The organism is Arsenicicoccus cauae, from assembly GCF_043162025.1.
GTDB classification, from domain to species: domain Bacteria; phylum Actinomycetota; class Actinomycetes; order Actinomycetales; family Dermatophilaceae; genus Arsenicicoccus; species Arsenicicoccus cauae.
Map to the genome: position 1 here is coordinate 222668 of NZ_CP171001.1, position 900687 is coordinate 1123354.

The 900687-nt window shown below is 71.9% G+C and carries 809 protein-coding genes, 8 tRNA genes, 19 pseudogenes, 3 CRISPR repeat arrays and 3 riboswitches (2 of these 842 only partly in view); of the genes and pseudogenes, 367 read left to right on the plus strand and 469 right to left on the minus strand.

Annotated elements, in window-relative coordinates:
• The 21 genes from ACF3NS_RS01060 to ACF3NS_RS01160 form a co-directional block, all read right to left on the minus strand.
• Window positions 1–751: the 5' end (the start) of a GGDEF domain-containing protein gene (locus ACF3NS_RS01060; RefSeq protein ID WP_154594357.1), read on the minus strand. Its footprint begins 1334 nt before the window's first position; only the first 751 of its 2085 coding nucleotides appear in the window; the start codon lies at window positions 749–751; its stop codon lies beyond the left edge, outside the window.
• 93 nt (window positions 752–844) lie between these two features.
• Window positions 845–2674 (minus strand): hypothetical protein, encoded by a 1830-nt coding sequence (locus ACF3NS_RS01065; RefSeq protein WP_154594356.1) that lies wholly within the window; start codon window positions 2672–2674, stop codon window positions 845–847.
• Between the two features lie 47 nt (window positions 2675–2721).
• Entirely contained in the window at window positions 2722–4083 is a 1362-nt protein-coding gene (locus ACF3NS_RS01070; protein WP_392467330.1) for a D-arabinono-1,4-lactone oxidase, read from the minus strand.
• Entirely contained in the window at window positions 4080–5270 is a 1191-nt protein-coding gene (locus ACF3NS_RS01075) for an alanine racemase (protein ID WP_154594354.1), read from the minus strand. The genes ACF3NS_RS01070 and ACF3NS_RS01075 overlap by 4 nt, the downstream gene beginning before the upstream one ends.
• A gap of 70 nt (window positions 5271–5340) precedes the next feature.
• Window positions 5341–6375, minus strand: coding sequence for a polyprenyl synthetase family protein (locus tag ACF3NS_RS01080; RefSeq protein ID WP_154594353.1), 1035 nt, complete (start codon window positions 6373–6375; stop codon window positions 5341–5343).
• Window positions 6372–7958 (minus strand): NADH-quinone oxidoreductase subunit NuoN, encoded by a 1587-nt coding sequence (gene nuoN / locus ACF3NS_RS01085; protein WP_392467332.1) that lies wholly within the window; start codon window positions 7956–7958, stop codon window positions 6372–6374. The genes ACF3NS_RS01080 and nuoN overlap by 4 nt, the downstream gene beginning before the upstream one ends.
• Window positions 7959–7984: 26 nt before the next feature.
• On the minus strand, window positions 7985–9523 hold the full coding sequence (locus tag ACF3NS_RS01090) for an NADH-quinone oxidoreductase subunit M (protein WP_392467333.1): 1539 nt from the start codon (window positions 9521–9523) through the stop codon (window positions 7985–7987).
• Window positions 9523–11466 carry an NADH-quinone oxidoreductase subunit L gene (gene nuoL, locus ACF3NS_RS01095; RefSeq protein ID WP_392467334.1) on the minus strand — a complete coding sequence of 648 codons (1944 nt, stop codon included), beginning with the start codon at window positions 11464–11466 and terminating at the stop codon, window positions 9523–9525. Before nuoL ends, ACF3NS_RS01090 begins: the two co-directional genes overlap by 1 nt.
• 13 nt (window positions 11467–11479) lie before the next feature.
• The gene (gene nuoK / locus ACF3NS_RS01100) at window positions 11480–11779 is read right to left on the minus strand and encodes an NADH-quinone oxidoreductase subunit NuoK (RefSeq protein WP_019286409.1); all 300 of its coding nucleotides are present in this window, start codon (window positions 11777–11779) and stop codon (window positions 11480–11482) included.
• Window positions 11776–12543 carry an NADH-quinone oxidoreductase subunit J gene (locus ACF3NS_RS01105; RefSeq protein WP_288798116.1) on the minus strand — a complete coding sequence of 256 codons (768 nt, stop codon included), beginning with the start codon at window positions 12541–12543 and terminating at the stop codon, window positions 11776–11778. The genes nuoK and ACF3NS_RS01105 overlap by 4 nt, the downstream gene beginning before the upstream one ends.
• Window positions 12540–13307 (minus strand): NADH-quinone oxidoreductase subunit NuoI, encoded by a 768-nt coding sequence (gene nuoI / locus ACF3NS_RS01110; protein WP_392467337.1) that lies wholly within the window; start codon window positions 13305–13307, stop codon window positions 12540–12542. The genes ACF3NS_RS01105 and nuoI overlap by 4 nt, the downstream gene beginning before the upstream one ends.
• A complete protein-coding gene (gene nuoH, locus ACF3NS_RS01115) occupies window positions 13300–14697 on the minus strand; it encodes an NADH-quinone oxidoreductase subunit NuoH (protein ID WP_392469043.1) in 1398 nt (465 codons plus the stop codon). Before nuoH ends, nuoI begins: the two co-directional genes overlap by 8 nt.
• A gap of 29 nt (window positions 14698–14726) precedes the next feature.
• A complete protein-coding gene (locus tag ACF3NS_RS01120) occupies window positions 14727–17168 on the minus strand; it encodes an NADH-quinone oxidoreductase subunit G (protein ID WP_392467338.1) in 2442 nt (813 codons plus the stop codon).
• Window positions 17165–18484 (minus strand): NADH-quinone oxidoreductase subunit NuoF, encoded by a 1320-nt coding sequence (gene nuoF, locus ACF3NS_RS01125; RefSeq protein ID WP_288798119.1) that lies wholly within the window; start codon window positions 18482–18484, stop codon window positions 17165–17167. Before nuoF ends, ACF3NS_RS01120 begins: the two co-directional genes overlap by 4 nt.
• A complete protein-coding gene (gene nuoE, locus ACF3NS_RS01130; protein ID WP_154594349.1) occupies window positions 18481–19413 on the minus strand; it encodes an NADH-quinone oxidoreductase subunit NuoE in 933 nt (310 codons plus the stop codon). The genes nuoF and nuoE overlap by 4 nt, the downstream gene beginning before the upstream one ends.
• The gene (locus tag ACF3NS_RS01135) at window positions 19413–20759 is read right to left on the minus strand and encodes an NADH-quinone oxidoreductase subunit D (RefSeq protein ID WP_288798120.1); all 1347 of its coding nucleotides are present in this window, start codon (window positions 20757–20759) and stop codon (window positions 19413–19415) included. The genes nuoE and ACF3NS_RS01135 overlap by 1 nt, the downstream gene beginning before the upstream one ends.
• Entirely contained in the window at window positions 20759–21499 is a 741-nt protein-coding gene (locus ACF3NS_RS01140) for an NADH-quinone oxidoreductase subunit C (protein WP_154594347.1), read from the minus strand. Before ACF3NS_RS01140 ends, ACF3NS_RS01135 begins: the two co-directional genes overlap by 1 nt.
• Window positions 21496–22050 carry an NADH-quinone oxidoreductase subunit B gene (locus tag ACF3NS_RS01145; RefSeq protein ID WP_154594346.1) on the minus strand — a complete coding sequence of 185 codons (555 nt, stop codon included), beginning with the start codon at window positions 22048–22050 and terminating at the stop codon, window positions 21496–21498. The genes ACF3NS_RS01140 and ACF3NS_RS01145 overlap by 4 nt, the downstream gene beginning before the upstream one ends.
• Before the next feature lie 3 nt (window positions 22051–22053).
• Entirely contained in the window at window positions 22054–22413 is a 360-nt protein-coding gene (locus tag ACF3NS_RS01150) for an NADH-quinone oxidoreductase subunit A (RefSeq protein WP_288798135.1), read from the minus strand.
• Between the two features lie 79 nt (window positions 22414–22492).
• The gene (locus ACF3NS_RS01155; RefSeq protein WP_392467340.1) at window positions 22493–23791 is read right to left on the minus strand and encodes a geranylgeranyl reductase family protein; all 1299 of its coding nucleotides are present in this window, start codon (window positions 23789–23791) and stop codon (window positions 22493–22495) included.
• A gap of 280 nt (window positions 23792–24071) precedes the next feature.
• Window positions 24072–24767 (minus strand): demethylmenaquinone methyltransferase, encoded by a 696-nt coding sequence (locus ACF3NS_RS01160; RefSeq protein WP_154594344.1) that lies wholly within the window; start codon window positions 24765–24767, stop codon window positions 24072–24074.
• Between the two features lie 98 nt (window positions 24768–24865).
• Here ACF3NS_RS01160 and ACF3NS_RS01165 point away from each other — a divergent pair, with 98 nt between their 5' ends.
• The 3 genes from ACF3NS_RS01165 (at window position 24866) to ACF3NS_RS01175 (ending at window position 28400) form a co-directional block, all read left to right on the plus strand.
• A complete protein-coding gene (locus ACF3NS_RS01165; protein WP_392467342.1) occupies window positions 24866–26029 on the plus strand; it encodes a lipid II:glycine glycyltransferase FemX in 1164 nt (387 codons plus the stop codon).
• A complete protein-coding gene (locus tag ACF3NS_RS01170; RefSeq protein ID WP_288798124.1) occupies window positions 26026–27102 on the plus strand; it encodes an alanine racemase in 1077 nt (358 codons plus the stop codon). Before ACF3NS_RS01165 ends, ACF3NS_RS01170 begins: the two co-directional genes overlap by 4 nt.
• 65 nt (window positions 27103–27167) lie before the next feature.
• Window positions 27168–28400 carry an isochorismate synthase gene (locus tag ACF3NS_RS01175; protein WP_353889939.1) on the plus strand — a complete coding sequence of 411 codons (1233 nt, stop codon included), beginning with the start codon at window positions 27168–27170 and terminating at the stop codon, window positions 28398–28400.
• Window positions 28401–28573: 173 nt separating this feature from the next.
• On the opposite strand, the gene menD is transcribed toward ACF3NS_RS01175, so the two are convergent.
• Window positions 28574–30274: a 2-succinyl-5-enolpyruvyl-6-hydroxy-3-cyclohexene-1-carboxylic-acid synthase gene (gene menD / locus ACF3NS_RS01180; protein ID WP_392467344.1), complete on the minus strand. Its 1701-nt coding sequence runs from the start codon at window positions 30272–30274 to the stop codon at window positions 28574–28576.
• A complete protein-coding gene (locus ACF3NS_RS01185; RefSeq protein ID WP_392467345.1) occupies window positions 30271–31290 on the minus strand; it encodes an o-succinylbenzoate synthase in 1020 nt (339 codons plus the stop codon). Before ACF3NS_RS01185 ends, menD begins: the two co-directional genes overlap by 4 nt.
• 56 nt (window positions 31291–31346) lie before the next feature.
• Here ACF3NS_RS01185 and ACF3NS_RS01190 point away from each other — a divergent pair, with 56 nt between their 5' ends.
• Window positions 31347–31592, plus strand: coding sequence for a hypothetical protein (locus tag ACF3NS_RS01190; protein ID WP_392467347.1), 246 nt, complete (start codon window positions 31347–31349; stop codon window positions 31590–31592).
• Between the two features lie 43 nt (window positions 31593–31635).
• Here the strand turns inward: ACF3NS_RS01190 and ACF3NS_RS01195 are convergent, their stop codons facing one another.
• A complete protein-coding gene (locus ACF3NS_RS01195; RefSeq protein ID WP_392467349.1) occupies window positions 31636–32130 on the minus strand; it encodes an NUDIX domain-containing protein in 495 nt (164 codons plus the stop codon).
• A gap of 75 nt (window positions 32131–32205) precedes the next feature.
• Here ACF3NS_RS01195 and ACF3NS_RS01200 point away from each other — a divergent pair, with 75 nt between their 5' ends.
• Window positions 32206–33180, plus strand: coding sequence for a 1,4-dihydroxy-2-naphthoyl-CoA synthase (locus ACF3NS_RS01200; RefSeq protein WP_392467351.1), 975 nt, complete (start codon window positions 32206–32208; stop codon window positions 33178–33180).
• Between the two features lie 78 nt (window positions 33181–33258).
• Here the strand turns inward: ACF3NS_RS01200 and bfr are convergent, their stop codons facing one another.
• Window positions 33259–33744 (minus strand): bacterioferritin, encoded by a 486-nt coding sequence (gene bfr / locus ACF3NS_RS01205; RefSeq protein ID WP_154594338.1) that lies wholly within the window; start codon window positions 33742–33744, stop codon window positions 33259–33261.
• Window positions 33731–34006 carry a bacterioferritin-associated ferredoxin gene (locus ACF3NS_RS01210; RefSeq protein WP_392467353.1) on the minus strand — a complete coding sequence of 92 codons (276 nt, stop codon included), beginning with the start codon at window positions 34004–34006 and terminating at the stop codon, window positions 33731–33733. The genes bfr and ACF3NS_RS01210 overlap by 14 nt, the downstream gene beginning before the upstream one ends.
• A 277-nt stretch (window positions 34007–34283) precedes the next feature.
• Here ACF3NS_RS01210 and ACF3NS_RS01215 point away from each other — a divergent pair, with 277 nt between their 5' ends.
• From ACF3NS_RS01215 to ACF3NS_RS01225, 3 genes are all read left to right on the plus strand, one after another.
• On the plus strand, window positions 34284–35357 hold the full coding sequence (locus ACF3NS_RS01215) for a TerC/Alx family metal homeostasis membrane protein (RefSeq protein WP_392467355.1): 1074 nt from the start codon (window positions 34284–34286) through the stop codon (window positions 35355–35357).
• 284 nt (window positions 35358–35641) lie between these two features.
• Window positions 35642–36823, plus strand: coding sequence for a transglycosylase SLT domain-containing protein (locus ACF3NS_RS01220; RefSeq protein WP_392467357.1), 1182 nt, complete (start codon window positions 35642–35644; stop codon window positions 36821–36823).
• Between the two features lie 24 nt (window positions 36824–36847).
• On the plus strand, window positions 36848–37492 hold the full coding sequence (locus ACF3NS_RS01225) for a hypothetical protein (RefSeq protein ID WP_154594496.1): 645 nt from the start codon (window positions 36848–36850) through the stop codon (window positions 37490–37492).
• Between the two features lie 24 nt (window positions 37493–37516).
• On the opposite strand, the gene ACF3NS_RS01230 is transcribed toward ACF3NS_RS01225, so the two are convergent.
• The gene (locus ACF3NS_RS01230; protein WP_392467358.1) at window positions 37517–38773 is read right to left on the minus strand and encodes an Nramp family divalent metal transporter; all 1257 of its coding nucleotides are present in this window, start codon (window positions 38771–38773) and stop codon (window positions 37517–37519) included.
• Between the two features lie 141 nt (window positions 38774–38914).
• Entirely contained in the window at window positions 38915–39673 is a 759-nt protein-coding gene (locus ACF3NS_RS01235; RefSeq protein WP_392467360.1) for an SDR family NAD(P)-dependent oxidoreductase, read from the minus strand.
• A 228-nt stretch (window positions 39674–39901) separates the two neighbouring features.
• Here ACF3NS_RS01235 and menE point away from each other — a divergent pair, with 228 nt between their 5' ends.
• Window positions 39902–41056: an o-succinylbenzoate--CoA ligase gene (gene menE, locus ACF3NS_RS01240; protein ID WP_392467362.1), complete on the plus strand. Its 1155-nt coding sequence runs from the start codon at window positions 39902–39904 to the stop codon at window positions 41054–41056.
• Between the two features lie 10 nt (window positions 41057–41066).
• Here menE and ACF3NS_RS01245 read toward each other — a convergent pair whose 3' ends face one another.
• Window positions 41067–41192: a hypothetical protein gene (locus tag ACF3NS_RS01245; RefSeq protein WP_392467363.1), complete on the minus strand. Its 126-nt coding sequence runs from the start codon at window positions 41190–41192 to the stop codon at window positions 41067–41069.
• Between the two features lie 33 nt (window positions 41193–41225).
• Here ACF3NS_RS01245 and ACF3NS_RS01250 point away from each other — a divergent pair, with 33 nt between their 5' ends.
• Window positions 41226–42101 (plus strand): 1,4-dihydroxy-2-naphthoate polyprenyltransferase, encoded by an 876-nt coding sequence (locus ACF3NS_RS01250; RefSeq protein WP_392467365.1) that lies wholly within the window; start codon window positions 41226–41228, stop codon window positions 42099–42101.
• Between the two features lie 219 nt (window positions 42102–42320).
• Here the strand turns inward: ACF3NS_RS01250 and ACF3NS_RS01255 are convergent, their stop codons facing one another.
• The 15 genes from ACF3NS_RS01255 to ACF3NS_RS01325 all read right to left on the minus strand — a co-directional run bounded on the left by ACF3NS_RS01255 (window position 42321) and on the right by ACF3NS_RS01325 (window position 57021).
• On the minus strand, window positions 42321–43805 hold the full coding sequence (locus tag ACF3NS_RS01255; RefSeq protein WP_392467367.1) for a YdiU family protein: 1485 nt from the start codon (window positions 43803–43805) through the stop codon (window positions 42321–42323).
• A 1-nt stretch (window position 43806) separates the two neighbouring features.
• The gene (locus ACF3NS_RS01260; RefSeq protein ID WP_154594491.1) at window positions 43807–44169 is read right to left on the minus strand and encodes a DUF4229 domain-containing protein; all 363 of its coding nucleotides are present in this window, start codon (window positions 44167–44169) and stop codon (window positions 43807–43809) included.
• A gap of 7 nt (window positions 44170–44176) precedes the next feature.
• Complete coding sequence (gene ccsB / locus ACF3NS_RS01265) at window positions 44177–45202, minus strand: c-type cytochrome biogenesis protein CcsB (protein WP_154594490.1); 1026 nt, start codon at window positions 45200–45202, stop codon at window positions 44177–44179.
• Complete coding sequence (locus tag ACF3NS_RS01270; protein WP_154594489.1) at window positions 45199–46911, minus strand: cytochrome c biogenesis protein ResB; 1713 nt, start codon at window positions 46909–46911, stop codon at window positions 45199–45201. Before ACF3NS_RS01270 ends, ccsB begins: the two co-directional genes overlap by 4 nt.
• The gene (locus ACF3NS_RS01275) at window positions 46911–47675 is read right to left on the minus strand and encodes a cytochrome c biogenesis CcdA family protein (protein WP_392467369.1); all 765 of its coding nucleotides are present in this window, start codon (window positions 47673–47675) and stop codon (window positions 46911–46913) included. Before ACF3NS_RS01275 ends, ACF3NS_RS01270 begins: the two co-directional genes overlap by 1 nt.
• On the minus strand, window positions 47672–48277 hold the full coding sequence (locus ACF3NS_RS01280; RefSeq protein ID WP_154594488.1) for a TlpA disulfide reductase family protein: 606 nt from the start codon (window positions 48275–48277) through the stop codon (window positions 47672–47674). The genes ACF3NS_RS01275 and ACF3NS_RS01280 overlap by 4 nt, the downstream gene beginning before the upstream one ends.
• Entirely contained in the window at window positions 48274–48921 is a 648-nt protein-coding gene (locus ACF3NS_RS01285) for a histidine phosphatase family protein (protein WP_154594510.1), read from the minus strand. The genes ACF3NS_RS01280 and ACF3NS_RS01285 overlap by 4 nt, the downstream gene beginning before the upstream one ends.
• 8 nt (window positions 48922–48929) lie before the next feature.
• The gene (hemL, locus tag ACF3NS_RS01290) at window positions 48930–50276 is read right to left on the minus strand and encodes a glutamate-1-semialdehyde 2,1-aminomutase (protein WP_392467371.1); all 1347 of its coding nucleotides are present in this window, start codon (window positions 50274–50276) and stop codon (window positions 48930–48932) included.
• Window positions 50277–50355: 79 nt separating this feature from the next.
• The gene (locus ACF3NS_RS01295) at window positions 50356–50853 is read right to left on the minus strand and encodes a MarR family winged helix-turn-helix transcriptional regulator (protein ID WP_288799315.1); all 498 of its coding nucleotides are present in this window, start codon (window positions 50851–50853) and stop codon (window positions 50356–50358) included.
• A gap of 60 nt (window positions 50854–50913) precedes the next feature.
• Window positions 50914–51888 carry a porphobilinogen synthase gene (gene hemB, locus ACF3NS_RS01300; RefSeq protein ID WP_392467372.1) on the minus strand — a complete coding sequence of 325 codons (975 nt, stop codon included), beginning with the start codon at window positions 51886–51888 and terminating at the stop codon, window positions 50914–50916.
• A gap of 89 nt (window positions 51889–51977) precedes the next feature.
• Window positions 51978–53678 (minus strand): uroporphyrinogen-III synthase, encoded by a 1701-nt coding sequence (locus tag ACF3NS_RS01305; protein WP_392467374.1) that lies wholly within the window; start codon window positions 53676–53678, stop codon window positions 51978–51980.
• A 12-nt stretch (window positions 53679–53690) separates the two neighbouring features.
• Window positions 53691–54677: a hydroxymethylbilane synthase gene (hemC, locus tag ACF3NS_RS01310; protein WP_392467375.1), complete on the minus strand. Its 987-nt coding sequence runs from the start codon at window positions 54675–54677 to the stop codon at window positions 53691–53693.
• Window positions 54670–55998, minus strand: a complete 1329-nt coding sequence (locus ACF3NS_RS01315; protein ID WP_392467376.1) for a glutamyl-tRNA reductase — start codon at window positions 55996–55998, stop codon at window positions 54670–54672. The genes hemC and ACF3NS_RS01315 overlap by 8 nt, the downstream gene beginning before the upstream one ends.
• Entirely contained in the window at window positions 55995–56669 is a 675-nt protein-coding gene (locus tag ACF3NS_RS01320) for a redox-sensing transcriptional repressor Rex (protein ID WP_288797573.1), read from the minus strand. Before ACF3NS_RS01320 ends, ACF3NS_RS01315 begins: the two co-directional genes overlap by 4 nt.
• A 100-nt stretch (window positions 56670–56769) precedes the next feature.
• Complete coding sequence (locus ACF3NS_RS01325) at window positions 56770–57021, minus strand: glutaredoxin family protein (RefSeq protein WP_288797574.1); 252 nt, start codon at window positions 57019–57021, stop codon at window positions 56770–56772.
• A gap of 178 nt (window positions 57022–57199) precedes the next feature.
• On the opposite strand from ACF3NS_RS01325, the gene ACF3NS_RS01330 reads away from it, so the two are divergent.
• Together ACF3NS_RS01330 and ACF3NS_RS01335 are read left to right on the plus strand one after the other, a co-directional pair.
• Window positions 57200–57907: a sigma-70 family RNA polymerase sigma factor gene (locus tag ACF3NS_RS01330; protein WP_311966732.1), complete on the plus strand. Its 708-nt coding sequence runs from the start codon at window positions 57200–57202 to the stop codon at window positions 57905–57907.
• Between the two features lie 108 nt (window positions 57908–58015).
• Entirely contained in the window at window positions 58016–59497 is a 1482-nt protein-coding gene (locus tag ACF3NS_RS01335) for a hypothetical protein (RefSeq protein WP_392467379.1), read from the plus strand.
• 126 nt (window positions 59498–59623) lie between these two features.
• On the opposite strand, the gene ACF3NS_RS01340 is transcribed toward ACF3NS_RS01335, so the two are convergent.
• The 13 genes from ACF3NS_RS01340 to ACF3NS_RS01400 form a co-directional block, all read right to left on the minus strand.
• Complete coding sequence (locus ACF3NS_RS01340) at window positions 59624–60550, minus strand: lysophospholipid acyltransferase family protein (protein WP_311966731.1); 927 nt, start codon at window positions 60548–60550, stop codon at window positions 59624–59626.
• 47 nt (window positions 60551–60597) lie between these two features.
• Complete coding sequence (locus ACF3NS_RS01345) at window positions 60598–61662, minus strand: NAD-dependent epimerase/dehydratase family protein (RefSeq protein WP_392467380.1); 1065 nt, start codon at window positions 61660–61662, stop codon at window positions 60598–60600.
• A gap of 124 nt (window positions 61663–61786) precedes the next feature.
• Complete coding sequence (locus ACF3NS_RS01350; RefSeq protein WP_003792170.1) at window positions 61787–61885, minus strand: 30S ribosomal protein bS22; 99 nt, start codon at window positions 61883–61885, stop codon at window positions 61787–61789.
• A 171-nt stretch (window positions 61886–62056) separates the two neighbouring features.
• The gene (locus ACF3NS_RS01355; RefSeq protein WP_154594479.1) at window positions 62057–62257 is read right to left on the minus strand and encodes a helix-turn-helix domain-containing protein; all 201 of its coding nucleotides are present in this window, start codon (window positions 62255–62257) and stop codon (window positions 62057–62059) included.
• A gap of 180 nt (window positions 62258–62437) precedes the next feature.
• Window positions 62438–63634 carry an acetoin utilization protein AcuC gene (locus ACF3NS_RS01360; protein WP_288797579.1) on the minus strand — a complete coding sequence of 399 codons (1197 nt, stop codon included), beginning with the start codon at window positions 63632–63634 and terminating at the stop codon, window positions 62438–62440.
• Between the two features lie 55 nt (window positions 63635–63689).
• Window positions 63690–64241 carry a GNAT family N-acetyltransferase gene (locus ACF3NS_RS01365; RefSeq protein WP_392467383.1) on the minus strand — a complete coding sequence of 184 codons (552 nt, stop codon included), beginning with the start codon at window positions 64239–64241 and terminating at the stop codon, window positions 63690–63692.
• 109 nt (window positions 64242–64350) lie between these two features.
• Window positions 64351–65172, minus strand: a complete 822-nt coding sequence (gene proC / locus ACF3NS_RS01370) for a pyrroline-5-carboxylate reductase (protein WP_392467385.1) — start codon at window positions 65170–65172, stop codon at window positions 64351–64353.
• A 105-nt stretch (window positions 65173–65277) separates the two neighbouring features.
• Window positions 65278–66234 carry a proline dehydrogenase family protein gene (locus ACF3NS_RS01375; RefSeq protein WP_154594475.1) on the minus strand — a complete coding sequence of 319 codons (957 nt, stop codon included), beginning with the start codon at window positions 66232–66234 and terminating at the stop codon, window positions 65278–65280.
• 47 nt (window positions 66235–66281) lie between these two features.
• Window positions 66282–67016 carry an ABC transporter permease gene (locus tag ACF3NS_RS01380; protein WP_154594474.1) on the minus strand — a complete coding sequence of 245 codons (735 nt, stop codon included), beginning with the start codon at window positions 67014–67016 and terminating at the stop codon, window positions 66282–66284.
• Entirely contained in the window at window positions 67013–67897 is an 885-nt protein-coding gene (locus ACF3NS_RS01385; protein ID WP_392467386.1) for an ABC transporter ATP-binding protein, read from the minus strand. Before ACF3NS_RS01385 ends, ACF3NS_RS01380 begins: the two co-directional genes overlap by 4 nt.
• A gap of 97 nt (window positions 67898–67994) precedes the next feature.
• Complete coding sequence (locus ACF3NS_RS01390; RefSeq protein ID WP_154594472.1) at window positions 67995–68582, minus strand: TetR/AcrR family transcriptional regulator; 588 nt, start codon at window positions 68580–68582, stop codon at window positions 67995–67997.
• The gene (locus ACF3NS_RS01395; protein WP_392467387.1) at window positions 68579–69412 is read right to left on the minus strand and encodes a sugar phosphate isomerase/epimerase family protein; all 834 of its coding nucleotides are present in this window, start codon (window positions 69410–69412) and stop codon (window positions 68579–68581) included. The genes ACF3NS_RS01390 and ACF3NS_RS01395 overlap by 4 nt, the downstream gene beginning before the upstream one ends.
• A gap of 25 nt (window positions 69413–69437) precedes the next feature.
• Window positions 69438–70370 carry a Ppx/GppA family phosphatase gene (locus ACF3NS_RS01400; RefSeq protein WP_392467388.1) on the minus strand — a complete coding sequence of 311 codons (933 nt, stop codon included), beginning with the start codon at window positions 70368–70370 and terminating at the stop codon, window positions 69438–69440.
• 43 nt (window positions 70371–70413) lie between these two features.
• Here ACF3NS_RS01400 and ACF3NS_RS01405 point away from each other — a divergent pair, with 43 nt between their 5' ends.
• Window positions 70414–71262 (plus strand): hypothetical protein, encoded by an 849-nt coding sequence (locus tag ACF3NS_RS01405; protein ID WP_392467390.1) that lies wholly within the window; start codon window positions 70414–70416, stop codon window positions 71260–71262.
• Window positions 71263–71268: 6 nt separating this feature from the next.
• Entirely contained in the window at window positions 71269–72033 is a 765-nt protein-coding gene (locus ACF3NS_RS01410; RefSeq protein WP_392467392.1) for a class I SAM-dependent methyltransferase, read from the plus strand.
• A 74-nt stretch (window positions 72034–72107) separates the two neighbouring features.
• On the opposite strand, the gene ACF3NS_RS01415 is transcribed toward ACF3NS_RS01410, so the two are convergent.
• A complete protein-coding gene (locus ACF3NS_RS01415; protein WP_392467393.1) occupies window positions 72108–72545 on the minus strand; it encodes an NUDIX domain-containing protein in 438 nt (145 codons plus the stop codon).
• Between the two features lie 70 nt (window positions 72546–72615).
• Between ACF3NS_RS01415 and radA the strand changes: the two genes are divergently transcribed.
• From radA to ACF3NS_RS01435, 4 genes are all read left to right on the plus strand, one after another.
• Entirely contained in the window at window positions 72616–74004 is a 1389-nt protein-coding gene (gene radA, locus ACF3NS_RS01420; RefSeq protein ID WP_154594468.1) for a DNA repair protein RadA, read from the plus strand.
• 142 nt (window positions 74005–74146) lie between these two features.
• Window positions 74147–75205 carry a DNA integrity scanning diadenylate cyclase DisA gene (gene disA, locus ACF3NS_RS01425; RefSeq protein WP_392469046.1) on the plus strand — a complete coding sequence of 353 codons (1059 nt, stop codon included), beginning with the start codon at window positions 74147–74149 and terminating at the stop codon, window positions 75203–75205.
• Between the two features lie 58 nt (window positions 75206–75263).
• Window positions 75264–76133: an A/G-specific adenine glycosylase gene (locus tag ACF3NS_RS01430; protein WP_154594467.1), complete on the plus strand. Its 870-nt coding sequence runs from the start codon at window positions 75264–75266 to the stop codon at window positions 76131–76133.
• Window positions 76134–76209: 76 nt separating this feature from the next.
• A complete protein-coding gene (locus ACF3NS_RS01435) occupies window positions 76210–77007 on the plus strand; it encodes an SGNH/GDSL hydrolase family protein (protein WP_154594466.1) in 798 nt (265 codons plus the stop codon).
• On the opposite strand, the gene ACF3NS_RS01440 is transcribed toward ACF3NS_RS01435, so the two are convergent.
• The 8 genes from ACF3NS_RS01440 to lysS form a co-directional block, all read right to left on the minus strand.
• The gene (locus ACF3NS_RS01440) at window positions 77004–77441 is read right to left on the minus strand and encodes a hypothetical protein (protein WP_392467395.1); all 438 of its coding nucleotides are present in this window, start codon (window positions 77439–77441) and stop codon (window positions 77004–77006) included. The two genes, ACF3NS_RS01435 and ACF3NS_RS01440, sit on opposite strands and share 4 nt — an antisense overlap.
• A 166-nt stretch (window positions 77442–77607) precedes the next feature.
• Window positions 77608–78132: an amino-acid N-acetyltransferase gene (locus ACF3NS_RS01445; RefSeq protein ID WP_154594465.1), complete on the minus strand. Its 525-nt coding sequence runs from the start codon at window positions 78130–78132 to the stop codon at window positions 77608–77610.
• Window positions 78133–78278: 146 nt separating this feature from the next.
• Window positions 78279–80831: an ATP-dependent Clp protease ATP-binding subunit gene (locus ACF3NS_RS01450; RefSeq protein ID WP_154594464.1), complete on the minus strand. Its 2553-nt coding sequence runs from the start codon at window positions 80829–80831 to the stop codon at window positions 78279–78281.
• Between the two features lie 242 nt (window positions 80832–81073).
• Window positions 81074–81460 carry a DUF4440 domain-containing protein gene (locus ACF3NS_RS01455; RefSeq protein ID WP_154594463.1) on the minus strand — a complete coding sequence of 129 codons (387 nt, stop codon included), beginning with the start codon at window positions 81458–81460 and terminating at the stop codon, window positions 81074–81076.
• 8 nt (window positions 81461–81468) lie between these two features.
• The gene (locus ACF3NS_RS01460) at window positions 81469–82206 is read right to left on the minus strand and encodes a (2Fe-2S)-binding protein (protein WP_392467396.1); all 738 of its coding nucleotides are present in this window, start codon (window positions 82204–82206) and stop codon (window positions 81469–81471) included.
• Window positions 82207–82243: 37 nt separating this feature from the next.
• Window positions 82244–82567 carry an Lsr2 family protein gene (locus tag ACF3NS_RS01465; RefSeq protein WP_154594462.1) on the minus strand — a complete coding sequence of 108 codons (324 nt, stop codon included), beginning with the start codon at window positions 82565–82567 and terminating at the stop codon, window positions 82244–82246.
• A 91-nt stretch (window positions 82568–82658) separates the two neighbouring features.
• Entirely contained in the window at window positions 82659–82844 is a 186-nt protein-coding gene (locus ACF3NS_RS01470) for a hypothetical protein (protein ID WP_154594461.1), read from the minus strand.
• Between the two features lie 38 nt (window positions 82845–82882).
• Window positions 82883–84427, minus strand: coding sequence for a lysine--tRNA ligase (lysS, locus tag ACF3NS_RS01475; RefSeq protein WP_392467397.1), 1545 nt, complete (start codon window positions 84425–84427; stop codon window positions 82883–82885).
• A 108-nt stretch (window positions 84428–84535) separates the two neighbouring features.
• Between lysS and ACF3NS_RS01480 the strand changes: the two genes are divergently transcribed.
• Window positions 84536–85138 (plus strand): hypothetical protein, encoded by a 603-nt coding sequence (locus tag ACF3NS_RS01480; protein WP_288797587.1) that lies wholly within the window; start codon window positions 84536–84538, stop codon window positions 85136–85138.
• 69 nt (window positions 85139–85207) lie between these two features.
• On the opposite strand, the gene ACF3NS_RS01485 is transcribed toward ACF3NS_RS01480, so the two are convergent.
• The 9 genes and pseudogenes from ACF3NS_RS01485 to dacB all read right to left on the minus strand — a co-directional run bounded on the left by ACF3NS_RS01485 (window position 85208) and on the right by dacB (window position 94741).
• The gene (locus ACF3NS_RS01485; RefSeq protein WP_288797588.1) at window positions 85208–85684 is read right to left on the minus strand and encodes a DUF3180 domain-containing protein; all 477 of its coding nucleotides are present in this window, start codon (window positions 85682–85684) and stop codon (window positions 85208–85210) included.
• A complete protein-coding gene (folK, locus tag ACF3NS_RS01490; RefSeq protein ID WP_288797589.1) occupies window positions 85678–86583 on the minus strand; it encodes a 2-amino-4-hydroxy-6-hydroxymethyldihydropteridine diphosphokinase in 906 nt (301 codons plus the stop codon). The genes ACF3NS_RS01485 and folK overlap by 7 nt, the downstream gene beginning before the upstream one ends.
• Window positions 86580–87569, minus strand: a complete 990-nt coding sequence (folP, locus tag ACF3NS_RS01495; protein WP_288797590.1) for a dihydropteroate synthase — start codon at window positions 87567–87569, stop codon at window positions 86580–86582. Before folP ends, folK begins: the two co-directional genes overlap by 4 nt.
• Window positions 87566–88138 (minus strand): GTP cyclohydrolase I FolE, encoded by a 573-nt coding sequence (gene folE, locus ACF3NS_RS01500; protein ID WP_288797591.1) that lies wholly within the window; start codon window positions 88136–88138, stop codon window positions 87566–87568. Before folE ends, folP begins: the two co-directional genes overlap by 4 nt.
• Window position 88139: 1 nt before the next feature.
• Window positions 88140–90212, minus strand: a complete 2073-nt coding sequence (gene ftsH / locus ACF3NS_RS01505; RefSeq protein ID WP_288797592.1) for an ATP-dependent zinc metalloprotease FtsH — start codon at window positions 90210–90212, stop codon at window positions 88140–88142.
• A gap of 187 nt (window positions 90213–90399) precedes the next feature.
• The gene (gene hpt, locus ACF3NS_RS01510; protein ID WP_288797593.1) at window positions 90400–90951 is read right to left on the minus strand and encodes a hypoxanthine phosphoribosyltransferase; all 552 of its coding nucleotides are present in this window, start codon (window positions 90949–90951) and stop codon (window positions 90400–90402) included.
• Window positions 90952–91015: 64 nt separating this feature from the next.
• Entirely contained in the window at window positions 91016–92011 is a 996-nt protein-coding gene (gene tilS / locus ACF3NS_RS01515) for a tRNA lysidine(34) synthetase TilS (RefSeq protein ID WP_392467401.1), read from the minus strand.
• A 23-nt stretch (window positions 92012–92034) separates the two neighbouring features.
• Window positions 92035–93116, minus strand: a pseudogene (locus ACF3NS_RS01520) (zinc-dependent metalloprotease).
• Between the two features lie 197 nt (window positions 93117–93313).
• Window positions 93314–94741, minus strand: coding sequence for a D-alanyl-D-alanine carboxypeptidase/D-alanyl-D-alanine-endopeptidase (gene dacB, locus ACF3NS_RS01525; protein WP_392467402.1), 1428 nt, complete (start codon window positions 94739–94741; stop codon window positions 93314–93316).
• A gap of 116 nt (window positions 94742–94857) precedes the next feature.
• On the opposite strand from dacB, the gene ACF3NS_RS01530 reads away from it, so the two are divergent.
• Window positions 94858–95382 (plus strand): inorganic diphosphatase, encoded by a 525-nt coding sequence (locus ACF3NS_RS01530; protein WP_311966725.1) that lies wholly within the window; start codon window positions 94858–94860, stop codon window positions 95380–95382.
• Window positions 95383–95513: 131 nt separating this feature from the next.
• Here the strand turns inward: ACF3NS_RS01530 and ACF3NS_RS01535 are convergent, their stop codons facing one another.
• The 12 genes from ACF3NS_RS01535 to tmk all read right to left on the minus strand — a co-directional run bounded on the left by ACF3NS_RS01535 (window position 95514) and on the right by tmk (window position 108925).
• Window positions 95514–97154, minus strand: a complete 1641-nt coding sequence (locus ACF3NS_RS01535; protein WP_392467404.1) for a C40 family peptidase — start codon at window positions 97152–97154, stop codon at window positions 95514–95516.
• Between the two features lie 445 nt (window positions 97155–97599).
• Complete coding sequence (locus ACF3NS_RS01540; protein WP_392467406.1) at window positions 97600–98592, minus strand: phosphotransferase family protein; 993 nt, start codon at window positions 98590–98592, stop codon at window positions 97600–97602.
• Between the two features lie 103 nt (window positions 98593–98695).
• Window positions 98696–99391, minus strand: coding sequence for a 3-oxoacid CoA-transferase subunit B (locus tag ACF3NS_RS01545; protein WP_288798509.1), 696 nt, complete (start codon window positions 99389–99391; stop codon window positions 98696–98698).
• Entirely contained in the window at window positions 99388–100083 is a 696-nt protein-coding gene (locus tag ACF3NS_RS01550) for a 3-oxoacid CoA-transferase subunit A (protein WP_392467408.1), read from the minus strand. The genes ACF3NS_RS01545 and ACF3NS_RS01550 overlap by 4 nt, the downstream gene beginning before the upstream one ends.
• Entirely contained in the window at window positions 100080–101321 is a 1242-nt protein-coding gene (locus ACF3NS_RS01555; protein ID WP_392467410.1) for a thiolase family protein, read from the minus strand. The genes ACF3NS_RS01550 and ACF3NS_RS01555 overlap by 4 nt, the downstream gene beginning before the upstream one ends.
• A 25-nt stretch (window positions 101322–101346) precedes the next feature.
• Window positions 101347–102141 (minus strand): alpha/beta fold hydrolase, encoded by a 795-nt coding sequence (locus tag ACF3NS_RS01560; RefSeq protein ID WP_392467412.1) that lies wholly within the window; start codon window positions 102139–102141, stop codon window positions 101347–101349.
• An 80-nt stretch (window positions 102142–102221) separates the two neighbouring features.
• Complete coding sequence (locus tag ACF3NS_RS01565) at window positions 102222–103700, minus strand: diguanylate cyclase domain-containing protein (RefSeq protein WP_392467414.1); 1479 nt, start codon at window positions 103698–103700, stop codon at window positions 102222–102224.
• A complete protein-coding gene (locus ACF3NS_RS01570) occupies window positions 103697–105175 on the minus strand; it encodes a GGDEF domain-containing protein (protein WP_392467415.1) in 1479 nt (492 codons plus the stop codon). Before ACF3NS_RS01570 ends, ACF3NS_RS01565 begins: the two co-directional genes overlap by 4 nt.
• Before the next feature lie 129 nt (window positions 105176–105304).
• Window positions 105305–105378, minus strand: a tRNA-Thr gene (locus tag ACF3NS_RS01575).
• Between the two features lie 76 nt (window positions 105379–105454).
• Window positions 105455–107047 carry an alpha/beta hydrolase gene (locus ACF3NS_RS01580; protein ID WP_392467416.1) on the minus strand — a complete coding sequence of 531 codons (1593 nt, stop codon included), beginning with the start codon at window positions 107045–107047 and terminating at the stop codon, window positions 105455–105457.
• Window positions 107048–107153: 106 nt separating this feature from the next.
• Window positions 107154–108302, minus strand: coding sequence for a DNA polymerase III subunit delta' (locus ACF3NS_RS01585; protein ID WP_392467418.1), 1149 nt, complete (start codon window positions 108300–108302; stop codon window positions 107154–107156).
• Window positions 108299–108925 (minus strand): dTMP kinase, encoded by a 627-nt coding sequence (tmk, locus tag ACF3NS_RS01590; RefSeq protein ID WP_288798498.1) that lies wholly within the window; start codon window positions 108923–108925, stop codon window positions 108299–108301. The genes ACF3NS_RS01585 and tmk overlap by 4 nt, the downstream gene beginning before the upstream one ends.
• A gap of 162 nt (window positions 108926–109087) precedes the next feature.
• Between tmk and ACF3NS_RS01595 the strand changes: the two genes are divergently transcribed.
• Complete coding sequence (locus ACF3NS_RS01595; protein ID WP_392467420.1) at window positions 109088–110923, plus strand: EAL domain-containing protein; 1836 nt, start codon at window positions 109088–109090, stop codon at window positions 110921–110923.
• Between the two features lie 123 nt (window positions 110924–111046).
• A complete protein-coding gene (locus ACF3NS_RS01600) occupies window positions 111047–112138 on the plus strand; it encodes a YihY/virulence factor BrkB family protein (protein WP_154592688.1) in 1092 nt (363 codons plus the stop codon).
• A gap of 150 nt (window positions 112139–112288) precedes the next feature.
• Here ACF3NS_RS01600 and ACF3NS_RS01605 read toward each other — a convergent pair whose 3' ends face one another.
• Together ACF3NS_RS01605 and ACF3NS_RS01610 are read right to left on the minus strand one after the other, a co-directional pair.
• Complete coding sequence (locus ACF3NS_RS01605) at window positions 112289–112798, minus strand: hypothetical protein (protein ID WP_392467422.1); 510 nt, start codon at window positions 112796–112798, stop codon at window positions 112289–112291.
• A gap of 235 nt (window positions 112799–113033) precedes the next feature.
• Window positions 113034–113447, minus strand: coding sequence for a hypothetical protein (locus ACF3NS_RS01610; RefSeq protein ID WP_289032881.1), 414 nt, complete (start codon window positions 113445–113447; stop codon window positions 113034–113036).
• 4 nt (window positions 113448–113451) lie between these two features.
• Here ACF3NS_RS01610 and ACF3NS_RS01615 point away from each other — a divergent pair, with 4 nt between their 5' ends.
• Window positions 113452–114102 carry a hypothetical protein gene (locus ACF3NS_RS01615; protein ID WP_392467423.1) on the plus strand — a complete coding sequence of 217 codons (651 nt, stop codon included), beginning with the start codon at window positions 113452–113454 and terminating at the stop codon, window positions 114100–114102.
• Between the two features lie 376 nt (window positions 114103–114478).
• On the opposite strand, the gene ACF3NS_RS01620 is transcribed toward ACF3NS_RS01615, so the two are convergent.
• Window positions 114479–115282, minus strand: coding sequence for a MerR family transcriptional regulator (locus ACF3NS_RS01620; RefSeq protein ID WP_392467424.1), 804 nt, complete (start codon window positions 115280–115282; stop codon window positions 114479–114481).
• Window positions 115283–115335: 53 nt separating this feature from the next.
• Between ACF3NS_RS01620 and ACF3NS_RS01625 the strand changes: the two genes are divergently transcribed.
• From ACF3NS_RS01625 to ACF3NS_RS01635, 3 genes are all read left to right on the plus strand, one after another.
• Window positions 115336–116001 (plus strand): ATP-binding cassette domain-containing protein, encoded by a 666-nt coding sequence (locus ACF3NS_RS01625; protein WP_392467426.1) that lies wholly within the window; start codon window positions 115336–115338, stop codon window positions 115999–116001.
• Entirely contained in the window at window positions 115991–117496 is a 1506-nt protein-coding gene (locus ACF3NS_RS01630) for a DUF6297 family protein (protein ID WP_392467428.1), read from the plus strand. The genes ACF3NS_RS01625 and ACF3NS_RS01630 overlap by 11 nt, the downstream gene beginning before the upstream one ends.
• Window positions 117497–117641: 145 nt before the next feature.
• Entirely contained in the window at window positions 117642–118919 is a 1278-nt protein-coding gene (locus ACF3NS_RS01635) for a trans-sulfuration enzyme family protein (RefSeq protein WP_392467429.1), read from the plus strand.
• Window positions 118920–118936: 17 nt separating this feature from the next.
• Here the strand turns inward: ACF3NS_RS01635 and ACF3NS_RS01640 are convergent, their stop codons facing one another.
• The 5 genes from ACF3NS_RS01640 to ACF3NS_RS01660 all read right to left on the minus strand — a co-directional run bounded on the left by ACF3NS_RS01640 (window position 118937) and on the right by ACF3NS_RS01660 (window position 124441).
• Window positions 118937–119176, minus strand: a complete 240-nt coding sequence (locus ACF3NS_RS01640) for a hypothetical protein (protein ID WP_195849126.1) — start codon at window positions 119174–119176, stop codon at window positions 118937–118939.
• Between the two features lie 67 nt (window positions 119177–119243).
• A complete protein-coding gene (locus tag ACF3NS_RS01645; protein WP_154592693.1) occupies window positions 119244–119441 on the minus strand; it encodes a hypothetical protein in 198 nt (65 codons plus the stop codon).
• A gap of 124 nt (window positions 119442–119565) precedes the next feature.
• Window positions 119566–122358 (minus strand): type I DNA topoisomerase, encoded by a 2793-nt coding sequence (gene topA / locus ACF3NS_RS01650; protein ID WP_392467430.1) that lies wholly within the window; start codon window positions 122356–122358, stop codon window positions 119566–119568.
• A gap of 118 nt (window positions 122359–122476) precedes the next feature.
• On the minus strand, window positions 122477–123979 hold the full coding sequence (locus tag ACF3NS_RS01655; protein WP_154592694.1) for a class I SAM-dependent methyltransferase: 1503 nt from the start codon (window positions 123977–123979) through the stop codon (window positions 122477–122479).
• 51 nt (window positions 123980–124030) lie between these two features.
• Complete coding sequence (locus ACF3NS_RS01660; RefSeq protein ID WP_195849119.1) at window positions 124031–124441, minus strand: STAS domain-containing protein; 411 nt, start codon at window positions 124439–124441, stop codon at window positions 124031–124033.
• 205 nt (window positions 124442–124646) lie between these two features.
• On the opposite strand from ACF3NS_RS01660, the gene ACF3NS_RS01665 reads away from it, so the two are divergent.
• Together ACF3NS_RS01665 and ACF3NS_RS01670 are read left to right on the plus strand one after the other, a co-directional pair.
• Complete coding sequence (locus ACF3NS_RS01665) at window positions 124647–127088, plus strand: DEAD/DEAH box helicase (RefSeq protein WP_392467432.1); 2442 nt, start codon at window positions 124647–124649, stop codon at window positions 127086–127088.
• A gap of 155 nt (window positions 127089–127243) precedes the next feature.
• A complete protein-coding gene (locus ACF3NS_RS01670; RefSeq protein WP_154592697.1) occupies window positions 127244–127714 on the plus strand; it encodes a hypothetical protein in 471 nt (156 codons plus the stop codon).
• Window positions 127715–127808: 94 nt separating this feature from the next.
• Here the strand turns inward: ACF3NS_RS01670 and ACF3NS_RS01675 are convergent, their stop codons facing one another.
• The 4 genes from ACF3NS_RS01675 to ACF3NS_RS01690 form a co-directional block, all read right to left on the minus strand.
• Complete coding sequence (locus ACF3NS_RS01675) at window positions 127809–128216, minus strand: Rv3654c family TadE-like protein (protein WP_392467433.1); 408 nt, start codon at window positions 128214–128216, stop codon at window positions 127809–127811.
• Window positions 128217–128230: 14 nt separating this feature from the next.
• Window positions 128231–128593 carry a TadE family type IV pilus minor pilin gene (locus ACF3NS_RS01680; protein WP_392467435.1) on the minus strand — a complete coding sequence of 121 codons (363 nt, stop codon included), beginning with the start codon at window positions 128591–128593 and terminating at the stop codon, window positions 128231–128233.
• Between the two features lie 3 nt (window positions 128594–128596).
• Window positions 128597–128755, minus strand: coding sequence for a DUF4244 domain-containing protein (locus ACF3NS_RS01685; protein WP_353956127.1), 159 nt, complete (start codon window positions 128753–128755; stop codon window positions 128597–128599).
• A 240-nt stretch (window positions 128756–128995) separates the two neighbouring features.
• Entirely contained in the window at window positions 128996–129238 is a 243-nt protein-coding gene (locus tag ACF3NS_RS01690; RefSeq protein ID WP_154592712.1) for a hypothetical protein, read from the minus strand.
• 299 nt (window positions 129239–129537) lie between these two features.
• Here ACF3NS_RS01690 and ACF3NS_RS01695 point away from each other — a divergent pair, with 299 nt between their 5' ends.
• A complete protein-coding gene (locus tag ACF3NS_RS01695; RefSeq protein WP_392467436.1) occupies window positions 129538–130164 on the plus strand; it encodes a hypothetical protein in 627 nt (208 codons plus the stop codon).
• On the plus strand, window positions 130143–131552 hold the full coding sequence (locus ACF3NS_RS01700) for a GGDEF domain-containing protein (protein ID WP_392467438.1): 1410 nt from the start codon (window positions 130143–130145) through the stop codon (window positions 131550–131552). Before ACF3NS_RS01695 ends, ACF3NS_RS01700 begins: the two co-directional genes overlap by 22 nt.
• Window positions 131553–131716: 164 nt before the next feature.
• On the opposite strand, the gene ACF3NS_RS01705 is transcribed toward ACF3NS_RS01700, so the two are convergent.
• The 5 genes from ACF3NS_RS01705 to ACF3NS_RS01725 all read right to left on the minus strand — a co-directional run bounded on the left by ACF3NS_RS01705 (window position 131717) and on the right by ACF3NS_RS01725 (window position 136191).
• Complete coding sequence (locus ACF3NS_RS01705; RefSeq protein WP_392467439.1) at window positions 131717–132289, minus strand: type II secretion system F family protein; 573 nt, start codon at window positions 132287–132289, stop codon at window positions 131717–131719.
• Window positions 132286–133008, minus strand: a complete 723-nt coding sequence (locus ACF3NS_RS01710; RefSeq protein WP_392467441.1) for a hypothetical protein — start codon at window positions 133006–133008, stop codon at window positions 132286–132288. The genes ACF3NS_RS01705 and ACF3NS_RS01710 overlap by 4 nt, the downstream gene beginning before the upstream one ends.
• Window positions 133005–134147 carry a TadA family conjugal transfer-associated ATPase gene (locus tag ACF3NS_RS01715; RefSeq protein WP_154592717.1) on the minus strand — a complete coding sequence of 381 codons (1143 nt, stop codon included), beginning with the start codon at window positions 134145–134147 and terminating at the stop codon, window positions 133005–133007. Before ACF3NS_RS01715 ends, ACF3NS_RS01710 begins: the two co-directional genes overlap by 4 nt.
• The gene (locus tag ACF3NS_RS01720) at window positions 134144–134854 is read right to left on the minus strand and encodes a hypothetical protein (protein ID WP_392467443.1); all 711 of its coding nucleotides are present in this window, start codon (window positions 134852–134854) and stop codon (window positions 134144–134146) included. The genes ACF3NS_RS01715 and ACF3NS_RS01720 overlap by 4 nt, the downstream gene beginning before the upstream one ends.
• 488 nt (window positions 134855–135342) lie before the next feature.
• Entirely contained in the window at window positions 135343–136191 is an 849-nt protein-coding gene (locus ACF3NS_RS01725; protein ID WP_288797722.1) for a hypothetical protein, read from the minus strand.
• Window positions 136192–136228: 37 nt separating this feature from the next.
• Here ACF3NS_RS01725 and ACF3NS_RS01730 point away from each other — a divergent pair, with 37 nt between their 5' ends.
• From ACF3NS_RS01730 to ACF3NS_RS01780, 11 genes are all read left to right on the plus strand, one after another.
• The gene (locus ACF3NS_RS01730; RefSeq protein ID WP_288797724.1) at window positions 136229–137425 is read left to right on the plus strand and encodes a sensor histidine kinase; all 1197 of its coding nucleotides are present in this window, start codon (window positions 136229–136231) and stop codon (window positions 137423–137425) included.
• 8 nt (window positions 137426–137433) lie between these two features.
• The gene (locus tag ACF3NS_RS01735) at window positions 137434–138228 is read left to right on the plus strand and encodes a LytR/AlgR family response regulator transcription factor (RefSeq protein ID WP_392467444.1); all 795 of its coding nucleotides are present in this window, start codon (window positions 137434–137436) and stop codon (window positions 138226–138228) included.
• Window positions 138225–138680: a hypothetical protein gene (locus ACF3NS_RS01740; protein ID WP_392467445.1), complete on the plus strand. Its 456-nt coding sequence runs from the start codon at window positions 138225–138227 to the stop codon at window positions 138678–138680. The genes ACF3NS_RS01735 and ACF3NS_RS01740 overlap by 4 nt, the downstream gene beginning before the upstream one ends.
• Window positions 138677–140242, plus strand: a complete 1566-nt coding sequence (locus ACF3NS_RS01745; RefSeq protein WP_288797728.1) for a cation acetate symporter — start codon at window positions 138677–138679, stop codon at window positions 140240–140242. Before ACF3NS_RS01740 ends, ACF3NS_RS01745 begins: the two co-directional genes overlap by 4 nt.
• 180 nt (window positions 140243–140422) lie before the next feature.
• On the plus strand, window positions 140423–140767 hold the full coding sequence (locus ACF3NS_RS01750; RefSeq protein ID WP_288797729.1) for a DUF485 domain-containing protein: 345 nt from the start codon (window positions 140423–140425) through the stop codon (window positions 140765–140767).
• A complete protein-coding gene (locus ACF3NS_RS01755) occupies window positions 140767–142428 on the plus strand; it encodes a cation acetate symporter (protein WP_392467446.1) in 1662 nt (553 codons plus the stop codon). The genes ACF3NS_RS01750 and ACF3NS_RS01755 overlap by 1 nt, the downstream gene beginning before the upstream one ends.
• Window positions 142429–142559: 131 nt before the next feature.
• Window positions 142560–143831: an MFS transporter gene (locus ACF3NS_RS01760; protein ID WP_288797730.1), complete on the plus strand. Its 1272-nt coding sequence runs from the start codon at window positions 142560–142562 to the stop codon at window positions 143829–143831.
• 141 nt (window positions 143832–143972) lie between these two features.
• Window positions 143973–144956 carry a metal ABC transporter substrate-binding protein gene (locus tag ACF3NS_RS01765; RefSeq protein WP_392467448.1) on the plus strand — a complete coding sequence of 328 codons (984 nt, stop codon included), beginning with the start codon at window positions 143973–143975 and terminating at the stop codon, window positions 144954–144956.
• Window positions 144953–145867 (plus strand): metal ABC transporter ATP-binding protein, encoded by a 915-nt coding sequence (locus ACF3NS_RS01770; RefSeq protein WP_392467450.1) that lies wholly within the window; start codon window positions 144953–144955, stop codon window positions 145865–145867. The genes ACF3NS_RS01765 and ACF3NS_RS01770 overlap by 4 nt, the downstream gene beginning before the upstream one ends.
• The gene (locus ACF3NS_RS01775; protein ID WP_392467452.1) at window positions 145860–146915 is read left to right on the plus strand and encodes a metal ABC transporter permease; all 1056 of its coding nucleotides are present in this window, start codon (window positions 145860–145862) and stop codon (window positions 146913–146915) included. Before ACF3NS_RS01770 ends, ACF3NS_RS01775 begins: the two co-directional genes overlap by 8 nt.
• Before the next feature lie 6 nt (window positions 146916–146921).
• Window positions 146922–147311: a transcriptional repressor gene (locus ACF3NS_RS01780; RefSeq protein WP_288797735.1), complete on the plus strand. Its 390-nt coding sequence runs from the start codon at window positions 146922–146924 to the stop codon at window positions 147309–147311.
• Between the two features lie 16 nt (window positions 147312–147327).
• Here ACF3NS_RS01780 and ACF3NS_RS01785 read toward each other — a convergent pair whose 3' ends face one another.
• Window positions 147328–147642 (minus strand): multidrug efflux SMR transporter, encoded by a 315-nt coding sequence (locus ACF3NS_RS01785; RefSeq protein ID WP_154592726.1) that lies wholly within the window; start codon window positions 147640–147642, stop codon window positions 147328–147330.
• A gap of 11 nt (window positions 147643–147653) precedes the next feature.
• Window positions 147654–147716: riboswitch (guanidine-III (ykkC-III) riboswitch) on the minus strand.
• A 259-nt stretch (window positions 147717–147975) separates the two neighbouring features.
• On the opposite strand from ACF3NS_RS01785, the gene rpmG reads away from it, so the two are divergent.
• The 4 genes from rpmG to ACF3NS_RS01805 all read left to right on the plus strand — a co-directional run bounded on the left by rpmG (window position 147976) and on the right by ACF3NS_RS01805 (window position 151157).
• The gene (gene rpmG / locus ACF3NS_RS01790; protein ID WP_154592727.1) at window positions 147976–148143 is read left to right on the plus strand and encodes a 50S ribosomal protein L33; all 168 of its coding nucleotides are present in this window, start codon (window positions 147976–147978) and stop codon (window positions 148141–148143) included.
• Window positions 148143–148277, plus strand: a complete 135-nt coding sequence (locus ACF3NS_RS01795) for a hypothetical protein (RefSeq protein WP_283809755.1) — start codon at window positions 148143–148145, stop codon at window positions 148275–148277. Before rpmG ends, ACF3NS_RS01795 begins: the two co-directional genes overlap by 1 nt.
• Complete coding sequence (locus ACF3NS_RS01800) at window positions 148274–148519, plus strand: type B 50S ribosomal protein L31 (protein WP_392467453.1); 246 nt, start codon at window positions 148274–148276, stop codon at window positions 148517–148519. Before ACF3NS_RS01795 ends, ACF3NS_RS01800 begins: the two co-directional genes overlap by 4 nt.
• Window positions 148520–148946: 427 nt before the next feature.
• A complete protein-coding gene (locus ACF3NS_RS01805; protein ID WP_392467455.1) occupies window positions 148947–151157 on the plus strand; it encodes an alpha-galactosidase in 2211 nt (736 codons plus the stop codon).
• A gap of 59 nt (window positions 151158–151216) precedes the next feature.
• Here the strand turns inward: ACF3NS_RS01805 and ACF3NS_RS01810 are convergent, their stop codons facing one another.
• Entirely contained in the window at window positions 151217–152554 is a 1338-nt protein-coding gene (locus ACF3NS_RS01810) for a DUF4185 domain-containing protein (protein ID WP_392467456.1), read from the minus strand.
• Window positions 152555–152625: 71 nt separating this feature from the next.
• On the opposite strand from ACF3NS_RS01810, the gene ACF3NS_RS01815 reads away from it, so the two are divergent.
• Window positions 152626–153237, plus strand: a complete 612-nt coding sequence (locus ACF3NS_RS01815) for a hypothetical protein (protein ID WP_392467458.1) — start codon at window positions 152626–152628, stop codon at window positions 153235–153237.
• A 116-nt stretch (window positions 153238–153353) separates the two neighbouring features.
• Here the strand turns inward: ACF3NS_RS01815 and narI are convergent, their stop codons facing one another.
• From narI to ACF3NS_RS01840, 5 genes are all read right to left on the minus strand, one after another.
• Entirely contained in the window at window positions 153354–154106 is a 753-nt protein-coding gene (gene narI / locus ACF3NS_RS01820) for a respiratory nitrate reductase subunit gamma (RefSeq protein WP_154592731.1), read from the minus strand.
• Entirely contained in the window at window positions 154103–154846 is a 744-nt protein-coding gene (gene narJ / locus ACF3NS_RS01825) for a nitrate reductase molybdenum cofactor assembly chaperone (RefSeq protein WP_392467459.1), read from the minus strand. Before narJ ends, narI begins: the two co-directional genes overlap by 4 nt.
• Window positions 154843–156600, minus strand: coding sequence for a nitrate reductase subunit beta (narH, locus tag ACF3NS_RS01830; protein WP_392467460.1), 1758 nt, complete (start codon window positions 156598–156600; stop codon window positions 154843–154845). The genes narJ and narH overlap by 4 nt, the downstream gene beginning before the upstream one ends.
• A 94-nt stretch (window positions 156601–156694) precedes the next feature.
• Window positions 156695–160441, minus strand: coding sequence for a nitrate reductase subunit alpha (locus tag ACF3NS_RS01835; protein ID WP_392467462.1), 3747 nt, complete (start codon window positions 160439–160441; stop codon window positions 156695–156697).
• Complete coding sequence (locus ACF3NS_RS01840) at window positions 160438–161268, minus strand: helix-turn-helix transcriptional regulator (protein ID WP_392467463.1); 831 nt, start codon at window positions 161266–161268, stop codon at window positions 160438–160440. Before ACF3NS_RS01840 ends, ACF3NS_RS01835 begins: the two co-directional genes overlap by 4 nt.
• A 273-nt stretch (window positions 161269–161541) precedes the next feature.
• Between ACF3NS_RS01840 and ACF3NS_RS01845 the strand changes: the two genes are divergently transcribed.
• Both ACF3NS_RS01845 and ACF3NS_RS01850 read left to right on the plus strand, forming a co-directional pair.
• The gene (locus ACF3NS_RS01845) at window positions 161542–162906 is read left to right on the plus strand and encodes an MFS transporter (protein ID WP_311966443.1); all 1365 of its coding nucleotides are present in this window, start codon (window positions 161542–161544) and stop codon (window positions 162904–162906) included.
• Between the two features lie 97 nt (window positions 162907–163003).
• Window positions 163004–164401, plus strand: a complete 1398-nt coding sequence (locus ACF3NS_RS01850; RefSeq protein ID WP_392467465.1) for an MFS transporter — start codon at window positions 163004–163006, stop codon at window positions 164399–164401.
• A gap of 4 nt (window positions 164402–164405) precedes the next feature.
• Here ACF3NS_RS01850 and ACF3NS_RS01855 read toward each other — a convergent pair whose 3' ends face one another.
• Window positions 164406–165206 carry a helix-turn-helix transcriptional regulator gene (locus tag ACF3NS_RS01855; RefSeq protein ID WP_392467467.1) on the minus strand — a complete coding sequence of 267 codons (801 nt, stop codon included), beginning with the start codon at window positions 165204–165206 and terminating at the stop codon, window positions 164406–164408.
• Window positions 165207–165597: 391 nt separating this feature from the next.
• Between ACF3NS_RS01855 and ACF3NS_RS01860 the strand changes: the two genes are divergently transcribed.
• The 5 genes from ACF3NS_RS01860 to ACF3NS_RS01880 all read left to right on the plus strand — a co-directional run bounded on the left by ACF3NS_RS01860 (window position 165598) and on the right by ACF3NS_RS01880 (window position 169560).
• Entirely contained in the window at window positions 165598–166143 is a 546-nt protein-coding gene (locus ACF3NS_RS01860; protein WP_392467468.1) for an alternate-type signal peptide domain-containing protein, read from the plus strand.
• A gap of 80 nt (window positions 166144–166223) precedes the next feature.
• Complete coding sequence (locus ACF3NS_RS01865) at window positions 166224–166880, plus strand: SipW-dependent-type signal peptide-containing protein (protein ID WP_392467469.1); 657 nt, start codon at window positions 166224–166226, stop codon at window positions 166878–166880.
• 24 nt (window positions 166881–166904) lie between these two features.
• Window positions 166905–167945, plus strand: coding sequence for a hypothetical protein (locus ACF3NS_RS01870; protein WP_392467470.1), 1041 nt, complete (start codon window positions 166905–166907; stop codon window positions 167943–167945).
• Window positions 167945–168583, plus strand: coding sequence for a signal peptidase I (locus ACF3NS_RS01875; protein ID WP_392467472.1), 639 nt, complete (start codon window positions 167945–167947; stop codon window positions 168581–168583). Before ACF3NS_RS01870 ends, ACF3NS_RS01875 begins: the two co-directional genes overlap by 1 nt.
• Window positions 168580–169560, plus strand: a complete 981-nt coding sequence (locus tag ACF3NS_RS01880) for an LPXTG cell wall anchor domain-containing protein (RefSeq protein WP_392467473.1) — start codon at window positions 168580–168582, stop codon at window positions 169558–169560. Before ACF3NS_RS01875 ends, ACF3NS_RS01880 begins: the two co-directional genes overlap by 4 nt.
• A 108-nt stretch (window positions 169561–169668) precedes the next feature.
• On the opposite strand, the gene ACF3NS_RS01885 is transcribed toward ACF3NS_RS01880, so the two are convergent.
• The 4 genes from ACF3NS_RS01885 to ACF3NS_RS01900 all read right to left on the minus strand — a co-directional run bounded on the left by ACF3NS_RS01885 (window position 169669) and on the right by ACF3NS_RS01900 (window position 197964).
• Window positions 169669–170136, minus strand: coding sequence for a hypothetical protein (locus tag ACF3NS_RS01885; protein WP_392467475.1), 468 nt, complete (start codon window positions 170134–170136; stop codon window positions 169669–169671).
• A gap of 118 nt (window positions 170137–170254) precedes the next feature.
• Window positions 170255–194734, minus strand: a complete 24480-nt coding sequence (locus ACF3NS_RS01890) for a hypothetical protein (RefSeq protein ID WP_392467477.1) — start codon at window positions 194732–194734, stop codon at window positions 170255–170257.
• Window positions 194735–195077: 343 nt separating this feature from the next.
• On the minus strand, window positions 195078–197318 hold the full coding sequence (locus ACF3NS_RS01895; protein ID WP_154592744.1) for an ATP-binding cassette domain-containing protein: 2241 nt from the start codon (window positions 197316–197318) through the stop codon (window positions 195078–195080).
• Window positions 197299–197964, minus strand: coding sequence for an ECF transporter S component (locus ACF3NS_RS01900; protein ID WP_392467478.1), 666 nt, complete (start codon window positions 197962–197964; stop codon window positions 197299–197301). The genes ACF3NS_RS01895 and ACF3NS_RS01900 overlap by 20 nt, the downstream gene beginning before the upstream one ends.
• Before the next feature lie 47 nt (window positions 197965–198011).
• A riboswitch (TPP riboswitch) is annotated at window positions 198012–198117 on the minus strand.
• Window positions 198118–198155: 38 nt separating this feature from the next.
• Here ACF3NS_RS01900 and ACF3NS_RS01905 point away from each other — a divergent pair.
• Entirely contained in the window at window positions 198156–198470 is a 315-nt protein-coding gene (locus tag ACF3NS_RS01905; protein ID WP_154592745.1) for a DUF4235 domain-containing protein, read from the plus strand.
• 158 nt (window positions 198471–198628) lie between these two features.
• Here the strand turns inward: ACF3NS_RS01905 and ACF3NS_RS01910 are convergent, their stop codons facing one another.
• The 5 genes and pseudogenes from ACF3NS_RS01910 to ACF3NS_RS01930 all read right to left on the minus strand — a co-directional run bounded on the left by ACF3NS_RS01910 (window position 198629) and on the right by ACF3NS_RS01930 (window position 204640).
• Entirely contained in the window at window positions 198629–199141 is a 513-nt protein-coding gene (locus ACF3NS_RS01910) for a hypothetical protein (protein ID WP_154592746.1), read from the minus strand.
• 49 nt (window positions 199142–199190) lie between these two features.
• Window positions 199191–201758 (minus strand): FtsX-like permease family protein, encoded by a 2568-nt coding sequence (locus ACF3NS_RS01915; protein WP_392469048.1) that lies wholly within the window; start codon window positions 201756–201758, stop codon window positions 199191–199193.
• A gap of 45 nt (window positions 201759–201803) precedes the next feature.
• A pseudogene (locus tag ACF3NS_RS01920) lies at window positions 201804–202574 on the minus strand (ABC transporter ATP-binding protein); the annotation flags it as partial.
• Between the two features lie 105 nt (window positions 202575–202679).
• Window positions 202680–203354, minus strand: coding sequence for a response regulator transcription factor (locus tag ACF3NS_RS01925; protein WP_019286590.1), 675 nt, complete (start codon window positions 203352–203354; stop codon window positions 202680–202682).
• A complete protein-coding gene (locus tag ACF3NS_RS01930; RefSeq protein ID WP_392467479.1) occupies window positions 203351–204640 on the minus strand; it encodes a sensor histidine kinase in 1290 nt (429 codons plus the stop codon). The genes ACF3NS_RS01925 and ACF3NS_RS01930 overlap by 4 nt, the downstream gene beginning before the upstream one ends.
• Before the next feature lie 228 nt (window positions 204641–204868).
• Here ACF3NS_RS01930 and ACF3NS_RS01935 point away from each other — a divergent pair, with 228 nt between their 5' ends.
• On the plus strand, window positions 204869–205762 hold the full coding sequence (locus tag ACF3NS_RS01935; RefSeq protein ID WP_392467481.1) for a hypothetical protein: 894 nt from the start codon (window positions 204869–204871) through the stop codon (window positions 205760–205762).
• A 153-nt stretch (window positions 205763–205915) separates the two neighbouring features.
• Here ACF3NS_RS01935 and hutI read toward each other — a convergent pair whose 3' ends face one another.
• Genes hutI through ACF3NS_RS01950 form a run of 3 tightly spaced genes read right to left on the minus strand, consistent with a single transcriptional unit; the run spans window position 205916 to window position 209850 of the window.
• Window positions 205916–207169 carry an imidazolonepropionase gene (gene hutI / locus ACF3NS_RS01940; protein ID WP_392467483.1) on the minus strand — a complete coding sequence of 418 codons (1254 nt, stop codon included), beginning with the start codon at window positions 207167–207169 and terminating at the stop codon, window positions 205916–205918.
• Window positions 207166–208515, minus strand: coding sequence for a formimidoylglutamate deiminase (locus ACF3NS_RS01945; protein ID WP_288799532.1), 1350 nt, complete (start codon window positions 208513–208515; stop codon window positions 207166–207168). Before ACF3NS_RS01945 ends, hutI begins: the two co-directional genes overlap by 4 nt.
• Before the next feature lie 60 nt (window positions 208516–208575).
• On the minus strand, window positions 208576–209850 hold the full coding sequence (locus tag ACF3NS_RS01950) for an allantoate amidohydrolase (RefSeq protein WP_288799534.1): 1275 nt from the start codon (window positions 209848–209850) through the stop codon (window positions 208576–208578).
• An 83-nt stretch (window positions 209851–209933) separates the two neighbouring features.
• Between ACF3NS_RS01950 and ACF3NS_RS01955 the strand changes: the two genes are divergently transcribed.
• The 4 genes from ACF3NS_RS01955 to ACF3NS_RS01970 are packed head-to-tail and all read left to right on the plus strand — an operon-like array spanning window position 209934 to window position 213380.
• Window positions 209934–210935 carry an ABC transporter ATP-binding protein gene (locus tag ACF3NS_RS01955; RefSeq protein WP_288799536.1) on the plus strand — a complete coding sequence of 334 codons (1002 nt, stop codon included), beginning with the start codon at window positions 209934–209936 and terminating at the stop codon, window positions 210933–210935.
• Entirely contained in the window at window positions 210932–211687 is a 756-nt protein-coding gene (locus ACF3NS_RS01960) for an ABC transporter permease (protein ID WP_154592752.1), read from the plus strand. The genes ACF3NS_RS01955 and ACF3NS_RS01960 overlap by 4 nt, the downstream gene beginning before the upstream one ends.
• The gene (locus tag ACF3NS_RS01965; RefSeq protein WP_392467486.1) at window positions 211684–212775 is read left to right on the plus strand and encodes a sensor histidine kinase; all 1092 of its coding nucleotides are present in this window, start codon (window positions 211684–211686) and stop codon (window positions 212773–212775) included. The genes ACF3NS_RS01960 and ACF3NS_RS01965 overlap by 4 nt, the downstream gene beginning before the upstream one ends.
• Window positions 212772–213380, plus strand: coding sequence for a response regulator transcription factor (locus tag ACF3NS_RS01970; RefSeq protein ID WP_154592754.1), 609 nt, complete (start codon window positions 212772–212774; stop codon window positions 213378–213380). Before ACF3NS_RS01965 ends, ACF3NS_RS01970 begins: the two co-directional genes overlap by 4 nt.
• A 92-nt stretch (window positions 213381–213472) precedes the next feature.
• On the opposite strand, the gene ACF3NS_RS01975 is transcribed toward ACF3NS_RS01970, so the two are convergent.
• The 3 genes from ACF3NS_RS01975 to ACF3NS_RS01985 form a co-directional block, all read right to left on the minus strand.
• Entirely contained in the window at window positions 213473–214240 is a 768-nt protein-coding gene (locus tag ACF3NS_RS01975) for an endonuclease domain-containing protein (protein ID WP_195849122.1), read from the minus strand.
• A gap of 449 nt (window positions 214241–214689) precedes the next feature.
• Complete coding sequence (hutU, locus tag ACF3NS_RS01980; RefSeq protein WP_289033950.1) at window positions 214690–216345, minus strand: urocanate hydratase; 1656 nt, start codon at window positions 216343–216345, stop codon at window positions 214690–214692.
• 253 nt (window positions 216346–216598) lie between these two features.
• Window positions 216599–217012, minus strand: coding sequence for a cold-shock protein (locus tag ACF3NS_RS01985; protein ID WP_392467488.1), 414 nt, complete (start codon window positions 217010–217012; stop codon window positions 216599–216601).
• A gap of 148 nt (window positions 217013–217160) precedes the next feature.
• Here ACF3NS_RS01985 and ACF3NS_RS01990 point away from each other — a divergent pair, with 148 nt between their 5' ends.
• Window positions 217161–218300, plus strand: coding sequence for a glycosyltransferase (locus ACF3NS_RS01990; RefSeq protein ID WP_288798840.1), 1140 nt, complete (start codon window positions 217161–217163; stop codon window positions 218298–218300).
• Window positions 218301–218351: 51 nt separating this feature from the next.
• On the opposite strand, the gene mptB is transcribed toward ACF3NS_RS01990, so the two are convergent.
• The gene (mptB, locus tag ACF3NS_RS01995) at window positions 218352–219812 is read right to left on the minus strand and encodes a polyprenol phosphomannose-dependent alpha 1,6 mannosyltransferase MptB (protein WP_288798838.1); all 1461 of its coding nucleotides are present in this window, start codon (window positions 219810–219812) and stop codon (window positions 218352–218354) included.
• Window positions 219813–219903: 91 nt separating this feature from the next.
• A complete protein-coding gene (gene hutH, locus ACF3NS_RS02000) occupies window positions 219904–221466 on the minus strand; it encodes a histidine ammonia-lyase (protein ID WP_392467489.1) in 1563 nt (520 codons plus the stop codon).
• Between the two features lie 163 nt (window positions 221467–221629).
• On the opposite strand from hutH, the gene ACF3NS_RS02005 reads away from it, so the two are divergent.
• From ACF3NS_RS02005 to ACF3NS_RS02040, 8 genes are all read left to right on the plus strand, one after another.
• Window positions 221630–221986, plus strand: a complete 357-nt coding sequence (locus ACF3NS_RS02005) for a nuclear transport factor 2 family protein (protein WP_154592760.1) — start codon at window positions 221630–221632, stop codon at window positions 221984–221986.
• 4 nt (window positions 221987–221990) lie between these two features.
• Entirely contained in the window at window positions 221991–222902 is a 912-nt protein-coding gene (locus ACF3NS_RS02010) for a DUF2520 domain-containing protein (RefSeq protein WP_392467490.1), read from the plus strand.
• A 107-nt stretch (window positions 222903–223009) separates the two neighbouring features.
• A complete protein-coding gene (gene panD, locus ACF3NS_RS02015) occupies window positions 223010–223429 on the plus strand; it encodes an aspartate 1-decarboxylase (protein WP_288798843.1) in 420 nt (139 codons plus the stop codon).
• Window positions 223429–224292: a 3-methyl-2-oxobutanoate hydroxymethyltransferase gene (gene panB, locus ACF3NS_RS02020; RefSeq protein ID WP_392467491.1), complete on the plus strand. Its 864-nt coding sequence runs from the start codon at window positions 223429–223431 to the stop codon at window positions 224290–224292. The genes panD and panB overlap by 1 nt, the downstream gene beginning before the upstream one ends.
• A 56-nt stretch (window positions 224293–224348) precedes the next feature.
• Complete coding sequence (panC, locus tag ACF3NS_RS02025) at window positions 224349–225194, plus strand: pantoate--beta-alanine ligase (RefSeq protein WP_392467492.1); 846 nt, start codon at window positions 224349–224351, stop codon at window positions 225192–225194.
• A 53-nt stretch (window positions 225195–225247) separates the two neighbouring features.
• On the plus strand, window positions 225248–226021 hold the full coding sequence (locus ACF3NS_RS02030; protein ID WP_392467493.1) for an IclR family transcriptional regulator: 774 nt from the start codon (window positions 225248–225250) through the stop codon (window positions 226019–226021).
• A complete protein-coding gene (locus tag ACF3NS_RS02035) occupies window positions 226018–226608 on the plus strand; it encodes a molybdenum cofactor guanylyltransferase (protein WP_392467494.1) in 591 nt (196 codons plus the stop codon). Before ACF3NS_RS02030 ends, ACF3NS_RS02035 begins: the two co-directional genes overlap by 4 nt.
• A gap of 31 nt (window positions 226609–226639) precedes the next feature.
• Entirely contained in the window at window positions 226640–227617 is a 978-nt protein-coding gene (locus ACF3NS_RS02040; protein ID WP_392467495.1) for an NAD(P)H-quinone oxidoreductase, read from the plus strand.
• A 204-nt stretch (window positions 227618–227821) separates the two neighbouring features.
• Here ACF3NS_RS02040 and ACF3NS_RS02045 read toward each other — a convergent pair whose 3' ends face one another.
• The 3 genes from ACF3NS_RS02045 to lhgO all read right to left on the minus strand — a co-directional run bounded on the left by ACF3NS_RS02045 (window position 227822) and on the right by lhgO (window position 231690).
• Window positions 227822–229126, minus strand: coding sequence for a M18 family aminopeptidase (locus ACF3NS_RS02045; RefSeq protein WP_288799426.1), 1305 nt, complete (start codon window positions 229124–229126; stop codon window positions 227822–227824).
• A gap of 304 nt (window positions 229127–229430) precedes the next feature.
• Complete coding sequence (locus ACF3NS_RS02050; protein WP_288799425.1) at window positions 229431–230285, minus strand: HAD-IIA family hydrolase; 855 nt, start codon at window positions 230283–230285, stop codon at window positions 229431–229433.
• 190 nt (window positions 230286–230475) lie between these two features.
• Entirely contained in the window at window positions 230476–231690 is a 1215-nt protein-coding gene (gene lhgO / locus ACF3NS_RS02055) for an L-2-hydroxyglutarate oxidase (RefSeq protein ID WP_392467496.1), read from the minus strand.
• A gap of 153 nt (window positions 231691–231843) precedes the next feature.
• On the opposite strand from lhgO, the gene ACF3NS_RS02060 reads away from it, so the two are divergent.
• Window positions 231844–233562 (plus strand): metallophosphoesterase, encoded by a 1719-nt coding sequence (locus ACF3NS_RS02060; RefSeq protein WP_392467497.1) that lies wholly within the window; start codon window positions 231844–231846, stop codon window positions 233560–233562.
• A 269-nt stretch (window positions 233563–233831) separates the two neighbouring features.
• Here ACF3NS_RS02060 and ACF3NS_RS02065 read toward each other — a convergent pair whose 3' ends face one another.
• On the minus strand, window positions 233832–235775 hold the full coding sequence (locus tag ACF3NS_RS02065; RefSeq protein ID WP_392467498.1) for an amylosucrase: 1944 nt from the start codon (window positions 235773–235775) through the stop codon (window positions 233832–233834).
• Window positions 235776–235876: 101 nt separating this feature from the next.
• On the opposite strand from ACF3NS_RS02065, the gene ACF3NS_RS02070 reads away from it, so the two are divergent.
• From ACF3NS_RS02070 to ACF3NS_RS02080, 3 genes are all read left to right on the plus strand, one after another.
• Window positions 235877–237421 carry a CHAD domain-containing protein gene (locus tag ACF3NS_RS02070; protein ID WP_392467499.1) on the plus strand — a complete coding sequence of 515 codons (1545 nt, stop codon included), beginning with the start codon at window positions 235877–235879 and terminating at the stop codon, window positions 237419–237421.
• A gap of 5 nt (window positions 237422–237426) precedes the next feature.
• Window positions 237427–238299 (plus strand): sulfite exporter TauE/SafE family protein, encoded by an 873-nt coding sequence (locus ACF3NS_RS02075; RefSeq protein ID WP_392467501.1) that lies wholly within the window; start codon window positions 237427–237429, stop codon window positions 238297–238299.
• A gap of 71 nt (window positions 238300–238370) precedes the next feature.
• Entirely contained in the window at window positions 238371–238793 is a 423-nt protein-coding gene (locus ACF3NS_RS02080) for a hypothetical protein (protein WP_288799296.1), read from the plus strand.
• A 40-nt stretch (window positions 238794–238833) separates the two neighbouring features.
• Here the strand turns inward: ACF3NS_RS02080 and ACF3NS_RS02085 are convergent, their stop codons facing one another.
• The 5 genes from ACF3NS_RS02085 to ACF3NS_RS02105 form a co-directional block, all read right to left on the minus strand.
• Window positions 238834–239973 (minus strand): AI-2E family transporter, encoded by a 1140-nt coding sequence (locus tag ACF3NS_RS02085; RefSeq protein WP_392467502.1) that lies wholly within the window; start codon window positions 239971–239973, stop codon window positions 238834–238836.
• 471 nt (window positions 239974–240444) lie between these two features.
• Entirely contained in the window at window positions 240445–242058 is a 1614-nt protein-coding gene (locus tag ACF3NS_RS02090) for a phospholipase D family protein (protein WP_392467503.1), read from the minus strand.
• A 66-nt stretch (window positions 242059–242124) separates the two neighbouring features.
• The gene (locus tag ACF3NS_RS02095) at window positions 242125–243030 is read right to left on the minus strand and encodes an EamA family transporter (RefSeq protein ID WP_288799155.1); all 906 of its coding nucleotides are present in this window, start codon (window positions 243028–243030) and stop codon (window positions 242125–242127) included.
• A 20-nt stretch (window positions 243031–243050) separates the two neighbouring features.
• Window positions 243051–243953, minus strand: coding sequence for an oxidoreductase (locus tag ACF3NS_RS02100; protein WP_392467505.1), 903 nt, complete (start codon window positions 243951–243953; stop codon window positions 243051–243053).
• A gap of 14 nt (window positions 243954–243967) precedes the next feature.
• A complete protein-coding gene (locus ACF3NS_RS02105) occupies window positions 243968–244810 on the minus strand; it encodes a PhzF family phenazine biosynthesis protein (protein WP_288799157.1) in 843 nt (280 codons plus the stop codon).
• Between the two features lie 111 nt (window positions 244811–244921).
• On the opposite strand from ACF3NS_RS02105, the gene ACF3NS_RS02110 reads away from it, so the two are divergent.
• Both ACF3NS_RS02110 and ACF3NS_RS02115 read left to right on the plus strand, forming a co-directional pair.
• Window positions 244922–248503, plus strand: coding sequence for a proline dehydrogenase family protein (locus ACF3NS_RS02110; protein WP_392467507.1), 3582 nt, complete (start codon window positions 244922–244924; stop codon window positions 248501–248503).
• Window positions 248504–248603: 100 nt separating this feature from the next.
• Window positions 248604–248777, plus strand: coding sequence for a hypothetical protein (locus ACF3NS_RS02115; RefSeq protein WP_288799159.1), 174 nt, complete (start codon window positions 248604–248606; stop codon window positions 248775–248777).
• Window positions 248778–248802: 25 nt separating this feature from the next.
• Here ACF3NS_RS02115 and ACF3NS_RS02120 read toward each other — a convergent pair whose 3' ends face one another.
• The 3 genes from ACF3NS_RS02120 to ACF3NS_RS02130 form a co-directional block, all read right to left on the minus strand.
• Window positions 248803–249627, minus strand: a complete 825-nt coding sequence (locus tag ACF3NS_RS02120; RefSeq protein WP_392467509.1) for an alpha/beta fold hydrolase — start codon at window positions 249625–249627, stop codon at window positions 248803–248805.
• A gap of 67 nt (window positions 249628–249694) precedes the next feature.
• Window positions 249695–250690, minus strand: a complete 996-nt coding sequence (locus ACF3NS_RS02125; protein WP_392467510.1) for a hypothetical protein — start codon at window positions 250688–250690, stop codon at window positions 249695–249697.
• Window positions 250680–251198, minus strand: coding sequence for a SigE family RNA polymerase sigma factor (locus ACF3NS_RS02130; RefSeq protein WP_154592040.1), 519 nt, complete (start codon window positions 251196–251198; stop codon window positions 250680–250682). Before ACF3NS_RS02130 ends, ACF3NS_RS02125 begins: the two co-directional genes overlap by 11 nt.
• Before the next feature lie 202 nt (window positions 251199–251400).
• On the opposite strand from ACF3NS_RS02130, the gene ACF3NS_RS02135 reads away from it, so the two are divergent.
• The 4 genes from ACF3NS_RS02135 (at window position 251401) to ACF3NS_RS02150 (ending at window position 254695) form a co-directional block, all read left to right on the plus strand.
• Complete coding sequence (locus tag ACF3NS_RS02135) at window positions 251401–252120, plus strand: amino acid ABC transporter ATP-binding protein (RefSeq protein WP_392469051.1); 720 nt, start codon at window positions 251401–251403, stop codon at window positions 252118–252120.
• 33 nt (window positions 252121–252153) lie between these two features.
• Window positions 252154–253011 (plus strand): glutamate ABC transporter substrate-binding protein, encoded by an 858-nt coding sequence (locus ACF3NS_RS02140; RefSeq protein WP_154592038.1) that lies wholly within the window; start codon window positions 252154–252156, stop codon window positions 253009–253011.
• A 134-nt stretch (window positions 253012–253145) separates the two neighbouring features.
• Complete coding sequence (locus tag ACF3NS_RS02145; protein ID WP_392467513.1) at window positions 253146–253826, plus strand: amino acid ABC transporter permease; 681 nt, start codon at window positions 253146–253148, stop codon at window positions 253824–253826.
• Window positions 253823–254695: an amino acid ABC transporter permease gene (locus ACF3NS_RS02150; protein ID WP_392467514.1), complete on the plus strand. Its 873-nt coding sequence runs from the start codon at window positions 253823–253825 to the stop codon at window positions 254693–254695. The genes ACF3NS_RS02145 and ACF3NS_RS02150 overlap by 4 nt, the downstream gene beginning before the upstream one ends.
• Here ACF3NS_RS02150 and ACF3NS_RS02155 read toward each other — a convergent pair.
• The 3 genes from ACF3NS_RS02155 to ACF3NS_RS02165 all read right to left on the minus strand — a co-directional run bounded on the left by ACF3NS_RS02155 (window position 254692) and on the right by ACF3NS_RS02165 (window position 257542).
• Window positions 254692–255417 (minus strand): YitT family protein, encoded by a 726-nt coding sequence (locus ACF3NS_RS02155; protein WP_392467516.1) that lies wholly within the window; start codon window positions 255415–255417, stop codon window positions 254692–254694. The genes ACF3NS_RS02150 and ACF3NS_RS02155 overlap by 4 nt on opposite strands.
• Window positions 255418–255665: 248 nt before the next feature.
• On the minus strand, window positions 255666–256463 hold the full coding sequence (locus tag ACF3NS_RS02160; protein ID WP_392467518.1) for a D-hexose-6-phosphate mutarotase: 798 nt from the start codon (window positions 256461–256463) through the stop codon (window positions 255666–255668).
• A gap of 68 nt (window positions 256464–256531) precedes the next feature.
• Window positions 256532–257542: an ANTAR domain-containing protein gene (locus tag ACF3NS_RS02165; protein WP_392467519.1), complete on the minus strand. Its 1011-nt coding sequence runs from the start codon at window positions 257540–257542 to the stop codon at window positions 256532–256534.
• 247 nt (window positions 257543–257789) lie between these two features.
• Between ACF3NS_RS02165 and ACF3NS_RS02170 the strand changes: the two genes are divergently transcribed.
• The gene (locus tag ACF3NS_RS02170; protein WP_392467521.1) at window positions 257790–258899 is read left to right on the plus strand and encodes a DUF3592 domain-containing protein; all 1110 of its coding nucleotides are present in this window, start codon (window positions 257790–257792) and stop codon (window positions 258897–258899) included.
• Between the two features lie 14 nt (window positions 258900–258913).
• On the opposite strand, the gene ACF3NS_RS02175 is transcribed toward ACF3NS_RS02170, so the two are convergent.
• Window positions 258914–259519, minus strand: a complete 606-nt coding sequence (locus ACF3NS_RS02175; RefSeq protein WP_392467523.1) for a class I SAM-dependent methyltransferase — start codon at window positions 259517–259519, stop codon at window positions 258914–258916.
• Window positions 259520–259599: 80 nt separating this feature from the next.
• On the opposite strand from ACF3NS_RS02175, the gene ACF3NS_RS02180 reads away from it, so the two are divergent.
• On the plus strand, window positions 259600–260013 hold the full coding sequence (locus ACF3NS_RS02180; RefSeq protein WP_154592032.1) for a cupin domain-containing protein: 414 nt from the start codon (window positions 259600–259602) through the stop codon (window positions 260011–260013).
• 59 nt (window positions 260014–260072) lie between these two features.
• On the opposite strand, the gene ACF3NS_RS02185 is transcribed toward ACF3NS_RS02180, so the two are convergent.
• Complete coding sequence (locus ACF3NS_RS02185; RefSeq protein ID WP_392467525.1) at window positions 260073–261095, minus strand: Glu/Leu/Phe/Val dehydrogenase dimerization domain-containing protein; 1023 nt, start codon at window positions 261093–261095, stop codon at window positions 260073–260075.
• Window positions 261096–261204: 109 nt separating this feature from the next.
• Window positions 261205–262665, minus strand: coding sequence for a cation:dicarboxylate symporter family transporter (locus tag ACF3NS_RS02190; RefSeq protein WP_392467527.1), 1461 nt, complete (start codon window positions 262663–262665; stop codon window positions 261205–261207).
• Between the two features lie 118 nt (window positions 262666–262783).
• On the opposite strand from ACF3NS_RS02190, the gene ACF3NS_RS02195 reads away from it, so the two are divergent.
• Window positions 262784–263365: a TIGR00730 family Rossman fold protein gene (locus ACF3NS_RS02195; protein ID WP_392467529.1), complete on the plus strand. Its 582-nt coding sequence runs from the start codon at window positions 262784–262786 to the stop codon at window positions 263363–263365.
• 174 nt (window positions 263366–263539) lie between these two features.
• On the opposite strand, the gene ACF3NS_RS02200 is transcribed toward ACF3NS_RS02195, so the two are convergent.
• The 7 genes from ACF3NS_RS02200 to ACF3NS_RS02230 form a co-directional block, all read right to left on the minus strand.
• Complete coding sequence (locus ACF3NS_RS02200) at window positions 263540–264562, minus strand: NAD(P)H-dependent flavin oxidoreductase (protein WP_392467531.1); 1023 nt, start codon at window positions 264560–264562, stop codon at window positions 263540–263542.
• Window positions 264563–264666: 104 nt separating this feature from the next.
• Window positions 264667–264873, minus strand: a complete 207-nt coding sequence (locus ACF3NS_RS02205) for a PspC domain-containing protein (protein WP_392467533.1) — start codon at window positions 264871–264873, stop codon at window positions 264667–264669.
• A gap of 94 nt (window positions 264874–264967) precedes the next feature.
• On the minus strand, window positions 264968–266035 hold the full coding sequence (locus ACF3NS_RS02210; RefSeq protein ID WP_311966340.1) for an ABC transporter ATP-binding protein: 1068 nt from the start codon (window positions 266033–266035) through the stop codon (window positions 264968–264970).
• Window positions 266032–266847, minus strand: coding sequence for an ABC transporter permease (locus ACF3NS_RS02215; RefSeq protein WP_392467535.1), 816 nt, complete (start codon window positions 266845–266847; stop codon window positions 266032–266034). The genes ACF3NS_RS02210 and ACF3NS_RS02215 overlap by 4 nt, the downstream gene beginning before the upstream one ends.
• Window positions 266844–267656 carry a molybdate ABC transporter substrate-binding protein gene (gene modA / locus ACF3NS_RS02220; protein ID WP_154592027.1) on the minus strand — a complete coding sequence of 271 codons (813 nt, stop codon included), beginning with the start codon at window positions 267654–267656 and terminating at the stop codon, window positions 266844–266846. The genes ACF3NS_RS02215 and modA overlap by 4 nt, the downstream gene beginning before the upstream one ends.
• 8 nt (window positions 267657–267664) lie before the next feature.
• Entirely contained in the window at window positions 267665–268069 is a 405-nt protein-coding gene (locus ACF3NS_RS02225; protein ID WP_050347596.1) for a molybdopterin-binding protein, read from the minus strand.
• 75 nt (window positions 268070–268144) lie between these two features.
• A complete protein-coding gene (locus tag ACF3NS_RS02230) occupies window positions 268145–269404 on the minus strand; it encodes a trans-acting enoyl reductase family protein (RefSeq protein ID WP_154592025.1) in 1260 nt (419 codons plus the stop codon).
• 185 nt (window positions 269405–269589) lie between these two features.
• Here ACF3NS_RS02230 and ACF3NS_RS02235 point away from each other — a divergent pair, with 185 nt between their 5' ends.
• Together ACF3NS_RS02235 and ACF3NS_RS02240 are read left to right on the plus strand one after the other, a co-directional pair.
• A complete protein-coding gene (locus ACF3NS_RS02235; RefSeq protein WP_154592024.1) occupies window positions 269590–271095 on the plus strand; it encodes a long-chain fatty acid--CoA ligase in 1506 nt (501 codons plus the stop codon).
• A gap of 952 nt (window positions 271096–272047) precedes the next feature.
• On the plus strand, window positions 272048–273463 hold the full coding sequence (locus ACF3NS_RS02240; RefSeq protein WP_154592022.1) for a sodium:proton antiporter: 1416 nt from the start codon (window positions 272048–272050) through the stop codon (window positions 273461–273463).
• A 142-nt stretch (window positions 273464–273605) separates the two neighbouring features.
• Here ACF3NS_RS02240 and ACF3NS_RS02245 read toward each other — a convergent pair whose 3' ends face one another.
• Together ACF3NS_RS02245 and ACF3NS_RS02250 are read right to left on the minus strand one after the other, a co-directional pair.
• Window positions 273606–274283, minus strand: a complete 678-nt coding sequence (locus ACF3NS_RS02245; RefSeq protein ID WP_392467538.1) for a M15 family metallopeptidase — start codon at window positions 274281–274283, stop codon at window positions 273606–273608.
• A 59-nt stretch (window positions 274284–274342) separates the two neighbouring features.
• A complete protein-coding gene (locus ACF3NS_RS02250) occupies window positions 274343–275782 on the minus strand; it encodes an APC family permease (RefSeq protein ID WP_392467539.1) in 1440 nt (479 codons plus the stop codon).
• Window positions 275783–275961: 179 nt separating this feature from the next.
• On the opposite strand from ACF3NS_RS02250, the gene ACF3NS_RS02255 reads away from it, so the two are divergent.
• Window positions 275962–276630: a hypothetical protein gene (locus tag ACF3NS_RS02255; RefSeq protein WP_154592019.1), complete on the plus strand. Its 669-nt coding sequence runs from the start codon at window positions 275962–275964 to the stop codon at window positions 276628–276630.
• Window positions 276631–276695: 65 nt separating this feature from the next.
• Here the strand turns inward: ACF3NS_RS02255 and ACF3NS_RS02260 are convergent, their stop codons facing one another.
• The 3 genes from ACF3NS_RS02260 to ACF3NS_RS02270 form a co-directional block, all read right to left on the minus strand.
• On the minus strand, window positions 276696–277823 hold the full coding sequence (locus tag ACF3NS_RS02260; protein ID WP_286959826.1) for a hypothetical protein: 1128 nt from the start codon (window positions 277821–277823) through the stop codon (window positions 276696–276698).
• A gap of 108 nt (window positions 277824–277931) precedes the next feature.
• Window positions 277932–279464: a Mur ligase family protein gene (locus tag ACF3NS_RS02265; protein WP_392467541.1), complete on the minus strand. Its 1533-nt coding sequence runs from the start codon at window positions 279462–279464 to the stop codon at window positions 277932–277934.
• Window positions 279461–280234 carry an alpha/beta fold hydrolase gene (locus ACF3NS_RS02270; protein ID WP_392467542.1) on the minus strand — a complete coding sequence of 258 codons (774 nt, stop codon included), beginning with the start codon at window positions 280232–280234 and terminating at the stop codon, window positions 279461–279463. The genes ACF3NS_RS02265 and ACF3NS_RS02270 overlap by 4 nt, the downstream gene beginning before the upstream one ends.
• Window positions 280235–280340: 106 nt before the next feature.
• Here ACF3NS_RS02270 and ACF3NS_RS02275 point away from each other — a divergent pair, with 106 nt between their 5' ends.
• Complete coding sequence (locus tag ACF3NS_RS02275) at window positions 280341–280526, plus strand: hypothetical protein (protein ID WP_392467544.1); 186 nt, start codon at window positions 280341–280343, stop codon at window positions 280524–280526.
• A gap of 9 nt (window positions 280527–280535) precedes the next feature.
• On the opposite strand, the gene ACF3NS_RS02280 is transcribed toward ACF3NS_RS02275, so the two are convergent.
• The 8 genes from ACF3NS_RS02280 to ACF3NS_RS02315 form a co-directional block, all read right to left on the minus strand.
• A complete protein-coding gene (locus ACF3NS_RS02280; protein WP_392467546.1) occupies window positions 280536–281765 on the minus strand; it encodes an acyl-CoA dehydrogenase family protein in 1230 nt (409 codons plus the stop codon).
• A complete protein-coding gene (locus ACF3NS_RS02285) occupies window positions 281765–282847 on the minus strand; it encodes a phosphotransferase family protein (protein ID WP_392467548.1) in 1083 nt (360 codons plus the stop codon). Before ACF3NS_RS02285 ends, ACF3NS_RS02280 begins: the two co-directional genes overlap by 1 nt.
• Window positions 282847–283302, minus strand: coding sequence for a MaoC family dehydratase (locus ACF3NS_RS02290; RefSeq protein WP_392467550.1), 456 nt, complete (start codon window positions 283300–283302; stop codon window positions 282847–282849). The genes ACF3NS_RS02285 and ACF3NS_RS02290 overlap by 1 nt, the downstream gene beginning before the upstream one ends.
• A gap of 50 nt (window positions 283303–283352) precedes the next feature.
• Entirely contained in the window at window positions 283353–284114 is a 762-nt protein-coding gene (gene fabG / locus ACF3NS_RS02295) for a 3-oxoacyl-ACP reductase FabG (RefSeq protein ID WP_392467551.1), read from the minus strand.
• 95 nt (window positions 284115–284209) lie between these two features.
• Window positions 284210–285193 (minus strand): NADPH:quinone oxidoreductase family protein, encoded by a 984-nt coding sequence (locus ACF3NS_RS02300; protein ID WP_392467552.1) that lies wholly within the window; start codon window positions 285191–285193, stop codon window positions 284210–284212.
• The gene (locus tag ACF3NS_RS02305) at window positions 285190–285987 is read right to left on the minus strand and encodes an SDR family NAD(P)-dependent oxidoreductase (protein WP_392467553.1); all 798 of its coding nucleotides are present in this window, start codon (window positions 285985–285987) and stop codon (window positions 285190–285192) included. Before ACF3NS_RS02305 ends, ACF3NS_RS02300 begins: the two co-directional genes overlap by 4 nt.
• An 8-nt stretch (window positions 285988–285995) precedes the next feature.
• A complete protein-coding gene (locus ACF3NS_RS02310) occupies window positions 285996–286760 on the minus strand; it encodes an SDR family oxidoreductase (protein ID WP_392467555.1) in 765 nt (254 codons plus the stop codon).
• Window positions 286761–286963: 203 nt separating this feature from the next.
• Window positions 286964–288109, minus strand: a complete 1146-nt coding sequence (locus ACF3NS_RS02315) for an acyl-CoA dehydrogenase family protein (protein ID WP_154592008.1) — start codon at window positions 288107–288109, stop codon at window positions 286964–286966.
• A 122-nt stretch (window positions 288110–288231) separates the two neighbouring features.
• Here ACF3NS_RS02315 and ACF3NS_RS02320 point away from each other — a divergent pair, with 122 nt between their 5' ends.
• Window positions 288232–288831 carry a TetR/AcrR family transcriptional regulator gene (locus tag ACF3NS_RS02320; RefSeq protein WP_392467557.1) on the plus strand — a complete coding sequence of 200 codons (600 nt, stop codon included), beginning with the start codon at window positions 288232–288234 and terminating at the stop codon, window positions 288829–288831.
• Window positions 288832–288934: 103 nt separating this feature from the next.
• Here ACF3NS_RS02320 and ACF3NS_RS02325 read toward each other — a convergent pair whose 3' ends face one another.
• Together ACF3NS_RS02325 and ACF3NS_RS02330 are read right to left on the minus strand one after the other, a co-directional pair.
• Window positions 288935–290182 carry an AI-2E family transporter gene (locus ACF3NS_RS02325; RefSeq protein ID WP_392467558.1) on the minus strand — a complete coding sequence of 416 codons (1248 nt, stop codon included), beginning with the start codon at window positions 290180–290182 and terminating at the stop codon, window positions 288935–288937.
• Between the two features lie 163 nt (window positions 290183–290345).
• Complete coding sequence (locus ACF3NS_RS02330; protein ID WP_392467560.1) at window positions 290346–291284, minus strand: DUF389 domain-containing protein; 939 nt, start codon at window positions 291282–291284, stop codon at window positions 290346–290348.
• Between the two features lie 37 nt (window positions 291285–291321).
• On the opposite strand from ACF3NS_RS02330, the gene ACF3NS_RS02335 reads away from it, so the two are divergent.
• Window positions 291322–292053 (plus strand): ZIP family metal transporter, encoded by a 732-nt coding sequence (locus tag ACF3NS_RS02335; protein ID WP_392467561.1) that lies wholly within the window; start codon window positions 291322–291324, stop codon window positions 292051–292053.
• Between the two features lie 218 nt (window positions 292054–292271).
• On the opposite strand, the gene ACF3NS_RS02340 is transcribed toward ACF3NS_RS02335, so the two are convergent.
• Window positions 292272–292853: a sugar O-acetyltransferase gene (locus tag ACF3NS_RS02340; protein WP_392467563.1), complete on the minus strand. Its 582-nt coding sequence runs from the start codon at window positions 292851–292853 to the stop codon at window positions 292272–292274.
• 27 nt (window positions 292854–292880) lie between these two features.
• Here ACF3NS_RS02340 and ACF3NS_RS02345 point away from each other — a divergent pair, with 27 nt between their 5' ends.
• Window positions 292881–294209, plus strand: a complete 1329-nt coding sequence (locus tag ACF3NS_RS02345) for a nitrate/nitrite transporter (protein WP_392467565.1) — start codon at window positions 292881–292883, stop codon at window positions 294207–294209.
• 27 nt (window positions 294210–294236) lie between these two features.
• Here the strand turns inward: ACF3NS_RS02345 and ACF3NS_RS02350 are convergent, their stop codons facing one another.
• Both ACF3NS_RS02350 and ACF3NS_RS02355 read right to left on the minus strand, forming a co-directional pair.
• Entirely contained in the window at window positions 294237–294545 is a 309-nt protein-coding gene (locus tag ACF3NS_RS02350; protein WP_288797510.1) for a hypothetical protein, read from the minus strand.
• Between the two features lie 13 nt (window positions 294546–294558).
• Complete coding sequence (locus ACF3NS_RS02355) at window positions 294559–295422, minus strand: aminodeoxychorismate lyase (RefSeq protein ID WP_392467566.1); 864 nt, start codon at window positions 295420–295422, stop codon at window positions 294559–294561.
• A 136-nt stretch (window positions 295423–295558) separates the two neighbouring features.
• Here ACF3NS_RS02355 and ACF3NS_RS02360 point away from each other — a divergent pair, with 136 nt between their 5' ends.
• Together ACF3NS_RS02360 and ACF3NS_RS02365 are read left to right on the plus strand one after the other, a co-directional pair.
• Entirely contained in the window at window positions 295559–295681 is a 123-nt protein-coding gene (locus tag ACF3NS_RS02360; protein WP_392467567.1) for a hypothetical protein, read from the plus strand.
• A 91-nt stretch (window positions 295682–295772) separates the two neighbouring features.
• Window positions 295773–295916 (plus strand): hypothetical protein, encoded by a 144-nt coding sequence (locus ACF3NS_RS02365; protein WP_392467568.1) that lies wholly within the window; start codon window positions 295773–295775, stop codon window positions 295914–295916.
• A gap of 4 nt (window positions 295917–295920) precedes the next feature.
• On the opposite strand, the gene ACF3NS_RS02370 is transcribed toward ACF3NS_RS02365, so the two are convergent.
• On the minus strand, window positions 295921–296445 hold the full coding sequence (locus tag ACF3NS_RS02370) for a hypothetical protein (protein WP_392467569.1): 525 nt from the start codon (window positions 296443–296445) through the stop codon (window positions 295921–295923).
• 33 nt (window positions 296446–296478) lie between these two features.
• Complete coding sequence (locus tag ACF3NS_RS02375; RefSeq protein WP_392467570.1) at window positions 296479–297039, minus strand: TetR/AcrR family transcriptional regulator C-terminal domain-containing protein; 561 nt, start codon at window positions 297037–297039, stop codon at window positions 296479–296481.
• A gap of 125 nt (window positions 297040–297164) precedes the next feature.
• On the opposite strand from ACF3NS_RS02375, the gene bioB reads away from it, so the two are divergent.
• Window positions 297165–298493, plus strand: a complete 1329-nt coding sequence (gene bioB / locus ACF3NS_RS02380; RefSeq protein ID WP_392467571.1) for a biotin synthase BioB — start codon at window positions 297165–297167, stop codon at window positions 298491–298493.
• A gap of 49 nt (window positions 298494–298542) precedes the next feature.
• Here the strand turns inward: bioB and ACF3NS_RS02385 are convergent, their stop codons facing one another.
• The 9 genes from ACF3NS_RS02385 to ACF3NS_RS02425 form a co-directional block, all read right to left on the minus strand.
• Window positions 298543–298812 carry a DUF2277 domain-containing protein gene (locus tag ACF3NS_RS02385; protein ID WP_154591998.1) on the minus strand — a complete coding sequence of 90 codons (270 nt, stop codon included), beginning with the start codon at window positions 298810–298812 and terminating at the stop codon, window positions 298543–298545.
• A gap of 157 nt (window positions 298813–298969) precedes the next feature.
• Window positions 298970–299659 carry a DUF305 domain-containing protein gene (locus tag ACF3NS_RS02390; RefSeq protein ID WP_392467573.1) on the minus strand — a complete coding sequence of 230 codons (690 nt, stop codon included), beginning with the start codon at window positions 299657–299659 and terminating at the stop codon, window positions 298970–298972.
• Window positions 299660–299924: 265 nt separating this feature from the next.
• Window positions 299925–301094 carry a cystathionine gamma-synthase gene (metB, locus tag ACF3NS_RS02395; RefSeq protein ID WP_154591996.1) on the minus strand — a complete coding sequence of 390 codons (1170 nt, stop codon included), beginning with the start codon at window positions 301092–301094 and terminating at the stop codon, window positions 299925–299927.
• Between the two features lie 81 nt (window positions 301095–301175).
• Window positions 301176–301296, minus strand: a riboswitch (SAM riboswitch).
• Window positions 301297–301383: 87 nt separating this feature from the next.
• On the minus strand, window positions 301384–302121 hold the full coding sequence (locus ACF3NS_RS02400; protein WP_392467576.1) for a GAF and ANTAR domain-containing protein: 738 nt from the start codon (window positions 302119–302121) through the stop codon (window positions 301384–301386).
• A gap of 74 nt (window positions 302122–302195) precedes the next feature.
• Window positions 302196–302633, minus strand: a complete 438-nt coding sequence (locus ACF3NS_RS02405; protein ID WP_288799203.1) for a DUF6918 family protein — start codon at window positions 302631–302633, stop codon at window positions 302196–302198.
• Between the two features lie 102 nt (window positions 302634–302735).
• Window positions 302736–303344, minus strand: coding sequence for a hypothetical protein (locus tag ACF3NS_RS02410; protein WP_288799202.1), 609 nt, complete (start codon window positions 303342–303344; stop codon window positions 302736–302738).
• 54 nt (window positions 303345–303398) lie between these two features.
• Complete coding sequence (locus tag ACF3NS_RS02415; RefSeq protein WP_288799201.1) at window positions 303399–304139, minus strand: class I SAM-dependent methyltransferase; 741 nt, start codon at window positions 304137–304139, stop codon at window positions 303399–303401.
• 18 nt (window positions 304140–304157) lie between these two features.
• Window positions 304158–305429, minus strand: coding sequence for an aromatic acid exporter family protein (locus ACF3NS_RS02420; protein WP_392467577.1), 1272 nt, complete (start codon window positions 305427–305429; stop codon window positions 304158–304160).
• A 68-nt stretch (window positions 305430–305497) separates the two neighbouring features.
• Window positions 305498–305713 carry a hypothetical protein gene (locus ACF3NS_RS02425; protein ID WP_019286717.1) on the minus strand — a complete coding sequence of 72 codons (216 nt, stop codon included), beginning with the start codon at window positions 305711–305713 and terminating at the stop codon, window positions 305498–305500.
• Between the two features lie 185 nt (window positions 305714–305898).
• Between ACF3NS_RS02425 and ACF3NS_RS02430 the strand changes: the two genes are divergently transcribed.
• Window positions 305899–306438 carry an SRPBCC domain-containing protein gene (locus tag ACF3NS_RS02430; RefSeq protein ID WP_195849074.1) on the plus strand — a complete coding sequence of 180 codons (540 nt, stop codon included), beginning with the start codon at window positions 305899–305901 and terminating at the stop codon, window positions 306436–306438.
• Window positions 306439–306482: 44 nt separating this feature from the next.
• On the opposite strand, the gene ACF3NS_RS02435 is transcribed toward ACF3NS_RS02430, so the two are convergent.
• Entirely contained in the window at window positions 306483–306854 is a 372-nt protein-coding gene (locus ACF3NS_RS02435; RefSeq protein ID WP_154591989.1) for a hypothetical protein, read from the minus strand.
• Window positions 306855–307007: 153 nt separating this feature from the next.
• Between ACF3NS_RS02435 and ACF3NS_RS02440 the strand changes: the two genes are divergently transcribed.
• Window positions 307008–308957, plus strand: coding sequence for an amino acid transporter (locus ACF3NS_RS02440; RefSeq protein WP_392467580.1), 1950 nt, complete (start codon window positions 307008–307010; stop codon window positions 308955–308957).
• 13 nt (window positions 308958–308970) lie between these two features.
• Here ACF3NS_RS02440 and ACF3NS_RS02445 read toward each other — a convergent pair whose 3' ends face one another.
• Window positions 308971–309780: a PIG-L deacetylase family protein gene (locus ACF3NS_RS02445; RefSeq protein ID WP_288799198.1), complete on the minus strand. Its 810-nt coding sequence runs from the start codon at window positions 309778–309780 to the stop codon at window positions 308971–308973.
• Between the two features lie 59 nt (window positions 309781–309839).
• Here ACF3NS_RS02445 and ACF3NS_RS02450 point away from each other — a divergent pair, with 59 nt between their 5' ends.
• The 8 genes from ACF3NS_RS02450 to ACF3NS_RS02485 all read left to right on the plus strand — a co-directional run bounded on the left by ACF3NS_RS02450 (window position 309840) and on the right by ACF3NS_RS02485 (window position 317399).
• Complete coding sequence (locus ACF3NS_RS02450) at window positions 309840–310688, plus strand: aldo/keto reductase (RefSeq protein ID WP_392467582.1); 849 nt, start codon at window positions 309840–309842, stop codon at window positions 310686–310688.
• 349 nt (window positions 310689–311037) lie between these two features.
• A complete protein-coding gene (locus ACF3NS_RS02455; RefSeq protein WP_288800194.1) occupies window positions 311038–311340 on the plus strand; it encodes an urease subunit gamma in 303 nt (100 codons plus the stop codon).
• Between the two features lie 11 nt (window positions 311341–311351).
• Window positions 311352–311687 carry an urease subunit beta gene (ureB, locus tag ACF3NS_RS02460; RefSeq protein ID WP_288800196.1) on the plus strand — a complete coding sequence of 112 codons (336 nt, stop codon included), beginning with the start codon at window positions 311352–311354 and terminating at the stop codon, window positions 311685–311687.
• Window positions 311680–313383: an urease subunit alpha gene (locus ACF3NS_RS02465; RefSeq protein ID WP_392467584.1), complete on the plus strand. Its 1704-nt coding sequence runs from the start codon at window positions 311680–311682 to the stop codon at window positions 313381–313383. Before ureB ends, ACF3NS_RS02465 begins: the two co-directional genes overlap by 8 nt.
• Complete coding sequence (locus ACF3NS_RS02470; RefSeq protein WP_392467585.1) at window positions 313370–314131, plus strand: urease accessory protein UreF; 762 nt, start codon at window positions 313370–313372, stop codon at window positions 314129–314131. Before ACF3NS_RS02465 ends, ACF3NS_RS02470 begins: the two co-directional genes overlap by 14 nt.
• Window positions 314124–314909, plus strand: coding sequence for an urease accessory protein UreG (gene ureG / locus ACF3NS_RS02475; protein WP_392467586.1), 786 nt, complete (start codon window positions 314124–314126; stop codon window positions 314907–314909). Before ACF3NS_RS02470 ends, ureG begins: the two co-directional genes overlap by 8 nt.
• Complete coding sequence (locus tag ACF3NS_RS02480; protein ID WP_392467593.1) at window positions 314899–315630, plus strand: urease accessory protein UreD; 732 nt, start codon at window positions 314899–314901, stop codon at window positions 315628–315630. The genes ureG and ACF3NS_RS02480 overlap by 11 nt, the downstream gene beginning before the upstream one ends.
• Window positions 315631–315761: 131 nt before the next feature.
• Window positions 315762–317399, plus strand: a complete 1638-nt coding sequence (locus tag ACF3NS_RS02485; RefSeq protein WP_392467595.1) for a purine-cytosine permease family protein — start codon at window positions 315762–315764, stop codon at window positions 317397–317399.
• A gap of 91 nt (window positions 317400–317490) precedes the next feature.
• On the opposite strand, the gene ACF3NS_RS02490 is transcribed toward ACF3NS_RS02485, so the two are convergent.
• A complete protein-coding gene (locus ACF3NS_RS02490; protein WP_392467597.1) occupies window positions 317491–318036 on the minus strand; it encodes a YceI family protein in 546 nt (181 codons plus the stop codon).
• A 98-nt stretch (window positions 318037–318134) separates the two neighbouring features.
• Window positions 318135–318596 carry a DUF6328 family protein gene (locus ACF3NS_RS02495; protein ID WP_392467599.1) on the minus strand — a complete coding sequence of 154 codons (462 nt, stop codon included), beginning with the start codon at window positions 318594–318596 and terminating at the stop codon, window positions 318135–318137.
• A 61-nt stretch (window positions 318597–318657) separates the two neighbouring features.
• On the opposite strand from ACF3NS_RS02495, the gene ACF3NS_RS02500 reads away from it, so the two are divergent.
• Together ACF3NS_RS02500 and ACF3NS_RS02505 are read left to right on the plus strand one after the other, a co-directional pair.
• The gene (locus ACF3NS_RS02500) at window positions 318658–319503 is read left to right on the plus strand and encodes an alpha/beta fold hydrolase (RefSeq protein ID WP_392467601.1); all 846 of its coding nucleotides are present in this window, start codon (window positions 318658–318660) and stop codon (window positions 319501–319503) included.
• A gap of 157 nt (window positions 319504–319660) precedes the next feature.
• Complete coding sequence (locus ACF3NS_RS02505) at window positions 319661–320950, plus strand: citrate synthase (RefSeq protein WP_288799259.1); 1290 nt, start codon at window positions 319661–319663, stop codon at window positions 320948–320950.
• Between the two features lie 102 nt (window positions 320951–321052).
• Here the strand turns inward: ACF3NS_RS02505 and ACF3NS_RS02510 are convergent, their stop codons facing one another.
• The 4 genes from ACF3NS_RS02510 to ACF3NS_RS02525 all read right to left on the minus strand — a co-directional run bounded on the left by ACF3NS_RS02510 (window position 321053) and on the right by ACF3NS_RS02525 (window position 327071).
• Complete coding sequence (locus tag ACF3NS_RS02510; RefSeq protein ID WP_288799258.1) at window positions 321053–321877, minus strand: DUF4328 domain-containing protein; 825 nt, start codon at window positions 321875–321877, stop codon at window positions 321053–321055.
• A gap of 162 nt (window positions 321878–322039) precedes the next feature.
• A complete protein-coding gene (locus ACF3NS_RS02515) occupies window positions 322040–325519 on the minus strand; it encodes an SNF2-related protein (protein ID WP_392467604.1) in 3480 nt (1159 codons plus the stop codon).
• Window positions 325520–325626: 107 nt separating this feature from the next.
• A complete protein-coding gene (locus tag ACF3NS_RS02520) occupies window positions 325627–326376 on the minus strand; it encodes a B12-binding domain-containing protein (protein ID WP_392467606.1) in 750 nt (249 codons plus the stop codon).
• Window positions 326377–326444: 68 nt separating this feature from the next.
• On the minus strand, window positions 326445–327071 hold the full coding sequence (locus ACF3NS_RS02525; RefSeq protein ID WP_392467608.1) for a TetR/AcrR family transcriptional regulator: 627 nt from the start codon (window positions 327069–327071) through the stop codon (window positions 326445–326447).
• Between the two features lie 72 nt (window positions 327072–327143).
• Here ACF3NS_RS02525 and ACF3NS_RS02530 point away from each other — a divergent pair, with 72 nt between their 5' ends.
• Together ACF3NS_RS02530 and ACF3NS_RS02535 are read left to right on the plus strand one after the other, a co-directional pair.
• Complete coding sequence (locus ACF3NS_RS02530; RefSeq protein ID WP_392467610.1) at window positions 327144–327911, plus strand: VOC family protein; 768 nt, start codon at window positions 327144–327146, stop codon at window positions 327909–327911.
• Window position 327912: 1 nt separating this feature from the next.
• On the plus strand, window positions 327913–328404 hold the full coding sequence (locus ACF3NS_RS02535; RefSeq protein WP_392467611.1) for an SRPBCC family protein: 492 nt from the start codon (window positions 327913–327915) through the stop codon (window positions 328402–328404).
• Window positions 328405–328469: 65 nt separating this feature from the next.
• Here the strand turns inward: ACF3NS_RS02535 and ACF3NS_RS02540 are convergent, their stop codons facing one another.
• Window positions 328470–330584, minus strand: a complete 2115-nt coding sequence (locus ACF3NS_RS02540; RefSeq protein WP_392467613.1) for a glycosyltransferase family 39 protein — start codon at window positions 330582–330584, stop codon at window positions 328470–328472.
• Window positions 330585–330723: 139 nt separating this feature from the next.
• Window positions 330724–331434, minus strand: a complete 711-nt coding sequence (locus ACF3NS_RS02545; protein WP_392467615.1) for a GAP family protein — start codon at window positions 331432–331434, stop codon at window positions 330724–330726.
• Window positions 331435–331552: 118 nt separating this feature from the next.
• On the opposite strand from ACF3NS_RS02545, the gene ACF3NS_RS02550 reads away from it, so the two are divergent.
• Both ACF3NS_RS02550 and ACF3NS_RS02555 read left to right on the plus strand, forming a co-directional pair.
• Complete coding sequence (locus ACF3NS_RS02550) at window positions 331553–332734, plus strand: sensor histidine kinase (protein WP_392467617.1); 1182 nt, start codon at window positions 331553–331555, stop codon at window positions 332732–332734.
• Window positions 332731–333402: a response regulator gene (locus ACF3NS_RS02555; RefSeq protein WP_392467618.1), complete on the plus strand. Its 672-nt coding sequence runs from the start codon at window positions 332731–332733 to the stop codon at window positions 333400–333402. Before ACF3NS_RS02550 ends, ACF3NS_RS02555 begins: the two co-directional genes overlap by 4 nt.
• A 72-nt stretch (window positions 333403–333474) precedes the next feature.
• On the opposite strand, the gene ACF3NS_RS02560 is transcribed toward ACF3NS_RS02555, so the two are convergent.
• Window positions 333475–335214 (minus strand): NAD-binding protein, encoded by a 1740-nt coding sequence (locus ACF3NS_RS02560; protein ID WP_392467620.1) that lies wholly within the window; start codon window positions 335212–335214, stop codon window positions 333475–333477.
• Window positions 335215–335279: 65 nt separating this feature from the next.
• A complete protein-coding gene (locus tag ACF3NS_RS02565) occupies window positions 335280–335666 on the minus strand; it encodes a DUF6394 family protein (protein ID WP_288799371.1) in 387 nt (128 codons plus the stop codon).
• A 446-nt stretch (window positions 335667–336112) separates the two neighbouring features.
• On the opposite strand from ACF3NS_RS02565, the gene ACF3NS_RS02570 reads away from it, so the two are divergent.
• Both ACF3NS_RS02570 and ACF3NS_RS02575 read left to right on the plus strand, forming a co-directional pair.
• Window positions 336113–337612, plus strand: coding sequence for a hemolysin family protein (locus ACF3NS_RS02570; RefSeq protein ID WP_392467621.1), 1500 nt, complete (start codon window positions 336113–336115; stop codon window positions 337610–337612).
• The gene (locus ACF3NS_RS02575) at window positions 337609–338622 is read left to right on the plus strand and encodes a CNNM domain-containing protein (RefSeq protein ID WP_392467622.1); all 1014 of its coding nucleotides are present in this window, start codon (window positions 337609–337611) and stop codon (window positions 338620–338622) included. The genes ACF3NS_RS02570 and ACF3NS_RS02575 overlap by 4 nt, the downstream gene beginning before the upstream one ends.
• Before the next feature lie 294 nt (window positions 338623–338916).
• Here ACF3NS_RS02575 and ACF3NS_RS02580 read toward each other — a convergent pair whose 3' ends face one another.
• The 5 genes from ACF3NS_RS02580 to ACF3NS_RS02600 all read right to left on the minus strand — a co-directional run bounded on the left by ACF3NS_RS02580 (window position 338917) and on the right by ACF3NS_RS02600 (window position 344639).
• The gene (locus ACF3NS_RS02580; protein ID WP_392467624.1) at window positions 338917–339894 is read right to left on the minus strand and encodes a hypothetical protein; all 978 of its coding nucleotides are present in this window, start codon (window positions 339892–339894) and stop codon (window positions 338917–338919) included.
• Between the two features lie 426 nt (window positions 339895–340320).
• Window positions 340321–341289: a non-homologous end-joining DNA ligase gene (ligD, locus tag ACF3NS_RS02585; RefSeq protein ID WP_392467626.1), complete on the minus strand. Its 969-nt coding sequence runs from the start codon at window positions 341287–341289 to the stop codon at window positions 340321–340323.
• Window positions 341290–341291: 2 nt separating this feature from the next.
• On the minus strand, window positions 341292–341753 hold the full coding sequence (locus ACF3NS_RS02590) for a hypothetical protein (RefSeq protein ID WP_288800121.1): 462 nt from the start codon (window positions 341751–341753) through the stop codon (window positions 341292–341294).
• Window positions 341754–342221: 468 nt separating this feature from the next.
• Window positions 342222–343181: an exodeoxyribonuclease III gene (locus ACF3NS_RS02595; RefSeq protein ID WP_392467627.1), complete on the minus strand. Its 960-nt coding sequence runs from the start codon at window positions 343179–343181 to the stop codon at window positions 342222–342224.
• A 123-nt stretch (window positions 343182–343304) separates the two neighbouring features.
• Complete coding sequence (locus tag ACF3NS_RS02600) at window positions 343305–344639, minus strand: polysaccharide deacetylase (RefSeq protein ID WP_392467629.1); 1335 nt, start codon at window positions 344637–344639, stop codon at window positions 343305–343307.
• 306 nt (window positions 344640–344945) lie between these two features.
• On the opposite strand from ACF3NS_RS02600, the gene ACF3NS_RS02605 reads away from it, so the two are divergent.
• Both ACF3NS_RS02605 and ACF3NS_RS02610 read left to right on the plus strand, forming a co-directional pair.
• Window positions 344946–345347 (plus strand): hypothetical protein, encoded by a 402-nt coding sequence (locus ACF3NS_RS02605; RefSeq protein ID WP_288799073.1) that lies wholly within the window; start codon window positions 344946–344948, stop codon window positions 345345–345347.
• 152 nt (window positions 345348–345499) lie between these two features.
• A complete protein-coding gene (locus tag ACF3NS_RS02610; RefSeq protein WP_392467631.1) occupies window positions 345500–347287 on the plus strand; it encodes a choline/carnitine O-acyltransferase in 1788 nt (595 codons plus the stop codon).
• A 4-nt stretch (window positions 347288–347291) separates the two neighbouring features.
• On the opposite strand, the gene ACF3NS_RS02615 is transcribed toward ACF3NS_RS02610, so the two are convergent.
• The 6 genes from ACF3NS_RS02615 to ACF3NS_RS02640 form a co-directional block, all read right to left on the minus strand.
• Window positions 347292–349091 (minus strand): ABC transporter ATP-binding protein, encoded by a 1800-nt coding sequence (locus tag ACF3NS_RS02615; RefSeq protein WP_392467633.1) that lies wholly within the window; start codon window positions 349089–349091, stop codon window positions 347292–347294.
• A complete protein-coding gene (locus tag ACF3NS_RS02620) occupies window positions 349091–349972 on the minus strand; it encodes an ABC transporter permease (protein WP_392467634.1) in 882 nt (293 codons plus the stop codon). Before ACF3NS_RS02620 ends, ACF3NS_RS02615 begins: the two co-directional genes overlap by 1 nt.
• Window positions 349969–351000 (minus strand): ABC transporter permease, encoded by a 1032-nt coding sequence (locus ACF3NS_RS02625; RefSeq protein ID WP_392467636.1) that lies wholly within the window; start codon window positions 350998–351000, stop codon window positions 349969–349971. The genes ACF3NS_RS02620 and ACF3NS_RS02625 overlap by 4 nt, the downstream gene beginning before the upstream one ends.
• Window positions 351000–352535: an ABC transporter substrate-binding protein gene (locus ACF3NS_RS02630; RefSeq protein ID WP_392467638.1), complete on the minus strand. Its 1536-nt coding sequence runs from the start codon at window positions 352533–352535 to the stop codon at window positions 351000–351002. The genes ACF3NS_RS02625 and ACF3NS_RS02630 overlap by 1 nt, the downstream gene beginning before the upstream one ends.
• 120 nt (window positions 352536–352655) lie before the next feature.
• A complete protein-coding gene (locus tag ACF3NS_RS02635; protein WP_392467640.1) occupies window positions 352656–352949 on the minus strand; it encodes a peptidylprolyl isomerase in 294 nt (97 codons plus the stop codon).
• 346 nt (window positions 352950–353295) lie between these two features.
• Window positions 353296–353925 (minus strand): GNAT family N-acetyltransferase, encoded by a 630-nt coding sequence (locus ACF3NS_RS02640; RefSeq protein WP_288799077.1) that lies wholly within the window; start codon window positions 353923–353925, stop codon window positions 353296–353298.
• Window positions 353926–354064: 139 nt separating this feature from the next.
• Between ACF3NS_RS02640 and ACF3NS_RS02645 the strand changes: the two genes are divergently transcribed.
• Window positions 354065–354448, plus strand: coding sequence for a hypothetical protein (locus ACF3NS_RS02645; protein ID WP_154591959.1), 384 nt, complete (start codon window positions 354065–354067; stop codon window positions 354446–354448).
• A 7-nt stretch (window positions 354449–354455) separates the two neighbouring features.
• Here ACF3NS_RS02645 and ACF3NS_RS02650 read toward each other — a convergent pair whose 3' ends face one another.
• Window positions 354456–355373 (minus strand): SDR family oxidoreductase, encoded by a 918-nt coding sequence (locus tag ACF3NS_RS02650; protein WP_392467642.1) that lies wholly within the window; start codon window positions 355371–355373, stop codon window positions 354456–354458.
• A gap of 168 nt (window positions 355374–355541) precedes the next feature.
• Between ACF3NS_RS02650 and ACF3NS_RS02655 the strand changes: the two genes are divergently transcribed.
• The 8 genes from ACF3NS_RS02655 to ACF3NS_RS02690 all read left to right on the plus strand — a co-directional run bounded on the left by ACF3NS_RS02655 (window position 355542) and on the right by ACF3NS_RS02690 (window position 361290).
• Window positions 355542–355904: a YciI family protein gene (locus ACF3NS_RS02655; RefSeq protein WP_154594325.1), complete on the plus strand. Its 363-nt coding sequence runs from the start codon at window positions 355542–355544 to the stop codon at window positions 355902–355904.
• Window positions 355901–356248, plus strand: a complete 348-nt coding sequence (locus tag ACF3NS_RS02660) for a YciI family protein (RefSeq protein ID WP_392467644.1) — start codon at window positions 355901–355903, stop codon at window positions 356246–356248. The genes ACF3NS_RS02655 and ACF3NS_RS02660 overlap by 4 nt, the downstream gene beginning before the upstream one ends.
• Window positions 356249–356252: 4 nt before the next feature.
• Window positions 356253–357545: an RNA polymerase sigma factor gene (locus tag ACF3NS_RS02665; RefSeq protein ID WP_392467646.1), complete on the plus strand. Its 1293-nt coding sequence runs from the start codon at window positions 356253–356255 to the stop codon at window positions 357543–357545.
• A 51-nt stretch (window positions 357546–357596) separates the two neighbouring features.
• Window positions 357597–358457 carry an FkbM family methyltransferase gene (locus ACF3NS_RS02670; protein WP_392467647.1) on the plus strand — a complete coding sequence of 287 codons (861 nt, stop codon included), beginning with the start codon at window positions 357597–357599 and terminating at the stop codon, window positions 358455–358457.
• On the plus strand, window positions 358454–358945 hold the full coding sequence (locus ACF3NS_RS02675; RefSeq protein WP_311966710.1) for a GNAT family N-acetyltransferase: 492 nt from the start codon (window positions 358454–358456) through the stop codon (window positions 358943–358945). Before ACF3NS_RS02670 ends, ACF3NS_RS02675 begins: the two co-directional genes overlap by 4 nt.
• Entirely contained in the window at window positions 358942–359754 is an 813-nt protein-coding gene (locus tag ACF3NS_RS02680) for an NAD-dependent epimerase/dehydratase family protein (RefSeq protein WP_392467648.1), read from the plus strand. The genes ACF3NS_RS02675 and ACF3NS_RS02680 overlap by 4 nt, the downstream gene beginning before the upstream one ends.
• 287 nt (window positions 359755–360041) lie before the next feature.
• Window positions 360042–360434 carry a DUF2237 family protein gene (locus ACF3NS_RS02685; RefSeq protein ID WP_154594322.1) on the plus strand — a complete coding sequence of 131 codons (393 nt, stop codon included), beginning with the start codon at window positions 360042–360044 and terminating at the stop codon, window positions 360432–360434.
• On the plus strand, window positions 360427–361290 hold the full coding sequence (locus ACF3NS_RS02690; protein WP_392467650.1) for an NAD(P)H-binding protein: 864 nt from the start codon (window positions 360427–360429) through the stop codon (window positions 361288–361290). The genes ACF3NS_RS02685 and ACF3NS_RS02690 overlap by 8 nt, the downstream gene beginning before the upstream one ends.
• An 82-nt stretch (window positions 361291–361372) precedes the next feature.
• On the opposite strand, the gene ACF3NS_RS02695 is transcribed toward ACF3NS_RS02690, so the two are convergent.
• From ACF3NS_RS02695 to ACF3NS_RS02715, 5 genes are all read right to left on the minus strand, one after another.
• A complete protein-coding gene (locus tag ACF3NS_RS02695; RefSeq protein ID WP_392467652.1) occupies window positions 361373–361882 on the minus strand; it encodes a metallophosphoesterase family protein in 510 nt (169 codons plus the stop codon).
• A 24-nt stretch (window positions 361883–361906) separates the two neighbouring features.
• Window positions 361907–362188, minus strand: a complete 282-nt coding sequence (locus tag ACF3NS_RS02700; protein WP_154594320.1) for a mycoredoxin — start codon at window positions 362186–362188, stop codon at window positions 361907–361909.
• A gap of 70 nt (window positions 362189–362258) precedes the next feature.
• On the minus strand, window positions 362259–363173 hold the full coding sequence (locus ACF3NS_RS02705; RefSeq protein WP_392467655.1) for a hypothetical protein: 915 nt from the start codon (window positions 363171–363173) through the stop codon (window positions 362259–362261).
• A gap of 101 nt (window positions 363174–363274) precedes the next feature.
• Window positions 363275–363805 carry a DUF1697 domain-containing protein gene (locus ACF3NS_RS02710; RefSeq protein ID WP_392467657.1) on the minus strand — a complete coding sequence of 177 codons (531 nt, stop codon included), beginning with the start codon at window positions 363803–363805 and terminating at the stop codon, window positions 363275–363277.
• Window positions 363806–363972: 167 nt separating this feature from the next.
• Window positions 363973–365177 (minus strand): IS3 family transposase gene (locus ACF3NS_RS02715; RefSeq protein ID WP_392467658.1). Its coding sequence is split into 2 segments (ribosomal slippage): window positions 363973–364925 and window positions 364925–365177, totalling 1206 coding nucleotides; the frame shifts between segments, so codons are not numbered across the junction.
• A 75-nt stretch (window positions 365178–365252) separates the two neighbouring features.
• Between ACF3NS_RS02715 and ACF3NS_RS02720 the strand changes: the two genes are divergently transcribed.
• Window positions 365253–366290, plus strand: coding sequence for a zinc-binding dehydrogenase (locus ACF3NS_RS02720; protein ID WP_286959735.1), 1038 nt, complete (start codon window positions 365253–365255; stop codon window positions 366288–366290).
• Between the two features lie 41 nt (window positions 366291–366331).
• Here ACF3NS_RS02720 and ACF3NS_RS02725 read toward each other — a convergent pair whose 3' ends face one another.
• From ACF3NS_RS02725 to ACF3NS_RS02735, 3 genes are read right to left on the minus strand one after another with little or no spacing between them, the layout of a single operon-like run.
• The gene (locus tag ACF3NS_RS02725) at window positions 366332–366739 is read right to left on the minus strand and encodes a VOC family protein (RefSeq protein ID WP_392467661.1); all 408 of its coding nucleotides are present in this window, start codon (window positions 366737–366739) and stop codon (window positions 366332–366334) included.
• Window positions 366740–366758: 19 nt separating this feature from the next.
• Window positions 366759–367568 (minus strand): helix-turn-helix domain-containing protein, encoded by an 810-nt coding sequence (locus tag ACF3NS_RS02730; RefSeq protein WP_392467663.1) that lies wholly within the window; start codon window positions 367566–367568, stop codon window positions 366759–366761.
• A complete protein-coding gene (locus ACF3NS_RS02735; protein ID WP_392467665.1) occupies window positions 367504–367740 on the minus strand; it encodes a helix-turn-helix domain-containing protein in 237 nt (78 codons plus the stop codon). Before ACF3NS_RS02735 ends, ACF3NS_RS02730 begins: the two co-directional genes overlap by 65 nt.
• Before the next feature lie 68 nt (window positions 367741–367808).
• On the opposite strand from ACF3NS_RS02735, the gene ACF3NS_RS02740 reads away from it, so the two are divergent.
• Together ACF3NS_RS02740 and ACF3NS_RS02745 are read left to right on the plus strand one after the other, a co-directional pair.
• Complete coding sequence (locus ACF3NS_RS02740; protein WP_392467667.1) at window positions 367809–369425, plus strand: molybdopterin-dependent oxidoreductase; 1617 nt, start codon at window positions 367809–367811, stop codon at window positions 369423–369425.
• Window positions 369426–369666: 241 nt separating this feature from the next.
• Window positions 369667–371607, plus strand: a complete 1941-nt coding sequence (locus tag ACF3NS_RS02745) for a glycosyl hydrolase family 28-related protein (RefSeq protein ID WP_392467669.1) — start codon at window positions 369667–369669, stop codon at window positions 371605–371607.
• 282 nt (window positions 371608–371889) lie between these two features.
• Here ACF3NS_RS02745 and ACF3NS_RS02750 read toward each other — a convergent pair whose 3' ends face one another.
• On the minus strand, window positions 371890–372546 hold the full coding sequence (locus tag ACF3NS_RS02750; RefSeq protein WP_392467670.1) for a FadR/GntR family transcriptional regulator: 657 nt from the start codon (window positions 372544–372546) through the stop codon (window positions 371890–371892).
• A 158-nt stretch (window positions 372547–372704) separates the two neighbouring features.
• Between ACF3NS_RS02750 and ACF3NS_RS02755 the strand changes: the two genes are divergently transcribed.
• The 4 genes from ACF3NS_RS02755 (at window position 372705) to ACF3NS_RS02770 (ending at window position 376245) form a co-directional block, all read left to right on the plus strand.
• Window positions 372705–373586 (plus strand): fumarylacetoacetate hydrolase family protein, encoded by an 882-nt coding sequence (locus ACF3NS_RS02755; RefSeq protein ID WP_392467672.1) that lies wholly within the window; start codon window positions 372705–372707, stop codon window positions 373584–373586.
• 39 nt (window positions 373587–373625) lie between these two features.
• Window positions 373626–374387: an alpha/beta fold hydrolase gene (locus ACF3NS_RS02760; protein ID WP_392467674.1), complete on the plus strand. Its 762-nt coding sequence runs from the start codon at window positions 373626–373628 to the stop codon at window positions 374385–374387.
• A 72-nt stretch (window positions 374388–374459) separates the two neighbouring features.
• A complete protein-coding gene (locus ACF3NS_RS02765) occupies window positions 374460–375770 on the plus strand; it encodes an amidohydrolase family protein (RefSeq protein ID WP_392467677.1) in 1311 nt (436 codons plus the stop codon).
• Window positions 375771–375918: 148 nt separating this feature from the next.
• Window positions 375919–376245: a hypothetical protein gene (locus ACF3NS_RS02770; protein WP_392467679.1), complete on the plus strand. Its 327-nt coding sequence runs from the start codon at window positions 375919–375921 to the stop codon at window positions 376243–376245.
• A 51-nt stretch (window positions 376246–376296) separates the two neighbouring features.
• Here the strand turns inward: ACF3NS_RS02770 and ACF3NS_RS02775 are convergent, their stop codons facing one another.
• The 10 genes from ACF3NS_RS02775 to ACF3NS_RS02820 form a co-directional block, all read right to left on the minus strand.
• Window positions 376297–376722, minus strand: coding sequence for a PPOX class F420-dependent oxidoreductase (locus ACF3NS_RS02775; RefSeq protein ID WP_392467681.1), 426 nt, complete (start codon window positions 376720–376722; stop codon window positions 376297–376299).
• 372 nt (window positions 376723–377094) lie between these two features.
• Complete coding sequence (locus tag ACF3NS_RS02780; protein WP_392467683.1) at window positions 377095–378174, minus strand: alpha/beta fold hydrolase; 1080 nt, start codon at window positions 378172–378174, stop codon at window positions 377095–377097.
• A 107-nt stretch (window positions 378175–378281) separates the two neighbouring features.
• Window positions 378282–378632 (minus strand): M20/M25/M40 family metallo-hydrolase, encoded by a 351-nt coding sequence (locus ACF3NS_RS02785; protein WP_392467685.1) that lies wholly within the window; start codon window positions 378630–378632, stop codon window positions 378282–378284.
• A 189-nt stretch (window positions 378633–378821) separates the two neighbouring features.
• Window positions 378822–379178 (minus strand): hypothetical protein, encoded by a 357-nt coding sequence (locus ACF3NS_RS02790; protein ID WP_392467687.1) that lies wholly within the window; start codon window positions 379176–379178, stop codon window positions 378822–378824.
• Between the two features lie 1031 nt (window positions 379179–380209).
• Window positions 380210–382567: a heavy metal translocating P-type ATPase gene (locus ACF3NS_RS02795; protein WP_392467689.1), complete on the minus strand. Its 2358-nt coding sequence runs from the start codon at window positions 382565–382567 to the stop codon at window positions 380210–380212.
• A 171-nt stretch (window positions 382568–382738) separates the two neighbouring features.
• Window positions 382739–382840, minus strand: a complete 102-nt coding sequence (locus ACF3NS_RS02800; RefSeq protein ID WP_115921514.1) for a heavy-metal-associated domain-containing protein — start codon at window positions 382838–382840, stop codon at window positions 382739–382741.
• A 93-nt stretch (window positions 382841–382933) separates the two neighbouring features.
• Window positions 382934–383212 carry a hypothetical protein gene (locus ACF3NS_RS02805; RefSeq protein WP_392467692.1) on the minus strand — a complete coding sequence of 93 codons (279 nt, stop codon included), beginning with the start codon at window positions 383210–383212 and terminating at the stop codon, window positions 382934–382936.
• A gap of 121 nt (window positions 383213–383333) precedes the next feature.
• Window positions 383334–384245, minus strand: coding sequence for a F510_1955 family glycosylhydrolase (locus ACF3NS_RS02810; protein ID WP_392467694.1), 912 nt, complete (start codon window positions 384243–384245; stop codon window positions 383334–383336).
• Complete coding sequence (locus ACF3NS_RS02815; RefSeq protein ID WP_392467695.1) at window positions 384245–385783, minus strand: multicopper oxidase family protein; 1539 nt, start codon at window positions 385781–385783, stop codon at window positions 384245–384247. The genes ACF3NS_RS02810 and ACF3NS_RS02815 overlap by 1 nt, the downstream gene beginning before the upstream one ends.
• Window positions 385773–386012: an SHOCT domain-containing protein gene (locus tag ACF3NS_RS02820; protein ID WP_115921511.1), complete on the minus strand. Its 240-nt coding sequence runs from the start codon at window positions 386010–386012 to the stop codon at window positions 385773–385775. Before ACF3NS_RS02820 ends, ACF3NS_RS02815 begins: the two co-directional genes overlap by 11 nt.
• Window positions 386013–386175: 163 nt before the next feature.
• Here ACF3NS_RS02820 and ACF3NS_RS02825 point away from each other — a divergent pair, with 163 nt between their 5' ends.
• The 10 genes and pseudogenes from ACF3NS_RS02825 to ACF3NS_RS02870 form a co-directional block, all read left to right on the plus strand.
• Entirely contained in the window at window positions 386176–386898 is a 723-nt protein-coding gene (locus ACF3NS_RS02825; protein ID WP_239702825.1) for a response regulator transcription factor, read from the plus strand.
• A complete protein-coding gene (locus tag ACF3NS_RS02830; RefSeq protein WP_392467697.1) occupies window positions 386898–388016 on the plus strand; it encodes a sensor histidine kinase in 1119 nt (372 codons plus the stop codon). The genes ACF3NS_RS02825 and ACF3NS_RS02830 overlap by 1 nt, the downstream gene beginning before the upstream one ends.
• Window positions 388017–388148: 132 nt before the next feature.
• Window positions 388149–388430 (plus strand): transposase, encoded by a 282-nt coding sequence (locus ACF3NS_RS02835; protein WP_129627187.1) that lies wholly within the window; start codon window positions 388149–388151, stop codon window positions 388428–388430.
• A 132-nt stretch (window positions 388431–388562) separates the two neighbouring features.
• Window positions 388563–389813: an IS21 family transposase gene (gene istA / locus ACF3NS_RS02840; RefSeq protein WP_392467699.1), complete on the plus strand. Its 1251-nt coding sequence runs from the start codon at window positions 388563–388565 to the stop codon at window positions 389811–389813.
• A pseudogene (locus ACF3NS_RS02845) lies at window positions 389810–390409 on the plus strand (ATP-binding protein); the annotation flags it as partial. The gene istA (ACF3NS_RS02840) and the pseudogene ACF3NS_RS02845, both read left to right, overlap by 4 nt.
• A gap of 136 nt (window positions 390410–390545) precedes the next feature.
• The gene (locus tag ACF3NS_RS02850; protein ID WP_154592268.1) at window positions 390546–391835 is read left to right on the plus strand and encodes an IS256 family transposase; all 1290 of its coding nucleotides are present in this window, start codon (window positions 390546–390548) and stop codon (window positions 391833–391835) included.
• Between the two features lie 31 nt (window positions 391836–391866).
• A pseudogene (locus ACF3NS_RS02855) lies at window positions 391867–392115 on the plus strand (ATP-binding protein); the annotation flags it as partial.
• Between the two features lie 92 nt (window positions 392116–392207).
• On the plus strand, window positions 392208–392558 hold the full coding sequence (locus ACF3NS_RS02860) for an ArsR/SmtB family transcription factor (protein ID WP_392467701.1): 351 nt from the start codon (window positions 392208–392210) through the stop codon (window positions 392556–392558).
• Window positions 392559–392569: 11 nt separating this feature from the next.
• Window positions 392570–393145: a cadmium resistance transporter gene (locus ACF3NS_RS02865; protein ID WP_375804525.1), complete on the plus strand. Its 576-nt coding sequence runs from the start codon at window positions 392570–392572 to the stop codon at window positions 393143–393145.
• Between the two features lie 85 nt (window positions 393146–393230).
• Window positions 393231–394040, plus strand: a pseudogene (locus ACF3NS_RS02870) (IS256 family transposase); the annotation flags it as partial.
• An 11-nt stretch (window positions 394041–394051) separates the two neighbouring features.
• Here the strand turns inward: ACF3NS_RS02870 and ACF3NS_RS02875 are convergent.
• On the minus strand, window positions 394052–395341 hold the full coding sequence (locus ACF3NS_RS02875) for an IS256 family transposase (protein WP_154592268.1): 1290 nt from the start codon (window positions 395339–395341) through the stop codon (window positions 394052–394054).
• A gap of 129 nt (window positions 395342–395470) precedes the next feature.
• Between ACF3NS_RS02875 and ACF3NS_RS02880 the strand changes: the two are divergent.
• Window positions 395471–396385 (plus strand): annotated as a pseudogene (locus ACF3NS_RS02880) (IS256 family transposase); the annotation flags it as partial.
• 40 nt (window positions 396386–396425) lie between these two features.
• On the opposite strand, the gene ACF3NS_RS02885 reads toward ACF3NS_RS02880, so the two are convergent.
• Together ACF3NS_RS02885 and dnaB are read right to left on the minus strand one after the other, a co-directional pair.
• Window positions 396426–396896 carry a hypothetical protein gene (locus tag ACF3NS_RS02885; RefSeq protein ID WP_392467703.1) on the minus strand — a complete coding sequence of 157 codons (471 nt, stop codon included), beginning with the start codon at window positions 396894–396896 and terminating at the stop codon, window positions 396426–396428.
• A gap of 205 nt (window positions 396897–397101) precedes the next feature.
• Window positions 397102–399738, minus strand: a complete 2637-nt coding sequence (dnaB, locus tag ACF3NS_RS02890; RefSeq protein WP_392467705.1) for a replicative DNA helicase — start codon at window positions 399736–399738, stop codon at window positions 397102–397104.
• Window positions 399739–400398: 660 nt separating this feature from the next.
• On the opposite strand from dnaB, the gene ACF3NS_RS02895 reads away from it, so the two are divergent.
• Complete coding sequence (locus ACF3NS_RS02895; protein ID WP_289033388.1) at window positions 400399–401748, plus strand: MATE family efflux transporter; 1350 nt, start codon at window positions 400399–400401, stop codon at window positions 401746–401748.
• 120 nt (window positions 401749–401868) lie between these two features.
• Here the strand turns inward: ACF3NS_RS02895 and ACF3NS_RS02900 are convergent, their stop codons facing one another.
• From ACF3NS_RS02900 to ACF3NS_RS02910, 3 genes are read right to left on the minus strand one after another with little or no spacing between them, the layout of a single operon-like run.
• Window positions 401869–402033 (minus strand): hypothetical protein, encoded by a 165-nt coding sequence (locus ACF3NS_RS02900; protein WP_289032754.1) that lies wholly within the window; start codon window positions 402031–402033, stop codon window positions 401869–401871.
• Window positions 402030–403418 (minus strand): mycothione reductase, encoded by a 1389-nt coding sequence (locus ACF3NS_RS02905; RefSeq protein WP_392467706.1) that lies wholly within the window; start codon window positions 403416–403418, stop codon window positions 402030–402032. Before ACF3NS_RS02905 ends, ACF3NS_RS02900 begins: the two co-directional genes overlap by 4 nt.
• A 40-nt stretch (window positions 403419–403458) precedes the next feature.
• Complete coding sequence (locus ACF3NS_RS02910) at window positions 403459–404484, minus strand: Gfo/Idh/MocA family protein (RefSeq protein ID WP_392467707.1); 1026 nt, start codon at window positions 404482–404484, stop codon at window positions 403459–403461.
• Between the two features lie 84 nt (window positions 404485–404568).
• On the opposite strand from ACF3NS_RS02910, the gene iolG reads away from it, so the two are divergent.
• Window positions 404569–405582 (plus strand): inositol 2-dehydrogenase, encoded by a 1014-nt coding sequence (gene iolG / locus ACF3NS_RS02915; RefSeq protein WP_392467709.1) that lies wholly within the window; start codon window positions 404569–404571, stop codon window positions 405580–405582.
• A 9-nt stretch (window positions 405583–405591) separates the two neighbouring features.
• Here iolG and ACF3NS_RS02920 read toward each other — a convergent pair whose 3' ends face one another.
• Entirely contained in the window at window positions 405592–406653 is a 1062-nt protein-coding gene (locus tag ACF3NS_RS02920; protein ID WP_392467710.1) for a LacI family DNA-binding transcriptional regulator, read from the minus strand.
• Between the two features lie 114 nt (window positions 406654–406767).
• On the opposite strand from ACF3NS_RS02920, the gene ACF3NS_RS02925 reads away from it, so the two are divergent.
• Window positions 406768–408003 (plus strand): phytanoyl-CoA dioxygenase family protein, encoded by a 1236-nt coding sequence (locus tag ACF3NS_RS02925; RefSeq protein ID WP_392467711.1) that lies wholly within the window; start codon window positions 406768–406770, stop codon window positions 408001–408003.
• Window positions 408003–408788, plus strand: coding sequence for an SDR family oxidoreductase (locus tag ACF3NS_RS02930; RefSeq protein WP_392467713.1), 786 nt, complete (start codon window positions 408003–408005; stop codon window positions 408786–408788). Before ACF3NS_RS02925 ends, ACF3NS_RS02930 begins: the two co-directional genes overlap by 1 nt.
• Window positions 408789–408884: 96 nt before the next feature.
• Here the strand turns inward: ACF3NS_RS02930 and ACF3NS_RS02935 are convergent, their stop codons facing one another.
• Complete coding sequence (locus ACF3NS_RS02935) at window positions 408885–410315, minus strand: sugar porter family MFS transporter (RefSeq protein ID WP_392467715.1); 1431 nt, start codon at window positions 410313–410315, stop codon at window positions 408885–408887.
• 144 nt (window positions 410316–410459) lie between these two features.
• On the opposite strand from ACF3NS_RS02935, the gene ACF3NS_RS02940 reads away from it, so the two are divergent.
• Complete coding sequence (locus tag ACF3NS_RS02940; RefSeq protein WP_392467717.1) at window positions 410460–411278, plus strand: TIM barrel protein; 819 nt, start codon at window positions 410460–410462, stop codon at window positions 411276–411278.
• 228 nt (window positions 411279–411506) lie between these two features.
• Here ACF3NS_RS02940 and ACF3NS_RS02945 read toward each other — a convergent pair whose 3' ends face one another.
• The 4 genes from ACF3NS_RS02945 to ACF3NS_RS02960 all read right to left on the minus strand — a co-directional run bounded on the left by ACF3NS_RS02945 (window position 411507) and on the right by ACF3NS_RS02960 (window position 415587).
• The gene (locus tag ACF3NS_RS02945; RefSeq protein WP_392467719.1) at window positions 411507–412397 is read right to left on the minus strand and encodes an ATP-binding cassette domain-containing protein; all 891 of its coding nucleotides are present in this window, start codon (window positions 412395–412397) and stop codon (window positions 411507–411509) included.
• Window positions 412394–413467 carry an ABC transporter permease gene (locus tag ACF3NS_RS02950; protein ID WP_154592069.1) on the minus strand — a complete coding sequence of 358 codons (1074 nt, stop codon included), beginning with the start codon at window positions 413465–413467 and terminating at the stop codon, window positions 412394–412396. Before ACF3NS_RS02950 ends, ACF3NS_RS02945 begins: the two co-directional genes overlap by 4 nt.
• 2 nt (window positions 413468–413469) lie before the next feature.
• Entirely contained in the window at window positions 413470–414456 is a 987-nt protein-coding gene (locus ACF3NS_RS02955; protein ID WP_154592070.1) for a sugar ABC transporter substrate-binding protein, read from the minus strand.
• Between the two features lie 126 nt (window positions 414457–414582).
• On the minus strand, window positions 414583–415587 hold the full coding sequence (locus tag ACF3NS_RS02960) for a Gfo/Idh/MocA family oxidoreductase (protein ID WP_392467722.1): 1005 nt from the start codon (window positions 415585–415587) through the stop codon (window positions 414583–414585).
• A 274-nt stretch (window positions 415588–415861) separates the two neighbouring features.
• Here ACF3NS_RS02960 and ACF3NS_RS02965 point away from each other — a divergent pair, with 274 nt between their 5' ends.
• Both ACF3NS_RS02965 and ACF3NS_RS02970 read left to right on the plus strand, forming a co-directional pair.
• Window positions 415862–416095, plus strand: coding sequence for a hypothetical protein (locus ACF3NS_RS02965; protein WP_392467724.1), 234 nt, complete (start codon window positions 415862–415864; stop codon window positions 416093–416095).
• A gap of 28 nt (window positions 416096–416123) precedes the next feature.
• Window positions 416124–416342 carry a hypothetical protein gene (locus tag ACF3NS_RS02970; RefSeq protein WP_392467725.1) on the plus strand — a complete coding sequence of 73 codons (219 nt, stop codon included), beginning with the start codon at window positions 416124–416126 and terminating at the stop codon, window positions 416340–416342.
• A gap of 55 nt (window positions 416343–416397) precedes the next feature.
• Here ACF3NS_RS02970 and ACF3NS_RS02975 read toward each other — a convergent pair whose 3' ends face one another.
• Genes ACF3NS_RS02975 through ACF3NS_RS02990 form a run of 4 tightly spaced genes read right to left on the minus strand, consistent with a single transcriptional unit; the run spans window position 416398 to window position 420502 of the window.
• On the minus strand, window positions 416398–417582 hold the full coding sequence (locus ACF3NS_RS02975) for a Gfo/Idh/MocA family protein (protein ID WP_392469055.1): 1185 nt from the start codon (window positions 417580–417582) through the stop codon (window positions 416398–416400).
• A gap of 5 nt (window positions 417583–417587) precedes the next feature.
• Window positions 417588–418454 (minus strand): sugar phosphate isomerase/epimerase family protein, encoded by an 867-nt coding sequence (locus ACF3NS_RS02980; protein ID WP_392467726.1) that lies wholly within the window; start codon window positions 418452–418454, stop codon window positions 417588–417590.
• Between the two features lie 44 nt (window positions 418455–418498).
• Window positions 418499–419503: a Gfo/Idh/MocA family protein gene (locus ACF3NS_RS02985; protein ID WP_392467728.1), complete on the minus strand. Its 1005-nt coding sequence runs from the start codon at window positions 419501–419503 to the stop codon at window positions 418499–418501.
• 48 nt (window positions 419504–419551) lie between these two features.
• Complete coding sequence (locus ACF3NS_RS02990) at window positions 419552–420502, minus strand: TIM barrel protein (protein ID WP_154592076.1); 951 nt, start codon at window positions 420500–420502, stop codon at window positions 419552–419554.
• A gap of 396 nt (window positions 420503–420898) precedes the next feature.
• Between ACF3NS_RS02990 and ACF3NS_RS02995 the strand changes: the two genes are divergently transcribed.
• Window positions 420899–421768, plus strand: a complete 870-nt coding sequence (locus tag ACF3NS_RS02995) for a TIM barrel protein (protein ID WP_154592077.1) — start codon at window positions 420899–420901, stop codon at window positions 421766–421768.
• A gap of 271 nt (window positions 421769–422039) precedes the next feature.
• On the opposite strand, the gene ACF3NS_RS03000 is transcribed toward ACF3NS_RS02995, so the two are convergent.
• From ACF3NS_RS03000 to iolC, 4 genes are all read right to left on the minus strand, one after another.
• Window positions 422040–423539, minus strand: coding sequence for a CoA-acylating methylmalonate-semialdehyde dehydrogenase (locus ACF3NS_RS03000; protein WP_392467729.1), 1500 nt, complete (start codon window positions 423537–423539; stop codon window positions 422040–422042).
• Window positions 423540–423660: 121 nt separating this feature from the next.
• Window positions 423661–424557, minus strand: coding sequence for a 5-deoxy-glucuronate isomerase (gene iolB, locus ACF3NS_RS03005; RefSeq protein ID WP_392467730.1), 897 nt, complete (start codon window positions 424555–424557; stop codon window positions 423661–423663).
• Window positions 424554–425483: a class I fructose-bisphosphate aldolase gene (locus ACF3NS_RS03010; RefSeq protein WP_154592080.1), complete on the minus strand. Its 930-nt coding sequence runs from the start codon at window positions 425481–425483 to the stop codon at window positions 424554–424556. The genes iolB and ACF3NS_RS03010 overlap by 4 nt, the downstream gene beginning before the upstream one ends.
• Entirely contained in the window at window positions 425483–426493 is a 1011-nt protein-coding gene (gene iolC, locus ACF3NS_RS03015; RefSeq protein ID WP_288799209.1) for a 5-dehydro-2-deoxygluconokinase, read from the minus strand. The genes ACF3NS_RS03010 and iolC overlap by 1 nt, the downstream gene beginning before the upstream one ends.
• Window positions 426494–426637: 144 nt before the next feature.
• On the opposite strand from iolC, the gene ACF3NS_RS03020 reads away from it, so the two are divergent.
• Window positions 426638–427378, plus strand: a complete 741-nt coding sequence (locus ACF3NS_RS03020) for a GntR family transcriptional regulator (RefSeq protein ID WP_392467732.1) — start codon at window positions 426638–426640, stop codon at window positions 427376–427378.
• Window positions 427379–428104: 726 nt separating this feature from the next.
• Here the strand turns inward: ACF3NS_RS03020 and ACF3NS_RS03025 are convergent.
• A complete protein-coding gene (locus tag ACF3NS_RS03025; protein ID WP_392467734.1) occupies window positions 428105–429739 on the minus strand; it encodes an IS1634 family transposase in 1635 nt (544 codons plus the stop codon).
• Window positions 429740–430562: 823 nt separating this feature from the next.
• Between ACF3NS_RS03025 and ACF3NS_RS03030 the strand changes: the two are divergent.
• A pseudogene (locus ACF3NS_RS03030) lies at window positions 430563–430874 on the plus strand (transposase); the annotation flags it as partial.
• Window positions 430875–431070: 196 nt separating this feature from the next.
• A pseudogene (locus ACF3NS_RS03035) lies at window positions 431071–431295 on the plus strand (integrase core domain-containing protein); the annotation flags it as partial.
• Window positions 431296–431547: 252 nt separating this feature from the next.
• On the opposite strand, the gene ACF3NS_RS03040 reads toward ACF3NS_RS03035, so the two are convergent.
• The 9 genes from ACF3NS_RS03040 to ACF3NS_RS03080 all read right to left on the minus strand — a co-directional run bounded on the left by ACF3NS_RS03040 (window position 431548) and on the right by ACF3NS_RS03080 (window position 441160).
• A complete protein-coding gene (locus ACF3NS_RS03040) occupies window positions 431548–432066 on the minus strand; it encodes an RHS repeat-associated core domain-containing protein (protein WP_392469058.1) in 519 nt (172 codons plus the stop codon).
• A 712-nt stretch (window positions 432067–432778) separates the two neighbouring features.
• A complete protein-coding gene (locus ACF3NS_RS03045; RefSeq protein WP_288798544.1) occupies window positions 432779–432937 on the minus strand; it encodes a hypothetical protein in 159 nt (52 codons plus the stop codon).
• A 138-nt stretch (window positions 432938–433075) separates the two neighbouring features.
• Window positions 433076–433576: a MucR family transcriptional regulator gene (locus ACF3NS_RS03050; RefSeq protein ID WP_084412836.1), complete on the minus strand. Its 501-nt coding sequence runs from the start codon at window positions 433574–433576 to the stop codon at window positions 433076–433078.
• A gap of 50 nt (window positions 433577–433626) precedes the next feature.
• Complete coding sequence (locus ACF3NS_RS03055; RefSeq protein ID WP_288798542.1) at window positions 433627–433896, minus strand: hypothetical protein; 270 nt, start codon at window positions 433894–433896, stop codon at window positions 433627–433629.
• A gap of 182 nt (window positions 433897–434078) precedes the next feature.
• Window positions 434079–436907, minus strand: coding sequence for a sugar-binding protein (locus ACF3NS_RS03060; protein ID WP_392467736.1), 2829 nt, complete (start codon window positions 436905–436907; stop codon window positions 434079–434081).
• Between the two features lie 30 nt (window positions 436908–436937).
• Complete coding sequence (locus ACF3NS_RS03065) at window positions 436938–437738, minus strand: carbohydrate ABC transporter permease (protein ID WP_392467738.1); 801 nt, start codon at window positions 437736–437738, stop codon at window positions 436938–436940.
• A complete protein-coding gene (locus ACF3NS_RS03070) occupies window positions 437735–438652 on the minus strand; it encodes a carbohydrate ABC transporter permease (protein WP_288798538.1) in 918 nt (305 codons plus the stop codon). The genes ACF3NS_RS03065 and ACF3NS_RS03070 overlap by 4 nt, the downstream gene beginning before the upstream one ends.
• 1 nt (window position 438653) lies before the next feature.
• The gene (locus ACF3NS_RS03075; protein ID WP_288798537.1) at window positions 438654–440018 is read right to left on the minus strand and encodes an extracellular solute-binding protein; all 1365 of its coding nucleotides are present in this window, start codon (window positions 440016–440018) and stop codon (window positions 438654–438656) included.
• A complete protein-coding gene (locus tag ACF3NS_RS03080) occupies window positions 440015–441160 on the minus strand; it encodes a carbohydrate kinase family protein (protein WP_392467741.1) in 1146 nt (381 codons plus the stop codon). Before ACF3NS_RS03080 ends, ACF3NS_RS03075 begins: the two co-directional genes overlap by 4 nt.
• A gap of 178 nt (window positions 441161–441338) precedes the next feature.
• On the opposite strand from ACF3NS_RS03080, the gene ACF3NS_RS03085 reads away from it, so the two are divergent.
• Window positions 441339–442103 (plus strand): DeoR/GlpR family DNA-binding transcription regulator, encoded by a 765-nt coding sequence (locus ACF3NS_RS03085; RefSeq protein WP_392467742.1) that lies wholly within the window; start codon window positions 441339–441341, stop codon window positions 442101–442103.
• Complete coding sequence (locus ACF3NS_RS03090; protein ID WP_288798533.1) at window positions 442100–443437, plus strand: 6-phospho-beta-glucosidase; 1338 nt, start codon at window positions 442100–442102, stop codon at window positions 443435–443437. Before ACF3NS_RS03085 ends, ACF3NS_RS03090 begins: the two co-directional genes overlap by 4 nt.
• Before the next feature lie 93 nt (window positions 443438–443530).
• On the opposite strand, the gene ACF3NS_RS03095 is transcribed toward ACF3NS_RS03090, so the two are convergent.
• From ACF3NS_RS03095 to ACF3NS_RS03125, 7 genes are all read right to left on the minus strand, one after another.
• Window positions 443531–444343 carry a LacI family DNA-binding transcriptional regulator gene (locus tag ACF3NS_RS03095; RefSeq protein WP_392467744.1) on the minus strand — a complete coding sequence of 271 codons (813 nt, stop codon included), beginning with the start codon at window positions 444341–444343 and terminating at the stop codon, window positions 443531–443533.
• Between the two features lie 46 nt (window positions 444344–444389).
• The gene (locus ACF3NS_RS03100; RefSeq protein WP_392467746.1) at window positions 444390–444680 is read right to left on the minus strand and encodes an SDR family NAD(P)-dependent oxidoreductase; all 291 of its coding nucleotides are present in this window, start codon (window positions 444678–444680) and stop codon (window positions 444390–444392) included.
• A gap of 7 nt (window positions 444681–444687) precedes the next feature.
• A complete protein-coding gene (locus tag ACF3NS_RS03105) occupies window positions 444688–445848 on the minus strand; it encodes an RNA polymerase sigma factor (protein ID WP_392467748.1) in 1161 nt (386 codons plus the stop codon).
• Window positions 445849–445870: 22 nt separating this feature from the next.
• Entirely contained in the window at window positions 445871–446284 is a 414-nt protein-coding gene (locus tag ACF3NS_RS03110) for a YciI family protein (protein WP_288799184.1), read from the minus strand.
• Window positions 446285–446519: 235 nt separating this feature from the next.
• Complete coding sequence (locus ACF3NS_RS03115; RefSeq protein WP_392467750.1) at window positions 446520–447254, minus strand: TSUP family transporter; 735 nt, start codon at window positions 447252–447254, stop codon at window positions 446520–446522.
• Between the two features lie 9 nt (window positions 447255–447263).
• A complete protein-coding gene (gene iolD, locus ACF3NS_RS03120; protein WP_392467752.1) occupies window positions 447264–449198 on the minus strand; it encodes a 3D-(3,5/4)-trihydroxycyclohexane-1,2-dione acylhydrolase (decyclizing) in 1935 nt (644 codons plus the stop codon).
• A 25-nt stretch (window positions 449199–449223) separates the two neighbouring features.
• Window positions 449224–450291 (minus strand): transaldolase family protein, encoded by a 1068-nt coding sequence (locus ACF3NS_RS03125; protein ID WP_392467754.1) that lies wholly within the window; start codon window positions 450289–450291, stop codon window positions 449224–449226.
• A 182-nt stretch (window positions 450292–450473) separates the two neighbouring features.
• On the opposite strand from ACF3NS_RS03125, the gene ACF3NS_RS03130 reads away from it, so the two are divergent.
• Complete coding sequence (locus tag ACF3NS_RS03130) at window positions 450474–451214, plus strand: GntR family transcriptional regulator (RefSeq protein ID WP_288799180.1); 741 nt, start codon at window positions 450474–450476, stop codon at window positions 451212–451214.
• Window positions 451215–451493: 279 nt separating this feature from the next.
• Here the strand turns inward: ACF3NS_RS03130 and rplI are convergent, their stop codons facing one another.
• From rplI to ACF3NS_RS03160, 6 genes are all read right to left on the minus strand, one after another.
• Window positions 451494–451943, minus strand: a complete 450-nt coding sequence (gene rplI, locus ACF3NS_RS03135) for a 50S ribosomal protein L9 (RefSeq protein ID WP_392467756.1) — start codon at window positions 451941–451943, stop codon at window positions 451494–451496.
• Between the two features lie 22 nt (window positions 451944–451965).
• Entirely contained in the window at window positions 451966–452202 is a 237-nt protein-coding gene (gene rpsR / locus ACF3NS_RS03140; RefSeq protein WP_288799179.1) for a 30S ribosomal protein S18, read from the minus strand.
• Between the two features lie 133 nt (window positions 452203–452335).
• Complete coding sequence (locus ACF3NS_RS03145) at window positions 452336–452956, minus strand: single-stranded DNA-binding protein (protein WP_392467758.1); 621 nt, start codon at window positions 452954–452956, stop codon at window positions 452336–452338.
• Between the two features lie 48 nt (window positions 452957–453004).
• Window positions 453005–453292 carry a 30S ribosomal protein S6 gene (gene rpsF, locus ACF3NS_RS03150; RefSeq protein WP_154592101.1) on the minus strand — a complete coding sequence of 96 codons (288 nt, stop codon included), beginning with the start codon at window positions 453290–453292 and terminating at the stop codon, window positions 453005–453007.
• A 119-nt stretch (window positions 453293–453411) separates the two neighbouring features.
• Window positions 453412–454794, minus strand: coding sequence for a hypothetical protein (locus tag ACF3NS_RS03155; protein WP_288799177.1), 1383 nt, complete (start codon window positions 454792–454794; stop codon window positions 453412–453414).
• A 28-nt stretch (window positions 454795–454822) separates the two neighbouring features.
• On the minus strand, window positions 454823–457072 hold the full coding sequence (locus ACF3NS_RS03160; RefSeq protein WP_392467761.1) for a transglycosylase domain-containing protein: 2250 nt from the start codon (window positions 457070–457072) through the stop codon (window positions 454823–454825).
• A gap of 243 nt (window positions 457073–457315) precedes the next feature.
• Between ACF3NS_RS03160 and ACF3NS_RS03165 the strand changes: the two genes are divergently transcribed.
• Window positions 457316–458407 (plus strand): inositol-3-phosphate synthase, encoded by a 1092-nt coding sequence (locus ACF3NS_RS03165; protein ID WP_288799719.1) that lies wholly within the window; start codon window positions 457316–457318, stop codon window positions 458405–458407.
• A gap of 186 nt (window positions 458408–458593) precedes the next feature.
• Window positions 458594–459256 (plus strand): GPP34 family phosphoprotein, encoded by a 663-nt coding sequence (locus tag ACF3NS_RS03170; RefSeq protein ID WP_392467763.1) that lies wholly within the window; start codon window positions 458594–458596, stop codon window positions 459254–459256.
• Here ACF3NS_RS03170 and ACF3NS_RS03175 read toward each other — a convergent pair whose 3' ends face one another.
• Complete coding sequence (locus ACF3NS_RS03175) at window positions 459257–460795, minus strand: CCA tRNA nucleotidyltransferase (RefSeq protein WP_392467765.1); 1539 nt, start codon at window positions 460793–460795, stop codon at window positions 459257–459259.
• A 77-nt stretch (window positions 460796–460872) separates the two neighbouring features.
• Between ACF3NS_RS03175 and ACF3NS_RS03180 the strand changes: the two genes are divergently transcribed.
• The 8 genes from ACF3NS_RS03180 to trxA all read left to right on the plus strand — a co-directional run bounded on the left by ACF3NS_RS03180 (window position 460873) and on the right by trxA (window position 470621).
• Window positions 460873–461364 carry an NUDIX hydrolase gene (locus ACF3NS_RS03180; protein WP_288799714.1) on the plus strand — a complete coding sequence of 164 codons (492 nt, stop codon included), beginning with the start codon at window positions 460873–460875 and terminating at the stop codon, window positions 461362–461364.
• A complete protein-coding gene (locus ACF3NS_RS03185) occupies window positions 461361–463712 on the plus strand; it encodes a DUF6049 family protein (protein WP_392467767.1) in 2352 nt (783 codons plus the stop codon). The genes ACF3NS_RS03180 and ACF3NS_RS03185 overlap by 4 nt, the downstream gene beginning before the upstream one ends.
• Entirely contained in the window at window positions 463709–465460 is a 1752-nt protein-coding gene (gene murJ / locus ACF3NS_RS03190) for a murein biosynthesis integral membrane protein MurJ (protein ID WP_392467768.1), read from the plus strand. The genes ACF3NS_RS03185 and murJ overlap by 4 nt, the downstream gene beginning before the upstream one ends.
• A 74-nt stretch (window positions 465461–465534) precedes the next feature.
• The gene (locus ACF3NS_RS03195; RefSeq protein WP_392467770.1) at window positions 465535–467418 is read left to right on the plus strand and encodes a hypothetical protein; all 1884 of its coding nucleotides are present in this window, start codon (window positions 465535–465537) and stop codon (window positions 467416–467418) included.
• 1 nt (window position 467419) lies between these two features.
• Window positions 467420–467971 (plus strand): RNA polymerase sigma factor SigM, encoded by a 552-nt coding sequence (gene sigM / locus ACF3NS_RS03200; RefSeq protein ID WP_154592109.1) that lies wholly within the window; start codon window positions 467420–467422, stop codon window positions 467969–467971.
• A 190-nt stretch (window positions 467972–468161) separates the two neighbouring features.
• A complete protein-coding gene (locus tag ACF3NS_RS03205; RefSeq protein WP_288800032.1) occupies window positions 468162–469043 on the plus strand; it encodes a hypothetical protein in 882 nt (293 codons plus the stop codon).
• Between the two features lie 180 nt (window positions 469044–469223).
• On the plus strand, window positions 469224–470225 hold the full coding sequence (trxB, locus tag ACF3NS_RS03210) for a thioredoxin-disulfide reductase (RefSeq protein WP_288800030.1): 1002 nt from the start codon (window positions 469224–469226) through the stop codon (window positions 470223–470225).
• Window positions 470226–470291: 66 nt separating this feature from the next.
• On the plus strand, window positions 470292–470621 hold the full coding sequence (gene trxA, locus ACF3NS_RS03215) for a thioredoxin (RefSeq protein ID WP_288800029.1): 330 nt from the start codon (window positions 470292–470294) through the stop codon (window positions 470619–470621).
• Window positions 470622–470719: 98 nt separating this feature from the next.
• On the opposite strand, the gene ACF3NS_RS03220 is transcribed toward trxA, so the two are convergent.
• Window positions 470720–471373 (minus strand): hypothetical protein, encoded by a 654-nt coding sequence (locus ACF3NS_RS03220; protein WP_154592113.1) that lies wholly within the window; start codon window positions 471371–471373, stop codon window positions 470720–470722.
• Window positions 471374–471520: 147 nt separating this feature from the next.
• Here ACF3NS_RS03220 and ACF3NS_RS03225 point away from each other — a divergent pair, with 147 nt between their 5' ends.
• Both ACF3NS_RS03225 and ACF3NS_RS03230 read left to right on the plus strand, forming a co-directional pair.
• Complete coding sequence (locus tag ACF3NS_RS03225; protein WP_392467772.1) at window positions 471521–472831, plus strand: PLP-dependent aminotransferase family protein; 1311 nt, start codon at window positions 471521–471523, stop codon at window positions 472829–472831.
• Complete coding sequence (locus tag ACF3NS_RS03230) at window positions 472828–473793, plus strand: D-alanine--D-alanine ligase (protein WP_392467773.1); 966 nt, start codon at window positions 472828–472830, stop codon at window positions 473791–473793. Before ACF3NS_RS03225 ends, ACF3NS_RS03230 begins: the two co-directional genes overlap by 4 nt.
• Window positions 473794–473991: 198 nt before the next feature.
• Here the strand turns inward: ACF3NS_RS03230 and ACF3NS_RS03235 are convergent, their stop codons facing one another.
• The 8 genes from ACF3NS_RS03235 to rpmH form a co-directional block, all read right to left on the minus strand.
• Window positions 473992–475134: a ParB/RepB/Spo0J family partition protein gene (locus ACF3NS_RS03235; protein WP_392467775.1), complete on the minus strand. Its 1143-nt coding sequence runs from the start codon at window positions 475132–475134 to the stop codon at window positions 473992–473994.
• Window positions 475131–476135, minus strand: coding sequence for a ParA family protein (locus tag ACF3NS_RS03240; protein WP_392469062.1), 1005 nt, complete (start codon window positions 476133–476135; stop codon window positions 475131–475133). The genes ACF3NS_RS03235 and ACF3NS_RS03240 overlap by 4 nt, the downstream gene beginning before the upstream one ends.
• Window positions 476136–477379: 1244 nt before the next feature.
• Window positions 477380–478171, minus strand: coding sequence for a 16S rRNA (guanine(527)-N(7))-methyltransferase RsmG (rsmG, locus tag ACF3NS_RS03245; RefSeq protein WP_392467776.1), 792 nt, complete (start codon window positions 478169–478171; stop codon window positions 477380–477382).
• Window positions 478171–478761 (minus strand): R3H domain-containing nucleic acid-binding protein, encoded by a 591-nt coding sequence (locus ACF3NS_RS03250; RefSeq protein ID WP_154592118.1) that lies wholly within the window; start codon window positions 478759–478761, stop codon window positions 478171–478173. Before ACF3NS_RS03250 ends, rsmG begins: the two co-directional genes overlap by 1 nt.
• A 91-nt stretch (window positions 478762–478852) precedes the next feature.
• Window positions 478853–479920, minus strand: a complete 1068-nt coding sequence (gene yidC, locus ACF3NS_RS03255) for a membrane protein insertase YidC (protein WP_392467778.1) — start codon at window positions 479918–479920, stop codon at window positions 478853–478855.
• Window positions 479921–479986: 66 nt separating this feature from the next.
• Window positions 479987–480262, minus strand: a complete 276-nt coding sequence (yidD, locus tag ACF3NS_RS03260; RefSeq protein ID WP_154592119.1) for a membrane protein insertion efficiency factor YidD — start codon at window positions 480260–480262, stop codon at window positions 479987–479989.
• A complete protein-coding gene (gene rnpA, locus ACF3NS_RS03265; protein WP_392467780.1) occupies window positions 480262–480621 on the minus strand; it encodes a ribonuclease P protein component in 360 nt (119 codons plus the stop codon). The genes yidD and rnpA overlap by 1 nt, the downstream gene beginning before the upstream one ends.
• 13 nt (window positions 480622–480634) lie before the next feature.
• On the minus strand, window positions 480635–480772 hold the full coding sequence (rpmH, locus tag ACF3NS_RS03270; protein WP_013885212.1) for a 50S ribosomal protein L34: 138 nt from the start codon (window positions 480770–480772) through the stop codon (window positions 480635–480637).
• A gap of 541 nt (window positions 480773–481313) precedes the next feature.
• Between rpmH and dnaA the strand changes: the two genes are divergently transcribed.
• From dnaA to ACF3NS_RS03295, 5 genes and pseudogenes are all read left to right on the plus strand, one after another.
• Entirely contained in the window at window positions 481314–482978 is a 1665-nt protein-coding gene (gene dnaA / locus ACF3NS_RS03275) for a chromosomal replication initiator protein DnaA (protein WP_311966351.1), read from the plus strand.
• A gap of 620 nt (window positions 482979–483598) precedes the next feature.
• The gene (gene dnaN / locus ACF3NS_RS03280) at window positions 483599–484732 is read left to right on the plus strand and encodes a DNA polymerase III subunit beta (RefSeq protein WP_392467783.1); all 1134 of its coding nucleotides are present in this window, start codon (window positions 483599–483601) and stop codon (window positions 484730–484732) included.
• Between the two features lie 100 nt (window positions 484733–484832).
• Window positions 484833–485852: pseudogene (gene gnd, locus ACF3NS_RS03285) on the plus strand (phosphogluconate dehydrogenase (NAD(+)-dependent, decarboxylating)); the annotation flags it as partial.
• 1 nt (window position 485853) lies between these two features.
• Window positions 485854–487065, plus strand: coding sequence for a DNA replication/repair protein RecF (gene recF, locus ACF3NS_RS03290; RefSeq protein ID WP_392467785.1), 1212 nt, complete (start codon window positions 485854–485856; stop codon window positions 487063–487065).
• Window positions 487046–487684: a DUF721 domain-containing protein gene (locus tag ACF3NS_RS03295; RefSeq protein ID WP_392467787.1), complete on the plus strand. Its 639-nt coding sequence runs from the start codon at window positions 487046–487048 to the stop codon at window positions 487682–487684. The genes recF and ACF3NS_RS03295 overlap by 20 nt, the downstream gene beginning before the upstream one ends.
• A 68-nt stretch (window positions 487685–487752) precedes the next feature.
• On the opposite strand, the gene ACF3NS_RS03300 is transcribed toward ACF3NS_RS03295, so the two are convergent.
• Together ACF3NS_RS03300 and ACF3NS_RS03305 are read right to left on the minus strand one after the other, a co-directional pair.
• Window positions 487753–488481 carry a hypothetical protein gene (locus tag ACF3NS_RS03300; protein WP_392467788.1) on the minus strand — a complete coding sequence of 243 codons (729 nt, stop codon included), beginning with the start codon at window positions 488479–488481 and terminating at the stop codon, window positions 487753–487755.
• A gap of 38 nt (window positions 488482–488519) precedes the next feature.
• Window positions 488520–488900 carry a MauE/DoxX family redox-associated membrane protein gene (locus ACF3NS_RS03305; RefSeq protein ID WP_392467790.1) on the minus strand — a complete coding sequence of 127 codons (381 nt, stop codon included), beginning with the start codon at window positions 488898–488900 and terminating at the stop codon, window positions 488520–488522.
• A gap of 188 nt (window positions 488901–489088) precedes the next feature.
• Here ACF3NS_RS03305 and ACF3NS_RS03310 point away from each other — a divergent pair, with 188 nt between their 5' ends.
• The 9 genes and pseudogenes from ACF3NS_RS03310 to ACF3NS_RS03350 form a co-directional block, all read left to right on the plus strand.
• On the plus strand, window positions 489089–490885 hold the full coding sequence (locus tag ACF3NS_RS03310; RefSeq protein WP_392467792.1) for an FUSC family protein: 1797 nt from the start codon (window positions 489089–489091) through the stop codon (window positions 490883–490885).
• 278 nt (window positions 490886–491163) lie between these two features.
• Window positions 491164–493308: a DNA topoisomerase (ATP-hydrolyzing) subunit B gene (gene gyrB / locus ACF3NS_RS03315; protein ID WP_392467793.1), complete on the plus strand. Its 2145-nt coding sequence runs from the start codon at window positions 491164–491166 to the stop codon at window positions 493306–493308.
• A gap of 82 nt (window positions 493309–493390) precedes the next feature.
• Window positions 493391–496075 (plus strand): DNA gyrase subunit A, encoded by a 2685-nt coding sequence (gene gyrA, locus ACF3NS_RS03320; RefSeq protein WP_392467794.1) that lies wholly within the window; start codon window positions 493391–493393, stop codon window positions 496073–496075.
• Window positions 496072–496578 (plus strand): DUF3566 domain-containing protein, encoded by a 507-nt coding sequence (locus ACF3NS_RS03325; protein ID WP_392467795.1) that lies wholly within the window; start codon window positions 496072–496074, stop codon window positions 496576–496578. The genes gyrA and ACF3NS_RS03325 overlap by 4 nt, the downstream gene beginning before the upstream one ends.
• Before the next feature lie 144 nt (window positions 496579–496722).
• Window positions 496723–496799, plus strand: a tRNA-Ile gene (locus ACF3NS_RS03330).
• Between the two features lie 148 nt (window positions 496800–496947).
• A complete protein-coding gene (locus ACF3NS_RS03335; protein ID WP_230082589.1) occupies window positions 496948–497064 on the plus strand; it encodes a DLW-39 family protein in 117 nt (38 codons plus the stop codon).
• Between the two features lie 26 nt (window positions 497065–497090).
• A tRNA-Ala gene (locus ACF3NS_RS03340) sits at window positions 497091–497166 on the plus strand.
• Between the two features lie 320 nt (window positions 497167–497486).
• Window positions 497487–497828, plus strand: a complete 342-nt coding sequence (locus ACF3NS_RS03345) for a hypothetical protein (protein ID WP_392467796.1) — start codon at window positions 497487–497489, stop codon at window positions 497826–497828.
• A gap of 145 nt (window positions 497829–497973) precedes the next feature.
• Window positions 497974–498219: pseudogene (locus tag ACF3NS_RS03350) on the plus strand (IS256 family transposase); the annotation flags it as partial.
• Window positions 498220–498258: 39 nt separating this feature from the next.
• Here ACF3NS_RS03350 and ACF3NS_RS03355 read toward each other — a convergent pair.
• The 3 genes and pseudogenes from ACF3NS_RS03355 to ACF3NS_RS03365 form a co-directional block, all read right to left on the minus strand.
• On the minus strand, window positions 498259–499161 hold the full coding sequence (locus ACF3NS_RS03355; protein ID WP_392467797.1) for an IS3 family transposase: 903 nt from the start codon (window positions 499159–499161) through the stop codon (window positions 498259–498261).
• Between the two features lie 11 nt (window positions 499162–499172).
• Complete coding sequence (locus tag ACF3NS_RS03360; protein WP_392467798.1) at window positions 499173–499460, minus strand: transposase; 288 nt, start codon at window positions 499458–499460, stop codon at window positions 499173–499175.
• Window positions 499461–499544: 84 nt separating this feature from the next.
• A pseudogene (locus ACF3NS_RS03365) lies at window positions 499545–500755 on the minus strand (IS256 family transposase).
• A gap of 372 nt (window positions 500756–501127) precedes the next feature.
• On the opposite strand from ACF3NS_RS03365, the gene ACF3NS_RS03370 reads away from it, so the two are divergent.
• From ACF3NS_RS03370 to ACF3NS_RS03385, 4 genes are all read left to right on the plus strand, one after another.
• Window positions 501128–502354, plus strand: a complete 1227-nt coding sequence (locus tag ACF3NS_RS03370; RefSeq protein ID WP_392467799.1) for an IS256 family transposase — start codon at window positions 501128–501130, stop codon at window positions 502352–502354.
• A gap of 1036 nt (window positions 502355–503390) precedes the next feature.
• Window positions 503391–503789, plus strand: coding sequence for a helix-turn-helix domain-containing protein (locus ACF3NS_RS03375; RefSeq protein WP_392467800.1), 399 nt, complete (start codon window positions 503391–503393; stop codon window positions 503787–503789).
• A 50-nt stretch (window positions 503790–503839) separates the two neighbouring features.
• A complete protein-coding gene (locus ACF3NS_RS03380) occupies window positions 503840–504838 on the plus strand; it encodes a DUF3039 domain-containing protein (protein ID WP_392467801.1) in 999 nt (332 codons plus the stop codon).
• Between the two features lie 161 nt (window positions 504839–504999).
• Window positions 505000–505938 (plus strand): HNH endonuclease, encoded by a 939-nt coding sequence (locus tag ACF3NS_RS03385; RefSeq protein WP_392467802.1) that lies wholly within the window; start codon window positions 505000–505002, stop codon window positions 505936–505938.
• A gap of 98 nt (window positions 505939–506036) precedes the next feature.
• On the opposite strand, the gene ACF3NS_RS03390 is transcribed toward ACF3NS_RS03385, so the two are convergent.
• Entirely contained in the window at window positions 506037–506492 is a 456-nt protein-coding gene (locus ACF3NS_RS03390; protein WP_392467803.1) for a DUF2871 family protein, read from the minus strand.
• Window positions 506493–506637: 145 nt separating this feature from the next.
• Window positions 506638–507537, minus strand: a complete 900-nt coding sequence (locus tag ACF3NS_RS03395; RefSeq protein WP_392467804.1) for a hypothetical protein — start codon at window positions 507535–507537, stop codon at window positions 506638–506640.
• A 178-nt stretch (window positions 507538–507715) separates the two neighbouring features.
• Here ACF3NS_RS03395 and ACF3NS_RS03400 point away from each other — a divergent pair, with 178 nt between their 5' ends.
• Window positions 507716–508201, plus strand: coding sequence for a peptidylprolyl isomerase (locus tag ACF3NS_RS03400; RefSeq protein WP_154592131.1), 486 nt, complete (start codon window positions 507716–507718; stop codon window positions 508199–508201).
• Window positions 508202–508356: 155 nt separating this feature from the next.
• Complete coding sequence (locus ACF3NS_RS03405) at window positions 508357–509319, plus strand: rhomboid family intramembrane serine protease (RefSeq protein WP_392467805.1); 963 nt, start codon at window positions 508357–508359, stop codon at window positions 509317–509319.
• Window positions 509320–509616: 297 nt separating this feature from the next.
• Here ACF3NS_RS03405 and ACF3NS_RS03410 read toward each other — a convergent pair whose 3' ends face one another.
• Window positions 509617–509868, minus strand: a complete 252-nt coding sequence (locus ACF3NS_RS03410; protein WP_392467806.1) for a cell division protein CrgA — start codon at window positions 509866–509868, stop codon at window positions 509617–509619.
• A gap of 81 nt (window positions 509869–509949) precedes the next feature.
• Here ACF3NS_RS03410 and ACF3NS_RS03415 point away from each other — a divergent pair, with 81 nt between their 5' ends.
• From ACF3NS_RS03415 to ACF3NS_RS03430, 4 genes are read left to right on the plus strand one after another with little or no spacing between them, the layout of a single operon-like run.
• The gene (locus tag ACF3NS_RS03415; protein ID WP_392467808.1) at window positions 509950–510726 is read left to right on the plus strand and encodes a DUF881 domain-containing protein; all 777 of its coding nucleotides are present in this window, start codon (window positions 509950–509952) and stop codon (window positions 510724–510726) included.
• Window positions 510727–510752: 26 nt separating this feature from the next.
• Window positions 510753–511409 carry a class E sortase gene (locus ACF3NS_RS03420; RefSeq protein ID WP_392467810.1) on the plus strand — a complete coding sequence of 219 codons (657 nt, stop codon included), beginning with the start codon at window positions 510753–510755 and terminating at the stop codon, window positions 511407–511409.
• On the plus strand, window positions 511409–511573 hold the full coding sequence (locus ACF3NS_RS03425) for a hypothetical protein (RefSeq protein ID WP_392467811.1): 165 nt from the start codon (window positions 511409–511411) through the stop codon (window positions 511571–511573). The genes ACF3NS_RS03420 and ACF3NS_RS03425 overlap by 1 nt, the downstream gene beginning before the upstream one ends.
• A gap of 55 nt (window positions 511574–511628) precedes the next feature.
• The gene (locus tag ACF3NS_RS03430) at window positions 511629–512252 is read left to right on the plus strand and encodes an aminodeoxychorismate/anthranilate synthase component II (RefSeq protein ID WP_392467812.1); all 624 of its coding nucleotides are present in this window, start codon (window positions 511629–511631) and stop codon (window positions 512250–512252) included.
• 46 nt (window positions 512253–512298) lie between these two features.
• On the opposite strand, the gene ACF3NS_RS03435 is transcribed toward ACF3NS_RS03430, so the two are convergent.
• Genes ACF3NS_RS03435 through ACF3NS_RS03460 form a run of 6 tightly spaced genes read right to left on the minus strand, consistent with a single transcriptional unit; the run spans window position 512299 to window position 520096 of the window.
• On the minus strand, window positions 512299–514386 hold the full coding sequence (locus ACF3NS_RS03435; RefSeq protein ID WP_392467813.1) for a PASTA domain-containing protein: 2088 nt from the start codon (window positions 514384–514386) through the stop codon (window positions 512299–512301).
• Window positions 514383–515852 carry a peptidoglycan D,D-transpeptidase FtsI family protein gene (locus ACF3NS_RS03440; RefSeq protein ID WP_392467814.1) on the minus strand — a complete coding sequence of 490 codons (1470 nt, stop codon included), beginning with the start codon at window positions 515850–515852 and terminating at the stop codon, window positions 514383–514385. Before ACF3NS_RS03440 ends, ACF3NS_RS03435 begins: the two co-directional genes overlap by 4 nt.
• Window positions 515849–517219, minus strand: coding sequence for an FtsW/RodA/SpoVE family cell cycle protein (locus ACF3NS_RS03445; RefSeq protein WP_311966362.1), 1371 nt, complete (start codon window positions 517217–517219; stop codon window positions 515849–515851). The genes ACF3NS_RS03440 and ACF3NS_RS03445 overlap by 4 nt, the downstream gene beginning before the upstream one ends.
• A complete protein-coding gene (locus ACF3NS_RS03450) occupies window positions 517216–518607 on the minus strand; it encodes a Stp1/IreP family PP2C-type Ser/Thr phosphatase (RefSeq protein WP_392467815.1) in 1392 nt (463 codons plus the stop codon). The genes ACF3NS_RS03445 and ACF3NS_RS03450 overlap by 4 nt, the downstream gene beginning before the upstream one ends.
• A 3-nt stretch (window positions 518608–518610) precedes the next feature.
• Window positions 518611–519063: an FHA domain-containing protein gene (locus tag ACF3NS_RS03455; protein ID WP_392467816.1), complete on the minus strand. Its 453-nt coding sequence runs from the start codon at window positions 519061–519063 to the stop codon at window positions 518611–518613.
• A 1-nt stretch (window position 519064) separates the two neighbouring features.
• On the minus strand, window positions 519065–520096 hold the full coding sequence (locus ACF3NS_RS03460; protein ID WP_392467817.1) for an FhaA domain-containing protein: 1032 nt from the start codon (window positions 520094–520096) through the stop codon (window positions 519065–519067).
• Between the two features lie 173 nt (window positions 520097–520269).
• On the opposite strand from ACF3NS_RS03460, the gene ACF3NS_RS03465 reads away from it, so the two are divergent.
• A tRNA-Leu gene (locus ACF3NS_RS03465) sits at window positions 520270–520355 on the plus strand.
• 395 nt (window positions 520356–520750) lie between these two features.
• Here the strand turns inward: ACF3NS_RS03465 and ACF3NS_RS03470 are convergent.
• Window positions 520751–522145, minus strand: a complete 1395-nt coding sequence (locus tag ACF3NS_RS03470) for an MFS transporter (RefSeq protein ID WP_154592158.1) — start codon at window positions 522143–522145, stop codon at window positions 520751–520753.
• Between the two features lie 24 nt (window positions 522146–522169).
• Window positions 522170–525235 carry a glycoside hydrolase family 2 TIM barrel-domain containing protein gene (locus tag ACF3NS_RS03475; protein WP_392467819.1) on the minus strand — a complete coding sequence of 1022 codons (3066 nt, stop codon included), beginning with the start codon at window positions 525233–525235 and terminating at the stop codon, window positions 522170–522172.
• 438 nt (window positions 525236–525673) lie between these two features.
• Here ACF3NS_RS03475 and ACF3NS_RS03480 point away from each other — a divergent pair, with 438 nt between their 5' ends.
• Window positions 525674–526717, plus strand: coding sequence for a LacI family DNA-binding transcriptional regulator (locus ACF3NS_RS03480; protein ID WP_154592160.1), 1044 nt, complete (start codon window positions 525674–525676; stop codon window positions 526715–526717).
• A 304-nt stretch (window positions 526718–527021) separates the two neighbouring features.
• Here the strand turns inward: ACF3NS_RS03480 and ACF3NS_RS03485 are convergent, their stop codons facing one another.
• Window positions 527022–527624 (minus strand): NAD(P)-dependent oxidoreductase, encoded by a 603-nt coding sequence (locus ACF3NS_RS03485; protein ID WP_392467820.1) that lies wholly within the window; start codon window positions 527622–527624, stop codon window positions 527022–527024.
• Window positions 527625–527722: 98 nt separating this feature from the next.
• Here ACF3NS_RS03485 and ACF3NS_RS03490 point away from each other — a divergent pair, with 98 nt between their 5' ends.
• Window positions 527723–528112: a winged helix-turn-helix transcriptional regulator gene (locus ACF3NS_RS03490; RefSeq protein ID WP_392467822.1), complete on the plus strand. Its 390-nt coding sequence runs from the start codon at window positions 527723–527725 to the stop codon at window positions 528110–528112.
• A 67-nt stretch (window positions 528113–528179) separates the two neighbouring features.
• Here the strand turns inward: ACF3NS_RS03490 and ACF3NS_RS03495 are convergent, their stop codons facing one another.
• Genes ACF3NS_RS03495 through ACF3NS_RS03505 form a run of 3 tightly spaced genes read right to left on the minus strand, consistent with a single transcriptional unit; the run spans window position 528180 to window position 531146 of the window.
• Window positions 528180–528860, minus strand: coding sequence for a nucleoside/nucleotide kinase family protein (locus ACF3NS_RS03495; protein WP_392467823.1), 681 nt, complete (start codon window positions 528858–528860; stop codon window positions 528180–528182).
• Window positions 528861–528909: 49 nt separating this feature from the next.
• Window positions 528910–530193 (minus strand): hydroxyacid-oxoacid transhydrogenase, encoded by a 1284-nt coding sequence (locus ACF3NS_RS03500; RefSeq protein ID WP_392467825.1) that lies wholly within the window; start codon window positions 530191–530193, stop codon window positions 528910–528912.
• Window positions 530190–531146 carry a cyclase family protein gene (locus ACF3NS_RS03505; protein WP_239262103.1) on the minus strand — a complete coding sequence of 319 codons (957 nt, stop codon included), beginning with the start codon at window positions 531144–531146 and terminating at the stop codon, window positions 530190–530192. The genes ACF3NS_RS03500 and ACF3NS_RS03505 overlap by 4 nt, the downstream gene beginning before the upstream one ends.
• A gap of 295 nt (window positions 531147–531441) precedes the next feature.
• Here ACF3NS_RS03505 and ACF3NS_RS03510 point away from each other — a divergent pair, with 295 nt between their 5' ends.
• Window positions 531442–531939, plus strand: a complete 498-nt coding sequence (locus ACF3NS_RS03510; RefSeq protein WP_154592165.1) for a lamin tail domain-containing protein — start codon at window positions 531442–531444, stop codon at window positions 531937–531939.
• 61 nt (window positions 531940–532000) lie between these two features.
• The gene (locus ACF3NS_RS03515) at window positions 532001–532594 is read left to right on the plus strand and encodes a VOC family protein (RefSeq protein ID WP_392467826.1); all 594 of its coding nucleotides are present in this window, start codon (window positions 532001–532003) and stop codon (window positions 532592–532594) included.
• A gap of 264 nt (window positions 532595–532858) precedes the next feature.
• Here the strand turns inward: ACF3NS_RS03515 and ACF3NS_RS03520 are convergent, their stop codons facing one another.
• From ACF3NS_RS03520 to ACF3NS_RS03540, 5 genes are read right to left on the minus strand one after another with little or no spacing between them, the layout of a single operon-like run.
• Complete coding sequence (locus ACF3NS_RS03520) at window positions 532859–533098, minus strand: hypothetical protein (RefSeq protein ID WP_392467828.1); 240 nt, start codon at window positions 533096–533098, stop codon at window positions 532859–532861.
• Window positions 533099–533156: 58 nt separating this feature from the next.
• Complete coding sequence (gene drmB / locus ACF3NS_RS03525; RefSeq protein ID WP_392467829.1) at window positions 533157–534902, minus strand: DrmB family protein; 1746 nt, start codon at window positions 534900–534902, stop codon at window positions 533157–533159.
• A gap of 2 nt (window positions 534903–534904) precedes the next feature.
• The gene (locus ACF3NS_RS03530) at window positions 534905–538063 is read right to left on the minus strand and encodes a helicase-related protein (protein ID WP_392467831.1); all 3159 of its coding nucleotides are present in this window, start codon (window positions 538061–538063) and stop codon (window positions 534905–534907) included.
• On the minus strand, window positions 538060–539775 hold the full coding sequence (locus tag ACF3NS_RS03535) for a UvrD-helicase domain-containing protein (RefSeq protein ID WP_392467832.1): 1716 nt from the start codon (window positions 539773–539775) through the stop codon (window positions 538060–538062). The genes ACF3NS_RS03530 and ACF3NS_RS03535 overlap by 4 nt, the downstream gene beginning before the upstream one ends.
• Window positions 539768–544438 carry a sacsin N-terminal ATP-binding-like domain-containing protein gene (locus tag ACF3NS_RS03540; RefSeq protein WP_392467833.1) on the minus strand — a complete coding sequence of 1557 codons (4671 nt, stop codon included), beginning with the start codon at window positions 544436–544438 and terminating at the stop codon, window positions 539768–539770. The genes ACF3NS_RS03535 and ACF3NS_RS03540 overlap by 8 nt, the downstream gene beginning before the upstream one ends.
• A gap of 213 nt (window positions 544439–544651) precedes the next feature.
• On the opposite strand from ACF3NS_RS03540, the gene ACF3NS_RS03545 reads away from it, so the two are divergent.
• From ACF3NS_RS03545 to ACF3NS_RS03555, 3 genes are all read left to right on the plus strand, one after another.
• On the plus strand, window positions 544652–545797 hold the full coding sequence (locus ACF3NS_RS03545; protein ID WP_392467834.1) for a DNA cytosine methyltransferase: 1146 nt from the start codon (window positions 544652–544654) through the stop codon (window positions 545795–545797).
• 19 nt (window positions 545798–545816) lie between these two features.
• Window positions 545817–546260: a DNA mismatch endonuclease Vsr gene (vsr, locus tag ACF3NS_RS03550; protein ID WP_392467836.1), complete on the plus strand. Its 444-nt coding sequence runs from the start codon at window positions 545817–545819 to the stop codon at window positions 546258–546260.
• Between the two features lie 300 nt (window positions 546261–546560).
• Window positions 546561–547106 carry a hypothetical protein gene (locus ACF3NS_RS03555; RefSeq protein WP_392467837.1) on the plus strand — a complete coding sequence of 182 codons (546 nt, stop codon included), beginning with the start codon at window positions 546561–546563 and terminating at the stop codon, window positions 547104–547106.
• Window positions 547107–547191: 85 nt separating this feature from the next.
• Here ACF3NS_RS03555 and mtnK read toward each other — a convergent pair whose 3' ends face one another.
• From mtnK to mtnA, 5 genes are all read right to left on the minus strand, one after another.
• A complete protein-coding gene (gene mtnK / locus ACF3NS_RS03560; protein ID WP_392467839.1) occupies window positions 547192–548454 on the minus strand; it encodes an S-methyl-5-thioribose kinase in 1263 nt (420 codons plus the stop codon).
• Between the two features lie 18 nt (window positions 548455–548472).
• Window positions 548473–549501 carry an ABC transporter permease gene (locus ACF3NS_RS03565; RefSeq protein ID WP_392467841.1) on the minus strand — a complete coding sequence of 343 codons (1029 nt, stop codon included), beginning with the start codon at window positions 549499–549501 and terminating at the stop codon, window positions 548473–548475.
• Complete coding sequence (locus tag ACF3NS_RS03570; RefSeq protein WP_392467843.1) at window positions 549498–551006, minus strand: sugar ABC transporter ATP-binding protein; 1509 nt, start codon at window positions 551004–551006, stop codon at window positions 549498–549500. The genes ACF3NS_RS03565 and ACF3NS_RS03570 overlap by 4 nt, the downstream gene beginning before the upstream one ends.
• Before the next feature lie 117 nt (window positions 551007–551123).
• Window positions 551124–552230, minus strand: coding sequence for a substrate-binding domain-containing protein (locus tag ACF3NS_RS03575; protein ID WP_392467845.1), 1107 nt, complete (start codon window positions 552228–552230; stop codon window positions 551124–551126).
• Window positions 552231–552279: 49 nt separating this feature from the next.
• On the minus strand, window positions 552280–553317 hold the full coding sequence (mtnA, locus tag ACF3NS_RS03580) for an S-methyl-5-thioribose-1-phosphate isomerase (RefSeq protein WP_392467847.1): 1038 nt from the start codon (window positions 553315–553317) through the stop codon (window positions 552280–552282).
• Window positions 553318–553466: 149 nt separating this feature from the next.
• On the opposite strand from mtnA, the gene ACF3NS_RS03585 reads away from it, so the two are divergent.
• The 3 genes from ACF3NS_RS03585 to ACF3NS_RS03595 all read left to right on the plus strand — a co-directional run bounded on the left by ACF3NS_RS03585 (window position 553467) and on the right by ACF3NS_RS03595 (window position 556055).
• The gene (locus tag ACF3NS_RS03585; RefSeq protein ID WP_392467848.1) at window positions 553467–554186 is read left to right on the plus strand and encodes a GntR family transcriptional regulator; all 720 of its coding nucleotides are present in this window, start codon (window positions 553467–553469) and stop codon (window positions 554184–554186) included.
• A gap of 50 nt (window positions 554187–554236) precedes the next feature.
• Window positions 554237–554887, plus strand: coding sequence for a class II aldolase/adducin family protein (locus ACF3NS_RS03590; RefSeq protein ID WP_392467850.1), 651 nt, complete (start codon window positions 554237–554239; stop codon window positions 554885–554887).
• 175 nt (window positions 554888–555062) lie between these two features.
• Window positions 555063–556055 carry a LysR family transcriptional regulator gene (locus ACF3NS_RS03595; protein ID WP_392467852.1) on the plus strand — a complete coding sequence of 331 codons (993 nt, stop codon included), beginning with the start codon at window positions 555063–555065 and terminating at the stop codon, window positions 556053–556055.
• Here the strand turns inward: ACF3NS_RS03595 and ACF3NS_RS03600 are convergent.
• Genes ACF3NS_RS03600 through ACF3NS_RS03610 form a run of 3 tightly spaced genes read right to left on the minus strand, consistent with a single transcriptional unit; the run spans window position 555992 to window position 557687 of the window.
• Entirely contained in the window at window positions 555992–556558 is a 567-nt protein-coding gene (locus tag ACF3NS_RS03600; protein WP_392467854.1) for a hypothetical protein, read from the minus strand. The genes ACF3NS_RS03595 and ACF3NS_RS03600 overlap by 64 nt on opposite strands.
• Window positions 556559–556569: 11 nt before the next feature.
• Complete coding sequence (locus ACF3NS_RS03605; protein ID WP_392467856.1) at window positions 556570–557370, minus strand: C39 family peptidase; 801 nt, start codon at window positions 557368–557370, stop codon at window positions 556570–556572.
• Window positions 557367–557687, minus strand: coding sequence for a hypothetical protein (locus tag ACF3NS_RS03610; protein WP_392467858.1), 321 nt, complete (start codon window positions 557685–557687; stop codon window positions 557367–557369). Before ACF3NS_RS03610 ends, ACF3NS_RS03605 begins: the two co-directional genes overlap by 4 nt.
• 141 nt (window positions 557688–557828) lie before the next feature.
• Between ACF3NS_RS03610 and ACF3NS_RS03615 the strand changes: the two genes are divergently transcribed.
• The 4 genes from ACF3NS_RS03615 (at window position 557829) to ACF3NS_RS03630 (ending at window position 562770) form a co-directional block, all read left to right on the plus strand.
• Window positions 557829–559253, plus strand: a complete 1425-nt coding sequence (locus ACF3NS_RS03615) for an ATP-binding protein (RefSeq protein ID WP_392467860.1) — start codon at window positions 557829–557831, stop codon at window positions 559251–559253.
• Between the two features lie 55 nt (window positions 559254–559308).
• A complete protein-coding gene (locus ACF3NS_RS03620; protein WP_392467862.1) occupies window positions 559309–560526 on the plus strand; it encodes a hypothetical protein in 1218 nt (405 codons plus the stop codon).
• A gap of 179 nt (window positions 560527–560705) precedes the next feature.
• On the plus strand, window positions 560706–562205 hold the full coding sequence (locus tag ACF3NS_RS03625; RefSeq protein WP_392467863.1) for a purine-cytosine permease family protein: 1500 nt from the start codon (window positions 560706–560708) through the stop codon (window positions 562203–562205).
• Window positions 562195–562770 (plus strand): cysteine hydrolase family protein, encoded by a 576-nt coding sequence (locus ACF3NS_RS03630; protein ID WP_392467865.1) that lies wholly within the window; start codon window positions 562195–562197, stop codon window positions 562768–562770. Before ACF3NS_RS03625 ends, ACF3NS_RS03630 begins: the two co-directional genes overlap by 11 nt.
• A gap of 46 nt (window positions 562771–562816) precedes the next feature.
• On the opposite strand, the gene ACF3NS_RS03635 is transcribed toward ACF3NS_RS03630, so the two are convergent.
• Together ACF3NS_RS03635 and ACF3NS_RS03640 are read right to left on the minus strand one after the other, a co-directional pair.
• Window positions 562817–563695 (minus strand): glycerophosphodiester phosphodiesterase, encoded by an 879-nt coding sequence (locus ACF3NS_RS03635; protein ID WP_392467866.1) that lies wholly within the window; start codon window positions 563693–563695, stop codon window positions 562817–562819.
• A gap of 104 nt (window positions 563696–563799) precedes the next feature.
• Window positions 563800–564828 carry a DUF3068 domain-containing protein gene (locus ACF3NS_RS03640; protein WP_392467868.1) on the minus strand — a complete coding sequence of 343 codons (1029 nt, stop codon included), beginning with the start codon at window positions 564826–564828 and terminating at the stop codon, window positions 563800–563802.
• A gap of 232 nt (window positions 564829–565060) precedes the next feature.
• On the opposite strand from ACF3NS_RS03640, the gene ACF3NS_RS03645 reads away from it, so the two are divergent.
• The gene (locus ACF3NS_RS03645) at window positions 565061–566371 is read left to right on the plus strand and encodes an acyltransferase (protein ID WP_311966368.1); all 1311 of its coding nucleotides are present in this window, start codon (window positions 565061–565063) and stop codon (window positions 566369–566371) included.
• 2065 nt (window positions 566372–568436) lie between these two features.
• Here the strand turns inward: ACF3NS_RS03645 and ACF3NS_RS03650 are convergent.
• The 5 genes and pseudogenes from ACF3NS_RS03650 to ACF3NS_RS03670 form a co-directional block, all read right to left on the minus strand.
• Window positions 568437–570545 (minus strand): annotated as a pseudogene (locus tag ACF3NS_RS03650) (alpha-(1->3)-arabinofuranosyltransferase family protein); the annotation flags it as partial.
• Window positions 570542–571345 carry a class I SAM-dependent methyltransferase gene (locus tag ACF3NS_RS03655; RefSeq protein WP_154592186.1) on the minus strand — a complete coding sequence of 268 codons (804 nt, stop codon included), beginning with the start codon at window positions 571343–571345 and terminating at the stop codon, window positions 570542–570544. The gene ACF3NS_RS03655 and the pseudogene ACF3NS_RS03650, both read right to left, overlap by 4 nt.
• Complete coding sequence (locus ACF3NS_RS03660) at window positions 571342–572526, minus strand: glycosyltransferase family 4 protein (protein WP_392467870.1); 1185 nt, start codon at window positions 572524–572526, stop codon at window positions 571342–571344. Before ACF3NS_RS03660 ends, ACF3NS_RS03655 begins: the two co-directional genes overlap by 4 nt.
• A 51-nt stretch (window positions 572527–572577) precedes the next feature.
• On the minus strand, window positions 572578–572763 hold the full coding sequence (locus ACF3NS_RS03665; RefSeq protein WP_154592187.1) for a hypothetical protein: 186 nt from the start codon (window positions 572761–572763) through the stop codon (window positions 572578–572580).
• A gap of 167 nt (window positions 572764–572930) precedes the next feature.
• Window positions 572931–574574 carry a hypothetical protein gene (locus ACF3NS_RS03670; RefSeq protein WP_288798960.1) on the minus strand — a complete coding sequence of 548 codons (1644 nt, stop codon included), beginning with the start codon at window positions 574572–574574 and terminating at the stop codon, window positions 572931–572933.
• A gap of 77 nt (window positions 574575–574651) precedes the next feature.
• On the opposite strand from ACF3NS_RS03670, the gene ACF3NS_RS03675 reads away from it, so the two are divergent.
• The 7 genes from ACF3NS_RS03675 to ACF3NS_RS03705 all read left to right on the plus strand — a co-directional run bounded on the left by ACF3NS_RS03675 (window position 574652) and on the right by ACF3NS_RS03705 (window position 581875).
• Window positions 574652–575929 carry an oligosaccharide flippase family protein gene (locus tag ACF3NS_RS03675; RefSeq protein WP_288798958.1) on the plus strand — a complete coding sequence of 426 codons (1278 nt, stop codon included), beginning with the start codon at window positions 574652–574654 and terminating at the stop codon, window positions 575927–575929.
• Between the two features lie 134 nt (window positions 575930–576063).
• Window positions 576064–578349, plus strand: coding sequence for a glucose PTS transporter subunit IIA (locus ACF3NS_RS03680; protein WP_392467872.1), 2286 nt, complete (start codon window positions 576064–576066; stop codon window positions 578347–578349).
• Between the two features lie 248 nt (window positions 578350–578597).
• The gene (locus ACF3NS_RS03685) at window positions 578598–579053 is read left to right on the plus strand and encodes a MarR family winged helix-turn-helix transcriptional regulator (protein WP_154592256.1); all 456 of its coding nucleotides are present in this window, start codon (window positions 578598–578600) and stop codon (window positions 579051–579053) included.
• Window positions 579050–579472, plus strand: coding sequence for an organic hydroperoxide resistance protein (locus tag ACF3NS_RS03690; protein WP_154592191.1), 423 nt, complete (start codon window positions 579050–579052; stop codon window positions 579470–579472). The genes ACF3NS_RS03685 and ACF3NS_RS03690 overlap by 4 nt, the downstream gene beginning before the upstream one ends.
• A complete protein-coding gene (locus ACF3NS_RS03695; protein WP_154592192.1) occupies window positions 579472–580479 on the plus strand; it encodes an NADP-dependent oxidoreductase in 1008 nt (335 codons plus the stop codon). Before ACF3NS_RS03690 ends, ACF3NS_RS03695 begins: the two co-directional genes overlap by 1 nt.
• Before the next feature lie 144 nt (window positions 580480–580623).
• Window positions 580624–581280, plus strand: a complete 657-nt coding sequence (locus tag ACF3NS_RS03700; RefSeq protein WP_392467875.1) for a TenA family protein — start codon at window positions 580624–580626, stop codon at window positions 581278–581280.
• A 142-nt stretch (window positions 581281–581422) separates the two neighbouring features.
• Window positions 581423–581875: an SRPBCC family protein gene (locus tag ACF3NS_RS03705; RefSeq protein ID WP_154592194.1), complete on the plus strand. Its 453-nt coding sequence runs from the start codon at window positions 581423–581425 to the stop codon at window positions 581873–581875.
• Window positions 581876–581958: 83 nt separating this feature from the next.
• Here ACF3NS_RS03705 and ACF3NS_RS03710 read toward each other — a convergent pair whose 3' ends face one another.
• Together ACF3NS_RS03710 and ACF3NS_RS03715 are read right to left on the minus strand one after the other, a co-directional pair.
• The gene (locus tag ACF3NS_RS03710) at window positions 581959–583737 is read right to left on the minus strand and encodes a phytoene desaturase family protein (RefSeq protein ID WP_392467877.1); all 1779 of its coding nucleotides are present in this window, start codon (window positions 583735–583737) and stop codon (window positions 581959–581961) included.
• Between the two features lie 98 nt (window positions 583738–583835).
• A complete protein-coding gene (locus tag ACF3NS_RS03715; protein ID WP_392467879.1) occupies window positions 583836–585152 on the minus strand; it encodes a DUF2786 domain-containing protein in 1317 nt (438 codons plus the stop codon).
• Between the two features lie 189 nt (window positions 585153–585341).
• Here ACF3NS_RS03715 and ACF3NS_RS03720 point away from each other — a divergent pair, with 189 nt between their 5' ends.
• Window positions 585342–586715 carry a dicarboxylate/amino acid:cation symporter gene (locus tag ACF3NS_RS03720; RefSeq protein ID WP_392467880.1) on the plus strand — a complete coding sequence of 458 codons (1374 nt, stop codon included), beginning with the start codon at window positions 585342–585344 and terminating at the stop codon, window positions 586713–586715.
• A gap of 308 nt (window positions 586716–587023) precedes the next feature.
• Here ACF3NS_RS03720 and ACF3NS_RS03725 read toward each other — a convergent pair whose 3' ends face one another.
• A complete protein-coding gene (locus ACF3NS_RS03725; RefSeq protein ID WP_154592198.1) occupies window positions 587024–587191 on the minus strand; it encodes a hypothetical protein in 168 nt (55 codons plus the stop codon).
• 196 nt (window positions 587192–587387) lie between these two features.
• Between ACF3NS_RS03725 and ACF3NS_RS03730 the strand changes: the two genes are divergently transcribed.
• From ACF3NS_RS03730 to ACF3NS_RS03750, 5 genes are all read left to right on the plus strand, one after another.
• On the plus strand, window positions 587388–588884 hold the full coding sequence (locus ACF3NS_RS03730) for an NAD-dependent succinate-semialdehyde dehydrogenase (protein WP_154592199.1): 1497 nt from the start codon (window positions 587388–587390) through the stop codon (window positions 588882–588884).
• A gap of 315 nt (window positions 588885–589199) precedes the next feature.
• Window positions 589200–590366 carry a glutathione-independent formaldehyde dehydrogenase gene (locus ACF3NS_RS03735; protein WP_392467883.1) on the plus strand — a complete coding sequence of 389 codons (1167 nt, stop codon included), beginning with the start codon at window positions 589200–589202 and terminating at the stop codon, window positions 590364–590366.
• Window position 590367: 1 nt separating this feature from the next.
• On the plus strand, window positions 590368–590937 hold the full coding sequence (locus tag ACF3NS_RS03740; RefSeq protein WP_392467885.1) for a type 1 glutamine amidotransferase domain-containing protein: 570 nt from the start codon (window positions 590368–590370) through the stop codon (window positions 590935–590937).
• The gene (locus ACF3NS_RS03745) at window positions 590934–591236 is read left to right on the plus strand and encodes a putative quinol monooxygenase (RefSeq protein ID WP_392467886.1); all 303 of its coding nucleotides are present in this window, start codon (window positions 590934–590936) and stop codon (window positions 591234–591236) included. Before ACF3NS_RS03740 ends, ACF3NS_RS03745 begins: the two co-directional genes overlap by 4 nt.
• A 141-nt stretch (window positions 591237–591377) precedes the next feature.
• On the plus strand, window positions 591378–592508 hold the full coding sequence (locus ACF3NS_RS03750) for an NAD(P)/FAD-dependent oxidoreductase (RefSeq protein WP_392467887.1): 1131 nt from the start codon (window positions 591378–591380) through the stop codon (window positions 592506–592508).
• A 183-nt stretch (window positions 592509–592691) separates the two neighbouring features.
• On the opposite strand, the gene ACF3NS_RS03755 is transcribed toward ACF3NS_RS03750, so the two are convergent.
• From ACF3NS_RS03755 to ACF3NS_RS03765, 3 genes are read right to left on the minus strand one after another with little or no spacing between them, the layout of a single operon-like run.
• Entirely contained in the window at window positions 592692–593582 is an 891-nt protein-coding gene (locus ACF3NS_RS03755; protein WP_392467888.1) for a glycosyltransferase family 2 protein, read from the minus strand.
• A 36-nt stretch (window positions 593583–593618) separates the two neighbouring features.
• Window positions 593619–594557 (minus strand): hypothetical protein, encoded by a 939-nt coding sequence (locus ACF3NS_RS03760; RefSeq protein WP_392467890.1) that lies wholly within the window; start codon window positions 594555–594557, stop codon window positions 593619–593621.
• A 33-nt stretch (window positions 594558–594590) separates the two neighbouring features.
• A complete protein-coding gene (locus ACF3NS_RS03765) occupies window positions 594591–594908 on the minus strand; it encodes a hypothetical protein (RefSeq protein ID WP_392467891.1) in 318 nt (105 codons plus the stop codon).
• A 70-nt stretch (window positions 594909–594978) separates the two neighbouring features.
• Between ACF3NS_RS03765 and ACF3NS_RS03770 the strand changes: the two genes are divergently transcribed.
• Both ACF3NS_RS03770 and ACF3NS_RS03775 read left to right on the plus strand, forming a co-directional pair.
• Window positions 594979–595278 (plus strand): hypothetical protein, encoded by a 300-nt coding sequence (locus ACF3NS_RS03770; protein WP_392467893.1) that lies wholly within the window; start codon window positions 594979–594981, stop codon window positions 595276–595278.
• Window positions 595279–595483: 205 nt separating this feature from the next.
• A complete protein-coding gene (locus tag ACF3NS_RS03775) occupies window positions 595484–596701 on the plus strand; it encodes a serine hydrolase domain-containing protein (RefSeq protein WP_392467895.1) in 1218 nt (405 codons plus the stop codon).
• Here the strand turns inward: ACF3NS_RS03775 and ACF3NS_RS03780 are convergent.
• Both ACF3NS_RS03780 and ACF3NS_RS03785 read right to left on the minus strand, forming a co-directional pair.
• A complete protein-coding gene (locus ACF3NS_RS03780; RefSeq protein ID WP_392467896.1) occupies window positions 596685–597317 on the minus strand; it encodes a hypothetical protein in 633 nt (210 codons plus the stop codon). The two genes, ACF3NS_RS03775 and ACF3NS_RS03780, sit on opposite strands and share 17 nt — an antisense overlap.
• A gap of 732 nt (window positions 597318–598049) precedes the next feature.
• Entirely contained in the window at window positions 598050–599255 is a 1206-nt protein-coding gene (locus ACF3NS_RS03785) for a helix-turn-helix transcriptional regulator (RefSeq protein ID WP_239266239.1), read from the minus strand.
• A gap of 75 nt (window positions 599256–599330) precedes the next feature.
• Here ACF3NS_RS03785 and ACF3NS_RS03790 point away from each other — a divergent pair, with 75 nt between their 5' ends.
• Window positions 599331–599507 carry a hypothetical protein gene (locus ACF3NS_RS03790; protein ID WP_019287500.1) on the plus strand — a complete coding sequence of 59 codons (177 nt, stop codon included), beginning with the start codon at window positions 599331–599333 and terminating at the stop codon, window positions 599505–599507.
• Window positions 599508–599697: 190 nt separating this feature from the next.
• Here ACF3NS_RS03790 and ACF3NS_RS03795 read toward each other — a convergent pair.
• The 3 genes and pseudogenes from ACF3NS_RS03795 to ACF3NS_RS03805 all read right to left on the minus strand — a co-directional run.
• Window positions 599698–599934, minus strand: a pseudogene (locus ACF3NS_RS03795) (DUF72 domain-containing protein); the annotation flags it as partial.
• Entirely contained in the window at window positions 599931–600824 is an 894-nt protein-coding gene (locus tag ACF3NS_RS03800; RefSeq protein ID WP_288798629.1) for an NAD(P)H-hydrate dehydratase, read from the minus strand. The gene ACF3NS_RS03800 and the pseudogene ACF3NS_RS03795, both read right to left, overlap by 4 nt.
• The gene (locus tag ACF3NS_RS03805; RefSeq protein ID WP_392467897.1) at window positions 600821–601597 is read right to left on the minus strand and encodes a histidine phosphatase family protein; all 777 of its coding nucleotides are present in this window, start codon (window positions 601595–601597) and stop codon (window positions 600821–600823) included. The genes ACF3NS_RS03800 and ACF3NS_RS03805 overlap by 4 nt, the downstream gene beginning before the upstream one ends.
• Window positions 601598–601818: 221 nt before the next feature.
• On the opposite strand from ACF3NS_RS03805, the gene ACF3NS_RS03810 reads away from it, so the two are divergent.
• Entirely contained in the window at window positions 601819–603117 is a 1299-nt protein-coding gene (locus tag ACF3NS_RS03810) for an MFS transporter (RefSeq protein WP_392467898.1), read from the plus strand.
• A gap of 425 nt (window positions 603118–603542) precedes the next feature.
• Here ACF3NS_RS03810 and ACF3NS_RS03815 read toward each other — a convergent pair whose 3' ends face one another.
• Window positions 603543–604550: a hypothetical protein gene (locus ACF3NS_RS03815; RefSeq protein ID WP_392467900.1), complete on the minus strand. Its 1008-nt coding sequence runs from the start codon at window positions 604548–604550 to the stop codon at window positions 603543–603545.
• A 197-nt stretch (window positions 604551–604747) separates the two neighbouring features.
• Here ACF3NS_RS03815 and pstS point away from each other — a divergent pair, with 197 nt between their 5' ends.
• Both pstS and ACF3NS_RS03825 read left to right on the plus strand, forming a co-directional pair.
• Window positions 604748–605884: a phosphate ABC transporter substrate-binding protein PstS gene (pstS, locus tag ACF3NS_RS03820; protein WP_154592213.1), complete on the plus strand. Its 1137-nt coding sequence runs from the start codon at window positions 604748–604750 to the stop codon at window positions 605882–605884.
• Window positions 605885–605971: 87 nt separating this feature from the next.
• Window positions 605972–607651, plus strand: coding sequence for a Na/Pi cotransporter family protein (locus ACF3NS_RS03825; RefSeq protein WP_392467901.1), 1680 nt, complete (start codon window positions 605972–605974; stop codon window positions 607649–607651).
• A 41-nt stretch (window positions 607652–607692) separates the two neighbouring features.
• On the opposite strand, the gene ACF3NS_RS03830 is transcribed toward ACF3NS_RS03825, so the two are convergent.
• The 8 genes from ACF3NS_RS03830 to ACF3NS_RS03865 form a co-directional block, all read right to left on the minus strand.
• The gene (locus ACF3NS_RS03830) at window positions 607693–608427 is read right to left on the minus strand and encodes a sirohydrochlorin chelatase (protein WP_289032821.1); all 735 of its coding nucleotides are present in this window, start codon (window positions 608425–608427) and stop codon (window positions 607693–607695) included.
• Window positions 608424–609416 (minus strand): uroporphyrinogen-III C-methyltransferase, encoded by a 993-nt coding sequence (cobA, locus tag ACF3NS_RS03835; protein WP_392467903.1) that lies wholly within the window; start codon window positions 609414–609416, stop codon window positions 608424–608426. The genes ACF3NS_RS03830 and cobA overlap by 4 nt, the downstream gene beginning before the upstream one ends.
• The gene (gene nirD / locus ACF3NS_RS03840; protein ID WP_019287492.1) at window positions 609413–609850 is read right to left on the minus strand and encodes a nitrite reductase small subunit NirD; all 438 of its coding nucleotides are present in this window, start codon (window positions 609848–609850) and stop codon (window positions 609413–609415) included. Before nirD ends, cobA begins: the two co-directional genes overlap by 4 nt.
• The gene (gene nirB / locus ACF3NS_RS03845; protein ID WP_392467904.1) at window positions 609847–612507 is read right to left on the minus strand and encodes a nitrite reductase large subunit NirB; all 2661 of its coding nucleotides are present in this window, start codon (window positions 612505–612507) and stop codon (window positions 609847–609849) included. The genes nirD and nirB overlap by 4 nt, the downstream gene beginning before the upstream one ends.
• A 31-nt stretch (window positions 612508–612538) precedes the next feature.
• The gene (locus ACF3NS_RS03850) at window positions 612539–614137 is read right to left on the minus strand and encodes an NAD(P)/FAD-dependent oxidoreductase (protein WP_392467906.1); all 1599 of its coding nucleotides are present in this window, start codon (window positions 614135–614137) and stop codon (window positions 612539–612541) included.
• Entirely contained in the window at window positions 614130–616304 is a 2175-nt protein-coding gene (locus ACF3NS_RS03855) for a molybdopterin oxidoreductase family protein (RefSeq protein WP_392467908.1), read from the minus strand. The genes ACF3NS_RS03850 and ACF3NS_RS03855 overlap by 8 nt, the downstream gene beginning before the upstream one ends.
• 35 nt (window positions 616305–616339) lie before the next feature.
• Window positions 616340–617755, minus strand: a complete 1416-nt coding sequence (locus ACF3NS_RS03860) for an MFS transporter (RefSeq protein ID WP_392467909.1) — start codon at window positions 617753–617755, stop codon at window positions 616340–616342.
• Window positions 617756–617943: 188 nt separating this feature from the next.
• Complete coding sequence (locus ACF3NS_RS03865; RefSeq protein ID WP_392467910.1) at window positions 617944–619026, minus strand: NADH:flavin oxidoreductase/NADH oxidase; 1083 nt, start codon at window positions 619024–619026, stop codon at window positions 617944–617946.
• A 124-nt stretch (window positions 619027–619150) separates the two neighbouring features.
• Between ACF3NS_RS03865 and ACF3NS_RS03870 the strand changes: the two genes are divergently transcribed.
• On the plus strand, window positions 619151–619555 hold the full coding sequence (locus ACF3NS_RS03870) for a hypothetical protein (RefSeq protein ID WP_392467912.1): 405 nt from the start codon (window positions 619151–619153) through the stop codon (window positions 619553–619555).
• 207 nt (window positions 619556–619762) lie between these two features.
• Complete coding sequence (locus tag ACF3NS_RS03875) at window positions 619763–621064, plus strand: MFS transporter (RefSeq protein ID WP_392467914.1); 1302 nt, start codon at window positions 619763–619765, stop codon at window positions 621062–621064.
• Here ACF3NS_RS03875 and ACF3NS_RS03880 read toward each other — a convergent pair.
• Both ACF3NS_RS03880 and ACF3NS_RS03885 read right to left on the minus strand, forming a co-directional pair.
• The gene (locus tag ACF3NS_RS03880) at window positions 621061–621663 is read right to left on the minus strand and encodes a hypothetical protein (protein ID WP_154592224.1); all 603 of its coding nucleotides are present in this window, start codon (window positions 621661–621663) and stop codon (window positions 621061–621063) included. The genes ACF3NS_RS03875 and ACF3NS_RS03880 overlap by 4 nt on opposite strands.
• Before the next feature lie 83 nt (window positions 621664–621746).
• Entirely contained in the window at window positions 621747–622109 is a 363-nt protein-coding gene (locus tag ACF3NS_RS03885; RefSeq protein WP_154592225.1) for a hypothetical protein, read from the minus strand.
• 277 nt (window positions 622110–622386) lie between these two features.
• On the opposite strand from ACF3NS_RS03885, the gene ACF3NS_RS03890 reads away from it, so the two are divergent.
• Genes ACF3NS_RS03890 through ACF3NS_RS03905 form a run of 4 tightly spaced genes read left to right on the plus strand, consistent with a single transcriptional unit; the run spans window position 622387 to window position 626868 of the window.
• On the plus strand, window positions 622387–623619 hold the full coding sequence (locus ACF3NS_RS03890) for an NRAMP family divalent metal transporter (RefSeq protein WP_154592226.1): 1233 nt from the start codon (window positions 622387–622389) through the stop codon (window positions 623617–623619).
• A gap of 9 nt (window positions 623620–623628) precedes the next feature.
• A complete protein-coding gene (locus tag ACF3NS_RS03895; RefSeq protein WP_311966371.1) occupies window positions 623629–624387 on the plus strand; it encodes a 5-oxoprolinase subunit PxpA in 759 nt (252 codons plus the stop codon).
• 4 nt (window positions 624388–624391) lie between these two features.
• On the plus strand, window positions 624392–626080 hold the full coding sequence (locus tag ACF3NS_RS03900; RefSeq protein WP_392467915.1) for a 5-oxoprolinase/urea amidolyase family protein: 1689 nt from the start codon (window positions 624392–624394) through the stop codon (window positions 626078–626080).
• On the plus strand, window positions 626077–626868 hold the full coding sequence (locus ACF3NS_RS03905; protein WP_288799491.1) for a putative hydro-lyase: 792 nt from the start codon (window positions 626077–626079) through the stop codon (window positions 626866–626868). Before ACF3NS_RS03900 ends, ACF3NS_RS03905 begins: the two co-directional genes overlap by 4 nt.
• A 121-nt stretch (window positions 626869–626989) precedes the next feature.
• Here ACF3NS_RS03905 and ACF3NS_RS03910 read toward each other — a convergent pair whose 3' ends face one another.
• The 3 genes from ACF3NS_RS03910 to ACF3NS_RS03920 form a co-directional block, all read right to left on the minus strand.
• Window positions 626990–627715 carry a phosphatase PAP2 family protein gene (locus ACF3NS_RS03910; RefSeq protein ID WP_392467917.1) on the minus strand — a complete coding sequence of 242 codons (726 nt, stop codon included), beginning with the start codon at window positions 627713–627715 and terminating at the stop codon, window positions 626990–626992.
• Between the two features lie 129 nt (window positions 627716–627844).
• On the minus strand, window positions 627845–628579 hold the full coding sequence (locus ACF3NS_RS03915; protein ID WP_392467919.1) for a sortase domain-bontaining protein: 735 nt from the start codon (window positions 628577–628579) through the stop codon (window positions 627845–627847).
• A gap of 165 nt (window positions 628580–628744) precedes the next feature.
• Window positions 628745–629881, minus strand: coding sequence for a hypothetical protein (locus ACF3NS_RS03920; RefSeq protein ID WP_392467920.1), 1137 nt, complete (start codon window positions 629879–629881; stop codon window positions 628745–628747).
• Between the two features lie 743 nt (window positions 629882–630624).
• On the opposite strand from ACF3NS_RS03920, the gene ACF3NS_RS03925 reads away from it, so the two are divergent.
• Genes ACF3NS_RS03925 through ACF3NS_RS03935 form a run of 3 tightly spaced genes read left to right on the plus strand, consistent with a single transcriptional unit; the run spans window position 630625 to window position 632705 of the window.
• A complete protein-coding gene (locus tag ACF3NS_RS03925) occupies window positions 630625–630921 on the plus strand; it encodes a TfoX/Sxy family DNA transformation protein (protein ID WP_195849090.1) in 297 nt (98 codons plus the stop codon).
• Between the two features lie 38 nt (window positions 630922–630959).
• Entirely contained in the window at window positions 630960–631781 is an 822-nt protein-coding gene (locus tag ACF3NS_RS03930) for a hydroxymethylpyrimidine/phosphomethylpyrimidine kinase (protein WP_288799698.1), read from the plus strand.
• A gap of 39 nt (window positions 631782–631820) precedes the next feature.
• A complete protein-coding gene (locus ACF3NS_RS03935) occupies window positions 631821–632705 on the plus strand; it encodes a hypothetical protein (protein ID WP_288799700.1) in 885 nt (294 codons plus the stop codon).
• Window positions 632706–632733: 28 nt separating this feature from the next.
• Here ACF3NS_RS03935 and ACF3NS_RS03940 read toward each other — a convergent pair whose 3' ends face one another.
• Both ACF3NS_RS03940 and ACF3NS_RS03945 read right to left on the minus strand, forming a co-directional pair.
• Entirely contained in the window at window positions 632734–633342 is a 609-nt protein-coding gene (locus ACF3NS_RS03940) for a riboflavin synthase (protein WP_154592235.1), read from the minus strand.
• 33 nt (window positions 633343–633375) lie between these two features.
• Complete coding sequence (locus tag ACF3NS_RS03945; protein WP_288799701.1) at window positions 633376–634308, minus strand: PfkB family carbohydrate kinase; 933 nt, start codon at window positions 634306–634308, stop codon at window positions 633376–633378.
• Between the two features lie 51 nt (window positions 634309–634359).
• Between ACF3NS_RS03945 and ACF3NS_RS03950 the strand changes: the two genes are divergently transcribed.
• Both ACF3NS_RS03950 and ACF3NS_RS03955 read left to right on the plus strand, forming a co-directional pair.
• Complete coding sequence (locus ACF3NS_RS03950) at window positions 634360–635205, plus strand: SMP-30/gluconolactonase/LRE family protein (RefSeq protein WP_392467923.1); 846 nt, start codon at window positions 634360–634362, stop codon at window positions 635203–635205.
• A 2-nt stretch (window positions 635206–635207) separates the two neighbouring features.
• Window positions 635208–636473, plus strand: a complete 1266-nt coding sequence (locus ACF3NS_RS03955; protein WP_154592238.1) for a sodium:proton antiporter — start codon at window positions 635208–635210, stop codon at window positions 636471–636473.
• Window positions 636474–636565: 92 nt separating this feature from the next.
• Here ACF3NS_RS03955 and ACF3NS_RS03960 read toward each other — a convergent pair whose 3' ends face one another.
• The gene (locus ACF3NS_RS03960) at window positions 636566–637957 is read right to left on the minus strand and encodes an NAD(P)/FAD-dependent oxidoreductase (RefSeq protein ID WP_154592239.1); all 1392 of its coding nucleotides are present in this window, start codon (window positions 637955–637957) and stop codon (window positions 636566–636568) included.
• Between the two features lie 78 nt (window positions 637958–638035).
• The gene (gene argS / locus ACF3NS_RS03965; RefSeq protein WP_392467925.1) at window positions 638036–639769 is read right to left on the minus strand and encodes an arginine--tRNA ligase; all 1734 of its coding nucleotides are present in this window, start codon (window positions 639767–639769) and stop codon (window positions 638036–638038) included.
• Window positions 639770–639901: 132 nt separating this feature from the next.
• Here argS and ACF3NS_RS03970 point away from each other — a divergent pair, with 132 nt between their 5' ends.
• Together ACF3NS_RS03970 and ACF3NS_RS03975 are read left to right on the plus strand one after the other, a co-directional pair.
• Complete coding sequence (locus tag ACF3NS_RS03970) at window positions 639902–642181, plus strand: 6-phosphofructokinase (RefSeq protein WP_392467927.1); 2280 nt, start codon at window positions 639902–639904, stop codon at window positions 642179–642181.
• A gap of 157 nt (window positions 642182–642338) precedes the next feature.
• Window positions 642339–643319 carry a DUF2382 domain-containing protein gene (locus ACF3NS_RS03975; protein ID WP_392467928.1) on the plus strand — a complete coding sequence of 327 codons (981 nt, stop codon included), beginning with the start codon at window positions 642339–642341 and terminating at the stop codon, window positions 643317–643319.
• 173 nt (window positions 643320–643492) lie between these two features.
• Here ACF3NS_RS03975 and ACF3NS_RS03980 read toward each other — a convergent pair whose 3' ends face one another.
• The 3 genes from ACF3NS_RS03980 to ACF3NS_RS03990 all read right to left on the minus strand — a co-directional run bounded on the left by ACF3NS_RS03980 (window position 643493) and on the right by ACF3NS_RS03990 (window position 647835).
• Window positions 643493–645295: a substrate-binding domain-containing protein gene (locus ACF3NS_RS03980; protein ID WP_392467930.1), complete on the minus strand. Its 1803-nt coding sequence runs from the start codon at window positions 645293–645295 to the stop codon at window positions 643493–643495.
• A gap of 177 nt (window positions 645296–645472) precedes the next feature.
• Window positions 645473–646240: a CPBP family intramembrane glutamic endopeptidase gene (locus ACF3NS_RS03985; protein ID WP_154592245.1), complete on the minus strand. Its 768-nt coding sequence runs from the start codon at window positions 646238–646240 to the stop codon at window positions 645473–645475.
• 41 nt (window positions 646241–646281) lie between these two features.
• Complete coding sequence (locus ACF3NS_RS03990) at window positions 646282–647835, minus strand: peptide MFS transporter (RefSeq protein WP_392467932.1); 1554 nt, start codon at window positions 647833–647835, stop codon at window positions 646282–646284.
• A gap of 346 nt (window positions 647836–648181) precedes the next feature.
• Here ACF3NS_RS03990 and ACF3NS_RS03995 point away from each other — a divergent pair, with 346 nt between their 5' ends.
• The 4 genes from ACF3NS_RS03995 (at window position 648182) to ACF3NS_RS04010 (ending at window position 652308) form a co-directional block, all read left to right on the plus strand.
• Complete coding sequence (locus ACF3NS_RS03995; RefSeq protein ID WP_154592247.1) at window positions 648182–649426, plus strand: arginine deiminase; 1245 nt, start codon at window positions 648182–648184, stop codon at window positions 649424–649426.
• Window positions 649426–650427 (plus strand): ornithine carbamoyltransferase, encoded by a 1002-nt coding sequence (gene argF / locus ACF3NS_RS04000; protein WP_392467935.1) that lies wholly within the window; start codon window positions 649426–649428, stop codon window positions 650425–650427. Before ACF3NS_RS03995 ends, argF begins: the two co-directional genes overlap by 1 nt.
• A gap of 3 nt (window positions 650428–650430) precedes the next feature.
• Complete coding sequence (locus ACF3NS_RS04005; RefSeq protein ID WP_288798655.1) at window positions 650431–651396, plus strand: carbamate kinase; 966 nt, start codon at window positions 650431–650433, stop codon at window positions 651394–651396.
• Window positions 651397–651783: 387 nt separating this feature from the next.
• A complete protein-coding gene (locus ACF3NS_RS04010; protein ID WP_288800065.1) occupies window positions 651784–652308 on the plus strand; it encodes a hypothetical protein in 525 nt (174 codons plus the stop codon).
• Between the two features lie 87 nt (window positions 652309–652395).
• Here the strand turns inward: ACF3NS_RS04010 and ACF3NS_RS04015 are convergent, their stop codons facing one another.
• From ACF3NS_RS04015 to ACF3NS_RS04030, 4 genes are all read right to left on the minus strand, one after another.
• On the minus strand, window positions 652396–653880 hold the full coding sequence (locus ACF3NS_RS04015; RefSeq protein WP_392467936.1) for an alanine/glycine:cation symporter family protein: 1485 nt from the start codon (window positions 653878–653880) through the stop codon (window positions 652396–652398).
• A 145-nt stretch (window positions 653881–654025) separates the two neighbouring features.
• Window positions 654026–655240, minus strand: coding sequence for a fumarylacetoacetase (fahA, locus tag ACF3NS_RS04020; protein WP_392467938.1), 1215 nt, complete (start codon window positions 655238–655240; stop codon window positions 654026–654028).
• Between the two features lie 66 nt (window positions 655241–655306).
• Window positions 655307–656251 (minus strand): hypothetical protein, encoded by a 945-nt coding sequence (locus ACF3NS_RS04025; protein ID WP_392467939.1) that lies wholly within the window; start codon window positions 656249–656251, stop codon window positions 655307–655309.
• An 8-nt stretch (window positions 656252–656259) separates the two neighbouring features.
• Complete coding sequence (locus ACF3NS_RS04030; protein ID WP_392467941.1) at window positions 656260–657459, minus strand: homogentisate 1,2-dioxygenase; 1200 nt, start codon at window positions 657457–657459, stop codon at window positions 656260–656262.
• An 84-nt stretch (window positions 657460–657543) separates the two neighbouring features.
• On the opposite strand from ACF3NS_RS04030, the gene ACF3NS_RS04035 reads away from it, so the two are divergent.
• Window positions 657544–658059 (plus strand): MarR family winged helix-turn-helix transcriptional regulator, encoded by a 516-nt coding sequence (locus tag ACF3NS_RS04035; RefSeq protein ID WP_154593660.1) that lies wholly within the window; start codon window positions 657544–657546, stop codon window positions 658057–658059.
• A gap of 93 nt (window positions 658060–658152) precedes the next feature.
• Window positions 658153–659424 carry an alpha-amylase family protein gene (locus ACF3NS_RS04040; RefSeq protein WP_392467942.1) on the plus strand — a complete coding sequence of 424 codons (1272 nt, stop codon included), beginning with the start codon at window positions 658153–658155 and terminating at the stop codon, window positions 659422–659424.
• A 91-nt stretch (window positions 659425–659515) separates the two neighbouring features.
• Here ACF3NS_RS04040 and ACF3NS_RS04045 read toward each other — a convergent pair whose 3' ends face one another.
• Window positions 659516–659914: a VOC family protein gene (locus ACF3NS_RS04045; protein ID WP_392467943.1), complete on the minus strand. Its 399-nt coding sequence runs from the start codon at window positions 659912–659914 to the stop codon at window positions 659516–659518.
• Between the two features lie 201 nt (window positions 659915–660115).
• Between ACF3NS_RS04045 and ACF3NS_RS04050 the strand changes: the two genes are divergently transcribed.
• Complete coding sequence (locus ACF3NS_RS04050; RefSeq protein WP_392467945.1) at window positions 660116–660505, plus strand: cupin domain-containing protein; 390 nt, start codon at window positions 660116–660118, stop codon at window positions 660503–660505.
• Window positions 660506–660747: 242 nt separating this feature from the next.
• On the opposite strand, the gene ACF3NS_RS04055 is transcribed toward ACF3NS_RS04050, so the two are convergent.
• Window positions 660748–661470 carry a hemolysin III family protein gene (locus tag ACF3NS_RS04055; RefSeq protein WP_154593656.1) on the minus strand — a complete coding sequence of 241 codons (723 nt, stop codon included), beginning with the start codon at window positions 661468–661470 and terminating at the stop codon, window positions 660748–660750.
• 120 nt (window positions 661471–661590) lie between these two features.
• Here ACF3NS_RS04055 and ACF3NS_RS04060 point away from each other — a divergent pair, with 120 nt between their 5' ends.
• A complete protein-coding gene (locus ACF3NS_RS04060; protein WP_392467946.1) occupies window positions 661591–663081 on the plus strand; it encodes a short-chain fatty acid transporter in 1491 nt (496 codons plus the stop codon).
• A gap of 264 nt (window positions 663082–663345) precedes the next feature.
• Here the strand turns inward: ACF3NS_RS04060 and ACF3NS_RS04065 are convergent, their stop codons facing one another.
• Window positions 663346–663771 (minus strand): hemerythrin domain-containing protein, encoded by a 426-nt coding sequence (locus ACF3NS_RS04065; RefSeq protein ID WP_288800076.1) that lies wholly within the window; start codon window positions 663769–663771, stop codon window positions 663346–663348.
• Window positions 663772–663803: 32 nt separating this feature from the next.
• Window positions 663804–663959 (minus strand): hypothetical protein, encoded by a 156-nt coding sequence (locus ACF3NS_RS04070; protein WP_392467947.1) that lies wholly within the window; start codon window positions 663957–663959, stop codon window positions 663804–663806.
• Between the two features lie 114 nt (window positions 663960–664073).
• Here ACF3NS_RS04070 and ACF3NS_RS04075 point away from each other — a divergent pair, with 114 nt between their 5' ends.
• Window positions 664074–665105: a small ribosomal subunit Rsm22 family protein gene (locus ACF3NS_RS04075; RefSeq protein WP_392467948.1), complete on the plus strand. Its 1032-nt coding sequence runs from the start codon at window positions 664074–664076 to the stop codon at window positions 665103–665105.
• A gap of 29 nt (window positions 665106–665134) precedes the next feature.
• On the opposite strand, the gene ACF3NS_RS04080 is transcribed toward ACF3NS_RS04075, so the two are convergent.
• The 5 genes from ACF3NS_RS04080 to ACF3NS_RS04100 all read right to left on the minus strand — a co-directional run bounded on the left by ACF3NS_RS04080 (window position 665135) and on the right by ACF3NS_RS04100 (window position 668777).
• Window positions 665135–665857, minus strand: a complete 723-nt coding sequence (locus ACF3NS_RS04080; protein ID WP_154593653.1) for a class I SAM-dependent methyltransferase — start codon at window positions 665855–665857, stop codon at window positions 665135–665137.
• Window positions 665858–665988: 131 nt separating this feature from the next.
• The gene (locus tag ACF3NS_RS04085; protein WP_392467950.1) at window positions 665989–666159 is read right to left on the minus strand and encodes a hypothetical protein; all 171 of its coding nucleotides are present in this window, start codon (window positions 666157–666159) and stop codon (window positions 665989–665991) included.
• 37 nt (window positions 666160–666196) lie between these two features.
• Entirely contained in the window at window positions 666197–667483 is a 1287-nt protein-coding gene (locus ACF3NS_RS04090; protein WP_392467952.1) for a Dyp-type peroxidase, read from the minus strand.
• Window positions 667483–668100, minus strand: coding sequence for a copper chaperone PCu(A)C (locus ACF3NS_RS04095; protein ID WP_392467954.1), 618 nt, complete (start codon window positions 668098–668100; stop codon window positions 667483–667485). The genes ACF3NS_RS04090 and ACF3NS_RS04095 overlap by 1 nt, the downstream gene beginning before the upstream one ends.
• Before the next feature lie 62 nt (window positions 668101–668162).
• Window positions 668163–668777 carry a hypothetical protein gene (locus tag ACF3NS_RS04100; RefSeq protein WP_392467956.1) on the minus strand — a complete coding sequence of 205 codons (615 nt, stop codon included), beginning with the start codon at window positions 668775–668777 and terminating at the stop codon, window positions 668163–668165.
• A gap of 178 nt (window positions 668778–668955) precedes the next feature.
• On the opposite strand from ACF3NS_RS04100, the gene ACF3NS_RS04105 reads away from it, so the two are divergent.
• The 4 genes from ACF3NS_RS04105 (at window position 668956) to ACF3NS_RS04120 (ending at window position 673094) form a co-directional block, all read left to right on the plus strand.
• Window positions 668956–670434, plus strand: coding sequence for a hypothetical protein (locus tag ACF3NS_RS04105; protein ID WP_392469066.1), 1479 nt, complete (start codon window positions 668956–668958; stop codon window positions 670432–670434).
• A 74-nt stretch (window positions 670435–670508) separates the two neighbouring features.
• The gene (locus ACF3NS_RS04110; RefSeq protein ID WP_154593648.1) at window positions 670509–671675 is read left to right on the plus strand and encodes an App1 family protein; all 1167 of its coding nucleotides are present in this window, start codon (window positions 670509–670511) and stop codon (window positions 671673–671675) included.
• A gap of 85 nt (window positions 671676–671760) precedes the next feature.
• A complete protein-coding gene (locus ACF3NS_RS04115; protein ID WP_154593647.1) occupies window positions 671761–672621 on the plus strand; it encodes an Fpg/Nei family DNA glycosylase in 861 nt (286 codons plus the stop codon).
• 125 nt (window positions 672622–672746) lie between these two features.
• Complete coding sequence (locus ACF3NS_RS04120; RefSeq protein WP_154593646.1) at window positions 672747–673094, plus strand: rhodanese-like domain-containing protein; 348 nt, start codon at window positions 672747–672749, stop codon at window positions 673092–673094.
• A 98-nt stretch (window positions 673095–673192) separates the two neighbouring features.
• Here ACF3NS_RS04120 and ACF3NS_RS04125 read toward each other — a convergent pair whose 3' ends face one another.
• Together ACF3NS_RS04125 and ACF3NS_RS04130 are read right to left on the minus strand one after the other, a co-directional pair.
• Window positions 673193–674029 carry a hypothetical protein gene (locus ACF3NS_RS04125; RefSeq protein WP_392467959.1) on the minus strand — a complete coding sequence of 279 codons (837 nt, stop codon included), beginning with the start codon at window positions 674027–674029 and terminating at the stop codon, window positions 673193–673195.
• Entirely contained in the window at window positions 674026–674697 is a 672-nt protein-coding gene (locus tag ACF3NS_RS04130) for a VOC family protein (protein WP_154593645.1), read from the minus strand. The genes ACF3NS_RS04125 and ACF3NS_RS04130 overlap by 4 nt, the downstream gene beginning before the upstream one ends.
• 216 nt (window positions 674698–674913) lie before the next feature.
• Between ACF3NS_RS04130 and ACF3NS_RS04135 the strand changes: the two genes are divergently transcribed.
• Together ACF3NS_RS04135 and ACF3NS_RS04140 are read left to right on the plus strand one after the other, a co-directional pair.
• Entirely contained in the window at window positions 674914–676134 is a 1221-nt protein-coding gene (locus ACF3NS_RS04135) for an ATP-binding protein (RefSeq protein WP_311966595.1), read from the plus strand.
• 595 nt (window positions 676135–676729) lie between these two features.
• Entirely contained in the window at window positions 676730–678616 is a 1887-nt protein-coding gene (locus tag ACF3NS_RS04140) for a coiled-coil domain-containing protein (RefSeq protein WP_392467963.1), read from the plus strand.
• Here the strand turns inward: ACF3NS_RS04140 and ACF3NS_RS04145 are convergent.
• On the minus strand, window positions 678556–679845 hold the full coding sequence (locus ACF3NS_RS04145; RefSeq protein WP_289032526.1) for an ISL3 family transposase: 1290 nt from the start codon (window positions 679843–679845) through the stop codon (window positions 678556–678558). The genes ACF3NS_RS04140 and ACF3NS_RS04145 overlap by 61 nt on opposite strands.
• A gap of 119 nt (window positions 679846–679964) precedes the next feature.
• Here ACF3NS_RS04145 and ACF3NS_RS04150 point away from each other — a divergent pair, with 119 nt between their 5' ends.
• Window positions 679965–680855 carry a class I SAM-dependent DNA methyltransferase gene (locus ACF3NS_RS04150; protein WP_283809794.1) on the plus strand — a complete coding sequence of 297 codons (891 nt, stop codon included), beginning with the start codon at window positions 679965–679967 and terminating at the stop codon, window positions 680853–680855.
• Window positions 680856–680867: 12 nt separating this feature from the next.
• Here ACF3NS_RS04150 and ACF3NS_RS04155 read toward each other — a convergent pair whose 3' ends face one another.
• Window positions 680868–682115, minus strand: coding sequence for an ATP-binding protein (locus ACF3NS_RS04155; RefSeq protein WP_288799519.1), 1248 nt, complete (start codon window positions 682113–682115; stop codon window positions 680868–680870).
• 163 nt (window positions 682116–682278) lie between these two features.
• Between ACF3NS_RS04155 and ACF3NS_RS04160 the strand changes: the two genes are divergently transcribed.
• The 6 genes from ACF3NS_RS04160 (at window position 682279) to ACF3NS_RS04185 (ending at window position 689101) form a co-directional block, all read left to right on the plus strand.
• Entirely contained in the window at window positions 682279–683757 is a 1479-nt protein-coding gene (locus tag ACF3NS_RS04160) for a cryptochrome/photolyase family protein (RefSeq protein ID WP_154593643.1), read from the plus strand.
• An 85-nt stretch (window positions 683758–683842) separates the two neighbouring features.
• Window positions 683843–685021, plus strand: coding sequence for an NAD(P)/FAD-dependent oxidoreductase (locus tag ACF3NS_RS04165; protein WP_392467967.1), 1179 nt, complete (start codon window positions 683843–683845; stop codon window positions 685019–685021).
• A gap of 237 nt (window positions 685022–685258) precedes the next feature.
• Window positions 685259–685705 (plus strand): CoxG family protein, encoded by a 447-nt coding sequence (locus ACF3NS_RS04170; RefSeq protein ID WP_050347197.1) that lies wholly within the window; start codon window positions 685259–685261, stop codon window positions 685703–685705.
• 70 nt (window positions 685706–685775) lie between these two features.
• A complete protein-coding gene (locus ACF3NS_RS04175; RefSeq protein ID WP_288799514.1) occupies window positions 685776–687053 on the plus strand; it encodes a glycosyltransferase in 1278 nt (425 codons plus the stop codon).
• Window positions 687046–687759: a hypothetical protein gene (locus tag ACF3NS_RS04180; protein WP_154593640.1), complete on the plus strand. Its 714-nt coding sequence runs from the start codon at window positions 687046–687048 to the stop codon at window positions 687757–687759. Before ACF3NS_RS04175 ends, ACF3NS_RS04180 begins: the two co-directional genes overlap by 8 nt.
• Window positions 687760–687985: 226 nt before the next feature.
• Window positions 687986–689101, plus strand: a complete 1116-nt coding sequence (locus ACF3NS_RS04185) for an IS110 family transposase (protein WP_392467971.1) — start codon at window positions 687986–687988, stop codon at window positions 689099–689101.
• 57 nt (window positions 689102–689158) lie between these two features.
• On the opposite strand, the gene ACF3NS_RS04190 is transcribed toward ACF3NS_RS04185, so the two are convergent.
• The 6 genes from ACF3NS_RS04190 to ACF3NS_RS04215 are packed head-to-tail and all read right to left on the minus strand — an operon-like array spanning window position 689159 to window position 695192.
• Window positions 689159–690622 (minus strand): glycosyltransferase family 39 protein, encoded by a 1464-nt coding sequence (locus ACF3NS_RS04190; RefSeq protein WP_154592521.1) that lies wholly within the window; start codon window positions 690620–690622, stop codon window positions 689159–689161.
• Window positions 690623–691879, minus strand: a complete 1257-nt coding sequence (locus tag ACF3NS_RS04195; RefSeq protein WP_195849110.1) for an NAD(P)/FAD-dependent oxidoreductase — start codon at window positions 691877–691879, stop codon at window positions 690623–690625.
• Window positions 691866–693521: an NAD(P)/FAD-dependent oxidoreductase gene (locus ACF3NS_RS04200; RefSeq protein WP_353889945.1), complete on the minus strand. Its 1656-nt coding sequence runs from the start codon at window positions 693519–693521 to the stop codon at window positions 691866–691868. Before ACF3NS_RS04200 ends, ACF3NS_RS04195 begins: the two co-directional genes overlap by 14 nt.
• Window positions 693497–693799 (minus strand): lycopene cyclase domain-containing protein, encoded by a 303-nt coding sequence (locus tag ACF3NS_RS04205; protein ID WP_050347193.1) that lies wholly within the window; start codon window positions 693797–693799, stop codon window positions 693497–693499. The genes ACF3NS_RS04200 and ACF3NS_RS04205 overlap by 25 nt, the downstream gene beginning before the upstream one ends.
• Window positions 693792–694160 (minus strand): lycopene cyclase domain-containing protein, encoded by a 369-nt coding sequence (locus ACF3NS_RS04210; protein WP_050347192.1) that lies wholly within the window; start codon window positions 694158–694160, stop codon window positions 693792–693794. The genes ACF3NS_RS04205 and ACF3NS_RS04210 overlap by 8 nt, the downstream gene beginning before the upstream one ends.
• A gap of 48 nt (window positions 694161–694208) precedes the next feature.
• A complete protein-coding gene (locus ACF3NS_RS04215; RefSeq protein ID WP_154592519.1) occupies window positions 694209–695192 on the minus strand; it encodes a DUF5914 domain-containing protein in 984 nt (327 codons plus the stop codon).
• A 155-nt stretch (window positions 695193–695347) separates the two neighbouring features.
• On the opposite strand from ACF3NS_RS04215, the gene ACF3NS_RS04220 reads away from it, so the two are divergent.
• Window positions 695348–696409, plus strand: a complete 1062-nt coding sequence (locus ACF3NS_RS04220; protein WP_392467978.1) for an NAD(P)H-binding protein — start codon at window positions 695348–695350, stop codon at window positions 696407–696409.
• Window positions 696410–696467: 58 nt separating this feature from the next.
• Here ACF3NS_RS04220 and ACF3NS_RS04225 read toward each other — a convergent pair whose 3' ends face one another.
• The 4 genes from ACF3NS_RS04225 to ACF3NS_RS04240 form a co-directional block, all read right to left on the minus strand.
• Window positions 696468–696872, minus strand: a complete 405-nt coding sequence (locus ACF3NS_RS04225) for an SRPBCC family protein (protein ID WP_154592517.1) — start codon at window positions 696870–696872, stop codon at window positions 696468–696470.
• Window positions 696873–697390: 518 nt separating this feature from the next.
• Entirely contained in the window at window positions 697391–697768 is a 378-nt protein-coding gene (locus ACF3NS_RS04230) for a hypothetical protein (protein WP_154592516.1), read from the minus strand.
• A gap of 133 nt (window positions 697769–697901) precedes the next feature.
• Window positions 697902–698075, minus strand: coding sequence for a hypothetical protein (locus tag ACF3NS_RS04235; protein ID WP_154592515.1), 174 nt, complete (start codon window positions 698073–698075; stop codon window positions 697902–697904).
• Between the two features lie 142 nt (window positions 698076–698217).
• The gene (locus ACF3NS_RS04240; RefSeq protein ID WP_154592514.1) at window positions 698218–698625 is read right to left on the minus strand and encodes an SRPBCC family protein; all 408 of its coding nucleotides are present in this window, start codon (window positions 698623–698625) and stop codon (window positions 698218–698220) included.
• Window positions 698626–698679: 54 nt separating this feature from the next.
• Here ACF3NS_RS04240 and ACF3NS_RS04245 point away from each other — a divergent pair, with 54 nt between their 5' ends.
• Together ACF3NS_RS04245 and ACF3NS_RS04250 are read left to right on the plus strand one after the other, a co-directional pair.
• On the plus strand, window positions 698680–699084 hold the full coding sequence (locus ACF3NS_RS04245; protein WP_154592513.1) for an SRPBCC family protein: 405 nt from the start codon (window positions 698680–698682) through the stop codon (window positions 699082–699084).
• 39 nt (window positions 699085–699123) lie between these two features.
• Window positions 699124–699717: a GNAT family N-acetyltransferase gene (locus tag ACF3NS_RS04250; RefSeq protein ID WP_154592512.1), complete on the plus strand. Its 594-nt coding sequence runs from the start codon at window positions 699124–699126 to the stop codon at window positions 699715–699717.
• A gap of 33 nt (window positions 699718–699750) precedes the next feature.
• Here the strand turns inward: ACF3NS_RS04250 and ACF3NS_RS04255 are convergent, their stop codons facing one another.
• Window positions 699751–700539, minus strand: a complete 789-nt coding sequence (locus ACF3NS_RS04255; RefSeq protein WP_392467984.1) for an SDR family NAD(P)-dependent oxidoreductase — start codon at window positions 700537–700539, stop codon at window positions 699751–699753.
• 234 nt (window positions 700540–700773) lie between these two features.
• Between ACF3NS_RS04255 and ACF3NS_RS04260 the strand changes: the two genes are divergently transcribed.
• From ACF3NS_RS04260 to ACF3NS_RS04275, 4 genes and pseudogenes are all read left to right on the plus strand, one after another.
• Window positions 700774–701166, plus strand: coding sequence for a YciI family protein (locus ACF3NS_RS04260; RefSeq protein ID WP_392467986.1), 393 nt, complete (start codon window positions 700774–700776; stop codon window positions 701164–701166).
• Between the two features lies 1 nt (window position 701167).
• Window positions 701168–701554, plus strand: a complete 387-nt coding sequence (locus tag ACF3NS_RS04265) for a YciI family protein (RefSeq protein ID WP_392467989.1) — start codon at window positions 701168–701170, stop codon at window positions 701552–701554.
• Window positions 701551–702795 (plus strand): RNA polymerase sigma factor, encoded by a 1245-nt coding sequence (locus ACF3NS_RS04270; protein WP_392467991.1) that lies wholly within the window; start codon window positions 701551–701553, stop codon window positions 702793–702795. The genes ACF3NS_RS04265 and ACF3NS_RS04270 overlap by 4 nt, the downstream gene beginning before the upstream one ends.
• A 180-nt stretch (window positions 702796–702975) precedes the next feature.
• Window positions 702976–703068: pseudogene (locus ACF3NS_RS04275) on the plus strand (RNA polymerase subunit sigma-70); the annotation flags it as partial.
• 754 nt (window positions 703069–703822) lie between these two features.
• Here the strand turns inward: ACF3NS_RS04275 and ACF3NS_RS04280 are convergent.
• Together ACF3NS_RS04280 and ACF3NS_RS04285 are read right to left on the minus strand one after the other, a co-directional pair.
• A complete protein-coding gene (locus ACF3NS_RS04280; RefSeq protein ID WP_288798492.1) occupies window positions 703823–704218 on the minus strand; it encodes a type II toxin-antitoxin system VapC family toxin in 396 nt (131 codons plus the stop codon).
• The gene (locus tag ACF3NS_RS04285) at window positions 704209–704430 is read right to left on the minus strand and encodes a type II toxin-antitoxin system Phd/YefM family antitoxin (protein ID WP_154592507.1); all 222 of its coding nucleotides are present in this window, start codon (window positions 704428–704430) and stop codon (window positions 704209–704211) included. Before ACF3NS_RS04285 ends, ACF3NS_RS04280 begins: the two co-directional genes overlap by 10 nt.
• Window positions 704431–704549: 119 nt before the next feature.
• On the opposite strand from ACF3NS_RS04285, the pseudogene ACF3NS_RS04290 reads away from it, so the two are divergent.
• A pseudogene (locus tag ACF3NS_RS04290) lies at window positions 704550–705428 on the plus strand (NADP-dependent oxidoreductase); the annotation flags it as partial.
• 112 nt (window positions 705429–705540) lie between these two features.
• Here ACF3NS_RS04290 and ACF3NS_RS04295 read toward each other — a convergent pair.
• From ACF3NS_RS04295 to ACF3NS_RS04305, 3 genes are read right to left on the minus strand one after another with little or no spacing between them, the layout of a single operon-like run.
• Window positions 705541–706050 (minus strand): putative immunity protein, encoded by a 510-nt coding sequence (locus tag ACF3NS_RS04295; protein WP_289033484.1) that lies wholly within the window; start codon window positions 706048–706050, stop codon window positions 705541–705543.
• 31 nt (window positions 706051–706081) lie between these two features.
• The gene (locus ACF3NS_RS04300; RefSeq protein ID WP_392467994.1) at window positions 706082–706903 is read right to left on the minus strand and encodes a PhzF family phenazine biosynthesis protein; all 822 of its coding nucleotides are present in this window, start codon (window positions 706901–706903) and stop codon (window positions 706082–706084) included.
• A gap of 37 nt (window positions 706904–706940) precedes the next feature.
• Window positions 706941–707282, minus strand: coding sequence for a DUF2200 domain-containing protein (locus tag ACF3NS_RS04305; protein ID WP_392467996.1), 342 nt, complete (start codon window positions 707280–707282; stop codon window positions 706941–706943).
• Window positions 707283–707343: 61 nt separating this feature from the next.
• Between ACF3NS_RS04305 and ACF3NS_RS04310 the strand changes: the two genes are divergently transcribed.
• The 3 genes from ACF3NS_RS04310 (at window position 707344) to ACF3NS_RS04320 (ending at window position 710010) form a co-directional block, all read left to right on the plus strand.
• The gene (locus ACF3NS_RS04310; RefSeq protein WP_392467999.1) at window positions 707344–707574 is read left to right on the plus strand and encodes a hypothetical protein; all 231 of its coding nucleotides are present in this window, start codon (window positions 707344–707346) and stop codon (window positions 707572–707574) included.
• On the plus strand, window positions 707571–707999 hold the full coding sequence (locus ACF3NS_RS04315) for a TA system VapC family ribonuclease toxin (RefSeq protein ID WP_392468002.1): 429 nt from the start codon (window positions 707571–707573) through the stop codon (window positions 707997–707999). Before ACF3NS_RS04310 ends, ACF3NS_RS04315 begins: the two co-directional genes overlap by 4 nt.
• Window positions 708000–708588: 589 nt before the next feature.
• Entirely contained in the window at window positions 708589–710010 is a 1422-nt protein-coding gene (locus ACF3NS_RS04320) for a DUF222 domain-containing protein (RefSeq protein WP_392468005.1), read from the plus strand.
• A gap of 182 nt (window positions 710011–710192) precedes the next feature.
• On the opposite strand, the gene ACF3NS_RS04325 is transcribed toward ACF3NS_RS04320, so the two are convergent.
• Complete coding sequence (locus ACF3NS_RS04325) at window positions 710193–711761, minus strand: hypothetical protein (RefSeq protein ID WP_392468008.1); 1569 nt, start codon at window positions 711759–711761, stop codon at window positions 710193–710195.
• 68 nt (window positions 711762–711829) lie between these two features.
• On the opposite strand from ACF3NS_RS04325, the gene ACF3NS_RS04330 reads away from it, so the two are divergent.
• Window positions 711830–712150: a hypothetical protein gene (locus ACF3NS_RS04330; RefSeq protein WP_154592501.1), complete on the plus strand. Its 321-nt coding sequence runs from the start codon at window positions 711830–711832 to the stop codon at window positions 712148–712150.
• A 13-nt stretch (window positions 712151–712163) separates the two neighbouring features.
• Here ACF3NS_RS04330 and ACF3NS_RS04335 read toward each other — a convergent pair whose 3' ends face one another.
• A complete protein-coding gene (locus ACF3NS_RS04335) occupies window positions 712164–713036 on the minus strand; it encodes an alpha/beta hydrolase (protein ID WP_392468011.1) in 873 nt (290 codons plus the stop codon).
• A 27-nt stretch (window positions 713037–713063) separates the two neighbouring features.
• Complete coding sequence (locus ACF3NS_RS04340) at window positions 713064–713477, minus strand: MarR family winged helix-turn-helix transcriptional regulator (RefSeq protein ID WP_154592499.1); 414 nt, start codon at window positions 713475–713477, stop codon at window positions 713064–713066.
• Between the two features lie 41 nt (window positions 713478–713518).
• Between ACF3NS_RS04340 and ACF3NS_RS04345 the strand changes: the two genes are divergently transcribed.
• From ACF3NS_RS04345 to ACF3NS_RS04355, 3 genes are all read left to right on the plus strand, one after another.
• Window positions 713519–714559: an ABC transporter substrate-binding protein gene (locus ACF3NS_RS04345; protein ID WP_392468014.1), complete on the plus strand. Its 1041-nt coding sequence runs from the start codon at window positions 713519–713521 to the stop codon at window positions 714557–714559.
• 89 nt (window positions 714560–714648) lie between these two features.
• On the plus strand, window positions 714649–716058 hold the full coding sequence (locus ACF3NS_RS04350) for an APC family permease (RefSeq protein WP_392468016.1): 1410 nt from the start codon (window positions 714649–714651) through the stop codon (window positions 716056–716058).
• Entirely contained in the window at window positions 716058–717074 is a 1017-nt protein-coding gene (locus ACF3NS_RS04355) for an acetamidase/formamidase family protein (protein WP_154592497.1), read from the plus strand. Before ACF3NS_RS04350 ends, ACF3NS_RS04355 begins: the two co-directional genes overlap by 1 nt.
• A gap of 371 nt (window positions 717075–717445) precedes the next feature.
• Here the strand turns inward: ACF3NS_RS04355 and ACF3NS_RS04360 are convergent, their stop codons facing one another.
• The 7 genes from ACF3NS_RS04360 to ACF3NS_RS04390 all read right to left on the minus strand — a co-directional run bounded on the left by ACF3NS_RS04360 (window position 717446) and on the right by ACF3NS_RS04390 (window position 721990).
• Window positions 717446–718279, minus strand: coding sequence for an ABC transporter ATP-binding protein (locus ACF3NS_RS04360; RefSeq protein ID WP_392468020.1), 834 nt, complete (start codon window positions 718277–718279; stop codon window positions 717446–717448).
• Window positions 718276–719367, minus strand: coding sequence for an ABC transporter substrate-binding protein (locus ACF3NS_RS04365; RefSeq protein WP_288798170.1), 1092 nt, complete (start codon window positions 719365–719367; stop codon window positions 718276–718278). The genes ACF3NS_RS04360 and ACF3NS_RS04365 overlap by 4 nt, the downstream gene beginning before the upstream one ends.
• Window positions 719368–719426: 59 nt before the next feature.
• Window positions 719427–720365: an ABC transporter permease gene (locus tag ACF3NS_RS04370; RefSeq protein ID WP_154592492.1), complete on the minus strand. Its 939-nt coding sequence runs from the start codon at window positions 720363–720365 to the stop codon at window positions 719427–719429.
• Window positions 720362–720517 carry a hypothetical protein gene (locus ACF3NS_RS04375; RefSeq protein ID WP_154592491.1) on the minus strand — a complete coding sequence of 52 codons (156 nt, stop codon included), beginning with the start codon at window positions 720515–720517 and terminating at the stop codon, window positions 720362–720364. The genes ACF3NS_RS04370 and ACF3NS_RS04375 overlap by 4 nt, the downstream gene beginning before the upstream one ends.
• Before the next feature lie 137 nt (window positions 720518–720654).
• Window positions 720655–721551: a TauD/TfdA dioxygenase family protein gene (locus ACF3NS_RS04380; RefSeq protein WP_392468023.1), complete on the minus strand. Its 897-nt coding sequence runs from the start codon at window positions 721549–721551 to the stop codon at window positions 720655–720657.
• Between the two features lie 60 nt (window positions 721552–721611).
• Entirely contained in the window at window positions 721612–721746 is a 135-nt protein-coding gene (locus ACF3NS_RS04385; protein ID WP_283809745.1) for a hypothetical protein, read from the minus strand.
• A gap of 94 nt (window positions 721747–721840) precedes the next feature.
• Window positions 721841–721990, minus strand: coding sequence for a putative leader peptide (locus ACF3NS_RS04390; RefSeq protein ID WP_154592489.1), 150 nt, complete (start codon window positions 721988–721990; stop codon window positions 721841–721843).
• Window positions 721991–722169: 179 nt separating this feature from the next.
• On the opposite strand from ACF3NS_RS04390, the gene ACF3NS_RS04395 reads away from it, so the two are divergent.
• Both ACF3NS_RS04395 and ACF3NS_RS04400 read left to right on the plus strand, forming a co-directional pair.
• Window positions 722170–722622 carry an Rrf2 family transcriptional regulator gene (locus tag ACF3NS_RS04395; protein WP_288798168.1) on the plus strand — a complete coding sequence of 151 codons (453 nt, stop codon included), beginning with the start codon at window positions 722170–722172 and terminating at the stop codon, window positions 722620–722622.
• Between the two features lie 46 nt (window positions 722623–722668).
• Window positions 722669–722989 (plus strand): hypothetical protein, encoded by a 321-nt coding sequence (locus tag ACF3NS_RS04400; protein WP_154592488.1) that lies wholly within the window; start codon window positions 722669–722671, stop codon window positions 722987–722989.
• Here the strand turns inward: ACF3NS_RS04400 and ACF3NS_RS04405 are convergent.
• Window positions 722953–723879, minus strand: a complete 927-nt coding sequence (locus ACF3NS_RS04405) for an alpha/beta hydrolase fold domain-containing protein (RefSeq protein WP_392468028.1) — start codon at window positions 723877–723879, stop codon at window positions 722953–722955. The two genes, ACF3NS_RS04400 and ACF3NS_RS04405, sit on opposite strands and share 37 nt — an antisense overlap.
• 117 nt (window positions 723880–723996) lie before the next feature.
• Here ACF3NS_RS04405 and ACF3NS_RS04410 point away from each other — a divergent pair, with 117 nt between their 5' ends.
• A complete protein-coding gene (locus ACF3NS_RS04410; protein WP_288798165.1) occupies window positions 723997–724902 on the plus strand; it encodes a DMT family transporter in 906 nt (301 codons plus the stop codon).
• Here ACF3NS_RS04410 and ACF3NS_RS04415 read toward each other — a convergent pair.
• Complete coding sequence (locus ACF3NS_RS04415; RefSeq protein WP_392468030.1) at window positions 724880–725527, minus strand: NUDIX hydrolase; 648 nt, start codon at window positions 725525–725527, stop codon at window positions 724880–724882. The two genes, ACF3NS_RS04410 and ACF3NS_RS04415, sit on opposite strands and share 23 nt — an antisense overlap.
• Window positions 725524–725964, minus strand: a complete 441-nt coding sequence (locus ACF3NS_RS04420) for a nuclear transport factor 2 family protein (RefSeq protein ID WP_288798161.1) — start codon at window positions 725962–725964, stop codon at window positions 725524–725526. Before ACF3NS_RS04420 ends, ACF3NS_RS04415 begins: the two co-directional genes overlap by 4 nt.
• Window positions 725965–726210: 246 nt before the next feature.
• Between ACF3NS_RS04420 and ACF3NS_RS04425 the strand changes: the two genes are divergently transcribed.
• From ACF3NS_RS04425 to ACF3NS_RS04445, 5 genes are all read left to right on the plus strand, one after another.
• Window positions 726211–726633 carry a DUF1810 domain-containing protein gene (locus ACF3NS_RS04425; RefSeq protein ID WP_392468032.1) on the plus strand — a complete coding sequence of 141 codons (423 nt, stop codon included), beginning with the start codon at window positions 726211–726213 and terminating at the stop codon, window positions 726631–726633.
• A 93-nt stretch (window positions 726634–726726) separates the two neighbouring features.
• Window positions 726727–728247, plus strand: coding sequence for a dihydrolipoyl dehydrogenase family protein (locus ACF3NS_RS04430; protein ID WP_392468035.1), 1521 nt, complete (start codon window positions 726727–726729; stop codon window positions 728245–728247).
• 110 nt (window positions 728248–728357) lie between these two features.
• Complete coding sequence (locus ACF3NS_RS04435; protein ID WP_154592482.1) at window positions 728358–728993, plus strand: TetR/AcrR family transcriptional regulator; 636 nt, start codon at window positions 728358–728360, stop codon at window positions 728991–728993.
• A 68-nt stretch (window positions 728994–729061) separates the two neighbouring features.
• Window positions 729062–731548 carry an MMPL family transporter gene (locus tag ACF3NS_RS04440; RefSeq protein ID WP_288798159.1) on the plus strand — a complete coding sequence of 829 codons (2487 nt, stop codon included), beginning with the start codon at window positions 729062–729064 and terminating at the stop codon, window positions 731546–731548.
• Window positions 731549–731639: 91 nt separating this feature from the next.
• The gene (locus ACF3NS_RS04445; RefSeq protein WP_154592480.1) at window positions 731640–732266 is read left to right on the plus strand and encodes a CueP family metal-binding protein; all 627 of its coding nucleotides are present in this window, start codon (window positions 731640–731642) and stop codon (window positions 732264–732266) included.
• Between the two features lie 13 nt (window positions 732267–732279).
• Here the strand turns inward: ACF3NS_RS04445 and ACF3NS_RS04450 are convergent, their stop codons facing one another.
• Window positions 732280–732546 (minus strand): hypothetical protein, encoded by a 267-nt coding sequence (locus tag ACF3NS_RS04450; RefSeq protein ID WP_230082653.1) that lies wholly within the window; start codon window positions 732544–732546, stop codon window positions 732280–732282.
• Window positions 732547–732580: 34 nt separating this feature from the next.
• Window positions 732581–732835 carry a hypothetical protein gene (locus ACF3NS_RS04455; RefSeq protein WP_230082651.1) on the minus strand — a complete coding sequence of 85 codons (255 nt, stop codon included), beginning with the start codon at window positions 732833–732835 and terminating at the stop codon, window positions 732581–732583.
• A 96-nt stretch (window positions 732836–732931) separates the two neighbouring features.
• Here ACF3NS_RS04455 and ACF3NS_RS04460 point away from each other — a divergent pair, with 96 nt between their 5' ends.
• Window positions 732932–733315 carry a DoxX family protein gene (locus ACF3NS_RS04460; RefSeq protein ID WP_154592479.1) on the plus strand — a complete coding sequence of 128 codons (384 nt, stop codon included), beginning with the start codon at window positions 732932–732934 and terminating at the stop codon, window positions 733313–733315.
• 295 nt (window positions 733316–733610) lie between these two features.
• Here the strand turns inward: ACF3NS_RS04460 and ACF3NS_RS04465 are convergent, their stop codons facing one another.
• Window positions 733611–734147: a TetR/AcrR family transcriptional regulator gene (locus ACF3NS_RS04465; RefSeq protein WP_154592478.1), complete on the minus strand. Its 537-nt coding sequence runs from the start codon at window positions 734145–734147 to the stop codon at window positions 733611–733613.
• A gap of 414 nt (window positions 734148–734561) precedes the next feature.
• A complete protein-coding gene (locus ACF3NS_RS04470; RefSeq protein ID WP_392468041.1) occupies window positions 734562–736121 on the minus strand; it encodes a GGDEF domain-containing protein in 1560 nt (519 codons plus the stop codon).
• Between the two features lie 181 nt (window positions 736122–736302).
• Here ACF3NS_RS04470 and ACF3NS_RS04475 point away from each other — a divergent pair, with 181 nt between their 5' ends.
• The 3 genes from ACF3NS_RS04475 to ACF3NS_RS04485 are packed head-to-tail and all read left to right on the plus strand — an operon-like array spanning window position 736303 to window position 737488.
• Complete coding sequence (locus tag ACF3NS_RS04475; RefSeq protein ID WP_288800098.1) at window positions 736303–736431, plus strand: hypothetical protein; 129 nt, start codon at window positions 736303–736305, stop codon at window positions 736429–736431.
• Window positions 736424–737260, plus strand: coding sequence for a pentapeptide repeat-containing protein (locus ACF3NS_RS04480; protein WP_392468044.1), 837 nt, complete (start codon window positions 736424–736426; stop codon window positions 737258–737260). Before ACF3NS_RS04475 ends, ACF3NS_RS04480 begins: the two co-directional genes overlap by 8 nt.
• Window positions 737261–737314: 54 nt before the next feature.
• Complete coding sequence (locus ACF3NS_RS04485; RefSeq protein ID WP_154592475.1) at window positions 737315–737488, plus strand: CsbD family protein; 174 nt, start codon at window positions 737315–737317, stop codon at window positions 737486–737488.
• A gap of 84 nt (window positions 737489–737572) precedes the next feature.
• On the opposite strand, the gene ACF3NS_RS04490 is transcribed toward ACF3NS_RS04485, so the two are convergent.
• A complete protein-coding gene (locus ACF3NS_RS04490; protein ID WP_392468047.1) occupies window positions 737573–738622 on the minus strand; it encodes a quinone-dependent dihydroorotate dehydrogenase in 1050 nt (349 codons plus the stop codon).
• 40 nt (window positions 738623–738662) lie between these two features.
• On the opposite strand from ACF3NS_RS04490, the gene ACF3NS_RS04495 reads away from it, so the two are divergent.
• Window positions 738663–739229 (plus strand): DUF402 domain-containing protein, encoded by a 567-nt coding sequence (locus ACF3NS_RS04495; protein WP_288799653.1) that lies wholly within the window; start codon window positions 738663–738665, stop codon window positions 739227–739229.
• Between the two features lie 79 nt (window positions 739230–739308).
• Here the strand turns inward: ACF3NS_RS04495 and ACF3NS_RS04500 are convergent, their stop codons facing one another.
• Window positions 739309–739866, minus strand: coding sequence for a DUF2382 domain-containing protein (locus ACF3NS_RS04500; RefSeq protein WP_392468051.1), 558 nt, complete (start codon window positions 739864–739866; stop codon window positions 739309–739311).
• 209 nt (window positions 739867–740075) lie between these two features.
• On the opposite strand from ACF3NS_RS04500, the gene ACF3NS_RS04505 reads away from it, so the two are divergent.
• The 3 genes from ACF3NS_RS04505 to ACF3NS_RS04515 are packed head-to-tail and all read left to right on the plus strand — an operon-like array spanning window position 740076 to window position 742181.
• On the plus strand, window positions 740076–740513 hold the full coding sequence (locus ACF3NS_RS04505) for an ATP-binding protein (protein WP_154592472.1): 438 nt from the start codon (window positions 740076–740078) through the stop codon (window positions 740511–740513).
• Between the two features lie 39 nt (window positions 740514–740552).
• Entirely contained in the window at window positions 740553–741416 is an 864-nt protein-coding gene (locus tag ACF3NS_RS04510; protein ID WP_154592471.1) for a DUF5926 family protein, read from the plus strand.
• Window positions 741417–741428: 12 nt separating this feature from the next.
• Window positions 741429–742181 (plus strand): glycosyltransferase, encoded by a 753-nt coding sequence (locus tag ACF3NS_RS04515; RefSeq protein WP_392468055.1) that lies wholly within the window; start codon window positions 741429–741431, stop codon window positions 742179–742181.
• 133 nt (window positions 742182–742314) lie between these two features.
• On the opposite strand, the gene ACF3NS_RS04520 is transcribed toward ACF3NS_RS04515, so the two are convergent.
• Window positions 742315–744462 carry a hypothetical protein gene (locus ACF3NS_RS04520; protein WP_392468058.1) on the minus strand — a complete coding sequence of 716 codons (2148 nt, stop codon included), beginning with the start codon at window positions 744460–744462 and terminating at the stop codon, window positions 742315–742317.
• Window positions 744463–744526: 64 nt separating this feature from the next.
• On the opposite strand from ACF3NS_RS04520, the gene ACF3NS_RS04525 reads away from it, so the two are divergent.
• The 6 genes and pseudogenes from ACF3NS_RS04525 to ACF3NS_RS04550 all read left to right on the plus strand — a co-directional run bounded on the left by ACF3NS_RS04525 (window position 744527) and on the right by ACF3NS_RS04550 (window position 750795).
• Window positions 744527–745909 (plus strand): sensor histidine kinase, encoded by a 1383-nt coding sequence (locus ACF3NS_RS04525; protein WP_392468060.1) that lies wholly within the window; start codon window positions 744527–744529, stop codon window positions 745907–745909.
• Window positions 745910–746152: 243 nt separating this feature from the next.
• Window positions 746153–746763, plus strand: a pseudogene (locus ACF3NS_RS04530) (response regulator).
• Window positions 746764–746889: 126 nt separating this feature from the next.
• A complete protein-coding gene (locus ACF3NS_RS04535) occupies window positions 746890–747771 on the plus strand; it encodes an ABC transporter ATP-binding protein (RefSeq protein ID WP_392468063.1) in 882 nt (293 codons plus the stop codon).
• Entirely contained in the window at window positions 747768–749024 is a 1257-nt protein-coding gene (locus tag ACF3NS_RS04540; protein ID WP_392468065.1) for an ABC transporter permease, read from the plus strand. Before ACF3NS_RS04535 ends, ACF3NS_RS04540 begins: the two co-directional genes overlap by 4 nt.
• Before the next feature lie 67 nt (window positions 749025–749091).
• Window positions 749092–750024, plus strand: coding sequence for a prephenate dehydratase (pheA, locus tag ACF3NS_RS04545; protein WP_392468067.1), 933 nt, complete (start codon window positions 749092–749094; stop codon window positions 750022–750024).
• Window positions 750025–750105: 81 nt separating this feature from the next.
• The gene (locus tag ACF3NS_RS04550; protein WP_288799064.1) at window positions 750106–750795 is read left to right on the plus strand and encodes a peptidase E; all 690 of its coding nucleotides are present in this window, start codon (window positions 750106–750108) and stop codon (window positions 750793–750795) included.
• Here the strand turns inward: ACF3NS_RS04550 and ACF3NS_RS04555 are convergent.
• From ACF3NS_RS04555 to ACF3NS_RS04570, 4 genes are read right to left on the minus strand one after another with little or no spacing between them, the layout of a single operon-like run.
• Window positions 750764–751240 carry an SRPBCC family protein gene (locus ACF3NS_RS04555; protein WP_154592463.1) on the minus strand — a complete coding sequence of 159 codons (477 nt, stop codon included), beginning with the start codon at window positions 751238–751240 and terminating at the stop codon, window positions 750764–750766. The genes ACF3NS_RS04550 and ACF3NS_RS04555 overlap by 32 nt on opposite strands.
• Window positions 751237–751932: a phosphatase PAP2 family protein gene (locus ACF3NS_RS04560; RefSeq protein ID WP_392468069.1), complete on the minus strand. Its 696-nt coding sequence runs from the start codon at window positions 751930–751932 to the stop codon at window positions 751237–751239. The genes ACF3NS_RS04555 and ACF3NS_RS04560 overlap by 4 nt, the downstream gene beginning before the upstream one ends.
• A 1-nt stretch (window position 751933) precedes the next feature.
• Window positions 751934–752707, minus strand: coding sequence for a phosphatase PAP2 family protein (locus ACF3NS_RS04565; RefSeq protein WP_392468071.1), 774 nt, complete (start codon window positions 752705–752707; stop codon window positions 751934–751936).
• Window positions 752704–753909, minus strand: a complete 1206-nt coding sequence (locus ACF3NS_RS04570) for a diacylglycerol/lipid kinase family protein (RefSeq protein ID WP_392469069.1) — start codon at window positions 753907–753909, stop codon at window positions 752704–752706. Before ACF3NS_RS04570 ends, ACF3NS_RS04565 begins: the two co-directional genes overlap by 4 nt.
• 191 nt (window positions 753910–754100) lie before the next feature.
• Between ACF3NS_RS04570 and serS the strand changes: the two genes are divergently transcribed.
• The 6 genes from serS (at window position 754101) to ACF3NS_RS04600 (ending at window position 760379) form a co-directional block, all read left to right on the plus strand.
• Complete coding sequence (gene serS / locus ACF3NS_RS04575) at window positions 754101–755435, plus strand: serine--tRNA ligase (protein WP_392468074.1); 1335 nt, start codon at window positions 754101–754103, stop codon at window positions 755433–755435.
• Between the two features lie 21 nt (window positions 755436–755456).
• On the plus strand, window positions 755457–756239 hold the full coding sequence (locus ACF3NS_RS04580) for an HAD family hydrolase (protein ID WP_154592536.1): 783 nt from the start codon (window positions 755457–755459) through the stop codon (window positions 756237–756239).
• 185 nt (window positions 756240–756424) lie between these two features.
• Window positions 756425–757858, plus strand: coding sequence for a M15 family metallopeptidase (locus ACF3NS_RS04585; RefSeq protein ID WP_392468076.1), 1434 nt, complete (start codon window positions 756425–756427; stop codon window positions 757856–757858).
• An 8-nt stretch (window positions 757859–757866) separates the two neighbouring features.
• Window positions 757867–758685, plus strand: coding sequence for a hypothetical protein (locus ACF3NS_RS04590; RefSeq protein WP_392468079.1), 819 nt, complete (start codon window positions 757867–757869; stop codon window positions 758683–758685).
• Window positions 758686–758884: 199 nt separating this feature from the next.
• Complete coding sequence (locus ACF3NS_RS04595) at window positions 758885–759700, plus strand: RNA methyltransferase (RefSeq protein WP_392468080.1); 816 nt, start codon at window positions 758885–758887, stop codon at window positions 759698–759700.
• A 43-nt stretch (window positions 759701–759743) separates the two neighbouring features.
• Entirely contained in the window at window positions 759744–760379 is a 636-nt protein-coding gene (locus ACF3NS_RS04600) for a VOC family protein (RefSeq protein ID WP_392468083.1), read from the plus strand.
• Window positions 760380–760719: 340 nt separating this feature from the next.
• Here the strand turns inward: ACF3NS_RS04600 and ACF3NS_RS04605 are convergent, their stop codons facing one another.
• The 8 genes from ACF3NS_RS04605 to purB all read right to left on the minus strand — a co-directional run bounded on the left by ACF3NS_RS04605 (window position 760720) and on the right by purB (window position 768303).
• Window positions 760720–762996, minus strand: a complete 2277-nt coding sequence (locus ACF3NS_RS04605; protein ID WP_392469072.1) for a heavy metal translocating P-type ATPase — start codon at window positions 762994–762996, stop codon at window positions 760720–760722.
• 11 nt (window positions 762997–763007) lie between these two features.
• The gene (locus ACF3NS_RS04610) at window positions 763008–763226 is read right to left on the minus strand and encodes a heavy-metal-associated domain-containing protein (protein ID WP_154592456.1); all 219 of its coding nucleotides are present in this window, start codon (window positions 763224–763226) and stop codon (window positions 763008–763010) included.
• A 28-nt stretch (window positions 763227–763254) separates the two neighbouring features.
• Window positions 763255–763572: a metal-sensitive transcriptional regulator gene (locus ACF3NS_RS04615; protein ID WP_154592455.1), complete on the minus strand. Its 318-nt coding sequence runs from the start codon at window positions 763570–763572 to the stop codon at window positions 763255–763257.
• A 164-nt stretch (window positions 763573–763736) separates the two neighbouring features.
• On the minus strand, window positions 763737–764435 hold the full coding sequence (locus tag ACF3NS_RS04620; RefSeq protein WP_392468086.1) for a class I SAM-dependent methyltransferase: 699 nt from the start codon (window positions 764433–764435) through the stop codon (window positions 763737–763739).
• An 85-nt stretch (window positions 764436–764520) separates the two neighbouring features.
• Window positions 764521–765519: a GTP pyrophosphokinase family protein gene (locus tag ACF3NS_RS04625; protein ID WP_392468089.1), complete on the minus strand. Its 999-nt coding sequence runs from the start codon at window positions 765517–765519 to the stop codon at window positions 764521–764523.
• A 55-nt stretch (window positions 765520–765574) separates the two neighbouring features.
• Window positions 765575–766132, minus strand: coding sequence for a ribonuclease domain-containing protein (locus ACF3NS_RS04630; protein ID WP_392468092.1), 558 nt, complete (start codon window positions 766130–766132; stop codon window positions 765575–765577).
• A 5-nt stretch (window positions 766133–766137) separates the two neighbouring features.
• Window positions 766138–766662, minus strand: a complete 525-nt coding sequence (locus tag ACF3NS_RS04635) for a barstar family protein (protein ID WP_392468095.1) — start codon at window positions 766660–766662, stop codon at window positions 766138–766140.
• Window positions 766663–766887: 225 nt separating this feature from the next.
• A complete protein-coding gene (purB, locus tag ACF3NS_RS04640; RefSeq protein WP_392468098.1) occupies window positions 766888–768303 on the minus strand; it encodes an adenylosuccinate lyase in 1416 nt (471 codons plus the stop codon).
• A 544-nt stretch (window positions 768304–768847) separates the two neighbouring features.
• Between purB and ACF3NS_RS04645 the strand changes: the two genes are divergently transcribed.
• Both ACF3NS_RS04645 and ACF3NS_RS04650 read left to right on the plus strand, forming a co-directional pair.
• The gene (locus tag ACF3NS_RS04645; protein WP_019285356.1) at window positions 768848–769366 is read left to right on the plus strand and encodes an Lrp/AsnC family transcriptional regulator; all 519 of its coding nucleotides are present in this window, start codon (window positions 768848–768850) and stop codon (window positions 769364–769366) included.
• Between the two features lie 172 nt (window positions 769367–769538).
• Window positions 769539–771587 (plus strand): NAD(+) synthase, encoded by a 2049-nt coding sequence (locus ACF3NS_RS04650; protein ID WP_154592449.1) that lies wholly within the window; start codon window positions 769539–769541, stop codon window positions 771585–771587.
• A 35-nt stretch (window positions 771588–771622) separates the two neighbouring features.
• On the opposite strand, the gene ACF3NS_RS04655 is transcribed toward ACF3NS_RS04650, so the two are convergent.
• From ACF3NS_RS04655 to ACF3NS_RS04690, 8 genes are all read right to left on the minus strand, one after another.
• Window positions 771623–772861: an MFS transporter gene (locus ACF3NS_RS04655; RefSeq protein WP_392468102.1), complete on the minus strand. Its 1239-nt coding sequence runs from the start codon at window positions 772859–772861 to the stop codon at window positions 771623–771625.
• A gap of 52 nt (window positions 772862–772913) precedes the next feature.
• Window positions 772914–773645 (minus strand): ABC transporter permease subunit, encoded by a 732-nt coding sequence (locus tag ACF3NS_RS04660; RefSeq protein ID WP_392468104.1) that lies wholly within the window; start codon window positions 773643–773645, stop codon window positions 772914–772916.
• Window positions 773642–774556, minus strand: coding sequence for an ABC transporter ATP-binding protein (locus tag ACF3NS_RS04665; protein WP_392468107.1), 915 nt, complete (start codon window positions 774554–774556; stop codon window positions 773642–773644). Before ACF3NS_RS04665 ends, ACF3NS_RS04660 begins: the two co-directional genes overlap by 4 nt.
• On the minus strand, window positions 774553–775428 hold the full coding sequence (locus tag ACF3NS_RS04670) for an ABC transporter permease (protein WP_154592445.1): 876 nt from the start codon (window positions 775426–775428) through the stop codon (window positions 774553–774555). Before ACF3NS_RS04670 ends, ACF3NS_RS04665 begins: the two co-directional genes overlap by 4 nt.
• Complete coding sequence (locus ACF3NS_RS04675; RefSeq protein ID WP_392468111.1) at window positions 775425–776399, minus strand: ABC transporter ATP-binding protein; 975 nt, start codon at window positions 776397–776399, stop codon at window positions 775425–775427. The genes ACF3NS_RS04670 and ACF3NS_RS04675 overlap by 4 nt, the downstream gene beginning before the upstream one ends.
• A 227-nt stretch (window positions 776400–776626) precedes the next feature.
• A complete protein-coding gene (locus ACF3NS_RS04680; RefSeq protein ID WP_392468113.1) occupies window positions 776627–777352 on the minus strand; it encodes a maleylpyruvate isomerase family mycothiol-dependent enzyme in 726 nt (241 codons plus the stop codon).
• Between the two features lie 70 nt (window positions 777353–777422).
• Complete coding sequence (locus ACF3NS_RS04685) at window positions 777423–778208, minus strand: VOC family protein (RefSeq protein WP_288799878.1); 786 nt, start codon at window positions 778206–778208, stop codon at window positions 777423–777425.
• Between the two features lie 124 nt (window positions 778209–778332).
• Window positions 778333–778827: a low molecular weight protein-tyrosine-phosphatase gene (locus ACF3NS_RS04690; protein ID WP_154592441.1), complete on the minus strand. Its 495-nt coding sequence runs from the start codon at window positions 778825–778827 to the stop codon at window positions 778333–778335.
• Between the two features lie 103 nt (window positions 778828–778930).
• On the opposite strand from ACF3NS_RS04690, the gene ACF3NS_RS04695 reads away from it, so the two are divergent.
• Both ACF3NS_RS04695 and ACF3NS_RS04700 read left to right on the plus strand, forming a co-directional pair.
• On the plus strand, window positions 778931–779839 hold the full coding sequence (locus ACF3NS_RS04695; protein WP_392468117.1) for a hypothetical protein: 909 nt from the start codon (window positions 778931–778933) through the stop codon (window positions 779837–779839).
• Complete coding sequence (locus ACF3NS_RS04700) at window positions 779836–780258, plus strand: GntR family transcriptional regulator (protein ID WP_392468120.1); 423 nt, start codon at window positions 779836–779838, stop codon at window positions 780256–780258. Before ACF3NS_RS04695 ends, ACF3NS_RS04700 begins: the two co-directional genes overlap by 4 nt.
• 100 nt (window positions 780259–780358) lie before the next feature.
• Here the strand turns inward: ACF3NS_RS04700 and cydC are convergent, their stop codons facing one another.
• The 4 genes from cydC to ACF3NS_RS04720 all read right to left on the minus strand — a co-directional run bounded on the left by cydC (window position 780359) and on the right by ACF3NS_RS04720 (window position 786306).
• Complete coding sequence (gene cydC, locus ACF3NS_RS04705; RefSeq protein ID WP_392468123.1) at window positions 780359–781972, minus strand: thiol reductant ABC exporter subunit CydC; 1614 nt, start codon at window positions 781970–781972, stop codon at window positions 780359–780361.
• A complete protein-coding gene (gene cydD, locus ACF3NS_RS04710) occupies window positions 781969–783624 on the minus strand; it encodes a thiol reductant ABC exporter subunit CydD (protein ID WP_392468126.1) in 1656 nt (551 codons plus the stop codon). The genes cydC and cydD overlap by 4 nt, the downstream gene beginning before the upstream one ends.
• 129 nt (window positions 783625–783753) lie before the next feature.
• Window positions 783754–784848, minus strand: coding sequence for a cytochrome d ubiquinol oxidase subunit II (gene cydB, locus ACF3NS_RS04715; RefSeq protein ID WP_392468129.1), 1095 nt, complete (start codon window positions 784846–784848; stop codon window positions 783754–783756).
• 18 nt (window positions 784849–784866) lie between these two features.
• Window positions 784867–786306: a cytochrome ubiquinol oxidase subunit I gene (locus ACF3NS_RS04720; RefSeq protein ID WP_392468132.1), complete on the minus strand. Its 1440-nt coding sequence runs from the start codon at window positions 786304–786306 to the stop codon at window positions 784867–784869.
• A 421-nt stretch (window positions 786307–786727) separates the two neighbouring features.
• Here ACF3NS_RS04720 and cas3 point away from each other — a divergent pair, with 421 nt between their 5' ends.
• Genes cas3 through cas2e form a run of 8 tightly spaced genes read left to right on the plus strand, consistent with a single transcriptional unit; the run spans window position 786728 to window position 795662 of the window.
• Entirely contained in the window at window positions 786728–789577 is a 2850-nt protein-coding gene (gene cas3 / locus ACF3NS_RS04725; protein ID WP_392468134.1) for a CRISPR-associated helicase Cas3', read from the plus strand.
• Window positions 789564–791198 carry a type I-E CRISPR-associated protein Cse1/CasA gene (gene casA / locus ACF3NS_RS04730; RefSeq protein ID WP_392468136.1) on the plus strand — a complete coding sequence of 545 codons (1635 nt, stop codon included), beginning with the start codon at window positions 789564–789566 and terminating at the stop codon, window positions 791196–791198. The genes cas3 and casA overlap by 14 nt, the downstream gene beginning before the upstream one ends.
• The gene (gene casB / locus ACF3NS_RS04735; protein ID WP_392468139.1) at window positions 791195–791875 is read left to right on the plus strand and encodes a type I-E CRISPR-associated protein Cse2/CasB; all 681 of its coding nucleotides are present in this window, start codon (window positions 791195–791197) and stop codon (window positions 791873–791875) included. Before casA ends, casB begins: the two co-directional genes overlap by 4 nt.
• Before the next feature lie 2 nt (window positions 791876–791877).
• Window positions 791878–793014, plus strand: coding sequence for a type I-E CRISPR-associated protein Cas7/Cse4/CasC (gene cas7e / locus ACF3NS_RS04740; RefSeq protein ID WP_392468142.1), 1137 nt, complete (start codon window positions 791878–791880; stop codon window positions 793012–793014).
• Entirely contained in the window at window positions 793011–793730 is a 720-nt protein-coding gene (cas5e, locus tag ACF3NS_RS04745; protein ID WP_392468145.1) for a type I-E CRISPR-associated protein Cas5/CasD, read from the plus strand. Before cas7e ends, cas5e begins: the two co-directional genes overlap by 4 nt.
• On the plus strand, window positions 793727–794380 hold the full coding sequence (cas6e, locus tag ACF3NS_RS04750; protein WP_392468147.1) for a type I-E CRISPR-associated protein Cas6/Cse3/CasE: 654 nt from the start codon (window positions 793727–793729) through the stop codon (window positions 794378–794380). Before cas5e ends, cas6e begins: the two co-directional genes overlap by 4 nt.
• Window positions 794377–795327, plus strand: coding sequence for a type I-E CRISPR-associated endonuclease Cas1e (cas1e, locus tag ACF3NS_RS04755; protein WP_392468150.1), 951 nt, complete (start codon window positions 794377–794379; stop codon window positions 795325–795327). The genes cas6e and cas1e overlap by 4 nt, the downstream gene beginning before the upstream one ends.
• Before the next feature lie 56 nt (window positions 795328–795383).
• Window positions 795384–795662, plus strand: coding sequence for a type I-E CRISPR-associated endoribonuclease Cas2e (cas2e, locus tag ACF3NS_RS04760; RefSeq protein WP_392469075.1), 279 nt, complete (start codon window positions 795384–795386; stop codon window positions 795660–795662).
• 49 nt (window positions 795663–795711) lie between these two features.
• A CRISPR array of direct repeats spans window positions 795712–797266; the repeat unit is 29 nt; unit sequence GTGAGCCCCGCGCCAGCGGGGATGAGCCC.
• A gap of 65 nt (window positions 797267–797331) precedes the next feature.
• Here the strand turns inward: cas2e and ACF3NS_RS04765 are convergent.
• Window positions 797332–798536, minus strand: a protein-coding gene (locus ACF3NS_RS04765) for an IS3 family transposase (RefSeq protein ID WP_392467658.1) whose coding sequence is annotated in 2 segments (ribosomal slippage) — window positions 797332–798284 and window positions 798284–798536 — 1206 coding nt in all. Because the reading frame shifts where the segments join, the coding sequence is not laid out codon by codon here.
• A gap of 73 nt (window positions 798537–798609) precedes the next feature.
• Window positions 798610–801933: a CRISPR direct-repeat array (repeat unit 29 nt; unit sequence GTGAGCCCCGCGCCAGCGGGGATGAGCCC).
• Window positions 801934–802025: 92 nt separating this feature from the next.
• On the opposite strand from ACF3NS_RS04765, the gene istA (ACF3NS_RS04770) reads away from it, so the two are divergent.
• Together istA (ACF3NS_RS04770) and istB are read left to right on the plus strand one after the other, a co-directional pair.
• A complete protein-coding gene (istA, locus tag ACF3NS_RS04770; RefSeq protein ID WP_392468153.1) occupies window positions 802026–803426 on the plus strand; it encodes an IS21 family transposase in 1401 nt (466 codons plus the stop codon).
• Window positions 803426–804412, plus strand: coding sequence for an IS21-like element helper ATPase IstB (gene istB, locus ACF3NS_RS04775; protein WP_392468156.1), 987 nt, complete (start codon window positions 803426–803428; stop codon window positions 804410–804412). Before istA (ACF3NS_RS04770) ends, istB begins: the two co-directional genes overlap by 1 nt.
• Window positions 804413–804513: 101 nt before the next feature.
• Here the strand turns inward: istB and ACF3NS_RS04780 are convergent.
• The 4 genes and pseudogenes from ACF3NS_RS04780 to ACF3NS_RS04795 all read right to left on the minus strand — a co-directional run bounded on the left by ACF3NS_RS04780 (window position 804514) and on the right by ACF3NS_RS04795 (window position 812334).
• Window positions 804514–805784, minus strand: a pseudogene (locus tag ACF3NS_RS04780) (IS256 family transposase).
• 32 nt (window positions 805785–805816) lie between these two features.
• Window positions 805817–806869, minus strand: a complete 1053-nt coding sequence (locus ACF3NS_RS04785; RefSeq protein WP_392467223.1) for an IS110 family transposase — start codon at window positions 806867–806869, stop codon at window positions 805817–805819.
• Between the two features lie 603 nt (window positions 806870–807472).
• Window positions 807473–809119, minus strand: coding sequence for an AMP-binding protein (locus ACF3NS_RS04790; protein ID WP_392468159.1), 1647 nt, complete (start codon window positions 809117–809119; stop codon window positions 807473–807475).
• A gap of 11 nt (window positions 809120–809130) precedes the next feature.
• Entirely contained in the window at window positions 809131–812334 is a 3204-nt protein-coding gene (locus tag ACF3NS_RS04795) for a carboxyl transferase domain-containing protein (RefSeq protein ID WP_392468161.1), read from the minus strand.
• 59 nt (window positions 812335–812393) lie between these two features.
• Between ACF3NS_RS04795 and ACF3NS_RS04800 the strand changes: the two genes are divergently transcribed.
• Window positions 812394–813041 carry a TetR/AcrR family transcriptional regulator gene (locus tag ACF3NS_RS04800; RefSeq protein WP_392468164.1) on the plus strand — a complete coding sequence of 216 codons (648 nt, stop codon included), beginning with the start codon at window positions 812394–812396 and terminating at the stop codon, window positions 813039–813041.
• A 23-nt stretch (window positions 813042–813064) separates the two neighbouring features.
• Here the strand turns inward: ACF3NS_RS04800 and ACF3NS_RS04805 are convergent, their stop codons facing one another.
• Entirely contained in the window at window positions 813065–814276 is a 1212-nt protein-coding gene (locus ACF3NS_RS04805) for an IS256 family transposase (RefSeq protein ID WP_392469078.1), read from the minus strand.
• A 294-nt stretch (window positions 814277–814570) separates the two neighbouring features.
• Window positions 814571–815059 (minus strand): GntR family transcriptional regulator, encoded by a 489-nt coding sequence (locus ACF3NS_RS04810; RefSeq protein ID WP_392468167.1) that lies wholly within the window; start codon window positions 815057–815059, stop codon window positions 814571–814573.
• Here ACF3NS_RS04810 and ACF3NS_RS04815 point away from each other — a divergent pair.
• On the plus strand, window positions 815030–816427 hold the full coding sequence (locus ACF3NS_RS04815; RefSeq protein ID WP_392468169.1) for an IS1380 family transposase: 1398 nt from the start codon (window positions 815030–815032) through the stop codon (window positions 816425–816427). The two genes, ACF3NS_RS04810 and ACF3NS_RS04815, sit on opposite strands and share 30 nt — an antisense overlap.
• A 576-nt stretch (window positions 816428–817003) precedes the next feature.
• Window positions 817004–817275: a CRISPR direct-repeat array (repeat unit 29 nt; unit sequence GTGAGCCCCGCGCCAGCGGGGATGAGCCC).
• 152 nt (window positions 817276–817427) lie between these two features.
• Here the strand turns inward: ACF3NS_RS04815 and galE are convergent.
• Complete coding sequence (gene galE, locus ACF3NS_RS04820; RefSeq protein WP_154592434.1) at window positions 817428–818444, minus strand: UDP-glucose 4-epimerase GalE; 1017 nt, start codon at window positions 818442–818444, stop codon at window positions 817428–817430.
• A 117-nt stretch (window positions 818445–818561) separates the two neighbouring features.
• Here galE and ACF3NS_RS04825 point away from each other — a divergent pair, with 117 nt between their 5' ends.
• The 7 genes from ACF3NS_RS04825 (at window position 818562) to ACF3NS_RS04855 (ending at window position 825008) form a co-directional block, all read left to right on the plus strand.
• Window positions 818562–820646 (plus strand): iron chelate uptake ABC transporter family permease subunit, encoded by a 2085-nt coding sequence (locus ACF3NS_RS04825; RefSeq protein ID WP_392468172.1) that lies wholly within the window; start codon window positions 818562–818564, stop codon window positions 820644–820646.
• The gene (locus ACF3NS_RS04830; RefSeq protein WP_392468173.1) at window positions 820643–821677 is read left to right on the plus strand and encodes an iron chelate uptake ABC transporter family permease subunit; all 1035 of its coding nucleotides are present in this window, start codon (window positions 820643–820645) and stop codon (window positions 821675–821677) included. The genes ACF3NS_RS04825 and ACF3NS_RS04830 overlap by 4 nt, the downstream gene beginning before the upstream one ends.
• Window positions 821674–822612 (plus strand): ABC transporter ATP-binding protein, encoded by a 939-nt coding sequence (locus ACF3NS_RS04835; protein ID WP_286966880.1) that lies wholly within the window; start codon window positions 821674–821676, stop codon window positions 822610–822612. Before ACF3NS_RS04830 ends, ACF3NS_RS04835 begins: the two co-directional genes overlap by 4 nt.
• Complete coding sequence (locus ACF3NS_RS04840; protein WP_154592431.1) at window positions 822588–823673, plus strand: S-(hydroxymethyl)mycothiol dehydrogenase; 1086 nt, start codon at window positions 822588–822590, stop codon at window positions 823671–823673. The genes ACF3NS_RS04835 and ACF3NS_RS04840 overlap by 25 nt, the downstream gene beginning before the upstream one ends.
• Window positions 823673–824311: an MBL fold metallo-hydrolase gene (locus ACF3NS_RS04845; RefSeq protein ID WP_288799564.1), complete on the plus strand. Its 639-nt coding sequence runs from the start codon at window positions 823673–823675 to the stop codon at window positions 824309–824311. The genes ACF3NS_RS04840 and ACF3NS_RS04845 overlap by 1 nt, the downstream gene beginning before the upstream one ends.
• Before the next feature lie 9 nt (window positions 824312–824320).
• Window positions 824321–824611, plus strand: a complete 291-nt coding sequence (locus ACF3NS_RS04850; protein WP_288799563.1) for a YciI family protein — start codon at window positions 824321–824323, stop codon at window positions 824609–824611.
• A gap of 73 nt (window positions 824612–824684) precedes the next feature.
• Window positions 824685–825008: a hypothetical protein gene (locus ACF3NS_RS04855; protein WP_392468175.1), complete on the plus strand. Its 324-nt coding sequence runs from the start codon at window positions 824685–824687 to the stop codon at window positions 825006–825008.
• A 25-nt stretch (window positions 825009–825033) separates the two neighbouring features.
• Here ACF3NS_RS04855 and pabB read toward each other — a convergent pair whose 3' ends face one another.
• The 5 genes and pseudogenes from pabB to ACF3NS_RS04880 all read right to left on the minus strand — a co-directional run.
• Window positions 825034–826491 carry an aminodeoxychorismate synthase component I gene (pabB, locus tag ACF3NS_RS04860; protein WP_311966395.1) on the minus strand — a complete coding sequence of 486 codons (1458 nt, stop codon included), beginning with the start codon at window positions 826489–826491 and terminating at the stop codon, window positions 825034–825036.
• Window positions 826488–827297 carry an aminotransferase class IV gene (locus ACF3NS_RS04865; RefSeq protein WP_154592428.1) on the minus strand — a complete coding sequence of 270 codons (810 nt, stop codon included), beginning with the start codon at window positions 827295–827297 and terminating at the stop codon, window positions 826488–826490. Before ACF3NS_RS04865 ends, pabB begins: the two co-directional genes overlap by 4 nt.
• Window positions 827298–827524: 227 nt before the next feature.
• The gene (gene paaI, locus ACF3NS_RS04870) at window positions 827525–827956 is read right to left on the minus strand and encodes a hydroxyphenylacetyl-CoA thioesterase PaaI (protein WP_230082649.1); all 432 of its coding nucleotides are present in this window, start codon (window positions 827954–827956) and stop codon (window positions 827525–827527) included.
• Window positions 827957–828043: 87 nt separating this feature from the next.
• Entirely contained in the window at window positions 828044–828643 is a 600-nt protein-coding gene (locus ACF3NS_RS04875; RefSeq protein ID WP_392469081.1) for a 3-hydroxyacyl-CoA dehydrogenase family protein, read from the minus strand.
• Between the two features lie 120 nt (window positions 828644–828763).
• Window positions 828764–829284, minus strand: a pseudogene (locus tag ACF3NS_RS04880) (3-hydroxyacyl-CoA dehydrogenase NAD-binding domain-containing protein); the annotation flags it as partial.
• Window positions 829285–829345: 61 nt separating this feature from the next.
• Here ACF3NS_RS04880 and paaN point away from each other — a divergent pair.
• Complete coding sequence (paaN, locus tag ACF3NS_RS04885) at window positions 829346–831055, plus strand: phenylacetic acid degradation protein PaaN (protein WP_392468178.1); 1710 nt, start codon at window positions 829346–829348, stop codon at window positions 831053–831055.
• Between the two features lie 310 nt (window positions 831056–831365).
• On the plus strand, window positions 831366–832157 hold the full coding sequence (locus ACF3NS_RS04890; RefSeq protein ID WP_392468179.1) for an MBL fold metallo-hydrolase: 792 nt from the start codon (window positions 831366–831368) through the stop codon (window positions 832155–832157).
• 411 nt (window positions 832158–832568) lie between these two features.
• Here ACF3NS_RS04890 and ACF3NS_RS04895 read toward each other — a convergent pair whose 3' ends face one another.
• Together ACF3NS_RS04895 and ACF3NS_RS04900 are read right to left on the minus strand one after the other, a co-directional pair.
• Window positions 832569–833039 (minus strand): GNAT family N-acetyltransferase, encoded by a 471-nt coding sequence (locus ACF3NS_RS04895; protein ID WP_392468181.1) that lies wholly within the window; start codon window positions 833037–833039, stop codon window positions 832569–832571.
• Between the two features lie 66 nt (window positions 833040–833105).
• Window positions 833106–833648 (minus strand): CGNR zinc finger domain-containing protein, encoded by a 543-nt coding sequence (locus ACF3NS_RS04900; RefSeq protein ID WP_154592424.1) that lies wholly within the window; start codon window positions 833646–833648, stop codon window positions 833106–833108.
• Window positions 833649–833763: 115 nt separating this feature from the next.
• Here ACF3NS_RS04900 and ACF3NS_RS04905 point away from each other — a divergent pair, with 115 nt between their 5' ends.
• The 3 genes from ACF3NS_RS04905 to ACF3NS_RS04915 are packed head-to-tail and all read left to right on the plus strand — an operon-like array spanning window position 833764 to window position 836679.
• A complete protein-coding gene (locus ACF3NS_RS04905; protein WP_392468183.1) occupies window positions 833764–834849 on the plus strand; it encodes a DMT family transporter in 1086 nt (361 codons plus the stop codon).
• Window positions 834850–834856: 7 nt separating this feature from the next.
• Window positions 834857–835918, plus strand: a complete 1062-nt coding sequence (locus ACF3NS_RS04910; RefSeq protein WP_392468185.1) for an alpha/beta hydrolase — start codon at window positions 834857–834859, stop codon at window positions 835916–835918.
• Window positions 835915–836679 carry an NUDIX hydrolase gene (locus ACF3NS_RS04915; protein ID WP_288799911.1) on the plus strand — a complete coding sequence of 255 codons (765 nt, stop codon included), beginning with the start codon at window positions 835915–835917 and terminating at the stop codon, window positions 836677–836679. Before ACF3NS_RS04910 ends, ACF3NS_RS04915 begins: the two co-directional genes overlap by 4 nt.
• Window positions 836680–836807: 128 nt before the next feature.
• Here ACF3NS_RS04915 and ACF3NS_RS04920 read toward each other — a convergent pair whose 3' ends face one another.
• Window positions 836808–837200 (minus strand): phage holin family protein, encoded by a 393-nt coding sequence (locus ACF3NS_RS04920; RefSeq protein WP_288799912.1) that lies wholly within the window; start codon window positions 837198–837200, stop codon window positions 836808–836810.
• Between the two features lie 41 nt (window positions 837201–837241).
• On the opposite strand from ACF3NS_RS04920, the gene hisC reads away from it, so the two are divergent.
• The 5 genes from hisC (at window position 837242) to ACF3NS_RS04945 (ending at window position 843302) form a co-directional block, all read left to right on the plus strand.
• Complete coding sequence (hisC, locus tag ACF3NS_RS04925; RefSeq protein WP_154592421.1) at window positions 837242–838393, plus strand: histidinol-phosphate transaminase; 1152 nt, start codon at window positions 837242–837244, stop codon at window positions 838391–838393.
• A gap of 66 nt (window positions 838394–838459) precedes the next feature.
• Entirely contained in the window at window positions 838460–839440 is a 981-nt protein-coding gene (locus ACF3NS_RS04930; RefSeq protein ID WP_392468189.1) for a hypothetical protein, read from the plus strand.
• A 227-nt stretch (window positions 839441–839667) separates the two neighbouring features.
• Window positions 839668–840798 (plus strand): pyruvate dehydrogenase (acetyl-transferring) E1 component subunit alpha, encoded by a 1131-nt coding sequence (gene pdhA, locus ACF3NS_RS04935; protein WP_288800138.1) that lies wholly within the window; start codon window positions 839668–839670, stop codon window positions 840796–840798.
• A gap of 3 nt (window positions 840799–840801) precedes the next feature.
• A complete protein-coding gene (locus ACF3NS_RS04940; RefSeq protein ID WP_392468192.1) occupies window positions 840802–841782 on the plus strand; it encodes an alpha-ketoacid dehydrogenase subunit beta in 981 nt (326 codons plus the stop codon).
• A gap of 20 nt (window positions 841783–841802) precedes the next feature.
• A complete protein-coding gene (locus tag ACF3NS_RS04945) occupies window positions 841803–843302 on the plus strand; it encodes a dihydrolipoamide acetyltransferase family protein (protein WP_154592419.1) in 1500 nt (499 codons plus the stop codon).
• Between the two features lie 242 nt (window positions 843303–843544).
• On the opposite strand, the gene purU is transcribed toward ACF3NS_RS04945, so the two are convergent.
• From purU to ACF3NS_RS04970, 5 genes are all read right to left on the minus strand, one after another.
• Window positions 843545–844411, minus strand: a complete 867-nt coding sequence (gene purU / locus ACF3NS_RS04950) for a formyltetrahydrofolate deformylase (protein ID WP_288798936.1) — start codon at window positions 844409–844411, stop codon at window positions 843545–843547.
• A gap of 121 nt (window positions 844412–844532) precedes the next feature.
• Window positions 844533–845129: a class I SAM-dependent methyltransferase gene (locus ACF3NS_RS04955; RefSeq protein ID WP_392468195.1), complete on the minus strand. Its 597-nt coding sequence runs from the start codon at window positions 845127–845129 to the stop codon at window positions 844533–844535.
• A gap of 93 nt (window positions 845130–845222) precedes the next feature.
• On the minus strand, window positions 845223–847103 hold the full coding sequence (locus ACF3NS_RS04960; RefSeq protein WP_392468198.1) for an MDR family MFS transporter: 1881 nt from the start codon (window positions 847101–847103) through the stop codon (window positions 845223–845225).
• Window positions 847103–847579: a MarR family winged helix-turn-helix transcriptional regulator gene (locus ACF3NS_RS04965; RefSeq protein ID WP_392468201.1), complete on the minus strand. Its 477-nt coding sequence runs from the start codon at window positions 847577–847579 to the stop codon at window positions 847103–847105. The genes ACF3NS_RS04960 and ACF3NS_RS04965 overlap by 1 nt, the downstream gene beginning before the upstream one ends.
• Before the next feature lie 109 nt (window positions 847580–847688).
• Window positions 847689–848591, minus strand: a complete 903-nt coding sequence (locus ACF3NS_RS04970; protein WP_392468202.1) for a maleylpyruvate isomerase family mycothiol-dependent enzyme — start codon at window positions 848589–848591, stop codon at window positions 847689–847691.
• A 61-nt stretch (window positions 848592–848652) separates the two neighbouring features.
• Between ACF3NS_RS04970 and ACF3NS_RS04975 the strand changes: the two genes are divergently transcribed.
• The 4 genes from ACF3NS_RS04975 to ppk2 all read left to right on the plus strand — a co-directional run bounded on the left by ACF3NS_RS04975 (window position 848653) and on the right by ppk2 (window position 853845).
• Entirely contained in the window at window positions 848653–850680 is a 2028-nt protein-coding gene (locus ACF3NS_RS04975; protein WP_392468204.1) for a cytochrome c oxidase assembly protein, read from the plus strand.
• 11 nt (window positions 850681–850691) lie between these two features.
• A complete protein-coding gene (locus ACF3NS_RS04980) occupies window positions 850692–852533 on the plus strand; it encodes an NHL domain-containing thioredoxin family protein (protein WP_392468205.1) in 1842 nt (613 codons plus the stop codon).
• A gap of 111 nt (window positions 852534–852644) precedes the next feature.
• Entirely contained in the window at window positions 852645–852872 is a 228-nt protein-coding gene (locus tag ACF3NS_RS04985) for a DUF6458 family protein (protein WP_154592413.1), read from the plus strand.
• A 19-nt stretch (window positions 852873–852891) separates the two neighbouring features.
• The gene (ppk2, locus tag ACF3NS_RS04990) at window positions 852892–853845 is read left to right on the plus strand and encodes a polyphosphate kinase 2 (RefSeq protein WP_392468207.1); all 954 of its coding nucleotides are present in this window, start codon (window positions 852892–852894) and stop codon (window positions 853843–853845) included.
• Window positions 853846–853974: 129 nt separating this feature from the next.
• Here ppk2 and ACF3NS_RS04995 read toward each other — a convergent pair whose 3' ends face one another.
• The 4 genes from ACF3NS_RS04995 to ACF3NS_RS05010 all read right to left on the minus strand — a co-directional run bounded on the left by ACF3NS_RS04995 (window position 853975) and on the right by ACF3NS_RS05010 (window position 856662).
• Window positions 853975–854730: a DUF3618 domain-containing protein gene (locus tag ACF3NS_RS04995; RefSeq protein WP_392468208.1), complete on the minus strand. Its 756-nt coding sequence runs from the start codon at window positions 854728–854730 to the stop codon at window positions 853975–853977.
• Complete coding sequence (locus ACF3NS_RS05000) at window positions 854727–855242, minus strand: phage holin family protein (RefSeq protein ID WP_392468209.1); 516 nt, start codon at window positions 855240–855242, stop codon at window positions 854727–854729. The genes ACF3NS_RS04995 and ACF3NS_RS05000 overlap by 4 nt, the downstream gene beginning before the upstream one ends.
• On the minus strand, window positions 855239–855940 hold the full coding sequence (locus tag ACF3NS_RS05005; protein ID WP_392468212.1) for a hypothetical protein: 702 nt from the start codon (window positions 855938–855940) through the stop codon (window positions 855239–855241). The genes ACF3NS_RS05000 and ACF3NS_RS05005 overlap by 4 nt, the downstream gene beginning before the upstream one ends.
• Window positions 855941–856101: 161 nt before the next feature.
• Window positions 856102–856662, minus strand: coding sequence for an HAD family hydrolase (locus tag ACF3NS_RS05010; RefSeq protein ID WP_154592408.1), 561 nt, complete (start codon window positions 856660–856662; stop codon window positions 856102–856104).
• A 119-nt stretch (window positions 856663–856781) separates the two neighbouring features.
• Here ACF3NS_RS05010 and ACF3NS_RS05015 point away from each other — a divergent pair, with 119 nt between their 5' ends.
• The 10 genes from ACF3NS_RS05015 to ACF3NS_RS05060 all read left to right on the plus strand — a co-directional run bounded on the left by ACF3NS_RS05015 (window position 856782) and on the right by ACF3NS_RS05060 (window position 866170).
• Window positions 856782–857894, plus strand: coding sequence for an ABC transporter ATP-binding protein (locus ACF3NS_RS05015; RefSeq protein WP_392468213.1), 1113 nt, complete (start codon window positions 856782–856784; stop codon window positions 857892–857894).
• Window positions 857891–858538, plus strand: a complete 648-nt coding sequence (locus tag ACF3NS_RS05020) for an ABC transporter permease (RefSeq protein WP_154592406.1) — start codon at window positions 857891–857893, stop codon at window positions 858536–858538. Before ACF3NS_RS05015 ends, ACF3NS_RS05020 begins: the two co-directional genes overlap by 4 nt.
• Entirely contained in the window at window positions 858535–859329 is a 795-nt protein-coding gene (locus ACF3NS_RS05025) for an ABC transporter permease (RefSeq protein ID WP_392468215.1), read from the plus strand. The genes ACF3NS_RS05020 and ACF3NS_RS05025 overlap by 4 nt, the downstream gene beginning before the upstream one ends.
• A 20-nt stretch (window positions 859330–859349) precedes the next feature.
• A complete protein-coding gene (locus ACF3NS_RS05030; protein ID WP_392468217.1) occupies window positions 859350–860288 on the plus strand; it encodes an ABC transporter substrate-binding protein in 939 nt (312 codons plus the stop codon).
• Window positions 860289–860736: 448 nt separating this feature from the next.
• Window positions 860737–862422, plus strand: a complete 1686-nt coding sequence (locus tag ACF3NS_RS05035) for a nitrite/sulfite reductase (RefSeq protein ID WP_392468219.1) — start codon at window positions 860737–860739, stop codon at window positions 862420–862422.
• The gene (locus ACF3NS_RS05040; RefSeq protein WP_230082646.1) at window positions 862419–862652 is read left to right on the plus strand and encodes a hypothetical protein; all 234 of its coding nucleotides are present in this window, start codon (window positions 862419–862421) and stop codon (window positions 862650–862652) included. The genes ACF3NS_RS05035 and ACF3NS_RS05040 overlap by 4 nt, the downstream gene beginning before the upstream one ends.
• Window positions 862649–863356 (plus strand): phosphoadenylyl-sulfate reductase, encoded by a 708-nt coding sequence (locus tag ACF3NS_RS05045; protein WP_154592402.1) that lies wholly within the window; start codon window positions 862649–862651, stop codon window positions 863354–863356. Before ACF3NS_RS05040 ends, ACF3NS_RS05045 begins: the two co-directional genes overlap by 4 nt.
• The gene (gene cysC, locus ACF3NS_RS05050; RefSeq protein ID WP_288799464.1) at window positions 863353–863886 is read left to right on the plus strand and encodes an adenylyl-sulfate kinase; all 534 of its coding nucleotides are present in this window, start codon (window positions 863353–863355) and stop codon (window positions 863884–863886) included. The genes ACF3NS_RS05045 and cysC overlap by 4 nt, the downstream gene beginning before the upstream one ends.
• Entirely contained in the window at window positions 863883–864803 is a 921-nt protein-coding gene (gene cysD, locus ACF3NS_RS05055) for a sulfate adenylyltransferase subunit CysD (protein WP_154592401.1), read from the plus strand. The genes cysC and cysD overlap by 4 nt, the downstream gene beginning before the upstream one ends.
• Window positions 864803–866170: a sulfate adenylyltransferase subunit 1 gene (locus tag ACF3NS_RS05060; protein ID WP_392468223.1), complete on the plus strand. Its 1368-nt coding sequence runs from the start codon at window positions 864803–864805 to the stop codon at window positions 866168–866170. Before cysD ends, ACF3NS_RS05060 begins: the two co-directional genes overlap by 1 nt.
• Before the next feature lie 3 nt (window positions 866171–866173).
• On the opposite strand, the gene ACF3NS_RS05065 is transcribed toward ACF3NS_RS05060, so the two are convergent.
• Complete coding sequence (locus ACF3NS_RS05065; RefSeq protein WP_154592399.1) at window positions 866174–866644, minus strand: DUF2231 domain-containing protein; 471 nt, start codon at window positions 866642–866644, stop codon at window positions 866174–866176.
• Window positions 866645–866723: 79 nt separating this feature from the next.
• Here ACF3NS_RS05065 and ACF3NS_RS05070 point away from each other — a divergent pair, with 79 nt between their 5' ends.
• Both ACF3NS_RS05070 and ACF3NS_RS05075 read left to right on the plus strand, forming a co-directional pair.
• On the plus strand, window positions 866724–866900 hold the full coding sequence (locus ACF3NS_RS05070) for a hypothetical protein (RefSeq protein ID WP_154592398.1): 177 nt from the start codon (window positions 866724–866726) through the stop codon (window positions 866898–866900).
• A 27-nt stretch (window positions 866901–866927) separates the two neighbouring features.
• Window positions 866928–867269: an ArsR/SmtB family transcription factor gene (locus ACF3NS_RS05075; protein WP_392468227.1), complete on the plus strand. Its 342-nt coding sequence runs from the start codon at window positions 866928–866930 to the stop codon at window positions 867267–867269.
• A 104-nt stretch (window positions 867270–867373) separates the two neighbouring features.
• Here ACF3NS_RS05075 and ACF3NS_RS05080 read toward each other — a convergent pair whose 3' ends face one another.
• From ACF3NS_RS05080 to ACF3NS_RS05090, 3 genes are all read right to left on the minus strand, one after another.
• Complete coding sequence (locus ACF3NS_RS05080; protein ID WP_392468230.1) at window positions 867374–869239, minus strand: acyl-CoA dehydrogenase; 1866 nt, start codon at window positions 869237–869239, stop codon at window positions 867374–867376.
• Between the two features lie 180 nt (window positions 869240–869419).
• Entirely contained in the window at window positions 869420–871993 is a 2574-nt protein-coding gene (locus ACF3NS_RS05085) for a putative bifunctional diguanylate cyclase/phosphodiesterase (protein WP_392468233.1), read from the minus strand.
• A gap of 90 nt (window positions 871994–872083) precedes the next feature.
• Window positions 872084–872157 (minus strand) — tRNA-Gly (locus tag ACF3NS_RS05090).
• A 137-nt stretch (window positions 872158–872294) separates the two neighbouring features.
• Here ACF3NS_RS05090 and dcd point away from each other — a divergent pair.
• Entirely contained in the window at window positions 872295–872873 is a 579-nt protein-coding gene (gene dcd, locus ACF3NS_RS05095; protein WP_288799767.1) for a dCTP deaminase, read from the plus strand.
• 6 nt (window positions 872874–872879) lie between these two features.
• On the opposite strand, the gene ACF3NS_RS05100 is transcribed toward dcd, so the two are convergent.
• Both ACF3NS_RS05100 and ACF3NS_RS05105 read right to left on the minus strand, forming a co-directional pair.
• On the minus strand, window positions 872880–873293 hold the full coding sequence (locus ACF3NS_RS05100; protein WP_392468235.1) for a universal stress protein: 414 nt from the start codon (window positions 873291–873293) through the stop codon (window positions 872880–872882).
• A gap of 316 nt (window positions 873294–873609) precedes the next feature.
• Entirely contained in the window at window positions 873610–876981 is a 3372-nt protein-coding gene (locus ACF3NS_RS05105; RefSeq protein WP_392468237.1) for a heterodisulfide reductase-related iron-sulfur binding cluster, read from the minus strand.
• A 239-nt stretch (window positions 876982–877220) separates the two neighbouring features.
• Between ACF3NS_RS05105 and cysK the strand changes: the two genes are divergently transcribed.
• Both cysK and epsC read left to right on the plus strand, forming a co-directional pair.
• Window positions 877221–878156 carry a cysteine synthase A gene (gene cysK, locus ACF3NS_RS05110; RefSeq protein WP_154593934.1) on the plus strand — a complete coding sequence of 312 codons (936 nt, stop codon included), beginning with the start codon at window positions 877221–877223 and terminating at the stop codon, window positions 878154–878156.
• A gap of 48 nt (window positions 878157–878204) precedes the next feature.
• Entirely contained in the window at window positions 878205–878864 is a 660-nt protein-coding gene (gene epsC, locus ACF3NS_RS05115) for a serine O-acetyltransferase EpsC (protein ID WP_154593933.1), read from the plus strand.
• Window positions 878865–878975: 111 nt separating this feature from the next.
• Here the strand turns inward: epsC and ACF3NS_RS05120 are convergent, their stop codons facing one another.
• Entirely contained in the window at window positions 878976–879353 is a 378-nt protein-coding gene (locus ACF3NS_RS05120; protein WP_154593932.1) for a YtxH domain-containing protein, read from the minus strand.
• A 64-nt stretch (window positions 879354–879417) separates the two neighbouring features.
• Window positions 879418–879723 (minus strand): YtxH domain-containing protein, encoded by a 306-nt coding sequence (locus tag ACF3NS_RS05125; RefSeq protein WP_392468241.1) that lies wholly within the window; start codon window positions 879721–879723, stop codon window positions 879418–879420.
• A 128-nt stretch (window positions 879724–879851) separates the two neighbouring features.
• Here ACF3NS_RS05125 and ACF3NS_RS05130 point away from each other — a divergent pair.
• From ACF3NS_RS05130 to ACF3NS_RS05150, 5 genes are all read left to right on the plus strand, one after another.
• Window positions 879852–879941, plus strand: a tRNA-Ser gene (locus ACF3NS_RS05130).
• Window positions 879942–880209: 268 nt separating this feature from the next.
• Window positions 880210–880413, plus strand: a complete 204-nt coding sequence (locus ACF3NS_RS05135; RefSeq protein ID WP_019285274.1) for a cold-shock protein — start codon at window positions 880210–880212, stop codon at window positions 880411–880413.
• Between the two features lie 185 nt (window positions 880414–880598).
• Window positions 880599–882314: an LCP family protein gene (locus ACF3NS_RS05140; protein WP_288799825.1), complete on the plus strand. Its 1716-nt coding sequence runs from the start codon at window positions 880599–880601 to the stop codon at window positions 882312–882314.
• A gap of 65 nt (window positions 882315–882379) precedes the next feature.
• Window positions 882380–882470, plus strand: a tRNA-Ser gene (locus ACF3NS_RS05145).
• Window positions 882471–882645: 175 nt separating this feature from the next.
• Window positions 882646–883869, plus strand: a complete 1224-nt coding sequence (locus ACF3NS_RS05150) for an acyl-CoA dehydrogenase family protein (protein WP_154593929.1) — start codon at window positions 882646–882648, stop codon at window positions 883867–883869.
• A 1-nt stretch (window position 883870) separates the two neighbouring features.
• Here ACF3NS_RS05150 and ACF3NS_RS05155 read toward each other — a convergent pair whose 3' ends face one another.
• From ACF3NS_RS05155 to ACF3NS_RS05170, 4 genes are all read right to left on the minus strand, one after another.
• A complete protein-coding gene (locus ACF3NS_RS05155; protein ID WP_154593928.1) occupies window positions 883871–884317 on the minus strand; it encodes a GtrA family protein in 447 nt (148 codons plus the stop codon).
• Window positions 884318–884376: 59 nt separating this feature from the next.
• Window positions 884377–886389, minus strand: a complete 2013-nt coding sequence (locus ACF3NS_RS05160; protein ID WP_392468244.1) for an ArnT family glycosyltransferase — start codon at window positions 886387–886389, stop codon at window positions 884377–884379.
• A 128-nt stretch (window positions 886390–886517) separates the two neighbouring features.
• On the minus strand, window positions 886518–887945 hold the full coding sequence (locus ACF3NS_RS05165) for a sensor histidine kinase (protein ID WP_392468246.1): 1428 nt from the start codon (window positions 887943–887945) through the stop codon (window positions 886518–886520).
• A gap of 7 nt (window positions 887946–887952) precedes the next feature.
• A complete protein-coding gene (locus tag ACF3NS_RS05170; protein ID WP_154593925.1) occupies window positions 887953–888693 on the minus strand; it encodes a response regulator transcription factor in 741 nt (246 codons plus the stop codon).
• A 171-nt stretch (window positions 888694–888864) separates the two neighbouring features.
• On the opposite strand from ACF3NS_RS05170, the gene ACF3NS_RS05175 reads away from it, so the two are divergent.
• Complete coding sequence (locus ACF3NS_RS05175) at window positions 888865–889260, plus strand: hypothetical protein (protein WP_392468248.1); 396 nt, start codon at window positions 888865–888867, stop codon at window positions 889258–889260.
• Window positions 889260–889409 carry a hypothetical protein gene (locus ACF3NS_RS05180; RefSeq protein ID WP_156911464.1) on the plus strand — a complete coding sequence of 50 codons (150 nt, stop codon included), beginning with the start codon at window positions 889260–889262 and terminating at the stop codon, window positions 889407–889409. The genes ACF3NS_RS05175 and ACF3NS_RS05180 overlap by 1 nt, the downstream gene beginning before the upstream one ends.
• Here ACF3NS_RS05180 and ACF3NS_RS05185 read toward each other — a convergent pair.
• Window positions 889397–889573 carry a hypothetical protein gene (locus ACF3NS_RS05185; protein WP_169516867.1) on the minus strand — a complete coding sequence of 59 codons (177 nt, stop codon included), beginning with the start codon at window positions 889571–889573 and terminating at the stop codon, window positions 889397–889399. The two genes, ACF3NS_RS05180 and ACF3NS_RS05185, sit on opposite strands and share 13 nt — an antisense overlap.
• Before the next feature lie 51 nt (window positions 889574–889624).
• Here ACF3NS_RS05185 and ACF3NS_RS05190 point away from each other — a divergent pair, with 51 nt between their 5' ends.
• Entirely contained in the window at window positions 889625–890260 is a 636-nt protein-coding gene (locus ACF3NS_RS05190; protein WP_392468252.1) for a hypothetical protein, read from the plus strand.
• Window positions 890261–890484: 224 nt separating this feature from the next.
• On the opposite strand, the gene ACF3NS_RS05195 is transcribed toward ACF3NS_RS05190, so the two are convergent.
• The gene (locus ACF3NS_RS05195) at window positions 890485–892314 is read right to left on the minus strand and encodes a phosphoenolpyruvate carboxykinase (GTP) (protein WP_392468254.1); all 1830 of its coding nucleotides are present in this window, start codon (window positions 892312–892314) and stop codon (window positions 890485–890487) included.
• Between the two features lie 146 nt (window positions 892315–892460).
• Here ACF3NS_RS05195 and ACF3NS_RS05200 point away from each other — a divergent pair, with 146 nt between their 5' ends.
• The 3 genes and pseudogenes from ACF3NS_RS05200 to ACF3NS_RS05210 form a co-directional block, all read left to right on the plus strand.
• Window positions 892461–893240, plus strand: a complete 780-nt coding sequence (locus ACF3NS_RS05200; protein WP_392468257.1) for a WecB/TagA/CpsF family glycosyltransferase — start codon at window positions 892461–892463, stop codon at window positions 893238–893240.
• 103 nt (window positions 893241–893343) lie between these two features.
• Window positions 893344–893416 (plus strand) — tRNA-Arg (locus ACF3NS_RS05205).
• 124 nt (window positions 893417–893540) lie between these two features.
• Window positions 893541–894146, plus strand: a pseudogene (locus ACF3NS_RS05210) (3-keto-5-aminohexanoate cleavage protein); the annotation flags it as partial.
• A gap of 111 nt (window positions 894147–894257) precedes the next feature.
• Here ACF3NS_RS05210 and ACF3NS_RS05215 read toward each other — a convergent pair.
• Window positions 894258–896294, minus strand: a complete 2037-nt coding sequence (locus ACF3NS_RS05215) for a heavy metal translocating P-type ATPase (RefSeq protein WP_392468259.1) — start codon at window positions 896292–896294, stop codon at window positions 894258–894260.
• Window positions 896295–896424: 130 nt separating this feature from the next.
• Between ACF3NS_RS05215 and ACF3NS_RS05220 the strand changes: the two genes are divergently transcribed.
• The 3 genes from ACF3NS_RS05220 to ACF3NS_RS05230 all read left to right on the plus strand — a co-directional run bounded on the left by ACF3NS_RS05220 (window position 896425) and on the right by ACF3NS_RS05230 (window position 899009).
• Window positions 896425–897132, plus strand: a complete 708-nt coding sequence (locus ACF3NS_RS05220) for a response regulator transcription factor (protein WP_019285259.1) — start codon at window positions 896425–896427, stop codon at window positions 897130–897132.
• On the plus strand, window positions 897129–898247 hold the full coding sequence (locus ACF3NS_RS05225) for a cell wall metabolism sensor histidine kinase WalK (protein ID WP_239261572.1): 1119 nt from the start codon (window positions 897129–897131) through the stop codon (window positions 898245–898247). The genes ACF3NS_RS05220 and ACF3NS_RS05225 overlap by 4 nt, the downstream gene beginning before the upstream one ends.
• Window positions 898248–898340: 93 nt before the next feature.
• Window positions 898341–899009 carry a DUF6803 family protein gene (locus ACF3NS_RS05230; RefSeq protein WP_392468261.1) on the plus strand — a complete coding sequence of 223 codons (669 nt, stop codon included), beginning with the start codon at window positions 898341–898343 and terminating at the stop codon, window positions 899007–899009.
• A 2-nt stretch (window positions 899010–899011) separates the two neighbouring features.
• Here ACF3NS_RS05230 and ACF3NS_RS05235 read toward each other — a convergent pair whose 3' ends face one another.
• Window positions 899012–900687 carry the 3' portion of a condensation domain-containing protein gene (locus ACF3NS_RS05235; RefSeq protein WP_392468262.1) on the minus strand. The gene runs 154 nt beyond the window's last position, so the window shows 1676 of its 1830 coding nt (coding positions 155–1830); the start codon falls outside the window, past its right edge — the gene reads right to left on this strand; its stop codon occupies window positions 899012–899014.

A 900687-nucleotide genomic window follows, 5' to 3' on the forward strand; every position in this document is an offset into this window, starting at 1 on the left:
CGGCCACCCGGGCCATCACCTGGTCAGCCGCGGCACCGCCCCAGGCCGACGCGGCCTCGTCGAAGGAGTCCAGGTGGATCGAGACCAGGCACACCGGCTCGGCCCCCCGGCCCCGCTCGGACCACTCGCTCAGCTCGTGCTCGAGACCGCGGCGGTTGAGGACACCGGTGACCGGGTCCAGGCGGGTCTGCTCGAGCACCGACCGCTCGCGCCGTCGCACCCGGCCGAGGACCAGGGCCGCCACGACGCCGGGCAGGACGATCGCCGCAGCCCCCGCCGCGACGGCGTGCGCGTGCCCCGCCACGTCGATCCCGCTCAGCGCCAGAAAGATCCAGCCGCACCCCAGGCACCCCACCGTCACGAGCGCGGCGTGAGCGGGTCGGCACAGGTAGGCGGCCAGCACCACGACGGGCTCGAGCAACCAGAACCACACGATGGGCGGGCGAGGGTCGACCAGGAAGGTGGTGAACAGCGGGGACGACAACGCTGACGTCGTCAGGATCACCGGGGCCCACCACGTGTCGGTCCAGGCCGGTCGAGCCAGCGTCACCGCGAGCTGCGCCGCGTAGAACACCGCCACCAGGGCGAAGGCCAGCGCCATACCCGGGTCGGCGAAGCCGGAGGACGTGGCCAGGTCGACCGTCCCGACCAGCAGACCACCCGCGGGGGCGCAGGCCAGCAGCAGGGAGGCTTCTCGCAGGCCGAGCCAGGACGCCAGCCCCACCGAGGTGGGACGGGAGGCAGGTGTCATCGGCGAGGTGTCCTTCGTGGGTGGTGGGCCCCTCCAGGCTAGCCCTGGGCGGCCGGGCGGGTCCGGCCACGGGTGGCCGCTCCCCCTGATGGATCAGGTGCCGGTGCGGCGCAGCACCACCAGTCCCGCCTCGCTGCGGAACTGACCCGGGCTGAAGGATCGGATGCCCGCGACGATCCGGTGGGTGCCGGCGAAGGACGCGAGGATCGGGTCGCGCTGCGCCATCGCCTCGATGCCGTCACCGTGGATCGCGTCGGTGGAGACCAGCACCACGTCCGGCACCCGCCCGGTCTGCCGCACCCAGTCGGTGGTGTAGCGGCCCAGCTCGCCGAAGTCCTCGAGCCACACGATGTTGGTGTCGGCCCGCGCCCCCGAGGTGAGGAAGGCGCCGGTGACCGCGCCGTAGACGAGCAGGCTCTCCCCCGGTCGCACCCAGGTGTCGGTGGTGTCCTGCACGATCCGCAGGTGGGCGAGCTCCCGGCCGCCGCTGTAGAGCCCGCTGTAGGCCCCGGCGGGAGCCGGCGTGCGAGCGGCCCACGGTGAGTTCCCGTAGAAGTTCGTCGCGAACTGGGAGGCCAGGATCACCAGCACCGACACGAGGGCACAGCGCTTGAGGGCGACCCCGTCGGCGACGCCGGTGATGCGCTCCGCCACCCGGCAGGCACCCACCGTCGTGGCGATGGCCAGAGCCACCGAGGCTGGCGGGAACTCGCCGTACCACGGGCCCGCGAAGGTCGTGGCCGCGACCATCGGGTGGCCGACCAGGGCGGTGGGGGCGGCGAGCAGCAGCAGGGTCGCGACCTCTCGGTCGCCGCGGGAGCGCACCCACCACAGGCAGACCGGGAGCATCACCAGGGCGGTGTAGAGCTGGACCGAGCCGACGTAGCGCATCAGGTTGACGTCGTGGACCAGCAGCGCGAGCAGGCTGGTGGCCCCCAGCACCAGGGGGAACCAGATGACCGCTTCACGACGCCATCGGACGGGCAGCGCGGGCACAGCCGCGCTGAGCCCCAGCAGCACGGCGGGCAGGCGCACCGGGGTGACCAGCTCCTTGAGCCAGGAGATCGACGTGAAGCCGAGGCGCTCGAGCGGTCCGGAGCGCGGTTGTTGGTACTGCACGGTGTAGTCGAGGGTGTCGCTGATGGCCGACCACCCGACCGCGCCCAGGAAGTAGCCCGCCACCGGGACGGTGACCGCAGCAGCGGTGCCCACGAGCCACAGCACCGCGTCGCGGCGCCCGTCCCGCCACAGGAGCACCGCGAGGACGAGCAGGCTCAGCCCCACCGCCGGGAGCAGCGACTGCAGGCTCACCGCCCCGAGCGGAGCCGTCAGCCCCACGGGCACCACCCAGCGACGAGCGCTCGAGGCAGGGCCCAGAACCGCCGCGAGGCCGCAGCAGGCGAAAATGGTCATGGCCAGCGTGGGCACGGTGTTGTAGGACAGCCCGACCACGTGATAGCTCGTCACCATCGAGGCCGCGGCGACCGCCGTGAAGGCCACCAGCGGGCGTACCCGGGTGCGCAGGGCGCGATAGCACAGCACGCCGACCAGGACCGCCACCGTGACGTAGCAGTAGCGGTAGGCCAGGACGAGGTGGTTCTGACCGAACAGGTGCGTCCACGCCCACACGAACGGCGCCCCGGCCGCGGAGCCCACGGCCTGGGCGTTCATCTCGTCGACGAACAACCGGTCGCCCTGCGCGATCCGCTGCGCCAGCGCGACGACGTGCGACCCGTCGTACAGGTCGGCCCCGGACCGCACGCGGACGAGGAACCAGAGCACGAGCCCCAGCGAGGCGAGGCCGACGCCGCGCTCCTCGGGGGTGGCCCGGGACCAGGCGGCGCGCGGGCCTCGGCGCGAGGGCCGGTCACCGTGGCCGCGGCCGTGGGCTGCGGCGGGTTGCGCCACCTCGACGGTCGACATGCGTGCGGGGCCCTCCAGCGGTTTGTGACGGGACGGCCCCGCCGCGCTCAGACTACCTGCGCGGCCGCCGCGCCCCGTGGCACGACCCGGCGACCGCGGAGCATCACGCCCCCCAGGACCTGGGTGAGGTAGTCGTTGCCGAGGAGCCGATCGGGGTCCAGCTCGTCCCGCAGGCGCAGGACGTCGGGGAGCCGGGGGTAGAGCTCACGAAGGCGCTCGACCCCGAGCGTGTGCATCTTGCCCCAGTGCGGTCGACCGTCGTGAGCCGCCACGATCTGCTCGAAGCCGGTGAAGTAGCGCCGGGGGTCCACGGTGCGGTAGTGGTGCACGGCCACGTAGGCGTTGGCCCGCTCGTAGCCCGTGGACAGCCAGGCGTCGTCGGGCGCCGCGAAGCGGATCTCGACGGGGAAGGCGACGCGCTCGCCGGATCGCTCGAGGAAGCGGTCCAGCTCGCGCAGCACGTCCGGGAGGGCGGCCCGTGGCACGGCATACTCGCTCTCGGTGAAGCGGACCGTCCGCGGGCTGGCAAAGACGCGGTGGGAGCGGTCGGTGTAGGTGCGGGCCGACAGGGCTCGGCTCGCGACGGCGTTGATGGGCAGCGTCGTGACCGGCACCCGGGAGGCCAGCCGACAGCTCAGCTCGAAGAGCCCGTTGGCGAGCAGCTGGTCGTCGAGGAGGTAGCGCCAGCGGGGCAGGGCGCTCCCGGAGGTGTCGCCCGGGGCCAGGCGGCGGTTGTGCTTGGTGAGGACGCGGTCGGTGTGGGGGAACCAGAACATCTCGAAGTGGTCGTGGGCGTCCACGTGCTCGTCCAGGTCGGTGAGCACGGCGCCCAGGACGGCCGGCTCCTCCCGCGCCTCGATGCGGAAGGCCGGCACGCAGGCGAGGGTCACCTCGGTGACGATGCCGAGCGCCCCGAGGCCCACGCGGGCAGCGTGGAACAGATCCGGGTCCTGCTCCCGGTCGCAGCGACGCACCCGGCCGTCCGGCGTCACGATCTCCAGCGCCTCGACCAGGCCCGCGAGACCGGGCAGGGTGGCCCCCGTGCCGTGGGTGCCCGTCGACAGGGCGCCGGCGACGGACTGCCGGTCGATGTCCCCGAGGTTGGCCATCGCCAGGCCCTGCGCGTCCAGAAGCGCGTTGAGGTCGAAGAGTCGGGTGCCGGAGCGCACCCGCACCCGTCCGGAGGCCCGGTCGACCGCCACCAGCCCGCTGTGGGCGTCGAGGCTGACCTGGACGCCGTCGGTCAGGCCGATGGCGGTGAACGAGTGCCCCGCGCCGATCGGCTTGACCCGCATCCCGTCCCGCGCGGCATCGGTCATGACCTGCGCGACCTCGTCCACCCCCACCGGGGTGGCGACCCGGGCCGGCCGGCAGCTCTGGTTGCCGCTCCAGTTGGTCCACGTGCTCATCCGAAGGCCTTCCCCTCGCCGCGGTAGGTCGGCACCTCGTCGACCACGTCAGCGCCGCTGACCAGCAGCACCCGGTCCACGCGCTCGCACAGCTCGCCGGCCTTGGCGTGCCGGAACCACACGTGGTCACCGATGCGCAGGTGCTCGGCCGCTCGTCCACGCACCGGCGTCTGGACCTCGCCGGCGCCCTCGGTCCCGAGCAGGGACAGGCCGTATGGCGAGACGGGCGTCGGCAGGCGGTCGACCCCGGCAGCCCCGCTGGCGGCATACCCGCCGGAGAAGCACGTGGCCACGCGCCTCGCGGGTCGCCGCACCACGGGGAGCACGAACCACGCCGCGGGGCGGTGGCGGAAGTCCCGGTAGCCGTCGAACAGGCGCGGGGACATCAGTCCGGACCCGGCCGCGAGCTCGGTGGTGACCGCGTCGTCGGCGAACAGGTGCAGGCTGCCGGTGCCGCCGCCGTTGACCAGCTCGAGGGGATGACCCAGCACCTCCTCGACCGCGGCCACGACCGCTGCGCGGCGCCCCAGGAGCTCGCGGACGGAGGCCGCCTTGACGAGGCGGACGGCGGCCGAGCTGTCCTGCAGCCCGGCGACCTGGGCGTCGTAGGACATGACACCCACCAGGCGCAGCTCGGGACACGCGACGACGACGCGGGCCGCCCTGGCAGCGGCCTCCGGGGTGCGCAGGCACGAGCGGCGCACCCCCAGGTGCAGGGGGCCGAGGCGCAGGGAGGCGTCCAGGTCCAGGCAGACGCGGAGGGGGCCGTGCATCCCGGTCGCCCGCACCACCGAGCAGAGACGGTCGACATGGTCGGGATGGTCGATCATGACCGTCACGGCGTCGCGCCGCGGATGCGTGGCGAGGCGCGTCAGCGTGTCCGGCCCGACCGGCGGATAGGCCACGAGCAGGTCGTCCACGCCGAGGTCCGCGAGCCACAGGGCCTCGTCGAGGCTGTAGGCGAGGACACCGCGGAAACCCTGGGACAGGGCCCGCTCCACCAGGGCCCGGCACCGCACCGACTTGCTGGCGAGCCGCACCGGCAGCCGCCCCGCCCGGTCGAGCAGCGCACGGGCGTTGTCGTCCCACGCGTCCAGGTCGACCACCGCGAACGGCGCCTCCCGGCCCGCCAGGGCATCCCGCAACTCGTCGGCCCGCCGGTCCTGGGCGGGTGCGTGCGCGATCATGGGCGCACTGTAGGGCGCCGAGGCCCGACCCGGTGGGTGATTGCCCTCACAGCCCTACCATGAGGTACATCTAGACCTCGCGGTCCACCACGCTGGCCGCCAGCGCGCGCAGCGCCCGGACGGCCTCGCCGTCACCCAACGGGTCGAGCAGGCGCTGGGCCTCCTCGGCGACCTGGCGGGTGTAGGCCTGGGCGCGGTCGAGCGCCGGGTGTGCACGCAGCAGGGCGAGCGCCTCGGCGTGACCCCCGGCGTCCGAGCGCAGGTCGCGGGTCAAGAGCTCCTGCAGGCGGGCATCGGCCGGGTCCGTGGACGCCTTGACGTACAGCACGGGCAGGGTGTCGACACCCTCCCGCAGGTCGGTGCCGGGCTCCTTGCCGGAGTCCTCGGAGGTGATGTCGAGCAGGTCGTCGGCCAGCTGGAAGGCCACACCGAGCTTCTCGCCGTAGGCCTCGAGGATCCGCTCCGCCTCCTCCCCCGCCCCGGAGAACATGGCACCGTAGCGCGCGGCGGTGGCGATCAGCACCCCGGTCTTGTCCTCGAGAACACCGAGGTAGTAGTCGACCGGGTCCGTCCCCTCTGGGCAGGGGTGGTCGTCTCGGATCTGGCCGGAGCACAGGCGCACGAAGGTCTCGGCCTGGATGCGGACACCGACGGGTCCGAGCTCGGCGATCATCTTGGACGCGGTCCCGAACAGCAGGTCACCGACGAGGATCGCGGTGGAGTTGCCGTAGGCCGCGTTGGCCGAGACGACCGCGCGCCGCAGGTCCGCCTCGTCCATGACGTCGTCGTGGTAGAGGCTGGCCAGGTGCGTCAGCTCCACGGCCGCGGCCGCGGTCTCCACGTCACGGCTGAAGCCCCCACCCAGCTCGGCGGCGAGCAGGGTGAGGATGGGACGGAACCTCTTGCCCGCGGAGAGCAGGTGCGCCGAGGCCCCGGCGATGAAGGGGTCCTTGTGGTCGACCTCGGCCCGGATGCGCGCCTCGACCGCCAGCAGCCCCGACGTGAGCCGCCGCATCAGCTCGGGTCCTGCGCCAGGCAGGGTGGCCGGTGCCACGGCCGGAGTGCCCTCCGGGGGTGCCCCGACCGGGAGCGACGTGCCCGTCATGGCAGGAAGGTCGCCGCGCGTCCGGCCAGGTCCAGCAGCGGGGTCGGGAAGACGCCGAGGACCAGCGTGATGGTCACGCCAAGGGCGATGGCGACGGTGCTCGCCACGGACGGCATGACGACCTCGGCCGTGGACCCGTCGTGGTCTGCGTGCCAGAGGGCACCGACCACCCGCAGGTAGGCGAACGCGGTGACCACGGAGCACAGCACCCCGACGACCGCCAGCACGGTGCCCATCCCCCCGCCGTGCGCGACCGCGGGGTAGAAGGCGGCGAACTTGGCGGTGAAGCCGGACGTGAGCGGGATGCCGGCGAAGGCCAGCATCAGGAAGCTGAACACGGCGGCGGTCACCGGGTGGCGGCGGCCCAGCCCAGACCACTGGGAGATGGTGGTGGCCTCGGACCCGCCGCGACGGACCAGGGAGACGATGGCGAACGCGGCGATCGTCATGAAGCCGTAGGCGACGAGGTAGAAGATCGTGCCGACCACGCCGCTGCGGTCGAAGGACAGCACGCCGACCAGGATGAAGCCCGCATGCGCGATGGAGGAGTAGGCCAGCAGCCGCTTCATGTCGGTCTGGGTGACGGTCAGGACCGCGCCCACCACCATCGTGAGGATCGCGACGGCCCACAGTGCGGGCAGGTAGGACCAGCGGTCGGCCGCGAGGCCGACGTACAGCAGACGCAGCAGGGCGCCGAACGCCGCCAGCTTGGTGCAGGCGGCCATGAAGCCCGTGACCGGCGTCGGGGCGCCCTGGTAGACGTCCGGGGTCCACGAGTGGAACGGGACAGCCCCGATCTTGAACAGCAGGCCCACCATGAGGAAGAACGCGCCGGGCAGGAGCAGCCCGTCCAGGCCCACCGAGGTGCCGATGGCGCTGGAGATGCCCGCTAGCCGGACGGTGCCGGAGTAGCCGTACAGCAGGGCGGCGCCGAACAGGAAGAACCCGGACGAGAAGGCGCCCAGCAGGAAGTACTTGAGAGCGGCCTCCTGCGAGAGCAGTCGCCGGCGCCGCGCCAGGCCGGCGAGGACGTACAGCGGCAGGGACAGCACCTCGAGAGCCACGAACATCACGACGAGGTCCCCGGCCGCGGGGAACATCAGCATGCCGACCATCGACAGCATGGTGAGGGGGAAGACCTCGGTAGTGGTCGCCCCGACACGCAGCGCCAGCGACTCGCCGTGGGAGCCGGGGGCGGAGGAGGCGGACTGCGTGAAGGCGTCGGGCGCGGCCGAGTCGAAGCGCTCTGCCATCGTCAGGACGCTCATCACGCCGAGGACGAGCAGCGCTCCCTGGATCAGCAGCGTCGGTCCGTCGACCACGACGGCGCCCGCGGCGGTCGAGACCCAGCTGTTGCTGGCGCACGTCACGACCGCGGCGAAGGCGCCGAGCAGGCCGAGCACGGCCACGAGGGTCTGCACCCGGTAGCGCAGCTCGCGCTTGACGAAGGCCTCCACGAGCACACCCACCAGCGCGGCGATCGCCACGACGAGGACGGGCGACACGGCCGCGTAGTCGATGGACGTCACCTGGAAGTCCGCGGCAGGCCGCACAGCCTGCGGCATACCGGACAGTCCGGTCACAGCCACCAGGCTGCTGACCAACGCACTCACTTGGCACTCCCCTCGGAGGTGGCCTGCGCGCCGGCGGACGGCGCCGGGTCGGCGATGCCGACCGTCTGCAGGGTCTTGGTGATGGCCGGGTTCACGACGTCGAGCGCGGGCTTCGGCCACAGGCCGAGCACGAGGAAGCTCGCGATGAGCGGCACGACGACGGCCTTCTCGCGGCCCGTGAGGTCTCGGACCCGGTCGACGCCCTCCGGCCTCGGACCGGTGAACACACGCTGGTACATCAGCAGGATGTAGAGCGCGGCGAGGATCACCGCGGGCGCGGCGATGGCGCCGATGACGTGGTGGCGCTGGTAGGTGCCGACGAGGACGAGGTACTCGGACACGAAGGCACCGAGGGGCGGCAGGGCCAGGCCGGACAGGCCGGCGACCAGGAAGCACCCGGCCAGGGCCGGGGTGACCCGCTGCCAGCCGCCGTATGCCGGGATCTTGGCACTGCCACGACGGCGGATCAGCATGCCGACGATCAGGAACAGCGCGGCGGTGGTGAAGCCGTGGTTGACCATGTAAAGGGCCGACCCGTTGCCACCGGTGGTCGTGAAGGCGAAGATGCCGAGGACGATGAAGCCGAAGTGGCTGATCGAGGTGTAGGAGATCAGGCGCAGCATGTCCTTGCTCCCGATGGCCAGGAAGGCACCGTAGAAGATCGAGACCAGCGCCAGGACCAGGATCACCGGGGCCGCCCAACGGGACGCCTCCGGAAAGAACGGGAGGCAGAAGCGCAGCATCCCGAAGGTGCCGATCTTGTCCAGGACGCCGACGAGCAGCGTCGAGGTCGCCGGAGTCGCCTCCTCCGCCGTGTCCGGCAGCCACGTGTGCACGGGCCACATCGGCGCCTTGATCGCGAAGGCGATGAAGAAGCCGACGAACATCAGGCGCTCGGCCAGCGGGCTCATCTCGAGCCCCACGAGGCGGGTGATCATGAAGCCGTCGGCACCGCCGGGGCCGTGGACGTAGAGCGCGATGAGGGCGACCAGCATGACCAGGCCGCCGGCCAGCGAGAACAGCAGGAACTTCAGGGCGGCCTGCCCGCGGCGGGCGCCGCCGTAGCCGGCCACGAGGAAGTAGACCGGGATGAGCATGGCCTCGAAGAACACGTAGAACAAGAAGACGTCGGTCGCGGCGAAGACGCCGACCATGAACGGCACCAGCGACAGCAGCAGCGCGAAGTAGGTCTTTTCACGGCTGCCGCCCTCGGGGACGTCGTGCCAGGCGGCCAAGATGCACACGGGGGCCAGGACGAGCGACATCAGGATCAGGCTCAGCGAGATGCCGTCGACCCCGAGGGCGTAGGAGACGCCGAAGGACGGGATCCACCGGTACTGCTCCGTGAGCTGCAGCGCGCTCGAGTCGGTGTCGAAGCGCAGCGCCGCAACGATCCCGACCGCCAGGGTCCCGAGCGAGAAGCCCAGCGCGACCTGCCTGGCCCTGCTCGCGAGAGAGGACGGGAGGCAGGCCACGACCAGGGACCCCACGAGGGGGATCACCAGCATCGCGGTCAACCAGGGGACGTTGGACATCACTGCACCACCCACAGAGCAAGAAGGATCGTGACGACGCCGGCGAGCATCGTCAGGGCGTAGGAGCGGACGAAGCCGTTCTGGAGCTTGCGGACGCCGTTGGACGTGGCCTCGACGACCTCGCCGAGGCCCAGCACGCCGCCGTCGACGCCGTGCTCGTCCACCGACCGCAGGCCGTGCACGAGGCCGTTGCCCGGTCGGACGAACAGGCCGTCGTTGACGTCGTCCTGGTAGAAGTCCCGGCGCGCGGCGCGCGTGAGGACCGAGCCACGGGGGGCCACGGCGGGCACCTCGTCGCGCCAGTAGCGCATCCAGGCGACGGCGACGCCGATCACCATGAGCAGCTGGGTCAGCAGGGTGATCGCGAGCACCGGCAGGACCGGGTGCTCCTCGCCGTGACCGCCGACGACGGGCTCGAGCCAGTGGGTGAAGCCCAGGAAGTTCAGCACGAACCCGAGGGCGACCGAGCCGATGGCGAGGATGATCATGGGCACCGTCATGGTGGCCGGGGACTCGTGCGGGTGGTCCTCGGCGAGCCAGCGCCGGCGGCCGTGGAAGGTCATGAAGAACAGGCGCGACATGTAGAACGCCGTCAGGCCCGCGACGAGCATCGTGACCGAGCCGAAGACCCAGGGTCGCCAGCCGTCGCCGATGAAGGCGGCCTCGATGATCTTGTCCTTGGACCAGAAGCCCGACAGGAACGGGAAGCCGATGATCGCGAGCCACCCCGCGCCGAAGGTCAGCCAGGTCGTCGGCATCTTGCCGGAGAGGTGGCCGAAGGTGCGCATGTCCACCCGGTCCCCCATGCCGTGCATGACCGACCCTGCCCCCAGGAACATCCCGGCCTTGAAGAAGCCGTGCGTCAGCAGGTGGAAGATCGCGAAGGCGTAGCCCACGGGGCCGAGGCCCGCGGCGAGCATCATGTATCCGATCTGCGACATCGTGGACGCCGCCAGGGCCTTCTTGATGTCGTCCTTGGCGCAGCCGATGATCGCGCCCATCGTCAGCGTGACGGCTCCCACGATCGTGACCGCGAGCCGGGCGTCCGGCGCCGCGTCGAAGATCGCGTGCGACCGGACCACGAGGTAGACACCGGCGGTGACCATCGTCGCGGCGTGGATCAGCGCGGACACCGGCGTCGGGCCGGCCATGGCGTCGCCGAGCCAGGACTGCAGCGGGAACTGCGCCGACTTGCCGCACGCCGCGAGGAGCAGGGCCAGGCCGATGAACGTCAGCAGGGCGGGGCTCGCGTGCTGCACGCCCTCGTTGACCCCGGCGAACGAGACGGTGCCGAACGCGGCGAACATCGCCATCATCGCGACGATCATGCCGACGTCACCGACGCGGTTGGCGATGAAGGCCTTGTTGGCGGCGGAGGCGTAGGGGGGGTTCCAGTTCCAGAAACCGATGAGCAGGTAGGACGCGAGACCCACGCCCTCCCACCCGACGAACAGCATGAGGTAGGAGTTGCCGAGGACCAGGGTGAGCATCGCCGCGACGAACAGGTTGAGGTAGGCGAAGAACCGCCGCTTGTCCGGGTCGTGCTCCATGTAGCCCAGGGAGTACACGTGGATCAGCGACCCGACGAAGGTCACGAGCAGCACGAAGGCGATGGACAGCGGGTCGAGCAGCATGCCGGCCCTGAGGTCGAAGCCGCCCGCCGGCACCCAGTGCCACAGGTCCTTGGTCATGGACCGCTGCTCGGGGTCGGCCCCCAGCATCTGCAGGAAGATCATCAGGCCGACGGCGAAGGATCCCCATGACAGCAGGGTCGCCAGGCCGGGCCCGAACGAGTCGGTCCTGCGCCCGCCGACGAGCAGGAGCGCGGCGCCGAGGAGTGGCAGGGCGACGAGCAGCCACCCCCACGACGCGACGTCGGTCGCCTCCACCACGGGGGCGACGCCCTCCGCGGCGAGGAGGGCCGAGGTACTGAGCAGAGTCACGCCAGTCGCTCCTTTACAGCTTCAGCAGGTTGGCGTCGTCGACCGAGGCCGACCGGCGAGCGCGGAAGATGGACATGATGATGGCGAGGCCCACCACGACCTCGGCCGCCGCCACCACCATCACGAACAGAGCGATGGCCTGGCCCTCGAGCGTGCCGTGCATGCGCGCGAACGTCACGAACGCCAGGTTGGCTGCGTTGAGCATGAGCTCGACGCCCATGAAGACGATGATCGCGTTGCGCCGCACGAGCACCGTGACGGCTCCGAGGCTGAACAGGATCGTCGCGAGGTAGATGTAGTTCATGAGGCTCATCGCGTGCGCCCCTCCTCGATCTCACGCTCGATGGCGTGCTCGATGTCCTCGAACTGGCCGGGCCGCGCCACCTGGCCGCGGGCCTCCAGGACAGCCGAGACCGACAGCTCGGAGGGGGTGCCGTCCGGCAGGAGTGCGGGGGTGTCGACCGCGTTGTGCCGGGCGTACACGCCGGGGGCCGGCTTGCCGGCCGGGAACCGACCGGTCTTGAAGCGTCGCTCCGAGTAGGCCCGCTGCGTGGTCTTGGGGACGAGCCGCTCGCGGTGCGCGAGCACCATCGCCGCAAGGGCAGCGGTGATGAGCAGCGCGGACGTCAGCTCGAAGGTCCAGACGTAGGGGCCGAAGATCAGGTCGGCGAGACCGTTGACGTTGCCCGCGGCGTTGGCCTTGTCCAGACCGACGGGGGCCGGGAGCCGGGACTGGCCGATCACGGCGATCAGCAGGACACCCAGGCCCAGGCCCAGCAGCACGCCCCAGGTGCGGACGCCCTTGTGGGTCTCCACCGTGGAGTCCGCCGAGTCGACGCCGATCATCATCAGGACGAACAGGAACAGCATCATCACGGCGCCGGTGTAGACGACCACCTGGACGATGCCGAGGAAGTCGGCGCCCTGGGCGAGGTAGATCGCCCCCAGGTTGACCATGATCACGGCCATGCACATGGCGGCGTAGACCGCCTTGCGGGCGAAGATCAGGCCGAGCGCCGCGAGCACGCAGACGATCGACGTGATCCAGAAGAAGACGGCCTCGCCGCTGGAGGTCATCGCCGGACTCCCTTCACCGAGTCTCGGGTGGCCTGCTGGCCGGAGCTGATCGTGTCGGTGCCCTCCACGGGGTCGCCGGTCGGCGCGGTGCCGTCGGCCGGGTGCGCGCCGTGCTCGTCGACCCACGCCTGCTGGGCGGGCGTCGCCATGGTGACGCGCCCGAGGAAGTAGTCGCGCTCCTCCATGCCCTCGACCATGGGGTGCGGCGCGGCGATCATGCCCTCCTGCACCGGGGCGAGGAGCTGGTGCTTCTCGAAGATCATCTCGCCACGCGTGTGGTCGGCGAGCTCGTAGAAGTTGGTCATCGTCAGGGCGCGCGTCGGACAGGCCTCGATGCACAGGCCGCAGAAGATGCAGCGCAGGTAGTTGATCTGGTAGACGCGGCCGTAGCGCTCGCCGGGCGAGAACCGCGCCTCCTCGGTGTTGTCGGCGCCCTCGACGAGGATCGCGTCGGCCGGGCAGGCCCAGGCGCACAGCTCGCAGCCGACGCACTTCTCGAGCCCGTCGGGGTGCCGGTTGAGCTGGTGCCGCCCGTGGAAGCGCGCCGCGGTCGGACGCTTCACCTCGGGGTACTCCTCGGTGTGGCGCTTACGGAAGAGGGTCCGCAGGCTCACGCCGAAGCCGGCCTGAGGGCCCAGGGCCTCCGTGAGGAAGCCCGCCCTGGGTCGCTCGTCGTGCTCGGCACGGTGCTCGCGGCTGACCTCGCCTCCCCTGTGGGAGGCGGGGTCGAGCGAGCTGCCGGGCTCGGGCTTGGAGTCAGCCACGGTGGTCCTCCTCGTGGTCGTTCGCGGAGCTGCGGCCCGCGGCCGAGCCGGCGGTCACCGAGCGGTGGCTCGCATGCGTGGGCTCGCGCAGCGTCTGGCCGGGCAGGGGGGGCACGGGGTGTCCGCCGGCGAAGGGGTCGATCTCGGAGGGGCGCTCGGGCTGCGCCGCCTCACGACGGGCCTCGTTGCGGCTCTCGATGAGCCAGGTCGCCACGACTGCGCCTAGCAGGAAGACCCCGATGATGATCAGCAGGGAGACGTAGAAGGACCGGCCGAAGGCCGAGACCGAGGCCTCGCCGAGGTGGCCGAGCATGGCGGCCCGGACGAAGGCCACGGCCATGACCCACACCAGGGTGAGGGGGATCAGGAGCTTCCAGCCGAACGCCATGAAGTGGTCGTAGCGCGTGCGGGGCAGCGTGCCGCGGACCCACACGAAGAAGAACATGAAGCCCCACAGCTTGAGGGTGAACCACAGCAGGCCCCACCAGCCGTGGTTGAGCATGCCGTCGTTGATCAGCGTGAGCGGCGGCGGCGCCTGCCAGCCACCGAGGAACAGCGTGGTGGCGAGGGCCGAGACCGTGAACATGTTGACGTACTCACCGAGGAAGAACATGCCGAACTTCATGCCGGAGTACTCGGTGTGGTAGCCGCCGACGATCTCGCCCTCGCCCTCGGCGAGGTCGAACGGCAGGCGGTTGGTCTCGCCGAACATGCAGATGACGTAGACGATGAACGAGAAGATCGCGGGGATCACGAACCACAGGCTCGCCTGCTTGGCGACGATCTGCGAGGTGGACATCGACCCGGCGTACAGGAAGACCGCGACCAGGGACAGGCCCATCGCGATCTCGTAGGAGATCACCTGCGCCGTGGACCGCAGACCACCGAGCAGGGGGTAGGTCGACCCGCTCGACCAGCCGGCGAGGACGAAACCGTAGGCGGCGATGGAGCCGGCCGCCAGCACGAGCAGCACGGCGACGGGTAGGTCGGTCAGCTGCAGGGGGGTGCGGTGGCCGAAGAGGTTGACCTCGCCCGCCAGCGGGATGATCGCGAACCCGATGAAGGCCGTGGACCCAGCGATGATGGGCGCCAGGTTGTACATGAACGTGTCGGCCTTGGCCGGGGTGAAGGTTTCCTTCCACACGAGCTTGAACCCGTCGGCGAGGGTCTGGAAGATGCCGCCCGGGCCGAACCGGTTGGGTCCGGGCCGCTGCTGCAGGAACCCGACGACGCGACGCTCGAACCAGATCACCACGACGACGCTGAGCATCAGGTAGACGAAGACGAGCAGCGCCTTGACGAGGGTCAGCCACCACGGAGTGTCGCTGAAGTCCGCGCGGTAGGTCCCGCCGGGGGCGAGCTCCGTCGCGAGGCGGCCGGAGCCCGCCAGGGCGGTGGCCGCGAGGGTCGGGAAAGTGCTCACTGCGCAACACCCTTCGTCAGCGTGACGACATCGCCGTTGTCGACGACGAGGCGGGAGCGGACCGACTGGCCCGCCGAGCTGGTGGGGACCCACACGACGTGGTCGGCCATGTCCTCGGTGATCCGGACGGGGTAGGCCACCGTCCCGGCGTCGGACCCGACCGTGACGATCTCTGCGTCGGACAGGCCGGCGGCCTCCGCGGTGACGGCGGACATCCGAGCCACGGGCTCGATGGCGGTGCCGGCGAGGTAGGGCTCACCGTCCTGCAGCGAGCCACCGTCGAGCAGCTGGTGCCAGGTCGCGAGGACCGCCCGGTCGCCGCCGGTGCGGCTGGGCGCCGTGGGGGCAGCGGGGTTGACCCCCTGCCGGACCCCCGTCCAGGGTCCGAGCCGGCGCATCTCGCTCTCCACCTGGCTGGCGGTCCGCGCCCCGAGGTACGACCCGAGCTCGCCCGCGAGCAGGTCGAGGACCCGGTAGTCGCTCATCAGCTCGGTCTCGAGGGCCGCCTGGAAGGGACCCACGCGCCCCTCCCAGTCGAGGAAGGCGCCGGACTTCTCGGAGAAGGCGGCCACCGGCAGCACGACGTCGGCGAGGCGGGTGACGGACGACTCCCGCAGCTCGAGCGACACGACGAACGCTCGCTCGAGGCCCTCACGGGCCGTCCTCGGATCGGGCAGGTCGTCCGCATCGACGCCGCCGACCACGAGGGCGTCGAGCTCGCCGCGCGCCGCCGCGAGCAGCATCGCCGACGTGTCCAGGCCTGGCTCGGTGGGCAGCGTCGCGGCGTCCCAGGCCTGGACCAACGAGGCGATGCCCTCAGCCGTGACGGGGCGCCCACCAGGCAGGAGGCTCGGCAGGCAGCCGGTCTCGAGCGCGCCGCGCTCCCCCGCCCGGCGCGGGATCCACGCGACACGAGCGCCCGTGGCGCGCGCCAGGTCCAGCACGCCGTAGTAGCCGCCGGAGGTGGCGGCGAGCCGCTCGCCGACCAGGATGACGGCGTCGGAGCCGGCGTCGCGCAGCGCGGTGCCAGCCTCGGCGAAGGCGCCCTCGCCGTCACGCACCGCTGAGAGCACCTCACCCTCGAGGCCCGGCGCGGCCTGCAGGACGGTGGCCCCGAGCTTGGTCGTGCCGCGGGAGGCGTAGGGCGCCACGGTGAAGATCTTGAGGCGGTTCTTGCGGAACGCCTTGCGCAGCCGGAGGAAGACGATCGGGGACTCGTCCTCGGGCTCGAGGCCCACCAGGAGGACGACCTTGGCCTGCTCGAGGTCGGCGTAGGTCACCGCGCCGTGGTCGGGCGCGGTGAGCGCCACGTGGGACGCCAGGAACTCGGCCTCCTCCACGGAGTGGGGACGGGCGCGGAAGTCGATCGAGTTGGTGCCGAGGACCGTACGCGCGAACTTGCTGTAGGCGTAGGCGTCGTGGATGGAGGCGCGGCCACCCACCAGCACGCCCGAGCTGCGGGCGCGCTCGAGGCCGGCGGCGGCCACGGCGAGCGCCTCGGGCCAGGAGGCGACGTGGAGCTCCCCGTCCTCGCGCCGCACCAGCGGCATGTCGAGCCGGTCGGCCTGCGTGGCGTACTGGAAGGCCCAGCGGCCCTTGTCGCAGTTCCACTCCTCGTTGACCTCGGGGTTGTTGGAGGCCAGGCGCCGCAGGACCACGCCGCGGCGGTGGTCGGTGCGGATGGAGCACCCGGACGCGCAGTGCTCGCAGGTGCCGGGGGTCGAGACGAGGTCGAACGGGCGCGAGCGGAACCGGTAGGCGGCCCCTGTGAGCGCGCCCACCGGACAGATCTGCACCGTGTTGCCGGAGAAGTAGGACTGGAAGGGCTTCTCCTGGTAGATGCCGATCTGCGAGGCGGCGCCGCGCTCGGTCAGCGAGATGAACGGGTCGCCGGCGATCTGCTCGGAGAAGCGCGTGCACCGCTGGCACAGGACGCACCGCTCGCGGTCGAGCAGCACCTGCGAGGAGATGTTGACCGGCTTGGCGTAGGTCCGCTTGACGTCCTCGAAGCGGGACGTCGCCCGACCGTTGGTCATCGCCTGGTTCTGCAGGGGGCACTCCCCGCCCTTGTCGCAGACCGGGCAGTCCAGCGGGTGGTTGATGAGCAGCAGCTCCATCACGCCGTCCTGGGCCTTCTCGGCCACGGGCGAGGTCAGCTGGGTCTTGACCTCCATGCCCGGCGCGATCGTCATGGTGCAGGCGGCCTGGGGCTTGGGCATGGGGGCGATCTTGCCGTCGCGCCCCGGCGTCGCGACCTCCACGAGGCACTGGCGGCAGGCGCCGGCCGGGTCCAGCAGCGGGTGGTCGCAGAAGCGCGGGATCTGGATGCCGATCTGCTCGGCGGCCCGGATGATCAGGGTGCCCTTGGGCGCCCGGACCTCGACACCGTCGATGGTCAGCGTCACCAGGTCGGCGGCGCTGGTGGTGGGGGCGGTCATCGGGACACCGACTCCTTCGCGAAGAGAGTGGACGCCTCCGGCGGGAAGAGGTCGTACCAGGGCGTGTGCATGCCGGCCTCGAACTCCTCGCGGAAGTGCTTGATGGCCGACGAGATCGGCGTGGTGGCGGCGTCGCCGAGGGCGCAGAAGGACCGGCCCAGGACGTTGTCGCAGATGTCCAGGAGCTTCTCGATGTCGCCCTCGTGCCCCTGGCCCACCTCGAGCCGCTCCATGATCTGCTTGAGCCACCAGGTGCCCTCGCGGCAGGGGGTGCACTTGCCGCAGGACTCGTGGCGGTAGAAGTCGGTCCACCGGGACACGACCCGCACGACGGACACGGTCTCGTCGAACACCTGCAGGGCGCGGGTGCCGAGCATCGAGCCGGCCGCGGCGACCGAGTCGAAGTCGAGCGGCACGTCGAGGTGCTCCTCGGTGAAGATCGGCGTCGAGGAGCCGCCCGGCGTCCAGAACTTCAGGCGGCGTCCGTCGCGCATGCCGCCGCACAGCTCGATCAGCTCGCGCATGGTGATGCCGAAGGGCGCCTCGAACTGACCCGGGTTGGTCACGTGCCCGGAGACGGAGAAGATGCCGTGGCCGGTCGACTTCTCGGTCCCCATGCCCTTGAACCACTCGGGGCCGTGGAGCAGGATCCCCGGCACGGAGGCGATGGACTCGACGTTGTTGACCGAGGTGGGGCGGGCGTACAGGCCCTGGGCCCCGGGGAACGGCGGCTTGAGGCGCGGCTGCCCGCGGCGACCCTCGAGGGAGTCGAGCAGGGCGGTCTCCTCGCCGCAGATGTAGGCGCCGGCGCCGGCGTGCACGACGATGTCGAGCCGCTTGCCGGTGCCCATGGCGTCCTCGCCGAGGTATCCCGCGGCGCGAGCCTCCTCCACGGCGCGCAGCAGGCGGCGGTAGACGTGGACGACCTCTCCGCGCAGGTAGATGAACCCCAGCTCGCCCTGGACGGCGTGGGTGGCGATGGCGAGCCCCTCGATCAGGTGGTGCGGGGCCGCCATCATGAGCGGGATGTCCTTGCAGGTGCCCGGCTCGGACTCGTCGGCGTTGACCACGATGTAGCGGGGGCCGCCGTCCGGGGGTGCCATGAAGCTCCACTTGAGGCCGGTGGGGAACCCGGCGCCTCCGCGACCGCGGATGTTGGAGTCCTTGACCGCGCCCAGCACGGCGTCGGGCTCCATCGACAGGGCCTTGCGCAGGGCCTGGTAGCCCTCCGCCCTGGCCTCGTAGGTCGCCAGCGTCCAGGAGCGCTCCTGGTCCCAGGTGCGGCTGAGGACAGGGGTCAGCGCGGTGGTGGTCACTTGGTGTCCCCCTTGGGGTCGGAGGTGTTGCCGGCGGAGGCCGCGTCGTCGACGGGCGACGTTGCGGGCTGCTTGGCCTCGGAGCTCTTGCCCGCGGCGGCCTCGGCCTCGGCCGAGCTCTGCTTCTCGCCCGGGCCGGGCTGCGCGTCGACCTTGCCATTCTCGCTCGTCCCCGCCCCGTCGGCGCCGGGGACCGGTCCGGTGGCCTCCTCGCCGGCGCGGGCGGAGGAGGGCATGTCCCAGCCGTGCTCGCGGGCGATGCGCAGGCCGCGCATGGTCGCCGCGCCGCCGCTCGGGCCCTCGTCGGCGTGCCCGTCGAGGAAGCCGGCGAGCACCCGGGACACCTCCTTGAAGGTGTGCACGCGGTCCGGCCCGCGCGTGGGACGGACGGCCTGCCCGGCGCGCAGGGCGTCGACGAGCTCCCGGGTGGACCGCGGGGTCATGTTGTCGAAGAACTCCCAGTTGGCCATCACGACGGGCGCGAAGTCGCAGGCGGCGTTGCACTCGAGCCGCTCGAGGGTGATCGTGCCGTCGGGCGTGGTCTCGTCGTGGCCGACACCGAGGTAGTCGCTGATGTCGTCCCAGATCTGGTCGCCCCCCATGACGGCGCACAGGGAGTTCGTGCAGACACCGACGAGGTAGTCGCCGTTGCGGTGGCGCTTGTACTGCGTGTAGAAGGTCGCCACGCCGGAAGCCTCGGCCGCCGTCACCCCGGCGAACTCGGCGGCCAGCTCGATGCCGCGCGTGGAGACGTAGCCGTCCACGCTCTGGACGAGGTGCAGGAGGGGCAGCAGCGCCGAGCGCTTCTGCGGGTAGCGCGCGACCACGGCCGCCGCGTCGCCGCGCAACCGCTCCGCGACCTCGGGCTCCCAGGGCTGCTCGAGGTGGTTGGGCTGGGTGCCGTAGTTGGGGGCATCGAAAGCTGACATCAGCGGTCCACTCCTCCGAGAACCGGGTCGACCGAGGCGACGGCCACGATGACCTCCGCCACCTGGGCGCCCTCGCACATCGCCGCCACGGACTGCAGGTTGTTGAATCCCGGGTCCCGGAAGTGCGCACGGTGCGGGCGGGTGCCGCCCATCGAGACGAGGTGGCAGCCGAGCTCCCCCTTGGGCGACTCCACCGCCTGGTAGGCCTGGCCCGCCGGGACGCGGAAGCCCTCGGTCACCAGCTTGAAGTGGTGGATGAGGGACTCCATCGACTCGCCCATGATCTCGCGGATGTGCTCGAGGGAGTTGCCCATCCCGTCACCGCCGATGGCCAGCTGGGCAGGCCAGGCGACCTTCTTGTCGTCGACCATGACCGGCCCGGGGGTGGCCTCCAGGCGGTCGAGGCACTGCTCGACGATCTTGAGGGACTCCCACATCTCGGTGAAGCGCAGGCGCAGGCGTCCGTAGGCGTCGGACGTGTCCCAGGTCGCCACCTCGAAGTCGTAGGTCTCGTAGCCGCAGTAGGGCTCGGCCTTGCGCAGGTCGTAGGGGTAGCCGGTCGCGCGCAGCATGGGCCCGGTGACGCCCAGCGCCATGCATCCGGTCAGGTCGAGGTAGCCGACGTTCTCCATGCGGCCCTTGAGGATGGGCTGCTCGTTGATCAGCAGCTCCAGCTCATGGATGCCGCGGCGCAGGTCCGGCAGCTCCGCGCGCAGGTCACGGATGGCCTCGGCGGGGACGTCCTGGATGACGCCGCCGGGGCGGATGTAGGCGTGGTTCATCCGCAGGCCGGTGACCGCCTCGAAGAATCGCAGGATGCGCTCGCGCTCACGGAAGCCGAACTCCATGACCGTGGTGGCGCCGAGCTCCATGCCGCCGGTGCCGGTGCAGACCAGGTGGGAGCCGATGCGGTTGAGCTCCATCATCAGGACACGGATGACGTTGGCGCGCTCGGGCACCTGGTCGGTGATGCCGAGGAGCTTCTCGATCGCCAGGCAGTAGGCGGCCTCCTGGAAGAGGGGCGTGAGGTAGTCCATGCGCGTGCAGAAGGTCACGCCCTGGGTCCAGGAGCGGTACTCCATGTTCTTCTCGATACCGGTGTGCAGGTAGCCGATGCCCACGCGGGCGTCGGTGACCGTCTCGGCGTCCAGCTCGAGGACCAGGCGGAGCACCCCGTGGGTGGAGGGGTGCTGGGGGCCCATGTTGACCACGATCCGCTCGTCGGAGTGCTCGATCGCCTCCTGGGCCAGGTCGTCCCAGTCCCCGCCGACCGAGGTCAGCTCGTAGCCCTCCTCGTCCTGGCCGGCGCCGCCGGTGGCCGTGAACTCGCTGCGTGCGGTGCTCATCAGTTGTACGACCTCCGCTGGTCCGGGGGCGGGACGGTGGCACCCTTGTACTCCACCGGGACACCGCCGAGGGGGTAGTCCTTGCGCTGGGGATGACCGGGCCAGTCGTCCGGCATCATGATGCGGGTCAGCGCCGGGTGGTCGTCGAAGACGATCCCGAAGAAGTCCCAGGTCTCGCGCTCGTGCCAGTTGACCCCCGGCCACACCGAGGTCACCGACGGGATGTGCGGGTCGGCGTCGGGGCAGCTGACCTCGAGCCGGACCCGGCGGGACCCGTGGGTGAGGGAGAGCAGGTGGTACACCGCGTGCAGCTCGGCACCCTCGACCTGGGGGTAGTGCACGCCCGACACGCCCGTGCACATCTCGAAGCGCAGACCGGGGTGGTCGCGCAGCGCCTGCGCCACGGCCACCAGGTGCTGCCGGCGGACGTGCAGGGTCATCTCGCCGCGGTCGACCACCACCCGGTCGATGGCTTCGGCGAACGACGCGGAGCCGCCCAGCAGGGCCTTCTCCAGGGTGTCGGCGACGTGGTCGAAGTACGAGCCGTAGGGGCGCTCGGACTGCCCGGGGAAGAGCACCGGGGAGACGAGGCCGCCGTACCCGGAGGTGTCACCGCCACGGGAGCCACCGAACATGCCGTGGCGCCGCCCCATCTCGACGGGACGCAGCGATCCGCCCTCGACGGGCAACCGGCGCGCGGCCTCGCCCTGCGCCTCGGCAGGGAGCATGTCGTCGGTCATGCGAGCAGGCCCTTCTGCAGGTGGAGGGGGGTGGCCTCCATGGCCGCCCGCTCGGCGGCGCGGGCCGCCTCCTCGCGGTTGACGCCCTGGGGGGACGTCTTGACGTAGTCGTGCAGCGTCAAGATGGCGTTGAACAGCATCTGCGGCCGCGGTGGGCAGCCGGGGAGGTACACGTCGACCGGCACGATGTGGTCCACGCCCTGGACGATCGCATAGTTGTTGAACATGCCCCCCGAGCTGGCGCACACGCCCATGGCGATGCACCACTTGGGCTCGGGCATCTGGTCCCAGACCTGGCGGACCACCGGGGCGAACTTCTGCGAGCAGCGGCCGGCGACGATCATCAGGTCGGCCTGGCGCGGGGTCGCCGAGAAGCGCTCCATGCCGTAGCGGGCGATGTCGAAGTCGGGGCCGCCCGAGGCCATCATCTCGATCGCGCAGCAGGCCAGGCCGAAGGTCGCGGGCCACATCGACCGGTGCAGCATCTGCCCGGCGACAGCCTCCAGCGTCGTCAGGGCGATGCCCGACGGGATCTTGTCTTCTACACCCATGGGTCAGTCCCACTCCAATCCGCCGCGACGCCAGACGTAGGCGTACGCGATGAAGACGGTCAGCACGAAGAGCACCATCTCGACCAGGGCGAAGAGCCCGAGCCGGTCGAACGCCACCGCGAACGGCAGCAGGAACAGCGACTCCACGTCGAAGATGATGAAGAGCATCGCGGTCACGTAGTACTTGACCGGGACGCGACCTCCGCCCTTGGCCACCGGGCTGGGCTCGATGCCGCACTCGTAGGAGTCGAGCTTCGCGCGGTTGTAGCGCCTGGGGCCGATGAAGCCGAAGACGAGCACCGACACCACGGCGAAGGCCACGCCGAGGGCGAAGAGGAAGAGGATCGGCACATACGGGTTGATGCTCATCCCGCCACGCACCCCTTTCGGTTGGTCTGCGACTTCATCCTAGGGTCAGCCGGGTGGGCTCGCTCACGGGCGGTCATGACGAGGGCACCAGACGGGTGAGGGCCGTGATCGCCCGGTCGGTCAGCGCGGGGCTGTGCTCGTCGGCGAGGTTGGCCATGACCTTCAGCAGCAGCTTCATCAGGGTCCGGCGCGGCAGGCCGTACCTCACCGCCAGGCGCATGACCTCGGGGTGGCCGATCAGCGAGGCGAACCCCCGGCCCAGGGTGTAGTAGCCGCCGAGCTGGTCCTTCATGACCCGTGGGTAGGCCTGCAGCACACGCTCGCGCCCCGCGTCGTCCGACCCCGCGAAGGCCTGCACCACGATCTCGGCGCTGTGCCGCCCGGCCTCCATGGCGTAGTCGATCCCCTCGCCGTTGAACGGGTTGACCATCCCCCCGGCGTCGCCGACGAGCAGCAGCCCGTCGGCGTACAGCGGCTGACGGTTGAGGGCCATGGGCAGCGCTGCTCCGCGCATGGGGGCGGTCATGGTCTCGGGGGTGCACTCCCACTCGGGAGGCAGCGTGGCCACCCAGCGGCGCAGCAGGTCCTTGTAGTCGACCTGGCCGAAGGCGGGCGACGTGTCGAGCATGCCCAGGCCTACGTTCACCCGCCCGTCGCCGAGGGCGAAGATCCAGCCGTAGCCGGGCAGCAGGATGCGCTTGGCAGCAGGGTCGGCCGGGTCGGCATACGGGTCCTCCGGCACCCATAGCTCGAGCCAGGACTCCATGTAGTCGTCGTGCGTGCGCGGGCTCGTGTAGTAGGTGCGCGCCGCGACGCCCATGGGGCGGCGGTCGAGCTTCTGGCGGCCCACGGCGGTCCCGAGCCGGCTGGAGACGCCGTCGGAGGCGATGACCACGGGTGCCCGCAGCTCGCGGACCTCGCCCGTGGCGCGCCCGTCCTGCATCACCTTGGCCTGGACGCCGACGACCCGGCCACGCTCGACGACGGGGGCGGTGACGTTCATGCCTTCCATCAGGCGGGCGCCGGTCGCGACGGCGTGCCGGGCCAGGGTCTCGTCGAGGGTCGCACGGGCGCGGGCCAGGCCGTAGCCCGGGAAGGCCGAGCTCTCCGGCCAGTCCAGCTCGAAGGTCTGCCCCGCCCCGACGATCCGCAGGCCCTTGTTGCGGATCCAGCCGTCCTCCTCGCGCGTGGAGACGCCCAGCGTCGCCAGCTCGCGGACGGCACGGGGGGTGAGCCCGTCGCCGCAGATCTTGTCGCGGGGGAAGGTGGCCTTGTCGAGCAGGAGGACGTCGAGCCCGTGGCGCGCGAGGTGGGTGGCGGTGGCCGAGCCGCCGGGACCGGCTCCGACGACGATGACGTCTGCGCTCTCCACGCCGGCAGGGCGTGGGGTCGTCCGAGAGGTCACAGTCACTCCGCATCAGTCGTCCGTCGTCGGCCGCGTCCGTGCCTGCCGTGCTCGTCGGCCTCGACGGGTCCGTCCGCCCCGGCAGGAGGCGCACCACCCCGGGAGTCTAGGAGGGCTCTGCACCGATGTCGCCTTAGGCAAGCCTCACTTGTGCACGCCTTCACAAGATCGTCGCCTGATCGTGACCCGAGGGCCCGATCCCTCGCGCGACGCGGGGCCGGGGGCGGCTCGCGGGTCGCGGCCTAGGTCATACGGGCTTGACCGCCCGGTGGACCGCGGCGATCCCGCCCGTGAGGTTGCGCCACTGCACCTGAGACCATCCCGCCCGCTGGATCCGGGTCGCGAGCGTGCGCTGGTCGGGCCAGGCCCGCATCGACTCCGCCAGGTAGACATAGGAGTCGGGGTTGCTGGACAGCGTCCGGGCCACCGTGGGCAGGGCCCCCATGAGATAGGTGGTGTAGAGGGTGCGGAAGGCCCGGTTGGTGGGCTGGCTCGACTCCCCCACCACCAGGCGGCCCCCTGGGCGGGTGACCCGCAGGAACTCCGCGAGCGCCGCGTCGGTGTCGACCACGTTGCGCAGCCCGTAGGACATGGTGACGACGTCGAAGCTGTCGTCGGCGAAGGGCAGCCGGGTCGCGTCCGCGGCCGTGAAGGGCAGGGACGCGCGGCGGGCCTTGCCGACCCGCAGCATCCCCAGCGAGAAGTCCGCCGGGACGACGTGCGCCCCCGCCTCGACGAAGGGCAGGCTGCTCATGCCGGTGCCGGCGGCGATGTCCAGGATCGTGTCGCCCGGGCCGGCGCCCACCGCCGACGTCACGGCGCGCCGCCACAGCCGCATCTGCCCGAAGGTCATGACGTCGTTCATCAGGTCGTAACGACCCGCCGTCTCGTCGAACATCGAGGCGACCTCGTGCGGCTGCTTGGACAGCGTGGCTCGGCTCATGACGGACATCTTCACACGGCGGCCGCGTGCCCCCGGTGTAGCCTGAACCGGCGCCAGGCTCGCCTGCGCCCGACCGACCGCCTACCCGGACGAGGACCATGACCGAGCCGACGACCACCACCCGATCGCCCCTGCGCGTCGTGCCGCTCACGGTCGAGGGCCTGGACGCGGGCGTCGAGGCTCGCTCCGGCAGCTTCCTGCAGCTCTCCTCCTGGGCGAGGCTGAAGTCGGAGTGGGAGGGTGAGCGCATCGCCTGGGTCGACGAGCATGACGACGTGCAGGGCGTCGGTCTGGTGCTGCACCGCCGCCTGCCCAAGGTCCGCCGCTCGCTGGCCTACCTGCCCGAGGGTCCGGTGCTGCCCTGGGACGAGGTCGCCGAGGACCCGCAGCGGTGGTTCGGCCCGCTCGTCGAGCACGCCCGCCGGTCCGGCGCCTTCACCCTGCGGTTGGGCTGCCCGTCGACCGCGCGCACCTGGGAGCCCGGGACGGTCAAGGCGGCCCTCGCCGACGAGGAGCAGACCAGCCTGTATGCCGTGCCCGCCGACGCCGTCGACGCGTCCGGCTCCGCCATCGTGTCCTGGCTCCAGGCGCGCGGGTGGTCCCGGGCCGACGACGGGCCGGGGTTCGCGGCCGGGCAGCCTCGCCTCACCGCGGGGCTCCCGCTCGCCGGGCAGAGCGAGGAGTCCCTGCTCAAGGGCATGAACCAGCAGTGGCGTCGCAACATCAAGGCCGCCACCAAGGCCGGGGTGCAGGTACGCCTGGCCACGCCCGAGACGCTGCGCGAGGACGTCGCGGCGTTCCACCGCGTCTACGTCGAGACCGCCGAGCGCGACGGCTTCACCCCCCGGCCGGAGTCCTACTTCCACCGCATGGCCGAGCTCATGGGTGCCCCCGGCTCGCCCGCCCGCTTCGAGCTGGCGCTCGGCGAGCTGGACGGCGAGCTGCTCGCCGCCACCATCAACATCACCGTGGCCGACCGCTGCTGGTACCTCTACGGGGCCTCGACCACCGCCCGCCGCGAGGCGCGGGCCATGAACGGCACCCAGTGGTTCGGGATCCAGCGGGCGCTCGCCGAGGGCTGCACCGTCTACGACATGCGCGGGATCACCGACGAGATCGGCAACGACGACCCGCACGCGGGGCTGGTCCGCTTCAAGATCTCCGTGGGTTGCGACGTGCACGAGCGGGTCGGCGAGTGGGACCTGCCGATCAACCGTCTGCTGCACAAGGCCTTCCAGCTCTACCTCGGGCGGCGCGGATGACCTTCAAGCTCGTCATCGACCAGCCTCGGTGGGAGGCGCACGTCGACGCCTACCTCGCCGAGCACCCCTGGGTGGTGCCCGTGGTCAAGGGCGACGGCTACGGCGTCGGCGCCGAGCGGGTCCTGGCGCAGTGCCGCCGCGTGCAGGCTCCCGTCGTCGCCGTCGGCACGCCGGCCGAGGCGCAGCAGGCCCTCGCCTCCACGGACGGCGACGTGCTCGTGCTCTTTCCCACCCTGCCCGGCGAGGCGCTGCCGGGCGGGGCGCTGCCCGGCGACGCGCGGCTCGTGCACACCGTGGCATCCGAGACCATGCTGCGCGAGTTGCTCGGCACCGGGCGCAGGTTCGTGGTCGAGGTGGACTCGCCGATGGGACGCCACGGCATCGAGTGGACGCGCCTGCCCTCGCTCGTCGACGCCCTGCGCGACGAGCACTGCGAGGGCGTGGCCCTGCACAACCCGCCCTCCGGCGACCGGGTGGAGCTCGTCTCCTCGCTGCTGGACCGGCTCGGCGAGCTGGGCGTCACGGTGCCGCGGCTCTACGCCTCGCACCTGACCGCCGAGGAGGTCGGCCGCCTCTCGGGCTCGGCCGGCGACACCGCCGTGCTGGTCCGCACGGGCACCGACCTGTGGCTCGGCGACCCCGCCGCGCTCACGGCATACGGCCAGGTGATCGACGTGCACCCGGTCGCCAGGGGCCGCTCGATCGGCTACTCGCAGAGGACCGCTCGCAAGGACGGCTGGCTGGCGGTCGTCGGCGGCGGCACGGCCCACGGCGTCGGCATCGAGACCGCTCGTCCCCGTATGACGCCGCGCCTGGCGGCGCGCAAGGCCGCCCGGGTCGTCGCCACGCAGCTGGGTGGGGCTCCCTCACCGTTCCGGCTCGACGGCCGCCGGCTCACCTACGCCGACGTCCCGCACATGCAGGTGTCGATGGTGAGCGTCCCCTCGGGCAACGCGGTGCGCCCGGGCGACTGGCTGGCGTGCGACATGCGGATCACCGTCACACGTTTCGACGAGGTCGAGGTGCGGGGCGCAGACACCGGAGCCGCGTCGCCGGGGGTCCCCGGACGGTGACGATCTCGACCACGTCGTCCGTCACAGGCACGGGCGGGCCCGCTCCCGTGCCCTCCCTCCGGGTCGTGACGCGCCGCATCGCCGACCCGGGCGACCTGCTGGGCCTGGTCCCCGCGAACCTCCCCGCCACCGCGATCTTCTCGTGGCTACGACGCGGTGACGGCATCGTCGGGTGGGGCCAGGCGGCCCGCGTCGACACCATCGGGGCCGACCGCTTCGCCGAGGCGTCGCGGTGGTGGACCGCGCTCGTGGCCGAGGGGTCCGTCGACGACGACGTCCGCCGCCCCGGCTCCGGGCTCGTGGCCTTCGGCTCCATGGCCTACTCCTCGTCGTCGCCCGCGGGCGGCACGCTGGTCGTGCCGTCGGTGGTCGTGGGACGGCGAGGTGACGAGGCGTGGGTGACGACGTGCACGCCTGCCGGGCAGCCGACCCCGTCGGTCCACCTCGAGGCCCGCCCCGCGCCGGCGTCGCCGCAGGGCGTGTCCTTCGGCGACGGCTCGCTGACGCCGACCCAGTGGATGGGCGCGGTCGCGACGGCCGTGTCGCGCATCAACGCCGGCGAGCTCGACAAGTGCGTCCTCGCCCGCGACCTCACCGCCCGCGGCCTGGCCCCGCTCGACACCCGGCGGCTGCTGCAGCGCCTCAGCACGAGCTACCCCAACACCTGGGCCTTCTCGGTCGACGGGCTCGTCGGGGCCACGCCGGAGATGCTGGTCCGGCTCGAGCGAGGCCTCATCACCTCGCGCGTGCTCGCCGGGACCATCCGCAGGACGGGCGACGACGAGCGTGACCTGTCCCTCGCCGCGCATCTGGCCCGCTCCTCCAAGGACCTCGTGGAGCACGAGTTCGCCGTCCGCTCCGTGGCGGATCGCCTGGCCCCGCACTGCGACTCGATCAACGTGCCGGAGTCGCCGTTCGTCCTGCACCTGCCCAATGTCATGCACCTCGCCACGGACGTGGCCGGCGTGCTGTCGTCCCGCTCGACGTCGCTGGCGCTGGCTGAGGCCCTGCACCCGTCGGCGGCGGTCTGCGGGACACCCCGCGACGCCGCGGAGGCCCTGATCACGGAGCTCGAGCACATGGACCGGGGGCGGTATGCCGGACCCGTGGGCTGGCTCTCCGCGGGCGGGGACGGCGAGTGGGGCATCGCGCTGCGGTCGGGGGCCATCTCGCCCGAGGACCCGCGCGAGATCCGGTTGTTCGCCGGGTGCGGCATCGTCGCGGGGTCGGACCCCGCGGCCGAGCTGGCCGAGTCCGACGCCAAGCTCGTGCCGATGCGCGACGCCCTGTCCTCCTGAGTCCACCGCGCAGGCGCTGCCCTGGGGACCTTCCCCGGAGACTGCCTTGCGGCATGCGGCATGCGGCATGCGGGGTGCCGGAGGTGCGCCCATGCACGACGCGAGGTGCGACGAGGATGTCGGACGCAACCCTCACGCCGTCGGCGTGCGGAGGGGGTCGGGGAGTGCAGCGCTCAGGTCAGCACGGCCGCGACGGCCGAGCGCACCTGGGCCCGCAGCGCGCGGACCCCGGTGCGCGCCAGGGGCACCTCCACGACCCGTATGCCGGAGGCCTTGCGGCGCAGCGCCTCTCGCAGCGCCGACGTCGTCGTCACCCGCTCGTGGGCAACGTGGTGCGCGGCGCACAGGGCGCCGAGCTCGGTGCCGGTCGGCGTGCCGAAGACGCGCTCGAACTCCCGTGCGCGAGAGGGATCCCCGTGCTCGAGCGTCGCGAAGATCGCGCCGCCGTCGTCGTTGACCACCACGACCGTCAGGTCGGGTCGCGGCTCACCGGGGCCGACGAGCAGCCCGTTGGCGTCGTGCAGGAAGGTCAGGTCGCCCATCAGCGCCCACGTCGGTGCGCCCGACGCCAGCGCGAGTCCCGTTGCGGTGGAGACGCATCCGTCGATCCCCGCGAGCCCGCGCGAGGCGACGACGGTCACCGGCGCCGCGAAGTCCCCTGAGGCCCAGTCGAGGTCGCGGGCGGACTGCGACGAACCGACGAACAGCGTTGCGCCCTGGGGCTGCTCGGCAAGCTCACGCAGCACGGTCGAGGCGACCGTCAGCCCGGACAGCTCGTCCGCGGGCCAGAGCGGGGTGGCCGCGAGCCGCTCACCCGCCTCGCGCCACCGGGCCGTCCAGGCCTCGTCATCGGTGGAGCGCTCGTGGATCTCGGTGGCGGCCAGGGCTTCCCACGGGTGCACGCGGCTCACCCGGGCCGAGGGGTCGGGCCAGTCGGGCGCCGGCGTGACGCAGTCGACCCGCTCCACCTGGCGCAGCAGGTCGGCGACGTCACGCGTGAGCGTCAGTCGGCCCACCACGAGCACCCGCGCGGGCAGGCTCGACTCGAGCCAGGGGCGGCACGTGAGCAGCAGCGGGCCGTGGGGCAGGACCGACGTACGGTCCATCAGCCCGAACGGCTCCGCCACCACCGGCCACCCCGCCGCCCGCGCGAGCGCCACCGCCTCGTCGGCCATCGCCGGCTCGGGCAGGTCGCCGAGCACCACCACGGTGCGGGGGACGTCCTCGACCCCTGTCACCGACTGCAGCGCCGTGGTCGCCGCCGACGTCCACGGGGTGCCGCCCGGTCGCCCCTCGAGGGACTCGGGCCAGTCGTGAGCGTCGCCGGGGGTCAACGGGTCTCGCATCCCGACGTCCAGGTGCACCGGGCCCGCCCACCCCGTGAGCGTGCCCGTCGCGGCGGCGCAGGCCCGGGAGACGACGGAGCGCCATCCGGCGACCTGCCCGGCCCGACGCTCGGGGGCCGGGATCTCGTGCCGCCACCGCAGCGCCTCACCGAACATGCCCGGCTGCACCGTGGTCTGGTTGGCGCCGGTCCGCAGCAGCTCAGCGGGCCGGTCGCACGACAGCACCAGCAGCGGCACGCCGGCGTGGTGCGCCTCGAGCACGGCGGGGTGCAGGTTGGCGACGGCCGTGCCGGACGTCGTGATGACCGGGACGACCCGTCGCGACACCTTGGCCAGGCCCAGCGCGAGGAAGCCCGCGGACCGCTCGTCGACCCGCACGTGCAGCCGCACCCGCCCCACCTGGTCGGCCGCGTGCACGGCGTAGGCCAGTGGCGCAGAACGCGATCCGGGGCACAGCACCACGTCCGTCACGCCGTGCCGGGCCAGCTCGTCGACGAGGACCTCGGCCAGGGCCTGGGAGGGGTTCATGCCCCGATGCTCGCAGACCCGGACGCGAGGACCGCGTGGCACGCGGCGACCCGGTCCCGCCACCAGGCCGTCCGCCCCGACGGCGCCGCGAGGGCGTCGAGCCGGTCGGGTGGCACCTCGACCGGTCGTATGCCGAGCGCCCCGCCGCTCGGGAGCAGCGGCGCGGCGGCGACGTCGCCCTCCAGCAGCGCGACCGTGCCGAGGCCGCAGGCGTGCTCGAGCGACGGGAGGGCGGCCGCGAGGGCCACGCCGGCGCGGATGCCCACCGAGGTGTCGAGGGCGGAGGACACGACGGCGGGCAGGCCGCACGCCTCGACGACGCGCAGGGCCGCCCGCACCCCGCCGAGCGGGGCAACCTTGACCACCACGAGGTCGGCCGCCTCCAGCCTGGCCACGCGCAGCGGGTCCTCGGCCTTGCGGACGGACTCGTCCGCGGCGACAGCCACATCGATCCCGTTGCGGGCCAAGGCGATCCGCAGCGCGGCGAGCTCCTCCACGGTGGCGCACGGCTGCTCTGCGTACTCCAGCCCGTGGCGCGACAGGGCTCCGAGCGCCCGCAGCGCGTCGTCGACGGACCAGCCGCCGTTGGCATCCACCCGCACCCGCGCGCCCGGGCCCATGACCCGCCGCACCTCGGCGACCCGGGCGAGGTCGTCGTCGAGGGACTGGCCGCGCTCGGCGACCTTGACCTTGGCCGTCCGGCAGCCGTCGAAGCGGGCGACGACCCCCGCCACCTCGTGGGCGGCGACGGCCGGGACGGTGGCGTTGACCGGGACGGCCTCGCGGACGGGCTTCGGCCAGCCCAGCCACGCCGCCTCGACGGCGGCGGCCAGCCAGCGGGCCGCCTCGTCGGGCGCGTACTCCAGGAACGGCGCGAACTCGCCCCATCCCGCGGGGCCGTGGATCAGCACGGCCTCACGGTGTGTCACCCCGCGGAAGCGCGTGTGGAGGGGGATCGTGACGACAGCCATCTGTCCGAGCAGCTCGTCGAGGGCTGGCAGCGCGCGGGTCGGCATACGGCCCATCATCCCCCGCCGCCGGCCCGAGCCGTCCGAGAGGAGCCGACCGGCTCATGGCCTTCGTGATCGTGCTGGCGATCCTGACCCTGGTGGCCGCGTATGCCGCCGCCCGCCCGAACGACCTGTGGTTCCAGCACTACGCGGGGCGCTTCGCCCGGGCCCGCTCCGCGCGACCCGGAGAGCCCGAGCACGCGCGACGGCGGCGGACCTACCTGGTGATGGCGGCGATCTGCGCCGCGCTGCTCGCGATCAGCCTCTGGGCGCTGTGGCAGAGCAACCAGCCTGCACCCGTCTCGTGATCGCGGGCGAGACCGGCCGGTAGGCCCGTCCCGGTAGGCCCGATCAGGCTGGCCCGAGGAGGACCTCGCGAGGGTCGTCGAGCGCGACCCGCACCCGGTCGCCGAAGTGCGCCCGCATCGACGGCACGCCCTCCCGCACACCGCGCACCGGCCACCAGCGTGCCTCGAGGTTCTCGTCGTCCCCGACCGCCGGCTCACCCGAGCCCCACCGCAGGCGGAAGGTGTGGTCGACGTACTGCGCCTCGTCGCCGTTGGCGTGCCTCACCGGCTCGGTCGTCGACACCCACACCAGCCGCTCGACCTCGGCGACCACGGACGCCTCCTCCATCACCTCGCGGACCGCGGACTCGTGGACCTCCTGCCCCGGCTCGACGATGCCGGTCACGGGGCTCCACTCGTCGGTGTCGGCACGCCGCACGAGGAGCACCTGCTGCTCGTCCCCCTCCCCCCTCAGGACGACGGACGTGACGCCGGTGAGCCACAGGGGCGCGTGCCCCACGTGGCGGCGCAGCTCGACGATGAACTCGGGGATCGGCATACCTCCACCGTATGCCGACCGCGCGCCGCCACCGCCGCGCCACCGCAGCGGCGCGGCGCGGCTATCCTCGGTTCGGTGAGCAGCCTGGACGTCGTCAGCGAGACCTTCGACCCCGCCGAGTGGACGGAGGTGGAGGGCTTCGACCTCACCGACATCACCTACCACCGCCGCGTGGGCGGTCCGTCCCGCAGCGCCAACGGCGTGGTCCGGGTCGCCTTCGACCGGCCGGAGGTCCTCAACGCCTTCCGCCCGCACACCGTCGACGAGCTCTACAGCGCGCTCGACCACGCCCGCATGACCCCCGACGTGGGAGTCGTCCTGCTGACGGGCAACGGTCCCACGCCGCGCACCGGCCAGTCCGCGACCACCGGCGGCTGGGCCTTCTGCACGGGCGGCGACCAGCGGATCCGTGGGCGCAGCGGCTATCAGTACGCCGTGGAGGGCAGCACCGACGAAACCGCCGCCGCGATCGACGAGGCGCGGGTCAAGGCGGCGGGCGGGCGCCTGCACATCCTGGAGGTGCAGCGCCTCATCCGCACGATGCCCAAGGTCGTGGTGGCCGTGGTCAACGGGTGGGCGGCCGGCGGCGGGCACAGCCTGCACGTGGTGTGCGACCTGACGATCGCGTCTCGCGAGAACGCCCGCTTCAAGCAGACCGACGCCGACGTGGGCTCGTTCGACGCGGGCTACGGCTCGGCCTACCTCGCCAAGCAGGTGGGTCAGAAGTTCGCCCGCGAGATCTTCTTCCTCGGTCGGTCCTACACCGCCGAGGACATGCACCGGATGGGCGCGGTCAACATCGTGGCCGATCACGCGGACCTCGAGCGCGAGGCCCTGCAGGTCGCGACCGAGATCATGGGCAAGAGCCCCCAGGCGCAGCGGATGCTGAAGTTCGCGTTCAACCTGAGCGACGACGGTCTGGTCGGTCAGCAGGTGTTCGCCGGGGAGGCGACGCGCCTGGCCTACATGACGGACGAGGCCGTCGAGGGACGAGACTCGTTCCTGGAGAAGCGCGACCCCGACTGGTCGCCCTTCCCGTGGTACTTCTGACCCGTCACGATCGCTGAGGCGCGGCCCGCGGCCGGGCCCCGTCTCGACGGCCGCACGCCGCGAGGGACCCGAGAGCGGTCAGGGGGCCTCGCCGGGCGCGAGCTGCAGGGCGAGGTAGTTCTCGATCCCCGTGCGGGCGATCGCGTCCAGCTGGCCCTCGAACCAGTCCGCGTGGGTCTCCTCGTCGCGCGCCATCTCCTCGAAGATCGAGGCGCTCGCGTGGTCACCGAGCGCGTGGCACTCCTCGGCGGAGGCGTTGAACTGCGCGACGGCGGCGACCTCGCTGGCCAGGCCGAGCCGCAGCATCTCCTCGGCGGACTCGCCGATGCTGATCGGGTTGAGCCGCTGCACGTTGGGGTGGCCGTCGAACATCAGGATCCGCTCGATGAGCTCGTCCGCGTCCTTCATCTCGCCGATCGACAGGTCGTAGAACACCTTGCCGAGCTTGGGCAGACCCCAGTTGTCGAGCATGCGCGCGTGCAGGAAGTAGGTGTTGACCACGGTGAGCTCGAAGGTCAGCGCCTCGTTGAGGAGCTCGATGATCCGGGGGCTACGCGGCTGCATGTGAATCCTCCAGGGCCGATTGGACGGTCGCCAGGCGCGCGAGCTGAGGCGCCAGCGCGTGCTCGAGCGTCAGCCTAGCGCCGACCGCCTGGAAGGAGTCCTCACGGAACCTCTGGAGCAACGACCGCACCGCCGGGACGCACCCGCCGCACACCGTGCCGGCGCCGGTGGACCGGCAGACGGCCCCGAGGGTGGGCCCCTCCGCCGCGGCGACCTCGAGGATCTCGGTGTCGCGCACGATGCGGCAGTGGCAGACGATCATGACGGCAAGGCTAACCTCACTTAGGACATCCTCACCAGAGGGTGTGGACGAGATCACACCCCGTCCGCGCGCCACGAGCTCCCTGCGTCGGAGAGCGTGCGTCCAGGCGACGCCCAGGATGTCGGGCTAGCGTTGCCCGTCGAGGGGAGTACTTCCCAGTCCCGATCCGGTCATTCCGGCGGCCGCGGCAGACGGCCGCCTCGGACGGGGGCCCGACGCCTGGCGCGGGTGAAGGAGACCTCAGACCGCCATACGACGATCTGAGGACCCCACCTTGATGCTGACCCTGTCCATGCCGTATGCCGCTGCGCCCGCCGCAGCCCAGGCCGCCCCCTCCGGCGGGGCCATCGACTCCATCGGCACGCCCATGCTGTGGGCCGCCACCCTCGGCGCCGTGCTGGCGTTGTTCGCCCTCGACTTCCTGCTGACCCGCAAGCCGCACGCCGTCTCCATGCGCGAGGCCGTCAGCTGGTCGGTGTTCTACATCGCGCTCCCCCTGCTCTTCGGCGGGTGGGTGTGGGCGCAGCACGGCTCGCAGACCGGGATGGAGTACTACACGGGCTACCTCGTGGAGAAGTCGCTCTCGGTCGACAACCTGTTCATCTTCATGCTGCTGCTGGCGGGCTTCGCCGTCCCGAAGGAGCTGCAGCAGCGCGTCCTGCTCATCGGTGTCGCGGGCGCCCTGGTCCTGCGCGGCATCTTCATCGCCCTCGGCGCACAGCTCATCGCGAGCTTCGACTGGGCCTTCCTGCTCTTCGGCATCATCCTGCTGGTCACCGCCGTCAAGGTCGCCCGCGACGCCATGACCGACGTCGACCACCAGCCGGTGGCCGAGATGCCGGTAGTCCGCCTGATCAACCGCGTCTGGCCCGTCGCGCAGGAGTACCACGGCACCCGCATGACGGTCCGGTCGGCTGGACGGCGCGCCCTGACCCCGCTCGCCGTGGTCACCCTCGCCGTCCTCGGGACCGACATCATCTTCGCCATCGACTCGGTGCCCGCGGTCTACGGCATCACCGGAGACCCCTACCTCGTCTTCGCCACCAACGCGTTCGCCCTGCTGGGCCTGCGGGCGCTGTACTTCGTGCTCGAGGGGGCGCTGTCGCGGCTCGTGCACCTCGGGCACGGCCTGGCGATCATCCTCGGCTTCATCGCCGTCAAGCTGATCCTGCACTGGGCCCACGGCGTGTGGCCGGGCGTCCCGACCGTCCCGACCCTGTGGTCGCTGGTGTTCATCGTCGCGGTGCTGGCCGTCGTGACGGTCACGAGCCTGAGGGCCACGCGCGACCGCTCCACCGGCTCCATCGGCGCTCACGACCACGCCGTCGAGCAGGACGCGCAGCGCTACTGAGTCTCACGAGACGCAACCACGACCCCCGGACGGGTGTTGCTCGGATCACACGGGCGTGCTCCGCGGATTCGAGCCACTCCGTCCGGGGCGATATGCTAGAGGGACGTGCTTGGCTCACCCGCCGGTCGGGATGGAACATGTCGACCGGCCGATCCGCACGTCTCCCGCGTCGGCCCATCTCGTGCGTGCTGGCGCCCCGGCGGTCCCCTTGTCCCGGCCTCGTGGCCCAGGCGCCGCCGTGCCACCGAAGCACCTGACCGTCGCCCCCTCCCCGATCGGCTCTCATGCGTCACCACCCTCGTCATCGCGCGCCCTCGCGTCGCACGTCCGCCCCCAGCATCGCCGCCGCCACGGCCATCGTCGCCGCGGCGACCGCCGTGGTCACCACCAACCTCCCCGGCCAGGTCTCCGAGGCGTCGGCCGTGGAGGCTGCACCTCGCGCGACGGCCGTCGCCGCCCCGCCGCAGGTCGCGGGGTCCCAGGTGGCGGCATCGAGGGACAAGGACAAGGCGTCCCGCTCCTCCGCGCGCACAGCACCCTCCGCCGCCACGATGACGCGGCTGCTGCGCCCCGTCGCCGTCCCGGGCGCCCTGCTCACGGCCCGACCCATCGACAGCGTGGCCACCCGCACGGCCAAGGCGGGGGTCGCCTCCGCGCGGACCGCCGAGGCGGGCACCCGTGCGACCCTCCAGCGCACGCGCACCGACGCCGACGCGAAGCACCGCGCATGGGCGCAGACCGTCACCGAGCAGACCCGCGCCGTGCAGCAGGCAGCCGGCGGCCGTCCCGCGGGCGCGGGCGCGACGGCGCCCCTCACCGCGAGCGGCGCCGTCGCCGCGATCGCCGGCCCGGCGGTGCGGGCGCAGGACGCCACGGCCGCCGCCCACGCGCGCTGGACCGACGCCGAGAGCGCCCTCGCCGACGCGGTCGTCGCCCAGCAGCGTGCCGTCGACGCCCTGGCCGCCGCCCAGACGCGCGCGAGCGGGCTCGCCGACGCCGACACCAGGCGAGTCGTCGCCGACGGGTCCTTCGTGGCCCTGGCCGACGGCCAGGTGGTGCGCACCGTCCGTCCGGGCACCGCGGTCGTCGGCAACGGGCACACCGTCACGCCGCAGATCAGCCGTCAGATCGGCGAGGCCCTCGGCCTGCTCTACGCCGCCGGATTACCCCGGGGCGAGCAGGACGCGGAGAACCTCGCGATCATCATCTACAACGAGTCCGGCGGGGACGTGGGCGTGGTCAACACCTACGACCGCAACGCCGCCGCCGGCACGCCGTCCTTCGGGCTGATGCAGACGATCGGGCCGACCTTCGACGCGTTCGCGCTGCCCACGCGCACGGACCGCCGCGACCCCGTCGCCCAGATCATGGCCGGCGCCCGCTACGCGCAGGCGACATACGGCGGGCTGGCCGGGGTCCCCGGCGTCAAGAGCCTCCGTGGCGGCGGACCCTACCTCCCCTACTGACGCCTCCCGACCTACCCTGGTCGCATGGCACTGGGTGATCGACTCAAGGACAACCTCGTGGGCGCGGCGCGCATGGCCGCTCACCTCGCCACGGGTCCGCTGCACAGCCACGAGCGGCGCACCTGGGGCGCGACGCCCGACGAGGTCGAGGCGAGACTGCCCGGCGACGAGCTGATCGAGGACCACGACTGGCGGTCCACGCGGGCCGTCACCGTCTGGACGACGCCCGACCGGGTGTGGCCCTGGTTGGCGCAGATCGGTCGGGGGCGCGGCGGCTTCTACAGCCACCAGCTGCTCGAGCAGCTGGCCGGCTCGCTGGACGGCAACGTCGAGCAGATCCGTCCCGACCTGCAGGATCTGCACGTCGGCGACGAGGTGCGTCTGCACCCGCAGCTGCCCCCGCTGGTGGTCGCCGAGGTGGTGCCCGGGTCCACGCTGGTCCTCGTCGGCATCCCGCAGGCGGGCCCGCTCGCGCGGACGGTCTGGTCCTACCACCTGACGCCGCTCAGCCAGGGTCGCACGCGCCTGGTCGAGCGCAATGCCTATGCGCACGGCGAAGGGCTCACCGAGCGGCTGGCGGGCGGGCCCTACGTCATCGAGCCGGTGAGCTTCGTGATGAGCCGGGAGATGCTGCTCAACATCAAGCGGCTCGCCGAGCAGCCCTCCTAGCCGAACAGCCCTCCCAGCCCCGCCCTAGAGCTTCTGGATCGCCTTGACGATCTCGTTGGCCGCGAGCGCGACGAAGGCCACCGCGCACAGCACCATCAGCACGTTGGACCACGCCTTGTTGCGCCACTCGCGGGGCACGCGGTCGGTGTTGAGGATCCACAGCAGCGTGATCGCGAGGAAGGGCATGAAGAAGGACCCGAGCACGCCGTACGCCAGGATCAGGTAGACCGGCTTGCCGAGGAACATCATCAGCATCGGCGGGAAGGTCAACCACAGGATGTACCACCGGTAGTACTTGCCGCCGGTGCGCGTGTCGGGGTGGCCCGACGGCAGCCCCTTGAGGTTGCCGATGAAGTCCGCGAACATCAGCGACACGCCGTTCCACACGCCCACCAACGAGGACATGGCCGCGCCGAAGAAGCCGACGAGGAAGACCTTGCCCGCGAAGGGGCCGTAGCGCTGGTCGAGCACGTCGGCCACCGAGAGCAGCCCCTTGTCGTCGCTGGCGATCTTCATGGAGTGCATGAGCTCGGCGCCGACGATCAGCGTGGCGAGGACGAAGATGCCGGTCACGACATACGCCACCGTGTTGTCGATGCGCATGACCTTCATGAATCGCGGGGTGTCCCACCCCTTCTCGCGCAGCCAGTAGCCGTAGGCCGCGAGGGTGATGGTGCCGCCGACGCCGCCCGCCAGGGAGAGGACGTTGACCAGGCCGCCGTCCGGGATCCACGGCTTGAGGCCGGCGAGGATGTCGAGCAGGTTGGGCAGCGTGATGATCGCCGCGCCCACCATCGCGACGAACATGATCCCGACGAAGGCCGCCATGACCTTCTCGAAGATCTCGAAGTGGTGGAACCACACGAGCGCCAGGCCGACGAGCCCGGAGATGATCCCCCACCAGGTGACGCTGAGCGCCGGGAAGAGGGCGTTGAGCGGCAGGCCGGTGCCCGCCATCGCCGCGGAGCCGTAGACGAAGCCCCAGATGACGATGTAGGGCGCGTAGTACCAGCTGGTCCAGCGTCCCAGCGAGCGCCAGCCCTCGAACATCGTGCGCCCGGTCGCGAGGCTGTAGCGGCCCGCCCCCTCGACCAGGACGATCTTCATGATGCAGCCGACGACCACGCACCACAGCAGGCCGTAGCCGAACTTGCTGCCGGCGATCAAGGTGGCGACCAGGTCGGCCGCGCCCACGCCGGTGGCGGCCACGATCAGGCCCGGCCCGATGATCTTCCACCGCGGTGGGTTGGCGGCGTCTGGGGCTGCGGTGTCACGGGTCATGCGCGGGAGTATGCCGGACCGCCCGACGCCTGGCGAGGCCCGCCCATCGGCGCGGAGGGCGCCGCTGATGCGGGGGGTCAGCTGGTGCCGAGGCCGTGGGAGAGGCCGCTGAGGCCGTGGGAGAGGCCGCCGAGGCCGGGGTCAGCCGCGACGGACGAGCTTGTGCGGCGCGGCCTGGGCCTGGGGCTTGATGACGAGACGGTCGATGTTGACGTGAGAGGGCCGGGTCGCGACATACGCGATCGCATCCGCGACGTCGGCGGCCACGAGCGGCTCGGCGACCCCCTCGTAGACCTTGTCGGCCGCCGCCTGGTCGCCGCCGAGGCGGACCAGCGAGAACTCCTCGGTGTGCACCAGGCCCGGGTCGATCTCGCAGACCCGGATGCCGTCCTCGACGGCCTCGAGCCGCAGCGTCTCGGCGATGACGGTCTCGGCGTGCTTGGCGGCGCAGTAGCCGGCCCCGCCCTCGTAGACGCCGAGGCCGGCGATCGAGGAGACGATGACGACCATGCCGCCCTTGACCTGGGTGAGGGCGGGCAGCAGCGCCTTGGTGACCTGCAGGGCGCCGATGACGTTGGAGTCGTACATCGCGCGCCACTTGTCGACCACGGCGTCGGCGATCCGCTCGGTGCCGAGCGCGCCGCCGGCGTTGTTGACGAGGACGTCGAGCCGGTCGCCGACCTCTTGCGCGAGGCGCGCCACGTCCTCCTCGCTGCTGACGTCGCAGGTCACGGCGCGGCCGTCGATCTCGCGGGCGAGCTGCTCGATCCGCTCGGTGCGCCGCGCGGCGCAGATCACCTCGAAGCCCTCCTGGGCCAGGCGGCGGGCGGTGGCCTCGCCGATGCCGCTGGAGGCTCCGGTGACGACGGCCAGGGGACGGGTGGTGATCGCGTCGGTCATGCCTGCCATCCTGCCCGGTGCTCGCTGGGGCCCGCACACCCGGCTCGTATGCCGTCCGCGCCCGGATGCCGCCCTCCGCGACGTCCATTGGTCACCAATGACCGGATTGATCGTTCATCCGTCCCCTGAAAACGTGATTGGTGACCAATGGCGGGGGCGCTCGACCTCATAGGTGTGGCGAGAACCTGCACACGGGGTTCGTCGGTGGCCCCCGTTATGGTCAGCCGTATGACGATGATCCGCTGGCCCGCCTCGGCCTCCATGACGGAGGTGGTGCGCGACCTGGGGCCGCTCGAGGCCGCGCTCTCGGGGCGCGGGGCGGCGGTGTGCCCGGGGGGAGCCCCGCCGGGTCTTGGCGATACGACGCCGGAGGGCACCGCGATCGTCGTCGGCACCTCGGGCTCCACCGGGGCGCCCAAGCTGGCCGTCCTGACGGCCGCAGCCGTGCGTGCATCCGGCGAGGCCACGGCCGAGCACCTCGGCGGCCACGGGCAGTGGCTGCTCGCCCTGCCGCCGACGCACATCGCCGGCCTGCAGGTCCTCGCCCGCTCGCTGCTGGCCGGCCACTCCCCGGTCGCGCTCGACGACGGCCCTTTCACCCCGGAGGGGTTCGCCGCGGCGACCGAACGTCTCACCGGTGGCGTCCGGCACTACACCTCGCTCGTGCCGACCCAGCTGGGCCGGCTGCTCGCCTCACCTCTGGGCGTCGAGGCCGCGGCGAGGTACGACGGGATCCTTGTCGGCGGAGCCGCGCTGCCCACCACCGTGCACACGCAGGCGGTGGCCGCCGGGTTGCGCGTGGTCCGGACCTACGGCATGAGCGAGACCGCGGGCGGCTGCGTGTATGACGGACGGCCGCTGTCCTGCGCCCGCGTGCGGCTCGACCAGGGACGCATCGTGCTGGGCGGCGAGATGGTTGCCGATGGCTATCTCGGCGAGCCGGTGCTCACCGGCCAGCACTTCACGGTCGCGGACCGCACGCGGTGGTTCCGCACGGACGACCTCGGCGAGCTCGCCGACGATGGCACGCTCACCGTCCTCGGGCGTGCCGACGACGTGATCGTCACCGGTGGCCTCAAGGTCGCGCCGCGCGTCGTGGAGGACGCGATCCTGACGCACCTGCCGGCCCTTCGTGAGTGCGTCGTCGTCGGGGTCCCCGACACCGAGTGGGGGCAGGTCGTCGGGGCGCTGCTGGTCGGCGACGCCGTGCCCGACGTGGAGCGTCTGCGGGAGACGCTGCGCCCCCACCTCGCGCCTCATGCCCTGCCCCGCGTGGCGACCGGCGCGGACGGCATACCGCTGCGGGGCCCGGGCAAGCCGGATCGCGCAGCCGCACGCCACCTGCTCGAGGGTCACGGACGCGCGCGTTCACCGGCGGGGTGAGGTCAGCGGGTCACGGCTTGGACGTCGCCTGCGGGGTCGGGAGCTGGATGAGCGCGGACTGGTTGGGCGGCACGACATACACCGTGTTGCCCTCCTTGCCGGCGATCGTGATGTCGATCGCGCGCGTGCCGTGCACAGCGCGATCTCTCGATCACGAGACAATGTGCCCATGGCCACCATCTCCCAGTGGATCCAGGGCGCTCGCCCGCGGACCCTGCCCGCCGCCCTCGCTCCCGTCGCCGTCGGCACCGGATCGGCAGCCGGGCTCGGGCACTGGGACGCGGCGCTGGCCCTGCTCGCGCTGCTCGTCGCGCTCTTCCTGCAGGTCGGCGTCAACTACGCCAACGACTACAGCGACGGCATCCGCGGCACCGACGCCGACCGGGTCGGGCCCGTGCGGCTCGTCGGGGGCGGGCTGGCCACGCCGCTGCTGGTCAAGTACGCCGCCTTCACGTGCTTCGGCCTCGCGTGCCTCGCCGGGCTGGCCCTCATGGGGCTGTCCGGCGACACCTGGCTGCTCGTGATCGGGATCGCGGCGGTCCTCGCGGCCTGGTTCTACACCGGGGGCTCGCGCCCCTATGGCTACGCGGGACTGGGCGAGGTCTTCGTGTTCGTGTTCTTCGGCCTGGTGGCGGTGGTGTGCACGACCTACACCCAGGCCGAGCGGGTCGACGCCGGCACCTGGGCCGGGGCGGTCGGCATCGGCTCGATCATCACCGCCGTCCTGGTCGCCAACAACCTGCGCGACCTCGGCGGCGACGAGCTGGCGGGCAAGCGCACCCTGGCGGTGCGGCTGGGGGACCGCGGCACGCGCATCCTGTATGTCGTGCTCATGGTCGCGCCGGCGGTGTGCGCGGGCCTCGCCGCCTGGGCCGGTCACGGGTGGGCACTGCTCGGGCTCGTCGGGCTGCTGCCTGCGGCCATGCCCTGTCGCGACGTGCTGCGGGGGGCGACAGGCGCGGCGCTGGTCCGGGTGCTGTCGGCGACGGGCCTCGTGACCCTGACGTACGGCGTGCTGCTGGCCGCCGGCCTCTGGATCCGCTGACAGACCTACCGGGGGCGGGATCATCGACCTGGCGAACGAAGCCCGGCTGATGCCCCTACCGGGGGCGGGATCATCGACCTGGCGAACGAAGCCCGGCTGATGCCCTTACCGGGGGCGGGATCATCGACCTGGCGAACGAAGCCCGGCTGATGCCCCTACCGGGGGCGGGATCATCGACCTGGCGAACGAAGGCCGGTCGATGCCCCTACCGGGGGTAGGTCAGGTGCCGCAGTAGGTGATGTGGCGTGGCGCCCCCGCCGGCGCCGGACCGCGCAGGTCCTCGAGGCCGGGCCGGTCGGCATACGGGCTCGACACGGCGCCGAGCAGCCGCTCGAACGGCCCCAGGTCACCGGCGGTCGCGCGGGCCAGGGCCTCCTCGACCCGATGGTTGCGCGGCACGTAGACCGGGTTGACCGCGTCCATGCGCGCCGCGACGGCCGCCCGGTCCTGCGGCAGCAGCGCGTCGCGTCGCGCGACCCACGCGTGGAAGTCGGTGGCGTCGAGGAAGTGCCCGTCTGCCGTGCGCGCCGACAGGGCCCGGAAGAAGGAGGTCCAGTCGACGCCGTTCGTCTGCAGCAGCGCCAGGAGGTCGCGGACGAGCTCCCGCACGGTCTCGTCGACGCCGTCGCCCAGGGCCGACTCGTCAAGGCCGAGCTTGTCCGCCATGCCCTCGACGAACGCCTGGTCGTAGCGCTCGGCGAACTCGTGCAGCACCGCCGTCGCGGACTCCACCGCCCCGTCGGCGCCGTCACCGATCAGCGGGATCAGGGTCTCGCCGAGGCGCGCGAGGTTCCACTGCGCCGCCGCCGGCTGGTTGCCGAAGGCATAGCGCCCGCCCGTGTCGATCGAGCTGTAGACCGTCGCCGGGTCGTAGGCGTCGAGGAAGGCGCACGGACCGTAGTCGATGGTCTCGCCGGAGATGGTCATGTTGTCGGTGTTCATGACGCCGTGGACGAACCCGACGAGGGACCACTGCGCGACGAGCTCGGCCTGGGCGAGGGCCACCCGGCGGAACAGCTCGAGGTAGGGCTCGTCCGCCTCGGCCGCCGCCGGGTGGTGCCGGGCGATGGCGTAGTCCGCCAGGGACCGCAGCAGAGCCGGGTCGCCGCTGGCGGCGGCGTACTGGAAGGTGCCGACCCTCAGGTGGCTGGCGGCGACGCGGGCGAGGATCGCGCCCGGCAGCGGCGTCTCCCGCAGCACCGTCTCCCCCGTCGCCACCACCGCGAGAGCGCGCGTCGTGGGGATGCCGAGCGCGTGCATGGCGACGCTGACGAGGTGCTCGCGCAGCATGGGTCCGACCGCGGCCTTGCCGTCACCGCCCCGGGCGAAGGGCGTGCGGCCCGAGCCCTTGAGGTGCAGGTCGCGGCGCGTGCCGGAGGCGTCGACGAGCTCGCCCAGCAGCAGGGCCCGCCCGTCGCCGAGCCGTGGCGAGTAGCCGCCGAACTGATGGCCGGCGTAGGCCTGGGCGACGGTGGTCACGCCGTCCGGGACCTGCCCGGCGAGCAGCGCCACCCCGTCCGGCGAGCGCAGCCAGGCCGGGTCGAGGCCCAGCTCGCCGGCGAGCCCCTCGTCGAGGGCGAGCAGGCGTGGCGCGGGCACGGGGGCGGCCGACCAGGCGAGCGACAGGGCCGGCACCGCGCGGGCGTAGGTGTCCTCGAGCCGGAAGGGGAGGAAGGACGGGCGCCGCGGGGTGTCGGCGGACATGTCAGCGCCCGTCCCGCCGGTCGCCCCGGTCGTGCCGGTCGTCCCGGCGATCGGTCTGCGGCGGGCGGCCGTCCGACCCGGCCTCGGTGTGCCGGCCGATCTCGGCGTCCTCGACCTCCTCGTCGGTGATCCGGTGGGAGCCCGCCGCCTCGGCGCGGGCGGCTCGCTCGTCCACCCGGGAGGCGATGCGCGCGCTGAACTCCTCGCGGGGCCCGCGCAGGACGAACAGCGAGGCCACCATGGACAGCAGGCCCGCGAGGACGACCAGGGTCAGGCCCCGCAGCCCCACGAGCCACAGGACGATCAGGCAGCCGAGGAAGAGCATGATGCGCAGCAGGGAGTAGCGCAGGCCGGGCGAGCTCATCGCCAGATCACATCCCCGAGTAGGAGTGCATGCCGGACATGAACTTGTTGACCACGAAGGAGTTCATGACGATGCAGAGGAACCCGGCGATCGCGATCCAGGTGGCGGTGCGGACCCGCATCCCCGTCGTGGCGCGGGCGTGCAGGTAGGCCGCGTAGACCACCCAGATGATGAAGGACCAGACCTCCTTGGGGTCCCAGCCCCAGTAGCGACCCCAGGCCTTCTCGGCCCACACGGCGCCGGCGATCACCGTGAAGGTCCACAGCGGGAACGCCACGACGTGCAGGCCATAGGCCATACGGTCCAGCGCCCGCGAGGACGGCAGCGCCGCGAGCAGCGTCTGGCGCCACCCCGCGAGCCGCGACTCGGCCGCCTGGCGGCGCTCGCTCGACTCCTGCACGAGGTAGAGCGCGGAGAGCGCCGCGCCGATCGCGAAGATCGCCGTGGCGATGATCGCGATCGAGACGTGCACGACCAGCCAGTAGGACCGCAGCGAGGGCATCAGCTGCCCCGCCTCGGTGTAGACGCTGAGCGCCGGCCCGAGGATCAGCATCAGCAGGGCGGTGACGAAGACCCCGAGCCACCGCACGTCCCGGCGCAGGGACATCACGACGTAGACGACGCTGACGGCCGCCGCCGCCGTCAGGAGGTACTCGTAGAGGTTGCCCCAGGGGGCGCGCATGACGGACAGCGCCCGCATGACGACGGCCGCCACGAGGAGCAGGGACGCGAGCCGCGTCAGGGCCAGCCCGATCCCGGCGGCCGGACGGGGCACGGGCGCCTCGTCGACCCCCGCCGCGGTGGGGGCGTCGTGGCGGACCAGGGTGCCCGTGCCGCCGGAGGCGGCCGTCATACGGGCCTCGCCGGAGGCGGCCGTCGCAGGGGCCTCGCCGGAGGCGCTGGACCGGCCGGCGAGCGCGCGGCCGCGGGTGCCCGCCAGGTCGACGGCGAAGGCCAGGAACGCAAGGCCCAGCACGACGAGCGCGGAGTAGACCGCGAGGTTGGAGTAGCCCGCGAGGGCTTCGTTGGTCATCGTGCGTTCTCCTTCGTGGGCCGGGCGGGCGGGGTCAGCCCGAGCCGCTCGCACAGCTGCTCGGTGAGGTCGTCGACGGCCTCGCCCAGGCGGGGGTCGTCGTTCTTGGCGAGACCGGCCACCTCCAGCAGGGTACGTCCATCCCGCTCCCCGACCCGCACGAAGGCGCGACGACGTCGCACGACGAGCGAGAGCACCAGCCCCACGAGCACCAGCACCGCGCCGAGCAGCGCGACGGGCTTGCCCGGGTCGTAGCGCACCGACAGCCCCGCGAACCGCTGCACGCCCTCAAAGGTGACCGACCCACGCCCACCGGGCAGGGCACGGGTCTCGCCGGGGCGCAGCGCGATGCGGACGGGCAGGCCACTCTCGGTCGTCGGCTGCTTCATCGCCGAGGTGTCGAGGGTGTAGACCGACTGCGGGCGCCCGCCGGGGAACAGGTCGCCCTCCCACAGCTCCAGCAGCAGGCCGGGCGCCACGGGCGCGGGGAAGTCCGACTGCGGCATGGCGCGCAGGGCCTCGTCGGAGATGGTCGGCGCGAACAGCCCGAGGAAGCCGAGCTGCTTGCCGGCGGGCAGGGCCGCGACCTTGACCGCGCCGGTGGACGTGTAGTTGTTGTCCTGCGGACGAAAGACGGTGGCCTGCTTGTAGACCTGGCGCCCCTGCGCGTCCTTGACGGTGATCACCGGGGCGTAGCCGTTGCCGAGCAGGTAGACCGAGGACTGGCCGAAGCCGAGCGGCTCGTTGACCTCGAGCCGCTGCCGGCGCTCGGGGGCGCCGGGGGCGTCGCGGGTGGTCACGTCGGCCTCGAACGACCGCGGCTGCCCGAACTGCTTGCCCTTGAGCGTGGTCTCGAAGGCCACCCGCACCTGGTCGACGCGGACCGTGAACGGCGGCAGCGACTCCTCGTCCACCCACGGACCCTTGGTGAAGGTGTCGTGCTGGCTGGTCGTGTTGGCGAAGGTCTCCCCCTCGGGCACGATCGCGTCGACGCGCCAGCCGAGCAGGTGGCCGAGGGCCACGCCGACGATGACCACGAGCAGCGCGACGTGGAACACCAGGTTGCCCACCTCGCGCAGATAGCCGCGCTCTCCCGAGACCGAGCCGTATGCCGCCCGCCCCGCCGCACCCGGGGCCGCCGCCTCAGCGGCGCGGACCCGGTAGCGCCGGGACCGCAGCACCTCGCGGGCCGCCTCCAGGGCTCGCGCCGGCTCCACGTCGCCGAGCTCCACGACCCGGTGCTCCGGCATCCGGGCCAGTCGGCTCGGCGCCCTTGGTGGGGCGGCCCGCAGCTCGCGCCACAGGATCCGCAGGCGGGGCACGACGCAGCCGACGAGGGAGATGAACAGCAGCAGGTAGATCGCGGCGAACCACGGCGAGGCGTACACGTCGAACAGCCCGACGCGGTCCATCCAGGGCCCGAGGGTCTTGTGCCGCTCGAGGTAGCCGCGGGTCTTGACCGGGTCGATGTCGCGCTGGGGAAAGACCGAGCCCGGCACGGCGGCGAGAGCGAGCAGGAGCAGCAGCAGCAGGGCGGTGCGCATGCTGGTGAGCTGGCGCCAGGCCCAGCGCAGCCAGCCGAGCGGGCCGAGCCGGGGCTGGATGACGTGGGCTCCGTGGCCCGAGCCGTCACCGGTGCCGGCGCCTGCGCCGACGCCTGCGCCGCTTCGGGCGCCGGCGTCGCGGGAGCGGGAGGGGCTGCTCGGCATCACAGCACCGGGGTCCCGACGAGCTCGGTGAGCCGGGTCTGCACGCCGGACATGAGCGGCTGCCACAGCCCGAGGACCATGAGCAGACCGAGGACGAGGAGCAGCCCCGCGCCGCCGAGCTGCAGCGCCCGCTGGTGGCGGCGCAGCGCGGTCCAGGTGCCGGACAGACGGCCGTAGCCGCCCGCCAGCATCAGGAAGGGCAGGCCGAGGCCGAGACAGTAGGCGACCCCGAGCACGGCGCCGCGCGCGAGGGGCCCCGTGGCGGAGTCGTCGAGGGGGCTGCCCAGCGCCATGACGGCTCCGAGGGTGGGCCCGATGCACGGGGTCCAGCCGAGCGCGAAGGCCGCACCGAGGAGCGGGGCTCCCGCCATACCGGCCGCCGGTCGCCAGCCGACCTTGACCTGGCGCTGGGTCCCCATCCCGGCGAAGACGAGGGCGAGCAGGACCACCACGACGCCACCGACCCGCTCGAGCACGTCCCGGTGCTCGCGCAGCAGCGTGGACACGGAGGTGACGACCAGGACCACGAGGGGCACGAAGACCGCCGTGAAGCCGAGCACGAACAGCAGCGTCCCGGCGAGCATCCGCCCGGTGCGCCGGTCCTCGAGGCGGGTGTCGCCGAGCCCGGTGACATAGCCGAGGAAGCCCGGCACGAGCGGGAGCACGCAGGGCGACAGGAAGGACACGGCGCCGGCGAGCACGGCGACGCACGCCGCGAGCGGGAGGGTGCCCTCGGCGATCACGTCGGTCAGGCCGGCGATCACCCGGCTTCCTTGGCGACGTCGTCGACGAGGTCCTGGACGGTGCGCTCGGAGGTGATGGCCCCCAGCACCCGCGCCGCGATGCGCCCCTGCTTGTCGAGCACGAGCGTGGTCGGCGGCGACGGCGCCTTGCCCTGCAGCGCCAGGACGGTCTGCCCGTCGAAGGCCAGCGTGGGGTAGGGCACCTGGCGCCCGCGCGCGAAGTCGCGCGCGTTGTCGGAGGACTCCCGGCCCGCGTGCACCCCCATGAAGACCGCGTCCGGGTGCGCCTTGCGGACGGCGGCGTACAGGGCGTTCAGCCGCGGCTGCTCCTCGACGCACGGCGGGCACCAGGAGGCCCACAGGTTGAGCACGACCACGTGGCCGCGCTGCTGCTCCGCGGACCAGGGCTTCCCGTCGAGCGTCGTGCCCCGCAGCGTCACCGGCTCCTTGCGCTGGGCCGCCGTCAGTCGCTCGATGGTGCCGTCGCCGGACAGATAGCCCTTCTGGTCGCCGGAGCGGGCCTGGGCGTTGATGGAGCCTGCGTCGTCGGAGCAGCCGGCGAGCGGTATGCCGACCGCGGCCGCCGCGAGCGCGGCGCAGAGCATGCGTCGGACCTGCGTCATGCCCCCACCGTGGGCTCGGCGACCTGCAGCAGCGCGCCCGCCGGCTCGCTGTAGACGATCGAGGTGAGCCGGTCGCCGTCGTAGTGCAGGCTCGTCAGGCTGGCCAGGCTGCACTGGCGGCGGCGCGGGTCGTGCCACAGCGGACGGCCCTCGAGGTGGCGGCGCAGCGTCCACACGGGCAGCTGGTGGGAGACGAGCACGACCTCGCGACCGGGCGCGTGCTGCCGGGCGGCGTCGACGGCGGCCTCCATGCGGCGGGCGATGGCGCGGTAGGGCTCGCCCCAGGACGGGGTGAGGGGGTTGCGGACGAGCCACCAGTTGGCGGGTCGGCGCAGGGAGCCGGCACCGTGGCCGAAGCGCCGGCCCTCGAAGTGGTTGCCGGCCTCGATCAGCCGGCTGTCCGTGAGGATCGGCGTGCGGAAGTGCTCGGCGACGGGCCGGGCCGTCTCCTGCGCCCGCTCGAGCGGGGAGGCGACGACGAGGGCGACGTCGTGGCCCTCCAGCGACTCGGCCACCCGGTCGGCCATCTGCCGGCCGAGGTCGGACAGGTGGTAGTCGGGCAGGCGTCCGTAGAGGATCTTGGCGGGGTTGTGGACCTCGCCGTGGCGCATGAGGTGGACAATCGTGCGGGGGGTCGCGGTCATGCTGGTCGTCACGCTCCGATCCTGGCATCGTCGGCTGAGGCCGCCCTGGCAGCGGCCGGCAGCGCCGCGAGGACCCGGTCGACGGCGGCGTCGTCGTGGGCGGCGCTGACGAACCAGCACTCGTAGGCGCTCGGCGGCAGGTGGACCCCCTGGCTGAGCATGCTGTGGAAGAAGCGTCCGAAGGCGGCCGTGTCCTGGCCCTGCGCGTCGGCGTAGGACAGGACGGGACCCTCGCGGAAGAAGACGGAGAACATCGACCCGGCCCACTGGATCGTGTGCGCGACGCCGACCGCCGACAGCTCGGCCGTCACGCCGTCGGCGATGGCGTGGGCGGCCTGCTCGAGGCGCTCGTAGACCGCGGGCGTGCACCCCCGCAGCGTGGCCAGACCCGCAGCGGTCGCCACCGGGTTGCCCGAGAGCGTGCCGGCCTGGTAGACGGGGCCGCTGGGCGCGAGGTGCGCCATCACGTCCCGGCGACCGCCGAAGGCCGCCGCCGGGAATCCCCCGCCCATGACCTTGCCGAAGGTGAACAGGTCGGGCGAGCCGTGGACGGTCGGGCCCTCCAGGCCGTACCACCCGGCCGCGGAGGCGCGGAAGCCGGTCATGACCTCGTCGCTGATCAGCAGCGCGCCGTGCTCGCGGGTGGTCCGGCGCAGCGCGGCGGTGAAGCCGGGCGCGGGCGGGACCATGCCCATGTTGCCGGGGGCGGCCTCGGTGATGACGGCGGCGACCTCGTCTCCGCGACGGGCGAAGGTCTCCTCCAGGGCCCGGACGTCGTTGTAGGGCAGCACGATCGTCTCGCCCGCCGAGCTGGCCGGGACGCCGGCGGAGTCCGGCAGGGCGAAGGTCGCGACGCCGCTGCCCGCGTGGGCCAGGAGCGCGTCGACGTGCCCGTGGTAGCACCCCGCGAACTTCACGACGACCGAGCGGCCCGTGAAGCCGCGTGCCAGCCGCAGCGCGCTCATCGTCGCCTCGGTGCCGCTCGACACGAGCCGCACCTGCTCGACCGGCTCGACGCGGTTGACGATCGCCTCGGCGAGCAGCACCTCGTTCTCGCTGGGCGTGCCATAGCTGAAGCCCCGCCGCGAGGCCTCGTGCACGGCCTCCAGGACGGTGGGGTGCTGGTGGCCGAGGATCATCGGTCCCCACGAGCACACCAGGTCGACATACTCCCGGCCGTCGACGTCGGTCAGGTAGGGACCGGTCGCGCTGGCCATGAACCGCGGCGTCCCCCCGACGGAGCGGAAGGCCCGCACCGGGGAGTTGACCCCGCCGGGGATCACGGCGCTCGCCCGTTCGAACCACGCCTCGGAGGCGGGGGCGGCATACGGGTATGACGGGGGCTGGCTGGTCATGGGGCTCAGTCTCTCAGCCCGGCCCGCCGCAGGGCGAACCCGTGCTGGTCGGTCGGCGTCGGTCGGGCATCGGTCGGTGTCAGTCGGCGCAGACCCGGGCGACCTCGGCCCGCTGCTGCTGCGAGGTGCCGTTGTCGTCCCGGACCCGGGTCATGGCATCGCCCAGGGCCTGGACGAGCTCGGGCGACAGGGCGTCCAGCCAGTGCCGGCGCACGCTCTCCACGTGCACGGGGGCCATCTCGACGACGGCCTCGAGACCGGCCTCGGTGAGGACGAGCTCGACGCCGCGCCCGTCGCCGGGGACGGGGTGCCGCTGCACCCAGCCGCGGCGCTCCAGGCGGTTGGCGGTGTGGGTGAGCCGCGACCGGGACTGGACCACGAGGGCGGCCAGCTCGGACATCCGCTCCCGGCGGCCGGGCTGCTCGGAGAGCATGGAGAGGATCTCGTACTCCGGGAGGGAGACGCCGTGGGCCTGCAGGTCACGGTCGAGGGCGACCTCCAGCAGGCGCTGCCCACGCAGGTAGGCACGCCACGACACCTGCTCCGTCGGGCTCAACCACCGCACGTCGTCCGTCACGAGACCCTCGCTCCCCTGGGTGCCGGCATTCGGGACACCGCGAAGCACCCAGGGTAACGACTAGGACAACCAGCGTGCTGCCGAGGCCGCGTAGTAGGTCAGGATCTGCTCGGCCCCGGCCCGGTGGATGCTCGTGAGGGCCTCGAGCGCGACCCGGTCGCGGTCGATCCACCCGTGCGCCGCGGCGGCCTCGATCTGGGCGTACTCCCCCGACACCTGGTAGGCCGAGACCGGCACCGTGGCCTCGGCCGCGACCGCGGCCAGGACGTCGAGGTAGGGCAGGGCAGGCTTGACCATGACCATGTCGGCGCCCTCGTCCAGGTCGAGGCGCAGCTCGCGCAGCGACTCCGTGAAGTTGGCCGGGTCCTGCTGGTAGGTGGCGCGGTCCCCCTGCAGGGAGCTGGACACGGCCTCGCGGAAGGGGCCGTAGAACCCGGAGGCGTACTTGGCGGCGTAGGCGAGGACGATCGTGTCGAGGTGTCCGGCCTGGTCCAGCGCGCGGCGGACGTGACCCACCTGGCCGTCCATCATCCCCGAGAGCCCGAGGACGGTGGCGCCGGCCTCGGCCTGGGCCAGGGCCATCTCGGCGTAGCGCTCCAGGGTGGCGTCGTTGTCCACGCCGCCGCGGGCGTCCAGGACCCCGCAGTGACCGTGGTCGGTGAACTCGTCGAGGCACAGGTCACCCATGACCACCAGCTCGTCCCCCACCGTGTCGGCCAGGCGCCGCAGGGCGATGTTGAGGATGCCGTCCGGGTCGGTCGCGCCGCTGCCCACGGCGTCCTTGCTGGTGGGAACGCCGAAGACCATGATCCCGCCGACCCCGGCCGCGACGGCCTCTCGGGCGGCCTGCTCGAGGGAGTCGAGCGAGTGCTGCACCACGCCGGGCATGCTGCCGATCGGGATGGGCTCGCTCGCCTCCTCCTTGACGAAGACCGGCAGGATCAGCTGCGCCGGGTGCAGGCGGGTCTGGGCCACGAGCCGACGGAGGGCGGGGCTCTGGCGCAGGCGGCGGGGGCGGTGGAGCGGGTAGCTCAAGGGTCCTCCGGGACAGGCGGGTCGAGAGACGGGTCGAGAGACGGGTCGAGAGGCGGGTCCAGCGGTATGCCGAGCGCCCGGGTGGCGGGCTAGGTGCGGCGGCGACGGCGGCGCCGGCTGGGCAGCACGACGGGGTCGCCGGCGTCGTAGGACGCCCGGGCCAGGGCGTGGCCGTGCTCCGCCAGGGCGTCGACGAGGGCGTCGGCGCTGGCCTCGGGCGCGAGGACGTCGACCCGCAGGCCGTGCTCCTCGGCGGTGCGGGCGGTCGCGGGGCCGATGCAGGCCACGACGGTGGCCCGGTGGGGCTTGCCGGCGATGCCCACGAGGTTGCGGACGGTCGAGCTCGAGGTGAACAGCACGGCGTCGAACTGGCCGGTCTTGATGGCCTCGCGGACCTCGGCCGGCGGCGGGGAGGCCCGCACGGTGCGGTAGGCCGTGACGTCCTCGACCTCCCAACCCATCTCCTGCAGCCCGGCGACCAGGGTGTCGGTGGCGATGTCGGCCCGCGGCAGGAAGACGCGGCTGATCGGGTCGAGGAGCGCGTCGTAGGGGGGCCACTCCTCGAGCAGCCCCGCGGCCGACTGCTCGCCGCTGGGCACGAGGTCCGGCACGAGGCCCCAGTCGCGCAGCGCCGCCGCCGTGGAGCCGCCGACGGCCGCGATGCGCAGCCCCGCGAAGGATCGGGTGTCCAGGCCGTACTCCGTGAACTTCTCGCGCACGGCGCGCACCGCGTTGACCGAGGTGAAGCCGATCCACTCGTAGCGCCCGGTCACGATGCCGGTGATCGCCTTGTCCATCTGCTGCGGCGTGCGGGGCGGCTCGATGCCGATGGTAGGGACCACGGTGGCCGTCGCGCCGTAGCCGGCGAGCCGGTCGACGACGCCGGTCGCCTGCTCCTTGGTGCGGGGGACGAGGACGTTCCACCCGATCAGCGGGCGCGTCTCGAACCAGCTGATCGCGGCGCGCAGCTCCACGGTGCGCCCGACGACGGCCAGCAGCTCCTGGTCCTCGTCGGCGTGGTCCAGGATGTGGGCCGCGTCGCCCAGCGTGGTCGCGCTCGTGTGCTGGTGCGCCGTCGTGCCGTGGTCGGTGAGCGCGACGGGCGTCTCGGGGTCCCGCCCGGCGTCCAGGAGGTTGCTCAGCTGCTCGACCAGCCGCCCGGGGGTCGCAGCCATGACGACGGTGACGTCGTCCGCCGCGGACGCCTCGAGGTCGAGCTGCAGGGCGGCGTCGCACACGTGCAGCCGCGGCGAGTCCGGGGACGTGAGGGGTATCCCGGCATACAGCGGGACGGCCAGGAGGCTGGAGACGCCCGGCACGACCTCGTAGGGGACGTCGGCCTCGGCCAGGGCGCGGCACTCGGCCTCCAGCCCGGTGAAGACCCCCGGGTCGCCGCTCATGAGCCGCACCACGAGGCCCGTGCCGCCCAGACGGTGGACGGCGTCGAGCAGTCGCTGCAACGGCAACGAGCCCTTGGCGTCGGGGGACGGCAGCGCGTCCGGCGGCTGGGCCGCCTGACCCACCGGGGCGACGGGACCGGCCGGCACGAGGGGCACCACGTCCACGTCCTCGCGGCAGTGGCGGCGCACCACCTCGGCGCCGTCGGGCCGGTCCATCAGGACGATACGGGCCTGGGCCAGCAGCTCGGCCGCGCGCAGGGTCAGCAGGCCCGGATCTCCGGGTCCCGCCCCCACGAAGGCGACGCGTGCACCTCGTCCCGCCGCTGCCCGCGGCGCGGGCACGGTGCTGTGCCTTCCGCTGGTCCTGCCGGTGCTGGGGGCCTTGCGCATCGTCGGGTGCTCCTACGCCGGGTGGTCGGTGCTCTGGTGGGCAGTCTGGCCCACCCCGCCCGGGCTGCCAAGTCCGCTGCCCACCCCGGCGAGCTCGGCGGCGCCGTCCTCGAGCAGCAGGTCGGCCAGCCGGTGACCCAGGTCACGGGGATCGGTCCACGAGCCGGTCAGCGACCGTCGCAGACCGTCGGACCCGTCGGCGCTGCCGACGAACGCGCGCAGGGACAGCTCCAGCCCGTCCTCGGACTCGACCACCTCGGCGAGGGCACCGACCGGCGCCGTGCACCCCGCCTCCAGCCGGGCGAGCAGGCCCCGCTCGGCCTCGACGCAGGCCCGCGTCTCGGGGTCCTCGACCCGGGCGAAGACCTCCCGCAGCGGGTGGTCCTCGCGGCACTCGAGCGCCAGCGCCCCCTGCCCCGCCGCCGGGAGCACCTGGACGGGGTCGAGTGCCTCGGTCACCACGTCGCGCAGCCCGAGCCGGGACAGGCCCGCCATGGCGAGGACCACGGCGTCGCAGCGCCCGTCGCGCACGTGCTGCAACCGGGTGTCGACGTTGCCGCGGATCGGCACCAGCTCGACGCCGAGCCCGAGGGCGGCGATCTGCGCGGCGCGACGAGGCGACCCCGTGCCCACGACCGCACCGGCCGGCAGCTCGCCGAGCGTCAGACCGTCTCGGGCGCACAGGGCGTCGCGCGGGTCCTCCCGGCGCGGCACGGCCGCGATGACCAGGCCCGGCTCGGGGGCGGAGGGCAAATCCTTGAGCGAGTGGACCGCGCAGTCGACCCGGCCGTCCAGCAACGCCTCGCGGATCGCGGAGGCGAACACGCCCGTGCCGCCGATCGTGGTCAGCGGCGCGGCGCTCACGTCGCCCTGGGTCGTGATCTCGACGAGCTCGACCTGCAGCCCCAGCTCGCGCAGGCGCTCGGCCACCCAGCCGGACTGCGTGGTGGCGAGGGCGCTGCGGCGGGTGCCGAGGCGGACGACGTGCTGCTCAGGCATCCTGGTGACCGATCTCCACGGGGGGCTCGACGTTGGCGGCCGACACGGCGGCCACGGTGTGCGGGTCCAGGTCGAAGAGCCGGTGCAACGCCTCGGCGTAGCTGCCGGTGACGTCCTTGTCGGCCATCTCCTTCACCCTGACCGTCGGCGTGTGCAGGAGCTTTTCGACCACGCGGTGCACGGTCAGCGCGACCTGCTTGCGCGTCGCCTCGTCCATCTCGGGCGTGCGGGTGTCGAGGCGCTCCAGCTCGGCGTCGACGACCGCCCGGGCACGGGAGCGCAGGGCGGTCAGCGTCGGTGCCACCGCCTGGACGCGACGCGCCGCCAGGTACGCCGCGACCTCCTCCACCACCAGGTCACGCACCTGCTGGACCTGCGCGGGGACCATCCCGTCCCGGGCCATGAGCTCGCCGAGCCGCGACAGCCCCACCACCTGCACCCCCTCGACCTCGCCCACCGACGGGTCGACGTCGAGGGGCAGGGCCAGGTCGACGTACACCTGGGGGCGGTGGTGGCGCGCGGCGGCGACCTGCTCGGCGAGGTCCCGCCCGACGATGCGGCCGGACGCACCGGTGCAGGTGACGACGACGTCCGCGGAGGCGAGCGCCGCGACACGCTCCTCCCACGCGACGGTGCGCGCGGCATACGCGCGGGCCAGGTGCTCGGCCTTGGCCTGGGTGCGGTTGGCGATGATCACCTCGGCGGCCCCGGACCGGGTGAGCGTGGCGACGGACAGGGCGCTCATGGCCCCGGCGCCGATGACGAGGACGGAGCGCTCGGTGAGCGGCCCCACATGCCGCTCGGCCTCCTCCAGGCCGGCGCTCACGAGGGACAGCGACACGTCGTCGAGCTCGGTCTCGGTGTGGGCGCGCTTGCCGACCCGCAGGGCGCGCTGGAACAACGCGTTGAGCTCCGGGCCGACCTCGTCGCACGACTGGGCGGTGCGCAGGGACGAGCGCAGCTGCCCGAGGATCTGGCTCTCGCCGATCGCCATGGAGTCCAGCCCGCAGGCCACCGAGAACGCGTGCGACACGGCCCGGTCCTCGTGGTGGACGTAGAGGTGGTCGCGCAGCACCAGCGCGTCGACCTCGGTCACGTCGGCCAGCGCCTGGCTGATCTCCCCCACACCACCGTGGAAGGTGACCACGTCGGCGTAGACCTCGGTGCGGTTGCAGGTCGTCACGACGAGCACCTCGCGCACCTGCTGGCTGGTCGCGAGGACGGAGCGCAGGGTCCGGGCCCGGTCCTCGCCGAGCGTCGTGCGCTCGAGCAGGTCGATGGGGGCGCTGCGGTGGGACAGGCCGATGACGAGCAGGGTCACGCGGGGGCACCTCCGAGGGCCGACGCGGGGGAGATCCGCGAACGGTAGGCGAGCAGGCGGAGCTCGGACGACAGGTCGACGGCCCGCACGTCGGTGGTCGGCGGGACCTGCAGGGTCGTGGGGGCGAAGTTGAGGATGGCGCGCACGTCCGCGGCCACGAGCAGCTCCGCCACCTGCTGGGCCGCCGAGGCCGGGGTCGCCACCACGCCGATGACCCGCGAGCCGTGCTCGCAGACCGCCTCGGTCAGGGACGCCACGTCCTGGACGGGCAGGCCGAGCACCGAGCTGCCCACCACCTGCGGGTCGTGGTCGAACAGGCCCACCACCTCGAAGCCGTCCCCGTCGAACCCTCCGTGCGAGGCCAGGGCCTGGCCGAGCCGGCCCATGCCCACGATGACGACGGGTCGCACCTCGTCACGCCCGAGGACGGTCACCAGCTGGTCGGTCAGGACCGCCGTGTCGTAGCCCACGCCCCGCACGCCGAGCGAGCCGATCTGGGACAGGTCCTTGCGCAGCATGGCCGAGCTGACGTGGGCAGAGGCGGCGAGCTCCTCGGAGGACACGCTGGCCACCCCCCGGGCAGCGAGCGCGGCCACCGCCTCGAGATAGAGGGGCAGCCGCAGCACGGTGGCGTCGGACAGCTCACGACGCTCGGCGACCTCGACCTTCACAGCCCCTGGGGCTCCCTTCTGCCCGCCCCGTCCGGCGGGTAGGCACCACGCTCCAGGGTATGCCCCGGCCTGGCGGGCACCCAAAAGGACGGTGCGGCCGTCACCCGAGCGCCCGCCGCAGACGCGTCGGGTCGACCCTCCAGTAGTCGTGCTGGCGTCCGTCGACGAAGACGACGGGGATCTGCTCGGCGTAGCGCTCCCGCAGCTCGGGGTCGTCGTCGATGGAGTACTCCGCGACGCTCGCCCCCAGCTCGCCGGCGACCCCCTGGATCGTGGCGCGGGCGAGGTCGCACAGGTGGCACCCGGGACGCCCGAGCAGGACGACGCGGGCACTGGTCAGGTCGGTGTGCACCCTGCCGACTGTACGGCGAGCGGGCCCGCCGCACGACGTCGCCGGCGCGTGAACCTTGGCACGTTCCGGCCTGCCGGGCTCGTCCAGGGCAGTGGCCTTGTGCTGCAATGGGAGTCGCTCGCGCCCAGGAGGACCTATCAAGACCATCGCGACGACGCGGCCACGTGACACTCTCCGAGTGACCACGCGGCGCCTCTCGTTCCTCGGCGCCCACCCGCTCGCGGGGGGCGCCATGTGCACGTCCGTCACCGTCGACCTGAGCCTGTTGTGGATGGCGCTGTCCGGCCCTCCCGGTGCCGGGTCCTCCCCCGGCCGGTCGAGCACGCCGGACCCCGACGAGCTGGAGCGGGTGCGCGCCCTCGTCGCCCTGGCGCAGGGCGGGGACCAGGACGCCTTCGGGCAGCTTTACCAGCGCTACGTCGAGGTGGTCTACCGCTACATCTACGTGCGGGTCGGGTCCGTCCACACCGCGCAGGACCTGACGAGCGAGACCTTCATCAAGGCGCTGCGCAACCTCTCGGGCTTCACCTGGCAGGGCAAGGACATCGCGGCGTGGTTCGTCACGATCGCCCGCAACGTGGTCAACGACCACACCAAGTCCTCGCGCTTCCGCCTCGAGGTGACCACCGAGGACATGCGCGACGCCGACACCGAGGTCGAGGCGCCCGAGGGCGAGGTGCTGGAGCGCATGCGCGACGAGCGCCTGCTCAAGGCCGTCGCCCAGCTGCGCCCGGAGCAGGCGGAGTGCGTGACGCTGCGCTTCATCCAGGGGATGTCACTCGCGGAGACCGCCGAGGTCATGGGCAAGAAGGACAATGCCGTCAAGCAGCTGCAGCTGCGGGCCGTGCGGGCCCTGCAGCGAGCGCTGGAGGGCGAGGAGCTGTGACGGTTCCCATAACCTTCGGGTCCGTCGCTCGTTGAGCATGGAGGACCACCACACCCATCGGCTCGGCACCACGCCGCGACCGACGACGCCACGGGGAGGAGGGGTGCCATGGTGAGCTTCATCGACGACTTCGTGTCGCGCGCTGACGCCGACGCCTTCGAAGCCATGCTCCAGGGCACCACACCCCCCTCCCCCGCCATGTCCGACCTGCTGAGCCTGACCCAGCAGGTCGCTTCCGTGCCCGTCCCCGGCCCCGACCCGTCCTTCGTCGCCGGCCTGGGCGCCACCCTGCGCGCCGAGGCAGCGGCGGGTGTCTCCTCGGCCCCCGCGTCGGCCGCCCCCGTCTCCGCGCCCCCGCCGTCCGTCCTCAGGATCCACGGCACCTGGCCCAAGGTCCTCGCCGGTGCGGCGGCCGGGGTCGTCGTGGCCGGGACCGGTCTCGGTGTCGCCTCCCAGGGGGCCCTCCCCGGAGACGCCCTGTATGCCGTCCGCGGGGTCGTCGACGGCCTCGAGGTCCGCCTCGCGGGGTCCGACGGCGCCCAGGGCCGGGTCCTGCTGGCGCACGCCCGCGAGCACGTCGCCGACACCGTCACGCTGGCGGGCCGGACGCCGCAGGTCGCCGACGACATACGCACGTCCCTCCGCGATGCAGCGGCGTCGGTCGCGTCCGGGCAGACCGAGCTCTTCACCGCCTTCGACGCCACCCGGGACCCGGAGCGCCTGCAGGTGGTGCAGGAGTTCACCAGCTGGGTGCAGCCGCAGCTGCAGGCTCTGCGGACCAAGCTCCCGCCCGAAGCGCTCGGCGAGCTCGCCACCTTGCAGAGCACCGTCGACAAGGGCACCGTCGAGCTGCGGGCCAAGCTGGTCTCGTGCGGCGACGCGTGCTCGCAGATCGTCGTCCCCGCCCCGGCTCCGAGCGGCACCACGTCGCCGTCCTCGACCGCCACCGCGCCCTCGGCGACCCCCTCGGTGCCGAGCCCGTCCTCCCCCACGACGATCCCGCCCCTGCTCACCTCGCCCGGCGCGACCGTCACGGTCCCCCCACCGGCCGTCACCGACCCGCCCGTGCGCACCACCCGACCCGGACGCGTCACCACGACCGCCGAGCCTCAGCCGCGGCCCACCTCGGACCGCCCGACCCGTCCGCGCCCGACCCGCCCGACGACCACCGAGCCCCGCCCGACGACCACCGAGCCCCGCCCGAAGACCACGGACACGGAGCCCACACCCACCCGCTCGACCTCGACTTCCCCGGCGCCGAGCAGCACGACACCGGCCCCCATCCCCAGCAGCACGACTACGAAGGGGATCCTCGTCACGCCCAAGGCCCCGCGGTTCGCGGACCACTGCGTGCCGGGCAAGGGCGTCGTGCACCTGCCGCGCACGACCGGGGTGCGCTACGCCTGGGTGCGGCTCGTCGAGCTGGCCAGGACCACGGTCGTCGTGGAGGCGAACCCCGAGCCGGGCTACGCGATCGCTGCGGGCGCGACCCACCGGTGGACCAAGGTCTACCCCGGCGTGTGCGGCCGCCCCCGAGCAGACCTACCGGGGGTAAGGGCATCAGCCGGGGCTCGTTCGCCAGGCCGATGATCCCGCCGGGGGTAAGGACATCAGCCGGGGCTCGTTCGCCAGGCCGATGATCCCGCCGGGGGTAAGGGCATCAGCCTGGCGAACGAAGCCCGGCGAATGTGACTACCGGGGGTAGGGACATCCGGGTCAGCCGAAGAAGGCGGAGTCGCGGGTCGCCAGGATGCGGTAGAGGCTCTCCTGGATCGTCTGGCGGATCTCGTCGGTGAGCGCGAACACCGTCATGGGGTCCTCCCCCGCGCCAGCACCCAGCTCATCGGTCCGCACCGGCTCGCCGAACTCGATGATCCACTTGCTGGGCAGCGGCACCATCCCCAGCAGGCCCAGCCAGGGAAAGGTCGGCGTGAGGGGGAAGTAGGGCATCCCGAGGAGCTTGGCCAGGCTCGCGGCGTTGCCCAGCATGGGGTAGGTCTCCTCGGCGCCGACGATCGAGCAGGGCACGATCGGCACGCCGGCCCGCAGGGCAGCGGCGACGAAGCCCCCACGACCGAACCGCTGCAGCTTGTAGCGCTCGCTGAAGGGCTTGCCCACGCCCTTGAACCCCTCGGGCCACACCCCGACCAGCTCGCCGGCCCGGAGCAGACGCTCGGCGTCCTCGCTCGTCGCCAGGGTGCAGCCGGACTTGCGGGCCAGGTCACCGACGACGGGCGTCGCGAAGACGAGGTCGGCACCGAGCATCCGCAGGTGCCGGTGGGCCGGGTGGTCGTCATACAGGGCCACCTGGGTCATGAGCGCGTCGAGGGCGATGGTGCCCGAGTGGTTGGCCACGACGAGGGCGCCCCCCTCGGCGGGGACGTGCTCGGCGCCGCGCACCTCGACCCGGAACCACGAGCGGTAGAGGGGGCGCAGGATCGGCAGGTAGGCGTGCAGCGTGAAGTCCTCGTCGAAGCCGAACGGGTCGACGTCGTAGTCCGCCGTCAGCCGGCGGCGGACGAACGCGAGCAGCTCGGCGATCTGTCGCTCCGCCTCGTCCGGCGGGATCTTGGCGAGGGAGGCGCCGCTGCGCAGGACCTGCACCAGCGCATCGACGACCGCCTCCACGTCGAGAGGGGGCACGGCTCCCGTCGGGTCGGCCGGCTGTCCGTGGCGAGGATCGTCGGTCACTAGCGGGCTCCGGGGGTCGAGGACGGGTCGGGCAGCCAGCCCATGGCCGCGAGCACGACCTGCGCGTGGCCCAGGCCGGTGCGGGCGAGATCGACGCCCGGCACGGTGAGGCTCGCCGTCTCGGCGAAGGATGCGAAGGCCTCGCGGGTCGTGCGCGTCGGCTCGAAACCGAGTCGCTCCCGCATGCGGGTGGTGTCGACGACGCGGCCGTAGGCCAGCTGACGGAACTGTCCCTCGGGGAAGGTCGCCATCCGGGACCAGCGGTAGCCTCGCCGCAGCAGACCCTCGGTCTGGAGCGGCGCCTGAACGATCGGGCGGCGCATCATCCGGGCGCACTGGACCACGGTGAGCACCCCGTCGCCGGCCACGTTGGTGACGCCGGTGACCCGATCCGCGGAGGCGGTCGACGCGAGCACCGTCGCTCGCACGCAGTCGTCCTCGTGGACGAACTGGAGGCGCCCGTCGAACCCCGCGGGGATGGGCACGACCGGGAGGCTGAAGAAGTCCGAGAGCGCGGTGGCGATGCTGGGCCCGATGACGTTGGCGAACCTCAGGACGGACACCTCGACGTCGGGACGGCGCCGTGCGAACCCGGCGACGTAGGACTCCACCTCGGAGGAGTCGCGTCCGAACCCGTTTGCGGTGCGCACCCCCAGCGCCGCCGACTCGGTGAACACCGCGGGGTCGTGCGGGGAGGCGCCATACACCGCTGCCGTCGACTTCACCACGAGCCGCCGCAGCGAGGTGGCCTTCTGGCAGGCCGCGAGCAGCTGCATCGTCCCGATGACGTTGATCTCCTTCTGCGACGCCCGACCGCCGGCGGCGGTGGGGGTCGCGAGGACGCCCATGTGGACGACGGTGTCCACGGAGTACTGCTCGACGAGCCGGGTGATCACCGGGTTGCGCAGGTCGACCCGCACGAACTCGACGCCGACCAGCGGGCGTCGCGGCGGGACCACGTCGATGCCGACGACCCTACCGACGTCGTCGCGGGCCGCGAGCGCGGTCGCGGCGAGCCCACCCAGCAGGCGGGAGACGCCGGTGACGAGCACCACGTCGGGCACGGCGACCTCCTTGCTGACGCATGGCTACTGGCGGGGAGCCTGCCTCGAGCCTAGGCCAGCGGCGACGACCTCGGCGCCCGGGGACGACCAGAGCCCCCCGACCGTGGTCGAGGGGCTCTGCTGGTCACTTCTTGTTGCGACGCTGGTGGCGCGTCTTGCGAAGCAGCTTGCGGTGCTTCTTCTTGGCCATGCGCTTGCGGCGCTTCTTGATCACGGAACCCATAGCTTGTCCTTCGTCGAGCTGATCTGCGTGTCGGTCGTGAGCCTCGTGCCGGTGCACGACGTGGTCACGTGCGCGTGAGCGCTCACCGCCGACGAGGGAATCCGTGCAAGCCTAGCGCCCCGGGGCACTCCCCACCCAATCGACGGCAGCCGTATGCCGCTCGCGCCGGCCTCAGGCCGTCTCGGTGTAGGCGCGCGAGAGGTACTCCTCGACGACGTGCTCCGGGACGCGGAAGGACCGTCCCACCCGGACGGCTGGCAGCTCACCGTTGTGGACGAGGCGGTAGACGGTCATCTTGCTGACCCGCATGCGGGCCGCGACCTCGGCGACCGTGCAGAAGCGGACACCGTCGAAAGGACGTTGGGACGACATAGGGGATGGCTCACTCTCCGGGCACGAGGTGTCGTCGGCTTCCCCGTCGAGTCTTCACGCGCGTGCTGGTTGGCACTCTAGGCACACCGTCACCACGCGTAAGCGTTCTGGCATGAGATTCACCCGTGCTGTCCAGTCGACACGCCGTGAGACGTCCAATCGACGGTGAGGTCGTGACATCTAGTCGAACCAGACGTCCAGCCCGTGGAGGGGGAAGGCCGCCTCCCGCGTGGCCATCACCGCGCGGTCGACCGGGTCCTCGGGGTCGTAGCCGGACTCCCAGCCTCGCCACCAGACGATGCCGCCCTCCGCCACGCCGTCGCTCATCGACTCGGGCCCGGGGCGGCCGTGCCGGGCCTGCACGTGGTCACGCCAGGCCTGCGGGACCGCGGCATCGAGGCGGATGGGGTGGTGCGTGGCGATGGCCGTCAGGTGGGTCCAGGCGCGGGGGACGACGTCGACGACCTCGTAGCCCCCGCCGCCCAGAGCGATCCAGCGCCCGCCGCTCACCTCGTGGGCCAGCCGGTGGAGCCCCTCGAAGGCCTGGCGCTGCGCGTCGACCGAGATGGCGAGGTGCGCGAGCGGGTCCTGGTAGTGCGAATCGCACCCCTGCTGGGTGACGAGCACGTCGGGGGCGAAGGCGCCCACCAGCGGGTTGACCGTGGCGTTGACGGCCCGCAGCCAGGCGGCGTCCCCGGTGCCGGGCGGGAGCGCGACGTTGATCGCGGTGCCGTCCGCCGACGGGCCGCCCAGGTCGCGGGGGAAGCCGGTGCCGGGGAACAGGACCCGGCCCGTCTCGTGCACGGACAGCGTCATCACGCGCGGGTCGTCCCAGAAGCAGCGCTCGACGCCGTCGCCGTGGTGGACGTCGATGTCGACGTAGGCCACCCGCTGCGCCCCGTGCTCGAGGAGCCAGTGGATCGCCACGGCCGCGTCGTTGTAGATGCAGAACCCGGCCGCGCGGTCGGGCATCGCATGGTGCATGCCGCCGCAGAAGTTGACGCCGTGCAGCGCCCGCCCCTCCCACACGTCGCGAGCGACCGCGAGGGTGCCGCCGGCGATCCGAGCGCTGGCCTCGTGCATGCCGACGAAAGCGGGATCGTCCTCGGTGCCGATGCCGAAGGCCTGGTCGGCCCGGGCCGGGTCCTCCCCGGCCGCGCGCACGGCCTCGATGTAACGACGGTCGTGGATCCACGCGAGCTCGTCGTCGGTGGCGACCGGCGGGGACACCAGCTCGACGTCGTCGTGGTCGAACAGTCCCAGCTCGCGGCAGAGGCGCGCGGTCAGGTCGAGGCGGACGGGGCTCATCGGGTGGTCGGGCCCGAAGTCGTAGCGCGTGAAGACCTCGTCCCAGACCACCCTCGTCGGCATCGACATGGAGCCGACCGTACCCGTGCCGGGCTCGTCCGGCACCACGAGGCTCGCTAGCCGGTCAGACGCTGGTGCTGGCCACCGAGCCGGGATCGTCCGCCAGCGGCAGGATCATCATCATCTCGGCGTCGTCCTCCTCGGTCGGCTGGTGGCCGCGGGCCACCATGGGACGACGCGTGTCGGTCACCCGGAACCCGTAGGAGCTGGCGAACGCCACCGCCGGGCCGTTGTCGGTGCCCACCCAGTAGGACAGGTGACGGCAGTCCATCGAGCGCGCGATGCCCGAGGCGGCGCGCACCAGCTCCACGGCCACGTGCTGGCCGCGGTGCTCCGGCCGGACCCAGATGCCGAACAGCTCGGCCATGGCGTCGTCGGTGCCGTCGCGCGGGGCCTGGGCCCGTACGCTGGCCACGGCCAGGGGCCCGTCGGCGCCCTCGGCGACGAGGCGCGTGGCCCGCGCCATGCGCTCGTGCCACAGGTCGTCGGAGAAGTCGCGCTCCTCGTCGTAGGTGGCCGCGAAGGCATCCGGAGACTCCTTGAGGGCCGCGAGCCGGATGGTCCGGTAGAGCTCCCAGTCGTCATCGGTCAGCACGCGCACGGTCAGCTCGGTCATGTCCCGCATCCTTTCATGGTGTCGTCTGCCCCTGCCACACCGGTCAGTCACCCCGGTCAGGGCCCGTCAGTGACCGGTCAGGCACAGCGCCGCGGGCCGGTCGGAGGTCTCAGCGGGCTCGGCCCAGCTCGGCCGAGCGCTCGGTCGCGGCTCGCACCGCCGCCACGACGGCGGCCCGGGTGGCGCGCTCGTCGAGGACGGCCAGGCCGGCCGTGGTCGTGCCCCCCGGCGAGCTGACCCGCTCACGCAGGATCGTCGCCGAGTCCTCCCCCTCCGCCAGCATGGTGGCAGCCCCGAGCAGGGTCTGCACGGTCAGCGTCGTCGCGACGTCGCGGGGCAGGCCCATCAGGACGCCCCCCTCCGTCATCGCCTCGGCGAGGTAGAAGGCGTAGGCCGGCCCCGACCCGCTGACCCCGGTCACGGCGTCCAGGTGCTTCTCCGGCAGGGACAGCACGGCGCCCGACGGCTCGAGCACGGACCGTGCGAGGGCGAGGGCCTCGTCTCCGCAGCGGCTGCCGGGGCTGACCACGGCCATGCCCTGCCCCACGAGGGCGGGCGTGTTGGGCATGACCCGCGCGACGGCCACGGCGTCGGGCAGGTGCTCCTCGATGGCCGCGGACATGACGCCGGCGGCGACGCTGACCACGAGGTCGCCCGCGCCCAGCCCGCCGGCCATGGCGTCGAGCAGGGCCGGGACGTCCCCGGGCTTGACCGCCACCACGTGCACGTCGGCCGCGCCGGCGGCCTCGGCCACGTAGGAGGTCGTGCGCACGGCATACGCCTCGGCGAGCTCGCGGAGCCGCTCGCTGCTGGTGTCGACGGCGAGGACCTGGTCGGCCGGGTGCCCGCCCCGGACCAGGGCGGCGAGGATCGCCGATCCCATGGCGCCGACGCCGTAGAACGCGATCGTGCAGGACGCGAGGTCAGGCATGGGTCTCCCTCGGGGCGTGGGTCGGGTGGTGCGACGGTGCGTCCGCCAGTATGCCGAAGCCCACCGACAGACCCATCACCGCTCGGGCGCGGGCAGCGGCGCAGGTCAGCGGCGGGACAGCAGGGACCTCACGAAGAACGTGACGTTGGTGGGGCGCTCAGCCACCCGCCGCACGAGGTAGGAGTACCAGGCGGGGCCGTAGGCGACGTAGACGCGCATGCGGTCGCCGCGGTCGGCGATGGCGGTCTGCTCGAGGGGGCGGATGCCGAGGTACATCTGGTACTCGAAGTCCTCGGGGCCCTTGCCGCAGGACCGGGCGAGGGCGGCGGCGATGGAGGTCATGCGCGGGTCGTGGGTCGCGACCATCGGGTAGCCGACGCCCTCCATCAGGATGCGCAGGCAGCGGACGTAGGACCGGTCGACGTCCTCCACCGCGTCGAAGGAGCCCCGCTCGTCGAGCTTGTGGGCGCCCTTGACGAGCCGGACGCGGACCCCCTCGGCCGCCAGCTCGCGACAGTCCTGCTCCGTGCGCAGCAGCGCCGCCTGCAGGGCGACCCCCACCCGCGGGAAGTCCTGGCGCAGCTCCTCCAGGAGCCGCAGGGTCGGCTCCACGGTCTCGAAGCCCTCCATGTCGAGGGTGACGTCGAGGCCGGCGTTGTGGGCGGTGCGGCACACGCGCTGCAGCTGGGCGAGCGCGAGGGACCGTCCGGTGGCCTGGTCCAGACGACCGAACGCGGCCGGGCGGACGCTGAGCTCGAGGCAGTGGTCACCGACCAGTCCGCGGGAGACGGCCTCGGCGACGAGCCGTCGGTACTCCTCGACGGTGGCGTCGCTGCTGGCCCGCGAGTCGGCGTCCGGGCCGAGGTAGGAGACCGTCACCGCGCGGCCGGTCTCCATGAGGTCCCGGGCCGCACCGAGCGCCGACTGCGTGGTGTCCCCCGCGATGTAGCGGGCCAGGATGTCGCGCGTGCCGGGCGACTCCTCGATCACGGACTGCACGCGACCGATGCGGGCGAGCCGCAGGGAGGAGGCGCGCAGGGCGTCACCCAGGTCCAGGATCATGGTGGCGCCTTCCGCGCGGGAGCAGGTGGTCCGCCCAGGCTAGACCGTCACGGCGTCCGGCGGCGCAGCGTCGCGGCGCCCAGCGCGATCGCCGCGAGCACGAAGGCCGCCATCACGGCGACGTCGCGCCACACGTCGGCGGCGGCGTCGGACCGCGTGGACACGGCGGTCATCGCGTCGACGGCATAGCTGAGGGGCAGCACGTCGCTGAGGGCGCTCAGCACCCCCGGCATGGCGTCGCGCGGCGTGAGCAGGCCGCACAGCAGGAACTGCGGCAGCACCAGCGCCGGCATGAACTGCACGGCCTGGAACTCCGTGGTCGCGAACGCGCTCACGAACAGCCCCAGCGTGCACCCGAGGACCGCGTCGACCACGGCGACCAGCACGAGCAGCCCGAGGGACCCCTGCACGTCCAACCCGCACACCCAGACCGCCCACGCGGTCGCCACCAGCGCCTGCAGCAACGCGAACACCCCGAACGCCAGGGCATAGCCGCCCAGCAGGTCGCCCTTGCCGAGCGGCGTGGTGAAGAGTCGCTCGAGAGTGCCGGACGAGCGCTCCCGCAGGGTCGTGACGCTGGTGACGATGAACATCACCACGAAGGGGAAGACGCCGAGCAGAGCAGGACCCACCCGGTCGAAGACGGGGGTCCCGTCATACACCCAGGCGAGCAGGCCCAGCAGGACGCACGGCACCACGAGCAGCAGGGCGACGGTGCGGTGGTCGGAGCGGATCTGCGTGAGGATCCGGCGGGCGGTCACGAGGGTGAGCCGGGGGTTCATGAGGTCTCCTGCCGTATGCCGTCGCCGCCGCCACTCGGGGTAGGGGCGGGTCCCGGGTCACCCGGGTCCCCCGGGTGACCGATTGCGCCGTCGGGCGCGGGGGCCGCACCGTCGACCCGGTCGATGAGGGCGAGGAAGGCCTGCTCGGCGTCGGTGGCGCCGGTGTCTCGCAGCAGGTCGGCATAGGTCGAGTCCGCGAGGATCTCGCCGTCGCGCACCAGGACCAATCGGTCGCAGCGCGCCGCCTCGTCCATGACGTGGCTCGACACGAGCAGGGTGGTCCCGTCGGCGGCGAGGCGGTGGAAGAGGTCCCACAGGCTGCGGCGCAGCACCGGGTCCAGGCCGACGGTGGGCTCGTCGAGGACGAGCAGCCGGGGGCTGCCGACGAGGGAGCAGGCCAGCGAGGCGCGGCCGCGCTGCCCGCCTGACAGGTTGCGGGCGTGGTCTCGGGCGTGGCTGGTGAGGTCCACGAGGTCCAGGACCCGGGCCACCTCGGCGTCCACGTCCGCGCCGCGCGGGAGCACGAGCCGGGCGATGTAGGCGACGTTGTCCTGCACGGACAGGTCGTCGTAGACGCTCGGGGACTGGGTCGTGTAGCCGACCTCGCGACGCAGCTCCGGCGACCCGGCGGGCCGGCCGAGCACCAGGACCTCGCCGCCGTGGGTGACCTGCACCCCGACGATCGAGCGCATGAGGGTGGACTTGCCGCCACCGGACGGACCGAGCAGCCCGACGACCTGCCCGGTCGGGACGACCAGGTCGATGCCGTGCAGGACCTCGCGGGGTCCCCGCCGGACGACCAGGCCGCGCACGGCGATCGCGACGGCGTCGTCGGCGTGGGGGGCGCCTCGCTCGTGGCGCCCACGATGTTTTTTCATCATGTGATGAAATCTAGGCACACGCCCACCGCGGCACAACCCCCCTCTGCCCCCTTTCCAGGATCCTGAGGGTTCTGTCCACGACGGCCCGGTCGAACGCTCACGATCCTGGGAGGTCGAGATAGCGCTGTATGACGGGAGCGACCGCCGCCACGAGTTCCTCCGCCTCGGCGTCGGCGACACCCGGCAGCTCGGCGACGTAGCGCGCGAACCCGAGCCCGATCATCTGGGTGGCCACGAGGCCCGCCCGCCGCTCCAGGCCCCGAGGCCCCGCCCGCCCGGCGACGCGGCCGAAGATCTCGCGCACGAGGAACTGCTCGAGCAGGGTCATCGCGTCGGGGTGCGTCGCCGCGGAGCGCAGCAGCGCCGCGATCCGCACGCGACCCTCGGGGGTGTCCCACACCCCCAGGAAGGCGCGCACCAGGGACTCCCCGAGCCGGTCGACGGGGGCCTCGAGGACGCCGTCGATCACCTGGCGGGGGTCGAAGGGGACCTCCATGGCCGCCGCGAACAGCGCCGTCTTGCCGGCGAAGTAGTGGTGGACCAGGGCGGGGTCGACGCCGGCCGCACGCGCCACGCCGCGCAGCGAGGTCCCGTCGTAGCCCTTGGCGGCCAGCTCGGTGCGGGCTGCCTCGACGATCTGCGCGCGAGCGTCCTCCCCCGCGGGGCGCCGACCCCGTGGGCTCATGCGCCGCCGTCGAGGACCGCGGCGGGCGCCAGGTGGCGGCGGGCGAAGGCCAGCGACTCGGCGAGGTCCTCGCGCCGTTGGTGCGCGCTGACCTTGCGGGTGCTGACCTCGACCACCACCGACCCGGCGAACCCCGTGCCTGCGAGGTGCTGAAGCAGCGGAGCGACCGGCTGGGAGCCTCGGCCGGGGACGAGGTGCTCGTCGAGGGCCGAGCCCAGGCCGTCGGTGAGGTGCACGTGGTGCAGCCGGCTGCCGAGGGCCCGCGCCATCTCGAGCGAGTCCTCGCGGGCGGTGGCGGCGTGCGACAGGTCCAGCGTGACGTTGCCGTAGGGCTGCCCAACCGGGTCCCAGTGGGGAAGGTAGGCCTGCACGAGACGCTCGCCGGCGCGCCAGGGGTACATGTTCTCCACCGCGATGGTGATGCCGGAGTCGTGCTCGCGGGTGGCGACGCCGTCCACGAACTCGCGGGCGTAGACGCGCTGCCAGCGAAAGGGCGGGTGCACGACGACCGTGTCGCAGCCCACGGCTCGGGCCAGGTCGAGGGACATGTCGATCTTGGGCCAGGGTGCGGAGTGCATCACGCGCTGGGTCAGCAGCAGGGTGGGGGCATGGATCGAGACCACGGGCAGCTGGTGCTGCTGGACGAGGTCGTTGATCGCGGCGGCGTCCTGCGAGACGGGGTCGGTGTAGACCATGACCTCGACGGCGTCGTAGCCCAGGTCCGACGCGATCCGGAAGGCGTCGCGCACGCGCTCGGGATAGACCGAGGAGGTCGACAGGGCAACGCGGGGGGACGGCACGGGTGGGCCTGGCGGCTGGTGTGCGGTCACGCGGCCGAGCCTAGCCCCGGACGCCCTACTCCATGCGCATGAGGTCCAGCTCGTTGAGGATCACGCCCTCGCGCAGCGCCCAGGGGCAGATCTCGAGGCGGTCGACCCTGAGCAGGTCCATGGCGGCCTCGGCGACCATCGCCCCGGCCAGGAGCTGGTGGGAGCGGCTCGCGGAGACGCCCGGCAGCGTCGCGCGCCGGGCGGCCGGCATACCGGCCAGGCGCGGGACCAGGTCGCTCAAGGGCGCCCGCTCGAGGTGCCGCTTGGCGTGCAGGCCGTCGCTGGCGGGGGCCGCACCGAGCACCCGGGCCAGGGTCCGCATGGTCTTGGAGGTGCCGACGGCGAGGTCGGGCTCACCGGCCTTGGTGAGCTCACGCATCCCACGGGCGATCGTCGCGCGGACCTGCTTGCGGGCCTCTCGCACCTGCTCGGCCGACGGCGGGTCGCCCTGCAGCATCGTGCGGGTCACGCGACCCGCCCCCAGCTCGAAGGACATGGCGACGTCCGGGTCCTCGTCGATGCCGGAGGCGATCTCGAGGGAGCCGCCGCCGATGTCGACCATCAAGAGCTTGCCGCTGGACCAGCCGAACCACCGCCGCACCGCCAGGAAGGTCAGCCGGGCCTCGTCCTCGCCCGACAGGATCTGCAGGTCGGCGCCGGTGCTGCTCCGCACCATCGACAGGACCCCGTCGCCGTTGCCCGCCTCCCGGATCGCGCTGGTCACGAAGCCCATCACGCGCTCGACACCCTGGTCCTCGGCGATGCGCAGGCACTCCCCCGCGAAGCGCTCGAGGGACCGCACGCCCTGCTCGTCGATGTGACCCTGGTGGTCGGTGTGCTCCGACAGCCGCAGCTCCATCTTGTGGCTCACGGTGGGCAGCGGCCGGGCCCCCCAGTGAGCGTCGACGACGAGCATGTGGACCGTGTTGGAACCGATGTCGATGACTCCGAGGCGCATGGTGGCGAGCCTAGTGCGACGGCCCGGCCGCTAGGGTTGAGGGATGGCCGAAGTCCCCCTCGACATCCCTCGCGTCTGGATCGAGTTCACCGACCCGGCCGACGCGGAGCAGCGCTTCCGGTGCGACCTGACCTGGCTGACCTCGCGGTGGACCTGCATCTACGGCAACGGCTGCGCCGGGGTGTATGCCGAGCGCCCCGACGACGGCTGCTGCACCCTGGGCGCCCACTTCACCGACGCGGACGACGTGGCCCGGGTGCGGGGCGTGGCCCGGCGGATGCCGCCCGAGCGGTGGCAGCACCGCTCGACCGGGCTGTCCACCGAGGTGGGCCGCGCCCGCAAGGGCGAGGGGCCGCTCGAGGGCTGGCTCGACCGGGAGGACGGCGAGCTCAAGACCCGCGTCGTCGACGGCGCCTGCGTCTTCCTGAACCGCCCGGGTTTCCCCGGTGGCCATGGCTGCTCGCTGCACCAGTGGGCCGTCGAGCAGGGCGAGGCCCCGCACACGGTCAAGCCCGACGTGTGCTGGCAGCTGCCGACCCGTCGGTCCTACCGCACGGTCGAGCTGGCCGACGAGACCAGCTATCTCGAGATCTCCATCGGCGAGTTCGACCGCCGCGGCTGGGGACCCGGCGGCCACGACCTCGACTGGTACTGCTCCGGCAACCCCGAGGCGCACGTCGGGCGCGAGCCCGTCTATCGCTCCAACGAGGGCGAGCTGCGTGAGCTGATGGGCGATCTCGCCTACGACGAGCTGGTGATCCGGTGCGAGGCGCACCTGGCCTCGGTCAAGGCGGCCCGCGCCCAGGGCGCCCGCAAGCTGCTCCCGCTGATGGTCCACCCGGCCACCCTGGATGCGCAGGGCGAAGGCGCCGTCACCCGCAAGCGGCGGTGAGCACCCTTGAAGGACCAGCGATCTCGAGAGGGGTGGGTCGAGCCGAGCGCGGACCGGCTTGCGTCCCAGACGATCCCGTCCCCCAACATCTGGGACGACCCGGACGGCTACGAGCTGGAGAACGTCGGCGTGGACCCCGACGGCGCCCTCGAGACCGCCATGCTGAGGGTCCTCGGCCGTTGCCCTGCAGACGGATTCACCGGGATGCAGGTGGTCGACGTGGGTTGTGGGACGGGCTACCACCTGCCCTGGTTCGCGGCGACCGCGGCGCAGGTGGTGGGGGTGGAGCCGCACGAGCCGCTCGCCATACGGGCTCGAGATCGCCTGGCACGACACGGGATCGACAACGCGGCCGTCGTCGAGGCCGGCGCCCAGGCGCTGCCCCTGCCGGATCGCTCGATCGACCTGGCGCACGCCCGCTGGGCCTACTTCTTCGGCGCCGGCTGCGAGCCAGGGCTGGCCGAGCTGGAGCGCGTGCTGCGGCCTGGGGCAACGGCTTTCGTGATCGACAACGACGTGACGCGGTCCACCTTCGGGGGCTGGTTCGCGCGGGCCTGGCCGAGCTATGACGCCCTGGCGGTGGAGCGCTTCTGGCGGCGTCAGGGGTGGTCCCGCGAACGCGTCGACATCCGCTGGGCGCACCGCACCCGCGCCGACCTGGAGCGGGTGGTGCGGCTGGAGTTCACCCCGCAGATGTCGGACCGGATCCTGGCCGAGCACACCGGGACCGAGGTCGACTACGCCGTGAACCTGTGGTGGCGCCGCTACTGACCTCCGCGCGCGCCCGGCACCAGCAGCTCGTGCCACCCATCGCGCGTCCGGTGGCACGAGCTGCTGGTCGACGCTCAGAGCTCCACGCCGAGCGCGGCCAGCGCGTGGTCGATCACGTCGGCGCGCGGGCTGCGGCCGCCGACCTCCCGGATCGGCACCCACTCCGCGCGGTCGGTGGAGCCGTCGACCTCGGTCGTGCCCAGCTCGCCACCGGTGATCTCGGCCGCGTAGACCACCCGCACCGCCTTGAACGGGCGCTGCCGACCCGCCTCCCGACGCACCACGCTGGAGGTGGTGATCGGGGGGCCGAGCCGGATCGTGTAGCCGGTCTCCTCGGGCACCTCGCGGACCACGGCCTCCTCGCACTGCTCGTCCAGCTCCACGCCGCCACCGGGCAGGGTCCAGCAGGGGGTGCGCCCACCAAGGCCGTTGTACCAGGTCAGCAGCACGCGGTCGGCGTCGACGATGACCGCGTAGGCCGCGACCCGGGTGTCGAACTCGGTGAAGTGCATGCCGTCACGCTATCGCCCGCCCCGGCCGGGTCGACGGGGGTCTGTCACACCTCGCGCCTAGGTTGAGGCCATGGCGTCCTCGAAGACCAAGACCCCCGCTGCCCGAGCGACCTACCGCTGCTCGGAGTGCGGCTGGACGACGGCCAAGTGGGTCGGCCGGTGCGGTGAGTGCCAGACCTGGGGCTCGGTCAGCGAGGTCGGTGCCGTCGCCATCCGCACCCAGCCCGCGACGTACGTCGAGCGCCCCGCGGTCCCGATCGGTGACGTGGACGGGCGCCGCGCCGAGGCCCGGTCCACCGGGGTGGGCGAGTTCGACCGGGTGCTCGGTGGCGGGTTGGTCGCGGGGGCGGTCGTGCTGGTCGCCGGTGAGCCGGGCATCGGCAAGTCGACCCTGCTGCTGGACGTGGCCGCCCAGGTCGCCCAGGCGGGTGGGACGGTGCTCTACGTCAGCGGCGAGGAGTCCGCCGCCCAGGTCCGGGTGCGGGCCGAGCGGATCGGGGCCCTGGCCGACCGGCTCTACCTGGCCTCCGAGACGGACCTGGCGACCCTGCTGGCCCAGGTCGAGGCGATCGGACCTGACCTGCTGGTGGTCGACTCGGTGCAGACGATCAGCTCGTCCGAGGTGGACGGCTCGGCCGGCAACGTCTCCCAGGTGCGCGAGGTCGCGGCCACGGTCATCGCGGCCGCCAAGCGCCAGGACATGGCCACCCTGCTGGTCGGCCACGTCACCAAGGACGGCTCGATCGCCGGGCCGCGCGTCCTGGAGCACCTGGTCGACGTGGTGGTGCAGTTCGAGGGTGAGCGACACAGCCGGCTGCGGCTGGTGCGCGCCGTCAAGAACAGGTACGGCCCCACCGACGAGGTCGGCTGCTTCGACCTGTCCGACGTCGGGATCGTGGGGCTCGCCGACCCCAGCGGGCTCTTCCTCACGAGCCGCGACACAGAGGTGCCCGGGACCTGCGTCACGGTGACCCTGGAGGGCCGCCGCCCCCTGGTCACCGAGGTCCAGGCCCTGCTGGACAAGACCAGCGCCAGCAACCCGCGCCGCACCACCAACGGTGTCGACCACAACCGGGCAGCCATGGTGCTCGCGGTGCTGGGCAAGCACGCCAGGCTGCCGGTGCAGGAGGCCGACGCCTACCTGGCCACGGTGGGCGGGGTGCGGCTGTCCGAGCCTGCCGCCGACCTGGCCGTGGCCATCGCCATCGCCTCCTCGTTGGCGGGCACGCCGGTGCCGTCCGGGACGGTGGCCTTCGGCGAGGTCGGGCTGGCCGGCGAGGTCCGGGCGTGCACCGGGCTGCAGCGCCGGCTGATGGAGGCCGCCCGGCTGGGCTTCCGGCGCGCGATCGTCCCGGCCGGGGCCGCCGCCCAGGGCCGCCTGCCCGACGGGATCCAGGTCCTGGAGGTCACCGACGTGGCCCGGGCCATCGCGATCGCGGCCCGCCTCGGGCCCGGCTGATCCACGGCACGACGTCGGACGGCCGTTAGGATGACGCCGGAGTGGTGCACGCCGTCGGGGGTGGGCATCGGCTGCATGATCACCTCGGGGGCGATGCTCCGGACGACAAGGAGTGCCAGTGGACCGCGTGGACGACGACCGGATGCTGCAGGCGCTCGCGGCCGTAGCCCCCGGCACGGAGCTGCGCGACGGCCTCGAGCGCATCCTGCGCGGACGCACCGGCGCGCTGATCGTGCTCGGCAGCGACAAGCTGGTCGACCAGATCTCCACCGGCGGCTTCCCGATCGACATCGAGTTCTCGGCCACCCGGCTGCGCGAGCTCGCCAAGATGGACGGCGCCATAGTGGTCACCCGCGACATCTCCCGCATCGTGAAGGCCGCCACCCAGCTGCTGCCCGACGCCTCGATCGAGACCAGCGAGTCCGGCACCCGGCACCGCACCGCCGAGCGGGTGGCCAAGCAGACCGGCTACCCGGTGGTGTCGGTGAGCCAGTCGATGCAGATCATCGCGCTCTACGTCAACGGTCAGCGCCGGGTCATCGAGAACTCCTCGGCCATCCTGTCCCACGCCAACCAGGCGCTGGCCACCCTGGGCCGCTACAAGGCGCGCCTGGACGAGGTCACCGGCACGCTGTCCGCGCTGGAGATCGAGGACCTGGTCACCGTCCGCGACGTCATGGCCGTGCTGCAGCGCCTGGAGATGGTGCGCCGGATCAGCGAGGAGATCGAGGGCTACGTCGTCGAGCTCGGCACCGACGGTCGGCTCCTGACGCTGCAGCTCGAAGAGCTGCTGCAGGGCCACGGCAACGACCGCGAGCTGGTGATCCGCGACTACCTGCACGAGGTGACCACGCCGGAGGAGTCCACGGTCAAGGAGAGCCTGGTCGACCTGGCGGCGCTGAGCACCTCCGAGCTGATCGACCTGCAGCTGGTCGCCCGCGCCCTCGGCTTCCCGACCAGCCTGGACGTGCTCGACCAGGCGGTCAGCCCGATCGGCTTCCGGCTGCTGTCCAAGATCCCTCGGCTGCCGGCGACCATCGTCGACCGGCTGGTCGGGCACTTCGGCTCGCTGCAGCGCCTGCTCGCCGCCAGCCTGGAGGACCTCATGGACGCCGAGGGCGTCGGCGAGTCCCGGGCCCGCGCGGTCCGCGAGGGTCTGTCGCGGCTGGCCGAGTCGAGCATCCTCGAGCGCTACGTCTGAGCCCGGTCACCGCCCGCGGACCGCGACCACGGGCCACGCCAAGGGCGCGTCATACGACATGGACCTCCACCAGCCGATCCTGCAGTGGTATGCCGACCACCGGCGCGACCTGCCCTGGCGCCACGACGACTGCTCACCCTGGGGCGTGCTGGTCTCCGAGGTGATGCTGCAGCAGACCCCGGTCGCCCGGGTGCTGCCCGTGTGGCTGGAGTGGATGGAACGCTGGCCGACGCCGGGCGACCTCGCGCTCGCGCCGGCCGGGGACGCGGTCCGGGCCTGGGGGCGGCTCGGCTACCCGCGGCGGGCGCTGCGGCTGCACCAGTGCGCCACCGCGATCGTCGAGCACCACGACGGGCAGGTGCCGACCACCGAGGCGACGCTGCTGACCCTGCCCGGGGTGGGCGCCTACACGGCCGCGGCGGTGGCGTGCTTCGCGCACGGCGAGCGCACCGTGGTGGTGGACACCAACGTGCGCCGGGTCCAGGCCCGCACCGTCTCCGGGGTGGCGCTGCCCGCGCCGTCGCTGAGCCGCGCCGAGACCGACCTCGCCGCGGAGCTCGTCCCGGCCGACCCGGCGACCGCCCGCGTCTGGAACGTCGCCGTGATGGAGCTCGGCGCGCTCGTCTGCACCGCCCGCTCACCCCGGTGCACCGACTGCCCGGTCGCCGACCTGTGCGTATGGCGCCGCGCCGGCCGCCCGCCCTACGACGGCCCGCCGCGCCGGAGCCAGGGCTGGGAGGGGACCGACCGACAGGTGCGCGGCGCGATGATGGCGGTGCTGCGGGCCGCGGACGGGGCGGTCACCCTCGCCGACCTCGCGCCCGCCTGCCCGGACGACGAGCTGCGGCGGATGCGCTGCCTGGACGGGTTGGTCTCGGACGGGCTGGTCGAGCCGGTGGCCCTCGGCCGCTACCGCCTGCCGGCCTGAGCCCGTGACCCCGGTCGCGTCCGATCCGCGGGCCGGGGTCCTCCCGCCGGCCGAGTCCTCGCGCGAGGATGGGGGCATGGCTCCTCGCATCGCGCCCCGCAAGATCGATGTCGCCGGCGTGCGCCGCGCCCTGGACGTGCGGCAGACCCTCCACGAACGGCTGGCCGCGTCGACGCCCAGGCTGCACGCCCCCGCCGGCGCCGAGACCGGCGTGGCCCGCCCCACCACCGGGACGGTGGACGGCACCCGCCCGCTGACGCTGGTCGTGCTCGGGGAGTCCACCGCCCTCGGCATCGGCTGCGACCGGCCGGAGGAGATCCTCGCCGCCCGGCTGGCGCAGCGGCTGGCCGACCGCGAGGGCCGTCCGGTGAGCTGGCGCACCGCGGCGGCCGACGGGGCCACCGCCGACCACTGCACCACCCACCTGGTGGACCGGCTCGCCGGGGACCCGGTCGACGTGGTCGCCGTCGCGCTCGGCGTCAACGACCTGATCCGCGGACGCCGGCCGGCGGTCTTCGCCCGCGACGTGGAGGCCCTGGTCACGCGGGTGCGGGGGCTGCAGCCGGGCGCGGTGGTGGTGCTCAGCGGCCTGCCCGACCCCACCACGATGCCGCTGCTGCCCGCGCCGGTCGCGGCGCTGCTGGCCCGCCGAGCCGCCACCCTCGACGAGCGGGTGGCCGCCACGGCCGAGCGGCACCGGATGGCGTACGTGCCGGTCCGCGACGTGCCACTGAAGGCGGAGCACCTGGCCGCCGACGGCTTCCACCCCGGGCCCGCAGGCTGCGTGCTGTGGGCCGAGCAGCTGGCGGCCGCCATACCGCCGCTGGACCAGCGCCGACCGGCCCGGTGGGCTGGGGGCTGGCCTGTGGACTAGACGCTGGTGCCGCAGGACGCGGTGCGCGGCCGCCGGTCCGGGTAGGAGTCCGGCGCCCCGGCCCCCCCGAACCATCTGGGCCGCAAAGTGGTTGGCACGGGGTGCAGGAGCCCGAGGACATGTCGATCCTGCTGGAGTGGGAGAGCTTCGCCATCGACGGGCCTCGCGACGGTCATCTCGGGCTTGGCTTCCCAGACGCCCTTCGCGCCGCCGACCGGACGGCTTACACCCGCGGTGACGTGCAGCGTCTCGTCGCCGGCGGCCCGCAGGGAGCGCAGCTGCCGCCCGAGGCGGCGCCATTCTTCCGGCTGGACCGGGTCGGCCCGGGCGACAGCCTCGAGGCCGGCTTCGGCGTGCTGGTGGTGACCGAGGGGGAGCGAGCTGCGCGCAGGCAGCGGTCCCGTCCACGTCGGGCGGGGCAGCACGGTGGTCATCCCCCACGCCGCCGGGAACCTCGAGCTCGTGGGGCCGCTGCACACCCTGTGGAGCCGCTCGCCTGCCCCCACTTCCTGACCTCCTGCCGCCTGACCTCGCACCGTCTGCCCGCCAGACCAGCAGCGCCGGCCCACGTCCCGTCACGATCCGGACGACGCGGCGCGGTCAGAGGTCGACGAGCATCCGGGTGTTGCCCAGGGTGTTGGGCTTGACCCGGTCCAGGTCGAGGAACTCCGCCGTGCCCTCGTCGTACGACCGGACCAGCTCGGCGAAGACCTCGTGGGTGACCGGGGTGCCCTCGATCGGCCGGAAGCCGTGCCGCGCGAAGAAGTCCACCTCGAAGGTCAGGCAGAAGACGCGGGACACCCCGAGCCGGCGGGCGTCGTCGAGCAGGGCGTCCACGATCCGGCCGCCCACGCCGTGGCCCAGCGCGCGCGGCGAGACCGCGAGCGTGCGCACCTCGGCCACGTCCTCCCAGAAGACGTGCAGAGCACCGCAGCCCACGATCTCGCCGTCCAGCTCGGCGACCCGGAACTGCTGCACCGACTCGAAGTAGGCCACCGCGTCCTTGGCCAGCAGGATGCGCCGCTGCGCGTAGGGCTTGACCAGCGCACGGATCGCCAGCACGTCGCTCGTGCGGGCCGGGCGGACCCGCAGCCGCTCCACCGTCTCCTGCTGCTGCTCGCCCATGCCGTCTCCGTCCGCGCCTGCTGAGACCCCCTAACCTAGCGGCGCCCGACCGCACGGCTGCGGCCCCGTCCACCAGCTGGTGGGCGGGGCCGCTAGGCCGCGTGGCGGGAGCACGGCGCCCGTCGGGGCACCGGCGCCGGCCGGTCTCAGCCCTGGGTGCCGGTGCCCTCGCCGCGGTCGTGGCCGCCCTCGAGCGCCACGTCGAGCGGCGGCAGGTCCGGGACGTCGGAGCCCTTGGTGCCCGTGAAGGTGAACTCCGGGTCCTTGTCGGCCCCGTCGGTGTCGACCAGGATGATCTCGCCGGGCCCGATCTCGCCGTAGAGGATCTTCTCGGAGAGGACGTCCTCGATGTTGCGCTGGATGGTGCGGCGCAGCGGTCGGGCACCCATGACCGGGTCGTAGCCCTGCTTGGCGAGCAGGTCCTTGGCCGCGGGCGTGAGCTCGATGCCCATGTCCCGGTCCTTGAGCCGCGTGTCGAGGCGAGCGATGAACAGGTCGACGATCTGGACGATCTCGTCCTTGGTGAGCTGCGGGAAGACGATGACGTCGTCCACGCGGTTGAGGAACTCCGGGCGGAAGTGCTGCTTGAGCTCCTCGGAGACCTTGGACTTCATCCGGTCGTAGCTCGTCGAGGTGTCGGTGCCGGCGGTGAAGCCGAGCGAGACGCCCTTGGAGATGTCCCGGGTGCCGAGGTTGGTCGTCATGATGATGACGGTGTTCTTGAAGTCCACGACCCGGCCCTGGGAGTCGGTCAGGCGGCCGTCCTCCAGGATCTGCAGCAGCGAGTTGAAGATGTCCGGGTGGGCCTTCTCGACCTCGTCGAACAGCACGACCGAGAACGGCTTGCGGCGGACCTTCTCGGTGAGCTGACCACCCTCCTCGTAGCCGACGTAGCCGGGGGGCGAGCCGAACAGCCGCGAGGCCGTGTGCTTCTCGCCGAACTCGGACATGTCGAGCTGGATGAGGCTGTCCTCGTCGCCGAAGAGGAACTCCGCCAGCGCCTTGGCGAGCTCGGTCTTGCCGACGCCCGTGGGGCCGGCGAAGATGAACGACCCGCCAGGACGACGGGGGTCCTTGAGCCCGGCGCGGGTGCGACGGATCGCCTGGGACAGCGCCTTGATGGCGTCGTCCATGCCGACGATGCGCTTGTGCAGCTCGTCCTCCATGTGGAGCAGCCGCGAGGACTCCTCCTCGGTGAGCTTGAAGACCGGGATGCCGGTCGAGGCCGCGAGGACCTCGGCGATCAGGTCGTCGGTCACCTCGGCGACGACGTCCATGTCCCCGGACTTCCACTGCTGCTCGCGCTCGGCCTTGGCCTCGACGAGCTTGCGCTCGTCGTCGCGCAGGGCGGCGGCCTTCTCGAAGTCCTGACCGTCGATGGCGGCTTCCTTCTCGCGGCGCACGTCGGCGATCTTGTCGTCGAACTCGCGCAGCTCCGGCGGGGCGGTCATGCGCTTGATGCGCAGTCGCGCGCCCGCCTCGTCGATCAGGTCGATCGCCTTGTCGGGCAGGAACCGGTCGTTGATGTAGCGGTCGGCGAGGTTGGCCGAGGCGGCCAGCGCGGAGTCCGTGATGGACACGCGGTGGTGCGCCTCGTAGCGGTCGCGCAGACCCTTGAGGATCTCGATGGTGTGCGCGAGGGTGGGCTCGGCCACCTGGATCGGCTGGAAGCGCCGCTCGAGAGCCGCGTCCTTCTCGATGTGCTTGCGGTACTCGTCCAGGGTGGTCGCGCCGATGACCTGCAGCTCGCCTCGGGCCAGCATCGGCTTGAGGATGCTCGCGGCGTCGATGGCACCCTCGGCCGCGCCGGCACCGACGAGGGTGTGGATCTCGTCGATGAACAGCACGATGTCGCCGCGCGTGCGGATCTCCTTGAGGACCTTCTTGAGGCGCTCCTCGAAGTCTCCGCGGTAGCGCGAGCCGGCGACCAGCGCACCGAGGTCGAGGGTGTAGACCTGCTTGTCCTTGAGGGTCTCGGGCACGTCGCCGCGCACGATGTCCTGGGCCAGGCCCTCGACCACGGCGGTCTTGCCGACGCCGGGCTCGCCGATGAGGACGGGGTTGTTCTTGGTGCGGCGGGACAGCACCTGCATGACCCGCTCGATCTCCTTGGCGCGGCCGATGACGGGGTCGAGCTTGCCGTCGCGGGCGGCCTGGGTGAGGTTGCGGCCGAACTGGTCGAGGACCAGCGACCCGGCCGGGGTGCCCTCCTGGGGGCCCGTGCTCGAGCCGCCGACGCCGGCGCCCGCGCTCTCCTTGCCCTGGTAGCCCGAGAGCAGCTGGATGACGGTCTGGCGCACGCGGTTGAGGTCGGCGCCGAGCTTGACCAGCACCTGCGCCGCCACGCCCTCGCCCTCGCGGATCAGGCCGAGCAGGATGTGCTCGGTGCCGATGTAGGAGTGGCCGAGCTGCAGCGCCTCGCGCAGGGACAGCTCGAGGACCTTCTTGGCGCGCGGGGTGAAGGGGATGTGGCCGGTGGGGGCCTGCTGACCCTGGCCGATGATGTCCTGGACCTGCTCGCGCACGGCCTCCAGGGAGATGCCGAGGCTCTCGAGGGCCTTGGCGGCCACGCCCTCACCCTCGTGGATGAGGCCGAGCAGGATGTGCTCCGTCCCAATGTAGTTGTGGTTGAGCATGCGCGCTTCCTCCTGCGCAAGCACCACGACTCGTCGGGCCCGGTCGGTGAACCGTTCGAACATCTGGGTTGTCTCCTCGCTATCGAGATGCCTCGATGCTATCTACGCCTCCCGACGGACCGTGCGCGCTGGGACGCACCGCCGGGCACGCCCCGCCGTACGGCGCGGGACTTGACGATGTCAACGCCACCGGCGTGCGTGGTGTTCCGTGCTGCGCGTCCGCGGTGTTCGCCCTCAGCGGACGGGATCGGCGCCGTGCGGGAGGCGGTCGTATGCCGGACGCCCGCCGTCACGGCCGACCGGCCTCAGTCGCGGATCGGGGTGGCCTGCTGGTGGCGCAGCTGCCACCCGTGCTCGGTGAGCAACCAGACCGAGGACCGCCAGGAGGTGCGGGACGACCGGTGCGCCCGGTAGGTCACGAGGACCACGCCGGGCGCAAGCAGCTCCGCCTCGAGGCGGTCGACGGTCAACGAGCTCGTCGAGTCCTCGACGGGGGCCTGGAGGGCCGTGCGCCGGTCGTAGACCTGACCGCTGGCGGCATACTCCGCGTAGTAGTCGTGCAGGAGCGGCTGCACGCCCTCCACGTCGCCGCGCATGTTGGGGTCGAGGAGCTTCATCTCGAGCTCGACCACCTGCTCCAGGTCGACGGTCTGGCCGTCGGCTCGGCCGTCGGGCTGGGTCGGGACGGACATGGCGCTCCTCACGGCGCAGGCGAGCGCCGGGTCGAGGGGGTCGCGCGGGCGCGACGAGGGCAGGTGGAGCAGGTCGTGGCTCCCGGGAGAGCGTAGATGAAGCAGCAGGATGCCCGCAGCCGACCTCGGGAGTCGTCGTCCGGCCGGACGAGCAGGGGGCTGCCAGCCGCCGCTGCGGCCCGCTCCACCGCGATGCGCCACAGGTCGTCGACCATCCCCAGCCGCTGGCGGCTGGACATCTTGACGCCGGGCGCGGCATACGACCTGGCCACCTGCTCGGCGTGGTGCCGGTAGGACTCCTCGGCCCGGCGCAGGCGCACGGGCTCGGAGGCGAGGACCTGGTGAGCGGCGCTCGCGGACACGTGGACCCGCGCGGGGTAGCCCTGGGTGGGGTGCGGCTCGATCACCACCGAGCCGGGCGACAGGTCGAGGGCCCAGGGCCCGATCGCGGCGGCGAAGGCCGCGGGGTGGGCCAGGGCGTCGAGGTACCACCCGAGGACGAAGGTGGCCGCGACGTGGGGTGGCTGGCGACGGCCGTAGAGCCGCGCCCAGCCCGCCTCCACCCGCGAGCGCCAGTCGGCCAGGGCCTGCAGCCCGGCCGGCGAGCCAGAGCCGACCTCGGCGGTGTCGACCGTGGGGCCGGACGCGGCATCGCCCGGCCCGACGAGGAGGTTGAGCCAGGCGATGCGAGACGAGACGAGGTCGCAGGCGAGCTCCAGCTCACCGCCGGTCAGGGGATGACCCACGGACGTCAGCGCCGTCGCGGTGAGCCGGACGCCGCGATCAGTGGGCGGCGTCGTAGGCCCTCTGCAGCTCGGACGAGACGCGGCCGCGCTCGGAGACCTGGAAGCCGTTCTGCCGACCCCACTCGCGGACGTCGTTGAGGTTGCTGCGGCCGCCGCCGGAGGGCTTGCGTCCGGTGGTCCTGCGACCGCCCGAGCGACGAGCGTGGCCGACCCAGGCCGCGAAGTCGTCGCGCAGCTTGCGGGCGTTGTCCTCGGACAGGTCGATCTCGTAGGTCACGCCGTCGAGCGCGAACGTCACGGTCTCGGCCGCGGCGCCCCCGTCGATGTCGTCCTCGATGATGACCTGGATGCGCTGTGCCATTTCGAATCTCCTCGTCAGTGGCCGGGAAAAGAATAGGTCCGCCCATCAACATAGGGGATTTCACCCGCGCTGGTCAAAGCATCGGTGTCGACTAAACGTGCCCGTCCTGCCCGCCGGTGGAATTGCGGGCCGACATCTCCTGCTCCCTTTCCCACTGGGCGTGCGCAATTCGTTCGCGCCGATCGCCCTCGAGGATGTTCTTCATCACGTGCCAGAAGATGAAGAGAACGCCCACGGTGGGTGCCAGAGCGATGAAGACCTTCCAGAGCATGTCCATGGCAAAACCTCTCGTCGATCAGGATTTCGCGGTGTCTCTCAGGCCTGCGGCTTGAGATGGGGAAACAGGATGGTCTCGCGGATCCCCGTGCCGGTGAGCAGCATGATGAGCCGGTCGACGCCCATGCCGGTCCCGCCCATCGGGGGCGCGCCGTACTCCAGCGCCCGCAGGAAGTCCTCGTCGAGCTCCATCGCCTCGTCGTCCCCGCCGGCGGCCAGCGCCGCCTGCGCGGTGAGCCGCTCGCGCTGCACCACCGGGTCGACCAGCTCGGAGTAGGAGGGGGCGAGCTCGACCCCACCGACGATGAGGTCCCAGGCCTCGACCAGGCCGGGCGTGGTGCGGTGGGCGCGCGCCAGCGGCCGCACGGACTCGGGGTAGTCGCAGACGAAGGTCGGCTGCAGCAGGGTGTGCTCGACGAGCTGCTCGAACAGCTCGAGGACGATCTCGCCGGCACCCCAGGAGGGCTTGAGGGAGATCTCGTGAGCCGCAGCCAGACGGCGCAGCCGCTCGACGTTGTCCGGCGTCTCGTCAGGCAGGACCTCCTCGCCGAGCGCCTGGCCGACCCCCTCGCAGATCGGCAGCCAGCGCCACTCGCCGGACAGGTCGATCTCCCGGCCGCGATAGTCGACCAGAGACGTGCCGCGGCCGGTCGCCTCCGCGGCGTCGAGAATGATCTGCCGGGTGCGGTCGGCCGCCGTGAACTGGTCGCCGTAGGCTTCGTAGAACTCGAGCTCGGTGAACTCCGGGGAGTGCGTGGAGTCCACCCCCTCGTTGCGAAAGACCTTGCCGATCTCGTAGACGCGGTCGACCCCTCCGACGACGGCGCGCTTGAGCCACAGCTCGGTGTAGGCGCGCAGACTCATGTCGATGTCGAAGGCATTGAGGTGGGTGGTGAACGGGGTGGCCGCTCCCCCGTGGCTGAGGTTGAGGATCGGCGTCTCCACCTCGACGAATCCGAGCCCGTCCAGGGTGCTGCGGATGGAGCGCAGCACCGTCGCCCGCAGCCGCACCATGTCGCGCGCCTCCTGACGCACGATCAGGTCGGCATACCGCTGCCGCACCCGCGTCTCCTCGGACAGGTCCTTGTGCAGCGTCGGGAGGGGGCGCAAGGCCTTGGAGGCCATGACCCAGGTCGTCGCCATGACGGACACCTCGCCGCGGCGACTGCGCACCACGTGCCCGGTGACGCTGACGTGGTCTCCGAGGTCGACGTCGGCCTTCCACGCGTCGAGCTGGTCCTGACCGACCTCGGCGAGGCTGAGCATGACCTGCAGGCGCGTGCCCGGCCCCTCCTGGAGGGTGGCGAAGCAGAGCTTGCCGGTGTTGCGCTGGTAGACGATGCGTCCCGTCACCGAGACGACGAACTCCTCGCCCTCGGGCTCGTCACCGGCCTCGAGCGGCTCACCGAGCGCGGCGGCCTGGGCCAGGGAGTGGGTGCGCGGGACGGTGACGGCGTAGGGCGCCATACCCCGCTCCAGCAGCCGCTCGCGCTTGTCGCGGCGGACCCGCATCTGCTCGGGCACGCCGCCGTCGGAGGCGGCGACGTCGGGCTGGTGGGGCTGCTGCTCGGGCGCGGAACTCATGCCCCCAGCGTAGTCGCGCGCACCGCGACTCCCCGCCGGTCGTCCTGCGCGCCGCCTTGGGCCGGAAGGCCGTCACCGGGGACACTGTCCGGGACGAAAGGACCCCCCATGCCGTCTCGCCCCGCCACCCTGCGCGCCGCCGTCGTGCTCCTGCCCCTGACCGTGGGCGCCGGCGCCCTGCTGTCCGGCTGCACCGCGCTGTCCAGCGGCTACGCGCCGCCGGTCACCGTGACGGTGACCCCGACGGTGACGGTGACCGGCGCGGCGGCGGCCCCCAAGCCCTCGGCGACACCCACGCCGACCCCCACGGCGACGCGCGCCGTCGGCGTGACCAGCCAGGTCCGTGGCCGGGCCTACGACCTCGGCAAGATCACGGCGGTGGAGATGAAGGACCAGACGCCGGTGCTGACCTTCGACCGGTGGACGGTGCGGGGCCGCTCGGACGGCTCGGTCGGCCGCCAGGGTGTGGACCTCGCACCGCACGCGGGCTCGCTGTTCAGCAACCGCAACGCCATCTCGTTCCGGATCCCGGTCGACCCGGGTGCGACCGTCGTGCGTCAGACCTGCACCAGCGAGGGCGCTCCCCCGCAGACCTCGCCGAGCACCGTCCAGGCCCTGTCCGAGCTGCCCGGGGACCAGGCGATCGTCAAGCTCACCCTCGACGACCAGGGCTGGGCCACCAAGGTCGAGAGCGACCCCGTCTGCGGCTGACGCGGGTCGGGCCGTCCGCCACGTGACACCCACGAGCAGGCGCCATCACCCGACCTCGGGAGACAGGCGCTAGGGCGCGGGCGGCGCGGTGCGGTCCTCGTCGAGCCGGCACCAGGACTGGCCCACGAGACCGGCGACGACGAGCAGGACGCCGGCCGCGGTCACGGCGAGGGCCGCCGCGGCGTCGGACCCGAGGCCCTGCAGCGCGAGGCCGGCCCGTGCGACGAGGGCGTGGGCCAGGCTCCACCCGGCCACCACGGCGCCGGTCAGCGCGGCGGCCTGGCAGAGCACCAGCACCCGGAAGCCCCGCAGCCCGTCGTGCGGACCTGAGGCCCGGCGACCACGCACGGTGCGGCGGACCGACCAGGCGCCGGCCAGGACGAGCGCGGCCACGAGCACGAGCGGCAGCGTGGCGAGGTAGCCGACCGGCGGCAGGGACCGCCCGCCCTCGCTCCACCACGACAGCGCGGCGTAGCCGACGGCGAGCACCAGCACCGCGAGGAGGGCGCACAGACCGACGCTGAGCCCGCGGCCACCCCTCAGCACGACGCCACCTGGTCGCCGCGGAGACGGTGGCGGGGACCGAGGGGCCACGCGGGCCCCGGCCGTATGCCGTCCGCCCGCCGCTCGTCCGCGAGCTCCCGCACGAGGCGGCGGTCGCCGCCTGGGAGGGTCAGCTCGGCGTCGGGGTCGACCTCGGCCCACGGCACCAGCACGAACCCGCGCTCGTGGGCGCGGGGGTGAGGCAGCGTGAGCCGGGGGTCGTCGCTGCGGGCCTCGCCGTAGGCGATGAGGTCGAGGTCGAGGGTGCGGGCACCCCAGCGGACCTCACGGGTGCGGCCGTGGTCGGCCTCGATGCGGTGCAGCCGGTGGAGCAGGGCGCGGGCGGACAGGCGGGTGCGGCCGAGGACGACGGCGTTGAGATAGGCGGGCTGCTCGGGTCCGCCCACCGGGTCCGTCTCGACGACCGCCGACCGCCCGGTGACGCGCAGACCCCGGGTGCGGGTGAGCCGGTCGACGGCCGAGGCCAGCGTCGCCAGGGGCTCGTCGAGGTTGGCGCCGAGGGCGATGACGACCTCGACGTCCCGGCGGGAGGTCACCGTCACCGCGACGTCGCCGAACGCGACGGCGATGGGAGCGGACGGCTTGTGCACCGTCACGTCGACGGACTCCAGGAGCAGGTGGTCCTCGAGCAGCCGGGCGCCGATGCTCCCCGCCAGGGCCTCGACGAGGTCGTGCGGCTCCCCCGTCACGAGCTCGTGGACGGTCTCGGCGACCGCGGCATAGCTCACGGTGGCCGCGAGGTCGTCGGTGGCGGCCGCACGTCCGAGGTCGAGGTGCAGGACCAGGTCGACGACGAACTCCTGCCCGAGCACGCGCTCCTCGGGCAGGACGCCGTGCCTGCCGCGGGCGCGCACGCCGGTGAGCGTGATCCGGTCGGTCATCGGGCACCTCCGGCGCCCGGGACGCCGCGCCTCGGCCCTGCAGCGGACGAGGCAGCGGGCAGCGCGGCGGCGGGCGGCATACCGGCCTGCCAGGCGGCGGGCGGCATACCGGCCTGCCAGGCGGCGAGCACCCGCAGGGCGTCGGCGCTCCCCCGCACGTCGTGGACCCGCACTCCCCACACACCGGCCTGGGCGCAGAGCAGGGTGGTGGCCGCCGTCGCGGTGTCGCGCTCGAGCGGAGGCCGCGGGACGGGCTGCCCGGACGGGGCACCGTCGGCCGTGGCGGAGCCCTCGGTCGGCGGGTCCGCGAGCAGCGACCCGAGAAAGGCCTTGCGGGAGGTGCCGACGAGGAGCGGGCGTCCCAGGGCGGCGAGCTCGTCCAGCCGACGCAGGAGCTCCCAGTTGTGGGCCGCGGTCTTGGAGAAGCCGATGCCGGGGTCGAGGACGACCTGCTCGTCGCGGACGCCGGCCTCCCGCAGCTCGGCCAGCCGCTGGGCCAGCTCGTCGCGGACGTCGGTGACGACGTCGTCGTAGGTCAGGTGGTCCTGCTGCTGCATGTCGGCGCCGTGGGCCCGCCAGTGCTGCACCACCATGGTGGCTCCCGTGCGGGCGACCACCTCACGGATGGCGGGGTCGCCGAGGCCGCCGCTGACGTCGTTGACGACGGCGGCGCCCGCGTCGACCGCCGCCGCGGCGACCTCCGCGCGCATCGTGTCGACGGACACCGTGACCCCCGCGGCCACCAGCTCGCGCACGACCGGCACGACCCGGTCGAGCTCCTCGGACACGAGGGGCCGCGTCGCGCCGGGCCGCGTGGACTCCCCGCCCACGTCGACGACGTCGGCGCCGTGGCGGGCGAGCTCGAGCCCGTGCTCCACCGCCCGCCGGGCATCGGACCACCGGCCCCCGTCGCTGAACGAGTCGGGGGTGACGTTGAGGACGCCCACCAGCACGGGCCGCCCCCGGTCGCGGCGCAGGTCGATCACGCGCGGCCCCCGAGCGCGAGCTGCATCGCCTCGGCCCGAGTGGCGGGGTCGTGCAGCTGGCCGCGCACCGCCGAGGTGATGGTCCGGGAGCCGGGCTTGCGGACGCCCCTCATGGACATGCACAGGTGCTCGCACTCGAGCACGACGATCGCGCCACCGGGATGGAGGTGCTGCACCAGCGCGTCCGCGACCTGCGTGGTCAGACGCTCCTGCACCTGCGGCCGGCGTGCATAGACGTCGACGAGCCGCGCCAGCTTGGACAGTCCCGTGACGCGCCCGTCCTTGCCGGGGATGTAGCCGACGTGCGCGACGCCGTGGAAGGGCACGAGATGGTGCTCGCAGGTGGAGTAGACCTCGATGTCCCGGACCAGGATCAGCTCGCTGTGCCCGATCTCGAAGACGGCGTCGAGCACCGAGCCGGGGTCCTGCCCCAGCCCCGAGAACATCTCGTCGTAGGCGCGCGCCACCCGCGCCGGTGTGTCGCGCAGGCCGTCCCGGTCCGGGTCCTCGCCGATCGCGAGCAGCAGCTCGCGGACGGCCGCCTCGGCCCGCGCGCGGTCGACCGTCACGTCACTGACCCGGGTCGACCCGGTCGTCCCCGGGGAGCTCGATCACCTGGGTGGGAGGGTGCTCGCGCTCCGGGTCCGGGTTGTCGCCCACCTGCTGCTCGACCCGGGCCTCGACGGCCTCGACGGTCGCGCGCTCGCCGGACTGCAGCGCCATCTCCTCGGCCGGGGTCAGCACCGGGGGACGGTTGCTGACCTGCCGGTCCTCGCTGGACAGCCACACCGGGCGCTCGGGGCGCTTGACGACGTCCGCAAAGATCACGGCCAGCTCCTCGCGACCGAGCGTCTCCTTCTCGAGCAGCTCGAGCACGAGGCGGTCGAGCACGTCGCGGTTCTCGCGCAGCGCGTGCCAGGCCTCGTCGTGGGCGTACTCGATGAGGCGGCGGACCTCCTCGTCGACGATGCCCGCGACCTTCTCGGAGTAGTCGCGCTGGTGGCCGTAGTCGCGACCGAGGAAGACCTCGCCCTGCTCCTGACCCAGCTTGATCGCACCCACCCGCTCGGACATCCCGAACTGCGTGACCATCTTGCGGGCCATGCTCGTGGCCTTCTCGATGTCGTTGGAGGCACCCGTGGTGGGGTCGTGGAAGATCATCTCCTCCGCGACCCGACCGCCCAGGGCGTAGGCCAGCTGGTCGAGGATCTCGTTGCGGGTCGTGGAGTACTTGTCGTCGTTGGGCAGGACCATCGTGTAGCCGAGGGCACGGCCGCGGGGCAGGATCGTGATCTTGCTGACCGGGTCCGTGTGACGCATCGACGCCGCCACGAGCGCGTGCCCGCCCTCGTGGTAGGCCGTGATCTTCTTCTCCTTGGCCGACATGATGCGCGTGCGCTTCTGCGGTCCGGCGATCACGCGGTCGATCGCCTCGTCGACGATGGCGTTGGTGATCTGCAGTTGGTTGGACCGGGCGGTGAGCAGCGCGGCCTCGTTGAGCACGTTGGCGAGGTCGGCACCCGTCATACCGGGGGTGCGCCGCGCGACGGTCATCAGGTCGACGTCCTCGGCGAGCGGCTTGGACTTGGCGTGCACCTGCAGGATGTGGTGGCGGCCGAGCATGTCGGGGGCCTCGACCGCGATCTGCCGGTCGAACCGGCCCGGGCGCAGCAGCGCCGGGTCCAGGATGTCGGGGCGGTTGGTCGCCGCGATGAGGATGACATTGGTCTTGACGTCGAAGCCGTCCATCTCGACGAGCAGCTGGTTGAGCGTCTGCTCGCGCTCGTCGTGGCCGCCGCCGAGCCCCGCGCCGCGGTGGCGACCCACGGCGTCGATCTCGTCGACGAAGATGATGGCCGGGGCGCTGGCCTTCGCCTGCTCGAACAGGTCGCGCACGCGGGAGGCACCCACGCCGACGAACATCTCGACGAAGTCCGACCCGGAGATCGAGAAGAACGGGACCCCGGCCTCGCCGGCGACGGCGCGGGCGAGCAGGGTCTTGCCGGTTCCGGGCTGGCCGTAGAGCAGGACGCCCTTGGGGATCTTGGCGCCGACGGCCGCGAACTTCTCGGGCTCGACGAGGAACTCCTTGATCTCCTGCAGCTCCTCGACCGCCTCGTCCGCGCCGGCCACGTCGTCGAAGGTCACCTGCGGCATGTCCTTGGTGGCCAGCTTGGCCTTGGACTTGCCGAACTGCATGACCTTGGACCCGCCGCCCTGCATCGAGCTCATGATGAACCACGCGAAGGCACCGAAGAGCAGCAGCGGCAGCAGGTAGCCGAGCAGGGCGAGGAACGGCGAGTCCGTCGGCGGCTGCTCGTCGTAGCCCTGGGAGGGCTTGTGCGCGTCGAGGAGCTTGACCAGCTCGGGACCGCGCGGCTCGATGTAGTGCGCCCGGACGTGCTTGGCGTCCTTGACCTTGCCGCCGGTGTACTCGCTGCCGTCCTTGAGGGTCAGGTCGATGCGGTTGCCGTCGACCAGCTTGGCCGACTCCACCTTGTCCTGCTGGATCAGCTGGACCGCGGCCGACGTGTCGACCTCGCGGAAGTCCGACTGCTGCCCGACGGACAGCCAGGCGGCGATCAGCAGGCTGACGACGACCACCCACATCCAGGGGCTTCGTGCGATGCGCTTCGCGTTCATGTACGTGCGGGGTGCGACCCCGTCCCTTCCTGATCAAGCGGTTCGGCCGAGGCCGAGGAGTTGAGAGACCGTTGCCGGCACCGAGGGGGACAACGAGCGAGCGATCTGAGGTGTTCCGGGCGGTCCGAGCGCCTGCGAGGGCCTGCGGTGGGCCCGGCTCGCGGCATACGGCCCGCGCCGGCGCCCGTCAGCTGTAGACGTGCGGGGCGAGCAGCCCGATCTCGCGCAGGTTGCGGTACTGCTGGTCGTAGTCGAGGCCGTAGCCGACGACGAACTCGTCGGGGATGTCGAAGCCGACGTAGCGGACGTCGATCGGGACCTTGACGACGTCCGGCTTGCGCAGCAGCGTCATGATCTCCAGCGAGGCCGGCTTGCGGGACTCCAGGTTGGAGCGGGTCCACGACAGGGTGAGACCCGAGTCGATGATGTCCTCCACGATGAGGACGTGCCGGTCGGTGATGTCGGTGTCGAGGTCCTTGAGGATCCGCACGACGCCTGAGCTCTTGGTGCCCGAGCCGTAGGACGAGATCGCCATCCAGTCCATCTCCACGCTGCCCGGCAGGTGGCGCATGAGGTCCGCCATGACCATGACGGCGCCCTTGAGCACGCCCACGAGCAGGACGTCCTTGCCCTCGTAGTCCCGCCAGATCTCGCCGGCCAGCTCCGCCAGGCGCTCCTGGATCTGCTGCTCGGTGTAGAGCACCTCGGCGAGGTCGTCACCCATGTCGCTCGCTTGCACTGCGTCTCCTCGGTCCGGCTCGTTGCGCGTGGTGTCGGTGGGGCCTCGGCGGTCCCGCCGGCGTTCATTCAACCCGATCGGCGGGCCCGATCATGATCCGACCGGCCCGTCCAGGCGTCCGGGCCGCGACCAGGTGCCCCGGCAGGGACACGGGACCCTGCCCCCGCCAGTGTGTCAGGAGCCGGTCGGTCGCGAGGACGTGCGCGGCGGTCAACGCCCCCGACGGAGCACCGGCGGCCAGGGCGGCGAGGCGCAGCACGCGGGTGCGGACTGCCTCGGGCTGGCTCGCGAGCGCGTGCGCAGGCAGGCTGGTCGGCACCTCTGCCTGCTGCGCCAGCCAGGTGGCGGCCAGCTGGTCGAGGGCGTCCGCGTCGGCCCGCAGCCGGTCGGCCGAGCGCGCCAGGGCATCCCGTATGCCGGGGCCCAGCGCCTCCTCCAGCACCGTCATGGCGCCGCGCGCCCGCACGCGGGCGTAGGCGGGGTCGGCGTTGTGCGGGTCCTGCCAGGGGTCGAGGCCGTCGTGCGCGCACACGGCCGCCGTGTCGGCCCGGGTCACCGCGAGGAAGGGGCGGGCGAGCAGGCCGCGGCGTCGCGGCATGCCCGCCAGGGACCGGGCGCCGGAGCCGCGGGCCAGCCCGAGGAGCACCTGCTCGGCCTGGTCGTCACGGGTGTGGGCCAGCAGCACGGCGACCGCCTCCAGCCGCTCGGCCTCGGCGACGAGGGCGGCGTGGCGGGCGTCGCGAGCGGCGTCCTCGGGCCCGCCGGGGTGCTCCCGGGGGACCTCGACGCGGCGCACGACGACGGGGTCCAGGCCCAGCCCCCGGCACTGCGCGGCGGCCCGGTCGGCCACCCCGGCGGACCCGTCCTGGAGCCCGTGGTCCACCACGACGGCCCCCGCCGGGCGGCCGGTCTTGTCGACCTCGAAGGCCACCACGCTGGCGAGCGCCAGCGAGTCGGTCCCGCCGCTGCACCCCACGAGGACGCGGCCCTCGGGGAGCTCGCCGAGCAGCCGCCGCGCCGCGAGACGGCAGGCGGCGACGGCGGCGGGCGGGGACGGCATACGGCCTGGCTGGGGCGGGGCGCTCAGCCGTGGACCCGGGCGAGCCACAGCCGGTGATCGCCGATCTCGGCCGGGGTCGGGAGGGTCTCGGGCGACGCCCAGACGGCGTTGAAGCCGTCCATCCCGACCTCGTCGACGACGCCCCGGACGAAGGTCGCGCCGTCGGAGTACTGCCGCATCTTGGCCTCGAGCCCGAGCAGCCGCCGCACGACCCGGTCGAGCGAGGAGCGGCCACCACGACGCTCGTCGAACTTCGCGCGGATGGTGTCCACGGTGGGGATGACGGCCGGTCCCACGTCGTCCATGATCACGTCCGCGTGGCCCTCGAGCAGGCTCATGATGGCCGTCAGGCGGGCGATCTCCTCCCGCTGCTCGGGGGTCGTGACCAGGTCGGAGAGGCCGTTGCCGCCCTCACGCACCGCGTCGGGCAGGTTGCGCACCACCATCGCGAGGCGCGCGGCCAGCTGGTCGGCGTCGGGCACGAGGTCGACGCTCAGCGCCCGCGTGCGCTCGAGCATGTGCTCGCGCAGCCACGGCACGGCGGTGAACTGCACGCGGTGGGTCTCCTCGTGCAGGCACACCCACTGCCGGAAGTCCGCAGGGTCGAGCTCGAGCTCGCGCTCCACCTCGACGACGTTGGGGGCGACCAGGAGCAGCTGGGGCGTGCCGCCGGGCGCCAGGTCGTACTGCCCGAGCACCTTGCTCGCGAGGAAGGCCATCAGCGCGCCGGTCTCCCCCCCGTGACCTTGCTCCCGACGGCCGCGGCGGCGGGCCCGACCGGCGTCGTGCGCGAGGCGAGGAGCTTGTCCTGCACCGGCGCGATCATCCCCCGCATGGAGCGGACGTTGGCGTCGATCCAGCCGGCACGGTCCACCACGCGGGCGGGCTCGGCGCTCGCGGGGGCGTGCATCCGGGCGGTGTCGGCGACGTGCTGGGCGGAGCGCGCGGCGGCGTCGCGCAGGGCGTGGACCGCGTCGGCGGCCTCGGCCGGGGTGACCTGGGGGCCGCGCGGCACGAGGCGGCGGCCCGTGGCGGCGGCGAAGTCCCAGTCGACGAGCTCGATGGTCGGGTCGGGACGGTGGTCCTGCCTGGTGTCCTGGCTCATGAGGAGGTCAACCTCTCGGGGTGGTGATCCGTTCCCTCGGTGGCGGTGGCGGTATGCCGGACCGCCCGTCTCGTGCTGCGTCGCCGGTCTCGCGCCGCGTCCCCGGTCTGGTGCCCCGCCACCGGTCTCGTGCTGCAGCCCGAGACGGGCGCGGCGGGCCGAGACGCAGAAGGGCCGTCCAGACGGAGAGCGCCCGGTCACCGGCACCCGCACGTCGCCAGCCGCGTCACCAGGGCGTCCAGGGCCGCGCGGGCGCCCTCCGTCCCTCCCGCCGCCGGGACGTCGTCGGCCAGCACGGCGAAGGCGAGCAGCCGGCCGTCCGCGTCGACCACGGTGCCGCCCAGCGAGCTGATGCCGGTGAGGGTGCCGGTCTTGGCCCGCACGACCCCCGCCCCGGCCGCCGACGCCCCGGCCACGTAGCGCCCGGCCAGCGTGCCGGACAGGCCCGCCACCGGCAGGTCCTCGACGACGCGCGCCATGCCGGGGTCACGGCCGGAGGTGCCCGCCACGAGCACGTCCCCGACGAGGCGGGCCGGGACCGTCGTCCCCGCGGACAGACCGCTGGTGTCGGCGAGGCGGACACCCGTCAGGTCGTATCCCCGTCGGGCGAGCTCGCCCTGCACCCACCGGGCCGCCGCGGCGAAGCCGCCGCTCGCCCCGGCCCGCGTCGCCGCCTGGCGGGCCAGCGACTCGGTCACGGCGTTGTCGCTGCGGGCCAGCGCCACCGCCATCACGTCGGCGACCGGCGCCGACGACACCGACGCGAGCGCGCGGCTGCCCGCGGGCGCCGCCGAACGGGCCAGGTCGCCCCGCACCGAGATGCCCGCGCGCCCCAGCTCGGTCCGCAGCACCGCGGCCACCTCGCCGGCCGGGTCGGCGGGCGCCGGGGCCCCGGGGGCCACCAGGCCGTCCGCGAGCCCGAGCATGGCCACCTTGCCGACGATCGCCTCGCCCAGGTAGGCACGGTCCCACGTCGGGGCGTAGTCGGGGCCCGCCGCGTGGCTCAGGTCCAGGCCGAGCGTGACGGTGGTGCGCCCGGCCGAGCGCAGCGCCGCCGCCGTCTGGGCGGCCAGGGTCGCCACCCCGGCATGCCCCTGCACCTCGCCCGGGCGGGACGGTCCCCGCGCCAGCATCATGTCGCCCCCGGCCCGCAGCACGACCCGGCCGTCGGGGGCGAGGACGGTCGAGGTGACGAGCCGGGTCTCCGGGCCGAGCGCGGGCACGACAGCGGCGGCCGTCAGGAGCTTGGTCGTCGAGGCGGGGGTCCGCGGCTGGTCGGCGGCCACGTCCAGCAGGTGCGCGCCCGTCATACCGTCGCGGACCGTCAGCCCGACCGAGGGGCCCAGCCGGGGGTCCGCGAGGGCCGGGGCGAGGGCGCCGCGCAGGGCTCCCGCCGCCGGTGCGGGGGCAGCCGTCGAGGTCGCGGAGCCGGCGGGGGTCGGCACCGCCACGCGCGGCACGGGGGCGCCGTCCGAGGTGACCGGGGCGCCGGCCGCGGCGGTGGCGCCGGGCGTCGAGGGGTCACGGTCGATCGTGAGGATGCCGGGGACCCTGTCGTGCGCGTCCAGCACGCCGTATGTGGCAACGGCCACACCGAGCGTGGCGGCGCCCGCGATTAGCGTCATCCGGCGCACGGCCACCCCTTGTCTGTGGGTAGGTTGGTGGCCAACGATTGATCGACCGTCTTGCAGCCTAGGCCAGCGCGCCGGGCTGCGCCGATAGCCACGCAAAGGGGCCACCAGTGGAGCTGGACGTCACCATCGAGATCCCGTCGGGTCACCGCAACAAGTACGAGGTCGACCACGAGTCCGGCCGGATCCGCCTGGACCGCATGCTGTTCACGTCCACCCGCTACCCCGCCGACTACGGCTACGTCGAGGACAGCCTCGGCGAGGACGGCGACCCGCTCGACGCCCTGGTCCTGCTCGACGAGCCGACCTTCCCCGGGTGCCTCGTGCGGGCGCGCCCCATCGGCCTGTTCCACATGCGCGACGAGGCCGGCGGCGACGACAAGCTGCTGTGCATCCCGGCCGGCGACCCGCGCCAGGAGCACATCACCGAGCTCGACCACATCAGCGACTTCGACCGGCTCGAGATCCAGCACTTCTTCGAGACCTACAAGGACCTCGAGCCCGGCAAGTCCGTCGAGGGCGCCTTCTGGGCCGGTCGCGAGCGGGCCGAGGAGATCGTCCTCGAGGCCCTCCAGCGCGCCAAGGACAACAACGTCACGACCCTGCGCTGGCCCGCTCCGCACCAGTCGCACTGACGGGCCGCCCGACCTGCCCGGTCAGACCCCCGTACGCCGAGAGCGGCGGTCCTCCACCCGGAGGGTCGCCGCTCTCGCTGCACCCCGCCCCTGTAGCGGCGCAGGACCCTCGCAGCGCAGGCCCCTTCGCGTCAGCGCACGCGACCGCCGTAGGGCAGAAGGTCGGACCAGTACATCGACTCGACGCGCACCTGCGCCCCGGTGTGCGGGGCGTTGACCATCTTGCCGTCGCCGATGTAGAGGCCCACGTGGTGGATCGAGGCCGCGTCCTTGCCGAAGAACACGAGATCGCCCGGCTGGAGCTGCGACAGCGGGAGCCGCTGGGTCTGCGCCCACTGCGAGCCGGAGTAGTGGTCCAGGCGGGAGCCGGCCGCGCCCCAGGCGCCCTGGACGAGGCCCGAACAGTCCCAGCGGTCGGGGCCGGCCCCTCCCCAGAGGTACCAGTCGCCGACCTGCGCCATCGCGAAGTCGATGGCCTTCTTGGCGCGCGGGTTGGGGGCTGCGACGGAGAAGGCGCTGCCCCGGAGGTAGCCGGGCACGCGGCGCAGCGCGCGGGTCGCGGACCGGTCCGCGGCCTTGGCGGCGGCGCGCGCCCGGTCCGCGGCCCTGCCGGCCCGGCTCGCCTCTGCGGCCAGCTGCTGAGCGCGGGCGCGGGCCGCCCGCGCCTTGCGGCGGCTCGCAGCGACCGTGGCGGCATGGTCGGTGGCGTCGCTCCCGCTGCCGGCGGCGGCGCGATCTGCGGCGGCCTCCTGGGCGGCAGCCTCCCGGGCCGCACGGTCGGCGGCGGCCTGCGTCGTGTCGCGGGTCTGCTCGGCGGTGCTGCGGGCGGCGTCGGCCTGCAGGGCGTCGACCCGCTCCTTGGCCGCGGCCGCCGCAGCGGCCTCGGCGGCCCGCACGTCGGCAGACAGGCTCTCGGACTCGCGCTGCGCCGCCTCGGCCAGGGCGGCAGCCTCGCGGGCGGCGGCGGCGCGCTGCTCAGCCTCGACCCGCAGGCCCTCCTGGCGGCGGCGCTCCAGATCGATCGAGGTCTGGTTGAGCCGTGCCAGGGTCGCGAGCGCCTCGTCCTGGGCGGCCTGGGTGGCCTGCGCAGCGGCGACGGCGGCCTGCTCGGCGGCGCCCGCTCGGGTGCGGGCAGCGAGCGCCGCGGTCTCGTCGGCCTTGCGCTGCTCCTGGGCGCGCTGGGCGGCGCGGCGCAGCTCGGTCGCGCGGGTGAGGTCGCCGGTGGCCTGACGCACGACGCCGGTCTGCAGCTCCCCGAGCGTGGCGAGCCCCGAGGCGCGGTCCAGGACGGCCTGCGGACCGCCCGGGGTGACGAGAGCCTCCAGCCTGTGCAGGTCGCTGCGGGACTCGTAGGTCTCGGCCGCGACCCGCCCCAGGTTGACCTTGGCGGCGGCCAGGGCCCGCTCGGCGGCGCGCGCCCGGGAGTCGGCGTCGGCGTAGGCCTTGGTGGAGGTCTCCAGGCGCACCTTGGCACCGTTGTACTGCTCTGCGGCGAGCGCGGCCTCGCGCCGGGCCTGCTCGAGACGGTCGGCCGCGGCGGCATACTGCGCCTGCGCGGTCGCGACCTGGGCCTCCTGGTCGGCGACGGCCCGGTTGGCCGCGTCGACGTCCTGCGCGGAGGGCAGCGTCTGCGCGCTGCTCGTCGGTGACGGGTCCGGCTCGGCGGACGCCGGGGCGACGAGACCCAGGGTCAGCAGGGCGACCGTCACGCTGACGGACGCGGCGCGTACGCCGACCCTTGGGCCGCGACGGACGCGTGGCGTGGACTGCATTGAGGTCCCCTCTGGAGCTGTGATCGACCGGGCGACGCCCCTTGGGGACGCGATGGCAAGGGTCCGCACCGCCTGAGGCGTCGCCCCCTTCTGGGTCCAGGGTACGGAGCCAGCGGCCCGGTGGCACGGGGTCCCCGACATCCAGGTGGCCTCACGCTGTGTGACAAGGGACGTCGCGATGAACACCTCACGTCCGCGCCGCGTCACAGAGCCGTGTTTCCGCAGGTCACAGCCGTGTAACGGGACGACCTGCCGCAGCATAACGAAATGGTAACGGGCTGCTCCGAACGGGTAGCACGGCGCCCCACCTCGTCCGATTGTTCCGGGCGGTCGGACACGCACAGTGACCACGCCTCAGCGCGTCCGGCCATCGGTCCGGATCAGCTCTTGACGACCCGCGGCCGGCGCTGTCGGGCCCGCGCCCGATCAGACCGCCTCAGCCACCTCAGCCCGCCGACGGGGCCACGTCGCGGAGCCCCGCGGTCGCCGCCGCGATCCGTCGCTCGGTGAGACCCGGCTCGTGCCGTCCCTCAGCGAGCAGTCGCCGGTCGTGCAGCGAGCTGAGCAGGCTCTCGCACACCTCCCACGCGTCGCGGCGGGCGAGGAGCGACTCGACGGTCTCGGTGGCGGCGAGGTCGGGCGGCGCCGCCTTGAGGTAGGCCCGGACCAGGTGCTCCACGGCCGGGCGATCCAGCCGCACCTGCACACCCTCGCTCGCGAGCCGGCCCCCCAGGTAGCCGAGGTCACGCGCCGGGTCGTCGATCTCGGCCCACTCCCAGTCGACCAGCCGCGGCTCGCCGTCCTCGACCAGCACGTTGGCCGCCACGAGGTCGCCGTGGACCAGCGCGAACCTGCGGACGGGCTCGAACCACGGCTCGCGCTCGGCGAGGTAGGCGCGCACGCCAGGCAGCAGCGCCAGCACCTCGGGGTCGGACACCACCTCGGGCTGGTGCTCGATCCACCACCCCAGCCCGGCCTCGAAGGCGCCGACGATGCTGACGGCGCTGCGCTGCGGGTCCCCCACCGGCCCGCAGCGGGTGTAGGCCCGGTCGTGGAGGCGGGCGATGACCCGGGCGAACCGGGTGAGCAGCTCCTCGTCCCAGTCGCCGGGGTCGGTGAGGACCTCGCCGGGCACCAGGCCGACGACCATGGCCGGCATGCCGAGCCGGTCGCCGCTCTCGTCCAGCGCCACCGGCTGGGGGCCGACGCCCTCGGGGAGGAGCTGCAGCACCGTGAACTCCTCACGCATGGCGCGCGGCAGGTCGTCGGTGGGTCGGCGCACGACCCGCACCACGACGTCCGTGCCGCGGGTGGCGACGTGCCAGGCGGCATACGACTCGCCCCGCCCGAGCAGGCTCACCCACTCGGGCGGGTGCGGCAGGCCGCACCAGGCCCACTCGCGGTCGAGGGCGGCGCGCAGGGTGTCGTCGTCGATCATCGACCCAGGCTAGGGGGCGGCAGCGCGAACAGGCTGCACCGAGGGGGCGCAGGTGTCGCGCCCGACGGCGTGTCGTCGACGTCTGCGACCCCTCGGTGCAGGATCAGGCCGCGCGGCCGTCGATCAGCGGGACGTCGAGCCCGTCGCGCAGCTCGTCGAGGGTGATGCCGTGGGTCTCGCGCACGACGACACCGCGCTCCTCGAGCAGGAAGACGGCCTGGCTGGTGTAGACCCGGCGCACGCACCCGAGCCCCGTCACGGGATAGGTCAGCTCGGGGACGACCTTGGCCGAGCCGTCCTTGGCGAACAACGACATCATCACCCAGGTCTGCTTGGCCCCGATCGCCAGGTCCATCGCGCCGCCGACGGCGGGGATGGCGTCCGCGGCGCCGGTGTGCCAGTTGGCCAGGTCTCCCCCGGCGGAGACCTGGAAGGCACCCATGACGCACACGTCCAGGTGACCGCCACGCATCATCGCGAAGCTGTCCGCGTGGTGGAAGTAGGACGCTCCCGGCAGCTCGGTGACGGGGATCTTGCCCGCGTTGATCAGGTCGACGTCGATGTCCTCGCCGTGCGCCTGGGGTCCCATGCCGAGCATGCCGTTCTCGGTGTGCAGGGTGATCTGCTGCTCGTCGCGCAGGTAGTCGCTGATCAGCGTCGGTTGCCCGATCCCGAGGTTGACGAAGGAACCCGGCTCGATGTCGTGCGCCACCAGCGCCGCCAGCTCCTGCTTGCTCAGCTCGCCGCCCGTGCTGGGGCTCGTGCGGGTGCTCGTGCTGCTGCTCGTCGGCTCGGTCATCGCAGGCCCTCCTTGTCGCTGCTGGTGGTGCGCACCTCGACGACCGTGTCGACGAAGATGCCGGGGGTCACGACGACCTCCGGGTCGATCTGACCGGCGGGCACGACCTCCTCGACCTGCACCACGCTGCGGGCCACCGCGGTGCACATGGCCGGGCCGAAGTTGCGTGCCGTCTTGCGGTACAGGAGGTTGCCCATCGCGTCGCTGCGCAGCGCCTTGACCAGCGCGACGTCACCGGTGATCGGCGCCTCCAGCACGTAGCCGCGGCCGTCGATCACTCGCGTCTCCTTGCCCTCGGCCAGCAAGGTGCCGTATGCCGTGGGCGTGAAGAAGCCACCGATGCCGGCACCGCCCGCGCGGATCCGCTCCGCGAGCGTGCCCTGCGGCACGACCTCGAGCTCGACCCGGCCCGCCCGGTAGGCCTCGTCGAAGTGCCACGAGTCGCTCTGCCGGGGGAAGGAGCAGATCATCCTCGCGACCTGGCCGTTCTTGATGAGGGCGGCCAGCCCCTCGTCGCCGTTGCCGGCGTTGTTGTTGACGACCGTGAGCCCCGAGACGCCGCTGCGGATCAGCGCCTCGATCAGCTCCACCGGCTGCCCTGCGATGCCGAAGCCTCCGATCAGGACGGTGTCCCCGTCCTGGACGACGCTGACCGCCTCGTCGACGTCCGCGGCCACGTGCAGCCCGCTCATCGTGCTCCCTCCCTCGTGCCGGTGGTGCCGGTGGTGCCGGCGCTGGCGACGTTCTCGACGACGACGGCGAGCCCCTGGCCGACGCCGATGCAGATCCCGGCCAGGCCGTAGCGCCCACCGGTCGCGGCCAGGCGACGAGCCACCGTGCCGAGCACGCGCAACCCCGATGCGCCGAGGGGGTGGCCGATGGCGATCGCCCCGCCCCAGCGGTTGACGACGCCCACGTCGAGGCCGTCGCGCTCCCACGCGTCCAGGCAGGCCAGGGACTGGGCGGCGAAGGCCTCGTTGAGCTCGACCGCGTCGATGTCGCTCCAGGTCAGGCCCGCGCGGCGCAGCGCCTGCTCCGCCGCCGCGACGGGCGCGTAGCCGAAGTACTGCGGCTCGTTCGCGGCCTCGCCACGGGAGACGATCCGCGCCAGGGGATCGCGCCCCAGCAGCTCGGCCGCCCGTTCGGAGCCCACGAACGCAGCGGACGCCCCGTCGTTGAGGGGCGAGGCGTTGCCCGCGGTGACCGTGCCGCCCTCCGTACGAAAGACGGTCTTGAGCCCGGCCAGGGTCTCGGGGGTCGAGCCCGGGCGGATGCCCTCGTCCCGCTCGAGGTCCGTCCCGGGCACGGTGACCACGTGGTCGGCATACCGGCCCTCGTCCCAGGCCGCAGCGGCGAGCCGGTGCGACTCGGCGGCGAAGGCGTCCTGCCGCTCGCGCGAGACCCCGTGGAGCTCGGCGAGCTGCTCGGTCGCCTCCCCGAGGCTGACGGTCCACCGGCCAGGCATGCGGGGGTTGACCAGGCGCCACCCGAGAGCGGTGCTCTCGGCGGTGAGGTTGTGGGCGGGGTAGGGCTTGCTGGTCTTGGGCAGCACCCATGGGGCGCGGCTCATCGACTCCACGCCGCCGACGAGGACCAGGTCGGCGTCGCCCGCCATCACCTGCCGCGAGGCGACCATGGCGGCGTCGAGCGACGACCCGCAGAGCCGGTTGACCGTGCTGCCGGGGATCGAGACGGGCAGGCCGGCGAGCAGCGTGGCCATGCGGGCGACGTTGCGGTTCTCCTCGCCGGCGCCGTTGGCGTTGCCGAAGGTCACGGCGTCGATGCGCTCGGGGTCGAGCCCGGGCGAGCGGTCGACCAGGGCGCGCACGACGTGGGCCGCGAGGTCGTCGGGCCGGGTGCCGGCCAGGGCCCCGCCGAACCGCCCGAAGGGCGTCCGGACGGCGTCGTAGAGATAGGTGTCGGTGGTCATCGTTCTCCTTCGAACGTCGTCGGTGTCAGCGGCAGAAGGCGAGAAGGGCCTCGGCGGTGCCGGTCGGGTCCTCCACCGGGGCCTGGTGCCCGACCTCGGGCAGGATCACGGCGCGGCCGTCGGCCACCCCGGAGGCGACCTGCTCCGCGGCCGCGGGCAGAACGACCTGGTCGGCGGCGCCGTTGAGCACCAGCACCGGGTCGGTCACCTCGCCCAGCCGGTCGCTCAGGTCGTATGCCGCGAGCGCCTCGCAGCACGCCGCATAGCCCTCGTCGTCGACCTCGTGCGCGAGGTCGTGCAGCAGGCCCCCCGCGACCTGCGGCTCACGATCGGCGAAGCCGGGCGCGAACCACCGCGCCGCCGAGCCCTCGACGAGCGCCGGTGTCCCCTGGGCGCGGACCGTGACGGCTCGCTGCGTCCACGCCTCGGGGGTGCCGAGCACCGCGGCGGAGCACACCAGGGCGACGGCGGCGAACGCGCCCGGGTGGTCGGCGGCGGCCTGCAGGCCGGTCGCCCCGCCGAGGCTCACGCCCGCGTGGTACGCCGGCAGGCCGGGGGTGCCGCGACGGGCGGCCAGCTCGACCACGGCGCTCGCGAGGTCGGCGACCCTGAACGACCCGGCAGAGCCGTCGTGGTGCGTCCGGCCGTGACCGGGCAGGTCCCACCCGAGGACGTGATAGCGGTCACCCAGCAAGGGGAGGACGGGGGCCCACAGCCGCTCGACGGCCACGCCGAGGGAGGAGCCGAGGACGAGCAGGGGCTTGGGCTGCCCGGCGGCACCGGACGAGGACAGCGGGACGACGGCGACGGGCACGCTCACGGCGGGGCTCCTGGTGGTCAGGGTGGCACCAGCCTACGCCGTGTTCGCAGAATGCACGTGCGTTCGCTATGCGAACCGGGTCAGGCGCTGATGCAGCTCCTATCGCGACCGGCGGCCTTGGCGGCATACAGGGAGGCGTCGGCGCGCCCGATGACGTCCTCGGCGGTGTCCCCGGCCCGCAGGCTCGTGATCCCCGCCGAGAAGGTCTGGCTGCGCGGCGTCGCGCGGCGCATCCGCTGCAGGACCGCGCGGGTCTCGGCCACGGTGCCCTCGGGCATGATGACGACGAACTCCTCACCACCGTAGCGGAAGAGCATGTCCCCCGGGCCGATCACCGACGCCCAGGACAGGCCGGCGGCCCGGAGCAGGCGGTCGCCCTGGAGGTGCCCGTGGGTGTCGTTGAAGCTCTTGAAGTGGTCCAGGTCGAGCAGGGCCACGGTCAGGCCGGCCAGACGCCCCTGCTCCACCTGCCCGATGCTGTCGTGCAGCAGCCGCATCCCCGCCCGCCGGTTGGGGAGCTGGGTGAGCTCGTCGGTGCGCGCGGTCTGCTCGAGCTCGTTGGCCTGCTTCTCGAGGCGGCGCACGAGGATCAGGACGCGTACGCAGACGAGGACGACCATCACCGCGGTGCCCACGAGCGACAGCACGACCGACGAGGGCGTCGACGGGGCGCGGCCGACCATGATCTGCACCGCGATGGTCATCATCGGCGCCACCACGGCCCCCACCATCATCAGCACCCCGGAGCGCGACACCCGCGAGCTGGGCTCGCGCACCGGGCGGCCGGACAGGACGGCGGCGGCGGCGAGGAGCACGGACTGCACCATCCACAGCGCCGGGGGCCAGTACCACGTGTCCGTGAGGCCCACCACGAAGTAGCCGAACCAGATGTCGGCGACGACGTCGACCATGGCCGACAGCGCCAGCGCGCGCGTGCACCACTCGTGCGCGGACCGGGCGCTCAGCACCGCCACGGCGCCGGCGATCGCGAGCACGTCGCACAGCGGGTAGGAGCTCACCAGCAGGGATCGCAGGTCGCTGCCCCCCGGGGCGAGCAGGATCTGCTGGCCGATGAGCAGCCACCACACGACCGAGAGGCTCACGGCGCACAGCACCACGTCGAGGACGACCGCCGCTCCGGGGACGATTCCCTCCCGGCGCGCCATGCCCACGAGGGCGGCGAACAGGCACAGGTAGGACAGGATCCCGACGAGCGAGGTGGAGGACCAGCTGTCCAGGCTGACGGACCGGACGGCCTGGTGGGCGACCACGACGTCGCCCACCAGCCACAGCAGCATCGCCGCGAGCAGCAGTCGCCGCTCGCCCCGGAGTGCCGGTCGGGTGCGCGCGACCCCGTAGGCGAACACGGCCGTGGACAGCACCCGCGAACCGACGTAGGCGGCCCCCTGGGCCTCCGGGGTCCCGACGACCCAGTAGATCCCCTGCGCGACGACGAGCACGAGGGCCAGCAGGCCCAGGGCGAGCGCGTCCTGCCGTCGCCGGCGCAGGCTCCCGGCGCGCTCGTAGGAGCTGGGGCCGACCTCGACGCGGGCCCTCACGCGATCACCATCGTGCGGGCGCGGCCCGCCTCCTTGGCGGCGTAGAGCGAGACGTCGGCGCGCGCGAGAAGCGTCTCGGACGAGTCGCCGTCGGACCAGGCGGCCAGCCCCGCGGAGAAGGTCTGGTCGTCCGGGGTCGCCGCGCGCATCCGCGCGAGGATCTTTTCGGCGTCGGCGACGGACCGGTTGGGCAGGATCACCACGAACTCCTCGCCGCCGTAGCGATAGATCGACCCGTCGTCGTCCAGCACCTGGATCCAGGCGCGGGCGGACGCCCGCAGGATGCGGTCACCCTGCAGGTGGCCATGGGCGTCGTTGAAGCTCTTGAAGTTGTCCAGGTCGAGCATCCCCACGGTGAGGCGGGCGCCCACCCCGGTCATGGCGGCGGCGATCGACTCGTCCATCAGGCGCAGTCCGGCCCGCCGGTTGGCCAGGCCCGTCAGCTCGTCGGTGCGGGCGGCCCGGGCCAGCTGGTCGGACTGGTTCTCGATCCTGCGCACGAGCACCAGCACCCGGGTGGCGGCGATGAGCAGCAGCAGCAGGGTCCCCGCGAGGGTCGCGAGCACGGCCGAGGCATGCGTGTGCCGCCCGAGCGCGGACAGGACGGCCAGCACGGTGGCGGGGCCGACGAGGGCCGACACGACGAGCAGCACCCCAGCGACCGAGACCCGTGAGGCCAGCTCCCGGCCTGGACGCCGACCGAGGACCGACGCCGTCGCGAGCAGGGTGCTCTGCACCATCCACAGCGCGTACACCCAGCGGTTGTTGGGCATCTCGCCGCTCACGTAGAGGCCGAAGCCGACGTCCGCGACGGCCCCCACCAGCATCCCCAGCACGAGCAGCCGATAGGAGATGGCATGGGCCGAGCGGGAGCTGAGCAGCACCGCGGCCGCCGCCACGATCAGGCTGTCCCCGAGCGGATAGGTGGCGGCGAGCAGGGTCGTCGAGCGGGCATGGTCGGGGTGCGAGAAGAGCTCCTGGCCGACGAGCAGCCACCAGCAGATCGCCAGGCTCACCACGCACGCCATCGAGTCCAGCCACAGCGCCGACCCCCGCACGAAGCCGTCCTTGCGGGCGAGGCGCACCACGCCGGCGCACACGAGCACGAAACCAGCCATGTCGAAGACCCCGGCGGGCGTCCAGTCGCCATACTCACCGAGGACGGCGATGCGCACGGCCACGGCCACCTCGGCCAGGGCCCAGACGACCATGCCGGCCAGCATCAGCCCCCAGTCCCGCCGGAATCCCGGACGGGCACGGGCGACGCCCCAGGCGAAGGTCACCACCGCGGCGACCCGCATGACGATGAAGGCCACGCTCGCGACCCTTTCGTCGGAGGTCCAGTAGACGAGCTGCAGCAGCACGAACAGAGATCCGAGGACGACGAGGACCCGGTCGTCCTGTCGGAACGACCGGGACTCGGGGTCGCCGTCAGTGGTGGGCCCTGGCGGGTTGCCGGCCATGGGCTCGCGCATGCCGCTCATCCTAGGTAGCCCACCGTGATCGCGCAGGCACGCTGAGATGATTCACAGCAAAGAAGCGGTCACTGCGGTGAGGTGCGGCACAACAGAGAGGCCCCCGACCGGAGTCGGGGGCCTGTTCTGAGCCGCTTGTCGGAATCGAACCGACGACCTATTCATTACGAGTGAATCGCTCTGGCCGACTGAGCTAAAGCGGCAGGAACGTCAGCGGGCCGACGCTCGGCGCCCCACTATACAGGCCGGGCAGGCGCCGACCGAATCCGTCGAGCCAGCTCAGCACTTCGCGCCGTCGGCCGGCACCTTGCCCTTGACGAGGTAGTCGTCGACGAGACGGTCGACGCAGTTGTTGCCCTGCTGGTATGCCGTGTGGCCGTCGCCGTCCCGCGTCACCAGCACGCCCTTGTCGAGCTCCTTGGCGAGCGCCACGGAGTTCTCGTACGGCGTGGCGGGGTCGCGCGTCGTCCCGAGGACGAGGATGGGACCGGATCCCTTGGCGCTGATGGGGGCGGCCTTGCCGGTGGCCGGCACCGGCCAGACGCCGCACACCGCATCGCCCCACGCCATGAAGCGGCCCCAGGTCGGCGCGACGGCAACGAAATCCTTCTCGTCCGCGGCGTACCGTGCCGCGTCCCCCGGCACGGGACGGTCCAGGCAGTTGACGGCGTTGATGGCCTGCAGCATGTTGCCGTTGTAGCTGCCGTCCGCCTGACGGTCGGCGTACTGCGTCGCGAGGCGCATGAGCCCGGAGCCGTCACCGCCCTTGGCCGCGCGCAGCGCACCGTCGAGCTCCGGCCACAGCTGATCGGAGTACATCGGCAGCGCCAGACCCATCGAGGCCCACCCCTCGGTCAGGGTGCCGGTGCCGACGCCGGGCGCGGGCAGCGGCTTGGCGTCGATCTGCTTGAGCAGGTCGGCGAGACCCTTCATCACCTCGTCCACCGTGCCGCCGACCGGACAGCTGCCGGTGTCGACGCAGTGCTGTGCGTAGGCCCGGGTGGCGCGCTCGAACCCGGTGGCCTGCCCCAGGGCGGATTGCTTGCCGTCCTGGGCGGGGTCGATGACGCCGTCGAGCACCATCTGGCCCACGCGCTGGGGGAAGAGCCCGGCATACGTGGCGCCGAGGAAGGTCCCGTAGGACGCCCCGAAGTAGTTGAGCCGCTGGTCGCCGAGGGTGGCCCGCAGCACGTCCATGTCCTTGGCCGCCTCGACGGTGGACACGTGGGCGAGCAGATCGCCCGTGCGCTGCTTGCAGGCCTCGCCGAAGGCCTTGTTGGCGGCCATGAGCTGCTGTTGCTCGGCGGGGGTGTCCGGGGTCGGGTCGCCGCCGAGCAGGTCGTCCATCTGCCGGGGGTCCAGGCAGGTGACCGGCTGGGACTTCGCGACGCCGCGCGGGTCGAAGCCCACCACGTCGAAGTGACGCTGCACGTTGCCGGCCAGCGTGGGGGCGAACCAGTCGACCATCTCGACCCCGGAGGCGCCCGGCCCGCCAGGGTTGAGGACGAGGGAGCCGGCGCGCGACCTCGAGGACGACTTCTGCCGCTTGAGGGCGAGCCTGATCGTGGCGCCGTCGGGCTTGTCGTAGTCGACGGGCACGGTCAGCCAGCTGCACTCGAACCGACCGCAGCGCTCCCAGGAGAGCTGTTGGCCGTAGTACTTGGCGAGGTCGGGGGCGTGCGTCGCGGTGGCGGAGGGCGAGGTGCTCGCGCCGGTGCCGGACGCGCCCGAGCTCGAGCCGGCGGTGGCGCTCGTGCTGGTGCTGGTCGTCGTGCCACCGGTCCCCGGGAGGGAGCAGGCCCCGAGCAGCAGGGCGGCCGCCGCCAGGGACGTGGCGGAGCGGGCGGTGCGCGCCCGGCGCAGCGTGGTCATGCAGGGCCTTTCGGTGACGAGGACGTATGCCGGAAGAGGGCCGCCGTCATCGAGGCCCCCACTCTGTCCCCACGGTAACCGTCAGGCCTGCGAGCCACAGCACTCGTCACCGGGGCAGTCTCAAGGACAGACACATCGCCTCGAGCGCGAGTAGCGGCGCGACGTTGCGGTCGATCCGTTCCCGGGCCGTGCCGATCGCGTCGATCGCGTGCAGGAGCCCCTCCGGGGTGAAGGCCTGCGCCACCTGCGAGACCAGAGGGCCCAGCTCGGTGTTGACGAGGGGCACGGGCGTGCCCAGCCGCAGCACCAGCGCGTCGCGGTAGACGCTCATGAGGTCCACGAGCGACCGGTCGACCACGTCGCGGGCGAAGCGGGTGGCCCGCTGCTTCTGCTCCCGCTCGAGGGCGGCGACGGCCGAGCGCACGTGGGGGGGCTGGGTGCGGGAGGCAGGGTCGGCACCGAGCCGCTCCAGCAGCTGGCGGCGCTCCGCGGCGTCGCGGTCGGCGCTCGAGGCTCCCGACTCCTCGTCCGCGATCGACGCGAGGTCGGCGGCCGCGTCGATCGCGTCACCCACCCGGCGGATGCGTCCGGCGATGGACACCGTGGTGTGCCGCCGCTCGCGGGCGCCCTCGTCGGTGGCGAGCCGCTTGGCGATCCCGACGTGGCTCTGGGCGGCGCGCGCGGCATACGCGGCCATCGCCGGGTCGATCCCGTCGCGCCGCACGAGCAGGTCAGCCACGGCCTCGACCGGCGGGGTCCGCAGGCGCACGTGGCGCGAGCGGGAGCGGACCGTGATGATCACGTCGTCGAGCGAGGGCGCGCACAGCAGCCACACGGTGCGCGACACCGGCTCCTCGATGACCTTGAGCAGGGCGTTGGCGGCCTGCTCGGTGAGGCGGTCGGCGTCCTCGATCACGATGACGCGGTAGCGACCGACGGACGGTCGGGTCGAGCCCAGCCGCACCAGCTCACGGGCGTGGTCGACGCCGATGGACAGCCCCGAGGTCGCGACGAGCAAGACGTCCGCGTGGGTGCCGTCCATCGACGTGCGGCACTCCAGGCAGGTCCCGCAGCCGCCCTCGGGGCACTGCAGCGCGGCGGCGAAGCTGCGGGCCGCCACCGAGCGACCCGACCCCGGCGGTCCCGTCAGCAGCCAGGCGTGGGTCATGGCGTCGGGGTCGGCCACGGCCTGGCGGAGCACCCGCACGGCCTCGGGCTGGCCCACGGTCTGGCCCCAGACGCCGGCCGCCGTCACGCGATCACCCCGGCCAGACGGCCCCGGACCAGGGCGTGGACCTCGGCGGGCGGCAGCCCGGCGTCCACCACGAGGTAACGGTGCGGCTCGGCACCCGCGAGCGCCAAGAAGCCGGACCGCACCCGGTCGTGGAAGTCGTCGGGCTCGGCCTCGAGCCGGTCGTGCACCTCGCCCCGGCGCTCACGTCCCGTGCCCGGCGCCACGTCGAGCAGCACCGTGAGGTCGGGGAGCAGGCCCTCCACGGCCCACAGCGAGAGCTGCCGGACCTCCTCCCCCGCCAGGTCGCGCCCGGCGCCCTGGTAGGCCACCGACGAGTCGAGGTAGCGGTCGGTCACGACCACCTCGCCGCGCGCCAGGGCCGGCCGGACCACCGAGTGCACGTGATGGGCCCGGTCGGCGGCGAAGAGCAGCGCCTCGGCCCGCGGCGACACGTGGTCGCCGTGCAGCAGCAGCCGGCGGATCTCGGCACCCAGCTCGGAGCCGCCCGGCTCCCGGGTCAGCAGGACCGTCCGCCCCTGGGCCTGCAGCCACTCCCGCAGCAGCCGGGCCTGCGTCGACTTGCCGGCGCCGTCCCCGCCCTCGAGGGCCACGAACACCCCGCGCCCACCCTGTCCCGTCGTCACGTGCTCGAGCCTAGAGCAGGGCGCCGACAGAGGGTCTGCCCGGCGCCCGGCTCGGTGACGCTGCGTGCCCGAGCGGCACCTCGCGGACACGGTCCGCCCCCTCCGGCGTCGCTTCCCCGTCACGGGGCAACAACGGTCGTCTCCCGGCCATACCCTGGACCCGTGACGCAGGGGGACCAGGGGCAGACGAGGGGCGGGCGCGCAGAGGCCGACACGCTGGCTGCGGTCGCCCGCCTCGCCGAGGCCCTGCCCGTCGACGCCCGGCGCGAGCAGCTCGTGCAGGCGCTCCGACATCACCTGCCCCGCGTCATCGGCGCTGAGCGGATCGAGCTGGGGCTGGTCACCGGGTCCGACGGCCACGTCGAGTGCCACGTCTTCGCCGGCACCCTGCCGGGCGAGCCCACCGTCCACCAGCACCCCGTGACCACCGGCTGCTTCGTCCGCGTCCTGCGGTCGCGGACCCAGCTGATCCCCGACCTGCGGGAGGCGGACGACCCCGAGCTGCAGCCACTCGTCGAGGCGAGGCTGCGCCAGCGTCTGGTCCTCGCCGTGCACGCCGGCACGGCCACGATCGGCGTGCTGGCGGTGACCAGCGCTTCCGCCATACGACCCGAGACGATCCAGGCAGCCACACTGGTGGCGGCCGTCCTCTCCGCCCGGGGCACCCAGCTCTCGGGCCTGCCGGCCCCGGACTCCCTGCTCACGCTCGAGGCGCAGCTGGCCGACCTGCGATCGACCAACCAGACCCTCCAGCGCACCGACGCCCTGACCCGGCTGCCCAACCGCGCGGCCGCCTTCGAGGCGATCGGCCGGGCCCGCGCGGGCGAGCCGGCGGACGGCGCCTTCGCCTACATCGACGTCGACCATCTCAAGATGACCAACGACCGGCTCGGCCACGGGTCCGGCGACGAGGTGCTCCGCGGGGTGGCCGACCGTCTGCTCCGGCTGAGCGGGCCGACGCCGGTCGCCGTCTTCCGCGTCGGCGGGGACGAGTTCGGGGCGCTGAGCCGCGGCTCGGTCCAGGAGCTGCGCGTCGCCCTGGAGGAGCTGTCGGCGGACCTCGCCCGCGACCCGCTCCGCGTCGACGGGCGCGAGGTCCCCGTCGCCTTCTCCGCCGGGGTCTACGCCATCGCCGGTCACGACCAGGGCATCGAGGAGATCGTGTCCCGGGCCGAGTCGGCCGCCCACGAGGCCAAGCGCAGCGGCCGCGGCCGGGTCCTGGTGCACGTGCCCGGCGCCCCCGGTCGGGCCGACACGCACAGCGAGCGGCTGCAGATGGACGAGGTGCGTGCCGCGGTGCTCGCCGGTCGCCTGTCGATGGTGGCCCAGCCCATCCGCAGCGTCGTGCCGGGCGTCGAGGCCCCGATGGACGCGGAGGTCCTGGTCCGGCTGTCCGACGAGGCCGGGCGCACCCTGCTGCCCGACGACTTCGTGGCCCTCGCGGAGCAGTATGACGTCGTCAACGCCCTCGACCGCGCCGTCCTCTCCCGCGTCGTCGGCACCCTCGCCGACGGCGCCGCGGAGCGCCGCGTCTCGTGCAACGTCAGCCCCCACAGCATGCTCGACCCGAACTTCGTCGACTGGGCCGACAACCTGATCCGAGCCAACGGCCAGGGGCACCGACTGGTCCTCGAGCTGACCGAGCGACTCCCGATCGGGACGGTCGACGAGGTGCGCTCGGGCATGGCCCACCTCGGTGACGCGGGTGTCCGCTTCGCCCTCGACGACTTCGGTGCCGGCACGACGAGCTACGGCAACTTGCGCGTCCTGCCCATCGACGTCCTCAAGATCGACGGCGTCCTCGTGCGCGGCTGCGTCAGCAGCAGCGTCGACCACGCGATGCTGCGCTCCGCCGTGGAGGTGGCCGACGCCCTCGGCATACGGTCCGTCGCCGAGGGGGTCGAGACCGCGGAGCAGCTGGCCGCCGTCGTCGAGCTGGGAGCCCGCGCCGTCCAGGGCTACTACTTCGGCCAGCCCATCCCCTGGCCCGAGGGCTGACGGCGCGCCGCCCGACGGGCGAGCCGGCCAGGTAGCCCGGCGATTGGCCCCGCTCCCGGCCGCGGATGTGGTTTTCTAGTGGGCAAAACCCCCATCTCCGCACCGTTTCCCAGGAGCCTCCCCATGGCTACGCGTCATTCCCCCGGCTCGGACGAGTCCCGCACGACCGACGAGGACCGCCCGGTGGGTGCCCGCACCCACGACGACCCCGACGGGCAGGGCAAGCCCGACGACATGGACGACCTGCCCGGCGCCAACTGGAAGTACGCGTTCAAGCGCACGACCAAGGAGTTCACCCGGGACCAGTGCACCGACCTGGCGGCAGCCCTGACCTACTACGCCGTGCTGTCGTTGTTCCCCGCCATCCTCGCCCTCATCTCCCTGCTCGGCCTGTTCGGTCAGGACCCCGGCACGGTCGACAGGATGCTGGACAGCGTCCGTCAGCTCTCGCCGCAGGCCGTCGACACCGTCGGTCCGATCATCAAGGAGATCTCGGGCTCTCAGGCCTCGGGCGTCGCCCTGGTCGTCGGTCTGCTGACCGCGCTGTGGAGCGCGTCCGGCTACATCGGCGCGTTCGGGCGCGCCATGAACCGCATCTACGACGTGCAGGAGGGCCGCCCCTTCCTCAAGCTGCGACCCCTGCAGCTGCTCATCACGCTGATCACGCTCACCCTGGTCGCCCTCGCCGGGATCATGCTCGTCGTCAGCGGCGGCATCGCCGAGTGGGTCGGCGCACTCATCGGCCTCGGCGACACCGCGCTCACCGTGTGGAACATCGCCAAGTGGCCCGTCATCGGCCTGATCGTCATCCTCGTCATCGCACTGCTCTACTACGCGACCCCCAACGTCAAGCAGCCCAAGTTCACGTGGCTCAGTCCTGGGGCGGCGCTCGCCTTCGTCACCTGGATCCTGGCGTCCCTCGCGTTCGGGTTCTACGTCTCCAACTTCGGGTCCTACAACAAGACCTATGGCTCCATCGCCGGTGTCATCGTCTTCCTCCTGTGGCTGTGGATCACCAACCTCGCGCTGCTGTTCGGCGCCGAGTTCGACTCCGAGGTCGAGCGCTCGCGCCAGCTGGCCGCTGGCCTGCCCGCCGAGGACCAGGTGCTGCTGCCGCCCCGCGACGACAAGGGCATCAAGAAGCAGGAGAAGACCGTCGACGAGCTCAAGGTCGAGGCGTCCGACCTGCGCCGCGAGGCCCGGCGCGGCGACTGACCCGCGCTCCCGGCCGCGCTCCTGGTGCCGCCCGGCCCTCGCCCTCGCCAGATCGCGAGGCCTGCTCGGGCCGCCAGACGACACGAACTGAGCCCAGCTCAACTCGGGCCGTCCAGAGCCCCGCCAGACGACACGAACTGAGCCCCCAGCTCAGTTCGTGTCGGCGTGGTGCCGTCGCCGCAGCCACAGGACGAACACGCCCAGTCCCGCGGCCATCGCGAGGAAGATGATCGAGGTCCGCTCCATGCTCTCGCCCGGGTCGCGCCAGGCCTCGACCGGGTCCACGGGCGCGAGGGCCCTGACGCCGGGGGTGGTGACGGCGTCCCGGGACGGGCCGGAGGCGGTGGGCGCGGCGCCGGCGGTGGGCGCGGCGCCGCGCACGGCCGGAGCGGCGGGGGTCGTCCGTGCCGCTGCCCGCCCGGCCGACGGCGGGGCTACCCCAGCCGCCGCACCGGTGGGCACGGCCAGGGCGTCGGGTTCGAGGTCCAGCGCGAGGGTGGGGGTTGCGCGCGCAGCGGCCGCCGGGGGCTCTGGGGCATGCGCGGCCAGGTCGGCGCTGACGACGTCTGGCGTGCCCCCGGGCGCCGAGGGGGCTGGTGTGGTGCCGGCTCCGGCCAGCGCGCCCACGGCGAGGAGCCCGGCCGCCCCGAGGAGCAGCACCGGGACCGTGCCGACGGGCCGCCCAGCCGCAGGGGGTGCCCCGGACCTGGTCGTGGACCGTCGTCCGGCACCGGGGCTGTTCCGGGATGAGGAGCGAGCCGACGCGCGGCGCGCCAGGCCAGGGCGGATCAGAGACATGTAGGGGAGGTCCTTGGGGGTCGACCGGCGTCCAGACGCTGAGGAGATGGGCGGGGGTGGACAGGCGGGGGCCTGGTCAGATCATGTCAGGTCGGTGTCAGGCCACGTGCTGCAGCCGCTCGTTGCGACGGCGCAGGTAGATCACGCCGCCGGAGACCACGGCGACCATCGCGGCCCAGAAGGCCCCGACCCGGCCCGCGTTGTCGCCAGGGTCCTGGAGCGCGGCGGAGGCGAGGCCCTGGCCGCCGCCGGAGCCGCCGGAGTCACTGCCGGAGCCTGCCGGGGCGGCACCCGCCGTCGTCGACTCCGAGGTCGGGCTCTGCTGACTCGGGGTGCCCGAGCCCTGCGCGGCTGGCGGGGACCCGGCCGAGCTCGCGGCTCCCGCCTGCTCCGGGCTCGTCTCGCCGTCGACCGACACGGGTGCAGCAGGCGCGCCCGGCGCCCCGGGTGCGCCGTGGGTGGAGGCCGCCCCGGCCGCTGCCGCCGCTGCCGCCGGGCTCCCCGGGATCACGGCGATGCTCGTCGCAGGCGCGCCCGGCGCCCCGGGTGCGCCGTGGGTGGAGGCCGCCCCGGCCGCTGCCGCCGCTGCCGCCGGGCTCCCCGGGATCACGGCGATGCTCGTCGCAGGCGCACCCGGCGAACCGGGCACCGCCGGGGCAGCAGGCGTCACGGCACCGGGCGTGGTCGTCCCCGGTGCGGGGACGGGTGCGCCGGGACGCTGCGGGGCGGATGCGGTGCTGGTGGTCGTGGGCGGCTGCGCCGGGGTGGTCCCGGCAGGGGCGGGAGGGCGGGTGGTCGTGCTCGTGGGCCGCGGCGCAGGCGTGGTGGGGAGGGGCACCGGCGGCGAGGTGGTCGTCGGTCGCGGGGTGGGCCGAGACGTCGGGGGCTGGGTCGGTGCGGGCGGTGCCGGTGGCGTGGGCTGGGGTGCCGGCGAGGTGGGCTGGGGCGCCGGCGAGGTGGGCTGGGGTGCCGGCGAGGTGGGCTGGGGTGCCGGCGAGGTGGGCTCGGGCGCGGGAGGCGTCGGCTTCGGCGGCCTGGGCGCCTTCGTCTTGGGAGGCTTCGGCGGCTTCGGCTCTTTGGTCTTGGGAGGCTTCGGCGGCTTCGGCTCTTTGGTCTTGGGAGGCTTCGGCGTCCTCGTCGGCTCGGGCTTGGCGGGCACGACCTGAGCGGCAGCCGTCGAGGGGACGGGAGCCGCCCCCGCCGCGACGGGCGCGACCCCGCCGAGGGAGGTGAGCCCGACCGCGAGGCCCAGCGTGAGGGCGCGGCGGCGAGCGCGGAGGATCTGGTCGTGGTGCACGTGTTGCCCTTCCGTGTGAGCCCGGCACGATGGGGGGAGGTGTCGGGCGGACGGCATCAACGATACGGAGGATTCGGGCGATATCACACCAAACGCCGCAGATCCGTGGGGCTCACCGCGCGAGGCGGGACCCGCATGGCGGCCGGCGCGTCACGGCATACGGCCGCAGTCCGGGGCCGGGCGCACGAGCAGGCGGGCCGCTCCCCGAGGGGAGCGACCCGCCCACCTGCACGGTGCCCCGGACGTCAGGCGTCGTGCCGCGCGGCGTTGGTCACGATGGCGTCGTGCAGCCACTGCGCGAGACCGGGATGCAGGTCCTCGTAGTGCTGCGTGAAGCGCGGGTCGGCGAGGTACATCTCCGCGAGCCTCACCTGGAAGGCGTGCGGGCAGTCGTAGTGCACCTCGACGCCCGCGCGGTGCCGCTCGGCGAGCTCGGCCGCGAGATCACCGTCCGCAGGCTCCCCCGCCGCCACGGCGGCGACGAGGTCGCGCTCCAGGGCGTCGGTGTCGGTCTTGATCCGCGCCCAGTCCTCCCTGGTCAGGGAGGCGTTCCGCTCCTGGCCCTGCCGCCACTGCGGGGTGTCCCCCCAGCGCTGCTCGGCCTCGGCCTGGTAGCCCTCGTGCTCGTCCCACGCGGTGCCGAAGATCTCCTTGAGGTCCTCGGTGGTGGCTGGCTTCTTGGTCATGGTTCGCTCCAGTGCGTTGTCGATGGCACGCACGAGATCGCGCATCTCGTCGAGCCGGGTCATGACCGCTGCGCGTTGACGACGCAGGTGCTCCGCAGCCGCCTCGCTGCCGCGAGCCTCGACGTCCGCCAGCAGCTCGGCGACCTCCTCCAGGGGGAAGCCGAGCCGCCGGTAGACGACGACGTGCTGCAGCCGCTCGAGGTCCGCCGCCGTGTAGAGGCGGTACCCCGCGTGGCTGCGCTCGCTCGGGCGCAGCAGCCCGATCTGGTCGTAGTGGTGCAGGGTGCGCACCGTCACGCCACAGGTCTCGGCCACCTGGCCCACGGTGAGGGGCTCCATGAGCCCCATTGTCGTCGCGGTCATGGCACCACCGTGGTGCCTCACGCCGCGTGAGGGTCAAGGCCTATGGTCGAGGGGTGCGCGACGATGGAGACACCGGTGGTGAGCGGCCCCTCCCCCGGCTGCAGGTGCGAGGACTGAGCAAGTCGTATGCCGGACGCCCCGTCGTCACGGACGTGTCGCTCGAGGTGGGCGCCGGCGAGGTCGTGGCGCTGGTCGGTCCCAACGGCGTCGGCAAGACGACGCTGCTGACCTGCCTGCTCGGCACCGAACGCCCGGACGCCGGCACGGTCAGGCTCGACGGCACGCCGCTGCGCGACCAGGACCCCGAGATGCGGCGTGCGGTGTGCGCGGTCCTGGACGACGCGGGCTTCTATCCCGACGTGACGGCGCTGGAGCACCTGGACGTGCTGGCGCGCGTGCACGGGGTGGCCGACCCGGACGACCTGGTCGACGCGGCGCTCGCCGCGCTGCGGATCGAGCACGTCGCCGACCAGGTGCCGTGGACCCTGTCGAGCGGGCAGCGACGCCGACTCTCGCTGGCGGTCGCGCTGGTGCGCCCGTGGTCGCTCCTCGTCCTCGACGAGCCGGAGCAACGGCTGGACGCGGCCGGGCGGTCGTGGCTGGCGGACTACCTTGCCGCACAGGCGGGCTCGGGTCGCAGCGTGCTCATGGCCTCGCACGACGCCGCGCTCGTCGCCCGGTCCGGCGCCCGCGTCGTGGAGCTGCACGGTGACGTCTGAGGCCGCCGACTACCTGACGCGGGCCCGACGCGCGCACGGCGAGCCGGGTGGGGCGTTCACCGAGATCTACACGTGGGCGCTCGCGCTCCTGCTGCTCGCCGTCATGACGACCAGCGGGTGGGGCGACGTCCTGGCGCGTGGCACCTGCACGGGCGCCGGCTGCGTCCACGGGGGCGGGGCGACGGCCGCAATCGCCCTGGGTCTGCTCGTCCTCGCCGGGATCGCCCGCCTTGCCGTGGCGTTCGGGCCGGTCGGGGCCGGCGCGCCCCAGCTGACCTGGCTCCTGTCCGGCCCGGCACCGCGTCGACCCGTCCTGCGAGGACGCCTGTGGGTCATGGCGATCGGCCTGTCCGTCCTCGGATCCCTGTGCGGGCCCGCGGTGCTCGCGACAGGAGGCCTGCCGGTCCTGCCGCACGCCCTCGCCTGGGGGATCCCCGCAGGTGCTGTCGCCGCGCTGCTCGTCACGGCGGGCGTCGCTGCGGCCCAGTCCGATCCGCGCGCCCGCCGGCGCGCCGCCCGAGCACCGTTGGCACTCGGCCTGGTTGGCGTGGCCTGCGCCGGGTTCGCCCGACTGGCAACGGCGCTCGGGACCAGCGGCGGCGATGTGACAGCCGGTGCCGGAGGGGCCGGCAGCGCGGTCGGAGCCCTCGGATCGCTTGCGGCTCAGGCCGGTCCGCTCGCCGCTGGTCTCCTCGCGCTCGGCCTGGTCGCCGCCCTCGCCCTGCTCGTCAGGGCAGACCGCCGCATCGACGAGGTCGACGGCATCGAGCTGCGTCGCGCCGGCGAGAGCTCCGGGGCCGCCTACGAGTCCGCGCTGATGATGGACGCCGGCGCTGCCATGCACCGCGCCGCGCAGTCACGCCTGGGCGCCCGCGGATCGTTCCGCTCACGGCGTGGCCGGGGCACCGGCCTGGCCGCCCTCCTGCTGCGGGACCTGGAGCGCGTGCGGCGGCAGGGCGACCGGCTGCTCCTCGGCATACCGCTGCTGGTGGCGGGCGCGCTGCTGGCCGCGATGGCCCCACCCGTCGTCACCCTGCCCGCCCTCGGTCTGGGCGCGGCCGTGCTCGCCCGATCCGTCGGCGAGGGGCTGGGTGCGTGGGCCCTGTCCAGCGGCCTGCGCCGCGACCTGCCACTGCCCGATGACGCCGTCCGCCTCGCCCACCTGGTCGGTCCCGTCGTCGTGGCCGCCGCCTGGAGCGGCCTCGTCGTGCCGCTCGTCGGCCTCTCGTGGTGGGTCGCTCCGGCCCTGGTGCTGTCGGCCACCGCCTCCCTGCTCGCGTCGTCGCGCCCGATGGGCCTGGAGATGATGGCGGTCATGATCCCCACGCCGTTCGGCCTCGCGCCGGCCGGCGCGCTCGGCGTCGCCCGGGGGTACGAGACCGCGACGCTGGCGATGCTGGGCCCGGCGCTGATGCCCGGGCCGGCGGCACCCGCGATCCCTCTCCTGGCCCTCGCCTGGCAGTGGTGCCGGTGCTCGGCCGATCGTCGACGGTGATCGATCTCCTGCGCGACGCGCCAGACGCCGCAGGATCGCCGGTGCCGGCATCCCTGTGCCGTCGAGACTGCGGTCTCGCCTACCCTGGAGACAGGGCCTGACACGAACGGGCCCGCTGCAACGACGCAGTCCCAGGAGGACCACCATGCCCACCCCGCACACCCCACGCGACGAGACCCGCCCCGGGTCCGGCACCGACCGGCCCGACACGCTCGCGGTGCACGCCGGACGGGAGGACCTGACCGGGCTCGGGGTGCACGTGCCCCCGATCGACCTCTCGACGACCAATTCCGTCCCCGACGTCGACGCCGGCGGCCAGAGCTACGAGAACCTCGCCACCGGTGGACGCCCCGGGGCGCGCGACACCCTCGTCTACCAGCGCCTGTGGAACCCCACCGTCGCCCGAGCAGAGGCCGCCGTCGCCGCCCTCGAGGGCTGCGAGGAGGCGGTGGCGTTCGGGAGCGGCATGGCGGCGCTGTCCGCCTGCCTGCTCGCCGCCGTCAGCGCCGGGACGCCGCACGTCGTGGCGGTCCGCCCCCTGTATGGCGGCACCGACCACCTGCTCGACCACGGGCTGCTTGGCACCGCGGTGACCTGGGCCGACGCCGGTTCGGTCGGCGACGCCATCACCCCGCTGACGGGGCTGGTCGTCGTCGAGACACCGGCCAACCCCACGCTCGAGCTGCTCGACCTCGAGGACGTGGTCCGCCAGGCCGGCGACGTGCCGGTGCTCGTCGACAACACCTTTGCGACGCCCGTCCTGCAGCAACCCCGACGCCACGGGGCGACGCTGGTGCTGCACTCCGCGACCAAGTACCTCGGTGGCCACGGCGACGTCATCGCCGGCGTCGTCGCGACCACGCCGGAGTGGGCCCGCCGCCTGCGCTCGGTGCGGGCCCTCACCGGGGGCCTGGTGCACCCGCTGTCGGCATACCTCCTGCATCGCGGGCTGCAGACCCTGCCGGTGCGGGTGCGCGCCCAGCAGGCGTCCGCGCAGGTGGTCGCCGAGCACCTGGCGCAGCACCCGGCGGTGGCACGCGTCCACTACCCCGGCCTGCCGGGCCAGGACCCGCTCGGCCTGCTCGGTCGGCAGCTGGCCGGGCCAGGAGCGATGGTCGCCTTTGCGCTGCGGGAGGGGTATGCCGCCGCGGCGGCCACCGTCTCGAGGACCCGCCTGATCACCCACGCCGTCTCGCTCGGCGGGGTCGACAGCCTGATCCAGCACCCGGCGTCGCTCACCCACCGGCCCGTCGCCGCCGAGGCCCGTCCGCACGCGGACGTGGTGCGGCTGTCGGTGGGGCTGGAGGACGTGGCCGACCTGGTGAACGACCTGGACGCGGCGCTCGCTGCGTCATCGTCATCGAGCCCGGGAGCGGGAACGGGATCGGGATCGGGATCGGTGCAGGTTGCCCGTCAGAGCTGACACCGGACCTGCACCGGTCAGGGGCGGCGACAGGCGGCCGTGGCCTGGAGCACCCGGTCGCGGGCCGGGGCCACCTTCGCCAGCTCGGCCCTGACGATCCCCGGCACCGCGGAGTCCTTGCCGGCGTCGCTGACCCGTTGCGCGATCGCGTCGAAGGCCCCGAGGGTCGTCTGCCAGGCCTCGGTCAGCCCGGGTGGCGTGAGCACGGACGCCAGGCGCTCCTGGCGCTCCACCACCTCCCCGACGGTGTCCTGCACCGAGCCCGCCGGGAGCGTCGTGAGGTCGGTCGGCCGGAAGTCCGCGCTCCGCAGCGAGGAGCAGAGCTCATCGGTCCCGACCGTCGCGGTGGCGGCCGGTGAGATGCCGCCACCGCTCGTGCTTGACGGCAGGGTCGACGGCGCGGTGGCCGACGGCGAGGAGGTAGCCGAGGACGTGGCCGACGTGGAGGCCGGGGCCGCGCTGGAGGTGACCGACGAGGTCGACGCCGTCGTGCTCGTCGTGCTTGCCGACGGGCCACTGCACGCGCCGGTCACGGCGACCGCAGCGAGAGCGACGCCGAGGGCGCAGAGGTGGGCTCGGGGGTTCATCGGGCCCAAGCCTAGGCCACCCGGTCTGCCCACAGGCGGGCGTTCGTCAGACCGTCCCGTCACTCGGCGCGGGGAGCAGCCTTCTTCGTCGCGCTCCTCGTGCCTGACGCGGCCTTCTTGGCCGCGGCCTTCTTGGCCGGGGCCTTCTTGGCCGGGGCCTTCTTGGCCGGGGCCTTCTTGACGGCTCGCTTGCGGGTGGCCGGGCCCTTGGCGCGCTTCTCCGCCAGCAGCTCGAATCCCCGCTCAGGCGTGAGGGTCTCGACGTCGTCGTCCTTGCGCAGGGTGGCGTTGGTCTCGCCGTCGGTGACATAGGCACCGAAGCGTCCGTCCTTGACGACGACCGGCTTGCCCGACACCGGGTCCTCCCCCAGCTCCTTCAGCGGCGGCTTGGCCGCGCCGCGACCGCGCTGCTTGGGCTGGGCATAGATCGCCAGCGCCTCCTCCGCCGTGATCGAGAACAGCTGCTGCTCGGTCTCGAGGGAGCGCGAGTCGGTGCCCTTCTTGAGGTAGGGGCCGTAGCGGCCGTTCTGCGCCGTGATCTCGACGCCCTCGGCGTCCGTGCCGACGACGCGTGGCAGGGACAGCAGCCGCAGCGCCGACTCCAGGTCGACGGTCGCCAGGTCCATGTCCTTGAACAACGACGCCGTGCGCGGCTTGATCTTGGCCTTGCCCTTGAGCTCGGCCTCCTCGTCCGAGAGCACCTCGGTGACGTACGGGCCGTAGCGCCCCGACCGAGCCACGATCGCCCGCCCGGACTCCGGGTCGCGGCCCAGCTCGCGCCCGTCGTCGGAGGCCAGCTCGAGCAGCTCGCGCGCCTTGTCGGGGGTCATCTCGTCGGGGGCCAGGTCGTCGGTGATCGTGGCGCGTCGCGGCGTGGCCGCGACCTCCGCGCCCTCGGCCACCTCGCCGGTGACCGGGTCGACGCCGGAGGGGACGACCTCCTCGACATACGGCCCGTATCGACCCACGCGGACGACCATCCCGTCGCCGAGGGGGATGGTCGAGATCTCGCGCGCGTCGATCTCGCCGAGGTCCTCGACCAGCTCGGACAGGCCCTCGATGTCGCGCGTCTGGTCGCCGAAGTAGAACCGCTGCAGCCACTGCACCCGACCGAGGTCGCCGCGCGAGATCTGGTCGAGGCTCTCCTCCATGTCGGCCGTGAAGTCGTAGTCGACGAGCTCGGTGAAGTGCTCCTCGAGCAGCCGCGTCACGGCGAACGCCAGCCAGGTGGGGATGAGCGCGGAGCCGCGGGTGCGCACATAGCCGCGGTCCTGGATCGTGCCGACGGTCGCGGCGTAGGTGGAGGGGCGACCGATGCCCTTCTCCTCCAGCGCCTTGACCAGCGTGGCCTCGGTGTAGCGGGCCGGCGGCTTGGTCTCGTGCCCCTCGGCCTCGGCGCGCAGCGTGTCCAGCGGCACGCCGACCGACAGCTTGGGCAGGCGCCGCTCCTCGTCGGCGGCCGCCCGGGCGGCGGTCTCCTCCTCGTCCCGGCCTTCCTCGTATGCCGCCAGGAAGCCCCGGAACGTGATCACCGTGCCGCTGGCGGCGAAGGTCACGCGCCGTCCGTCGGCGAGCTCGCCGCCCAGCTGGACGGTGGCGGTCGAGCCCCGCGCGTCGGCCATCTGGGAGGCCACGGTGCGCTTCCAGATCAGCTCGTAGAGCGCGAACTCCTCGCCGCGCAGCTGCCCGGCGACCTGCGCCGGGGTGCGGAAGCGATCACCGGCGGGGCGGATCGCCTCGTGCGCCTCCTGGGCGTTCTTGGACTTCTTCTCGTAGCGGCGGGGGCTGTCGGGGACGTACTCCGCGCCGTAGAGGTCCCGCGCCTGCTGACGCGCCGCGGTGAGCGCCTGCTCGGACAGCGTCGTCGAGTCGGTGCGCATGTAGGTGATGTAGCCGCCCTCGTAGAGGCGCTGGGCGACGCGCATGGCGTTCTTGCTGCTCATGCGCAGCTTGCGGCTCGCCTCCTGCTGGAGGGTGGAGGTGATGAAGGGGGCGGACGGGCGCCGGGTGTAGGGCTTCTCGGCGACGTCGGTGACCATGACGTCGATCGCCAGGACCGAGGTCGCGATCTCGCGGGCGGCCTCCTCGTCGAGGTGCACGACGTTCTTGGCGGTGAGGCGGCCGTCGTCGGCGAAGTCGCGGCCCTGCGCCACCCGGCGGCCGGCCACCTCGGTCAGGCGCGCGGTGAAGGCCTGGCCACCGCCCTCGGGCGAGAAGTCACCCTCGACGTCCCAGAAGCTCGCCTTGCGGAAGGCCATCCGCAGCCGCTCCCGCTCGACGACCATCCGCGTCGCGACGGACTGCACGCGTCCGGCCGACAGGCCCTGGCGGACCTTGCGCCACAGCACCGGGGACACCTCGTAGCCGTAGAGCCGGTCGAGGATGCGCCGCGTCTCCTGCGCGTCGACGAGGTCCTGGTCGATGTCGCGCGTCGTGGAGACCGCCCGCTGGATGGCCTCCTTGGTGATCTCGTTGAAGACCATCCGCTTGACCGGCACCTTGGGCTTGAGCACCTCGTGCAGGTGCCACGCGATGGCCTCGCCCTCGCGGTCCTCGTCGGTGGCGAGGTAGAGCTCGGACGCGTCCTTGAGCAGCCGCCGCAGCTCGGTGACCTTCTTCTTCTTGTCCGCGTCGACGACGTAGTAGGCCTCGAAGCCGTTGTCCACGTCCACGGCGAACTTGCCGAAGGGCCCCTTCTTGAGGTCGGCCGGGAGCTCACGCGGGTTGGGCAGGTCGCGGATGTGGCCGATGGAGGCCTCCACGACGTAGTCGTCCCCGAGGTAGCCCTGGATGGACTTGACCTTTCCGGGGGACTCGACGATGACGAGCTTGCGCCCGGTGCTGGTTGCCACGTGTCTGTTCCCTACCTTGTCTGACCGGCCCCGTGCGGCGGATTCGTCGTCGCTGGCAGGTCGGGGCGCCGTCGGGGTCACCGTAGCGGAGGCGGCGGGCGGACGGCATACCGGCCCGTCACCGGCGGGTCTGCACGAGCAGACCGTCCGCGACGAGGTCTCGGACGACCGGCAGCGTCTCGGCCACGACCTCGTCGGTGTCGCGCTCGAGCAGCGCGGCGATCGCGACGAGGGCCTGGCGCGCCGTGAGAGTGCCGTCGGCGACGGAGAGGTAGGCCGCGAGCGCCGTCCCGGCCGTGCGCACGACCCCGAGCCCGCCGCCCTGCCGCACCCGGATGATCGCCGGGTCCGCGTCCCCGGGCCGCCCGAACCTCTCCTCCGTCACGTCGTCGGCCAGCCGCCACGCCGTGTCGAGCAGCGCGGCGTCACCGTGCTCGGCGAGCCAGGTGCGCGCCGACATACCGGCGTCGATCGTCGGCCCCATGGGAGAGGCGACCGGCCCGGGCACCTCGACCAGGTCGCGAAAGGTCGGCCGGTAGGACGCGGGCCGCTGCAGCACGACGACGCCGAAGCCGATCCGGGCGACGTCTCGCGACGCGAAGTCGTCCAGCCAGGCGGCGTAGAGGCGCTCGAACTCGGGGCCGCCGCTGGTGCCGCCGTCGCGCACCCACAGCTCGGCGTACTCGGCAGGGTCCTGGACCTCCCGCTGCAGCACCCAGGCGTCGAGCCCTGTGCCGTCGAGCCAGTCGTGCCAGCGGTCGCGCCAGGTCGCACCTGCGGGGATCTCCCAGTTGCCGAGGAAGACGGCGAGCCCGCCGGGGGCCAGGTGAGTGGGCAGCGCACGGACGAGGCGTTCGACGACCTGGTCGCCCTCGGCTCCCGCGTCGCGATACTCGTATGCCGGGACGCCGGCCACCCGCGGGGTGATGACGAACGGCGGGTTGGAGACGACGAGGTCGTAGGTCTCGCCGGCCACCGGCTCGAGCAGGTCCCCCCCACGCACGTCCCAGTCCTGGTTGTTGAGGGCGGCGTTGAAGCGGGCGACGAGCAGCGCGCGATCGGCGAGGTCGGTGGCCACGACCCGGTCGCAGTGGCCGGTGAGGTGCAGCGCCTGGATGCCGCACCCGGTGCCGAGGTCGAGGGCGCGCGCGACGCGGCGGCGCGGGGTCCAGGAGGCGAGCGTGGTCGAGGCGCCGCCGATGCCAAGGACGTGGTCGGTGGGCAGGGCTCGCCCGAGGGCCAGCTCGCCGAGGTCCGAGACCACCCACCACGTGTGGCTCTCGTCCGCGTAGGGCCGCAGGTCGACGGTGGCCCGGACCTGGTCCCCCTCGCGCCGGGCCAGGCCGAGCTCGACGAGACCGGCGGCCGTGGTGCGGGGCAGCGCCTCGTCGAGGCGTGAGGCGGGCACGGGCCGGGCGAGGGTGAAGGCGCGGACGAGCAGCGCGACGGGGTCCTCGGTGGCTGCGGTGGCGCGCAGGGCCGGCAGCGGCTGCTCGCGGTGCAGCGCCGCCGAGGCGACCGGGCCGAGCACCGCGCTGACGTTGTCGACGCAGTAGTCGAGGTCCTGAAGGTCGGCCCGCAGGGCAGCGACCAGGTGCGGAACGGGCCGGGGATCCGTCATGGCCGCCACCCTATGGCGGGCCGTCGGCATGGCGGGCCCTCGACGGCCGGCTCAGGAGGCCTTGCTGCGTGGGGCGACGGCGGCCATCGCCCCGCCGCGACGGCGGTCCCGCGCGGCGGCAAGGCCGCACACCTCGCCGAGCTCGCCCGCGTCGCGGACGAGCCGCACGACGCTGTCGGTGCCGGTGGACGTGAACGGCCGCACGATGGCTTCACGGCTCGCCACGACCCCGAGGTCGCAGCCGAGGGGGCGCATGAGGCGCAGGCAGGTGACGATGGTGTCGATGGCGTCCGAGTCGATGAAGTCGAGGTCCTGCAGGTCGAGCACGACCTGGCGCGCACCGGCGGTCACCACCGTGTCGATCGCGTCGCGCAGCCGGGGTGCCTGCACGAGGTCGAGCTCGCCCGTGACGCGGATCGTGACGCGGTCTCGGAGCACGGTGGGGGTGAGGTGAACGGTCATCGGTCCTCCTTGACCGGGCCCAGGGCCCGGGTACGTCGCCCCGCAGGGGGCCGGACGGCCGTTGCTTCGACCGCTGACGGTGCGGTCTCGGCCGCACGACCTCGTGCTCGGGGCATACCCGCCGCGCGACCGTTGATACGCGGCGCGTGACGATGTTCATCCCGCGGGCGCGGGTCCCCCGCCGACCCCGCGTACCGTGGTGTCGATGTCCTCCTCCACCGCCAGCGCTCCACCGCGCGGTTTCGACCCCCGCACCAGCCTCGACCACCTGACCCGTGGCGGCCGGAGCGATCGGCTGCGCCATGTCGAGGTGATCCCGGAGCGGCGGGCGCGGACCGCGGACTGGCCCGCTTGGGTCCACCCGGCCGTCGCCGGCGCCTACCAGGGCGCCGGGGTGGATCGTCTGTGGAGCCACCAGGTCGCGGCGGCCGAGCACGCGCGGGTCGGGGAGCACACGGTCCTCGCGACGGGGACGGCGTCCGGCAAGTCGCTGGGCTACCTGCTGCCGGCGCTCACCGCCGTCCTGGACGGGACGCAGGCGCCGTCGGGACGTGGCGCGACCACGTTGTACCTCTCCCCCACCAAGGCACTGGCGGCCGACCAGCTCGCGCGCCTGACGGCGCTCGGCCTCCCGGGCCTGCGCGCCGCGACCTACGACGGGGACACCCCGGCCGACGAGCGGCGGTGGATCCGCGAGCACGCGGCCTACGTCCTCACGAATCCCGACCTGCTGCACCACTCCCTGCTGCCCAGGCACGAGCGCTGGGCGCCGTTCCTGCGCGCCCTGCGCTACGTCGTCGTGGACGAGTGCCACATCTACCGCGGGGTGTTCGGGGCCCACCTGTCCGCGGTCCTGCGCCGGCTGCGCCGGGTCGCGAGCCGGTATGGCGCCAGCCCGACGTTCGTCCTGGCGTCCGCCACGGTCGCCGACCCCGCCGAGCATGCCGCACGTCTCACCGGCCTCCCCTGCGTCGCCGTCACCGAGGACGGCTCGCCCCGCGCCCCGATGTCCTTCGCGCTGTGGGAGCCCCCGCTGCTCGACGAGCACGGCGACGCGGTTCCCGGTGGCCAGGCGAGGGCGGTCCCCCTCGATGTCCAGGCGGGCGCAGGGGCGGGGACGGTCGACCCGGAGGGCGTCGGCCGCGGCGCCACCGTCGCGCGCCGGTCCGCCCTGTCCGAGAGCGCGGACCTGCTGGCCCGGCTGGTGGACGACGGCACCCAGACCGTCGCCTTCGCGCGTTCGCGCAAGGGTGTGGAGGTCCTCGCGGAGGCGACGCGGTCGATGCGTCGTGGGCGCGAGGGCCGGGTCGCGGCCTACCGCGGCGGCTACCTGCCCGAGGAGCGCCGCGAGCTCGAGCGTGCCCTGAGGGACCGCCGCATCATGGGTCTGGCCGCCACCAACGCCCTCGAGCTGGGCATCGACGTTACCGGCCTGGACGCCGTGCTGCTGTGCGGGTGGCCGGGGACCTTCGCGTCCCTGTGGCAGCAGGCAGGGCGTGCAGGGCGCTCCGGCCGGGAGGCCCTGGCGGTCTACGTCGCCGACGACGACCCGCTCGACACCTACCTGGTGACCCATCCCGAGGCGATCTTCGAGCGGCCCCTCGAGGCCACCGTCGTCGACCCGGACAACCCCTACGTCCTCGCCCCGCACCTGGCCGCGGCGGCCGCCGAGCTCCCCCTGACGCTGGACGACACCGAGACCTTCGGCCCCACGATGCCGACGCTGCTGGACACGCTCACCCGGCGGGGCGTCCTGCGCCGCCGACCCAACGGTGGGTGGTACTGGGCGCGACCGGACCGCGCCCACGACCACGTCTCCCTGCGCGGCTCGGGGGAGCCCGTGGTCTCGATCGTCGAGCGGCGCTCCGGCGCGGTCCTCGGCACCGTGGACCACACCGCCGCCCACCGTCAGGTGCACACGGGTGCGGTCTACCTGCACCAGGGTCGCCCGCACGTCGTGACCGACCTCGACCTGGACCAGTCCTGCGCCCTCGTCGTCCAGGGCGACCCCGGGTGGACCACCACGGCGCGGTCCGACTCGGCCTTCGACCTGCTGTCGGAGGATCGGCACGTGGACCTGGGGGCGGAGCTGCGGCTGTGCTTCGGGAGCGTGGCGGTCCGCTCGCGCGTCACGTCCTTCCTGCGGCGCCTCCCGTCCGGCGAGGTCCTCGGCGAGCACCCCCTAGACCTGCCCGAGGCGGTGCTCCGCACCCGGGGGGTGTGGTGGACGATGACGGAGGAGTGGCTCGCCGCCCGGGGCGTCGACCCCGAGACGATCCCCGGTGCCACGCACGCCGCCGAGCACGCGGCGATCGGGATGCTCCCCCTTGTGGCGACGGCGGACCGATGGGACGTGGGTGGCGTCTCGACCGCCCTGCACCCCGACACCGGTCTGCCCACGATCCTCGTCTATGACGGTCACCCGGGCGGCGCGGGCTTCGCCGAGCGAGGCTACGACCGGGCCGAGGCCTGGCTCGCGGCGACGCTCGACGCGATCTCGGCCTGCGCCTGCACGGCGGGCTGCCCGTCCTGCGTGCAGTCGCCCAAGTGCGGCAACGGCAACGAGCCGCTCGACAAGGATGGGGCCAGGCGGCTGCTGTCGGGGGTCGTCACGACGCTGCGCGAGCACCGCGCGTCGATCGACTGACCCGAACGGCCCCACGCTGCACCTCCCGTCGCGTACCCTGCTGCACGAATCGTCACCGCGCACCCCCACCTGCGCTCCACCACGCGCGACCCACGAACGGTCCAGACCTCCCAACCGGCTCCCCCGCCCCGGCCCCCATCGTCAGGAGCATCACCATGGTCGTCCTCGGTCTCCTCCTCGTCCTCGCGGCGCTCGTCGCGGGCGTCCTCGCGATCTACGGCCTGCCCACCTCGGGCGCCACGATCAGCTGGGACCTGCTCGGCAACTCGGTCAGCCTGTCGCCGACGCTGATCTTCTTCATCGGTGTCCTGTCCGCCATCGCGCTGGCGCTCGGCCTGTGGCTGATGTCCCTCGGTGCCAGGCGCAGCGCCCGCAAGCGTCGAGAGCTCAAGGATCTGCGCCGCGAGCAGCGCGAGAACGAGCGGATCGGCCAGGCCGAGCGGGGACGCCGCGACGAGCCCCGCCGCACCGGCGTCGACCCGCGCACCGACGCCGTCCGGCAGGACCACGTCCGCGACACCCGTGACGACGGCACCGCCCACGACACCCGCACCTTGCGCGCCGGCGGCACCGGCCGCGACGACCGGGCCGACGGCGCGACCAGCTGGGACGACACCCGCCGCTGAGCCGGTCCGCGCGAGCGCTCGACCGGTCCCGCGACGGAGACGCCCGGCGCCGGCGCTCCACCCGTCCCGAGGGACCCAGGGCGCCCTCACCGGATCACGAGGCCCCGCCCACCCAGGGCGGGGCCTCGTCGCGTGCCGGGCCGGCCCGGGCCTCGGCCCTCGCCGGACCGAGCCGACCCGCCACCTCCACCCTGGCCCTCAGCTCGACCACGTCTCCCGCCACCCGGCAGGCGTCGACCGTCGCGCCGTTGGCCGAGGCCACCCGTCCCGCCTGGGCGCACGCCTCGCCCGGCGCCCCGTCCCGCACCCTCGCCGCACCCGCGAGCGCGGCGAGGTCCGCGGCCGACCGGGCCCGGTGCCCGGCCAGCACCACGCCGGTGACCGCCAGGGCACCCACCGACACCAGCAGCACCACGAGGCAGACCGCCACGACGAGCACCGAGCCGGAGCCCCGCTCCCGGGACGGGCTGCCACCCGGCTGCCGCGTACCTCCCGCGGCCACGCCCGGCACGGTCGTCAGCCCCCGTCCCGACCCGGACCGACCTGCTCGCCGGCGCCCACCTCGACGGGCACCGACGCCTCGGCCGCCGCCGGCGGCACCCCGGGCAGCAGCCGCGACAGGCCACGGGCCGGTGCCTGCACCCGCACCCTCACCGTCCCGGCCCCGACGCCGGAGCCGACCGCACTACCCGGCGGCGCCAGTCGCCGGGCCAGCCCCAGGACGGCCGCCCCGTCCTCACCACGGGCGGCGGCCCGGGCCGCCACGTGCGCCGCGTCGACGCAGCGCACCTCGTCGATGCCGAGCGCCACCGCCTGCAGCCCGACCGCGAGGCACAGCGCCACCGACAGGGTGCCGACGGCGAGCTCCGTCGTGACCACGGCTCAGCCCGTCGTGGACAGGGCCGTCGTGATGATGGACGTCAGTGCCGAGCGCACCGCGTCAGAGCGGACGATCGCGATCAGGACCGCCGCGAACGCCGCCGCCGCGATCGTGCCCACGGCATACTCCGCCGTGGTCATCCCCGCCTCGCGCAGACCCACCACCCGAGCCTCCCGCCACCGCCCGCGAAGCCACCACCGGACGCGACCCGTGCACCTCACCAACGACTGGACCATGACTGCCTCTCCTCCTGCTCACCTGGCTGGACGAGTCCATCGTCAGGAAGGGGGGGGCCATGAGGACAGGGCGAGCCGCGCGCCTGTGGACGAGGCGTGCCGGGACGCGACGAGCTGTGGACAAGGACCCGTTCGGCACGGGTTCCGGCTCGATACCCGCCGGGCTCAGGACTCGACGTAGGTGCCCTGATGCTGCTCGGCGAGCGCCCGGAAGCGCGTCCTCAGGCCCTCGACCGCCCCGCCCCCGTCGGCGTCCGGGAGCCGCGAGTCGGTGATTCGCACGGTCCAGCCACCGGGGCCCCCACCCACCTCCACCGGGTCGAAGCCCTCCTCGCGGAGCTGGGTCGCCACGTGGTCGGCGACGCCCTCGGTGGGCAGGACCAGGACGTGCGGGGGCTGAGTGCTCACGGTGGACTCCTCCGGTTCGGCAAAAGGACGACCACCACATCCTCCCCTACGGGCCCGCGAGGACCGGCGGCTCGCGAGCCCATCGCGCACCGTGACGGCTCCGCTCACCTTTCGTCGCGGGCGGTCACTGTCCGCACACGTGCTGGCGGGCTACTTGGCCCTCCCGGGGTATTTCCGCTCTCCATTGGGGTTGCCTCCGCCGTCAACCAGGGCGTGGGACGGGTCTCTCCTGCTGAGATAGGGGCACGCCATCACGCAGCGTGCCGACGCCGCTGCGGACCGCCCCTCCAGGAGTGCACGTGCGCAGGTTCACAGCGATGCTCATCGCCTCGGTCGCCGCCGTCACGGCCGGGCTCGCGGGCGCCTCGACCGCCCAGGCCGCTGGGGCCGACAGCACCCATGCCGTGTCGGGGTGCCCCGTGCGCACCACCTCACCGATGCTCTCTCGCCTCGGCGACACCAACGAGTACTTCCCGGTTCCCAACGGCGGGTTCGCCCTCTGGGGAGCAGGCTGGAACGGCCTCTACAGCCTCGCCCTGGAGAACGAGCCGTGGTACGTCAACCGGGCCGCGCTCACCGGCTCGCTGCGACTGTGGCCGGGCGGCTCCGCACGCACGGCAGAGCTGTGCGTCGGGGAGGGAGAGGACTCCTTCCGCTTCTTCTACAAGGGCACGGGACAGGTCGGCAGCCGGCTGCTCGTCCGCACGACGGTTCGCTCGGAGACCGGGACCTATACCTACGGCACGACCCTCGACGCGTCCCGCGCCGGGTGGCAGCTGTCCCCCGTGGTGCCCGTCCCCAACCACGCCACCGACACGGTGCAGCAGCTCTCCATCGCCTTCGTCAACACGACCCCCTTCGACTCCGTCCGGACCATTCTCGTCGACGACGTCCTGATCGACCCATGGCGATCTCGGAACGGCTGACGAGCAGGCCGATCGATCCCTGGCACCAGGAGGTGGCGGGGGCGTCGCCATACCCCTCGCACGCGTCCGCGCTTCCCTCCCGCAACCCCGAGCCACGGGACTACGACGAGCAGTGGCGCGATGCGTCCCTCGGCGCGCGCATCCTGTCGCTCCTGCCCGGCGCGCTCGCCATCGTCGCGACGGTGCTGATGGCGACCCTGGCGTACACCCCGCCGAGCATGCGGGGCGTCCTGGTCGGAGTCGGCCTCGGCCTCCTCTACCTCGTGGCCTTCCGGTCACCGTTCGAGTCCTCGGTGGGGGGCTCGGTGCCCACCCAACCTGTGCTCATGGGGCTCTTGCTCGCCACCCCGCTGCCCGGCGTCGGCCTGACCGTCCTGGTGGCCGTGCTCCTCGGTGGCTGGCTGGACGGGCGGCGCGGACCACGAGCGTTGCTCCTCGAGGCCGGCAACGCCCTGCACGTAGTGGCGCCGGTCGCGGTGCTGTGGAGCACCCGCGACCCGGGCGGCATGGTCCAGGCCGGCCCTGCCGCGCTCGTCGCCGCCGTCGCGGCGCAGCTGCTCCTCGACGGACTGTCGGCCTCTCTCGCGGACCGTTGGCTCGGGACGCCCCTGCGCGAGATGGTGCGACCGCTGCTGTGGACGTGGAAGCTCGACGTCCTGCTCGCCGTCCTCGGCTGGGCCCTGGTCGTCGCCGTACGCCCGCACCACCCCCTCGCGCTGGCGGTCCTGGCCGTCCCGATCCTGCTGGTGCGCTTCTTCGCGAGCGACCGGGAGACCTATCTGGCGCAGTCGATCGCCATGCACGACGCGTATGCCGCAGCCAGCGCCGCAGCACGCCGAGACATCCTGACCGGGGTCGCCAACCGCCGCGGCTGGACGCAGGCCGTCGCCGAGGCCCAGGACCGCGTGGCCGACACGGCACGACCCGTCGTCGCCACGGTGCTGTGCGCCGACCTCGACCGGCTCAAGGTCGCCAACGACGTCTACGGCCACGAGGTGGGCGACGCTCTCATCCGCGACTTCGCGCAGGTGCTGCGCGACTGCGTCCCGTCCGACGCCACGGTGGCGAGGCTCGGCGGCGACGAGTTCGCGGTCCTGACCGTCACCCCCAGCCGCCGTGGCCCCGTCGACCTCATCGGGCTGGTCCAGGAGGCGGTGCAGGCGCACAGCTCCGACCTGCCCGTCCGGCTCTCCGCCTCCCTGGGCCAGGCCAGCTGCGGGCCGGGGGGCTGCATCGGGCAGACGCTGATCGAGGCCGACGAGGCGTCCCGGCTGGACAAGGAGGGCCGCCGCGCCCAGCGAGGGGCCGGCGGACTCGACTTCCCGCCGGGGGCGCCGGGGGCGCGCGGCCAGGGTTCTCCCAGCGGCATCCGGGTCTTCGTCCGCTGATTGCCGCTGAATGGCGCCAGGGCGTGCGCCATTCGCCGCAAAATGTCTCCATTGGGACGTCAGGGGCCGCCTCATGTCGAGGGCGCCGTGCGTCGCGCCGACCACTCGGCCGCCGTGGACAAGGCGGCCCGCAGGGTCCACCGGCTCCCCTCGGACCGGTGAGCTCAGCGGGCGAGGGACGAGGCCATCCCCAGCACGACGGGCACGATCGTGGTCAGCACGAAACCGGGCAGGAAGGTCAGGCCCAGGGGCAGCGCGAGCCGCGCCGAGAGCACGCCGGCCCGCTCGCCCGCCGCCTGGGCCTCAGCGTGGCGCATGGCCGTGGCCGCCTCCCGCAGCAGCCCGGAAGGGGGCACGCCCGCCCGCTCGGCCACCACGAACGCCGCCGCCACCTCGTGCCATCCGGCTGACACGAGGCGCCACGCCTCGGACGGCGACACCCCCCAGCGGACGGCCGCCGCCACCACCCGCAGCTCGTGGCCTGCCCGCCCACCCACCACCGCCGCCACCACGTCCAATGCATCGAGCAGGCCGCAACCGCCGGAGAGGGCCACCGCGAGCAGGTCCGCGCTCTCGGCGACCTGACCGACGAGCAGGGGGCGATCCCGCCCCAGCCGAGCAGGCCGTGCCTGGGCCACCGGGACCCGGTCGGACCCGTCGCCGGTGGGGGGAGGAGAGAGGAGCACGGCGACGACGACGAGCGCACCCACGGCCAGCGCGAGCTCCGAAGGGCTCATGAGACGACCGTCTCTCTCTGCGCCACCGCAACCTGCCGCGACACCCAGCGATGTCCCACCACGGTCAGGACCACCCCGACCGCGCTGCAGGACAAGGCCGTCGCCGAGCCGTAGACCGCGCCGACGTCCAGCCCGAGGCCGAGAACCGCGAGCGGCCCCGCGAGGGGCAGGGCGCTCAGCAGCCGCCCGGTCGCTCGAGCACCCGCCACGGCCCCGCCCACCGCGCCGTCCTGCGCCAGCTGCTGGCGGCTCGAGTCGAGGGCCGCTCCGACAGCCCCACGCACCGGGGCCCCGACCTCGCTCGAGACCTGCAGGGCGTGCGCGACCGAACGAGCCACCCGGCCGCCCTCCGCGCAGCGCAACCACGCCTCGTGGGCCTCCTCTCCGGCACCGAGACGGAGCTCCACCCGGGCCGGGTGGTCGGCGGCGCGCGTCACGACCTCGTGGGCTGACCGGACGTCGAGCCCCGCCCCGAGCGCCGACGCCAGCGCCTCCGCGACGGCCAGCCGCTCGGTCTCGTGCTCGAGGGACCCGCGGGGCGACGGCCCCCGAGCCAGCCCCCGGACCCTGGTGAGGCCGCGCCCACGTCCAGCGTCGGGCCCGCCCCGACCCGAGCCGTCGTCCCGCGCCCAGGACGAACGCCTCGGCCAGGTCCACAGCAGCAGGGCCAGGGCGCTCAGGATCCCCACGCCCACCGCGATCGGGCCGTCGGGGGTCATGGCCTCGCCTCCGGGACGACCTCGACGAGGAGCGGCAGGCCGGGGCCGGGGCGCACCCCGGCGTCGCCGTCGTGCGTGAGGGCGGGCAGGACGACGGGGCGTCCGTCACCCTCCGGGGACAGGACGGCCACCTGACCGACCCGCCTCACGCCGAGGGATCTGGTGAGGTGGATCACCAGGCGCAGACCGCTCCGCGCCTGCGCCCACACCGCGGACGGTGGCATCGCCGCCAGGGCACCGAGGGCCTCGAGCCGGGAGACCACGTCCGTCGCGGAGTTCGCGTGCACGGTGCCGCAGCCGCCCTCGTGGCCCGTGTTGAGGGCCGTGAGCAGCTCCCGCACCTCGCCACCGCGGACCTCACCCACGACCAGGCGGTCCGGCCGCATCCTGAGCGCCTGCCGCACGAGGGCGGTGAGGTCGACTCCCCCGGCCCCCTCGACGTTGGGGTGGCGGGCCTGCAGCCGGACCACGTGGGGGTGGCGCGGTGCGAGCTCGCAGGCGTCCTCGACGAGGACGATGCGCTCCTGCGCGGGGACCAGCGACAGCATCGCGGCGAGCAGGGTGGTCTTGCCGCTGCCCGTGCCACCGGTGACGAGGTGGGCGACCCGGCGTGCCACGACGCCCCGCAGGGCGCGGGCGATCCAGGGGTCGACCGCGCCACGGGCCTCCAGGTCGTCCAGGGTCCATGACTCGGAGCGGGGCACGCGCAGGGACACATGGGTGCCGCCGGGGCTGATGGCCCCCACCACCGCGTGCAGGCGCACCCCCGACGGGAGGACGGCATCCACCCAGGGGCTGGCGTCGTCGAGCCGTCGACCGACCAGGCCCGCCAGCCGGGCGGCCAGGGCCCGCACCGCTCGGTCCTCACCGAGGTCCAGCGGCACCCGCTCCAGACCCGCTCCTCGGTCGACCCACACCTCGCGCGGGCCGTTGACCAGGACGTCCGTGACACCGGGCTCCCGGAGCAGGACCTCCAGCGGACCGGCGCCCAACGTGTCGCGCAACACCCGGCCCAGCTCGTCACGCACCCCCTGCGAGCCGAGCACCACCCGATCACCAGCGACAGCCTCGCGCACGCGACCGACGTCAGGCCCCACGCCCTGCTCGATGTCGGTCCAGGCCCCCGGCGGCAGACTCATGCCGCACGCTCCTCGAGGACGGCGGCGAGGAGCACCTCGTCGGCGAGGTCCCGCAGGGGCCCTCGGACGCTGCCGGGCACCACACCGCGGTCCAGGCAGGCCTGCACCCCGCGGTCGCTGCGCAGCACTCCGAGCATCGGCAGGTGGAGCAGGTCGGCGATGCAGGCCGCCGCGTCCATCCCCTCCGTGCGGGCCACGACACCCGCTCCCACCGCCGTGACCTGGCGCAGCAGCACGGACACCGCGGCTGCAGCGGCCACCTGGCTCGCTGCCCCACCGGCCACCACCGCGAGCAGGTCGTGCCCGAGCACGGCGGCGGGCCAGCCTGAGGCCACGGTCGGCGGGAGGTCGTGCACCACCACGTCGACGCACCCGTCCAGTCCGCGGCGCAGTGCCTCCATCGCGTCCGGGGGCACCTCGTGGGGCTGCCGCCGGTCGCACGCCACGACGCCGACGCCGCGCACCACCGGCAGTGCGGGCAGGAGCTCGGTCCCGTCGAGGGCGCCCCGGGCCCGGTGCAGGTCGGGCCACCGCAGTCCCGCGACCTGCTCGGCCCCCAGCACCACGTCCAGCCCCCCGCCGGCGCTGCGATGGTCGACGCAGACCACGCTGCGCCCCGACTGGGCGGCCCGCAGGCCGAGCGCCGCCACCAGCGAGCTGGCGCCCAGGCCGCCACTCGCGCCTTGCACCCCGATCGAGATCGTCATGCGGTCAGGGTGGCGGCTGCCTTCGGCATCGAGCGAGCGGAGGGGCCGCCCCTGTGGACAACGGGCCACGGGAACGCGACGACCTGGGGACAACTGCGTCGGGAAGTGACCAGTCGCGGACGAAGGGGCGCACCAGCCCCCCCCCGGAAGTGACCAGTCGGCGGAGGGGGTGCGGACATGGGGCGACCCCCGTCGGGGGGTGACGGGGGTCGCCGTGCATAGGCTCTGGGGGGAAGAGCCCATGCACTGCGCTCGACCCGAAGGGAGCGCGTACATCCATGATGCGTCGGACCCGGACAAATGACTAGTTAGCACCTCCATGACGGCCTGAAAGTCACCCGTCTGGCCTACGTGGATGCACTCAGCGAGGCCCTAGATCGATGAAGGTGACTCCGTGGCTTGTCATGACTAGTCCGACGTCGGGGCCCCGACGGCCGTCAGGGACGACGCCGATCGGGTGACGGCGTCGGTCCACGGCGGCCCAGCCGTCACCCGAGCCGACCCGTGAGGACGGCGTCCGCCACCCGGGTGCCCTCCGCCGCCGCGGCGACCATCGCCTCGCAGCAGTGCAGCAGCCACAGCCGCACCCCGTCCTGCGTCCCCGTGGCATAGGCGGCGAGCGCCCCGACGTACGCCGTCTGACCGAGGGACCGGTGACCGGCCTCGGGCACGGCGACCCCGGTGGGGTCGAGGCCCCCCGCCTGCACGACCACCCGCTCCAGCGCCCGCGCCACCAGACCGTTGCCGCGCTCGAACGGCCGCACCACGGCCACCTCGGCGTGCACGAGCGCGCCGACCACGCCCGCGGGCACCGGCCCCACCGCACGCAGCAGCCCGACGATCCCGTCCAACCTCCCCGCGACGAGGCGGGCGTCGACCGGCTCGCCCAGCTCGACGAGCTCGGCACAACCCACCCCCGGGTCGCGAGGACGCCCGAGCCCCGACGCCGCGACCCCCAGCGGCGTCGCGGCCGCCGTGTGCAGCCTCGCCACCACCTGCCTCGGCGCGGCCGAGAGGACGCCGCGCAGGTGCTCGGCCTCGGCGGTCACCTGCACCGCCCCGCGCACCACCTGCTCGTCGGGCAGCGGGTCCGCGCGCCACGTCAGTGCGCCCCGGCTGAGGTCGCGGACGGTCTCGAGGGGGAGCTGGATCCCGTCCAGGAATGCGTTCTCCCGAGCCCCCCGCACCCGCGACTCGGCGGCGGCCTCGGGGATGCGGCGACGCAAGGCCTGGTGCCAGCGGAGCCGGGTGCAGGCCTCGCGGGCCTCGTCGACCGCGTCACTCACCCCCGGCAGGCGCAGCAGGGGCTCGACGGAGATGGCGACGGGGGAGCTCACGGGGTCAGCCTAGGGACTCACGCCCTACCATCGGTCCATGCTCGAAGGGCCCGCGCGCAGCTCCGCCGTGCTGGTCGCCGTCCTCGCGGCCCTCCTGGTCGTCGCCGCGTGGTTGGCGCTGCGGGTCGTGCGCGTGCGGCGCACCTTCTCCTCGCCCGCCGAGGAGGCCACGTATGACGCCCTCCACACCGCCGGGCTCGCCGCACCGCACCTCAAGGACGGTCTCACGCCCGAGGGCAGCGCGAGAGCCGCGCGACACCTGCGAGCCCTGCTCGGGGTCCCCGCCCTCGCGATCCTGGACACCCAGGCGCTGCTCGGGTGGGACGGCACGGGCGAGCGGCATGCTCCCGGTGCCGTCGACCTCGTCGCTCAGGTCCTCGCCACGGGGGACCTCGAGGTGCTGCGTGGGCTGGCCTGCGTCGACGAGGACTGCCTCATCCGGTCGGCCGTGGCGGCCCCGATCGTCAGCGACGACACCGTCATCGGGGCCCTCGTGGCCTATGCCCCGGACGTGAGCTACGGCCTGGCGCGCGCCACCCGCGAGGTCGCGAGCTGGGTCTCCACCAACGTCGAGCTCGCCGAGCTGAGCCGCCAGCGCACGCGCACCATGGAGGCCGAGCTGCTGGCGCTGCGGGCCCAGATCTCCCCGCACTTCGTCTACAACTCGCTCGCCGCGATCGCGAGCTTCGTCCGCACCGACCCGGTCCGGGCCCGCGAGCTGCTGCTGGAGTTCGCCGACTTCACGCGCTACTCCTTCCGCAGCGGCGGCGCCTTCACCACGCTCGAGGAGGAGCTGGTCAACATCCAGCGCTACCTCGCCCTCGAGCAGGCCCGCTTCGGGCCGCGGCTCAAGGTCGACCTCGACATCGCGCCGGAGGTGCTGGGCAGTGCCGTCCCCTACCTGTCGGTCCAGCCGCTCGTCGAGAACGCCGTCCGCCACGGCCTCGAGCGCAAGGTGGGCGATGGAACCATCCGGATCACCGCGCGCGACCTCGGCACCGTCACCCAGGTCATCGTGGAGGACGACGGCGCGGGGTCCGACCCGGAGCGCGTCAGATCGGTCCTCTCCGGGGAGCACGACGGCGACAACGTGGGCCTCGGCAACGTGGACGCCCGCCTGCGCCAGGTCTACGGCGACGCCCACGGCGTCGTGGTCGAAACCGCGCCAGGGGCGGGCACCCGGGTGACCTTCACCGTGCCCAAGTGGGCTCCCGGCGTGCACGCGGGACAATAGGGGGCACCATGGCCGAGCAGCACGCAGACGTGACCCGACCTCGCCTCGCCGCGCTCGTCGTCGACGACGAGCCACCGGCGCGGGACGAGTTCGCCTACCTGCTGGGGGAGGACCCCCGGCTCGGGCGGATCCACCTCGCGGGCAGCGGCGCCGAGGCCCTCACGATCCTCGCCCAGCACGCCGTGGACGTCGTGTTCTGCGACATCAGCATGCCGGGGCAGGACGGTCTCGAGGTGGCGCGGGCGGCCGCCGCCCAGCCCGAGCCGCCGTCCTTCGTCTTCGTGACCGCCCACGACCAGCACGCCGTCGACGCCTTCGAGGTCGACGCGATCGACTACGTCCTCAAGCCCGTCCGCGAGGAGCGCCTGGCCGAGGCCGTCCGCCGGGTCGTGGCTGCGCGGCCCGCGCCCGCGCCGCCACCCGCCCCGACGCAGCGTCAGGACGACGACGAGGTCATCCCGGTCGAGCTCGCCGGCGTCACGACCTTCGTCAAGCGGTCCTCCGTCCTCTACGCCCAGGCGCAGGGCGACTACACGCGCCTGCACACCCGCGACAGCAACCACCTCGTGCGCATCCCGCTGTCCACCCTCGAGGAGCGCTGGGCCTCGGCCGGGTTCGCCCGCATCCACCGCAGCACGCTGGTGTCCCTGGGCCACGTCACCCAGGTGCGCACCGACAAGGGCCACTGCTCGGTCCTGCTCGGCCCCGTGGAGCTGCAGGTCTCGCGGCGTCACACCCGCGCCCTGCGGGACCGGCTCGGCCGGCCGGGCGAGGCCCGGCGCCGGGAGAGCCCGACGGCGTGACCAGCCCGACACCGCCGCGCGTCCGGATCACCTCGCCCCGGCGCAACGCCGCCCGACGCACAGCTGATGCCCGACCCAGCACGCGGGAGATCGACGAGGACACCGGCCTCGGGCAGGTCTACATGCGCACCTATCTGCGCGGGCTGCGTCGACTGGTCGCGGCCGCCCTGGCCTCCGTCGTCACGCTGCTCGTGGGGCTTCCCCTGACCTTCGCGGCCGTGCCCGGGGCCGCCGACCTGCGGCTGCGGTCCGGCGTCACGGTGGCCTGGCTCCTGGTCGGTGTCGTCATCTACCCCGCCCTGTGGGTCCTCGGCCGGGCGTACTCCCGGGCGGTCGAGCGCGTGGAGCGCGACTTCGCCCGCGCCGTCGCCCGGGACGACGCCGCACCGCCCGTCAGCGAGTCCACCGGCGGCGGGTCCACCGGCGGCGGGTCCACCGGCGACGCGTCGTGACGGCGACCCTGCAGCCGGCATACGGCATCGTCGCCGTGGCGACGGTCTGCCTGCTGACGCTCGGCCTCGGGCTGCTCGGCGCCCGCTCGAGCCGCACCACGAGCGACTTCTACGTCGCCTCGCGGGCGATCTCGCCGCGGCGCAACGCCGCCGCCATCACCGGCGAGTACCTCTCGGCCGCCAGCTTCCTCGGCGTGGCCGGGCTCCTGTGGGCCGACGGCGCGGACCGCCTGTGGCTGCCGGTGGGCTACACGGTCGGCTACCTCATGCTGCTCGTCCTCATCGCGGCCCCGCTGCGCCGGTCGGGGGCCTACACGCTGCCGGACTTCGCCGAGGACCGCCTCGAGAGTCGACGCGTGCGCCGGGTCGTGTCCCTGCTCGTGGTCGTCATCGGCTGGGTCTATCTCCTCGTGCAGCTGCAGGCGGCGGACCTCACGCTGCGCTTCCTCACCGGCGCACCCCCCTGGCTCGGTGGGGTGCTCGTCGGCACCGTGGTGCTCACCGTCGTGAGCGCGGGCGGCATGCGCACCATCACGCTCGTCCAGTCCTGGCACTACTGGCTCAAGCTGGCGGCGCTGTGGCTGCCGGCCCTCGTGCTGCTCGTCGTGTGGGTCCGCTCGGGCGCCCCCGGGCCGGACCTGCCCCCGGAGCGGCTCGAGACCTGGTCCGAGCCGCTTCGCGGGTATGCCGGAGGAGCCCACCCCCTCTACACCGTCTGGTCGACCCTGCTGGGCCAGGCGCTCGGGACGATGGCCCTGCCCCACGTCGTCGTGCGCTACTACACGATCCGTGACGGGCGTGCGGCCAGGCGCACGACCGTCACGGTGATCGGCCTGATCGCCGCGTTCTACCTCGCGCTGCCGCTCTACGGCATCCTCGGCCGCGTCTACGTCCCCTCGCTGCCCGCGGGCGCCTCCACCGACACCGTCATGCTGCGACTGCCGTCGAGCGCCCTGCCCGGGGGGACGGGCGACACCCTGACGACCCTGATCGCGGCCGGAGCGTTCGTCGCGTTCCTGTCGACCGCGAGCGGTCTCGTCGTCGCCGTGGCCGGCGTGGTCGACCAGGACATCGTCGGACCGGCCCTGCTGCGGGTGACCGGCGGTGATGTCGACCGGCTGCACAGCTTCCGCGTGTCCGTCGCGGTCGCCGTGCTCGTCCCCCTCGCAGTGGCCCACCTCATCCCGCACGTGGGCGTCAACACGCTCGTCGGCATGGTCTTCGCCGTGACGGCGTCGACCTTCGCGCCGCTGCTGGTGCTCGGCGTGTGGTGGCCGCGTCTGTCACGCGCCGGCACCCTCGCTTCCATCGGCGTCGGCGCCGCCCTCACCGTCAGCGCCTCGCTGATCAGCCTCACCGGGCGAGGCGGCGACGGCTGGGCCGGCGCCCTGACCGCGGCCCCCGCCGCGTGGACCGCCCCCGCGGCCTTCCTGGTCGCCGTGGTCGTGTCCCTGCTGACGCCGGGCAGCGTCCCGCGCGGCACCTCCCGCACCATGGTGCGGCTGCACACCCCCGAGGACGTGCGCCTCGACCGGTCCGCGCGCCGGTCCGCCGCCCGGTGACGGGTCGCCGCCGTCGGGTCGGGCGTCTCGGCGGACGACCTGGTCCGGACCGCTTGCCGAGCCTCACCGACCGCTCGGCCCGTCGTGATCGCGTGCCTCTCGTCCACGGCCGGTGGCCAGACACACAATGACGGTCGGCACGACGACGTGCCGATCCCCCACTCCCGCAGGAGGCACCGCGTGAGCGCCACCAAGCCCACCCGCGACTACAGCGCCGCCTATGGCGACGTGCAGAGGTCGCCCGAGTTCCAGGAGCTGCGCTCGCGGCTGCGGTCCTTCGTCTTCCCCATGACCGGCGCGTTCCTCGCCTGGTACTTCCTCTACGTCATCTGCGCCGCGTTCTTCCCGGCATTCATGAGCACGAAGGTGATGGGCAACATCAACATCGGCCTGATCTTCGGCTTCCTGCAGTTCATCACCACCTTCGCGATCACCATCGTCTACGTCCGCTGGGCCGACCGGGTGTTCGACCCCCGGGCCGAGCGGGTCCACCAGATGGTCGAGGAGAAGGGCCTGGACGACTGATGACCACCACGATCCCCGCGGGCATGGTCCCCGCCGCCGCCAGCAGCCAGGTCGGCTCTCCGCTGCTCAACATCGCCATCTTCGCGATCTTCGTCATCGTCACCCTGGCCGTCGTCATCCGGGTCTCGGTGGGCAGGAAGAAGACCGCCGGCGAGTACTACACCGGCGGCGCAGCCTTCTCCGGGCGGCAGAACGGCATCGCCATCGCGGGCGACTACCTGTCCGCCGCGAGCTTCCTCGGCATCGCCGGCGCCATCGCCGTCGCCGGCTACGACGGCTTCCTGTACTCCATCGGCTTCCTCGTCGCCTGGCTGGTGGCGTTGCTCCTGGTCGCGGAGCTGCTGCGCAACACGGGCCGGTTCACGATGGCGGACGTGCTGTCCTTCCGGCTGCGCCAGCGTCCGGTGCGCATGGCCGCCGCCACGTCGACCCTCGCCGTGTCCTTCTTCTACCTCCTCGCCCAGATGGCCGGCGCCGGTGGCCTCGTGTCGCTGCTGCTCGGCGTCAAGTCGTGGGCCGGGCAGGCGATCGTCATCGCCATCGTCGGCATCCTGATGATCACCTACGTCCTCATCGGCGGGATGAAGGGCACCACCTGGGTGCAGATCATCAAGGCCTGCCTGCTCATCGCCGGCGCCGGGCTCATCACCGTCTGGGTGCTCGGCAAGTTCGGCTTCAACCTGTCGCAGGTGATGCAGAGCGCCGTCGACAGGTCGCCCAAGGTCGGCGAGAAGCTCCTCAACCCCGGCCTGAAGTACGGCAAGACCACCATGACCAAGATCGACTTCATCTCGCTGTCGATGGCCCTGGTGCTCGGCACCGCCGGCCTGCCGCACGTGCTCATGCGCTTCTACACGGTCCCCACGTCCAAGGAGGCCCGCAAGTCGGTCGAGTGGGCGATCTGGCTGATCGGCCTGTTCTACCTGTTCACCTTGGTCATCGGCTTCGGCGCGGCCGGCCTGGTCGGCCCCGGCGCCATCCTGGCCGCTCCCGGCAAGGAGAACTCCGCGGCGCCGCTGCTGGCCTTCCACCTCGGCGGCTCGGTCTTCCTCGGGATCATCTCCGCGATCGCCTTCGCCACCATCCTCGCCGTGGTGGCCGGCCTCACCATCACCACCTCGGCGACGTTCGCGCACGACATCTACAACATGGTGATCAAGGAGGGGAAGGCCACCCAGGAGCAGGAGGTCAAGGTCGCCCGCCGCGCCGCCATCGCCGGTGGTGTCGTCGCGATCGTCGGCGGCATCCTCGCGAACGGGCAGAACATCGCCTTCCTCGTCGCCCTGGCGTTCGCGGTCGCCGCGAGCGCCAACCTGCCGACGATCCTCTACTCGTTGTTCTGGTCGAGGTTCACGACCCGAGGAGCGCTCTGGTCGATCTACGGCGGGCTCGGGTCGGCGATGCTGCTCATCCTGTTCAGCCCCGTGGTGTCCGGCAAGGTCGACGCGACCGGCAAGAGCCTGTCGATGATCACCAACCCCGCGATCGACTTCCACTGGTTCCCCCTGGACAACCCCGGCATCGTCTCCATCCCGCTGGGCTTCCTGCTCGGGTGGCTGGGCTCGATCACCGACAAGGAGAAGCCCAACGCCGAGAAGTACGCCGAGATGGAGGTCCGGTCCCTGTCCGGCCACGGCACCGCGGGCGCGATCCAGCACTGACCCGCCCCCACCATCGCCGAGTGGTCACCTCCCGACGTCGGGAGGTGACCACTCGGCGTCTTGGGGGGTGCCTGCGCCGAGGTCGTCGGGGTGGACGCGTCCGAGGGGCCGGTCCGGCATACGGTGGTCGTGTGCCCCAGCCGTATGCCGCCCCGCCGCCGTCTCCACCGCCCGAGGGCCACCGGCCGGGGACCCCGGAGTACCGCCGCATCTCGTGGGCGCTGTTCCTCGCCGGGCTCGCGACCTTCGCGATGATCTACACCACCCAGCCGCTACTGCCCGAGCTGGCGCGCGCCTTCGCGCTCACGCCGGCCGAGTCCGCGCTGTCGGTCTCGACGACGACGCTGGCGCTGGGCATGGCGCTGCTCGTGGTCGGCCCGTCCTCGGAGGTGCTCGGACGCACGAGGGTCATGCACCTGTCGCTGTCCGCGTCCTCCGTGGTCACCCTCCTCACGGCGCTCTCCCCCTCGTGGACGCTCCTGCTGGTCCTGCGGAGCCTGCTCGGCCTCGCCGTGGCGGGGCTGCCGGCGGTGGCCGTGGCCTACCTGCGCGAGGAGGTGCATCCCTCGGCGACGGCGCGCGCCACCGGGCTCTACATCGGCGGGACGGCCCTCGGCGGCATGCTGGGCCGGCTGGTCACCGGAGGTGTCGCCGACCTGCTCGGCTGGCACTGGGCGATCGGCTCGATCGGGGCCCTCGGGCTGCTCTGCGCGCTGGCGGTGCGGGCCGTGCTGCCGGGGTCGCGGCGGTTCGCCCCCGCGCGCCTGTCGCCGCGTGAGCTCGTCGCCATGAACCGCCGCATGCTCACCGACCCCGCGCTGCTCGCGCTCTACGGCATCGCGTTCTGCGCGATGGGGGCCTTCGTGTCGGTGTTCAACGCCATGGGGTTCCGGCTCGCCGCCGCCCCCTACCACCTGAGCCTCGCCGTGGCCGGGCTGGTCTTCGTCGTCTATGCGCTGGGGTCGGTCAGCTCCGAGCGGGCCGGGCGCCTCGCGGACCGGCACGGGGTCCGGGCGGTCGTCCCCGCGGCGCTCGCGATCGTCCTCGCCGGGTTGCTGATCACGCTCGGCCGACCGCTGTGGGTCGTCGTCGGCGGGCTCGCGGTGCTGACAGCCGGCTTCTTCGCCGCCCACGGGGTGGCCTCGGGCTGGGTCGCCGCCCGCGCCACGTATGTCGGCCGCGGCACCGCGCAGGCCACCTCGCTCTACATGTTCGCGTACTACCTCGGGTCGTCCGTCTGCGGCACGGTCGTCGGCACGGCGTGGAGCCGCGGCGGCTGGCCGCTGGTGGTGGGATTCACCGGTGCCCTGCTGCTCATGGCGCTCGGCCTCGCCCTGTGGTTGCGCCGCATCCCCAGCCTGGCTGAGCCCCCCGTCGAGGACCAGGGGGTACGCGCCGCGTGACGCCGGTCCCCGGCATACGGCCGGTTCTGGCAGACGACCCGAGCTGAGTCCCCAGCTCGCCACGCGCCGCCGAGTCCTGCCCGTCGCCCCACGGCCGCCGGAATTTGACAATGATTTCCATTAGACCTCAGGCTGGTGACCATGGATCGACGCCTCCTCGCCGCCCCCGCGGCTCTCGGCCTGGTCGCCCTCTCCGCCTGCGGACCGGGCGACGGCAGCGCGAGCAGCCACGGCAGCGCCGCGGCCCAGGACGGCACGATCACCGTCGTCGCCAGCTTCTATCCCCTGCAGCACGCCGCCGAGCAGATCGGGGGCCGACACGTCCAGGTCAGCAACCTGACCAAGCCGGGCACCGAGCCGCACGACCTGGAGCTCACGCCCAAGGACGTGGCCACGCTCTCCCGGGCCGACCTCGCCATCTACGAGAAGGGTCTGCAGTCGGCCGTCGACACCGCCGTCGCCGACACCGCCCCCGACAAGGCCCTCGACGTGGCCACGGCCGCCGACCTCTCGCTGATGCACGGCGAGACGATCGGCGCGGACGGGCACGACCACGCCGGCGAGTCCGCCGAGGAGCACGCCGGGCACAGCCACGGGGAGGGCGCCAAGGACCCGCACTTCTGGCTGGACCCGCTGCGCTACGCCAAGGTCTCGCAGGCCATCGCCGACCGCCTGGGGCAGGTCGACCCGGCTCACGCGGCCGACTACGACGCCAACCTCAAGGCCTTCACCGGCCGGCTGACGGCGCTCGACCAGGAGCTCGCCGCGGGCCTCAAGGGCTGCACCAACAGGACGATCGTGACCAGCCATGCCGCGTTCGGCTACCTCGCCGACCGCTACCGGTTGCGGCAGGTCGCCATCTCGGGCCTGTCTCCCGAGGAGGAGCCCGAGCCCGCCAAGCTCGCCCAGATCGCGACCTACGCCAAGGCCCACCGGGTCACCACGATCTATGCCGAGACGCTGGTCAGCCCCGCCATCGCGCAGACCGTCGCCAAGGAGACCGGCGCGCAGACCGCCGTCCTGGACCCGATCGAGGGCATCACGGATGCGTCCGCGGCCAAGGACTACGTTGGCGTCATGCAGGCCAACCTCGCCGCTCTCAAGAAGGGGCAGAGCTGTCCGTGACCACCCCTCGCGCCGACGACACCGGCGCCCCCGTCATCCGGCTCCGGTCGGCGTCCTTCGGGTACGCCGACCGCGCCGTCGTCTCGGGCGCCGACCTCACCGTGCGGCCCGGCGAGGCGCTGGCCCTGCTCGGACCCAACGGCTGCGGCAAGTCCACGCTGGTCAAGGGCCTGCTCGGGCTCAACGACCACCTGGGCGGCGAGGTCGAGCTGTTCGGCACCCCGCTCGCCCGCTTCCACCGGCGATCCCGCATCGGCTATGTCCCCCAGCGCCACACCCTGTCCAGCTCGGTGTCCGCGACGGTGCGCGAGATCGTCGCCACCGGGCGCCTGCCGCACCAGGGGCTGCTGGCCCGGTTGGGTGCGCGCGACCGCCAGATCATGGACCAGGCCCTCGACGTCGTCGGTCTGACGGACCAGACCCGCCAGGACGTCTCGACGCTGTCAGGCGGCCAGCAACGGCGCGTGCTCATCGCCCGCGCCCTGGCCGGTGAGCCCGACGCCCTGGTGATGGACGAGCCCACCGCGGGTGTCGACGTCGCCAACCAGCGGCTGCTCACCACGGTGCTGCAGCGCCTGCGCGACCGCGGCGTCGGCCTGCTGATCGTCACCCACGAGGTCGAGGCGCTGACCCCGGTCCTGGACCGCATCGTGCACATGTCGGCCGGCCGCATCACCTTCGACGGGTCTGTCGCGGAGTTCGAGCAGGCCCGCAGGGCCGACGTCCTCGCCCTGGGTGATCCGCACCACCACCATCACGAGGACGAGGACCACGCTCCCGGTGATGGCCGGCCCCCCGCGCCCTGGGTCGACCGGGCCGGCGTCGGCGCGTCCGGCATACGGCGTGAGGCCGCCCCGGCCATCGGGGCGGGCGGACCGGCCCGAGCCACCAGGAGGGGTCAGGATGGCTGAGCTGTGGAGCTATGAGTTCATGCAGCGGGCCCTGCTCGCAGCGCTGCTCGTGGGCGCCGCCGCGCCGATGGTCGGGACCTTCCTCGTCCAGCGGCGGCTGTCGCTGATCGGCGACGGCATGGGGCACGTGGCCCTCGCCGGCGTCTCGATCGGCCTGCTCACCGGCAACCAGCCGGTGCTGACGGCCCTCGTCGCCGCCGTGGTCTGCGCGGTCGCGATCGAGCTGATCCAGAGGTTCGGCAAGGCCAGCGGGGACGTGGCGCTCGCCGTCATGTTCTACGGCGGGATCGCGCTGGGCGTCGTCCTGATGTCGCGCGCGACGGGGACGGGCGCCAACCTCACGTCCTACCTGTTCGGGGCGATCACGACGACCAGCCGTGAGGACCTGGTCGTCTTTGCCGTGCTCGCGGTGGTGGTCATGGTCACCACGTGGGTGCTGAGACCGCGGCTGTTCGCCGTCGCCAACGACGAGGAATGGTCTCGCGCGGCGGGGCTGCCGGTCCTCGGGCTCAACATCGTGCTCGCCGTCATGACCGCCGTCACCGTCGTGGTCTCCATGCGCGTCGTCGGGCTGCTGCTCATCAGCGCGCTCATGATCCTGCCCAACGCCGCCGCCCAGCAGGTGTCGCGGTCCTTCCGGTCGATGCGGCTCGTCGCCGTGGTCATCGGGATCCTGTGCGCCAGCGGCGGCGTCGCCCTGTCCTACGAGCTCGACACCCCCTCGGGGGGCACCATCGTGCTCCTCGTGCTCGCGGTGTTCGTCGCCCTGAGCCTCGTGGCGGCGGTCGCGCACGCGGTCGGGGCACGGCACCACCGCTACGCCGAGATGCACGTCCACGAGCACGAGCCCGCGTGCGGCCACCAGCAGGTCGAGCACGGAGATCACGTCGACTACCTTCATGATGGGCACCTGCACGCCCCCCACGGGGACCACTACGACGAACACCACGAGCACCACGAGCAACACGAGCACCACGAGCATGTCGATCCCGCGGACCCAACGGGTCAGGACGACGCCGCCGTCGGGCGACCGACCAGCAGGAGCTGATCCACGATGCCGGAGACCGAGCGCCGAGCGACCAAGCAGCGCCGCGCCGTCGAGCAGGTCCTGCGCGAGACCGACGACTTCATCTCGGCTCAGGCCCTGCACTCCAGGCTGCGGGCGCAGGGCAACACGGTCGGGCTGGCCACCGTCTACCGCACGCTCAACGCCATGGCCGAGGACGGGCGGGTCGACATGCTGCGGGTCGACGACGGCGAGGCGCGCTACCGGCTGTGCGCGAGCGACGAGCACCACCACCACCTGGTGTGCCGCGAGTGCGGCCGCACCGTGGAGATCGAGGGACCGGCCGTGGAGTCGTGGGCGGACAGCGTCGCGGCGGAGAACGGCTTCCGCGACGTGTCGCACACGCTAGAGGTCTTTGGGACCTGCGTCAGGCACTGACCGAGCTCGAGGCGGCTCAGTGCAGCAGCTTGAGGCCGGCGACGCAGCCGACGATGCCCATCAGCAGGAGCACCTTGACCAGCGAGATCGACTCGGCGCCGGTCCCCATCGCCCACGCGACGGTGGCCACCGCCCCGATCCCCACCCACACGGCGTAGGCGGTGCCGACCGGCAGCTCGCGCAGGGCGTAGGCCAGGCCCGCCATGCTCAGGGCGCACGCCACCACGAACACCGCGCTCGGCCCGAGCCGGCTGAACCCCTCGCTGCGGCTGAGGGCCGTCGCCCACACCGCCTCCAGCACCCCTGACAGCACCAGCACGACCCAGGACATGGTCACTCCTCGTGGCCGTCTTGTCGCGTGACCGGGTACGGCTCCCTCGTCCGGGGCCCGCTCGTGGGGCCTTCGTCCAGGCTCGCACGGGCCGTGTGCCGCGGCAAACCCTCCCGGCGGGCCGGCGTCATACGGCCGGCGCGGAGTCCACGTCGGAGGATCCCTCCTCGCCGAGCCACGGCTCGAAGCCGCCCCGTCGCCCCAGCCGCCGACCGGGCCGATGGACAGCTGGCCGCAGCAAGCGACATCTGCGCCCCCTCGGCGCGGGAACAGAGCGCGAGCACTATCCGTTATGGTAATCGTTCTTACTAGACGGAATCAGGAGGCCACCGCATGGCCAGGTCCACCGACGTGCGACCCAAGATCAAGCTCCGCTCCACGGCGGGCACGGGCTACACGTACATCACCCGCAAGAACCGCCGGAACGACCCCGACCGCCTCGTGATCCGCAAGTACGACCCGGTCGTGCGCCAGCACATCGAGTTCAAGGAGGAGCGCTGATGGCCACGGGGTCCAAGATCGCCCACGACCAGCAGCGTCGAGAGGTCGTCGCTCGCCACGCGGAGGAGCGGCGCGCCCTCGAGCGCGTCATCGCCGACCCCACCGCCGACGCCATGAGCAAGGGCGAGAAGTGAGGCCCGGCATCCACCCGGACTACCACCGCGTGGTCTTCCGGGACCCGACGGCCGACGTCGCCTTCCTCACGCGTTCGACGGCCACGAGCCAGGACACGATCGAGTGGGAGGACGGCAACACCTATCCGGTGATCAACGTCGACGTCTCCAGCGCCTCGCACCCGTTCTACACGGGCAAGCAGAAGATCATGGACACCGCCGGACGCGTCGAACGCTTCAACCGCCGGTACGGACGCAGCTGACGCTCCCCCACCAGCCCCGCGCACCGTCTCTCCGCGCGGTTCACAGGTCGCGACCCACCCTCCCCCTCAGCCGGGGACGGTGGGTCGCGGTCTGCCATTCGGGTGATCTTGTCACCGCCCATCAGGCGGCCCGCAGCAGCCACCCGGCACCCCGACCCCGCACTGGCGCGAGATCCACTGCGGAGCCAAGAGCACTCTCAACAGAGGGTTTTCGGGACGGTGCGTGCTCCCAGGAGCCCTGGTCTGGCCTGGTTGGTGACGGAGCATCTCCGCTCGCGTCCACCTCGACCGCAGGAGAGGACCTGACCCACCACACCGACGCCACCGACACGAGCACCTCGCTGACGTCGGGAGGTGACCGGTCGGCGGAGGGAGCGAGGGGTGGACTGGGGTGGCGGCGTCGCCGTGAGGTGACAGGCTGGGGCGCATGCCTTCCACCGCCCTGCCCGTCGGGCCCGACCAGACCTGCCAGGTCCATCTCACGAGCGGCGGCGTGTCCGTGCTCGTCGACCTGTCCGACGCCCGCCTCCCCTCGATCGCCCACTGGGGCGCCGCGCTGCCTGACCTGGACGAGTCCGAGGCCGCGACGCTGGTCCGGGCGACGACCTACGGCCGCGGCGGCAACGACGTCGACGTCCCGGTGAGGGTGGCGGTCCTGCCCGAGCACCACGCCGGCTGGACCGGGCGCCCCGGCATCTCCGGCTGCCGCGACGACGGGTCCGGCTGGTCACCCCGCTTCACGGTGACCGCGGCCGAGACCCGCACCGACGCGGCGGCCGACGCGGCGGCATACGGCACGCTCTGCACTCTGGGAGCCGGCACGCTCCACGTCACCGCCGCCGACGACGAGGCGCGCCTCGGCCTGACGCTCGAGATCGAGCTGCTCCCGACGGGACTCGTGCGGACCCGCGCCACCGTGACCAACGACGGCGACACCGACTACGCCCTCGACGAGCTCGCCCTCGTCCTGCCGGTCCCCAACCATGCCAACGAGATCCAGGACCTCGCCGGCCACTGGGGCACCGAACGCGCCCCCCAGCGCAAGGAGTTCACCGTGGGGCAGCACCTGCGCGAGGGTCGCAAGGGTCGCACCGGCGCCGACGCCGCCTACGTGCTCTCCACGGGCGCAAGGGGATTCGGCTTCCGGCAGGGCGAGGTGTGGGGCGTCCACACCGCCTGGTCCGGCAACCACCGCCACTGGGCCGAGCGACTCTTCAACGGCCGCACCGTGATCGGTGGTTCCGAGCTGCTCCTCCCCGGCGAGGGGAGGCTCTCCCCGGGCGAGTCCCTCTGCTCCCCCTGGGTCTTCGGGGCGTACGGCGACGGCCTCGACGCCCAGGCCGCGCGCTTCCACGGCTGGTTGCGGTCACGACCGACGCACCCGCAGACCCCCCGCAAGGTCACGCTCAACGTCTGGGAGGCGGTCTACTTCGACCACGACCTGGCGCGCCTCGTCGACCTCGCTGACCGCGCCGCCGCCCTCGGCGTCGAGCGATTCGTCCTGGACGACGGGTGGTTCGGCGCGCGTCGCGACGACCACGCCGGACTCGGCGACTGGGTCGTCTCCCCCGACATGTGGCCGGACGGCCTGGGTCCCCTCGTCGACCACGTCACGGCTCTGGGCATGGAGTTCGGGCTGTGGTTCGAGCCGGAGATGGTCAACCTCGACAGCGACGTCGCCCGCGCCCACCCCGAGTGGATCATGGCAACGGGCAACCGGATTCCCGTCGAGAGCCGCCACCAGCAGGTGCTCAACCTCGGCATCCCCGAGGCCTACGCCCACGTGCGGGACCAGATGGTGGCGGTCCTCGAGGCCTACGACATCGGCTACCTCAAGTGGGACCACAACCGCGACCTCGTCGACGCCGGCACCGCGCCCACCGGCCGCGCGGGCGTGCACGAGCAGACGCTCGCCACCTATCGCCTGATGGCCGAGCTCAAGGAACGATTCCCTGGGCTCGAGATCGAGTCGTGCAGCTCGGGCGGCGCGCGCGTCGACCTCGCCGTCCTCGAGCACACCGACCGCGTGTGGACCTCGGACTGCATCGACCCCCTCGAGCGGCAGAGCATGCACCGCTGGACCCAGCAGCTGATCCCGCCGGAGCTCATGGGCTCCCACATCGCATCGGGCGCCTCGCACACCACGGGGCGCAGCCACAGCCTGCACTTCCGCGCCGGCACCGCCGTCTGGGGACACCTCGGCATCGAGTGGGACCTCGCCCGCGCGACCGAGGCCGAGCTGGCAGAGCTCGGCGACTGGGTCGCGTTCTATCGTCGCCACCGCAACCTGCTGCACACCGGCGCCGTGGTGCGGCTGGACGACGTCCTGCCCGAGCTGCACGTCCACGGGGTGGTCTCCCCCGACCGGGACGAGGCGCTCTTCGCCGTCGTGTGCACCGGCCGTGCGATCGTCGACCCGGTCGGCCGCATGCGCCTCGGCGGGCTCGACCCGGCTCGTCGCTACCGGGTCCGCGACGTCACGCCCAGCCGACCGCCCCACGGTATGCCGCAGCCGCCCGCCTGGTGGCCCGACGCCGAGGGCGTGCTGCTGCGCGGACGCTCGCTGCAGGCGGTCGGGGTGGAGACACCCGCCCTGTCCCCCGACGAGCTCGTGATCCTGCACCTGACGTCGGACTAGCGGACGGAGGGCACCGCCTCAGCCCGGCGCCACCGCACCCTGACGCGAAGGTGATCGAATCAACGACGGACCGGCCTCGCGGCATACGACCCGCTCCGCGCCTCGCCCACCGGCAGCCGGACGCGCAGGAAGCGCGGCCGGTAGGAGAACGGGTCCGCGATGACCGTGGCGAGGTCCGTGCTGTTGCGGCTGTAGGACACGACCAACGTGCCGGGCTCGGGCAGGAGGTCCGGGTGTGCCAGCGGCATGTAGCGCAGCACCCCCGCGTCCAGGTCGGAGGGCAGGTGCCCGATGGGGCGACCGGAGTCGAACGGGCCCCAGGGGGTCGGCGCGGTCCACACCGTCAGCTCGTGCCCCAGCACGTCGTCGCGCTTGCTGAGGGCATACCACCGCCCGTCCTGCGCAAAGACGGACAGGGTCTGGGAGGTGCCCCTCACCGCCGGGACCAGCTCGGCCGCGGCGGCGGCCGATCGCGACCACCCCTTGCCGTCCCAGTAGGTCCACTCGGACTGGGTCAGCACCCTGTCGGGCCGCACGCGGGCGACCCGCAGCGACCGCCCGAAGGTCATCGGCGCCGTCGACCCCGCGGTGCCGTAGAGGTAGAGCCAGCCGTCGGCCAGGGCGGAGGCGGCACCCCACACCGGCCGCCGCACGTCGGGCGAGTCGGGGCCGAGGTCGACGAGACGCAAGAGCTGCGGCGTCCCGCCCGGGCGCACCGTGAAGAGGGCGGCCGAGGGACCGAGGTTCTCGAAGTCGAAGGTCCCGCCACCGGTCGTGCGGACCCGTTGCACCATCACCGTCACGAGGTCCTGCCCCGGGCGCGGCGTGACCGTGACCGACATGGGCCAGTAGCCGACGACGGCTCCCGTGCTCCCCGCCGGCCGGGGCCGGTCCGGCACGATGGCACCGCGCCCGGCGGGCAGGACGGCGCTCAGGCAGCCGGGGCTGACGACGAGCATGGAGTTGCGGACGAAGCCGTGACCGGCGGCGCCGGACGACCGCAGGGTGTCCCCGAACACCATGAGCCGACGCCCGTCCTGCAGGCGCGCGCTCGCCCCGACGTCGGCCCCGAGAAGCTCCGGCGACACGTGCAGCTGGTCGATGGCGCGGTTGATCGCGTCGACCGAGTCGAGCGTCCCCGTGGCGGCGCACCCGGTCTGACCGGTCCTGGTCACCGGACCCACCGGTCGGGGCGCGCCGGCTCGCGCGGCAGCGGCGTCTGTCTGGACGGGCTTGACCCGTCCACCGGGCCTGCCGGGACCGTCGACCGCCATGGCCGAGCCGCCGTCCCCGACGACCAGGGAGGCGACCACGAGGAGGGCGACCGCGAGCGGCGCGACCACGAGGGAGGGGACGCCGCCCCGGCGCGTCCGTCGCGTGCTGGGCGCGAACGTCATACCAGGCACGCTAGGCGCCCACCAGGACACTCGGCAGCGGTTTGATCACTTAGGGTCCACATATGCCCCGTATGCCGCAACGCGCCGCCGCCTCCACGGTCATCCTCATGGCCGCGGGGCTGCTGCTCGCGGGGTGCGCGGGCGACCCGGCGCCGAGCCCGGCGTTGACCGGCGCCGCCGCCCGCTCGGCGCAGGACCAGTCGGCCAAGGTGCGCGAGCTGCTGGCTCCGCAGCCGCCCAGCGTGGGCGAGTCGCCGCGGCGCCTCGGGCCGGTGACGGTCGTCGCACCCGCCGCGATGAGGGAGGCCGACTCCGGTCCGGCAGCCCCCCGCAAGGGCTGGACCTACAAGCGGCTCGCCGACCCCGAGGGTGACCCCCAGACCTCGCTCGGCCTGGTCCTGGCCCCCACCGCCGAGAGCTCGGCGGAGCAGTCGGCCGGCACCATCGCCCGGACCGGTGGCAGCCGCGACGCGGGCCGGGCCAGCGGGATCGTGACGACGACCACGTGGGACGGCCGCCCGGCCTACCTCGTCTACGTCAATACCTCGACGGGGCTGCACGTCGAGGCGCTCTCGGCCGAGACGCCGGCCGGGACGGTGACGGTGATCGCCCAGGCGCCGGTCTCGGCATACCCCCGCTCGGGTCTGCGTCGCGCGCTCACGAGCGTCGACCTCACCCCCTGACGCCTCCAGCACCACCGACACCGACACCGACATCGACACCGACACCGACACCGTGAGGGTGTGGTCCACGCATGGTGGACCACACCCTCACGATCCGTGGAGCAGGGACGAGGCGGTCAGACGCGCTCCCACCCACGGGCCGGGGCCCGGTTGCCGACCCCGCGACCGCTCCGCACGTCGCGCGAGCGATAGACGATGTAGGGGCGGGTCAGGTAGCCGAGCGGCGCGGAGAACACGTGCACCAGCCGCGTGAACGGCCACAGGGCGAACAGGATGCACGCGACGAGCGTGTGCAGCTGGAAGCCGAGCGGCGCCGCCGCCATCAGGTCCGCGTCCGGGTGGAAGGTCAGGAACTGGCGGTACCAGATCGAGACGCCGTCGCGGTAGTTGTAGTGCTCCGCGGGCCCGCCCAGGTTGTTGATGCCGGGGGCGTGCCAGCCGAGGGTGTTGGCCAGGCCCAGCAGGATCACGACAACGAGGAAGATGTACATGACCTTGTCCATCGGGGTCGTCGCGGAGAACACCGGCCCGGTGGTGCGGCGGCGGTAGATCAGGATCGCGATGCCCGCCAGCGTCAGGAAGCCCGCGAGCAGGCCGACCGACACCGCGAGGAAGTGGTAGATCGACTGCGTGATCCCGACGGCCTCGGTCCAGGACTTCGGCACGAGCAGGCCCATGATGTGACCCATCACGACGAAGAGGATGCCGAAGTGGAACATCGGCGAGCCCCAGCGCAGCAGCCGGTCCTCGTAGAGCTGGCTGGAGCGCGTCGTCCAGCCGAACTTGTCGTACTTGTAGCGCCAGTAGTGGCCGACGACGAAGATCGTCAGGCAGATGTAGGGGAACACCACCCAGAGCAGGGTGTTCATGAGCGCCCTCCTTGCGTGTGCTGCAGGAGCTCGGCCTCGAGCTCCTCGGGTGATGGGTCGGTGGCCGGGTGGGGGTTGAGGCGGGGGTCGATCTCGTATGGCGCCAGCCCGACGTCCTCCGACGGAGGCCCTTGCGCGACCAGCCGCGCGACGGCCGTCTGCTCGTCGCCGTCCAGGGGTGGCAGGGTGGCGCACACGGCGACGAGCACGTCGGCCCACGGCACGTCGCGGTCGAGCAGCGCGAGGCGCAGGACCTCGAGCCCGGCGCGGTGGTCGAGCACCAGCGTGAGCGCGGCCTCGAGGTCGACGGTCGCGCCGAACTCCAGCACCACCGCCAGGTGGTCGGGCAGCTCCTCGTCACCCATCTCGACCCCGGCCCGCCGGTAGGTCTGCTTGAACTGCACGAGCGCCATCCCGCGCTTGCGGGTGTCGCCGTGCGCGAAGTAGGTCAGGTAGGGCGCGCAGCGTCGCGTGTAGTCGAAGGTGTCGACGTAGCGCTTCTGCAGCACGTCCAGCTCACCCGCATCGGCCGCCGCCGAGATGGTCGCGACGAGCCGGCCGAGCGGCTCGCCGACCACCTCCGGCAGCTGCGCACTCGTGTCGCGCAGCACCGGCAGGTGGGCCAGCAGCTGCTCGTCGGGGTAGCCGAGCAGCAGCGACGCGCACTGCCACGCGGCCCGCATCTCGTCGGTGCCGACCGGCAGCGCCGCCTGCTTGCGGCGCCGCAGGGCGAGCCTCACCGGATGTCCTCGGGCGGGATCGCGCCGAGGTCCCGCGAGGCGCTCGGGTCGGCGCCCATCGGCATGCCCTCCCCCTCGCGCAGCGCCTCCTCGGTGGCCCCGGCGCGAAGCGACCGCCCCTCGCCGGGGAACAGCCCCTCGGGCATGCCCTTGCCGTCCCAGTTGAGCAGGTTGACCCGCCCGGCCTTGGAGCCGCCGCCGACGAGCGTGTCGGCGGTCTGGCGCGCCTGCAACATCTGGAAGTTCTCGACGGCGATGGGGGTCAGCGCCCCCGAGCCCTCGCCGAAGGCGCCCTGGTTGCCCGTCTGGTACTCGCTCACCGAGCACTCGGTGGCGAGCTCCTCGAGCGCGTGGGCCTCCTCGGCGTGCGCGGTCGGGATGACATAGCGCTCGTCGTACTTCGCCAGGGCGAGCAGGCGGAACATGTCGTACATGTCCTCCTCCTCCATGCCGACGGCCGCGGGGATGGACCCGTCGGGGTCGCGACCGAGGTTGATGTCGCGCATGTAGGACCGCATGGCCGCGAGCTTGCGCAGCACCCGGTCCACCGGCGCCACGTCACCGGCGGTGAAGAGGTTGGCGAGGTACTCCATCGGGATGCGCAGCGTCTCGATGGCGTTGAACAGGTTGTCCTTGTCCTCGCCGTCGTGACCCGACCCGGCGAGCGCGTCGACGACCGGCGACAGCGGCGGGATGTACCACACCATCGGCATGGTGCGGTACTCCGGGTGCAGCGGCAGCGCGACCTGGTAGTCGTTGATCAGCCGATAGACCGGGGACCGCTGCGCGGCCGTGATCCAGTCCCCCGGTATGCCGGCGCGCTCCGCCTCGGCGATCACCGCAGGGTCGCGGGGGTCGAGGAAGACCGAGCGCTGCGCCTCGTAGAGGTCCTGGTCGTCCTCGACCGACGCCGCCTCGAGGACGCGGTCCGCGTCATACAGCACGAGCCCGATGTAGCGCAGCCGCCCGACGCAGGTCTCCGAGCACACGGTCGGGATGCCCACCTCGATGCGCGGGAAGCAGAAGGTGCACTTCTCGGCCTTGCCGGTCTTGTGGTTGAAGTAGACCTTCTTGTAGGGGCATCCGGAGATGCACATGCGCCAGCCGCGGCACTGCTCCTGGTCGACGAGGACGATGCCGTCCTCCTCGCGCTTGTAGATCGCGCCGGAGGGGCAGGACGCGGCGCAGGAGGGGTTGAGGCAGTGCTCGCAGATGCGCGGGAGGTAGAACATGAAGGTCTGCTCGAAGTCGGTCGTGACCTTGTCCTCGATGCCCTTGAGCATCACGTCCTGCTTCATGGTCTCCATCGAGCCGCCGAGGTCGTCGTCCCAGTTGGCCGACCAGGAGATGTTCATCGGCTTGCCGCTGATCAACGAGTGCGGCCGCGCGACCGGGAAGTGCTTCTGCGCGGGCGCGTCGAGCAGCGTCTCGTAGTCGTAGGTCCAGGGCTCGTAGTAGTCCTGGATCGACGGCATCTTGGGGTTGACGAAGATGTTGAGCAGCTTGGTGAACCGCCCGCCGGCGCGCAGCTTGAGTCGCCCGTTGCGTCCGAGCACCCAGCCGCCCTGCCACTCGTCCTGGTCCTCGTAGCGCCGCGGGTAGCCGAGCCCCGGCCGGGTCTCGACGTTGTTGAACCAGACGTACTCCGTGCCCGCGCGGTTGGTCCACGCCTGCTTGCAGGTGACCGAGCAGGTGTGGCACCCGATGCACTTGTCGAGGTTCATGACCATGGCCATCTGTGCCATCACGCGCATCAGAGAACCTCTTCCTTCGAGATGGAGGTGAGGACCGCCGGGGCCCCCGCGAAGTATCGGAGCGACGAAGGAGCGGAGAACTTCGTGGGGATCATCAGTACTCCACCTTCTGCGAGCGCTTGCGGATGATCGTGACCTCGTCGCGGTTGTTGCCGGTGGGCCCGATGTAGTTGAAGAAGTAGGACAGCTGGGCATAGCCGCCGATGATGTGGCTGGGCTTGAGCATGATCCGGGTCATGGAGTTGTGGATGCCGCCCCGCCTGCCGTTGTGCTCGGTGAGCGGCACGTCGATCAGGCGGTCCTGGGCGTGCGGCATGTAGATCGTGCCCTCGGGCATGCGGTGCGTCACGATCACGCGGGACGCCACGACGCCGTTGCGGTTGACCGCCTCGACCCACTCGTTGTCCTTGACGCCGATCTTGGCGGCGTCCTTGTCGGACATCCAGATCGACTGGCCGCCGCGGCCGAGGGACAGCATGAACAGGTTGTCCTGGTACTCCGAGTGGATGGACCACTTGTTGTGCGGGGTCAGGTAGCGCACCGACACAGAGATGCCGGACACCCCGTCCGCTGCCTTCTCGACCTCGCCGAGCGGGCGCTCGCCGAACAGCTGGGTCATGTTGAGCGGCGGGCGGTAGGTCGGCAGGGCCTCCCCCATCCGCTGCAGCCAGTCGTGGTCGATGTAGAACTGCTGGCGCCCGGTCAGCGTGTGGAACGGCTTGAGCCGCTCGATGTTGATCGTGAACGGGCTGTAGCGGCGGCCGCCGGTCTCCGAGCCCGACCACTCCGGGGAGGTGATGACCGGGACCGGGGCGGCCACGGTGTCGGCATACGTGATCTGCTTGCCCTCGTGCTCGGCCGCGAGGTCGTGCATCTGGTGCCCGGTGCGCTTCTCCAGGGTCTTGAAGCCCTGGGTGGCGAGGTGTCCGTTGGTCGTGCCGGACAGCGCCATGATCGTCTCGGCGACGTCCACGGCCGTGGTGAGGCGCGGGTTGCCCTGTCCCGCACCGCGGCTCGCAACGCCGTTCTTGCGGCGCAGGTAGTCGACCTCCCGCTTGACGTCGTAGGTGATGCCCTTGGTGGTCGTGCCGAGCGTGTCCAGCAGCGGGCCGATCGAGGTCATCTTGTCGTGGATCTTGGTGTAGTCGCGCTCGACCACGGCCAGCACCGGCAGGGTCTTGCCCGGGACGGGCTCGCACTCGCCGGCCCTCCAGTCCAGGACCCGGCCGTGCACCGTCGCCATCGACTCCGGGGTGTCGTGCCACAACGGCTTGGCGACGAGGTCCTTGCGGGTGCCGAGGTGGGTCTCGGCGAGCTCGCTGAAGGTCTTGGCGATGGTGACGAAGGCGTCCCAGTCCGACCGGCTCTGCCACGGCGGGGCGATCGCCGGGTTGAACGAGTGGATGAAGGGGTGCATGTCCGTGGTGTTGATGTCGTTCTTCTCGTACCACGTGGCCGCGGGCAGGACGACGTCGGACAGCAGGGTCGAGCTCGTCATGCGGAAGTCGATGGTCATCAGCATGTCGAGCTTGCCCTCGGGGGCACGCTCCGGCCAGGCGACGTCCGCCGGGCGCTTGTCCACCGGCGCCTCCTCGGCGTTGACGCCGTGGTCGGTGCCGAGCAGGTGCTTGAGGAAGTACTCGTCACCCTTGGCGGAGCTGCCGAACAGGTTGGCGCGCCACATCATCAGCACGCGCGGCCAGTTCTCCTCGGCCTCGGGGTCCTCGGCCGCAAAGCTGAGCTCACCCTTGGTGAGCTGGTCGACGACGTAGGCCGGGACCTCCATCCCGGCCGCCGCCGCCTCGTCCGGCAGCGCGATCGAGGAGCGGTTGAAGGTCGGGTAGCTCGGCATCCACCCGAGCCGCGCGGACTGCGCGACCAGGTCGGCCACCGTCTTGCCGGGGAAGGCGCCGCGGCCGGCGCCGATGTCGTTGGCGGTGTAGGTGTCGTAGCGGTACTGGCTGGTGTGGAGGTACCAGTAGGCCGTCTGGATCATGTGCCGCGGCGGGCGCTGCCAGTCCAGGGCGAAGGCCGTGTGCTGGAAGCCGGTCAGCGGGCGGACCTTCTCCTGGCCGACGTAGTGCGCCCAGCCACCGCCGTTGCGGCCCTGGCAGCCGGTGATCGTGGTGAGCACCAGCATCGCGCGGTAGATCAGGTCCGAGTGGTACCAGTGGTTGGTGCCGGCGCCCATGAGGATCATCGACCGGCCGTGCGTGTCGACGGCGTTCTGCGCGAACTCGCGCGCGATGCGGGCGACCTTGTCGGCGGGGACGGCGGTGATGTCCTCCTGCCACGCCGGGGTGTAGGCGCCGGTGACGTCCTCGTAGCCGGTCGGCCACTCGCCGATCAGGCCCGGGCGGGCGACGCCGTACTGCGCGAGCATCAGGTCGAAGACGGTCGTGACGTAGCGGTCGCCGAGGCGGCGCACCGGGACGCCACGCCGCTGCAGCGTCGCCTGCCCGTCGAGCGCGTCGAACCGGGGCAGCGAGACCTCGAGGGTCTCGGCGCCGTCGGTCAGCAGGGTCAGGCGGGGGGTGACGTCGCCGAGGTCGAGGTTCCACTGCCCCAGGCCCTCGTCACCGAAGCGGTGGCCGAGCGAGCCGCGCGGCACGACGACCTCGTCGGTGCGCTCGTCGACGAGCATGGGCTTCCACATGGCGTTCTCGGACTCGGACTCCGGGCCGCCGGGCACGTCACCGGCCACCGCGAACTTGCCGGGCGTGACCACCTGCTCGCCGTCGGCCCCCTCCTGGACGTCGAGCCAGACGAGGAAGGGCAGGTCGGTGTAGGTCTTGGTGTACTCCTGGAAGAACTCGACCTGCTGGTCGACGAAGAACTCCTTGAGGATCACGTGGCCCATCGCCATCGCGAGCGCCGCGTCGCTGCCCGGCTGGGCCGCCAGCCACTCGTCGGCGAACTTGACGTTCTCGGCGTAGTCCGGGGACACGACCACGACCTTCTGGCCGCGGTAACGCGCCTCGGTCATCCAGTGCGCGTCGGGGGTGCGGGTCAGCGGGACGTTGGAGCCCCACATCATGAGGTAGCCGGCGTCCCACCAGTCGCCGGACTCCGGGACGTCGGTCTGGTCGCCGAACATCTGGGGAGAGGCGACCGGCAGGTCGGCATACCAGTCGTAGAAGGAGAGCATGGTGCCGCCGATGAGCTCGGTGAACCGGGCCCCGGAGGCATAGGACACCATCGACATCGCGGGGATCGGCGAGAAGCCGGCGATGCGGTCCGGACCCCACCGCTTGATGGTGAAGACGTTGGCGGCGGCGACCATCTCGGCCGCCTCGCCCCAGCTGGCGCGCACGAGGCCACCCTTGCCGCGGGCGGACTGGTAGCGGCGCCGCTTGTCCTCGTCCTGGACGATCGACGCCCAGGCGAGCACGGGGTCGCCGTACTCCTGCTTGGCCCGGCGGTACAGGTCGAGCAGCACGCCGCGGACGTAGGGGTAGCGCACCCGGGTGGGGCTGTAGGTGTACCAGGAGAAGGCGGCGCCGCGGGGGCAGCCGCGGGGCTCGTACTCCGGGCGGTCGCCGCCGGTCGACGGGTAGTCCGTCTGCTGCGCCTCCCAGGTGATGATCCCGTCCTTGACGTAGACCTTCCACGAGCACGATCCCGTGCAGTTGACGCCGTGGGTGGAGCGGACGACCTTGTCGTGGCTCCACCGGTCGCGATAGAACGCGTCGGCCCGTCGACCACCGATCTCGTGAAGGGTGCGCCGGTCGGGGCTGACCTCCCCCCTGGTGAAGAACCGCCGCGTGCCCACCAGGGCCTCGGCGAGGGGGGTGTCGATGCCGGAGGGGCCTCGACCTCCGCGGGTGGTCGATGTGCTCATGCGTCTCTCCTGCGGTTGGCGCGTCGTCGGGTCGTGGTGCTGGTGGGCAGGACCGGCCCCGGGAGGCCAGTCCCCACCGTGTGGCGGAAGGGGGTGCGCGACGTGAGGTGCGCCGTGGTGACCGCGATGTCCTCGTGCGGTGTCAGCACCACGTCGACCTCGGGCTCGCCGAGCCGGTCGAGGACCCCGGTGATCAGGCCGCGGCGAAAGGCGTGGAGGACGGGCGCGTGCCGCGCCGCGATCGCGAGGAAGGGCGCGGCGCGCAGCTCGAGGTCCACGGTGCGACCGCCCTCGACCAGCGAGATGCCGTGCCTAAAGCCCCACTCCGCCATGGTCTGCACGAGGCGCTCCACCGTGACCAGCCACTCCCCCGGCGTCGCGGCGGGCGCCCACGCGAGGGGCTCGAGATCCGCGTGCTCGCGGGCCCACGCGCGCGCGGCGGGGAACATGCTGGCGGACCCGGTCGGCTCCGGCAGCCCCCAGCAGGAGGTGACCAGCGCGGACAGCTCGCGGTGCGTCGGGTGCAGCCGCACCCCCGCGGGGACCAGGTGATAGATCTTGCGCGGCCGCCCCACGACCCCGAGCCGCTCGGACCGCGCCTCCACCACGTGCGAGGCGAGCAGCACGTCCAGGTGGAAGCGCGCCGTCGTCACGTGGATGTCCAGGCGGGTCGCGACGTCCTGCGCCGCAAGGCCGGGGCGACCGTGGACGGTCAGGGGCGCGGCCGCGAGCACGTCGATGACCCGCCGCCGCATGGACGGGGCCAACAGGCTGGGGCGGCCGTCGGCCTCCGGGCCCCACCGGAGCTCCTGCGCCACGCTCGTCATCGCCCCTCCTGCGGTCGGCTGCCCATGGACCGTGCATCCTCCAAAATCGGCCCGGACGACGCCGGGAGGAGGAGGACGACTGCAGCATAGCCCGAGCAGCCCGTCCCCGACAGAGGGGGGGTGCCCTCCTGTATATCCAACCCCTGTGCCAAACTTGCTGGTGAGGTCGTCCGCGCAATGCCTCGCCGGAGCCTGAGCCGGACGACTCGCGGCGGCCGCGGCACGCAGCCTCCCCGCCATACAAACTGATCCTTTCAATTCAAGGAGCATGTCGTGAGCACATCCGCCACCGACACGTCCGCGGCGACGGCATCCGAGGCCGTCTCACCCCGGGGTGCGGGCCGGGTCCTGACCTGGTCGACCACCGCCTTCACCGTGATGTTCGCGGTGTGGATGATGTTCGGCATCCTGCAGAAGCCCATCCGGGCGGAGCTGCACCTGTCGGAGGAGCAGTACTCCTGGATCCTCGCCGCCGCGATCCTCAACGGCTCGCTGTGGCGCCTGCCCGCCGGGATGATCACCGACCGCATCGGCGGTCGCAAGGTCATGACCGTCCTGCTGCTGGCCAGCGCGGTCCCGGCCTACCTCGTCTCGCAGGCGCACAGCTACGGCCTGCTCCTGCTGCTCGCCTTCCTCGTCGGCTTCGCGGGCAACTCCTTCTCCGTCGGCATCGCCTGGAACTCCGCGTGGTTCACCCGCGGGCGCCAGGGCTTCGCGCTCGGCGTCTTCGGCGCCGGCAACGTCGGCGCCTCCGTCACCAAGTTCATCGGCCCCCCGCTGGTCGCCACCACCGCCGGCGCGACCTACCTCGGTGTCGTCCAGGGCGGCTGGCGCCTCGTGCCGGTCATCTACGCCGTGCTCCTCGTGGTCCTCGCCGCCGTCACGTGGTTCGGAACGCCCTCCCGCGACCGCATGCCCGGCGCCAGCAAGCCCCTCGGCGAGATGCTGGCCCCCCTGCGCCAGGTGCGCGTATGGCGCTTCAGCCTCTACTACGTCTCGGTGTTCGGCGCCTACGTCGCCCTCTCGAGCACGCTGCCCAACTACTACATGGACACCTTCGGCGTCTCCCTCGGCACCGCGGGCCTGCTCACCGCCCTGTTCATCTTTCCCGCGTCCCTGCTGCGGCCCGTCGGCGGCTGGTTCTCCGACCGGTTCGGCGCCCGCAAGGCGATGTACGGCACCTTCTGGGTCATGCTCGCGACCACCGGCCTGCTGATGATGCCCAACGGCCACCTCGTCGTGTCCCACCCGGACGGGCAGCAGACCGAGCACCTGGCCTATGCCATCTCGATCGTGCCGTTCACGATCGTCGTGTTCCTCCTCGGCTGCGCCATGGGCGTCGGCAAGGCCGCCGTCTACAAGCACATCCCGGAGTACTTCCCCGACAACGTCGGCTCCGTGGGCGGCCTCGTCGGCATGCTCGGCGGCCTCGGCGGCTTCTTCCTGCCGCCGCTGTTCTCCTACAGCAAGGCCTGGTCGGGCTTCCCGTCCAGCACCTTCTTCGTGCTCTTCCTGCTCACCGCCGTCTGCCTGATCTGGATGCACCTCACGATCGTGCGGATGCTCCACCGCGAGTCCCCCCACCTCGCGGACCGGTTCGACCGGGCGCACCCCGAGCCCGCCGTCACCCGCGCCTGACCCGAACCCCGCGTCACGCGCCACACCACCCAGCACCCCGCGTCCCGCCATACGGTCGAGACGTCCCACCCCCTCAGCACCCTGGAGTAGACAACCCATGAGCACCGCGACCAGCTCCCGCCAAGGGGGCGAGTGGCTCCAGTCCTGGGATCCGGAGAACGACCAGACCTGGGACAAGGCCCTCGCCTGGCGCACCCTGTGGATCACCACGTTCACGCTCACCATGTGCTTCGTCGCGTGGTTCCTCCCGAGCGCCATCATCCCCAAGCTCAACGCGCTCGGCTACAGCTTCTCCAAGCAGGAGCTGTACTGGATGTCGGCGATGCCCGGCCTCGCCGCCGGCCTGCTGCGCATCGCGTGGATGGTCCTGCCGCCCATCATGGGCACCCGCAAGATGGTCGCCCTGACCACGCTGCTCCTCTTCTTCCCCATCCTCGGGTGGGGCGTGCGCGTGCAGAACCCGTCCGCCCCCTACTGGGAGCTCATGGTGCTCGCCTTCCTCGCCGGCATCGGCGGTGGCGCCTTCTCCGGGTTCATGCCGTCCACGTCCTACTTCTTCCCCCGGCGCATGCAGGGCACGGCGCTGGGCCTGCAGGCCGGCATCGGCAACTTCGGCGTCTCGCTCGTGCAGCTGCTCACCCCGTGGCTGATCGGCTTCTCGATGATCGGCTTCCTCGGCGGCTCGCAGGCCATGAAGGTCCCGGGCAAGCCGAGCAAGGAGGTGTGGTTCCAGAACGCCGCGTTCGTGTGGCTGCCGCTGATCCTCATCGGGGCGGCGTGGGCGTGGACCGCGCTCAAGTCCGTGCCGGTCAAGGCCAACGTCCGCCAGCAGTTCGACATCTTCGGCAACCAGGACACCTGGTGGATGACGCTCATCTACATCATGACCTTCGGCACCTTCTCGGGCCTGTCCGCGCAGTTCGGCCTCCTCATGGGCAACCTCTACGGCTCCGGCAACGCCGCCATCGTGTCCGGCTCGGGCGCAGCCGCCAAGATCCTCGTCCCCGGCTACGCCGTCCCCGACCCCGTGAGCTGGGTCTTCTGGGGGCCGCTGATCGGCGCGGGCGCGCGTGTGCTCTTCTCCCCCCTGACCGACCGCATGGGCGGCGCGATCTGGACCCTCGTCTCCGGGCTCGGCCTCGTCGCCTCCATCGTCTACACGATCCCTGCGCTGACGCCCGACACGTCGTCCGCGGCGGCGCTGCAGGGTGACTTCCGGCAGTTCCTGGTCGGGATGTTCCTCATCTTCCTCTTCGCCGGGATCGGCAACGCCTCGACCTTCAAGCAGATGCCGATGATCTTCGAGAAGCGGCAGGCCGGCGGCGTGATCGGCTGGACCGCCGCGATCGCGGCCTTCGGGCCGTTCTTCTTCGCCCTCGGCATCGGCGTCATGGGCGCGACCCTCTTCTACTGGGTCGGCGTCGCCTGGGCCGTCATGTGCGTGGCCATCACGTGGGTGCGCTACGCCCGCAAGGGGGCTCCCAAGCCCGGCTGATCGCTCAGCCCGCAGCCCCGGAGGGCCGGTCGCTCGTCGACCGGCCCTCCGGCGTGCCCGGAGCCGTCGCGTCCGGTCGGGGCCGGCGCACGTGGGTGAGGTCCAGGCCCTCGACGACCTGCTCGCCGGCGTGGAGCGCGCTGCTCATCTCGACCGTGCACACGTCAGGGGCGACCATGGGCGTCACCCGCACGGCCGGGGCCTGCACGCCGAGGCCCTCGAGGGAGCCCCGCACCAGACCGAGGTGTATGGCGCAGACGACGTCGGGGTGCCGGATCGCGGCCGCCTTCATCGGGCAGTGGGTCAAGGTCGCCTGGCACCGCCCGGCGGGGTCGCCCTCGACGGTCACCGTCTCGCGCGGGTAGCCCCACCCCGCCAGGACGTCCAGGAGCTCACGCACGGGCACCTCGCCCTGCGAGCCCTCCGGCGTCACGTGGTCGAGGTGGTGCCGGGACCAGGCCTCGCCGGCGAGGGTCGCGGCCTCGACCCGGGCGCCCTGGTCCCCGCCGAGGGTCTCGGCGAGCACGTCTGCGAGGACGACGTAGGCCGCCGTGTTGACGGGCACGGCCTCGGCGCGGCGGCGATAGACCTTGCTGGGGCGACCGGGGCGGTCGCGCCGCTCGATGCCGGACTCGAGGACGCCCGCCTGCTCGAGCTGGTCGAGGTGGAACCGCACGGTGGTGACGTGCAGGTCGAGCTCCTCCGCCAGCCGGCTCGCGGTCCAGTGGTCGGGCTCGGCAGCCACCTTGTCGGTGATGGACCGACGGACCGCCGACGAGAGGAGAGCGTCGCGATCCTTGGGCATGACCTGCCTCCAGCCTGCTGCGGCCGCCTGGCCGGCGGCCCGTGAGCGACCAGCGTAGTGCCAGCCGCTGGCACGGGACTCGACCGCGCCGTCGGGAGCCCGACGCAGGCCCGACCCACACGATCCGTCAAGCCTGCGGCACCTCGGTGACGCCGTGATGCCCGATTGTGCCCACTTGGTTGCCGCGACCTCCCATGGGCCGATCAATCGGACGCATACACAACATCGATGATCATTAATCCACAAGGATGAATGTGGAGACGATCCGTCGATCAGGGGTAACCAATCGCAGCCTCCGGCGGTTTCACCTCACGTAGGGGCAAGGACCACCGAGGCCCCAGGCAGGACCCCTCCAGCAGGACCCCATCACCACGAAGGACGAGCCAGGACCATGACCAGCACCGCCATCACCACCGCCCCCGCCCGCAGCAACCGCACCAAGAAGGCCCTCGTGGCCGGCGCCCTCGGCGTCGCCCTCCTGGCCGGCGGCGGCGGCACCTTCGCCAGCTGGTACGAGAACACCACCATCGGCTCCGGCGCCGTGAGCGCGGGTCACCTCAACTGGACCGTCGGCACCGCTGCCTGGACCGACCAGACCGGCAAGACGATCGATCCGGCCACCTTCAAGATGGTCCCGGGCGACACCGTCACCTACAAGACCACCGTCACCACGGACCTGGTCGGCACCAACCTCAAGGCCAACCTGGCGCTGGACAACTCCACGCTGACCGGCACGATGAAGGACTTCGTCACGACGACGACCGCCATCTCCAAGGGCGGCACCGCCATCGCCAACCCGCTCACCCCGGCCACCAACGGCACCTACGACGTCGTCGTGACGATCACGCTGCCGTACGCCGCCGCCAACGGCACCGACGCCGAGAACACCGCGCTCGACCTGAGCGCGATCAAGCTCTCGCTGACCCAGGTCCAGTGATCGCGTAGGCCCCAGCGCCTACGAGACCTGGCTCTGACCGCCGCCCCCAAGCCCAGCAGACTCTCGAGAGGAGGACCCACATGATCTCCCCCGTCACCCGCGCGCTCACCGGCGCCGGCGCGGCCCTGCTCGCCGTGGGTCTGCTGGCGGGTGGGGGCGGCACCTTCGCCGCGTGGAGCCGGACCGACGGCCTCACCAAGGCCTCCATCTCCGCCGGCAACCTGGGCCTCACGCCCGGCGCCCTGAACGTCAAGGTCGCCCACACCGACTTCGTCGCCGGGGCCACCGACATCTCGCAGGTCACCCGCACCACCAGCGACATCACGGGGCAGATGGACACCTACCCGTTCGCCCCCGGCGACCAGGTGACGATCACGCTGCCCATCACGGTCCAGGCCGTGGGCACCAACCTCAAGGCCACCCTCTCGACCACCCCGGCAGCCCTGACCGGCACGGCGACCCTGGTCTCCGAGGTCAATGCCAACAACGGCTCCGTCGTGACGCTGACACCCGTCGGGGGCGCGCCCGCTCTCACGAGCACCGGCACCAACCAGTGGGCGATCACGTCGGCCCACAACGGCGCGGTCTACCTCGCCACCATGAAGTACACGGTGCGCGAGACGAGCACCGGCGCGGCCCGCACCGAGCCGGCCGGCGGCAGCGGATGGTGGAACACGACGCTCAACGGCACGTCGGTGTCCACCCGCAACCTGCCCTTCACCCTCACCCAGAACTGATCCACCGATCCCTGGAGGCACCCCATGTCCCGTCGGCGCATCCTTGCCACGCTCGGCGTCACCGCCGTCGCGGCGACGGCCGTCATCGCGGCGCCCACCGGTGACACCCAGGCCCGGTGGACCGAGACCCGCACCAGCGTCGTCCCCAGGATGACGATGGGCACCCCCACGCTCACGCCGACGGATGTCCCCGTGGTCAAGCCGTTCTCGACCGCGCTGCAGGCGACCCTCAAGAACAACGCGGGCTACGGTCTCGAGTACCGCCCGACCCAGCTGACGATCACCAAGATGCCCGGCACCCTCACGACGGACTCCGACGTCACCGGGCTCCTCGCGTACGGCTATGGCATCGCCTACGACTACACGAACTGCGCGGGCGTCAATCGCTGGCAGATTCCTCAGACGGACGGCGGCACCGCCACCACGACCTACACCATTCCGGCCACCGGGGCGGTCCGGGACCCGCTGGTCAAGGGCGCCACCGCGCCGATGTGCATCATCGTCAGGCCGGACGCGAGCGATCGCCAGCGGTACGTCAACTTCGCGGGTCGTGAGTACCAGCTGACGACCACGCTTCTTGCCGTCTCCGTCGCCGGCACCGCCACCACCAGCCCCACCTGGACGACGCGCTACGTCATCCCCATCCCGTCCGCCTTCCCGGACCCCAGCGGCACGAGCTGCGGCGGCACCTGGATCGTCAACAACATCCACTTCTACTGGGCCTGGCCGGACAGCACCATGACGTCGGCCACGGGCTACTCCGCGATCAACCACTGGGACATCCTGGCGCGGCCCAAGGGCTCCACGGCCGCCTACAAGGTCGTGGACGGCGGCATCGTCGGCACGAAGCGTGAGGAGATCGTCGGGACCGGCGACCTCGTGAACGCCGGCTACACCGCAGCCGGGGAGTACGAGTTCATCGTCCGCGCCTACCCCTTCGCCGGCAGCACCACGAAGTACTCCGAGAGCACCGTCCGGTGGAACGCCTACTACCCGGGCTCCTCTGGCTACTTCGCCTGCCGCGCCTCGGACACCAACCCGACTGCCGGGATGTACGGCTACTGATGAGCGCCCTCCCCACCTCCACCCCCACTCGTGGCGGCGCGCGTCGCGTGACGCGTCCCGCGCTGCCGGCACCGGTGCGGCTCGCGCTCTCGGTCGTCGTGGGCGGCCTCGCCATACTCGCCATCGGCCTGCTGGCGCTCATGGTCGTCATACCGATGGTCATGCACTGGGTGCCGCTCACGGTCCTGTCCGGCTCGATGGAGCCGACCATCCCGATCGGCTCGCAGGTCATCGTCAAGCGGGTCGAGTCCGAGCAGGACGTCGCTCGGCTCGAGCAGGGGGATGTCATCACCTTCCTGCCCCGCCCAGGCGACAACAGCCTGGTCACCCACCGGATCACGTCGATCTCGGTCGACAGCGACGGTGTCCACAAGGTCAGGACCAAGGGTGACCACAACCCGAGCGAGGACCTCGAGGTCAAGACGGTCAAGCAGATCCGCGGGGTCATGGTCTACCACCTGCCCAAGGTCGGCTACGTCGCCAATGCGCTCAACCGCGACCAGAAGTCCCGCGGCGTCATCGTCGTCGCCGGCGCGCTCTTCGCCTACGCCCTGTGGCAGCTCGTCGGCCTGCTCCGCGCCCGCACCCGCACCACCGACCACCCCACCGATCCCGCACCCACCGAGGACGACCCATGAGCCGACTCCTCGCGCGCCCCGCCGCCGCGGCTGCGCTCGCGGTCGCTCTCGGGTCTCCCCTCGCCTCTCCCGGTGTCGCCCAGGCAGCGTCTCGTATGCCGCAGCCGGCCGCCCTCGTGGCCGCCGGGACGGGGCTCGGGTACCTGCAGGTGTCGACGAGCCCCACCGGGCCCTGGACCCGCACGCTCGACACCGGCATCTTCCCTGCTGGCATCCGGATCGTGCCCGGCGAGCCGCTGACCGGCAGCTTCTACGTCAAGAACGCCTCTCCCGACAAGGCCCTCCTGAGCATCTCCTCGGAGCCGGACCCCCTGGCCGCGGCCGACGAGTTCGCCGACGACCTGCACGTGACCGCAGCCGTGGACGGCACGGCCGATCCCACCCCGCAGGCGCCTACCGCGTCCACCCTGGCCACCACGCCGGGACAGCTCACGTCGGCCACCGTCCCCGCGGGAGGCGTCGTGCGCGTCGAGCTGGCCGCCCTGCTGCCGCAGAGCGCGACGGGTGACGTCGCCGAGGACTACCGGTGGGACACCCCCATCAGCGTCTCGCTGTCGATGGCCGCCACGGCGCGCAGCGACCAGGAGCCGGTCCCCGTCGAGCCCTCGACCTCGCCCGCGGCACGCAGCCCCGCCGCGACCCCGACGCCGTCCGCGTCACCGTCGGCCGCTCCGTCCGCGTCGCCGTCGGCCGCTCCGTCCACGTCGCCGAGCAACAGCGCCGGGGGCGCTGGTGACAGCCACGGTGGTGGCATCGGCCAGGCGGTCGGGTCCGCCAAGGGCAACGGCTCGGCGGCTGGTGGGGCGGTTCCTGCCGAGGACGCGTTCGGCGTGGCCTCCAGCCCCTTCTCCGAGGCCCTGGCGCACACGGGCGCCGACGGGGTCGTGCTCCTCGCTGCCGGTGGGGCTGCGGTGGGGATCGGCATACTTCTGCTCGCCCTGGCCCGGCGACGGCGCGAGGACCCTGACGAGAGCTGACCACTCGGCGTGAGGCGGGAGGCGGGAGGGGGTGCAGAAGCGGGTCGGGCTCCCCCCTCGGGAACCCGACCCGCCTCGTCGGTGACGCCGCTCAGCCGGCAGCAGCGGTCACTTGGTGCCGCGCGTGACGTTGACGGTGCAACCGTCCGCGGCCTTGGTCAGCTTGGTGGTCAGCTCGACCTTGGTCTCCTTGCCGGGCTCGACGGCCTCGACCAGCTTGGTGGCCCGGCCCATGACGTCGCTGCCGTGCACCCAGTTGATGGTCACTACGTAGTCCCTGGCCTCCTTGGCGGAGGACATGATCGTGCCGGTGACCTTCTGGTCGCCGAGCTTGGTGTCGCAGTTGCCGTCCATCGTGAAGTCCTTGCGGGCCCCCTCGAGGTTCTTGAGCACGACGGGCGTCGCCAGGTCCTTGGGCGAGATGCCGGCGTCATTGATCTTGGAGGCGGCACCGCCGTTCGGGAAGGTCGTGGTCGTCGCCGTCGTCCTCGTGGCGCCGGAGCACCCGGTGAGCACGAGCGCGGCGATGGCGCCGACGACCGCTGCCGTCGTGCCGATCTTGTTGGGAGCGACCATGGTCACTGTCACCTTTCCCCAGCCGGGAGTTCTCGGGTCTGGTCCGCCTTGCCTACAGACCGTGCCTATATGCGATCAGACGGACACTTTGTGTAATCATGCTAGGCCATCGAATGTCTCATTGGCCACTGATTGTGCCGGTTGATCCCTGGCCGTCCTCCTCGTCGCGTCGCCGCTTGGCCAGCAAGAGCAGCCAGGCACCGGCGAGAAGCATGGCGAGCCCCACGCCGGCCAGCAGCCCGACGTCGGCACCGGTCTTGGCCAGGCGGCCGGTCCGCGGGTCGATGTAGTAGCCCGGGGGCACGGACCCGTTGCCGCTCTGGTTCACCCAGCCACCGCCAGGCAGGCCGTAGTACACCCCGCCCGGGTAGCTCCCGCCCCCGTGGTTGACGCCGTTGCCGGTGCCCGTGCCGGTGCCGGTGCCCGTGCCGTTGCCGGGGACGACGGGCTGGGTGCCCCTCACGGAGTCGGAGACGGGGGTGGACGTGGCTGCCTTGCGGCTGCCGGCGGGCGAGCCGCTCGGCGAGGTCGCCGAGGCGCTCGCGTTGTTGTCGAGCGTCCCGTAGCCGAGGTCTGCCTGGGCCACCAGGTAGCCCTTGTCGAGGCAGGTCACGACGTTGCCGGGCGCGGTCGGCGCCAGCGGCCCGCCGAGGCACTCGACCCCGTCGTACCCGAGCATCGCATCGCTGATCTTGACGGACTTCAGCGGCGTCTCGCCGGTGTTGGTGACGGTGAAGCTGTAGGTCACCGTCTCGCCGGCGTCCGCCTTGCCGTTGCCGTTCGCGTCGTTCAGCTTCGCGTTCTTCTTGAGCTCGTAGGCGAGCTTCTCGTCCAGCGGCACCGGCGGGTCGTCGGCTGCGGTCACCACATCGCCGGTGTCCACCCGAATGCCGGCCAGGTTGGCTCGCGTCCGGACGACGCCCTCGGCCATGTCGGCGCTGGTGATCGTGTACTCGATCACGCCGCAGCCGGACCACTCGGCCGGGTCGAGCACCGCGTCACCCAGCGCCTGCGGACCTCGCGAGCCCGCCCGGGCCCCGGCGCCCGCGACGGCGGTCGAGGAGGCGGTGTACGGCGCTGTCCAGTCGTAGGTCACCGCGCCGGTCCGGGCCGTCGTGAGCGGGCAGACGAACGCGCCGTCGACGAAGGTGTCCTTGGACAGGACCGTGACGTTGGCCAGGCTCAGCATCGGGTCGGTGATCTTGACGTCCCGGAGCCCCACCGTGCCGGTGTTGGTGCCTACGTAGGCGTAGCGGACGACGTCCCCGGCGTTCTTGATCCCGTCACCGTTGAGGTCGACGAAGTCCAGCCCGGTCGCCGGGTCGGTCAGCACGGTCTTGTCGAGCTTGACCTCGGCGCTGGCCGGCGTGGTGGGGGTGGTCGGGGTGGACGCCTTGTCGCCCTTGGTCTGGGTGTCGCCGTTGAGGCCCCTGACGTTGACCGTGGCGGCATTCTCGATCGAGCCGGACTGCTGCTCCCACTCGCTGATGTCGTGGACCGCGGTGCAGACCAGGATTCCACCGCCCTTGGGCACGACCGTCGCGCCGTGGGTCGGGGTGCCCGCGGCGAGGGCATCGGCGTTCGCGTAGACCTTGCCGTTGGTCAGGCAGTCCTGGTTCGTGAGCCCTAGGTTCGAGTCGTTGAGCACGACGTTCGCCGCGTCGGTGGTGCCGGTGTTGGTCACGGTGAAGGTGTAGGTCACCGTGTCCCCCACGTTGGTGGCGCCGTCCTTGTTGACGTCGTTCCAGGCCGCGGCCTTGTCGAAGGTGTAGTCCAGCGAGCCCGAGATCCGGAACTCCGACGTGACCGAGGACCGGCTCTCCAGGAGGTTGCCCTGGGGGTCCCTGGCCTGGGCGAGGGCGGTGTTGTAGATGATGCCCGTCTGCAGGTCGTCCTTGGTCAGCAGATATCGGTAGACGGTGCACTCGCGAGCCTCGCCCGGCAGCAGGGCCGGGTTCGTCGGGCTGGTGCAGGGCACGGCGGTCAGCCCGAGCCGGGGGTCGGTGATGGTCGGCGCGCTGACCGTGGTGGTGCCCTCGTTGGTGATCCTGAAGTGGTACGGGATGTAGTCACCGAGGTCGATCCCACCGTTGGCGTCGTCGTCCACGGCCTTCTCCGCCGTCTTGGCCAGGGTGATCTTGCTGACGCTGGCCAGCGGCGTCTCCACCGTGTCGGTCGACGGCGCCGAGCGCGGGTTGCCCGGCAGGTCGGCGAAGCTCCCGTAGGCGCTGGCCGTGTTGGTCACCATGCCGGCGTCCACGTCGGCCTGCGTCAGCGTGTAGGTCCGGCTCAGGCAGGTCGCCACCTGCGGCTGCAGAGCCATCGACTGGAGCAGCGCCTCGGGCATGAACCACGTGTCCGGGGCCCCGGCCTCGGGCGGCAGGCCGGACGGCGGGAAGGTGCAGGTGCCGCCGGTCACGCCGAGCTTGGGGTCGGACAGGTCGAGCCTGGTGAGCGGCATGTTGCCGGTGTTGCGGATGGTGAACGCGTAGGTGATCGTGTCGCCCACGTCCGCGCCGTTGCCGTCGAGGTCGTTGAGGGACGACCCCGTCTTGTCCAGGGTCACGGCCGGGTTGATCTGCACCTCCTCGGTGTCGTCGTCCGACACGGTGATGCCCGTGGCGGTGACGCCGGTGGCGGTGGCGAGGTTGCTGATCACGCCTCGCTCGTAGTCCGTGGCCGTGCCGACGTAGGTCATCGACGGGCAGGCCCTCGACTCGCCGGGGCGCAGCGGGGTGGAGCCGCAGGTCACGGTCTTGCCGATCATCGGGTCGGTGACGGTGACGGGCGACAGCGACACCGTGCCCGGGTTGCTCACGGTGAAGGCGTAGGTGATGGAGTCACCGGCGTCCACCGTCTGGCTGCCGTTGACGTCCCGGTAGGAACCCACCACCTTGTCCAGGACGATGGCCGGCGCCTGGTTGAGGGCGACCGACGTGGAGTCGGACGAGGTGACGCGGGTGCCGAGCGGTGACGTCCCGGCAGCCGAGGCCGTGTTGTCCACCGCGCCCGCGTCGAGGTCGGCCTGGGTCAGCGTGTAGGTCCTGCGGCAGGTCGACACCTCGCCGGGCGCCAGCTTGGCCGGGTCGCAGGCGACGTTCGTCATACCGACCTTGGCGTCGTTGACCACGATGCCGCTCATGGTCACGTTGCCGAGGTTGGCGATGGTGAAGGTGTAGGTCACCGTGTCACCGGCGTCCACCCGGGAGCTGTTGTTGGCGTCCACGACGCCGTCCTGGGTCTTGTCCAGGGACAGCTTGGGCGTCTCGACCAGCTTGGTCTCGGTGGCGTCGCCGGCCGTCACGACGATGTCCCGGGGCGTGAGCGCCCGGACCGTCGCGGAGTTCTTGATCGCCGCGCCCTTGGTGCCGTCGGCCCGCGTCACGAGGGTGTCGAGGTCGGCCTGGGTCAGGACGTAGGCGAACGGCGGGCACTCCACCGTCTGGCCCGGGTCCAGCGGCACCGAGGAGCACACCTGGTCGGCGATGCCGACCCGCGCGTCCGTGTAGCGCACGTCGTGCAGGGTCAGGCTGCCCGTGTTGGTCACGAGGAACCGGTAGGTGACCGTGTCTCCCGCGCCCACCAGGCCGTCCTTGGTGGTGTCGTCGACCGTCGAGGCCTGCTTGTCGAGCGCGATGGTCCGCGTCGCCGCGACCGACACCGTCGCCGTGGAGCTCCCGCTGACCGTCGTGCCCGCCGGCGAGAGCGCCGCCGCCACGGCGGTGTTGGTGACGCCGCCGGCGTTGGCGTCGGCCAGGGTCAGGGTGTAGACGGCCGTGCAGGTGGTCGCGGCGCCGGGCGCCAGCGTCGCGGCGCCGCAGACGCGGCGGTCGTAGCCGATATTGGGATCGGTCAGCGTCACCGTCGCCAGCGTCACCGTGCCGGTGTTGGTCAGGACGAAGGTGTAGGTGATCGTGTCACCGGCGTCCTGCTTGGCGTTCTTGTTGGCGTCCGTGACGGAGCCCGCGGTCTTCTTCAGCGAGATCGAGGGGTTCTCCGCGATCGGGTTGCTCACCTGGTCGACGGGCGACGTCACGGTGCCGCCGCGCGGGTCCTGGGCGCTGATCGTGGCGCCGTTCTCCAGCACGCCGGAGTCGATCTCCGCCTGGGTCAGCTTGTGGGCGTTGGCGGTGCAGGCCCGCGTCTGCCCCGGCAGCAGGGTCGCCGTGCCGCACTGGACGTCGTTGAGCCCGAGCGTCGGGTCGTTCAGCCTCAGCAGGCTCAGCGTCTCGGTCCCGGTGTTGGTCACCTGGAATCTGTAGGTGATGGTGTCGCCCGCGTCCACCCGGGTGTTGGCGTTGGTGTCGCTGATGGTGCTCGACGTCTTGTCGAGCACGATCGTCGCCCGGCCCACCGCGGGGGTGGTGACGGTGTCGACGTTGGTGAGCACCGTGCCGTCCGGCGTCGTGGCCTTCGTCGTCGCGGTGTTGACGACCTTGCTCGCGTCGACGTCGGCCTGCGTCAGCAGGTAGGTCCGGGTCGCGCAGAGCCGCGTCTGCCCGGGGAGCAGCGGGTCGGCGCCGCACACCTGGGCGTTGTAGCCCAGCTTGGCATCGGTCAGCGTGATCGGGCTGAGGGTGACGTTGCCGTCGTTGACCACCGTGAAGGTGTAGATGATCGTGTCGCCGACGTCCGGGCCGTTGCCGTCGGTGTCGTTGACCTGGGTCCCGACCTTGTCGAAGGACATGGACTCGACGACGGTCGGCACGACGGTCGCGCTCGCGGTCCGGGTGAACGCGATGCCGCTCGGCGGGGTGAAGGCCACGGACGCGGTGTTGGTGACCGTGGCCGCGTCGACGTCCGCCTGGGTGAGGACGTACGGCGTGGTGAAGCACTCGCGCGTGCCGCCCGGGGGCAGGGTGCCGGTGCCGCACGCCGCGCCGGTGACCCCGAGCATCCTGTCGGACACGGTGACCCCGGTCAGGTCGACGTTGCCGACGTTGGTCACCGAGACGGTGAAGGTGACGGTGTCGCCCGCGTCCTGGCGGCCGCTGCCGTTGGTGTCCGCGACGGCCGAGGCGAGCTTGGCGACCTTCGCGTCCGGGGTGGACGGGATGCCCGTCGAGGTCGTGTCGGAGGACGCCGGGGTGGCGTCACCGTGGAGGTCGGTGCCGGTGGCATACGCGATGTTGTCCACGGAGCCGAGGTTGAGGTCGGCCTGGGTGATCGTGTGTGTCGACGCGGCGCACTGCACCGACTGGCCCGGCGCCAGCGTGCCGGTCCCGCAGGTCACGTCGGTCAGCCCGACCTTCGCGTCGTCGACGTTGACGCCCGTGAGGGTGACCGTCCCGGTGTTCTTGACCGTGAAGGTGTAGTCGATCGTCTCGCCGAGGTCGCGGATCCCGTTGCCGTCGGGGTCGTTGACCCGGGCCACGGCCTTGTCCAGCGTCAGCTGGACCACCTCGGGGACGGCCACGTCCACGCTGTCGGACGCGGGCACCTTGGCCCCACCGGGGGCGGTGCCGACCGCGGTCGCGGTGTTGCGGACCGTGTTGGCGTTCACGTCGTCCTGGGTGAGCGTGTAGGTCCGGGAGTCGCAGCTGCGCGTCGCGCCGGGGGCCAGGCCGCCGGTGCCGCACACGGCATCCGTGATGCCCAGCAGCGAGTCGGTGTAGGTCACCGGACTGAGCGTGACCGTGCCGGTGTTGGTGACGGTGAAGCCGTAGGTGATGCTGTCGCCGGCGTCCACGCGCCCGGTCCGGTTGACGTCGACGATCGGCCCGGCCGTCTTGTCCAGCGTCAGTCCCGCGTCGGGCACGACCGGGGTGTCGGTGGTGTCGGTGCCGCTCACCTTGACGCCCGTGGGCGGGGTGCCCCCGGCCGTGGCGGTGTTGGCGACGCTACCGGCGTCGACGTCGGCCTGGGTCAGGGTGTACGTCCTGGGCGGGCAGGTCACCTGGGCGCCGGGCGCCAGGCTCCCGGAGCCGCAGGCAGGACCCACACCCAGCTTGGGGTCGCTGTAGGTGATCGCGCTCAGGGTGACGTTGCCGGTGTTGGTGGCGACGAAGGTGAACACGATGGTGTCCCCGGCGTTGACCCGGCCGTCCTTGTTGGCGTCAACGATGCCGCCCGCCGTCTTGTCCATGACGATGGAGGCCGACGGCGCGACCGGGGTGGTCGCCGTGGCGGGCGCGGTCACGTCCAAGCCGCTGGGCGGGGTGGCCGCCGCGGTCGCGTTGTTGACGACCTTGCCTGCATCGACGTCGGCCTGGGTGAAGGTGTAGCTCTTGTTCACGCACCCGCTGCGGGTCTCCCCTGGCTGCAGCGCGGTGGCGCCGTTGCCGCAGGCCGCGGTGACGAGGCCCAGCTTGGCGTCGTTGATCACGACGGAGGTCAGGGAGACGTTGCCGGTGTTGGTGACCGAGAAGGTGTAGCTGACCGTGTCGCCGGCGTCGATGCGGCCGTTGCCGTTGAGGTCCACGGGGGTGCCGGCCACCTTGGCGAGAGAGATCGACGGCAGCGCGTTGACCGCGCGCGAGCTGCGGTCCGTAGCCGACACGTCCCCGTTGGCCGGGGTCGTGCCGTGGGCGGTCGCGGTGTTGTCCACGGTGCCCGCGTTGACGTCCGCCTGCGTGAGCACGTATGGCGTCGTGAGGCAGTCGACGAACTCGCCCGGCGCGAGGGCCGCCGTCCCGCAACGCGCGTTGGCCAGCCCGACCTTGCCGTCGGTGACGGTGACCGGGTCGAGGGTGACGTTGCCGGAGTTGGTCACCCGGAACCGGTAGGTGATGGTGTCACCGGCGTCCTGGCGCCCGTTGCTGTTGGTGTCCGCGATGGCGCTGTCGGTCTTGTCCAGCACCAGGCGCGGGGAGGCGGGCACGGTGACGTCCACGGCGGCCGACCCGGTCACCGTGCCGCCCCCGGGGTCCTTGGCCGTGGCGGTCGCGGCGTTGTGCACCAGCCCCGCGTCGACGTCGGCCTGGGTGAGCGTGTAGGTCCGCGACGCACAGGTCACCGAGGCGCCCGGGGCGAGGCTGCCGGTGCCGCACGCGACGTTCGTCATACCGAGCTTGGCGTCGTTGACCACGACCGAGGTCACGGTGGTCGTGCCGGTGTTGGTGACCTTGAAGCCGTAGGTGACCTGGTCACCCGCATCCCCCCCGTTGGCGTCCAGGTCGCTGATCGCGCTGGCGGTCTTGACCAGGGCCAGCAGCGAGGCGCCCGACGCCGGGGTGCTCGTGGAGTCCTGCTGGTTGACGACGGTCACGCCGGCCGGCGGCGCCGCCACCGCGCTCGCGGTGTTGGCGACCGAGCCGGCGTCCACGTCCGCCTGGGTGAGCACGTAGGTCCTGGCCGGGCAGGCGGCGGTCTGGCCGGGGGCCAGGGAGGCCACGCACTGCGCGCCAGTGATGCCGAGCCGGGCGTCGGTGTAGGTCACCGGGGACAGGGTCACGTTGCCGGTGTTCGTGACCGAGAAGGTGTAGGCGATCGTGTCACCCGCGTCCGGCCCGTTGCCGTCGGCGTCGATCAGCGACCCCGCCGTCTTGTCGAAGGTGTACGACGCCGAGCGGGTGCCCGACAGGGTCACCGAGTCCGTGGCGGTCAGCTTGCTGCCGTCCGGCTTGGTGGCGGTCAGCGTCGCGGTGTTGCTGTAGGTCCCGGCGTCGACGTCGGCCTGGGTCAGCACGTGGTTGCGCAGCGGTGTCGTCGGATAGCCCGCCGGGTGGCAGGTGCGGGTCTCGCCGGGTCGCAGCACGCCGTCACCGCACAAGGTGTTGTAGATCCCGATCGGGGGGTCGTTCTTGCGGACGTCGGTCAAGGTGGTGTTGCCGCCGTTGGTGGCGATGATCGTGTAGTCGATCCGGTCCCCGACGCTCCAGGCGCCGTTGCCGTCCACGTCGACGTAGACGCCCTGCTTGTCCAGCGTCAGGATCTGGTTCTGCGGGACCGCGCGGCTGTTGGTGTCGGTCGAGGTGACGGTGGCGCCCGCGGGGCTGGTCCCGGCAGCCGTCGCCGTGTTGTCGACCGAGCCCTTGTCGACGTCGGCCTGGGTCAGCGGGTAGGCCTTGACGATGCAGTCCACCGTCTGCCCCGGCTGGAGCTGGGCGATGGTGGGCTCGCAGGTGGCCTGGTTGAGTCCGAGCTTCTGGTCCGTGATGGTGATCGGGGCCAGGTCGACGTTGCCGGCGTTGGTGACGCGGAAGGTGTAGGTGATCGTGTCGCCGGGCCCGACGATGTCGTCCCGGACGGTGTCGGCGATGGCCGTGTCGACCTTGTCGAGACGGATCACCGGGTTGGCCGGGATCGTGGTGGTGACCGACGCCGGAGCGGTGACGGTGGTGCCCCTGGGGTCCATCGCCGTGGCGCTGGCCGCGTTGACGAGGCGGCCGGCATCCACGTCCGCCTGGGTCATCGTGTAGGTCTTGGGCGGGCAGGTCCGCTGCTCCTGCGGAGCGAGCGGGCCGTTGCCGCAGGCCTGGTTGGCGACGCCGATCCGGGTGTCCTGGTAGAGGACGTTGGTCAGCGTCGTCGTGCCGATGTTCTTGACGGTGAAGGTGTAGGACACCGTGTCGCCGGCGCTCGGGCCGGCCGGTGCCGCCACGTCGGTGATGGCGCCGGCGGTCTTGACCAGGGACAGCGTGGACGTGCCGTATGTCGAGGTGCTCGTCCGGCTGGTCTGGTCCGTGACCGTGACCCCCGTGGGCGGGGTGGCCACGACGGAGGCCGTGTTGTCCACCGAGCCGCGGTCGATGTCGGCCTGGGTGAGGGTGTACGTCTTGGCCGGGCAGGCGACGGTCTGACCAGGGCCGACGGTGGGCTGGCAGGCGGCGCCGTCGATGCCGAGGATGGTGTCGGAGTAGGTCACCGGCGCGAGGGTCACGTTGCCGGTGTTGGTCACCGAGAAGGAGTAGGTGATCGTGTCGCCGGCGTCGGGCCCGTTGGCGTCGGTGTCGATGATCGACCCGGCGGTCTTCTTGAAGGTGTAGGACGCGGTGCGGGTGAGGGGCTGGACCACGGTGTCCGCGGCGACCACCTTGGTGCCGTCGGGACGGGTGCCGGTCAGGGTGGCGGTGTTGTCGAAGTGGCCGGCGTCGACGTCGGCCTGCGTGAGCGTGTGGTAGCGCAGCCGCCCGGTGGTGGCGTAGTCCGCGGGGTTGCACACCTCGGTCTCGCCCGGGGCCATCACGCCGTCCCCGCAGACCGCGTTGTTGATCCCGATGGCCGGGTCGTTCTTGCGCACGTCGGTCAGCGTCACGTTGCCGGTGTTGGTGCCCGTGAGCGTGTAGTCGATGCGGTCCCCGACGTCCACCCTGCCGTTGCCGTTGACGTCGACGTAGGTGCCGACCTTGTCCAGCACCAGGCCGAAGGTCTGGCGGACCGGGGTCGACGTCGAGTCGCTGGACGACCGTTGGGCGCCCGAGGGGCCCGTCGCGGTGGCCGTGGCGGTGTTGTCGACCGAGCCGGCGTTCACGTCGGCCTGGATGAGGACGTAGGTGTTGTCGGCCGTCACCTGGCACGTCCGGACCTGCCCCGGCAGGAGCGGGTCGGTGCCGCAGGCGACCGGCGTGGCGCTCAGCCGGGTGTCGGTGATCCGCACCGAGCTCAGGGTCGTGGTCCCGGTGTTGGTCACGGCGAAGGTGTAGGTGACGGAGTCGCCGGGGTCGGACTCCTCCTTGACGCTCCCGGTGTCCTTGAGCGCGCTCGCCACCTTGTCCAGCGAGATCGCCTCGACCCGGGTCAGCGTGGACGTCTGCGAGGCCGAGCCGGTGACCTGGCTGCCGTCCGGTGCGGTCCCGGCCGCGGTCGCGGCGTTGACGACCTTGCCGGAGTCGATGTCAGCCTGGATGAGCACATATGTCACGGACGGGCAGGTCACCGTCGAGGCCGGCGCCAGCGTCGCCGCGCAGACGGAGCCCGCGGCCACGCCGGCCTTGGGGTCGGCATACGTGACGTTGGTGAGGGTGGTGTTGCCGTTGTTGATGATCGAGAAGGTGTACTCGATGTGGTCACCGGCATCGACCCGGCCGTTGCTGTTGGCGTCGACCACGGGCCCGGCCGTCTTGCTGAGCAGCAGGGTGCTCGCCCGGCCGAGCGGGGTCGAGGTGCTCTGCGCCTGGCTGAAGGTCGTGCCGTCGGGCCGGGTGAAGGTGCCCGTCGCCGTGTTGTCCACCGTGCCGGCGTCCACGTCGGCCTGGGTCAGGGTGTAGCTACGGGCCGGGCAGTCACGGGTCTCCCCCGGGGTGAGCGGGGTGCCGCCGCAGGCCGCGTTGCTGAGCCCCAGCTTGCTGTCCGTGTAGGTGACCGGGTTGAGGTCCACCGTGCCGGTGTTGCGGACCGAGAAGGAGTAGACGATCAGGTCGCCCACGTCGACGCCGTTGCCGTCGATGTCGGAGACCGAGCCGGCCCTCTTGGAGAAGGTCGCGGCGGCCGACTGGACGAGCGGGGTCGTGGCCGTCGAGGCCGAGGTCACCGCCGCGCCGATGGCCGGCGTGCCCGTCGCGGTGGCCGTGTTGACCACCTTGCCGGCGTTGAAGTCCGCCTGGGTCGTGGTGTAGGACACCGCGGTGCAGGCCATCGTCCGGCCAGGCTCCAGGCTGCCGGTGCCGCTGCCGCCGCCGCTGCCGCAGGAGACGTTGGACAGGCCGAGCTTGGCGTCCGTCAGTGTGACCTGGGTGAGCGTGACGGTGCCGGTGTTCTGGACCGCGAACGAATAGGTGATCCGGTCGCCGGCGTTCTGGGTGCCCGACCCGTCCGTGTCGGCCGGCGTGGACCCGGTCTTGGTCAGCATGATGCCGGTGGTGCCCGCGAGGGGCGTCGAGACGCTGTCCGTGGCGGGCACGGTGGTGCCGTCCGGCGTCCTGGCCGCGGCGGAAGCCTCGTTGAGCAGGGAGCCGGAGTTCACGTCGGCCTGCGTGATCGTGTAGGTCCTGGCCGGGCAGGACCGGGTGGCGCCGGGCAGCAGCGGCGCGGTCCCGCACGCCAGGTTGAGGATCTGGAGCTTGGCGTCCGAGTAGGTCACCGTGGACAGGGTGGTCGTGCCGGTGTTGCTGACCGCGAAGGTGAACTCGATCGTGTCCCCTGCATCCTTGAGGCCGTTGGCGTTGGCGTCGGTGTAGGTGCCGCCCACCTTGTCGAGGGCCAGGGAGCTGCTCTGCGGGGCCGTGGTGGTGGTGCCGCTGGTGCCCTGGACGACGGTGCCGGCCGGGTCCTTCGCCGCCGCGGAGGCGTTGTTGACGATCGTGCCCTGGTCGACGTCGGCCTGCTTCAGCGTGTAGGTCACGCCGTCGGGGAAGCAGTAGCCGGACTGGCCCGGGGCGAGCGTGGTGGTCAGGGTGCACGCCACCCCGGCGAGCCCGAGCCGGGTGTCGGTGACGGAGACCCCGGTCAAGGTGGTGGTGCCCGTGTTGGCGACGCGGAAGCGGTAGGTGATGGTGTCGCCGGCGTCGACGCGGGCGTCGCCGTTGGCGTCCACGATCGAGCCGGCCTGCTTGGTGAGCCGCAGCGTCGAGGCGGTGGCCAGCGTCGTGGACGTCGTGTCCACCGGCGAGGTGATCGGCTTGTTCTCCAGGTCCAGGCCGGTCACGGACGCCGAGTTGTCGAGCGTGCCGCGGTCCGCGTCGGCTTGCGTGAGCGTGTAGGTGATCGCCGAGCAGCTGCGGGTGACGCCCGGGGCGAGCCCGCCGGAACCGCAGGCGATCGGGGTGGGGGCCAGCAGGCTGTCCGTCAGGGTCACGCTGTTGGCCGTGACGTTGCCGGTGTTGGTGACCTTGAAGGTGAACGTGACGGTGTCGCCCGCGTCCGGGCCGTTGCCGTCGAGGTCCGTGACGGAGCTGGCCGTCTTGTCGAAGACCAGGGCCGGCGCGTGCGTGATCGTCGTGGTGGTGCCGGCCGTGCCGGTGACCTCGGCGCCCGACGGCGGCTTGCCGTAGGCCACCGCTTGGTTGACCACCTGCTTGCGGTCCACGTCGGCCTGCGTGATGGAGTAGGTCGCCTTCGCGGCGCTGAGCGTGCAGGTCCGCGTGTCGCCGGGGGCCAGCGGACCCGTGCCGCACGCCTCCTTGACCAGGCCCAGCTTGTCGTCGCTGATGGTCACGGGGTTGAGGGTGGTCGAGCCCGTGTTCTTGACGCTGAACGAGTACTGGATGGTGTCGCCGGCATCCTGCATCGTGTTGCCGTTGGTGTTGGCGATGGCCGACGCCGTCTTGGTGAGCGCGACGCTGGAGCTCGCGTCGACAGGCGTCGAGGTGCTGGCCGGACCGTTGACCGCGACGCCGGTGGGGCTCACGCCCGCCGCGGACGCCGAGTTGTTGACGCTGCCGGAGTCGATGTCCGTCTGGGTCAGGCGGTAGACGACGAGCGCGCACGGGCCCGTTGCGCCGGGGGCGAGCGACGAGGTCTGGCAGCTGGCGTTGTAGAGCCCGGCCTTGGCGTCGCTGAGGGTCACCGGGCTCAGGGTCACGTTGCCGGTGTTGGTGACCGAGAAGGTGTAGGTAATCGTGTCGCCCGCGTTGACGATGCCGTCGGCGCCCTTGTCGATCGCGGACGCCGCCTTGGTGAGGCCCACCGAGGGGTTGGGGGCGATGCCGGTCGTCGTGGTCGCCGTGGTGCTGACCTTGGCTCCCGTGGGCGGCGTGGCCACGGCCGACGCGTTGTTGCGGACGGCACCGGCGTCGGCGTCGCCCACCTCGACGGTGTACTGCTGGGAGATCTGGCAGTCGCGGGTGGCCTGCGGTGCGAGGTCCCCCGTGCCGCAGGCGACGTTGACAAGGCCGATCTTCAGGTCGGAGACGAGGACGTCCTTCAGCGTGGTCGTCCCGGTGTTCCTGACCGAGAAGGTGTAGGTGATGGTGTCCCCGGTGTCGGGACCGTTCCCATCGCTGTCGACCAGGGCGCCGGCCGTCTTGGTCAGCGCCAGGCTCGAGACCGCCCCGAGCGCGAGGGAGGTGGCGTCGTCGTCCGTGACCTTGGTGATGCCGTCCGGTGCCACGCCCTCGGCATACGCCTGGTTGTTCAGCGCACCGGAGTCGAAGTCGGTCTGTTTCGTCGTGTAGATGTAGTCCATGCAGAACCGGGTGGCCCCCGGAGCCAGGGGGCCACTGCCGCAGGGCGCGGTCATCTGGAGCACCGGCTCGGTCACCGTGACCGAGCTCAGGGTGACGTTGCCGATGTTGGTCACCAAGAAGGAGTACGTCACCGTGTCGCCGGCGCTCGGCCGGCCGTCGCCGTTGGCGTCGACCAGGGGGGCGTTGGTCTTGTCGAACCTGATGGCGGGCGCCTGGGTGAGGGTGTCGGTGACCTTGTTCGACGTCGCGGAGACCATCTGGATGGTCGGCGACAGGGCCGAGATGCTGGCGGTGTTGTCCACCTTGCCGGCGTCCAGGTCGGCGGCGGTGATCACATAGCTGACCGCGGTGCACTCACGGGAGGCCCCCGGTGCCAGGGACCCGCTCCCGCAGGCGACATTGGTCAGCCCCACCTTCGGGTCGGTCAGCGCGAGGTTGGTGAGGGTCACGCTGCCGGTGTTCTTGACGGTGAAGGTGTAGCGGATCGTGTCGCCGGCGTCCTGGCGTCCGTTCGCGTTCGCGTCGACCACCCCGCCACTGGTCTTGACGATCTGGATCGACGGAGTCGGCGTGATCGGGTCGCTGGTCCCGTCCGTCGACGAGGCGATGGTGCCCGTGGGGCTGGTGCCGCGGACGGTGGCGACGTTGTCAAGGGTGCCCGCGTCGACGTCGGACTGCTTGACCGTGTAGGTCGCCCGGGGGCAGGTCACGGTCTGGCCCGGGGCGAGCGAGGCGACGCAGGACGGCGCGTTGATCCCGAGCTTGGCGTCGGAGTAGATCACGGGCGAGAGGGTGACGTTACCGGTGTTGGTCACCGTGAAGGTGAAGGTCATGGTGTCGCCCGCGTCGGTGCGACCGTTGGTGTTGACGTCGGTGAAGCCCAGGGTCTCCTTGTCCAGCGCGATGCCGGGCGACTGGGTCAGGCTGGTCGTGACGGAAGCCGGGGCGGTGGCCGCCTTCCCGGTCTGCGACACCGCGGTCGCGGTCGCGGTGTTCTGCACCTGGCCGGCGTCGATGTCGGCCTGGGTGAGGGTGTATGCCGCCTGTGCGCAGGTCGCCGTGGCTCCCGGAGCCAGCGGCAGCGGGGTGCAGCCGGACAGGGCGGTCGCCCCGAGTTTGGGGTCCGCGATCGAGATGCTGCTCAGGGTCTCGGCCCCGATGTTCTTGACGGAGAAGGCGTAGACGAGCCCGTCGCCGACGTCGGCCCGGCCGTTGGCGTTGGCGTCGACCTTGGTCACCAGGGACTTGGTCAGCGCGATCAGCGGCGTGCCCGAGGTGGCCGACGTGGTGCCGTCCGTCGACGTGTACGTCTTGCCGGTCGGGTCGCTGACGGTCGCCGTGGCGTTGTTGACCACGGACCCGGAGTCGATGTCCGCCTGGGTGATCGTGTAGGTCTTGGCCGAGCAGACCAGGGTCTGGCCCGGCTCGACCGTGCCGGTCCCGCAGGCGGCCTTGACGATGCCGGCCTTGGGGTCGTCCAGGGTGACAGAGCTGAGGGTGACCGTGCCGGTGTTGCGGACCGAGAAGGAGTAGACGATCGTGTCGCCGGCGTCCACGCCGTTGCCGTCGACGTCGGTGACCGACGACGCGGTCTTGTCGAAGACATGGCTCACCCGCGGCGTGAGGGTCACGTCGTCGGAGTCCTGGGCCGTGATGGGCGAGCCGACCGGCGGGGTGCCCTGGACGGAGGCGTCGTTGTGGATCGTCCCGGCGTTCATGTCGGCCTGGGTGATCGTGTAGTTCGCGGTGTAGCAGGTGGTCGTCTCGAGCGGATCCACGACGGGGTCGTCGCACACCCGGCTCGAGAGCCCCAGCTTGGCGTCGGTCAGGTTGAGCAGGTTGAGCGTGACGTTGCCCGTGTTGGTGACCTTGAACGTGTAGGTCACCACGTCACCGTTGTTGGGCGTGACCCCGTCGCCGTTGTCGCTCACCGCCGAGTGGGTCTTGTCGAGGGTCAGGGCCGGCGCCTGGGCGAGGGGGACGGTGTCCGTGTCCTGACTGGTGACCGTGGCGCCCTTGGGGTCGGCGCCCGCCGCCGTCGCGGTGTTGTCCACCTTGCTGGCGTTGAGATCGGCCTGGGTGAGGGTGTAGCGCCGTGAGGGGCAGGTCGCCGTGGCGCCGGGCGCCATCGTGGCGGCGCACAGGACGTTCGCCATACCGAGCTTGACGTCCGAGACGGTGACGTTGCTGAGGGTCGTCGACCCGCTGTTGGTGACGGTGAAGGCGTAGGTCACGGTGTCCCCGGCGCTCGGTCCGACGGGGTCCTTGGCCTCGACGATCGCGCTGTGGGTCTTGTCCACGATCAGCGCCGAGACGGGGGCGAGGTTGCGGCTGGTCGAGTCGGCCACCGAGCGGGTCGACTGGTTCTTGGTGTCCAGGGCCGTCACGTAGGCCGTGTTGCTGATCGCGCCGGCGTCGATGTCCGCCTGCGTCAGGACATAGGTCTCGGCCGCGCCGTAGCACCACTCGGTCTGCCCGGGCAGGAGGCCGCCGGGATGGGTGTCGTCGAGGTACCTGCACCAGGTCGAGCCGCTCGTCGTGGTGGCCGGGTCCAGCTTCGTGTCGTAAAGGTCCACGTGGTGCAGCGCGGTGGTGCCGGTGTTGGTGATGCTGAACCGGTAGGTGACGGTGTCGCCCGCGTCCACGCCGTTGTTGTCCAGGTCGGTGACGCCCAGGTCGGTCTTGTCGAGAGCGACCTTGGCTGTGCCGGCGGTGGCCGTCGTCGTCGAGTCGGCGGGCGAGGTGACCCTCTGGCCCTTGGGGTCGGTGCCCGCAGCCGTGGCCGTGTTGGTGACGGAGCCGGAGTCGACGTCGGCCTGGGTCAGGGTGTACGGCCTCGCTGAGCAGACCCGGGTGGCGCCCGCCGCCAGGGTGGTCGTGCCGCAGGTCGCGTTGACGATGCGCACCGTGGCGTCGTCGTAGGTGACGGAGCTGATCGAGACGGTGCCCGTGTTGGTCACGGAGAAGTAGTAGGTGAGCGTGTCGCCCACGTCGGGGCCGTTGCCGTCCAGGTCCATCAGGTCGCCGACGGTCTTGTCCATGCTCAGGCCCGGGGTCTGCGTGAGGGCATCCGTCACGGAGCTGGTCGCGGAGACCGTGCCGCCGGCGGTCAGGGTGCCGTTGGCGGTGACTGCGTTGGCGACCTGGCCGGCGTCGAGGTCGGCCTGGGTGAGGGTGTAGGTGGCCCGGGCCACCGGGAGGCTGCAGCTCTGGCTGGCGCCCGGGGCGAGGGCTCCGACGCACGGCTCGTTGACCAGGCCGAGCCTGGGGTCCGTGATGGTGACGCCGCTGAAGGACGTGGTGCCGCCGTTGCGGACCGTGAAGGCGTAGACGATGGTGTCGCCGACGCTGTCGCGACCGTCGCGGCTGGTGTCGACGACGCCGCCGGAGGTCTTGACGATGCTGAGGGCCGAGGCCCGCGTGATGGTGGTCGACGTGGTGTCGGTGTGTGCGATCACCTGCCCGGAGGGCGTCCTGGCATTGGACGTGGCCGAGTTGTCCACGACGCCGGCGTCGATGTCCGCCTGGGTCAGCGTGTAGGACCGGGTCAGGCACGTGATGGTGGCGCCGGGCGCCACCGCGGTGGCGCCGCAGGACGCGCTGCTCAGCCCGAGCCCGGAGTCTGCGACGGTGACCGGGCTGAGCGTGACGTTCCCGGTGTTCTTGACCACGAAGGTGAAGGTGATCGTGTCGCCCGGGTCCGTCTTGGTCGTCCCGTTGGTGTCGGTGACCACGCCGGCCTGCTTGTCGAAGGTGTAGGCGGGGGTCGCCTGCACCGTCGTCGTCGTGCTGGCCGAGCCGGTCACGGTGGTCCCGGTGGGCGTCGTCCCGCTCGCGGCGGCGTTGTTGACGACGCTGCCGGCGTCCGCGTCCGCCACGGTCAGGGTGTAAGGGGCGGTGAAGCCACAGGCGCGGGAGGCGCCCGGGTCCAGCGGGCCCGTGCCGCAGGCGACCGCGGACAGCCCCAGCTTGCTGTCGGTGACGGTGACCGGGTCCAGCCGTACGGTGCCGTTGTTGGTGACCGAGAAGGTATAGCTGATGATGTCCCCGGCCCCGACCAGTCCGTCGCCGTTGGTGTCGGCCAGCGCACCGGCGGTCTTGGTGAGCCGGATGCCCGTCGCCTGGGTGATGGACGTGTTGGTCGAGTCCTTGGCGGTGACCGTCGTGCGACCCGGTGAGGTGCCGCTGATGGTGGCCTCGTTGGCATAGGTCCCGGCGTCGACGTCCGCCTGGGTGAGCACGTGGGTGGCCGGGCTGCAGGTCCGCGAGGTGCCGGCCGCCAGGGCGCCCGAGCCGCAGGCGAGGTTCAGGCCGAGCTTGCTGTCCGTGAGGGTCAGCTGGTCGAGCGAGACGGTGCCGGTGTTCTTGACCACGAACTGGTAGGTGATCGTGTCGCCCGCGTCGTCCTTGGTCGAGCCGTTGGTGTCGGCGATCGGGCTGGCGATCTTGTCGAGCTCGATCCTGGGCGACTCGGTCAGCGCCCGCGTCGCGGTGCCGGGCGCGGTGACCTGGGCACCCGTGGGCGTCATGCCGGAGATCGTCGCGGTGTTGTCCACCTTGCCGGCGTTCGCGTCGGCCGCGGTGATGGTGTAGATGATCGGCGTACAGACGCGGGAATCGCCACCGGCGAGCGGGCCGGAGCCGCAGTCGACGTTGGAGATGCCCAGCTTGGTGTCGGTCAGCTTGATCGTGCTCAGCGTGACCGAGCCGGTGTTGGTGACGCGGAAGGTGTACTGGATCGTGTCCCCGGCGTCCTGGACCGCGTTGTTGTTGGCGTCGACGACGGTGCCGGCCGTCTTGACCAGCTGCAGCGACTGGGACGGGCTGAGCGGCACCGACGCCGAGGCGGTGCCGGGGACCGTCGTCTTGTCGGGTGCCGTGGCGGTCGCCGAGGCCGTGTTGTTGACCACGCGCGCGTCGATGTCGGCCTGGGTCAGGGTGTAGGCCGGCGAGGCGCAGGTCAGCGTCCCGCCGGGCTCGACCGACCCGGTCCCGCACAGCACGCCGGCCATGCCGATCTTGTTGTCGGTGACCGCGGCCCCCCTCAGCGACACCGTGCCGGTGTTGACGATCGTGAAGGTGTAGCTGACCTGGTCCCCGGCGTCCTGCTTCACGTTGCCGTTGGCGTCGGTCACCGTGCCGGCGCTCTTGGTGAAGGCGAAGGACGCCTTGGTGGTCACCGGGATCGTGACCCCGTCGGAGGCGGTCAGGGCCGCACCCGTCGGGGCCGTGCCGCTCAGGGTGGCGGTGTTGACGATCTGGCCGGCGTTCATGTCCGCCTGGGAGACGGTGTAGGCGTGCCCGGCGGTGGAGGCGAAGCAGTACTGCGACGCGCCCGGGGCCAGCGTCCCCGTCCCGCACCGCACGGCGTCGAGGCCGAGCCTGGCGTCGGTGATGGTGACGTTGCTCAACGTCACGGTGCCGCTGTTGGTGGCGAGGAAGCGGTAGGTCACGGTGTCGCCGGCGCTGTTGCGACCGTCGCCGGTGGTGTCCACGACCGCGCCGGCCGTCTTGTCGAGGGCGAGACCACGCAGCTGTGTGATGGGGGTCGAGGTGGTGTCGGGCGTCGACGTCGCGACCGTGCTGGCGGGCGCCGGGCCGACGGCCGACACGGTCGCCGAGTTGTCATAGCTGCCGGCGTCGACGTCGGCCTGGGTCAAGGTGTGGACCCGCTGGTAGCACTCGCGCGTGACACCCGGGTCGAGCGGGGTGGCCGGGACGCACGCGACGTCGGCGAAGCCCAGCTTGGTGTCGGTCACCGTCGGGTTGGAGACCGTGACCGTCCCGCTGTTGGTGATCTCGTAGGTGAAGGTGATGGTGTCACCGGCGTCGATCTTGCCGTTGGCGTTGGCGTCGGTCGGCCTCGCCGGAGCGATCTTGTCGAGGGTGATGGCGGGCGGCCTGACCCCGCCGCCGACGGTGGCGAAGTCGACCTTCTCGGTGTCCTGCGCGGACACCGGGTTGCCGGACGGCGGGGTGCCGACCGCGGTGGCCGTGTTGGTCAGGACGCCGGCGTTGATGTCCGCCTGCGCGACCGTGTAGGTCTTGGAGATCGTGCAGTCCACCGTCGCCCCCGCAGGGACCGGACCGGCGCCGCAGTCGACGGCGTTGAGGCCGAGCCTGGCGTCGGTGACGGTGACCGGGGAGAGGGTGACGGTGCCGGTGTTGGTCACGGAGAAGGTGTAGGTGATGGCGTCGCCGGCGTCCGGCCCGTTGCCGTCAAGGTCCGCCAGGGCGCTCTGCTTCTTGTCGAGCGTGATTCCCGGCGTCGAGGTGATGGCGCGGGAGTCGGAGTCCGAGGCCGTGGTCGCCTTGCCGTCCGGGCCGGTGCCCGACGCGGTGGCCGTGTTGTTCACCGCGCCCGCGTCCGCGTCCGTCGCGGTGATGGTGTAGGTCCGCACCGAGCAGGTGCGGCTCTGGCCGGGGGCGAGGGGCGCGGTGCTCGCCGCGTCGCACACCGCGGTGCCCACGTTGAGCTTGCCGTCGGTGATGGTGAGGTTGGTCAGGGAGACGGTGCCCGTGTTGGTGATGGTGAAGGTGTAGTCGATCGTGTCGCCGGCGCCCTGACGGGCGTCGGCCTTCGTGTCCTTGATCGTGGACGACGTCTTGTCGAGGACCAGTCGGGGCGTGGGCGTGATGGCGGTCGAGGTCGACGACTCCGCGGTGGCCTTGACGCCCTTGGCGTCGGTGCCGGTGACCGTCGCCGTGTTGGACACGTTCATGGCGTTGAGGTCGTCGACGGTCAGCGTGTAGGTCCGCGGGGTGCAGTCCCGTGAAGCGCCGGGGGCGAGCGGCGTCGTCGCCGCGGCGTCGCACACCGCGTCGGTGAGCCTGACCTTGGGGTCGGTGAGCGTGACGGTGGTCAACGAGGTCGTCCCGGTGTTGACCACCCGGAAGGTGTAGGTGATCGTGTCGCCCGCGTCGGTCACGCCGTTGCCGTTGACATCCACGACCGCCTGGGCGCCCTTGGCCAGCGTGACCTTGGTCTGCGGGGTCAGCGTGACGGAGGTCTGGTCGGTGCCGGAGACCTCGGCCTTGGCGGGCGAGGTGCCGCGGGCCGTCGCCGTGTTGTTGACCGTGCCGGCGTCGATGTCCGCCTGGGTGATGCGGTATGCCTGCGTGCACGTCGTGGTCGCGCCCGGGGCCAGCGCGCCGCCGCCGCACTGCGAGTAGTTGAGGCCGAGGGTCGGGTCCGTGACCGTGACGGGGTTCAGCGTCACGTTGCCGGTGTTGGTGACGGTGAAGGTGTACGACACGGAGTCACCCGCGGACTGCCTGCCGTCCCCGTTGTCGTCGTTGACGATCCCCGCGCCCTTGTCGAAGGCCAGCGCCGGCCTCTCGGGGATGGGGGTCGACGTGCTCGAGCTCGCCGTGATGGCCGCCCCGGACGGGGGGTACGCCGCGACGCCCGCCGTGTTGTTGACCGATCCGGAGTCGATGTCGCTCTGCGTCAGCGCGTAGGTGGTGGTCGTGCACGTGGTGCTGGCCTTGGGCGCCAGGGTGCTGCTGGCGCAGGTGATCGGCAGGGTGGACAGCGTGGGGTCCGTCAGCTGGATCCCGTGCAGCGTGACCGTGCCGGTGTTGGTCACCACGAAGGAGTACTGGATCGTGTCGCCGGGCTGCACCTTGTTGGCGTCGGCCTGGGAGATCGCGCTAGCGGTCTTCTTGAGCGTCAGCGCGGGGGAGGGCACGAGCGTCGAGGCGACCGTGTCCTGGGCGGAGACCTCGTTGCCGACCGGCGGCTTGGCATAGGTCACCGCGGTGTTGACGTAGGACCCGGCGTCGACCTCGGCCTGGGTGACGACGTGGCTGGCGGTGGAGCAGTACATCGTGGCGCCCGGAGCGAGCGCGGCGGCCGGGTTGCCCAGGTCGCAGGCTCGCCGGTCGAGGCCGAGGGTCGCGTCCGAGATCACGATGGGGCGCAGGGTCACCGACCCGGTGTTGCGCACGAGGAACGAGAAGGTCAGCGTGTCGCCCGCGTCGAGCTTGCCGCTGCTGTTGCTGTCGGACGTGGAGGCCAGCTGCTTGTCGAGCGTGATCGACGGCGACCCGTAGACCGCGGTCGACGTGTTGTCGATGCCGTGGATGGTGGAGCCGCTCGGCGTCTTGCCCGAGGCGTCACCGGTGTTGTCGTAGGACCCGGAGTCCAGGTCGGCCTGGGTGATGCGGTGCGAGAACGTGCAGGTCGTCGAGGCGCCCGGAGCGAGCGAGGTCGTGGATCCACAGGTCGCGTTGACGACGCCCAGGCTGGAGTCATTGACGAGCACGGTGCCGAGCGTCACGGTCCCGCTGTTGGTCACGGTGAAGGTGAAGGGGATCGTGTCCCCCACGTCGGTGACCTTGTTGCCGTTGGTGTCGACGACCGAACCGGCCGACTTGTCGAGCGTCAGCTGCGGGTCCGTCGCGATGGTGAGGGTCGCGCTGCCGTCACCCGTCGCGGTGCTGGCGCCGTTGGCACCCTTGGCCGTGGCGGTGTTGACGACCTTGCCGGCGTCGACGTCGGCCTGGGTCAGGGTGTAGGTGCTGGACGGGCAGTCCGCGGTCGCCCCCACGGCGAGGGTCCCCACGCACGCGGCGTTCGTCAGGTTCAGCTTGCTGTCGGTGATGGTCACGGGCGACAGCGGCACGTTGCCGGTGTTCTGCACCCGGAAGGTGTAGCTCACGGTGTCCCCGGCGTCCGGCCCGTTGTTGTCGTTGTCGATCACCGTGCCGACGGACTTGCTCAGCGAGATGTAGGCGCCCGCCTGGACGTTGAAGGTGTTGGTGTCGCTCGCGGTGGCCGGGTTTCCGGTCGGCGGCGTCGCCGTCGCGGTGGCGGTGTTGACGACCTTGAGGTTCGCCATGTCGCTCGACGTGATGGTGTACGTCCTGGTCAACGAGCAGGTGATGGAGTCCCCGGGCGCGATCACGGTGTTGGCGTCGATGCAGTAGGCACCGTTGATGCCGAGCTTGGTGTCCGTCACCGTGGGGGCGGCGAGGTTGACCGGCCCGGTGTTCTTGATGACGAAGGTGTAGGGGATGGTGTCCCCGGCATCGGTCTGGTTGTTGGCGTTGACGTCGTTGAGCCGTCCGGACTGCTTGTCCAGCGTCAGGGAGGCCGTCGGCGGCGCGGGCGGCGGCACGCAGGCGGTGTTGTTGGTCGTGACGTTGTCGGTCGTCGTCGCCATGGCGACCGCGTTGTAGAGACCGCCTCCCGGCGAGCCGTTGCAGGCCGACGCGGTGTTGGCGTCCTTGAACTTGAAGGTCACGGTGAGCCGGAAGGTGTGCGTCGTCAGGGCGTTGATCGGCGTGCTGCCCGTGGTCACCGGGATCGTGGTGCCGCTCAGGGTGGTGTAGGGCTTGCCCGCCGGGGCGCCGGTGCCGCTGCTGTCGATCTTGTAGCCGAGGATCTGCAGGTTGCTGGAGAAGCTCGGGGTGTCGGTGATCGCGCCGTAGGTGCCGACCGCGGCACCGGAGTTGGCGACGGTGACGTCGTAGGTGACCGTGTAGGACCCGTCCGCGTTGGGCCCGGCGTAGGAGCCGGCCGACTTGGCCACGTCGATGACCGCCGACCGCGTGGGCGGGTTCATGCAGGCGGAGTTGTTGGTGGTGTTCGACTCGACGGCGTACCCCGGGGTGCCGGCGTTGCCCAGGGCCACGGAGTTGAACAGGCCGGACCCGGCGGCGATGGGCGAGGAGCAGCTGCTGGGGACGGAGGTGTCCTGAGGGTTGGTGAACTTGAACTTCACGTTGACCGTGTACGTGACCGTCTGACCCGCAGCGAGGTTGACGAAGCCGCCCTTCTCCAGGTCCACGGACGTCGCCGTGGTGGAGCCCGAGCTGCCGCCGTTGGTGCTGGCCCAGTCGATGCCGGTGACCGTCAGCTTGGGATCGAACCCCGGGGTCTCGGTCAGCGGACCGTACTTCGTGGCTCCGGCGCCCGAGTTGGTCACCGTGACGGTGTAGGCCGCGGTGTAGATGGAGTCGCCATAGACGTTGACCGGACCGCTCACCCCGGACGCGGTCTTGGACACGTCGATGTTGGGGATGTTGACGATCACCTGGGTCGTGTCGCTGCCCGGGACGTTCTGGTTGGCGGCGTCCTTGGCGGAGACGTTGACGGTGTTGGTGAGCGACTGCGTGGCCGGTGGGCCGTAGCAGTCGATGTCCTGGTAGCCACCCACCTGCAGGCTCGCGATGTTCACGTTGCAGCCGGGCGCGTTGGGGTCGTTGACCGCCAGGCCCGTGAGCAGGGAGGCACCGTCGTTCTTGACGCGGATCCGGTAGCGCGGGGTCTCCCCCTGGTTGATCGTCTGGGTGTCCGATCCGTCGGCGGCCGTCTTGGTCACCTTCAGCTTGGACACCGGCACCGAGATGGCGGCGCTCTGCCACATGTACGAGTCGCCCGTTGTCCCGGTGTAGAGCCCGACGCTGGAGGAGCCCGCCACCACGTTGGTCAGCTGGTAGTTGTGCACGTCGACGCTGTAGTTGGTGGGGGTGCCGTTGTACGTCACCGCCCCGTCTGCGGAGCCCACCCCAGTGTTGCTCGTGTTCGCCCCGAGCGAGGTATCCGCCAGGGCGATGGTATTCGTGCCGACCGTGGAGGACGTGGTGTCGCCCGCGATGCCCTTGTCCCCCTCGTAGATCCCGACGGAGGCCCGGGCCCCTGGGGCGACGGCGACGAAGCCCCCCAGCGTGGTCGTCAGACCGTCCTGCACGCCGGCGGACGAAAAGGTGCGGACGTGACCGTCGTAGAGCACGACCTGGCGGGCCTGGCTCGCCGCCTGCCCCTGCACGGCCTGCCCATAGTCGTAGACGAGCGACATGGTCCACCCGCCGTAGCAGCCGTAGCCCGTCGGCGCCCAGATGTTGCCCACCGTCAACGTCGTCGCCGCGCCCGTCCCGGTCCCCACCTGCGCGGCGAGCTGGCTGGTGATGTCCTGCTGGGCGGAGTAGTAGTAAGGGTTGCCCGTGCTGAGCGAGCCGGAGCCCTCCGTGATGTTGGCGAAGCCGGCGTTGACGGTCTGCACAGCGCCGCCGTTGACGCGGAAGACCGGTTGCTGCGTGGTGTAGCTCCCTGCTGGCAGGGTTGCCTGCCCTCCGTAGGAGGCGCAGGAGTTGCCCGTGGCACCGGCTGCCTTCCCGGTGTTGGCGGACCAGTAGAGCATCGCCTTGACGATGGTGGCGCCCTCGGGCACGACGAACTGGCCCGAGGAGGAGTTCACCCCGGTCATCGTGGCGTCGACGTCGTAGTTGATGAACTGCCAGAAGTCGTTGACGTAGTTGTTGGAGCCAGAGGTGGGCGCGCTCCCCCCGTAGAGGACGGCGCAGCTGCTCCCCGACATCGGCGAGTCGGCCGAGGCGGTGCCAGAGCATTGCAGGATCCCGTTCCCCACGGTGAGGAAGTCGCCGTTCACGACGCGGTTGAAGGTCTCGTCCATGCGGCCGCCGGCGGGCGTGACGATCGTGGCGTCGGCGCGGGGGGCGAAGGAGACCACCAGGGCGCTCAGCAGCGCGAAGACGGCGAGGACCGCCACCGCGGCGCGCGCATGCCAGGAACGTGACGGATAGTGACGCACCGTCAGGAACCCTGGCGAGCTGGTCCAGCTGGGCATGGCCCCTCCTGCGCGCGACACCGGGGGATGTCGTGCCTCGTACCTCCCGATGCGCTGGCCTGCACACGGAGTGACGACTTGTGACTGTGAGCACATGCCGGCAGCGAGAAATATACGCATAGCCGTGGTTGATGTCACTCACGGATCGCAAAGATCACCCATCGTGATTAGCCCTTTCGAGGTGTGCAAGGACCCCACATCGTCAGGAACCAGACATATCGCCCCGTTACGCATGGGTATATTCGCGCCTTTTGCCCCTGGACCCGGACGCGACGGAGAGTGACCAGTCCGGCCCAGGCCGTCAGCAGTCGTTCAGAGGTCGTCCAGAGGTCGCCCAGAGCGTTCAGCGGCCGACCAGATGACCGGTGACTCCCGCCACGGCAAGGGTCAGGGCGCACAGCACTACCCAGGGGTCGGCGTGACCCCAGCGAGCGGGCTGCGCCCAGGTGCGGCACCCGGCCCGCACCACCGGTGACGAGTAGCCCCGCGCCTCCATCGCCACCGCGAGCCGTCCGGCCTGCCGCAGCGCTTGCACCAGGAGGGCGAAGGTCAGCACCACCGCGTCCGTGATGCCCCGCCTCAGCAGCCCTCGCGCACGGCGGACGGCGCGCAGGTCGGCATACGTCGAGCGCAGCTGGTCGAACCTCTGCAGCGCCACGACCGCCGCCACCACGGGACGGGCGGGCAGCCGCAGCCGCTGGCCGAGCTGGTCCCCCAGCGAGAACGGCTCCAGGTAGCCGGCCAGCACCACTCCGGGCAGCGCCGCCGTGGTCATGCGCAGTGCGGGCAGCACCGCCGCGACCGGGTCCCGCGCCTCGGCCCACCACCAGTTGGACCACCAGAGCGAGGCTGCGCCGATCGCGAGCGGGGTGAGCCGCAGCACCGGCTGCGGCCAGCGCACCCCGCAGAGCACGAGCAGCAGCGCCAGCTCCACCCCGAGCAGACCGAGGCCCGCCGCCACCGTGGGCACGACCAGCCCGACCACCATGGCGACCAGGCTCACCAGCATCAGGGGCAGGGCCGAGGCGTATGCCGCCAGCCCCGACGCACGGCGGCGCACCGGCACGGCGGCGGCCGGGGGCCGGTCGAGCACGAGCTCGCGGGTGCAGCGGGACGCCAGGCGCCGGTCGTGCGTGGACACCACCACGGTCGTCCCCGCGGCGCGGGCCGCCTCGATGACCCCGGTGACGGCGGCCCACGTGCGGCGGTCCTGGCCGACGGTGGGTTCGTCGAGCAGCAGCACGGAGGGTCCGTGCGCGAGGGCGGAGGCCAGCGACAGGCGGCGCTGCTCGCCCCCCGAGAGCGTGTGGGGGTCGGCGTCGTGGCGATCGCCGAGGCCCAACGCCTCGAGCAGGGCGGCGGCCCGCTCACCAAGGGACTCCTCGTCCTGACCGAGGGCCCGCCCCGTCAGCAGCACCTCGTCGAGCACCGTGCGCGCCGTGATGGGCAGCTCGGGTCGTTGCGGCACCCAGCCGACCGCCTCTGCCAGCTCCACCGCGTGCCAGCGGTGCGGCGCCTCGCGGTCGTCGGCCCCCAGCCGCACCGTCCCGGACGTCGGCTCGAGCAGCCCGGCGGCGCACGCCACGAGCGTGGACTTGCCGGCCCCCGAGCGACCCGTCACGGCCACCGCCTCCCCCGGCGAGGCCTCCAGCGAGACGTCCTGCAGCACGAGCTGCGGCGGGTGCACCGCCTGCCAGGACGCGAGCCCGGGCTGCACCTGGCGCACGACCTCGTCCACCGCGGCCGTCACGCCACCGCGTCGGACCGGGGCGACCAGCCCGGACGGCATCTCGACCGGAGACGGGGTCGGCGCGCCGGGCACCCACAGGCCCAGCCCGGCGAGCCGCTCCCCCTCGGCCGCCAGCGTCGGGGCCAGGGGTCCGTCCGCCACCACGCGGCCCCCGTCGCCGAGCACCACCAGCCGGTCGCAGACGTCCACCCAGTGCGCGAGCTCGTGCTCGACGGCCACGAGGGTGGCCCCCACCTCGGCGACGGCCGCGGCCACCGCCGACCGGACTGCCTGCGCAGCCGCGGGGTCGAGCATCGAGCACGGCTCGTCGAGCAGGACGAGGCCGGGGTCGAGGGCGAGCACCCCGGCGAGCGCGAGGCGTTGGGTCTCGCCGCCGGACAGGGCCCGCGTCTCGCGGGTGGTGTCGTGGGGGAAGCGCACCGACGCGAGCGCCGCGCGCACCCGCTCCCAGAGCGGCCCGCGCGGCACGCCGGAGTTCTCGGGACCGAAGGCCACGTCGCGCCCGACGGTCCGGGCGACCACGGCGTCCTCGGGGTCCTGCAGCAGCAGGCCCACCTGCCCCGACACGTGCACCTGCCCGGTCTGGTCACCCCCGCCGGTCTCGGCGAGCACGCCGGCCAGCGCCCGCAGCAGGGTCGACTTGCCGGACCCGCTCGCCCCCGCGAGCAGCACCCGCTCCCCCGGCGCCACGCGCAGCGACACCCCGTCCAGGACCGGGCGGGCGGCGCCGTACGGCAGCCAGGTGAGGTCCTCGGCCTCGACGAGAGCCCCCCTCGGGCCCTCGTCGAAGCCGGGACCGGCGTCGAGGTCGACGTCAGCGGACGTGGGACTCACGCGCCTCGCGGCCCGCCGGGAAGGCGTCGACCACGCCGGCCCGGGCCAGCGCGCGCACCAGCGCGGCGCCCCCGAGCCCGGCGATCAGCGCGCACGAGACCATGCCGAAGGCGAGGTAGACGAGCTTGTGGACCCAGGCGAGCTGCGGGACGTACTGCCACCACTCGTAGACGCAGATCTCCAGCACGGCGCCGAGCACGCCGCCCAGCATCGCGGCGGCCAGGTCGAAGCGACGCCAGCGCCACACCCACATCGCCAGCTCCACCCCGAGCGCCTGCAGCAGCCCGGACAGCATCACGAGCCAGCCCCACTTGCTGCCGAGCAGCGTCTCCACGCTCGCGGCGATCAGCTCGACGTAGAGGGCCGCGCCGGGACGCCGGATCAGCAGCGCGCCGGCCACGGCGGGGAGCACCCACACGCCGAGCGCGAGCGAGCCGATCGGGGCATAGCCGACGGCGGCCGCCTCGACGACGTGGTAGAGGGTGCTGTCCCACCCCCAGAAGGCGACGCCCAGCGCGACGGCGAGGACGGCGCCGAGGACGAGGTCGACGCCTCGCCATGACATGAGGGTCCCCGTGGCGAGCGCGGACGGTCGTGCGTGCTGGCCCGGCCGCGCGGTGGCGGCGGAGCCGGTGTTGTTCGGCATACGAGATCTCCTGGTCGGTCACCAAGAGGGAAGGTGACCCCTCGGGTCGCCTCGAGAATCCGACTCCCTAGCGCCGGTGCTAACCGGATCAGGTGCGGAGGGTCTGCGGTCGCCCGCACTCTCAGCGCGATCTGCGCTCCCCTGTCGTGTGAAACGTGACGCTACCGCGAAGATCGTGTGAGACTCAACGCATGGGACCTAACGTGTGGAAGCTCATCGGCACCGGCGCCGCCATGCTGGCCGGCATGGTGGCCAACAAGATCGTCAACTCGGGCTGGCAGAAGGCCACGGGCAAGGAGGCCCCCTCCGACCCCACCAACCCCGACGTGGACTGGAAGGAAGCGCTGGCCTTCGCGGCGTTCTCCGGTCTCGTGATCGGCATCGCGCGCCTGGTGGCGCAGCGTCAGGCCGCCAAGGGCTTCGTCGCGGCCGTCAAGCGTCAGAGCGACGACATCGGTGACGTCGACCTGCAGGCGCAGATCGACGCCCGGACCAGCAAGGCCTGAATCACCCCGCCCGTTCCTGCGCGTCGCCCCGACCGGTCCATCGGTCGGGGCGACGTGCTGCTGCTCGGGGTCGGGAGTGCCGGGGGCGCGACCACCGGGGGCACGACCGCCGGGGCACGACTGCCGGGGAGGGGGACCAGTGCCGGGAAGCGGCGCGGTCAGGCCGCGGAGCGCAGGGCCGTCAGCTCTCGGTCCAGGTGGTCCAGGCGCAGGGCCAGCCGCAGGCGACGCCGCGACGGGTCCGGCTCGAACGCCGTGTCCTCGCCCTCGCGCAGCACCTCGGGCAGCGTGACCAGCAGGAGCCGGGACAGGCTCGCCAGCCGCTCCGGCTCGGCGACCAGCGCCGGGTCGGCCAGCACACCGCCGGCCCGGACGAGCACGCGGTCGAGCCAGGTCTCCACGTCCCACCCGAGGGCGCCGCGGCGGTCGTCGAGCCAGTCACCCAGCCGATCGACCTGACGACGCAGGTGCCGCAGGTGGTCCGGCTCGGCAGCGGCCTGCCGGTCGGCCGGGAGGGCGAGCCCGGCGAGGTAGCCGGCGAGGCCGAGACCGGCGCGCAGGGACGCGGGCAGCGGCAGGGCGGCGAGCAGCGTGCCCCCGCCGACGGTCAGCGCGCGCACGTGGCGCGGTGACGTGGCCGCGGCATAGACCTCACGCTCGACCCGACCCATCTCGTGCCTCCTCCCTGCCAGCGTAGGCCCGCGCCCTGGGAGCCGCGTGTCAGTCGGTGGCCAGGGCCGCGGCCGGGCTCACCCGGGCTGCCCGCCGAGCCGGTATGACGGACGCCAGCCAGCCCGCGGCGAGCGCCACGGCGGCGACGAGACCCAGTCGAGTCCAGGGGATCTCGGGGGTGATGGTCATCTCGCTGCCAAAGGTCGCGTAGGCCCCGCCGAGCCCGTAGGCCACCCCCAGCGCGAGCCCTACGAGCGTCCCGACGCCCGCCAGGGTCAGCGCCTCGAGGCCGAGCATGCTCCGCAGCTGGCGGCGGGTGAGGCCGAGGGCGCGCAGCAGGCCGGACTCCTGGGTGCGCTCGAGGACCGAGAGCCCGAGCGTGTTGCCGATGCCGACCAGGGCGATGAGCACGGCGATGCCGAGCAGACCGGTGACGACGAGCAGGACGACGTCCATGATCCGCTCCATCTCGGCGCGCTGGGTGGCGACTCGCTGGACCTGGGCCCCGCGGATCGTGGTGGCGTCCTGGGCCAGCTGCTCGGTCGCGGTGGCCGCGTCCTTGACCTCGGCGAACCTGATCCAGGCGGACCCCTTGGCCTGCGGGTCGAGGCGCCGCACGGTGGCCGCCGTGACGACCGGGGCGTCGGCGTGGTCCGCCCTGACATCGGCGCGCAGGTCCAGGCGCGCGGCGCCGTGGGCGAGGGTGACGGTGTCGCCGGTGCGCAGGCCCGAGCTCGCCGGGAGGAGCACGGTGTGGTCGTCCAGCCCGGCGAAGAGCTGCGGCCGACGGGAGACCTGCACCGCCGCGTCGTCGGCGCCGGTGACGGTGGCCTGACCGCCACCCGACCCTCCACCGGACCCACCGCCTGCGGCGACGTCCACCGGGCGCCCGCCGTGCGTCAGGGTGGCGGGGGCGTCGAGCACGAGGGTGGCCGCGTCGACGACGCTGCTGCGCCGCAAGGTGTCGAGGTCGCGCGCCTCGATACCTCGGGGCGCCTGGGGTGCCTGGACGAGGGCGTCGACGGGCGTCTGCTTGTCGAGGGCGTCGGTGGCCGAGCGGACCCCGGTCGCCGAGCCGACGCTCATCATCGTGATCAGCGTGACGCCGACGAGCAGGGCGCTCGCGGTGGCGGCGGCCCGGGCGGGGTTGCGGCCGGCGTTGTCGACGGCGAGCTCGCCGGGCACCCCACCGAGGCGGGCGGGGAGCGCACCGGCCACGCGGGCCAGGCCGGGCACGACCACGGGGGCCACCATCAGCACGCCGAGGAAGGACAGCAGCCCGCCCGGGATGCCCGTCGCCAGCTGGTGCTGCAGGGCGCCGTGCCCGAGTAGCGCACCGCCGCCGGCCGCGAGGACCGACCCCACCGCGACCCGCAGGGCGCGGACACGGCGCACCCGGGCTGCGGTCTCGGGGCGCAGCGCCGCGAGGGGCCTGACCCGGGTCGCGGCGCGGGCGGGGGCGAGGCTCGCCACGAGGGTCACCACGATGCCGGTCAGGAGCGGGGCCACGACGGCGAGCGGGGTGACGACGAGGCTGCCGAGGTCCAGGTCGGTGCCGTGCGAGAGCTGGACAAGCGTGGCCGCCAGCCCCGCGCCGAGCGCGAGCCCGGCCACCGACCCGAGCGCGCCGACGAGCAGCGCCTCCGCCACCACGGATCCCCGCACCTGCCGGCGTTCGGCGCCGATGCAGCGCAGGAGCGCGAGCTGGCGGGTGCGCTGGGCGACGAGGATCGCAAAGGTGTTGGCGATGACCAGCGCCGAGACGAAGACGGCGACGAGCGCGAAGACGAGCAGCATCGAGGTGAGTTGCGTGACCCCCTGCACCATCACGCTCACCCGGTGGTCCTTCTCCTGCTCGCCGGTGCGGACCGTCAGGCCCGTGGCCGCCGGGAGCCCGGCGACGGAGGCGCGCAGCTGCTCGTCGTCCACGGCCGACCCGCCCGGGGCCGGGGTGAGGTCGAGCTCCTCGTAGCCCCTGCTGCCCGTCCACGCCCAGATGTCCTCGTCCAGGGCGAAGGCCGCGGGCGTCCCCTGCAGCGGGACCACATCACGCCCGGCCTTGACGATGCCCACGACCGTGGCCTCGGTCGGACGGGCCTCCTGCGGCCGCTGCTCGGTGCCGGTGCCAGGGCTGGTGCCGGTGCCGCGCTGCAGCAGGCGGGTCGTGCTGCCGACGGCGAGCTTGCGCGCCGAGGCGACCCAGTCCACGACGGCGATCTCGCCGCGGCGGGCGGGCAGGCGACCGGCCGTGAGCGTCGTCGTCCCGGACAGCTGCGGCACGGACCGCAGCAGGAGGGAGGCCTCGCGACCCCCGAGGTCCTGCTGGACGGCCCCGCCGGCCACCGTGCGCACGGAGGCACCCGGGTGGGCGCGCGTCACCTGCGCGGCGAGCCCGGAGGGTATGACGGCCGGGCCGCCGCGAGGCGCGCCCCCCACGCCCGAGGACCCGTCCGGCGTGGTGACGACCACGCTCGCGCGGCCCACCGAGCCGGCGGCGTCGCGCGCCAGGGACTCGCGGAAGGTGTCGCCCACCATGAGCGTGGCCGCGACGAAGGCGATGCCCATCGTGATGGCGACCAGGACGCTGACGAAGCGCCGGGCCTGACCGTGGATCATGCTGGCCGTCAGGGAGATCGAGGTGCGCACGGCGATCACGCCCCCCAGCCCGCGCAGGGCGGCCAGCACGTCGTCGGCGGTGGGGTGCCGCAGCTCCCCCGCCATGCGACCGTCCGCGAGGAGCAGCACGCGGTCGGCATACGTCGCGGCCCCGGGGTCGTGGGTCACCATCACGACCGTCTGGCCCAGCTCACGCACGCAGCGCCGCAGGAAGTCCAGCAGCTCGTGCCCGGTCACGCTGTCGAGGGCGCCCGTCGGCTCGTCGGCAAAGATGACGCGCGGCCGCATGACGAGGGCGCGGGCCACCGCCACGCGCTGCTGCTGCCCGCCGGAGAGCTCGGTCGGCTTGTGCCCCAGACGATCTGTCAGGCCCAGCACCCGCACCACATGCTCGAACCATTCGCGGTCGGGGGTGCGGCCCGCGAGGCGCAGGGGCAGGGTGATGTTGGCCTCGGCGGTCAGCGTCGGGAGCAGGTTGAAGGCCTGGAAGACGAACCCCACCTGCTCGCGCCGCAGCAGCGTCAGCCGCGTGTCGTCCAGCGTGGTGAGGTCGGTGTCGCCGACCCAGACCTGCCCGCTCGTGACGTCGTCGAGGCCCGCCGCGCAGTGCATCAGCGTCGACTTGCCGGACCCCGACGGGCCCATGATCGCGGTGAGCTCCCCCTCGGCGAGCTCCACGTCCACGTGGTCCAGGGCGACGACGCGGGTGTCGCCGCTCCCATAGGTCTTGGTGAGGTCACTCGCGCGCACGGCCGCGCGGGTCACGGTGGTCGGGTTGCTGGTGGGCATCGGTCGCTCCGTCTGGTCGTCGGACATCGCTGGTGCGCGGTCGATGTCGACGCTAGGGAGCGGCCGGTGTCGCCCGGATCGACCTGCGGTCTCGACCCCGGGGGCGACCAGAGGACCACGGGCGCAGCGGGCCTACGACTGCGGTCGCACGAGCCCGGTGTCGTAGGCGAGGACGACCATCTGCACCCGGTCTCGCAGGTGGAGCTTGGCGAGGATCCGCCCGACGTGGGTCTTGACGGTGGCCTCGGCCACGTAGAGCTCGGCCGCGATCTCCTGGTTGGAGCGCCCCTGCCCCACCGCGAGCAGCACCTCGCGCTCCCGCTCGGTCAGCGGGGCGAGCCGCTCCTCGGCGCTCCGCAGGGGCTCGTGCTCGTCGGGCAGCCCGGGCAGGAACCTCTCGAGCAGGCGCCGGGTCGCGCTCGGGGCGACGACCGAGTCTCCTTGGTGCACAGCGCGTATGGCGGCCAGCAGCTCCGCCGGGCCCGCGTCCTTGAGGAGGAAGCCGCCGGCACCGGCCTTGAGCGCGGTGTGGACGTACTCGTCGAGGTCGAAGGTCGTGAGCACGAGGACCTTGGCCGCAGCGCCAGAGGCCACGATCCGTCGGGTCGCCTCGACGCCGTCCATGCGTGGCATCCGGATGTCCATGAGCACCACGTCGGCCTGCGCGGCCAGCTCGACCGCCGCCGCGCCGTCGCCCACCTCACCCACGACCTGCATGTCGGGCTGGGCGTCCAGCACCATCCGGAAGCCCATCCGCACCAGCTCCTGGTCGTCCGCCAGCAGCAGCCTGATCTGCTCGTCGCTCACTCGCGCTCCCGTGGTCGTCCCGTCGTGACCGGGACCGGCACGGTGGGCGCCGTCGGCGCCTCCGGGTCCCGCGTCGGCAGGCTAGCAAGCACCTCGAAGCCACCCCCGACCCGCTCCCGGGCCGTGAAGGTCCCGCCGATCGACGCCATCCGCTCGCGCATCCCGATCAGCCCATGGCCGCGCCCGTCCGACCCGCCACCTGGACCCCGACCCGTGTCGCGCACGGCCAGCTCGACCCGGTCCGGGTGGTGAGCGAGCTCGACCCGCACGGTCGCCGCCGGTCCCGCGTGCTTGAGGGCGTTGGTCAGCGCCTCCTGCACCACGCGGTAGGCCGCCATCTGCTGCGCCGGCCCGAGCGCCTCGTGCACCCGCTCGTCGCCGACCTGCGTCAGGGTCGCCGGCAAGCCCGCGTCGTTGACGTGCGCCACCAGCTCCTCCACCTGCTCGAGCGTGGCCTGCGGGGTGTAGGCCGCCGCCTCCCCCTCCTCGCGCAGCACCCCCACGAGGCGCCGGGTCTCGCCGAGCGCGCCCCGGGCGGTGTCGCCGATCGTGGCGAGCGTCCGGGCGGCGACCATGCGCGAGGCGTCGACGTCACCGTGCTCCACGGCATACGACGCTCCGTCCGCCTGGACCACGATCACGCTGAGCGAGTGCGCGACGACGTCATGCATCTCGCGCGCGATCCGGGCCCGCTCCTCCTGCGCGGCGAGGCGCGCCATCGAGTCGCGTTCGCGCTCCAGGGAGTCCGCCCGGTCGCGCAGGCTCTGCACCATCTCGCGCCGCTGCCTCGCCAGGGCCCCGGGCACGAAGCACGCGACGCTCATGGCGGCGACGAACACCCAGCTGATGACGGCGTACTCCACGCGCTGCGCGCCGGCAGGCCGGACCCAGTTGTAGGTCCAGTCCCAGGCTCCCACCACCCCGCCGACCAGCGCGGCCGCGAGCCACCAGTAGCGCCACCGCGGGTGCCCGTGGGCCGCGACCGCGTAGAGCATCATGAGCGCCGCGAGGTTCTGGGGCACGACGTTGTCAGCGATCACGAGCTGGACCACGCAGCCGAGCGCGACCGCCGCCATGGCCGGGTCGGGCCTGGTGCGGCGCCACACGAGGGGCAGGCTGGTGCCGAGGAGGGTCCACGCGAGCCAGCCCACCCACCCGACGGTGAGCTCGCTGAGGACGCCCGCGGACACCACGAGGCACAGCAAGGTCACGAACCCCGCCCAGCAGGCGTCGACCAGCATGACGTGCTCGCCGAGCCAGCGGTGGAGGGAGGTCAGCCGGCGCACGCACCCACGCTAGGCGAGAGGGCGGGCCGCGTCGTCATACCTCGGTCTGATCCTCCGCCCCACCCTCCCCCTCCCGACCCACCCCCCACCCCCACGAGAGGGCACACCTGGTCCCCCACCCCGACCACGGACAGCCCTGCTGGCCCACTCACGGGATGCTGACTCTGAGTCGCTGGTCCTGTGGATACAGCCAGATATGTGCTTTTGCAGATATTTAGAGTGGTTTGCATGCGACGCCGCGACCTGCCCGAGGGCCTCCCAGCCACCTTCCGTGTGATCGACGCGATGGCGCGCGGCGCGACGCGAGGCCAGCTGCGCAACCCCGAGCTCCACAACCCCCACCACGGCTCGCGAGCTCGTGACGAGCCCACCTGCGTGGAGGAGGCGGCGGCCCAGCTGTTGGCTACGCTGACGCAACATCCGGTGGCACTCTGCGGAACCACGGCAGCACAGATCCATCGCATGCCCGGCGTCGCGGACTGGGTGCCGGACGATGTGCTCCACGTCATGACGAGGACGGTGTCGGGGCGGGTTCGGCGAACGCGAGTCGAGGGCAGACGGGGCCTTGAGCGGCGCGCGACCACTCTGGTCAACGGCCTGCCCGTGACCGACGCGGTCGACACCTGGCGGGATCTCGCCACCGAGCTCCCTCTGGACGACCTCATCATCGCGGGGGATTGGCTGCTCGGGCCCCGAAGCACCCGCAGCATCGACGAGCTCTTGGCCGCGCTCCGGCCCGGGGACCGAGGAGCTGCTCGGGCAGTTGCGGCGCTCAAGGAGATTCGCGCCGGGAGCGCCTCCCCTGCGGAGACGCGGACGCGTGTGGTACTGGTGCGTGCGGGACTGCCGGAGCCAGAGCTCAACGTCAACCTGGTCAGCGAGTCCGGGTGGGTCGCGAACGTGGACATGTACTGGCGCCGGTGGAACTACGCCCTCGACTACGACGGCCGGCACCACCGCGAGCGCGGCGAGCAGCTCGACCGCGACCTCGACCGGGAACGCCTGATCCGTGCGTCAGGATTCGGATACGACCGGGTCTCCAACAAGCACCTCCGAGGCGATCGCCCTGAGGTGATCGGTATCGCGAGTCGTGGCCTCCGCGCCGCGGGCTGGCGCCCGTGACCTGGTCGCGGCCGCCCCGAGCGCCACGATGAGAGGGCGAACATGGCTCCCCTCGGGCCGCGCGGACGACCAGATCCGCCCACTCACGGCTGGGGGTGGGGTCGAGTGGGCTGGGGATGGGGTCGAGTGGGCTGGGGGCGGGGCGGAGCCAGGTCAGGCGGGCGGGGAGGGTGGGGTCAGGTCGAGGGCCGTGGCGATCGGGACGCCCGCGCGATAGCTCAGGTGCACGTATGACGGGGCGTCGAGCACCGTCAGGTCCGCGCGTGCCCCCACCCCGAGGTGGCCGACGTCGTTGCGCCGCAGCGCGCGAGCCCCGCCGAGGGTCACCGCGAGGAGGGCCTCGGCGGGCGTCATACCCATCTCGCGGACGGCCAGGGCCACCACGAAGGGGATCGACGAGGAGTAGCAGGTGCCGGGGTTGCAGTCGGTCGCGAGCGCCACCGAGACGCCGGCGTCGATCAGGGCGCGGGCATCGGGATAGGGCGACCGGGTGGAGAACTCGACGCCGGGCAGGAGGGTCGCGGTCGTCGTCCCGGCCGCCCCGACCAGCGCGTCCACGTCCGCCGCCGACAGGTAGGTGCAGTGGTCGACCGACGCCGCCTCGAGCTCGCACGCCAGCTGCACGCCCGGCCCGTGCCCGAGCTGGTTGCCGTGGACCCGCAGCTCGAGCCCGGCCTCGCGGCAGGCCAGCAGCACCGCGCGCGCCTCGTCCCCGTCGAAGGCGTGCGCCGACGCCGGCTCGCAGAACACGTCGCCCCACACCGCATAGGGCGCGCACGCCGACAGCATCGGTCCGGTCACCAGGGAGACGTACTCCGCTCGGCGGGAACGAAGCTCGGGGGGCACGACGTGCGCCCCGAGGAAGGTCGTCTCCTCGATGCCCGCCTCGCACGCGAGCCGCAGCGCCCGCGCCTCGTCCTCCACGGTCAGGCCGTAGCCCGACTTGACCTCGACGGTGGTCGTGCCCTGCGCGCGCATCTCGAGGACCCGATCGATCAGCAGGTCGAGCAGCTCCTCGTCGGACGCGGCGCGTGTGGCGGCCACGGACACGGCGATCCCACCACCGTCGTAGGGCTGCCCGGTCATCCGCGCCGCGAACTCCTCGCCGCGGTCGCCGGCAAAGATCAGGTGCGCGTGCGAGTCGACGAATCCCGGCACCACGCAACGCCCCTCGACGGAGATCGCCTCGTCGGCGGCGGGCGCGTCCGCCGCGCGTCCCACCCAGGCGACGTGGCCGCGGTCAGGCACCGGCTCGCCCTCGATCATCCGGTATGCCGACGCGCCCGCCGCAGGGACCTGCTCGAGCACGACGGCGGCGTCCTGCAGGACTCCGAGGGGTGATCCGTCCCCGAGCTCGGGCGAGCAGGTGACGAGCTGGCCGATGTCGGTGACGAGGACGGAGGTCACGGCTCCTCCAGGAGGGCGTCGAGGGCGGTGCGGAGCATGAGGGCGACCGAGCCGATGCGGTGGCGGCCACCCTCGACGACGGGCTTGCCGCCCACGACGACGGTGTCGACGTCGCCCGCGGTGGCGGCGAAGACCACCTGGGCGGGCTTGGCGCCGACGGTGCGGACACTGTCGAGGCGGACGTTGCACAGGTCGGCCAGCGACCCGACCTCGAGGCGACCGCCGTCGTCCCAGCCGAGCGAGACGTAGCCCTGCCGGGTGCCGACGTCGACGAGCTCGGCGGGGTCGAAGCGGCCCCGCTCGTTGGTCACGAGGCGTTCGTGCATCTCGAGGGAGCGCAGCTCGCCCCAGGGGTCGATGGACACGTGCTGGTCGGTGCCGATCGACAGCCGGGCGCCGGCGCGGTGCAGGTCGCGGGCCCGCCCGATGCCGTCGGCGAGGTCGCGCTCCGTGAGGGGGCAGAAGCACGCGCCGGTCCCGCTCTCGCCGAGCAGCCGCACGTCCTCGTCGGTCAGGTGGGTGGCGTGGACGGCCGTGGTGGTGGGCCCGAGCACGCCCTGCTCGTGGAGCAGCTGGGTCGGGGTGCGGCCGTAGCGGGCGAGGGTGGCGGCGTTCTCGGCGAGCTGCTCGGACAGGTGAACGTGCAGTGGCACCGGCGACGGGTGCACCCCGAGCCCGGAGCGCGCGGCCTCGGCCACGACGCCGAGCTGGTCGCGGGGCACGGCCCGCACGGAGTGGATGGCGGCGCCGACGCGCGACATCGGGCCCTCGCGCAGCTGGCTCACGCGGGCGGCCCAGCCCTCGGCGGTCCCGTCGCCGAACCGCCGCTGGTAGGGGTCGAGCGGCAGGTAGCCCGACCCGTCGAGCCCGCCCGTGAGGTAGCAGGTGTCGAGCAGGGTGAGGCGGATCCCGGCCTCCGTGGCGGCCTGTTGCAGGGCGTGCCCCATGGCGTTGGGGTCGGGATAGGGGGTGCCGTCCACCTGGTGGTGGACGTAGTGGAACTCGCCGACGCAGGTGAACCCGGCGAGCACCATCTCCGCGAAGGTCGCGCGCGCGAGGTCGAGGTAGGTGTCCGGCTGCAGGTGGCTCATCAGGGAGTACATGCGCTCGCGCCAGGACCAGAAGTCGCCGCCGTTGGCGTGCGTGCGCCCCCGCAGGCCGCGGTGGAAGGCGTGGCTGTGGACGTTGGCCATCCCGGGGAGGGTCACCCCGTGGAGCTTGGTGTCGTGCGGCCGCGGGTGGGTGCGGACGTCGATGGCGGTGATCCGGTCGTCGGTCACCGTGGTGCGCACGCCGTTGGTGATCCCGGACGGCAGCAGCGCGTGCTCCGACCAGAAGGTGGTCATGCCCGTGGCCCCCTCGCATCGACCCAGTCGTCGGCCTCGGCGTCGGCGACGTCCCCCACCCTATCCCCCGGCCGGCCCCGCGGTCCGTCCTCCCAGGTCGGCGACCACGGTGGCCAGCGCGTCGAGCCCGGCGTGGCAGTCAGCCACGTCGGCATGCTCGTCAGGGGCGTGCGACACGCCGGTCGGGTTGCGGACGTAGAGCATCGCGGTCGGGATGCCGGCGTTGGCCAGGATGCCCGCGTCGTGGCCCGCCCCGGTGCCGAGCAGGGGCGCGTCGTCGAGCAGCGCGGACAGCCGGGCGGCCAGGTCCGCGTCGAAGGTCGTCTCCGGGGTCCACGACTCGCAGAGCGGCTCCGCCGCAGGCCGTATGCCGCTGTTGCGGGCCACCGCCTCGACGACCTCCCGCACGTCCGCCTCCACCGGGCCCCGCGCGTCCAGCCACGCGGTCACGGCGGACGGGATGGCGTTGACGCCCCCCGGGACGACCCGGGTCTTGCCGATCGTGGCGACGCAGCCGTGCGCGGTGGCGGCGGTGCGGGCGGTGAGGATCGCCGACGCGAGGCGCAGCATCGGGTCGTCTCGGTCCTCGAGCCGGGTGGTGCCGGCGTGGTTGGCCTGCCCGACGAGGTCGAGCCGCCAGCGGCCGTGGGGCCAGATGGCGGTGCCGACGGCGACGGGGCGGTCCAGGTCGGCGAGGCCACGCCCCTGCTCGACGTGCAGCTCGACGAAGGTGCCGACGCGAGCCAGGGCCTCGTCGTCCCTCCCGATCGCGTCGGGGTCGCGGCCGGCCGCCCGCAGCGCCTCGGCCAGGGTCACGCCGTCGTGGTCGCGCAGGCCGAGCGCCCGCTCCGGCGCCATGGCCCCCGTCATGACGCGCGAGCCGATGCACGCCACCCCGAAGCGCGCGCCCTCCTCGTCCACGAAGTTCACGACCCCGATCGGCACGGTCGGCTCGTGCCCCGCCGCCCGCAGCGCGTCGACGGTCGCGAGCGCGGTGACCACGCCGAGGGGGCCGTCGTACGCGCCGCCGTCCGGCACCGAGTCGAGGTGGGAGCCGATCGCGACCCCCTGCACGCCGCGGGCCCGGGCCGCGTCGACGTCGCCCCACCACGCCCACTGGTTGCCGGCGCGGTCCTCGACGACCTCGAGCCCCCGCCGCGCGCACTCCCCCGCGAACCACTCCCGCAGCGTCGCGTCCTCCCGCGTCCACGCGAACCTGCGGTAGCCGCCCGTCACGCCGTCGCGCCCCACCGGCGCGAGCTCGGCCCAGAGGCGGTCCAGCTCCGCGTGGGCGGGGCCGTGGGCGGCGGTCTGGGAGGCGGTCGGCGTCGACATACGGCCAACCTATGACACCTGTCACCCGGGACTCGTGACAGGTCCCGCACGCCGGCGTCGGCGTAGGTCAGCAGGCTGGTGCCATGACGACGACGACGGCACCCGCGGTGGAGCTGCGGGACCTGCGCAAGACCTTCAGGGGCACGGGCAAGGGGACCAGGGGCCGGCAGGGCTCGCGCGAGGCCCGCACCGTGACCGCGGTCGACGGCCTCGACCTGACGATCGAGCCGGGCGAGGTGGTGGCCTTCCTCGGGCCCAACGGGGCCGGCAAGACCACGACCTTGGACATGGTCCTCGGGCTCACCTCGCCGACCAGCGGGACGGCCCGCACGTATGGCGAGGAGCCCCGTCGTGCGGTCGCCGCCGGGCGCGTGTCGGCGGTGCTGCAGAGCGGCGGGCTGCTGCCCGACCTCACCGTCCGCGAGACGGTGCGGCTGGTGGCCTCGTTATTCCCCCGGCACGAGGACGTCGACGACGTGCTGGCGCGGGCGGGCCTCACCGGGCTGGGCGGACGCCGGGTCTCCAAGTGCTCCGGCGGCGAGCAGCAACGGCTGCGCTTCGCGCTGGCGCTGCTGCCCTCGCCCGACCTGCTGGTCCTCGACGAGCCCACGTCCGGGATGGACGTCACCGCCCGGCGTGACTTCTGGGCCACCATGCACGCCGACGCGGACGCCGGCCGGACCGTCGTGTTCGCCACGCACTACCTGGAGGAGGCCGAGGACTTCGCCCGACGCATCGTCCTGGTCGCCGGCGGGCGGGTCGTCGCCGACGGGACCACCGCCGAGCTGCGGGCCCAGGCGACCGGGCGGCTCGTCAGCGCGCAGATCGGGGCGGGCGAGCTCGCCCGCGTGACGGACGTGCTGCAGCGGGTGGCAGGCGTCGACGACGTCGACCACACGGGGACGCCGGCGGGCGGCATACGGGTCCTGGTGCGCTGCACCGACTCCGACACGGTCGCCCGCACCCTGATGACCGACCTGGGGGCCTGCGAGCTGGAGATCTCGCGCGGCTCCCTCGACCAGACCTTCCTCGAGATCACCGAGCAGGCCGAGCAGGCCGCCGCGACGACGGAGACCGCGCGATGAACACCACCTACTACCGCCTCGAGATCGCCCGCATCTTTCGTGACTGGGTGGGCCTGATCTTCACCGTCGGGATCCCCCTGTTCATGTACCTCATCTTCGGCGCCGCCGCGGAGTACAAGGACGAGACGGCCGGCAACGGCAACGTCGCGGCCTATCTCATGGTGTCCATGGCGGCGTACGGCGCGGTGACCGCCACCACCGGCATCGGCGGCTACGCGGCCATCGAGCGAGCCTTCGGCTGGGGGCGGCAGCTCGGCCTCACCCCGATGCGCGACGGGACCTATGTCGGGGTCAAGACCGCCACCGCCATCACGATCTGCCTGCAGCCGCTCGTCCTGATCTATCTGATCGGCTGGCTCACCGGGGCCCGGGCCGACTGGCAGGTCTGGGTGCTCGCCCCGATCATCACCGTGGTGGGGGCCGCCGCCTTCGCGATCTACGGCATGGTCTTCGGCCTGTGGATGCGCAGCGAGTCCGCAGGTGGCGCCGCCGGTGGCTCCCTCGTGATCCTCGCCTTCCTCGGCAACATCTTCATGCCGCTGTCCGGGACGCTGCTGACCATCGCCAAGTTCACCCCCCTCTACGGCCTGATCCAGCTGGTGCGCTATCCCCTGACCGAAGGCCGCATCATGACCCCCGACGGCCTGATCGAGGAACCCCTGTGGGTGCCGCTTGCTAACGTCGCCGCATGGCTGCTGATCCTTGCGATGCTGGCGACCTGGCTGGTGCGCCGCAGCCGGGGACGGCAGTGAGCGGAGCCCACTCGACCCTGCAGGACCCGTGGAGCCGCTACGGGTGGGTGATGGCCGCCGTCTGGCTCGCCTTCCTCGGCTTCCCGGTGATCGAGGTCCTGCGGGAGTCGGCCCCGACCTGGCTCAAGGGCCTCGCCCTGGCCGCGATCGCGAGCTTCGCGTTCGTGTACGTCTGGGCGATGAACCGGCTCTGGGCCTTCGGCGAGGGCCGGCGCGTCAACCCCGCCGCCGTGCGCTGGTACGCCCTGCTGATCGCTCTCTGCCTCGTCACGGTGCCGGTGCTGGGCGTCGACGCCGTCGGGATGGCGCCCTTCCTGCTGAGCTTCGCGATGTTCACGTTCCCGATGCGTAACGCCTTCGGCATCTCCGCGGTGCTGCTCGCCCTCGCCGTCGGGCTCCCTTGGTGGGCCGGGGTGTCCGGCAGCTTCGGGTTCCTCACGATCATCCTGGTGATCGTCTTCATCTCCACGGCGGTGACCCGGGTCGCCAACAACAAGGAGTTTGATTACACCCGCACCAAGGACGCTTTGCGCATCGCCTCCGAGCGCGAGCGGGTCGCCCGCGACGTGCACGACGTCCTTGGGCACTCCCTGACCGTGGTCGCCGTCAAGACCGAGCTCGCCGAGCGGCTGCTGGACGTCGACGTCGAGCGGGCCCGCGCCGAGCTGATCGAGATCCGCTCGCTGACCCGCACCGCCCTCGCCGAGATCCGCGAGACCGTGGGTGGGCTGCGGGTCGCGTCGCTGGGCGACGAGGTCGAGGGCGCCCGGATGGCGCTCACCGGTGCCGGCATCGCCGCCGACCTGCCGGACGACCTCACCGTGGTCGACCCGCGTCACCGCACGGTCCTCGCCTGGGTGCTGCGCGAGGCCGTCACCAATGTCGTGCGGCACTCCGGGGCCGGGCAGTGCGTCATACGGCTCTCGCCCGCAGGCCTGGTCGTCGAGGACGACGGGCGCGGACTGCGAGGCGGCAAGGAGGGCAACGGCATCCGCGGCCTGCGCGAGCGCGTCGCCGGCGCCGGCGGATCGCTGACGATCGGCCCCGGGACCGACGGGCGGGGCGCCCGGTTGCAGGTGCGGCTATGACCATCCAACTGCTGCTCGCCGACGACCAGGCCATGGTGCGCGGCGCCCTCGCGGCCCTGCTGGACCTGGAGACCGACCTCCAGGTCGTGGCGCAGGTCGGTCGCGGGGACGAGGTGCTCGACGCGGTCCGCGCGAGCTCCCCCGACGTGTGCCTGCTCGACATCGAGATGCCCGGCCTCGACGGCCTGGAGGTGGCGAGGCTGCTGGCCCGCGAGGCCCCCGGCGTGCGCTCGCTCATCGTGACGACCTTCGGACGGCCTGGCTACGTGCGGCGCGCACTCGAGGCGGGGGCCAGCGGCTTCGTGGTCAAGGACGCGCCGGCGAGCGAGCTGGCCGAGGCCGTGCGGCGCGTGCACGCCGGGCTGCGGGTGGTCGACCCTGCCCTGGCGACCGAGTCGCTCTATGGCGGCGCCTCCCCCCTCACGGCCCGCGAGCGCGAGACCCTGCTGCTCGCGATGGAGGGCCACCGCGCTCCGGACATCGCGGCGCGGCTGTTCCTCTCGCCGGGGACGATCCGCAACCACCTGTCGTCCGCGATCGCCAAGACCGGCACGTCGACGGCCGTGGAGGCGGCGCGCGAGGCCCAGTCCCGCGGCTGGCTCTGACCCCCCTGCGTGACCAAACTGCTGTCTGCACGCGTCCTTGCCACACCCACACCCCCGGAACGTGGCAAACCTGCTGCCCCGACGCACATTGGTCACACGAGGAGGCGCTCTCCCTGCTCGGCGAGCGCCCTCCGGATGCCCGCCAGGGTGTCCGCATGGTGCTGGAAGTAGTCGATCCGGTTGACCACGATCACCCGGTAACCGAGCCGCTCCAGGCGATTGCGCCTCGCCTCGTCCTCGACCCGCTGCTGGGGCGTCGCGAAGTGGTGCGCGCCGTTGTACTCGACCACCAGACGGCGGCTCCGCCAGAGGAAGTCGACGTATCCGATCAGGCCACCACGCTCGTCATGGATGGCGGCGTTGAGCTCCGGCTCGGGGAACCCCTCACGCACGAAGTCCTGCCGGAGCCTGGACTCCATCGCCGAGTTGACCCCCGGGCGGACATCCCTCAAGGCTGCCCGCGCCGCAACCACGCCCGGGCTGGCCGATGTCAGGGTCGCGGCCACGTCCGTCACATCGACGCCGGAGCGCCACCCCACGATGGTGTCGCCGAGGACGACGAGGTCGCGACGGCTCAGCACCGGCGCCAGCTGACGAAAGACGAATGGGCGCGCAACGACGGGTATGGACACCCCTGGGAGGCGCACCGTGGTGACGTCCGCCCCCAGGTAGTGAGGGCGCACCGTGGCAAGGCGACAGGGTTGGCCACCCCACCTGCCGATGTCGAGCAGCTCGCCCGGCCTCCACGACCAGGGAAGCGCCAGTCCGTGCAACCACGCGGCGAGCGAGCCTGCGGCGGCCGAGCCTGGCGGCAGGACCAACGAGATCGCAGCGACGTCCTCTCTGACGTTCTCGGGCATGCGATGGCCGACGACTCCGCGGTGTGGGTGGGGCATCGCCTCGATGGTCCGGCGCGAGACCCCCAGCTCTCGCGCTCGACGACTGGTGAACCAGGGCGTACGCATGAGCTCTGGCGGAAGCGGCCTCTTGATAGCCATAGGGCGAGTTTGCCGCCGTCAGGCCGGATTATCTCTCGAGCATCCACAGGAGCGTGCGTCAGGCCCCGATCACCACACACTCCTGTGGACAACTGGCGGTTGAACCGCATGTCTGCCCCATCCCACTGCCTCAGCGGGGGACACGTGCCCCCTCCCAGCACTTTTGCTTCACCAGAGGCATCCCGTCGGCGCGAAAGTGCGTGGCACCAGCAGTTTGGTCACACTCGTCGGGGTCAGGCGTCGAGGGCCCCCTCGGGGTAGATGATGCGCGACGGGTCGCGCGCCGTACGCCGGACGTGCCAAGTCGTGACTCAGCCCTCACGCATGGGGATGCGAACTCCCTTGTCCTGCGCCACCTGCTCGGCGATGTCATAGCCGGCGTCGACGTGCCGGATGACTCCCATGCCGGGGTCGTTGGTGAGCACGCGGGCGAGCTTCTGTGCGGCGAGCGGGGATCCGTCGGCCACGGACACCTGCCCGGCGTGGATCGACCGCCCGATGCCCACGCCGCCGCCGTGGTGGATCGACACCCAGGAGGCGCCGGACGCGGTGTTGACCAGCGCATTGAGCAGTGGCCAGTCCGCGATCGCGTCGGACCCGTCGGCCATGGCCTCGGTCTCGCGATAGGGCGAGGCGACCGACCCGCAGTCCAGGTGGTCACGCCCGATGACGATGGGGGCGGACAGCTCGCCGCTCGCCACCATCTCGTTGAACCGCAGCCCTGCCCGGTCCCGCTCGCCGTACCCCAGCCAGCAGATGCGCGACGGCAGTCCCTGGAACGCGACCTTGTCGCGAGCCCCGTTGATCCACGTGTGAAGTCGCTCGTCGTCGGGGAACAGGTCGAGCACGGCCTGGTCCGTGCGGTGGATGTCCTCGGGGTCGCCCGACAGGGCCGCCCAGCGGAACGGGCCCTTGCCCTCGCAGAACAACGGCCGGATGTAGGCCGGCACGAATCCCGGGAACTCGAAGGCGCGTTCGTAGCCGCCCTGCCGCGCCTCGTCGCGGATCGAGTTGCCGTAGTCGAAGACCTCGGCGCCCTTGTCCTGGAAGTCCACCATGGCGCGCACGTGCATGGCCATGGACTCCCTGGCCCGGTCGGTGAACTCGTCGGGCTTCTTCTCGGCGTACTGCGCCCACTCGTCCACCTCGACGCCGATCGGCAGGTAGGACAAGGGGTCGTGCGCGGACGTCTGGTCGGTGACGATGTCGATGGGGACGTCACGCCGCAGCAGCTCGGGAAAGACCTCGGCGGCGTTGCCGACGAGCCCCACCGAGAGCGCCCGCCGCTCGTCCTTGGCCCGCAGCGCGGACTCGGCTGCGGCGTCGAGGGATTCGTGCACCTCGTCCAGGTAGCGGTGCTCGACGCGGCGGTCCAGCCGGGTCTTGTCCACGTCGACGACCAGGCACACCCCGCCGTTGAGGGTGACAGCCAGAGGCTGCGCCCCGCCCATGCCGCCGCACCCGCCGGTGAGGGTCAGGGTGCCGGACAGCGTTCCACCGAAACGCTTCTCGGCCACCGCGGCGAAGGTCTCGTAGGTGCCCTGCAGGATCCCCTGCGTCCCGATGTAGATCCACGAGCCGGCCGTCATCTGGCCGTACATCGTCAGCCCGAGGTGCTCCAGCCGCCGGAACTCCGGCCAGTTGGCCCAGTCACCAACGAGGTTCGAGTTGGCGATGAGCACGCGCGGTGCCCACTCATGGGTCTGCATGACGCCGACGGGGCGGCCCGACTGCACCAGCATCGTCTCGTCCTCGCGCAGGTCCTGCAGCGTGCGCACCATCGCGTCGAAGCTGCGCCAGTCGCGCGCCGCCCGCCCGGTCCCGCCGTAGACGACCAGGTCGTCGGGCCGCTCGGCGACCTCGGGGTCGAGGTTGTTCATCAGCATCCGCAGCGGCGCCTCGGTCTGCCAGCTGCGGGCCGAGAGGGTGGTGCCGCGTGCGGCGCGGACGGGACGGGAGCCTTGCATGGCTGCCTCCTCGGGCGATCGGGTCGTATGACGAAGCCGTGGTCACCACCCGGCGTCGTCGCCGGAGCGGGGTCCCCCCATCGAACCTCGCCGACATCACGGCGACCAGCCCCGGCATACGGGCATCTGTCTCGAATCCAAGACACCGAGCCCAACCCTCTGGCCGTCGTCGTCAGTCCGAACCCGACCGGACCGACTCCTCAGCGCTCCGGGCCTCGCGCCGTCTGAAGGTACCTCCCGATTGCGGGGGACGTCAGTCCTCGACCCAGCCGTAGCCGCGGGCCATCGTCCCCAGCCGACCCCGCAGGTGCAGGATCTGCGAGCCCGTCAGCGTCGGCTCGGCGCGCAGCAGCATCTCGGTGATCGCGTCCTCGAACTCGCGCGGGGACAGCACGTCCACCTCGCCGTCCGGGCGCTCCACCGCACGTCCGGCCGGTCGCCGCACGTCCAGGTCGTCACCGAGGGCTCGCACCTGGGACGCCTTGGGCCCCTTGGCGCCCTCCTCGGGCACGTACTCGACGATCACGCCGGGGCGCACCTGCGCGCGATCGCCCACGATGTCGTTGACGTGCAGGAACACGTCGGGTCCGTCGTCGTCGGGAGCGATGAAGCCATATCCCTTGACCGCGTCGAACGACAGCACCTCACCCTGAATCACATCCGCCATGTGACGCACCTTACCCACGTCCCCGCCGACGAACCGTCGCGACCGGCCGCATCGCACCGGTGAACCCGCGAGCCGGTGAACCCGCTCCGAGCGGTGGTCGCGCTCAGCGTCGCCGTCCCGGCGGTCGCGGCCCCGCTAGGTTGGACCCGTGGACCTCCGGATCGCGCAGCTGGCCAACTTCGTGGGGCCCACGTCCGGCGGGATGAAGGTCGCGATCGACCAGCTCGCGCGAGGGTATGTCGACGCCGGCGCACGACGGCTCCTGATCATCCCCGGGTCCACCGACGACCGCATCCCCACCGAGCTCGGCGACGTCGTGACGGTGGCGTCCCGCGAGGTCAGCGGCGGCTATCGGATGATCCTCGACCCTCGGCCGGTGCTGCGCGCCCTCGTGGACTTCGCACCGACCTCGATCGAGATCTCCGACAAGTCCACCCTGCTGCCGGTCACGCTGGTGGCGCGCCGCCGACAGGTCCCCACCGTCCTGCTCTCCCACGAGCGGCTGGACACGATGCTGAGCATGCGGATCGGCGTGCAACGCGGCCTGCGGCGCCCCATCCGGTTGTTCAACGGTGCGCTGTCCCGCGCGTTCGACCACGTCGTGACGACGTCGCACTTCGCCGCCGGCGAGTTCTCGGGGCTCGCGTCCCTGGCGCCTCACCGGCTGCACCAGGTGCCGCTCGGCGTGGACCTCGTGACCTTCCGCCCGCTCGACCCACCATCGCCGCCCGCCACGGACGGGACGATCCGCCTCGCCCACTCCGGTCGCCTGTCCCGCGAGAAGGACCCCCACCTCGCGGTGCGCACCGCGGTCAGCCTTCACCGGCGCGGCATACCCGTGCGTCTGGACGTGTATGGCGAAGGGCCCCACCGCCACGAGCTCGAACGCCTGGCGGCCGGGGCCCCCGTCACCTTCCACGGTCACGTGGCGGGCCGCCCGGCCCTGGCCCGCCGTCTCGGGGAGGCGGACGTGGCGCTCAGCGTGTGCGCGGGCGAGACCTTCGGGCTCGCGGTGCTGGAGGCGCTGGCCTGCGGGACGCCCGTCGTCACCGCGGACCGTGGCGGGGCCCGCGAGCTGGTGGACGAGACGTCCGGCGCCTGGGGGCGACCGGATCCTGAGTCCTTGGCGGACGCCGTGCTGCAGGTCGTGGCCCGTCCGCCGACCGAGCGCCGCCGCGACGCCCGGGCCCGCGCCGAGGGCTACCCCTGGAGCCGCACCGTCGAGCGGATGCTCGGGCTGCACCGCACCCTCGCCACCGCCTCGGGTCGCCGCCACCCCTCACGTTGAGAGGCGACAGACGGGGGTTCTGCGGCCCTCAAAGCCCCGATCTGTCGCCTCTCAACGACGGGTGCCGGCGAGGACGGCGGGGCCGGGCGCCGGGGCGGAGTCACGCTCCGAGGCATCCGGCACCCCACGCGTCCGCAGGAGCAGCGGCACCGCCACCGCCAGCACCATCGCCCCCGTCAGCACGATCGCCACGGGACGCCCCTCGAGCGAGGAGTCGAGCGGGGCGCTCACCCCGCCGACCACGCTGATCGCCAGCAGGACCCGCAGCTGCCGGACCCCGAGGGGCAGGGCGGCGACGAAGGGCACCACCCACAGGGCATACCACGCATGCACCACCGGCCCCAGCAGGAGCACCGCCAGCATCGTGACGGCGACCGACCGCAGCGCCGCGGGGCGATCACCGCTGCGGGCCCGCAACGCGCAGACCACGCCGACGAGCACGGCCGCCGCCATACCGAGGGTGCGGGCCGTGGTCAGGGCCGGGGCCCAGAGCTCGGGGTGGCCGGCGTGGTTGACCACCCAGCCGACCGCGCGCCCGGCCGTCGTCGACAGCGAGAACGGCGTGAGCACCTCGCCGGGCACGGCGAGCGCGCCGACCCAGCCGACGCCGAGGCGGTAGGGCAGTCCGCAGACCAGCAGCGTGACCACGCCCAACCCACCGACCGCCAGCGCCCGCTCGACCCGACGCCGCACCGTCGCCCCCACGCCCAGGCTGACCAGGACCACCCCGACGCAGACCAGGCCGCCCGGCACCTTGACGCCCGCGGCGAGACCTCCGAGGACGCCCGCCCAGCCCCAGCTGCCGCGCCCGGCCACGACGAGGGCCGCGGCCCCCAGCCCGGCCAGCAGCACGTCGTTGTGCAGCCCGCCGACGCCGTGCGCGACCATGAGCGGGCTCGCGGTGACCAGCGCCGTGACGGTCGCGGCGTCTCGGCGGCACCAGCGGGCGAGCTCCGGCAGGGCCCAGAGCAGCAGCGCCAGCCCGAGCAGGGCAGCGCAGCGCTCGAGGACGATGGCCAGCCAAGGGTCGCGCGTCAGGGTGGTGGCCGTCGCGCCCCACACCAGAGGCACGGGCCCATAGGGCGTGGGCGTGTCCATCCACCGGGGGTCCACACGCTCGCTCCAGGGCCCCGAGAGGGTCACCGGGGCATAGCTGTATGGCGACAGCAGCCGCCTCGTCAGCTCACCCTGAGCGACATAGCTGAAGCCATCCCGGCTGAACAACGGCGGCGCCATCAGCAGCGGCAGCGTCCACGACCAGGTGGCGCGGCGCACGAGGGCCAGGGCGCCCGGAGGCCGGGGGACGCAGGCGCGCAGCAGCGAGAGCCAGGCCCAGGACACCAGGGCCAGACCGAGGACGGCCAGCACGAGACCGACACCGTGGCCTGGCATCGTGGCGCCCCACTGGGTCAGCGGGGCGGCGAGGGCCGCGCCGACCGATGCCGGCAGCGGCGTGATGACGAAGCCCCCGACGAGGACCAGGAGTACGCCGACGACGCCTCGGGTGATCACCCTGCTGACGCTAGGCAGGCCGCTCGCTCACCCGTTGAACGCCGTATGACGCCCCGACGAACCCCTGGCGGCGACTGGTCATCTCCCGACGTCAGCGCAGCGGGCCGGTCACCTGCTCGACCGCGGCCAGCAGGCGACCGGAGGCGACCGCGTCGTGGGCGAGCGCGATGTCGGGCGCGAGGAACCGGTCCCTCCCCGGGCCCTCCCACCCGGCGTCGCGGAGCACCTGGATGGCGGCCCCCGTCGCCGGGGCTGGCTCGAGCGGCGAGCGCAGCTCGATCCCGCGGGCTGCCGTCAGCACCTCGATGGCCAGCACCCGCGTGAGGGCGTCGACGGAGCGGCGCAGCTTGCGGGCGGCCGACCACCCCATCGAGACGTGGTCCTCCTGCATCGCGCTGGACGGGATCGAGTCGACGGAGGCAGGGAAGGCGAGGCGCTTCATCTCGGAGACGATGGCGGCCTGGGTGTACTGCGCGATCATGTGGCCGCTGTCGACGCCGGGGTCGTCGGCGAGGAAGGGGTTGAGCCCGTGCGACCGCGCCTTGTCGAGGAAGCGGTCCGTCCGGCGCTCGCTCATCGAGGCCACGTCGGCGGCCACGATCGCGAGGAAGTCCAGGACATAGGCCACGGGCGCGCCGTGGAAGTTGCCGTTGGACTCCACCCGAGCGTCGAGCGTGACGACGGGGTTGTCGACGGCGGCGGCGAGCTCGCGCGTGGCGACGAGGGTGGCGTGCGCGACGGTGTCCCGCGCCCCGCCGGCGACCTGCGGAGCGCACCGCAGGGAGTAGGCGTCCTGCACGCGGGTGCACGCCTCGGTGCGGTGGCTCTCACGGATCGGGCTGCCCGCCAGGACGGTTCGCAGGTTGTAGGCCGAATCCCCCTGTCCCGGGTGGGGCCTCAGCTCGTGCAGGTCGGCGGCGAAGACGTTGTCCGTGCCCAGCAGGCCCTCGACGCTCATGGCGGCGCTGATGTCCGCGACCGTCAGCAGGGCCCGCAGGTCGGTGATGGCGAGGACGAGCATGCCGAGCATCCCGTCCGTGCCGTTGATCAGGGCCAGGCCTTCCTTCTCCTCCAACGTGATCGGCGTGAGGCCGGCCTCGCGGAGGGCGTCCCCCGCGTCAGCCAGGTCACCGGACGGCAGCCGCACCGGGCCCTCCCCCATCAGCGCCAGGGCGCAGTGGGCGAGCGGCGCGAGATCACCTGAGCACCCGAGGGATCCGTACTCGTGCACCACCGGAGTGATGCCCGCGTTGAGGAGGTCGACATATGCCTGGGCGGTCGAGACCTTCACGCCGGTGCGGCCGGTGGCGAGGGTTGACAGGCGCAGCAGCATCAGGGCCCGCACGACCTCGCGCTCCACCTCCGGGCCGGAACCGGCGGCGTGCGAGCGCACGAGCGAGCGCTGCAGCTGGGCGCGCAGCTCGGTGGGGATGTGGCGGGTGGCGAGCGCTCCGAAGCCCGTCGAGACGCCGTAGTGCGGGATGGTGTCGCCCGCCAACCCCTCGATCACCGTTCGGCTGCGGGCGATCTCGTCGACCGAGTCCTGCGTCAGGGCGACCGGCGCGTCGTGCCGCGCCACGGCGACGACGTCGTCGAAGGACAGCGGCCCGCGGCCGACCTGGACAGGGGTGCGCTCAGCAGTCATGCCGCTCATTGTGCGAGCCCCCGCGCGTGGGCCGGCACCCCTCGGCGCCCCAGTTATGTCCCGGATCTGAGACATGCCGACGGGGGCGCGACGGGGCGGCCTCGCCGGGGCGGGCGGTTCGGCATACGGTCGGAGCAGACAGACCCTGCCGTATGACGAAAGGCCCGACGCCATGACCACCACCGCCCCCGCGCCGGTCACGCGCTACTACCAGCTCGTCGACGCCGGCGACGTCGAGGGCCTGGTCGCCCTCTTCACCGAGGACGCGACCTATGAGCGGCCCGGCTACGAGCCGATGCGCGGGCACGCGGGGCTCACGGCGTTCTACTCCGGTGAGCGGATCATCGAGTCCGGGGCGCACACCCTCACGCACGCGGTCGTCGACGGCGACGACGTCGCGGTGCAGGGGCGGTTCGAGGGCACGGCGCGCGACGGACGTGCCCTGGAGCTGCGGTTCGCCGACTTCTTCCGCCTCGACGGGGACCGGATCGCGTTCCGCACCACATACTTCTATGCCCCGCTCGCCTGAGCCGATGCCACTGCGGGTCGTCGTCGTCGGCACCGGACGGGTCGCGACCGCCCTCGCGCACGGGATCGCTGGCCTGCGCGAACAGCCCTGCGCGGCAGAGGATCTCGACGTCGAGCTGATCGGCGTCACCGGTCGGGACGAGGCCGCCGCCCATGACCTGGCGGCGGCCTGCCGGACGTCGGCGCTCCCGTTGGCGGTCGCGACCGCCGGGGCCGATCTCGTGGTCCTCTCGGTCAGCGACGACGCCATCCCCGCCGTGGCGGCACGGCTCGCTGGCGCGGGCGCGCCAGGCAGGGAAGGCGGCGCGGCCGTCCACGTGTCGGGCGCCACGGGCCGGGACGCGCTGACGCCGCTGGCCGCCGTGGGATGGGCGACGGGGTGCTGGCACCCGCTGCAGGCCTTTGCGACCCGCCGGTCCCGCATCGACCCCGGCAGCCTGTGGACCGTCACCGCCGACCCCGCCCTCACCCGCACGGTGACCGCGCTGACGGCGAGGCTGGGCGGCCAGGCCCACTCCCTCGCCGACGACCACCGGGCGGTCTACCACGCGGCCGCCACCCTGGCCGTGACCAGCGCGGTCGCCGGGATCGCGCAGGCGCAGGAGCTGCTGTCGCGCTGCGGCCTCGGCGACGCCCCGACCGTGCCCGCCCTCGCCCGGCTGGTCGCCGGGTCGCTCGCCGGGGTCGCGGAGGTCGGGCCGGCCCAGGGGCTCACGGGTCCGCTCGTGCGCGGCGACCTCGGCACCGTCCGGCGGCATGCGGCGGCCCTCGCCGAGCAACCGCCTGCGCGAGACCTCTACGCCGCGAGCGGGCGGGCCGTCATACCCCTGCTCGAGGAGCGCGGCCTGGCTCCGGAGGTCACCGCGGCGCTGGCGGGGGCGCTGGCGTGGGAGCTGGACGGGCCGCCGGGCACGTGACGGTGACCACTGTCCGTGCTCGGGCGGAGCAGATCAACAGCCTCGTCGCCTAGCCTTGGTGCGCTCCACCCGCCCACCCCGAGGACAGTCCCGTGCAGCTCAAGACCATGGTCAGCGGCAAGATCCACCGCGCCCGCGTGACCGCCGCCGACCTCCACTACGTCGGCAGCATCACCATCGACGAGGACCTGCTGGACGCCGCCGGCATCGATGCCTACGAGCGCGTGCAGGTCGTCGACATCGACAACGGCGCCCGGCTCGAGACCTACACGATCCCCGGCGCCCGTGGCTCCGGCGAGATCCAGCTCAACGGCGCCGCCGCGCGACTCGTGCAGCCTGGCGACCTGGTCATCGTCATGGCCTACGTGCAGGTCAGCGTCCCCGTGCCCGCCGACTGGCACCCCAAGGTGGTGCTCGTCGACCCCACCGACAACTCGATCGCCCGGGTCATCACCGAGCGCGACGACCCCCATGCGCTGCGGGGCGCCAGCCTGCAGGTCGACCTCGACGCCGAGCACCAGGGCTGATGTCCGTCCACCGCGGCGAGCGACGCCTCACCGTCCAGGACCTGCTGCGGCTGCACGCTGCCGGCGAGCGCCTGCCGATGGTGACCTGCTACGACTACACGTCGGCGCGGGTCGTGGACCGCACGTCGATCCCCATGGTGCTCGTCGGCGACTCGCTCGGCATGGTCGTGCACGGCCACGACTCCACCCTGCCGGTGACGCTGGACGACATGGTGCGGCACACGCAGATGGTGGTCCGCGGGTGTGACCGTCCGTTGGTGGTGAGCGACCTGCCCTTCCTGACGTATGCCGACGACGCGACCGCCCTCCACTCCGCCGGACGTCTCATGGCCGAAGGCGGATGCGGCAGCGTCAAGCTCGAGGGCGGCCGGGCCGTGGCGCCGGTCGTGCGCCGGCTCGTCGAGACCGGGATCCCGGTCATGGGCCACCTCGGCCTGACGCCGCAGTCGGTGCACCAGCTCGGGCTGCGGGTGCAGGGCAAGGACGCGGCGCGGGCCGCCGAGCTCGTGCGAGATGCGCTGGCGCTGCAGGACGCCGGCGCCTGGGCGGTCGTCCTCGAGCTCGTCCCCGCACCGCTGGCCGCCGCGATCACCGAGCGGCTCGACATCCCCACGATCGGGATCGGGGCCGGGCCGGGATGCGACGGCGAGGTGCAGGTGTGGCACGACGTGCTCGGGCTGTACGACGAGCACGTGCCACGCCACACGCGGCGCTACGCGACACTCGCGGACACGGCGGCCGAGGCGCTCGAGCGGCTCGCGACCGACGTGCGGTCTCGCGAGTTCCCCACGGCCGCACAGTCGGTCACGATGCCCGACGACGTCCTCGCCGAGGCCCTGCGCCGGGCGGGCGATCTCGCCTGACGGCGGGCGCCCGGCGTACGACCGGTCCCACGACCACCACAGGACAAGGAGATCCGATGCGCGTCGTCACCACCCGCGACGAGCTCACCGCTGCTCGTGCCGAGCTCGGGACCGTCGGGTTCGTCCCGACCATGGGCTACCTGCACGACGGCCACCTGTCGCTCGTGCGAGCAGCCACGAGCGCCAACGACTCCGTGGTGGTCTCGATCTTTGTCAACCCCACGCAGTTCGGGCCGGGCGAGGACCTCGACAGCTATCCGCGCGACCTCGCCCGCGACCTCGCGCTGCTCGAGGCCGAGGGCGTCGACCTCGTCTGGACGCCCGCCGTCGAGGACGTCTATCCCGCAGGCTCGTCCACGCGTGTCAGCGTCGGCGGCGTCACCGACGTCCTCGAAGGCGCCCGCCGCCCAGGGCACTTCGACGGGGTCGCGACCGTGTGCACCATCCTGTTCGGCGCGGTGCGGCCGACGCGGGCCTACTTCGGGCAGAAGGACGCCCAGCAGACCGTCGTCATCCGCCGCCTCGTCCGCGACCTCGCGCTCGGTCTGGAGGTCTGCGTCGAGCCGATCCGCCGCGAGCCCGACGGCCTGGCCATGAGCTCGCGCAACACCTATCTCAGTCCGGCCGAGCGCTCCGTCGCCCCCGTCCTGCACCGCGCCCTCGTCGCCGCCGAGGAGTCGTATGCCGCCGGGCACCGCCTCGCCTCGGAGCTGCTCAGCGCCGCCCACGCCGTCCTGGCCACCGAGCCGACCGCGCAGGTGGAGTACGTCAGCGTCGCCGACCCGGACACCCTGGCCGAGCTGGACGACGTCGATCCCGCACGCGGCGCGCTCCTGTCGTTGGCCGCCCGCCTCGGCCGGACCCGCCTGATCGACAACCTCGTCCTGCCGCGGTCCGTCTAGGAGCTGTGGACGGTCCGCGCCACGACATCGGCGACACGCGTCAGGATGGGGGCATGCCCCGCAGCGCCTCCCCCGCCGTGAGCCAGGCGGTCGCGATCCTGCGCCACCTCTCGCGGCACCCCGAGCCCGTGCCCGCCGCCGCCGTGGCGCGCGACCTCGGGCTGCCGCGCTCCACGGCATACAAGCTGCTGTCCCTCCTGGCCGACGAGGGACTGGTGACGCACCTCCCCGAGGAGCGTCGCTACGGGCTCGGGGTCGGGGTGTTCGAGCTGGGCAGCGCCTACCCCCGGCAGGCCGGGCTGGCGCGGGTGTCCCGCCCGGTGCTCGCGCGCCTCGTGGACGAGACGACCCACAACGTGCACCTGGCGGTGCTGCACGGCCGCGACGTGCTCTACGTCCTCGAGGAGCGCGCACCCGGCCGTCCCATGCTGGTCACCGACGTCGGGGTGCGCCTCCCCTCCCAGGTCACCGCGAGCGGCCTCGCCATGCTCGCCGCCCTGCCCGCCGCCCAGGTGCGCGCGCTCTTCCCCGACCGGGATGCGTTCGTGACGCGACGGGGCACCGGGCCGAGGTCGCTGACGGCCCTGCGCTCGGAGCTCGCCGCCGTGCGGACGCGAGGCTTCGCGCTCGAGGACGGCACCGTCACCGAGGGCCTCGCCAGCGTGGCGGCGGCAGTGGTGGACCACGGCGGGCACCCGGTAGCATCCGTCGCGATCACCTATCCACGACACGTGGAGGCATCCGTCCAGCCCCTCGCGGACGCCGCACGACGAGCTGCGCAGGAGCTCACCCGCCGCCTCGGCGGACATCGCAAGGAGCATCCATGACCAGCCTCCACCCCACCCCCGACGTGACCGCCGTCATCCTGTGCGGAGGCACGTCCGTGCGGATGGGCGGCCGCGACAAGACGTCCGAGCAGCTCGGGGAGACGACCGTCCTCGGCCGGATCCTGGACGACCTCCCCGATGACTGGGCCATCATCTGCGTCGGCACCGAGCGCCCGACCACGCGCCCCGTCACCTGGACGCGCGAGGACCCGCCGCTCGGCGGACCCGCCGCCGGCATCGCCACCGGCGCGGCCCTGTCGCAGTCCCCCGTGACCGTGATCCTGGCCGGCGACCAGCCGTTCGCCGGGGATGCCGCCCCCCACGTCGTGGAGGCCCTCACCGCCGCCCGGGCGGGCGTCCAGGCCGTGGCGGTGGTGGACGAGTCCGGATCGCTGCAGCCCTTGCTCGCCGCCTACCTCACCGGTCCGCTGCACCAGACCTTCCCCCCCGGCACCCGCGACGTGTCCGTGCACCGCACCGCCGCGAGCCTGCGCATGGAGGGCATCCCCACCCCCTCCCCGCGAGCGCTGCTGGACGTCGACACCCCCGTCGACCTGTTCGAGGCCCGCGTCATCCACCTCGGCTGACGGCGACCCCGCACCGTCATACGGTGGAGGCATGAAGGCCATCACCCTGCCGTCGTTCGGCGGCCCCGAGGTCCTGACCGTCTCCGAGATCCCCACCCCCGGCATCGGGCCCGACGAGGTCCTCGTCCGCGTCGTCGCCGCCGGCGTCAACCGCGCCGACCTGTTGCAGCGCCAGGGGCACTATCCCCCGCCGCCCGGCGAGTCCGACATCCCCGGCCTCGAGGTCAGCGGCATCGTGGTGCAGGTCGGCAGCCGGGTCGCGGGGTGGCGCGAGGGCGACCAGGTCTGCGCCCTCCTCGCCGGGGGCGGGTATGCCGAGCACGTCGCCGTCCCCGCGGGGCAGCTGCTGCCCGTGCCCGCCGGGACGAGCCTGGTCGACGCCGCCGCGCTGCCCGAGGTGACGTGCACCGTGTGGTCCAACCTCGTGATGACCGCCGGGCTGCGCAGCGGGGAGACCCTGCTCGTGCACGGCGGCTCGAGCGGCATCGGCACGACCGCCATCCAGATCGCCCGGTCCCTCGGGGCGCGAGTCGCGGTCACGGCGGGCTCGGGGGCCAAGCTCGAGCGGTGCCGCGAGCTCGGTGCGTCGATCCTGATCGACTACAAGCAGCAGGACTTCGTGGAGGAGCTGCGCGCGGCCACGGACGGACGCGGCGCCGACGTCATCCTCGACAACATGGGCGCGAAGTACCTCCCTCGCAACGTGGCCGCCCTCGCCACCGGCGGCCGACTCGTGATCATCGGCATGCAGGGCGGCGTCAAGGGTGAGCTCGACATCGCGACCCTGCTGCGCAAGCGCGGCACCGTCGTCGCCACCTCGCTGCGTGCCCGCCCCCGGGACGAGAAGGCGGCGATCGTGGCCGAGGTCCGCGAGCACGTGTGGCCGTTGGTCGAGGCCGGCGAGCTGGCGCCCGTGATCCATGCTCGCTTCCCGGCCCGCGAGGCGGCGCGTGCCCACGAGGAGCTCGACCGTGGCACTCACATCGGCAAGGTGCTCCTGACGATCTGACGCGGCGGCGGTGCGGCCGGACGAAGCCCGGCTGATGCCCCTACCGGGGGCAGGATCATCGACCTGGCGAACGAAGCCCGGCTGATGCCCCTACCGGGGGCAGGATCATCGACCTGGCGAACGAACCCCGGCTGATGCCCCTACCGGGGGCCGGATCATCGACCTGGCGAACGAAGCCCGGTCGATGCCCTTACCCCCGGTAGGTCAGAGCTGGGGGGAGAGGAAGGCCGACAGGGCGCCGGCATACATCGCCGGATCCTCGGCGCCCATCAGCTCGCGCGCCGAGTGCATCGACAGCATCGGCGCCCCGAAGTCGATCGTGGACACCCCGAGCTGGGCCGCCGTCATCGGGCCGATCGTCGAGCCGCACGGCATGTCCCCGCGCGCCGTGAACTCCTGCATCGGCACCCCCGCCTGGTCGCACGCCAGCCGGAACCACCCGGCCGACACGGCGTCCGTGGCGTAACGGCCCTTGACGTTGACCTTGAGCACCGGGCCGCCGTTGAGGGCGACCTGGTGGTTGGGCTCGTGCTTGTCGGGATAGTTGGGGTGCGTCGCGTGCGCCATGTCCCCCGACGCGACGACCGTCGAGGCGAGCGCCCGCTGGTGGTCGTCGCGGTCCCCGCCGAGCGACCGGGTGATGCGTTCCAGGATCTGCGGCAGCATCGAGGAGAAGCCGCCACGCTCGGTCATCGACCCGATCTCCTCGTGGTCGAAGAGCACGAGGACCTGCACGGAGGGCGTCGACGGCCCGTCGCCGTCCACCGCGTCGACGAACGCCCGGGTCCCGCAGTAGCTCGTCCCAAGGTTGTCCAGGCGCGGCGCGGCCAGCAGCGAGCCGTCGTGCCCGAGCAGGGTGGACGGGGTGAGGTCGTGGGTCATGAGGTCCCAGGCGAGCACGTCGTCGACGTCGCAGCCGACCTCGCGCGACAGGAACTCCCGCATGGAGGGGGCGGTTCCGCCATACCCCCAGACGGGGACGAGGTGGGTCTGCGGGTTGAGGGCAAGACCGTCGTTGACCCCGCGGTCGAGGTGCACCGCGAGCTGCGGGATGCGCAGCGTGGGGCTGTCGACGAGCACCAGGTGGGTCTCGACGCCCGCGCGTCCACGCACGGACACGCGGCCGGACAGCCCCAGGTCGCGATCGAGCCAGGAGTTGAGCAGGGGGCCGCCATACACCTCGCAGACGAGCTGGTCCCAGCCGTGTCGGTGCAGGTCGGGGTTGGGGCGGATGCGCAGGTTGGGCGAGTCGGTGTGCGCCCCCACGACGCGGAACGGCGTGGTCGCCCCGTCGGCGTGCTCGGTGGACCACGCGGCCAGCGACCCCGCGCGGACGGTGTAGAAGCGGCCGGCCTGCTGCGGCCAGGCGTCGCCCTCGGTGAGCTCGATGAACCCGGCGGCGTCGAGCATCGCGCCGGCTGACTGCACCGCGTGGAAGGGAGACGGGGAGGAGTCGATGAACTGGCACAGACCGCGGGCCTCGACCTCGGGGTCGAACGAGTGGCTCATGCGGCCAGTATGCCGTCAGCCCTGGCCCCTCCCGACGTGGGGCACGCGCGGCGGAGCCGGCCATCGCCCTGGTGCCACGCCGCGCTACCAGGAGCTGGTGGCGCTCTGGGACTCGTCCCTGCTCACGGACACCGAGAAGTCCTTCATCACGGCCGCGATGGCGGCGATCGTGCGCGACACGACGTCCAAGGTCGAGGACGCCGAGGAACGGGGCGAGGGAGTCGTCGTGGTGCTGCGACCTCCGCAAGAGGGCTCGACCCCGCGACGCAGCCCGCTGGGTCGCCGAGCGACCCGAGGCCCAGGGTCAGCCCGTGCCGTCCTCGACCCGGCTCGTCGCCGAGGCCGAGCCCTCGTCGCGACCGACGCGGGGCGCGCGCTCGGCGACCAGCGGCACCACGTCGGCGATCGAGTCGACGACCCGCGTCGGGCGGTAGGGGAACAGCTCGACCTGGTGCGGACGGGTGGACCCGGTCAGCACGAGGATGGTGCGCAGCCCCGCCTCGAGCCCGGACACGACGTCGGTGTCCATGCGGTCGCCGATCATCACGGTGTGCTCGGAGTGCGCCTCGATCCGGTTGAGGGCGGTGCGCATCATCAGCGGGTTGGGCTTGCCGACGTAGTACGGCTTGCGCCCGGTCGCAGCCGTGATCAGCGCGGCCACCGACCCCGTGGCGGGCAGCGTGCCCTCCACCGACGGACCGCTCACGTCGGGGTTCGTCGCGATGAAGCGCGCGCCGCTCTCCACCAGCCGGATCCCCCGCGTGATCGCCTCGAAGGAGTAGGTCCGCGTCTCCCCCAGCACCACGTAGTCGGGGTCCCGCTGGGTCATCGTGTAGCCCGCCTCGTAGAGCGCGGTCGTCAGCCCCGCCTCCCCGATGACGTAGGCCGAGCCGCCCGGCCGCTGCTCGGCCAGGAAGCTCGCGGTCGCCAGGGCCGACGTCCAGATGCACTCCTCGGGGACGTCGATGCCGCTGGCCAGCAGCCGCGCCCGCAGGTCTCGCGGCGTGTAGATCGAGTTGTTGGTGAGCACCTGGAAGCGCAGCCCACGCTCCTGCAGCGCGCCGAGGAACTCGGCGGCGCCGGGGATAGCGTGCTCCTCGTGGACCAGCACCCCGTCCATGTCGGTGAGCCAGGACTCGATATGGGCGTGGGTCGTCATACGGCCAGTATGGCGACCCACCGGCAGACCGTCGTCCCGCTCGCGCCGGGTGACGCGAGGACGACGCGGAAGGAGCGGAGGCTGCCGCCGGGCCGGGCCGTGGCGGGCCTGGCGGGAGGCCGAGCTTGCGAGGCCGGATGGTAGGCCCGGCCCGGCGGCAGCGTAGCGACGACAGGTGACGTCATACGCCTCAGATCGCGACGCGCTCCGCCTCGGCGAGCTTGTCGGCGATGACCTCGGCGATCGCCAGCGACGCGGTGGCCGCGGGCGAGGGCGCGTTGAGCACGTGCAGGACGCGCGGGTGCTCGTGCAGGAAGTCGAAGTCCTCCACCAGCGTGCCGTCCGGGCGCATCGCCTGGGCGCGGACCCCGGCGCCGGCGCGGACGACGTCCTCGACCTGCACCTCCGGCATCATCTTCTGCGTCGCCTTGACAAAGGCCTCCTTGGAGAAGGACCGCTGCACCTCGCCGATGGAGTACTTCCAGTACTTCTGCGCGAGCCTCCAGATCCCCGGGAAGGCCGCGAGCTGCACCATGTCGCGCGGGTTGATCTGGGTCCACGAGTAGCCCTCGCGGGCCAACGCGATGACGGCGTTGGGGCCGAGGTGGACGTGCCCGTCGATGCCCTTGGTGGCGTGCACCCCGAGGAAGGGGAAGCGCGGGTCGGGCACCGGGTAGATCAGCGCGTTGCACAGGTAGGACTTCTCGGGCGTGAGCTCGTAGTACTCGCCGCGGAAGCCGACGATGCGGGTCTCGGGACGGGCGCCCATGGCCCTGGCGACGAGGTCCGCGTTGAGGCCGCCGCAGGTCACGACCTGCTTGGCGACGATCGTGCCCTGGGTGGTCTCGACGGTGACGTCGTTCAGGCCCGGCCGCCCCGACACGAGCGCGGTGCCGGTGCGGATCTCGCCGCCGGCGGCGCGGATGTCGTCGGCGTAGCTCTGGCAGACGACCTTGTAGTCGACGACGCCGGTGACCTTGACCTGCAGCGCGGCGACGCCCTCGGCGTGCGGCTCGACCTCGCGGAACTCCTCACGGCTCATCCACTGCGTCGGCACGTCGTTGGCCTCGCAGCGCCGCTGGATCTCCTTCATCTTGTCCACCTCGTCGGCGTTCGTCGCCACGACGAGCTTGCCGTCGATCCGGTGCGGGATCCCCTTGTCCTGCAGATACTCCACCAGGCGCACGCGCCCGTCGAAGCACAGCCGCGCCTTGTAGGACCCCGGCGTGTAGTAGACCCCCGCGTGGATCACGCCGGAGTTGTTGCCGGTCTGGTGCCGCGCGATGTCGTCTTCCTTGTCGATGACCACCACGTGGGCACCGGGCTTGCGCAGCTGCAGGGCACGGGCCGTCGCGAGCCCCACGATGCCCCCACCGACGACGAGGACGTCAGCCTCGGTCTTCATGAATTCCCCTTTCGACCCCTCTAGTCTGGCCCGGTGAGCCCCGCGACGAGGACTGAGTCCCCAGAGTCGTCCCGAGGTGTCCGCTTTGCCCGCCTGAGTCAGCGGCCCTGGCCACGCTGGGTCACGGCGGGATGCCGGAGCGTGGTCACCTTGGTGGGTCTCCTTGCCCTGACCCTCGCGTCGGGCCTCGTCGGGATCGCGGTCACCAGCGTCTGGCCGACCCAGGTCGGCACGCAGTCGTATGCCGCCACGGTCCGCCTCTCTGCGGAGCCCGACCAGCTGTCGACCCTGCACGCGCCGACCCTCTTCGGCGACCTGGACCTGCGCTTCGACGGCGTGCTGCCGGCTCCCGGCGTCAGCGCGGTGGCCCGGGTCCAGGACCGCATCACCTCCGTCCTCGCCACCCGTGACCTGTCGGTGTCCGCGCTCAAGCCCACGCCCGCCGAGATCGACGACGCCGTCAGCACCGTCATCACCCAGGTGGGTGGCAAGTTCGCCGGCGGAGCGCTGCTCACCTGCGTCCTCGTGGCGTTCGCCACGCGGCACTGGCGCTCGCGCGACGAGCCGTTGCGGCCGTGGCGGCGGGCGGTCGCCATACCGGCCCTGTCCCTCCTGCTCGCACTGACCGGCACCGCCGGTGCCGCCTGGTCGACCTTCCGCCCGAACCGGCTGGAGTCCGTCGGTGCCGACGGGCTGCTCGGCTACGTGCGTTCCAACACCGCGATCCTCGCCGGCGTCGAGGCGCGGTCAGCGCAGGCCCAGCCCTATGTCAAGAACATGCTGGCGCTCTCGGCCGCGCTGCAGGACAAGTTCGTGCCCGCGGAGCTGGCCACCCCCGCCTCGGTGAAGCTCCTCCTGGTCTCCGACATCCACGGCGCCAACGCCTATCCCCTGATGAGGCAGATCGTCGAGACCGAGGGCATCACCGCCGTCGTCGACACCGGCGACCTGATCAACTTCGGGCGCGTGCAGGAGGCCGAGGCGGCCGGGCTGTTCACCGGCATCGCGTCGCTCGGTGTGCCCTACCTCTTTGTGCGAGGCAACCACGACGCGAGCTCCCCCACCGACGACGCGCTGGTCGAGCGGATGGCGCAGGTCCCGGGCGTCGTCGTGCTCGAGCCGCGCCGCCACACCTACACCCTCGCGACCGTCGGCGGGCTGCGGATCGGCGGCTTCGACGACCCGCGATGGTTCGGCGACACCGGTGGCGGGCCGGCGACGCAGGTGCCCGCGGCCGAGGCCTTCGGCGAGGCGATGCGCGAGCTGCGCGCGGGGCGGGCGACCACCGCCCAGGAGTCCTCGACGCGAGGAGCGACAGCATCCCCGAGCGGGGGCACGCCGGTGCCGACGACCTCGGTCGCCGCCGGCATCACCGCGTCGGTCCCGTCGGCCGAGGCGGTGGCGTCCTCGGCGTCTGCGGCGGCTGCCGCCGATGCCGAGCGGGGCCTGGACGTCCTCGTCACCCACGAGCCCGCGGCGGCGGAGGCCTCGGGCGACGCCGGGATCCGGCTGCACGGTCACATGCACTCGACCGCCTTGCAGGGCAACCGGATCCAGATCGGGACCTTCACCGGCGGCGGAGTCGTGTCGCACTACATCGAGGGCGGCGACGGGGGTGAGCTGGCGGGTCAGCCCTATGCCTTCGACGTGCTGAGCTTCGGCGGGGACTGCCGCCTGCAGACGCTGACGCGCTACAGCTACCGCGACCTGCTCGAGGGCCGACCGGTCTATGACGACGTGCGCGCGATCAACGGCCGCGCGATCCAGTCACCTCTCCCCTCACCAGGGCGCGTATGCCGGGCCGACGCCCCCGTCACGCTGCAGGACGTCAGGGCGACCACCCCGCAGAGCTCGGCGACGCCCACCCCGTAGGCGCGCACGGTCACCTGACGCTCGTCGTGAGCCCTTCGAGCAAGGCGTCCAGCCGCAGCGTCGAGCCTCAGGCGAACCGCTCCGACACCGCGCGCAGACGGTCGCCCTCGGCATCCCCTCCCAGGACGCGGACCCCCGCGATCCCGGCCACGTGGTTCCCGCGCCCCGGACCCCGCCACGTGACAAAAGTGCGGGCTCGAGGCACGTCCGCCACACCCAGGACCCCACCACGTGACAAAAGTGCGGGCCCGACGCACCGAGCGCGCGGGTCAGGGCGTCGGCACCACCCAGCGCTGCTGGTACGGCTCGAGCGTGAACTCCCACCACAGGTCGTCACCCGTGATCGCGTCGTGCAGCCCCGACAGCGGCCCGAACCGGTCGAAGCCGTGCAGCGACAGGTGCTGGGGGGCCGCCGTGAGGTTGGCGAGCGCCAGCACGTGCCCCCGCGGGCCGGTCCGCAGCAGCGCGAACACACCGTCGTTGCCGAGCGAGAGCGCCTCGGTCGAGGTCTGGGCGTGCAGCTGCGGCAGCGCCTGGCGCGCCCGGACGAGCCGCTGCAGCCCGCCGAAGACCCGCCCCTCCACGGTCGCCGGGTCGTGCCGCCGCTCGGCCGCGACCCAGTCCATCGGCGGCCGGTGGATCCACCGGTTGTCCTCGGCGAGAGCGGGATCCGCGAGGTAGGAGTGGTCGTTGAGCAGCCCGATCTCGTCGCCCATGTAGATCAGGGGGACGCCGCCGAGGACCAGCACGAGCCCCTGCATCAGCAGGATGCGTCGTATGGCGAGATCGACCGCCGTCTCGTCGCCCTCCGCCTGGGCTCGCTCCAGCCCGCACAACGACGCGAGCGTGCCCGAGATCCGGCGGTCGCGGGTGACCGGGTTCTCCTGAAAGACCTCGCCCACCGCCCACGAGCCGGGGTGCGCGCCGGAGTAGAAGTCGGACAGGAAGGACCGGTGCCAGAAGCCGTCGAGACCCACGGCGGCGGCGTTGTCGTCGGTGATCGCCCACCCGATGTCGTCGTGCAGGCGGGCGTAGGTCAGCCAGGCCACGCTCGGCGGGATCTGGGGCATGGCCCGCAGAGTGTGCGTGAGCAGCCGGGCGTCCCCCTCGGCGAGGGCCGACCACAGGGCGACCATGTAGACGTTGTGGTAGGCGAGCTCGCACTCCTTGGCCGTGGCGGCGCCCTGGCCGAGGTACGGGACGAGATCCTCCGGCGACACGATGGCCTCGGCGAGGAGGATGACGCCGGGCATGGCGAGCCGCGTGAGCGCTCGGAAGGCCTGCAGGATCAGGTGCGCCTCGGGCTGGTTCTGGCAGGTCGTGCCGAGCCGCTTCCACAGGAACGCCACCGCGTCCAGGCGGACGACCTCGACGCCCGCGTTGCCGAGGTAGCAGATGACGTCGAGCATCTCCTCGAGCACGCGGGGGTTCGCGTAGTTCAGGTCCCACTGGTAGTCGTTGAAGGTCGTCCAGACCCACTGCCGGATCTCGGGGACCCAGGTGAAGTTGCCGGGCGCGAAGTCGGGGAAGACCTCGGGCAGCGATGCCTCCCACCGGTCCGGCTGCTCGCGGTCGGGGTAGAAGAAGTAGTAGTCGCGGTAGGCCAGGTCCTCGGGCGTCGCGCCGGTCACGGCGCGCCGCGCCCACTCGTGCTCGCGCGCGGTGTGGTTGCAGACCAGGTCCACGACGAGCGAGACGCCGCGCCCCCGCAGGGTGGTGGCGAGCGCACGGAGCTCGTCCATCGAGCCGAGACGGGGGTCGGTCGCGCGGTAGTCGCTGACGGCATACCCCCCGTCGTTGGCACCCTCCCGGGGCTCGAGCACCGGCATCAGGTGCAGGTAGCCGACCCCGAGCTCGGCGAGGTAGTCCAGCCGGCCGGGCAGGGTCGCGAAGGACCCGCTGAACCGGTCGGTGTAGCAGACGTAGCCGACGAGCTCGGAGCGCTGGAACCAGTCGGGCTGGGACAGGCGGCGCTCGTCGAGCACGCGCAGCTCCTGCGAGCGCGTGGCGTAGGCGCGGGCGGCCACGGTCACGAGCCGCTCGAGCACCTGGCCGAGGTCGTGCCCGTGGCCGTCCTCGCCGTACAGCTCGGCGACCGGTCGCAGCACATCCGCCCACAACGCCTCCAGGCGCACGTCGTAGATCTGTTGCTCGAGCGGGCTCAGGTCGAGCCACTCGGGCAGGTCGTGGTGGGCGCGGGGGATGGCTGGCACGTGAACTCCGGGTGGCGGACGGTCGAGCAGGGGACCAAGGGGCATCGTTCCACGTGGAGGCGGGTGGCGCACCAGGGGTCCGGGTCGGGGATGATGGGCGGGTGAGTGCGACGGAGCATCGTGAGATCGAGCGCAAGTACGACGTCGAGGCGGGGGCGGCGCTGCCCTCGCTCGTCACCCTGCCGGGCGTGGACCAGGTCGAGCTGCGGCCACCGGTCGAGCTCGACGCGATCTATCTCGACACCGACGACCTGGCGCTGGCGCGGGCCCGCATCACGCTGCGCCGCCGCACCGGGGGCGGCGACGAGGGCTGGCACCTCAAGCTGCCGGCGCGCAAGGACGTGCGCCGCGAGCTGCACGCCCCGCTCGTCGAGACGGACCTGTCCCTCCTCGAGGTCCCCGCCGAGCTGCTCCCCCACGTCCTGGCCCACACCCGGGGACGAGCCCTCACCCCGGTCGTGCGGCTCACCAACCAGAGGGTGACGACCGAGCTGTATGCCGGGGACGAGGCGCGGACCCTTCTGGCCGAGGTGTGCTCCGACACCGTCACCGCCACGCCCCTGCGCCCCGGCGTCGACCCGTCCGCCTGGAGCGAGTGGGAGGTCGAGCTCGTCGACGGGCCCGTGCCGCTGCTCGACGCGGTGGAGCGCGTCCTGCTGGCCGCCGGCGCTCGACCCGCCGCAGGCCCCTCCAAGCTGGCCCGCGCCCTCGGCCCCCTCGCCCCGTCGCCGCCGGCCGTGCACACCGTCCCCAAGAAGCCCACCGCCGGCCAGGTCATGATGGCGGCCCTGCAGACCACCGTCGAGCGGCTCAAGGCCGAGGACGCTGGTGCCCGCACCGGCGCGCCTGACGCCGTCCACCAGATGCGGGTCGCGACCAGGCGGCTGCGCACGCTGCTGTCGACATACGGCCCCCTGCTCGACGACGAGCTGACCACCCACCTGCGCACCGAGCTCAAGGTGCTGGCCGACACCCTCGGCGGCGCCCGCGACGCCGAGGTGCTGCGCGAACGGCTGCTCGCCCTCGTCGAGACGCAGCCGTCCCAGGCGGTGCTCGGCCCGGTCGCCGACCGTATCGACACCGAGCTCGGCAAGGACTATGACCGGGCCATGACCCGGCTGCGGCGAGGGCTGGAGCACGAGCGCTACTACGCCCTGCTCGACGCCCTGGACAGGCTCGTCATGACGCCCCCGACCACGCCCCTCGCCGACGACCCGGCCCGCCTGGTCGTGCCCCGGCTGCTCGGTCGCGACTGGCGCCGGATGCGACGCGCCGTCCGTCAGGCCTCGGCGATCGACGACCCGGCCCGCGCCGAGACCGCACTGCACGAGGTGCGCAAGGCCGCCAAGCGGCTGCGCTACGCCGCGGAGTCGAGCACCGTCGTGCTCGGGCTGCGCGGCAAGCAGCTCGGCAAGTCCAGCGAGAACCTCGCCGAGGTGCTCGGCGAGCACCAGGACAGCGCGATCACCCAGGAGGCGCTGCGCGACCTCGGCCTGCGCGCCCAGCGTCACGGCGAGAACGCCTTCACGTACGGCCGCCTGCAGGGCATCGAGGAGGCGCTGCAGGGCGAGCTCGCGTCCAAGGACTACCGCAAGGCGGTCGGCAAGGTCGCCAAGCGCCGCCTCAAGGGCTGGAAGCAGGTCTAGCGGCCGTGCTGACCGCGATCCCGGCGGCCCTGCTCGTCGGGGCGCTGGCCGGGCTGCTGATCGGTGTCGTCATGGGCGCCCTCGGGGGCGGCGGCGCGGTGCTGCTCGTGCCCGCCCTCGTCCTCGGCCTCGGGATCGACGCGGTGCCGGCCACCACGATGTGCCTGGTCGTCGTGGGTCTCGCCTCGCTCGTGTCGGCCTGGTCCTCCGGTCGCCGGGGGCTCGTCGATGCCCGTATGGCGGGGGCCTTCGTCCTGTGCGGCGTGCTCGGCTCGGCCCTCGGGACCCGGCTGTCCCACCTGGTCGACGAGGAACTGCTGCTCGCGATGTTCGGCGGGCTGCTGCTCGTCATCGCCGTGCTGATGGTGCGGCGGGGGCGGGACGCGGGCGCCTCCGACGCAGGGGTTCCGGTGCACCGGGGGCAGCCCGACGTGCCGGTGGACGGCCTGGCCGGCGGCGCGGTCGACGGCCTGGCCGGCGGAGCGGCCGGGTCGCACCGGGTGGCTCACCGCACCCGGTGGGGCCCGCTCGTGGGCGCCGCGACCGGGGTGAGCCTGCTGACCGGGTTATTCGGCGTCGGAGGGGGATTCGCGATCGTGCCGGCGCTGACGCTGCTGCGCGTGCCGATGCGCGTGGCGGTGGGCACGTCCCTGCTCGTCATCGCCGGTAACTGCCTCACGTCGCTGGTGTGGCGGTGGCCCACCCTGGCGCGGCTGGACTGGCCGCTGACCACCGCGCTGACGGTCTCGATGGTCGTGGGCGGCCTGATCGGCGCTCGGGTCGGTCGCCACGTGCCCCCACCCCGGCTGCAGCTGGCGTTCGGCATACTCCTCGTGCTCGTCGCCGCCGTGACGCTGCTGCAGACCCTGCGCGGCTGACCCGGGGCTGGTGGCCGGCGCGGAGCGGCTGGGTGGTAGGACTGGAGACACCAGCCTCAGGAGGAGCCGCCATGTCCGAGCACCGCCGCACCGTCACCGTCCACGCGCCCGCCGACGTGACCTTCGGGTACCTGCGGGACCCGCGGCACCTGCCGGACTTCATGCCGCGGATGCGTCGCGTGGAGCCGCACGACGACGGCACCGTGACGGTCACCGCCGTCGTGACCCCCGACGGCACGCGCGAGCTGGAGGTGCAGGGCACCGCCTGGCTGGAGGTCGACCAGGAGGCGCGGGCGATGCGCTGGGGGTCGGAGCGGCACAGCTACCGCGGGTCGCTGACCGTCGGGGGCGACGTCGCGCGCGACGTCGAGCGCGCCACGGAGTCGACGGTCGAGATCAGCCTCAGCACCGAGCACGGCGACCCTGCCACCATCGACGCCGGCCTGGACCGGGCGCTCGAGGCGATCGCCGCGCGCATCGAGGCGCTCGCCTGACGTCCGCCGCGCGGCGGCGGGTGGTCTCGGGCCGGCTCGGCTACTCGGGGTAGCCCTCGAGCGGCAGCTGGCCCGCGGCGGCCCGGGCCTGCTCCTCGCGTTCCTCCTCGGTGGGCGGCAGGGGCAGGTGCACCGCCCGCAAGGTCGCATTGGCGAAGGCCACGATCGGCACGGCGAACAACGCCCCGGCCACGCCCGCCACCGACGTGCCGGCCAGCACGGCCAGGGCCACCCCGAGCGGGTGCACCTCGACGTTGCGGCTCATGATCAGCGGCTGCAAGAGGTGGGCCTCCAGCTGCACGAGGACGACGATCGTGATGGCGACGACCAGGGCCGCCGCAGGGCCGTGCTCGATGAGGCTGACCATGATGCAGAAGATCCCGGTCACCGTCATGCCGATCAGCGGGATGAACGACCCGACGAAGATCAGGACCGACAGGGCCAGGGCCATCGGCACGTCGAGGACGTGCAGGACGACGTAGATCGTGGTCGCGTGCAGCGTCGCGATGATGGTCACGCCCCGCATGTAGCCGCCGAGGGTGTGCCAGCCGACCCGACCCACCTGGTCGATGCGGCGGCGCGAACCCATCGGCAGCAGCCCGAGCACCCAGCGCCAGATGACCTCGCCGTCGCGCAGGAGAAAGAAGGTGCTGAGCAGGAGCAGCAGACCGCCCGCGATGACGTGCGACAGGGTCGAGAGCGTGGTGATCGCGCCGGTGACGAGGGTGCCCTGGTTCTTGGAGATGGTGTCCGAGAGCTCCTGGAAGTACTTCGCGACCTGGGAGTCGCTCAGGTGCAACGGACCCTCTCGCAGCCAGCGGCTCGCGTCGTCGAGGAAGTGCGTGAACTGCTCCGACATACGAGGCGCGTTGGCCGAGATCTGCAGGGCGACGAAGGTGCCGATCGCCCCGATCACCGCGATGCCGAGCAGCAGCGCGAGGAACGCCGCCAGGGAGTGCGGCACGTGGCCCCCGCGGTGCAGCCGCCGCTGGACGGGGCCGAGGACCGCCGTGAGCAGCAGCGCGACGACGAACGGGATCGTGACGATGGGGACGGCCGCCAACGCCTGGGCCACGAGGTAGACGGCAGCCACGATGAGCAGCAGGCGCCAGCTCCAGGCCGCCGCCACCCGCACCCCGCGAGGGACCGGGTCGGACTCGGGCCGGGTGGGCTCGGGCATGGTGACGTGCACGGTCGTGGGCCCCGGTGTGGTCTGCGGGGACGACGTGGTGCTCCCCCACTGCGAAGGGGGCGGCGCGTCCAGCCGCGCCCGGACGGTGCGCGTGACGGAGCCCACCGCTCCCCTCAGCCGACTGCCCCCGACGGTGGTGCGGCCGGGCCGTGGCCCGCGGTCGGCTCCGGCTCCGGCTCCGCCGCCAGCGTCGCGCGGCTGCGCGTCGTCGTGCTCCATGTGTGTCCTCTCGTCCCCCGCCTGGCGTTCCGCCAGCCATTGTGCCCGGCCCAGCCTGGGAGCCCCCTGCCGGACCTACCGGGGGCCGGATCATCGACCTGGCGAACGAAGGCCGGTCGATGCCCCCACCCCCGGCGGGATCATCGACCTGGCGAACGAAGCCCGGTCGATGCCCCTACCCCCGGCGGGATCATCGACCTGGGGGACGAAGGCCGGTCGATGCCCTTACCCCCGGTAGGGCTAGAAGCGGGCGGCGCGGCGCAGCGGCTTGGGCCGGCCGTCCGGGTCGTGCAGCACCTCGTAGACCACGCGCGCCCACGCCTGGGTGAACCGCGACTGCTCCACCGGGGGGATGCTGCGCAGCCGTCCGGGAGGTCGCTGTCCGACGCGCCCGCCGTCGTGCCAGTCGTCGAGGCGGCGGGCGCAGTCGGCATACGCGGCGAACATCCCCTCGGCGGTGAGGCAGTCCGCCATCACGCGGGCGATCTCGGCGTCTGCGGCGCCCGGCGGCAGCTCCCGGCCCAGGTGCTCCGCCGCGAGCCGCAGCCGCAGTCGGCGGGCATAGGCGTTGTGGTCCTCCCCCTCGTCGTCCCAGACCACCGCCGACAGCTCGGAGTCGTGGGTCCATGAGCGCCGGTTGAAGTTGTCGGACCCGATCGTGGCCCAACGGTCGTCCATCACGCAGACCTTGGCGTGGACGTACACCGGTGTGCCGGCGAGGTTCTCGATCCCATAGAGCGCGAACCGGTCGCCGCCGGCCTCCTCGATCAGCCGCACCGCCTGGTCGCGGCCGTAGAGCTGCGGCGTCCGGGACAGTGGGCTGCTCTGGTCGGGCACCTGCGGCAGGACCGCGATGACGTGCAGGTCGGGGCTCGTCTGCAGCGTCTCGATGAACTGCTCGGCGACGTCCTTGGACCAGAGGTACTGGTCCTCGATGTAGATCAGGTGCTCCGCGCGCTCCAGCGCCTTGGAGTAGCCCCGCGCCACGCTCCGCTCGCCGCCGCGGGCGTACGGGTAGTCCCTGCCGTGCCGCAGGTTGGGATAGGTCCGCAACAGCTGCACGTGGTGGGTCGCGCCGGGGATCGCGGGCGGCGGGGGCGTCTGGTCCGGCAGCGGGTCCGGGTCGGTGTCGTCGCCGCGCAGCTTGTCGGCCAGCTTGCGGATCGGGCTGCGGGACAACGGGGTCGGGTCGTTCCACCGCTCGCGAAAGACCGTCTCGACGTCGTGGACCGCGGGTCCCTCCAGACGCACCTGCACGTCGTGCCAGGGCGGGCTGTCACCGAACTCCTCGGCCATGTCCTGCGCCTGGGGGTCCCCGTGGTGGTCGTGGTCGTCGCGCCGCGAGTGGCACAGGTCGATGCCGCCGACATAGGCGACGTCGCGGCCAGGGTCGTCGCGGTGCCGGATGACGATGAACTTCTGGTGGTGGCTGCCGCCGGTGCGCACCCGCATGTCGAGCAACACCTCGGCCCCGGCGCTCTGCAGCTGCTCGCCGAACCGTCTGTTCTCGGCGCCGGAGAACGCGAGCCTGTCCCAGTGCGAGCGCCACACGAGTCCCCGCACGTCCACCCCGCGCCGGGCCGCACGCGCCAGCACCGCGACGATCGCGGAGTTGGGGTCGTCCGCGACGAGGCGTTCGTCGGGGTCGCCGCGCCAGTCGGTGAACCACAGCAGGTCCCCGGGCCCGGTCGCCTCGATCCGTGGGTAGAGGTCCGCGAAGTAGGTCCGCCCGTGGATCAACGGCGTCGCCACGTTGCCGTCGCTCCAGGCCTGGTCACCGGGGTGCCGGTCGTCGATCGTGGTCCGCGGGTTGGCGCGCTCGGACCGGGTGATCAACCATTCACGGATCGACATGGTCCCCATCCTGGCGCGTATGACGCCCTGCGGGCCACCAACGGCCGGATCCTCACCGCGTCCGCATCACCCCGCCGCGATCAGGGCCACCGCCACCGCGCAGGCGACCAGGCCCGCGACCTGGTCGCGCGAGGCACGCTCGCCGAGCAGCCCCATCGCGAGGAGCACCGTGAACGCCGGGTAGAGGGACGCGACCACGGGGACGACCGTCAGCTGCCCGCCGCCGGCGTTGCCGGCCAGGAAATAGGTGAGCGACCCGAGGCACCCCGTCACCCCGACGACCCACGCGGGCAATGCCTCCCGCACCGACCCTGCCGGGCGCTTCCGCGCCACGATCGCCCACATCGCCACCAGCGAGGCCAGCTGGCAGACGGCGACGGGCCAGGACCCGGATCCCGGCCCGGCCTGCGCCAGCGCGATGAAGAACACCGCGAAGCCCACCCCGGCCAGCAGCCCGTCGCGCACCCCGGCCCGTCCCGCGGTGGCCGGCGCGGTCGGCGTACGGCCCTGGTCCGGCCGGTCCGGCTCGACGAGGTGGGTCTCGCCGGGAGCCGAGCCCGGATCGCTCTCGCCGGCGGCGACCGCCCACACGGCGGGCAGGGCGAGCAGGATCCCGATGCCGGCCAGCAGGCTGGGTCGCTCGCCGAGGGCGACGCCGAGGACGACCGGGAGCCCGGCCGCGCACACGGCCGACAGCGGACCCGCGACGTGCATCGACCCGGAGGCCAGGCCGCGCGTCAGCATGAGGGTGCCGGAGCAGTGCCCGGTGGCGGCGACGGCGCCCCAGAGGAGGGCGTCGTGCGTGAGCGGTTGGCGCTGGGCGAGGGCGACCAGGGTGATCCCGGCGGCGGAGAAGGTCTGCGCCACCGCGCCCACGATCAGGAAGTGCCGGCGTCGCGACTGCACCCCGGACAGGAAGTCGGAGACGCCGTAGAGCACGGCCGACGCGAGGGCGAGGGGGATGGCGAGCACCCCTCGAACCTACCGTGAGGTCATACGCGGAAGGGGATGCCCGTCAGCTCCTCGCAGAGCTGCCACAGCTGGGCAGCCTTGCGGCGGTCGTGGGAGGCCGCCGTCGAGCCGACGGTGCGCGGGTGCCCGTGCGCCTCCATGAACCCGTCCGGCCCGACGAACGACCCACCCGGCAGGTCGTCGACCGTCGCGGCGTACAACGAGGGCAGCGCCCCCATCGCAGCGGGCTGCGCCACCGTGCTCACCTTGTTGAGCTGCAGCATCACCCGGTCGGGCCAGGCGGACCCGGTGCGTCCCTGCAGGTTGGTGGACGAGTAGCCCGGGTGCGCCGCCATCGAGCGCAGCGGCGAGCGAGCACCCGTCAGCCGCCGCTGCAGCTCGTACGCCAGCATCAGGTCGGCGAGCTTGCTCTGCCCGTAGGCGACCCACGGGTTGTAGCGCCGCCGCTCGAAGCTGGGGTCCGCCAGGTCGATCCGGCCCATGCGGTGCATCAGCGAGGACAGCCACACCACGCGATCCGTCAGGCGCGGCAGCAGCTGAGCGGTCAGCGCGAAGTGCCCCAGCACGTTGGTGCCGAGCTGCGTCTCGAAGCCGTCCTCGGTGCGCGAGAACGGCACGGCCATCAGCCCGGCGTTGTTGATCAGCGTCTCGATGCGCCAGTCGTCGACACCCTCGGCGAACTCGCGCACCGAGGCCAGCGAGGCCAGGTCGAGGCGTCGCACCTCGGCCCCGCCGGGCCCGCTCAGGTCCAGGGAGGCGCGGGCCGCCTCGCCCTTGTCGGTGTCGCGGCAGGCCATGACGACATACGCGCCCTTGTCGACGAGCGCTCGCGTGGTCGCGAGGCCGAGCCCGGAGTTGGCTCCGGTGACGACGAAGACGCGGCCGGTCTGGTCGGGGATGTCCTTGGCGGTCCAGGTGCTCATGGCACCAGTGTGGCTCAGAGGGCCATCTGACCGCGCGCGACCTCCTTGACGATGCCGCCGAGCGAGACCTGGCCGTCGGCGTCGATGTCGAGGAGGATCATCGAGGGGCGCTCGATGTCCTCGCCCTGGTAGACGCGGTAGTGCTGGTCGCGCTCGCCCCGGGACACGAGGACCTCGCCGAGCCGGCCGGCGCCGGACGCCGTCGCCGCGACCTCGAGGACGCCGCCCTGCGGTCCGTAGAACATGCGGGAGGCGACGTCGCCGTCCTCGCGCCAGGCCCAGACGTAGATCTGGGGCTCGACGTGCAGCAACATGGCGTACTGGTGCAGGAGACGGGCGTCGATCTTGGACTCGCGCACGTCCTGGGCGGTCGCGAGCTGGAGCACGATGGTCGACCGGGTGAAGGTGACCTTGACGGTGGGATCGACGATCGCGGGGATCTTGCGGCCCACGAGCCCGGCCAGGAAGCGCTTCTCCGTGCGGATCTCCTCGATGACCGAGCTGCGGCCGAGCATCGTCCACCGGTCGCCGGAGTCGATCACGTGGATCAGCTGCTTCCTGCCGGCGAGGTAGACGTCGCCCTCGCCGCCGTCCAGCTCTCGCACGACGTGCGCGGTCGCCATGGACGCGCTGCCGGCGAAGCCCGAGGCGCCCTCGGGCTGGAAGAAGCGGACCGTGGCGTGCCCCTCGTCGTCCTTGCCGGTGATGAACGAGCACTCGGTCCCGAGCTGCCGAGCGGTGCGCTTCATGGTCTCCTCGTCGAGACCGCCGGCGTCGGTGAACACGGCCACCGCGTTGCCGGAGAACAGGTCGTCCGGCGTGGTGAACACGTTGAGGATTCGGTAGTCGGAAGGCATGGGCTCAGGGTATCGGCCCTGCCCGCGCACGTCCTCGGGAGCCCGGGACGAGCCGTTGTGAGACGGGTCGCACCCCCTTCGCCCCCTGTCCCGTGGTCCACAATCGACGGTATGACGGATCAGAGCCGACCCCTCGCGCCCCAGCCCGACGACCTCACCGGACCGGCGGCGGTCGCTGCCGTCGCGGACGAGGCCGTCGAGGTGGCCCGACGCTGGGAGCGCGCCACCGCCGAGGGCGCGACCCGGTCCGAGCGCGCCACGTCCGACCAGCTGGGCGCCCTGCTGCGCGACGAGACGGGTCTGGACCTGGCGGTGACCTTCGTCGACGAGGTGGCCCGGCCCGAGGATCCCTATGTCGCGGCCAAGGTGCTCTCCACGCTCACGGCCGGGGACGCCGGTGCCTTCCTCGGCCGGGTCGACCGCTCGTTGCTGGGCCTCGGCGCCAAGGTCGCCCGGCTCGCCCCTCCCGTGGTCGTGCCGATCGCCCGCGCTCGGCTGCGCCAGATCGTCGGCCACCTGGTGGTGGACGCCGACGACCCGGCGCTCGCCCGGCACCTCGCCAAGGCCCGCGCCGAGGGCTTCCGGCTCAACGTCAACCTGCTCGGCGAGGCCGTGCTCGGCGAGCACGAGGCCGCGAGCCGGGCCGAGCGCACCCGCCAGATCCTCGCCCGCCCCGACGTCGACTACGTCTCGATCAAGGTGTCCTCCTTGGTCAGCCAGATCTCGACGTGGGACAGCGAGGGCACCGTCGACCGGGTCCTGGACCGCCTGCGCCCGCTCTACCGCACCGCCGTCGCCAAGACTCCGCACGCCTTCGTCAACCTCGACATGGAGGAGTACAAGGACCTCGACCTGACCATGGCGGTCTTCGAGCGGCTGCTGGCCGAGGAGGAGTTCCACGACCTCGAGGCCGGCATCGTCCTGCAGGCCTATCTCCCCGACGCGCTGCCTGCCCTGGAGCGCATGCTCGACCTCGCCCGCCGCCGCCGGGCCGCAGGGCACGCCGGCATCAAGGTCCGCGTCGTCAAGGGCGCCAACCTCGCCATGGAGCAGGTCGAGGCCGAGCTGCACGACTGGGAGCAGGCGCCCTACACCACCAAGGAGGACGTCGACGCCAACTACCTGGCGTTCGTCGAGCGCGCGCTGCGCCCCGACGCCACCGAGGTCATGCGCCTCGGCGTCGCCTCGCACAACCTCTTCGACACCGCCGTCGCCTACCTCCTCGCCCAGCGGCGCGGGTGCCTGGACGCGCTGGACATCGAGATGCTGCAAGGGATGGCGCCCAGCCAGGCTCGCGCGGTCAAGGCCGCCGTGGGGTCGGTCCTGCTCTACACCCCCGTGGTCGCGCCCAAGGACTTCGACGTCGCGGTCAGCTATCTGATCCGGCGCCTCGAGGAGAACGCCCAGAAGCAGAACTTCCTGCACGCAATGTTCTCCGCCGACGGGGACGGCACGGGAGCCTCGCCGAAGGGCCGGCCCGGCGCCGCCGACCGACCGCACGACGCGATGGCCGACCAGGAGCGACGTTTCCGCGAGTCGGTCGCCGCCATGGCGACCACGCCCGTCGGCCCGCGCCGCTCCGCCGAGCGCGCCCGCATCGGGGACCGCTTCGCCAACACCCCCGACTCCGACCCGTCGCTGCCCGCGACCCGTGCCTGGGCCCGGGACGCCCTCGCCGCCGACCCGCACACCTGCACCTCGCCGGTCCTGTCGACCCCGGACGAGGTCGACGCGGTGGTCGCCCGCGCGGTGGCGGCGGCCCCGGGATGGGCCGGGCGGTCGGCATACGACCGGGCGCAGGTGCTGCGCGACGCCGCCCGCGCGCTGGAGGCCCGGCGCGGCGAGCTGATCACGATCATGGCGGCCGAGGGCGGCAAGACCGTCGCCGAGGCCGACCCGGAGATCTCCGAGGCCATCGACTTCGCGCGCTACTACGCCGAGCGCGGGCTGGAGCTCAGGACCGGCGCGAGCGCGCACACCGACGGGTCGCGCTTCACCCCCGACCGGGTCGTGCTGGTCACCCCGCCGTGGAACTTCCCCGTCGCCATCCCCATCGGCGGCGTGCTGGCCGCCCTGGCAGCCGGAGCGGCGGTCGTCATCAAGCCCGCGCACCCCACCCCGGGCTGCGTGGAGGTGGCCGCCGAGGCGCTGTGGGAGGCCGGCGTCCCCCGCGAGGTGCTGCAGGTGGTCCGCACCGACGAGCGCGAGGCCGGCCGCGCCCTGGTCTCGCACCGGGAGGTCGACACCGTGATCCTCACCGGGGCCTCCGAGACGGCCCGCATGTTCGCCGGGTGGCGCACCGAGCACCCCGCCGGGCCCCGCGTCTACGGCGAGACCTCCGGCAAGAACGCCCTGGTCGTGACCCCCGCCGCGGACCTCGACCTCGCCGCCGCCGACCTGGTCCGCAGCGCTTTCGGCCACGCCGGCCAGAAGTGCTCGGCCGCGTCCCTCGGCATCCTCGTCGGCTCGGTGGCGCGGTCGGAGCGCTTCCGGCGCCAGCTCGTCGACGCCGTGCGCTCGCTGCGCGTCGGCTGGCCGCACGACCTCGGCACCACCATGGGCCCGATCATCGAGGTGCCCGAGGACAAGCTGCGCCGAGCGCTCACGACGCTGGAGCCCGGCGAGTCCTGGCTGGTCGAGCCCGAGCAGCTCGACGACTCGGGTCGCCTCTGGTCGCCCGGTCTCAAGGAGGGCGTCCGGCCCGGCTCGTTCTTCCACCTCACCGAGGTGTTCGGCCCGGTCCTCGGTCTGATGACCGCCCGGACGCTCGAGGAGGCGGTCGAGCTGCAGAACGCCACGGCCTTCGGCCTCACCGGCGGGCTGCACAGCCTCGACCCCGACGAGATCGCCTGGTGGACCGAGCACGTCGACGTGGGCAACGCCTATGTCAACCGCCACATCACCGGCGCGATCGTGCAGCGGCAGAGCTTCGGCGGGTGGAAGGACTCCGTGGTCGGCCCCGGCGCCAAGGCCGGCGGTCCCAACTACGTGGCCCTGCTCGGCTCGTGGAGCGAGGACGGGCTGCCGCAGCACGGGGCCGAGCCCTCGCCCCGCGTGCGCCGGCTGGTGGGCCGGCTCGCGCCGCTGGTCGTGGGCGCCGGTGGCGCGGGCGACGCCGGTGACCTGGAGCAGGCCCGCACCTGGCTCGACGCGGCCCTGCGCTCGGACGCGCAGGCGTGGCGCTCCGAGCTCGGCGTGGAGGTCGACGAGACGGGGCTGTCGGTGGAGGCCAACCTCTTCCGCTACCGCCCGCACCCCGAGGTGACCGTCCGGCTCGAGCCCGGCGCCCGCCCGGTCGAGCTGGTCCGCCTGCTGGCGGCCGCCGAGCTCGCCGGGTCGGCCGTGCGCATCAGCGCCGACCCCCAGGCCGCCGGCCCGCTGGAGGCACTGCGCACCGGCGACGGCGAGGCGCGCCAGGCCGCCGACGACCTGGGCGAGCTGCTCACCATCGAGGACCGACCGACCTTCGTCGAGCGGCTGCGGGGGAGCCAGCCGTCGGCGCGGGTGCGCGCGGTCGGGCAGGACGGCGAGGTCGCGGAGCTGGTCCACGCCCTCGCGGGATCCCCCGTCACGGTGCTCGCCGACCCGGTGCTGGCCAACGGTCGCCGTGAGCTGCTGACCTTCCTGCGCGAGCAGGCGATCAGCCGCACCCTGCACCGGTACGGTCACGTGGCGCCGGACCTCGCCCGATGACGGTCCGCCGCTCCCCGGCCCCCCCGCACCAGCCCGACCCCGCACACGGGGGAGGGCCAGGCGCAGGAGCCGGTCGTGGGGGTCGCGCCTGGGCGAGGGCTTGGTCCTGTCCGTCACCTTCCTGATCTTTCGGCTGGTGATGGGCTGGCTCGGGCTGTTCGAGCGCGAGCCGTTCCTGGCGAGCGCCTCGGCGGCGCTGCTGCTCGGCGGGTTCTGGGTCGTGGTCGACCTGGCGTGGGACGTCTGGCGGCGCCGGCGGGAGGAGCGCCGGTGACGCGGTCGTCCCGTCGTCCGGGCGCTCACCGTCGCTGAGCCGACCGCCGAGGCGCGACCCGCCGCAGGACGACGTCCGCGATCGCGGCCGCGCGCTCGACCGGCAGCCCGTGCCGGGCACCGCGCAGCACCACCAGCTCGGCCCCGGGTATGCGGCGGGCGAGCAGCTCGCCGTTGCCCAGCGGGTTGACGCGATCGGCATCCCCGTGGACCACGACGGTGGGCGCGGCGATGCGGGGCAGCGAGTCCCACGCGTCGTGGCCGTGGGAGGCGCGATAGTGCAGGCCCCGCTGCGCCGATCGGGTCGTGGTCGCCGCGTCGGCGGACTCGGCGAGCTCGTGGTGCGCCCCGAGCCAGGCGGGGGTGTAGCTCAGCAGGGCCATCTCCATCGGGTCGCACCGCGCGATGGTGGCGTCGACGTCGTCCGCCCGCGGGACCCCGTGCCGGTCCCCCGGCGAGGTGCACAGCAGGGTCAGGCTCGCGACGCGCTCGGGGTGCCGGATCGCGAGCCACTGCGCGATGCGCCCACCCATGGAGTGGCCGACCACGTGCGCCCGCCCCACGCCCAGCCGCTCCAGCACCCAGGCCGCGTCGTCCGCGAAGGATCCCGTGGTCGGCGGGTCCCTCCGGTCCATGTCGTCGCTGTCACCGGTGCCGCGCTGGTCGATCGCGATGGTCTCGACGTCGCCCTCGAGCACCCCGCGCGCCGCCAGCTCGGCGACCAGCACGTCGTAGAGCCGGTGGTCCTGGCTCATGCCCGGCAGCAGCAGCACCGGCGCGCCGCCCTCGACGCCGGACCGCCACACCGCCAGGCGCGAGCCGTCGGCCAGCTCGACCACGTCCTTCGGCATACGGCCCCGTCCTCCCTGGCGACCCGCGAGTGAACGCATGGCGACCGACGACGGCCGCTCCGCCAACCTAGCGCCCGGTGACGAGCGTGGTCGGCTCGGCGTCGGGCTGGGCGCGCACGGTCACGCGCCCGGAGTCCATCTGCCAGACCAGCTCGTGCGGGGCCCCGGTGCCCTTGACGGTCACGCCCTCGCTGGCCCAGCCGACGATCTCGCCCTGCCACTCCTCGGGCACGATGTAGGACGCGCGCGTGCCCGGCTGACCGACGCGGTAGGCCTCGAGCCGCTCGCCGCCGTCGTCGTGGATCGCCACGACGACGAAGCGGCCGTTGGGGCTGGTCGCGAAGCTGTGGGCCGAGCCGTTGCCCGCCGAGGCGAGCACGATGGCCGACCCGTCGCTCGCCACGCTGAGGAGCCGCGCCTGGTTGGGCGGTGCCGAGTCGGTCGTCGAGTCGTGGGACCCCACGAGAGCGACATAGCGGTCCCCGACGCGGGTGCCGGCGATCTTGACGCGGGCGCCGGTGGGGAACGCCACAGGACCGAAGGGGGTGTCGAAGCTCTCGCCCGACGCGGTCCCGCCCGTCGCGGTCGGCGTGCTCACCGGGGTCGGTGTGCTCGCCGGGGTCGGTGTGCTCGCCGGGCTCGACGTCGACGTGGCCGATGGGACGTCCGTCGGCGACGCCGACGTGGAGCGGGGGGCAGACGGCTCGTCGGAGGTAGCCCCCGGAGTGCTGGTGCGGGGGCTCGGCCCCCCGCCGGACCGGGTGCTGCTGGGCGCGGGCGTCGGGTCGGCGGGCTCCGTCGTGACCTGCGACGTCGGGGGTGTCGCAGGCACGACCTTGTCCTCGGGGTCCTGACCGTCCGAGAGCCGCGGCACGAGGACCGCCGCCCCCACCACCAGCGCGAGCGTCGTGCCCGCACCGGCCATCGCGGTCACGCGACGGCGGCGACGCACGACCTTGCCGCGCTCCACGACCCACTCACCGAGGTCGGGCGAGGGCCGCACGTCGTGGGCGTGCCCCTCCAACGCCCGCCTCACCAGGCGTCCGAGATCGTCATCCCGCATGACCCAACCCCCTCTCCCACACCTCGTCACGGGCAGGCACGACCTTGCGCAGGTTGGCCAGGCCACGTGAGATCTGGCTCTTCACCGTGCCCAGGGAGCACCCCATGACGTCTGCTATCTCCGCCTCCGGGAGGTCCTCGTAGAACCGGAGCACGAGCGCCGTGCGCTGACGCGACCCGAGCGTCTGCAGCAACGCCCACATCCCGTCCCGCTCGTCGATGTCGTGCCGGTCGTCGACGGCCTGGTCCGGTGTCGTCTCCGTTGCGTACTCACGCCGCCCGACCTTGCGCCACACCGAGATGTTGGTGCGCGTCATGGCCGTGCGGGTGTAGGCATCGACGGACCTGTGGTCCGCGATCTTGTGCCACGACAGGTAGACCTTGACCAGAGTGCTCTGGAGCAGGTCCTCCGCCGCGGCGTGATCACCCGTCAGCAGGTACGCGTAGCGGAGCAACGGTCCGGAGCGTGCTGCCACGAAGGCAGTGAACTCCTCGTCGCGCTCGTCCATGGGGCTCCATCCCTCCCCAAGAGGTGCTGACACCCGAAGGACGCGGGCGCCGCTCCTCAGGTTGCACACCATGGTCACGATCTGCCAACCGTTCCCCTACCTAGGCCGATAGGGGGAGAACGCGTCGGAGTCGGGGGCTACTCTCCCCTCCATGAGCACCGCCGCCAGCGCCCCCTCGGGCGACCGCCGTCCCCTCGTGGTGATGGAGCAGGTCAACAAGCACTTCGGGGACCTGCACGTCCTCCGCGACATCGACCTGACGGTCCACGAGGGTGAGGTCGTCGTCCTGATCGGCCCCTCGGGGTCGGGCAAGTCGACCCTGTGCCGCACGATCAACCGGCTCGAGACCATCGAGTCCGGCTCCATCTCCATCGACGGCCGCCCCCTCCCCGAGGAGGGCAAGGCCCTCGCCCAGCTGCGGTCCGACGTGGGCATGGTCTTCCAGTCGTTCAACCTCTTCGCCCACAAGACGATCCTCGACAACGTCACCCTCGGCCCGACCAAGGTGCGCGGGGTCGGCCGCAAGGACGCCGAGGCTCGGGCCCGCCAGCTCCTGGACCGGGTCGGCGTCGGGCACCAGGCCGACAAGTACCCCGCCCAGCTGTCCGGCGGCCAGCAGCAGCGCGTCGCGATCGCCCGGTCCCTGGCCATGGACCCCAAGGTCATGCTCTTCGACGAGCCGACGTCGGCCCTGGACCCCGAGATGATCAACGAGGTCCTCGACGTCATGACCCAGCTGGCCCGCTCCGGCATGACCATGATCGTCGTCACCCACGAGATGGGCTTCGCCCGCAAGGCCGCGGACCGTGTCGTGTTCATGTCCGACGGGCAGATCGTCGAGCAGGCCACCCCCGAGCAGTTCTTCACCAACCCCCAGTCGGATCGCGCCAAGGACTTCCTCGGCAAGATCCTCACCCACTGAGCCGGCCCGCCGGCCACCACCCGAGGAGATCTCATGACGATCCGTCGCACCACCACCGCCGCGGCAGCCATCGCGCTCGCCGCCACCTCCCTCGCCGCCTGCGGCAGCTCCGGCGACCAGGCCGGCTCCGGCTCGTCCGGCTCCGGCGCCTCCTCCGGCGCCGGCGGGGGGACCGTCAAGGTCGGCATCAAGTTCGACCAGCCCGGCCTCGGCCTCAAGCAGGGCTCGACCTACTCCGGCTTCGACGTGGACCTGGCGACCTACATCGCCAAGGAGATGGGCAAGACCCCCGAGTTCGTCGAGGCCGTCAGCGCCCAGCGCGAGGCCATGCTGCAGGCCGGCAAGGTGTCCTACATCGTCGGCACCTACTCGATCACCGACAAGCGCAAGCAGAAGGTCGACTTCGCCGGCCCCTACTTCGTGGCCGGCCAGGACCTGCTCGTCCGGGCGGACGACACCACGATCACCGGCCCCGACGCTCTCTCCGGCAAGAAGCTCTGCTCGGTCAAGGGCTCCACCTCGGCCACCAAGATCAAGGACCAGTACCCCAACGTCCAGCTCCAGGAGTACGACACCTACTCCAAGTGCGTGGAGGCCCTGTCCAGCGGCTCCATCGACGCGCTGAGCACGGACAACACGATCCTCGCGGGCTACGCCGGCCAGTCGCAGTACCAAGGCAAGCTCAAGGTCGTCGGCAAGACCTTCAGCACCGAGAACTACGGCGTCGGCATCAAGAAGGGCGACACCGCCACCTGCCAGAAGGTCACCGACGCGATCACCAAGTACATCTCGTCCGGCGAGTGGCAGAAGTCGATCGACAAGAACCTCGGCACCGGCGGCTTCAAGGTCGACACCAGCAAGAACCCCCCGAAGCCCGCGGCCTGCGCCTGACCTCGGGCTCGCGCCCTCCCCGCCGCACCCTCCACGCGGCGGGGAGGCGCCTCGCACGGTGAGCCCGTATGCCGGGGCGCCCCGGCATACGGGCTCACCGCACCCCCGCCGCCCCCCACCCCCAAGGAGTCCGGATGCAAGAGCTCTTCAGCGAGTTCGACATCCTCGGCGCGTTCTGGATGACCATCAAGCTGACGGTCATGTCCGGCATCGGCGCCCTCGTCATCGGGACGATCCTCGCGATCTTCCGCCTGTCCCCCGTCCCGATGCTGCGCTTCCTCGGATCGCTGTACGTCAACGTCGTCCGCAACACCCCGCTGACGCTGATCGTCGTCTTCTGCTCGCTCGGGCTCGTCGCGCAGCTCAACCTGCGCCTCGCCAGCGCCCAGTCGCCGACCTTCATCAGGGACAACAACGTCAGGTTCGCGGTGGCGGCGCTGTCGATCTACACCGCGGCGTTCGTGTGCGAGGCGCTGCGGTCGGGCGTCAACACCGTGCCCGTCGGCCAGGCGGAGGCGGCCCGTTCCCTCGGCCTGGGCTTCCGCCAGACGCTGACCCAGGTCGTGCTGCCGCAGGCCTTCCGCGCCGCGTTGGTGCCGCTCGGCAACACGCTCATCGCCCTGACCAAGAACACCACGGTCGTGTCCGTCATCGGCGTCGCCGAGATCTCCTACCTGCAGGCCCAGGTCATCGAGGACCGGCCCGACGCGATCATGGCCTTCTTCGTGATCGTCGCGCTGGGCTTCGTGATCCTCACGCTGCCGATGGGGCTGTTCTTCACCCGTCTCGCCACCCGCCTGGAGGTCAAGCGATGAGCTCGGACGCATCCGTCCTGTTCGACGCCCCCGGTCCGCGGACCCGCCGCAACCAGCGCGTCGTCGCCGGGATCCTCCTGCTGGTCGCCGTCGCGATCGGGGTCTGGGTCCTGATGCAGCTCGGCGCCAAGGGCCAGCTCGAGGCCGCCAAGTGGCGCCCGCTGCTGTGGACGGACGTCTGGTCGGAGTACCTCCTGCCCGGCATCCTCGGCACGCTGCGCGCCGCCGCCATCTCGATCGCGGCCGCGTCGGTGATCGGTCTGCTGCTGGGTGTCGGGCGCCTGTCGGGGATGGCCCCCGTCCGTTGGCTGTGCGGGGCGGTCGTGGAGGTCTTTCGTGCGATCCCGGTGCTCGTGATGATGCTCGGGTCGTACGCCCTCTACGTCAACCGCGGGATGTTCCCCGGCTACGAGTCCCTCGCGGGCGTGGTCACCGGGCTCACGCTCTACAACGGCTCCGTCATCGCCGAGCTGGTCCGCTCCGGCGTCAACAACCTCCCCAAGGGCCAGGCCGAGGCGGGGCTTTCGATCGGCCTGCGCCCCGGCCAGGTGATGCGCTCCGTGCAGCTCCCCCAGGCCCTCACCGCCATGCTCCCGTCGCTGGTCAGCCAGCTGGTCGTGGTGCTCAAGGACACGGCGCTGGGCTACGTCATCCTCTACGAGGAGCTGTTGCGCAAGGCCGACCAGATCGGCTCCTGGCAGGGCAACGTCGTGCCGGCGCTGATCTTCGTGGCGGTCCTCTACATCGTGATGAACTACGCCCTCACCACGCTGGCCGGCCTCATCGAGCGCCGGATGCGTCGCCGCGGTCACACGGCGGCGCTCCCGGCCACGCCGAGCGCCGCCGAGGGTCAGCCGGCCGCTCCCTAGCCCTCCCACCCCCGCCGACTGGTCACTTCCCGGCGCGCGACGCCGTCGGGAAGTGACCAGTCGGCGAGGGGGGTGGTGGGGGCCGTGACCGGCACGATGCACCAGGGCAGCAGGTGCTGCACGATCGGCCCGATGCCCACGGCATACAGCACGGTCCCGAGGCCCACGCCGCCGCCGAGCAGCCAGCCGACGGCGAGGACGGTGACCTCCAAAGAGGTGCGCACGAGCCGCAGCGACAGGCCCGTGCGGTGCGCGATGCCGGTCATCAGGCCGTCCCGCGGGCCAGGCCCGAGCTGCGCCCCGATGTAGAGCGCGCCTGCCAGCCCGTTGAGCACGATCCCGGCCACGAGGAGAACCGCGCGCACCCACAGGGACGACGGCGCGACGAGCCAGCTCAGCGTCCAGTCGGTGGCGACGCCGATCCAGACCGCGTTGGCCACCGTGCCGAGACCCGGCCACTGCCGCAGCGGTATCCACGCCAGCAGCACGGCCACGCCCACGACGATGACGGTGACCCCGATCGACATCGGCAGGTGCAGGGCAACCCCGACGTGGAAGACGTCCCACGGGTCCAGGCCGAGGGCTGCGCGGATGATCATGCTCATCGACACGCCGTAGAGCGTGAGCCCCACCATCAGCTGCGTGATCCGTCGCGGCAGGCGGCCGGCACGCAGCTGCTGCACCGGGGTCATCGGCTGGAGGGTGCGGGTGGGGCGCGTCATACGACCATCATCACCGACGACTGGATTGGTCGGACATGGCCACTGGAGCGTTGGCGGACCGTATGCCGCCCCGCCGCCTCTCGGTGCCCGTGACCACCTGCACACCCTCGTGACCGCGGCCCTGCCCGGCTGGGAGGCCCAGGTGCCCCGCGGCGGCCTGAGCCTGTGGTGACGCCTGCCCCGACCGCGGTCGTCCGCGCTGGTCACGGCCGCCGCCCGGCGCGGGGTGCGGCTGGCACCCGGGCGGGCTAGAGCGCGAGCACCTCGATCTCGTAGCGCAGCGTGTGCGTGTCCCCCGGCGCGAGGGTGATCTCGTCCGCCAGCACGTTGCCGCCCTCCACGCACAACATCCCCGGCCACTCGTCGTCTCCCATGTCGGCGAGGCCGGCGGCCTTGTCCGCCCAGGGGTTCCACACGACCGTGCTCGCCGACCCGGACGTCGTCACGCGCAGCCGACGCCCGAGCACCGGGTCGACGACGGTGACCGGGCACGCCGAGCGATAGACCCGGTCGGTCTCGCCCCGCAGCGTCACCGGCCCCTCCTGGCGGTGGGTGCGGCCCTGGTCGGTCTTGTCGACGTAGGACGCCCGGTCCAGGCCGTCGAGCCGCACCTGGCGCACGTCACCCACCAACAGATAGGCGTGCAGGGCCTCCTCGTAGGTCTCCTCCTGCGACCCTACGTTGGTCACGCGCAGCGTGAGCTCGAGGCGGCGGCCGGCGCGGACGTCATACGTCGCGCGGAGCGCACCCAGGGTGAGGGAGAGCTGCGCCCGCCCCTCCTCGATCACGACCGGCTCCCAGGGTGTCGTGCGCGCGGGGCCGTGCGAGGGCTTGCGGTCGCCGGAGCGGCCGGGGCCGAACCACGGGAAGCAGATGGGCACCCCGCCCCGGATGGCCCTCCCCTCCTGGAGGAAGGTGTCATGGCTGACCCACAGGACCGGCTGCTCGCCGACGGGGGTCCAGGTCACCAGGTGCGCCCCCTGCTCGTGGATCGCAGCGGTCGCCTCGGGGCCGGAGATGTCGTGGGGTGCGGGGAGAGTGCCCATGACCAGACCGTATGGCGTGCCCGCGGCCGACGTCACCCGGGGTGGCCGCTTCCGGTGCAGCCCGGGTGTCAGGCCGGCTCGACGTCGCGCGTGGCACGCACGACCCGGCTCGGCGACAGCCCGGCCGCGACCAGCTGGGCACGAGCACAGCCGGCGACGACGCGCAGGTCCGCCGAGGTGGCGAGGTGCTTGGTCACGACGCCGGCCACCGCCAGGACCGCCGCGGGCCCGAGGTAGCCCACCCCCGACAGGTCGAGGACGTGGGGACGGGTCGGCTGCGGCAGGCCGGCCAGCTCGTCCCGCAGCTGCGGGACGGCCTCTGCGGCGCCGGCCGCGTCGAGATCCCCGGCCACGGCGACCACGGGGATGGCGAGTTGATGCCCCACCTCCACGGACGGGGCAACGCGCTCGGCCGACCACGCCGGGGCCGCCTCGCCCTGGGGGACCTCCAGCAGCGGGGCGCACCGCGGGTCCAGCAGCACCGACAGGAGTCGGTCCAGGTGGGTCGGGTCGCCGGCTCGCGCGCTCGCGCCCTCGACCAGGCGGGCAGCGAGGGTGCGCACGCGCGTGTTGGTGCGCTGGGAGTACCACCCGAGCAGGGAGAAGGCCTCGTCCGCGGTGATGCCGTAGGCCAGGACGAGGACGCCCTTGGCCTGCTCGATGAGCGCGCGGGCCTCGACGACCTCGTCGAGCTGGTCCGTCATCTCCTCGGCGACCGCCCTCTGCACCATCGGCCCCACGTCGAGCAGGTAGCCGGACGCCCCGACGAGGGAGCCGTCGTCGTCGTAGGAGCCGAGCCCCACGGCCAGCACGTCCCGCTCCTGGCCGTCGTGCCGGACGAGCCGGCGGCGGTGGGCGAACGCCTCGCCGCGGCGGAGCGCCTCGGAGGCCGCCACCGCGAGGTCGGCGTCCGCGGGGTCGAGGTGGGTCAGGAACAGGTCCAGGCCGTCGGGGCCCTGACCGGGCTCGAGTCCGTGCAGGGCGTACAGCTCCGGGGACAGCGACCACTCCAGGTCCTGGGGACCGCGCACCTCGACCTGCCACGACGCGGGGAGGATCGTGGGCCTGTCGTCACTCATGTCGTTCACGTCGCTCCAGAGCCGTGGGACGCGCACCGAGACGGCGCGGGATCTGTCGCTAGGGCTGAACGACGCGCTGGCCCGGGAGCACCCGGGGCCAGCCGACGCATTTTAAGCCCTGCACGGCTGCCCTCCCAACTGCGGCTGCTCCTCTCGGCGCTGCTCCGCGTGACGGGTGACCCACCGTGCCAGAGTGACGGTGCGAGCTGCCTCCGTCGGAGGCGGGTGGCGACGTGGAGGTGGATCCTTGCGGACCCCAGCGACCGACCGGACCCGGGTCGCCGCCCTGACCTGTGCGGTGGTCCTGCTCGTCGTGGTGGCAGCGCATGCGTTCGTCGGCTGGGCGCGGCACCGTGGCCCCGGGCAGCCGCCGGCCATCAACCCCACCGTGGTGGTCCTCGGCCTCGTCACCGCCTTGCTGCTCGCCGGGTGGGCCCTCGTGGGCCGGGCCCGGGACCGCGTCACCGACCGCATCCGCGCCCACCACCCCGAGCGCCGGGTGGTGCTGGAGACGGCCGACCTGCCGTCGGGCACCGGTGCGGAGACGGGCGCTGAGGTTGCGGCCGGGGCTGGCGCGGCGGCATGGGACGACCCGCTGACCGCGGCTGCGTGGCGAGGCGCCTGTCGGCGGCGCCTGGTCCCACCGCTCGTCCTCGCGCTGGCGGCCCTGGTGCTCCTGCTGGTCACGGGCCTGATGGCGCGTATGGCGAGCGCAGAGCTGCACGACCGCGGGGTCCGCACGCCGGCGCAGGTGACGGCCTCGGGGTGGACCTACACCGGGCTCGGTCACTCCCCGTGGGTCCGGGTGACCCACGTGGAGGGCGGCCGGACCTATGCCTCGGTCGTGCACGGCGTGGATCCGCAGGTGGTGCCGGTGGGCACGCAGCTGACGGTGGTCGTCGACCCGGACGACCCCGAGACGGTGGGCGCGGTCGACGACCCCGCCCCGTCCGCCGTCACGCAGTGGTGGCAGAACCTCCTGCGTCTCGCGCTGGTGGTGGGTCTCGGCTGGGCCGGGGTGGCCGGGGCACGCATGCTCGCGTGGCGATCGGCGCTGCGGAGCGGGCCGTGGCAGCCGTGGCGCCTGCTGTCGGCCGCGCCCGCGGGGCGGGGCGTCGTGCTGGCGCTGCAGGACCGGGCCGGGGACGTCCCGGTCGTCGCCCGGTCCGGCGGGGTGCCCGGGGGCGGGGTGCCCGCCGACCTGCGCGGCGCCGCGGGGACCGACGAGGTGGGCGTGCTCCCGGGGCCGCGTCATCACCTGTTGCTGGGCCGGCGCCTGCTCCTCGCCACGTCCTCCGGGGTCGTCGAGGCGGTCCTCCCACGCACCGTCGCCGAGGCGTCGCGCCTGGCCCGTTGAGGGGGGGTGGCGCGTCAGCGCTCGAGCACCGCCACGAGGAAGTCGCTGCCCTGACGGAACGCCCTCAGGTCCCACGACGACAGCAGCACCGACTCCGTGAGGCCCGCCACGCGCGTGTCCATCCGGAACGCCCCGAAGTCGTATCCACGGCCTGCCCCGAACCCCACGACCAGGCGTCCACCCTCGGCCAGGTGCGCCCCCATCCGGCGCAGCACCTCCACCCGGGTGCTCGCCGCGAGGAAGGTCATGACGTTGCCGCCGCACACCACGACGTCGAAGCCCTCGTCGATGCCCACCGCAGCCAGGTCGAGCTCATTCAGGTCGCCGACCAGCCAGGTCGGACCGGGGTGATCGGCCTCGGCGGCGGCGATCAGCACCGGGTCCACGTCGACGCCGACGACCGTGTGGCCGAGGTCGTGCAGGAAGCCGCCCACGCGGCCGGGTCCGCACCCGGCGTCGAGGATCCGCGAGCCGCGTCCGACCATGGCGTCGACCATGCGCGCCTCCCCTGCCAGGTCACGCCCCTCGCGCGCCATACGACGGAACCGCTCGACGTAGCGCTCGGAGTGGGTGGGGTCGGCGGCGACGATCTGCTCCCAGTCGCTGGGCACGCGGGTCACGGGGGCTCCTCGGGTGGGGTGTGTCAGACCGCGAGTCTAGAGTGTGCGAGGACCACCGCACCCGAGCGAGAGGAGTGGACATGGCCGATCAGGGCCCTGCGCCGTTCGTGACCGACATCGAGCGAGCGACGCTCGACAACACCATGTTTCGCGACACCTTGTGGACCGGGCAGCACCTGCAGCTGACCGTGATGGCGATCCCGCCGGGAGGCGAGATCGGCTTGGAGATGCACGACGACACCGACCAGTTCCTGCGCGTCGAGGCCGGCCGGGGCCGCGTGATGATGGGCAGGGCGAGCAACGACCTGCAGTTCCAGGAGGTCGTGTCGGACGACGACATCGTGATGGTTCCCGCCGGCTCCTGGCACAACGTCGTCAACATCGGCGACACGGTGCTCAAGGTCTACTCGCTCTACGGCCCGCCGGACCACGTGCACGGCACCCGCCACGCGACCAAGCAGGACGCCGACGAGGACCCCAACGAGCAGGACTGAACCCGGCTCGCGGCGCCGACCTGCTCGAATGCCGCAGCCGGGCGCCTCGGGGGCCGGTGTCAGCGGCGGGCCGCCGCCAGGCGAGCCCGTCCGCGGGCCAGGGCGGCCTCGACCGGGCTCCCGCCGGCGGCATCCTCGAGCAGGTCGGTCACGCGGGGCCCGATGGCGTCGACCGCCTCGGTGAGCTGCTGGTCGGTCCACGCCTGCGCGCGGGCGTGCTCGTGGATCACTCCCCCGGCGTTGGCGACGAAGTCCGGGACGAAGGTGATCCCCCGCTGCGCCAGGGCCCGTTCGCACGAGGGGTCGTCGAGGACGTCGTTGGCGGCGCCGGCGACGACCCGGCAGCGCAGCAGCGGGATCACGTCCGCCGTCACGACCCGCGCGACGGCCGAGGGGGCGAGCACATCGCACTCGCAGGTCACGACCTCGGCGACGCCCACGACCTCGCCGCCGCACTCCGCGGCGACCGACGCCGCGCGCTCGGCGTCCACGTCGGCCACGAGCACCCGCGCCCCGTCACGGGCCGCCAGCCGGGCGAGCTCGCCGCCGACGTTGCCGACGCCCTGGACCGCCACCGTGAGTCCGTCCAGGGTGGGCGCGCCGCACGCGTGCCGGACCCCGGCGCGCATCGCGACGTAGGCCCCGCGCGCCGTCCACGGAGAGGGGTCGGCGTCCGCGCAGTAGACGCGCGCCCCGCGGGAACGGATGACCTCCATGTCGGCCAGCGTCGTGCCCATGTCCACGCCGGGGATGTAGAGCCCGTGCGTGCGGGCCACCGCGTCCCCGAACGCCTCGAACACCGCTCGGCGGGCGGCGTCGTCGCGTGGCGCCCCGTCCGCCAGGATCACGGACTTGGCCCCGCCGTAGGGCAGCTCGGCGAGCGCGTGCTTGTAGGTCATGGCCCGCGCGAGACGCTGCGCCTCCTGGACCGCCGCCTCGGTGGACGGGTAGGGGCGCCAGCGCACCCCGCCGAACCCCGGCCCGAGCGTCGTGTCGTCGATCGCGATGACCGCCCTCAGGCCGGTCGTCCGGTCGGCATAGGCGATGACCTGCTCGCTGGCCCAGGGGTCGATCGCGCTCATGCCCCGACTCTGCCACCTGCACGGCCCGCCACCAACGCCCGAGTGGTCACCTCCCGACGTCGGGAGGTGACCACTCGGGCGTTGGGGCCTGGGCGAGGCGGCGGCTCCGTCAGTCGTCCGTGCGCGTGGACCCGTCGGCGTGACGGGCGTGCTCGGCATAATCCTGCAGGTTGACCTGCGGGGTGGGCTGCAGCCGGTCGGCCGGGTTGACGGGGCTCGGGACGTGGCCGGGGCGCACCTCGGTGGCGTGCGGGTCGTCGTCCAGCGTGGCGTAGTCGAACGGCCGGTCGCCGGACAGCACCGCACGCGCCTGCTCGTGGTCGAGGGTGCCGGTCCAGCGACCGATGACCAGGGTGGCCACCGCGTTGCCGGCGAAGTTGGTGACGGCGCGTGCCTCGGACATGAACCGGTCGATGCCGACGATGATGCCGACGCCGTCCAGCAGCTCGGGGCGGTGCGCCTGCAGGCCTCCGGCGAGGGTGGCCAGGCCGGCACCGGTGACGCCGGCGGCGCCCTTGGACGCGATGATCATGAAGACCAGCAGACCGATCTGCTCGCCCATGCTCATGGGCTTGCCCATCGCATCGGCGATGAAGATCGACGCCATGGTCAGGTAGATCGCGGTGCCGTCGAGGTTGAACGAGTAGCCGGTCGGGACGACGACGCCCACCGTGGAGCGGTCCACGCCGGCGTGGGTCATCTTGGCCATGAGGTGCGGCAGCGCCGACTCCGAGGACGACGTCGCCACGATGAGCAGGAACTCCCGCCCGAGGTACTTCAGCAGGGTGAGGATGTTGATCCGCGCGACCAGCCACAGCACGGAGCCGAGGACGACCACCACGAAGAGCAGGCAGGTGAGGTAGAAGCCGAACATCAGCTTGAGCATCTCGCCGACGGCCTTGGGGCCAGAGGTGCCGACCACCGCGGCGATGGCGCCGAAGGCACCGATCGGGGCGAGCCACAGCACCATCGTCAGGATGCGGAAGACGACCTTCTGCAGCACCGCGACCGCGGCGAGTGCCGGCTCCCCGGCACGCCCCATCTTTTGGATCGCGAAGCCCACGAGCAGCGCGACGAACAGGGTCTGCAGCACGGACCCGGAGATGAGCGAGCTGAACAGCGTCTCGGGGATGATCCCCTGGACGAACTCGACGGTGCCGCCGCCGTGCTCGGCCTGCTCGGCGTACTTCTTGCCGGCGCCCGCGACGACCTTGATCCCGTGCCCCGGCTGCAGGAGGTTGCCCACGACCAGGCCGATCGCGAGGGCGAAGGTCGACATGGTCAGGAAGTAGGCGAGGGCCATGGAACCCGCCTTGCCCACCGTCGCGGCGGCCCGGACCGAGCCGATGCCGAGGACGATGGTGCAGAAGATGACGGGGCTGATCATCATCTTGATCAGGCTGACGAACGAGTCACCGACCCACTTCCAGCCCTTGGCCGCGTCCGGGGCGAGCATCCCGAAGGCGATGCCCCCGAGCACCGCGATGATGACCGCGATGTAGAGCCAGTGCGAGCGATCCCGAGGGCGTTCCTTGGGCTCCGGGATGGTGGGGTTCGAGCTGTAGGCCATGTCAGCGTTCCTGTCACGTCGTTGGGCAGCGCGCAACAGTATGCGGCCAGGCGGGACGGCATACGACTCAGAAGTCTGACCGTCACCTGATCGATATGGGCGGTGGCACAGTGTCGGCATGAGATCCCTGTGCGTCTTCTGCGGCTCCTCCCTCGGCCGGTCCCCGTCGTATGCCGCCGCGGTGGCCTCCCTCGGGGCCGCCCTGGCCGCGCGCGGCACCCGCGTGGTGTACGGCGGGGCGCGGGTGGGCACCATGGGCGTGCTCGCGGAGGCCACCCTGGCGGCGGGCGGTGAGGTGGTCGGCGTCATCCCGCAGCACCTCATGGACGACGAGGTCGGCCACGACGGGCTGACCGAGCTGCACGTCGTGGGCTCGATGCACGAGCGCAAGGCGCTGATGGCCGACCTGGCGGACGGGTTCGTGGCCCTGCCGGGCGGGATGGGCACGCTCGACGAGCTCGCCGAGATCCTGACGTGGGCGCAGCTCGGGCTGCACCGCAAGCCGGTGGGTGCGCTCGACGTCGACGGCTACTGGCAGCCGCTGCTCGCCTTCCTGGACCACGCGCGCGACGAGGAGTTCCTGCGTCCGGCGCACCGCGAGCTGCTGATCGCCCGCCCGACGGTGGACGCCCTGCTGGACGCGTTGGAGGCGCACGCGCCGGCCGACGGGGACGCGCCCGACGCGTGGGTGGACCGCTGACACCGCCCCGCCCCTCCAGAGGACCCGAACTGAGCCCCCAGCCCCCAGCCCCCAACCCGCCGCCCACGCCCGCACGACCGAGCAGTGCCCCTCACCCTCCGGGATCGGGGGTGTCTGCTCCAGGGACGGTGGACGAAACACGCACGATCCCGGGGGCACGAGGCGAGGGAGCGGTCAGGGGGCGAGGGACGCCATGACTTCGATGGCGGGCAGCTCCTGCGCGGCCTGCCAGCCGGCCCCCGCCCACAGCGACACGCCCTGCGGATCGCCACCGGCCGCAGCAGCGGCGCGCAGCGGCTTGGTCAGCTGGTCGACCTGCGGAAACACCGCGGGCGCATCGCCGTCGTGCGCCTCGACGAAGGCGTTGCGCAGCCCCCGAGCGGGACGCCCGGAGAAGGCCCGGGTCACCACGGCCGAGGCTCCCGGCAGGCGCAGCCCCGTCCGGTGCGCCGCCGACGTGCCCGCCTCGGGCGTGAGGAGCAGCGCCGTGCCGACCTGGACGCCCACGGCGCCCGCGCCCAATAGCCGCCGCACGTCCCCCGCCGTGGCCACCCCGCCGGCGGCGACGCAGGTCACGCCGAGATCGCTCACCGCCGGCAGGAGCCCCAGCGCGTCGAGACGGTTGGGCTCGTCCTCGACCCGGTGCGTCGAGCGGTGCCCACCTGCGTCGAAGCCCTGCACCACGAGCACGTCCACGCCGAGCGCGGCAGCGTGGGCCGCCTCGTCCTCGCTGGTGACGGTGACCCACACCTCGCTGCCGGCCTCCTGCAGGGCTCCCACGACCTCCGGCGACGGAAGCCCGAAGGTGAACGACACGATCGCCACCGGCTCGGCGAGGGTGAGCAGGGCGATCTTGTCGTCATACGCGTCAGTGTCGGACCAGTCCGGCTCGGGGAGGGTGACGCCCAGCCGCTCGGCATCCGCCTGCAGGGTCGCGCGATAGGCCTCGACGGCCGCCGACCCGAGGGCCCCCACTGACCCCGAGGGCACGAAGACGTTGACCCCGAACGGTCGGTCGCCCACGAGGTCGTGGGTCTCGGCGATCTGCTCGGCGACCTGCGCCGGAGACCTGTAGCCGGCGGCGAGGAGGCCCGTGCCGCCTGCCGCGCAGCAGGCCGCGACGAGTGCGGGGGTCGAGGGGCCGCCCGCCATGGGAGCGCCGACGAGCGGGAGGTCGAGGGTCTCGATCAGGCTCATGCATCCAGCCTGGCAGACCGGCCCTCACCTCGCCGACTGGTCACTTCCGTGCGTCCCCCTCGGTCGTACGGAAGTGACCACTCGGCGGTGGTGTGGGGCGAGGATCAGTCCTCGGGCATCAGGATCATCAGGGCGAGGTAGATCAGCACCTGCGACCCGGGGATGATCAGCGACGCGATGAAGACGAGGCGCACGATGTTGGCGTCGATGCCCAGCTTGCGCCCGATGCCGGCGCACACGCCCATGGCGACGCGTCCGCTGCGGGGGCGGGTGAGGCCGTTGCGGCGCATGGTGGCGTAGATCGAGTTCACGTGGGTCCTCCTCGGTAGTGGCTGTGGCACCAGCCTGGTAGACCTCGGTGGGCGCCGCCATGAGGGTCGTCCCTGATCCGACCCCGTCCGACCCTCAGGGGGCAGGCAGGATGCGCACGCCCTGGGCCTTGACGGCGAGGGTGACGGCGGTGCCGGCGCGCAGCCCGAGCTCGGCGCAGGCGAGGGGGGTGACGTCCGCCCCGACGCGGACCCCGGAGGGGGTGCAGGCCCAGAGGCGGACGGCACCTGCGTGGGTGGCCAGGTCGGTGACGACGGCCGGTATGACGGTCCGCGGGCTGCCGGTCACGGGTCCGACGTGCACGGCGACGTCGGCGGGATCGCAGAGGGCCACCGCCTCGCCGCCGACGGGCAGGTCGCCGCGGCCGTGCACGACCAGACCGTCGGGCAGTCGCACCTGGCCAGGGGCGATGACGGTGCCGCGCAGGAGGTTGCGTCCGACGAACCGCGCGGCGAACGCGCTGCGGGGGGCGTCGAGCAGCGTGACGGCGGGGCCGCGCTCGGTGACCCGGCCGCCCTCGACGACGGCGACGTCGTGGGCGAGGGACACGACGTCGAGCAGGTCGTGCGTGACGAGCAGGACGCGGGTGTCGCTGCCGTGCAGCAGGTCTCGCAGCACGTGACGCACGTCGGCGGCGACCTCGACGTCGAGGGCGGACAGGGGTTCGTCGAGCAGGAGCAGGTCGGGCCGGCAGGCCAGCGCGCGGGCGAGGGCGACGCGCTGCGCCTGGCCGCCGGACAGCTCGGAGCCGCGCCGCCCGGCCAGGTGGGCGATGTCGAGACGTTCGAGCCACGCGTCCGCGCGCGACCCCGCCTCGCGGCGCGGGACCCCCTGGGCGCGGGGTCCGAAGGCTACGTTGCCCCGCACGTCCAGGTGGGGGAAGGCGAGCGGGTCCTGGCCGAGCAGCGCGACGCGGCGCCGGTGGGGTGGCAGCCAGGTGCCGGCGTCGGTGTCGACGAGGACGCGGTCGCCCAGGACGACGCGGCAGCGGCGCGGGCGCAGGAGCCCGGCGACGGCGGCGAGGACCGTGGACTTGCCGGCGCCGTTGGGCCCGACGAGCGCGGAGACCCCTGCGCCGTCGAAGGTCTCGTCGACGGCGACGCCCCGCTCGGGGATCTCCACGCGCACCTGCAGGGCCGTCACGCGCGGCCTCCGACGGGGCGTCCCGCGGGGCGGTGCACCAGCCCGACGACGACGCCGGCGACCACGACCAGCACCAGCGAGAGCGCCACGGCCGCAGCCGGATCCGTCTCGCGCTGCAGGTAGACCTCGAGCGGGAGGGTGCGCGTCACGCCCTGCAGGGACCCGGCGAAGGTCAGGGTCGCCCCGAACTCCCCCAGGGAGCGCGCGAAGCACAGCACCGTCCCGGACAGCAGCCCCGGCAGGACGAGCGGGAGGGTCACGCGCCGCAGCACCGTCGTCGGCGCGGCCCCCAGCGTCGCCGCCACGGCCTCGTAGCGCTCCCCCGCCGTCCGCAGCGCCCCCTCCAGGGCGACGACGAGGAAGGGCAGAGCCACGAAGGCCTGCGCGAGGACCACCGCCGTCGTCGTGAATCCCACGCGCACGCCGAGCAGCTCGAGGTGCTGACCGATCAGTCCGCGTCGCCCGAGGGTCAGCAGCAGGGCGAGCCCGCTCACCACCGGCGGCAGCACGAGCGGCAGCAGGACGAGGGCACGCAGGACCCCGAGCCCGGGCAGCCGCGTGCGGGCGAGGGCGAGCGCGAGCGGCACCCCGAGCACCAGGCAGAGCGCGGTGCTGGCGAGCGCGGTGCGCAGGCTCAGCCCCAGCGCGGCGACCGAGGACTCGCTGGTCACCAGCTCGCCGAAGCGGCCCCACTCGACCTGAGCGACCATCGCGACCAGCGGCAGCAGGACGAAGGCCGCGCCCGCCAGCGCCGGGAGCCAGGCCCACCCCGGCAGCCGTCCGGCGACGACGTGAGCACCCTTGTGGCTCACGGCTGCTGGAATCCGGCCTGGGCCAGGACGGCCCGGCCCTGCGGCCCGGTGACGAGGTCCACGAAGGCCTGGGCGTCGGCGCCGCCCGCCGTCGCGGTGACGGCGATCGGATAGGTGTTGACGGCGGCGGAGGCCTCGGGGAGCGGTATGACGTCCACCGCGGAGCCTGCCGCACGGGCGTCGGTGGTGTAGACGAGACCGGCGTCCGCCTGGCCCGCCCGCACCTTGCCGAGGACGTCGGTCACCGACTGCTCCTCGCTGACGGGCTTGAGCGTGACGCCCGCGGACCGCTCGACGCGCTCGGTCGCTGCGCCGCACGGCACGGGAGGGGCGCACACCACGACGGCCACCCCGTCCCGCGCGAGGTCGGCCAGGCGGGTGATCCGCCGGGGGTTGTCGGGCGGGGTGACGATGGTCAGGGTGTTGGTGGCGAAGGCGCGCGGCTCGGCGCCGAGCAGGCGGGCCCCGAGGGCCTTGGTCATGGTGCGCTCGTCCGCGGTGGCGAGCACGTCGGCCGGGGCGCCCTGCTCGAGCTGGGCCACGAGGTCGCTGGACCCGGCGAAGCTGAAGGTGACGGTCACGCCCGGGTGGGCCCTCTCGTAGTCCGCACCGAGCCGGGTGAAGGTCTGCCGCAGGCTGGCGGCGGCGAAGACGGTGAGCGTACGCGCTGCACCGGAGCCGGTGCCACCGGGAATGGAGCTGCCGGTCCCGGCGCCACCGGGCGACGTACCGCCGCAGGCCGACGCGAGCAGCAGCGTGGCGGCGGCCAGCGCGGTGCGGATCCCCAGAGTGCGCCGGGCGGTCGGCATACGGCCGGTCATGACTGCCCTGCCGGGGTCTCGACGATCACGGTGGTCGCCTTGACGACGGCCACCGCCACGCGACCGGGCTCGAGACCGAGCGTCTCGGCCGAGCGGCGGCTCATCAGGGACACCATCGTGAACGGGCCGCACTGCACGGACACCTCCGCCATGACGCCGTCCGCCACGACCTCCGTCACCAGCCCGACGAGACGGTTGCGGGCCGAGGAGCCGACCCCCAGCACGTCGGGCAGCGCGGCCGCCTGCTCGCGCGCCAGGCGAGCCAGGTCGGGCCCGTCGACGACGAGGCGCCCCGACGCGTCCTTGACCGCGGCGAGCCGTCCCTGGTCGACCCACCGCCGCACGCTGTCGTCGCTGACGCCGAGCAGCGCCGCGGCGTCCTTGATGCGGATGCCTTCCACGACAGACCTCCATCCTGACCGCAGATGCGGACAGCGTCGAGCATAGTCGCCGCAGGTGCGGAGTCAGGTCCGGCGTCAGGTGCGGCGCGTCCCGATCGTGAAGCCCTGGTCGACGAGGCGCGCGGCGTAGACCTCGCCCAGCCCCGTGGCCGGCGTGAGCACGCCGGCGGTGTCGGGCAGGCGTGGCCGGTCCAGGACCAGCGCCAGCGCGGCCTCGCCGATCATCACGGCGGTGCCGTCGTAGCCCGGGTCGAACGGTGCCGACACCGTGGTGACGTAGCGCGCGCCCGTCGTGGTGGTGGCGTGCACCTCCATGGCGAACTCTCCCGCCGCGCGGGACTTCTCACTCGGTCCCTCGCCCGGCGAGGGCAGCACGCGGTCCGCCACCTGCCGCAGCCCAGGCGTCGAGAATCCCGTCACCAGCGCCGGCATGACGGCGGCCATCGCCATGGCCTTGAGCGGCGCGGCACCCTTGCGCCCGGTGTCCACGACCTCCCGATAGCGCATCCCCCGGCCGTAGGCCCACCCCGCGAGGGCGTTGCTGCGCCGCACGACCTGGGCGTTGAACGTGCCCATGAAGAACGGCGCCGCCCAGGACCCGGTGTCCGCGCTGCGCTCCAGCCACACCTGACCGATCCGGCCGACCGGCTCGGGCTCGGCCTCGCGGTCGGGGCTGAGGGCATAGGGGTCGATCGCGGTGCGGACCCGTGACCGGTCGCCCCGCACCGTGTCGACCTGCACGCGCATCGAGTCCAGGGTCCCGCCGCTGAAGCCGCCCTTCATCCGACGCACGTGCAGGGTCGTCTCGAGCAGCGTCCCCTCGCCGTCCTCGTGGACCTGGTCCGCGGTGAGCAGCACCCCGAGGTCGGACGGCACGGAGTCGAAGCCGCACGAGTGCACGATCCGCGCCCCCGACTCCCGCGCCGCCTCCTCGAAGCGGTCGATCGAGTCGCGGACGAAGAGGGTCTCGCCCGTGAGGTCGACGTAGTCCGTGCCCAGCTCGGCGCACACACCGACCAGCGGCAGGCCGTGCCGGGCATAGGGACCGACGGTGGACAGCACCACACGGGTCCGCACCGCCATGGTGGCCAGGGACCCCGCGTCGTCCGAGTCGGCCACCACGAGCGGCCAGTCCGCGGCCCGGGCCGGCAGCCCCGCCCGCACCGACTCGAGACGCCCGACCGAGCGTCCTGCCAGGGCGATCCGCACGCCGTCCGGCGCGTGACGGGCGAGGTGGCCCGCGATCAGGCCCCCGACATACCCCGTCGCTCCGTAGACGACGATGTCCAGCTCGCGATCCGCGGTGGGGGTGGTGGGGTGGCTCGGGCTGGTCATGGCAAACCTCTCGCACGACGACGACGGCAGGATGTCGACCGATCCCACCACGCCCGCCGGACCGGGACAACCATCCCGCCCGGACCTCGGACGGTCTCTGGACGCGGCAAGCCCCGCCGCCTACGCTCTGGTAACCCTCGATCACGGGGGTGACCATGCCCGTGCAACGACGCCAGGAGCAGCTGATGGCCAACCTCGCCCAGATCCTCACCGACACCGCGTCCCGGCACGGGGACCGGATCGCCGTCCGGCAGGACGAGGAGCAGCTCACCTATGCCGAGCTCGACCAGCGCGTGGCGCTCGCGGCGGGGTGGTTGCGCAGCCAGGGCGTCGGTCCCGGCGACCCTGTCGTGCTGAGCCTGCCCAACATCACGGCGTTCGTGGTCGCCTACTACGGCATCCTGCGCGCCGGCGGGGTCGTCGTGCCGATGAACCCGCTCTTCAAGCCCCGCGAGGTGGCCTACTACCTGCAGGACTCCGGTGCCCGCCTGATCATCGCCGCGACGCCCGACGCCGCCGAGGGAGCCGAGGAGGCGGGATCGACCTTCGTGCCCGTCACCGACCTGCCCGGGCTGCTCGCGGCGGCCGAGCCCGTCACCGAGGCGGTCGAGCGGGACGACGAGGACACCGCGGTCATCCTCTACACCTCCGGCACCACCGGACGCCCCAAGGGTGCCGAGCTGCGGCACCGCAACCTGCGCAGCAACGCCGAGGTCTGCGGCCGCACCCTCCTGCGCCTCACCCCCGAGGACACGGTCGTGGGGTGCCTGCCGCTGTTCCACGTCTTTGGCATGACCTGCGCCATGAACACCGCGATCCTGGCCGGCGCGACCCTCAGCCTGATCCCGCGGTTCGCGCCCGACAAGGCGCTCGAGGTCATCCAGCGCGACCGGGCCACGATCTTTGAGGGGGTGCCGACGATGTATGCCGCCATGCTCCAGTCTGCGCGCGCCGTCACGGCCGCCGGTGGCGAGATCCCCGACCTGTCCTCGCTGCGCACCTGCATCTCCGGGGGCGCGTCCCTGCCCGTCGAGGTGCTGCGGGCGTTCGAGGAGACCTTCGACGCGATGATCCTCGAGGGCTACGGACTGTCCGAGACGTCACCCGTCGCGTCCTTCAACCACCCGGAACGGGTGCGCAAGCCGGGATCGATCGGCACCCCGATCGAGGGCGTCGAGATGGACCTGCGCACCCCCGAGGGCGAGCCGGTGCCCGAGGGCGAGATCGGCGAGATCGTCATCAAGGGCGCCAACATCATGCGCGGCTACTGGGGCCGGCCCGACGCCACGGCCCAGGCCATCCAGGACGGCTGGTTCCGCTCCGGGGACCTTGGGCGGCGGGACAGCGACGGCTACTACTACATCGTCGACCGCGCCAAGGACATGATCATCCGCGGCGGCTACAACGTCTATCCGCGCGAGGTCGAGGAGGTGCTCTACGAGCACCCGGCCGTCCTCGAGGCCGCCGTCGTCGGCCAGCCGCACGAGCACTACGGCGAGGAGGTCGCCGCGTTCGTCGCCCTGCGGCCCGAGTCCGGCCTGGCCGGCGGCGACGCCACCGCGGACGAGCTGCGCGAGTTCTGCAAGGCGCGCCTCGCCGCTTACAAGTACCCGCGCCACATCACGTTCGTGGACGCGCTGCCCAAGGGCGCGACCGGCAAGATCCTCAAGCGGGAGCTCCCCACCCCCTGACCGCTGGTGCGGGCGCCCCGGGCGTGCGAGACCAGGGCGCCCCCACGCCCCCACGCCTGCGCTCAGGCCGTGGCGGCCATGGTGGTCCAGGGGGTGGTGGCGACCGCGTCCGAGCGTCTGCCGGTACGCCGCCGCCAGCCGGGCCGCCACCTCGCGCGTCGGCCCGACCGGGTCGAGGACGGGCACGGGCAGGTGCTGCACGGTCTCGCGCAGCCGCACGGTGAACGCCCCGGCCACCAGCTCCCACGGCACCACCACGACGTGACCCCGCGTGCGGGACCGGTGGTGGCGGACCTGCTCCTCCAGGCGGTCCGCTCGGCAGGGGATGATGCGGGCGGGGGTCTGCTCCTGGATCGCCATACCGGCCCACGAGAGCGAGACCTCAACCTCCGACTCCCAGCCGAACGGCGCGACCACCAGGCACACGTCCTCCGGCGAGTCGAGGCCCTGGTCGAGCAGGCGCCGTCCGAGGGCCTTGGCGATCGTCCCGTCCGTCCCCAGGGCATTCGCGACGATCGCGCCGCTGCGGGACCGGGCGAGCTCGACCTGGATCTCCTGCAGGAGCTGGCGCTGGGGGGTGAGCGAGAGGGGCACGACCACGGTGGGGGCGCCGGAGGCCGCGTCGAGGTGGCCGGCCAGCGCGTGCGGGGTGGAGAGGCGCAGGTCGACGCCGCGGAGCTGCTCGCCGGCGCGGGAGATCAGCACGAGCAGCGGGGCGCGCTCCATCGGGGCGATGCGGGCGACGCCGATCACGGTGGGGCGGCAGGTCGCGGACGTGGGGAGGTCGGTCACGTCCGGGACGCTAAGCGCGTGAGATCACGGCTCGGTGTTGTTGATGTTTCAGGCGCTTTACGCCTACGGATAGTCATGCGTTAGGCTGGATGGAGTCACCGCGCGCGCACCGGCATCGCCTCCCTAGACTGGCGGCTCGCGGACCAGGAGGTGCGGTCACATGCAGGTGGCGTGGTGGGGGCTCATCCCCTTCGTGACGATGCTGCTGTCCATCGCGGTGCTGCCCCTGCACCCCGTGACGGCGCACCACTGGGAGCGACCCAAGGTGCAGGCGGCGGTGGCGCTCGCGCTGGGGCTGCCGACGGCCCTGTGGGTGATCCTCGCCGGCGAGCACGCGCTCGTCTGGCACGCCCTGCTGGAGTACGCCCAGTTCATCACCCTGCTGCTGTCGCTGTTCGTCGTCGCGGGCGGGCTCTTCCTCGCGGGCGACATCCGGGCGACCCCGCGCAACAACACCGCCTTCCTCGCGGTCGGCGGGCTCCTGGCGAGCTTCATCGGGACCACCGGCGCCGCCATGCTCATGATCCGCCCGCTGCTCAACACCAACGCCGACCGGCGGCACAAGGTCCACACGGTCGTGTTCGCGATCTTCGTCGTCGCCAACTGCGGTGGCCTGCTCACCCCGCTCGGTGACCCGCCGCTGTTCCTCGGGATGCTGCGCGGCGTGCCGTTCACCTGGACCTTCTCGCTCCTGCCCGAGTGGGTGTTCGTCAACGCGCTGCTGCTGCTCACCTACTACGGCGTCGAGCGGCGCGCCTACCACCAGGAGCGTGCGGCGGACCTCGAAGCGGATCTCGCCCACGAGACGCCGCTCGGGCTGCACGGCAAGGCCAACGTCGGCTGGCTGGTCGTGATCGTCGCGGCGGTCGCCTTCCTGCCGTCGGTGGACGCCCACGCCATCGAGTCCGGGCACGCGACCGCCCTGCAGCTGGTCCCCTGGCGCGAGCTGGTGATGCTGGGGGCGGCGGGAGCGTCGTACGCGCTGGGCGACAAGCGGACCCGCTATGACGACAACGGCTTCACCTGGGCGCCCATCATCGAGGTCGCCGCCTTGTTCATCGGGATCTTCCTGACGATGATCCCGGCGCTGCGCTTCCTGCGGCAGGTGGCGCCCTCGCTGCCGCTGGGCGAGGTCACGTTCTTCGTCTTCACCGGCGGGCTGTCCGCGGTGCTCGACAACGCCCCCACCTACGCGACCTTCTTCGAGATGGCCTCGCAGCTGCCCGGCGAGCCCCGCGTCGCGGACGTGCCCGAGCTGTATCTGACGGCGATCTCGCTTGGGTCCGTGCTGTGCGGCGCGATCACCTACATCGGCAACGGGCCCAACTTCATGGTCAAGTCCGTGGCCGAGAGCGCCGGGGTCACCATGCCGAGCTTTGGCGGGTATGTCGTCCGCGCCCTGCGATGGCTGGTCCCCGTGCTGGCCGCGATGGTGCTGGCCTTCATCGCCGACCCGTGGTGGTGCCACCTCATGGGCTGGGCCCTGGGCGCCGGGATCGCGGTGCGCGGGTTGCTGGCGCTGCGCGTGCCGCTCACCCCGGCGGCGGACGACACCGCCACGCCGGCCCGGGGCTGAGCGCGCCCCAACGCCCACCCCCACGTGACCAAACTGCTGCCCCACCGCACCTCCACCACGCCCACCCCACCCCCACGTGACCAAACTGCTGCCCCACCGCACCTTGGACCGTGCACGGCAGCGCACGGATCGGTCGACGCCGTCAGGGGGCCTCCACCGGCGCGTAGATGGTGCGGTCCAGGCGGTGCTGGGCCGCCCAGCGCTGCTCGCCGTAGGACCAGTGCCACCACTCGAGCGGGTAGGGCGCGAGCCCGGCGCCGGTCAGCACCTGCCCGAGCAGACGCCGCAGGTCGCGCGCCACGCGCCGATGGGCCTCGTCGTCGTCGCCCACCGACTCCAGCGCCAGCAGGTGGGCCGCGTCGTCGAAGCTGTCGAAGTCCGTGCCCAGCGCCAACGCCACCCCCTCGTGAGCGAGCGTCAGGTCGACCGCCCCACCCGTGGTGTGCGGCGCCATGCGCGTGGAGGACACCGGGTCGGAGACGTAGCCGTCGAGCGGCTCGCCGGTCTGCTCGCGGTAGTAGGCGAGCAGGTCGCCCTGGAACCGGGACGTCCGCCATCCGTCGAGCACGACCAGCGAGAACCCGTCCGGCAGGGCGTCCTGGGCCTGCAGGAGCCGCTCGACCACCCCGCGACGCAGCCGCATCTCGAGCGGCGCGGTCGGCAGGTCGAGCTCGCGATAGCAGTGGCGGCGGCCCAGCTCGGGCGGCAGGACCACCAGCGGCTCCCCGCACTCACCGGCCCCGACCGCGTCCACCGCCTCCTCGGACGCGGCGGGCACCAGCGGCGGCAAGGACGGCGCGAGCGACGAGAGCACGTGCACCAGAGCAGGATCCGGGTCGGTGAGCCATGGGACTGGCGTGGGGGCCGACCGGGGGGAGGTCATGGGCGCGTCCCCCTCGACGCCTCCGGCGCCCCCTCGACCAGGGTGTCGGCGTACTCGCCGAGCAGCGCGTCCAGCGCCTCCTCGCGAGGCAGGGAGCGGCTCACGGCATACAGGATCGCGCCGAGGCCGAGCCACACCCCGAGGATGAGGTACTCCGCTGGCCAGACGAGCGAGATCCCGGTGCCCGGCCACAGGGCCATGACGATGACGAGCGCCGCCCCCAGCGCACCCACGGCCGGGATCCACGACGTCTGCAGGCGTCGGCGCGCCGCGAGGTGCGGATAACGCCGGGGCAGCGCGTACTTCGCCAGCACGACCATGATCCACACGGCGCCGAGATAGATGCCGCCGGTGTCGAGGAACCACACCACCGCCGCCTTGCCGAGCCAGCCGAGCGCCAAGGTCACCACGACGGTGAAGACCAGCGCGTTGCGCGGGGTGCCCCGGCGCGCGTCCAGCCGCGCCAGCCCGGCGGGCAGCAGCCCGGCGCGCGCCATGGCCACGACGACGCGGGAGGTCGCGATGAACAGCCCGAGGAAGCTGGTCAGCAGACCGAGGATCGCGATGGCGAACGCCCCCCACCCGAGCACCGGGAAGCCCGCGGCCTTGAACGCGTCGATCGTGCCGAGCTTCATGCCCGCGACCTCCTCCCACGGCATGACCCACGCGCTCGACAGCAGGACGAGGCAGTAGAAGGTGCCCGCCAGCAGGACCGTCCAGATGACGGCGCGCGCGATCCGTCGCGGCGGCAGGTCGGCGTCCTCGGCGAGCACCGCGACCAGTCCGAAGCCCGCCATGTAGGTCATCCCCGGCACCACGAAGCGCAGCGTGTCGGTGAGGGCGTTGTGGTCGGCGGCATACGGCGGCCAGAAGTTGCCGGGTGAGCCGGCGGCGAACCCGACCACCACCAGGGCCAGCCCGATCACCACCATCGCCGCGAACAGCATGACCTGCACCTGCGCGCCGACCTCCACGCCCCACCAGTTGAGGGCGAAGAGCAGCAGCGTCAGCGCCACCCCGGCGATCAGCACGGGCGCCGTGACCGCCTCCCCGTTGATGGAGTAGAGCGGGTGCTCCTCCATCACCGGCATGAACTTGCCGAGCAGCAGCCCGAAGGCTGTGACGTAGAAGGCGAGGCTCGACACGTAGGCACCGATCAGCATCCACCCCGTCAGGAAGCTCGCGGGCCGCCCGAGGATCGTGAACGAGTAGACGACCTCCCCACCCGCGCGCGGGAACAGCGTGGTCAGCTCCGCGTAGGCCAGCGCCACGCACGCCGCCAGCAGCGTCCCGATGGCGAGGCCGAAGATCATGCCGCCCGCGCCGTACTGCTCGAAGAACGCCGAGTTGGTGTAGATCCAGCTCGACCCGATGACCCCCGCCACCCCCAGCGCGATCAGCGGGAGGAACCCGAGGGTCTTCTTGAGCTCGGCCATGAGGGTGCCTCACCTTCGTCGGGGACAGGGACAGGTGCCGTATGGCGAGAAGCCGCCACCTCCGTCATACTCCATCGTGGCTGCCGTGGCCACCCCCATCTGCCGGGTCCTGGACACGGGCGCCGGTGCTTCCCCCTAGGCTCGACGGGTCACAGCAGATCGATCGAGGGGGAAGTCTCGTGCGTCGCACGCTCGTCATCACCACCATCGCCGCCACCGCGCTGGGTCTCAGCGCGTGCGGGGGCGCACCCAAGGACCTGTCCCAGGACAAGGCCAAGTCGTCCATGCTGGAGGCGGGGGACCTGCCCGACGGCGGCTGGGAGGCCGGCTCCGTGGACGAGACCAAGCCCAAGCAGGACGACAAGTCGGCCGAGCAGATCTTCAAGAATGCCAAGGACGTCCCGCAGGCCTGCAAGGACGCGATGAACGCCATGAGCACGATGTCGGCCGACAACCCGTCGTCCTACGCCAAGCGCAGCTTCACCAAGGGCAGCGGCACGGACAAGACCCAGGTCGAGGTGGTCGTGGAGACGCTCGGCAAGGCCAAGGACGTGCCGGCGCAGCTGACCAAGGTCGCGGACTCCTGCAAGACGATCAAGATGGGGACCGGGGCCGTGTCGATCGACCTCAAGATGAGCTCGCCGAAGCTCGAGACCAAGGACGCCAAGGGCCTGCAGATGTCGGCCGAGGCGATGGGGCAGAAGATGGCGGTCTCGATGGGCGCCGTGAACCGCGGCAACAATCTCGTGGTCGTGCAGACCCAGGGCACGGACGTCGACAAGGCCAACAAGCTCGTCGACACCGTCCTCGGCAAGCAGGCCGACAAGGTCGAGAAGGCCGCCGGCTGATCCGGGCGCCGTATGCCGAAGCCCCTCACCGCGACGAGCAGCGGTGGGGGGCTTCGGCATACGGCTCAGCGCTGGGGGCCGAGCCCGGTCAGCTTGCCGGAGATGCCGCCGGCCGCGCGCAGCGCCGCGCCCTCCTCGAAGGAGGCGGTCGGCACACGCCGGTTGGCGGTCTTGGCCTCCTCGACCATGGCGAGCAGGAGCCTGCCTGGGTCCTCGTCGGGCCACAGGTAGAGCGCCATCGCGCCGGGGATCGAGTTGACCTCGTTGACGTAGATGTCGGTGCCGTCGGTGAGGAAGTCGAGGCGGTTGATGCCGGTCAGGCCGGTGAGCTGCTGGACCTGGCGGGCGAGCTCGCGGGCCTGCGCCTCGAGCGCCGGGTCGATCTGCGCGGGCAGCTCACGCGGCGCGGAGGTCATGCCGTCGGCCCCGCCGCCCATGTACTTGCCGGCGTAGTCGTAGATCGCGCCGCCCTCCTTGCGCAGGGGCTTCTCGATCAGCGAGGTCTTGAACTGCGGGGCGGTGGTGAAGGAGATGTTGAGGTCCCACAGGTCGTCGCGGTAGGGCTCGACGACCGCGCCGGCGCGCATGTGCAGGCTGGACTTGAGCAGGGCGAGGGCCGTGTCGTAGTCCTCGACGACCTCGATGCCGATCGACGAGCCACCGAAGCGCGGCTTGACGATGTAGGGACCCTCGAAGCTCGGGCGGAAGTCCGGGGAGACGATCTCGCGGCGCAGCGCCGGGACCCCGGCGTCGGCCATCAGCGCGCCGAAGGCCAGCTTGTCCATGCCGAGCGCCGCGGCGGCCGGGGACGAGCCGGTCGCCGGGACGCCCAGCAGCTCGAAGAGCGCCTGCGTCCCGCCCGACTCACCGGCGCCGCCGTGCAGGGCGAGCAGCACCGAGCCGAGGTCGAGGGTCTTGGTGCCACGGAAGCCGGCCTTCATCTGGAAGCCGTCGTCGGCGCCGGCGCCGATCTTGAGCTCGACCCTCTGCGCCTTGGCCGGGGCGCCGTCGAGGTAGTCCCGCGCCTCGGTCTGCGCCGGCACCGCGTGCCAGCGGCCACCGCGGTCCCAGTAGAGGCACTGGACCTGGGCGCCGGCGCGCTGCAGGACGCGCTCGCACTGCAGCCCGGTGAGGATGGAGATGTCGTGCTCGGCAGACGGCCCGCCGAAGACGACGGTCACGGTCTGGGACATGGTCGTGAGACCTTTCTGCAGACGGCAGGGTGGCTACAGGCGATCGTATGCCGCTCGCCCGCCGCGCGGCGGGGGTGAGCGTCTCGCGGCGCGCCGCCCTCACCGCCGTCAGGGGTAGTTGTCGGGGAGGTCGTTCTCGAAGAGCACCACGTCGCCCGCGCGCGTCTCGGGCATGATCGCGGCGGCCGCCTCCTCGCGCGAGGCGTAGGTGCGGACCTCGCCCGGTTGGCCGGAGGCACCGGCGAGCAGGGCCCGCTTGTTGGTGAGCTGCGTGATGGCGAGCACCTGGTTGGGGGCGGCCGTCGCGTCGGCGCCGAACGCCCGGTTGCGCTCGGCCTGCTGGTCGCCCAGCTCGACCATGCCGGGGGTGATGGTGTAGATGCGCCCGCCCTCGCCCACGGCCGCCCGGGCCGAGCGCAGCGCGGAGGCGGCGCCGTCGGGGTTGGAGTTGTAGGTGTCGTCGATGACGGCCACGCCACGGTCGTCGCGCTGCAGCTCGGCGCGGTGCGCGGCGCCGGGCAGGTCGACCATCAGCGGCGCCAGGGTGGCGGGGTCGACGTCGAGGGCGCGCGCGATGCCCACGGCGATGGCCAGGTTGATCGGGTGCCCCGCGCCGGGCGCGTCGACCGTGGTGACCTGCGCACCGTCGACGGTGACCTCCCAGCGACCCTCGTCGACCGGCGCCACCACCACGTCGGCCCGCGTGCCCGGCACGGTCGAGCAGCGCACGACCCGCTTGACCCCGTCGAGGCGGTCCGCGAGCGCAGCCAGCTCGGGCACGTCGACGTTGAGCACCGAGATCGCGGCGTCCTCGGTGATCTCGGACTTGGCGCGCACGATGGTCTCGCGGTTCTTCATCCGCTCGAGGTGGGCCTCGCCGATGGTCGTGATCGCGGCGATGGTCGGGGGGAAGACGCGGCACAGCTCGCGGATCTCGCCAGGACCATAGGTGCCCATCTCGGCGACGAAGACCTCGGTGCCGGGCACGAGCCGGTCGTTGACGGTGCGGGACAGGCCCATGAGGTTGTTGAACGACGCGGGTGAGGCCACGGCGGCGTGCGAGCGCGACAGCAGCTGGTTGACGTAGAGCTTGGTCGACGTCTTGCCGTAGGACCCGGTGATCGCGACGACGGTCGGGCGCAGCCGGCGCAGCTTGTCCTGGGCCTCGACCACCCACCGCTGGGCCAGCTTCTTCTCCACCGGGCGCATGATCGCCATCGCCAGGTCCACGAGCGGCACGGCGAGCAGGGCGACCACGGCGGCGGCATACGGCCCGCCGAGCAGGCCGGCGGCGGCAGCGAGGACGAGCTGCAGCCCGACAGTCACGGCGGTGAGCCGCTTCATCCGGTCGGTCCAGCCGAACTTCGCGGAGCGGCCGCGCACCGGCAGGCCGAGCGGCCACGCGGCGATCGCGGCCAACCCGAGCAGCGTGGCCGGGTGGGCCCACAGGCCACCGGCGAGGCAGAGCGCGGCGGCGGCGAGCAGCAGCTGGTTGGCCGGCTTGACCCTGCTCCACAGCCCGGCCATCGCGGTGGCGCGGCCCGGCTCGTAGTGCTCGCGCTGCGCGACCCGCAGCCAGCGCGAGTCCTCGGCGGCGAGCGCGGCCGCGACGGCGGCCCAGGTGATGACGTCGAGGATCATGGCTGAGTCTCCTTCGGGGTGTCGAGCAGACGGTCCAGGGCGGTGCGCAGGTGCGCGCCCAGCTGGTCGTCCAGCAGGTGCGCCGAGCCCGCGACGACGTCCAGGTGGGCGGTGGGGCCGATCAGCTCGGCGGCGGAGCGGGCCATCGCGACCGTGGCGGCCGTGTCCCCCTCGCCCCACACCATCTCGACCGGTATGCCGGCCGCGCGCACCGCCTCGAGCTCGCGCGTGTAGTCCTCGTTGACCGCCTTGACCAGGACGGTCCGCATGACGCCCTGCGCGGCGTTGTAGTCGGCGGAGCCGTACTTCTTGCGGTACTTGTCGACCACCGAGTCGGGGACGATGCCGCGCCGGTGCAGGGCCTTGGCGACGCGCAGGTCGAGGGGGCCGCCCTTGCGCGCCGGGGCGCCGGACGCGTCGGGGCGCAGCAGCGGGACGCCGGTGAGCACCAGACCGCGGACGGCGTCGGGCCGCAGCCGGGCGAGGTGCACCGCCACGCGTCCGCCGAACGAGTGCCCCATCAGCACGAGCGGCGAGGCGGGGTCCAGGAGAGGCAGCAGGCTCTCGGCATACTGCTCGGTCGACCACCCGCCCTCGGGGGGAGGAGTCGCGCCGAAGCCGGCGAGGTCGACCGCGACGGCGTCGTAACCACCGAGCACCGGGGCCCAGTCGTGGCGCGTGCGGGCCCAGCCGTGCATCGCGAGGACGCGGGGGCTGCCGGAGCCGTGCTTCTCGGCCATCACCTGGCCGTCGAGGAGGGTTGTCAGCACCGCGTCAGTCTAGGGCGCCGGGCGCTCGACGCCCGGCAGGCACGACCTGCACCTTTCCCCTGGAGACGGTGGTTACCTGGGGGGTACCGCGCCCGACGGTGGCGCCATGACCCCGGACGACGATCCGGTCCTCGAGCGGGCCTGGGACCTGCGGTACGGGGACCCTACGGAGTTCGCGCGGGCGGTGGGGGCGCTCCCACGCTCCCCGGCCGCCACCCTGCTGCGCGGCCGGCTGGTTCAAGCGCGCCTCGCCTGGGGCAACGCGACTGCCTCGCGCCGCGCCACCGCGTAACAGCTGCCGTCAGGCCTGGCCCGAGCTCCGCGCCGCGTGCCCCTTGAGCTCGGCCTTGGCCAGGGCGTTCTTGTGCACCTCGTCCGGCCCGTCGGCCCAGCGCAGGGTCCGGATCCCCGCGAACATCCGGGCGAGCGGGGTGTCGGAGCTGACGCCGCCACCGCCGTGCACCTGCATCGCCTTGTCGAGGATCCACTCCACGGTGCGGGGGGTGGCGATCTTGATGGCCTGGATCTCGGTGTGCGCGCCCTTGTTGCCGACGGTGTCCATGAGCCAGGCGGTCTTGAGGGTGAGCAGGCGCAGCTGCTCGATCCGCACCCGGGACTCGGCGATCCAGTCGCGGATCACGCCCTGCTCGGCCAACGGCCGACCGAACGCCACGCGCTCCGACGCGCGCTCGCACATGAGCTCCACCGCGCGCTCCGCGAGACCGATGGAGCGCATGCAGTGGTGGATGCGGCCCGGGCCGAGGCGGGCCTGGGCGATGGCGAAGCCCGTCCCCTCGCTCCCGATGATGTTGCTCGCCGGCACGCGCACGCCGTCGAAGACCAGCTCGCCGTGCCCGCCGTGGTCGTGGTCGTCGTAGCCGAACACCGTGAGCCCGCGCTGCACCGTCAGGCCGGGGGTATCGCGCGGCACCAGCACCATCGACTGCTGGCGGTGCCGCTCGGCGCCCGGGTCGGTCTTGCCCATGACGATGAAGATCTGGCAGTCGGGGTTCATTGCCCCGGTGGTCCACCACTTGCGCCCGTCGATGACGATCTCGTCGCCCTCGCGGCGCATCGTCATCTCGATGTTGGTGGCGTCCGAGGAGGCGACGGCGGGCTCGGTCATCGCGAAGCCCGACCGGATCTCGCCCGCGAGCAGCGGCCTCAACCACCGCTCCTGCTGCTCCGGCGAGCCGAACTGCGCCAGCACCTCCATGTTGCCGGTGTCGGGGGCCGCGCAGTTCATGGCCGGCGGCGCCAGCTCGATCGCGCGACCGCTGAGCTCGGCGAGGTGGGCGTACTGCAGGTTGGTCAGGCCCGCGCCGTGCTCACCGGGGAGGAAGAGGTTCCACAGGCCGCGCGACCGCGCCTCCGCCTGCAGCCGCTGGAGCGTCGGGGAGGCGGTCCAGTGCCAGCCCAGCTCGCCGCACTCGCGGGCGAAGTCGGCCTCGGCCGGGTGGATCTCCTCGTCGAGGAAGGCCCGCGTCCGGTCGATCCAGTCCTGCGTGGCGGCGTCGATCGTGAAGTCCATCAGCTCTCCTCCTTGAGGGCGCGCAGCCCGCCCGCGACGAGCGGCTCGACGTAGCCGCCGATCTCGGCGAAGCCCGCGCCCACGGTCTGTCCCTGGGTGTGGCGGTAGTAGATGCCCTCGAGGATCACGGCGAGCTTGTAGTAGGCAAGGGCGACGTAGAACCCGAGGTCGCGCACGTCGCGTCCGCTGCGCTCGGCGTAGCGGGCCAGCAGCTCGGGCAGCGGCAGGTAGCCGGGTGCCTCGGAGACGTCGGTGATCATGGCGCCACCCGCCCCGAGCCGCGCCAGCTGCTGATAGACGGCGAGCAGCCCCACGTCGGTGAGCGGGTCGCCGAGCGTCGCCATCTCCCAGTCCAGCACCGCCCGCACCTCGTCCCTCCCGTCGACCTCGGCGCCGACGGGGGCGACGGGGCCGATGAGCAGGTTGTCGAGCCGGTAGTCGCCGTGCACGATCGCCGGCGCCTGGTCGGCGGGCACGCGACGGGTCAGCCCGGCATACAGCTCGTCGGCGCCGGCCAGGTCCCGCGAGCGCGAGCCCTCGAGCTGGGTGCCCCACCGCTTGACCTGCCGGGCGAGGAAGCCCTCCGGTCGGCCGAAGTCGCCCAGCCCGACGGCCTGCGGGTCCACGGCGTGCAGCGTCGCGAGCACGTCGACCATGCGCTCGCTGATCGCCCGGGTGCGCTCGGGACCGAGCTGCGCCAGCTCGGTGGCTCGCCGGTATGGCGTCCCCGCCACGTGCTCCATGACGTAGAAGGGGGCCCCGATCACCGTCTCGTCCTCGCAGCACGCGTGGGTCACCGGCACCGGCACATCGGTGTCCCGCAGGGCCGTGATGACCCGGTGCTCCCGGGCCATGTCGTGCGCCGTCGCGAGGACGTGCCCGAGAGGAGGCCGCCGCACGACCACGGTGGTGCCGGAGGCGTCGGTCACGGCATACGTCAGGTTGGACTTGCCACCCGCCAGCACCCGGGCCGACAGCTCACCCTCGAGCAGGCCCGGGGTCTCGCGGTCGAGGTAGGCGCGCAGGGCGCCCAGGTCCAGGCCGGGCACCTCGGCCCGGGCGGCCGCCGCTGCGTCGTCCATCAGGGCACCAGGAGGTAGACGACCTCGGCCACGCACGCGGGCTTGTCGGAGCCCTCGATCTCGACCGTCATCGCGAGGACCATCTGCAGGCCCGCCCTGGTCTGCGACGTCTCCTGCAGCTGGATGCCGACCCGGACGCGCGACCCCACGCGCACCGGCGTGAGGAAGCGGATCTTGTTGGCGCCGTAGTTCATCCCCATCGTGACGCCGCGCACCTCGTAGACCTCGGGCAGCAGCCCGGGGATCAGCGACAGGGTCAGGTAGCCGTGTGCGATCGTCCCGCCGAACGGCGTCTCGCGGGCCGCCCGCTCCGGGTCCACGTGGATCCACTGGTGGTCGCCCGTCGCCTCCGCGAACAGGTCGACCTGCTGCTGGGTCACCTCGTGCCAGTCGCTGTAGCCGAGGTGCTCGCCCGTCGCGGCGACGACCTCGTCGATCCCCTTGAACGTCCTCATGTCAGTCCTCTCCCGTTGCTCGTTCCTCGCTCGTGTCCTCGCGGGGTCGATCAGTCGCGTGGCCCGCCGGCCACGTAGATCACCTGGCCGCTCACGAACCCCGACTCCTCGGCGCACAGCCACGACGCCGTCGCAGCGATGTCCTCGGGCTGGCCGACGCGGGCCACGGGGATCTCCTTGGCGGCGCCCTCGAGGAACTGCTCGAAGGTGATGCCCATGCGCTCGGCCGTGGCCTTGGTCATGTCGGTGGCGATGAAGCCGGGGGCGATCGCGTTGGCGGTCACGCCGAACTTGCCGAGCTCGAGCGCCAGCGTCTTGGTGAAGCCCTGCATGCCGGCCTTGGCGGCGGCGTAGTTGGCCTGGCCGCGGTTGCCGAGCGCGGAGGTGGACGACAGGTTGACGATGCGGCCGTACCTCGCCTCGGTCATGTAGCGCTGCGCCGCGCGCGTCATCAGGAAGGAGCCCCGCAGGTGCACCCCCATCACGGCGTCCCAGTCGCCGACGCTCATCTTGAAGAGCATGTTGTCGCGGATGATCCCGGCGTTGTTGACCAGCACGGTCGGGGCGCCGAGCTCGGTGGCGACGCGCTCCACGGCGGCGGTGACGGCGGCCTCGTCGGACACGTCGACCGCCACGGCGAGCGCGCGCCCGCCGGCACCGGTGATCTCGTCGACGACGCTCTGGCACGCGGCCTCGTCGAGGTCGAGCACCGCGACGGCCATGCCGTCCGTGGCGAGTCGGCGGGCCACGGCGGCGCCGATGCCGCGGGCGGCACCGGTCACGATGGCGGTGCGCTGGGTCTGGTCGGTCATGTCTGCTCCTCGTGGGGTGGTCGTGCGTCGTGCCGTATGTCGGGCCGTGCGGGTGCGGCGCTCGCGGGGCGGGGGGCCCGCGGTCACCGCCAGTCTCAGGGGGTCAGGACGACCCGTCCAGTGGTGTCGCCCGCGCCGAGGCGGGACAGGGCGTCGGGCAGGTCCTCCAGCGGGACGCGTTCGCTGACGAGCGGCGCGATGGCGCCGGTGGCGAGCAGCCGGGCCAGCTCCTGGTGGCAGGCGAGCAGCGAGCGGGGGTCCTTGGTGGCGTAGAGGCCCCAGTGCAGCCCGAGGATCGAGTAGTTCTTGACCAGGGCGTGGTTGAGCGCGGGGGCGGGGATGTCGCCGGACGCGAACCCGACCACGACGATGCGTCCCTCGAAGGCGATGCACTTGGTCGACTGCTGGTAGGCCGCACCGCCCACCGGGTCGTAGACGACGCCCGCGCCGTGCCCCTCGGTGATCTCCTTGACGCGGGCCACGACGTCCTCGCTGCGGCGCTCGATGACGGCGTCGCAGCCGAGGCGGCGCGCCACCTCGGCCTTGTCGGGCCCACCCACGACGCCGATGACCCGGGCGCCGGCGGCCTTGCCCAGCTGCACGGCGGCGCTGCCGACCCCACCCGCGGCGGCGTGGACGAGCAGCCACTCGCCCTCCTGCAGGTGGGCGCGACGGTGCAGGCCGAACCACCCGGTCTGGTAGGCGATGGTCAGCGACGCCGCGGCCTCGTCCGGGATGCCGTCGGGCACGGGCATGGTGGCGGTGGCGTCGAGCAGCGCCTCCTCGGCGAAACCGCCGTGCGGGACGGCCGCCATGCCGGCGACGCGTTGTCCTGGCTGGACGTGCTGCACGCCAGCCCCGACGGCGATGACGTCGCCGCAGACCTCGACGCCGGGGACGAACGGCAGCGGCGGCTTGACCTGGTAGAGCCCCTTGATCATGAGCACGTCGGGGAAGTTCGCGGCGGTCGCCCGCACGCGGACGTGCACCTGCCCGGGGCCGGGCTCGGGCGACGGCCGCTCGGCGAGCTCGAGCACGTCACGGGGCTCGCCGAGGGCGGCGACGGTCCAGGCCTTCATCGGGTCTCCTCGCTGGTTCGGGGCGGCGCGTCGTAGCGGCCTTGCAGGCGCTGCATCCCGCGCAGCCACGCGTCGGTGTCGGTGGCCCGGGCGATGGCATACTGCCGGACCTGGGGGTGGGGCAGGACCTGGTGGCGACCCTGCTCGATCGCCTCGAGGAGCGCCGCGGCGACCTCGGCCGGGGTGAGCAGGCCGTCCGCGGCGAGCAGGCCCTGCACCGCGCCCGCGTCGCGATAGATGGCGGTGTCCACGCCCTGGGGGCACAGGCAGTGCACGTCGATCCCGCGGTGGCCGTATGTCGCCGCCAGCCACTCGGCGAAGGCCACCGCAGCGTGCTTGGTGACGGAGTAGGGGGCCGCACCGATCATCGTGAGCAGCCCGGCTGCGGACGCGGTGACCACGAACCGGCCGCCCCCGCTCTCGAGCCAGGCCGGCACGAGCAGCCGGGCGGCGCGCACGTGCGCCATGACGTTGACGTCGTGCGCGAGCTGCCAGGTCTCGTCGGGCGTCTCGAGGCCGAGCCCGCCCTGGATGCCGGCGTTGCCGACCCAGACGTCGATGCCGCCGAGGTGCGCGGTCGTCAGCTCGATGACCGCCTCGATGCCGTCGTTGGTCGAGACGTCGGAGGGGACGGCATATGCGCCGAGGTCGGTGGCGGTGGCGAGCAGCCGCTCGGCGTCGAGGTCGGTGACCACGACCCTCGCACCCGCGGCCACGCAGGCCTCGGCGATGGCGCGGCCGATGCCTCCGGCCGCGCCGGTCACCACGACTCCCTTGTCGCGCAGCGCCTCCATCGCCTCGCTCAGCCCCCGATCGCGGAGCCGTCGATCAGCGTCGCGCCGCCGTCGAGGACCATCGTGTGGCCGGTGGTCCAGGCCGCGTCGTCGGACAGGAGGTAGGCGACCGCGCCGGCGATGTCCCCGGGCTCGCCGAGCCGCTTCATCGCGTAGCCGCGGGACGCCTTGTCCTCGCGCCCCTCGTAGAGCGCCTTGGCGAAGTCGGTCTTGACCACGGCGGGCGCGACCGCGTTGACCCGGATGCCAGGACCAAGCTCGACGGCGAGCTCCTCGGTGAGGTGCAGCAGCGCCGCCTTGCTGGCGCCGTACAACGCGATCCCGGGCGCGGCGCGCAGCCCCGCGACGGAGCCCACGTTGACGACGGCGCCGCCGTGCTCGCCCATCCAGGCGGCGTGGGCCTTCTGCACCCAGGAGAGCGCCGCGACGACGTTGGTGTCGAGGATCTTGCGGGCGACGTCGAGGTCGATGTGCATGAGCGGGCCGTAGGCCGGGTTGATGCCGGTGTTGTTGACCAGCAGGTCCAGGGAGCCGAACCGCTCGATCGCCGTGCGGATCGCCTCGTCCTGGTGCGCGGGGTCACCCGCGTTGCCCGCGACCGCCACGCACCGCCCCTCCCCGCCCATCGACGCGGCGGCCTCGGCGAGCGCCTCCGGCTTGCGCGCCGTGATCACGACACGGGCACCCTCGGCCACGAGCCGCTGCGCAACAGCCAGCCCGATCCCCCGGGACGCCCCCGTGACGATCCCGACCTTGCCATCAAACCTGTTCACTACCTGACTCCTTCGTCATGTGCTGCGTAGCAGAGGGTGGGCGCTGGGCCAAGGCGCGCCCGGGAGAGGGAGGGCACGAAGAGCCTGGGCGTACCGGCCGCGGTCGTGGCGGGTCTGGCGGGAGCCGCGAGGGACGAGCGGCGGATGGTAGGCCGCGGCCGGTACACCCAGACGACGCCGCGCAGGCGTCATACGGACAAGCCCTAGAGGCCCAGGTCGCGCCCGATGAGCTCCTTCATGATCTCGTTGCTGCCCGCCCAGATCTTGTGGACGCGGGCGTCGCGCCAGGCGCGGGCGACGCGATACTCGTTCATGTAGCCGTAGCCTCCGTGGAGCTGGACGCACTCGTCGAGGACGGCGCACTGCACCTCGCTCGCCCACCACTTGGCCTTGGCCGCGTCCACGGCGGTGAGGGTGCCCTCGGAGTGCGCGATCACGCACTGGTCGATGAAGGCCTGGGTGACCTCGCACTTGGTGACCATCTCGGCGATCTTGAACTTGTTGTGCTGGAAGGTGCCGATGGGCTGGCCGAAGGCCTTGCGGTCCTTGGTGTACTGGATCGTCTCAGCGAGGATCTGGCGGGCGTTGGCGAGGTTGCCGACGGCGGCACCGAGGCGCTCCTGCGGCAGGTGCTTCATCATCTCGATGAAGCCCATCCCCTCGGGCCCGAGGAGGTGGTCGTTGCTGACGCGGACGTTCTCGAAGAACAGCTCGGAGGTGTCGGACTCCTCCTGGCCGACCTTGTCGAGCTTGTTGCCCTTGGTGAAGCCCTCCATGCCGGCCTCGAGGACGAACAACGAGATGCCCTTGGCGCCCTTGGTGGGGTCGGTGCGGACGGCGACGACGGCGAGGTCGCACTGGTGGCCGTTGGTGATGAAGGTCTTGGAGCCGTTGATGACCCAGTCGTCGCCGTCGCGGACGGCGGTGGACTTCAGCGCTGCCAGGTCGGAGCCGCCGGAGGGCTCGGTCATCCCGATGGCCATGATCTTCTTGCCGGCGGCGACGTCGGGCAGCCACCGCTGCTTCTGCTCCTCGGTGCCGAGGTGCACGAGATAGGGGGCGGTGATGTCGGCGTGGATGCCGAAGCACGAGCCGGCGGCGTTGGTGAACCTGCCGATCTCCTCGGCGAAGACGGCGTTGAAGCGGTAGTCGTCGATGCCGGCGCCGCCATACTCCTCCGGGATGCTGAGGCCGAAGAAGCCCTGGGCCCCGGCCTCCTCCCAGATGTCTCGGGCGATGACGTGGTCCCGGATCATCTCCTCCGCCCGGGGCGCGAGGGTCCGGTCCACGAACTCCTTGACGGACTGTCGGAAGGCCTCGTGGTCCTCGTCGTAGATGGTGCGCTGCATCGCGTCTCCTCGGCTGGCGGATCGTGTGGGACGGGCTGACTAAGCGCTTGCTTAGTTCATGGTCTCGCTAGAGAATCACCCATGACCCAGGCCCGGGTCAAGAGGTGAGAGGGGTGATCCTTATGCCGCCCGGCCCGACCCGCGACGCGCGCCACCGCATCAAGGCCGCGGCGCTGCACTCCTTCGCCGCCAAGGGCTTCCACGCGACGACGACCCGCGACATCGCCGCGGCCGCCGGGATGAGCCCGGCCGCCGTCTATGTCCATCACGCCAGCAAGGAGTCGCTGCTGCACGCCCTCTCGCTGGAGGGGCACGCCGAGGTGCTGCGGCTGGCGCAGGAGGCCGTGGCGACAGGCGAGACCCCCACCGAGCAGCTGCGGGCGCTCGTGCACGCCTGGGTCCTGACGCACGCCGAGCGGCACACGGTCTCACGGATCGTCAACTACGAGCTGGACGCGCTGACGCCGGAGCACCTGGCCGAGGTCGGGGACCTCCGCCGCCAGATCACCGACGTCTTCCGGGCCGTGGTGGAGGCCGGGGTGGCGTCCGGGGAGTTCGAGACCGACCAGCCCCGGATGACGGTGACCGCCCTCATCTCGCTGGGCGTTGACGTGGCCCGCTGGTGGAGTGACGACGGGTCGTGGACGGCGCAGGCCGTGGCCGACCACTTCACCACGCTGGCCCTGCGCCTCGCCGGGGCCTCCAGGCGGCCTCCCCCCTGAGCGGACGCGAGACGGGTCGCCCTGGCCTCGAGGACGCTGCCGGCCTGCGGATCATCCGCCTGGGGGACGAGGGCCGGTCGATGCCCTCGCCGGGGGCGGGTCGTCAGGCGACGGCGTGCTCGTGCTCGTCGTCCGGGTCGACCGTGTCCTTGACCTTCCCCGTCTCGGCGGTGGCGGGATTGGCGGCGACGAAGGCGTTGGCCCACCGCGACCGCGGGTCGGAGTCGATCAGCACCGCCTTGATCAGCAGCGTCATCGGCAGCGCCAGGATCGCGCCCATCGGCCCCATCACCGACGCCCAGAAGAGCAGCGACAGGAAGGACAGCGTCGGGGTGACGCCCACCGCGTCGCCGGCGAACTTCGGCTGGATGATGGACTGCACCGCGAAGTTGAGCACGCAGTACGCGACGACGACCCACAGCGCCGTCATCGGGCCCTTGGCCAGCAGCGCCATCAGCGCCGGCGGGATCAGGCCGATCACGAAGCCGATGTTGGGGATGTAGTTGGTGAGGAAGCTCAGCACCGCCCAGACCGCCGCCAGCGGGACCCCGAGCATGAGCAGGGCGACCCAGTCGAGCACCGCCACGATCAGCCCGAAGACCGACGACACGATCCAGTAGCGCCGCACCCCACCGCCGAAGGCGTCGAGCGCCTCCACGATGCGCGGGTGGTGTCGACGCCCGATGTCCATCCGCTGGCCCCACCCCGTCGCGTCCATCATCAGGAAGAACAGGACGGTCAAGATGACGGCGAGGAGCCCCGTGAAGCTCTGCAGGCCGGTCAGCACCGTGGTGGCGTAGCCCATGATGCTCTGCGGGTTGATGCCCTTGAGCTGCTCGAGCAGCTTGGACTCGCTGAGCCCGAACTTGCTGAGCTGGTCCAGCGACTGGGCGTAGAGCTGGTCGAACTTGTCGCCGTACTTGGGGATCTCGCTCACCAGCGAGGCGATCGACCACCCGAGGGCGGAGAAGAAGGCGATGATCACGCCGAACACCACCAGCCCGGACAGGATCGAGCCGATCCACTCGGGCAGGCCCTTGCGGGTCAGCCAGCCCTTGAGCGGGTAGGCCGCGATCATCAGGTTGATCGCGAAGAAGACGGGCGCGATCAGGTCCTTGTTGGCCTGCATCCCCTGGATCCCGATCCAGGCGGCCGCCAGGCCGAGCAGGATGACCAGCATGCGGGGCAGACCACCCGGGTGGGCCCACTCTCGCTCGCGCTGGTCAGCCACGGCGGCCCCGCGCTGCAGGCTCCCCGCGTGGGCCTCGTCCCGGGCCTGGCGCTTGTCGACCTTGGTCGAGCCCTCCTTGGCGGGACTCGGTGCGTGGTCGGCGTCATCCGCGTGGTCCATCGGTCGTTCGTCCATCGTGGTCCTGTGGCCTCTCGGTCGGTGTCATGCAGGTCGGTCCGGGGCCGGACCCCCACGGTTCGTCACCTAGCGTGCACCATCGAGGCCGTATGGCTGCGTCGCGCCACCGTCTCGATCCCACTCCGTGACCCGGCCCGGCCCGCCGTCAGGTCGACGCCGGTGACGCCAGCCGCCGCAGGAGCAGGTGCTGCGCCTCCATCGTCACCGTCCCGGCCGCGACCATGCCGACCACGTTGACCCCGAGCTGGGTGAGCGACCCCAGCACCTCGGCCGGCTGCCAGACCGCCAGCGCCAGGGCGAGGTTGCCGGCCGCGGGGACCGTCGTGACGGAGATGAACACGCCGACCAGGGTGCTCGACTTCTCGGCCGTCATGGCCAGCACCCCCGCCGCGCCCGCGAGCGCCGCCACCACCACGCTCCACAGGTCGGGGCGCCAGATGAAACCGGTGGCCGGGCGCGGGCGCGTCACCATCTCGGGGTCGAGGACGCCTGTGGCCCGGGCGACCAGGGCCAGCACCGTGACGGCGGCCACGGCAGCGACATACCCGCGGACCAGCAGCCAGAGGGCACGCAGGCTCAGGCCCGGCGACCGGAGCGCGAGGCCGGCACACATGGCCCCCACCGGCCCGAAGTCGGGTCCCACGACCATGGCTCCCACCACCAGGATCGGGGAGTCGGTGATCACGGCCACGGCCGCCAGGGCGGTGGCGATCCCGAGGAAGGCGAAGTAGGCCCCAGAGGCTTCCGTCGCAGCCTCCGCGTCCCGCCGCACCACCTGCCAGATGACCCCGTCGTCGCCGGCCCCGGCCGCGCGGCGGTCGACCCGGTCGGCCTCGTCGAAGACGGTGCCCTCGACGGCGGTCAGCGAGATCCCGCCTCGGTGCGGCAGGCCGGTGCGGTCCAGCCGGTCGAGGACCGACTCGGCGGCCTCCCGCGCGACGTCCGCGCCGACCAGGTCGCCACGAGGCTGCAGGGCCGCGTCGCGCTCGAGGGTGACGTTGGTGATCCGGTCGTCGTCGAGCAGCAGCGCGACGACGTCGTCGGTCAGGTCGGCGGGCACGACGAGGCGCAGGTGCACGAGCATTTACCCATCGTGGCCCACGCAGGGCCATACTCCCCTCATGCTGGCTGCCGCGTTCTGGGGCTTCGTCGGCGGTGCTGCGCTGCTCGTCGGCGCGGTCATCGCCCTCACGGCCAAGGTCTCGACCCGCATCATCGGTCTCGTCATGGCCTTCGGCGCCGGGGTGCTCATCAGCGCCGTGGCGTTCGAGCTGACGCAGGAGGCCTACGACTCGGCCGGGGGCACGTCCGTCGTCGTCGGCCTGGCCGCGGGGGCGCTGGTCTACTTCGTCGGGGACTGGTGGGTCGACTCCGGTGGCGGGCACCGGCGCAAGTCCCCGACCGGCGAGCAGCAGGCCGGCGCGGGTGGCATGTCCCTCGTCCTCGGGGCCCTGCTCGACGGGATCCCCGAGTCCGCCGCCATCGGGGTCAGCCTCCTGGGCGGGGGCAAGGTCGGGCTGCCGATGGTGGCCGCCGTCTTTCTCTCCAACGTCCCCGAGTCGCTGTCCGCGACGGCCGGGCTCAAGGCCGCCGGCCGCTCCACGCGCTACATCGTGGGCCTGTGGTCGGCCGTGTGCCTGGTGTCGGCGCTCGCCGCGGCGCTCGGCTACGCGCTGCTCGGGGGCGCGTCGGAGTCGGTCGTGGCGACGATCCAGGCCTTCGCCGCGGGCGCGATCATCACGATGCTGGCCGACACGATGGTCCCGGAGGCGACCGAACACGCCGGGCGCTGGGTCGGGTTGTTCACGATGCTGGGCTTCGCGGCGGCGTTCCTGCTGAGCAAGTCCGCCTAGGGCCGGGCCGGTCGTGGACGGCCCTCGGCTTCCGCGACCTGACCCACGACATCGCCCGCAGCCTCCCCGAAACCGGCGGGTTCAAGCGCCATCCCGTTGGAGGTGAAGGCGAGCCTCATCGTTCGAGGGCGTCGTAGTCGGCGCGCGACCTCATGCCGGCAATGTGCGCCAGATCTGGTGCCGGTATGCGCCCGGCTGGCGAGAGTGCCAATCGGCGCTCAGAGCTCGCGGACGACCCGAGCGGGGTTGCCGACCACCACGACGCCGCGCGGCACGTCCTTGGTCACCACGGCCCCCGCGCCGACGATCGAGTCCTGCCCCACCGTGACGCCGGCGAGGATGATCGCGCCGCCCCCGATCCACACGTTGTCCTCCACGGTGATGGGGCGCGCCGCCTCCCACCCCTCGCGGCGAGGTTCGGGCTCGACGGGGTGGGTCGGCGTGAGGAGCTGGACGTTGGGTCCCATCTGCACCTGGGCGCCGATCCGGATCTCTGCCACGTCGAGCGCCATCAGGCCGTAGTTGGCGAACGTCCCCTCGCCGACGTGCAGGTTGTCCCCGTAGTCGACGTAGACGGGGGCCCGCAGGTGGGCGGTCTCGGCATACGACCCGAGGAGCTGCTCCAGCAGTCGTCGCCGCTCCCCCTCGTCCTCGCACGCGTTGGCGCGCCGCATGGTGGCCTGGGCCCGCTCCATGGCGGCGCCGAGCTCCTCGTCCACGCGATAGGGGTCGCCGGCGTCGCGGCGCTCGCGCATGGTGCGGGTGTCGGTGCTCTGGCCGGTCTCGCTGATGTCCGTCACGCCTCGACCGTAGGCGAGACTGGACGCGTGAGTGCGCGCGGGTGGATCGTCTGGGTCGTCGGGGTCATCGCCTACACCGCGGCGGTGCTGCAACGCACCTCCCTGGGCGTCGCCGGGATCGACGCCGCTCATCGGTTCCACGCGCCCGCCGGCATCGTGGCGTCCTTCGTGGTCCTGCAGCTGCTCGTCTATGCCGGGCTGCAGGTGCCGGTCGGTATCGCCCTGGACCGCTTCGGGACGCGGCGGATGGTCACGATCGGGGCGGCGATGATGGCGGTGGGGCAGCTCCTGATGGCCACCGCCGACGACGTGCCGACCGGTATGGCGGCCCGCGTCCTCGTCGGCGCCGGCGACGCGATGACCTTCGGCAGCGTCATACGCCTCGTCCCCTCGTGGTTCCCACCCGGCCAGGTGCCGTTGTTCACCCAGCTCACCGGCCTGCTGGGGCAGGCCGGGCAGGTGCTCGCCGCCATCCCCCTGTCGGCCCTGCTGCACGGTCCGGGGTGGACCGTGGCGTTCGGCACCGCCGCCGCGCTCGCCACCGCGTCCTGCCTGCTCTCGGCGACGCTGCTGCGCGACGCCCCGCCCGGCGCCGCCACCCCCGCCCCCACGGGGCGACCGCCGGTCCTGCGCGAGGTCAGCGCGGTGCTGCGGCACCCCGGCACGAGGCTCGGGCTGTGGACGCACTGGGTGACGGGGTTCGCGCCGATGGTCTTCGCGATGATGTGGGGCGTCCCCTACCTCGTCCAGGGTGAGGGCCTGTCGCCGCAGACCGCGTCGGGCCTGCTGACGCTCTTCGTGGTGCTCGGGCTGGGCATCGGTCCGGTGCTCGGACTCCTCACCCAGCGGCACCCGCTGCGCCGCTCCAACCTCGCCCTGACGGTCGCCGCGTGCAACATCCTGCCGTGGGTCACCGTGCTGCTGTGGCCCGGTCGCGCGCCCATGTGGCTGCTCGTCGTGCTCGTCGTCGGGCTGGCCACGGGGGGGCCGGGGTCGTCGATCGGGTTCGACTTCGCGCGCACCTTCAACCCCTCGCACCGTCTCGGCGCGGCCACCGGCGTGGTCATCATGGGCGCCTTCACCGGCGCGCTGCTCGCGATCCTCGGGATCGGCCTCGTGCTCGACGCGACGTCGTCCGGGGGCCGCTACACGCTGCACGACTTCCGGCTGGCGATGGCGGTGCAGCTGCCGGTCTTTGCCATCGGTCTGGTCGGGCTCTATCGGTCCCGGTGGCTCGCCCGACGGCGCTGGCGCGAGGAGGAGGGCGTCGAGATCCCCACCTGGAGCGAGGCGCTGTCGCGGGAGTTCGGGCCGTGGCTGGAGCGTGGGCTGCGGCGGGGAAGCCGGGCGCGCTGAGGGGTCGGCGCGAGGCGCTGGCCGAGGTCAGCGGACCAGGACCCACCGGCCCCCGACGCGGCGCAGCGCCCTGCCGTTGCGGCAGCGCGCGACCTGCGCGACGGCATGCACCATGCGGGCGCGCACCACGCGGGCCTCGTGGTCCTCCTCGTCCCGGCTGCTCGCGTCGACCGTGAACCTCACCGTGATCTGCGGCGTCCCGCCCACGACGTCGAGCCGGTCCGCCTCGACCACCTGCGTCTCGCCCACCGTCGCGACGGCGGTCCGTAGCACCTCGGGCGGCGCATGGCCCGGCAGGACGTCGAGGACGTCCAGGGTGATGCGGTATGACGGCACGCCCGCCGCCTGCTCAGAAACCGTTGAGGGCGCGGACGATCCGCGTCGCCTCGGGGTCCGTGCGCAGCGCCCGCCCGTCGAGCTCCGTGATCGGCGCGACACCCCGCACCGACGACACGAGCCACGCCGCGTCGGCCTCCGCGAGCTCGTCCGGGGTGACGAGGCGGCGCTCCGCGCGCCAGCCGTGCTCGGCCGCACCGCCCAGGATCTTGCGCGCGCTGATCGAGTCCAGGATCCCCGTGGCGCCCGTCGGCGTCGTCGCGACCACCCCGTCGCGCAGCCAGACGACCGCAGAGGTCGGCGCCTCCAGGAGGCAGCCGTCGCTCGAGGTGAAGATGACGTCCTCGGCCCCGCGTGCGCTGGCCTCGCGTTTGGCGGCGACGTGGACGGCATACGACAGGAGCTTGACCCCGCCGAGCAGCCACGGCGCGCCCTCGAAGGCGTCGCTGGCGTAGCCCCGCGAGAGGGTGACGACGCGGATGCCGTCGCGCTGGGCCTGCATCCCCGCGTTGACGGCCGTGAGGGTCAAGAAGGCCAGCGGCGTGCCGTCGCCGTGCTCGTCGCCCCTGGTCAGGACCATCTTGAGGGCGGCCTCGTCCGCGCCCTGCCACACCTGCAGCGCGTCGCCGACCAGCTCGATCCACGCGTCATCGTCGGCGAGGGGGATTCCGAGCGCGTCGGCCGACCGCCGCAGCCGCTCGAGGTGCTCGTCGAGGTCGTGGACCAGCCAGCCCTCACCGTCCCAGGCCACCAGCGTCGCGTCGAAGCACCCATCGCCCCTGGTGAGTCCGAGATCGTCACCGGTGGCGACCGGCGCGCCGGTGTCGACGACCCCGCGACCCATGACCGCCACGACCTGTTGCACGCGCTCCGCCATCCCCAGAACCTACCTCGGGCAGGCACATCCGCCCGACTTCGCACCCCAGGTCGATGTGCCGAGCTCTCGACCTCGTGCCTGAGTCCGCGCTCCGACCCGACATCCGCGAACGGGTCCTCGCCGAAGCGGGCACGCTGTGAGGTCGACGGACGAGCTGCGCAGGGAAGCCCTCTTCCACTTCACGCTCGCCGTCGACTACGCCAACGCCACTGCCGACGGCCAGATGGCGGTTGATGCGGCACTGCGGATCGGGGGGTGATCGTCAAACGGTCTGCTCGCGGTCGGCGAGCTCGAGCCAGACGACCCCATGTCGCGTTGTCCGGGGCGTGGGCGGCTGCCGCCGTTGGCAGATGCGCACGTTCGACGAGCTGGTGGCCGAGGCAGCGGCAACAGACCTGACGGGATGGGGTCGGCGGGGTGCGGCCCTGGGGAGGGCTGGCAGCACCGTCGCCGTCCTCGCAGCGCTGGCCCGCCTGCGTCGGCACTACCGCTGACACGTCAGCCCCCGGACCGGGCCTCTCGCAGGTCATGCACGAGGCGGGGGGTGCGCCACTGCGTGACGGTGCCGAGCCACCGGGACGCCGGGTAGGACAGACGCACCAGGAAGTAGTTCACGTACTCCACGACGGCGAACGCCCAGACACCGATGGCCAGGGCGGCGTGGCCGGGGCTGGACGGCCAGTGGCGGACGACGAGGATGAGCCCGGCTGCCAGCAGAGCCACGTTCGCGACGCGCAGGGCTCGGTAGGTGGTGGCCAGCGCGCGCGGCATCGTCGAGCGCGGGGTCCAGCTGCGTGCGGCCAGCCAGTAGACCCCCGCCTGGACCAGAATGATCAGCAGCGGCGCGAGACCGCCCCACAGGGCCGGTCGCTCGGTGGAGGCCCACCCCGGCAGCACCACGTTCAGCGCGGCCACCAGGAAGACGCCAGCAGCGACCAGCTCCCCTACCCCGAGGCTCAGGTAGCGACGACGCAGGGCTGCCCCTCCTCGTCGGTCCAGGTGTAGGTCCAGGCGTCGGTCCATGACAACGATGCTTGCACGTCCAGGCCCTGCGCATCAGGCCAGGCGGGCCCGGATGCCGTCGACCAAGAGGGCCAGGCCGTACTCGAAGCGGTGGTCGGGGTCGTCGGGCGCGGCACCCGCCGGAGCGACGCCGAAGGCCTGCATCTGCGCGTGGCCCTGCTCGTCCACGGCGTGCCCCATCACGAAGTGCAGCACGGTTGCCGCGGCAGCCCGCGCATCGGGGGCGCGCAACCCGGCCTTGTGCAGGATCGCCACCAGGCCGCGCGTGGGGTCGACGCCCTCGGCGCGCATCGCCAGGACGGACGCGACCAGCTCGGCGCCGTCCCGGTGCGCCGTCACGGCGCGGCGCAGCCCGTGCGCCCACACCCGCACCTGCTCGTCCCAGGTCGCCCCCGACGGCGGCGCGGGCATCGCGCCCAGCCACCCCGTCGCGACCGCTGCCAGCAGCGACTGCTTGTTGGCGAAGTGCCAGTAGAGCGCCGACGGCTGCACCTCGAGGGCTGCGGCCAGCTTGCGCATCGACAGGTCCGCGAAGCCGTAGGCGTCGAGCGTGCGGATCGCCTCGTCGAGGACGGCCTGCCGCGTGAGCGCCATACGGGCTCTCCTCCTGAGGCTCGCTCGGGGTGGGCCGGGACGAGAGCCCGGCCACACCAGGGCCCCTCACGTTGAGCGACCACCGCCCCCCAGTTAACATGAACAGCGTTCATTGAACGGTGTTCATGACGCCGCTGACCGCTGACCGATCGCTCGACGAGGAGAATCCCATGGACCTGCAGGCGATGGCGACGCGCGGCTGCGCCGGTGAGTCGTGCACCCGCGACGAGGCCCTGGCCGTCCTCGCGCTGCCGGACTCGGCCGTCCTCGACCTTGTGGCGAGCGCCGGCCAGGTCCGGCGGCAGTTCTTCGGCAACCGGGTTAAGCTGAACTACCTGGTCAACCTCAAGTCGGGTCTGTGCCCCGAGGACTGCTCCTACTGCAGCCAGGCGCGCGGCTCCACGGCCGACGTGCTCAAGTACTCCTGGCTGAGCCAGGACCAGGCCGTCGAGGCCGCCACCGCGGGCATCGCCGGCGGAGCAGCCCGCGTGTGCCTGGTCGCCAGCGGCCGCGGCCCCTCCGACCGCGACATCGACAAGGTGACCGGCATCGTCGAGGCCATCAAGGAGGCCGACCCGGAAGTCGAGGTGTGCGCCTGCCTGGGCTTCCTCAAGGGCAACCAGGGCGACCGGCTCAAGGCCGCGGGCGTCGACGCCTACAACCACAACCTCAACACCGCCGAGAGCAAGTACGACCAGATCTGCTCCACCCACACCTACGGCGACCGCGTCGACACCGTCCGCCAGGCGCACCTCGCCGAGCTGTCCGCGTGCTCGGGCTTCATCGCCGGGATGGACGAGACCGACGAGGACCTCGTCGACCTCGCGTTCGCGCTGCACGAGGTCGGCGCGGACTCCATCCCGGTCAACTTCCTGCTCCCCTTCGAGGGCACCCCGATGGCCGGGCACGGCATGATCAGCCCGCAGCGCTGCCTCATGATCCTGGCGATGATCCGGTTCGTGAACCCGGCGACCGAGATCCGCATGGCGGCAGGCCGCGAGGTGCACCTGCGATCGATGCAGCCGATGGGCCTGCACATCGCCAACTCGATCTTCCTGGGCGACTACCTGACCAGCGAGGGCGCACCCGGCCGGGCGGACCTCGAGATGCTGCGGGACAACGGGTTCGTGCCCGAGGGTGCCCCGGATGACTGGGCCGAGCGGCTGGACGCGACCGACCTGAGCGCGTATGCCGAGCCGGCCGCCCCCAGCGGGTGCGGCGGCCACGCCGGCGGATCCGGCTGTGGCGGTTGCGGATCCGCGGGAAGCGGGTGCGGCGGCCATGCGGCGGGCGCGCAGGCGGCATACGAGCGCGCACCCGGCCGGCCGTCGCCCGTCGACAGCGGCACGCCGACCCCCGCGACCTCGGGGTTCTCCGCGGCGGCAGCCTTCGACGCCCCCGTCGTCAGCCCGCGCAAGCGCGGTGCAGGCACCCAGCTGCCCGCCAACGTCTGACCGGCTGACCGGCTGACCGGCTGACGGGCCCGACCGCTCGGCCGCTCGCCTAGGAGCCGAACCGTGCGGCGTTGCGGGCGCGAGCGCGCTCGGCCAGCTGCTCACGGCTGCGCGGCGGGGCGGCGGTCACCAGCTCGTCCAGCAGGGTCGACGTCGCCGCGGTGATCTGCTCGACGGCGCGCGCGTAGGCCTCCTCGTTGGCCCTGGATGGCCTGGCCGATCCGGCGACCTTGCGGACGTACTGCAGGGCGGCAGCCCTGACCTCTTCCTGTGTGGTCGAGGGCTCGACGTTGTGCAGGACCCGGATGTTGCGGCACATGCCGCCACCCTAGGCAGCCGTCGGGCACCGCAGCAGAGGTTGACGTAGGTGCAGCCGTTCAGCGGAGACGGGCACGACGCACCGTGACTGCCGCGAGGGCCACTCAGGTGGCCCCGCACCGGGGCTATGCCCGGACCGACCCCGGAACGTCACCAGGTCACTTGGTCGGCATCGCCTGCATCTCGGCGATCTCCTTGCGCTGCGCCGTGATGATGTCCTGCGCGAGCTTCTTGACCGCGGGGTCGTCCGTGGTCCCGAGGACGTTCTCGGCCATGCTCACCGCACCCTGGTGGTGCTTGGTCATCAGCTCCAGCCAACGCTGGTCGAAGGCCGAGCCCTGCAGCGCCGCCAGCTCACGCATGTCCCCCTCGGGCACCATGCCCTCCATCGGCATCCCGTGGTCGGCCGGCATCTCCGGGGCGCCCCAGCTCGTGAGCATGCGCCGCATCTGCTGGATCTCGGGGTCCTGGGCGCTCTGGATGCGGCGGGCCAGCGCCTGCACCTGGGTCGAGGCGCCGTGCCCCTTCAGCGCGAAGTCGGCCAGGTCCAGCGCCTGCTCGTGGTGCGGGATCATCATCTGCGCGAACATCACGTCACCCGCACGCCCGTGCATGGCCGACCCGCCGGACGTCGCGGACGTCGCGGACGTCGCGGACGTCGCGGTGGAGGACGTGGCGTCGGACGGTGTCGCTGACGAGCTGGAGCCGTGGCCGGCGTGGGTGTCCCCGGCCGTGGTCGTGGTGGCGGTCGTGCTCGTGGTGCTGGTCGCGCCGCCGCTCGACCCGCATCCGGCGAGCAGCAGTCCGAGTGCAGCGGCGACGACGACCTGGATGGTGGGGCGGCGCATGAGGGCTCCTGACGATCGAGTTCCTGGGAGACGGATCAGCTTGCCCCAGCCTAGATAGTGGATCCCCGCCTGCGTCGGGTGCCGGGCCGCATGTCGCCGGCCCGCTCGCACGCCGGGCTGCGGCATACGGCCACGGTCAGCACGACCAGGCGACCGGGCGACCGGGCGACCAGGCGACCCAGGCGACCCAAACTGAGCCCCCAACTCACCACCCGCCGCTTCGGTCTCCGAACCAAGCCCGGCTGATGCCCCTACCCCCGGTAGGTCAGGCGGTGGCGGCGCGGTCGAGGGCGGCCTGGACGTCCGCGACCAGGTCCTCGGTCGCCTCGATGCCGATCGACAGGCGCAGCAAGTTGTCCTTGATGCCGGCCACGGCCCGCGCCTCGGGGGTCATCGACGCGTGCGTCATGGTCGGCGGGTGGACGACCAGCGACTCGACCCCGCCGAGCGACTCGGCCAGCGAGAAGCACTCCAGCCCGTCCAGGAACGCCCGCACCGCCGGCTCGCCACCTGCCAGCTCCAGCGACACGATCGCCCCGAAGCCGTCCTGCTGCGACGCCGCGAGCTCGTGCCCCGGGTGGTCCGGCAGGCCCGGGTAGTAGGTGGCGGACGCGGCCGGGTGCGCGGCGATCAGCTCCGCGACGGCGCGAGCGTTGTCCTCGTGGGCGCGCATGCGGGTGTGCAGGGTCCGCAGCCCCCGCAGCGTCTGGTAGCTGTCGAACGGGCTCCCGGTCAGGCCGAGCACGTTGGCCCACCAGCCGAGCTGCTCGTGCAGCTCCTCGGTCCCGCCGATGACGGCGCCGCCGACGACGTCGGAGTGGCCGTTGACGTACTTCGTGGTCGAGTGCACGACCACGTCGCAGCCCAGCTCCAGCGGGCGGCACAGCAGCGGCGACAGGAAGGTGTTGTCGGCGACCACGACCGCCCCCACCTCGTGCGCCCGCCGGGCGACGGCGCGGACGTCGGTGATGCGCAGCAGCGGGTTGGACGGCGTCTCGATCCACACGACCGTCGGTGCCTGGTCGGCGCCCAGCGCGGCCTCGACCTGCGCCGCGTCGGTGTAGTCGACCGTCACCAGCTCGAAGGCGCCCTTGCGCGACATCGTGTCGAAGAGCCGCCACGACCCGCCGTAGCAGTCGTGCGGGATGACGATCCGCTGCCCGGGCGACAGCAGCGCCGACACGACGACGGTGATCGCCCCCATGCCGGTGGCGGTGATGACCCCGCCGGCGCCGCCCTCGAGGGTCGCCAGCGCGTCGCCGAGCTGGTCCCGCGTCGGGTTGCCGGACCGGGTGTAGTCGTAGCGGCGCGGCGTGCCGAAGCTCTCGAACGTGTAGTTGCTCGACAGGTAGATCGGGGGGACCACAGCGCCGTGGGCCGGGTCGGTCTCGAGTCCGGCGCGGATCGCGCGGGTGAGGCGGGACAGCTCGGTCATGATGTCGCCTTTCGCTGGTGCTGAGCGGGCCCAGTCCTGCGGTCGACACCACGAGCGGTATGCCGGGCGCGCCGGCGCATCGACCCATCTGCCGGTGGGCCGCGAGGCCCCCGCAGGACTTGGCACCTGACCCTCGGGGTCTCCCCCTCGGGCGGTTGCCCCGGCGTCGTCGGGCCTGTCCCTCAGCCGGTCGTGATGGATGTGCCTGCAGCCTAGCGGTCCGCCACCGGTTGGACAGGGGATGTCCAGCACTCGGGCGACGAACGGCTCGACGTGCTCGCCGGCGGCGCTAGTCGACGAGGTGATCGCCGGCGAGGCGCTTGTTGGCGATGTACTGCACGCGCTGCCCCTGGACGACCTCCTCGGCCAGCGTGGCCAGCTTGATGTTGAGGTCCTGGCTGGTCCTGCGCAGCAGCTCGAAGGCTTCCTCGTCGTCGACCTTGTGGGCGGCCATGAGCAGGCCCACCGCCTTGCCGATCTCGCGGGAGGTGCCGAGCGCCCGCTCCAGGTTGGCGCTGTCGGCCTGCGCCCGCACCGTCATCACCGCCACCGAGGCGAACGCCGCCAGCACCGCCGCCTGGTCCGTCGAGTCGGACGTGAACGCACCGGCGGTGTCGGAGAACAGGTTGAGCGCCCCGACCTTCTCGCCGTCGAGCAGGATGCGGTAGCCGATGAGGCCGCGCACGGAGGTCTCGGCGACGACCCGGCGCGCCAGCTCGGGCCACTGCGAGCCGTCCTCGAGGTCCGGGTCGTGCTGGAAGGACTCCTCGACGATGGCGTCCACGCACGGCCCGTCGTCGACGGCGAGCTCGATGTCGTCCACCGCCAGAGCGACGTCATCGGTGGCGGCGGCGCTGTAGAAGCGGCCGCCGCGGTCGACGAGCATCATCGAGGCGTGGTCGCAGCCGTCGACGAGCTCGACGGCTGCGGCGACGACGGCCTGGTAGACGGCCCGCGCCTCGGGGCGGCCGTGGATCAGGACGTTGAGCCGGGCGAAGACCTCGGTGGGCTCCACTCTGTGGGGCATGGAGCCTCCAAGCGGGTGACGCGACGGTGACGAGGAGCAGGGTGACCTGGAGTCTAACGACGGGTCACCGACCGTCACGACGCCAGGGTCTCGATGGCCGCCCCGAGGCGTGGGAGGGCCTCCACGACGAGCTGCTTGGCCTTGGGGCGGACCCCGTTGTAGATCGTGGCGATCGCGGCGTGACGCGGGTTGGCGGCGCGGGTGTCGCTGATTGCCAGCAGGGCGTCGGCGGCCTGGTCCCCATGGGCGGTGAGGTAGGACGCGAACGCCTGGTCGCCGCGCGCGTCCCACAGCGGCTGCAGCGAGGCGGCCGCGTCGGGCAGCATGCCGTCGACCGCTCGGCGGACGACACCGTCGTTGACCTTCTTGACCGCGCCGTAGGCCGTCTTGATGATGGCGCCGCCCACGCCTCGCTTGCCGGCGACCTCGGCGTCGATGACGCCGACGAGGGTGTCGACGACGGTGTCACGACGGGTGGGGGCGAGCAGGGTCTCGGTCAAGGTGGTGGACATCGTGGAGCCTTCCGGTCGGGAGGGTGAGCGACGGCGGGAGAGGTCGTATGCCGGGGACCGCCCGCACGACGGCTCGTCGCAGCCGCCCGGCCGACGCCCACCCTAGGTCGGGGCGGCGGTCGGCGCGACCCGCACGGCCCACCGCACGAGCGGCCCGCAGCCGGGCCAGGACGACAGGGGCCCGGAGGGCACGACCCGCCCGTCCAGCACCCCGCCGTCCGCGGGGTCGAGGCGCGCGTGCAGGTGCGCCATGGGCCGCAACGCGAGCGGCTCGGCCAGCTCGATCAGCACGGTCTGGTCGGTCCGGCCGGCGAGGCGGACCAGGGAGTCCAGGTCGGCCGCCCAGCCGGGGACCGGGTCCTCGCGCAACCGCATCTCGCGCTTGACGCGGGCCCGCAGGACGTCGTCGCCCAGCAGGCGGGACAGGACGGCCAGGGCGGTCGTCGTCACCGCGTCGTCGTGCTCCACCAGCGCGGACACCAGCCAGCGGGTGTCGAGCTCCGCGCTGCCCCCGCCCACCTCGTGAAGCAGGGCCGAGACCTCCAGCAGGGCGTCCAGGGGGGTGCCCGTGGCGAGCACCTCGCCGAGGCGGGCCACGACCGGGGGCACGGCCGCGCCCGGCAGCTCGCGGCCCACGGGGTGCCCGCGCCGGGACCTCTCGCGCGCCCGGAGCTCCCGACGGCGTCGCTCGTCGTCGGAGGGAGGGGTCATGGTGTCGACGCTAGCGACCCCCCAGGGCTTTCGCCTCCCGAGACGGCAAAGTGGTCAGGCCACCACCCCGTCGACGTAGGTCATCGCGCCGCGCTGCACGACGCGGGGTCGGGGCAGGGGCAGGGACCGCACGACCTCCTCGGGGGTCCTGGGGCGGGCGAGCTCACCGGCGCGGTGGAGCGCCTCCAGCAGGGCGTCGCTGCCGCGCCGACCGCGGGTGAGGCTGGAGGCGTGCAGCGTGCCGCCCGGCCGGACCCAGGAGGCGAGCCGCTCCCCGAGCCGGTCCGCGTCGGGGACGAGGTGCAGCACGCCGAGGCAGGCCACGGTGTCGACCGACCGCGGGCGCAGCGGCAGGGCGTCGAGCTCCGCCTGCACCAGCACGACCTCCCCGCGGCGGGCCAGGCGCTCCTCGGCCCGCAGCAGCACAGCCAGCGACCGATCCACCAGCAGCAGCGGGCGAGCGGCCCGGGCGTAGAGGTCGGCGGTGAGCGCCAGCCCCCCGCAGGCCACGTCGACCATCGGGCCGCGCCGCGACGCGAGGGCCGCCCGCGCGAACGACCGCTGGTCCACCGGGTCCAGGCCCCACGCCGTGCGGAGATAGCCGCGCGAGGCCGCGAGGGCGTCATACCCCTCGGCCCCGCGGTCGCGGGGCGCCGAGCGAGCGCTCAGGCCGGGCGTGGTGGACCACACCCGGCCGGCCACCCGGTGCAGGGCGTCCGGCCGGTCGAGCAGGTCGGCGCACCAGTCGGGCAGCCGGGACCGCTCGGGCTCCGGGCTTCCGGACGTCGTGCGCATGGCACCTCCAGGGGAGGGTCAGGGGTGGCGCTGGCTCCGCCAGTCTGGCAGGGCGTCGCGCAGCAGGGGCGAGATCGGGACCGTCACCCGGGCCGTCGACTCCCAGTGCTCCCGCTCGCGGCGCCGCACGTCGACCGCGAGGACGTTGAGGACCTGCTGCACGGCAGCGAGGGTGGACCCCCGCAGCATCCACTGGCCCGTCTCGGAGCGGGGGTCGACCAGCATGAGCTCGGTGAGCACCGCGCGGGTCTCCCCCAGGGTCTCCAGGGTCTGTTCCAGCTGCTCCTCGACGTCCCCGATCTCGGCGCCCGCCTCGGAGGCCACCAGGTCGCCGAAGGCCCGCAGGCAGTCGGCGACGTCGGACAGCACGACGCTGAAGGCGACCCGCACCTCCTCGGTGTAGCCGTCGTCCTTACCCTCGGGCGGCGCGCTCTCGGCCATCAGCAGCAGCAGGCTGCGCACCGCCAGCTGGCACTGCTCGAGCCGGTCCAGCCCGGTGCGAAGGGGGGGCTCGGCGCTGACCGACGCGAGCGCCCGCGGGTTGAGCCGGCGCGCGTCCTTGACCTGCTGGACCAGCGTGGTGGCGCGGGCGACGCGGCTGCTGAGGCCACGCACCTCGTCGAGCCACTGCTCGCAGTCCTGGCGCACCAGCGGCGTCGTGGCAAGGCTGTCCGCCACGCGGTCGACCGCCTCGGCGAGCTCCAGGGCGACCCAGCGCACCGACGAGGTGGCCGCGCGCGTCGGGATCGTCGGAGGAAAGAACAGGTTGATGCCCACGCCGACGAAGGCGCCGATGAAGGTCGTCACCACGCGCGTCTCGACGGCGAGCTCCTGCCCACCCGCCGACAGGATGAGCATCGCGGAGATGGGTGTCTCCAGGGCCTGGTCGCCGAGGCGAAAGACCTTGGCGAGGATCAGCGACGAGCCGATGGCGATCCCGAGCGACCACCAGGTCAGCCCCACCATGCTCGACACGGCGACGGCGACGAGGACGCCCGTCAGCACCGCCCCCACCCGCACGGCCCCCATGCGCACCGACGACAGCGTGGACGCCTGGCAGACCAGGATGGCGGTGAGCGCCCCGGTCAGGTCGATCGCACCCTCGGTCAGGGCGACCGTGAGCAGGTAGGCGAGCACCCCCGCGACCGTCAGGCGGCCGACCTGCATGACGGTCGGCCGCACACGGCGCGGCACGTCGCGCCACCGGGTGGGTCCGCCGGGCCAGACCCGCGACCACGCCGTGGCGGCCACGTGCCGCGGCCTCCGCGCGCGCACACCGGGCGACGTCATGCGACCAGGGTGTCACGACGACCAGCCCGTATGGCGGACGCCGTGCGCGTCCACGCGCCCGAGTGAGGCTAGAGCGCGGAGATCTCGCTGACGATCGCGTCGAGCCGCGACTGGGGGATCTTGCCGGAGGCCATCTTCATGGCCTTCTCGGCCTTCATCCCCTTGGCCATCCCGATCATCGGGTGGGAGGTCAGCCCGGGGGCGTGCTTGTCGAAGATCTCCACGGCCTGGGGGTCCTTGAGCAGGTCCCCGATGGTGGTGGTGCTGATGTCGTACTTGCCCATGACATGCCTTTCATACCGGTCGGTAGGGTTGCTGGCACCAGTGTGCACGGCCCCGGGTGGCCTCCAGGACCTTCGTGGTCCATCCCACACGGATGGTCCAGGACGCGCACGCGGGGGCACGGTGCGCCACCCGACTCGCCAGACGACACAATGGGTCCAGACCCACCAGCCACGAGGAGCCCCCGGTGAACGATCTGCTGACCAGCTTTGTCGAGTCCCGCACCGTCGACGCCACGCTCGCCACCACGCAGGGCGAGGCCGTGCTGACGATGGTGCACGAGCTGCCCAGCACCCCCGAGCAGACCTGGGCGCTCATCACCGACCCGCAGCTCGCCGCCACGTGGTCCCCGGTCGTCGGCGACCGCCCCCTCGACACCGTGGGCCCGGCCATCTCGCGCGAGAACGCCGACGACGAGCCCGTCGACGCCGAGGTGCTCGTCGCCGAGCCGCCCCGCGAGCTCGTGCACCGCTGGGGCGCCGACGAGCTGCGCTGGAGCGTCGCCGCGCACGAACGAGGCTCGCGGCTCACCCTGCGGCAGGTGCTCGAGGACCCCACCCAGGCCAGCTCGCTCGCTGCGGGGTGGCACCTGTGCCTCGCCGGGCTCGAGGCCCGCGCCGCCGGGCACGACGTCAGCCGCCCCGTGGGCACCGAGGCGGCCCGCCGCTACGGCTGGGACCAGCTGCGCGACGGCTACGACGTGCTGTTCGCCCAGCAGCAGCACTGAGCCGCCGACTGGTCACGTCCCGACCCGTCACCCCCGCCGGCTGGTCAGATCCGGAAGTCCTGCTCGATCTTGGTGAGCCGGAAGCGCGCCAGCGCCAAGTTGGCGCGAGCCCGGTCCAGGACGAGGTAGAGGAACAGCCCCTGCCCCTCGCGGCTCGAGACGGGCCGGATGATGTGGTACTGCCGACCGAGCGTGATCAGGATGTCCTCGATCTCGTCGTCCAGGCCCAGCGCCTCGATGGTGCGGAGCTTGGCCTGCACGACCGAGCTGTTGCCCGCCGCCGCCACGTGCAGGTCCACCGCGGGTGGGTTCCCGGCGGTCGCCAGCGTCATACCGCTGCTCTGGTCCACCAGCGCCGCCCCCAGGGCGCCCTCGATGCCGAGGCAGTCGGCCATGGCCTGGGCGTAGTCGGTCATGGGGGGTCGCCTCCTGCGTAGGCGGACGGGGGGAGCGAGGCGGGGACGGGCCGAGCGAGATCGTTGGCGTCACCCTACGGCCGCTGCTCCCCTCGGGCGAGGTCCAGGTGCCGAGGCGCCACCTCCCTGGCCCAGCCCCTACCCTGGTCGCTCGTGACGATCACGCGGGCGCGCAGCCCCTTCATGCGATGGTTCCTCGACGCCGAGGAGGCCGACCCGGGCGGCTACTACGAGCGGGCCGAGGAGGCCGTCCGCCAGCACGACGTCCAACCCTGGTGGAAGGTCATGTGCCTGACCGGTGTCGACTACTTCTCCACCCTCGGCTACCAGCCCGGCATCGCGGCGCTCGCCGCAGGGGCGCTGGCGCCCGTCGCCACCCTCGTGCTGGTGCTGGTCACCCTCCTCGGCGCCCTCCCGATGTACCGCCGGGTCGCCGTCGAGAGCCCGCACGGCGACGGCTCCCTCTCGATGCTGCAGAAGCTCCTCGCCTACTGGCCGAGCAAGCTGCTGGTGCTGACGCTGCTGGGCTTCATCATGACCGGCTTCATCATCACCATCACCCTCTCCGCCGCCGACGCGAGCGCCCACCTCGTCGAGAACCCCCTGCTCCACACGGCCCTGCACGGCCACGAGGTGCTGCTCACCCTGGGGCTGCTCCTGGCTCTGGGCGCGGTCTTCCTCAAGGGCTTCTCCGAGGCGATCGGCGTCGCCGTCGTGCTCGTGGTCGTCTACCTGGCGCTGAGCGCCGTGGTCGTGGTCGACGGCCTGCGTGCCGTCCTCGCCGACCCCTCGCTGATCACCGGCTGGGGCGCCGCCGTGACGGCGACGCACTCGGCGCCGTTCGGGATCATCGCGGCGGCCCTGCTCGTCTTTCCCGCCCTCGCGCTCGGGCTGTCCGGCTTCGAGACGGGCGTGGTGGTCATGCCCCTGATCCAGGGCGAGCCGGGCGACACCCGCGCCAAGCCGCGCGGGCGCATCCGCAACGCCAAGAAGCTCCTGACCACCGCCGCCTGCATCATGAGCGTCGCGCTGCTCGGCTCGTCCTTCGTCACGACGCTGCTGATCCCGCCCGCCGCCTTCCAACCCGGGGGCGAGGCCAACGGACGCGCCCTCGCCTACCTGGCCCACGAGCGTCTCGGGGACACTTTCGGGACGGTGTATGACGTGACCACGGTCGGCATCCTGTGGTTCGCCGGGGCGTCGGCCCTCGCGGGGCTGCTCAACATCGTGCCCCGCTACCTGCCGCGCTACGGCATGGCCCCGGACTGGGCCCGCTCGACCCGGCCGCTCGTGTGCGTGTTCGTCCTGATCGCCGCCATCGTGACCGTGTTCTTCGAGGCCAAGGTCGACGCGCAGGCCGCGGCCTACGCCACGGGTGTGCTCGCGCTGATGACCTCGGCGGCGGTGGCCGTCTTCCTCACCGAGCTGCGCCGCGGCCACCGGCGGGCCGCCGCCTACTTCGGGGTCGTGAGCGCGATCTTCGTCTACACCTTCGTGGTGACGATGGCCTCGCACGCCGGCGGTCTGGTCATCGCGCTGGTCTTCGTGGCGCTCATCATGATCATCAGCCTGTGGTCGCGGGTCACCCGCAGCCGCGAGCTGCGAGTGGCCGGCGTCGAGATCGACGACGCGGCCGACGTCGTGCTCGCGCGCGCGGCGCTCGGGCGGCAGCCGATCCGCTTCATCGCCAACAAGATGCAGGCCGGCGATCTCGCCGAGTACGACGAGAAGGAACGCATCGTCCGCGAGCGCAACCACATCTCCCCCAAGGACCAGATCGTCTTTCTCGAGGTGCGCATCAACGACGCCAGCGACTTCACCTCGCCGGTGCAGGTCACGGCCGGCCGCGCCGGCGACCACCAGATCCTGCGCTGCTCGGGCACCTCGGTGTCCAACGTCCTCGCTGCCTTCCTGCTCTACGTCCGCGACCTGATGCCGGAGCCGCCGCACGCGTACTTCGAGTGGAGCGAGCGCGACCCGATGGACAACGTGCTGCGCTTCCTGTCCGGGGGCGAGGGCGACATCCCGCCGCTGACGCACGAGATCCTGCGCATCGCCGAGCCCGACCCCGCTCGTCGGCCGCGCGTGCACGTCGGCGGCTGAGGCGCGGGCTCGCTCAGCGCCCGACGGGGGGCTCGTCGAGCCACCACCCGTCGACCAGCCCGGGCTCGCGCCCCGGCTCGATGAACCACTCCTGACCGAAGCCCGCCGTGAAGACCTCGATCGGCATGGCGAGGAACATCTCGATGTCGGTCGCCTGGCTGCGGTGGCAGGCCAGCGCCGCGCGCTTGGTCTCGACCAGGTCGGACACGTCCACGCGCCAGTGGATCTCGTCCTCGGGGGTGCCGAGGGGGTTGCCGTCGTCCATCGGCGCGTCCGGGTCCCAGTCCATCGGCATGCCCGCGTCCCTGGCCGCCTGGAACTGCCGCCGCATGTGGTCGCGGTTCATCGTCACCTCGAGCAGCCGGGGACGGCGGGCCACCAGCTCGACCGCGCGGTGCGCGACCTGGTGCACGCGCACGTGGTCCGGGTGGCCGTATCCCCCGTGCCAGTCGTAGGCGACGAGCACGTCGGCGTCCTCCTCGTCGAGGATGGCCGCCAGCCTCCCGGCCGCCTCGTCCAGGTCCGCGGAGGCGAAGGCGTCGGCGGCGGAGTTCTGCTCCCACCCGCTCATGCCCGAGTCGGCGTAGCCCAGCCAGGCGACCCGCGCCGTGCCCGTGACCTGCGCGGACGCCTCCGCCTCCCGCCGCCGGTAGTCCACGACCGTCTCCCCCGGCGCGAGGTCGGCCGGCACCTCCCCGTGGTCGCCGTTGGTGCCGTAGACCACGACCACGCGGTGGCCCTCGCGCGAGGCCCGCGCCATCGACCCGGACGTCTGGGACGCCTCGTCGTCAGGGTGGGCATGCAGGAACACGACGTTCGCCATACGGTCAGTGTGGCAGGACCGGCCCCGACCAGGCGCCCACGACCGCAGGAGGAGCAGGTATGACGACCCCCATCCCCACCCACACGCTCAACGACGGGACCGCGCTGCCCCAGATCGGCTTCGGCACCTACCCGCTCAGGGGCGTGGAGGGCGTGGACGCGATCACCAGCGCCCTGCAGACCGGCTACCGGCTGATCGACAGCGCCGTCAACTACGACAACGAGCACGAGGTCGGCGAGGCGCTGGTGCGCTCCGAGGTCCCCCGCCCCGAGGTGCTGGTCACCACCAAGGTCCCGGGACGCTTCCACGAGCACCACCTGGCCGTGCAGTCGGTCGAGGACTCGCTGCGTCGGATCGGCACGGACTACCTCGACCTGGTGCTGATCCACTGGCCCAACCCCTCCGTGGACCAGTATGTCCAGGCCTGGCAGGCGCTGGTCGACGTGCAGGAGCGGGGGCTGGTGCGCTCGATCGGTGTCAGCAACTTCACCGAGGCCCACCTCGAGCGGGTCATCGAGCGCACCGGCATCACGCCGTCGGTCAACCAGATCGAGCTGCACCCGGCGTTCCCGCAGGTGGAGCTGCGGGCGGCCCACGACCGCCTGGGGATCCGCACCGAGGCATGGAGCCCGCTCGGCCGCGCCCAGGACGACGGCCCCCTGGGGTCGCCCGCGGTCACGGGCCCCGCCGAGGCGCACGGCGTGACCCCGACCCAGGTGATCCTGCGCTGGCACGTGCAGCTCGGGGTGGTCCCGCTGCCCAAGTCGGCCTCGCCGGAGCGGCAGCGCAGCAACCTCGACGTGTTCGGCTTCGAGCTGAGCGGGGACGAGATGGCGGGGATCACGGCGCTGGGCCGGCCCGACGGGCGGCTCTTCGGCGCGGACCCGGACACCCACGAGGAGATGTGACCTACCCCCGGTAGTCCCATCCGCCGGGCTTCGTCCGCCAGGTCGATGCCCCTACCCCCGGCAGGGGCATCGACCGGGCTCCGGACGGGGCCATGGATGCGGACAGGGACGCGGACGGGGACGGGGACGGGGACGGGGACGTCATACGCCCACGGGCTCGACCTCCCTCGTGGGCGGCGCGACGCGAGCCGAGCGCAGACGTTCCGCCACCACGACCACGAGAGGGCTGCCACGGTCATCGCCGCGCCGACCCACCCGACCAGAGCCAGCGGATCCTGCAGATCGGCGGATCCTGGGGCGGAACACCGGCGTAACACGCCCGACACAGGCCCGCCCTAGCGTGGCGTCCATGCACCTGTCCCCCGCTGACTGCGAGAAGCTCCTGCTGTCCGTCGCCGGGATGGTCGCCCGCGACCGACTCGAGCGCGGCGTCCGCCTCAACCACCCCGAGAGCATCGCCCTCCTGACCACCTGGGTCATCGAGCGGGCCCGGGAGGGCCATGGCGTGGAGGAGCTCATGAGTCGGGGCCGCGAGGTGCTCACCCGCGAGCAGGTCATGCCGGGGGTCCCGGAGATGATCCCGGACGTGCAGGTCGAGGCGACCTTCCCCGACGGCCGCAAGCTCGTCACCCTCCACCACCCCATCTCCTGACAGGTCGGCCCATGCACGCCAGCACCTCCCCCGACGCGCCCGGCGCCATCCGCGTCCGGCCCGGCACCATCGAGATCAACGCCGACCGCGCACCCCACGAGCGGTTGCGCGTCGTCGTGGTCAACACGGGTGACCGCCCCGTTCAGATCGGCAGCCACCTGCACCTGCCCGACGCCAACGCGGCCCTGGAGTTCGATCGCGCGGCGACCGAGGGGTTCCGGCTCGACATCCCCAGCGGGACGTCCGTGCGCTTCGAGCCTGGGGTGTCTCGCGAGGTCGACCTCGTGGCCCTGCGCGGGCGCCGTCTCGTCCCGGGCCTGCAGATCAAGGAGGCGCAGCATGGCTGAGCTCAGCCGGGAGGCCTACGCCGCGCTCTACGGCCCCACCACCGGGGACCAGGTCCGACTGGGGGACACGGACCTGTGGGTCGAGGTCGAGCGGGACCTGACCGCGGGTGGGGAGGAGGCGGTCTTCGGCGGCGGCAAGTCCATCCGCGAGTCGATGGCGCAGGGCACCACGACCCGGGCGCAGGGCGCTCTCGACACCGTGATCACCAACGTCATCGTGATCGACCACTGGGGTGTCGTCCGGGCGGACGTGGGTCTCCGGGACGGCCGCATCGTCGCGCTCGGACGCTCGGGCAACCCCGACGTCGCGGACGGCGTGCACCCGGAGCTGCTGATCGGGCCGAGCACCGACGTCATCTCCGGCGAGGGCCGCATCCTGACCGCCGGCGGGATCGACCTGCACGTCCACCTGCTCAGCACGAGCCAGGTGCACGAGGCGCTGGCCAGCGGGCTGACCACGCTCGGCGGTGGTGGCACCGGGCCGTCCGAGGGGTCCAAGGCGACGACGGTCACCCCGGGCTCCTGGCACCTGGGCCGCGTGTGGCAGGGGCTCGACGACCTGCCGGTGAACCTGCTGCTCATGGGCAAGGGCAACACCGTCAGCGCCGAGGGCCTGGCCGAGCAGGCGAGGGCGGGCGCGGCGGCATACAAGGTGCACGAGGACTGGGGCTCGACGCCCGCGGCGATCGACGCGGCCCTCAGGGCCGCGGAGGAGCACGGGCTGCAGGTGGCGCTGCACAGCGACAGCCTCAACGAGGCCGGCTACGTCGACTCGACGCTGCGGGCGATCGCGGGGCGGAGCATCCACGCCTTTCACACCGAGGGCGCCGGAGGCGGGCACGCACCCGACATCATGACCATCGCCTCGCACCCCAACATCCTGCCGGGCTCCACCAACCCGACCCTCCCGCACACGGTCAACACCGTGGCCGAGCACCTCGACATGCTCATCGTGTGCCATCACCTCAACCCCGCGGTGCCCGAGGACCTGGCCTTCGCAGAGTCCCGGATCCGCGCCACGACGATCGCCGCCGAGGATCTCCTGCACGACCTGGGCGCACTGTCGATGACCTCGTCCGACGCGCAGGCCATGGGCCGGATCGGCGAGGTCATCACCCGCACCTGGCAGGTGGCCCACGTGATGAAGTCCCGCTACGGGGGGCTCGGCGGCGCCCTGCCGGCCGACAACGAGCGGGCACGGCGCTATGTCGCCAAGTACACGATCAACCCCGCGATCGCGCACGGCCTCGACCACGAGGTGGGTTCCGTGGAGCCCGGAAAGCTCGCCGACCTGGTGCTGTGGGACCCCCGCTTCTTCGGCGTCCGACCCGACCTGGTCATCAAGGGTGGCGGCATCGTGTGGGCGGCGCTCGGCGACCCCAACGCGTCGATCCCCACCCCGCAGCCGGTGCTCATGCGACCTGCCCTCCTCACCGGGGCGGCGCGCTCGCTGTCCCTCGGGTTCGTCGCCCCGGTCGCGGCCGACGCCGGCCTGCGGGAGGAGCTGGGTCTGCGTCGCCCCCTCGTCGGGGTGCGCCCGACGCGCGCCGTCACCAAGGCGGACATGGTCAACAACAGCGCCACGCCCGCCATCGACATCGATCCCGAGACCTTCGCCATCCACGTCGAGGGCGAGCTCGTCGTGCCGTCACCCGCGACGGAGCTGCCCCTGGCCCAGCGCTATGCCCTTTTCTGAGCCGGCCACCCCCGCCCGGGCGGGCACGACGACGGGCATCGCGGCGCTGCTGCTGGCCGACGCCCGGCTGCCGGTCGGCGGCCACACCGTGTCGAGCGGGCTGGAGGCTGCCCTGCTGGGCGGTATGCCGGAGAAGCGGGTCCCCGCCTACCTCCGCGCGCGCCTCGCCACGGTGACGCGCGTCGAGGCGGGGACCGCCGTCGTGGCCTCCGCGGCCGTGCGGCACCGCATCGACCACGCCGAGGCCGGCGCGGGGCCGACGACGGCCGCGGCCACTGGTGCCGTCACCGCGGCGGAGGTCGCCTGGGCCTGGGCCGCCCGCACTCCCCTGGCGACCCTGCGCGAGAGCTCGGTGTCGCAGGGACGCGCGGTGCGCAGGCTGCTGCACCGGCTGCGGCCCGACGGGGTGGCGGCGTCCTGGATCGTCGACGTCGAGCCGGCCCTGCTCGCTCGCCCGCTCGTGCTGGGCGCTCTGGCGGCCGAGCTCGGGCTCGACGGGGCAGCGGTCGCGCGGCTGGTGGGCTACGACGACGTGCAGTCCGTCGCCTCCGCCGCGCTCAAGCTCCTGCCGCTCGATCCGGCCGACCCGGTCGCGTGGGTCCTCTCCTGCGCCGAGGACCTCGAGCTCCTCGTGCAGGACTGCGCCGGACTGACCCGTCCCCACGAGATCCCGGCGCACGGCGCCCCCCAGCTCGAGGCGTGGCACGCCGCCCACGCCACCGCATCCCGGAGGTTGTTCCGTGCCTGACACCACACCCACCCCCGCCGGCGCCGCCCCGGCCACCCGCCCCCTGCGCCTCGGCGTCGCCGGGCCCGTCGGGACCGGCAAGTCCTCGCTGATCGGCCTGCTGTGCCGCGAGCTCGGCGCGGAGCTGTCGCTCGGGGTCGTCACGAACGACATCTACACCGACGAGGACGCCCGGATGCTCCGGGCCGCCGGCGTGCTGGACCCCGACCGCATCCGGGCCGTCGAGACCGGCGCCTGCCCGCACACGGCGATCCGCGACGACGTCAGCGCCAACCTCGTCGCCGTCGAGGACCTGCACGACGACTACCCCGACCTCGACCTCGTGCTCGTGGAGTCCGGCGGGGACAACCTCACCGCGACCTTCTCCCCCGCCCTGGCCGACGCCCAGGTCTTCGTCCTCGACGTCGCGGGCGGCGGTGACGTGGTCCGCAAGGGCGGCCCGGGCATCGCCCGCGCCGACCTGCTCGTCATCAACAAGACCGATCTCGCGCCGCACGTCGGCGTGGACGCCGCCCTCATGGAGCAGGAGGGGAGGCAGGCCCGCGACGGGCGGCCGGTCGTGGCCCTGTCACGCACCGACCCCGCGTCGATCGCGCGGCTGCGTGCATGGGTGCTCGAGGTGCTCGCGGAGCACCGGGCGGGGACGCACACGGCCCAGGACCCCGGACCCATGGCGCCTCACGCGCACGCGCACCCGCACCCCCACCCGCACCCGCTCGGGGACGACACGCACCCCCGTGACCACGCTCACCAGCACGCCCCCACCCGTGCCCGCTGACTCCCGGGTCGCCACCACCACCCTGCACGTCTCACCCGGGGCGACGCCGGACGCCCCCGCCCGCGTCCGCACCACCACGGGGCTGCTCGCCGCGCGGATCCTACAGCTGGCGCCGGGGCGCGCACGGGTCGCCCTGGTCGCGACGGGCGCGCTGCTGCTCGGGGGCGATGCCCTGCGTCTCGAGGTCGTGGTCGAGGACGGGACCCGCCTGGACCTCCTCGACGTGGCCGCCACCGTGGCCTACCCCGGTCGGGGGGCCTCGGCGTCCTGGCGCGCCGACCTGCGCGTCGGCGAGGGCTCGTCGCTCACCTGGCTGGGCGAGCCGCTCGTGGTGGCGGCCGGCTCCGAGGTGGACCGGGTGCTCACGGCCGAGGTCGCCGACGGCGGTCGCCTCGCCCTGCGCGACACCCTGGTGCTCGGCCGGTCCGGCGAGGACGGCGGGCTGCTGCGCGCCCGCACGGAGCTCGCGCACGGCGGCCGCCCGGCGCTGGTCGAGGACCTGCGAGCCGGCGGGCCGGTCGACATACCAGACCTGTGCGTCCTCGGCGGCCACCGGGTCGTCGACCAGGTCACCACGGTCGGACAGTCCCGCGTGGCAGAGGCGCCGGACGGGTGCACCCACCTGCAGCTGGTCGCTCCCGGGTGGGCGATGCGCTGGCTGGGGCAGGAGGCCCACCGCAGCCCGCTCGGGCCGCTCGCCTCCGCGGTCGCGCAGTCGTAACACCATCGCGCGCGACGTAACCCGGGTGAAACCTGAGTGGCCAGGGCCCTGAAACACAGCGCTCCTAGCGTCGACTCGTCGGCCCGGGCGGGCCGCATCCCGCAGTCCCCCACGTGCACGAACGGAGCGACATGGACACCATCCAGACCGAGCACGGGGTCCCGGCCCGACCGACGACCGTCGCCCGGGCGTCCCGCGAGACGCTCGAGGACTACACCCTGCGGTTCGCGCCGAGGAGCTACCGCCGCTGGTCGCCCGGCGTCGTGGCCACCTCCGCCCTCGGCGGGATCGCCTACCTGGCCGACTTCTCGATCGGCGCCAACATCGGCATCCAGCACGGCACGAGCAACGCGATCATCGGGATCCTGCTCGCCGCCGCCATCATCTTCGTGACCGGCGTCCCCCTCGCCTACTACGCCGCCAGGTACAACCTGGACCTGGACCTCATCACCCGCGGCTCGGGCTTCGGGTACTACGGGTCGGTCCTCACCAACATCATCTTCGCGAGCTTCACGTTCATCTTCTTCGCCCTCGAGGGCTCGATCATGGCCCAGGGCCTCGAGCTGGGCCTGGGGGTCCCCCTGTGGGCGGGCTACCTGGTGTCCAGCCTCATCGTCATCCCCCTCGTGATCTACGGCATGAAGGTGCTGTCGACGCTGCAGGTCTGGACGACGCCCCTGTGGCTGCTCCTGATGGGCGGTCCGCTCGCCTACCTGCTCGTCGAGCACCCGGACTCGGTGTCCACCTTCCTCGCCTACCAGGGCGGCGCGTCCGGCGTCAGCCTCTCCGCGGTCATGCTCGCCGCCGGCGTCTGCCTGTCCCTCATCGCGCAGATCGCCGAGCAGATCGACTACCTGCGCTTCATGCCCCCCCGCACCCCGGAGAACTCCCGTCGCTGGTGGAGCGCGGTCATCATCGCCGGCCCCGGGTGGGTGTTCTTCGGCGCCCTCAAGCAGATGATCGGCCTCTTCCTCGCGGTGTACCTCATCACCAACGTCGCGGGCGGCGCCGGGTTCGCCAACGAGCCGGTCCACCAGTTCCTGTCGGCCTACGACCAGATGATGCCCGGATGGCTGGCCATGACCCTGTCCGTGGTGCTGGTGGTCCTGTCGCAGATCAAGATCAACGTCACCAACGCCTACTCGGGGTCGCTGGCGTGGACCAACTCGTTCACCCGCGTCACGAAGCACTACCCGGGGCGGCTGGTCTTCGTCGTCGTCAACGTCGCGGTGGCCCTGCTCCTCATGGAGCTCAACATGTTCGACTTCCTCAACGACATCCTCGGCTTCTACTCCAACCTCGGCATCGCCTGGATCGTGACGGTGGCCACGGACATCGTGGTCAACAAGTACCTGCTGAGGCTCTCCCCCATGGCGCCGGAGTTCCGCCGGGGCATGCTCCACGACATCAACCCGGTCGGGTTCGTCTCGGTCCTCGTCGCCGGCGGCCTGTCGATCGCCGCCTTCTTCGGCGGCCTCGGCAGCGGCCTGCAGCCCTACTCCCCGATGATCGCCGTCGTCCTGTCGGTGCTCCTACCGCCCGTGCTCGCCATCGCGACCCGGGGGCGCTTCTACCTGCGGCGCACGGACGACGGGATCCGCGAGGACCCCTTCGACGTCCACGGCAACCCCTCCGCGGCCGAGCTGGACTGCCAGGCCTGCGGCGACGTCTTCGAGCGGCCCGACATGGTGGCCTCGGCCACGGGCGACGGGGCGGTGTGCTCCCTGTGCCTGGCCACCGACCGGGACGGCACGCACGTGCTGCGCTAGCGAGCGCGTCCCACCGGACGGGACGGGACGCGCGAGAGGCGCCGACCCGCGACGGGGTCGGCGCCTCTCGGCATACGGCTGAGCCGCGAGATCAGGCCTGCTTGATCGCGGAGACCTCGAGCTCCAGCTGGATCTTGTCGGAGACGAGCACGCCGCCGGTCTCGAGCGCGGCGTTGAAGGAGATGCCGAAGTCGCTGCGGACGATGGTCGTGGAGCCCTCGAAGCCGATGCGCTGGTTGCCGTAGGGGTCGGTGGCGGCGCCGTTGAACTCGAAGTCGATGGTGACCGGCTTGGTGACGTCCTTGATGGTGAGGTCGCCGGTGACCCGCAGGGTGTCGGCGTCCGTCGCCTCGACGGAGGTGGAGCGGAAGGTCAGGGTCGGGAACTTCTCGGCCTCGAAGAAGTCTCCGGTCTTGAGGTGGCCGTCGCGGTCGGCGTTGCGGGTGTCGACGCTGGCGACCTGGGCGGTGAGCTCGATCCGGGCGCCCTGCAGGTCGGGGCCGGTGGTGGCGGTGCCCTCGAACTCCGAGAAGGTGCCGCGCACCTTGGTGACCATCGCGTGACGGGCGACGAAGCCGAGCTGGCTGTGGACGGGATCGATGACGTAGGTGCCGTCGAGCTGCTGGAGCGTGGTCATGGGTTCTCCTCGAGAGGTCGTGCTGGCATGTTGTTTAACTTTCAACTACAACGATACGCCGATCGTTCCCGATGTCAAGGACGCGGGCGCAGGCCCGCTCAGTCGCCGCGACGCAGGGACAGCGGCAGCACGAGCCACAGGCCCACGACCACGACACCCAGGCTGGCCCCCGCGACCCACCCGCCCGTCGATCCCGTCACCACCCCCACGATCAGGGCAGCGGCCAGCACCAGGGTGATCCCCAGCGACACGAACCCCGCCCGCGCCAGCCGGTCCGACACCTCGACGACCTGCTGCTTCACGCCTCGGCGGAACAGCACGCGGTGGATGATCACCGGCGTCATCAGCAGGACGATCGACACGAGCGCGGCTACCAGCACGACGAGGTAGAGCCGCTCCTGCCCGTCCCCCAAGGTCGTGAACCGCTGCTGGAACGGCAGGGTGATCAAGAAGCCCGCCAGCACCTGGATCCCCGTCTGGGTCACCCGCAGCTCCTGGAGCAGCTCGTTCCAGTTGCGGTCCATCCGCTCGGCGAACGTCTCGTCGCGTTCCCGGTCCATGCGTCCTCCAGCTCCTCGTCGTCACGCTCGTGACCGACGGGATGAGACATACCGTGGAGGCATGACCGGTACACCCTGGATCACCACGACGGACGCATCGGGCCTCGCGGTCCACGCCTGGGCGGGCGACGCTCCCCCTGGGTCCCCGCGCCTGCTGATGCTGCACGGCCTGACCGATAGCGGCCCCTCGTGGGAGGACGCGGCGAGGCGGTGGGGCTCGGCATACGTGGTCATCGCCCCAGATGCCCTGGGCCACGGCCAGTCGCGCAGGTTCACCCCGCAGGAGCTGGCCTCCACGGACCTGATGGAGAGCGCGTATGACGCCCTCCGGGCCCTCGTGGGTCGCCTCATGGACCAGGACGCGACCCCTGTGCTGGTCGCCGGCCACTCCATGGGTGGGGGCCTGGTGGCCGCGCTGTCCGCGCGGATGCCCGACGCCGTGCGCGCGGCCGTCCTGGAGGACCCGGTGTGGTTCGCGACTCCGCCGGACCCGTCGAGCCGGGACTCCCGCAGCGCCGCGCGCGAGCGCATCGCCGAGACCATGCGGGCCCGCGAGGACGTGCGGGCGCTCGCCGAGGAGGGGCGCCGCGCCAACCCCACGTGGCCTGAACGCGAGCTCACGCCGTGGGCGCAGGCCAGTGCGGACTGCGACGTGGAGCTCCTGCGGACGGGGCGCGCCGTCCTCGACGAGCCCTGGCGCGCCATCGCCGCCGAGCTGCGGGTGCCGACGCTCGTGGTCACCGGGACCGAGGGCGTGATCATCGACGGGACCGTGCGCGCCGCCATCGAGGAGCTCGGCAACCCCCGCATCGAGGTGGCCGTCGTCGACGGGGCCGAGCACTGCGTGCGCCGCACCCGCACCGAGGCCTTCCACGCCGTGGTCGACCCCTGGCTCGCCGCCCATTGATCACGGCGGCCCGGGGCACCCCGACGTGGCGAAGGTCACACCGCCGGGCGCGGCATACGGCCGCTGCGCGCAGCGCACCTCGGCACCGCTGCAGCGGTCCGCCAACGCTCGTAGAGTGACGGTGGAGATCGCAGTCACCGCGAAGAAGGGGTCACGCATGAGCCACACCGCCCGCCTGGAGCTCGACGGCAAGTCCTACGACCTGCCCGTCGTGGAGGGCACCGAGCGCGAGCTCGGCATCGACATCAGCAAGCTACGCTCGGAGACGGGCTTCATCACGCTGGACGACGGCTACGGCAACACCGGCTCGTGCAGGTCCGCCATCACCTACATCGACGGCGAGCAGGGGATCCTGCGCTACCGCGGCATCCCGATCGAGGAGCTCGCGGAGAAGTCCAGCTTCATCGAGGCCGCGTGGCTGGTGATCTTCGGCACGCTGCCGACGACGGCCGACCGTGACCGCTTCGCGGGGATGCTCACCGAGCACTCCATGCTCGACGAGAACATGAAGAAGCACTTCGACGGCTACCCCACCAACGCGCACCCCATGGCGATCCTGTCGGCCATGATCAACACCCTCTCGGCGCACGACCCGGAGGTGTGGGAGGCCAACGACGACGCGGGGATCGAGCGGGCCGCTGCGGTCCTCATGTCCAAGGTCCGCACCATCGCGGCCGCCGCCTACAAGTCGAGCGTGGGCGAGCCGATCGTCTACCCCCGCTACGACCTGCGCTACGCCGAGAACTTCCTGCACATGATGTTCTCCAAGCCCTACAAGGACTACGAGCCGACGCCGGCGGTGTCGCGGGCGCTCAACCTCTTCCTGCTGCTGCACGTCGACCACGAGCAGAACTGCTCCACCTCCACGGTGCGCATGGTCGCGTCCTCCGAGGCCAACATGTTCGCCTCCTGCTCGGCCGGCGTCTGCGCCCTGTGGGGCCCGCTGCACGGTGGCGCCAACGTCGCGGTGATCGACATGCTGCAGGAGATCAAGGACCGGGAGATCCCCGTCGCCGAGTACGTCAAGAAGGTCAAGAACAAGGAAGACGGCGTGAAGCTCATGGGCTTCGGGCACCGCGTCTACCGCAACTTCGACCCCCGGTCCAAGATCCTCCGTGCCGCGGCGGACGACATGCTCAAAGAGCTGCAGATCGAGGACCCGCTGCTCGACATCGCGGGCGAGCTCGCCGAGGCAGCGTTGTCGGACGACTACTTCGTGGAGCGCAAGCTCTACCCCAACGTCGACTTCTACAGCGGGATCATCCTGCGCGCCATGGGCCTGCCGACCAACATGTTCACGGTGATGTTCGCGATCGGTCGCATGCCCGGCTGGATCGCCAACTGGAAGGAGATTCACGACGACCCCAAGGGTCGAATCTACCGTCCGCGCCAGATCTACACCGGCCCGACCGACCAGCACTGGGTGCCGCGCGACCAGCGCGGCTGACCGGCCCGGCCGTATGCCGGTCCAAGGCGCCGACCAGACCGACGAGGACGCAGACGGCGGTGCCGAGGCGCCTGCGGCCGCGCCCGGGGCCCGGCCGCAGGCTCACCCGCGCGCACCCCTCGCGGGTCCCGTGGTCCCGGGGTCGGTCTGCACGTGGGTGTCGGGGCTGGTCCAGGGCGTGTCCGCGGGCCGGGTCGCGCGCTGCGTGAGGTTGCTGACCACCAGGATCGCGAGCAGCGCCGACACCGCTCCGAGGACATTGCCCACCAGCTCGATCGTCACCGACGTCGACATCAGCGACACCGCCTCGTCGATCCGGCCGGCCTCCAGGTGGTCGTCGGCCGTCGAGCCCGTCGCCGCGGCGACCCGGCTGACGACGATGCCGAGGAGCCACAGCACCCACCACGCCAGCAGCGGCGGACGCCGCTCGCGCCCGGAGAAGTGCCCGAGCCCGCGGTCGAGGTCGCTGACGTTCTGGTAGGGGAACCACAGGTTGGCCACGGGGATGAACCACGACCCGACGTGCCAGCCCGGCGACCGGCGCACCTCGCGACGGTCCACCCTGGTGCTCGTGGCGAGCCGGTGCTGCCACACCAGCCAGCAGACGCCGGCGGCGAGCAGGAGCAGCAGGTAGGGGAGCAGGAGCTGGAGGGTGAGCCGGTCCGCGGCGTCGAGGTCGGCGTCCAGCCCCTCGCGGCCGGAGCCGACCTCGCCGAGGAGTCGTAGCATCCGGACGCCTCCGGCGAGCTGGGCGAGCTCGAGCAGCCCCACGAGCCCGATCAGCACGGTGATCGCGGTGCCGAGCGTCCGGAAGCTCCGGTCGAGGGGCGGCCCCCACGGGGGCGCGGCGAACCAGCCCTGCGGCTGATGGGAGGAGCTGTGGTGGCTGGTGCCGGGCTCGTGGCCGGGCGGCGTCCGCGTCGACATGAGCACAGTGTCCGCCGATGACACTCACGGTGAGAAAGATTGGGGTTTGTCCCCGTCGCTGATCACCCGTCCGGCCGTATGTCAGCGATCAGGTCAGCCGGCCCGCGTCCCACCGGTGTCCTGGGAAGGCCATCCCTCCGGGGGCGTCGCTTGCCGACAGAGCTAGCCGAGCAGGCCGCGGATGTCGTCCGCGGTCACGGCTCCGGACATGGCGTCCCCGTCGTCCACGACCTGGGCGAACAGCTCGCGCTTGCGCTGCTGCAGCGCCACGACCTTGTCCTCGATGGTGTCCTCGGACACGAGGCGATAGACGTTGACGTGCTTGTCCTGCCCGATCCGGTGCGTGCGGTCGATGGCCTGGGCCTCGGCGGCGGGGTTCCACCAGGGGTCGAGGACGTAGACGTAGTCGGCCTCGGTGAGGGTGAGCCCGAAGCCGCCCGCCTTGAGCGAGATGAGGAAGGCGGGCTGGGTGCCCGTGCGGAACTCCTCGATCCGCTCGGCGCGGTTGCGGGTGCGCCCGTCGAGGTAGCTGTGGGCGATGCCCTCCCGCTCGAGGCGCTCGCGCACGAGCCGCAGGTAGCCGGTGAACTGGCTGAACACCAGGGCGCGGTGGCCCTCTGCGGCGAGCTCGTGCAGGTGCTCGACGAGCAGGTCGATCTTGGCGCTCTCGCCGACCCCGGCGTGGGCGTCGTCGACCAGGGCGGGGTGCAGCGCCAGCTGACGCATGGCCGTCAGCGCGCGCAGGATCGCGATGCGGTGCTTGCTGAAGTCCTCGTCGAGCAGCCCGAGCAGTCGCTGCCGCTCGCGCTGCAGGTGCCGGTCGTAGATGGTGCGGTGCCGCGGGTGCAGCGGCACCGTGACCACCTGCTCCTGCTTGGGCGGCAGCTCCCGCGCGACCTGCTCCTTGGTGCGGCGCATCATGAGCGGCCGGATGCGGCGACGCAGCGTGGCCAGCAGCTCGGCGCCCTCACCGGCCTCGATCGGCTTGACGTAGGTGTCTCGGAAGTCGACCGGCCGGGGGTAGAGCCCGGGCGCGGCCACGGACAGCAGCGACCACAGGTCCATGAGGGAGTTCTCGAGCGGGGTGCCGGTGATGGCAAGCTTCATGCCCGCGTCGAGGCGGCGCACGACCTGGTAGGTCTTGGCCTGGTGGTTCTTGACGAACTGCGCCTCGTCCAGGACGAGCCCGCCCCAGCGCCGGGACAGATAGGCGTCCTCGTCGAGCCGGACCAACGCGTATGACGTGACGACGACGTCCGCGTCCCCCATCACCGTCTCGAGGGTGGCGCCGCTCTTGCGCAGGGTGCTCGTCACCGTGGTCACGCGCAGGCCGGGGGTGAACCTCGCGGCCTCGGACGCCCAGGTGCCCACGACGCTGGTCGGGGCCACGATGAGCAGCGGGTCCGCGAGGTCGCCCTGCTCCTTGGCCCGCAACGCCATCGCGAGGGTCTGCAGGGTCTTGCCGAGGCCCATGTCGTCAGCGAGGATCCCCCCGAGCCGGGCCTCCCAGAGCAGCGAGAGCCACTGGTAGCCGTCGAGCTGGTAGGGGCGCAGCGTCGCCTGCAGGCCCTCGGGCACGGGGCGGTCGCCGGAGGCGAGGCCGAGCAGCGCGTCGACGGTCTGCTGCCAGCGGCTGCTCTGGCGCTCGACGACGCCGAGCTCCACGAGCTCGTCCCAGAGCCCGGCGTGCAGGGCGTTGACCCTCAGCGGCCCGTCGGGCCCGTCCTGCAGGTCGGCCGCCTCGCGCAGGATCGCCGCGAGGGCGATCAGGCGCTCGTCGTCCAGCCGGAGCCAGGTGCCCGACGGCAGGACCAGGACCTCCTGGCCGGTGGCGAGGGCCACGATGAGCTCACGCAGCGGCACGTCCTGCTCGTCGACGGTTACCGACACGTCCAGGTCGAACCAGTCGGTGCTCCTCGCGCCCTGACCGCCCGCTGACGTCGAGGTGCGGCCCGTGCGGCTCGATCCCGGTGCGTCGGACCCGACGCCGCGGCCCGCCTCGTTGTCGTCGCCGCCCACCTCGTCCAGGCCCAGCGACACGACCGGCGCCGACCTCGCCTCGACGTACTCCGGCAGCACCGAGCTCTGCTCGACCACGACGTCCGGGTCGTCCCGCAGCGCCGGCAGGGCGTCGGCCAGGGCGATGGTCAGCGCGGGCGGCAGCACCACGCGATGCGCGTGGGTCCAGTCGGTCCCGGGCGGCAGGCCGCCCGCCAGCACGGGCCGGAGCACGGCGTCGAGCCGCCCGACCACGAGGGCCTCGGCCTCGGGATCGCGCAGCCGCTCGGCCGCGCGGGCGGCCGGGTCGCGCGGCGACCATCGCTGCGCGTGCCGGGCCCGCCGCGAGGCCCCGCCGGAGGACATCGGCAGCTCGCGCGCGACGGGGTGGATGTCGACGTGCTGCCCGGCGACGTCGTAGCGCCAGCCCAGCGCGACCTCGGTGAGGTGGCCGGGGTGAGGCGTCACCTCGACGAGCAGCCGAGGGTGGGCGGAGGCGTCGGTCTCCAGCTCGGGGTCGAGCACGACGTGCACCCGGCGCCGCAGCGCGGGGAGCTGCTCGATGACGAAGCTCGGCCAGTCCTCCATCGGGACCCGGAGCGCGCTCTCGCGCAGCAGGGACTCCTCGACGCGTGTCAGCGGAGGGTCGAGCCCCACGATGACCAGGCCCTCGTCGGTGGTGGCGTGCAGCCCGACGGCGGGCAGGCCGATCGGATCCGTGTCGAGGCCCTCGAGCACGTCGGGCAGCGCGAGACGCGCCCGCATGACGACCTCGGGCCCCCGCTCGCTCTCCTCGCGCCCGAGGTGCAGCTCGAACCGCCCGGACTCCTCGGCGACCTGCACCGGGCGGCCGGACGCGTCGATCAGGGCGACCCCGGACGCCTCGACGTCCCGCATCAGCCGCACGGCGGCGGGGCCCACCTCGCCGAGCGTGACGCGCTCGACGGCGGCATAGGCCGACCCCGTGCGTCGCGCCCGCACCGCGCGGGTGATCTCCTGCAGAGCCTGCTCCTGCAGCGGGTCGATGTCGGCCTTGACGGTGCCGTAGAGCGCGCCGGGGTCCAGGCCGGTCCAGCTGATGCCGGTGCGGATCCACCCGCGCGCCCCCTCGACCAGCGGCGTGAGGACGATGCTCGTCCCCCACTCGGCGTGCCCCCGCGACGGCTGCGCCACCGACAGCTGCAGGGCCACGCGATCGGGGACGTCGTCGGCCGCCACCGCGCCGAGGGCCTCGCGCCAGTGGGCACGGTGGGCGGGCGGCATACCCCGCCACCAGTGACCACCGGAGTCGTCGAGGGCGCCGGACTCGGCGCGCTCCTCGGCGTCGCGCACCTGGGCCTGCAGGATCAGGGCGACCACGTGCTTGCAGTCGGCACCGACAGGGCAGGTGCACGACGAGGTCCAGGTCGAGTGCCCGGGCCGGCCGGGGTGGTCGCGCAGCTCCGCCCAGGCGGCGTACGGCTTGGCCCGCGAGCCCTCGACGGTGCCGTGGAGGCGACGTCGGTCGCCGGACGGCACGATGTCGAGCACCCTGTCTCGTTGGGCATAGCCCTGACCCCGCTGGACCGATCCCGACCCGCACAGGCGAGCCAGCACCACCGCGTCCAGATCGGTCAGGCGCGTCGCCTGCACCAGCTGCACCACGTTGCCCTCCTTAACCACCCCGACGGCCCCACCCTAGCCACCGGGACCGACAGACCCCCCCCCCGGCCGCGCACGGCAACCCCCGGCTCGAGGCGCGAGGCAGCAGCTCAGGAGGCGCCGGCCAGGTGCGCGTCGACGTCCATCGAGGCGGGCCCCGGGCCGGGCTCGCGCACGAGGCTCGCCGCCACGTCCACCGCCAGCACCGGGTCCGGGGGCAGCGCCACCGCCCCCAGCTCGCGCGCCACCTCGGGGGTGGCGCCGCCGCCACCGATGGCCGTGCGGTACTGCCCGCACAGCCGACGCATGCTCGCCGACCGGGAGGTGAACACCGAGGGGCGAGAGCCTGCGAGCACCAGCAGGTCCGCCGCCGACTGCTGGCAGGTCACGGCGATCGCGGCCGTGGGGGTGTCGGCGCCGAGCAGCAGCACCCGCCAGCCCTCCCGCTGCAGGAGCAGCGCGAAGCAGCTGAGCACCAGGTCGTGCCGCTCCCCCGGCGGGCAGGCGAGCACCGCCGTGTGCCGCGAGCCGGGCGGCACCTCCTGCGCCAGCGCCGACAGCCAGCGAGCCAGGACGCCGCTGGCCAGGTGCTCGTGGGCCACGCTCAGGCGGCCGCTCTCCCACTGGTCGCCGATCTCGCGCAGCAGCGGCATGAGGACCAGCTGGATGACGTGCTCGACCGAGCCCGCGGCAAAGGCGTCGCCGATCGCGCTCCCCAGGGCGACGGGGTCGAGGGCGGCGACAGCCGTCAGGACGGCGTCGACGTGGGCGGAGGCATCGGTGAGGACGGCCTGGCCCCGTTGCGGGCCGCGGCGCGCCACGTCGCCGAGCGCGATGGGGGGAGAGAGGCGGTCGGGCACCGGGTCACCCTACGTCGCCGGTCGTGACGGCGGTGCGGGATGCACCCGGACGGATGACGGGCGGTCCGTCATACCTGCCTGATCCCCACGATGATCGCCTCGACCACCCGGTGCGACAGGGCGTCCACCGCCTCCGGCGGCAGCTCCCGCAGCGGCCCCTGCACGACCAGCATCGCGAACCCGTGCACCGCGGACCAGGCCGGCACCTCGGCGTGCGGGCGACGCTCGGCGGGGAGCGTGCCGTCCGCGACCATGCGGTCCAGGGCGTCGGACAACAGCTGGTAGGGCGTCCGACCGCCCTCTCCGGAGGCACCCGGATCCTCGGTGCGGGCCAGGTCCACGGGCTCGAGGTAGGCCGCCTGGAACAGGCCCGGCTCCGCCCGCGCGAAGTCGATGTAGCCGAGCCCCACCGCGCGCAGCAGGTCCCAGCCGGTGGGCTCGTGCAGGGCGGCGATGCGGCGCTCCATGGCCCGCGCCGACTGCCCCTGCCCGTGCCCGGCGACGGTGATCATGAGCGCGTCGCGGTCGGCGAAGTGCCGGTAGGCGGCGGTGACGGACACCCCGGCGCGCCGCGTGATGTCGCGCAGCGTGACGGCGTGGGGGCCTTCGGTGCGGGCTACGTCGATCGCCTCGCGGAGCAGGGTCGCCTTGAGGTCCCCATGGTGATAGCTGGCCCGGCGAGGGGTTGTGGGCATCGCACCTCCATGTATACGCTGCTCACATCCTACATGTGTACGCCGTTCACATCACGAGAGGACAGACACGCCATGACTGCACGCACCACCCCCCAGAGCCCCGGCACCCCCACCTGGCTCGACCTGTGGGTCGAGGACGTCCCCGCGACCGCCGCCTTCTTCCGGGACCTGCTCGGCTACGACATCCCCGACGGCTCGCCGGACTTCGGCGGCTACACCGTCGTCCACCGCGACGACCGCTATGTCTTCGGCATCGGCCCCGCCATGCCCGGGTCGGCGCACGACGTGGCCACGCTCTACCTCGCCACCGACGACCTCCGGGCGACCCTCGCCAGGGCGGAGTCGCTCGGCGCCCGGCGCGTCAAAGGTCCCACCGAGATCCCCGAGCACGGCCACATGGCGGTGGTCACCGACCCGGGCGGCGTCACCGTGGCGTTCTGGCAGGCGACGGGAGTGGTCGGCTACGCCGCGGTCGACGAGCCCGGCTTCCCCTGCTGGCAGGACTGCCTCACCGGCGACGTCGAGCGGTCCGCCGCGTTCTACCGCGACCTGTTCGGCTTCACCACCGAGCCCATGGGCGACGGCGTGCTGCTCGCCAGGCTCGGCGACGACGGCCACTTCACCATCGGCGCCTGCCTCGAGACCGACGACCCGCACTGGGTGTCCTACCTGCTCGTCGAGGACCTCGACGCCATGACGGAGCGGGCGCAGTCGCTCGGTGCCTCCGTGACGATGGGCCCGATGGATATCCCCTTCGGGCGGTTCGTGCACCTGACCACGCCCGGAGGCGCGCCGTTCGGCCTCTTCCAGGGCGCCGACGCGATGCCCGCGCAGGCCTGACGTGCACGAGCTGCCCGGCACCGTCTCGCACGACGACGGCCTGACCCTCACCGTGACCCGTGACCTCTCGATCCCCGTCGAGGAGCTGTGGTCCTGGATCACCGAGCCCGACCGCACCGCGCAGTGGTACGGACCGTGGTCCGGCGACGGCCGCGTGGGTGCCACGGTCCAGGTGACGATGACCAGCGAGGAGGGCAGCCCCACGATGGGGATGCGCATCACCGAGTGCTCCCCGCCCCACCGGCTCGGCCTCGCCTCGGAGGCACCGCCGCCGTTCGCCTGGCCGCTCGCCCTGCAGTGCGCGAAGAGCGAGGGAGGCTCGTCGATCACCCTGCACCACACGCAGATCCCGGCCGAGATGTCCCTGGGTGACATCGGGCCGGGGTGGGAGTTCTATCTCGACCACCTCGTCTGCGCCATCGAGGGGCGCGAGGCACCACCGTTCGAGGACTACGTGCAGGACCTCGCCGAGCCCTACGCCTCCCACGCCTGACCCCCACGATCCAGGGCCGCCTGCCCCCACGCGTGGTGAGGGCAGGCGGCGCGGCATACGGCTGATCAGCCGGCCGCCGAGGTGAGGTCGTAGACCGTGGTGCCTCCCACCGTGGTCGCCGTCCAGTGCGCCTTGACCCACGCGGTGATCTGCGAGGCGGACGAGCTGCTGTCGCCGGCACCGGGACCGCCCGAGCGGCCGCCGTCGACGAAGTAGTGGATCTGCCCGTCGGCGACGTACTGCTGGAACTCCGCGAGCGTCGGGCTGGCGTCCGTGCCGCTCCAGCCGCCGATCGCCATGACGGCGGTGTCGGTGCTGAGGATGTAGCCCGCAGCGGTCTGGTCGCCGACGACGGCGGCCGACCAGGTGGTGCCGGCGCTCCGCAGGAGCGTGGTCACGTCGCCGGTGGAGGACGAGGTCGCGGACGAGGTCGAGCGCTGACCCGCCTGGCCCGCCTGACTCGCCTGGCCCGTGGGTGCCTGTCCGAATGCACCGCCCGTGCCACCGGGAGCACCGGCCATGCCACCGGGAGCACCGCCCGTCGGACCCGACGCACCGGCGACCGCCGGTCCGCTCGACGGCGTCGAGCCCCTGTGACCCTGCGCGACGGTCGCGACCGTCCACGCGGTGGTGCCGGCGAGGCCACCGAGCGAGCCGACCAGCAGCGCCACGGCCGCGGCCCGCCGGAACCTCTGCTCACCGCCCAGCGCCACGAAGCCCATGACTCCGAGGGCGGTCACCGCCAGGGCGACCCAGCGCAGCGCCGGCAGCCACGCGTCGGCGTGGACGTGCAGGAGATAGACGCTCCACACCCCGGCGAGCGCGACGGCGCCACCGAGCACGACCCGCCACGCGAGCGAGGAGCGTCGGTCCCAGGCGAGGCGACCACCGATGGCGATCACGGCAGCGAGGGCCGGGGCGAGCGCGACGGAGTAGTAGGGGTGGACCGTGCCCTCCATGAAGGACAGGATCAGCACCGACACGACCAGCCAGCCGCCCCAGAGGATCAGCGAGGCCCGGGCCGTCGACGTGCGGGCCGCGCGACCCGCCGCCACGAGGCCCGCGACGAGCAGGACCAGCGCGGTGGGCAGCAGCCAGGAGATCTCCGCGCCGAAGGCCGAGCCGAACATCCGGGTGATGCCCGTGGCGCCGCCGAACATCCCGCCGCCACCACCACCGCCGCCACCGCCGTTGCCCTCGCCGCCGAGGATCCGACCCAGGCCGTTGTAGCCGAGCGCGAGCTCCCACAGCGTGTCGTTGGTCGAGCCGCCGATGTACGGGCGCGACGACGCCGGCCACAGCGAGACGAGCGCGACGAACCAGCCGGCGCCCGCCACCATTGCGAGGCCCGCGGCCAGCAGGTGCACCACCCGGGTCCGGAGCGGGAACCGCGCGGCCACCAGGTAGGCCAGCGCGAACGCCGGCACGACCAGCAGGCCCTGCAGCATCTTGGTGAGGAAGGCGAGGCCGATCGCCGCGCCGCACGCCACCATCCACCGCAGCGCCGCCCTGCCGCGGGTCGTCTCGATCGCGCGGACCACGAAGTACGCGGCGGCCGTCATCAGCAGGACGAGCAGCGCGTCGGGGTTGTTGAAGCGGAACATCAGCGCAGCCACCGGGGTCAACGCGACGAGCAGCCCCGCGACCAGGCCGGCGACGTGCCCGGACACACGCCGCACGGAGGCAGCGGTCAGCGCCACGGTCCCGACGCCGGCGAGCGCCTGCGGCAGCAGCATCGCGACGCTGGAGAAGCCGAAGATCCGGCAGCTCAGCACCATCAGCCACAGCGCCACCGGCGGCTTGTCCACGGTGATGGAGTTGGCGGAGTCGAGCGAGCCGAACACCCAGGCCGTGAGGTCCTGCGTGCCGGACTTCACCGCGGCGGCGTAGAACTCGTTGGCGTAGCCGCTGCTCGACAGGTTCCACAGGTAGAGGGCGGCGGTCAGCGCGAGCAGCCCCCACAGCGCCGGCCGCGCCCACCGGGGAGCGGCCTCGGCCGACCGCGGGGAGCCGGCGGTGACGGTGTCGCCAGCGGGGGAGGTCGGGTCGGTGGACGAGCCCTGCCGTATGCCGTCCGGCGCCCAGGCGGTCGCCCCGGTCGCCGTCTCGGCGCCGGGTGCGGCCACCGACGCCGCGCGCGGCCAACGTCGCCGTCGTAGCAGTGATGGGGTCGTGGTCATGTGCGGTCCTTGGCGTGGGGGCGGTGGGCGGCCCGTCATACGGCCTGCCCTCGGTCACCACCGACTGTGCGGGGCGGGACTATCCCGACCCGGTGAGCTCCCTGTGAGCCGGCCATGACCGGGTGGACGCTCCGGAGGCTCAGCCCCAGACGGCGCCGCGCAGGACCAGCACCCCCACGATCGCGATGATCCAGGCGACCGTCTCGCCGCTCTGGCGCTCCATCCACGCCGATATTCGCTGCAGCGCTGGCTCGATGCGCGTCCCGAGCCCGAGGCGCAGGGCGAGCAGCACGAGCGCGGGCGCGATCATCAGGAGGCAGTAGCCGACCAGCACGACGCCGCGGCCCGCCATCGACAGAGGGGCCGTGCTGAGCATCCCGATCGCGGCGAGGTAGGGCAGCATCGACGCCGCCTCCACGGTCGCCGCGGCGAGCGCGAGCCCCACCAGCGCACCCGTGCCCCAGCCGGACGCGTCGACGCCCATCGCGCGGGCGCGCCACCGGCTGACGCGCGCACCTCCGCCGCGCTCCCGCTCGCTCCTCGACCGGCGGTTGCCGGGGAGGAGGATGCCGATGGCGATCAGGCCCACCCCGACCACCGTGCGCACCAGGCGTCCGGTCTCCGTGTCGAGCCAGCTCGACAGGTCGTCGAGGACGGTCACCGCGCCGGCGCTGAGCAGCAGTCCCAGCACCCAGTAGGACGTGGCGATCGTCCCCAAGAAGACCAGCACCCGGGTGGCGCGGATCCGCCCCGGCGCAAGCATCAACCACAGCGGGATCATCAGCGTGCCGAAGCTCGTCGCGTCGATCAGGGCGAGCAGGACCAGCGGTCCGAGGAGTGCGAGCGTCATGGCTCGACCCTGCGCCCCGCCGGGTGCGGCGCGCGTCGGCCGGTTGGCCGATCCTGGCGGGCGGGGACTACATCCTTCGGCGTATGCCGGAAGGGCCGCTGCGTGCTGCAATGGCACGGTGAGCCAGACCGTCGACCTGCCACCATGCCACGTGGACGTGGACGTGCGCGGGCCGCTGCTCATGGCGGTGGTGGGGCTGCTGCTCCTGCAGATCGACCTCGTCGACATCTGGCGCGACAGCCTGCCGGGGCCGCTCAACCGGTGGTGGCACGCGGTGCCGCTCATCGTGCTCTGCGTGCTGATGGCGTGGCGGCGACGTCGGCCGATGACCTGCCTGGCGCTGGGCCTCGCGGTCTTCCTCGGCGAGGCGATGCTCGGGGGCAGCATCGGCTCGCTGCTCGTGATCATCGAGCTCGTGTATGCCGCCGGGCTGCACGGGCGTCGCCCGGTCGTGGACTACCTGGAGTGGGTGGTGGCGGGTGCCGTCCTGCTGGCCGGCGTGGGCACCCTCGCCGCGACGCGGGACGTGCGGTCGGCGGTGGCCGCGGGGCTGACGGTGTTCGCCGTGTTCGGGACGTCGTACTGGTGGGGCGCGTCGAGCCGCAAGCAGCTCGAGCTGACGGAGGCCGAGCGCCGGCGCGCCGCCGACCAGGCCCGGCTGGCCGAGCTGCGCGAGGCCGACGCACGCCGCTCGGAGCGCGAGCAGATGGCGCGGGACCTGCACGACGCCCTTTCCGGCAGCCTGTCCGCCATCGCGATCCACGCCGAGGCCGGCCTGCAGAGCGAGGCGGCGCGGGTCGAGGCCCTGCGTGTCGTGCGGGCCACCTCGCGCGAGGCGATGGGTGAGCTCCAGACGATGCTGAGCGTGCTGCGCCCCGACGCCTCGGCGACCTCGTCGCCCCAGCTGCACAACCTCGACGGGGTGGTCGCGCAGGCGCGCGCCCGGGGCCTGACCGTCCGTCTCGACGTCAGCCCCGACCCCCTGCCCGGGCTACCCGCCGCCGTGGGCCAGGCCGCTCATCGCGTCCTTCAGGAGGCGCTGCACAACGTGGGCCGCCACTCGGCCTCGCGGTCTGCCGTCGTCCGGATCCGGGCGCGCGACGAGCTCGAGCTGGAGGTGGTGTCGGTGGGGGCCTCCCCGGTGTCCCCGGAGGGGTCGGGGCTCGGTCTGCACACGATGCGCGAACGGGTCGCCGCGATGGGCGGGCGCCTGCACGCCGGCCCGGACCAGGGCGTCGACCCCGAGATGTGGCGGGTCCGCGCCGTCATACCGCTGCCCTCCGCAGGAGAAGCCCCATGATCACCGTGCTGCTCGCCGACGACCACGCGACCGTGCGATCCGGGCTGCGGCTGCTGCTGTCCGCGCACCGCGACCTCGAGGTGGTCGGCGAAGCGGGCGACGGCGCAGTGGCGGTCGCGCAGGCCCGGGCGCTGCGACCCGACGTCACCTTGATGGACGTCCGGATGCCCGGCGTCGACGGGCTGACCGCGACGGAGCAGATCGTCGCGGGCGGGTGGTCCCGGGTGCTGGTGCTGACGAGCTTCGAGGTGGACGAGTACGTCGCGGGGGCGCTGCGGGCCGGCGCCGACGGCTACCTGCTCAAGACGGTCGGCGCGGGACCGCTGGCCGACGCCGTCCGCCGCGTCGCGGCCGGGGAGGCGGTGCTGGCGCCCGAGGTGACGCGTCAGGTGATCGCCGGCTTCACCGCGGCGGGGGGACCACACGCACGCAGGCCCATCCCGCAGGCCGCTGCCGGCGCCGACCCCAGCGCCCGCCTCCACGACCTCACCGAACGCGAGCGCGAGGTGCTCGCCGTGATCGCCCGGGGCCTCTCCAACGCGCAGATCGCGGACGCCCTCACCATCAGCGAGGCCACCGCCAAGACGCACGTCTCCCGAGTCCTGGCCAAGCTGGGCTGCACCTCGCGCGTGCAGGCCGCGGTCCTCGCCCGCGAGGCCGGGCTCTGACCCCCGTCACACACAGCCACCACCTCCGCCCACTCACCCCCGCAACCCCCGTTGGGAGGCGAGGCGAGGGAGTCAGGATCGGCGGATGCGGCGACGCTCGGCCGCGCGCGCGACGACCCGTCCGACCCACGTGGCCGGCACGTCGCGCCCGGTGGCGGCGTGCTCGACCGCGGTCTCCTGCAGCAGCACCGGCGTCATGGCGGCGAGCGCGCCGAGGCGTCCGGCGACGAGCACCTGGTCGCCGGGGCGCAGCAGCGTGTCCTCGTCGGGCATGTGCTGGGCGACGCCGTCGCGCACCAGCACCAGCGGCACGATCGCCAGCATGCGGTTGCGGTCCTCGGGGTCGCGCAGCAGGTCGCGCAGCGAGAAGTCGCGCGACCGCACCCAGCGCGTGAGGGCGGGCGCGTTGCGCAGGTCGATGGTGACCAGGTCCCGCTCGGGGGCCTTGCGGCCGCACCGGTCGATGAGGCGCTGGAGGGCGACGGTCGCCCACTCCTCGTCCTGCCCGAGCGCGTGCTCCACGAAGTGCCAGAAGGTGGGCGTGACGACCCGCGCCAGCACCTCCGAGGCGACCAGGTCGCTCGGGGTGTAGACGCTGTCGATGTCGAGCGCGCGCACGAGGGCCCGCCGCTCGATGGAGTGCTGCCGCACGACGACGAAGATCTCGGGGTCGACGAGGCGGGCGTGCTCGGCCATGGCGAGGTTGAGCGTGTCGCTGTTGGAGCCCGCGATGAAGCCCGTCGCCCCCGCCAGGTCGGGGTAGCCCTCGCGCGGGTCGACCCACTCGACCTCCTGGCCGGCACGGGACAGGTCGTGGCAGATCTCCTCGCGGAAGTGTCCCTCCGCCGAGACGATCCACCGGCCGTCGTGCTTGTCCTCGCGGCGCGCCTGCAGCGGCGTCCCGGTGGAGCTCATCAGCCACGAGACGAGGTGAAAGGTCGTGGGGCGCTGCATCGCCAGCAGCAGGTAACCCCCGAAGCGGTCGCTGGGGTTGATCACCGCCGCCGCGCTGAAGTCGTGCATCCGCTCCTCGGTGACCCGGCTGTGGCAGCGCGCGAGGACGGGCAGCTCGGGGCGCAGCAGGTCCACGCACATGACGACGGCAAGGTTGACCACGTCGTCGTCGGTGAGCGCGATGACGCCCTCGCAGTTGGGCAGGCCCAGCCCCGCGAGCCCGAGGACGCCGGGCAGGGAGGCGTCGGCGTCGATGCCGGGCACGTCGGCGTTGAGCTGGTCCGAGGACAGCTTGTCGACCCGGTCCTTGTCGCTGTCGATGACGACCATGCGGCGTCCGGCCTCGTCGAGCTCGGCGCACACCGCCCGTCCCGACTGGCCGTACCCCGCGACGATGAAGAAGGGCTCCCTGATGCGCAGCACCCGCCGCCGGAAGGTCTGGGTGGCGACGGCCTCGCGGAAGGCGGCGTCCTGCAGCAGCGACAGCAGGGTGCCGATGGCATAGGCCCAGCCGACGACGGTGCCGTAGATCGACAGAGTCACCCACAGGCGTTGCGGCGCGGTGAACGGCACGATCTCCCCGAAGCCGATCGTCGTCGCCGTGTAGCTGATGAAGTAGAAGGCGTCGAACGGCGACACGTGCGTGCCGTCCTGGCCGGGGATCAGCGCCAGCCCGAACACCGAGATCGAGAAGATCGCAACGAGGACGACCAGCGGGGTGCGCATGCGCCGCAGCACGAGAAAGATCGCGTCGGTCGAGGGCACCTCGGTCGGGACCCGGACCCGCTCGCGCGGGCGGCGGACGCCGTGCTGGCGGGTCGAGGGGCGGGCGAAGAAGAGCAGGAGCGGGTTGGTCATGCCCGCACCTCCTCGTGCGACGCGCCCTGGTCAGCCATGGTCGGGACCGTATGACGGAACCGGGGTCATCGGCGGCGGAAGGACACCGTCTCGGCGACGAGCAGCACGAGCGAGACGAAGTTGGCGAGGGCAGCGCCGCAGGCCAGCGAGACGACGCTGGAGATCTCGGGTCCGGTGATGGGCTCGGCGTGCGAGGACGTGAAGTAGATGTAAAGCGAGGCGGCGGCGACCAGCTGCAGCACCGCGACCAGGCTGGTGGCGAGGTGGGTCGCGCCGATCTGCGTGCGGTCGCCGAACTTCAGCACGAGCGCGACGACGTTGACCACGATCGCGGCATACAGCTCCCAGATGTTGTGCAGGTCCGGGTTGTTGAGGTCGCCCACGACGAAGCCGAAGTTCACCGTGGCCGCCAGCAGCACGAAGAACCCGAAGATGACCTTCTCGAGATTCACGCTGTCGAGGCTACCCGCGCGGGCGCGGCCGACGGGGGCTGTCGGCGCCCAACGGTGCGTAACGATCTGTGGGCGCCGACCCTCCCCGCTGCCCGGTCAGGCCTGGCTGCCGCTGATGTTGCACATCCAGGCGACCCCCGCGGCGGCGCACGAGCCGATCGTGCAGCACCGCCACCTGGCCTGAGCGCGCACCGCCATCCGGCCCGGTGCCCCTCGGCCGTATGACGGCGCCCCCCGCCATGGCGACTACCGTCGGTGGCGGTGGGGTACGACATACCGACGGCCCTCCCCCGGCGCCCGGGAACCCCGAGGGCCAGCCGGGCGTTGTCCCACCGCCCCGCACCCTCCCCCCAGCCCCCGGAAAGGCCCATGCACCCTCGCCAGCCTGACGAGCCCTGCAGTCCTGACACCGCCTCGCGCGGACCTGAGCACGACGGAGCGGTGCGATGAGCCCGGTGCTGTCCCTCGTCATCGGCCTGGTGGTCGTGCTGCTGATCACGGCAGCCACGGGGTATTTCGTGGCGCAGGAGTTCGCGTTCATGGCGGTGGACCGGTCCCGGCTCGGGGCGCGGCACCGCAACGGTGACGAGCTCGCCGGCAAGACCCTCGAGATCACCCGCCGCACCTCGTTCATGCTGTCCGGTGCCCAGCTGGGCATCACCATCACCGGGCTGCTCGTCGGCTACGTGGCCGAGCCGCTGATCGGCCAGGCCATCGGCGTCATGCTCGGCGACACTGGTGTACCGGTGGCTCTGTCGATCACCGTCGGGGCGATCGTCGCGCTCGTCTTCTCGACCGTGGTGCAGATGCTCTTCGGAGAGCTGTTCCCCAAGAACTACGCGATCGCCCGCCCCGACCAGGTGTCCGGGTGGCTGACGCGGTCCACCTCGATCTACCTCACCGTCCTCGGACCGGTCATCTGGGTCTTTGACAAGTCGGCCGAGCTGCTGCTGCGCCTGCTGCGCATCGAGCCGGTCCACGACGTGCAGCACGCCGCCACGGCGCGGGACCTGCAGCACGTCGTCGAGCTGTCTCGCGAGAGCGGCGACCTGCCGGACGAGCTGTCGATCATGGTGGACCGCATCCTGGACTTCCCCGGCGAGGACGTGGCCCACGCGATGATCCCGCGTGCGCAGGTCGACTCCCTGCGCACGGAGACCACGGTCGCGGAGGTTCGCGAGCAGATGCGCACGGGGCACACGCGCTACCCGGTCATCGGGGACGAGGACGACGTCGTCGGGGTCGTGCACCTCGTCGACGTGCTCGCGCACCGAGGGGCTGACGACGCCCCCTGCTCGGACATCATGCGCGAGCCCCTCGTCGTGCCCGAGCTGATGAGCCTGCCCGACGCGCTGCGCGAGCTCGACGAGCACCGCGAGCAGCTCGCCTGCGTCGTCGACGAGTACGGCGGCTTCACCGGGATCCTCACGATGGAGGACCTGGCCGAGGAGATCGTCGGGGAGATCACCGACGAGCACGACCCGGAGGAGCCGGCCTACACGCCCGTCCCCGAGGACGGGATCTGGGTCATGGAGGGCGACGTCCACATCGACGAGGTGGAGCGGTCGCTCGGCGTCGACCTGCCGGAGGGTGACTTCGAGACCATCGGTGGCCTGGTCATCGACCACGTCGGTGGCCTGCCCGAGGACGGCACCCTCATCGAGGTGCCCCTGCGTCAGGACTTCGTGCACCTCGCCGACGGCCGCCGCAAGGTCCTCACTGTCGAGGTGTTGGCGGTGGGGCGCTACGTCCCCTCGCGGGTGCGGCTCACGCTCACCGAGACCGAGCTCGCGGACGACGACCTGGGTGAGAGCTCGGGCGACGACCTGGGTGCGAGCTCGGGCGACGACCCGGCATCCGGCCACGAGCCGCCACCGCACGACGGCCTCGGCCGGCCTGATGCCCGCGGCGGCGCCACCAACGTGACCGAGGAGGGGTCCCGATGAGCTGGATCGTCACCACCCTGGTCACCATCGCGATCATCGCGCTGAGCGCCTTCTTCGTCGCCGTGGAGTTCTCGCTCATCAACGCCAAGCGACACCGGCTCGAGGACGCCGCTGCCACCTCCGCCTCGGCGCGGGCCGCCCTGCGCAGCTCCTCGGAGCTGACGCTGCTGCTCGCCGGGTCGCAGCTGGGCATCACGGTGTGCACGCTGGCGCTCGGCGCCATCACCAAGCCCGCCGTCCACCACGCCCTGATGGGGCCCCTGGAGACTCTCGGCCTGCCCACCGGCGCCGCCGACGTCGTGGCCTTCGTGGTCGCCCTGATCATCGTGACCTTCATCCACCTGGTCGTGGGTGAGATGGCCCCCAAGTCGTGGGCCATCGCCCACCCCGAGCGGTCCGCGATCATGCTCGCCGTGCCCATGCGGGGCTTCCTGTGGCTCACCCGCCCGGCCCTCAAGGCGCTCAACCATGCCGCCAACGTGCTGGTGCGCCGGACCGGCGTGGAGCCGGTCGACGAGGTCGAGGAGGTGCAGGACCAGCACGGCCTGCGCGAGCTCGTCGAGCACTCCGCGGACGCGGGCACCCTCGAGGCGTCCTACAGCGCCTCCATCACCAACGCTCTCGACATGGGCGAGATCACCATGGACGAGCTCATCAAGCACCGCCGGCGGCCCACCGCCGTCGAGGTCGACGCCACCGTGGCGGACGTCCAGGCGGCGACCGTCGAGCACGGTCACATGCGGGTGCTGCTCCTCGACGGGGGTCGGGTCGCCGGCACCGTGCACGTACGCGACACGTTCGGGGAGCCGGCGGACCGGCCTGCGCGCGAGCTGGCCCGCGACACCCTGGCCGTCGCTGCCGACACCCCGCTGCACGAGGCGTTCACGATCATGCGCGAGACCCAGACCCAGCTGGCCGTGGTGCACCGCGGCGGTGACTTCGCCGGCGTCGTGACCATGAGCGACATCCTGCCGAGGTTCTTCCCCCGCGAGACCAGCGCGCACGCCTGACCGTGGCCTGGTCGGCAAGCATGGCTCGGCCCCCGTCTCTCACCTGAGACGGGGGCCGAGTCGGTCGCGTCACCGGGGGGTGGGGCCCCTCGATCCTGCCGGGGGACAAGGCCCGATCGATGTCCCTACCCCCGGCGGGATCATCAGCCTGGGGGACGAAGGCCGGTCGATGCCCCTACCCCCGGCGGGATCATCAGCCTGGCGAACGAAGCCCGGTCGATGGCCCTACCCCCGGCGGGATCATCAGCCTGGCGAACGAAGCCCGGTCGATGCCCCTACCCCCGGTAGGTCGCGTCAGCGGCGGGCGCGGTCCGTGACGTCGAGGAAGGGGTGCGGCCGCGCCACCACACCCTGGCCCATCGCGGTCGCACCTGCACCGGCGGTCGCACCTGCACCGGCGGTCGCACCTGCACCGGCGGTCGCACCTCCGGCCTGCGCCGCCGTGCCCTCCGTCGCCACCCCGTGCGCCCGCATCACCTGGGAGAGCCGTGCGCTCACCTCGTCGTAGGCCGCGGCCCGCTCGGCCGGCGTCGTGCTGTTGGCGCGCATGAACCCCAGCGTCGTGGTGACCTCCTCGAGGGTGCGGCGCTCGTCCTCGGTGAAGGTGCTGGCCACGAGCCGCTCGGCGTTGGCCTCGGCGGCCTCGAGCGCCACCTGGAAGTCCGCGACCGCCCTCGCGTAGTCCGTGTCGCGCACGTCGCGCGTGCCAGCCGGCGGGGTCGCCGCGCGCAGCTCGCGGCAGCGCAGCATGGCGTCGATCGCGCCGCGGGTCAGCGGGTCGGTGTGGTCGGTCATCACCGGGAAGTTGACGGCCGCCTCCAGGTCCCGCTCGTAGCGCAGCAGCCGGTGCGTGAGCTCGGTGTCCAGGGCGATCAGGCTCGCCCACTCGCGCGGGAAGTCCGCCGGGGTCCCGCGCCGCACGGCGCGCCGTCGAGCGACCAGGGGTATGCCGTCCGCCACCGCGTCGACGCCCGCCCGCACCCGGCGGGTCACCGTCCTGCTCGACAGCCACATGCCGGCGGCCACGGTGCCGAGGCCGCCCATGGCGAGGACGTTGTAGACGCCGAGCGCCAGGGCGGCGGCGGGGTCGGCCACGTGCAGCTGGTCGGTGAGCACGAGCACGTCGGGCGACAGGACCAGTCCTCCGCCGGCGGCGGTGAGGGCGACGCCGGGCGCGAGCCGGCGACCCGTGACGGCGTCCTTGCGGTGCCGCCACCGGTCTGCGGCATACCGACCGATGCCGACGGTGACGGCCACGAGGCCCGTGCTCACGAGAAGTCCGGTGAGGACCACTCTCATCACTCCCAACCCGTTGCGTGCGTGTCTGGATGACAACGCTGCCGGTGGGACGGACGTTCCGCCAGGGGGGATCCCCCTGACCCGCCCCTGCCTCACGCGCGCGGCCACAAAGTGCACCAAGGGGGCGACGATCTGGTCGTCCATCGCGGTGCGCGTGAGCGCGACGTGCTGGGAGCGCAGCACCCCGCCGGGCCTGAGGTGTCGCCGGTGACCTGGACGGCCTGGGCGCCGTTCATGGCGGTGCTCGTGGCGGAACCGGCCCTGCCCCCGAGCAGCCAGGCTCCCCCGGCGACGAGGAGGGCGGTCACGAGCAGGACGAGGAGCTGCTTGCCCTTGCTGGCTCGTATGCCGCCACGCCAGTCTCCCTGGGGCTCGGGCTGGAGGGGTGACGGCGCCGGCCTAGGCGTCGCCCTCGGGCGGCTGGGCCTCGGGGTGGTCGCGCTCGTCCCGCGCCGCCCACGCCAGCAGCGGCGCGATGTCGTGGGCGGCGTCGTCGATGCGGGCATGCAGGTCGCCGAGCCGGGCGAACCGCTCGGGCACGGTGGCGATGGTGAGCGCCGCCGGCTCGACGTCCGCGACCTCGTCCCAGGTGATCGGGCACGAGACGGTGGCCGTGGGGGTGCCACGCACCGAGTAGGCCGCCGCGATCGTGTGGTCGCGGGCGTTCTGGTTGTAGTCGACGAACACGGCCGAGGGGTCACGGTCCTTGCGCCACCAGGCGGTCGTCACCAGACCAGGCGCACGCCGCTCGACCTCCCGGGCGAAGGCCAGGGCGGCTCGTCGTACGTCGCCGTGGTCGTGCTCGGGCACGATCCGCACGTAGACGTGCAGCCCGTCGCCGCCGGAGGTCTTGGGGTAGCCGACGATGCCGAGCTCGTCGAGCAGCTCGTGCACGACCGCGGCGACCTGCCGCACCCGGTCGAACCCGGTCTCGGGCATGGGGTCGAGGTCGATGCGCCACTCGTCGGGTCGCTCGACGTCGGCGCGGCGGCTGTTCCACGGGTGGAGCTCGACGGCGCTCATCTGCACCGCCCAGACGACGTGGGCGAGGTCGGGGACGCACAGCTCGCGCACCGTCCGCTTGAACCGCGGGAAGTAGACCGGCACCGTCTCGACCCAGTCGGGTGCCCCCTTGGGGAGCTGCTTCTGGTGGACCTTGTCGCCCGCCAGGCCGTCGGGGTAGCGGTGCATCATGCAGGGCCGGTCGCGCAGGGCCCGCACGATCCCCTCGCCCACCGAGAGGTAGTAGTCGACGAGATCCCGCTTGGTCGCGCCGATCTCGGGGAAGTAGACGCGGTCGGGGTTACTGACGCGCACGATGTGGCCGGCGACCTCGACCTCCTCGGCCGGACCCCGCGAGGGCGTCACGGTCAGTCCTCGCGCGGGGCGTCGCCGACGTGTCGCGACCCTCGCCGGTCCCGGCGCTCGGGCAGTCCCGCGGCCCACAGCGCGGCGGCGACCAGGGCCGGCTGCCCGAACAAGCGGGCCAGGCGCTTGCCGTCGGTGTCGAGGCCGAACGCGTCGACGCCCTCGACATACTGGCCGATGTTGCCGGGGAACACGGCGACGTAGAAGGCCGCCAGGGCGATGCCCGTGAGCCGGCGCTGCCGCGGGAGGGCGAGCAGGGCTGCCCCGAGCCCGATCTCGACGACCCCTGACGCCAGGACGACCAGGTCCTCGTCCAGCGGGAACCACCCCGGGACCTGGGCCTGGAAGTCCTGCCGCGCGAAGGTGAGGTGGGAGACGCCGGCGAACGTCATGAAGGCGCCCAGCGTCAGCCGGGTCACCTCCTGCGAGCGGGTGGGCGGGGTGCTGGTACGAAGGACGGACATGGGGGGCTCCTCACGGTGTGGGTCACGGGCAGGTCGCGCGGCGCATCGTGCGTCGTGGCTCATGCTGGCACGCCGGACCCCGTCTCCCAGAGGTTGAGGGGGTTCGGGGTGAGGGGCACCCTCAGGTGACGGGTCCCGATTCGGCGGGCCGCTCCTGGCCTGGGCGCTGCTGGTGGGCCTGCACCTGCCTCTGGCGGTCGTCATACCGGCACGATCCTGCCGGTATGACGACAAGGCCACCCCCGCTCGCCCCCACCCCCACGTGACCGGCACGATCGTGCCGACAAGCCCCCGACGGAGCACCTGCCGCGACAACCTGGACCCGCACAGGCGCTGGCCGGTCGATGCCCCTACCGGGGGCCGGATCATCAGCCTGGCGAACGAAGGCCGGTCGATGCCCCTACCGGGGGCCGGATCATCAGCCTGGCGGACGAAGGCCGGTCGATGCCCCTACCGGGGGCCGGATCATCAGCCTGGCGGACGAAGGCCGGTCGATGCCCCTACCGGGGGTAGGTCGTAGTCGACGACGACGGGGGCGTGGTCGCTGAGCCGGTCGGCCGCGGACGCCTCGCGGTCGGTCCCGCCGCAGACGGCGGCCTTGGCCAGCCGCGGCGACGCGAGGTGGTAGTCGATGCGCCAGCCCGTGTCCCGGTCGAAGGCCCCGCCCATCCAGCTCCACCACGAGTAGGGGCCGTCCACGTCGGGGTGCAGGCGGCGCACCACGTCGACCAGCGAGCGCGGTGACAGGATCGACCCGAACCACTCGCGCTCCTCCGGCAAGAAGCCCTCCGAGCGCTGGCTCGTGCGCCAGTTCTTGAGGTCCAGGCGCGTGTGGGCGATATTGAAGTCCCCCATGACGAGGAACTCTCGACCCTGCGCCGCGGCCGCGCGGCGGGTCGCCGTCAGGTGCCGGGCGAAGCCCCGCAGGAAGCGCATCTTGCGCTCGTACCTCGCTCCGCCGTCGGGCTTCTCCCGCATCCGGCCGGGGACCTGCAGGTGCGCGGGCAGCCCGCCCTTGGGCAGGTAGAGCGAGGCGACGGTCAACGGATGGTCCGCGAGATCGACCTCCACGTAACGCCCCTCGGCAGCGAAGGCCTTGAGCTCGCGCGCCAGCGAACCGGTCTCGGCGTGCTCGCGCAGCTCGACGTGGCTGTCGCCCGGCGCCCGCACGAGCACGCCCGCACCCCAGCTCCGCACGGCGACCGGCGCCTCGCGCGTCAGCACGGCCACGCCGTTGCGCCCGGCCGTCTGGCCGGCGTCATACGTCAGGTGGTAGTCCCGGAAGACGCCGTCCGGCAGCAGCGGGACCGGGCACCGGACCTCCTGCAGCGCCACGACGTCGCACCCACGCGAGGCCAGCCAGTCGTCGAATCCGCGACGCTGCGTGGCACGGATCCCGTTGACGTTGAAGGTCGCGATGCGCAGCACCCGGCGATCCTAGGCCGTATGCCGGGACGGCCGCGCCCGTCGCGCACCGCAGGACGTCACCGCGCGACCAGCCGCGGTCGACGAGCCACCGTCGATGAGCCGCCGTGGATCAGCCGGCGACGATCAGCCACCTGCGGTGGGGCCGCCGATCGACGGGACGGGCAGCGGACGCTTCGGGTCGATCGTGGCCCTGACGTCGAAGAACTGCCGCACCGCGGACGTCTTGCCGTCGAGGGCGCGCTGCATCGACAGGCCGTCGACGTTGATGCGCGCCTGCCGCAGCGTGGAGCGGCCGAGCTGGACCCAGTGCGGCGACGTGGCGTCGACGCCGAAGAAGTAGTCGAACTTCTCCGTGCCGTGCAGGAACGCGACCTTGGGGTTGGCGTCGCTGTAGGGCTTGACGTCGGACACGTCCGCGCCGAAGGGGAAGACGAGCTCGTCCGTGTCGCCGACGATGGGGCGCACCTCGCGGTCCCAGCGACCCGCGTCGGCCTTGATCAGGCCCACGCCGCTGCGGGTCATGTTGATGTGGCCCCACGAGTGCGAGGCGAAGTTCCAGCCGTTCGCCTTGAGGGCGTCGGCCACGACCTTGGCCTTGGCCTGGGCGTCCCTGGTGGCGGGCGTGGCGCCGTACTTGCGCTCCGAGGTGCGGTAGCCCAGGACGCCGTTGTAGCCGGTCAGCGCGATGGAGCCCTTGTCGCCGTGGTAGGCGAAGTCCGGGTGCTGGCGGACGAACTCGTCCAGGATCGGCGGGGAGTCGAAGCTGCCCTCCACGGTCTTGCCCGAGGCGTCGGTGTAGGTGTTGACGACCCTGCCGTCGTCCTTCTTGACCAGGGCGGTCGCGAAGCCCTTGCCGGTCATGTACTCGTAGTAGCTGACGTCGTCCAGGGACAGGACGACGGGCTTCTTGCCGGGCGGCAGCAGGATCGGCTGGTAGCGCATGACCCCGTCGGGGCCCTTCTTGGCGATGCGCTGAGGGTGGACGAGGACGAAGCCGCGCCGGTGCATCTCGGCGATCTGCGCCGTGAACTCGTCGACCGTCGCCATGTACTGGCTGAAGCCCACGCCCTCGGATCCCTTGGTGAAGGCCTTGGCCGGGTCGACGGCGAGCGTGTGGTAGAAGAGGTGCGGGATGGTCGCGTTGTCAGCCCACTTCACGGCCTTGGCCTTGGCGGCCTGCACCTCGGCGAGCTGCCCCTTGGCGGCGTCGCCACGGTCCTTGGTCAGGGTCGCGATCGCGCCGTCGTAGTCGTACTGGGCCGCCTGGACCTTGGCCTTGGCGAGGGCGTCCTGCGTCGGTGTCGGGCTGTGCGCGGGCCCACCGGGCGTCGCGGAGGCGCCGCCTGGGGCACCCTGCGTGGCACCTCCGGAGCGCGCCGCCTGGCCACCGCCGTCGCCGCTGCCCGTGCAGGCCGCGAGCAGCACGGCGCTCGTGCCCAGCACGACGACCCCCCGCATCGAGCCCACCTGGCGGCGACGTCGTGGCGTCGTCGATCGGCTGCGGTCCCCCCGAGACATGCACTTCTCCCCCCTGCGAATCACGTGCACCTGCACCTTCGCGACGGTATCGCCTCGTTGGGTCACCGTCACTCACCCCCCATGACGCGCCGGAGGCGGCAAAGGTGGGTCCTCGGGTGACGATGGGTGATCCTGGGACCCGTCAGACCGCGTCGGGAACATTGGCGCCGACAAACTCGTTGACCCTTCAACCAGCATGGGCCGTCCGTGCTGCTCCACCCGCACCGACCAACCAGGAGACCTCGCATGAGCATCGCCGCAGCCCCCGCCCGAATCGCCACCGGCCTCTTCCTCATCAACTCCGGCCTCGGCAAGCGCAACCTGCCCGAGGAGGCCGCCCAGGGCCTGCGTGACATGGGCGCCGTGGGCGTCCCGCAGCTCAAGGAGGTCCCGGCCACGCAGTTCGGTCAGGCGCTGGCCTACGGCGAGATCGCGCTCGGCGCGGCCCTCCTGCTCCCCGTGGTCCCGGGCTGGCTCGCCGGCGCGGGCCTCGGTGCGTTCAGCGCCGGCCTGCTCAACATGTACCGCCAGACCCCCGGCATGACGATCGACGGCATCCGCCCCACCCAGGAGGGCACCGGCATCGCCAAGGACGTCTTCATGCTCGGCATCGCCGGCTCCCTGATCGTGGACTCGATCGCCAACTGAGCCGGTCGCCCACGACGCGTGGGCGCGACGCTGACGGCCCCCTCCACCGTGTGCGGAGGGGGCCGTCGCGCGTCCCCGCGCATCGCTCCAAGCCCGTATGCCGTCGCCGCCCGCCGCCCGACGGTGGCTAGGCTGACGCGCGAGGAGGGTCCATGACCGCTGCGAGCTCGCCCACCCCGTCACCGATCTCGGCGACCCCGTCGACGTCGAGCCCGTCGAGGATGCTGCCGGTGCCGCCGCTGCGCCAGACGCTGGACCGCTATCTCGAGACCGTGGGCGTGCTTCTGTCGCCCGCGGAGCTCGAGGTCACGCGTGGTGCGGTCGAGGCGTTCGCCGCCGGGGACGGCCCGGCCTGCCAGGCCGCGCTCGAGGCCTTGGCCGTCGAGGAGGACGCCCTCGGTCGCAGCTGGCTGTGGGACGCCTGGCTCGAGGCCTACCTCGTGACGCGGGTGGCGCTGCCGCTGTCCAGCAACGTGGGGTTCGAGCTGGCGATGCCGACGGCCGGCAGCGGGCTGGACCGGGCGGCGGAGCTCGTCCACCGCCTCACCAGCGCCTACCTCGCGCACCTGCGCGGCGACGCCGGCGCCGACCTCGGCCCTCGCGGCGAGCCCCTGTGCCAGCGGCAGTGGGACCACCTCGCGGGGGGCATCCGCCACCCGAGGCAGGGCCTCGACGTCTACCTCCCCGGCCGCGAGGACGCGGCCGATCGCGAGACGGTGGTGCTGTGGCGCGGCCGCGCCGTCGCCGTGCGCGTGAGCGATGGCGCGGGAGAGCCCTCGTCGGTCGAAGCGATCCGATCGGCGTTGGCCGAGGTCGTCACCCTCCCGCCCGCGCCCGGTCCGGGGTTCACCGCTGCGGGCTATCTCGCCGGTGACGACGCAGCCGAGATGCTGGCGGAGCTCCAGCAGGACGACGGCAACGCCCGCACCTACGCCCGGCTGCGCGAGGCGCTCTTTCTCCTCGCCCTCACCGACTCCCCCTCTGGCGGCGCGGACGCCGCGGAGCACCTGCGGCGCGTGGCGTTCGAGCCCGAGCAGGCCTGGCCGTTCAAGCCCGTCACGCTGCAGGTCGACCTCGCCGACGACTTCACGGGTCTGCACCTGGAGCACAGCACCCTCGACGGGTCCACGCTCGTGGCGGTGCTCGGCCGCGCGCAGGACGTGAGCCCCGACCACGGGGACCCCGACGACGAGCCCGCTGCCACGGAGGAGCTCGCGTGGGCGCTCTCGGCCGAGCAGCGCGACGCCCTGGAGGAGGGCCTGCGCGACTACGCCCGGGTGGCCGAGCGGCACCGCGTCCGGATCGTGCCCGTGCCCGCGGCGCCCCTGCCCACGCTGCCGGTGAAGGTCTCGATGGACGCCTGCCTGCAGGCCGTCATGCTCTATACCCAGCTGCGGACCTACGGCCGGGTGCGCTCGACCTACGAGTCGGTCGACATGCGGGAGTACCAAGGCGGCCGCACGGAGTGCCTGCGCCCCAACACCGCCGCGGCCGTGGCCCTCGCGAGCGCCCTCGTCGACGGCACCGCGACGCCGGACCTGCTCCTGGCCCACCTGGACGCGCACCGCACCCAGGTCAAGCGCTGCAAGAGCGGCCAGGGCATCGACCGGCACCTGTTCGGGCTGCGCCTGATGGCAGCCCGCCACGGGTATGCCGCACCCCTGCACGACGACGCGGCATACGCCCGGCTCACCACCGACTTCCTGTCGACCACCTCGCTCGGCGACCCCTCGCGCATCGCGCGGGCCGCCTTCGCGCCGACGAGCGAGGGCGGCATCGGCATCTACTACGTCCCGCTGCCGCAGCAGGGCGTCGTGGAGTTCACGCTGAGCTGGACGGACGGCGCCGCCGAGCGGGTGGACGAGTTCGAGCAGGCCCTGGGCCAGGGCGTCGACGCCCTGTGGCGGCTGCTGGACGAGGCCGCCGCGCAACCGGGCTGAGCGCTCAGCCGAACGCCTTGTCCAGCTGCGGGGTATGGGCCAGCAGCTCGCGCGTGTAGGCCTCCTGCGGATGGTCCAGCACCTGCGCGGTGAGCCCCTGCTCGACGACGCGGCCATCGCTCAGCACGACGATCCGGTCGGCGATGGACCGCACGAGCGCCAGGTCGTGCGTGACGAAGAGCATCGAGATGCCGCGCTCGGCCTTGATCCGGTCGAGCAGGGCGGTGATCGACCCCTGGATGGACACGTCGAGCGCCGAGGTGATCTCGTCGCACACCAGGACGTCCGGCTCGGCGGGGAGCGCCCGCGCGATGGCGACGCGCTGCCGCTCGCCGCCGGACAGCCGGCCGGCGCGCAGCCGCAGCAGTGAGGGGTCGAGCTGCACCTGGTCGAGCAGCTCGGCGGCCCGCTCGCGGGCCGCCCGGCCACGCGCGATCCCGAAGAGCCCGAGCGGTCGGGTGAGGATCTGCTCGACCGTGCGGCGGGGGTTCAGCGACTGGTAGGGGTTCTGGAAGATGTACTGCACCCGCTTGCGCTGATCCGGGGAGCGCCGCCGCGCGGACGCCACCAGCTGCTCGCCCTCGAGCTCGATCCGGCCGGTCCAGTCCTGGTGCAGGCCGGCGACGCAGCGCGAGGTGGTGGTCTTGCCGGAGCCGGACTCCCCGACCAGCGCGACGATCTCGCGCCGGGCCAGGTCGAAGCTGACGTCGTGGACGACCTGGGTGCGGCCATAGCTCACGTCCAGGCCCTCGACGGTCAGCACGATCTCGCGCTCCCGGTCGGGGACGGTGTCGCTGACCGCGCGGTCCTCGGGGTCCCACGGTGGCAGCTCGTCCACGCGCAGGCACCGGGCGACGTGGCTCTCGCCGCCCGTCCGCGAGACCTCGACGAGGGCCGGCTGGGTGGCCCGGCAGGCCTCGACCGCGTGCTCGCACCGGTCGTTGAAGCGGCACCCGTCCGGCCGGCGCCCGGGAGCGGGGGCGAGGCCGGGGATGCCGCTGAGGGCATAGGGCTTGTGCAGGTGCGGTATGGCGCGCAGCAACGCCCGCGTGTAGGGGTGGGACGGCTCGGCGAACACCGCGCGCGTGGCGCCGACCTCGACGACCTGTCCGGCATACATCACCGCGACGCGGTCGGCGATGGTGGCGACGACGGACAGGTCGTGGGTGACGTAGAGCGCGGCCACGTGGAAGCGGCGGCACAGCTCGGCGAGCGTGTCGAGGACCTTGCCCTGGGTCGTGACGTCGAGACCGGTGGTGGGCTCGTCGAGCACGAGCACCGCGGGGCGCGGGAGAAAGACCATGGCGAGCGCGACGCGCTGCACCTGCCCGCCGGACAGCTGGTGGGGGTAGCGCCGCAGGAAGGCCTCGTCGGCGGGGAGCCCGACCTCGGGCAGGATCTCGCGGACCCGCTCGTGGCGCTCCTGCGGGGACCCGATGGCGTGCAGGTCGAGCAGCTCGCGCAGCTGATCCCCGATCCGGATGGCGGGGTTGAGGGCCGAGCTGGGGTCCTGCGGGACGTAGCCCACGTCGAGCCCCCGCACGGCGCGGACCTGCTGCCAGCTCATCGAGCGCAGGTCGTGCCCGGCGACGTGGAGGCGTCCGCCGGTGATCTCGGCGCCGCTGCGCGCGTATCCCAGCAGCGCCGTGCCGGTCGTGGTCTTGCCGGAGCCGGACTCGCCGACCAGGCCGAGCACCTCGCCGGCGGCCACGACCAGGTCGACGTCCTCCACCACGTCGAGCCCGCGGCCCGTGAGCCCCACGCGCAGGCCTTCGACGACACAGACCGGAGCCGTGGTGCCCATCACTCCCCCTTGGCCGTCCGGGCGCCGAGGGCGTCCGCGATGAGGTTGGTGCCGATGGTGAAGACCGCGATGACCAGCACCGGGGCGAGCACGCCCCACGGCTGCACGAGCAGGCCGAGGCGGTTCTCGTTGGTCATCTGCCCCCAGTCCGCCGCACCCGGGTCGGAGGCGAAGCCGAGGAAACCGATGCCGGCGATGAGGCCGATGGAGTAGGTGAGGCGCAGCCCCGCCTCGGCGAGCAGCGGCACCGTGAGGTTGGGGCCGAGCTCGGTCGCCACGATGCGCCAGCGCCGCTCGCCGATGGCCTCGGCGGCGCTCACGAAGTCCTGGTGGACGTAGGTCAGGGCGACGCCACGAGCGACGCGGGCGACCCGCGGGGCGTGCGCGAGGCCGACGAACAGCACGACCACCCACCACGCCGGTTGCTTGACGGCGGACAGCACGAGCAGCGCCACGAGGATCTGCGGGAACGCGAGGAGGACGTCGTTGGTCCGCATCAGCAGCTCGTCGACCCAGCCACCCGCGTAGGCGGCGAGGACGCCGTACGAGATCCCCACCAGCACGCCCAGCACGGTGGCGAGGAGCGAGGTGACCAGGATGGCGCGCCCGCCGTGGAGCACCCGGAACAGCACGTCCTGCCCGAGGTAGTCGGTGCCGAGGAAGGAGCCTTGGCGGGTGAACGGTCGCCCCACGATGTCGAACTCGCCGTGCGGGGCGATCCAGGGCCCGCACACGCCGAGCAGGACCACGGCCAGGGTCAGGAGGGTCCCGATGACGACGCGGGGGTCGCGCGCCAGCCCGGCGAGCAGCGATCGGGTGGGGGTGGGGGTGGGCGTGCCGGTGGGGGTGGGCGTGCTGGCGGGAGTGGCGGCGGCGCTCATGCGACCATCCCCGTCCGGGCGCGCGGCGTCAGCAGGATCGACAGGGCGTCGGCCAGGAGGTTGAGCAGGATGTAGGCGGCGGCGATGAGCATCGCGAGCGCCTGCACCATCGGGTAGTCCGAGTTGCGGACGGAGTCGACCAGGGTCGCCCCGATGCCGGGGAAGTTGTAGAGGTACTCCACCAGGACGACGCCCCCGACCAGCCAGGCCAGCTGCAGGGCCGTGACCTGGACGGTGGGGACGAGGGTGTTGGGCAGGGCGTGGCGCCGCAGCACCCGGTCCTCGGGGATGCCCTTGAGCCGGGCGAGCTCGACGTAGTCGGAGTCGAGGGTCTCCACGAGCGTGGAGCGCAGGATGCGGAAGAGGTAGGGGACGACGGCGACGACGAGGGTGGCCACAGGCAGCACCAGCGACGCGGGACGCTCCCACACCATCGCGCCGGCGGGCAGCACGGTGACGGCGGGCAGAACGTGCAGGACGCTGGTGGACAGCAGCGCGACGAGCAGGATGCCGGTCACGAACTCCGGCACGCCCGCGAGGGCGAGGGTGATGACCTGCAGGACGTCGTCGACGGCGCGACCGCGGTGCCGAGCGGCGAGGATCGCGAGGCCGAGCGACAACGGCACCATCACGAGGGCGACCACGAGGACGAGGAAGGCGCTGTTGGCCACCTTGTCACCGAGGAGCTCGCCGACCGGCTGCTGGCTGGCGATGCTGGTGCCGAGGTCGCCACGCAGCAGGCCACCGAGCCAGGTGAGGTAGCGCTCGGGCAGCGACTGGTCCAGGTGCAGCGCCTCCCGGATCTGGGCGACGCGCTCGGGGCTGACGGCGTAGTCCTTGCCGAGGATCGCGCGGACCGGGTCGCCGAGGGCGGTGGTGGCGAGAAAGACGATGACCGAGACGACCCAGAGGCTGGCGAGGGCAAGCAGGAGCCGGCGGACGAGCCAGCGGGTCCAGGCCCGGGCCGGCGTGCGGCGGCTCGAGACCGCGACGCTCGCGGGAGGCGGGGTGTGCACGGTGGCGCCCATCAGCTCCCCTTCAGCGTGATCGTGTTGAACCGGTAGGCCGAGACGGGTTGCTCGCGCGCCGGCTGCAGGCCGCTGACCTGGTGGCTGTAGCCGTCGACCTGGTTGGCGAACGCCCAGATGATCAGGCCGCCCTCCTCGTGCTCGATCCGCTGCGCGTCCTGCACGAGCGTGCGCCGCCGCCCGGGGTCGGTGGTGCGGCGGGCCGCGGTGATCAGCTCGGTGAACCGCGGGTGGTCGAAGTGGGTCTCGTTGTAGGCCGAGGTCTTGAGCGCGCACGCGATCGCCTGCGGGAGGTAGAGCCGGGTGGACCAGAAGTCCTGGGCGAACACCCAGGACAGGTAGCGCTCGCCGTAGAACGTGTTGGCGTCCGCCTTGGTGACGCGCACCTGCACGCCCGCCTTGGCGGCCTGCTGGACGAGCAGGTTGGCGGACTCGACGCCTCCGGTGCCGACCGCGGTGGAGGTGACCAGCTCGACCTGGAGGCCCTCGTGCCCGGCGGCCTTGAGCAGGTGCCTGGCCTGGGCGACGTCCTGCTGGCGCTGCGGCAGGGCGCCGCCGAGGTAGTCCGGGTCGAAGGGGCCGTAGAGGTCGTTGCCGAGCCGCCCGAAGCCGCTGAGCGCCTGGTCGATCAGCTGCTGGCGGTCCACGATGAGGCGCATGGCCTGACGGACCCGGTTGTCGGAGAACGGCTTGGCGTCCACGCGCATGGTGAAGGGCACCCACCCGCCCGTCTCGGAGACGAGGGTGTGCGCGCCCTGCCGCTCGATCGCCCCCGCGAGGTAGGCGGGGAGGTTGTCGATGGTGTGGACCTGGCCGGCGAGCAGCGCCGAGACCTTGGCGGCGTCGTCGGTGAAGTCGATGACCACGAGCGAGTCGACGCCGGCCTTGCGGTCCCAGTAGCCGTCGTGGCGGAGGAATCTCGAGCGCTGCCCCGGCACGAGGGACTCGTAGCGGAAGGGGCCCGTGCCGATCGGGTGGGCCAGGTCGAAGTCCTGGGGGACGATGCCCATGGTGTAGGCCGCGAGCAGCTGGTCCATGATCCCGTAGGGCTGCTTGAGCACGAGCTGGTAGGTGTGCGGGTCGACGGCTCGGCTCGCCGGGAAGTCGATGAGCGGGGCGACGTCGCTGAGCAGGGCGGTGGGGTTCTTGGGGTCGCCCATCCGCTCGAGCGAGGCCTTGACGTCCGTGGCGGTGAGGGGTCGCCCGTCGTGGAAGGTCACGCCCTCGCGCAGGTGGAAGGTCCAGCGGGTGGCGTCGGCGTTGTGCTCGACGCTCTCGGCCAGGCACGGCTCGATGCGGTAGTCCGGCGTGAACCGCAGCAGCGGCTCGAACAGGCTGCGCACCCGCGCGATGTCCGGCATCGTCACCGGGAAGTGCGGGTCGACGGTGTCCTTGAGCCCACCGCCGGTGGCGCCGTGGATCAGCTCGGAGGTGACCGAGTCGGGGGCGGGCGAGCACGCGGCGAGGGCGGCTCCCGCGCTCAGCCCCGCGCCGAGCCGAAGCACCTCCCTGCGGCTGATCGCCTTGCCTGCCATAGCCGTTCCCTCTCCCCTGAGGTCCCGCCACAGTACCGAGGGGGACGCGCGGGCGTTCGGGGGGCGCAACGCTTGGCGGATCGGGCGCGGGGCCGGGGGAGGCGCCCGACGTGCTCTCCCTCAGCGGGTGGCGCCGACCCCGGTGCGCTTCGCGCGCTCGATGACCGTGGTGAGCGCCGGGGCACCGTCCTCTGGCATGCCCTCGGTGCCGGGGTCGATCCCGCCGGCGGCGATCTGGTCGAGGACCTGCATGCCCTCCTCGGTCACCTGGCCGAAGACGGTGTAGTCCGGTCGCAGCCGCGAGCCCTCGTAGACGAGGAAGAACTGGCTGCCGTTGGTGTCCGGGCCGCCGTTGGCCATGGCGAGCGTGCCGTCGTAGAGCTTTTGCCGGACGAGGAACAGAAAGCTCTGCACCGTGCAGGGCGCCCCGGCCCTGTCGAGGACCAGGGGTATGTCGCCCCGGTTGGTCTGCAGGACGACCGCGGCCTTGCCGTGGGTCTGTGCCTTCTTGGGGGTCGGGCGGCAGCCCCATCCACGTGGAGTAGGTGCGGTCCTCGAGCGGGGTGAATCCGCACGCGCCGGTCGTGGGGCCGGAGGGCGGAGCGGGCTTCGACGCCGGCTGGGACGCAGGTGCGGGAGCGGCCGTCGCGCTCGGCGCCGCGGCGAGGGCGGTGGAGGTGCAGGAGTCAGGGCTGGGTGAGCCGTGGCTCGCCAATCTAGGCGCCCGACCCCGGCTCGGCAGATCGGTGCGGGTCCGGTGTCAGGACTGACCGGCACCCTGCACCGATCTCACCACGTCGCCAGGGGCCGGGTCGCCAGGGGCCGGGTGGGCAGGGGCGATGGTGCGGCTGAGGATCCAGGCGTGCTTGCCGACCTGGCGCACGCGCTGGAAGTCGTGGTCCTCGTAGAGCTCGGCGGTGGCGCTGAACAGGAACCGCCCCTGGGCCTGACGCCCCACGGTCGTCTCGCTGATGGCCTCCACGAGGCCACCTCCTGCCGCGGCGATGAGCTCGAGCGCGCCACCGAGGGCGAGCCGGGCGATCCCCTGCCCGCGGTGGCGGCGGTCGACGTAGATGCAGGTGATCCGCCAGTCGGGCTCGGGCGGCGGGTCCTGGTCGTAGGACCGCTTGTGCTTGATGCCGGCGAGCTCCTCGGGGTCGCCGTACTGCGCCCAGCCCTGCGCGAGACCGTCCTGGTCGATCACGAGCGCAGCGTGCGCGCCGTCCGTCATGACGCGCTCGCGCTTGGCGGCGCGGTGGTCGATGCGCTGCCCGCACTCGGGGTGGAAGCCGATGCACCAGCAGCCGCCGTACACCCCGTTGTTGCGCTCGACCAGCTCGGCGAAGGGCTCCCAGGTGTCCGGTCCGAGAGGAACCACGCGATAGCTCATGCCGAGACGCTAGAGCCGGTTGCGGACGGTGCGCGTCCTGACCCCGCAAGGCGCGCCAGGGACGAGGCGCGGGCTAGGCTCGACGCACGTTATGGCAGACGGGCAGCCGGCTCGTCGCCCAGGCTCCCGGGAGGCCCCGATGTCCGACAGCTTTCAGCCAGGCCACGAGCACGCCGAGAGCCGCGACGCGATCGTCACCCTCAGCACCCCGATGCTCGAGCAGCTCGACGAGCGCCAGCGCCGCATCCTGGTCAACGACCTGGTGGAGCTCTCCCAGTCCGGTCGGGACCCCCACGCGGTGTCCGAGATCCTGGGCGAGCGGCTGAGCAAGCTCGGGATCGAGCAGCCCCAGCACGTGGTCGACCGCCTGTCGGAGAACATCGCCCAGGCCACCAACCTCACCATCTCGCTCGACGACGGCACGGTGCTCCACGGCGACCCGAGCTGGTCGCCCGCGACCCACGACACCGACGTCAAGGGCACCGAGGACCCCGAAAACGGCGAGCGCCCGACCTACAGCTGACCCGCGATCAGGGGGTCGGCATACCGCCGTTGACGTTGAGCGTCTCCCCGATCACGTAGCTCGACTCCGGGGAGGCGAGGAAGACGTACGCCGGGGCGAGCTCGGTCGGCTGACCCGCGCGCCCGAGAGCCGTCGACTTGCCGAACTCCGGCAGGTCGTCGGGCAGCTGCCCGCCGGACGGCTGCAGCGGGGTCCAGATCGGGCCGGGGGCCACCGCGTTGACGCGGATCCCCTTGGGCGCCAGCTGCTCGGCCAGCCCCTTGGTGAAGTTGTTGATCACGGCCTTGGTCGAGGCGTAGTCGACCAGCGTCGCGGACGGCGAGTAGGCCTGGATGGACGTGGTGTTGATGATCGTGGCGCCCGGCTGGAGGTGCGGCAGGGAGGCCCGCACGAGGCGGAACATCGCGAGGATGTTGATGTCATAGGTCGCCTCGAGCTGCTCGTCGTCGATGTCGTCGAAGGACTCCGTGGCGATCTGCTTGCCGCCGTTGTTGACCAGGATGTCCAGGCCGCCGAGGGTCTGCACGGCCTCCTCGACGAGCGTCTTGGCAAAGGCCTTGTCCCGCAGGTCGCCCGGCACGGTGGCCACGGTGCGACCCTCGGCCTTGATGATCTCGGCGACCTTCGAGGCGTCCTGCTCCTCCTCCGGCAGGTAGGTGATGACGACGTCGGCGCCCTCGCGGGCGAAGGCGATCGCGGTCGCCGCGCCGATGCCGGAGTCGCCACCGGTGATGAGCGCCTTGCGGCCCTCGAGGCGTCCGGTGCCGCGGTAGGACTTCTCGCCCAGGTCGGCCTTGGGCGTCATCTCGGCGTCCAGCCCGGTGCCGGGCAGCGCCTTGGCGGGCGGCGAGATCGACGGGTAGCGCTTCACGGGGTCCTGCAGCGTGAGCTGGTCCACGGTGGTGGTGTGGGCGTCCTCGGACATCTGTCTCTCCTTCGTCAGTGGGCTTGACCGTGCACGTACCCGCAGCGGCGGGGGTCTCACACGGGACGCTCGGCGAGATTTCCTCCCGACGGCTGTCGATCTCGGGCACGCCCGGCCGTCACAGTGGTGAGGTCGCGCCGTGCGGCCCGCAACCCGAGAGGACGTTCCATGGCTGACTACACCGTGCTGATCAAGGGAGACCCCGACCGGTGGTGGACCTCGATGAGCCTGCAGCAACGCAAGGACGGTTACGCGCAGTACGCGAGGTTCAACGAGGCCCTGGCCGCGGGCGGCCACCGCATCCTCGGCGGCGGCGAGCTGACCCGCCTGTCCGAGGCCCGCTCGATCCCGGCCGGTGGTGGCCCGGTCACCGAGGGGCCGTTCGCCGAGACGGCCGAGCAGGTCGGCGGTTACTACCAGATCGCCACGGACGACCTCGACGGGCTCCTCGAGTGCTGCCAGATCATCGCCGCGACCGGGGACGGGATCGAGGTCCGCCCGAACGTCGATCCCACGGATCGCCCGTCGTGACGCGCTATCTCGTGCTCATCGCCTATGACCCGGCGACCTGGGCGTCGGCGACGCCGGAGGAGCGGCAGGGGTATGCCGACGCGCACGCCGCCTTCGAGGCCGCCGTCGATGCGCGCGGCCGCCGCGTGAGCTCGGCGCCCCTCGCGGACGCCGACACGGCCACGACCGTCCGCCACGACGGCGAGCACGTCGTGGTGACCGATGGTCCGTTCGCGGAGACGGCGGAGATGATCGCCGGCTACTACGACGTCGAGCTGCCTGACCTCGACGCGGTCATCGCGGCGGTCGCTCTGCTGCCGCGGTCCTACGCCACGGAGATCCGTCCGACCATCGAGCTCGGCTGACGTGGTGGCGAGCGGCGTCCCGCCGGACGGTGAGGCGGCAGCGGCGCTGCTCGCCGACGTCGTGCGCGAGGAGTGGGGGCGCCTGATCTCCCTGCTCCTCGCGCGCTTCCGGCGACTCGACCTGGTCGAGGACTCCCTCGCCGACGCGGTCGAGGCGGCGGCGAGACGGTGGCCGACCGACGGAGCTCCCGACAACCCGGCAGCCTGGCTGCACACCGCGGCGGCGCGCCGCGTCCTGGACCGGTTGCGGGCCGAGGCCATGCACAACCGTCGTATGCCGTTGCTCGCCACCGACGTCGCGCGAACCGCCGGCGCAGGTGGCGCCATGGCCGACCCCGGCGGCCTCGTCGAGGACGACCGGCTGCGGCTCGTCCTCATGTGCACCCACCCGGCGCTCGCACCGGAGGCGGCGAGCGCCTTGGCCCTGCGCCTGGTGGTGGGGGTCAGCACGCACGACATCGCCCGGCTCTTCCTCGTGCCCGAGGCCACGATGGCGGCACGCCTGACCCGCGCCAAGAAGAAGATCGTCACGGCCAGGATCCCCTTCGCCGTGCCGGGGTCCGACGAGCTGCCGAGCCGGCTGTCCACGGTGGCTCAGACCGCCTACCTGGCCTTCACCGCGGGGTACGCGCCGGGCAGCGGCCCGGATCCGCTGCGCGTGGACCTGGCCGGCGAGGCGGTGCAGCTCGTCCGTGCGGTGCTGGCGCTGCAGCCCGATGACCCCACCCTCACCGCCCTGCTCGCCCTCGTCCTGCTCCAGCACTCGCGCAGGGATGCCCGCACGGATGACGCCGGACACCTCGTGCTGCTCGCCGACCAGGACCGGCGGCGCTGGCACCACGACGAGATCGCCGAGGGGGTGGCCCTGCTCGCCTCGCCCGTGCTGCGGTCCGACCTCCCCCCGCAGGCCCTGTCGTACCTCCTGCAGGCGCGGGTCGCCGCCGAGCATGCGTCGGCGCCCCGCGCCGAGGACACGCGGTGGGACCGGGTCGTCGCGCACTACGACCTCCTGGTGGGCCTGCAGCCCGGCCCGAGCGTCGAGCTGGCCCGCGCCGTGGCGGTGGCCGAGGCGTTCGGTCATGAGTCCGGCCTGGCTGCGCTGCAGCACATAACCCACCGGAGCAGCCACCGCCTGGAGGCCGTGCGCGCCGAGCTCCTGACCCGGGCCGGACGCGTGACGGCGGCAAGGACGGCATACGACGCAGCGATCTCCTTGTGCCGCAACGAGGCCGAGCTCGAGCACCCGCGCGGCCGGCGCGCCGCCCTCGACCACCTCACGGGACAACCCCCACCGTGACGGCCACCACCTCTAGGGTCGACGGACCGTCGGCGCGACACGAGGAGCAGCATGCCCGGGACGATCCCCCCACGACGCGAGTCCGACCGCCTCGCAGACCTGCTCGGGCCCGCGCGGCTCACGGAGGTCGTCGACGTCGGGGCCAACCCGCTCGAGGACGAGCCGCCCTACCTGGCGCTGCTGCGCGAGCGTGCCTGCCGGGTCACGGGCTTCGAGCCGCAGCCCGCGGCGCTGGCCCGGCTGGGTTCCGCCGCAAGCGATCTCGAGCGCTACCTGCCCTATGCCATCGGTGACGGCGGCACCCACACCCTGCACCTGTGCGCCTCCTCGGGCTTCTCCGGCCTCTACGAGCCCGACCCCGCCCAGCTGGAGCTGCTCGTCGACTTCCCCCGGCTGGCAACGGTGGTCGACCGTATCCCGCTCACCACGACCCGTCTCGACGACGTCCGGGAGATCGAGCTGCTCGACCACCTCAAGATCGACGTCCAGGGCGCCGAGCTCATGGTCTTTCGCGGCGGCCGCGAGACGCTGGCCCGCGCCACGAGCATCCAGGTGGAGGTGGGCTTCCACCGCCTCTACCGCGACCAGCCGACCTTCGCCGACATCGACCTCGAGCTGCGCGAGCAGGGTTTCGTGCCGCAGGGATTCGTGTCGACCAAGACCTGGCCCCTGGCTCCCGTGCAGTGGGCCGACGCCGACGAGGGACACGCCCGCCAGCTCGTCGAGGCCGACGTCCTGTACGTCCGAGACCTCACGCGCCTCGACCTGCTCGACGACGAGCAGCTGCGCCACCTGGCGCTGGTCGCGCACGTCGTCTACGACCAGCGTGGGGTGGCGCTGCACGCCATAAGGGAGCTGGTGCGCCGGCGCGCGCTGGACCCGTCGACCGAGTCGCGCTACCGAGCGTCGTGACCGAGCCCACGACCGACCGCCTGGTGCGCCCTGCCGCCGCGGCGGACGTCGAGGCTCTCGTGACGCTGCGCGGGAGCATGTTCGAGGCCATGGGGGTGGCCGCGGACGACCCGCGGTGGCGGGCGGCCGCGAGACGGTGGTTCGTCGAGCGGCTGGCCGATCCGGCATACCGGATCGTGGTGGTGGAGGTGCGGGGCGGCGTCGTGGCGTGCGCGATGGGGGCGCGACGCGACGCCGCCCCGTCACCGGGGGTGCCGGACGGCGGGGACGTGCTGGTCAGCAACGTCTGCACGCTGCCGGACGCCCGCGGACAGGGGCACGGCAGCGCGGCGTTCGACGCGGTGATGGCCTGGGCCCGCGAGACCGGCGTGGCCCGCGCGGAGCTGATGGCGACCGCTGACGGGCGGCAGCTCTACGAACGAGCAGGCTTCTGCGTGACCGCCTTTCCCGCCATGCGGGCCGACCTGCGGGCGATGATGGAGCCATGACCGACACCGACACCGACACCGGCACCACCCAGACCAAACGACGGATCCTCATCACCGGCGCGACCGGTGGCATCGGGCTGCTGCTGGCCGACCGCCTGCGCGACGACTACGAGGTCGTGCAGCACGGCCGCACCCCCAGGAACGACGAGCAGGAGCGCGTGCTGCAGCGCGCCGACCTCGAGGACCTCGACGAGGTCCTGCCCCTCATGCAGGGCGTCGACACCGTCCTGCACCTCGCGGGTTCGGCTTCCCCCGAGTCCGACTGGGACGACGTGCTCGCCGCCAACATCGTGGGCTACCGCAACGTGCTGGAGGCCGCCCGCCAGGCCGGGGTGCGCCGCGTGGTCTACGCGTCGTCCAACCACGCGATGGGGATGTACGACCGGCTCGAGCAGTGGCCCGTCTACCCCCACCAGCTGCCGCGCCCCGACTCGCTCTACGGCGTGTCCAAGGTGTTCGGCGAGACGCTCGGGCGCTTCTACCACGACGAGCACGGCCTCGACGTCATCGCGTTGCGGATCGGCTGGATGTCCGAGGACCCGTTCGAGGCGGACGAGGACGTGCTCCACGCCATGTGGCTCAGCGAGGACGACTGCGAGCAGGTCTTCCGCCGCGCGATCGAGGCCGAGGTGAGGTTCGGGCTCTACTACGCGATCTCGGACAACCCCAACCGTCGCTGGGACCTCACCAACACGATGCTCGAGCTCGGCTACCGGCCGCGGGACTCGTGGACCGAGCGCACCGACGAGCCGGAGGACGTGGTCGAGGGCGGCGCCCCGGTGCGCGACGACTGGCCGCTCAACTCCTGACGCGCCCCGCCGTGCCCTCGGGGCGCGCCATACCTCCCGGGCACCCCCGAGGATCGTGAGGGTTTGCGGGGCGCTGAGTGCGCTATCCCTTGCGGAGGTGCAGGAAGCGAAGTCCTCGAACCGCGCGGGCGTCAACGGTGCGTCGACCAGGTCGGGTCGTCCTCCGTCAGGCCCTCGCCTCCCGTGACCAGGGTGGCAGAGGACCCCGCGCCCGGGAACCCCTCCTGGCGGTGACCCGGCGTCGGGCCCAGGCCCCACCGACCGTCGGGCCCCGGCATACTGGCCCCATGACCCAGCTCAACGTCCTCGGCGGTCCGCTCGACGAGTGCGGGCAGGACCCCGTGACCGGGTTCTATCGCGACGCGACCTGCACCATCGGCCCCGAGGACCTGGGGCACCACTCGATCTGCGCGGTCGTCACCGTCGAGTTCCTGGCGCACCAGCGGTCGATCGGCAACGACCTGTCGACGCCACGCCCGCAGTACGGCTTCTCGGGGCTGCGGCCGGGCGACACCTGGTGTGTGACGGCGCGCAACTGGCTGATGGCGCACGAGGCGGGCGCGGCGGCGCCGGTGCGGCTCGCCGCGACCAACCAGGCGGTGCTGGGGATCGTGCCGCTGGAGGTGCTGCGCGGCTACGCCGTCGACGTGCCGGACGACACCAGTTCGCTCGATGGGTGACGCCCCCGACGGGGCCGCTCGGGCGACCGCCACGCTCGTCGGGTGCGGCGACCTCGGGTCCCGGATCGGGCTGCGCCTCGCGTCGGCCGGCGTCGACGTGCGCGCGGTGCGTCGCCACGCCGACCTGGTGCCGCCTCCGCTGACCGGCCTCTCCGCCGACATCACCGACCCCCGGGCTCCCCTGCCGGACCTGTCCGCCGACCTGCTCGTGGTCTGCCTGACCGCGGACGAGCGCGACGAGGCCGGCTACCGGCGCACCTACGTCGAGGGGATGTCACGTGCCCTCGAGGCAGCCTGCCGGGCGGGCCGGTCACCTCGCCGGGCGGTGCTCGTGTCCTCGACCGGGGTGTATGGCGACGCCACCGGTCTCGTGGACGAGGCCACCACGCCGGAGCCGTCACGCGCGACCTCGCGGGTGCTGCTCGAGGCCGAGTCGGCGTTCCGGGAGGCGGTGCCGCACGGCACGGTGGCCCGGCTCAGCGGCCTGTACGGCGACCGCGAGCCCCGCATCGTCGCGCAGGTGCGCCGCGGCGAGGACCCGCACCCGCACCGGTGGACCAATCGGCTGCACCGGCACGACGCGGCGGCCGCCGTCGTCCACCTCCTGACCCGCCCCGAGGCGCCGGACCCGCTCTACGTCGTCACCGATGACGAGCCCTGCACCAGCGGCGAGCTGAGCGCGTATGTCGCTGCGCTGCTGGGGATCTCGTGGTCGGTCAGCACACCTGGTCGATCCGTGGCCGAGGGTCGCTGCCTGTCCAACGCGCGTCTACGGTCGACCGGCTTCACGCTGCAGCACCCGACCTATCGCGAGGGCTACCGCGCCCTGCTGACCGGGCTCGGCCTCACCGTCTGACCCGGATCGGGTGAGTCTGCTGCTCGTCGACGAGCAGCGGACTCACCCGATGACGCGCGCCAGGCGCAATGACGCCTCAGCCTCAGAGGGCCACGATCTCGTGGCGGACGAGCTCGCCTGCGGCGATCTCGAGGATCCCGGCCGTGTGCCGCGGCTGCCGCCTCTTGTCGGTCGGCGACCCGGGGTTGAACAGATGCGTCCCGTCCTCCACGAGGTCCATGGGGATGTGGGAGTGGCCGTAGACGACCACGTCGGCCTCCGGGAACCGCCGCCGCATCCGCCGCCCTCGCCCCTGCCGGGGACCGGCGTCGTGGATCATCGCGAGGCGGACGCCGTCGACCTCGAGCGACAGCGTCTCCGGGACACCGCCTCCCCACGAGGCGACCTCCGGGCCGTCGTTGTTGCCGAGGACGACCAGGACGGGCGCGAACGCCGACAGCTCGTCGAGCACCGCCGGCACGCACACGTCACCCGCGTGCAGCACGACGTTCGCCCCCTCCAGCAGGGGAACGAGCCTGGGCGGCACGGACTTCCAGCGCCGGGGCGCGTGCGTGTCCGCGACCACCAGCAGCCGCGTCAGACGGCTGACCACGGCGAGGGCGACGGCACGGCAGACTCAGCCGAGCCGCGAACGGACCTCGGCCAACGAGGGATTGGTGGCCGAGCTGCCGTCGGGAAAGAGCACGGTCGGCACCGTCTGGTTGCCGTGGTTGATGGTCTCGACCAGCTCGGCGCTGGCGGACGAGTCCTCGATGTTGACCTCGGTGTAGCCGATCCCGGCGCGGTCGAGGTCGCCCTTGAGGCGGCGGCAGTAGCCGCACCAGGTGGTGGAGAACATCGTGATGGTGCCGGCCGGCGGCAGGGCGACGCCGGGGGGGAGGATCTCGCTCACGTTCATGCCCTCCCCAACACCGGGGCGGGCCGGGCGATTCCGCAGCCGTGCCCCGCCCCGCCCCGGCTCGAGCCGATCAGCGCGTCGGACGCCAGGGCTCTGCCTTGCCTGCGTCACCCACGCACCTGTCGACGATCGAGGTGGGCATGCCCGGCGCCCTGGACCGCAGGGTCGCGCAGGTCGGCGTGTCCTGGCCGCTCCACACCTCGGACCAGCCGTTGGCGCCCTGGGCCCACAGGGCGGCCGCGCCCTCGCACTCCGGCGCGAAGTAGCTGCCGCGCGCGTAGCCGCCGACCCGCTTGTCGACGCCGGCCCCGAGGTCGCAGCCGTCGCCGGCGTTCATCGTCCGCAGCCGCCCGAGGAGGTAGGTCCGCAGCTCGCCCGTCGCGCCCGTGACCTGTGGGTCGGGCTCGGCGACCAGGCCGGGTCGCCAGGTGACGGCCTTGCCGTCGAGGAGGCACTGCCCGGCGATGCTGGTCGGCATCTGAGGCGCCAGGCGGGCCAGCTCGGTGCACTGTGGCGGCTCCTGCCCGCGGTGCACGACGTGCCAGCCGGCCGCCTCGCTGTAGGCCCAGATGCCCTTGCCTGCCTCGCACTCCGACGCGAAGTAGCTGCCGCGCGCGTAGCCGCCGACCCGCTTGTCGACGCGGATGTTCACGTCGCAGCCATCCCCCTTGTTGACGTCGGCGAGGTGCGCCTCGAGATAGGCCTTGAGCCCGCCGGTCGCGCCGGTCACCTGGCCTCCCCCCTGCGTGCCCGTGGACGGGCGCGCCGCGCGGGTCGTGGTGCCGGTCGTGCCGGCACCCGCGCTGCCCGTCCCGTTGGTGGCGGTGGGCGCGGACGGCATGCCGGCCGTGCTCCCGCCGGACGCCGACGCGGCGCTCGACCGGGCCGCCGAGCTGTCCGCCGCGTCGCTCCCCCCGGAGCCGCAGGCGGTCAGCGCCAGCACGACGACGGCGGACGAGGCGAGTGCTGCGATGCGAGTTCCCATGACGTTCCCCCTGTTTCATGGACCGGGCGGTGCGCCCTGGCTCTGCTGGGGAGACGCGGCTCACGGGCCAGGAGGTTGCACATCCATCCGGGCGACCCGTCTCAGCACCACTTGGCCGCGATGGCCTCGACCACGGTGCGGTTGCGGTTGGTGGCCATCCCTGCGACGCGCTCGACGGCCGTGTTGGTGAGTCGCGACCGGTGGTAGTCGGGGCCGAGCAGCAGGTGCACGGCCCGCCCACGGGGCACGACCCGCTCGCCGGGAGCCTCGAGGGCGTGCAGCGCAGCGACCACCTCCGCGGACGGCTCCTGCGGCAGGAAGGACACGTAGTGCCTGCCCTCGTGCCCCTCGCCGACCTCGTCCAGCTCGTCGGCCACCGCGCGGACCTCCGCCGGCGTCAGCAGCGCCACCGGCACCTCGAATCCCCGGTCGTCCAGGAATGCTCGCTCCATCGCGGCGACGACCTTGTCGCGCGAGCGCATCGTCGTGGTGAGGCGCACGTTGCCGGTGTTGATGTGGGTGGCGACGTCGGTGAACCCCGCCGCCTCCAGGCACGCGACGATCTGCTGGGGCGAGAACGTCCGCTTGCCGGCGAGGTTGATCGCCCGCAGGAAGCCGATCCAGGTGCTCATGACGCCATCCTCCCCCACCACCCGCCGAGACGCCCCCGCCCACCCCGTCGAGAGGCGCCCACCCACCCGTTGGGAGGCGGGAGGGCGGGCTCGACGGGCGGGCACCTAGACTCGCGGGCAGTCGAGAGGAGCGAGCCTGGGGTTGACCCCGTTCGACGGACACCGGCTTAAGCGGCTTCTGCCGCCGCGTTGAACCCGCGCTCGAAGGCTACCGGGCTGATGTTGCCGAGCGCGCTGTGGCGTCGACGGCGGTTGTACACGGTCTCGATCCATTCGGTGACGCTGCGGATCGCCGCGGCCCGGGTGGCGAATTCGTAGCGGTTGTAGTGCTCGGTCTTGAGCGTTGACCAAAAGCTCTCCTGCTGGGCGTTGTCCCAACAGACTCCCGTGCGCCCCACGGACAGACGCACCTTCAGGTCGCGGGCGGCACGGTCCAGCTGGTCCGAGGTGTACTGGCAGCCGCGGTCGGCGTGGAAGATGACCCCGGTCGTGTCGCCCTCACGGAAGGTGGCCGCGCGACGCAAGGCGTCCTCGACGACGTCGGTGTGCAGGCTGTCGCTGAACGCGTACCCAATCACCCGGCGCGAGCAGCCGTCACGCACCGCGCACAAGTACAGCCAGCCCTCACCAGTGGCCAGGTAGGTGATGTCCGAGGTCCACACCGTGTTCAGCTCTCCTTGGTCGAAGCGGCGCTCAACCAGATCCGGAATCGAGTGCGCGGACGGGTCCACGATCGTGGTCACCGGATGCCACGAGCGGGGACTGATGCCCTCAATCCCCTTGGCGCGCATCACTTTCGCGACCGTCTTACGGGACACGACCTGACCGGCCTGACGCAACTCAGCGGTGATCCGGGGCGAGCCGTACACCCCATCAGAGTCCTCATGAGCGGTCAGGACCTTGTCGGCCAGGTCGAGCAACCGCTGCTCGCGCGGGCCCGGCCCGGCCCCCTGCCGCGCGACCCAGTCGTAATACCCCGACCGGGACACCTCGAGCAGGTGACACATGTCCTCGATCGTGGATCGAGGACCTTCGGTGCAGGCCTTCTCCGCGTGGATCACTGCGAACGCGACGTCTGGTTCGACGCGTTCTCCGCCACGAAGAAGGCCGCTGCTTTTTTCAGGAACTCCCGATCCATCCGCAGCTGAGCGTTCTCCGCGCGCAAGCGTTCCAGCTCGGCCCGCTCATTGATATCGCCCGCCGGCGGCGGCTCATCCATCCGTGCACGCTCCCTGGCGACCCACCGACCCAGCAGCTGCTCACCGATCCCGATCTCTGAGGCGACCGCCGCGATCGTGCGGCCGGAGTCGATCACCAGATGAGCGGCATCACGGCGGTACTGCGGGGTGAAACTCTTCCTCTTGGCACCCATGAAGGCATCCTCTCCCGCCCAGCTACTCAGAGCCGGGCCAGTCAGGGTGTCCGTCGAACGGGGGCAACCTCAAGCGTGCGTGCTGTCGTGATGGACGAGCTGGCCGGGCCGCTGCAGGTGCGGGAGGTGGCCGACCCCGCGCCGCCCGCGGGCGGGGTGGTCGTCGACGTGCACGCCACGGGACTGTGCCGCAGCGACTGGCACGCCTGGGCCGGGCACGACGACGTCGCGCTGCCCCACGTGCCAGGGCACGAGCTGGCCGGCGTGGTCAGCGTCGTCGGCACGGGCGTCTCGCGCTGGCGGGTCGGCGATCGCGTGACGGTGCCCTTCGTGTGCGGGTGCGGACGCTGCGACTGGTGCCTCACCGGTCAGGCGCAGGTGTGCCCCGCGCAGGAGCAGCCCGGTTTCACGCACTGGGGATCCTTTGCCGAGCGGGTGGTGCTGCACGCCGCCGACACCAATCTCGTCGCCATCCCCGACGGCGTCACGACCGAGGCGGCGGCCAGCCTGGGCTGCCGGTTCGCGACGGCCTACCGCGCCCTCACCGCTCGTGCCGACGTGCAGCCCGGCGAGTGGGTGTGCGTCGTGGGGGCCGGGGGCGTCGGGCTCAGCGCGGTCATGGTCGCGAGCGCGCTCGGGGCGCGGGTCGTCGCGGTGGACCGGTCGGTCGGGGCGCTCGAGCGCGCCGCCGCGATGGGCGCGACCAGCACGGTCCTCAGCGAGACCGGGGTGGACGTCCCCGCCGAGGTGCAGGCCCTGACCGGCGGGGCGCACGTCAGCGTCGACGCGGTGGGCAGCGAGCAGACCGCCGCGAGCGCCGTGCTCAGCCTGCGCCGACGCGGGCGACACGTGCAGGTCGGTCTGCTGCCGCCCGTGGACGGCCATCCGCGCCTCCCCATGGACCGCGTGATCGCCTGGGAGCTCGACCTGCTCGGCAGCCACGGCATGGCGGCCGCGGACTACCCCGGGATGCTGGCGCTGATCGAGGGCGGTGCGCTGCGACCGCAGGACCTGGTCGAGCGGGCTGTCGGCCTGGCGGACGCGGCGCGGCTGCTGCCCGCGATGGACACGGCCGCGCCCGCCGGCATCACGATCATCGATCCCCGCCGCTGACGCGCCCCGGCCTGGCACGGCTGCACGGCCCCGGCCCGCCCTCACGCCCCCGCGTAGGACCCGATGGAGTACTGGTTGCCCTCGGGATCGGCGACCGAGGCGGACCGGCCGCCGTAGTCCTGGTCCGACGGCGCCATGAGCGAGGTGCCGCCCGCCGCGAGCGCGCGCTCGTGGACCTCGTCGACCTGCTCGTCGGTGGGGACGACGAGATAGCAGGTGGCGACGCCGACGCGCCGCTGGTAGTCGCTGCCGGACGGGACGGCCCGCCCCGCGGAGCCGCACATGACGCCACCGGCAGCGCCCCAGGCGAGCTCGGCGTGCGCGACCGTGCTCGGGTCGTCAGGGTCGCGGTGGACCGCGCGCTCGTCGAAGCCCAGCGCCCGCAGGAAGGTCAGGCCCGCGTCGGCGTCGTCGAAGTGGATGCTGTGGAACAGGGTTGGTGTGGTCATGGCTCCAGCCTCCTGCGGCTCACGCCGGATCGTCTTGAACGATGGGGAACACCTCGGACCGCCACTGCGTGGGCGTCTGCCCGGCGAGTGCACGGAACTCGCGGCTGAGGTGGGCCTGGTCGGCATACCCCGCGCGGGCGGCGACCTCGACCCACGGCTGCCCGGCGCGCGCGAGGCGCATCGCCGCACCGAACCTGTGGAGCTGCCGGACCTCCTGCGGCGGCAGCCCGAACTCGCCGGTGAAGCGGGTGACCAGGTGGCGCCGCGACCAGCCCACCTCGGACGCGAGGCCGGACATCGTCACCCGCCCGCCCCGGCGGTCGAGCAGCCGCCACGCGTGCGCGAGATCGTCTGGCACGACGGACCGTTGACGTGCGGCAACCTGCAGCAGATGCTCCTCGAGCAGGGCGAACCGCGCGTCCCACCCCCACCGATCCAGCCCCGCCAGCCGCTCGTGCAGGTCGTGGGGGATGCCCGTGGGCAGGTCGGCGTGGGCGACGAGACCGCGGGCGATCGCCGCGGCCGGCACCCCCAGCAGCGCACGGCAGCCGGCCGGCGTGAGGTCCAGCTGGATGCCGTGCTGCACGCCGTGGGTGCGGATCAGCGCCGGGCGGGTGTGGAGCCCGGAGGCGAGCAGCCACTGCCGCGAACGCGCGTCGGGCTGGTCGCACCAGGTCACGTCGAGCGGCTCGTCGAAGCTGATGATGACGGTCGCGCTCGGGCCGGGCACACCGTGGTGCACCGCGCGCGGGTCGAGGCGCAGGTCATAGCCCGACATCCGGTGGACCAGGCCCGCCAGAGCGGGGTGCACCCGCCGGTCGTGCTGCATGGCGTCCAGGCTGGCACGTGCAGGACGGCCCGTCGAGGGTGGCTGCGGCATGCGGGCGCCGACCCGACTCGAGGTGGGAGATGTCGCTCACGGAGAAGCGCGCGTCGGCGAGCCCGGCCTGGGTCATCCCGGCAGCCAGCCGTGCCCTGCGCAGTCGCTCGCCAAGAGTCATACGAATCCTCCCGCTGGCACGGGACCAGCGACTACCCCTGTCACACCCGGGGGCGTACCGTCGTCAGGGTGAGCCTGGACCACGATGCGGCACCGGAGCGGCCGGGCGACCGGGTCGGCCCGGCCGCCCGGGGGGCGCTCGTCGGGCTGGCCGCGGGGGCGGTGACCGTCGGCGTCGCCGAGGTGCTGGCGGGCGTCGCCCAGCGAGCCGCCTGGACGGGCGGGACGCCGTCCCCGATCGACGCGGTGGGGGGTGCCTTCGTCGACCGGACTCCCCCGTGGCTCAAGGACTTCGCGGTCGCGACCTTCGGCACGAGCGACAAGACCGTGCTGTATGCCGGGATCGTGGTCACCCTCGTCGTGCTCGCCTGCGGCGTCGGGCTCGTGGCGGTCCGCACCGTGCGGGGCGCCCTGGTCGCCCTCGCGCTGCTCGTGGGCGTCGCCCTGGCGGCCGTGCTGTCCCGCCCGCACGCCGACGTCACCGACCTGGTCCCGCTGCTGCTCGGCGGCCTTGCCGGGATGTGGGCGCTCTCGCGATGGTCGGCAGGCGGCGTCGGCACCGGCGTCGTCGGCACGGGGGTCGCTGGCTCCGCCTCCCGGACCGGGACCACGCCGGGCACGGTCTCGCGTCGGGTCCTGCTGGGCTCGGGCATCGCCGCCGTCGTCGGAGGGGCCGCGGCGGTGGCCGTCGGTCGCCTCGTGGCGGGCAGCGCGCGAGCCGGGGCGGCGGCCCGGGCGGCGTTCGTCGTGCCGAGGGTCGCCACGCCGGTGGTCGTGCCGGCGGGCGCCGACCTGGGCATCGCCGGCGTCACGCCGTTCGTTGTGCCCAACGCCGACTTCTACCGCATCGACACGGCGCTGGTCGTCCCGCAGGTCGACCCCGCCACCTGGTCCCTGCGCGTGACCGGCCTGGTCGACCGCGAGATCACCCTCGACTGGCCGACCCTGCTGGCCAAGCCCATGCAGGAGTCGATGGTCACGCTGATGTGCGTCTCCAACGAGGTGGGTGGCACCCTCAACGGCAACGCCGTCTGGACGGGGTGGCCCGTGCGAGAGCTGTTGCGCGAGGCCGGGGTTCGCGACGGCGCTGACATGGTCCTGTCCACCAGCGTCGACGGTTTCACCGCCGGCACCCCGCTGGAGGCCTTGACCGACGACCGGGACGCCCTGCTCGTCGTCGCGCAGAACGGCCAGCCCCTGCTGCCCGAGCACGGCTTCCCCGTGCGCCTGGTCGTGCCTGGCCTCTACGGCTACGTCAGCGCCACGAAGTGGGTGACCGAGCTCAAGGTCACGACCTTCGCGGCGGACCAGGGCTACTGGACACCACGCGGCTGGTCGGCACTCGGTCCGGTCAAGACCCAGTCCCGCATCGACGTCCCCCGCGACGGGGCGACCGTGGCCGCCGGCACCGTCGCCGTGGCGGGCGTCGCGTGGGCGCAGCACCGCGGGATCACGGGCGTGCAGGTGCAGGTCGACGGCGGCCCCTGGGTCGACGCCCGGCTCGGCGCGGACGCCACGTCCGACGCCTGGCGCCAGTGGGTCTACGAGTGGCCGGCCACGTCGGGGCGGCACACGATCGGCATACGAGCGATCGACGCGACCGGGCAGCCCCAGACCGCAGAGCTCGCCCCGCCGGCGCCGAACGGCGCGACCGGCCACCACACCATCACCGTCACGGTCTCCTGACCGACCCGCCCCGGGCACGGCTCGTCCAAACGCAACCGGTCGTCGACCCCGTCAGGTCCGAGCAGGCGGCGATGCACACGAACAACGTCCCCGTCATGGCCACCACCGCATCCTCGTGAGCGGGGCGAGCACCACGGCGAGGCAGGGGCCCGTCCGCGCCCATCGCCCCACCGGGGAGCGCTTCGTGAGGGAATGGGCGCACGCACGTCCCCCCCCCCCGCCTCATCACGAAGGAGTCATGATGCGAACCCCCACCACCCGTCCCCGAGCCCGTCGAGCGATCGGCGCAGCCGCCGTGACCATCGCCCTCTCGGGGGCGGTGACCGCGCCTGCGGGTGCGATCACGTATGCCGCGCACCCCGCCCACCGCTCCACCGTCCCCGCCCCCGCTCAGCTGTCTGCCGCGGCCCCGGCCGCGCTGGCCGCTGCGGCCGTCGACCTGCGCGCCTACGCCGACCCGCAGCTCGGGCCGAACGTGCTCGTGATGAAGCCGACGATGAGCGTCGAGCAGATCCGGAGCGTGTTCGACACGGTGGCGCAGCGACAGGTCCCCAACCACTTCGGGCCGCAGCGGTACGCCATCGTCTTCGAGCCCGGCACCTACGGCTCCGCCGCGAACCCGCTCGTCGTCCAGGTCGGCTACGGGACGCAGGTCGCCGGGCTGGGGCGGACGCCGGCGGACGTCGTCGTCCACGGGTCGATCAACGTCTACAACCAGTGCGACGCCAACGGCTGCATCGCGCTCAACAACTTCTGGCGCTCCCTGTCCAACCTCACGATCAACGTCGCCGGCGGCGAGGGCTGCCGCAAGGACACCCAGTTCTGGGCGGTCTCGCAGGCCGCGCCGATGCGCGACGTCGTCATCAACGGCCGCACCACGCTCATGGACTACTGCACCGCCGGCCCCCAGTACGCGAGCGGCGGCTTCATCGCGAACTCGACCCTGACCGGGCCGCCGGTCGTCAACGGCTCGCAGCAGCAGTTCCTCGTCCGCAACACGACCCTGCCCGGCTGGAGCAACGGCGTGTGGAACCAGATGTTCGTCGGCTCGCCCGGGGCGCCCGCGACGACCTTCCCGGGCACCGACCCCGGCCCCTACACGACGATCGACCGCACCCCCGTCGTCCGGGAGACGCCGCGGCTCGTGACGCAGCCGGACGGCACCCGCGGCGTCCTCGTGCCGGGCGTCCGCACGGACAGCACCGGCCCGTCCACGACCTCGGGCCGCGTGATCCCGCTGGACCAGTTCGTCATCGCCTCGCCGTCGTCCCGCGTGCCCGCGATCAACAAGGCGCTGCGCGAGGGGAAGCACCTGCTCCTCACCCCGGGCACCTACTCGCTGCAGCAGACGATCAGGGTCACGCAGCCCGAGACGGTCGTGGTCGGCCTGGGGCTGCCCGCCCTCTCGCAGCGGACGGGGCAGCCCGTGATCGCGACGTCGTCCGTGCCTGGGGTGACGATCAGCGGGGTCATGCTCGACGCGGGCGCGAAGCGCTCCAAGACGATCCTCCAGGTCGGCGACGCGCACGGCAACGCGGGCTCCAAGCGTCGGTCGGCCGGCGCGGGGAGCACCCCCACCCTGGTGTCCGACGTCTTCCTGCGCGTCGGTGGCGCGGCGGCCGGGTCGACGACGACAGCGGTGACGGTCGACGCCTCCAACGTCATCCTCGACAACATCTGGGCGTGGCGCGCCGACCACGGCGAGGGCGTCGGCTGGACCACCAACCCGGCTGATCACGGCGTCATCGTCAACGGGGACGACGTCACGGCATACGGCCTGTTCGTCGAGCACTTCCTGCGCACGGAGGTGGTCTGGAACGGCGATCGTGGTCGGGTCTACTTCTTCCAGAACGAGAAGCCGTACGACGTGCCCTCCCAGTCCGCGTGGATGATGACCCCCACCTTCAAGGGTTACCCCGCGTTCCAGGTCACGTCCGACGTGCGGTCCTTCGAGGGCTGGGGCATGGGCAGCTACAGCTTCTTCAACCAGCACCAGGGCATCCACCTGAGCACGGCCTTCGTCTCGCCTACCAGGCCGGGCGTGCGCCTCAACCACCTGCTCACGAGGTGGCTCGACGGCGACGGCGGCATCGACTCCGTCGTCAACGGCGTCGGCGCCCCGGTCGACGCCACGAACCCCGGGCCCTCGACGGTCGTCAGCCACCCCGTCGCGACGCGCTGACCGCTCCGTGCGGCGCCCCGGCCCTCCTCTCGGGGGTCGGGGCGCCGACGTGCTGTCGCACGGCGTCCGTGGTCGCGAGGCGTGAGGGGTGGGAGCGGTGTGTGAGCGTGGCGTCGGGCCGTCGATTTTCGTAGCGTCAGGAGCGTTGACGGGATCGGTCCAGGCTCCTGACGATCGGCCGAGAGACTGTGTCCGGCGGGGATCGGGTTGCGGACCTCGCGGGGTGCCGATCAACTGGCCGTATGACGCCCGCCCCCTGAACGCATCACCGCGCGACCGCGGTCAGGCGTTGCCGATCAGGTTGTCCGTGACGGACTTCAGGTGAGCGCGCATCGCGCGCTCGGCCCCAGCAGGGTCACGGTCGTTGAGGGCCTCGAGGATGCTGACGTGCTGCTGGTGATAGCAGCGTCGACGCTCCGGTGTGGAGGTGCGCCGTTTGAGGCTTCCCCACACGGGGAGCGCGCGACCAGCGTTGATGACGTCGAACATGGCCAGGACCAGACCGTTGTGCGTCGCCTCGCCGATCGCCCGATGAAACTTGCTGTCCCACGTCTCGAAGCTGTCGAAGTCCGCCGACCTGCCTCCTTGATCGGCGAAGCTGGCGATGCGGGCCAGGTCCGCCTGGGTCGCCGCATGCGCCGCGAGGACGGCGACGGAGGGCTCGAGGACCATGCGCGCCTGCATGATGTCCGCCGGACTGGCGTCCCTGGCCACCCCCTCCGCCACGTAGCCCTCCCGCAAGAAGGTCCCCCGGCCCACCTCGCGCACCACCATCCCCTCCTGCTCGAGGCAGGACAGCGCACGGCGGACAGCGCTTCGCGGCAGCTGCAGCGTCGCAACGAGCTCACGCTCCGTCGGCAACTTGGAACCAGGCGCCAGCTCACCACGGGAGATCCCGTCCTCGACGAGGGCACGCAACGCGCGATCCGGGCTGAGCATGCCCAAGTCTAACCCGATGAACCAATTCAGACCAATAGGCCAGCGCGGTCGTGACGATACCCGCGTGAATCCAGGGGTAGACGGCAGAGGACGAGCCGCCTACTCTAGAGATGGTCTATATTGGTCGTAATGGTCTCGATTGGAGCAGCATGAAGTTCATGACCTTCACCCACGGGGACTCGGTCCGTCGAGTCGGTCTGGTCACGGGGGAGGGCGACACCGCCGTCGTCCATGACCTCACCGACACGCTGCCGGGGGGAGCCGATCTCGTCGACCTCATCGAGCGCTGGTCGACGCTGGCCCCGCAGCTCGCCCAACCGGCAGACCTGCCCTCGACAGCCGTCTCGTCGGTCCGGGTGCTCGCACCCATCCCGGTGCCCCGGCGAAACATCTTCTGCGTCGGCAAGAACTACCGGGAGCACGTGGTCGAGTTCGGACGATCTGGCTACGACTCCCCCGACCGTTCCGAGGCCATCCCCGAATTTCCGGTGGTGTTCTCCAAGGCTCCCAGCTCGGTCACCGGACCCTACGACGACATCAACCCCCACCCCGGGGTCACCTCAGAGCTGGACTACGAGGCCGAGCTGGGCGTCATCATCGGCGTGGGCGGACGCGGCATCTCGCGGGAGCAAGCAGCGGAGCACGTGTGGGGTTACACGATCATCGACGACTTCACCGCCCGCGACCTGCAGCGCAAGCACAAGCAGTGGTTGATCGGGAAGTCCCTTGACACCCACTGCCCCATGGGCCCGCTGGCGGTGACCGCAGACGAGATCCCGGACCCGACCACCCTCCGCGTGGAGAGCTTCGTCAATGGTGAGATGCGGCAGTCCGCCACCGTGGCTGACCTCATCTTCGACATCCCCACCCTCATCGAGACGATCTCGGCCGGCATCACCCTCCAACCGGGAGACATCATCGCGACCGGCACGCCGGCCGGGGTCGGGATCGGTTTCGAGCCACCGAAGTTCATGACCAGCGGCGACGTCGTCGAGGTCTCCATCACCGGGCTTGGCTCCCAGCGCAACAGCGTGGCCTGAGCCCTCAGACATGCCCCAACCCGAAGGAGCTGAAACACAATGAACATCAACGGACACGAACTGGCTGTCGAGATCAGCGGCAGCGGACCGGCCGTTCTCATGGTCCATGGTCTGGGTGGCACCTCGAACTTCTACCAGGTGCAGGCCGACGCGCTGCAGGACAACCACACGGTCATCCGTGTCGACAGCGCCGGCGCCGGTCGGTCAGAGCTCGCGGCCGACATCAGCATCGAATCCCACGCCGACGACCTTGCAGCCGTGCTCGGGGAGCTCGACTGCGGGCCGGCTGACGTGGTCGGCCACTCCATGGGCACCCTGGTCGTGCGATCCTTCGCGTCCCGTCACCCAGACCTCGTCCGCAGCGTGGTCCTCCTCGGCGCCGTCGACGTGCCTGCCGAGGCCGCTCGACAGGCACAGCGGGATCGCGCAGCATTGCTGCGCGACCAGGGCACGGCGGCCGTCGCGCCGGGCGTCGTGGCCAACGCCCTGTCCGCGCAGACGCGCGAGTCAAAGCCCGAGGTAGCCGCCTTCGTACGCGAGCTGATCATGCGCCAAGACCCTGAGGGCTATGCCCGCAACTGTGAGGCGCTCGCCAATGCGACCGAGCCTGGCGCCCTGCCTGCTGACCTCCCCCTGCTCCTCATCACCGGTGACGAGGACAAGGTGGGACCGCCGACGGCCAGCCAGCGCCTCGCCGAGGCTCGCGAGAACGCCTCGGTGGTCATCCTCCCGGGCGTGGGTCACTGGACGGCCCTGGAGGCAGCTACCGAGGTCACCGAGCAGCTCGTCGCTCATCTCTGAATCAAGTGGAGAGATCTCCCCACACGTCTTGCCCTACACCATCCCGACCTGCACGCTCAACGAGGAGCAGTCATGAGTACGACCAGCAACGCCGTCCACTTCCGGGACGTCAACATCATCGATTCCACTGGTGCACAGCCATACCGGGGCGACGTCCTGGTGACGGACGGACGGATCCGTCAGGTCGGGCACGTCGACGCGACCCCTGAGGGCGCACGCACCGTCAACGGACGCGGCCGAACGCTGATGTCCGGGCTGTGCGACGCCCACACGCACTTCACGTGGAACAACAGTGCAGACCTGGACGGTCTCGGAACGCTCCCGGTGGAGGAGCACCTCCTGTTCGCCCTCGAGTCTGCGCGGACCTATCTCGACTCGGGCTACACCATGTGCTTGGGCGCGGCGTCCGCCAAGGACCGTCTGGACGTCGTCTGCCGCGACGCCATCGCTGCCGGTCGATTCCCCGGCCCGAGATATCTCGCCAACGGACCTGAGATCGCCGTCACCGGAGGTGCTCTGGTCAAGGGCATCACCAAGTTCGCCGATGGCCCCGAAGGCATGCGCCGAGTTGTGCGCGAGCTGGTCGACATCGGCGTGGACCAGATCAAGCTCTCGATGACCGGGGAGGAGATCACGGGGTCCAAGCACGCCGAGGACACCTACTTCTCCGACGAGGAGGTCGCCGCGGCCGTCACCGAGGCGCACCGTCGAGGGCGCCAGGTATGCGCCCACGCACGTTCCGCAGATAGCGTCAAGATGTGCCTGCGGCACAAGGTCGACATCATCTATCACGCCAGCTACACGGACGCCGAGGGCCTCGACCTGCTCGAGGCCAACCGCGACTGGGTGTTCGTGGCGCCGGGACTGAACTGGCTCGTTGCGACCCTCTACGAGGCGGAGGCCTTCGGCTTCCCCCAGGAGGCAGCCGAGGCGGTCGGTTACAAGCGAGAGCTGGATGCGGCCATCTCGGGACTGAAGGAGATGCACCGCCGGGGCGTCAAGATCCTGCCTGGTGGAGACTACGGGTTCGCCTGGACCCCGCACGGCACCTATGCCAGGGACCTGCAGCACTTCGTCGAGCTGCTCGACTTCACGCCGATGGAGGCGATCATCTCGGCGACGGCATGGGGCGGCGAGATCATGCTGCAGCCCGATGAGCTGGGCAAGGTGCAACCGGGCTACCTCGCCGACCTGATCGTCGTGGATGGTGACCCCCTCGAGGACATCACCATTCTCCAGGACCCCTCCAAGATGCACTTCGTCATGAAGGACGGCCGCTTCCACAAGGAACCTGAGGACGAAGCATTCCGTCCACCCGCACCAAGCGACGCCGCCGACATCCTCCACGACGAAGCGGCCGAGACGGTCCTGCAGCGACCGTGACGGGTGGGGCGGGCGGCCGTGACGTACGGCTGGCCCGCCCCACCTTCGCACCGCACCCACCATCATGACGATCCTTATCTGCGGGACCTGTCCCCGCTACGACCGGCCCAACCGAGGCTCCTTCGGCCCCCGCATGCAGGCTGCCCTGATGGCCCAGAACGGGCCCGAGGAGGTGGACGGAAGGCCGCTCCGCGCCCGGTTCGTCCAGTGCCTCGGTGGTTGCCCCAACCACGGGGTCGTGGCCATCGATGCCCCGTTCAAGACGCGAATCCGCCTCAGCGGGCTAGACCCGGGTGATGCCCTGCTGACCGGGGCGATCCTTCGCGTGGCCCTGGCTCACGAGCAGAGCCAGGACGGGGATCCTGACGAGCTGGCGATCGCGCAGGCCCTGCGCCCCCACATCAGCGCGGTCACGACGAAGCGGCGCGCGTCACCCATGCCCACGACCACTGCAGCACCGCAGTGCAAGCAGTGAGCGACGCCTGAGCGCGGGCCCCGACACCACGTCCCGCGAGGCGCCCGCGCGTCACGGCGCCATGCCGTAGACGCGGTCCACCACGATGCGCAGCACGAGGCGTCGCTGCTCGATCATCGCCGCGCGGTACTCCTCCCAGTCCGGGTGCTCGCCGCTCAGCTGGCGGTAGAGCTCGACCAGCTCGTCCGCCGCCGCATCGTGCGGATCGCTCGCCACCTCGCCCACCCGGGCGGTGCCCTCGGCGACGACATACTCCCACTGGCTGTCGCCGGCCACGAGGTAGCTGGCTCGCGGGTCCCGCCGCAGGTTGCGGGTCTTGGCGCGGTCGTCGGTGACCGAGACGGACAGCGTGCGCGTGGCCGGGTCGTAGTGATGCCTCACGACCGACATCTGCGGCCGGCCGTCGCGCTTGATCGTGGTCAGGACCCCGGTGCGGTCCGGGAGCTCCAGGATGCGGTGGAGGGACTCGTCGCTCATGCCTGCAGCGTATGGCGCTCTGCCGCCTCCCGCCCCCGGTCCCGATCCTGTCAGCGGCGGTATGACGCCGCAGCCGCGACCTGGCCGCGCTGGGGCTCGGCTCCGTGCTGGTCTTCGCCGTCCCTCACGCCGCCTACCACCTCGTGCCTGGCTCGGGGGCCTGGCTCGACGCCGGGCTGGGTGCGAGCGTCGGCGCCTACGGGCGCAAGCAGGGTTCGACGGACCCGCGCCTGGCCTACAACCGTTCCAGTGCGCCCCCGGGCTGCTCTGGCTCGCCTCGGCGGGAGGGCCGACGACCCCTGCCCCTCCCTCGACCGTAGGTGAAAGCCGGTGGTCCTCGGCGATCTCACCCACGGTCGCGATGAGGCGGGGTCAGACGGGGGTGTCGAGGAGCTCGCGCAGGTGCGCGTCCAGCTCGTCGAGGTAGGACTGCTCGAAGCCGAAGAGCCCGTAGTGGCCGGCGATGCTGTGCAGCATCCGCACCTCGGCGCTCGGCGTCATCGCGGCCTCGGGCTCGCAGTCGCGCGGCGGGAAGAACATGTCCTGCTCGATCGGCATGACGAAGACCTTGGCAGTGACGCGCGCGAGGGCGGCCGCGAGGTCGCCGCCGGCGTTGCGGGCGACGTCGCCGCGCTGCCACTTCCAGGCCATCGTCAGCAGCGCGTTCGGGTCCATCATCGTGAAGAGGGCCCGCACGAAGTTCTGCTGGAACTCCTCGTAGGTCGAGAACTCCAAGCCCTCGGCGATCGGCGGGATACCCCTCCAGAACTCCGTCTTCCAGAAGTCCGTCGTCAGCCCCATCGTCGCCCAGATGTCGGCGTGCCGGTTCAGGCCGTCGCGCACATCCTCGTGCGAGGCGTACTCGCCGCCGGCCCAGCCGGGGTCGGAGGTGATGGCGTCCATGAGCGTCTTCGTGAAGAGCGTGTCGTGCGGCGTGTTCTGCGCCGTCCCGGCGATCGGCGCGGCCCGCAGCACCTTGTCGGGGTAGCGGACGGCCCACTCCCACGTCTGCTGGGCGCCCATCGAGCCGCCGACGACGAGCGCGAACCGCTCGACACCGTAGTGCTCGCGCATCAGCTGCTCCTGTGCACGGACGTCGTCGCCGATGCGGACCTGCGGGAAGCGCGACATGGCGATGGACGGGTCATCGGTCGTGTGGGGCGAGGTCGAGAGGCCGCTGCCGATCTGGTTGACGACGGCGATGAACCACTTCGTCGGGTCGAGCGCGCGACCCTCGCCGATGTACACCTGCCACCACGTCGCGTGCGTCCCGGAGAACCACGTCGGCACGAGGATCGCGTTGTCCCTCGCCTCGTTGAGCTCGCCGAAGGTCGCGACGGCCAGCTGGAGGTCGGGGATGACGCCGCCCTCCTCGAGCTCGAAGCGGCCGATCGACCGCAGCTCGTACGGCCCCTGCATCTCGGGCGTGTAGAACGGGTTCTCCAGGGGCATGGTGGGTCCTCTCGTCGCGACGCTGCTGACCGGCCTGATGGTAAGCGGTGCGCGCCCCCCGCGGAACCCCGCCCGGGATCCGGACGGTCTCAGCGCGGCCCAGGGGGTCAGGGGGCGGGGGTGGTGAGCCGGCGGACGGCGAGACCGCAGAGCGCACGCGTGACCTTGACGAGCTCGCCGAGGTCGACCGACTCCCGCGGCGAGTGCGCGAGCCGGACGTCGCAAGGGCCGTACTGGAGCGTCGGCAGCCCGGCCGCGGCGTAGAGGCGCAGATCCGAGCCGTAGGGCGCGCCGCCCGCCACGGGTCGCACCGCCCCGACGGCCTCGGCGGCGTCCGCCACCTCGTCGGCCCGCGGATGGCCCGCCGGCAGCCGCCCGGACGCGAACGCCCCGCCGGGCCAGGTGACGACGGGAGGATGCTCCCGTAGCCACGGGTCGCCGACTGCTGCCTCGGCCACGCACCGCTCGAACGCGCGTCGCGGGCGGACTGCGGGTCCTCGTCGAGCGCCACGCCGTGGCGACCCTCGGTGTCGAGATGCAGCGAAGAGTGCACCATCGCGTGCGGGGTACCTTGCACGAATCGGCGCCCGGGGCGAGATCGTGCACTATCTGGGTTGGCTCATCCGTGCCGGTCCCGCCAGCTTGCGTCAAAGCTGGGCCGGTCTCGTACGGTAGACCGGCACCGGCAGTCGCAACTCGTCAACAGCGATCGTCATGTTCGCGTACGCCGCCGCGGCGGCGGCAAGATTCAACGAGGACATCGGGGCGCACATGACATCCGACTCGCCCAGTGTTCCCGCCTCCAAGCGGTCCGCGAAGGTGTCCGCGGCAGCCGCCGCGTCCGCGGCATGCTGCGTAGTCCCCGCAGGAACGGGCTTTCCCGTCCCCGACACGAACGCCTCCCACACGAGCAGGCCCGACTCACCGGACAACCACACCTCGGGCCGGGTCGTGCAGGCCATACCCGGCAGTTCGGAGCCCACGCGCTCCAGAACCCAGGCCATCTACACCAGCCCCGTGGCCAACGCGCCACTACCTGCCCCGGCCGACCAAGGCCGCGAGCGACCATCGACGGTCTCGCCCTGCCGCGCCTTTCCCAAGGTCCTCCAGCCGTCGATTTCATCGACAGGGCTAACCGGGAGAACCAGAGGGGCCTCGAACCCGAGCGCCACCCGGACGCCCCTGGTGAGCGCAGCGAGTACTGAGACGGCAGCCTCTTCAGGGCTGGTGCCTCCCCCGCCCACGGGCCGACGGCCTGGGAGGTCAAGTCCCGCCCATGCAAAGTTGGTCAGAACGGAGCCAACGTCGACCGTGATCACTCGTGTCTCCATCAACGCATCATCCGCTTCGCGGCTGTGCCTCCGGGACGGGGTGGCCCAGCAGGACGAAGGAGGCGATGCCGGGTTACAGCCAACGCCAGACCCCCCCTCTCAGGTATCGCGCCCCTCTGATTTCATCTCAAGTTCCACGAGCGATGCGCGCGCGGCCCGAATCTGCGGTGTGGAGGGGGCCGTGGACCACGCGCCCGTGGCTTCTGACCGCACAATCGCTCGAAGGTCAAGGTTCTCGTACGGCAGAACCGGTCGTCCAGACGCAAACAGTCCGTTAGTCGTTCGCACTGCGAAGTGTTCGACGCGGATTGAGCGATAGTCACCGTACCCCCATCATCCCTGGCCGCTAGCGGGGCCGGATTATCGACCACCTCTGCAAGGCCGCCAAGCAGACACGCCGCGTAGGCGTGTAGTTAAACTATCGACCCATTTGATCAAAGTAGGCGGCATCTCGACACAGGTGTCGAGATGCAGCCAAGACTGCACGATGTCGTGCGGCGTACATTGCCGAGATCGGCCCGCTCGGTGGGGTCGTGCAAGATCGCCCGCGAGTGATCTGGAGAGGTCACCTCCTATATGAGGCCAGAAGAGCGCGTTCCTCGCAGCCAGCTCGCCGTCGTGAACGACCCGCGAACAGTCGTCGGGGTGACAGTCCGGTAACGGTGCTTCTGGACTGACGCGCCAGTCCTCGAGTTTGCTGAGGGTCAGTCGATGGTTTGTGCGCGGAGGCGTAGGGCGTTGGCGATGACGCTGACGCTGGAGAGGGCCATGGCGGCTGCGGCGATGATGGGTGAGAGCAGGAGCCCGAAGACGGGGTAGAGGACGCCGGCGGCGATGGGGATGCCGAGGGCGTTGTAGACGAACGCGAAGAACAGGTTCTGTCGGATGTTGCGCATGGTATTCTCGGAGAGTTCGCGTGCACGGACGATACCGGTGAGGTCGCCCTTGAGGAGGGTGACTCCAGCGCTCTCCATGGCGACGTCGGTGCCCGATCCCATCGCGATGCCCACGTCAGCGGCAGCCAGTGCGGGGGCATCGTTGACGCCGTCGCCAGCCATCGCGACCACGCGGCCTTCGCTCCGGAGCTTGGTGACGATGTCGCTCTTGTGGTCGGGCAGGACTTCAGCTTCGACCTGGTCGATGCCGAGCGTCTTGGCCACAGCGTGGGCGGTGACGCGGTTGTCGCCGGTGAGCATGACGATCCGGATGCCTTCCTCCCGCAGTGTCTTTAGCGCGGCGGGCGTGGTGGCCTTGATGGGGTCTGCGATCGCGAAGAGGCCTACGAGCCGGCCATCGGCTCCCATGTAGATGACGGTGGCTCCGTCGCCGCGCAGCTCATCGGCACGGTCCTTGAGGCCGGTGGTGTCGATGTGGTGGGAGTCGAGGAAGTCGGAGCTGCCGAGGACCAGGACCTGTCCTTCGACGGTGCCTATGACGCCGCGGCCGACTGGTGAGTCGAAGTCTGTGACGTCGGGGATGGGCAGGCTCCGGGCGGTGGCGGCTTCGACGATGGCCAGGGCGAGCGGATGCTCGGAGGCACGCTCGACGCCGGCGGCGAGGCGCAACAGGTCGTCCTGGGAGTGTTCGCTGGTGGTGACGATGTTGGTGACGGTGGGCCGGCCCTCGGTGAGCGTTCCAGTCTTGTCGACCACGAGTGTGTCGACCTTCTCCATACGCTCGAGGGCTTCGGCGTTCTTGATGAGCACACCCAGTCCCGCGCCGCGTCCGACGCCGACCATGATCGACATGGGAGTGGCCAGCCCGAGCGCGCAGGGGCAGGCGATGATCAGGACCGCGACGGCGACGATGAGCGCGTGCGCGAGTTTGGGGTCGGGTCCGACCAGCGCCCACACGATGAACGCGACGACGGCGATGACGATGACGGCCGGCACGAAGATGCCAGCGACTTTGTCGGCCATGCGCTGGATGGGGGCGCGGGAGCGTTGCGCGTCGGCGACCATGGCGACGATCCGGGCGAGCATGGTGTCGCGGCCGACCTTCTCGGCGCGCATGATCAGGGCGCCGCTGCCGTTGATGGTGCCGCCGATGACGGTGTCTCCGCTTGTCTTGGTCACGGGCATGGATTCCCCGGTGACCAGGGACTCGTCGACTGCTGAGCGGCCTTCCTCGACTGTCCCGTCGACAGGCACGGCCTCGCCGGGGCGGACCCGCAGCCGGTCCCCGAGTTGGACCGTGTCCAGAGAGATCTCTTCCTCGTCGCCACTGTCCGTGATGCGGCGGGCGGTCTTCGGTGTCAGATCCAGCAGGGCCTTGATGGCTCCGGAGGTCTGTTCGCGGGCACGCAGCTCGAGGACTTGCCCGAGCAGGACCAGGGTGGTGATGACGGCAGCGGCCTCGAAGTAGACATCGACGGTGCCCGCGTCGCCGCGGAAGGAGGCGGGGAAGATCCCGGGCGCGACGGTCGCGATGACGCTGAACAGCCACGCGATTCCAGTGCCCATCGCGATGAGGGTGAACATGTTCAGGTTGCGGGTGCGGACCGAGGCCCAGCCGCGCACGAAGAAGGGCCACCCGGCCCACAGCACCACCGGCGTTGCCAGGATGAGTTGGAGCCAGACGGAGGCACGCGCGGAGATCAGGTCATGCAGGAAGGGGACGAAGTGGCGGCCCATCTCGAGGATCACGATCGGGATGGTCAAGGCGGTGGCGACCCAGAAGCGGCGGGTCATGTCGGCAAGTTCCGGGCTGGGACCGGTGTCGGCGGTGACGGTGACCGGCTCGAGAGCCATCCCGCAGATCGGGCACGACCCAGGACCGGGACGGCGGATCTCGGGGTGCATCGGGCACGTCCACTCGGCAACGTCTTCGTTCACGTCTTGGTTGCGCGAGGCCGCGTCGTCGGAGTCTTGTGGGGGCGTGAGGAAGCTGGCCGGGTCGCCCTGGAAGCGGTCGCGGCAACGCTCAGAGCAGAAGTGGTATGGCGTGCCCTCGTGATCGAGGGTCAGCGCCGTGTTGGGATCGACCTGCATCCGGCACACAGGGTCGGTCACGGAATGGCTGGTCTTGGTGACGCTCTGGTGGTGCTCATGGTCGTGCTGCATGTCCAGGTTCTCCTCCGGCAGAACTCGTGCCGCCCGTTGTGGTCGCCACGGCTAGGCGTGGGTCAGTTGCGGCGGGCGGTGTAGCCGCCTCGACGACGGCGCTGACGACAGCGTCGTCGGAGACGTGACCACTAGTAGTGATGATCAGTTCGCCGGTGGCGGCGCTGACGGTCAGGCTTGCACGCCTGGCAGTGCGGAGACCTTGTCGCGGACGCTGCTCTCGCAGTGGCCACAGGTCATTCCAGTGACGGCATACGTCTGGGTGGAGTTCATCAGGTCTGGCCTCTTCTGTAGGTGACACCCTCCCAACAAGCATACCCCCTAGGGGTATTCCCTGATGTTTGGGTCGTGGGGCGGTTGAGGTTCTCACGGCTTGTGCTCGTGGTTGGTGCCGTGGTTCATCCAGGCCATCATCACGCCCATCATGAGCAGGCAGCCCATTGCGTAGAGCAGGCCGCCGGCGCCGAGCCGGCCGGTCGTGATCAAGGTGCCCACGAGCAGCAGCATGGGCACGCACATGAGCCACATCAGCCAGTGGTGGCCGCGGTGGCGAGCGGGCTCGGTGGGGGATGACTCGGCTCGGCTCGGGTCTGCGGGTGGGGTGAAGGGTGCGTCGTTCGGGTTCGGGGTGTTCTGGTGTTGCATGGCTGCTCCCTTGGTCTCGGTTGCGGTGCTCGGGGCTGTCCCCGGGTGTCTTCAGCCTGCGAGGATGATGTGGCCCTCGGGTCGTGGTTCGGTGAAGATTTGGTCTAGGTCTATGCGGGCTTCACAAGAGTTTCTCGACGGTGGCGCCCCCGTCGACGGTGCGCAGTACTGCGCCGTCGGCAACGAGGATGGTTTCGATCTGGCCGTCGGTGCCGCGTTGGGCGAACAGGGCCTGTGGAGCTCCGAGGCGCTTGGGTTGCAGGGTCCAGGTCGCTCCGGTGTCGTTGCTGGTCGCGATTTGGCCGTTCGTGGTGGCGATCACGATGGTTTGCTCATCGGCCCACGCAGCGAGCAGGGCCGTCGCGGGTGGGGTCAGGGTCGTCCAGGAGCGGCCGTCGTCGGTGCTGTGGAGGAGCCCGGTTTCGGTGGTGGCCAGTAGTGCTCCGGTTTTCGGTGACGCGGCCAGGGTGCGGGGGGCAGCCGCGATGGTGCGGGTGGTCCAGGTCTCGCCGTCGGTGGTACTGCGAAGAGTGCCATCGAAGCCGACCACGCTGGTTGGGCCTGAGGTGAGGGCGTGAAAGTCGGACTCGCCGCCTCGTGAGGCGACGCGCCACGTGCGACCGGAGTCGGTGGAGGTGATGAGCCCGACCGGCTGGGGCAGGTCGACGCCTGCGCCGGGGTGCCCGGAGGCGTAATAAGTGCCGTCCGGGGCGACGGTGAAACCCATCAGGTCGATGACCGGTCCGTTCTGGAGGAGTTCGCCGTTGGCGTGGCGGAAGAGTCCCTCGTGGGTGGCCAGGAGTAGGTCACCGGTCTTGGGGTCGCGGGCGACAGCGTGGATGTGGGTGATCGCGACCGGCGGTTGGTTGGCTGCTGATGCGGTGGAGGTTGACCCTCCTCCGGCCACGGTGGGGGTCGCGATGGACGTCGTATTGCCGGTGGGTGTGGTCGTGGCGCCACACGCGGCCAGAATCGTCGTGGTCACGAGTACGCCCCCTGCGACGAGGACGCTGCGTCGGGTGGTGGTGATCATCAGCGGTACTCCAGGGCGATCATCATGCCCGCTTCTGCGTGGTAGATGTTGTGGCAGTGGATCATCCAGTCGCCGGCGTTGTCGGCGTCCAGATCGATCGCGAAGGACTGCATGGGCGCCATCAGCACGGTGTCCTTGCGCAGCCCCGACGGCAGGGCGAAAGTGTGCCCGTGCAGGTGCAGCGGGTGGGTCATCATCGTCATGTTGGTGGCGTTGATCCGCAGCCGTTGCCCAGCCCTGACGGTCAGTGGCTCGTTCTCGCCGTACTTGGCGCCGTTCATGCCCCACTGGTAGGGCTTCATCGAGCCTTGCAGGGCCAGGTCGACGGTGGCGTCCGGCTCCTTGCCCGGCAGCTTGGCTGCTTCGGTCGGGCGCAACTGTGAGCCGATGAGGACCTGGCCAGCCAACTCGCTGGGGTCAGCGGCAACCGGAGGAGCAGCGCCGGCGCCGGTACGGACCACGGCCATGGCCTGGCCGCCGCTGGTCTTGCCGAACGGTCGGGCCACAAGGGGGAAGGCGCCGTCAGCGAGGGTGACGATGGCGTCGTACCGCTCGCCCATCCCGATGTAGAAGGCGCCCACCTCGGTGGGCTCGACCGCGTGCCCGTCACTGTGGGTGATGGTGAGCCGGTGCCCACCAAGGGCCACGGTGAAGATGGTGTCGGAAGCCGCGTTGATGACCCGCAGCCGCACCTTCTGGCCCGGCTTGGCGGCCAGCACGTCCGGGTCGGTCGGGGGTTTGCCGTTGATCAAGAACAGCGGATAGGTGACGTCGCCGGCGTCACCCCAGGGTCCGGTCCCCATCGACATCCGACTCATCGAGCCGTGGTCCATGCCACCCATTCCGCCCATGCCGCCTCCGTTGGCGGGGCCACCGTCGGCGATCAGCTTCTTGAACACCTCGTCGGGGGTGGTGCCGGTGCCATCGATCCAGTCGTCCAGAACCACAACCCATTCGGCGTCGTAGCGGCCGGGGTCGGTGGGGTCGTCGATGATCATTGGGGCGTACAGGCCGCGGTCGAGTTGGACCCCGACGTGGGGGTGGAAGAAGTAGGTTCCCGGATCCGGGGCGGTGAACTCGTACACGAACTTGCCGCCGGTCTTGACCGGATCCTGGGTGAGGCCGGGGACGCCGTCGGCGGCGTTTGGCAGTCGGATGCCGTGCCAGTGGATCGTGGTGTCTGCGGGGAGCTGGTTGTCGAGCGTGAGGCGCAGGAAGTCACCTGCGGTCGCTCGCACCAACGGGCCGGGAAGCGCACCGTCGTAGGCCCACGTCGCCACCGTCCGCCCGCCCAGGTCAAGGCTGACCGGTCGGGCGGTCAACGTCTTCTCGAGCACCTTCTGTCCCGGTGAGGGGGAGACTGGCGTCGGGGGGCCGAAGGTGCGCGACGGCATAACCCCCGTCCCTGACGAACTGGAGGTGCAGGCGGCCAACGTTGCGGTCGAGGCCAGGCCGAGCCCGCCGAGGAGGACGTTGCGGCGGGAGAGCAGGGGCGAAGTCATGATGCCTTTCATTGGGTGGTCGCTGTCAGTGGCCATCGACGATGAGGCGGCGGCGTTGTTCGTACTCCTCCAGGCTCACCTCGCCGCGGGCCAGGCTCTCCTTGAGGAGAGTGAGCGGATCCGGTCGGGCCGATTCCTGCCTGACGCGCGCGGCCGGGAGCAAGGCCCGGATCACCAGCACAATGACGACCCAGAAGGCGAGGGCGCCGCCGCCCATCACGAGCCACATCCACCAGCCCATCCCGGTCCCGTTGCCCCACATCATGAGCGCCCTCCCTTCCCGTCGTCGTGGCGCGCTGCACCGTCACGATCCACAGTGCAACTCGACCCTTAAGACCGGACCGCGGCGAGGTTGAGGTTTGACGAAGATCTACCCCGGCACCGTCAGAGAGGTCGTGGCGTGGGCGGCGGGCAGGGACACTGTCAGGGTGAGCACGACACCACCACCGGGCGCTCGAGTCCTGATCATCGAGGACGAAACAACGCTGGCCGGAATGATCGCCGCCTACGTCTCCCGCGCTGGCTACGACTCCAGTGTGGTCCACACCGGCCCAGACGGCGTCCAAGCCGCGCGTGATCTAGCACCCGATGTCGTGATCCTGGACTTGGGCCTCCCCGGGCTGGACGGCATCGAAGTGTGCCGTCAGCTCCGCACCTTCACCGACTGCTACGTCATCGTCGTCACCGCCCGAAAGGACGAGATCGACACCCTCATCGGGTTGTCCGTCGGCGCGGACGACTACATCACCAAACCGTTCAGCGTCCGCGAACTGGTCGCACGAGTCCAAGCGGTACTGCGACGACCCCGCACCGGATCCACCACCGCCTCCGGGACCGCCCGTAGTGAACCGACCAGGGTGTTCGGTGCACTACGTGTCGACCCCGACGGCCAGCGTGTGCACCTGGGCGACGTCGAGGTGGCCCTCACCCCCACCGAACGGGACCTGCTCATGGCTCTGGCGCGCCGTCCGTCGATGGCGTTCTCCCGGCGCCAGCTCATTGACGACATCTGGGGACCGGACTGGGTTGGCGACGAGCACCTCGTCGATGTTCACGTTGCTCACCTGCGCCGCAAACTCGGCGACGACCCCGAAACTGGCAGATACATCACCACGGTCCGAGGCGTGGGCTATCGGATGGGACAAGGGTGATGGCGCCAGCGCGCACCAACAGCGCTGGGCTGGCGACCCGCCTCCTGGCTGGACAGGCCATCGTGCTGGTCGCCGGTGCCCTCACTGTCGGCCTGGTCGCCGCCATGATCGGCCCACCCATCTTCCACCAGCACCTCGTCGAGTCCGGCCACCAACAGAACTCGCCTGAGCTCGTCCATATCGAGACGGCCTACCGCGATGCGTCCTTGATCTCCGTCGGGGTCGGTCTTCTGATCTCGCTGCTCGCTGCCGGCGCGGTGACATGGTTCCTCACCCGACGGCTCCGCCGCCCTCTCGAACAGGTGACCACTGCTGCAATGGAACTCACCCGTGGGCACTACTCCACGCGCGTGCCGACCAGCGCCTCAGGCACCGAACTGGAGACCCTCGCAACCGCGTTCAACACGATGGCCAGCAGGCTCGAAGGAATCGAGGACACCCGTCGACGGATGCTGTCAGACCTCGCCCATGAACTCCGCACACCGATCGCGACCCTGAGCGCTTACCACGAAGGGCTCCACGACGGCATCGCCGCCCTCGGGCCAGAATCTCGCGCGGCGCTGGAGGAGCAAACCCGCAGGCTGGCGCGCCTCGCCGACGACATCGACGAGGTCTCCACAGCCGAGGAGGGCCGACTCGCGCTCGACCTCCGCCCACACCACGTCAGGGATCTTCTCTGGGCGGCCCACGAGGGCATGCGTGACGCCTTTGCCGCCAAGGGGGTCAACCTCGTCGTCGAGCCACCAACCGCCACAGGGCTCGATGTCCACGTCGATCGAAACCGCATCGGACAGGTCCTGACCAATCTCCTCACCAATGCACTCCGCCACACCCCCCCAGGAGGAACCGTCATCCTGGCGGCCAACCGCCAAGGTGAAGAAGCGGCAATCTCCGTGATCGACGACGGCGACGGAATGACCCCCGAACAACTCGAGCACGCCTTCGAACGGTTCTATCGAGGTGACGCTGCCCGCACCCGCGACCGCACAGGTTCAGGCATCGGGCTGACCATCAGCAAAGCTCTCATCGACGCCCACCATGGAAGCATCTCCGCCAACAGTGACGGCCAGGGAGAAGGCACACGCCTCATACTCACTCTCCCACTCCCCGGGCGTTAGCCAATATTCAAGACTCGACTCCGGGGATCGCCTCCCCTCCGCAGCCGCACGGCCTGACTCGGCAATGACCTGTCCTGAGGTTTCCGGGCACCGATCTTGAGGGGATGATCCTCTCGGGAAGGAGTACAGGAGATGCCTGCACCGAAGTCGCCGGAGTTCCGGCAGCGCGCCGTGGAGTTAGCGCGTTTGAGGGAGAAGCCAATCGCCCAGATCGCCAAGGACCTCTCGATCAGTGAGTCATGCCTGAGGCGGTGGATGGACCAAGCCGATATCGACGCCGGCCACGGCCTGACCAAGGACGAGCGGGCCGAGCTGGTCCGGCTGCGCCGGGAGACTCGAGTCCAGGCGATGGAGATCGAGATCCTCAAGCGGGCCTCGGCGTACTTCGCGCGGGAGAACGTGCTCCCAAAATAGGGTTCCGGTTCGTCCACGAACTCGCCGCTCAGGGCTTGCCTGTGGCGGTGACGTGCCGGGTGTCGACGACGGGTGAAACCTATGCAGGAAACGACGGGCGAAAACTGAGCAGCCCGGAGGAACCTGTCAGGGGTGATCACTGTGGAGGACTGGGCCGAGATCCGTCGGCTGCACCGTGCTGAGGGCCTCTCGAAGGCCGCCATCGCCCGCCATCTGGGCATCTCCCGCAACACCGTCGCCGCCGCGCTCAAGTCCGACCGGCCACCCCAGTACCACCGCCCACCGTCCGGGTCGCTGGTCGACCCGTTCGAGACACAGATCCGCCAACTCCTCGCGCAGTACCCGACGATGCCCGCGACCGTGATCGCCGAACGCATCGGCTGGGGCCACTCCATGACCATCCTCAAGGACCGCATCCGCATCCTGCGCCCGTACTTCCAGCCACCAGACCCCACCGACCGGATCACCTACCAGCCCGGCGAACTCGCCCAGTGCGACCTGTGGTTCCCCGCCACACCCATCCCCGTCGGCCACGGCACCGAACGGATCCTGCCGGTGCTGACCATGACCTGCGGCTACTCCCGCCACACCAGCGCGGTGATGATCTGTTCCCGCAAGGCCGGCGACATCCTGGCCGGCATGTGGCACATCCTCACCACCTGGGGGCGCGTCCCGCGAACGCTGGTGTGGGATCGGGAAGCCGCGATCGGCGGCACCGGCAAACCCTCGGCCGAGGCCGCCGCGTTCACCGGCACGCTGGGTGTCCGCCTCCACCTCGCCCCGCCCCGCGACCCGGAGTTCAAGGGCCTGGTCGAACGCCGCAACGGCTACCTCGAAACGTCCTTCCTGCCCGGCCGGGTCTTCACCAGCCCCGCCGACTTCAACACCCAGATCACCGACTGGCTGGCCACCCACGCCAACCAGCGCCGTATCCGCGCCCTCGGGGCCAGCCCCACCGAGCGCTGGACCACGGATCGGGCCGCGATGCTCGACCTGCCACCCTTGCCGCCCGTCGTGGGTCTGCACCACCGAGTCCGCCTCGCCCGCGACTACTACATCCGTGTCGACGGCAACGACTACTCCGCGGACCCGCGCGCGATCGGCCGGTTCGTGACCGCGACCACCACCGGCGACCAGGTCCGGATCCTGTGTGACGACGCCCTGGTCGGGCTCCACACCCGCTGCTGGGCGACGGGCCAGACGATCACCGACCCCGCCCACCAGCGCATCGCCCACGACCTGCGCCACGCCTACAACCAGCGCGCCCGCCACACCCCGACCACCCGCGCCCACGACGACGGACACGTCGTCGCGATCCGCGCCCTGCCCGACTACGACGCCCTGTTCGGCGTCGACTTCCACACCCACCAAGGAGCCTCATGACCAGCAAGACCACCGCCCCGAACACCCAGCCCACCACCACCACGGGCTTCACAGCGTCTACCAGTCAGGACGGGGAACGGATCGCCTCCCAGCTCGCCTTCCTCACCCGCGTGCTCAAGATGCCCACCATCGCCAAGACCTGGTCCGAGATCGCCGACCAGGCCCGCGACCTGGGCTGGTCCCACGAGCAATACCTCGCCGCCGTCCTCGAACGCCAAGCCGCCGACCGGGAAGCCGCCGGCACCATGATGCGGATCCGCACCGCCCACTTCCCAGCCATGAAGACCCTCGAGGACTTCAACTACGACCACCTCCCGTCCCTACGCCGCGACCTGCTCGCCCACCTCGCCACCTCCACCTACGTGTCGAAGGCCGAGAACGTGGTCCTGCTCGGGCCGCCCGGCATCGGCAAGACCCACCTCGCGATCGGCCTGGGGATCAAGGCCGCGCAAAACGGCCACAGCGTCCTGTTCGACACCGCCAGCGCCTGGATCAGCCGACTCCAGACCGCCCATCAGGCAGGGCAACTCTACGCCGAACTCAAGAAGATCAAGCGGTACCGCCTGGTCATCGTCGACGAGGTCGGCTACCTGCCCTGAGCAATGATCAGAACCTGTGGATGGCTCTCGGCGAGGTGACGTAGAGGAGACGTACCTCCCGAGCAAGATCGAAGCCCATGCTCAAGTTCGGATCGTGGTCGGCGTTGACGCGCCGGCTCGGGAAGGTACGTCCATGTTCAAGATAGTCCACGAGGAGAACGGGTCCCAGGAGCACGTCCCGGCGGCCGTCGGTGGGTCGTTGCTCGACGAGCTCGCCCGCGACGGTGCGCGGCAGATGCTCGCGGCGGCGCTTCTGGCCGAGGTTGCCGCCTACGTCGAGGCACACCAGCACGAGGTCGATGAGGACGGGCACCGGCTGGTGGTCCGCAACGGCTTCCACGACCCGCGGGAGGTCGCGACCGCGGCTGGGGCGGTGCCGGTGCGTGCGCCGCGGGTCAACGACAAGCGCATCGACGAGGCCACCGGGGAGCGGAAGCGGTTCTCCTCGGCGATCCTGCCCGCATGGGCGAGGAAGTCCCCAGGCGTGGCCGAGGTGCTCCCGCTGCTCTACTTGCACGGCCTGTCCTCCGGCGACTTCGTGCCCGCGCTGGAGCAGTTCCTCGGCTCCGCCGCAGGCCTGTCTGCGGCCACCATCACCCGCCTCACCGTCCAGTGGCAAGACGACGCCAAGGCGTTCGGCAACCGGTCGCTCGCCGAGAGCGACTACGTCTACCTGTGGGTCGACGGCATCCACCTCAAGGTCCGCCTCGAGCAGGACAAGGTGTGTCTGCTGGTGATGATCGGCGTCCGCCTCGACGGCGCCAAGGAGCTCGTCGCCCTGTCCGATGGATTCCGCGAGTCCTCGGAGTCGTGGGCCGACCTACTCCGCGACTGCAAGCGCCGCGGGATGCGCGCACCGGTGCTGGCCGTCGGGGACGGTGCATTGGGGTTCTGGAAGGCGCTGCGCGAGGTGTTCCCCGACACCAAGGAGCAGCGCTGCTGGTGGCACAAGCTCGGCAACGTTCTCGCCGCCCTGCCGAAGTCGGCGCACCCCGGGGCGAAGGCCGCCCTGGCGGAGATCTACAACGCCGAGGACAAGGACCACGCGCGGGCCGCAGCCAAGGCGTTCGCGGCCAACTACGGCGCGAAGTGGCCCAAGGCCGTCGCGAAGGTCGTCGACGACCTCGACGTCCTACTCGCCTTCTTCGACTTCCCCGCCGAGCACTGGATCCACCTACGAACGACGAACCCGATCGAGTCGACCTTCGCCACCGTCCGGCTCCGGCAGCGGGTCACCAAGGGCCCCGGCTCCCGCGCCGCCGGCATCGCCATGGCGTTCAAGCTCATCGAGTCCGCCCAGGCCCGCTGGCGCGCCGTCAACGCACCCCACCTCGTTGCGCTCGTCCGTGCCGGCGCGGAGTTCAGCAACGGCAAGCTCGTCGAACGACCCGACGAATCAGGAGGTCACGCTCACGCCGCCTGACACATCAATCCACAGGTCTTGACTATTCCTCTACCTGCCCTTCGACGCCGACGCAGCCAACCTGTTCTTCCAACTCGTCGCGTCCCGCTACGAACAAGGCTCCATCATCGTCACCAGCAACCTGCCCTTCGGCCGCTGGGGCGAAACCTTCTCCGACGACGTCATCGCCGCCGCCATGATCGACCGCCTCGTCCACCACGCCGAAGTCCTCGCCCTCTCAGGCGAGTCCTACCGCACCCGCGCCCGCCGAGAACTCCTCACCAAAGACCGCAACAACTAGGGGCAGAGAAGAAGATGCGTGGCTGGGGGGCACCCCACCTCGCGCCAGGGCTCACCCATCAACACGTCAGCTGCTGCTGTACTATTCAGCACATGCTGACCATTGCTTCGCGTCTTGACGCCCTGAACCGCATCGGACGGGCCCTGGCTGACCCCACCAGAGCGCGCATCCTGTTGAGCCTGCTGGATGCGCCCTCGTATCCCGCCGAACTCGCCCAGAGTCTGGACCTGACCCGGTCGAACGTGTCGAACCATCTGGCCTGCCTGCGTGACTGCGGCATTGTCGTGGCCGAGATGCAGGGGCGCAAGGTCCGCTACAACATCGCCGATCATCACCTGCGCGACGCTCTCACTTCGCTGGTCGAGGTGACACTGGCCGTGACCGACGCCGCACCCTGTCCCGATCCGGCCTGCAGCGATAGCGCCTGCCAGGAGGTCCGCTGATGTTGGCCACCATGATCCAGGCCGTCGGCCTGTTCGTCGCGACCAACATCGACGACGTCATCGTGTTGTCGCTGTTCTTCGCTCGTGGCGCTGGCCGCGCAGGAACCACGCGACGCATCGTCGTGGGTCAATACCTGGGATTCCTGGGCATCCTTGGCGCGGCTCTCCTGACTACTTGGGGCGCGAGCCTGGCCCTGCCGGAATCCGCCATCCCCTACTTCGGTTTGATCCCCCTGCTCTTGGGGCTTCGCGCCGCGTGGGAGGCATGGCAGGGCGAGGACGATGACGAGCTCGATGACCGCAAGAAGGTCGCGCCGTTGACCGTCGCGGCTGTGACCTTCGCCAATGGCGGGGACAACATCGGTGTCTACGTCCCCGTCTTCCTCAGTGTCAGTCCAGCCAGCATCCTGACCTACAGCGCAGTCTTCCTGCTGTTCGTCGCAGTCCTCGTGGCCATTGCGAAGTTCGTGGCCACCCGGCCGGGCATCGACGAGTCCCTCGAGAAGTCCGAACACATCCTGTTCCCACTCGTCCTGATCATCTTGGGCGTCGTGATCCTTGTCCAAGGAGGCGCTTTTGGCCTGTGATCTCAGTCGGAGGGAGTGTCAGAACAACGGTGGGTGGGGGTTCGGCCTGACGCGCTGAGCGGTGCTCGGCGGGAGAGCAGGCAGCATGACGAACACGATTGGGGTCGTGGACCTCAACGATGACGACAGGCAGGCGCTGGCGCAGCGTCTGGTGGACCAGGCCCGCGCTGAAGGAGTCGACCTGGTCGGCCCCGACGGTGTGCTGACGGGCCTGACCAAGCAGGTGCTGGAGACCGCTCTGGAGGAAGAGCTGACCGAGCACCTCGGCTACGAGCACTCGGATCGGCACGCGAAGCCAGCGCCGGTCGACGGGGGCGGGAACGAGCGGAACGGCACCCGATCGAAGACGGTGCTCACGCAGATCGGGCCGGTCACGATCGACGTTCCGCGGGACCGGGACGGCACATTCGACCCGAAGATCGTCCGGAAGCGGCAACGCCGTCTGGACGGCGTCGATCAGCTCGTCCTGTCCTTGTCGGCGCGCGGGCTGACCACCGGTGAGATCGCGGCGCACTTCGCCGAGGTGTATGGCGCGTCGGTGTCCAAGGACACGATCAGTCGGATCACCGAGAAGGTCGCCGCGGAGATGTCTGAGTGGCAGCACCGGCCCCTGGACCGCGTGTACCCGGTGATCTTCATCGATGCTCTCGGGGTGAAGGTCCGTGACGGGCAGGTCACCAACAAGCCCTTCTACATCGTCATCGGCGTGACGACCGCCGGGGAGCGCGACATCCTCGGGATCTGGGCCGGCGACGGCGGGGAGGGCGCAAAGTTTTGGCTGAACGTGCTCACCGAGATCAAGAACCGCGGTGTCGAGGACGTCTGCATCGCCGTGTGCGACGGGCTGAAAGGACTGCCCGAGGCGATCACCACGAGAGGAATAGTCAAGACCTGTGGATTGATGTGTCAGGCGGCGTGAGCGTGACCTCCTGATTCGTCGGGTCGTTCGACGAGCTTGCCGTTGCTGAACTCCGCGCCGGCACGGACGAGCGCAACGAGGTGGGGTGCGTTGACGGCGCGCCAGCGGGCCTGGGCGGACTCGATGAGCTTGAACGCCATGGCGATGCCGGCGGCGCGGGAGCCGGGGCCCTTGGTGACCCGCTGCCGGAGCCGGACGGTGGCGAAGGTCGACTCGATCGGGTTCGTCGTTCGTAGGTGGATCCAGTGCTCGGCGGGGAAGTCGAAGAAGGCGAGTAGGACGTCGAGGTCGTCGACGACCTTCGCGACGGCCTTGGGCCACTTCGCGCCGTAGTTGGCCGCGAACGCCTTGGCTGCGGCCCGCGCGTGGTCCTTGTCCTCGGCGTTGTAGATCTCCGCCAGGGCGGCCTTCGCCCCGGGGTGCGCCGACTTCGGCAGGGCGGCGAGAACGTTGCCGAGCTTGTGCCACCAGCAGCGCTGCTCCTTGGTGTCGGGGAACACCTCGCGCAGCGCCTTCCAGAACCCCAATGCACCGTCCCCGACGGCCAGCACCGGTGCGCGCATCCCGCGGCGCTTGCAGTCGCGGAGTAGGTCGGCCCACGACTCCGAGGACTCGCGGAATCCATCGGACAGGGCGACGAGCTCCTTGGCGCCGTCGAGGCGGACGCCGATCATCACCAGCAGACACACCTTGTCCTGCTCGAGGCGGACCTTGAGGTGGATGCCGTCGACCCACAGGTAGACGTAGTCGCTCTCGGCGAGCGACCGGTTGCCGAACGCCTTGGCGTCGTCTTGCCACTGGACGGTGAGGCGGGTGATGGTGGCCGCAGACAGGCCTGCGGCGGAGCCGAGGAACTGCTCCAGCGCGGGCACGAAGTCGCCGGAGGACAGGCCGTGCAAGTAGAGCAGCGGGAGCACCTCGGCCACGCCTGGGGACTTCCTCGCCCATGCGGGCAGGATCGCCGAGGAGAACCGCTTCCGCTCCCCGGTGGCCTCGTCGATGCGCTTGTCGTTGACCCGCGGCGCACGCACCGGCACCGCCCCAGCCGCGGTCGCGACCTCCCGCGGGTCGTGGAAGCCGTTGCGGACCACCAGCCGGTGCCCGTCCTCATCGACCTCGTGCTGGTGTGCCTCGACGTAGGCGGCAACCTCGGCCAGAAGCGCCGCCGCGAGCATCTGCCGCGCACCGTCGCGGGCGAGCTCGTCGAGCAACGACCCACCGACGGCCGCCGGGACGTGCTCCTGGGACCCGTTCTCCTCGTGGACTATCTTGAACATGGACGTACCTTCCCGAGCCGGCGCGTCAACGCCGACCACGATCCGAACTTGAGCATGGGCTTCGATCTTGCTCGGGAGGTACGTCTCCTCTACGTCACCTCGCCGAGAGCCATCCACAGGTTCTGATCATTGCTCCAGGCCTACGTCCACGGCATGTCCACCCGCTCCGTCGACGACCTGGTGGTCGCCCTGGGCGGTACCGGCATCTCCAAGTCCGAGGTGTCTCGGATCTGTGCCGGCCTGGACGAGGCCATCGGCGCGTTCCGCACCCGCCGCCTGGATCACGCCCGGTTTCCCTACGTCTATCTGGACGCGACCTATCTGCACGTGCGCACCGAGGCCGCCATGGTGGTCTCCAAAGCCGTCGTGGTCGCCACCGGCGTCACCGAGCACGGCCGCCGGGAGATCCTGGGCCTGGACGTCGGTGACAGCGAGGACGAGGTCTTCTGGCGAGCCTTCCTCATCGGCCTGAAGAAGCGGGGCCTGGGCGGTGTGCAGCTGGTCATCTCCGACCAGCACGCCGGCCTCGTCGCGGCCCTGACCAGGGTGTTCCAGGGCTCGTCCCACCAACGGTGCCGGGTCCACTTCATCCGCAACGTCCTGGCCCACGTGCCCAAGGCCGAGACCGAGATGGTCGCCGCGGTCTTCCGGACCATCTTCGCCCAGCCCGACCTGGCCTCCATGGCCAAGCAGTGGGACACGGTCCGCGACGACCTCGCCAGCAGGTACCCCAAGACCGGCCCGCTGATGGACGGCGCCAAGGCGGAAGTGCTCGCCTTCGCGGCGTTCCCGCGCGAGCACTGGCGCAAGATCTGGTCCACCAACCCCCTTGAGCGGCTGAACAAGGAGATCAAGCGACGCTCCCGCGTCGTAGGCATCTTCCCGAACGAAGCCGCCGTCATCCGCCTCATCGGAGCCGTCCTGGCCGACACCCACGACGAATGGCAGGTCGATGACCGCCGCTACCTCTCCGAAGGCTCCATGGCCAAGCTCTACCCAACCCGCGATACTGAGACCGTCGCCCTCGAAAAGAGCGACCGGTAGGCAACGAGCATCACCTCAAAGCCCACCACTCAACGGGGCTCTATCCCAGGCTCTGGGCAAGACGGGACCAGAGGTGCCGCGCTGCGGCGTCGGCGTTTCTCTCACCCAGGACCTCAGTCGACCACCAGTGGACGAGCCCGGACCAGGTGAGGCCATCGTTGGGCAAGGGCCGGTCATAGATGAGGCAGCGATCCGCGCCTTCGGTGATCTCGATGACGTTTGCGACCGCGTCGCGAAGCACGATCTGGGGCTTGCGCCCCACGGAGGCAAAGATCAGGTTCTTCAACTCTCCGTTGACCCCATGAGCACCTGCCCGCTGCACCAATGCCTGGAGCTCGTCGTCGTCCCACTCCTCCAGCAGCGCTTGCGCGATGGTGACTAACTCGACCCAGTCTCGGGTCTGCAGTCGCGTCATGACGTACGACATCTTGCTGCGGTAGGGGTCTTCGCCGTCACGGGTGGGTTCGAGGCCCAGCCTCTCGCAGACCGCACCGAGGTCGTACGCCTTCACGTGTTCCCACAGGGAGTGGGCGATGGCCTCTCGCAGCGACTCGGGCTTAGGCCGGGAGTGAGGACGGAGGTCGGTCACAAACGATCAGTCCTCCGTCGGATGGATGACCGAACGTAACGCAAACCCACAGTAACCCATGACGTGCTGTTTATCACACAAACGAACCTCGTTTGTGAAATCTTCGCTGCATCTCGACAACATCCGTCTAAAAGTTGGTGGCCATGTTGGTGAAGCGGGAGTAGTGGCCCTGGAAGGCGACCACGATCGTGCCAGTGGGACCGTTTCGGTGCTTGGCCACGATCACGTCAGCCTCGCCCTCGCGGGGAGACTCCTTCTCGTACATCGACTCTCGGTGCAGCAGCACGACCATGTCGGCATCCTGCTCGATCGAGCCCGATTCGCGCAGGTCGGAGACCATCGGCTTCTTGTCGGTGCGCTGCTCGGGCCCACGGTTCAGCTGCGACAGGGCGATGACCGGCACCTCGATCTCCTTGGCCAGGAGCTTGAGGGCGCGAGAGAACTCCGAGACCTCCTGCTGGCGGGACTCGACGCGCTTGCCGGAGCTCATCAGCTGCAGGTAGTCGATGACCACGAGCTTGAGGTTGTTGCGCTGCTTGAGCCGGCGGCACTTGGCGCGGATCTCCATGAGCGACATGTTGGGCGAGTCGTCGATGAAGAACGGCGCCTCGCTGAGCCGCCCGGTCGTGCGGGCGATCTTGGTCCAGTCGTCGTCCTGCAGCTCGCCCTTGCGCAGCTTCTGCAGCTGGATCGAGGCCTCGGCCGAGAGCAGACGCATGGTGATCTCGGTCTTGCTCATCTCGAGGCTGAACAGGACGGTGGCCTGCTGGTTGTGGATCGCCGCCGACCGCGCGATGTCAAGCGCGAGCGTGGAGTTGTGGGTCGGGATCATTGACCTGCCGGCGAGATACAGGTGGTCGTCGTTGCTCACCTGGATGCAGCGCACGGGCACCGAGGCGATGGGCTTCACCTTCGTGATGAAGCGGGAGTTTCTCCGCTGGAACTGGCGGCGACGAAGCTCCTTGTGCAGCAGCCTCTTGCGCTCCAGCACGAACACGTCCTCGTCCGAGGAGAAGGTGATCGTGAAGGCCGTCGAGCTCGCCGCCGAGCGGCCGCGCACCTTCTTGCAGCACATGCCACTTCGGTAGCCCAAGCCGGAGATGAGTTCATGTACGTCCTGGGCGAGGCGCAGGCTGGTGGTGGTGAATTGCACGCACCCGCCTGTAGACACGGTCCCGTCGGTGTCAAGGAGGCCAGCCAGCAGGGCGCGCCGCTGGGACTCGCTGGCCCGCTGGTACTCAACGGGGATGTGCTTGTCGCCGAGGACGCCGATCGTGCGGAGGCGGGCCTGGAGGGTTCCACGATGCTTCCGGCATGCCATGCACTGGCGGCCCGTCGTGGTGGGGCCGCCGCAGTCGGGGCAGACTGGCGTGGCGATCGGCTTCTGAAACGTCTTGAGGCGCCCCCCGCACGACTTGCCACACGTCCTGACGTAGGCGACGGGGTTGGTGAACGGCGTCCCACACACGGCGCAGCTCCTCTGCTCAGCGACCACCTCGGTGGCGAGCTGCATGAGATAGCGCATCGGGGACGACGTCTTGGTCACGACCAGTCCATCGGCCTCGAGCCTCATCACGATCTCGGGGTCCGCCGTCGTGATCTGCGCAGCAGCAGAGGTCCCGTCTCCCAGCCAGGCCCCCAGCGTGTACGGCTGGACCAGGAGCTCCCGCTCCGCGAGGGCGAGCGCAGCCGCCAGCGGCACGCTGTGGTTGAGGCGTGCGTCGGCTGTGCCCGTGCGCACCGTCGCAGCAATCTCCTCCGTGGTCCGGATCGCGGCGAACGTCCGCTGATTGCGCTGACCGTTCCTGCCGTCACGAGCGGCCTGAAAAGACTTGCGGCTGGCGCGCGTATCCGTCAGCCACTGGTGCTGAGCGTCGGCCACGATGGTCGAGCCGTCCGAGAAGGACACCTCGTAGCAGGGTCGGTCGGTCATGACCTCGGTCGCAGCGACCACGCGGGTCGGACGACCGTCGGCCCCAATGACCTCGTCACCGACCTGGACCTCACCCATCGTGGTCCAGCCGGTCGGTGTCACGAGGGGGGTGTCGAGCGCAAGCGCCTTGCCGACGGCGGGGCGCGCGGCGATCACGATCATCTGGCCGGGGTGCAGTCCGTTGGTGAGCTGGTCGAGCTCGGTGAAGCCGGTGGGCACGCCGACCATCTCGCCGTTCTTGCCCGAGGCGTGCTCGATCTCGTCGATCGTGGCCTCGAGCACCTCGCCGACAGCGATGTAGTCCTCGCCGCCGCGCTTGTCGGCGACCTGGTAGACCTCGGCCTGCGCGGCGTTGACGATGTCCTCGACGTCGCCGCCCTGGCCATAGCCCATCTGCACGATGCGCGTGCCCGCGTCGACGAGGCGGCGCAGGACGGCGCGCTCCTGCACGATCTCGGCGTAGTAGCCCGCGTTGGCCGCCGTCGGCACGGCGTCGATCAGCTGGTGCAGGTAGGCCTGGCCGCCGATGCGCTGGATCTCGCCGCGCTTGGTGAGCTCGTCGGCGACGGTGATGGCGTCGGCCGGCTCGCCGCGACCGTAGAGGTCGATGATCGCCTCGTAGATCGTCTCGTGCGCGGGGCGATAGAAGTCGAGCCCGCGCAGCGTCTCGACGCAGTCGGCGATCGCGTCCTTGGACAGCATCATCGAGCCGAGGACGGACTGCTCCGCGTGCACGTCCTGGGGCGGCACGCGGTCGTCGCCACCGCCCCCACCAGGTCCCCCCACCGCGGGGCCGTAGTCCCGACGGTCGTCCAGCTCGGCGATCGACACGTCCGCTCCCTCGTCCTAGCCCTGCTCTGCCCGGTCCCTGCTCGTCAGTCCACCACCGACCTCTGACAGACCCTCCACCGGCGCCTCCGAGGCCCCCTGGGAGGGCCTCGCGCGCGTGTGGACAAACCTGTGGACAAGTCGGATGGCCCTGGGCGAACGACATCACCCGGACGGGCTGCTGCGCCACGTTAGGGGCCGGGAGGAGAGCCGGGCAAACGGGGGCTGTGGACAAGGTGGGGACAACACGCCGTGGCGTGTGCGCAACCCTGGGGACAAGCCTGTGGACGGAGTGTGACTTTGCCGTGACCTATCGCTTCATCACCGCTATGACCAGCCCGTATGCCGTCCACCGCCTGTGCATAGAAGATTTCTGCGGGAGGTTAGGCCATCTGAGCACGCCGCCGCGCGGTGTGGACAAACCGTCTCATCACCGACACGCCGACCCCCGCCCTGCCGCGCCAGATCTCGCTGAATGTCACCGCTACATCACTCACAGGAACCGTCCGGGCTTCTGACCTGCGACTTCCCACATGGGGCCGACGGACCTGTCACATCTGTGGACAACGACACACCCGAAACCCGCAGGTCACCGCCCCGTCACCAGACTCACCCCCTGACACCGACTGGGGGCGCACACCGCCGCCCACCTATGCTCGGCGGGTGACGAGCGACCGGGGGGCCCAGCCGCCGCCCTCCCCCGCCCGCGAGATCCTGCGCCTCGCCGTCCCCGCCTTCCTCGCCCTCGTCGCCGAGCCGCTCTTCCTCCTCGCCGACAGCGCCATCGTCGGCCACCTCGGCACCCCGCAGCTCGCCGGCCTCGGCGTCGCGAGCGCCGCCCTGCTGACCGCGGCCAACATCTTCGTCTTCCTCGCCTACGGCACCACCAGCATCGTGGCCCGCCACGTCGGCGCCGGTGACGAGCGCGGCGCCGTCGCCAACGGCCTCGACGGCGTGTGGCTCGCCGCGGCCCTCGGGCTCGTCACCAGCCTGCTGGTCGCGGCCTTCGCCCGCCCCCTCGTGGCGGCGTTCGGCGCGAGCCCGGACGCCCTCGTCCACGCCGAGCACTACCTGCGCGCGAGCGCCGCCGGCATCCCCGCGATGCTCGTGGTCCTCGCCGCTACCGGCATCCTGCGCGGCGTCCAGGACACCACCACGCCCCTGGTCGTGTCCGTCGCCGGTTTCACGTGCAACGTCGCCCTCAACGTCCTGCTCGTCTACGGCCTGCACCTCGGGATCGTCGGCTCGGCCATCGGCACGGTGATCAGCCAGTGGGGTATGGCGGTCGCCCTGCTCCTCGTCGTGGTGCGGGCAGCGCGGCGGCTCGACGCCTCCCTGCGCCCGCATCCGGGGCGGGTGCTGGTGGCCGCGCGGGGCGGCATACCGCTGCTTGTCCGCACGCTGGCGCTGCGCACGGTCCTGCTGCTGACCACGTGGGTCGCGGCGGGTCTGGGTGACGTGCCGCTCGGCGCCTACCAGGTGAGCGCGACGGTGTGGAGCTTCCTCACCTTTGCCCTGGACGCGCTGGCGATCGCCGCGCAGGCCCTGACGGGCAAGGCCCTCGGCGCGGGCGACACCGCGGGGACCCGGGCCGCCACCTCCCTCATGATCCGGTGGGGCCTCATCGGCGGCGCGGTCCTCGGCGCCCTGGTCCTCGCCCTGCACACCGTGCTGCCGCACCTGTTCACGAGCGACCCCGAGACCCAGGCCGCCCTCGCCGCCGGGCTGGTCGTGGTGGCCGTGACGCAGCCGATCTCGGGGTGGGTCTTCGTCCTCGACGGGGTGCTGATCGGCGCCGGCGACACCCGCTGGCTGGCGTGGGCGCAGCTCGCGCTCCTCGTGGCCTATGTCCCCGTCGTGCTGGTCGTCCGGCACGTCGCCGGCCCGCTCGACGACCCCGCGGCCGTGGTGTGGCTATGGGTCGGGTTCAGCATCTTCATGACCCTGCGCGGCATCGCGCTCGGCCTGCGCGCCCGCTCCGACGCCTGGCTCGTCACCGGCGCCACCCGCTGACCCCAGCCCGAACCGACCCGGGATCAGGCGCCCACGGCCTCCTGGGTGGGGCTCAGCGCCAGCGCCACGCACCCACCCACGGCCAGCGCCACGCCGACGAGAGCCAACGCCCCCCAGCCGTCACGCACGCCGTCCCCCAGCACGGCCACCCCCGAGCCCGAGCACATACGCGGGGTGCCGGACCACGCCCGCCCCGGCGGCCCGGGATGCGGCGTAGCCCTGCGAGACGGAGGCGACGGCATACAGGAGCATGCCGACCACCGAGGCGACGAAGCCGAGGATCACAGCTCGAGACCCAGCAGGGCGTTCTCGACGACCTCCATGATTGCGGGGTGGATCCAGTACTGCCCGCGCGCCATCTCGGGCACGGGCGTCCCCAGCGACATCGCCTGGATCAGCGGCTGGATCAGGTTGCTGGCCTGGTAGCCCATGAGGTGGGCGCCCAGCAGCAGCCGGGTCTCGGGGTCGGCGAGCAGCTTGACGACGCCCACCTGGTCCTCCATGGCCCAGCCGTATGCCGTGGCGCCGTAGTCCTGGATCTTGACGACGTAGTCGCGCCCGGCCGCCTGCAGCTCGCGCTCCGTCAGGCCGACCGACGCGATCTGCGGGTGGGTGAACACGGCGGCGGGGACGTAGCGGTGGTCGCTCGTGCGCAGGTCGTCGGGGTGGGTGAGGTTGTGGGCGACGACCCGGGCCTCGTGGTTGGCGACGTGCTTGAGCTGCCAGTGGCTGCTGATGTCGCCCAGCGCCCAGACGCCCTCGACGCTGGTGCGCTGCTGCTCGTCGACCCACAGGCGGGGTCCGTCCATCCGATAGCCGACCTCGGCGAGCCCGAGCTGGTCGGCGTTGGGCACGCGCCCGGTGGCGACGAGGACGGCGTCCGCCACGACCTCGCCCGACCCGGAGGGCCCGGTGGTCGTGAGGTGCCACGCGCCGTCGCGGCGCTCGGCCGCGCTGATCTGGGTGCCGAGCCGCAGGTCGTAGCGCTCGGCCGCCAGCTCGGTGAACCGCCCCGAGATCAGGTCGTCCTCCTTGCGCAGCAGGCTGCCACTGCGCTGGAGCCAGGTCACCTCCACGCCGAACGCGTCGAAGATGTGGGCGAACTCCGCCGCCACGAAGCCGCCACCGACGATCGTCAGGCGGCGCGGCAGCTCCTCCATGCGCATGACGGTGTCGCTGGTGTGGACGCCGAGCTCGGGGGCCGCCTCGCGCAGACCGTCGACGTCGAGCATCGAGACGCGCGAGCCCGCGGCCACGACGATCTGGTCGGCCGTGATGGTCGCGCCGGTGCCGGTGTCGATCTCCTTGGGTCCGACGAACCGTGCGCTCCCGTCGAACACCGTGATGTGCGGGTCCTGGCGCCGGTACTGCTCGCCGCCGGCCGCGATCTGGTCGATCCGCCCCGCGAAGATCCGGTCGCGCACCTCGCGCCAGCGCACCTGCGGGTCGCAGGGGAAGGACGCGCCGAGCCGGTCGAGGTGCTGCGCCGAGGTGATGACGTCGGCGGGGTAGGCGTACATCTTGGTGGGGATGCAGCCGACGTTGAGGCAGGTGCCGCCGAAGGTGCCCCGCTCGAGGATCGCGATGTCCTTGTCGGCCAGCTCGGGGGTGATGAGCGAGTTGCCCGAGCCCGTGCCGATGATGATCAGGTCGAAGTGACGGTCAGCCATGCGCTCGAGCCTAGACGTGCAGGCTGAGCACAGGCTGCCCTCAGGACTCCCCGGCCAGTCGGTCGCCCGTCACGGCCCTCACCTGGTCCATCGCCTCGAGGGTCGCGATCGTCGCGTCGAGGGGCCGTATGACGCTCTCGGTCCTCCCCTCGCCGAGGCAGCGCGCGACCTCGAGCGCCTCCCAGAACAGTCCGTCGTGGGCGGTCGCCGCCTCGAGGTGGCGCAGCTGTCCCCCGCCGCGTCCGTGCAGGGTGAACGACCCCGGTTGGTACCACGGGCCGTCCAGCGACACCCACGCGTCGGTGCCGCTGATCGCGGCGACGGTGGGGGTCTCGACGAGGGCGCTCGCGTGCAGCGCCGACTGCGCGTCGCCGTGCCGCAGCGTCATCGTCGTCTGCGCCATCGTGCCCGTCGGCCCCCGCACGCCCTGCGCCGCGACCTCGGTGGGCGCCCCCAGGACCCACGTCGCGAGGGTGAGCGGATAGGTGCCGAGGTCCATCATCGCGCCGCCCGCGAGCGCCGGGTCGTGGATGCGGTGGGCGTCGGGGAAGTACTCGCCGATGTCGGCGGACACCATCGTCGGCTCACCCAGGACGCCGTCGTCGAGCAGCCGGCGGAGCACGCGGAACTTCGGCAGGCACAACGACCACATCGCCTCCATCGCGAGGACGCCGGCGGCGCGGGCGGCCTCGGCGATGCGCCGGGCCCCCGCGGCGTCGATCGCGATGGGCTTCTCGACGAGCACGTGCTTGCCCGCCGCGATGGCGAGCAGGGCGTGCTCGACGTGCTGCGGGTGGGGGCTCGCGACGTAGACGACGTCTACGCGCGGGTGGGCGACCAGCTCGGCATACGACCCCAGCGGCTCGCCCCCGAGCCGCCCGGTGAAGCGCTGCGCGCCCTCCTCGGACCGGGAGCCGACCGCCACCACCTGGCGGTTCGTATGCCGGAGGACGGACGCGGCGAACCGCTCGGCGATCCACCCCGTGCCGAGGATGCCCCAGCGCAGGGCGGGGCCCCCGGTGGGATCCGGCAGGCGGGGCGCGGGCAGGCTGTGCGGGAAGGACATCGGCGTCGCTCCTTCGACCGTTGCTGGACAGTGGCCGGTTCATGTCAGATAGTACTGACAATTGTCCAACGAAGGAGATCGAGCATGTCCCTGCAGCCCGTCCGCATCGGTCTGATCGGCTGCGGCCGCATCGGCCGGGTCCACGCCCTCAGCGTCACCGCGGCCCCTGGGGCCGTGCTCACGACCGTCGTCGACGCCGTCCCCGCCGCCGCGGAGTCGCTGGGCGAGCTGCACGGCGCCCGCGTCGCCGCCACCCCCGCGGAGGTGCTGGCGTCCGCCGACGTCGACGCCGTCATCATCGCCTCCCCCACCGCCACGCACGTCGACCTCATCGACGCCGCGATCGACGCCGGCAAGCCCGCCCTGTGCGAGAAGCCCATCGACCTCGACATCGCCCGCGTCGAGGCGCTGCGCGGCAAGGCGTCGGCCGCGACCACGCCGATCATGCTGGGCTTCAACCGGCGCTTCGACCCGCACTTCGCGACCCTGCACGCGCGCGTCGCCGCCGGCGAGATCGGCAGCCTGGAGCAGCTGTCCATCATCAGCCGCGACCCGGCCCCCGCGCCGACGGACTACCTCGCGGCGTCGGGCGGCATCTTCCGCGACATGACGATCCATGACTTCGACATGGCGCGGCACTTCGTGCCGGACGTCGTCAGCGTCTTCGCGAGCGGGACGGCCCAGTTCAGCGAGGACATCCGCGGGCTCGGCGACTACGACTCCGCGGTGGTGGTGCTGACGGGCCGCGAGGGCCAGCAGGTGACGATCACCAATTCGCGGCACGCGGCCTACGGCTACGACCAACGGCTGGAGGCCTTCGGCTCGGAGGGGCTGCTCGAGGCCGGCAACGTCACCGACACGGTCGTGCGCCGCTGGACCGCCGACGCGGTCGAGGTGCGCGAGCCCTACCAGAACTTCTTCCTCGAGCGGTATGCCGCGGCCTACCAGCGCGAGCTCGCGGCGTTCGTCGCCGCCATCCGCGAGGACGCTCCGGTGCCGGTGGGCTTCCACGACGGGTGGGCCGCCCTCGTGCTGGCCGACGCCGCCGCCCGGTCCGCCGCCGAGGGTCGCGTCGTCGAGGTCGACCTCGACGCCTGACCCGTCCGGTCAGGCCGGGTCGATCCACCGCGTCGGCAGGTTGTAGCGCGTGATGATCTCCAACGACGCCGGCACGGTCAGCGGGGCGCCCGACACCAGCCGGTGGTGCCTCAGCACCTGACGGACGGCCCGACGGCAGTCGCTCTGCAGGTCGTGGTGGATCACCGCGTCCACGGCCCCCGAGCGGAGCAGCGCGACGTTGTCCTCGTCGAGGTCGTGCGCGACGTAGGCCTCCACCCGTCGCCCCCGGCGCCGCAGCTCGGCGAGGGTGGCGCGGTTGCCACCACCGACGGAGTAGACCGCGCACACGCCCGGCTCCTCGTCGAGCGCCGGCCCGACCAGGTCGCCCGTGGCGGCATCGAGCCCGTCCGCGTCCGACACCACGAGCACGGGCTCCTCCGGCCGCAGCACCGCCAGCTCGTCCTCGAACGCCCGCACCCGCTCATGCTCCCCCAAGAAGGTCCAGCGGCTCATCGTCACCAGCACCCGCCGCCCCTCGCCGTCACCCACGCCTCGCGGGGTCAGCCAGCGCGACACCAGGAAGGCTGCCGTCGCCCCCGCCTGCTGGTTGTCCAGCCCGACATACGCCACCCGCCTGCTGCTCGGGACGTCGGTGACCAGGGTGACCACCGGTATGCCGCGCCCCGCCGCCCGGTCCACCGCCGCCGCGATGGCCGGGTCGTCCGGCGCCTTGAGGAGCAGCCCCTGCGAGGTGCGGCCTCCCGACCCGACCCGGTCAATCGTCTCCACGAGCTCCTCGACGTCGGCCCGCTCGCGCAGGTGGAACCTCGCCCGCACGGCCGCTGGCCGCACCCACGCCAGCTCGGCCTCGAGCGCCGTCCGCACGGCGCCCGTGAACCGCGCCGGCGCCTGCATCACGACGTCCACCAGCACGGTGCGGGCGCCGAGCCGCAGCTGCGACTGCTGGCGGTCGAGCTCGAGCACGGCCTGCTCGACGGCCCGCACGGCCGCGGCGCTCACGTTGCTGCGCCCGTGCAGCGCGCGATCGACGGTGGCCTCGGACAGGCCGGCCTGGGCGGCGATGTCCTTGAGGGGGTGCGGCGGCCTCATCCCCCGACGGTAGGCCTGATCGTGACTGAGGTCTATCTGAGGTCTTTGACCCCAGCCGACGGCCGGTCCCCGAGCCACCATGGAAGGGAAGGACCACGACGACGAGGAGACGCCATGCCGACCACGACCCGCCCGGCGCCCAGCCCGACCTACACGGCGCAGGACTGCCGCCTCGAGGACCTGCGCGCGGTGCTCGAGGCCCGCACCGACGTCGCGGCATACCCGCACGCCCAGGCCGTCGAGCAGGAGGTGCTGCTCTATCGCGCCGACCGGCTGCGCGAGGCGCTCGGCACCGGGCCCGAGGCCGCCCGCGAGGTGCAGGCCGAGCTGGCCCGCGCCCTGTCCGAGGGGCCGGGGATCGTGGTGCTGCAGGGCGCCTTCGAGCACGACGTGGTCGACCGGGTCAGCGACGGCTTCCGCACGATCATCGAGGAGCAGCGCGCCTCCGGCCGCGTGGCGGGCGACCACTTCGCCAGGCCCGGGGCCAACGACCGCGTCTGGAACGCCCTCGAGAAGCTCGCCGTCTCCGACCCCGAGGCGTTCGTCGACTACTACGCCAACGACCTCGTGGCGCTGGCGGCGACGGCCTGGCTGGGTCCTGGCTACCAGGTCACCTCGCAGGTCAACGTGGTCAACCCGGGAGGCGCCGGCCAGACCGTGCACCGCGACTACCACCTGGGGTTCCTCGGGCCGGAGGTCAGCGAGCGCTACCCCCGGCACGTCCACATGATGTCGCCGATGCTGACCCTGCAGGGCGCCGTGGCGCACGTCGACATGCCCGTCGAGAGCGGCCCCACCCTCTACCTCCCCCACTCGCACCGCTACGAGCCCGGCTACGTCGCCTACTGGCTGCCGGAGTTCCAGGACTACTTCCGCGAGCACCACGTGCAGCTGCCGCTCGCCAAGGGCGACGCCGTGTTCTTCAACCCCGCGCTGTTCCACGCCGCCGGCACCAACCACTCGACCGACATCCTCCGCATGGCCAACCTCCTGCAGATCTCCTCGGCGTTCGGCCGGGCCATGGAGCGCGTCGACCGGCGCCGCGTGGTCGAGGCCGTCTATCCGGTCCTGCTCTCCCGCCAGGACGCCGGTATGCCGACCGCCCGCCTCCACGACGTCATCGCCGCGTCGGCGGAGGGCTACGCCTTCCCCGCCGACCTGGACGTCGAGCAGCCCGTCGACGGGATGGCGCCACCCAGCCAGGCCGACCGGGTGCGCTCGGCGCTGGCCGCTCGGCTCCCGGTGACCGAGCTCGATTCGGCGTCCGACGCGGCGTCGACCGGTCCGCTCGCGAGCGCACCGACCGAAGCCGCCACGGCCGCGGGCCCCACCACCGGGGGCGCGGCCTGATGCGCGAGCTCCTCCAGGACCGGGTGGTCCTCGTCAGTGGCGGCACCCAGGGCGTGGGCGCCGCCGTGGCGCGGGCCGCCCTGCGCGAGGGCGCCCGCGTCGTCGTCACCGGGCGCCGCGCGGACGTCGGGTCGGCGGCGGTCGACGAGCTGGCACGCGAGCACGGCTCGCACCGCGCGGAGTTCGTGCAGACCGACCTGGCCGACGTGGACCAGGCACGCGCCTCGGTCACCGCGACGGTCGAGCGCTTCGGCCGGGTCGACGGGCTCGTCAACGCCGCCGGCCTCACCTCGCGCGGGTCGCTGCTCGACACCACCCCCGAGCTGCTGCAGCAGCACCTCTCGGTCAACCTCGTGGCGCCGTTCTTCACGATGCAGGCGGCCGTCGAGGACATGCGCCGCCGGGGCGCCCCCGGCACGATCGTCAACGTGCTGACCATGTCCTCCCACGGCGGCCAGCCCTACCTCGCGCCCTACGTCGCCTCCAAGGCCGGGCTGGCCGGACTCACCCGCAACGCGGCGTACGCCCACCGCTTCGACCGCATCCGCATCAACGGCCTCAACATCGGCTGGACCGAGACGCCGGGCGAGGACGAGGTGCAGCGGCGCTTCCACGGTGCGCAGGACGGGTGGCTCGAGGAAGCCTCCGCCGCCCTCCCCATGGGCAAGCTGGGGCAGGTCGACGAGATCGCCGACATGGTCGTCTACCTGCTGTCCGACCGCAGCGGCGTCGTGACCGGCTCCGTCATCGACTGGGACCAGACGGTGCCCGGCGCCCACGACTGACGCCTGCTGCCTCCACGCCCCGGCCGTCCGGAAGTGACCACTCGGCGGGGGGTGCGGGGCGCCGGATCACCGACACCCCGCCTCTCGGCATACGGCTCAGACGAACTCGCCCCGGGAGAAGCTCTCCTCGAGCTCCTCCAGGGAGCGGCCGCTGGTGTTGGGCAGCATCTTCCAGAGGAAGAAGATCGCCGCGAGCCCGATCACGAAGAACAGGCCGAACATCCCCTGCAGGCCGGCCTTGCCCATGACCACGGGGAAGGAGAAGGTCAGCGCGGCGTTGACCAGCCACATGCACAGGATCGAGATCCCCATCCCGAAGCCCCGGATCCGCAGCGGGAACATCTCGGACAGGGCGACCCAGACCGGCGCGTTGAGGCAGCACTGCATGAAGAACACGAACGTCACGCTGAGGAAGAGGATCACCCAGGCGCGCGCGGTGCCGGCCGGCATGACGATGGCCGCGACGGTGATGAGGCCGTGGATCGTGGTCGTCGCGCAGAAGCCGAAGATGATGAGCCTGCGGCGGTGGACCTTGTCGATCACCACGAACAGGCACAGCGCGGTGCCGACGACCGCGAGGACCCCGTTGGCGACGTTGGCGATGATCGCCGCGCTGCCCGAGAATCCCGCCTCCTTCAGCAGCTCGGTGCCGTAGTACATGATCGAGTTGATGCCCGTGACCTGCTGCGCGGCCGCCAGGCCGCAGCCGATGATCACCAGTCGGCGGATCCACGGGATCGCCATGTCGGACCAGCCGCCCTTGTGGGCCTCGGCCTCCTCCTCGGCGAGGTGCTCCACCTCGCCGAGCTCGGCGCGGGCGCGGTCCTCGTTGCGGACCTCCAGGAGCACCTGCAGCGCCTCGTCGTAGCGACCCTTCGAGATGAGCCAGCGCGGGGACTCCGGCATACGGAGCATCCCGAAGAACAGGAACACCGCGGGGACGGCGCACACCGCGAGCATGTAGCGCCAGACCCCCTCGTGCTCGCCCCAGACGCTGGCGATGATCGCGTTGATGATGAAGGCGAGCATCTGCCCGAGCACGATCGCGAGCTCGTTGCGCCCGCTGAGGGTGCCACGGCGCTCGGTGGGGGCGAGCTCCGACAGATAGACGGGGACCGTGGCGGATGCCGCGCCGACGGCGAAGCCGAGGATGAAGCGGGACGGGAGCATGACGCCGAGCCCGGGGGCAAAGACGCAGCCGAGGGTGCCGACGAAGAACACGACGGCGATCATGGTCAGCGTCCGCTTGCGCCCCAGCCTGTCGTTGAGCAGGCCCGAGACGATGGCACCGACGGCTGCGCCGATGAGCAGGGTGGCCGTCACGAGACCTTCGGTCACGTCGCTCAGGGCGAGGTCTTCCCTCATGGGCGCCAAGGCGCCGTTGATCACGCCCGTGTCATAACCGAACAGCAGGCCGCCGAACGTCGCGACGACGGCGATCAGGTCCAGGCGCCGCTGGTGCGGGCCCGGGCGGAGCGGCGGGAGCGTCACCCCGCCGGGGCTGCTGGTGGGACTGCCGTGGGACATCCTCGTCTCCTTCTGCCTTCCGCAGCAAGCGGATTCGTAGCGTCCGTGCTCGTATCGCTATCACAAGTGAAGAGGCCGGTGTAGACACTGTCAATAGATTGTCCTTACATTTGCCCAACACCGTTGCACGACGAAGGAGTCCGCATGACCCTCACCGCCGGACCGTCCGAGCAGGTCTCGCAGCACCCGGGGTTCGACCTCGCGGTGTGCTCCGAGATGCAGCTGCTCGATCTGCCCCACCTCGACCGCGTGCGGCGGCTGCACGCGCTGGGGTTCGCCGTCGAGCTGTGGGACTGGACGGCGCTGGACGTCGACGCGCTGGCGGCGACGGGTGCGCGCTTCACCTCGATGACGGGCTACACGCGGGGCGAGCTGATCGACCCCGCGGGCGCGGACGAGCTGCTGCGCACCGCCCAGGAGTCCGTCGCCGTCGCCCATCGCCTCGGCGACCCGCACCTCAACCTGCACGGCACGGGCCTCGGAGACGGCGGTATGCCGAACCGCCCGCAGAGCGTGGTGACCCCTCGCGACTGGCTCGCCGCCGAGCGGACGCTGCGTCGTGTGGCCGCCCTCGGCGAGAGCGAGGGCGTGACCTTCCAGCTCGAGAACCTCAACCTGGACGTCGACCACCCCGGCGTGCCGTTCGCGCGGGCGGCGGACGTGATCACGCTGCTGGAGTCCGTCGGGTCGCCCGCGCTGCGCATGAACCTCGACCTCTACCACGCCCAGATCGGCGAGGGGAACCTCATCGAGCTGTGCCGCCGGGCCCTGCCCCTCGTCGGCGAGATCCAGGTCGCCGACGTGCCCGGGCGGTGCGAGCCGGGGACGGGCGAGATCAGCTATCCCGGCATCGCCCGGGCCCTCGCCGAGATGGGGTATGCCGGGGTGGTGGCCCTCGAGGGGTGGGCGTCCGGCGACAGCGAGGTGGCGCTCGAGCGCTTCCGGGACGCCTTCACCCTCTGACCCGACCCCCGCCCCACCCCGCATCACCCCGCCGCCAAGGCGAGCCGCTGCTCACGCGCGAGAGGGCAAAGATGGTCCCCGCCACCGCGCGGGAGCAGCCCTTCACGCCCACTCACCGCGCCCCAACGCGTTGTGAGGCGACACATGGGGGTTATCGGGTGCGGATAACCCCCATGTGTCGCCTCTCAACGAGGGGACGGGCGGGACGAGGCGGGCTGCCTGGGAGCCCTAGTCGCGGACCTTGGGGAGGTCCACGGTGGGTGCGTCGATCGAGCCGTGCTCGACGGTGCTGGGGTCGACGACCTTGCCGGGATCCGCGGCGCGCAGCTCGTGCGACAGGTCGGCGAGCTCCTTGCCGCCCGCCATCTCCTCGGTCAGCTCGTCCAACGAGACCTCGTCACGGTGGGCGTCCAGGACCACGCGCCCGAGCTTGAGGATGACGAAGTGGTTGCCGACGAGGTAGGCGTGGTGCGGGTTGTGGGTGATGAAGACGACGCCGAGGCCGGCGTCCCGCGCCTTCATGATGTACTTCAGCACCACGCCGGACTGCTTGACGCCGAGCGCCGCGGTGGGCTCGTCGAGGATGATCACCTTGGCGCCGAAGTAGATCGCGCGGGCGATCGCGATGCACTGCTTCTGACCGCCGGAGAGGCTGCCGATGGGGCGGTCCAGGTCGGGGATGACGATCCCCATCTTGGTGAGCTCCTCGCCGCAGACCCGCTTCATGGTGGCGATGTCCATCCCGAAGAGCCCCTTCTTGACCTCGTTGCCGAGGAAGAAGTTGCGCCACACCGACATCAGCGGGGCGAGCGCGAGGTCCTGGTAGACGGTGGCGATGCCGCTGCCGAGGGACTCGCGCGGCGACGAGAAGTGCCGCTCCTCGCCGTTGACGTACATCTCGCCGGCGTTGTAGTCGTGCAGCCCCGCCATGATCTTGATGAGCGTGGACTTGCCGGCGCCGTTGTCGCCGAGGACGCAGGTGACCTCGCCCTGCCGGACGGACATCGAGACGCCGCGCAGCGCCTGGATGTTGCCATAGCTCTTGCCGCAGTCACGCATCTCCAGGATGGCCGTGGTGGGGCCACCCTCGTGCGTCGGCGCGGTCTTGGTCGCGCTCATGCCGCGTCCGCCCTTCTCTTGACGTACATGTTGACCAAGGTCGCCACGAGCAGCAGCACCCCGAGGAAGGTCCGGAACCAGTCCGGGTTCCAGTTGGCGTAGTTGATGCCCAGCTGGGTCATGCCGAACACCAGCGCGCCGATAGCGGCCCCGACCACGGAGCCGTAGCCGCCGGTGAGCAGGCAGCCGCCGACCACCGCGGCGATGATGAAGATGAACTCCTTGCCGACGCCCTCGCCGGACTGCACCACGGAGTACTCGAACAGCAGGTGCATGCCGAGCATCCAGGCGCAGAACCCGACGAACATGAACATCCCGATCTTGACCGCGGTCACGGGGACACCGACGGCGCGGGCCGCGGCGGCGTCGCCGCCGACGGCGAAGATCCAGTTGCCGACGCGGGTGCGGAGCAGCACGTACGCCGCGATCGCGGTCAGCACGATCCAGAACAGCACCAGCATCTTGATGCTGACCGTGCCGATCGTGAAGGTCGTGGCGAACACCGCCTTGGCGGAGTCCCATCCCTGCATGTCGGTGATCGACGTCGAGGCGACGTTGCCGGTGACCAGTCGGGTGATGCCGAGGTTGGCGCCCTGCAGCACGAAGAAGGTGCCGAGGGTGACCAGGAAGCTCGGCAGGCCCGTCCGCATCAGCAGCCAGCCGTTGAAGGCGCCGATCGCCAGGGAGATGACGAGCGCGAGGATCACGCCGACCCACACGTTGAGGCCGAAGTTCCACGAGGCCAGGGCCGCGGTGAGCCCGGAGGTCGTGGCGGCGACGCCGGTGGACAGGTCGAACTCGCCGCCGATCATGAGGACGGCGACGCCCACGGCCATGATCCCGATCGTGGCGGAGCCGTAGAGGATGGTGCCGACGTTGCTGATGTTGCGGAAGGCCGGTGCGATGGCCACGAACAGCGCGAACACGGCGAGGGCGCCGATGAGGGAGCCGATCTCGGGGCGGCGGAGCAGCAGGTTGACCGGGGACCGGCGCGCGACGCGGTCGTCGCCGGCCGGTGCCTGTGTCGCCGGCTCGGGTGCCGTAGAGGGAGTGGTGGTGGAGGTCGACATGGTCAGCGCTTCCCGTTGGCGGCGAACTTCTCGACGGCGGCGACGTTGCTGCTGTCCACGAAGGACGGCCCTGTCAGGACGGCCTGGCCGCCGCCGATCTCGTTGCCGTTCGTCTTGTGCAGCCACAGCGAGTCGACCGCGAGGTAGCCCTGCAGGTAGGGCTGCTGGTCGACGGCCCAGACAACCTTGTTGGCCTTGATCTGGGCGACGATGTCCTTGTTCATGTCGAAGGTCACGAGCTTGGACTGGCTGCCGGACTCCTCGATCGACTTGATCGCCGTCATGGCGAACGGTGCGCCGAGCATCATGACGTGCGAGACGTCCTTGTCCTGCTGGAGCTTGGCGGTGACCTTGGACTGGACGTCACCCATGTCGGTGCCGTTCACGTAGAGCTTCTCGGTCTGGGGGAAGCCGGCCTTGACTCCGTCGCAGCGAGCCTCCAGACCAACGTGGCCCTGCTCCTGGATCACGCAGAGCACCTTCTTGCCACCCTCCTTGGTGAGCCGTTCGCCCGCGGCCTGGCCGGCGACCTTCTCGTCCTGGCCGAAGAAGCTGGTGACGCCCATGGCCTTCCACGCGTCGCTGCCGGCGTTGAGGGCGACGACCGGGATCTTGGCGTCGGTGGCGGCCTTGACGTTGCCAGCCATGGCCTCGGGCTTGGCGAGGGTGACGGCGATGCCGTCGACCTTCTTGTCCACGGCCTGCTTGACGAGGTTGGCCTGGTTGGCGCCGTCCGGGTCGGAGGTGTAGGTCAGGGTCACGCCGTCGTTGGCTGCGGCGTCCTCGGCACCCTTGCGTACGAGGTCCCAGAAGGTGTCGCCGGCGGCGGCGTGGGTGACCATCGCGACGGTCATCGTCTTGGCCTTGGCCGCGCCCCCGGCGGCCGATTCGGTGGTCTGCTTGCCGCCGGTCGAGCTGCAGGCCGCCATGGTGAGGGCGGTCGAGGTGGCGAGCGCCAGGGCGAGGGTGGTGGTGACGGTGCGGTTCATCGTGGTGCCTCTCGTGCGGCGGAGCAGCATGCTCCTGGCTGGTGATGTGGTTGCTGACAAACTAAGCGTTTGTCCTGCCGGTCGGGGTGTCGGTGGTGGCGGGTCGGGAGAACCGTTGGCGAGTCGTCATCTCGCGTCGAGGATCTCCTCGAGACGGACAGGTGCGCCACGGCGGCGGGAGAGGTCGCAGGCCTCGGCGAGCCGCTGCGCCTCGAGGCCGTCCCGAGCGGTGCAGGGTGACGGCGCGCCGCCGATCGAAGCGACGAAGGCCTCCAGCTCGGCGGCGTAGGCCGGCCGGAAGCGATCGAGGAAGGACCAGTGCCGCGGACCGTGGGTGAGGGTGACCCCCGGCTCGGCGGAGTCCAGGGCGAGGGACTGGTCCAGACCCACCGCCATCGCGCCCCTGCTGCCGGTGACCTCCAGGCGGACGTCGTGCCCCGCGCCGTTGTAGCGCGTGGCCGACAGCAGGGCGAGCGTGCCGTCCGCCATCGTGAGGATGGCCGCGGCCGTGTCGACGTCGTCGGCGTCGACGAAGGACCTGTCGCCCTTGTTGCCCCCGGCGGCGCTGACCGTCACGGCCTCCTGGCCGGTGACGAACCGGACGACGTCGAGGTCGTGGATCGAGCAGTCGCGAAAGATCCCGCCGGAGACGGGCAGGTAGGCCGCGGGGGGCGGGGCCTGGTCGTGGGTGATCGCCCGGACGAGGTGCACGGTGCCCAGCTCGCCGCCCGCGACGGCGTCCCGCACGCGGCGGTAGCCCACGTCGAACCGCCGCTGGAAACCCACCTGCACCGGCACGCCCGTCTCGCGCTCGAGCCCGGCCAGGGCCACGGCGCCAGCGAGGTCACGCGCGACCGGCTTCTCGCAGAATGCCGGCACGCCCGCACGCATCACGGTCTCGAGCTGCTCGGCGTGGGCGGTGGTCGCGGACGCGATGACGCAGCCGTCGACCCCTGACCGAAGGACGGAGCCGAGGTCGTCGGCCACCGACACCTGCAGCTCGTCGGCCACCGCCTGCGCGACCCCGGGGACCGCGTCCGAGACGACCACCTCGCCGACCTCGGGGAGGTCGCGCAGGTTCTCGGCATGGAGGCGGCCGATGCGGCCGACTCCGATGACTGCGATGCGCATGCCTCTCCTTTGAGACGTGGGCGAGGGCTCGCCCGGGCTGGGACCACCTTCACCGAGCGACCGGGGTCACGTCAAGACTTTGTCCGGACATTTACACGTCTTGACCAGACCGGGACGGCGCGGCCCGTGACCCTTACTCATTCGTCATACGTTTGCCAAGCCCGGAGGCTCGTGCGTACACTTATATATGTCAGCACATGAGCTGGCACCCCACGATGGCCGTGCAGGGCGGCCCCGCCGGGATCCGCCCGTGCGCGGCGGAGAGCAGGATGAGTTGCCCCGCCACCTGACCGACCTGGCGGCCCCCGCGCAGATCGACGCCGAGGCCGTGGCCGCCACCCGCCCCGCCCTGAGCCTGGCCGTCACCCTGACCCTGATCACCATCGCCCTCGTGGTCGCCGGGACGCTGCTCGCGTCCCCCCACCTGCTGGTCGCCGCCATCGTGCCCGCCGCGGGCACCGTGGTCCTGGTGGGCGTCGCGAGCTATCAGGGCGTCTTTCGCGCCTGAGGGCGACCCCACCCCGAGAGAAGGAACCATGACCACCACCCACGTCGCCGACGCCCGCACCACGCAGGCGCCGACCCACCGCCACCTCGCCGTGCAGGCCGCGCTGCTGGCCGCCCTGGCCGTCGTCCTGACCGTCGTCGGGGGCGTCCTCGCCTCCGCGCCGATCCTGCTGAGCGCCCTGGTGCCGCTCGCCGGCACCGTCGCGGCGTTCCTCACCTGGAACGCCCGCGAGCTCAGCCGCGCCTGATCGGGCTAGCTCTCGTGAGCCCCCTCTCCCGACCGGGGAGAGGGGGCTCACGGCATCAGGCGTCGTATGTCGTCCGCCCGCTCACCTGCGGGACCGGCTCCCACGCGCGGCTCGCCGCAGCCCGGACGACCGCCTCGTCGACCTCGGCCGCCGACCAGGCGTCCGCCGCGGAGGGGGCGACCTGCTCGCCCGTCAGCACCGACTGCACGAAGTCCCGCCCCTCCACGACCTTGAGGTCGTCGAAGGAGAGGTTCTGGCCCGGCCCCGGCTGGAAGCGGGCGTACTCGCCGTGCTGCGGCCCGGCCATGACGGTGGTGTAGCCGTGCACGTCCCCGCCGTCGCCGAGCAGCACCTGCACCTTGGACATGTCCTCGAAGCTCCAGCGCACGGACCCGCCGGTGCCATAGACCTCCACGACGTACTCCGCCCGCGGGCCGCGCGCCACACGGGAGGCCTCGAGCGTGCCGACCACCCCCGAGTCGAAGCGGGCGAGCATGCCGACGTAGTCCTCGTTGCCGACCGGGCCACGCTTGTCCGAGACCCGCACCTTGGCGTGGCCGACTCCCTGCTCCAGCGGGATGGGGCGGTCGGTGATGAAGGTGTCGGTCAGGGCGGCGACCTCGGCGACCCGGCCGACGAGGAACTGCGCGAGGTCGATGCCGTGGGACAGGAGATCGCCGACGACGCCGGCCCCCGCGCGCTCGCGGTCATAGCGCCAGGTCAGCGGCCCGTCCGGGTCGCTCGCGTAGTCCGCGATCAGCCACACGCGCACGTTGGTGACCCGCCCCAGCCGGCCGTCGCGGATCAGCTGCCGCGCGAACTGCACCCCCGGCGCCTGGCGATAGTTGAACCCCACCCCGGTCACGAGCCCGGCCTCCGCTGCGGCGCAGGCGATCTCGCGCGACTCGTGCGCCGAGACCCCCATCGGCTTCTCGATCCAGAAGGGCTTGCCCGCCGCCACCGCGGCCAGCGCGATCTCGCGGTGCAGGTAGTTGGGCGCGCAGATCGACACCGCCTCGACGGCGGGGTCGGCCAGCAGGTCGCGGTGGTCGGCATACGCCTCGGCGAAGCCGAACTGCTCGACGGCGGCCTCCCGCGCCCCGGCCACGGGGTCGGCGACCGCGACGAGCCGCGGGCGGACCCGCAGCTCGGGATAGCGCTCGGGCAGGGAGGCATAGGCGCGGGTGTGCAGCCGCCCCATCCACCCGAAGCTGATGACCCCGACCCCCAGCTCACGCATCGCCCTCACGCGCCCAGCTCCTGCTCGATCCGCTCGCGCATCCGCACGTGGATGGCGTCCATGTCTTCCTCCCAGCCAAAGACGCACACGGACACCGGCCCGTCGTAACGGGTCTCGCGCAGGTAGCCGAAGACCTCGTCCCACGGCACCTCGCCCTGGCCGATCTCGTTGTGCTGGTGGATCCGCGCGTCGACGCCGGGCGGGTTGACGATGTAGCGGTTGCCGACGTTGGCCAGGTGGTTGTAGACGTCGGCGACGTGCACGTGCCGCAACCGGTCCCCGGCATACGCCATCATCGCCCGGGCGTCGCCCGACCCCTGGGACAGGTGGAACATGTGCGGGCAGCAGAACTCGTAGTTGAACCACGGCTTGTTGACGCCGCGGACGATCTGGACGGCGCGGTCGTTGGTCTCGACGAAGTCGTAGGGGTGCGCCTCGATCGTGCACTCGATGCCGTGCCGCTCGAAGTCGGGGATCAGCTCCTCGATGCTCCTGTAGAGCTGGGCCTCGCTGCGCAGCGGGTCGTTCGGGTCGCCGGACAGCTCGGTCGCGATCATCGGGACCTCGAGGTCGTCGGCGATCTGGAGCAGCCGGCGCAGGCAGCGCACCGCGTGCTGACGGTCCTGCTCGTCCGGCGCCGACCAGTTGTAGACCGGGTTGAAGCTCCAGATCCGCACGCCCGTCTCGGCCATCGCCCGCCTGACCTTGGCGATCTCGGCGTCGTCGACCTTCGGGTAGTGGTGCCACTCGTGGAAGTCCGCCCGCGGCGACAGCTCGATGAACTCGTAGCCGAGGTCCGCGGCCTTGCGGCACTCCTCGGCGACGGTGAGCTGAGGGTGATACATGGACGGGTCGAGCAGGATCTTGACCATCGTTGTCTCCCAGGGGTCGTGGCCGTATGACGAACGCGTGGCGGTCAGGCGTAGAGGGCGGGCTTGTCGATCATCTCGACGTCGACCTCCCCCACCCCGGTGAGGGCCCGCACGCCGGCGTCGCACACGCACGCCGCCGCGTAGCCGTCCCACGCGCTGGACCCCGTGTGCTCGTCCCGGGAGACCGCGGTGATCCACTCCTGCACCTCGCGGACGAAGGCCCCGCCGAAGCGCTCGTTGTGGTCCATCGTCAGCGCGTTGAAGCGGCCGACCGTGCCGGTGCGCTCGATCAGGTGCTGGTCCGAGAGGCGGATCGTGCCCGACTCGGCCACGGCCTCGCACTGGATGTCGTAGGAGTGCTGGTTGTTGACGAAGATCTCGTCATCGATCCAGATCCCCGACTCGGTGTGCATGATGAGGATCAACGGGTCCTGCAGGTGCTCGAACCGCTTGCTCGTCTTCTTCGGGGTGTCCACGCGCACCCGCACGATCTCCTCGCCGGTGAGCCAGCGCATGGTGTCGATCTCGTGGATCCCGGTGTCGTTGATCGCCATGTCCCACGTGTAGCGCTCCGGCACCGTGGGGTTGCGGTGCCGGTTGTGGATGATCAGGGTCTCGCCGACCTCGCCGGAGTCGAGGATCGCCTTCATCTGGCGGTAGGACTCGTCGAAGCGCCGCATGAAGCCCACCGTCACGAGCTTGCGCCCGGCCCGCTGCTCGGCCTCCATGACGTTGAGGGCACCCTGGGCGTCGGGGGTCATGGGCTTCTCGCAGAAGACGCGCTTGCCGGCCTCGATGCACGCGATGATGTCGGCCTCGTGCGCCGGTCCGAACGAGCAGATCATCACCGCGTCGACTTCGGGGTCCGCGATGAGCTCGGCGCTGTCGGTGTACCCCTTGACGCCATACGTGTCCGACACGGTCCTGACGTTGTCCTCCGCGATGTCCGAGACCGCCACGACCTCGCCGCCCGCGATGACGCTGCGGATCCGGTCGATGTGGGCCTGCCCCATGCCGCCGGGGCCGATCATGCCGATGCGCACAGTCATGAGCTTGCTTGTCCCTTCGAGTGCTTCAGGTCTCGTCGACTACGTCGACTACTTCAGGCCGAGGCCGCAGGACGCGAGGTACTCGCGGGTGCGGATCGCGTTGGGGAGCGGGTAGGACGGGTCGCAGCCGTACATGTCCTGCTCGCAGATGACGTAGAGGTCCTTGTCGAGGCGGGCGAGCGCGTCGATCAGGGTGGGCATGTGCGGCTCGCCCGCCGGCGGCGCCACCGACACGCCCTTGTGGACCGCCGCCACGAACGGCCAGTCGTCGTCGTGGGCCTGCTTGACCAGCTCTGGGTCCATCGCCTTGATGTGGACGTAGTCGATCCGCTCGGGATAGCGGTCGATCAGGTCCACGCAGTCGCCCTGGCCGTAGACGATGTGCCCGGTGTCGAGGCAGAAGCCCACGTAGCTCGGGTCGGTCGCGGAGAAGATGCGGTCGATGTCCTCCGGCGTCTCGATGTGGGAGTCGCCGTGCGGGTGCAGGACCATCCGCAGGCCGTAGTCCTCCTTCATCATCCGGCCGAGGCGGTCGGCGTTGGTGACGTAGAGGTCCCACGCCTCGCCCGTGAGGGTGCGCTCGTCGGTGAAGTCACCAGTCTTCTCGTCGCGGAACATCGGGGGCAGGTGGACGACGTACTCCGCGCCGACCGCGGCGTGGGTCTCTCCGATCGCGCGGAAGGTGCGTTCGGTGTCGGCCCAGGCCTCGGCCTGGTGCAGGATCCCCCAGCCGGTGCCGGCGACGACGCGGAAGCCGCGCTGGGCCATCTCGTCCGCGAGACGCTTGGGCTCGGTCGGGAAGTAGCCGAACGGACCGGTCTCCATGACGCTGAAGCCGGCCTCCGCCATCTCGTCGAGAGCCTGCTGCCACGGGATCTGCTGCGGGTCCTGCGGGAACCACACGCCCCACTGGTCGGGGCAGACGCCGATCGTGAGCCTGGCGTAGCGCGGGTTTGCGGTGTTGCGCGACCGGTCGGTGCGGGACGGGTTCTCGGCCATGAGCGGTCCTCGGTCTCGTGTCGTCGTCGACGCGGGCATCGTCTCGCCCCCGTACTCGCCACGCTAGCCAGGGCCTTATGTCCTGTCAATAGATCAAATCCCTGCCGGGGGTAAGGGCATCGGCCGGCCTTCGTTCGCCAGGTCGATGATCCCGCCGGGGGTAGGGGCATCGGCCGGCCTTCGTTCGCCAGGTCGATGATCCCGCCGGGGGTAGGGGCATCAGCCGGCCTTCGTTCGCCAGGTCGATGATCCCGCCCCCGGCGAATCTCGGGGGCCCCGTCGACCCGGCGCGCCCGTCATGTCAGTATGTCAGAGCAAACTCGTCGTACGGCCTGGTCGTCAGACCGAGCCGACCCGAGCCGAACAGACCGACCCGACCGACCGAGGAGCGCATCGATGAGGATCGCCACCGCCCCCTGCAACTGGAACAACGGGGACATCCCCGACTTCCGGCCCTACACAGCGCCCGGCCCGATGATGGACGAGATGGTCGAGGCGGGCTACACCGCGACGGAGTGGGGGCCGGGTATGCCGGACGACCCCGCCGTGGTCCGCGCCGAGATGTCACGACGGGGGCTGCAGATGGTGGGGGCGTTCGTGCGCCTGGGCTACCGCGACCGCGAGCGCTGGGACGAGGCCGACGCCGCCGCCCTGGCCGTCGCCGAGCGCGTCCGGGCTGCCGGCGGGTCGATCCTGGTGGCCGCAGAGCTCGGGGACGAGCGCCGCGATGCCGAGGCCGGCCACGTCGACGAGTCCCGCGGCCTGACCGACGAGCAGTGGCGCAACCTCGCCGACGGCCTCGCCCACCTCGCGGACCTGCTGGAGCCCATGGGCATGCGCGTCGTCCTGCACAACCACGTCGGGACGTATGTCGAGACGGCCGCCGAGACGCGACGCTTCCTCGACGAGACGGATCCCGCCAAGGTCGGCTGGTGCCTCGACGTGGGCCACCTCAAGTACGGCGGCGGTGATGCGCTCGACTTCCTGCCGACCTATGGCGACCGCGTCGCGCACGTCCACCTCAAGGACGTCGACCCCGAGGTGCTGCGCCGCGCCCAGGCCGAGCGGTGGAGCTTCGGCGACGCGTTGCGCGGCATCATCTTTCCCGAGCTCGGGGACGGCCTCGTCGACATCGCCGGCGTCGTGCGGTGGCTGCGACAGCGCGGCTACGACGGGTGGATCGTGCTCGAGCAGGACACCACGCACAAGCACCCCAAGGACGCGGCCCGCATCAACCGGGAGTATGTCGAGAAGCTCCTCGTCTGACCGGCAGGTCGGGGCGGGTCTGGTGGCCCTGACCACCCGAACCGCCCCGATCTGCGGTCCACACCGCCTCGCGCCCCGCCCCCCATCGATGGGGCGGCTCGATGCTGGGGCAACGCCAGACACAGCCACCACCTGACCCGCACCAGCGCGAGGCGCCCGGCCCCGCGTGGGGTCGGGCGCCTCGGCATACGGCACTCGGGGCACGATCAGCCGGCCTTGGTCCTATCAGCCTGCTGGACGAAGGCCGGCGGATGCCCCGGCCCCCGGTAGGTCAGTCGTTCTGGGGGAAGCCGAGGTTGAGGCCGCCGTGCGACGGGTCGAGCCAGCGCGCCGTGACCGCCTTGGTCTTGGTGAAGAAGTGCACGCCCTCCATGCCGTGCGCGTGCGTGTCGCCGAACAGCGAGTTCTTCCACCCACCGAAGGAGTAGTAGGCCATCGGCGTCGGGATCGGCACGTTGATGCCGACCATGCCGACCTGCACCTCGTTCTGGAACCGCCGCGCCGCGCCGCCGTCATTGGTGAAGATCGTCGTGCCGTTGCCGAACGGGTTGTCGTTGATGAGCCGCAGGCCCTCGTCATACGAGCCGACCCGCACGACCGACAGGACCGGCCCGAAGATCTCGTCGGTGTAGATGGACATCGGCGGCGTGACCTTGTCGAAGAGCGTCGGCAGCAGGAAGAAGCCGTCGGGAGTGCCCCCGACCCACTCGCCCGAGCGGCCGTCGACGACGAGCTCGGCGCCCTCGGACACCCCCGCGTCGACGTAGCCGCGGACCTTGTCCAGGTGCGCCTTGGTGACGAGCGGCCCCATGTCGACGCCCTCGCCGTTGCCCTCACCGGTCGTGAGCTGCGCCATCCGCTCGGTGATCTTGGCGATGAGCTCGTCCGCCACGGAGTCGACCGCCAGCAGCGCGGAGATCGCCATGCAGCGCTCCCCGGCCGCACCGAAGCCGGCGTTGACCGCGGCGTCGGCCGCCAGGTCGAGGTCGGCGTCGGGGAGCACGAGCATGTGGTTCTTGGCGCCGCCGAGGGCCTGGACGCGCTTGCCCGCCATGACGCCCCGCTCGTAGACGTAGCGCGCGATCGGCGTGGACCCGACGAACGAGATGGACTTGACCTGCGGGTTGTCCAGGAGCGCGTCGACGGCCTCCTTGTCGCCGTGGACGACGTTCATGACGCGGTCGGGCAGGCCGGCCTCGCGCCACAGGTCGGCGATGAGGTTCACGGCGGTGGGGTCCTTCTCCGACGGCTTGATGACGACGGCGTTGCCGCACGCGACCGCGACGGGCACGAACCACAGCGGCACCATGGCCGGGAAGTTGAACGGACTGATGACACCGACGACGCCGAGGGGCTGCAGGATCGAGTACGCGTCGATCTGGGTGGAGACGTTCTCGGAGTAGCCACCCTTGGTGATGTGCCCGATGCCGCAGGCGAACTCGACGACCTCGAGGCCGCGGTTGATCTCGCCGACGGCGTCCGAGTAGGTCTTGCCGTGCTCGGCGACGATGGCCTTGGCGATCTCGCCCTTGCGCGCCTCGAGCAGCTCGCGGAAGGCGAACAGCACGCGGGTGCGCCTGGCGATGGAGGTCTGGCCCCACTCCTGGGCGGCCTCGGCGGCCCGGGCGACGACCTCGTCGACGAGGTCCTTGCTGGCCAGGTCGAGGGTGCCGGTGACCTCGCCGGTGGCGGGGTTGTAGACCTCGGAGGTGCGCTCGGCCGTGCCCTCCCACGAGGAGTGGCCGATCAGGTGGGTGATGCGGGTGGTCATGGGGAGTGGTCCTTTGCTCGATGCCGTATGACGGGACGCTGGGTGCGGGGCTCAGACCCGCCGGGGGTGGGGGCATCGGCCTGGCGAACGACGGCCGGTCGATGCCTCTACCGGGGGTAGGTCAGGAGTAGGGGAGGCGGGGGTCGACGGACTGGGCGTCCCAGGTGCCGCGCACCCAGGCGTGGGAGGGGTCGTCGCAGATGAGCCAGGCGCGCTCGTCGCCGGGCCCGGCCATGACGTTGAGGTAGTACATGTCGTAGCCGGTCGGTGCCATCGCCGGCCCGTGCCAGCCGTGCGGCACGAGCACCACGTCGCCGGAGCGGACCTCGGCCAGCACGTCGATCGGGCGGTCGTCGGTGCCGTAGACGCGCTGGTAGCCGATCGGGTCCGGAGCGCCTGCGCCCCCGTCACGGCCCGGGCCGCCGCCACGCTCGGTCTGCATCTCGAAGTAGTAGATCTCCTCGAGCGCCGTCTCCTCGCCCGACCGCTCCTCGTCGTGCTTGTGCGGCGGGTAGGACGACCAGTTGCCGGCGGGCGTGATGACCTCGCAGGCGATGATCGAGTCGGCGTCGAGGACATCCGGCGTGCCGAAGTTCTGCACCTGCCGGCTCGCCTGCCCGGCCCCGCGCAGCTCGACGGGGATCTCCGCCCTGCGCAGATGTCTCACGGGGAACGAACTGCGAGCGGTCGCGTGGCACAGCGCGATCCGCCCACCCCGCGGCGCGGTGACGGTGAAGCTCGCGTCGCGCCCGACATACAGGCAGTCCGCCGGCCCGGCGAAGACCGAGGGTCGACCCTCCAGCTCGTATGCCGAACCGCCCGTCTCGACGACCGCCGCCTCGCAGGCGAGCGGCACGACGACGAACTCGTGCTCGCCGGTGGCGACCTCGCGGGACTCGCCGGGCTCGAGGTCGGCGACGAGCAGACCGGTGTGGGCCCAGCCGGGGTCGCCCGGTCGGATCCGCACCGGGTAGTCGTCGTCCCCGGTCGTGCGCCAGGGCTTGAACCAGTCTCTCATCGTGCTCCTCCAGCGGGTGGTCGGTTGGCGGGGACAGGGTCGCCGTGGACGAGGCGGGCCGCGACGTCGACCGCTGCAGCGACGTCCCCGTCGGGTGGATAGAGCAGCGCCCGGCCCACGACGAGGCCGGCGGCGTTCGGGCAGGTCAGGGCGTCGGCCCAGGTGGTATAGGTGTCCTCGGGATCGCCGGCGGGGTCGCCGCCGAGGAGCAGCGCGGGCATGGTCGAGGCGTCCAGGACGCGGGCCATGTCGTCGACGACCGGCAGCTTGAGCCAGGTGCGGGCACTCGTGGCCCCGAGGCCTGCGGCGACGTGGATCGAGCGGATCACCGCGTCGGGGTCGAGGTGGTTGACCACCCTCCCGTCGGCGCCCCGGGAGCTCCAGAAGGGCTCGACCATCGCCATCAGGCCCGCGTCGGCGAGCTCGGTCACGGCCCGGGCGCTGGCCTCCAGGGTGGCCACGGTGCCCTCGTCGGACAGGGCGATGCGGGTGAGCATCTTGCCGCCGTCGAGCCCGCGTCGCGCGAGGTCGGCGGCGCCGTAGGCCGTGAACCGGTCGTCAAGCTCGAACGAGGATCCTTGCAGGCCACCGCGATTCATCGACCCGATGACGACCTTGTCATCGAGCAGGCCGAGCAGCAGCAGGTCCTCGAGGATGTCGGGGGTGCCGAGCACGCCGTCGACGCCGGGGCGTGACAGGGCCGTGGCGAGACGCTCCAGCGTGTCGATGCGGCTGGCCATCGCCATACGGTCGTCGCGGACCCCGAGGGCGCCACGGGCCGGGTGGTCGCAGGCGACCAGGAGCAGGCGGCCGTCGTCCCCGACGAGGGGGCGGCGCCGGCGGGCCGCCCACAGGAGGTCGATCCGCTCGGGCTCGCGCAGGCGGGTCCTGGTGAGGGCCCGGACGTCGACGCCGGCGCGGTCCATCACCGGTCTCCGTCGCGCTCGGCGAGCAGCTGCTCGACCTCGTCGGGCGTGGGCATGGCCGTGGAGCACTCGAGCCGACCGACGACCAGGGCGCCGGCCGCGTTGGCGAAGCGCAGGATCCGCTCGAGCCCCCAGCCCTGCAGCAGGCCGTGGCAGAAAGCGCCGCCGAAGGCGTCCCCGGCCCCGAGCCCGTTGACGACGTCCATCAGGATCGGCGGGACCTCGACGCGCTCGTCCCGGGTCTTGGCGAGCACGCCCTGGGGCCCCCGCTTGACGACGGCCAGCTCGATGCCGCGCTCGAGCAGCGCGTCCGCGGCGCGTTCCGGGTCCTCCTCGCCGACGGCGACGCGACACTCCTCGCGGTTGCCGACGGCCACGGTGCAACGGTCGAGGACGGCCTCGACCTCGCGGGTCGCGGTGACCTCGTCGGGCCAGAACATCGGGCGGTAGTCCAGGTCGAGCACGGTGTGGGCGCGGCGGTCGCGGGCGGCCCAGGCGGCGTGGTGCGCGGCGCGGCTGTCCTCGTGCGAGAGACCGGTCACCGTGGCCCAGTAGATGCGCGCTCCCGCGATGGCGTCGAGCGGCATCTCGTCGGCCCGCATCACGAGGTCCGGCGCCTGGGGGTAGCGGTAGAAGTAGAGCGGGAAGTCGTCGGGCGGGAACATCTCGCAGAAGGTCACCGGCGTCGGCAGGCCCTCGACAGGGGTGACGAAGCGGTCGTCGACGCCGAGTCGCCGCAGCTCGCGGTGCACGAACCGGCCGAACGGGTCGTCGCCGGTGCGGGTGATGACGGCGGAGCGGTGGCCGTGCCGGGCGGCAGCGACGGCGACGTTGGTGGCGCTGCCGCCGAGGAACTTGCCGAAGGTCTCGACGTCCTCGAGCCCCACGCCGATCTGGTGGGGATAGATGTCGATGCCGACCCGTCCGATGGTCAGCACGTCGAACGGCTCGGGCCCGTCGGCCCGCTGGGGCCGCTCGGCGCTCGTCGCGTCGGAGGGTGCGTCAGCCATCACAATCCCTTGTGCGTCGGTGTCACGTCGGTGGGAACACGCCCAGCCTGCCTCAGCGCTCGCAACCCTGTCAAGGTTTGTTAGGACAAACGGACTTTAGTGAGTTGGTGACACTTTGACATATTGCTATTACCATCACGGACTGTGACCATTCAGCTCCCCGTGATGATCGACCGCACGAGCCCGGTGCCGTTGTACCACCAGCTCGCGCAACAGCTCACGGCGGCGATCGAGGGTGGCGCGCTCAAGCCCGGCGACGCGTTCGAGAACGAGCTGTCCCTCGCCGAGCGCCTCGACCTGTCCCGCCCCACGGTGCGCCGCGCCATCGGCGAGATGGTCGCCCGCGGCCTGCTGGTGCGCCGCCGCGGCATCGGCACGACGGTGGCCAACGAGGTCATCCACCGCCGCGACGAGCTCACCTCGCTCTACGAGGACCTCCAGCGCTCCGGTCGGGCCCCGGTCACCAGGGTGCTCTCGTATGACGCAGAGGCCTACAGCGAGCGCGCGGCCGAGGCACTCGGCCTGCCCGCCGACACGCCCATGCTCTCCATCGAGCGGCTGCGCTATGCCGGCGACGTGCCCCTGGCGCTGCTCCACAACTGGCTGCCGCCGCGCTTCGCCGACATCACCGAGGCCGAGCTGACCGAGCACAGCCTCTACGAGCTGCTGCGCGAGCGCGGGGCCAAGATGGTCGTCGCCCAGCAGACCATCGGCGCCCGCTCCCCCGGCGGCCGCGAGCGCAAGCTCCTCGAGCTGTCCAAGTCCGACCCCCTGCTCACGATGACCCGCAAGGCGTATGCCGGCGACGGGGCCGCCGTCGAGTTCGGCGACCACTGCTACCGCGCCGACCAGTACGCCTTCGACATCACCGTGCACGAACGCTGACCCGCGGGGCCGCACCTCAGGATCGCGCTCGCGTCGACCTGTGTGCCACCGTCACGGTGACGGCGAGGTCGTCACACTCACGCCTCGTCCGGACCGCGTCGACCACCGCGGCCTCGACCTGATCGAGGCGCTCGGCCTGGGTGAACGCACCCGGCACCTCAGGCACCTCGACCGCCCACCAGGCGCCGGACCTGGATACTTCGGCGGTCACCTCCATGACCTGGCTCCCGTCTGATCGAAGACCGGATGAGCGGGTGGCTCGCCCCCCTCACGTCCGATGTCAGAGACTCACGACTACTGCTGCAACGATGGAACAGGTGATCGTGCCGCACATGACTGTTTTGGACCGCCGTGCAGTCGCGGGGTCATCCTCGGCATCCCCCGCCAACAGCTCGCCCATGATCAAGGCTGGTCTCCCACCACTGAGGACAATCAGGCAGACGGAGAGGTCGGTGGCCTCACCCGGAGCATCGACGCATTGTCGGAGGGATCGGCGGAGTTGCGGATCGCAGCAGCGACGAAGAGCAGAACGAGACCGGCCACGCCTATGATCCGCGAACCACCATCTTGTAGCGTCCTGCGGTCCAAAGATCATGCGCAGTGAATAGCAAAGCTCCCCAAGACGAACCCTGGCGGGGTGTCGCGCCTGACGACAATCTTCAGTCATGGGCCCCGTTGCTGAGGGTCGATGACGTCGTCTGCCACGACCCGAGTTTGGTCATTTCGTTAGTGCGTGAGCCCGCCCCGGTGGATGGCCTTGAGGATGGCCTGCTTGTCGGCGGGGATCTGGGGCGGGAAGATCTGGCTGGTGGCGTTGATCGCGATGGTGGCTGAGCGCAGCGGGCGGAGCTGGCGGACGACGTTGCGGATGGTCAAGCCGGTGCGGTTCTGGACCTCGCGTGACACCGCCAGGGCGGTGAAGACGATGGTCAGGTGCGCCTCGATCGCGTCACGTTTCCGGGCGAACAGCGGCCGGGCCTTGAGGTATGTCTTGGACATCCGGAACGAGGCCTCGACGTGCCACAGGTCGTGGTAGGAGGAGACCACCTCGCCGGCAGGCATGACCGTGGCAGGGATGTTGGTGACGTAGCCCTTCAGCCCGACCAGCCGCCGGGCTCTGGCCAGGGACGCCTCGTCGAGCACGGTGGCCCCGCCGTTCTTCTTCACGAATCGTGGCGTGCGGGCGGCCTTCTCCCCGGCGATGACGGCCTTGGCCCGGTTCTCCTGCAGGGTGAGGGTCTTGTGGTCGCGCGCGGCACGCTTGGCCGAGTAGGCCCACACCGCCCGCCAGGAGGCCACGTGCTCGTCGGGGTCCCACGAGGGCTCGGCGCGGACCTTGACATCGTTGTCGCTGTTGCGGCCGGTTCGCGGCGTGGTGGTGTCGATGACCTGCCCGTCGGTGAACGCGTCCCCGTGCCAGCGGAAGTGGGAGGCGAGGTCGATCGGGGCCTTGGTCACCCCGGAGCCGACGATGAACCGTAGGTTGGCCTCGTCGAGCTGGCGCAGGTTGGTCGCCGAGAGCATCCCGGCGTCGGCGACCACGACCATGTCAGCCAGGTCGTGCCGGGCCTGGAACGCCTCGATGATCGGCACGATCGTGGAGGTCTCGGCCTTGTTGCCCTCGAAGCAGATCTCCAGCGGGAAGCCGTTGCGGTCGACCAGCAGCCCGACGACGATCTGCGGGTCGACCCGGCGTTCCTTGGAGAAGCCGACCTTGCGCAGGTCGTCCCCCTTCTCGGCCTCGAAGTACAAGGTGGTGACGTCGGAAATGACCAGCGAGACGTCACCGCTGGTCATGTACGACTGCTCGAAGCAGGCCGTGGCGACCTGGTCGCGGTATCCGCGTTCCCTGGCGCGGGTCAGGGTGCGCCCCATCGTCTTGTAGCTGGCAGCCTCCTGACCCAGATCGGCCAGCACCCGGGCGGCGTCCAGCAGCGAGGTCAGCTCCACGACCCGGGCCAGCACCAGGTCGGCAAACACCTCGTCCTCGAGCACGCCGAACCCCAGCTGGGCGTACACCGCGGCGAGGGCCTCGAACAGCACCCGGCTGTCCGTACCCACCACCCGCCCCGGACCGGTGCGTACCGCCAGCCCAGACGCAGGCGACGGGTTGAGCAGCGCCGGCTCAGGAGCCGGCGCCACCAGCGCCGCCGAGGGCGGGCTCGGTTCCACCCCCAGCTCCAGGACGCCCTGGTCGCGGTCATCCAGCAGCTCACCGGCCCGGGCCAGCAGCACCCCGAGCTCGGCCTCGGTGTGCGCCGAACCGACGTGCTTGAGGATCCGCTGACGCCCAGCGGCGTACTCGGCGATCTGCACGGCCGTCGCCCCCGACTTCGTCCGCACCCGCCTGATGAACGCCACACCAGGAGGCTAGACGCACCCAGTTAGTGCGTGAAACTGCCCAACCCCCAGGAAATCACCACAGGTCAGCGGTCCGTCACCTCCAGATCCCGCACTACCTGTCCAAAGTCAGGGCCCCGTTGCTGAGGGTCGATGACGTCGTCTGCCACGACAGCGCCGCCGTTCACGAACGACAACACCACCGCCCTCGCCGCCCTCGACACGCGGGGGGTACCCGACGACCTGCCCAGACTGCCCTATGCCGCTAGAGGCGACCCCCACCGTGGGGGAAATGCGAGGTGGACCCTATCTGCCCTGCAACGGCGGTGCCGCTGGGGCGGTATCGATGGGGTGTACCCCATCCCCCAGCACCGTGCGTCGGCGTGCGCGAGCTGGTGAGCCAAAAGCCCCTCCTCGCGACCGGTGGATTACGGAGGGCGGCGAGTTACCCGAACGGACCCCACGCGGCCCTACGGCGCGGCCTGACAGCCCGCGCGACGAACCTCGGGACACGCACCTACGCCCACCGGATGCGCGACCAGACGCAAGGCCGTGAGCGTAACCGAGAGCCCGGGCGGTAGGTGCAGCAGCCCCCCCACCGGAATGAGTGGCCGCGTACACTCTCTAAATTCGATGACTATTTGAGGTGTACGCGACCACTTTCGAATCTAGGTCTACTGTCGATTGATTCTGTCGACACGGGTGGTGTCAACTTCAGTGGAGTCCCGTGAGCGTAGGTGGCCAATTCTCTATCGAATCAAAATTACTAGTACAGATAGAACAGCCACTAGTACAATCAGTTCGAACGCGGTGATCTCAAATATCAGGCATTGCCCGTATCGTGGCGTTCGGGCCGGCGGTCCGCAAGGTGATCTACACGACGAACTCGATCGAGTCGTTGAACTACCAGCTGCGCAAGATCATCAAGACCCGCGGCAACTTCCCCTCCGACACGGCCGTCATCAAGTTGTTGTAGCTGGCCATCCGCAACATCGAGGACCGCCGAGCCCGAGAACGCGCCAAGGAAGCCGGCAAACCCCGCGACCAACGCAAAGCCAGCGGCCGCCTCGTCGAAGGATCCACCGTCCACGACTGGAAAGCCGCCCCGGGCGAGCTCGCCCTCATCTACCCCGGCCGCTTCACCGCCCACCTCTAAACCCATTGAGAACCATTCCATTTACACAGACAAATTGACAGGCTCCGCGACACGACCGGGGTCATCCTCCACGCCGACCTCGGCTGCCAGTACACCTCAGACCAGTTGGACCGTGCCGGGGTCAGCCCCGGGTTTGGTTGACCTGTCAACCAAACCCGGGCAGACCCTTCCGCACGCTGCTTGACATAGGGGACTCAACGCCCTGACGGAGTGCATCAACGGCCTGTACAAGACCGAGTGGATCCGCACGACGATCTTCCACGCCGGGCCGTACAAGACCGTTGGCAACGTCGAGTATGCCACCGCCGGATGGGTCAGCTGTTACAACCACCGGCGCCTGCGCAGCGCGCTGGGCTACGTTCCCCCGACCGAGTACGAGATCGCCCACTACGCTGCCCTCAACCCCGAGCCGCAGCCCGCATGCGAGCGGCAAAGACCTCAGGCGGTTCACCCACCTTGCCGTCAGCACGCTGAAGTGACCCGGTGAGGCATGGGCACAATCGAGGAACTTTGGCGGGCTACTGCGTGAAGAAATATCCAACCAGCATCAAGCTCGTGTATAGCATCGAAGCCAACACCGGCCATACTGACCACTTGTCGTTGCTCCAGGAGATCACCGCCTTGAACATGACCATAATCCCAAGGGCGGCCAAGACTAGGAAAACCCCCATGTCTAGTCGTCTCCTCCTGTGCTCTTGCCAAACTTTCCGACCGCGCGGCCTATGAAACCCGCAGCCGCACCGCTTGCGCATGACAAGGCGACGTCTCCTCCCGATGTTCTTTCTCCATCGATGTAGTTGCCAATTCCTTCCGCGGCTACTCCTGCGATGCACCCTCCTGCGAGAGCAACGCCTAAGCCCACGGGTCCAGCCTTTGAGACCAATCCCAGACCCGCTCCGGCAACCTCGCCAGCCACGTCTCCAACTGCGTCTCCGATGGACTTCTTCCCTGACCGATCAGTGGCGTTGCTGGGGTTGCCTGCGGCGTAGAGGTGGGGGTTGGTTTCGCAGGCGGTGGTGTCGGGTTGGGTGAAGCGCCCGGTGGTGGGGTCGTACCAGCGGGTGTCGGTGCGGTATAGGCCGGTGGCGTCGTCGTAAAGCAGCCCGTGGAACTGGATGCGGTTGGCCTTGGTGCCGCCGTCGTAGTGCTCGTCGGCGACGCGCCACTCGCCGTAGGGGGAGTATCGGTAGATCGCGGCTTCGAGGCCGTGATCGCCGGTTGCGGTTTCACCGCGACCGACAGCCCCTCGCGGATCGTGAACTCCTCCATCCCGTAGTGCGCCTGCACCCCCAGCCCCGGCGCCGCGACAGCCTCGTCCGGGTCGACCGCCGCGACCCGCTCCGGCGCAGCCACGTGAGGAGCCGCACGTCCACCCGTGGCCTGCACCGCTGCCTCGAGACCATCACCGCTGCCCTCGTACGTCCACCGCGCCGACGGCGGCGGGACCATCCCCACTGCACCCCTGCGCACCTGACCCGGCGCGCTCCAGCGGCTCTTGGCGACCTTGTCCTTCACCCACCCCGGCGCCTCCGGGTGGGTCGGGGCCTTCTTGCCCTTGTCCCCCCGGGTTCGGGCCCACTTTCGACCTCGAATGCCCCGGGGATGGCGGCTTCGGATCCGCCCCCACAGCCCCGGCGGTACCACCCAACGACGTCGCGACCAACGACACCGTCGCAGCAGTCACCAGCACCGACTTCCGAGTACGACCCGTCCACGATGACGAACCAGCCATAACGAGCTCCTCAGGCTTAGACACGCTCAGTGATCACGCAGAACCTGTGTGTCACTGCAACGTGCGCCTCGCACCAGGCCACGTCAACCAGGGTAAACGAAGAATCACCCACATGGACCTCACCCCCCCCCGTGGCGGTCACGACAGCTACCGCCGTCCGTGGACGGCCCCTTCACTGCCCCAGGCGGCGCAGCACGTATCCGACGCCTTGAGCGGTCATCCCGACGGTTCGCCCCATCTCCGCTTTCGTCTGGCCCTGCTCCCACAGCTCCAGGATCTGCGCGTCTCGACCGGCTCTGGCGGCGGCCGCCTCGACGTGATGCTGCTCCATAGCCTTGCGGCCAGCCTCCGACAGACACGCGTCGCACTACACGCGCGCCCGGCGCCCGACGGGCCGGCGCAGCGTCGCGGGTGAACGCAGAGATTCCTCGTCACGGACGGCGCTAGCCGCCTGACGGTCTCGGGCCGCCTATAGCCGCCACCCTGGCGTACCAACCCTCTCCCGCGCGCTCACGGACATCGCTTCGCGCACGCCGGCCGACGTCAAACCGGCGCCGAGAGGCAGCCCGTGACGGAGCTTGTACTCCCGCGCGGTCAACTGGTGCGCGACCTGCACGTGGTAGCCGAGCGCAGCGCGCCGCAGACCGCACTCGAGGCACAGGGCGGCGTCGCCATCATCGTCCAGGAGACCGTATCGGCCGTGGCCAGACGGCGACCCGGGGGCCGGTTGATCATCCGTCAGGCCGCGACCGCGGCGCTTGCGCGAGTAGTGCAGCCGGCACAGGCCCGCCAGCGGCGTGCGTTCCCTCGCACCCGGGCACCGTGCACGAGGTGGCGTGCCGCCCATCGGTGATCTGCCGGGTCTGCTCGGCCGGGAGCTCCACATAGTGCCGCAACGCGTTCCGGACGACGACGCTCCCAGAGACGCCGTCACGGGTGCCGATGGCGGCGATCGCGGCCCACAAGTCATCCGGCACCACGACCGGGCGCTGCCTGCCGATGCGTTTGGCACCTGCGTGATCACCCATCAATCCGCACGTCGCGCACGGAGCGGATCTGCACGCCCGGCACCTCGTGCACCGCCCGCGCCACCACCCTCCGCCACCAGCGGGCCGGCACGGGCCGCTCGAACTGCAGCGACTCGACCAGGTCGCTCCACTCGGGGTCGGCCTCGTCGTAGATGGCCAGCCCCGGGTCACGAGCGCTGCGCAGCTCGTCGACGACCCGGCCGACGGCACGGGCGGTGTAGTCCTCCAAGGTTTCGACCTCGGCAGCAACGCTGCCGGGCACGGGTGTGTCCCCGCCAATCCATCGCCACACTGTGCGGGGGCTACGGCGCAATAGTCGATGCCATCCACCTCCGACGCGAACCGGACGCATGCCTACTTGCCTGCTCGTTGTAGCGTCCAGACCCTGCTGGTCGTAGCGCAGGAGCACCCACCGATCGGTGGGTGCCCCTGCACCACAAACGACTACCGGCCGGACCGAGAGGGCGTCACGGACGACGACAGGGTGGTCTCACCCGGGCCGTCCCAGCCCACGAGCGCGGTCGGCGTGCCGACAGCCGGGCGCGTGACCGGCACCCGCACCGCGAGCGTCCCGCGACCGGGCACCTCGACGGTCCGGCGGCCGAGCACGCCAGAGGCGTCCATCAGCGAGACGTGGGCCACGCCGGCGCGCGCCGCACGCACGGTGACCACGGCCTCGCCATACGCCGGTCGCACCGACTCGATCCAGCCACCGGTGCGCAGGGTCGCCGACGGACCACCCGCGAGGGCGACGTTGTCGACGACGGACTGGGCCACGGACTGCGGCGAGTCGAGCGAGGACAGCGCCTCGAGCGGGATCACCGGCTCGGCGGGCGTGGTCGAGCGACCGGCCGGAGGGGTGTAGCCGTCGAGCCGCACCTGACCCCAGCGGTAGGGGTCACCCTGCACGCCGCCCCACACGGACCAGCCGATGCGGGTCTGCCCGGTCTTGTCCTGCGTGTCGGAGTCGTAGGGAAGGATGTTGAGTCCCAGGTGAGCCGGGTCCACGGCCGCCGGGAGCTCGCTCATCGGGATCGCCACCTCGGCGGTGTAGCCGCCACCGACACCGCTGGGCTTGACCGCCCACCGCATGCCGGGCGCCGTCTGCGCGGCCGGCCCCTGGTGGTTGTCGGCGTCACGCAGCGCGCACGCCGGTCCTTCCGCGGTGAACGGCAGGATCGCGGCCTTGAAGGTCGTCGACGTGTTCTCCGAGGTGCCGCGCGGGTCGATCGCGATCTCCAGGGAGTCGGTGCGCCAGTGCCGCTTGCAGTCGTTGGTGGCGAGCGCCGTGCCCTTGGTGTCGTCGACGACGGTGGCGGCGACGTAGAGCGTGTCATCGTCCCAGCTGACCCACGCCTGGCCGGAGCAGTCGGCGGCCGAGTCGCAGGCCGCGCCCTCCCACACGCGCGAGATGTCCAGGGCCGGTCCGCCGTACTCACCCGGCGTGACGACGCCGTCGAGGGTGGGCCTGGCCTTGGCCGCGACGGTCTGCGGGACGAGCTCGAGCGCCTGCGGGGTGCTGGCCGTGCCCGTCGAGCTGGTCGTCTCGAGGGTGTAGGCGTAGTCGCCTCCGGGCGCGCCCGTCTTGAGTGTCGCGTCGGTGTTGGTCACGGTGAAGGTCACCGTGGCGCTGGCCCCGGGTGCGAGCGGCCCGTAGGCCCGGCCGGCCGGGGCGACGGAGAAGCCTGCCGGGGGCTTGAGGGTCACCTGGCCGGACTGGGTGCTGCTGGAGGAGTTGGTGACCACGACCGGTATGTCGCGCCGCCCGCCGCTGGCCACGGTGAGCACAGGGGCGACGGTGCCGCTCAGCTGGGGCACCTGCGCGTCGCGGGTCCAGGCCTCGAACTGCTCCACCTGCGGCAGCCACTGCTGGTGGGCGGTGACGGCCGGGGCGACGAGGATCGACCGGTCGACATAGCCGCTTCCGTGGGCCGACGTGAGGCGCACCGCGAGGCGCGAGCGCGCGCCCGTGGCCGCACCGCTCGGCGCGGTCAGGGTGAAGCGCACCTGAGCGGTGCGGCCCGCCGCGAGGCGGGTCGGGAGGGTGCCGGCCTGCACGGTCCACCCGTCGGGGAGGATCGGCTGAGCCTGCAGTCCGGTGAGGGCCTGCGCGGCGGGGGCGGTCACCGTGAGCGTGCCGGTGACCCGGCCGCCGGGCTGGATGTCGGCCTGGTCGGTGGTGAGGACGGCGCCGGTGCCGAGCGGCAGGGCACCGGCGGGGCGGGTGAGCGCCCCGGCGATGGCGCCGTCAGCGACCGTCGCGGCGGCGGAGCCGGGCTCGGGGATCGGCACCCGCGACTCGATCTGCGTCATCGTGTCGCAGCCGATCTTGGTCGGGTCGGTCGGCACGTCGGGGAAGCCGGCCCAGCCCTGGGTGACGTACTGCCGCTGGGCCTCACGCTCCACGGCGGCCCAGGTGCGCCCGTCGGGGGCGCGCTCGCCGCCCCACACGCCGTAGACGTCACGCGTCGCGTCCCGCGGCACCAGCGTGGAGCCGCAGGTCGGGCCGGTGGACGAGGTGCCGGCGAAGGACCGGGTCAGCAGCCGCGAAGGCGCCCACGGCTTGAGCCCCTCCGTGGTGATCTGCTCGGGGAAGCGGCCGGGGTCGCCCGCGGCGCGGTAGGCCTCGACGGCGAGGCGCGCGGCCTCCTGATGGTTGCCGTGGTTGCCCGGCGACGGGGCTGGGTCCATGGTCATCAGCACCTCGGGCCGGGTCTGGCGGATGATGCGGACGGTGCGGGCAAGGGTGTCGTCGTGACCCCAGACCTTGCGGGTCAGCGGCTCGGAGACGGTGTAGTAGAAGTCGACCTTGTCGAGGTTGTAGACGTTGGTGATGCCGGCCTTGCCCACGGCCCGCCGCTCCTCCGCCTCGCGGAGCAGACCGAGGGCCGGACCCTCCTCGGGCCCGGCGGCGTTGCCGCCGCCCTCCCCGCGCGTGACGGTGACCACGCCGCTCTTCACGCCATACCGCTGGCGCCAGAGCCCAAGCGTGGACAAGGTGCCCGCCTCGTCGTCGGGATGGGCTCCGATGTAGAGCAGGCCGAGGTCCACCGGAGTCCCGATGGACGTGTCCCGGACCTGCTGGCCGGGCCCGCGGGCGAAGGCCTGGAGGCTGCCGTTGCGGGCGTCGGAGCGGGCGCCGGCGTGGTCGTCCGAGGGGGCGGCGACCGCGCTGCCGATGGCCGTGGTGCCGGCCGTGAGAGCTGCCGTGACGGCGGCCAGGGTGGTGAGTGCGGCGCGTCCTCGTCGACGTCCCGCGGGATGTGGTGCCATGCCGTGCTCCTTCTGGGGGTTGGAGCCGGGCTACTCGCGGACGGCGCCCTCGAGCATCCCGGCGATGAAGTGGCGTTGCAGGAAGAGGTAGACGATGACCACCGGCAGCGCGACGAGCACGGCGCCGGCGGCGAGCAGGGTGAAGCCCTGGGTGTACTGCCCCTGGAAGAACGCGAGCCCGAGCGGTGCGGTGCGCAGCTCGTCGGTGCTGGCCATGACCAGGGGGATGAGGAACTCGTTCCAGGTCCACATGAAGGTCAGGACCAGCAGGGTGGTGATCGCGGGGCGGGCCAGCGGCACGAGGACGCGCCACAGCGTCTGCCAGCTGGTCGCGCCGTCCAGGCGGGCCGCCTCGACGATCGAGCGGCTGGAGGAGCGGAAGTAGGTGCGCAACCAGAAGGTCCCGAAGGCGACCGACTGCGCCACCTGCGGCAGCACGATCGCCCAGATGGTGTTGGTCAACCCCAGCGAGCGCAGGTCGTAGTAGAGCGGCACGATGATCGCCTCGGCGGGCATCATGATGCCCAGCAGGAAGACGTAGAACAGCACCGTCTGCCCGCGGAAGCGCATGGCGCCCAGGGCATATCCCGCCATGATCGACAGCGGCGTCGCGATCGCCAGCACCAGCGCCGAGACGAGCACGCTGGTGCGCATCAGGCTCGCGAAATGCCCCTGCTCCCAGGCGGCCCCGAAGTTCGCGACACCGCCCGGCGAGCCCGCGTCGTGCCCGAAGGCGCCGACGACGACGGTGAGGATGGGGTAGATCGCGAAGAGGGCGAAGACCCCGAGGATGACGTAGTTGGCGAGCTGCTCGCCGCGGCTGATCCTCATGGCTCCCCCCGCTCGACGACCCGGGTGATCAGGAAGGAGATGGCGAAGACGATCACCGTGAGGGTCACCCCGATCGCGCACGCGAGCCCGACCTGCCCGGTCTCGAAGGCCCGGTGGTAGACCTCGTAGGACGGCACGGAGGTCTGGTTGCCGGGGCCGCCGCGCGTCGTGACGTAGACGAGGTCGAAGGTCTTGAGGGCCGCGATCACCGTCAGGGTCAGGGCCACCGAGATCTCACCGCGCACGGCCGGCAGGGTGATCGCGAAGAACTCGCGCACGGGCCCCGCGCCGTCGAGGCGGGCCGCCTCGTAGAGCGCCTTGTCGATCTGGCCCATCCCCCCGAGCATCAGCACCGTGACCAGCCCGGTCTCGAACCACGTGCCGATGAAGCCGACGGCCGGCAGGGCCAGCGCGTAGTCGCCGAGCCAGGCCCGCCCCAGATCGCCGAGACCGACCGCTGACAGCACCGAGTTGAGCGTGCCCTCGGGGGCGTAGATGCGCCGCCAGGCCACCGCCACCACGACCATCGCCACGACCTGCGGGAGGAAGACGACCGTGCGGAAGAAGGTCAGCCCCCGCACCTTGGCCCGATTGAGGATCGCGGCCAGGAGCAGGCCGACGACCAGGGGTATGACGGCGAAGAACACGATGAGGACCAGCGCGTGGCCGAAGGCCGCCCGCAACCCCTCGTCCCGCACCACGCGGGCGTAGTTGTCCAGCCCCACCCACGTGCCGACCGTCAGCCCGTCCCAGTCGTAGAGCGAGATCTGGACCGATCGCAGCAGGGGGTAGAGCAGGAAGGCGCCATACACGAGCAGGGCGGGAGCGGCATACGCCCACCCGATCGCCCGAGGCTCGCCCGGGGGACCACCGGACCGCCGGGAGAGCCTCGGGCTGCGGGTGCTCGCGCTCATGTCAGCCCTGGCCACCCGTGAAGTCCGCGTAGTCCTTCTGCAGCTTGTCGAGCGTCTGGTCCGGCGTGGCCTTCTTGGCCATCATGTCCTGCAGCGCCGCCCCGATCGTGTCGCTCATCGTCGGGGTCGCCCAGTCCAGGTAGGGCAGCAGCGCGTCGTCCTTGGTGGTCGTGGCGAACGCCGTGAAGACCTGCTGTCCCAGGGGGTTCGGGGCCTTCTGCTCGGCCGTGTCCACGACGGGGAGGTTCTCGGTCTCGGCGATGACCTTCATCGCCTCCGGGGTGGTGATGTGGTTGATGAAGGCCGCTGCCGCGTCGGGGTTCTTGGCCTTGCTGGTGATCGCGAAGGGCTGACCCGAGGCGCCGGTCGTGTAGGTCTTGCCGCCGGCCTGCGCGGGCGGGGGCAGCATGAACTCGACCTTGTCGCCCATGGCCTTGGAGATGTCGGCCTGCAGCCACGTCCCGGCGATCAGGTAGGCCCCCTGACCCTTGGTGAAGGCCTGCCAGGCCGGGTCGTAGTCCTGACCGTTGAAGCCCTGGTTGAAGTAGCCCTTGTCCACCCACTCGACGAGCTTGCCGGCGGCCTGCTTGTTGCCGTCGGAGGTGTATGACGCCCCCGGGTTGCCGAAGCCGAGCTTGCGGATCTCGTCCGCCTTGGCGAACTGCCCCTGCAGCACGCCGAAGACGTGCACGGCCGGCCACTTCTCGAGGTTGCCGAGCATCAGCGGGGTCTCGCCCTTGCCCTTGAGCGTGGCCAGGGACGACTCGAAGGACGCCCAGTCCGTCGGCGGCTGCAGGCCGGCCTTGGCGAGCTTGTCCTTGTTGACGTAGACGCCGACGACCTCGCCGACCTGCGGCAGGCCGTAGAGGTTGCCCGAGCCGAAGGTCTTGCCGTCCGGGGAGTAGGACACGACCGAGCGCAGCGACTGGCTGTAGCGCTTGTCCCAGCCGTAGGCCTTCATCCACGGGTCGAGGGGCACGAGCTGACCGCCCTTGACGAACTGCCCCATCTGCGAGCGCGTGTTGTTGGCCTGCACGATGTCGGGGGCGTCGTTGCCGGTCAGGGCCAGGCGCAGCGTCTTGACCAGGTCGTCGAAGGACCGCGAGACCCGCTTGATCGTGATGTTGGGGTACTTCGCCTGGAAGCTCGCGATGTTCTTGGTGAGCTGGGCGTTGCCGCCGCCGCGGACCTCCTGGTCCCACAGCGTCAGGGTGACGTCGCCGAGCTGGGCGGCGTCGGTCTTGACCGCGCGCTCGGTGCTCTGGGAGGACGCGGCGCTCCCCCCGGAGCCGGACGAGCCCGGTGCGCAGGCCGCGAGGGCCGTCCCGGCGACCGCGACCACCGCGGCACATGCCTTGCGATTCATGCTGACTCCTTAGAGAGGGCCGCGGTCGCGTCGGACCGTCGGGCAATGGTGGCAGCCGCCCGGCGCACCGCGCTCGGCGGGACGTCGGGGACCAGGTCGTCCAGGAACGAGTATCGACGCAGCACCGCCTTGTGCAGCGCCGTCGGGGACGGGGACTGGCGCTGCGCGTGCCACCAGTCCGCGATGTCGCCCCACCCGGGGGCGGCGAGGGACCCGCCGAACTGCTGGACCGCGAGCGCCGAGCACAGGGCGGCGAAGGCGAGGCGGTCATCGAGGCGCCAGCCGGCGAGGGTGCCGAGGGACAGGGCGGCGCAGAAGACGTCGCCCGCCCCCGTCGGGTCGATCGACTCGACGCGCAGCGCCGGGACCATGGCCTCCTCGCCGGTGGACCCGTCGATGGCGAGCGCGCCGTGGGCGCCGTTGGTGACGACGGCGAGCGGCACCCGGTCGGCCAGGGCGTAGAGGGCGTCGTAGGCGGTGTCGGTCCGGGTGTAGGCCATCGCCTCGACCGCGTTGGGCGTGAACGCGTGGCAGCGGTCGAGCGGCTCAAGGATGCGCTGGTCCCACCGGCCCGTGCCGTCGAAGCCCACGTCGGCGAACAGCAGCGACCCCTGCTCGCGCGCCGCGTCGATCCACTGCAGCTCGTCCGGGGCGTCGGCGGGCGGCAGGTCGAACAGCACGGACCGGCTGCGCGGCGGGGTGCCGATGAGGTCGTTGGCCGACACGGGGGCGTCGTGCCCGTGGGTGATCATCCGCCGGTCCCCGGCGTGGGACACCGAGACGGTCACCGGCGTGTGCCAGTGCTCGAAACGGCGGGAGCAGCCGAGGTCCACCCCCTCCTGGTCCTGCAGCGTGCTCCACAGGAAGTCGCCGTAGGCGTCGTCGCCGAACGCCGCTGCCAGGCCGGTGCGCAGCCCCAGGCGGGCGCTGGCCACGGCGAGGTTGGCCGACCCGCCCGGGCAGGACCCCATGCCGTCGGCCCAGATCTCCTCGCCGCCCTCGGGGATGCGGTTCAGCCCGCTGAAGATGATGTCGAGGAAGACCATCCCGTGCAGCATCACGTCGATCTCGGGCTCGCCGGGATGACGCAACCCCGCGAGCGGGTCGAAGGACGTGCCGGAGGGGCCGGTCTGGCCAGTCACGTGTCTGCCTGCCTGTCTGCCTGGCTGTCAGCCTGGCTGGGTGCCTCGCGTCGCTGCGAGGACCATTCGGACGATGGGACACATGATCGTCCGTGGTGGCCGCGGGCGCAAGCAAAAGTGCGCATCGATTGCGCGGTCGTGCTCGCTGTTGCGTGTTCGTGAGCGCTAGGCTGTGCCCGTGAAGCAGCTGCGCCAGGCCACCCTGATGCAGCACCTGCGCGCCCACGGGCTGACCACCGTGGCCGACCTCGCGTCGCGGGCGGGGGCCAGCGCGGCCACCATCCGGCGCGACCTGGTCGAGCTGGAGCGGGCCGGACGGCTCGTCCGCGTGCACGGCGGGGCCCGGCTGCCACCCGACGACCTGGCGCATGACGAGCCGGTCCCCTTCGAGCGGGTGGCGACCCACGAGCTGCGCCACAAGCACGCCATCGCCCGTCGCGCGGCCCGGCTGGTGTCCGACGGCGACGTCGTGCTCCTCGACATCGGCACCACCACGATGCTGCTGGCGCGCGAGCTGCGCGGCCGGCGCATCACGGTCCTCACGAGCTCGCTGGCGGTCCTCGACGAGCTGCGGCACGACCGCACCGTGGAGCTGGTGCTGCTCGGCGGCACCGTGCGCCGCGCCTATCACTCGCTGGTCGGCGTCCTGACCGAGGACGCGCTGCACCAGGTCCGCGCCGCCACGGCCTTTCTCGGCACGAGCGGGATCACGACCGACGGCGACGTCCTCGACACCACCCTCGTCGAGGTCCCCGTCAAGCGGGCCATGATGCGCAGCGCCGACCGCGTGGTGCTGCTCGCGGACCACAGCAAGCTGCCCGGCCACGGCACCCTGCGCGTGTGCGGGGCGGACGGCATACACACCCTGGTGACGGACGACAGGGCCGACCCGCAGGTGCTCGCCGCCCTTGCGGAGCGCGGCACGGAGGTGATCACGGCATGAGACTGACCATCCTGGGCGGTGGGGGATTTCGCGTCCCCCTCGTGTACGGCGCGCTCCTCGGCGACCGGCACGACCGCCGCGTCGACGAGCTGGTGCTGCACGACGTCGACGCCGGCCGCCTGGGGGTGATCGAGCGGGTGCTGCGGCAGATGGCGGCGGGCCGGGAGGACGCCCCGACGGTCACGGCCACCACCTCGCTGGACGAGGCCCTGGAGGGGACGGACTTCGTGTTCTCCGCGATCCGGGTCGGCGGGCTCGAGGGGCGCACCTGCGACGAGCGGGTGGCGCTGGACCTCGGCGTGCTCGGTCAGGAGACGACCGGGCCGGGCGGCCTGGCCTATGGGCTCCGCACCCTCCCGGTGGCGCTCGACATCGCCTCGCGCGTAAAGCGACTGGCGCCGGACGCGTGGTTCATCAACTTCACCAACCCCGCGGGGATGATCACGCAGGCGATGCAGACCGTCCTCGGCGACCGCGTGATGGGCATCTGCGACTCACCGCTCGGGCTCGGGCGCCGCGCTGCGCACGCGCTCGGGCTGCCCGGCGACGCGACGCGGTTCGGCTACTCCGGGCTCAACCACTGCGGCTGGCTGCAGACCCTCGTGCATGACGGTGTCGACGTCCTGCCCACGCTGCTCGACCGGCCGGACCTGCTGCTGACCACCGAGGAGGGGCGGCTCTTCGGCCCCGAGTGGCTGCAGACCATCGGCGCCATCCCCAACGAGTACCTCTACTACTACTACTTCACCCGCGAGGCCGTCGCCGGGATCCGCGGGTCCGCCGAGACGCGCGGCGAGTATCTCCTGCGCTCCCAGGCGGACTTCTATCGTGCCGTGGGGGACTCGCCGGAGCGGGCGCACGAGCTGTGGGTGCGGACCCGGCGCGAGCGGGACGAGACCTACATGGCCGAGGCGCGCTCGGAGGGCGAGGAGCGCGACGCCGCGGACGTGGCGGGCGGCGGCTACGAGGGCGTGGCGCTCGCGCTGATGGCGGCGATCGCCCGCAACGAACGCGCAGCCATGCTGCTCAACGTGCGCAACGGGACCACCCTGCCCGGCCTGCCCGCCGACGCCGTGGTCGAGGTCCCGTGCGTGGTGGACGCCACGGGGCCGCAGCCGCTGTCGGCCGTGCCGCTGACCGGGCACCCGCTGGGGCTCGTGCAGCAGGTCAAGGCGGTGGAGTCGCTGACGATCCGCGCGGCCCAGGAGGGGTCGGAGGCGCTGGCGCTGCAGGCCTTTGCGCTGCACCCGCTGGTCGACTCGGTCGTGACCGCGCGGCTGCTGCTGGCTGGTTATCGCGAGCGGATCCCGTCCTTGGACGCCGTCTTTCGCTGACCTGCGCGCCCGCGCCCCGCGGCGCAACGGGGACGTTCGTGCTCGGATCCCGGGCACGAACGTCCCCACTCGCGCGGTGGCGGAGGGGGACGCTCAGGTCGTGCTGCGTATGACGATCCGCGGCGGCACGACCACTGCAGCCTCGCCGGCCGCATCGCTCACACCAGAGCCGCTCACACCGGAGCCGCCGGCGCGGACCACCGCCAGGAGCAGGGCCTCCTCCGCGAGGCGGGCAGGGTCCTGAGAGACGGTCGTGAGGGCGATGCTCGACAGCGCGCCCAACCGTGTGTCGTCGTAGCCCGCCACCGCCAGCCCCTCCGGCACGGCGACCCCGGCCGACCGCAGCGCCAGCAGCAGGCCGGTCGCGATCATGTCGTTGTGGGCGAGCACGGCCGACGGGGGTGACTGGCGTCGCAGCAGGGCGGCCGCCGCGCGCACGCCCGCGTCTTCGCTGGGATCGCCTGGCAGCACGTCGATCTCGCGCTCGAGGCCGTGGGCCCGCATCGCCCGGCGGTAGCCCTCGCGGCGCGTGGCGCTCATCGCGGCGTCCCCGCCATCCACGAAGCTGATGGTGCGGTGGCCCCGCTCGTGGAGGTGACCCACGAGCAGCGCCATACCGGCGTCGTCGTCCGCCCGGACCGTGTCGACACCCGGTGCGGTCAGGTCGGAGCCGACCACCACGGTCGGCTGCCGGGAGCCGAGCTCGGCCAACGTGCGCGCGTCGACGTCGGGGCTGACCAGGAGCACCGCGTCGCACCGCTCGTGGCGGAGGCTGTCGACCGCGGCGGCGACGTCACGACCGGGCGTCGTCGCGCTGAGGACGAGGTTGAGGCCCTGGCCGGCTGCGGCGGCATACAGGCACTCGACCAGGGCCGCGTGGAAGGTCTGGTGCAGGCCGAAGGTCACCCCGACCACCCGGCTGCGTCGCTCCCGCAGCCCGCGGGCGCGCCGATCAGGCTGGTAGCCAAGGCGATCCGCCGCGGCTCTTGCCGGCGTTCAGGGCGGCGACGTCGAGCGGCCGTCCGAGCTCCACGACCCGCTGCCACACCGTCTCTACTCCCGCGGCCGTGCCGAGGTCTGCCTGCACCTGCACGACGGTGACGGACGGCAGCTGGTCGCGCAGCCCCTCGATCCTGGCGCTCGACCCCACACCGATGATGTCGTGGCCCCGGGAGGCCAGCTCCTTCGCCAGCTCCAGGCCGATGCCTGCTGACGAACCTGTCACGAGTGCCAGACGATTCATCGTTCCGTCATGGGTGATCGTGCTGGCGGGCGCAGCCTTGCAGCCGCGCCGCCTCGCGGGTCAGGTGGTCGCGCTCGGCCGCGTTGGTCGCCTCCCGCGCCGCCGTCACGTAGAGGTCCGCCGCGACCGCGTCGTTGCCGAGTCGCGCCTGCAGGTAGGCCCGGGCCGCCGTGTGCCGCGGCAGGGTCGCGTCCAGCTCGGCCAGCGCAGCCAGCCCCGCTGCCGGGCCGTCCGCCTCGCCCACCGCGACCGCCCGGTTGAGGCGAGCCACCGGCGACGAGGTGAGGGCCACGAGCTCGTCATACCACTCCACGACCTGCACCCAGTCGGTCTCGTCCGCGCTCCGCGCATCGGCGTGGAGGGCGGCGATCGCGGCCTGAGCCTGCATCTCCCCCAACTCATCTCGCGCGAGTGCGCCCTGCAGGAGCTCGACGCCCTCGGCGATCAGGGCGGTGTCCCACAGCGCGCGATCCTGCTCGGCGAGCGTCACCAGACCACCGGCCGCGGTCCACCGGGCGGGGCGGCGCGCGTGGTGCAGGAGCATGAGGGCGAGCAGCCCGGTCGCCTCGGGATCGTCGGTGAGGGCCACGAGCTGCCGGGTGAGCCGGATGGCCTCCGCCGCGAGGTCCACCGACCCCGAGTAGCCCTCGTTGAACACCAGGTAGAGCACCCGCAGGACCGTCGCCAGGTCACGCGGCTCGGCACCGAGGTCGACGGTGGCGATGCGGGCCTTGGCGCGGCTGATGCGCTGCGCCATGGTCGCCTCGGGCACGAGATAGGCCTCGCTGATCTGCCGCGTCGTGAGTCCCCCGACCGCGCGCAGCGTGAGGGCGACCGCGGACGCCGGGGTGAGCGACGGGTGCGCGCACAACGCATAGAGGTGCAAGGTGTCGTCGACCGACGTGACCGAGCCCGGCGGAGGCTCCTCGTGGACGAGCTCCTCCCGGGCCTGGCGGGCCAGCTCGGACCGCACGGCGTCGACGTGCTTGCGCCACGCCACCGTCACGAGCCAGGCCCGCGGGTCGCGCGGCAGGTCCGCCGGCCAGACCTCCAGGGCCTTGACCAGCGCCTCCTGCACGGCGTCCTCGGCCGACGCGAAGTCTGCTCCGCGCCGGACGAGGACCCCGATGACCACGGGGATCAGCTCCCGCAGGTGGGCGTCGTCCATGGGCCGACCCGTCTCGACCCGCTCACTCGGTGACGGTCGGCGCCGACTGCAGCAGCGGACGCACCTCGAGCCACTCGCGGTATGGCGTCCCACCCTCGCCCGGCGCCGCCGACAGCTCGCCCGCCAGCTCGATCGCGCGGTCCTGCGAGTCGACGTCGATGATCATCCACCCGGCGATCAGGTCCTTGGTCTCGGCGAACGGCCCGTCCGTCACCGGCGGCCTGCCCGCCCCGTCGTGGCGCACCCACAGCCCGTCCGGCGCGAGCGCCTGGCTGTCGACGAACTCGCCCGAGCCGCGCAGCCGGTCGGCGAAGTCGTTCATGTACTGCATGTGCGCGTCGACCTCCTCCGGCGTCCAGCGGTCCATCGGCACGTCGTGCTCCGCGTCGTCGGGCTTGGTGCTCCGGTAGTGCTTCAGCAGCAGGTACTTGGCCATGGCTCTCTCCTTGTCGCCGGTGCCGCCATTGTGGCCGCACTCACCCCAGGGACGGAGCCGCGCGAGCGTTCTCGACATCGGCTCGCCGATCCTGCCGTATGCCGTCCGCGCCCACCCCAGCGCCGGCCGACCCACGCGCGGTGCGCCTGCGTGGACGAGAGGTCGCGAATGACGCGGAGCCCGGCGTGTCGCGTGACTCTGCGACCCCTCGGCGCAGCACGGCGGGGAACGCGCGTCAGAGAAGGACCAGCTGCACGGCGCTTACCGCCACGAACGCCGTCACGATCCGCGCGAACCACGCCTGGTCGAGTCGCGCCACGACGCGACGTCCGAGCCACGCACCCACCAGCACGACCGGCGCCAGCAGCGGCAGCAACGCCAAGCCGCGACCCGTCACGAGTCCCAGCCCCACCATGAACGGCAGCTTCACGAGGTTGACCGCCAAGAAGAACCACGCCGTCGTGCCGAGGAAGGTCCATTTCTCGTAGTTCTCGCGCAGGAGATAGAGATTCATGGCGGGACCTCCGGCGTTGGCCACCATGGTCGTGAAGCCGGCGAGCGCGGCGTACGCCCGCCCGACAGCGCGAGAACCCTGGCGCGACACCGGGCGTCGCGCGCTCCACAGCTGGATCCCCAGCAGCACCAGCAAGATCGCGCCGATCACGCGCCGCAGCACGAGGTCGTCGACGACCGCCAGGAAGCCCACGCCCAGTCCCACGCCGAGCAGCACCGGCAGCACGAGCCGCACCAGCAGGCCCCGATCGACCGTGTGCCGGTACGCCCGCGTGGCCACCAGGTCGCCGACCAGCAGGAGGAGCAGGAGCGTCCCAGTCGACTCCTTGGCCGGCAGCGCGAGGGCGAAGAGCCCGACCGCCACCATCGCGGCGCCGCCGATCGCCGTCTTGGAGAAGCCGACGACGAGGGCGCCGGTCACCAGCAGCGACCACGCGAGGAGGCTGATCTCCGGCATACGGCCTCCTCAGAGGTGGTGGCGCTGGGCCTTCTTCTCCTCGGCGTACTCGGCGTAGGCCTGCTGCGTGGACTCCAGCTCGGACACCTCCGAGACCGGCACGTCCCACCAGGCGCTGCCAGGAGGGTTGGGGCCGTAGAGGTCGGTCTCGATGTAGAGCACGACCGGCCCGTCCGCCTCGGCGGCCTTGACGTAGTTGGCGCGGAACTCCTCGATCCCGTTGCAGCGCAGCACGTCCGCACCCCAGGAGGCGGCGTTCGCGGCCAGGTCGAAGGGCACCTTCTCACCGTCGAGACGACCGGACGCGCGGTTGCGCATGCGGTACTTCGTGCCGAAGCGCTGCGACCCGCGCGACTCCGAGAGCGCACCGATCGACGCGAAGCCGTGGTTCTGCAGGAGCACGACGATGACCTTGAGGCCCTCGGACACGATGGTCGCGAGCTCCATCGGCATCATCTGGTAGGTGCCGTCGCCGACGATCGCCACGACCTGCCGGTCCTCGTGGCCGTCGCTGTCGAGCGCAAGCCGGACGCCCATCGCCGCGGGGATCTCGTAGCCCATGCAGGAGTAGGCGTACTCCAGGTGGTACTGCTCGGGGGTCCGCGCGCGCCAGAGCGCCTGCAGGTCACCGGGCATCGAGCCGGCCGCGTTGATCACGACGTCGTGGTCGCCCATGAGCTCGTTGAGCGCACCGAAGACCTCGGTCTGCGCGGGGAGCGGCTGGTTGTCGCGGTGGTAGCACTCGTCGATGACCTGGTCCCACTCGGCCCACAGGTCCGCGGCGCGCTGCTGGTATGCCGGATCGGTGGTCCAGCCGTCGAGCGCGCCCTGGAGCGCGGTCAGCGCCTCGCGCGCGTCCGCCACCACCATCGTCGCCGCGTGCTTGGCGGCGTCGAAGGCGAGCACGTTGACGTTGACGAATCGCACGTCGGGAGAGGCGAACACGGTGTGCGACGCCGTCGTGAAGTCGCTGTAGCGGGTCCCCACCCCGATGACGAGGTCGGCCTCGCGGGCGAGGGTGTTGGCGGCACTGTTTCCCGTGGAACCAACCCCGCCGACGGACAGCGGGTGCTCCCAGCTGATCGCGCCCTTGCCGGCCTGGGTGTCGGCGACGGGGATGCCCGTGGCCGTGGCGAACTCACGCAGTGCCTCGCTCGCCCCGCTGTAGATCGCGCCCCCGCCGGCCACGAGCAGCGGTCGTTCGGCGGCGCGGATCGCCTCGACGGCGCGCTGCAGGGCGGCGGGCTCGGGGACGGGCCGCGCGACGTGCCACACCCGCTTGCCAAAGAGCTCGGCCGGCCAGTCGTAGGCCTCGGCCTGGACGTCCTGCGGCAGGCAGATCGTGACGGCGCCGGTCTCGGCGGGGTCGGTGAGCACGCGCATGGCCGCCAGCAGGCTCGGGATGAGCTGCTCGGGCCGGTTGATGCGGTCCCAGAATCGGCTGACCGCCTTGAACGCGTCGTTGACCGACACGTCCAGGCTGCGCGGGTCCTCCAGCTGCTGCAGCACCGGGTCGGGGTAGCGGGTCGCGAACTGGTCGGACGGCAGGAGGAGCACGGGGAGGCGGTTGGTGGTGGCCAGGGCTGCGCCGGTGACCATGTTGGTCGCGCCGGGCCCGATGGAGGTCGTGACCGCGAGCGTCTGCAGCCGGTCCTTGGTCTTGGCGTAGGCCGACGCCGCGTGGACCGCGCCCTGCTCGTTGCGGGCCAGGTAGTAGGGCAGGTGCTCGGCGTCGTCGCCGCCCTCCAGGGCGACCTGGTCCTGCAGCAGGGCCTGCCCGACGCCCGCGACGTTGCCGTGCCCGAAGATGCCGAAGCAGCCTGGGATCAAACGCTGCTCGTGGCCGTCCCGCTCGGACCACTGGTTGGCCAGGAAGCGCACGACCGCCTGGGCGACGGTCAGCCGCACGGTGGGTGCTCCGGCATACGGGTAGGTCGAGGTCATCGTCGTCCTCCTCGGTGTGGTCGCGTCAGGGTGCCGGGACGAGGATGTCACGCACGACCTGGTCGAGCTCCTCGTCGGCGGCGATGAACTGCCGCAGCGTCTTGCGGGTGGCGCCGAAGGTGTCGAACTCCTCGGGGGTCATGCCGTCGACGTCGTAGGCGCGGCGGAACTCCGGGACCTTGGCGTAGAGCTCGTCGACGATCGCCGGGTCGACCGGGACGCTCATGCGCTCGGGCAGCTCCTCCCCGGCGTCGACGATCCGCTGCTGCCACGCGAACGGCGGGGAGATCACGAGGTCGCCGCCGACGAGCTCGGACAGCTGCTTGGTGTTGCGGAAGGCCGCGGACAGCAGGCGGGCTCGCAGCCCGCGCTCGGCAAAGATGCCGTAGGCCTTCTTGAACGCCGCGATTCCGGCCCACTCCAGGTGCTCGGGGTCGATGTCGGTGCCGTCGGCCTTGACGCAGTCCTTGAGCCAGTCGTCGAGGCGGCCGCACATGATGGTGACGACCGGGCCCATCCCCTCGACGCTCCTGCCCTCGGCCTCGCGACGCCGCAGCCCGCGTTCGATGGCCTCGCCGGCGGCGACGGCCTGCGGGACGGTGAAGGAGACGGTGACGTTGATGCTGACCCCGCGATAGGTCGCCTCCTCGATCGCCTCGATGCCGCGCCGGGTGGCGGGGATCTTGACGATGATGTTGTCGGCGAGCCCGCTGAAGTGCTCCGCCTGGTCGACGAGCTTGGCGGCGCTGCGGGCCAGGCGCGGGTCGGTCTGCATCGAGAGACGGCCGTTGCGCCCGGCATACCGCTCGAAGGCCGGCTCGAGCAGCCTGGCGGCGTCGATGGACAGCTCCTCGACGACCTTCCACCCGATCTCGGACTCGGTGGCCTCGGGCATCTCGGCGTCGAGCTCCTTGATCCGGGCGCTCCACCGCGGCAGGTCCGCCTTGACGCAGGCCACCGCGATGACCGGGTTGCAGGTGGCCCCCACCGCGCCGTACTCGATGGACTGCTTGAGCTCGACCGGGTCCGCGGAGTCGTTCCACAGGACGGTGGTCGGGTAGGCCTCCACCATCGAGTTCAGGTTGGTGCTCATCAGCTGCCTCCAGTGCACGTCGACGTGCGGGTGGGTCGCGGGTGGGTTCGCGGGTCATTCCATTCAAGCCGGGCGCCGATCCCCTGTCAACCTATTGTCCTGACATTTGCACACTGGGACCCAGTGCCGGCCCACCCGTCGTCGCGCCCGCTCGCCATGACGAGATCGGATACTGTGCAACCGTGCCCACGCCGTTGCCCGTCTCGCTGGACCGTGCGGCCCCCACACCGCTCTACGACCAGCTCGCGGCCCAGCTGCGCGCCGCGATCGACGACGGCGTCCTGCAGCCCGGCGACCCCTTCGAGAACGAGCTGTCTCTGGCCGCCCGCCTGCACGTGTCGCGACCGACCGTCCGCAAGGCCATCGCCCAGCTCGTCGCCGACGGGCTGCTGGTGCGGCACCGCGGCATCGGCACCCGCGTCGCCTCCCCGGTCGTGCACCAGCGGGACGACCTGACCCCCTTGTATGACGAGCTGGACCGCACCGGGCGCCGCCCCCAGACGCAGGTGGTCCGCCTGGTGCCCGCCCGTCGCAACAAGGTCGCCGCCACGGCTCTGGGGCTGGATCCCCGCGTGCCGCTCGTCTATCTGGAGCGGGTGCGCTGGTCGGACGGGCGCCCCCTGGTGGTGCTGCGGTCCTGGTTGCCGCCGCAGTTCGCGACGCTCACAGCGGCCGAGCTGGGCGAGCACGGGCTCTACGAGCTGCTGGGGCGTCGCGGGGTGGTCGCCGACGTGGCCCGCCAGCGGCTGGGGGCCCGGATGGCGACGCTCACCGAGCGGCGCCAGCTGCAGCTCACGCGCGCCGACGCCGTGCTGACCGTGCTGTGGCAGTCGTACACCGCCGACGGGACCCCGATCGAGTACGGCGACCACGCCTACCGCGGCGACCAGTACGTCGTGGACAACACCCTGCGCAATCCCTGACTCCCTCACCCCCGCTCACCCCCACGCCGACCGTTCAGAATCGGACGCCGTGGGCCTCCATGACTGACCAGTCGGCGGGATGGGCGCGCGCGCAGACAGCGGGAGGCCCGGCGCCATGCCCCCGTGGGGGATGGCGCCGGGCCTCTCGGCATACGGCAGGCGAATCAGCCTGGGTCGATCACCTCGACCTGCGGTGCGACACCCGGCTGATGAACCTACCGGGGGTAGGACCATCAGCCTGGGGGACGGAGGCCGGTCGATGCCCCTACCCCCGGTGGGTCACTTCGCGGCGACGACGTCCAGCTTGACGTTGGCCGTGACGTCCGCGTGCAGACGCACGGTCGCCTCGTACGCGCCGAGGGTGCGGATCGCCCCCTTGACCTCGAGCTTGCGACGGTCGACCTTGGGGCCGCCCGCGGAGACGATCGCGTCGACGATCTGCGCGGTGTGGACCGAGCCGTAGAGGCGGCCGGCCTCGCCGGACTTCACCGGCACCTTGTAGGCCTTGACCTCGAGACGCTGCTTGGCGTCCTTGGCCTCCTCGATCGTCTTGTGCTCGCGCGCGGCGCGGGCCTTCTGGATCGCCTCGACCTGCTTCTCGCCGCCCTTGGTCCACTGGGTCGCGAGACCGCGGGGGATGAGGTAGTTGCGGGCGTAGCCGTCCTTGACCTCGACGATGTCGCCGGGGGCACCGAGGCCGGTGACCTCGTTGGTGAGGATGAGCTTCATGTCAGTTCGTCCTTTCCCGGGCTCAGCGAGCGGAGCTCGAGTAGGGCAGCAGGGCGACCTCGCGGGCGTTCTTGACGGCCTTGGCGATGAGGCGCTGCTCCTGGACGGAGACACCGGTCACGCGACGTGCGCGGATCTTGCCGCGGTCGGAGATGAACTTGCGCAGCAGCGCGGTGTCCTTGTAGTCGATGTTCTCGATCTTGGCGGCCTTGAGCGGGTTCGCCTTCTTCTTGGGCTTGCGCACAACGGGCTTGGCCATTGTGGGACTCCTTGGGTGTGCGATGCGTGGTGCCGCCGGCCTGGGGCAGCGGCTCAGAGTGTGATGTCGGTATGACGGGCGCGATGCCCCGCCACCGACGGACGTGCTCGATCCGGACGGGTCTCGGGGTCGGTCAGAACGGCGGCTCGTCGTAGGACGGCGCTCCGCCGCCCCAGCCGCCCTGGCCGCCTGCCGCCGGCTCACCGCCGGACTGCTGACCGCCGGACTGCTGACCGCCACCCGCGCCACCGCCGGTCGACCAGGGGTCGTCGCCGGAGCCGGCGTTGCCGCCGCCCCAGCCACCCTGGCCACCGCCGGAGCCGGCGTTGCCGCCACCGAAGCCACCGCCCTGGCCGCCGCCGAAGCCGCCGCCACCACCGCCACCGCGCTGGGTGCGGGTGACCTTGGCCGTGGCGTAGCGCAGCGACGGGCCGACCTCGTCGACCTGCATCTCCATGACGGACCGCTTCTGACCGGACTCCTTGTCCTCCCAGGAGCGGGAGACCAGGCGACCGGTGACGACGACGCGCATGCCGCGCTGGAGGGACTCGGCGACGTTCTCTGCTGCCTCACGCCACACGGAGCAGCGCATGAACAGCGTCTCGCCGTCCTTCCACTCGTTGGACTGGCGGTCGAACGTGCGCGGCGTGGACGCCACGGTGAAGTTGGCGACGGCCGCACCGGACGGCGTGAACCGCAGCTCCGGGTCCTGGGTGAGGTTGCCGATGATCGTCAGCGTGGTCTCTCCGGCCATGGATCTCTCCTCGTCGAGCGGTGGTGGATCGAGCTGTGCGAGAACGACTCAGGCGCCGGGGCGCAGGAGCTTGGTCCGCAGGATGGACTCGTTCAGACCGAGCTGGCGGTCCAGCTCCTTGGCCGTGGCGGGCTCGGCCGTGAAGTTCACGACGGCGTAGTAGGCCTCGGCGTTCTTGTTGATCTCGTAGGCCAGGCGGCGCTTGCCCCACAGGTCGACGTTGTCGACGGTGCCCTTGTCCTGGGTGATGACGGTGAGGAACTTGTCCAGCGACGGCTGGATGGTGCGCTCCTCGAGAGCGGGGTCGAGGATGATCATCAGTTCGTACTGACGCATGCGTTAACCCACCTCCTCTGGTCTCGGCGGTCACGGTCTCTCCGTGACAGGAGGGTGTGCATGACGCTCGCCCGGGCACCGCGACGGACGTCACGAGCACACAGACGAGCCGTCCTAGCCTACACGACCTTGAGCAGGACCTGGTCAGGGGCGTTGGCGGCGACGCCCGCCACGGGATCGCGCTCCGGACGCCCGGTGGCCTCGCGGTCCGGTGGCTCGTCCCGCGCGCGCCGGGTCACGACTAAGACCAGCCACAGCCACGCGGCGATGCGGGCCACCACGAGCACCCCGAACCACCCCGCGGGCAGGCCCCGGTCGGGGTCGGTGCGGGCGGCGATGTGCAGCCACACCCCGACGAAGTAGGTCACCTCCACCGCGGCCCACACCAGGTGGTCGCGCCATCGCACGCCGATCAGCGCCAGCAGGGGCGGGATCCACAGCGCGGCCTGCGGCGGCAGGCTCTTGCCGGTCGCGGCGACGAGCACCACGAGCACGAGCGCGACCTCGGCGACGGCCGGCCGCCGCGCCGTGCCCAGGGCGAAGAATGCGGCCACCACGACGGCCGCCACCCAGCCGAGCACGGCCAGCAGGGTGGCGAGGCCGGTCGGGACGGCGACGCCGGCCGCGGCCAGCAGGTGGGTGAGCGAGCCGTAGCCCGGCGCGGCGCCCGCCCAGCCGGTGTAGACGTCCAGCGCCTGGCGACCGCTGAGCGCGACCACGGTGCCGACGACGGCCACGACCGTGAGCAGGGCGACGCCCGCCGCGAGCCCCCACTCGACCAGCCGCCCGGCGCGCAGGCACACCAGGCCGAGCGCGAGGACCAGCAGGACCGACGTGGACCGGCAGCTGATCGCGAGACCCAGCAGGATCCCGGCCTGCACCGCGTGGCGACGTCCCCACGCCACGAGCCCCGCGATGCCCAGGGTCACCGCCAGCAGGTCGAAGCTGACCAGGGCGGCCGTCGCGACGACGGGTGACAGGGCGAGGTGCGCCACCGCCCAGCGGGTGCGGGGCTGGGCGCGGACCAGCAGGCCGACGAGCAGGACGAGCAGGACGGTGAGCAGCCCCGCCCAGGCCGCGACGTAGACCTGGGCGGCCGGCAGCGTGCGCCCCTGCTCGGGCCCGCCCGGGACCAGCAGCGACAGCAGCCACATCACGACACCTGTGCCGGCCGGCTGCCCGACCCCGGACCCGTGGCCGTAGGCGAAACCGCCGTCCGCCAGGCCGCTGCTCTGGTAGACGACGGGGATGTCGGAGTAGCAGGCGTGCCAGAACTGGTCCGCCGCACGCCAGCCCCGCGCGAGGCAGTGTCCACGGACGAGGACGGACAGGGCCATCAGCACGGTCGCCGTGCAGGACAGGACGACCACGGCGGGACCCAGGCCACGGCGGCCGATGGCGGCATACCGCCCGACCGGACCACCCAGCCACTCGCTCGCGACCCGAGCCACCGGGTCCTCGCGGGTGGGCGCGACGGTGCGGGTGGGGTCGCTCAGCTGCATGCGCCCATCATGCCCGCTCGCCCGCCGCTCAGCCGGTGGCCGACGTGGGGGCGCTGCGGGCCGTCTGGGTCGGGGGCGGCGGCGGGGCCGGGGCCGGCGCTGTCGCCGACGGCTGCACCGCCGTGCGCGAGGGCGCAGGCTCGGCCGGGCCGCTCGGCGCCGACGGCGTGTCCTGCGTCGGCGTCTGCGACGGCTGCGCGGCCGAGGAGGTGGCGGGCGCGCTCGCACGGCCGGTGTCGCCCGTGCCGGAGTTGCCCGAGCCACCCGGGCCCGCCGGCGCCGTGGACGTCGACCGCGGCCGGGTGCCGATGTTCTTGCGATCCTCGTCGTTGACGCCGACCCGCTCGGGGAAGTCCTTCTCCTCGACGCCCTCCAGCACCGTGCGCATGAACTGCGTCCAGATCGGCACGCAATACTTGTAGCCACCGACGTTGCGGCCGAGCGGCACGTTGGTCCTGCCGTCCTCGGACGGCTTGTAGATCGCGCACCCCGCGGCCAGCTGCGGGACATAGCCGATGAACCAGACCTCCTTGTGGTCCTCGGCCGTGCCGGTCTTGCCGGCGGCGGGACGCCGGACCCGCTGGGCGTATGACGCAGTGCCCTCGGTGATCGGGTGGGTCAGGGCCTCGGTGACGTCCACGGCCACGTCCCGGTCGATGGCCTGCGTCGTGCTCGTCGACGCGGTGTAGTCCACCTCCCCGTCGGAGCTCTTGACCGAGGCGATGATGTGCGGTGTCGCGCGCCTGCCCTCGGCCGCGATCGTCGCGTAGCCGTTGGTGTTGTCCAGGACGCTCGGGGTGGCCGTGCCGAGGGTGTTGGTGAGGTTGTCCTCGACGTTGACCTGCGCGGTGCCCGGGATCCCGGTGTCCAGGGCCGCCTTCTTGGTGGCGGCCGGGCCGATCGCCTTGTTGAGCCGCACGAACGCCGTGTTGACCGAGTCCGCGGCGGCCTGACGCAGGTCGATCCAGCCGTACTGCTGGTTGAACTCGTTCTCGATCTCGTCGTTGGTCCCCGGCACCTGGTAGGGCGAGGAGCCGCTCACGCGGGACCGTGTGGAGTAGCCGTTCTGCAGGGCCCCCACCAGCGTGTAGGCCTTGAAGGTCGAGCCCGCCGACAGGTGCGCGTCCACCGCGTTGTTGTAGGGACGCTTGGCGAAGTCGGTCCCGCCATACAGAGCCTTGATCGCCCCGGTGCCCGGCTCGACCGCGGACATCCCGGTCTGCGCGCCCTCGATGTCGTCGGCCGCACCGCGGTCGGCGATGGCCTCGATCATCGCCTGCTGGTATCTCTGGTCCACGGTCGTGACGATGCGCAGACCACCCTTGGCGATGGCGTCCTCGTCCAGCTTGGCCCGGCTCACCAGCTCCTTCTTGGCCAGGTCGACCAGGTAGCCGTTGGTGCCGCCGGTGATCTCGATGGGCTTGGCCTTGACCACGGTGGGATAGACCGCCTGGGACCGCTGCGCGGCCGTGAGCCAGCCCTGGTCGACCATCGCGTCGAGGATCCACGACACGCGCTCCTTGCTGCGGGCCAGGTTGCTCGCCGAGCGGGAGGGGTCGTAGATCGAGGGGCCACGGATGACCGACGCCAGCAGGGCGCCCTCGGCGGGGGTCAGCTGCGAGACGTCCTTGCCGAAGTACGCCTTGGACGCCGTCTGGATGCCGCTCGCGCTGCGCCCGAAGTAGATCGTGTTGAGGTAGTCCTCGAGGATCTGGTCCTTGCTGCGCTGCTGGTCCAGCTTGACGGAGATGATGATCTCCTTGAGCTTGCGCTGGACCGTCTGGTCGCTGGTCAAGAAGGTGTTCTTGACGTACTGCTGCGTGATGGTCGACCCGCCCTGGGTCGCGCCACCCTCCAGGGACACCTTGATCGCGCGGGCGATACCGCTCGGGCTGACTCCGTTGTTGGAGTAGAAGGAGCGGTCCTCGGCCGCGAGGAAGGCCTTCTGCACGTGGTCGGGCACCCTGCTCAGGGGGACGTTCTCGCGGTTGGTGCCACCCGTCAGCCGGCCCATCTCGGTCTTGCCGTCGGCGAAGTAGACCGTCGAGATCTGCGCCTGCGACGCCGGGTTGGGGTCGGGGATGTCGATCGTCGAGTAGAGATAGGCCACCGCGGCGGCGCCGAGCGCCAGCAGCGTCACCAGCGCGAGGCCGAGCCAGGTCAGGAAGCGAGCCCACCCGCTGCGGCGGCGGGGCTTGCGGGGCTTGCGCGCCGTCCTCGACGGATTGCCCCCGGGGCCGACGCCGGCACCGGCGCCCTGGGTCGTGGCTGGGCTCACGCGATCTCCTCGATGCTCCGAGGTGGTGGGCCCACCTCCGGTCTGCCCGTCAGTATGACGGCCCCTCCTGGTCCTCGCCCGGAGCATCGCCGGTCCCCTCCCCCAGCCGGACGCGCACGGCGGCGTGACAAGGCCGCACGGACATGACAAAGTGCGTGTTTGTCATGTCGGTGACGGGCGGACGGCATACAGCCGGCCCTGCCACGGGTCCCCGCCACCCAGCCATCCACACGAGGAGCACCCATGCCTGCAGTGCGCGTCGCGATCGTCGGCGTCGGCAACTGTGCGACGTCCCTTGTCCAGGGCGTCCACTACTACAAGGACGCCAGCCCCGAGGACACGGTCCCGGGGCTGATGCACGTCCTGCTCGGCGACTACCACGTGCGCGACGTCGAGGTCGTCGCCGCGTTCGACGTCGACGACAAGAAGGTCGGCAAGGACCTCTCCGAGGCCATCAACGCCTCCGAGAACAACACGATCAAGATCTGCGACGTGCCGACGCTCGGCGTCGAGGTGCAGCGCGGGCACACCCTCGACGGCCTCGGCAAGTACTACCGCCAGACCATCGACGAGTCCACGGCCGAGCCCGTGGACGTGGTCCAGGCGCTCAAGGACGCCGAGGTCGACGTGCTCGTGTCCTACCTCCCCGTGGGGTCGGAGGAGGCCGACAAGTTCTACGCGCAGTGCGCGATCGACGCCAAGGTCGCGTTCGTCAACGCGCTGCCCGTCTTCATCGCGAGCGACCCCGAGTGGGCCGCGAAGTTCGAGGCCGCCGGCGTCCCGATCATCGGCGACGACATCAAGTCACAGGTCGGCGCCACCATCACCCACCGCGTGCTGGCCAAGCTGTTCGAGGACCGCGGGGTGGCGCTGGACCGGACCTATCAGCTCAACGTCGGCGGCAACATGGACTTCAAGAACATGCTCGAGCGCGAGCGCCTGGAGTCCAAGAAGGTCTCCAAGACCCAGGCCGTCACCTCCAACCTGCACGGCGAGCTGGCCGGCAAGACGGACGACCGCAACGTCCACATCGGCCCGTCGGACTACGTGGCGTGGCTGGACGACCGCAAGTGGGCCTATGTCCGCCTGGAGGGCCGGGCGTTCGGCGACGTGCCGCTCAACCTGGAGTACAAGCTCGAGGTCTGGGACTCCCCCAACTCGGCGGGCATCATCATCGACGCGATCCGGGCGGCCAAGATCGCGCTGGACCGGGGCATCGGGGGTCCGCTGCTCTCACCCGCGGCATACCTGATGAAGTCCCCGCCGGAGCAGCGTCCCGACGACGAGGGCCGCGCCAAGCTCGAGGCCTTCATCGCCGGCAGCGAGAGCCGCTGACGCCCGTGACCGACAGCCCGACAGCCCCCGCAGGCGGGCGACGCGCCGACCGGTGATCGCGGAGACCTGGGCACGGTGGACGGTGCTCAGGTCTGCGCGACCGGTGTGTGTGGCGGTCGTCTCGTTCGTGGGGCCGCACCGGCGCGAGGGGTCGCGGCGGGGCCGACCGGGGTCTACGGTCGAGCCATGCAGCTCGCCGAGGAACTCCTGCTCCTGCTCACCGACGACGAGACGGGCCGGATGAGCGTGCCCGAGCGCGTGCTGGACCTTGCGGTCGCCGGTGGCGCGCTGAGCGAGCTGGGGGCGATCGAGCAGGTGCGGGTCGTCGAGGAGCACGAGCACGTGGTCGGGTCGCTGGGCGAGCCGATCCAGGCGGGCCGGCTCGCCATCGACGACGAGGTCACCCACGACGCCGACCCCGTGCTCGACGGGGCGTTGGAGACCTTCCGCGGGATGCAGGGTCGCAAGCTCACCAACGTCCTGCCGATCATGGGCCGGGCCCTCTATCCGGCGCTGCACCGTGACCTGGAGGCCAAGGGCGTGCTCCGCCGCGAGGCCCCCGCCCGCCAGTCGATGATCCCTCGGACGACCTGGGTCGCCGTCGACAGCACCCACGAGGACTCGGTGCGCCAGCACCTGGCGGACGTGCTGCTGCACGACGCGGAGCCCGACGACCGCGCCCGGCACCTCATCGGCCTGCTGCACGCGATCGGAGCCCTGACCGTCGCCATGCCCGAGCTCGAGGCCGACCGTGAGCGAGCGCTGCAGACGGCGCTCGAGGTGCGGGCGTTGACGGACGTGCACGGGCCGTGCGGGCGCGTCCTCGCAGCGATCGACGAGCTGGTCTAGCTAGTCCGGCTGGTCTCGCTGCTCGGTGGACTCGGGCTGGGTGACCCACCACTGCCTGAGGCGCATGGCCGCCTCCTCGCGCCCGATCATGCCCTCGTCGAGGCGCACCGCGAGCAGGTGCTTGTAGGCGCGTCCGAGCACCGGCCCGGGCCGGATGCCGAGCACCTCGGCGATCTCGTTGCCGTCGAGCTCGGGCCGGATGGCGGCGAGCTCCTCCTCGGCCTGCAGCCGCTCGATGCGCGCCTCCAGGCCGTCGTAGCTGCGCCGCAGCCGGCCCGCCTTGCGAATGTTGCGCGTGGTGCAGTCGGCGCGGGTCAGCAGGTGCAGCCGGGACAGCAGCGGCCCCGCGTCGGTCACGTAGCGGCGCACGGCGGAGTCGGTCCACTCGCCGTCGCCGTAGCCGTGGAACCGCAGGTGCAGCTCGATCAGCCGTGACACCGCCTTGGTCGTGTCCTTGTCGAAGCGCAGGGCCTTGAGCCGCTTGGTCGCCATACGGGCGCCCACGAGCTCGTGGTGGTGGAAGGACACGCCCCCGTCGGGCTCGAACCGCCGCGTCGCGGGCTTGCCGATGTCGTGCAGCAGCGCCGCGAGTCGCAGCACCAGATCAGGCCGTATGACGGGCCCGCCGTCGGCCGGGGCCACCGCCCCCGGCTCGGCCGCCGCCGTCCCGCGACCCGGCTGGGGGGCGGGGAGCTCCAGGTCGATGGCCTGCGCGAGGACGGTGAGGGAGTGCTCGTAGACGTCCTTGTGGCGGTTGTGCTCATCGACGGTGCGCCGCATACCGGACAGCTCGGGCAGCATGACGTCGGCGAGGCCGGTGTCGGTGAGCACCTCGAGACCGGGCCTGGGGTCGGGGGTCAGCATCAGCTTGACCAGCTCGTCGCGGATCCGCTCTGCGGAGATGATCTCGAGCGACCCGGCGCGCTCGCGCATCGCCGCCTCCACCTCGGGGTCGAGCGCGAGGCCCAGCTGAGACACGAAGCGCGCCGCCCGCATCATGCGCAGCGGGTCGTCGCCGAACGACTCGGCCGGCGTCCCCGGCGTGCGCAGCAGCCCGCGGGCGAGGTCGCCCAGACCGTCGTGCGGGTCGACGAAGGTCAGGTCGGGCAGCCGCAGCGCCATCGCGTTGACGGTGAAGTCGCGGCGGACGAGGTCGTCCTCGAGGCGGTCGCCGTAGGACACCTCGGGCTTGCGGGTGGTGCGGTCGTAGGCGTCCTTGCGGTAGGTCGTGATCTCGACCTGCCAGCCGTCCTTGCGCGCCCCGATGGTGCCGAACGCCCGCCCGACGTCCCACAGCGCGTCGCCCCAGCCGCGGAGCAGGCGCTCGGTCTGCTCGGGGCGGGCGTCGGTGGTGAGGTCGAGGTCCATGGACGTGCGGCCCAGGACGGCGTCCCGCACCGGCCCACCCACGAGGGCGAGCTCGTGCCCGGCCGCCCCGAACCTCTCCCCCAGCTCGGTCAGCAGGCCGGTGACGGGCGCGAGCCGACGCGCCGCGGCGGCGAGCAGCTCGTCGGTGGGGGGGTGGGTGGGTCCAGGCACAGTTCCCCACCTTAGAAGACCGCGGGGGCCGACGTGGCACCGCGACCGAGCACTCCAGGTCTCGTTAGAGTGCTCAGGTGACCACTCCCCATCCGACCAACCCGGCAGCGCGGTTCCCGCGTCGACTGCCGGCGGTGGAGGAGGTCTCGGCGGGCGGCGTGATCGTGCGCGTCGAGCGCGGTCTGGCGGAGCTGGCGATCATCGCGCGCCGCAACCGGGCGGGCCGCGTCGAGTGGTGCCTGCCCAAGGGGCACATCGAGGGGGCCGAGACGCTCGAGGAGACGGCGGTCCGTGAGGTGGCCGAGGAGACCGGCATCGAGGGGCGGGTGATCGCCTCCCTGGGCTCCATCGACTACTGGTTCACCACCTCGGCGTCGCGCGTGCACAAGGTGGTCCACCACTACCTCCTCGAGGCGCTCGGGGGGCACCTCACGATCGAGAACGACCCCGACGCCGAGGCGATCGACGTGGCCTGGGTGCGCCTGGGCGACAACACGACCGAGCTGACCTTTCCCAACGAGAGGCGCATCGCCGCGGCGGCGTGGCAGCGCCTCGCGGGGGACCGGTGACTCGTCGGTCGGTCCGGGCCGCGGCGGCCGTCGCCGCCTCGATCGTGCTCGTCGGTATGCCGACCGCGGCCGCCGCCATACCTCACCGCCCGCCCGCCACGGTCCCCGAGGCCCGGCCCAGCGCCCAGGCGAGCGGGCTCACGGTGCGCCTGGACGAGCTCGCCCCGGCCGTGGTGCGGCCGGACCAGGACGTGACGGTGCGGGTGACGGTCTCGTCCACGAGCACCCAGGCGAGCGGACCGCTGTCAGCCCGGGTGCTGCTCGGCGGCGCGCCCTTCACGCAGCGCCAGGCCCTGTCGAGCTGGCTGCACGCCACCCAGCCGCGATCCCTCGCCACGCGAGAGGTCGCCACCCAGTCGCTGGCAGCCGGGGTGCCGGCCAAGGGCTCGACGACGGCGACGATGACCATTGCCCGCAGCGCGCTGCGACGGGGCACGCCGTTCGGCTCCTACCCGCTGGCCGTCGAGGTGCGCAGCGGCAGCGAGCGCGTGGCCCTGGCCCGGTCGGTGCTGCCCTGGGTCAGCGGCAGCCAGGAGTACGAGCCGCTGCGCCTCGCCTGGATCGCCCCCCTCACCCTGCCGGCCCGCCGTGAGCTGTTCGCCGGCGACGTCCGCGAGGTGGGGGCCGCCTGGTCGCAGACCATCGGGGACGGGGGCGTCCTGCGGCAGCGCCTGGACGCCGCCGTCGGCACACCGGTGACCTGGATGGTCGACCCGGCCGTCCTCACGCCCCCGACCGGGGCCGGTGGTCTGGTGACGTCCGCGTCCGCAACCCCGACACCGGCACCGACACCGACGAACACCACGAGCACGAGCCCGAGCACGACCACGAGGGCCGGGGTGGTCACGCCCTCGCCCGCCGGCACGCCCCCACCCGGCTCGGCGTCCCCCTCGCCCCCGGCCTCCTCGCCCGCGGGTCAGACCCCGCCTCCGGCCCCCGGGGCTGCGTCCGATCCTCTGGGCGCCGCCAAGGCCGCGGCGGACGCCCTCGCAGGCCGCCTCAAGGCGTTGGGCGACGACCAGCCCGTCTGGTCCCTGCCGGCCGGCGACCCCGACACCGCCGCCCTCGTCCGTGCCACCCCCGACCCGGGTCTCAGCTCGGTGGTGTGGCCCGCGGGCAGCGACCCGCTGAGCACGGTGCTCGGGCGCACCGTCACCGACTCCATCGCCTGGCCGGCGGACGGCTCGTGGGCCGAGGGGCGGACCACCGCCTGGACCCGGACCACCGGTGGCTCCTCGCCGACCGCGGCCGTGGTGTCCACGGAGGCGGTCGCGTCACCCCAGCGCAAGACCACGCCGGGGGCGGCCCAGCGCAGCGCCGACGGCACACCGCTGCTCGCCTACGACGAAGGCCTCAGCGAGGTGACCGCGGGCAACGAGTCCTCCTCCGACACCGAGGTCGTGCAGGAGTTCCTGGGCCAGTCGCTCACCCTGCTGGGGGAGCTGCCGGGCACGCGCCGAACGGCCCTGGTGGCCGTCCCTCGCGGGACCACCCTGTCCGGCCCCGCGCTCCGTCGGCTCTGGGGGGCCACTGCCTCGGCGCCCTGGCTGCGTCAGGTCGACGTCAGCAGCATCCTCGGGCAGGGCCCGCAGGTGCGGCAGGGCAGCCAGGTCACCTCGTCCACCACTCCCACGAGACCTCCCTCGCCGCTGGACGGTACGACGGTGGACGAGCTCGAGTCGGACCTCGCGACCGTGGAGGGGCTGCGGCGCATCCTGCCCGCCGACGCCCCGACCACGCGGACCTGGACGGCCGCCATCAAGCAGCTGACGTCGTCGCGCTGGCGCGGTGGGTCGCAGACCTGGAGCCAGCTGCGGGACGCGGTGGGCGGCTCGATCGACGCCGCGGCCCACGGCGTGCAGGTCCGGCCGAGCACGATCAACTTCCTGGCGGACTCGGGCACGATCCAGATCACCGTCGACAACACGCTGCCGTATGCCGTCCACGACGTCCGCCTCGAGCTGGTCCCAGGCAGCCCCAAGCTGCGGGTCACGCAGAGCACCAAGTCGCTCACCATCGCGGCCGGCAGCCGCACGACCATCCAGGTCGAGGTGACGGCGCTCGGGGCCGGCACCGTGCCGCTGGAGGCGCGGCTGTCCACGCCCGACGGGATCGCGCTGGGCTCCGCGACGACCGTGGACATGAACGTCCGCCCCACGAGCGTGTGGGTCTTCGCGCTCGTCGCGGGTATCGTCGGCCTGATCCTCGTGCTCGGCCTCGCCCGCTCCCTGCGCCGTGGCCCCACCCGGGCCCAGCGCGAGCTCGGCGACCACGAGGCGGTGGCCGACGCGGTCCTCGGCACCGGTGGCTCCGACCCCTCCCGCAGCACCGACAAGGATCCTCGATGAGCAGCACACGGCACGGTGCACCGCCGCCGACGGACGGCCCCGCCCCCGGGCGCCCCGGCACCGACGAGACCCTCGCACCCACCGCTGCCGAGCCTGCCTCGGCCCCGGCCGACGGCGTCGTGCAGGAGCAGAGCGTCCGACGGGCGAGCGCCCTCATGGCCGCCGGCTCGATCGTGTCCCGGCCCCTGGGGCTCGTCCGCCAGCTGATGCTCGTGGCCTGCCTCGGGGTGACCACCGCGTCGGCCGACGCGTTCAACACCGCCAACCAGCTGCCCAACATCATCTACATGCTGCTGTCCGGTGGCCTGCTCACCGCCGTGCTCATCCCGCAGATCACCAAGGCGATGAAGCGCGAGGACCGCGGCCAGGAGGTGATCGACCGGCTCCTGACGATCTGCATCGGGGCCATCCTGGTCGTGACGGTCATCGCGACCCTGCTCGCGTCTCCGCTGGTCACGCTCTACCGCATCCCACCCGCCACGCGGGAGCTCGCGACGGCGTTCGCCCTCGTCTGCCTGCCGCAGATCTTCTTCTACGGCCTGTATGCCGTCCTCGGCCAGGTCCTCAACGCCCGAGGACGCTATGCGTCGTTCATGTGGACGCCGGTGCTCGCCAACCTCGTGCAGATCGCGGGCATGGCGGTCTTCCTGGCGCGCTACACCCACGCCGCCCCTCCGCAGGAGTGGACCCCGGGGATGATCTGGCTGCTCGCGGGCACGAGCACCGCCGGCATCGCGCTGCAGGCGCTCGCCCTCGTCCCGGACCTGCGGGCGAGCGGTTTCCGGTGGCGTCCCCGCTGGGGCTTTCGCGGCTACGGCTTCCGCGCGGCATCCACGATGGCCGGGTGGGCCTTCGCCGCCCTCGTCGTGGCCCAGCTGGGCGGTTACGCGTGCGCCGCGGTGATGAACACCGTCGCCGGCTGGGCCCGGCACGACGGCCAGCAGGTGGCGGGCATCTCGGTCTACCAGCTGGCCTTCCTCGTCTTCATGCTGCCGCACGGGATCATCACGACGTCGATCCTCACTGCCATCTACCCGCGCATGTCCCGCGCCGCGCACGACGAGGCGACCGACGAACTGCGGCGACTGCTGACGCGCGGCCTCACGCTGCCCTCCGTGGCCCTGGTGCCCATCACCGCCGCCGCGATCCCGTTGGCGGTGCCGGGCATGGCCATGGTGCCCCGGGTCAGCGGGGACGCCCTCAGCGAGACGGCGCTCGTGTTCGCAATCATGGTCCTGGGCCTGATCCCGTTCGGCTGGACCACGCTCCAGCAGCGCTTCTTCTTCGCCCTCGAGGACGGCCGCACCAACCTGCACCTGCAGCTGCTGCTCACGGCGATCCAGATCGCGCTCGCCCTGCTGGCGCTGGTCGGTCCGCGGGAGCACGTCGTGGCGCTGATCGCGGCCGGGCAGACGCTGGGCAACCTCGCGGCGGCGGTCGCCTTCGTCCTCATCGCGCAGCGTCGCGTCGGCGGGCTGCCGGTGCGGCACGTGGTGCGGCTGCACGTCCGGCTGGTCGTCGTGTCCACCCTCGCGGCCCTGCTCGCCTGGGGCTCGGTCGTCGGTCTGTCGGCGCTCCTCGGCACCTCGCGCCTCGACCACCTCGTGCAGCTGCTGGTCGGCGGGGCCGTGTTCGTCCTGGCCTTCCTGGGGCTGGCCCGCGCCTTTCGCATCCGGGAGGTCGACGACCTGCTCCGACCGGTCGCCGCGCAGCTGCGTCGCCGGACCGGAGCCGCCCCCAGCGCCTAGGATGCGATGAGCACGACCGCCCGCCCGTGGGGGACGCGACGCAGGTCACGCAGGACGACGAGAGGGAGTGACGGATGCCGGCAGTCGGACCGGGCACGTCGATCGGGGGCCGCTATCACCTGCGGCAGCGGCTCGAGCGCACGGACCGCGTGGAGCGCTGGGAGGCCGACGACACGACCTTCGGTCGCCGCGTCGTCGTCACCGTCCTCGACGCCGCCGACCCGGCCGCCGAGGCCGCCCTCGACGCCGCTCGCCGCGCCTCCGCGCTGACCGACCCACGGCTCCTGCCCATCCTCGACGCCGGCCGCGAGGACGGCCTCGTGCACGTCGTGGAGCAGGAGGTCCAGGGCAGCACCTTGACCGAGCTGCTGCGGGACGGCGGCCTCCCGCCCACCGAGGCACGGCGGATCGTGCTCGAGGTCGCCGAGGTCCTCGACCGCGCTCGTGCCCGCGGGCTGCACCACCTCGCCCTCACCCCCGACGACGTGCTGCGCGGGCGTGACGGCAGCGTGCGCCTGCGTGGCCTGGCGGTCCGCGCCGCCCTGCTCGGCCGGGACGGCGGCAGCGACCAGGCCGCCTCCCGCACCGACGCCATCGGTCTCGCGGCCCTCCTGCACGCGGCGACCACCGCCACGTGGCCGGGCCAGGACGCGACCTCGCTGCAGGCGACCCCCTTCGTGGGTGGCGCACCGGCCCCACCTTCCGAGCTCGTGGCCGCGGTGCCGGACGACATCGAGGACCTGGTCCGGCGGGCCCTCGGCCGCAGCCGTCCGGGCGAAGACCGCCCCCAGGACCCCGGAGTCGTCGCCGACGCGCTGCGCCCGGCCACGACGCGGGCCAGCGCCCCGGGTGCCACCCCCCTGCTCGAGGACGCCACCGCGGGCTCCCCGGGCGACCCTCTCCCCGCGTCGCCCACGGCCGTCACCGGGGCAGCGGACGACAGCGCAGCCCCCGCCGCAGCGGACGACGGCACCGTGCCGCAGGGCCCGGGCCACCGGCTCGCGGACGACCTGCGCAAGGACGTGGAGCACGTCCCCTCCCGCGCCGAGGCCGCGGCGATCGCCGCCGCCGGCGCCACCGCCGCCGGGACCAAGGCGGCCGCCCGTCGGGTGGGCGACCTCGTCGACGGCGCGTCCCGCCGGGTTGAGGACCGCCGCCGGGAGCGGGAGCAGCGTCGGCTCGAGAGCCAGCCCGCGAGGGTGCCGCTGTCGACGCTGGCGGACGAGCCACCGCGCCCGGTCGAGCCGGTGGCGCCCATCTTCGTCAACGACGTCCCGACGGGCACGCCCTCGCCTCGGCAGGCCAACTTCGTCATGGCGCTGCTCGCCGCCCTGGTGGTCCTGGGGCTGGTGCTGGGCGTCATCGGCGTCATGTCGATGGTCAGCAACATCCAGCGGCAGCTCGACGCACCCCCGGTCGCACGCACCTACACGGTGACGGCCCCCGCCGTCACCATCACCAAGGGGGCCGACGGCACGGTGACGACCCGTCCGGCCGCCCCGACCGGGCCTGCGGGCGCCCCGATTGCGGTGGTGGGCGTCTCGGCCTACGACCCCGAGGGTCAGGACCACGCCGAGAACAACGACTCCGTCGGCAACGTCCACGACGGCGACACGTCCACCTACTGGCGCAGCCAGCGCTACAGGACCGACACCTTCGGCAACCTCAAGTCGGGTGTCGGGCTCGCGGTCTACCTCGGTGACGCACACTCCGACGTGTCCCAGATCAAGCTGACGCTGCCCGACTCCTCCGGCGAGGACCTGACGGTCTACGGCAGCGACACCCCGACCCGGGACGGGGCCGCGGTGCTGGGCACCGTCAAGGGGGGCAAGGGCGAGGTGACGCTCACGGTGCCCCCCGGCCAGGGCAAGCGCCCCTACATCGTCGTGTGGTTCACCAACAGCCCGAGGATGTTCGGCGGCAACTACGCGGCACTGTCCGAGATCAGCCTCTCCTGACATGAGCGCCGTCCTCGACCTGGCTGCGGCCGACGACCGTGCTCTGATGGCGGCGCACAACGACGGTGACCCCCACGCCTTCGGCGAGCTGTACCGCCGGCACCGGGACCGCATGTGGGCCGTGGCGATGCGGACCTGCTCCGACCGCGAGCTCGCCGCGGACGCCGTGCAGGACGCCTTCATCGCCGCGTTCCGGCGGTCCGCGTCCTACCGCGGCGAGGCGGCCGTCACCACCTGGCTGCACCGGATCGTGGTCAACGCCTGCCTGGACCGGCTGCGGCGCGTGCGCCCGACGTCCGAGCTGCCGGAGTACGACCTCGCGGACGGTCGGGACGAGCATGCCTCCCTCGAGGTGCAGCTGGACGTCCGGCAGGCCCTCGCCCGGCTCCCCGAGGGGCAGCGACTGGCGCTGGTGCTCGTCGACATGCAGGGCCTGAGCGTCGCCGAGGCGGCCCAGGTCCTCGACGTCGCCGAGGGCACCATCAAGTCGCGGTGCGCCCGTGGCCGGGCGGCCATGGCGGAGATCCTCGGGCTGCGGCGGGCCGACACGTGAGCGATACCTCGCCGGACGGGCGTCCCGCAGGACGACGGGAACCAACGACGCGCACGGCGCGTCCTACAGATGGTGCAGGCACGCCCGGGCTCCGGCAGCCCCCGCTGTCCCTGCGCCCGCGCCAGGTCGTGGCCGCCGAGCAGTGGGGCCACGACGCAGCCCCCTCGACCGCCCCGGGAGGTGTCCGGAGATGACCGCGACCCGTTCGTCGCACGCACCTGGCGACGGCGACCACGACCCGACGGGCGTGCGCGACCTGCTCGGCTCCCTGCCCGACCCGGGCCCCATGCCCGGTGACCTCGTGGCCCGCATCACCGCCTCGCTCGAGGCCGAGTCCCGCGCCCGCCGCCCGGACTGCGGCCTCGACCCGGCCCCGGTCCCCCACGCCGACGGGCACGGCCCGATCGCGGTGGTCGTGCCGCTGCACCAGGCGACGCGGCGACCCTCCGGCCGACGGATGTTCGGCCTCGTCGCCTCCGCCGCCGCCGCCGTCACCGTGTTCGGCATCGCGATGACCTCCTTCATCCAGTCCTCGGGGGGCGACCTCAGCACGGCCGTCGCCAACCTCGGCTCCGGCACCAACGGCTCCGGGTCGAGCGCCGCGAGCAGCGCCAGAGCTGCCTCCACGTCCTCGACCCCGGACCAGGGGACGGGGCAGCAGACCGGGCAGCAGACCGGGCAGTCGACGGACCCCGCCACGGGTGCCGCCGAGGCGGACGTCCAGATCCGGCTGGCCGCGGGTCCGCTCACCATCGGCGAGGCCGGGCTGGCGGCGTACGGCCGAGAGCTTCTCCAGCAGCGCTGGACCCCGACCACGCCCCACACCGTCGAGCAGCCGACCGTCGGCCCCATCGGCACGCCGACCGGCGTCCGCGACTGCCTCCACGCCGTCGGCGGCTCCGCGACCGGTCGGGTCGCGGCCGAGATCACCTCGTATGCCGGGCGCCCCGCCGTCCTGATCGCCGCCCAGCAGGGCGCGGACCGCCGCACGATCGGCGTCTACCTCGCGGCGGTGCCCTGCGGTCCGAGCGGCGCGACGCTGCTCGTGCCGGCCGGTAGCAGCGCCCCCTGACTCCTCCGCGTTCCACGTGAAACGTCCAGGCTTTGGTCCCCTGGAATGAATACGCCGCTCCGGCGGTTTCCGCCCGTGCGCCCTGCGATGGGACAGTGGGTCCCGGACCCACGACGTCACGTCCACGGGTGACGCGTCGGCCCCGACCGACGACCACACGACCCAGGGATGAAGGACCTCATGACCAGCGACGTCCGCAACGTCATCATCATCGGCTCCGGCCCGGCCGGCTACACCGCCGCCGTCTACGCCGCCCGCGCGAACCTCGAGCCGCTCGTCTTCGAGGGCTCGGTGACGGCCGGGGGCGCCCTGATGAACACCACCGACGTCGAGAACTTCCCCGGGTTCCGCGACGGCATCATGGGCCCCGACCTCATGGACAACATGCGCGCGCAGGCCGAGCGTTTCGGCGCCGAGCTGGTCCGCGACGACGTCACCGCGGTGGACCTCACCGGCGACGTCAAGGTCGTCACGGACGGCGAGGGCAACGAGCACCGCGCCCACGCGGTCGTCCTGGCGATGGGCTCGGCCTACCGCGAGCTGGGCTTGCCCGACGAGAAGCGGCTGTCCGGTCGCGGCGTCTCCTGGTGCGCGACCTGTGACGGCGCGTTCTTCCGCAACAAGCCGATCGTCGTCGTCGGCGGCGGCGACTCGGCGATCGAGGAGGCGACCTTCCTCACGCGGTTCGGCGAGAGCGTCACCGTCGTCCACCGCCGGGACGAGCTGCGCGCGTCCAAGATCATGGCCGAACGAGCCATGGCCAACGACAAGATCAGCTTCGCCTGGAACTCCGCCGTCACCTCGATCAACGGCGACACCAAGGTCGAGTCCGTGACCCTGCGCGACACCGTCACCGGCGAGGAGCGCGTGCTCGAGACCTCGGCCGTCTTCGTCGCGATCGGCCACGACCCCCGCAACGAGCTGGTCAAGGGCGCCGTCGACCTCGACGACGAGGGCTACGTCCTCGTCCAGGGGCGCAGCACCGAGACCAACCTGCCCGGCGTCTTCGCCTGCGGCGACCTCGTCGACCACACCTACCGCCAGGCGATCACCGCCGCGGGGTCCGGCTGCGCCGCGGCCCTCGACGCCGAGCGCTACCTCGCGGCCCGCGACGAGGCCGGCGCGCCGGCGACCGACGCGTCGCTCACGGCCGAGCCGCAGGCCACCGCGATGGCGCGCTGACCGCACCTCACCGACCTGCCTGCACCACCTGACCACCCGACCACCCGACCACAGGAGGAGCCCGCGATGGGTGCCAACACCAAGGACACGACCGACGCGACGTTCGACCAGGACGTCCTGCACAACCCCAAGCCCGTCCTCGTGGACTTCTGGGCGTCCTGGTGCGGACCGTGCCGCCAGATCTCTCCGGTCCTCGACGAGATCGCCGGCACGTATGCCGACAAGATCGACGTGGTGAAGCTCAACGCCGACGAGAACCCCCAGACCACCGCGAAGTACGGCGTCACCGGTCTGCCGACTATCAACGTCTATGTCGGTGGCGAGGTCGTCAAGACCATCGTCGGCGCGCAGCCGAAGCCTCGGATCCTCAAGGAGCTCGCGGACTACATCGGCTGACCCGCCACCGCACCCGGCTCGCGGGTCGCACCCGCAGCCAGCACGTCCCGGCGCCCGCCCCGACCTCAGGTCGAGGCGGGCGTCGTCGTGCGCCCTGGTCAGGTCGCGGCGGGGGCCGTCGCGCGGTCCGCGAGCCACGCCCGCACAGCCGAGGTCACGTCCTCACGCACGGTGGCGGTCGAGCGCAGGTCCAGCCGCAGCCGGGGGCACGTCGGGTGCGGCCGGACGACGGTGAACCCGACGCCGGTGAGCAGCGTCGTGGGCACCCGGCACACGTCCGGCGGCGGCCACGGCAGGTCGCTCTGGGCCACCTCCGCCGAGGACAGGCACCCGGTCACGACGGCGGGCCCGCCATACGCCTCGACGGCCCGGACCGTGCGTCGCAGGAGCTCGCGGCCGAGAGACTGGACGGCGACCTTGGTGAACGCCCGGCTGCTCGACGACAGGGACAGCAGCAGCACGGCGTCGTCCGAGACGGGGGCCGTCGCCGGCAGCGCCGCGCGGGGCACCAGGGACGGCGGCGCCACGACGACGTGGGCCACGGTGCGCCCGTCCTGCCGGACGAGCAGCCCGGGCGGACCCCACTCGTGGGTGACGGTCTCGGCCCACGCTCGCAGCCCGGGGACCGAGTGCCGGGCCGCGTCCGCGTGCGCCTCCACCGGGTCACGCAGCCAGCGCACGCAGCCCCGGCAGGAGGGCCGGAGCAGGTCCGTGGTCGCAGCCGTCAGCGGGACCACCTGACGACCGGTCATGGCACGATCCTCCCTGTCCTGGCTCCGGCGCGCCCGGACACTGCGACGCTGCCTCGGGCGGTCGTGCGAGGATGCAGACCTCACCCTGGTCCCAGGCTACGGGCCGACCCCGCTCGCCGTGCCGGCCCACACGTCGAAGGAGCGCGCATGACCGACCAGCATCCCGTTGGCTCACGACTGGACCCCTGGATCGAGTCCTACGCCGCACGCACCGCCGGGATGAAGGTCTCCGAGATCCGCGCCCTGTTCGCCGTCGCCTCCCGCCCCGAGGTGGTCTCCCTCGCCGGCGGCATGCCCAACATCGGCGCCCTGCCGATGGAGCTGGTCGGCGACACGGTGCAGCGCCTGCTCCTCGACCAGGGCCTGACGGCGCTGCAGTACTCCTCCGGGCAGGGCGACGAGCGCCTGCGGGACCAGCTGCTCGAGGTCATGGCGCTGGAGGGCCTCGACGCGCACCCGGATGACATCGTCATGACGACCGGCTCCCAGCAGGCGCTCGACCTGGTGGCCCGGGTCTTCCTCGACCCGCGTGACGTCGTGATCGCCGAGTCACCGTCGTACGTCGGTGCGCTCGGGGTGTTCGCGGCCTACGAGGCCGACGTGGTCCATGTGCCCTGCGACGCCGACGGGCTCGTGCCCGAGGCGCTCGAGGAGCACATCACGCGGTTGCTGGCCGAGGGTCGGCGCATCAAGTTCCTCTACACCGTCCCGACCTTCCAGAACCCCGCCGGCACCGCGCTGTCCGACGATCGCCGCCCTCGGGTGCTCGAGATCTGCCGACGGCACGGCATCCTCGTGGTCGAGGACAACCCCTACGGCCTGCTCGGGTTCGAGGGGCGCACCTACCCGGCGCTGAAGTCCATGGACGCGGACGGCGTCATCTACCTCGGCACCTTCTCCAAGATCTTTGCCGCCGGCCTGCGGGTCGGGTGGGCCGTGGCACCGCACGCCGTCCGCGAGAAGCTCGTGCTCGCCAACGAGGCCGCGATCCTGTGCCCCAGCGCGTTCACCCAGGCGGTGGCCTCGCGCTACCTGTCCGAGATCGACTGGCAGGCGCAGACCGCGAGCTACCGCGCGCTCTACCAGGAGCGCCGCGACGCGATGGCCGACGCGCTGAGGTCGCTGCTGCCGCAGGCCCGGTGGAACCTCCCGCGCGGTGGCCTGTTCTTCTGGATCGAGCTGCCCGAGGGTCTTGACACCAAGGCCATGCTGCCCCTCGCGGTCAAGGAGCTCGTCGCCTACGCCCCCGGCACCGGGTTCTACGCCGATGGCACCGGCCGGCGCAACGCCCGTCTCAACTTCTCCTACCCCACCTCGGAGCGGATCCACGAGGGCGTGCGCCGCTTCGCCACCGTCGTCGAGCGCGAGCAGGAGCTGCTCGAGACCTTCGGACCGTATGACGATTCCACCCGCTCCCGGGCTCGACGAGTCCTCCTCCCCTCACCGGATGTGTCATGACCTCAGTCCTCGTCCTCGCAGGTGGCCTCTCGCACGAGCGCGAGGTCTCCGTCCGCTCAGGTCGGCGTCTGGCAGAAGCCTTGCGCTCCAAGGGTTTCCAGGTCAAGATCGCCGACCTCGACCGCCACCTGCTGGGCACCGTCGACGCCCTGCAGCCCGACCTCGTGTGGCCCACGCTGCACGGCTCGCCGGGGGAGAACGGCTCCCTGCGGGACGTGCTGCAGCACCTGGGTCTGGCGTTCGTCGGGCCGCGGGGGCCCTCCTCGCGCATGGCGTGGGACAAGCCCGTCGCCAAGGCCCTGGTGGCGCGTGCCGGCGTGGCCACCCCGGCGCACGTGGCGGTCGCGCACAGCACCTTCCGTCAGATCGGCGCCGGGGCCGTCCTCGAGCGCCTGGCCCGCGACCTGGGCCTCCCACTCGCCGTCAAGCCCGCCCGTGGTGGCTCGGCCCTCGGGTTCCACGTGGCACGGACGGCGACGGAATTGGGCGCGGCCCTGGTGGACGCCTATGCCTATGACGATCTGGCGCTCGTCGAGCACGTCGTGGAGGGGACGGAGGTCTCGGTGACGGTCATCGAGCGGGCCGACGGCGAGCTGCGGGCCCTGCCACCGGTCGAGATCTGCCCGGTCGACGGGGTCTTCGACTACGACCACATGTACAACGCGGGCGAGACCGAGTACTTCACCCCCGCGCGGCTGTCGCCGGAGGCCACCGAGGCATCGTTGCAGGCAGCCCTCACCGCGCACCGGGTGCTCGACCACCGCCACCTGTCCCGCACGGACCTGATCGTCGACGCGGGCGGCACCCCGTGGTTCTTGGAGTGCAGCGTCTCGCCGGGGCTCACCGAGACCAGCCAGGTGCCGCTGGCCATCGCCGGAGCCGGCCTGCAGGCCGCGGATGTGTATGCCGACCTCGCCGAGCGCGTCATTGCGGAGCATCGCACGGCCCGCGACGACGCCTAGGATCGCTCTCACACAGTCCTAGAGTGTCCTAGAGTGGGCTAGCCAAAGCTAGGTATGGGTAGAGCATCGTCGAGAGCACCCGCCGCTCGCCGTTGATCGGGCTCCAGCCCAGACGCCCGCCGCCTCGCACCTGGTGCGACGCGGCGGGCGTCTGGGCTTGGGCCGGAGGTACCGGCTGGGATCGCGCCGTCCTCAAGGTCAGAGGGCCGGCCCCGCGCTACCCTCCTGGCCCATGAGGGCGAGGATCCGCTGGAGGTCGTCGACCGACGCGAACTCGACCGTGAGCTTGCCCTTGCGCCGCCCCATGGTGACCTGGACGCGCGTGTCGAACCGGTCGGACAGCGACGTGGCGACCTGGTCCAGCTCGGGGCGCGGCTCGCTGCTGCGCGCGGGGCGAGCCTTGGGCTCGGCGGACCCGTCACCTCCGAGCGAGACGATCTCCTCCACGGACCGCACCGACAGCCCCTCGGCGACGATCCGCTGAGCGAGGCGCTCCATCGCCGCGGCGTCCTCGAGGCCCAGCAGCGCGCGCGCGTGACCGGCGCTGAGGACGCCGGCGGCGACGCGGCGCGCGACCAGGGGAGGGAGCCGCAGCAGGCGGATCGTGTTGGAGATCTGGGGACGCGAACGCCCCAGCTTGCCGGCGAGCTCGTCGTGCGTGCACCCGAAGTCCTCGAGCAGCTGCTGGTAGGCCGCCGCCTCCTCCAAGGGGTTGAGCTGGGAGCGGTGGAGGTTCTCCAGCAGCGCGTGCCGGAGCATCTCGTCGTCGTCGGTGTTGCGGACGATCGCCGGCACGGTGGCGAGCCCCGCCCGCTGGGTCGCGCGCCAGCGGCGCTCGCCCATGATGAGCTCGTACTCCGCGGTCGGGTGGTCCTCCCCCGGGGCTCCCCGCAGGGGACGCACCACGATCGGCTGCAGCACCCCCAGCTCGGTGACGCTGTGGACCAGCTCGGCCATGTCGTCCTCGTCGAAGACGGTGCGCGGTTGCTTGGCGTTGGGCTGGATCGCCTCGACCGGCACCTCGGCGTAGGTCGCGCCGGGCACCGCCTGCAGGCCACCGTCGGAGGCCATCGCGCGCTCGGACGTCACCGATGCGATCAGGCTGGCGTCGAGCGGTCGACGGCCGTAGCCGAGGCCACGCAGGTCGTCCGCCAGGTCGTCCGTCAGCGGGCCCGACGGCTGCGGCGCCGTAGACGCGGCATCCGCGACCGAGGCCACCTCGGAGCCCGGCTTGACCTGCTCTGCGTCGCGAAAGAACACGTCGATCGGACGGTCGCCGGCGGGGGCCTGCGGGATCAGGGCCCCCAGGCCACGGCCGAGACCCCGTCGCTTCTCACTCATCGGTTACCTCCCTCGCCGGCACCGTGCCGTGCGATCTCGACCGCCGCGGCGGCGTAGGACAGAGCACCACTGCTGGTGGGGTCGTAGGTCATGACGGTCTGGCCGTGGCTGGGCGCCTCGGAGATCCGCACCGAGCGCGGGACGGTCGACCGGATGACCTGCTCACCGAAGTGGCGCCGCACCTCCTCGGCGACCTGGGCGGACAGGCGGGTGCGGCCGTCATACATCGTCAGCAGGATGGTCGACACGTGCAGGGAGGGGTTGAGATGCGCCTTGATCAGCTCGATGTTCTTGAGCAGCTGGCTGAGACCCTCGAGGGCGTAGTACTCGCACTGGATCGGGATGAAGACCTCCTCGGCCGCCACGAACGCGTTGATCGTGAGCAGCCCGAGGCTGGGCGGGCAGTCGACGAGGACGTAGTCGATGCGCTCTCCCCGGTCCTCCTCGTCGCGCAGGTAGGTCGTGAGCGCTCGCCCAAGGCGCATCTCGCGTGCCACCAGCGACACGAGCTCGATCTCCGCGCCGGCCAGGTCGATCGTGGCGGGTGCGCACAGCAGGTTGGGCACGTCGGGGCAGGACTGCACCACGTCGCGCATCGGTGCCCCGTCGACGAGCACGTCGTAGACGCTGGGCACCTCGGCGTGGTGTGGGATCCCGAGTGCGGTCGACGCGTTGCCCTGCGGGTCGAGGTCGAGGACGAGGACGCGCAGCCCTGCCGTGGCCAGGGCGGCGGCGACATTGACCGTGGTGGTGGTCTTGCCGACCCCGCCCTTCTGGTTGGCCACCGTCATGACACGGGTCCGGCGCGGGGCCGGGAGCGCCTCGCCCTCCGTCTGCGCGCGGCCGGTCGGCGTGGACCTGGGGCCGGTCGGTGTGGATCCGGGGACGGAGGGGGACGTCGGGAGCGGCTCAGTCGGCCGGGCCGGTGGGATGGTCTGGGTGCTCGTGCCATCGGTCATCTCGGTCTGGTCCTCGTCTCCCTGCTGACGGAAGGTCTCCACGACGTCGACCCCACCGGACTCGGCCCGGGTTTCACGTGAAACTGGGTCGTCCGTGGTGACCGCCGCCGCCATCTCGGCGAGCTCGTCGCGGGCCACGCCCGCGGTGTCACCGAAGAGCGCGGCATCCGCCACCTCGCGGTTCGCGGGCTCGTCCCAGGCCGAGGCGAGGCGGCTCTTGCGGTCGTCATGGAGGGACGTCCCGAGGTAGCGGCTCTGCACATCGGCGTGGGCAGCGGCCTCAGCCCCGCGCGGCCGATGGGCGCGCAGCCGTTGGCCGGGCTGATAGTCCTTGCCGGGCAGGTCCTGGCTCCAGGACTGCGCGAGCGAACCGAGCCCGTCCCCGTGCCCCTCGGCCACCCCTCCCGAGGCGACGGCGTCGACGACAGCGTCCTGGTCAGCCTCGTCGTGCGCAGCCGCAGCCTCGTCGGGCGCGGTCCCGTCGGTCGCGCTCCCGTCAGTGGCGCCTTCGCTGGGAGCCTCCTGCGAAGGCACGCCGACGCGGGTCTCGCGGAGCTCGCTGACGTCGTTCACGAGGGTGGTGCCGTCGGCAGCGATCGCGTCAGCCGGGCCGGGAGCTACGCCGTGGCTGGAGTCAGCGGGCGCCTCGAGGGTCTCGAGGGTCTCGAGGGTCTCGAGGGTCTCGAGGGTCTCGGGGGAACGAGGTGTCGCAGACGCGTCGGGGGTCAGCCCATGCGCCCCCCACGCCTCGTCCGGAGCGGAGGCCGCGCGCACCTCCCGCGAAGCCTGTGTTTCACGTGAAACGGTGGACGGCCACCCGAGCCCGGACCCACCCCCTGCCAAGAGCTGCAGGTCAGGCCAACCCAACCCGGTCGTGACGCTCACACCTACTCCTCATGCCGCTCGATGATGCCGAGCGCCCACTCTAGACGGCCCCTGGGACGAGCCCGGTCAGGCATCACCGCGCGGCGCCGGGCGCTTTGTCCGGGAGGAGCCTAGGCCGCGTTCCCCGTGAAACCACGGTCACGTCGGCGCGTGTCCCTGACCGCGGTACGACCCGATCGCTGGCCCCCGACGTTCTCGCCCGCGCATCACGACCCACCCCCGACACCCAGCCGGCTGCGTTTCACGTGGAACGCCGCCCACCAGGTCCTTCGCGACCCCGGGACGATCACCCGCTATCGGGACACCTTCACCCGACAGGGGCCATGTGAACGATCCAGAACCGGTGGCGGGAGACGACGTGCCGTGGTCAGCCTCCGTGGTTGGCCGGTGGAGCTGTGCGGTCAGGAGCGCGACGGGCGGCGGCGCCCCTTGCCCGCACGCCCCCGTCGTGGACCGGAGCCCTCTGGGACGACGGCGATGCCTGGCTGATGGTCGTCAGCGAGGTGGAGGCGGACCACCGTGGTGGGCGTCTCCAGCACCTCGAGACCGCAGCGCAGGATCTCGTGGTCGACCACGTGGGCCGATCGCAGCACGGCCGCGTCCTCGTCGAGCTCGGTCGCCGCGCTCGCACCCTTCAGAGCCAGCAGGGTGCCCCCGGCCGACGTCAGGGGAGCGCACCACTGCGCGAGCTGGCCGATCCGCGTCACCGCCCGGGCCGTGGCCACCGGAGCCACGACCGTCCCGACGACGTCCTGGGCGCGGGCGTGGTGCACGACCACGTTGTCGAGGCCGACGGCGTCCGCCGTCGCGGTCAGCCAGTCGGTCGCTCGGCGGCGCGGCTCGACGAGGTGGACCTCGCTCGTCGGACAGACGATGGCCAGGGCAAGACCGGGCAGCCCCGCCCCCGAGCCCACGTCGATGATCGCCGCCCCGCGGGGCACGAGCTCCGCGACGACGGCGCAGTTGAGCACGTGGCGCCCCCACAGCCGCGGCACCTCGCGAGGTCCGATCAGCCCGTGGGTCACCCCCGTCGTGGCCAAGCACTGCACGAAGCGCTCGGCCAGGGGGAGACGTTCCCCGAAGACGACCTCGGCCGCACCCGGCGCGCGCGGCGGCGCCGCCCCCGGGTCGGGGGCGGCGCCGCCGCGGTCGTGCTCGTCGTGCTCGTCGTGCTCGCTGCCCCGAGAGGTCATCAGGCCGGCAGGACCACGACGTGACGCCGCGGCTCGGTCCCCTCGGACTCCGAGCTCAGACCGGCCGCGAGGACCTCGTCGTGGACGACCTTGCGCTCGAAGGCCGACATCGGCTCGAGCGGCTTCTCCTCGCCGGACTCCTTGACGTCGCGGACGGCCTCGCGGGCAATCTCCACGAGCTCCTCACGGCGGGCGGCGCGGTGGCCGGCGACGTCCAGCATGAGGCGGCTGCGCTCACCGGTCTCGGCCTGCACTGCCAGGCGCGTCAGCTCCTGCAGCGCCTCGAGGACCTTGCCGTGGTCGCCCACCAGACGGCGGGGCACCCGCCCCTCGTCGGAGTCGACGATCGCCACGGACGCCCGGTCGCCGTCCACGTCGACGTCGATGTCACCGTCCAGGTCGGCGATGTCGAGGAGGGTCTCGAGGAAGTCGGCGGCGACCTCCCCCTCACGCTCCAGCAGCGCGACGCGGCTGGACCGGCCGGGCTCGGCGCCCTGGGCGCTGCCCCGCTCGGCCTGCTGCTCGGAGACGATCCCGTCAGTGGTCTCGTCCGTCTCCGGCTCGACACCCTCGGTGGTGCTGGTGTTCATGGCGGTCAGCCTTTCTCATCGTGGCCGGCGGTAGGACGAGGGTCGTCCCGGAGGCGCCGGTCGGTGCTGTCGTGGGCCCGCGCAGGCCCGGTCAGTCTGTCTCGCCGGGCGTCGCGCGGGACGCACCCCCGGCTGCCCCGCTGGCAGGGCCACGGCTCTTGCGTCCCTTGCGCTTCGGCTGCTGCCGCTGCCCGCTCGGCCGGGGCGAGGTGATCTCACCCTCGACCGTTTCCGTGGCGGCCGCGCTGGTGCCGCCCGTCATCCGGGTGGCACCGGGCATGGGCTTGCCCTGCGCCTTGCGCTTGGCCTCGAGGCGCTCGTAGGCCGGGGACCCGGGGGTCGGCATACGCCCAATGGTGTAGAACTGCTGGCCCATCGACCACAGGTTGGTGACCAACCAGTAGATGAGGACACCGATGGGGAAGTTGATGCCCGACACGGCAAAGATGACCGGCATGATGTAGAGCAGGATCTTCTGCTGCTTGAACATCGGGTTGTCCATGGCGGACGCCGGCATGTTCTTGGTCATGGCCTGGTGCTGCGAGGTGAACTGCGTGATCGACATCAGCACGATCAGGGCCACCGTGACGAGCTTGGCCGCGAGATCCTCGCTGCCGACGAACTTGTCCGACAGCTGCACCCCGGCGAAGGTCGACAGCTCGGCCTGCTTGGCGACCGAGGCCGTGATCGGCCCGACCGCGTCGCGCGCGCCGCTGGCGATGGCTCCCAGGCCGTTGAGCACGTTGAACAGCGCGAAGAAGATCGGCATCTGAAGCAGGATGGGCATGCACGACGAGAAGGGGTTCGTACCGGAGTCCTTGTAGAGCGCCATCGTCTCTTCCGTCATCTTCTGACGGGACTCCGGATCGCTCTTGCCCTTGTACTTCGCCTGGATCTTTTGCAGCTCCGGCTGGATCAGCGTCATCTTGCGCGAGGCGTGCAGCTGCTTGATGAACAACGGCGTGATCAGGATCCGGATCACCACCACGAGCCCAACGATGGACAGGCCCCAGGTCAGGCCTCCCTCAGGGTCCATGCCGAGGGTCGTGAACAGCTGGTGGAAGCCGTACATGATCCACGCGACGGCGATCTCGATCGGCCGCAGCAAGGTGCTGAAGAAGTCCATCTCGTCCTCTGTGCTCAGGCGGTCGTCCGCCATGGGTGGTGCAGGTCTGGGTCCAGTCTGCCCCCTCGAGGGCGGGCCGGGGTGGGGCGGGAGGTGGGCTCAGCGGGTGGCCGGTGGCGGCTCCTTGTCAGGAACGTGGTCGACACCACCGGGGTTCCACGGGTGGCACCGGCCGAGCCGCCGCGCGGCCAGCCAGCCGCCCTTGATCGGGCCGAAGCGTTGGATCGCCGTCATCGCGTAGGCGGAGCAGCTGGGGTAGAAGCGGCACGACGGCGGGGTGAGCGGCGAGATCCACAGCTGGTAGAAGCGGATGAGTCCGAGGGCCGCAGCCCTGAGGGGGCGTCGTCGCCACCCGGCGTGCCAGGCCGCCGTCATCAGGCATGCACCTTGGCCAGGCAGCTGGAGAGCAGCCGGTCCAGCTCGGCCCCCAGGCGCGTCTGGTCGGCCTCGGCGGCCGGCGGGTTGGCCCGTACCACCACGTCGAGGCCACGGGGCAGTCGCCCCACGCGGTCCCTCATCGCGTGCCGCAGCCGCCGCTTGGTGCGGTTGCGCACGACGGCTCCCCCGACGGCCTTGGACACGACGAGACCGACCCGCGGCGGCTGGGCCGCACGCGAGTCGGTCAGGTTGATGTGCACGACGAGCAGCTGGCTGCCCGAGCGCACCGACGTCCGTCCACGCACCGTCGAGGCGAATTCCGCACTGTCACGCAGGCGGTGCTGCGCCGACAGCACGGGAGGTCGGCTCTCAGGCAGACAGCTCGGAGCGGCCCTTGCGGCGGCGGGCAGCCAGGATGGCGCGGCCGGCGCGGGTGCGCATGCGGAGGCGGAAGCCGTGCGTCTTGGCGCGACGACGGTTGTTCGGCTGGAAGGTGCGCTTGCTCACGGGACAACTCCGTTGACGGTGTCGGGTGGTCCACGCGGGGTGGACCCGTTGGGCGGGTGGTCTGCACGCCTGACGGGTCGCGGCTCACGGACGGCAAGCACGAGGCTGACAACCGGCATGCAAAACGGGTCGGCGCGAACCGACCGCCCTCCAAGGTACGTCAGCCGATCGAGCAGGGTCAAACCGCCGCCGACCGGCGCAGCACGGGCGCGCCCGCGATGCCACGAACCTCGGGGACGGGACAGCCGCATGATGGGGGATCGATCGCCACCGGCGGGGTCGACACGCCGGTGGGGGCGGGGGGTTCACCCGCGCGGCCCTCGGGCTCCCTTTGTGGCGGGACACGGGGGTTGTTAGCGTGGTGGCTTCCGGTCGGCCCGGCAGCACCTGTCTATGCTTCGTCCACAGCCTGTGGACAAAGATGTGGACCAGTGCGTCACCTGCGCCGATCCACCCCTGTCCACACCCCGGGCGCGACGTCGTCCATAGGTCGTGCCACCCGGCACGCCGCCGAGCAGCAGACCGTGAATCGAGGCCCTTCGTGACCGACGCGCAGGTGGACGTCCCCCGCGTGTGGCGAGACACGCTGCGCGCCCTCGAGTCCGGAGGCATCTCCGCCCAGCACCGCGGATTCCTGCGGCTCAGCCGGCTCGTGGGTCTGCTCGAGGGGACGGCTCTGATCGCGGTCCCCAATGACTACACCCGGGACATCGTCGAGAAGCGCATCCGCACCGAGCTCGTCGAGGCGCTGCAGGAGCAGCTGGGCCGGGACGTGCGGCTCGCGGTGACCGTCGACAGCTCGCTGGAGCTCTCCGAGGCCGAGGACCGGGACGACAGCCCCCCGCGACCCGGTCCGGCGGGGGCCATGCCCCACGTGGTCACCTCGTCCGACCCCGTGCGCACCGACGGCGACCGAGGCACCTCCGACCCGCGGTCCACCGACGGCCCCCGCCTCGTCCGGGACGAGCGGGTGCCCCGCCCGGTCTCGCCCGACGTGTCCTTCGGTGGGGACCGGTCGTATGCCGACACCGCCCGTCATGACGGCGCGGCCACCCGGGCCCCCGGCATACGGCCTGCTCAGGATGACGACGCCGACGACGACCACGAGCTGCTCGCCGAGGGCGACGGGATCCGCGAGATGTTCCGCAAGCCGTTCGTGCCGGAGGACGGCCGCGACGCCAAGCTCAACCCCAAGTACACCTTCGACACCTTCGTCATCGGGTCCAGCAACCGATTCGCCCACGCCGCCGCCATCGCCGTGGCCGAGGCGCCGGCCAAGGCCTACAACCCGCTGTTCATCTACGGCGGGTCGGGCCTCGGCAAGACCCACCTGCTGCACGCCATCGGGCACTATGCCCAGCAGATCTACCCGAACGTCCGGGTGAAGTACGTGAACTCCGAGGAGTTCACCAACGACTTCATCAACTCGATCGGCGCCAACAAGGCCAGCGACTTCCAGCGGCGCTACCGCGACATCGACTTCCTGCTCATCGACGACATCCAGTTCCTGCAGGGCAAGGTGCAGACGCAGGAGGAGTTCTTCCACACCTTCAACACGCTGCACAACGCCAACAAGCAGGTGGTCATCACCAGCGACGTGGCGCCCAAGCTGCTGAGCGGCTTCGAGGAGCGCATGCGCAGCAGGTTCGAGTGGGGCCTGCTGACCGACGTGCAGCCCCCCGACCTCGAGACCCGCATCGCCATCCTCCGCAAGAAGGCCGTCCAGGAGCGCATGACGGCGCCGGACGACGTGCTGGAGTTCATCGCGAGCAAGATCTCGACCAACATCCGCGAGCTCGAGGGCGCGCTGATCCGCGTCACCGCCTTCGCCAGCCTCAACCACCAGGGCGTCGACATGACCCTGGCCGAGATCGTGCTCAAGGACCTGATCCCCGCGGACCAGACCAACCAGATCACGCCGGCGACGATCATGGCCCAGACGTCCTCCTACTTCGGGCTGACGGTGGACGACCTGTGCGGCACCTCGCGGTCACGGGTCCTCGTGACGGCGCGCCAGATCGCGATGTACCTCTGCCGCGAGCTGACTGACCTCTCGCTGCCCAAGATCGGCCAGCAGTTCGGCGGTCGTGACCACACGACGGTCATGCACGCCGACCGCAAGATCCGCGAGCTCATGAGCGAGCGGCGCGCGATCTACAACCAGGTCACCGAGCTGACCAACCGCATCAAGTCCAACCCCAGCTGACGCGCCCCCTCCGTCTCCCGCGAGGCAGCGGGCAGGTACCCGTCGTCCACAGAGTTGTCCACAGACCTGTGCGTCGTCACGCATATAGCGACAGGGGTTACTCAGAGTCAACCCCTGGGCCCGCCAAGATCACCCGCCCGGAGTATCCCCAGCTGTGGACAACCCTGTGGACGACGCCGCGCGGTGTTGACACGGGTGACGGCGGGCGCAGGCGGACCACCTGTGGGCCGACGGTGGACAACTCGGGCACAACCCCCCACCCGACCTGGGGACAGACGGGCATCCGAGGTGGACGGCGTGTGGACGACGGCCGGTCGTCCACAGGCTACGGTGCGTGTCCACCGATCGCTCCACACGGAGTACACAGCCTCCCCGCCCCGCTGACGTGCGACGACGCCGGTTGTCCACAGCGTCCACAGGCCCGATGACAACGATGAGACCTGATGACCTGGATGGATTCGCCCCACGTACATCTGGGGACCGACCAAGGATCCGGACCCACCCCGGGAGCGGTGGGGAGAACTACACGCCACGGCTGTCGTTGCACTACTGTCGTGCGGGACTGGACGCGTGAGCGGTCCGAGTGGAGAGCAGGAGCAAGCGATGAGGAGTGACCGACGGTGAAGTTCCGACTCGAGCGTGAGGTCCTCACCGAGGCGGTCACCTGGGTGGCCCGTGCATTGCCCAACCGCCCTCCGACCCCGGTCCTCGCCGGCGTGCTCATCGAGGCCAAGGACGACGACACCGTCGCGCTCTCGGCCTTCGACTACGAGATCTCCGCACGGCTCACCATCGCCGCCGAGGTCAGCGAGGCGGGCTCCGCGCTGGTCAACGGCCGTCTGCTCGCCGACATCTGCCGCAACCTGCCCGCCAAGCCGGCCGAGCTGGCCACCGACGGCTCCAAGGTCCAGCTCACCTGCGGATCGAGTCGCTTCGCGCTGCTGCAGATGCCGGTGAGCGACTACCCCACCCTGCCCACCAGCCCCGAGCCCAGCGGCTCCATCGACGGCACGACCTTCACCCAGGCCGTGGCCCAGGTGCACGTCGCGGCGGACCGCGGCGACACCCTGCCGATCCTCACTGGCGTGCGCGTGGAGATCGACGACGACAAGATGACCCTGCTGGCCACCGACCGCTACCGCCTCGCGATGCGCGAGCTCACGTGGAGCCCGTCGGCGCCCGGCACCGCGCACGTCGCGCTCATCCCGGCGCGGCTGCTCTCCGACACCGCCAAGTCGCTCGGCGCGTCCGGCTCCGTCGAGATCGCCCTGGGCGAAGCCGCGGGGGGCGACGGCCTCGTCGGCTTCGAGGCCGGCACCCGCCGCACCACGACGCGCCTGCTCGACGGCGAGTACCCCAAGGTCACCTCGATCTTTCCGTCGTCGGTCGACAGCGAGGCCGTCGTCGAGACCGCCGCGCTGGTCGAGGCCGTCAAGCGCGTCGCCCTGGTGGCCGAGCGCAACACCCCCGTCCGCCTGCGGTTCACCGACGGGCAGCTCGCCATCGAGGCCGGCGCCGGGGACGACGCGCAGGCCAGCGAGGCGGTCCCCTGCACGATGACCGGGCCCGAGCTCGAGATCGGCTTCAACCCGCACTTCCTGCTCGACGGCCTGGGCGCCCTCGGGACCTCGCACTGCCGCCTCCAGTTCACCCAGCCCAGCCGCCCGGCCGTGCTCGTCGGGCAGACCGACGCCGACACCGAGCCAGACATGAGCTACCGCTACGTCCTGATGCCGGTGCGGTTCCCCGCCTGACCGGCCAAGGACCGACCCGGCCCACCCAAGGACCACCACTCACCGCACGGCCAGCCTCACCACCCCCCCCAGCCCGACCTCCTCGTCGGCGCACCGCGCCAGGAAAGGTTCTCCCATGCAGCTCGGACTCATCGGCCTCGGCAAGATGGGTGGCAACATGCGCGACCGCATCCGTGCGGCCGGGCACGAGGTCGTCGGCTACGACCGCAACCCCGACGTCAGCGATGCCACCTCCCTCGAGGACCTGGTCAGCAAGCTCGAGGCACCCCGCACCGTGTGGGTCATGGTCCCGGCCGGCGACCCCACGCGTGACACGATCAAGCAGCTGTCCGAGGTCCTTGACGAGGGCGACCTCGTGATCGACGGCGGCAACAGCAAGTTCACCGACGACGCCGTCAACGCCGAGCTGCTCGCCGGCCAGGGCATCGGCTACCTCGACTGCGGTGTCTCCGGCGGGATCTGGGGCAAGGACAACGGCTACGGCCTGATGTGCGGCGGTGACGACGAGCTCGTCGAGCGTGCGATGCCGATCTTCGACGCGCTGCGTCCCGAGGGACCGCGCGAGGAGGGCTTCGTCCACGCGGGCAAGGTCGGCGCGGGCCACTACGCCAAGATGGTGCACAACGGCATCGAGTACGGCCTGATGCACGCCTACGCCGAGGGCTTCGAGCTGCTCATGGCCAAGGACATCGTCGAGGACGTCGAGGGCTGCTTCAAGGCCTGGACCCGCGGCACGGTCGTGCGCTCCTGGCTGCTCGACCTCATGGTCAAGGCGCTCGAGGAGACCCCCGACCTGGAGGGGATCAGCGAGTTCACCACGGACTCCGGCGAGGGTCGCTGGACCCTCGAGGAGGCCATCGAGCTGGCCGTCCCGATGCCGGTGCTCGCCGCCTCCCTGTTCGCGAGGTTCCAGTCGCGCCAGGAGAACTCCCCCGCCATGCAGGCCGTCGCCGCGCTGCGCGGCCAGTTCGGCGGCCACGCCGTGCAGATGCTCGAGGGCACGCCCAAGTCCGACGTCCACCGCGGCGCCCAGGAGAAGGGCGACGACAACGGCGCCAGGTCCGAGGGCCGTCAGGGTGGCGGGGACGAGTCCGGCACCCAGGACCTGCAGCAGCACTGAGGTGTACGTCCGGCACCTGTCCCTCGGCAGCTTCCGCAGCTACGAGACCGCGGAGCTGCCGCTGGGACCGGGTGTCACGACCTTCGAGGGCCTCAACGGCCAGGGCAAGACCAACCTGGTCGAGGCGATCGGCTACCTCGCGACCCTCGGCTCGCACCGCGTCGCCCAGGACGCGCCCCTCGTCCGTCATGGCGCCGAGCAGGCGGTCGTGCGCGGGGTCGTGGTGCGGGACGGCCGCGAGACGCTGATCGAGCTCGAGATCACACCGGGCCGCGCCAACCGGGCCAAGCTCAACCGGTCGTCCGTCGCCCGCACCCGTGAGGTCCTGGGGTCGCTGCGGACCGTGCTCTTCGCCCCCGAGGACCTTGCCCTGGTCAAGGGAGACCCCTCCGAGCGCCGCCGCTTCCTCGACGACCTGCTCGTCCAGCGCCAGCCCCGCTGGGCGGGGGTCCGCGGCGACTACGACAAGGTCCTCAAGCAGCGCAACGCCCTGCTCAAGTCCGCCGCGCCGGTGCTGCGCAAGGGCTCGCGCCGGCGGCCGGCATACGACCAGGGCCCGGTCGAGGACGACCGCGCGAGCGCCCTGCACACCCTCGAGGTGTGGGACCAGCACCTCGCCCAGGTGGGGTCGAGCCTGCTGTACGCCCGGCTGCGGCTGCTGCGCGACCTCGGGCCCTACCTCGCCACGGCGTACGACGAGGTCAGCGCCGGGCAGTCCGACGCCCGGGTCACCTACCGGTCCTCGCTGCACGACGAGGCGGCCGCGCGCCTGGCCGAGGGCGAGGTGCCCGAGATCCCGGAGCTCGCCGAGCTGATCGTGGACTCGTTGGCGCGCGTCCGCGAGCAGGAGGTCGAGCGCGGCATCACCCTCGTCGGGCCGCACCGCGACGACCTCGTCCTGGGCCTCGGCGACCTGCCGGCCAAGGGCTACGCGTCGCACGGCGAGTCCTGGTCGTTCGCGCTGGGGCTGCGGCTCGCGGCCTTCCAGCTGCTGCGCACGGACCTGCGCGAGGACCCGGTCCTGATCCTCGACGACGTCTTCGCCGAGCTCGACGCGGGACGCCGCTCGCGCCTCGCCGGGCTCGTCGCCGACTGCGAGCAGGTGCTGATCACGGCGGCGGTGGGAGACGACATCCCGCCGGAGCTGCGCGAGAGCGCGAGGTTCCACGTGAAACGCGGGGAGGTGAACCCCGTTGAGCAGTCGACCGCCTGACGAGCCGTATGACGACGCCCGGCCGGTTGACGACGAACCGCACGACGCCGAGGGAGACCTCACGACCGGCGGAACGTCGGGCCCGCTCGACGAGCCCGACCCGCGCCTGGACCCCGACGCCGCCAGGACGGCGGCGGCCGCGGCACTGCTGCGCGCCCGGGCCGTCGCGAAGGGCAAGGGCCTGCGCCCCGGGTCGCGCGCCAGGCGACGCCGCCGACCGTCTGAGGTCATGCTGAGCGGCTCGGCCGCCGAGGTGGACGGGCGTGACCCCTTGCTGCTCGGGGACACCCTCGAGCGGCTGGTCGCCGGACGCGGGTGGCAGTCGGACGTCAAGGTGGGCTCGGTCATGGGGCGGTGGCCGCAGGTGGTGGGGGCGAACGTCGCCGAGCACAGCGAGCCGATGACCTTCGACGACGGGGTGCTGACGGTGCGCGCGTCCTCCACGGCGTGGGCGACCCAGCTGCGGCTCATGGCCTCCTCGATCCTCGGCCGGCTCGCGGCGGAGGTGGGTGAGGGGGTCGTGGTGGAGCTGCGGGTCGTCGGGCCCAGCGCCCCCCGCTGGGGGCGTGGGCCGCGGCGGGCGACGGACGGGCGCGGACCCCGGGACACCTACGGCTGAGCCTGGGGGCGGGTTCGGTGGGCGGGTGAGCAGGCCGGGCGCGAAGACCGGGCGCGAAGGCCCGGGCGTCAGGGGGCCGGCGAGTAGGTCGCGACGACGACGTCCATGATCCGCCTGACCGTCGCGGCGTCGGACGCGCCGACCGCCACGACGTCCTGCTGGCCCTGGCTCGTGACGGCGAGCTGGGAGCCGTGCAGGACCGTGCCGTCGACGTTCACGTGGTAGTCGCCGCGCACGCCCGGACCCACCGCGGTCTGCGGCTTGCTCTGGGCATCGAGGGTGCCGGTCTCGCCGCGACTGCCCGACGTGAGCTGGTCACCGTCCTCGAAGGCCCCGCCGCCGACGGCGCGGATGAGCAGGTTGGGCGCGGTCTCCCCTGAGGTGGGTCCCACCGCGACGGCGAACGCCCCGGACGACAGGAAGCTCGTGAGCTCGGCCTCCGTGTAGCCCAGGTCAGCCGCGGCCTTGGCGTAGGCCGGGGTGCCCTTCTGGTCGCGCAGGGTGCCGACGTCCAGGACCTTCCACGTGGTCGGGATGGCGAGGCGTGTGCGGAGCGAGGGCACGGTGAGCCACTGGTGACCCTTGGGCAGGGCGACGGCGGGCGCCGGCGTGCTGGGCGTGGTGGTCGACCCGGCACTCGTGCCCCCGGCGGAGGAGGTGCTCGTGGCGGAGGAGACGGGCGAGGTGGAGCTCGTGCTCGTCGCGGTGCCGCCCGAGCCGCCCGAGCAAGCTGTCGCCAGGGCGGTCACCAGGGCGAGCGACGAGGCGAGTGATACGAGGGCGGGGCGACGATCCATGCCTTCACGGTAGACGACGCGCCCACCGCGGCCGGGGCTCAGCCGTGCCTGCGCACGTGCTCCGACCCCGCGACGAGCACGCCCTGCAGCGGCAGCCGGCCGTAGGCGATGGCCTGCATCCGGGCCGGCTTGTGACGCCAGTTCCAGGCCATCTGCACGTTGGCGGGGAACACCGCGACGAACAGCGCGGTCGCCGCTGCCCCGCCCAGCCGCCGCGTCCGCGGTACGGCCAGCAGGGCCGCGGTGGCCAGCTCCGCGACCCCGGAGCCGTAGGTGTACCACCGCGCCGGGCCCGGCAGGGCCGGCGGCACGATCGAGTCGAACGGGGCGGGCCGGCGGAAGTGCTGCACCCCGGCGACGGCGAGCAGGGTGACCAGGGCCAGGGTCGTGCGGGGGGCGTGGGAGGCGGCGGGCGTCATACGGACGACCCTAGGTCCTCGCCCGGGGTCTCGGGAGGGCTGGGCTGGGGAAGGTGACGGCGCTGACCCTTCTCGACACCCTCGGCGCCACCGGCAGCGACCCCACAGCCACCGACCGCCCAGGTGAGGAAGCCGGCCTGCGGGGCCGAGGTCGGCGAGGACGACTGAGCCGCGAGACACTGGGGGCGATGAGCTCCCCCAGCCTGCGCCGCCACGCCCGCTCCCTGCTGCGCCTCAACCCCTCTCCGCCGCGGTGGCCCGTCGCCGTCAAGGCGGCCGTGGCCATGGCGGTCCCCCTGTCCGTGGGTCAGCTGGCCGGGCACCTCTCCCTCGGGCTGGTGGCCAGCCTGGGGGTCTTCACCATCCTGTATGCCGCCACCGCGCCCGGCCGCTTCCGGGCGCGCGTCATGGCGCTGGCCGCCCTCGGCCTGACCGCGTCGGTGGGGCTGGGGGCGCTGACCGCGGGCCACCCGGTCGTGACGGTGGCCGTGCTCGTGGTGGTGGCGATGGTCGCGGCGTTCGTGTGCGTCGCGCTCAAGGTCGGGCCGCCCGGCTCCTACTTCTTCGTGCTCGTGCTCGGGGTCGGCAACCTCGCGGTCACCCACGGCGCGAACCCGTGGAGCGTGGTCGCCCTGACCTTCGCCGGGGCTGTCTCGGCGTGGGTGATCGGCATGGCTGACCTGCTCGTCGCGCCGCACCGGGCCGAGCGGCGTGCCACCGAGGCGGCCGAGGGCGCCATCCGGGCCTTTGCCGCCGGAGCCGACCAGGCGCCGGCGGGAGAGGGCGCCGACGGTGAGCTGGCGGCCCTGCGAGCCGGCGCGTCGGGCGCGCTGCACCGGGCGTGGACGGCCGTCACCGATGGTGGCCGTCCACCGCAGCTGGTGGAGCGTCTGGAGCGTGCCCAGCTCACCTACGCCGCGGCGAGCGCCACGCTGGCCGGGGTGCGGCTGGGCGTGGGACCGCTCCCGTGGGGGTCGGTGGACGACGAGGCCGCCTCCGACGACGTCGGCCCCGGCGAGCAGGACTCCCCGGTGGACGGGTCGGTCGACGCCGAGCAGCTGCGCGACACCGCCCTCGGCCGGCCGGGGGCGGGCTACCTGCTGAGGGAGGCGGCGCGGTGGCCCTCGGAGGTGCTCCTGCTCGTGCTCCGCGTGGGGCTGGCGACGGCGCTGGCCGGCCTGGTCGCCGGCCTCCTGCACCAGGGCCACGTCCACTGGGCCGTCTGCTGCGCGGCCCTGGTCCTGCACCAGGGCGGCACGCGCGAGGTCCAGACCGTCCGGGGCGTGCACCGCACCCTCGGGACGCTGGTCGGCCTCTTGATCTATGCCGGGCTCCTCGCCCTGGCTCCGCAGGGCTGGTGGCTGGTCCTCATCGTCGCCGCCCTGCAGCTGCTCGTGGAGCTGCTCGTCACGCGCAACTACGCGCTGGCCGTCGTGGTCATCACCCCGCTGGCCCTCACCATCGGTATGGCGTCCGCCCCGGGCGAGCCGGTGTCCTCCGTGGTGGCGGACCGGCTGGTCGACACGCTCGTCGGCGTGGCCTGCGCGCTCCTGGTGCTGTGGACCACGGGCCGGCGGGCCCCGGAGGTGGTGCTGCGGGCGCACGCCCGCCGGGTCGTGGTGGCCACCGAGCGCGTCATGGTGGACCTCGCCGCGGGCGCCCTGGAGACGCGGGCCGCGCTGGCCCACCGCCGCCACCTCTACTACGAGCTGCTCGAGTCCGACGTCGTCGCCCGGCGCGCGCTGGCCGACAGCCACGCCGCCGTGGCGCCCTACCACAGGGTGGAGCGCTCGCTCGCGGCCCTCGGCTATCTCGTGCTCGGCGCGTGCTGGCACCCCGACATCCGCCGCGCCCACGCGGCCTTCGACCGGGCCCGGGGCCCGCTGGAGCGGATCATGGCGGAGCCCGTCACCCGTCCGCGGCCCGCGGAGGCGATCGAGCGGGACGTGCGCGAGGTCGAGGAGCTCGTGCTGAGCCTTCGCTGACCGCGAGGAGGGCCCACAGGGGCGCCTGTCGCCCCCATCCGTGAGGGGGACCATGCCGATGGCAGGAAATTTCCGCCGACATGGCTCCCAGGGGCCTCAGGCGGCGTGATTTGCCTCCCGCGACCGATAGACTGGCGGACGGTGCGCCAAGGTGGCGACCGGTGTCCGGCCTCATCGCGGCGCGCTCCTGGCGCGGCTGCGGGCCCGGCTCGCTCCCGGATCCCCGGGCGGGCCGTGCGGGGGGTTCGGCATACGCGCGATTGTTTGTGAGGAGCACTGTGGCCGACGTCGAGGAGCCCACCGGTCCCGAGGCCGTCGAGAAGCTCGCCGAGGACCTCGCCCAGCAGGCGCCGGCCCAGGGGGCGGACTACGACGCCAGCTCGATCCAGGTGCTGGAGGGTCTCGAGGCCGTCCGCAAGCGCCCGGGGATGTACATCGGGTCCACCGGTGAGCGCGGTCTGCACCACCTGGTGTGGGAGATCGTGGACAACGCCGTGGACGAGGCGATGGCGGGCTTCGCCGACCGCGTCGACGTCACCCTGCTCGCCGACGGTGGCGTCCGCGTCGCCGACAACGGGCGCGGCATCCCCACCGGCAAGAACGAGCAGTACGCCATGAGCACGGTCGAGCTCGTGCTCACCCAGCTGCACGCGGGCGGCAAGTTCGGCGGCGGCGGCTACAAGGTCTCCGGCGGTCTGCACGGCGTGGGCTCCTCGGTCGTCAACGCCCTGTCGACGCGGCTGGTCGCCGAGGTCCACCAGCTGGGCCACGCCTGGCGCGTCGAGTTCGACCACGGCGAGCCGGTCGCGCCCCTGGCCAAGCAGGAGGCGTCGGACCGCAACGGCACGACCATCACCTTCTGGGCCGACGGCACGATCTTCGAGACGACGACCTACGACTTCGAGACGATCCGGGCCCGCTTCCAGCAGATGGCCTTCCTCAACAAGGGCCTGACCATCGCGTTGACCGACGAGCGCCCGCAGGCGCAGGCCGACGCCGACGCCGACCTGGAGGCCGCCGAGATGGGGGCCGTCGACCAGGTGGAGACCGAGGGGGGCGAGGGCGCCGACGAGGGGGCCCAGGAGGAGGTCCCTACGGACCAGGCCGGCAAGGCCAAGGGCCGCTCGGTCACCTACCGCTACGACAACGGCCTGCTCGACTACGTCAAGCACCTCAACACGTCCAAGCGCGCCGACGTCGTGCACGACGACATCATCGACTTCGAGCTCGAGGACCAGGGCAAGTCCCTGTCCGTCGAGATCGCGATGCAGTGGACCAACGCCTACTCCGAGTCCGTCCACACCTACGCCAACACCATCAACACCCACGAGGGCGGCACCCACGAGGAGGGCTTCCGCGCTGCGCTGACCCGCCTGGTCAACGACTTCGCGCGCAAGCAGAACCTCCTCAAGGACAAGGATGACAACCTCACCGGCGACGACATCCGCGAGGGCCTCACGGCGGTCATCTCGGTCAAGCTCGGGGAGCCGCAGTTCGAGGGCCAGACCAAGACCAAGCTCGGCAACTCCGAGGTCAAGGGCTTCGTGCAGGGCGCGATGACCGACCGGTTCGGCGACTGGCTGGAGCGGCACCCCACCGAGGGCCGCGAGATCGTGCGCAAGGCCGTGCAGGCCTCCGCCGCCCGCATCGCGGCGCGCAAGGCCCGCGAGGCGACCCGCCGCAAGGGGCTCATGGAGTCCGGCGGCCTGCCTGGCAAGCTCAAGGACTGCCAGTCCAAGGACCCCTCGGTCTCCGAGGTCTACATCGTCGAGGGCGACTCCGCCGGCGGCTCCGCCGTCCAGGGCCGCAACCCCTTCAACCAGGCGATCCTCCCCATCCGCGGCAAGATCCTCAACGTCGAGAAGGCCCGCATCGACAAGGTGCTCGCCAACCAGGAGGTCCAGGCGCTGATCTCGGGGTTCGGCACCGGCGTGGGTGAGGACTTCGACCTGAGCCGGGCGCGCTACCACAAGATCGTGCTCATGGCCGACGCGGACGTGGACGGCATGCACATCCGCACGCTGCTGCTGACGCTGCTCTTCCGGTTCATGCGGCCGCTGATCGAGGCCGGCTATGTCTACCTCGCCCAGCCCCCGCTCTACCGCCTCAAGTGGGCCAACCGGGAGCACGAGTTCGCGTTCAGCGACCGGCAGCGCGACGAGATGGTCGCCGCCGGCCAGGCCCAGGGCGGCCGCCTGCCCAAGGACGCGCCGATCCAGCGCTACAAGGGTCTCGGCGAGATGAACTACCAGGAGCTGTGGGAGACCACGATGGACCCGGACCACCGGGTGCTGCTGCAGGTGACGCTCGACGACGCCGCCGCCGCGGACGAGATCTTCTCCGTGCTGATGGGCGAGGACGTCGAGTCGCGGCGGTCGTTCATCCAGCGCAACGCCCGCGACGTCCGATTCCTCGACGCGTGAGCCTCATGACGCCTTCCACCTCCGGCGTGGGGTGCCCAATACCTTCGTTGTCCGTCACCTGTGGTGAGAGGTCCTTTGACGCATGAGTGAGCAGACTCCTCCGACCGTCGACCGCGTCGAGCCGGTCGACCTGAACGCCGAGATGCAGCGCAGCTACATCGAGTACGCCATGAGCGTGATCGTGAGCCGAGCGCTGCCGGACGTGCGGGACGGGCTCAAGCCGGTGCACCGTCGCATCGTCTACGGCATGTATGACGGGGGCTACCGCCCCGACCGGGGCTACAACAAGTGCTCTCGCGTCGTCGGGGACGTCATGGGCCACTACCACCCGCACGGCGACTCCGCGATCTACGACGCCATCGTGCGTCTGGTGCAGCCGTGGTCGCTGCGCTATCCGCTGATCGACGGGCAGGGCAACTTCGGGTCGCCGGGCAACGACGGCGCCGCCGCGCCCCGCTACACCGAGTGCCGCATGATGCCGCTCGCCATGGAGATGGTGCGCGACATCCACGAGGAGACCGTCGACTTCAAGGACAACTACGACGGCAAGACCCGCGAGCCGGAGGTGCTGCCGGCGCGGTTCCCCAACCTGCTGGTCAACGGCTCGTCCGGCATCGCCGTCGGCATGGCCACGCAGATCCCGCCGCACAACCTGCGCGAGGTCGCGAGCGCGGTCGACTGGCTGCTGGAGCACCCCGAGGCCTCTCGTGAGGACCTGCTCGAGGCGTGCCTGCAGCGGATCAAGGGCCCGGACTTCCCGACGGGAGCGCTGATCCTGGGTCGTCGCGGCATCGAGGACGCCTACCGCACGGGTCGCGGCTCGGTCGTCATGCGCGCCGTCGTCAACGTCGAGGAGATCCAGGGCCGGCAGTGCCTGGTCGTCACCGAGCTCCCCTACCAGGTCAACCCGGACGCGCTGGCGCTCAAGATCGCCGAGCTCGCCAAGGAGGGGCGCCTGCAGGGCATCGCGGACATTCGCGACGAGACCTCGGGCCGCACCGGTCAGCGCCTGGTCATCGTGCTCAAGCGCGACGCGGTCGCCAAGGTCGTGCTCAACAACCTCTACAAGCACACCCAGCTGCAGCAGTCCTTCGGCGCCAACATGCTGGCTCTGGTCGACGGCGTGCCGCGCACCCTGCCGGTCTCGGCGTTCATCCGCTACTGGGTGGAGCACCAGGTCGAGGTCATCGTGCGACGCACGAAGTACCGCCTGCGCAAGGCCGAGGAGCGCATCCACATCCTGCGTGGTCTGCTCAAGGCGCTGGACGCGCTGGACGAGGTCATCGCCCTCATCCGCGCCTCGCGCACGGTCGAGGTGGCCCGCGACGGCCTGATGGAGCTGCTCGACATCGACGAGATCCAGGCGATGGCGATCCTCGACATGCAGCTGCGCCGCCTGGCCGCCCTCGAGCGGCAGAAGATCATCGACGAGCACGACGAGCTCCAGGCCAAGATCGACGACTACAACGACATCCTGGCCAAGCCCGAGCGGCAGCGGCAGATCATCAAGGACGAGCTCGGCGAGCTGGTCGACAAGTACGGCGACGCCCGCCGCACGGAGGTCGTCCCCTACGACGGCGACATGTCGATGGAGGACCTGATCCCCGAGGAGGACGTGGTCGTCACGATCACGCGTGGGGGCTATGCCAAGCGCACCGTGACCCGCGAGTACCGCTCACAGCACCGTGGGGGCAAGGGCGTGCGCGGGGCCTCGCTGCGGGGCGACGACATCGTGGAGCACTTCTTCACGACGACGACGCACCACTGGCTGCTGTTCTTCACCAACCTGGGCCGGGTCTACCGCGCCAAGGCCTACGAGCTGCCGGAGGGGTCGCGCGAGTCCAAGGGGCAGCACGTCGCCAACCTCATGGCCTTCCAGCCCGGGGAGCGGATCGCGCAGGTGCTGGCGATCCAGGACTACATCAACGTCCCCTATCTCGTCCTCGCCACCCGCAACGGTCTGGTCAAGAAGTCGCGTCTGGACGACTACGACTCCAACCGGTCGGGCGGCCTCATCGCGATCAACCTGCGCGACGGCGACGAGCTCGTCGGTGCCTCGCTGGCGTCGGCGGCGGACGACCTACTGCTCGTGTCGGTCAAGGGCCAGTCGGTGCGCTTCACGGCGACCGACGACACCTTGCGCCCGATGGGTCGCTCGACCTCGGGCGTGACTGGCATGAAGTTCCGGGACGGCGACTCGTTGCTCGCCATGAACGTCATCCAGGACGGCACCGACCCGGACGTGTTCGTCGTCTTCGAGAACGGCCTGGCCAAGCGCACGCTGTCCTCGGAGTACCCCGTGAAGGGCCGCGCCACGCTGGGCGTGCTCGTGGCCAAGGCCTCCGACCGCGGCGGCGACCTCGTCGGCGCGCTGGTCGTGTCGCCGGAGGACGAGGTCATGCTCGTCATGGAGAAGGGCCGGATCGTGCGCTCCCGCGTCGACGAGGTCCGCTACACCGGGCGCAACACGCAGGGCGTGACCTTCGCCAACCCCGGCAAGAACGACGCCATCGTGGCCGTGGCCCGCAACGTCGAGCGCGCCGCGGAGGAGGAGCTCGAGGACGCGGACGAGTCCGCCCCCGGGGGTGGTGACGACGCCGGTATGCCGGGCGCCGGCGCCTCGGACGGCACCGACACGGGCGCCGGCGACGGCGGTGCGAGCACGACGCAGCCGACCGCAGGCACTAGCGTGGCCGGGGAGAGCGACGAGCCGGGCGAGTCCGACGACGCGCCTGGAGCCGATGACCGGCAGGAGGACGACCAGTGAGCAGCCCGAGCAGCTCGGCATCCGACCGCACCCAGTCGATCGACGCCGTCGGCGACACGGCGGTGCGCGAGCCCGTCCGCACCTCGGGCGGCTCGGCTTCGTCGGCGGTCTCTGCCCCGGCGGCGGGCTCCGGCACGGGCAGCGGCCGCCAGGCCAAGCTCCGCGTCCAGCGGGTCGACCCCTTGTCGGTGCTCAAGCTGGCGTTCCTGCTGTCGGTGGCCGCGGGCATCGCGGGCGTCGTGCTGATCGCCGTGCTGTGGATGATCCTCAACGGGATGGGCGTCTTCTCGTCGATCAACGAGATGGTGCTCGGTCTCCTGCCGCAGGGCAAGGAGTTCGACCTCATGGACTACGTCGGCTTCAGCCGCGTGCTGTCCTTGTCGATCGTCATCTCGTTCATCAACATCCTCCTGCTGACGGCGCTCGCCACGCTGGCGGCGTTCCTCTACAACATCTGCGCCGGCCTGGTCGGCGGCGTGCGGCAGACCCTCACCGACGACTGACGGATCGGTGCAGGTCCGGTCTCACCTGTGACACCGGACCTGCACCGATCTCGTCCCGCCGCCCGTTTTGGCCGCTGACCCGGGCATGCGGTAGCGTTACTCCTCGCGTCGAGCACCCCGTGACGGGGCCCTCGAGGCGGGTGCGGGCCTATAGCTCAGACGGTTAGAGCGCTTCCCTGATAAGGAAGAGGTCACAGGTTCAAGTCCTGTTAGGCCCACCACGTGAGGAGCCACCAGTCCCCGAGACGGTGGCTCCTTTCGTCGTCCGAGCATGATCGCCAGGCACCGCCGCCGCCGGCCCGCCCCGCCTCTCCGCCGCCCCGGATCGTCACGGTGGCTAGGCTGGAGCCCCCGACCCAGGAGGTAGTCATGCGCAAGATCATCGCCGGTCTGCTCGCCGTCGGCGCCGCCGTCGCCCTCACCGAGCGCGAGCGTCGCCGTCGGGCTGAGGACGAGCTGTGGGCCGAGGCCACCAAGCCGGTATAGTCGGCTGAGCGCCTCGCGGCGCATCCGGGGCCTTGGCGCAATTGGTAGCGCACCTGCTTTGCAAGCAGGGGGTTAGGGGTTCGAGTCCCCTAGGCTCCACCACGGTGTCCTTACTCAAATCGGCGTCTTCGTAAACGCCGCCAGGCAGGTCAAGCCAGAGGTTCTGTAGTTCGGCCAGGCCGCCCTTCGGGGCGGCTTTCAGCGATTCTGGGCCACTGGGGCGCGTTGTTGCGGCTTGGGTCGTAGTGCTTGCCGCCTCGCGCGTTACTCCCGCTGTGAGGGCCTCCCAGCCGCGTTCGGCGGCGAGGAGTTCCTGTAGCGGAGAGCGAATCTCGTCTCAACGACTTAGCCCGGATGTTTCATCGGGTAGCGGCCACGGCGTAGCGGGCGCCGTTGCCGTCGTTGGAGCCTGATTGTGGCAGGTGGGTGTGACAAGGGCCGGGGCCTCGCCCCGGTGGGCGTCGTCTTCTACCCCGAGCAAGCCCACCAACAACACCACCCCGACCGACTGGCGCACCACCGCGACAATCAAGACCGCCCTCGCCGGCGGCTACTGCCTACGCGCCCCCGCCCAAGGCGCCTGCCAATACGCGAACATCTGCGAACACTGCCCCAGCTTCCACACCACCCCCGCCTACCTACCCGTCCTGACCGCGCAACGCGACGACGCCCAAGCCCTCGCCCACGACGCCCGCCACCGCGGCTGGGACCACGAGACCGAACGACACCTACACCTCATCACCCGCATCAACAACTGGGGTTGACCCCGTTCGAGGGACTGTCCGGCTAACGGTGTAAGTGGCGTTTGCATGGTCAGCGGTCCTCCGCCGCGGGCGGGAGTGTCAGAACAACGGTGGGTGGGGGTTCGGCCTGACGCGCTGAGCGGTGCTCGGCGGGAGAGCAGGCAGCATGACGAACACGATTGGGGTCGTGGACCTCAACGATGACGACAGGCAGGCGCTGGCGCAGCGTCTGGTGGACCAGGCCCGCGCTGAAGGAGTCGACCTGGTCGGCCCCGACGGTGTGCTGACGGGCCTGACCAAGCAGGTGCTGGAGACCGCTCTGGAGGAAGAGCTGACCGAGCACCTCGGCTACGAGCACTCGGATCGGCACGCGAAGCCGGCGCCGGTCGACGGGGGCGGGAACGAGCGGAATGACCTGTACCCGGTTCCCCGGACGGTTTCGGTGTGGTGATCATGCCGCTGCTGGGGCGGTGGTGTGAAGGTGTTCGTAGTCGACGGGGCTGTGGTAGCCGAGGGCGGAGTGGCGGCGGTAGGGGTTGTACCAGGCCTCGATCCATTCGAAGATCGCGGCGGCGAGTTCGTCGCGGGTGGCCCAGGTTCGCCGGTCGAGCAGTTCGATCTGCATCGATCCGAAAAAGGACTCCATGAGGGCGTTGTCGTAACAGGTCGCGACCTTGCCCATCGACCCGAGCAGGCCTGCTTCCCGGAGCCGGTTGCCGAACAGCCAGGACGTGTACTGGGCTCCGCGGTCCGAATGCACTACTGTCCCAACGGGTTTGCGGTGCATGCGGGCCATCTCCAGGGCGTCGACGACGAGCTCGGTGCGCAGGTGGTCCGCGATGGACCAGCCCACCACCCGGCGGGAGTACACGTCGAGGACCACGGCGCAGTACACCCAGCCCTGCCCGCTGCGATGCTGCGTGATATCGGTGACCCACAGCCGGTTCGGACGGTCGGCGCGGAACTCACGCCGCACGTGATCGGGCCAGGACGCCTCGTCACGGATGCCGCCGGCTCGCCAGCGGCGGCGGTGCACGCCCTGCAGCCCGTGACAGGCCATGAGCCGGGCCACGCGCCGGCGAGACACGGTCGGGACCGGCACGGTGTGCTCGCCGAGGCGTAGATCGGCGTGCACGCGCCGGACCCCGTAGGTGCCCCGGGAGCGGGTGTGCACGTCGATGATCGTGTCCAACAGGTACGCGTCGTCGAGGTCCCGGCCGCTCGGCGGCCGCGGCGTCGACCAGTCGTAGAAGGTCGACACCGGCACCCCCAGGGCCCGGCACGCGGCGCGGACACTGACCCTCGCGGTCGACCCGTCCGGCAGCTCGACCTGCTGCCCGGCCAGCGCGGCCACGGCCGGGCACCTCATTTTGGGAGCACGTTCTCCGCAGCGAAGTAGGCGCTGGCGCGTTTGAGGATCTCGATCTCGAGGGCCTGACGGCGGTTCTCCCGGCGTAACCGGACCAACTCCGCGTGCTCGTCCCGGGTCACCCCAGGACGGACCCCCTCATCCACGTCCGCGACGGCCATCCACCGCCGCAAACAGGACTCGCTGATCTGCAAATCCTTCGCGATCGCAGCGATCGGCTTGGCCCGCTCACGAGCCAACGCCACAGCCCGCTGACGGAACTCAGTCGACTTCGGTGCCGGCATCAAGGACTCCTCTCCGAGACGATCATCGCCTCAGGCCAGGTGTCCGGGACTGTCCGGCTAACGGTGTAAGTGGCGTTTGCATGGTCAGCGGTCCTCCGCCGCGGGCATGCGGTCGGCGAAGGTGATGGCGAACGCGTTCAGTGCTGGCTTCCACCTAGTGACCCATCTTCTCTGTCCGGTGCCCTTGGGGTCCAGTGATCGGGTGACCAGGTAGAGCGTCTTCATCGCGGACTGCTCGTTCGGGAAGTGCCCACGGGCTCGGACCGCGCGCCGGTAGCGGGCGTTGAGCGACTCGATCGCGTTGGTCGAGCACAGGACCTTGCGGATCTCCTCGTCGTAGTCCAGGAACGGGATGAACTCCTCCCACGCGTTGTCCCACAACTTCTTGATCGCCGGGTAGGGCGTGCCCCACTTCTCGGCGAACTCCTCGTACCGTGCCCGGGCCGCCTCGGGGCTGGGGGCGGTGTAGATCGGCTTCATGTCGCGGGCGATCTGGTCCCAGTACTTCCTGCTGGCGTACCGGAAGGTGTTGCGGATCAGGTGGATGATGCAGGTCTGCACGATGGCCTGGGGGAAGGCCGCGTTCACGCTGTCCGGCAGACCCTTGAGGCCGTCGCAGACGATGAAGAAGACGTCCTTGACGCCGCGGTTGCGCAGCTCGGTCAGCACCGCGAGCCAGTACTTGGCCGACTCCCCGTCACCGTCACCGGCCCACATGCCCAGGATGTCCTTGTGCCCGTCCAGGTCGACCCCGATCGCGGCGTAGAACGGGCGGTTGCGGACCTGACCGTCGCGGACCTTGACCATGATCGCGTCGATGAAGATCGCGGCGTAGACCTTCTCCAGGGTCTGGCCCACCAGGACTGCATCTCCTCGATCACCCGGTCGGTGATCCGCGAGATCACGTCCTTGGACACCGACGCGCCGTACACCTCGGCCAGGTGCGCGGAGATCTCACCGGTGGTCAGACCCTTGGCGTACAGGGACAGGACTAGGTCGTCCAGGTCGGACAGGCGCCGCTGCCGCTTCTTGACCAGCTGGGGTTCGAACGTGCCGTCCCGGTCCCGGGGCACGGTGATCTGCACCGGTCCGCAGTTGTCGGTCAGGACCGTCTTGGTCCGGGTGCCGTTGCGGGAGTTGCCCCGGTTACGGCCCTCGACGGCGTGCTTGTCATAGCCCAGGTGCTCGGACAGCTCCTCATCCAGCGCGGTCTCGATGACCGTCTTCGTCAACGCCTTCAGCAGCCCGTCCGGGCCGGTCAGCGCCACGCCGGCGTCCTTGGCCTGGAGCACCATCTGTTTGATCACGGCCAGCTCGGCCGGCGTCAGCTCCCGCTCCGGACCCGCGTCCGGGATCGGCCCGAACGCCTCCCCGGGCGGTGGACCGCCCGGATCGCCCGGGTCCTGGCTCTTCTTCGGTGAAGGTGGACTCACAGCCACCAGTGTCTCGGTCATGACGACCCTCCTGCCCCAACCGGGGCGCTAGGGCCACTTACACCGTTAACGCGATAGACCCAGGTGTCCGGGGAACCGGGTACAGGTCAGAACGGGTAAGAGTCCCGTGGAGTGGTGGGGTTTGGGGAGTGGGTGTGGCTCCCTGACGTAGAGGGGTCATCGGCGAGATGCTCGGTGTGTACCGCCAAGTACTCACCAGAGGAGATCTCACCGATGACCCTTCCCCAGTCTGCCGTGTCCGACCTGCTGGACGCACTTCGCGCCGGCGAGGGCGTGGACCTGGTGCGCGAGTCCGTGCGCATGGTCCTGCAAGAGCTGATCGAGACCGAGGCCGCGCAGGTGATCGGCGCCGCCCGGTACGAGCGCGCACCGGGGCGGACCACCGAGCGCAACGGCAGCCGCCCGAAGCTGCTGACGACCAAAGGCGGCGACGTCACCGTGGCGGTCCCCAAGCTGCGCCAGGGCAGCTTCTTCCCCTCCGTCCTGGAGCCACGGCGCCGGATCGACCAAGCGCTGTACGCGGTCGTGATGCAGGCCTACGTCCACGGCATGTCCACCCGCTCCGTCGACGACCTGGTGGTCGCCCTGGGCGGTACCGGCATCTCCAAGTCCGAGGTGTCTCGGATCTGTGCCGGCCTGGACGAGGCCATCGGCGCGTTCCGCACCCGCCGCCTGGATCACGCCCGGTTTCCCTACGTCTATCTGGACGCGACCTATCTGCACGTGCGCACCGAGGCCGCCATGGTGGTCTCCAAAGCCGTCGTGGTCGCCACCGGCGTCACCGAGCACGGCCGCCGGGAGATCCTGGGCCTGGACGTCGGTGACAGCGAGGACGAGGTCTTCTGGCGAGCCTTCCTCATCGGCCTGAAGAAGCGGGGCCTGGGCGGTGTGCAGCTGGTCATCTCCGACCAGCACGCCGGCCTCGTCGCGGCCCTGACCAGGGTGTTCCAGGGCTCGTCCCACCAACGGTGCCGGGTCCACTTCATCCGCAACGTCCTGGCCCACGTGCCCAAGGCCGAGACCGAGATGGTCGCCGCGGTCTTCCGGACCATCTTCGCCCAGCCCGACCTGGCCTCCATGGCCAAGCAGTGGGACACGGTCCGCGACGACCTCGCCAGCAGGTACCCCAAGACCGGCCCGCTGATGGACGGCGCCAAGGCGGAAGTGCTCGCCTTCGCGGCGTTCCCGCGCGAGCACTGGCGCAAGATCTGGTCCACCAACCCCCTTGAGCGGCTGAACAAGGAGATCAAGCGACGCTCCCGCGTCGTAGGCATCTTCCCGAACGAAGCCGCCGTCATCCGCCTCATCGGAACCGTCCTGGCCGACACCCACGACGAATGGCAGGTCGATGACCGCCGCTACCTCTCCGAAGGCTCCATGGCCAAGCTCTACCCAACCCGCGATACTGAGACCGTCGCCCTCGAAAACAGCAACCGGTAGGCAACGAGCATCACCTCAAAGCCCACGACTCAACAAGGCTCTATCGGCACGGCGATCTCGTCGACGATCACGGCGCCCTGGGCCTTGAGCTGCCGCCGCAGCAGGTGACCGACGCCGTCCTCGCCTGGGCCCGCTCGGCGGTCTGGGCCACCGGTCCCCCATCCACCCAAGGCTCCACCGTCGAAGCCTCATCCCCCTCCCAGCCGGCCTAACCACCCTCAAGACACCCATCCCCTGCCCCGACGACACCGCGCTCGCGGCCATCAGCTGGCTCTACGGCGACCGCGCATGCACCGTCACCACCCAAACCTGGCACACCACTAGCCCTGCGCATCTACGCGCTGGTCTCGGCTGGTATCCCATACCCGGCACATGTTCGACATGACCACCCACTGGCCGCCGACCACGCCAGCCACCTAGGCTCCCCCAAGGCACACCTGCACGGCGCTCGCGGTGACCAAGGACCCCCAGTCCCCGGCCCGGTCGGCACCGCGCACGGTCTCTGGAACAGCCGGCGGCGGGGCGGGACGCAGGTGCGCGACAGTGCCCGTTCAGCCGTCTCGGTGGTGGACTGGCACCGCACGCGCCCACCGCTGGGCCCCGCCCTGCACGACGGGAACGACTCATCGTGCTACGACCAAGACCTGGCGTGGCGGGTCCGAGGGCACTGGCGCTGGGCCTGGACCGGGCCCGGCCGAGCAGAACGACGACGCGTATGGATCCCCGAGCACGTCAGGGGCCACGGTCACACCGAGTCGACGCGCGCTCGTCCTGGTCCACTGATGCGGAAGGGATCACGCGCACGTCGACTACTCCGTCCTGGAGCTCCCGCCCGATCAAGCCTTCGCGTCGGGATGGAGGCGGACCCTCACGGCCCGGCTCTTGGTATCTGCGGTGATGGGCCTCGGACGCTCAGGTGCTGCTCTGGGACCTCGTCGTACCGAATCGATACGGATTTTGCCTGACAACCCAACCCCCGTACACTACTTTCATCTATGACAGTTAAGTCGTCTGTGACACTAATGGAGTGAGCCCGATGCAGACTCTCGAGACCGCGACAATCCCCACCGAGCAGCTCGACGCGCTCGAAGACTTCGCGCGCTCCAGCGCAGCCCCCGAACTGCGCGACCTGCTGCTGAGCCTGAGCCGCTGCGTGCGCGACGGCGACGAGCTCATCGCCATCGACGGTGATGCGACGCTCACCCCTAACCAGGTCGCAGAACGCCTCGGGATGAGCCGCACCCACCTATACAAGCTCCTCGACCGCGGAGAGATCCTCTTCCACCGCGTCGGCCGCGACCGACGCATCCGCATGCGCGACCTCGCCGACTTCGAGCTGCGTCACCAGCGCGACCGCCGCGAGCTCGCCGAACGTTTCGCCCACCAGCGCGCCACCACCACCGCCGCTGACGCGGAGATCGCCGACATGCTCTGAAATGATGCAGGCTCGCCTCCCCTGACCGATCGATTCGGCAGGATGGCATCATGCATCACCGCCGTGCTCGACCCACGCTGCGCGTCCTGCGCGAGGACCTGACCTCCGGCTGGACATCGCCACAGCCCCAACGAGCACTCGCCGATGGACGCCTACCCGACCTGCACCCCCTCAGCGAGCTGCCGCACCCCATCATCGCCAAGGCCAAAGACGCCTTCGGAGCCGACCCGGCCGACGACAACTATGTCGGCCCCATCGCCTGCTCCCGACAGCTGCACCTGCGGGAGATCAAGCAGTCCCAGTGGCGCGGCGGCGTCTGGGAAGATCCCGACACGCACGTCTGCTGGCTCGTCGTGGGCGGGCTCGCCAAAGGCGACCACCAAGACCGAGACGACTTCTACCAACGCCTCGAACGCGAAGACCAGACCGGCGACCCCACCCGCTGGCTGCCCACCGACGACGACCTGCGCCTGCTCAAGCAGGAGACCGCCGCCCGGCTACGCACCACGTGGGAGCTCGACACCCAACACGCCGTCCTGGACGCACTCCGCGCCATCCACGCCGGCGGCACCACACGACTCCACTTTCATCACCCCATCCCTGGCCAAGGCCACTTCGCCCACGCCGACATCACCGTCCAACCCGTACGCGAGACCGACTACCAGGCCGACGAGATCCTCGTCGAGATCACCCCCCAGCCTCGCTACGCCGCCAGCAACCTCCTCTGGCAACTCACCCTCCGCATCCTGATCAGCCTCGAACCCCCCGAACAACGATGGGACCGTTACGGCAACACCTATGCCAACATCGCCGAACCCGGAGCCTGGCACCACCGAGCCAAGGCCCTCAGCCACCTCGACCACACCGGCCAGCTCGAAGCCTCCCAACCCGGCACCACGAGCCACTACAGCCACCGCAAACACCTCGCCGGCAGCACCATCAACGGACACGCCGTAAGGGCACTCTGCGGCACATACTTCGTCCCCCACCAAGACCACCAAACCCTCCCCACCTGCCCTACCTGCCAACAACGCCTCAACGAGCTCTAGGAACACCCAAACAACAGGCCCCAACCGACGAGGCCCCCGCCTCCGGGTCTGCCCCGGGGCCCTCCACAACGCCGCCTGCTGGCCCAACGCGCCCACCTGCCGGCGTCATGTCTTCATGTGGCTCGCCCGCGAGCAAATGCGAAGATCGCCGCATGGACGGTATGAGTGAGCCGAACGCTTGGCTCCTCATGACTGTAGGCGATAACCGCCAGCACGGCGGCAACAGTGGGTACGACGATCAGGTAGACGTGTATTACACGTGGGACAGCACGGTGCCCAACCACGCGAACATCAAGGAGGGCGACAGGATCGCGCTCTGGGACAAGGAGCGCCTACTGGGCCTGTCGGTCGTCGAGGAGATCGCGACTGAGACCAAGGAGAAGCTCCTCTACAAGTGCCCGAGCTGCGCAATGGCGTCCATCAAGGCTTGCAAGGAGAAGTCTCCGCTCTACAAATGCTACAAGTGCGGCGCCGAGTTCGACGTGCCCCGCAGCCAGACGGTCTCTGTCACGGAGTACCGCTCCCGTCACGACGCGGCCTGGACGGCACTCGACAATCTCCTCCCAGGTGGTGACCTGCGCACGCTGTGTGAGTCGCCTCGAAGCCAACTCAGCATGAGGCCGCTCCGCTGGGACGACTTCCGGACCGCCGTCGCAGCCAAGGGTGCCGACCGCGCCGTCGAGCGCGTCGACCATCGCAGGGCGGACTTCTTCTTCCCGCGAGGCCATCGCCTCGAGATCGTCCGCGTGCGACGCGGTCAACGGCAGTTCAGAGAACACCTACTCGCCAGTCAGGGCGAGAGCTGCGCCTTCACATGTGAGGTTCCCGCTCGCGCGTTGGAGGCCGGCCATCTCTACAGCTATGCGCAGCTCGGTGTTCACCATGAACATGGAGGCTTGCTCCTCCGACGGGATGTCCACCGTCTTTTCGATGACGGTTGGTTGGCCGTAGACCCGACGACCCTCCGCGTGGACGTTGCAGATCCGTTGGAGGGGTATCCGCAGTACGCCCGCCTCCACGATCAACGCCTACGTGCAGACCTGCATGACAGCCAGGTCGAATGGCTTGGTCACCACTGGGCTGAGCATCGGGCGAGTTGAGCGATGCCTAGGCTCCACCCACCGACGAAGCCCTCACCGTCACGGGTGAGGGCTTCGCGCTGCCCGGGGCCGACCGTCAGGCCTGGCGGCGGCCGGGGTCAGGCGTCGAGGCGCTTCTTGAGGCCCATCAGCAGCAGCACCAGCGACACGGTCAGCAGGATGTGCCCCAGACCGGAGATGCCCGAGATGGCCGGGCTGGAGGCCGCGGTGCTGCCCAGCACCTGCAGCGTCCCCTTGATCGTCAGCATGGCCACCGTGACGACCAGCCCGGCGTGGTAGGCCACGAGGAAGGGCTTCCACTGCGCCGTGCGGCTCAGCGCAAAGGTGCGCTCCAGGACCAGCAGGATCAGGCCGAGCAGGGTCCCGAGCGCCAGCAGGTGGGTGTGGACGACGGACAGCTGCGTGGCGCCGAGGTAGTCGTGGGCCTTCGTCAGCTCGCGGTAGTACACACCCCCGAGGAGCCCCAGCGCCGTGTAGGCGACCACGCCCCAGTAGATCGGCGTCAGGGTGGCCCGGGTCGGTGCATCGGTGCGGGAGGCGGTGGCATTCGTCATACGGCCCATCCTCCCCGATGATCCCTGACGGCCCCCTCCATCGGAAGGTTGACCGGACCGGTCACCCGCCGAGGACCCCGTATGACGGGACGGCGGCCCCTCCACCAGGAGGGGCCGCCGTCACGGTGCTCGGTGAGGAGCGGGATCAGATGTCGCGCTTGTCGTCGTCGTGACGACCCGCACCGGGGTCGGCGGTCTCGTCGACGACCTGGCCGGCGCCGTCGTCCGTGCGGTCGAACTCCGTGGCGTTGGAGGGCGTCGTCGCGGCGAAGTCCTCCTGGTCCTTGGCGTCCAGGATGACCGGCTCGGTGGAGACGGCGCTGAGCGGGTCGCCGGCCTCGTGGTCGGAGACGATCGCGTCGTCAGAGGTCGTGGCGGTGGTCGCCGACGCGTAACCCGAGGCGGCGCTGGCGCTCGTGCCGATCGTCGAGGAGGCCGGGGTGTAGGGGTCAGCGAGCGGCGTCGCCCACGGGTCGTCCTGCGGGGCGGTCTTCTTGTAGACGACGGCGGCCACGGCGGCAGCCGTGGCGAGCAGGCCGAGGGTCACGAGGAGCTTGCCCTGCTTGCGCTCGCGCGCCTTCAGCTCCTTCTTGAGCTGGCGCTTCGACAGGTGGGTCTTGGGGTAGGAGTCGTCCTTGGCCTTGTCGGCGACCTTCTTGGTGGCGAGCAGGCCGAGCGCGGTCTTGCCGGCGTCCTGCGCCTTGTCGCTGGTGGCGGCCTTGGCGGCCGTGCCGGCGGCGAGCAGACCCGGCAGCGCCTCCATCAGGTCCTCGATCAGGCCGTTGCCCTTGTCGGTGGCCTTGCTCGTCTTGGCCTCGACGACGTCGCTGCCGTGGGAGACGGAGTCCTTGACCTTGTCGGCGGCGGCGAGCGCACCCGAGGCGACCGCACCGGCCGCCAGCTTGGGAGCGGTCATGACGCTGTCCTTGACCTGGGCGGCCTTGTCGCCGGCCGAGCTCGTGAAGGCGTGCGCCTTGGCGGCCGCGTCCTCCTGGGCCAGCTCCAGCCGGCTCTTCTTCTCGATCTTGTACTTGTTGCGGAACATGGGTCCTCCTGGAGATCGATTCGCGGGGCGTCCAGCGCCCATCTTGCCCGTGTGGGACAACGCGTGCACGTTTCCGTCGGTTCCACCCCTACCCGGCCCAGGGGGGTCGTATGCCGGGAGTCCGTCGTGCCGACACGACACCACCGTCATACGGGGTCGCCGTGCGAGGATGAGACTCATGAACTGGACGCTGCACACCAACCACGGCGACATCTCGATGACCCTCTTCCCCGAGGCTGCCCCCACGACCGTGGGCAAGATCACGGGCCTGGCCAAGGACGGCTATTACGACGGCCTGACCTTCCACCGCATCATCCCGGGCTTCATGATCCAGGGCGGCTGCCCCCAGGGCACCGGCACCGGCCAGCCCGACCAGCCCGGCTTCCCGTTCGACGACGAGATCTCGCCCGACAAGGACTTCACCAAGCCCTACATGCTCGCGATGGCCAACGCCGGCAAGCGGATGGGCCGCGGCACCAACGGCTCGCAGTTCTTCATCACGGTCGGTGCCACGACCTGGCTGCAGGGCAAGCACACGATCTTCGGCGAGGTGGCGGACCAGGCGTCGCGCGACGTCGTCGACAAGATCGCCGCCGTGCGCACCGGCGCCATGGACAAGCCGGTCGAGCCGGTCGTGATCGAGAGCGTCACGGTCACCGACTGAGCTCACGCCCTCGGCGGAACCTCCACGCCCGACGGCCCGTTCCCCTCGTCGGCAGCCCCGCTGCCGACGGGACGGACCGTCGCGCCGTCTCCGGCGAGGTCCACGCCTAGGCTCGGACCCGACACCCGCGCTCCGAACTCGACGAGGACGTGCCGATGAGCTCCTCCTACCCGCCGGTCGACCCGCCGCTCCCGCCGACTCCCTCTGGGGCCTCGGCGGGCGGCTCGGCTCAGCCGCCGACGTGCCCGCGCCACCCAGACGTCGTCGCGTACGTCCGGTGCAGCCGCTGCGGACGACCCGCCTGCCCCCCGTGCCAGCGCCAGGCGTCCGTCGGGATCCACTGCGTCGACTGCGTCCGCGAGTCGGCGCGCACCGCGCCCCGCGCGCGGAACCCCCTCGGCGGCTCGGCCTCGGCCCTGTCCGTCGGCGGCGGGGCCCCCGCGACCACGGCACTGGTAGCCCTGTGCGTCGTCGTCTACTTCCTGCAGCTGATCGTCCCGGGCCTTGAGCGTGCCCTGTGGTTCGCGCCGTATGCCGGGCGCGACGAGCCGTGGCGGTTCGTGACGGCGGCGTTCCTGCACGGCGGGGTCACGCACATCCTGTTCAACATGCTCGCGCTGTGGACCGTCGGCCAGCCGCTCGAGCGGGCGATGGGGCTCGCGCGGTTCCTCGCGTTGTTCCTGGTCAGCGCCATCGGTGGGTCGGTGGGCTATCTGCTGATCGCACAGGCGACCGCGTCCCCCGGCCAGGTGCTGACCCAGTGGCAGATGAGCTGGTTCCAGCCGACGGTGGGGGCCTCGGGCGCGGTGTTCGGGTTGTTCGCGGCCGAGCTGGTGCTCGCGCGGCGGCAGGGCCGTGACCTGCGGGCGATGCTGATCTTTCTCGGCATCAACCTGGTCATCGGCTTCACGGTCCCCAACATCGCGTGGCAGGCGCACCTCGGCGGGTTCGTGACCGGGGCGGCGCTCGCGTCGGTGATGTGGGCGACCCGGACGCGCGAACGCCAGCGTTGGCAGTGGCCGGGCGTGGCCGCCGTGCTGGCGGTGCTCGTGGTCCTCGCCGTCCTGAAGTACGCCCTGTCACCCCAGATGACGGGCTTCGTCGTCGGCGGCGCCTGACCGCCGTCCCCTCCCCCCGTCGGCCCCCCGCGTTCTCGCCCCTCTCAACACAGGGGGGCGGGCCAGCGGGGCTGGCCAGCGGGGTGGCGGGCCGGCAGGGGCGCGCTGGTGGGTCCACCGGGGTCACAGAGGTGACCGGCTGTCCCCACGTCCTCCCCAGGGTTGTCCACCGGGTTGTCCACACTTTCTGTGGATAACCCGTCTCGATGTCGTCTTACACGGATGTAATTACCCACACGATGGGGATAAGCCTGTGGATAAACCCGTGGTCATCCACCGGCGTGCGAGAGGGCGGGGTCAGCGCCAGCGGGTTGTCATCATGAAGCCGACCAGCATCAGGCCGAAGCCGATCCCGAGGTTCCAGTAGTGGATGTCGGGGATGGGGTACTGCCCCGCGGTGAGGTAGAAGGCGACCACCCACAGCAGCCCGATCAGCATCAGCGTCACCATCACCGGCGCCCACCAGCGGGGGCTGGGCGCCTTGATCCCCGAGCCCTTCTCGGCGGGCGGGGTGTAGGTCGCCTTGCTGCGGCGCTTGGACTCGGGCACGGCTCACTCCTCGGTGCGGGGCCCACCGGATACGGTAGGTCTCAGGGTCTGACGCACAGCCTAGCCAGGTGAGGAGGGGCCATGGGTGACACCGGTGCCCGCCGCGCGCGCCTCGGACGACTCCTCTTCGGAGGGCGACCGAGCCTGTGGGGCCTGCTCGTCCCCGTCGTCCTCGTGCTGGCCGGGCTGCTCTTTGCGACCAGCGCCGTCACCGCCGGCGGCCGCTCGCTGCGACCGTCCGACACACGTGACCTCGCCGGGGTCATCGACGCCCAGGACGCCGCGCTGGAGGCCAAGCAGCGGACGGTCCGCGACCTGTCGGGTCAGGTCGCGAGCCTCAGCGCACGCAACGCACCGGCCGACTCCCGCCTGCGCGCGATGACACAGCGGGCCGCGGCGCTCGACCGGGCCGCCGGGATGCAGGGGGTCACGGGGCCCGCGCTGACGGTGACCATGACGGACTCGACGAGGTCGGTGGACAGCTTCGGCGGCGAGTTCACCGCCGACGACCTGGTCATCCACCAGCAGGACGTGCAGGCGGTCGTCAACGCGATGTGGCGCGGCGGCGCCGAGGCGATGATGATCCAGGACCAGCGCGTGATCTCGACGAGCGCGGTCCGCTGCGTCGGCAACACCCTGATCCTGCAGGGCCGCGTCTACTCCCCGCCCTTCGTCATCAAGGCGATCGGCGACGTGGACGGCATGCGCCAGACGCTGGACCAGGACCCCACGGTCCAGATCATCCAGCAGTACGTCGCTGCCGTCGGCCTCGGCTACGACGTCGCGACGCAGCCGTCGGCGACCTTCCCGGCCTATGACGGGTCCGCCAACCTGCGGCATGCGACAGTAGTCGGGTGAAGGCTGTTCGGGCGATAACGGGGACTTTGGGTGAGCTGCTAATCACCCTTGGTGTGCTGACCTTGCTCTTCGTGGGCTGGCAGCTGTGGTGGACCGACGTCGCCGCCAACGCCGTGCAGTCTGACGCCGTCACCACGCTCAGCGAGGAGTTCCAGCGTCCCGGCCAGGTCGAGCCGGAGATCGCCCGGCTCAAGGACGTCCCCCTGGGCAAGGCCTTCGCGATCGTGCGGATCCCGGCGCTGGGCCGCGACTACGCCGTGCCGGTCGTCGAGGGGACCACCCGGGACGTGCTTCGCACGGGCATCGGCCACTACGAGGGCACCGCAATGCCCGGCCAGGTGGGCAACTTCGCGATCGCCGGCCATCGCATGACCTATGGCGGGCCCTTCCGCGACATCGAGAAGGTCCTGCCCGGCGACCGGGTCATCGTCGAGACCGCGCAGACCTACTACGTCTACCGGGTCGGCCAGCACACCCTCGTGCCCCCCTCCCACGTCGCGGCCATCGCGCCCACGCCCGAGCGTCCCGGCGTGCGTCCCGACAAGCCCTTCATCACCCTCACCGCCTGCCATCCCAAGTACGCCGCCCAGCAGCGCTGGATCGTGCACGGCGAGCTGGAGCGCGCCATACCGCGCAGCACGGGCCTGCCGGCCGGCTATCTGGACCTGACGGGAGACCGTTGATGTATGCCGCGCTCTGGCGCGCCCTCCCTGGCCCCAGCTGGGTGCGGGCGGTCCTGTGCCTGCTGCTGGCGGCGCTCGTGGTGTGGCTCTGCTTCGAGGTCGTCTTTCCGTGGCTCGCGGACCTCATGCCGTTCAACGACCAGACGGTCGAGCCCGCCGGCTGAGGTCGCGGCTAGGGTGAGGGGCCGATCCCACCGACCCGTGCCCCGAGGCAGACCCATGACCCGCATCCTCGTCGTCGACAACTACGACTCCTTCGTCTTCACCATCGTGGGCTACCTCCAGCAGCTCGGTGCGGAGTGCGAGGTCGTGCGCAACGACGCCGTGACGGCGACGGACGGGGCGGACTTCGACGGCGTCCTGATCTCCCCCGGCCCGGGCACCCCCGAGGAGGCCGGGGTCTCGATGGCGATGATCGAGGCGTGCGCCGAGCGCGAGCAGCCGATGCTGGGCGTGTGCCTCGGGCACCAGGCGCTCGGCGTCGTGACCGGTGGCACCGTCTCGCGGGCCCCCGAGCTGCTGCACGGCAAGACGTCCGAGGTGCTGCACGACGGGCGAGGGGTGCTGGCGGGTCTGCCCAGCCCGTTCACGGCGACGCGCTACCACTCGCTCACGATCGAGCCGGAGACGATCGGGGCGGATCTCGAGGTCACCGGCCGCACCGAGACCGGGATCGTGATGGCCGTGCAGCACCGCACGCTGCCGCTGCACGGGGTGCAGTTCCACCCTGAGAGCGTGCTCACCGTGGGCGGCCACCGCCTGCTCGCTAACTGGCTCGAGGTGTGCGGCCTGGACGGTGCGGTGGCCGCGAGCGAGGGTCTGAGCCCGCTGATCCACCGCTGAGCGTTCGCCGGCTGCCGCGCCTCCCCAGGCGCCCGGCGCCCGGCGATCAGGGCGTCGGCGGGGTGGACGGGTTCGGCGGCGGCGAGGTCGGCGAGGATGGTGCGGTCGACGTGGGCGACGGTGGGGTCGTGGTGGTCGGGCGCGGCCGCGGTGTCGTGGTCGGCGTGGGTGCGGGGGCCGTGGAGGTCACCGTCACCGTCGGGATCGCTGCCGGCACGGCCACCGTGAGGGTGATCTTGGTGCCGGGGGGCTGCGAACCTTCGCGGATGTCCTGGTCGAGCACGAGGTCGCGGGTGTCGCGGCTGGGCTCGTCCTTGCGGGCGACGCGGAAGCCGGCGTCCGTGAGCGTCTTGGACGCCGACGTGTAGTCCTGCCCCACCACGTTGGGGACCCCCACCTTGCCGGTCGACACGAACAGTGCGACCTTGGTCCCGACGGGCACGGTCTGTCCGCTTGCCGGGTCGGTGCGCACGACCTGCCCCGCGGGGATGGTCTTGTCGTCGATCTCCGTGACCGCCCCCGCCTCGAGGTTGTAGTTGACGAGGCGTTGCTTCGCGGACCCCACGGTGTACTTGGTGACGTCGGGCACCGCGGTGTCGCTCGGGCCGGTCGAGACCTGCACGGCGACGGGGTAGGCGGGATCCTGCTGGGCGCCGGGCTGGGGGTTCTGGCCGACGACGATGCCCTTGGGCTTGTTGCTCTCCTTGGGCTGGAAGGACCCCTTGAGCTGGCTGGACTCGAGCAGCGACCGCGCGGTGCCCTCGGTCTGGTCCATCAGGTTGGGGACCGTCTTGTACTGGATCGGGTCGGGCCGCGTCATCCAGTAGACGCCGAACCCCGCCACGCCGATCAGCAGCAGCAGCGCCACGATCCACGCGAGCCAGTTGCGCTCGCGCTCCTCGCCGATCGACGGGTAGCTGGACGTGTGGTGGCCGTCGCGGGGAGGTCCGGCGGCGACGTCGTCGCGCAGCACCGGCTCGGGGCGCTGGCCGGGATCGGGCCGTATGCCGCCCGCCGCCGCAGCACCGGCCGCCGCACCGCCGGCGGACCCGCCTGCTGCGCCGCCCGCCAGGGCGCCTCCGGCCAGGGCGCCCGCCGCGGCGCCCGCAGCACCACCGGCCAGCGCGCCGCCGGCGCCAGCAGCTCCGGCACCAACAGCTCCGGCACCGCCAGCCGTCGCGGACGTCGCCCCGCCCGGGGGGCCCGCCAGCACGTCGGCCCGGTCGATGCTCTCGGTGGGGGCGAACAGGGCGGCGGCCGTCGCCTGCGCCGCCGGGCTGAGCGGGCGTCCCGCGCGCGCCGCCTCGAGGTCGTCACGGAACTCGTCGGCGGTCTGGTAGCGGCGGTCCCGGTCCTTGACCAGCGCGTGCATGATCACCGTGTCGAGCGCGCGGGGGATGCTGTGCTCGTGGCTGGACGGCATCGAGGGATCCTCGCCGACGTGCTGGTAGGCGATGGCGAGCGGTGAGTCGCCGACGAACGGCGGCCGCCCCGTCACCAGCTCGAAGAGCAGGCACCCGGCCGAGTAGAGGTCGGAGCGGCCGTCGACGTCCTGGCCGCGGGCCTGCTCGGGCGAGAGGTATTGCGCGGTGCCGATGACGGCCTGGGTCTGGGTCATGGTGGCGGTCGACTCCCCGCCCCCGCGGGCGATCCCGAAGTCCATCACCTTGACGTCGCCGTCGTCGGTCAGCATGACGTTGCCGGGCTTGACGTCCCGGTGCACGATGCCGCGCTGGTGGGAGTAGCCGAGGGCGGACAGCACCCGCATGACGATGCGCATGGCCTCGTCGGCCGAGAAGGCGCCGCGGTCGTGCATGAGCTGGCTGAGGGTGTGCCCCTGGACCCGCTCCATGACGATGTAGGGGATGACCTCCTGCAGGCCGACGCTGTTGGTGACGATGTCCTCGCCGGAGTCGAACACCGCGACGATGTGCGGGTGGTTGAGGCTGGCGGCGGCCTGCGCCTCGCGGCGGAAGCGTCCCTGGAAGGTCCGGTCGCCGAGCCGGCCGGCGTGGAGCATCTTGATGGCGACCCGGCGGCCGAGGCGGACGTCGTGCGCCTCGTGGACGGTGGCCATGCCGCCGCGGCCGATCTCCTCGCCGAGCTCGTAGCGGCCGCCGATCAGCCTGCTCACTTGCGGATCACCGCCTCCATGACCTCCTTGGCGATGGGGGCAGCGACCTTGTTGCCACCCGTCTCGCGCCCGGCGGACCCACCATCCTCGACCACCACGGCGACCGCCACCTGGGGCTGGTCGGCCGACGCGGTGAGCGGGGCGATGGCGGTGAACCAGGCGTGCGGCGCCTTGTCGTTGCCCTGCTGCGCCGTGCCGGTCTTGCCGCCGACCTCGACACCGGGGATCCGGGCGTTGGACCCGGTCCCGTCCTCGACGACGCCGCGCATCATCTGGGCGACCTGGTCGGCGACCTCGGAGGTGACGGCCTTGGACAGCTGCTCCGGCTTGGTCTCGTCGAGGACGCTGAGGTTGTCGCCGCGCACCGAGGCGATCAGGTGCGGGCGCATGACGACGCCCTTGTTGGCGATGGCGGCACTCACCATGGCGACCTGCAGCGGGGTGACGCGGACGTCGTACTGCCCGATCGCGGCCTGCGCGGACTGGGCCTTGTCCATCCCCGTCGGCACCTTGCTCGGTGTCACCCGCATCGGCACCCGCAGCTCGTCGCCGAAGCCGAACTTGGCGGCCTGGTCGGCCAGGGCGTCGCCCCCGAGCTGGATCCCGATGCCGCCGAAGGCTGAGTTGCACGACGTCTCCAGCGCCTTCTGGAGGGTGATCTGGTCAGAGCCCGTGCACGAGCCGTTCTGCCAGTTGGTGAGGGGGACGGACGACAGCGGCAGCTTGAGCTGTGCCGGGGCGGGGATGCGGGAGGTGACGTCATACCGCCCGGAGGACAGGGCCGCGGCCGTGGTCACGAGCTTGAAGACCGAGCCGGGCGGGTAGAGGTCGCCCCCGATGGACCGGTTGACCAGGGGCTTGGAGCGGTCGGCGTTGAGGGACTTCCAGGCGTCGGTGACGGCGGAGAAGCGGTGGCTGGACAGCGCCGCCGGGTCGTAGGTCGGGTGGCTGACCATGGCGAGGATCGCGCCGGTGCGCGGGTCGAGGGCGACCACGGCCCCGCGCTGGTCGCCGAGCGCCTTCTCGGCCGCCTGCTGCACCTCGGGGCGGATGGTGAGCTCGACGGAGGCGCCCGCGGGCTGCCGTCCGCTGACCAGGTCGCTGATCCGGCGGTAGAAGAGCTTGTCGGATCTGCCGGAGAGCAGCTCGTCCTCGGCGCCCTCGATGCCGCCCCCGGCACCGTAGGTGAACGAGTAGTAGCCCGTCACGTGGCTGTAGAGACGTCCGGAGGGATAGGTGCGCTCCCACCTGAGCTCGTCGTCGGTGGCCACGGATCTGGCGATCGGGGTGCCGCCGAGGAGGATCTGGCCGCGCTCGCGGTCGTAGGACGCCAGGACGCTGCGGCGATTGTCGCTGCGGTCGCCGAGGGCCTTGGCCTGGAAGAACATGATCGACGTCGACGAGATCAGCAGGCTGCAGAACAGGATGGCGGCCACGACGGCGAGGCGGCGGATGGGCGGGTTCATCGGGTCCGCACCACCTGGGTCGCCTCGTCGGAGCCGAGCGGCTGGTCGGGGTCGTCACCGTCGTCGATGGGTCGTCGGGCCTGGTCGCTGATGCGCAGGAGCAGCGCGATGATGCTCCAGTTGGCGATCAGGCTGGAGCCACCGGCCGACAGGAACGGCGTCGTCAGGCCGGTCAAGGGGATGACGCGGGTGAGGCCCCCGACGATGACGAAGACCTGCAGGGCCATCCCGAACGCCAGGCCGGCCGCGAGCAGCTTGCCGAAGCCGTCCCGGACACCGATCGCGGTGCGCAGGCCGCGCTCGACGAGGATGGCGTAGAGCGCGAGGATCGCGAACAACCCGAACAGCCCGAGCTCCTCCGCGAGGCTCGCGACGATGTAGTCGGACTTGGCGAACGGCGTGATCTCGGGGTGGCCCTGGCCGAGACCGGTGCCGAGGAGCCCGCCGGACGCCATACCCATGATGCCCATCCCCACCTGCGACAGCCCCTTGTAGAAGGGGTCCATCCACAGGTCGACGCGCGTCTGCACGTGGCTGAACAGCAGCCACGCGACGTAGGCGCCGCCGCAGAACATCGTCAGGCCGAGCGCGATCCAGGACACGCGCTCGGTCGCGACGTAGAGCATGGCGACGAACAGGCCGAAGAACAGCAGGGAGGACCCGAGGTCCTTCTCGAAGACGAGGATGCACAGGCTCAACGCCCACGCCACGAGGATCGGCCCGAGGTCGCGGGCGCGCGGCAGCGGGAAGCCGAGCACCCGCCGGCCGATGAGCGAGAGCACGTCCCGCGTCTGGACGAGGTAGCCGGCGAAGAAGATCGCGAGGACGATCTTGGCGATCTCGCCGGGCTGCAGGCCGAACGGCCCGATGCGGATCCAGATGCGGGAGCCGTACTGCGCGTCGCCGATCACGGGCAGCAGCGGCAGGAGCAGCAGGATCACGCCCGCGGCCATGAAGGTGTAGGTGTAGCGCCGCAGCCGGCGATGGTCGCGCAGCCACAGCAGCAGCGCGATCGCCGCCACCACCGACACGGCGCTCCACAGCAGCTGGCGCGGTGCGAGGACGCCCTCCTGGGTGCCCTCGAGGTCGATGCGGTGGATCATCACCAGCCCGAGCCCGTTGAGCAGCAGCGCGATCGGCAGGAGCAGCGGGTCGGCATAGCTCGCCCGCCAGCGCAGCGCGAGGTGGAAGGCGACGCCGATCACGAGCAGGCCGGCACCGTTGGTCACCATGTCGGTGGGCAGGCGGCCCTGGGTCTGCAGGCCGACGTTGGCATAGGCGAGCATCACGAGCGCGACGGCGAGCAGGGTGAGCAGCAGCTCGACGTTGCGACCGGTCCGAGGGCGGTATGACGAGACGGTGGTCACGGGGTCACCGCCGTGCTGGAGGCGCTGGTCGCCGCACGGGGCGACGTGGCGGCGGACGCGGGAGCGGTCTGGGCCGTCGTCGCCGCGGAGGGCGTGGAGGGGGTGGGCGTGGCGCCGGGCGACGTGGTCGTGGCGACGGGCCCGCCGCAGGGACGGCCCTGGGCCTTGGCCGCGGCGCAGGCCGTTGCCTGGGTCCGCAGGTCGGCGACCACCGCCCGGGCGGCCTCCAGGCTGCCGGCCGTGACGCCGTCGGTCACCCGGGTGCGATAGAAGTCGGGGAGGTCCGCGACCGGGATGTCGGTGCGCTCGGCCGTGCTGGACAGCGAGACCGGGCCGACCGTCTGGTCCAGGCCCCGATAGATGGTGACGCGGTCGTCCTGGGTGCCCACGTAGTACTGCTGCTGGGTCCAGCGCCAGCCGGCGTAGGCGAGGCCGGCGAGCACGACCAGGGTCAGGACGACGGAGGCGACGACCTTGGCGAGGCGCGACCATCGCGACACGCCGCCCTCCTCGGCCAGGGTGACCTGCGGCTCGGCGGTGGCGCCGCTCGCGGAGCGCGTCAGGGCGGCGGCGCGGGCGGCGGGGGTGTCGGGGATGGCGCGGGGCATCTGCCGCGCGGCGGCGGCCCCCACGACCTGCGGGCGCGTGGACGGGCCCTCGCCGTCGGACAGGCGGACGACGTCGGCGACGATCGCGGTGATGTTGTCCTGACCTCCGGAGCGCAGGGCGAGGTCGACGAGCCGGTCGGCGGCGCGGCCCGGGTCGGGCACGGTGGCGAGGATCTCGGCGATGGTGTCGTGCGCGACGAACCCGCTCACCCCGTCCGAGCAGACGAGGTAGCGGTCGCCGTGGCGCAGCTCGCGCCAGGACACGTCGGGCTCGTCGCCCGGCTGCCCGGTCAGCACGCGCGTCACCATCGACCGCTGCGGGTGGTGCTCGGCCTCGTCGGCCGAGATGCGCCCGTCGTCGACCAGCGTCTGGACATAGGTGTGGTCGTGGGTGAGCTGGGTCAGCTCCTCCCCGCGCAGCAGGTAGGCCCGCGAGTCGCCGATGTGCGCCAGCGCCAGCTTGTTGTCGGTGCGCAGCAGCGCCGTGACGGTGGTGCCCATGCCGTGCAGCTCGGGCTGCTCCTGCGCGACGTCGTGCAGCTCGGCGTTGGCGCTCGCGATGGCGTCCTCGAGGTGCTGCAGGGCCCGCGACCCGTGGGTGTCGTCGTCCAGGTGCACCATGGCGCCGATCGCCGTGGAGCTCGCCACGTCACCGCCCGCGTGGCCCCCCATGCCGTCGGCCACGGCGAGCAGGTGGGGGCCGGCATACCCGCTGTCCTGGTTGCTGTCCCGGACCAGGCCGACGTGGGATCGTGCGGCATAGCGCACGGCCATGGGCATGGGCTACTTCCTCAGCTCGAGGACGGTGCGACCGATCCGCAGCTGGCTGCCGACCCCGACCGGCGTGATGTCGGTGAGCCGCTCCTCGCCGAGATAGGTGCCGTTGGTGGAGCGCAGGTCCTCGACCTTCCACCCCTGGTCGTCGCGGTAGACGCGGCAGTGGCGCCCGCTCGCGAAGTCGTCGTCGAGGATCAGCGCGCACTCCGGGTTGCGGCCGACGAGCACGCCGGACTCCTTGAGGTTGATCGTCGTGCCGCGCAGACCACCCTCGGTGACCACGATGCGGGTCGGCTCGTTGGACCGGCGCAGTGGTGCCACCGCCGGACGACGCCCGGCGCGGGGAGAGACGCGCGTGCCGTAGAGGTCGCGTCGCAGCACGCCCGCCAGGCTGAACACGAAGAACCACAGCCCGACCAGCAGGCCCAGCCGGATGATCGTGAGGGTCAGCTCGCTCATGTCATCCCCGGCCCAGGCGGAAGGCGAAGGACGTCCGCCCCACGGTCACCCGATCGCCGTCGGCCAGGCGCTGGCTCGTGATCCGGTGGCCCTCGACGAAGGTGCCGTTGGTGCTGCCGAGGTCGCGGATCGAGCCGACGAGTTGCGGGCCGTCGTGGGTGATACGGATCTCGGCGTGCTGCCGCGAGATGCCCGGGTCATCGAGCACGATGTCGGCCACCCCGTCCCGCCCGATGACCGTGATCGCCCCCAGCAGCGGGTAGCGGTCACCGTCGATGTCCAGCCACGGCCGGCGGGTCGGGTCCGGGCGGCGAGGCTCGGGCGCGGGGCGGGCGGGCTGCTGCGGGCGGGTGGCCTGCAGGTCGTCGTGCCGGTCGTCGTGCCGGTCGTCGTAGCCGTCGGCGGCGTAGGGGTCGGCGCGCTCGAGCGGGCGGTAGGTGCTCGCTGCGGCCGCGGATCCCGCTCCTGCTGCCGCGCCGCCCAGGCCTTGGCCGACGCCGCCGGAGACGCCCCCGGGGATGGCGGCCGAGCCCGGGCCGTATGCCGGCGCCCCGCCGCCTCGCGGGTCGGCGTCCTCGCGGCGCCGGTCGGCATACCCGCTCTCGTCAGGACCGGGGGCGGGTCGGCGCATGGGCCGCCGCTCGGCCGAGACGGCCCACGGGTCCTTGGCACTCGCCGGGCGCAGCTTGAAGACGCCGGTCTCGAGCTCGGCGTCCTCGCTGAGGATCACCCGCAGCGGCCCCGCCGGGCGGTACCGCTGGCTGTCGGCGTGGTCCTCGGCGGCGGCGACGAGCTCGTCCGTCAGGCTCTCGGAGTACTGGCTGAGCTGGTCGTAGTCGCTCGGGCTGAGCGCGATCGTGTAGAGGTTGGGCACGATCGTGCGCCCCTGGCCCACCACCGCCGCCTTGTCGTCCATCGCCGTGCGGATCGCGCTCGCGATCTCCACCGGCTGCACGCTCGACTTGAACGCCTTGGCGAAGGCGCCGTTGACCATGGACGACAGCTTGCTCTCGAGATTGTCGAACAGTCCCACCGGCGCTCCTCCCTCTGCGACCTACGGCGACACGCGGACTCGTCTGGCATCGTAACGGCGGCGTCTGTCCGGCTGGTGGAGGCTGCCCTGGCGCGGGGTCTCGGTTTGGTGACTGGCGCGGGCATAGGGCAAGATAGGGCGTCGCACGTGGTCCCCGGATCGCGCGCAGCCACGGGCAAGTGGCGGAATGGCAGACGCGCTGGCTTCAGGTGCCAGTGTCCGCAAGGACGTGGGGGTTCAAGTCCCCCCTTGCCCACCAGATCGGCCCCCGGATCTCGCCGTCCGGGGGCCGTTCTCTTAGCCCGCGTCACTCGCCCCGGCTGTCCCGTCGCGCCACGCGCCCGTTGGTCACCAATCGCTCGCGTCCAGGTCCTTGCTCGGTGGTGGCCATGGGATCTGCCCACGGGGCTGCGGCCACCAACGACCGGGGTCTCAGCCCAAGGGGCTCACCCCTTGGCCGGCCAGTGCTTGGGTGGGGCGAACGGAGCTGCCGCTGGTTTGGACGCCGAGGTCTTCCAGGGTGAACCAGGCGACCTTGAGCCTTTCCTCGGCGGCTTGCCGACCGAGGGCTTCGAGCAGGAACGTCTTCTCGGTCCCCGACGGGCCGCACACCACCGGGCTCTCCCGTCGGTGGACCCACCCCTCAGGGTCAGCTCAGCTGGCGGCGGGGCTCAACCTGGCGCGGATCTTGTTGTTGGCCTTCTCGACGTCGAGACGACTGAGGAAGAACAGGATGATGGCGGTGGCGATGGCGGGGATCCACAAGTACATGAAGTACAGCATGTTGATCGCCGAGGTGCTCTGGGTAGCGGCCTTGCCGACGTAGCCGCTGGCGGCGAGCAGCCAGCCGGCGAGTGCGGTGCCGATGCCTCCGCCGATCTTCACACCCAGGGTGGTGCAGGAGAACATCATCCCGTCGATGCGCTTGCCCGTGCGCAGCAGCGTGTGCTCAGAGGCCTCGGCGATGAGGGCGTTCAGGGTGCCTTGCAGGGGGCTCATGCCGAACGAGGCGATCGCAGAGAAGGCGAGCATGACGGGGATGTTGCCCAGATAGCCGCCGATCACGACGCCGATGCGGCCGATGACGGCGATGATGTAGCCCCACAGGTTGACCTTGTACATCTGTCCGAACCTGGCGACCAGGACCGGGGTGAACAGCAGGCCGAGGATGATCGGGATGTTGATGGCCCACGCGAACATGCCCAGAAGGGTCGCGTCGTTGAGGACGTAGGTCATGAAGTAGATGCCCATGTTCAGCGTCGCGGTGAAGATCTGCTGCACCAGGTAGACGACCAGGATGATCAGGTAGAACTTGTTCGCCAGGAGCAGGCGGGCACCTTCCTTGAAGGTGTACGTCTCGGTGGCCTGGACGTCGCGTCCTTCGTCGAGCTCGGTGGCGGGCAGTTCCTTGACCGACAGCACCGACAGGGTGTTGACCGCCAGGCCGATGACGGCGTAGATCACGGCGATCCAGCGCCATCCGTCCGCGCCGCCTCCGAGGGCGCGCACGCCCTGGACCGTGAGGGTCTGGATGAGCATGCTCGTGGTGAAGGCGAACATGAAGCGGATCGAGCCCATCTGGACACGCTCGGCGGGGTTCTTGGTGATGAGTGCTGTCAGCGCGGAGTAGGCGATGTTGTTGGCAGTGAAGAAGACGCTGTTGAGCAGGGTGTAGGCGATGAAGAACCAGACGTACTGGCTGGTCTCGCCGAGGCTGTCGGGGATGGCGAAGCAGGCCACCAGGGTCAGCGCGCAGCCGAAGTAGGGCCACAGCATCCAGGGTCGGGCCTTGCCCATGCGGGTGTGGGTCCGGTCCAGCAGGGCACCGAAGCCGATGTCGGTGACACCGTTGAACAACTGGGCGACCATCATCAGTGTGCCGATGACGCCGGCGTTCAGTCCGACCTGGTCGGTCAGGTAGATCATGACGAAGGCCGACAGGAGGGCGTAGACGACGTTGCCGGCGACGTCGCCGGAGCCGTAGCCGATCTTGTTGCCCCAGGTCAGGTATTTCTTGTGCGTCAGGGACGCAGGGGATGCCGTGCTCATGGTCGTGTCCTTGTGCGATGGGGGTCAGCGGGCGACCGGGGTGAGGGTGAAGTCGATGAGGTACGTGTCGGCGTCGACGCGGTACTGCTCCAGCAGCTCGGGGCCGCAGCTGTTCGACCCGATGCCGGCCATCGCGTGGTCCAGGCACAGAACGGTGGATCCGCTGGGCTGGACCTCTGTGTCATGCCGTGCTGCCTGGAGCGCTTCCTGGGTGGTGGTGGAGGCGTTGAAGGAGAACGGGGCGGCGCCGGTCACGGTCAGGGACGCGTCGCCGCCGGTCAGCCTCAGCCAGTCGCAGTCGCCGCGGCTGCCGTTCTCCTGCGGGCGCAGGTAGGGCGTGCCAAGGGTGTCGACGGTGCTGTCGAACCGGCCGTGCCAGCTGGCGCGACGCTTGTCGGGGTAGTTCTCCCCGGGGCCGAGCCCGATGTAGCAGACCTGGTCGACCTGGGCGGGCAGGAAGAAGCGCAGCCCCAGGCGTGGCAGAGGGGGAAACTCCGGCGCGCGGCGCACGTCCATGCGCACCCTGAGGGTGCCGCAGGCGTGGATGGTCCATCGAGTGCTCATCCGCAGGATGGGCTGCACGGTGGGGGCCACCATCGACATGTCGGCGTCGATGATCACGGCCCCGTCGGGGGTCGTGGTGACGCCGCACGTGTAGGCGCGTGCCTGTGCCTGGTGGTAATGGGCTCGTTCCCACTCCAGGCGGATGCGTCGGTCGTTGTCGGTGGGAGCGCGCCAGATGTTCATCTCGGCGGGCCGCTCGAGCAGGTCCGTGCCGTTCACGCGCAGCGTCTGGGGCAGGCCGGTGGTCGGGTCGAAGACGTACCGGAAGCCCTCACCGGTGACGACGATGCTGCGGTCGGTGCGTGCCACGGTGGGGGTGGCGCCCCTCGCCGCGGGCTTCCCGGCCAGGGCGCGCTGGTTGCGGGGGTCGGCGGTGGGCACCTCGACCTCGTCCATCCCGAGCTCGTGACCGGCCGGGCGCATCCCGTCGTCGTGGCGCAGGTGGTATCGGACCTGCAGGTGGCATCGCCCGGCCGCGGGTACCGCGGGTCGGCACGACACCTGCACGACCTGGTGGGGGGCCACAGGGCCGTCGAGGACGATGCCGTCCTGGGCGTCGACGACCTCGCCGTCGCACACGAGTCGCCAGGACAGGGTGGCGTGGGCGGCCAGGTCGGTGAAGTCGAGGTCGTTGCGTACGGTGAAGGAACCGTTGTCGTGGTCGTAGCCGAGGACGCGCGCGGGGCGTTGGACGTTCTTCAGCTCCAGCAGCCCCGGATGGGGGCGCCGGTCCGGCGAGACCAGCCCGTCGACGCAGAAGTTGCCGTCGTGAATCGTCTCTCCGGAGTCGCCGCCGTACAGGTACCGCGGTCGCCCGTCGGCGGTTCGGCCCGCAAGGACCGCATGGTCGCACCACTCCCACACGAACCCGCCGCACAGGCGAGGGTCGTCGTTGATCAGCTGCCAGTAGTCCTCGAGGTCGCCAGGCCCGTTGCCCATGGCGTGGCAGTACTCCACCAGGATCAGCGGCTTGTCCGGGTCGGTCGCCAGGTAGTCCTTCATCTCGGCCTGGGTGGGGTACATCCGGCTGTACAGGTCGATGTTGGAGTAGTCGTAGCGCCGCTTGGAGTCCCGGTAGTAGGAGCTCTCGTAGTGGGTGAGGCGGGTCGGGTCGAAGCCCTTCATCCACTGCAGCGCCTGCTCCAGGGTGCAGCCGTAGGCGCACTCGTTGCCGGCAGACCAGGAGATGATGCTGGGCCGGTTCTTCTCCCGCCGGACGCACAGCTGCACGCGGTCGACCGTGGCGTCGGTCCAGTCCGGGTTGTCGGCGATGAGGTCGTTCCAGTGCTCGACGACGTTGTCCCAGGAGTCGTCGGCCAGGAACTGCGTCTGGGTGCCGTGGCTCTCGTTGTCGGCCTCGGACATGACCAGGAAGCCGTACTGGTCGCACAGCTGGTAGAACCGGGGGTCGTTCGGGTAGTGCGAGCTGCGGACGGCATTGATGTTGTGCTGTCGCATGAGCGCCAGGTCGTGTCGCATGTGTTCCAGGTCGACCACCGGGCCGGTCTCAGGGTCGGAGTCGTGGCGGTTGACGCCACGGATGGTGACCGGGACGCCGTTGAGCTGCAGTACCACGTCCTGGATCCCGACCTCCCGGATCCCGACCTGGTCCGTGATCACCTCACCGGGGGTCTGCACCTGCAGCGTGTACAGGTAGGGGGCCTCGGGGTTCCACAGCCGCGGCTGGTCCACCCGCAGCTCGCACCGGTGGGTGTACCCCTGCTCGTCTCCTCCCGGCCCCATGTCGCCGGTCGCGACGATCGCCCCGTCCGCGGCGGTCAGGGTGACGCGGGTGGGCACAGGCTCCCCCCGGTAGGTGCCGCGCACCAGGACGCACGCGTCCTCGATGCCCAGGGTGGTGGTGACGAAGTAGTCGAAGAGCACCGACTCAGGACGCGTGAGCAGGTATACGTCGCGGATGATGCCGCTCGTGCGGAACTTGTCCTGGTCTTCCAGATAGGTCCCGTCGCACCACTTGACGACGAGCACGACGAGTCGGTTGCTGCCGGGCTGGAGCACGTCCGTGACGTCAAACTCGCTGGTCGCGTGCGTCACCTGGCTATAACCCACGTAGCGGCCGTTCAACCACACGTAGAAGCACGAGTCCACGCCCTCGAACACCAGGTAGGAGCGTGGCGTACCGGAGCGGGGCTCGTGCTCGAGGTCCAGGGTGTACACCCCGCACGGATTGTCCTGGGGGACGAACGGCGGATCCAGCGGGATGGGGTAGCGCACGTTCGTGTACTGGTGCGCGTCGTAGCCGGCGGCCTGCCAGGTGCCGGGGACCTGTACCGCGTCCATAGCCCCCAGGTCGCGCTCGGGCGAGCAGAAGTCGTCCGGGAGGTCGCGCACGCTGGCGTGACAGCTGAATGCCCAGGTGCCGTTGAGCAGGCGCACCCGGTCGGAGTCGCGACGGGCGTTGACCACGTCGGGCAACGGACCAGACCCGGGGATGTAGTAGGACCGCGCCGGCAGGGTGTTCTCGTGCAGGACGCTCAGATCCTCGTGGTGCTTCGGAACCATCATCGTTGGTGCTCCTGAACCGCTGGGGTGCTCGAGCTCGTGACAGTGAGCCACGAGGGGACTTTCGAGGCCGCGGTCGCCGCCAGGACCGCCCCCGGCCCCCGGAGGGACCCACGACGGACTGGGTCAGCGTCGACCGAACCATACCTATGTTTGCGTTACCACAGACGTTATTTCGTCAAGCATCCGCACGCCGTGGGCAGTTGTCAAGGGTTGCGAAACGGTTGTGATAGCGCAAACATGGGAGTGCTTCCGGTGCCTCCCGGGGATGGCTCGCCGAGCCGGTCATCCACCGGGCCGCCCCTGGCAGCCCGGCCGAGCGGCTGCTGTGATCTCGCCGGACACCCGGACGAACGGGCCCGTGACGGTACCGTTGCCGCGTCCTACCGCCGCCATCGGCCGCGCCTCCGCGGCCACCACTTACCAGAAGGGACCCCGCCCATGACCCAGCTGAGCAGCACCGGGCGCCGCGGCGGCGTCGGATGGATCGGGCGCCCTACCGCCAAGGACGTCGCGTCCCTCGCCGGCGTGTCCGCGCAGACCGTCTCCCGGGTGGCCAACGGCGCCGACAACGTCCTTCCCGAGACGCGCGACCGTGTGCTGGAGGTCATGGCCCGCCTGGGGTACACCCCCAACGCGGCAGCACGCGTCCTGCGCGCCGGCCGCTCCACCAGCCTCGGTTTGGTCGCGCACCACATCAGCCGCACCGGCGAGGCCAAGATCATCGAAGCCGTCTGCGCCACGGCCCGCGAACGCAGCTACGACGTGTCCCTGACCGTTGCTCCCACCGGCTCCTCCGACGACCTCAACCGCGCGATGCTGCGTTCGCGCCAAGGAGTCGCCGGCCTGGTCGTCCTCGGTCTGGAGACCGCCGAGATCGACCAACTGCGATTCCCCGCGAACATGCCCGTGGTCGTGACCGACTCCCGCACCCTGTCGCTGCCCACCGTCGGACTCGACCAGGCAGGTGGCGCGCAGCTGGCCGTCGAGCACCTGCTCGGCACCGGCGCCCACACGGTCCACCTGGTCGCGGGCCCCGAGAACTCGATCCAGTCCCAGCAGCGGCAGCAGGGGTGGCGACGAGCTCTCCAGACAGCCGGTCGCCCGATCCCCGAACCCCTCCATGGCGACTGGACCCCCGCCTCGGGATACCAGGCGGGACGGCACCTAGCCGCGCAGGACGGCGTCCGGGCCGTCTTCGTCGCGAACGACGAGATGGCCAGCGGTGTCATGCGCGCCATGCACGAAGCCGGGCTGCGAATCCCCGAAGACGTCGCCCTGGTCGGTTTCGACGACGTCAGCGCGGAGTGCCTCTGGCCTCCCCTGACCAGCGTGAGGCAGGACTTCCGCGCCATCGGCGAGCACCTGGTCACCCTCCTGCTTGAACGCCTCGACACCCCATCTGCCCAAGGCGCCATCCCGGTGTCCCAGGCCATCGTCGTCCCACCGCGCCTGATCGTCCGCGCGAGCACCGCACGACGGTGATGACCGGCCGGACGGGATTTGCGGTGTCGAGCAGCGTGATCGCATATCGGACCACCCGACGGCGCTGACGCCCGACGAGGAGCCGCCGATGTTCCAGCCGATCCCCCTGGCCAACGTCCCCGCCCCCGCCTGACCGGTCCTCACGAGATCGGGGCTGCTCCTGGTGATAGCCACCAGCAGCAGCCCCGATCTCGTGCGTTCGCCCCGTCCGGGCGGGTAGGGCGGCTCGGCATACGAGCGTCTCTGGGCTCTCCCGGTCCGGCGAGACGGTATGACGACCTGCCCGGAGCAGGCCCTGCCGCCGTCAGCTCGCGACGGTGAAGCGCTCGCCGCGGTGGGCGGGGCGCTCGAGCTCGTCGATGAGGGCCACCGCGAAGTCCTCGGCGCTGACCTGGTCGCCGGCGGGCACGTCGAGCTCGACGGTGTAGCGCCCGGTCCGCTCGCCGGGCGCGATGACCGGCGCGGGCGCGAGCATCGTCCAGTCCAGCCCCTCGGCCGCGCGATAGAGGTCGAGCACGGCGGCGAAGGTGTCGGACTCGGGCTTGTACTCCGCGGGGAAGCCCGGGGTGTTGCGCAGCTGGGTGTCCCCGACCTGAAGCGCACCGGCTCCGCCGACGACGAGGAGGCGACCCTCGGGACGTGCCTCGATGAGCGCGCGGTGCGCGGCGAGGGTCGGCTCGTGGCTGCCGCCGTCTCGTGCCGGTGGCACCGCGATGACGGTCGCGTCGCTGGCGGCCATCTGGGCGATGACGACGTCGGTGTCGGACAGGTCGATGGTCAGGGCCTCGGCCCCGTCGACGGGAGTGCCGCGGCGCGATCCGGCGACGACCTCGTGGCCGCGGGAGAGTGCCTCCGCGACGACGCGCTGACCGACCATGCCGGTGGCCCCGATGACGATGATCTTCATGTCTGCCTCCTGTGATGATGTGCTGCCTGGACCAACGATAGTATGGATAGGTAACCAAGTACCTCAAGGTAACTATCACCCCCAGGAGCAGATTCGTCGTGGACCCCCAGCCCCGCTTCGACGTCCTCGACCCCGGCTGCCCCTCGCGCACCGTGCTCCGCCACCTCACCGACCGGTGGACCCCGCTGGTGGTGGGGGTGCTCGCGGTGGGGCCTGCGCGCTTCGGCGAGGTCCGGGACCAGGTGGGCGGCGTCACCGCCAAGGTGCTCACCCAGACGCTGCGCTCCATGGAGCGGGACGGCCTCGTGAGCCGGCGCGCCCAGCCGACGATGCCGCCGCGGGTGGACTACGAGCTGACTACGCTGGGGCTGACGCTCGTCGAGCCGCTGGACGCGCTGCGCGGCTGGGCGGAGCAGCATGCGGACGAGGTGCTGGAGGCGCGCTCGTCCTACGACCTGGGCCCTGCGCCGGCGCCTGACGGCGGCTGACCGCTCGCGGCGACGTCCCCCAGATCGTGAGGGTCTGGACCATCACTCCTCGCCCAGACCCTCACGATCAGGACAGGACCCAGCCGTCGGGGGTCTCGCGGATCACCCGGTCCGCGCGCGACCGGGTCGCCCGGATCAGCTCGGCGTTGACCTCGTCGACCTCGTCCACCCAGGCCCGTGCCGCTGCGGCCGGCTTGCCAAAGGCCGCATGCCGGGCGACCAGCCGCTCGCGGCGCACCGCGTCGTCGAGCTCGACCCACCACACCTCGTCGCACGCGGCGCGCGCCTGCTCCCACCCCGGCAGCAGGAGGTAGTTGCCCTCCGAGACGACGACGCGCGCCGCCGCCTCCACGACCAGGGCCGCTGCGAGGGGCTGCTCCAGCTCGCGCTCGAAGCCGGGCACGTAGACGTCCTCGTCGGCAGTGCTGACCCGGGCGAGGGTGGCGGCGTACCCGTCCCGGTCGAAGGTCTCGGGCGCTCCCTTGCGCTCGCGCAGGCCCAGCCGGTCGAGCTGCGCGTCGGCGAGGTGGAAGCCGTCCATCGGCAGGTGCGCCGCGAAGCCCTCGCCGTGCCGGGCGCGCAGCGCGTCCAGGAGGGCCAGCGCCAGCTTGGTCTTGCCGGCGCCGGGCGCCCCCGTGATTCCGAGGACGAGTCGCCGGCCCCCGCCCGGGCTGCGCTCGCCCGAGCCGGGCCCGCCAAGCCCCTCGAGGAGCGTGTCGACGAGCTGCGAGAGGGTGGCGGTCGTCATACGGGACCACCCGGGTGGGCGGTCGAGTCCGGCCGCCCCACAACCCGGCTCACCAGATCTCGAACGACCCGCGGAACACCCGGGCGGCGTCGTCCTCGGTCACCTCCTTGGGGCAGGCGCTGAGCAGGCGCTGCTGCTTCATGGTGCCGGTGACCAGGTCGTCAACATCCGCGTCGCTATAGCCGACGGCGCCAAGCCCGTTGGGCAGCGCGATGTCGCGCATCAGGCGGGACAGCACGGTCGGCAGCAGGTCGGCCGGGTCGTCGGTCATCGGGGCGTCCGCGTCGAGCATCCGGGCGGCCTCGACGTGCCGGTCCGGGTTGGTGTCGAAGGTGAACCGGAAGGCTTCCGGCGCCGTCAGCGACACCGACATGCCGTGCGGCACCATCGCCTCGTCCCCCGCGTAGTCGTCGGGGTGGAAGTCCTTGACCTGCCCCGCGATCGGGTAGGCATTGGCGTGCGGCAGGTGCACCCCGGCATTGCCGAAGCCCATCCCCGCGAAGGTCGCTGCGAGCGCCATGTCATAGCGCGCGTCCTCGTCGTCGCCGTGGTGCACCGCCTGGCGGAAGGCGTGCGAGAGCAGCTGCAGCGCGCGGCTGCACCACATGTCCGAGACCGGGTTGGCGCCGCAGTACGGCACGCGCTGCTCGGGCTGCTTGCGGGGGTAGGCGGCATACGGCTTGGCGGTCCAGCTCTCGAGCGCGTGGCACAGGATGTCCATGCCGGCGCTCGCGGTGACCCCCGCGGGCTGGGTCAGGGTCAGCCGCGGGTCCACGACGGCGAGGGTGGGGCGCAGCCGCGCGTGGCTGATCCCCGTCTTGACCTTCTGCGCGAGCACGTCGAGCACGCAGATGGTGGTGCTCTCGGCGCCCGTGCCGGTGGTGGTGGGGACGGCCACGAGCGGCTTGAGCGGGTTGACGGGGTCGCGGCCCTCGCCGACGGGCACGTTGACGTAGTCCATCAGCTCGCCGGGGTTGGTCATCAGCAGGTTGATCGCCTTGGCGGTGTCGATGCTCGACCCGCCCCCGACCGCGACGTAGGCGTCGTAGGGGCCGTGGGCGCGGGCGTGGTCGATGGCCTCCTGCAGGCTCGCATCGGTCGGCTCCACGTGCACCTGGTCAAAGACGTCGGCCCGTATGTCGAACCGGGCCATCTGCTCGGCAACGCGCTGCGGGGTGCCGGTGGCGGCGATGCCGGGGTCGGTGACGACGAGGACGCGCTTGGCGCCCGTGAGGGACAGGTCGTAGCCGATCTCCTCTGACGCGCCGAGCCCGAACTTGAGCTGGGGGGCGCCGTACGTGAAGACGGTCTCCAGGTGCGCGTGCTCGCTCACTTGATCACCACCGGGTTGACGGGGGTGCCCGCGGCCTTGGCGACCTTGAGCGGCGCGGCGACGTAGAAGAAGGTGAACTGGCCGTCCTCGGCGCAGTCCGCGGCGAGCTCCTCGAGGTCGCAGATCTCGGTGAGGGCGACGCCGAGGTTGCGCATGAGCGCGCAGTGAAGCGGGAGCGCGACGCCCGAGCCCGGGTCGTAGGTGACCTCGTTGGCGATGGTGTCGGTCGCGAGGTTGGGGATCTCCATGTCCTGGAACCACTGGGCGAGCTCGAGCGAGTAGGTCAGGCCCGGCTCGCAGAAGTCGTCGTAGAAGGCGTCACCCTTGTCGAAGAAGTGCTTGAGGTAGTTGGTGCGCACCACGAGGATGTCGTGCTTCTCGATCGGGGTGCCCTGCGCCTCCGCGCACGCGACGAGGTCCTCGTGGGTGAACGTCTCGGCCGGGTCCAGGGCCTCCTTGCCGCGCCACCGCGCGATGTCGAGCAGGATGCCGCGGCCGGCCACGCCCCGCTCCGCGATCGGCATGATCGACGCCTTGTCGAGCCCGCCGACGGTGGTGTCGGCGTCGTAGCCGTTCCAGATCTTGCCGTCGTACCAGAGGTGGCCGAGGGCGTCATACTGCGTCGATCCCTGCAGGAAGGCGTCGAGCTTGTCGTCGGCGTAGTGCAGGCCGCCGGGGTACTCCGGGCCGCCCGCGCCGTCGTACCAGTTGGACTCGTCGAGGATCTGGGTGCGCACCGCGGGGGTGCGGCCGGGCCAGACCGGGTCGCCCTTGGGGTCGCCGATCATGCGCTGCAGCGTGAAGACGCGGCCGGTCCTGACGCTGCCGATCCCGCGCATCACCTCGCCCGGGGTGAGGTAGTTGAGGGCGCCCACCTCGTCGTCGGGACCCCACTTGCCCCAGTTGTTGGGGGCGTCCTTGAGCAGCTCGTTCATCGAGGGTGCATCGGTCATCGTCGTCCTCCATCACTGAGGGGTGGGGCGCCTCGTCGCGGCCCGCCGCACCAGTAGACCCCGTCGGCCCGCACTGCGCTACCCCAGGATCAGGGCGCCTATGCCGGGGCCCGCCGCGCGACCCCGTGACGTGCTGGCGCCGTGGGGCAGCGCGTGGGCTAGCGTCCGGGCTAGTCACTTCGGGCCATCTTTCAGGTCATCGAGGCACCTGGCGCGCACGAGGGTGGACTCGTCACGCAGGATGAACCCGTCGTGACCTCGCGATGACACCGACCACCCGAAGGGCCCACCCCGCATGTCCGCTGCCTCTGTCTCTGCCTCCGCCTCTGTTTCCGCCTCTGCCGTGCTGGCTGCGGCCCTGGCCGTCTCTGTCGTCCCCGCCTCCGCTGCCTCGGCCGCTCCGGCAGCCGCGCCGCCCCCGCCGCCGCTGCAGCTGGCGAGGTTCCAGGCCGACGCGGGTGGCACCAAGGTCAAGGACGACAAGAAGAACGTCAACGGGGAGTACCTCCAGGTGCGCAACACTTCCGCGAAGGCGATCAACGTCACCGGCTACTGGTTCCGTGACACCCACGGGAACCGGTTCGTCTTCCCGCGGGGGTCGGTGATCGGGGCGCGCACGACCGTCACGGTCTACACCGGCGTGGGCACCAACCGCGGCACCGCGTTCTACTGGAAGCAGGGCTTCCACAAGTGGAACAACACGGGCGACACGGCCAGCCTCCACTCCCCCAAGAACGTCCGGCTTGACGTGTGCACCTACAAGAAGAACGTCGCCGGGTTCGTCAGCTGCTGACCTGCTCGAGGCGAGCCGTGATGCGTGGGCGCCGCGTCCCGGCTGTGCCTACCGTCGACCCGTGCCCTCACGTCTGACAGCGGTGGTCCTCGACGCCGACGACCCCGACCGGCTGCACCTCCACCTCACCAGCGCCGACGCGGTGGAGCAGCGGACGATCGTGGGGCGCGTCATACGGCTCGGAGGTGATCACCTGGACGTTGGTCAGCGCCCGGAGGAGCGTCACGTCGTGCTGGTCGACCCCAAGGGCAAGGCGCTGTGCGTGATCGCGCCGGGCAATGCCTTCCTCACCGGGTGCGGGCCTCTCGGCGAGGCCGCGTGCGACGGGAGCCGGCGGGTCGGCTGCTTCTGGGGAGAGGTGCTGGGGTGGCCGCTCGTCTGGGACCAGGACGAGGAGACCGCGATCCAGTCTCTGCACGGCGGCACGAAGGTCGCCTGGGGCGGTCCGCTCGTCCTGCCCCAGCGCGGCCGCAACCGCCAGCGTTTCGAGCTGGCGGTCGTCAAGGGCGACCTCGAGCGGGAGGTGGACCGGTTGGCTGGGCTGGGCGCTCGCGTCGTCGGCCGCGACGCGGGCGGGGAGGTCGTCGAGCTGGTCGACCCCGACGGCAACGAGTTCCAGCTGTGTCGGGGGGAGCCTGCGGTCGGGTGCGCCTGATCAGCCCGTATGCCGAACCGCCCGCCCTGCCGACTCGCAAGACCCGTGCTTCTCATCGCAGCCGCCAGCTGAGGATGCTCTGCTTCCGGTGGGCGCGAAGACCGTGCGCCGCGGCGTGGAGGGCGCAGCGGAGGGAGATGGGCCGGCCCGGCGCGCTTCGTCGCAAGCGCTCTGGTCCCACCCCGCTGTGTCGTGCGCCCGGCATTACTGGAAGCAACAGTGGACGGTCACCTAACCATCGCTGCCCACCAGGACCCGCCCGACTCACCGAAGACGCCAAAGCCCTTTGCGACCCTCGGCCTCCGCCAGGCGGCCCGTCTGGCGCAATTTGGTGGCAGCCCAACGCATGTCGTACTGCCACGTGTAGAAGAGATCGCCGGACTGGCGGAGGTCCATCTCGTGCGCCTGCCAGATGTCCTTCGCAACTTCGACGACGGTCCCGCTGCCGCCACGCTGCCGAAGGGACTCGTGCACCCAAGTCATCAAGTCGTCTCGCGTCGCCATGAAGTGAGCTTGACAGCGCGACGCTCCCTGACGGAAGAGGCTTGCCGATCAGTCCGCTTCAGGTGCGCAGGCGGTGGACAGCGGTAGGGAAGTCTCCGAAGAGACCCGCGCTCTCCTCCTCCGGTGTGCCGATCAGGCATGCACGATCAAGCACAAGATTGAAACGCTCGCAGCTCGTCTCCGGAACGAGCAGGCACGCGTGGCAAGCCGCAAGGTTCAGTCCGTCGACACCGTTGGCCTCCGATTCGATGCACACGGGGTCAGACGTGCACCAGTGCGCTCGGTCCACCCCCGAGAGCAACAAGCCGGCGAACCGGTCCTTGTCGCTGAGCGCAGCGAGTCCGCCCAGGGAGCCTGCGCTGTCTGCGGTGGCCGTGTATACCAGCACACCTGCCTGACCCTCGCCGTCGTAGACGCGTTCTCTGAGCGAGCCGGCGGGATATCCGGCGGTCAACGACATCTCGTCGATGAGCAGGTGGGCCAGGGAATGTAGGGCCACGGCCCTTGGTGCCAGATCCAACGTAGTGGCCAGCGCCGACGGGCCGGACCGATCCCTCGCCTCCTCGAGCAGCCGTGATCGGTGGACGGCGAATTGGCTGGTGGCCCAACGATCTAGCTCGGCTCCGTCGAGCTGGACGAACACCCCCTCACCCAGGACCTCGATTGCGGGGTACCAGGTGGGCTGCGTGTCCTCGGTGAGCGGCGCGACGGTCACGGCCTTCTCGTCCGAGGCGGGATAGACGCGGGTGAACCCGACAAGGGCCCGGACTTCCCGCAGGCGGCTCACCCGGGAGACCTGTTTGATGATCGGAGGGGTGTCGCTGCCGGTGAGATCGACCTCGGCACACTGGAACTGGGTGCTCGTCTCGGGATCGTCCAGTCCCGCGCACAAGGCGGAATACTCCTGTGCACGAAGGTCAGCGTCCGTGGGGCGCTCCGGAGTGATCGCCGGGTTGGTGATCCGCCGGAAGGCCTGGACGACCAGGTCCTCGGTTACACCGGGGGGCAGCTTCATACTTGCTAGGATTTCGGCGGTCGCATTCTCGAAGAGGCGCAGGCGGTCATGCACGAAGGCCTCAGCGGACTGCCGTGGCGATGGAATCGAGATCGCGCTCCGGGTCTGGGGGAACCAAACGTTCGAGGACCCACGCTGGAGGGTGCGGAGCTCTTCTCGGCACCCTCTCTCGTTGTTCCGTAGCCACGGGCGGCCGCCGGAGCACGACTTCAACCCCCGAAGGGCCCCTCGATCGAAGGCCCCCTCCATCGATCGCTTCCGTCCGCAGGAGCACTCCACCACGAGGTCGGACAGCGCGGAGCTGACCCCTCGAGCACGTAGCCGCAGCTTGTGAGTCTTCGGCTCCTCAACATGGCCTTCGTGGACCCACACGATGTACGGGAAGTCCTCGATGTGCCCGGACACGCAGCAACTGACGAAGCGCGAGGGGGACAGAGATGCGTAGCAATCCCCACATCGTCGCTTCGCTGGGTCGGAGACGGCCCACCACGGGCCCAGTCGTCGGCAGTCCGGGTTGGTGCAGAAGGCCCACCGCGGGAACCGCCGTGCCGGCACGTCGCCCTCCTTGCGCCAGGTGGAGGGGCTGCGGAACCCTCGGACGCCGAGGCTTGCAGCCAGGCGCGGCTCCGAGACCACCTCGTCGCCCTCCCAGGAATCACATCCCGGCCACTCGTCGAGGCCCGCGATCATGAAGCTGTCGTCCTCAGACGGGAGCAAGGCGCCGACCCCGAAGGTCGACACCAGGTTGGAGCGACGGGTCGTCGCCACGATCTGCCTGTTGAGGGCCATGACTATCTATCCTTGTCGCGGAGCAGGTAGACCCTCGCCTCGGCGTCGACATCACGCATGCTGGTCAGGGTTGGCCAGGGGGGTGCCTGTGGGGGGAAATCGAGGTGGGTCGTGCGGGTCTGTCCGAGTTGGGCCCCTGCTGGCACCAGGAGCGCGCCGGGGGCTTTGGAGAACCAACCTTCGTAATGGGTCACTGGCCCGGCCTCTGTCCACTCCTCGACCAGACGGTCAAGCTCGGCCCGGATGCGCTCCTCGGTCTCGTCGGCAGGGGTGACTCGATCGGCGCCCGCGATCATGCCGAGGCGCTGGCAGATAAGCTCGACCTGCTCCCTGAGTTGCCCCTCCCACTCCGCAGCGTCTCCGGCGGCTCGGTCAGGCGCCGCCTGCGGGATCCGGTGCCGGGCCATCGACACGAGAACCGCGTGCAGGGCTCGGTCGCGGGCACGAGGCGCGAGAGGCGTGGCCCCTGTGGCTTCCACATGGCGATAGAGCATGCGGTGGTAGGCCGCGAAGTTCTCGTAGTGGGACAGGTCGCGGCTGCGTGAGGCGTTGTAGAGGGTCACTACCAGCCCGGGGCGCTGGCGTCCCACCCGAGACGTGGCCTGGATGTACTCGGCACTGGTCTGCGGTTGCCCCATCATGATCATGAGCCCAAGACGATCGACATCCACGCCCACAGAAATCATATTGGTTGCCAGCACGGTGTCCGCGGCGTCGTCATGCCCACGTGGACGCTCCAGGATCTCCAGCTCCCGCGGTATCTCGCTCGATTTCTTGCGCGAGGTCATTTCTCGCGGCTCACGGATGTGACGGACCGGCTCACCGCGCCGTGATGCGATCACCTTCATGTGATCGCGAACGTCGTCGAGGACCTGGATGTATGCGGCGCCTAGCACCCGGAGACTGTTGAAGTAGCCGAGCAGGGTCCAATAGAGGTCGGCCTCGGGGTCATCAACCGGGACCTGGGAGGCCGACTGCAGCAGCGAGGAGTACACACGCACCATCAGCGTGGCGTGGCTGGCACCAGGGGCCATCACACCCGCGTATTCCCGGGAGGCTTTCTCGACCTTGGTGGCCTCGACCGCGAAGTAGGAGTCGCGGTGCGACAGGCCCGGGGGTGGAAACTGCCGGGCCTCACGGGCGAAGACCGCACGGACCTGGTCCGAGGCGCGCCGGATCGTGGCGGTCGAGGCCACGACCTTCGGCCGAGCTGTGATTCCTGCGATCGCATCGACTGCCGTCTCGTAGAGAGCGACGACCGTGCCGAGCGGGCCACTGATCAGATGCAGCTCGTCCTGGACAATCAGGTCGGGCGGCAGGATGACCTGGTCACGACCGTGGACGGCACCCTCGACCCCAAGCAGCGCACCCACCTCGCGTTTCCAGGGCATCATGGCGAACTTGTCGACTGTGGCGATGACCAGGGACGGCCGGTTCGCGTACACGTCCTCGTCGACGATGTGGACGGGCAGGCCGTTGCGGAAGACGCAGGCGTCATTCCCGCACGACACACGCATCGAGGTCCCATCGACGATCTGATAGTTGCGATGATCCAACGTGTGCCCGCACCAAGCACACCTCCGGAGCTGTACCGGGTCGCTGCGGTCCTGGTCGTCGCCCAACGACCGTCCCTTGCGTGCTTGATTGAGCGCGGTCTGAGCGTCCTTGATCGAGTTCGGTGTCGATGCCTGGCCAACCCATAGCCCGATGGAGATCGGAGTTGCGTCCGGGAGGTGATGCGCGCGGACCCACTCGAGGGCGCAGATGAGGCCGGTGGCCCTCTGATACTGCTGCAGGGTCAGGAGCCGGAGTGTGTAACGCATCAGGACAGACACGCCACCGGCGTCGGAGTCGCGTAGTCGGCGCAGAAGGATCGCGACCCCGATGAGGCCGAGGTAGGCCTCTGTCTTGCCGCCACCGGTCGGGAACCAGAGGACGTCGGCGATGTCCCGGTCTTGGTGCTGCGGGTCCGCGACTCCCCTGAGGTTCGTGAGGATGAAGGCGATCTGGAAGGGCCGCCAAGCGGCGCGGGCGGTGCTCACCGGATCTCCGTGCCTACCGGAACGGTGGTGTTCCTGGCGGCTCCGTTGCTGTGCCATTGCCAGGCTCATGAGTCGAAAGGCCTGGAAGACCGTCTCGTCCCCGCGAAGGAGGGCGATGCCGTCTCGGATGCGTCTCGCGGTCTCGCCGGCCTCTGCGATATGACGCGTGAGGGTGTCGGCATCCTCCCGGGAGAGTTCCTGCGCTCGGTCCCTAAGGCCATCTATCCACGCCTCGTAGCCCAGGGCCAGGTCCTCGAGCACGAGCAGTTTCCGATCGCCGGCGAGGCTCTCCATCCCCAGGGCCAGGCCCTCACCGCCTGCCGCCTTGCTGAGCAGCAGCTCATGCCTGGGCAGGAAGGTGGTCGAGATCTCGTTCGGATGGTCGCCCTGCCACTGCACGGCGCAGCCATGTCCGACGGCGTACGAGCTGACATCTCGGAAGAGGAGATTCTGTGACTCGACCTCCCGCTCGTCCGCGCCGATTCCACGAACCGCGGGACGAGGCGTGAACCCGGCGCCCACCGGCGTGACTCGGATCTGCGGATGGAACCAGCACGATCCGTCGCGTGCACCGCGCGCCGCCCTCTGGATGTTGATGAGCGTCAGGGTCAACGACACCACACCGTTCTGGGGGGCCCGCACGTGGTACTGCAGCTCCAACTGTCCCTCGACGACAGCGACAATGCCGCGACCAGGCTCGCCGAGGCTGACGACGTGGGTCCAAGGCGGCAGGTCCGAACGTCGCCATACCTCTCCATCCCGTTCATATGAGGCGGCATCGACGGTGACGTCGAGCGAGGCACCGCGGTGGGCGGCCACCGAGACCGTGAGCCCCATGGATCGCGGGTAGCGCACCTTGGAGAGCGCCACCCCCGGGTCGGCCGTAGTCTCACCCCCAACACCCATGCTCTCCGCCTCGACATCGGACAGGGAGGTGTCCTCCACGCTGGCCGGGACATCCCGTGGGTCGTCGGCCACGGCGGGGTAGAGGACGCCCACCACGAAGCGACTCAGCGGTTCGTCTTTGATCTCTGCGTCCTCCGGGCCACCCAACAGGTCCTCACGCAGGCGCCTCAGCATGAGCTCGCGGACCTGGTAGTCCCGATCGAAGCCGGTCATCGGCGCTCCCATTCGAAGTAGACGGGGCCGCTCACACGGCCCCCCAACCACAGGCCGTTCTTGCCGGCACCCTCCCTCTGGGGAGACCCGGTGACGGTCATCACTCCGTCGAGCCTGCCACCCTGGATGGCCGGCCGCCTGTCATCCGAGGTGATGGCGCGGATGTATCGCCCGAAATCCGCGGTCGTGCGGGAGATCTCGTGGCCGTCGATGGTCAGCACCCAGCAGGGCAGTTCTGCGCCGGCCTCGTCGGTGATGTGCTCGATCGGGATCCAATCGACACCCCTGCCCGCCACGTCGGCCGGCTGACCGGGCACGGGCTGCGTTGATGTGATGTGGTTCGGCTCCAGGACGATCGCTGTTGTTCCGCGCCCCCGGGCCGCGGCTCTGCGCCACACGCCGGTCTTCTTGTCAAGCCCCCAGCGGCGCAGCGAGCACCCACTCGCCGTGGTGAGTTTCGAGCGGGCCCGGGAGAGCGCCACGAAGAGGACTCGTGCCTCCGCGCGCTCGTCCCCCCCATGAGCCCACGCGTCGTGGTCGACCAGTACCACGTTGTCGAACTCAAGTCCCTTGGCGCGATGGACCGTGGACACCCGGATGCGCCCGTCGGGCTGACGCAGCAGGCTGCGGGGGATTCGTGCCGATCCCAGCTTGAGGGCCAGGTCGCGGATGTCGATATGACGCCAAGAGTCGGTCACACGGGTCAGCTCGCGCCACAGCCCGTCGGGATCGGCGACCCCTCGCTCCTCACCGCGGGTGCGGAAGGTCTCGCGATCGATGACGGATGAGGGATGGTCAGCGAGGATCCGGGCGATGTCGGGGGTGAGGAGCGGATCGGTCGCCCTCCCCTGGAGTTCGTTTGCAAGCCCGAGACTGGCGAGGAGATCCGACGTGAGGGCCGCTCTGGCATTGGTGTCGCAGAGGAGGGCGGTGGTGCCGGACCACCGACGGATCATCTCGACTGCCTCGTCGTCGAGGGGGCCGAGCGGCGAGAGATTCGCGGCAGTTCCACGCGCCAGGATCATCTGCTGGTTAGGGGGGCTAGTCAGCATGGCGGTGCGTTGGGCTGCTCCGAGCGCGGCGTCCCCTCGCAGTGCTCGGTACTGACCTCGAAGCTCGACCTGCACCGGCGCCTGCGTGCACCGAAGGACGTCGAGCAGGCTCTCGGAGGTCCAAGGGTCCTTTTGGGTGATCTGGAAGTCGTAGATGCCCTGGAGCGGGTCTCCCAGGAGGGTGAACCCCGCTCCTGGATCAAGTCCCTTGGTTAGCAGGTCTCCGAGGAAGCGTGCGCGAATACCCACGACGTCCTGGACCTCATCCACGATGAGGTGTCTGACGTCGTCCAGCAGAGGTTCGGAACTTTCCTGCAACGCCCTCGTGGCTCCCCTGATGACGGCGTCGAAGGACAGGTCAGCCGCCTCACCGTCGTGCTCGAGGATCCGGCGAGCCAACGCATCCAGGGTCGACACGGCCACCCCCTGGCCGGCATCCACCACGTCGACGGTTCGAGATCGTACGACGCCCACGGCGGCGTTCGAAAATGAGAGCACCAGGATCTGGTCCGGGTAAAGGCCCTCCTCGACAAGGTAGCGACAGCGCTCGCCGACAACATGTGACTTGCCGGATCCGGGCCCGGCCGTCACGACTTGCCGGCTGGAGGCCGGGGCGGTCGCGACGCGATCCTGGTCGGGGTCGAGGTGGATCTCAGTCATGGCCGGGGCGTCCTGTCCAGAGATGCTCGAAGTGGTGGAAGGCCAAGGTCTCACCGTAGTTCGTGATGTTGTCGGCCACGTTGACGATGAGGACTTCCGGGTTTCCGCCGTTGAGCGGGCCGCGGAGGCCGCGCCCGACCATCTGCTGGTAGACGTTCGGGCTGAACGTGGGACGGGTGATGAAGACGGCGTCCACCTTGGGGACGTCGAAGCCCTCGGTGAAGACGTTGTAATTAGTGAGCACCCGGATCTTTCGCTCCCGGAACTCCTGCACGTACCGCCGACGAGCGAAGGCATCCGACTCGCCGGAGATTGCTCGAGCCTCCATCGCGTGGTGGGTAAGAAGTGCCGCGAGCACCTCCGCGTTCTCGACGGACGTGGCGAAGACAAGGGCGGTTTGGTCCTCGTCAAGGTCGAGCAGAGCCTCAAGAATGGCCTGGTTGCGCTCCCGATCAAGGCCCAACCTCTTCTCGGCGCTGCTGGGAAGCAGACCGATCTTGGCCTGGCCCTTCTCCGTGTCGCTGAGGGTAATCTCGGCGCCCTGCAGCTCGATGTGGCGCACCCGGGCGAGGACGCCGTGCTGCTGCAGGTAGCCATAAGCGTCGTCCCCAGGGAAGACGCCATCGTCGAGCAGATGGCGGTGATAGCGGGCCGCGAGCTGCTCCGTCTCCTTCTCGTTGAAGCCCCGGAAGGGTGTCGCCGTCAGCCCCAGGAGTGGCGTCCGGATGTCTACAACGCGGGAGGCCCCGCCCAGTGCGCTGATGACCTGGGTGTACATGGTGCCGATGGATCGATGGGCCTCGTCCACGACGATGATCGCCGGACGGACCAACCACGCGTACTCCCCCAGCGATCCCCCGTTCGCCTGCAGGATGCTCAGCAACTTCGACAGGGATGCCACGACCACCTGGTGGCCTTCGCGCTCGTTCGGCCTGTTCGCCTGCCACAGCCGGCTCAACGTCATGGAGGTTCCGGGGGTCCCCGCCGCTCGCCATACGTGAGCCCAGGTCTGGGTGGCCTGTTCGCAAAGCTCGTCGGTTTCGGCCAACCACACCACCCGGACGTCCGAGGGGGAACTGACCATGTGCTGCACCAAGGCCTGCACGGCCACTCGCGTCTTGCCGGCCCCGGTCGGGAGGGACAGGAGGCCGCGTTGCATCTCCGTGTCCGGGCGCAGCAGGTCCCTCACCCGGTCGGCGATGCGCGCCTGGTAGTCGTGCAGGGGACCCAGGACCGCAGGGCCGTCAACCTCGAGCTCGGCGGCACGGGTCTCGCCGGAAAACCCGGCGTACTCGATCGGGAACCCCAGACCACGCACCCAATCGCGTGCGTTCCGACTGCCCGCCCACTGGACCACCTGACCGAGGCCCTTCGCGGCCAGCGCCTTCTTGTGCTTCTCGAGCACGGAGTACCCGTGGACGGCGAGGGATAGCTTCGCGATCTCGAGGTCCGTCGGGGGGTGACCGGCCGCATGCTCGAGCGCTCCCAGGGCGGCGACTGGGATGGTGCTCCGCAGATCATCTGGTCCGATGGCGAGCAGGAGCTTGGCCGGGACATTTGATTCCTTCAGGATTTCCTGGCGCAGGTGGTTCAAGCGCTGCGTCTCGATCAGTGAGAGGACGCGATCGGGCGTGAAGCTCGCCCCGGTGTGTCGGGCTATCGCCGCGAGGACGGCACGGTCCTGTGGCGCTGTCGTGTAAAGGGTCGTTCCCTCCAGTCGATCTACCAGCGCGCGGGTGTCGGCACCTCCGGGGGTCGCTGTCTGGAGCTCCAACCGTGAGCACCTCTGAAGCACCAGGCCGGCCCATTCGTCGTCCACCAGGTTGCGCAGTGGAGGGTACTCATCAAGAGCGGGCACCGGCTCGCCCGCGGCGTCGTAGTCCAAGGTTTCTGTGAGCATGTCCTCACCCGTAGCCAGTCCCCATCGCTCCCGCAGAAGAGCGGCATCGTCCGCACCCAGCAGGACGGCGGGGACGTTCGCGAGGGTCAAGGACTCGTAGACCTCCGCCGAGGATGTGACCGCGCACTGGGTAGGAGCCGCCTCGGTGTGCCCAGGCCCCCTCCGGACCTTGAGGCTCCGGGGCGCAGGCTGATCGCAGAATGCGGCCCACGCGTAGAGGAGGTATCGACGGCGTTCCTCCCAACCACCTGACTCCCGCAGCAGCCTCGCCCAGTCATCGCTGCGGAGCTCGCCGGGGTCGGACCGGAGCCCCAGCGCGTCGGCGTGTCCCTCCTCGAAGGTCTCCGGTACAACCGGGAGCGGCTGCTCCACGCCGTCCTGAGTAGCGCAATCCTCCGACCAGCGCAGGCATGCCCCGGTCGGTTGGATCCCCACCTGGGTGGTGAGGTATCCGTTGCGGCGCAGACGCTCCCATGCGGGGTCAGGAATAAGGACCGCGGACGCCTTGCCGTCGGTCCGCGACACGCGCCACTCTTCCTGGCCGGTCATCTGGCTGAGGACCGACGTTGTCAACGCCGCGCGGCCCTGGGGACTCAGCCGGTCCAGCACCTCCAGTGGCCAGGTCGAGAGGAACTCCTCGATGATGATCTTCTCGTCTGGAAGCCCCCCCGGGCTCTTGGCCTCGCGATATCCGTCCCGGGCACGCTGACGGGCCCGGGAGCGCCAGGGCTCTTCGGGTGCCCGAGCAAGCCTGCGGGGGGCGGCCGTCAGCCCGAGCCGCTCCAGGAGCTCAAGGTCCTGCTGGTGGTAACGGTGATCGACCACGTGGTCTTGGTCGCGCGTTCCGTCGGCCGGGATGATGCAGCCCGGTAGGAGCGCCAGACAAGGAGGCTGCCACTTGCCCGAGTGCACCCTCACTCGCAGGTCTGTGAGGAGTTGCTCCTCCAGTGCCTCGCGGAAGATTCGCTCGGCCTCCTCCGCCGAGATCTTTCGCGCGCTGGGCCAGACGCGGCTCCACTCAATGTGGGGTTGGGTCAGCTCGTTCATGAGCTCGCCTGCCGTGTCGAAGACCTCGATGCCCTGCTCGGCCAGCGCCTTGACTACCGCGCGGTCCCCCGCGAGGACTTCGTCGATGATCAGCGCGCCGGGCGGTGGGGTGCCTCCTGGGAGAAAGACCTGGCCTCTGATGCAGGCATGGAGGGTCCCGTCTGCCAGCAGGAGTACGCGGGCCTTGGCCAGATCCGGGTCGGCGGGAAGACGCTTCCGCAGGAGCGCCACGAGTTGCACCGCGATAGCGCTCCGCTCGGCGTCAGGCTCTTTCACAAGGTGTTCGACCCAAGCCTTCAGCTCGACGGCGCTGCGGTTGTGAAGCGCCAACAAGCGGGTCAGCTTCGAGCGACGCTCAGGGCTGGAGAGCGAGGTGTGAGCCCAGTTCTCGGGATCAGGGCAACCGCTGGCCCATAATTCCATCTCTTCGGGAGTGACCCCCTCCGGGTGCAGCTCGGCGCGCTTGGCGGTTTGGAGGGTGCCGGCAAGAGTTGGGATGCACTTTCCCTGGCCTACCGCCCGAATGACGGGCTCGTTCAGCACGTCGTCGGCGTAGTTGCGCCATTCCCTGCCCCGGGCAGGTAGCGCATCGAGCACAGCACCTGGGCGATCTGGACGGTACAGAAGGGGCACTGATCCGGCCACCAGCCCTGGAAGCACCTGAGTCAAAAGCTCACGGTTGAAAGTGCCCTCAAGCAAGGTCTCTCGGTCCTCAGCGAGTTTCCAGGGCGCATTCACGATCCCCGAAAGGGTTGTCCCGGACTGTGTGGGGAAGTAGGACCAGAACGCGCCTAGTGACACCGGCGCGCCTTGGAGGGGCGCTGCCCAGGCCACCTCAAGTGACTCCCGGGCCGCATGATACCCCCCATCCTCCAGCGCTGCTTTGCTGGGTGCGTACCGCGCCCGGTTCACGATCCAGACCGACTTCTTCCCTGCATTCGACAAGATCAGTTCCCCTGCGTCTCCAGCTGACAGGGTGATAGATCGTCCGGAGGTCGCAGTACGGTCTTCCAGGTCCAACCGCCTGACGTGCGAAGAAAAGAGGAGGAACTCGGCGGGAAATTCGGCGAGGCTCTTGGCAAGAATGTGACCGTGTGCCTTCAGCGGAAGCACGACGATCGATGATGCCCACTTCATCAGGCCCGTCAACACCGGATCGCCGAACGCCTCCTTCTTGGCGTCGACGACCCAAGCGAGCCTGCAGGCTGGGAAGTGCGGGGCCTGGGGAACGATCCGGTCAAGCTCCTCCGCAGATCTGTTCCGGTCGAAGGCTAGGGACCCTGACCGGCTCAGGACTTTCGGGCTGTCCGTCACCGCCAGGACCGATTTGAAGCCGAGCCCAAATCGGCCGATCTGGTCGTCCCGCTTCCCGGAGCGGTGGGTCGCCATGAGAGTCTCGACGCCTGTTACCGACAGCGGACTGCCGCTATTGGCGGCGTAGAGGCATCGATCGGTCAGGATTACCTCACAACGGCCGGAGCCAGCGTCAACCTGCATCGCATCCGCAGCGTTCTGGATCAACTCGAACAGCTGCCGCTTCGCGTAGGCACCTTCGGCGATGGAGCGCTCGATGTTGGCGTCCTGCTCGACCCGACCAGGGTCGGTGCGGTATGTCTGCAGCAGCCGCTCTCGCTGGACGTCAACCGCCCGGCACACGTCGCTGTCGGTGCCCCCCCAGGCTTGGACCATCTCATCCACTCTCGTCCGGGTCGCCAAGTGACCTTGAGTACCTCGACTGACGCCATCACAGTGGGTACATGGCCAGCACCGTTGCTCAGCGTCAGGACATTACCTATCACGGCCCAGCCGCCGGCGGGGCGCGATGACCCCGAAAAGGGTGGTGAACGGCTGGCGCAGCGTGCCTTGGGGACAGCCACCGGCCGGCTAGACTCGGACGTCAGTGCGTGCGCGGGCGAGGGTGAGATGACGATGACTAACGACGTGGAGGCGGCTTCTCAGGGCGTCCCCGCCCCGGTGCTGTCAAGCATCGATCTGTTTGCGGGCGCAGGGGGTCTGACGGCCGGGCTAGCGATCGCTCTGCCAGGACTGCGCACTGTCCAGGCCGTTGAGCATGACGCCGCGGCGGCTGCCACCTTCGAGGCGAATCACGGCGCCGGTGTCTCCTATCCGGGTCCGGTCGAGGAGTGGCTGCTGGCGGGATCGGTCCCTGAGGTCGACCTCGTTCTGGGCGGGCCGCCCTGCCAGGGCTTCTCGCAACTGAACCGGCGCCGCAGAGGAGATGAGCGGAACGCTCTGTGGGAGAGCTACGCCGAGGTGATTGCCCTGGCTAGGCCGAGGTGGTTCGTCATGGAGAACGTCGCGACCTTCCTGAAGACGCGGGAGTGCGAACAGTTTCGGTCGTGGACCGAGCCGGGGGGAATCCTGGAGGACTATTCATTCGAGGCGCGCGTCATGCTTGCCGCCGACTTCGGCGCGCCCCAGCTGAGGAGAAGGACGGTCGTGCTTGGGCACCGAAGGGATGTGTCCTCACTCGCCTGGCCACGGCAGACGCACCTGCGGGACGAGCGCGTGAGCGTTCGGGAGGCCTGGACTGGATTGTCCCCCGGTGTCGCTACCACGCAGTTGCCCCAGAAATTTACGCTTTTTCACGGCAGAAGTTTCCCTGGATCATTCCGCACCGATGAATTGCATGTGACCCGTGACTACCAGGAGATTTCCAAGCGACGATTTCGCGCTATCCCGGCTGGAGGCAACCGCTTCGATCTGCCGGAGAATCTTAAAGCTCCGTGCTGGGTGAACCACCGCAGCGGCTCGGGAGACGTAATGGGCCGCCTCATGTACGACAGGCCCTCGGTCACTATCCGGACGGAGTTCTTCAAGCCGGAAAAGGGGCGCTACCTCCACCCCACCGAACACAGGGCCATCACGCATCAGGAGGCCGCTCGGCTGCAGGGATTCCCTGACGACTACCGATGGGTGGGGTCGAAGACCGACATCGCACGTCAGATCGGGAATGCTGTGCCTCTCGCCCTGGGCGAAGCCCTGGGAAAGTCCATTCGACAGGCCGCCTTCGGCTGGGCCCGTCACGAGATCGACGGAGCGTTGTTCTCGTGAGACCGCACTTACGCACGTCATGAGTGGAATTTCGTTGCCTAAGCATCCAGGCGCCAGCTCGGAGTCAGTCGCGCGACGTATGTCGAGTGCGCGTAGGCGGGACACTGGGCCCGAGGTGCTTCTTCGTCGGGAGCTCCACAGGCGGGGGAGACGTTTCCGGGTTGTCTATCCGGTTCCTGGGAACAAGCGACGGACAATCGACATTGCGTTCACCCGTCAACGGTTGGCGGTCTTCGTCGACGGGTGTTTCTGGCACCGCTGTCCAATTCACGGGACGCATCCCAAGGCTAACGCGCTATGGTGGGACGCCAAGCTGGGTGCCAACATGGCGCGTGACGCAGAGACAGACGCATTGCTCAGCGCTGCCGGATGGACAGTCCTGAGGATCTGGGAGCACATATCGGCTGGGGCGGCGGCAGACCTGGTGGAGGACGCCCTGCATATAGGACCCTGTGGGGATTGAGCCGGTCGGCTCTGGCCATGCCGAAGTTTGCCTTCTTCGATCAGACGTTCTCCACCCACGCGGTGCGGGGGCGAGGAGTTTCACGCTGCGCAGCGTCCCCGGCGCGTCGGTCACCGCCACGGCCGAGACGCCGGCGGCGTCCGTGACGGTCACGCGGCCTCCACGGTGCCACCCACCGTGGAGCTCAAGTCGATTCGGTATGACCGGTCGCCGGTCGCGCTCCTCCCGCCCAAGCCCGCAGGCATGAGGCCGTAAGGCGGGCGGGGTGCTGGCGGCGTCGGATCACGGCAGGATGGAGGCATGGCTGCACGCCGCAAGGTCCTCATGGTCACGCTCGTCAGCTGTCGCGGGGAGGACTTCGACCCCGCTCCCGGACGCGTCCTCGCGATCCCGCCGCGCACGACCTACGCCGCGCTCGCGGAGGGCATTGACCGGGCCTTCGGGCGCTACGACCTGGGGCACCTCGTCCAGTTCGAGTTGGGCGACCGGCTGGTCGTCACGGACGAGGACACGATCGAGGAGCTGGACGACGGCAGCGGCACGCCTCGCTACGAGCCCCTCGAGCGGCCGCTGACCGAGCTCACGGGGGGCGTCACGTTCACCTACACCTTCGACCTCGGCGACACCTGCCTGCACCACTGCGAGGTGCTGCCGACGAAGGACCCACACCCGGTGCCTGGCGGCCCGGTGCGGCAGGTCATGCCGTTCGACGGGTGGGGGGACCTGCCCGACCAGTACGGCCGAGACCTCGACCCCGACGACGAGCCGGACATCGGGCCGGGCTCGGCGCTGGACCAGGTGCTGCTCCGGATCGAGGAGAAGCACCCGCCCCGCAACCCTCGCTGAACCGCTCGCCGGGCCAGGCGAAGACATGGTGGCCTGCACCGCGGAAACCTGCGCACCGTCATGCGTGTTTCCGCGATCGACGTGCTCAGCCTTCCACAGTGGCGTGTGCTGCCGGGACGGCGGTCTGGAGCTGGCGGCGGATGACGGCGCGGATGTGGTCAACGTTCGAATCGGCGCCGGACTCCCGCACCAGCGCGCGGGCGACGTGCAGCACGGCCCGCGCCGCGCCCTCACGCTGCGACTCGGGGAGGGTCTCGATGTCCTGCGTCTTGGCCAGGCCGACGATGCGGCGCGACATCTTGGCCGCGGCAAAGAGCCAGGCCTCCGAGCGCCAGGTGAGGAGCAGGTCCTGCAGCGTGGCGTCGTCCCACACGCGTGGGTCCAGGCGGGTCGGCCAGCGGCGGCGGAACTCCTGCTCGAAGCCCTCCCACGTCTGCGCAAGCAGGTCGAGGCACCAGTCCGCGTGCGCCTCGTCGCCCAGCGCGAGGCCCCGGGCTGCCGCGATCACGTAGTTCGCCCACAGTGCGCCCAGGTCGAACGCCACAGGGCCGTAGAACGCGAACTCCGAGTCGAAAGCCTTGACCGAGACGGCACCGCCGGAACCGCCCCCATTGCCATCCCCACCCCGAACCATCACCGACCCCGTGTGCAGGTCGCCGTGGATCAGCGCCTCGGCCTTTGTCATGAACAACCACTTGGCGTGCCCCATCGCCCGCCGGACGGCCGGATCCTCCGCAAATTCCTTGGCATCCAACGCATTTGCGGGCAGGCAGCTGTTGCGACCGGCATCGACCACCGGCTCGGTGAAGACCAGGTCCTCGGTGATGACGCACAGGTCGGGGTTGACCGAGGACGCGATGCTGCTCGCCAGTGCCTCCCGCTCCAGCCCGAACGCCGAGGTGCCGAACGCCACGGCGCCGACGTAGCGACCAGCCTCGTGCGCCGCCCCCGTGTGGTGCTGGCCGCGAATCAGGGCGGAGCGCCATACGTCATGATCCGAAAGATCCTCCATGGCGATGATGTAGCGCTCAGGATCGTAGGCGTAGACCTCCGGCACCAGCTCGGGGACGAGCGCGTGGTGGGCACGCAGGGCCTCCACCTCGTGCCGCGCACGGTCCGGCGTCATCGGCCATCCGTCGCCGACCAGCCGGACGTAGGGCAGTGCCTGCTTGAGGCACAGCCCACGACCCTCGTGGTCGCGCAGCAGGAAGACCAGGTTGAGGTTGCCGTCGCCGATCTCCTCGCAACGGGTCAGGTGGTCGGCGTCGATGCGCGAGCTCAATGACGCGGTCGACCGGACGTAGTCGGGCACCGTGTCGGCGGTGAGGAACGCGTACTGAGCGGTCATGGCTTCTCCTTGGCAGCCCTAGCCGGCTGAGATGAACCGCGCCTTGTTGCGCGAGATGGTGAACGAGAAGATCAGCGCCAGGATCAGCACCAACCCCTTGGCCGTGTCCTGGTGGTAGTACTGGAAGCCCTTCATCGTCAGGCCGGTCAGGACGATCCCGACGAGGAGGGCGCCGAGCAGGGTGCCCCAGGCGTTGGGCTTGCCGATGCCGAGGACGGACGTCCCGACCAGGGCCACTGCGACGGCCTCGAGCAGCGACGAGGCACCGGCATTCACGTCGCCCTGGCCGATGCGAGACACGAGGATGAGGCCACCGACGGCGGCGAAGAGCCCGCACAGGACGTAGGCCAGCCCGCGGAACAGGTCGACGCGCACACCGGCAAGCCGCGATGCCTCGGCGTTGGCGCCGATGGCGTAGAACATGCGGCCCCAGCGGGTGCGGTCGAGGATGAACCACGAGGCCACCGTCAGCACCAGCATGAGGATCACGGGGAAGGGGACGGGCCCGATCGACCCCCGGTCGATCTGGAGGAACGCCGGGTCGAACTTGCCGGGTGCGGGTGTGCCGTCGCGGAGCGTCATACCGGCGGAGACGGACTGGCCGTCGACGGGGATGAGCTTGGCGCCTTGTATGACGAACATGACGCCCAACGTCGCCAGCAGGTCAGGGATGCGGCACACGACGACGAGGAAGGCGTTGAGCAGCCCCACCAGGACGCCGGCGGCGATGACGGCGACCACCGCGGTCGCCGCGGTGAGGTTGTAGAAGACCATCGTCATGGCCGCCATCTGCACCGCGAGCCCGGCGGTGGAGCCGATGGACAGATCCATGCCGCCGACCGCCATGACGAAGGTCATCCCCAACCCCAGGATCGCCGTCACCGAGGCGTACTTGAGCATCGAGAAGATCGCGCCACTGGTCCGAAAGGACGGCTCGGTGGCGGAGAAGTACAGGAACAGGACGATCGTCACGACGATGAAGCCGTACTTGACCACCCCGTCCTGGATCCTCATGCGAGCGGTGAGCTCCGTGCTGGGGCTGCTCATCTCTGGGGCACCTCCGACATGCTCGCGACGATGTCCTCACCGTCGATCTGGGTCGTGTAGTCGTCGAGCCGCACCTCGCCGTCGACCAGCACGAGGATGCGGTCGGCCACCTCGCGGATCTCGTCGACGTCGCTGGACAGCACCACGACGCAGGAGCCATCGGCGGCGATCTGCCGGGCCTGGGTCGCGATGACATGACGCGCCCCGATGTCGACGCCGCGGAACGGCTCGTCCAGGAGCATGACCTTGGGCTTCTCCTGGAACCACCGGGCGACCACGACCTTTTGCTGATTGCCGCCCGAGAGGGTGTCCAGCGACTGGTCGGGGCCGGTGGCGACCACACCGAACCGTTCGATCGCGGTGGCGCCCATGCGGCGCTCCCGAGCCGATTCCATGACCCCGTGCCGGCTCACCTGGCGCATGAACGGCAGCGACGCGGTCCGGGCGATGGACCAGCCGGGGAGCATCGACTCGGCGGCCCGGTCCTCGGGGACGAGGAAGACGCCGCGTCGTATGGCGTCCCTGGCGCTGCTCGGCCGAAAGGCACGACCGTCGAGCGTCGCGGTGCCCGTGGGGAACTGCTCGACCCCGAAGAGGCCCCGCGCGAGCTCGGACTTGCCGGCGCCGATCAGGCCGACCACGCCGGTCACCTCGCCGTATCGCAGGTCGAGGTCGATGGGTGCGGACCTCGGCAGCAGGGTGACGCCGCGGAGCTCGACCGCCACGTCCTCACCGCGCTGCTCCACCAGCTCCGCCGCATCGCCGAGGATCGACTCGCCCAGCATCGAGCGGATCGCCGAGCGCATGTCGAACGGCGCGTCCTGCTGCTCCAGGATGCGACCGTCGCGCAGCACGACGAGCCGGTCCGCCAGCGAACGGATCTCGTCGAGGTGGTGCGAGACGTAGAGGATGGCGACGCCCTCGGACCGCAGCCGGCCGATCACCTCGAACAGTCGAGCCACCTCCACCTGCGACAGCGTCGAGGTGGGCTCGTCGAGCACCAGGACCTTGGGGTGCTGCACGAGCGCCCGCGCCAGCAGGAGGAGCTGCGCGTCGGCGATGCCCAGCTCGAAGACGTCCTGACGCAGTCGCGCGTCCGACCACCCGAGGTCGAGCGCCGCCGCCACCTCTCGAGCCCGGGGCAGGAGGCCGCGCACCGAGGACACGGCGGGCAGGTCGCCCTGCACGATCTCCTCGAAGGTCAGGTTCTCGGCCACCGACAGCCCCGGGACGATGGACTCGTTGATGCGCTGGTGGACCGTCGCGATGCCGCGTCGCGCGGCGTCGCGCGGGCCCACGATCGTGATCGGCTCCCCGTCGACCCGGATCTGACCACCGTTGCCGCCGTAGGCACCCGACAGGATCTTGATCAGGGTTGACTTGCCCGCACCGTTGGCCCCGAGCAGCGCCGTGACGCTGCCGGGGAGCAACGACATCGTGACGCCGCGCAGGACCTGGTTGGCGCCGAAGGACATGGTGATGTCGTCGAGCTCGAGCGCGGGCACGGCACCTTCGGCCGGCCCAGCGGCCCCGCCGGGCGCCGGGCCGGCCGGCATACGGTCCCCCATGAAGCCCCCTCTCCGACGGGCAGGTGGCAGGGCCACTCGCCCGTCCCGACGTGGTCAGAACGTGACGGTGGGGATCCAGGCGGCCGACGACACGGAGGAGATGTTGAGCTGCGGCTGGGCCGCGCGCAGGTCCTCCATGTTCTTGACGCCCTTGTCCCGCAACATCTGCGCGGTCACCAGGATCGGTGGGAACTCCACCTTGGCGCTCTCCTTGACCTCACCGGCGAGGTTGAGGGCCAGGGTCCGGACGACGGCCGCGCCGATGGCGTTGGGGTCGGTCGCGCCGGTGGCCACCCACGGCGAGCCCTCCGCCTTCATCAGCTCGATGTCGGCCGTGGAGATGTCGGCGCCGTAGACCTTGACCTTGCCCTTCATCCCGGGGTTGTCGTTGAGGGCCGACAGGGTCGCCTTGGAGAGCTCGTCGTACGGCGCGTAGACCGCCACGACGTCTCCGTTCGACTTCAGGGCGTTGTCGACCATGGGCGCGGTGTCGGTCGCGGTGGAGTTGGTGTACTTCCCGGTCTTGAACTTCTGCGTCCAGCCGTTCTTGGCGACGTACTCCTTCCATACCGTGTCGCGGCGGTCGAGGGGAGCGATGCCGGAGATGTTGACGTAGCCGACGGGCTTGCCGGTCCCCACGTCCTTGACCATCTGGTCGAGCACGAGACTCGCCATCTTGGCGTCGGACTGCTGGGTCTGGACTGCCCTTGGGGCACACTTCTGGATCTCGACGTCGTAGATCACGACCTTGATGCCCTGGTCCAGGGCCTTGTTGACGCCGGGGCACAGGGTGTCCGGGAAGCCGTGGCGCACGATGATGCCCTTGACGCCTGATGCGATGGCCTGGTCGAGCTGGGTCGCCTGCTGGGCGTTGTCGTTCTGCGCGTCATAGACGGTGACCTTCATCTTGAGCGCCTCGGCCTGCTTCTTGGTGCCGTTGAGGTACTGCTGGAAGTAGTCGCCCTGACCCGACTGCTGCACGATGGCGATCTTGACCTCGCCCTCCGCGAAGGGCGCGGGAGCCTGGCCCGTGGCCGACTGCACGGTGCCGCCCGCGGAGTTCTTGTTGTCCGTCGTCGTGGTGCCCCCCTGGCTGCATGCGGCCAGGGCCAGGCACGTGCTGCCCGCGAGGGCGGTGGCGATGAGGTGCTTGTTCCGCATGGGTCTTCCTCTCGGTGGGCGGTGAGCGTCGTTGCTCACCGCTTTTGGGTCAGCCGGCGATCTCGGCCAGGAGACGGGGGTCGGGGTGAGTGGCGGGCTCGACGATCCCCCGCTCGGTCACGATGGCGTCGATGAGGTCGTGCGGGGTCACGTCGAACGCCGGGTTGAAGGCCCGAGCCCCCGCGGGCGAGGTCCGCAGGCCGCCCAGGCCCAGGACTTCGTGCGGCGGCCTCTCCTCGATGACGATCTCGGCGCCGGTGGTGGTGGCGAGATCGATGGTGGACGAGGGGGCAGCGACGACGAAGGGGATCTGGGCCCGCTGGCAGGCCAGCGCGAGCGCCACCGAGCCGATCTTGTTGGCGGTGTCGCCGTTGGCGACGATCCGGTCGGCACCGATGATGGCCACGTCCACAAGCCCCCGCAGGATCGTCGAGCAGGCCGCGGAGTCGGCCTGCACCACGTGGGGGATGCCGTCCTGGGTGAGCTCCCAGCTGGTCAGACGTGATCCCTGCAGCAGAGGGCGGGTCTCGTCGGCGTGCACCACCTCGAGCCGCTGCCGCTGATGGAGCTCGTGGATGATGCCGTATGCCGTCCCCCACGCCGTCGTGGCCAGCGCACCGGTGTTGCAGTGGGTCAGGACGCGGACCAGGTCCTTGCCGGTCCGGGCGATGATCCAGTCCGCCCCCAAGCGCGACAGCTCGCGGTTGGCCGCCTCGTCCTCGGCCACGAGCCGCATGGCGGCGTCGAGGACCGCGGGGATGCCGCGCGGCATGGCCGGGAGCACCTGGTCGACGCCCCAGGCGAGGTTCACGGCGGTCGGTCGGGCGTTGCGGATGCGGGCGATCTCGCCGGCCAGACGCTCGCTGGACCAAGCCTCGCGCTCCCCCTGTGCCATGGCCACCACCACGCCGAGCGCGCCGACGCCGCCGAGGGCCGGTGCACCTCGCACGGCCAGGTCCTGGATCGCCCGCACGAGGGTGTCCACCGTGGTCACGTCGATGTAGTGCTCCTGCGTCGGCAGTCGCGTCTGGTCGAGCAACCGCAGTGCAGGCTGAGGCAGCGCGACCCACTCCAGAGCCTTGACCATGCCTACTCCCCTTCGAGTAGTTGTTATACAACTCTCGACTCAAGGTACTAACGACCTAGCATTGCGTCAATGGGTTCCGGTGGCCCCTCGCCTGCGAGGCGGCCAGGGGGCACTACAGTCCCCGCGAGGACGATCACGGGAGGCCAGCAATGAATCGGCGCACCACCCTGGCCGCGCAGATCGCCGAGGACCTGAGGGGCAAGCTCTCGGACGGGACCTACGCCGCAGGCGACCGGCTTCCGACGGAGGCGGCACTCAGCGGGACGTTCGGGGTGTCGCGGCCCACGGTCCGAGCGGCGCTGCGCGAGCTGGAGGGGCTCGGGCTGGTTCGCACCCAGCACGGGGTCGGCACGTTCGTGGTCGAGCAGCCCGCCGTCCAGGCCGGGCTCGAGCGCCTTGAGTCGATGACGGACTCGATCCGGGCGCAGGGCAAGGAGCCGGGCATGGTCTATGCGGGGCGGCTGCGGCGGTCCGTGCTCCCCGAGGAGGCGGCCCGGATGCAGGTCGACGTGAGCACGGAGGTGCTCGAGCTGCGACGTTCGATCCTGGCGGACGGCGAGGTCGTGGCGTACTCCTACGACCTCATGCCGTGGAGCCTGTTCCCCGCAGACTTCGACGCGGAGTCGCTGACGGGGTCGATCTTCGCGTTCATGCGGGAGGAGCTGGGGATCGGGCCGGTCCATGCCATCGCGCAGGTCCACGCCGTGCGCTCGCGGCACGTGGGGTGGGGTGAGGAGGCGGCGGCGCACGAGCTGTTCGTCCTGCTCAACCAGCTGCACTACGACTCAGAGGACCGGCTGCTGGCCTACTCGCGGACGTACTTCATCGAAGGCCGCTACGCATTCACGATCAACCGCAGCTCTGGATGAAGTCTCCGCGGGACGTTAGTCTCAAGTTGTCTTACGACTAGGGGGCAGAGATGATCCTGCAGAGCGAACGTGGGCAGATAGCCGCGGCCTGCGCGCGGTTGCTCCCCGACGGTCTGGTGGTGGGCACGGCCGGCAACCTGTCGGTGCGCTCGGGGGACCTGCTCGCCATTACCCCGAGCGGGCTCCCCTACCGCGACCTGCGGCCCGAGCTCGTCTGCGTCGTCGAAGTGGAGACCGGCACCATGGTCGATGGCCCGCTCAAGCCGGCCAGCGAGCTGGGCCTTCACCTCGCCGCGGTGCGGGAGACGGGGGCACAGGCAGTGGTCCACACCCACAGCACTGCGGCGACGGCCGTGGCGAGCTTGGACGATCTCGACGCCCTCCCTTCGGTCCACTACTACGTGGCCGTGCTCGGGGGTCCCGTCCGCATCGCTGGCTACGCCCGCTACGGCAGCCCCGAGCTCGCCGCCAACGTGCAGGCCGCCCTCGTGGGGCGGACGGGGGCGCTCATGCGCAACCACGGCGCCGTGGTCGTCGGGGACGACCTGGGCTCCGCCTACGAGAAGGCGCTACAGCTGGAGTGGGTCTGCGATGTCTACCTGCAGGCGCGGGCCGCGGGCGCCGTGCGGGTCCTGCCCGACGACGAGATCGCCGGCGTGGTGGCCCAGCTCGCTTCCTACGGCCAGACCTACCGGGGGTAAGGACGTCAGCCGGCTCGTGCAGCCCAGGACCAGCATGACTGCGGAAACCTGGGCACGGTCATGCGGGCTCAGGTGTCCGCGATCGGGGGTGCCCAGGTTTCCACCGTGGCGGGCTGCCCTGACCGGCCGCCCAGAGTGTGGCGCAGGTCACATCCGGGCCGCTAGGGTTTGACCTGTGGAGATCCAGCTCCTGCGATCGTTCCTCGCCGTCGCGCGGACGGGTTCCGTGACGGCGGCGGCGCGCGAGCTCGGGTACTCCCAACCGGCGATCACCGCTCACCTCAACGCCTTCGACTGCCAGGCCGGCGGCTCGGTGATCATGCGGGGCCGGCGCGGCGCCATCCTCACCCCGCTCGGGGAGCGGCTGCTCCCGAGAGCCGTGCGGCTCGTCGCCGAGCACGACGCACTGCTGGCGGAGGCGCGCGATGCCGGCGGGGCGGCCCCGCACCTCGTCGTCGGATTCGCCCCCTCGACGGTCCGGCCGTATGCCGAGCGGCTGGCCGGCCTCGCGGCCCGGGTCCTGCCGCGGGTGCGACTCAGCCTGGTCCTGCTGGAGCGCCCCGCCCAGATCGGCAACGACCTGCTGGCCCACCTCGCCGACCTGCAGGTCGTGCCGGGCCCGCTCGACGACCCCCGGCTCGTCACGCGCTCGCTGCACCCCTTGCGGGTGGGGGTCCGGGTGTCGGCTGCCAGCCCCCTTGCCGCGATGGCGGTCGTGCCGGTGGAAGCGATCCTCGGGAGGCCGCTGTACCGCCTGGAGGGCGTCCCCCTGACGTGGGACCGCTACTGGTGCGCGTGGACCGCTCGCGGCGGTCCGCCCCGGCTCGCCCGTGACGTCGACCGGTTCGCGCAGTGCCTGGAGCCGTTGGAGGACCCGCGGCACGTGATGATCTCTCCCTCGGCGCCGTTGGTGGTGCCTCCGGACGGCGACGTCTGGCGCCCACTCACCGGCGTGGCCGAGTCCTGGCTCGAGGTCGCCCATCGCGCCAACGACCACCGCCCGGAGGTCCGGGCGGTGGCCGCGTTGGCTCCGGCCACGGTGTCGTCCATGCTCTCGACGCGGTCGACGCCGAAGACGAGCGTCCCCACCGCCGACGAGCCCGGTCAGGGCTCGGGCGCCTCGACCACGGTGGCGGCGAGGGTCTCGAGGGCCTCCGCCATCGGATAGGGCCGCCCCGCCTCGAAGGCCGGCGGCGTCGGCTCGCTCGGGATCACGACGTCGCGTGAGGGGTCGGCGTCGTCGTGGAGCCACAACCCCATGAACAGGCACGCCGGCACGCGCAATAAGCGTTGCTCCAGCGGAGCCCCGCCGCCGAGCTCGTCGTCCAGGCCCCGCGCCGCCTCGCTCAGCCGCGCGACGCCCCGGGCGAGGTCGCCATACGAGACCTGCCGGACCTCGGGCGAGGCATCTCCCGGCACGTCCAGCTCGGCCAGCGCGGTCAGTCCGGCGCGGTGCACGACGGACAGCCAGCCGATCGGCATCGCCTGCGACAGCGCGTCGCCTGACCGGAGGGCATCGGCGCCCAGGTGGTAGGCCGGCCACGACTGGGGCGGGGCCCCGCCTGCCTGGTCGTCCCCGGGTTGGCTCCCCCGGGCAGCGATGAGATCGGTGACCGTGCCGGCGATCTCGTCACGGAGGCCGGGCGGTGGTTCGGGCACGTAGGTGCTCATCGGCATACCTCTCAGCGTGTCAGGTAGGTGTGGGTCACCCTGCCGGTGCCCAGGTAGGAGCTGTTGAGCGTGGAGAGCCGCACGTCGGTGGCGCCGGACCAGGGGTCCTCGACCCCGACGAACTGGTCCTGCGCGAGGTAGCCGTCGACGACGACGAAGTGGCCGCCGCCGCCGCTCCACTCGATGCGGACGCAGGCAGGTCTGCCGCCGTCGATCTCGCCCTGGATGGTGGCGAAGCTCGGTTGCGACGGCGAGGCGCTCGCGAGGTGCCCGGCCGTCTGCAGCGCGCCGCCTAGGCGGGCCTGCTGGTTGCAGGGCCCCGACCCGCCGGACGCCGTGCAGCAGTCGGTCCGACTGAGGAAGGTGTTGGCGAAGGTGCACTGGGTGAGGGATGCGCCGTAGAAGTTGGCCACGCTGACCGACACCGCGCACCAGCACCAGTTGGTCTGCTGCTGGTGCTGCACGGTGAAGGCGAGGCGCCGCCAGTCGAGCGGCGGGTGCTGCGAGCCGCGCGGGCGGTCCAGCAGCACGATGTCGGTGACCACGTTGAGCGGTGCCCCCCACGCCACGTCCACGACGAAGGTGACGCCGTGGTTGGGGTCGTAGGGCGGCCCGTGCGGCGTGACGTTGCGGACCGTGATGGTGGCGTCCCCGACGAATCGTTGCGCCGACGCTGGAGCCGCCCGGTTGGGCGCGTACTCCGACGCCGTCACGTAGACGGCGGAGTCCGCGTTGACCTGGTCCCAGTTGATGTTGAGCGGGACGCGACCCTTGAGCCCGGTCCAGTACTTGCGGATGGCGACGTCGCTCATGGCGTCCCGATCCAGACCGGCTTGGAGTCGAGGACCGTGATGTCGGTGACCACGTTGAGCGGTGCCCCCCACGCCACGTCCACGACGAAGGTGACGCCGTGGTTGGGGTCGTAGGGCGGACCGTGGGGGGTCACGTTGGCGACGGTGATGCTGGCGGCCCCGACGAAGCGCTGCGACGTCTCCGGCGCAGCGGCGTTGAGGGCGTACTCCGAGGCGGTGACCAGCACGACGGAGTCGTGGTCGATCGCGTCCCAGTTGAAGTTGAGGGCTCGGCGGCCCTTCAGCCCGGTCCAGTGGTGTCTGATGGTCTGGCTCATGGCCGGGACATTAGGTATGCCGGGAACCCCGTGGACCGCATCATCACGAACCGTGATGACCCCGTCCCGGCCGGAGACCTGCACCGTCAACCGGGTGGGTCGCTACATGTAACCTACTCTAAAAAGTTTAGAGTAGGTTCCATGTCGACGAATGAGGTGGAACGCGCCCTCGCCTTGCCAGAGGACGAACGAGGTGCGGCGCTCGCCCGGATTCCCGAGGATCAGTGGCTGGAGCGCAAGTCGGTCCGGGTCGCTCCAAAAGACTTCGCCCACCCCCTCGTCGCTCTGGCCAACGCCGAAGGCGGTGTGGTGGTGGTGGGACTGCACGGTGGCGGCGTCGAGGGCATCAAGGCGCACGCCGCCCGGGTGAACGCGCTGCTCCAGACGCCCATGGACTTCACTCGTCCGCCCGTCCGGACCCACTTCGAGCAGGTGACCTGTCGCAACGACGACGGCGATGTCGACGCGCTGCTGATCGCTCGGGTGAGCCCGGGCGACGTGCTGCACGAGACAGCACAGGGAGAGTGCTTCCTACGGGTCGGCGATGAGTCTCGGAAGCTCGGATTCGTCGCCAGGCAAGAGCTGCACTACGACCGGGGCTCGGCGCCGTATGACGGTCAACCGATCGCCGGGGTCACGGTCCAGGACCTCGACGCCCAGGCGTTGGAGGAGTACCGCAGAGCTGCGGGTGCGACGGACACCCACGCCCGCCTCCTGCAGGCGCGGAGTCTGCTGACGTCGTCATCCAAGGTCACGGTCGCCGGATATCTGCTTTTTGCACGTCATCCACAGGAGAGGCTGCCGCACGCCCATGTGCGAGTGCTCCGCTATCGGGACGTGGATCGCGGGACCGGGAGGCGCCTGTCCCTCGACGACGCCGCAGACGTGCGCATCGAGGGTTCCATCCCCCGGGTGATCGCGCTCGCGGCTGCGACCATCGACGAATGGGTGCCGCGCAGGCGTGCGCTTGATGATGCCGGCCGGTTCGAGGGTGTCCCGATCGTGCCCCGTGATGCGTGGCTCGAGGGCCTCGTCAATGCCGTCATCCATCGGAGCTACAGCGTGCACGGTGACCACGTCCGAGTCGAGATCTTCCCCGATCGGGTCGAGATCGAGAGCCCAGGGAGGTTTCCCGGCCTTGCCGATCCCCGAAGACCGATGGAGATCGCCCGCTTCGCCCGCAACCCGCGCATCGCCCGAGCGTGTGCGGACCTGCGGATCGGCCAAGAGCTGGGGGAGGGCATCAAGCGGATGTTCGACGAGATGCGCCTCGACGGACTCACCGACCCGGCCTACACGCAGACCCAGGGCAGCGTCCGCCTCATCCTGCGCAGCGAAAGCCGGATCGCCCCCGCCGTCGCCCGCTCACTCCCCCAGGGATCGCTCTCGCTGCTGGATCTCATGCGAAGCGCCCGTCAGCCCCTGGGCACCGGCCAGCTGGTGGAGCTCAGCGGACTGAGCCGCCCCACGGTCAAGCGCCAGCTGGACGCCTTGCGAGGCCAGGGCATCATCGTCTGGGAGGGGAAGTCTGACAAGGATCCTCGTGCGACCTGGAGGCTGGCATGACGCGGCCGGTCTGAGATCTCTTGGCTCGGGCCCGCCGACCCTGCACCATGTGGTCATGGCGCGCTGCAAGCTCATCAGGGTCCAGCTCGTGTCCGGCCTCGGCCGGCGCCTCGACCCCAGCCCGGCCCGCCTGCTCGTCGTGCCTCGACGAATCCCCTACGCGCAGCTGGCGGTCGCCATCAACGGAGCCTTCGCGCGGTGGGACCTGGACAAGCCGTGGACCTTCACGTTGCCCGACCGGAGCACGGTGGTGCACTCCCTCGACGCGGCGGCGCCACAGCCCGGGGCCCTGCCGCCGGCGACGTCGATCGGCCCGCTCAGCGACCACCAGGAGTTCGTCTTCGACTACGACCCGGAGCGCGGGTGGCACCACGCCTGTCAGGTGCTCATGACGCGAGAATCCTTGCAGGAGTGGGGTCGTGACATCACCGAGCCCACCGTCATCGACGGCTGGGGGCCCGTCCCCGACCCGTTTGGCCGCGACGACCAGCTGGACCGGATCGCGCGGCTCGCGCCGGAGGACGACGGTCCGGTGACGGTTCGGCTCGACCTGGGGGCGGTTCGTACCGCGACCACGCCCGCCGACCTGGTCGCCGCCATCGGCTCGGACGACCTCACGTTCGCGCTGCAGCAGGTCGGCCTGCGGGTGCTGGCGATGTGGCTCGACGAGCGTGATGCGGCGGCGGAGGTGCTGGGCGACCTGATGTCTCGGCTCATCCCCCAGGCCCAGGAGCGGCGGTGGCACGGCGACGACGAGCTGGCCGAGCTGCTCACCCTGGTGCGTGATGGCGGCGCGCTGCCGGAGGGTGCCGTGGCGGTCGACCTCGTGGAGGTGGCGCAGGCGCCTGGCGGGGAGAGGGAAGGCGGAGCTCACGTGAATCGTCATACGGGCGAAGTGGTTCCGGCGTCCCTGACCGACCCGGTGATGACCATCGACGACGAGCTGGTGGACGTCGACGGGCCGGACTGGGTGACCGTGGAGCCGGACGGACGCAGCGACTACCGCGACATGGAGGTCTTTGCCGCGTGGGTGGAGGACGAGGACCCGCGGTTCGCCGACCTGCTGCGGCGGGCGCTCCACGGACGCGGGGCGTTCCGCCGCTTCCGGGACGAGCTGCACCAGCAGGGTGAGTGGGTCGAGCGCTGGCGCTGCTTCGTCGAGGACCGCAAGCTCGGGCGGGCGCGCCGAGCCCTGACCCGGGAGGGCGTCACACCCCTGCCCTGTCGAGCCGGCGCGGCGGCAGCGAGATCGCGGAAACCTGAGCGCCCCTGACGGTGCTCGGGTTTCCGCGATCGACGTGATCTGACCGGCGAGGCGCCGCGCCGGTGAGACGCCAAGAGGTTCTCCCTGAGCGGCCGGGATCCGCGCGACCCCGCGTGCGGGGCGGTTCGTCATACGACCGAGACCGGAGGCTCCAGGGACCTCGCTCGGCCCGGTGGGAGCATGAGGACATGACAACGACGACGCCACGAGGCACCACCGCCACCGAGGTCCGCCGCCGAGGCGTCGAGACCACCGGCATCGAGATCATCGACGAGAAGGAACGCACCGCGCGGCCGCACGACCTGTTCTGGCCGTGGTTCGCGGCCAACGTCGGCGTCTTCGGGATCTCGTACGGCGCCTACGTGCTCGGCTTCGGCATCTCGTTCGCGCAGGCGGCCGTGGTCGCCGTGGTCGGTGTGGTGCTGAGCTTCGCGCTGTGCGGGATTATCGCGATCGCCGGCAAGCGCGGGTCGGCGCCGACGATGATCCTGAGCCGCGCCGCGTTCGGGGTGCAGGGGCAGAAGGTGCCCGGCGTCATGTCCTGGCTGGTGTCGATCGGGTGGGAGACCTTCCTCGCGATCATGGCGGTGCTGGCGACGTCGACGATCTTCGGCCGCCTGGGGTGGGGCGGCGGGACGCCGACGAAGGTCGTCGCCACCGTCGTCGTGGCCGCGATCATCGTGCTGGCCTCGGTCGCGGGCTACCACATCATCATGCGGCTGCAGTCGGTGCTGACCTGGCTCACGGGCGCCGCGACGATCGTCTACATCGCCCTGACGCTCGGCCACGTCCGGTGGGACGCGGTGCGCGGACTCCCTTCGGGCTCATGGCAGTCCGTCGTCGGGGCGCTGGTCATGGTGATGACCGGGTTCGGCCTCGGGTGGATCAACATCGCCGCCGACTGGTCGCGCTACCAACGTCGCGACGCCTCGAGCGGCGCCATTGTCGCGTGGAACACGGTGGGCGGCGCCCTCGCACCGACGCTCCTCGTGCTCTACGGCCTGCTGCTCGCCGGCTCCGACCCCACGCTCGCCCAGGGCATCACCGCCGACCCCATCGGGACCCTCGCCACCATCCTCCCGACGTGGTTCCTCGTGATCTTCCTCGTGTCCGCGGTGCTCGCGCTCGTCTCGGGGGCGGTGCTCGGCATCTACTCCTCCGGCCTCACGCTGCTGTCCCTCGGCGTCCGAATCCTCCGCCCCGCAGCGGCTCTCGTCGACGGGATCATCCTCACCGCCGGGACGATCTGGGTGGTCTTCTTCGCGCAGAGCTTCCTCGGGCCGTTCCAGAGCTTCCTGATCACGCTGGGCGTGCCGCTCGCCGCGTGGGCCGGCGTCATGATCGCCGACATCGCCCTGCGGCGGCGCGACTACGACGAGGACGCACTCTTCGACGCTCACGGTCGCTACGGCAGCGTCGACTGGATCTCGTTGGCCCTGATGGCGGTTGCGTCCGTCGTCGGCTGGGGGCTCGTGGTCAACACGTTCGCCGCCGACGCCGCGTGGAACAACTGGCAGGGCTACCTGCTGCAGCCGCTCGGCCTGGGCACGCGCACCGCGGAGGGCTGGGACGGCGCCTGGCCGTACTCCAACATCGGGGTGCTGCTCGCGCTGCTCATCGGCCTGGTCGGCGGGATCGTGCTGCGGCGCGGGCGGGTTCGCCGTCAGGAGGCGGGCGATGCGCGGTGACGCCGGTGACGCCGGCGATGGCATACGGCCCTGGCTGGTGGTGATCGACCCGCAGGTGATCTTCGCGTCGCCCGAGAGCCCCTGGGGTTCACCGATGTTCGCGGCAATTGTGCCCCGGGTGCGCGCCCTCGCAACGGCATTCGCGGGGCGGGTGGTGGTTACGCGGTTCGTCGCGCCGGCCGAGCCGCAGGGGTCATGGCGGGCCTACTACGTGCAGTGGCCCTTTGCGCGGGTCGAGGACAGCGACCCCCTGTATGCCGTCGTGCCCGAGCTCGCGTCACTCGCGGCTGCGGCGCACGTGGTCACCGAGCCGACGTTCGGCAAGTGGGGTGCCGCCCTGCGCGAGATCGTCGGCGCCACACCGCGCCTCGTCCTGACCGGCGTCTCGACGGACTGCTGCGTCATCGCGACGGCGCTCGCCGCGGCCGACGCAGGCGCCACGGTGACCGTGGTGTCCGACGCCTGCGCAGGCTCGACGCCGGACAACCACGCGGCCGCGCTGCAGGTGCTGAGCCTCTACGAGCCGCAGATCACCCTCACGACCACCGCCGAGCTCCTGGCCTGATGCCGCGGGGCCGCGGAGCTTGCGCCGTATGCCGCAGCGGCCGCTGTCAGAGCTTGCGGGAGTAGGCCCGGGGCAGCGGCATACCGCGCTCGGCCATCACCAGGCGCCCACGGTCCGGGTAGTTGGTGATCAGACCGTCGACCCCCAGGTCGATCAGGTGGTGCATGACGGCCGGGTCGTCGACGGTCCACGGCACGACCTTGAGGCCGGCGGCGCGGGCCTGGCGGATCATGGCCGCGTCGACGTAGGAGCCGGACGGCTTGTTGCCGATGTCCCAGCCGGAGGAGAAGACCTTGACGCCCTCGATGGAGGCGGCGGCGCGCACGACGTTGCCGCCGAAGTCGTCGATGTCGATCCCGCCGAGCCACGGAGAGGCGCCGGGCTTGCCGACCTGCTGGTTCTCGAAGTTGTCGAGCGCCACGAGCGGGATCCGCCGGTCGAGCTGGTGCATGAGCCGCAGCGTCGACCAGTCGAAGGACTGGATCATGACCTGCTCCTGCAGGTCCGCGCGACGCACCTCCTGATAGACGCGCTCGACGAAGAACGGCAGCGGCGCGCTGTTGCTCCGGTCGCCGGTGCGGGCGATGGCGGCGGCCACGCGGCGGGGGCGCTGCAGCATCATTATGTGGCGCGCCGGCCGCACGACCTCGCGCGTGACCCGCGCCTGCGGGTTGTCGGCACCCAGCGCCACCGCCTGGCGCTGCTGCTGCCGCGCCCACCAGGACCAGCGCGCGGGGACGGGGCCGGGCAGCGCCGCGAGCGCGTGCACCGGGATCGCGGGCAGCGGGGACGTCGCCCACAACAGCGCCATCTCGTGCCGCATCCGGTCGTATGCCGCGTCCTCGATCCCGATCGTCCGCCACACGTGCCCCCCGACGTGGTTCGTCCACGCCACCAACGACCCGCAGACGCCCTCCGGCGTCACGATCTGGGAGCGGATGGCGCGGCAGCGTCGACGTTGAGGAGCGCCGGAGACGCCGACAGGCCCCGACGGCGAGTCCGTCGGGGCCTGTCGGTCGGGGGTGCGCCTCAGGCGCGGGTCGCGCCGGACGCCGCGTGGTCCTGCGCCACGAGGTCGTCGTGCCGGGACTCGCGGTGCTCGCCCCGGCGGCGGGTGAACAGCAGGAACAGCCCCAGCAAAGTCAGCAGCGCGCCGGCGACGAAGCCCAGCGGGCTGAGGAGGTCACGGACGAAGGCCAGCTTGCCCGCCTTGTCGCCATACTCGTCGGCGAACCTCTGCTGGGTCTCGTCGTTGTAGCCGATGACGCCCTTGATCAGGGTCACCGTGCCGGCCTCGGAGACCGCCTCGCGGTTGATGTTCTCCTGGGCGCGGATGATGGCGCCGGTGTTGGGCTCGACCCAGAAGGTGCGCGTGTTGGCGTAGTCCGACTGGACCTGGACGTCGCCCGTGCCGGCGCCGAACATCGTGCGCGGCACGGTGCGGGACCCGGGGAGGCGGGTGGTGGGGATGGTCTGCTCGTAGACGTAGGTGTCCAGGCCCTTGACCTTCTCCTCGCGCACGTAGGTCGCGTCGCGGGCGGCCTTGAGCTCGCTGTCCCAGAAGGGGTAGGACTTCTTCTGCGCGTCGAAGGGGAACTTGAAGAACAGCCCCTCGTGCGTGATCTGCTCGGTGGCGTTCTGGTCCTGCGTGGTGCCGACGCCGACGAAGTCGCCGCAGCAGTTGGTGGCCAGGCCGGTGCGCCGGTTGATCGAGACGCCGTCGGTGGACAGCGCGAGCGGCTGCCCGTCGACGATCTCGGTCCGCAGCCCGATCTGCCAGAAGGCGTTGTCGTCGCGCTGGTCCTCGGGCACCTTGCCGGGCAGGCCGATGATGGTGCGGGTGTTCTTGACGTGCTGGTCGGTCAGCTTGTCGAAGCGGACCGTGCCGCCCTGCGTGGACACGCGCAGGGCGCTGACGCCGGTGCCCTCGGAGATGGCCGTGGCCTTCTGGTCGAGCGGCACGGTCGCCAGCCGGTCGTAGATCGAGTCGGCCCGCATGCCGAGGACGAGGGCGAGGATGCCCAGGAAGACGGCGAGGCCGCCAAGGATGCGACGCATGAAAGGACTCCTGCTCAGGGAACGGCGACAGTGACGTTGACGAGACGAGGTGTGTCGGTCAGTCGGCGGCGAGGGCCTACTGATGAGTAGTGCCGCGGTTCCTGGGACCATAGCAGCGCATCTGGACGTTGTCTGCCCCCTCTCACCACGGACGGCGCGATCGATCCGCCATCCGGGTCGCCCCGGTCACGCCAGCAGGCGCGCCGAGTTACCCGCTGGTTACCCTCCTGGGGTGGCCGAGCCCCGCACCACCCGCTTCGCAGCCCTCGACGGGTTGCGCATCGTCGGTGCCCTCATGGTGGTCACCACCCACGTCGGCTTCTCCAGCGGCCTGGCCATCCACGGACCGTATGCCGGGCTCCTCGCCCGCCTGGACGCCGGCGTCCCGCTGTTCTTCGTGGTCTCGGGCTTCCTGCTCTGGCGCCCGCACGTCCGTGCCAGGCTCGGGAGCGCCACGGCGGAGCAGACCGCGGGGGCGGCCGACCTGCGCACCTACCTGCGGCACCGGGCGTTCCGCATCCTGCCGGCCGCCTGGGTCGCGGTGCTGGCGGCCTACCTGCTGCTGCAGCACGACCGGATCGGCGTCGTCCACTACCTGCGCGTGGCGACGATGTCCCAGATCTACGTCCCCTCCCCGTCGGTGCCCGGCCTCACCCAGATGTGGAGCCTGTCGACGGAGGTCGCGTTCTACCTCGTGCTGCCCCTCGCCGCGTGGGGGATGGCCCGCCTCCCGCGCACGACCTGGCTGACCTGGTCGGAGCTGGCGCTCGTCGTCCTCGCCTGCCTGCCCGCCGTCTCGCTGGCCTGGATCGTGCTCACCCACGACAACGTCAGCGGTATGACGAACTACTGGCTCCCGGAGTACCTCGGGTGGTTCGGCGGGGGCATGGCCCTCGCGGTGTGGCACGAGGGCCGCCTGGCAGGAGAGCTCCCCCGCACCGCCGTGGACGACCTCGTGGCCTCTCCGGGGACGCTCTGGGCCGCCGCGGGCGCGCTCTACCTGCTGCTGACCACCCGGCTGGCCGGGCCCTACGGCCTGGACCGCGCCACGCTGCTCGAGGCCGGCACCAAGAACCTCGGCTACACGGTCCTGGCGGTGCTGGTCGTGCTGCCCTGCATCGCTGCCGAGCCGAGCTCGTCGCGCGTCGTCGCCGCGCTCGGCAGCCGCCCGGCGCGCCTGCTCGGTGACCTGTCCTACGGCGTCTTCGTCTATCACCTCGTGGTGCTCGCCCTGGTGGAGCGGGCCATCGGCCACAAGCCCTTCACCGGGGACTTCCTCGTGCTGTGGCCCCTGACGGTCGTGGGCTCGGTGCTCGTGGCGTGGGTGAGCCACCGCTACCTCGAGGAGCCGATCATGCGTCGTGCGCGTCGCCGGGACCCGCGCCGGTCCCGTCCGCCGGCCGTCCCCACGGCGCGGGTGACCGCCACCAGAGACGCCCGGAGGGACCAGAGGGACGGGTCGCCCCCGGCCGCGCACGAGGCGGCCCCGGCCGCGCACGAGGCGGCCCCGGCAGCAGCACGGTCGCCGCAGCCACAGCGGTGAGCACGGCAGCCTGGGGCCACCACGACAGCAGCGCGGCGCCTCCGCCGCCCCAGGGCCGGGCCGCGACCAGCGCCGTCGCGACGGTGGCGGCGCCCGCGACGACCGCCGCGCGCACGAGGTCGGGGCGGCGGGCCCGGCGCGCCAGCAGCCCCACGACGAGACCCACGCACACGGCGCCGAGTCCGGTCGGTCCCGTCGCCAGCGGCAGCAGCACCGCGACGACGCCGGTGACGGCATACGGGCTCCAGGCCCCGCTGCGCAGGGGTGGCGACCCGAGGACCGTCCCCGCGAGCTGCGCGGCTCGCTGACGGCGACCCTCGCGCCAGGCGCCCGCGGCGACCAGAAGCAGCCCGAGGGCGCCGGCGACGAGCAGCGCGGCATACGGGCGCTGGGGAGCGAAGCGCGGGTGCACGACGGTGGCGGGGCCCGCCGGCAGGACCCAGCCCTGACGACGGCCGTCGAGCCGGACCGGGGTGAGCTCGTGGCCGTCGTCGTCCGTGGCGACCCAGCCGACGTTGGCGTTGTGCGGGAGCGCGAGCACGGCGGGGGCGGCGCGCTCGGGCACGGCATATCCGTCGGCGCCGGCCACGACGTCGGTGCCGACCGGCCGGGAGGACGAGGGCACGAGCTCGGGGGTGGTGAGCAGCAGGCTCTCCGGGACGTAGGCCGAGGTCGCGAGGACCGTGACCCGATGCTCGCCCGGGGCGACCGGGATCGGCTGCGCGGAGCGGTCACCGCCCAGGTCGGTGGGGCCGCCGCAGGGGACCCAGCGCAGCAGCCGGTCGTCGAGCACGTCGCCGACCGTTGCGACCAGGCGGGACGGCCGGGTGACCCCGTCGAGGCGCACGGTCGGTCCGTCGCCGCAGGTCCCGCCCACGGGCGCGTCCCGGTCCAGCGGTGCGCGGAGATCCTCGGCGCCGAGGAGCACCACCTCGGAGACGCCGACGGGGAGCGCCTGGGCGAGCTTGGTGGCGGCGTCGATCGAGCGCACCTCGTCGACCCCGGTGACCGTGATGTCCACCCGGTCGGTCCGGGCCGTGAAGGCGACGGTGCCGTCGGGCGCGACGGTGGCGTTGCGGGTGCGGCCGTCGCCCGTGCGGACCTGCACGCGGCGCGGTCGCGAGGCCGCGAGGTGGGCGTCGGACAGCAGGCGGACGCCGGTGAGCGCCCGCGGCGCCGGCAGGGTGAGCCGCAGCGTGGGCTGACGGTCCAGCTCCGAGGCGACCCACCCGGTGCCGAGGTCGTCGTCGACGGCGGCTCCGGGTCGCCCGGCGAGTCCCGGGACCCGCGACGTGGAGGCCCCGGCGCGGATCCTGCCCGGTATGTCGAGCAGCGCCCGGCCCGCCGCGGTCGGGCGTGCCCGCACGTGGCCGGACCAGGCATAGCTCGTGCTCGTGGTGGTGGTGAAGGAGCGGAACAGGCCGGCGGCCTCCTCGCCCGTGGCGACGAGCCCCTCGGCGCACAGCGGACGAGCGCCCTGCCGCAGGCAGCCGGTGCGGCCGGGCTCCTGGCGCCGGAGGCTGACGACGTCGGGCGTCCCCGAGGGAGTCGGCGGCAGCACGAGCCGCGGCACCGGCACGATCCCGGGCAGGGTCAGCTCGCTGATGGCGAAGGCTCGCTCGGTGCCGACGCCGACGCCGCGCAGGGTCAGCCGCAGACGCGTCGTGGGACCCGCGGGGAGGGGGACGGCGACCGTGGCCCCGGCCGCCTGGTCCGCGCTGATCGACATCGGCACGGTCCCGGCGTCGGTGGTGACGTCGACGGCGACGGGGGGTGCGCTGCCCGGCCACGGCGAGGCGAGCGTGAGCGTGGTCCCCGTCAGGTCGCGCGGGCCGTCGAGACGCACCTCGAACCACTCGCCCACGGCCTGCTGGTAGCGGCCGGAGGTCCAGCGCGTGGTGGGGTCGCCGTCGAGGGCCGCGGCGGGGCCGTCACCGCTGGACGTGCGGACGAAGGAGCCGGCGTCGGACCCGGAGCTGGAGGCGTAGGCACCCGCGATGCCCTCCCACCGGAGCGTGACCTGACGAGCGGTGGGGTCCACCACGTAGTCCTGCACGCGGCGGCCCGTCGTGCCCGGGTCGTCGGCGCGCAGCACGGGCGACCGGTTGTCGGAGGCCCGGCCAAAGATGGTCTCGCGGCGCTGGTTGCCGTCGGTGAGGATCTCGGGCAGCGCGGGCGAGGCGGGCAGGGCCGCCCGGTCGGACCCCAGCACCGCGACACCGGCCGGCAGGACCCGGCCCAGCGAGGGCAGGTCCTCCGGCCCACCGGTGAGCTGCCGCAGGGCGGACACCGGGACGAGCCGGGCGTCGGCGACGTCCCCCACGTCATAGACCTCGAGGCTCGGGTAGGGCAGCAGGGTGCGCTCGTCGACCGTGGTGTCGGCGGTCTCGAAGGCGCTGCCGGCGGGCGGGCCGAAGGAGCGTACGCGAGCGATGCCGGCGTCCGTGAGCGCCTGGTGCACCGCGAGCCCGGGGGCCCGGCGGGCGGACACCCGCAGGTCGTTGCGGACGACGAGGTAGCGGATGCCCGCGTCGCGCAGCGAGCCGCGCAGGCCGGTGCCGCCGACCCCGGTGCGCAGGTGGCGCTCGACCTCGTCGAGGTAGCGGGTGGAGCCGGCCGACCCCAGGGGCACGGCGTCCCGCACGGCGAAGGGGCGCCGCATGAGCGCCTGGAGCGGCTCGTCGCGGGGCGAGCCCCAGGTGAGCTCGGCGGCGGGGGCGGCCGGCACGACCAGCACCGTGCCGGGGCCCGGCTGGTCGTCGAGCCACCCGGCGACCTCCCGCCAGTAGTCCGCCACCTGCTCGTAGGCGCCGGCGCGCGGCAGCATCGCGGCCACGGCGGGGGCGGCCGCGGCGACGACGAGCACGCCGGTGACGGCGGCGACCAGCTCGCGCGGGACCCACCTGGTCGGTCGGGGGTCGTCGGCGCTGCGCTCGCGGGGGGTCGGCGCGCCCATGGCATGGACGGCGCCGACGGCATGGACGGCGTGGACCAGACCCAGCATCAACGGGATCCGCAGGACCAGCTCGAACTTGTGGATGTTGCGGAAGGGCGCCAGGGAGCCGTCCAGCAGGGCCCGCACGTCGCCGGCGAAGGGCCCGTGGGCGGGACCGCCGAAGCCGGCGACCAGCAGCACCAGGCCGACGACGGCCCCCAGACGCCAGAAGGACCGGTCCGGCATCCCGCGCAGGGTGAGACCGACGAGCCCGATGATCGCCGGCACGGTCGTCGTCACGACGAGGACCGGCACGGTCACCGTCACCCAGCCCGCCGGCCAGGTCGGGCCGTCCGCCACGCGCAGGTAGGACAGCCAGTGCGTCGTCCCCTGCAGCGCCGTGTAGGGGCTCGCGGTGCTGGTCGTGGCGGCGGCGTTCTCGATCCAGTCGAGGAAGGGCGGGCTGTAGCGCCCGAGGACCACGAGCGGGCCGATCCACCACAGACCGGCGAGCACGCAGGCCCCCAGCCAGGCGATCAGCCCCCGCACGGCCCGGGCCGGGCGCTCGCGGGTCAGCCACCACAGCGTGGGCAGGACGAGCGCCGCGCCGGTCGCGATGGCATTGACCCCGCCGATGCAGCCGAAGGCGAGGGCCGAGCGCAGGATCCGGCGGCGGGTGCGCTGGGGGGCCGGGTCGACGAGCGGGAGCAGCACCCACGGCGCCACCGCCATGGGCCATACCTCGATCGAGGTCACCGCGATCTCGGCGAGGAACCGCGGCGACAGCGCGAACAGCAGCGCGCCGAGGTAGCGCGTCCACGGCCCGCCCACCCCGACCGCCCGCGCGAGCCGCCAGAAGCCGAGGAAGGCGGTGCACAGCACCAGCGACCACCACAACCGCTGTGTGACCCACTCGGGCACCTGCAGCAGCCGCAGCACGAGGTGGAAGGGGCCCATGGGGAACAGGTAGCCGTAGGCCTGGTTCTGCAGCTGCCCGAGGTGGCCCGCGTCCCACACGTGCAGCGCCCGGCCGAGGAAGGCCGCCGGAGAGAGGGTCAGGTCGAGCTTGGTGTCCGGGACGACACGGCCCCCGCCCTGCAGGAAGCTCGCGGCCGTGAGCAGCAGGCACGCCGTGAACAGCCGCACCCGCCATACGTGCTGCTCGGCCCGTCCCGCACGATCGGACCGATCGGCCCGGTGGGGCCGATCGGTCCGGGGAGCGGGGGGAGCCGAGGTCATCGAACGCGCAGGACCAGCACGGCGTTCCACGAGACGATCTCGCGGACGCCCGGCACGTGGATCAACCACCGGGCCCAGGCCGGGTGGTAACGAGGCAGGATCTCGACCCGCTGCACCCGGCCGGCCCGTTCCGCGTCGGCGAGCCAGGTGAGCATGCGGGCGATGGAGCAGGCATAGAGCGAGCGCCCGAAGTCGTTCTTGGGGCGGTGTCCGTGCCGGTCGGCGTAGCGGTCCGCCGCGCGCCGCCCGCCGAGGTAGTGCCAGGGGGCCGTCTCGTGGCCGCCCCAGGGCGACAGCCACGGCGTCCAGGAGAGGACGACCGTGCCGCCGCGCCGGGTGATGCGGACCATCTCCTCCGCCATCGCCTCGGGGTCGGGCACGTGCTCGAGGACGTTGCTGGAGTAGGTGAGGTCCACGGCGTCGTCGGCGATCGGCAGCGACAGGCCCGAGGCGCGCAGGGTGTTGGAGGCGACCGTCCCGCGGCGCTCGAGCTCCCCCGCGTCGGGGTCGATCCCGGCATAGCGGGCCCCGGCCGCCATGAAGGCGTCCGCGAAGTAGCCAGGCCCGCCACCCACGTCGACCATGGTGGCACCGTCGAGCTCGCACCAGCGGCTCGCCTCGCGGACCGAGTCCAGGGCGAGCAGGCCGTAGAAGTAGGCCGGGTCGGTCTGCTCCACGGTGAACGCGCGGAACAGCTGCACCGATCGGGCGAGCGAGCCGACCCGGGCCAGGGGCGGCAGCGCACGCCCCGCGCCGGGGTGGTCCGGCACGGGTGCGCGCTGCTGCTGGTCCGCGGTCATGCGCTCGCGCGCCGGCCGGAGCGGTGCCCGACCGGCTCGGGCGCGGTGACGACCTGGTCGATCTCGGCGACGGCCGGCCGGTGCGCGGCGGCCCGGGCGAGGGTGCGCTCCCAGCTGTCGACGGTCGCCCCCCACGAGAAGCGGCGGGCATGCGCCCTGGCGGCGAGATCCATCTGGTGGCGCAGGTGTCGGTCGCCGAGGATCTCGGCCGTGGCCTCGACGAACTCGTCGAGGTCGTGCGCCAGCGTGCCGGTGTGCCCGTCCACCACCGACTCGGACAGGCCGCCCGCGTCGTGGAAGGCCACCGTGGGGGCCCCGTGGATGGCGGCCTCGATGACGTTGAGCCCCCACCCCTCCTTGAGGCTCGGGGCGAGCGACACCCAGGCCGAGGACAGCTCGTGGTGCTTGGTGACCTCGTCGACGAAGCCGAGGACGTCGACGATGTCGTCGGCCCCGACCGCACGGGCGTGCTCCTCGATCCGGTCACGCCACCAGCCGTCGCCGACGACCCGCAGCCGCAGGCCGGGGAACCTGTGACGCAGCCGCTGCGCGGTGTCGATGGCCAGCTCCACGCGCTTGTGCGGGACGAGCCGACCCAGGACCACGAGGCTGGGGTGATCCGTGCGCGACTGCCGGGTCGTCCACGGGATGTCGGTGCCGTTGTGGATCACGGAGATGTCGCCCGCGTCGACGCCGAGCTCGACGAGCTCCTCACGGGTGCGACCCGAGACGGTGACGTACTGGCACCCGCGGTAGAGCCAGGGCGAGACGCGTGACTCCAGGAACCACCCGACGGAGGCGACGGCGCGGTTGAAGACGACCGGCCACTGCTCCTTGTGCACGTGATGGACGAGGACGACCACCGGTGACAGCGTCCCGAGGCGGGAGCCGAAGGGGAGGCCGTTCTGGATGTCGACGACGACGTCGAAGTGGCCCTCGGTGCGCTCGAGCTCGCGCAGGCGACGGACGGTCGCGGGATAGACGGAGGCGCGTCCCCCCTGGCGGAGGATGCGATAGCCGTCGAGGTGCTCCTGCTCGGGGGCGTCGCCGTGGGCGGCGCACAGCAGGGTGATGTCGTGGCCGCGGGCGGCGAGCCCGCTGCAGACGTTCTGGGCGTAGCGCTCGGCCCCGCCACCCTCGGGGTGGGTGAGGTCGCGCCAGCTGAGGAAGGCGATACGCACGGCGGTGGGCGCAGGCGTCGGACGGGGTGGGCTGCGGACGGCGAGGAGCCGTCAGCCGCCGTAACCGATGATCTCGGCCGGGGCGACCTCGGCGGCGGGGCCGGAGGTCGCGGCCTTGGCGTCGTCGGGGGCGGCGGAGCTCACGGCGTTGACCGCGAGGGCGGAGGCTCCGAGGCCGAGCAGGCAGGACAGGGCGGCGATGAGGACGGCGGCGGTGCGGCCACTGAGGGAAGGCATGGTCAGACCTCGATCTTCAGGAGGCGGGAGGCGGGGCCCGCGCTGGGATGGCGCCGTTGCGATCCGGGACTACTGATCAGTACTACTGGTCGGTAAGGGTACGTGCCGCCAGGGAGCCTGTCCTGTGGTCTGCGTCACTTTATCCACATATCGCCCTGATGGCGGTCTCAGTGACGGACCGTCGGGGGCTCGTCCACGAGCCAGACGCGCAGCGGTCCGGACGTCTCGACGCGGCGCGCCCCGGGTGGGGGCGCCAGGGCCTCGCCGGGGGTGTCCGCCCAGGTCACGACGGCCTCGACCCCGGCATCCCGGAGCGCGGCGAGGTCCCCTCGCGCCCAGGCCCGCAGCGCGGTGGTGTCGTCGGACCCCACCACCACCGTGCCGCCGTCACGGGGGACCGTGAGGTTGCGGGACGCGACCACACGACCACGCAGCGCGAGCGGCAGGGGGTCCAGGAAGGGCTGGCCCCCGACCCAGGCCTGACGGCGGAACGGCTGCCACGGCAGGACCAGTGTGGTCCGGTCGCCGACGACCGCGACCGCCGCCGACCAGCCCGGGGGGAAGCTCGTGGGCCGATAGGCCTGGTGGATGCGGGCCGGGGCGTCCGGGGCGCCGAGGACGGCGACGGCCAGCACCGTCGCGGTGGCGCCGAGCGCCCCGACGGGGCCGAGGCGGCGGCGCAGGGCCTGCACCCCCAGACCGAGGAGCACGGCCGTGGCGAGCACGGTCAGCCCGAGGAGGCGGTGGGTGTCGCGGAGGATCCCCAGGCCGGGGACGTGCTGGGCCGGGGCCCACAGCGCGAGGCCCGGGCCGGACGCGAGGGCGAGGGCGACGACGGTGGGGAGCACGAGCGCGGCCCCCAGCACCCGCAGATCGTGAGGGTGAGGTCCACCATCCTTGGGCGAGACCCGCATGCTGTCCGAGGGGGCCGAGGGGGCCGAGGGGGCCAGGACGAGCACGGTGGCCGCGGCGAGCACGAGGAGGGTGGAGGCCACCAGGGCCGGGGCGTGCGCTCGCGAGGCGAGCGCTGCGGCGGGCGCCCAGATCCCCCCGCCCCCCAGCACGTCGAGCACCCCCTGCACCCCGTCCGCCCGCACCGCGAACGCCCGGGCCCCCGACGTCTCGCCGGCCGCGGTCGCCCCGCGCAGCCCTGCGACCACCCAGGGCAGGCACCAGACCACACCCAGCGCCCCCAGCACCACCGGCTCCCGGCGCCGTCGCCCGGGTCGGTGCCTCGTCGCCAGGGCGGTCACCACCACTACCCCCAGCGCCAGCAGCCCCCCGAACGGCGTCAGCGCGGCCGGCAACGCGGCGACCAGCACCGCGAGGACGCGTCGCCGCGGCGACCCGTCCCGGCGCACCGCGACAACCAGCCACGGCACCATGGCCCACCCCAGCAGCGTGGGCGGCTGCCCGACGAGAAGCCGCTGCGCGGCATACGGGCTCCAGACCGCCACGGCGGCAGCGACCACGCAGGCCGCAGCCCCCCGTCGACGCAGGAGCACGGCCAGGCCGCAGCCCGCGAGCGCGAGGGAGGCCAGGAGCATGACCTGCTGCTGGACCCCCGACGGGACCACCGGCGCGAGCAGGGCCGTGACCGCGTCGAGCGGGACGGCGCGCGGCGCCCGGCCGTCGGTCCCGAGCACGGACGGGCCGAGCACAGGATCGGGGACCTGCACGAAGTCGCGGTAGAGCAGCTGACCACGGCCCAGGGCAGGCCAGGTCCACGTCAGGGCGAGCAGGACGGCGACGGCGCACCCGGTGAGCGCGGCCCGTCCGGGAGATCCCGGCCACACGTCGCGGCGTCGCATGCTGGCACTATGGCACGCTGACGACCCTGCCCCGGGCATTCGCCTAGCCCCAGGATCTCCGCCTCCAAGGAGCGAGCATGAGCCGCACCGACCCGGACGCCGCCGCGCGACCGGTCGTGGCCCGAGCGCTCGCACAGGTCTCGTCGGCGCTGTCGTCGGGGGGACTTCTGTTCGCCGGCACCTTCGTCGGAGCGCTGCTGGGCTACGCGTTCTTCGTGGTGCTCGGACGGTCCATGACCCCCGACGACCTCGGCGCGGTCGGCTCGCTGATCAACCTCTCGACGATCCTCACCGTGCCGGGCCTCGGGCTGCAGCTCGTGACGGCGCGCGCGGTCGCCTCGTCGGAGCCGGAGCCGGAGCCGGAGCCGAAGTCGATGGTGCGCGTGCCGGCCGGGCTGCTGGTCGGCGCCCTGCTGGTCGGTGGCGTCCCCGCGCTGGTGCTCGCCGCCGCCGCGCCCGTCCTCGCCCCGCTGCTGCACCTGGCGACCGCGCCGCTCGTCGTGCTCGCTCTGTCCGCGGTGCCCATGACGGTGGCCTTTGCGGCCCTGGGGGTGCTGCAGGGGACCGAGCGGTTCGCCGCCCTCGGGCTCTCGGCGCTGCTCGTGGGCGTCGCCAAGATCGCCGCTGCCGTCGCCGCCTCGGTCCTCGGGCAGGGGGTGCTCGGGGTGATCGGGTGGTATGCCGTGGGCTGGGTGGTGGTCGCCGTCGTCGCCGGGGCGCTCGCGGCCCGCGGTCGTCCGCCCCGCGGCGACGCCGGGTGGTGGACCGACGGGCTCGCGCGGGCCCGGGCCGGGCTCGTCGGGTCGATGCCCACGGCGGGCCTGCTGGTCCTGTCGAGCCTGGACCTCATCCTGGCTCGTCACCAACTCTCCCGGGACGGCTCGGGGGTCTACACGATGGGCGCGCTCTTCGAGAAGGTCGCCTTCTGGGGGCCGCAGTTCATCGCCACCATGTACTACCCGCGCATGGCCCGCCCCGCCGAGCGCGCCGCCGCGGTCCGGGCCGCCGTCGGCCTCACGGCCGGGGTCGGCGTGTTGGGGGTGCTGGTCGCGGCGGTCGCGGGCGACCTGCTCACCTCCGTCGTCGGCGGGCCGGCCTACGTCGGCGAGCTCGGCCACCAGGCCTGGGTGTTCACCGCCCTCGGCGTCGCCCTCGCCCTCGTCCAGGTGCTCGTGTACGCCGACCTCGCCGCCCACCGGCACGGGGTGGGGGTCCTGGTGTGGGTGGCGGTGGCCGTCACGATCGCGGCGGTCGCGCTGTGGCACGGGGGCGTCGCCGCCGTCGTCACGACCGTGCTCGCCTGCGTGCTCGGGCTCCTCGTGGTGGCCGGGGCGGTGGTCGCCCGCCGCGCATGACGGCAGCCGAAGTGAGACGGCGGGCGCCCGGCATACGGGATGAGTGTGCGCACCATGAGGTCTCGGTCAGCGGACCCGCTCCCGGGAGGGAATACTTGACGCGCCCGTGCGGCTCCCCACGAAAGAAGTACCTCATGGCATCAAGCCCTGCCAGCGACATCGTCTCGAGCGTCGGCGGCCCCTCCAACATCACCAGCCTCACGCACTGCGCGACCCGGCTGCGCTTCCAGCTCAAGGACGCCTCCGGCGTCGATACCGCGCGGGTGGAAAAGATCCCCGGCGTCATGGGCGCCGTCCCGCAGTCCGGCGACCGCTACCAGGTCGTCATCGGCGGCGCGGTCCAGAACGTCTACAACGACATCATGGCGCTGCCCGAGATGGCGTCCGGCTCCGGCTCGGCCGGCGCGGGCTCAAGCGGGTCGGGCGCGAAGTCCGACGAGGAGCTCAAGGCCGAGCTGCGCGCCGGCGGCCCTCGCGGCGGGCGGGCCTGGCTCGACAACTTCTTCGAGTTCCTCTCCGACTCCTTCCGCCCGATCCTCGGCGCGCTGCTCGGCGCCTCGCTGTTCATCACCTTCATGGCTCTGATGTCGACGCTCGGCGTCATCGGCAACTGGGCCGACCCGCGCGTCAAGCTCGAGGGCGGCTGGGCGTTCATCAACCTGCTGTGGCAGGGCGTGTTCACCTTCCTGCCGCTGATGGTCGCCTACAACGCCTCCAAGAAGCTCGGCGCCGACCCCTGGGTGGGCTTCGCCATCATGGGCGTGCTCATGCTGCCCGGCTTCACCGCGCTCGGTGACGCCGCCCGCACCGCCACGGTCGCCGGGTCGGAGGTCAAGATCTTCGACGTCTTCGGCCTGCCGCTGACGATCTTCAACTACGGCTCCACGGTCTTCCCGCCGCTGCTCATGGCCGCCGTGCTCGGGCCGCTGTATCGCGTGCTCAAGCGCATCATCCCGGCCAACCTGCACCTGATCTTCGTGCCGTTCCTCGCGATGTTCGTGATGATCCCGCTCACGGCCTTCCTCATCGGCCCCATCGGCGTCTACGTCGGCGCCGGCCTCGGCAGCCTCCTCAAGTCCGTCAACGACTTCAGCCCGTTCATCTTCGCCATCGTCATCCCCCTGGCCTACCCCTTCATGGTGCCGCTGGGCCTGCACTGGCCGATCAACGCGATCATGCTGCTCAACATCCAGACCCTGGGCTACGACTTCATCCAGGGCCCCATGGGTGCCTGGAACTTCGCGTGCTTCGGCGCCACCGCCGGCGTCCTCTTCCACGCGATCCGGGACAAGGACGTGGCCATGCGGCAGACGGCGACCGGTGCCCTCGCGGCCGGTCTGCTCGGTGGCATCTCCGAGCCCTCGCTCTACGGCATCCACCTGCGGTTCAAGCGCATCTATCCGCGGATGCTCGTCGGCTGCCTCGTCGGCGGTCTGATCATCGGCTTCGGCGGCGGCCTCAAGACCAGCGCCTTCGTCTTCACCTCGCTGCTGACGATCCCGGCCTTCGACAACATCCCGCTCTACGCAGCGGCGGTCGCGGCGTCCTTCCTCGTCTCCATGCTGCTCATCGTCTTCACGGACTACCGCACCCCCGAGCAGAAGGCTGAGGCGCTCGCCGCCAACGCCGCCGCCACGGACACGGCGATCCCCGAGCAGGACCCGGTCGACAACGAGAACGTCACCCTGTCCACGGACGACCGCATGGCGCACGCCGGTGCCGTGGCCGGTGCCGCTGCTGGTGGTGCTGGTGCTGCTGGTGCGCCCGCGGGCGATGCCCCGACGACCGGCAGGGCTCCCGAGGCTCCCGCCGGGCACTCCCGACCCGAGGCTGCGGCGGGCGGTGCGAGCGTCGTCAGCGACACCGCGGGTGCCGGGACGGCCGGGGCCGGTGCGGCTGCGACCGGTGTCGCCGCGGCCGGTGCTGCTGCCGGCTCTGCTGCCGACCGGCCGGGTGCTGGGGCCGTCGAGGTCGGTGCCCCGTGCGCCGGTGTCGTCGTGCCGCTCGCCGAGGTGCCGGACAAGGTGTTCAGCGCCGGCCTGGTCGGTCCGGGCGTCGGGATCGATCCCCGCGAGGACACGATCTGCGCGCCGGCCTCCGGGACCGTCGTGGTCGCGCAGTCGACGGGCCACGCCTTCGGCCTCGCCGTGGACGGTGGCGTCGAGCTGCTGATCCACGTGGGCATCGACACGGTCAACCTGGACGGCAAGGGCTTCGACGTGCACGTCAAGGCCGGCGACAAGGTCGCCGAGGGCGAGCCCCTCGTGACCTTCGACCGGTCCGTGATCGAGGAGGCGGGCTACTCGCTGATCACGCCCGTCCTCGTGACCAACTCGTTCGCGACCGGCCCGGTCGAGCCGCTCGACGTGTCCGGCGAGGTCGCCAAGGGCACGCCGATCATCCGCGTCACCCCCGCCTGACCTACCGGGGGTAGGGGCATCGACCGGCCTTCGTCCCCCAGGCTGATGATCCCGCCCCCGCTAGGGGCATCAGCCGGGGTTCGTCCGGCCGTATGCCGAGAGGCCCGGCGCCATCCCCGCAAAGGGCATGGCGCCGGGCCTCCGGCATACCGGCGTCTGCTTGGACGGCCACCGGCTCGGTCGGGCATCCCGATGGATTGTGCACAACTGAGTTGCGCGCAACCGATCATCGTGGCAGGGTGAGCGTCATGGAGGAGGACCTGGTGCTGGAGCAGCAGCTCTGCTTCGCCCTCTACAGCGCGTCGCGCGCGGCGACCGGCGCCTACCGCGAGGGCCTGACCCGTCTCGGGCTGACCTACACGCAGTACGTCACGCTGCTCGCGCTCTGGGAGAGCGACGGCGCCGGCGTCTCCGCGCTCGGCGAGCGGCTGCGGCTCGACAGCGGCACCCTCTCGCCCGTGCTGCGCCGCCTGGAGGCCGCCGGCCACGTCGAGCGGCGCCGTGACATTCGCGACGAGCGACGCGTCACGATCCACCTCACCGAGCAGGGTCGCGCCCTCGAGGCCGAGGGGGCCGGGCTGCGCCGCCAGCTCCACGACTCTCTCCACCTGACCCCGCTGGAGGCCGAGATGCTGCGCAGCCTCGCGCAGCGGTTCTGCCGCCCACCCACCCCGCACGACCCGACCGAAGGGAACACCCCATGAACGCGATCTACACCGCCGAGGCCCTCGCCACCGGCGCCGGCCGCAACGGCCACGTCCTCACCAAGGACGGCCGCCTCGACCTCGACCTCGCCGTCCCCACCGAGATGGGCGGCTCCGGCCAGGGCGCCAACCCCGAGCTGCTGTTCGCCGCCGGCTACGCCGCGTGCTTCCACTCCGCCCTGCAACTGGTCGCCCGCGAGGCCAAGGCCGACCTCGGGGAGTCCAGCGTCGGCGCGCAGGTCGGCATCGGTCAGCGCGACGAGGGGGGCTTCGGGCTCGAGGTGACCCTGGAGGTCGTCATACCGGCCCTGCCCCACGAGCAGGCGCAGCAGCTCGCGGACCAGGCCCACCAGGTCTGCCCCTACTCCAACGCGACCCGCGGCAACATCGACGTCACCGTCACCGTGGTGGAGGACTGATGACGACCCCGACCACGACCCGTCAGGTCGTCCTCGCCTCCCGCCCGCAGGGGTGGCCGACCGGCGACGACTTCCGCCTCGAGACCGTCGACCTGCCCGAGCTCGCCGACGGACAGGTGCTCGTGCGCAACACCGCCATGTCCGTCGACCCCTACATGCGCGGCCGCATGAACGACGTGAAGTCCTACGTCCCGCCGTTCCAGCTCGACCAGCCGCTCGACGGCGCCGCGGTCGGCGAGGTCGTCGCCTCCCGCAGCGACAGCGTGCCCGTCGGGGCGCGCGTCCTGCACGGCCTCGGCTGGCGCGAGCACGCGATCCTGCCCGCCGACCGGGTGACGGCGATCGACACCTCGCGCGTGTCCGAGACGGCATACCTCGGGGTCCTCGGCATGCCCGGTCTGACGGCGTATGCCGGACTGACCGCCGTCGCCGAGCTCCGTGAGGGCGACGCGGTGTTCGTGTCCGGCGCGGCCGGTGCCGTGGGCTCGCTCGTCGGGCAGATCGCGCGGCTGATGGGGGCGTCCCGGGTCGTCGGCAGCGCCGGCTCGCCCGACAAGGTCCGGCGGCTGCTCGACCTGGGCTTCGACGCCGCCTTCGACTACCACGACGGCCCGGTCGCCGACCGGCTGCGCGAGGCGGCCCCCGACGGCATCGACGTGTACTTCGACAACGTCGGTGGGGAGCACCTCGAGGCCGCCATCGGACGCCTCAACGTGCAGGGACGGGTCGCCATGTGCGGCGCCATCGCGCAGTACAACTCGACGGAGCCCACTCCGGCCCCGCGCAACCTCGCTCTGGCCATCGGCAAGCAGCTCACCCTGCGCGGGTTCATCGCCGGGTCCTACTCCCACCTGGCCGAGGAGTTCCGAGGCCGTATGACGGAGTGGATCGCGGCGGGCGAGATCAGCGTCGACGAGACGCGGCGCGAGGGGCTGGACGCGGCCCCGCAAGCGTTCATCGACCTGATGCGTGGGGCCAACACCGGCAAGATGGTCGTCACGCTCTGACCCCACTGCCTCGCCCTCTCGCCCCTGCAGGATCGTGGGGTCTCGTCCAACATCCTTGGACGAAACCCCACGATCGTTGGGGCGGAGGCGGAGGCGGAGGCGTGGCGGGTGTCCTGGCGGGCGGGCACGACATACGGTCAATGCATGACCCACACCTGGAGCCAGCGACTGCGTCACGCCACCGACCGCGACTGGACGGCCTCGACCGGCCACCGGTTCGTCGACGAGCTGCTCGCGGGGACGGTCGACGACGACGTGCTCGCCCACTACCTGGTGCAGGACTACCAGTTCTGCGACGCCTTCACCGCGCTGCTGGGGCAGGCCTGCGCGTCAGCGCCCGGGCTGCCCTCGCGGCTGCGGTTCGCCCGGCAGCTAGGCATGTTCGCGAGCGACGAGGACACCTACTTCGTCGACTCGTTCGACGCGCTCGGGGTCCCGGAGGCCGATCGGGTCGACCCGGCGCTGACGGCGGCCACGCGGTCCTTCGACCAGGTGATGCGTGACGCGATCGAATCCCGGTCCTACGCCCAGGTCCTCGCCGTGCTGCTCGTCGCCGAGTGGCTCTACCTCGACTGGGCCGAGCGCCCCGACCGCGAGGGCATGGCCGCGACCCGCCCCGAGCACGTCGGGTGGGTCGACCTGCACCGCGGTCCGGACTTCCGCGCGTGGGTGGAGTGGCTGCAGGCCGAGCTCGACGCCAACGAACCCGCCGACCCCCACGACAAGGACGCCGCCGAGCGGGCGTTCATGCGGTCGGTGGCGTGCGAGCGGGCGTTCTTCGACGCGGCATACGGCCAGTGAGCCCGCTGCTCCGACACTGATCCGCCCGGGACCGCCCGGGATCTGGACGAGGGGCTGGCAAGGCGCGATTAGGTCGGCGTCTCGGTCATGCTGGACGGGACAAGTCCACTCGCTCTCCGGGCCCGCCCGGTCAGGAGGATCCATGCACACCGAGCAGCGCCGCACCACCGCCACCCCCGACCAGGTCTGGGCGGTGCTCGCCGACGGGTGGACCTATCCCTGCTGGGTGGTGGGCGCCTCGCGGATGCGCGCGGTGTCGGCCGACTGGCCCGCTGTCGGCGCACGCCTGCACCACTCGGTCGGCTCCTGGCCCGCGCTGCTGGACGACGAGACCGAGGTGCGCGAGTGCGAGGTCGGGCGTCGGATCGTGCTGCTCGCCAAGGCTCGTCCGGTGATGGGGGTGGCCACGGTCGAGATCACCCTCGAGCCGCAGGACGGCGGCACGCTGATCAGCATGCGGGAGGACGCGTCGCAGGGGCCTGGACGGTTCGTGCCGCGCCCGGTCCGGCAGGCCGGCATCGCTCGCCGCAACCACGAGGCGCTGCTGCGCCTGACCCTCCTGGCCGAGCGACGGACCGGTCCTGGTCGCCACTGACGCGCACCTGATGCGTACCGACCGGGGGCGGGATCATCGACCTGGGGGACGAAGCCCGGCTGATGCCCCTACCCCCGGCGGGATCATCGACCTTGGGGACGAAGCCCGGCTGATGCCCCTACCCCCGGTAGGTCGGCGTAGAGGCGGTGCAGCGCGGCGAGGGAGAGGCTGCGGACCGGGCGGCCCCACCAGCGGGAGTCCTGGAGGGCGGCCCGCGCGGCGAGGTAGCCGCAGCCGCCGTGCACCCCGCCCCCCGGGTGGGTGGCGGCACTGCCGAGGTAAAGACCCTCGACGTGCGTGCGCGGTCCCCCGAGTCCCGTGACGGGCCGCCAGATCGCCTGCTGGAAGAGCTGCATCGTGCCGCCACCAACTGCCCCGCTGCCCAGGTTGGCGTTGGCGGCGTGCAGGTCCTGGGGACGTTGGTCCCACCGGTCGACGAGGTGCTCGCGCCACCCCGGGGCCAGGTCGTCGAGCATGTCCTCGCACGCGTCCGTCAGGCGGTCGGCCGAGGCGGCGTCGGTGATACCCCGCGGCAGGTGGGTGTAGAGCCACAGCGCTTCGGTGCCCTCGGGCGAGCGCGACGGGTCGATCGTGGTCATCTGGCCGACCAGGGCGAACGGCCGCGAAGGCACCTGCCCAGACCCGAGGTCGGCGCTCCACCGGACGAGGCCCTGCCTGTCCTGGCCGGCGTGCACGACGGCCGCGCCGTGGGCGCGCTCGGCCACCCACGGCATCGGTGCGGACAGGCGGTAGTTGAGCTTGAGCGTCGGCAGGTCCCACTCGAACCGGTCGAGGCGGGCCCGCAGCCCGGCCGGGACGGCCGAGGTGGGCAGCAGCCGGTCGTAGAGGTCGGGCGCGCTCGTGTCGGCGATGACGGCGCGACGCGCCCGGATGCGCCGGCCGTCGACGGTCTCGACGCCGTGCGCGCGCCCACCGGCCACGGCGATCCGCGCCACCTGCTGACCGGTCTCGAGGCGCGCGCCGGCGGCTCGGGCCCGAGAGGCGAGCGCGTCGGCCAGCCGTTGCGTCCCCCCGCGCGGCGAGGGGAAACCCACGTCCTGCGCGAGCATCGACATGATCCAGCCGAACAGCCCGCTGCCAGGTGCCTCTGGCGGGATGTCGGCGTGCATCGCGTTGCCGCTGAGGATCTGCCCCCCACGCGCGCCGTTGAACAGCTCGGCCCCCATCCGGTCGACGGGCAGCAGCGCGAACCGCACGAAGTCCGGCACCTGCGTGGCCCCGATGCGGGCCAGCAGCGGCCCCACGGACCTGACCGGTGGCCACCTGGTCAGCAGGCTGGCCAGCAGGGGCTCACGTATGGCGTCCCACTGTCGCACCAGGCGCAGCCAGGTGTCTCCGTCGCCGGGATGGTCGGCGTCCAGCAGCGCGGCCGTCGCCTCGGCGTCACCCTCCATGGTCGAGCCCTGGGCGTCATCGCCGGACGCCACGTGCACGACCGGACGCTCGGCGTGCGCCCACTGCAGGCCGTGGGCGGTGAGGTCGAGCTCGCGCAGCACCGGCGACGCCGCGCCCAGGGGGTGGCAGGCGCTGAACTCGTCGAGGACCCATCCGTCGACGTCGCGGGACGACACGGCGCCGCCGAGGGTGTCGCGCGCCTCGAGCAGCAGCACGTCCCAGCCTGCGTCGGCGAGGGTGGCGGCGGCCACGAGGCCGTGGTGGCCGCCACCGACGATGACGGCGTCCACGACCTCGGCGCGCTCGCCGGTCGCACGGGTGCCCGCCGCCCGGATCCCACGGCTGCCCGGCGCGCGGGTCGTGCGGGTGCCCGTCGAGTCGGTCTCGCGGATGTCCGCTGCGATCCCGGTCCCGGAGCTGCGCCTGCTTGCGTCAGTGGTGGCCATGGTTCACCCATGCCCCGCCCGACCCTGCTCGACACCCGCCCGACCCTTCGCGCTGCCGCGCGAAGGGGCCTGCTCTGCCGGATCTGCCCCGACAGCCGTCAGCTGCCCACGGCTCGCCCCCACTGCAGGGACGCCTGGTCGGCGGCCCGGCGGCCGCGGTCCCAGCCCTCACGATCGCGCCCGAGCGACATGGACACGTGACGCACCCGGGGGAAGAGCTCCTCGACATACGACTCGACCGCCTCGGTGCGCTCCTGGAGCACCGGCACCAGCTCGCGACCTCCCGCGGCGGACATCTCCTCGGCGGCCTGGGCGGTCTCGGCGGCGGTCACCTCAGCCAGCCGCTCGCCGATGCGGGCGCCGAAGGCGGCGAGGAAGGACTGGCGGAAGCTGCGCGTCCGGGATCCGCCGCGCCAGTCGAGCCGCTTGCCCTCGGCGTGCATCGCGCGGGTCGCCTGGACGAGCAGCGAGGTGTAGAGGGTCTCGACGGCGTCCAGGTCGTGGGGGAACCCGAGCAGCGTCACGTAGCCGTCCTCCTTGGCCCACACGCTCCTCGACCGGTTGGCGTCGGCGACCGCCCCGAGGAGCATGACCTTCTCCCGCACGTACGGCGTCTCCATCCACAGCCGCCGCCCGTCCGGTCGCTCGTCCCCGCCGGCCGGGGCGCTCGCCGCCAGGACCGCGTGGTCGATGCTGTGCCGGGCCATGAGGGCCTGGGCCCCGGCGGTGAAGGTCTCGGCCTCCGCCTCGTAGGGGGTCGACTCGGCCTTGGCCAGCAGCTGCCGCACGCGCGCCAGGACCTTGTCGTCCACGTCGACCGGTGTCGACGCGGACCGGGACGTCGCCTCGCCCGGCCTGGCGCCGAGCTGCTGCATGGCGGGCAGCGACCGCAGGACATGCTCGAGCCGCAGTGCCACCTCGTAGCCGATCGCCTCGCTGCCCCACTGCCCGACCCGGGCGGTCAGGCAGGAGTCCGTGGTCGACCACCAGACGGAGGCCTCGGCGAGCTCGAGCTGGTCGTGCCAGCGCTGCTCGACCCTCGCCCGTGGGTAGGCGGCCAGGTCCGCGGCCATCACGTCGCCCAGCAGCTCGACGACGCGGGTGACCGTCTCGGGCTCGGCCCGCACGTGCCGGGCGGACCGGCCCACCAGGTGGTGCAGGTCCATGGGCTGCCAGCCGGTGCGCCAGCGCTCGTCGAGCGCCAGCCTCAGCCGAGTGGTCAGCGTCTGCTCGACCACCGCCCGGCCGCCGGTCGCGTGTGCGAGCGTCACCAGGTCGACGACGGCGTCGTCGAGGGCCCAGACGGACCCGCCCATCAGCGCCCTGACCCCGTCCAGCGCCAGGTCGTCCGCCCGCGCGGCCACCTCGTCCTTGTCGGGTCGCGTGGACGACCCTGCTCGTTGCTGCCTGCTCACCGTGACACCTCTCAGAACACCTCAGGACCATTCACCGGTCCAGCTCGTCGCCCCCAGTCCTGACAGCACCCACTCAACCACGGGGGTCCGACATACCCTCTCCCACCACCCCGGGGAATAATCTGATGTTATGACTGATTGGTGCTGACGTTATCCTCGTCCGCCCCACCCCCGCCGGAGAAGGTCCCTATGTCCACGACCGCGAGCGCCACGCCCACAAGGCGTCGTCGCCTCCCGTCCTTCAGCATCCAGATCCTGATCGCCCTCGTCCTGGGCCTCGTCCTCGGTTGGGTGGCCCTCACCACGGGCCCGACCGCCGGCGGCGACGACAACTGGCTGACCGTCGTGCTCGACACGATCGGGTCGACCTTCGTCACCCTCCTCAAGGCACTGGTCCCGCCGCTGATCATCACCGCCATCATCGCCTCGATCGCCAACCTGCGCGGTGTCGCCAACGCGGCCCGCCTGGCCGGCAAGACCCTCGTGTGGTTCGGCATCACGGCGCTGGTCTCGGCGATCATCGGCATCGTCCTCGGCCTGATCGTCCAGCCGGGTCGCCACACGAGCGTGAGCCAGAGCTCCGCCAAGGCGCCGAGCACGCAGGGCGGCTGGCTCGACTTCATCGACCAGCTGGTCCCCGGCAACTTCCTGGGCCTGTCGGTGAGCTCCCACCCCGTCACCGGCCCCGGCGGCGCCCTCACCTCGGTCGACACCAGCGTGAGCTTCAAGGCGCTCCAGCTGGTCGTCATCGCGCTCGTCGTGGGCATCGCCGCGCTCAAGGTCGGCAAGGCCGCCGAGCCGTTCCTGGCCTTCAACGCCTCCGCGCTCGCCATCGTGCAGAAGGTACTGTGGGGGGTCATCCTGCTCGCCCCGATCGGCACCGTCGGCCTCATCGGCCGCGCGATCGCGACCTACGGCTGGTCCTCGCTGACCCAGCTCGGCACCTTCGCGCTCGCGATCTACGCCGGGCTGCTGATCGTGCTGCTCGTGCTCTACCCCGCGCTGCTCCTGGCCCACGGCCTCTCCCCGCGCAGCTACTTCCGCGGCGCCTGGCCGGCCATCCAGCTCGCCTTCGTCTCCCGGTCGTCCCTCGGGACCCTGCCCGTCACCCAGCGCGTGACCGAGTCCCTGGGTGTGCCGCGCGAGTATGCCGCCTTCGCCTCACCTCTGGCGGCCACGACCAAGATGGACGGCTGCGCCGCGATCTACCCCGCGATCGCCGCGATCTTCGTGGCGCAGTTCTTCGGCGTCGACCTCGGCCCGCTGGACTACCTGCTCATCGTCGTGGTGTCGGTCATCGGCTCGGCCGCGACCGCCGGCCTGACCGGCGCGATCGTGATGCTGACCCTCACCCTGTCCACGCTGGGCCTGCCCCTCGCCGGCGTCGGGCTCCTGCTCGCGATCGACCCGATCCTCGACATGGGGCGCACGGCGGTCAACGTCGCGGGCCAGGTGCTCGTGCAGATCATCGTCGCGCGACGCGAGGGCATCCTCGACGAGGACGAGTTCGCCCGGGCCGAGCCCATCTCGATGGACTCGCGGCCCGCGCTGGCCCACGCCTGACGGCGCAACCGGGCAACGGTCCGGCGGCTCATCAGCACTGACAGTCCGTACGGCGAGCGCCCACCCCATCCGGGGGCCGGGCGCTCGCGCGGGTCTGCGGTGGGATGGGGGGTTCGCAGTGGCGGGCTGGTCTCGTGCTGCGGGGTGAGACGGGTGGGGGAGGGTGAGGCGGGTCCGCCGCACGGCGGACGAGGGCCGGCTGATGCCCCTGCCCCCGGCGGGATCATCAGCCTGGGGGACGAAGCCCGGCTGATGCCCTTACCCCCGGCGGGATCATCAGCCTGGGGGACGAAGCCCGGCTGATGCCCTTACCCCCGGCAGGGAAAGCCGGTGCGGGTGTCGACCACGTTGACCAGCGGCTCGCCGGTGACGTGCGCGGCGGCCTCGGGCCCATGCCGGGCGTCGAGATCGCGACGCCCGGCGGCCGCCCGGACACGGCGACCGCCGTGGCCGTCCAGCAGGCCGCGAGTCGTCACCGCCGGCTCACCCTCACGTGCATGCGGTCCGCTCGGTAACGTGGTCCGGGTCATGCCCGCGCTCGTCGTCTCCATGGAGGAGACCGATCTCGGGCTGGACAGGTTCCGGGCCTCCGTCGAGGAGGTCACCGGGGCCGCGGGCAGCGACCGCTGATCAGATCGACCACCGAGCACGACACCCTCCAGGAGGTCCCCGATGACCGTGCAGCTCGTCACCGCGTCCGACGCCGAGTCCCAGCGGGCGCAGGAGGTGGTCGCCGACGTCCCCACCGGCCTGTTCATCGACGGTGAGTGGTGCGACGCGGCGTCCGGCAAGACCCACGACGTCGTCAACCCCGCCACCGAGCAGGTCATCGCGACCATCGCCGACGGGGGTCCCGAGGACGCCCGCCGCGCCATCGAGGCGGCCGCCGCGGCCCAGCGCGACTGGGGTCGCACCGCCCCGCGGGAGCGCAGCGAGATCCTGCGCCGCGCCTACGACCTCATCATGGAGCGGCAGGACGACCTGGCGCTGGTCATGACCAGCGAGATGGGCAAGCCCGTCGCCGAGGCCAAGGGCGAGGTCGCCTACGCCGCGGAGTTCTTGCGGTGGTTCTCGGAGGAGGCGGTCCGCATCGGCGGAGACATGATGCTCTCCGGCGACGGCTTGACCCGGATCTTCGTGTCCCGCCAGCCGATCGGCCCGTGCGTGCTGGTCACGCCGTGGAACTTCCCGCTCGCCATGGCCACCCGCAAGATCGGCCCCGCCATCGCGGCCGGCTGCACGATGGTCTTCAAGCCTGCCCACCTGACGCCGTTGTCGAGCTTCGCCCTGGTCGACATCCTGGTCGAGGCGGGCCTGCCCGCCGGGGTCCTCAACGTCGTGTGCTCCTCCGACGCCGGCTCGGTCGTCGAGCCGTGGATGAGCAGCGGTCTGGCCCGCAAGGTCTCGTTCACCGGCTCGACCGCCGTCGGCGTGAAGCTCCTCGAGCAGGCGTCGCAGCACGTCATGCGCTCCTCGATGGAGCTCGGCGGCAACGCGCCGTTCATCGTGTGCGAGGACGCCGACCTCGACAAGGCCGTCGACGGCCTGATGATCGCCAAGATGCGCAACATGGGTGAGGCCTGCACGGCCGCCAACCGGATCTTCGTCCACCGCTCCGTGCACGACGCGCTCGCGGACAAGCTGGCCGAGCGCATGGGCGCCCTGTCGGTCGGCGACGGCCTGGCCGAGGGCGTGCAGGTGGGTCCGCTCATCGAGCCCAAGGCCCTCGACAAGGTGGTGAAGCTCGTGACCGACGCCGTGGACCGCGGCGCCGAGGTACGGTGCGGCGGCGACCGTCCCAAGGGTGCCGGCTACTTCTACCCGCCGACGGTCCTCACCGGCGTCGACCCCGGCTCGGCGCTCATGGAGCAGGAGATCTTCGGCCCCGTTGCCCCGCTCATCCCCTACGACACCGACGACGAGGTGGTCGAGCTCGCCAACGCCACCCCGTGGGGGCTCATGGGCTACGTCTACACCGAGAGCCTAGAGCGGGCTTTCCGCCTCGGTGAGGCCATCGAGACCGGGATGGTCGGCCTCAACACCGGTCTCGTGTCCAACCCCGCCGCGCCCTTCGGCGGCGTCAAGGCGTCGGGGCTGGGGCGCGAGGGCGGCAAGCTCGGTATAGAGGAGTTCCTCGAGGTCAAGTACCTCGCCGCCCCCCGGACCTGACGAGGAGCGCGGGACGATGACCTCCACCCCCGAGGAGTCCACGGATCGGCTCGCTGCGGTCCGAGCCCGTATGGCGCACCAGGGGCTGGCCGCACGCGTGGTCACCGACCCGCCAACCTGTTCTACCTGACCGGCGACAACGCGTGGTTCTTCTCCACCCCGCAGCTGCGCACGTGCCCTCCGAGGGCAAGTTGGGCGCGACTCATTTCCTCCGGCTAGCTAGCCCCCGGGTTCGGCTTGATTTGCCTACGACCCCCTCGTTCGGTGGGGAGGGTAGGGTCTGGAAAGTCACCACACAACGATTGGAGATTCACCATGAAGGCTGTGGTCTATCAGGGACCGCGCGATGTCGCAGTCACGGATGTCCCGGACGCGAAGATCGAGCGACCCACCGATGTCCTGGTCAGGGTAACGACGACGAACATCTGCGGCTCGGACCTGCACATGTACGAGGGGCGGACCTCCTTCGAGGTAGGTCGGACGTTCGGTCACGAAAACATGGGAGAGGTGGTGGAGATCGGCAGTGGCGTGGAGAAGGTCAAGGTCGGCGACCGGGTCGTGCTGCCGTTCAACATCTCGTGCGGGTTCTGCAAGAACTGCGAGCGCGGCCTCACGAACTACTGCCTGACGACGCAACCTGACCCGTCGGCCGCCGGTGCGGCCTATGGGTTCGCCGAAATGGGCCCGTACGGCGGCGGGCAGGCAGAACTGCTCCGTGTGCCTTTCGGTGACCACAACGCGCTGCGCCTGGGTGAGGATGCGGAGGAGAAGGAGAACGACTACGTCATGCTCTCCGACATCTTCCCCACCGGCTACCACGCCACCGAGATGGCCGGCGTGATCCCGGGCGACAGCGTCGTGATCGCCGGGGCTGGCCCCGTGGGACTGATGGCTGCCCTGTCGGCGACGATCAAGGGCGCCTCAAAGGTGATGGTGGTCGATCGTCACCCTGACCGGCTCGCTCTGGCCGAGCAGATCGGCGCGATCGCGATCGACGACTCCAAGGTCGACCCCGTGCAGGCTGTGCTGGACCAGACCATGGGGCTCGGAGCCGACCGCGGCTGCGAGTGCGTCGGCTACCAGGCCCACGATCCCCAGGGCAACGAGGACACCGCCGCCACGCTGAACATGCTCATCAACTCGGTCCGGTTCACCGGTGGGATCGGCACCGTCGGCGTGTTCGTCCCCCAGGACCCGGGGGCCAAGGGCGAGTTGGCCAAGCAGGGCAAGGCGGCCATCGACTTCGGCACCCACTGGTTCAAGGGACAGACCATGGGCACCGGTCAGGCCCCCGTCAAGCGGTACAACCGCCGGCTGCGAGACCTGATTGCGGCTGGCAAGGCGAAGCCGTCCTGGATCATCTCCCACGAGATCTCGCTGGACCAGGCCGCCGATGCCTACAGGAACTTCGACTCCAGGTCGAAGGGTTGGACCAAGGTCGTCATCAAGCCCGGCATGTCGACCGAGAAGAAGGCGAGCTGACATGGCGGCAGATCTGCAGGGCAAGAGGGTCGCGATCCTCGCCGCCGACGGAGTCGAACGCGTCGAGCTCGAGCAACCCCGCGAAGCGCTGAACCGCGCGGGCGCTCAGACCGAGGTCCTCTCGATCCACGACGGCGAGATCAAGGCCCGTAAGAACGACCTGGATGAAGCGGGCACGTTCACCGTCGACGGGTTGGTCGCCGACGCCTCGGTGGGCGACTACGACGCCCTGCTGCTTCCCGGCGGCACGGTGAACCCCGACCAGCTCCGGGTGGACGAGGGCGCCGTTTCCTTCGTCCGCGACTTCGTCGAGAGCGGCAAGCCAGTGGCCGCGATCTGTCACGGGCCGTGGACGTTGATCGAGGCCGGCGTGGCCGCCGGTCGCACCCTGACGTCGTTCCCGAGCATTCGCACCGACCTGCGCAACGCCGGCGCCGACGTCGTCGACCAGGACGTGGTGGTCGACAAGAATCTCATCACCAGCCGCTCGCCGGAGGACCTGCCGGCGTTCTCCGAGGCCATAGTGTCCCAGCTCGCAGGCACCACGACGAAGGAAGAGGAGAAGTCATGAGTGTGACCAAGGGATTGCTGGTCAGGTTTGACGCGTTGCCCGGGAAGGAGGACGACGTGAAGGCGTTCCTTGACAGCGGCCGTGCGCTTGTTGAGGACGAGCAGGCGACCACCGCGTGGTTCGCGATCCGCCTCGGGCCGACCTCGTTCGGGATCTTCGACGTGTTCCCCGATGACGCCGGACGTGACGCCCACCTGTCCGGCCCTGTTGCGGTGGCTCTTGGCGAGCAGACCGGCACGTTGTTCTCCGAGCCGACGATCGAGAAGCTCGACGTACTGGGCTCCAAGCTCCCCGCCTGACACCACAGACCGGGAGTACTGGCCCAGAGAGGAGGGGTCGCTGCGCACGGTGACTTCGGGCTTGCACAGCCCGCTGACGTCGTGGCAGCGGCCCCTTCTCTTGCGGCCTATCGCTCATCACCAACAGATCGAGGAACCGCGATGACAGCAACTGACGACGGCGTTGCCACGACGCGTTCACCCGAGGTAGCAGTGATCGGGGGCGGGGTCGTCGGTCTGTCGACGGCGTACGCGCTGCGGGAGCAGGGCGTGCCGGTGCGCCTGTACGAGGCTGGTCTGCCCGGGACGGGTCAGTCCGCAGGCGAGTCGCGGATCTTCCGGCATGCCCACGACGACCCGCGACTCGTCGCTTTCGCGCGCGAAAGCCGCGGCGTATGGGATGAGTGGGCCGAACACTTCGACGTCGAGCTGGTCTCATCAGACGGTGTCCTGGCGATCGGAGACAGCGCCCTGGCGCGGCTGCGGGTGCTCGACCAGGTCGGCGGCGTGCAAGCGCACGAGATCGACGCGGCCGAGGTCGCCCAGCGAATGCCGCTGCTCGCTGGGTACTCGGGGCCGGCGGTGCTCGACGAGTCGGGCGGCGCGATCCGCACCCGCGCCGCGATCACGGCACTCACGGGTGCCCTCGCAGATGCGGTCACCACCGGGGAGGTCATCTCCATCGATCCCCGCGCCGACGGGACGGTCGAGGTGCGCAGCGTCACCGACCGGGCTGTCTACTCCAAGGTGGTCGTGTGCGCCGGCCGCGAAACCGCCCGGCTGGCACGCAGCGTCGGCTTGTCGCTGCCGGTTCGCCTTGCCGCACACGTCCGGCTGACCTTCGACGTGAAGGCCGCCGCCCCGGCACGAGTCGCGTGCCTGCAGGACAGCAGCGGCGTCTTCGGCGAAGTCGGCGTCTACGCGACGCCGCTACCGGGCAACAGCAGCTACTCCGTCGGACTCAGCGAGACCGTCGGCGTCCGCGACGACGGAACTTTCATCGACCCTGCGGCCATTCGATCGCTGGACGAACGCGCACGCGAATACGTGACACGGGCGCTGCCCGGTCTCCACCCAGAGCCGCGCGACTTCCTTCACTGCTGGGTGACCGACCTCCCGTGGAGTGAGGACGGCGTGGCCGTGTGGGAGGCAGGCTCTGTCTTTTTTGTGGCCGGTCACAATTTGTTCAAGCAGGCACCTGCGTTGGGTCGCGCTCTTGCCCGGGCTGCGACCGGCGGCGGTCTCCCCACCGAGCTCACGCCCGAAGCGCGCCTCGGCGAGGCCCAGGGCTAAGCCCGGGGTTGGTTCGCCAGGTCGAGGATCCCGCCGGGGGTAGGGGCATCGACCGGGCTTGGTTCGCCAGGTCGATGACCCCGCCGGGGGTAGGGGCATCGACCGGGGATAGTTCGCCAGGTCGATGATCCCGCCCCCGGTAGGTACGTCTGGTCATCCGGCCCTCGCGGCCCGGACGCTCCGTCAGAGATAGGGCCTGGGCCGATGGCCGGCCAGCCCCGCCGCCCGCCCGGCGACACCGCACAGCGACACCGCGACCCCGGCGAGCCGCTCGGGGTCGCGGTGGTGCACGGCGCCGGCCACGTTGACGAAGGGCCACACGAGCGAGCGACCCAGCGCCGCCAACGTGTGGCCGTAGCCGAAGAACTCGACCTCGGTGTCGGCGTTGGCGGCGTTCTCCTCGAACGCGCGCAGCAGCGCACCCCGGTTGCTCAACCGGTGCGGGGGGAGCGGCTCGTGCACGACGGCGGCGGGCGACCACGCGAACCGTGCTCCGAGCGACCGCGCCCGCAGGAAGAACGCGAAGTCCTCCCCGCCGGACAGCCCGCGGTGCGGGGCGAACCACGGTCGCGGCATCCGGTCGACGAGCCGGCGAGAGAGCAGGAGGTTCTGCCCACCGTCGAGGGAGGAGACCAGGCCCTCGCGGCGCGGGGCCGAGGTGGCCAGCAGGTAGGACCGCACGAGCGTCGGGTAGGTCTTGGTGATGCCCATGTCGACGGGCCCGCTCGCGCAGTCGGCGTCGTAGCGTCGCGCGCAGTCCACCAGGGCCATGAGGGCGCCGGGCTCGGGGAGGCCGTCGTCGTCATACATCACTAGGTACTCCCACTCCGGGTCGACCTCGTAGGCGGTCGTGACGAGGGCGTTGCGCGCCTGCGAGATGCCTCGCTCACGGACCGGACGCACCGTGATCGGGATCGTCGTGCCGCAGCCGACCTCCTCGACCACCCGCTCCACAACCGGGTCGCAGTCGTTGTCCGCGACCACCACCGAGACCGGATGGCCCTCGGCCTGCTTCGTCACCTCGAGCAGCAGCCCCCGGAGCAGCTCGGGGCGTCGGTACGTCGGAATGCCCACCACGATCGGCACAGGACACCACCCCCTGGTTCAAGCCTACGACCGGGGGTGATGGCCGTGGTGCAATTGTCCTGGAATCCCCAGGGCGGCCTCCCACGGACGGGTCAGCCAGTAGCGCTCCAGCTCGGGCAGCCCCTCTGGCTCGTCGAGTCCGTGCGGGCCGAAGCGCAGCGGCGCCACCTGCGTCGCGTAGCGACCGATCCGGCGCGCCTTGACGACGCGGTCGACCGGCACGGCATACGCCTCGACGTGGAACCCGTGCCGCCCGACCAGGCCGTCTATCTCGTCCTGCCCCGGCCGCGCCGAGCCGTAGGGCACGTCCTCGTAGTAGCCGAACCTGGTCAGGCGGTCGGTCAGGTGGTCGGTGAGCGTGTCCCGCACCCAGCGGTGGTCGGGGTTGACGCCGGCGCCGACGGGCGCGGCGTGCTCCCCGGTGGCCGGGGGCATCGCCCCGGCCTCCCCCCGGGACAGGGCCTCGCGCACCAGCCGTATGCCGCTGCGCCCGGCCCGCAGCCCGAGCCGCGCCAGGCGGCGGGCCGCCCGCACGACCAACGGTCGGCGGGGCATCGGCGGGTCGGGCAGCACCCCGGTGGCGGTCGGCAGGAGCACCAGGCCGCCCTCGTGCTCGCGCAGCCAGGCATCGACCCAGGCGGTGAGGGTGGCGGCGTCCTCGGGAGTCCGGCCCGCGGTGAGGTACTGCTGGTCGAGCACGCCGAGGTGGTGCCGACGGTGCGGCGTCCCGGCGAGCGCGGCGTCGTCCTCGGCGAGCCGGACCTCCATGGCCTCGTCCGAGTCTTGGAAACCGGACAGTGTGTCCCACTCGGTGACCATGGGCTGGGCGGGGCGGGCCGTGCAGACGGTCAGGACGTCGAGCGGGGCCTCGCGGCCGATGAGCGTCTCGCAGGAAAGGACGGCGTCGTCCAGGTGCGGAGATACCACGAGGACGGCACCGTTGAGGGGCGTGGGGATCGGCATACGGGCTCCTCCATCTGCGGGTGGGTCGACGGCTCAGTCCCGGGCGTCGCAGAGGGCCCAGGAGGCGGCCGCCGAGGCCACCGTCACGACCCCCACTGCCGGCCAGGCGCCGATGCTGCGGGCCAGCCGGTGCGACCCGACGAACCCGCCGAGGTAGGTCACCGCCAGCACGGCCGTCGTCCCCGGGTCGGTGCGCGCGAGCCAGGTGCGCCCGGCGAGCAGGCCGCAGGCCCCGAGCAGGACGCCGCCGAGCGGACGGACGCCGGTCTCGCGGGCGAGCGCGAAGCCGCCGGCCAGGCCGAGGACGGTGAGGGGGGCGGTGGACACGTCGGAGGCAGGCTTGAGATCCATGCCCCCACCGTATGCCGCCCGCCCCGGCGCAGGCGGGTGACCGGCGACGCGGCGGGGTATGCCCAGACCCATGAGCGACGACGACCAGAACCCGCACGTGACGGACCAGACCACGCAGCCCGACCAGGGGCCCTTCCACGACGTCGACCCGACCGGCGCGGGCCAGAGCGCTGACGAGCGGCCGGCCTACCCGGACGCGGACCAGGACACGGGTGTGGACGACCAGGGTGGCTACGAGGGCGGCGAGCCGGCCGGGCAGCAGCCCACCGAGCAGGTGCCCGAGCCCACCTCGGGCGACCCCGAGACGCCCGGCGAGTCCGACGAGGAGGGCAACGCCGAGGGCCTGACCCAGGGGATCAACGCCGGCTGACCTCCGGGTCGGCCTGGAGGTCCGACGCGGCGCGCGAGCCGACGAGCCCGCCCGTTCCGATGCGCTCCGTCGGGCCCCCGTGACGCCCGGTCACCCCTCCTCCGGGAGGGTTGACCGGGCGTCCGCGATCTCATCCTTGCGGGGGAGGCGCGGGCCGCGACGTTCCGGCGAGGGTGGAGGCACACCGACCACCCAAGGAGACGTCATGAGCAGCAGCACCGCCCGCCGGACGATCATGGCCGGCACCGTCCTCACCCTGATCGCGTCGACCGGGGCCGCAGCGGCACCCGCCGTCGCCGCCCCGCAGCCCACCCACCTGGCCGACGCCCGCAAGCCCTCGCCTCAGCGGGTCCTGCAGGCGTCGGTCGACCAGCTCGACCGCGCCGGCGCCGTGGGGGTCGTCGCCGCGGCGACCCGCGACGGCCGATCCTGGTCGGCCGCGGCGGGAGTCCGCAGCACCACGACGCGCGTCCCCGCCCGGCCCACCGACCGGGTCCGCGTCGGCTCGATCACCAAGCCGATGGTCGCGACCGTCGTCATGCAGCTCGTCGACGAGGGCAGACTGCGCCTCGACACCAAGGTCGGCCAGGTCTATCCCGGGCTGCTGCCGGGGCATGGCGACATCACGATCGAGCAGCTGCTCAGCCACCGCAGCGGGTTGCCGGACTACGTCCTGCCGCTGGCCAAGCAGGAGCAGGCGATGAAGCTCACCGTCGAGCAGTCCTTCGCCCGCCGGCACACTGACCGCGAGCTGATCAGGCTCGCCCTCACGGAGAAGGTGGGCAAGCCCGGCGCTGCCTTCCGCTACGCCAACACCAACTACCTCGTGCTGAGCCAGCTGCTGCAGAAGCGCACCGGTCAGAGCATCAGCGACCTGCTCACCCAGCGCGTCTTCCGCAAGGCGGGCCTCAAGGGCACGTTCTACGCCAAGGAGCGGTGGATGCCCACGAACTCCCTGACGGAGTACTACGTCGAGGGCCCCAAGGTGGTGGGCTTCCGGCAGAACGCCACGCTCTTCGGCGCCGCGGGGGCCGCGGTCTCCACGCCCGACGACCTCAACCGGTTCATGACCTCCCTCATGCGCGGCAAGCTCACGTCCAAGCGCAGCCTGGAGCAGATGCTGCGACCGCGCAGCGCCACGCCGATGTCCTACGGGCTGGGCGTCTACTCGCTGCCCGACCCCTGCTACGCGGCCCCCAAGGGCAAGACCCCCAAGGGCAAGGGCGGCACCAACGCGAGCACCAGGCGGGTCTACGGCCACAACGGCACCACCTACGGCACCCACTCGGCGTCGGTGAGCACCCGCGACGGTCGCCGGGCGGCGTCCGCGTCCCTCACCGGCCGGTTCTTCCCCCCGAGCGACCTCACGAAGCAGCCGATGCCCGACGTCGCCGTCGCGGCGGCGCTCAGGGCCCTGTGCTGACCGAGTCCGTGCTGACCGAGTTGCCCAGCGTCCGGCTCGTCCTCGGGGTCGCCGCCAGCGCGGCCCCGAGGGCGCAGGCCGCCGCGCAGCCCAGCAGCACCGGGGTCAGACCCCACGCGCTGATGGCGGGGGCGAGCAGCGCGAGGCCGAGCGGCGCGCAGCCGTAGGACTCGACGAAGTACAGGGGCGTCACCCGCGCCAGCCGCTCGGGCGGGACCTCCCGCTGCGCGGCCGTGAACCACGGGACGCTGAACACCTCGATGCCGATGCCGCCGAGCGCGTACGCCGCGAGCACCAGGACCGGTGACGGCGAGATCGCCAGCGCGAACGGCACGAGCGCGTAGGCCCCGACCCCGGCGAAGGCCCACCAGCCGACGTTAGTCGGTCGCCAGCCTGCGACGAGCGCGGCCCCCACGATCGCGCCGACGGTGTAGGCCGTGATGGCGACGGCGAGCACCGTCTCGCCCCCGAAGCGGTCGCGCGAGACCAGCGGCAGCGCGACGCAGGTCGCGGAGTAGCCGAGCGCCATGACCGGCAGCAACCCGCCCAGCCCGGCCACGAACCACGGGTGCCGTCGCGCCTCCTGCACGCCCTCGCGCAGGTCGTGGGCGGCCACGCGCGCCAGGGCGATCGGTCCTGGACGTCGCGCGCCGGTCGCGTCGTCGGGGGGTGATCGCCCGCTGTCCCGGCTCGACGGCGTCGACCCCCTGGCCCGTATGCCGGGCCCGCCCGCTCGTGGGGTCGCCGCCTCGCGGCAGGGCCGCCGTCAGGACCCACATCACGGCGGTGGCCAGTAGGATCCAGGTCAACGAGATCCGCTGCGAGGCAAGCCCGGTCAGGGCCGGGCGAGCAGCGTCGCCACCCGGACGGACAGGCTCCTGGCGGCGTTCGCCTGCTGCCAGCCCTCCGGCGCCACCTGCTCGCGCACCATGGCCTGGAAGGTCGGGCGGCAGGTGGCCTGGCGACGGGACCTGGTCGCTGTCCTACTCCCCCCTCACGCCGACGCTCGCGAGTGCCCCGCCCCCTAGTGCGCCTACCGGGTGGACGCCTGGGCCGACGCCCGTCCTCCCACCACCGCACACCATTGGTCACCAATGGCGTCTGGGGACCCGTTTGGATCGTTCACAAACGTTAGTGGTGACCACTGGGCGTCGGCTGGGGGAGGAAGGGGCGCGCCACGCGCCCACCCCTCGCGCCATTGGTCACCAATTACTCTCAGGGGCGCGATTGGATCGTTCACAAACGTCAGTGGTGACCAATGACGCGAGGGGGTGTGTGTCGACACAAAGTGTTAACTCGGCAACTCAGTGTGAATGCGCAACGACAGGTGGTGACGGTGCGCGGTGGCTCAGGCGGGCCCGGCGTTGGTGGACGTCAGCGTCAGGAGCAGGCGCACCGACTCCTGCAGGTGCTCGGCCGCCCCGCGGTGGTCGCCGAGCTCACCCAGCGCCGTGCCGAGGTGGTGGTGGGCGTCGGCCAGGTCGGAGGCGGCGAGCAGGTGCCCGTCCTCGAGCACCCGCTCCATGTGGGCACGCCCCTGCGCCCAGTCGCCGGTGGCGCAGGCGTACTTGCCCTGCACCAGGTCCAGCTCGACCTGGTCGCTGCGGGCCGAGCTGAGCGAGAAGGCCGTCGCCGCCTTGGCGAGCAGCCCCGGCACGGCGTCGAGGTCGACGTCCGCCTTCAGCCGGAAGTCCGCGGCGGCGCGGTGTACCCGACCCCACCGGCGCAGGTGGCCGTCCGGGTCGATGGCCGCGATGGCCTGGTCGTAGTAGCTGAGTCCCGCCTGGGGGTCTCCGGTCGAGAGGGCGAGGTTGGCCAGGGCCCAGTAGGCGTTGCCGGCCTCGAGCCGGTTGGGGGCGTCCGCAGCGCCGCGGGCGAGGTCCGGCGCCCAGCTGATCGCGTCGCTGTAGCGGTGCTGCTGCCCGAGCGCCGACACGAGCGCGGTGAGGGCGGCGACGCCGGTCGAGCGCCAGGTGGGGGTGGTGCGGAAGGCCATGACGGCGGCCCGGGCCTCGGTGACGGACCCCTCCAGGTCGCCGGTCACGCGCAGGGCGACCGACAGGACCGTGCGCACCCGCCCCTGCAGGATCGTGGACTGCTGCGTGAACCAGTGGTCGACGAGGGCTCGGGCCTGCTCGACGACCTGGTCGGCGAAGTCGTTCTCGATGCGCAGCGTGAGGTCCATCAGCGCGGCGGTCCACCAGAGGTCCAGGCGGTCGGCCTCGAGGGCGAAGTCGCGCAGGTCGGATGCGGCCTTGATGGCACCCTCGAAGGTATGGGTCGTGAGCACGCTGAGCGCCTCGGTCTGCAGGACCGCGGCGCGGGCGTCGCCGCGCTTGCCGGAGGCGAGAGCCCAGGCGCGGACGTGCTCGACCGAGAGGCCGAGCCTGCCGGCGACGTGCTCGACGATCTCGCGGCTCGGCGCGCGGTGCCCTGACTCCACGAGGGAGATGTAGCTGCGGGAGAACTCCGGCTCCCCCAGCTCCGACTGGGATAAGCCGGCCGCGACCCTCGCCGCGCGCAGCGCTACTCCGAAACCGTTCTCGTCGCTCATGACCTATTCCCAACTGTTGACAATGCGAGTAACGTACCGCTTGCCGCATCCCCCCGCCAGTAGGAGATTCCCATCATGATTGCCAAGGCCACTCGCGCCATAGCCGTTCTCACCCTCGCAGCCTTCGCTCTGGTGCCCACCGTCGGTGGCAGCTGGCCCACGAGCCAGGACCCCACGGTGGGCGGCAGCTGGCCCACCAGCCAGGACCCCACCGTCGGTGGCAGCTGGCCGACCGTGCTCGACGCTAGCTGATCTGCCTGGTCAGGGCCGCTTTCCTGGCTCGGACGCGCCCGACCGGGTGGTCAAGGCCCCCGCTCGACTCCTCGGAGTCCTGCGGGGGCCTTGCGCGTGCGGAGGGAGGGGGCCGTATGTCGTGCCGCCGGTCACCGACTCGCGATCAGGCGGGCACGGTCGCGTGCAGGGGCAGCTCGAAGAGGCGCTAGGCGTGGGTCAGGCCGCGCGGCGCCTTGACCGTCATGACGAAGCCCTCGGCCAACCGCCGCCGCCAGCTCGCGAAGCTCGCGTCCCGGGGCCAGCGGTAGTGGCTCGCGTTGAGCTCCACGGTCGCGAGCTCCGCGACGTAGCAGGCGAGCCGGCCCCCGGGACGCATGCCGGGCGGGTAGAGGACGCCGTCCCAGTGGGCACAGCTCCAGCCCGAGGTCCCGAGGAGGACGCTCACCCCTCGAGCTCGGCCAGCGCCCGTGGGATCTCGGCAAGCAGCTCGCGGGCGAGGAAGCCGCGCCGTCCGTGCACCGCGACCAGGCGCTCGCCCGCGCGGCCGTGCACGTAGGCGCCCCACACCCCGGCCTGGGCGGGCTCCGCGCCACGCCCGAGCAGCCCGACCAGCATGCCGGCCTTGACGTCGCCGGAGCCGCTGACGGCCATGCCCTGACCGCCGGTCTGGACCGCCCACAGGTCGGCGGTGGCGCGCGTGCCGGGGGTCGTGACGTAGGTCGTGGACGCGCCCGACACGACCACGGCACCGGCACGGCGGCTGAGCCGTAGCGCGGCGCCGAGCGGATCCTCCGACACGGCGTCCTCGTCCTCGTCGAGCGTCTGGGCGAGCTCTGCGGCGTTGGGGGACAGGATGACTCGCCCGTCCAGGTGCTTCACCCCGTCGGCGTGCTCGGTGAGATAGGCCATGCCGAGCGCGTCGATGACGACCGGCACGTCGAGGCGCGGCACGACGCGCTCGAGCAGCGCGACCGCCGCGTCGGGGGACATGATCCCGGGGCCCAGCAGGACCGCGGCGCAGCCCTCGGCGAGCTCGACGATCTCGTCGGCGGTCCCGGGGGCGAGGTTGCCGTCGTCGTCGGCGGCCAGACCCGCGACGTAGGCCTCGGGGATGGACATCCCCATCGGCACCGCCAGCGGCTCGACCGTGGCGATCTGGAGCTTGCCCGCGCCGGCGCGCAGGGCGGCCTCCGCGGCGAGCACGACACCGCCCGGCATACGGACGTTGCCGCCGACCACGAGGACGCGGCCGTTGCTCTCCTTGTCGCCCCCATCGCCGGGTAGCTGCCACTCGCGCAGCAGCCCCGAGGAGACGACCTCCGGTCGGCGACTCACGCGTCGGCCTCGCCGGCAGCGGGCTCCTCGTGGGTGGTCTGGGCGCCCTCGTCGTCCAGCGCCGCCGTCTCGGCGTAGGCGACCAGCTCGAGCGAGCCGTCCTCGGCGCGGTCGTAGGAGGTCATCGAGCAGTTGGGCAGCGGCGTCTCGTTGTCGATGGTGATGATCCCCTCCTCGTCGAGACCCTCCAGGACGAGGCGGAAGCTCATGATCACCGCCTGGTGGCTGAAGATCCAGACGTGCTCGTCGGCGTACTCCTGACGGATGTCGGCCAGGACGCTGCGGACGCGCAGGGCCACGTCGCACCAGGACTCGCCGCCCGGGGGCCGGTAGTAGAACTTGCCGACCTTGGTGCGGCGCTCGGCCTCCTCGGGGTGCTCCGCCCGGATGCCGTCGCCGGTGAGCCCGTCGAAGATCCCCAGGTCACGCTCGCGCAGCCGCTCGTCGAGGACCAGCGAGTGGTCCAGCCCCGCCCCCCGCAGGGCCGTCTCGGCCGTACCCCGCGCCCGCGCGTACGGCGAGGACAGGATCACCTCGGGGCGGTGGGCCTCGGGCAACCGCGCCAGGTGGGCCCCGAGGGCGGTGGCCTGCTCGGTGCCCAGGTCCGACAGCGGGGTGTCGGCGTCGCGGTAGTCGAGCGCCAGCCTGCCGTGACCGGCCTTGCGGGCCTCGGCGTCCGCCACGTTGCCGAGGCTCTGGCCGTGGCGGACGAGCACGAGCCGGCGGGGGGCGGTGCGTCGCCCCGCGGCGATGGAGTCGGTCTGCTCGGGCACGATGCCTCCTGCGGGTTGGTCCGGGCGTCCTTTCCGGCTACCCCGTATGCCGCGCCGCCAGACCCCGACCACCCGTCCGCGGGTCACTTTTCGACGACGTTCCCCGCCCAGACGTGACCGTTCGACGAGGGGGTGGCGTGAGATGGGGGAGTATCCGGCATACGGCATATCTCTCCATCCCCTCACATCCCGCCGCCACCCACACCACGAAGGACACCACCGTGAGCACACCCGCCACCACCGCCCATGCACGGCCCGCCCCGAGCCGGACCAAGACGCTGCTCGGGACCGGCGTCGGCAACGCGCTCGAGTGGTACGACTGGAACGTCTACGCCACCTTCGCGACCTACATCGCGGCGCAGCTGTTCTCCAAGGCGGACCCCGCCTCCGCGTTCCTGTCCACCCTCGCGATCTTCGCGGTCGGGTTCGTGGCCCGGCCCTTCGGCGGCTACGTCTTCGGCTGGCTCGCCGACCGCATCGGGCGCAAGCACTCTCTGATGGTCGCCGTCATGCTCGCCTCGGGCGGCTCGCTGCTCATCGCCGTCGCGCCGACGTATGACGCCGTCGGGGTGTGGGCCTCGGTGATCCTGCTCGTGGCGAGGTTGCTGCAGGGCCTGGCGCACGGCGGCGAGCTGCCCTCGGCACAGACCTACCTCGCGGAGGAGGCACCCCGCGAGCGGCGCGGGTTCTGGGCGTCCTCGATCTACGTCTCCGGCACCGTCGGCCTGCTGATCGGCATGTTCCTCGGCCTGATCCTCGAGACGACGCTCAGCGACGCGCAGATGGACGCGTGGGGCTGGCGCGTGCCGTTCGCGCTCGGGGCCGTGCTCGGGCTGTTCGCGCTGTGGATGCGCACCCGGCTCGAGGAGTCCGCGATCTTCGAGGAGGAGGTGGGCGGCGAGGGCGCCCCCCGCGAGAACGTGCTCGCCGGCGTGTGGCGCCACAAGCGCCAGGCGCTGCAGGTCATCGGCATGACCATGGGCCTGACGATCACCTACTACGTGTGGTCCGTCAGCACCCCGGCCTACGCCATCAAGGTGCTGAAGTTCGACAAGACCGACGCCTTCTGGGCCTCGATCATCGGCAACACCGTCTTTATCCTCGCGCTGCCCGTGTGGGGTCTCGTGTCCGACCGGATCGGCCGCAAGATCCCCATCCTGGTCGCGCTGCTCGGCTCGGCGGTCCTCTACATCCCCATGACCTCGGTGATCGGGCACAGCATGGTGACGCTGGCGCTCGCGATCTCGGTGATGCTGATCCTGCTCGCCGGCTATCTCGCCATCGCGCCGGCGGTGTATGCCGAGATGTTCCCCACCGACGTGCGGGCCACCGGCGTGGGTGTGCCGTACGCCATCTGCATCGCGCTGTTCGGCGGCACCGCCCCTTACGTGCAGAACTGGCTCGCGGCGGCGGTCGAGTGGCGGTGGGCGTTCGCGACGTACGCGATCGTGGCGCTGCTGATCTCGGCCGCGACGGTGCTCACGCTGCCGGAGACGCGCGCCAAGGACCTCAGCCACTGACCGGTCCTGGCCGTATGCCGCACCCGACGCCTGGTGCGCGCCAACGGGTGGATTTCGCCACCGTCATGCGTGGCGTTCTCCACCCGTTGGTGGTGGCGATGACCCGTGAGCCCCGGGCTGGGCGGCACAGGTGACCCGACGGGGCACTTTCGGTGCTCTAACCGTCGGTCTGGCGCCGCCACGCGCCCCGGCGAGTCACTTCTGTCGTCGGCGTCGGCCGCGGGGTGGTGCTGGGGCGCGCCGAGGGGGCGGAGGCGTGAACGGGTGGGTTTGGCCACCGTCATGCGTGGTGTTCTCCACCCGTTGGTGGGAGCAGTGAGCCGTGAGCGCCCCATTGGGTGCTGGGGGTGACCCGACGGGGCACTTTCGGTGCACTAACCGTCTGTCTGGCGCCGCGACGCGTCCTGTCGGGTCACTTCGTGTCGTCAGCGGCGGCCGAACAGTTTCTTGAGGAAGCCCTTCTCGGGCACCGGCTCGGGAGCGGGGATGGGCTCGGGCTGGGCGATGGGCTCCGCCCGCGGCAGGGGCTGCGGCTCGGGCGTGGGCTCCGGTGAAGGGGTCGGCTCGGGTGCGGGTGCAGGCTCCGGCGAAAGGGCTGGCTCGGGCCCGGGCGTGGGTGCAGGCTCCTCGTCCGGCAGGGGATGCGGGGTGGGGGTCGGCTCGGGGGTCGAGGGCAGCTGGCCGGGGATGCGCTCCGGCTGGACCGGGGGCTCAGGGGCGATCTCGGGCTCCGGCAGCACGGGCTCGGGGACGACCGGCTCGGGGGTGACCTCGGGCTCCGACGCTATGGGCTCGACTGGCGTGGGCGCGGGCTCCGGCTCCGGCGACGGGGCGGGGGCGGACGCGGCGGCAGGCTCCGGGGCCGTCGGGTAGGCGAGTTCGTCCTCGGAGGGCTCGTCTACGCGGAGGCCCGGCTCACCGAAGTCGCCAGCCGTCGGCTCGGCCACCTCGACGACCGGATCGGGCTGGACCGGCTCGGGCGTGACGGAGGCGGGCTCTGTCGCAGCCGTCGCCGTGGGTGCGGGCTCGGGTGCGGGCTCGTCGCCATACGACAGGCCGACGAATCGCTTGGTGCTCTCGGCGAAGACGTGAACCCCGTCCTGCGCGGCGAGGTGCTCGACGATCCCGCGGGCCTCGTCGGCGTGCTCGCCGCTCGCGTCCGCAGCGCCCGACATGTCGATGACGGTGGTCGCGTTGATCACGGGCCGGCGGCGGGCGCCCTCGGGGAGGTAGTCGGCGTACATCTCGCCGACGCGGTCCGCGTCCTCGAACCAGTAGGTGTAGGCGTAGCCATCACGCGTCCACGTCAGCTTGAGGGCGGTCTGCTCGGTGGACCCGCCGGGGACGGCCTCGTCGAGCAGGGCCACGAGGCGGTCCTTGTCGAGACCTGCGGCTTCGGTGGCAAAGATCATGTGCGGGTATGCGCTGGCCATGGGTCCAGTCTCCCCGATCGCGCTCGGGAGCGTGACACGGGTGGTGCCAGAGACCTGAGGCGGCCCCACGTGAGGGGATCCGTTCACGTCGTGGGCCACCGTCGTTCATCCGCCATTCGGGTGAACGACGTCCGACCTGCCTACCGTCCAGGCAGCGCCCCCGCGCCGGTCGACCCCCACGCACCCGAGGAGCCGCGGTGCTCGCTTCACCCGACAATGGGATCCCCGTCCTGCGGACCGACGACGCCCGTCGTCGCCGCCTCGTCGTGCCGATCCTGGTGGCCCTGGTCGTCGGCGCCCTCGTCGTGGCCCTCACGGCCGCCGGGCGTCAGGACCGGCTCGCCGGGAGCGGGTCGACGCTGGGGCAGCCGCTCATCGACCGATCGATCGAGGCCTATCGCTCGGCCGCGTCGGCCGACAACCCCGACCGCCCCGGAGCGACCGGCAACGACTGGGTGCTGGACGGCTCGGGGCTGGAGTACGAACCGGTCGGGTCGATGGGCGGGATCATGCGCCTCGCCGAGGACGACGTCGCCTTCGCCGTCTCGGACTACCCGCTGAGCAAGGCCGCCCTCGACGAGCGTCAGGTCGTCCAGTTCCCGCTCGCGGTGGGGGCGCTCGCGGTGGCGCACAACCTCGACCTGCCCCCGGGCGCGACGCTGCGGCTCGACCAGGCAACGCTCGCCGGGATCTACACGGGGGCGATCACCCGGTGGGACGACCCGGCGATCACGGCGCTCAACCCCGGCACGCGACTGCCGTCCACCACGATCACCGCGGTGCACCGCAGCGACGGGTCCGGGTCGACGGCCGCCCTGACGCGCTACCTGTCCGGTGCACCCGGCTGGACCGCGGGGCAGGGCGCGCTCGTCAGCTGGAAGGGCGGGGTGGCCGCCGAGCGGTCGAGCGGTCTCGTGCAGGCCGTGCGGCAGCGTCCGGGATCGATCGGGTATGTCGAACGCACGCAGGCCCAGCAGTCGGGGCTGCGACTCGCGCAGCTCGAGAATGCCGCGGGCGCCTTCGTGGGCCCGACGGACGCCGCGATGCGGGTCTCGGTGGCGGGCCTCGACTACGCGGGGCGTGACGACTACGTCGGGCTCGCACCGACCTCCGCCGAGCGCGCGGCCTATCCGCTGACCGTCCCGATCTATGCCCTCGTCGAGCGCCGACCGGTCCGAGAGACGGAGGCGCGCCAGGCCCTGGACTTCCTCCGCTTCGTGCTGGAGGACAGCGCCGACCTGCACGAGCGTGCGGGCTACCTGCCCCTGCCCGGCGCAGCCGTGGGGCAGATCGAGACCTACTGGCGCGGCCACCTGCCGTACGCCCCTCGCTGACATCGGCCCTCGCACCTCCGCCTCACGTCCGGCTCGCCCGAGCTCGCCCCTCCTCCCAGCCCGCCCGTCACAGTCAGGACAGCACGCATGGACGTCGACATCTTCAAGGACATCCTGGTCCCCGTCATCGGCGGCCTCGGGATCTTCCTGCTCGGCCTGGAGTTCATGGACAACGGCATACAGGCGCTGTCCGTCAACAAGATGCGCAAGTGGCTCGCCACGATGGCCGGCACCCCCGCCAAGGGCGTCGTCGCCGGCACGATCATCACGGGCATCATCCAGTCGTCGACCGCGATGACGGTGATGACGGTCGGTCTGGTCAATGCCGGTGTGCTGTCGTTGCGCTCGGCGATCGGCGTGATCATGGGCGCCAACATCGGCACCACGCTCGGTAACGGCCTCATCGCCCTGCCGCTGGGACCGATCGGGCTGCTGAGTGCCGGGATCTTCGCGTGCGTCTACTGCTTCTCCAAGGTCGACAAGGTGCGCAACATCGCGCTCGCGGCCATGGGATTCTCGTTGATCTTCTACGGCCTCAACCTCATGACCGGGGGCCTCAAGCCGCTGCGCAAGATGCCCGCCGTGATGGACGTGCTGTCGTCCCTGGACTCGACCACGTTCATCGGCGTCGTGTCGTGCGCCCTGATCGCCGCCCTCATCACGGCGATGATCCACTCGTCCTCCGCGACCATCGGCATCGTCATGGGTCTCGGCGCCTCGGGGGTCCTGGAGTGGCAGACCGCCATCGCGTTCGCGATCGGCGCCGACCTCGGCACCACCATCACGTCCTGGATCGCCTCGCTCAACCTGTCCAAGAACGCCAAGCGAACGGCCTACGCCCACATCGCCTTCAACTTCATCGGGGTGTGCGTCGTGCTGGCCCTCTTCTTCCCTGCCATCCAGGTGCTGAAGTGGGCGATGGGCTTCTTCGGCGGCGACCCGGGGGCGGCGGTGGTCGTGGATGGGCAGGAGACCTATCCGCTCGTCCCGGTGGCCGTGGGGATGTTCTCGATCTTCTTCAACATCTTCAACGTGCTCATCCTCTTCCCCTTCGTCAGCACCTTCGAGCGGGTCCTGTCGCGGATCGGGCACACCGACGCGGAGGACGCCGAGGACTACGCGGAGCCGAAGTACCTCGACCGCTCGCTGCTGGGTGACTTCCCGCGCGCGGTGGGGGCGGTGCGCGCCGAGTCCGGTCGGGTGCTCGAGGCAGGCGCGCTGTTCATCGCCATGGCCCGCGGCGAGAAGCAGGCGCCCAAGGACACCGCCGAGCACTGGGAGGCGACCGACTCCCTGTCCCGCGAGATCCGGGCCTACTCGGCCGAGCTGTTCACGGACGACCTGGACCGGACCCAGATGGACCTGGTGGGCAGCCTGATCGAGGAGGTCGACTTCACGACCTCGCTCGCGGACAGCCTGCACCAGATCGCGCGCCGGGTGGAGCGGGACGACTTCAGCCCAGCGGGCAAGGCCTACATCGCCGAGGGTCTCGAGCGCGTCGACGTCGCGCTGGACCACGTGATCGACCGGCCGGAGACGGTCGCCCGCGAGACCGCCCCGTCGTCCTTCGAGGACCTGCGGTGGCGGGTCATCGACACCGCCAGCCTCCCCGCCGGCGAGAAGGGCGCCCTGCTGGCCCTCCTCGGCTCGATCGAGCGCGCCGAGGCCCTCGTCGCCCGCATCGCTGCGGAGCGCGCGTCGGTGGACCGGGGCGTCGCCGGCGGCGCGGTGGCCGCGCAGCCGTCAGGGTCCTCACCGTCGGCGTAGCCGGCGCTGCTCTGATCCGGCGCCGCTCTGAGCGGGCGCGGTCAGAGCGGGCGGGCGAGGCGCTGGAGGCCCTCGGCATACCGGCGCTCGACCAGCGTCAGCAGCTCGGGGTGGGTGCCGAGGGGGCGGGTCGTGAGGTCGGCGCCGGCGCGGGCGATCACGTCGGCGAAGTGGCCGGGGCCGATCAGGTATGACGCCGCGATGACCCTGCGGGGGCTGCCGTCACGGGCCGCGGCCACGGCGTCAGCGATGGTGGGGGATGCCGCCGAGCCGTATCCCACGGTCACGGGTCCGGCCCACCGGCAGCGCACGGCGTCGAGCAGGGCGTCGACGTCGGCCTGGGCGCGCTCGCGGCTGGACCCGGCGGCGGCGACGACGAGGGCGTCGCCGGGCCCGCCGCCGGCGCCCTCGGCACGGCGCACGAGGATGTCGGCGAGGATCGGGTCGGGGCCGAGCGCCCCCGTCGCGCAAGCGCTCTCGCGACCGGCGACGGCCCGGGCGATGTCGACCTCGACGTGATAGCCGAGCGACAGCAGGATCGGCACGACGACGACCCGCAGGCCCGCCCCGGTGAGGGCGGCGACGCTGTCGGCGACGTGAGGCTCCTGCACGTCGACGTAGGCCAGCTCGACCCGCAGGTCAGGCCGACGCCGCCTCAGCCGCTCGGCGATGCCGGTGACGGTGCGCTGACCCTCGGGGCTGCGGGTGCCGTGCGCGGTCAGCAGCAGCACCGGCTCCGGCTCGGCGAGGGTCGTGCGGGGCGCGACGAGACTCATGCCGACAGTCTCCCCGCTGGGGCCCCGGCCGCGGCGGATGCGCCCGCGCCCTGGTCCGGCGCGCCGGTGACCTGCACGCCGGAGACCTGGGCGCCGGAGACCTGCACGCCCGAGACCTGGGCGGGGAGCCCGGCGACGGCGCCGACCACGATGACGGCCGGGTTGGTCAGCCCCTCCCGGGCGACGGCGCCGGCCAGCTCGGACAGCGGGGCCCGCACCTCGCGCTGCCAGGGCGTCCACGCCTGCTGTATGACGGCCGCGGGGGTCTGCGGATCACGGCCGTGCCGGACGAGCCCCGCCGTGATCTCGTGCAGCCGCCCCATCCCCATCAGCACGACGACGGTGTGCGGGGTCGTGGCCAGCGCGGGCAGGTCGAGCTCGTCGTGCCCGGAGACGGTCACCACCCCGGTCGACAGGCCGCGGTGCGTGACCGGTATGCCGGCCGCCGCCGGGGCAGCCACCGCGCTGCTGATGCCGGGGACGACGTGGCAGGCGACGCCCGCCTCGTGGCAGGCCGCCAGCTCCTCGCCGCCGCGACCGAGGACGAAGGGGTCACCGCCCTTGAGCCGCACGACCTTTCGTCCCCGCTTGGCGTGGTCGACCAGGAGCTGGTTGATCTCCTCCTGCGGCACCGGGTGGTGGTGCGGACGCTTGCCGACGTCGACCAGCTGGACGGATTCGGGCAGCTCGGTGAGCACCGAGACGGGTCCGAGCCGGTCGTGGACGACGACGTCGGCCTCGTCGAGCAGCCGCCGGGCGCGCACCGTCAGCAGGTCCGGGTCGCCGGGTCCGCCACCCACGAGCCACACCTCGCCCACAGGTGGCGTACCCCCGGGCGAGCTGTCAGAGGCGGACGAACCGCTCGACCTGGAAACGTGGCCGGAGCCGGAGCCGGAGCCGGACGTGCCGGTGGACCCGGAGCCGGAGGGGCGGTGCGGCAGCACCAGGGCGCCGAAGGGCGTCGACAGGGGAACGGGCGGGCGCGTCATGCGGCCCCTCCCTCCACGGTCTGGCGGGCCCGCTCGGAGGAGGCCGCCGCCACCTCGGCCTGCTCCGCCGGCGCCACGCCCGCAGGCTCGGTCACGCACGGCCCGACCTGCACCCGTCCCGCGATGACCTGCACGGCCCACGAGCCCAGGCCCACGCTCGGCTCCGCGACGGCGCGACCGCTGCGGACGTCGAAGGCCTGCTTGTACATCGGGGAGAAGATCACGGGGACCTCCCGCCCCTCGACCGTCACCGAGCCGACGAGGCCACGCGACATGACGTTGGCGTCGCAGTAGGGGTCGCGCTGCCCCACGGCGTGCACGGTGTCGTCGTGCAGCCGCACGATCGCCACCTGCCGGCCCTGCACCAGCGCCGGGACCGCCCGCTCGGGCTGCAGGTCACTGACGGCGCACACGTCGGTCCAGGTCACGCTCATCGCCGCACCTCCAGGGTGGTCCCACCGATCAGCACGGGGGCTCCCGGCTGGTTGCTGCCCGGCTCGACGGGGTGGCCCTCCGAGGTGACGACCTCGATGTCACCGTCGCCGCGACGGGCGGCCTCGCGCTCCTCACGGGTCGCCGGACGACGCTGGCCGCGCTCGACGACATACACGAGGTCGCCGTCGGCCTGGTCGGGGGCGTTGACGAAGGACGTGAACCGGGCCAGCTTGACCGGGTCCTCGAGCACGTCGCGCCACTCGTCGGAGTAGGACTCGACGTGCCGCTCCATCGCCCGGTCCAGGTCCGCGCCGATGCCGAGGCTGTCCTCGAGGATCACCTCGCGCACGTGGTCCAGGCCGCCCTCGATCTCCTCGAGCCAGGGCGCGGTGCGCTGCAGGCGGTCGGCGGTGCGGATGTAGTACATGAAGAACCGGTCGACCGTGCGGACCAGCGTCTCGGTGTCGAGGTCCTCGGCGAGCAGCACGGCGTGGCGCGGGGTGAAGCCGCCGTTGCCGCCGACGTAGACGTTCCAGCCGTTCTCGGTCGCGATGATCCCGACGTCCTTGCTGCGCGCCTCGGCGCACTCGCGGGCGCACCCGGAGACGCCGAGCTTGATCTTGTGCGGCGCCCGCAGCCCGCGGTAGCGCAGCTCCAGGTCGATCGCCAGCTTGACCGAGTCCTGCACGCCGAAGCGGCACCACGTGGAGCCGACGCAGGACTTCACGGTGCGCAGCGACTTCCCGTAGGCGTGCCCCGACTCGAAGCCTGCGTCGATCAGCCGCCGCCAGATCGCCGGCAGCTGGTCCATGCGCGCCCCGAACAGGTCGATCCGCTGGCCGCCCGTGATCTTGGTGTAAAGCCCGAAGTCGCGGGCGATCTCGCCGATGACGATGAGCCCCTCGGGGGTGACCTCGCCGCCTGCGATGCGGGGGACGACCGAGTAGGTGCCGTCCTTCTGCATGTTGGCGAGCACGTGGTCGTTGGTGTCCTGCAGGGCCGCCTGCTCGCCCTCGAGGATGTGCCCGGTCTCCAGGCTGGCCAGGATCGAGCCGACGACCGGCTTGCAGATCTCGCAGCCGCGGCCCTTGCCGTGCCGGGCGATGATCTCGCTGAAGCTCCGCTCGCCGGTGACGCGCACGGCGTTGAACAGGTCGGCGCGGGACAGCTCGAAGTGCTCGCACAGGGACCGGTTGATCTCGAGGCCGGCCTTCTCCTGCTCGGAGGTGACGATCTTCTTGACCAGCGGGAGGCAGGAGCCGCAGCTGGTGCCGGCCTTGGTGCACGCCTTGACCTCGGCGAGGTCGGTGCAGCCGTGCTCGGTGATGGCCGAGCGGATCGTGCCCGCCGTGACGTTGTTGCAGGAGCAGACGCCCACGTCGTCCGGCAGCTCGGCCGTGGCGTGCGGGTCGGCCTGCAGGCCCTCCGGGACGAGGTATGACGAGGGGTCGGCGCCGAGCTGTCGTCCCACCATGGGCCGGAGCGAGGCGTAGGCGCTGGCGTCGCCGACCAGCATCCCGCCGAGGAGGGTGCGGGCGTCGTCGCTCATCACGAGCTTCTTGTAGACGCCGGCGACCGGGTCGGCATAGGTCACCTCGAGGGCGCCGTCCGCGGTGGCGAAGGCGTCGCCGAAGCTCGCGACGTCGACGCCGAGCAGCTTGAGCTTGGTGGACGTGTCGGCGCCCGGGAAGGTGGCCGTGCCGCCGAGCAGCCGGTCGGCGACGATCTCGGCCATGGTGTTGCCGGGCGCGACCAGGCCCCAGACGCGACCGTCGATGCACGCGACCTCCCCGATCGCGTAGACGGCGGGATCGCTGGTGACGCAGGCCTCGTCGACGACGACGCCGCCGCGCTCGCCGATCTCCAGACCGCAGGCGCGGCCCAGCTCGTCACGGGGACGCACACCCGTCGCGAACACCACAACGTCCGTGTCGATCCCACCGCCGTCCGCGAAGTCCATGCGGGCGACGACGCCGCGGCGGGCCTTGATCCGCTGCGTCGCCGTGCCGGTGCGCACCTCCACGCCGAGCGCCTCGATGAGCCGCCGCAGCGACTCGCCGCCACCCGCGTCCACCTGCAGCGGCATGAGCCGCGGCGCGAACTCCACGACGGTGGTGTCCACGTCGAGGGCGGTCAGCGCGCCCGCCGCCTCCAGGCCGAGCAGGCCACCGCCGATCACCGCACCGCGCAGGCGGCGGCGGTGCTGGGGGCGGGCGTCCTCGACATACTGCCGCAGGGCCGCCACGTCGTCGATGGTGCGGTAGACGAAGGTGCCGGTCACGTCCTTGCCCTCGACGGGCGGCACGGTCGCGAACGACCCGGTGGCGAGGACCAGCGCGTCGTAGGCGAGGGTCCGGCCGTCGCTGCAGGCCACGCGCCGCGCCTCACGGTCGATCCTCGTGACCGCGACGCCGCGCCGTAGCGTGACCTGCTCGTCGCGCCACAGGGACTGGTCGCCGAGCGCGAGGTCGTCCGCGTCGCGGCCGCTGAAGTAGCTCGTCAGGGCCACCCGGTCGTAGGGGGCGCGGGGCTCCTCCGCGAGGAGGGTGACGCGCCAGGACGCGTCGGTGTCGCGGGCGCGCAGGGCCTCGACGAGTCGTTGGGCGACCATGCCGCCGCCCACGACGACGAGGTGGCGCTGGGTGCTGCCGGTCATCGGTCCTCCTGTGCTGGTGCGTTCCTCGACGCTAGGAAGGGGTTGTTACGCCGAGGCGGGCGCTGTGTTTCGGGCGTGCTACACGCGGTAACAACCCAGCGTCATCGATGTCGGACGCGGTGCTCGCGGGGTCGCCGTCGACCTCGGCCAGCCACTCCAGCAGTCCCTGCACGGTGGCGGTGCACGTGCCGCAGCCCGTCGTGGCGCGCGTGCGGCAGGCGACGTCGTCGACCGTGCGGTCGCCCGCGGCGTGGGCCGCGACGATGTGGGACTTGGCGACGCCGTTGCAGCGGCACACGGTCGCCCGCCCCGGGATCAGGGCCGGGGACTGGGCGGTCGGCAGCCCACCACCGCCCTCGCTCGCCCGCAGCAGCAGCTGGGCGGGGTCGGCCGGCACGGGCAGCCCGCGCTCGTAGGTCGCCGTCAGGTCCGCCGCCAGCTGCGCGTCGCCGACCACGCTCGCCCCCACGAGCACGCCGTCGCGCACGCCCACCCGGACCCGGCGCCGGGAGCGCAGGTCGGTAACGGTCACGACGTGCACGTCGGTGTCGGCCAGGTCGTCGTCGGGCAGGGTGCCCAGCGCGACGACCGTGAGGTCCTTGGCCTTAAGTCGTATGACGTCTCCGCCCGCCGCCTCGGGGGTGGAGCCCGTCGGCGCAGCGGCCCCGTCGGTCGGACCCGTCGAGCGCGAGTCGCCCTGTCGCGCCAGGCGTCTCGCGACGGCCGACGCCTGGTCCCAGCCGGGCGCGAGCAGCCCGCTGCACCCTCCGGGGGGTTCGGCGCAGTCGCCGATCGCCGAGACCCGTGGGTCTGCCAGGGATCTCAGGTCGGAGTCGACGAGGACGCCCGCGGCGCAGGGCAGCCCGGCGTCGGCCGCCAGGTCGGAGCGTGGCCGCACACCGGTCGCGACGAGGAGCAGACCGCCCTCGACGACGGAGCCGTCGGCGAGCCGCAGCCCCGCCACCGCACCGTCGTGGACGACCACCTCGGCCGCCCGGCCGCCCGTGACGACGTCGATCCCGTTGTCGCGCAACGCGTGCCGCAGCACGGTCGCCGAGGCCGCGTCCAGCTGGCGGTCCAGCGGTCCGGCGCCGGAGTGCACCACGGTGACCGGCACGGCGTGGGCGCGCAGCCCCACTGCCGCCTCGACGCCGAGCAGGCCGCCGCCGAGGACGATCGCCCGCCCCACGGATCCCACGCGTGCGAGAACCGCCCGGCAGTCCGCGAGCGTCCGCAGGGCGTGGACGCCCGAGGGCCACCGAGACGCGTCCTCCAGGCCGGCGAGCGGCGGCACGCGCGGGTCGGCACCGGTCGCGAGCACGACCTGGTCGTAGGGGTGCTCGTCGCCGTGCTCGTCCACGACCAGCTGGCGCTCGCGGTCCAGGCGCACGGCTGCGACGCCGTCCAGCACCCGCACCCAGGTGGCGCGGTGCGGCAGCGCGAGCCCGTCGACGGCCGCGCGTCCGCCGATGACCTCGGACAGCATGAGCCGGTTGTAGGCCCCCTCGGGCTCGGCGCCGATGACGGTGACGTCGAGGGCAGCGGGGTCGGCATACCGGTCCAGGTCGTCGATCAGTCGCGCCGCCACCATGCCGTGGCCGACGACGACGATGCGGGTGCGGTCAGGCACGGGGATCTCCTTGGGCGGCGCGGATGCTCACGGCCGTGACCTTGAACTCCGGCATGCCGCTGACGGGGTCGGTGGCGGGGTTGGTGAGGGCGTTGGCGCGCTCGGCCCCGGGGAAGTGGAAGGGAACGAACACCGACTCGGGCCGGATCTCGCGCGACAGCCGGGCCGGCGCCGTGCACGACCCGCGCGCGGAGGTGAGGGTCACGTCCTGACCCTCCTCGATCCCGAGGGTGGCGGCCGTCCGCGGGTGCAGCTGCACGAACGCCCGCGGCTCGCCGGCCACCAGCTCGCGAACCCGCCGGGTCTGCGCCCCCGACTGGTAGTGCTGCAGCACGCGACCGGTGATGGCGTAGTACTGCGCGTCGGAACGCAGCTCGTCGTCCACGCCGCGAGGCTCGACGGGCAGCATGCGGGCCCGCCCGTCCGGCGTGGCGAAGCGGTCGAGCAGGGCGCGCGGGGTCCCCGGGTGCGCGGGATCCGGGCAGGGCCAGTGGATCTCGTCCCCGCGGTCGAGGCGCTCGTGGCTGACGCCGCCGTAGTCCGCGATCCCGCCCGCGCTGGCCCGCGCGAGCTCGTCCATCACGAGCGCGGGATCGGTCTCGAACCGCGCTGGTGCGCCGAGGCGTCCGGCCAGGGCGGCCCACACATCGAGCTCGCTGCGCACCCCGGGTGGCGGGTCGATCACCTTGCGGCGCCGGATGACTCGCCCCTCCAGGCTGGTCATCGTGCCCTCCTCCTCGGCCCACTGCGTCACGGGGAGCACGACGTCGGCGAGCAGCGCGGTCTCGGACGGCACGAAGTCGCAGACGACGAGCAGGTCCAGGGCGCGCAGGCGCTCGGTGACCTGCGCCGCGCCGGGGGCGCTGACGACGAGGTTGGAGCCGTGGACCAGCAGGGCCCGTATGCCGCCCGGCTCGCCCAGGCGCCCGAGGAGCTGCATCGCGGGGACACCTGGCCCCGGGAGGGTGTCCGGGTCGACGCTCCACACCGCGGCGACGTGCGCCCGCGCGGCGGGGTCGCTGATGGAGCGGTAGCCGGGCAGCTGGTCGGCCTTCTGGCCGTGCTCGCGCCCGCCCTGCCCGTTGCCCTGACCGGTCAGGCAGCCGTAGCCCGAGCCGACGCGTCCCGGCAGGCCCAGCGCCAGAGCGAGGTTGATCGCCGCGGTGACGGTGTCGGTGCCGTGCGCGTGCTGCTCCACGCCGCGGCCGGTGAGCACGTAGGCGCCGGAGCCGGACGCGAGCGGTGCTGCGGCCGCGAGGATCTCGGCGGCGCGGCGCAGGTCGTCGGCGGGGACGCCCGTGACGCGCTCGACCCGCTCGGGCCACCACTCGGAGACGGAGGCCCGCACGTCCTCGGCCCCGGTGACCCGCTCGGCCAGATAGGGGGTGTCGGCGCGACCCGTCGCCCAGACGAGGTGCAGCAGGCCGAGGAGCACGACGATGTCGGTGCCGGGGAGCGGCTGCAGGTGCAGGCCGCCCCCGTCATCGGTGAGCGCCGCCGTCGGCGAGTGGCGGGGGTCCACGACGACGAGGCCGCCGCGCGAGCGGGCACCCGCGAGGTGCTGCACGAAGGGCGGCATCGTCTCGGAGGGGTTGGAGCCCAGCAGCAGGATCGCCTGCGCCCCACCGAGGTCGGCGAGGGGAAAGGGCAGGCCGCGGTCCAGGCCGAAGGCGCGGTTGGCGCCGGCCGCCGCCGAGGACATGCAGAACCGGCCGTTGTAGTCGATGAACGGCGTGCCGAGAGCGATGCGGGCGAACTTGCCTAGGGTGTAAGCCTTCTCGTTGGTGAGGCCGCCGCCGCCGAACACCCCGACGCAGTCCTGGCCGTGCTCGTCCTGCAGGGCCAGGAGCCGGGTGGCGATCAGGTCGAGCGCCTCGTCCCAGGTCGCCGGCGCGAGCTCGCCTGCGGCAGAGCGGATCAGCGGGGTCGTGAGGCGGTCGGCGGCGCCGAGGACGGAGGCGCTGGTCCACCCCTTCTGGCAGAGGCCGCCCCGGTTGGTGGGGAAGTCCCGCGGCCCCACCGTGGGTAGCGCATCCTTTTCTGGAGTCGGGTCGGGCCTCAGGGCGGGCGTCAGCGTCATCGCGCACTGCAGCGCGCAGTACGGGCAGTGCGTGTCGGCGGCGGCCCCTGCGAGAGGGGCGGCCGTCGAGGCGGCGGGGGTCGCCATACCGGCAATCTCCTCTCCTGGCAGGGACGCTCTCGTCAGATGCGGTGCGCGGCGACGCTGGACCCGCGCCGCAGGTAGACCGCCCAGGTGAGGCCGAGCAGCAGCAGGTAGGCGCAGACGAAGGCCCACAGCGCGGCCTGCAGCGAGCCGGTCAACGACGTGGACAGGGCGAAGCCGCGCGGGATCAGGAAGCCGCCGAAGGCACCCACCGCGCCGGCGATGCCGATGCAGCCGGCGGCGGCCTTCTTGGCGCGGAGCAGGGCGTCGGCGCCGCCCTCGGAGGTGGCGGTGAAGACCGCGGGGATCATCCGGTAGACGGAGCCGTTGCCCAGCCCCGAGACCACGAAGAGCAGCAGGAACGCGCCGAAGAACAGCGCGAAGCTGTGCGCCCGCAGGCCCATGACGGCGCCGACGGCGCCGATCGCCATGACCACGAACGAGATGCAGGTGATCGTGGCCCCGCCGAAGCGGTCGGCCAGGCGGCCGCCGAGCGGTCGGGACAGCGACCCGACCAGCGCGCCGAGGAAGGCGAGGTTGAGGCTCATCTCGGGGAACTGCGCCTTGAGCAGCGTGGGGAAGGCGCCGGAGTAGCCGATGAACGACCCGAAGGTGCCGATGTAGATGACCGACAGCAGCCAGGTGTGCGGGTGCCGCGCGGCGCGGGCGTAGGACCGTCGGTCGGACCGGGTGCCGGCGATGTTGTCCATGCAGCGCCACGCGAGCACGGCGGCGAGCAGCACGAGCGGGATGAACATCAGGCCGGCCCGGTCCAGCGCGACGCCGGAAGCCGTGACGATCACGAGGGGGACGGCGAGCTGCACGGCGGCCGTGCCGAGGTTGCCGCCGGCGGCGTTGAGGCCGAGGGCGGCGCCCTTCTCACGCTCGGGGTAGAAGAACGAGATGTTGGCCATCGAGGAGCTGAAGTTGCCGCCACCCACGCCGGCCAGCGCCGCGATCAGCAGCAGCACGCCGAACGGCGTCTCCGGGTGCTGCACGGCCCACGCGAGGCCGAGGGTCGGCAGAAGGAGCAGCAGCGCCGAGATCGTCGTCCACGTGCGCCCGCCGAAGGCCGGCACGGCGAAGGTGTAGGGCACGCGCAGCGTCGCCCCGACCAGGGACGGCACGGACACGAGCCAGAACATCTGGTCCACGGTGAGCGTGAACCCGGCCCGCGGCAGCTGCGGCACGACGATCGACCAGACCGCCCACACCGCGAAGCCCAGGAACTCCGCGAAGACGGACAGGGCCAGGTTGCGGCGGGCGATGGTGCGCCCGCCGTGGTCCCACTGACCAGCGGACTCGGGGTCCCAGCCCACGAGGGTGCGGCCGGAGGCTCGGGTGAGTCCGGGGGCCAGCTCGCCGGGGGACGGCGTGTATGTCGTGGACGTTCCCGCGGCGCTGGCGGGGGCGCCCGCGGCGCTGGTGGAGGTGCGGCTCGTCGTGCTGCTCATCGGGGCTCCCGGTCGTGTGAGGGGCTGCTCACGATCGACGCTAGGGAGCCCGTCGGCTCAGGCTGTTGCCCCTGTGTTGCGATGACGTCAACGGATCACCTGATCCGCGATGCGTCGTTAACCTGCCGGACCCACGACCGTCCGGACGTGCTCCGGGGGCGCTCCGGGGGCGCTCCGGGGCGCTCCGGTCAGTGCCAGGCGCCCCGCCAGTAGGCCGGCGGGTAGGGCGCGTCGTGCTGGTCGACGCCCAGCTCGTGGGCGGCGCGCAGCGGCCAGGACGGGTCGCGCAGCGCGGCCCGGGCCAGGAGCACGGCGTCGGCGAGGCCGGCGTCGAGGATCTCCTGGGCCTGACGCGGCCCCGTGATCAGCCCCACCGCGGCCGTGGGGATCTCGGCGCCCTCGCGCACCTCGGCGGCCAGCGGCACCTGGTAGCCCGGCCCCACGGGGATCGCCGCCTGGGTCACGCCGCCGCTGGACACGTCGATCAGGTCGGCGCCGTGCTCGCGCAGCGTGCGCGAGAGCGCGGTCGTCTGCTCGATGTCCCAGCCGCCCTCGATCCAGTCGGTGCCCGAGAGGCGCACGAGCACCGGCTTGTCCTGCGGCCAGACGGCGCGGACGGCGTCGAGCACCTCGACCACGATGCGCGAACGTCCCTGCAGGTCACCGCCATAATCGTCGGTGCGCTGGTTGGACAGCGGCGAGAGGAACTGGTGCAGCAGGTAGCCGTGGGCCGCGTGGATCTCGACCGTGTCGAAGCCCGCCTCGTCGGCGCGGCGCGCGGCGTCCACGAAGTCCCGCACCACCTGGGCGATCTCGTCGGTCGTCAGCTCGTGCGGCACGACCAGACCGTCTCCGGGCTCGGAGGAGGGGGCGACCGGCTCCCAGCCGCCCTCGTCGGCGGGGACGGTGCCCTCGGGCGCGCCCTCCCACCAGCGGTAGGTCGACGCCTTGCGTCCCGCGTGCGCCAGCTGCACGCCGATCGCCGCGCCCTGCCCGTGCACGAACTCCGTGATGCGCGACCAGGCGTCGCGCTGCTCGTCGTTCCATAGGCCCGTGTCCTCGGGGCTGATGCGCCCCTCGGGGGACACCGCCGTCGCCTCGGTCAGGATCAGCCCGAAGCCGCCCTGCGCCCGGGCACCCAGGTGCACCAGGTGCCAGTCGGTGGGGACACCGTCCCGCTTCTCCACGGAGTACTGGCACATCGGCGCCAGCCAGACGCGGTTGCGGATCGTGAGGCTGCGCAGGGTGATCGGCGCGAACAAAGATGTCATGGGGGCGGCAACCCCGCGACGCCCGCTCCTGTTCCCCTGCATCCTCCCGGCCTGCACCCGGCCGGCAACCGGCGTCGTCCTCTGCGAGATGGGCACGTGTCCGTCGGCTGCCTAGGCTGAGCCCATGAATCCCTTCCTCACCGCGGCCTTCGCCGAGTCCTTGCTCGACCAGTCGCTCACCGGGGTGACCGAGCGGGGCGGGTGGCTCGGGTCGTTCGTGGCCAAGCGGCTGGTCACGGTGACCGCGAGCTCGCTGATCGAGATGCCCGGGCCGTATGCCGACGCCCTGTCCCGTCTCAAGGCGGTGCGCGGCGAGGGCCCGGACCCGCGGGACACCGACGAGGGGCGCGCGTGGGGATACTCCTGGGTCGAGCGCGGCGGGGTCATGCCCGTCGTGCTCGTGGCGTGGCTGATCGAGGGGCAGTCACCCGTCCACGTGGAGGCGTTCACCAAGGCCAGGGCGGGCGACACGAGCTCCGCCGAGCGGGCCATCGCCGATCTCGCGAGCCGCCTGCGCGTGGAGGGCTGACCCCGACCGCGCCGACCGCTTGCGGCCCGGTGTGCCCCGCTGCGCGCCGCCCCTCGGCGGCCGTGGGGTGGCCAGGAGGGGCGGGGCGGGCAGGGGGGCGGCAGAATGGCGGCGTTCGCGATGTGGCGGGCCTTCCCGGCATACGGGACCGTCCCTAGGCTCGAGCCCACTGCGCCGAGACCACGGCGACCCACCTCGGAGGTCGCGATGACCACCCAGCCCGTGCCTGCGCGGCGCCGCCTCCACCCCGCGTGGATCGTGGCCGTCGTCACGCTGGGCGCGCTCGTCGCGGGCGCGGCCTTCCGCTCCTCGACCGGGGTGCTGCTCGAGCCGATCGAGCGCGAGTTCGGCTGGAGCCGGGCGACCACGTCTGGTGCGGTGAGCCTCAACCTCGTGCTCTACGGCGTGGTCGCGCCGTTCGCCGCCGCGCTGATGGAGAGCTGGGGCGTCCGCAAGGTCGTCACCATCGCCCTCGCCGTCGTCGGGATCGCGAGCGGCATGACCATCGTCATGACCCAGCCGTGGCAGCTGTGGCTGCTGTGGGGCCTGCTCATCGGGACCGGCACGGGCGCGATGGCGCTGGTGCTCGGCGCGATCATCGCCAACCGGTGGTTCGACGAGCGCCGGGGCCTGGTCACCGGGCTCTTCTCCGCCGCCAACGCCACGGGTCAGCTGATCTTCCTGCCGCTCATCGCGGCCGCCGCGGAGGGACCGGGCTGGCGCTACGCCGCCGGGGTGACGGCCGTGCTCGCCCTGCTCATGGCCGCGCTCGTCGCGGTATTCCTGCGCGACCGGCCCGCCGACATCGGGATCCTGCCGTACGGCGCGACCGAGCCGCCGCCCCCCGAGGTCCGCCGCTACGCCAACCCCGCGTCGCAGGCCCTCGCCGTGCTGCGGCGCGCGAGCCTGACGTGGCCGTTCTGGGCGCTGGTGCTGACCTTCTTCGTGTGCGGGTGGTCGACCAACGGCCTCGTGCAGACCCACTTCGTGTCGGCGGCCCACGACCACGGGATGCCCGCGACGACGGCGGCCGGGCTGCTCGCGGTGGTCGGGATCTTCGACCTGGTGGGGACGGTCGCGTCCGGGTGGCTGACCGACCGGATGGACTCGCGCTACCTGCTCGCCGCCTACTACGGCCTGCGCGGGCTGTCGCTGCTGACCGTCCACGAGCTGCTCGCCTCGACCGTTCAGCCGGCGTTGTGGGTGTTCATCGTGTTCTACGGCCTCGACTGGGTGGCGACCGTGCCGCCGACCGTGGCGCTGTGCCGCCAGTTCTACGGCATCGAGGACTCCGGCGTGGTGTTCGGCTGGACCTATGCCTCGCACATGATCGGCGCCGGCATCGGCGCCAGCGTCGCCGGAGGCATCCGCGAGGCGACGGGCAGCTATCACGGCGCCTGGATCGTGGCCGCGGGGCTGTGCGTCGTGGCGTGCGTGTGCGCGCTGACCATCCCGAGGCGTGGCGCGCCGGTGCGCTTCGAGATGGCGATGGAGCCGTCCGACCCCTAGAGCTCGCGCACCCAGCGGTCACCGTCTGGCGCAAAACCCATGGCCTGCAGGTATCTGCGGTGGACGTCGGTCTCGGCCGTGGCGACCACGCGGCGGATGCCCTTGCCCCGCAAGGCGCCGGCGCGGTCGGCATACAGCCATCGCCCGATGCGCGAGTCTCGATAGGCGTGCATGACGTAGTCGAGGTCGACGTGCAGGTCGCGACCGTCCCTGCGCCCCAGCAGCGCCCCCGCGGGCAGGCCCTCGCGCGTCAGGACGAAGGCCACGTCGTCGAGGTGCGCGCTCGTGAATCCTGGCTGGCTGCGGTGGATGTCGTCGAGGTGGGTGCGCAGGAAGTCCGTGAGGTAGGGGTCCTCGTGGTGCACCTCCACCATCCCGAGGTCCTGGCGCGGGCCGAGCTCGCGGCGCAGGTGCCAGACGTTGATCAGCGCGATGATCGCGTTGGACACGATGACCGGCCACGCCCCGATCAAGGCGCCATAGACCACGAAGGTGACCGACCCCACGAACGAGATGACCCGCAGTCGCACGACCGAGGTCATCGCCAGCGACGTGACGATGAGGGCGGACGCGAGATAGCCGACGAGCTCGGTGGTCATGCCCCACCTCATCACGTCCGGGCCGTCGAGTCCCGCAGATCAGCTCGTATGCCGACCCGCCCGCCGCACGACGGGCCCGGGCATCACGCGGTGGCCGCCGCCACGGGCAACCCCGCCTCGAGCCACGCCCCGAAGCCACCGGTGACCGCGGCGACGGGGGCCCGCACGGCCGCGCGCAGCTGCTCCGCGAGGGTTGCGGCCTCGTCGTCGGTGTCCGCGAGGACAAAAACCCGCTGCGGCGCCGGCGCGACGGCGAGGTCTGCGGCCAGGCGCGGCGCGAGGTCGGGGTGGATCGCGCCGGTGCTGCGGTCGCGGCGCGCGTCCACCAGGGCGGCCCGGGCATAGAGCGCGAACTGGTAGGCGGCCCGGGCGGACACGTGCCCGGCGACCGTGGCGGTAGTGGCGGGTGAGGCGAACAGCTGGGTCTGGGCGGTGGTGTCGTTCATCGCGGGTCTCTCTCGGGGCGGGGCGGACGGTCGTCGTCGGCCGAGGTCGGGCGGGGGCTGGGGCTCAGCGCGTGCCGCGACGACACCGGTCGGCCGCGGCGAGGCGGCACATTCGGTGGCTGCGAGAGGTCATGACACCTAGGAGACCATGGGCAAACCATCATCGGAAGTAACTCGACCGATAATTCCGCGTTATGAGACGGGAGGGGCCAAAGGGTGATCGTCGCGGCGGCGGACTGGGGTTGCGCGCAGCCGAGAGTGTGGTGTGATGACCGCCATGGCCGACACCCCACCCAGCAGCACGCCCAGCGGCGCCACCGACACCCGCGCCGGCGGACGCAGCGCCATCCTCGGCGCGATGTTCCTCATGGCGACCAGCGCCATCGGGCCGGGCTTCATCACCCAGACCACGACCTTCACGGTCAGCCTGGGCGCCGCGTTCGCCTTCGCGATCGTCGTGTCGATCCTGGTCGACATCGCCGTGCAGATGAACGTCTGGCGGGCCGTCGGCGTCAGCGGCCTGCGCGCCCAGGAGCTCGCCAACCGCGTGGTGCCCGGGCTCGGCTGGGTGCTGTCGGCGCTCGTGCTCCTCGGCGGCCTCGTCTTCAACATCGGCAACGTCGCCGGCACCGGCCTCGGCCTGGACGCGATGATGGGCGTCGACCCGACCGTGGGGGCGGTCGTGTCCGCGGCCATCGCCATCGCGATCTTCCTGGTCAAGCGGGCGGGCCTGCTGCTGGACCGGATGGTCGTCGTCCTCGGCCTGCTGATGATCGGGCTCACGACCTGGATCGCCATCACGTCCAGACCGCCGGTCGGCACGGCCCTGCGCAACGCCGTCCTGCCCGACACCCTCGACGTCGTCGCCATCACCACGCTGATCGGCGGCACGGTCGGCGGCTACATCACCTATGCCGGCGCCCACCGCCTCCTCGACTCCGGCCTCACGGGCCCGCAGCACGCACGCGAGATCGGGCGCTCGTCGGTGCAGGGCATCCTGGTCACCGCCATCATGCGGGTCGTGCTCTTCCTCGCGATCCTCGGGGTCGTGGCGGGTGGCGCCACGCTCGCCAAGGCCAACCCCGCGGCGAGCGCGTTCGAGCAGGCGGCGGGGTCGTTCGGCCTGCACGCATTCGGGGTGATCCTGTGGGCCGCAGCGATCACGAGTGTCGTCGGGGCGTCATACACCTCCGTCTCGTTCCTGACCAGCTCCACCACGAGCGACCGCACCCGCAACCTGCTGACGGTCGTGTTCATCGTGGTCTGCACGATCCTGTTCCTCGTGCTGCGCAAGGCCCCGGTCACGCTGCTCGTCTTCGCCGGCGCCTTCAACGGCCTCATCCTGCCGCTCGGCTTCACCGTCATCCTGGTCGTGGCGATCTGGCGGCGGGACCTGCTGCACGGCTACGCCTACCCGCGATGGCTCATCGTCGTCGGGGTGCTGGCGTGGCTGCTCACCCTGTACCTCGGCTACCAGTCCCTCGGCAGTCTCGCCAAGCTCTGGGGATAGGAGGATCCCGTGCGCATCGACCTCAACTCCGACCTCGGCGAGTCCCTCGGCTCGTGGACCATGGGTGATGACGAGGCCATGCTCGACGTCGTGACCAGCGCGAACGTCGCCTGCGGCTTCCACGCCGGTGATCCGCTCGTGATGCAGCGCACGGTGACGGCGGCCGCAGAGCGCGGGGTCGTCGTGGGGGCCCACGTGGCCTATCGCGACCTCGTAGGCTTCGGCCGCCGCTTCCTGGACGTGGCGCCGCACGAGCTCGTCGCGGACGTCGCCTACCAGGTCGCCGCCCTCGACGGGATGTGTCGGCTCGCGGGCACCCGGGTCGCCTACGTCAAGCCGCACGGCGCGCTCTACAACACGATCGTGCACCACGAGACGCAGGCCCGCGCCGTCGTCACCGCCGTCAAGTCGTATGACGACGCCCTCCCGATCATGGGGCTCCCCGGCAGCGCGGTGCAGCGCCTGGCCGACGAGGCCGGACTGCCGTTCGTGGTCGAGGCGTTCGCGGACCGCGGCTACCAGCCCGACGGGACGCTGACGCCGCGCTCGCAGCCGGGCGCGGTGCTGCACGACGACGACGCCGTGGCGGCCCGCATGGTGCGGCTCGTGACCGAGGGCGTGGTCGAGGCGGTGGACGGCTCCCAGGTGAGGCTGTCCGCGGACTCCGTGTGCACGCACGGGGACTCGCCCGGCGCCGTGCAGATGGCGCGGGCCACGCGGGCCGCTCTCGAGGCGGCCGGCGTGGCGATCCGGCCGTTCCTGCGGTGACGTGATGCCGACCTGGCGGCGCCTCGGCGACACCGGCGTGCTGGTCGAGCTGCCCGGCCTGGACGAGGTGCTCGCGCTGGACGCGGCGGTGCGCGCCGAGATCGACCGTGGCGCAACGGGTCTGGCCGACGTGGTGGACGTCCTGCCGGCGGCCCGCACCCTGACGGTGACCGCTCCGGCCGGGAGCGACCTCGGGCGGCTGGCCACCGAGATCCTCGCGGTGGCGGCCGATCTCGACCCCGGGGCAGCGGCGGGTGAGGCCGACGAGGTCGAGATCGCGGTGCACTACGACGGGCCGGACCTCGACGAGATCGCCTCGCTGACAGGGCTGTCCGCCGACGAGGTCGTCGCCGCCCACACGGGCACCCCCTGGCGGGTGGCGTTCGGTGGCTTCGCGCCCGGCTTCTTCTACCTCGTCGACGGGGACCCGCGCCTGGCGGTGCCGCGGCGCGGCGAGCCCCGCACGGCCGTGCCCCCCGGATCCGTCGGGCTGGCAGGGGAGTTCAGCGGGATCTATCCTCGCGCCTCGCCCGGCGGATGGCAGCTGCTCGGCCACGTGGACGACGCCCTGTGGGACGTCGACCGCGACCCACCCGCGCTCCTGCGGCCCGGGCAGCGCGTCCGCTTCGCTGCAGCACCGGCCGCCCCGGTCGGATCCGGTGACCTGTCACGGGGATCCGCTGCCCCAGGTGAGTCCCCCGACCCCGCCGCCGAGGGCAGTGCGGCCATGCCTGTGCCGTCGGCCGCGACATCCGTCGGGGGCCGAGGTGTCGTCACCGAGCACGGGTCGCTGACGGTCCTCGCGACCGGTCCCCGGGCCCTCGTGCAGGACCGCGGCCGACCCGGGCTCGCCCACCTCGGCGTCGGTCGCTCCGGCGCCGCTGACCGCAGCGCCCACGCCCTCGGCCAGCGGCTCCTCGGCAACGAGCTCGACTGCGCTGCCGTGGAGGTCACGCTCGGCGGCCTGGCGGTCCGCGCCGAAGCCGACTGCCTGGTCGCCGTCACCGGAGCCCCTGCACCGGCCCGGGTCGACGACCGCCCGGTGGGTCACGCGGCGGTCCTGCGCCTCGTGACGGGTCAGGTCCTGCGGCTGGGCGCACCGGCATACGGGCTGCGCAGCTATCTGTCGGTCCGCGGAGGGGTCGACGTGCCGCCGGTCCTCGGCTCGCGGTCGACCGACACCCTCGCCGGGCTCGGTCCCGACCCGCTGTCGGACGGCGACGTGCTGCCCATCGGCGGGGCCCGGCGTGCCCTCCCGACGACGGAGCAGGCGCCGCTGCCCGGCGGTCCTCCCGCGCAGGTCGTGCTGCGCGTCGTCCCGGGTCCGCGCATCGACTGGCTCGCCGACCGAGAGGCCCTGGTCGCGACCGCCTGGGAGGTGTCGGGCCGCAGCGACCGCATCGGGGCCCGCCTCGTCGGGGAGCCCCTCTCCCGGCACCCCGACCACGAGGGCGAGGAGCTGCTGAGCGAGGGCGTCGTCCGCGGCTCGGTCCAGGTGCCTCCGGGGGGCGAGCCCGTGCTCTTCCTCGCGGACCACCCTGTCACCGGCGGCTACCCGGTCGCCGCGGTCGTGGTCGACGACGACGTCGACCTGGCCGCCCAGCTGCGCCCCGGCGACCGGCTGCGCCTCGCCTGGCACCCCACCTCTCGTCCTGCCACCTCTCCTCCCGCTCCAGGATCGGAGACGACATGACCCGGGCCACCGATCCCGCGTCCCTGACTCCCGGCGAGGCTCGCGCCCTCTTCCGCAGCGGTCTGGTCACGCCGACGGCCGGCTGGTGCCGCGGCCACGCCCAGGCCAACCTCGTGTGCGTGCCGCGCGAGCTGGCCTTCGACATGCTGCTGTTCGCGCAACGCAACCCCAAGCCGTGTCCCGTCCTGGACGTGCTCGAGCCCGGCGCGACCTCCGGCCCGATCCTCGACGGCGACGTCCGCACCGACCTGCCGCTCTATCGGGTGTGGCGGGACGGCGAGCTCGAGGCCGAGGTGCCCGACGTGCGCGAGCACTGGCGGGACGACCTCGTGAGCTTCCTGGTGGGGTGCAGCTTCACCTTCGAGCACCCGCTGGTCGCGGCCGGGATCGAGGTCCGCCACATCGTCGACGGCAGCAACGTCCCGATGTACCTCACCGAGCGCCCCTGCCGCCCCGCCGGCGACCTCACCGGGCCGATGGTCGTGTCGATGCGGCCGATCCCCGCCGACCGCGTCGCCGACGCCGTCCGGATCAGCGGCCGCTACCCGGGCGTGCACGGTGCGCCGGTGCACGTCGGTGACCCGGCGGCGCTGGGGATCGGTGACCTCGACCGGCCCGACTTCGGTGACCCGGTGCGCATCGAACCCGGCGAGATCCCGGTCTTCTGGGCGTGCGGGGTGACGCCGCAGGCGATGGTCATGGCCTCGCGTCCGTCGTTGGCGATCACGCACGCGCCGGGCCACATGCTGATCACGGACGCGCGCGACAGCGACTACCTCGCCCCCTGACCCCTCGCGCCCGCCCCTCGCTCGACACCGAGACCTGCACGGTCCCGGCGCCGGTCGCCGGCACGTACTACGTCGGGCTGCGCGGCTGCTCGGCCTACTCCGGGGTGACGCTCACGGCGTCCTACACGGCGCGCTGACCCGCCCCGCCCCACCACGATCGTGAGCGTCTCGTCCAAGAAGGCTGGTCGAGACCCTCACGATCCTGGGAGGGGGTGCGGGCGCGGTGCTCGTGCACCACCAGCAGGCCGACCACGGCCCACGCGACGGCCACCAGCGCGGAGGCCACCGGGTCGCTCGGCCGGTGCCACCCCGCCAGGACCACGCCGAGCCCCGTGAGCAGGGTGGCGAGGGTGGCCAGCGTGGCCCACACCGCGCGCAGGCCGCCGCCCAGCGCCACGACCGCCGCCACTGCGAGCGCCGCCACGGCCCCCGTGTGGCCGCTCGGGAACGAGTTGCCGTAGTGCGAGATCCCCAGATCGGGCCGCACGAGCGTGTACTTCAGCACCTCGGCCGACACGAAGGTCCCGGCCGCACAGGCCACACCCACGATCGCCGGCACCGCGCGACGCTGCGCCACCGCGAGGAGCACGACCACGCCCAGCGCCGCCACGCAGGAGGGCGGCGTGATCACCCCGAGCGCCTCCGCGACGCGCCGGGCGCCGACGGGGGACAGCTCGTGCAGGTGCCACCAGATGCGGTGGTCCCAGGCCTGGCCGCGCACGGTGCACACGGCCACGGCATACAGACTCGTCAACGCGGCGCACGCCGCAGCCAGGCCGGTCATGCCGGCGAGGCGGGCGCGCACCAGGCTGGTGGAGCTCACGGCGCGGGGGGCAGGGCTGGTCATGCGGGTCCTCTCGACCGGATCACGGTAGGTCCTCGGGCTGTGCACGGGCTGTGGCCGCAGGCGGGCGAGCGGCCGGCAAGACAGACGCGCACCCCAGGGAAAGGAGCCCGGGGTGCGCGCGGCCGCCAGTCAGCCGACCGGGACGAGCCTCGCGAGGTCGTTGCGGGTGCGGCTGGTGGTCTCGCACGTGACGAGACCGAGCTGGCGGGGTCCGGCACGGTCCACGATCCATGCCGGAAGGCTGTGCTTGTCGACGCCCGGCAGCACCTCGACGACGCGCCAGGCCTGGCCGGCGACGGTGACGGTGTCACCGGTCTTGAGCTCGCGGACGTACTCCAGCGCGCCGACCGTGGCGTCGCTGCGCGTGGAGTGGCCGACGACGATCGTGGTGCCCCGTGTCGCCCCGAAGTCCGGGCTTCCCGTCCACCGGCACACCGCCCCGATGTCGCTCGGCGGCGTGACGGTGTTGTCCTCCGTGGCGCAACCCGTGACCGGCGCGTTGACGCCCAGCACGGGGATGCGCAGGGTGCGTGAGCCGTCGTCGACCGTGCGGGTGGCGGCAGCGGCGGTGCTGCTGGGCGCCGAGGCACCGGCCGGGACGGCGGAGGTCCGCGCCGGCGCGGTGGGTGCGACGGTGGTCGACCCGGTGCCGGGCGCGCCCGAAGGGCCCGTCGTCACCGTCGTGCCGCCCGAGGGGACGCGGGCCGAGGAGCTCGCGGTGCTCGGCACTGCCGTCGCGGTGCTCGTGGCGACGTCGGTGCGGTGATGGGTGGCCGGGCTGCCTCCCTCGGCGCCGCACCCCGTCAGCAGCAGGCCGAGGGCGACGGCGGTCGTCACGGCGAGCCCGGGGCGACGTGGCGTCATCTCGTCCTCCTGGTCCTGTGGTGGGGTGCTGCGAGCGGCCGCGCGCCGGAGGGTGGTTCGTCCGGGTGCAGGGACGAGGCCCCCTGCCCCGTGGGGAGCCGGGGGCCTCGCCACCCGGCTGGGACGCTACGTCGCCTCCCAGCGTGTCATGCCGTCTGCCGTGCGTCAGGCGTTCTGGCGGCGACGGATGGCGGGGACCGTCATCAGGCCCGCCGCGACGGCACCGAGCACGCCGGCACCGAGCGCGCCCGCACCGAGGCCGGACCCGTCACCCTCCACGCCGGAGTTGAACACCGGGGCGCCGTTGGCGGTCGCCTTGGCCGGGGCCTGCGCCATGACACCGGCTGGGGTGACCGTGACGACCTCGACCGGGGTGTGGCCGGCCGGCGTGATCGAGACCGGGGTGCCGGCGGGCTCGGCCGGCTTGGCCGGGGCCGGGGTCTCGACCACGGGCTTGGTGGGCTTGGCGGGGGTCTCGGTGGCGGGCTTCTCCGGAGCCGGTGTGGTGGGCGTGGTCGGCGTCGGGCAGGTGTTGTCGCAGTCCTCGGCCGGAGGCGTCGTCGGCGTGGTGCACGGGTTGTTCGCGTCCTTGATGACGTGCTCGACCACGTCGCCGGTCGGGAAGGTGTACCAGTCGGCGGAGATCGCCGTGACCACGAGGGTGCCGTTGCTCCACTCGCCGCGCTGCCAGATGACGCCCGTGGTCGCGGGCAGGGTGACCTGGTCGTTGTCCGGGCCGCAGACGGGGAGGACCACGGGGGCCGGCGGGGTGACGGTCTTGCAGATGTTGCAGTCGTGGCCGGGGGTGGTGTCCTCGGGCTTGGGCTCGGGCTTGGTCTCCGGCTTCTCGGGCTTGGGCTCGGGCTTGGGCTGGGGCTTGGTCTCCGGCTTGTCCGGCGTGCTGCCGGGGCCCTCGGGGCGGTCGACCGGGCCGCAGTGGTCCTCGTTGATGCCGCCGTGGTTGCCGTGCTGGATGCAGTCCTTGCCCTTGCCCGGGTTGGGGTCGTCCTTGGCCGGCTTGCCCGTGGCGCCGTGGTCGCTGCCGTCAGCCTCCTCCGCGTGCGCGGTGGTCTGCTTGGGCGTGCCCTGCTTGTCGGTCGTGCCCTGCTTGGCGGTCGAGCCCTGCTTGTCGGTCGAGCCCTGCTTGTCGGTCGAGCCCTGCTTGTCGGTCGAGCCCTGCGTGGCGGGCTGGGCGCCGCCGTCGTGGCCGGCGGCCAGGGCGGTGCCGGCGCTGCCCAGGGCGACGCTCAGGGCGAAGGCGCCGGAGACGACGATGCGGCTGGTGGTGAGCTTGCGGTTCATGGTGCAGTTCCCTTCTGGCGGAGCGTCGGTGCTCCCTGATGTGTGATGTGCCGCCGGGCCGAGCGTGGTCTCGGTGTGGTGTTTCAGTGCGGCGCCCCCCGTTGACAGCAATTCAACGGGGGCATTCATCGAGCGCATCAGAAATGCAGAGGAAATGATCCGAAGAAGGGAAGAATTCGAGCAGAGCGTGCCGCTTCGCGCACACCCCGTGATGGTCAATTCTGGTGACCTCATATGTCCGCAGGCCTCTGAGCAGCAAATTTAATCCCAACGGCCGTGAGATGACGACAAAATTGCGCAGCGTGATGAGGCAATTACCCTGGGTTGTCCATGGCGCAGGTGCAAGAGGGCTGGGCCCGAAAAGTCGGTCGCCCGCCTTTCATCGAGGAGTCAGCAAATCGGGCAATTCGACCTCGCTCAATGACCAACAATCACGCAAAGAATGCAGCCGGATACGTTGCGTGATCGCCCCTCGCGTCATGTCCGGAATGTGCCGCAGATGTGCGCCTCTTGCGTGGTGCAGGACCGCTCGCTATCCGGGGGGACCGAGGTCGGGGTGTCCGTGAGGCAGTGAGGTGCTGCAGCGCGCCGTCGCCGGCCCCCTCGGTGGCGGCGCCGAGCGCGTCCGCGCTGACCTTTTGTGACGCAGAGTGATAGTTTGCTGGCGACGTCAACGCCATCAACACAGGTCAGAAGACCAAGCAATGACTGCGGAGAGTAATCATGCGAAGGATGTGGACAAGGTGAGCGGGAGCCGCGCGCGCGTCGAGGCGCTGCCGAACATCGGTCCCAAGCTGGCTGCGGCGCTGCGAGCCGTGGGCGTGCCCGATGCCGAGACCCTGCGCCAGCGAGGCTCAGAGGCGGTGTGGCGGGACATGCGCGAGCAGGGCCTCTTCGACGACGCCACGTCCCTGCAGGCTCTCGAGGGCGCGGTGCGCGGGGTGCGCTGGCACGACCTCGACCGCGGGCTGCGCGCGCGGCTGGTCGAGATCGCCACGGACCCGGACCACGAGAACGGCTTCGCGGCCGACGCGGGCTGAGCGCCCACGCCGCGCGCGGTCGGTGAGAAACTGTGGGCATGACCACACCTGACGCTGCCGCCCCGGCCGAGACCGCTCCCATCGCGCTGACCATCGCCGGGTCCGAGGCCACCGGCGGCGCAGGGGCCCAGGCCGACCTCAAGACCTTCCAGGCGCTCGGCGCCTTCGGCATCGCCGCCCTCACCTGCATCGTGTCCTTCGACCCCAAGGCCGACTGGGGGCACCGGTTCGTGCCGGTGGACCCGGGCGTGATCGCCGACCAGCTGGAGGCCGAGCTGGCGGCATACGACATCGACACGATCAAGGTGGGCATGCTGGGCACCCCGGCCACCATCGAGACCGTCGCGGGCGTCCTGCGCCAGGCCAGGCCGCGCAATCTCGTCCTCGACCCGGTCCTCATCTGCAAGGGGCAGGAGCCCGGCGCGGCCCTCGACACGGACACGGCCCTCAAGGAGCAGGTACTGCCGCTGGCGACCTTCGTGACACCCAACCACTTCGAGTCGATGGCGCTGTCGGGACTGGACGCGATCGAGGACGAGGACGACCTCGTGGCTGCCGCCCGCGCCATCCACGAGCGCTCGGGAGCCGTCGTGCTCGCCAAGGGCGGGGTCCGGCTCGCCGGCCCGGACGCCATCGACGTCTTCTACGACGGGGCCACCCTCGAGGTGCTGCGCGCCCCCAAGGTGGGCGACCTCGCCGTCAGCGGCGCCGGCTGCAGCCTCGCTGCCGCCGTCACCGCGGAGCTCGCCAAGGGCGCGACGCCGCTCGAGGCCGCTCGCACCGCCAAGGAGTTCGTCCGCGAGGCGATCCTGCACCGGATGCCCTCTCGGGCGCCGTTCGAGGCCGTCCGGCAGGTCTGACGCTCCCGGCGCGACGGCCCGCACCCGCGAAACGAGCAGATGACCAGCCCCGGCCGCCGTCGGCGGTCGGTCGTGTGGCTGCTCGGGTGCCTCGTGGTCATCGGTCTGGCGGTGTCGGGGGCCTGGGCCGTCGTCAGCGGACGCCGTGACGCGGCGTCGGGCGCGGAGCACTACCGGGTGGTGGGTGCGGTGGGTGGTGACGTCCTGGACGTGACGGCCGTGCGCACGCGCCACCTGGTGCGGCTCTCGGGTGTCGAGGCTCCGCGCACCACGGCGGCGAGCGGCACCGAGTGCCTGGCGCCGGAGGCGCACGACGCTCTGCGACGGTTGGCGCCCACCGGTTCGCCGATCACGCTGCGCGGTGAGCCCGGGGGCCCGGGTGGGGCTCGCGCGGACGGGCGTGGAGGCGGGTCGGACGAGGGGGCGGCGCAAGCCGCCGCGGTCTACGACCACCGAGGGAGGCTGATCGCCGCGGAGCTGGCGCGCGACGGTCTCGTGGTCCCGTCGCCCACCGGCGCCTCGGAGGGCACCGCTGACCCGACGCGCGGCCGCGATGCCGAGGCGCTCGCCGAGGGATTCGACCTCGCCCGGACCGAGGGGGCGGGCTTCTACGACGAGGACCTTGCCTGCACGGTCCCAGGCCAGGTCAGGGCCCGGATCACGACACTGCAGCTCGCGTTGGGCCCCCGTCAGCGGTGGGCGGACGGCGGATCCGCCCCGGTGCCCGCCCAGGTCGATGCCGCGCTCGCGTCCGCGACCGACCTGTGGCGGCACCTCAGCACCGACGGCCCCCACCGGGGTGCGCCGGAGTGGCGGGCGCTGTCGGCCAATGACACGGCACTCCTGCGGATGCGCCTGGAGGCGGCGATCGTGGGGACGCAGGCCATGAGGTTCGGCGCGTCGACGCTCGCCGGGCGGGGCTAGGGATCAGACGGCCGGCCAGGCCGGCGGGTCACTCGCCGGGGGTGGTCGCCGACCCCGCCAGGAGGCGTTCGACGTACTTGGCGATGACGTCGACCTCGAGGTTGACGGGGTCGCCGACCTGCTTGCGCCCCAGGGTGGTTAGCTCGAGCGTCGTCGGGATCAGCGACACGGCGAAGGTCATGTCGTCCACCGCGCTCACCGTCAACGAGATGCCGTCGACGGTGATCGACCCCTTGTGGACGACATAGCGCGACAGCTCCGTGGGCAGGGAGAAGGTCACGACCTCCCACCGGTCCCCGGGCTCGCGGCTCACGATGGTGGCCGTGCCGTCGACGTGCCCCTGCACCACGTGCCCGCCGAACCTCCCGCCGGCCGCCATCGCCCGCTCGAGGTTGACCGGCGAACCCGCCTGCAGCGCACCGAGGCTCGACCGGTCGAGGGTCTCGCGCATCACGTCCACGCGAAAGGTCGTCCCGTCGTGCTCCACGACCGTCAGGCACACGCCGTTGACGGCGATCGAGGCGCCGTGGGTCGCGTCGCTCACCACCAGGGGCCCGCGCACGGTCAGGACGGCGCTGTCGGCGCCGAGCTCGACGGACTCCACGGAGCCGAGCTCCTCCACGATGCCGGTGAACATGCCTGCTCCTTCGTTGCGACGTCCGGCCCCAACCTACCCGGGCTCGGCCGCCAGGTCGGCCAGCCATCCGCGGGACGATGCGTGGGAGACGCGCGTCGCCGCCACGCGGCAGGCCAGCTCCACCGCGGCCGGGAGCTCGAGCCCCAGCGCGACGCCGGCCGCGAGCGCTCCGTGGAAGGCGTCCCCCGCGCCCAGGGAGTCCACGGCCGTCACCGCGGGCGGTGTCGTGGCGTGCTCGCGACCGTGACGGTCACGCCACCGCACAGGCCGCGGCCCGTCGGTGAGCAGGGCTGTGTCGCAGCCGGACTCGAGCAGGTGGTCCAGCGTGCGGGAGGGGCCCAGGCCGAGCTGGTGAGCGTAGGCCGAGGAGGCTGCCGCCACGTCGACGAGCGGCAACCAGCCCTCGACGTGGTCCTTGACGCTGCCCGCGTCCAGCAGGGTCCGCGCGCCTGCGGCCCGGGCCTCCCGCAGCGCGGCCTCCCCGGCCTGAGGGTGATGCCCGTCGACGAGCATCGCCGCGCACGAAGCGATCTCGTCGCGCGCCTCGTCGGTCAGGTCCCACGCGGAGCTCCGTGCCCCGGGCGAGACGACCGTGCGCTCCCCGTCGGCGTGGACCAGGCAGGTGGCCACCGGCAGGGCCGAGCCCCCGCCGACCAGGTCCCCTCCGACCGAGCCCCCGCCGAGACCGGCCGCCAGGTCCACGAGGCGCACCCCGCACGCCGCCAGGTCGACGCGCACGACGTCGGCCGCGGCGCCCCACCCGACAGCGCTGACCAGTGTGACCGCCCCGGGAGCCAGCACGGCCGCGGCCGTCACCGCGGCGTTGGCCGCCGGGCCTCCCGCCAGGAGCTCGACCGCGTCCGAGCGGGACTTGCCGCCCAGGACGACGGGCTCGCTGACGCGCTGGACGACGTCGAGGGTCGTCAGCCCGACGCAGACGACCCGCGTGGTCCCCTCACCAGCCATCGTGCCAGCGTAGGACCCTTTCACCACGTCCGCTCGCCTAGGGTGAGGCCCATGCGCGCCGAGCCCGTCACCGACCCCGTCTGCTACCACGCCGAGGGGCCGGTCTGGTGGCCGACGTGGGGACTGCGGTGGGTCGATATGCTCGCGGGCGACGTGCTGACCCTGCGGCCCGACGGCGAGCCCACCCGCACCCACGTCGGCACCGTCGTCGCCTGCCTGCGACCGCGCGAGGGCGGCGGTGCCGTCCTGGCGCTCGAGCGCGCCGTCGCCAGCACCAGGCGCGACGACCTGACCGAGCTCACGGTCGGCCCGACCTTCGTCCCCGAGGGGATCCGCCTCAACGAGGGGGGCTGCGACCCCGACGGGCGTCTCTGGGTCGGGTCCATGGCCTACGACCAGCGGCCGGACGCGGCGACCCTCTACGTCGTCGACGACGCCTTGGCCGCGCGCCCCGCCCTCGACCCCGTGACCGTCTCCAACGGCATCGTCTGGAGCCCGGACGGGGCCACCGGCTACTACGCCGACACCGCCACCCACCAGGTCATCTCCTTCCCGTATGCCGGGACCCCCGCCATCCAGGACCCCCGCACGCTCGTGGACCTCGGCCGGGACGGCAGCCCCGACGGGCTCGCCGTCGACGCCGAGGGCGGCGTCTGGATGGCGATGAACGGCGACGGCGAGGTCCGTCGCTACACCCCGCAGGGGCGGCTCGACGAGGTCGTGCAGGTCCCCGCCCGGCAGGTCACCGCCTGCACGTTCGGCGGCGACGACCTCGGCATCCTCTACATCACCACGTCCAGGGAGGGCCTCGACGATGGCGACGACCCGTTGGCGGGCGGGGTGTGCGCCATACGGCCTGGTGTGGCTGGTCTGCCGGCGCTGACCTGGCGCGGCTGAGGATGGTCACCGGGGTCGTCTATCTGGTCGCCGGGGTGGGTCTGCTCCTCGGTGCCTTCCTGCCGAGGCTGCTGCGCGAGCGCGCCGTCTCGGCCCCGATGGTGGTGCTGCTCGTCGGCATCGCCGCCGGCTGGTTCCTGCCCGGCGACGAGCCGATCGCACCGGTCTTTCAGCAGGCCATCACCCAGCACGTCGCCGAGGTCTGCGTCCTCGTCTCCCTCATGGGGGTCGGCCTGGCGATCGACCGGCCGTTCGCCTGGCGGGCCTGGTGGCCGACATGGCGGTTGCTCGGCATCGCCATGCCGCTCACCATCGCCGCCGTCGCCCTGCTCGGGTGGTGGGTCCTGGCGCTGTCCCCGGCGGCCGCCATCCTGCTCGGTGCCGTGCTCGCCCCCACCGACCCGGTGCTCGCGTCGGATGTGCAGGTCGCCGGGCCCAGTGTCTCCGGCGGGGAGGAGAGCCCGGAGGAGGAGGACGACGAGGTGCGGTTCGCCCTCACCTCCGAGGCGGGGCTCAACGACGCCCTGGCCTTCCCGTTCGTGTGGCTCGCCCTGTACCTCGCCACCGAAGGACCGATCGCCGGGTGGGGCTGGCACTGGGTGGGCATGGAGCTCGTCGGCAAGATCGTCATCGGCGCTCTGGTCGGCCTGGCCAGCGGCTGGGTCTTCGGCAAGCTCGTGTTCCACGCGCACTGGGACACGCTGCGCCTCGCTGACGTCGGGGAGCCGCTGCTGGGGCTGGCGCTCGTCGCCACCGTCTACGGACTCGCGGAGGTCCTGCACGGCTATGGCTTCCTCGCGGTCTTCGTCTGCGCGGTGGCGTTGCGCGCCGCCGAGCGCGGCCACGAGTACCACGGCCGCCTGCACGACGCGATCGAGCACGTCGAGTCGGTGCTGACCCTGCTGATCCTGCTGCTGCTCGGCGCCTCCCTGTCGTCCGGCCAGCTGTCCGCGCTGAGCTGGGAGGGCATGCTCGTCGGCGTCGCCCTGGTGCTCGTCATCCGGCCCCTGTGCGGCTGGCTCTCGTTGGTCGGCACCCGGCAGCTGGGCGCGCGCGAGAAGGTCGTGACCGCGGTGTTCGGGGTGCGCGGGATCGGCTCGGTCTTCTACATGGCCTTTGCGACGGCCCAGCACCAGTGGCCGGAGCAGCGCACCCTCTGGGCGACCGTGACCTTTGCCATCGTGCTGAGCGTGATGGTGCATGGCGTGCTGGCCACCCCCGCCATGAAGGCCCTCGAGGAGCGGCGCGGGGCCCAGCAACCCGTCTGACCTGGGGGACGAGGCCCGGCTGATGCCCCTACCGGGGGCGGGATCATCGACCTGGCGGACGACGCCCGGCCGATGCCCCTACCCCCGGTAGGTCAGCGGGTGCGGCGGTCGGCGGCCTCGGGGTCGTAGGGCTTCTCCAGCGGCAGGCGCACCCCGCCGATCGTCGGCTGGAACTGGCTGCCGAGCTGGCTGACGGCGAGGCGCCCGACGAGCTGCTGGCGCGTGGTCGTCCGCTCGGCCCGCCCGGTCGACAGGAACGCGATGGCCCAGTGCAGCAGCGTCGTCACGCGGTGCTTGAAGCCCACGATGTTGATCAGGTGGACGAACAGCCAGGCCAGCCACGCCGGGAAGCCCGTGAGCTTGATCTTGCCGATGCTCGCGATGGCCCCGAACTTGCTGATCACGGCCATGGACCCGCGGTCCTTGTAGCGGAACGGCGAGGTGTCGCGGGCCCCGGCCACCTCGGAGGCGATGGTGCGTGCCGCGTGCTGACCGCCCTGGATCGCGACCTGGGCGACGCCGGGGAGCTTGTCGAGGCTCATCATGTCGCCGACGACGAAGATCTCGGGGTGCCCGGGCAGCGTCAGGTCGGGCGCCACGGAGATGCGCCCGGCGCGGTCGACCTCGGCGCCGGTCTGCTTGCCGAGCGTCGCGCCGAGGGGGCTGGCCTGCACGCCCGCCGCCCAGACCTTGCAGATGGCGCCGATGCGCTCGGTGCTGCCGTCCTTGTTCTTGTAGGTGACGGACTCGGAGTCGACGTCGGTGACCAGCGCGTCGAGGATCACCTCGACGCCGATGCGCTCGAGCTCGGCCTTGGCCCGCTCGGACAGCTTGTCGCCGAAGGCCCCGAGCACCGCCGGCGCCCCGTCGAGCAGGATGACGCGGGCCTGCGTGGAGTCGATGTTGCGGAAGTTGCCGGCGAGGGTGTGCACCGCCAGGTCCTTGATCTGCCCGGCCATCTCGACGCCGGTCGGGCCGGCCCCGACGACGACGAAGGTCATCAGGCGCTCGCGCTCGCCGGGGTCCTGCGAGAGCTCGGCGACCTCGAAGGAGCCGAAGATGCGCGCGCGCAGCTCGAGGGCGTCGTCGATGGTCTTCATGCCGGGGGCGTAGACCGCGAAGTGGTCGTTGCCGAAGTAGGACTGGCCGGCTCCGGCCGCCACGACCAGGTAGTCGTAGTGCAGCGTCGTCTCGTGCTGCAGAGCCTCGGCCGTGACCGTGCGGGACTCGACGTCGACGGCGGTGACCTCGCTCATCAGGACGGTGGCGTTCTTCTGCTTCTTGAGCACCTCGCGGGTGCTGGGGGCGATCTCGCCGGGGCTGAGGATGCCGGTCGCCACCTGGTACAGCAGGGGTTGGAACAGGTGGTAGACGGTCTTGCCGACGAGCGTCACGTCGACGTCCGCGTCCTTGAGCTCCTGGGCGGCGAAGAGCCCGCCGAACCCGGATCCGATGATCACCACGTGTGGGCGCTTGTGAGCCATGGCACCCAGGCTAACGTCACCTGATCCCCTGCGGGTGCCGGAGTCGTATGCCGAGAGCCCGCCCACCCGCGACGTCGCTCACATGCGCTCGGGGGCCTCGACGCCGAGCAGGTCCAGTCCCTGCACGAGGGTGCGCAGGGTGAGGGTGCACAGGGTCAGGCGCGAGGCGCGGGTGGCCTCGTCGTCCGCCTTGAGCACGGGGCACGCCTCGTAGAACGACGAGAAGGCCTGGGCCAGCTCGAACAGGTAGGTGCACAGGCGGTGCGGCTCGTAGATCGCGCCGACCTGGGCCACCACGCCGTCGAGGTCGAGAAGCCTCAGCGCCAGGTCGCGCTCCGCGGGCTCGGTGAGCAGGACGGGGGCGTCCTGGGCCTCGGGGTCCACGCCGGCGGAGCGCAGGATCGAGCGCAGGCGGGCCGTGGCGTACTGCAGGTAGGGACCGGTGTTGCCGGTGAGCGCCAGCATCCGGTCGAGGTCGAAGACGTAGTCCGAGTCGTGGGCGACCGACAGGTCGGCATACTTGACGCCCCCGATGCCGACCATCCGCGCGATCTCGGCCCGCTCGGCCTCGGGGAGCTCGGGCCGTGCCTCGTCGATGTAGGTGCGGGCATGTTGCACCGCCTCGTCGAGGAGGTACATCAGGCGCAGGGGGGCGCCGGAGCGGGTCTTGAGGATCTTGCGGTCCTCGCCGAGCACCGAGCCGATCTTGACGTGCATGACCTCGACGTCGTCGGGCAGGTAGCCGGCCCGACGGGCGGTCTCGAAGACCATCTGCAGGTGCAGCGACTGCGTGACCCCGATGACGTAGAGGATGCGGTCGGCGTGCAGGTCGCGGACGCGGTGCCGGACGGTGGCGACATCCGTCGTGCCGTAGCCGTAGCCGCCGTCGGACTTGCGGACGAACAGCGGGACCGGCTTGTCCTCGCGGCCGGTGAAGCCGGGGAGGAAGACGACGAGGGCGCCCTCGTCGACGGTCGCGATGCCCTTGGCCTCCAGGTCCTCGCAGATGCCGGGGAGGTCCGCGTTGTATGACGACTCGCCCGCCAGGTCGTCGTCGGTGAGGGTCACGCCGAGGGTCGAGTAGACCTTGTTGAAGTAGACCTTGGACAGGTCGTAGAGGCGGCCCCACAGGCGCAGGGTCTCCGGGTCGCCGGCCTGCAGCTTGACGACACGGGCGCGGGCGCGCGTCGCGAAGTCCTCGGACCCGTCGAACTTCGACCGCGCCGCCTGGTAGAAGGCATTGGGGTCGGTCTCGACGACCCGGGCCTCCTCGGAGTCCTCACCGACCTCCAGCAGGTGCTCGACGAGCATCCCGAAGGGCGTGCCCCAGTCGCCGACGTGGTTCTGCCGGATGACGGTGTGGCCCAGGTGCTCCAGCGTGCGCGCGAGCGCGTCGCCGATGATCGTCGTGCGCAGGTGCCCGACGTGCATCTCCTTGGCGACGTTGGGCGCGGAGTAGTCGATGGGGATGATCTCGGTGGGCTGGGTCGCGACGCCGAGCCGCGGGTCGGCCTGGGCGGCCTGCACCTGCCGGGCGATCCACGCGTCGTCGAAGGTCACGTTGATGAAGCCCGGCCCGCTGACCTCGGCTGAGGCGACGAGGTCGCCCCCCTGGAGGTGCTCGACGATCGCGTCGGCGACCTCACGCGGCTTGCGCCCGAGCCGCTTGGCCAGCGCCATGGCTGCGTTGACCTGCACGTCGGCGAACTGGCTGGGTCGCACCACGGGGTCCGCCCCTCGCACGTCCTCGCCGAACGCGGCGACGAGGGCGGACTGCACGGCCGGTGCGAGGGCGTCGATCGGGGCAACCATGGGCCCAAGGGTAGTGGTCCTGACCTGCCCGGCCGAACGCGTATCAGTGCCCCCGACACGCGGCGTTCACGGGGACCCGGTTGGATGGGGACGAGGAGCGCTCGCCCTGTCCTGACCGACCCGGAGGAAGTCATGCCGACCGTGCCCGATCCCGACGCCGCCCCCACCTCGCGGATCGCCGTCCTCACGAGCGGGGGTGACGCGCAGGGCATGAACGCCGCGGTGCGCGGCGCCGTCCGCACCGCCCTTCACCTCGGGGCCGAGGTCTTCGCGATCTACGAGGGCTACCAGGGCATGGTCGACGGCGGCGACGGCATCCGCCAGGTCGGCTGGGACGACGTCGGCAACGTCCTGCACCGCGGCGGCACCATGATCGGGACCTACCGCAGCAAGGACTTCCGCGAGCGCGCGGGCCGGCTGCGCGCCGCCGCCAACCTCGTCGAGCGCGGCATCGACCGGCTGATCGTCATCGGTGGGGACGGCTCGCTGAGCGGGCTCGACCTGTTCCGCCAGGAGTGGCCCGGGCTGCTCGCCGAGCTGGCCGACACCGGGCGCATCGACCAGGCGCTCGCGGACGCGCACCCCGCCCTGATGATCGCCGGGCTCGTCGGCTCCATCGACAACGACCTGGTGGGCACCGACATGACCATCGGCGCGGACAGCGCGCTGCACCGGATCGTCGACGCCATCGACGCGATCGCGAGCACGGCCGCGAGCCACCAGCGCAGCTTCGTCGTGGAGGTCATGGGGCGGCACTGCGGCTACCTGGCCCTGATGAGCGCCATCGCCGGCGGCTGCGACTACGTCCTGATCCCGGAGCACCCGCCCGCCGACGGGTGGGAGGACCGGATGTGCGCCGAGCTGCGACGCGGTCGCGCGGCCGGGCGCCGCGACTCGATCGTCATCGTCGCCGAGGGCGCCCAGGACCGCGAGGGCAGGCCGATCACGGCGGCCTACGTGCGGGACACGATCGAGCAGCGCCTCGACGAGGACACCCGCGTGACGATCCTCGGGCACGTGCAGCGCGGCGGCCGGCCGAGCGCCTTCGACCGGTGGGCCTCCACCTGGCTCGGCCACGCCGCGGCCGAGGAGGTCCTGGCGGCGACCCCGGAGTCGGTGGCCCACGTGGTCGGCATACGCGGCAACCGCATCGCCAAGGTCCCCCTCATGCAGGCCGTCGAGCGCACCCGGGAGGTGCCCGCAGCGATCAGCCGCGGCGACTATGCCGAGGCGATGCGGCTGCGCGGCGGGTCATTCACCGAGATGACTCAGGTGTTCGCCGAGATGTCCGAGCCGCCGGTGCCCGCCCTGGCCGAGGGCGAGGCGCCCCGACGAGTCGCGATCCTGCACGCGGGCGGCCTCGCGCCGGGCATGAACACCGCCGCCCGCGCCGCGGTCCGTCTCGGCATCGACCGCGGGCACACCATGCTGGGCGTGCGCGGCGGCTTCCCCGGGCTGCGGGACGGGCAGGTCGAGGAGCTGACCTGGGGCGACGTGGAGGGGTGGACCTCCATCGGCGGCGCGGAGCTCGGCATCCGGCGCAGCGTCCCCGACATCGAGGACCTCTACGCCATCGGGCGCAGCCTCGAGGCGGCCCGGGTCGACGCGCTGCTGGTCGTCGGCGGCTGGAACGCCTACCAGGGCGCCCACCGGTTGTGGGAGGAGCGGGACCGCTACCCCGCCTTCCGCATCCCCGTGGTGTGCGTCCCGGCCTCGATCGACAACAACCTGCCGGGGTCCGAGCTCGCCATCGGCACCGACACCGCCCTCAACGCGATCGTCGAGGCCGTCGACCGGATCAAGCAGTCCGCGTCGGCGCGGCGGCGCTGCTTCGTGGTCGAGACCATGGGGCGCTACTGCGGCTACCTCGCGCTGATGGGCGGGCTGGCGAGCGGGGCCGAGCGCGTCTACCTCCACGAGGAGGGCATCACCCTCGACGACCTGCAGGACGACGTGCGTCGGCTCCGGTCCTCCTTCGACGCCGGGCGACGCCTCTACCTCGCCATCCGCAACGAGCGCGCGAGCGAGCAGTACACGACGGACTTCCTCGCCCGTCTCCTCGACCAGGAGGGGCAGGAGAGGTATGACGTGCGCCAGGCGGTCCTCGGTCACCTCCAGCAGGGCGGCGACCCCTCGCCCTTCGACCGGGTGCTGGCGACGCGGCTCGTGGCGCACGCGGTGGACCTGCTGACCGAGCAGCTCGCCGCAGGGGGCCGCGAGGCGCAGCTGGTCGGTCTCGTCGCGGGCCGGGTGCAGGCCACGCCCATGGCGCGGATGCTCGAGCTCATGGACATGGCGCACCGTCGTCCCAGAGACCAGTGGTGGCTGGACCTGAGGCCCGTCGTCCGCGCCGTCTCGGAGCCGCCGCCGCCCGTGCTTGCGGGGCCTCGGGCGCCGTCCGCAGGCCTGTGACCTGCGCAGATGTGACCACGTGACCATATCGAGATTTTTTTGGACTCGGGGGTTTGCCGCCTGACGGGCCTGGGCAAGTTACGTGCAGCGGGGCACCGTCGTCCACGGCGACGGCGTCATCCGGCACTTGGTAACCAACGAAAGGCGGAACCCCAGCATGTTCTCCAACGAGCACATCGAGCAGGTCCTCAACGGCACCGTCGTCGACAACAACGGCGACAAGATCGGCAAGGTCGGCGACGTCTACAACGACGACCACACCGGCAACCCGTCCTGGGTGACCGTCAACACCGGCCTGTTCGGCACGTCCAACACCTTCATCCCGCTCGACGACGCGCAGGCCGATGGCGACACCATCCGCGTCCCGTTCTCCAAGGACAAGGTCAAGGACGCCCCCCGCGTGGACGCCGACCGTCACCTGGACGCCGACGAGGAGCGCGAGCTCTACCGCTACTACGGCCAGGACTACGACGAGGGCTACGTCGCTGCCGGCACCCGTGGCGGCGATCACGGCGCTGACGGCGACGCGGACGCCACTGCCGGCCGCAACGACCACGGCGCTGACGGCGACGCGGACGCCACTGCCGGCCGCAACGACCACGGAGCTGACGGCGACGCCGACGCGACCGCCGGTCGTCCCCTCGCCGACCGCGACCGCACCCAGGGCGACAACACGCTGACCCGCTCCGAGGAGGAGCTGCACGTCGGGACCCGCGAGCGCGAGGCCGGCCGCGTGCGCCTGCGCAAGCACGTCCGCACCGAGCGCGAGTCGGTCACGGTCCCGGTGACCCACGAGGAGGTCCGCGTCGAGCGCACCCCCATCCGTGACGGTGAGGGCGGCCGCATCGGTGGCGACGAGACCGCCGAGGTCCGCCTCAAGGCCGACGAGGTCGTCGTCGACAAGGACGTCGTGGCCAAGGAGCAGGTCTCCCTGGGCAAGGAGACGGTGACCGAGCAGCAGCGCGTCACCGAGGACGTCCGCAAGGAGGAGATCGAGGTCGAGCGCGAGGGCGGCGTCCGCGAGGGTGGCCTGCGTGACGGGGTCGGCAACGACCGCGACAACGACGGCAAGGTCGGCCTCGGCGACAAGATCAAGGACAAGCTGGACCGCGACAACGACGGCAAGGTCGGTCGCTGATCAGCCTGATCTGACGCGTCGAGCCCTGCTCGACGACAGGTTAGCCACGACGAAGGCCCGGCTCCCCACGCGGGGGCCGGGCCTGCGTCATGCCCGACGCCGGGCCCCGCATCTGTGAGCTGGGGGCCAGGTTGTGCCGTCACCGTGACGGGTGCGAAGGCGCGCGGCGGGGGTCAGAGCGAGAAGAGCGCCAGGTTGACGGCCGCCTTCATCTCGGACGGGCTGTTGACCTGGGCCGCACGGCCACCGGTGGCGCTGGCGATGGCCTGCAACGCCCCCATGTCCGCCTCGGCGCCGTAGCCCAGGCAGATGATCCTGACGGGTCGCTGGGGGTCCTTGGCCTCGTTGAGGTAGGTGAGGAGCTGGCCGAGCGTGTCCGGGCTGGTGGTGTCGCGGTTGGCGCCGTCGGACAGGACCACGAGCTGGTTGACGTAGCCGGGGTCGTACTCGTCGAGGGTGTAGGCGTAGGCCTCGCGGACGGCCTGGTAGAGGGGTGTCCCTCCCTTGATGGTGACGTCGCTCATGGCCTGCACCACGACGTCGCTGTGCTGGCGGCCGGCGTCGGCGCTCTCGTTGACGGCGAGGTCGGTGGCCCGCTCGACCAGGGGTGTCCCGAGCTCGTTGGAGGTGTGAAAGAACCACACGCCGGAGCGGGCTCGGGGCGACGCGGTCTGGTAGACGTTGCCGACGAGGCCGCGGACCAGGTCGATGCGGCTCGTCGCCCCGCCGGCGAGGTGCTGGTTCATCGACCCCGAGGCGTCCACGAGCACCATCGAGGAGATGCGGGAGTGCATGCCCCGCCAGGCCTGCACGGTCTGCTGCAGCACGGGCAGCGGCACGGCGGCGGGACGCAGCGGCGCGGCGGCATAGGCGACGCCGGCGGGGTGATCGGTGGGCGCGGCGCCGTCGGGCGCCCTCAGGCCGGCCGCGCGCAGGGCGGCCAGGCCGGACGCCGAGGTGAGGTAGGCCCGGAACCCCCGCGCCGAGGCAGCGCCCGGAGCGTCGTCGGCGGTCGCTCCCACCCCCAGCACCGACAGCGGCACGGAGGCGGCGCCGCCGGCGAGGGGGACGGCGGCCAGCGGCACCGTCGGGTCCACGGCGTTGTGCGCGGCGACGGCCCTCTCGGTGGTGACATAGGCCGAGGCGCGGGAGGTCACCTCGGAGAGGGTGTCGTCCTGGTCAGGGAGCACGTCCCCGTCGTTGCCGGCGAGCGAGGTGATGCGGTGCTCGACCTTGATCACGGCGAGGTCCTTGTCGCTCGGCCCCGCGTAGTCCGGCGCCTTGGCGAGCGGCCCGCCGTTGGCGAGGGTGATCATGGCTCCGAACCCGATGGCAGCGGTGGGGCTGGTCGCCGGGTCCGCCATGCGGATCGAGAAGGACGCCCACTCGGGGTGCCCGGTCTGGGCCCAGGTCGACCGCCCCAGCATCCACGAACGCCAGGCGTCGGGGGTGAGCGGCCGGGTGGGCCAGCCCCAGGCGCCCGTGTCGGCCATGGCCGAGGGCATCGCGAGGACGACGGGGGTGCTGGCGACCAGCTGCGGGGCGGTGCGCCTCACGGAGCTGGGGAGGGCGGCGACGTCCCCCTCGGACCGGGCGAGCCACAGCGCGGCCCGGTCCGATGAGAGCAGCCCGGGGAGTGCGGCGGGCCCCGCGGCCTGCTGCACCGCCACCCGGGCGCAGGCCGATCGCTGCGCGACGCGATAGTCGTCGGCGACCCGGGCGAGGGCGTCGGTCAGGTCGGGGGAGGCATAGAGCGTGGTGGCGTCGTCGCACGTGCGGACCTCGACCTGCCGCGAGCCCGTCGGCCCCTGCACCCCGGCCGTGGCTCCCCGACCGTCCCCGGTCCCCGAGCCGGCGCGCCCCTGCACGGCCACGACCCCCACCCCGCCGAGGGCGGCGAGGGCGATGATGGCGGCGGCGACGTTGCCCACCCGGTCGCTGGAGCTGCCGCGGTGACGGCCGTAGGTCTGCGACACGGGACACCTCCCAGGACTGCGGGCATCGGGCGTGCGACGGGTCCTGCACCCGACGCCGTCCGTGACGCACAGGTCGCGGTGCGCCGGAAGCGTAACTATTGGAGGGCATTCGGGTGATGTGACGCCAGTCCTGCATCGATTACCGGCGTACGACGAGCCAGGAGCGTGCCGAGAGGGTCAGAGCCAGCCGAGACGGCCCTTGGCGAGCGTGTAGCCGACGAAGGCGACCACGTCGAGCAGCGTGTGCGCGACGACGAGCGGCATGACCCGGCCGCGTCGCTGGTAGTAGGCGCCCAGCACCAGGCCCATCACGGCGTTGCCGAGGAACGCCCCGAAGCCCTGGTAGAGGTGGTAGCTCCCGCGCAGGAGGGCGGACAGCACGAGCGCCAGGCGGTCCGGCATACCGGCCTGGCGCAGTCGCGCGAGGAGGTAGGCGACGACGACGACCTCCTCGAGCACGGAGTTCTGCACCGCCGCCAGCACGAGCACCGGGATCGTCCACCAGGTCGAGGTGAGGTCCGCGGCGACCACCTGGGTGGTGATCCCGAGGTGGCGGCCGAGGACATAGAGTCCCAGGCCCGGTATGCCGATCACTGCCGCGAGGAGCGCGCCGTGCGCGGCGTCGCGGCCCGGCTCACGCCGGTCCCAGCCGATGCGGGGGTCGGCGGGTGGACGGCGGTGCCGCAGGAGGAACACCGCCATGGCGGGGGCCACCAGGCCGAGGGCGATCCCGGTCAGCTGGTAGGCGAGGTCGAGCCAGGGGCGGTCGGGCGTGACCGACTGGTTGAGGGTCGAGGTCTGCTGGTTGAGCGCGACCTGGCGGGTCGTGCGCTCGATGATGCGCAGGACCGAGTAGATCGCGGACGACCCGAGGGACAGGCCGAGCAGCAGGAGCACCTCGACCAGGTGGTCGCGGTGCTCCCGCTGCTCGATGGGCCTGCCCATGGGCGCACCCTATGCCGCGTCGGCGGCGGGAGGCGGTGGCGTCAGTGCGCCCGCGCGGCGCGCGCCGCGTCGGACGCGTCGCGGCGCATGTCCTCGACGTCCTTCATCTTGCGCTGGGTCCACGGGACGAGCGCGAACAGCACCACCGCGCAGGCCAGCGTCATGCCGCCCAAGGTGTAGTAGAAGGCCGCGTCGGACAGGCCGGCCATGCCCTTGATCAGCAGCGCCGCGACGCCCTGGCCGACGGCCGAGGTCAGCAGCCAGAGGGCCATGGCCTGGCTGGCGAACGCCTTGGGGGCCAGCATCGTGGTCGCCGACAGCCCGACGGGGGACAGGAACAGCTCGGCGACGGTCTGCATCACGAAGACCAGGCCGAGGAAGTAGAACGGCGCCAGGGAGGAGCCCCCGCTCCAGGTGCCGAAGGCCCATCCCATCAGCATGGCCGACAGGCCGATCAGGGCGACGGACAGCGCGAACTTCGCGGGCGTCTGGGGGAAGCGGCCGGCGCGGCGCGTGAAGAACCACCCGACGATCGGAGCCAGCACCACGATCGCGAAGGGGTTGATCGACTGGTACCACGACGGGTTGATGGTGAAGCCGCCGACCTGGAGCTGGGTGTTGTCCTTGGCGAAGCTCGCCATCTTGACCGCGGCCTGCTCGAAGATCATGAAGAACAGCGCACCGCCCACCCACAGCGGCACGTAGGCCGCGAGGTGACTCCGCTCGGTCGCGTCGACCTTGGGGCTGCGGAACATCATGACGAAGTAGCCGACGGCCGCGACGATGGACAGCGCCGCGACGGTGTCGACGATGGCCGCGGTCGTGGCGCCGCCCTCCAGGGCGTTGAACACGAAGTACAGGACTGCCGTGCCCACGACGACGGCGACCGAGACCCCGGCCACACGGGCGCCGTCCTTGCCGGTCAGGGGGTTGGGGACGGTCGACCCGATGCCGTGCAGGGCCTTCTTGCCCGCGACGAAGGACAGGATGGCCAGTCCCATGCCGACGGCCGCGGCGGAGAAGCCGACGTGGTAGCCCCAGCGCCCCTGCAGGAAGCCCACGATCAGCGGGGACAGGAAGGCGCCGATGTTGATCGACATGTAGAAGATCTGGAACCCGCCGTCGCGGCGGGGGTCGTCGCGGTCGTAGAGCTCCCCGACCATGGTGGACAGGTTGGGCTTGATGAACCCGGTGCCGATGGCGACCAGGCAGATGCCGAGCCAGGCGGTCGCCACGGTCGGCAGGGCCAGGCAGATGTGGCCGACCATGATGATGATGCCGCCGTACAGCGTCGACCTCCAGGCGCCGAGCAGCCGGTCGGCGGCCAGGCCACCGGGGATGGCGAGGAGGTAGACCGCGGCGCCGTAGGTCGCCACGATCGCCTCACCGGTCGAGTCCTTGATCTGCAGGCCGCCGTTGGCGACCGTGTCGACGATGAAGTACAGGAGGATGGCCTTCATCCCGTAGTACGAGAAGCGCTCCCAGAACTCGACCTGGAACAACCAGGCCAGGCCCTTGGGGTGACCGACGAATCCTCGGTCGTCCCTGGAGGAGGGTCTGGCGGGTGCGGGGGTGGTCTTGCCGATCGTGGCCATCGGTCTGGCCTTCTCTCTCATAGGTCGTGGTGGCCCACGCCGTCGGGGGCCAGGGTGCCGATGGGGTGGGGCACGGTATCCACCGTATGCCCCTCCGGGCGTCCCCGAACCTCGGGGGCTGCTTCATCAGGCGAGACTCGCTGCGGCGCATACCTATCTGCGGCCTACCGTGGGGGGCTCGGCGGGGCCGAGCATGAACACTCACGACCGGCCTGACCAGGCCAGATCGGCCCCTCCCCGGTGTAGGCCCCGGGGCCGCTCTGCGCTTTGATAGGGGCGGACATCGGCGGGGAAGCCTTCGACTCGGGGGGCGCTCCACCCAGAACCAGCGAGCGAGGGACCTGAGATGACGAGCGAGCGCAGAGCCTACGTCGGCTCGGAGGTCGGACAGCTCCGACGGGTGCTGCTGCACCGCCCCGACCGGGAGCTGTCGCGCCTGACGCCGAGCAACAAGGAGGCCCTGCTCTTCGACGACCTGCCGTGGTTCGAGGAGGCGCAGAAGGAGCACGACGAGTTCGCCCAGGCCCTGCGCGACCTGGACGTCGAGGTGCTCTACCTCCAGGAGGTGCTCACCGAGACCCTCGAGCACCCGGCGGCGCGGCAGTTCCTGTTCGACCACCTCCTCGACGACGAGGTCTTCGGCCCACAGGCGATCGACCCGATGCTCGCCGTCCTGTCGGGGATGGACTCGCGCGAGCTGGCGTCGGTCCTCATCGGCGGCATCACCAAGGAGGAGATGCTGGGCCGTATGCCGCACGAGCCCGCCTCGCTCGTCCTGCACTCCATGGGGCGCGACCAGTTCGTGCTGGCGCCCCTGCCCAACCACCTGTTCACCCGCGACACCACCTGCTGGGTCTACGGCGGGGTCTCGATCAACTCGATGAGGATGACGGCGCGCGTGCGCGAGTCCCTCCACTACGAGGCGATCTACCACTGGCACCCGGAGCTGTCCGGCGGCGACCACTCGCTGACCCGCTGGTCGGACGGTCTCGGCACCGGTCTGGCCTCGATGGAGGGCGGCGACGTGCACGTGCTGGGGCGCGGCGGGGTCCTCGTCGGTATGTCGGAGCGCACGACCCCCCAGGCGGTGGAGCGGCTGGCGCAGCAGCTGTTCAAAGCGCAAGCCGCCACCAGCGTCGTCGCGATCGCCATGCCGCAGGGACGCGCGATGATGCATCTCGACACCGTCATGTCGATGGTCGACGAGCACACCTTCACGAAGTACGCCGGGTTGGGGATGCTCCCGGCATACACCCTGACCCCGGGGGACGAACCCGGCCGGCTGCGGGTCCGGTCCCACGCACCCGAGGACATGCACAGGGCGATCGCGGGGGCGATCGGCCTGGACGACATCCGCACCCTGACCGCCGACCAGGACCTGGCGGCGGCGGAGCGGGAGCAGTGGGACGACGGCTGCAACGTGCTCACCGTCCGGCCCGGCGTGGTGATCGCCTACGAGCGAAACACCACGAGCAACGACCACCTGCGCGACAACGGTGTCGAGGTGGTCACCATCAAGGGGAGCGAGCTGGGCCGGGGCCGTGGCGGCCCGCGCTGCATGAGCTGCCCCATCGAGCGAGAGGACATCTGATGTCGTTCACCCTGCGCCACCGCAACTTCCTCAAGGAGGTGGACTTCACCCCCGCGGAGTGGAAGCACCTGCTGAAGCTGTCCGCGGACCTCAAGGCCGCGAAGTACGCCGGGACCGAGCAGCCGCGGCTGCGGGGCAAGAACATCGCGCTGATCTTCGAGAAGACCTCGACCCGGACGCGCTGCGCCTTCGAGGTCGCGGCGTACGACCAGGGCGCGGGGGTGACCTACCTCGAGCCCACGGGCTCGCAGATCGGGCACAAGGAGTCGATGAAGGACACCGCGCGGGTGCTGGGGCGCATGTATGACGGCATCGAGTACCGCGGCTTCGCGCAGTCGCTCGTCGAGACGCTCGGGGAGTTCGCGGGCGTCCCGGTGTGGAACGGCCTGACCGACGAGTGGCACCCCACCCAGATGCTCGCCGACCAGCTCACGATGACGGAGCACTCGGACAAGCCGCTGTCGCAGATCGCCTTCGCCTACCTCGGCGACGCGCGCAACAACGTCGGCAACTCGCTGCTGGTGTCCGGCGCCATGGCCGGGATGGACGTGCGCATGGTCGCGCCGACGTCGCTGCAGAACACCGAGGAGGTCGTCGCCCTGGCGCGCGGGATCGCGGAGCAGACCGGTGCCCGCATCACGATCACCGACGACGTCGAGGCGGGGGTGCGCGACGCGGACTTCCTCTACACCGACGTGTGGGTGTCGATGGGTGAGCCCAAGGAGGTCTGGGACGAGCGGATCGCGCTGCTCAAGGACTACCAGGTCAACAAGGCCACGATGGAGGCGACAGGCAACCCGCAGGTCAAGTTCATGCACTGCCTGCCGGCCTTTCACGACCGGGCCACCAAGGTGGGGGAGGACATCTTCCAGGCCACCGGCATGGAGGCCCTCGAGGTCACCGACGAGGTCTTCGAGTCCGAGGCGTCGATCGTCTTCGACCAGGCGGAGAACCGCATGCACACGATCAAGGCGGTCATGGTCGCCACGCTGGGGGACTGACCCGTGCGCATCGTCGTCGCCCTCGGCGGCAATGCCCTGCTCGAGCGGGGCGAGAAGCCCGACGCCTCGACCCAGCTCGAGCGCGCCAAGGCGGCGGCCCGCGCCCTCGCGCCGCTGGCGGAGGAGCACGAGCTGGTGATCACCCACGGCAACGGCCCGCAGGTGGGGGTGCTGGCGCTGGAGTCGGCCAACGACCCGGCCCTGTCGGAGCCCTACCCCTTCGACACGCTGGGTGCGCAGACGCAGGGGATGATCGGCTACTGGCTGCTGCAGTCCCTGCAGAACGCCCTGCCCGGCCGACAGGTCGCCGCGATGGTCAACCAGACCCTGGTGATGGCGCACGACCCGGCGTTCGCCGACCCGACGAAGTTCGTCGGCGAGACCTACTCGGAGGCCGAGGCACGGTCCAAGGCGGAGGAGCGCGGCTGGACCGTCAAGCAGGACACCAAGGGGTGGCGCCGCGTGGTGGCCTCCCCGACGCCGCAGCGCATCGTCGAGACCCGGATCGTCCGGCTGCTGCTGTCGTCCGGTGCGGTCGTGGTCTGTGCGGGCGGTGGCGGCATACCGGTGATCCGGGACGAGAAGGGCAAGCTCAAGGGCGTCGAGGCGGTCGTCGACAAGGACCTCACGGCGGGCCGGCTCGCCGAGGCGCTCGAGGCGGACGCGCTGTTCATCCTCACCGACGTCCCCAACGTGATCGAGGGCTTCGGGACGGACGAGGAGCGGCCGATCACGCGGGCGACGCCGGGGATGCTGCGGGCGATGGACCTGCCGGCGGGGTCGATGGGCCCCAAGGTCGAGGCCGTATGCCGCTTCGTCGAGCTCACCGGAGACCTCGCCGGGATCGGCCGGCTGCAGGACGTGGCCGCCATGATCGAGGGCGAGGCGGGCACGATCGTGACGCCCGGCGGCAACTACGGCGGCCCCGACGACCTCAACCCCCGCCACGAGCTCACCGTCGACATCTGACCTACCGGGGGTAAGGGCATCGACCGGCCTTCGTTCGCCAGGTCGATGATCCCGCCGGGGGTAAGGGCATCGACCGGCCTTCGTTCGCCAGGTCGATGATCCCGCCGGGGGTAAGGGCATCGACCGGGCTTCGTTCGCCAGGTCGATGATCCCGCCGGGGGTAAGGGCATCGACCGGCCTTCGTTCGCCAGGTCGATGATCCCGCCCCCGGTAGGAGCGCGCCGAATGTGGCCGCGCGGTCACGGAGAGCCATGAGCGTCGGGCAAATAGGCGCGGAGGTTACTCATCGGTAGAGGGATGGCGCACGGGCCGATAGCGTCACGACCCACCGTGACCCGGGGCGCTGCCCGGTCAGCGCCCCGAACTCCACCCAGGGAGACCGCCGCCATGATGCACCGCCACCTCCGCACCGTGACCGCCGTGGGGATCCTCGCAACCACTGCCCTCGCCGGCTCCGCGTGCAGCCACGAGACCGCCGCCGCCGGTGGCTCCGAGGAGGCGTTGCAGCATGCCTTCGCCGCCTCGGAGGCCGCGCTGCGCAAGCTCGAGAAGCTGCCCGTCGACGGGCCGGTCGCCTCGGCCGACTTCCTGACGCCGGAGTACCTCGAGCAGCACAACGCGATGAGCCGGAGCATCGAGGCGAGCGGCAACCGGATGGTGGGTCAGCGCAGGTTCGAGTCGATCACGCGCGTGCAGTACGCCATCTGGCCGAAGCCCGTGACCTCCCTGCGGGTGTGCAGCGTCGGCGACGTCCGCATGCTCGACGAGCACGGCAAGGACGTCACCGTGGGCCTCGACCGCAAGCCCAAGCCGAAGGGCGCGACGCGCGACGCGATCGTCTACGACCTGGAGTCGCGCGACGAGGGCAAGACCTTCCTCGTCAAGGGTGCGCTCCCGGACGGGAGGTGCTGACCTCCGGCGCCGACCAGCCCTTGGTCGTATGACGTCAACCGCCCGCCTCCCAGGTCACCGGGAGGCGGGCGGCCCCGGCATACGGGGTCAGACGTCGGCGTCCTCGTGGCGGTCGTTGGGTGCGAACCACTGACCGGGGGCGTGGCCGGGACGGCGGTGCCACACCTCGCCGGGGATGCCTGCCGGCATGTGGGGGTTGTCGTCGAGGTCGAAACCGGCGTCCACCGGGTCCGCGTGGGACTCGAGGTCGCGCAGGGCGGCGATCGCGTGCCTGCCGAGCGCGATGAGCGCGACGAGGTTGAGCACCGCCATGAAGGTCATGGCCAGGTCGGCCAGGTCCCACACGAAGGCCAGGCTCTGCAGCGCGCCCCAGGCCACGGCACCGATGGTGAGCAGCCGGATCGCGAGCTCGCCGACCCGGCCGCCGCGCATGAAGTCCATGTTGACCTCGGCGTAGGTCTCGTTGCCGATGACCGAGCTGAACGCGAAGATGAAGATCAGGAAGGCCATGACCGGCGCGACCCAGGACCCGAGCTCGCTGGCCAGCGCGGTCTGGGTGAGCGTCGCCGCCTGGTCGCGCGTGGTCACGCCGGGGGTGTAGATGGACGGTCCGGCCAGCAGGATCATCACGGCGGTCGAGGTGCAGACGATGATCGTGTCGATGAAGACGCCGAGCGCCTGCACCATGCCCTGGTGGGCGGGGTGCGAGGTGGTGGCGGCGGCGGCGGCGTTGGGCGCCGAGCCCATGCCGGCCTCGTTGGAGAACATCCCGCGCTTCACGCCGTTGAGCACGGCGGCGAGGATGCCGCCGGCGGTGCCGGCCAGCGCCTGGTCGAGCCCGAATGCCCCGCGGAAGATGTCGCCGATGGCACTGGGCACGTCCCCGATCCGCATGACCAGGACGGCCACCGCGAGCAGGAAGTAGGCGAGCGCCATCAGCGGCGCCATGTACTCCGTGACGCGGGCGACGGACTTGAGGCCGCCGAGGACGATGGCGGCCGTGATGACGACCAGGATGATCGCGGTGATCCAGGTGGGGATGCCCCAGGTGCCCTCGAAGACCCCGGCGATGGTGTTGGCCTGCACCATGTTGAACGCGAGGCCGAAGGTGAAGATCAGGCAGATCGCGAAGGCGATGCCCATGGGTCGCGACTTCAGTCCGCGCTGCATGTAGTAGGCCGGGCCGCCGCGGAAGGTGCCGTCGGTGTGCGGGACCTTGTAGAGCTGGGCGAGCGTCGCCTCGACGAAGGCGGTGGCCATGCCGAGGAAGGCCATCACCCACATCCAGAAGATCGCACCGGGGCCACCGAGCGCCAGGGCGATGGCGACGCCGACGATGTTGCCGGTGCCGACGCGGGAGGCCAGGGAGATGCAGAACGCCTGGAAGCTGGAGATGCCCTCGCCGCCGCCGCTGCGTGACCCGACGGCCACCTTGACCATGGTGCCGAAGCGGCGGAACTGGGCGCCCTTGCTCCACAGCGTGAAGAGGATGCCGGCGGCGGCCAGCATGACGATCAGCAGCCAGGTGAGCTTGTCGTTGACGGCGAGGATGCCGTCGTGGATCGCGTTCAAGGATGGTCCGTTCGTGGGGGTCAGGTGGGGGCCGCGGCCGGGCCGTCGATGGAGGACAGCGTATGCCGACCCGCCCGCCTCGGCCGGTGGAGGCGGACGGGCGGTTGCGGCATACGGCCGGTCGCCGGTGGGCGAGGTCTGCCGGTCAGCGGGCGGGGGTGATCCGCCCGCGGCACTCGCCGAGGCCGATGCGGCGGCCGTCGCGTCCGCGAGCGGTGGCCGCCAGCACGACCTCGTCGCCGTCCTCGAGGAACGTCCTCGTGGAGCCATCGGACAGGGTGATCGGATCGCGCCCGCCCCAGGTCATCTCGATGAACGCCCCGCGCTGGTCGACCTCGGTGCCGGAGATGGTCCCGGAGGCGTAGAAGTCGCCGGTGCTCACGGACGCGCCGTTGATGGTGGTGTGGGCGAGCATCTGGGCGGGGGTCCAGTACATCTGGGCGTAGGGCGGCCGGGAGACGACCTCGCCGTTGAGCTGCACCTCGAGCTCGATGTCCAGTCCCCAGGGCTCGCCGTCGACGTCCTGCAGGTAGTCCTGCAGCGGCACGTCGCGGGCCGGCGGCTCGATCCGAGCGTCCTGCAGGGCCGCGAGCGGCAGCACCCAGCCGCTGATCGACGTGGCGAAGGACTTGCCGAGGAAGGGGCCGAGGGGGACGTACTCCCACGCCTGGATGTCGCGGGCGGACCAGTCGTTGGTGAGAGTCACGCCGAAGACGTGCTGGTCGAACTCGCTCACGGCGACGGAGGATCCGCGCTCTGACCCCACGCCGACCACGAAGCCCAGCTCGGCCTCGACGTCGAGACGGACCGACGGGCCGAAGACGACGTCGCCGTCGGGCGTCCGCCGCTGGCCCTGCGGGCGTGGGACATCCGAGCCCGACACGATCACGGTCTGGGAGCGGCCGTGGTAGCCGATCGGCAGGTGCTTCCAGTTGGGCGTGAGCGGCTCGGAGTCGGGGCGAAAGATCCGGCCGATGTTGGACGCGTGGTTCTCCGAGGCGTAGAAGTCGACGTAGTCACCCACCGTGAACGGCATCAGCATCGTCACGTCGGCGAGGTCCACCAGGGACGGCTCGACGAGGGGGCGGTAGCTCTCGTCGCGCAGCCACGTCTGGACGTCGCTGCGCAGCCGCGCCCACGCCTCCGGTCCCGCCGCGAGCAGGACGTCGAGGTTGCCCTCCTCGACGACGTCGGACCACTCGCCGGGCAGCTCGGGCGCGGCCTCCGTGAGGTCGAGGGCCTGGTCACCGATGCGCACCCCGAGGTGGGCGAAGTCGTCGCCGGTGTCCATGGACCCATAGGGCAGGGCGTCCAGGCCGAACGGGCTGTCCTGCAGGATCTCGACCCAGGTGGTCGTCACGGGTGCTCCTTGTCGTGATGAGGTGATGAGGTGGCGCGGCGGTGCGGCGGTGCGGTCAGCGAGGGCCTACTGCTGCTGGTCGACCTGCTGGGTGGGGTCGCGCCGCTCGAGCACCTCGACGCGCGAGGTGAGGCCCAGGGCGGCGAGGTCCTCGACGGGCGTGCCCGTGCTGCAGGAGCCGTAGGCCACGAGTCCTGCTCGCACCCGCCGCTGCTCGTCGTCCGCCGCGGCGAGCGCCTCGGCCGCGAGGGCCGGGCCGTCGGTGCTGGCGAGCGCCTCCACGACCTGCTGGCGGTCGGCCCCGGCCACCGCCCGCAGGAGCGCCACGAGGATGTTGAGGACGCCGTGGTGCTCGAAACCCGTCCGGTCGTCGGTGTAGCGCACGGCGTGGTGCAGGCCGGCCGTGCACTTGAACCGCGCGCCGAGCTCGCCCGCGGCAGCGAGGAGGTCGGCGAGCTGGTCGACGCTCGGGAAGAGGTCGGGTGTGACGCCGCCGCAGCGGACCTTGGCGCCGAGCCCGGCGTCGTGCACCGAGGTCAGCGCGGCCCGGGTCTCACCCTCGTCGGCCCGGGCGAGGGGGATCTCGACGTAGGCCGTCACGGCGTCGGGCAGGGCGCTGGTCGCCGCCACGACCGCGGCCACCGCCTCGTCGAGCGGCTGGTCCAGGGGCAGCCGCAGCTCGACGGCGCCCAGGTGCAGGCGTGGGTCGCCGAGCAGGGAGCTGGCGAGGCCGGGCAGCGAGGCCAGGGGCTCGTCGAGGATCACCCCGACGTCGACGGTCTCCCCCTCGCGCAGCGCCTGGCGCAGCTCGTCGAGCCGGCTGGCGGGGCACAGGAACCGGCCGGTGTGCACCGGGTGGGCGGCGTCCAGGTCGGCCCGGTGACGGGCGACGGCGTCGTCCATCGCGAGGGCGGTGGGTGGGAAGAGGCCGGCGTCGTCGACCAGCGCCGCCACGAGCGGCTGGGTCGCGAGCGGTGCGGGGGCCCCGGGTGCGTCGGTTGCGTCCGTCATACGGCTGATCATCCCTGACCCAGCCGGCGCCCGCCCGACCAGCTGTAGGGGTAGCGGTCGTCCTCGGTCGCCAGCGCGCCCTCGCCGAGGTCCAGCGGCCGGAAGGTGTCCACCATGACCGCCAGCTCGTCGAAGAACTCCGCCCCGATGGACCGCTCGTAGGCGCCCGGCTGCGGCCCGTGGGCGTGACCTGCCGGGTGCAGCGAGATCGAGCCCTGCCCGATGCCGGAGCCCTTGCGCGCCTCGTAGTCGCCGCCGCAGTAGAACATGACCTCGTCGCTGTCGACGTTGGAGTGGTAGTAGGGCACCGGGATCGCGAGCGGGTGGTAGTCGACCTTGCGCGGCACGAAGTTGCAGACCACGAAGTTGTGCCCCTCCCACACCAGGTGGGCGGGCGGCGGCTGGTGGACCCGCCCGGTGATCGGCTCGAAGTCGCCGATGTTGAAGACGTAGGGGTAGAGGCAGCCGTCCCACCCGACCACGTCGAAGGGGTGCTGCGGCTGGACGTGGATCGTGCCGTCCAGGCCCGACGGTCCGCGCCCGCGGTGCTTGATGTAGACCTCGACGTCCTGCTCGTCGACCAGCTGCGGCTCGTCGACGTGACGGAAGTCGCGCTCGCAGTAGGGCGCGTGCTCGAGCAGCTGGCCGTGCTTGGACAGGTAGCCGCGCGGCGGGTTGATGTGGCTGTTGGCCTCGATGACGTAGACGCGGACCGGCTCGTCGCCCGTGGGCACCCACCGGTGGATCACCGCGCGGGGGATCATCACGTAGTCGCCCTGGTGGACGTCGACGTGGCCGAGCTGGGTCTCCAGCGTGGCCGTCCCGGACTCGACGTAGCAGCACTCGTCGCCGACGGCGTTCTTGTAGAGCGGGCTGGTCTCGGTCGCGGCGACATAGCCGAGCCGCACGTCGCCGTTGCCGAGCAGCAGCCGCCGCCCGGTCACCACGTCCCGCCCGTCGGCACCGAGGGCGTGGGTCCGCAGGTGGCGCGGCAGCAGCGGGTCGTTGGGCGTGAGCGTCTGGTCGGGCAGCTCCCAGGGGCGGACGTCGACGATCGCGCTGGGGATGTAGCGGTGGTAGAGCAGGCTCGAGTCCGAGCTGAACCCCTCCTCGCCCATGAGCTCCTCGTAGTAGAGGTCACCCTCAGGGGTGCGGTGCTGCGTGTGCCGCTTGGGCGGGATGGTGCCCGCGCTGCGGTAGTGAGCCATGACGCCCTCGTCTCTCGCACCACTGATACATCGATGTACTATCTGGACTGTAGCGGACGGGTCCGACAGACGCCAGGGGGTGCCATGAGCGAGCTGGACTTCTGGTCCTTCGTGCGCGAGGCGCGGTCCCGTCTCACCGACGCGGGCTACGCCGACCCCGGGGCCACCGAGCTGTTGCTCACGCTCAACCGCGCGTCCGGGATCGTCACCTACGACCTCGAGGCGTCGGTGCACCGGCCGGCGGGCCGGTCGTGGTCGGCCTTCCGCATCCTCTACGTCCTGTGGCTGGCCGGCGCGATGGAGCCCAAGCGGGTCGCGGAGCTCACCGGCCTCACCCGCGCGGCCGTCTCCAACCTCACCGGCGGCCTGGTCGACGACGGTCTCGTATGCCGCGAGCCCGCCCCCCACGACGGCCGCTCCGTCCGGCTCGGGCTGACGCCACGCGGGGTGGAGGAGATCCGCGCCCTCTTTGCCACGCAGCACGAGCGCGAGCAGGCCTGGGCGGCAGCGCTCACCCCGCTCGAGCGGCACCTGCTGGTGACCCTGCTCGACAAGCTCGTGGGGTCCCGCGACGACCTGTCCCCGCGGCTGCGCCACTGACCGCCCCTCCTCGGCGCAACGGGGACGTTCGTGATCGGTTTCCGGGCACGAACGTCCCCGTTGCGGGTGCGGGGGTGCGGCAGACTCGGGGGCATGGCCTGGACCGAGCACGTCATCTGGTGGCACGTCTATCCGCTGGGCGCCGTCGGTGCGCCCATCAGGGATCCGTATGACGAGAGCCTGGTCGCCCACCCGCTGCGGCGCCTGCACGGATGGCTGGACTACGCGATCGCGCTGGGCGTCAACGGGCTCCAGCTCGGCCCGGTCTTCGCGTCGACCACGCACGGCTACGACACCGTCGACCACGTCCGGATCGACCCGCGGCTCGGCGACGACGGAGACTTCGACGAGCTGGTGCGGCGCTGCCACGACCGGGGCCTGCGGGTGATGCTCGACGGCGTCTTCAACCACGTCGGGCTCGAGCACCCCCTCTACCAGCAGGCTCTCGCCGGCGGCCGAGAGTCGCACGCCGCCAGGTACTTCCGCATCGACTGGGACGCCGACGGCGGGCCCCGCCCGGACGTCTTCGAGGGGCACGGGTCCCTCGTCGCACTCGACCACACCCGCGACGAGGTCGTCGATCTGGTCGTCGAGGTCATGCTGCACTGGCTGCGTCGGGGCATCGACGGGTGGCGGCTGGACGCGGCATACGCCGTCGACCCGGCGTTCTGGGCGCGGGTGCTGCCGCGCGTGCGGGCGGAGTTCCCGGAGGCGACCTTCGTCGGGGAGGTGATCCACGGCGACTACGCCGCGATCGTGCGTGAGTCGACGCTGGACTCCGTCACGCAGTACGAGCTGTGGAAGGCCCTCTGGTCCTCGCTCCACGACAAGAACTTCTACGAGCTGTCGCACGCCCTCGAGCGGCACGGCGCCCTGCTCGACACGTTCGTGCCGATGACCTTCGTCGGCAACCACGACGTCACCCGCATCGCCTCCCGTGTCGGCCCGGCGGCGGCGGTGCTCGCGGTGGCCTGCCTGCTCACGGTGGGCGGCACGCCCTCGCTCTACTACGGCGACGAGCAGGCCTTCGAGGGCGTCAAGGAGGACCGCGAGGGCGGCGACGACGCCGTCCGACCTCCGCTGCCCGCGACCCCCGCCGAGCTGAGCACCTTGGGGGAGTGGATGTTTCACGTGCACCAGGGGCTGATCGCGGTGCGGCGCCAGCACCCCTGGCTCGTCCGTGCGCGCACGCGGGTGGTGGAGCTCAGCAACGAGCGGTTCGTCTACGAGTCGCGCCCCGCTGCCGGCGCCCCCGAGGAGGGTGACCCCGCTGCCGTCATACGGGTCACGCTGGAGGTGTCGGGCGAGCCGCGGGTGCAGGTCGAGACGTCCGGCGCGACCGCCTTCACCTGGCCCGCCGGCTGACCACCCGCTCCCGGCGCGTCCGCGGCCACCCCATGCGGCCGTCAGACTCTGTGGACGTCTTGGGCCTGAGCCCAGGAGCCAGCGGACGCCGTCAGAGGTGCTTGTCGGCCGTGACCTGCACGAGGTGGACGGGGTTGCCGTCGGGGTCTGCTACCCAGGCCGCGCGGGTCCGCCCACCCTGGAAGGGATGCGGCTCGGACAGCAGCGGAGCGCCTCCCGCGGTCAGCCGGACGACCTCGCCGTCGACGTCGTCGCAGTAGAGCACGATCTCCACGGGCCGACCGCCGAGCTGTGGGTCCAGACCGTGGTCCTCCCGGGCGGCGGTGACGGTGGAGATCCCGATCGTGAACCTGTCCAGCGTCAGCTCCACGTGCACGGGGTCTCCGTGGGAGGGGCTTCGAGAGGTCACGTAGAAGTCGAGCCCCTCGTAGAACGACGTGAGGCGGGGGAGATCGTCGGTGTACAGCGTGATCATCGGCGTCCGGTACATGTCTCGACCGTAGTGGAGCGGGAAGGGCGGACGGGTGGGCGAGCCCGACCGGATCACGTGGGTACCGCCGGACGCCCAGATGAGTGGGCAGAGATAGGCCTCCCAGGCGCATTCGTGGTGCCACTCTCGCCCTCTCACGGGCGCCCGGTCGCAGAGCGCGCACGGCTGCGAGGATGGCTGCACCGACGAGAGGAGCACGCCATGAGCGACCCGACCGAGGGCCACGTCCAGCAGGGCGACGGCCCGGACCGCAGGCCTGGCACGACCGAGGGCACGTCGACGCTGGTCGAGCAGGTGTGCGGGCGCGCTGAGTCCCGGGGAGGGCGGCCCGGTGCGACCGCGGTCGTCGATAACGACAGCGCCAAGGTGGTGGCCTTCGAGTTCGCCGAGGGCGACCAGCTCACAGAGCACGCCGCGCGACATCCCGTGCTGATCCAGGTGATCCGCGGGCGGGTGAGCTTCGAGCTGCCGGACCGCACCGTCGAGCTCGCGCCGGGGGCGCTGCTGCACCTGACGCCGATGCTGCGACACGCGGTCCGCGCGCTGGAGCCGACGACGCTGACGGTGACGATGCTCCTGCCGCGCCCCTGAGGCGAGCGGCACGCGCAGGTCAGCGGGGCAGGACGCGCCGGACCGCGGCACCCACCTCTGCCGGCGTCGCGACCATCGCGATGATCGCGGCGATGTGCGCATCGGGCCGTATGACGACCGCCTGCCGCCCGTCGAGGTGCGGGCTCTGCTCGACGACCCCGTCAGGATCGACCGCGTCCAGCGCGACCTCGGGGGTGAGGATGGAGGGGGTGGGGTGCTGGCGGCGTCTGGCCGCGCTGCGTTCAGCTGAAGACGACCCAGGCGATCGCGACGTAGTGCACGATCGCCGCCAGGATCGTGCAGGCGTGAAACACCTCGTGGAAGCCGAACCAGGTCGGCGAGGGGTTGGGCCGCTTGAGGCCGTAGCAGACCGCGCCACCGGTGTAGAGCAGCCCGCCCACCGCGATCAGGATCACGGTCACCGCTCCACCTGCGGCCCAGAACTGCGTCAGCCACCCGACCGCGGCCCACCCCATCGCGACGTACAGCAGGGTGTAGAGCCACCGCGGCGCCTCGATCCACAGCGTCCGGAACAGCACGCCGGCGAGCGCGCACGACCAGATCAGCGTCAGCAGGATCACCCGGGATCGGCCCTCGAGCAGCAGCAGCGCGAGCGGCGTGTAGCTGCCCGCGATGAAGACATAGATGTTGGCGTGGTCCCACCGCCGGAACACCGCGTAGACCTTGTCGTTCCACCTGCCCCGGTGGTAGGTCGCGCTCGTCCCGAACAGCATCAGGGCCGCCACGAGATAGACCGCGCTGCCGATGCGCCCTGTCAGCGTCGGCGCGAACACGCACAGCACCAGCCCGGCGAAGAAGATCACGGGGGTCATGCCGGCGTGCAGCCACCCGCGCAGCTTGGGCTTGACCTGGCGCAAGGCCTCCACCGGCCGCTGCGCGACGCTCGGCGAGGACGCGGCGCGGGAGGCTCCGGTGGTGTCAGGGTGTTCAGCGACGACGGGCATACCTTGACGTTACGCGCGCAACCTGGGCGGGGGCCACGCTCGACATACGGGATCACGACGCGATCACTGCTCGCCCGGCGACAAAGCCGACCGACCGGTGACCCTCTAGCCTCTGGTGCCATGAGCTCATCGACCGGGGCAACGTCGCCCCCGCCCACCGCCCAGCGCGAGTCGCCGCTCGCCCGAGTCGCCCTGCGCTTCACCGCCTTCACCGAGAAGTGGCTGCCCGACGCGTTCGGGTTCGTCCTCATCGGCACGCTGCTGATCCTGCTGCTCGGCCTCGTCACCGGCGAGCCGCTGCTCAAGGCCGCGGCCGACCCCAAGAAGCTCACCGGGATGGGCCTGGTGGACGCCTGGGGTGCCGGGTTCTGGAGCCTGATCACCTTCACCCTGCAGATGGCCATGATCATCATTGGCGGGTATGCCGTCGCGACGTCGCCTCCCATGTCGCGGCTCATCACCGCCCTCGCCCGCATCCCGCGCAGCCCACGCTCGGCCGTCGCCTTCGTGGCGGCGGTGTCGATGCTGGCGTCCTACTTCAACTGGGCGTTCTCGCTGATCCTCGGCGCCATCCTGGCCCGCGAGGTGGCGCGCGTCGTGCGCGGCACGGACTACCGCGCGGTGGGGGCGATGGCCTTCCTCGGCCTGGGCACCGTGTGGGCGCAGGGCTTCTCGGGCTCGGCTGCGCTGCAGGTCGCCAGCAAGTCGTCCAGCCCGCCGAGCGTCCAGCAGCAGATCCAGAAGTTCGGCTACGCCGACGGCATCCTGCCCCTGGACCACACGATCCTCACCTGGCGGGCCGTCGCCGCGACGCTGATGGTCTTCGTCGTCGGCGTGGTCATGGCCTGGTTGCTCGCGCCGCGCGGCGAGGGCGCCAAGACGGCGGAGGAGCTCGGCATCCGGCTGCGGCCCCTCGTTGGGCCAGGATCGGCGCATGACGAGGAGCGGTCTCGCGCCGTCAAGCCACGGCCCGGCGACTGGATCGAGAACTCCCCGATCATGACCGTGCTGATCGTCGCGATCGCGGCGGTGTGGATCGTCCGGGCGTTCGCGTCTGCCAAGAACCCCGTGCTCGCCCTCGACCTCAACATGGTCAACCTGATCCTGCTGATGCTCGCCATGCTGCTGCACTGGCGCCCCGCGCGGCTGGCCAAGGCCGTGGGGGACGGGACCCGCGCCGCGAGCGGTGTGCTCCTCCAGTTCCCTTTCTACGGCGGGATCTTCGGGATGATCGCCTACACCGGACTGAGCCATCGGATCGCGGACTGGCTGGTCGGGCTGTCCAACCAGTTCTTCTTCCCGCCGCTGATCGCGTTCTACTCGATGGTGCTCGGGGTGTTCGTCCCGAGCGGCGGCTCCAAGTGGGTCATCGAGGCGCCGTACGTCCTCGAGGCCGCCCACCAGCTCGGCGTCGACCCCGGCTGGATGGTCGTCGTCTACGACCTCGGCGAGGCGAGCGCCAACCTGCTGCAGCCGTTCTGGATGCTGCCGACGCTGGCGGTGCTCGGGCTCAAGGCGAAGGACATCATGGGCTACACGTTCGCGATGTTCCTGGCGTGCTTCCCGGTGGCGCTGATAGCGGTGACGATCTTCGCCCCTCACGTGGGCTGATCGACGACGGGGTGAGGACACGAGTGAGGCACGAGCGAGGCCCGGAGGCCCGAGGAGGTCGGCCGGGAGGGTACGGCTGATCGACGACGGGGTGAGGACACGAGTGAGGCACGAGCGAGGCCCGGAGGCCCGAGGAGGTCGGCCGGGAGGGTACGGCTGATCGACGACGGGGTGCGGATCTGAGCTGGGAGCTCACAAACTGCTGTCTGGCGGGCGCCTGGGCAGCACTTCGTGAGCCCCGCGCTCACTAAGGTCCGTCAGGCGTCAGGCGAGTTCCATGATGCGGTCCCACGAGGGGCCGTCGAGCGACACGGCCGCGGCAGGGAACAGGCCGTTGTCCTCGCGGTCCATGTGCACGCGCAGCCGATCCTCGAACGCCTTGTAGCCCCCGAAGTCGCCCCCCTTGACCGCGTCGAACAGCGCCCAGAGGTCCTCGTGCTCGGCGCACAGGTCGTCGACGTGCTCGGTGAAGTCCTCGTCCTCGCGGAGCACGGCGAACAGGCTTCGCTCCTCGGAGTCGAAGTGCGGCCGCATCAGGCCGGCGAGGTGCTCGCACGCACCCCGCACGGCGGCGAGGTCCTGCTCGTCGCACGCCCGCCGGAGGATCCCGAGCTCGTTGATGAGCTGGTCGTGCTCCTCCATGTAGCGCCCGATCAGCTCGATGTCCTTGCACCCGCAGTAGGAACACATGGGTGCATCCTGCTCCCGCGCTATTAGCACGGTCAAACTCGTGTCAAAGCATGCCCGCAGGCTATGGAGACGAGTTCCTTCCATTCCCCGAGCCCGCTGAAGAACAGCTTGCCTAAGAGCAGGGCGGCCACGTTCGCGTAGATGAAGAAGTCGTACCACTCGATGGTCGTGCCGGCCGTGGTGGCCATGGCGACGCGGCGATACTGCGTCGGGCACAAGGGTTGTCCTCGATCGGTCGCGCCGTGGGTCGCCGACCGGTTGGCCAGCTCGGCGAGCGGTCGGGATGGCTCACACTGGTGCGTATGCCGAACGACCTCGCGCGCCCGGACCACGACCCCCGGGCGGTGGTGGACGAGCTGCGTGACGTGCTCGCCGAGGCGCTGGCGGGCCATCGCGTGGAGGCGCTCGCGGGGCGGGTGGCGAGGCTGATCGAGGCCTATCGCTCGGGCTCCGTCCCGGCGTCGGTGATCCTCGACGACCCGGTGACCGTGGCCGCATATGCCGCCTACCGCATGCCCGCGACCGTCGCGGCGCTGAGCGCGGTGCTCGAGCAGGCGGCTGATGCGGTGCCGTCGCTGCGGGTACGCCGTCTCGTGGACCTGGGTGGGGGCACGGGCGCGGCGGGGTGGGCCGTGGCGGCGTGGGCGCCGGAGCTGGAGCAGGTCGACGTGCTCGAGCAGTCGGAGCCGGCCAGGGCCTTGGGCGCGGGGCTGGCGACGGCGTCGAAGGTCGCCGCTCTGCGTGAGTCGCGCTGGCACCCCTGGACGCTCGGTCGCAGCGCCCTGCCGTCCGACCTCGCCGGTGAGCAGGGCGGCCCCGCCGATCTGGCCGTCCTGTCGTATGTCGTCGGCGAGCTGCCGGACGCGCTGCGGCACGAGGCCGTGGCCACCGCCATGTCGGTGGCGAGCACCGTGCTGGTGGTGGAGCCTGGGACGCCGGCCGGCTATCGGCGCGTGCTCGGGGCGCGAGAGGTGCTGGTGGGGGCCGGGTTTCGCGTGGCCGCGCCCTGCCCGCACCAGGGCCCGTGCCCGCTGGCGGGCGACGACTGGTGCCACCTGCCCGCCCGGGTCGAGCGCTCTGCCCTGCACCGGGCCGTCAAGGGCGCCGAGCTGTCCTCCGAGGACGAGAAGTTCAGCTATGTCCTCGCCACCCGCCTCCCCGTCGAGCCGTATGCCGGCCGCGTGATCCGCCACCCGATGATCCGCAAGGGCCTCGTGGGGCTGCCGCTGTGCCAGGCGGACGGGACTGCCGCGCAGCGCCTCGTCTCCAAGCGTCAGGGGGCGGCCTACAAGGAGGCCCGCAAGCTCGACTGGGGCGACGCCCTGCAGCACTGACGCCCTGGGTGCCGATCAGAGGCGCTAGGTCAATCTCGTCTCTCCGCAATACTCCGCTGGTGGACGCTACGCCGGACGATGAGATAGCCCTGCGGCTGCTGCTCGTCCGGGTCTGCAGGCCGCCCGCCCCAGAACGCCACCTCGAACCCCGCTTCCTCGAACCTCCCCGTCAGCTCGTCCTGCGACATCCACCAGATGTCGAACCCGATGCCCAGGCCGAGGGACACGCCGCCGCGCCGAGCGCTGTCGTCGCCGACCTTCCACGCCGTCGTCACGTAGCCGCCCGGCCGCACCACGCGAGCCAGCTCCGCGAAGGCCCCCGGTCGGTCCTGCGGCGGCAGGTACATCAGCGAGTACCAGCAGATGGCCCCGTCCAGCTCGCCGTCCCCGAATGGCAGCGCCCGCACGTCGCCCACCTGCACGTCCAGCCCGGGCTGCTCCCGTCGTGCCACGCGCACCATCTCGGGGGAGAGGTCCAGCCCGCGCACCGCGATCCCGTGGCTCATCACGTATGCCGCCAACCTGCCTGTCCCACATCCGAGGTCGCCGACGGTGGGAGTCTCGACCGCGCGCCCGGTCGCGGCGGCGCGCACGAGATCGCAGAACGCCGCGAGGATCCCGCGCTCGAGCGGCATCTGGTCGAGCAGCCCCGCCAGGCGCTCGGCATACAGCCCGGCCAGCACGTCATGGGCCTGCCGGAGCTCTGCGGTGGCGTCGCGTCTGGCGACCTCGTCGTCCCTGGCCGTCGTCATGGCTGGCACGCTAGCGGGCCCCTGCGACAGCCCCCGACCCCTGTCGTCGAAAGGCGACAAATGGGGGTTGTAGCGCCGTCATGACCCCCATGTGTCGCCTTTCGATGGTGGGCGGCGAGCGGGGCATCGCGTCAGTAGGAGCTCTGCTCGCCCTCGCCCTGCGCCGGCTCGAACGTGTCCTGGCCGCCGGCGGCGGCGGGGACGTCGCCGAGGTCGTCCTCCTGCTCCAGCGCCGTGGGTCCACCGTCGGTCTGGTCAGCGTCCGTCTCGGTCTGCTCGTCGCGCGTCGCGTCGTTGCTCATGACGCCAGGCTACGGCGCGCCACCGGGGCACGGGCGCTCACGCCCACAGGTCCTGGGCCAGCACCTCACCCTCACGACACCCCCGCGGTATGGCGAAGACCGCCGACCCGACCGGGGTGGTCCAGGTGTTGAGCAGGTCCGCCTCGGCGAGCCGCCGCTGCACCGAGAGGTACTGCTCGAGCTCCGCCTGGTAGGCGACGAACAGCAGCCCGGCGTTGGTCAGCCGACCGGGGTCGGGCGGGTCGTCGTAGCTGTACGGACGCCGCAGGAAGCGGTCGGTCAGCCCCTTCTCGTGGGGCATCGACCGTCGCACGTGCGAGAACTCGTCGATCACCGGCAGCCCGAGGCGATCCGTTGCGGCCACGTCCGGGGCGTCGGTCTCGGCCCGGCCGGTCAGGGGCGAGCCGTCCCGCTGGCGGCGGCCGAGGGAGGTGTCGCGGGTGAGCGGGTCGGCCTCCTCCCACGTCTCGAGGTCCATGGCGATGCGGCGCAGCACCATCGTCGTCCCGCCCTGCAGCCAGCGCGGCGCGGACGGGCCGCACCACACCACCGCGTCGTCCCGGCCCGGCACCGGGTTGACGGTCCCGTCGACCTGGCCGAAGAGGTTGCGCATCGTCTCGCCGGGCCGCGTCACCGCGTGGCCCTGCCGGAAGCCCCGCTGCACCCAGCGGACGGTGGCGATGGTGCGGGCCTCCTTGGTGAGGACCCACTGGGCGTGCGAGACGGTGATCGGGGAGTCGGCGCAGATCTGCAGCAGCACGTCACCGCCCGACCAGCGCGGGTCGAGCCGGTCGATCTGCGGGAACGCCGGCAGCGGCTCCAGCCACGTCGGACGCGTCGCCGTCACGCCGCGCAGCCCCAGCACCCGCGGGCCGATCCCGACCGTCACCGTCAGCGAGGCGGTGGTCGCGGTCAGCTCGGGCTCGAAGTCGGCATACGGCGCCCGACCGGCCATGAGCTGGGCGATGTCCTGCGTCCAGATCCGCATGAGCCGCTGCAACGCCGTGACGTCGGCGCCGGGCACGAGGTCCATGGCCACCCACACGCCGTGCGCCTGCGGCGCGTCCATGATCCCGGGCTGGTGCTCGCCGTGGAAGGGCCGCCGCTGCGACCCCGCCAGCTCCACCGTGGTCGCGTGGTCCGCCTCGGAGCCCGAGCCGGCACCAGGGCCGGCACCCGCCGGGGCGGGGGCAGCGCCGGATCGCGCCACCCCCACCCCACCGGCGGCGCCGGCGGCCAGGCCGCCGAGCGCCGAGAGGCCGCCGACCAGGACGTCGCGCCGGTCCACCCCGCGCTGGTCGACGCTGTGCTGGTCGACGGGCATCAGTGCGCGTGGGACGTCGCGGATGCCGAGGACGCAGGCGCGGAGGGCGTGCCGTTGGGCATCATCGACATCCCGCCGTAGGTCTCCTTGGCCCCGTTGAACTCCCGCGCGGGAGCGTGGACGTGGACGTGGCCACCGTTCGCGTCCTGCAGGGTCACGACCGTCTCGGTGCCGGAGAGGATGGGTCGCCGCAGGCCCATGAGCATGACGTGGTTGCCGCCGGGCCGGAGCTCGAACGTGCCGTGCGGCGGGACGGTGAACCCTTCCTGGGTCTCCTTCATCACCATCGCGCCGGAGGCGTCCTTGTCGGTGACGTGGAGCTGCACGGTGGCGGCGACGTCGCTCTCGGCGGCGACGACCGTGACGGGCTGGTCGGTCTCGTTGACGAGCGTCGCAAAGAGCCCGGTCATGCCGCCCTTGACGGCCTTGACCCAGGGGTCCTTGACCGTGAGGGAGCGGTGGTTGACCGACGTCGTGGCGGTCGCAGCAGGGCTGGTGCTGGTGCTGGTGGTGGCGGTGGTGGAGCTTCCGGCCGTCGTCGAGGCTCCCGAGCCGCACGCGGCGGTGGCGAGGGCGAACGAGACGACGGCGCAGGGCAGCGCGATGCGCTTGGGCATGGGTGTGGTCCTAGTGGTCTGACTGGTGTCGTGAGGTCTGGGCAGGTGGGGCTGACGCGAGGTCAGCGGGCGCAGACGACCAGCGGAGGACCACGGCGCGGGGCCGCGAGGACGAGCTCGGCCGACCGCAGGCGCGAGACGGCGACGGAGATGGCCGGCGGGCGTGCCCAGTGGGCCGGACGATCCAGCAGCAGCCGTATGACGGGCGCCAGCCAGCTCGCGAGCAGCCACAGGGCGCGCTCGCCGCGCGCCAGCACGGCAGCCGTGACGACGGTGGCCAGGATGTGCGCGAGGAGCATCGTCAGCGACAGGTGCCCGTGGCCGCCGGCCGCGGCGTGGGCAGGCCACGCGTGGGTGACCAGGACGGCGTGGTGCCCGCTGCCGACCACGTGCCCGAGCGACTCGGGGTCGGCGCCGGTCGTCCCCAGCACCGTGAACGCCCCGTGCAGCGCCAGCTGCCCGCCGCCGAGGATCGCGCCGATCGACCCGGCGCCGAGGCGTCGGGCGCTCGCGGTCAGGCAGGTCGCGAGCACGAGCCCGAGCAGGACGGCCAGGACGCCGGGCCCGGGCAGCGCGCCTGCGCCCAGCAGGTGGGCGAGCGCGGCCAGGGCCAGCATGACCACGGCGAGGGTGCCCGCGCGCAGCAGGCGCAGTCGTCCCCCGTCCGGCGTGATCATGCCGCCAGTCTAGGTCTGGCTCCGGTGTCCGCGCCCCAGCCTCTGGCCCCCTCTACGGCCGTCTAGTCACAGACGCAGAGAGAGGCATACGACACGATCGGCCGTCGCGCCCGCTGCAGGGCTGTGGTTGGCTGCACGAGCACCGCCTCCCCACCCCAAGGAGCACCTCGTGGCCGACATGACCGGAGTCGTCTTTCCCCAGGCCGACGGGCGCCGCAGCACCAGCGCCGTGGGCCGTGAGGTCGTCGCCCGCGCCCTCGACGGCGTGGACCCGGTCGGTTCGTCCGCGGCGCGTCGCGAGACGGCCTGGCGCAAGGAGTACGCCGTGCACTTCCGCCGCCTCGTCGAGGTGGGGATGGAGGACCGCGACGCCGCGCTGACCGTGGCGCGGCAGGGGCTGGGCGCGCTGCACGACCACATGCGGTGGGTCGGCGCGAGCGGCGTCGACCAGCCGCTGCAGGCGGGCCTGGACGAGGTGGGCACCCCGCTGCACGCCGCCACCGTCGAGGGGACGGCCGAGCCGGAGCGCGAGCTGACCCTCCCCTACCGCGGGCGGCGGCTGCGCGGCGACGAGCTGCGCAGCCGCCTGGACCAGTGGGTGCGCGACGGCGTCGTGGAGCCCGGCGTGCAGCTGGCCGTCGAGCGCGTCCTGGACCACCCGGAGTGGCTCGACCTGCGCGACCAGCGCGTCGTCGTGCTCGGGGCCGGCGCCGAGATGGGCCCGCTGCGCTCGATCCTGCGCTGGGGCGGCGAGGTCGTGGGCATCGACCTGCCCCGCCCTGACCTGTGGCGCCGCGTCCTGACGGCGGCCCGCGAAGGCGCCGGGCGGCTCGTCATACCGACTCCCGACCCCGAGGCGAGCGACGCGCGGCTGGCCGAGCGCGCGGGAGCCGACCTCCTGCACGACCTGGGGGCCGTCGCGCGCTGGCTGGACGGGCTCGAGGGCCGGCTCGTGCTCGGCAACTACGTGTATGCCGACGGCGCCACCAACGTCCGCGTCACGACTGCGGTCGATGCCCTGACCACCCACCTCGCGGGGCGCCACGACGACCTGGCGCTCGCGTTCCTCGCGACCCCCACGGACGCCTTCGTAGTGCCGGCCGACGCGGTGGAGCAGGCCACCCGCAACTACGGCGAGCGCACGCTGGGCCGCTACGTGCGCACGCCGCTGCGTGTTGCGAGCGGTGGCCGGCTGCTGCGGCGGCAGTACGCGCCCGGCGAGCACGTCGCGATCTCCGACAGCATCGTCGAGCAGCAGGGGCCCAACTACCTGCTCGCCAAGCGGGTCCACCGGTGGCGCGCGTCCGTGGCCGCCCACGACGGACGCGTCGTGTCCATGAACGTCGCCCCGCCCACCCGCACCCGCTCCGTCACCAAGAACCGCGCCCTGGCCGCGGCGTATGCCGGCGCCCACTTCTTCGGCATCGAGGTGTTCGAGCCGGCGACGAGCAACACGCTCATGGCCGCGCTGCTGGTCGACGACCTGCGTCGAAGCGGCCGCACTGCGGGGAACGGCACCGCGGCGCAGGGCGAGCTGCTGCCGTGGCAGGCCGAGGCGCGGGCGGCGGCCCACGGCGGCCTGTGGCGGGTGGCCTACGACCCGCGCAGCGCCCTGGGGATCGCGGCGCTGCTCGGTCTCGGAGGCGCGCGGCAGTGACCCGGGGTCGGGGTGCGGCAGGCAGCTTCGCGGCATCGCCCCCGCGCGCCGGAGCGGCCGCATAGGGTCTGGGCATGGCTTCACGACCCCACACCGCGTCCCTGCTCGAGGACGCCTGGCACCGCCGGATCACCGGCATCCTGCGCGAGCGTGGCTGGCGCACCCAGGCCATCGGTCACACCGGCTACGGCACGCCCGAGCGGGTGCGCGTGCTCGGCCGCATCAAGATGGCCCGTCCCGGCGACGAGTCCACGCAGGAGAGCCCGAGGCGCGACGACGCGGTGCGTGACCTGCGCGGCGAGGAGCGCGACCGGGGCTGGCGGTCCTTCGCGACCCCACCGCCCGCCGCCAATGCCCCGGTGACGATCCGCCTGGGTGACAAGACCGTCGAGGGCCGCACCGACCGCGGCGGCTATGTCGACGTGTGGGTCGAGCAGCCCGGCCTCGACGCAGGCTGGCACACCGCCACCATCCAGTCGCCCGACTCCGACCCCGCCGACGCGCCCGTCCTGGTCATCGGCCCCGAGACGAGGTACGGCATCGTCTCCGACATCGACGACACCGTCATCTCCACGATGCTGCCGCGCGCCATGATCGCCGCGTGGAACACCTTCGTCGTCCACTCCAACACCCGCCGCGCGGTGCCCGGCATGGCGCCGCTCTACCGCGAGCTGCAGGAGCGTTACCCTGGCGCCCCCGTGATCTACCTGTCCACCGGCGCGTGGAACACCTTCCAGACGCTCACGCAGTTCCTCGCCCGCCACGGGTTCCCGCGCGGGCCGTTGCTGCTCACCGACTGGGGCCCCACCAACACCGGGTGGTTCCGGTCCGGGCAGGAGCACAAGCGCACCAACCTGCGCCGGCTGTGGCAGGACTTCCCGGACATCCATTGGCTGCTCGTCGGGGACGACGGCCAGCACGACCCCAAGCTCTACTCCGACTTCGCGGAGGACCACCCGGACGTGGTGGAGCTGATCGCGATCCGTGAGCTGACGCCCGCCGAGCAGGTGCTGTCGCACGGTCTGCCCGTGTCCAACGAGGAGCTGCAGCCCATCGAGCGGATCAACGCGACGACGCCCGTCTACCGCGCGCCCGACGGCTACGACCTCGCGCGGCGGCTGCGCTCGGCGTTCCACCAAGTCGACGGCGGGGCGCACCATCACCCCGACGTCGAGGAGTCGGCCGCCCACGCCGAGGCGCTCGCCGCGCAGCCCGGGCGGGACGACCAGAACCCGCTCTGACCGTTGCGGCCCTGCGTCATACGCGCCCGTCCTCGCCGGGCCGACAGCCGTTGTCGGCCCGGCGAGGCTGGGGCAGGATGAGCCCATGCCCGAGCTGCCCGAGGTCCAGGCGCTCGTCGACTTCCTCGCCGAGCGGGTCGTCGACGACGCCATCACCGCCGTCGAGCTCGGGTCCTTCTCCGTGCTCAAGACCTATGCCCCCGCCCCGCAGGCCTTCGACGGCCTCCTGGTGTCCGGGGTCGCGCGGCGCGGCAAGTTCGTCGACATCGACTGCGACGGGCTCCACCTGGTCTTTCACCTCGCCAAGGCCGGCTGGCTCCGGTGGTATGACGAGATGCCGCGTACCGTGCTGCGCCCCAACAAGTCTCCTGTCGCCGTGCGGGTCCGCCTGGCGTCCGGTGGCGGTTTCGACCTGACCGAGGCGGGGACCCGCAAGAGCCTGGCGGCATACATCGTCGCCGACCCCGCCGAGGTGCCGGGGATCGCCCGGCTCGGCCCGGACCCCCTCGCCGAGGCGTTCACGCTGGAGGCCTTCGCCGCGCTGCTCGGCGCCCGCAACGCCCAGATCAAGGGCGTCCTGCGCGACCAGTCCGTCATCGCGGGGATCGGCAACGCCTACAGCGACGAGATCCTGCACGTCGCGCGCCTGTCGCCGTTCGCCAAGGCTGCGGCGCTCGGGGAGGGCCAGGTCGCCACGCTCTACGAGGCGCTGCGCGAGACCCTCGCGTCCGCGGTGATCGCCGCGTCCGGCAAGCCCGCCGCCGAGCTCAAGGACGCCAAGCGCGCGGGGATGCGGGTGCACGGGCGCACCGGCGAGCCCTGCCCCGAGTGCGGCGACACGGTGCGTGAGGTGTCCTTCGCGGACTCGTCTTTGCAGTACTGCGCCACCTGCCAGACCGGCGGCAAGCCCCTCGCGGACCGCCGCACCTCGAAGTTCCTCAAGTAGCCGCCCACACGCCGGGCCCCGGCGACCTCTTGTGAGCTGGGGGCTCAGCTTGGGTCGGCTGCGGGCGCGCTCGGCGGCCGCGGGACGTATGGCGGGCGGGGCCGGGCCGGTGGCAGAGTTGACTCATGACGATCCCCGCAGACGCCCAGCCCGACGTGCCCCAGATCAGTCGTGACGAGCTCGACGACGACGCGGTCATCCTCGACGTCCGCAACCAGGACGAGTGGGACCTCGGCCACGCGCCGGGCGCGATCCACATCCCGCTCGACGAGCTGGTCGAGCGGCGGGGCGAGCTCCCCGAGGTGGACGTGCTCCCGGTGACCTGCCGCGGCGGTGGCCGGGCCTCGCGCGCGACCGCCTGGCTCAATCAGAACGGTTGGGACGCAGCCAACGTCACCGACGGCATGCTCGGGTGGAAGGCCGCGGGACGTGCCCTGGTCTCCGAGCAGGGCGGTGACCCCGACGTGATGTGACCAGTCGACGATGACGTCGTATGCCGCCCGCTAGCGCATGGCCTAGACAGCGCTAGCGGGCGGCATCGTCATACGAGCGGCATCTCGGCCGAGGCAGGTCAGCGGGGGAGGTCGCCCTCACGCTTGGCGTCGGTGAGCGGCGTGGGCAGCTGGCCCTCGGCGCCCTCGGCCCGTGCTGCCCGCGCTTCCTGCGAATCCGCCGCCTGCTCGTCCTGGTCGCGGGCGGCCGATCCGCGACCGGCCGCCGCCGCGTCGCGGGCCTGCCTGTCGCGGAGCGCGCCCACGCCCCAGCAGTCGATGACGCCGGTCAGCGGGTCGGGCTCGGGCACCTCGATGGTCGTGGTCAGGGCGGTGAGGCTCGGCTCGGGCGGCGTCGACCCGAAGCCGAAGCGCACGGGCGGGGAGACGGGCACGAGCGCGCCCAGGTCGGATCCGTCCCACGTGGCGGTGGCGTCCGTGACGGCGTGGACGTCGGTGGCGCCATACGTGGCAGGCAGGCCGTTGGCGGTGGTGCCGCGGGTGCTGACCCCGCGCAGCAGGGCCTGCGCGATGGGGTCGGTGACGCGGGTCCACCACGCGCGGCTGCTGAGAGCGCTCGGCACCATGCTCAGCGCCTTGCCGATCGCGGTGCGCTCGCCGATCGTCGCGGACAGCCCGAGCGGGCCGGCCGTGAGGGTGAGCACGCGGCCGCGCGTCGCCGCCTCGACGGGCACGACCTGCACCTCGTCGAAGGTGTAGAGCGCCGCCACCGTGTCGGCGATCTCCTGCGTGGGGGCGAGGAGGATGCGGTGTCCGTCGCGGCGCTCGACCATCACGTCGGTGAAGTCGCCGTAGGGCGATCGGGTCCAGCGCCCGACGACGATGCGAGTGCCCTCGTCGAAGCCGAGGCCGAGGATCCGGCCGGTGAACTGGTGCGTGCCGGTCTGCAGAGTCATGGTGCCACCCAGGTGAATTCGTTGCCGAACGGATCGCGGAGGTACGTCCGTCGTGGATCGGGGCACTCCTCCTCGCACAACGAGGCGCCGAGGAGGAGCAGCACGTCGGGTGTCTGCGCGGACACCGCGAAGCGCATGGAGTTGAAGACCGTCTTGGGCTCGGTCTCGCGGGCGAAGACGATGGACTCGAACGGCGCGCCCGGCACCGGCTCGATGAAGGCGGCATCAGGGTCCTCGGGGACCTGGTGCACCTTGGTGTCGAGGACGCGCCCCCACCAGGCGGCGTTCGCCTCGGGGTCGGGGGAGTCGACGACGACTTGGTACATGCGGCGCTTGTCGCTGGGGCGGACGATGACGCCGAGCTCGCGCTGCTCGGGGTCCAGGGCGAGGTCCCAGGGATAGCTGCCCTGGTCGACGAGGGTGCCGCCTGCGGCGACGAGGTCGTCGATGTTGGCGGCGTAGATGTCGAGGTGAACGCGGCGTCGCTCTTGGCGGGAGGCCCGGCGGGGGCGGATCCAGACCGTGTCGGTCTCGTCGTCGCCGACGAGCCGGAAGCCGTTCTCGTCATCGCCCTCCATCCGCAGGCCCAGCGCGCGGGACCAGAACATCGCCAGCGTCGCCGTGTCGGCGGCGTCGATGGTGAGGTCCACGTAGCGTGCGAGAGCCATGCCTCGAACCTACCTTTTCGGGACCAGGCTGGGCGGTTGCTCGACGACCCGTGGGTCGGTCGGGGCGCGTCGTCGTGCCGTTCATCAGGCCGTATGGCGGTATCTAGGCCCAGAAGTAGGCTCCGGCATCCGAGACGATCGTCGCCGGGCCGCGACACGCTGGTCGTGTATGCCGAGATCTCGGGTCGCCGCTAGATGGCCGCATAGGGTGCGAGCGTGGACCCGATCAAGAACCCCTATGCCCCTGGTGCCGGCCAGCGACCGCCCGAGCTGGCGGGGCGCGACGAGCAGCTGAAGGCCTTCGACGTCGTGCTGGAGCGGGTGGCGCGGGGTCGTCCGGAGCGGTCGATCGTGCTGACCGGCCTGCGGGGCGTCGGAAAGACGGTGCTGCTCAATGCCCTTCGCTCGGCGGCGGTCCGGGCTCACTGGGGGACGGGCAAGCTCGAGGCGCGGCCCGACCAGCGCCTGCGCCGCCCGCTCGCGTCTGCCCTGCACACGGCCGTGCGCGAGCTGGGGCACCCGCAGGGCGACGACGTCGACCAGGTCCTCGGCGTGATCAAGGCCTTCGCGCAGCGGGACGTGGATCCCAAGGCCAAGATCCGCGACCGGTGGAACCCGGGCATCGACGTGGCCGCCGTTACAGGGCGGGCCGATTCGGGCGACATCGAGATCGATCTCGTCGAGCTCTTCACGGACTGTGCGGGTCTCGCGGCGGACGTGGGGCGGGGGATCGCGGTCTTCATCGACGAGATGCAGGACCTGCACGCCGAGGACGTGTCGGCGCTGTGTGCGGCCTGCCATGAGCTGTCCCAGCAGGGGTCGCCGCTGATCGTGGTCGGTGCCGGGCTGCCCCACCTGCCCGCCGTGCTGTCGGCCTCGAAGTCTTACAGCGAGAGGCTGTTTCGCTACAACCGGATCGACCGACTGGCGCGCGGGGCGGCCGATCAGGCGCTGCAGTCGCCGGCCGAGTCGGAGGGTGCGGCCTTCGCGGAGGACGCGTTGGCGGAGATGTATGCCGTGACCGGTGGGTACCCCTACTTCATCCAGGCGTATGGCGCGGTGGCGTGGGACGCGGCCCCGGCCTCCCCGATCACCGCCGAGGACGTGCGCGTGGCGGCGCCGGCGGCGGAGGAGGAGCTGGCGGTGGGCTTCTTCGGGTCGCGGTACGAGCGGGCCACGCCGGCCGAGCGGGAGTATTTGCGGGCCATGGCGGACGCGGCGCTGGCCGAGGCGGAGGCCGGGCGGCCGTTGGACGAGACCGAGTCCGTGGCCACGTCGGCCGTCGCGTCGCTGCTCGGCCGTAAGCCGCAGTCCCTGTCGCCGGCGCGGGACGCCTTGATGAAGAAGGGGTTGATCTACTCGGGGGAGCGCGGGCGGATCGCGTTCACCGTTCCCCACTTCGGCCGCTACCTGAGGGCACACGCCGGCGACGAGTAGCTGTCAGGCGGCCACTTCTGTCCGCGAGCCGCGAGAACCGTCCTGTGAGTCGACCCTCAAAATGAGGGCGCAGCGGCGACGTTGGAGTGCAGGTCCTGCTATCACCCAGTGGGGGCAGGTTGCGATGAAACGGCCGGGCCTGGATCGGTCCCGACCACGCCCGAACCGGACCGTGTAATACTCCGAAACTCACCACCGTCGGCACGCCGCTATGAGGCCTGGGCTAGGGCGATCGCCATGGACGGCCGCGCCGGGGGCTGCGACCGCCCTGAGGGGTGAAGCCCGTCGTACGGTCTATGCCCACCGGGCCGACCAAGACCGCGCCAGCAACAGTCCACAAAAGGCAGGTTTGGCGAGCGTCCATCTGCCATTGTCGGCAGTGGTGAGCCCTGGCGGACTTTCATTCACCAGCGCGGTCCGGAGACCCGTGGGCCCCGACTTGCCGGTGTCATCCACGACGCCTTAATTGTGAGGCGCCGTCCACCATGCTCGCCACCGACAGCGAAATAATCGGGTAGAAAGGAGCCTCCTTACCGCCTTACTAAACCACCCACCACGCAGGAGAACCATCATGCCGCTCGGATATCGCGCACTGATGACCATCCACGGGGAGCGCCCCGTCGAGGTCCTAGCGCGGGAGGTCGTGGAGGAGTGGCTGCGCCACAAGAAGCTCGACTTTCGAAACCTGGAGCCCGGCGAGCACAAGGTCGGCCGGGACACCCGCCTCGTTGTCGTCGAGCACCACCCTCGGGGGGAGGGCCTGCACGCCCGGCGCTATCGCCTGGAGGAGACCAAGCCCGGCGGCGTGCGGTGGACGACACGACTGACTCACGCTGCTGGCGGGCACACGTCGCTCCTGTGGCTAGACGTGGAGGCCCCCGCGTCGCACCAAGAGCGCGGTCCACATGGTCCGCGGCTCAAAATGGTTGCGGTCCCCAGGCTCGCCCGAAACATTCTCAGTGAGGTTCAGGCCACGGACGGCCCCGCCGCGCTGGGCCCCGTCCCCCGCATCGTCGCCAGTGAGGACGAGGTCGACGACCTGATCAAGGCCCTCGTCGACCCAAACCGCCATGTGCCGGTGTTCGTGGCTGCTCACGTCAGCGGTGTTGATCCGGAAAAGTGGCGGGACCACGTCGCTTCGGTGCTCAGCGATACGACCGGTATGGCTGCCGCCTATGTGCTGACGCCTGGGACGGCTCCACTCTTCCGCGAAGCTGTCGGTTCGAGATATGGGATCGGCGAAGGGTCATTACGCACCTATCTGCCCGCTGTCGACCTATCAGATGCAGTCGACGCCCGTCGCCACCGGGTTCTCTCCGTGGGGGCCATGGTCTCCTTGAGCGACGGCCTCCTGCAGAGACTCGTCTGGGAGGGCGCGCTGCGCGCCGCGGTCGAGCGACCGCTCCCTCGTGAGGCGCAACGACTCGAGCGTCTGCTGGACCGTGAAGAGAACCGGCTCTTCTCCGAGGCGCTTGCGCCTGCGCCTGTCGTGCCCCCGCTTGACCTGCCGGCGCCGTCGCCGGTCAGCCCCGCGGCTCTCGACACATTTACCGCACGGTTGACGACAATCTTGGGCGAGGTCGCTCTGTCCCCGGACGACGCCCTAGCGCGCGTCGCCGCCCTGGTTGGAGTCGCTCGTTCCGCAGCTGCACAGGATGCACCTCAGAGGGCCGCCCTTGCCCGCATCAACGACCTCCAAGGAGATCTTGAGCAGGCCCAAGACGAATTGGTTGAGGTCCGCACTCTCCTCGAGGACGAGAAGCTGGATCATGCCGTCACACAGGACGAGCTGCGTGAGACAGATGCCCGCATGGCCGTGCTGCGACAGCAGGTCGCTCCGGAGCAACGGGCGACCGTTGACTCCGCCGTGGTACGGGCAAGCGCGGCCCAGGCCCCAGACAGCATGGCTGCGCTCCTTGAGTGCTTCCAAGACAAGCAGCGGTGGCCCCGCGTGATATATACCGGCGACCACAAGACGACACTGGGCCTTCAGGCCCACGATGACGTCGGTACCTGGGCGGCTCGCGTTTCCGACATCTGTGACACGCTGCAACATTATGCCGACTTGGTGTGCTCCCGGACCCATAGGGGGAGTTTGCACACCTATCTATCGAGCCCTCCCCCGGGAGTCTCCATCCCTTCGGCCGCAGCGCCCGGCAAGTTCGTCCCTGTCGAGTCCGAGTGGGTGGCCAACAACACGAAGGCCAAGAGGGAGCGCACGCTGCCCGTGCCACCTGAGGTAACCGGAAGCCCCAGGGTATTCATGCAAGCTCACTATCGCATCCAGCAAAAGGGTATGATCTCGCCGCGGCTCTACCTGCTCGACTGCACCGTCGACCACGGTTACGTGGTGGTTGGATATATCGGACCCCACCTGACAAACACAAAGAGGCTCTTCGACTTTCCGCGGGGCGGGCCGGGTCATGCTGCGTCTCGTCGTGCTCGGGTGAGCGCGATGGTTGAGAGTATCCGGCGCTGGTAGTTGTCCAGGTTGCGGAAGCCGCAGGCGACGCGCTTGGTGTTCTTGATGATCCGGTTGAAGCCTTCGGTGCGGGCGTTGGTGACGTCCATCGTCAACGCGACGTGGATGGCCGGCCACCAGGTCTCGATCGTGGTGGCGAGCCGGGTGGTCTCGGGCATGTCCGCTCTCGCGGCGTCCCGATAGAACTCGTACAGCCGGTGCCGGATCCGGTGCTCCTCTGACTCGGCCAGGAGGAGTCGCAGGCGTTCCTTGACGCCCCAGGCTGCGCCGATCTCGTTGGTGGGGTCCTCGCCCGCGAAGGTCGCCTTGAGCCGGGCCCGCTGCTTGGCGGAGAGGTGCTCGTACCCGGTCAGGAGCAGGTGCCGGTTGACCCACACCTTCTCGGCGGTGGTGCCGCGCCGCCCGTAGCGTTCACGGGTGACCCGCTGCCGGACCTCGGTGACGACGGTGTTGGCCAGGGCCACCAGGTGCCACTTGTCGACCGCGATCTTCGCGTCGGGCAGAGCAGCCCGGATGCCGGAGGCGTAGGGCGCGCTGGTGTCGATGACGACAACCTCGATGGCGTCGCGGAACGCGGGGCTCTGCTCGGCGAGCCAGTCGCGCACGCACGCCCCAGAGCGGCCCGGCGTCAACCCGAGCATCCGGCCGGGGCTGGTGGTGTCGGCGTCGACGAAGCTGGTCAGCCACGGGTCGCTGCGCCGCCAGCCGGCGTCGGCCAGGACCCACCGCACCGACCTCGCGCGGGTCTCGTCGATCCCGAGCACGCGCACCGGCTCAGGCGTCGGTAGCCACCTGGCTGCCGCGGCCACCAGTGCCCGGTGCGCCGTCGGCCACGACACCCCATGGGAGCGGGCGACCTCATCGACCGCCCGGTTCCCCGACGCGATCTCGGTCGCGATCGCCTCGCGGAGCCGGCCGGTGAGCCGCGCCCTCGCGGGGATCGCCTCGGACTGCTGCGTGAACGAACCCGTACCGCAGAGCGGCTCGGGACAGGTCAGGCGCCGCTTGCGCCACCACAGCTCGACCACCTGCCCGCACGCGTGAAGGTCCTTCACCCGCACCAACGGTCGCTCCTTGACCCGCGCGGTGAGGACACCACACCCCGGGCAGGGCGCCCCCCGCTCCCGCAGCTCGATCACGACCCTCAGGTCGCTGCTGCTGAGCCGCTCGAGACTGGTGACGACGAACTCGTCTTCCAGCCCGAACAGCACTGACGTACTGTCGATCATGCTCGTGGCCTCGTTGCTGCTGAAGGAGTAGAGACCAACAGCATGACCGGGGCCACGAGCCCCCTCAGGTCAGGACACCCCGCTCAAAGTCGGAGAGCCCACAAAGACTTCGTGAGGGGTTGCTACACCCTGACGCTGCTGGGTGCGACCCTTGCGCGGGATTCGAGCTGGTCGACGACACAGCCCGGTTGGCCGCCATGAACCTCCTGCTCCACGGCATGGGCACGGCCGACGGCGCCTCGCTCATCCAGGTCCGTGACTCGCTCATCGCCGATCCGGGCCGGCGTTGGTCCGTCGTCCTGTCCAACCCGCCGTTCGGGAAGAAGTCGTCCTTGACGATGATCGGCGCAGACGGACGCGAGGTCCGTGAGGACCGGGAGATCGAGCGTCAGGACTTCGTGGCGACCACGAGCAACAAGCAGCTGAACTTCGTCCAGCACATCATGACGATCCTGGACACCAACGGTCGCGCCGCGGTGGTGCTGCCGGACAACGTGCTCTTCGAGGGCGGCGCTGGCGAAGTCATCCGCCGGAAGCTTCTCACTGACTTCGACCTGCACACGGTGCTGCGTCTGCCGACCGGCATCTTCTACGCCCAGGGCGTCAAGGCCAATGTGCTCTTCGACAAGAAGGTCGCTCGTCCCGGCCAGCCCTGGACCGAGCGTCTTTGGGTCTACGACCTACGCACGAACAAGCACTTCACCCTCAAGCAGAACCCCCTCCGACGAGCCGATCTCGAGGACTTCGTCACGGCATACAAGCCGGGCAGGCGAAGCGGGCGCGAGGAGGGTGAACGCTGGAAGCCGTTCACCTACAACGAGATCACTGCGCGCGACAAGGCCAACCTCGACATCACCTGGCTGCGTGACAAGTCCCTCGAGGACCTCGACAACCTGCCCTCACCCGACGTGCTGGCGCGCGAGATCGTGGAGGACCTCACCGCCGCTCTGCAAGAGCTCGAGGCTGTGGCCACCGCGTTGGAGGAGCAACTGGGGCGGCCGGCCTCCTGAATGCGCTGGGGGTCACGGTCCGAGAAGCGCGAGAGGGATGACGGCGACCCCGTCCCGGCGGCGGTAGGCCGTGGCGCCCGTCGTGATGACGGCCAGGTCGACGACGCGGTCGGGGAGCTGACCCCGTAGCCAGTGCAGGTGGCGGACGTCGCTGTCGGTGATCGTGGGGGAGAGCTTGACCTCGATGCCGAGGATCGTGCCGGCGGGGCCTTCGACGATGAGGTCGATCTCGTGCTCCCCGCCGTTGGTGCGGAGGTGGTGGACCTGAGCCTCGGCGGCCTGAGCGGCGACGCGGACGTCGAGGGTGACGAGCGACTCGAAGAGGGGCCCCGCCATATGGACGCCGGTGGTGGAGGTCAGGTCGGATGCGCTCAGTCCGAGGAGGCGCGCCGCGAGGGCTGGGTCGGCGAGCTGGTGCTTCGGCGCCTGCTGCAGCCGCCGGATGGGGTTGTTGGCCGGGATCCACCCCGGGACGGGGTCGAGCAGCCAGAGGCGCGTCAGATGGTCGCGGTAGGCGATCGTGGTCGTCTTGGCGGGCTGGGAGCCATCGCCACCCGTGGTGGCGTCGAGCAGGCGCGAGTAGGCGGTGGTCGTGGACGAGGCCGCGGCATACGCCGTCAACCAGCGGCGGAGCGTCTGGGGACGGCGGACCTCGACCCCCGCGTCGGGGAGATCCCGGTCCACGATCCTTCGGAGATAAGAGTCGAGGAGAGTCCGGCGCACCCGTGGTGGGGTGCCCATGATGCCGGGCAGCCCGCTGCGGGTGATGGCGTCCGCATAGTCGGTGAGACCGAGGGTGGACGTGCCACCGATCTCGGCTTCCCCGCGCAGCAGCGCTGCGAGGAAGATGGTCGGCTGCGTCTGGGCGCGTTCGTGCAGCGTCATGGGGCGCATCCGCAGGGACACGATCCGGCCTGCGCCGCTGTGCGCCCCCGCGGCGTCCACCGGGGTCGCTGACCCGGTCAGGAGGAAGCGCCCGGGCGGGGCGCCCGCGTCGACCTGCCGTCTCACCGAGTCCCACACCTGAGGCAGCTGTTGCCACTCGTCGATCAGCAGCGTGCCTCGTGGCGCCGCGCTCATGGAGAAGTCCGCGGCCACGACCTCCCGCTGTGCAGGGTCATCGAGCAGCCAGCTGGCGTCGGCGCGGCGGAGCGCCGTGCCCGTCTTGCCGACACCCTTGGGCCCGTCCAGGGCGATGGCGGCGACCCCGGGCAGGAGCTCGTCCAGTTCTGCGTCAACGGTCCGAGAGAGGTAGGGCACGAGCGCTACGCTACCTTTTGCAGGTGCCCTAGACTACCTTTTGCAGGTCTCCCAGTCTACTCCGTGCAGGATCCGGCGCCGGATCGGCCTGTGCCCGCAGCTTGGGGGCGCTGAGCTCGGCATACCGAGCTGTTGGACGTGGCGACGTGACAAGGTGAGCTTCATGACCGGTCCGGTGCTACGCCTCGTGCTTCCCCACCAGTTGTTCGAGACGCATCTGGATGCCCCCCGCGGGACCTCCTTCGTCCTGGTGGAGGACGATCTGTTGCTGCGGCAGTACGCCTTCCACGCTCACAAGCTCGTGCTCCACCGGGCGTCGATGGCACGCTTTGCGCGACGGCTGACGGAGCGGGGCCACACGGTGGAGATGATCGACTCCCGTGCGGAGGCGGCCACCGCTGATCGTCTGGCGGCCCTCGTGCGCCATCGGCGCCCGTCCCAGGTGCAGGTGTATGACGTGCACGACGACTGGCTCGCCCGTGGCCTGACCGACGCCCTGGCCGCGGGTGGGTACCGGCTGCAGCCGCAGGACGTGCTGGAGACGCCCGGCTTCCTGACCACCCGGCGCGAGCTCACCGACTGGTTCGCCGAGCACCCCGCGCGGATGCAGCACTTCTACACCTGGCAGCGGCGCCGCCTCGACGTCCTCGTGGACGGCAGCGCCCCGGTCGGAGGTCGTTGGTCCTTCGACACCGACAACCGCAAGAAGCTGCCCCGGGGCTACCACCCGCCGCCGGTCCGCCTGGTGACCGAGCACGCGCCGGAGGTGCGGGAAGCGATCACGTGGGTCGAGCAGGAGTTCCCGGACGCGCCGGGCGACCCCCGCACGTTCGGTTGGCCGACGTCCCACGACGAGGCCCGCCAGCACCTGCGCGACTTCGTCGTCGAGCGGCTCGACCTGTTCGGGCCCTACGAGGACGCCATCTCCAGCCGGCACGCCTTCGTGCACCACGGGTTGCTGACCCCGATGCTCAACATCGGTCTGCTCACCCCCTCCGAGGTGCTCGACACGGTGCTGGCCGCCGCGGACGACCGGGACGTGCCGCTCGCCTCGCTCGAGGGCTTCGTGCGGCAGATCATCGGGTGGCGGGAGTACATACGCGCGACGTACCACCTCTACGGTCGGCGGATCCGCACCGCCAACACCCTTCGGCACACCAGGCCACTGGACGAGGGCTGGTGGACGGCACGGACGGGGCTCCTGCCGGTGGACCTGGTGGTCGCTCGGGTCCTGGACACCGGCTACGCCCACCACATCGAGCGGCTGATGGTGCTCGGCAACGCGATGTGCCTGCTGCGCACGGACCCGGCGGACGCCTACGAGTGGTTCATGCAGATGTTCGTCGACGCCTACGACTGGGTGATGGTGCCCAACGTCTATGCCATGAGCCAGTTCGCCGTCGGCGAGGCCATGACGACCAAGCCCTATGTGTCGGGCAGCAACTACCTCACGTCGATGTCGGACCTGCCGCCCGGGGACTGGCGCAAGGACTGGGACGGTCTCTACTGGGCATTCGTGCGTGATCATCGTGAGGTGTTCGAGGCCAACCATCGCTCGCGCCGCATCCCGGCCCTTTGGGACGGTTTCGACGAGGCGCGACAGTCGGCTCACCTGGAGCGCGCGGCGGCCTGGCTCGGCTGACGTCCACCACGGCGTGCGCCTCCTGACCTCGACATGCGCGGGCAACGGGCCCTAGGGTCGGTCCCGTCCCATACTCGGAGGCCACGTGAGACGCCACGACCTGGTCATCATCGGAGCCGGCAACGCCGGCATCTCGTTGGCGGCGCGTGCCTCACGCCTGGGGTGCCGCGACGTCGTGGTCATCGCCCCAGGCGAGCTGCACCGTTACCGGCCGCTCCTCAACTACGTCGCCGGGGGCCAGGCCCGGATGAGCACCCTCACCAGACCGACAGCGTCAGTGCTGCCGAGGTCCGTCACCTGGCTCCGCGGCACCGCGACCGCGATCGATCCCCACGCCAAGACGGTCACCCTCGCCTCCGGCGACCAGATCGGCTACCACGACGTCGTCGTCGCCACCGGGCTCGACCCCGACCTGCCGGCCACCCCCGGGCTCGCGGAGGCGATGGAGGCCGGTTGGTCGTCGAGCGCCCACCTGACCGATCGCGCCGAGGATGTCTGGTATGCCGTCCGCAGGCTGCGGCGGGGCCGGGTCGTCTTCTCCATCCCGCCGGAGCCCTCGCCCTGCGGCGGCACGGCCTTGAAGCCGCTCTTCCTGGCCGCCGCTCACTGGCGCAGGCAGGGCCTGCTCGGCGACATCGACCTGCATCTGGTCACGCCCTACGCGGGCGTGCTGGACATCCCCTTCGTCGAGGACACTCTGCAGGCGGAGCTCGACCGCAACGGCGTCACGGTGCATCGACGCAGCACGGTCACGTCGGTCTCGCACGACAGCTGCGCCGTGACCCTGTCGGGCGACGGTGGTGACACGACGATCCAGGACGTCGAGCACGCCTTCATCGTTCCCGCCTACCGGGCCCCCCGGTGGCTTGCTCCGCTCGCGGGCGACCACCCCGCGGGTCTGGTGGACGTGGACCCCTCGACCCTGGCCCACCGGCGCCATCCGTCGCTCTGGAGCCTGGGCGACGTCGCTGACCTTCGCACCCGACCCTCCGGAGGGGCGCTGCGCCGCCAGGTGGAGGTCCTTGCCGCCAACATCTCGCTCGCCCGCCGCCGCCGACAGCCGCGGCGCTACGACGGCTACACCGTCATCCCCATCACCACCGACAGACACAGGCTCATGCTCATCGAGTTCGACCGTCAGCTGCAGCCCCAACCCACGGTCTCGTGGACGGACCTGACGCGGCCCCGGGCCGACCTGTGGTTCTTCGACCGCTACGTCGAGCCCATCATCTACTTCCACGCCCTGCTGGACGGCAGGGTCTAGCGACCTCCTCGGCCCCACGACCCCCTGCGCGAGACGTTGAGAGGCGGCATACGGGGGTCAAATCGCCCGGATAACCCCCATCTGGCGCCTCTCGATGAGGGGGTGGGGCCGCCCCTCCGGACGCATCGCTGACCCCGGTCGGCGCCGCACCTGACATCCGTCGGCCCGGGCGCGCCCACCTGGGTCATGATGGGGGAGGCCGGGACCACGACCCGGGCCGACCACGGAGGTAGACCTGTGCACCTGCACCACGAGGCCGTCCTGGACGCCCAGCTGCCGGACGTCTGGGCCCGGGCGACGGACTGCCGTGTCGTCGCCGCATCCTTCCCGGGGGGCACCATCACCGAGGCGACGCACGAGAGCTTCACCGGTGAGGTGGCGGTCAGGGTGGGGCTGCTGACGCTGACGTTCGCGGGCGCGGGCAGGTACGAGGAGCGGGACGAGGCCGCGCACCGGGCAGTCATCTGCGCCTCCGGTCGCCAGCGCTGGGGACCGGGGCGGGCCGACATACGGATGTGTCTGCAGCTGCAGGAGGTGGCCCCCGGGACCACCCGTGCCGTGCTGGACACCGAGCTGAGCGTCAACGGCACCTCCCTCCCGCTGGCCGGGCCGCTGGGCGCGAGGATCGCAGCCCCGCTGGTGCAGTCCTTCCTGCGGCGGCTGGCCTGCGTCGAGGAGCATTAAGCGTCATCGCGGCTCGATAGGCTGCCAGCAGGGGCGCGGCACCTTTTGGTGTCCGGGGGATCGGAGAGACATGCGAGCGGTGCTGGTCGCGATCGGCAGCCACGGCGACGTCGTGCCGTTCGTGGCCCTGGCCGAGAGGCTGCTCGCCGCGGGCCACGAGGTGGTCCTCGTCACCCACCGGTCGCTGCTGCCCGCAGGGGGTCAAGGCGTCGAGCTCGTCGGCATCGACAGTGACCCGTCGACCCTGCTGGCGGGGCCGGCGGCGCGTTCCCTGCGCCGGGGCGACCTTCGTGGCCTCTACCGCGCCCGGGCCCTCTTCGCTGACTACCTCCTCTCGGCCGGGGGACCGACGGCCGACTCCCTCGACGGCGCCGACGTGGTGGTCGCCTCGACCTTCGCGATGACGGCGGTCGCGGCTGCGCGAGACCACCAGGTGCCCGTGGTCCGGGCCCACCTCTGGCCCGAGCCCAGCAGGCTCGACGGCCCGATGCCGCTGCTGCCCTACTCGTGGCTGCTGCCGGGGGCGGTGCGGCGGTCCGCCAGGTCGGTCCAGCGTCGTGGCGAGCCGCTCCTCGCGGGGTTCGAACGCCGCCGGTCTGGCAGGCGGATGCGCGTGATGCCCACCCGGTCCGAGGGATTCCTGACCACCGACCTGGGGTCCCTCTACGCATACTCCCCGGCCCTGGTCCCGGCCGAGGTGTGCGCGCCGGCGCATGGGCAGGCCGGGCCTGCGGCCAGGGCCACGGTGACGGGGTGGTGGACCCCGCGCGCCGGAGGGCTGTCGGCGCAGACCCGCCGGCTGCTCGACGACCCGGGCCCGCCGTGGTTGTTCGTGGGGTTCGGCTCTATGCCGTCGCTGCAGCCGGGCAGGCTGCTGCCCCTGGTCGAGGGGATCTGTCGGGCGCACGGTCTCAGGGCCGTGGTGCAGCTGGGCTCAACCGCGGCGGTCCCGTCCGCTCCAGCCCCGCCCGGCTCGCCGGTGCGGCTGATCGGTCCCGAGCCTCATGACGCCCTGCTGCCACGTATGGCGCTCGCCGTTCACCACGGCGGGGCAGGGACCACCGGTGCGGTCTGTCGAGCGGGCATACCGTCCGTGGTGGTCCCGCACATGGCGGACCAGTTCTACTGGGCGCACCGGCTCCACGCCCTGGGGGTCGCTCCGGTCGGCCTGCCGTCTGCGGCCCTGCGCGCGCCCGCCGTCGCCGTCCCGATGCTGTCCCGGCTCGTTGCGCGGGCGCTGAGCCCACGCACGGTCGCTCGGGCCCGCGCGTTGGGCGACCGGGTCCGCGAGGAGGACGGCGTCGGCGCGGCCGTGCGCTGGCTTGAGGACGTGGTGGGCCGTGCCTGACCCCGACCAGGACGAGGCACCGCAGGGGACGGCCAGGCTGGGAGCCTGGCTGATCGTGGTCGGCACTGCGACGTTCACCGTCGTGTGGGTGATGGGTCTGCTGACGGCGTCGCCCGCCTTCTCCTGGCACCACAGCATGATCAGCGACCTGGGGTCGCACGCCTGCGTCGTGCGCAACGGCTACCGCATGTGCTCGCAGCACGCGGCGTCGTTCAACCTTGGTCTCGTCGTCGCTGGCATCGCTGTCGCCACAGCCTCCTGGTGCGTGCGGCGCGTGTGGGGGCGCCCGTTGACCTTCGCCACCACCTCGCTGGGGGCGGGCCTGCTGCTGCTGGGACTCGTCCCCTCGGACGTCAGCCATGGGGTGCACATGGTGGGCGCGGTGCTCACGCTGCCGATGACCGCGGCAGGTGTGCTCATCTCGGCGGAGGCGGCCTCCGCCCCCCTGCCGCCCGGGGGTGTGGCGCGCCGCGCACGACGACGCCGGGTCCTGCACGTGCGGCGCAGCCTGGGCGCGGTGGCGCTGGTGGCCTGCCTGGACCACCTCCTCGGGGACTCGGGTGCCGTGATCCCCCGGGGGGTCGCCGAAGCCGTGTCAGTGGTGGCGATCGTCACCGCCCTGCTCCTCGAAGCCTGGAGGTTCCTGTCCTGGCGCCCACGCCAGGGGTGGCAGCTCCCGTGGCGGGAGCGAGCCGCCCCCGACTGACAGTGATGATGTGAGTGAGCCCCGCAGCGGTCGTCCTGACTCAGCGTCTGACTGACTGAGGGTCTTTAACAGGATCTGTCGGTCGATCCGCTGCGGGGCTCGTTTGCACTCACCAGACGAGGGTCGTGACCTCATAGGAGCCTGTGCCAGCAGGCACCCATCACTGTCTTGTCCGCTCACCTCGGCGGGTGCGTGCCGCCCTGCCAGGTCGAGTGAGAGGACGGCGATGACCACCATCGCATGCAAGGACACCGGCACGAAGACGGACCGGAGCCAGACAGACCAAATCGAGGTCGCTGCGGGCGTTGACACCCACCAGGACATCCACACCGCTGCAGTGATCGACACCGCCGGCCGGCTCCTGGGGCATCGTCAGTTCCCGGCCTCGCGGCGTGGCTACCTCGACTTGCTGGACTGGCTGCGCTCGTTCGGGCTACTGCTGGTCGTCGGCATCGAGGGCACCGGCGCCTATGGTGCCGGCCTGGCGCGCCACCTGCATGACCAGCACGTGGCGATGCTCGAGATCGACCGGCCCGACCGCAAGACCCGCCGCAGCGCGGGCAAGTCCGACCCGATCGATGCCGAAGCCGCTGCCCGGGCCGCTGTGGCTCGGGTCCGGACCGGGGTCCCGAAGGTGCGCACCGGCCGGGTGGAAGCCTTGCGGAACCTGAGGGTGGCCCGGCGCAGTGCGGTGGATCAGCGTGCGGACTGCGTACGTCGGATCAAGACGCTGATCGTGACCGCACCCGACGGACTGCGCGCACGCCTGCGCGGCCTGCCCAAGCAGGAGCTGCTCGACACCTGCGCCGGCCTACGCCCCGACACCGCCCGCGCGGACGAGCCCGAGCAGGCGACCAAGATCGCGCTGCGCAGTCTGGCCCGCCGGCACGCCGCACTCAGGGAGGAGATCACCGAACTCGACGCGCTCATCGAGCCGCTGGTCGCTGCCATCAACCCCGACCTGCTCGCACTCAACGGTGTCGGCGCAGACGTCGCAGGACAGCTCCTGGTCACCGCCGGCGAGAACGCCGACCGGATCTACTCCGAGGCCGCCTTCGCGATGCTATGCGGAGTGGCTCCGATCCCAGCCTCTTCGGGCAAGACCCACCGACACCGGCTCAACCGAGGCGGTGACCGACAAGCCAACGCCGCGCTCTACCGGATCGTGCTGTGCCGGCTGCGCTGGGATCCCCGCACCCAGGCCTACATGCACCGCCGCACTGCCGAGGGACTCTCGAAGAAAGACATCATCCGCTGCCTCAAACGACTCATCGCCCGCGAGATCTACTACGTCCTCACCCGGGAGCGCATCGAGCCCGGACACCTCGCTACCGCCGCTTGACATCCATAGGAGCATCCTCGCGCAGCCGATCGTCAGCACGGGATGGGCGCCCTGGAGTCATGCCCCATGGAAGCGGAACGCCGGCCACACCCGGGCCCACCCCCCGGACGGGGAGTCGCACCGCACCAGGGGCGCGCCGGCCACACCGAACGGATCGCTCTCTCCGCGGGCCAGGGTGCCGACGTCGACGCAGCGCGCGAAAAGGTGGCGCAGCCCTGCGGAGCGCTCCCCGACGAGCAGGACCGACTCCGTCGAGGGCGGCCCCGACCCCGACAGCGCGTTGTGGCCGGAGGCGACCCGGTCGGCCGGGATGCCGCGCGTCGGCCCGTAGAACGCGACGGCCCCCGCCAGCGCATAGGAGTCCGTGACGACGGTGGCCTGGCTGCGTCCCCGGGGAGCGCTGATCTGCTGGACATACCCGTCCCAGCCGGCCTGGTCCCGCTGGACGGGGTTGACGGCGGACACCAGCCGGAAGACCGTCGACGAGGTCGGGGCGAGGGGTAGGCAGACCAGGAGGGACACGACCGCGTTGGCGCCCACCACGACCCACCGGCGACGCCACAGCGCCCAGTCCGCCTCCGCCGCAGCCCCCCACCCGATCGACAGCGCCGGCAGGAACGCCGCGACCGGGTAGTACGGCTGGGCGGGGAACAGCACCGTGAACCCCGTCACCAGCGCAGCAGCCACTGCGAGCACCGGCACGCCCAGGCCGTGGGCACCCGGTCGCCGGCATCGCTCGGACATCCTGGGCCCCCAGGACAGCCCCCGCCACAGCACGCGGACGTATGGCGGGCCGATGAAGATCAGGACCAGAGGTACGACGAACCACCGCGTGGACGCGCCGTGGCGCGCGATCAGGTCAGCCGAGACCGCGGACATCGGAAGCCCGTGCCAGAGCTGGGCCGCCACCTGCGGACCTGCCAGCACGGCGAGAGCGACCAACCCGGTCAGGGCCCCGCGGGTGCACAGCAGCCGTGGGTGCGACGCCGCGAGGGCCACGACCAGGCCTGCGACGAGGACCATGACCAGGAGCTTGTTCCAGCAGCCCAGACCGGCCACCGCCCCCGCCCATGCCAAGGCTGACGGCCTGCCCTGGATGCCTCGGAGCACCAGCAGGATGACCGCCTGCCACACCACCAGGTCGATGCTTGCGGTGAGGAAGACGTGCCCCACCAGCAGGGGGTAGACGGTGGTCGCGTGCGCCCACGCGGCGACGCGCTGCACGCGGGCGGGATGCCCGAGCAGGCGCGGACCCGCCGCGGCCAGGAGCACCCCCGCCATCGCTGCCAGGATCGCCGGCACCCGTTGGAGCCAGGCGGCCCCGCCGAGGCCGGCCAACCGTGACAGCCACACCGTCATCGGCGGCTGGTCGTCGTACCACCAGGCCCACGGGAGCATCCGGAAGTACAGCTCGTCGCCGTGGAGCCCGTAGCGTCCGGAGGTGGCCAGCAGGACGGCCCCCATGGCCAGCGCGGCCGGAGCCGCGACCCTCACGATGCCGGCGGGCGAGGGGGTGCCCACCTACAGGTCGCCGCCGAGGTGGGCGAGGACGCGGCGTGCCGTGCGCAGGCCCGAGGCCAGAGCCCCCTGGATGGACCCGGTGTCCCGGTGGTCGCCGCAGACCATCGTGACCTCGTCGACGTCGACCGGCTGACGGAGCGTGAGGGGTGGCGGCTGGACGGGCAGAGCGTCGGGCACGTCGTGACGGACCACCAGCTGCCAGGCGTCGGCGTCGCACGCGTAGATCTCGCTCAGACGGCGGCGCAGCTCCGACTCCGTGGGCACCCCCATCGCCATGACGGCCGTTGCCTGCACCAGGTGGCGACCGCGAGGGGCGTATGACGGTGCCGCGTTGCTGACCACCGCGGTGTTGACCAGCCCACCCGCGTCCCGCCGGGCGTCCAGGATGAGCATGTCGAGGTCGGTGGGCCGCGCGTCTGCGGCGAACCACCACGTCACCAGGCCCTTGGTCGCGACGCGCGGCAGGGGGGTGAGCGTCCCTACCTCCTGCGGTGACACGGCCACGACCGATCGGCGGGCGCGCAGCGTCCTGGCCTGGGTCTCGACGACGGCATGGTCGCCCTGCTTGCGGACGCGGTTGACTCGCTCGCGGAAACTGACCCGATCCCCGAGCCGGTCCGCGAGCTGCCCTGGTAGCGCGGCCATGCCGCGCCGCGGCAGCCCGGGGGTGCCGAGCACGAAGGCCCGGATCAGCAGCTGCACGTACGTCGTCGACGACGTCCCGTCCCCCTCGAGGATGACCCCCGCCAGGAAGCGGTCCAGCACCTCGCGGCGCAGCCGCCCGGTCACCCCGGCCTGGTCCAGCGTCATCCCCCACCCGGCATCCGGTGCTGCCGCGAGTCGCTCGACCCGTCCGAGCGCCGGGATCACCCAGCGAGCCAGACCGAGCAGCTCTCCGGGGTCGAGGTAGCCGGAGGTGATCGTGTCGAGGAGACGGCCTGGGTGCCGGATCGGGTCCGCCACCAGCGAACGGCCTCGGTCGTGCATGACCCCCGCCCCCCGCCCGAAGGGCTGCAGCCCCAGCGCGTCCAGGTCCGTGTCTGCCCGGATCCGAGGGTAGGAGGGGTTGAGGACCTGGAATCCCCTGTCGCACAGGAAGCCGTCGACCTGGTCGGTCCGGATGCGACCGCCGACTCTGTCGGAGGCTTCGAGGACGAGGACGTCCAGTCCGTGCGCCTGCAGCTCCGTGGCGCAGCGCAGGCCGGCCAGCCCGGCGCCGACGACGATGACATCGGTGTCGATCTCATGGGTGGTCATGGTGACGTGCTCCTTGGGTCGGGCGGCGGCGTCGGACGGTCGAGCCGGGCAGCAGGTCGAGCCGGCGGGCCAGGCGCCGAGCGAGGTGCACGCCGGGACCCCACCGGGCCGAGGTCGGCACGCTCCAGACGTCATGCCCGGCTCGACCCCACTGCTCGAGCAGGGCATTGGCCGCCTGCACCCCGGTGGTGGCCGCACGCTCCATGAGGGCCACGGGTAGCTCGCACCGGATCCCGTCCCCGGCCAGCACGAGCTGCTCCACGGGGGTGCGCACCCCGGGGCGGTCCAGCCAGGGGTCCGTGCCGGCGAGTGGGCAGTCCTGCTGGACGAGCACCTCCTCATGAAGCACCCGCGCCTCGACCAGCTCCGGGTGCAGCCGGTGCAGCTGGGTCCGCAGGTCGGCCAGGACCTCGGCGTCCGTCACCGCGTCGGGCACGGCATACGCGTGGAGCTCGATGACACTGCCACCGGTGCGCCGGGCCCAGGCCGCGGCGCCGACTTCCAGCAGGTGCATGGCCGAGAGGTTGTCCAGGAACCCCAGAGCCGCCGTCCCCAGGAAAGCAGGCGTGTCGTCTCGGACCGGGCGGTCCAACCACAACCGCTGCACGACGAAGCGAGGGGCCATCCGACCGCGAGCGACGGCGGCGCGCCAGTCGGGGGTGCCGACCCACCCGCTCTCGTCGACGATGGCCTGCAGGGAGGGCCGGGTCACCGCGAGCACCACCCCGTCGGCGGACATGTGGCCTCCATCGCCCAGGACGACCTGTATGTCGTCGCCGGGCCCGTCACGGTCCAGCCTCAGGACGGGCGCCTCGCACCGCACCTGGACCCCCCGCTCGTGCAGCCACCGTCCCAGGGGTGCCCACAGGGTGGTGTCGAAGTCGTCCCGGGCCACGTCGAAGAGCAGCCCTTCCGCCGATCCCAGGAAGTAGGTGTGGAACATCGCCACGAGCTCGCCCCCGGAGAACTCCCTGGGGTCGGCGAAGAAGCTGCGCGCGAAGACCTCGAGGGCGAGAGCCCGCATGGGGCCGGGGAAGTGCAATGCGTCCAGGACGTCCTGCGCGCTCACGCCATCATGCTCGACGAAGGTCTTCGGGAAGTCCACGTCGAGCAGCGCGAGCGCCCGCTCCACGTCCACCCGCCGTAGGTCGGCGAGCCGGCAGGATGGGCTGAGTGCCACGAACCCCAGGGCATTCCACGGGGGACGCCGGGGGATGCGGGTGAAGGAGTCCCTGGTCCCGTCCGCATGCAGCAGCGGGTAGTCCCGGACCGGTTGGAGGATCGACAGGTCGGGGTCGATCCGGCGGAGCAGCGCGCGCAGGTTGTAGTACTGACGGAAGAAGGCGTGGAAGCCGCGGCTCATGGCGGACGAGTCGTCGTCACCGGCGACCTGGACGGGCCAGGAGGCGACGCGCCCGCCGAGCTGGCGGTCGCGCTCGAGCAGGGTGACGCGCACCCCGCGCTCTGCCAGGCAGACCGCCGCATTCAGGCCGGCGATGCCTCCGCCGACGACGACCACGTGCGGATCAGCGGGAGCCTGTCGGGCTCGTCCCGCGTCCGGTGCCACCGCGGGGATGCGGACCGCGCGACGGTCCCTTCCCGGCCTCTCGGCCCCGCTCACGTCCGCCCCGATCGCACCCACAGGAGGATGGCCAAGGTCACCATCGAGAATCCGAACAGGTAGTCCTCCACCGGAATGTCCCACGGAAACCTCACTCCCAGGTGTTGCTGCGGGTCGTACATCACGATCGGTGCGCTCAGCTTGGTGAGCCACCCGTCGACCAGGGCCTGAAAAAACGCCACGATCGCCATCGCGCACCAGTACTGCTTCGTCCGGAACACGCCCGTGCGGAGCACCTGGCACTCGAGGAGGACGACCAGGATCACGGAGAGGACGGCCAGCGCGGTGTACTCAGGCACGGGATCGCTCCTGCCCCTGCTCGGTCGCGCCACGGCCGAGGCGCAGGACCGTGCCGACGGCCTCGTACGTCAGCAGCCCGCACACCGGGATCACCACGAAGAACACCAGCTCCTCGATGGGCATCCCGAGCGGCAGGTGAACCCCGGTGGTGTAGCGCGCCGAGTAGGACCAGTGGTCCCGCCAGATCCCGAGCACGTCCCAGGCCGAGAAGATCGCCACCACAGGGACCAGAGCGACCAGCAGACGCCGTGGCCGCTGGTACACCCTGGCCCGTAGCACCAGCTCCAGCGGCAGGGTGATGAGCAGGCATCCCCCCATGAGAGCGAGGTACTGCCAGTGGTCCCAGGAGTCAGGCCACATGGGTGCCTCCGGCGCAAGGCCGTGCCGGCCCGGGACGTCTTGACCGGCTCACGTTGCCACCCGCCCGGTTCGCACGAGGAACCGGCGCTCGGCATACGCCAGATCGTCATCCCAGAGGCGCGCCTGCGTGCGTTGCACCAACGGCCGAAGCACCGGAGACAGCCGCCGCGCGGCGGTGAAGCCGGGACGGGGCGAGGAGGCGATCGTGGCCTCCGTCATGACGGTGAGGGGAAGACCGTTGGCGTCGTGGCCGACCGGGGTCGCGTGGGTCTCCACCACGCTGCCCTCGCCCTCGCCGTCGGTGATCGTCATGACGACGGTGCGCGAGTCCGGGCAGGTGAACTCGGCCCGCACGGGGACCCCCCAGGTGCGGCTCAGCCGGAAGGTGACGTCGGTGACCAGGCAGTGGTCGGTCGACGCGTCCTCGTCGACCGTGAGGTGACTGAAGGCGTAGGGGTGGAACCAGGCGCCGTGCCACGGGTCCAGGCGGTTGGCGATGATGTCCTGCGCCTCGCACCGGGCCAGGCGCACATGGACGGCGTCGAAGGACGCGCTTGCCGGTGGCCGGGGGGCTGTGCGAGGGGCTGAGCTCGGCTCCTCGCCCGAGGTCGGCACCTGCACCCACAGCAGGACGCCGTCATCATGCGCCGGTAGGGGTGCCCAGGTGCCGGGCCACTCGGAGGGCAGCCGCAGGCCGTGCCACCGGCACACGACGTCGGTGCCGTCGGTGTCGCAGCCCTCGAGACGGGCACCCATGTGCGGGCAGGCGCCGGGACCTGCGAGCACCGACCCGTCGTGGGCGCGCCAGAGCGCGACCTCGCGGTTGCCGACGCGACGCACGAGGGAGCGCCCGGCCCGAAGGTCTCGGGATGCACCCAGGACGTACCACCCTCCCGCGTCCTCCGATCGCGCCGCCGCAAGGGCTCGCTCGATGCGGGGCAGCGACGCCTCCCGCCAGGTGGACCTGACGGCGTCGGGTGATGGTTGCGGGATGCGTCGGACTGGGATGTGCCGGGAAGCGGCAGTGGGCATCAAGCGCGTTTGCCTTCCGGTGGGCTGGCCAAGCAGCAGCTGCTGCAGCGGAGGTCGGGTCCTGGTGGGGGTCAGGCGAGCCTGCCTGTCTTCAAGACGGCAGGGTGGGCAGGTAGCGTCTTGGCCATAGTAGTTCCATCGGCGAAGGAGTGCTGATGAGGGTGCTGGTTACCGGTGCTACCGGATATGTGGGGGGCAGGCTGGTGCCGCGTCTGCTGGATGCCGGCCACGAGGTGAGAACTACGACGAGCAACCTGGCCAAGCCGTCTCCGTGGTGGGCCGATCGGGTCGAGACCGTCGTCATGGACATCACCGACGAGGGCCAGGTCGACAGCGCGAGCGATGTTGTCGACGCCGTCTACTACCTGGTCCACGGGATGGGAGGGGGTGGGGACTTCGCAGAGAAGGACCGGCACGCCGCGCACAACGTCGCCCGGGCGGTGCAGTCTCACAGCGTCAGCCGAGTCGTCTACCTGTCCGGCATCCTGCCTCCCGTGCAGGTCGGGCAGCTGAGTGAGCACCTCGAGTCGCGGCACGAGGTGGAGCAGATCCTTGGCTCCACCCCCGCCACCACCGTCACGTTGCGGGCGGCCGTGGTGATGGGCAGTGGATCCACGTCCTTCGAGATCATCCGACAGGTCAGTGAGCGGCTGCCGATCCACACCGTCCCGTCGTGGATGAACTCGGAGGTCCAGCCCATCGCGGTGGTCGACGCCGTCGAAGCCCTCGTGGGCGCCCTGACCGTGCAGACCTGCACCCGCAGCTATGACATCGGTGGCCCGGACAGGATGTACTACGCGGAGCTGCTCGACCGGTATGCCGGCGTCGCGGGCTTGACGCGTCCACAGGTGCCGGTGCCCCTGGTCCCTGCGGACCTGGTGGGCCTCCTGGTCGGCGCCTTGACCGACGTGCCCACCCCGACCGTGCAGGCCTTGGTGGAGAGCTTGCACCACGACATGGTGTGCCGCGAGGAGGACTTCCGGCGCGACCTCCTCCCCACCGGGTATCACCTGGTCGGGGTGGATGAGGCCATCCGTCGATCGCTGGCCGACCCCCGCACCCACGTCCAGCATGACCCGTCCTCCGCTGACCCCATGGGCCCTATGCCGGACGACCCGTCCTGGGCCGCCGGTGGTGAGGACCAACCACTTCTCGGCAGAGCGCTGGACGCGGTCTACGACGCTCTCGGGCGGGACCCGTCCGCCTGGCGGTGGTGAGCCAGGTGGGTGTGTGCCGGGGCCAGCACATCGTTGCGCTTGCAGCAGAACTCCCTGGTCAGACGGCCTTCTGGATGGTCTGGGAGAGCCCGTCGACCGCCTTATGCAGCTCTTGCTCGATGGAGTCGGACTGCCTGTCGGTCCAGATGCGCACCGTCAGGGTCGAGGCGTTGGCGTCGTCCTCGTCCACGTCCAGCTCGCCGTGGTAGTTGTTGGGGCCCTCGGAGCCCCACTCCACGGTCATGCCATCCGAGCCCACGCGGAACCACGCCGTGCCCTGGACGTCCTTCTCCCCCTCCTCGGCGGTCTCGACGTGGGCCGTGGTGCGGATCGTGTCGCCGTCCAGCTTCTCCACGGACGTGATCTGGGGGAAGTGCTCCGGCAGCTTCTCGACGTCCTTCACGTAGTCGAAGACGTCTTGAGCAGGGCGAGGGATCTGGACACTTCGCTCGTACTGCGACATGACATGCACTCCTAGAAGTCGGAGGCCGGTCAGTAGCTGCCCCTCGGCCCCGAGTCGGCAGGGCCCTTCGGCCCCGTCAGCGCCGCGCCGGCGCCTGCGTCTCACCCTTGCCGCCCTGGCCAGGGACCGCCACCCCAGCGATCACATCCCGCTTCTGCGCCGCGCCGTCCTGGACCACCTCGTCGCATCAACGCATGTGGTTGGCCACGTCGGCACCGCCAGACCGCTGGGGTCTCCCCCACGGCGTGAGACCGCGCGGTTTGACGACCGAGAGCTACACCATGAGCACGAAGCTCGCCAAGTTTGCGCCACTCAAGGCGAAGAGAGCGACCGCGTGGGCCGCGCCCTGCCCTGTCTCGAGGCGGGCGATGGTGTCCTCGACCCAGAAGCCGACACCGGAACGAGCCAGTGATGACCAGGATCGTCAGGGCAAACTTGTTCAGCACCCACCAGTGTTTGATCAGGGGATCGTGCAACTTTGGGGCATCGGCCCGTGGCGCTGCACCCGTGCGGGCTCGTCAGCTGTAGAGCGGCCGGTCCTCGTCCAGGGGGTCCTCGGTCGCCTGGACGTCGGGGTCATGGGTGGCGGGCGACCAGGACGGGTCGCCGTGGAGGACCTGGCCCTCGTCGGTCACGACCGTGAGTCGTTCTCCGTTGCGGAGGTTCTCGGCCATGCTCTCGACCACCGGGCGTGGCTGCTCGATCCCCAGCGACTGCAGACGCTCGGCGAGCAGGTCCGCCACGTCGCCCTCGCGGCCGCCGCGGCCAGACAGCTCGACCAGCGCGGCGACCAGGTGCCGCACGCGCGACTCGTCCAGCTCGGCCAGCAGCGGCGTGCTCAGCGTCAGCACTGCGCCGCGGCCCTCGTGCTCGTGTCCGGTCTCGATCGTGGGCATGCGAACTCCGTCCGGTGCGTGGTGGTCGATGGCCCGTCAGGGAGTCATCTGCAGCCCACTCTACGCACTATTTCGACAGTGGAAAGACTTGCCAGCGCCTTGACCGGGGCCGGCGGAGCGCGAGCCCGCGAGGCTAGTCCTCCTTGGCCGCGTCGGTCAGCTCGCGCATGCGCTCCTCGGCAGCGTTGCCCTGCGGGCCCTCCTGCTCCTGCCCCTGCTCCTGCTCTTGGTTCTCACGGTTGACGTCGGACCGCTCGTTGCTGTCGCGGTCGAGGCCGGTGTGACCCTCGTCGGACTGTGCCGTCACGTCATACGTCCTTTCCTCGGGCGAGGCGCGCCCGGCGCGAGGGCCTGCGCGCCCACCGGGGGTGGGTGGTGCGCCACTGTAACCACGTCGACCCGCGCCGTGCAGGGCCGGCGAGCGGCTGAGCCGAAGTCGGCGGCACCGGTCAGGGCGTGACCAGACGCTGCAGCGCTCGCGCCGCGATCGGCAGGTATGCCGCCACGACGAGCCCGGGCCCCTCCACGCTCAGCCCGGTCGAGGTGCCGCAGTCGCGCGCGCCGGTCACGGTGTGCTCGAGATGTAGCCGGACCGGGCCCGTGCGCACCGTCCACGACCACGAGCGGGCGGCCTCGTCGACCTCGGTGACGACGAACCGAGCTCGCACCACGTGCAGCGCAGTGACCGTCCCGGTCGTGCCCGCCCTGATGACGGGCGTCGAGGCCTGCACCCCCGTGAGGTGGGGCGCCCACTGCGTCCACCGCGTCGGCGTGGAATACCTCTCCCACACCACCTCCGGCGCCGCGGCCCCGGTGGCGCGGCAGGACCGCCGTGTGGCCCAGATCGTTGCCGCCATACGCATCCAGCCTCTCGAGGGGTGGCCGCTGCTGCCCGAGGGTACCTTCACGCCATGACCACCTATGAGTCGACGACGACCATCGATGTCCCCGCTGCCGAGCTGTTCGCCTACCTGTCCGATGTGGACAACCTGCCCACCTACTTCCCCCGCGTGACCTCCGCCATGCGCACCGAGGGCGACAAGGTCACCGTCACGGCCCGCATCGAGCACGACGGCGAGCAGCGTGACGTCGAGGGCGAGGCGTGGATCAAGGTCGAGCAGGCCGACAAGACCCTCACGTGGGGCTCGCAGGGCCCCAACAACTACACCGGGCAGGTCGATCTCGACCCCATCCACGACAGCTCGTGCTCCGCCACGGTCCGCATCAGCACCGACCGCCAGGGCGACCGCATCCAGGACGGCGTCGACGAGGCGGTGGCCGGGATCAAGGAGGCCGCCGAGAAGGCGCACGCCTGATCGGTCGCCGTGACCGTGGTGAGCGCGACGACCACAGCCATGAGCATCACGACGGCGCCCGCCAACGAGGTGCCCTGCTCGGCCCTCGACGCGATCTTCGGCACGCGTGGCGGCGCGGCCGAGTGCCGTTGCCAGCGCTACCGGCTCGCGCGCGGCGAGGCCTTCGGCAACACGCCGGTCGAGGTCCGCGCGGAGCGGTTGCGGGAGCAGGCGGCGTGCGGCGACGCCGACTCCCCCCGCACCAGCGGCCTGGTCGCGCACCTCGACGGCGAGCCGGCCGGGTGGTGCGCGGTGGCCCCGCGCTCGGCATACGAAGGTCTGGTCCGCAACGCCAACCGGACCGCCTGGCGCGGTCGCCACGAGGACCGGCTGGACCCGGACGTGTGGGCGATCACCTGCCTGCTCACCCGCCCGGGGATGCGAGGTCAGGGGGTGGCGCGGGCGCTCGCGGCCGCCGCCGTCCCGCACGCCCGCTCGGGAGGGGCGCGGCGGCTCGAGGCTTACCCCATCACGGTGCCGGACGCGACGTGGGGCGAGGAGCACCCCGGCCCGCTGTCGGTCTACCTCGACGGGGGCTTCGAGGTGGTCCACCGCCCCTCGAAGCGCCGCGCCGTCGTCGCGATCGACCTGTGAGCCCACGCCAGACGATCGCGGCCCACGGACCCCTCACTGGTCGGGCCGGCTCGACCGCGCGAACCGGGCGGCCTTGACCCTGTCGGGGAGGAGCCGGTCGCGCAGGGCGCCGCGCACGGTCCTGGCGTCGCCGCCGACGACGTGGTTTTTGCCGGCGAGCAGCGCGTCGATGCCCTTGGTGGCGACCAGGACTGGATCGTTCTTCCAGTCGTTGGAGCCGAACTTCGTGTTGCCCATCCCGGCCGTGCTGTGGAACTCCGTCGCCGTCGCGCCGGGCAGCAGCACAGTGACGCTGACGCCGTACTCCTTCAGCTCCTCGCGCAGGCCCTGCCCGAAGCTGTTCATGAACGCCCGCGTGGGTCCGTAGATCGACTCGCACGGAGTCGGCGTCAGGGCCGACAGGGAGGACGTGATCAGGATCCGGCCGTGCCGCTGCGCGGCCATCAGTCGGGTCACCCGCTTGGCCAGCATCACCTGACCGGTGCCGTTGAGCGCGAGCATGTGCAGCTCGTCGTCCAAGTCGGTGTCGAGGAAGGCGCCGCCCAGGCTCTTGCCAGCGTTCAGCGCCGCCACGTCCAGCCGGCGCCCCAGGCTCTCGAAGCGCTCCCAGAGCTCCTCCACGCCCGCCGCCGTGCTGAGGTCCACGCGCACCGGCGTCACCGAGACGGTGGGCAGGCGCTCGGGAAGGGTGTCGATGCGGTCGCTGGCGCCGACCCCCACGATGTCGTAGCCGCGGGCCGCCAGCCCCTTGGCCAGCTCGAAGCAGATGCCCGCGGAGGCCCCGGTCACCAGGGCCAGCGAGCATGCGTCACCAGTCGTCATGTCTCTCCTCCAGGGGCTGTCGAGCGGCCGAGGTCGTTGGGAGCGGACCACGTCCGAGGCGTGGTCGACCACTCCCGACGGTGGCCCGTCACGCCTTCTGGCGCAAGCCGAGGGCCCCCGCGGCGCGACGGGACCGTGAACCGGCCCCCGTCAGGGTGTCGTATCCGGCGTCCGGCGTTCGTGAAGATGATGAGTCCCCGACGGGGGAACATCGATCTACCGAAGGAGCCAGAGGTGACGCAGTACCTGATCTCGTTCAACGACGAGTGGGTGGCCCCCCACACGCCGGAGCAGCTGCAGGAGAAGTCCGTCGCCGGGATGACGGTGATCCGGGACATGGAGGAGGCGGGGGTCTTCGTCTTCGGCGACGGTGGTCTCGACGCCTCGAGCGTCCTGTGCCACGTCGAGGCCCGCGCCGGGGAGCCCGCCTTCACCGACGGGCCGTATGCCGAGTCCAAGGAGCACCTCGGCGGTTTCACCGTCGTGGAGGTGGCCGACGACGAGGCCGCCCGCTACTGGGCGGGACGGCTCGCGGTCGCGCTCGACTGGCCGCAGGAGGTCCACCGGTTCCCCGCCCCCATCGGCGCGGCAGCAGACCGCGCAGCCCACACCACCAAGGAGAAGTGACATGCCCCGCTACCTGCTGTCCGTCCACGGTCCCGCCGAGCGCGGCGACTTCGGCGACTACGAGTCCAAGGAAGCGATGCTCGAGGCGTTCGCCGACACCGGCGCGTTCAACGACATGCTCCAGCGCGAGGGCCACCTCGTCTTCGCCGACGGCCTGGAGCCCGTGGCCACCGCCACCACCGTCGACGGCCAGGGCGACGAGCCGATCCTCACGGACGGCCCCTACCTCGAGGCCCAGGAGTACCTCGGCGGCTTCTGGGTGATCAACGCCCGCGACCTCGACGAAGCCCTGGCGCTCGCGGCCCAGGGGTCCAAGGCCTGCCGCGGCAAGGTCGAGGTGCGCCCCTTCCAGACCGAGGAGTCCGTCCGGGAGATGCTCGGCGAGTGACCGGCTCACCCGTCGAGGAGGCGATCAGCCGCACCCACCGCGAGGAGTGGGCGCGGGTGGTCGCCTCCCTCGCGCGCCGCTTCGGTGACCTCGACCTCGCGGAGGAGGCGGCGGCTGACGCCTGGGTCGCGGCGGTCGAGCGGTGGCCCCGGGACGGCATACCGCCCAACCCCGGAGGCTGGCTCACCACCACCGCCACCCGCCGGGCCATCGACCGGCTGCGGCGCGAGCTGAAGCGCGACGCGAAGCAGGAGGCGGCGTCCCTGCTGGTCGACGACAGCCCGCTCGCCCCGACCGGCCCGGTGCAGGACGACCGGCTGCGGCTGCTCTTCACCTGCTGCCACCCGGCGCTCGCCCTGGAAGCCCGAGTCGCCTTGACGCTGAGGCTGATCGGCGGTCTCACGGTCGCCGAGATCGCTCGCGCCTTCCTCGTGCAGGAGACGACGATGGCGCAACGGATCACGCGCGCCAAGGCCAAGATCAAGGCCGCGCACATCCCCTACCGCGTCCCGTCGGAGACCGACGTGCGGGCGCGCCTGGCCGGGGTGCTGGCGGTGGTCTTCCTGATCTTCAACGAGGGCTATCTCGCGACGTATGGCGACGAACCCCTCCGCGCCGACCTCTCCGACGAGGCGATCCGGTTCGGGCGGCTGCTGCACGCGCTGCTCCCGGACGACGGGGAGGTCACCGGGCTGCTCGCCCTCATGCTGCTGACCGACGCCCGCCGCGCCGCTCGCGTCGACGACGGTGGGGAGCTGGTGACCCTGGGGGAGCAGGAACGCGCGCGGTGGGACGCCGCGCTGATCCGCGAGGGGCACGTGCTCGTGCGCGAGTGCGTCGACGCGGTGGCGGCGGGAGGGGCGCCTCCTGGCCGCTATCAGCTGCTGGCGGCGATCAACGCCGTTCATACGCAGGCGCGTTCGGCGAGTGCGACCGACTGGGGGCAGGTGGTCACGCTATACGACCGGCTGGTGGCGCTGGACCCCTCGCCGATCGTCCGGCTCAACCGAGCGGTCGCCGTGGCCGAGCGGTATGGCGCCGCCCGGGGCCTCGCCGAGGTGGACGAGGTGGCCGCGGCCCTCGTCGGCTACCACGCCTTGCACGCCACCCGCGCCGACCTGCTGCGGCGGCTTGGACGCGAGGGGGAGGCACGGGCGGCCTACGACCGGGCGCTCGCGCTGACCGACAACCCGGCCGAGCAGGCCTACCTCGCCCGCCGCCGCGCCGACCTGGTCGGCTGAGCAGCCGGCGCGGGTGGTTACCTCTCGACCGCCCCGCCCGTCATCCCCCTGACGACGCCGACGGAGGAAGGTGGGGACATGGATGACGGGGCCGCATAGCTCGGCGAGCAGGGAGGCGAGGACCTCCTCGCCGCAGCGTTCGAGGCGCACCGGGGCCGGCTCGAGGCGGTCGCGGTGCGGATGCTCGGGTCACGCGCTGACGCCGAGGACGCCCTGCAGGAGGCGTGGTTGCGGCTGTCGCGGCAGGAGGCCGGGAGCATCGACAACCTCGGGGGCTGGCTGACCACGGTCGTCGGTCGTGTCTGCATCGACGTCCTGCGGTCCTCGCGGAGGCCGTCGGGCTGGCGATGCTCGTCGTGCTGCAGACCCTCACCCCGGCGGAGCGGCTGGCGTTCGTGCTGCACGACATGTTCGCGGTGCCGTTCGCCGACATCGGACAGATCCTCGGCCGGTCCACGGACGCCACCAAGATGCTGGCCAGCCGGGCCCGGCGCAAGGTCCGGCGGACGGAGGCGCCGGGCGACGGGCAGGCGGAGCGAGCGGTCATCACGGCCCTCCTCGCGGCGGCGCGGGAGGGTGACTTCGACCGGCTGCTCACGCTCCTGGACCCCGAGGTCACGCCGCGGGTCGAGGGGCCGCGCGGCACCAGCGTGCGCATCGGCGCGACGGACGTCGCGACCTCCGCCGAGCGCCATGCCCGCGGGCGCGCGGCGATCTCCCCGGCGACGGTCGACGGCCTGCCCGGGGTGGTGTTCCGCAGCAGGGACGGCAGGGCGTTCGCCGTGCTCGGGGTCTCCGTCGTGGACGGGCGCATCGCGGCGATCGTGGCGGTCAACGACCGCGTCCGGGTGCGGCCGGCGGCGTGCGAGACCGGCGGCCGGCGGGATGACGGTGTGACGTCGGCCGCCGGGCCCCCAGATCGCGATCATCAACGCCTTCAACCGGTTCAACGTGATGACCCGGCAGCAGGGCGGGCACTACGAGGTGGGCCAGTTGGCCTGAGTCACTGCGTGGCCGCGGCTCCGGATCACCAGCTGAGCAGCGTGGGGGCGGGGAGGTCGGCGAAGGCGGCGTCGACGCTGACCAGCGTCGCACCCTCGTGGATGGCGACGCTGGCCAGGAGCCGGTCGAAGGGGTCCCGGTGGGGCCAGGACATGCTGCCGGCCGTGATGGCGTGCTGGCCGGTCAGCGGCACCTCGACGGCTCCCATGTCGTCCAGGCGGCGGGGCCAGGCCTGGACGAGGCCGACGTCGGGGAGCTTGCCGAGCCGTGTCTTGGTGGCGATCTCCATCGCGGACACCGCAGACACCAGCAGGTCCACGGCCGGGTCGGCGAGGACCTCACGGACGCGGGCCGGAACGCGCTCCGGCTGCCCCAGCAGCCAGAGCATGACGTGCGTGTCGAGCAGGTACCTCACTCCCACGCCGCCAGATCCTCCTCGCTCAGCGGCGCGTCGAAGTCGTCCGGCACCTCGAACCGCATCGCCCCGAACGTCCGCGGCGATGGCGCGACCGCGGGCACCAGCCGGGCCACCGGCTGCTTGCCCCGCAGGATGGTGACCTCGTGCCCTGCCTCCACCTCGACGAGGATGCGCGAGAGGTGGGTCTTGGCGGACTGCACCGTGTGAGTGCTCATGCACCTAGTCTGGTTGACTAGGTTTGGTTGGTCAACCTCTGTCCTCGTCGGGCGCCAGAGTGAGGTCCGGTGGAGACTGCGATGACGGAGTGTGGCGGCGCGCGCGTGGAGGAGAGCTGATGCGCATCTATGGATTCACGGAGTATGGCGGGCCGGAGGTCGAGGGGTTCCTGGACGCCCCGGACCCGGTGGCCTCGACGCGGGCCGTGCTCGTCCGGATGCGTGCCGCCGGGCTGAACCCCGCCGACCTCAAGGTCCGCAGCGGGCAGCGCCAGGGCACGGTCGAGGTGCGCTTCCCGATGGCCCTGGGTCGTGAGGCCGCGGGGGCCGTGGTGCGGGACCCGTCGGGGAGGTTCCGCGCGGGTGAGCTCGTGTTCGGTTCGTGCGCATCGGGATCCGGGGCGCTGGGTGACCTGGTCCTGCTCGACGTGGAGCAGACGGCGCGAGTGCCGGAGGGGGCGACCCCTGAGCAGGCGGCGTGCATCCCCGTCGCTATCGGGACGGCCTGGGACGCCCTCGGCGAGCTCGAGGTCGGGTCAGGGGACACGGTGCTGATCCTCGGGGCAGGCGGTGGCGTGGGGGTGCATGCGGTGCAGCTCGCACGCCACCTGGGCGCCCGCGTCATCGGGGTCGCCGGCGCGGGCAAGGCCGAGCTCGTCGCGAGCGCGGGTGCGGAGCACGTCCCCTCCGGGCCCGGGTGGAACGAGGCGGTGGCAGCGCTGGCCCCTGAGGGCGTCGACGCCGTGATCGATGCGGTCGGTGGGGACACGGTGCGCGAGGCGGCGACCCTGCTCCGCGACCCGGGGCAGATCCGCAGCTCGGCGGCACCCGCGCTCGCGTCCGAGCTCGGCGGGTCAGGAATCACGCGTCGCCGCGACGCCGGCGTGTATGCCGAGCTGGTGGCGCGCGGCGTCATACAACCCGTCATCCACACGACCAATCCGCTGTCCGAGGCGGCGGCAGCCGTGGCCACGGTCGCGAGTGGGCATGCCACCGGCAAGACCGTCATCACCGCCGCGACGACCCACGATCTCTCGTGGAGAGGCGACAAACGGGGTTATGACGGTCGCATAACCCCAATCTGTCGCCTCTCAATGATGAGGGCCGCGGTCAGTCCGCGAAGGCTGACCAGCAGATGTCGTCGCGGCGGGCCTGGTCCTCGAGGACGAGCTGCCGCACCGGCGGCGGGAGCTGGTCGCGCTGCCAGTCCCGCTCGGCGCGGCCCGCGCCCGGGTCGTCGGGGCGCGCGGCACGAATCGCCTTGATGGCGTAGGCCGCCGCCCCGAGGTCGTGCTCGGCGACGTGGGGGACGCAGGCGGCCTGGCCCGCGGCATACGCCGCGAAGCGCGCTGCTCCCCTGAGTGGTCGCGCCGCTCCCATGGCGTGCCCACCGAGGGCGCGCGCCTGCATCATGGGCAGCTCGCCGCGCGCCCATCGGCGGGCGGCGTCGATCGCCTCCCGCGGTCGCGGGTCGTCGGGCCGCTGCGCCTCGAAGAGGGGCAGGACGTGCTCGGCGCAGGTCGCGGCCCAGAGGGCGAGGAGCTGGTGGTCGTCGTCGGTGAGGGTGCCACCGCGGCGGATGGTCACCATGCGCGGGTCGCGGACGGCGGGGAGGATCACCGGTCGTCACCGCAGCGGGCGCGAGGGCGCGTCACATCGCCAGCCGCCCGTCGACGACGACGATCGTGTCGCCGCCGATCCAGATCTCCTGGCCGTCGTCGTGCACGTGCACCCGTCCGCGGCGCCCGATCTGGCTGCCCTGCGCGACGACATACGACTGGGGCACCTCCTCGCGCTCGCGGAGCCACTGCGCGAGCGCGCCGTTGAGGCTCCCGGTGACCGGGTCCTCGTATGTCGGCCCGAAACCCCTGACCTCATAGGCGCACTCGCCTCCCGGTGCCTCCAGGCCGATGACCCCGATGCGCAGGTCGCCCCGATCAGCCTGGGGGTGCAGGGAGCGGACCGCGTCGGCGTCGCGCAGCTGCACCAACCGCCACTCCGGGCCGTTGGCACCCCAGGCGTGGGCGACGATCTCGGTCGGGTCGATCGCGAGAGCCGTTGCGACGGTGGCCACCTCGTCGTCGGTGAGCGGCCCGGTGCGCGTCCGCGGTGGCGTGGCGAAGGCTAGCCGGTGCTCCTCCAGGCGCACGGGGATCAGCCCCGCGTCGCACTCCTGGACCAGCCGGCCGGGCGTCCTGGGCGTGCCGCCGAGCTCCAGCCAGGCGCGGGCCGACCCGATGGTCGGGTGCCCGGCGAAGGGGTACTCCTGACTGGGGGTGAAGATGCGGATGCGGTAGTCGGCCTGCGAGCTCGTCGGCGGGAGCAGGTAGGTCGTCTCGGAGAAGTTCGTCCACGCCGCGAGACGCTGCATCTGCTCGGTGGTGAGTCCGTCAGCGTCGGCGACCACGGCGAGCGGGTTGCCGGTGAGCCGGCCGGAGCTGAACACGTCGACCTCGAGGAACCGTCGCATCATGCGGCTCATTGTCCTGCAGGTCGCCGGGCCGGTCGCGTCAGGAGCGCAGGACCTTGTCCATCGCCTTGCCCCTGGCCAGCTCGTCCACCAGCTTGTCGAGGTAGCGGATCTGCTGCATGAGCGGGTCGTCCACGTCCTCGACGCGGACGCCGCACACGACGCCCTTGATCAGCCGGGCGTCGGGGTTGAGGCGCGCGTCCGCGAAGAAGTCCGCGAAGGTCGTGCCCGACTCCAGGTGTCGGGTGAGCTCGGCCTGGTCGAAGCCCGTGAGCCATCGGATGACCTCGTCGAGCTCGGCCGTGGTGCGCCCCTTCTTCTCGACCTTGGTGACGTAGTGGGGATAGACCGAGGCGACGCTGGTGGCGAAGATGCGACTCATGGTCCAGGAGGCTAGCCGCTCCTGCTCCTGGTCCTGCATCAGATGCGATAGCATCAGATGCATGCGAACCACCCTGAGCATCGACGACGATGTGCTCTCAGCCGTCAAGGAGCGGGCACGCAGCGAGGGGCGCACCGCAGGGGAGGTGCTGTCGGCGCTCGCTCGGCAGGCACTGACCAGCTCATCTCGTCCTGTCTCGAACCGCCGCAACGGATTTAACATCCTGCCGGCCCGAGGGGTCACCGTGTCCGATGCCGCCGTCGACCGCATCCGTGACGAGGAGGGCGTGTGAGCCGCTCGCTCCTCGACGTCAATGTCCTGATCGCCCTGATGGACCCCGACCACGTCGCCCACGAGCGCGTCCATGACTGGGCCGCGGGCGGTCTCGAGGATGGGTGGGCGACGTGTGCGTTGACCCAGAACGGTTTTGTCCGTGTCATCAGTCAGCCGCGCTATCCCAGCCCCGTGCCGGTGGCGGCTGCGGTCGAGCTGCTTGCCGGAGCGACGGCGGACCCTCGGCACGAGTTCTGGACGTGCGAGATCGAGCTGACCGACGCGTCGATCACTTCCTCACGGCTCGTGGGGCACCGACAGATCACGGACGTGTACCTCCTGGCCCTCGCTGTCGCCCAGCAGGGCTCGCTGGTGACCTTGGACGGGCGGATAGACCTCACGACGGTGGACGGCGCCGACGACCGCAACCTGGTGGCGCTGTGACGCGAGTTGAGGTCATGCGGGGGCCACGGAGTCGGTGATGTCTCGCGACTGCCGACGCCCGCCGAGACGCGTCGACGCCCTGGCCGGCACGATGGACGGGTGCCGGACGTCATCGCTGATCTCGCCGCGACCATCGACTCCACCTGCCGCCTCAGCGGGCAGTTCACGCTGCGCAGCGGTCTGACGGCGACCGAGTAACGGTCCACCCCTGCGCCCACGAATCCGCCTCCCACCGCTCGTCACTCACGCAGGCGAGGTCGTCTATCAGGGCGCGTCGCTCGGCGTGGACCAATGCCCAGGTGTCGGTCATGGCTCCAGCCTGTCGTCCTCCGGCAGCGACGACAAGCCTCATGCCGTATGCCGTCTCCCGCCCGCTCTCGGCGCCGCGAGGTGACTCGGACCTGGAGGTGCTCGCGGCCAGGCGCGGGTGGGCGTGGTGGGTGGTGTGCGGGGTGGAAGTGACTGTGTGTCATGGGTTTTGGACGGGTGGGTGTGCGGCGCGGGGTCGCTCGGGCGCGCCGCGTCAATGTCCGCGCGACCAGGTGACTCGATCTTTTGTTCCCAACGCGTGTTCGATAGAATCGGGGACATGTCCTACCTCGAGGTGACCGCCGCGACCGAGGCCCTGCCGGGCCTGGTCGAGGTGGTGCGCACCCTGGTCGAGGGCATGGACCACGTGCAGACCCAGGACCTGGGACAGGTCGCCGCGCAGGCCGGGGCGTTGCTGACCGCGGCGCGGGGCCTGGTCCTGTCGTGCGCGGCCGAGGCCACGACCCGCGGCAGCGTCCGCGAGTCCGGGTCGGGGTCGACCGCGCACTGGTTGACCGACCAGGGCACGGGCCTGACCCGGGTCGACTCGTTCGTGATGCGGCGGGCGTTGCTGGCGTGCGACGCGCCGGCGCTGGCCCGGCTGCGTGAGGGCTTGCTGTCCGGGCGGGTCACCCCGGCCGACGCGGTGCACGCCGCGCGGGTGCACGCCGAGCTGGTCGGGGCGCTAGACCCGGCGTTCCACGAGCAGGTCGCGGCCGGGGTCGCGGACCTGGCCGGGCGGGTGGACGCGCGCGCGGAGCTGGACGGGTTCCGCACGACGATGTTGGCGCGGTACGCCACGGTCGCCGACCAGGACCGGCGGGACGCGCACGAGCAGTCCCGGCGGGGGATGTCGACGTTCACCCCGACCGGGGACGGGTTGTGGGCCTTCCGCGGGATCGTCGGGGATGTCGACAAGGCGCGCCTCGCCGCGGCGCTGACCGCGTTCAGCGCCCCGCAGGCCGCCACGTTGCCGGATGGGAACGTGGTCCGCGACGAGCGGACCGCGGCGCAGCGCCGCCTGGACGCGTTGTTGACGATCACCATGATCGCGGCGTCGGCGGCCACGCGCGGCCCGATGGGCGCGACCGCGCGGGTGTCGCTGGTGCTGACCCCGGCCGCGTTGCTGCTGCCGTGCGAGCACCGCGCCAAGGACGCGTTCGGGATGTGGCGGGCCGTCCCGGGGCAGGAGTGCGACTGCCCGCTGCCCGACGCGACCCGCGACGACCTCGGCGCGGTGCTGGGGCCGCGCGCGGCGCGGGAGCTGACCTGCGGCGCGGACCTGACCCCGGTGTGGCTCGACCCGCTCGGGCGGCCGGTCGACGTGGGCCGCACCACCCGGTTGGCGACCGCGCGGCAACGACGAGCGTTGGAGGTCCGCGACGGCGGGTGCAGCTTCCCCGGGTGCGGCGCCCCCGCGTCCTGGTGCCAGGCCCACCACATCACCCACTGGGCCGACGGCGGCGCCACCGACGTCGACAACCTGGCCCTGCTGTGCGGGCACCACCACCGGTACATCCACACCCACCACATCACCGGCCGCGTCACCCCCGACCAGTCCCACGTCCACTGGGACGTGATCCACACCTGGACCGGCTGGCACCCCGCCCCACCCCCCAACCCCGGCGCCGACCCACCCGGCGGGCACCCCACACCACCACCAGACAGCGACCCACCGGACAGGCACGCCCTCACCGCCTGACCACCAAGACCACCCACCCCGACACACCCGCCCACCCGGACAGCCACCCCAGGCTGCTCGGGCGGAGGCGCGTCATGGGTGCTGGTGCTCGTGGCCGGCGCCGTCGCCCGGGTCGTGAGCGCCCGCCGCCGTCCTCGCTGAGCGACGGGTGCGGCGGGCGCTCACGGCATACGGCGATCTCGTCAGCTCCCGGCGCGCTCGGCCCCCGTCCGCACCAGGGCCGCGGTCTGCGCGACGATCACGCGCCGCCACGCGTCGAAGGTCGGGTCGCTCGGCGCGAACCGGTTGCCCTCGTCGAAGTGCTGCATGATCGGCGTGTGGATGTGCCCGGCGGGGATGTCGCGTCCGAGCCGGTCGCGCAGCAGCGTGTTGCGGTAGCCCGACTCGTTGGACAGGTAGGTGCCACCGCCCCCGGCATACGCGCACGACCCCTGCGAGGGAGGGGTGCCCGGCTGGGAGGGCTGCATCCCGCCGTCGGGCGCCGCGTTGCGCGTGACGCGCTCGGGGGAGTCGCAGCGCGGGAACTCCGTGAAGCTGGTGTTGCGGATCACCGGGAAACCCTGACCGGCGGTCCACGGCGCGCCCGGCGGAGGTGTCAGGTTGGCGCCAGTCCCGCCGTCGATCATGCGCTGGAAGGGCAAGGATGCCGTCGTCCACTGCGGCGGGTCGAACAGGTCGAAGACGCGCGGATTGCCCCAGCGCGCCGGCGGCTGCGTGTTGCAGCCGGGGTTGTTGATCGCCAGCTGCGGGACGCCGCCCACGGGCCGGCAGGGCCAGCTGCCGTCGTTGCCCGCGGAGACGCCGTGGTAGCGGCCGTTCCACACCTCGAGGTCGAACCGACCCTCGCGCCCCTGGCTCATGGTGAACGACGAGGTGAGGGCCCGCGGGCCCGGCTTCATGTGCGGGCCGACGGTGTCCTCGATCCACCCGGCCGCGAACTCCGTGTAGTTGACCGGAAGGACGTAGGCGTGCACCACCTGGCGACGGCCGTCCGCCCCGACGCGGGTCGTGCCGTCGATGGCGAGAGCCGTTGCGCCCGAGGGGTTCCCGTGGCGGATGTTGTTGCCGGCAGCGCCCGGCGCGTCACCGGCGTCGCCGCCGTCGAGCGTGTAGGGGTCGAAGCCGCTGGCGAGGACCCGCGCAACCCGCGGGCCGGCGGGGTAGGAGATGTCCGTCATGCCGCGGGAGGCCTTCTCGAAGGTCTCGATGATCTGCTCGCGCTCGGCCGCCGTGATGCCGCCGCGAGGGCGCCACTGCCGCAGCGCCGCCGTCACCTGCAGGCGGGTCCAGTAGAGCGGCCGGTCGTCGCTGCGCGGCAGGCTGCCCCGGACGGCGCCCGTGGACTGCACGCGCCGGACGGCGGCCTGCCACAGCGCGCGGCCCTCCTGCTCGGCGAGCCTGCGCGCCGCCCGGGCGTCGCGGGTGCGGCACAGGCGGTCGACGACCTGGGGAGCCACACGCTCGAAGCCCCCACCGGCGATCATTTCCTGCGCGAACGGCATACGGCTCAGTCGAGACGGTGCAGCGGGGTCGGGCATCCGCGCGGCGAGGCGCTGCTCCTCGACGGTGAGGGGGACGGTGCGGTCGAGGCAGCCGGCGGACAGGGCGGCGGTGGGGCCGGGGCGGGACGTGGCAGGAGCGGTGGAGCCGACGGGGGTGGCCTGCGCGTATGGCGCCAGGGCGGTCGCCCCCAGCGCGGCCACGGACAGGGCTGCGGCGGCGCGATTCTCGAGGGTGCGGCGGTGCGACATGGGAGTCTCCTTGGCTCGTCGTCGAGTTCGCGTGATCGTGTCACCGCGGGGGAGGGCCCGGCAAGGCCGTGTCCGAAACGACTCATTCGTTTCAGCAGCTGAGTGCTGGGACCGGCTGGCGACGGACCGGGTTCGCCCCTCGTCTGCCGTCTGCCGCGCCGTGGTACGTAGTCGAGGAGGTCTTCGCGCGCCTGTTCGGGGTCCGCGACACCAGAGCCTCGCACCTGGATCCCGAGGTCGGTCGGATCCTGCGGACCCCGGTCGAGCTGCGCGAAGCCGTCTACCAGCTCGCGACGCTGATCGGCTTCCCGTGCGCGGTCAACGCCATCCGCCTCCTCGGCGAGCACCTCCGCGACCAGGAGCGGGAGCAGGAGCGGGAGCAGGAATGACGGCCGGAGGGGGTCAGCGGCGCCGCAGGAACTCCGCGGCGCGGGCGATGTAGCCGGGCCGATCCTCGAAGTAGGCGCCGCAGTGCTCGACGCCCTCCACGATCCGCAGCTCGCAGCCCTCGCCGGCCGCCTCCGCGAGACGGTGGGCGTGCTCGACGGGGATGACGGAGTCGTCGGTGCCGTGGACGAGGAGCAGCGGTCGCGGCGCGATCGCCGCGACGACCTCGACGGGCTCGACCTCGTGGAACCGGTAGCCGTAGCGCAGGTGCGTCGCGCGATCCACCAGGTCCACCAGCGGCATCGGCGGCAGCCGCAGCCCGCGCGCCGCCGCCGCGACCACCCCACGCACGTCGGCGAAGGAGGAATCGGCGATGACACGGGCGACCCGCTCGTCCCGCGCAGCCACGAGGATGGACACGGCGGCACCCATCGAGAAGCCGACGACGTCGATCTCCGCGTCGGGGCGCCGCTCGGCCACCAGGTCGATCGCCGCCTCGAGGTCGCGCTGCTCGTAGTGCGCCAAGGACTGCGGCCCGTCGGCGGACGCCCCGTTGCCGCGGAAGTCGAACATCAGGACCGTGAAGCCTGCCCGCCACAGCCCCGGCCCGATGCCGAGCATGTCGGCCTTGTTGCCGCGATGGCCGTGGCAGACGATGACGACCTGCCCCGAGCCCGGCCGGTCGAGCCACCACCCGGCGAGTCGTATGCCGTCCGCCGCCGTGAACGTCACGTCCTCGGAGTCGACCCCCACCTCGAACGGCGTGAACCCGTAGTCGAGCGCCGGCCGCTGGGGTCCGCTGATCTGTCGGGCGGCGAGCAGGGCGCCGACCCCCAGGCCGGCGACCGCGCCGACACCGAGGGCCGCGAGGCCGGTCGTGGTGCGCATGCGCTCACCCTAGTGGCGCATGGGGAGTCATCGAGGGGCCGTTGGCACATGCTCTGCGTGCTGGTGCTGCCCCCGCGCTCGCGACAGCAGAGCCGCGGAGTGCTCCGACACGATGCTGTCGGCGCGTCGAGCCAGCTGGGCGCCCTCTTGCGTCTGCAGGACGAGGACGCGTCGGCGATCTCCGTCGGTGGCGCGGCGGTGCACCAGACCACGGTCCACCAGGGAGTCGACCAGGCGTGTGGTGGTGGCCGCGGGTGCACCCAGACCCTCGCCCAGGTCAGTCATCGTGACGCCGGAGAGCGGGTCGAGGCGCCGGAGTGTGCGCCACTGGTCGACCGTCAGGCCCAGGTCGGGCTCGAGGATGCTGGACAGGTCTCTGGTCAACGAGCGGGCCGCCGTCAGCAGGTCATCCACGGGGCACGGCCGGTCGGGCATCGCCATGGGTCCTTTCTGACGTCAGTCGTCCGACCATACTTGACCCGATGCCTGACTCCCCTCTGATCGTGGACTACCTCGACTCGCTCGTCCTCGGGCCGTCGGGGGAGTTCCGCGTGGCCCTGGCCCTGCCCCGGTCCGGGGCCCTGGGGCTGGCCCGGCCGGCCGCCCTGGCTGCGTCCCTCCTGGCGGCCGAGGAGATCAACGACGCGGGCGGAGTCCGGGGCCGTCGGCTCACGGTGACGCTCGTGGATGCCGGTCAGTCGCCGGCAGGCAGCGCCCGGGAGCTGGGCCGGCTGGTCGACGCGGGGTCTGTCGACGCCGTCGTCGGCTTCCACACGAGCGATGTCCACCGGGCCCTCGAACCGGTCGCCTCCGGCCGCGTTCCCTACGTCTTTGCCGCCCCGCACGAGGGCGGGTCCAGGCTGCCGGGGGTGGGGCTGATCGGCCCTGACCCCCGCCGCCAGCTGGCCGCTCCGGTCCGATCCCTCGTGGACGCGGGTCTTCGGAGCTGGGCACTGGTGGGTAATGACTACATCTGGCCGCAGGCGGTGCACCGGATGGCGACCCGGCTCGTGCGGGAGGCGGGCGGCGTGGTGCGCGGCTCGACCCTGGTGCCGCTCGGGGAGGTCGACGGCGAGCGTCTCGTCGACTGGCTGGGCGGCATCCGGGTGGACGTCGTCCTGCTCTCGCTGGTGGGGCGCGATCTCGCGCACTTCAACCGGGCGTTCGCCGGGTCGCGGCTGCTGGGCAAGGTCGTCAGGGTGTCGGGCTCGCTGGACGAGGTGGGTCTCCTCGAGGTGGGAGGTGACGGCAGCGGAGAGCTGTATGCCGCGATGGACTGGTACGTCGGTGACAGTGCCGACGGGTTCGCGGCACGCTACGCGGCTCGCTGGGGGGCTGCCGCGCCGCAGCTGGGTGTCTACGCGCGCGGGTGCTACGACGCGCTCCACTCCGTGTCGTCGGCAGCCCGAGCGGGCGTCCTGTCCGCCATACGACCCGGCGCCGGTCTGCCGCCTCTGCCGGCTCGCCCCTCGAGGCTGGCGTGCGCGGACGGGCTGGACCTCGTCCCTGTCGCCTCCGTCTGACCGAGATCTGAGAAGGCCTTGGCGCTTTGGTGGACCCGGCCCGATGATCCTTCCATCTGGAATCGTTCCATCTGACACTAGGAGTGGCCGTGAGCACCTCATCCACGCCCTCGCACGACCACCACGGCCAGCACACGCTGGAGGAGTTCGGCTACAAGCAGGAGCTGCACCGGTCCCTGACCTTCACCGACCTGCTCGTCTACGGCCTCATCTTCATGGTGCCGATCGCGCCGTTCGGCATCTTCGGCAGCGTCTACCAGTCCTCGGGCGGGATGGTCGCGCTGACCTATGCCATCGGCATGCTCGCCATGATGTTCACCGCGAACTCCTACGCCCAGATGGTGCAGGCGTTCCCGATGGCCGGCTCGGTCTACACGTATGCCGGACGCGGGTTCCGTCCGTGGGTGGGCTTCCTCACCGGGTGGGTCATCCTGCTGGACTACGTGCTGATCCCCGCCCTGCTCTATCTCGTGGCGAGCGTCGCCATGAGCTCGATCGTGCCGGGCATCCCCGTGCCCGTGTGGCTCGTGGCCTTCATCGTGCTCAACACGATCGTGAACTACATGGGCATCGAGATGACCGCCAAGGTCAACAAGGTCATGCTGCTCGCCGAGCTCGTGGTGCTGGGGATCTTCCTGGTCATCGGTCTCGTGGCGGTGGCCCAGGGCAAGGGCAACGGGTTCAGCCTGGACGCGTTCTTCAACCCCGGCACCTTCACCTGGCCCCTCGTCCTGGGAGCCGTCTCTGTGGCCGTCCTGTCCTTCCTCGGGTTCGACGGCATCTCGATGCTCGCCGAGGAGAACCGCGAGGGCACCAGCACCATCGGACGCGCCATGGTCGCCGCGCTGCTGCTCGCGGGCACGCTCTTCATCGTCCAGACCTGGGTCGCCAGCATGCTGGTACCGGACGCTCCGGCCCTGCTGGCCAACGGGGATCCGGACGGCACCGCGTTCTACGACGCGGCCCGGGTCGGTGGTGGCGCCTGGCTGGCCACCCTCACCGCGATCGCCACAGCGATCGCCTGGGGTTTCGCCAACTCCCTGGTCGCGCAGGCGGCCACGTCCAGGCTGCTCTACGCGATGGCGCGTGACCGCCAGCTGCCGTCCTTCCTCGCCGTGGTGAGCAAGCGGCACGGGGTCCCGGTCAACGCCACCTTCGTCACGGCTGCCGTGTCCCTGGTCGTCGGGCTGTACATGGCCGCGCGGGACGACGGGATCACGCTCCTCAGCACCCTGGTCAACTTCGGCGCCCTGTCGGCCTTCCTCGTGCTGCACCTGGCCGTGATCAACCACTTCGTCCGTCGCCAGGGCAGCCGCGACTGGCTGCGGCACCTGGTCTACCCGCTGATCGGTTTCGGGATCCTGCTCTTCGTGGTGATCAATGCGAAGGTGGCCGCGCAGGTCCTGGCCTTCGTGTGGCTGGCCATCGGCGTCGTCATCCTGCTCGTCTTCAAGTCCCGCAACCGAGAGCCGCAGCTGGCCGGCATGGAGGATTCGTGATGACCGAGGTGTTCTCGCTCGAGCCCACCGCTGACAACGTCGCCTACACCTTCGGGGGCCATGCCCCGCGGTTGCGGGTGCCCGCCGGGTCGATCGTCCAGGTCGACACCGAGGACTGCTTCGGCGGACGCATCCGCACCACGGAGGACCTGCCCTCGCAGGTGTGCGACCTCGCCCACCTCAACCCGGTGACCGGGCCGATCCATGTCGAGGGGGCCGAGCCCGGCGACACGCTGGCGGTGCACTTCGCCGAGATCCGACCCCGTCGTGACTGGGCCGTGTCGTCGACCTTCCCGCACTTCGGTGCGCTGACCTCGACCGGCACCACGGCGATGCTGCACGACGCGCTCGAGGAGCGAGTCTGGGTCTACGACGTGGACACCACCCGCGGCGTATGCCGCTACCAGGCCCGGCGCAGCGACTTCAGCGTCGAGCTGCCCCTGGACCCGTTCCACGGGACGGTGGGCGTGGCGCCGGCGGCCGGCGAACGCACGATGTCGATCACGCCCGCCGCGCACGGCGGCAACATGGACACCCCCGAGCTGCGGTCCGGCACGACGGTCTATCTCCCTGTCAACGAACCAGGCGCGCTGCTCGCCATCGGCGACGGGCACTGCCGACAGGGCGAGGGCGAGGTGTGCGGGACGGCCGTCGAGGCGGCCATGTCCACGACGATCGTGGTCGACGTCATCAAGGGGAGCCCGCTGTCGTGGCCGCGCCTGCAGGACGACACCTTCATCATGTCCACGGGCTCCACGAAGCCCCTGGAGGACGCCTTCCGGGTGAGCCAGCGCGACATGGTGCTCTGGGTCTGCGAGCTGACCGGCCTGGACCTGCTCGATGCACTCCAGCTGGTCAGTCAGGCGGGCCTGGCGCCCGCGGGCAATGTCGTGGACACCAACTACACGATGGTCGCGAAGATGCCCACGCAGCTGCTGGGTGGCGGTGCAGCAGTCTTCGACGGAGTCCATGCACGTCTCGCGGACGTGGCGCGCCAGCACCTCGCGCACCGATGACAGGAGACGCTCGCGCGAGCGCCAGACGGTGATCGCGCTTGACCTCCCGGGCCTCTCGCCATGCGTGGCGGTGTCGAGATCGGGTGAGTCTGGTGATGGCCTACCCATCGCAAACTCGCCCGATCTCGAGCATCGGTGGATCGGTGCTGAGGTGATCGCCGAGCACATGACCCGCGCGACCTCCGCCGGCCCCTTCTGCCTCGCTGCCTGAGCAGCGTCAGGCCTGGTCATCCGTGCGGGCCGTGACGAGGGCATCCACCACGCCGTAGTCCAGCGCACCCTCGGGCGGTGGGGACGGAAGGGTTTGCAGGGTCGTTGGGGGTTGCGGGGTGTGTCGTCGGGGCCGGGGCGATCATGGGTCAAGGTGATCGTTATCGGGTCGCTCCGTCCTGGGCGCGGTAGATGGCCTCGGTGACGGTGTCGCGCAGCTCGATGAAGTTGGCTTGCGAGCGCAGTTCCGGCACTGCCACGCCGTCGGAGGTCAGCTGCACGGGGAGGTCCAACATCACCCTGCCCGGGCGGGCGGTCATGACGAGCACCCGCGTCCCCAAGAAGAGCGCCTCCTCGACATCGTGAGTGATGAAGACGACCGTCGTGCGTCGCTCGCGCCAGATCTGGCTCAGCTCCATCTGCATCCGCTCCCGGGTGAGGGCATCCAGTGCGCCGAATGGCTCGTCCATGAGGATGACGTCGGGTGCGTTCGCGAGCACGCGGGCGATCTGCGCGCGCTGCTGCATGCCACCCGACAGCTCGTAGGGCTTGCGGTCGGCAAACTTCGTCAGCCCCACCATTTCCAGGTACTGGTCGGCCACCGCGCGGCGTTCGGCCTTGGCGACCCCGCGCAGGCGCGGGCCGAGTTCCACGTTCGCGCGGGTGGTGAGCCACGGGTACAGGTTGGCCTGCTGGAACACGACACCGCGATCTCTATCGGGTGCCACGACCGGCGCGCCGTCCGTCAGCACCCGGCCGGTGGTGGGTTGGTGGAAGCCGGCGAGCATCTGCATGAGCGTGCTCTTGCCACAGCCCGACGGGCCGACGATGCAGACGAACTCACCCTCGTCGATCGACAGCGTGGTGGACGCCAGGGCCTGCACGCTGTCACCGGAGTCGGTGCGGTAGGTCTTGGTCACCTCCTCGAACTCGATCTTGTGCCGCGTCCCCGGTGCACCGGACGCCGGCGTGGGTGCCGGGCTGATGGTCGTCATGAGGCCACCTTCGTGATCGCGGTGGTGTAGACGCCAGCTGTGTAGGCGTTGAGCGAACCGACGGCGTCCACCCCCTGTTGGGTCTTGAGGAACTGGGCGGTCGCCAACAGCTGGCTGGGCAGCTTCTTGACGAGCGACACCTGCTGTTTCGCGGTCGGATACACATAGCCCTTGAGCTGTGTGGTCACCGAATCCGTCGTGCTGCCGAGCTCCACGGCGATGGACTGCGCCGCGGTGTCGGGATGCGCAGCGAGTTGGCCCACGGCGTAATCCTCCACGCTGGTCCACGTCTCCATGAACGAGGCGTTCGACTGGATGAACGAGGTGGTGGCGCCCTCCAGGTCGAAGGTCGGGTGCCCGGAGGCCGCGGTGGCGTCACTGCCGGTGATGATGTGGCCGGTCGTGGTGAGCTGGCTGAGCACGGGGTCCCAGACCCAGGCGGCATCCATCTGGTTGCCCTGCCATGCCGCCATCATCTTGTCCGGTGCGAGGTTGACCAGTTTGACGTCGGTGCTGCTCAGGCCCGCGGCGCTGAGCGCTTGCAGCAGGCTGTAGTGCGATGTCGACCCGAACGGCGTCGCGATCGTTTTGCCCCTGAGCTGCTGAATCGACGTGACGCCGGATTCGCGCACCACCAGTGACTCGGCCTTGCCGATGATGTCGTCGATCCACACCACCTGTATGGCGATGTCGAGCGGGGCGGAGAGGGCCTTGGTGGCGGGGCTCGATCCGAGGGTGGCCAGGTCGACGGAGCCTGAGCCGAACGCCTGCACGACGTCGGCACCGGAATCGAACTTCAGCCACGAGATGGTGGCGTGCGGGAAGCAGTTTTCCAGCCAGCGTTGATTCTTCACCAGCAGGTTCGCATTCGGCACAGCTTGGTAGCCGATGCGCACAGTGCCGGTGACGTCGCTATTGGTCGTCACGGGGCAGGTGGTGGTGCTCAGGGAGGCGTTCGCGTTGGCCTCGGCCTCCTGGGCGGTGGTGCATCCGGTGAGCACACCGGTCCCCAGCAGTGCCACGGCCGCGGCTGCTGCCAGGGCATGCAGGCTCCTGCTCCGGGCGGGTGATGCGGAGGGTGAGGGCACGGTGCCACTCCTTGGACTGGTGACATGGGCAGGGCGGGCGGTGGGCTTGTGCGGTCTGGTCATGCGCGTCCCTGCCATGGCACCAGCAGCGAGGTGATGCGCTTGATCAGCGCGTCGAGCAGGATCGCCGCGATGCCGATCACGATGATGCAGGCAATGGTCAAGGGTGTCTGCAGCTGGGTGCCGGACAGGTAGGCGAGGCCACCGATTCCCGGGATGCCGTTGTTGAGTTCCGCCGCCACGACCGTGGTCCAGGCGAACCCGGTGGCGAGCCGGACGCCGCTCATGATCGACGGCAGGCTGGCGGGCAGAATCACGAACCGCAACACCTGCATCCTGCTGGCGCCCAGGCTTTGGGCCGCGTGGACGCGATCACTGCGGATGCCCTTGACACCGTCGATGGTCGCCAGGGCAATCGGTGGGAAGGCAGCCAGGAACAGCAGCCAGATCTTGGAGGTGTCACCGATTCCGAACCAGACGATGAGCAGGCCGATGTAGCCGAGCGGCGGCAGGGACCGCAGGAAGCTCAGGTAGGGCTCCACCAGCCGATCGAGCACCGGGACGAGTGCCATCGCGAAACCCAGCAGCACTCCCACCGCGATGCCGGCGAGGACGCCGATGCCGATGCGTTGCAGGCTTGCCAGCAGGTGCTCCCACAGGAAGTAGCCCTGCTCGCCGCAGACGACGCGCGGGTTGCCGGCCGCGATCGGACGGCAGGAGTTCGCCTCCGTGAAGGCGCGTACCACCGACTGGGGGCTGGGCAGGAACAGGGGCTGGATCATCTTGCTGCCGGTGAGGGCCCACCAGACGAAGAGGACAACCAGGAAAGCGGCAAGGTCGGTGCCCCAGAGCCTCAGGCGGGTGCGTCCCGGCCAGGGAGGCCGCCGACGGGTGGGCTCGTCCGGACCGGACGAGGGGCCCGGCCCGGACTGGGCCAGTTCAGACGCGGTGGCGGCTCGCGTCGAGGCGGTGGTGCTGGTGACTGGCTTGGCGGTCATGGCGTAATGGGCTCAGGCGTACGCGTGTGCGGGCGTCCGAGTGCCACGACGAGGCCGGCGATGGCAACGGTGCCGATGATCAGCCCGGGTGGTGGGGCGCCGAGCAGCGCGAGTGTTTCGAGGGCAGCGAGGCCCGTGACGGTGAGGGACATGCGCAGGCTTCCTGTGAAGGCGGAGGGGAGGGCATTGATGGCAGCACGGGTGCGAACCGACCGCGGGTTCTGCGGGCGTGGGTCCGTTTCCGCGGTGCAGAGGCCACCACGGACACGGGCCTGATGTGCGGACTGCGTCAGCGACCGGGCACACCAGCCGGACCTTGGGGAACGTCCCCGCGTAGGGTCACGCGTCGCATCACCCGGGGTGCCGTGTAGTCGCGATTGGCGTAGTGGGCGGTGCTGCGGTTGTCCCAGATACCGACGTCGCCCGGCGACCAACGGTGCCGCACGAGGTGCTCCGGCTTCGTGAGGTGGGCATACAGCAGGTCGAGGATGGCGCGGCTCTCGGCATCGGAGACCCCGACGATGTGGGAGGTGAACCCGGGCTGCACGAACAGCCCCTTCTCACCGGTCTCGGGGTGCACCCGCACCACCGGGTGCTCGACGGGCGGGATGCTGGTCACCTCGACGCCGTCCCACACATTGCCGCGGTTCTCGTGCCGACGCAGGTAGGCACCCCACTCCCGGTTGCCGTCGTGGACTGCGGTGAGCTGGTCAGCCAGGTGCTGCACCGGCTCCGCCAGCGAGCGGTAAGCGGCCTGGCTGTCGGCCCACTGCGTGTCACCGCCGGTGGGCGGCAGGGTCACGGCGCGCAGGATGGAGCCGGCCGGCGGGCGCTGCACGAAGGTGACGTCGGTGTGCCAGACGTCGGAGAAGCTGAATTCGGGGTCGGTGCTGTCGATGTTGTAGATCTCGGCGCGGCTGCCGTTCGACTTGGCGACAGGGTGGCCCGCGGTCAGGTCGCCCAGGCGATTGCCCAGCGCCACCTGGTCGTCATCAGTGAGCTCCTGGCCGGAGAAGAACAGCACCTTGTGCCGCAGCAGGGCCTCGTGGACAACGGCGACGTCGCTGTCAGTCAACTGGCGCAGGTCGACGGCGCGCACCCTGGCCCCGATGCAGGGACCGAGCGGTTCGATGCGCGGGCCAAGGTTGGTTGTGCCGGTGGTGGGCTTGTCAGTGGTGATGGTCATGGGAATTCCTCTCGCGGAAGAACCGGGGGTGCTTTGAGGGACGTACGCGGTGTGGCTGGTTCAGCCGCTGATGGTCTCGTCGGAGGCGCGTCCGGCCAGGCGAAGCAGGGTGCCCCTGGTGATGCCGACGAGGGAGATGAGCACGCTGCCGGCCAGCACCAGCGGGGTGCAGATCCGTGCGGCGACGTTGGTCACGTGGACCCAAGGCCGTGCTGAGGGACCATGCATGTGTGCGGACTGCAGCTGGCACGCCGCTGGCTGCTGCGGACTAACGGGACGAACGTCAGGATCAGCGACAGAGCGCCGAGGAGACCCGCAGGAGGTCGACGTGACGACGAGCGGTGAGGTACCTACCGACGGGCCGGGACATCCCCGGTCGGTGCTGCATGCCCACCGTGGCGCGCGTCAGCACATCGTGGTGCCGTGCGGTGTGGAGCATCGCGAAATCCTTCAGCGTCGTTTCCTAGTTAGTACATCGGTTTTATAGGATTTAGCCCGAGGGTGCAACCGACGGTCCCCAACTGTCCGGATTGCAGGACGCACTTCAACCTCGGGGAGTCCGGTCCTAGGCGACACCCACCCCGGTCCGTGAGCGCGGTGCTGGCAGAATGCTCCATCGTGAACGTGTCCACCCGCGTCGAATACGCCGTACGGGCGCTGCTGTACCTCGCCGCCCAGCCTGGCTCGTCGTCGGTGGCCGCCATCGCCGAATCGCAGAACATCCCGCGCAAGTTCCTCGCGGCGATCCTGGCCGACCTCAGGCGTGACGGGTTGGTCACCAGCCAGCGCGGACCGGCAGGCGGATACCAGCTGGCCGAGGACCCTTCAGAAGTGTCGATCGGCGAGATCTTCCGCGCGGTCGACGGACCGCTGGCCCGGGTCCACGGGCTACGGCCGCACGAGACGTCCTACGAGGATCTGGCCAGCCACCTTCCCGAGCTATGGGTCGCATTGCGCGTCGCACTACGGCAGGTGCTCGACGACGTGAGCCTCCAAGACGTCCTGAGCGGGCGGTACCCCGAGCACATCCGACAACTGCTCACCGCGCCAGACGCTTGGCAAAACCGCTGACCCCTGTCGAACCCGACCACCCCCACGTCACATCTCGACATGCCGTGTGTCGCAGGTCGTCGGCCTGGATGGCGATGTCCTGGCCGTGCTGGTGCGCCTGCAGGTGCTCGACGACGACAGCCCCTTCGAGGCGTGGCACCACCGAGACCTCTCACCGTTCCTGCCGCCGGGGTCACCCTCGCGGCTCCACCTGCGCCATCACGTGCTGAGCACGCCCGTGGGTCTGGCGAGCGTGGCGCACGACTGCCCCTTGGCTGCCCCGGAGGACCCGCCCGGGCCCCGGCCCTGGGCGCCCGAGGTGGGCGTAGGGATCACGGACGTGTCGCTCGGCTACGGGGTGGAGATCCGGCCGGGCCCCTCGATGTGACGGGCCAGGGTGGACACGATCGAGGCCCGGGCTGCTCGTCCCTCGGGGGTCGGCGTGAGGGGATACACGTGCACGAGCCCCTCCTGCTCGTGGTAGTCCACCTCGACGCCGGCCTCTCGGGCCCGGGCGATCAAGAGCTTCGCGTCGGGCCACAGGATGTCGTGGGTGCCGGCATACAGGCTGATCGGGCCCAGGCCGGTCAGGTCCGCTGCGAGCGGGCTGACGAGCGGGTCGTCCAACGGCAGCCTCGCGCGCCACAGGTCGATGAAGACCCGCGTGCCGTCGCGACCCAGCCACGGGTCGTGGGGCTGGACCGTGTCGATCTCGGGGTTGCTCAGCGACAGGTCGAGCGCCGGGGCGATGAGCAGGGTGCGGGGAAAGGTGCGAGCGTCCCTGTCCCGCAGCAGGATCGCCGTCGACAGCGCGATCTGGCCGCCGGCCGAGTCGCCGGCGAGGGCCGTGGTGCCCCAGCGCTGCTCGCTGCGCAGCACCAGGTCGGCGAAGGCCGGCACCACCTGCGCCGCCGTCCCGTAGGGCACCAGGGGATAGATCGGCACGGTCACCGCCACCCCCGCCTGCGCGGCGACCTGGGCCGTGAGCTCCCAGTGCTGGCGGGCGATCTCGGCATACCACCCGCCCCCGTGGGCGTAGACGACGCCGCCGCGCGGCTCGCCCGACCGGGGCCGGACCGTGTAGACCGGCCAGCCGCCGACGCGCTCGACGTCGATGCGAACGTCCCTGCGCAGCAACCGAGGTGGGCCGTAGGCCTCGGGGCGGGTGGTCCGCTCGGCCAGCCGCTGTCGGGCGCCGCGCTCGGTGCAGAACGGCCGGTTGGCGCGGGTGGCTCGCAGCAGCAGCGGCAGGACGGCGTGGGACATCAACGAGGGCATGGCTTCACCGTATGCCGAGCCCCCCTACGAGACCTGGGAGCGGGTCGTCAGGACGTCCACCACGCGCCGGCCGACGGGCTGCTGATGCCGGCCGGCTTCGAGGGAGATGATCAGACCGTGACCGCACCCACTGCCCCGACCCATGTGACGACGCGCGACCAGGCCAACGAGCCGCGCGTGCTGCTCGCCGCCGCCACGACCGTCGTCCTGTGGGCCTCGTCGTTCATCGTGATCCGGTATGCCGGGCCGCACTACGACGCCGGCTCGATGGCGCTGCTGCGCATGCTCGTCGGCGCAGTCGTGCTGGGTCTCATCGCCGCCCGCTCCGGGATCCGCTGGCCCCAACGCAGATCCGTGCCCCTGGTGATCGCGTGGGGCGTCGGCTGGTTCTGTCTCTACCTGTTGGCGCTCAACGTCGCCGAGCAGACCGTCGACGCGGGCACTGCCGCGATGATCGTCAACCTCGCGCCGCTGATGGTCGTGGTCTTCGCGGGTCTCTTCCTCGGAGAGGGGTTTCCGCGTGGGCTGCTGATCGGCGCGCCCGTGTCCTTCGTCGGCGTGGTGCTGATCGGCCTGCAGTCCAGCGGCGGCCACCTCGCGATCACCGGACTGCTGCTGGCGCTCGCCGCGGCCGTCCTCTACGCCGGCGCCACGCTGCTCCAGAAGCACCTGATGCGCTCCGTCGACTCCACCACCCTGACGTGGCTCGGCGCGACCGCCGGCGCCGTGGCGCTTTTGCCGTGGTCGGGACGCCTGGCCCACGACCTCGCCACGGCGCCGCTCGGCGCGACGCTGGCCATCGCCTACATGGGCGTGCTGCCAACGGCGTTCGCGTTCACGACCTGGGCCTACGTGCTCATGCGGACCTCGGCCGGGCGCACCTCCGCGACCACGTATGTCGTCCCCGCCGTCGCCATCGTGCTGTCCTGGCTGCTGCTGGGGGAGGCCCCGACGCCCGTCATGTTGCTGGGTGGCGCGCTGTGCCTGCTCGGCGTGGCGATCACCCGGATGATGGGGCGGTGACGGCGGCGTCCTCCCGCCATACGTCCGCGAGGGCGAGCGCCCCGAGACTGATGCCGTCGCGCAGCCGGCCCGTGGCGATGAGCTCGCGGACCTGGGCGCGGGTGAACCACCGCGTCGCCTCGACCTCGGGCTCCTCGTCGTCCTGGCTCCCCTCCTCGCGGACGAACCCCGCCAGGACCACGGCCACCGATCCCGCGAACACCCCGGTGTCCGGATAGATCTCGCCCAGCTCAGCCTCGAGCGAGGCCACCATGCCGGTCTCCTCGCCCAGCTCGCGCAGCGCCGCCCGCGCGGGGGAGGCGTCGCCGGGGTCGACCATCCCGCGCGGGATCTCCCACAACCGCACCCCGGGCGCCGGTCGCTCCTGGTCGACGAGGAGCACGCGCGCCTCACCACCCCCTGCGCCGTCGCGACGGATGCACACGCAGGCCGCGCCGGTGAGGCGGCGGTCCTCGTCGCCGAGCTGCAGGCGCAGGTTGGTGCGCGTCCAGCCGTCCGTCTCGCGCGTGGCGGCCTCGACCTGCCAGCCGCCGTGGCGCTCGTCCGTCCACAGGGTGTCCCAGTCGAGCTGCTCGCTCGGCGGGGACGTGCGCTGCCAGTCGTCGTTGGTAGTGGAGTCCCTCACCAGGCGGGGAGCTCGCCGGCGCCGGGCGTAACCCGCAGGTCGCTCTCGTCGATGGCCGTGTCGTTGATGGAGGCCTCGCGCCGCGCCATGTAGCCCAGCTCGTCGAACTCCCACAGCTCGTTGCCGTAGGACCGCCACCACTGCCCGTCGGCGTCGCGCCACTCGTACTGGAAGCGCACGGCGATCCGGTCGTCACCGAACGTCCAGAGGTTCTTGCGGAGCCGGTAGTCCAGCTCGCGCTCCCACTTGCGGGTGAGGAAGGCGGTGACCTCGTCGCGGCCGCGCAGGTGGTCGTCGCGGTTCCGCCAAACGGTGTCGACGGTGTAGGCGCCGGCGACGCGCTCGGGGTCGCGGGTGTTCCACGCGTCCTCCGCCGCCTGCACCTTGGCCAGGGCGGTCTCACGGGTGAACGGCGGCACGGGCTGGCGGGGTTGCATCGGTCCTCCACGGGAGTCGTCGGGTCTCGGCCCACGCTATCGCCCGGCGTCGGTCTCTCGGACCCCCGCCGATGGTTGGATCGATTACTCTCGCCGCGGGCTGGTGCGCGGCCGCCCGCCCCGCCACCGCCGGAGCCGGCGCCGCCGCCATACGATGCCGACCACGGCCATGATCCCGATCCAGGCCACGACCTCATGGCCTGAGCAGCGCACCCTGCCTCGCCGGCCGGTGGCAGAGTGGTGCGCATGGACGACCTCTCGCGCTTCGTTCAGGCCCAGGATGCTCACGGCGCCTACGACCAGGCCCTGGCCGAGCTGCGCCGCGGGCGCAAGACCAGCCACTGGATGTGGTTCGTGCTGCCGCAGGTGCGCGGGCTGGGCAGGAGCGGCATGGCGGTTCGCTACGGCATCGCGGACCTCGACGAGGCCGGCGCCTACCTCGCGCACCCCGTCCTCGGACCCCGCCTGCACGAGTGCTGCGAGGCGCTCCTCGCGCTCCCTGCCGCGGCGACCGCCGACGCCGTCATGGGCGGCATCGACGCTCTCAAGCTGCGCTCGTCCATGACGCTCTTTCACCGGGCCGACCCCCAGGACCCGGCGTTCACAGCCGTGCTGGAGCGTTACTTCGGGGGAGCCGTGGACGACGCCACCGACGCCCTGCTCGCCTGACCGGCGTCATCGGCACTGCTGCCGGGGCCGTCGTCCTCAGGTCGACAGCTCGTTAGAGCGCGGTATGACCCCTGACGCGGGCAGACTGGCGGCATGCGCAGCGACCAGACCTATGACGTCGTCGTCCTCGGGGGAGGCCCCGTCGGTGAGAACGTCGCCCAGTACGCGACCGAGCACTCAGGGCTCACGGCCGTGCTCGTCGAGCGGGAGCTCGTGGGCGGTGAGTGCTCCTACTACGCATGCATGCCCAGCAAGGCACTGCTCCGCCCCATCGAGGTGGCGTCGACCGCCGCCCACCTCGGTGGCCTGTCCCGCCCCCACCTGGACGTCGCAGCCCTGCTCGCGCGGCGGGACGAGTGGGTGTCGCACTACGACGACGCGAGCCAGGTCGACTGGGCCGAGGGCGCCGGCATCGACGTCGTGCGAGGTCACGGCCGGATCACCGGCCCGCGCACGGTGGAGGTCACGCGTGACGGGGAGGGCCCCGTGGTGCTGCACGCCCGGCACGCCGTCGTGATCGCCACCGGCAGCAGCCCCGTCGTGCCCGAGCCGTATGCCGCCGCCCTGCCCTGGGGATCGCGTGACGCCACGGGCGTGGTGGAGGTGCCCGAGCGGCTGGCGATCGTGGGTGGGGGCGTCGTCGCGTGCGAGGCCGCTACCTGGATGGCGGCCCTGGGCTCCCACGTCACGATGCTGGTGCGCGGCGACCGGCTGCTGGGCGGTGCGGAGCCGTTCGCGTCCGAGGCGGTGCTGGAGGCCCTCCGGGGGGCGGGCGTCGACGTGCGTCTCGGCGTGGAGGTGTCGCGGTGCCGCCGCGAGGACGCGCGGGACACCGGTCTCGGTCGCGTCCACGGCGGGATGGTGCACCTGCTGACCACCACCAGCGCCGACACCGGCGCCGGCGCGCCCACCGGCGACCAGACGAGCCCTGCAGCGGACGGCGAGGCGGGTGCGGGCGAGGTGGTCGAGGCCGACGAGCTGCTGGTGGCCACGGGGCGTCGGCCACGCCTCGAGGGTCTGGGGCTCGAGACGGTGGGGCTGGACGCGCAGGCCCTCCTCCGTCATACGAGCTCGCCGTCCGAGAGCAGCCGGGGGGAGGTGCCCGACTTGCTGTTGGCCGTGGGCGACGCCAGCGGCGAGGCGCCGCTCACCCACTGGGGCAAGTACCGCGCCCGCGTCCTGGGTCAGCATCTCGCTGCCCGGACCACCGGCGCGGAGCCGGAGCCGGTGCCTGACGACGTGCCGGTGCCGCAGGTCGTGTTCACCGATCCCCAGGTCGCCTGGGTCGGTCTCACCGCGTCCGCGGCTCGGGAGCGGTTCGGCGAGACCGAGGTGGAGGTGGTCGAGGTGCCCTTCACCGGCGCTGCGGGCGCGGCTCTGCTCCGTGACGACGCGTCGGGCACGGCCTCGCTGGTCGTCGACCGCGGCTCGCGGACGGTTGTGGGCGCGACCTTCGTCGGGCCCGACGCCGGCGAGCTGCTCCACGCGGCGACCATCGCGATCGTCGGCCGGGTCCCGGTGTCGGTGCTGCGGCATGCCGTCCCCAGCTATCCGACCGCCAGTGAGCTGTGGCTCCGTCTGCTCGAGGGCCTGCCGCGGGACCTGCGCCGCTGATGCACTGGCGCGGTCCGGCTCCGCGGCTGACTGCTGCGCGCCTGTCCGGCGCAGCCTGGATGCACACTGTGCATTTGGTGCACTGCGTGCAATGAGCCTAGGCTGGCCACGTGCACAACAGACGCGACCTCGCCAAGCGCGAGACCAGGGAGGCCTTGGCCGACGCGGCGATCGCCATCGCACGGGTCGACGGGGTCGCCGCGCTCACCGCGGACGCGATCGCCGACCGGGCGGGCGTCTCGCGCCGCACCTTCTTCAACTACTTCCCCACCACGGACGCCGTCCTCGCGGTCCCGTCCATGGACTTCGTCACCCGTGCGATCGAGAGCTTCGAGGCGCGTCCCCTGGACGAGCCGGTGCCCACCGCCGCCGTCGAGGCCCTCCTGCACGGAGCCGGTCCCGACGACCTGGCCCGGCTCGCCGACGTGGTGTGCCTGTGCCGCGACGACGCCGCGGCGTTGCGCGTGGAGCGCGACGCCTGGGGCTCCGCCGAGGAGGGGATCGCCAGCGCCCTGGCCAGGCGCCTCCCCGCGGGCACCGAGCCGCTGCGCCTGCGCGTCCAGGCCTCGATGATCGCCGCGGCCGGCCGCGCCGCTGTCCAGGCCTGGGCGGAGGAGCTGGACGCCGACGGTCGGGGTGAGCTGCCCCCGGAGGCCGTCGACCGCCTCCGCGCGCTGCTGCTCGAAGCCATCGGCTACCTGGCCGACGGCTTGAGACCAACGCTGACCCCACCTGACCACCGCTGACTGTCGCCGGCACCCGGCGCGCAGCACCCACCGTCTGAACCACCCCCCTTGATCGGAGCGACCCACCTATGGCCACCCTGCTCTATCGCCTCGGCCTCCTGTCGGCTCGCAAGCCCTGGGCCGTCATCGTGGCCTGGCTGCTCCTCCTCGGCGGCGTCACCGGCGCCGCCGCGGCCTTGCGGACCCCGCTCAGCAGCACCATGACCGTCGAGGGTCTCGAGTTCCAGCAGACGCTGGACACCCTCAAGCGGGAGATCCCGGACGCGGCGGGAGGGATCGGCACCGTCGTCTTCCGCAGCGACTCCGGGCGCTTCACCCCGGCCCAGCAGGCCGCGGTCGCCACGGCGATCAAGGACTGGGAGGCCCTGCCGCAGGTGGCCGATGCCATCGATCCGTTCGCCACGCAGAAGCAGCTCGACGACGCTCAGCGCAAGACCGCGGAAGGTCAGAAGCAGCTCGACGCCAGCGAGAAGCGGCTGCGTGCCGGCGAGGCCGAGCTGGCCCAGGGCAAGGGGCAGGTCGACGGCGCGGCGCGGCTGGGCCTGCTCAAGGGGCAGCAGCTCACGGACGCCCGCGCCAAGATCGCCGCCAGCACCAAGCAGCTCGAGGACGGCCGGACCCAGCTCGAGCGCGGCAAGCGCGAGCTCGCGCTGGGGCAGCGCGAGGTCGCCCTGACCAAGGACACGCGGTTCGTGTCCGCGGACGGCACCGCGGCGATGACGCAGGTCCGGTTCCACCAGGAGATCCACAGCGTCTCGCCCGAGCAGCGCCAGCAGGTCACGGCGCTCGAGCGCCAGCTGGCGGACGCCGGCGTCAAGACCTACTTCGGCAAGGAGCTGGTGGAGGACGTCTCGAGCGTCATGGGGCCCGGCGAGATCATCGGCATCGTGATCGCCGCCATCGTCCTGCTCGTCATGCTCGGCACCCTGGTCGCGGCCGGGCTCCCCCTCCTGATGGCCATCGGCGGGGTCGCGCTCGGCACCGGGACGACCCTGGCGCTCAGCCAGGTCGTCGAGCTCAACTCCGTCACGCCCGCCCTCGGCCTCATGATCGGTCTGGCCGTCGGCATCGACTACGCCCTGTTCATCGTCAACCGGCACCGCGAGCAGCTCAAGACCGGCATGGCCCGCACGGAGTCGATCGCGCTCGCGGTGGGGACGGCGGGCAACGCGGTGACCTTCGCCGGGATGACGGTGTTCATCGCGCTGGCGGCGCTCGCGGTCACCGGCATCGGCTTCCTCGGCACGATGGGCTTCGCCGCTGCCGGGACGGTCGCCTGCGCCGTGCTCATCAACCTGACGCTGCTGCCCGCCCTGATGTCACTGGCGGGCCACCGCATGCTGCCGCGCCGGGTGTGGCGCTCGCACGGCTTCAACGCTCGCGGCGAGTCTCTGTCCGACGCCCATCCTCGCGACTCCGAGCACGCCGACCGCGGCTGGGGTGCCGTCGTCACCCGACACCCCTGGCTGGCGATCGTGGCGGGTCTCGCTCTCGTGGCCTTCCTCGCCGTGCCAGCCACCGGCCTGCGGCTCGGGCTGCCGGACGGTGGCTCGGAGCCCGAGTCGTCCACGGCATACCAGGCCTATGCCACCATCGGCGAGAAGTTCGGCGCCGGGGCCAACGGACCCATCGTCGCGGTGGCGTCCCTGCCGGCCGGTCTCGACGAGCTGGCCACCAAGGACAAGCAGCTCGACGTCGCCGAGGCCCTCAAGCTCGACTCCGGCCTGGTCAGCGTGATGCCGGCCGGTCTCAGCAAGGACGGTCGCACGGCCGTCTACCAGGCCATCCCCAAGGGTGGCCCGGCCGACCAGGCGACCGTGGACACGGTGCACCGGATCCGGGAGGACGCGGCGTTCATCAAGGACGTCACGGGCGCGGACGTCAAGGTCACCGGGCAGACCGTCGCCAACATCGACATCTCCCAGAAGCTCGCCGACGCGCTCCCGCCCTACCTGCTCATCGTGGTGGGCCTGTCGCTGGTGCTGCTGCTCATGGTGTTCCGCTCGGTGGTGGTCCCGCTGATCGCGACGGGAGGCTTCCTGCTGTCCCTGGCCGCGGCCTTCGGCGGCATCGTCGCCGTCTACCAGAAGGGCACGCTCGGGTCCCTCTTCGCGGTGACCCACCCCGGCGCCATCCTCAGCTTCCTGCCGATCCTGCTCATCGGCGTCCTGTTCGGCCTCGCGATGGACTACCAGATGTTCCTCGTCTCGGGCATGCGCGAGTCCCACGTCCACGGCGAGGACGCGCGCCGAGCCGTCCGCACGGGCTTCAGCCACGCGGCGGCCGTCGTCACGGCGGCGGCGATCATCATGGTCTCGGTCTTCGCCGGGTTCGTGCACGCCGAGCTGGCGATGATCCGGCCCATCGGCTTCGGCCTGGCCCTGGGCGTCCTCATCGACGCCTTCGTGATCCGTATGACGCTGACGCCCGCCGTCATGCACCTGCTCGGGGAGCGCGCGTGGTGGATGCCTCGCTGGCTGGACCGGATCGTGCCCGACGTCGACGTCGAGGGCGTCAAGCTGGTCGACCGCGTCCAGGGTCACCCCCACGCCTGACGAGGGGGGCGGTGCGGCGGCGCCCGGGGGCGGTTGAGACCATGGAGTCTCGACCGCCCCCGCCCATCACCTCCCAGGAGAACGAGTCCCCATGCGCACCCGCGACCTCACCGCCGCCGTCCTGGCCACCAGCCTCGCCCTGGCCCTCACCGGGTGCTCGACCGCGCCGAACCAGACCGCGTCGGCGTCCCCAACGTCCCCAGCGCCCTCAGCGTCGTCAGCGCCCTCAAGCCCGGCCGACACGCAGGCCTTCCTCGCCCGCAACGGCCTCGCCGGCAAGGACGTCAAGACGATCGTGTCCGAGCTGGACCGCACCCAGGACGACAAGGCCAAGGGGCTCAAGGGATCCGTCCGGCAGGGAGAGCTCCAGCTCACCGACGCCTCCGGCGCCACCGCCGCCGTGCCGATCCCCGCGGACTCGTTCTACCTGTCCATGGCGCCCTACGTGTCGCGGACGCACGAGTGCTTCTATCACCACCTCACCGGCTGCCAGGGCGAGCTCGCTGACAAGGCCATGCAGGTCACGATCACCGACGCCGCCGGCAAGACCCTCGTCGACGAGCAGGTGCGGACCTACGCCAACGGTTTCGTGGGCTTCTGGCTGCCGCGCGACGTCACCGGCACCATCACGGTGGTGTATGACGGGAAGACGGTGAAGGCACCCTTCGCCACCGGCGCCACGAGCCCCACCTGCGTCGCGACGCTGCAGCTCGCCTGAGGCTCCGCACGCCTCACGCCAGCACGGTGACCAGGTCGTGCGCCCCGTCCGGGCGGATCATCTCGGCATACCACCGGGTCGTCCCGTCCGGCAGCGCCCTGCCGTCCCCGTCCGCGTCCGCGACCGCCAGGCCGGTCGTCTCTCGCCGGTTGTGCGCGGCGTCCGGGCGCCCGTCGTAGGTCAGGGTCAGCGGGTGGTCCCCCAGCCAGGCCGTGACCCGGGCGCCCGCTCGTCCCAGCGACCCGGCCGGCCCGCGAGCACCTCGCCCTCGTCGCGCCACGTGAGGCCGTCGGGCGAGGTGAGCAGGCGCGTCGTCATACGGTCCTCGTGGCCCACGACGTCGAGGGGGTGGCAGCACAGCCAGCAGCGCCAGCCGGACCCGTCCCGGACCACCACCGGGTCCAGTGCTTGGAGCCCGGGGTCGCGCAGGAGAAGTAGAGTCGCCAGCCGTCGTCCAGGCGCACCAGCGCCGGACGCTCGAGCGAGGCCGCGCCGAAGGACTCGCGGTCGAGCGTCACGACCGGGTCGAACCCGACGCCGTCGCGGGAGCTCGCCACGACGACACCCACGCCACGGCCCTCGTCGACGGGTCGGCGGAGCGCCGTCCGGCCTGTCCCGCGCAGTAGCGTGGACCCGACGCACCCCGACCCCACGGAGGCTTCCCGATGATCCACCCCGTCAAGGCTGCCGCCCGCCTGATGCTGGGCTCCCTGTTCGTCATGGGGGGTCTCAACCAGCTCAAGGACCAGACCTACACCGGTGGTCTGCTCGACGAGGCGAGGCAGCGATACGGGTTGCCGGAGGTCGCCGCCCCGGCCGACCTGGTGCGGCTCAACGGGGCCGCCATGCTCACGTGCGGCGCGTCCCTGGCCCTGGGCATCGCGCCGCGGACGTCGGCCCTGGCCCTCGCCGCCCTGCTGCAGCCCACGAACGTCGTGGGTCATGCGTTCTGGTCGATGGACGACCCGCGCAAGGCCTTCGTCGAGCGCAACCACTTCATGTCCAACGTCGCGATCAGCGGTGGGCTGCTGGCTGTCGCTGCGGACTGACGTCGGCGGAGCCGATGGGCCGGTGGGCCGTTGGGCCGGCGGGGATCGAGCCAGGGCCGTCTCGGCGGGGAGGTCGGCCTGGACGTGGCGGCGCCGGTCGCGCCGGTTGAGGGTGTCGACCACGTGGGCGGTGGCCGCGTCCCCGGTCACGTGCCGGTGTGGATGGGGGGGCCGTAGAGAAGCATCAGGCGGGAGAGGAGCAGGTGATCTTGATCGTCGAGCCGGGGTTGCTGGTTCGCGCGGGGGTGCTGGTGCGCGGGTTGTTGCTTGGCGCTGTCGCTGCGCGGGGTTGGGGTCAGTGGCCGAGCAGCGTGCGCAGCGCGAGCCGGGTGGCCTCCTCGTCCAGCTCGAGCTGACCCGTCATGAGGTGCAGCACCGTGCCGTCCATGAGCGCCGACACGGTCAGGGCGACCCGGTAGGGGTCGGGAGTGCCGACCGACGCCACGAGCTCGGCCAGTCCTGCGACCTGGCGGCGGCGGTGCTCGGAGAGGTCCCGGCCACCTCCGGAGGCGAGCGCGAGCCGGGCCCGGGTGTGCACCCCGCCGCCCTCCAGCGCGGCCACCCGGACGAAGGACACCAGGGTCGCCACCACATCGTCCACATCGTGGAGACCGCTTCCAGGATCCATCTGGTGGTACGCCTGGAGGTCTCGAGCCTCGATCTGGAGGAGGATCGCCTCGACCAGCGACTGTCTGGTGGGGAAGTAGTTGGCGGTGCTGCCCAAAGGGATTCGCAGCGCTCGATCGATGGCGCGATGTGACAGCCCCTTGGCGCCCCCCTCGGCCAGGAGCTGGATGGCGGCCTCCAGCACGGCGGTGCGACGATCCGGCATGTGCCCATTATCGGCACAACAGGTGTTGTAACCTGGCCATACGAACGGGCTCCCCAGGCGGACGCCCGGTCGGGCGCGCGAGGGGGAGGCGCCCGGCCGGATCGCCACGGGGAGCCCGGTCGCGTGCACGCTGGGGTGGCCGTTGCGTGAACGCTGGGGTGGTCCGAGGTGGTCCGAGGTGGTCGAGGTGGTCCTGGCCGTGGCGGCAGCGGCTTGCCTCCGGTGGTTCACCTGGCCGACAGGTCCCTACGGCGGTAGCCGGCCAGGCCGAGGATCATCACCGCCAGGGCGGCGAGGCCCACCCCCCGCCCCGCGAGGACCTGCGGCAAGGCCATGGCCCCACCGGGGCCGCGCTCAAGGACGCGATGCAGAGCTGGCGCGAGACCCACCCGGACTGACGGGGCCCACCACCGCTCAGGTGCCCGGCTCGCGGGCCACCTGCGCGCCGCCGCGCTGCTTGGCGAGATACATCAGCTGGTCCGCCCGGTCGAGACCATGCTGGAAGTCGCTGTCCTGGACGGTGGTCACGCCGATGCTGGCCCTCACCGGGTCCCCGTCGCGCACCGCACCGAGCCGCGTGAGGCTCTCCAGGTCGTCCGCGAGCGAGCCGCCGACCCCGGCCGGGCGCACGACGACGAACTCGTCGCCCCCGTAGCGGGCGCACAGGTCCTCGGGCCTCGCGGCGGCCCGAAGCGCGGCCGCGAACTGCCGCAGCACCGCGTCACCGGTCGCGTGCCCCCTGCTGTCGTTGACGGCCTTGAAGCCGTCCAGGTCGGCGAGGGCCACCTGCGCGGCCGGCTCGTCCGGCGGCGTCGCCGTCATCTGCTCGCCCACTTCCCACAGGTGCAGCCGGTTGTGCAGCCCGGTCAGCACGTCCCGGGTCGTCATCTCCCTGACCTGCTCGTGGTTGCGGCGCAGGTCGGCCATGGCCGCACGCAGGCCGTCGGCGCGCTTGTTGGCCTGTCGCGCGAGCTCCTCGGCAGCGCGGGTCCGGTGCCACACCTCGAGGGCGAGCACAGCGGTGCGGGCCTGCGAGGCGTGACAGGTGAGGATCGCGTCGGAAAGCCGCCGCGACGCCTCCAGGGCCCCCCGCAGGTCGCCGGCGCTCTCCCGCAGCCCCACGAGGTCATCCAGCAGCTCGATCTGGAAGGGGAGGGACACCCGGTGGAGGACGGCATCGATCAGGGCGCACCCCTCTTCGGGGTGACCCTGCACGCCGCTGATCACGGCTCGGGTGCGGACCACGCTGATGGCGTTGGTGACGTCGCGCATGGAGGCGGGATCCGGCAGGTCCCGGGCCAGCTCGAGGGCGCCCTCCGTGTCGCCGAGCTCCAGCCGCGTGCGCACGCGCACCGCGCGGATGTGGTGCCCCAGCTCGGGCCAGCCCTTGCGCGCGAGCTCCTCGGCCGTCGCCAGGCCGGGGATCTCGGGCGCGAGGCGGATGCCGTGGCGCAGCTGCACGTCGTGCAGGTTGCTGATGGCCAGCGCCTCCATGGCCATGGACTCGGTGCTCGCCGACGGCGTGTGCTCCTCGCGGAAGGTCCGCGCCAGCTCGATCGCCTCGAGGTAGAAGTGGCGGGACTGGTCGGGGCTCGCGAACTCGAACGCGTTGCCCAGGTTGGTCAGCCCGCGGGCCAGGCCCACGGTGTCGTCCTCCTCCTCCGCGAGGCGGCACTGCTCCCGGTGGGCGGCCACGCCCTCCTCGACGAGGCCCAGCTCGACCAGCACGACGCCCTGGACGCCCCTGGCACGGGAGCGCCAGCCCCAGGCGAGGTGCGGGGTCTCCAGGATCTGCGACACCATCGTCAGCGCCTCGTCGAGCCGCTGCTCCCGCCAGGCGAGGAAGGCCTCGAGGACAAGCCTCTCCGGCGAGTGGGGGACGATCGCGAGGCCGTCGGCGAACGCCGCAGGATCGACGTACCTCCAGGACCAGACGCGCTCGAGACGTCGGACGTCGTCGGGGCTCGCTGACATGCGGACAGAATAGGTTGAGCCTCCATCGAGGTCCCGGTGATGTCCGCACCTGGTGCTGGGAGCTGACGCGAACGCCCTGTCGGTGCCGCTGGCTAGGCTGGGACCGACGGCACGACCACCGTGGACCGTGCCTCGGCCGGAGGCCCCGCGGACCTTCAGGTTCACCTACGAGGAGATCGGGATGGGTGACGGCGACTACTCCCTGTTCACCGGCCTCGGCGGCGACCGGCCGGCCGGGGGCATCGGCCAGACCGGGGCGGACCAGACCGGCGGCGAGACCTTCACCCTGCTCACCCCTCCCCGTGACTGAGCTGCGCCCCGACTGCGCCCGCTGCGTCGGGCTGTGCTGCGTCGCGCTGCCCCTGACCCGCGGGGCGGACTTCCCCGTCGACAAGCCCGGCGGCGTGCCCTGCGGCAACCTGCTCGCCGACGACCGTTGCGGCATCCACGACCGGTTGGCCGAGACGGGCTGGCGCGGCTGCGTGGCCTACGACTGCTTCGGAGCCGGCCAGCGCGTCACGCAGCAGACCTTCGCCGGACGCACGTGGCGGGACGACCCCGACCCGGGCCTGCCGGGCCGGATGTTCGCCACCCTCCCGGTCGTGCACCAGCTCCATGAGATGAGCTACCTGCTCGCCCAGGCGATCTCGTATGACGCCGCGCCCGATCTCACGCGTCGGTGCAGGCAGCTCGCGGCAGAGGTGGATGCCCTCGCCGGCGGCGCGGCGCAGGACCTGCTCGCGCTCGACGTGACCGCGGTGCGGGCGCGCGTGGCCCCGGCCCTGCGCGACGTCAGCGCCGTCGTGCGCGGGGCGGGGCGCAGCCCCCGGCATACCCGCGGTCGGGGGAGCGCTCGCACCGACCGTCGGATCAGGCCGGGCGCCGACCTGGTCGGTGCCCGGCTGGCCGGCGCGGACCTGCACGGCGTGGACCTGCGCGGGGCCCTGCTCATCGCGGCCGACCTGCGCGACGCCGACCTGACCGGGGCGGACCTGCTGGGTGCCGACCTGCGGGACGCGGACCTGCGTGGGGCCAGGGTGTCCGGGGCACTGTTCGTCACCCCGCCGCAGCTGGCGGCGGCGAGGACCGACGAGCGGACGACGTGCCCGCCAGGTGTGAACGATCTTCACGAGGGGTAGGTTCGTGTGAACCGGTCGTCACGGACCGGGCCAGTCGAACGAAAGGGAAACCTCATGGGTCTCGACGACAAGATGGACAACAAGGGTCAGGACCTGTCCGGCAAGGCCAAGGAGGCCACGGGCAAGGTCACCGGCGACGAGGAGCTGCAGGCCGAGGGCAAGGGCGACCAGATGGGCGCCAACCTCAAGCAGGCCGGCGAGAAGGTCAAGGACGCCTTCAAGAGCTGACGCGCCGAGCAGCACTCACGCCGCCGCCGCACCTCCGCCTGCCGCTCGTTCGGCTCGCGGGTGCGGCGGCGGTGCTCTGCCCGCTCAGGCGAGTGCGCGCGCCAGCTCCCGGACCACCGACGGTCCGTGCAGCGCGAACGCCGTGTAGACCTGCACCAGCGATGCCCCGGCGTCCCGCATCGCCGACGCGTCTTCGGCCGAGCGCAGCCCGCCCACCCCGATGACCGGCAGCGCGCCCGCCGTCTCGTCGTGCACGAACCTCACCACCTCGACCGCACGGGCACGGAGCGGAGCACCCGAGAGGCCGCCCGCCTGTGCGGCATACGTCAGCTCGGTCTGGTCCAGGCCGGAGCGGGACAGCGTGGTGTTGGTGGCGATGATGCCCGCGACCCCCACCTCGAGGCAGACCCCGAGAAGCTCGGCGAGGGCCGGGTCGGTGAGGTCGGGCGCGACCTTGACCCAGATCGGCACCGCCTGTCCCGCCTCGTGGCCGGCGGCGCTGTCGCTGCGCAGCGCGGACAGGATCTCGCGCAGCGCGTCCTTGTCCTGCAGCTCGCGCAGGCCGGGCGTGTTGGGCGAGGACACGTTGATGGCGACGTAGTCCGCGTGCCGGGCCAGGCGACCGAAGGAGTAGCGGTAGTCCTCCACCGCCTCCTCCAGCGGCGTGACCTTGGACTTGCCGATGCTGATGCCGAGCGTGCCCGCGGGGCGGTGGGCGTCGAGCCGGTCCGCGAGGGCGTCGGCTCCGGCGTTGTTGAAGCCCATGCGGTTGATGACGGCGTCGGACGCGGGCAGGGCGAACAACCGGGGGCGGTCGTTGCCGGGCTGGGCGTGGCGCGTCACGGTCCCGACCTCGACGAAGCCGAAGCCGAGAGCGGGCCAGACCGACAGCGCCTGCCCGTCCTTGTCCATGCCGGCGGCGAGGCCCACGCGGTTGGCGAACCGCACCCCGCCCACCTCCACGGGCGCGTCGGTTGCCAGCGCCGCGCGCAGCGGCGCCAGCAGCTCGGGTCGACGGTCCGCGAGCGCCATGAGGCGCAGGGTGCGCGCGTGGACCCGCTCTGCGTCACCTCCCGACACGGAGTACAGCGCCGGGCGCAGGAGATCGTCGTACAGGCGGGAGAGGAGGGGCACGTGCCCATTGTCGCAAAGGCCGGGGGCTAGTCTCTGGCAGGTGACCGACCAGCAGCCTTCAGGGCCCCTGACCCTAGTCGAGGGCGAGCCCGTCGCGATCCGCTTCGTCAAGTGGGACGGGAGCCAGCACTGGACGTATGACGGTGCCTACCTCGGCCGGGACGAGCACGGCCACTGGGTCGCGGTGCCCGTCGGCGCCCCGATCGCCCGTCCCGGGCGGTCCTTCGACAACGAGCACCACAGCGTGGTCTGCGTGCCGCTCCAGTCCGGACACGTGCTCACCACCAACGCCGACCCGCACAAGGTGCGGCACTACGTCGACATCACGACCGTGCCGCTGTGGTCACGCGTCGACGGCACGGCCACCGTCTCGATGGTGGACCTCGACCTGGACGTGGTGGAGCGCCGTAACGGTCGGATCTACGTCGACGACGAGGACGAGTTCGCCGACCACCAGGTCGAGTTCGCCTACCCGCCGGAGCTCGTCACGTCGGCCGAGGCCGAGGCGCGACGGGTGCTCGTGCTCGTCGAGACGCAGGCGGAGCCGTTCGCGACGGTGGCGGAGGGCTGGCTCGACCGGCCGATCCCGGGCCGGTCAGCGCCCTAGCGCTCAGCCGGCCTGCCTGCCCGCCGTCCGGGCCAGCGGTGGGCCGGTGGGCCGGTGGGCCGGTGGGCCGGTGGGCCGGTCAGCGGTCGGTGCGGCGCGCGCGGTCGTCGGTGCCCGGGGCGTCGTCGCGCTCGATGGTGACGACCTCCTTGGCGAGGTCCTCCTCGACGACCTGCTCGCGGGTCACCCGGTCGACGTAGACCCGGACGCGCTCGATCGGCACCACCCGCGTCACGACCTGCTCCTCGTGCAGGACCATCTCGATGGCCGCGTCCTGCTGCAGCTCGCCATCGTCGTCCCGGTGGCCCTGGGGCCGGTGCGCCTCGCCGGCAGCGAGCGCGGCCTCCTTGGCCGGGTTGAGCCGATCCTGGCCGCTCGACACCCCGTCGTGGTCAGCGGGCAGCTCGGCCCGGGCCGGGAGCTCCTCGACGACGAGCTCCTCGCGGCGCACGGTGATCGTGCGCTCCTCCGTGACGACACGCTTGGACACGCGGACCCGACTGGTCTCGACCGGGCGGGTCGTCACGAGCAGCTCCTCCTCGCTGCGGGTGACCGAGACCGGGACGTCGTGCCGGTCGCGCTCACGGCCGAGGCCCTCGTGGGATCGTTCGGTGCGCATGTCCTGCTGGTCGCTCATGGTGGCTCCCTTGGCTCGCGGCGACGGATGTCCCGCTCACCTACCCCTCGCCACCGGCCCCTATGCGCCCGCGCTGGCCGGTCCGGCCGCGCGGAGCCTGGGGCACGAGGGTTCCCCGCACGCCTCGCGGGGTATCCGTGCGACGACGACGTGCGACGACGACGTGCGCTGACGAACCGACGAGACGCAGGAAGAAGACGGAGGGGCCCATGCCGCCGCGGGTGCGCAACCTGGACGAGGTCGACCAGACCGTGACCGTCCCCTGGGACGCCGCCTCCGCGGAGCAGGCGCGCTCCCGCCTGAGGGCCAGTCTGGAGCACGAACGGGTCGACGACACGACCCTCGACGAGGCCGTCCAGGTCGTCTCCGAGCTCGTCGCCAACGCCGTGCAGCACGCCGGTCCGATGCCGGGCGACGTCCTGCGGGTGCACTGGACCCTGCGCAAGGGGGTGGTCGAGGTGGACGTCACCGACGGGGGGTCCTCGTCCACGCCCCACCCCGTGCGGCAGACCCCCTGGCAGACCCGCGGTCGCGGGCTGCGGATCGTGCGTGCCTACGCCCACGAGTGGGGCTACCTCGACCAGCCCAACGGCTCCCGCACGGTCTGGGCCGCGCTGGGCGGCCCGTCCCGACGCCGCACCCGCTGACACCGGCCGGCACCCTGGCGCCCCGCTAGGGTGACCTGCATGGGCAAGGCATCTCGTCGCAAGGGCGACACCAAGAAGACCCGTCCGGCACCGTTCGCGCGCCGCCCCTTCGAGGGCCTGGTGGGCGAGACCGACCTCGTGGCGATGCGCGAGATCGTGCCGGCGGCCACGGCCGCGGTGACGCTGCGCGAGCCGGTGGGGGAGGTGTCGACCGCGACCCTCGTGACCGTGCTGCCCCTGGCCTGGCCCGGGCTGCGCAGGGCGGACGGCGAGGTGCTCGTGGGTCTGCAGTCGGGCACGAGCAGCGGCGACGCCGGTCGCGACCTCGCCCAGGTGCTGCTGGCCGCCGCCGAGACCGAGCCGGGCAGCCCGGTGGCGACGCTGCCCCTCGCCACCGCCGACACCCCGCGCCTGCAGGACCTCCTCGACCCGACTGCAGCCCTCGAGATCACGGTGCACGAGGGCTTCGACTTCTGGGTGGGCGACGGCGACCTGGACGAGGAGGGACGGGAGTCCCTGCAGCGCGCCAACGACAGCGCCATCCCCACCGTCAAGCTCGACGGCGTCCGCTCGGCCTACTGGTGCCTGATCGGTGACCGCGCCTACGTCCGCCAGGTGCTCCCCGACGACGAGGACGCCGCCACCGACGCCCTCGCGCGGCTGCACGCCCGCGGCGAGAGCGCCCTCACCGACACCCACCGGCTGCTGGGCGCGTTCCGCGCCTGTGGCCTCCTCATCCCCGTCTGGGAGGTCGACCCCGGGGCGGACCCCGCGTCCTTCTCGGAGCCCACCCAGCGGATGCAGGAGCGGTATGCCGAGGCCCTGGCCGACAGCACGCCGCTGTCGGCGGACGAGCGGCGGGCTCGCTCGGGCCTGCTGAGCCGCCAGATCACCCTGCGCTGACGGGGGTCCGCCGTGAGCGGTGACCACGGGCGGCCGGTGGCGGTCGTCATACCGGCCAAGGACGAGGCCGAGCGGATCGGCGCCACGATCAGGGCTGCGGCCTCCCTCCCCGGCGTCGACCTGGTCGTCGTCGTGGACGACGGTTCCCGCGACGACACGCAGTCCGTCGCCCGTCAGGCGGGGGCCGTGGTCGCGCGGCATTTCCGCAACCGCGGCAAGGCCGCCGCGATGCAGACCGGGGCCGCCGTCGTCGAGCGGCGCGACCAGCACGAAGGCCGGGCCGGGGCCGCGCGTCGGTTGCTGCTCTTCGTCGACGCGGACCTCGAGGACTCCGCGGTCGAGGTGGGGGTGCTCGTGCCGCCGGTGGCCGGCGGCGAGGCGGACCTGGCGATCGCGACCCTGCCGCCGCAGCGGTCGGCCGGCGGTGGCCGCGGCTTCGTGGTGCGCCTGGCGCGCGAGGGCATCCGGTCGCTGACGGGGTGGACGCCCACGCAGCCGCTGTCGGGGATGCGCTGCCTGAGCCGTGAGGCCTACGACGCGGCGCAGCCGTTCGCTGCGGGGTGGGGCGTCGAGACCGCCATGACGATCGACGTGCTCGCTGCGGGCCTGCGGGTGGTGGAGGTGCCGTGCGCGCTGCACCACCGCGTCACCGGCTCGGACTGGCGCGGGCAGCTCCATCGCGCCGCGCAGTACCGCGACGTGTGGCGGGCGCTCGCCGTGCGACGTCTGCGTGCCCGCCGGGCCGGTCGACGGGCGCCGGACTGATCGTTCACCTCGTCGCGGTGGCCAGACGGCCGCCAGCACCCGGCCTCGCTCGTCGTGCCGACCGAGGACGATCAGGCAGCGCGATCCGACCACGGACGCTGACGCGAGGCGCCGATCGGCGGCGCTGGTCCGGTCAGGGTCTCGGCGCCGGCTGCTGGTCGGTCCGTCGAGCGTCCAGGACGATGGCGATGATCAGGGGCACGAGCACCGTGGCGCCGACGGCGGGGATGGCGGTGCCGGAGTCGTTCATGACGAAGCCGATCAGCCACATCACGACGATGCAGATCAGACCGGGGCGCAGCAGCGGCACCCGCTCGTAGGCCGGCAGGAGAGGCCGCCCCAGCGCCGAGCGTGGTCTCAGCAGAGCGATGACCACCAGGGCCAGGCCGACGGGGATGAGCGTCGCCAGCGGTGACCCGGTGAGCAGGTCGAGGTTCTGCTGGGCCTTGCGGGAGACGACGTCCACCGCCCCGCCGTCCAGCACCGTCTGGACGAACCGCCCGAGGTGCGTGCGGGACGACGCGGGGCGCAGGTAGTCCGCCACCGCCAGCCCCACGAGGACCAGGACCGTCACGACGCCGACGAGCAGGACGCGCCCCCAGCCGAGGCGCAGCCCGAGGGCGACGACGACCAGGCCGGCGACGGCGGGCAGCAGTGCTGCCGGCCCGCCGAGGTCGGCCCCCCAGGAGGGCGACCCGTCCACCACCACCGCGACGAGCCCGATCGCCAGCGCGGCGAGGGCGCCCGCTCGCGGATGCCCCCGTCGCGCGCCCAGGTCGGCCACGGCCACGCACAGCAGCAGGGTCGCGGTCGCGAGCAGGGCGAACGCGACGTTGCCGAGGCCGTAGAACCGCCCGCCGATCGTCGGCTGCTCGCCCATGAGGGTCGACAGGGTGAGGTGCGAGCCGGTGACGGCGTCACCCGCGATGACCGTCACCGTGAGAGCGGCGACGGCTGCGGGCGACCCGAGGGGATGACGGCGCCAGGGGCCGATGAGCGCGACGGATCCGAGGACCAGCGCGATGGCGGCCACGACGGCGCTGAGCGTCAGCAGCGGGGGCCCGACCCGCCACCACGGCACCAGCGCCGCGAGGTAGGTCGCGGCGGGCACGCAGGCCGCGACCACGGCGACTGCCCGCACGCCGCGGGCCAGCCTCGAGCGCGTCGTGTCGTCGGCGGACCGGCGTCGCGCGAGGAGCAACGCCCCGAGGTAGAGCACGAGCTGCCCGATCGCCCAGGTCTTGAAGAAGGGGTCGGCGAGCGGCTGCACCCGGTGGGCTGCCTGCGCGGTGTCGACCATCGCGTCGCGGCGATCCTCCGCCGCCCCCTCGTCGGGCAGGACGGTCCACGCCTCGCCGGTCCAGGCGACGGGCGGGGTGCCGCCGCGCAGCGCGACGGTCTCGGGGGCCAGGTCCGTCAGCAGGACCACGCCGTCCTGACGGGTGGCTGAGGACCGCAGCGTGCCGGGCACGATGTCCGGGCCGCGCTCGAGGACGACGCGCACGCGCTCGGCGGGCCCGTCGTCGGCCAGGCCCGCGACGATGACGGTGACGCGCTCGGGTGCGGCGGCGAGCACCTCTCCGAGCCGCGCGTCCAGGCCCGCCAGCTGGGCCGACCGGGCATCCCGGTCGCGGGTGGTCAGCCCGCCCGGGTCGACGAGCGTGACCGGGCAGCGGGCCAGGTCGGACGGCAGGGTCGCCGGCGCGTATGCCGTCGCCCGGCCCACCCGACCGTCGCCGTCGGCGGCGCCGACCGCCGCTGCGGGCCCGATCGCCGAGACGCAGTCCCCGCGCTGCCGCAGCGTCGTCGTGAGGCTGCCGAGCCGACTGGCCTGGCGGGTGCGGGCCGCCGCGTCGGCATAGCGCTGCCACCCGGTCAGCATGCCCCCCTCGCCCACCGCCGGGATCGCCGAGCAGGGCGGACGGGGGTCGTCACCCTGGTCGGGCTGGGCCGCGCGCCCGCCGGCGCCGAGCGTGAGCCACCCGTCGACCGGGCAGGTCGTCAGGTGCACCGACCGCACGATCAACGAGGCCGACGCGCCATGCTCCAGCATCGACCACAGGTGAGGGGTGCGGGCGGGGTCGAGGTCCTCGGCGTCCAGACCCGGCATGCCCACCACGACCACTGGTCCGGGGGCCGGCCGCTCGGTGGCCGCGGCGGCGCGGGCAGACGCCTGCGGAGCGCCTGCGGCGGCCCCGGTCCCGGCGACCACGCCGAGCAGCACGACGCACAGGGTCGTCATACGGCCCAGCAGGGCGAGCAGGCGGGAGGGGAGGGTCACGGCGTCAGCCTAGGACGCACCCCTGACATCCCCTCTCCTCTCAGGCGCCCCTAGGATCTCGCGCATGACCACCTCCCTGGCCGTTGCGGGCGAGCGCCTCCGGGCGTTCTTCGCCGTCGACGACCCGTGGGAGCGCCCCAGGCCGACGGCCGCGCAGCGGCGCAACGACCTGTGGATCGCCCTGGCGCTGTGGGTCTGGGGAGCGCTCGGCATGGAGCTCGTGCGCAGCATCGCGGATCCCCGCTACGTCGACCACCCGGTCTGGGTCCAGCACCTGCTCATCGCGCTCGGCACGCTGCCGCTCGTCTGGCGGCGCAGCCACCCGCTGCTCGTCATGGGGCTCCTGCAGCTGCACATGTTCCTCGTCGGCATCACGGTGAGCGAGGTCATGCGGGGGTTCACGATGCAGTGCGTCTACGTCTTCGCGTTGTTCACCGGGGTGGCCTGGGCGCGCTCGCGACGCGCGATGGTGGGCCTGGTGGCGGCGGTCCTCGTGCTGATGTTCGGCTGGATCGCGTGGCAGTACGCCCTGGGCACGGCCGTGCAGGAGATCCTCGACCGTCGCGAGGACGCCCGGCCCGCGCACGGCCTGTTCCCGCTCGTCCCGGCGGCCGTGGCGTTCGACGTGCTCACCAACCTCGTCTACTTCGGCGGCGGCATCGTCGGCGGCCAGGCCGCGTGGCGGCAGGCGCGCTCGCGCGACCAGCTCGAGCGCCAGTCCGTCCAGCTCGAGCAGCAGGCCGACGAGCTCGCCGACCGCAAGGTGGTGGAGGAGCGGCTGCGGATCGCCCGGGAGCTGCACGACGTCGTCGCCCACCACGTGTCCGTCATGGGCGTGCAGGCCGCGGCCGCGCGGCGCGTCCTGGACCGCAACCCCGAGGCCGCGGCCGCAGCCCTGGGCCAGGTCGAGGAGTCCTCGCGCCAGGCCGTCGGCGAGATGCGCGGGCTGCTGGGCACGTTGCGCCGCACCGACCGCACCGCGGGCACCCCCGGCGACGACGCGCGGGCCGAGGGCACCGGCCCGGATCGCGCCCCCCAGCCCGGTGTCGACCAGGTCGCCGAGCTCGTCCACGCCGCGTCGAGCCCGGGGTTCACCGTCACCTACCAGGTGGTCGAGGACCGGCCTGGTGCGCTCACGGAGGTGCCGATGCCCGTGGGGCTGTCGATCTACCGGACGGTCCAGGAGGCGCTGGCCAACGTCCGGCGCCACTCCACCGCGCACACCGCGGCCGTGGTCGTGCGGATCGACCGCGAGGCGGGGCGCAGGTTCGTCGAGGCGGAGGTGCTCGACGAGGGGCGACCCCGCTCGGGCACGTCCGGGTCCGGGCTGGGGCTGCTCGGCATGCGCGAACGCATCGCCTCGCACGGCGGCACCTCCGAGATCGGACCCCGGGTGACCGGTGGCTACCGCGTGCGGGTCAGGTTCCCCCTGGCCGCGGGCTCATGACGGTGCCGACCATCGTGGCCCCGCCGCGGCCCGGGCCTCGTCCCGCCCGCACCCCTGGCGGTCGCTAGGGTGGCGGCCATGGGGGACGACCAGGGGAGCTCGACCGCCGGCAGCAGCACCAGAGCCGGCGCCAGCACCGACAGCAGCACCAGCGCCCAGCCGCGCACCGAAGGACCGGGCGTGACCACGCTCAGGGTGCTGCTCGCGGACGACCAGGCGTTGGTGCGCAACGGTTTCCGGCTGATGCTGTCGGTCGAGGACGACCTCGAGGTCGTCGGCGAGGCTGCCAACGGCGCGGTCGCCGTCGACCAGGCCCGCAGCCTGCGCCCCGACGTGGTCCTGATGGACGTGCAGATGCCGGTCATGGACGGGATCGAGGCGACACGGGCGATCGCGGCCGAGGACCTCGCCAAGGTCCTGATCCTCACGACCTTCGACAACGACGACTACCTGTTCGACGGGCTGCGGGCGGGCGCCAGCGGCTTCCTGCTCAAGAACGCCGACCCCGACCAGCTCGTCGACGCCGTCCGTGCGGTCGGTCTCGGCCACGCCCTGCTCGCGCCCGAGGTGACCCGCCGGGTCATCGCCCAGATGGCGGCAACCGAGGGCCCTGCACCGACCGGGCCGGCGGCCGGCATATCGCCGCCCTCGCCACCTTGACCGAGCGCGAGCGCGAGGTGCTCGTCCTCGTGGGCCGGGGGCTGTCCAACGCCGAGATCGCCCGCGAGCTCTTCGTCGGCGAGGCGACCGTCAAGACGCACGTGTCCAGCTGCCTGGCCAAGCTGCACCTGCGGGACCGGGTGCAGGCCGTCGTGCTCGCCTACGAGTCCGGGCTCATCCAGCCGGGGGAGTAGCCCCGCGTCGAGATCATCCTCGCGGGGGAGGTGCCCACCCTCACGGCCTCCTAGGTTGGGGGGTGCGAGCAGGCCTTATGCCGGAAGAACCACTTCCGGGGCCACTCGCACGAGGAGGGGTGAGACGTGATCGAGGTCCAGGGCCTGACACGACGGTTCGGCGACCACACCGCCGTGGACCACGTGTCCTTCGCGGTGCCGCGGGGGCAGCTGATCGGCTTCGTGGGTGGCAACGGCGCCGGCAAGACGACGACCATGCGGATGATCATGGGCCTGCTGCAGATCCACGAGGGCGAGGTGCGCTGGGACGGTCACGAGGTGACCACCGCGGACCGCCGCACGTTCGGCTACATGCCCGAGGAGCGCGGCCTCTACCCCAAGCAGGGGATCGCCGACCAGCTCGTCTACCTCGGTCGGCTGCACGGGATGTCTCGCCCGGACGCCCAGCGGGCGACGGACGAGCACCTCGAGCGGTTCGGCCTGGGTGACCGCGCCAAGGACAAGCTCGAGTCGCTGTCGCTCGGCAACCAGCAGCGCGTGCAGATCGCCGCGGCCGTGATGAGCCGGCCCCGCGTGATGATCCTGGACGAGCCGTTCTCCGGGCTCGACCCGGCCAGCGTCGACACGATGGTCGACCTCCTGCGAGAGCACACCCGCACCGGCGTGCCCGTGCTCTTCTCCAGCCACCAGCTCGACCTCGTGGACCGTCTGTGCGACGGCCTGGTCGTGCTGAGCAAGGGCCGCGTCGTCGCCCAGGGCACCGCCGACGAGCTGCGGTCGAGGGGGCCGCAGCGTCATCGCATCGTCCTGGGCGGCGACGCCGGATGGGTGCGGTCCCAGCCAGGGCTGCACGTCGTCGACGTGGACGGGGCCGCGGCACTGGTCGAGCTGCTGGAGCCGGGAGCCGACCGCCACCTGCTGACCGAGGCCCTCGCGCGCGGCACGGTCACCGAGTTCGCCCGCGTGCGCCCCAACCTGAGCGAGATCTACCGAGAGGTGACGGCATGAGCACCCAGATGGCCCCCGGGACGCATCCCTCCCCGTCGACGCCGGCAGCTCAGGGCGCCGCGGCCCCGGGCGGAGGCCGCGCGCCCCGCAACGCCTGGCAGCTTGTCGCCGCCCGGGAGATGGCGGTCAAGCTGCGGGACAAGAACTTCCTGGTCGGCACCCTGGTCACGATGTTCCTGCTCGTGGGGGTGATGGGCCTGCAGGGGTGGATGGCGAGCCGGTCCACCACGACCAGGATCGCCGTCGTCTCGGCGGAGGGCAGGGCCCTCGCGGACGCGGTCGGCGCCGCCGTGAAGGGCGCGGACCAGGACGACGCCGTCGAGGTCACCCAGGTCGCCGACCAGGCCGCCGCAGAGTCGCTGGTCACCGAGGACAAGGCCGACGTGGCCGTCGTGCGGTCCGGGCAGGGCTGGCAGCTGCTGGGCAAGGACACGCCGGACGGCAGCCTCACGACCACGACGCGACAGGTGCTGCAGTCGCAGGTCCTCGCGGCCACCGCCGCCAAGGCCGGCACGACGCCCCAGCAGGTGCAGGAGCAGACGGCCGTCACGACCCGGGCGTTGTCCGGCACGGACGAGGGGACGATGGTGACCGCTCGGGTCGTCGGTCTCGTCTTCGCGATGCTGTTCTACTTCGCGGCCCTGATGTTCGGCATGCAGATCGCCCAGTCGGTGATCGAGGAGAAGCAGTCGCGGATCATCGAGATCCTCGCCTCGGCGATCCCGGTCCGTCAGCTGCTCGCCGGCAAGGTGCTCGGCAACACCGTGATGGCCATGGGGCAGATCGTGCTCTACGTCGGCGTCGGGTTGATCGGCATGTCCTTCACCCCGCTCAAGAGCATGCTGGCGGGGATCGCCGGTGGCGCGGTGTGGTACCTCCTGTTCTTCCTCGCGGGCTTCCTTGCCCTGGCCTGCATCTGGGCCGTCGCCGGCTCGCTCGCCACCCGCAACGAGGACCTCCAGCAGACCACGACCCCGCTGACGATGGTGCTGATCATCGGCTTCTTCGCCTCCTTCATGGCGGCGGGGGTGTGGCGGGTGGCGCTGTCCTACGTGCCGGTGCTCTCCTCGATGCTCATGCCCATGCGCCTCATGGACGGCTCGGCGCAGTGGTGGGAGGGCGTCATCGCCCTCGCGCTCACCCTGGCCTTCGCCGCCGTCGCGATGGTCCTCGGCGAGCGGATGTACCGCCGCTCGCTCATGCAGACCTCGTCTCGCATGACGTTCAGGCAGGCGCTGACCGCGTCCGACTGAGCCATGATCGTGGACGCCTGCCCCCGCCCCCGCGGCGGCGGGCGTCCGTCCGCGTCGAGGAGTCCACATGCGCTACGCCTATCTCGGTCCCGCCGGGACGTTCACCGAGCAGGCCCTGCTGCAGCGGCCCGAGGCGTCCGCCCCCGACGCCGAACGCGTGCCGCACGGGTCGGTCGACTCCGCGCTCGCGGCCCTGCGCGCGGGCGAGGTCGATGCCGCGGTCGTCCCCATCGAGAACTCCGTCGAGGGCGGGGTCAGCGCCACCCTCGACGCCCTCGCCACCGGCGACCCGCTCGTGGTGGTCGGCGAGATGCTGGTCCCCATCACCTTCGTCCTCGCGGCGCCGGCGGGGGTCACGCTCGCGGACGTCCGCGCGGTCGGCACCCACTCCCATGCCTGGGCCCAGGTCCGCGGCTGGATGTCGACGCGGCTCCCCGAGGCGGCATACGTGCCGACCCTGTCGACGGCGGCGGCCGCGGCCGGCCTCGGGAGGGCCGTCGAGGAGCAGAGCCCGTATGACGCAGCCGTGTGCGCGCCCGTCGCCGCGACCGTGCACGGGCTGGAGCTGCTGGCGAGCGACATCGGCGACAACCGGGCCGCCGTCACGCGCTTCGTGCTGGTGTCGCGCCCGGGCGGCGGGCCGGCACCGACGGGGGCGGACAAGTCGACGATGGTGCTCTACCAGCACGAGGACTACCCGGGCGGGCTGCTCGGGCTGCTCGAGCAGTTCGCGGTGCGCGGCATCAACCTCACCCGGCTCGAGTCCCGTCCTACCGGGGAGGGGATGGGGCGCTACTGCTTCAGCATCGACATCGAGGGGCACGTGGACGACGAGCGGGTGGGCGAGGCGCTCATGGGGCTGCGGCGGGTGTGCGCGGACGTGCGCTTCCTCGGCAGCTACCCGCGGGCAGACCGACTCGCGGCGACGGTGGCGGCGGGCACGCAGGACACGGACTTCCAGCAGGCCCGGTCCTGGCTGCGCTCCCTGCGCACCCCCTGAGCGCCGGGGTGTGGGCGGTCTCACCCGCGCCGGAGCAACCCCTGCCGCGCGACGGTCGGGGCCGCTGGCTATGGTCGAGCCATGACCCACATCCTCTGCATGGGGGGCGGCGGCTTCTCGATGTCGCCCGACAACGCGGCCACGGCCCTCGACCGCTACGCCCTCGAGCTGACGGGCAAGGACAACCCGCTCGTCTGCTTCGCGCCCACGGCGTCGGCGGACGACCCGGAGTACGTCCACCGCTTCCTCACGGCGTTCGGTGCCCTCGGCGTGCAGACCATGGTCCTCACGCTGTGGGAGGACGCCCGGCACGCCCTCGAGCGCTTCGGGGACATCGACCTGCTGTATGTCGGGGGCGGGTCCACGGTCAACCTCGTGGCGCTGTGGGAGGCGCACGGCGTCAGCCAGGCGGTGCGGGATCTGCGGGCGGAGCGCGACGTGGTGTTCGCGGGGACCAGCGCCGGCGCCAACGTGTGGTGCGAGGCGTGCACGACGGACTCGTTCGGTGGCGTCGACCCGTGGCGCGGGGGGCTGGGCTTCGTGCGTGGTTCCTTCTCGCCGCACTTCGACAGCGAGCCGGAGCGGGCCCCGCACTACCTGGGCTGGGTGCGCGACGGGGAGCTGCCCGTGGGCTGGGCGGCCGACGACGGCGCGGCGCTGCACGTCCTCGACGGCAAGGTCCAGGCGTGCGTGGCCGAGCGCGACGGCGCCAAGGTCTATCGGGTGGACCGGGGCGGCATCACGGCGCAGCCGATGACGCGCCTCCCCTGAGGGCGAGGTACTTGCGCAGCCCCCGCTCGCCGGCTCGCATCATGTGGGTGTGGTTGATGCGCAGCAGGCGGTGGCTGGTCACCGGCATGCGCTCGAGGTGCTGGTTGGTGAGGTAGACGTCCTGGGTCCAGCGGGCGGCCGTGGTGGTGTCTCCCTGCCAGGACAGGTCCCACTGGGCGTAGCCGACGAGGTCCTGGGCGAGGCCGACGCGCAGCAGCCCGGCCTCGCGGTCAAGGATCTGCTTGGTCGCCACGACCTTGAGGGTCACGGGGATCAGCGACCGTACGGACAGGCGTCGGGCGTCGTCCGTGAGCGGCTCGGTGGCGCGGATCTGGGGCCACCACTGCTCGTACCCGTCGACGTCCGCGAGGACGTCGTAGGCCTCGCCGAGCGGCAGCGGCACCTGCCACACGTGGTCGAAGTGGTAGTGGTGCGGGGCCATCATGACGAGCGAGCCTCCTTGCGACGCAACCAGAGCCAGGCCATCAGCGCGCAGAGGACGCCGTTGAGCAGGCCCACCGCGATGTCGATGACGTGGTGCATCCCACGGTAGGCCCTGGCGTAGGCCACGAGGAGCGGGATGATCACGCAGACGGTCTGCACGAGCCGGCGCAGGACCACGTCGTCGATGCGGTGCGCCATGAGGGCGAGGGAGAGGTAGAGCGCGGTGGCGGCACCCACGTGCCCGCTGGGGTAGGACGAGGTGGGGGGCGCGGGGTCGAGCTTGCTGACCTGGGGGCGGGGGCGCCCGGTGAGCTCGGTCGCCGCGACGAAGATGCTCGCCTGCAGGGCGATGGCGATGCCGGGGATCACGGCATACCACCACTCCTTGGTGCGCCACCAGACCAGGGCGATCATGAGCAGGCAGAAGCCGATGACGTACTCCGTGTTGCCGATGTGCGACCAGACCATCGTGATGGAGTCCCAGACGCTGGTGCGGCTCGCCTCGAGGTTCTTGCTGATCGGCTCCTCGGCGGTGCCCCAGCTCTTGAGCGGGCCCATCAGGGCCAGGCCGAAGCCGTAGATGGCGAGGAACAGCACGATCCCTGGCGTGATGGCCCGGACGAGGAGGTCCTTGAACGCCGCACCGACCCGGGGGCGGGAGCGGTCGAGGTCGTAGCGCAGCAGGAAGGGCATGTCAGGTTCTCCTCGGCCCGAGAGCGTCGGTGCGCTCGGTGGTGGGGTCGGTGGGGTCGGACGGGTTGGCCGGTACGGCGTCCTCGCGGGTCGCCGGCACGTGCACGAAGCCGCGCCACGAGCCGTAGACGAAGGCTGCCGCGAGGAGCAGGCCGGCGGTCACGTCGGAGGGGAAGTGGACGCCGAGGTAGACGCGGTCGAGCAGGACCGTCACGGTCGCCACGGACGCGAGCACCACGGCGCAGGTGCGGCGGGCGCGGGTCCGCAGCAACGGCCACAGCAGGACGACCAGGACCATGCAGATGGCCGCGGTGTTGGCGGCGTGCCCGGACGGGAAGCTGTAGCCGGGCGCGTGCGACACGGGATCGTCCACCACCGGCCTGGCCCGCTGCACGATCAGCTTGACCTGCAGGAAGAGGTTCCAGCCGAGCATCATCGTGATCCAGGCCCACCAGGAGCGGGCGGTCATGCCGCGGGCGCGCCAGGTCCACAGGCACACGAGCGTCGCGGCGAGGTAGGCCCGCCACGGCTGCCAGATCTCCTGCCACAGGACGAGGGCCGAGCGCAGGCCGGGGTGGGCGCGGGTGAGATCCGTGGCGGCGGCGATGGCGCGCTGGTCGAGCTCCATCAGTGGTGCGTAGCGTTGCTGCACCAGCACCGCCAGGGCGATGACAGGGGTGCTGAGGACGACGGCGGTCATCACGGCGCGGACCAGCTGACGCGCGTGGTGGCGACGCAGCCTCCCCCGCAGGCTGATCTGCCGGACGGGGCTCACGCGGCGACGTCCCCCTTGGAGGCGCCGGTCGCCGGGGTGGCGGAGGCGACCCGGACGCGCAGGGCACCCGGCAGGACGTCGGCGGTGATGGCCGTGCGCTCGCCGATCGTGTCGCCGTCGAGCTGCACCTGCACGGCGCGGTTGGCCCGGACGGTGATGTGGCGGGTGGTGTGGTGCGTGACGCGGTGGTGGCCCTTGCGCTTGGCGGTGACCAGGCGCAGGAGCACCGCGCCCCAGCCGATGCCACCGGCGGGGGACAGCATGAGGGCGTCCAGCTTGCCGTCGTCGACCTGGGCCTCGGGCATGAGCGCCAGGCCCTGGATCTTGCCGCAGTTGCCGATGATGACGCTGCGCGTGCGCCGGGAGAAGGTCTCGGTGTCGGTCGTGACCTGGGCCTTGAACTGGGAGCCCCACAGGTGCTTGGCGCCGGACACGAGGTAGGCGGCCCAGCCCACCTTGGACTTCAGGCCCTCGGGCGCGTCGGCCATGATGTCCGCGTCGAAGCCCATGCCGGCCATGACCAGGAAGTGCAGCTCCTCGGGGCCGGTGTCCTCCGGGGCCAGCGCCTCGGCGTCGACGGGCTGGTCATCGACCTCGCCCTCGCCGTCCATCGGGGCAGGGTTGACGCGGAGCACGCCGACGTCGATGACGCGCTCCTCGCCGGTCAGGGCGATGGCCAGGGCGTCGCGCAGCGAGTCGACCGGCAGGTCGAGGTTGCGGGCCAGCAGGTTGCCGGTGCCGCCGGGCAGCAGGCCGATCGGGACCTCGGAGCGGGCGCGGGCCATCTCGCTCCCGACCGTGCGCACGGTCCCGTCGCCGCCGAGCGGGCAGATCACGTCGACCCCCGCGTCGAGCGCCTCCTTGGTCTGGCCCGAGCCCGGGTCGTCCTCGGTCGTCTCCAGCCAGAGCGGCTCGTCCCAGCCGGTCTCCTGGCACAGCGCGCGGACCTCGTCGCGGACCTTGGCGACGTCGTCGAACTTCGTGGGGTTGACGATCACCGCGGCGCGGGGGAGCGGCTCCGGGTCGGGGGTGGTCTCGCTCGCGACGCCGGTCGAGGCGCCAGCAGCCCTGTCGGTGCTGTCGGTGCTGTCGGAGCTGCCGGCCGCGTCCGACGGCCGCGCTGCACCCGATCGTCCCCGGGTGGCGAGGACGAGCACGAGCAGCAGGACGGCGACGGCGACGCCGATGACGAGGATCCACATGTCTGGCACGCCTGAACGGTACCCGTGCGAATGCCTGGGCCAACCCCGTTTGGGCCCGATCGGTGCCGCCTCGTGGCCCCGGGTCGTATGCCGCGTCCTGCCACCGGGGCCGAGGCGGCGACCACCCGAGCGCCCGGCCCGTCCGGCATACGAGGTGGAGGGGTGTCGTCGCAGGCCACTAGGCTGAATCCGTGATCGACATCAAGCTGCTGCGCGACGACCCCGAGCGGGTCAGGAAGTCGCAACGTGCCCGCGGCGAGGACGACACCCTCGTCGACCAGATCCTCGAGCTGGACCAGCGTCGTCGCGCGGCGCAGTCCCGGTTCGAGGCGCTCCGGGCGGAGCAGAAGTCGGTGTCCAAGGACGTGGGCGCCCTCATGGGTCAGGCGCAGCGGGCCAGGAAGGCCGGCGCCGACGACGCGGAGCAGCTGAGGCAGCAGGCCGAGGCGGCCCGGGCCACGGCCGGTGAGCTGAGCACGCAGGTCAAGGAGCTCGAGCAGGCCGCCGACGAGGCCGCTCGCGAGATGGACGTCATCGCCCACCGCATCGGCAATGTCATCGTCGACGGTGTGCCCACCGGCGGCGAGGAGGACTTCGAGCTGCGCGAGACCGTCGGTACGCCACGGGACTTCGCGGCCGAGGGGATCGACGTCAAGGACCACGTCGAGCTCGGCACGGCGCTCGGGATCATCGACCTGGAGCGTGGGGCCAAGGTCGCGGGCAGCCGTTTCTACTACCTCAAGGGCGACGGGGCGCGGCTGGAGTACGCCCTCATGGGGCTCTGTCAGCAGATCGCCGCCGATGAGGGCTTCGTCCCGCTCGTCGTCCCCAACCTGGTCAAGGGGCAGACGATGGCGGGCGCCGGCTTCCTCGACAGCCACGCCGACGAGGTCTACCAGCTGCCCGCCGACGAGCTCTACCTCACCGGCACCTCCGAGGTCGGCCTCGCGGGCTACCACCTCGACGAGATCCTCGACCTGTCGGACGGCCCGCTGCGCTACACCGCGACCTCGACCTGCTACCGCCGCGAGGCGGGCAGCCACGGCAAGGACACCAAGGGCATCTTTCGCGTGCACCAGTTCCAAAAGACCGAGATGTTCGTCTACTGCCGCCCCGAGGACGCCGAGGCCGAGCACGACAACCTCCTGCGCATCGAGCGGCGGATCCTCGACGCGCTCGAGCTGCCCTATCGCATCATCGACGTCGCGGCCGGCGACCTCGGTGGCCCGGCGGCGCGCAAGTTCGACTGCGAGGCGTGGGTGCCGAGCCAGGAGCGCTACCGCGAGCTGACGTCGACGTCCAACTGCACCACCTTTCAGGCGCGCCGGCTCGGCATCCGGGAGCGCGACCCCCAGGGCAGCGGCACCCGCGTCGTCGCGACGCTCAACGGCACGATGGCCACCAACACCCGGCCCATCGTCGCCCTCCTGGAGAACCACCAGCAGGCCGACGGGTCCGTGCGTGTGCCCGACGCCTTGCGGCCGTGGCTCGGTGGCCGCGAGGCCCTGACGGCATCGGGTCGCTGACCCGTGCGCCACGGCCCCCGGATGGTCTGCCTCGACATCGACGGCACCACCATCAACCACGCCCGTGAGCTGTCCCCCGCCGTCCAGGAGGCCGTCCAGGCCGTGGCGGACGCCGGGGTGCACGTCGTCGTGGCGACCGGACGCGCCTGCGTCGCCACGATGCCGATCATCCGCGCGCTCGGGATCGAGCAGGGTCGCGCCGTGTGCTCCAACGGCGCCGTCACCCTCAAGCTGGACCCGCACAAGCGCAAGGGCTACAAGTTCACCGAGGTCGTGACCTTCGACCCCGGCCCGTCGCTGCGGCTGCTGCGCGACAAGATGCCCGGCGCCCTGGCCGCGGTCGAGGAGCTGGGCAAGGGCTTCAAGGTCAACGCGCCCTTTCCCGACGGCGAGCTGGACGGCAAGATCCGCGTCGTCGGCTGGGACGAGCTCATCGACACCCCCGCCACGCGCGTGACGCTGCGCCAGCCCGATGCCCCGGTCGAGGACTTCCTGGAGCGGGTGCACGCGGTGGGACTGCACGGGGTGTCGTATGCCGTGGGCTTCTCCGCATGGCTGGACATCGCACCCGAGGGCGTCTCCAAGGCGTCCGCGCTGGAGCTCGTGCGCCGCAAGCTCGGCGTGGACCCCCGCGACACCGTCGCCGTCGGCGACCAGCGCAACGACCTCGAGATGCTGTCGTGGGCCGCGCGTGGCGTGGCGATGGGCAATGCGCCCGACGAGGTCAAGGCCGCGGCGGACGAGGTCACGGGGCACGTCGACGACGACGGGCTCGTGCCGGTGCTGCGGTCCCTGCTCGACTGACGCCCCCGCCGACTGGTCACCTCCCGCCGACTGGTCACCTCCCGCCGCCCGCCCGGCGCCAGGGGGACGTTCGTGCTCGCAAACCGGGCACAAACGTCCCCGTTGCGGCATGCGGCAGCATGAGGCGACCCCGAACACGACCGTGCGTGTGTCTATCATCGACAGACAGTCAGGTTGGGGGACCGATGATGCGCCGTTCTGCTGCACTCGCCATGGCCGCCGTGCTCGTGCCCGCCGCCGGAGCGGTGGGGGTGATGCCATCCACCTCCGCGCTCGTCGAGGGCACGCCTGCACCAGCGGCGGTGGGCGCCACGGCCGCGCCGCCGACGGACACACCCACCATGCCGAGCGACACCTCCACCACTGCGCCCACCACTGCGCCGCGTGACACCCCTGTCGCCCCGCCCCCGGCCACGTCGAGCGACACACCCACCACCACGCCCTCGTCACCTCCCACCCCACGGCCCACGTCCCCCAAGACCAACGACACGCGGCAGGTGCGGATCTCGCTGCAGTGCTCGGGTTGCCCGGGTCCGCTCCAGTTCGTCACCGGGGTCGGCCAGCTGCGCCTCGTGGGGACGACCCTGCCGGCTCGCCCCGGCGCACGCGTCAGCATCCAGCGCCGGGCGCCGGGCGGCTCGGCATACGGGCAGGTCGCGGAGGTGACCACCGACCGGACGGGCGCGTTCACGTGGACCGGCCCGATGGGCCCGGCCGGGACCAGCAGCTATCGAGCCGTGCTGCCGGGCCAGGCCACATCCTCGGTCGCCTCGGCCACCGTCGTCGACGCCGCCATCATGGCGAGCGCCCCGGCGGGCCAGGACACGCTGGTCGACCCGACGGTCAGTGGGGTCGCGACGCCGCGGGCGGCGGGGCTGCAGGTGCGCACCGAGGTCCTGACGCCGGTCGGCTGGCGGACCTCGCAGGTGGGGACGACGCGATCTGGTGGAGGGTTCGCGCTGCCGCTGACCTATGGCCGAGGGGCGGTGGGCGTGGTCACCGTGCGCACCGCCATGACGCTGCCGGGCGGGCGGGTCGTCGCGAGCCCGTCGCGCGCGGTGAACCGGCTGGCCGTCCTCAACCCGGTGGTCCGTCAGACGGTGGCGGCCGACGTTCCCCGCACCTACCGCGCGGGCTGCCCCGTCGGGCCGGCGAGCCTGCGCACCATCGACATGAACCACTGGGGCTTCGACGGGCGGATCCACCGCGGTCGCCTCGTCATCCGGACCGCCAACGTCACGCCGATCCTCACCAGCTTCCGGACCGCGTTCGACGGCCGCTTCCCGATCCGGGAGATGCGCGACGCCAGCGTCTACGGCGGCGACGACATCATCTCCATGGAGCACGACAACACCAACGGCTTCAACTGCCGTCGCGTGACGGGCAACCCCTACCGGCTGTCGCCCCACAGCTACGGCACGTCGATCGACATCAACACGGTCGAGAACCCCTACCGCATCCCCTCCGGCGTCTGGCTGCCCAAGAACGGCCAGGCCTACGTCAGGCGCACCCCCTATCGCCCCGGGATGCTGACCCCTTCGACGCCGTTCACCAAGGCGCTGCTCGGCAACGGGTTCACCTGGCTGAGCGGGTTCGACTGGCAGCACTTCCAGCGATGAGCGGTCGTATGCCGGCCCGCCCCCTCGCGGCGCTGGCGCTGGTGTCCCTGCTGGGGGTGACGGCCGCCTGCTCAAGCGGGTCGCCGGGGTCGGCGACGCCGGTCACGACGACGCCGGTCACGACGACGAGCAGAGCTGCGGCGCAGGCGTCCTCGGCGAGCGGGACACCCTCCTCCGCCTCGCCGATCGGGGCCCCGTCGGCCGCTTCGGTCGGCGCCTCGTTCGGCGACCCCGGCCAGGGCGCGGTCACGACGCAGGAGCCCGCCGTCGTCGAGCCGCCCACGCCCACCGCGCCCGCCGCGACCAGGTCCGGGTCGCTCGACCAGCGCGCCCTGCCCAGCCCGTCCGGGTGGTCGACGGCGGCCGGGGACGGTGCCGACGGCGGCTACATCCCCAACGGCACCTGGGTCAACGCCCGCGACCCGCGCTCGACCGTCCACGAGCTCCTCGGCCTGGCGTGCCAGGGGGTCCCCGCCGGCTACCCGGTCCCGGTGGCGGCGCTCGAGGGGACCTATCGCGGGCCGGGTGGGGCATCGGGCACGACCATGGCGCTGGAGCTCGCGGACGAGGGGTCCGCTCGTCGGCTGGTCGAGCTCTATCGCCTCCAGGCCGAGTCCTGCCGCGGGCGGGGCGACGCCCCGTTCACGTACGCGCTGCTGCGGGCCGGCCCCGACCTCGTGGACCGCCGCACCTTCGCCGGCGAGAGCGGGACCTGGCTCGAGGTCGTCGGCGTCCGGGGCCGGCGCGCGACCTTCTTGCTCCTGCAGGAAGGGGCAGGTCCGCTCACTCCGCTGCAGGTCGACGGCGTGATCGTCGCGCTGCGCTGAGCGCGCCCGTCGGGGCCGCCGCGCGGCGCAGCGGGGACGTTCGTGCCCGCTCAGCGATCACCGACGTCCCCATTGCCCGCGGCGGCGCCGGGTCGGCGCCCCTGCAGGGCGTCCAGGGCGAGGTCCAGGAGATCCCCTCGCCGCGACCTGTGGGCCCGCCCCTCCGGTCGTGCGCCGCCCGTGGCATGCTGGGTGCCCTATGCACGAGCTCGTCATCACGTCCCCGGCCAACCCGCGGCTGCGCGCCCTGACCGGGCTGCGTCGTCGGCGCGCCCGCGAGGAGAGCGGGGTCACCCTGCTGGAGGGCTACGAGGAGCTCGAGCTGGCGCTGTCGGCGGGGGTGCGCCCGCAGTCGCTGTTCTACTGTCCCGAGCTGATGCTCGACCCTGACCTGCAGTCGCGCGTGGTGCGGGACGTCCAGGCCGGAGGCGCCGAGGTGGTGCGGCTGGGCCGCGCCGCCTTCGAGAAGGTCGCCTACCGCGAGGGCCCCGACGGCTTCCTCGCCGTGGTGCCGTCCGTGGGCCGCGGGTTCGAGGACCTGAGGCTGCCGCCCGACCCCTTCCTGCTCGTGTGCCAGGGCGTCGAGAAGCCCGGCAACCTCGGCGCCATGCTGCGCACCGCCGACGCCGCCGGCCTCCACGCGGTCGTCGCGGCCGACCCGGTCACCGACTGGGGCAACCCCAACCTCGTGCGGTCGAGCAAGGGCACGGTCTTTTCCGTGCCGGTCGCCTCCGCGTCCACCGAGCAGACCCTGGCCGAATGCCGCTCCCGGGGCGTGCTCGTGGTCGCCGCCACCCCGGACACCGCCGTCGAGCACACCGACGTCGACTACACCGGACCGGTCGCGATCGCCGTCGGCACGGAGAAGGCGGGCCTCACCGAGGACTTCATGGCCGCGGCCGACGTGCGGGTGCGCATCCCCATGACGGGGCGGGCCAACTCCCTCAACGTGGCGACGTCCGCGGCCATCGTGATCTACGAGGCGGTGCGTCAGCGTCGGGCCTCCGCCCGCTGACCTGGGTGCGAGGGCACGGCAGCACCTGTGTCACCATGTGGCCATGCGCCTCGACCACGTGTCCTATGCCGCCGAGCCGGACGGCTCCATCGCGACCGCCGAGCGGCTGGCGGCCCGGCTCGGGGTGGACCCGGTCTACGGCGGGGTGCACCCCCGCTTCGGCACCCGCAACATCATCCTGCCGCTCGCGCACGAGCGCTACGTCGAGATCGTCGAGGTGCTCGACCACCCGGTGACCGACAAGGCACCCTTCGGCCAGGCGGTGCGGCTCCGGTCCGAGCAGGGCGGCGGCTGGATGGGGTGGGTCGTGTGCGTCGACGACATACGCGAGGTGGAGCAGCGCGTGGGCCGCGAGGCCGTGGCCGGCAACCGGACCCGCCCCGACGGCGTCACCCACACCTGGCGCCAGCTGGGCGTCAAGGGCCTGATCGCCGACCCGCAGCTCCCGTTCTTCGTGCAGTGGGACGAGGACAGCGTGCACCCGTCGACCGACGCGACGAGCGAGGTCACCATCAAGCAGCTGACGATCGGCGGTTCACCGGATCGCGTGCGCGACTGGCTCGGCATGGACGCCGACGCGACGTCGTCGGTCATCGACTTCGAGTTCGTGGCGCCGGCCGGCCACCCGGGTCTGCTGGCCGTGACCTTCCAGACCCCGACCGGCGACGTCACCATCTGACCTACCGGGGGTAGGGGCATCGACCGGGCTTCGTTCGCCAGGTCGATGATCCCGCCGGGGGTAGGGGCATCGACCGGCCTTCGTTCGCCAGGTTGATGATCCCGCCGGGGGTAGGGGCATCGACCGGGCTTCGTTCGCCAGGTCGATGATCCCGCCGGGGGTAGGGGCGTCGACCGGGCTTCGTTCGCCAGGTTGATGATCCCGCCGGGGGTAGGGGCATCGACCGGCCTTCGTTCGCCAGGCCGATGATCCGGCCCCCGGCGGGTTGGCCGTATGACGGGAGCCCCCCCGCCACCAGACGTGGCCTCTGGTGGCGGGGGGCGCTCGGCATACGACCGCGTCAGGCGCGCGACCGCCCAAAGGCCTTGAGCCGCAGGCTGTTGGTCACCACGAGCACGCTCGACAGGGCCATCGCCGCGCCGGAGACCATGGGGTTCAGCAGGCCGAGGACGGCCAGCGGGATCGCCACGACGTTGTAGCCGAACGCCCAGGCGAGGTTCTGCTTGACGATCGCCAGCGTGCGCCGGGACAGGCCGATGGCGTCGGCCACCGCACCGATCTCGGGTCGCACGAGCACGATGTCGGCGGAGTCCATCGCGACGTCGGTGCCGCTGCCCATCGCCAGGCCCAGGTCGGCCTGGGCGAGCGCAGCGGCGTCGTTGACCCCGTCGCCGACCATGGCGACGACGCGGCCCTCGCGCTGCAGGCGCGCGATCGCCTCGTGCTTGTCGCTCGGCAGCACCTCGGCGATGACGTCGGCGGGGTTGATGCCGACCTCCTCGGCCACCTGGCGCGCCGTCCGCTTGTTGTCGCCGGTCAGCAGCATCGTGCGCAGGCCGAGGTCGTGCAGCGCCTCGAGCGAGGCGGCCGAGGTGGGGCGGACCTCGTCGGCGACGGTGAGGGCGGCATACGCGACGCCACCCCACCCGACGTGGACGGTGGTGCCAACCCGGTCCAGGCTCTCCAGGTCGCCGGGGACCACGTCGAACAGGCTCGCCTTGCCGACGGTCACCTCGGTGCCCTTGATGGTGGCGCGGGCCCCCATGCCGGGCAGGTTGGTGAAGTCGCTGATCGGCCGCAGCTCGATGCCGCGCTGCTGGGCGGCCCGGACGATCGCCTGGGCGACGGGATGCTCCGAGCCGGCCTCGACGGAGGCGGCGGCCTGCAGCGCGGCGGTCGGGGTGAGCCGCCCGCTCGACGTCACGTCGACCAGGGTGGCCTTGCCGGTCGTGACGGTGCCGGTCTTGTCCAGCACGACGGTGTCGATACGGCGCGTGGACTCGAGGATCTCCGGGCCCTTGATGAGCACGCCCAGCTCGGCGCCCCGGCCGGTGCCGACGAGCAGCGCCGTGGGGGTGGCGAGGCCGAGCGCGCAGGGGCAGGCGACGACGAGGACCGACACGGCGGCCGACAGCGCGGCGGCCGCGCCCTGCCCGGCGACCAGCCACCCCGCGAAGGTCAGCACCGCGATGACCAGCACCACCGGCACGAAGACCGCGGAGATCCGGTCGGCCAGCCGCTGCACCGGAGCCTTGCCGGTCTGGGCGGCCTCGACGAGGCGGGTGATCGAGGCGAGGGTCGTCTCGGAGCCGACGCGGGTGGCGCGGACGATGAGCCGGCCGTGCGCGTTGGTGGTGGCGCCGGTGACCTCGTCGCCGGGTCCGACGTCGACCGGGACGGACTCGCCGGTGACGACCGAGCGGTCGAGGGCCGAGGTGCCGTCGACGACGACGCCGTCGGTGGCGACCTTCTCGCCGGGGCGGACGACGAACTGGTCGCCCACCTGCAGCTCCCCGATCGGCACGCGGACCTCGCGCGTGGAGCGGGTCTGCGGGTCGATGCGCTGCACCGCCACGTCCTTGGCGCCGAGCTCGAGCAGGCTGGTCAGGGCGGAGCGGCCCGAGGTGCGGGCCCGGTGCTCGGCGACGCGGCCGGCGAGCAGGAAGGTCGTGACGACCGCCGCGACCTCGTAGTACATGTGGCCGGCGCTGCCCGCCAGCGTCGCGACGAGCGACCAGAGGAAGGCCGCGCTCACCCCGATCGACACCAGCGTGTCCATCGTGGAGGCCTTGTGGCGCGCGTTGATGACGGCGGACCGGTGGAACGGCCAGGCCGCCCAGATCGCGACCGGGGTCGTGAGCGCGAGCTCGGCCCACGGGCGGATGCCGCCGAGCAGGTGGTGCGCCGCCGGCACCATCGCCATGACGACGACGAACACCGTGAGCGGCAGGGCGATCTCGAGCCGGGTGCGCAGGGACGCGCGGCTCATCACCTGGTCGATGCCGTATGCCGGACCGCTGCCGGCCTGGGCCGCCGTCTCGGTCTCGGCAAGGCCCTCGCGGGGTCCGCCCGCTGCGCCTCGCCGCAGCTCGGTCGCCGTGTAGCCGGTCTGCTCGACGACCGTGACCAGGTCGGCCACGGTGAGTGCGGTGGGGTAGGTGACGTGGGCCTTCTCGGTGGCGAGGTTGACGCTGGCCTGGACACCGTCGAGCTTGTTGAGCTTGCGCTCGACGCGGCTCGAGCAGGACGCGCAGGTCATGCCGCCGATGGCGAGGTCGACCTCGTGCAGGTCTGCGCCGCTCTGGGCGGCCGGGGTGGCGGCCGGGCGCGGCGTCATACGGGTGGAGGTCACTTGACCACCGTGTAGCCCGCCTCGTCCACGGCGGCCTCGATCGCGGCCGGGTCGACGGGGCTCTCGCTGGTGATGGTGACGGGGGAGTCGCCGCCCGCGACCAGGTCGATCTGCACGTCGGTGACGCCCTGGACCTCCTTGAGCTCGGAGGTGACGGCGCTGGTGCAGTGGCCGCAGGTCATGCCGCTGACGGTGATGGTGGTGGTCTGGCTCATGACGGATCTCCTTGGCGTGGGGTGGGGTTCAGCTCTTGACGAGGCGGGCGATGGCTGCCGAGGCCTCGGCCACCTTGACGGCGGCAGCCTCGTCGGACTCGCGAGCGGCGTCGACGACGCAGTGCCCGATGTGGTCCTCGAGCAGACCGAGGCTGACGGCCTGCAGGGCCTTGGTGATGGCCGAGATCTGGGTGAGGACGTCGATGCAGTAGGTGTCCTCGTCGACCATCCGCTGCACACCGCGCACCTGGCCCTCGATCCGCTTGAGGCGCTTGAGGTAGGCGTCCTTGTGGTCCGTCTCGACGTACGCCGGGGCCGGGTGGTGCGGGCACGTGTCGCTGCTCATGATGAGGTCAACTGTATACCCCCATGGGGTATTCCTTGCGCCCCTGCGCCCCTGGGCCCCTGGGCCCCTGGGCCCCTGGGCCCCTGGGCCCCTGGGCCCCTGGGCCCCTGGGCCCCTGGGCCCCTGGGCCCCTGGGCCCCTGGGCCCCTGGGCCGGTGGGCCGGTCAGCGCGTCGGCCGCTGCAGGACGCGGCGGACGTTGACGGAGCGCAGCTCGTAGGCCCGGCCGTCGCGCTCCTCCGTCACGCCGAAGCCGGACTCGTCGCGGCGGTGCTCGGTCCACCCGGCATACACCTCGTCCACGATCCTGATCGCCTCGTCCGCGCCGAGGTCCAGCTCGGTCTGGGCCGGCCGCGTCTCGCCGTCGGCGACCTCGTGCCGGTCGGTGGCGATCACCAGGACGTCCACGCCGCCCGGCGCGGTGGCGTCGCGCATCCGCTCGAGCAGCCCACGGAAGGCCTCGACGCTCGACACGTGCTCGAGCGTCGACACCCCGACGACGAGATCGGCTTCGCCCCTGTCGAACTCGTAGGTCTCCTGGTCCGCCACCACCGGGATGATGACGTCCGCCACCGACTCGTGGGCCGCACGCTCCTTGAGCTGCTGGATCGGGAGTTCGAGCAGGTCGACCGCCACCACGCGCGACCCGGTGGGCAGGGTCCGTGCCAGCGGTATGGCGTGCCGCCCCGATCCGGCGCCCAGGTCATAGACACGGATCGGTCTCGAGCGGTCCAGGTGCGCGAGGGCGTCCATCACGATGGGGGCCGGCCGGTTGAGCCAGGCGTCCGGGTCCTTCGTGTCCGGCGCGGAGTAGAGCTCCTCGTGGTATCGGATCGTCTCGTCCCGGCCCTCGTCGAATCCCATGCCTTTCACCCTAGGTCGAGCCTCCCCGTCAGCGGGGCGTGAGGATCTCGCGTCGAGACCGCAACGTGTGCACGTGGGAGTGGGGTCAGGCGTCGCCGCGCAGGCGCGCCAGTCGGGTCTCGAGCAGGGGACGGCGGTGGGCGTTGCCGTGGAGCCCGACATACCGCTCGCCAAAGGCCCACAGCAGCGCGTCGTCGAGGCGGCGGACCGCGCCGGGCGGGTAGTGGTAGCCCATCCTCGACTCGATGGCGGCGTGGTCGACGCCGCGCAGGACGTCGCGCAGCTCGGCGAGGGAGGTGATGCCGAGCTCGAGCAGCAGTCCCGACACCCACGAGTAGTGGTCGGTGCGGGACCACCCGGCGTCGGCGAACTGTCCCGCGAGAAAGGCCGCGAGGTCCGAGCCCCCGATGCGGGGGTCGTCCTCGTCCTGCTCGGTCGAGGGGCCGCTCGCCTCGCGCAGGCGCTCGCGGATCGTGGAGAACTGCTGGTCGGCGAGCTCGAGCAGGCCCGCGGCGAGCGTGAACCGGCGGTCGAGGTCCGGTGCATGCTCCTCCGGCACCGACCCCTTGTAGCGGATGTCGTGCTCGAACTCCGCCCACGCGTGCTGCAGGACGGTGCGGACCTGCACCGAGGCCTTGCGTCCGGCCATGGGTCCGCCGGCGCCCTCGCGCGCGGGGTCGAGCTGCACGAGCAGGTGGCGGCTGGAGTAGCCGAACCGGCCCTCGGCGGCGGTCTCGCGCCCCATGTCCCGGTCGTCGAGGAGCACGAGCTGGGCGCCGAGCAGCTGGGCGACGGCTTCGACGTCGGCGAGGACATAGGTCACGACACGGACGCCGACCTGGTCGGTGATCTCGGTCTCGGGTTGGCGGTGGACGAGGCGACCGGCGACGCGGCGGGCGGCCTTGGCGGCATACGACTCGACGGACTTGGCCCGCCCGGTGACGGTGAGGTAGTTGATGCCGGCGTCGTCGAGGAGCTGGGTGACGAGCGCGACGTAGGCGTCGGTCGCCGCCTGCACCCGAGGGAGGTCCTCGGCGTAGCGTGCCGTCGCCTTGCTGATCCGCTGCGCCTGCTTGCCTGCCATGCGGCAAGCCTGCACCACGCGGGCGGGTGCGCGAGCCGGTGTCCGACGGCAGACCCTAGGCGTCGCCGATCTCGCAGAAGCTCTCGTAGTGGTCGGCCGTGTAGTACCAGTGCAGCGGGCTGCGCGCCGAGCCGCCGCCGGTGATGATCCGTCGGGTGCCGCGCGTCGAGGCGCCGGGCGTGTCCACGGTGTACTCCCGGTAGTAGCCGCGTGCCTCCTGCGGAAGCAGCCGCTCGCGGTTGCCGAAGGTCACGCCGTCGTTGCGGGGGTGCCGGAACGGTCCGCCCGCACGGATCGCCGCGATCACCGGTGGCACCTCGGCCGGCAGCTCCTGCGGCGAGCAGGGCGGGATGGCCCGGCCCGTCGAGCGGGGCGCGCTCGGGCGGGGAGCGGTCGATCGGGGAGCAGTGGAGCGTGCGGGAGTCGAGCGGCGAGTTGCGCTGCCGGGAGCGGAGGTCGCGGGGGTCGCAGACCGTATGCCGGTGGCCCCCGTCGTCGCCCGGCCACCGTCATCGCCCTGGGTGGCGGGCGTCGTGCACCCCGTGAGCCCGCCGCCGCCCACAAGCACGCCGCCGCCGAGCAGCAGGACCGCGAGTCGGCGGGCGGGCGGCATACGCGTCACTGGATGGCGGGGTCGGTCGGGTCCATGGGTGCGGCGTCGGAGGCGGGGACGAGGACGGTCTCGAGGACGCGTTCGTGCTCGTCGCCGGTGACTGCCGCGTCGCGCTCGGAGCGCCAGAGGCTCTCGTGCGCCTCGGACAGCACCGACACGAGCTCGGCGAACCCGTCGGGGTCGGCCTCGCGCAGCACCTGGGCCTCGGACCAGAGCAGGACGATGCGACGGGTGCGCGGCCACCACAGGTCCAGGTCGCGCAGGGCGTCGACCAGCCCGTCGAGGTTGACGGCGGCCGAGCCGGGCAGACGCAGGGCGGCGGCGATGGCGGCCTGCGCCTGGCGCATGGTGGTGAGGCGGTCGCCCTTGAGGGGGACCACGGCGAAGTCGTCGTCCAGCAGCAGCGCCCGCGCGCGAGAGGCGTCGACGGCCTCGTGCCGGACCCACCACACGCCGGGCGCGAGCGACTGGGAGCAGCGGCGCAGGCGGCGCGGGACCGTGACCCACGTGTCGATCGGGTTGGTAGACATGAGCGACCTCCTTGCGCGGACCAGGGCAAGCCCGTGGCCTGGACTTCTCGTCAGTGTGCCTCCGGTGGGCGCGCGGGTGCGGGACCTGACCGCCATGCGGCCCCGCCCCGACGAGGTGACAACCCGACATCGGGGCTCCTTCTGGTGGCTGTCACCACCAGAAGTGGCCCCGGTCTTGCGCGCGGGCGGAGTCGTCAGACGACCGCGGAGGCGGGCGGACGCACCTCAGCGCAGGCGGTCGACGAGCGCGGGGGCCTGCCCGACGTAGGTCTGCGGCGTCATCGCGGCGAGCCGCTCCTCGACCTCGCTCGGCAGCCCCAGCCCGCGCACGAACTCCACCAGCTCCGCCTGCCCGATGCGGCGGCCGCGGGTCAGCTCCTTGAGCCGCTCGTAGGGGTTGTCCATGCCGGCGACGCCCTGCGCCCCGAGCGCCCGCATCGCCGACTGCACCGGCTCGCCGAGCACCTCCCAGTTGCCGTCGAGGTCGGCGGCCATGCGCTCCGGCACCGCGTCGAGGCCGGCGAGCCCGCGAGCGACGTTGTCCAGCGCCAGCATCGAGTGGCCGTAGGCCGTCCCGACGTTGCGCTGCATGGAGGAGTCGGTCAGGTCGCGCTGCAGCCGCGACTGCACGAGCGTGGAGCCGAGCACGTCGAGCAGCGCGCACGACACCTCGAGGTTGGCCTCGGCGTTCTCGAAGCGGATCGGGTTGACCTTGTGCGGCATCGTGCTCGACCCGACCGTGCCCTGACCGCGCACCTGCGCGTAGTAGCCCATGGAGATGTAGGTCCAGAAGTCGGTGCACACGTTGTGCAGGATCCGGTTGAAGCGGGCGGTGTCGGCATACAGCTCGGCCTGCCAGTCGTGGCTCTCGATCTGCGTGGTGAGGGGGTTCCACGTGAGGCCGAGGCCCTCGACGAAGCTCTCGGAGATCGCGGCCCAGTCGGCGTCGGGGACGGCGGCGAGGTGGGCGCCATACGTGCCGGTGGCGCCGTTGAGCTTGCCGAGGAACTCCTGGCCCTCGATCCGCCGCAGCTGCCGGCTGAGGCGGTGCGCCATGACGGCGATCTCCTTGCCCATGGTCGTGGGCGTGGCCGGCTGGCCGTGCGTGTGGGCGAGCAGCGGGACGTTGCGCAGCGCCCGCGCCATCTCGGCGAGCTGGTCCACGACCGACCTGGCCTTGGGCAGCCACACCTTGCGGACCGCCCCCTGGATCATCAGGGCATAGCTGAGGTTGTTGATGTCCTCGCTCGTGCAGCAGAAGTGGATGAGCTGCTTGAGCTGCGCGGCGTCGCCCGGGGCGATCCGGTCGACGCGGCGCTGCAGGTAGTACTCGACCGCCTTGACGTCGTGGACGGTCTCGCGCTCGATCTCGCCGAGCTCGGCGATGTCCTCGGCCCCGAAGTCGGTGACGACCGCTCGCAGCCGGGCGACCTCGTCGTCCGTGAGCCGGCGGACGCCCGGCACGACCTGGTGCTGCGTGAGGTGGATCAGCCACTCGACCTCGACGTGCACGCGCGTCCGGTTGAGCGCGGCCTCGGACAGGTGGTCGACCAGCGGCGCGACGGCCTTGCGATAGCGACCGTCGAGGGCGCCGAGGGCGATGGGAGGGGTCACGTCAGCGAGGGAGGCCATGGTCGTCATTCTGCCAGCCAGGCCGTATGCCGCCCGCCGCTCAGTCCTTGTCGGGCAGCTCCCGGCGGTCGGACTCCTCGAGCTGGGCGCGAGCGCGGCCTTGCGCCGGCGGGCGTTGTCGATCAGCATCCACACGGTGCCGACGAGTCCTCCGCCGACGGCGCCGACCAGCATCCCTCGGAGCCAGCCCCGCTGGTCACCGCTCCCGGCGGGTGTGCTCGCATGCAGCAGGGGCGCCGACGGTGTCGTCGGCGCCCCTGGCGCTGGTGCTCTCGAGGAGGTCCGCAGCGGGTGGGCTGCCGGCTGGTCCGCCGCTCGGCCTCGTGAGCGTCGCGCCGTTCCTCTCGGGTCGACGCTCGTGGTGGTGAGGCCGGCCCGGGTCGTCGAGATGGTGTCCCGTCGACCCTGCTGACCTCGATCAGACCGTATGACGATCAACCTGCGCAATGCTGATCGCTGCGATTAGTCGATATGATTGATTCGTGCGCGGCGAGGTGCGCAACATCGATCAGACCGACCACCGCGCGAGGGCGTGGTGGGACAGGAGGCGTTCATGGCCCTGGACGAGACCGACCGTCGGATCGTGCTGGCGCTCGACGAGGACCCCCGCATGACGGTGATGCTGCTCGCGCAGCGCACCGGCCTCGCCCGCGGCACGGTGCAGGCCCGGCTCGAGCGGCTGCGCGAGGACGGGGTCCTGCGACGGCACTCGTCCCGCGTCACGCCGGAGTCGTTGGGCTACGGCGTCTCGGCGCACGTGGCGGCCGAGCTCGACCAGCACCAGATCGACGCCGCCATCGCGTCGCTCAGCCGCATCCCCGAGGTCGTCGAGTGCATGGCGCCGGCCGGCGAGACGGACCTGCTGGTCCGCGTGGTGGCCACCGGCCCCGACGACCTCTATCGCGTCTCGGAGCTGATCCGCCTGTCGCCCGGCGTGATTCGCACCTCCACCACGATCTACCTGCGCGAGGTGATCCCCTATCGCACCGACCTGCTCGTGGCCCAGGGCGTCGCAGCGCAGCATCGCCCGCGCCGTGGCCGGGCCACCGGGCGGCGACCCCAGACGCGGTAGGCCCCTCCGCCATACGGCCCAGGATCCCCAACCGCCCGATCAGGCCTCCACCATTGGTCACCAGTGACGTTCTGGATCGTTCAATCGGGGCTCCGGGACGTCATTGGTGACCAATGGCGCGTGGAGGGGCGACGAGCAGGGCTCCGCGCGGGCCGGGTGGCAGGATGGCGGCATGCCAGCCGAGAGGTTCTACAACGCCTACCACCACGGCTTCGCGCGCGTGGCCGCCTGCACCGCACCGACCGCGATCGCCGATCCCGCCCGCAACGCCGACGAGATCGTCGCGGCGGCCCGCGAGCTGCACGACGACGGCGTTGCGGTGGCAGTCTTCCCCGAGCTCGGCATCAGCGGCTACGCCCTGGACGACCTCTTCCTGCAGCAGCCGCTGCTCGAGGCCGTCGACCGCGAGCTCGGCCGCGTCGCCGCCGAGACCGCCGCTCTGACCACCGTGCTCGTCGTGGGGGCGCCGCTGCGTCACCGCAACCGGCTGTACAACTGCGCGGTCGTGATCCACCGCGGCGAGATCCTCGGCGTCGCCCCCAAGTCCAACCTGCCGACCTACCGCGAGTTCTACGAGCGGCGGCACTTCGCACCCGGCGACGACGTCCGCGGCGAGATCGAGGTCGCAGGCGTCCGCGTGCCGTTCGGCCCGGACCTGCTCTTCGACGCCACCGACGTGCCGGGCCTCGTGCTGCACGTCGAGGTCTGCGAGGACATGTGGGTCCCGGTGCCGCCGTCCGCCGAGGCCGCTCTCGCCGGCGCCACGGTCCTCGCCAACCTGTCCGGCTCCCCGATCACGGTCGCCCGTGCGGAGGACCGCAAGCTCCTCGCGCGCTCCGCCTCCTCGCGGTGCCTGGCGGCCTATCTGTATGCCGCGGCCGGCGAGGGTGAGTCGACCACCGACCTGTCCTGGGATGGGCAGACCTTCGTCTACGAGAACGGCGACCTGCTCGGCGAGTCCGAGCGCTTCCCGGACGGCCCGGCCCGCTCGGTGGCCGACGTCGACCTGGAGCGGCTCGTGGCGGAGCGGCTGCGGCAGGGCACCTTCGACGACAACCGCCGCACCCACGCCGACCGCGTGTCCGCCTTCCGCACCATCGAGCTCACACTCGAGCCGCCCACCGGCGACATCGGGCTGCGGCGCAAGGTCGACCGCTTCCCGTTCGTCCCGGACGAGGCGGAGCGGCTGGCGCTGGACTGCTACGAGGCCTACAACATCCAGGTGTCCGGGCTCGAGCAGCGGATGCGGGCGATCGGCCACCCCAAGGCCGTGATCGGGGTGTCCGGCGGCCTGGACTCGACCCACGCGCTGCTCGTCTGCGCGCAGGCGATGGACCGGCTCGGTCGCCCCCGGACCGACATCCTGGCCTACACCATGCCGGGGTTTGCGACCACCGAGCACACCAAGACCAACGCCCAGCGGCTGTGCGAGCAGCTCGGCGTGACCTTCGCCGAGCTCGACATCCGGTCGGCGGCGACGCAGATGCTGACGGACATGGGCCACCCCTTCGGGCGCGGCGAGGAGGTCTACGACGTCACCTTCGAGAACGTCCAGGCCGGGCTGCGCTACGACTACCTCTTCCGCCTCGCCAACCACCAGGGCGGCATCGTCGTGGGGACGGGCGACCTGTCGGAGCTGGCGCTCGGCTGGTGCACCTACGGCGTCGGCGACCAGATGTCCCACTACGGCGTCAACACCGGCGTGCCCAAGACGCTGATGCAGCACCTCATCCGCTGGGTCGTGACGTCGGGCCAGTTCTCGGACGAGGTGGGGGAGACCCTGACCTCGATCCTCGGCACCGAGATCACGCCGGAGCTCGTGCCGACGCGCGAGGGCGAGAAGCCCCAGTCGACCGAGGCGTCCATCGGGCCCTATGCGCTGCAGGACTTCTCGCTCTACCACGTGCTGCGGCGCGGCTACCGGCCGTCCAAGATCGCCTTCCTCGCGTGGCACGCCTGGCACGACGCGGGTGTCGGCGAGTGGCCGCCCGGGTTCCCCGAGGACCAGCGGGTCGCCTACGACCTGGCCGAGATCCGGCGCTGGCTCGAGGTGTTCTGCAAGCGGTTCGTGACGCAGCAGTTCAAGCGGTCGGCGCTGCCCAACGGCCCCAAGGTGGTCAACGGTGGGTCGCTGTCGCCGCGCGGCGACTGGCGCATGCCCTCCGACGCCTCGCCCCGCCTGTGGCTGGCCGAGCTGGAGGCAGGGGTCCCCACGGCCTGACCCAGCCGGCGGGCGTCGGGGGGAGCGCCTGCGGGTCAGCCGGTGTGGGTGGTCACGCCATACTGATCGCGGGTGCGCAGCGCCCATCCCGCCAGAGGGACGCACGCCGCCCCGGCTGCCATCATCACGGCGGCCAGGACCCACCACCCCACAGCGCCGTGGTCGACGCACAGCCAGGCGATCAGCGGCGGCGCGGCGATCCCCGACAGCGAGAACGGCAGCGAGCCGAAGGCCTGGTACTGCCCCTGGCGCTCCTGCGGGGCGAGCCCGAACTGCACCCCCCACTGCCCGCCGGACGAGATCATCTCGCCGACCGTGTGGACGACCGCGCCGGCGAGCGCGAGCACCACGAGCGCGGTCCCGCCCAGCCACGCCCCGAGCCCATACAGGACGAATCCGCCCGCCACCCAGATCGATCCGCTGAGCAGCGTCCGGCGGCCCGTCAGCACCGAGTCCGAGCTGCGCGACAGCCGCACCTGCAAGGTGGCGCACATGACGGTGTTGATCAGCAGGGTCGCCGCCACCAGCCACGTCGGCGCCCCGAAGGCGTTGACCAGGGAGAGCGGGATGCCGACCTCCACGATGATGAAGTGCATCGACAGCACGGAGATGGCGAGCGTGACGGCGACGTAGGGGCGGTCGCGGAAGACCTGCCAGCGCGACCCCGGCGTGTCGTGGGTGACCAGCGGCACGGTCGGCAGCCGCCGCGCCAGCACCGCGACCAGCGCGAAGGATGCCGCGTCGAGCGCGAAGGCCACGAGATAGGCCGCCGTGGTGTCGAGGAACAGCGCAGCCCCGCCGAGCGTCGCCCCCGCGGCCATGGCGGTGTTGGTCACGGCACGCAGGTAGGCCTTGAAGCGAACGCCCTCGCCGCCCACCGCGATCCGCGGGATGAGGGCATTGCGGGCGCCGTTCGACAGCCGCTCGCACAGCGTCTGCCCGGCCACCATCGCGACCAGCGCCCACGCGGAGTGCACGAGCGTCAGCAGGCACACCGAGACGGCTGCACCGAGCGAGGCGACGGTCACGATCGCCCGCGGCTGGCGGATGTCGGCCAGGTGGCCCGCCGGCACCGACACCAGCACCGCCACGAGGGCCGCCGTCGACAGCGCCAGCGCGACGTCGTGCGCCGACAGCCCCACGCTGCGGGTGAAATAGACCGCGAAGATCGTGAGGTAGGCGCCGCTGCCCATCCGGTCGATCAGCGTGATCGCGGCCAGCGAGCGCAGCCGGGGGTCGAGGGGGATGCCCCGTCGGGTCAGCGGTTCCGTCATACAAGAAATCTTGACAGGGGATATCTCGATGTCAAGTAAAAATCGAGGTTGATCAGTCGTCCCCGGTGATCGACAGGCCGCGCAGGCGGTATGCCGCCCAGACGGTCCCCGCCACGAGGACCACGCCCGACGCGACCCAGGCATAGCCGAGGGGCGCGCTGTCGGCGCTGATCACCGACATGTCGCCCGCCCACCCCGCGATGCGGGTGCTCCACGACCGGATGCTGAGCCACGAGATGCCTTCGAGGAGGGTGGCCAGGGCGCCCTCCCACACGAGGAGGTACATCAGGCCCCAGACGACCGAGTGCTTGGTCATCGACGACAGCGCGAGGAACAGCGCGGAGTACGCCACGGACGCGACGGCGGCGCCGACCGCCCACCCGAGCGCCTTGCCGGGATCGGTGTGGTCGAGGATCAGCGACGCGAGCGCCATCGAGACCGCCCCCAGCAGCAGCGTCGTCGTGATCGCGGCGACGAGCTTGCTGACGACGATGTGCCAGCGGGGGATCGGCTTGGACAGCAGGTAGGCGATGGTGCCGTCGTCCATCTCGTTGCCGAGCAGCTGGGCGGCCACGAGCAGCGCGAGCATGGGGACGACGACGGCGAGGCCGAGACCGGACAGGACGGCGCGCCCGAGGGTGCCGTCGGAGGACTGGGGCTCGCCGCCGGCCAGCCGGGCCAGCAGGCACACCGCGAGCAGCACGAGCGGCAGGGCCAGCAGGCCGAGCGAGCGGGCGCGGCCGAGCAGCGAGGAGAACGCGAGGCGGATCACGGTGGGATTCATGAGGACACCAGGTAGGAGAAGACGCTCTCCAGCGACTCGTCGGTGGGGCTGACCTCGACCAGGCGGACGTCGAGGTCGCGCGAGACGCGGGGCAGCACGTGGGTGAAGCGGCCGAAGTCGGTGGCCTCGACCTCGAGGCCTCCCTTGGGCCGCAACGAGACGCCGCGCACGCACGGGTCGGCGACCAGGGCGGCGGCGAGCCGGCGGTCGTCGGAGGAGCGGACGACATAGTGGTTGGGTCGGTCGGTCATCAGCCGCCGTATGGCGCCGAAGTCCCCACTCGCGGCGTGGCGTCCGGCCACGACGACCTCGATCTGGCGGGCGACCTGCTCGACCTCCTCGAGGATGTGCGAGCTGAACAGCACGGTGCGCCCGTCGGACCCCATCTGCCGCAGCAGCTCCATGAGGTGCATGCGCTGGCGGGGGTCCATGCCGTTGAACGGCTCGTCGAGCAGCAGCACCGCCGGCTCGTGGACGAGGGCGCTCGCCATCTTGATCCGCTGCCGCATGCCCTTGGAGTAGGTCCGGATGACGCGCGACGCCGGGTCGTTCATCTCGACGAGCTCCATGGCGCGCTCGGCGGCGGCGCCGGGATCGGGCAGGCCGTGCAGCTCGGCGTTGGCCCGCACGAACGCCCGCCCCGTCAGGTGCTCCATGACGGACTCGCGCTCGGGCACGAGCCCGAGGTGGCGGTAGACGCCGGGGTTGCGCCAGGTGGGCTCACCGTCGAGGGTCACCGACCCCGCCGACGGCGACAGGAAGCCCGACATCAGCGCGATGAGGGTGGACTTGCCGGCGCCGTTGGGGCCCAGCAGGCCCGTGACGCCGGGTCCGATGTCCATCGTGACGTCGTTGACGGCGACGAGGTCGCCGAACCAGCGCGAGACCTGGTGCAGGGCGAGGGTGCTCATGCCGACCCCACCTTCGCGTAGCGGCGCAGCAGCAGCGCCGTGCCGCCGAGGACGACCAGGGCGGCGACGCCGAGGTAGACGGCGCCGTCGGCGAGGTCGCGCGGCGGCGCGAGGGTCGGGGCGAGGTCGAACCACCAGGTGCCGAGCCCCCCGACCAGCGTCCACGGGTTGAGCGCGCCGGCCCACACCCCGTGGATCGGCGTGGAGCCGTCGGCGGACTGGGCGATCGCGGCGATGGCGTTGGCCACGCCCGAGCTGACGAAGAGCGTGGCGACGATGGCGACGACCGCGATGCCCCGGCGGGTCGTGAGGCTGGACAGCAGCCCACCGATCACCGCGAGCAGCGCGGCGAGGATCACGAGCAGGGGCAGGGTCTTGAGCATCTCGCGGGTCTGGTCCTGCCAGGGGAGCCGGCCCAGCAGCGCGCCGAGCCAGAGCACGACGACGGGCAGGGTGACGACGATCAGGATGGCGGTGAGCAGCGACGCCAGCCGGGTCAGGACATAGGTGCTGCGGCGCATGGGCCGCGCGAGGTAGAGCGGCAGCGTGCGGAAGCGCAGGTCGCGCGAGAACAGCACGGGCGCCTGCGCGGCCACGAAGATCGCGGTGATCGTCTGCATGGTGTCGGCATACCGGTCGTAGGTCATCGGCAGCCGGTCCAGCTTGACGAAGACCGTGATCGCGACCATGACGAGCGCCGGGAGCACGGAGACCGCGAGGAGACCGAGGGGCAGCAGGCGGGACCTCATCGACCGGCCGAGGCCGAACGCGTGCCGCAGCCCGAGGACGTAGAGGGACCGGGCGACGGCGCCGTCGGACAGGCGCTCGCCGTCGTAGCCGCGGTAGCCGAGGTCGTGGATGCGGGCCGTCATGGCTGCGCCACCTCCTCGCGGACGGCGAAGACGTCCTGGATCCGGTGCCGTCCCTCCTGGATGCGGACGAGACCGAGGTCGAGGTCGATCACCGTGTCGCGCACCAGGTCTCGTACGTCGACCCCGCCGACCTCACCGCCGGGTGGCGGCACGACCTCGACGGCGCCGTCGACGGGGTGGCACTGCAGGCCGCGCTCGGCGAGGGCGTGGCCGAGCCGGTCGCGCTCGGTCGTGGTGCCGAGCACCTCCACCAGCAGCGTCCCGGTCGCCTCGGTGAACTCGGACGTCGCCGAGGACCGCAGCAGCCGCCCGCCGTCCAGCACGACGACGTGGTCGCTGACCCGCTCGAGCTCGCCGAGCAGGTGGCTCGTGACGAGCACCGAGATGCCGAAGTCCGTCCCGATGCGCCGCACCAGGTCGAGCATGTCGTCGCGGCTGGCGGGGTCCAGACCGTTGGTCGGCTCGTCGAGCAGGACGAGGTCGGGGTCGTGCACGAGCGCCTGGGCGAGCTTGGCCCGCTGCTTCATGCCCGTGGAGTAGCCGCCCATCACGCGGTAGCGCTCCTCCGCCAGCCCCACGTGCCGCAGCACGTCGGCCGCTCGTTCCCGAGCCACCGTGTGGGGCAGGCCCGACATACGTCCCATGTGCACGACGAACTCGCTGGCGCTGACGTCGGCCGGCAGGCAGTCGTGCTCGGGCATGTAGCCGACGCGGGCCCGGATCGCCGCGCCCTGCGAGCGCACGTCGTGGCCGAGCACCTGCGCGTCGCCGCTCGTCGCCGGCAGCAGCCCCAGCAGCACCTTGATGAGCGTCGACTTGCCGGCACCGTTGGCGCCCACCAGCCCGGTCACGCCGTCCCCGACGTCGAGATCCAGATCGTCCAGCGCCCGCACCCGGGGGTACTCCATGGTGATCCCGCGCGTGCGGATCACGGGCGTCCCCCGGGCGGCACCCTCCGCCTCGCCTGTCATGCTGCTCACCCTAGGGCGCAGCGCCCGGGCCGGCCTATGGGTGATCCCCCTGACCTACCGGGGGTAAGGGCATCGACCGGCCTTCGTCCTCCAGGCTGATGATCCCGCCGGGGGTAGGGGCATCGACCGGCCTTCGTCCCCCAGGCTGATGCCCCCGCCGGGGGTAGGGGCATCGCCCGTGTGGGACGAGACGCGGGTGCGCCGTCGCCGCTGACAGACCGGCCCGATCAGGGGCAGAGCTGCTGCTTCAGGAAGCCGCGTGCCGGGGCGGCCTCCCCGTCGACGTGCAGGGCCTCACGGCTGGTGCGGCCCCACAGCGCGAGATAGAGCTCCACCGCCTCGCCGCGGATCTCGGCGACCGACTCGCCCTCCTCGCCGCGCCCCGCCGACACGACCCCGTCCGACTCCTGCACCCACCACACGGAGCCCGTGTCGGTGGCCCGGATCTGCAGGGGCAGGGGCAGCGCGGTCTGCGGCTCCTCGACCCGTCGCGGCACGAAGAGGTGCAGCAGCTCGTCGACCCCGTCGTCGGCCACGGCGTCGCTGATGTCCGCCTCGATGCCGTGCGCGCGCGCCAGGTCGACCCAGTGGATCGTCGTCTCGTGCAGCTGCCGCCGGATCCAGAAGCCCACCGTGCGGTCGTCCCCGTCGAAGGTCCAGCACTCGGCGGCGGGGTCGACCTCGCGCAGCCGGTCCACCAGCCGGCGGCCGCAGTCGGCATACCACTCGCCCAGGGTCAGGTCCCCCTGCTCCCGCTCGCCCATCGATGGGCGCTCGGTGCCCCGCGTGGCCTCGGCGGCCCACAGGTGCACCCGCCCCAGGTGGTCGACCAGGTCCTCGACCGTCCAGTGGGGGCAGGTGGGGCAGTCGACCTCGGCGGCGAGGTTGGCCCCGTTGGCGGAGATGGCGTCGACGGCGGCCGTGAGGGCCTCGAGGCGCTGCGCTGCATCCATGGCCCCGACCCTAGCCAGTTCGGACGGGACCGGCCGCCGGTCGGCCGCACTATCGGGCCGGGTGGGCGCCTCAGTCCTCGTCGACGTGGTCCGGTCGGATGACGCTGAACACCTCGCCCTGCGGACCCTCCAGCACCGCCAGCTGCCCGAACGGCCCTTCGACGACGTCCATCAGCACCCGCCCGCCGAGGCGCTGGACCGCGGAGACCGTGGCGGTCGGCACGTCGCTCAGGAAGTAGGTCATCCAGTGGGGGCGGAACTGATCGCCGTACTCGTCGCCGATGCGCCCCAGCCCGCACACCAGCCGCCCGTCGGCGGTGACGACCTGGGCGTAGGCGAACGACTCGTCGTCCTCCTCGATCACCTCGTAGGAGTGGCCGAAGACCTCGCCGTAGAAGCCCATCGCCTCCTCGTGGTCGCGGACCATGAGCTCGTTCCAGACGAGCGACCCGTGCTCGTTGTAGCGCTCGGCGCCGACCCCCGGCGCGGCCTGCCACAGGCCGTGATGGGCGCCCGTGGGGTCGACCAGCAGCGCGATCCGCGCCAGGCCGGGGATGTCGGTGGGCCGCAGCAGCTGCTCGGCACCCTGCTCCTGCTCGAGGGTGGCGACACGGTCGGTGTCGTCGACGGCGAGATAGGTCGTCCACACCGCCGGCCACGGCGCGGTCGGCGGCTTGGGGCCGATCCCGGCGACCCGCAAGCCGTCGCGCAGCATCAGCAGGTAGGCGTCGGGCCCCTCCTCGACCTCCCACCCGAACAGCGTCGCGTAGGTCCGTGCCGCCGCCCTCGGGTCGTCGCACATCAGGTCCGGCCAGCAGGGCGTGCCGAGCGGCCAGGGGGTCTCGCGGACGGACATGGGTGCTCCTCGGTCGGCTGGTCGGGCGGCGTGGACGGTGGCGCAGGGTCCAGTCCAGCAGAGGGACTGCGGCTTGTCAGTCAGTTGCCGCCCGTATGGCGCCGCGCCCTCCCGCTCGCGTGGCTCACGCGTCGAGCTGCTCGCGCACGTGCTCCACGACGCCGCGCATCGCCGCCTCGACCTCGTCCCGGCACCGGTCGAAGTCCGCCGCGTCGCCGTAGTACGGGTCGTCGACCTCCAGCGTCCCCGCTGCCACGGCGTCGTCGTCGAACTCCCGCATCAACCGGACCTTGTCGCGGTCCTGCTCGGTCGGGGCGTGCCGCTGCAGCTCGCGCTCGTGCCCGCGGTCGGCGACGAGGACGAGGTCGCGGTCGGCGTACCAGGCTTGCTGCCACTGGCGAGCGCGGTGGGCGGAGCCGTCATACCCGCCGCTGGTCAGCGAGGTGAGGGTGCGCGGGTCGGCGCCGTCACCCTCGTGCCAGCCGCCGGTGCCCGCCGAGTCGACCTCGACACGGTCACCCAGCCCGGCCTCGTCGAGCAGGTGGCGCAGGATCACCTCGCCCATGGGGGAGCGGCAGATGTTGCCCGAGCAGATGACGCAGATGCGGTAGTCGGCCATGCCTACCAGTATCTCGCGGTTGTTTGTGCTGCCCTATTGACACAAAGGCGTGGCAGGCGCACAGTTCTTTGTGTCAAACATCTGGCACAAGCAGGAGGTCGTCATGCTGGCTCTCTATCCCTTGTCCCTCGTGGTCGTCGTGCTGGTCGGCGCCTGCCTCGTGGCCGCGCTGGTCCTCAGCCTCGGCGGGCGCCCGGTGGTCGTCGACGACCATCTCGGACGTCTCCTGCGTGCTCAGGCTCTCGTCCGACGTTCTCGCCTCCTGGCCGTACTGCTCGGGCTGCTGGCGGTGGTGGGGCTCGCCGCCACGGGCCGCGGTCGGCTGATCGCAACGGCACCGTTGGCCGGGGTGGTCGTCGGCCTGCTCACCCTGGTCCTCGGTCAGCTCTCCATCGGCCGTATGGCGACGGGCCCCGCCGCGGGGCTCGAGCACCGGCGGGTGAGGGACTACGTGCCGCGCGGCCAGGCGGTGGTGTCCGGGATCCTGGCGCTTGCCCTGCTGGCGGCCGTGATCATCGGCCTGCGCCTGCAGGGGGCCGACGGGCGGCAGCTGACCTATGCCTGCACGACGCCCGAGGGCTGGGCCGCGAGCGGGGGCTCGAGCCCGTGGTTCGGCTCGTTCTACCTCGCCCCGGCGCTGCTGGTCTGGCTCGTCGGTCTCGCCGCCACGGCCTGGGGTCTGCGCCTCGTCGCGGGGCGTCCGCGCGACGGCAGCGACGCCGACCTGGTGCGGGCGGACGACGCGCTCCGGCGGTGGTCCGCCGGGGCGCTGGTCGCCGGCGCCGGGCTGGCCTCCGGGGCGCTGGCGGGGCCGGCCCTGCTGACCTCCTGGATGCGTCTGGCCCACGCCGGGGACGGGATGTGCGCGAGCAACCCCTTCGGCGCATCCGGGACCGTCGTCGGTGGTCTCGCCGCGGTTGTGACGGTGCTGACCCTGTGGAGCCTCGTGAGGGTCCTTGCCCCGCACCGGGTCTCGCTGGTGGCGCGTCCTGTCACCGGGGTGTCGGCATGAGCGTGGGTCTGCGGGTCGACGCGGGCGACCCCACGCCGCCCTACGAGCAGCTGCGGCGCCAGGTGCTGGTGCACGTGGCGACCGGTGTCGTGACCGAAGGGGCGCGGATGCCGCCCGTGCGGCAGCTGGCCGCCGACCTCGGGGTGGCGGCGGGGACGGTGGCGCGGACCTACAAGGAGCTGGAGGCGTCCGGGATCGTGCGGACGGCCCGCCGCGCCGGGACGACGATCGCCGCGGGTGCCGCCGAGCTCGCTCGCTCGTCGCTGGCCGTGGCCGACTCGGGGCCCGGGGTGGACGAGCTGGCGCTGGGTTTCGTGGCGACGGCGCGCGCGGCGGGGGCAGGCGACGCGGCCATCGAGGCGGCCGTGCGCTCCGCCCTCTCGCGCCCTGACCCCCCACCCCGCACCCCCGCACAATGACCCCGATCGTGAGGGTTCCTTCCAGCATTCTTGGACGAGACGCTCACGATCGTGGCGGGGGCGGGGGCGGGGGGACGTGCGCGGGGGGACGTGCGCGGGATCAACCGAGTCGGAGCTCGCGCCCGAACCCCGCCACGGCGTCCTCGCGGTGGCTCACCATCACCAGCGTCCGCCCCTCGCGCGCGGCGAGCAGGTCGTCGAGCACCTCGGTGGCGGTGGCGTGGTCGAGGTGGGCGACGGGTTCGTCGAGCAGCATCACGGGCCGCCCCGAGAGGACCGCCCGAGCCAGCCCGAGGCGGGCACGTTCGCCGCCCGAGACGCCGCGGTGGCCGGTGCCGAGCATCGTGTCGAGCCCCTCGGGCAGCCCGCGCAGCCACCCGCCGAGCCCGGCGCGCTCCAGCGCCGCGGTCACCTCGTCGTCCGTGGCGGACGGGCGGGCGAGACGGAGGTTCTCGCGCACGGTCGACGCAAAGACGTGCGGCTCGTCGTCCAGCACCGCAACCCGCGCGCGCAGCGACTCGACGGACGCGGACCGGCTGTCGAGGCCGTCGAGGCGATAGCTCCCCGACGCCGGGTCGAGGTGGGTCGCGAGCACGGCGAGCAGCGTGGACTTGCCGGCGCCGTTGGGGCCGGTGATCACCACGGACTCGCCGGGCTCGATGGCGGCGGTGACGGGCCCGACGGCGTCGCGGTCCGCCGTCCAGCGCGCCGTCACCTCGTCCAGAGCCAACCGCGGCGGTATGCCGGAATCCCCTGGCGCCTCGACGGATCCGTGCACTCCGAGGGGCGCGTCCTGGGCGAGGAGGCGGTCGAGGCGGACCCGGCTCCCCTCGGCGCGGGCCCAGGCGCCCATGGCGTCCGGCAACGGCGTGAACGCATCGGCCGCCGCCACGGGGGTCAGCACGAGCAGGGCCGCGATGGCGTCGTTGAACCCGCCCGCCACCAGCCCGTGCGCGTGCACCGCCATCGCGACCGTGCCCGCGCCGCAAGCGATCCCGGTGAGTGCCATGCCGAGGGCTCGTCCCCGCGCCCGCCGGGCGTTGGCCGCGGCCAGCCGGGCCTGCGCGTCCTGGATCCACACGCCCGACGCGGAGGTCGCCCCGATCGCCTGCAGCTCCAGCGCATTCGCGGTGACCAGGCCGGCGACGCGGGTCACCTCGGCGCGGGCGTCGAGCCAGTCCCGTTGCGCCGCGCGCTCGCTCGCGAGGACCAGCCACGCCACGAGCCCGCACGCCACGAGCACGGCGGCGACGATCACCGCCCCGACATAGCTGAACAGCGCCGTCGCCAGCACCGTCAGCAGCCCCGCGACGAGGGATCCGAGCACGGGGACGACGACGCGGATCTCGGCATACACGCGGTCCTCGAGGTCGTCGACCGCGCCGCCCAGGACCTCGCTGCGCGAGCGCCGCCCGAGCCTGGCGGGTGTGAGCGGCACGAGCGCGTCGTAGGCCGCGACCCGCTGCTCCGCCAGGTCGCCCAGCGCGGCGTCGTGCGACCGCACCCGCTCCCAGTAGCGGAACACCGGCCGCGCCATCCCGAACGCCCGCACCGCCACGATCGCCGCCATCAGCTCGAGGATCTGCGGCCGGTGGGAGGCGGCGACGATCAGCCAGCCGGAGGTCGTGGTGAGCGCGATCCCGCTGGCGGTGGCCAGCCCGCCGATGATCGCGGAGCCCCGGATGCCGGGGGGCGTTCGCCATACCGAGCTCATCGAGCGACCTCCTGGGCGACGGGGGAGAGGGTGACGTGCTGGTCGGCGTGCGCGACGAGACTGGGGCGGTGCGTGACGACGACGACCGCCCGGTCGCGCGCGAGCGAGAGCACGACGTCGTCGATCAGGGCGGTGGACGTGGGGTCGAGGTGGGCGGTGGGTTCGTCGAGCGCGACGAGCGGCGCCGACGAGAGCAGGGCCCGCGCCACCCCGAGGCGGGCGCGCTGCCCCGCCGACAGCCCGAACCCGTCGTCCCCCAGCGGCGTCCCGAGCCCGTCCGGCAGCCGGCGCACCAGGTCCTCCAGGCCGACCTGCCGCAGCGCCGACCACAGACGGTGGTCGGTCGCGTCGCCGGCGAGGGTGAGGTTGCTGCGGATCGAGCCGGCGGTCAGGAACGGGCGCTGGGTCACGAGGTGCGAGGCGATGGGGGAGGCCTGGCCGGTGGTGGGTTCGCGCAGCCCGCAGAGCAGCTCGAGGGCCGTGGTCTTGCCCGTGCCGGACGGGCCGGTCACCACCGTCAGGCCGCGGGGGACGCGCAGGGTGAGGTCGCGGAGCACGTCGCGGCCGGTCCCGGGGTAGCGATAGGCGACGTCCTCCAGCCGTGCCTCCCACCCTCGCCGACTGGTCATCTCCGGACGGGTTGGGGTGTCGGCATCTGACCGGTCGGTGGGGGTGGGGGTGTCGGTAGGTGACCAGTCGGCGGGGGTGGGGGTGGGAGTGGGGGTCGTCGCCGTCAGGATGTCGTCGAGCGCCCGCGCCCCGTCCGCGGCCGCGTGGAACTCCTGCCCCACCCGCCGGATCGGCCAGTAGGCCTCGGGCGCCAGCAGGATCGCCGCAAGCCCCGGCCCCAGCTCGATCGAGCCCCAGGTCAGGCGGATCCCGACGGACACGGCCACCAGCGCGACCGAGATCGTGGCGAGCAGCTCCAGCGCCGCCGACGACAGGAAGGCCAACTTCAGCGTCGCCACGGTCGCGGTCCGGTGCCGCTGCGAGACCTCGCGGATCGTCGCGCTCTGGCGGCTCGCCCGGCCGTATGCCGAGAGCGTCGGCAGCCCGCGCATCATGTCCAGGAAGTGCCCCGCGAGGGCGGCCATCGCGCGCCACCGCCGGTCCGAGGCGTCGGCGGTCGCCTTGCCGATCAGCGCGGCGAAGACCGGCAGCAGCGGCAGCGTCAGCACCACGATCAGCGCCGACCACAGGTCCACGAACGCCAGCGTCACGACGGCCAGCACCGGCAGCACGGCGGCGGCCACGAGTGCGGGCAGGTAGCGCGCGACATACGTCTCGACGCTGGTCGCCCCCTGGGTGGCGAGGGTCTGGGCCGCGGCCGGCTCGGGTCGCTGGTCGGCGGACCGGGCCAGCCACGTGCGCAGCAGCAGCGTGCGCAGGCCGGCGCTGACCTCGGTGCCGGCCCAGGACGAGACGAGCTCGGTCGCGCCGGTGAGCAGGGCGCGCACCACGAGCACGGCGGCCAGGAGCCCGAGGGGTCCCCACAGGGCCGTATGCCGTGCCACCGCCACCACGACCGCCGCCACGGCGAAGGCCTGCACGATGGCCGCGACGCCCTGCGCCACCCCGATGGCGCCGAGGGCCAGGACGGGTCGGCGGGCACCGGGCAGCAGCCGCAGCAGGCGGGCGTCGAACGGCTTCACGTGGTCGTGCTCCTCGTCGTCTCATCCCCCACAACGATCGTGAGGGTCTCGCCCAACATCGTTGGACGAAACCCTCACGATCATCGGGAGGTGCGGGCGGACCCGGCGGACCCGGCGGACCCGGCGGACTCAGTGGTCGCGGTGCGCTCCGCCGACCTCGCCTGCCGCCACGTGCTCGGCCTCCAGCTCGCCCACCTCGCGCGGCTCGTGCGCCGGTGGGATGTGGTGGGTGGAGATGCGCTTGCGGAAGATCCAGTAGGTCCACGCGGTGTAGGCGAGCACGATCGGCGTGAAGACCACGGCGGCGCCCGTCATGATCTTGAGCGTCAGGTCGGTGCTGGCGGCGTTCTCGTGGGTGAGGCTCCAGGCCGGGTTGGTCGAGGAGGGCATCACGTCGGGGAACAGCGCGGTGAACAGCGCCCACACGGCGAGCGCGATCGCGGCGGCGGTGCCGGTGAAGGCCACCCCGTCCCGGCCGAGGCGCGTCATGAGCAGGCCCACGACGAGCGCTACGGCGGCGAGGACCGCGAGGATCCACGAGCCGGTGTTGCCGGTGAGCATCATCACCCAGACGAGGAAGACGACGGCGACGACGGCCGCGGCGATGCCGACCTTCCAGGCGAGGGCCCGTGCCTCCTCACGGATCTCGCCGCTCGTCTTGAGCGCGACGAAGACCGCACCGTGGGTGAGGAAGAGCAGCAAGGTGGTCACGCCGCCGAGCAGCCCGAGCGGGTTGAGCAGGGTGAACAGGTTGCCGGTGTACTCCTTGTCGGCGTTGATCGGGACGCCCGCCACGATGTTGGCGAACGCGACGCCCCACAGCAGCGCGGGCAGGAACGAGCCGACGATGATGCACAGGTCCCAGTTGCGACGCCACTGGTCGTCGTCGCGCTTGTGGCGGTACTCGAAGCCCATGTTGCGGATGATCAGGGCGACCAGGATCAGCAGCAGCGGCAGGTAGAACCCGGAGAACAGCGTGGCGTACCAGTGCGGGAAGGCCGCGAAGGTGGCGCCGCCCGCCGTGAGCACCCACACCTCGTTGCCGTCCCAGTGCGGGCCGATGGTGTTGAGCAGGACGCGGCGGCGGTTGTCGGTGTCGAGCTCGTCGCGGCCCTTGCCGAGGATCGGCAGGAGCATGCCGACGCCGAAGTCGAAGCCCTCGAGGACGAAGTAGCCGGTCCACAGGACGGCGATGAGGATGAACCAGATGACGGTGAGTTCCATGGTGTCTCTCCAACGTCCTCAGTAGGCGAAGACGAGGGGCTTGTCCTCGCCGCTCTCGGCCGGGGTGTCGGTGTCGGCCGGCTCCGCGCCGACGCGGGTGTACTTCAGGAAGAGCTTGACCTCGACGACCATCAGCGCGGCATACAGCAGGGTGTAGACGGCCATCGAGACGAGCACGGACCAGGCGGGCACGGACGGGCTGACGCCGTTGGCCGTCGTCATCTCGCCGAAGACGATCCACGGCTGGCGACCCACCTCGGTGAAGATCCAGCCGAACGAGATCGCGAACACCGGCAGCAGCGGGCTCCAGATCACGACGTGCCGCCACCAGCGGCCGCTCGGCGGGGTCGTGCCCTTGCGGGTCGCCCACAGCGCCAGCGCCGAGAGCGCCATCGACACGAAGCCGACGCCCATCATCAGGCGGAAGGTCCAGTAGGTCGTCGGGATGTTGGGCACGTAGTTGGTGGCCTTGTCTGCCGTGCGGGCGTTTCCGGCATACCTCTGCTGGTAGTCGGCCTGGACGTCGCGGATGCCCTTGACCTCGCCGCCGAACGACCCGGTCCCGAGGAAGCTGAGCAGGCCGGGGACCTCGATGACGCGGGTGGCGTTCTGCCCGTCGAGGGAGCCGATCGTCAGGATCGAGAACGGCGCGGACTTCTCCGTGTGGTAGAGGCCTTCGGCGGCCGCCATCTTCATGGGCTGCACCTCGGTCATGACCTTGCCCTGCAGGTCGCCGGTGACGACGACGCCGAGCGAGGCGACGAGGGAGACGACCGCGCCGACGCGGACGGCCTTGCGGTACATCTCGCGGTCACGGTCGGCGATCGGGCCCCGCCGCAGGTAGTGCCACAGCGCCACGCCGACGACGACGGCGCCGCCGGTCATGTAGGAGCTGAGGATCACGTGCGGGAAGGTCACGAGCTGGACCTTGTTGACCAACACCGCGACGAAGTCGGCCATCTCGGCGCGCCCCGACTCGGGGTTGAACCGGTAGCCGACGGGGTTCTGCATGAACGAGTTGGCGGCGAGGATGAAGTAGGCGGACAGCACGGTGCCGATGTGGACGATCCACATCGTCCACGCGTGCAGCCGCTCCGGGATCCGGCCCCAGCCAAAGATCCACAGGCCGAGGAAGGTCGACTCGAGGAAGAACGCGAGCAGCGCCTCGAACGCCAGCGGAGCGCCGAAGATGTCGCCGACGAACCGCGAGTAGTCCGACCAGTTCATCCCGAACTGGAACTCCTGGACGATGCCCGTCACCAGGCCGAGCGCGAAGTTGATCGTGAAGAGCTTGCCGAGCCACTTGGTGAGCCGCAGGTACTCGGGCTTGCGGGTCCGCACCCAGGCGGTGTGGTAGCCGGCGACGATCGCCGACAGGCCGATGGTGATCGGCACGAAGAGGAAGTGATAGACGGTGGTGATGGCGAACTGCCATCGCGCAAGGTCCAGGTTGTCCATGACATCTCCGGAGGTCAGACCTTTGGGTTACCCGTCGAGCCTACTCAGAGCAGGACACGCGCCCGACCCGGTCCGGGGTTCGCAACCCGCCCGTGACCTGCGGTTTTAGGCAACATCAGCGTTGTGCAAATCGGCGGTGATGCCGTATGCCGGTCCGCCCGTGAGGTATTCGCAGGAGGCCTGCGCCGACGTGACCCAGGGGCCTTGGGGGCCGTGTGACCGAAGTCACCGTTTATTCCGCCGAGAGTAGAGCAGGTGGCTGATGGCGTGACAAGGTGGGCGAGCTCTGCGGCAGCGGAGATGATCCCTTGCGAGAGGTGATCTCGTCACTCAGCCCCGCGTCAGCGGGGAGGTACTCGCACGTCTGGTTCGAGTACGGGCCTTGTCGACCCAACTTGCGCGAGGTAATATCTCAGGTGTGATGCAACGAGGCATTGGAGGTGGGGCGGACGTTCCGTCGTGGCGAAGGTTGTATGCCAAGACGGACCGGACCACGAGTGAGTCGATGACGGTGCTCCGTCATCTGGAGGATGCAGCTGCCGTTGCGCGGCTCCTGTGGGACGAGTGGTTGCCCGACGCCGTGAGGCGCCGGATCGGGGAGGTCGCGTCGAGCGACCCAGGGCGACAGGACCCGTCCGGCCGCGCACTGCTCATGTGGCTCGCGGGCACGCACGACGCAGGCAAGATGAGCCCGGCGTTCGTGGAGCGGCTCAGCGCTGGGACAGGCCACGCCTTCGTGGACCTCCCCGGGGAGACGACCCGCCTGGGCTTTCACATGAGCTCCTTGACCAAGGACGCAAAGGCGTCTGCCCGGCACGCGATTGTCGGCCAGGTAGCGATAGAACGCTGGCTGACGGCGCGCTTCGGCGACGGGTGGGATCGCCCCCGGCGAAGGAGGGCTCAGCGACTGGCGGCGATCGCCGGGGCGCATCACGGCTTCCCTGCCGACAACCACGCGTTCCTGGCGGCTAGCAACTCGGACGGCCTTGGGGACGAGACATGGGGTGCGGCGCGCCAGGAGCTCCTGGACCACATGGCGGCGGCCACCGGGGCCGACGATCATCTGGACGAGTGGCTTTCCCGAGACTGGCCGGTCGGCGTGCAGGCGCTCCTCGTCGGGCTGGTGGTGCTGTGCGACTGGCTGGCGAGCGATAGCGACGTCTTCCCCTACCGCGACGGTCGCTCCAGCGACGAGCGAGCCCGCGCAGCGTTGGCCCGCTTCCGCCTCCCGTCGCCCTGGCGACCGAGCACCGTCACCGATGCGGTGAGGCTCTTTCGTGAACGCTTCCCCTCGGTCCAGGCTGACCCGAACACGTTCCAGCAGGCCGTGACGGCACTCGCCGCCGAGGTCTCCCGTCCGCCGTTGTTGATCATCGAGGCCCCCACAGGATCGGGAAAGACGGAGGCCGCCCTCATGGCCGCCGAGGTGCTGGCCGCGAAGTACGGGAGTGGTGGGGTCTTCGTGGGGTTGCCCACGATGGCCACCTCCAACAGCATGTTCGGCCGCGTCCTGGACTGGATGGAGGCTGGCGCCGTGCCGGAGCTGGGCAGCGTCTATCTCGCGCACAGCAAGGCCGAGCTCAACGGGGACTTCGCAGACCTGCGCGCTCGAGGGCGCCCGCGGGCGGTCTACGACGACGACCTGCCCGCGGGCGGTCGACCTGACGCGAGCCGTGACTACGTCCATGCGCGTGTCGCGAGCTGGCTGACCGGTCGGCGCAAGGGGGTCCTCGCCTCCTTCGTCGTCGGGACCGTCGACCAGGCGCTGGTGGCAGCGACCCGGTCCAAGCACGTGGCGCTGCGTCATACGGGCCTGGCGGGCAAGGTCGTGATCATCGACGAGGTCCACGCTGCCGACAGGGTCATGCGCATCTATCTGCGAGCACTGCTCGCCTGGCTGGGCCACCACGAGGTGCCGACCATCCTGATGTCGGCGACCCTGCCGCGCACCATCATCGAGGAGTTGGGGGGCGCCTACGAGCGAGGCGCCCGGCCGAGGGTCGGGGAGAACCCCGTCGGTCCGCGTGAGCTGGAGCCCGCATACCCTCGAGCCGTGTGCTGGGACGGGCAGTGGCGTCAGCTCTCGACGCCGAGCGACCCCGCGCGATCCCTGACGGTCGGGGTCCAGCCCCTGGTCAGGTCGGTGCCGGACGAGCTGCGCGAGCGACTGGGCGACGGCGGCGTGGCCTTCGTGGTCCGTAACACCGTCAAGCGCGCGCAGGACACCTATCAGGAGCTGCGCGAGGAGTATGGCGATGAGGTGGTCCTCCTGCACAGCCGCCTCATCGCCCGGGACCGCCTGGACCGCGAGAACGACCTGATGGGCCTGCTAGGGCCCCGCGCCGACCGGCCGCACCGGCTGGTCGTGGTCGCCACGCAGGTGATTGAGCAGTCCTTGGACATCGACGCGGACGTGATGATCAGCGACCTCGCCCCCGTCGACCTGCTCGTCCAGAGACTGGGGCGCCTGCACCGCCACCGGCATCGAGACCCCGGACGTCCGGCACGGCTGCGCGAGCCGGAGCTGCTGGTCGACGCCGTGGAAGGGTGGGACTCCGACGCTCCTTGCTTGGAGGGGGGCGGCGTCAAGGTCTATGGGAACGCGCCGCTGCTGGAGAGCCTCGCGGTGCTGCGCGGGCCACTGGCAGGAGCACGGGTGGAGATCCCGGCCGATGTGCCGGGGATGGTCCACGCGGCCTACGTGGAGCCCGACATCCCCGAGGCCTGGCGGCCGCTGTGGGAGCGAGGCCGTGCCGCCGACGCGAGGAAGGACGCGGAGGCCAAGAGCCGAGCCGACAGCTACCGGCTGCCGGACCCCTGGTTCGAGTCCGATCTGAGGACGTGGGGCCAGAGCACCGAGCCGGACGACGATGCGATCCTGTCGGCCAGCGTTCGCGACGGCGAGGACAGCTTCGAGGTCGTCGTGATCCGCGAGGTCGGCCCACGCATCGAGCCATTGGCGCACCTCGACGACCTCGCAGGGCGGGAGATCCCCTTCGACAGCCCTCCCGACCCTGACATCGCGGCAGCACTGGCCGAGTGCACGCTGCGCCTGCCCTCCTGGCTCAGCCGGGACGCGGTGCTCGAGGAGCTTGAGCGCGACGCGCTGCCCGGCTGGCAGCAGAGCCCCTACCTCGTTGGGCAGCTGGTCCTGCGCCTCGACGAGCATGGCCGCACAACCCTTGCCGGACAGGAGTTGCACTACGCCCCTGACCTGGGGCTGACCATCACACGTGTCGCAAAGGAGAGGAGTGCAGGTGAGCGAGGATAGCTTCAACCTGCTGGACAAGCCGTGGATCCGGGTGAGGACGACAGACGGTGACCTGGAAGAGGTCTCGCTGCTGGAGGTGCTTGATCGTGCTCCCCAGCTCGACGCACTCGCCGGTGAGATGCCCACGCAGGACGCTGCAGTGCTGCGGATCCTCCTGGCTGTGCTTCACCGGGTGGTCCCCGGGGGAGAGGACAGCGAGGCCGCCGTCGACGCCTGGGACGACGTCTGGCGCGCGGGGGCGCTTCCGATGGACGACGTCCGGGCCTATCTCGACAAGTATCGGGACCGGTTCGATCTGCTCGATCCGGTCGCTTCCTTCGGCCAAGTGGCTGGCTTGCAGACGGCCAAGGAGGGGTGGTCGGGGCTGGCCAAGCTGGTCGGCGAGCACCCGTACGGTGTTCCGCACTTCACGGTGCGAGGAGGCGCCGGACTGAGATCCCTCTCGCTGGGCGAGGCCGCCCGCTGGCTTGTCCACTGCCAGGCCTTCGACCCGTCCGGGATCAAGCCGGGTGCGATAGGGGATCCGCGGGTCATGGGAGGTAAGGGCTATCCGATCGGCACGGGCTGGGCCGGCTCGCTCGGGCTGTTCGTCCTGGAAGGCCGCAGTCTCTTCGAGACACTCATGCTCAACCTGGTCGTGCGGGCAAGCCACCGCGACGACCGGCCCGTCTGGGAGCGCCCTGCACTCGGGGCGGCCGAGGAGGCCGGGCCGCGGCAGCCGCAGGGACCCGCCGACATCATGACCTGGCCCTCGCGGCGGATCCGCCTCAAGGTCGATGACGGCGCCGTGGTCGATGCCCTGATCTGCAACGGCGACCGCATCGAGCTACAGGACCGTCAGCGCGTCGAGACCATGTCGGTGTGGCGAGACAGCGAGGCACAAGCCAAGAAGTTCGGCCGTCAGGTGACGGTGCCGCGAGCCCACCTGCCCGCCCGAGCCGTGTGGCGAGGCCTGCCCGCCACCCTGGAGGCTGGCTCGGCTGGCTCGCAGGTGGCGTCCATGCAGACGCAGGAGTGGGTGAGCCTGTTGACGAAGGAGGAGGTCCTGGGCTATGACTTCCCGCTGCGCCTGCACGCGATCGGGATGAGCTACGGGGCGAAGAACTCCTCCGTGGTCGACCTCATCGACGACCTGCTGACCCTGCGCCCTGCCGTCCTCGCCGATCCGGGGCTGCGGCAGCGGGCGATCGACGCGGTGCACTCCGCCGATCGTGCGGCGTCAGCCCTGGGCTGGTTCGCGGAGCTGCTGTTTCAGGCCGCAGGTGGAGACGGCAAGAACGAGGCCGAGGTGCACCGCACGGCAGCCCGGGAGACGGCCTACACCCTCCTCGACCTGCCCTGCCGCCGAGCCCTGCGGGCCCTCGGACCGTCCACCGAGCCCGGCTCCTGGCACACGGCCTGGGAGCAGACGGTCCGGCAACTGATCGGCGACGAGGCGCTGCGGATGGTGCGGGCGGCCGGTCGACCGGCTCTCGTCGGCCGGCCGGTCCGGGTCTCGGAGTCACGAGCCGACCACATCGATGCCGCCTCCGCCCTGAGCCGGCTGCACCACACCTTGCGCAAGGCCCTGCCCCTGGCCTACCCGTCCACCGCAGAACGCCCCGAAGGAGAGACGTCGTGACGACACAGCACTCAGTCGATACCCCCACGAGCCCACCACGATCACCGAGCGAACGTCTCGGACGCGCGGTCGGGGACCACATCGCCCAGCTGCAGGCAGCCTTCCTCGGGCGACGGTCCCAGGCGGACGAAGCCCGAGCGCGGGGGCTGCTCGCCCAGCTGCGCCGAGCCCGACCGGAGGACGTGACCGCCGACCCGGCCGCCCTGCCCGCGACCATCGGCTTCCTCGCCGAGGACTTGCTGGGCCGAGACCCGGTGCCCAGCCGGAGCGAGCGCGCCGCCCACGCGAGCATCGTGCTCTACGCGATCCACCAGCAGTCCCAGTCCACGGCCATGCACGTCCGGGGAGCGAGTCTGGGCAGGGCGGCAGGGCGGCTGGCGCGTCGGACGGATCCAGCTGCCCTCGACGAGGGAGTGGTACGGCGATTCACGGCGATCGTCGGAGCCGGATCCTTCGACGAAGCGATCTACCACCTGCGTTCGTTCGTCGGGCTGCTGCAGAGCGCCGACCCGGCGATCGGCCTCGACTACGCCGCTCTGGCGCAGGATCTCGTGCGCCTCCAGGACAGCCACGGGGCTGACCGCGTGCGCCTCAGCTGGACCCGCGACCTGCACCGCCCGCCACACCGTCCGGGTGGCGCCACCCCTCTTCTTGCCGACACCACCACGGGAGCATGACCATGAGCACCCACCTCTACCTCGACATCCACGTCCTGCAGACCCTCCCGCCGAGCAATGTCAACCGGGATGAGTCAGGCCGACCCAAGACTGCGTTCTACGGAGGCGTCGAGCGGTCCCGCGTCAGCAGCCAGGCCTGGAAGCGTGCCACCCGTCGCGAGTTCACCTCCGCCGTGGACGAGCAGGACCGCGGCCTGCGGACCAAGCGACTGCCTCAGGTGCTCGCCGAGCGGATCGCACGGCGTGACGGGACGCTCGCCGACCAGGCCGACGCCCGTGCCGCATCGGTTCTCACCGCCCTGGGCCTGAAGGTCGCCAAGCCCCGAAAGGCGAAGGGGGATGAGCAGGTCCCGCACGAGGTCGGGGCGCTGGGCTTCTTCTCGAACCGGCAGCTCGACCGGCTGGCCGAACTCGCCGCGAGCACCGACAGGCCCTCCAAGAAGGACGCTCAGCAGGCGGCCGACACCGGGCATGGGGTCGACGTGGCGCTCTTCGGGCGCATGGTGGCGGAGGCCACCGACCTGAGGGTTGACGCTTCCTGCCAGGTGGCGCACGCCCTCAGCACGCACGCCGTGCGGACGCAGTTCGACTACTTCACCGCGGTCGACGAGCGGGCCGAGGAGGCGGAGGAGTCGGGTGCCGGGATGATCGGCACGGTCGAGTTCAACTCCTCCACGATCTACCGCTACGCCACCATCAACCTCGACCAGCTCCTGCTCAACCTGGGCGGAGCCGACGACGACACGACGTGGGACGCGGCCCGAGTAGCCGTCGAGGCGTTCACCGAGGCCTTCGCCACCTCCATGCCGACCGGGAAGCAGAACACCTTCGCCAACCGCACCGCCCCGGACGCAGTCGTCGTGATGGTGCGCAGGGGCCGTCCCGTCAACCTCGTCGGAGCCTTTGAGGACGCCGTGACCTCGGAGCAGGGAGGCTTCCTGCGGGCCTCGGCCACCCGACTGGTCGAGCACGCCCGGGCCGTCGACGCCTCCTTCGGCCCAGCGCCGGAGCAGACCTTCGTGACCAGAGCCGGCGAGCCCGCCGCAGCCGTTGACTCACTCGCCGCCCCCATGCCCTTCTCCGAGCTCGTCACGGGAGTCGGTGCCGTCGTCTCCGCAGCGCGCGGCGCCAACTCATGAGCACCCTTCTCCTGCGGCTGGCAGCACCCCTGCAGGCCTGGGGGGACTCGAGCAAGTTCGCGTCTCGAGGCACGCGCCGGGAGCCCACCAAGTCAGGGGTCCTCGGCCTCCTGGCGGCAGCGGACGGCCGGCGCCGGACCGACGCGATCGAAGACCTCGTCGGGCTCCGGTTCGGGTGCCGAATCGATCAGCCGGGGCGGGTGATGCGGGACTACCACACCTCCACCAGGTGGCAGCGCGGGGAGTCGCAGGCGCACAGCCTGTCCGAGCGCTACTACCTGGCTGACGCTGTCTTCCTCGCCGGTGTGGAGGGTGACCGTGACCTGCTCGACCGCATCGTGTCCGTGCTCCGGGAGCCGACCTTCCCGCTCTACCTGGGCAGACGCTCCTGCCCCGTGGTCGGCGAGGTTGTCCTTGACCTGGTCGACGAGGAGTTGGAGGCAGCTCTGCGTGCGGCGCCCTGGCAAGCCGCCCGGTGGTATCGCGCCTCCCTCGGCCAGAACGTCAGCCTGGAGCTCGCCCTGGACGAAGCGTCCGCTTCGCAGGACGCGCGCGCCCAGGGCGTGATCGAGACCGTGCGCGATCTGCCGACCAGCTTCGACCCCGAGCGGCGCGGCTACACGTGGCGGCGAGTGGTTCGGGCGTGGGAGGACAAATCTAACCCGGACGGGCGCCAGCGCCCTGACTTCCTGGCGGCACTCGGAGGTGCGCTGTGAACCTGTCACGCCTCAACCTCGACACGCGCTCCGCGGAAGCGCGCCGTTGGCTCGCCTCACCACAGGTCATGCATGCGCGCATCCTGCGGCAGATCGGTCTCGAGGACCCCGGCCGAGTCCTGTGGCGGGCCGACGTGGTGGACCAGGGCATCGTGGAGCTCTACGTCTTGACCCCGGAGCCGTGGGATGGGAGATCGATGGCCCGCGAAGGCGGGGGCGGTGAGAGCAGCTGGCGCAGTGCGCCATACGACGTCCTGCTCGACCGGCTCTCCCCCGGTCAGCGATGGGTCTTTCGCCTGACCGCCAACCCGACCAGGTCGATCGCCGGCGCCCGGGGAAGTCGCGGCCGCGTGGTGCCGCACGTGACCGCCTCGCAGCAAGAGGAGTGGCTGCGAGAGCGCGCTCGCAAGATCGGCATCGATATCGGCCAAGAGGCGGGCCAGCCCACCTACCGGCTGGTGGATCGGCGCCGATGGCAGTTCCGGCGGAACACTGAGGGAATCGGCGCCACCGTATCCCTGTCGACCGCCACCTTCGAGGGAGAGCTGCGTGTTACCGACCCCGACCTCCTGAGAACGGCCATGACCGAAGGCATCGGGCGCGGTCGAGCCTACGGATGTGGGTTGCTCACGCTCGCGCCAACGTCATGAAACCCATCCCAGGCGCTCCGCCCGCCACGATCACCCAACTGCCGCGGGCGGAGGACCGCCTGTCCTTCGTCTACCTCGAACGCTGCACCATCCATCGCGACAACAACGCCATCACCGCCCAGGACGAGCGCGGAGTCATCCACCTCCCGGCGGCCACTCTCGGAGCGGTGCTGGTCGGTCCCGGAGCGCGAGTCACGCACGCCGCGATGACCCTGCTGGCCGACAGTGGCGCCACCGTTGTGTGGGTGGGAGAGCAGGGAGTCCGCTATTACGCGCACGGCCGCTCCCTCGCCCGCACGTCGCGGCTGCTAGAGGCACAGGCGAGGATCGTGTCCAACCAGAACGAGCGCCTGAGGGTCGCGCGAGCCATGTACGCAATGCGATTCGCGGGCGAGGACACCCGCGGTCTGACGATGCAACAGCTCAGAGGGCGCGAGGGTGCGCGGATGAGGAAGGTGTACCGCGAAGCCGCCGAGCAGAGCGGCGTGGAATGGAAGCGCCGCGACTACCGTCCTGACGACTTCGAGTCCTCGGACCCCATCAACCAGGCGATGTCGGCAGCAACGACGTGCCTGTACGGCGTTGTCCATTCCGTGATCGTGGCGCTTGGCTGCTCCCCGGGTCTGGGGATCGTCCACACTGGCCACGCCCGTAGCTTCGTCTTCGACATCGCAGATCTCTACAAGGCTGAGATGGCGGTCCCGGCTGCCTTCGAGATCGTCGGTGCTGGGAGCGAGGACATCCCGGGGGACGTGCGGCGGCGGATGCGCGACAAACTCCACGGCGGGCACCTGCTCACGCGGTGCGCGGCCGACATCCGTCGGTTGCTGTCGGGCGACGACACCGAGATTGAGTCCTCGGACGTCGTGTACCTGTGGGACGGCGGAGACCGCGTCGTGGCCAGCGGCGTCGGCTATGCGACGGATGAGGTGGAGGTCCCGTGGTAGTCATCGTGCTCACCGCCTGCCCGCCGGGCCTGCGCGGGCACCTCACTCGTTGGCTGATGGAAATATCGGCGGGAGTGTTTGTGGGCAAGGTTTCGGCTCGCGTACGGGAGGAACTGTGGTCCCAGGTCGTTGAGCTCGCCAAAGACGGAAAGGCGATCATGGTGACATCCGCACGAAGTGAGCAGGGGCTGGAGTTGCGCACTCATCGTCATGACTGGGAGCTGGCCGATCTCGACGGCCTAACCGTGATGCGTCGCCCTGCCACACCCTCAGTTCCACGAGGCCAACTGCGGCCCGGTTGGAGCCGCGCCTCTCACAGGCGGAGGGCTAGATAAAGTAAAGGAACTGCACGTGTCTTCGCTGTAAAGCCGCAGGTCATCAAGTGTGAGCCCCGCGCCAGCGGGGATGAGCCCGTCCGCACCGCACGGTACGTCGACACGCGGTGGTGAGCCCCGCGCCAGCGGGGATGAGCCCCGATCCCCCTCGCAGACGGGGAACAGGCACCGGTGAGCCCCGCGCCAGCGGGGATGAGCCCTCGACTGCGCGCTCTGCGGGCAACCCATATACGTGAGCCCCGCGCCAGCGGGGATGAGCCCGCAACGACCAGTCCTTCGAGTCCTTCGGTGACGTGAGCCCCGCGCCAGCGGGGATGAGCCCTATGGCACTGGTGCAGTCGCTTTGGCGACCAGCGTGAGCCCCGCGCCAGCGGGGATGAGCCCTACCAGCCGACCGCCGCGAACATCAGCGACGCGTGAGCCCCGCGCCAGCGGGGATGAGCCCCGGGTCCGGGTACGCCATCGGGTCGATCGCCCGTGAGCCCCGCGCCAGCGGGGATGAGCCCCGCCCGCACCCGACGATCACGTCGGGGAACGTGTGAGCCCCGCGCCAGCGGGGATGAGCCCCAGACGCCGGAGTCGTGGTAGGCGCGGCGCGTGTGAGCCCCGCGCCAGCGGGGATGAGCCCCGGTCCTCCTTCACCCACCTACGGATCGTTGAGTGAGCCCCGCGCCAGCGGGGATGAGCCCATCCCCGGACCGCAGCAGCGGGTCGGCTTCGAGTGAGCCCCGCGCCAGCGGGGATGAGCCCGTCGACGACCTGGTCGATGTAGCCCGCGTTGCGTGAGCCCCGCGCCAGCGGGGATGAGCCCTACAACGAAGTCATCTCCGCCAAGCCGCTCACGTGAGCCCCGCGCCAGCGGGGATGAGCCCTGGTGCGCCGGACTCCAGGCCGCGGGGCTGCGGTGAGCCCCGCGCCAGCGGGGATGAGCCCGTCGACCCACGCGGACACCTTGCCGCCGGTGGGTGAGCCCCGCGCCAGCGGGGATGAGCCCCCATCGACAGCTGAAGGTCACCGGCGGGGAAGGTGAGCGCCGCGCCAGCGGGGATGAGCCCCGTGGATGTGCGGCTACCACGACGACACCACCGTGAGCCCCGCGCCAGCGGGGATGAGCCCTGTAGGAGGCGCGCATGGCAGACGTCAGGCCAGTGAGCCCCGCGCCAGCGGGGATGAGCCCGTCCAGCAGCGCGGACGCCTCCCGGATCGTCAGTGAGCCCCGCGCCAGCGGGGATGAGCCCTCGAGTTCGCGGTCGACGGCGAAGCCTGACAGGTGAGCCCCGCGCCAGCGGGGATGAGCCCGCTGACCTGCGGCACTTCCAGAACGAGGACGGGTGAGCCCCGCGCCAGCGGGGATGAGCCCGCTGACCTGCGGCACTTCCAGAACGAGGACGGGTGAGCCCCGCGCCAGCGGGGATGAGCCCAGGTCCGCGTCGGTGGCGTAGAAAGCACGAGCGTGAGCCCCGCGCCAGCGGGGATGAGCCCCCGCTTCTGGTTCGCCAGGGCTTCCTTCACCGGTGAGCCCCGCGCCAGCGGGGATGAGCCCGGCGGCGGACGCATCATCTCCCCCAACACCCCGTGAGCCCCGCGCCAGCGGGGATGAGCCCCCCACCCCGACCAACCCGCCAACCACCCCCACGTGTGGGGTTGACCCCGTTCGACGGACACCGGCTTAAGCGGCTTCTGCCGCCGCGTTGAACCCGCGCTCGAAGGCTACCGGGCTGATGTTGCCGAGCGCGCTGTGGCGTCGACGGCGGTTGTACACGGTCTCGATCCATTCGGTGACGCTGCGGATCGCCGCGGCCCGGGTGGCGAATTCGTAGCGGTTGTAGTGCTCGGTCTTGAGCGTTGACCAAAAGCTCTCCTGCTGGGCGTTGTCCCAACAGACTCCCGTGCGCCCCACGGACAGACGCACCTTCAGGTCGCGGGCGGCACGGTCCAGCTGGTCCGAGGTGTACTGGCAGCCGCGGTCGGCGTGGAAGATGACCCCGGTCGTGTCGCCCTCACGGAAGGTGGCCGCGCGACGCAAGGCGTCCTCGACGACGTCGGTGTGCAGGCTGTCGCTGAACGCGTACCCAATCACCCGGCGCGAGCAGCCGTCACGCACCGCGCACAAGTACAGCCAGCCCTCACCAGTGGCCAGGTAGGTGATGTCCGAGGTCCACACCGTGTTCAGCTCTCCTTGGTCGAAGCGGCGCTCAACCAGATCCGGAATCGAGTGCGCGGACGGGTCCACGATCGTGGTCACCGGATGCCACGAGCGGGGACTGATGCCCTCAATCCCCTTGGCGCGCATCACTTTCGCGACCGTCTTACGGGACACGACCTGACCGGCCTGACGCAACTCAGCGGTGATCCGGGGCGAGCCGTACACCCCATCAGAGTCCTCATGAGCGGTCAGGACCTTGTCGGCCAGGTCGAGCAACCGCTGCTCGCGCGGGCCCGGCCCGGCCCCCTGCCGCGCGACCCAGTCGTAATACCCCGACCGGGACACCTCGAGCAGGTGACACATGTCCTCGATCGTGGATCGAGGACCTTCGGTGCAGGCCTTCTCCGCGTGGATCACTGCGAACGCGACGTCTGGTTCGACGCGTTCTCCGCCACGAAGAAGGCCGCTGCTTTTTTCAGGAACTCCCGATCCATCCGCAGCTGAGCGTTCTCCGCGCGCAAGCGTTCCAGCTCGGCCCGCTCATTGATATCGCCCGCCGGCGGCGGCTCATCCATCCGTGCACGCTCCCTGGCGACCCACCGACCCAGCAGCTGCTCACCGATCCCGATCTCTGAGGCGACCGCCGCGATCGTGCGGCCGGAGTCGATCACCAGATGAGCGGCATCACGGCGGTACTGCGGGGTGAAACTCTTCCTCTTGGCACCCATGAAGGCATCCTCTCCCGCCCAGCTACTCAGAGCCGGGCCAGTCAGGGTGTCCGTCGAACGGGGGCAACCTCACGTGAGCCCCGCGCCAGCGGGGATGAGCCCGACTGCCCGGGCAGGCTGGTCTGCCCGATCGGGTGAGCCCCGCGCCAGCGGGGATGAGCCCACGCGCGCCAACTCGATGAACAAGTCACGCATGTGAGCCCCGCGCCAGCGGGGATGAGCCCCACGGCCTGTGGTGACCTTGGCGGTCAGAGCCGTGAGCCCCGCGCCAGCGGGGATGAGCCCCGCGCGCGCCCACCGGAAAGCCCATGCGATACGTGAGCCCCGCGCCAGCGGGGATGAGCCCCGGACCCGGACGTGTAGAGCAGCCCCGAGTCGGTGAGCCCCGCGCCAGCGGGGATGAGCCCACACCCGCTTCGCCTTCCCCGCAAGCGCCTGCGTGAGCCCCGCGCCAGCGGGGATGAGCCCGCCTCCAGCTGCGCGGTGCGGCCGAGACCGTGGTGAGCCCCGCGCCAGCGGGGATGAGCCCATGGAGCGGATCGCCTTGGCGGACTCGACGGGGTGAGCCCCGCGCCAGCGGGGATGAGCCCACCGAGGACCGCTTCGGGTGGCACGTGGTGGGGTGAGCCCCGCGCCAGCGGGGATGAGCCCATCTGCCGACCAGTCGAGACCTCAGTCACAACGTGAGCCCCGCGCCAGCGGGGATGAGCCCAGGTGCCGCAGGTCTCCCGACTGGCTGGGCGCGTGAGCCCCGCGCCAGCGGGGATGAGCCTCGCGTCGGCCGTCTTGGTGATTGCGTCACCAAGTGAGCCCCGCGCCAGCGGGGATGAGCCCGCGTACCGGCCATCCTCGTCGGCGCTGTTGGCGTGAGCCCCGCGCCAGCGGGGATGAGCCCTACTTCTGGGACCCTAGCTTCACCGCGTGGAAGTGAGCCCCGCGCCAGCGGGGATGAGCCCCGCGTGTAGGGGCCGTTGATCCGGTCTGCCGGGTGAGCCCCGCGCCAGCGGGGATGAGCCCGCCACCGCCGCCGACACCCCAGCCGTGACCCTGTGAGCCCCGCGCCAGCGGGGATGAGCCCGTGGTGCAGATCTTCAACGAGCACGACGTCATGTGAGCCCCGCGCCAGCGGGGATGAGCCCACGCCGCTAGCGTGCCCGACCGCGCTGGTCGTGTGAGCCCCGCGCCAGCGGGGATGAGCCCATCAACCAGATTGCGCGGACGGCCAACGTCGAGTGAGCCCCGCGCCAGCGGGGATGAGCCCGTGCGAGCGTTGACGGGCGTCAAGCCTGGCGCGTGAGCCCCGCGCCAGCGGGGATGAGCCCGGAGGCGGGAAGTGAGCCAGACCGCCCGCGACGTGAGCCCCGCGCCAGCGGGGATGAGCCCTCCCGCACGTCATCCTTGATCGCAGACAGGATGTGAGCCCCGCGCCAGCGGGGATGAGCCCGTGCGAGCGTTGACGGGCGTCAAGCCTGGCGCGTGAGCCCCGCGCCAGCGGGGATGAGCCCGGAGGCGGGAAGTGAGCCAGACCGCCCGCGACGTGAGCCCCGCGCCAGCGGGGATGAGCCCTCCCGCACGTCATCCTTGATCGCAGACAGGATGTGAGCCCCGCGCCAGCGGGGATGAGCCCGGGACCCGCACGAGCTGACCGTCAACACCGAGGTGAGCCCCGCGCCAGCGGGGATGAGCCCTGCACGCGGGCCTCGGCGGCGGCCTCGTGGAGGTGAGCCCCGCGCCAGCGGGGATGAGCCCTCCATGCCGCGGTGGGCGTGGAAGGTCTGGGCGTGAGCCCCGCGCCAGCGGGGATGAGCCCACGCGGGCGACGAGGTCCGCAGACACGGTCCCGTGAGCCCCGCGCCAGCGGGGATGAGCCCGGCCTGTGCAAGGTAACCGACCCGGCCCGGCAGTGAGCCCCGCGCCAGCGGGGATGAGCCCCTGCCCGAGGGGACAACGCAGCCGATCCTCGAGTGAGCCCCGCGCCAGCGGGGATGAGCCCGTCACCACTCAGCTGTGGCTGCGCTACGACGCGTGAGCCCCGCGCCAGCGGGGATGAGCCCCTGTATGTCTGGCATTGGGCGTCACCCTCTCCGTGAGCCCCGCGCCAGCGGGGATGAGCCCCGCGTCGCCGCCACCCGCGTCAACGTCATGCGGTGAGCCCCGCGCCAGCGGGGATGAGCCCGAGAAGCAGCCGGGCACGTCGTGGATGGTCATGTGAGCCCCGCGCCAGCGGGGATGAGCCCACCAGGGACGTCGAGACGCCCGGGGGGACGGCGTGAGCCCCGCGCCAGCGGGGATGAGCCCACCAGGGACGTCGAGACGCCCGGGGGGACGGCGTGAGCCCCGCGCCAGCGGGGATGAGCCCGGCGTGTCCCCGGACAGCACAGGGAACGTGACGTGAGCCCCGCGCCAGCGGGGATGAGCCTCCCGCTGCACGCCGTAGATAGCCACGTCGTCAGTGAGCCCCGCGCCAGCGGGGATGAGCCCGACAAGCAGCCCGCCCGCAGGGTCGCTGCAGCGTGAGCCCCGCGCCAGCGGGGATGAGCCCCATACTGCCCCTGCTCATCGTCATCATCGGCGGTGAGCCCCGCGCCAGCGGGGATGAGCCCGGCCTACGTCCTGCCCCGTCCGCCGGCCCTGCGTGAGCCCCGCGCCAGCGGGGATGAGCCCCCGTCCTTGATCCCGGCTACGGCGGTCTGGAAGTGAGCCCCGCGCCAGCGGGGATGAGCCCGGCCTACGTCCTGCCCCGTCCGCCGGCCCTGCGTGAGCCCCGCGCCAGCGGGGATGAGCCCCGAACTCCGGCCACCGGAACCAGATACTCGAAGTGAGCCCCGCGCCAGCGGGGATGAGCCCGGCACGACGCGGATGCTCACGCACTCGGCGCGGTGAGCCCCGCGCCAGCGGGGATGAGCCCAGGGACGGCCTAGTCGAGGCGCGCTTCATCAGGTGAGCCCCGCGCCAGCGGGGATGAGCCCATCATGGATTTGCGCGACATCACCCCCGCCGCGTGAGCCCCGCGCCAGCGGGGATGAGCCCGCGTGCACGCCCGGGTGAGCCATCCGTTACCGGTGAGCCCCGCGCCAGCGGGGATGAGCCCGTGGTGCAGGTCGAGATCCTCGGGTCCAGCGCGTGAGCCCCGCGCCAGCGGGGATGAGCCCTGCACCACCACGGGGGCGCCATTGCCGACTACGTGAGCCCCGCGCCAGCGGGGATGAGCCCCGCTGCGTGATCTGCCCGATGACTCCCTTCGCGTGAGCCCCGCGCCAGCGGGGATGAGCCCATCCATGACCGGCTTGAGGACCCGCGTGCGGGGTGAGCCCCGCGCCAGCGGGGATGAGCCCCTACCCCAACCCCTCCACCCATGTCGCTTCACGGTGAGCCCCGCGCCAGCGGGGATGAGCCCGGGAGGGGGAACGGGCCGGTGTGTCGACGACGCGTGAAAACTGAGCAGGAGTCGACGGGCGAAGACTGAGCAGCCCGGGGAGCCTGGGCGGGGTGATCACCGTGGAGGACTGGGCTGAGATTCGTCGTCTGTACCGTTCGGAGGGGTTGTCGAAGGCGGCGATCGCCCGCAGGTTGGGGATCTCGCGGAACACGGTCGCGAAGGCGTTGGCGTCGGACGGGCCCCCGCGGTACGAACGACCGGCGAAGGGTTCGCTGGTCGACGCGGTCGAGCCCCGGGTCCGGTTGCTGCTGGCCGAGTACCCGACGATGCCCGCGACCGTGATCGCCGAGCGGATCGGCTGGGAGCACTCCCTGACGATCCTCAAGGACCGCGTCCGCGACCTGCGGCCCTTGTATCAGGGCATCGACCCGGCCGACCGAGTGGAGTACACCCCCGGTGAGGTCGCCCAGTGCGATCTGTGGTTCCCGCCCGTACCGATCCCGGTCAGCAAGGGCGTCGAGCGGATCCTGCCGGTCCTGGCCATGACGAGCGGATACTCCCGGCACACGTCCGCGGTGATGATCCCCTCCCGGCAAGGAGGCGACATCCTCGCGGGCATGTGGCGCCTGCTCGCCGGCCACCCGACCGACCCGACATGGCCCGGGTGGGGTCGGTGCCCTCGCGCCCTGGTGTGGGACCGGGAGTCAGCGATCGGTGGCAAGGGCAAGCCGACACCGGCCGCAGCCGCGTTCGTGGGCACCCTCGGCGTCCGGTTGATGCTCGCGCCCGCCCGCGACCCCGAGTTCAAGGGTCTGGTCGAGCGACGCAACGGCTTCTTCGAGACATCCTTCCTGCCCGGTCGCGTGTTCACGAGTCCGGCAGACTTCAACACCCAGATCAGCGAGTGGCTCACCACGAAGGCCAACACGCGGTTCGTCCGCTCGATCGGGACCACGATCACCGACCGGTGGCCGATCGACCGGGCCGCGATGATCACCCTGCCCCCGGTCGCCCCACAGGTGGGGCTACGCGCCAGGGTGCGGCTGGCGCGGGACTACTACGTGCGCATCGACGCCAACGACTACTCCGTCGACCCATCGATGATCGGCCGGTTCGTCGACGTCGTCGCCGGCCCCGACCGCGTCACCGTCACCCACGAGGGCACCGTCGTCGCCGACCACCCCCGCTACTGGGGCAGCGCAGCGACGATCACCGACCCGAACCATCAAGCGACCGCCAAGCGGTTGCGCGCCGACTACCAGGCCACCCGCGCCGCCACCGCCCGGCGCCACCAGCTACGCACCCACGCCGACGGGCACGCCGTCGCGCTGCGGGCGCTTCCCGACTACGACGCCCTGTTCGGCATCGACTTCCACACCAACCCCACCGCCCCGCACACCCCCGAGCCCGTGACCGACTCCGTCCGTGAGCACGAAGCCGAAGCGGCCGACGGGCCCGATGGCTCGGCCCCCGGCATCATCCGCCCCACCTCCCAAGGAGCTACGTCCTGATGACCCCCACCACCGCTGTCGCCGATGCACTCGACGAGGACATCACCGCGCCTGCCACACTGCCCGCCGGCGACGAGGACCACGCCGCGCGCGCGGACACCGGACGAGGCCGCAAGCGAACCAGCAAGCCAGTGCTTGCCGCACCGCCCGCACCGCCCGCGCCAGCAGCCGCGCCCGCAGGAGCGCCCGCGGTCGCGCCGGGGCTCGCCGCTGCCGCGTTCGGCGCGCGGCTGGACTCCCAGATCGCCTACCTGACGCGGGTCCTGAAGATGCCCACGATCGGGCGGACCTGGGCCGACCTGGCCGACCAGGCCCGCGACCTGGGCTGGTCCCACGAGGAGTACCTCGCCGCCGTGCTCGAGCGCCAGGCCGCTGACCGCGAGTCCGCCGGGACGATGATGCGCATCCGCACCGCGCACTTCCCCGCGATGAAGACCCTCGAAGACTTCAACTACGACCACCTGCCCTCGCTACGCCGCGACGTCCTGGCCCACCTCGCCACGTCCACCTACGTGCCGAAGGCAGAGAACGTCGTCCTGCTCGGCCCGCCCGGCATCGGCAAGACCCACCTCGCCATCGGCCTCGGGATCAAAGCCGCGCAGAACGGTCACAGCGTCCTGTTCGACACCGCGTCCGCGTGGATCAACCGCCTCACCATCGCCCACCAGGGCGGTCAGCTCGACGCCGAGCTGAAGAAGATCCGCCGCTACAAGCTGATCATCGTCGACGAGGTCGGCTACATCCCCTTCGACACCGACGCCGCGAACCTGTTCTTCCAGCTCGTCGCCTCACGCTACGAACAAGGCTCGATCATCGTCACCTCGAACCTGCCCTTCGGCCGCTGGGGCGAGACCTTCAGCGACGACGTCGTCGCCGCAGCCATGATCGACCGCCTCGTCCACCACGCCGAAGTCCTCGCCCTATCCGGCGACTCCTACCGCACCCGCGCCCGCCGCGACCTACTCGCCCAAGACCGCGACCGCTGAACAGCCACCCACAGTCACAACCGGCCCCACCGGCACACACGAGACGGGTTGCCACCCGCGACGGGACTGTCCGATGAACGGTGTAAGCGGCGGTTTCATTTTCAGCGGTCCTCGGCGGCCGGCATGCGGTCGGCGAAGGTGATGGCGAACGCGTTCAGCGCGGGCTTCCAGCGTGTGACCCATCGTGTCTGACCGGTGCCCTTGGGGTCCAGGCTCCTGGTCACGAGGTACAGGACCTTCAGCGCGGCCTGTTCGTTCGGGAAGTGCCCGCGGGCGCGGACGGCGCGCCGGTAGCGGGCGTTCAGGGACTCGATCGCGTTCGTCGAGCAGATCACCCTGCGGATCTCGACGTCGTAGTCCAGGAAGGGTATGAAGTCTTCCCAGGCGTTGTCCCACAACGTCGTGATCGCCGGGTAGGCCTTGCCCCACTTCGCGGCGAACTCCTCTCGTACCGCTCCCGCGCTGCGGCGGGGGTCGGCGCGGTGTAGATCGGCTTGAGGTCCTTGGCGATCTGGTCCCAGTACTTACGGCTCGCGTACCGGAAGGTGTTACGGATCAAATGGATGATGCACGTCTGCACGATGGCCTGCGGGAACGCGGCATTCACTCTGTCGGGCAGGCCCTTGAGCCCGTCGCACACGACGAAGAACACGTCCTTGACGCCACGGTTGCGCAGCTCGGTCAGCACGGCGAGCCAGTACTTCGCGGACTCCCCGTCACCGTCACCGGCCCACATGCCCAGGACGTCCTTGTGGCCGTCCAGGTCGACACCGATTGCGGCGTAGAACGGCCGGTTGCGGACCTGCCCGTCTCGGACCTTGACCACGATCGCGTCGATGAAGATCGCGGCGTAGACCTTCTCCAGCGGGCGCGCCCACCAGGTCTGCATCTCCTCCACGACCCGGTCGGTGATGCGGCTGATCGTGTCCTTGGACACCGACGCCCCGTATACCTCGCCCAGGTGGGCCGAGATCTCTCCGGTGGTCAGGCCCTTGGCGTACAGCGACAGGACCATCGCGTCCAGGTCCGTCAACCGGCGCTGCCGCTTCTTCACCAGCTGCGGCTCGAACGTGCCCGCCCGGTCTCGCGGCACGTCGATCTCGATCGGGCCCGCGTTGTCGGTGATCACGGTCTTCGAGCGGACCCCGTTGCGCGAGTTCCCGCTCCCGCGTCCTTCGACGGCGTGCTTGTCGTACCCCAGGTGCGAGGACATCTCCTCGTCCAGGGCGACCTCGATCACCGTCTTGGTCAGCATCTTCAACAACCCGTCCGGGCCCGTCAGTGCGACGCCGTCCTCCTGCGCCTGACGGACCAGACGCTGCAACGCGGCCAGGTCCTGCTTCGACGCAGCACGCCCCGACACCGGCGCCACCGGCTGCGCCGGCTCGACGCTCCTATGGTTCGTCAAGGGGTGGTGGGGCCTGATTCGAGGGTTCGGTAGAGGTCTCGGATGATGTAGCGCTTGAGGCAGCGGCGGATCTCGCGTGGGGTCTTGCCTTCGGCGGTGCGGCGGGCGGTGTAGGTCTTCGTGGCTTCGTCGTAGCGTTGGCGGGCCAGGACGATGGTGTGGATGGCGCGGTTGAGCTGGTGGTCGCCGTACCGGTTGAGGCGGTATCGGGTGGTGACGCGGCCGCTGTTCGCGGGGATCGGGGCGATCCCGGCGAGCATCGCGAACGCGGCTTCGGAGTGGATCCGGCCGGGGTGGGACCAGGCGCACAGGACGGTCGCGGCGACGATGGGGCCGACGCCGAGCAGGTCGAGCAGGTCCGCCCGCCAGGCCTTGACCAGGACGGTGATCTGCTTCTCGAGGGTGTCGACCTCGGTGGTGAGGGCCTGGACGCGGCGGGCCAGGGTGCGTAGGACCTGGCGGGTGGTGGCGGTCTCGACGTCGTCGCCTCGGTGGGCGCGTAGGACCGCGGCGCGCTTGACCCTTTCGGGGCCGGTCACACCGCGGAAGGTCGCGCGCAGGGTTTCGGGGGCGGCCACGATCAAGGAGAACAACTGGCGTTGAGCGACCGTTGCTGCGTCGACGGCGGAGCGTCGTGCGGCGAGCAGTACCGATAGGGCCTGGCGTTGTCCGCCGGCTCGGGGCGTGCCGAGGACGGGTCGGGTCAGGGCTTCGCGGGCGGCGCGGATCGCGTCGAGGGGGTCGGACTTCGCGCCGTGGCGGCGGGCGGCGCGTTGGGGTCGGTCGAGCTCGACGACGACCTCGCCGGCGCTGGTCAGGGCCCGGGTCAGGCCCGCGCCGTGGCTGCCGGTGCCTTCGATGGCCCAGGCCCGGGCCGGGCAGTGATCGTCGGCCCAGGTCAGCAGGTCCTGGTAGCCGGGCGGGGTGGTCGCGATGGTCATCTCGTCCAGGACGGCGCCGGTCGTGGTGTCCACGATCGCGGCGGTATGGGTGTCGACGTGGGTGTCGACACCGATGACGATGTCGGCGATTTCGGCCAGACTGGTCATGCGTTCCTCCTCTAGCTCCGGATGGACGTTGATCCGGTCCGGGAGAGGTCACGGCAGGACTGTGACGGGACACGACGACGCCGCTAACGTCGCCGGTCAAGCTCCTGATCAGGCCAGCAGACCTCGACCGGGCCGGGTCGCCGATCCCGAACGGACAAGTCGCGCGGAAGGCACGAAGCCAGTCAGGCGAGGAGTCACGAACGAGACCGACGACCACAGCCCATCACCGCTGGGCTGCTGTCACACCCTCACAGTCAGGCGAAGTCGCGTCCTCGCTGTCGGCGACGGCGTCCAGCCCCGGCTCCTGCGGGTCCTGCATCTGCGGTTCGGTCGGGCTCACGCCCACCAGTGTCTCGGCCATCATCGGCCCCTTCCTGCCCTACCGGGCAACGGGCCGCTTACACCGTTCCTGCGACAGTCCCTGGCGTGACAGGCAGGGTCACGAGCCCAGTGGGAACGGCGCCGACTCCGAGAGCCTCGACGAGACCGTCGCCCCACCGTGGCATCGCCCGCTGCCTGCGACGACGAGACCATGTCCTCGACCGGCACCACCAGCGCACGCGGGGACGGCACTGGTCCGTCTTGGAGGAGCGGGCCGGCAGGTCAGGCGCCGGATTCTGCTGCTCGTTCCTGGAGTTCGACTTTGCGGATCTTGCCGGTGGCGGTCATGGGGAAGGACTCGAGGATCACGACCCGGGGAACCTTGTAAGGGGCGAGCTGTTCGGCGGCCTGGGCTTGGAGGCGGTCGGCGGCGATGGTGGCGCCCGGATTGGCGGTGACGAACGCGACGGGGATCTCACCCTTGGCGGGGTCCGGGGAGGGGACCACGGCGCAGGAGGCGACGCCGTCCATGCGCGCAAGGACCATCTCGATCTCTGCGGGGTAGACGCTCATCCCCTTGACCTTGATGAGTTCCTTACGGCGTCCGAGGTAGTGGAGGCACCCGTTCTCGTCGAGTCGCCCGCTGTCACCCGTGCGCAGCCACCCGTCACGGAGTTGCTCGGCGGTGGCTTGCGGGTTGCGCCAGTATCCGCTCATCACCGAGGGGCTCTTGACATGGATCTCCCCGTCTTGCCCGAGGGGGACGAGCTCGCCGGTGGCCCAGTCGCGGATGACGATGTCGGTGCCGGGAACGGGGACTCCGCAGAACACGGGTTCTTCGTTGAGGTCGCGGTCGTGTTCGGCCATGCCGTAGGCGGTGGCATCCATGGTGTTGGTTTCGGTCATGCCGTAGGCCGCTTCGCGCAGCGTCGACCCGGCGGCCTCGCGCCAGAGGTGTCGGATCTGGGGGTCGAGTTTGCGGATGAACGACACCGCGGCGGGGTCGCGCAGGCTGGACAGGTCGCGAGCGGTCATGTCTTCACGCTGGATCAGTTCGAGGTAGTTCTCCACGGTGCCGACCATCATGGTCACCCTCTCTGCCTCTATGAGGTCGAGGGCGGCGCCTGCGTCCCATCGGCTCATGAGGACGCTGGTGCCGCCGGCCATGATCGGCATGAGGAAGCCGAGGTCCTCTCCGGCGATCCAGAAGATGGGCAGATAGCACAAGGCCACGAAGTCGTCGGTCTCGATCTCCCCGCTTGCGCCGAGTGCGGTCGCGCCGGTGTAGATCATGTGGCGTTGGGTGTGTTCGCAGCCCTTGGGCAGGCCGGTGGTGCCGCCGGTGTAATTGAGAGCGGCGAGGGAATCCAGGTCGCCCATGTCCGGCAGGTCGCCAGGATCGGTGGCGGTGAGATCCTCCCAGGCGAGGGCACCTTCGATGGGGTCACCGACGACGGCGACGGTGTGCAGGTCGGGGACATCGCTGCGGACGGCATCCACGATGGGGGTGAGCACGTCGAGGGTGATGAGGAACTTGGCGCCGCTGTCGGTGAGTTCGTGGGCGAGCTCTTGGGGCCGGAACATCGGGTTGACGGGCACGAACACCGCACCCACGCGCAGAGCAGCCAATGCGGCCACGATGAACTCGGGGCGGTTGGACAGGTGGATCCCTACGCGATCGCCGCGCTGCACGCCTGCCTGCTGCATTCCTGCGGCGACGGCCCTGGCCTGTTGGTGCAGGTGGGCGTAAGTGAGGCGGGTGGCCCCGCATACGATCGCGGCCCGGTCGGGTCGGCGGGCCGCCCACTGGGCGACGTAGCCGGGCAGGGTGAGTTCCCCCAGTGGGTAGATCACACCGCTGGGAGTGTCGGCGGGGCGGGCGGCGGCTTGGCGGGCGCGGACATCTTCAAGGTAGGTCTGCAGTTCCATGGCGGGGTCCTTCACCAGGTGTCGATCGGGCGGTGGCCGGTCTCGGGAGGAATGGGGGTTTGGATTGCGCTGTGGATCCACGCTCGAGTGTGGATCGGGTCGATGACGGCGTCGATTTCGAACACTTCCGCGGCATTGACGCCGCGCCCCTGGTCGTACATGCGCGCGACCAGGGTGTCGAACAGTTCAGCCTTGGCCCTCTCGTCGGGGGCTTCCTCGAGTTCGCGCCGGAACCCCAGGCGCACGGCGCCTTCCAGGCCCATCCCGCCGATCTCTGCGGTGGGCCACGCCAGGGTTGCCGTGGGGCGACGGAAGCTGCCACCGGCCATGGCTTGAGCGCCGAGGCCGTAGCCCTTGCGCAGGATCAGGCACACCAACGGACTCCGCAGGCGGGCGCCGGTGACGAACACCCGAGCGAAGTGCCGCACGGTGGCGGTGCGTTCGACGTCGGGGCCGACCATGAAGCCGGGGGTGTCGCACAGTGATACGACCGGCAGCCGGTGCGCGTCGCACAGCTGCAGGAATCGGGCGAGTTTGTCGGCGGCGTCGGCATCGATCGCCCCACCCAGGTGACGGGGGTCGTTGGCGACGACCCCGACGCTGGTCCCCTGGATTCGCGCGAGGTAGGTCCGCACAGAGGGTCCGAACTGCTCACGCAACTCCAGGGTGGAGCCTTCGTCACACAGGGCGGTGATGACGTCGGCAACGTCGTAGGCACGCTTGCGGTTCTCGGGGATGAGGTGACGCAGCCGCCTCTGATCGGGGGCTTCACCGGGGCGTTCCCGATCGGTCAGGAGGTCGATGTAGTGGCGGGCGACCTGCACGGCCTGCGCTTCGTCATGGACGAGGACATCGACGACCCCTTGGCGGGCGTGCATGGGCGCGGGCCCGACTTCTTCGGGCCGGAAGGTACCCAGACCACCGCCTTCGATCATGGCCGGTCCTCCCATCCCGATCGTGGCGTCCTGCGTGGCGACGACGACGTCGCAGCAGCCCAGCAGGGCCGCGTTTCCGGCGAAACAGCGACCGGCGGCAATCCCGACCGTAGGCACGTGCCCCGACAGCGAGCCCATCGTGGAGAACGTCTCCACGTCCAGTCCGGAGACCACGGTGGTGTCGGTGTCGCCGGGGCGACCACCGCCGCCTTCGGCGAACAACACGACCGGCAATCCACGATCGCGGGCGAGCTCGAGCATGCGGTCGGTCTTCTTGTGGCTGAGGTATCCCTGGGTGCCGGCCAGGACGGTGTAGTCGTAGGCCAGGACGGCGATCGGGGCGCCGCTCAGAGTGGCGGTGGCTGTGATGATGCCGTCGGCGGGAGTGGACTGGCGTAGTTCTTCTGGACTGCGGCGACGGCGTTGCGCGGCGACCGCCAGCGCCCCGTACTCCCGCAACGAGTCGGGATCGATGAGGTCGGCGATGTTCTCTCGGGCGGTGCGGTGCCCGCTCTTGCGGCGTTTGGCGACGGCCTCGGGGCGGCCCTCGTCAAGGGTCGCAGCGTGGCGGTCGAGCACCAGCTGCAAGTCGTTCCGGACGGCGTCGAGATCCACCTGCTCCTCGACGCAGTGGCCGGTGTCATCGACATCGTGCGGAGCCAGTTCCAGGACCGGCGTCCCTGCCGTCACCGGCTCTCCCGGCGCCAAGTGGACAGTCGTGATGGTGCCGGAGACCGGGGCCCTCAGGACGTGTTCCATCTTCATGGCCTCCACGACGGCTACGGGCGCTCCAGCCGTCACGATGTCACCGGGGGCCACCTCGTAACCGGTGAGCACCCCGGGCATGGGGGAGGTGAGGACCCCCTCGTCGGTACGGTCGCCACGGGCCGGGCCATCCGTCGAGACGTCAGGGACGACGGCTCGGTCGGCGAGGGAGGTGGCGAGCTCATCCACCGTCGTCGTGCGCGCACGCCCTGGGCCCGCCTCGGGCTCTCCCAACAGTGCCTGCAACCAAGCCAGGTTCGTGGTGACACCTTCCAGGCGTGTGTCGGCCATCGCCGTGCGGAGCCCTTCGAGGGCCTCCTGGTCGTCGCGGGCGTGGACGATGATCTTTGCCAGGAGTGGGTCGAACTGCCCGTTGATCTCCACGCCGGCGCGCACGTGGGTGTCGAGGCGCACCCCCGGCCCGGTGGGCCATTCCACCGCGCCCACGGTCCCCGCGGTGGGGTAGGCCTCGCCGGTGGATAGGACGGTCTCGGCGTTGACTCGTGCCTCGATGGCGACTCCCCGTTCGGGAACAGGCAGCAGTCCCGCCTGGGCCAGCGAAGCCCCGCAGGCCAACTCCAACTGTCCACGCACCAGGTCCAGCCCGGTCACCTCCTCCGTGACCGTGTGTTCGACCTGCAGACGCGGGTTGACCTCCATCACGACGAACCGGTCATCGGTGGCCAAGACCTCCACGGTGGCCAGACCGACGTAACCGACCGCCCCGACCAGTGTCTCGGCGGCGGACACGATCCGGTCCCGCATGTCGGCCGACAGCAGAGCCGGCGCCATCTCGACGACCTTCTGACGTCGACGCTGCAACGAGCAGTCGCGGGTACCCAGGGCCACCACCTGATGCCCGTCACCGGCGATCTGCACCTCGATGTGGCGGGCGCCGGTGATGACCTCTTCGATGACGATCCTGCCGTCGCCGAAGACCTTCCGCCCCTCGGAGGAGGCTTCCTGAATCGCCGATGTCAGCGTTGCCGCATCCGAGGCGAAGCGAATTCCCCGCCCACCGCCGCCGGCAACCGCCTTGACGATGACACGCCCTCCGGCGGGCAGGGAGGCCAACAGTTCCAATCCCGCCTCGGCGTCATCCGCGGCGCGAGCCACCGGCAGCTGCAGAGATCGAGCCAGAGACCTGCAGGATGCCTTGTCGCCGAGGCGGGCGAGGGCTCCAGGTGAGGGCCCCACGAATCCGATCCCCGCCTCGCTGCAGGCGCCGGCCAGCTCAGGGGACTCGCTGAGGAATCCGTATCCGGGGTGCAGCAGGTCCGCGCCGGAGGCTACCGCTGCGCCAATGACCGCTTCGATGTCGACATAGGCCTGCGGCCCACGGCCTGGCAGGTCGACGACGGCGTCGGCCAGCCGCGCATGCGGCGCGTGGGGCTCGTCGGCCGTACGAAACGCGAGACCCCGCCGGCCCGAGGCACGTACGGCGCGCAGGATCCGCACGGCGATCTCACCGCGGTTGGCTACCAGGACATTCGACACCTTCGTCTCCTTCGACATCGGTCGTGACTGTCGCCACTATGCGTTGACACCATTGTCAACGTCAAGAGAATGGACGTATGGCGGAATGGGCGACACGCGCGCGACGGGACCGACACGACACCGACCGGCACGCTGAGTTACTGCGCGCCGCGCGCGGGGTGTTCGAACGGGACGGCATCGAAGGTGCCAGCGTCGCCGCGGTCACCCAGGAGGCCCAGGTCTCCCGAGCGACGTTTTACGTCTATTTCGCCTCTCTGGACGATGCGTTGGGTGCGGTCGCACGCGAGGTCAGGGACGAGCTCCTCGCCAGCCAACGCCTGCCGGTCCAAGTGGAGAACCCGATCGATGTCGCTGCCCGCTCGATGGAGGCTTTCCTGGACGCCCGCATCCGCAACCTGCGCATGCTCGACGTGATCGAGTCACGCGCCCACCACGACGCGGAGATGGGCACGCTGTGGGAGGAGCTCTCCGAACATCCCCTACGTCGGACCGCCCGATACGTACGCAGCCTCGCCGAGTCGGGGATCGGGCATCCCGCCGCCGACCCTGCAGCCGTAGCCCGAGCCGCTCACGGCATGGTCATCGCCTACGCGTCGTGGATCGCCGCCGACCCGACCCGTCGCGCCCAAGGTGTGCACGACCTCAACGCCCTCTTTCGTCGTCTCCTGGGCCTGCAGGCCCCATCCTCGGCGGAACGGACTGCAGACGAGGGACTGTCCGGCTAACGGTGTAAGTGGCGTTTGCATGGTCAGCGGTCCTCCGCCGCGGGCATGCGGTCGGCGAAGGTGATGGCGAACGCGTTCAGTGCTGGCTTCCACCTAGTGACCCATCTTCTCTGTCCGGTGCCCTTGGGGTCCAGTGATCGGGTGACCAGGTAGAGCGTCTTCATCGCGGACTGCTCGTTCGGGAAGTGCCCACGGGCTCGGACCGCGCGCCGGTAGCGGGCGTTGAGCGACTCGATCGCGTTGGTCGAGCACAGGACCTTGCGGATCTCCTCGTCGTAGTCCAGGAACGGGATGAACTCCTCCCACGCGTTGTCCCACAACTTCTTGATCGCCGGGTAGGGCGTGCCCCACTTCTCGGCGAACTCCTCGTACCGTGCCCGGGCCGCCTCGGGGCTGGGGGCGGTGTAGATCGGCTTCATGTCGCGGGCGATCTGGTCCCAGTACTTCCTGCTGGCGTAGCGGAAGGTGTTGCGGATCAGGTGGATGATGCAGGTCTGCACGATGGCCTGGGGGAAGGCCGCGTTCACGCTGTCCGGCAGACCCTTGAGGCCGTCGCAGACGATGAAGAAGACGTCCTTGACGCCGCGGTTGCGCAGCTCGGTCAGCACCGCGAGCCAGTACTTGGCCGACTCCCCGTCACCGTCACCGGCCCACATGCCCAGGATGTCCTTGTGCCCGTCCAGGTCGACCCCGATCGCGGCGTAGAACGGGCGGTTGCGGACCTGACCGTCGCGGACCTTGACCATGATCGCGTCGATGAAGATCGCGGCGTAGACCTTCTCCAGGGGTCTGGCCCACCAGGACTGCATCTCCTCGATCACCCGGTCGGTGATCCGCGAGATCACGTCCTTGGACACCGACGCGCCGTACACCTCGGCCAGGTGCGCGGAGATCTCCCCGGTGGTCAGACCCTTGGCGTACAGGGACAGGACTAGGTCGTCCAGGTCGGACAGGCGCCGCTGCCGCTTCTTGACCAGCTGGGGTTCGAACGTGCCGTCCCGGTCCCGGGGCACGGTGATCTGCACCGGTCCGCAGTTGTCGGTCAGGACCGTCTTGGTCCGGGTGCCGTTGCGGGAGTTGCCCCGGTTACGGCCCTCGACGGCGTGCTTGTCATAGCCCAGGTGCTCGGACAGCTCCTCATCCAGCGCGGTCTCGATGACCGTCTTCGTCAACGCCTTCAGCAGCCCGTCCGGGCCGGTCAGCGCCACGCCGGCGTCCTTGGCCTGGAGCACCATCTGTTTGATCACGGCCAGCTCGGCCGGCGTCAGCTCCCGCTCCGGACCCGCGTCCGGGATCGGCCCGAACGCCTCCCCGGGCGGTGGACCGCCCGGATCGCCCGGGTCCTGGCTCTTCTTCGGTGAAGGTGGACTCACAGCCACCAGTGTCTCGGTCATGACGACCCTCCTGCCCCAACCGGGGCGCTAGGGCCACTTACACCGTTAACGCGATAGACCCGCAGACGACGCCCCTGTCTTTTGAGGCGGGCCTCACGACCGGACGTGACGCATGAACGAGTCGAAGGCCCGGGGTCAGCGTCTGGCGCGGATGACGTCGGCAGTGATGTGCATGCGGCGCGGGTTCACCCAGATGTCGGAGCATTCCACGGGCCGCCCGGCGGCCTCGTAGGTGACCTGCTCGAGGTAGAGGAGGGGGGCGTGAGGGGCGAGCCCGAAGCGCTGCGCCAGCCAGGGACTTGCGGCGACGGCGGTGATGGTGCGGGTTCCGCGGTCGATGACGACTCCGGCGATCTTCTCGAGATGGTTGAACAAGGGGGTGGTGGTGAAGTCGACATGGTCGAGGAGCCGACTGGTGGGGTGGGTGATGTGGTTGGTGAACAAGGCGATGACCCCGTCCGCGTCCGAACGTAGACGCGCTAGCCCGGAGATTTCATCGGGGTGAGTGAGCCCTGAACGCGAGAAGTGCCCTTGACCTGCAAGGATGACGCTTGCGACAGCTGATATCCGCAGGAACCGAAGGGCACTTCTCAGGTGAGTAAGCGTAGCGGTCTGTACCCGCATGTCCGAGTTGACACCGCCACTGTCCCGGCGGTGGCCCACGCGGGCGGTGCGCTGCTGACCAGGACGACGCGCGTCTTTGGGATCGACCGGCTGCTCAGCGAAGCGTTGCGGCCGTGGCGTAAGCCGCTGGTCAGGCACGATCCGGCGAAAGTGGTCCTGGATGTGGCGGTGTCGTTGGCGTTGGGTGGGGACGCCTGCCGCGACGCCGCGCTGTTGCGGGCCGAACCGGGGGTGTACGGGCCGGTGGCTTCGGACGCCACGATCAGTCGCACCATCGCGGCGCTGGCCGGTGATGTCGCGCGGGTGGAGAAGGCCATCGCGACTGCCCGCACCGCGGCGCGGGCTCACGTGTGGAACCTGGCCGGGCAGCACGCCCCCAACCATGAGGTCATGGCGGCGAATCCGTTGGTCATCGATCTGGACGCGACCCTGGTCACCGCGCACTCGGATAAGGAACAGGCCGCACCCACCTTCAAACGCGGCTTCGGGTTCCACCCGTTGTGCGCGTTCGTGGACCACGGTCCAGCCGGCACCGGGGAGTCGTTGGCGATGCTGCTACGCCCGGGGAACGCCGGCTCCAACACCGCCGTTGACCACGAGCAGGTGATCAAGGCCGCTCTGGCCGGGCTGCCTGGGGTCAACCCGGCCAGGCCAGGCCGGAAGGTGTTGATCCGCACCGATGGCGCCGGCGGCACGCGCGAGTTGCTGTGGTTCTGCCACCGCCGCGGAGTGTCGTATTCGATCGGGTGGACCCTGCCCGCGGTCATGCCGCAGCTGTACCGGCTCATCCCCCAGAACGGGTGGACTGCCGCGTACAACGCCGACGGGCAGGCCCGCCAGGGCGCCGACGTCGCCGACATCACCGGTCTGCTCACCGCGCACGACAAGCTGAAGGGGTACCCGCCAGGCATGCGCGTGATCGTGCGCCGGGAACGTCCTCACCCGGGGGCGCAACTACGGTTCGAGGACATCGACGGGTACCGCCTGACCGCGTTCGTCACCAACACCCGCCGTGGGCAGCTCTCTGACCTGGAACTACGCCACCGTCGACGGGCGCGGTGCGAGGACCGGATCCGCATCGCCAAGGACACCGGCCTGGCGAATCTGCCCCTGCAGGGGTTCGACCAGAATCGGATCTGGCTGCTCATCGTGCAGTTGGCGAACGACCTGCTCGCCTGGATGGCACTACTGACCGGTCACGACGCCCGGCGGTGGGAACCCAAAACGCTGCGGCACCGCCTGTTCACGATCGCCGCGACCCTGGCCCGCACGAGCCGTCAGCGGCTCCTGCACATCAAAGACACCGCCCCCTGGGCAGGCCTGTTCACCACCGCCTGGGACAACCTCGCCGCCCTGGCCCCACCCTGAGCAGCGCGCCACCTCCGCCCCTTCAAACCCAGCACTGCCCTCGTTCCGTGGAAGACGACGCCCACCGGCAGCGACATCCCGGCGGTTGTCGTACCCACCTGCAAGAATCAACCGCATTCACACGGCAACGGCGCCGACTACGCCGACACCGCTGCCCGATGAAACATCCGGGCTAAGCCCTGTGTGTGCAAGGACATTTTCTTGCGCCCGTGCGTCCGACCAGCCCGCCGATCACATGACAGCAACCCGGGTGAGCCTCACAAACAGCGGTTGAGAGACGGCCGCCCTGCGGTGTGATGTGTCGTTCCGCCTCGTTCACGGACCCAGTCGACTAAGCATCGCGGCCCGACGGCACCACCTGGTGCCACCCCCTCATCGACAGTTGAGGACGACCACGAACGCGGCGGCTATCTGGCTTCCGAGGAACCGTGCGTGACCAGGACCACGACTCCGGCTTCACCATGCGAGAGTGATGTCGGACACACGCGACCGTCGGCGTGCGCTCAGACTGCTCAGTTTTCAGCCGTCGACATCTGCTCAGTTTTCACCCGTCGTTGACACGGTGGGGGTGCCGGTGTGAGCCCCGCGCCAGCGGGGATGAGCCCAGGCCGACGCGTGACCCTCGCCCTGAGGTCGGTGAGCCCCGCGCCAGCGGGGATGAGCCCGTCGCGCCGGGGTACGCGCACGCGTACGGGGTGTGAGCCCCGCGCCAGCGGGGATGAGCCCGTTTCCCCGTCCCGGTGGGTCGAGATGGAGGGGTGAGCCCCGCGCCAGCGGGGATGAGCCCAGCACGACCCTCGGCGTCGAGACGGACCACACGTGAGCCCCGCGCCAGCGGGGATGAGCTCTGAACCACGCAGACCTAGGACTTGGAGAGTGTTGCCGCCGCGAGCCAGGCGGATGGTTGCTAAGGCGGGCACTCCACGCCGGCCGCGGCGTGCAGGATCTCGCTGCGGTCGGCGCGCCGCGTGCAGCGGGGCGGTCATACGGCCGACGACCCTCAGCTGGGGTAGCCCTCGGGGTTGCCGGACTGCCAGCGCCAGGTGTCGGCGCACATGTCGTCGACCGTCTTGGTGGCGTGCCAGTCGAGCTCGGCGTTGGCGCGGGACGGGTCGGCGTAGGACGCGGCGATGTCGCCGGGGCGGCGCGGGGCGACCTTGAACGGCAGCTCGCGGCCCACGGCGCGGCTGAAGGCCGCGAGCATCTCCTTGACCGAGGTGCCGTGGCCGGTGCCGAGGTTCCAGGTGGACACGGGGTCGGAGACCTCGCCGAGGCGGCGCAGCGCGGCGACGTGGCCCGCGGCGAGGTCCTCGACGTGGATGTAGTCGCGCAGGCCGGTGCCGTCGGGGGTGTCGTAGTCGTCGCCGAAGATGTTGAGGTGCTCGCGCCGCCCGACGGCGACCTGGGCGATGAAGGGAACGAGGTTGTTGGGGATGCCCTGCGGGTCCTCGCCGATCGTGCCGGACGGGTGCGCGCCCACGGGGTTGAAGTAGCGCAGCAGCGCGATCCGCATCTGCGGGTCCGCGACGGCGACGTCGCGCAGGATCTGCTCGATCATGACCTTGGTCCAGCCATAGGGGTTGGTCGCCGACGTCGGGAAGTCCTCCTTCATCGGGACGGGCGCGTCCTCGCCGTACACCGTCGCGCTGGAGGAGAACACGAGCTTCTTGACGCCATGGCGCTGCATCGCCCGCACCAGCGAGAAGGTCGAGCCGAGGTTGTTCTCGTAGTACTCGAGCGGCTTCTCGACGGACTCTCCGACGGCCTTGAAGCCCGCGAAGTGGATGACCGCGTCGAACCGCTCCGTGGCAAAGAGGTGCTCGGTCTTGTCCCGGTCGGTCAGGTCGAAGCCGTGCACCTCGATCGGCTGCCCCGCGAGGGCCTCGAGCCGGGCCATCACGGACGGCTTGGCGTTGGAGAAGTTGTCGACCACGACCACGTCGTGACCGGCGGCAAGGACCTGGAGGGTGGTGTGCGAGCCGATGTAGCCGGCGCCACCGCTGACGAGAACGCGCATGCTCCCCACCCTAGGGGTCCGGCCTACGAGCACGCTGTGGGACGGGTCGCACGCCGCCGAGCGATAGGGCTAAGGTTTGCCTAACTTAGGCAAGCCTTACCGACGATTGGACCTCTCGTGCCCCTGACCCGCCGTTCCCTGCTGGTGCTCACCTCCGCGACGCTCGCCTCGGCCGTCACCCTCGCGGCCTGCGGCTCCGGCGCCGGCTCCACGAGCTCCGGCTCCGCCTCCGCCGGCGGCGCGACGTCCGGGGCTGCGTCCCAGGGCGCCGCCGAGCAGGGCGCCTTCCCGGTGACCATCAAGCACGCCTTCGGCGAGACCACGATCAGCAAGGAGCCGACCAGGGTCGCGACCGTGGGCTGGGTCGACCAGGACATGGCCGTCTCGCTCGGGGTGGTGCCGGTGGGCGCGACCGCGATGACGTGGGGCGGCAATGCCGGGAAGTCCACCGACTGGTTCGACGCGGCCGTGGCGAAGCTGGGCGGCAAGGCCCCCACGCGCTATGACGACACGGACGGCATACCGGTCACCGAGATCGCCACGCTGGCCCCGGACGTCATCCTGGCCACCAGCTCCGGCCTGACCAAGGCGGACTACGACAAGCTGTCCAAGATCGCGCCGGTCGTCGCCCAGCCGGGCGCGCCGTGGGTGACGCCGTGGACGACCTCGCTCGAGACGGTCGGCAAGGCCCTCGGCCGCCCCACCAAGGCCACCGCCGTCCGCGCGCAGACCGACAAGGTCGTCGCCGACGCCAAGGCGGCCCACCCCGAGCTCGCCGGCAAGACCATGGTCTTCGCCTACCTCACCACGACCGACCTGTCGCAGATCGGCATCTACGGCAAGGAGGACAACCGGGTCCGCGCCCTGGAGGCCTTCGGCCTGGAGGAGCGCTCCGATCGTGAGCTCCGCGGTCAAGCCGGGCCAGTTCTACGGCAACGTCTCCGCCGAGCAGGCCTCGACCATCCAGTCCGACGTGCTCCTGTCGTATGCCGAGAAGCCCACCGACATCGCGGCGTTCACGGCCAACCCGCTGATCGGCCAGATCCCGGCGCTGAGGTCGGGGCACGCCTATGCCGAGGTGGACAAGCAGATCGGCCTCTCGGTCACCAACCCCAGCCCGCTGTCCATGCCGGTCATCGTCGACAAGTACCTCCCCGGCGTGGTCAAGGCCGTCAAGGGCGCATGAGTCGCCCCGCCCCGGCGACGACCGCGCGAGCCCTCGCCCCGCCGGGCGTCCGCCTCCCGGCGGCCGCGCGGGCCCTCACCCCGTTGTTGCTCCTGCTGGTCGCGCTCGCGGCGTCGCTGCTCGTGGGCTCGCGCGCGGTGGCGCCGAGCGCCCTGATCGACGCCGCCCACCCCCTGCACGCCATCGCGATGGCACGGGTCGACCGGACGGTGCTCGCCGTCGTCGTGGGGGCGGCGCTCGGGTTGTCGGGGGCCTGCTTCCAGGGGCTGACCCGCAACCCCCTGGCGGACCCCGGCATCCTCGGGGTCTTTGCCGGGGCGTCCCTCGCGATGGTGGTGGCGATCAGCGTCCTCGGGGTGTCGGCACCGGCCGTGCACGTGACGGCGGCGTTCGTCGGGGCGGCGGTCGCCGCGGTCGTGGTCCACCTGCTCGCCGCCGTCTCCCGCGGCGGCCTGCGCCCTGGGTCGGTCACCATCGCCGGCGCCGCCGTGACCGCCGCCCTCACCTCGATCTCGACGGCCCTGCTGCTGGGGGACCGCGGGACGCTGCAGGCCTACCGCTTCTGGCAGGTGGGGACGATCGGTGGGCGGGACCTCGGCCTGCTCGGCGTCGTCGGCCCGCTGCTCGTCGTCGGCGCTCTGTTGTCCCTGGTGCTCGCCCGGCGCCTTGACGCGCTGGCGCTCGGCGACGACGCCGCCGCCGCCCTCGGCACCCACCCGACCCGCGCCCGCTGGGCCGTCGGGGCGGTGGCCGTGCTCCTCGCGGCCGGGGCGACGGCCCTGGCCGGGCCGGTCGGTTTCGTGGGGCTGCTGGTCCCGCACGCCGCCCGGGCCCTCGTCGGCCCGGCCCACGGCCGCCTGCTGCCGCTCAGCGCCGTCCTGGGGGCCGCGCTGGTGGCCGCCGCCGACACCCTCGGACGCGTGGTCCTGCCGCCGTCGGAGGTGCAGGTGGGGATCATGACCGCGATGGTCGGCCTGCCCGGCTTCGTGTGGGCCCTGCGACGGGGGCGGCTGTGAGCACCCTCGCCGCGCGGGAGGCGGCGACCCGCGACGCGCGCCGGACCCTGAGCCGAAGCGCCCACCACCGCCTTCTCGTCGGCGCCCTAGCCGTCCTCGCGCTCGGCCTGGCCGTCACGCGAGCCCTGCTGGGTGACATGGTGATCCCCGTCGCCGACGCCGTCGCGATCCTGCGCGGCGAGGTCATCCCGGGGGCGAGCTTCATCCTGATGGAGAGCAGCCTGCCGCGCGCCGTCCTCGGCCTGCTCGCCGGCGCCGCGTTCGGCGCGGCCGGCGCGATCTCCCAGACCGTCCTGCGCAACCCGCTCGCCAGCCCCGACATCGTGGGCGTCGGCATGGGCGCCTCCGCCGCCGCGGTCGTCGGCATCGTCGTCCTCGGCGTCAGCGGGCCTGCGCTGTCCCTCCTCGCGGTGGCGGGCGCCCTGGTCGTGGCCGTGCTCGTGCGGGTCGTCGCGCAGTCCACCGGCGAGCGCCTCGTGCTCGTCGGCGTCGGCGTCTCCTCGGTCCTGTCGTCGGTGGTCCACTACCTGTTCACCCGCGCCGACGAGCACGACACCCAGCTCGTGCTCCGCTGGCTGACCGGCAGCCTCGGCCAGGCCGACTGGTCGACGATCCGGTGGCTCGTGATGACGTCGGTCGCGGCATATGTGCTGCTGTGGCTCGCGAGCCGGGACCTGCCCGCCCTGCAGCTCGGCGACGACCTGGCCCTCGGGCTCGGGGGACGTCGGCACGCGGCAGATCTGCTCCTCGCCGTCGCCGTCGTCGTGCTGGCGCTCGCGGTAGCGGCGGTGGGGCCGATGGCCTTCGTGGCCTTCCTGGCCGGGCCGATCGCGCGGGCCCTGGACCGCGGTCGCCCGACGATCGTCGGCGCCGCCCTCGTCGGCGCCGTCGTGGTGGTCGCGGCCGACCTCGTCGGCGGCCACGTCATCCCCGACGTCCACCTGCCCGCCGGCGTCGTCACCGGCCTCACCGGCGCCCCCGTCCTGCTCTGGCTGCTGACCCGCGGCCGCACCGAAGGAAGCCTCCGATGACCCGACTCGCCACCCGCGACCTCACGCTCGGCTACGGCGGGGAGCCGGTCGTGCGCGACCTCACGCTCGCCATCCCCGACGGCCGCGTCACCGTCGTCGTCGGCCCCAACGCCTGCGGCAAGTCGACGCTGCTGCGCGGCCTCGCCCGGCTGCTGCGCCCGCGCTCGGGCGCCGTGCTGCTCGACGGTCGCCCGATCCACGAGCAGCCCACCCGGACCGTGGCCCGCGCTCTCGCCCTGCTGCCCCAGCACCCCGTCGCCCCCGACGGCGTCACCGTCGCCGAGCTGGTCGCCCGTGGCCGCCACCCGCACCAGGGGCTGTGGCGCCGGCACACGGCCCACGATGCCGAGGCCGTCGAGCGGGCCCTCGCCGAGACCGGCACCACCGCGCTCGCCGACACCCCCGTCGTCGAGCTGTCCGGCGGCCAGCGCCAGCGCGTGTGGATCGCCATGGCCCTCGCGCAGGAGACCGACCTGCTGCTGCTCGACGAGCCCACGACCTACCTCGACCTCACCCACCAGCTCGAGATGCTCGACCTGGTCGCCGCCCTCGACGCCGAGCGGGGCACCACCGTCGTCATGGTGCTGCACGACCTCGGCCTGGCGGCGCGGTATGCCGACCACCTCGTCGCCATGCGCGGCGGCGTGGTCGCGGCGCAGGGCGCACCCGCCGACGTGCTGACCGAGGAGCTGGTCCGCGACGTGTTCGCCCTGGACGCGCGCGTGATCGCCGACCCCGAGTCCGGGACCCCGCTCGTGGTGCCCCGCTGCTCGCCCCACCGCCCGTCCTGGACGGCGTCCGACCCGCGTTCCGGGCGTTTCCGGCATACGACCGGTTGGTCGCCGAGGGCCACGGGCAATGAGAGGGTGAGTGCATGGTCAACCGGCCGCGAGGCCAGGAAGGGGCGCACATGCCCACCACCGTCAAGGGAGTGATCTCCCGAGCCAAGGGCGAGCCGGTCGAGCTTGTCGACATCGTGATCCCCGACCCAGGGCCGGGCGAGGCCGTCGTCGACGTCCAGGCCTGCGGCGTCTGCCACACCGACTACCACTACCAGCAGGGCGGGATCAACGACGAGTTCCCCTTCCTGCTCGGGCACGAGGCCGCCGGCCGCGTCTCGGCCGTCGGGGAGGGCGTGACCGAGGTCGCCGTCGGGGACTTCGTGATCCTCAACTGGCGCGCCGTGTGCGGGGAGTGCCGGGCCTGCCGCCGCGGGCGTCCGTGGTACTGCTTCGCCACGCACAACGCCAAGCAGCGGATGACCCTCACCGACGGCACCGAGCTGACCCCTGCGCTGGGGATCGGGGCCTTCGCGGAGAAGACGCTGGTCGCGGCCGGTCAGTGCACGCGCGTGGACGAGCGCGCCGGCGCCGAGGCGGCGGGTCTGCTGGGCTGCGGCGTCATGGCCGGGCTGGGCGCCGCGATCAACACCGGCGGCGTCGGTCGTGGCGACTCCGTGGCCGTCATCGGCCTCGGGGGCGTCGGTATGGCGGCCGTCGTCGGCTCGCATCTCGCGGGCGCGGCCAAGATCATCGGCATCGACCTGGACCCCCGCAAGCGTGAGAAGGGGCGCTCGATGGGGGCGACGCACACCATCGACCCGGCCGACGGCGACGTCGTCGAGGCGGTGCGCGCGCTGACGGACGGCAACGGCGCGGACGTCGTCATCGATGCGGTGGGTCGCCCCGAGACCTACGAGCAGGCGTTCTACGCACGCGATCTCGCGGGGACCGTGGTGCTCGTGGGGGTGCCGACACCGGAGATGCGGATCGAGCTGCCGCTGCTCGACGTCTTCGGTCGTGGCGGGTCGCTCAAGTCCAGCTGGTATGGCGACTGCCTGCCCTCTCGCGACTTCCCCATGCTCATCGACCTCTACCTGCAGGGGCGGCTCGACCTGGACGCGTTCGTGTCCGAGACGATCGGGCTGGGCGACGTCGAGGAGGCCTTCGCCACCATGAAGCGTGGTGACGTCCTCCGCTCGGTGGTGACGCTCTGATGGCCGGCGACGTGCAGGTCCAGCAGCTCGTCACGTCGGGGACGTTCTCCCTCGACGGGGGCACCTGGGACGTCGACAACAACGTGTGGATCGTCGGCGACGATGACGAGTGCGTGGTCTTCGACGCCCCGCATGACGCCTCGGCCATCGCCGCCGCCGTCGGCGAGCGTCGGCTGGCGGCGATCGTGTGCACGCACGCGCACGACGACCACGTCAACCAGGCGGCCGCTCTCGCGGAGGCCACCGGCGCCCCGATCTGGCTCAACCCGCACGACCTCGAGCTGTGGCAGCAGACCTATGACACGCGCCAGCCCGACGAGGACATCGTCGACGGCACCGAGATCACCGTGGGCGGGGTGACGCTGCGGGCGATCGCGACGCCGGGGCACACGCCGGGCGGCACCTGCTTCTACAGCGAGGAGCTGGGGTGCGTGTTCAGCGGTGACACCCTCTTCCAGGGAGGCCCGGGCGCCACGGGACGGTCGTTCTCGTCATACGACACCATCGTCGACTCGATCCGCACCAGGCTCTTTGCGCTGCCCGACGACACGATCGTGCACACCGGGCACGGCCCGGACACGACCATCGGCGCGGAGCGGGCCGGCGCCGACGGGTGGGAGGACCCCAGCGCTGCCTAGGGTGGGCCCATGGCCTACTACGCAGTCCGCTACTCCTACTCCGACGACCCCCGCCTCGACGAGATCCGGCCCGAGCACCGCGCGTTCCTCGGCCGGCTCGCCGAGGCGGGGTCGCTGCAGGCGTCCGGTCCCTACGTCGACGTGAAGCCGGCGTCGGCGCTGCTGATCCTCCGCGCCGACAGCGCCGACGAGGTGCGCTCGCTGCTGGAGGACGATCCCTTCCAGCAGCACGGGCTCGTCGCGGGGATCGACGTCACCGAGTGGAACCCCGTCATCGGCGTCTTCGCCGCCCAGCCCTGACCCGCCGGGGGCCGAGGCATCGGCCGGCCTTCGTTCGCCAGGCTGATGCCTCGGCCCCCGGTAGGTTCTGGCCATGAGCGAGCCGCAGGGCACCGACGTCGACGTCGACTGGGCCGTCGCCCGGGACGCCAACCGCGCCAACTGGGACGAGCGGGCGGGCCTGCACGAGGTCGCCTACGGGATCGAGCGCTGCGCCGAGGACCCGGCATACCTCTCCACCGTGGTCAGCGACGACCTGCCCGTCCTCGCCGCCCACCTGCCGCAGGGCTCGCTGCGCGGCCTCGACGTCGTGCACCTGCAGTGCCACATCGGCACCGACCCATCAGCGAGCCCTGACGCGCCTGTTGGCCCCACCCCGCGGCATCGGGTGAGTCTGCTGCGGGTAGGCGAGCAGTGAAGTCACCCGATCGCGACCGGGAAGGTCAGGGTCGGAGGGCGGGTAGGACGGCGTCGGCCTTGAGCAGCATCTCGTCGGTCTCGGCCTGCGGGTCCGAGTCCAGGACGATCGCCCCGCCCGCGCCGATCTCGACCTGCCCGTGGTGCATGACGGCGGTGCGGATCACGACGGACAGGTCCACCGCACCGCTGCGGTCGATGAAACCCAGTGCCCCTGAGTAGATCCCGCGCGCCCGTGCCTCGAGCTCGTCGATGATCTGCATGGTGCGGTGCTTGGGGGCGCCCGTCATCGACCCGCCGGGGAAGCACGCCTCGACGGCGTCGATCGCGGTGCGGTCCTCGGCAAGCCGCCCGCGCACGGTCGTCACGAGCTGGTGCACGGTCGCGTAGGACTCGACGTGCATGAGTCGAGGCACGTGGATCGTCGCCGGGTCGCAGACGCGTGACAGGTCGTTGCGCAGCAGGTCGGCGATCATGAGGTTCTCGGCACGGGTCTTGGCGTCGGCGGCGAGATCGGCTGCGGCACGGGCATCGTGGGTGGGGTCGGTATGACGCCTTGCCGTCCCCTTGATCGGCTTGGTGGACACCTCGCCGTCACGCGTCACGCGCAGGAACAGCTCGGGGCTGGCCGACAGGACGTGCCGGTCCCCGAGGCGGAGGTAGGCCGCGTGCGGGGCCGGGTTGAGCCGGCGCAGCCGCAGATAGATGTCGAACGGGTCGTCGTGCGACTCCGCGAGAACCGTGTCGGTCAGGCAGATCTCGTAGGACTCGCCGCGCCGCAGCGCGTCGAGGCAGGCCTCGACGTCCTGGCGGTACTGCTCCACGCTGCGCACGAGAAGCGTTGCTGCGCGACGGGACCCGTCGGGCGGGGTGCCCGGCCATCCGGGCCGTGGCGGGTGATGCGGGCAAGGCGGACGAGCAGCGTTGATGTGCAACGTCTCCCGCGCCCACGCCAGCCATGCTGCGGCGCCCGAGCCGTGCGCGACGAGCCATGCGGCACCGGTCGCGTGGTCGATGACGAGCAGCCGGTCACAGCGCATCCACACGGCGTCGGGGTGCTGCGACACGTGGCGGTTGGTGGATCCGAGGTCCCCCTTGAGCTCGTAGCCGAGGTAGCCCACCCACCCGTCGACGAGCTCGAACGGCAGCCCCTCGCCTCCACCCGGCGACTGGGGACGTTCGTGCCCGGATCTCGGGCACGAACGTCCCCGTTCCGTGGCGGGCGCGAGGCGTCGGCGCAGCGCCTCCAGGATCGTCCCGTCCTCGCGGTGCTCCCGGCCACCGGCGGTGACCACGACCTGCCCCTGGCCGACGGCATACGTCAGCACCTCGCCATCGGCCCCCGGCGACCCGAGGTAGGAGAAGCGAGCCAGCCCAGGCTCGGCGCGGGCGCTGTCCAACCAGCAGGCCCAACGGGATTCGCCGAAGAGCCATGCAAAGGCGGAGCCGACGTCGCCGGGCGGCGGGACCCGCTCGACGATCACGTGGTGAGCTGCTCGGGCAGCGGCCCGGTCGTCTCATCGAGGGCGTCGCAAAGCAACGAGGTGAGTCCCGCGGTCAGGGCGCCGTGGGGGGAGTGGCGGGGTCCGCCATCGGGCAGCACCCAGCTGCTCACCTGCTGGATCCCCCTGGCGGCGTTGACCGTCCACACCGGCTTGTCGAGCAGCGCGTCCACGGTGACCCGGCCGCGCCGCAGCGGGTGCGGGGTGTCGGCCAGGGAGATCTCGAGGCACTCGATGGTCACGGACGGCAGCGACAGGTCGTCGTCGGGACGCGTCACGAAGGCCTCGCCGTCCCACCACACCAGCGCCGAGTAGGTCGCCTCCATGGCTTCGGGCAGCTGCTCCTCGACCCGCCACAGCAGTGCGTCCTCGGCGCCGAGCTCGCGCGCCCGTCCCTGCAGCTGGCCTTGCACGACGAGGTCGGGGCCCTTGATGTGCGGCCACTTGCGGGGGTCCGGGACGTCGGCGACCCACAACGCGATCTCGGTGGGGGCGTCGCCGGCAGGCCGCAGCCACAGCGCGACGGCGTCGTTGTAGGCCTCCAGCCGGGGAAACCACCTGCCGGCGCGGGGGATTCGGGCGAGGACCTCGTCGACGACGACGTGCAGGTCCTGGAAGTGCACGAACAGCTCGGCCGTCGCCGCGAACCGCTGGATGTGACGCTCCGGCCGCCGCGACCGCCCCTCCTGGACGAGCCAGGAGTCGATCACCTGCGGGGGATGGTCGCCGGGGGGTTGCGGGCCCCACCACCAGCGCTCGCCGTCACGGACGGCCTCGGTCTTGTTCACCGGCGCATCGTGCCACGTATGCCGCGCCCGCCCCGCACGGGGTCACCGCTGCTCACGTCCGTCCCGCCCTGGAGAGACGACCTCCAGCCCGGCATCCGTCGCGGCGTCGATCATTTGCTGGTCATGGCTGACCACTGCGCTGAGGTCCTCGCCGAGGGCTAGTCGTAGAGGTCGGGGCGCTCGTCGATGGGGGGCAGTGTCATGGCGGCTACTTCGTCGGTGGCTGCTCAGGCCGACGGGCGGGGCTTGAGGGCGCGCGACCGCCCCCGGAAGTGCGCGATCAGCTCGCCGTCGCCCTCGCGCGTGACGGTGACGTCGGTGATCCCGTTGCGGCCGTAGCGGGTCCGCTCGACGCCTTCGGCGAGCAGCACGTCACCGAGGGCTGCCGACCGCACGAAGTCGATGTCGCAGCCCGCCGCGACGGTCAGCTCGCCGCCGGCGTTGCAGACGAGGGCGAAGGTCGAGTCGGCGAACGTGAAGATGTAGCCGCCGTGCATGATCCGGTGGCCGTTGACCATGGTCTCGGTGACGGCCATGCGGGTGCGGGCCCGGCCGAGGCGACCGTCGTGGTCGACCGAGACGAGCTCGATGCCGAGGTGGCGCGAGGCGCCGTCGTCGTCCCACATCGTGCGGACGTGGGACAGGTCGGGATCCAGCATGCGACTCCTTCGTCGAGACCTACCGGGGGTAGGGGCATCAGCCTGGGGGACGGAGGCCGGTCGATGCCCCTACCCCCGGTAGGGGCATCAGCCTGGGGGACGGAGGCCGGTCGATGCCCTTACCCCCGGTAGGTCCTGGCTGAGGGCCTTGGAGGGACGGTAGCGGCCACCAGGATAGATCTCGGCCAGCTCCTCCAGCTGCGCCTTGATCACGTCGAAGCCGATCTCGCGACCCCACTCGATCGGCCCGCGCGGGTAGTTGGCGCCGAGGCGCATGGCGGTGTCCACGTCCTCGGCGGTCGCCTCACCACGCACCACGACCGCCAGTGCTTCGTTGACCAGCATGGCCAGCGTCCGCGCGACCGGGTCCGTCCGCACCGGGCCGCCCACAAGCCGCTCCACCGCGGCCTCGTCCGGCGACGCGTCCACCGCCTGGTCGCTCTCGTCATACCGATAGATGCCGTGACCGGTCTTGCGCCCCAACGCTCCTCGAGCCACGAGGTCCTGCTGGTATGCCGTGGGCTCGTAGCGCGCGTCGTGGTCGGTCTGCTCCCACACGGACGTCCCGACGGCGAGGTTGACGTCCTGCCCGATCAGGTCCGTGAGCTCCAGCGGCCCCATCCTGAAGCCGGCCCCGCGCAGCGCCGCGTCGATGGTGGCCGCGTCCGCGATGCCCTCGGCGACCATCCGCTGGGCCTCGCCGTAGAACGGCCGCGCGACCCGGTTGACGATGAATCCCGGTGTGCTGGCGCAGCGCACGGGCGTCTTGCCCCACGCGCGCACGAGGTCGCAGGCGTCGTCGACCGAGTCGGTCCCGGAGCGGGCCCCGCGCACGACCTCGACCAGCCTCATCAGGGGAGGGGGTTGAAGAAGTGCAGGCCGATGATCCGCTCGGGGTGAGCGATCCCCTCGGCGATCGCCGTGATCGACAGCGAGGAGGTGTTGGACGCGAGGATGGTGTCCGCGTCCTGCCGTGCCGCGAGAGCGGCAAAGATCTCACGCTTGACCTCGAGGTCCTCGACGACCGCCTCGATCACGAGCCGGCAGGAGGGCAGCGTCCGCAGGTCCTCGGCGACCCCCAGGCGGCCGCCCGCCGCAGCGGCCTCGTCGGCGCCGATCCGGCCCTTGTCGGCGAGGCGGCCCAGCGTCGACCGCAGCCGCTCGACCGCCTCCTGAGCAGCACCGTCACGGGCGTCGACGAGCACGACCTCGTGCCCCGCCTGCGCGGCCACCTGGGCGATCCCCGACCCCATCGCACCGGCCCCGACGACCGCGACCATCCCCGGTGCGGGCGTGGTGCCGGACTGCTCGCTCGCGTGGTCACTCATGCACGCATCGTGGCACGTCGGCAGCCTCGCGGCGAGGTGAACCCCTCGTTACGATCGGCACGTGACCACCCAGGCAACGACGCCCAGCCACCCACTCCTCGACGCCCACGCGGCCACCCTCGACGAGGCCGCCGAGGCCCTGCGCACCCGCAGCTTCTACTCCCGCTACCCCGCCTCGCCCAGTCCCCGCGTCTACGGCGAGGGCTCCGCGGAGGCAGGGCAGAGCGCCTACGAGGCGCGGCTCGGCGCGGCCTTCACCGAGCTCGACGACCAGCCCACCACGGGCGAGCGGGTGGGCGACGAGGTCTCGCCATACGGCCCGACCCTCGGGATCACCTATCCCGTCCTCGACCTCGACGAGGCCCTGCCGGCAGCGCGCGCCGCGGTGCGGGCCTGGCGCGACGCGGGCCCCCGCGTCCGCGCCGCCGTCTGCGTCGAGATCATCGACCGGCTCAACACGCGGTCCTTCGAGATGGCGGGCGCCGTGATGCACACGAGCGGCCAGCCGTTCGTGATGAGCTTCCAGGCCGGCGGGCCCGAGGCGCAGGACCGCGCCCTCGAGGCCGTCACCGCCGCCCTCGTCGAGCAGGAGCGCCTCCCCTCCTGCGTCATCTGGGAGAAGCCCGCCAAGGGCGAGCCCCTGCGCCTGCAGAAGGACTACAAGGTCGTCGGCCGCGGCGTCGGCCTGGTCATCGGCTGCAACACCTTCCCGACCTGGAACGCCTACCCCGGCATCTTCGCCTCGCTGGCGACCGCCAACGCCGTGGTCGTCAAGCCCCACCCGCGCGCCATCCTGCCCCTCGCCATCACGGTCGCCGTGTGCCGCGAGGTGCTGGCCGAGGCCGGCTTCGACAAGGCCCTCGTGCAGCTGGCGGCCGACCGCGACGGCGGCACGCTCGCCAAGGATCTCGCCGAGCGCGACGAGATCGCGATCATCGACTACACGGGTGGGCCGGCCTTCGGCGCCTGGCTGGAGACCGAGGCGGCCGCGCGCGGCAAGCTCGTCTACACCGAGAAGGCCGGCGTCAACACGATCGTGGTCGACTCCACCGACTCGCTGAGGTCGACCCTCGGCAACCTCGCGTTCTCCCTGTCCCTCTACTCCGGGCAGATGTGCACCGCCCCGCAGAACATCTACGTCCCCAAGACCGGCATCGACACCGACGAGGGCCACCTGTCCGCCGACGAGTTCGCCGACCGGCTCGGTGCGGCGGTCGCGCGCTTCAACGGCGACGACGCCAAGGCCGTCGAGATCCTCGGCGCCACCGTCAACGACCAGGTGCGCTCCAACGTCGGGTCCCTCGCCGAGATCGCCGCCGAGGGGGAGGGGCGGGTCGTGCTCGACACGCGTCCCGTCACCCACCCGAGCTGGCCGGACGCGGTCGTGCGGACGCCCGGGATCGTGCAGCTCGACGTCAGGCACGAGGACGTCTACACGCAGGAGTACTTCGGGCCCGTCTCCTTCGTGATCGCCACCGAGTCGACCGAGCAGTCGCTCGCCCAGCTCTCCGACACGGTGGCCGAGCACGGCGCGATGACGGCGGCGGTCTACTCGACGTCGCAGGCCGTGCTGGAGGAGGCGCGGGAGGCGGCGGCCGACGGTGGCGTCGCGCTGTCGGAGAACCTCAACGGTCAGGTCTTCGTCAACCAGACCTCGGCGTTCTCGGACTACCACGGGACGGGCGCCAACCCGGCGGCCAACGCGGCCTACTCCGACGCGGCGTTCGTGGCCAACCGGTTCCGCGTCATCACGAGCCGCCGCCACGTCTGACCTACCCCCGGTCGTCACATCGGCCGGGCTTCGTTCGCCAGGCTGATGTTCCTACCCCCGGTCGTCACATTGGCCGGGCTTCGTTCGCCAGGCTGATGTTCCTACCCCCGGTCGTCACATTGGCCGGGCTTCGTTCGCCAGGCTGATGTTCCTACCCCCGGCGGGTCTTGCCCGCCCAGCCCGTATGCCGACCGCCCGCCGCCTCGCGGATCCCCGCGAGGCGGCGGGCGGACCGGCATACCGGCAACCGCCCACCACGTGACGGCTCGACCTAGGCTGCTAGGCATCGACGCTCGTGGAGGAGACCCTCATGCCCGAGGCAACGCTGGAGTTCATCGGCACCGCGACCACCCTGCTGCGGATCGGCCCGTTCACGGTCCTCACGGACCCCAACTTCCTGCATCGCGGGCAGTACGCCTATCTCGGCAAGGGCCTGGTCAGCCGTCGCCGCACCGAGCCCGCGATGACCCCCGCCGAGCTGCCCGAGCTCGACGCGATCGTCCTGTCCCACCTGCACGGCGACCACTTCGACCGGGTGGCGCGCCGCGAGCTGCGCCGGGACGTGCCCCTGCTGACGACCCGCCAGGCGGCGCCGAGGCTCGAGCGGTGGGGCTTCCCCGCGCGGGGGCTGCCACGGTGGGGCTCGCACCTGCTCGAGCGTGACGGCGTGGGCCTCACCGTCACGGCGACGCCCGGCCGCCATGCCCCCGGCCCCGCCCAGGCGTTGCTGCCGCCGGTCATGGGCTCGGTGCTGGAGCTCGACACGGGGTCAGGCGCGCCGTTCCGGGCCTACGTCACCGGCGACACCCTCTATCGCCGCTCCCTGCGCCGCGTCGTCGACCGGCTCGGCCCCATCGACGCGATGGTCATCCACCTCGGCGGGACCCGAGTCCTCGGGCTGATGGTCACGATGGACGACCGGCAGGGTGCGCGGCTCGTCAGGACCGTGCAGCCGGCCGTGACGGTGCCGATCCACTACGACGACTACGGCGTGTTCCGTTCTCCGCTCGAGGACTTCGAGCAGCGCTGGGCGCGCGAGGGGCTGCCCGGCGAGCTGCACCTCGTGGCGCGCGGCGAGACTGTCTCGCTGCGGCCGGACTGACGCTGTGGGTGCTCGCCGGCTTGAAGACCTATCTCAAGACGGGGCGCCCCATGGCCGGCTCCGGCTCCTGACCTACCTCAGGTAGTCACACCGCCCGGGTTGGACGCCCCTACCCCCGGTAGTCACATTCGCCGGGCTTCGTTCGCCAGGCGGATGTTCCTACCCCCGGCGGGTCTTGCCCCCCAGGCCGTATGCCGACCGCCCGCCGCCTCGCAGGTCCCCGCGAGCCGGTGGGCGGTGCGTCATACGGCCGACGTCCGCTCACCGGCTGAGCGCGGCACGTCCCGCCTCCTCCATCCGATCGGACGCGTCGACGGGGTCCAGCTGGGCCGCGACGGGGTGGCCGCGCGGGGGCATCGGGGCTGCTTCGGCCCTGCTGAGGTCAGCCGCCCACCTCAGGTGGGCCTGAGGTCACCCGCCGTAGACGAGCGGCTCGTACTCGCGGTGCCGCTCGATCCACCCCTTGATGAACGGGCAGGTCGGCATGACCTTGCGGGTCCCCTGCTCGCGCACGTCGTCCAGGCCGTAGCGCGCCAGGGCGCTGCCGACCCCCTTGCCCTCGAACGCCGGGTCCACCTCGGTGTGGGTGAACTCGGCGAGGTCGTCGGTCAGCTGGTACTCGGCGAAACCGGCCAGCTCCCCGTCGATCCGGGCCTCGTAGCGGTGCTGCTCGGGGTTGTTGGTGACCTGGACGTCGCTCATGTCAGTCCTCTCCTCGCGTGCGGGATGTGCTGTCTGCTCGACCCTAGCCGCGGCAGGCTCACCCGTCCTGACGGTGGGTTCGCGCGCGACCGGGAAGCTCACCGACCGTGCGATGAAGCACAGGCCCGGCACGTGGCGGCGACTCGGTGTGGCGGTGGGCGGGTCGGCATACACGCACATCCCGCACGCGCACGATCAGCCGGCCTCCGGATCATCGACCTGGGGGACGGAGGCCGGCCGATGCCTCTACCCCCGGTAGGTCTTGCGGGAGCGGTAGGCCTGGACCGCCATGCGGTTGCCGCAGCCGCGGTCGCAGTAGCGGCGCGAGCGGTTCTTGGACAGGTCGATGATCACGCCGTCGCAGTCCTCGGCCTCGCACACCCGCAGCCGGTCCAGCTCGCCGGACCGCACCACGTCCACCATCGCCATCGCGGACTCGACGGCGATCCGGTGCGCCAGCGGAGCGGAGCTCGAGATGGCGTGCAGGTGCCAGTCCCACCAGCCCTCGTGGCGCACGACCTGCGGGAGCGCCTGGTGGCGGGCCAGCAGGTCGTTGACCAGGCCGACCACGCCCTCCTCGTCGAGCTCCCACAGGCGGTGCAGCTCCCCGCGCAGCGCGAGCACCCCCGCCAGCTCGGCCGCGTCGTGCGCCCGCGCCCCCGTGTAACCGAACTGGCCCACGAACTCCTCGAGGTCCTCCAGCGTGCTCAGCGTCGCCGGCTCGACGCCCGTGTTGACCAACGCGGCCATCGATACCAGAGCGTCGCGGGTGTCATGGGCAAAAGTCATATTGACTCCTTACTCGGCCCAGGTCTAGTGTCACTAGCGTAAACCCACTTCGCTCATGACGCCCGCTGTCGTGCGTCACGACAGTCGTGCCTCGAAACCCCCGAGAGGAGTGCCCATGACCGCCATGACCCGCACCACCGACCCGACCGTCACGGACCCGATCGTCGCTCACCCCACCGTCACGGACCCCGTCGTGGACGCTCTCCGCCTCGGCGACGTCGACGTCGACCCGCTGCCTCACGTCCCCGACGAGCTGGCCACCGAGCAGGCCACCCAGCACCCCGCTCGCACCCGCCCCCGCGGCGTCTCCCGCGGTCTGGTCCTCGCCCTGATCTCGGCCGTCGGCTTCGCCACCTCGGGATCCTTTGCCAAGGCGCTGCTCGAGGCGGGCTGGAGCCCGGGCGCCGCCGTCACCGCCCGCATCGCGGGTGCCGCGCTCGCCCTCGGCATACCGGCCCTGTGGTTGATGCGGCACCGGCTGCGCGCCTTCGTCGACAACGCCGGCGTGATCATCGCCTACGGCGTGGTCGCCGTGGCCGGCAGCCAGCTGTTCTACTTCAACGCCGTCACGCACCTGTCGGTCGGCGTCGCGCTCCTGCTGGAGTACCTCGCCCCCGTCCTCATCGTCGGCTACGTCTGGCTGCGCACCCGACGCACCCCGGCCCCGGCGACGCTGCTCGGCGCGACCCTGTCCATGGCCGGGCTCGCCCTGGTCATCGACCTGTTCGGCGGCATCGGCATCGACCCGGTCGGGCTCCTGTGGGGACTCGCCGCCGCCTGCTGCAACGCCACCTACTTCCTGCTCGCCGCCCGCGACACCAAGGGTCTGCCGCCCATCGCCCTCGCGGCCGGCGGCATGGTCGTCGGCGGCGCGGTGCTCGCTCTGGTGGGCGTGGTCGGCCTCGTCCCCATGGTCGCGACGACCCGACCCGTGGCCCTCGCCGGCATGACGGCGCCCTGGTGGGTGCCCGTCCTCGGCCTGGTCCTGCTCGCCGCGGCGGTGGCCTACGGCTTCGGCGTCGCCGCGACCCGGAGGCTCGGCTCGACCGTCGCGTCCTTCGTCGGGCTGACCGAGGTGGTGTTCGCGGTGCTCATCGCGTGGCTCCTGCTCGGCGAGCTCCCGGGCCTCGTCCAGCTCGCCGGTGGGGCGCTGATCCTCGCGGGTGTTGCGGCCGTCAAGATCGGGGAGTCGCGGGCATGATGGGGACGTGCCCTCGACCCGCCGTCCCCTGACCCTGCGCGCCACGCAGTCCGTGCTGCGTGGCGTCGCGCGCCTGCCCCGGCCGGTCCTGCGTCTGGTCGCGGGCCGGCCGCGGCGCGTCGACGGCCACACCCTGCGCACGGACGTCCAGGTGGCCCTGCGCCTGCTCGACCTGGCCCCCGGCAGCGAGGCCGCCGAGCTGACCCCGGACCAGTGGCGCGCCGAGATCGAGACCGAGGCCTGGCTCTTCGGCCATCAGCCGCACGTCGCGTCCGTCCGCGACGGCTCGCTCCCGGGGCCCGCCGGCCCGATCCGCACCCGCACCTACGACCCCTCGCCGGGCGAGCCCGCCCCCGGGGTGGTCGTCTACCTCCACGGCGGCGGCTTCGTGGCCGGTTCCCTCGACAGTGCCGATCCCGTATGCCGATTCGTCGCGCGCTATGCCGGTCTGACCGTCGTCTCGGTCGACTACCGCCTGGCGCCGGAGGCGCCCTTCCCGTGCGCGGTCGAGGACGCGGTGGCGGCGTTCCGGCACGTGCGCGACCACCGCGACGAGCTGGGCGGTGACGGCTCGACCCCGGTCGCCGTCATGGGCGACAGCGCCGGCGGCAACCTCGCCGCCGTCGTGTGCCACCGCACCGTCGAGGACGAGGCCGGCGGCCCGGACCTGCAGGTGCTGCTCAACCCCGTCACCGACTGGTCGCGCAAGTCGCGGTCCTACGCGTTGTTCCCCACGGGCTACTTCCTCACCGAGGCCACCATGGACTGGTACGCCTCGCACTACCTGCGCGAGCCCGAGCAGGCCCGCCACCCCGACGCCTCGCCGCTGCTCGCGCGACACCTCGGCGGGCTGCCCCCGGCCTACGTCCTGGTGTCGGCCTTCGACGTGCTGCGCGACGAGGCCCTGGCCTATGCCGCGCGTCTCGAGGAGGCCGGGGTGCCGGTCACGCTCCGGGTCGACGAGGACGGCACGCACGGCGACATCAACGCCATGGGCGTCTCGCGCACCAGCCGTGACCTCGTCATCGAGGTGGCCGAGGCCGTGCGCGACCTGCTGGTGCGCCGATGATCGTCCGCGAGATCGGCGACGGGATCGTCGAGCTCGACCTCACCGGTCACTCGCCCGACGACCTCGCGGGGATCGACGCGCTGCGCGACGAGGTCGCCGCGGGGATCGCCGACGGGTGGCGCCGGGTGCAGACGCTGCACGATCCCGACGACGTGGTCACGCACCGCCTGGCGGCTCGGCTCGGCCTGCGGCACGAAGGCACCCTGCGCGGCATCGGTCCCGGCCACGGAGACCGCGTCGTCATGGCTCGGCTGGCGGCCGACCCCGGCCCCGAGACGCGCGAGGGCTTCCTCGGCGTGCTCGACACCACGATGCCCACCAAGCGCAACATCGCCCAGACGCTGCTGCGCGACCCGGACGGCCGCGTCCTGCTCTGCGAGCTCACCTACAAGCGTGAGTGGGACCTGCCGGGCGGCATCGTCGACCCGGGGGAGCCGCCGTCGACGACCGCCGAGCGCGAGGTCGCCGAGGAGCTCGGCCTGGACCTGCCGGCCCGTGAGCTGCTGGCCGTCGACTGGCTCCCGCCCTACCGAGGGTGGAGCGACGCCACCTTGTTCGTCTTCGACGGCGGCGTGCACCCGGCCGACCTCGTGGGCCGGGTCACCTTGCAGCCGCGCGAGATCCGCGCCCTGCACTGGGCCACGCCCGAGCAGGTGCGGGAGCACTGCGCCGCGTATGTCGTGACCCTGCTGGAGCACCTCGCCGCCACGCCGGTCGGCAGCGGCACGGCATACCTCGTCGACGGCCGCCCGCGCGCCTGACACCCACGGCCGACCCTCCCAGCACCGGCCCCTCCACCGCCGGCCCGCTCCAACGCACGACGGGGACGTTCATGCCCGCCAGGCGAGCACGAAGGTCCCCGTCGTCACGGGAGGCGGGGAGGGGGGGATCAGAGCTCGTCGGGGTCGGGCAGCAGGATGTTGAGCAGCAGCGACACGAACGCCACGACCAACGCCCCCAGGATCGCGTCCCAGAAGAAGCTGTCGACCCGGAAGTCCAGGCCGAGCGGACCCGCCAGCCACGACGTGAGCTGGAGCATCAGGGCGTTGACCACCCACGTGAACAACCCGAGCGTGAGGATGATCGCCGGCCAGCTGAAGAACTTGACGACCGGCTTGACGACCGCGTTGATCAGGCCGAACACGACGGCCACCAGCAGGATCGACAGCAGGCGCGTGGCGAGGGACGGCTTGTCCTCGCCCAGGTGGATCCCGGAGACGACCATGGCCGCGACCCAGAGCGCGATGCCGTTGACGAGGGTCTTGATCGCGAGGTTCCTCATGGCCATATGGTGACATGTCGACCCCCGCATATGGTGGTGCCATGACCGCAGCCGACGCCGCCACCAGCGAGCTCAGCCCCGACCGCGACGACGCGGCCACCCCCGAGAGCGAGGTGCGGCTGCGCGAGACCCTCGCCGCCGTGCCCGCCTACGTCCCGGGACGCCCGGCGCCCGAGGTCCCCGGCCTGAGGACCTACAAGGTCAGCAGCAACGAGAACCCCTACCCCCCGCTGCCGAGCGTGCTCGAGGTCATCGCGGCCTCCGCCACCACGGTCAACCGCTACCCCGACATGGCGGTGACCGAGCTGACCCAGGCGTTGGCGGACTTCCTCGGCGTGCCCAACGACCACATCAGCACGGGCACCGGCTCGTCGGCCGTCCTCACCCAGCTCGTGACGGCGACCTGCGGCCCGGGCGACGAGGTCGTCTATCCCTGGCGGTCCTTCGAGCTCTACCCCATCGTCACCGCGCTCGCCGGCGCGACGAGCGTGCAGGTGCCGCTCACCGCCGACCAGCGCCACGACCTCCCGGCGATGGCCGCGGCGATCACCGACCGCACCCGCCTGGTCATCGTCTGCACACCCAACAACCCCACCGGCCCGTCGGTCCACGCCGACGAGCTGGAGGCCTTCCTCGCGCAGGTGCCGCCGCACGTCCTGGTCGTCATCGACGAGGCCTACCTCGAGTTCGTCCGCGACCCGGCGACGCCGGACGCGATCGAGCTCTACCGCAACCACAGCAACATCGCGGTGCTGCGGACCTTCTCGAAGGCCTACGGCCTCGCGGGCCTGAGGGTCGGGTATGCCGTGGCGCCCTCCGAGGTCGCGGCGGCCCTGCGCAAGTGCGCCCTGCCGTTCGGCGTGTCGAGGATCGCCGAGGACGCCGCGGTCGCCAGCCTGGGCCTGTTCGCCGAGCTCGACGAGCGGGTGCAGGCACTCGTCACGGAGCGTGATCGCGTGACCACCGGTCTGGCGGAGCAGGGATGGCGCCTGCCCGACACCCAGGCCAACTTCGTCTACTTCCCGGTGGGGGAGCACTGCGCCGAGCTCGCCGAGGCCCTGCGCGAGGCGGGACTCGTGGTCCGGCAGTACGGCACCGACGGCGTCCGCGTGACCATCGGTGAGGAGGAGGCCAACACCCGCCTGCTGGAGGTCGCGGACCGTGTCCGCCCCCGCGTCCAGCCGGGTGACTAGTCCGCAGTGACGGTTTGCCCCAGGTTCACTTGTCGGTGACCCGGGCGTGACTCCACCATGGTGAGCATGGGGACATCCGGGCCTGGAGGCAGGCCGTCGAGCCGACAGGAGGGGGCGGCCTGGGGGCCGGCCCTCGCCCTGTCGGCCCTCGGTGTGTCCGCCACCCTCGGCCTGGCCGGGCTCTCCCTGAGCACCGCCCCCGGCGTCCTGGACGGGGTCCTCGACGGCGGCACGAGCACGTCGTCGGGCACGTCGTCGGCCGGCGGGACGGCCTCTCAGCCCGGGGGGCCGGCCGAGGTGCTCACCGCCCAGGGCCCGTCGGTCTCACGTGCGCTCGTCGCGCAGCAGGCCCAGCGCCCGGAGGCGCCGGCGCCGGCTGCCGAGCCGCTCGAGGGCATCGTCCTGCTGTCTGCCGCCCCCCGGGGTCAGGTGCTCGAGCAGACCGTGATCGAGCCGGCGCAGGAGCGTCTGGAGGCGCTCGCGGCCCTGCGCCCGCTGCTCGATGTGGCAGAGCCGCTCACCGGCGTCGACGCCGACGAGGTGCTGGCCTCCATGGCCGAGCTCCCGCCCGTCCTCGCACCTGAGGCCGCCCCCGCCTCCGACGAGTCCGCGATCGCCTCCTCGCCGGTCATCGCGCAGGCGCCGACGACGCCGGACCGGACGCCCACCCCGCAACCGTCCGAGGGCCCTCCCGACGAGCCCGCCCCAGAGACCGGGGGTCCGATCTCACGCCGCATGCCCAAGCCGCCCGACGAGACCACGACGCCGACCGACCCGACGCCGGGGACCACGGACCCGACGACGGCGCCCGGCTCCACCCCCACCGACCCGGGCACGACGCCCACCGACCCGGGCACGACGCCCACCGACCCGGGCACGACGCCCGCCGACCCCGGATCGAAGAGCCCCACCGGCCCGACCACGCCCTCGACGGCGACCGCCACCGCCGCCACCCGGAGCGCCCCCTCGGCAGGCGCGACGGCCACGGCAGGCGCGACGGCCACGGCGGGGGCCTCGACGAGCGCCCCGGCGCCCGGCCTGCCCTGACCCGACCGGCCTGCCCTGACCCGACGGGCGACACCGGTCCGCCGGGCAGGTACGCTGCCCTCGCCAGGCCCAAGCGTCCGACGGGACGTGTTGACCGCCACGAGCAACCGGACCGGGCCGTCGTCACGACGAGGCGCCCGCACCGGGGCGGTGACCCCGTCCCTCGTGGCCCCGAACCAGGCCGAGCAGCGACCCTGCCCGGCCCCAAGGATCGAAGGAGATCGCAGATGAGCGACAACGTCGTCGCCAGAGACGCCTACGGCGGGCCGGAGATGGTCCAGCTGCTCACCCCCGAGGGGGAGCGGGTCGACCACCCGGAGTACTCCCGCTACCTCGACGGGCTGACCGACGAGGACCTGCGCGGGTTCTACCGCGACATGTTCCTCGTCCGTCGCGTCGACACCGAGGGGACCGCGCTGCAGCGCCAGGGCGAGCTCGGCCTGTGGGTCTCGCTGCTCGGTCAGGAGGCCGCCCAGATCGGCGTGGGCCGGGCCATGCGCAAGCAGGACTACGCGTTCCCCGGCTACCGCGAGCACGGCGTCGGCTGGTGCCGCGGGGTTCAGCCCCTGCAGGTGATGTCGCAGTTCCGCGGCGTCGACCAGGGCGGCTGGGACCCGAACGAGGTCGGGATGCAGCTCTTCACGATCGTCATCGGCAACCAGGTGCTCATGGGCACGGGCTACGCGATGGGGATCACCCTCGACGGCGACGTGGGCACGGGCGACCCCGACCGCGACGCCGCCGTCGTTGCATTCTTCGGCGACGGCGCCACCGCCCAGGGCGACGTCAACGAGGCCTTCGTCTTCGCCGGCGTCAACAACGCCCCCATCGTCTTCTTCTGCCAGAACAACCAGTGGGCCATCTCCGAGCCCAACGAGCGCCAGACCCGTGGCCCGCTCTACCACCGCGCCAACGGCTTCGGCTTCCCCGGCATCCGGGTCGACGGCAACGACGTGCTGGCGTCATACGCCGTCTCCAAGGCCATGCTCGACCGAGCCCGCGACGGCCAGGGCCCCTCGTTCATCGAGGCCTTCACCTATCGCATGTCCGCGCACACGACCTCGGACGACCCCACCAAGTACCGCGTCGACGCCGAGGTCGAGGTGTGGAAGCACCGCGACCCGATCCAGCGGCTGCGCGCCTACCTCACCCGGTCGGGCAAGGCGGACCAGGGCTTCTTCGACGACCTGGAGCGCGAGGCCGACGCCCTGGCCGAGACGATCCGCACCGGGACGGTCGGCATGCCCGACCCCGACCCGCACGGCATGTTCGACCACGTCTACGTCGAGCCCGACCACGCCCTGATCGAGCAGCAGCGCGCGGAGTTCGCTGCCTACGCCGCGAGCTTCGAGGACTGAGCGATGACCAAGCTGACCATTGCCAAGGCCATCAACGCCGGTCTGCGCGCCGCCATGGAGCGTGACCCCAAGGTCATCGTGTGCGGAGAGGACGTCGGCAAGCTCGGCGGCGTCTTCCGCATCACCGAGCACCTGCAGAAGGACTTCGGCGAGCACCGGGTCATGGACTCGGCCCTGGCCGAGTCCGGCATCATCGGGACGAGCGTCGGTATGGCGCTGCGCGGTTACCGCCCCGTCGCGGAGATCCAGTTCGACGGCTTCGTGTACCCGGCGTTCGACCAGATCGTGTCCCAGGTCTCCAAGATGCACTACCGCTCGCGCGGCAAACTCCGGCTACCCATGGTGATCCGCATCCCGATGGGTGGCGGCATCGGCGCCGTCGAGCACCACAGCGAGTCCAACGAGGCCTACTTCGCCCACACCGCGGGGCTGCGCACCGTCTTCGTCTCCAACCCCGAGGACGCCTACTGGGGCATCCAGCAGGCGATCGAGTCCGACGACCCGGTGATCTTCTACGAGCCCAAGCGCCGCTACCACGAGAAGGGCGAGGTCGACCTCGAGGCCACGTCCGCCCCCCGAGGCCTCTACGGCGCCAACGTGATCGTGCCCGGCACCGACGTGACGGTCGTGTGCTACGGCCCCATGGTCAAGACCTGCATCCAGGCCGCCGCGGCCGCCGCCGAGGAGGGCACCTCGCTGGAGGTCATCGACCTGCGCTCGGTCAGCCCGCTCGACATCGACACCGTGGCCGCGTCGGTCGAGCGCACCGGCCGGCTGGTCGTGGTGCACGAGGCGGCGTCCTTCCTCGGGCTCGGCGCCGAGATCGCCGCCCAGGTGCAGGAGCGCTGCTTCTACCACCTCGAGGCGCCGGTCCAGCGCGTCACCGGCTATTACCTGCCCTACCCGCCCTCGAAGTACGAGGAGCACTTCCTGCCCGACCTCGACCGCGTGCTCGACGGCGTCGACCGCGCCCTGTCCCACTGACCCGAGAGGAGCGAATTCACATGGCAATCAAGAAGTTCAACCTCCCGGACCCGGGTGAGGGCCTGCTCGAGGCCGAGATCGTGACGTGGAAGGTCAAGGAGGGCGACGCCGTCAAGGTCAACGACATCGTCGTCGAGATCGAGACCGCCAAGTCCCTCGTCGAGCTGCCCATCCCGTGGGCCGGCACCGTGGCCCAGATCCTCGTCCCCGAGGGCGAGACCGTCGACGTCGGCACCCCGATCATCGCCATCGAGGACGGCACCGGTGGCGGCGCCCCCGCCGAGCCCGACGACGCGTCGGCGGCCGCCGCCCAGGCCCAGGTCAACGAGGCCACCGGGACGGGCGACGACGCCACCCCCAAGGAGGAGCGCGTCGCGGTCCTGGTCGGCTACGGCCCCAAGGTGACCGACGCCAAGCGGCGACCCCGCAAGCATCAGCGCGGCCCGCTGCCCACCGCCAGCGAGACCAAGGACCCCGAGACCTGGGGCGGCTTCGCCACCGTCGCCGCCGTCACCGAGATGACTCACCCGACCGTCGTGGACCCGCACGGCGTGCAGGTGCAGGTCACCCAGCCCCAGGCTGCGGGCGGCAAGGCCCTGGCCAAGCCCCCCGTCCGCAAGTACGCCAAGGACAAGGGCGTAGACCTCGCCCTGATCCGCGGCACCGGCAACGACGGCGCGATCACCCGCGCCGACGTCGACGCCTACCTGGCCGGAGGCGCGTCGGGGGCGGCGGCCCAGGGGGCCGGCGCGCCGAGCCCCCAGCCGGGTCAGGCGGCGGGCGCTGCGGCATACGGCACCGCGGAGCGCGAGGTGCGCATCCCGATCAAGGGCGTGCGCAAGGTGACCGCGCAGGCGATGGTCGGGTCGGCGTTCACGGCGCCGCACGTCACGGAGTTCATCACGGTGGACGTCTCGGAGACGATGGCGCTGGTCGAGCGGCTCAAGCGGGACAAGGAGTTCAAGGACGTCCGCGTCTCGCCGCTCCTGGTCGTCGCCAAGGCGCTGATCGTGGCCACCCGTCGCAACCCGGGGGTCAACGCCACCTGGGACGAGGCGGCGCAGGAGATCGTGCACAAGAACTACGTCAACCTGGGGATCGCGGCTGCGACCCCGCGCGGGCTGATGGTGCCCAACATCAAGGACGCCGACCGCCTGACGATGCTGGAGCTGGCGCAGGCGATGGGCTCGCTCGTCGAGACCGCGCGGGCCGGCAGGACGCAGCCCGCCGAGATGTCCGGCGGCACCATCACGATCACCAACGTCGGCGTCTTCGGCGTCGACACGGGCACGCCGATCATCAACCCCGGCGAGAGCGCGATCCTGGCGTTCGGGGCAGTGCGACGGCAGCCGTGGGTCGTGACGGCGGCCGACGGGTCGGAGACGATCGAGCCGCGCTGGGTCACCCAGCTGGCCCTGTCCTTCGACCACCGGCTGATCGACGGCGAGCTCGGGTCAAGGTTCCTGGCCGACGTCGCCAAGGTGCTGGAGGACCCGGCTCGCGGGCTGGTCTGGGGCTGAGCGGTCCTGGCCGTATGACGGTTGGGGGGTCGGCGCGTGGGCGCCGGCCTCGCCTCACGTTGGCCCTCGTCTCGGCTGCTCCCCGTCTGGGTGGCTGCTCTTCGTCTGGGTGGCGGTCCACCGTGTGGGTGGCCGCTGCCGGTCTTGGGCTGCAGCAGGAGACGGCCGCTGAGAGGGCAAGACGCAGGACGAACGGCGCGACGGCCGCGACCGCCTCGCCCGCGTCGACCGAGCCCGGCAGGTCAGCGCAGGACGATCGTGCGGTGCCCGTCGCGGATGATCCGGTGCTCGGCGTGCCACTCCACCGCGCGCGCGAGCACCTGCGTCTCCACGTCGCGGCCGATGGCGACCATGCGGTCCGGCGACGCCCAGTGGTCGACGCGGGCGACGTCCTGCTCGATGATCGGGCCCTCGTCGAGGTCGGCGGTCACGTAGTGCGCGGTCGCCCCGATCAGCTTGACGCCGCGGGCGTGCGCCTGGTGGTAGGGCTTGGCGCCCTTGAAGCTCGGCAGGAACGAGTGGTGGATGTTGATGGCGCGCCCGTCCAGCGCGCGGCACAGGTCGTCGGACAGGACCTGCATGTAGCGCGCGAGCACGACCAGGTCGACGTCCAGCTCGCCGACCAGCTCCAGCAGGCGCCCCTCGGCCTCGGGCTTGGTCTCGCGGGTGACGGGGACGTGGTGGAAGGGGATGCCGTAGCCCTCGACGAGCGTGCGGAAGTCCTCGTGGTTGGACACGACGGCGGGGATCTCGACGTTGAGGGCGCCGAGGCGGGCGCGAAAGAGCAGGTCGTTGAGGCAGTGCCCGAAGCGGCTCACCATGAGCAGCGTGCGCGTGGGGCGGGCTGCGTCGTGCAGCTCGAAGCTCATGCCGAACCGCCCTGCGACCCAGGTGAACTCCTCGCGCAGCCGGTCCAGGTCCCGCACCGGCCCGCTGAACTGCACCCGCATGAAGAACGCGTCGTCGAGCGTGTCGCCGAACTGGCTCGACTCGACGATGGTGCACCCGTGCTCCACTAGGAACCCGCTCACCGCGTGGACGATGCCGACCGTGTCGGGCCGGGAGGTGACGGTGAGGACGTAGGTCGGGTCGGTGGTCGCCGTGGTCACGGGAGCGTCTCCTGCGGGGGTCGTGTCTGGGGCCCCCTACTGTGCCCGATGAGGTCCCTGGCCGCTGGGACGTCCGCGAGCGGGACGGCGCAGCGGCGTCGACGCGACGGTGGGGCGGGTGTCAGCGGTGCAGCAGAGACCTCAGCCGGGACACCGGCGTCGGCCGGGCCGGGGCGCGGCGGTGGACGCTCACGGCGTAGCCGCCGCCGTCGAAAGGCTGCCGGTCCCAGGTGGCGTAGCGCTCGACGAGCTCCAGGTCGGCGCCCGAGCAGGCGTCGTCGTAGTCCTCGAGGCTCACCGACGGGATGCCCTCGGGCAGGTGCTGGGCGTCCAGGCCGAGCCCGGCGACGACCAGCCCCTCGGGCTTGAGGACGCCCCGCAGGGTGCACATGACCTCGTCGAGGGTGCCGGGGGCGAGCAGGGGGATGGCGTTGCCCGCCAGGACGACCACGTCGAAGCCCGCGCCGATGATGCCCTGCGGGATGTCGAGCTCGGCGAGGTCGCTGAGCCAGAAGGGGATCCGCGGGTTGCGGTCGGCGGCGACGCGGAGCAGGGACAGGTCGGCGTCGACCCCGACGACGGGGTGCCCGAGCTCGGCGAGGCGCAGGGCGACCCGACCGGTGCCGCAGCCGGCGTCGAGGACGCGGCCGCCCTCGGGCAGGAGGGAGGCGACGAGCTCGGCCTCGCCGTGCGGGTCTGCGCTGGTCTCGACGCTCATGCCTGGCACTGTATGCCGAGCGCCCGCCGCTGCACCACGAGAGGGGTGCGGCGGCGGGCGCTGCTGGAGGATCGACCGAGCGGGGTCGGCCGATCAGCGGGTGGCCGGGTCGGACGCGCGGTGACGACCCCGGCGGTGAGGGTCCAGCCCGGCGGTGTCCAGGTGGTCCCACGTGTCCTGCAGCTCGTCGAACGTGTGGCCACCGCTCTCGAACGCCGCGGCGTCGAGCAGGAACTTCTCCAGGCTGTCGTGCAGGCGCTTGTCCGACTCGGAGGCGTCCTCGTCCAGCGGCAGGAGGCCCCGCTCGGACCTGGCCTGCTGCGCGGCCATCGCGGCCTGGGCCGACTGGCTGGACAACGTGAGGTCGGGGAGGAACGCGAGGACCACCACCCCGATCCCGCAGACGATGGCGCCGAGGAAGAAGACCAGGTCCATCGACTCGGAGAAGCCGACCTTGATGGGGTGGGCCAGCGCCGGGTGCAGGGCGTTGATGACGGAGGAGTCGTTGCCGATGTTGCCGAGGCTGCCTGCGCCCTGGCCGCTCGCCACGGACCGGACGAAGGCCGCGGACTGCGGGGAGTAGGCCGAGACGGCCGGGTCGCGCAGGGCGGCGACGAAGGTCGGGTCGGACGCGGCGGCCGTGAAGGCGTCGGCGATGCGGTCCGCTAGGGAGTTGAACAGCACGGACAAGAAGATCGCGACGCCGAGCGTCCCACCGATCTGCCGGAAGAAGGTGGCGGAGGAGGTCGCCATACCCATCTCCCGCGGCTCGACCGCAGCCTGCACGGCCAGCGTGAGGGGCTGCATCGTGTTGCCGAGCCCGAGGCCGAAGAAGAACATCAGCGTCATGACCCAGACCAGGCTGCTGTCCGCGGTGATCCGCGACAGGGCGAACAGCACGGCTGTCATCAGCGTCACCCCGATGAGGGGGAACATCTTGATCTTGCCGATGCGGCTCATGAGCTGGCCCGAGACGATCGAGGCGAGCATCATGCCGACGACCATCGGGAGCATCTGGAAGCCGGACACCATCGGGGTGGACCCGTGGACGATCTGCAGGTAGAGCGGGATCGTCATCATGCCGCCGAACATGCCGGCGCCGATCACGAAGCCGCCGGTCAGGGCGATCACGATGGTGCGGTTGCGAAAGATGCGCAGGGGGATGAGCGCGTCGTCGCCGGCGCGGGACTCCGACCAGACGAAGGCCGCGATGCCCGCCAGGCCGACGGCGAAGCAGGTCAGGGAGGCGGCGGAGGTCCAGCCCCACGTCCGTCCCTGCTCGGCCACGAGCAGCAGCGGCACGAGGCCGATGATGATCGTCGTGGCGCCGGCCCAGTCGATGCGGGCCTTGCGGGGGGTGTGGTTGAGGTGCAGCGTCGCCATGACGGCAGCGAAGGCGATCAGGCCGATAGGGACGTTCATGAAGAAGATCCAGCGCCAGCCGGCAAGGCCGAGGATCGACTCGCGCTCGGCGAAGAAGCCGCCGAGGACCGGGCCGATGACGCTCGAGGTGCCGAAGACCGCGAGGAAGTAGCCCTGGTACTTGGCCCGCTCGCGCGGCGGGACGACGTCACCGATGATCGCAAGGGCCAGCGACATCAGGCCACCGGCGCCGAGGCCCTGGACGGCGCGCGCTGCGGCGAGCTGGTACATCGTCTGCGGGATCGTGCATAGCAGCGAGCCGGCGACGAAGATCGTGATGGCCGAGAGGTAGAACCGCTTGCGGCCGTAGATGTCGGACAGCTTGCCGTAGATCGGGGTCGAGATCGTCGACGTGATCAGGTAGGCCGTGGTGACCCAGACCTGCTGGTCCAGGCCGTGCAGGTCGTCGGCGATGGTCTTGATCGCGGTACCGACGACGTTCTGGTCGAGAGCGGCGAGGAACATCCCGGCCATGAGGCCGAGGATGATCGTGACGATCTGCTTGTGCGAGAGCTCCCCGGTCGCCGCCGGGGTCGGGCTGGTGCTGGCCATCAGGCTCCTTGGGAGTGCAGGTGACGCTCGACGGCGTCGGCATATCGGTCGAGCAGGCCGCTCAGGGCCTGGATGTCGTGGGGCTCCCAGTCGTGCAGGATCTGGGCGAGCCGGGTGGCGCGCTCCTCGCGCAGTCGTAGGACGAGCTCCCGGCCGGTCGCGGTGATCACGATGACCTGGGCCCGGCGGTCGCGGTCGTCCGCCTGCTTGGTCACCAGGTCGAGCGCGGTGAGGGCACTGACCTGTCGACTGGTGGTGGAGACGTCGAGGTGGCAGGCCGCCGCCAGGTCGGAGACCCGGCGTGGCTGGTCGTGGGCGGCGAAGAGGACGGGCAGCGCAGCATGCTCGATCCCGGGCATCGGGAGGGGGGAGCTGTGCTTGAGGACGATGCTCGCCTTGGCCGCCCGGGTGATGCTGGCCCCGAGGTCGGTGGTGGGGCCGAGCAGGTGCTCAGATGCGGGGTGCGGCGTATTCATTTGCTTGCAGCATACAACTATGTGGCTGAAGGCTCAACTTCTGTCCTCGCCGCGTGGGGGCTCGGAGGCGTGGGGGCGTGGGGGCGTGGGGCGCGGAGGCGCCAGGGGGTCAGGGCGTGAAGCTGAGGCTCGCCAGGACGCGACGGGCGACCGCCTCGTCGCCCCCACCGACCGTGTAGGTCACCTGGTCCACCGTGCGGCGTCCTGCAGCGAGCCGCTCGAACGCGCTGGTGGACAGCTTGGCGGTGGTGATCTGCGTGGAGGGGTCGATGGCCCGCATCGTCGTCGTGGTGCTGCCCGCTGCCTGCTGGTCCCCCTCGCCGCCGAACAGCACGACCCCGCGCGGCCGCGGGTCCTCGGCCGTCCCGTCCTCGACCCGCACGCCGATGCGCGCGGTCACGGGACCGGTGAGCTCGAGGATCACGGTGTCGCCGACGGGCACCTCGGCGCGGCGCGCGATGGCCTGCGGGACGGTGCGCACCGCCCGCGCCACGAAGACCGCGGCGGCGGGGGAGTCCAGGTTGCCCGGCTCGTCCAGAGCCGCGCGGATGTCCTGCTCGTGCACCCAGATGTCCATGGTGCGCATCCGCAGCAGCTCGCCGACGGTGGTGGGCTCGTCCCGCATGCCGGCCACGATGGAGTCCAGCTCGAGCCCCGGGCTGCCCACGGTCGCGATGCGACGACTCAGGACGTACTCCAGCTCCCGCACGACGTCGACCCCCGCCCGTGAACGGCGAGCCTCGACGCCGACCTCCATGAACCGGCCGAGGTCGTTGCGGATGTGGTCGTGGTCGGGCACCTCCACGTGCGGCTCCGGCAGGCCCTCGAGGTGGGACTCGAGGGCCACGACGTGGGAGATGTGGTCCTTGACCGTCCAGCCGGGGCAGTCGGTGGGCAGCGCGAGCTGCTCGTCGGTGAGCCCGCGGCCCAGGTCGGTGACGGCCTGCGCGGTGTGCGCGAACGCGGTGACGAGGCCGGGCAGGTCCGTGGGTGGTGCCGGGTGGATGGGCATGGCCCCACCCTAACGACGAGGGCAGCGGATCGCGCCCCTGCGTCGCCTTAGTCTGGAGGGGGTGAGCAGCACCCAGGTCGCCTCCCCGTCCGCGCCCCACCAGGACGATCACCGGGAGGCCCGTCCGGTGATCGCCGCGGTCCCCCTCGCGGGGGCGCTGGTGGCGCTGCTGGCCGGTGGCCTGGCGACGGGTGCCTTCACCGAGCTGGCGACCGGCCTCGGCGACGCGGGACCGTCGGTGCGGTGGGGGCTGCCGCTGGTCCGGGCCGTCCACGACGTCGCGCTCGCCGCCACCGTCGGGCTGCTCCTCGTCGGCACCATGCTCGTGCCCGACGACCGCGCGGGGACCCGGCGGGTGGCGGCGGCCCGCGCGGCCAGCCTCACGGGGATGGTCTGGGTCGTGGCCGGACTGGCCGGGGTCGTGCTGACCTTCGCCGACGCGGCGGGGATGTCTCCTGCGGACCCGCAGTTCGGCGACCAGTTCGGCGCGTTCGCGATGAGCTTCGACGCCATCCGGGCCACCGTCGTGTCGTCGCTGATCGGCATGGTGGTCACCACCGGCGCGGCGGTCGGCCGCTCCCGCTACACCCTGGCCTGGATGCTCTTCCTCGGCCTGGTCGCCCTCTTTCCCCTCGGCCTCGCGGGTCACGCCGCCGGGTCGGTCGCCCACGACACCGCCGTCACCTCCCTGCAGTACCACCTCCTCGGCGCCGTCCTGTGGCTCGGTGGCCTGCTCGGGATCCTCGTCCTACGGCCGGTGCTGCGCGGCCGCGACCTCGGCGTCACCGTCGAGCGCTACTCCCACGTGGCCACCTGGTCGCTGGCGTTCGTGGCGCTGTCCGGCGTGCTCAACGCCGCCGTGCGGGTCGGCTCGTGGCGGGGGCTCGCGTCGTCATACGGGCTGATCATCGGGCTCAAGCTCCTCCTGCTCGTGGCCCTCGCCCTGGTCGGCCTGCGGCAACGGCGCGCGTATGTCGCTCGCTTGCGCGAGAACCCCGCGCTGGCCGCCGGATTCGCGGGGTTCGCCGCCATCGAGCTCGCCGTCATGGGCCTCGCCGTCGGGCTCGGGGTGGCCCTCTCCCGCTCGGCCCCACCCGTCCCCGAGATCCAGGCCGGCATCTCGGCGGCCGAGTCGCTCACGGGCTACCCGGCGCCGGCCGCGCCCCACGGGTGGTCCTGGCTGACGACCTGGCGCGTCGACTGGCTGTGGCTGTCCCTTTCGCTGCTCGCCGTCGGTCTCTACCTCCGCGGCGTGCGGGTGCTGCACCGCCGCGGCGACCGCTGGCCCGTCACGCGCACCCTCGCCTGGCTGGCCGGCCACGCGGCCTTCCTGCTCGCGACGCAGGGCGCGCCCGGGGTGCTCGGCAAGGTGTCCTTCTCGTGGCACATGTCGATGCACATGGCGCTGATGATGGGCGTCCCGATGCTGCTGGTCCTCGGCGCGCCGTCGACGCTGGCGCTCCGGGTGCTGCGCCCGCGTCACGACGGGTCCTTCGGTCCGCGCGAGTTGCTCGTGGCGGCCCTCGGGTCCCGCTGGGTGGGGTTCATGGCCAACCCGCTGGTGGCCGCGATCAACTTCTACGCGAGCCTGATCGTCTTCTACTTCACGCCGTTGTTCGAGCTGGCGCTGCGCACGCACACCGGGCACGTGCTCATGGTCGTGCACTTCGTCCTCGCGGGCTACGGCTTCGCGTGGGTGCTGATCGGGGTCGACCCGGGCCCCCGCAAGTGGCCGGCCCCGGGCCGCCTGGTCCTGCTCCTCGGGACGCTGGGCTTCCACGCGTGGTTCGGGATCGCCCTGATGTCGGGGACGACGCTGCTGGCGCCCGCGTTCTACGAGGCGCTGCAGCTCGGCTGGGGCTGGAACCTCCTGCAGGACCAGCAGGACGGCGGCGCCATCGCGTGGGGGATCGGCGAGCTCCCCACGATGATCCTCGCGCTGCTGGTCGTGGCCGACTGGGTGCGGTCGGACTCGCGCGAGAGCCGCCGCTACGACCGCGAGGCGGACCGCGACGAGGACGCCGAGCTGCGGGCCTACAACGAGCGGCTGGGCCGGATGGCCGGCCCCGACCAGACCCACCGGGGGTAGGTTTGCCTGCCATGACTGATCGTCGTGCCCGCGTCCGCGCCCCCGAGCTCGTCGGCCGGGGCTGGCTCAACACCGGCGGGCGCGAGCTCACCCTCGCCGAGCTGCGCGGCAAGGTGGTCGTCCTGGACTTCTGGACCTTCTGCTGCGTCAACTGCCTCCACGTCCTGGACGAGCTGCGGCCCCTGGAGCAGGAGCTCGCCGACAGCCTGGTGCTGGTCGGCGTCCACTCGCCCAAGTTCGTGCACGAGGCCGACCCCGTCGCGCTGGTCGCCGCCGTCGAGCGCTACGCCGTGCACCACCCCGTCCTCGACGACCCGGACCTGGTCACCTGGCAGGCCTACGCCGCGCGCGCCTGGCCGACCCTCGTCGTCATCGACCCCGAGGGCTACGTCGTCGCGTCCATGTCGGGGGAGGGGCACGCGCACGGCCTCGAGGTCCTCGTCCGCGAGCTGCTCGCCGAGCACGACGCCAAGGGGACCCTCCGCCGCGGGGACGGCCCGTATGTCGCCCCGCCGCCGCCCACCTCGCCGCTGCGCTTCCCCGGCAAGGCGGTCGCGCTCGACGACGGCTCGCTGCTCGTCTCCGACACCGCGCACCACGAGATCGTCCGGCTGGCACCCGACCTCGTGACCGAGCAGAGACGGTATGCCGCCCACCCGCCCCTCGCGGAGCCGCAGGGCGTGGTGCTGCTGCCGCGTGACGTGGCCGCCCGCACCGGTGTCGACGTCGCGGTCGCCGACAGCGTCAACCACCAGGTGCGGGGTCTCCACCTGGCGTCGGGGGAGTGGACCACCCTGGCGGGCACCGGCTCCCAGCTGCGCGAGCGCACCGGCGGTGGGACCGCGCTCGCGCAGGACCTGTCGACCCCGTGGGACCTCGCCTGGTGGCAGGACCGCCTGGTCGTCGCCATGGCCGGCACCCACCAGCTGTGGTCGCTCGACCTGCGAGCCGACCCGCAGGACAACGAGGTCCAGGTGCTGGCCGGCACGTCCGCCGAGGGGATCCGGGACGGGGAGGGTGCTGACTGCTGGTTCGCGCAACCGTCCGGGCTCGCCGTCTCCGCCGACGGGGAGGTGCTGTGGGTGGCCGACTCGGAGACGTCGGCGTTGCGCCGCGTGACCGTGGTCGGCGGCGCCGGCCCGGGCCTCGAGGTCAGGGTCGAGACCGTCGTCGGGCAGGGTCTGTTCGACTTCGGCCACGTCGACGGCCAGGCCGACGACGCGCTGCTGCAGCACCCCCTCGGGGTGGCCGTCCTGCCCGACGGCTCGGTCGCGCTGGCCGACACCTACAACGGCGCCGTGCGTCGCTACGACCCCACCACCGGCGAGGTGTCCACGCTGCTCGGTGACCTGGCAGAGCCGAGCGACCTGGTGGTCGAGGACGACCAGACCCTGCTCGTGGTCGAGTCGGCGGCGCACCGGGTCGAGCGGGTCGGCATACCGGCCGTGGCCCGCCGCGTGCAGGGGGTGGCGCACACCACCCAGCGGCCTCCCACCGAGCTCGCGCCCGGAGCGGTGGACCTGGTGGTGGACTTCGTGCCTCCGACCGGGCAGAAGCTCGACCTGCGCTGGGGGGACCCGACGCAGCTGATGGTGTCGAGCTCGCCCGCGGCCCTGCTGCGTGAGGGCTCCGGCACGGCCCAGGGCTTGACCCGACGGCTCGAGCTGGATCCTCGGGTGGGCGACGGCATCCTGCACGTGTCCGTCCGCGCCGCAGCCTGCGACGGCGACCCCGTCACCGGCGAGGTGCCCGAGCATGCGGCGTGCCACCTCTATCAGCAGGACTGGGGCATCCCGGTCGTCCTCGTGGCGGGCGCCGCGGGCGTCCTGTTCCTCGATCTGCGGGGCGCCTGACCGCCATACGGGTGATCGATTGACCACAAGTGATCGAAGGCAACCCACTGGGTGCCTACTCTCGTGTTCACCTCAGCGCCCTGCTGAGGCCTGACGATTCGGAGCATCCCCATGGGCATCGGCCTCGGCATCTTTCTCCTCGTGGTCGGCGCGATCCTGAAGTTCGCCGTCGCCGACGCGATCTCGGGCATCGACCTCGGCATGATCGGGCTCATCCTCATGGGTGCCGGCGTGCTGTCGCTCATCCTGACGCTCATCCTCAACCAGCAGCGCCGCCACACCCGCCACGACGCGGTCATCGAGCACCACGAGACGGGTACGCCGCGCGACCGCTACTGATCCCGGCCACAATGGGCGCATGACGCCGACGTCGACCCGCAGCAGCACCGACACCAGCACCGAGACCAGCACCAACACCGAGGCCCACGCCACGAAGCCGCCCAAGCTGCCCACCAAGGCCTACGAGCAGGAGCTGGAGCGCCTGCAGGCCGAGCTGGTCACCATGCAGCAGTGGGTGAAGCAGACGGGCAACCGGGTCGTCATCGTCTTCGAAGGGCGGGACGCTGCCGGCAAGGGCTCGGCGATCAAACGGATCACTCAGTACCTCAACCCCCGCACCGTGCGGATCGCGGCGCTGCCCGCCCCCACCGAGCGGCAGCGCACCCAGTGGTACTTCCAGAGGTACGTCGAGCACCTGCCCGCCGCTGGGGAGATCGTGATCTTCGACCGCAGCTGGTACAACCGGGCCGGGGTCGAGCGGGTCATGGGCTTCTGCACCGAGGTGGAGTACCAACGCTTCCTGCAGCAGTGTCCCGTCTTCGAGCAGATGCTGCTGGACGACGGGATCATCCTGCGCAAGTACTGGTTCAGCGTGTCCGACGTCGAGCAGGAGAAGCGCTTCCGCTCACGGCTCGGCGACCCCATGCGCCGCTGGAAGCTGTCCCCGATGGACCTCGAGTCGATCACCCGCTGGGAGGAGTACTCGAAGGCCAAGGACCAGATGTTCGCCCACACCGACCTGCCCAGCTCGCCGTGGCACGTCGTCGAGTCCGAGGACAAGAAGCGCTCGCGGCTCAACGTGATCAAGCACCTGCTCGACTCCATCCCCTACCTCCACATCGACCCGCCGGAGGTCACGATCCCGGCCCGGCCCAAGGCCAGGGGCTACGAGCGGCCGCCGCGCGACCTGCAGCGCTACGTGCCGGACCACGCGGCCTCGCTGATCGACGGCGACGAGGACAGCAAGCACAGCAAGAACGACAAGCACAGCAAGGACGCCAAGAAGGGCAAGGGCGGCAAGGCCAAGAGCTAGCCCGTATGCCGGGACCCGCGCCCCGCCATACGAGGTGCGGGCACGGCCGAGGGGTGGGCCAGGCCATCAGGCCCGGACCCACCCCTCGGTGCTGCTCAGCGTTGCTCGGTGGTGCTCAGCGTGCTGCGATCAGCTGTTCTTCTGCTTCTGCTGGACGTTGTCCTTGGAGTCCTGGGCCTGAGCCTTGACCTCCTGGGCGGCGTCCTGGCCCTCGCCCTTGACCTTGTCGACGCTCTCCTGAGCGCTCTCCTTGAGCGACTCGGCGGCCTCCTGGAGCGGGGCCTTGAGGTTGTCGGCGGCCTCCTGGGCGATCGACTTGGCGCCCTCGACGAGGGGCTGTCCCTTGTCCTGGGCCGTCTCCTTGGCGCGCACGGCCAGCTCGCGCTCGCGCTCGGAGACCGGGAGGAGCGAGCCGACCAGCCAGCCCGCGCCGAGGGCGATCAGGCCGGCCGCCATCGGGTTGCCGCGGGTCTTGCGGCGAGCCATCGCCGGGGCCTGCTCGAGGTTGTCGCGGGCGGTGCCGGCGGCGCCGCGCACGCGGTCACCAGCGTCGGAGGCGACGTCGGACACGCGGTCCCCGGCCTCGCTCATCCGCTGGCCGACGCCGGCGCCGGAGTCGTCCATACCCCCCGAGGAGTAGCGACGGCGGCCGTACGCGTCGTCGTACTCGTCGTCGTTCGAACCCATGATCCGCTCCTTGATGCCCCGGCCGGCGCCGACGACCTTGTCCTGGACCTTCTCGGCCTGGCGCCTGGCCACGTTGCTCGGGTCGACGGCCTCACCGAGGGCGTTGACGTTCTGGCTGAGGTTGCCCCGGGTGCGCTCGATCTCGCGGCGCAGCTGCTCGGGGTCGTTGCTGCTGGTGGGGGTGTTGTCGTAGCTCATGCGCGGTTCTCGTTTCCCTTGAGCGCATCGGGGACCTGCTTGGCGGTCTCGATCGTGCGCGGTGCTCCGTTGACGTTCTTGAGGTCCTTGCGGCCCATGGAGGCCAGGACGGCGGCGATCACGGCCCAGATGGCGGCCACGATCAGCGCGGAGAGGACGTGGTTGTCCATCGCCGTGCCGAGGCCCCACCACAGGGCGATGGACAGGAACAGCAGGACGAAGTGGGCGGCGACCCCGGCTCCGCCGAGGAGTCCCACCCCCTTGCCCGCGGCCTTGGCCGACTGCTGCACCTCGAGCTTGGCCAGGGCGGCCTCTTGGCGCAGCAGCGTGGACATGTCGTTGGCGATGTCGCCGAGGAGCCCTCCGACAGAGGACAGCTCGCCCTTGTCGTACGTCTGGTGCGAGCCCTCCAGGGGCTCGGCTGGCCGGACGTCACCGGGGGAGAGCGGCTCTCGCGCGTATCGGTCCGCGCCTGCGGCGGTGGCGCCGGGCGAGTCGTCGAACTGGGTCATCGGCGAAGGTCACCCGCTCCGGGGCGCTCGTCGCGGCCGCCCTCGACGTACGTGGTCGTCTCGGGGTCGACGTAGGTGGTCGTGGTGACCTCCTGGTCGTAGACCTCGGTGGCGTAGCCTGCGCGCGGGGCGGTGGTCTCGACGTAGCCGTAGGAGCGGCGCTGAGTGTCGTAGCGCGCGTCGTAGGCCTCGTTGCGCTGCGCGTCGGCCTGCAGGCCACGCGTCAGACGGCCGCCGATCAGGCCGAGCAGGGCGGCGCCGGCCAGGAAGGTGCCGGGGTTGCGGCGGGCGTAGCGGCGGACCTCGTCGAGGACGTCCGCGGGCTCGCGGTTCTCGAGCCAGCCGGCGATCTGGTCGACGGTGCCGGCGGCCTGGGAGACCAGACCGGACGCGGTCGCGGTGTCCGCGCCGTGGGCCATCTGGTCCAGCTCGCCGGAGATGGTGCGCAGGGAGCCGGCCAGGCGCTGCTGCTGGCCGGAGATCTGCGTGGTGGCCTCGGAGCGCACCTGGTGGAAGAGGTCCTGGGCCTGGCCCTTGGCCTCGCCCGCCAGCTGCTGGGCCTCGACCTTGGCGGTGTCGGCGACCTGCTGGCCGCCCTGCTGGGCGGTGCCGGCGAGGTTCTTGGCCTCGTCGGCGGCGACGTCCTTGGTGGACGTCTCGTCGCGCGTGCTCTGGGGATCGAACGTGGGGTTCGACATGGCAGCCCCTCTCATGGGGTGTGGTGTGATGGCCTGCTGATGAGGAACGCCCGGGTCTGGAGCGTCGGTGGCCCCGCGCGTCGCAGGACCGTGATGCCGATCGACATACCCACTGAGCGGTGAACGATCCCCCGACGATCGTGCGAGGCCCACCGGTCCGGTCAGAGCAGAGCCAGCGCCGTCGGCAGCGCGTCGAGGCCGGGGACGGTGAGGACACCCTCCAGCTCCCTGCGGTCGGCCCGGTTGACCCACACGGCGTGCGTCCCCGCGTCGACCGCGGCCTGAACGAGCGCGGCGTCGCCGACCACGACGGTCTCCTCCACCCGGGTGCCGAGGGCTGCGCACGCCGAGCGGCAGCGGTCAGCGTCCGCGGGAGGCCTGGCGGCCGAGCCTCCGAGGGCCTCCGGCCCGAGCACCAGGACCCGGGCGTCGAGGTCGAGCCGCGCAAGGCCGCGACGCAGGGCGGGGTCCTCGCGCCGCACCAGCACCGCGACCCGGGTCCCCGCCGCCAGGAGGCGGTCCAGGGCCGGCCGGGCGTCGGCATACGGCTGGATCGTCGCGGCGCGCGCAGCCGCGACCCGCTGTGCGGCGCCGACCCCGGGGACCGGCCGCTGGTAGCGCGGGCCCTCGGCGCATCGCCCCTCCCGGGCCACGGCCGCGGCCGTCGCGCCCGCCCCGTCGAGGAGGACCTCCACGGCCAGGACCACACCCCGCGTCGCCATGGCAGGACTGTATGCCGGGCGCCCGGCGACTCGCTCGCTGCGCCTTAGTCCGCGCCGGGGCCCGGCTGGTGGGTACGGTTGCCCAACACGCGTCCCCTCACGTCAGGAAGCCTCTCGGCATGATCCGATTCGACAGCGTGACCAAGACCTTCCCTGGCGGGACGACGGCCGTCGGCGGGCTGACCCTCGAGGCCCCGACCGGGCGCATCACCGTCTTCGTCGGGCCCTCGGGCTGCGGCAAGACGACGAGCCTGCGGATGATCAATCGGATGATCGAGCCGACGAGCGGCACCATCACCATCGACGGGGTGGACACAGGGTCGATGAACCCCGACGAGCTGCGGCGCGGGATCGGTTACGTCATCCAGCACGCCGGCCTGTTCCCCCACCGCACGATCCTGGACAACGTCATGACCGTGCCCCGGCTGCTCGGCAGCGACAAGGCCGCCACCCGGAGCCGCGCGATGGAGCTGCTCGAGGTCGTCGGTCTGGACCCCGACCTGGCCCGGCGCTACCCGGCGCAGCTGTCCGGCGGCCAGCAGCAGCGCGTCGGTGTGGCCCGGGCGCTGGCGGCCGACCCGCCGGTCATGCTGATGGACGAGCCGTTCAGCGCCGTCGACCCCGTGGTGCGCGAGCAGCTGCAGGACGAGTTCCTGCGCCTGCAGGACGAGCTCGGCAAGACCATCGTCCTCGTCACGCACGACATCGACGAGGCCGTCAAGCTCGGCGACCAGATCGCGGTGCTCCGGGTCGGGGGCACCCTGGCCCAGCTGGACACCCCCGAGCGGCTGCTGCGCGACCCGCACGACGACTTCGTGGCCGACTTCGTGGGGCGCGACCGCGGCTACCGCGGCCTGGCCTTCCAGAAGGCCCCGCGCCTCCCCCTGCTCGACGAGCCCACCGTCCGCGTCGGCGACTCCGCCGGGCGGCTCCGCGAGGTCGCGGCCGGCGAGCCCTGGGTGCTGGCCCTCGACGAGGACGGCCGGCCGCAGGGCTGGGTCCGGGTCGAGGCCGTGCGGGACACGCTCGACCGCACCCTGCTGCACCGCGGCGGGACCGTCGGGCGCGAGGGTGGCACGCTGCGCGCCGCTCTCGACGCGGCCCTGTCCTCGCCGACGGGCAAGGGCGTCATCGCCGACGCGGACGGCAGGTTCGTGGGCACGGTCCGCGCGCAGGACGTCCTCGCGCAGATAGACCGGCAGCAGCCGCCGGTCGAGGAGGGCGTGGGATGACCTGGCTGCGCGACAACCTGACGGACGTGCTGCAGCTCGCCCTGCAGCACGTGTGGCTGTCCGGGCTGCCGCTGGTCATCGGGCTGCTCGTCGCGCTGCCGCTCGGCTGGCTCGCCACGCGCTACGGCTGGGTCCGGCAGCCGCTCGTCATCGGCTCGGGCCTGCTCTACACCATCCCCTCCCTCGCGCTGTTCATCCTCATGCCGCTGATCCTCGGCACCCAGATCGTCAGCCCCGTCAACGTCGTGGTCGCGATGACCCTCTACACCGTCGCCCTGCTCGTGCGCACCGTCGTCGACGGGCTCGGCTCGGTCCCCGACGACGTTCGTCAGGCGGCCACCGCCATGGGGATCGGCCGCGTGCGCCGCCTGCTCACCGTCGAGCTCCCGCTCGCCGTGCCCGTCATCGCGAGCGGTCTGCGCGTCGCCGCCGTCAGCAACGTCTCCATCGTCAGCGTCGCCGCCCTCATCGGGATGCCGCAGCTCGGAACACTGTTCACCGACGGCTTCTCCACCGGCTTCATGGACCCGATCGTCGTCGGGATCGTCGCGTGCGTGCTGCTGGCCTTCCTCTTCGACCTGGTCATCAACCTGGCTGCCCGGGCCCTCACGCCCTGGCGCCGCGGGGCGGGGGCACGCGCATGATCTCCTCGCTCCTCGCCTGGCTGTCGGACCCCACCCACTGGTCCGGTCCCGACGGCATCCCCACCCGCATCGTCGAGCACCTCGCCTACACCGCGCTGACCGTGCTGCTCGCGGCGCTGGTCGCCATCCCCCTCGGTCTGTGGATCGGCCACACCGGCCGGGGCAAGGTCGCCGTCGTCAACGTGCTCAACGGCGCCCGCTCGGTCCCGACCCTCGGCCTGCTCTTTCTCGCGATCATCCTGCTCGGTCCCCGGCTGCAGGGTGACGCGGCCTTCCTCGTCCCCGTGGTCCTCGTCCTGGTCGTGCTCGCGATCCCCCCGATCCTCGCCGGCACCTACAGCGGGGTCGAGCAGGTCGACCCCGCCGCCCGCGACGCCGCCAAGGGGATGGGTATGACGGGCGCGCAGGTCCTGGGCCAGGTCGAGGTCCCGTGCGCGATGCCGCTCATCATGTCCGGCCTCCGCTCGGCGACGATGCAGGTCATCGCCACCGCCACCATCGCCGCCACGGTGTCCATCGGTGGCCTCGGGCGCTACCTGATCGACGGGCAGGCGGCCCGCGACTACGCCCAGATGGCCGGGGGCGGCATCCTCGTCGCGCTGCTCGCCCTCGCCGTCGACCTGCTCCTCACCCTCGTCCAGCGACTCGTCGTCTCCCGCGGCCTGACCGGCGCGACGACCTCCCGTCGCGAACGAGCGCGCCGAGGCGGCATACAGTCGTCGGACCCGACCTCGACCCACGGCGCAGGCAGCACGACCACCCCCGACCGCACGCCCGCGTCTGCGGCGTGACCCATCTGGAGGAGACCACCATGACGCGCACCACCCTCACCCTGGCCACGGGCGTCGTCCTCGCCCTCGGGCTGTCCGCCTGCGGCGGCGGCGGCGGCAACGACCCCCTCGCCACCGGCTCGTCCGCCGCGAGCTCCGCCGCGGGCGGGTCCGGCGGAGCGGGCGTGACCGTCGGCTCGGCCGACTTCCCCGAGTCCAAGCTCCTTGCCGAGCTGTATGCCGGTGCCCTCAAGGCCAAGGGCGTGCAGGTCGACACCAAGCTCGGCATCGGCTCGCGCGAGACCTACATCCCCGCGCTCAAGGACGGCTCGATCGACGTGATCCCGGAGTACTCCGGCGCGCTAGACCGCTACTTCAACAAGGACGCGAAGGCGCAGACCTCCGACGCGATCCTCACCGAGCTCAAGGCGGCGCTCCCCTCTCACCTGGAGGTCCTGCAGCCGGCCAAGGCCGAGGACAAGGATGCGGTCGTGATGACCAAGGCCAAGGCCCAGGAGCTGGGCGTGACGTCCATCGCCGACCTCAAGGGCAAGTCGGAGCAGCTCACGATCGGCGGTCCCGCCGAGTGGCAGTCGCGGTCCTACGGCATCCCGGGTCTCGAAAAGACCTATGGCCTGACGTTCAAGCAGTTCCGCAAGCTCGACGCCGGCGGTCCGCTCGCCGTGCAGGGCCTCAAGAACGGCCAGGTGGACCTGGCCAACATCTTCACCACCGACCCGGCCATCCAGGTCAACGACTTCCAGGTGCTCGAGGACCCCCAGAACTTCTTCGCCGCGCAGAACGTCCTGCCCCTCGCGGTCAAGGGCAAGCTCGACGGCACGGCCAAGGGCGCGCTCGACGCCGTCTCCGCCAAGCTGGACACGCAGGCCCTGACCGACCTGCTCAAGAAGGTCTCGGTGGATCACCAGAAGCCCGCCGACGTGGCGGACGAGTGGCTCAAGGCCAACTCGCTGGCCTGACCCCCACTCGGCCGACCCCCGCTCGGCGCAACGGGGACGTTCGTGCTCGCCTCGCGGGCACGAACGTCCCCGTTGCTGCCCGGGAGCGATGCTCGGATAATGAGACGTTATCCGTAAGGGCGGGCTGCGTTATGCATGGCGCGCTGCTCTGTGGCATGGTCGTGTCATGGCCAGCACCGAGTTCCACGCCGTGACGCGACGTCACGTGGACCTGTGTCGGCTGGGCGCGACGAGCTGTCCCGGCCGCTGACCGCGCGCGACGCGGCGCAGGTGCCCTGCACGGCCCACCCCCGCGACCGGGCGCCGACCTTGGGTCCCGACGCCACCAGCTCGACCACCCACCCTGCCCCGCCGACGGGCCCGCACCCGGGCCCGTCCCGCCACCCGCCGGACCCCCGGCACGCCCTACGACGACCCGCCTCGTCATACCGCCCGGAGAGGACCCCAGATGACGACCACCACCACGCGTGCCGCTCGGCCCCGCGCCGGCGGGGACAACGAGGGCCAGTGGGCGCTCGGGCACCGCGAGCCGCTCAACCACAACGAGGAGTTCAAGGCCACCGAGGACCCCTTGGCCGTGCGTGAGCGGATCGAGCAGACCTACGCCCGTGCGGGATTCGCGTCCATCCCGAGCGACGACCTGCGCGGGCGGTTCCGCTGGTGGGGGCTCTACACCCAGCGCCGTCCCGGCATCGACGGTGGGCGCACGGCCACGCTCGAGCCGCACGAGCTCGACGACGAGTACTTCATGATGCGGATCCGCGTGGATGGTCAGGCGCTCACCGTGCGCCAGCTCCGCGCCATCGCCGACGTGTCCGAGCGCTACGGGCGTGGCACCGCCGACGTCACCGACCGGCAGAACATCCAGCTCCACTGGGTCCGCATCGAGGACGTCCCCGCGATCTGGAGCGCCCTGGAGGAGGCCGGACTGTCGACGACCGAGGCCTGCGGGGACGTGCCCCGCGCCATCCTCGGGTCACCCGTCGCCGGCATCGCGGCGGCCGAGCTGGTGGACCCGACGCCCGCCATCCTGGAGATCAAGCGGCGCTACATCGGCAACCCCGAGCTGTCCAACCTGCCCCGCAAGTTCAAGACCGCGATCTCCTGGCAGTGGGACACCGTCCCCGAGATCAACGACGTGTCCTTCGTCGGCGTCGTGCACCCCGAGCACGGCCCGGGCTTCGACCTGCTCGTCGGCGGCGGCCTGTCCACCAGCGCCCACTTCGCGCAGCGCCTTGGCGCCTGGGTCCCGCTCGAGGAGATCCCCGAGGTGTGGGAGGGCGTCTGCGCGATCTTCCGCGACTACGGCTACCGCCGGCTGCGCAACCGCGCCCGCCTCAAGTACCTCATGGCCGACTGGGGCGCCGCGCGCTTCCGCGAGGTCCTGGAGGGGGAGTACCTCCACCGCTCGCTCGTCGACGGCCCCGCCGCCGAGGCGCCCCGCGCGCCGATCGACCACGTCGGCATCCACGAGCAGAAGGACGGCCGCGTCTACGTCGGCGTCACCCCGATCGTGGGCCGCGTGCGCGGCACCACGCTGCGCGGCCTCGCCGACGCGGTGGAGCGCCACGGCGGCGGCCGGATCGCCTTCACCCCCCTGCAGAAGGTCGTCGTCCTCGACGTCGACCCCGCCCAGGCCGAGGCGCTGGTCACCGAACTGGACGCCCTGGGTCTGCCGGCCCGCCCGAGCGCCTGGCGCCGAGGCACCATGGCGTGCACCGGGATCGAGTTCTGCAAGCTCGCGATCGTCGACACCAAGGACCGCGCCACCGCCCTCGTCGAGGACCTCGAGACGCGCCTCGCGGACGTCGAGCCGCAGCTCGGCCAGCCCGTTGGGATCAGCCTCAACGGCTGCCCCAACTCGTGCGCCCGCATCCAGACCTCGGACATCGGCCTCAAGGGGCAGATCGTCCGCGACGCCGACGGCAACCGGGTCCCCGGTTACCAGGTGCACCTCGGCGGCCAGCTCGGCGCGGAGGCGGGCTTCGGTCGCAAGATCCGGGGCCACAAGGTCACCGAGGCCGAGCTGGGTGACTACGTCGAGCGGGTCGTGCGGCGGTATGTCGCCGACCGCCAGGGCGAGGAGACGTTCGCGCAGTGGACGATCCGCGTGGACGACGAGGCGCTGTCGTGAGCGGCACGCACGTGCCCGGCGCCGACGGCGCCCAGCGGGCCGCGGTCATGCACTGCCCCTACTGTGCCGAGGAGGACCTGCGACCGGTCGAGGAGCCACGCGGCGCCTGGCGCTGCCTGGACTGCACGCGTGTCTTCGTCGTGCGGTTCGTCGGGCTCTCCCACGAGGGCATCGCCGGTGCGCGGGTCGCCGGCGCAGGCGTGGCCGGCGGCGAGGGCGCGACGTCATGAGCCTCACGACGCTGCGCGCCGAGGAGGAGCTGCGCGAGCTCGTCGAGCGCGACGCCGCCCACCTCGAGACCCTCTCGGCCCACGACGTGGTCGCCTGGGCGGCAGGGGAGTTCGGGGAGCACTGGGCCGTCGCCGGCTCGATGCAGGACGGCATCCTCGCCCACCTGGTCGACCAGGTCGCGCCCGGCACCCGGCTCTACTTCCTCGACACCGGCTACCACTTCCCCGAGACCCTGGCGACCCGCGACGAGACGGTCCGGCGCACGCGGCTGGACGTCATCACGCTGACCCCCGCCCAGACGGTCCCCGAGCAGGACGCCGAGTATGGCGCCGCCCTGCACGACCGCGACCCCGACCTGTGCTGCGCGCTGCGCAAGACCCACCCGCTCGACGACGCCCTCGGCGAGCTCGAGGCCTGGGCCACGGGCGTGCGCCGCGTCCAGTCGCCGACCCGCCGCGACACCCCGGTGATCGGCTTCGACGAGCGCCGGCTGATCGTCAAGGTCGCCCCGCTCGCGAGTTGGACCGACCAGGACGTCGCCGACTACGCGCAGCGCCACGACGTCGTCCGCAACCCGCTGCTCGACCGCGGTTACCCGTCGATCGGGTGCGCGCCGTGCACCCGCCGGGTCGCCCCTGGCGAGGACGCGCGCGCCGGGCGCTGGAGCGGCACCGCCAAGATCGAGTGCGGGATCCAGCTGTGAGCGGCGCGACGCTGTGGCTGACCGGGCTGTCCGGCGCCGGCAAGTCGACGATCGCTGAGGCCCTCGCACGCGACCTGCGCGCGGACGGCCGCCGCGTCGAGGTGCTCGACGGCGACGAGATCCGCACCAACCTGTCGGCGGGGCTGGGCTTCTCGCGCGAGGACCGGGACACGCACGTGCAGCGCGTCGCCTACGTCGCGCGGCTGCTCGCCCGCAACGGCGTCCTCGCCCTCGTGCCGGTCATCGCGCCGTACGCCGCCACCCGCGCCGCCGTCCGCGCCGACCACGAGGCCGCCGGGGTTCCTTACCTGGAGGCGCACGTCGCCACGCCCGTCGACGAGTGCGCCCGCCGCGACGTCAAGGGGCTCTACGCCGCCGCCGCCCGTGGCGAGGTCACCACCCTGACGGGTGTCGGCGACCCCTACGAGCCGCCCGAGGCTCCCGACATACGGCTGGACACGACCGACCAGGAGGTGGGGGACTCCGTCTCCGCCCTCCGAACCCTGCTCACCGACAAGGGGATCCGATGACGACCACCCTGGCCAGCGCACCCCGGACGCTCACCACCCTGGACTCCCTCGAGGCCGAGGGGATCCAGATCATCCGCGAGGTGGTGGCCGAGTTCGACCGCCCCGCGCTGCTCTTCAGCGGCGGCAAGGACTCGGCCGTGCTGCTGCACCTGGCGCTCAAGGCGCTCGCGCCGGCGCCGCTGCCGATCACGCTGCTGCACGTCGACACGGGCCACAACTTCCCGGAGGTCATCGACTTCCGCGACCGCGTCGTCGCCCGGCACGGCCTGCAGCTCGTCGTCGCGCACGTCGAGCAGTGGCTCGCCGACGGCCGGCTCACCGAGCGCCCCGACGGCACCCGCAACCCCCTGCAGACGATCCCGCTGCTCGACTCCATCAGCGACCACCGCTTCGACGCCGTCCTCGGCGGCGCGCGCCGCGACGAGGACCGCGCTCGCGCCAAGGAGCGCGTCTTCTCGATCCGCGACGCCTTCGGCGGCTGGGACCCGCGCACCCAGCGTCCTGAGCTGTGGCAGGTCTACAACGGCCGCCACGCGCCGGGCGAGCACACCCGCGTCTTCCCCCTGTCCAACTGGACCGAGCTCGACGTGTGGCACTACATCGAGCGCGAGGGCGTCGAGCTCCCGTCGATCTACTACGCGCACGACCGCGACGTCTATGCCCGCGACGGCATGTGGATGACCAGCGGCCCCTGGGGCGGGCCCCGCAGCGGCGAGCGGGTCGAGCGGCGCAGCGTCCGCTACCGCACCGTCGGGGACGGATCCTGCACGGGCGCCGTCGACTCCACCGCCGCGACCATCGCGGAGGTGATCGCCGAGGTGTCGATCAGCCGGCTCACCGAGCGCGGCGCGACGCGCGCCGACGACCGCCTCTCCGAGGCCGCCATGGAGGACCGCAAGCGAGAGGGCTACTTCTGATGGGCACGAGCACGTATGACGCCGCCGACGTCTCCGGGGTCACCGAACTCACCGGGGCCACCGGGGCCACCGAGATCACTGACGAGATCGCCGCGACCCGCCGCCAGCTCCGGCTGGTCGTCGCGGGGTCGGTCGACGACGGCAAGTCCACCCTCGTCGGGCGGTTGCTGCACGACACCAAGTCGATCCTCGCGGACACCTACGACGCGATCGAGGCGGCCAGCCGACGCCGCGGGTCCGAGCAGGTCGACCTGGCGCTGCTGACCGACGGCCTGCGCTCCGAGCGCGAGCAGGGCATCACCATCGACGTGGCCTACCGCTACTTCACGACGCCGCGGCGCAGCTTCGTGCTGGCCGACACCCCCGGCCACACGCAGTACACCCGCAACACCGTCACCGGCGCCTCTACCGCCGACGCCGCACTGGTGCTCGTCGACGTCCGCAACGGCGTCCTGGCGCAGACCCGCCGCCACCTGGCCGTCATGGCCCTGCTGGGGATGCCGCACGTCGTGGTCGCGCTCAACAAGATGGACGCGATCGGCTGGGACCAGGGGCGGTTCGAGGAGGTCGCCCGCGAGGTCGCGGACATCGCCACGCGCCTCGGCCTCGGGGACGTGCGGATCGTGCCGATCTCCGCGCTCACGGGCGAGGGCGTCGTGAGCGCCGAGCCGGTCGGCTCGCCGGACGTGCCCCGCTGGTATGCCGGGCCGCCGCTGCTCACCCTCCTCGAGGACCTCGACGACGCGGCGGCCGAGGTCGACCGCCCGCTGCGGCTGCCGGTGCAGCTGGTGATCCGTCCCCGGACCGCGGAGCACCCGGACTACCGGGGGCTGGCCGGCCGGATCGCCTCGGGTCGGGTCGCCGTCGGTGACGAGATCACCGTGACCCCAGGGGGGCTCACGAGCGTCGTGACGGCCATCGACACCCCGGCCGGGCCGGCTCAGGTCGCGGGTGCGGGGGAGTCGGTGACGGTGCGGCTGCGCGACGAGCTCGACGTGGGCCGTGGCTCGGTGCTGTCCTCGGTGGCGTCCGCCCCTCGCGCGGTGCAGCAGATCGGCGGGACCGTGTGCTGGCTCGACGAGCGCCCGGCCACGCCCGGCCAGCGCGTGCTGGTCAAGGCGGGGACGCGCACGACCCGCGGGATCCTCACGAGTGTCGGGGATCACTGGGACGTCGACTCCCTCAAGTGGGTCGAGCCCGGAGCTCCCGTGCAGCTCAACGACATCGCGCGCGTCGAGCTGCGGCTGGCCGAGCCGGTGGCGGTCGACGACTACCTCGACGACCGGGCCACGGGGGCCTTCCTCGTGATCGACCCGGCGTCCGGCGCGACGCTGGCCGCCGGTCTGGTCGGCCCCGCCCTCTCGTAGGGGTCAGGGGGTGATCTGGTCGCCCCACACCGCGCGGGCGCCGGTGTGACCGGTCACCACGGTCTGGTAGCACACGCCGACGGACGCCAGCACCAGCACCACCGCGGTGACGATCGCCAGCGGGCTGCGCGCCGGAGCCTTGCGGTCGGCTCGCAGCAGCACAAAGATCGCCAGCAGGACCAGCACCATGAAGATCGCGCAGGCGACCTTGAGCAGGTCACCGGCCTCGGTGTGCTCGTGGAGGGTAGGGTTGCCGCCGCCGAGGCGGTGCTCGAGCTTCTCCCCGGACTCGCCCGCCACGAAGCCGGTCACGCCGGTGGCGACCGCCAGGAGCGCGAGCGGCCAGCGCAGGCCGAGGCGACGGGCGGGCGCGACGGCATAGATGACGGCGAGCAGAGCGGTCAGCGGCGCGAGCACGACCACGGCGTGCACGACGAGGGCGTGGACGGGCAGGCCGTCGAAGAGGTCGAACATGGGGTCTCCTGGGGGTCGGGGAGGCAGTGGTCGAGTGTGGAGGTGCGGGTCAGGCGGCGCCCACGCCGAGAGGTGGCCGATGGTCCAGGTCAGCGCCATGGCGGCGCAACCGCCGATCACGTTGCGGGCGATGGGGGCACCTTTGGGTGATCCCGAGATCGTGGCGCTGGTCCAGCCGGTGGCCAGCAGCCCCACGACCGCCGCGACGATCGTGCACCAGATGCGACGGGGATCACCCTTTGTCAAACACTTCTAAGAATATTGGATCATCAGAATGACAGCCATGGACGATGCCCTGAGCCGCTACGACCGCGACGACATCGTGTGCGACGACTTCGCCCGGGCGGCGGCGATGTTCGCGCTCATGGGGTCCCCGGTGCGGGTGCAGCTCCTGTGGCGCCTCGCCGAGCGGGAGCACGACGTCACCTCCCTGGCCGATGCGCTGGGCGTCAGCGTCGCGACGGCGAGCCACCACCTCGGGCGGCTGCGGCTGTCCGGCCTCGTCTCGCACCGGGCCGACGGCCGCCGGCAGGTCTACTCCCTCGACGACCCGCACCTCGTCCACCTGGTCAGCGACGGTGTCGACCACTTCGCGGACCTGCGGCGCCGCGGCCGGCGAGCCTGAGCCCTCACCTCGACCGTGGATCATCGGCGCGTATGCCGAGACGCCCGACGCCTCACGGTGATCCGTGAGGCGTCGGGCGTCCGCCATACGAGCTGGTCAGCTGGTCAGAAGGCGGCCTCGGGCACGTCCATGATCGACAGGTCCGTCATCTGCGCGATGACCATCTGCGAGCGCAGCTGGGGGAGCACGGTCTTGGCAAAGAACGAGGCGGCAGCGACCTTGCCGGTGTAGAAGTCCTGGTCCTTGCCGGAGGCGCCGGCCTCGAGCGCCGCCTGGGCGACCTCGGCCTGCCGCAGCAGCAGCCACCCGACCACCAGGTCGCCCGCCGCGAGCAGCAGGCGCGAGGTGTTGAGGCCGACCTTGTAGACGTTGCGGACGTCGCCGTCCTTGCGCGGGTCGGAGTCCATGAGCTCGCCCGCCATGTAGCCGAGGATGCCCTGGACCGACTCGAGGGCCTTGCCGAGCTGCACGCGCTCCTCCGCGAGGGCCTCGGGACCGTTCTCGGCGAACGCCTGGATCTGCTCGGCGACCGCGGCGAGCGCGGTGCCCTTGTCCCGGATGATCTTGCGAAAGAAGAAGTCCTGGCCCTGGATGGCGGTGGTGCCTTCGTAGAGGGTGTCGATCTTGGCGTCGCGGACGTACTGCTCGATCGGGTAGTCCTGCAGGAAGCCGGAGCCGCCGATGGTCTGCAGCGACTCGGTGCCGAGGAGCACCCAGGCGCGCTCCGAGCCGACGCCCTTGACGATGGGCAGCAGCAGGTCGTTGACCTTCATGGCGAGTCGGGCGCCGTCGTCGCCCTCGGGCAGCTCGGCGCCGGGGTCCCCGCCCTGCGCCATCGCGAGGGTGTCCTGCTGCGTCGCGGTGTAGATCACCAGGGCGCGCAGGCCCTCGGCATAGGCCTTCTGCAGCATCAGCGAGCGGCGCACGTCGGGGTGGTGCGTGATGGTGACGCGCGGGGCGTCCTTGGCCGGCGTGGTCATGTCGGAGCCCTGGACGCGCTCCTTGGCGTACTCCAGCGCGTTGAGGTAGCCGGTGGACAGGGTCGCGATCGCCTTGGTGCCGACGAACATGCGGGCGTTCTCGATGACCTTGAACATCTGGGCGATGCCGTCGTGGACGTCGCCGAGCAGGGTGCCGACGGCCGGCGTGCCGTTCTGGCCGAAGGTGACCTCGCAGGTCGTGGACACCTTGAGGCCCATCTTGTGCTCGACGTTGGTGACGAAGGCGCCGTTGCGCTCGCCCAGCTCGCCGGTCTCGAGGTCGACCTGGAACTTGGGGACGATGAACAGCGACAGGCCCTTGGTGCCGGGCCCGGCACCCTCGGGTCGGGCAAGGACGAAGTGGACGACGTTGTCGACCATGTCGGACTCGGCGGAGGTGATGAACCGCTTGACGCCGTCGATGCTCCAGGTGCCGTCGCCGTTGTCGGTGGCCTTGGTGCGCCCGGCGCCCACGTCGGACCCGGCGTCGGGCTCGGTCAGCACCATCGTGCAGTGCCAGCCCTTGTCGACGATGTGCTTGGCCAGCTTCTTCTGGTCGTCGTTGCCCAGGTAGTAGAGGAGGTTGGCGAAGGAGTACCCGGCGGCGAACATGTGCACGGCGGGGTTGGAGCCGCAGACCAGCTCCGCGAGCGACCAGCGCAGGGACGGTGGGACGACCATGCCGCCGAGCTCGGCCGGGACGTCGAGGTTGCCCCACTCGGCGTCGACGTAGGCCTTGTAGGACTGCTTGAACGACTCGGGCATGGTCACCGAGTAGGTCGACGGGTCGTAGACCGGCGGGTTGCGGTCCGAGTCGATGAGGCTGTCGGCGAGCTCGTTCTCGGCGAGACGCGCGACCTCGTGGAGGATCTCCTTGGCGGTGTCGGCGTCGACGTCCTCGTAGAGCCCTTGGCCCAGGACCTCCTGGCGCCCGAAGACCTCGAAGAGGTTGAACTCGATGTCTCGGACGTTGCTCTTGTAGTGCCCCATCAGGGGTCCCCTTCCGTGACGTCCTGCCTGTCGGGTGGTGAGGTGGTGCGGCAGGTATGACGTGCCCGCGCGGCTCACGGGTCGTTCCATGATGCTACTGGCGAGTAGGTTCTCGCAAGGAACTCGCGGGACACGTGACCACGACCACGCCCGGACGACGTCGTCGACGAGCCGGCAGGCTCACAGGTCGAGCACCGCCCCGCCCGCGATCTGCTCCGCGAGCGGCAGGATCTGACCCGCGGGGAGCGGTCGGGCGTAGAGATAGCCCTGGGCGGCGGTGATGCCGAGCATCCTGGCCCGCGACTCCTGGGCACGCGTCTCGATCCCCTCGGCCGTGATGGTGAGCCCGAGCTCGCGCCCCAGGCGGGACACGGCCGCCACCACGGCCTCGTCGCCGCTGGTCGCGCCGAGCCCCTGGACGAAGGTCCGGTCGATCTTGAGGATGTCGAGCGGGAGCGAGCGCAGGTTGGCGAGGCCGGAGTAGCCGGTGCCGAAGTCGTCGATGGCGACCCGTATGCCGAGGGTGCGGAGCTCCTTCAGGGTGGCCACCGTCTCCTCCGACTGCTCGAGCACGACCGTCTCGGTGATCTCCAGGATGAGCAGCTCCGGGGGGAGCCCGGACTCGTCGAGGACGCGGTGCACCGTGCTCGCGAAGCCGGGGGCGACGAGCTGGTGGACGCTGATGTTGACCGCCACCGTGAGCGGGTGCCCCAGCCGGAACCACTGCAGGGCCTGGTCGACCGCCTGCTCCAGCACCCACGTCCCGATGGCGAGGATCGACCCGAACTCCTCGGCGAGCCGGATGACTTCCTCGATCCCGATGAAGTCGCCCTCGGGGTCGGTCCAGCGCAGCAGCGCCTCGACGCCCGTCACCTGCTCGGCCCGCAGGTTGACGATGGGCTGGTAGAGGACGGTCCACCGGTCCGGACCGGGGGGCCTCGCCAGACGGCGGCGCAGGTCGCGGGTGCGGGCGAACTGCGCGAGCATCGTGGGCTCGAAGGTGCGGACGGTGCCGGGTCCCTCCCTGGAGGCCTGGCGCAGGGCGAGCTCCGCGTTGCGCACGAGCTCCAGGCCGGTGTGCCCCCCGATGCAGAGCCCGCCGCACGTGCGCAGCGTGATGTCGGGGATCAGGTCGGGGCGGTTGATGGCGTCCACGACGCGGTGCGCCTCGGCCAGGGCCTGCGCTGCGTCGGTGTCCTGCCTCAGCAGGACGGCGAAGCGCTGGTCGCTGAACCGGGCGAGGGAGTCGCCCGTGCGGATCGTGGCGCGCATGGTGCGGGCGACGGTCCGCAGCAGCTCCTCCCGGGCGTCGTCCCCCACGGTGTTGTCGGCCGGACCGGCCGTCGCGAGGTCGATGAGCAGCAGGGAGATCTCGCCCGTGGCGGACTCGTAGAGCCGGTGCCGGACGGCCCGGTCCAGGCTCGTCCGGTTGGGCAGCCCGGTGACGACGTCGTGGTAGGTCACGTGCTGCAGCCGTGACTGCAGGCCGACCCGCTCGGAGACGTCACGGACGGCGACCAGGTAGCCCCGGGCCAGCGGGGTGATGACGGACTCCACGTGCACCACCGCGGCACTGGTGGTGGTGAGGGCCGACTCGAGGCGCAGGGTGGACTGCATACGGGCGTTGGGGGCGTAGGTCAGGTGCGCCAGCACCTCGGGCGACACGTCCGGGAGGACGTCGCTGATGTGCTGCCCGGCCAGGTCGCTCTCGCGCAGGCCGAGGATCGTGCTGAGCGCCTGCGAGGCGAAGACGACGCGGCCCGTGCGGTCCAGCTCGATGATGATGTCGCGCGTCTCGCTCACCAGCAGTCGCATGTGGCGCTCCTGCTCCTGCACCGAGCTCGCCAGCTGGCGGGAGTGGTGGCCCTCGTGCAGGTGCAGCGCGACGAGCAGGAAGAGGATGAAGCACAGGGCGCGCACCGTCCCGGCCTCGATCCCGAGCGACCCCACCGAGAGCATGAGCGCCGCCCCCACGAGCAGGCTCAGCCCGCTGACGACGAACAGGTCGCGGTGCGGGTCGTGCAGGGTGCGGGCCAGCGGTGCGGCGGGGCGCCGGGAGACGAGCAGCGCCGCCCACGTCAGCAGGCCGCACTGCGCGATCCACAGGCACTGGGACACGGCCCAGGCGGCACCTCCCGGCAGCAGGTAGGTCAGCAGGTCGCCGACGGTGGAGCTCAGGACGGACAGGCCGACGAGGACCTGGATCCCCCGTGCGCGACCGCCGTGCGCCGGCACGACGAGCAACCAGCTGATGACGGCCGCGGAGATCCCCCCGACCAGACCGATGACGACGAGGACCGACTCCACGCCGGTGCCGAGGGCGAAGCCGCTGAGCCACCGCTGGGGGTCGAAGTGCCAGACAGCCGTCCACAGGCAGGCGGTGAGCAGCGTGGCGTGGATCATCGTGGTGACGAGCCTGAGTGCCGAGTCTGCGGCGAAGCACTCCACGGACTGGAGGATCAGGCACGTCGCGACGGCATACAGCACCGAGGGCGTCAGCCCCAGGCCCTGCCCGACGGTGACCTGGAGGAGGTTGGCGACCAGGTTGAGCGCCATGGCACCGGCCAGCAGCAGCCACCCGGCGCGGTCGAGCCCACGGCTGCGCACCGCGGCGACGGCAGCCACGGCTGCCGAGACCAGGGCAGAGGTCCACAGCAGCGGTGCCCCCAGCTCGGGACGGGTCAGAGAGGCCACCGACGGGAGGAGGACCAGGGGTACGCCGAGTGCTGCGGCGACCGCGGTCCGTGAATGCATAGGGCCATAGTGGAGCATGAGCCACGGGGAATCACGCGAACCCACAGATCAGGGACGAGGTGAAGGGGAAATCGGCACGAGCCGGACATCTGGAGCGGGTGACGAGAATCGAACTCGCACTGGCAGCTTGGGAAGCTGCTGTTCTGCCATTGAACTACACCCGCGGGCAGCACCTGCGTGCTGACGTGGGAGCCAGCATACCCAATCCCGGAGCGGTTCCCGTCACCGAACCGCCCGACCGTCACCGCCGCCGCCGAGTCGTCGACCCGCCGGCGTCACCGTGAGCGGTAGCGTGGCCGTCGTGCTGCTCTCCGACCGTGACATCCGGGCCCAGATCGACCAGGGCCGGGTGGTCCTGGACCCCTACGACCCCGAGATGGTCCAGCCGTCGAGCGTGGACGTGCGCCTGGACCGTTACTTCCGGCTGTTCGACAACCACAAGTACCCGGTCATCGACCCCGCCCAGGACCAGCCTGAGCTGACCCGGCTCGTCGAGGTCGAGGCCGGTGAGGGCTTCGTCCTGCACCCGGGGGAGTTCGTCCTCGGGTCGACGCTCGAGGCGGTCACGCTGCCGGACGACCTGGCTGCGCGGGTGGAGGGCAAGTCCTCCCTCGGCCGGCTCGGCCTGCTGACGCACGCCACCGCCGGGTTCGTCGACCCCGGGTTCTCCGGGCACGTCACCCTGGAGCTGTCCAACGTCGCCACGCTCCCCATCGTGCTGTGGCCCGGCATGAAGGTCGGCCAGCTCTGCTTCATGCGGCTGACCTCGGCCTCCGAGCACCCCTACGGCAGCGCGGTCTACGGGTCGCACTACCAGGGACAGCGCGGCCCGACCGCCAGCCGGTCGTTCCACAACTTCCACCGCTCCGAGCTGACCTGAGCAACGTCAGGCCAAGGTGGTCGGGGCCTCGTGCTCGGCCCGGACCGCCAGCACGGCGCACGCCGCGTCCAGCAGCACCTGCTTGGTGGTGTCGCTGACGATCCGCTTCTGCACGTGGGAGCGGTCGGTGACGCCGATGACCACCATCGTCACGTCGGCCTCCTCGATCGCGGTGAGGATCTCGTCGGCCCCGCGCAACCCGTGCTCCCCCTGGCGCCACCGCCAGTCGATCCCTGCCCCGTCGAGCTGCCGCTCGACCTCTCGGACCGCCTCCTCATCGAGCTCCGCGGGGGTGTCGTGCCAGTCACGGGCGGCGTTCACGACGATGACGTCGCAGCCCATCGCCCGGGCCTCGGCCACGCAGTGGCGCAGCGCTGCACGACCCGGCTCGGTGGGGGCGTAGGCAAGGCAGATCGTCATGGATCCTCCGTCGGCAGGTGGGGGACGGCCTCGGCTCACGATAGGTGGCGTGCCGGATCTGCGCCGAACGTGCCCCACGGGAGCGGGTAGGTGTGCGGGCTCCCCACCGGCATGGTCGCGTGGCAGTTTGCCCGCCGAGGGGGCGCAGATCTCGCGAGTCGCGGCGTGTCGTGCGCATGTGCGACCGCTCGGTGCCGTCCGGGAGTCGTGGGCGGGGGGTCGTGGGCTGGGGGCTCACTTTGTGCCGTCAGAAGGTGGGGGGAGGAAGCGAGAGGGGCGCGGCCATGGCCACGCCCCTCTCGCCTCGGGTCAGTCCTCAGTCCTCGTCCCAGGGGTCCTTTACCTGGTCGCCCGGGGGTATGACGATCTCCGGCTTCGCGGCGTCGGGCGTCGCCGCCGGCGTGGGCTTGGACTCCTTCCCAGGCGCGGGCTCTGGGTCGGGCTGGGTCTGGGCGGCCGGTGCCGGTGCGGCGGTGGCCGTGTCGTCGTCGTCGTCCCAGGGGTCGGCGACGTCGTTGGTGGTGGTGACCGGGGTCGGCTCTGGGTCGGGCTGGGTCTGGGCGGCCGGTGTCGGTGCGGTGGTGGCCGTGTCGTCGTCGTCCCAGGGGTCGGCGACGTCGTTGGTGGTGGGAGCCGGGGTCGGCTCTGGGTCGGGCTGGGTCTGGGCGGCCGGTGTCGGTGCGGTGGTGGCCGTGTCGTCGTCGTCCCAGGGGTCCTTTACCCGGTCGCCCGGGGGTATGACGATCTCCGGCTTCGCGGCGTCGGGCGTCGCCGCCGGCGTGGGCTTGGACTCCTTCCCAGGCGCGGGCTCTGGGTCGGGCTGGGTCTGGGCGGCCGGTGCCGGTGCGGCGGTGGCCGTGTCGTCGTCGTCCCAGGGGTCGGCGACGTCGTTGGTGGTGGTGACCGGGGTCGGCTCTGGGTCGGGCTGGGTCTGGGCGGCCGGTGCCGGTGCGGCGGTGGCCGTGTCGTCGTCGTCCCAGGGGTCGGCGACGTCGTTGGTGGGAGCCGGGGTCGGCTCTGGGTCGGGCTGGGTCTGGGCGGCCGGTGCCGGTGCGGTGGTGGCCGTGTCGTCGCCGTCGTCCTCGTCGTCCCAGGGGTCGGCGACGTCGTTGGTGGTGGGAGCCGGGGTCGGCTCCGGGTCGGGCTGGGTCTGGGCGGCCGGTGCCGGTGCGGCGGTGCCCGTGTCGTCGTCGTCGTCCCAGGGGTCGGCGACGTTGGCGGCGTGGACCGCCTCCTGGTCGTTCTCGTCCGGGACGCGCACCTCCTCCTGCTCCTCGGCCGCGGCCTCCTGCGTCGGGGACGTCTGCGTCTGCCGGTCGTCGCGGTCCGGCTTGATGCCCTCGGGCGCGCCGTCCGCAGCGACCCCGGCCGCCCCGGTGGCCGTGGCCGCCGCCGCTGCCGCTGCCGCCTCCTCGACGGGAGCCTCGACCTCGTCGCCGCGCCGGACCGCAGCGAGCAGCATCTGCGCGACGTCGACGACCTCCACCTGCTCGACGGAGGCATCGTCGGCCTCCTTGGCGGTGACGCCGTCGGAGAGCATGACGCGGCAGAAGGGGCAGCCCACCGCGATCCGGTCGGCGCCCGTGGCGAGCGCCTCCTCGGTGCGGTTCATGTTGATGCGGGTGCCGAGCTTCTCCTCCATCCACATGCGGGCACCGCCGGCGCCGCAGCAGAAGGACGTCTCGCCGTGGCGGGGCATCTCGCGCAGCTCGACGCCGGGGAGCGAACCGATGAGCTCGCGGGGTGGGGCATAGACGTTGTTGTGCCGCCCCAGGTAGCAGGGGTCGTGGTAGGTCACGACGGGTGCGCTCGAGGCGGGGTTCTTGGCGGTGGACTTGCGCGCGTCCTCGGCCGGGCGCGACACCGGCACGAGGCGCTTCTCGCGCACGAGACGGTTGAGCAGCTGCGTGTGGTGCAGCACCTCGTAGCTGCCGCCGACCTGTGGGTACTCGTTCTTGATGGTGTTGAAGCAGTGGGCGCAGGTCACGACGATCTTCGTCGCACCGGCCTCGTTGAGCTGCTCGACGTTCTGCTGCGCGAGCATCTGGAAGAGGACCTCGTTGCCCGCGCGGCGGGCGGAGTCACCGGTGCAGGTCTCGCCGTCACCCAGCACGGCGAAGCTGACACCCGCGGTGTCCAGGAGCTCGGCAACGGCGCGCGAGGTCTTCTTGGCGCGGTCCTCGAAGGCACCGGCGCAGCCCACCCAGAAGAGGTAGTCGACCTCGGACAGGTCCTCGACGTCCTTGCCGACCTGCTTGACCGGGAACGGCAGGTCCTTGGCCCAGTCGAGGCGGGCGCGCTGCGCCATGCCCCAAGGGTTGCCCTTGGACTCCATGTTCTTGAAGAGTCCGCCCAGCTCGGCGGGGAAGGCCGACTCGATCAGCACCTGGTTGCGCCGCAGGTCGACGATGGTGTCCACGTGCTCGATGTCGACGGGGCACTGCTCGACGCACGCGCCGCAGGTCGTGCAGGACCACAGCACGTCCTCGTCGATGACGGCCTCGGGGCCGAGTGCGTCGTATGCCGTGAGGGGGTGCTCCATGTCATACCCGGTCTGGCCGACGAGGGGCATGTGCGCGAGCGCCTTGGTGTGCTCCGGCAGCCCCGCCCGGGCCTCCTCCGAGGCCATCATCCACGGTGCCTTGGCGTGCGCGTGGTCGCGCAGCGTCATCACGAGCAGCTTGGGGGACAGGGGCTTGTCGGTGTTCCACGCGGGGCACTGCGACTGGCAGCGGCCGCACTCGGTGCAGGTGGTGACGTCGAGCAGCTGCTTCCAGGTGAGGTCCTCGGCCTTGGCGACACCCATCGAGGTGTCCTCGTCCATCTCCTCCACGGCGTCCATGGAGAAGGGCTTGCCGTCGATGGTCATGGGCTGCAGCGCGCCCAGCGCGGTCCGCCCGTCGGCGTTGCGCTTGAACCAAATGTTGAAGAAGGCGAGGAAGCGGTGCCAGGCCACGCCCATGGTGGGCTGCAGGGCGATGGTGATCATCCAGGCGAAGGACACGAGGATCTTGATCATCGCGACGAGGTAGATCGCCTCCTCGATCCCGGCGATGCTCAGACCGCCCCACATGCCGCGCATCCACCCTGTCAGCGGGAAGTGGAGCGCGATGTTGGTGCCCGGGTGCAGGCGCTCGACGTGGGCGGCCTCGAGGGTGCGCAGCAGCGCGATGCAGATGGTGACCGCGAGGATCGTGACCTCGACGTAGTAGGCCTGCCACCAGGTCGACCCGAAGAAGCGGCTGCGGCGGCCGTGCTCGCCGGCGGCGCTGCGCGGGTGCTGACGCTGGCGCACCACGATCAGCAGGATGATCCCGAGGAAGCCGCCGACCGTGAAGAGCTCGATCAGCCACTCGAAGGGCGGGAAGGTGCCGATGATCGGCAGCCGGAAGTCCGGCCAGATGAGCTGGAAGAAGGCGTTGACCAGCGTCGCGAACAGGATGAGGAAGGACAGCGCCGTGAACCAGTGCGCTATGGAGACCCAGGGCAGCCGCGCCATGCGCGTGTGGCCCAGGAACTCGCGGACCAGGGTCATCGTCCGCTTGGCCGGCTCGCCGGTGCGCGTCGGGTCGGGCCGGCCGGTGCGAAAGAGCCTGGTGAACCGGAACACCTGCCGGAAGAGCAGGATCCACCCGATGCTCGGGATCACGAAGCACAGCACGAGGGCTGTGGTCTGCAGCGCTGACATGCGGTGATCCTACGGTCGGGTAGTGACATGGCGGCACGTCTGACGAGTGATGTGTGACGGGGATCGCTAGCCCGGTCGGGTCCGGTCCCTGGGATGCGGCTGCGTCATCCCGCGTGGCATAACACAATGTTGGACAAGCGATAACGTGGGAATCACCTTCTCGTCCCGGACGTTGCCGCGGACGAGAACACGACAGGGCCCACGCGGCCTTCAGCCATCGAGAGAGCGGAGAACGCCCCATGCCCATCCACGACGACGTCACTTCCATCGTCGGACGCACCCCCCTGGTGCGCATCAACCGCATCATCGACACCAAGGACAGCGGCACCACCGTCGCGGCGAAGCTCGAGTTCTACAACCCCGCGAACTCGGTGAAGGATCGGATCGGCGTGGCCATCGTGGACGCGGCCGAGCAGTCCGGCGAGCTCGAGCCGGGCGGCACCATCGTCGAGGCGACCTCGGGCAACACCGGGATCGCGCTGGCCATGGTGGGTGCGGCCCGCGGCTACAAGGTCGTCCTGACCATGCCGGAGACCATGAGTGCCGAGCGCAAGGCCCTGCTCAAGGCGTACGGCGCCGAGCTGGTCCTCACCCCGGGCTCGGAGGGCATGAAGGGCGCCGTCAACAAGGCCGAGGAGATCGTCGCCGAGCGGCAGGGCGTGCTGGCGCGTCAGTTCGCGAACGCCGCCAACCCCGAGATCCACCGCCGCACGACGGCCGAGGAGATCTGGGCCGACACCGACGGCAAGGTCGACATCGTGGTCGCGGGTATCGGCACCGGCGGGACCATCACCGGCGTCGGCCAGGTGCTCAAGGAGCGCAAGCCCGGCGTGCAGATGATCGCCGTCGAGCCCGCCGAGTCCGCCATCCTCAACGGCGGTCAGGCCGGTCCGCACAAGATCCAGGGCATCGGTGCCAACTTCGTCCCCGAGGTCCTCGACACCGAGATCTACGACGAGGTCATCGACGTCAACATCGACCAGTCGGTCGAGTGGGCCCGCAAGGCCGCGACCCAGGAGGGCCTGCTCGTCGGTCTGTCCTCCGGCGCCGCGCTCTACGCCGCCGCCCAGGTCGCCGCCCGGCCCGAGAACGCCGGCAAGACGATCGTGGTCATCATCCCCTCCTTCGGTGAGCGCTACCTGTCCACCGTGCTGTTCGAGGGCATCACCTCCTGATCGGCCGTATGCCGAACCACCCGCCGCCACACGAGATGAGCTGATGACATGACGACCTTCACCACCGCCGCGGCCCACCGCGCCAAGGCCGACGTCAACCTCGCCCCGCTCGTGACCCAGCGTCAGGGTGGCGTGGGCTTCGTGGCCGGGGTCCTGGAGGACCTCGACGCGGCGATCGAGAGGGACCCGGCGGCGACCGGTCGCCTGCAGATGGCCCTGGTCTCGCCGGGCCTGCACGCGGTGTGGTCCCACCGTGTGACGCACCAGCTGTGGCAGCGCCCGTCGCTGCGGCTGCCGGCGCGCCTGCTGTCCAACGTGACGCGGGCCCTGACCGGCGTGGAGATCCACCCGGGCGCGACGATCGGTCGGCGGTTCTTCATCGACCACGGCATGGGCGTCGTCATCGGCGAGACGGCCGAGATCGGCGACGACTGCATGCTCTACAACAGCGTCAACCTCGGGGGCCGCTCGCTCGCCAAGGGCAAGCGTCACCCCACGCTGGGCAACGGTGTCACGATCGGGTCGGGCGCCCGCGTCCTCGGCGCCATCACGCTGGGCGACGGTGCGCAGGTCGGCGCCAACGCCGTGGTGGTCAAGGACGTCCCGGCCAACGCCGTCGCCGTCGGCATCCCCGCGCAGGTGCGGATCCCGGGGCCGGACCAGAGCCCGACCGACGCGATGTATGACGATCCCGCCGTCTGGATCTAGCCGCCCTGGACCGGGCCGCCGCGCGACCGGGCGGTCCGGTCACGCGCACGACGGAGGCGCCGCACCCCCGCGCGGGGTGCGGCGCCTCCGTCGTGCGGGCAGGGCCCTCGGTCAGTGACCGGACTCGTACTTGACGGTCTGCGGCTCCACGTCGCTCGAGCTCTCGACCCCGATCTGGTTGCCGGAGTGGTCCCCGGTGACCTTGGACCTGGCGGTGGCCGCGGCACCCTGGGCCTTGGCCTGGGCGGCACCGGCCGCCTCCTGCGCCTTGGCCTGGGCGGCGGCGGCGGCCTCCTGGGCCTTGGCCTGCACGACGGGGGCCTTCTCCTTGACGGCGTCCGTCGCGAGGGCGACCTTCTCCTGGACGCGGGGGTCGTTCCAGACGGTGTCCGCCTGGGACTTGATCTGCTGGTAGCGGCCCTGGCCGGCGCGGGCGCCGAGGACGTAGCCGAGGCCGGCGCCGGCGATGAACATCAGTCGCTTCTGCATGTGGAGTCTCTCCTAGGGGTTCGGGGTGACCGCCGAGGCGGTCGTCGACGTCAGCCGTGCGGTGTCAGCCGATGCGGCCGTCGGTGGTGGGGGTGACGCCGGTCGTGGAGGCGGAGGGGGAGGTCGAGGTCGACGCCGGGGCGGTGCCGCCGGAGACCGCACCCACGGCCTTGTCGACCAGCCCGTGCGCCTGCGGCGGGGTCTGCGCCTTGACGGCCTGCGCGGCCTCCGCGATCTTGCTCTGGACGGACGGGTTCTGCAGGGCCGAGGTCGACCGCTGCACGAGCGCGTCGTACTGCCCACGACCGCCACGGGCACCGAGGACGTACCCGGCGCCGACGCCGGCGAGGAAGCTGAGCTTGTTGAGCATGATGGATCCTTCCGGTAGGAGTGAACGCTTGTCGTCTCCATGCCCCGAGCGGCTCCGCCTTATGACCCTAGGCCCGACTTTTTGCCGGACCGGTAGTCTGTGCGGGTCCCGCACGCAGCTGCGGGTCGGGAGGGCTCGCATAGTGGCCTAGTGCGGCGGTCTTGAAAACCGCTAACGGTGCAAGCCGTTCGTGGGTTCGAATCCCACGCCCTCCGCCAGGTCGGGGCGGCGGATCGACGCAGTCACCGATTGTTCACCTCCTGGGGATCACAGCGGACCGCCCCGGTGGTAGGTTGGGGCACGGTTGCTGAAGCAGTTCCTCGCAAGACGTAGATGTAGCCCTCCGCCTCCCGGCCCCACCGGCTGGCCGCGCGGGGGTCGTTCACGAAGGACGGGCATGTCCCGTGACGTGGGGGGTAAGGCAATCTGGACGGGGCGCATCCTGCTCCCCGGTCATAGCCAGACATAACGAAAGTAGTAATACCCATGGCACAGGGCACCGTTAAGTGGTTCAACGCTGAGAAGGGCTTCGGCTTCATCGCTCAGGATGGTGGCGGTCCGGACGTGTTCGTCCACTACTCCGCGATCCAGAGCAACGGCTACCGCAGCCTCGACGAGGCGCAGCGCGTCGAGTTCGAGGTCACCCAGGGCCCCAAGGGCCCGCAGGCGGACGCCGTCCGCCCCATCTGATCCTCATCGATCTCCTCCGGCGCTGACCGGCTCCCACGGAGCCGGACCCGGAGACCAGGACCCCCGACAGACGACCTGTCGGGGGTTCTCGGCGTCAACAGGAGGGTTTGCCCAGGCTGCGTCGATACACTCGGCCGAAGTCTGGTCGGCCAAAGCCTGCCGTCGCCAACCTGAAAGGTCGCCCCGTGAAGGATCCTGACGAGTCCGCACGCCCGGGCTCGGCGGCCTCGACGCCGGGTGGATCGGCACCGGACGGCTCCAGCACCCCGGAGTCCTCGCTGCCTTCCGATCTCACCCGACGAGAGCTGCGCGCCCTGCGGCGCCGGCGTCCGATCCTCAAGGGGATCGTCATCGCGCTCGTCGTCGTCCTGGCGGTGGTCGTCGGCGGCGGGCTGTACGCGGCATACCGACTGAACGGCAACCTCTCGTCGCTGGACATCACCGACAACCTCCTCAAGCCCGCGCCGGGCGCCACCACCGACCCGACCACGGGCCACACCGCCATGAACCTCCTGGTCATGGGGGTCGACACCCGTGAGGGTGCCAACAGCGCGTATGGCGACCCCACCGAGGACCCGGGGCTGCGCTCGGACACGACGATGCTCGTGCACCTGGCCGCCGACCGGCGCTCGGCCGTCGTGGTGTCCATCCCCCGCGACGCCATGATCCCTGCCCCGCCCCGCCAGGGTGAGTCGTCCGCGTCGGCCTCCTCCGCCGCGACGCCGAGGGCGGCCACCTCGTCGACCACGCCCGCCACCGCGGCCACGTCGACGCAGACCGGCGCCGGCCCCGGATGCGTCATCGACGCGCCGGTGAGCCGGTGGACCAAGCGGATGTTCAACTCCAACATCGAGGACGGGGGCGTCACCTGCGTCGTGGCCACCGTCATGCAGAACACCGGCATCTCGATCGATCACGTCATGACCGTGGACTTCACCGGCTTCAAGAACATCGTGGACGCCCTCGGCACGGTCGAGATCTGCACGACCTCACCGGTCAAGGACAAGTACAGCGGCCTCGACCTGGCCGCCGGACGGCACAGGCTCAACGGCGAGCAGGCGCTCGCGTTCGTGCGCACACGGCACGGGGTCGGTGACGGCTCGGACACCGGACGCGTCAAGCTGCAGCAGGACTTCCTCGCGGCCGTGGTGCGCCAGGCGACCTCGACCGGCGTGCTCCTCAACCCGCCGCGGCTCTACAACGTCCTGGACGCGGCCACCCGGTCCCTCAAGACCGACGCCGAGCTCGCCAACGTCTCCGCCCTGTCCGGCCTGGCGGCGCAGCTGCGTGAGATCAGGCCGGCCAACATCCGATTCATCACGGCGCCGATCGAGCCCTACCCCCAGGACAAGGAGCGCGTGCAGCTGAGCGCCGCCGCGGGGCCCCTCTGGGAGATCCTCCGCAAGGACGAGCCGTGGCCCGGCACGACCGGAGCCTCGGGATCGGCCTCCGCCGCCGCCAGCTCGACCCCGGCCGTGGCGCCCAGCTCGGTCTCGGTGGCCGTCGAGAACGCCTCGGGCACCGCCGGCCTCGGTGGCCAGGTGGCGCAGGCGCTGCGCGTGCAGGGCTTCACCGTCGGTGCGGTGACCGCGGCCGCCGCGCCGAGCAACGGCGTGGTCGTGCACCACACGGCGTCCCAGCTCGCGCAGGCCCAGGAGGTGGCGCTGGCGTTCCCCGGCGCCATCCTCAAGGCCGACGGCGCCGCCGGCAGCTCCGTGCGGGTGTCCGTCGGGCGCGGCGCCCCCAGGGTCGTGGCGGTGCCCAACCGCGCGGGCCAGGCGCCGCTGCCCGCGCAGCCGATCACGGCGGCCCCGGTGCCGGGCAGCACCACCTCGAGCACGCCCACGTTGGAAGCCAAGGTGGCTAGCGACGACGTGTGCAGCGACACCAGCAAGAGCTGACCCAGCCGCGGTGCGGGCGTTTTGGTCCTGCGCGCGCCCGACCGGTAGCCTGTGCGGGTTGCACTGGAGGTGTCGCATAGTGGCCTAGTGCGCCCGCCTGCTAAGCGGGTTGAGGTTGAAAACCTCTCGCGGGTTCAAATCCCGCCACCTCCGCCACCACCCTCACCAGGGACCGAGAGCCCCCGACCATCGTGGTCGGGGGCTCTCGTCTCTGCCCGCCTCGCGTCCTCCCGCCCGTATGCCGACCCGGCCGCCGTCTCGGCATACGGGCACTCGGTCCGGGATGAGACCCCGGTCATGGGCGGGGTGAGGCACGGCTTACCGTGATGACATGGACTTCTCTTTGTCTCCGGTGCAGGAGCAGTGGCGCGACCGGATGGCCGACTTCCTCCAGCGGGAGGTGTATCCCGCCGAGGCCGTGGCCCGTCGGGAGGTCGCCGAGCTCGACGCCGAGCACCGCTGGACCCGGCCCGCCGTCATGTCGCGGCTGGCGGACGAGGCTCGGGCCGCGGGCCTGTGGAACCTCGGGCTCCCGGCTCCCTACGGCGCCGGGCTGAGCCACCTCGACCTCGCCCCCGTCGTCGAGCTGTCGGGACGGTCGCCGCACCTGGCCCCGGAGGCCATCAACGCCAACAGCCCCGACGTGGGCAACATGGAGCTGCTGCTGCGCTACGGCTCGCCGGAGCAGCAGGAGCGCTGGCTCGCACCGCTGGCGGCCGGCGAGATCCGCTCGTCCTTCGCGATGACCGAGCCCGACGTCGCGTCGTCCGACGCCGGCAACATCTCGACGTCGATCGAGGTCGACGAGCAGACCCAGGAGGTCGTGATCAACGGCCGCAAGTGGTGGTCGAGCGGGGCCATGGCTCCCGACTGCCGCGTGATGCTCGTGATGGGCAAGTCCAACCCCCGCGGGCAGCGGCACCTGCAGCACTCGGTCGTGATCGTGCCGCGGGACACCCCCGGCGTGCGGGTCGTGAGGTCGATGTCGGTGCTGGGCTACGACGACCCGTTCACCGGGGGGCACGGGGAGGTCGCCTTCGAGGACGTGCGGGTGCCGCTGGCCAATGTCGTGGGCTCGCTGCACCGCGGCTACGCGCTGGCGCAGGCCCGCATGGCGCCCACCCGTCTGACGCACTGCCTCAAGCTCGTCGGGGTGGCCGAGCGCGCCTTCGACCTGATGGCCGAGCGCGTGCCGCGACGGGTGGCCTTCGGGCGGCCGCTGGCGCAGCACGGTCTCGTGCAGGAGTGGGTCGCCCAGTCCCGCGTGGCGATCGACCAGGCCCGCTGGCTCGCCTACCGCGCGGCGTGGTCGCTGGACCACCAGGACGACCAGGACTCCGCCGCGGCGATCTCCGCGCTCAAGGTCGTGGCGCCCTCGATGGCCAGCACCGTGGTCGACCGGGCGATCCAGGCGCACGGCGCGCTGGGTCTGTCGCAGGACTCGCCGCTGGGGGAGCTCAACGCCTACGCCCGCCAGATGCACATCGCGGACGGGCCGGACGAGGTCCACCTCATGGCCGTGGCCCGGCACGAGCTGCGGCGCTTCGCGGGCTGAGTCAGGACATCCAGCGGCGCAGCGCGACGAACCTCACGACCGTCGACGCGACGTTGGCGACCGCCACGACGGTGGTCTGCACGCCGGCCGACGCGGTGGGCGCGGTCACGTGCAGCGCGAGCAGCGCCAGGCTCGTCAGCCCCCACGTGACCGCGAACACCGCCATCCCCTGCAGCTGGTGCCGCAGCGCGTCCTGCCGGCCCCGCACCTCGAAGGTCCAGGCGCGGTTGGCCGCCGTGTTGAGCACGGTCGACACGAGCAGCGCGACCAGGTTGGCCGCCAGGGCGCCGAGCACGCCCGTCAGGGCCGCGAACAGGCCGAGGTGCAGCACCGTGCTGGCGACGCCGATCGTGGCGAACCTGCCCAGCTGCGTGGCCAGCTCGGCCCCTGGCCGTCGCCGGCCGTGCTCGTCGACAGGCGGGGCGGTCGAGGTGGTCGGGGTGGTCATCGGTCGGTCCTCTCCGGGGGGTGACGAGCGCGAGGGGTATGCCGGAGCCCGGCGCCTGGTCAGGACGCCGCCAGCGGCTGGGTGAGGTCGTAGAAGGTCGTCCCGTCGATGCTCACCGTCTGGTAGCTCGCGGCGGCCCACGCGAGGATCTGGCTCGTGGTGGACGTCTCGGTCGACGAGCCGCCCATCCCGCCCGAGGCGAGCAGGTAGTGGATCTGGCCCGAGGCGACATAGGCCTGGAGCTGCGCCAGCGTGGGCGACGGGTCGGTGCCGTTGAAGCCGCCGAGCGCCATCACCGGCTGACCGGTGGCGAGCTGCAGGCCGGCGGCGTTCTGCGACCCGACCGCGGCGGCCACCCAGGTGTAGCGGTCGGCGTCGGCGGACAGCGCGCTCACGACCTCAGTGGAGGGGGTGCTGGCGCCGAGCAGGCCACCCATGCCGCCGGCCATCCCGCCGGGCCCACCGGCACCGGCCGCGCCGGGCCTACCGGCACCGGCCGGTCCACCGGCTCCGCCGGGTCCACCGGCTCCGCCAGGTCGACCGGCTCCGCCCATGCCGGAGCCGGTCGACGGGCCGGCGGTCACGATCGAACCGGTGTGCGCGGTGGTCACCGTCTGCGCGCTGTAGGCCGCGGGCCCGGCAAGGACGGCGACGACGGCGGCTCCGGCCACGACCCTGACGGCCGAGGCGTGGATCCGGTCGAGCACCAGCAGGAGCAGGGCGGCGGCGAGCCCGAGGACGACCACGACCCACCGCAGCCACGGCAGGAAGTCCGCCGAGCGGGCGAGCAGGACGAAGGACCAGGCCGAGGCGATGGCGGTGGCGGCCGAGAGGGTCGTCATACCGAACCGGTCGCGGCGCTCCCAGGCGAGGGTGGCGCCGATGGCGACCACCGCGGCCACGGCCGGGGCGAGGGCCACGGTGTAGTAGGCGTGGAAGATGCCGGCCATGAAGCTGAAGGTGAGGGCCGTGACCACGAGCCAGCCGCCCCACACGATCAGCTGGGCGCGCCGGCCGTCGGTGCGGGGGCGGCGCCCGCGCATCACGAGCCCGGTGACGAGCAGCAGCAGCGCGGAGGGCATCAGCCAGGAGATCTGGCCGCCGATCTCGGCGTCGAACAGGCGGGTCAGGCCGGTCTGGCCCCACCCGTTGCCGCCGCCGACGGATCCCGCCTCGTCGCCCGTGAGGCGGCCGAGTCCGTTGTAGCCGAAGGTCAGCTCGAGGAAGGAGTTGGTCTGGGACCCGCCGATGTACGGCCGGGCCGAGGCGGGCACGAGCTCGACGATCGCGACCCACCACCCGGCGGAGAGGACCAGGGCCGCCCCGGCCGCGACCAGGTGGGTGATGCGGCGGCCGAGCGTCGTGTCGGCGGCCAGGAGGTAGGCGGCCGCGAGCGCCGGCACGACCAGGAAGACCTGGAGGGTCTTGGTGAGGAAGCCGAGGCCGAGGAAGGCGCCGGCGGCGAGAAGCCAGCGGGCGCGGCCCTCGTCGACGGCCTTGACGGTGGCCCAGGCGCCGAGGGTCATGAGCAGCACCAGCAGCGCGTCCGGGTTGTTGAACCGGAACATCAGCGTCGCGACCGGTGTGAGCGCCAGCGTCGCCCCGGCGATCAGGCCCGCGGCGGCGCCGAAGTGCCGCTTGACCGTGGCGTAGAGGACCCCCACCGACGCCACCCCCATGAGGACCTCGGGCAGCAGGATCGCGAACGAGCTCAGCCCGAGGACCCGCACCGACAGGGCCATGGCCCACAGCGACGCCGGCGGCTTGTCCACCGTGATGGCGTTCGCGGCGTCGGAGCTGCCGTAGAAGAAGGCCTTCCACGACTCGCCGCCGGCCTGGGCCGCGGCGGAGTAGAAGGCGTTGGCCCACCCGGAGCTGGTCAGGTCGTAGAGGTAGAAGGCCGCGGTCGCGCACAGCAGGATCACCAGCGACGGGCGGGCCCAGCTCGGGTCCTCGGCCGGGCCGCGCCACAGGCGGGCCGCTCGCCGCTCGGTGTCGGGCCTTGCCGCCGTGGGCTTCTCGTGGGGGGCGGTGAGACGGCGGGCGCTGCGCCGGAGGGTCGAGGTCGTCATGCCACCCACGGTCCGGCTCGCGCTTGTGGGGACCCTATGAGCCTGCTCTGCCGCTCCTACGCACCTCGCCACGCCCGTCCGCTGCCCCCACCCCCGCTCGATCCTGGGAGCGCAGGGGGTGATCGGGGTCAGCGGAGGGGGAGCGCGACCGTGAACTCCGTGCGCCCGGGCACGGACTCGACCCGCACGTCGCCGTGGTGCGCCTTGACGACGGCGTCGACGATGGACAGCCCGAGACCGGTCGAGCCGGCGGCGCGGTTGCGGGCGGTGTCGCCTCGGGTGAACCTCTGGAAGAGGTTGGGTTGCAAGGATTCTGGTATGCCGGGTCCGTCGTCGAGCACCCGGATGACGGCGCGCTCGCCCTCGACGCCCAGCGAGGTGCGGATCATGGTGCCCGCAGGGGTGTAGCTGCGGGCGTTGGCGAGCAGGTTGACCAGGACCTGCTGCAGGCGACCACGGTCGCCGGTGGCCTCGATCGCCGCGCCGGGCAGGTCCAGCTCCCAGCGGTGGTCGGGGGCGGTGACCTGCGCGTCGCTGACGCACTCGAGCACGAGCAGCGACAGGTCGACGGGCGCGTGCTCCAGGGGGCGCCCGGCGTCGAGGCGGGCCAGCAGGAGCAGGTCCTCGACGAGGGTGGTCATGCGCTTGGCCTCGGACTCGATGCGGTCGAGCGCGTGCCGCACGCCTCCGGGCACTGGTTCGCGCTCCTTGCGGCTGAGCTCGGCATACCCCCTGATCGAGGCCAGCGGTGTGCGCAGCTCGTGGGAGGCGTCGGCCACGAACTGCCGCACGCGCGTCTCGGACCGGTGCCGCGCGGTGAGGGAGCTGTCGACGTTGTCGAGGAGGGTGTTGAGGGCATGGCCGACCTGGCCGACCTCGGTGCGGGGGCTGGTGAGCTCGTCGGGGACGCGTTCGATGGGCGCCACCTCGCCGCGCGCGAGGTCCATCCGGGAGACCCGCGTGGCCGTGTCGGCGACCCGGCGCAGCGGGCGCAGGTTGCGCCGGACCAGCCAGGTGCCGATGAGCCCCACCAGGGCGAGGCCGGTGAGCGAGGCGAGGGTGATCGTGCGCAGCAGCTCCTGGATCGAGGCCTGGACGCGCTGCAGCGGGACCCCGGTCACGATGGTCGTGCCGGACCGGTATGCCGCGACCAGTCGGTAGTCGCCCAGCCCGTCGACGTCCACGCTGCGGGGCTGGCCGCCGACGCCGGAGCGGGCGATCGTGCCGACCTGCGCGGTGGTGAGACGGGAGTAGTCGCCGCCGGCGATGACGTAGTCGCTGAGCGCGCTCCCGTCCTGCAGGCACAGGCGCAGCATCCCCTCGCCGGTCCCCGGCGGCCGACTGGTGCAGGCGCGCAGGACGTCGTCGCCGTCGCCGAGACGGCCGCCCCGGTCGACCATCCGTGACTGCTCCAGCAGCTGCTCGTCGACCTGCTGGGTCAGGCGCTGCCCCATGACCAGCACGGTGGCGCCACCGATCGCGACCGTGACGGCGAGGAACAGCGCGACCACCGAGGTCACGAGCTTGGTGGTCAGGGACCAGTCGCGCACGCGCATGTGCTGATCAGGCCCCGTCGGCCGGCTTGAGGACGTAGCCGACGCCGCGCATGGTGTGGATCATCGGCTTCCGCCCGTGGTCGACCTTCTTGCGCAGGTAGGAGATGTAGAGCTCGACGACGTTGGCCTGGCCGCCGAAGTCGTAGTTCCACACCCGGTCGAGGATCTGGGCCTTGGACAGGACGCGCCTCGGGTTGCGCATGAGATAGCGCAGCAGCTCGAACTCCGTCGCGGTCAAGGTGATCTCGTCGTCACCGCGACGGACCTCGTGGGCGTCCTCGTCCATGACCAGGTCCCCCACGACGAGCAGGGATGCCGACTCCTCCTCGGCGATCGCGGTGCGGCGCATGAGGGCTCGCAGCCGCGCCACCACCTCCTCGAGGCTGAAGGGCTTGGTGACGTAGTCGTCGCCGCCCGCCGTCAGGCCGGCCACGCGGTCCTCGACGGCGTCCTTGGCCGTGAGGAACAGGACGGGGATGTTGGGGTCCTCCTGACGCATCTTGCGCAGGACCTCCAGGCCGTCGAAGTCCGGCAGCATCATGTCCAGGGCGACCGCGTCGGGCTTGAACTCCCGTGCGGCGCGGACCGCCTCGAGGCCGGTGCCCGCGGTGCGCACCTCCCAGCCTTCGTAGCGCAGGGCCATGGACAGCAGCTCGGCGATGTTGGCCTCGTCGTCGACGACGAGGACGCGGACGGGCGAGCCGTCGAGTCGGCGCAGGGCCGGGGCGGAGGTGGTGTGCGTGCTCATGCTCCTCATGACACCGGGCCTTCCTGTGGCGGTGGCAGGGCATTCCTGTGGCGATCCTGTGGGACCACTATGGCGGACTCCTGGCCCGTCGACATGGAGATCACAGCCTCGCCACAGCGCGGCTGCGGATCGTCGGTGGCACGACGCAACCCGCCAGGCAAGGAGACCGAGATGAACCCGCACCTCAAGAACGACGCCACCAATGCGGCGCCCGCGCCCTCGGTGGCTCCGGGCGCGACACCCGACGGGGCACCCGGCGCGGCACCGGCAACCGCCCCCACCCGGTGGTCGGGCCGCACGACGGCCGTGGCCGCTGCGCTCGCCGTCGGCCTGGCGACGGTCGGGGGAGGCGCGGTCGCCGCGGCCGCCCCCACGATCAACAGCCAGACGGCGGGTGGGATGGGCGGTCCGGGCCGCGGTCCGGGCGGCGGCGGGCCCGGCGGGCCCGGAGGTATGCCGGGTCAGGGGCCCGGCCAGGCGGGGCAGGTGCCGGGTCAGCAGGTGCCGGGTCAGCAGGTGCCGGGGCAAGCGGGCCAGGTGGCCCCGGGCGCGACGGGAGCGAGCTGATGCTGCTCGCACGGCTCGTCGCCCGCCACAGCGCGCGCCGGCTCCGTGCGACCCCGCGCCGCTCGCGCCTCGACCTGTCCCCGCTCCCGGTGTGCGGCTCCGGGGTGCCTCCGCTCGACGTGCAGCTCCGCCGCGCCTACCGGCGGTAGGAGGGGTCGCCGAGCTCGGCATACCGCCGGTGCAGCCGCGACCGCACCTCGGCCGGCGTCATGGCGCGCCGCTGCCGCTCGCCCCGGGCCACCAGGACGCCGGTCGCCGCGACCCCGGCGAGGCCGGCCGCGCCGAGGACCTTCCACCACGAGATGCGTCTCACGGCACGAGGATAGCCACCGCCCCTGCCGGGAGGGGGTGCCAGACTCGGCGCATGGCGATCACGCTCGACCAGGCCGTGGACCACGCTCGCACCGGTGACATCTGGGTGTTTCGGGGGGCCAAGGGCGCCGACCGGGCGATCCAGGTCCTGACCAACGCCCCCGTCAACCACGTCGGCATGGCGGTGGTGCTGGACGACCTGCCGCCGCTGATGTGGCACGCCGAGCTGGGCAAGGGCCTGGTCGACCTGTGGAGCGGGCAGCACCAGCGCGGGGTGCAGCTGCACGACCTGAGGGACGCGGTGACGCGCTGGCACGACGCCTACGGCCAGCGGGGCTTCCTGCGGCAGCTCACCCCTGAGGTGGGGCGCGAGCAGGAGGACGCGCTGCTGGGGACGATCGCGCGATGGGACGGCACGAGCTTCCCGGGCACCGCGACCCTCGCGGGCCGGTGGCTGCGGGGGCGACGCGGTCACCTGCCGTGGCGGCACGAGCAACGACCGATCTCGGCGCGCCCCGAGCTGGCCTACTGCGCGGAGGTCGTGGCGGTGACCTACGAGGAGATGGGGCTGCTCGAGCCGGGCCGCCCGTCGAGCTGGTACGACCCCGGCAGGTTCTGGTCGGGCGACCAGCTGCCGCTGGCCCCGGGGTGGCATCTCGGCGACGAGATCGCCGTGACGACGGGCTGACGCGGACCTGCCGGACCGGGGTGTTAGCGGCCGGGCTTCGGCATACCGGGGGGACAAGATCGACCGGCCTCGGTCTCATCAGCCTGGCGGACGAAGGCCGGTCGATGCCCCTACCGGGGGCGGGATCATCAGCCTGGCGGACGAAGGCCGGTCGATGTCCCTACCGGGGGCGGGATCATCAGCCTGGCGGACGAAGGCCGGTCGATGCCCCTACCCCCGGTAGGTCAGGCCTTGGAGACGCGGTCCTTGAGGCCGTCGAGCTCGGCGCGCAGCTCGGCGGGCAGCTCGTCGCCGAACTTGCCGAACCACTCCTCGACCAGGGGGAGCTCCTTCTCCCAGCTGGCCTTGTCGAAGGCCAGCGCGGTGGCGAGCTGCTCGTCGGTGAGGTCGAGGCCGTCGGTGTTGATCTCCTCGGGCTTGGGCAGCAGGCCGATCGGGGACTCGACGCCCTCGGCCTTGCCCTCGAGGCGGTCGACGACCCAGGCGAGGACGCGGGAGTTCTCGCCGAAGCCCGGCCACACGAACTTGCCGTCGTCGTCCTTGCGGAACCAGTTGACCTGAAAGATCTTGGGCATCTTGTCCGCGTCGCCCTTCTGGCCGATGGTGAGCCAGTGCTGCACGTAGTCACCGGCGTTGTAGCCGATGAAGGGCAGCATGGCCATCGGGTCGCGGCGCACGACGCCGACCGCACCGACCGCGGCGGCCGTGGTCTCCGAGGAGAGCGTGGCGCCCATGTAGGTGCCGTGCGTCCAGTCGCGGGACTGGGCCACGAGCGGGATGGTCGTGGCGCGACGCCCGCCGAAGAGGATCGCCGAGATCGGCACGCCGTTGGGGGAGTCGTACTCCGCCGCGGCCATCGGGCACTGGCTGATCGGTGTGCAGAAGCGGGCGTTGGGGTGGGCGGCCTTCTCCCCCGACTCCGGGGTCCACTCGTTGCCCTTCCAGTCGATGAGCTCGGCGGGCTTCTCGTCGGTCATGCCCTCCCACCAGACGTCGCCGTCCTTGGTGCGGGCGACATTGGTGAACACCGAGTTGCCGGCCTCGATCGTCTCCATCGCGGACCGGTTGGTGCTCCACCCCGTGCCGGGAGCGACGCCGAAGAGGCCGAACTCGGGGTTGACGGCATACAGCCGGCCGTCCTCGCCGAAGCGCATCCAGGCGATGTCGTCGCCGACCATCTCGGCCTTCCAGCCGGGGATGGTGGGGGCGAGCATGGCGAGGTTGGTCTTGCCGCAGGCGCTGGGGAAGGCGGCGGCGATGTAGTGGGTCTTGCCCTCGGGGTTGGTGAGCTTGAGGATCAGCATGTGCTCGGCCATCCAGCCCTCGTCGTGGGCGATGGCCGACGCGATGCGCAGGGCGTAGCACTTCTTGCCGAGCAGGGCGTTGCCGCCGTAGCCGGACCCGAAGGACCAGATCGCGCGCTCCTCGGGGAAGTGGACGATGTACTTGGTGTCGTTGCAGGGCCACGGGACGTCCTGCTCGCCCTCGGCCAGCGGCGCGCCGACGGAGTGCAGGCACTCGACGAAGTCGGCCTGCGTCTCCTCCATCTGCTTGAGCACGTCCGAGCCGACGCGGGCCATGATGCGCATCGAGGCGACGACGTAGGCGGAGTCGGTGATCTCGACGCCGTACATCGGCTGGTCGGCCTCGAGGTGGCCCATCACGAAGGGGATGACGTACATCGTGCGGCCCTTCATGCACCCCTGATAGAGGTCGCGCATGATGCCTTTCATCTCGTCCGGGGCCATCCAGTTGTTGGTGAAGCCCGCGTCCTTCTCGTCCTTGGAGCAGATGTAGGTGCGGTCCTCCACGCGAGCGACGTCACCCGGGTCCGAGGCGGCGTAGTAGCTGTTGGGCTTCTTGTCCTCGGCGAGCTTGATGAAGGTCCCGGAGTCGACCAGCGACTGGTTGAGCTGGGCGGCCTCCTCGTCCGTGCCGGTGATCCAGTGGATCTGGTCGGGCGTCGTCAGAGTGGCGATCTCCTCGACCCAGGCCGCGAGCTTCTTGTGCGTGGTGGACATGTGGATCCGGCCATCCCTTCTGGTTGCCGTCATTGGCAAGGCGTGCTTGTCACGGTAACCGCTGCCCACAGGCCCGGCCACCGAGAGAGTCGATCTGCGGGGAAGGTCACAATGAGGTTCACCTTGCCTGACATAGTTGAGTCGAGATTCGTTTGACGAGACGCGAGGAGTGCGGTCACGTGCAGCAGCTGCTGATGGGTGGGGTCCAGGTCGACGCCGGGAGCGAGCAGGAGGTCATGGACCTCTATCGCGCCGCCCTGCGGGGCGAGGGCCGCCCGCTCGCCATCGAGTCCGCCAACCTCGACCACCTGCACTGGTACCCCTCGGGCTCGCACGACCGCTCTGCCGGCTCGGTGGGCGACGGCTCTGGCAGTCTGCGCTGGCTGACCCTCATGGACGGCGCGCCCTTCGTCCTCACGGCCAAGCGGGTGACCGGCGTGACCTACCCCCGGCTGACGGGCGCGAGCCTGCTGGAGCCCCAGCTGCGCGTCGCGGCCGAGGAGGGTGCGTCGGTCGGCTTCCTCGGCGGTATGCCGGACATGCACGTGCGTCTGCGCGAGGAGCTCGGCCGCCGTCTGCCGGACCTCCGCATCGCGGGGACCTGGGCCCCGGAGCGGGCCGACATCACCTCGCCCGAGGGCGCGGCCCGCTGGGCCGAGACTGTGCGCGAGGCCGGCACCGACGTCGTCGTCGTGGGGCTGGGCAAACCGCGCCAGGAGGACTGGATCCGCGACCACGGCATCGCGTCCGGGGCGCGGGCGCTGCTGGCCTACGGCGCGGCGGCCGACTTCATCGCGGGGACCGTGCAGCGGGCGCCGCAGTTCTACCAGGACAACCACCTCGAGTGGGCCTACCGCCTGTCGCGCGAGCCCAAGCGCCTGGCCCGCCGCTACCTGCTGCAGGGTCCGCCCTCGCTGGCTCGCCTGGTCATCCACACCCGGCCCCGCCGCCGCTACTGAGGCCGCCACCGGCTCGGGCCGGGTCGACCGATTTCGTGGGGAGGCCCCCTCTGCTGTAAAGTCGTACCTCGTTGCGGACGCCCCCACGGGCGGCGCGGCGACTGCACCCGTAGCTCAACGGATAGAGCATCTGACTACGGATCAGAAGGTTAGGGGTTCGAATCCCTTCGGGTGCGCTCTGTGTTGAGACAGAAGCAAGGGCCCCGGCCGGCGGAGACGCTGGTCGGGGCCCTTCGCATTCCCCTGGGTCCCTGCGGTCCTCGCTGACGCCGAGCCGCGAGGCCCGGGCGCGAGGTCGCGGTGGAGGCGCGGGCGGCTGTCGATGCCGGCGCCTCAGCCGTGCACGTCCACACCAAGGACGCCGCCGGGGTGGACACCTTGGACGCCGATGACGTGGCGAGGTTCGTGCTGGTCGTTCGACAGGCGTGTCCGGGCGTTCCCGTGGGCGTGACCACCGGCGCCTGGGCATCAGCCGACCCGGCGGCACGGGTCCGGTCGGGGACGGCGCTGCCCGACTTCGCCTCGGTCAACTGGCACGAGGAGGGAGCGGACGACGTCGCCGCCGCCCTGATCGACCGCGGCATCGGCGTCGAGGCCGGGATCTGGCCCGGGGAAGGGCTGGCCCGGTGGCAGGCCTCGCACTGGCGCGGGAGCTGCTTGCGAGCCTTGGTCGAGCTGGCCGACGTCCCAGACGAGGATGCCGCCGCCTGGGTGGCCCGTCAGGCGACACCACTCGTCGACGGAGTCCACCGCCTCGAGCCGGAGCTCCCGGTCCTGCTCCACGGCGCAGAGGGCAGCACCTGGGCAGCCGTCGACCTCGCTGCCCGACTGGGGCTGGACACCCGGGTCGGCCTCGAAGACACCACCCGGCTGCCGGGCGGCGCGACCGCTGCCGGGAACGCGCAGCTGGTGGAGGCGCCCTCACCCGCGTCGCCGAGACCCGGTCGAGCAGAGCGCCCGCGGCCGATCCCGACAGCAACGACTGAGCGCGCGGCATGCCGCCGCGGCCTGCCGCGGTCAGGCGGCCCGGAGGCGGTGTGCGCTCTGTCCGGGGGAGAGGTCGAGACGGCGCAGGAGCTGCGCGTTGACGGCCACGACCACGGTGGACAGGGACATCAGGACGGCGCCGACGCTCATGGGGAGGACGAAGCCCACGGGTGCGAGCACCCCTGCGGCGAGTGGCACCGAGACGAGGTTGTAGCCGGCGGCCCACCAGAGGTTCTGGCGCATCTTGGCGTAGGTGGCCCGGGACAGCTCGACCACCGACAGGACCGACCGCGGGTCGGAGGATGCGAGGACGACGCCGGCCGAGCCGATCGCGACGTCCGTGCCGGCCCCGATCGCGATGCCGACGTCCGCCTGGGCGAGGGCGGGAGCGTCGTTGACGCCGTCGCCGACCATCGCGACCCGGCGGCCCTCGGCCTGCAGCTCCGCGACCTTGGCGGACTTGTCCTCCGGTCGGACGCCCGCAAAGACGCGGTCGATGCCGAGCTCGTGGCCGACGGTGTCGGCCACGGCCTGCGCGTCGCCCGTGATCATGACCACCTGTATGCCGAGGTCGTGCAAGGCGTCGACCGTCTCGCGGGACTCGGCCCGGATCTCGTCGGCGAGCCTCAGCGCCCCGGCCACCTCGCCGTCGACCAGGACGTGGAGGATGATCGCGCCCTCGGCGCGCCAGGCATCCGCCGCGGGGAGCTCGCGCTGGGCCCGGTGCTCGAGGAGCTGTGGACCACCGACCTCGACCACGGACCCGTCGACCGTTGCTCGGACGCCCACTGCGGGCGACGACGAGAAGTCGGTGGCGCGCCCCACCGAGATCGCTCGCGCCTGGGAGGCGCCGACGATGGCGCGTGCCAGAGGGTGCTCGCTGTCGGTCTCCGCGGCGGCGGCCAGCGCAAGCAGCTCGTCGGCCGAACGGCCCCGGGCGGGCTCCACGGCGGTGACGGTGGGCTCGCCCTTGGTCAGCGTGCCGGTCTTGTCGACGAGCACGGTGTCCACCGTGCGCATGGACTCCAGCGCCAGTCGGTCCTTGACGAGGACACCTCCGCGGGCGGCTCGCTCGGTGGCGATCTGGACGACCAGCGGGATGGCCAGGCCCAGGGCGTGGGGGCAGGCGATGACGAGCACCGTGATGGTGCGGATGACGGCCGAGTCCGGCATACCCGCACTGGTCCAGACGATCGCAGTCACGATCGCGGCCGCGAGCGCGAACCAGAACAGCCAGGCCGCAGCCCTGTCGGCGATCCGCTGGGCTCGCGAGGTGGACGACTGGGCGTCGGCGACCAGAGCGCGGACCCCGGCGAGGGTGGTGTCGTCACCGACGGCCGTCACCTGGACCCGCAGGCCCGAGTCGGTGGCGACGGTGCCCGCGACCACGGCGTCGCCGGGTGCCCGGCGGACGGTCCGCGACTCGCCGGTGATCATGGACTCGTCCATGCTGGCGGACCCGGCGACGATCCGGCCATCCACCGGGACCGAGGCCCCCGGACGGACGACGACGACGTCACCGACCACCAGCTCGGAGGGGTCGACGGCAACCACGTCGTCGCCGACGACCTTCTCGGCCTCGTCCGGGAGGAGGGCGGCGAGCGAGTCGAGCGCGGAGGTGGTCTGGGCCAGAGACCTCATCTCGATCCAGTGCCCGAGGAGCATGATCACCACCAGCAGCGCCAGCTCCCACCAGAAGTCGAGGGTGTGGTCGACCAGCCCCAGGCTCGCGCCCCAGGAGGCCCCGAACGCAACAGTGAGGGCGAGCGCGATGAGCAGCATCATGCCGGGCCTGCGCGAGCGTGTCTCCGACCAGCCGCCCTCGAGGAACGGTCGGCCGCCCCAGAGGTACATCACCGTGCCGAGGACCGGTGAGACCCATGGCAGCCAAGAGCTCTCGGGCAGGGAGTAGCCGGCGAGCATCGCGAACATCTCGCTGAGGCCGACGACCGGGACGGCAAGGACCAGCATCACCCAGAAGAGGCGGCGAAAGACCTCGACGTGGTCCGCGTGCTCGTGCCCGCCGTGGTCGTCGTGACTCCTGTGCTGGGCGTGGTCGTGACGCATGGTCCTGGTCCTCTCGATGTCATATACCCCTAGGGGGTATATGACGGAACAGACTCGCCCCACCGGGTATTCCACCGGGGCCTCGTGCGAAAGAACGTGGGAAAGCCGTCGGGTGCGTGACACTGGGGCCATGCAGCCCGCACCTGCACCGGTCCGTGCCCTGGTCGTCGATGACGAGCCCGTGCTCGCAGGCACGGTTGCCACCTACCTGGACCGGGCCGGCTTCCAGACGTGCGTGGTCGCGGACGGTCGCGAGGCGGTGGAGGTCGCCCGTGGGTGGGTGCCCGAGGTGGTGGTGCTCGACCTGGGCCTGCCCGGGCTGGACGGCGTCGAGGTGTGTCGCCAGATCCGCACCTTCTCCGACTGCTACGTCCTGATGCTGACCGCGCGCGCCGACGAGGTCGACCTGCTGGTGGGGCTGTCCGTGGGGGCCGACGACTACATGACCAAGCCGTTCAGCGCGCGCGAGCTCGTCGCCAGGGTGCACGTCCTGCTGCGTCGCCCGAGGTCGGGTGGGCTGGTCCAGCGCTCGGCCCGCCGCATCTTCGGTGACCTCGTGATCGACCCCGACGCGCGGGAGGTCGAGGTGGGAGGGGTGCTGGTCGACCTGACGCGCACCGAGTTCGACGTACTCGACGCCCTGTCCAGCCAGCCGCGGCTCGCCTACTCGAGGCGTCAGCTCGTGGACGCCGTCTGGGGGCCTGACTGGGTCGGCGACGACCGCCTGGTCGACGTGCACGTCGCCCACGTCCGCCGCAAGCTGGGCGACGATCCCGCCAGCCCGCGCTACGTCTCCACCGTGCGTGGCGTCGGCTACCGGATGGGGACGGGGCGATGACCTCCCGACGGGTGAACGGGTCGCTGACCCACCGGCTGGTGCTCGCCCAGGTGGCGGTGATCGCCGCGATGACCGTCACTATGGTCGTCGCAGCGCTCATCATCGGGCCGGCGGTGTTCGACCAGCACATGCACGAGGCGGGCCACGGCGAGCAGCCGCAGCTCCTCGCACACGCCCAGGAGGCGTTCCGGTCCGCGGGGCTGGCGTCGATGGGGGCCGGTGTCGCGCTCGCGGTCCTGGCGGCGGTCGGGGCCAGCGCCTTCGTGACCCGCCGGATCGGCCGCGCCCTGGACGCGCTCGCCAGGGGCGCCGACGAGGTCGCCCAGGGCCACTACGACCAGCCGGTGAGGATGCAGCCGACGGGGCGAGAGCTGGACGCCGTGGCACGGACGTTCAACGCCATGGCCGGGCAGATCGCCGGCACGGAGGCCACCCGTCGCCGCCTGCTCACCGATCTCTCGCACGAGATGCGCACCCCGATCGCGGCGATCCAGGTGACCCTCGAGGCGGTCGAGGACGGTGTGACACCCCTCGACGACGCGACGCTCGACACGCTGCGCGCCCAGACCCGGCGCCTCGAGCGCCTCGCCACCGACCTCAAAGACGTGTCTGCTGCCGAGGAGGGGCGGCTCGACCTGCGGAGAGAGGCGGTGGACCCGGCCGATGTGGTCCGGGCGGCCACCGGTGCGGCGGCTGCGGCATACGGCCGTCAGGGGGTGCGCCTGGAGCTCGACGTCGGCGAGGACCCTCCTGCGCGGGTGCGCGCCGACCCGTCACGGCTCGGCCAGGTGGTCGACAACCTCCTGCGCAACGCGCTGCAGCACTGCACGGCGGGGGACGGGGTCCGGATCGAGGTGCGCAGCCGCGCGACGGGCACCACGGTCGCGGTCAGCGACACCGGGTCGGGCATCGCGGCTGAGCACCTCCCGCACGTGTTCGAGCGCTTCTACCGCGCTGACCCGGGACGGCGCCGCGATCCCGAGTCCGTCACGGGGACCGGTGTGGGACTGTCCATCTCGCAGGCCATCGTCTCGGCCCACGGAGGCACCCTCGACGTCCGCAGCGACGGCCCGGGCACGGGAGCGACCTTCACCATCGCCTTGCCCCCGGCCTGACCTTCATAGAACCTTCACAGTTCCTGCGGCAGCTCTTCGCAAGCGTGGCGCAGCGTGGTCCCCATCGAGCTCGACCGAACCCGGGAGACCATCATGAGCACGCTGACCGCGGCCACCCCCGCCACGACCGATCACGCACGGCGGCGCGGTGCCGCCACCACCCTCGCGGTCCTCACGGCGCTGGCCGTGGTCGGCGGCCTGGTGGCGCCCGACCGCACCCAGGGCAGCGGCATGGACGGGATGTCGATGACGCATTACATGGGCCTGCTCGCGGTCCAGCAGCCCTGGAACCTCTTGCTGTTCATGGCGATTCCCGTGATCCTCGCCGAGACCCTGGCGATCACGGAGCTGGTCATCCTGTTTGCCCGCCCTGCGCCGTCGTGGGTGCACGGGCTCAGCCGCTGGGCGGGCCTGCTCGCGGGTCCGGTGATGGTCGGGATCCTCGTCCACCTGCTCCGGCACGCCGTCATACCGCTCACCCTCGACGGTGGATGGCGAGGGCCGGCCGATGTCATCGCGGTCCTGGCCTACCTGCTCGGCGCCGTGCCGATGGTCGGCATCAGTCTCGTGGCGGCGGGCCTGATCGCGCGGGACGAGCGCCACGCCCGCAAGCTGCACGTGGTCTTCGTGGCGGTGTTCCTCGTGGTCGCCCACGTCGCCATGATCGCCGGGATGCTCGACCCCGCCGTCATGGGGTGGACCCAGGGCGGCGGGCAGCACGAGATGCCGGGCGGCACGATGATGCCCGGCATGCACCACTGAGCTCAGACGAGGGCGCTCAGGTGCACGACGGGTCGGGTGCCCGAGGGCGCGGTCTGCTTGGCGGCGCGGGCGACGTCGGCCTCCGACGCGCCGGGGGTGAGCGTGACGGTGAGGGACAGGCGGCGGCCCGCCCACGTGGCGGTGCACGACTCGACCCCGTCGAGCAGGGCCACGTCGTGGGCCACACCGTCGGCCTCGACGTGCCGGCCGTAGACCTGCCGCCGCCCCTCCACGGGGCCGTGCGCCACCACGCGTCCGTCCGGGAGGAGCGCCGCGAGCTGCCCGGTGGCGACGGTCCCTGACGCGGTGTGGGCGACGAGCTCGCCGACCTGGGTGAAGCCCGTCGTCCGACCGAGGGCGTCGCGGATCTCGTAGCCGCGCGGCACCGACGCGTCGAGCCCGGGCACGGTCAGCTGCTCGGCGGAGACGACGTCGCCCCACGTCGCGCCGGGGGCCGCGTCGTCGGGGACCCGTGCCGTGCGGGGACGAGCCAGCTCGTCGGCGGCCTCGATCTCCTGCAGCAGCCGGTGGTCGACCTCGGCGAGTGGTGCGGTGGCCCCGGCGAGGCGCGTGACGAAGGTCGCGAACCGCTCGGCGTGCCAACGGGTCTGGGCGAGGGTGTAGATCTCGCGATGGGCCTCGCACTCGACGGCCAGCGACCCGTCCGCGAGCGGGTGGATCGTCAGCAGCAGGTCGTAGACCGGTCCGCGCTGCAGGGCCTGCGTCGTGACGGTGACCCCGGGGATCACGGGGTCGTCGTCATACGGCATGACGTTGATCGTGGGCCCGTGGAGTCGGCCGGCCCGCCAGGCCGATGGCACGGCCTCGAAGATCGTCTCCGTCGGCGTCTGCTGGTGGGGTCGGGTCGAGCGGGCGCTGTCGATGACCCGTCGGGTGAGGGAGGCCAGGTCGTCGTCGGGCTCGACGGGAACGCGCAGCGGCAGGACGTTCATCATGTTGACCGTCGTGGCGAGGTCGATGGCGGTGTCGCGACCGAGGACGGGCACGCCGACCACGGCTGAGTCCTCCTCGCTGACGCGAGCGACGTATGCCGCGCCCGCCGCGATCAGCGGGTAGGTCCAGACGCGGTTGCCGACGGTCGCGCCGAGCCCCACGCGCACCGACGACGGCAGCACCACGTCGTGGCGGTGGGGGCGGGCGACGACGTGGTGGGCCCGGTCGGCGGGGGAGACCCGCTCGGGCGCCCCCTGGAGGTACTCGCGCCAGAAGTCGCGCTGATCGTCCTCGGACCGTCGCGGCTGGGCGACGAGCTCCTCCACGGAGGGGTAGGCGCGGTCCGGGAGCTCCGTGCCGGAGACGAGGTGGTTGTAGTGCTCCACGACGCGGTTGCGTCCCAGCCAGGCACCGTAGCCGTCGACCACGGCGTGCAGGGCGCGCTGCACCCACCAGACGCCTGTGCGGCCCACGAGGAGCGTGTTCCTGACGAGGGGCCCACCGCCCGGCACGTCCCACGGCTCGGCGGCGAGCCGGGCGGCGAGGTGGCGCGCTGCCGCGGCCTCGTCGTCGGCGGCGCCCAGAGGGGTGGTGACCACGACGTCGTCGGTGAGGTCGGCGACGTGCTGGGTCGCCGGGTCCGTGCTCACGTCGAAGCGCAGCCTCAGGCTCGGCATCTCGAGCGAGACCCGGCGCAGGCACTCGGCGAGGACGGCGTCGTCGA

Excerpts from the sequence above, each read along its gene's own strand:
- ACF3NS_RS01955 (WP_288799536.1), top strand. The coding sequence starts at position 209,934 with ATGACGACGACGACGGCACCCGCGGTGGAGCTGCGGGACCTGCGCAAG.
- yidC (WP_392467778.1), bottom strand. The coding sequence starts at position 479,920 with ATGGCGGACGACCGCCTGAGCACAGAGGACGAGATGGACTTCTTCAGC.
- ACF3NS_RS01195 (WP_392467349.1), bottom strand. The coding sequence starts at position 32,130 with ATGCCGATCCCCGAGTTCATCGTCGAGCTGCGCCGCCACGTGGGGCAC.
- ACF3NS_RS02490 (WP_392467597.1), bottom strand. The coding sequence starts at position 318,036 with ATGACCACGCTCCAGCAGCTCGACGGCACCTACGTCATCGATCCCGTC.
- ACF3NS_RS01255 (WP_392467367.1), bottom strand. The coding sequence starts at position 43,805 with ATGTCCGCCGACACCCCGCGGCGCCCGTCCTTCCTCCCCTTCCGGCTC.
- purB (WP_392468098.1), bottom strand. The coding sequence starts at position 768,303 with ATGACGACCATGGCCTCCCTCGCTGACGTGACCCCTCCCATCGCCCTC.
- rsmG (WP_392467776.1), bottom strand. The coding sequence starts at position 478,171 with ATGACCTCTCGGGGCAGCGAGCACGACGAGCACGACGAGCACGACCGC.
- ACF3NS_RS02355 (WP_392467566.1), bottom strand. The coding sequence starts at position 295,422 with ATGGCGGAGCGCGTGCAACAGGTCGTGGCGGTCATGGGTCGCGGGGTC.
- ACF3NS_RS02950 (WP_154592069.1), bottom strand. The coding sequence starts at position 413,467 with ATGTCGACCTCCACCACCACTCCCTCTACGGCACCCGAGCCGGCGACA.
- ACF3NS_RS01365 (WP_392467383.1), bottom strand. The coding sequence starts at position 64,241 with ATGACCGAGCTGACCGTGCGCGTGCTGACCGATGACGACTGGGAGCTC.
- ACF3NS_RS05215 (WP_392468259.1), bottom strand. The coding sequence starts at position 896,294 with ATGCGTCACGACCACGCCCAGCACAGGAGTCACGACGACCACGGCGGG.
- ACF3NS_RS01615 (WP_392467423.1), top strand. The coding sequence starts at position 113,452 with ATGCTCGTCGCAGGCGCGCCCGGCGCCCCGGGTGCGCCGTGGGTGGAG.
- ACF3NS_RS03380 (WP_392467801.1), top strand. The coding sequence starts at position 503,840 with ATGCATCACCGCCGTGCTCGACCCACGCTGCGCGTCCTGCGCGAGGAC.
- ACF3NS_RS03045 (WP_288798544.1), bottom strand. The coding sequence starts at position 432,937 with ATGGAGCAGCATCACGTCGAGGCGGCCGCCGCCAGAGCCGGTCGAGAC.
- ACF3NS_RS04130 (WP_154593645.1), bottom strand. The coding sequence starts at position 674,697 with ATGGCTCTCGCACGCTACGTGGACCTCACCATCGACGCCGCCGACACG.
- ACF3NS_RS03620 (WP_392467862.1), top strand. The coding sequence starts at position 559,309 with ATGGCGCGCTGCAAGCTCATCAGGGTCCAGCTCGTGTCCGGCCTCGGC.
- ACF3NS_RS02615 (WP_392467633.1), bottom strand. The coding sequence starts at position 349,091 with ATGGGCACCACGGCTCCGGTCTGTGTCGTCGAAGGCCTGCGCGTGGGG.
- ACF3NS_RS02040 (WP_392467495.1), top strand. The coding sequence starts at position 226,640 with ATGAAGGCCATCACCCTGCCGTCGTTCGGCGGCCCCGAGGTCCTGACC.
- ACF3NS_RS02605 (WP_288799073.1), top strand. The coding sequence starts at position 344,946 with ATGAGCATCGCCGCAGCCCCCGCCCGAATCGCCACCGGCCTCTTCCTC.
- ACF3NS_RS03880 (WP_154592224.1), bottom strand. The coding sequence starts at position 621,663 with ATGACCACCGAGCTCGTCGGCTATCTCGCGTCCGCCCTCATCGTCACG.
- ACF3NS_RS02775 (WP_392467681.1), bottom strand. The coding sequence starts at position 376,722 with ATGAGCGACGAGTCCCTCCACCGCATCCTGGAGCTCCCGGACCGCACC.
- ACF3NS_RS01635 (WP_392467429.1), top strand. The coding sequence starts at position 117,642 with ATGCCCACCCCGCACACCCCACGCGACGAGACCCGCCCCGGGTCCGGC.
- ACF3NS_RS02410 (WP_288799202.1), bottom strand. The coding sequence starts at position 303,344 with ATGACCCCTCCCTCCGACGACGAGCGACGCCGTCGGGAGCTCCGGGCG.
- ACF3NS_RS04115 (WP_154593647.1), top strand. The coding sequence starts at position 671,761 with ATGCCCGAGCTGCCCGAGGTCCAGGCGCTCGTCGACTTCCTCGCCGAG.
- ACF3NS_RS04420 (WP_288798161.1), bottom strand. The coding sequence starts at position 725,964 with ATGCAACCCCGCCAGCCCGTGCCGCCGTTCACCCGTGAGACCGCCCTG.
- ACF3NS_RS03375 (WP_392467800.1), top strand. The coding sequence starts at position 503,391 with ATGCAGACTCTCGAGACCGCGACAATCCCCACCGAGCAGCTCGACGCG.
- ACF3NS_RS01235 (WP_392467360.1), bottom strand. The coding sequence starts at position 39,673 with ATGACCGACGCGATCACCACCCGTCCCCTGGCCGTCGTCACCGGAGCC.
- ACF3NS_RS03995 (WP_154592247.1), top strand. The coding sequence starts at position 648,182 with ATGACGAGCGAGCGCAGAGCCTACGTCGGCTCGGAGGTCGGACAGCTC.
- ACF3NS_RS03860 (WP_392467909.1), bottom strand. The coding sequence starts at position 617,755 with ATGAGCAGCACGACGAGCCGCACCTCCACCAGCGCCGCGGGCGCCCCC.
- ACF3NS_RS03555 (WP_392467837.1), top strand. The coding sequence starts at position 546,561 with ATGGCTGCACGCCGCAAGGTCCTCATGGTCACGCTCGTCAGCTGTCGC.
- ACF3NS_RS05175 (WP_392468248.1), top strand. The coding sequence starts at position 888,865 with ATGAACCCGCACCTCAAGAACGACGCCACCAATGCGGCGCCCGCGCCC.
- ACF3NS_RS04440 (WP_288798159.1), top strand. The coding sequence starts at position 729,062 with ATGGCCACCCTGCTCTATCGCCTCGGCCTCCTGTCGGCTCGCAAGCCC.
- ACF3NS_RS02445 (WP_288799198.1), bottom strand. The coding sequence starts at position 309,780 with ATGGCGAACGTCGTGTTCCTGCATGCCCACCCTGACGACGAGGCGTCC.
- ACF3NS_RS01600 (WP_154592688.1), top strand. The coding sequence starts at position 111,047 with ATGGCTACGCGTCATTCCCCCGGCTCGGACGAGTCCCGCACGACCGAC.
- ACF3NS_RS01775 (WP_392467452.1), top strand. The coding sequence starts at position 145,860 with ATGGCTGAGCTGTGGAGCTATGAGTTCATGCAGCGGGCCCTGCTCGCA.
- ACF3NS_RS02575 (WP_392467622.1), top strand. The coding sequence starts at position 337,609 with ATGAGCTGGATCGTCACCACCCTGGTCACCATCGCGATCATCGCGCTG.
- ACF3NS_RS04510 (WP_154592471.1), top strand. The coding sequence starts at position 740,553 with ATGGGCAAGGCATCTCGTCGCAAGGGCGACACCAAGAAGACCCGTCCG.
- ACF3NS_RS02030 (WP_392467493.1), top strand. The coding sequence starts at position 225,248 with ATGCCCCGCAGCGCCTCCCCCGCCGTGAGCCAGGCGGTCGCGATCCTG.
- ACF3NS_RS01655 (WP_154592694.1), bottom strand. The coding sequence starts at position 123,979 with ATGACGGATCCCCGGCCCGTTCCGCACCTGGTCGCTGCCCTGCGGGCC.
- ACF3NS_RS03915 (WP_392467919.1), bottom strand. The coding sequence starts at position 628,579 with ATGACGCCACGTCGCCCCGGGCTCGCCGTGACGACCGCCGTCGCCCTC.
- ACF3NS_RS02625 (WP_392467636.1), bottom strand. The coding sequence starts at position 351,000 with ATGGGCGCCACCGTGCACACCCCGCCTCCCGCGAGCGTCGCGGTCTCG.
- rpsR (WP_288799179.1), bottom strand. The coding sequence starts at position 452,202 with ATGGCCAAGCCCGTTGTGCGCAAGCCCAAGAAGAAGGCGAACCCGCTC.
- ACF3NS_RS01620 (WP_392467424.1), bottom strand. The coding sequence starts at position 115,282 with ATGACCGCGACGACAATGGGGCTCATGGAGCCCCTCACCGTGGGCCAG.
- ACF3NS_RS01975 (WP_195849122.1), bottom strand. The coding sequence starts at position 214,240 with ATGCCCGAGAACGTCAGAGAGGACGTCGCTGCGATCTCGTTGGTCCTG.
- ACF3NS_RS02790 (WP_392467687.1), bottom strand. The coding sequence starts at position 379,178 with ATGGCCTGGGTTCTGGAGCGCGTGGGCTCCGAACTGCCGGGTATGGCC.
- panB (WP_392467491.1), top strand. The coding sequence starts at position 223,429 with ATGTCCGTCCACCGCGGCGAGCGACGCCTCACCGTCCAGGACCTGCTG.
- ACF3NS_RS05065 (WP_154592399.1), bottom strand. The coding sequence starts at position 866,644 with ATGTTCGACCTCTTCGACGGCCTGCCCGTCCACGCCCTCGTCGTGCAC.
- ACF3NS_RS02710 (WP_392467657.1), bottom strand. The coding sequence starts at position 363,805 with ATGAGCACCTGGATCGGCTTCCTGCGGGCGATCAACCTCGCCGGCAAG.
- ACF3NS_RS02745 (WP_392467669.1), top strand. The coding sequence starts at position 369,667 with ATGCGAACCCCCACCACCCGTCCCCGAGCCCGTCGAGCGATCGGCGCA.
- ACF3NS_RS01140 (WP_154594347.1), bottom strand. The coding sequence starts at position 21,499 with ATGACCGACGACATGCTCCCTGCCGAGGCGCAGGGCGAGGCCGCGCGC.
- ACF3NS_RS03455 (WP_392467816.1), bottom strand. The coding sequence starts at position 519,063 with ATGAGCGAGCTGACCCTCACGATCATCCGGCTGGGCCTGCTGGTCGGG.
- ACF3NS_RS03735 (WP_392467883.1), top strand. The coding sequence starts at position 589,200 with ATGAAGGCTGTGGTCTATCAGGGACCGCGCGATGTCGCAGTCACGGAT.
- ACF3NS_RS01715 (WP_154592717.1), bottom strand. The coding sequence starts at position 134,147 with ATGAGTCTGCCGCCGGGGGCCTGGACCGACATCGAGCAGGGCGTGGGG.
- ACF3NS_RS01270 (WP_154594489.1), bottom strand. The coding sequence starts at position 46,911 with ATGCCGAGCAGCCCCTCCCGCTCCCGCGACGCCGGCGCCCGAAGCGGC.
- ACF3NS_RS01810 (WP_392467456.1), bottom strand. The coding sequence starts at position 152,554 with ATGACGTTCGCGCCCAGCACGCGACGGACGCGCCGGGGCGGCGTCCCC.
- ACF3NS_RS02280 (WP_392467546.1), bottom strand. The coding sequence starts at position 281,765 with ATGGACTTCACGATCGACGCCGCCACGCAGGACTGGATCGACCGGACG.
- ACF3NS_RS01470 (WP_154594461.1), bottom strand. The coding sequence starts at position 82,844 with ATGGACATGCTCTGGAAGGTCTTCATCGCTCTGGCACCCACCGTGGGC.
- ACF3NS_RS03220 (WP_154592113.1), bottom strand. The coding sequence starts at position 471,373 with ATGACCGGTCGTCAGGTGGTCCCGCTGACGGCTGCGACCACGGACCTG.
- ACF3NS_RS02905 (WP_392467706.1), bottom strand. The coding sequence starts at position 403,418 with ATGGCTGACCGTCACTTCGACCTGATCATCATCGGCACGGGCTCGGGC.
- ACF3NS_RS03815 (WP_392467900.1), bottom strand. The coding sequence starts at position 604,550 with ATGGCCAGCGCATACCCGCACATGATCTTTGCCACCGAAGCCGCAGGT.
- ACF3NS_RS02145 (WP_392467513.1), top strand. The coding sequence starts at position 253,146 with ATGCAAGAGCTCTTCAGCGAGTTCGACATCCTCGGCGCGTTCTGGATG.
- ACF3NS_RS02305 (WP_392467553.1), bottom strand. The coding sequence starts at position 285,987 with ATGGAGGCGCTGCGCGACAAGGGAGTCGTGGTGACCGGCGCGGCCGGA.
- ACF3NS_RS01915 (WP_392469048.1), bottom strand. The coding sequence starts at position 201,758 with ATGATCCACGGTCAGGCCCGGCGCTTCGTCAGCGTCCTGGTCGCCATC.
- lysS (WP_392467397.1), bottom strand. The coding sequence starts at position 84,427 with ATGAGTTCCGCGCCCGAGCAGCAGCCCCACCAGCCCGACGTCGCCGCC.
- nirD (WP_019287492.1), bottom strand. The coding sequence starts at position 609,850 with ATGAGCGTGACCTGGACCGACGTGTGCGCCGTCAGTGACCTGCAGCCC.
- ACF3NS_RS03855 (WP_392467908.1), bottom strand. The coding sequence starts at position 616,304 with ATGGCGACCCCCGCCGCCTCGACGGCCGCCCCTCTCGCAGGGGCCGCC.
- cas3 (WP_392468134.1), top strand. The coding sequence starts at position 786,728 with ATGCAACGAGGCATTGGAGGTGGGGCGGACGTTCCGTCGTGGCGAAGG.
- ACF3NS_RS03585 (WP_392467848.1), top strand. The coding sequence starts at position 553,467 with ATGAATCGGCGCACCACCCTGGCCGCGCAGATCGCCGAGGACCTGAGG.
- cas7e (WP_392468142.1), top strand. The coding sequence starts at position 791,878 with ATGAGCACCCACCTCTACCTCGACATCCACGTCCTGCAGACCCTCCCG.
- ACF3NS_RS03105 (WP_392467748.1), bottom strand. The coding sequence starts at position 445,848 with ATGGACGACGCCCACCTGCGGGAGCTGATCCCCGTGGTCATCGGGGTC.
- ACF3NS_RS02185 (WP_392467525.1), bottom strand. The coding sequence starts at position 261,095 with ATGAGCGCGATCGACCCCTGGGCCAGCGAGCAGGTCATCGCCTATGCC.
- ACF3NS_RS02780 (WP_392467683.1), bottom strand. The coding sequence starts at position 378,174 with ATGCCCCTGGAGAACCCGTTCTACACGCCCGAGATGCAGGGGCCGTAC.
- ACF3NS_RS04590 (WP_392468079.1), top strand. The coding sequence starts at position 757,867 with ATGCCGGCCCGCCCCCTCGCGGCGCTGGCGCTGGTGTCCCTGCTGGGG.
- ACF3NS_RS03050 (WP_084412836.1), bottom strand. The coding sequence starts at position 433,576 with ATGACTTGTGGGCCGCGATCGCCGCCATCGGCACCCGTGACGGCGTCT.
- ACF3NS_RS03830 (WP_289032821.1), bottom strand. The coding sequence starts at position 608,427 with ATGAGTCTCGTCGCGCCCCGCACGACCCTCGCCGAGCCGGAGCCGGTG.
- trxB (WP_288800030.1), top strand. The coding sequence starts at position 469,224 with ATGACCAGCGACGTCCGCAACGTCATCATCATCGGCTCCGGCCCGGCC.
- ACF3NS_RS02195 (WP_392467529.1), top strand. The coding sequence starts at position 262,784 with ATGAGATCCCTGTGCGTCTTCTGCGGCTCCTCCCTCGGCCGGTCCCCG.
- cysK (WP_154593934.1), top strand. The coding sequence starts at position 877,221 with ATGCCCATCCACGACGACGTCACTTCCATCGTCGGACGCACCCCCCTG.
- ACF3NS_RS03520 (WP_392467828.1), bottom strand. The coding sequence starts at position 533,098 with ATGGCGACGCGAGACGACTTGATGACTTGGGTGCACGAGTCCCTTCGG.
- ACF3NS_RS04690 (WP_154592441.1), bottom strand. The coding sequence starts at position 778,827 with ATGGCCGACTACCGCATCTGCGTCATCTGCTCGGGCAACATCTGCCGC.
- ACF3NS_RS01765 (WP_392467448.1), top strand. The coding sequence starts at position 143,973 with ATGGATCGACGCCTCCTCGCCGCCCCCGCGGCTCTCGGCCTGGTCGCC.
- ACF3NS_RS02770 (WP_392467679.1), top strand. The coding sequence starts at position 375,919 with ATGGCCCAGAACGGGCCCGAGGAGGTGGACGGAAGGCCGCTCCGCGCC.
- ACF3NS_RS01190 (WP_392467347.1), top strand. The coding sequence starts at position 31,347 with ATGGCCTTCGTGATCGTGCTGGCGATCCTGACCCTGGTGGCCGCGTAT.
- ACF3NS_RS02045 (WP_288799426.1), bottom strand. The coding sequence starts at position 229,126 with ATGAGCCACTCGTTCGACCCCGAGGTCGAGGCCCGCGGTCTGTGCCAG.
- ACF3NS_RS02645 (WP_154591959.1), top strand. The coding sequence starts at position 354,065 with ATGTCCGACAGCTTTCAGCCAGGCCACGAGCACGCCGAGAGCCGCGAC.
- ACF3NS_RS01405 (WP_392467390.1), top strand. The coding sequence starts at position 70,414 with ATGGCCGAAGTCCCCCTCGACATCCCTCGCGTCTGGATCGAGTTCACC.
- ACF3NS_RS01440 (WP_392467395.1), bottom strand. The coding sequence starts at position 77,441 with ATGACCACCGTGCTGCCCCGCCCGACGTGGACGGGACCGCTGCCTGCG.
- ACF3NS_RS02200 (WP_392467531.1), bottom strand. The coding sequence starts at position 264,562 with ATGAGCCTGATCGAGACCCTCGACCTCCCGCTCGTCGGCGCTCCCATG.
- ACF3NS_RS04555 (WP_154592463.1), bottom strand. The coding sequence starts at position 751,240 with ATGATGGCCCCGCACCACTACCACTTCGACCACGTGTGGCAGGTGCCG.
- ACF3NS_RS04070 (WP_392467947.1), bottom strand. The coding sequence starts at position 663,959 with ATGGCCACCACGGCCGGCACGACCATCGAGTGGTACGACTTCTTCATC.
- ACF3NS_RS02385 (WP_154591998.1), bottom strand. The coding sequence starts at position 298,812 with ATGTGCCGCAACATCCGGGTCCTGCACAACGTCGAGCCCTCGACCACA.
- ACF3NS_RS02100 (WP_392467505.1), bottom strand. The coding sequence starts at position 243,953 with ATGAGCACCTGGACCGCCAAGGACATCCCCGACCAGACCGGCCGCGTC.
- argF (WP_392467935.1), top strand. The coding sequence starts at position 649,426 with ATGTCGTTCACCCTGCGCCACCGCAACTTCCTCAAGGAGGTGGACTTC.
- ACF3NS_RS03505 (WP_239262103.1), bottom strand. The coding sequence starts at position 531,146 with ATGACCGATGCACCCTCGATGAACGAGCTGCTCAAGGACGCCCCCAAC.
- ACF3NS_RS04470 (WP_392468041.1), bottom strand. The coding sequence starts at position 736,121 with ATGTCAGCGAGCCCCGACGACGTCCGACGTCTCGAGCGCGTCTGGTCC.
- ACF3NS_RS04995 (WP_392468208.1), bottom strand. The coding sequence starts at position 854,730 with ATGAGCTACGACAACACCCCCACCAGCAGCAACGACCCCGAGCAGCTG.
- ACF3NS_RS02860 (WP_392467701.1), top strand. The coding sequence starts at position 392,208 with ATGCTGACCATTGCTTCGCGTCTTGACGCCCTGAACCGCATCGGACGG.
- ACF3NS_RS04720 (WP_392468132.1), bottom strand. The coding sequence starts at position 786,306 with ATGGACAACCTGGACCTTGCGCGATGGCAGTTCGCCATCACCACCGTC.
- ACF3NS_RS02470 (WP_392467585.1), top strand. The coding sequence starts at position 313,370 with ATGCCCTTTTCTGAGCCGGCCACCCCCGCCCGGGCGGGCACGACGACG.
- ACF3NS_RS03790 (WP_019287500.1), top strand. The coding sequence starts at position 599,331 with ATGATTGCCAAGGCCACTCGCGCCATAGCCGTTCTCACCCTCGCAGCC.
- ACF3NS_RS04100 (WP_392467956.1), bottom strand. The coding sequence starts at position 668,777 with ATGATCACGCCGGACGGGGGACGACTGCGCCTGCTGCGCGCGGGCACC.
- narH (WP_392467460.1), bottom strand. The coding sequence starts at position 156,600 with ATGCGCGTGATGGCACAGATGGCCATGGTCATGAACCTCGACAAGTGC.
- ACF3NS_RS04320 (WP_392468005.1), top strand. The coding sequence starts at position 708,589 with ATGTCCTACCTCGAGGTGACCGCCGCGACCGAGGCCCTGCCGGGCCTG.
- ACF3NS_RS02465 (WP_392467584.1), top strand. The coding sequence starts at position 311,680 with ATGGCTGAGCTCAGCCGGGAGGCCTACGCCGCGCTCTACGGCCCCACC.
- ACF3NS_RS05005 (WP_392468212.1), bottom strand. The coding sequence starts at position 855,940 with ATGTCGAACCCCACGTTCGATCCCCAGAGCACGCGCGACGAGACGTCC.
- disA (WP_392469046.1), top strand. The coding sequence starts at position 74,147 with ATGCTGCAGGCGCTCGCGGCCGTAGCCCCCGGCACGGAGCTGCGCGAC.
- ACF3NS_RS03145 (WP_392467758.1), bottom strand. The coding sequence starts at position 452,956 with ATGGCCGGAGAGACCACGCTGACGATCATCGGCAACCTCACCCAGGAC.
- ACF3NS_RS01135 (WP_288798120.1), bottom strand. The coding sequence starts at position 20,759 with ATGAGCACCGCACGCAGCGAGTTCACGGCCACCGGCGGCGCCGGCCAG.
- ACF3NS_RS01755 (WP_392467446.1), top strand. The coding sequence starts at position 140,767 with ATGACCACCACGATCCCCGCGGGCATGGTCCCCGCCGCCGCCAGCAGC.
- rplI (WP_392467756.1), bottom strand. The coding sequence starts at position 451,943 with ATGAAGCTCATCCTCACCAACGAGGTCACCGGCCTCGGTGCCCCCGGC.
- ACF3NS_RS01880 (WP_392467473.1), top strand. The coding sequence starts at position 168,580 with ATGAGCCGACTCCTCGCGCGCCCCGCCGCCGCGGCTGCGCTCGCGGTC.
- ACF3NS_RS02140 (WP_154592038.1), top strand. The coding sequence starts at position 252,154 with ATGACGATCCGTCGCACCACCACCGCCGCGGCAGCCATCGCGCTCGCC.
- ACF3NS_RS03335 (WP_230082589.1), top strand. The coding sequence starts at position 496,948 with ATGCGCAAGATCATCGCCGGTCTGCTCGCCGTCGGCGCCGCCGTCGCC.
- ACF3NS_RS04430 (WP_392468035.1), top strand. The coding sequence starts at position 726,727 with ATGCGCAGCGACCAGACCTATGACGTCGTCGTCCTCGGGGGAGGCCCC.
- ACF3NS_RS03495 (WP_392467823.1), bottom strand. The coding sequence starts at position 528,860 with ATGACGACCGCCACCCTCTCGCAGCTCGTCGACACGCTCCTCGAGGGG.
- ACF3NS_RS01570 (WP_392467415.1), bottom strand. The coding sequence starts at position 105,175 with ATGCGCGAGCCCATGGCCGGCAACCCGCCAGGGCCCACCACTGACGGC.
- ACF3NS_RS04485 (WP_154592475.1), top strand. The coding sequence starts at position 737,315 with ATGGGTCTCGACGACAAGATGGACAACAAGGGTCAGGACCTGTCCGGC.
- ACF3NS_RS01185 (WP_392467345.1), bottom strand. The coding sequence starts at position 31,290 with ATGCCGACCCGCGCGCTGCCAGCCCTCGACGAGCTGCTCGGACAGATG.
- ACF3NS_RS04285 (WP_154592507.1), bottom strand. The coding sequence starts at position 704,430 with ATGAGCACTCACACGGTGCAGTCCGCCAAGACCCACCTCTCGCGCATC.
- ACF3NS_RS03450 (WP_392467815.1), bottom strand. The coding sequence starts at position 518,607 with ATGCCCATGGCCGTGCGCTATGCCGCACGATCCCACGTCGGCCTGGTC.
- ACF3NS_RS03010 (WP_154592080.1), bottom strand. The coding sequence starts at position 425,483 with ATGGACCGCGCCGGCGTCGACGTCCGGGCCCTCACCAGGACCCGCCTG.
- lhgO (WP_392467496.1), bottom strand. The coding sequence starts at position 231,690 with ATGAAGACCGAGGCTGACGTCCTCGTCGTCGGTGGGGGCATCGTGGGG.
- ACF3NS_RS03305 (WP_392467790.1), bottom strand. The coding sequence starts at position 488,900 with ATGACGCCCGCCGCCTCCCACGCCCCCCGCACGACCCTGGCCCTGGTC.
- ACF3NS_RS01780 (WP_288797735.1), top strand. The coding sequence starts at position 146,922 with ATGCCGGAGACCGAGCGCCGAGCGACCAAGCAGCGCCGCGCCGTCGAG.
- ACF3NS_RS04325 (WP_392468008.1), bottom strand. The coding sequence starts at position 711,761 with ATGTCGCACCGCCGCACCCTCGAGAATCGCGCCGCCGCAGCCCTGTCC.
- ACF3NS_RS04475 (WP_288800098.1), top strand. The coding sequence starts at position 736,303 with ATGGGTGACGGCGACTACTCCCTGTTCACCGGCCTCGGCGGCGACCGG.
- ACF3NS_RS04945 (WP_154592419.1), top strand. The coding sequence starts at position 841,803 with ATGGCAATCAAGAAGTTCAACCTCCCGGACCCGGGTGAGGGCCTGCTC.
- ACF3NS_RS02230 (WP_154592025.1), bottom strand. The coding sequence starts at position 269,404 with ATGACCAGCCCGAGCCACCCCACCACCCCCACCGCGGATCGCGAGCTG.
- ACF3NS_RS01850 (WP_392467465.1), top strand. The coding sequence starts at position 163,004 with ATGAGCACCGCGACCAGCTCCCGCCAAGGGGGCGAGTGGCTCCAGTCC.
- ACF3NS_RS03705 (WP_154592194.1), top strand. The coding sequence starts at position 581,423 with ATGCACACCGAGCAGCGCCGCACCACCGCCACCCCCGACCAGGTCTGG.
- ACF3NS_RS05230 (WP_392468261.1), top strand. The coding sequence starts at position 898,341 with ATGAGCACGCTGACCGCGGCCACCCCCGCCACGACCGATCACGCACGG.
- ACF3NS_RS02955 (WP_154592070.1), bottom strand. The coding sequence starts at position 414,456 with ATGAACCGCACCGTCACCACCACCCTCGCCCTGGCGCTCGCCACCTCG.
- ACF3NS_RS04610 (WP_154592456.1), bottom strand. The coding sequence starts at position 763,226 with ATGAGCCAGACCACCACCATCACCGTCAGCGGCATGACCTGCGGCCAC.
- ACF3NS_RS01280 (WP_154594488.1), bottom strand. The coding sequence starts at position 48,277 with ATGACGCAGGTCCGACGCATGCTCTGCGCCGCGCTCGCGGCGGCCGCG.
- ACF3NS_RS04645 (WP_019285356.1), top strand. The coding sequence starts at position 768,848 with ATGGCCCTGGACGAGACCGACCGTCGGATCGTGCTGGCGCTCGACGAG.
- ACF3NS_RS04680 (WP_392468113.1), bottom strand. The coding sequence starts at position 777,352 with ATGGATGCAGCGCAGCGCCTCGAGGCCCTCACGGCCGCCGTCGACGCC.
- ACF3NS_RS02420 (WP_392467577.1), bottom strand. The coding sequence starts at position 305,429 with ATGACGTCGCCCGGTGTGCGCGCGCGGAGGCCGCGGCACGTGGCCGCC.
- ACF3NS_RS02425 (WP_019286717.1), bottom strand. The coding sequence starts at position 305,713 with ATGGGCAAGTACGACATCAGCACCACCACCATCGGGGACCTGCTCAAG.
- hutH (WP_392467489.1), bottom strand. The coding sequence starts at position 221,466 with ATGAGCGGCATGACTGCTGAGCGCACCCCTGTCCAGGTCGGCCGCGGG.
- ACF3NS_RS03695 (WP_154592192.1), top strand. The coding sequence starts at position 579,472 with ATGACGACCCCGACCACGACCCGTCAGGTCGTCCTCGCCTCCCGCCCG.
- hisC (WP_154592421.1), top strand. The coding sequence starts at position 837,242 with ATGACCGCAGCCGACGCCGCCACCAGCGAGCTCAGCCCCGACCGCGAC.
- ACF3NS_RS03390 (WP_392467803.1), bottom strand. The coding sequence starts at position 506,492 with ATGACGAATGCCACCGCCTCCCGCACCGATGCACCGACCCGGGCCACC.
- ACF3NS_RS02975 (WP_392469055.1), bottom strand. The coding sequence starts at position 417,582 with ATGCGTGAGCTGGGGGTCGGGGTCATCAGCTTCGGGTGGATGGGGCGG.
- ACF3NS_RS01080 (WP_154594353.1), bottom strand. The coding sequence starts at position 6,375 with ATGACGGGCACGTCGCTCCCGGTCGGGGCACCCCCGGAGGGCACTCCG.
- ACF3NS_RS02260 (WP_286959826.1), bottom strand. The coding sequence starts at position 277,823 with ATGTCCCAGACCGTGACCGTCGTCTTCGGCGGGCCGTCTGCCGAGCAC.
- ACF3NS_RS01710 (WP_392467441.1), bottom strand. The coding sequence starts at position 133,008 with ATGACCCCCGACGGCCCGATCGCGGTGGGCGTGGGGATCCTGAGCGCC.
- cysD (WP_154592401.1), top strand. The coding sequence starts at position 863,883 with ATGACGACCACCCTGGCCAGCGCACCCCGGACGCTCACCACCCTGGAC.
- ACF3NS_RS05080 (WP_392468230.1), bottom strand. The coding sequence starts at position 869,239 with ATGGGGCACTACAAGAGCAACGTCCGAGACATCGAGTTCAACCTCTTC.
- ACF3NS_RS04215 (WP_154592519.1), bottom strand. The coding sequence starts at position 695,192 with ATGCCCACTGCCGCTTCCCGGCACATCCCAGTCCGACGCATCCCGCAA.
- ACF3NS_RS04795 (WP_392468161.1), bottom strand. The coding sequence starts at position 812,334 with ATGTCGAAGGAGACGAAGGTGTCGAATGTCCTGGTAGCCAACCGCGGT.
- ACF3NS_RS02405 (WP_288799203.1), bottom strand. The coding sequence starts at position 302,633 with ATGTCCACCACCTTGACCGAGACCCTGCTCGCCCCCACCCGTCGTGAC.
- ACF3NS_RS02125 (WP_392467510.1), bottom strand. The coding sequence starts at position 250,690 with ATGCGGGATGACGATCTCGGACGCCTGGTGAGGCGGGCGTTGGAGGGG.
- ACF3NS_RS02450 (WP_392467582.1), top strand. The coding sequence starts at position 309,840 with ATGACGACCCCCATCCCCACCCACACGCTCAACGACGGGACCGCGCTG.
- ACF3NS_RS04660 (WP_392468104.1), bottom strand. The coding sequence starts at position 773,645 with ATGAATCCCACCGTGATCCGCCTCGCGTTCTCCTCGCTGCTCGGCCGC.
- ACF3NS_RS04105 (WP_392469066.1), top strand. The coding sequence starts at position 668,956 with ATGACCGGAGTCGTCTTTCCCCAGGCCGACGGGCGCCGCAGCACCAGC.
- radA (WP_154594468.1), top strand. The coding sequence starts at position 72,616 with ATGGCGTCCTCGAAGACCAAGACCCCCGCTGCCCGAGCGACCTACCGC.
- ACF3NS_RS05070 (WP_154592398.1), top strand. The coding sequence starts at position 866,724 with ATGGTCCAGGTCAGCGCCATGGCGGCGCAACCGCCGATCACGTTGCGG.
- ACF3NS_RS02940 (WP_392467717.1), top strand. The coding sequence starts at position 410,460 with ATGACCCTCACCGCCGGACCGTCCGAGCAGGTCTCGCAGCACCCGGGG.
- ACF3NS_RS03970 (WP_392467927.1), top strand. The coding sequence starts at position 639,902 with ATGCCGACCGTGCCCGATCCCGACGCCGCCCCCACCTCGCGGATCGCC.
- ACF3NS_RS02545 (WP_392467615.1), bottom strand. The coding sequence starts at position 331,434 with ATGACGCTCGCACTCCTCGGACCGCTGGTCCTGCTCGCCCTGATCGAC.
- ACF3NS_RS03960 (WP_154592239.1), bottom strand. The coding sequence starts at position 637,957 with ATGGCTCACAAGCGCCCACACGTGGTGATCATCGGATCCGGGTTCGGC.
- ACF3NS_RS04080 (WP_154593653.1), bottom strand. The coding sequence starts at position 665,857 with ATGACGACGGCCAGGGACGACGAGGTCGCCAGACGCGACGCCACCGCA.
- ACF3NS_RS02805 (WP_392467692.1), bottom strand. The coding sequence starts at position 383,212 with ATGCAACACCAGAACACCCCGAACCCGAACGACGCACCCTTCACCCCA.
- ACF3NS_RS04340 (WP_154592499.1), bottom strand. The coding sequence starts at position 713,477 with ATGGCGATGCCCGACCGGCCGTGCCCCGTGGATGACCTGCTGACGGCG.
- ACF3NS_RS02415 (WP_288799201.1), bottom strand. The coding sequence starts at position 304,139 with ATGCGCACGACGTCCGGAAGCCCGGAGCCCGAGCGGTCCCGGCTGCCC.
- ACF3NS_RS05035 (WP_392468219.1), top strand. The coding sequence starts at position 860,737 with ATGACGACCACCACCACGCGTGCCGCTCGGCCCCGCGCCGGCGGGGAC.
- ACF3NS_RS03945 (WP_288799701.1), bottom strand. The coding sequence starts at position 634,308 with ATGGCTGGTGAGGGGACCACGCGGGTCGTCTGCGTCGGGCTGACGACC.
- ACF3NS_RS03575 (WP_392467845.1), bottom strand. The coding sequence starts at position 552,230 with ATGCGGAACAAGCACCTCATCGCCACCGCCCTCGCGGGCAGCACGTGC.
- menE (WP_392467362.1), top strand. The coding sequence starts at position 39,902 with ATGACGATGATCCGCTGGCCCGCCTCGGCCTCCATGACGGAGGTGGTG.
- ACF3NS_RS05190 (WP_392468252.1), top strand. The coding sequence starts at position 889,625 with ATGGCGATCACGCTCGACCAGGCCGTGGACCACGCTCGCACCGGTGAC.
- proC (WP_392467385.1), bottom strand. The coding sequence starts at position 65,172 with ATGCCTGACCTCGCGTCCTGCACGATCGCGTTCTACGGCGTCGGCGCC.
- ACF3NS_RS03710 (WP_392467877.1), bottom strand. The coding sequence starts at position 583,737 with ATGGCCACCACTGACGCAAGCAGGCGCAGCTCCGGGACCGGGATCGCA.
- ACF3NS_RS01785 (WP_154592726.1), bottom strand. The coding sequence starts at position 147,642 with ATGTCCTGGGTCGTGCTGGTGCTGTCAGGGGTGCTGGAGGCGGTGTGG.
- ACF3NS_RS03625 (WP_392467863.1), top strand. The coding sequence starts at position 560,706 with ATGACAACGACGACGCCACGAGGCACCACCGCCACCGAGGTCCGCCGC.
- ACF3NS_RS01890 (WP_392467477.1), bottom strand. The coding sequence starts at position 194,734 with ATGCCCAGCTGGACCAGCTCGCCAGGGTTCCTGACGGTGCGTCACTAT.
- ACF3NS_RS02165 (WP_392467519.1), bottom strand. The coding sequence starts at position 257,542 with ATGAGTGACGACAGGCCCACGATCCTCCCCGCGTCGTGGCAGGTCGAG.
- ftsH (WP_288797592.1), bottom strand. The coding sequence starts at position 90,212 with ATGAACGCGAAGCGCATCGCACGAAGCCCCTGGATGTGGGTGGTCGTC.
- ACF3NS_RS03000 (WP_392467729.1), bottom strand. The coding sequence starts at position 423,539 with ATGACCACCCGCATCACCCACCTGATCGGCCACTCCTCGTGGGAGGGC.
- ACF3NS_RS04600 (WP_392468083.1), top strand. The coding sequence starts at position 759,744 with ATGCGCCTCGACCACGTGTCCTATGCCGCCGAGCCGGACGGCTCCATC.
- ACF3NS_RS04585 (WP_392468076.1), top strand. The coding sequence starts at position 756,425 with ATGATGCGCCGTTCTGCTGCACTCGCCATGGCCGCCGTGCTCGTGCCC.
- ACF3NS_RS02925 (WP_392467711.1), top strand. The coding sequence starts at position 406,768 with ATGCCGACCACGACCCGCCCGGCGCCCAGCCCGACCTACACGGCGCAG.
- ACF3NS_RS04875 (WP_392469081.1), bottom strand. The coding sequence starts at position 828,643 with ATGGTCGCCGAGGGCATCGCGGACGCGGCCACCATCGACGCGGCGCTG.
- ACF3NS_RS02650 (WP_392467642.1), bottom strand. The coding sequence starts at position 355,373 with ATGTCCGAGGACGCCCACACCACCACCGTGGACCAGCTCACGCTGCAG.
- ACF3NS_RS04255 (WP_392467984.1), bottom strand. The coding sequence starts at position 700,539 with ATGACGACTGGTGACGCATGCTCGCTGGCCCTGGTGACCGGGGCCTCC.
- ACF3NS_RS01250 (WP_392467365.1), top strand. The coding sequence starts at position 41,226 with ATGGCCACCATCTCCCAGTGGATCCAGGGCGCTCGCCCGCGGACCCTG.
- ACF3NS_RS03825 (WP_392467901.1), top strand. The coding sequence starts at position 605,972 with ATGGACGTCGACATCTTCAAGGACATCCTGGTCCCCGTCATCGGCGGC.
- ACF3NS_RS04835 (WP_286966880.1), top strand. The coding sequence starts at position 821,674 with ATGACCCGACTCGCCACCCGCGACCTCACGCTCGGCTACGGCGGGGAG.
- ACF3NS_RS01480 (WP_288797587.1), top strand. The coding sequence starts at position 84,536 with ATGCCGTCTCGCCCCGCCACCCTGCGCGCCGCCGTCGTGCTCCTGCCC.
- ACF3NS_RS02390 (WP_392467573.1), bottom strand. The coding sequence starts at position 299,659 with ATGCGCCGCCCCACCATCCAGGTCGTCGTCGCCGCTGCACTCGGACTG.
- ACF3NS_RS02365 (WP_392467568.1), top strand. The coding sequence starts at position 295,773 with ATGCGCACGTTCGACGAGCTGGTGGCCGAGGCAGCGGCAACAGACCTG.
- ACF3NS_RS03300 (WP_392467788.1), bottom strand. The coding sequence starts at position 488,481 with ATGGATCGTCGCCCCGCCCTCGTATCACTCGCCTCGTCGCTCGCCCTG.
- ACF3NS_RS03615 (WP_392467860.1), top strand. The coding sequence starts at position 557,829 with ATGTCGACGAATGAGGTGGAACGCGCCCTCGCCTTGCCAGAGGACGAA.
- ACF3NS_RS03065 (WP_392467738.1), bottom strand. The coding sequence starts at position 437,738 with ATGAGGATCAGCCGCGGCGAGCAGCTCGCCAACTACGTCATCCTCGGG.
- ACF3NS_RS02935 (WP_392467715.1), bottom strand. The coding sequence starts at position 410,315 with ATGTCCCACGGCAGTCCCACCAGCAGCCCCGGCGGGGTGACGCTCCCG.
- ACF3NS_RS04700 (WP_392468120.1), top strand. The coding sequence starts at position 779,836 with ATGAGCGTGGGTCTGCGGGTCGACGCGGGCGACCCCACGCCGCCCTAC.
- ACF3NS_RS04075 (WP_392467948.1), top strand. The coding sequence starts at position 664,074 with ATGCCGAACGACCTCGCGCGCCCGGACCACGACCCCCGGGCGGTGGTG.
- ACF3NS_RS03100 (WP_392467746.1), bottom strand. The coding sequence starts at position 444,680 with ATGAATCGTCTGGCACTCGTGACAGGTTCGTCAGCAGGCATCGGCCTG.
- ACF3NS_RS05015 (WP_392468213.1), top strand. The coding sequence starts at position 856,782 with ATGATCCGATTCGACAGCGTGACCAAGACCTTCCCTGGCGGGACGACG.
- ACF3NS_RS01350 (WP_003792170.1), bottom strand. The coding sequence starts at position 61,885 with ATGGGTTCCGTGATCAAGAAGCGCCGCAAGCGCATGGCCAAGAAGAAG.
- ACF3NS_RS02110 (WP_392467507.1), top strand. The coding sequence starts at position 244,922 with ATGACGGATCAGAGCCGACCCCTCGCGCCCCAGCCCGACGACCTCACC.
- ACF3NS_RS02985 (WP_392467728.1), bottom strand. The coding sequence starts at position 419,503 with ATGACTGTGCGCATCGGCATGATCGGCCCCGGCGGCATGGGGCAGGCC.
- ACF3NS_RS03480 (WP_154592160.1), top strand. The coding sequence starts at position 525,674 with ATGACCCAGCTGAGCAGCACCGGGCGCCGCGGCGGCGTCGGATGGATC.
- ACF3NS_RS02640 (WP_288799077.1), bottom strand. The coding sequence starts at position 353,925 with ATGAGCTATCGCGTGGTTCCTCTCGGACCGGACACCTGGGAGCCCTTC.
- ppk2 (WP_392468207.1), top strand. The coding sequence starts at position 852,892 with ATGACGCCGACGTCGACCCGCAGCAGCACCGACACCAGCACCGAGACC.
- ACF3NS_RS01660 (WP_195849119.1), bottom strand. The coding sequence starts at position 124,441 with ATGACCGTTCACCTCACCCCCACCGTGCTCCGAGACCGCGTCACGATC.
- ACF3NS_RS04175 (WP_288799514.1), top strand. The coding sequence starts at position 685,776 with ATGCGAGCGGTGCTGGTCGCGATCGGCAGCCACGGCGACGTCGTGCCG.
- ACF3NS_RS01160 (WP_154594344.1), bottom strand. The coding sequence starts at position 24,767 with ATGAGCCGAGCCACGCTGTCCAAGCAGCCGCACGAGGTCGCCTCGATG.
- vsr (WP_392467836.1), top strand. The coding sequence starts at position 545,817 with ATGAGTGGAATTTCGTTGCCTAAGCATCCAGGCGCCAGCTCGGAGTCA.
- ACF3NS_RS02995 (WP_154592077.1), top strand. The coding sequence starts at position 420,899 with ATGAGGATCGCCACCGCCCCCTGCAACTGGAACAACGGGGACATCCCC.
- ACF3NS_RS02005 (WP_154592760.1), top strand. The coding sequence starts at position 221,630 with ATGACCACCACCGCCCCCGCGCCGGTCACGCGCTACTACCAGCTCGTC.
- mtnK (WP_392467839.1), bottom strand. The coding sequence starts at position 548,454 with ATGACCGCTCAGTACGCGTTCCTCACCGCCGACACGGTGCCCGACTAC.
- ACF3NS_RS02680 (WP_392467648.1), top strand. The coding sequence starts at position 358,942 with ATGACCGACACCGACACCGACACCGGCACCACCCAGACCAAACGACGG.
- pdhA (WP_288800138.1), top strand. The coding sequence starts at position 839,668 with ATGAGCGACAACGTCGTCGCCAGAGACGCCTACGGCGGGCCGGAGATG.
- ACF3NS_RS04580 (WP_154592536.1), top strand. The coding sequence starts at position 755,457 with ATGGTCTGCCTCGACATCGACGGCACCACCATCAACCACGCCCGTGAG.
- ACF3NS_RS03750 (WP_392467887.1), top strand. The coding sequence starts at position 591,378 with ATGACAGCAACTGACGACGGCGTTGCCACGACGCGTTCACCCGAGGTA.
- hemL (WP_392467371.1), bottom strand. The coding sequence starts at position 50,276 with ATGACCAGCCAGCCCCCGTCATACCCGTATGCCGCCCCCGCCTCCGAG.
- ACF3NS_RS02435 (WP_154591989.1), bottom strand. The coding sequence starts at position 306,854 with ATGACCGACTACGCCCAGGCCATGGCCGACTGCCTCGGCATCGAGGGC.
- ACF3NS_RS03730 (WP_154592199.1), top strand. The coding sequence starts at position 587,388 with ATGACCGTGCAGCTCGTCACCGCGTCCGACGCCGAGTCCCAGCGGGCG.
- ACF3NS_RS03985 (WP_154592245.1), bottom strand. The coding sequence starts at position 646,240 with ATGGGCAGGCCCATCGAGCAGCGGGAGCACCGCGACCACCTGGTCGAG.
- iolG (WP_392467709.1), top strand. The coding sequence starts at position 404,569 with ATGTCCCTGCAGCCCGTCCGCATCGGTCTGATCGGCTGCGGCCGCATC.
- ACF3NS_RS01230 (WP_392467358.1), bottom strand. The coding sequence starts at position 38,773 with ATGACCCGTGACACCGCAGCCCCAGACGCCGCCAACCCACCGCGGTGG.
- ACF3NS_RS03765 (WP_392467891.1), bottom strand. The coding sequence starts at position 594,908 with ATGGATCTCAAGCCTGCCTCCGACGTGTCCACCGCCCCCCTCACCGTC.
- ACF3NS_RS02325 (WP_392467558.1), bottom strand. The coding sequence starts at position 290,182 with ATGGACCACGCGGATGACGCCGACCACGCACCGAGTCCCGCCAAGGAG.
- ACF3NS_RS03770 (WP_392467893.1), top strand. The coding sequence starts at position 594,979 with ATGAGCGACGACGACCAGAACCCGCACGTGACGGACCAGACCACGCAG.
- ACF3NS_RS01210 (WP_392467353.1), bottom strand. The coding sequence starts at position 34,006 with ATGATCGTCTGCCACTGCCGCATCGTGCGCGACACCGAGATCCTCGAG.
- ACF3NS_RS02105 (WP_288799157.1), bottom strand. The coding sequence starts at position 244,810 with ATGCCTTCCGACTACCGAATCCTCAACGTGTTCACCACGCCGGACGAC.
- ACF3NS_RS02705 (WP_392467655.1), bottom strand. The coding sequence starts at position 363,173 with ATGGGAACTCGCATCGCAGCACTCGCCTCGTCCGCCGTCGTCGTGCTG.
- ACF3NS_RS01170 (WP_288798124.1), top strand. The coding sequence starts at position 26,026 with ATGACCTTCAAGCTCGTCATCGACCAGCCTCGGTGGGAGGCGCACGTC.
- ACF3NS_RS03870 (WP_392467912.1), top strand. The coding sequence starts at position 619,151 with ATGAATCCCTTCCTCACCGCGGCCTTCGCCGAGTCCTTGCTCGACCAG.
- ACF3NS_RS04050 (WP_392467945.1), top strand. The coding sequence starts at position 660,116 with ATGAGCGACCCGACCGAGGGCCACGTCCAGCAGGGCGACGGCCCGGAC.
- ACF3NS_RS01145 (WP_154594346.1), bottom strand. The coding sequence starts at position 22,050 with ATGGGTGTAGAAGACAAGATCCCGTCGGGCATCGCCCTGACGACGCTG.
- drmB (WP_392467829.1), bottom strand. The coding sequence starts at position 534,902 with ATGGCCCTCAACAGGCAGATCGTGGCGACGACCCGTCGCTCCAACCTG.
- ACF3NS_RS03720 (WP_392467880.1), top strand. The coding sequence starts at position 585,342 with ATGTCCACGACCGCGAGCGCCACGCCCACAAGGCGTCGTCGCCTCCCG.
- ACF3NS_RS02630 (WP_392467638.1), bottom strand. The coding sequence starts at position 352,535 with ATGGCAGGCAAGGCGATCAGCCGCAGGGAGGTGCTTCGGCTCGGCGCG.
- ACF3NS_RS01665 (WP_392467432.1), top strand. The coding sequence starts at position 124,647 with ATGTCCTCCTCCACCGCCAGCGCTCCACCGCGCGGTTTCGACCCCCGC.
- ACF3NS_RS03865 (WP_392467910.1), bottom strand. The coding sequence starts at position 619,026 with ATGACATCTTTGTTCGCGCCGATCACCCTGCGCAGCCTCACGATCCGC.
- ACF3NS_RS03600 (WP_392467854.1), bottom strand. The coding sequence starts at position 556,558 with ATGAGCACCTACGTGCCCGAACCACCGCCCGGCCTCCGTGACGAGATC.
- ACF3NS_RS01375 (WP_154594475.1), bottom strand. The coding sequence starts at position 66,234 with ATGATCCTGGACCTGGGTGACGCCCTGCGCGCCTCCTCCCTGCGGCTC.
- ACF3NS_RS01815 (WP_392467458.1), top strand. The coding sequence starts at position 152,626 with ATGCCGCAACGCGCCGCCGCCTCCACGGTCATCCTCATGGCCGCGGGG.
- ACF3NS_RS03475 (WP_392467819.1), bottom strand. The coding sequence starts at position 525,235 with ATGATGGTTCCGAAGCACCACGAGGATCTGAGCGTCCTGCACGAGAAC.
- ACF3NS_RS03195 (WP_392467770.1), top strand. The coding sequence starts at position 465,535 with ATGCCGGCAGTCGGACCGGGCACGTCGATCGGGGGCCGCTATCACCTG.
- ACF3NS_RS03155 (WP_288799177.1), bottom strand. The coding sequence starts at position 454,794 with ATGCAGCTGAGCGACCCCACCCGCACCGTCGCGCCCACCCGCGAGGAC.
- ACF3NS_RS02590 (WP_288800121.1), bottom strand. The coding sequence starts at position 341,753 with ATGTCCGTCCTTCGTACCAGCACCCCGCCCACCCGCTCGCAGGAGGTG.
- ACF3NS_RS03605 (WP_392467856.1), bottom strand. The coding sequence starts at position 557,370 with ATGAGCGACGTCGCCATCCGCAAGTACTGGACCGGGCTCAAGGGTCGC.
- ACF3NS_RS04840 (WP_154592431.1), top strand. The coding sequence starts at position 822,588 with ATGCCCACCACCGTCAAGGGAGTGATCTCCCGAGCCAAGGGCGAGCCG.
- ACF3NS_RS04805 (WP_392469078.1), bottom strand. The coding sequence starts at position 814,276 with ATGGTGCTCCAGGCCAAGGACGCCGGCGTGGCGCTGACCGGCCCGGAC.
- ACF3NS_RS01450 (WP_154594464.1), bottom strand. The coding sequence starts at position 80,831 with ATGTTCGAACGGTTCACCGACCGGGCCCGACGAGTCGTGGTGCTTGCG.
- ACF3NS_RS02970 (WP_392467725.1), top strand. The coding sequence starts at position 416,124 with ATGACCACCACCCACGTCGCCGACGCCCGCACCACGCAGGCGCCGACC.
- argS (WP_392467925.1), bottom strand. The coding sequence starts at position 639,769 with ATGGTTGCCCCGATCGACGCCCTCGCACCGGCCGTGCAGTCCGCCCTC.
- ACF3NS_RS04790 (WP_392468159.1), bottom strand. The coding sequence starts at position 809,119 with ATGGAACTGCAGACCTACCTTGAAGATGTCCGCGCCCGCCAAGCCGCC.
- ACF3NS_RS02875 (WP_154592268.1), bottom strand. The coding sequence starts at position 395,341 with ATGTTCAAGATAGTCCACGAGGAGAACGGGTCCCAGGAGCACGTCCCG.
- ACF3NS_RS04525 (WP_392468060.1), top strand. The coding sequence starts at position 744,527 with ATGACCACCTCCCTGGCCGTTGCGGGCGAGCGCCTCCGGGCGTTCTTC.
- ACF3NS_RS03430 (WP_392467812.1), top strand. The coding sequence starts at position 511,629 with ATGACCCGCATCCTCGTCGTCGACAACTACGACTCCTTCGTCTTCACC.
- ACF3NS_RS04960 (WP_392468198.1), bottom strand. The coding sequence starts at position 847,103 with ATGGCCAGCACCAGCCCGACCCCGGCGGCGACCGGGGAGCTCTCGCAC.
- ACF3NS_RS04955 (WP_392468195.1), bottom strand. The coding sequence starts at position 845,129 with ATGAGCGTCGAGACCAGCGCAGACCCGCACGGCGAGGCCGAGCTCGTC.
- cydB (WP_392468129.1), bottom strand. The coding sequence starts at position 784,848 with ATGGAACTCACCGTCATCTGGTTCATCCTCATCGCCGTCCTGTGGACC.
- ACF3NS_RS03760 (WP_392467890.1), bottom strand. The coding sequence starts at position 594,557 with ATGCCGATCCCCACGCCCCTCAACGGTGCCGTCCTCGTGGTATCTCCG.
- ACF3NS_RS03370 (WP_392467799.1), top strand. The coding sequence starts at position 501,128 with ATGACCCTTCCCCAGTCTGCCGTGTCCGACCTGCTGGACGCACTTCGC.
- ACF3NS_RS04390 (WP_154592489.1), bottom strand. The coding sequence starts at position 721,990 with ATGCTCCACACCGCACGGCACCACGATGTGCTGACGCGCGCCACGGTG.
- ACF3NS_RS01700 (WP_392467438.1), top strand. The coding sequence starts at position 130,143 with ATGGCGATCTCGGAACGGCTGACGAGCAGGCCGATCGATCCCTGGCAC.
- ACF3NS_RS04045 (WP_392467943.1), bottom strand. The coding sequence starts at position 659,914 with ATGTACCGGACGCCGATGATCACGCTGTACACCGACGATCTCCCCCGC.
- ACF3NS_RS03990 (WP_392467932.1), bottom strand. The coding sequence starts at position 647,835 with ATGGCCACGATCGGCAAGACCACCCCCGCACCCGCCAGACCCTCCTCC.
- ACF3NS_RS02960 (WP_392467722.1), bottom strand. The coding sequence starts at position 415,587 with ATGCGCATCGCAGTCATCGGAGTCGGCCGCATCGGCCGCCTCCATGCC.
- ACF3NS_RS02010 (WP_392467490.1), top strand. The coding sequence starts at position 221,991 with ATGCCACTGCGGGTCGTCGTCGTCGGCACCGGACGGGTCGCGACCGCC.
- ACF3NS_RS03230 (WP_392467773.1), top strand. The coding sequence starts at position 472,828 with ATGACCTCAGTCCTCGTCCTCGCAGGTGGCCTCTCGCACGAGCGCGAG.
- ACF3NS_RS01070 (WP_392467330.1), bottom strand. The coding sequence starts at position 4,083 with ATGAGCACGTGGACCAACTGGAGCGGCAACCAGAGCTGCCGGCCGGCC.
- ACF3NS_RS01435 (WP_154594466.1), top strand. The coding sequence starts at position 76,210 with ATGGCTCCTCGCATCGCGCCCCGCAAGATCGATGTCGCCGGCGTGCGC.
- ACF3NS_RS02820 (WP_115921511.1), bottom strand. The coding sequence starts at position 386,012 with ATGATGTGGGGCAACGGGACCGGGATGGGCTGGTGGATGTGGCTCGTG.
- ACF3NS_RS04505 (WP_154592472.1), top strand. The coding sequence starts at position 740,076 with ATGCCGCCGCGGGTGCGCAACCTGGACGAGGTCGACCAGACCGTGACC.
- metB (WP_154591996.1), bottom strand. The coding sequence starts at position 301,094 with ATGACCGAGCTGTCCCGCCTCACCCGCGCGATCCGCGCCGGACTCGAG.
- ACF3NS_RS04930 (WP_392468189.1), top strand. The coding sequence starts at position 838,460 with ATGGGGACATCCGGGCCTGGAGGCAGGCCGTCGAGCCGACAGGAGGGG.
- ACF3NS_RS04890 (WP_392468179.1), top strand. The coding sequence starts at position 831,366 with ATGCCCGAGGCAACGCTGGAGTTCATCGGCACCGCGACCACCCTGCTG.
- ACF3NS_RS05010 (WP_154592408.1), bottom strand. The coding sequence starts at position 856,662 with ATGGCGACGCGGGGTGTGGTCCTGGCCGTGGAGGTCCTCCTCGACGGG.
- ACF3NS_RS04305 (WP_392467996.1), bottom strand. The coding sequence starts at position 707,282 with ATGAGTCGCATCTTCGCCACCAGCGTCGCCTCGGTCTATCCCCACTAC.
- ACF3NS_RS02600 (WP_392467629.1), bottom strand. The coding sequence starts at position 344,639 with ATGCGGGGGGTCGTCGTGCTGGGCACGAGCGCCGTGCTGCTCGCGGCC.
- ACF3NS_RS01950 (WP_288799534.1), bottom strand. The coding sequence starts at position 209,850 with ATGTCGACGCCGACCGCCTCCCAGACCGCCGCCCACGGCCCCGCCCAC.
- ureB (WP_288800196.1), top strand. The coding sequence starts at position 311,352 with ATGCACGCCAGCACCTCCCCCGACGCGCCCGGCGCCATCCGCGTCCGG.
- ACF3NS_RS04380 (WP_392468023.1), bottom strand. The coding sequence starts at position 721,551 with ATGACCATCACCACTGACAAGCCCACCACCGGCACAACCAACCTTGGC.
- ACF3NS_RS02400 (WP_392467576.1), bottom strand. The coding sequence starts at position 302,121 with ATGCCCCACAGAGTGGAGCCCACCGAGGTCTTCGCCCGGCTCAACGTC.
- ACF3NS_RS01805 (WP_392467455.1), top strand. The coding sequence starts at position 148,947 with ATGCCTTCCACCGCCCTGCCCGTCGGGCCCGACCAGACCTGCCAGGTC.
- iolB (WP_392467730.1), bottom strand. The coding sequence starts at position 424,557 with ATGAGAGACTGGTTCAAGCCCTGGCGCACGACCGGGGACGACGACTAC.
- ACF3NS_RS05125 (WP_392468241.1), bottom strand. The coding sequence starts at position 879,723 with ATGCTCAACAAGCTCAGCTTCCTCGCCGGCGTCGGCGCCGGGTACGTC.
- pheA (WP_392468067.1), top strand. The coding sequence starts at position 749,092 with ATGCGCTACGCCTATCTCGGTCCCGCCGGGACGTTCACCGAGCAGGCC.
- ACF3NS_RS01225 (WP_154594496.1), top strand. The coding sequence starts at position 36,848 with ATGGCACTGGGTGATCGACTCAAGGACAACCTCGTGGGCGCGGCGCGC.
- ACF3NS_RS03360 (WP_392467798.1), bottom strand. The coding sequence starts at position 499,460 with ATGCCGGCACCGAAGTCGACTGAGTTCCGTCAGCGGGCTGTGGCGTTG.
- ACF3NS_RS04445 (WP_154592480.1), top strand. The coding sequence starts at position 731,640 with ATGCGCACCCGCGACCTCACCGCCGCCGTCCTGGCCACCAGCCTCGCC.
- ACF3NS_RS05120 (WP_154593932.1), bottom strand. The coding sequence starts at position 879,353 with ATGCAGAAGCGACTGATGTTCATCGCCGGCGCCGGCCTCGGCTACGTC.
- cas1e (WP_392468150.1), top strand. The coding sequence starts at position 794,377 with ATGAAACCCATCCCAGGCGCTCCGCCCGCCACGATCACCCAACTGCCG.
- ACF3NS_RS02510 (WP_288799258.1), bottom strand. The coding sequence starts at position 321,877 with ATGTCGACGCGGACGCCGCCCGGCCACGAGCCCGGCACCAGCCACCAC.
- ACF3NS_RS02830 (WP_392467697.1), top strand. The coding sequence starts at position 386,898 with ATGGCGCCAGCGCGCACCAACAGCGCTGGGCTGGCGACCCGCCTCCTG.
- ACF3NS_RS03070 (WP_288798538.1), bottom strand. The coding sequence starts at position 438,652 with ATGAGCGCGAGCACCCGCAGCCCGAGGCTCTCCCGGCGGTCCGGTGGT.
- ACF3NS_RS01355 (WP_154594479.1), bottom strand. The coding sequence starts at position 62,257 with ATGTCGTCCCAACGTCCTTTCGACGGTGTCCGCTTCTGCACGGTCGCC.
- ACF3NS_RS02685 (WP_154594322.1), top strand. The coding sequence starts at position 360,042 with ATGACCCAGCTCAACGTCCTCGGCGGTCCGCTCGACGAGTGCGGGCAG.
- ACF3NS_RS02160 (WP_392467518.1), bottom strand. The coding sequence starts at position 256,463 with ATGGGCACTCTCCCCGCACCCCACGACATCTCCGGCCCCGAGGCGACC.
- ACF3NS_RS03115 (WP_392467750.1), bottom strand. The coding sequence starts at position 447,254 with ATGCCGGAGATCAGCCTCCTCGCGTGGTCGCTGCTGGTGACCGGCGCC.
- ACF3NS_RS01865 (WP_392467469.1), top strand. The coding sequence starts at position 166,224 with ATGATCTCCCCCGTCACCCGCGCGCTCACCGGCGCCGGCGCGGCCCTG.
- ACF3NS_RS01545 (WP_288798509.1), bottom strand. The coding sequence starts at position 99,391 with ATGACCGAGCCGACGAGCAGCAGCACGAGCACCCGCACGAGCCCCAGC.
- ACF3NS_RS03165 (WP_288799719.1), top strand. The coding sequence starts at position 457,316 with ATGCCTGCAGTGCGCGTCGCGATCGTCGGCGTCGGCAACTGTGCGACG.
- ACF3NS_RS04030 (WP_392467941.1), bottom strand. The coding sequence starts at position 657,459 with ATGGCTCACTACCGCAGCGCGGGCACCATCCCGCCCAAGCGGCACACG.
- ACF3NS_RS01670 (WP_154592697.1), top strand. The coding sequence starts at position 127,244 with ATGGTCGTCCTCGGTCTCCTCCTCGTCCTCGCGGCGCTCGTCGCGGGC.
- ACF3NS_RS03225 (WP_392467772.1), top strand. The coding sequence starts at position 471,521 with ATGACCGACCAGCATCCCGTTGGCTCACGACTGGACCCCTGGATCGAG.
- ACF3NS_RS04220 (WP_392467978.1), top strand. The coding sequence starts at position 695,348 with ATGAGGGTGCTGGTTACCGGTGCTACCGGATATGTGGGGGGCAGGCTG.
- ACF3NS_RS02560 (WP_392467620.1), bottom strand. The coding sequence starts at position 335,214 with ATGACCAACCCGCTCCTGCTCTTCTTCGCCCGCCCCTCGACCCGCCAG.
- ACF3NS_RS02945 (WP_392467719.1), bottom strand. The coding sequence starts at position 412,397 with ATGAGCGCGACCAAGACCGCGCCGACGCACGAGGGTGGCCCCACCACG.
- ACF3NS_RS04300 (WP_392467994.1), bottom strand. The coding sequence starts at position 706,903 with ATGATGCGACGGTTCCTCGAGGTCGACGTGTTCAGCTCCGGCCGGCTC.
- ACF3NS_RS04360 (WP_392468020.1), bottom strand. The coding sequence starts at position 718,279 with ATGACGACCATCAGCCCGGCACCCACGCCGGCGTCCGGTGCACCGGGG.
- nirB (WP_392467904.1), bottom strand. The coding sequence starts at position 612,507 with ATGACCGGCAGCACCCAGCGCCACCTCGTCGTCGTGGGCGGCGGCATG.
- ACF3NS_RS04120 (WP_154593646.1), top strand. The coding sequence starts at position 672,747 with ATGACGATCCCCGCAGACGCCCAGCCCGACGTGCCCCAGATCAGTCGT.
- ACF3NS_RS02090 (WP_392467503.1), bottom strand. The coding sequence starts at position 242,058 with ATGTCGATCCGTGAATGGTTGATCACCCGGTCCGAGCGCGCCAACCCG.
- ACF3NS_RS05060 (WP_392468223.1), top strand. The coding sequence starts at position 864,803 with ATGGGCACGAGCACGTATGACGCCGCCGACGTCTCCGGGGTCACCGAA.
- ACF3NS_RS01840 (WP_392467463.1), bottom strand. The coding sequence starts at position 161,268 with ATGACGAGCGTGGCGCAGGAGCTCCGGTGGGGCCCGGAGGCCGACGGC.
- ACF3NS_RS02080 (WP_288799296.1), top strand. The coding sequence starts at position 238,371 with ATGTCCGAGCACCGCCGCACCGTCACCGTCCACGCGCCCGCCGACGTG.
- ACF3NS_RS01855 (WP_392467467.1), bottom strand. The coding sequence starts at position 165,206 with ATGCCCAAGGATCGCGACGCTCTCCTCTCGTCGGCGGTCCGTCGGTCC.
- ACF3NS_RS04550 (WP_288799064.1), top strand. The coding sequence starts at position 750,106 with ATGACCCACATCCTCTGCATGGGGGGCGGCGGCTTCTCGATGTCGCCC.
- rpsF (WP_154592101.1), bottom strand. The coding sequence starts at position 453,292 with ATGCGTCAGTACGAACTGATGATCATCCTCGACCCCGCTCTCGAGGAG.
- ACF3NS_RS01705 (WP_392467439.1), bottom strand. The coding sequence starts at position 132,289 with ATGAGCCCTTCGGAGCTCGCGCTGGCCGTGGGTGCGCTCGTCGTCGTC.
- ACF3NS_RS02265 (WP_392467541.1), bottom strand. The coding sequence starts at position 279,464 with ATGATCCTCGACGTCATCACCTGGGCCGCCGTCGCGGCCGCGCTCGCC.
- fabG (WP_392467551.1), bottom strand. The coding sequence starts at position 284,114 with ATGACCGACCAGACCCAGCGCACCGCCATCGTGACCGGTGCCGCCCGC.
- ACF3NS_RS01910 (WP_154592746.1), bottom strand. The coding sequence starts at position 199,141 with ATGGGTCGGGTCGAGCGTGAGGTCTATGCCGCGGCCACGTCACCGCGC.
- ACF3NS_RS03385 (WP_392467802.1), top strand. The coding sequence starts at position 505,000 with ATGAGTGAGCCGAACGCTTGGCTCCTCATGACTGTAGGCGATAACCGC.
- ACF3NS_RS02620 (WP_392467634.1), bottom strand. The coding sequence starts at position 349,972 with ATGAGCGCCGCCGCCACTCCCGCCAGCACGCCCACCCCCACCGGCACG.
- ACF3NS_RS02500 (WP_392467601.1), top strand. The coding sequence starts at position 318,658 with ATGACCGGTACACCCTGGATCACCACGACGGACGCATCGGGCCTCGCG.
- ACF3NS_RS02655 (WP_154594325.1), top strand. The coding sequence starts at position 355,542 with ATGGCTGACTACACCGTGCTGATCAAGGGAGACCCCGACCGGTGGTGG.
- ACF3NS_RS01885 (WP_392467475.1), bottom strand. The coding sequence starts at position 170,136 with ATGGTCGCTCCCAACAAGATCGGCACGACGGCAGCGGTCGTCGGCGCC.
- ACF3NS_RS03075 (WP_288798537.1), bottom strand. The coding sequence starts at position 440,018 with ATGAATCGCAAGGCATGTGCCGCGGTGGTCGCGGTCGCCGGGACGGCC.
- ACF3NS_RS01935 (WP_392467481.1), top strand. The coding sequence starts at position 204,869 with ATGCGACGCCGCGACCTGCCCGAGGGCCTCCCAGCCACCTTCCGTGTG.
- ACF3NS_RS04310 (WP_392467999.1), top strand. The coding sequence starts at position 707,344 with ATGCGAACCACCCTGAGCATCGACGACGATGTGCTCTCAGCCGTCAAG.
- ACF3NS_RS01835 (WP_392467462.1), bottom strand. The coding sequence starts at position 160,441 with ATGAGCACATCGACCACCCGCGGAGGTCGAGGCCCCTCCGGCATCGAC.
- folK (WP_288797589.1), bottom strand. The coding sequence starts at position 86,583 with ATGACCGACCGGATCACGCTCACCGGCGTGCGCGCCCGCGGCAGGCAC.
- panC (WP_392467492.1), top strand. The coding sequence starts at position 224,349 with ATGCGCGTCGTCACCACCCGCGACGAGCTCACCGCTGCTCGTGCCGAG.
- cobA (WP_392467903.1), bottom strand. The coding sequence starts at position 609,416 with ATGACGCGCCCGCCCGTTCCCCTGTCGACGCCCTTCGGCGCCCTGGTG.
- ACF3NS_RS02865 (WP_375804525.1), top strand. The coding sequence starts at position 392,570 with ATGATCCAGGCCGTCGGCCTGTTCGTCGCGACCAACATCGACGACGTC.
- ACF3NS_RS03640 (WP_392467868.1), bottom strand. The coding sequence starts at position 564,828 with ATGCGTCGCATCCTTGGCGGCCTCGCCGTCTTCCTGGGCATCCTCGCC.
- menD (WP_392467344.1), bottom strand. The coding sequence starts at position 30,274 with ATGAACCCCTCCCAGGCCCTGGCCGAGGTCCTCGTCGACGAGCTGGCC.
- ACF3NS_RS01550 (WP_392467408.1), bottom strand. The coding sequence starts at position 100,083 with ATGAGCGGGCTGCACGTGGCCGCGGACGTCGACGAGGCGGTCAGCGTC.
- ACF3NS_RS04655 (WP_392468102.1), bottom strand. The coding sequence starts at position 772,861 with ATGACGGAACCGCTGACCCGACGGGGCATCCCCCTCGACCCCCGGCTG.
- ACF3NS_RS04010 (WP_288800065.1), top strand. The coding sequence starts at position 651,784 with ATGATGCACCGCCACCTCCGCACCGTGACCGCCGTGGGGATCCTCGCA.
- yidD (WP_154592119.1), bottom strand. The coding sequence starts at position 480,262 with ATGACGGCGGCCTGGCACGCCGGGTGGCGACGACGCCCCCTCAGGGCT.
- ACF3NS_RS04460 (WP_154592479.1), top strand. The coding sequence starts at position 732,932 with ATGATCCACCCCGTCAAGGCTGCCGCCCGCCTGATGCTGGGCTCCCTG.
- ACF3NS_RS02920 (WP_392467710.1), bottom strand. The coding sequence starts at position 406,653 with ATGAGGCCGCCGCACCCCCTCAAGGACATCGCCGCCCAGGCCGGCCTG.
- ACF3NS_RS02155 (WP_392467516.1), bottom strand. The coding sequence starts at position 255,417 with ATGACGCGCCCCACCCGCACCCTCCAGCCGATGACCCCGGTGCAGCAG.
- ACF3NS_RS02700 (WP_154594320.1), bottom strand. The coding sequence starts at position 362,188 with ATGAACGTGAGCGAGATCCTCCCCCCCGGCGTCGCCCTGCCGCCGGCC.
- ACF3NS_RS04665 (WP_392468107.1), bottom strand. The coding sequence starts at position 774,556 with ATGAGCACCCTCGCCCTGCACCAGGTCTCGCGCTGGTTCGGCGACCTC.
- ACF3NS_RS02555 (WP_392467618.1), top strand. The coding sequence starts at position 332,731 with ATGATCACCGTGCTGCTCGCCGACGACCACGCGACCGTGCGATCCGGG.
- ACF3NS_RS04685 (WP_288799878.1), bottom strand. The coding sequence starts at position 778,208 with ATGTCCGTCCGCGAGACCCCCTGGCCGCTCGGCACGCCCTGCTGGCCG.
- iolC (WP_288799209.1), bottom strand. The coding sequence starts at position 426,493 with ATGGCTGACGCACCCTCCGACGCGACGAGCGCCGAGCGGCCCCAGCGG.
- ACF3NS_RS04425 (WP_392468032.1), top strand. The coding sequence starts at position 726,211 with ATGGACGACCTCTCGCGCTTCGTTCAGGCCCAGGATGCTCACGGCGCC.
- nuoE (WP_154594349.1), bottom strand. The coding sequence starts at position 19,413 with ATGTCAGCTTTCGATGCCCCCAACTACGGCACCCAGCCCAACCACCTC.
- ACF3NS_RS03700 (WP_392467875.1), top strand. The coding sequence starts at position 580,624 with ATGACCCACACCTGGAGCCAGCGACTGCGTCACGCCACCGACCGCGAC.
- ACF3NS_RS02300 (WP_392467552.1), bottom strand. The coding sequence starts at position 285,193 with ATGAAGGCCTGGACCGTCGCCGCCCTCGGCGAGCCCCGTGACGTGCTC.
- ACF3NS_RS02240 (WP_154592022.1), top strand. The coding sequence starts at position 272,048 with ATGCAGGTGGCGTGGTGGGGGCTCATCCCCTTCGTGACGATGCTGCTG.
- ACF3NS_RS04040 (WP_392467942.1), top strand. The coding sequence starts at position 658,153 with ATGGCCTGGACCGAGCACGTCATCTGGTGGCACGTCTATCCGCTGGGC.
- ACF3NS_RS03405 (WP_392467805.1), top strand. The coding sequence starts at position 508,357 with ATGAGCTCCTCCTACCCGCCGGTCGACCCGCCGCTCCCGCCGACTCCC.
- ACF3NS_RS04465 (WP_154592478.1), bottom strand. The coding sequence starts at position 734,147 with ATGCCGGATCGTCGCACCGCCGTGCTGGAGGCCGCCATCCAGCTCCTG.
- ACF3NS_RS01415 (WP_392467393.1), bottom strand. The coding sequence starts at position 72,545 with ATGCACTTCACCGAGTTCGACACCCGGGTCGCGGCCTACGCGGTCATC.
- ACF3NS_RS02495 (WP_392467599.1), bottom strand. The coding sequence starts at position 318,596 with ATGGACCGGGAACGCGACGAGACGTTCGCCGAGCGGATGGACCGCAAC.
- ACF3NS_RS01075 (WP_154594354.1), bottom strand. The coding sequence starts at position 5,270 with ATGATCGCGCACGCACCCGCCCAGGACCGGCGGGCCGACGAGTTGCGG.
- ACF3NS_RS04405 (WP_392468028.1), bottom strand. The coding sequence starts at position 723,879 with ATGCCCTCGTTGATGTCCCACGCCGTCCTGCCGCTGCTGCTGCGAGCC.
- ACF3NS_RS05045 (WP_154592402.1), top strand. The coding sequence starts at position 862,649 with ATGAGCCTCACGACGCTGCGCGCCGAGGAGGAGCTGCGCGAGCTCGTC.
- ACF3NS_RS01260 (WP_154594491.1), bottom strand. The coding sequence starts at position 44,169 with ATGAGCTCGCCCGGCCTGCGCTACTCCCTGCTGCGCATCATGCTCTTC.
- ACF3NS_RS02120 (WP_392467509.1), bottom strand. The coding sequence starts at position 249,627 with ATGCCGAAGGACGTGGTCGAGCTGGCCGACGGCTCGCGCCTGGCGGTG.
- ACF3NS_RS02850 (WP_154592268.1), top strand. The coding sequence starts at position 390,546 with ATGTTCAAGATAGTCCACGAGGAGAACGGGTCCCAGGAGCACGTCCCG.
- ACF3NS_RS04055 (WP_154593656.1), bottom strand. The coding sequence starts at position 661,470 with ATGCCCGTCGTCGCTGAACACCCTGACACCACCGGAGCCTCCCGCGCC.
- ACF3NS_RS03510 (WP_154592165.1), top strand. The coding sequence starts at position 531,442 with ATGTCCGCTGCCTCTGTCTCTGCCTCCGCCTCTGTTTCCGCCTCTGCC.
- ACF3NS_RS03170 (WP_392467763.1), top strand. The coding sequence starts at position 458,594 with ATGCAGCTCGCCGAGGAACTCCTGCTCCTGCTCACCGACGACGAGACG.
- ACF3NS_RS01120 (WP_392467338.1), bottom strand. The coding sequence starts at position 17,168 with ATGACCGCCCCCACCACCAGCGCCGCCGACCTGGTGACGCTGACCATC.
- rpmG (WP_154592727.1), top strand. The coding sequence starts at position 147,976 with ATGGCCAGGTCCACCGACGTGCGACCCAAGATCAAGCTCCGCTCCACG.
- tilS (WP_392467401.1), bottom strand. The coding sequence starts at position 92,011 with ATGCCGTCCCCGCCCGCCGCCGTCGCCGCCTGCCGTCTCGCGGCGCGG.
- ACF3NS_RS02570 (WP_392467621.1), top strand. The coding sequence starts at position 336,113 with ATGAGCCCGGTGCTGTCCCTCGTCATCGGCCTGGTGGTCGTGCTGCTG.
- ACF3NS_RS05000 (WP_392468209.1), bottom strand. The coding sequence starts at position 855,242 with ATGACCCAGTTCGACGACTCGCCCGGCGCCACCGCCGCAGGCGCGGAC.
- ACF3NS_RS01860 (WP_392467468.1), top strand. The coding sequence starts at position 165,598 with ATGACCAGCACCGCCATCACCACCGCCCCCGCCCGCAGCAACCGCACC.
- ACF3NS_RS02910 (WP_392467707.1), bottom strand. The coding sequence starts at position 404,484 with ATGTCCTTCCCGCACAGCCTGCCCGCGCCCCGCCTGCCGGATCCCACC.
- ACF3NS_RS04245 (WP_154592513.1), top strand. The coding sequence starts at position 698,680 with ATGACCACCTATGAGTCGACGACGACCATCGATGTCCCCGCTGCCGAG.
- ACF3NS_RS04620 (WP_392468086.1), bottom strand. The coding sequence starts at position 764,435 with ATGGGATTCGACGAGGGCCGGGACGAGACGATCCGATACCACGAGGAG.
- ACF3NS_RS02085 (WP_392467502.1), bottom strand. The coding sequence starts at position 239,973 with ATGCCCGAGCCCACCCGGCCCGAGTCCGACCCGGTCCCTCGCGGGGTG.
- ACF3NS_RS02180 (WP_154592032.1), top strand. The coding sequence starts at position 259,600 with ATGGCCGATCAGGGCCCTGCGCCGTTCGTGACCGACATCGAGCGAGCG.
- ACF3NS_RS03655 (WP_154592186.1), bottom strand. The coding sequence starts at position 571,345 with ATGACCGCGGACCAGCAGCAGCGCGCACCCGTGCCGGACCACCCCGGC.
- ACF3NS_RS01735 (WP_392467444.1), top strand. The coding sequence starts at position 137,434 with ATGGCCGAGCAGCACGCAGACGTGACCCGACCTCGCCTCGCCGCGCTC.
- ACF3NS_RS03955 (WP_154592238.1), top strand. The coding sequence starts at position 635,208 with ATGGTCACCGGGGTCGTCTATCTGGTCGCCGGGGTGGGTCTGCTCCTC.
- ACF3NS_RS02725 (WP_392467661.1), bottom strand. The coding sequence starts at position 366,739 with ATGACCACACCAACCCTGTTCCACAGCATCCACTTCGACGACGCCGAC.
- ACF3NS_RS04845 (WP_288799564.1), top strand. The coding sequence starts at position 823,673 with ATGGCCGGCGACGTGCAGGTCCAGCAGCTCGTCACGTCGGGGACGTTC.
- ACF3NS_RS01215 (WP_392467355.1), top strand. The coding sequence starts at position 34,284 with ATGCTGACCCTGTCCATGCCGTATGCCGCTGCGCCCGCCGCAGCCCAG.
- ACF3NS_RS01335 (WP_392467379.1), top strand. The coding sequence starts at position 58,016 with ATGGTGAGCTTCATCGACGACTTCGTGTCGCGCGCTGACGCCGACGCC.
- ACF3NS_RS04670 (WP_154592445.1), bottom strand. The coding sequence starts at position 775,428 with ATGACGGCCCGCATCCACGACCTCGGCTACCGCGGCTACGACGGCGAG.
- ACF3NS_RS01360 (WP_288797579.1), bottom strand. The coding sequence starts at position 63,634 with ATGTCGATGCCGACGAGGGTGGTCTGGGACGAGGTCTTCACGCGCTAC.
- ACF3NS_RS01455 (WP_154594463.1), bottom strand. The coding sequence starts at position 81,460 with ATGTCCGTCCCGACCCAGCCCGACGGCCGAGCCGACGGCCAGACCGTC.
- ACF3NS_RS02980 (WP_392467726.1), bottom strand. The coding sequence starts at position 418,454 with ATGGTCAAGATCCTGCTCGACCCGTCCATGTATCACCCTCAGCTCACC.
- ccsB (WP_154594490.1), bottom strand. The coding sequence starts at position 45,202 with ATGACCAACGAAGCCCTCGCGGGCTACTCCAACCTCGCGGTCTACTCC.
- ACF3NS_RS03900 (WP_392467915.1), top strand. The coding sequence starts at position 624,392 with ATGCCGACCTGGCGGCGCCTCGGCGACACCGGCGTGCTGGTCGAGCTG.
- ACF3NS_RS01445 (WP_154594465.1), bottom strand. The coding sequence starts at position 78,132 with ATGGGCGAGCAGCAGCAGGAGACGGTGGAGCGGCTGCGGGTCCGCCCG.
- ACF3NS_RS04210 (WP_050347192.1), bottom strand. The coding sequence starts at position 694,160 with ATGTGGCCTGACTCCTGGGACCACTGGCAGTACCTCGCTCTCATGGGG.
- ACF3NS_RS01730 (WP_288797724.1), top strand. The coding sequence starts at position 136,229 with ATGCTCGAAGGGCCCGCGCGCAGCTCCGCCGTGCTGGTCGCCGTCCTC.
- ACF3NS_RS02275 (WP_392467544.1), top strand. The coding sequence starts at position 280,341 with ATGACCCCGGACGACGATCCGGTCCTCGAGCGGGCCTGGGACCTGCGG.
- cydC (WP_392468123.1), bottom strand. The coding sequence starts at position 781,972 with ATGAGCTCGGTATGGCGAACGCCCCCCGGCATCCGGGGCTCCGCGATC.
- ACF3NS_RS04140 (WP_392467963.1), top strand. The coding sequence starts at position 676,730 with ATGACCATCCACGGGGAGCGCCCCGTCGAGGTCCTAGCGCGGGAGGTC.
- ACF3NS_RS01465 (WP_154594462.1), bottom strand. The coding sequence starts at position 82,567 with ATGGCACAGCGCATCCAGGTCATCATCGAGGACGACATCGACGGGGGC.
- ACF3NS_RS03110 (WP_288799184.1), bottom strand. The coding sequence starts at position 446,284 with ATGGCCAAGTACCTGCTGCTGAAGCACTACCGGAGCACCAAGCCCGAC.
- dacB (WP_392467402.1), bottom strand. The coding sequence starts at position 94,741 with ATGACGCTAATCGCGGGCGCCGCCACGCTCGGTGTGGCCGTTGCCACA.
- ACF3NS_RS03905 (WP_288799491.1), top strand. The coding sequence starts at position 626,077 with ATGACCCGGGCCACCGATCCCGCGTCCCTGACTCCCGGCGAGGCTCGC.
- ACF3NS_RS03400 (WP_154592131.1), top strand. The coding sequence starts at position 507,716 with ATGAACTGGACGCTGCACACCAACCACGGCGACATCTCGATGACCCTC.
- ACF3NS_RS04800 (WP_392468164.1), top strand. The coding sequence starts at position 812,394 with ATGGCGGAATGGGCGACACGCGCGCGACGGGACCGACACGACACCGAC.
- bfr (WP_154594338.1), bottom strand. The coding sequence starts at position 33,744 with ATGCAGCCGCGTAGCCCCCGGATCATCGAGCTCCTCAACGAGGCGCTG.
- ACF3NS_RS03235 (WP_392467775.1), bottom strand. The coding sequence starts at position 475,134 with ATGAGTGAGAAGCGACGGGGTCTCGGCCGTGGCCTGGGGGCCCTGATC.
- ACF3NS_RS01220 (WP_392467357.1), top strand. The coding sequence starts at position 35,642 with ATGCGTCACCACCCTCGTCATCGCGCGCCCTCGCGTCGCACGTCCGCC.
- ACF3NS_RS02330 (WP_392467560.1), bottom strand. The coding sequence starts at position 291,284 with ATGCTCGTGCACCTGCGCCTCGTCGTGCCCGCCGACCTGACCGACGAC.
- ACF3NS_RS02285 (WP_392467548.1), bottom strand. The coding sequence starts at position 282,847 with ATGGACGACGCAGCGGCGGCCGCCCGGGCCGAGGTGCCCGGCCTGGAC.
- ACF3NS_RS03415 (WP_392467808.1), top strand. The coding sequence starts at position 509,950 with ATGGGTGACACCGGTGCCCGCCGCGCGCGCCTCGGACGACTCCTCTTC.
- ACF3NS_RS03310 (WP_392467792.1), top strand. The coding sequence starts at position 489,089 with ATGAGCTCCCCCAGCCTGCGCCGCCACGCCCGCTCCCTGCTGCGCCTC.
- ACF3NS_RS04240 (WP_154592514.1), bottom strand. The coding sequence starts at position 698,625 with ATGGCGGCAACGATCTGGGCCACACGGCGGTCCTGCCGCGCCACCGGG.
- ACF3NS_RS03485 (WP_392467820.1), bottom strand. The coding sequence starts at position 527,624 with ATGAAGATCATCGTCATCGGGGCCACCGGCATGGTCGGTCAGCGCGTC.
- ACF3NS_RS04110 (WP_154593648.1), top strand. The coding sequence starts at position 670,509 with ATGGCTTCACGACCCCACACCGCGTCCCTGCTCGAGGACGCCTGGCAC.
- ACF3NS_RS03685 (WP_154592256.1), top strand. The coding sequence starts at position 578,598 with ATGGAGGAGGACCTGGTGCTGGAGCAGCAGCTCTGCTTCGCCCTCTAC.
- ACF3NS_RS04980 (WP_392468205.1), top strand. The coding sequence starts at position 850,692 with ATGACTGATCGTCGTGCCCGCGTCCGCGCCCCCGAGCTCGTCGGCCGG.
- ACF3NS_RS01580 (WP_392467416.1), bottom strand. The coding sequence starts at position 107,047 with ATGACCACGCTGCGCCGGGCGCGCACCGCCCGCTCCGCCACGTCCCTG.
- ACF3NS_RS04630 (WP_392468092.1), bottom strand. The coding sequence starts at position 766,132 with ATGCCGCCCGCCCGCCGACTCGCGGTCCTGCTGCTCGGCGGCGGCGTG.
- narI (WP_154592731.1), bottom strand. The coding sequence starts at position 154,106 with ATGAACACCCTGCTCTGGGTGGTGTTCCCCTACATCTGCCTGACGATC.
- ACF3NS_RS04855 (WP_392468175.1), top strand. The coding sequence starts at position 824,685 with ATGAGCGAGCCGCAGGGCACCGACGTCGACGTCGACTGGGCCGTCGCC.
- ACF3NS_RS01430 (WP_154594467.1), top strand. The coding sequence starts at position 75,264 with ATGGACCTCCACCAGCCGATCCTGCAGTGGTATGCCGACCACCGGCGC.
- ACF3NS_RS04970 (WP_392468202.1), bottom strand. The coding sequence starts at position 848,591 with ATGCCCATCCACCCGGCACCACCCACGGACCTGCCCGGCCTCGTCACC.
- ACF3NS_RS05150 (WP_154593929.1), top strand. The coding sequence starts at position 882,646 with ATGGACTTCTCTTTGTCTCCGGTGCAGGAGCAGTGGCGCGACCGGATG.
- ACF3NS_RS03440 (WP_392467814.1), bottom strand. The coding sequence starts at position 515,852 with ATGAACCCGCCCATCCGCCGCCTCGCCGTCGTGGCCGCCATCCTGTTC.
- ACF3NS_RS04095 (WP_392467954.1), bottom strand. The coding sequence starts at position 668,100 with ATGCCCAAGCGCATCGCGCTGCCCTGCGCCGTCGTCTCGTTCGCCCTC.
- ACF3NS_RS04850 (WP_288799563.1), top strand. The coding sequence starts at position 824,321 with ATGGCCTACTACGCAGTCCGCTACTCCTACTCCGACGACCCCCGCCTC.
- gyrA (WP_392467794.1), top strand. The coding sequence starts at position 493,391 with ATGAGTGAGCAGACTCCTCCGACCGTCGACCGCGTCGAGCCGGTCGAC.
- paaI (WP_230082649.1), bottom strand. The coding sequence starts at position 827,956 with ATGCTGGATCCCGACCTGTCCCACGTCCGCACGATGTGGGACGACGAC.
- ACF3NS_RS03205 (WP_288800032.1), top strand. The coding sequence starts at position 468,162 with ATGACCGCGACCCGTTCGTCGCACGCACCTGGCGACGGCGACCACGAC.
- ACF3NS_RS04230 (WP_154592516.1), bottom strand. The coding sequence starts at position 697,768 with ATGCCCACGATCGAGACCGGACACGAGCACGAGGGCCGCGGCGCAGTG.
- ACF3NS_RS02190 (WP_392467527.1), bottom strand. The coding sequence starts at position 262,665 with ATGGCCTACAGCTCGAACCCCACCATCCCGGAGCCCAAGGAACGCCCT.
- ACF3NS_RS04635 (WP_392468095.1), bottom strand. The coding sequence starts at position 766,662 with ATGTCTACCAACCCGATCGACACGTGGGTCACGGTCCCGCGCCGCCTG.
- ACF3NS_RS04065 (WP_288800076.1), bottom strand. The coding sequence starts at position 663,771 with ATGTGTTCCTACTGCGGGTGCAAGGACATCGAGCTGATCGGGCGCTAC.
- ACF3NS_RS02610 (WP_392467631.1), top strand. The coding sequence starts at position 345,500 with ATGACCGCTGCGAGCTCGCCCACCCCGTCACCGATCTCGGCGACCCCG.
- ACF3NS_RS01390 (WP_154594472.1), bottom strand. The coding sequence starts at position 68,582 with ATGAGCCCACGGGGTCGGCGCCCCGCGGGGGAGGACGCTCGCGCGCAG.
- ACF3NS_RS03745 (WP_392467886.1), top strand. The coding sequence starts at position 590,934 with ATGAGTGTGACCAAGGGATTGCTGGTCAGGTTTGACGCGTTGCCCGGG.
- ACF3NS_RS01795 (WP_283809755.1), top strand. The coding sequence starts at position 148,143 with ATGGCCACGGGGTCCAAGATCGCCCACGACCAGCAGCGTCGAGAGGTC.
- ACF3NS_RS01090 (WP_392467333.1), bottom strand. The coding sequence starts at position 9,523 with ATGTCCAACGTCCCCTGGTTGACCGCGATGCTGGTGATCCCCCTCGTG.
- ACF3NS_RS05135 (WP_019285274.1), top strand. The coding sequence starts at position 880,210 with ATGGCACAGGGCACCGTTAAGTGGTTCAACGCTGAGAAGGGCTTCGGC.
- ACF3NS_RS03665 (WP_154592187.1), bottom strand. The coding sequence starts at position 572,763 with ATGCCTTCCCTCAGTGGCCGCACCGCCGCCGTCCTCATCGCCGCCCTG.
- ACF3NS_RS03940 (WP_154592235.1), bottom strand. The coding sequence starts at position 633,342 with ATGTTCACCGGCATCGTGGAGGAGCTCGGCTCCGTGGAGTCCGTCGAG.
- ACF3NS_RS03785 (WP_239266239.1), bottom strand. The coding sequence starts at position 599,255 with ATGAGCGACGAGAACGGTTTCGGAGTAGCGCTGCGCGCGGCGAGGGTC.
- ACF3NS_RS05100 (WP_392468235.1), bottom strand. The coding sequence starts at position 873,293 with ATGACGATCTGCCTTGCCTACGCCCCCACCGAGCCGGGTCGTGCAGCG.
- ACF3NS_RS03090 (WP_288798533.1), top strand. The coding sequence starts at position 442,100 with ATGAGACTGACCATCCTGGGCGGTGGGGGATTTCGCGTCCCCCTCGTG.
- ACF3NS_RS01305 (WP_392467374.1), bottom strand. The coding sequence starts at position 53,678 with ATGCGCAAGGCCCCCAGCACCGGCAGGACCAGCGGAAGGCACAGCACC.
- epsC (WP_154593933.1), top strand. The coding sequence starts at position 878,205 with ATGACGACCTTCACCACCGCCGCGGCCCACCGCGCCAAGGCCGACGTC.
- ACF3NS_RS03675 (WP_288798958.1), top strand. The coding sequence starts at position 574,652 with ATGAGCCGCACCGACCCGGACGCCGCCGCGCGACCGGTCGTGGCCCGA.
- ACF3NS_RS04085 (WP_392467950.1), bottom strand. The coding sequence starts at position 666,159 with ATGAGCAACGACGCGACGCGCGACGAGCAGACCGAGACGGACGCTGAC.
- ACF3NS_RS04025 (WP_392467939.1), bottom strand. The coding sequence starts at position 656,251 with ATGACGGACGCAACCGACGCACCCGGGGCCCCCGCACCGCTCGCGACC.
- ACF3NS_RS05160 (WP_392468244.1), bottom strand. The coding sequence starts at position 886,389 with ATGACGACCTCGACCCTCCGGCGCAGCGCCCGCCGTCTCACCGCCCCC.
- ACF3NS_RS01285 (WP_154594510.1), bottom strand. The coding sequence starts at position 48,921 with ATGACCGCGACCCCCCGCACGATTGTCCACCTCATGCGCCACGGCGAG.
- trxA (WP_288800029.1), top strand. The coding sequence starts at position 470,292 with ATGGGTGCCAACACCAAGGACACGACCGACGCGACGTTCGACCAGGAC.
- ACF3NS_RS02455 (WP_288800194.1), top strand. The coding sequence starts at position 311,038 with ATGCACCTGTCCCCCGCTGACTGCGAGAAGCTCCTGCTGTCCGTCGCC.
- ACF3NS_RS02930 (WP_392467713.1), top strand. The coding sequence starts at position 408,003 with ATGCGCGAGCTCCTCCAGGACCGGGTGGTCCTCGTCAGTGGCGGCACC.
- ACF3NS_RS05165 (WP_392468246.1), bottom strand. The coding sequence starts at position 887,945 with ATGCGCGTGCGCGACTGGTCCCTGACCACCAAGCTCGTGACCTCGGTG.
- nuoK (WP_019286409.1), bottom strand. The coding sequence starts at position 11,779 with ATGAGCCTCATGAACTACATCTACCTCGCGACGATCCTGTTCAGCCTC.
- ACF3NS_RS01870 (WP_392467470.1), top strand. The coding sequence starts at position 166,905 with ATGTCCCGTCGGCGCATCCTTGCCACGCTCGGCGTCACCGCCGTCGCG.
- ACF3NS_RS03885 (WP_154592225.1), bottom strand. The coding sequence starts at position 622,109 with ATGAACGACACCACCGCCCAGACCCAGCTGTTCGCCTCACCCGCCACT.
- ACF3NS_RS05195 (WP_392468254.1), bottom strand. The coding sequence starts at position 892,314 with ATGACGGCAACCAGAAGGGATGGCCGGATCCACATGTCCACCACGCAC.
- ACF3NS_RS02990 (WP_154592076.1), bottom strand. The coding sequence starts at position 420,502 with ATGGCCGAGAACCCGTCCCGCACCGACCGGTCGCGCAACACCGCAAAC.
- ACF3NS_RS03670 (WP_288798960.1), bottom strand. The coding sequence starts at position 574,574 with ATGCGACGCCGCGACGTGTGGCCGGGATCTCCCGGACGGGCCGCGCTC.
- murJ (WP_392467768.1), top strand. The coding sequence starts at position 463,709 with ATGAGCAGCACACGGCACGGTGCACCGCCGCCGACGGACGGCCCCGCC.
- ACF3NS_RS02335 (WP_392467561.1), top strand. The coding sequence starts at position 291,322 with ATGCTGGCTGCCGCGTTCTGGGGCTTCGTCGGCGGTGCTGCGCTGCTC.
- ACF3NS_RS02150 (WP_392467514.1), top strand. The coding sequence starts at position 253,823 with ATGAGCTCGGACGCATCCGTCCTGTTCGACGCCCCCGGTCCGCGGACC.
- ACF3NS_RS03910 (WP_392467917.1), bottom strand. The coding sequence starts at position 627,715 with ATGACCAGCCCTGCCCCCCGCGCCGTGAGCTCCACCAGCCTGGTGCGC.
- ACF3NS_RS01165 (WP_392467342.1), top strand. The coding sequence starts at position 24,866 with ATGACCGAGCCGACGACCACCACCCGATCGCCCCTGCGCGTCGTGCCG.
- ACF3NS_RS02525 (WP_392467608.1), bottom strand. The coding sequence starts at position 327,071 with ATGCCCACAACCCCTCGCCGGGCCAGCTATCACCATGGGGACCTCAAG.
- hemC (WP_392467375.1), bottom strand. The coding sequence starts at position 54,677 with ATGCCTGAGCAGCACGTCGTCCGCCTCGGCACCCGCCGCAGCGCCCTC.
- ACF3NS_RS05155 (WP_154593928.1), bottom strand. The coding sequence starts at position 884,317 with ATGACCACCCCGACCACCTCGACCGCCCCGCCTGTCGACGAGCACGGC.
- ACF3NS_RS04540 (WP_392468065.1), top strand. The coding sequence starts at position 747,768 with ATGAGCACCCAGATGGCCCCCGGGACGCATCCCTCCCCGTCGACGCCG.
- ACF3NS_RS01555 (WP_392467410.1), bottom strand. The coding sequence starts at position 101,321 with ATGACCACCGACACCTATCTCTACGACGCCGTCCGGACGCCCTTCGGG.
- ACF3NS_RS01400 (WP_392467388.1), bottom strand. The coding sequence starts at position 70,370 with ATGCGCCTCGGAGTCATCGACATCGGTTCCAACACGGTCCACATGCTC.
- ACF3NS_RS04250 (WP_154592512.1), top strand. The coding sequence starts at position 699,124 with ATGAGCATCACGACGGCGCCCGCCAACGAGGTGCCCTGCTCGGCCCTC.
- istB (WP_392468156.1), top strand. The coding sequence starts at position 803,426 with ATGACCCCCACCACCGCTGTCGCCGATGCACTCGACGAGGACATCACC.
- ACF3NS_RS04920 (WP_288799912.1), bottom strand. The coding sequence starts at position 837,200 with ATGAGGAACCTCGCGATCAAGACCCTCGTCAACGGCATCGCGCTCTGG.
- ACF3NS_RS03530 (WP_392467831.1), bottom strand. The coding sequence starts at position 538,063 with ATGACCGGCTTCGATCGGGACTACCAGGTCCGCGAGCTCATGCTGAGG.
- ACF3NS_RS03470 (WP_154592158.1), bottom strand. The coding sequence starts at position 522,145 with ATGAGCACGGCATCCCCTGCGTCCCTGACGCACAAGAAATACCTGACC.
- ACF3NS_RS04375 (WP_154592491.1), bottom strand. The coding sequence starts at position 720,517 with ATGTCCCTCACCGTCACGGGCCTCGCTGCCCTCGAAACACTCGCGCTG.
- ACF3NS_RS01905 (WP_154592745.1), top strand. The coding sequence starts at position 198,156 with ATGGGACCTAACGTGTGGAAGCTCATCGGCACCGGCGCCGCCATGCTG.
- ACF3NS_RS02810 (WP_392467694.1), bottom strand. The coding sequence starts at position 384,245 with ATGATCACCACCACCCGACGCAGCGTCCTCGTCGCAGGGGGCGTACTC.
- cas2e (WP_392469075.1), top strand. The coding sequence starts at position 795,384 with ATGGAAATATCGGCGGGAGTGTTTGTGGGCAAGGTTTCGGCTCGCGTA.
- ACF3NS_RS01900 (WP_392467478.1), bottom strand. The coding sequence starts at position 197,964 with ATGCCGAACAACACCGGCTCCGCCGCCACCGCGCGGCCGGGCCAGCAC.
- ACF3NS_RS04915 (WP_288799911.1), top strand. The coding sequence starts at position 835,915 with ATGATCGTCCGCGAGATCGGCGACGGGATCGTCGAGCTCGACCTCACC.
- ACF3NS_RS02760 (WP_392467674.1), top strand. The coding sequence starts at position 373,626 with ATGAACATCAACGGACACGAACTGGCTGTCGAGATCAGCGGCAGCGGA.
- mtnA (WP_392467847.1), bottom strand. The coding sequence starts at position 553,317 with ATGGTCAAGGCTCTGGAGTGGGTCGCGCTGCCTCAGCCTGCACTGCGG.
- ACF3NS_RS03535 (WP_392467832.1), bottom strand. The coding sequence starts at position 539,775 with ATGACTGAGATCCACCTCGACCCCGACCAGGATCGCGTCGCGACCGCC.
- ACF3NS_RS04225 (WP_154592517.1), bottom strand. The coding sequence starts at position 696,872 with ATGTCGCAGTACGAGCGAAGTGTCCAGATCCCTCGCCCTGCTCAAGAC.
- ACF3NS_RS01945 (WP_288799532.1), bottom strand. The coding sequence starts at position 208,515 with ATGACCACCTTCTGGTCGGAGCACGCGCTGCTGCCGTCCGGGATCACC.
- ACF3NS_RS04060 (WP_392467946.1), top strand. The coding sequence starts at position 661,591 with ATGAGCTCATCGACCGGGGCAACGTCGCCCCCGCCCACCGCCCAGCGC.
- galE (WP_154592434.1), bottom strand. The coding sequence starts at position 818,444 with ATGCGCGTTCTCGTCAGCGGTGGCGCCGGCTACATCGGCTCGCACACC.
- bioB (WP_392467571.1), top strand. The coding sequence starts at position 297,165 with ATGACGCCGCTGACCGCTGACCGATCGCTCGACGAGGAGAATCCCATG.
- ACF3NS_RS04125 (WP_392467959.1), bottom strand. The coding sequence starts at position 674,029 with ATGACTCTGCAGACCGGCACGCACCAGTTCACCGGCCGGATCCTCGGC.
- ACF3NS_RS01985 (WP_392467488.1), bottom strand. The coding sequence starts at position 217,012 with ATGGCGGATGTGATTCAGGGTGAGGTGCTGTCGTTCGACGCGGTCAAG.
- ACF3NS_RS02670 (WP_392467647.1), top strand. The coding sequence starts at position 357,597 with ATGCCCGGGACGATCCCCCCACGACGCGAGTCCGACCGCCTCGCAGAC.
- ACF3NS_RS01380 (WP_154594474.1), bottom strand. The coding sequence starts at position 67,016 with ATGAACCCCCGGCTCACCCTCGTGACCGCCCGCCGGATCCTCACGCAG.
- ACF3NS_RS05085 (WP_392468233.1), bottom strand. The coding sequence starts at position 871,993 with ATGCATTCACGGACCGCGGTCGCCGCAGCACTCGGCGTACCCCTGGTC.
- ACF3NS_RS02765 (WP_392467677.1), top strand. The coding sequence starts at position 374,460 with ATGAGTACGACCAGCAACGCCGTCCACTTCCGGGACGTCAACATCATC.
- ACF3NS_RS04905 (WP_392468183.1), top strand. The coding sequence starts at position 833,764 with ATGACCGCCATGACCCGCACCACCGACCCGACCGTCACGGACCCGATC.
- ACF3NS_RS04195 (WP_195849110.1), bottom strand. The coding sequence starts at position 691,879 with ATGACCACCCATGAGATCGACACCGATGTCATCGTCGTCGGCGCCGGG.
- ACF3NS_RS02290 (WP_392467550.1), bottom strand. The coding sequence starts at position 283,302 with ATGAGGACGTTCAAGGGGATCGACGAGGTCGTCGCCGCGACGGGCGAG.
- ACF3NS_RS02135 (WP_392469051.1), top strand. The coding sequence starts at position 251,401 with ATGGAGCAGGTCAACAAGCACTTCGGGGACCTGCACGTCCTCCGCGAC.
- ACF3NS_RS04650 (WP_154592449.1), top strand. The coding sequence starts at position 769,539 with ATGCCAGCCGAGAGGTTCTACAACGCCTACCACCACGGCTTCGCGCGC.
- ACF3NS_RS05020 (WP_154592406.1), top strand. The coding sequence starts at position 857,891 with ATGACCTGGCTGCGCGACAACCTGACGGACGTGCTGCAGCTCGCCCTG.
- ACF3NS_RS01065 (WP_154594356.1), bottom strand. The coding sequence starts at position 2,674 with ATGTCGACCGTCGAGGTGGCGCAACCCGCCGCAGCCCACGGCCGCGGC.
- ACF3NS_RS02735 (WP_392467665.1), bottom strand. The coding sequence starts at position 367,740 with ATGACTCTTGGCGAGCGACTGCGCAGGGCACGGCTGGCTGCCGGGATG.
- ACF3NS_RS03425 (WP_392467811.1), top strand. The coding sequence starts at position 511,409 with ATGTATGCCGCGCTCTGGCGCGCCCTCCCTGGCCCCAGCTGGGTGCGG.
- ACF3NS_RS04560 (WP_392468069.1), bottom strand. The coding sequence starts at position 751,932 with ATGCCCTTCCTGCTGCGCTACGACCTCGACCGCTCCCGCCCCCGGGTC.
- ACF3NS_RS02795 (WP_392467689.1), bottom strand. The coding sequence starts at position 382,567 with ATGCAGCACGACCATGAGCACCACCAGAGCGTCACCAAGACCAGCCAT.
- ACF3NS_RS02690 (WP_392467650.1), top strand. The coding sequence starts at position 360,427 with ATGGGTGACGCCCCCGACGGGGCCGCTCGGGCGACCGCCACGCTCGTC.
- ACF3NS_RS04625 (WP_392468089.1), bottom strand. The coding sequence starts at position 765,519 with ATGGCAGGCAAGCAGGCGCAGCGGATCAGCAAGGCGACGGCACGCTAC.
- ACF3NS_RS03875 (WP_392467914.1), top strand. The coding sequence starts at position 619,763 with ATGACCACCCAGCCCGTGCCTGCGCGGCGCCGCCTCCACCCCGCGTGG.
- ACF3NS_RS02370 (WP_392467569.1), bottom strand. The coding sequence starts at position 296,445 with ATGGACCGACGCCTGGACCTACACCTGGACCGACGAGGAGGGGCAGCC.
- ACF3NS_RS03630 (WP_392467865.1), top strand. The coding sequence starts at position 562,195 with ATGCGCGGTGACGCCGGTGACGCCGGCGATGGCATACGGCCCTGGCTG.
- ACF3NS_RS01875 (WP_392467472.1), top strand. The coding sequence starts at position 167,945 with ATGAGCGCCCTCCCCACCTCCACCCCCACTCGTGGCGGCGCGCGTCGC.
- ACF3NS_RS03610 (WP_392467858.1), bottom strand. The coding sequence starts at position 557,687 with ATGAGCCAGACCATCAGACACCACTGGACCGGGCTGAAGGGCCGCCGA.
- ACF3NS_RS02730 (WP_392467663.1), bottom strand. The coding sequence starts at position 367,568 with ATGCAGCACGACCGGCGGGTGCACCCCGCTCTGGCGGGCCTGGTCCAC.
- ACF3NS_RS03545 (WP_392467834.1), top strand. The coding sequence starts at position 544,652 with ATGACTAACGACGTGGAGGCGGCTTCTCAGGGCGTCCCCGCCCCGGTG.
- ACF3NS_RS03690 (WP_154592191.1), top strand. The coding sequence starts at position 579,050 with ATGAACGCGATCTACACCGCCGAGGCCCTCGCCACCGGCGCCGGCCGC.
- ACF3NS_RS04500 (WP_392468051.1), bottom strand. The coding sequence starts at position 739,866 with ATGAGCGACCAGCAGGACATGCGCACCGAACGATCCCACGAGGGCCTC.
- ACF3NS_RS04090 (WP_392467952.1), bottom strand. The coding sequence starts at position 667,483 with ATGCCCGTCGACCAGCACAGCGTCGACCAGCGCGGGGTGGACCGGCGC.
- hutU (WP_289033950.1), bottom strand. The coding sequence starts at position 216,345 with ATGCAAGGCTCCCGTCCCGTCCGCGCCGCACGCGGCACCACCCTCTCG.
- panD (WP_288798843.1), top strand. The coding sequence starts at position 223,010 with ATGGTCAGCGGCAAGATCCACCGCGCCCGCGTGACCGCCGCCGACCTC.
- ACF3NS_RS04675 (WP_392468111.1), bottom strand. The coding sequence starts at position 776,399 with ATGACAGGCGAGGCGGAGGGTGCCGCCCGGGGGACGCCCGTGATCCGC.
- ACF3NS_RS02505 (WP_288799259.1), top strand. The coding sequence starts at position 319,661 with ATGAGCCACACCGCCCGCCTGGAGCTCGACGGCAAGTCCTACGACCTG.
- ACF3NS_RS02320 (WP_392467557.1), top strand. The coding sequence starts at position 288,232 with ATGCCGCCCGGCCCGACCCGCGACGCGCGCCACCGCATCAAGGCCGCG.
- ACF3NS_RS05220 (WP_019285259.1), top strand. The coding sequence starts at position 896,425 with ATGCAGCCCGCACCTGCACCGGTCCGTGCCCTGGTCGTCGATGACGAG.
- ACF3NS_RS05225 (WP_239261572.1), top strand. The coding sequence starts at position 897,129 with ATGACCTCCCGACGGGTGAACGGGTCGCTGACCCACCGGCTGGTGCTC.
- ACF3NS_RS04335 (WP_392468011.1), bottom strand. The coding sequence starts at position 713,036 with ATGCGCACCACGACCGGCCTCGCGGCCCTCGGTGTCGGCGCGGTCGCC.
- ACF3NS_RS01105 (WP_288798116.1), bottom strand. The coding sequence starts at position 12,543 with ATGACCTCCAGCGGCGAGGCCGTCTTCTTCTGGATCACGTCGATCGTC.
- ACF3NS_RS04895 (WP_392468181.1), bottom strand. The coding sequence starts at position 833,039 with ATGTGCGTGTATGCCGACCCGCCCACCGCCACACCGAGTCGCCGCCAC.
- ACF3NS_RS02800 (WP_115921514.1), bottom strand. The coding sequence starts at position 382,840 with ATGAACTCCACCCAGACGTATGCCGTCACTGGAATGACCTGTGGCCAC.
- ACF3NS_RS03060 (WP_392467736.1), bottom strand. The coding sequence starts at position 436,907 with ATGGCACCACATCCCGCGGGACGTCGACGAGGACGCGCCGCACTCACC.
- ACF3NS_RS03565 (WP_392467841.1), bottom strand. The coding sequence starts at position 549,501 with ATGAGCAGCCCCAGCACGGAGCTCACCGCTCGCATGAGGATCCAGGAC.
- ACF3NS_RS04345 (WP_392468014.1), top strand. The coding sequence starts at position 713,519 with ATGCCTGACTCCCCTCTGATCGTGGACTACCTCGACTCGCTCGTCCTC.
- ACF3NS_RS03250 (WP_154592118.1), bottom strand. The coding sequence starts at position 478,761 with ATGAACACCAGCACCACCGAGGGTGTCGAGCCGGAGACGGACGAGACC.
- ACF3NS_RS05075 (WP_392468227.1), top strand. The coding sequence starts at position 866,928 with ATGGACGATGCCCTGAGCCGCTACGACCGCGACGACATCGTGTGCGAC.
- ACF3NS_RS04160 (WP_154593643.1), top strand. The coding sequence starts at position 682,279 with ATGACCGGTCCGGTGCTACGCCTCGTGCTTCCCCACCAGTTGTTCGAG.
- ACF3NS_RS04355 (WP_154592497.1), top strand. The coding sequence starts at position 716,058 with ATGACCGAGGTGTTCTCGCTCGAGCCCACCGCTGACAACGTCGCCTAC.
- ACF3NS_RS03930 (WP_288799698.1), top strand. The coding sequence starts at position 630,960 with ATGACCACACCTGACGCTGCCGCCCCGGCCGAGACCGCTCCCATCGCG.
- ACF3NS_RS04900 (WP_154592424.1), bottom strand. The coding sequence starts at position 833,648 with ATGACTTTTGCCCATGACACCCGCGACGCTCTGGTATCGATGGCCGCG.
- ACF3NS_RS04605 (WP_392469072.1), bottom strand. The coding sequence starts at position 762,996 with ATGACGCCGCGCCCGGCCGCCACCCCGGCCGCCCAGAGCGGCGCAGAC.
- ACF3NS_RS03125 (WP_392467754.1), bottom strand. The coding sequence starts at position 450,291 with ATGAGCACCAACCTGAACTCGATGGTGGAGGCCTACCCGACCACCGTC.
- sigM (WP_154592109.1), top strand. The coding sequence starts at position 467,420 with ATGAGCGCCGTCCTCGACCTGGCTGCGGCCGACGACCGTGCTCTGATG.
- modA (WP_154592027.1), bottom strand. The coding sequence starts at position 267,656 with ATGCCGACCGCCCGGCGCACTCTGGGGATCCGCACCGCGCTGGCCGCC.
- ACF3NS_RS02540 (WP_392467613.1), bottom strand. The coding sequence starts at position 330,584 with ATGACCACGACCCCATCACTGCTACGACGGCGACGTTGGCCGCGCGCG.
- ACF3NS_RS04615 (WP_154592455.1), bottom strand. The coding sequence starts at position 763,572 with ATGAGCAGCGACACGTGCCCGCACCACCCGGCCCCGGCGTACGTCGAG.
- ACF3NS_RS04810 (WP_392468167.1), bottom strand. The coding sequence starts at position 815,059 with ATGCGGGTACAGACCGCTACGCTTACTCACCTGAGAAGTGCCCTTCGG.
- ACF3NS_RS05105 (WP_392468237.1), bottom strand. The coding sequence starts at position 876,981 with ATGTCAGCGCTGCAGACCACAGCCCTCGTGCTGTGCTTCGTGATCCCG.
- ACF3NS_RS02750 (WP_392467670.1), bottom strand. The coding sequence starts at position 372,546 with ATGCTCAGCCCGGATCGCGCGTTGCGTGCCCTCGTCGAGGACGGGATC.
- ACF3NS_RS04985 (WP_154592413.1), top strand. The coding sequence starts at position 852,645 with ATGGGCATCGGCCTCGGCATCTTTCTCCTCGTGGTCGGCGCGATCCTG.
- ACF3NS_RS02755 (WP_392467672.1), top strand. The coding sequence starts at position 372,705 with ATGACCTTCACCCACGGGGACTCGGTCCGTCGAGTCGGTCTGGTCACG.
- ACF3NS_RS05180 (WP_156911464.1), top strand. The coding sequence starts at position 889,260 with ATGCTGCTCGCACGGCTCGTCGCCCGCCACAGCGCGCGCCGGCTCCGT.
- ACF3NS_RS02235 (WP_154592024.1), top strand. The coding sequence starts at position 269,590 with ATGGCCAACCTCGCCCAGATCCTCACCGACACCGCGTCCCGGCACGGG.
- ACF3NS_RS01535 (WP_392467404.1), bottom strand. The coding sequence starts at position 97,154 with ATGCAGTCCACGCCACGCGTCCGTCGCGGCCCAAGGGTCGGCGTACGC.
- ACF3NS_RS02815 (WP_392467695.1), bottom strand. The coding sequence starts at position 385,783 with ATGGCCACTGACAGCGACCACCCAATGAAAGGCATCATGACTTCGCCC.
- ACF3NS_RS03775 (WP_392467895.1), top strand. The coding sequence starts at position 595,484 with ATGAGCAGCAGCACCGCCCGCCGGACGATCATGGCCGGCACCGTCCTC.
- ACF3NS_RS01720 (WP_392467443.1), bottom strand. The coding sequence starts at position 134,854 with ATGACGATCTCGATCGGGGTGCAAGGCGCGAGTGGCGGCCTGGGCGCC.
- ACF3NS_RS05025 (WP_392468215.1), top strand. The coding sequence starts at position 858,535 with ATGATCTCCTCGCTCCTCGCCTGGCTGTCGGACCCCACCCACTGGTCC.
- ACF3NS_RS03740 (WP_392467885.1), top strand. The coding sequence starts at position 590,368 with ATGGCGGCAGATCTGCAGGGCAAGAGGGTCGCGATCCTCGCCGCCGAC.
- ACF3NS_RS03680 (WP_392467872.1), top strand. The coding sequence starts at position 576,064 with ATGGCATCAAGCCCTGCCAGCGACATCGTCTCGAGCGTCGGCGGCCCC.
- ACF3NS_RS04035 (WP_154593660.1), top strand. The coding sequence starts at position 657,544 with ATGAGCGAGCTGGACTTCTGGTCCTTCGTGCGCGAGGCGCGGTCCCGT.
- ACF3NS_RS03975 (WP_392467928.1), top strand. The coding sequence starts at position 642,339 with ATGTTCTCCAACGAGCACATCGAGCAGGTCCTCAACGGCACCGTCGTC.
- ACF3NS_RS02530 (WP_392467610.1), top strand. The coding sequence starts at position 327,144 with ATGACTGCACGCACCACCCCCCAGAGCCCCGGCACCCCCACCTGGCTC.
- ACF3NS_RS02250 (WP_392467539.1), bottom strand. The coding sequence starts at position 275,782 with ATGGCCGAGCTCAAGAAGACCCTCGGGTTCCTCCCGCTGATCGCGCTG.
- ACF3NS_RS02035 (WP_392467494.1), top strand. The coding sequence starts at position 226,018 with ATGACCAGCCTCCACCCCACCCCCGACGTGACCGCCGTCATCCTGTGC.
- ACF3NS_RS04695 (WP_392468117.1), top strand. The coding sequence starts at position 778,931 with ATGCTGGCTCTCTATCCCTTGTCCCTCGTGGTCGTCGTGCTGGTCGGC.
- ACF3NS_RS01385 (WP_392467386.1), bottom strand. The coding sequence starts at position 67,897 with ATGATGAAAAAACATCGTGGGCGCCACGAGCGAGGCGCCCCCCACGCC.
- ACF3NS_RS04940 (WP_392468192.1), top strand. The coding sequence starts at position 840,802 with ATGACCAAGCTGACCATTGCCAAGGCCATCAACGCCGGTCTGCGCGCC.
- ACF3NS_RS04965 (WP_392468201.1), bottom strand. The coding sequence starts at position 847,579 with ATGAATACGCCGCACCCCGCATCTGAGCACCTGCTCGGCCCCACCACC.
- ACF3NS_RS01970 (WP_154592754.1), top strand. The coding sequence starts at position 212,772 with ATGACCATCCAACTGCTGCTCGCCGACGACCAGGCCATGGTGCGCGGC.
- ACF3NS_RS02485 (WP_392467595.1), top strand. The coding sequence starts at position 315,762 with ATGGACACCATCCAGACCGAGCACGGGGTCCCGGCCCGACCGACGACC.
- ACF3NS_RS03935 (WP_288799700.1), top strand. The coding sequence starts at position 631,821 with ATGACCAGCCCCGGCCGCCGTCGGCGGTCGGTCGTGTGGCTGCTCGGG.
- ACF3NS_RS02835 (WP_129627187.1), top strand. The coding sequence starts at position 388,149 with ATGCCTGCACCGAAGTCGCCGGAGTTCCGGCAGCGCGCCGTGGAGTTA.
- ACF3NS_RS01540 (WP_392467406.1), bottom strand. The coding sequence starts at position 98,592 with ATGATCGACGACGACACCCTGCGCGCCGCCCTCGACCGCGAGTGGGCC.
- ACF3NS_RS03920 (WP_392467920.1), bottom strand. The coding sequence starts at position 629,881 with ATGAACCGCAAGCTCACCACCAGCCGCATCGTCGTCTCCGGCGCCTTC.
- ACF3NS_RS05170 (WP_154593925.1), bottom strand. The coding sequence starts at position 888,693 with ATGAGCACGCACACCACCTCCGCCCCGGCCCTGCGCCGACTCGACGGC.
- ACF3NS_RS04570 (WP_392469069.1), bottom strand. The coding sequence starts at position 753,909 with ATGTGGATCCTCGTCATCGGCGTCGCCGTCGCCGTCCTGCTGCTCGTG.
- ACF3NS_RS04185 (WP_392467971.1), top strand. The coding sequence starts at position 687,986 with ATGACCACCATCGCATGCAAGGACACCGGCACGAAGACGGACCGGAGC.
- ACF3NS_RS04265 (WP_392467989.1), top strand. The coding sequence starts at position 701,168 with ATGCCCCGCTACCTGCTGTCCGTCCACGGTCCCGCCGAGCGCGGCGAC.
- ACF3NS_RS04785 (WP_392467223.1), bottom strand. The coding sequence starts at position 806,869 with ATGACCAGTCTGGCCGAAATCGCCGACATCGTCATCGGTGTCGACACC.
- ACF3NS_RS04370 (WP_154592492.1), bottom strand. The coding sequence starts at position 720,365 with ATGACCGCCAAGCCAGTCACCAGCACCACCGCCTCGACGCGAGCCGCC.
- ACF3NS_RS02130 (WP_154592040.1), bottom strand. The coding sequence starts at position 251,198 with ATGGACGAGCGCGACGAGGAGTTCACTGCCTTCGTGGCAGCACGCTCC.
- ACF3NS_RS04145 (WP_289032526.1), bottom strand. The coding sequence starts at position 679,845 with ATGATCGACAGTACGTCAGTGCTGTTCGGGCTGGAAGACGAGTTCGTC.
- ACF3NS_RS02315 (WP_154592008.1), bottom strand. The coding sequence starts at position 288,109 with ATGCAGCGCACCATCTACGACGAGGACCACGAGGCCTTCCGACAGTCC.
- ACF3NS_RS05030 (WP_392468217.1), top strand. The coding sequence starts at position 859,350 with ATGACGCGCACCACCCTCACCCTGGCCACGGGCGTCGTCCTCGCCCTC.
- ACF3NS_RS02375 (WP_392467570.1), bottom strand. The coding sequence starts at position 297,039 with ATGGCGCTCACGCGGCAGGCCGTCCTCGACGAGGCGATCCGCACGCTC.
- ACF3NS_RS03950 (WP_392467923.1), top strand. The coding sequence starts at position 634,360 with ATGCGCGCCGAGCCCGTCACCGACCCCGTCTGCTACCACGCCGAGGGG.
- iolD (WP_392467752.1), bottom strand. The coding sequence starts at position 449,198 with ATGACCTCGACCTACCCGTATGCCGGAGCACCCACCGTGCGGCTGACC.
- cas5e (WP_392468145.1), top strand. The coding sequence starts at position 793,011 with ATGAGCACCCTTCTCCTGCGGCTGGCAGCACCCCTGCAGGCCTGGGGG.
- ACF3NS_RS01960 (WP_154592752.1), top strand. The coding sequence starts at position 210,932 with ATGAACACCACCTACTACCGCCTCGAGATCGCCCGCATCTTTCGTGAC.
- ACF3NS_RS04595 (WP_392468080.1), top strand. The coding sequence starts at position 758,885 with ATGCACGAGCTCGTCATCACGTCCCCGGCCAACCCGCGGCTGCGCGCC.
- ACF3NS_RS03590 (WP_392467850.1), top strand. The coding sequence starts at position 554,237 with ATGATCCTGCAGAGCGAACGTGGGCAGATAGCCGCGGCCTGCGCGCGG.
- ACF3NS_RS03890 (WP_154592226.1), top strand. The coding sequence starts at position 622,387 with ATGGCCGACACCCCACCCAGCAGCACGCCCAGCGGCGCCACCGACACC.
- ACF3NS_RS03395 (WP_392467804.1), bottom strand. The coding sequence starts at position 507,537 with ATGTTCCGCAACAAGTACAAGATCGAGAAGAAGAGCCGGCTGGAGCTG.
- ACF3NS_RS02050 (WP_288799425.1), bottom strand. The coding sequence starts at position 230,285 with ATGACGACCCACGCCCATATCGAGTCCTGGCTCACCGACATGGACGGG.